The sequence below is a fragment of the Desulfobacca acetoxidans DSM 11109 genome, assembly GCF_000195295.1.
Taxonomy (GTDB): Bacteria; Desulfobacterota; Desulfobaccia; order Desulfobaccales; family Desulfobaccaceae; genus Desulfobacca; species Desulfobacca acetoxidans.
This window is the reverse complement of the sequence record NC_015388.1, coordinates 1556978-2479723: the sequence shown is the minus strand read 5'-3', so window position 1 is coordinate 2479723 and position 922746 is coordinate 1556978. Positions and strand designations below refer to the sequence as shown.

The 922746-nt window shown below is 52.4% G+C and carries 859 protein-coding genes, 15 tRNA genes, 2 other RNA genes, 12 pseudogenes, 1 CRISPR repeat array and 2 riboswitches (2 of these 891 only partly in view); of the genes and pseudogenes, 484 read left to right on the top strand and 404 right to left on the bottom strand.

Annotated features, from left to right (window positions below; genetic code table 11):
• Positions 1–1529, top strand: partial view of a cobaltochelatase subunit CobN gene (locus tag DESAC_RS11095; protein WP_013707166.1) — the end only. The gene continues 2554 nt to the left of window position 1, outside the view; the window shows 1529 of its 4083 coding nt (coding positions 2555–4083); its start codon lies beyond the left edge, outside the window; it ends in the stop codon at positions 1527–1529.
• 163 nt (positions 1530–1692) lie between these two features.
• Here the strand turns inward: DESAC_RS11095 and DESAC_RS11090 are convergent, their stop codons facing one another.
• The 5 genes and pseudogenes from DESAC_RS11090 to DESAC_RS11075 all read right to left on the bottom strand — a co-directional run bounded on the left by DESAC_RS11090 (position 1693) and on the right by DESAC_RS11075 (position 4063).
• Positions 1693–2373, bottom strand: coding sequence for a hypothetical protein (locus DESAC_RS11090; RefSeq protein ID WP_013707165.1), 681 nt, complete (start codon positions 2371–2373; stop codon positions 1693–1695).
• Positions 2370–2477 (bottom strand): annotated as a pseudogene (locus tag DESAC_RS17020) (hypothetical protein); the annotation flags it as partial. The gene DESAC_RS11090 and the pseudogene DESAC_RS17020, both read right to left, overlap by 4 nt.
• Positions 2478–2715: 238 nt before the next feature.
• The gene (locus DESAC_RS11085; protein ID WP_013707164.1) at positions 2716–3132 is read right to left on the bottom strand and encodes a MauE/DoxX family redox-associated membrane protein; all 417 of its coding nucleotides are present in this window, start codon (positions 3130–3132) and stop codon (positions 2716–2718) included.
• On the bottom strand, positions 3119–3628 hold the full coding sequence (locus tag DESAC_RS11080; protein ID WP_041283944.1) for a rhodanese-like domain-containing protein: 510 nt from the start codon (positions 3626–3628) through the stop codon (positions 3119–3121). Before DESAC_RS11080 ends, DESAC_RS11085 begins: the two co-directional genes overlap by 14 nt.
• 15 nt (positions 3629–3643) lie before the next feature.
• Complete coding sequence (locus tag DESAC_RS11075) at positions 3644–4063, bottom strand: hypothetical protein (RefSeq protein WP_013707162.1); 420 nt, start codon at positions 4061–4063, stop codon at positions 3644–3646.
• A gap of 122 nt (positions 4064–4185) precedes the next feature.
• Here DESAC_RS11075 and DESAC_RS15360 point away from each other — a divergent pair, with 122 nt between their 5' ends.
• The gene (locus DESAC_RS15360; RefSeq protein WP_013707161.1) at positions 4186–4806 is read left to right on the top strand and encodes an HAD family hydrolase; all 621 of its coding nucleotides are present in this window, start codon (positions 4186–4188) and stop codon (positions 4804–4806) included.
• A gap of 60 nt (positions 4807–4866) precedes the next feature.
• On the opposite strand, the gene DESAC_RS11065 is transcribed toward DESAC_RS15360, so the two are convergent.
• Positions 4867–6219 (bottom strand): TolC family protein, encoded by a 1353-nt coding sequence (locus tag DESAC_RS11065; RefSeq protein WP_013707160.1) that lies wholly within the window; start codon positions 6217–6219, stop codon positions 4867–4869.
• A gap of 816 nt (positions 6220–7035) precedes the next feature.
• Here DESAC_RS11065 and DESAC_RS11060 point away from each other — a divergent pair.
• The 5 genes from DESAC_RS11060 to DESAC_RS16090 all read left to right on the top strand — a co-directional run bounded on the left by DESAC_RS11060 (position 7036) and on the right by DESAC_RS16090 (position 12528).
• On the top strand, positions 7036–8184 hold the full coding sequence (locus DESAC_RS11060; protein ID WP_052301948.1) for an efflux RND transporter periplasmic adaptor subunit: 1149 nt from the start codon (positions 7036–7038) through the stop codon (positions 8182–8184).
• Positions 8185–8233: 49 nt separating this feature from the next.
• On the top strand, positions 8234–8914 hold the full coding sequence (locus DESAC_RS11055) for an ABC transporter ATP-binding protein (protein ID WP_148231235.1): 681 nt from the start codon (positions 8234–8236) through the stop codon (positions 8912–8914).
• A 70-nt stretch (positions 8915–8984) separates the two neighbouring features.
• Complete coding sequence (locus DESAC_RS11050) at positions 8985–9986, top strand: CPBP family intramembrane glutamic endopeptidase (protein ID WP_148231234.1); 1002 nt, start codon at positions 8985–8987, stop codon at positions 9984–9986.
• Positions 9987–10055: 69 nt separating this feature from the next.
• A complete protein-coding gene (locus DESAC_RS11045) occupies positions 10056–11282 on the top strand; it encodes an ABC transporter permease (RefSeq protein ID WP_013707156.1) in 1227 nt (408 codons plus the stop codon).
• Between the two features lie 328 nt (positions 11283–11610).
• Complete coding sequence (locus tag DESAC_RS16090) at positions 11611–12528, top strand: VPLPA-CTERM sorting domain-containing protein (RefSeq protein ID WP_013707155.1); 918 nt, start codon at positions 11611–11613, stop codon at positions 12526–12528.
• 265 nt (positions 12529–12793) lie between these two features.
• Here the strand turns inward: DESAC_RS16090 and DESAC_RS11035 are convergent.
• Both DESAC_RS11035 and DESAC_RS11030 read right to left on the bottom strand, forming a co-directional pair.
• A tRNA-Cys gene (locus DESAC_RS11035) sits at positions 12794–12868 on the bottom strand.
• Between the two features lie 17 nt (positions 12869–12885).
• Positions 12886–12960, bottom strand: a tRNA-Gly gene (locus DESAC_RS11030).
• Between the two features lie 658 nt (positions 12961–13618).
• Here DESAC_RS11030 and pal point away from each other — a divergent pair.
• The 11 genes from pal (at position 13619) to DESAC_RS10975 (ending at position 26344) form a co-directional block, all read left to right on the top strand.
• Positions 13619–14194, top strand: coding sequence for a peptidoglycan-associated lipoprotein Pal (pal, locus tag DESAC_RS11025; RefSeq protein ID WP_013707154.1), 576 nt, complete (start codon positions 13619–13621; stop codon positions 14192–14194).
• A gap of 91 nt (positions 14195–14285) precedes the next feature.
• Positions 14286–15233 carry a tetratricopeptide repeat protein gene (locus DESAC_RS15355; protein WP_013707153.1) on the top strand — a complete coding sequence of 316 codons (948 nt, stop codon included), beginning with the start codon at positions 14286–14288 and terminating at the stop codon, positions 15231–15233.
• Positions 15234–15236: 3 nt separating this feature from the next.
• Positions 15237–17126, top strand: coding sequence for a SurA N-terminal domain-containing protein (locus tag DESAC_RS11015; protein ID WP_013707152.1), 1890 nt, complete (start codon positions 15237–15239; stop codon positions 17124–17126).
• A gap of 11 nt (positions 17127–17137) precedes the next feature.
• Positions 17138–17860, top strand: coding sequence for a hypothetical protein (locus tag DESAC_RS11010; RefSeq protein ID WP_013707151.1), 723 nt, complete (start codon positions 17138–17140; stop codon positions 17858–17860).
• A 15-nt stretch (positions 17861–17875) separates the two neighbouring features.
• Positions 17876–19228 carry a lactate utilization protein B gene (locus tag DESAC_RS11005; RefSeq protein ID WP_169311534.1) on the top strand — a complete coding sequence of 451 codons (1353 nt, stop codon included), beginning with the start codon at positions 17876–17878 and terminating at the stop codon, positions 19226–19228.
• Positions 19229–19253: 25 nt separating this feature from the next.
• On the top strand, positions 19254–19823 hold the full coding sequence (locus DESAC_RS15350) for a LutC/YkgG family protein (protein WP_169311533.1): 570 nt from the start codon (positions 19254–19256) through the stop codon (positions 19821–19823).
• 109 nt (positions 19824–19932) lie between these two features.
• Positions 19933–21126 carry a M24 family metallopeptidase gene (locus tag DESAC_RS10995; protein ID WP_013707148.1) on the top strand — a complete coding sequence of 398 codons (1194 nt, stop codon included), beginning with the start codon at positions 19933–19935 and terminating at the stop codon, positions 21124–21126.
• 317 nt (positions 21127–21443) lie between these two features.
• Positions 21444–22439, top strand: coding sequence for a hypothetical protein (locus DESAC_RS10990; protein ID WP_013707147.1), 996 nt, complete (start codon positions 21444–21446; stop codon positions 22437–22439).
• A gap of 98 nt (positions 22440–22537) precedes the next feature.
• On the top strand, positions 22538–23059 hold the full coding sequence (locus tag DESAC_RS10985; RefSeq protein ID WP_041283939.1) for a phage protease: 522 nt from the start codon (positions 22538–22540) through the stop codon (positions 23057–23059).
• Between the two features lie 339 nt (positions 23060–23398).
• Entirely contained in the window at positions 23399–24292 is an 894-nt protein-coding gene (locus tag DESAC_RS10980; protein ID WP_013707146.1) for a Mu-like prophage major head subunit gpT family protein, read from the top strand.
• A gap of 348 nt (positions 24293–24640) precedes the next feature.
• Positions 24641–26344, top strand: coding sequence for a right-handed parallel beta-helix repeat-containing protein (locus DESAC_RS10975; protein WP_013707145.1), 1704 nt, complete (start codon positions 24641–24643; stop codon positions 26342–26344).
• Positions 26345–26409: 65 nt separating this feature from the next.
• Here DESAC_RS10975 and DESAC_RS10970 read toward each other — a convergent pair whose 3' ends face one another.
• The 16 genes from DESAC_RS10970 to DESAC_RS15335 all read right to left on the bottom strand — a co-directional run bounded on the left by DESAC_RS10970 (position 26410) and on the right by DESAC_RS15335 (position 46552).
• Positions 26410–27171: a WecB/TagA/CpsF family glycosyltransferase gene (locus DESAC_RS10970; RefSeq protein WP_013707144.1), complete on the bottom strand. Its 762-nt coding sequence runs from the start codon at positions 27169–27171 to the stop codon at positions 26410–26412.
• Positions 27168–28631: a heparinase II/III family protein gene (locus tag DESAC_RS10965; RefSeq protein ID WP_169311532.1), complete on the bottom strand. Its 1464-nt coding sequence runs from the start codon at positions 28629–28631 to the stop codon at positions 27168–27170. The genes DESAC_RS10970 and DESAC_RS10965 overlap by 4 nt, the downstream gene beginning before the upstream one ends.
• A gap of 774 nt (positions 28632–29405) precedes the next feature.
• Positions 29406–30773 (bottom strand): phenylacetate--CoA ligase family protein, encoded by a 1368-nt coding sequence (locus tag DESAC_RS10960; protein ID WP_013707142.1) that lies wholly within the window; start codon positions 30771–30773, stop codon positions 29406–29408.
• A gap of 19 nt (positions 30774–30792) precedes the next feature.
• The gene (locus DESAC_RS10955) at positions 30793–31860 is read right to left on the bottom strand and encodes a glycosyltransferase family 4 protein (RefSeq protein WP_013707141.1); all 1068 of its coding nucleotides are present in this window, start codon (positions 31858–31860) and stop codon (positions 30793–30795) included.
• Positions 31861–32089: 229 nt separating this feature from the next.
• Entirely contained in the window at positions 32090–33268 is a 1179-nt protein-coding gene (locus DESAC_RS15855; protein ID WP_013707140.1) for an O-antigen ligase family protein, read from the bottom strand.
• Positions 33269–33289: 21 nt separating this feature from the next.
• Positions 33290–34576, bottom strand: coding sequence for a glycosyltransferase (locus DESAC_RS10945; protein WP_013707139.1), 1287 nt, complete (start codon positions 34574–34576; stop codon positions 33290–33292).
• A 9-nt stretch (positions 34577–34585) separates the two neighbouring features.
• On the bottom strand, positions 34586–35497 hold the full coding sequence (locus DESAC_RS10940) for a glycosyltransferase family protein (protein WP_148231232.1): 912 nt from the start codon (positions 35495–35497) through the stop codon (positions 34586–34588).
• A 283-nt stretch (positions 35498–35780) separates the two neighbouring features.
• The gene (locus DESAC_RS15345; protein WP_169311531.1) at positions 35781–36971 is read right to left on the bottom strand and encodes an aminotransferase class I/II-fold pyridoxal phosphate-dependent enzyme; all 1191 of its coding nucleotides are present in this window, start codon (positions 36969–36971) and stop codon (positions 35781–35783) included.
• Between the two features lie 69 nt (positions 36972–37040).
• Positions 37041–37376 carry an acyltransferase gene (locus DESAC_RS16315; protein ID WP_169311530.1) on the bottom strand — a complete coding sequence of 112 codons (336 nt, stop codon included), beginning with the start codon at positions 37374–37376 and terminating at the stop codon, positions 37041–37043.
• Between the two features lie 188 nt (positions 37377–37564).
• Positions 37565–38848: a lipopolysaccharide biosynthesis protein gene (locus DESAC_RS10925; protein WP_258164917.1), complete on the bottom strand. Its 1284-nt coding sequence runs from the start codon at positions 38846–38848 to the stop codon at positions 37565–37567.
• Positions 38849–39020: 172 nt separating this feature from the next.
• A complete protein-coding gene (gene wecB, locus DESAC_RS10920; protein ID WP_013707134.1) occupies positions 39021–40124 on the bottom strand; it encodes a non-hydrolyzing UDP-N-acetylglucosamine 2-epimerase in 1104 nt (367 codons plus the stop codon).
• 160 nt (positions 40125–40284) lie between these two features.
• The gene (locus tag DESAC_RS10915; protein ID WP_013707133.1) at positions 40285–40557 is read right to left on the bottom strand and encodes a type II toxin-antitoxin system HicB family antitoxin; all 273 of its coding nucleotides are present in this window, start codon (positions 40555–40557) and stop codon (positions 40285–40287) included.
• 151 nt (positions 40558–40708) lie between these two features.
• A complete protein-coding gene (locus tag DESAC_RS10910) occupies positions 40709–42349 on the bottom strand; it encodes an exosortase C-terminal domain/associated protein EpsI (protein ID WP_013707132.1) in 1641 nt (546 codons plus the stop codon).
• Positions 42346–43752, bottom strand: a complete 1407-nt coding sequence (locus DESAC_RS15340; protein WP_218915673.1) for a sugar transferase — start codon at positions 43750–43752, stop codon at positions 42346–42348. Before DESAC_RS15340 ends, DESAC_RS10910 begins: the two co-directional genes overlap by 4 nt.
• Before the next feature lie 132 nt (positions 43753–43884).
• Positions 43885–44802, bottom strand: coding sequence for a CpsD/CapB family tyrosine-protein kinase (locus DESAC_RS10900; protein ID WP_013707130.1), 918 nt, complete (start codon positions 44800–44802; stop codon positions 43885–43887).
• 13 nt (positions 44803–44815) lie between these two features.
• Positions 44816–46552, bottom strand: a complete 1737-nt coding sequence (locus tag DESAC_RS15335; protein ID WP_013707129.1) for a GumC family protein — start codon at positions 46550–46552, stop codon at positions 44816–44818.
• A gap of 836 nt (positions 46553–47388) precedes the next feature.
• On the opposite strand from DESAC_RS15335, the gene DESAC_RS10890 reads away from it, so the two are divergent.
• Positions 47389–48114 carry a VPLPA-CTERM sorting domain-containing protein gene (locus tag DESAC_RS10890; protein ID WP_013707127.1) on the top strand — a complete coding sequence of 242 codons (726 nt, stop codon included), beginning with the start codon at positions 47389–47391 and terminating at the stop codon, positions 48112–48114.
• A 193-nt stretch (positions 48115–48307) separates the two neighbouring features.
• Here the strand turns inward: DESAC_RS10890 and DESAC_RS10885 are convergent, their stop codons facing one another.
• Positions 48308–49747, bottom strand: coding sequence for a DNA recombination protein RmuC (locus DESAC_RS10885; protein ID WP_013707126.1), 1440 nt, complete (start codon positions 49745–49747; stop codon positions 48308–48310).
• Between the two features lie 265 nt (positions 49748–50012).
• Between DESAC_RS10885 and DESAC_RS10880 the strand changes: the two genes are divergently transcribed.
• A complete protein-coding gene (locus DESAC_RS10880) occupies positions 50013–50999 on the top strand; it encodes a beta-ketoacyl-ACP synthase III (RefSeq protein ID WP_013707125.1) in 987 nt (328 codons plus the stop codon).
• 281 nt (positions 51000–51280) lie between these two features.
• Here the strand turns inward: DESAC_RS10880 and DESAC_RS10875 are convergent, their stop codons facing one another.
• Complete coding sequence (locus DESAC_RS10875) at positions 51281–51964, bottom strand: SH3 domain-containing protein (protein WP_013707124.1); 684 nt, start codon at positions 51962–51964, stop codon at positions 51281–51283.
• Complete coding sequence (locus DESAC_RS10870) at positions 51964–52743, bottom strand: zinc-ribbon domain-containing protein (RefSeq protein WP_013707123.1); 780 nt, start codon at positions 52741–52743, stop codon at positions 51964–51966. The genes DESAC_RS10875 and DESAC_RS10870 overlap by 1 nt, the downstream gene beginning before the upstream one ends.
• Before the next feature lie 453 nt (positions 52744–53196).
• On the opposite strand from DESAC_RS10870, the gene DESAC_RS10865 reads away from it, so the two are divergent.
• A complete protein-coding gene (locus DESAC_RS10865) occupies positions 53197–53712 on the top strand; it encodes an NYN domain-containing protein (protein ID WP_013707122.1) in 516 nt (171 codons plus the stop codon).
• 13 nt (positions 53713–53725) lie between these two features.
• On the opposite strand, the gene DESAC_RS10860 is transcribed toward DESAC_RS10865, so the two are convergent.
• Positions 53726–54898 carry a pyridoxal phosphate-dependent aminotransferase gene (locus tag DESAC_RS10860; RefSeq protein ID WP_013707121.1) on the bottom strand — a complete coding sequence of 391 codons (1173 nt, stop codon included), beginning with the start codon at positions 54896–54898 and terminating at the stop codon, positions 53726–53728.
• A 246-nt stretch (positions 54899–55144) separates the two neighbouring features.
• On the bottom strand, positions 55145–55588 hold the full coding sequence (locus tag DESAC_RS10855; RefSeq protein WP_013707120.1) for an SH3 domain-containing protein: 444 nt from the start codon (positions 55586–55588) through the stop codon (positions 55145–55147).
• 375 nt (positions 55589–55963) lie between these two features.
• On the opposite strand from DESAC_RS10855, the gene lexA reads away from it, so the two are divergent.
• From lexA to DESAC_RS10800, 11 genes are all read left to right on the top strand, one after another.
• Positions 55964–56572 (top strand): transcriptional repressor LexA, encoded by a 609-nt coding sequence (lexA, locus tag DESAC_RS10850; RefSeq protein ID WP_013707119.1) that lies wholly within the window; start codon positions 55964–55966, stop codon positions 56570–56572.
• A 38-nt stretch (positions 56573–56610) separates the two neighbouring features.
• Complete coding sequence (locus DESAC_RS10845) at positions 56611–56979, top strand: four helix bundle protein (protein ID WP_013707118.1); 369 nt, start codon at positions 56611–56613, stop codon at positions 56977–56979.
• Positions 56951–57556: a P-loop NTPase family protein gene (locus DESAC_RS10840; protein ID WP_013707117.1), complete on the top strand. Its 606-nt coding sequence runs from the start codon at positions 56951–56953 to the stop codon at positions 57554–57556. Before DESAC_RS10845 ends, DESAC_RS10840 begins: the two co-directional genes overlap by 29 nt.
• A gap of 138 nt (positions 57557–57694) precedes the next feature.
• On the top strand, positions 57695–58306 hold the full coding sequence (locus DESAC_RS10835; protein ID WP_013707116.1) for a DUF488 domain-containing protein: 612 nt from the start codon (positions 57695–57697) through the stop codon (positions 58304–58306).
• A complete protein-coding gene (locus tag DESAC_RS10830) occupies positions 58246–58683 on the top strand; it encodes a DUF488 domain-containing protein (protein ID WP_013707115.1) in 438 nt (145 codons plus the stop codon). Before DESAC_RS10835 ends, DESAC_RS10830 begins: the two co-directional genes overlap by 61 nt.
• The gene (locus DESAC_RS10825) at positions 58661–59401 is read left to right on the top strand and encodes a dual OB domain-containing protein (protein ID WP_013707114.1); all 741 of its coding nucleotides are present in this window, start codon (positions 58661–58663) and stop codon (positions 59399–59401) included. The genes DESAC_RS10830 and DESAC_RS10825 overlap by 23 nt, the downstream gene beginning before the upstream one ends.
• Positions 59402–59426: 25 nt before the next feature.
• The gene (locus tag DESAC_RS10820; RefSeq protein ID WP_013707113.1) at positions 59427–60923 is read left to right on the top strand and encodes a HEPN domain-containing protein; all 1497 of its coding nucleotides are present in this window, start codon (positions 59427–59429) and stop codon (positions 60921–60923) included.
• A 56-nt stretch (positions 60924–60979) separates the two neighbouring features.
• The gene (locus DESAC_RS10815; RefSeq protein ID WP_013707112.1) at positions 60980–61216 is read left to right on the top strand and encodes a hypothetical protein; all 237 of its coding nucleotides are present in this window, start codon (positions 60980–60982) and stop codon (positions 61214–61216) included.
• A gap of 55 nt (positions 61217–61271) precedes the next feature.
• The gene (locus DESAC_RS10810) at positions 61272–61868 is read left to right on the top strand and encodes a transposase (RefSeq protein WP_013707111.1); all 597 of its coding nucleotides are present in this window, start codon (positions 61272–61274) and stop codon (positions 61866–61868) included.
• A gap of 36 nt (positions 61869–61904) precedes the next feature.
• Positions 61905–62189 carry a DUF8156 family protein gene (locus DESAC_RS10805; RefSeq protein ID WP_013707110.1) on the top strand — a complete coding sequence of 95 codons (285 nt, stop codon included), beginning with the start codon at positions 61905–61907 and terminating at the stop codon, positions 62187–62189.
• Positions 62164–64464: a DNA polymerase domain-containing protein gene (locus DESAC_RS10800; protein WP_013707109.1), complete on the top strand. Its 2301-nt coding sequence runs from the start codon at positions 62164–62166 to the stop codon at positions 64462–64464. Before DESAC_RS10805 ends, DESAC_RS10800 begins: the two co-directional genes overlap by 26 nt.
• Before the next feature lie 137 nt (positions 64465–64601).
• Here DESAC_RS10800 and DESAC_RS10795 read toward each other — a convergent pair whose 3' ends face one another.
• The 13 genes from DESAC_RS10795 to DESAC_RS10735 form a co-directional block, all read right to left on the bottom strand.
• Complete coding sequence (locus DESAC_RS10795) at positions 64602–65798, bottom strand: FprA family A-type flavoprotein (protein ID WP_013707108.1); 1197 nt, start codon at positions 65796–65798, stop codon at positions 64602–64604.
• A gap of 231 nt (positions 65799–66029) precedes the next feature.
• Positions 66030–66188: a rubredoxin gene (gene rd, locus DESAC_RS15850; RefSeq protein ID WP_083800275.1), complete on the bottom strand. Its 159-nt coding sequence runs from the start codon at positions 66186–66188 to the stop codon at positions 66030–66032.
• A 141-nt stretch (positions 66189–66329) separates the two neighbouring features.
• On the bottom strand, positions 66330–66521 hold the full coding sequence (locus DESAC_RS10790) for a rubredoxin (protein ID WP_013707106.1): 192 nt from the start codon (positions 66519–66521) through the stop codon (positions 66330–66332).
• Positions 66522–66671: 150 nt separating this feature from the next.
• A complete protein-coding gene (locus DESAC_RS10785) occupies positions 66672–67523 on the bottom strand; it encodes a thiamine pyrophosphate-dependent enzyme (protein WP_041283931.1) in 852 nt (283 codons plus the stop codon).
• A gap of 15 nt (positions 67524–67538) precedes the next feature.
• Positions 67539–69230, bottom strand: coding sequence for a 2-oxoacid:acceptor oxidoreductase subunit alpha (locus DESAC_RS10780; protein WP_013707104.1), 1692 nt, complete (start codon positions 69228–69230; stop codon positions 67539–67541).
• A gap of 363 nt (positions 69231–69593) precedes the next feature.
• Entirely contained in the window at positions 69594–69968 is a 375-nt protein-coding gene (locus DESAC_RS10770) for a desulfoferrodoxin (RefSeq protein WP_013707103.1), read from the bottom strand.
• Between the two features lie 140 nt (positions 69969–70108).
• Positions 70109–70603 carry a rubrerythrin family protein gene (locus DESAC_RS10765; RefSeq protein ID WP_013707102.1) on the bottom strand — a complete coding sequence of 165 codons (495 nt, stop codon included), beginning with the start codon at positions 70601–70603 and terminating at the stop codon, positions 70109–70111.
• 41 nt (positions 70604–70644) lie between these two features.
• Positions 70645–70860, bottom strand: coding sequence for a hypothetical protein (locus tag DESAC_RS10760; RefSeq protein WP_013707101.1), 216 nt, complete (start codon positions 70858–70860; stop codon positions 70645–70647).
• A 91-nt stretch (positions 70861–70951) separates the two neighbouring features.
• Positions 70952–71140, bottom strand: a complete 189-nt coding sequence (locus tag DESAC_RS10755) for a hypothetical protein (RefSeq protein ID WP_013707100.1) — start codon at positions 71138–71140, stop codon at positions 70952–70954.
• A 36-nt stretch (positions 71141–71176) separates the two neighbouring features.
• Positions 71177–71989, bottom strand: a complete 813-nt coding sequence (locus DESAC_RS10750; RefSeq protein ID WP_013707099.1) for a DUF3786 domain-containing protein — start codon at positions 71987–71989, stop codon at positions 71177–71179.
• A gap of 16 nt (positions 71990–72005) precedes the next feature.
• The gene (locus tag DESAC_RS10745) at positions 72006–72401 is read right to left on the bottom strand and encodes a Fur family transcriptional regulator (protein ID WP_013707098.1); all 396 of its coding nucleotides are present in this window, start codon (positions 72399–72401) and stop codon (positions 72006–72008) included.
• 185 nt (positions 72402–72586) lie between these two features.
• Positions 72587–73705, bottom strand: a complete 1119-nt coding sequence (locus DESAC_RS10740) for an SPL family radical SAM protein (protein WP_013707097.1) — start codon at positions 73703–73705, stop codon at positions 72587–72589.
• Between the two features lie 46 nt (positions 73706–73751).
• The gene (locus DESAC_RS10735; RefSeq protein ID WP_013707096.1) at positions 73752–74201 is read right to left on the bottom strand and encodes a hypothetical protein; all 450 of its coding nucleotides are present in this window, start codon (positions 74199–74201) and stop codon (positions 73752–73754) included.
• 339 nt (positions 74202–74540) lie between these two features.
• Between DESAC_RS10735 and nadC the strand changes: the two genes are divergently transcribed.
• On the top strand, positions 74541–75422 hold the full coding sequence (gene nadC, locus DESAC_RS10730; protein WP_013707095.1) for a carboxylating nicotinate-nucleotide diphosphorylase: 882 nt from the start codon (positions 74541–74543) through the stop codon (positions 75420–75422).
• Here nadC and proC read toward each other — a convergent pair.
• Positions 75373–76194 (bottom strand): pyrroline-5-carboxylate reductase, encoded by an 822-nt coding sequence (gene proC, locus DESAC_RS10725; RefSeq protein ID WP_013707094.1) that lies wholly within the window; start codon positions 76192–76194, stop codon positions 75373–75375. The genes nadC and proC overlap by 50 nt on opposite strands.
• A 594-nt stretch (positions 76195–76788) precedes the next feature.
• On the opposite strand from proC, the gene DESAC_RS10720 reads away from it, so the two are divergent.
• The 6 genes from DESAC_RS10720 to DESAC_RS10695 all read left to right on the top strand — a co-directional run bounded on the left by DESAC_RS10720 (position 76789) and on the right by DESAC_RS10695 (position 80697).
• Positions 76789–77607, top strand: coding sequence for a ParA family protein (locus DESAC_RS10720; protein WP_013707093.1), 819 nt, complete (start codon positions 76789–76791; stop codon positions 77605–77607).
• Entirely contained in the window at positions 77550–77963 is a 414-nt protein-coding gene (locus tag DESAC_RS10715) for a hypothetical protein (protein WP_041283929.1), read from the top strand. The genes DESAC_RS10720 and DESAC_RS10715 overlap by 58 nt, the downstream gene beginning before the upstream one ends.
• Before the next feature lie 19 nt (positions 77964–77982).
• Entirely contained in the window at positions 77983–78624 is a 642-nt protein-coding gene (locus DESAC_RS10710) for a radical SAM protein (protein WP_013707091.1), read from the top strand.
• 19 nt (positions 78625–78643) lie between these two features.
• The gene (queC, locus tag DESAC_RS10705; protein ID WP_013707090.1) at positions 78644–79327 is read left to right on the top strand and encodes a 7-cyano-7-deazaguanine synthase QueC; all 684 of its coding nucleotides are present in this window, start codon (positions 78644–78646) and stop codon (positions 79325–79327) included.
• Positions 79328–79431: 104 nt separating this feature from the next.
• Entirely contained in the window at positions 79432–79881 is a 450-nt protein-coding gene (locus DESAC_RS10700; RefSeq protein ID WP_013707089.1) for a hydrogenase iron-sulfur subunit, read from the top strand.
• A 78-nt stretch (positions 79882–79959) separates the two neighbouring features.
• On the top strand, positions 79960–80697 hold the full coding sequence (locus DESAC_RS10695; protein WP_013707088.1) for a sulfite exporter TauE/SafE family protein: 738 nt from the start codon (positions 79960–79962) through the stop codon (positions 80695–80697).
• 203 nt (positions 80698–80900) lie between these two features.
• On the opposite strand, the gene DESAC_RS15330 is transcribed toward DESAC_RS10695, so the two are convergent.
• From DESAC_RS15330 to purB, 10 genes are all read right to left on the bottom strand, one after another.
• The gene (locus DESAC_RS15330) at positions 80901–82148 is read right to left on the bottom strand and encodes an XRE family transcriptional regulator (protein ID WP_013707087.1); all 1248 of its coding nucleotides are present in this window, start codon (positions 82146–82148) and stop codon (positions 80901–80903) included.
• Between the two features lie 96 nt (positions 82149–82244).
• Positions 82245–83621, bottom strand: a complete 1377-nt coding sequence (locus DESAC_RS10680) for an amidophosphoribosyltransferase (RefSeq protein WP_013707086.1) — start codon at positions 83619–83621, stop codon at positions 82245–82247.
• Between the two features lie 42 nt (positions 83622–83663).
• Entirely contained in the window at positions 83664–86864 is a 3201-nt protein-coding gene (carB, locus tag DESAC_RS10675) for a carbamoyl-phosphate synthase large subunit (RefSeq protein WP_013707085.1), read from the bottom strand.
• 165 nt (positions 86865–87029) lie between these two features.
• Positions 87030–88355: a YihY/virulence factor BrkB family protein gene (locus DESAC_RS10670; protein WP_013707084.1), complete on the bottom strand. Its 1326-nt coding sequence runs from the start codon at positions 88353–88355 to the stop codon at positions 87030–87032.
• Positions 88356–88491: 136 nt separating this feature from the next.
• On the bottom strand, positions 88492–89172 hold the full coding sequence (locus tag DESAC_RS10665; RefSeq protein WP_013707083.1) for a hypothetical protein: 681 nt from the start codon (positions 89170–89172) through the stop codon (positions 88492–88494).
• A gap of 106 nt (positions 89173–89278) precedes the next feature.
• Positions 89279–90133 carry a PSP1 domain-containing protein gene (locus tag DESAC_RS10660; RefSeq protein ID WP_013707082.1) on the bottom strand — a complete coding sequence of 285 codons (855 nt, stop codon included), beginning with the start codon at positions 90131–90133 and terminating at the stop codon, positions 89279–89281.
• Between the two features lie 6 nt (positions 90134–90139).
• Positions 90140–91156 carry a DNA polymerase III subunit delta' gene (gene holB / locus DESAC_RS10655; RefSeq protein WP_013707081.1) on the bottom strand — a complete coding sequence of 339 codons (1017 nt, stop codon included), beginning with the start codon at positions 91154–91156 and terminating at the stop codon, positions 90140–90142.
• A 37-nt stretch (positions 91157–91193) separates the two neighbouring features.
• Positions 91194–92741, bottom strand: coding sequence for a glutamine-hydrolyzing GMP synthase (gene guaA / locus DESAC_RS10650; RefSeq protein WP_013707080.1), 1548 nt, complete (start codon positions 92739–92741; stop codon positions 91194–91196).
• A 319-nt stretch (positions 92742–93060) separates the two neighbouring features.
• Positions 93061–94131 (bottom strand): Sfum_1244 family protein, encoded by a 1071-nt coding sequence (locus DESAC_RS10645; protein ID WP_013707079.1) that lies wholly within the window; start codon positions 94129–94131, stop codon positions 93061–93063.
• A gap of 285 nt (positions 94132–94416) precedes the next feature.
• Entirely contained in the window at positions 94417–95715 is a 1299-nt protein-coding gene (gene purB / locus DESAC_RS10640; RefSeq protein WP_013707078.1) for an adenylosuccinate lyase, read from the bottom strand.
• A 306-nt stretch (positions 95716–96021) separates the two neighbouring features.
• On the opposite strand from purB, the gene pdxA reads away from it, so the two are divergent.
• The 3 genes from pdxA to DESAC_RS10625 all read left to right on the top strand — a co-directional run bounded on the left by pdxA (position 96022) and on the right by DESAC_RS10625 (position 98281).
• Positions 96022–97068 (top strand): 4-hydroxythreonine-4-phosphate dehydrogenase PdxA, encoded by a 1047-nt coding sequence (gene pdxA, locus DESAC_RS10635; RefSeq protein WP_013707077.1) that lies wholly within the window; start codon positions 96022–96024, stop codon positions 97066–97068.
• Positions 97065–97793 carry an SIMPL domain-containing protein gene (locus DESAC_RS10630; protein WP_013707076.1) on the top strand — a complete coding sequence of 243 codons (729 nt, stop codon included), beginning with the start codon at positions 97065–97067 and terminating at the stop codon, positions 97791–97793. The genes pdxA and DESAC_RS10630 overlap by 4 nt, the downstream gene beginning before the upstream one ends.
• Before the next feature lie 269 nt (positions 97794–98062).
• Positions 98063–98281: a NifU family protein gene (locus tag DESAC_RS10625; protein ID WP_013707075.1), complete on the top strand. Its 219-nt coding sequence runs from the start codon at positions 98063–98065 to the stop codon at positions 98279–98281.
• Between the two features lie 194 nt (positions 98282–98475).
• Here DESAC_RS10625 and DESAC_RS10620 read toward each other — a convergent pair whose 3' ends face one another.
• On the bottom strand, positions 98476–98949 hold the full coding sequence (locus DESAC_RS10620; protein WP_013707074.1) for a 23S rRNA (pseudouridine(1915)-N(3))-methyltransferase RlmH: 474 nt from the start codon (positions 98947–98949) through the stop codon (positions 98476–98478).
• Between the two features lie 96 nt (positions 98950–99045).
• Positions 99046–99477, bottom strand: coding sequence for a PaaI family thioesterase (locus DESAC_RS10615; protein ID WP_013707073.1), 432 nt, complete (start codon positions 99475–99477; stop codon positions 99046–99048).
• Positions 99478–99691: 214 nt separating this feature from the next.
• Here DESAC_RS10615 and tolQ point away from each other — a divergent pair, with 214 nt between their 5' ends.
• From tolQ to DESAC_RS10595, 4 genes are read left to right on the top strand one after another with little or no spacing between them, the layout of a single operon-like run.
• Positions 99692–100483: a protein TolQ gene (gene tolQ / locus DESAC_RS10610; RefSeq protein WP_013707072.1), complete on the top strand. Its 792-nt coding sequence runs from the start codon at positions 99692–99694 to the stop codon at positions 100481–100483.
• Between the two features lie 3 nt (positions 100484–100486).
• A complete protein-coding gene (tolR, locus tag DESAC_RS10605) occupies positions 100487–100909 on the top strand; it encodes a protein TolR (RefSeq protein WP_013707071.1) in 423 nt (140 codons plus the stop codon).
• 8 nt (positions 100910–100917) lie between these two features.
• Complete coding sequence (gene tolA, locus DESAC_RS10600; RefSeq protein ID WP_013707070.1) at positions 100918–102189, top strand: cell envelope integrity protein TolA; 1272 nt, start codon at positions 100918–100920, stop codon at positions 102187–102189.
• The gene (locus DESAC_RS10595) at positions 102189–103511 is read left to right on the top strand and encodes a beta-propeller domain-containing protein (protein ID WP_052301943.1); all 1323 of its coding nucleotides are present in this window, start codon (positions 102189–102191) and stop codon (positions 103509–103511) included. Before tolA ends, DESAC_RS10595 begins: the two co-directional genes overlap by 1 nt.
• Positions 103512–103882: 371 nt before the next feature.
• Here DESAC_RS10595 and DESAC_RS10590 read toward each other — a convergent pair whose 3' ends face one another.
• The 13 genes from DESAC_RS10590 to fbp form a co-directional block, all read right to left on the bottom strand.
• On the bottom strand, positions 103883–104290 hold the full coding sequence (locus DESAC_RS10590; protein ID WP_013707068.1) for an ExbD/TolR family protein: 408 nt from the start codon (positions 104288–104290) through the stop codon (positions 103883–103885).
• Entirely contained in the window at positions 104283–104822 is a 540-nt protein-coding gene (locus DESAC_RS10585) for a MotA/TolQ/ExbB proton channel family protein (RefSeq protein WP_013707067.1), read from the bottom strand. Before DESAC_RS10585 ends, DESAC_RS10590 begins: the two co-directional genes overlap by 8 nt.
• A gap of 66 nt (positions 104823–104888) precedes the next feature.
• On the bottom strand, positions 104889–105587 hold the full coding sequence (locus tag DESAC_RS10580; RefSeq protein WP_013707066.1) for a DUF4198 domain-containing protein: 699 nt from the start codon (positions 105585–105587) through the stop codon (positions 104889–104891).
• Positions 105588–105669: 82 nt separating this feature from the next.
• The gene (locus tag DESAC_RS10575) at positions 105670–107694 is read right to left on the bottom strand and encodes a TonB-dependent receptor (protein ID WP_013707065.1); all 2025 of its coding nucleotides are present in this window, start codon (positions 107692–107694) and stop codon (positions 105670–105672) included.
• 248 nt (positions 107695–107942) lie between these two features.
• A complete protein-coding gene (locus tag DESAC_RS10570; RefSeq protein WP_013707064.1) occupies positions 107943–108641 on the bottom strand; it encodes a DUF4198 domain-containing protein in 699 nt (232 codons plus the stop codon).
• A 73-nt stretch (positions 108642–108714) separates the two neighbouring features.
• Positions 108715–110856, bottom strand: coding sequence for a TonB-dependent receptor (locus DESAC_RS10565; protein WP_013707063.1), 2142 nt, complete (start codon positions 110854–110856; stop codon positions 108715–108717).
• A gap of 433 nt (positions 110857–111289) precedes the next feature.
• Positions 111290–112276: a class I SAM-dependent methyltransferase gene (locus tag DESAC_RS10560; protein WP_013707061.1), complete on the bottom strand. Its 987-nt coding sequence runs from the start codon at positions 112274–112276 to the stop codon at positions 111290–111292.
• 62 nt (positions 112277–112338) lie between these two features.
• Positions 112339–112530, bottom strand: coding sequence for a CooT family nickel-binding protein (locus DESAC_RS10555; RefSeq protein ID WP_041284498.1), 192 nt, complete (start codon positions 112528–112530; stop codon positions 112339–112341).
• A gap of 170 nt (positions 112531–112700) precedes the next feature.
• Complete coding sequence (locus tag DESAC_RS10550; RefSeq protein ID WP_013707059.1) at positions 112701–113354, bottom strand: energy transducer TonB; 654 nt, start codon at positions 113352–113354, stop codon at positions 112701–112703.
• A 560-nt stretch (positions 113355–113914) separates the two neighbouring features.
• Positions 113915–114103, bottom strand: a complete 189-nt coding sequence (locus DESAC_RS10545; protein ID WP_013707058.1) for a hypothetical protein — start codon at positions 114101–114103, stop codon at positions 113915–113917.
• Between the two features lie 96 nt (positions 114104–114199).
• Entirely contained in the window at positions 114200–115045 is an 846-nt protein-coding gene (locus DESAC_RS10540) for a 4Fe-4S binding protein (protein WP_013707057.1), read from the bottom strand.
• A gap of 50 nt (positions 115046–115095) precedes the next feature.
• Positions 115096–115698 (bottom strand): tRNA (N6-threonylcarbamoyladenosine(37)-N6)-methyltransferase TrmO, encoded by a 603-nt coding sequence (gene tsaA / locus DESAC_RS16085; RefSeq protein ID WP_013707056.1) that lies wholly within the window; start codon positions 115696–115698, stop codon positions 115096–115098.
• Between the two features lie 410 nt (positions 115699–116108).
• Positions 116109–117212: a fructose-1,6-bisphosphate aldolase/phosphatase gene (gene fbp / locus DESAC_RS10530; protein ID WP_013707055.1), complete on the bottom strand. Its 1104-nt coding sequence runs from the start codon at positions 117210–117212 to the stop codon at positions 116109–116111.
• A gap of 539 nt (positions 117213–117751) precedes the next feature.
• Here fbp and nuoF point away from each other — a divergent pair.
• The 13 genes from nuoF (at position 117752) to DESAC_RS10465 (ending at position 132212) form a co-directional block, all read left to right on the top strand.
• On the top strand, positions 117752–119584 hold the full coding sequence (nuoF, locus tag DESAC_RS10525; RefSeq protein ID WP_013707054.1) for an NADH-quinone oxidoreductase subunit NuoF: 1833 nt from the start codon (positions 117752–117754) through the stop codon (positions 119582–119584).
• Positions 119585–119668: 84 nt separating this feature from the next.
• The gene (locus DESAC_RS10520) at positions 119669–120025 is read left to right on the top strand and encodes an NADH-quinone oxidoreductase subunit A (protein WP_013707053.1); all 357 of its coding nucleotides are present in this window, start codon (positions 119669–119671) and stop codon (positions 120023–120025) included.
• Between the two features lie 106 nt (positions 120026–120131).
• Positions 120132–120656: an NADH-quinone oxidoreductase subunit B gene (locus DESAC_RS10515; RefSeq protein ID WP_013707052.1), complete on the top strand. Its 525-nt coding sequence runs from the start codon at positions 120132–120134 to the stop codon at positions 120654–120656.
• Positions 120646–121098 carry an NADH-quinone oxidoreductase subunit C gene (locus tag DESAC_RS10510; protein ID WP_041284494.1) on the top strand — a complete coding sequence of 151 codons (453 nt, stop codon included), beginning with the start codon at positions 120646–120648 and terminating at the stop codon, positions 121096–121098. Before DESAC_RS10515 ends, DESAC_RS10510 begins: the two co-directional genes overlap by 11 nt.
• Before the next feature lie 12 nt (positions 121099–121110).
• Positions 121111–122301 carry an NADH dehydrogenase (quinone) subunit D gene (gene nuoD / locus DESAC_RS10505; RefSeq protein WP_013707050.1) on the top strand — a complete coding sequence of 397 codons (1191 nt, stop codon included), beginning with the start codon at positions 121111–121113 and terminating at the stop codon, positions 122299–122301.
• Positions 122302–122347: 46 nt separating this feature from the next.
• Positions 122348–124996: a molybdopterin-dependent oxidoreductase gene (locus DESAC_RS10500; protein WP_013707049.1), complete on the top strand. Its 2649-nt coding sequence runs from the start codon at positions 122348–122350 to the stop codon at positions 124994–124996.
• Between the two features lie 4 nt (positions 124997–125000).
• Positions 125001–126026 (top strand): NADH-quinone oxidoreductase subunit NuoH, encoded by a 1026-nt coding sequence (gene nuoH / locus DESAC_RS10495; protein ID WP_013707048.1) that lies wholly within the window; start codon positions 125001–125003, stop codon positions 126024–126026.
• Positions 126027–126035: 9 nt separating this feature from the next.
• Entirely contained in the window at positions 126036–126440 is a 405-nt protein-coding gene (locus DESAC_RS10490; RefSeq protein WP_013707047.1) for a NuoI/complex I 23 kDa subunit family protein, read from the top strand.
• A 22-nt stretch (positions 126441–126462) separates the two neighbouring features.
• Entirely contained in the window at positions 126463–126960 is a 498-nt protein-coding gene (locus DESAC_RS10485) for an NADH-quinone oxidoreductase subunit J family protein (RefSeq protein WP_013707046.1), read from the top strand.
• A gap of 24 nt (positions 126961–126984) precedes the next feature.
• A complete protein-coding gene (gene nuoK, locus DESAC_RS10480; RefSeq protein WP_013707045.1) occupies positions 126985–127290 on the top strand; it encodes an NADH-quinone oxidoreductase subunit NuoK in 306 nt (101 codons plus the stop codon).
• A 10-nt stretch (positions 127291–127300) separates the two neighbouring features.
• Complete coding sequence (nuoL, locus tag DESAC_RS10475) at positions 127301–129199, top strand: NADH-quinone oxidoreductase subunit L (RefSeq protein WP_013707044.1); 1899 nt, start codon at positions 127301–127303, stop codon at positions 129197–129199.
• A gap of 23 nt (positions 129200–129222) precedes the next feature.
• Positions 129223–130761 carry an NADH-quinone oxidoreductase subunit M gene (locus DESAC_RS10470; RefSeq protein ID WP_013707043.1) on the top strand — a complete coding sequence of 513 codons (1539 nt, stop codon included), beginning with the start codon at positions 129223–129225 and terminating at the stop codon, positions 130759–130761.
• Positions 130758–132212 carry an NADH-quinone oxidoreductase subunit N gene (locus tag DESAC_RS10465; RefSeq protein ID WP_013707042.1) on the top strand — a complete coding sequence of 485 codons (1455 nt, stop codon included), beginning with the start codon at positions 130758–130760 and terminating at the stop codon, positions 132210–132212. Before DESAC_RS10470 ends, DESAC_RS10465 begins: the two co-directional genes overlap by 4 nt.
• Positions 132213–132329: 117 nt before the next feature.
• Here DESAC_RS10465 and rimI read toward each other — a convergent pair whose 3' ends face one another.
• The 16 genes from rimI to DESAC_RS10390 form a co-directional block, all read right to left on the bottom strand.
• Positions 132330–132818, bottom strand: coding sequence for a ribosomal protein S18-alanine N-acetyltransferase (gene rimI, locus DESAC_RS10460; RefSeq protein WP_052301942.1), 489 nt, complete (start codon positions 132816–132818; stop codon positions 132330–132332).
• Positions 132796–133203, bottom strand: a complete 408-nt coding sequence (locus DESAC_RS10455) for a PTS sugar transporter subunit IIA (protein ID WP_013707040.1) — start codon at positions 133201–133203, stop codon at positions 132796–132798. Before DESAC_RS10455 ends, rimI begins: the two co-directional genes overlap by 23 nt.
• A gap of 12 nt (positions 133204–133215) precedes the next feature.
• Positions 133216–134103, bottom strand: a complete 888-nt coding sequence (gene rapZ / locus DESAC_RS10450) for an RNase adapter RapZ (RefSeq protein ID WP_013707039.1) — start codon at positions 134101–134103, stop codon at positions 133216–133218.
• Between the two features lie 218 nt (positions 134104–134321).
• Positions 134322–134783 carry a PTS sugar transporter subunit IIA gene (locus DESAC_RS10445; protein WP_013707038.1) on the bottom strand — a complete coding sequence of 154 codons (462 nt, stop codon included), beginning with the start codon at positions 134781–134783 and terminating at the stop codon, positions 134322–134324.
• A gap of 15 nt (positions 134784–134798) precedes the next feature.
• On the bottom strand, positions 134799–135341 hold the full coding sequence (gene hpf, locus DESAC_RS10440) for a ribosome hibernation-promoting factor, HPF/YfiA family (RefSeq protein WP_013707037.1): 543 nt from the start codon (positions 135339–135341) through the stop codon (positions 134799–134801).
• 65 nt (positions 135342–135406) lie between these two features.
• The gene (gene rpoN / locus DESAC_RS10435; RefSeq protein ID WP_013707036.1) at positions 135407–136897 is read right to left on the bottom strand and encodes an RNA polymerase factor sigma-54; all 1491 of its coding nucleotides are present in this window, start codon (positions 136895–136897) and stop codon (positions 135407–135409) included.
• A 184-nt stretch (positions 136898–137081) separates the two neighbouring features.
• Positions 137082–137804, bottom strand: coding sequence for an LPS export ABC transporter ATP-binding protein (gene lptB, locus DESAC_RS10430; protein ID WP_013707035.1), 723 nt, complete (start codon positions 137802–137804; stop codon positions 137082–137084).
• Between the two features lie 24 nt (positions 137805–137828).
• The gene (locus tag DESAC_RS15325; protein WP_013707034.1) at positions 137829–138452 is read right to left on the bottom strand and encodes an LptA/OstA family protein; all 624 of its coding nucleotides are present in this window, start codon (positions 138450–138452) and stop codon (positions 137829–137831) included.
• Positions 138449–138970, bottom strand: coding sequence for an LPS export ABC transporter periplasmic protein LptC (lptC, locus tag DESAC_RS10420; protein WP_013707033.1), 522 nt, complete (start codon positions 138968–138970; stop codon positions 138449–138451). Before lptC ends, DESAC_RS15325 begins: the two co-directional genes overlap by 4 nt.
• Positions 138971–139026: 56 nt before the next feature.
• Positions 139027–139578 carry a KdsC family phosphatase gene (locus DESAC_RS10415; protein WP_013707032.1) on the bottom strand — a complete coding sequence of 184 codons (552 nt, stop codon included), beginning with the start codon at positions 139576–139578 and terminating at the stop codon, positions 139027–139029.
• A complete protein-coding gene (kdsA, locus tag DESAC_RS10410; RefSeq protein WP_013707031.1) occupies positions 139575–140402 on the bottom strand; it encodes a 3-deoxy-8-phosphooctulonate synthase in 828 nt (275 codons plus the stop codon). The genes DESAC_RS10415 and kdsA overlap by 4 nt, the downstream gene beginning before the upstream one ends.
• Positions 140403–140415: 13 nt before the next feature.
• Positions 140416–142050, bottom strand: coding sequence for a CTP synthase (gene pyrG / locus DESAC_RS10405; RefSeq protein ID WP_013707030.1), 1635 nt, complete (start codon positions 142048–142050; stop codon positions 140416–140418).
• Positions 142051–142228: 178 nt separating this feature from the next.
• An RNA gene (ffs, locus tag DESAC_RS15845) (signal recognition particle sRNA large type) lies at positions 142229–142489 on the bottom strand.
• A gap of 29 nt (positions 142490–142518) precedes the next feature.
• Positions 142519–142806, bottom strand: coding sequence for an HU family DNA-binding protein (locus DESAC_RS10400; RefSeq protein ID WP_013707029.1), 288 nt, complete (start codon positions 142804–142806; stop codon positions 142519–142521).
• A gap of 228 nt (positions 142807–143034) precedes the next feature.
• The gene (locus DESAC_RS10395; RefSeq protein WP_148231228.1) at positions 143035–144630 is read right to left on the bottom strand and encodes a hypothetical protein; all 1596 of its coding nucleotides are present in this window, start codon (positions 144628–144630) and stop codon (positions 143035–143037) included.
• A 39-nt stretch (positions 144631–144669) separates the two neighbouring features.
• On the bottom strand, positions 144670–146052 hold the full coding sequence (locus tag DESAC_RS10390; RefSeq protein ID WP_013707027.1) for a DUF8689 domain-containing protein: 1383 nt from the start codon (positions 146050–146052) through the stop codon (positions 144670–144672).
• A gap of 1011 nt (positions 146053–147063) precedes the next feature.
• On the opposite strand from DESAC_RS10390, the gene DESAC_RS10380 reads away from it, so the two are divergent.
• The 9 genes from DESAC_RS10380 (at position 147064) to DESAC_RS10345 (ending at position 156471) form a co-directional block, all read left to right on the top strand.
• A complete protein-coding gene (locus DESAC_RS10380; protein WP_013707026.1) occupies positions 147064–147246 on the top strand; it encodes a Flp family type IVb pilin in 183 nt (60 codons plus the stop codon).
• A 46-nt stretch (positions 147247–147292) separates the two neighbouring features.
• A complete protein-coding gene (locus tag DESAC_RS15840) occupies positions 147293–147469 on the top strand; it encodes a Flp family type IVb pilin (protein ID WP_013707025.1) in 177 nt (58 codons plus the stop codon).
• A 92-nt stretch (positions 147470–147561) separates the two neighbouring features.
• Positions 147562–148380, top strand: a complete 819-nt coding sequence (gene cpaB / locus DESAC_RS10375; RefSeq protein WP_013707024.1) for a Flp pilus assembly protein CpaB — start codon at positions 147562–147564, stop codon at positions 148378–148380.
• Between the two features lie 718 nt (positions 148381–149098).
• Positions 149099–150343 (top strand): AAA family ATPase, encoded by a 1245-nt coding sequence (locus DESAC_RS10370; RefSeq protein ID WP_041283924.1) that lies wholly within the window; start codon positions 149099–149101, stop codon positions 150341–150343.
• The gene (locus DESAC_RS10365; RefSeq protein WP_013707022.1) at positions 150340–151689 is read left to right on the top strand and encodes a TadA family conjugal transfer-associated ATPase; all 1350 of its coding nucleotides are present in this window, start codon (positions 150340–150342) and stop codon (positions 151687–151689) included. Before DESAC_RS10370 ends, DESAC_RS10365 begins: the two co-directional genes overlap by 4 nt.
• Positions 151690–151961: 272 nt before the next feature.
• Positions 151962–152981 (top strand): type II secretion system F family protein, encoded by a 1020-nt coding sequence (locus tag DESAC_RS10360; protein WP_013707021.1) that lies wholly within the window; start codon positions 151962–151964, stop codon positions 152979–152981.
• 29 nt (positions 152982–153010) lie between these two features.
• Positions 153011–153919, top strand: a complete 909-nt coding sequence (locus DESAC_RS10355) for a type II secretion system F family protein (protein ID WP_013707020.1) — start codon at positions 153011–153013, stop codon at positions 153917–153919.
• A 66-nt stretch (positions 153920–153985) separates the two neighbouring features.
• Positions 153986–154840, top strand: a complete 855-nt coding sequence (locus DESAC_RS16875) for a lytic transglycosylase domain-containing protein (RefSeq protein WP_013707019.1) — start codon at positions 153986–153988, stop codon at positions 154838–154840.
• Positions 154841–155448: 608 nt separating this feature from the next.
• Positions 155449–156471 (top strand): aminoglycoside phosphotransferase family protein, encoded by a 1023-nt coding sequence (locus DESAC_RS10345; RefSeq protein ID WP_013707018.1) that lies wholly within the window; start codon positions 155449–155451, stop codon positions 156469–156471.
• Here DESAC_RS10345 and DESAC_RS10340 read toward each other — a convergent pair.
• The 3 genes from DESAC_RS10340 to DESAC_RS10330 all read right to left on the bottom strand — a co-directional run bounded on the left by DESAC_RS10340 (position 156448) and on the right by DESAC_RS10330 (position 163220).
• Positions 156448–160227, bottom strand: a complete 3780-nt coding sequence (locus DESAC_RS10340) for a translocation/assembly module TamB domain-containing protein (protein WP_013707017.1) — start codon at positions 160225–160227, stop codon at positions 156448–156450. The two genes, DESAC_RS10345 and DESAC_RS10340, sit on opposite strands and share 24 nt — an antisense overlap.
• Positions 160228–160400: 173 nt before the next feature.
• Positions 160401–162197: a BamA/OMP85 family outer membrane protein gene (locus DESAC_RS10335; RefSeq protein WP_169311529.1), complete on the bottom strand. Its 1797-nt coding sequence runs from the start codon at positions 162195–162197 to the stop codon at positions 160401–160403.
• A gap of 306 nt (positions 162198–162503) precedes the next feature.
• A complete protein-coding gene (locus DESAC_RS10330) occupies positions 162504–163220 on the bottom strand; it encodes an N-acyl homoserine lactonase family protein (RefSeq protein WP_013707015.1) in 717 nt (238 codons plus the stop codon).
• 640 nt (positions 163221–163860) lie between these two features.
• On the opposite strand from DESAC_RS10330, the gene DESAC_RS10325 reads away from it, so the two are divergent.
• From DESAC_RS10325 to DESAC_RS10290, 8 genes are all read left to right on the top strand, one after another.
• Positions 163861–164364, top strand: a complete 504-nt coding sequence (locus DESAC_RS10325; protein WP_013707014.1) for a CBS domain-containing protein — start codon at positions 163861–163863, stop codon at positions 164362–164364.
• Positions 164365–164391: 27 nt separating this feature from the next.
• Positions 164392–166401 (top strand): monovalent cation:proton antiporter family protein, encoded by a 2010-nt coding sequence (locus DESAC_RS10320; RefSeq protein WP_013707013.1) that lies wholly within the window; start codon positions 164392–164394, stop codon positions 166399–166401.
• Positions 166402–166555: 154 nt separating this feature from the next.
• Complete coding sequence (locus DESAC_RS10315) at positions 166556–167797, top strand: glycosyltransferase (protein ID WP_013707012.1); 1242 nt, start codon at positions 166556–166558, stop codon at positions 167795–167797.
• 143 nt (positions 167798–167940) lie between these two features.
• On the top strand, positions 167941–170835 hold the full coding sequence (locus DESAC_RS16815) for a cation-translocating P-type ATPase (protein ID WP_013707011.1): 2895 nt from the start codon (positions 167941–167943) through the stop codon (positions 170833–170835).
• Positions 170836–170949: 114 nt separating this feature from the next.
• On the top strand, positions 170950–171309 hold the full coding sequence (locus tag DESAC_RS10305; RefSeq protein WP_013707010.1) for a hypothetical protein: 360 nt from the start codon (positions 170950–170952) through the stop codon (positions 171307–171309).
• Between the two features lie 71 nt (positions 171310–171380).
• Positions 171381–172514: a cysteine desulfurase family protein gene (locus tag DESAC_RS10300; protein WP_013707009.1), complete on the top strand. Its 1134-nt coding sequence runs from the start codon at positions 171381–171383 to the stop codon at positions 172512–172514.
• A 25-nt stretch (positions 172515–172539) separates the two neighbouring features.
• The gene (locus tag DESAC_RS10295) at positions 172540–173430 is read left to right on the top strand and encodes a DMT family transporter (protein WP_148231227.1); all 891 of its coding nucleotides are present in this window, start codon (positions 172540–172542) and stop codon (positions 173428–173430) included.
• 10 nt (positions 173431–173440) lie between these two features.
• Positions 173441–174160 carry a UPF0280 family protein gene (locus tag DESAC_RS10290; RefSeq protein ID WP_013707007.1) on the top strand — a complete coding sequence of 240 codons (720 nt, stop codon included), beginning with the start codon at positions 173441–173443 and terminating at the stop codon, positions 174158–174160.
• A 142-nt stretch (positions 174161–174302) separates the two neighbouring features.
• Here DESAC_RS10290 and DESAC_RS10285 read toward each other — a convergent pair whose 3' ends face one another.
• Entirely contained in the window at positions 174303–175133 is an 831-nt protein-coding gene (locus DESAC_RS10285; protein WP_013707006.1) for an ATP-binding cassette domain-containing protein, read from the bottom strand.
• A 319-nt stretch (positions 175134–175452) separates the two neighbouring features.
• Between DESAC_RS10285 and typA the strand changes: the two genes are divergently transcribed.
• A complete protein-coding gene (typA, locus tag DESAC_RS10280; RefSeq protein WP_013707005.1) occupies positions 175453–177237 on the top strand; it encodes a translational GTPase TypA in 1785 nt (594 codons plus the stop codon).
• Positions 177238–177838: 601 nt separating this feature from the next.
• Positions 177839–179839 (top strand): CHASE2 domain-containing protein, encoded by a 2001-nt coding sequence (locus tag DESAC_RS10275; RefSeq protein ID WP_041284483.1) that lies wholly within the window; start codon positions 177839–177841, stop codon positions 179837–179839.
• 86 nt (positions 179840–179925) lie between these two features.
• Here DESAC_RS10275 and DESAC_RS10270 read toward each other — a convergent pair whose 3' ends face one another.
• Entirely contained in the window at positions 179926–180888 is a 963-nt protein-coding gene (locus DESAC_RS10270; protein ID WP_013707001.1) for a histone deacetylase family protein, read from the bottom strand.
• Positions 180889–181411: 523 nt separating this feature from the next.
• Here DESAC_RS10270 and gpmA point away from each other — a divergent pair.
• The gene (gene gpmA / locus DESAC_RS10265) at positions 181412–182164 is read left to right on the top strand and encodes a 2,3-diphosphoglycerate-dependent phosphoglycerate mutase (protein WP_013707000.1); all 753 of its coding nucleotides are present in this window, start codon (positions 181412–181414) and stop codon (positions 182162–182164) included.
• 92 nt (positions 182165–182256) lie between these two features.
• Here the strand turns inward: gpmA and DESAC_RS10260 are convergent, their stop codons facing one another.
• The 4 genes from DESAC_RS10260 to DESAC_RS10245 all read right to left on the bottom strand — a co-directional run bounded on the left by DESAC_RS10260 (position 182257) and on the right by DESAC_RS10245 (position 184438).
• Positions 182257–182460, bottom strand: a complete 204-nt coding sequence (locus DESAC_RS10260) for a hypothetical protein (protein ID WP_013706999.1) — start codon at positions 182458–182460, stop codon at positions 182257–182259.
• Between the two features lie 165 nt (positions 182461–182625).
• Positions 182626–183153: a DUF6691 family protein gene (locus DESAC_RS10255; RefSeq protein ID WP_013706998.1), complete on the bottom strand. Its 528-nt coding sequence runs from the start codon at positions 183151–183153 to the stop codon at positions 182626–182628.
• Entirely contained in the window at positions 183150–183680 is a 531-nt protein-coding gene (locus tag DESAC_RS10250; protein WP_013706997.1) for a YeeE/YedE thiosulfate transporter family protein, read from the bottom strand. Before DESAC_RS10250 ends, DESAC_RS10255 begins: the two co-directional genes overlap by 4 nt.
• A gap of 62 nt (positions 183681–183742) precedes the next feature.
• Entirely contained in the window at positions 183743–184438 is a 696-nt protein-coding gene (locus DESAC_RS10245) for a type 1 glutamine amidotransferase (RefSeq protein ID WP_013706996.1), read from the bottom strand.
• Positions 184439–184755: 317 nt separating this feature from the next.
• Here DESAC_RS10245 and DESAC_RS10240 point away from each other — a divergent pair, with 317 nt between their 5' ends.
• From DESAC_RS10240 to DESAC_RS10225, 4 genes are all read left to right on the top strand, one after another.
• Entirely contained in the window at positions 184756–187182 is a 2427-nt protein-coding gene (locus tag DESAC_RS10240) for a tetratricopeptide repeat protein (protein WP_013706995.1), read from the top strand.
• 426 nt (positions 187183–187608) lie between these two features.
• Entirely contained in the window at positions 187609–189324 is a 1716-nt protein-coding gene (locus DESAC_RS10235) for a serine/threonine-protein kinase (protein WP_013706993.1), read from the top strand.
• A 67-nt stretch (positions 189325–189391) separates the two neighbouring features.
• The gene (locus DESAC_RS10230; protein ID WP_013706992.1) at positions 189392–190315 is read left to right on the top strand and encodes a phosphoribosylaminoimidazolesuccinocarboxamide synthase; all 924 of its coding nucleotides are present in this window, start codon (positions 189392–189394) and stop codon (positions 190313–190315) included.
• Positions 190316–190556: 241 nt separating this feature from the next.
• On the top strand, positions 190557–191084 hold the full coding sequence (locus tag DESAC_RS10225; RefSeq protein WP_013706991.1) for a V4R domain-containing protein: 528 nt from the start codon (positions 190557–190559) through the stop codon (positions 191082–191084).
• A 25-nt stretch (positions 191085–191109) separates the two neighbouring features.
• On the opposite strand, the gene DESAC_RS10220 is transcribed toward DESAC_RS10225, so the two are convergent.
• Complete coding sequence (locus DESAC_RS10220) at positions 191110–193329, bottom strand: LPS-assembly protein LptD (RefSeq protein WP_013706990.1); 2220 nt, start codon at positions 193327–193329, stop codon at positions 191110–191112.
• A gap of 147 nt (positions 193330–193476) precedes the next feature.
• On the opposite strand from DESAC_RS10220, the gene DESAC_RS10215 reads away from it, so the two are divergent.
• From DESAC_RS10215 to mtaB, 5 genes are all read left to right on the top strand, one after another.
• Positions 193477–194355, top strand: a complete 879-nt coding sequence (locus DESAC_RS10215) for a formylglycine-generating enzyme family protein (protein ID WP_013706989.1) — start codon at positions 193477–193479, stop codon at positions 194353–194355.
• 180 nt (positions 194356–194535) lie between these two features.
• A complete protein-coding gene (cooS, locus tag DESAC_RS10210; protein WP_013706988.1) occupies positions 194536–196566 on the top strand; it encodes an anaerobic carbon-monoxide dehydrogenase catalytic subunit in 2031 nt (676 codons plus the stop codon).
• A gap of 625 nt (positions 196567–197191) precedes the next feature.
• On the top strand, positions 197192–197545 hold the full coding sequence (locus DESAC_RS10205) for a PilZ domain-containing protein (protein WP_013706987.1): 354 nt from the start codon (positions 197192–197194) through the stop codon (positions 197543–197545).
• 464 nt (positions 197546–198009) lie between these two features.
• Positions 198010–199065, top strand: coding sequence for a tRNA 2-thiouridine(34) synthase MnmA (gene mnmA / locus DESAC_RS10200; RefSeq protein ID WP_013706986.1), 1056 nt, complete (start codon positions 198010–198012; stop codon positions 199063–199065).
• A complete protein-coding gene (gene mtaB, locus DESAC_RS10195; protein ID WP_013706985.1) occupies positions 199062–200384 on the top strand; it encodes a tRNA (N(6)-L-threonylcarbamoyladenosine(37)-C(2))-methylthiotransferase MtaB in 1323 nt (440 codons plus the stop codon). The genes mnmA and mtaB overlap by 4 nt, the downstream gene beginning before the upstream one ends.
• 133 nt (positions 200385–200517) lie before the next feature.
• Here mtaB and lpxC read toward each other — a convergent pair whose 3' ends face one another.
• Entirely contained in the window at positions 200518–201435 is a 918-nt protein-coding gene (lpxC, locus tag DESAC_RS10190) for a UDP-3-O-acyl-N-acetylglucosamine deacetylase (protein WP_013706984.1), read from the bottom strand.
• A gap of 329 nt (positions 201436–201764) precedes the next feature.
• Between lpxC and DESAC_RS10180 the strand changes: the two genes are divergently transcribed.
• From DESAC_RS10180 to hemA, 10 genes are all read left to right on the top strand, one after another.
• Complete coding sequence (locus DESAC_RS10180) at positions 201765–202541, top strand: YkgJ family cysteine cluster protein (RefSeq protein WP_013706982.1); 777 nt, start codon at positions 201765–201767, stop codon at positions 202539–202541.
• Between the two features lie 50 nt (positions 202542–202591).
• Complete coding sequence (locus DESAC_RS10175) at positions 202592–203734, top strand: glycosyltransferase family 4 protein (protein WP_013706981.1); 1143 nt, start codon at positions 202592–202594, stop codon at positions 203732–203734.
• Positions 203735–203749: 15 nt separating this feature from the next.
• The gene (locus tag DESAC_RS10170) at positions 203750–204733 is read left to right on the top strand and encodes an MDR/zinc-dependent alcohol dehydrogenase-like family protein (protein WP_013706980.1); all 984 of its coding nucleotides are present in this window, start codon (positions 203750–203752) and stop codon (positions 204731–204733) included.
• Positions 204714–205130 carry a hypothetical protein gene (locus DESAC_RS10165; protein ID WP_013706979.1) on the top strand — a complete coding sequence of 139 codons (417 nt, stop codon included), beginning with the start codon at positions 204714–204716 and terminating at the stop codon, positions 205128–205130. Before DESAC_RS10170 ends, DESAC_RS10165 begins: the two co-directional genes overlap by 20 nt.
• A gap of 34 nt (positions 205131–205164) precedes the next feature.
• On the top strand, positions 205165–205944 hold the full coding sequence (locus DESAC_RS10160) for a trypsin-like peptidase domain-containing protein (protein WP_013706978.1): 780 nt from the start codon (positions 205165–205167) through the stop codon (positions 205942–205944).
• A gap of 57 nt (positions 205945–206001) precedes the next feature.
• Positions 206002–206298 (top strand): hypothetical protein, encoded by a 297-nt coding sequence (locus tag DESAC_RS10155; protein WP_013706977.1) that lies wholly within the window; start codon positions 206002–206004, stop codon positions 206296–206298.
• Positions 206299–206323: 25 nt separating this feature from the next.
• A complete protein-coding gene (locus DESAC_RS10150) occupies positions 206324–206689 on the top strand; it encodes a nucleotide pyrophosphohydrolase (protein WP_013706976.1) in 366 nt (121 codons plus the stop codon).
• Positions 206690–206948: 259 nt separating this feature from the next.
• Positions 206949–207656 (top strand): precorrin-2 dehydrogenase/sirohydrochlorin ferrochelatase family protein, encoded by a 708-nt coding sequence (locus tag DESAC_RS10145; RefSeq protein WP_013706974.1) that lies wholly within the window; start codon positions 206949–206951, stop codon positions 207654–207656.
• Between the two features lie 15 nt (positions 207657–207671).
• Positions 207672–208502, top strand: coding sequence for a c-type cytochrome biogenesis protein CcsB (ccsB, locus tag DESAC_RS10140; protein WP_013706973.1), 831 nt, complete (start codon positions 207672–207674; stop codon positions 208500–208502).
• Positions 208499–209776, top strand: a complete 1278-nt coding sequence (gene hemA, locus DESAC_RS10135) for a glutamyl-tRNA reductase (protein ID WP_013706972.1) — start codon at positions 208499–208501, stop codon at positions 209774–209776. The genes ccsB and hemA overlap by 4 nt, the downstream gene beginning before the upstream one ends.
• Positions 209777–209917: 141 nt before the next feature.
• Here the strand turns inward: hemA and DESAC_RS10130 are convergent, their stop codons facing one another.
• Positions 209918–210562 carry a DUF599 domain-containing protein gene (locus DESAC_RS10130; RefSeq protein ID WP_013706971.1) on the bottom strand — a complete coding sequence of 215 codons (645 nt, stop codon included), beginning with the start codon at positions 210560–210562 and terminating at the stop codon, positions 209918–209920.
• 393 nt (positions 210563–210955) lie between these two features.
• Here DESAC_RS10130 and DESAC_RS10125 point away from each other — a divergent pair.
• Positions 210956–211030, top strand: a tRNA-Thr gene (locus tag DESAC_RS10125).
• Positions 211031–211078: 48 nt separating this feature from the next.
• Here DESAC_RS10125 and DESAC_RS17070 read toward each other — a convergent pair.
• A pseudogene (locus DESAC_RS17070) lies at positions 211079–211294 on the bottom strand (transposase); the annotation flags it as partial.
• A gap of 376 nt (positions 211295–211670) precedes the next feature.
• Positions 211671–212291, bottom strand: a complete 621-nt coding sequence (locus tag DESAC_RS10120) for an IS66 family transposase zinc-finger binding domain-containing protein (protein WP_013706970.1) — start codon at positions 212289–212291, stop codon at positions 211671–211673.
• Positions 212292–212458: 167 nt separating this feature from the next.
• Here DESAC_RS10120 and DESAC_RS10115 point away from each other — a divergent pair.
• The 7 genes and pseudogenes from DESAC_RS10115 to DESAC_RS10085 all read left to right on the top strand — a co-directional run.
• Positions 212459–212986: pseudogene (locus DESAC_RS10115) on the top strand (IS4 family transposase); the annotation flags it as partial.
• 355 nt (positions 212987–213341) lie between these two features.
• Positions 213342–214523 carry an aminotransferase class I/II-fold pyridoxal phosphate-dependent enzyme gene (locus DESAC_RS10110; RefSeq protein ID WP_013706969.1) on the top strand — a complete coding sequence of 394 codons (1182 nt, stop codon included), beginning with the start codon at positions 213342–213344 and terminating at the stop codon, positions 214521–214523.
• A complete protein-coding gene (locus tag DESAC_RS10105) occupies positions 214520–215845 on the top strand; it encodes a homoserine dehydrogenase (RefSeq protein WP_013706968.1) in 1326 nt (441 codons plus the stop codon). The genes DESAC_RS10110 and DESAC_RS10105 overlap by 4 nt, the downstream gene beginning before the upstream one ends.
• A gap of 77 nt (positions 215846–215922) precedes the next feature.
• A complete protein-coding gene (locus DESAC_RS10100; protein WP_013706967.1) occupies positions 215923–217125 on the top strand; it encodes a cofactor-independent phosphoglycerate mutase in 1203 nt (400 codons plus the stop codon).
• A 116-nt stretch (positions 217126–217241) separates the two neighbouring features.
• On the top strand, positions 217242–218384 hold the full coding sequence (locus DESAC_RS10095; protein ID WP_013706966.1) for a M24 family metallopeptidase: 1143 nt from the start codon (positions 217242–217244) through the stop codon (positions 218382–218384).
• Positions 218385–218579: 195 nt separating this feature from the next.
• Positions 218580–219161 (top strand): Uma2 family endonuclease, encoded by a 582-nt coding sequence (locus DESAC_RS10090; protein ID WP_013706965.1) that lies wholly within the window; start codon positions 218580–218582, stop codon positions 219159–219161.
• Between the two features lie 433 nt (positions 219162–219594).
• On the top strand, positions 219595–219978 hold the full coding sequence (locus DESAC_RS10085) for a pyridoxamine 5'-phosphate oxidase family protein (protein ID WP_013706964.1): 384 nt from the start codon (positions 219595–219597) through the stop codon (positions 219976–219978).
• A 68-nt stretch (positions 219979–220046) separates the two neighbouring features.
• Here the strand turns inward: DESAC_RS10085 and DESAC_RS10080 are convergent, their stop codons facing one another.
• The 10 genes from DESAC_RS10080 to DESAC_RS10035 form a co-directional block, all read right to left on the bottom strand.
• Positions 220047–221186: an ABC transporter substrate-binding protein gene (locus DESAC_RS10080; protein ID WP_013706963.1), complete on the bottom strand. Its 1140-nt coding sequence runs from the start codon at positions 221184–221186 to the stop codon at positions 220047–220049.
• Positions 221187–221240: 54 nt separating this feature from the next.
• Positions 221241–222494, bottom strand: coding sequence for a phenylacetate--CoA ligase family protein (locus tag DESAC_RS10075; protein ID WP_013706962.1), 1254 nt, complete (start codon positions 222492–222494; stop codon positions 221241–221243).
• Between the two features lie 4 nt (positions 222495–222498).
• Positions 222499–223236, bottom strand: coding sequence for an ABC transporter ATP-binding protein (locus tag DESAC_RS10070; protein ID WP_013706961.1), 738 nt, complete (start codon positions 223234–223236; stop codon positions 222499–222501).
• A gap of 88 nt (positions 223237–223324) precedes the next feature.
• On the bottom strand, positions 223325–224086 hold the full coding sequence (locus DESAC_RS10065) for an ABC transporter ATP-binding protein (RefSeq protein WP_013706960.1): 762 nt from the start codon (positions 224084–224086) through the stop codon (positions 223325–223327).
• Between the two features lie 113 nt (positions 224087–224199).
• Entirely contained in the window at positions 224200–225156 is a 957-nt protein-coding gene (locus tag DESAC_RS10060; protein ID WP_013706959.1) for a branched-chain amino acid ABC transporter permease, read from the bottom strand.
• Positions 225156–226028: a branched-chain amino acid ABC transporter permease gene (locus tag DESAC_RS10055; protein WP_013706958.1), complete on the bottom strand. Its 873-nt coding sequence runs from the start codon at positions 226026–226028 to the stop codon at positions 225156–225158. Before DESAC_RS10055 ends, DESAC_RS10060 begins: the two co-directional genes overlap by 1 nt.
• 254 nt (positions 226029–226282) lie before the next feature.
• Positions 226283–227461 (bottom strand): ABC transporter substrate-binding protein, encoded by a 1179-nt coding sequence (locus DESAC_RS10050; protein WP_013706957.1) that lies wholly within the window; start codon positions 227459–227461, stop codon positions 226283–226285.
• 113 nt (positions 227462–227574) lie between these two features.
• A complete protein-coding gene (locus DESAC_RS10045; RefSeq protein WP_013706956.1) occupies positions 227575–228006 on the bottom strand; it encodes an ACT domain-containing protein in 432 nt (143 codons plus the stop codon).
• Positions 228007–228126: 120 nt separating this feature from the next.
• A complete protein-coding gene (locus tag DESAC_RS10040; RefSeq protein ID WP_013706955.1) occupies positions 228127–229428 on the bottom strand; it encodes a phenylacetate--CoA ligase family protein in 1302 nt (433 codons plus the stop codon).
• A 269-nt stretch (positions 229429–229697) separates the two neighbouring features.
• Positions 229698–230681 carry a ferritin family protein gene (locus DESAC_RS10035; RefSeq protein ID WP_013706954.1) on the bottom strand — a complete coding sequence of 328 codons (984 nt, stop codon included), beginning with the start codon at positions 230679–230681 and terminating at the stop codon, positions 229698–229700.
• A gap of 896 nt (positions 230682–231577) precedes the next feature.
• Here DESAC_RS10035 and DESAC_RS10030 point away from each other — a divergent pair.
• A complete protein-coding gene (locus DESAC_RS10030; protein ID WP_013706953.1) occupies positions 231578–232741 on the top strand; it encodes a C45 family autoproteolytic acyltransferase/hydrolase in 1164 nt (387 codons plus the stop codon).
• A 223-nt stretch (positions 232742–232964) separates the two neighbouring features.
• Here the strand turns inward: DESAC_RS10030 and ruvA are convergent, their stop codons facing one another.
• From ruvA to DESAC_RS10010, 4 genes are all read right to left on the bottom strand, one after another.
• Positions 232965–233561, bottom strand: a complete 597-nt coding sequence (gene ruvA, locus DESAC_RS10025) for a Holliday junction branch migration protein RuvA (protein WP_013706952.1) — start codon at positions 233559–233561, stop codon at positions 232965–232967.
• Positions 233558–234061 (bottom strand): crossover junction endodeoxyribonuclease RuvC, encoded by a 504-nt coding sequence (gene ruvC, locus DESAC_RS10020; RefSeq protein WP_013706951.1) that lies wholly within the window; start codon positions 234059–234061, stop codon positions 233558–233560. Before ruvC ends, ruvA begins: the two co-directional genes overlap by 4 nt.
• A complete protein-coding gene (locus tag DESAC_RS10015) occupies positions 234058–234810 on the bottom strand; it encodes a YebC/PmpR family DNA-binding transcriptional regulator (protein WP_013706950.1) in 753 nt (250 codons plus the stop codon). Before DESAC_RS10015 ends, ruvC begins: the two co-directional genes overlap by 4 nt.
• A gap of 122 nt (positions 234811–234932) precedes the next feature.
• Positions 234933–235547: an SAM-dependent methyltransferase gene (locus DESAC_RS10010; protein ID WP_013706949.1), complete on the bottom strand. Its 615-nt coding sequence runs from the start codon at positions 235545–235547 to the stop codon at positions 234933–234935.
• A 275-nt stretch (positions 235548–235822) separates the two neighbouring features.
• Between DESAC_RS10010 and DESAC_RS10005 the strand changes: the two genes are divergently transcribed.
• Both DESAC_RS10005 and DESAC_RS10000 read left to right on the top strand, forming a co-directional pair.
• A complete protein-coding gene (locus DESAC_RS10005) occupies positions 235823–237397 on the top strand; it encodes an MBOAT family O-acyltransferase (protein ID WP_013706948.1) in 1575 nt (524 codons plus the stop codon).
• On the top strand, positions 237397–238410 hold the full coding sequence (locus DESAC_RS10000; protein WP_013706947.1) for an SGNH/GDSL hydrolase family protein: 1014 nt from the start codon (positions 237397–237399) through the stop codon (positions 238408–238410). Before DESAC_RS10005 ends, DESAC_RS10000 begins: the two co-directional genes overlap by 1 nt.
• Positions 238411–238446: 36 nt before the next feature.
• Here DESAC_RS10000 and rfaE2 read toward each other — a convergent pair.
• The 4 genes and pseudogenes from rfaE2 to amrS all read right to left on the bottom strand — a co-directional run.
• Positions 238447–238911 (bottom strand): annotated as a pseudogene (rfaE2, locus tag DESAC_RS09995) (D-glycero-beta-D-manno-heptose 1-phosphate adenylyltransferase); the annotation flags it as partial.
• Positions 238912–238975: 64 nt separating this feature from the next.
• Positions 238976–239695: a ComF family protein gene (locus tag DESAC_RS09990; protein WP_013706945.1), complete on the bottom strand. Its 720-nt coding sequence runs from the start codon at positions 239693–239695 to the stop codon at positions 238976–238978.
• Between the two features lie 24 nt (positions 239696–239719).
• Complete coding sequence (ychF, locus tag DESAC_RS09985; RefSeq protein ID WP_013706944.1) at positions 239720–240814, bottom strand: redox-regulated ATPase YchF; 1095 nt, start codon at positions 240812–240814, stop codon at positions 239720–239722.
• 114 nt (positions 240815–240928) lie between these two features.
• Entirely contained in the window at positions 240929–242107 is a 1179-nt protein-coding gene (gene amrS / locus DESAC_RS09980) for an AmmeMemoRadiSam system radical SAM enzyme (RefSeq protein ID WP_013706943.1), read from the bottom strand.
• 376 nt (positions 242108–242483) lie between these two features.
• Between amrS and DESAC_RS09975 the strand changes: the two genes are divergently transcribed.
• Together DESAC_RS09975 and DESAC_RS09970 are read left to right on the top strand one after the other, a co-directional pair.
• The gene (locus DESAC_RS09975; RefSeq protein ID WP_013706942.1) at positions 242484–243482 is read left to right on the top strand and encodes an ABC transporter ATP-binding protein; all 999 of its coding nucleotides are present in this window, start codon (positions 242484–242486) and stop codon (positions 243480–243482) included.
• Positions 243479–244210 (top strand): ABC transporter permease, encoded by a 732-nt coding sequence (locus tag DESAC_RS09970; RefSeq protein WP_013706941.1) that lies wholly within the window; start codon positions 243479–243481, stop codon positions 244208–244210. The genes DESAC_RS09975 and DESAC_RS09970 overlap by 4 nt, the downstream gene beginning before the upstream one ends.
• Positions 244211–244392: 182 nt before the next feature.
• On the opposite strand, the gene DESAC_RS09965 is transcribed toward DESAC_RS09970, so the two are convergent.
• Positions 244393–244680: an integration host factor subunit alpha gene (locus DESAC_RS09965; RefSeq protein WP_013706940.1), complete on the bottom strand. Its 288-nt coding sequence runs from the start codon at positions 244678–244680 to the stop codon at positions 244393–244395.
• Positions 244681–244848: 168 nt separating this feature from the next.
• Positions 244849–245727, bottom strand: a complete 879-nt coding sequence (locus tag DESAC_RS09960) for a 4Fe-4S binding protein (protein WP_013706939.1) — start codon at positions 245725–245727, stop codon at positions 244849–244851.
• Positions 245728–246128: 401 nt separating this feature from the next.
• Here DESAC_RS09960 and DESAC_RS09955 point away from each other — a divergent pair, with 401 nt between their 5' ends.
• Together DESAC_RS09955 and DESAC_RS09950 are read left to right on the top strand one after the other, a co-directional pair.
• Entirely contained in the window at positions 246129–246416 is a 288-nt protein-coding gene (locus DESAC_RS09955; RefSeq protein ID WP_013706937.1) for an ArsR/SmtB family transcription factor, read from the top strand.
• A gap of 66 nt (positions 246417–246482) precedes the next feature.
• Positions 246483–246926, top strand: coding sequence for a DsrE/DsrF/DrsH-like family protein (locus DESAC_RS09950; protein ID WP_013706936.1), 444 nt, complete (start codon positions 246483–246485; stop codon positions 246924–246926).
• Between the two features lie 44 nt (positions 246927–246970).
• Here DESAC_RS09950 and DESAC_RS09945 read toward each other — a convergent pair whose 3' ends face one another.
• Complete coding sequence (locus DESAC_RS09945) at positions 246971–248131, bottom strand: class I SAM-dependent rRNA methyltransferase (protein WP_013706935.1); 1161 nt, start codon at positions 248129–248131, stop codon at positions 246971–246973.
• 317 nt (positions 248132–248448) lie between these two features.
• Here DESAC_RS09945 and DESAC_RS09940 point away from each other — a divergent pair, with 317 nt between their 5' ends.
• Positions 248449–249033 carry a DUF2939 domain-containing protein gene (locus DESAC_RS09940; protein WP_013706934.1) on the top strand — a complete coding sequence of 195 codons (585 nt, stop codon included), beginning with the start codon at positions 248449–248451 and terminating at the stop codon, positions 249031–249033.
• Between the two features lie 241 nt (positions 249034–249274).
• The gene (locus DESAC_RS09935) at positions 249275–250531 is read left to right on the top strand and encodes a 3-deoxy-D-manno-octulosonic acid transferase (protein WP_013706933.1); all 1257 of its coding nucleotides are present in this window, start codon (positions 249275–249277) and stop codon (positions 250529–250531) included.
• Here the strand turns inward: DESAC_RS09935 and DESAC_RS09930 are convergent.
• From DESAC_RS09930 to DESAC_RS09910, 5 genes are all read right to left on the bottom strand, one after another.
• Positions 250528–250845 carry a hypothetical protein gene (locus DESAC_RS09930; protein WP_013706932.1) on the bottom strand — a complete coding sequence of 106 codons (318 nt, stop codon included), beginning with the start codon at positions 250843–250845 and terminating at the stop codon, positions 250528–250530. The two genes, DESAC_RS09935 and DESAC_RS09930, sit on opposite strands and share 4 nt — an antisense overlap.
• On the bottom strand, positions 250826–251074 hold the full coding sequence (locus tag DESAC_RS09925; RefSeq protein ID WP_013706931.1) for a hypothetical protein: 249 nt from the start codon (positions 251072–251074) through the stop codon (positions 250826–250828). Before DESAC_RS09925 ends, DESAC_RS09930 begins: the two co-directional genes overlap by 20 nt.
• A gap of 349 nt (positions 251075–251423) precedes the next feature.
• Positions 251424–252929 carry an L-lactate permease gene (locus tag DESAC_RS09920; protein ID WP_013706930.1) on the bottom strand — a complete coding sequence of 502 codons (1506 nt, stop codon included), beginning with the start codon at positions 252927–252929 and terminating at the stop codon, positions 251424–251426.
• Between the two features lie 132 nt (positions 252930–253061).
• Positions 253062–253511: a hypothetical protein gene (locus DESAC_RS09915; RefSeq protein WP_013706929.1), complete on the bottom strand. Its 450-nt coding sequence runs from the start codon at positions 253509–253511 to the stop codon at positions 253062–253064.
• 373 nt (positions 253512–253884) lie between these two features.
• Positions 253885–254154, bottom strand: coding sequence for a MerR family transcriptional regulator (locus DESAC_RS09910; protein WP_013706928.1), 270 nt, complete (start codon positions 254152–254154; stop codon positions 253885–253887).
• 308 nt (positions 254155–254462) lie between these two features.
• Here DESAC_RS09910 and DESAC_RS09905 point away from each other — a divergent pair, with 308 nt between their 5' ends.
• Positions 254463–256064: a phosphoenolpyruvate carboxykinase gene (locus DESAC_RS09905; protein WP_013706927.1), complete on the top strand. Its 1602-nt coding sequence runs from the start codon at positions 254463–254465 to the stop codon at positions 256062–256064.
• Between the two features lie 159 nt (positions 256065–256223).
• Here the strand turns inward: DESAC_RS09905 and DESAC_RS09900 are convergent, their stop codons facing one another.
• Together DESAC_RS09900 and DESAC_RS09895 are read right to left on the bottom strand one after the other, a co-directional pair.
• Positions 256224–256565 (bottom strand): helix-turn-helix domain-containing protein, encoded by a 342-nt coding sequence (locus DESAC_RS09900; protein ID WP_013706926.1) that lies wholly within the window; start codon positions 256563–256565, stop codon positions 256224–256226.
• Positions 256562–256927, bottom strand: coding sequence for a type II toxin-antitoxin system RelE/ParE family toxin (locus DESAC_RS09895; RefSeq protein ID WP_041284461.1), 366 nt, complete (start codon positions 256925–256927; stop codon positions 256562–256564). Before DESAC_RS09895 ends, DESAC_RS09900 begins: the two co-directional genes overlap by 4 nt.
• A gap of 220 nt (positions 256928–257147) precedes the next feature.
• On the opposite strand from DESAC_RS09895, the gene DESAC_RS09890 reads away from it, so the two are divergent.
• A complete protein-coding gene (locus DESAC_RS09890) occupies positions 257148–257636 on the top strand; it encodes an IS701 family transposase (protein ID WP_052301936.1) in 489 nt (162 codons plus the stop codon).
• A 47-nt stretch (positions 257637–257683) separates the two neighbouring features.
• Positions 257684–257770, top strand: a complete 87-nt coding sequence (locus DESAC_RS17015; RefSeq protein ID WP_373419370.1) for a hypothetical protein — start codon at positions 257684–257686, stop codon at positions 257768–257770.
• A 252-nt stretch (positions 257771–258022) separates the two neighbouring features.
• On the opposite strand, the gene DESAC_RS09880 is transcribed toward DESAC_RS17015, so the two are convergent.
• The 5 genes from DESAC_RS09880 to DESAC_RS16810 form a co-directional block, all read right to left on the bottom strand.
• Positions 258023–259201, bottom strand: a complete 1179-nt coding sequence (locus DESAC_RS09880) for an MBL fold metallo-hydrolase (RefSeq protein ID WP_013706924.1) — start codon at positions 259199–259201, stop codon at positions 258023–258025.
• Entirely contained in the window at positions 259149–259724 is a 576-nt protein-coding gene (locus DESAC_RS16075) for a hypothetical protein (protein ID WP_013706923.1), read from the bottom strand. The genes DESAC_RS09880 and DESAC_RS16075 overlap by 53 nt, the downstream gene beginning before the upstream one ends.
• A gap of 2 nt (positions 259725–259726) precedes the next feature.
• Entirely contained in the window at positions 259727–260383 is a 657-nt protein-coding gene (locus tag DESAC_RS09875) for a hypothetical protein (RefSeq protein WP_013706922.1), read from the bottom strand.
• A 93-nt stretch (positions 260384–260476) separates the two neighbouring features.
• Positions 260477–261103: a hypothetical protein gene (locus DESAC_RS09870; protein ID WP_013706921.1), complete on the bottom strand. Its 627-nt coding sequence runs from the start codon at positions 261101–261103 to the stop codon at positions 260477–260479.
• A gap of 60 nt (positions 261104–261163) precedes the next feature.
• A complete protein-coding gene (locus DESAC_RS16810; protein ID WP_258164914.1) occupies positions 261164–261298 on the bottom strand; it encodes a hypothetical protein in 135 nt (44 codons plus the stop codon).
• A 315-nt stretch (positions 261299–261613) separates the two neighbouring features.
• Between DESAC_RS16810 and DESAC_RS09865 the strand changes: the two genes are divergently transcribed.
• A complete protein-coding gene (locus tag DESAC_RS09865; RefSeq protein WP_041283920.1) occupies positions 261614–261967 on the top strand; it encodes an AAA family ATPase in 354 nt (117 codons plus the stop codon).
• 185 nt (positions 261968–262152) lie between these two features.
• Here DESAC_RS09865 and DESAC_RS09860 read toward each other — a convergent pair.
• From DESAC_RS09860 to gap, 5 genes are all read right to left on the bottom strand, one after another.
• Positions 262153–262238, bottom strand: a tRNA-Leu gene (locus DESAC_RS09860).
• An 8-nt stretch (positions 262239–262246) separates the two neighbouring features.
• Complete coding sequence (gene secG, locus DESAC_RS09855; protein WP_041284460.1) at positions 262247–262561, bottom strand: preprotein translocase subunit SecG; 315 nt, start codon at positions 262559–262561, stop codon at positions 262247–262249.
• 116 nt (positions 262562–262677) lie between these two features.
• Positions 262678–263433, bottom strand: a complete 756-nt coding sequence (gene tpiA, locus DESAC_RS16645; RefSeq protein WP_041284459.1) for a triose-phosphate isomerase — start codon at positions 263431–263433, stop codon at positions 262678–262680.
• Between the two features lie 17 nt (positions 263434–263450).
• Positions 263451–264650, bottom strand: coding sequence for a phosphoglycerate kinase (locus DESAC_RS16640; protein ID WP_013706916.1), 1200 nt, complete (start codon positions 264648–264650; stop codon positions 263451–263453).
• A 100-nt stretch (positions 264651–264750) separates the two neighbouring features.
• Positions 264751–265761, bottom strand: coding sequence for a type I glyceraldehyde-3-phosphate dehydrogenase (gene gap, locus DESAC_RS09840; RefSeq protein WP_013706915.1), 1011 nt, complete (start codon positions 265759–265761; stop codon positions 264751–264753).
• A gap of 522 nt (positions 265762–266283) precedes the next feature.
• Between gap and DESAC_RS09835 the strand changes: the two genes are divergently transcribed.
• The 3 genes from DESAC_RS09835 to DESAC_RS09825 all read left to right on the top strand — a co-directional run bounded on the left by DESAC_RS09835 (position 266284) and on the right by DESAC_RS09825 (position 268515).
• Positions 266284–266892 carry a D-sedoheptulose-7-phosphate isomerase gene (locus DESAC_RS09835; protein WP_373419369.1) on the top strand — a complete coding sequence of 203 codons (609 nt, stop codon included), beginning with the start codon at positions 266284–266286 and terminating at the stop codon, positions 266890–266892.
• Positions 266893–266894: 2 nt separating this feature from the next.
• The gene (locus DESAC_RS09830) at positions 266895–267896 is read left to right on the top strand and encodes a GSU2086 family protein (RefSeq protein WP_013706913.1); all 1002 of its coding nucleotides are present in this window, start codon (positions 266895–266897) and stop codon (positions 267894–267896) included.
• A 139-nt stretch (positions 267897–268035) separates the two neighbouring features.
• Positions 268036–268515, top strand: a complete 480-nt coding sequence (locus tag DESAC_RS09825) for a TIGR00725 family protein (RefSeq protein WP_013706912.1) — start codon at positions 268036–268038, stop codon at positions 268513–268515.
• 99 nt (positions 268516–268614) lie between these two features.
• Here DESAC_RS09825 and DESAC_RS09820 read toward each other — a convergent pair whose 3' ends face one another.
• The 5 genes from DESAC_RS09820 to DESAC_RS09800 form a co-directional block, all read right to left on the bottom strand.
• Entirely contained in the window at positions 268615–269508 is an 894-nt protein-coding gene (locus DESAC_RS09820; protein WP_013706911.1) for a dihydropteroate synthase, read from the bottom strand.
• Positions 269509–269597: 89 nt separating this feature from the next.
• The gene (gene acsC, locus DESAC_RS09815; RefSeq protein WP_013706910.1) at positions 269598–270938 is read right to left on the bottom strand and encodes an acetyl-CoA decarbonylase/synthase complex subunit gamma; all 1341 of its coding nucleotides are present in this window, start codon (positions 270936–270938) and stop codon (positions 269598–269600) included.
• Positions 270939–271146: 208 nt separating this feature from the next.
• Positions 271147–273366, bottom strand: a complete 2220-nt coding sequence (acsB, locus tag DESAC_RS09810; protein WP_013706909.1) for an acetyl-CoA decarbonylase/synthase complex subunit alpha/beta — start codon at positions 273364–273366, stop codon at positions 271147–271149.
• A gap of 85 nt (positions 273367–273451) precedes the next feature.
• Positions 273452–275473 (bottom strand): anaerobic carbon-monoxide dehydrogenase catalytic subunit, encoded by a 2022-nt coding sequence (gene cooS, locus DESAC_RS09805; protein WP_013706908.1) that lies wholly within the window; start codon positions 275471–275473, stop codon positions 273452–273454.
• 168 nt (positions 275474–275641) lie between these two features.
• Positions 275642–276589 carry an acetyl-CoA decarbonylase/synthase complex subunit delta gene (locus DESAC_RS09800; RefSeq protein ID WP_237671357.1) on the bottom strand — a complete coding sequence of 316 codons (948 nt, stop codon included), beginning with the start codon at positions 276587–276589 and terminating at the stop codon, positions 275642–275644.
• A gap of 500 nt (positions 276590–277089) precedes the next feature.
• Here DESAC_RS09800 and dnaE point away from each other — a divergent pair, with 500 nt between their 5' ends.
• Positions 277090–280542 carry a DNA polymerase III subunit alpha gene (gene dnaE / locus DESAC_RS09795; protein ID WP_013706906.1) on the top strand — a complete coding sequence of 1151 codons (3453 nt, stop codon included), beginning with the start codon at positions 277090–277092 and terminating at the stop codon, positions 280540–280542.
• Between the two features lie 78 nt (positions 280543–280620).
• Here the strand turns inward: dnaE and mutS are convergent, their stop codons facing one another.
• From mutS to DESAC_RS09755, 8 genes are all read right to left on the bottom strand, one after another.
• Positions 280621–283164, bottom strand: a complete 2544-nt coding sequence (gene mutS / locus DESAC_RS09790) for a DNA mismatch repair protein MutS (RefSeq protein ID WP_169311528.1) — start codon at positions 283162–283164, stop codon at positions 280621–280623.
• A gap of 200 nt (positions 283165–283364) precedes the next feature.
• Positions 283365–285470: a TonB-dependent receptor plug domain-containing protein gene (locus DESAC_RS09785; RefSeq protein ID WP_013706904.1), complete on the bottom strand. Its 2106-nt coding sequence runs from the start codon at positions 285468–285470 to the stop codon at positions 283365–283367.
• Positions 285471–286155: 685 nt separating this feature from the next.
• Complete coding sequence (locus DESAC_RS09780; RefSeq protein ID WP_013706902.1) at positions 286156–286506, bottom strand: lipopolysaccharide assembly protein LapA domain-containing protein; 351 nt, start codon at positions 286504–286506, stop codon at positions 286156–286158.
• Complete coding sequence (locus tag DESAC_RS09775) at positions 286506–287003, bottom strand: HIT family protein (protein ID WP_013706901.1); 498 nt, start codon at positions 287001–287003, stop codon at positions 286506–286508. Before DESAC_RS09775 ends, DESAC_RS09780 begins: the two co-directional genes overlap by 1 nt.
• Before the next feature lie 172 nt (positions 287004–287175).
• Complete coding sequence (locus DESAC_RS09770; RefSeq protein ID WP_013706900.1) at positions 287176–288195, bottom strand: asparaginase; 1020 nt, start codon at positions 288193–288195, stop codon at positions 287176–287178.
• A gap of 182 nt (positions 288196–288377) precedes the next feature.
• Positions 288378–290255 (bottom strand): GAF domain-containing protein, encoded by a 1878-nt coding sequence (locus DESAC_RS09765; RefSeq protein WP_013706899.1) that lies wholly within the window; start codon positions 290253–290255, stop codon positions 288378–288380.
• A gap of 356 nt (positions 290256–290611) precedes the next feature.
• Positions 290612–293680: a sodium:solute symporter family transporter gene (locus tag DESAC_RS09760; RefSeq protein ID WP_013706898.1), complete on the bottom strand. Its 3069-nt coding sequence runs from the start codon at positions 293678–293680 to the stop codon at positions 290612–290614.
• Between the two features lie 920 nt (positions 293681–294600).
• Positions 294601–295587, bottom strand: a complete 987-nt coding sequence (locus tag DESAC_RS09755; RefSeq protein WP_013706896.1) for a lysophospholipid acyltransferase family protein — start codon at positions 295585–295587, stop codon at positions 294601–294603.
• Positions 295588–296094: 507 nt separating this feature from the next.
• On the opposite strand from DESAC_RS09755, the gene DESAC_RS09750 reads away from it, so the two are divergent.
• Positions 296095–297348 (top strand): OmpP1/FadL family transporter, encoded by a 1254-nt coding sequence (locus DESAC_RS09750; RefSeq protein WP_013706895.1) that lies wholly within the window; start codon positions 296095–296097, stop codon positions 297346–297348.
• 1 nt (position 297349) lies between these two features.
• Here DESAC_RS09750 and DESAC_RS09745 read toward each other — a convergent pair whose 3' ends face one another.
• From DESAC_RS09745 to DESAC_RS09735, 3 genes are read right to left on the bottom strand one after another with little or no spacing between them, the layout of a single operon-like run.
• On the bottom strand, positions 297350–298246 hold the full coding sequence (locus tag DESAC_RS09745) for a 3-hydroxyacyl-CoA dehydrogenase NAD-binding domain-containing protein (RefSeq protein WP_013706894.1): 897 nt from the start codon (positions 298244–298246) through the stop codon (positions 297350–297352).
• A gap of 30 nt (positions 298247–298276) precedes the next feature.
• On the bottom strand, positions 298277–299602 hold the full coding sequence (gene fabF / locus DESAC_RS09740) for a beta-ketoacyl-ACP synthase II (protein ID WP_013706893.1): 1326 nt from the start codon (positions 299600–299602) through the stop codon (positions 298277–298279).
• Positions 299603–299606: 4 nt separating this feature from the next.
• Positions 299607–300614 (bottom strand): lysophospholipid acyltransferase family protein, encoded by a 1008-nt coding sequence (locus DESAC_RS09735; RefSeq protein WP_013706892.1) that lies wholly within the window; start codon positions 300612–300614, stop codon positions 299607–299609.
• Positions 300615–301053: 439 nt separating this feature from the next.
• Here DESAC_RS09735 and DESAC_RS09730 point away from each other — a divergent pair, with 439 nt between their 5' ends.
• Positions 301054–303867, top strand: a complete 2814-nt coding sequence (locus tag DESAC_RS09730; RefSeq protein ID WP_013706891.1) for a hybrid sensor histidine kinase/response regulator — start codon at positions 301054–301056, stop codon at positions 303865–303867.
• Here DESAC_RS09730 and rtcA read toward each other — a convergent pair whose 3' ends face one another.
• Both rtcA and DESAC_RS09720 read right to left on the bottom strand, forming a co-directional pair.
• A complete protein-coding gene (rtcA, locus tag DESAC_RS09725) occupies positions 303868–304902 on the bottom strand; it encodes an RNA 3'-terminal phosphate cyclase (RefSeq protein WP_013706890.1) in 1035 nt (344 codons plus the stop codon). It abuts the gene before it with no gap.
• A gap of 9 nt (positions 304903–304911) precedes the next feature.
• Positions 304912–305124, bottom strand: a complete 213-nt coding sequence (locus DESAC_RS09720; protein WP_013706889.1) for a dodecin family protein — start codon at positions 305122–305124, stop codon at positions 304912–304914.
• A gap of 466 nt (positions 305125–305590) precedes the next feature.
• Between DESAC_RS09720 and DESAC_RS17010 the strand changes: the two are divergent.
• The 7 genes and pseudogenes from DESAC_RS17010 to DESAC_RS09690 all read left to right on the top strand — a co-directional run.
• A pseudogene (locus DESAC_RS17010) lies at positions 305591–305830 on the top strand (prepilin peptidase); the annotation flags it as partial.
• A 13-nt stretch (positions 305831–305843) separates the two neighbouring features.
• On the top strand, positions 305844–306155 hold the full coding sequence (locus DESAC_RS16305; protein WP_052301935.1) for an A24 family peptidase: 312 nt from the start codon (positions 305844–305846) through the stop codon (positions 306153–306155).
• Positions 306156–306227: 72 nt separating this feature from the next.
• Positions 306228–307739, top strand: coding sequence for a type II and III secretion system protein family protein (locus tag DESAC_RS09710; protein ID WP_013706888.1), 1512 nt, complete (start codon positions 306228–306230; stop codon positions 307737–307739).
• Positions 307740–307800: 61 nt separating this feature from the next.
• The gene (locus DESAC_RS09705; RefSeq protein WP_013706887.1) at positions 307801–308127 is read left to right on the top strand and encodes a hypothetical protein; all 327 of its coding nucleotides are present in this window, start codon (positions 307801–307803) and stop codon (positions 308125–308127) included.
• Positions 308128–308234: 107 nt separating this feature from the next.
• Positions 308235–309533 carry a tetratricopeptide repeat protein gene (locus DESAC_RS09700; protein WP_013706886.1) on the top strand — a complete coding sequence of 433 codons (1299 nt, stop codon included), beginning with the start codon at positions 308235–308237 and terminating at the stop codon, positions 309531–309533.
• Positions 309534–309764: 231 nt separating this feature from the next.
• The gene (locus DESAC_RS09695; protein ID WP_169311527.1) at positions 309765–310637 is read left to right on the top strand and encodes a tetratricopeptide repeat protein; all 873 of its coding nucleotides are present in this window, start codon (positions 309765–309767) and stop codon (positions 310635–310637) included.
• 3 nt (positions 310638–310640) lie between these two features.
• A complete protein-coding gene (locus DESAC_RS09690; protein WP_013706884.1) occupies positions 310641–310931 on the top strand; it encodes a DUF6812 domain-containing protein in 291 nt (96 codons plus the stop codon).
• A gap of 111 nt (positions 310932–311042) precedes the next feature.
• Here DESAC_RS09690 and DESAC_RS09685 read toward each other — a convergent pair whose 3' ends face one another.
• From DESAC_RS09685 to DESAC_RS09665, 5 genes are all read right to left on the bottom strand, one after another.
• The gene (locus DESAC_RS09685) at positions 311043–312173 is read right to left on the bottom strand and encodes a TadE/TadG family type IV pilus assembly protein (protein WP_013706883.1); all 1131 of its coding nucleotides are present in this window, start codon (positions 312171–312173) and stop codon (positions 311043–311045) included.
• Between the two features lie 69 nt (positions 312174–312242).
• Positions 312243–312620 (bottom strand): TadE family protein, encoded by a 378-nt coding sequence (locus DESAC_RS15310; protein ID WP_218915672.1) that lies wholly within the window; start codon positions 312618–312620, stop codon positions 312243–312245.
• A gap of 381 nt (positions 312621–313001) precedes the next feature.
• Positions 313002–314003: a TadG family pilus assembly protein gene (locus tag DESAC_RS09675; protein ID WP_013706881.1), complete on the bottom strand. Its 1002-nt coding sequence runs from the start codon at positions 314001–314003 to the stop codon at positions 313002–313004.
• An 11-nt stretch (positions 314004–314014) separates the two neighbouring features.
• Entirely contained in the window at positions 314015–314458 is a 444-nt protein-coding gene (locus DESAC_RS09670; RefSeq protein ID WP_013706880.1) for a TadE/TadG family type IV pilus assembly protein, read from the bottom strand.
• Between the two features lie 286 nt (positions 314459–314744).
• Positions 314745–314960, bottom strand: coding sequence for a hypothetical protein (locus tag DESAC_RS09665; RefSeq protein ID WP_041283916.1), 216 nt, complete (start codon positions 314958–314960; stop codon positions 314745–314747).
• Here DESAC_RS09665 and DESAC_RS15305 point away from each other — a divergent pair.
• Together DESAC_RS15305 and DESAC_RS09655 are read left to right on the top strand one after the other, a co-directional pair.
• A complete protein-coding gene (locus DESAC_RS15305) occupies positions 314940–315656 on the top strand; it encodes a prenyltransferase/squalene oxidase repeat-containing protein (RefSeq protein WP_148231224.1) in 717 nt (238 codons plus the stop codon). The genes DESAC_RS09665 and DESAC_RS15305 overlap by 21 nt on opposite strands.
• A gap of 53 nt (positions 315657–315709) precedes the next feature.
• Positions 315710–316702: a DUF362 domain-containing protein gene (locus DESAC_RS09655; RefSeq protein WP_013706878.1), complete on the top strand. Its 993-nt coding sequence runs from the start codon at positions 315710–315712 to the stop codon at positions 316700–316702.
• 255 nt (positions 316703–316957) lie between these two features.
• Here DESAC_RS09655 and DESAC_RS09650 read toward each other — a convergent pair.
• The 3 genes from DESAC_RS09650 to DESAC_RS09640 form a co-directional block, all read right to left on the bottom strand.
• Positions 316958–317031 (bottom strand) — tRNA-Gln (locus tag DESAC_RS09650).
• Positions 317032–317041: 10 nt separating this feature from the next.
• Complete coding sequence (locus DESAC_RS09645; protein ID WP_013706877.1) at positions 317042–317338, bottom strand: integration host factor subunit alpha; 297 nt, start codon at positions 317336–317338, stop codon at positions 317042–317044.
• A 439-nt stretch (positions 317339–317777) separates the two neighbouring features.
• Positions 317778–318638, bottom strand: coding sequence for a helix-turn-helix transcriptional regulator (locus tag DESAC_RS09640; RefSeq protein WP_237671356.1), 861 nt, complete (start codon positions 318636–318638; stop codon positions 317778–317780).
• A 275-nt stretch (positions 318639–318913) separates the two neighbouring features.
• Here DESAC_RS09640 and DESAC_RS09635 point away from each other — a divergent pair, with 275 nt between their 5' ends.
• From DESAC_RS09635 to DESAC_RS09625, 3 genes are read left to right on the top strand one after another with little or no spacing between them, the layout of a single operon-like run.
• Entirely contained in the window at positions 318914–319240 is a 327-nt protein-coding gene (locus DESAC_RS09635; protein WP_041283914.1) for a hypothetical protein, read from the top strand.
• Between the two features lie 36 nt (positions 319241–319276).
• Positions 319277–320284, top strand: a complete 1008-nt coding sequence (locus tag DESAC_RS09630; RefSeq protein WP_013706875.1) for an ARPP-1 family domain-containing protein — start codon at positions 319277–319279, stop codon at positions 320282–320284.
• A gap of 18 nt (positions 320285–320302) precedes the next feature.
• The gene (locus DESAC_RS09625) at positions 320303–320656 is read left to right on the top strand and encodes a hypothetical protein (RefSeq protein ID WP_013706874.1); all 354 of its coding nucleotides are present in this window, start codon (positions 320303–320305) and stop codon (positions 320654–320656) included.
• A 135-nt stretch (positions 320657–320791) separates the two neighbouring features.
• Here the strand turns inward: DESAC_RS09625 and DESAC_RS09620 are convergent, their stop codons facing one another.
• Entirely contained in the window at positions 320792–321226 is a 435-nt protein-coding gene (locus tag DESAC_RS09620; RefSeq protein WP_013706873.1) for a transposase, read from the bottom strand.
• A 226-nt stretch (positions 321227–321452) separates the two neighbouring features.
• On the opposite strand from DESAC_RS09620, the gene DESAC_RS09615 reads away from it, so the two are divergent.
• The 5 genes from DESAC_RS09615 (at position 321453) to DESAC_RS16800 (ending at position 329675) form a co-directional block, all read left to right on the top strand.
• On the top strand, positions 321453–326159 hold the full coding sequence (locus tag DESAC_RS09615; protein WP_013706872.1) for a tetratricopeptide repeat protein: 4707 nt from the start codon (positions 321453–321455) through the stop codon (positions 326157–326159).
• Between the two features lie 8 nt (positions 326160–326167).
• Positions 326168–327664: a Swt1 family HEPN domain-containing protein gene (locus tag DESAC_RS09610; RefSeq protein WP_013706871.1), complete on the top strand. Its 1497-nt coding sequence runs from the start codon at positions 326168–326170 to the stop codon at positions 327662–327664.
• Positions 327665–327805: 141 nt separating this feature from the next.
• Positions 327806–328936, top strand: a complete 1131-nt coding sequence (locus tag DESAC_RS09605) for an IS4 family transposase (protein WP_041283913.1) — start codon at positions 327806–327808, stop codon at positions 328934–328936.
• A 32-nt stretch (positions 328937–328968) separates the two neighbouring features.
• On the top strand, positions 328969–329427 hold the full coding sequence (locus DESAC_RS16805) for a topoisomerase DNA-binding C4 zinc finger domain-containing protein (protein ID WP_013706870.1): 459 nt from the start codon (positions 328969–328971) through the stop codon (positions 329425–329427).
• A 119-nt stretch (positions 329428–329546) separates the two neighbouring features.
• Entirely contained in the window at positions 329547–329675 is a 129-nt protein-coding gene (locus tag DESAC_RS16800; protein WP_013706869.1) for a hypothetical protein, read from the top strand.
• Between the two features lie 88 nt (positions 329676–329763).
• Here DESAC_RS16800 and DESAC_RS09600 read toward each other — a convergent pair whose 3' ends face one another.
• The 3 genes and pseudogenes from DESAC_RS09600 to DESAC_RS09590 all read right to left on the bottom strand — a co-directional run bounded on the left by DESAC_RS09600 (position 329764) and on the right by DESAC_RS09590 (position 331012).
• On the bottom strand, positions 329764–330510 hold the full coding sequence (locus tag DESAC_RS09600) for an SAM-dependent methyltransferase (RefSeq protein WP_013706868.1): 747 nt from the start codon (positions 330508–330510) through the stop codon (positions 329764–329766).
• A 44-nt stretch (positions 330511–330554) separates the two neighbouring features.
• Positions 330555–330725 (bottom strand): annotated as a pseudogene (locus tag DESAC_RS09595) (HepT-like ribonuclease domain-containing protein); the annotation flags it as partial.
• A complete protein-coding gene (locus tag DESAC_RS09590; RefSeq protein WP_013706866.1) occupies positions 330722–331012 on the bottom strand; it encodes a nucleotidyltransferase family protein in 291 nt (96 codons plus the stop codon). The gene DESAC_RS09590 and the pseudogene DESAC_RS09595, both read right to left, overlap by 4 nt.
• A gap of 94 nt (positions 331013–331106) precedes the next feature.
• Between DESAC_RS09590 and DESAC_RS09580 the strand changes: the two are divergent.
• Positions 331107–331744, top strand: a pseudogene (locus tag DESAC_RS09580) (ISL3 family transposase); the annotation flags it as partial.
• Between the two features lie 712 nt (positions 331745–332456).
• Positions 332457–334034, top strand: coding sequence for a glutamate synthase-related protein (locus tag DESAC_RS09575; RefSeq protein ID WP_013706865.1), 1578 nt, complete (start codon positions 332457–332459; stop codon positions 334032–334034).
• A 237-nt stretch (positions 334035–334271) separates the two neighbouring features.
• Here DESAC_RS09575 and groL read toward each other — a convergent pair whose 3' ends face one another.
• Positions 334272–335912, bottom strand: a complete 1641-nt coding sequence (gene groL, locus DESAC_RS09570; protein WP_013706864.1) for a chaperonin GroEL — start codon at positions 335910–335912, stop codon at positions 334272–334274.
• A 192-nt stretch (positions 335913–336104) separates the two neighbouring features.
• Positions 336105–336395, bottom strand: coding sequence for a co-chaperone GroES (gene groES / locus DESAC_RS09565; protein ID WP_013706863.1), 291 nt, complete (start codon positions 336393–336395; stop codon positions 336105–336107).
• Between the two features lie 253 nt (positions 336396–336648).
• Between groES and DESAC_RS09560 the strand changes: the two genes are divergently transcribed.
• Genes DESAC_RS09560 through DESAC_RS09555 form a run of 3 tightly spaced genes read left to right on the top strand, consistent with a single transcriptional unit; the run spans position 336649 to position 337712 of the window.
• Positions 336649–336933 (top strand): type II toxin-antitoxin system HicA family toxin, encoded by a 285-nt coding sequence (locus tag DESAC_RS09560; RefSeq protein ID WP_041283911.1) that lies wholly within the window; start codon positions 336649–336651, stop codon positions 336931–336933.
• A gap of 19 nt (positions 336934–336952) precedes the next feature.
• Positions 336953–337519, top strand: coding sequence for a type II toxin-antitoxin system HicB family antitoxin (locus DESAC_RS15810; RefSeq protein WP_083800262.1), 567 nt, complete (start codon positions 336953–336955; stop codon positions 337517–337519).
• Positions 337455–337712 (top strand): hypothetical protein, encoded by a 258-nt coding sequence (locus DESAC_RS09555; RefSeq protein WP_013706862.1) that lies wholly within the window; start codon positions 337455–337457, stop codon positions 337710–337712. Before DESAC_RS15810 ends, DESAC_RS09555 begins: the two co-directional genes overlap by 65 nt.
• A gap of 323 nt (positions 337713–338035) precedes the next feature.
• On the opposite strand, the gene DESAC_RS09550 is transcribed toward DESAC_RS09555, so the two are convergent.
• Both DESAC_RS09550 and DESAC_RS09545 read right to left on the bottom strand, forming a co-directional pair.
• The gene (locus tag DESAC_RS09550; protein ID WP_013706861.1) at positions 338036–338563 is read right to left on the bottom strand and encodes a spore maturation protein; all 528 of its coding nucleotides are present in this window, start codon (positions 338561–338563) and stop codon (positions 338036–338038) included.
• A 1-nt stretch (position 338564) separates the two neighbouring features.
• A complete protein-coding gene (locus tag DESAC_RS09545; RefSeq protein ID WP_013706860.1) occupies positions 338565–339149 on the bottom strand; it encodes a nucleoside recognition domain-containing protein in 585 nt (194 codons plus the stop codon).
• A gap of 94 nt (positions 339150–339243) precedes the next feature.
• Between DESAC_RS09545 and DESAC_RS09540 the strand changes: the two genes are divergently transcribed.
• Positions 339244–339525, top strand: a complete 282-nt coding sequence (locus DESAC_RS09540; protein ID WP_013706859.1) for a CCDC90 family protein — start codon at positions 339244–339246, stop codon at positions 339523–339525.
• A gap of 55 nt (positions 339526–339580) precedes the next feature.
• Here DESAC_RS09540 and ruvB read toward each other — a convergent pair whose 3' ends face one another.
• Positions 339581–340609 (bottom strand): Holliday junction branch migration DNA helicase RuvB, encoded by a 1029-nt coding sequence (ruvB, locus tag DESAC_RS09535; protein WP_041283910.1) that lies wholly within the window; start codon positions 340607–340609, stop codon positions 339581–339583.
• A 450-nt stretch (positions 340610–341059) separates the two neighbouring features.
• Between ruvB and DESAC_RS09530 the strand changes: the two genes are divergently transcribed.
• Positions 341060–341776, top strand: coding sequence for an SH3 domain-containing protein (locus tag DESAC_RS09530; protein WP_013706857.1), 717 nt, complete (start codon positions 341060–341062; stop codon positions 341774–341776).
• Positions 341777–341887: 111 nt separating this feature from the next.
• On the opposite strand, the gene DESAC_RS09525 is transcribed toward DESAC_RS09530, so the two are convergent.
• Entirely contained in the window at positions 341888–343585 is a 1698-nt protein-coding gene (locus DESAC_RS09525) for a TIGR00341 family protein (RefSeq protein ID WP_013706856.1), read from the bottom strand.
• Positions 343586–344092: 507 nt separating this feature from the next.
• On the opposite strand from DESAC_RS09525, the gene DESAC_RS09520 reads away from it, so the two are divergent.
• The 5 genes from DESAC_RS09520 to DESAC_RS09495 all read left to right on the top strand — a co-directional run bounded on the left by DESAC_RS09520 (position 344093) and on the right by DESAC_RS09495 (position 348463).
• Complete coding sequence (locus DESAC_RS09520; protein WP_013706855.1) at positions 344093–345034, top strand: ABC transporter ATP-binding protein; 942 nt, start codon at positions 344093–344095, stop codon at positions 345032–345034.
• Positions 345018–345812 (top strand): ABC transporter permease, encoded by a 795-nt coding sequence (locus DESAC_RS09515; protein WP_013706854.1) that lies wholly within the window; start codon positions 345018–345020, stop codon positions 345810–345812. The genes DESAC_RS09520 and DESAC_RS09515 overlap by 17 nt, the downstream gene beginning before the upstream one ends.
• Before the next feature lie 86 nt (positions 345813–345898).
• On the top strand, positions 345899–346702 hold the full coding sequence (gene murI / locus DESAC_RS09510; protein ID WP_013706853.1) for a glutamate racemase: 804 nt from the start codon (positions 345899–345901) through the stop codon (positions 346700–346702).
• 115 nt (positions 346703–346817) lie between these two features.
• Positions 346818–347672, top strand: a complete 855-nt coding sequence (locus DESAC_RS09500) for an outer membrane beta-barrel protein (protein ID WP_013706852.1) — start codon at positions 346818–346820, stop codon at positions 347670–347672.
• Between the two features lie 14 nt (positions 347673–347686).
• Positions 347687–348463, top strand: a complete 777-nt coding sequence (locus tag DESAC_RS09495) for a purine nucleoside phosphorylase YfiH/LACC1 family protein (protein ID WP_013706851.1) — start codon at positions 347687–347689, stop codon at positions 348461–348463.
• 94 nt (positions 348464–348557) lie between these two features.
• Here the strand turns inward: DESAC_RS09495 and DESAC_RS16295 are convergent, their stop codons facing one another.
• From DESAC_RS16295 to DESAC_RS09485, 3 genes are read right to left on the bottom strand one after another with little or no spacing between them, the layout of a single operon-like run.
• A complete protein-coding gene (locus DESAC_RS16295) occupies positions 348558–348707 on the bottom strand; it encodes a hypothetical protein (RefSeq protein ID WP_013706850.1) in 150 nt (49 codons plus the stop codon).
• Between the two features lie 29 nt (positions 348708–348736).
• On the bottom strand, positions 348737–349402 hold the full coding sequence (locus DESAC_RS09490) for a DVU0298 family protein (protein WP_013706849.1): 666 nt from the start codon (positions 349400–349402) through the stop codon (positions 348737–348739).
• A gap of 41 nt (positions 349403–349443) precedes the next feature.
• Complete coding sequence (locus DESAC_RS09485) at positions 349444–349857, bottom strand: single-stranded DNA-binding protein (protein ID WP_013706848.1); 414 nt, start codon at positions 349855–349857, stop codon at positions 349444–349446.
• A 533-nt stretch (positions 349858–350390) separates the two neighbouring features.
• Between DESAC_RS09485 and DESAC_RS09480 the strand changes: the two genes are divergently transcribed.
• The 16 genes from DESAC_RS09480 (at position 350391) to DESAC_RS09415 (ending at position 367198) form a co-directional block, all read left to right on the top strand.
• Positions 350391–351239 (top strand): hypothetical protein, encoded by an 849-nt coding sequence (locus tag DESAC_RS09480; RefSeq protein ID WP_148231222.1) that lies wholly within the window; start codon positions 350391–350393, stop codon positions 351237–351239.
• Positions 351240–351327: 88 nt separating this feature from the next.
• Positions 351328–353640 (top strand): SLBB domain-containing protein, encoded by a 2313-nt coding sequence (locus tag DESAC_RS09475; protein ID WP_013706846.1) that lies wholly within the window; start codon positions 351328–351330, stop codon positions 353638–353640.
• Positions 353641–353658: 18 nt separating this feature from the next.
• Entirely contained in the window at positions 353659–354504 is an 846-nt protein-coding gene (locus DESAC_RS09470) for a hypothetical protein (RefSeq protein ID WP_013706845.1), read from the top strand.
• A gap of 70 nt (positions 354505–354574) precedes the next feature.
• Positions 354575–355687, top strand: a complete 1113-nt coding sequence (locus DESAC_RS09465) for a Glu/Leu/Phe/Val family dehydrogenase (protein ID WP_013706844.1) — start codon at positions 354575–354577, stop codon at positions 355685–355687.
• Positions 355688–355760: 73 nt separating this feature from the next.
• Entirely contained in the window at positions 355761–356225 is a 465-nt protein-coding gene (locus DESAC_RS09460) for a Fur family transcriptional regulator (protein WP_013706843.1), read from the top strand.
• Positions 356218–356529, top strand: coding sequence for a FeoA family protein (locus DESAC_RS09455; protein ID WP_013706842.1), 312 nt, complete (start codon positions 356218–356220; stop codon positions 356527–356529). Before DESAC_RS09460 ends, DESAC_RS09455 begins: the two co-directional genes overlap by 8 nt.
• Positions 356530–356798: 269 nt before the next feature.
• Positions 356799–357029, top strand: coding sequence for a cell division protein ZapB (gene zapB, locus DESAC_RS09450; protein ID WP_013706841.1), 231 nt, complete (start codon positions 356799–356801; stop codon positions 357027–357029).
• Positions 357030–357040: 11 nt separating this feature from the next.
• The gene (locus tag DESAC_RS17005) at positions 357041–357340 is read left to right on the top strand and encodes a cell division protein ZapA (protein ID WP_083800259.1); all 300 of its coding nucleotides are present in this window, start codon (positions 357041–357043) and stop codon (positions 357338–357340) included.
• Positions 357326–357509, top strand: a non-coding RNA gene (gene ssrS / locus DESAC_RS15800) — 6S RNA. The genes DESAC_RS17005 and ssrS overlap by 15 nt, the downstream gene beginning before the upstream one ends.
• 526 nt (positions 357510–358035) lie before the next feature.
• On the top strand, positions 358036–359601 hold the full coding sequence (gene rny, locus DESAC_RS09445) for a ribonuclease Y (RefSeq protein ID WP_041284448.1): 1566 nt from the start codon (positions 358036–358038) through the stop codon (positions 359599–359601).
• Between the two features lie 108 nt (positions 359602–359709).
• On the top strand, positions 359710–360489 hold the full coding sequence (locus DESAC_RS09440) for a TIGR00282 family metallophosphoesterase (RefSeq protein WP_013706839.1): 780 nt from the start codon (positions 359710–359712) through the stop codon (positions 360487–360489).
• A gap of 201 nt (positions 360490–360690) precedes the next feature.
• Positions 360691–361836 carry a putative lipopolysaccharide heptosyltransferase III gene (gene rfaQ, locus DESAC_RS15295; RefSeq protein WP_013706838.1) on the top strand — a complete coding sequence of 382 codons (1146 nt, stop codon included), beginning with the start codon at positions 360691–360693 and terminating at the stop codon, positions 361834–361836.
• 135 nt (positions 361837–361971) lie between these two features.
• Positions 361972–362682, top strand: coding sequence for a class I SAM-dependent methyltransferase (locus DESAC_RS09430; protein ID WP_218915671.1), 711 nt, complete (start codon positions 361972–361974; stop codon positions 362680–362682).
• Positions 362683–362792: 110 nt separating this feature from the next.
• Positions 362793–364520: a carbamoyltransferase family protein gene (locus DESAC_RS09425; RefSeq protein WP_013706836.1), complete on the top strand. Its 1728-nt coding sequence runs from the start codon at positions 362793–362795 to the stop codon at positions 364518–364520.
• A 243-nt stretch (positions 364521–364763) separates the two neighbouring features.
• Positions 364764–365879 (top strand): glycosyltransferase family 4 protein, encoded by a 1116-nt coding sequence (locus DESAC_RS09420; RefSeq protein ID WP_013706835.1) that lies wholly within the window; start codon positions 364764–364766, stop codon positions 365877–365879.
• Positions 365855–367198 carry a surface carbohydrate biosynthesis protein gene (locus DESAC_RS09415; protein ID WP_013706834.1) on the top strand — a complete coding sequence of 448 codons (1344 nt, stop codon included), beginning with the start codon at positions 365855–365857 and terminating at the stop codon, positions 367196–367198. The genes DESAC_RS09420 and DESAC_RS09415 overlap by 25 nt, the downstream gene beginning before the upstream one ends.
• Positions 367199–367229: 31 nt before the next feature.
• Here the strand turns inward: DESAC_RS09415 and DESAC_RS09410 are convergent, their stop codons facing one another.
• From DESAC_RS09410 to DESAC_RS09350, 13 genes are all read right to left on the bottom strand, one after another.
• A complete protein-coding gene (locus DESAC_RS09410; RefSeq protein ID WP_013706833.1) occupies positions 367230–367865 on the bottom strand; it encodes a pseudaminic acid biosynthesis-associated methylase in 636 nt (211 codons plus the stop codon).
• A 66-nt stretch (positions 367866–367931) separates the two neighbouring features.
• Complete coding sequence (locus DESAC_RS09405; RefSeq protein WP_013706832.1) at positions 367932–369233, bottom strand: N-acetyl sugar amidotransferase; 1302 nt, start codon at positions 369231–369233, stop codon at positions 367932–367934.
• Between the two features lie 65 nt (positions 369234–369298).
• A complete protein-coding gene (gene hisF / locus DESAC_RS09400) occupies positions 369299–370057 on the bottom strand; it encodes an imidazole glycerol phosphate synthase subunit HisF (RefSeq protein ID WP_041283905.1) in 759 nt (252 codons plus the stop codon).
• On the bottom strand, positions 369987–370691 hold the full coding sequence (hisH, locus tag DESAC_RS09395; RefSeq protein ID WP_013706830.1) for an imidazole glycerol phosphate synthase subunit HisH: 705 nt from the start codon (positions 370689–370691) through the stop codon (positions 369987–369989). The genes hisF and hisH overlap by 71 nt, the downstream gene beginning before the upstream one ends.
• 104 nt (positions 370692–370795) lie before the next feature.
• Entirely contained in the window at positions 370796–371851 is a 1056-nt protein-coding gene (gene pseI / locus DESAC_RS09390; RefSeq protein WP_013706829.1) for a pseudaminic acid synthase, read from the bottom strand.
• A gap of 29 nt (positions 371852–371880) precedes the next feature.
• Positions 371881–373416 carry a UDP-2,4-diacetamido-2,4,6-trideoxy-beta-L-altropyranose hydrolase gene (pseG, locus tag DESAC_RS09385; protein WP_013706828.1) on the bottom strand — a complete coding sequence of 512 codons (1536 nt, stop codon included), beginning with the start codon at positions 373414–373416 and terminating at the stop codon, positions 371881–371883.
• Between the two features lie 2 nt (positions 373417–373418).
• Positions 373419–374132, bottom strand: coding sequence for an acylneuraminate cytidylyltransferase family protein (locus DESAC_RS09380; RefSeq protein WP_013706827.1), 714 nt, complete (start codon positions 374130–374132; stop codon positions 373419–373421).
• Between the two features lie 18 nt (positions 374133–374150).
• Complete coding sequence (locus tag DESAC_RS09375) at positions 374151–375194, bottom strand: N-acetylneuraminate synthase family protein (protein WP_013706826.1); 1044 nt, start codon at positions 375192–375194, stop codon at positions 374151–374153.
• A 16-nt stretch (positions 375195–375210) separates the two neighbouring features.
• Positions 375211–376395: a UDP-4-amino-4,6-dideoxy-N-acetyl-beta-L-altrosamine transaminase gene (gene pseC / locus DESAC_RS09370; RefSeq protein WP_013706825.1), complete on the bottom strand. Its 1185-nt coding sequence runs from the start codon at positions 376393–376395 to the stop codon at positions 375211–375213.
• Between the two features lie 54 nt (positions 376396–376449).
• Positions 376450–377430: a UDP-N-acetylglucosamine 4,6-dehydratase (inverting) gene (gene pseB / locus DESAC_RS09365; protein ID WP_013706824.1), complete on the bottom strand. Its 981-nt coding sequence runs from the start codon at positions 377428–377430 to the stop codon at positions 376450–376452.
• 65 nt (positions 377431–377495) lie between these two features.
• Entirely contained in the window at positions 377496–378263 is a 768-nt protein-coding gene (locus tag DESAC_RS09360; protein WP_013706823.1) for a glycosyltransferase family 2 protein, read from the bottom strand.
• Between the two features lie 5 nt (positions 378264–378268).
• Positions 378269–378889: a CmcI family methyltransferase gene (locus tag DESAC_RS09355; RefSeq protein WP_013706822.1), complete on the bottom strand. Its 621-nt coding sequence runs from the start codon at positions 378887–378889 to the stop codon at positions 378269–378271.
• Between the two features lie 70 nt (positions 378890–378959).
• On the bottom strand, positions 378960–380117 hold the full coding sequence (locus DESAC_RS09350) for a class I SAM-dependent methyltransferase (protein WP_258164939.1): 1158 nt from the start codon (positions 380115–380117) through the stop codon (positions 378960–378962).
• 487 nt (positions 380118–380604) lie between these two features.
• Between DESAC_RS09350 and DESAC_RS09340 the strand changes: the two genes are divergently transcribed.
• From DESAC_RS09340 to DESAC_RS09275, 14 genes are all read left to right on the top strand, one after another.
• A complete protein-coding gene (locus DESAC_RS09340; RefSeq protein WP_013706820.1) occupies positions 380605–381330 on the top strand; it encodes a hypothetical protein in 726 nt (241 codons plus the stop codon).
• Between the two features lie 81 nt (positions 381331–381411).
• Entirely contained in the window at positions 381412–381600 is a 189-nt protein-coding gene (locus DESAC_RS09335; protein WP_013706819.1) for a hypothetical protein, read from the top strand.
• Positions 381601–381728: 128 nt separating this feature from the next.
• Positions 381729–382886, top strand: a complete 1158-nt coding sequence (gene sucC, locus DESAC_RS09330; RefSeq protein ID WP_013706818.1) for an ADP-forming succinate--CoA ligase subunit beta — start codon at positions 381729–381731, stop codon at positions 382884–382886.
• Between the two features lie 66 nt (positions 382887–382952).
• Entirely contained in the window at positions 382953–383825 is an 873-nt protein-coding gene (gene sucD, locus DESAC_RS09325; RefSeq protein WP_013706817.1) for a succinate--CoA ligase subunit alpha, read from the top strand.
• Between the two features lie 226 nt (positions 383826–384051).
• Positions 384052–384597 carry an epoxyqueuosine reductase QueH gene (locus DESAC_RS09320; RefSeq protein ID WP_013706816.1) on the top strand — a complete coding sequence of 182 codons (546 nt, stop codon included), beginning with the start codon at positions 384052–384054 and terminating at the stop codon, positions 384595–384597.
• 195 nt (positions 384598–384792) lie between these two features.
• A complete protein-coding gene (gene cobA, locus DESAC_RS09315; RefSeq protein WP_041283902.1) occupies positions 384793–386319 on the top strand; it encodes a uroporphyrinogen-III C-methyltransferase in 1527 nt (508 codons plus the stop codon).
• 4 nt (positions 386320–386323) lie between these two features.
• Positions 386324–388303, top strand: a complete 1980-nt coding sequence (locus DESAC_RS09310; RefSeq protein ID WP_148231219.1) for an ATP-dependent helicase — start codon at positions 386324–386326, stop codon at positions 388301–388303.
• Positions 388304–388322: 19 nt separating this feature from the next.
• Positions 388323–391205, top strand: coding sequence for an N-6 DNA methylase (locus tag DESAC_RS09305; RefSeq protein ID WP_013706813.1), 2883 nt, complete (start codon positions 388323–388325; stop codon positions 391203–391205).
• A gap of 299 nt (positions 391206–391504) precedes the next feature.
• A complete protein-coding gene (locus tag DESAC_RS09300; RefSeq protein WP_013706812.1) occupies positions 391505–392440 on the top strand; it encodes a radical SAM protein in 936 nt (311 codons plus the stop codon).
• 166 nt (positions 392441–392606) lie between these two features.
• Entirely contained in the window at positions 392607–393245 is a 639-nt protein-coding gene (locus DESAC_RS09295; protein ID WP_013706811.1) for a metallophosphoesterase family protein, read from the top strand.
• Between the two features lie 174 nt (positions 393246–393419).
• Complete coding sequence (secD, locus tag DESAC_RS09290; protein WP_013706810.1) at positions 393420–396086, top strand: protein translocase subunit SecD; 2667 nt, start codon at positions 393420–393422, stop codon at positions 396084–396086.
• A gap of 64 nt (positions 396087–396150) precedes the next feature.
• Positions 396151–396972 carry a phosphoribosylformylglycinamidine synthase I gene (gene purQ, locus DESAC_RS09285; protein ID WP_013706809.1) on the top strand — a complete coding sequence of 274 codons (822 nt, stop codon included), beginning with the start codon at positions 396151–396153 and terminating at the stop codon, positions 396970–396972.
• Between the two features lie 79 nt (positions 396973–397051).
• On the top strand, positions 397052–397525 hold the full coding sequence (locus DESAC_RS09280; RefSeq protein ID WP_013706808.1) for a pyridoxamine 5'-phosphate oxidase family protein: 474 nt from the start codon (positions 397052–397054) through the stop codon (positions 397523–397525).
• Between the two features lie 181 nt (positions 397526–397706).
• Positions 397707–398984: an esterase-like activity of phytase family protein gene (locus DESAC_RS09275; RefSeq protein ID WP_013706807.1), complete on the top strand. Its 1278-nt coding sequence runs from the start codon at positions 397707–397709 to the stop codon at positions 398982–398984.
• A gap of 191 nt (positions 398985–399175) precedes the next feature.
• On the opposite strand, the gene DESAC_RS09270 is transcribed toward DESAC_RS09275, so the two are convergent.
• Both DESAC_RS09270 and DESAC_RS09265 read right to left on the bottom strand, forming a co-directional pair.
• Complete coding sequence (locus tag DESAC_RS09270; protein WP_013706806.1) at positions 399176–400126, bottom strand: ribose-phosphate pyrophosphokinase; 951 nt, start codon at positions 400124–400126, stop codon at positions 399176–399178.
• A 440-nt stretch (positions 400127–400566) separates the two neighbouring features.
• Entirely contained in the window at positions 400567–401082 is a 516-nt protein-coding gene (locus DESAC_RS09265; RefSeq protein ID WP_148231218.1) for a transporter family protein, read from the bottom strand.
• Positions 401083–401320: 238 nt separating this feature from the next.
• Here DESAC_RS09265 and DESAC_RS16290 point away from each other — a divergent pair, with 238 nt between their 5' ends.
• A complete protein-coding gene (locus DESAC_RS16290) occupies positions 401321–401485 on the top strand; it encodes a hypothetical protein (RefSeq protein ID WP_013706804.1) in 165 nt (54 codons plus the stop codon).
• Positions 401486–401527: 42 nt separating this feature from the next.
• Here the strand turns inward: DESAC_RS16290 and DESAC_RS15290 are convergent, their stop codons facing one another.
• The 6 genes from DESAC_RS15290 to DESAC_RS09235 form a co-directional block, all read right to left on the bottom strand.
• The gene (locus DESAC_RS15290; protein ID WP_013706803.1) at positions 401528–402787 is read right to left on the bottom strand and encodes a HesA/MoeB/ThiF family protein; all 1260 of its coding nucleotides are present in this window, start codon (positions 402785–402787) and stop codon (positions 401528–401530) included.
• Between the two features lie 112 nt (positions 402788–402899).
• The gene (locus tag DESAC_RS09255; RefSeq protein WP_013706802.1) at positions 402900–403700 is read right to left on the bottom strand and encodes a hypothetical protein; all 801 of its coding nucleotides are present in this window, start codon (positions 403698–403700) and stop codon (positions 402900–402902) included.
• Positions 403697–404800: an AAA family ATPase gene (locus DESAC_RS09250; RefSeq protein WP_013706801.1), complete on the bottom strand. Its 1104-nt coding sequence runs from the start codon at positions 404798–404800 to the stop codon at positions 403697–403699. Before DESAC_RS09250 ends, DESAC_RS09255 begins: the two co-directional genes overlap by 4 nt.
• Positions 404801–404866: 66 nt before the next feature.
• Positions 404867–405283, bottom strand: a complete 417-nt coding sequence (locus DESAC_RS09245; protein WP_013706800.1) for a hypothetical protein — start codon at positions 405281–405283, stop codon at positions 404867–404869.
• 9 nt (positions 405284–405292) lie between these two features.
• A complete protein-coding gene (locus DESAC_RS09240) occupies positions 405293–406456 on the bottom strand; it encodes a hypothetical protein (RefSeq protein WP_013706799.1) in 1164 nt (387 codons plus the stop codon).
• Between the two features lie 19 nt (positions 406457–406475).
• Positions 406476–406844 carry a hypothetical protein gene (locus DESAC_RS09235; RefSeq protein ID WP_013706798.1) on the bottom strand — a complete coding sequence of 123 codons (369 nt, stop codon included), beginning with the start codon at positions 406842–406844 and terminating at the stop codon, positions 406476–406478.
• 421 nt (positions 406845–407265) lie between these two features.
• Here DESAC_RS09235 and DESAC_RS16795 point away from each other — a divergent pair, with 421 nt between their 5' ends.
• From DESAC_RS16795 to DESAC_RS09175, 13 genes are all read left to right on the top strand, one after another.
• Positions 407266–407598: a hypothetical protein gene (locus DESAC_RS16795; protein ID WP_218915670.1), complete on the top strand. Its 333-nt coding sequence runs from the start codon at positions 407266–407268 to the stop codon at positions 407596–407598.
• The gene (locus DESAC_RS09230; RefSeq protein ID WP_218915669.1) at positions 407511–408296 is read left to right on the top strand and encodes a uroporphyrinogen decarboxylase/cobalamine-independent methonine synthase family protein; all 786 of its coding nucleotides are present in this window, start codon (positions 407511–407513) and stop codon (positions 408294–408296) included. The genes DESAC_RS16795 and DESAC_RS09230 overlap by 88 nt, the downstream gene beginning before the upstream one ends.
• Before the next feature lie 106 nt (positions 408297–408402).
• Positions 408403–409005, top strand: a complete 603-nt coding sequence (locus DESAC_RS09225; protein ID WP_013706797.1) for a hypothetical protein — start codon at positions 408403–408405, stop codon at positions 409003–409005.
• 519 nt (positions 409006–409524) lie between these two features.
• The gene (locus DESAC_RS09220) at positions 409525–410373 is read left to right on the top strand and encodes a damage-control phosphatase ARMT1 family protein (RefSeq protein WP_013706796.1); all 849 of its coding nucleotides are present in this window, start codon (positions 409525–409527) and stop codon (positions 410371–410373) included.
• A gap of 98 nt (positions 410374–410471) precedes the next feature.
• Complete coding sequence (locus DESAC_RS09215) at positions 410472–411182, top strand: rhomboid family intramembrane serine protease (RefSeq protein ID WP_013706795.1); 711 nt, start codon at positions 410472–410474, stop codon at positions 411180–411182.
• 152 nt (positions 411183–411334) lie between these two features.
• Entirely contained in the window at positions 411335–412117 is a 783-nt protein-coding gene (locus DESAC_RS09210; RefSeq protein WP_013706794.1) for an inositol monophosphatase family protein, read from the top strand.
• 97 nt (positions 412118–412214) lie between these two features.
• Positions 412215–412703, top strand: a complete 489-nt coding sequence (locus DESAC_RS09205; RefSeq protein ID WP_013706793.1) for a DUF3124 domain-containing protein — start codon at positions 412215–412217, stop codon at positions 412701–412703.
• Positions 412704–412885: 182 nt separating this feature from the next.
• Entirely contained in the window at positions 412886–413749 is an 864-nt protein-coding gene (locus DESAC_RS09200; protein ID WP_013706792.1) for a branched-chain amino acid ABC transporter permease, read from the top strand.
• A gap of 42 nt (positions 413750–413791) precedes the next feature.
• On the top strand, positions 413792–414676 hold the full coding sequence (locus tag DESAC_RS09195; protein WP_013706791.1) for a branched-chain amino acid ABC transporter permease: 885 nt from the start codon (positions 413792–413794) through the stop codon (positions 414674–414676).
• 42 nt (positions 414677–414718) lie between these two features.
• Positions 414719–415444: an ABC transporter ATP-binding protein gene (locus DESAC_RS09190; protein WP_013706790.1), complete on the top strand. Its 726-nt coding sequence runs from the start codon at positions 414719–414721 to the stop codon at positions 415442–415444.
• Between the two features lie 89 nt (positions 415445–415533).
• Positions 415534–416307 carry an ABC transporter ATP-binding protein gene (locus DESAC_RS09185; protein WP_013706789.1) on the top strand — a complete coding sequence of 258 codons (774 nt, stop codon included), beginning with the start codon at positions 415534–415536 and terminating at the stop codon, positions 416305–416307.
• Positions 416294–417592 (top strand): phenylacetate--CoA ligase family protein, encoded by a 1299-nt coding sequence (locus DESAC_RS09180; protein ID WP_041283899.1) that lies wholly within the window; start codon positions 416294–416296, stop codon positions 417590–417592. The genes DESAC_RS09185 and DESAC_RS09180 overlap by 14 nt, the downstream gene beginning before the upstream one ends.
• 434 nt (positions 417593–418026) lie before the next feature.
• Positions 418027–418425, top strand: coding sequence for a response regulator (locus DESAC_RS09175; protein WP_013706787.1), 399 nt, complete (start codon positions 418027–418029; stop codon positions 418423–418425).
• Positions 418426–418429: 4 nt separating this feature from the next.
• Here DESAC_RS09175 and DESAC_RS09170 read toward each other — a convergent pair whose 3' ends face one another.
• Positions 418430–419914, bottom strand: coding sequence for a glycosyltransferase family 39 protein (locus DESAC_RS09170; protein WP_013706786.1), 1485 nt, complete (start codon positions 419912–419914; stop codon positions 418430–418432).
• Between the two features lie 160 nt (positions 419915–420074).
• Here DESAC_RS09170 and DESAC_RS09165 point away from each other — a divergent pair, with 160 nt between their 5' ends.
• Complete coding sequence (locus tag DESAC_RS09165; protein WP_013706785.1) at positions 420075–421010, top strand: S66 peptidase family protein; 936 nt, start codon at positions 420075–420077, stop codon at positions 421008–421010.
• Positions 421011–421238: 228 nt separating this feature from the next.
• On the opposite strand, the gene DESAC_RS09160 is transcribed toward DESAC_RS09165, so the two are convergent.
• Entirely contained in the window at positions 421239–421670 is a 432-nt protein-coding gene (locus tag DESAC_RS09160; protein ID WP_013706784.1) for a PaaI family thioesterase, read from the bottom strand.
• A gap of 612 nt (positions 421671–422282) precedes the next feature.
• On the opposite strand from DESAC_RS09160, the gene DESAC_RS09155 reads away from it, so the two are divergent.
• The 13 genes from DESAC_RS09155 to rlmN all read left to right on the top strand — a co-directional run bounded on the left by DESAC_RS09155 (position 422283) and on the right by rlmN (position 436064).
• Positions 422283–422627: a helix-turn-helix domain-containing protein gene (locus DESAC_RS09155; protein ID WP_013706783.1), complete on the top strand. Its 345-nt coding sequence runs from the start codon at positions 422283–422285 to the stop codon at positions 422625–422627.
• Positions 422628–422951: 324 nt separating this feature from the next.
• A complete protein-coding gene (locus tag DESAC_RS09150) occupies positions 422952–423719 on the top strand; it encodes an ATP-binding protein (protein WP_013706782.1) in 768 nt (255 codons plus the stop codon).
• A 466-nt stretch (positions 423720–424185) separates the two neighbouring features.
• Positions 424186–425661 (top strand): anthranilate synthase component I, encoded by a 1476-nt coding sequence (gene trpE, locus DESAC_RS09145; protein WP_013706781.1) that lies wholly within the window; start codon positions 424186–424188, stop codon positions 425659–425661.
• A 100-nt stretch (positions 425662–425761) separates the two neighbouring features.
• Positions 425762–426355 carry an anthranilate synthase component II gene (locus DESAC_RS09140; protein WP_041283898.1) on the top strand — a complete coding sequence of 198 codons (594 nt, stop codon included), beginning with the start codon at positions 425762–425764 and terminating at the stop codon, positions 426353–426355.
• Positions 426356–426443: 88 nt separating this feature from the next.
• Positions 426444–426743: a 4Fe-4S dicluster domain-containing protein gene (locus DESAC_RS09135; protein WP_013706779.1), complete on the top strand. Its 300-nt coding sequence runs from the start codon at positions 426444–426446 to the stop codon at positions 426741–426743.
• 17 nt (positions 426744–426760) lie between these two features.
• Positions 426761–427909 carry a 2-oxoacid:acceptor oxidoreductase subunit alpha gene (locus DESAC_RS09130; RefSeq protein ID WP_013706778.1) on the top strand — a complete coding sequence of 383 codons (1149 nt, stop codon included), beginning with the start codon at positions 426761–426763 and terminating at the stop codon, positions 427907–427909.
• A 50-nt stretch (positions 427910–427959) separates the two neighbouring features.
• Positions 427960–429600 (top strand): DNA methyltransferase, encoded by a 1641-nt coding sequence (locus DESAC_RS09125; protein ID WP_013706777.1) that lies wholly within the window; start codon positions 427960–427962, stop codon positions 429598–429600.
• A 110-nt stretch (positions 429601–429710) separates the two neighbouring features.
• Positions 429711–432227, top strand: coding sequence for a PAS domain-containing hybrid sensor histidine kinase/response regulator (locus DESAC_RS09120; RefSeq protein ID WP_013706776.1), 2517 nt, complete (start codon positions 429711–429713; stop codon positions 432225–432227).
• 339 nt (positions 432228–432566) lie between these two features.
• Positions 432567–432983, top strand: coding sequence for a hypothetical protein (locus DESAC_RS16285; protein WP_013706775.1), 417 nt, complete (start codon positions 432567–432569; stop codon positions 432981–432983).
• Positions 432967–434019, top strand: coding sequence for a J domain-containing protein (locus DESAC_RS09110; protein WP_041283897.1), 1053 nt, complete (start codon positions 432967–432969; stop codon positions 434017–434019). Before DESAC_RS16285 ends, DESAC_RS09110 begins: the two co-directional genes overlap by 17 nt.
• Positions 434020–434031: 12 nt before the next feature.
• Positions 434032–434541: a cyclic pyranopterin monophosphate synthase MoaC gene (gene moaC / locus DESAC_RS09105; RefSeq protein ID WP_013706773.1), complete on the top strand. Its 510-nt coding sequence runs from the start codon at positions 434032–434034 to the stop codon at positions 434539–434541.
• Positions 434542–434571: 30 nt separating this feature from the next.
• A complete protein-coding gene (gene dksA / locus DESAC_RS09100; RefSeq protein WP_013706772.1) occupies positions 434572–434934 on the top strand; it encodes an RNA polymerase-binding protein DksA in 363 nt (120 codons plus the stop codon).
• Positions 434935–435008: 74 nt separating this feature from the next.
• Positions 435009–436064: a dual-specificity RNA methyltransferase RlmN gene (rlmN, locus tag DESAC_RS09095; RefSeq protein ID WP_052301926.1), complete on the top strand. Its 1056-nt coding sequence runs from the start codon at positions 435009–435011 to the stop codon at positions 436062–436064.
• Between the two features lie 77 nt (positions 436065–436141).
• Here the strand turns inward: rlmN and DESAC_RS09090 are convergent, their stop codons facing one another.
• The 21 genes from DESAC_RS09090 to cfa all read right to left on the bottom strand — a co-directional run bounded on the left by DESAC_RS09090 (position 436142) and on the right by cfa (position 470354).
• Complete coding sequence (locus DESAC_RS09090; RefSeq protein ID WP_013706770.1) at positions 436142–436534, bottom strand: DUF3192 domain-containing protein; 393 nt, start codon at positions 436532–436534, stop codon at positions 436142–436144.
• A gap of 182 nt (positions 436535–436716) precedes the next feature.
• The gene (locus tag DESAC_RS09085) at positions 436717–437622 is read right to left on the bottom strand and encodes a transthyretin (protein WP_013706769.1); all 906 of its coding nucleotides are present in this window, start codon (positions 437620–437622) and stop codon (positions 436717–436719) included.
• A 32-nt stretch (positions 437623–437654) separates the two neighbouring features.
• Complete coding sequence (locus DESAC_RS09080; RefSeq protein WP_013706768.1) at positions 437655–441734, bottom strand: right-handed parallel beta-helix repeat-containing protein; 4080 nt, start codon at positions 441732–441734, stop codon at positions 437655–437657.
• 63 nt (positions 441735–441797) lie between these two features.
• Positions 441798–444020, bottom strand: coding sequence for a hypothetical protein (locus tag DESAC_RS09075; protein WP_013706767.1), 2223 nt, complete (start codon positions 444018–444020; stop codon positions 441798–441800).
• A 41-nt stretch (positions 444021–444061) separates the two neighbouring features.
• The gene (locus DESAC_RS09070) at positions 444062–446458 is read right to left on the bottom strand and encodes a baseplate J/gp47 family protein (protein WP_013706766.1); all 2397 of its coding nucleotides are present in this window, start codon (positions 446456–446458) and stop codon (positions 444062–444064) included.
• 1 nt (position 446459) lies between these two features.
• Positions 446460–448850, bottom strand: coding sequence for a baseplate J/gp47 family protein (locus DESAC_RS09065; protein WP_013706765.1), 2391 nt, complete (start codon positions 448848–448850; stop codon positions 446460–446462).
• Complete coding sequence (locus tag DESAC_RS09060; RefSeq protein WP_013706764.1) at positions 448847–449227, bottom strand: GPW/gp25 family protein; 381 nt, start codon at positions 449225–449227, stop codon at positions 448847–448849. Before DESAC_RS09060 ends, DESAC_RS09065 begins: the two co-directional genes overlap by 4 nt.
• Positions 449228–449301: 74 nt before the next feature.
• Positions 449302–449649 carry a hypothetical protein gene (locus tag DESAC_RS09055; protein ID WP_013706763.1) on the bottom strand — a complete coding sequence of 116 codons (348 nt, stop codon included), beginning with the start codon at positions 449647–449649 and terminating at the stop codon, positions 449302–449304.
• Between the two features lie 55 nt (positions 449650–449704).
• On the bottom strand, positions 449705–450274 hold the full coding sequence (locus DESAC_RS09050) for a phage baseplate assembly protein V (RefSeq protein WP_013706762.1): 570 nt from the start codon (positions 450272–450274) through the stop codon (positions 449705–449707).
• A gap of 54 nt (positions 450275–450328) precedes the next feature.
• A complete protein-coding gene (locus DESAC_RS09045; protein ID WP_013706761.1) occupies positions 450329–451396 on the bottom strand; it encodes a phage late control D family protein in 1068 nt (355 codons plus the stop codon).
• 4 nt (positions 451397–451400) lie between these two features.
• Positions 451401–451679 carry a hypothetical protein gene (locus DESAC_RS09040; protein ID WP_013706760.1) on the bottom strand — a complete coding sequence of 93 codons (279 nt, stop codon included), beginning with the start codon at positions 451677–451679 and terminating at the stop codon, positions 451401–451403.
• 11 nt (positions 451680–451690) lie between these two features.
• Positions 451691–452524: a hypothetical protein gene (locus DESAC_RS09035; protein WP_013706759.1), complete on the bottom strand. Its 834-nt coding sequence runs from the start codon at positions 452522–452524 to the stop codon at positions 451691–451693.
• A 12-nt stretch (positions 452525–452536) separates the two neighbouring features.
• Positions 452537–459427, bottom strand: a complete 6891-nt coding sequence (locus DESAC_RS09030; RefSeq protein ID WP_013706758.1) for an eCIS core domain-containing protein — start codon at positions 459425–459427, stop codon at positions 452537–452539.
• Between the two features lie 7 nt (positions 459428–459434).
• Positions 459435–459662, bottom strand: coding sequence for a hypothetical protein (locus DESAC_RS16065; protein WP_013706757.1), 228 nt, complete (start codon positions 459660–459662; stop codon positions 459435–459437).
• Positions 459663–459730: 68 nt separating this feature from the next.
• Entirely contained in the window at positions 459731–461857 is a 2127-nt protein-coding gene (locus DESAC_RS09020; protein ID WP_013706756.1) for an ATP-binding protein, read from the bottom strand.
• A 76-nt stretch (positions 461858–461933) separates the two neighbouring features.
• Positions 461934–463205 carry a Pvc16 family protein gene (locus DESAC_RS15285; RefSeq protein ID WP_013706755.1) on the bottom strand — a complete coding sequence of 424 codons (1272 nt, stop codon included), beginning with the start codon at positions 463203–463205 and terminating at the stop codon, positions 461934–461936.
• A gap of 200 nt (positions 463206–463405) precedes the next feature.
• A complete protein-coding gene (locus tag DESAC_RS09005; protein ID WP_013706754.1) occupies positions 463406–464230 on the bottom strand; it encodes a hypothetical protein in 825 nt (274 codons plus the stop codon).
• A 34-nt stretch (positions 464231–464264) separates the two neighbouring features.
• Complete coding sequence (locus DESAC_RS15280; RefSeq protein ID WP_148231216.1) at positions 464265–465044, bottom strand: hypothetical protein; 780 nt, start codon at positions 465042–465044, stop codon at positions 464265–464267.
• 113 nt (positions 465045–465157) lie between these two features.
• On the bottom strand, positions 465158–465658 hold the full coding sequence (locus DESAC_RS08995; RefSeq protein ID WP_013706752.1) for a phage tail protein: 501 nt from the start codon (positions 465656–465658) through the stop codon (positions 465158–465160).
• 305 nt (positions 465659–465963) lie between these two features.
• Positions 465964–468444, bottom strand: a complete 2481-nt coding sequence (locus DESAC_RS15275; RefSeq protein WP_013706751.1) for a phage tail sheath family protein — start codon at positions 468442–468444, stop codon at positions 465964–465966.
• Between the two features lie 794 nt (positions 468445–469238).
• The gene (gene cfa, locus DESAC_RS08980) at positions 469239–470354 is read right to left on the bottom strand and encodes a cyclopropane fatty acyl phospholipid synthase (RefSeq protein ID WP_013706750.1); all 1116 of its coding nucleotides are present in this window, start codon (positions 470352–470354) and stop codon (positions 469239–469241) included.
• Positions 470355–471149: 795 nt separating this feature from the next.
• Here cfa and DESAC_RS08975 point away from each other — a divergent pair.
• From DESAC_RS08975 to DESAC_RS08805, 35 genes are all read left to right on the top strand, one after another.
• Positions 471150–471755: a hypothetical protein gene (locus DESAC_RS08975; RefSeq protein WP_013706749.1), complete on the top strand. Its 606-nt coding sequence runs from the start codon at positions 471150–471152 to the stop codon at positions 471753–471755.
• 13 nt (positions 471756–471768) lie between these two features.
• Positions 471769–473175, top strand: a complete 1407-nt coding sequence (locus DESAC_RS08970) for a sigma-54-dependent transcriptional regulator (RefSeq protein ID WP_013706748.1) — start codon at positions 471769–471771, stop codon at positions 473173–473175.
• Positions 473168–473674 (top strand): Hsp20/alpha crystallin family protein, encoded by a 507-nt coding sequence (locus tag DESAC_RS08965; RefSeq protein WP_013706747.1) that lies wholly within the window; start codon positions 473168–473170, stop codon positions 473672–473674. Before DESAC_RS08970 ends, DESAC_RS08965 begins: the two co-directional genes overlap by 8 nt.
• A 19-nt stretch (positions 473675–473693) precedes the next feature.
• Entirely contained in the window at positions 473694–475841 is a 2148-nt protein-coding gene (locus tag DESAC_RS08960) for a CDC48 family AAA ATPase (RefSeq protein ID WP_013706746.1), read from the top strand.
• 62 nt (positions 475842–475903) lie between these two features.
• A complete protein-coding gene (locus tag DESAC_RS08955) occupies positions 475904–476710 on the top strand; it encodes a GvpL/GvpF family gas vesicle protein (RefSeq protein WP_013706745.1) in 807 nt (268 codons plus the stop codon).
• A complete protein-coding gene (locus DESAC_RS08950) occupies positions 476707–477447 on the top strand; it encodes a GvpL/GvpF family gas vesicle protein (protein ID WP_013706744.1) in 741 nt (246 codons plus the stop codon). Before DESAC_RS08955 ends, DESAC_RS08950 begins: the two co-directional genes overlap by 4 nt.
• A 197-nt stretch (positions 477448–477644) precedes the next feature.
• A complete protein-coding gene (locus tag DESAC_RS08945; protein WP_013706743.1) occupies positions 477645–479123 on the top strand; it encodes a PAS domain-containing sensor histidine kinase in 1479 nt (492 codons plus the stop codon).
• Between the two features lie 24 nt (positions 479124–479147).
• Complete coding sequence (locus tag DESAC_RS08940) at positions 479148–479507, top strand: response regulator (RefSeq protein WP_013706742.1); 360 nt, start codon at positions 479148–479150, stop codon at positions 479505–479507.
• Positions 479508–479761: 254 nt separating this feature from the next.
• Entirely contained in the window at positions 479762–479980 is a 219-nt protein-coding gene (gene gvpA / locus DESAC_RS08935) for a gas vesicle structural protein GvpA (RefSeq protein ID WP_013706740.1), read from the top strand.
• Between the two features lie 140 nt (positions 479981–480120).
• On the top strand, positions 480121–480384 hold the full coding sequence (locus DESAC_RS08930) for a hypothetical protein (protein ID WP_013706741.1): 264 nt from the start codon (positions 480121–480123) through the stop codon (positions 480382–480384).
• 73 nt (positions 480385–480457) lie between these two features.
• On the top strand, positions 480458–480676 hold the full coding sequence (gene gvpA / locus DESAC_RS08925; protein WP_013706740.1) for a gas vesicle structural protein GvpA: 219 nt from the start codon (positions 480458–480460) through the stop codon (positions 480674–480676).
• A 143-nt stretch (positions 480677–480819) separates the two neighbouring features.
• The gene (locus DESAC_RS08920) at positions 480820–481371 is read left to right on the top strand and encodes a hypothetical protein (protein ID WP_013706739.1); all 552 of its coding nucleotides are present in this window, start codon (positions 480820–480822) and stop codon (positions 481369–481371) included.
• A gap of 261 nt (positions 481372–481632) precedes the next feature.
• Positions 481633–481980, top strand: a complete 348-nt coding sequence (locus DESAC_RS08915; protein ID WP_013706738.1) for a hypothetical protein — start codon at positions 481633–481635, stop codon at positions 481978–481980.
• Between the two features lie 65 nt (positions 481981–482045).
• Complete coding sequence (gene gvpN, locus DESAC_RS08910) at positions 482046–483044, top strand: gas vesicle protein GvpN (protein ID WP_013706737.1); 999 nt, start codon at positions 482046–482048, stop codon at positions 483042–483044.
• Positions 483045–483056: 12 nt separating this feature from the next.
• Entirely contained in the window at positions 483057–483353 is a 297-nt protein-coding gene (locus DESAC_RS08905; protein WP_013706736.1) for a hypothetical protein, read from the top strand.
• Positions 483354–483380: 27 nt separating this feature from the next.
• Positions 483381–483584 carry a hypothetical protein gene (locus DESAC_RS08900; RefSeq protein WP_013706735.1) on the top strand — a complete coding sequence of 68 codons (204 nt, stop codon included), beginning with the start codon at positions 483381–483383 and terminating at the stop codon, positions 483582–483584.
• A gap of 125 nt (positions 483585–483709) precedes the next feature.
• Positions 483710–483910, top strand: a complete 201-nt coding sequence (locus DESAC_RS08895) for a hypothetical protein (RefSeq protein WP_013706734.1) — start codon at positions 483710–483712, stop codon at positions 483908–483910.
• Positions 483911–484006: 96 nt separating this feature from the next.
• The gene (locus tag DESAC_RS08890) at positions 484007–484768 is read left to right on the top strand and encodes a GvpL/GvpF family gas vesicle protein (RefSeq protein ID WP_013706733.1); all 762 of its coding nucleotides are present in this window, start codon (positions 484007–484009) and stop codon (positions 484766–484768) included.
• Positions 484769–484794: 26 nt separating this feature from the next.
• On the top strand, positions 484795–485112 hold the full coding sequence (locus tag DESAC_RS08885; RefSeq protein WP_013706732.1) for a gas vesicle protein GvpG: 318 nt from the start codon (positions 484795–484797) through the stop codon (positions 485110–485112).
• Between the two features lie 221 nt (positions 485113–485333).
• On the top strand, positions 485334–487295 hold the full coding sequence (locus DESAC_RS08880; protein WP_013706731.1) for an ArsA family ATPase: 1962 nt from the start codon (positions 485334–485336) through the stop codon (positions 487293–487295).
• Positions 487258–487722 (top strand): gas vesicle protein GvpJ, encoded by a 465-nt coding sequence (gene gvpJ / locus DESAC_RS16790; protein WP_013706730.1) that lies wholly within the window; start codon positions 487258–487260, stop codon positions 487720–487722. Before DESAC_RS08880 ends, gvpJ begins: the two co-directional genes overlap by 38 nt.
• Positions 487723–487734: 12 nt before the next feature.
• Positions 487735–488103, top strand: a complete 369-nt coding sequence (locus DESAC_RS08870) for a gas vesicle protein K (protein WP_013706729.1) — start codon at positions 487735–487737, stop codon at positions 488101–488103.
• A gap of 13 nt (positions 488104–488116) precedes the next feature.
• Positions 488117–488425 carry a gas vesicle protein gene (locus DESAC_RS08865; protein ID WP_013706728.1) on the top strand — a complete coding sequence of 103 codons (309 nt, stop codon included), beginning with the start codon at positions 488117–488119 and terminating at the stop codon, positions 488423–488425.
• Between the two features lie 1044 nt (positions 488426–489469).
• Complete coding sequence (locus DESAC_RS15270) at positions 489470–491692, top strand: sensor histidine kinase (RefSeq protein WP_013706727.1); 2223 nt, start codon at positions 489470–489472, stop codon at positions 491690–491692.
• Between the two features lie 10 nt (positions 491693–491702).
• Positions 491703–492128 carry a sigma-54-dependent transcriptional regulator gene (locus DESAC_RS08855; RefSeq protein ID WP_013706726.1) on the top strand — a complete coding sequence of 142 codons (426 nt, stop codon included), beginning with the start codon at positions 491703–491705 and terminating at the stop codon, positions 492126–492128.
• A 91-nt stretch (positions 492129–492219) separates the two neighbouring features.
• On the top strand, positions 492220–492609 hold the full coding sequence (locus DESAC_RS08850; protein ID WP_013706725.1) for a response regulator: 390 nt from the start codon (positions 492220–492222) through the stop codon (positions 492607–492609).
• 29 nt (positions 492610–492638) lie between these two features.
• Positions 492639–495251: a PEP/pyruvate-binding domain-containing protein gene (locus DESAC_RS08845; RefSeq protein ID WP_148231214.1), complete on the top strand. Its 2613-nt coding sequence runs from the start codon at positions 492639–492641 to the stop codon at positions 495249–495251.
• Positions 495252–495546: 295 nt separating this feature from the next.
• Positions 495547–496119, top strand: coding sequence for a transcription termination/antitermination protein NusG (gene nusG, locus DESAC_RS08840; RefSeq protein WP_013706723.1), 573 nt, complete (start codon positions 495547–495549; stop codon positions 496117–496119).
• Positions 496120–496245: 126 nt separating this feature from the next.
• Complete coding sequence (locus tag DESAC_RS08835; protein WP_013706722.1) at positions 496246–497679, top strand: tetratricopeptide repeat-containing S1 family peptidase; 1434 nt, start codon at positions 496246–496248, stop codon at positions 497677–497679.
• Positions 497680–497968: 289 nt separating this feature from the next.
• The gene (locus tag DESAC_RS08830) at positions 497969–498454 is read left to right on the top strand and encodes a hypothetical protein (RefSeq protein ID WP_013706721.1); all 486 of its coding nucleotides are present in this window, start codon (positions 497969–497971) and stop codon (positions 498452–498454) included.
• 34 nt (positions 498455–498488) lie between these two features.
• Positions 498489–499928, top strand: coding sequence for an outer membrane beta-barrel protein (locus DESAC_RS08825; RefSeq protein ID WP_013706720.1), 1440 nt, complete (start codon positions 498489–498491; stop codon positions 499926–499928).
• A 104-nt stretch (positions 499929–500032) separates the two neighbouring features.
• Positions 500033–501589: a hypothetical protein gene (locus tag DESAC_RS08820; protein WP_013706719.1), complete on the top strand. Its 1557-nt coding sequence runs from the start codon at positions 500033–500035 to the stop codon at positions 501587–501589.
• A 4-nt stretch (positions 501590–501593) separates the two neighbouring features.
• Positions 501594–503618 (top strand): O-antigen ligase family protein, encoded by a 2025-nt coding sequence (locus DESAC_RS08815; protein WP_041283891.1) that lies wholly within the window; start codon positions 501594–501596, stop codon positions 503616–503618.
• Positions 503619–503696: 78 nt separating this feature from the next.
• Positions 503697–504557 carry a polysaccharide biosynthesis/export family protein gene (locus DESAC_RS08810; protein ID WP_169311523.1) on the top strand — a complete coding sequence of 287 codons (861 nt, stop codon included), beginning with the start codon at positions 503697–503699 and terminating at the stop codon, positions 504555–504557.
• A 7-nt stretch (positions 504558–504564) separates the two neighbouring features.
• Positions 504565–506790: a GumC family protein gene (locus tag DESAC_RS08805; RefSeq protein ID WP_013706716.1), complete on the top strand. Its 2226-nt coding sequence runs from the start codon at positions 504565–504567 to the stop codon at positions 506788–506790.
• 21 nt (positions 506791–506811) lie between these two features.
• Here DESAC_RS08805 and DESAC_RS08800 read toward each other — a convergent pair whose 3' ends face one another.
• Positions 506812–507384 (bottom strand): GNAT family N-acetyltransferase, encoded by a 573-nt coding sequence (locus DESAC_RS08800; RefSeq protein WP_013706715.1) that lies wholly within the window; start codon positions 507382–507384, stop codon positions 506812–506814.
• A gap of 40 nt (positions 507385–507424) precedes the next feature.
• Positions 507425–508171, bottom strand: coding sequence for a metallophosphoesterase family protein (locus DESAC_RS08795; protein WP_013706714.1), 747 nt, complete (start codon positions 508169–508171; stop codon positions 507425–507427).
• A 167-nt stretch (positions 508172–508338) separates the two neighbouring features.
• Between DESAC_RS08795 and DESAC_RS08790 the strand changes: the two genes are divergently transcribed.
• The 7 genes from DESAC_RS08790 to DESAC_RS08760 all read left to right on the top strand — a co-directional run bounded on the left by DESAC_RS08790 (position 508339) and on the right by DESAC_RS08760 (position 515562).
• The gene (locus DESAC_RS08790) at positions 508339–510330 is read left to right on the top strand and encodes a ribonuclease catalytic domain-containing protein (protein ID WP_013706713.1); all 1992 of its coding nucleotides are present in this window, start codon (positions 508339–508341) and stop codon (positions 510328–510330) included.
• A 24-nt stretch (positions 510331–510354) separates the two neighbouring features.
• Complete coding sequence (locus DESAC_RS08785; protein WP_013706712.1) at positions 510355–512427, top strand: acetate--CoA ligase family protein; 2073 nt, start codon at positions 510355–510357, stop codon at positions 512425–512427.
• An 11-nt stretch (positions 512428–512438) separates the two neighbouring features.
• Positions 512439–512648, top strand: a complete 210-nt coding sequence (locus DESAC_RS08780; RefSeq protein ID WP_013706711.1) for a hypothetical protein — start codon at positions 512439–512441, stop codon at positions 512646–512648.
• 68 nt (positions 512649–512716) lie between these two features.
• Complete coding sequence (locus DESAC_RS08775; protein WP_013706710.1) at positions 512717–513448, top strand: SIR2 family NAD-dependent protein deacylase; 732 nt, start codon at positions 512717–512719, stop codon at positions 513446–513448.
• A 209-nt stretch (positions 513449–513657) separates the two neighbouring features.
• A complete protein-coding gene (locus tag DESAC_RS08770) occupies positions 513658–514092 on the top strand; it encodes a hypothetical protein (protein WP_013706709.1) in 435 nt (144 codons plus the stop codon).
• A gap of 44 nt (positions 514093–514136) precedes the next feature.
• Positions 514137–514709 carry a flavin reductase family protein gene (locus DESAC_RS08765; protein WP_013706708.1) on the top strand — a complete coding sequence of 191 codons (573 nt, stop codon included), beginning with the start codon at positions 514137–514139 and terminating at the stop codon, positions 514707–514709.
• A 142-nt stretch (positions 514710–514851) separates the two neighbouring features.
• Positions 514852–515562, top strand: a complete 711-nt coding sequence (locus DESAC_RS08760; protein WP_013706707.1) for a YkgJ family cysteine cluster protein — start codon at positions 514852–514854, stop codon at positions 515560–515562.
• Between the two features lie 489 nt (positions 515563–516051).
• Here DESAC_RS08760 and DESAC_RS08750 read toward each other — a convergent pair whose 3' ends face one another.
• The 9 genes from DESAC_RS08750 to lon form a co-directional block, all read right to left on the bottom strand.
• The gene (locus tag DESAC_RS08750; protein WP_013706706.1) at positions 516052–517458 is read right to left on the bottom strand and encodes an APC family permease; all 1407 of its coding nucleotides are present in this window, start codon (positions 517456–517458) and stop codon (positions 516052–516054) included.
• A 3-nt stretch (positions 517459–517461) separates the two neighbouring features.
• A complete protein-coding gene (locus DESAC_RS08745) occupies positions 517462–518223 on the bottom strand; it encodes a DUF4198 domain-containing protein (protein WP_013706705.1) in 762 nt (253 codons plus the stop codon).
• Positions 518224–518294: 71 nt separating this feature from the next.
• A complete protein-coding gene (locus DESAC_RS08740; protein WP_013706704.1) occupies positions 518295–519182 on the bottom strand; it encodes an SAM-dependent methyltransferase in 888 nt (295 codons plus the stop codon).
• A gap of 37 nt (positions 519183–519219) precedes the next feature.
• A complete protein-coding gene (locus DESAC_RS08735; RefSeq protein ID WP_013706703.1) occupies positions 519220–519831 on the bottom strand; it encodes a flavin reductase family protein in 612 nt (203 codons plus the stop codon).
• A 114-nt stretch (positions 519832–519945) separates the two neighbouring features.
• Positions 519946–522096, bottom strand: coding sequence for a TonB-dependent receptor plug domain-containing protein (locus DESAC_RS08730; RefSeq protein ID WP_013706702.1), 2151 nt, complete (start codon positions 522094–522096; stop codon positions 519946–519948).
• 405 nt (positions 522097–522501) lie between these two features.
• Positions 522502–523680, bottom strand: coding sequence for a nickel pincer cofactor biosynthesis protein LarC (gene larC, locus DESAC_RS08725; RefSeq protein WP_013706701.1), 1179 nt, complete (start codon positions 523678–523680; stop codon positions 522502–522504).
• Entirely contained in the window at positions 523652–524905 is a 1254-nt protein-coding gene (locus tag DESAC_RS15265) for a hemolysin family protein (RefSeq protein WP_013706700.1), read from the bottom strand. The genes larC and DESAC_RS15265 overlap by 29 nt, the downstream gene beginning before the upstream one ends.
• A complete protein-coding gene (locus DESAC_RS08710) occupies positions 524902–526197 on the bottom strand; it encodes a hemolysin family protein (RefSeq protein WP_013706699.1) in 1296 nt (431 codons plus the stop codon). The genes DESAC_RS15265 and DESAC_RS08710 overlap by 4 nt, the downstream gene beginning before the upstream one ends.
• Before the next feature lie 79 nt (positions 526198–526276).
• Positions 526277–528727 (bottom strand): endopeptidase La, encoded by a 2451-nt coding sequence (gene lon, locus DESAC_RS08705; RefSeq protein WP_013706698.1) that lies wholly within the window; start codon positions 528725–528727, stop codon positions 526277–526279.
• Positions 528728–529065: 338 nt separating this feature from the next.
• Here lon and DESAC_RS08700 point away from each other — a divergent pair, with 338 nt between their 5' ends.
• The 4 genes from DESAC_RS08700 to rpsT all read left to right on the top strand — a co-directional run bounded on the left by DESAC_RS08700 (position 529066) and on the right by rpsT (position 531795).
• Entirely contained in the window at positions 529066–529587 is a 522-nt protein-coding gene (locus DESAC_RS08700; RefSeq protein WP_013706697.1) for a cysteine hydrolase family protein, read from the top strand.
• 80 nt (positions 529588–529667) lie between these two features.
• On the top strand, positions 529668–530594 hold the full coding sequence (locus tag DESAC_RS08695; RefSeq protein ID WP_013706696.1) for a selenium metabolism-associated LysR family transcriptional regulator: 927 nt from the start codon (positions 529668–529670) through the stop codon (positions 530592–530594).
• Entirely contained in the window at positions 530587–531384 is a 798-nt protein-coding gene (locus tag DESAC_RS08690) for an HD domain-containing protein (RefSeq protein WP_013706695.1), read from the top strand. Before DESAC_RS08695 ends, DESAC_RS08690 begins: the two co-directional genes overlap by 8 nt.
• Positions 531385–531522: 138 nt before the next feature.
• Entirely contained in the window at positions 531523–531795 is a 273-nt protein-coding gene (gene rpsT / locus DESAC_RS08685) for a 30S ribosomal protein S20 (protein WP_013706694.1), read from the top strand.
• On the opposite strand, the gene holA is transcribed toward rpsT, so the two are convergent.
• The 30 genes from holA to DESAC_RS08535 all read right to left on the bottom strand — a co-directional run bounded on the left by holA (position 531770) and on the right by DESAC_RS08535 (position 566678).
• Complete coding sequence (gene holA, locus DESAC_RS08680) at positions 531770–532801, bottom strand: DNA polymerase III subunit delta (protein WP_013706693.1); 1032 nt, start codon at positions 532799–532801, stop codon at positions 531770–531772. The genes rpsT and holA overlap by 26 nt on opposite strands.
• A gap of 130 nt (positions 532802–532931) precedes the next feature.
• Complete coding sequence (gene lptE, locus DESAC_RS08675) at positions 532932–533483, bottom strand: LPS assembly lipoprotein LptE (protein ID WP_013706692.1); 552 nt, start codon at positions 533481–533483, stop codon at positions 532932–532934.
• 101 nt (positions 533484–533584) lie between these two features.
• Complete coding sequence (leuS, locus tag DESAC_RS08670) at positions 533585–536083, bottom strand: leucine--tRNA ligase (protein WP_013706691.1); 2499 nt, start codon at positions 536081–536083, stop codon at positions 533585–533587.
• Between the two features lie 100 nt (positions 536084–536183).
• A complete protein-coding gene (locus tag DESAC_RS08665; RefSeq protein ID WP_013706690.1) occupies positions 536184–537446 on the bottom strand; it encodes an RNA-binding domain-containing protein in 1263 nt (420 codons plus the stop codon).
• A 12-nt stretch (positions 537447–537458) separates the two neighbouring features.
• Positions 537459–540113, bottom strand: a complete 2655-nt coding sequence (locus DESAC_RS08660) for a TrlF family AAA-like ATPase (RefSeq protein WP_013706689.1) — start codon at positions 540111–540113, stop codon at positions 537459–537461.
• 43 nt (positions 540114–540156) lie between these two features.
• Complete coding sequence (locus DESAC_RS08655) at positions 540157–542187, bottom strand: acetate--CoA ligase family protein (RefSeq protein WP_013706688.1); 2031 nt, start codon at positions 542185–542187, stop codon at positions 540157–540159.
• Positions 542188–543170: 983 nt separating this feature from the next.
• Entirely contained in the window at positions 543171–543374 is a 204-nt protein-coding gene (locus DESAC_RS08650) for a four helix bundle protein (protein WP_258164912.1), read from the bottom strand.
• Between the two features lie 127 nt (positions 543375–543501).
• Positions 543502–543846, bottom strand: coding sequence for a four helix bundle protein (locus tag DESAC_RS08645; RefSeq protein ID WP_013706687.1), 345 nt, complete (start codon positions 543844–543846; stop codon positions 543502–543504).
• Between the two features lie 61 nt (positions 543847–543907).
• Positions 543908–544970: a CRISPR direct-repeat array (repeat unit 36 nt; unit sequence GTCGCAATCCCTTCTAATCAGGTCAATGTTTCTGAG).
• A 241-nt stretch (positions 544971–545211) separates the two neighbouring features.
• Positions 545212–545487, bottom strand: a complete 276-nt coding sequence (gene cas2, locus DESAC_RS08640; protein WP_041284415.1) for a CRISPR-associated endonuclease Cas2 — start codon at positions 545485–545487, stop codon at positions 545212–545214.
• 189 nt (positions 545488–545676) lie between these two features.
• The gene (gene cas1, locus DESAC_RS08635) at positions 545677–546726 is read right to left on the bottom strand and encodes a CRISPR-associated endonuclease Cas1 (RefSeq protein WP_013706685.1); all 1050 of its coding nucleotides are present in this window, start codon (positions 546724–546726) and stop codon (positions 545677–545679) included.
• A 262-nt stretch (positions 546727–546988) separates the two neighbouring features.
• On the bottom strand, positions 546989–547369 hold the full coding sequence (locus DESAC_RS08630; RefSeq protein WP_013706684.1) for a four helix bundle protein: 381 nt from the start codon (positions 547367–547369) through the stop codon (positions 546989–546991).
• Positions 547370–547498: 129 nt separating this feature from the next.
• On the bottom strand, positions 547499–549394 hold the full coding sequence (locus tag DESAC_RS08625; protein WP_013706683.1) for a CRISPR-associated primase-polymerase type A1: 1896 nt from the start codon (positions 549392–549394) through the stop codon (positions 547499–547501).
• Entirely contained in the window at positions 549387–549791 is a 405-nt protein-coding gene (locus DESAC_RS08620) for a type II toxin-antitoxin system PemK/MazF family toxin (protein ID WP_013706682.1), read from the bottom strand. The genes DESAC_RS08625 and DESAC_RS08620 overlap by 8 nt, the downstream gene beginning before the upstream one ends.
• Positions 549776–550024 carry a hypothetical protein gene (locus DESAC_RS08615; protein WP_013706681.1) on the bottom strand — a complete coding sequence of 83 codons (249 nt, stop codon included), beginning with the start codon at positions 550022–550024 and terminating at the stop codon, positions 549776–549778. The genes DESAC_RS08620 and DESAC_RS08615 overlap by 16 nt, the downstream gene beginning before the upstream one ends.
• Before the next feature lie 159 nt (positions 550025–550183).
• Positions 550184–550696, bottom strand: a complete 513-nt coding sequence (locus tag DESAC_RS08610; RefSeq protein WP_013706680.1) for an REP-associated tyrosine transposase — start codon at positions 550694–550696, stop codon at positions 550184–550186.
• Between the two features lie 72 nt (positions 550697–550768).
• Complete coding sequence (csx2, locus tag DESAC_RS08605) at positions 550769–552046, bottom strand: TIGR02221 family CRISPR-associated protein (protein ID WP_013706679.1); 1278 nt, start codon at positions 552044–552046, stop codon at positions 550769–550771.
• A gap of 3 nt (positions 552047–552049) precedes the next feature.
• Positions 552050–552439 (bottom strand): CRISPR-associated protein Csx20, encoded by a 390-nt coding sequence (gene csx20, locus DESAC_RS08600; protein WP_013706678.1) that lies wholly within the window; start codon positions 552437–552439, stop codon positions 552050–552052.
• A 309-nt stretch (positions 552440–552748) separates the two neighbouring features.
• Positions 552749–552997, bottom strand: a complete 249-nt coding sequence (locus tag DESAC_RS08595; protein ID WP_013706677.1) for a nucleotidyltransferase family protein — start codon at positions 552995–552997, stop codon at positions 552749–552751.
• A gap of 61 nt (positions 552998–553058) precedes the next feature.
• Positions 553059–554156, bottom strand: a complete 1098-nt coding sequence (locus DESAC_RS08590; protein WP_013706676.1) for a CRISPR-associated protein — start codon at positions 554154–554156, stop codon at positions 553059–553061.
• A complete protein-coding gene (gene csm5, locus DESAC_RS08585) occupies positions 554153–555868 on the bottom strand; it encodes a type III-A CRISPR-associated RAMP protein Csm5 (protein ID WP_013706675.1) in 1716 nt (571 codons plus the stop codon). Before csm5 ends, DESAC_RS08590 begins: the two co-directional genes overlap by 4 nt.
• 5 nt (positions 555869–555873) lie before the next feature.
• Entirely contained in the window at positions 555874–556911 is a 1038-nt protein-coding gene (csm4, locus tag DESAC_RS08580) for a type III-A CRISPR-associated RAMP protein Csm4 (RefSeq protein WP_013706674.1), read from the bottom strand.
• A gap of 1 nt (position 556912) precedes the next feature.
• On the bottom strand, positions 556913–557761 hold the full coding sequence (gene csm3, locus DESAC_RS08575; protein ID WP_013706673.1) for a type III-A CRISPR-associated RAMP protein Csm3: 849 nt from the start codon (positions 557759–557761) through the stop codon (positions 556913–556915).
• A 27-nt stretch (positions 557762–557788) separates the two neighbouring features.
• Positions 557789–558202: a type III-A CRISPR-associated protein Csm2 gene (gene csm2 / locus DESAC_RS08570; protein ID WP_013706672.1), complete on the bottom strand. Its 414-nt coding sequence runs from the start codon at positions 558200–558202 to the stop codon at positions 557789–557791.
• Positions 558203–558214: 12 nt separating this feature from the next.
• Positions 558215–560824: a type III-A CRISPR-associated protein Cas10/Csm1 gene (cas10, locus tag DESAC_RS08565; RefSeq protein ID WP_013706671.1), complete on the bottom strand. Its 2610-nt coding sequence runs from the start codon at positions 560822–560824 to the stop codon at positions 558215–558217.
• Positions 560808–561806, bottom strand: a complete 999-nt coding sequence (gene cas6 / locus DESAC_RS08560; RefSeq protein WP_013706670.1) for a CRISPR system precrRNA processing endoribonuclease RAMP protein Cas6 — start codon at positions 561804–561806, stop codon at positions 560808–560810. Before cas6 ends, cas10 begins: the two co-directional genes overlap by 17 nt.
• Before the next feature lie 22 nt (positions 561807–561828).
• On the bottom strand, positions 561829–562068 hold the full coding sequence (locus tag DESAC_RS08555) for a hypothetical protein (protein ID WP_013706669.1): 240 nt from the start codon (positions 562066–562068) through the stop codon (positions 561829–561831).
• Between the two features lie 649 nt (positions 562069–562717).
• Complete coding sequence (locus DESAC_RS08550; RefSeq protein ID WP_013706668.1) at positions 562718–563194, bottom strand: cell wall hydrolase; 477 nt, start codon at positions 563192–563194, stop codon at positions 562718–562720.
• 136 nt (positions 563195–563330) lie between these two features.
• Positions 563331–563663: a hypothetical protein gene (locus DESAC_RS08545; RefSeq protein ID WP_013706667.1), complete on the bottom strand. Its 333-nt coding sequence runs from the start codon at positions 563661–563663 to the stop codon at positions 563331–563333.
• A gap of 21 nt (positions 563664–563684) precedes the next feature.
• Complete coding sequence (locus DESAC_RS08540; protein ID WP_013706666.1) at positions 563685–564152, bottom strand: hypothetical protein; 468 nt, start codon at positions 564150–564152, stop codon at positions 563685–563687.
• A 159-nt stretch (positions 564153–564311) separates the two neighbouring features.
• A complete protein-coding gene (locus DESAC_RS08535) occupies positions 564312–566678 on the bottom strand; it encodes a hypothetical protein (protein WP_218915667.1) in 2367 nt (788 codons plus the stop codon).
• Between the two features lie 724 nt (positions 566679–567402).
• Between DESAC_RS08535 and DESAC_RS08530 the strand changes: the two genes are divergently transcribed.
• The 3 genes from DESAC_RS08530 to DESAC_RS08520 all read left to right on the top strand — a co-directional run bounded on the left by DESAC_RS08530 (position 567403) and on the right by DESAC_RS08520 (position 568894).
• Positions 567403–568050 carry a L,D-transpeptidase family protein gene (locus DESAC_RS08530; protein WP_013706664.1) on the top strand — a complete coding sequence of 216 codons (648 nt, stop codon included), beginning with the start codon at positions 567403–567405 and terminating at the stop codon, positions 568048–568050.
• A 197-nt stretch (positions 568051–568247) separates the two neighbouring features.
• A complete protein-coding gene (locus DESAC_RS08525) occupies positions 568248–568685 on the top strand; it encodes a hypothetical protein (protein WP_013706663.1) in 438 nt (145 codons plus the stop codon).
• Positions 568686–568705: 20 nt separating this feature from the next.
• A complete protein-coding gene (locus DESAC_RS08520) occupies positions 568706–568894 on the top strand; it encodes a hypothetical protein (protein ID WP_013706662.1) in 189 nt (62 codons plus the stop codon).
• A gap of 4 nt (positions 568895–568898) precedes the next feature.
• On the opposite strand, the gene DESAC_RS08515 is transcribed toward DESAC_RS08520, so the two are convergent.
• Positions 568899–569549 carry a superoxide dismutase gene (locus tag DESAC_RS08515; protein WP_013706661.1) on the bottom strand — a complete coding sequence of 217 codons (651 nt, stop codon included), beginning with the start codon at positions 569547–569549 and terminating at the stop codon, positions 568899–568901.
• Between the two features lie 458 nt (positions 569550–570007).
• On the opposite strand from DESAC_RS08515, the gene DESAC_RS08510 reads away from it, so the two are divergent.
• The 15 genes and pseudogenes from DESAC_RS08510 (at position 570008) to DESAC_RS16280 (ending at position 575975) form a co-directional block, all read left to right on the top strand.
• Positions 570008–570083, top strand: a tRNA-Lys gene (locus DESAC_RS08510).
• A gap of 11 nt (positions 570084–570094) precedes the next feature.
• A tRNA-Glu gene (locus DESAC_RS08505) sits at positions 570095–570172 on the top strand.
• Positions 570173–570787: 615 nt separating this feature from the next.
• Entirely contained in the window at positions 570788–571465 is a 678-nt protein-coding gene (locus tag DESAC_RS08500) for a TetR/AcrR family transcriptional regulator (protein ID WP_013706660.1), read from the top strand.
• Positions 571452–571769, top strand: a complete 318-nt coding sequence (locus DESAC_RS08495; protein WP_013706659.1) for a cupin domain-containing protein — start codon at positions 571452–571454, stop codon at positions 571767–571769. Before DESAC_RS08500 ends, DESAC_RS08495 begins: the two co-directional genes overlap by 14 nt.
• 52 nt (positions 571770–571821) lie before the next feature.
• Positions 571822–572016: a ferredoxin gene (locus DESAC_RS08490; protein ID WP_013706658.1), complete on the top strand. Its 195-nt coding sequence runs from the start codon at positions 571822–571824 to the stop codon at positions 572014–572016.
• Between the two features lie 76 nt (positions 572017–572092).
• On the top strand, positions 572093–572461 hold the full coding sequence (locus DESAC_RS08485) for a DUF488 domain-containing protein (protein WP_013706657.1): 369 nt from the start codon (positions 572093–572095) through the stop codon (positions 572459–572461).
• Between the two features lie 21 nt (positions 572462–572482).
• Positions 572483–572728 (top strand): annotated as a pseudogene (locus DESAC_RS08480) (HPP family protein); the annotation flags it as partial.
• Positions 572729–572867: 139 nt separating this feature from the next.
• Positions 572868–574046 (top strand): FprA family A-type flavoprotein, encoded by a 1179-nt coding sequence (locus tag DESAC_RS08475; RefSeq protein ID WP_013706656.1) that lies wholly within the window; start codon positions 572868–572870, stop codon positions 574044–574046.
• A gap of 80 nt (positions 574047–574126) precedes the next feature.
• Positions 574127–574438, top strand: a complete 312-nt coding sequence (locus tag DESAC_RS16785; RefSeq protein WP_218915666.1) for a PAS domain S-box protein — start codon at positions 574127–574129, stop codon at positions 574436–574438.
• Positions 574423–574569, top strand: a complete 147-nt coding sequence (locus DESAC_RS16780) for a hypothetical protein (protein WP_218915665.1) — start codon at positions 574423–574425, stop codon at positions 574567–574569. The genes DESAC_RS16785 and DESAC_RS16780 overlap by 16 nt, the downstream gene beginning before the upstream one ends.
• A 149-nt stretch (positions 574570–574718) precedes the next feature.
• Positions 574719–574973, top strand: coding sequence for a type II toxin-antitoxin system Phd/YefM family antitoxin (locus tag DESAC_RS08465; protein WP_013706655.1), 255 nt, complete (start codon positions 574719–574721; stop codon positions 574971–574973).
• The gene (locus tag DESAC_RS08460; protein WP_013706654.1) at positions 574970–575227 is read left to right on the top strand and encodes a type II toxin-antitoxin system RelE family toxin; all 258 of its coding nucleotides are present in this window, start codon (positions 574970–574972) and stop codon (positions 575225–575227) included. The genes DESAC_RS08465 and DESAC_RS08460 overlap by 4 nt, the downstream gene beginning before the upstream one ends.
• Before the next feature lie 5 nt (positions 575228–575232).
• Positions 575233–575547, top strand: coding sequence for a restriction endonuclease subunit S domain-containing protein (locus tag DESAC_RS15785; protein ID WP_174261963.1), 315 nt, complete (start codon positions 575233–575235; stop codon positions 575545–575547).
• Positions 575548–575589: 42 nt separating this feature from the next.
• A complete protein-coding gene (locus DESAC_RS08455) occupies positions 575590–575832 on the top strand; it encodes a hypothetical protein (protein WP_013706653.1) in 243 nt (80 codons plus the stop codon).
• Positions 575829–575975, top strand: coding sequence for a hypothetical protein (locus DESAC_RS16280; protein ID WP_013706652.1), 147 nt, complete (start codon positions 575829–575831; stop codon positions 575973–575975). The genes DESAC_RS08455 and DESAC_RS16280 overlap by 4 nt, the downstream gene beginning before the upstream one ends.
• A gap of 15 nt (positions 575976–575990) precedes the next feature.
• Here the strand turns inward: DESAC_RS16280 and DESAC_RS08450 are convergent.
• Both DESAC_RS08450 and DESAC_RS17000 read right to left on the bottom strand, forming a co-directional pair.
• Positions 575991–576066 (bottom strand) — tRNA-Lys (locus DESAC_RS08450).
• A 216-nt stretch (positions 576067–576282) separates the two neighbouring features.
• Complete coding sequence (locus DESAC_RS17000) at positions 576283–576549, bottom strand: transposase (protein ID WP_373419363.1); 267 nt, start codon at positions 576547–576549, stop codon at positions 576283–576285.
• A 19-nt stretch (positions 576550–576568) separates the two neighbouring features.
• On the opposite strand from DESAC_RS17000, the gene DESAC_RS08440 reads away from it, so the two are divergent.
• Both DESAC_RS08440 and DESAC_RS08435 read left to right on the top strand, forming a co-directional pair.
• Positions 576569–577027 carry an NUDIX hydrolase gene (locus DESAC_RS08440; RefSeq protein WP_013706651.1) on the top strand — a complete coding sequence of 153 codons (459 nt, stop codon included), beginning with the start codon at positions 576569–576571 and terminating at the stop codon, positions 577025–577027.
• A 157-nt stretch (positions 577028–577184) separates the two neighbouring features.
• Entirely contained in the window at positions 577185–577961 is a 777-nt protein-coding gene (locus DESAC_RS08435; RefSeq protein ID WP_148231212.1) for a hypothetical protein, read from the top strand.
• A gap of 65 nt (positions 577962–578026) precedes the next feature.
• Here DESAC_RS08435 and DESAC_RS08430 read toward each other — a convergent pair whose 3' ends face one another.
• From DESAC_RS08430 to DESAC_RS08410, 5 genes and pseudogenes are all read right to left on the bottom strand, one after another.
• Entirely contained in the window at positions 578027–579310 is a 1284-nt protein-coding gene (locus DESAC_RS08430; protein ID WP_013706649.1) for a Ni/Fe hydrogenase subunit alpha, read from the bottom strand.
• Entirely contained in the window at positions 579303–580073 is a 771-nt protein-coding gene (locus DESAC_RS08425) for an NADH-quinone oxidoreductase subunit B family protein (protein ID WP_013706648.1), read from the bottom strand. Before DESAC_RS08425 ends, DESAC_RS08430 begins: the two co-directional genes overlap by 8 nt.
• A 165-nt stretch (positions 580074–580238) precedes the next feature.
• Positions 580239–581112, bottom strand: a pseudogene (locus tag DESAC_RS08420) (FAD/NAD(P)-binding protein).
• The gene (locus tag DESAC_RS08415) at positions 581102–581557 is read right to left on the bottom strand and encodes a cyclic nucleotide-binding domain-containing protein (protein ID WP_013706647.1); all 456 of its coding nucleotides are present in this window, start codon (positions 581555–581557) and stop codon (positions 581102–581104) included. Before DESAC_RS08415 ends, DESAC_RS08420 begins: the two are co-directional and overlap by 11 nt.
• Positions 581558–581562: 5 nt before the next feature.
• On the bottom strand, positions 581563–582702 hold the full coding sequence (locus DESAC_RS08410) for a 4Fe-4S dicluster domain-containing protein (protein ID WP_013706646.1): 1140 nt from the start codon (positions 582700–582702) through the stop codon (positions 581563–581565).
• 418 nt (positions 582703–583120) lie between these two features.
• On the opposite strand from DESAC_RS08410, the gene DESAC_RS08405 reads away from it, so the two are divergent.
• The 43 genes from DESAC_RS08405 (at position 583121) to DESAC_RS08190 (ending at position 620126) form a co-directional block, all read left to right on the top strand.
• On the top strand, positions 583121–583327 hold the full coding sequence (locus tag DESAC_RS08405; RefSeq protein WP_013706645.1) for a hypothetical protein: 207 nt from the start codon (positions 583121–583123) through the stop codon (positions 583325–583327).
• Positions 583317–583583, top strand: a complete 267-nt coding sequence (locus DESAC_RS16995) for a type II toxin-antitoxin system RelE family toxin (protein WP_013706644.1) — start codon at positions 583317–583319, stop codon at positions 583581–583583. The genes DESAC_RS08405 and DESAC_RS16995 overlap by 11 nt, the downstream gene beginning before the upstream one ends.
• A 127-nt stretch (positions 583584–583710) precedes the next feature.
• A complete protein-coding gene (locus tag DESAC_RS08395) occupies positions 583711–583965 on the top strand; it encodes a hypothetical protein (protein ID WP_013706643.1) in 255 nt (84 codons plus the stop codon).
• Positions 583966–584216: 251 nt separating this feature from the next.
• The gene (locus DESAC_RS08390; protein WP_013706642.1) at positions 584217–584786 is read left to right on the top strand and encodes a flavodoxin family protein; all 570 of its coding nucleotides are present in this window, start codon (positions 584217–584219) and stop codon (positions 584784–584786) included.
• A gap of 1 nt (position 584787) precedes the next feature.
• On the top strand, positions 584788–585420 hold the full coding sequence (locus DESAC_RS08385) for an FMN-dependent NADH-azoreductase (protein WP_013706641.1): 633 nt from the start codon (positions 584788–584790) through the stop codon (positions 585418–585420).
• 288 nt (positions 585421–585708) lie between these two features.
• Positions 585709–586815: an NAD(P)H-dependent flavin oxidoreductase gene (locus tag DESAC_RS08380; RefSeq protein ID WP_013706640.1), complete on the top strand. Its 1107-nt coding sequence runs from the start codon at positions 585709–585711 to the stop codon at positions 586813–586815.
• Positions 586816–586820: 5 nt separating this feature from the next.
• Positions 586821–588215 carry a glutamate--tRNA ligase gene (gltX, locus tag DESAC_RS08375; RefSeq protein ID WP_013706639.1) on the top strand — a complete coding sequence of 465 codons (1395 nt, stop codon included), beginning with the start codon at positions 586821–586823 and terminating at the stop codon, positions 588213–588215.
• Between the two features lie 65 nt (positions 588216–588280).
• Positions 588281–588466 carry a hypothetical protein gene (locus DESAC_RS08370; RefSeq protein ID WP_013706638.1) on the top strand — a complete coding sequence of 62 codons (186 nt, stop codon included), beginning with the start codon at positions 588281–588283 and terminating at the stop codon, positions 588464–588466.
• Positions 588467–588628: 162 nt separating this feature from the next.
• Positions 588629–589546, top strand: a complete 918-nt coding sequence (locus tag DESAC_RS08365; protein ID WP_013706637.1) for a methionyl-tRNA formyltransferase — start codon at positions 588629–588631, stop codon at positions 589544–589546.
• Positions 589547–589672: 126 nt separating this feature from the next.
• Positions 589673–592066, top strand: coding sequence for a penicillin-binding protein 1A (locus tag DESAC_RS08360; protein ID WP_013706636.1), 2394 nt, complete (start codon positions 589673–589675; stop codon positions 592064–592066).
• 48 nt (positions 592067–592114) lie between these two features.
• Positions 592115–592954, top strand: coding sequence for a fumarate hydratase (locus DESAC_RS08355; protein ID WP_013706635.1), 840 nt, complete (start codon positions 592115–592117; stop codon positions 592952–592954).
• A gap of 345 nt (positions 592955–593299) precedes the next feature.
• Positions 593300–593857 (top strand): Fe-S-containing hydro-lyase, encoded by a 558-nt coding sequence (locus DESAC_RS08350; protein WP_013706634.1) that lies wholly within the window; start codon positions 593300–593302, stop codon positions 593855–593857.
• Positions 593858–593978: 121 nt separating this feature from the next.
• Entirely contained in the window at positions 593979–594206 is a 228-nt protein-coding gene (locus DESAC_RS16055) for a hypothetical protein (protein WP_013706633.1), read from the top strand.
• A gap of 313 nt (positions 594207–594519) precedes the next feature.
• Positions 594520–595893 (top strand): GAF domain-containing sensor histidine kinase, encoded by a 1374-nt coding sequence (locus DESAC_RS08340; protein WP_013706632.1) that lies wholly within the window; start codon positions 594520–594522, stop codon positions 595891–595893.
• A 632-nt stretch (positions 595894–596525) separates the two neighbouring features.
• Positions 596526–596654, top strand: a complete 129-nt coding sequence (locus DESAC_RS16775) for a hypothetical protein (RefSeq protein WP_258164911.1) — start codon at positions 596526–596528, stop codon at positions 596652–596654.
• A gap of 221 nt (positions 596655–596875) precedes the next feature.
• Positions 596876–597004 (top strand): hypothetical protein, encoded by a 129-nt coding sequence (locus DESAC_RS16770; RefSeq protein WP_258164910.1) that lies wholly within the window; start codon positions 596876–596878, stop codon positions 597002–597004.
• Between the two features lie 154 nt (positions 597005–597158).
• Positions 597159–597392 carry a type II toxin-antitoxin system HicB family antitoxin gene (locus DESAC_RS08330; protein ID WP_013706631.1) on the top strand — a complete coding sequence of 78 codons (234 nt, stop codon included), beginning with the start codon at positions 597159–597161 and terminating at the stop codon, positions 597390–597392.
• Positions 597379–597621 carry a hypothetical protein gene (locus tag DESAC_RS08325; RefSeq protein WP_013706630.1) on the top strand — a complete coding sequence of 81 codons (243 nt, stop codon included), beginning with the start codon at positions 597379–597381 and terminating at the stop codon, positions 597619–597621. Before DESAC_RS08330 ends, DESAC_RS08325 begins: the two co-directional genes overlap by 14 nt.
• Positions 597618–597875, top strand: a complete 258-nt coding sequence (locus tag DESAC_RS08320) for a type II toxin-antitoxin system RelE/ParE family toxin (RefSeq protein WP_013706629.1) — start codon at positions 597618–597620, stop codon at positions 597873–597875. The genes DESAC_RS08325 and DESAC_RS08320 overlap by 4 nt, the downstream gene beginning before the upstream one ends.
• A gap of 93 nt (positions 597876–597968) precedes the next feature.
• Positions 597969–598265: a hypothetical protein gene (locus tag DESAC_RS08315; protein ID WP_013706628.1), complete on the top strand. Its 297-nt coding sequence runs from the start codon at positions 597969–597971 to the stop codon at positions 598263–598265.
• A gap of 268 nt (positions 598266–598533) precedes the next feature.
• A complete protein-coding gene (locus DESAC_RS08305; protein ID WP_013706626.1) occupies positions 598534–598755 on the top strand; it encodes a hypothetical protein in 222 nt (73 codons plus the stop codon).
• Positions 598752–599018, top strand: coding sequence for a type II toxin-antitoxin system RelE family toxin (locus tag DESAC_RS08300; RefSeq protein WP_013706625.1), 267 nt, complete (start codon positions 598752–598754; stop codon positions 599016–599018). The genes DESAC_RS08305 and DESAC_RS08300 overlap by 4 nt, the downstream gene beginning before the upstream one ends.
• A gap of 293 nt (positions 599019–599311) precedes the next feature.
• Positions 599312–599557, top strand: a complete 246-nt coding sequence (locus tag DESAC_RS08295; protein ID WP_013706623.1) for a hypothetical protein — start codon at positions 599312–599314, stop codon at positions 599555–599557.
• Positions 599554–600000: a type II toxin-antitoxin system VapC family toxin gene (locus DESAC_RS08290; protein WP_013706622.1), complete on the top strand. Its 447-nt coding sequence runs from the start codon at positions 599554–599556 to the stop codon at positions 599998–600000. Before DESAC_RS08295 ends, DESAC_RS08290 begins: the two co-directional genes overlap by 4 nt.
• Before the next feature lie 174 nt (positions 600001–600174).
• The gene (gene asnB / locus DESAC_RS08285) at positions 600175–602004 is read left to right on the top strand and encodes an asparagine synthase (glutamine-hydrolyzing) (RefSeq protein WP_013706621.1); all 1830 of its coding nucleotides are present in this window, start codon (positions 600175–600177) and stop codon (positions 602002–602004) included.
• Between the two features lie 143 nt (positions 602005–602147).
• Entirely contained in the window at positions 602148–603284 is a 1137-nt protein-coding gene (locus DESAC_RS08280) for a glycosyltransferase family 9 protein (RefSeq protein WP_237671392.1), read from the top strand.
• A 52-nt stretch (positions 603285–603336) separates the two neighbouring features.
• Entirely contained in the window at positions 603337–604818 is a 1482-nt protein-coding gene (locus DESAC_RS08275) for an oligosaccharide flippase family protein (protein WP_013706619.1), read from the top strand.
• Between the two features lie 534 nt (positions 604819–605352).
• The gene (locus tag DESAC_RS08270; protein WP_083800245.1) at positions 605353–605835 is read left to right on the top strand and encodes a class I SAM-dependent methyltransferase; all 483 of its coding nucleotides are present in this window, start codon (positions 605353–605355) and stop codon (positions 605833–605835) included.
• 37 nt (positions 605836–605872) lie between these two features.
• Complete coding sequence (locus tag DESAC_RS15260; protein WP_013706618.1) at positions 605873–606724, top strand: class I SAM-dependent methyltransferase; 852 nt, start codon at positions 605873–605875, stop codon at positions 606722–606724.
• A 195-nt stretch (positions 606725–606919) separates the two neighbouring features.
• Complete coding sequence (locus DESAC_RS08255) at positions 606920–608056, top strand: glycosyltransferase (RefSeq protein WP_013706617.1); 1137 nt, start codon at positions 606920–606922, stop codon at positions 608054–608056.
• 7 nt (positions 608057–608063) lie between these two features.
• Positions 608064–608792 carry a class I SAM-dependent DNA methyltransferase gene (locus tag DESAC_RS08250; RefSeq protein ID WP_013706616.1) on the top strand — a complete coding sequence of 243 codons (729 nt, stop codon included), beginning with the start codon at positions 608064–608066 and terminating at the stop codon, positions 608790–608792.
• Positions 608793–609021: 229 nt separating this feature from the next.
• Positions 609022–609957, top strand: coding sequence for a CgeB family protein (locus DESAC_RS08245; protein ID WP_169311518.1), 936 nt, complete (start codon positions 609022–609024; stop codon positions 609955–609957).
• Between the two features lie 62 nt (positions 609958–610019).
• Complete coding sequence (locus DESAC_RS08240) at positions 610020–611561, top strand: hypothetical protein (RefSeq protein WP_148231210.1); 1542 nt, start codon at positions 610020–610022, stop codon at positions 611559–611561.
• Positions 611558–612775 (top strand): glycosyltransferase, encoded by a 1218-nt coding sequence (locus DESAC_RS08235; protein WP_013706613.1) that lies wholly within the window; start codon positions 611558–611560, stop codon positions 612773–612775. The genes DESAC_RS08240 and DESAC_RS08235 overlap by 4 nt, the downstream gene beginning before the upstream one ends.
• Before the next feature lie 3 nt (positions 612776–612778).
• The gene (locus DESAC_RS08230; protein WP_013706612.1) at positions 612779–613666 is read left to right on the top strand and encodes a glycosyltransferase family 2 protein; all 888 of its coding nucleotides are present in this window, start codon (positions 612779–612781) and stop codon (positions 613664–613666) included.
• Positions 613667–613702: 36 nt separating this feature from the next.
• Complete coding sequence (locus tag DESAC_RS08225; RefSeq protein ID WP_013706611.1) at positions 613703–614629, top strand: class I SAM-dependent methyltransferase; 927 nt, start codon at positions 613703–613705, stop codon at positions 614627–614629.
• A 155-nt stretch (positions 614630–614784) separates the two neighbouring features.
• A complete protein-coding gene (locus tag DESAC_RS08220) occupies positions 614785–614973 on the top strand; it encodes a type II toxin-antitoxin system HicB family antitoxin (RefSeq protein WP_013706610.1) in 189 nt (62 codons plus the stop codon).
• On the top strand, positions 614970–615149 hold the full coding sequence (locus DESAC_RS16990; RefSeq protein WP_013706609.1) for a type II toxin-antitoxin system HicA family toxin: 180 nt from the start codon (positions 614970–614972) through the stop codon (positions 615147–615149). The genes DESAC_RS08220 and DESAC_RS16990 overlap by 4 nt, the downstream gene beginning before the upstream one ends.
• 294 nt (positions 615150–615443) lie before the next feature.
• Complete coding sequence (locus DESAC_RS08210) at positions 615444–616142, top strand: class I SAM-dependent methyltransferase (RefSeq protein ID WP_148231208.1); 699 nt, start codon at positions 615444–615446, stop codon at positions 616140–616142.
• Entirely contained in the window at positions 616126–616836 is a 711-nt protein-coding gene (locus DESAC_RS08205) for a PHP domain-containing protein (protein WP_013706607.1), read from the top strand. The genes DESAC_RS08210 and DESAC_RS08205 overlap by 17 nt, the downstream gene beginning before the upstream one ends.
• A 5-nt stretch (positions 616837–616841) precedes the next feature.
• Entirely contained in the window at positions 616842–618014 is a 1173-nt protein-coding gene (locus DESAC_RS08200) for a carboxylate--amine ligase (RefSeq protein ID WP_013706606.1), read from the top strand.
• Position 618015: 1 nt separating this feature from the next.
• Complete coding sequence (locus tag DESAC_RS08195; RefSeq protein WP_013706605.1) at positions 618016–619254, top strand: glycosyltransferase family 4 protein; 1239 nt, start codon at positions 618016–618018, stop codon at positions 619252–619254.
• Positions 619255–619292: 38 nt separating this feature from the next.
• Positions 619293–620126: an XrtA system polysaccharide deacetylase gene (locus DESAC_RS08190; protein ID WP_013706604.1), complete on the top strand. Its 834-nt coding sequence runs from the start codon at positions 619293–619295 to the stop codon at positions 620124–620126.
• A 137-nt stretch (positions 620127–620263) separates the two neighbouring features.
• On the opposite strand, the gene DESAC_RS08185 is transcribed toward DESAC_RS08190, so the two are convergent.
• Genes DESAC_RS08185 through DESAC_RS08170 form a run of 4 tightly spaced genes read right to left on the bottom strand, consistent with a single transcriptional unit; the run spans position 620264 to position 622216 of the window.
• Entirely contained in the window at positions 620264–620821 is a 558-nt protein-coding gene (locus tag DESAC_RS08185) for a CCDC90 family protein (RefSeq protein WP_013706603.1), read from the bottom strand.
• 41 nt (positions 620822–620862) lie between these two features.
• Positions 620863–621288, bottom strand: a complete 426-nt coding sequence (locus DESAC_RS08180; RefSeq protein ID WP_013706602.1) for a hypothetical protein — start codon at positions 621286–621288, stop codon at positions 620863–620865.
• Positions 621289–621329: 41 nt separating this feature from the next.
• Positions 621330–621671, bottom strand: coding sequence for a hypothetical protein (locus tag DESAC_RS08175; RefSeq protein WP_013706601.1), 342 nt, complete (start codon positions 621669–621671; stop codon positions 621330–621332).
• Positions 621672–621712: 41 nt separating this feature from the next.
• On the bottom strand, positions 621713–622216 hold the full coding sequence (locus DESAC_RS08170) for a coiled-coil domain-containing protein (RefSeq protein ID WP_013706600.1): 504 nt from the start codon (positions 622214–622216) through the stop codon (positions 621713–621715).
• A 95-nt stretch (positions 622217–622311) separates the two neighbouring features.
• Here DESAC_RS08170 and DESAC_RS08165 point away from each other — a divergent pair, with 95 nt between their 5' ends.
• The 5 genes from DESAC_RS08165 to DESAC_RS08145 all read left to right on the top strand — a co-directional run bounded on the left by DESAC_RS08165 (position 622312) and on the right by DESAC_RS08145 (position 628836).
• Entirely contained in the window at positions 622312–624483 is a 2172-nt protein-coding gene (locus DESAC_RS08165; protein ID WP_013706599.1) for a Gfo/Idh/MocA family oxidoreductase, read from the top strand.
• Between the two features lie 136 nt (positions 624484–624619).
• Positions 624620–625144, top strand: coding sequence for a nucleoside-diphosphate sugar epimerase/dehydratase (locus DESAC_RS08160; RefSeq protein WP_041283874.1), 525 nt, complete (start codon positions 624620–624622; stop codon positions 625142–625144).
• A 130-nt stretch (positions 625145–625274) separates the two neighbouring features.
• The gene (locus DESAC_RS08155) at positions 625275–626576 is read left to right on the top strand and encodes an IS701 family transposase (protein ID WP_013706598.1); all 1302 of its coding nucleotides are present in this window, start codon (positions 625275–625277) and stop codon (positions 626574–626576) included.
• Positions 626577–626738: 162 nt separating this feature from the next.
• Positions 626739–627632 carry a sugar transferase gene (locus DESAC_RS08150; RefSeq protein ID WP_052301921.1) on the top strand — a complete coding sequence of 298 codons (894 nt, stop codon included), beginning with the start codon at positions 626739–626741 and terminating at the stop codon, positions 627630–627632.
• Positions 627633–627792: 160 nt separating this feature from the next.
• Positions 627793–628836 (top strand): NAD-dependent epimerase/dehydratase family protein, encoded by a 1044-nt coding sequence (locus tag DESAC_RS08145; RefSeq protein WP_013706597.1) that lies wholly within the window; start codon positions 627793–627795, stop codon positions 628834–628836.
• Between the two features lie 85 nt (positions 628837–628921).
• Here DESAC_RS08145 and DESAC_RS08140 read toward each other — a convergent pair whose 3' ends face one another.
• Both DESAC_RS08140 and DESAC_RS15780 read right to left on the bottom strand, forming a co-directional pair.
• Complete coding sequence (locus DESAC_RS08140) at positions 628922–629227, bottom strand: CCDC90 family protein (protein ID WP_013706596.1); 306 nt, start codon at positions 629225–629227, stop codon at positions 628922–628924.
• Between the two features lie 53 nt (positions 629228–629280).
• Positions 629281–629652 (bottom strand): CCDC90 family protein, encoded by a 372-nt coding sequence (locus tag DESAC_RS15780; protein WP_013706595.1) that lies wholly within the window; start codon positions 629650–629652, stop codon positions 629281–629283.
• Positions 629653–629766: 114 nt separating this feature from the next.
• On the opposite strand from DESAC_RS15780, the gene wecB (DESAC_RS08130) reads away from it, so the two are divergent.
• Positions 629767–630930, top strand: a complete 1164-nt coding sequence (wecB, locus tag DESAC_RS08130) for a non-hydrolyzing UDP-N-acetylglucosamine 2-epimerase (protein WP_013706594.1) — start codon at positions 629767–629769, stop codon at positions 630928–630930.
• Between the two features lie 938 nt (positions 630931–631868).
• Here the strand turns inward: wecB (DESAC_RS08130) and DESAC_RS08125 are convergent.
• A tRNA-Glu gene (locus DESAC_RS08125) sits at positions 631869–631944 on the bottom strand.
• Between the two features lie 135 nt (positions 631945–632079).
• Between DESAC_RS08125 and DESAC_RS08120 the strand changes: the two genes are divergently transcribed.
• Complete coding sequence (locus DESAC_RS08120) at positions 632080–632925, top strand: universal stress protein (protein WP_013706593.1); 846 nt, start codon at positions 632080–632082, stop codon at positions 632923–632925.
• A gap of 126 nt (positions 632926–633051) precedes the next feature.
• Here DESAC_RS08120 and DESAC_RS08115 read toward each other — a convergent pair whose 3' ends face one another.
• Positions 633052–633819 carry a hypothetical protein gene (locus tag DESAC_RS08115; protein WP_013706592.1) on the bottom strand — a complete coding sequence of 256 codons (768 nt, stop codon included), beginning with the start codon at positions 633817–633819 and terminating at the stop codon, positions 633052–633054.
• A gap of 419 nt (positions 633820–634238) precedes the next feature.
• Between DESAC_RS08115 and DESAC_RS08110 the strand changes: the two genes are divergently transcribed.
• On the top strand, positions 634239–634973 hold the full coding sequence (locus DESAC_RS08110; RefSeq protein WP_013706591.1) for a hypothetical protein: 735 nt from the start codon (positions 634239–634241) through the stop codon (positions 634971–634973).
• A 93-nt stretch (positions 634974–635066) separates the two neighbouring features.
• Here DESAC_RS08110 and DESAC_RS08105 read toward each other — a convergent pair whose 3' ends face one another.
• A complete protein-coding gene (locus DESAC_RS08105) occupies positions 635067–636992 on the bottom strand; it encodes a molybdopterin biosynthesis protein (protein WP_013706590.1) in 1926 nt (641 codons plus the stop codon).
• A 196-nt stretch (positions 636993–637188) separates the two neighbouring features.
• Here DESAC_RS08105 and DESAC_RS08100 point away from each other — a divergent pair, with 196 nt between their 5' ends.
• From DESAC_RS08100 to DESAC_RS08055, 10 genes are all read left to right on the top strand, one after another.
• The gene (locus tag DESAC_RS08100) at positions 637189–637812 is read left to right on the top strand and encodes an HAD family hydrolase (RefSeq protein WP_013706589.1); all 624 of its coding nucleotides are present in this window, start codon (positions 637189–637191) and stop codon (positions 637810–637812) included.
• A 46-nt stretch (positions 637813–637858) separates the two neighbouring features.
• Positions 637859–639658, top strand: coding sequence for a translation elongation factor 4 (gene lepA / locus DESAC_RS08095; protein WP_013706588.1), 1800 nt, complete (start codon positions 637859–637861; stop codon positions 639656–639658).
• Between the two features lie 2 nt (positions 639659–639660).
• Entirely contained in the window at positions 639661–640335 is a 675-nt protein-coding gene (gene lepB, locus DESAC_RS08090; RefSeq protein ID WP_013706587.1) for a signal peptidase I, read from the top strand.
• A gap of 30 nt (positions 640336–640365) precedes the next feature.
• Positions 640366–641334, top strand: a complete 969-nt coding sequence (locus tag DESAC_RS08085) for an ABC transporter substrate-binding protein (RefSeq protein ID WP_013706586.1) — start codon at positions 640366–640368, stop codon at positions 641332–641334.
• A gap of 275 nt (positions 641335–641609) precedes the next feature.
• Entirely contained in the window at positions 641610–642932 is a 1323-nt protein-coding gene (locus DESAC_RS08080) for a M16 family metallopeptidase (RefSeq protein ID WP_013706585.1), read from the top strand.
• Positions 642933–643053: 121 nt separating this feature from the next.
• Positions 643054–644376 carry a M16 family metallopeptidase gene (locus DESAC_RS08075; protein WP_013706583.1) on the top strand — a complete coding sequence of 441 codons (1323 nt, stop codon included), beginning with the start codon at positions 643054–643056 and terminating at the stop codon, positions 644374–644376.
• A gap of 182 nt (positions 644377–644558) precedes the next feature.
• Positions 644559–645803, top strand: a complete 1245-nt coding sequence (gene dsrA / locus DESAC_RS08070; protein WP_013706582.1) for a dissimilatory-type sulfite reductase subunit alpha — start codon at positions 644559–644561, stop codon at positions 645801–645803.
• A gap of 64 nt (positions 645804–645867) precedes the next feature.
• Positions 645868–646947: a dissimilatory-type sulfite reductase subunit beta gene (gene dsrB, locus DESAC_RS08065; protein ID WP_013706581.1), complete on the top strand. Its 1080-nt coding sequence runs from the start codon at positions 645868–645870 to the stop codon at positions 646945–646947.
• A gap of 13 nt (positions 646948–646960) precedes the next feature.
• The gene (locus tag DESAC_RS08060; protein ID WP_013706580.1) at positions 646961–647206 is read left to right on the top strand and encodes a hypothetical protein; all 246 of its coding nucleotides are present in this window, start codon (positions 646961–646963) and stop codon (positions 647204–647206) included.
• The gene (locus tag DESAC_RS08055; protein WP_013706579.1) at positions 647206–648675 is read left to right on the top strand and encodes a cobyrinic acid a,c-diamide synthase CobB; all 1470 of its coding nucleotides are present in this window, start codon (positions 647206–647208) and stop codon (positions 648673–648675) included. Before DESAC_RS08060 ends, DESAC_RS08055 begins: the two co-directional genes overlap by 1 nt.
• Positions 648676–648752: 77 nt before the next feature.
• Here the strand turns inward: DESAC_RS08055 and DESAC_RS08050 are convergent, their stop codons facing one another.
• Positions 648753–650270: a cobyric acid synthase gene (locus tag DESAC_RS08050; RefSeq protein WP_013706578.1), complete on the bottom strand. Its 1518-nt coding sequence runs from the start codon at positions 650268–650270 to the stop codon at positions 648753–648755.
• A gap of 227 nt (positions 650271–650497) precedes the next feature.
• Between DESAC_RS08050 and DESAC_RS08045 the strand changes: the two genes are divergently transcribed.
• Positions 650498–651061 carry a Uma2 family endonuclease gene (locus DESAC_RS08045; protein ID WP_052301920.1) on the top strand — a complete coding sequence of 188 codons (564 nt, stop codon included), beginning with the start codon at positions 650498–650500 and terminating at the stop codon, positions 651059–651061.
• Between the two features lie 54 nt (positions 651062–651115).
• On the opposite strand, the pseudogene DESAC_RS16765 reads toward DESAC_RS08045, so the two are convergent.
• The 10 genes and pseudogenes from DESAC_RS16765 to DESAC_RS15240 all read right to left on the bottom strand — a co-directional run.
• Positions 651116–651346, bottom strand: a pseudogene (locus tag DESAC_RS16765) (GGDEF domain-containing protein); the annotation flags it as partial.
• Positions 651318–651596, bottom strand: a complete 279-nt coding sequence (locus DESAC_RS16985) for a GGDEF domain-containing protein (RefSeq protein ID WP_052301918.1) — start codon at positions 651594–651596, stop codon at positions 651318–651320. The gene DESAC_RS16985 and the pseudogene DESAC_RS16765, both read right to left, overlap by 29 nt.
• Before the next feature lie 58 nt (positions 651597–651654).
• Positions 651655–652500 carry an AmmeMemoRadiSam system protein B gene (gene amrB / locus DESAC_RS08035; RefSeq protein ID WP_013706577.1) on the bottom strand — a complete coding sequence of 282 codons (846 nt, stop codon included), beginning with the start codon at positions 652498–652500 and terminating at the stop codon, positions 651655–651657.
• Between the two features lie 55 nt (positions 652501–652555).
• Positions 652556–654244 carry a hydroxymethylglutaryl-CoA lyase-like TIM-barrel protein gene (locus tag DESAC_RS08030; RefSeq protein WP_013706576.1) on the bottom strand — a complete coding sequence of 563 codons (1689 nt, stop codon included), beginning with the start codon at positions 654242–654244 and terminating at the stop codon, positions 652556–652558.
• Positions 654244–655677 (bottom strand): acetyl-CoA carboxylase biotin carboxylase subunit, encoded by a 1434-nt coding sequence (gene accC, locus DESAC_RS08025; RefSeq protein WP_013706575.1) that lies wholly within the window; start codon positions 655675–655677, stop codon positions 654244–654246. The genes DESAC_RS08030 and accC overlap by 1 nt, the downstream gene beginning before the upstream one ends.
• A 411-nt stretch (positions 655678–656088) precedes the next feature.
• Positions 656089–656718 (bottom strand): hypothetical protein, encoded by a 630-nt coding sequence (locus DESAC_RS08015; RefSeq protein ID WP_148231207.1) that lies wholly within the window; start codon positions 656716–656718, stop codon positions 656089–656091.
• Positions 656719–656736: 18 nt separating this feature from the next.
• Positions 656737–657159, bottom strand: a complete 423-nt coding sequence (locus DESAC_RS08010) for a hypothetical protein (RefSeq protein WP_013706572.1) — start codon at positions 657157–657159, stop codon at positions 656737–656739.
• A gap of 179 nt (positions 657160–657338) precedes the next feature.
• Positions 657339–658445, bottom strand: a complete 1107-nt coding sequence (ispG, locus tag DESAC_RS08005) for a flavodoxin-dependent (E)-4-hydroxy-3-methylbut-2-enyl-diphosphate synthase (protein WP_013706571.1) — start codon at positions 658443–658445, stop codon at positions 657339–657341.
• 403 nt (positions 658446–658848) lie between these two features.
• On the bottom strand, positions 658849–659436 hold the full coding sequence (locus DESAC_RS08000) for a methylated-DNA--[protein]-cysteine S-methyltransferase (protein ID WP_013706570.1): 588 nt from the start codon (positions 659434–659436) through the stop codon (positions 658849–658851).
• Between the two features lie 49 nt (positions 659437–659485).
• Complete coding sequence (locus DESAC_RS15240; RefSeq protein ID WP_013706569.1) at positions 659486–660313, bottom strand: 50S ribosomal protein L11 methyltransferase; 828 nt, start codon at positions 660311–660313, stop codon at positions 659486–659488.
• Positions 660314–660964: 651 nt separating this feature from the next.
• On the opposite strand from DESAC_RS15240, the gene DESAC_RS07990 reads away from it, so the two are divergent.
• The gene (locus DESAC_RS07990) at positions 660965–663493 is read left to right on the top strand and encodes a PEP/pyruvate-binding domain-containing protein (protein WP_013706568.1); all 2529 of its coding nucleotides are present in this window, start codon (positions 660965–660967) and stop codon (positions 663491–663493) included.
• Positions 663494–663517: 24 nt separating this feature from the next.
• Here the strand turns inward: DESAC_RS07990 and DESAC_RS07985 are convergent, their stop codons facing one another.
• The 5 genes from DESAC_RS07985 to DESAC_RS07960 all read right to left on the bottom strand — a co-directional run bounded on the left by DESAC_RS07985 (position 663518) and on the right by DESAC_RS07960 (position 671363).
• Positions 663518–663988 carry an HAD family hydrolase gene (locus DESAC_RS07985; RefSeq protein ID WP_041283871.1) on the bottom strand — a complete coding sequence of 157 codons (471 nt, stop codon included), beginning with the start codon at positions 663986–663988 and terminating at the stop codon, positions 663518–663520.
• Positions 663989–664488: 500 nt separating this feature from the next.
• Positions 664489–665442 (bottom strand): SAM-dependent methyltransferase, encoded by a 954-nt coding sequence (locus DESAC_RS07980; protein ID WP_013706566.1) that lies wholly within the window; start codon positions 665440–665442, stop codon positions 664489–664491.
• A 26-nt stretch (positions 665443–665468) separates the two neighbouring features.
• Positions 665469–667574 carry a TonB-dependent receptor, PCPU motif-type gene (locus DESAC_RS16610; protein ID WP_441294343.1) on the bottom strand — a complete coding sequence of 702 codons (2106 nt, stop codon included), beginning with the start codon at positions 667572–667574 and terminating at the stop codon, positions 665469–665471.
• A 529-nt stretch (positions 667575–668103) separates the two neighbouring features.
• Positions 668104–670662 carry an FtsX-like permease family protein gene (locus tag DESAC_RS07965; RefSeq protein ID WP_013706565.1) on the bottom strand — a complete coding sequence of 853 codons (2559 nt, stop codon included), beginning with the start codon at positions 670660–670662 and terminating at the stop codon, positions 668104–668106.
• Positions 670659–671363: an ABC transporter ATP-binding protein gene (locus DESAC_RS07960; RefSeq protein ID WP_013706564.1), complete on the bottom strand. Its 705-nt coding sequence runs from the start codon at positions 671361–671363 to the stop codon at positions 670659–670661. Before DESAC_RS07960 ends, DESAC_RS07965 begins: the two co-directional genes overlap by 4 nt.
• Positions 671364–671717: 354 nt before the next feature.
• On the opposite strand from DESAC_RS07960, the gene DESAC_RS07955 reads away from it, so the two are divergent.
• Positions 671718–673931 (top strand): spermine/spermidine synthase domain-containing protein, encoded by a 2214-nt coding sequence (locus DESAC_RS07955; RefSeq protein WP_013706563.1) that lies wholly within the window; start codon positions 671718–671720, stop codon positions 673929–673931.
• Positions 673932–674018: 87 nt separating this feature from the next.
• Positions 674019–675257 carry a M20 family metallo-hydrolase gene (locus DESAC_RS07950; protein WP_013706562.1) on the top strand — a complete coding sequence of 413 codons (1239 nt, stop codon included), beginning with the start codon at positions 674019–674021 and terminating at the stop codon, positions 675255–675257.
• A 20-nt stretch (positions 675258–675277) separates the two neighbouring features.
• On the opposite strand, the gene DESAC_RS07945 is transcribed toward DESAC_RS07950, so the two are convergent.
• Positions 675278–675556 (bottom strand): hypothetical protein, encoded by a 279-nt coding sequence (locus DESAC_RS07945; protein ID WP_013706561.1) that lies wholly within the window; start codon positions 675554–675556, stop codon positions 675278–675280.
• 876 nt (positions 675557–676432) lie between these two features.
• On the opposite strand from DESAC_RS07945, the gene DESAC_RS07940 reads away from it, so the two are divergent.
• The gene (locus DESAC_RS07940; protein WP_013706560.1) at positions 676433–676897 is read left to right on the top strand and encodes a hypothetical protein; all 465 of its coding nucleotides are present in this window, start codon (positions 676433–676435) and stop codon (positions 676895–676897) included.
• Here the strand turns inward: DESAC_RS07940 and DESAC_RS16050 are convergent.
• Complete coding sequence (locus DESAC_RS16050) at positions 676875–677090, bottom strand: hypothetical protein (protein WP_013706559.1); 216 nt, start codon at positions 677088–677090, stop codon at positions 676875–676877. The two genes, DESAC_RS07940 and DESAC_RS16050, sit on opposite strands and share 23 nt — an antisense overlap.
• 128 nt (positions 677091–677218) lie before the next feature.
• Here DESAC_RS16050 and DESAC_RS07935 point away from each other — a divergent pair, with 128 nt between their 5' ends.
• The 6 genes from DESAC_RS07935 (at position 677219) to DESAC_RS07910 (ending at position 680721) form a co-directional block, all read left to right on the top strand.
• A complete protein-coding gene (locus DESAC_RS07935; RefSeq protein ID WP_013706558.1) occupies positions 677219–677611 on the top strand; it encodes an ArsR/SmtB family transcription factor in 393 nt (130 codons plus the stop codon).
• A 60-nt stretch (positions 677612–677671) separates the two neighbouring features.
• Positions 677672–678751 carry a permease gene (locus DESAC_RS07930; RefSeq protein WP_013706557.1) on the top strand — a complete coding sequence of 360 codons (1080 nt, stop codon included), beginning with the start codon at positions 677672–677674 and terminating at the stop codon, positions 678749–678751.
• Between the two features lie 30 nt (positions 678752–678781).
• Positions 678782–679195 (top strand): thioredoxin family protein, encoded by a 414-nt coding sequence (locus tag DESAC_RS15235; RefSeq protein ID WP_169311516.1) that lies wholly within the window; start codon positions 678782–678784, stop codon positions 679193–679195.
• 10 nt (positions 679196–679205) lie between these two features.
• A complete protein-coding gene (locus tag DESAC_RS07920) occupies positions 679206–679901 on the top strand; it encodes a cytochrome c biogenesis CcdA family protein (protein ID WP_013706555.1) in 696 nt (231 codons plus the stop codon).
• A gap of 44 nt (positions 679902–679945) precedes the next feature.
• Positions 679946–680176 (top strand): thioredoxin family protein, encoded by a 231-nt coding sequence (locus DESAC_RS07915; RefSeq protein ID WP_013706554.1) that lies wholly within the window; start codon positions 679946–679948, stop codon positions 680174–680176.
• Between the two features lie 86 nt (positions 680177–680262).
• Positions 680263–680721 carry an arsenate reductase ArsC gene (locus DESAC_RS07910; RefSeq protein ID WP_013706553.1) on the top strand — a complete coding sequence of 153 codons (459 nt, stop codon included), beginning with the start codon at positions 680263–680265 and terminating at the stop codon, positions 680719–680721.
• Positions 680722–680762: 41 nt separating this feature from the next.
• Here DESAC_RS07910 and cobC read toward each other — a convergent pair whose 3' ends face one another.
• The 8 genes from cobC to DESAC_RS16430 form a co-directional block, all read right to left on the bottom strand.
• Entirely contained in the window at positions 680763–681410 is a 648-nt protein-coding gene (gene cobC / locus DESAC_RS07905) for an alpha-ribazole phosphatase (protein WP_013706552.1), read from the bottom strand.
• Positions 681410–682648 carry a glucose-1-phosphate adenylyltransferase gene (gene glgC, locus DESAC_RS07900; protein ID WP_013706551.1) on the bottom strand — a complete coding sequence of 413 codons (1239 nt, stop codon included), beginning with the start codon at positions 682646–682648 and terminating at the stop codon, positions 681410–681412. Before glgC ends, cobC begins: the two co-directional genes overlap by 1 nt.
• A gap of 12 nt (positions 682649–682660) precedes the next feature.
• Complete coding sequence (locus DESAC_RS07895; RefSeq protein WP_013706550.1) at positions 682661–683011, bottom strand: response regulator; 351 nt, start codon at positions 683009–683011, stop codon at positions 682661–682663.
• A gap of 90 nt (positions 683012–683101) precedes the next feature.
• A complete protein-coding gene (locus DESAC_RS07890; RefSeq protein WP_041283868.1) occupies positions 683102–683731 on the bottom strand; it encodes a hypothetical protein in 630 nt (209 codons plus the stop codon).
• 181 nt (positions 683732–683912) lie between these two features.
• Positions 683913–684986 carry a sensor histidine kinase gene (locus tag DESAC_RS07885; RefSeq protein ID WP_013706549.1) on the bottom strand — a complete coding sequence of 358 codons (1074 nt, stop codon included), beginning with the start codon at positions 684984–684986 and terminating at the stop codon, positions 683913–683915.
• A gap of 73 nt (positions 684987–685059) precedes the next feature.
• Positions 685060–685836 carry an enoyl-CoA hydratase/isomerase family protein gene (locus tag DESAC_RS07880; protein WP_013706548.1) on the bottom strand — a complete coding sequence of 259 codons (777 nt, stop codon included), beginning with the start codon at positions 685834–685836 and terminating at the stop codon, positions 685060–685062.
• Between the two features lie 479 nt (positions 685837–686315).
• On the bottom strand, positions 686316–686609 hold the full coding sequence (locus DESAC_RS07875; protein WP_013706547.1) for a DUF5320 domain-containing protein: 294 nt from the start codon (positions 686607–686609) through the stop codon (positions 686316–686318).
• 170 nt (positions 686610–686779) lie between these two features.
• Positions 686780–686965, bottom strand: a complete 186-nt coding sequence (locus tag DESAC_RS16430; protein WP_013706546.1) for a hypothetical protein — start codon at positions 686963–686965, stop codon at positions 686780–686782.
• 497 nt (positions 686966–687462) lie between these two features.
• Here DESAC_RS16430 and nadB point away from each other — a divergent pair, with 497 nt between their 5' ends.
• Entirely contained in the window at positions 687463–689079 is a 1617-nt protein-coding gene (nadB, locus tag DESAC_RS07865) for an L-aspartate oxidase (protein WP_013706545.1), read from the top strand.
• Between the two features lie 123 nt (positions 689080–689202).
• Here nadB and DESAC_RS07860 read toward each other — a convergent pair whose 3' ends face one another.
• On the bottom strand, positions 689203–689808 hold the full coding sequence (locus DESAC_RS07860; protein WP_013706544.1) for a CBS domain-containing protein: 606 nt from the start codon (positions 689806–689808) through the stop codon (positions 689203–689205).
• Between the two features lie 790 nt (positions 689809–690598).
• On the opposite strand from DESAC_RS07860, the gene DESAC_RS07855 reads away from it, so the two are divergent.
• Positions 690599–691303 carry a VPLPA-CTERM sorting domain-containing protein gene (locus DESAC_RS07855; RefSeq protein WP_013706543.1) on the top strand — a complete coding sequence of 235 codons (705 nt, stop codon included), beginning with the start codon at positions 690599–690601 and terminating at the stop codon, positions 691301–691303.
• Between the two features lie 114 nt (positions 691304–691417).
• Here the strand turns inward: DESAC_RS07855 and DESAC_RS15230 are convergent, their stop codons facing one another.
• Both DESAC_RS15230 and amrA read right to left on the bottom strand, forming a co-directional pair.
• Positions 691418–692614: a DUF2333 family protein gene (locus tag DESAC_RS15230; protein ID WP_013706542.1), complete on the bottom strand. Its 1197-nt coding sequence runs from the start codon at positions 692612–692614 to the stop codon at positions 691418–691420.
• 59 nt (positions 692615–692673) lie between these two features.
• Entirely contained in the window at positions 692674–693306 is a 633-nt protein-coding gene (gene amrA, locus DESAC_RS07845; protein WP_013706541.1) for an AmmeMemoRadiSam system protein A, read from the bottom strand.
• 292 nt (positions 693307–693598) lie between these two features.
• On the opposite strand from amrA, the gene DESAC_RS07840 reads away from it, so the two are divergent.
• The 3 genes from DESAC_RS07840 to DESAC_RS07830 all read left to right on the top strand — a co-directional run bounded on the left by DESAC_RS07840 (position 693599) and on the right by DESAC_RS07830 (position 696434).
• A complete protein-coding gene (locus DESAC_RS07840) occupies positions 693599–694447 on the top strand; it encodes an arginase family protein (protein WP_013706540.1) in 849 nt (282 codons plus the stop codon).
• Positions 694448–694597: 150 nt separating this feature from the next.
• On the top strand, positions 694598–695551 hold the full coding sequence (locus tag DESAC_RS07835) for an MlaD family protein (protein ID WP_013706539.1): 954 nt from the start codon (positions 694598–694600) through the stop codon (positions 695549–695551).
• Entirely contained in the window at positions 695541–696434 is an 894-nt protein-coding gene (locus tag DESAC_RS07830; protein WP_013706538.1) for a tetratricopeptide repeat protein, read from the top strand. The genes DESAC_RS07835 and DESAC_RS07830 overlap by 11 nt, the downstream gene beginning before the upstream one ends.
• 439 nt (positions 696435–696873) lie before the next feature.
• On the opposite strand, the gene hisG is transcribed toward DESAC_RS07830, so the two are convergent.
• Positions 696874–697755: an ATP phosphoribosyltransferase gene (hisG, locus tag DESAC_RS07825; RefSeq protein WP_013706536.1), complete on the bottom strand. Its 882-nt coding sequence runs from the start codon at positions 697753–697755 to the stop codon at positions 696874–696876.
• A complete protein-coding gene (gene hisI, locus DESAC_RS07820; protein WP_013706535.1) occupies positions 697742–698119 on the bottom strand; it encodes a phosphoribosyl-AMP cyclohydrolase in 378 nt (125 codons plus the stop codon). The genes hisG and hisI overlap by 14 nt, the downstream gene beginning before the upstream one ends.
• A 455-nt stretch (positions 698120–698574) precedes the next feature.
• Between hisI and DESAC_RS07815 the strand changes: the two genes are divergently transcribed.
• Positions 698575–698943 carry a hypothetical protein gene (locus DESAC_RS07815; protein ID WP_013706534.1) on the top strand — a complete coding sequence of 123 codons (369 nt, stop codon included), beginning with the start codon at positions 698575–698577 and terminating at the stop codon, positions 698941–698943.
• A gap of 472 nt (positions 698944–699415) precedes the next feature.
• On the opposite strand, the gene DESAC_RS07810 is transcribed toward DESAC_RS07815, so the two are convergent.
• Complete coding sequence (locus DESAC_RS07810; RefSeq protein WP_013706533.1) at positions 699416–700366, bottom strand: ketopantoate reductase family protein; 951 nt, start codon at positions 700364–700366, stop codon at positions 699416–699418.
• A gap of 8 nt (positions 700367–700374) precedes the next feature.
• On the opposite strand from DESAC_RS07810, the gene DESAC_RS07805 reads away from it, so the two are divergent.
• The 5 genes from DESAC_RS07805 (at position 700375) to DESAC_RS07785 (ending at position 703668) form a co-directional block, all read left to right on the top strand.
• On the top strand, positions 700375–700677 hold the full coding sequence (locus DESAC_RS07805; protein WP_013706532.1) for a transcriptional regulator: 303 nt from the start codon (positions 700375–700377) through the stop codon (positions 700675–700677).
• Positions 700678–700867: 190 nt separating this feature from the next.
• Positions 700868–701335, top strand: coding sequence for a hypothetical protein (locus tag DESAC_RS07800; protein ID WP_013706531.1), 468 nt, complete (start codon positions 700868–700870; stop codon positions 701333–701335).
• 384 nt (positions 701336–701719) lie between these two features.
• A complete protein-coding gene (locus tag DESAC_RS07795) occupies positions 701720–702262 on the top strand; it encodes a helix-turn-helix domain-containing protein (RefSeq protein WP_013706530.1) in 543 nt (180 codons plus the stop codon).
• A 91-nt stretch (positions 702263–702353) separates the two neighbouring features.
• Complete coding sequence (gene speD / locus DESAC_RS07790) at positions 702354–702791, top strand: adenosylmethionine decarboxylase (RefSeq protein WP_041284372.1); 438 nt, start codon at positions 702354–702356, stop codon at positions 702789–702791.
• A gap of 1 nt (position 702792) precedes the next feature.
• Entirely contained in the window at positions 702793–703668 is an 876-nt protein-coding gene (locus DESAC_RS07785; RefSeq protein ID WP_013706528.1) for a hemolysin family protein, read from the top strand.
• Here the strand turns inward: DESAC_RS07785 and DESAC_RS07780 are convergent.
• The 5 genes from DESAC_RS07780 to hpnJ are packed head-to-tail and all read right to left on the bottom strand — an operon-like array spanning position 703665 to position 708870.
• Positions 703665–705056 carry a deoxyribodipyrimidine photo-lyase gene (locus tag DESAC_RS07780; RefSeq protein WP_013706527.1) on the bottom strand — a complete coding sequence of 464 codons (1392 nt, stop codon included), beginning with the start codon at positions 705054–705056 and terminating at the stop codon, positions 703665–703667. The genes DESAC_RS07785 and DESAC_RS07780 overlap by 4 nt on opposite strands.
• Before the next feature lie 20 nt (positions 705057–705076).
• On the bottom strand, positions 705077–705454 hold the full coding sequence (locus tag DESAC_RS07775; protein WP_013706526.1) for an EamA family transporter: 378 nt from the start codon (positions 705452–705454) through the stop codon (positions 705077–705079).
• 13 nt (positions 705455–705467) lie between these two features.
• Positions 705468–706343, bottom strand: a complete 876-nt coding sequence (hpnK, locus tag DESAC_RS07770) for a hopanoid biosynthesis-associated protein HpnK (RefSeq protein WP_013706525.1) — start codon at positions 706341–706343, stop codon at positions 705468–705470.
• Entirely contained in the window at positions 706333–707412 is a 1080-nt protein-coding gene (locus DESAC_RS07765) for a radical SAM protein (protein ID WP_013706524.1), read from the bottom strand. The genes hpnK and DESAC_RS07765 overlap by 11 nt, the downstream gene beginning before the upstream one ends.
• 27 nt (positions 707413–707439) lie before the next feature.
• On the bottom strand, positions 707440–708870 hold the full coding sequence (hpnJ, locus tag DESAC_RS07760) for a hopanoid biosynthesis associated radical SAM protein HpnJ (protein ID WP_041283865.1): 1431 nt from the start codon (positions 708868–708870) through the stop codon (positions 707440–707442).
• Positions 708871–709422: 552 nt separating this feature from the next.
• On the opposite strand from hpnJ, the gene DESAC_RS07755 reads away from it, so the two are divergent.
• Together DESAC_RS07755 and DESAC_RS07750 are read left to right on the top strand one after the other, a co-directional pair.
• Positions 709423–710418: a hypothetical protein gene (locus tag DESAC_RS07755; protein WP_013706522.1), complete on the top strand. Its 996-nt coding sequence runs from the start codon at positions 709423–709425 to the stop codon at positions 710416–710418.
• A gap of 224 nt (positions 710419–710642) precedes the next feature.
• Positions 710643–711680, top strand: a complete 1038-nt coding sequence (locus tag DESAC_RS07750; protein ID WP_013706521.1) for a hypothetical protein — start codon at positions 710643–710645, stop codon at positions 711678–711680.
• Positions 711681–712018: 338 nt separating this feature from the next.
• On the opposite strand, the gene DESAC_RS07745 is transcribed toward DESAC_RS07750, so the two are convergent.
• The 13 genes and pseudogenes from DESAC_RS07745 to DESAC_RS15765 form a co-directional block, all read right to left on the bottom strand.
• Positions 712019–713521: a phosphoribosylamine--glycine ligase gene (locus DESAC_RS07745; RefSeq protein ID WP_013706520.1), complete on the bottom strand. Its 1503-nt coding sequence runs from the start codon at positions 713519–713521 to the stop codon at positions 712019–712021.
• Positions 713522–713524: 3 nt separating this feature from the next.
• Positions 713525–713899: a hypothetical protein gene (locus DESAC_RS07740; RefSeq protein ID WP_013706519.1), complete on the bottom strand. Its 375-nt coding sequence runs from the start codon at positions 713897–713899 to the stop codon at positions 713525–713527.
• A gap of 20 nt (positions 713900–713919) precedes the next feature.
• Positions 713920–714498: pseudogene (locus tag DESAC_RS07735) on the bottom strand (IMP cyclohydrolase); the annotation flags it as partial.
• A gap of 136 nt (positions 714499–714634) precedes the next feature.
• Positions 714635–714934, bottom strand: a complete 300-nt coding sequence (locus DESAC_RS07730; protein ID WP_013706517.1) for a hypothetical protein — start codon at positions 714932–714934, stop codon at positions 714635–714637.
• A gap of 298 nt (positions 714935–715232) precedes the next feature.
• Complete coding sequence (locus tag DESAC_RS07725; RefSeq protein ID WP_013706515.1) at positions 715233–715682, bottom strand: hypothetical protein; 450 nt, start codon at positions 715680–715682, stop codon at positions 715233–715235.
• Positions 715660–716244 (bottom strand): nucleotidyltransferase domain-containing protein, encoded by a 585-nt coding sequence (locus DESAC_RS07720; RefSeq protein ID WP_013706514.1) that lies wholly within the window; start codon positions 716242–716244, stop codon positions 715660–715662. Before DESAC_RS07720 ends, DESAC_RS07725 begins: the two co-directional genes overlap by 23 nt.
• Before the next feature lie 238 nt (positions 716245–716482).
• Entirely contained in the window at positions 716483–716692 is a 210-nt protein-coding gene (locus DESAC_RS07715) for a hypothetical protein (protein WP_041283864.1), read from the bottom strand.
• Between the two features lie 88 nt (positions 716693–716780).
• A complete protein-coding gene (locus DESAC_RS07710; protein WP_013706513.1) occupies positions 716781–717683 on the bottom strand; it encodes an EFR1 family ferrodoxin in 903 nt (300 codons plus the stop codon).
• 181 nt (positions 717684–717864) lie between these two features.
• Positions 717865–718683, bottom strand: a complete 819-nt coding sequence (locus DESAC_RS07705; RefSeq protein ID WP_013706512.1) for a helix-turn-helix domain-containing protein — start codon at positions 718681–718683, stop codon at positions 717865–717867.
• A 263-nt stretch (positions 718684–718946) separates the two neighbouring features.
• A tRNA-Pro gene (locus DESAC_RS07700) sits at positions 718947–719024 on the bottom strand.
• Entirely contained in the window at positions 719015–719674 is a 660-nt protein-coding gene (locus DESAC_RS15770) for an XTP/dITP diphosphatase (RefSeq protein ID WP_013706510.1), read from the bottom strand. The genes DESAC_RS07700 and DESAC_RS15770 overlap by 10 nt, the downstream gene beginning before the upstream one ends.
• Entirely contained in the window at positions 719653–720387 is a 735-nt protein-coding gene (rph, locus tag DESAC_RS07690; RefSeq protein ID WP_041284368.1) for a ribonuclease PH, read from the bottom strand. The genes DESAC_RS15770 and rph overlap by 22 nt, the downstream gene beginning before the upstream one ends.
• A 124-nt stretch (positions 720388–720511) precedes the next feature.
• On the bottom strand, positions 720512–720685 hold the full coding sequence (locus DESAC_RS15765; RefSeq protein WP_218915660.1) for a hypothetical protein: 174 nt from the start codon (positions 720683–720685) through the stop codon (positions 720512–720514).
• Positions 720686–720885: 200 nt separating this feature from the next.
• Here DESAC_RS15765 and mutL point away from each other — a divergent pair, with 200 nt between their 5' ends.
• Complete coding sequence (mutL, locus tag DESAC_RS07685; RefSeq protein WP_013706507.1) at positions 720886–722646, top strand: DNA mismatch repair endonuclease MutL; 1761 nt, start codon at positions 720886–720888, stop codon at positions 722644–722646.
• Between the two features lie 35 nt (positions 722647–722681).
• Here mutL and DESAC_RS07680 read toward each other — a convergent pair whose 3' ends face one another.
• A complete protein-coding gene (locus DESAC_RS07680) occupies positions 722682–723491 on the bottom strand; it encodes a P-loop NTPase family protein (protein ID WP_148231206.1) in 810 nt (269 codons plus the stop codon).
• Between the two features lie 253 nt (positions 723492–723744).
• Between DESAC_RS07680 and DESAC_RS07675 the strand changes: the two genes are divergently transcribed.
• The gene (locus DESAC_RS07675) at positions 723745–724548 is read left to right on the top strand and encodes a carbon-nitrogen hydrolase family protein (RefSeq protein ID WP_013706505.1); all 804 of its coding nucleotides are present in this window, start codon (positions 723745–723747) and stop codon (positions 724546–724548) included.
• A gap of 97 nt (positions 724549–724645) precedes the next feature.
• Here DESAC_RS07675 and DESAC_RS15225 read toward each other — a convergent pair whose 3' ends face one another.
• The gene (locus DESAC_RS15225) at positions 724646–726283 is read right to left on the bottom strand and encodes a lytic transglycosylase domain-containing protein (RefSeq protein WP_013706504.1); all 1638 of its coding nucleotides are present in this window, start codon (positions 726281–726283) and stop codon (positions 724646–724648) included.
• Between the two features lie 282 nt (positions 726284–726565).
• On the opposite strand from DESAC_RS15225, the gene DESAC_RS07665 reads away from it, so the two are divergent.
• From DESAC_RS07665 to DESAC_RS07655, 3 genes are read left to right on the top strand one after another with little or no spacing between them, the layout of a single operon-like run.
• A complete protein-coding gene (locus DESAC_RS07665) occupies positions 726566–727495 on the top strand; it encodes a hypothetical protein (protein WP_013706503.1) in 930 nt (309 codons plus the stop codon).
• A complete protein-coding gene (gene rimO / locus DESAC_RS07660; RefSeq protein WP_013706502.1) occupies positions 727496–728917 on the top strand; it encodes a 30S ribosomal protein S12 methylthiotransferase RimO in 1422 nt (473 codons plus the stop codon). It begins immediately after the preceding gene.
• Between the two features lie 17 nt (positions 728918–728934).
• A complete protein-coding gene (locus DESAC_RS07655) occupies positions 728935–729912 on the top strand; it encodes a polyprenyl synthetase family protein (RefSeq protein ID WP_013706501.1) in 978 nt (325 codons plus the stop codon).
• Between the two features lie 6 nt (positions 729913–729918).
• Here the strand turns inward: DESAC_RS07655 and DESAC_RS07650 are convergent, their stop codons facing one another.
• From DESAC_RS07650 to DESAC_RS07640, 3 genes are all read right to left on the bottom strand, one after another.
• Positions 729919–730248: a phasin family protein gene (locus DESAC_RS07650; RefSeq protein WP_013706500.1), complete on the bottom strand. Its 330-nt coding sequence runs from the start codon at positions 730246–730248 to the stop codon at positions 729919–729921.
• A gap of 206 nt (positions 730249–730454) precedes the next feature.
• Positions 730455–731210, bottom strand: coding sequence for an MBL fold metallo-hydrolase (locus tag DESAC_RS07645; protein ID WP_041283861.1), 756 nt, complete (start codon positions 731208–731210; stop codon positions 730455–730457).
• 50 nt (positions 731211–731260) lie between these two features.
• A complete protein-coding gene (locus DESAC_RS07640; protein WP_013706498.1) occupies positions 731261–731788 on the bottom strand; it encodes a ferritin-like domain-containing protein in 528 nt (175 codons plus the stop codon).
• Between the two features lie 212 nt (positions 731789–732000).
• Between DESAC_RS07640 and DESAC_RS07635 the strand changes: the two genes are divergently transcribed.
• Positions 732001–732603 carry an NUDIX hydrolase gene (locus tag DESAC_RS07635; protein WP_013706497.1) on the top strand — a complete coding sequence of 201 codons (603 nt, stop codon included), beginning with the start codon at positions 732001–732003 and terminating at the stop codon, positions 732601–732603.
• 192 nt (positions 732604–732795) lie between these two features.
• Here DESAC_RS07635 and DESAC_RS07630 read toward each other — a convergent pair whose 3' ends face one another.
• Together DESAC_RS07630 and DESAC_RS07625 are read right to left on the bottom strand one after the other, a co-directional pair.
• Positions 732796–734721 (bottom strand): aconitate hydratase, encoded by a 1926-nt coding sequence (locus DESAC_RS07630; protein WP_013706496.1) that lies wholly within the window; start codon positions 734719–734721, stop codon positions 732796–732798.
• Between the two features lie 108 nt (positions 734722–734829).
• Entirely contained in the window at positions 734830–735522 is a 693-nt protein-coding gene (locus DESAC_RS07625; protein ID WP_013706495.1) for a glycerophosphodiester phosphodiesterase, read from the bottom strand.
• Positions 735523–735806: 284 nt separating this feature from the next.
• On the opposite strand from DESAC_RS07625, the gene DESAC_RS07620 reads away from it, so the two are divergent.
• The 4 genes from DESAC_RS07620 to DESAC_RS07605 are packed head-to-tail and all read left to right on the top strand — an operon-like array spanning position 735807 to position 742300.
• Complete coding sequence (locus tag DESAC_RS07620; RefSeq protein WP_013706494.1) at positions 735807–736433, top strand: TetR/AcrR family transcriptional regulator; 627 nt, start codon at positions 735807–735809, stop codon at positions 736431–736433.
• A 58-nt stretch (positions 736434–736491) separates the two neighbouring features.
• On the top strand, positions 736492–737700 hold the full coding sequence (locus DESAC_RS07615; protein ID WP_013706493.1) for an efflux RND transporter periplasmic adaptor subunit: 1209 nt from the start codon (positions 736492–736494) through the stop codon (positions 737698–737700).
• Positions 737701–737712: 12 nt separating this feature from the next.
• Positions 737713–740895: an efflux RND transporter permease subunit gene (locus tag DESAC_RS07610; RefSeq protein WP_013706492.1), complete on the top strand. Its 3183-nt coding sequence runs from the start codon at positions 737713–737715 to the stop codon at positions 740893–740895.
• Between the two features lies 1 nt (position 740896).
• On the top strand, positions 740897–742300 hold the full coding sequence (locus DESAC_RS07605; RefSeq protein WP_013706491.1) for an efflux transporter outer membrane subunit: 1404 nt from the start codon (positions 740897–740899) through the stop codon (positions 742298–742300).
• A 28-nt stretch (positions 742301–742328) separates the two neighbouring features.
• Here DESAC_RS07605 and DESAC_RS07600 read toward each other — a convergent pair whose 3' ends face one another.
• The 9 genes from DESAC_RS07600 to corA all read right to left on the bottom strand — a co-directional run bounded on the left by DESAC_RS07600 (position 742329) and on the right by corA (position 752377).
• Positions 742329–742829, bottom strand: a complete 501-nt coding sequence (locus tag DESAC_RS07600; protein ID WP_013706490.1) for a ribonuclease toxin HepT-like protein — start codon at positions 742827–742829, stop codon at positions 742329–742331.
• Positions 742786–743178, bottom strand: a complete 393-nt coding sequence (locus DESAC_RS07595; RefSeq protein ID WP_013706489.1) for a nucleotidyltransferase family protein — start codon at positions 743176–743178, stop codon at positions 742786–742788. The genes DESAC_RS07600 and DESAC_RS07595 overlap by 44 nt, the downstream gene beginning before the upstream one ends.
• Before the next feature lie 174 nt (positions 743179–743352).
• Positions 743353–743919: a C40 family peptidase gene (locus tag DESAC_RS15220; RefSeq protein WP_013706488.1), complete on the bottom strand. Its 567-nt coding sequence runs from the start codon at positions 743917–743919 to the stop codon at positions 743353–743355.
• Positions 743891–745807, bottom strand: coding sequence for a methionine--tRNA ligase (metG, locus tag DESAC_RS07585; RefSeq protein WP_013706487.1), 1917 nt, complete (start codon positions 745805–745807; stop codon positions 743891–743893). The genes DESAC_RS15220 and metG overlap by 29 nt, the downstream gene beginning before the upstream one ends.
• A gap of 345 nt (positions 745808–746152) precedes the next feature.
• Entirely contained in the window at positions 746153–746542 is a 390-nt protein-coding gene (locus DESAC_RS07580) for a YkgJ family cysteine cluster protein (protein ID WP_013706486.1), read from the bottom strand.
• A 44-nt stretch (positions 746543–746586) separates the two neighbouring features.
• Positions 746587–747636, bottom strand: coding sequence for an NAD(P)H-dependent glycerol-3-phosphate dehydrogenase (locus DESAC_RS07575; protein WP_013706485.1), 1050 nt, complete (start codon positions 747634–747636; stop codon positions 746587–746589).
• Entirely contained in the window at positions 747623–750049 is a 2427-nt protein-coding gene (gyrA, locus tag DESAC_RS07570) for a DNA gyrase subunit A (protein ID WP_013706484.1), read from the bottom strand. Before gyrA ends, DESAC_RS07575 begins: the two co-directional genes overlap by 14 nt.
• Before the next feature lie 142 nt (positions 750050–750191).
• Complete coding sequence (locus tag DESAC_RS07565) at positions 750192–751313, bottom strand: ABC transporter substrate-binding protein (protein WP_041283859.1); 1122 nt, start codon at positions 751311–751313, stop codon at positions 750192–750194.
• A complete protein-coding gene (corA, locus tag DESAC_RS07560; protein ID WP_013706481.1) occupies positions 751313–752377 on the bottom strand; it encodes a magnesium/cobalt transporter CorA in 1065 nt (354 codons plus the stop codon). Before corA ends, DESAC_RS07565 begins: the two co-directional genes overlap by 1 nt.
• A gap of 237 nt (positions 752378–752614) precedes the next feature.
• Here corA and DESAC_RS07555 point away from each other — a divergent pair, with 237 nt between their 5' ends.
• From DESAC_RS07555 to DESAC_RS07545, 3 genes are all read left to right on the top strand, one after another.
• Positions 752615–753097, top strand: coding sequence for an adenosine-specific kinase (locus DESAC_RS07555; RefSeq protein WP_013706480.1), 483 nt, complete (start codon positions 752615–752617; stop codon positions 753095–753097).
• 205 nt (positions 753098–753302) lie between these two features.
• Positions 753303–754289 carry a nucleotidyltransferase family protein gene (locus DESAC_RS07550; protein ID WP_013706479.1) on the top strand — a complete coding sequence of 329 codons (987 nt, stop codon included), beginning with the start codon at positions 753303–753305 and terminating at the stop codon, positions 754287–754289.
• 20 nt (positions 754290–754309) lie between these two features.
• A complete protein-coding gene (locus DESAC_RS07545) occupies positions 754310–755149 on the top strand; it encodes an MBL fold metallo-hydrolase (protein WP_013706478.1) in 840 nt (279 codons plus the stop codon).
• Between the two features lie 26 nt (positions 755150–755175).
• Here the strand turns inward: DESAC_RS07545 and DESAC_RS07540 are convergent, their stop codons facing one another.
• Entirely contained in the window at positions 755176–755571 is a 396-nt protein-coding gene (locus DESAC_RS07540; RefSeq protein WP_013706477.1) for a tetratricopeptide repeat protein, read from the bottom strand.
• Positions 755572–755833: 262 nt separating this feature from the next.
• Here DESAC_RS07540 and DESAC_RS07535 point away from each other — a divergent pair, with 262 nt between their 5' ends.
• The 3 genes from DESAC_RS07535 to DESAC_RS07525 are packed head-to-tail and all read left to right on the top strand — an operon-like array spanning position 755834 to position 758298.
• Positions 755834–756955 carry a glycosyltransferase family 4 protein gene (locus DESAC_RS07535; RefSeq protein ID WP_041283858.1) on the top strand — a complete coding sequence of 374 codons (1122 nt, stop codon included), beginning with the start codon at positions 755834–755836 and terminating at the stop codon, positions 756953–756955.
• Positions 756956–756998: 43 nt separating this feature from the next.
• Positions 756999–757832 (top strand): lysophospholipid acyltransferase family protein, encoded by an 834-nt coding sequence (locus tag DESAC_RS07530; protein ID WP_013706475.1) that lies wholly within the window; start codon positions 756999–757001, stop codon positions 757830–757832.
• Between the two features lie 22 nt (positions 757833–757854).
• Entirely contained in the window at positions 757855–758298 is a 444-nt protein-coding gene (locus DESAC_RS07525; protein WP_013706474.1) for a PaaI family thioesterase, read from the top strand.
• A gap of 123 nt (positions 758299–758421) precedes the next feature.
• Here the strand turns inward: DESAC_RS07525 and DESAC_RS07520 are convergent, their stop codons facing one another.
• The 6 genes from DESAC_RS07520 to clpB form a co-directional block, all read right to left on the bottom strand.
• On the bottom strand, positions 758422–759036 hold the full coding sequence (locus tag DESAC_RS07520) for an MlaC/ttg2D family ABC transporter substrate-binding protein (protein WP_013706473.1): 615 nt from the start codon (positions 759034–759036) through the stop codon (positions 758422–758424).
• A gap of 3 nt (positions 759037–759039) precedes the next feature.
• Positions 759040–760437 (bottom strand): TolC family protein, encoded by a 1398-nt coding sequence (locus DESAC_RS07515; protein WP_013706472.1) that lies wholly within the window; start codon positions 760435–760437, stop codon positions 759040–759042.
• A 342-nt stretch (positions 760438–760779) separates the two neighbouring features.
• The gene (gene mlaD / locus DESAC_RS07510; protein ID WP_013706471.1) at positions 760780–761220 is read right to left on the bottom strand and encodes an outer membrane lipid asymmetry maintenance protein MlaD; all 441 of its coding nucleotides are present in this window, start codon (positions 761218–761220) and stop codon (positions 760780–760782) included.
• A 9-nt stretch (positions 761221–761229) separates the two neighbouring features.
• Complete coding sequence (locus DESAC_RS07505) at positions 761230–761973, bottom strand: ABC transporter ATP-binding protein (RefSeq protein WP_013706470.1); 744 nt, start codon at positions 761971–761973, stop codon at positions 761230–761232.
• 3 nt (positions 761974–761976) lie between these two features.
• The gene (locus DESAC_RS07500; protein WP_013706469.1) at positions 761977–762747 is read right to left on the bottom strand and encodes an MlaE family ABC transporter permease; all 771 of its coding nucleotides are present in this window, start codon (positions 762745–762747) and stop codon (positions 761977–761979) included.
• 550 nt (positions 762748–763297) lie between these two features.
• A complete protein-coding gene (clpB, locus tag DESAC_RS07495) occupies positions 763298–765874 on the bottom strand; it encodes an ATP-dependent chaperone ClpB (RefSeq protein ID WP_013706468.1) in 2577 nt (858 codons plus the stop codon).
• Between the two features lie 289 nt (positions 765875–766163).
• Here clpB and kdsB point away from each other — a divergent pair, with 289 nt between their 5' ends.
• Positions 766164–766904, top strand: a complete 741-nt coding sequence (gene kdsB / locus DESAC_RS07490) for a 3-deoxy-manno-octulosonate cytidylyltransferase (RefSeq protein ID WP_013706467.1) — start codon at positions 766164–766166, stop codon at positions 766902–766904.
• 104 nt (positions 766905–767008) lie between these two features.
• Here the strand turns inward: kdsB and bioA are convergent, their stop codons facing one another.
• The 23 genes from bioA to DESAC_RS16760 form a co-directional block, all read right to left on the bottom strand.
• Positions 767009–768490 (bottom strand): adenosylmethionine--8-amino-7-oxononanoate transaminase, encoded by a 1482-nt coding sequence (gene bioA, locus DESAC_RS07485; protein ID WP_013706466.1) that lies wholly within the window; start codon positions 768488–768490, stop codon positions 767009–767011.
• A 204-nt stretch (positions 768491–768694) separates the two neighbouring features.
• Positions 768695–770080, bottom strand: coding sequence for a sigma-54-dependent transcriptional regulator (locus DESAC_RS07480; protein WP_013706465.1), 1386 nt, complete (start codon positions 770078–770080; stop codon positions 768695–768697).
• Positions 770077–772173: a response regulator gene (locus tag DESAC_RS07475; RefSeq protein WP_013706464.1), complete on the bottom strand. Its 2097-nt coding sequence runs from the start codon at positions 772171–772173 to the stop codon at positions 770077–770079. Before DESAC_RS07475 ends, DESAC_RS07480 begins: the two co-directional genes overlap by 4 nt.
• Before the next feature lie 517 nt (positions 772174–772690).
• Entirely contained in the window at positions 772691–773176 is a 486-nt protein-coding gene (locus DESAC_RS07470; RefSeq protein ID WP_013706463.1) for a Crp/Fnr family transcriptional regulator, read from the bottom strand.
• A gap of 775 nt (positions 773177–773951) precedes the next feature.
• Complete coding sequence (locus DESAC_RS07465; RefSeq protein ID WP_013706462.1) at positions 773952–774215, bottom strand: hypothetical protein; 264 nt, start codon at positions 774213–774215, stop codon at positions 773952–773954.
• 265 nt (positions 774216–774480) lie between these two features.
• Positions 774481–774651 (bottom strand): hypothetical protein, encoded by a 171-nt coding sequence (locus tag DESAC_RS16275; protein WP_013706461.1) that lies wholly within the window; start codon positions 774649–774651, stop codon positions 774481–774483.
• Positions 774651–775706, bottom strand: coding sequence for a hypothetical protein (locus DESAC_RS07460; protein WP_013706460.1), 1056 nt, complete (start codon positions 775704–775706; stop codon positions 774651–774653). Before DESAC_RS07460 ends, DESAC_RS16275 begins: the two co-directional genes overlap by 1 nt.
• A gap of 115 nt (positions 775707–775821) precedes the next feature.
• Positions 775822–780000, bottom strand: coding sequence for a LamG domain-containing protein (locus DESAC_RS07455; RefSeq protein WP_013706459.1), 4179 nt, complete (start codon positions 779998–780000; stop codon positions 775822–775824).
• Positions 780000–780293, bottom strand: coding sequence for a hypothetical protein (locus DESAC_RS07450; protein WP_013706458.1), 294 nt, complete (start codon positions 780291–780293; stop codon positions 780000–780002). Before DESAC_RS07450 ends, DESAC_RS07455 begins: the two co-directional genes overlap by 1 nt.
• Positions 780294–780349: 56 nt before the next feature.
• Entirely contained in the window at positions 780350–782032 is a 1683-nt protein-coding gene (locus tag DESAC_RS07445; protein ID WP_013706457.1) for a hypothetical protein, read from the bottom strand.
• Between the two features lies 1 nt (position 782033).
• A complete protein-coding gene (locus tag DESAC_RS07440; RefSeq protein WP_013706456.1) occupies positions 782034–782825 on the bottom strand; it encodes a phage protein Gp37 in 792 nt (263 codons plus the stop codon).
• Positions 782825–783247, bottom strand: coding sequence for a gp436 family protein (locus DESAC_RS07435; protein WP_052301912.1), 423 nt, complete (start codon positions 783245–783247; stop codon positions 782825–782827). The genes DESAC_RS07440 and DESAC_RS07435 overlap by 1 nt, the downstream gene beginning before the upstream one ends.
• 250 nt (positions 783248–783497) lie before the next feature.
• Positions 783498–786425 (bottom strand): glycosyl hydrolase family 28-related protein, encoded by a 2928-nt coding sequence (locus tag DESAC_RS07430; protein ID WP_013706454.1) that lies wholly within the window; start codon positions 786423–786425, stop codon positions 783498–783500.
• Positions 786426–786527: 102 nt separating this feature from the next.
• Positions 786528–786845, bottom strand: a complete 318-nt coding sequence (locus DESAC_RS07425; RefSeq protein WP_013706453.1) for a hypothetical protein — start codon at positions 786843–786845, stop codon at positions 786528–786530.
• Positions 786846–786919: 74 nt separating this feature from the next.
• A complete protein-coding gene (locus DESAC_RS07420; protein ID WP_013706452.1) occupies positions 786920–787810 on the bottom strand; it encodes a Mu-like prophage major head subunit gpT family protein in 891 nt (296 codons plus the stop codon).
• 19 nt (positions 787811–787829) lie between these two features.
• A complete protein-coding gene (locus DESAC_RS07415; protein WP_013706451.1) occupies positions 787830–788228 on the bottom strand; it encodes a DUF2190 family protein in 399 nt (132 codons plus the stop codon).
• Between the two features lie 2 nt (positions 788229–788230).
• Positions 788231–789334, bottom strand: a complete 1104-nt coding sequence (locus DESAC_RS15215) for a phage protease (RefSeq protein ID WP_013706450.1) — start codon at positions 789332–789334, stop codon at positions 788231–788233.
• The gene (locus DESAC_RS07405) at positions 789331–790560 is read right to left on the bottom strand and encodes a phage portal protein family protein (protein ID WP_013706449.1); all 1230 of its coding nucleotides are present in this window, start codon (positions 790558–790560) and stop codon (positions 789331–789333) included. Before DESAC_RS07405 ends, DESAC_RS15215 begins: the two co-directional genes overlap by 4 nt.
• A gap of 32 nt (positions 790561–790592) precedes the next feature.
• Positions 790593–790844, bottom strand: a complete 252-nt coding sequence (locus tag DESAC_RS07400) for a ChaB family protein (protein ID WP_041283856.1) — start codon at positions 790842–790844, stop codon at positions 790593–790595.
• A 195-nt stretch (positions 790845–791039) separates the two neighbouring features.
• Entirely contained in the window at positions 791040–792497 is a 1458-nt protein-coding gene (locus tag DESAC_RS07395; RefSeq protein WP_148231204.1) for a hypothetical protein, read from the bottom strand.
• A 231-nt stretch (positions 792498–792728) separates the two neighbouring features.
• Positions 792729–792902, bottom strand: coding sequence for a helix-turn-helix domain-containing protein (locus DESAC_RS15760; protein WP_013706446.1), 174 nt, complete (start codon positions 792900–792902; stop codon positions 792729–792731).
• Between the two features lie 34 nt (positions 792903–792936).
• Positions 792937–793119 carry a hypothetical protein gene (locus tag DESAC_RS07390; protein ID WP_041283855.1) on the bottom strand — a complete coding sequence of 61 codons (183 nt, stop codon included), beginning with the start codon at positions 793117–793119 and terminating at the stop codon, positions 792937–792939.
• A complete protein-coding gene (locus tag DESAC_RS16760; RefSeq protein ID WP_013706445.1) occupies positions 793116–793289 on the bottom strand; it encodes a helix-turn-helix domain-containing protein in 174 nt (57 codons plus the stop codon). The genes DESAC_RS07390 and DESAC_RS16760 overlap by 4 nt, the downstream gene beginning before the upstream one ends.
• Positions 793290–793834: 545 nt before the next feature.
• Between DESAC_RS16760 and DESAC_RS07385 the strand changes: the two genes are divergently transcribed.
• Positions 793835–794032, top strand: coding sequence for a helix-turn-helix domain-containing protein (locus DESAC_RS07385; RefSeq protein ID WP_013706444.1), 198 nt, complete (start codon positions 793835–793837; stop codon positions 794030–794032).
• A gap of 73 nt (positions 794033–794105) precedes the next feature.
• Here the strand turns inward: DESAC_RS07385 and DESAC_RS07380 are convergent, their stop codons facing one another.
• On the bottom strand, positions 794106–795023 hold the full coding sequence (locus DESAC_RS07380; RefSeq protein WP_169311515.1) for a HisA/HisF-related TIM barrel protein: 918 nt from the start codon (positions 795021–795023) through the stop codon (positions 794106–794108).
• A gap of 310 nt (positions 795024–795333) precedes the next feature.
• On the opposite strand from DESAC_RS07380, the gene ftsH reads away from it, so the two are divergent.
• From ftsH to DESAC_RS07355, 5 genes are all read left to right on the top strand, one after another.
• Complete coding sequence (gene ftsH / locus DESAC_RS07375; RefSeq protein ID WP_013706442.1) at positions 795334–797208, top strand: ATP-dependent zinc metalloprotease FtsH; 1875 nt, start codon at positions 795334–795336, stop codon at positions 797206–797208.
• Between the two features lie 172 nt (positions 797209–797380).
• On the top strand, positions 797381–798235 hold the full coding sequence (gene folP, locus DESAC_RS07370; protein ID WP_013706441.1) for a dihydropteroate synthase: 855 nt from the start codon (positions 797381–797383) through the stop codon (positions 798233–798235).
• Positions 798236–798258: 23 nt separating this feature from the next.
• Positions 798259–799062 (top strand): diadenylate cyclase CdaA, encoded by an 804-nt coding sequence (cdaA, locus tag DESAC_RS07365; RefSeq protein WP_013706440.1) that lies wholly within the window; start codon positions 798259–798261, stop codon positions 799060–799062.
• On the top strand, positions 799028–799957 hold the full coding sequence (locus DESAC_RS07360; RefSeq protein WP_013706439.1) for a CdaR family protein: 930 nt from the start codon (positions 799028–799030) through the stop codon (positions 799955–799957). The genes cdaA and DESAC_RS07360 overlap by 35 nt, the downstream gene beginning before the upstream one ends.
• A 40-nt stretch (positions 799958–799997) precedes the next feature.
• The gene (locus tag DESAC_RS07355; protein WP_013706438.1) at positions 799998–800720 is read left to right on the top strand and encodes a (Fe-S)-binding protein; all 723 of its coding nucleotides are present in this window, start codon (positions 799998–800000) and stop codon (positions 800718–800720) included.
• Here the strand turns inward: DESAC_RS07355 and DESAC_RS07350 are convergent.
• Positions 800708–801007, bottom strand: coding sequence for a MerR family transcriptional regulator (locus DESAC_RS07350; RefSeq protein ID WP_013706437.1), 300 nt, complete (start codon positions 801005–801007; stop codon positions 800708–800710). The two genes, DESAC_RS07355 and DESAC_RS07350, sit on opposite strands and share 13 nt — an antisense overlap.
• Before the next feature lie 802 nt (positions 801008–801809).
• Between DESAC_RS07350 and DESAC_RS07345 the strand changes: the two genes are divergently transcribed.
• The 51 genes and pseudogenes from DESAC_RS07345 to DESAC_RS15205 all read left to right on the top strand — a co-directional run bounded on the left by DESAC_RS07345 (position 801810) and on the right by DESAC_RS15205 (position 837279).
• Positions 801810–801884, top strand: a tRNA-Thr gene (locus DESAC_RS07345).
• Positions 801885–801929: 45 nt separating this feature from the next.
• Positions 801930–802014: transfer RNA gene (locus DESAC_RS07340), tRNA-Tyr, on the top strand.
• A gap of 16 nt (positions 802015–802030) precedes the next feature.
• Positions 802031–802107: transfer RNA gene (locus DESAC_RS07335), tRNA-Gly, on the top strand.
• A gap of 7 nt (positions 802108–802114) precedes the next feature.
• Positions 802115–802191, top strand: a tRNA-Thr gene (locus DESAC_RS07330).
• A 76-nt stretch (positions 802192–802267) separates the two neighbouring features.
• Positions 802268–803461: an elongation factor Tu gene (tuf, locus tag DESAC_RS07325; RefSeq protein WP_013706424.1), complete on the top strand. Its 1194-nt coding sequence runs from the start codon at positions 802268–802270 to the stop codon at positions 803459–803461.
• 64 nt (positions 803462–803525) lie between these two features.
• Complete coding sequence (gene rpmG / locus DESAC_RS15750; RefSeq protein ID WP_013706436.1) at positions 803526–803675, top strand: 50S ribosomal protein L33; 150 nt, start codon at positions 803526–803528, stop codon at positions 803673–803675.
• A gap of 11 nt (positions 803676–803686) precedes the next feature.
• Positions 803687–803763: transfer RNA gene (locus DESAC_RS07320), tRNA-Trp, on the top strand.
• 270 nt (positions 803764–804033) lie between these two features.
• Entirely contained in the window at positions 804034–804366 is a 333-nt protein-coding gene (secE, locus tag DESAC_RS15745; protein WP_013706435.1) for a preprotein translocase subunit SecE, read from the top strand.
• A gap of 17 nt (positions 804367–804383) precedes the next feature.
• Positions 804384–804914: a transcription termination/antitermination protein NusG gene (nusG, locus tag DESAC_RS07310; protein WP_013706434.1), complete on the top strand. Its 531-nt coding sequence runs from the start codon at positions 804384–804386 to the stop codon at positions 804912–804914.
• Positions 804915–805084: 170 nt separating this feature from the next.
• Entirely contained in the window at positions 805085–805507 is a 423-nt protein-coding gene (rplK, locus tag DESAC_RS07305; protein ID WP_013706433.1) for a 50S ribosomal protein L11, read from the top strand.
• 31 nt (positions 805508–805538) lie between these two features.
• Positions 805539–806255 (top strand): 50S ribosomal protein L1, encoded by a 717-nt coding sequence (gene rplA / locus DESAC_RS07300; RefSeq protein ID WP_013706432.1) that lies wholly within the window; start codon positions 805539–805541, stop codon positions 806253–806255.
• A 27-nt stretch (positions 806256–806282) separates the two neighbouring features.
• Complete coding sequence (gene rplJ, locus DESAC_RS07295) at positions 806283–806807, top strand: 50S ribosomal protein L10 (protein WP_013706431.1); 525 nt, start codon at positions 806283–806285, stop codon at positions 806805–806807.
• 196 nt (positions 806808–807003) lie between these two features.
• Entirely contained in the window at positions 807004–807384 is a 381-nt protein-coding gene (rplL, locus tag DESAC_RS07290) for a 50S ribosomal protein L7/L12 (RefSeq protein WP_013706430.1), read from the top strand.
• Positions 807385–807466: 82 nt separating this feature from the next.
• Positions 807467–811627 carry a DNA-directed RNA polymerase subunit beta gene (gene rpoB, locus DESAC_RS07285; protein ID WP_013706429.1) on the top strand — a complete coding sequence of 1387 codons (4161 nt, stop codon included), beginning with the start codon at positions 807467–807469 and terminating at the stop codon, positions 811625–811627.
• 1 nt (position 811628) lies between these two features.
• The gene (gene rpoC / locus DESAC_RS16600) at positions 811629–815987 is read left to right on the top strand and encodes a DNA-directed RNA polymerase subunit beta' (RefSeq protein WP_237671391.1); all 4359 of its coding nucleotides are present in this window, start codon (positions 811629–811631) and stop codon (positions 815985–815987) included.
• A gap of 85 nt (positions 815988–816072) precedes the next feature.
• Positions 816073–816444 (top strand): 30S ribosomal protein S12, encoded by a 372-nt coding sequence (gene rpsL / locus DESAC_RS07275; RefSeq protein ID WP_013706427.1) that lies wholly within the window; start codon positions 816073–816075, stop codon positions 816442–816444.
• A 32-nt stretch (positions 816445–816476) separates the two neighbouring features.
• Entirely contained in the window at positions 816477–816947 is a 471-nt protein-coding gene (rpsG, locus tag DESAC_RS07270; protein ID WP_013706426.1) for a 30S ribosomal protein S7, read from the top strand.
• A gap of 27 nt (positions 816948–816974) precedes the next feature.
• Positions 816975–819050: an elongation factor G gene (gene fusA / locus DESAC_RS07265; protein ID WP_013706425.1), complete on the top strand. Its 2076-nt coding sequence runs from the start codon at positions 816975–816977 to the stop codon at positions 819048–819050.
• 53 nt (positions 819051–819103) lie between these two features.
• Positions 819104–820297 carry an elongation factor Tu gene (gene tuf / locus DESAC_RS07260; RefSeq protein ID WP_013706424.1) on the top strand — a complete coding sequence of 398 codons (1194 nt, stop codon included), beginning with the start codon at positions 819104–819106 and terminating at the stop codon, positions 820295–820297.
• A gap of 14 nt (positions 820298–820311) precedes the next feature.
• Positions 820312–820620 carry a 30S ribosomal protein S10 gene (gene rpsJ, locus DESAC_RS07255; RefSeq protein ID WP_013706423.1) on the top strand — a complete coding sequence of 103 codons (309 nt, stop codon included), beginning with the start codon at positions 820312–820314 and terminating at the stop codon, positions 820618–820620.
• Between the two features lie 57 nt (positions 820621–820677).
• Positions 820678–821304, top strand: coding sequence for a 50S ribosomal protein L3 (gene rplC / locus DESAC_RS07250; RefSeq protein WP_013706422.1), 627 nt, complete (start codon positions 820678–820680; stop codon positions 821302–821304).
• 17 nt (positions 821305–821321) lie between these two features.
• Positions 821322–821945, top strand: coding sequence for a 50S ribosomal protein L4 (gene rplD / locus DESAC_RS07245; RefSeq protein ID WP_013706421.1), 624 nt, complete (start codon positions 821322–821324; stop codon positions 821943–821945).
• Positions 821942–822232 (top strand): 50S ribosomal protein L23, encoded by a 291-nt coding sequence (gene rplW / locus DESAC_RS07240; protein WP_013706420.1) that lies wholly within the window; start codon positions 821942–821944, stop codon positions 822230–822232. Before rplD ends, rplW begins: the two co-directional genes overlap by 4 nt.
• A gap of 47 nt (positions 822233–822279) precedes the next feature.
• A complete protein-coding gene (rplB, locus tag DESAC_RS07235; protein WP_013706419.1) occupies positions 822280–823104 on the top strand; it encodes a 50S ribosomal protein L2 in 825 nt (274 codons plus the stop codon).
• A 66-nt stretch (positions 823105–823170) separates the two neighbouring features.
• On the top strand, positions 823171–823455 hold the full coding sequence (rpsS, locus tag DESAC_RS07230) for a 30S ribosomal protein S19 (protein WP_013706418.1): 285 nt from the start codon (positions 823171–823173) through the stop codon (positions 823453–823455).
• A 34-nt stretch (positions 823456–823489) separates the two neighbouring features.
• Entirely contained in the window at positions 823490–823822 is a 333-nt protein-coding gene (gene rplV, locus DESAC_RS07225; protein ID WP_013706417.1) for a 50S ribosomal protein L22, read from the top strand.
• Positions 823823–823877: 55 nt separating this feature from the next.
• Positions 823878–824528 (top strand): 30S ribosomal protein S3, encoded by a 651-nt coding sequence (gene rpsC, locus DESAC_RS07220; RefSeq protein ID WP_013706416.1) that lies wholly within the window; start codon positions 823878–823880, stop codon positions 824526–824528.
• A 35-nt stretch (positions 824529–824563) separates the two neighbouring features.
• Positions 824564–824977, top strand: coding sequence for a 50S ribosomal protein L16 (gene rplP, locus DESAC_RS07215; protein WP_013706415.1), 414 nt, complete (start codon positions 824564–824566; stop codon positions 824975–824977).
• Positions 824974–825162 (top strand): 50S ribosomal protein L29, encoded by a 189-nt coding sequence (rpmC, locus tag DESAC_RS07210; protein WP_013706414.1) that lies wholly within the window; start codon positions 824974–824976, stop codon positions 825160–825162. Before rplP ends, rpmC begins: the two co-directional genes overlap by 4 nt.
• Before the next feature lie 48 nt (positions 825163–825210).
• On the top strand, positions 825211–825471 hold the full coding sequence (gene rpsQ / locus DESAC_RS07205; RefSeq protein WP_013706413.1) for a 30S ribosomal protein S17: 261 nt from the start codon (positions 825211–825213) through the stop codon (positions 825469–825471).
• 87 nt (positions 825472–825558) lie between these two features.
• Positions 825559–825927 carry a 50S ribosomal protein L14 gene (gene rplN / locus DESAC_RS07200; protein WP_013706412.1) on the top strand — a complete coding sequence of 123 codons (369 nt, stop codon included), beginning with the start codon at positions 825559–825561 and terminating at the stop codon, positions 825925–825927.
• Positions 825928–825935: 8 nt separating this feature from the next.
• Entirely contained in the window at positions 825936–826286 is a 351-nt protein-coding gene (gene rplX / locus DESAC_RS07195; RefSeq protein WP_013706411.1) for a 50S ribosomal protein L24, read from the top strand.
• A gap of 8 nt (positions 826287–826294) precedes the next feature.
• On the top strand, positions 826295–826834 hold the full coding sequence (gene rplE, locus DESAC_RS07190) for a 50S ribosomal protein L5 (protein WP_013706410.1): 540 nt from the start codon (positions 826295–826297) through the stop codon (positions 826832–826834).
• Positions 826835–826847: 13 nt separating this feature from the next.
• Positions 826848–827033 (top strand): type Z 30S ribosomal protein S14, encoded by a 186-nt coding sequence (locus tag DESAC_RS07185; protein ID WP_013706409.1) that lies wholly within the window; start codon positions 826848–826850, stop codon positions 827031–827033.
• 113 nt (positions 827034–827146) lie between these two features.
• Positions 827147–827545, top strand: coding sequence for a 30S ribosomal protein S8 (gene rpsH, locus DESAC_RS07180; RefSeq protein WP_013706408.1), 399 nt, complete (start codon positions 827147–827149; stop codon positions 827543–827545).
• Between the two features lie 62 nt (positions 827546–827607).
• Entirely contained in the window at positions 827608–828147 is a 540-nt protein-coding gene (gene rplF / locus DESAC_RS07175; protein WP_013706407.1) for a 50S ribosomal protein L6, read from the top strand.
• Positions 828148–828354: 207 nt separating this feature from the next.
• Complete coding sequence (gene rplR, locus DESAC_RS07170) at positions 828355–828723, top strand: 50S ribosomal protein L18 (RefSeq protein ID WP_041283854.1); 369 nt, start codon at positions 828355–828357, stop codon at positions 828721–828723.
• Between the two features lie 38 nt (positions 828724–828761).
• Positions 828762–829274, top strand: coding sequence for a 30S ribosomal protein S5 (gene rpsE, locus DESAC_RS07165; protein WP_041283853.1), 513 nt, complete (start codon positions 828762–828764; stop codon positions 829272–829274).
• Positions 829275–829298: 24 nt separating this feature from the next.
• Entirely contained in the window at positions 829299–829496 is a 198-nt protein-coding gene (gene rpmD / locus DESAC_RS07160; RefSeq protein WP_013706404.1) for a 50S ribosomal protein L30, read from the top strand.
• 6 nt (positions 829497–829502) lie between these two features.
• The gene (gene rplO, locus DESAC_RS07155; protein WP_013706403.1) at positions 829503–829943 is read left to right on the top strand and encodes a 50S ribosomal protein L15; all 441 of its coding nucleotides are present in this window, start codon (positions 829503–829505) and stop codon (positions 829941–829943) included.
• 1 nt (position 829944) lies between these two features.
• Complete coding sequence (gene secY / locus DESAC_RS07150; protein WP_013706402.1) at positions 829945–831258, top strand: preprotein translocase subunit SecY; 1314 nt, start codon at positions 829945–829947, stop codon at positions 831256–831258.
• A gap of 212 nt (positions 831259–831470) precedes the next feature.
• Positions 831471–832118, top strand: coding sequence for an adenylate kinase (locus tag DESAC_RS07145; protein WP_013706401.1), 648 nt, complete (start codon positions 831471–831473; stop codon positions 832116–832118).
• 59 nt (positions 832119–832177) lie between these two features.
• A complete protein-coding gene (gene map, locus DESAC_RS07140; RefSeq protein WP_041284349.1) occupies positions 832178–832924 on the top strand; it encodes a type I methionyl aminopeptidase in 747 nt (248 codons plus the stop codon).
• Between the two features lie 448 nt (positions 832925–833372).
• A complete protein-coding gene (gene infA / locus DESAC_RS07135; protein WP_013706399.1) occupies positions 833373–833591 on the top strand; it encodes a translation initiation factor IF-1 in 219 nt (72 codons plus the stop codon).
• A gap of 34 nt (positions 833592–833625) precedes the next feature.
• On the top strand, positions 833626–833739 hold the full coding sequence (rpmJ, locus tag DESAC_RS07130; RefSeq protein WP_013706398.1) for a 50S ribosomal protein L36: 114 nt from the start codon (positions 833626–833628) through the stop codon (positions 833737–833739).
• A 14-nt stretch (positions 833740–833753) separates the two neighbouring features.
• A complete protein-coding gene (rpsM, locus tag DESAC_RS07125) occupies positions 833754–834128 on the top strand; it encodes a 30S ribosomal protein S13 (RefSeq protein WP_013706397.1) in 375 nt (124 codons plus the stop codon).
• Between the two features lie 9 nt (positions 834129–834137).
• A complete protein-coding gene (rpsK, locus tag DESAC_RS07120; RefSeq protein WP_013706396.1) occupies positions 834138–834533 on the top strand; it encodes a 30S ribosomal protein S11 in 396 nt (131 codons plus the stop codon).
• A gap of 86 nt (positions 834534–834619) precedes the next feature.
• Positions 834620–835246 (top strand): 30S ribosomal protein S4, encoded by a 627-nt coding sequence (rpsD, locus tag DESAC_RS07115; RefSeq protein WP_013706395.1) that lies wholly within the window; start codon positions 834620–834622, stop codon positions 835244–835246.
• Between the two features lie 123 nt (positions 835247–835369).
• Positions 835370–836380, top strand: coding sequence for a DNA-directed RNA polymerase subunit alpha (locus tag DESAC_RS07110; RefSeq protein ID WP_013706394.1), 1011 nt, complete (start codon positions 835370–835372; stop codon positions 836378–836380).
• Positions 836377–836769: pseudogene (gene rplQ / locus DESAC_RS07105) on the top strand (50S ribosomal protein L17); the annotation flags it as partial. The gene DESAC_RS07110 and the pseudogene rplQ, both read left to right, overlap by 4 nt.
• A gap of 96 nt (positions 836770–836865) precedes the next feature.
• Positions 836866–837279, top strand: a complete 414-nt coding sequence (locus tag DESAC_RS15205) for an acyl-CoA thioesterase (protein WP_013706392.1) — start codon at positions 836866–836868, stop codon at positions 837277–837279.
• A gap of 49 nt (positions 837280–837328) precedes the next feature.
• Here DESAC_RS15205 and DESAC_RS15200 read toward each other — a convergent pair whose 3' ends face one another.
• Together DESAC_RS15200 and DESAC_RS07090 are read right to left on the bottom strand one after the other, a co-directional pair.
• Entirely contained in the window at positions 837329–837853 is a 525-nt protein-coding gene (locus DESAC_RS15200; RefSeq protein WP_052301910.1) for a hypothetical protein, read from the bottom strand.
• Between the two features lie 9 nt (positions 837854–837862).
• Positions 837863–838921 carry an MBL fold metallo-hydrolase gene (locus DESAC_RS07090; protein ID WP_041284346.1) on the bottom strand — a complete coding sequence of 353 codons (1059 nt, stop codon included), beginning with the start codon at positions 838919–838921 and terminating at the stop codon, positions 837863–837865.
• Between the two features lie 353 nt (positions 838922–839274).
• Here DESAC_RS07090 and DESAC_RS07085 point away from each other — a divergent pair, with 353 nt between their 5' ends.
• The 6 genes from DESAC_RS07085 to DESAC_RS07060 all read left to right on the top strand — a co-directional run bounded on the left by DESAC_RS07085 (position 839275) and on the right by DESAC_RS07060 (position 844742).
• Positions 839275–839871, top strand: coding sequence for a hypothetical protein (locus DESAC_RS07085; protein ID WP_148231203.1), 597 nt, complete (start codon positions 839275–839277; stop codon positions 839869–839871).
• A gap of 241 nt (positions 839872–840112) precedes the next feature.
• Positions 840113–841009 (top strand): 50S ribosomal protein L11 methyltransferase, encoded by an 897-nt coding sequence (locus tag DESAC_RS07080; protein WP_013706389.1) that lies wholly within the window; start codon positions 840113–840115, stop codon positions 841007–841009.
• 4 nt (positions 841010–841013) lie between these two features.
• Positions 841014–841799 (top strand): RsmE family RNA methyltransferase, encoded by a 786-nt coding sequence (locus DESAC_RS07075; RefSeq protein WP_013706388.1) that lies wholly within the window; start codon positions 841014–841016, stop codon positions 841797–841799.
• Positions 841796–842740, top strand: a complete 945-nt coding sequence (gene mnmL / locus DESAC_RS07070; RefSeq protein ID WP_013706387.1) for a tRNA modification radical SAM protein MnmL/YtqA — start codon at positions 841796–841798, stop codon at positions 842738–842740. The genes DESAC_RS07075 and mnmL overlap by 4 nt, the downstream gene beginning before the upstream one ends.
• A 29-nt stretch (positions 842741–842769) precedes the next feature.
• Entirely contained in the window at positions 842770–843519 is a 750-nt protein-coding gene (locus tag DESAC_RS07065) for a TVP38/TMEM64 family protein (protein ID WP_169311513.1), read from the top strand.
• A gap of 203 nt (positions 843520–843722) precedes the next feature.
• Positions 843723–844742, top strand: a complete 1020-nt coding sequence (locus DESAC_RS07060) for a methyltransferase (RefSeq protein ID WP_013706385.1) — start codon at positions 843723–843725, stop codon at positions 844740–844742.
• 41 nt (positions 844743–844783) lie between these two features.
• On the opposite strand, the gene folE2 is transcribed toward DESAC_RS07060, so the two are convergent.
• The 4 genes from folE2 to DESAC_RS16980 form a co-directional block, all read right to left on the bottom strand.
• Entirely contained in the window at positions 844784–845635 is an 852-nt protein-coding gene (folE2, locus tag DESAC_RS07055) for a GTP cyclohydrolase FolE2 (RefSeq protein WP_013706384.1), read from the bottom strand.
• 401 nt (positions 845636–846036) lie between these two features.
• Positions 846037–847338, bottom strand: coding sequence for a histidinol dehydrogenase (hisD, locus tag DESAC_RS07050; RefSeq protein WP_013706383.1), 1302 nt, complete (start codon positions 847336–847338; stop codon positions 846037–846039).
• A 376-nt stretch (positions 847339–847714) separates the two neighbouring features.
• Positions 847715–850375 carry a valine--tRNA ligase gene (locus DESAC_RS07045; RefSeq protein WP_013706382.1) on the bottom strand — a complete coding sequence of 887 codons (2661 nt, stop codon included), beginning with the start codon at positions 850373–850375 and terminating at the stop codon, positions 847715–847717.
• A gap of 363 nt (positions 850376–850738) precedes the next feature.
• Positions 850739–851224, bottom strand: a complete 486-nt coding sequence (locus tag DESAC_RS16980) for a DUF4276 family protein (protein ID WP_013706381.1) — start codon at positions 851222–851224, stop codon at positions 850739–850741.
• A gap of 329 nt (positions 851225–851553) precedes the next feature.
• On the opposite strand from DESAC_RS16980, the gene DESAC_RS07035 reads away from it, so the two are divergent.
• The 13 genes from DESAC_RS07035 to DESAC_RS06975 all read left to right on the top strand — a co-directional run bounded on the left by DESAC_RS07035 (position 851554) and on the right by DESAC_RS06975 (position 868461).
• Positions 851554–852855 carry an IS701 family transposase gene (locus tag DESAC_RS07035; RefSeq protein ID WP_013706145.1) on the top strand — a complete coding sequence of 434 codons (1302 nt, stop codon included), beginning with the start codon at positions 851554–851556 and terminating at the stop codon, positions 852853–852855.
• 426 nt (positions 852856–853281) lie between these two features.
• The gene (locus DESAC_RS07030; protein WP_013706380.1) at positions 853282–853947 is read left to right on the top strand and encodes a TetR/AcrR family transcriptional regulator; all 666 of its coding nucleotides are present in this window, start codon (positions 853282–853284) and stop codon (positions 853945–853947) included.
• An 83-nt stretch (positions 853948–854030) separates the two neighbouring features.
• Positions 854031–855128, top strand: a complete 1098-nt coding sequence (mqnE, locus tag DESAC_RS07025) for an aminofutalosine synthase MqnE (protein WP_013706379.1) — start codon at positions 854031–854033, stop codon at positions 855126–855128.
• Between the two features lie 5 nt (positions 855129–855133).
• Positions 855134–856204: a cyclic dehypoxanthinyl futalosine synthase gene (mqnC, locus tag DESAC_RS07020; protein WP_013706378.1), complete on the top strand. Its 1071-nt coding sequence runs from the start codon at positions 855134–855136 to the stop codon at positions 856202–856204.
• A 40-nt stretch (positions 856205–856244) separates the two neighbouring features.
• The gene (locus DESAC_RS07015) at positions 856245–857120 is read left to right on the top strand and encodes an MTAP family purine nucleoside phosphorylase (protein WP_013706377.1); all 876 of its coding nucleotides are present in this window, start codon (positions 856245–856247) and stop codon (positions 857118–857120) included.
• The gene (locus DESAC_RS15195; protein ID WP_013706376.1) at positions 857117–858358 is read left to right on the top strand and encodes an amidohydrolase family protein; all 1242 of its coding nucleotides are present in this window, start codon (positions 857117–857119) and stop codon (positions 858356–858358) included. The genes DESAC_RS07015 and DESAC_RS15195 overlap by 4 nt, the downstream gene beginning before the upstream one ends.
• On the top strand, positions 858351–859220 hold the full coding sequence (locus DESAC_RS07005; protein ID WP_013706375.1) for a menaquinone biosynthetic enzyme MqnA/MqnD family protein: 870 nt from the start codon (positions 858351–858353) through the stop codon (positions 859218–859220). Before DESAC_RS15195 ends, DESAC_RS07005 begins: the two co-directional genes overlap by 8 nt.
• A gap of 21 nt (positions 859221–859241) precedes the next feature.
• On the top strand, positions 859242–860711 hold the full coding sequence (locus tag DESAC_RS07000) for a menaquinone biosynthesis decarboxylase (protein ID WP_013706374.1): 1470 nt from the start codon (positions 859242–859244) through the stop codon (positions 860709–860711).
• A gap of 52 nt (positions 860712–860763) precedes the next feature.
• Complete coding sequence (locus DESAC_RS06995) at positions 860764–861603, top strand: UbiA-like polyprenyltransferase (RefSeq protein ID WP_218915714.1); 840 nt, start codon at positions 860764–860766, stop codon at positions 861601–861603.
• Between the two features lie 232 nt (positions 861604–861835).
• On the top strand, positions 861836–862558 hold the full coding sequence (locus DESAC_RS06990; RefSeq protein ID WP_013706372.1) for an outer membrane protein: 723 nt from the start codon (positions 861836–861838) through the stop codon (positions 862556–862558).
• 581 nt (positions 862559–863139) lie between these two features.
• The gene (locus DESAC_RS06985) at positions 863140–864321 is read left to right on the top strand and encodes an efflux RND transporter periplasmic adaptor subunit (protein WP_013706371.1); all 1182 of its coding nucleotides are present in this window, start codon (positions 863140–863142) and stop codon (positions 864319–864321) included.
• Positions 864318–867446, top strand: a complete 3129-nt coding sequence (locus DESAC_RS06980; RefSeq protein ID WP_013706370.1) for an efflux RND transporter permease subunit — start codon at positions 864318–864320, stop codon at positions 867444–867446. Before DESAC_RS06985 ends, DESAC_RS06980 begins: the two co-directional genes overlap by 4 nt.
• 300 nt (positions 867447–867746) lie before the next feature.
• Positions 867747–867915: riboswitch (yybP-ykoY riboswitch) on the top strand.
• Positions 867883–868461, top strand: a complete 579-nt coding sequence (locus tag DESAC_RS06975; protein WP_013706369.1) for a TMEM165/GDT1 family protein — start codon at positions 867883–867885, stop codon at positions 868459–868461. It overlaps the preceding riboswitch by 33 nt.
• 50 nt (positions 868462–868511) lie before the next feature.
• Here DESAC_RS06975 and DESAC_RS06970 read toward each other — a convergent pair whose 3' ends face one another.
• Both DESAC_RS06970 and DESAC_RS06965 read right to left on the bottom strand, forming a co-directional pair.
• Positions 868512–869402 carry a CBS domain-containing protein gene (locus DESAC_RS06970; RefSeq protein WP_013706368.1) on the bottom strand — a complete coding sequence of 297 codons (891 nt, stop codon included), beginning with the start codon at positions 869400–869402 and terminating at the stop codon, positions 868512–868514.
• A 21-nt stretch (positions 869403–869423) separates the two neighbouring features.
• On the bottom strand, positions 869424–869906 hold the full coding sequence (locus DESAC_RS06965; RefSeq protein WP_013706367.1) for a CBS domain-containing protein: 483 nt from the start codon (positions 869904–869906) through the stop codon (positions 869424–869426).
• Between the two features lie 448 nt (positions 869907–870354).
• Between DESAC_RS06965 and panC the strand changes: the two genes are divergently transcribed.
• The 9 genes from panC (at position 870355) to DESAC_RS06925 (ending at position 877932) form a co-directional block, all read left to right on the top strand.
• Positions 870355–871272, top strand: a complete 918-nt coding sequence (gene panC / locus DESAC_RS06960) for a pantoate--beta-alanine ligase (protein ID WP_013706366.1) — start codon at positions 870355–870357, stop codon at positions 871270–871272.
• Positions 871273–871274: 2 nt separating this feature from the next.
• Positions 871275–871652, top strand: a complete 378-nt coding sequence (gene panD / locus DESAC_RS06955; RefSeq protein WP_013706365.1) for an aspartate 1-decarboxylase — start codon at positions 871275–871277, stop codon at positions 871650–871652.
• 491 nt (positions 871653–872143) lie between these two features.
• Complete coding sequence (gene metK / locus DESAC_RS06950; protein ID WP_013706363.1) at positions 872144–873310, top strand: methionine adenosyltransferase; 1167 nt, start codon at positions 872144–872146, stop codon at positions 873308–873310.
• A 37-nt stretch (positions 873311–873347) separates the two neighbouring features.
• Complete coding sequence (gene ahcY, locus DESAC_RS06945) at positions 873348–874649, top strand: adenosylhomocysteinase (protein WP_013706362.1); 1302 nt, start codon at positions 873348–873350, stop codon at positions 874647–874649.
• A 235-nt stretch (positions 874650–874884) separates the two neighbouring features.
• Positions 874885–876303, top strand: coding sequence for a phosphoglucomutase/phosphomannomutase family protein (locus DESAC_RS06940; protein WP_013706361.1), 1419 nt, complete (start codon positions 874885–874887; stop codon positions 876301–876303).
• 6 nt (positions 876304–876309) lie between these two features.
• On the top strand, positions 876310–876909 hold the full coding sequence (locus DESAC_RS06935; protein WP_041283851.1) for a site-2 protease family protein: 600 nt from the start codon (positions 876310–876312) through the stop codon (positions 876907–876909).
• Between the two features lie 19 nt (positions 876910–876928).
• Positions 876929–877156: a helix-turn-helix domain-containing protein gene (locus DESAC_RS06930; protein WP_013706359.1), complete on the top strand. Its 228-nt coding sequence runs from the start codon at positions 876929–876931 to the stop codon at positions 877154–877156.
• Positions 877157–877172: 16 nt separating this feature from the next.
• Positions 877173–877568 carry a nucleotidyltransferase domain-containing protein gene (locus DESAC_RS16975; protein WP_148231202.1) on the top strand — a complete coding sequence of 132 codons (396 nt, stop codon included), beginning with the start codon at positions 877173–877175 and terminating at the stop codon, positions 877566–877568.
• Positions 877519–877932, top strand: a complete 414-nt coding sequence (locus DESAC_RS06925; RefSeq protein WP_013706357.1) for a HEPN domain-containing protein — start codon at positions 877519–877521, stop codon at positions 877930–877932. The genes DESAC_RS16975 and DESAC_RS06925 overlap by 50 nt, the downstream gene beginning before the upstream one ends.
• A gap of 34 nt (positions 877933–877966) precedes the next feature.
• Here the strand turns inward: DESAC_RS06925 and DESAC_RS06920 are convergent, their stop codons facing one another.
• From DESAC_RS06920 to DESAC_RS06905, 4 genes are all read right to left on the bottom strand, one after another.
• Positions 877967–878761 carry an acyl-CoA dehydratase activase gene (locus DESAC_RS06920; protein WP_013706356.1) on the bottom strand — a complete coding sequence of 265 codons (795 nt, stop codon included), beginning with the start codon at positions 878759–878761 and terminating at the stop codon, positions 877967–877969.
• Entirely contained in the window at positions 878745–879749 is a 1005-nt protein-coding gene (locus tag DESAC_RS06915) for a 2-hydroxyacyl-CoA dehydratase family protein (protein ID WP_013706355.1), read from the bottom strand. Before DESAC_RS06915 ends, DESAC_RS06920 begins: the two co-directional genes overlap by 17 nt.
• 35 nt (positions 879750–879784) lie before the next feature.
• On the bottom strand, positions 879785–880285 hold the full coding sequence (locus tag DESAC_RS06910; protein WP_013706354.1) for a thioredoxin family protein: 501 nt from the start codon (positions 880283–880285) through the stop codon (positions 879785–879787).
• A 302-nt stretch (positions 880286–880587) separates the two neighbouring features.
• Positions 880588–881319, bottom strand: a complete 732-nt coding sequence (locus DESAC_RS06905) for a YggS family pyridoxal phosphate-dependent enzyme (RefSeq protein ID WP_013706353.1) — start codon at positions 881317–881319, stop codon at positions 880588–880590.
• Between the two features lie 282 nt (positions 881320–881601).
• Between DESAC_RS06905 and DESAC_RS06900 the strand changes: the two genes are divergently transcribed.
• Positions 881602–885297, top strand: coding sequence for an HsdM family class I SAM-dependent methyltransferase (locus DESAC_RS06900; RefSeq protein ID WP_013706352.1), 3696 nt, complete (start codon positions 881602–881604; stop codon positions 885295–885297).
• A 147-nt stretch (positions 885298–885444) separates the two neighbouring features.
• Here the strand turns inward: DESAC_RS06900 and DESAC_RS06895 are convergent, their stop codons facing one another.
• Positions 885445–886236, bottom strand: coding sequence for a TatD family hydrolase (locus DESAC_RS06895; RefSeq protein WP_013706351.1), 792 nt, complete (start codon positions 886234–886236; stop codon positions 885445–885447).
• Between the two features lie 76 nt (positions 886237–886312).
• Here DESAC_RS06895 and DESAC_RS15190 point away from each other — a divergent pair, with 76 nt between their 5' ends.
• The 4 genes from DESAC_RS15190 (at position 886313) to DESAC_RS06875 (ending at position 889538) form a co-directional block, all read left to right on the top strand.
• Positions 886313–887140, top strand: coding sequence for a phosphodiester glycosidase family protein (locus tag DESAC_RS15190; RefSeq protein ID WP_013706350.1), 828 nt, complete (start codon positions 886313–886315; stop codon positions 887138–887140).
• Between the two features lie 5 nt (positions 887141–887145).
• Entirely contained in the window at positions 887146–887799 is a 654-nt protein-coding gene (locus DESAC_RS06885; protein WP_013706349.1) for a hypothetical protein, read from the top strand.
• 21 nt (positions 887800–887820) lie between these two features.
• The gene (locus DESAC_RS06880; RefSeq protein ID WP_013706348.1) at positions 887821–888780 is read left to right on the top strand and encodes a sigma-54 interaction domain-containing protein; all 960 of its coding nucleotides are present in this window, start codon (positions 887821–887823) and stop codon (positions 888778–888780) included.
• Positions 888781–888866: 86 nt separating this feature from the next.
• A complete protein-coding gene (locus tag DESAC_RS06875) occupies positions 888867–889538 on the top strand; it encodes a DUF1614 domain-containing protein (protein ID WP_013706347.1) in 672 nt (223 codons plus the stop codon).
• A 12-nt stretch (positions 889539–889550) separates the two neighbouring features.
• Here DESAC_RS06875 and DESAC_RS06870 read toward each other — a convergent pair whose 3' ends face one another.
• From DESAC_RS06870 to rplU, 11 genes are all read right to left on the bottom strand, one after another.
• Positions 889551–890822: a putative glycoside hydrolase gene (locus tag DESAC_RS06870; RefSeq protein ID WP_013706346.1), complete on the bottom strand. Its 1272-nt coding sequence runs from the start codon at positions 890820–890822 to the stop codon at positions 889551–889553.
• 113 nt (positions 890823–890935) lie between these two features.
• Positions 890936–891733 (bottom strand): polysaccharide deacetylase family protein, encoded by a 798-nt coding sequence (locus DESAC_RS06865; protein ID WP_013706345.1) that lies wholly within the window; start codon positions 891731–891733, stop codon positions 890936–890938.
• A gap of 694 nt (positions 891734–892427) precedes the next feature.
• Positions 892428–892787, bottom strand: coding sequence for an FmdB family zinc ribbon protein (locus DESAC_RS06860; protein ID WP_013706343.1), 360 nt, complete (start codon positions 892785–892787; stop codon positions 892428–892430).
• Between the two features lie 109 nt (positions 892788–892896).
• Positions 892897–894315 (bottom strand): M48 family metallopeptidase, encoded by a 1419-nt coding sequence (locus DESAC_RS06855; RefSeq protein ID WP_013706342.1) that lies wholly within the window; start codon positions 894313–894315, stop codon positions 892897–892899.
• A gap of 45 nt (positions 894316–894360) precedes the next feature.
• Entirely contained in the window at positions 894361–894789 is a 429-nt protein-coding gene (gene rsfS / locus DESAC_RS06850; RefSeq protein WP_083800232.1) for a ribosome silencing factor, read from the bottom strand.
• Positions 894790–894988: 199 nt separating this feature from the next.
• Positions 894989–895633 carry a nicotinate-nucleotide adenylyltransferase gene (gene nadD / locus DESAC_RS06845; protein ID WP_013706341.1) on the bottom strand — a complete coding sequence of 215 codons (645 nt, stop codon included), beginning with the start codon at positions 895631–895633 and terminating at the stop codon, positions 894989–894991.
• A gap of 9 nt (positions 895634–895642) precedes the next feature.
• Positions 895643–896899 carry a glutamate-5-semialdehyde dehydrogenase gene (locus tag DESAC_RS06840; RefSeq protein WP_013706340.1) on the bottom strand — a complete coding sequence of 419 codons (1257 nt, stop codon included), beginning with the start codon at positions 896897–896899 and terminating at the stop codon, positions 895643–895645.
• Between the two features lie 44 nt (positions 896900–896943).
• Positions 896944–898101: a glutamate 5-kinase gene (gene proB, locus DESAC_RS06835; RefSeq protein ID WP_013706339.1), complete on the bottom strand. Its 1158-nt coding sequence runs from the start codon at positions 898099–898101 to the stop codon at positions 896944–896946.
• A complete protein-coding gene (cgtA, locus tag DESAC_RS06830; RefSeq protein ID WP_013706338.1) occupies positions 898088–899113 on the bottom strand; it encodes an Obg family GTPase CgtA in 1026 nt (341 codons plus the stop codon). The genes proB and cgtA overlap by 14 nt, the downstream gene beginning before the upstream one ends.
• An 11-nt stretch (positions 899114–899124) precedes the next feature.
• Positions 899125–899382, bottom strand: a complete 258-nt coding sequence (rpmA, locus tag DESAC_RS06825) for a 50S ribosomal protein L27 (protein ID WP_013706337.1) — start codon at positions 899380–899382, stop codon at positions 899125–899127.
• A 76-nt stretch (positions 899383–899458) separates the two neighbouring features.
• Positions 899459–899773: a 50S ribosomal protein L21 gene (rplU, locus tag DESAC_RS06820; RefSeq protein WP_013706336.1), complete on the bottom strand. Its 315-nt coding sequence runs from the start codon at positions 899771–899773 to the stop codon at positions 899459–899461.
• Between the two features lie 444 nt (positions 899774–900217).
• Positions 900218–900359, top strand: a riboswitch (cyclic di-AMP (ydaO/yuaA leader).
• Positions 900360–900515: 156 nt separating this feature from the next.
• Between rplU and DESAC_RS06815 the strand changes: the two genes are divergently transcribed.
• Positions 900516–900872: a 3D domain-containing protein gene (locus DESAC_RS06815; RefSeq protein WP_013706335.1), complete on the top strand. Its 357-nt coding sequence runs from the start codon at positions 900516–900518 to the stop codon at positions 900870–900872.
• 99 nt (positions 900873–900971) lie between these two features.
• Here DESAC_RS06815 and efp read toward each other — a convergent pair whose 3' ends face one another.
• From efp to DESAC_RS06800, 3 genes are all read right to left on the bottom strand, one after another.
• A complete protein-coding gene (gene efp / locus DESAC_RS06810; protein ID WP_013706334.1) occupies positions 900972–901532 on the bottom strand; it encodes an elongation factor P in 561 nt (186 codons plus the stop codon).
• A gap of 167 nt (positions 901533–901699) precedes the next feature.
• Positions 901700–902137, bottom strand: a complete 438-nt coding sequence (locus DESAC_RS15185) for an FtsB family cell division protein (protein ID WP_013706333.1) — start codon at positions 902135–902137, stop codon at positions 901700–901702.
• Between the two features lie 735 nt (positions 902138–902872).
• A complete protein-coding gene (locus DESAC_RS06800) occupies positions 902873–905500 on the bottom strand; it encodes a UPF0182 family protein (protein WP_373419368.1) in 2628 nt (875 codons plus the stop codon).
• A gap of 316 nt (positions 905501–905816) precedes the next feature.
• On the opposite strand from DESAC_RS06800, the gene DESAC_RS06795 reads away from it, so the two are divergent.
• The 5 genes from DESAC_RS06795 to nfi all read left to right on the top strand — a co-directional run bounded on the left by DESAC_RS06795 (position 905817) and on the right by nfi (position 911650).
• Positions 905817–907646, top strand: coding sequence for a HAMP domain-containing sensor histidine kinase (locus DESAC_RS06795; RefSeq protein ID WP_013706331.1), 1830 nt, complete (start codon positions 905817–905819; stop codon positions 907644–907646).
• 195 nt (positions 907647–907841) lie between these two features.
• Positions 907842–908222 (top strand): response regulator, encoded by a 381-nt coding sequence (locus DESAC_RS06790; RefSeq protein ID WP_013706330.1) that lies wholly within the window; start codon positions 907842–907844, stop codon positions 908220–908222.
• Positions 908223–908238: 16 nt separating this feature from the next.
• On the top strand, positions 908239–909651 hold the full coding sequence (gene tilS / locus DESAC_RS06785) for a tRNA lysidine(34) synthetase TilS (RefSeq protein ID WP_013706329.1): 1413 nt from the start codon (positions 908239–908241) through the stop codon (positions 909649–909651).
• Between the two features lie 109 nt (positions 909652–909760).
• Positions 909761–910735 (top strand): ABC transporter permease, encoded by a 975-nt coding sequence (locus DESAC_RS06780; protein ID WP_013706328.1) that lies wholly within the window; start codon positions 909761–909763, stop codon positions 910733–910735.
• A 222-nt stretch (positions 910736–910957) separates the two neighbouring features.
• Positions 910958–911650, top strand: a complete 693-nt coding sequence (gene nfi, locus DESAC_RS06775; protein ID WP_013706327.1) for a deoxyribonuclease V — start codon at positions 910958–910960, stop codon at positions 911648–911650.
• On the opposite strand, the gene DESAC_RS06770 is transcribed toward nfi, so the two are convergent.
• Entirely contained in the window at positions 911641–911850 is a 210-nt protein-coding gene (locus tag DESAC_RS06770) for a hypothetical protein (RefSeq protein WP_013706326.1), read from the bottom strand. The genes nfi and DESAC_RS06770 overlap by 10 nt on opposite strands.
• Before the next feature lie 1035 nt (positions 911851–912885).
• Here DESAC_RS06770 and DESAC_RS06765 point away from each other — a divergent pair.
• The 8 genes from DESAC_RS06765 to DESAC_RS06730 all read left to right on the top strand — a co-directional run bounded on the left by DESAC_RS06765 (position 912886) and on the right by DESAC_RS06730 (position 920037).
• Positions 912886–913443 (top strand): 2-oxoacid:acceptor oxidoreductase subunit gamma family protein, encoded by a 558-nt coding sequence (locus DESAC_RS06765; RefSeq protein ID WP_013706325.1) that lies wholly within the window; start codon positions 912886–912888, stop codon positions 913441–913443.
• Positions 913440–913733, top strand: coding sequence for a 4Fe-4S binding protein (locus DESAC_RS06760; RefSeq protein WP_013706324.1), 294 nt, complete (start codon positions 913440–913442; stop codon positions 913731–913733). The genes DESAC_RS06765 and DESAC_RS06760 overlap by 4 nt, the downstream gene beginning before the upstream one ends.
• Positions 913733–914908 carry a 2-ketoisovalerate ferredoxin oxidoreductase subunit alpha gene (gene porA / locus DESAC_RS06755; RefSeq protein WP_013706323.1) on the top strand — a complete coding sequence of 392 codons (1176 nt, stop codon included), beginning with the start codon at positions 913733–913735 and terminating at the stop codon, positions 914906–914908. The genes DESAC_RS06760 and porA overlap by 1 nt, the downstream gene beginning before the upstream one ends.
• Entirely contained in the window at positions 914908–915897 is a 990-nt protein-coding gene (porB, locus tag DESAC_RS06750; protein WP_013706322.1) for a pyruvate synthase subunit PorB, read from the top strand. The genes porA and porB overlap by 1 nt, the downstream gene beginning before the upstream one ends.
• Positions 915897–916352, top strand: coding sequence for an NADH-quinone oxidoreductase subunit NuoE (gene nuoE, locus DESAC_RS06745; RefSeq protein ID WP_013706321.1), 456 nt, complete (start codon positions 915897–915899; stop codon positions 916350–916352). The genes porB and nuoE overlap by 1 nt, the downstream gene beginning before the upstream one ends.
• Before the next feature lie 89 nt (positions 916353–916441).
• A complete protein-coding gene (locus DESAC_RS06740; protein WP_013706320.1) occupies positions 916442–918295 on the top strand; it encodes an NADH-quinone oxidoreductase subunit NuoF in 1854 nt (617 codons plus the stop codon).
• Between the two features lie 118 nt (positions 918296–918413).
• Complete coding sequence (locus DESAC_RS06735) at positions 918414–919130, top strand: 2Fe-2S iron-sulfur cluster-binding protein (protein WP_013706319.1); 717 nt, start codon at positions 918414–918416, stop codon at positions 919128–919130.
• Positions 919131–919368: 238 nt separating this feature from the next.
• Positions 919369–920037 carry a phospholipase D family nuclease gene (locus DESAC_RS06730; protein ID WP_013706318.1) on the top strand — a complete coding sequence of 223 codons (669 nt, stop codon included), beginning with the start codon at positions 919369–919371 and terminating at the stop codon, positions 920035–920037.
• A gap of 6 nt (positions 920038–920043) precedes the next feature.
• Here DESAC_RS06730 and DESAC_RS06725 read toward each other — a convergent pair whose 3' ends face one another.
• A protein-coding gene (locus tag DESAC_RS06725) for a helicase-related protein (RefSeq protein WP_013706317.1) crosses the window boundary here: on the bottom strand, positions 920044–922746 show its 3' portion. The gene runs 1227 nt beyond the window's last position; the window shows 2703 of its 3930 coding nt (coding positions 1228–3930); its start codon lies off the right edge, out of view; it ends in the stop codon at positions 920044–920046.

Genomic DNA, 922746 nt, shown 5'->3' with positions numbered 1-922746 from the left:
ACATTTATAAGGCCAAACACGGACAATACCCTGACAAACTCACTTTCAACCTGTGGTCGACCGAGACCATTCGGCATGAAGGGGTAATGGATTCACAGATTATGTATCTCCTGGGGATCAAGCCCAGATGGGATGAACGGGGCCGGGTCATCGGCCTGGAAGTCATATCCAGAAAAGAGCTGGGCCGGCCGAGGGCAGACGTGACCATAATTCCCTCGGGGCTTTATCGGGATCTGTTTCCTAATCTCATGGACTGGCTGGATAAAGCTGTGACCCTGGCCAAACAGCAGGATGAAGCGGACAACGTTCTCCGAACCAATTACTTGCGTATCCGACAAATGCTCTTGGAAAAAGGCGTGGCCAAAGACCAGGCGGAACGACTGGCTACCGTCCGAATCTTCACGGAACCACCCGGCGCTTATGGTACCAACCTGGATAAAGTGATACCGCAATCCAATACCTGGGAACGGGAGCAGGAGGTGGCGGAGGTCTATCTCCGGCGGCTGAGCTATGTATATGGCCAAGGATTCTGGGGGGATAAGATCCAGAACTCCGGGAAAAACGGCAAGGATAAAGAGGACTTGAGTCTGTCCTTGCTAAAGTCTACCCTGTCCGGCACCAAAGTGGCGGTGCACAGCCGTTCCGGCAACGTCTATGCTACTCTAGACAATGATGATTTTTTCCAGTATCTGGGCGGTACGGCCATGACCATCCGCACCCTGGACGGCAAGACCCCGGAGGTCTATGTCACCAACATGACCAATCCCAGGCTTCCCAAGCAAGAAACTCTCGAAAAGGCCATGGGCCGGGAGATGCGGTCGAGATATCTTAATCCCGAGTGGATTAAGGGCATGATGCAGGAAGGGTATGCCGGCAGCAGGTTTATTGACAAGGTCGTCGAGCATCTCTGGGGCTGGCAGGTAACGGTTCCCGAAACCGTAGACGCTGCCAAATGGAACGAAATGTACGAGACCTATGTGTTGGATAAAAACGGTCTAAATATCAAAGAAATGTTCCGAAATTCCCGGAATCTGTTTGCCTATCAATCATTAGTAGCTCGAATGCTGGAGACGGTAAGAAAAGGATACTGGAAGCCAGACAGACAGGTCATTGAAACTCTCTCCCGGGAATATGCCGAGAGCACCAAAGAAGTGGGGCTCGCGTGTTGTGATCATACCTGTAACAACCCTTTGTTGACGGAATTCACTGCTTCGGTGCTGATGTCGGTGCCCGGACTGGAGAATCAGGCGAAAGAATTTAAGCAGGCCCTGGATATGGTCAAAAATCCGCCGTCAGGAGCAAAGGCTGTAAGCGCCCCGGCGGCTCCGGAGGGAAAAAAACCGCCCGCGGATGCGCCGCCCCAAGAAGGTCAGGTCTCTACCCAGGGCGACCACCAAAAGGTGGAAGGCTACGAAGTACAGGAGACAAACCGCTCGGGGTTTTCCGCCGCACCCATTCCCTATCTGTTTATCGCAGGTTTTTTGGTCTTCCTGGCGCTCATCAGGTGGGGCTGGCTGAAAAAGAGATAAAGGGAAACGGGATTAGTCAGAAAGGAGTTTCGAGTTCCGAGTTAATAAGAAAAAAATTCTGCACAGGCTGAAAGCCTGTGCCACCGGCAGATGATTTTCATGGTTTGTGGGTGGCCAAGAGGTAATGGCAATGAGTATCTAAAGGAGAAACGCCAGTATATCATCACTCTCGGCGTGTCGGGGGCATGTCTTCTGCATCCTCTGAAACCGGCGGCAGAGCCCTTTCGGGATTAACCTGGGTAGGTATTAATGTGCCGGTATCTTTGTCAAAGACAACTCCATGACGCTCCGCCAAGGCAAGGAGATACTGATATTCCATTGCCTTCTTGGCCAGCCGGTAGCGTAGGAGCAGACTGATGGGAAAATAGAGCATGCTCAGGGCAATGATACCGATGACCACGTAGGCGCCCCAAAGCCCCAGGGCCGAGAACAGCGCTTTGAGATAGCGCAATACCTTTTCGGGTTGGTAAATGGCATAGAAAAAGGCAGCCAGCAGGGAAAGACCTATGATATAGCTAATCAGCGAAAACTTGTGACGAAGGCGGTGCCAGAATTTCTTTTCGTCTTCGCCGCTGCCTTTCAATGAAGGATTGAGGAGATCAAATCCCCTGACGATGATGCCGAAAACCAGCAACATGACCACCGGCGCCATAGAGGATGCCAGCAGATATTCTTTCCAAGGAAAGGGGATGATCCTAACCTCGCCGCCAAACCACCCTTCATCAATCTGCCAGACGATAGTAGCCGCCAGAATGATAACTTCCACCAGGCCCACAAAGACCAGGAAGCTGTTAAAGATATATTTTCTCTCCACCGGATCGTGGAGTTCGAACCATTTGCTCATCTTGAGCCCTGAATCCTGAGTAAAGGCAGGCCTGATGTATCATTCTGTCCCACTGCGATATTGGACCTTATGGACACACAAGCCTGCTGCATCTGATTGCGTAACCCGTAATCTGTCCCGAAGAGATCCTATTGACTGACGCAAGAGATGTTTTGGTCCACTGAGGCGCTTTTTGCCAGACAATGAGATCTTCAAATCTTGATATTTTATTCCTAGCTTGCCATATACCCGGCAGAATAAGCAAAAAGCAGAATCATAAATTTTCTCTATTATAGCATATTGGAAGAAGAATGCCATGATTGCAGGAAGATCCTGGTGCTGCAAGGTATTCCCAAGGTTTTTTTACTCAGGACTCAGCACTCGATACAGCCAGGCGGCCGCCAGGAGCAGCATGCTGTCTTCAAGCAGCACCAGCCAGCCAACCCGGCGGTTGGCCAGCAGCCCGCAACCGCAGTCGATATCCAGACCGCGAGCCATGGTGAAGAGCATAATGATGAGAAAGATACCCAGCAGGGATATGAGAGTGAGGAGGGCGCTGCGGGGTTTGAAATATAGGACCAGACTGCTGGCGCATACTACCTCAATCCAGGGAATAACGGCGGCGGCCAGAGCAAGAAGGAATTGTGGAAGGAGTTGATAGGCCTCAATAGCAGCGGCATACTGAAAAGGCTGCCAGATTTTGATCAGTCCCGCATAAAAAAAGACGCCGCCCAAAGTCAGGCGGAGCAGCCATGCCAGCCAATGTTTAGCGGGAGACATCGACAGGATAACCGGCCTGATCCCAGGCCCTGAAACCGCTCAGGAAGACCGCGACGCGAGAGAAGCCGAGACTCTGCAACCATTCCGCCACCTGCAGGCTGGCGTGGCAGTCCTCATTGCCGCAATACACTATGACGGGTTGTTGGCGGTTCACATCTCGTAGAAACTGAGGAACCTGGTTAGATTCCACCTGTGCCGGAGTGAGGTTAAGAGCGCCTTCGATGTGCAACTCCTGATATTCCTGGTATGGCCGGGCGTCGAGAAACAGCGTTTGTCCCTGCTGATGACGTACAAAAGCCTGTTCCAAGTTAAAGGTGCGCACCCCCTCCAGACGCCGCGCAGCTTCCTGTTGTTCCAATTGTTGCAGAGTGTAAATCAACCGGCCCTGAAGACCTTGATAGATCATGGGCCAATGCCAGATAAGACCCAAGATTAGGGCCAGGCTGCAGAAGAACAGGGACCACATCAGGTCCTGAGCCACATAAGTCCGCCGCACCGATAGAAGACCCCTTTATTGCGGTTTCGTTTCGCTTCCTTCGGGTACGCTGACCGCCTCGGATGCGGTAAAGAACTTTTTGCTTCCCTGAAAGAAAGGTAGCGGGGCAAAACCTTCAACGTCCTTGGACCAGCCTTCGGCTTTGCCGTAATGAAAATAACGCCAGACCCGTCCGGTTTGAAGGTCGGCCATAAAGGTCTTTCCGCCTTCTGCAACTAATTGGAACCGGGTGCCCAGAGCTCGAGAAGGGGCTCCTTTCAGGTCTGTCTCCGAACCTTTGGCTACCTGTAGATTAAAATCTTGATTTTGCAGGGCCTTAGTGACCCGGCGATTGATTTCCTGATCCAGATAGGGACCGTAAATTAAGAAGATGCTGGCACCGATAATCCCGATTAATAAAGCCCAGATAAAAGTCCAGCCTGCGCTTCTGGCCATGACTCCTCCTTTCAGAATTGGCACGCTCCTTAAAACCAGGCCGCTTTGCCATTCAACTCTTTACATGTATGAAATTTAGCGATAAAAAACAATCTGTCAACGCCTTAAGGGAGGAACCGGCTATGATCACCCTCGGACCCTCAAAGATTAAACTCATCACCTTTGATCTAGGTAATGTATTGGTGAGAGTTGATCATGGGCGATTCTGCCAGCGGTTGGCCAAACTCGTACAGGCAGAAGCCCAGCACGTGTTTGACTACGTTTTTAATAGTCCGCTGGAGCCATCCTACGACACCGGCAAGATTACCTCAGAAGAATTCTTCCAGCAGATTGCAGCATATTTCCGTCTGTCTCTGACGTTTGAGCTCTTCGTCCGGTGGTGGAATGATTTATTCGACCCGATGCCAGGAATGGAAGCGGTAGTGTCCAGACTAAAGGAAAGATTCCCCCTGTACCTCCTGTCTAACACCAATCCTTTGCATTTTGAGCATATTGTCGCCAACTATCCCATCGTGCGTCATTGCTCCCGCTTTATTCTGTCGTATCAGGTGGGAAGCCGAAAACCGGAACCGGGCATCTATCAGACTCTGATTCAGCAGTCAGGGCTGGCACCGGAGCAGATCATCTTTATCGATGATAAACCGCTTTTTGTCAAAGCTGCTCAAGAACATGGCATCCGGGCCCGGCAATTCACTTTCCCAGCCGTTTTGCAGCAACAACTGGCCGCCGAAGGTTTGTGGTAACCGGATCTTTAGGAATTCCTAAAAAAACAATCGATTGTTTTCCGATTCCCTGATCCCGGTTTAATACGCTTTTCCGATAGCCCTTTCCAACCCGGCTTCAGCGGTCTTGAGGTCATAGACGGATCGGATATAGTTCAGTTCAGCTTGAAAAAACTTAACCTGGGCATCAGTGACCTCAATGATAGAACCGACGCCAGCCTTATACCGGCCCTGCGCCAGGTCCCAATTCTCACGGGCAGCCTGTTTGGCCTTTTCAGTTGAGCGGATCCTTTCAGCCGCAGCCCCGACATCTAAATAGCTCTGTTCCACCTGCTTGTTAATATCCTGGCGCAGGACTTCGGTATTGGATTCCGTAGCCCTAAGACTGGCCTTGGCTTGGCGGACCGCGTAGGTGGTGGCGAGACCTTCAAACAGAGGGAAATTCATCTGGACCGAAACGGACCAGGTGTCGCGCATTCCGCCATACGCCTTTCCCTGGGTATTCTGGACACCCTGGGAGGTAAGGGTTGGAAAATATCCGGCCTTGGCGGAACGCAGCGCCTCCTGGTCAGCTTTCTGCTGGAACTGATTTTTCAGATACTCGGGTCGGGAGCTGAAGGCCTTGTCTTTCGCTTCGTTAAGGTCTATGAGTTTGGGTTGGGTGTCTAACTGAAAAGTCAGTCCGGCATAAGGCCAGGATTTGAGACCTAAAGCGGTCATTAAACTCACCTGGCTGATTTGAAAAGTATTGCGGGCGGTGATTAGATCAGCCTGGGCATTATATAAATTAGCTTCGGCAGTGGTAACGTCGATCTTGGCCTTGACCCCCACCTGATAAAAACCTTTCGCTTGTCGCACCAGGTCTTCATTCAGGCGGACGTTTTCCTCACTTACCTTCACGGCTCGTTGAGCCGCCAGATAGCCATAAAAAGCGTTCTTGGCATCTAACACCACCTGCTGACGGGTATTCGCCAGATCCATTTTTGAGACTTCATATTGGGCCTTCGACTGGCCGATCTGACCCAAGGTTTTGCCAAAATCATAGAGCAGTTGGTTTACAGTATTGCGATGCACCACATAATCGCTGATAACGCCACTCGAAGAGGCGAAAGCAGGCCCTCCGGAAGGAAGATTAATTCCGGTCGAAGGTACCGAATTACCATAATAATATGACGTCGAATGCGTTGCCTGAGGTAACAGATTAGCCCGCGAAACCCCGATCTGCGATTTAGCTGCCAGAGACCGCTCTTTGTATTCGACGATGGCCGGATGGTTTTTCAGAGCCACGTTGATCGCTTCATCTAGAGACAGCATCTGCCCGGTCGCCTGCGGTTGTGCCAGCCCGGGAATGGCAATAAACAGAGCGGTCAAGGTGATAAAGACAGAAAGAACGAACTGCAAGATACCCCCACGATACACTTTAATGTTTGGCAAAGAAAAATCCGATAAGTCTACAGGCAATGAGGTTTAACCTTAGGAACAGGCCCATCAACCTTTAAAGGAAAAAAAATAACTGTAAGATACCACTAAAGACTATGGCAGCACCATATTTTTCCAAAGATCAAAGAATTTTTGGACTCTTGAAATGGATATCTTGATTGAAGGTCTTATTTGTCTATCTTACTTAAGATACTTGCTTTATATTGAGAGTCAAGCCTTTTATCATGGGTGTGGCGCCTGGCGCCAATCCATCAGGTTAAATGGAGAAGGCTTATCAACCGCCAAGCACCTCTAACGGTGTTTGAAATTTAATGCAAGTTGCGTTTATTACATGTAAATATTAATAGTTGGCCTTAATCTGGCAAAGTTTTTCATAGTATGACAGGTTATCAGAAAATTTTCAATTGTTTCCTCAGCCGCGCGTTGATCCTGGATACGTGCCAGGCGATTTCTCGTTGACAGCTAAAAAATCGGCATTTAATATGAAAGGGTAAACAATCCAAGCTTTCAGAATAGTAAATTCGTAATTAATTTACCATGTTAGCTGAAAACGGAACATTCTTGAAAAATAACCCCGCCTTGTTTTAGAAACATTTAAAACATTAATGAATCAGATGCCTCTCGTAGTCGGGAAGGTTGTGGCGTACTGAAGTGCCAGCCGTGGCTCATGGATTATCCGGTTGGGATTTTGGAAAAGGTCTCTCAAGGAATAAAGATAGGTCAGAAGTCTTGGATATAGCTATGACAATCCGAAGGGATAAGAGCAGTGGAAGTAGTGAGGCAATAATCCCGGGTCAGGGGCCAGTTCGCTTGAACTGCCTCATATGGGCCGGTTTTCTTATAATTAATCTGATTCTGCCAGGGTGTAATTTTGCGACTGAGTCAGATCGCTATGTCACCAAGCCGATCACGCGGATGGATCTGCAGCAGAGTGTTGTAGCCAGTGGTGCCATCAACCCGATAGAGACTGTCCTGGTAGGGGCTCAGGTCTCAGGGATCATCAAAGAGATTCTGGTAGACTACAATTCTGAGGTTAGGCGTGGCAAGGTGATTGCCCGGATTGATCCCAGGGTCTTCGAAGCCAAGGTGGACCAGTGCAGATCGGCGCTGGAGCTTGCTCGGGCGGAAGTCGAAAAGGCTAAAACCAATCTTTCCCTGGCCACGTCACAATTTAAACGTTATGAAAGCCTCTGGCGTCAACGCCTGGTGTCGGAGTTGGATCTGGACAACAATCGGGCTCTGTATGAGACAGCCCAGGCGGAATTTCGGGCTGCCCAGGCGCGGGCTTCCCAGGCAGCCGCCCAATTGACCGAGGCGGAAACCAATCTGGGGTACACTAATATTACTTCACCGGTAAACGGCATCGTCATTTCCCGTAATGTCGAGGTCGGCCGGACTGTAGTGGCGTCTTTTCAAACCCCGACGCTTTTTACTATTGCCCAGGATTTGACTCAGATGCAGGTGGAGGCAGCCGTTGATGGGGCGGAAGTAGGAGATATTAAGGTAGGGCAGGCAGCAACCTTTACCGTGGATGCCTATACTGATAAGGTCTTTTCCGGAAAGATCGATCAGGTGCGATTAGCCCCCCAAACTACCCAGAATGTAGTTACCTATACCGTTCTGATCCAGACCCCGAATCCGGATCTGTTATTGAAACCGGGGATGATAGCTACCGTCACCATATTGACAGATGCAAGAACCGGGGTTTTGGCAGTACCGAATGCCGCTTTGCGATTTCAGCCGCGTGGCCACACGGCTCCGGAAGCTGCGGGCAGACATGTGGTCTGGCGTCTTGAGGCGAATGAAGTGCCAAGGCCTGTATTGGCAAGCTGTGGTATCAGTAACGGTCTCTGGACCGAACTTAAAAATAGTCCTCTGCAGGAAGGTGACCTGGTAATTATTGACCAGGTCTCCGGCACCCGAGGGGGAGGCATGGGTTTACGAAGTTTATTTTATTAGATATTACTGATCTCGAAATTCAAAACTTGGAATTTGAAACTACTATCAGATACCGGTGCTCATCACCCTTCATAACATAACCAAGATTTATCGTCCGGGCGCTTATCAGATATACGCCTTGCAAGGTATTTCTTTGGGTGTGCCCCCAGGTGAATTTTTAGCTGTTATGGGGCCTTCGGGTTCAGGAAAATCCACCCTCCTGCATATTTTGGGTTGTATGGATCAACCCACTGCCGGAGAATACTATCTTGCCGGACAGATGATATCAAACCTATCGGCCAAAAGTCTGGCCAAAATCAGGAACAAAAAGATCGGCATGGTTTTTCAATCATTTTTTATGCTGCCGCGTTTTACGGCGCTGGACAATGTGGCGCTGCCGCTGATGTATGCCGACACGAATGGCAAAAGTGAACGAGAGATGGCGGGCGCCGCTTTGGCGAAAGTAGGCCTTGCCGACCGCGCCCACCATCTGCCTCAACAGTTGTCTGGCGGGCAGCAGCAGCGGGTTTCTCTGGCCAGGGCTTTAGTAAACAATCCCGAGTTGCTGCTGGCGGATGAGCCGACCGGCAATCTAGACCGCGAAACCGGCTTCCAGATTATGAAATTGCTCATCCAGTTGAACCAGAGTCAGGGATTGAGCATAGTAATGGTGACCCATGATCTGGAGATGGCAGCATTTGCCGATCGGCGGATTGTTTTGCGAGACGGCTTCATCATCTCGGAATCCTGATGATTTTCATGAGCTGTAAGACAGCCGCGAACCATGAAAAGAGGTTATCGGTAGCCCAGATTTTCAGCCTGTGCATCAATCATTATCCGATTGCGGCGGGATGCACGGCGCTTTCCCACCCTGGGCAACCGACCCCCGACCACTGTATTTCCTTGATAATATGAACCACAATAATCGCGATAATAAAGCCTTGGCTCTGGTCCGCAATGGATTGGTAGCTGCTCGCAGGCTGCCGCTGACGCCGGAGACAATCAGAAGAGGGGCACAGACAAGAATTTTCCATTGTGGTGAGATTGCTGTTATTTCAATGGTATATTTCTGGGTGGTGTGGCAGGTGGCGGCCGACGTTCCCTCGCAGGGTCTCGGACTCTTTCCCATTCTCGTCATCCTTATGGCCGTTTTTTATGTCCTCTATATCTCACCGGTTCTCATTCACCATGATTCTTTAGCTGCCCGAGGTCTGGGGCCGGCTCCGGGATTTTTGTTCAAGAAGGATAACTTCATACCGGCTCTGCAAAACTTTGGGGCTTGGACTATTGTGGGAATTGCCGGTCTCCTCCTGGCCGGCTATCTTCTTAATCCAAGCTCGGCCTTTCGTCTCAATGGATATTCCCTGGCAATTAGGTTTATTCTCTATCTCCTCTCCGCTCTGGCCCAGGACGCCCTTTTCTTCGGTTTTTTTCTCCGGCGCTGGCAGGCGGTATTCGGGTATGCGACTGCGGCGGCACCTGTTTTTCGAAAAAACAATGTAATCGGCCAAGCAGCGGCAAGGGGGCTAGATAGAGTGGGGATGCTGGCAGTTGTCGCTAATGCTCTCCTCTTTTCGCTCTATCATCTCCCCAATCCACCATTGATGATCCTAACCTTGATAATGGGTCTGGTTTGGGGCCGGGTCTTTGCGCAATTCCCCAATCTAGCGGTCGCGGCTTTGGGGCATGCTCTTATGGGAACCATTTTACATCTGGTGGTGAAGGTGAACATTATCGTAGGTTCCTTGTATTATTCAGGTTATAAGAGTTTTTATCGATTAGTCTTTCCTTTTATGGAACCTCTCATTAATGGCGGCTTTTAATTACGGATATATAAACCCAGCGGGCGTCTTTTTAAGACTGCCTTTGGTCTCGAGCCGAAGAAAAGGGATATGAGATTCGGTAAGTGTCTGAGAACTGCGGCGGTGTCGCTCTGGATACATAAATTGCGCAGCTTCCTGACGGTACTAGGGGTCGTGATCGGCGTTAGCGCCGTAGTTCTTGTCTGGGGTCTGGGAGCCGGCGCCCGCATGGTGGTAGCCCAGCAGATTTCCGGAGCCGGCGCTGGGCTGCTCATGATAATATCAGGGGCCACCAGTAAAGGCGGCTGGCGGATGGCCATGGGGACAGCCCCTTCTTTGACCATGGGGGATGTTCAGGCTATCGGTAAAGAAATCCCGGAGGTCGAGCATGCCGTGCCGGTCTGGGGAGAGGTGGCGCAGGTGGTTTTCAGCCCTTTGAACTGGTCCACCATGATATTAGGAACTACTTCGGAATTTGCCCAATTGAGAAACGTTGACTTGGTGGCTGGACGTTTTTTTAACGCCTCTGAATGTCATCGAGGGGCTAAAGTCTGCGTTTTAGGGTATACGGTGGCCCAGAATCTTTGCCGTGGCAAGAACCCCATCGGTCAGACCTTGCGCATTAACAATATCCCCTTTGTTCTGATAGGGATAATGGCTCCCAAGGGTCGCACCCCCGACGGTCGCGATCAGGACGATATGGTATTGGCACCCCTGGAAACGACACAGAAATCTCTGTTCGGGACGGCCCTGCCAGGAGTGGTGAAGTTTGTCCTGGTATCAGTCGCCGATCCCACCAAGCTCGACACAGCCCAGTCAAAAATTGACAATCTGCTCACTCAACGTCACCGTATCCGACCTGGATTCGAAAAAGATTTCTCCATCCGCAACCTGACCGAAATCTTAAAAACCTGGGAAATAGCCATCACAACCATGACTTGGCTATTGTGGGGCGTAGCTCTCATATCGCTGTTGGTAGGCGGCATCGGTATCATGAATATTATGTTAGTTTCCGTAAAGGAACGCACCGCCGAGATCGGTCTGCGGATGGCAGTAGGGGCTGATCCATGGGATATTATGTTGCAGTTTTTAATGGAGGCCGTGGTCTTGAGCGTCAGCGGCGGGTTTGTGGGGGTGGTTCTGGGGGCGACCCTGGCTCAGTTCATCGGCCGTCTTTCAGGCTGGCCGATCCACTTTTCCCTGGTACCGGCCCTAACGGCTCTGTTGATCTCTATGGCGGTAGGTGTCTGCTTCGGCTTCGTCCCGGCTCGCCAGGCCGCCCGGCTCCATCCCATGGACACCTTGCGATACGGCTAAAGGAATGCAGGGGAAAAGGGGATTGTAAATAGATTATCAACAGAATAAAAAGCACGGGGTAATGGCTCGCTCCTTACTTGCGATTCATGCCCGTGACCTCATATTGACAATCAATTTCCATGAATTATAGAAGGGGTTAAAATATTAAAGTAAGATTCAATTTGACAGGTGAATTTGAAATAGTGTAAAATCGGCCGAAAGAGACGTCTACAAGGACGTGAAGCGGAGAGCCGCGGGTCTAACATGGAAGAAAAGAGAGCCGGGTTGCCTGAAAAGGTAGCTCGGCTTTACTATTTTTAAGGATAGTTCATGATGGGGGATAATATCGATGAGAGCTTACGTTCTATTAATTATTGCGATGCTTGCCTTCGTGTTAAATTCAGTTTCAGCCTCTGCACTCACTTATTTGTCGGTAGGAGTGGAGGGATATAATCCGCGCATTAACAATTATGGTGAAATTGTCTACACAACGAGCAGTGGCAGTATTGTTTCCAGCGTGAGGGGAACGATTCCGAATCATGGGATACATCCTATCCAACCTAATCTTAATGACTTAGGTGAAATTGTGTATGCAGATTCGAGGCCGTCGGGTACAGGGCCTTGGACTATATACTCCACCGAGCGAGGTGAAATTGCATATGGAGATACATCTCCAGCAATAAACAATCATGGTGAAATTGCATGGGCATGGGGTCAAGCATATCCGCGCACACTGTACTCCAATGAGCGCGGGATACTTATGCAGCTCCTTTCCTATGACGCAGATTTTATCTCAGTAGACATGAACGATGGCGGAGAAATTGTTTGTGCCTATAGAGATTATGATTTTTCCTATAAACTATTTTCGTCGGTAGCGGGGCAACTTTTAGAATTTGATCACAACCTCGGCAATGTTTCAATTAATAATAATGGAGATATAGCGTATAGATATCTGAATAATAATTTTAGATGGGATTACGCTTCTCTTGAGGGAGAGAGGTTGATCGATCTTGATGCGGATGTATTTCAATTGGGTCAATTTGATCGGAATGATTACGGGGATATAGTATTTAATATAGATTATCCGGGGTTAAACGGTTATTATCTTGTCCTGGCCACTGATAGACCGGAATATTATCCCAATTATAGTCCATTTGATCCCGATGATATTAACCACGTCCCCCTCCCTGGGGCTGTCCTCCTCTTAGGTGCCGGCCTGGGTCGTTTCGCCCTCTATAGCCGTAGGAAGCTGGCAGACAGGAATTAGCTTGCGCGATCGAGATAATTTTTGAAGCAGGGTTAGAGATAATCCTGCTTTTTTCATGATTATGGCCATGTTCACCGAACCGTTATCCTGGGTCACAGTCTGGAGAGAAGGGACGTACCCAACATGGCTTGCTCAGAAGGTTTCCTTTACTCCTTTAATTTCTCAATTAAATATGAGAAAAACAAATTCTCCTACGGGGATGGTTCGGAGGCTATAATCGTAAGGGAGTGTGAGACTATTTAATAAACAACATTCAGAGGGTGGCTGGAGGCGGCATCCGGATTCGAACCGGAGTATAACGGTTTTGCAGACCGCTGCCTTACCACTTGGCTATGCCGCCATTAAGGAGGAAAAAAATGGAGCGGGAAACGGGATTCGAACCCGCGACTTCAACCTTGGCAAGGTTGCACTCTACCACTGAGTTATTCCCGCTCGCTGGATTTTTATAACCAGAAGAATTCTGGTTGTCAAGCGAAATTCCTTTTTCGACCCAGAAGCTTGTATAAAAACAGTGAGCCGTGAGCCGTGAGCAGCAAAAAAATTATTGTGAGCAGCCGCCACGATTCTGTTTTTATGCTTCGTTGTGTTCGGCAGAACATGGGAACTTATATGAAAGAAGGTGGTGCAGGCTTTGCAGCCGGCACGCTGATGCACAGGCCAGGGAGGCCTATGCCACCAATTATTCTTTCATGCTTCGTTGTGTTCCTCAGGACATGATAATTTTTATGAAAAACGAGTTATTCAGGTTTCACACCCTAACGAGCTGATGGATAATGATTCCTCGTGAACCTTAGCCAAGGTTTCCAGGTATTTCCTTTTCAGACTTGATTTACTGGGGCCGGTCAAATAAGATAATATACCAGTGTTCGACTATTCGTATAAGCTTTTAGCAAAAACAAGCACTTGAACTCACTCCGGTTCTACCGGAGAAGTTCAGAAAGAAGCTGATCGAAGCTTTTATCGACTGCCGTTTAAGCGGCGATTCCAGATTGCCGGAAATTGTGAAAAATTATCATGTTGGTTCTTTAGATACGTTTCAGGCCGTGTACGTCCATCGAATTTTGAACCTTGAACCTTGCGGGAGGAAAGGATGATGAGAAGTGGTAGGATCGCCTGGGTTCTTTTGCTCTGTCTCATACCGGCTCTGATGTTGACCGGGTGCGCCAAGAAGAAAGTCGTAACCACGGCCGGGCCGGATGAGACCACAACAGAACCGGGGCAGATACAAGAGGAATCCTTGGGTGCAGGGGGAGAGCGCCTGGGGCGTAGCCGGAAAGGAGTGAGCGCTCGGGCTCAGGCCTATGGTCCAGAGGGTATCGCCTTCGAGAGTGAAGACGTTTTTTTCGAGTATGACCAATTCACCCTGACTTCAGAGTCACGCAGCCTATTGCAGAAGAAGGCATCTTTTCTCCAGAAACATCCGGAAATACAGATAACCATAGAGGGTCATTGCGACATTCGAGGTAGTAGTGATTATAATCTCGGTTTAGGCCAGAAGCGGGCCGACAGTGCCAAGTCATATCTCCAGGATTTGGGAATTGCCGGCAATCGTCTGTCTACCATTAGCTATGGCAAAGAGCAGCCGGTCGCTCATGGAGACACTGAAGAGGCTCATGCCAGAAACCGGCGGGGTCACCTGGTTATCGGGGGTCTTAATGAACCATGAGCGGTCGAATAAGGGCATTTTTTGTTAGGTCGGCAACGTTGGCCTCGTGGTGATCTCAAGATGTGAGTGTTCCTGATCAAAGATGGGAAGAATGTTGCAGATATATTCCTTTGAAGCCTGCTGGCGACTCCTGGGTCTGCTCTTGGTAAGCGGGATGGTATGCACCGGTTGTGCGGACGTTCCTTTTTTAAAGAAGGCGCCGCTTCAGGAAAGTATGGCGGAGTCAAGTTATGAGCCTCCGCCCCAACCGCTGCCAGATCCGGAGCCCAAGGCGCAGCCGATCATCCGTCCGACGTCTAATCCGGGCAGTTCAAATCCGATTGATGCCAGATTGGCGGAACTCGCCAGTCAGTTCGAGGTTATCCGGACCAGGGTACAGGTGCTGGAGGGAAAGTTGGCGGAACAGGAACATCAATTGAGCCAACTGATCAAATCCGGCAACCCGCAACAGGCGCAGATGCAGGAGAAATTATCAGGTTTGGAGAGGGAACTGGCGGCAACCCAAGAGCGGCTGGCGCAAGTAGAGGGCCAACGTCCTCCTCAAGCCGTAGCCGCCGTCCCGGTGGCTATGTCAGGCAACCGGGAGGCGGGGGAAGCAGCGCCAACCGCCAAGAAGGCACCACCGGCGGCCCCGGCAAAGGTGGGGAGCGATCCTTTTGCTGAGGGGTTAACTTTGTATAAACAGAAATCCTATGGGCCGGCTCGAGAAAAATTCCAACGCTATCTAGAGGAGCATCCGAAAGGCGAAAAAGCGATTGAGGCTCGCTACTACTTAGCCGATAGTCTCTATCAGGAAAAGCATCACGATGAGGCCATCGTTGAATTCAACAAGCTGTTGGAAGGCTATCCCAAGAGCACGCTGGCGCCGGCATCGCTCCTAAAGCAGGCTTATGCCTTTAAAGCCCAGGGAAAATCTAAAGTTCATAACCTCATCTTGGAAAAGCTCATCGCCGACTATCCGCAGAGTCCTGAGGCGGTCCAGGCCCGCAAGCTGCGGGGCAGCGGGGCAGCAGTATCCGATAAGAAAAAAGGAAAATAATCCGTGCTTGATTTCATGCGAAAACACGCCAGTTCCTGGTTTGTCACTGGCATCATTGGAGCTATCGTCGTCGTTTTTGTCCTGTGGGGCATTGGCAGCTTCCGTTCTGCCCAATTTCAGGAAGTGGCCGAGGTCGATGGCGCCAAGATTTATCTCCCCGAATACTATAAAGCCTACCAGAACCTCGTGCGAAACTATCAGGAACAGATGGGGGGCGAGTCTAACGAGGAGGTTGCCAAGACCCTGCGCCTGCGGGAACAGGCCTTGGGTCAGATGATCGATGAACTTCTGATCAAACAGGCCAGCAACCGCCTGGGGCTCAACGTCACCGATGCCGAACTGCGGGACTACATTCGGCGAAACCCCGCCTTTGCCGACGAGCGGGGCTTTAATGAGAAGCGGTATCACCAATTGCTGGCCCGGAGACGTTTACCGGCTTCAGAGTATGAAGAACAGGAGCGGCAACAACTGCTGGTACAAAAAATGGTGCACTTCATCACCTCGTTCGCCAAGATATCCGAGGCCGATCTCCAGGAGGCCTATCGGCTGCAGCAGGAGACGGTGCGGGTAGAGTACGTCGTGCTTGGTCCCTCTCAGTTTTTAAAGGAGCAACAGGCTGGCGCCGCCGAAATGCAGCAGTATTACGAATCACACCCGGAGACGTTTCGGGAGCCTGAAAAAGTTAAGGTGCGTTATATCTTTTTTAAATTTAACGATTTCGATGGACAGATCAAGGCTGACCGGGAAAAGATTGAAACGTATTATTACGACCATTTGGAGGACTATTCCCGGCCTCAGACAATTCGCGTCAGCCAATTATTTCTTGAACCTCCTTCGAAAGCCGGCACTGCGGAGCAGCAGCGTTTCCGGCTATTGGCCGAAAAACTGCTCCAACGGGCCAGGGCGGGAGAGAGTTTCGAACAGTTGCAGAAAAAATATTCCCCGGAAGCCGAGGGGCGGATACAGGCAGGGGAACTGGGTTTGGTCAAACGCGGCCAGAATATCCCGGAATGGGAAGCCGTCGCCTTTCATCTCAAGAAGGGCGGCATCGGCATGGCTAAGACTCCCAGAGGTTATTACCTGATAAAAGTAAACGACATTCTGGAACGTAAAACCCCACCCTTGGCTGAGGTGCAGGCTCAGGTGGAAAAATCCTGGCGGGCGGAGGAAGCAAAAAAGCTCGCCCACCGGCAGGCGGAAGGACTGCGGGCCGAGATGCTCAATGCCTCCTTTGCCGAGGCGGCTGCGGCTAGGCATATTAAGGTGCAGGAGACCGGCTGGTTGACCTCGAAAGACGCCATTCCCGGTTTGGGCCAGCAGCCGGCCTTTTCCCAGATGGCCATAGGATTGAAACCTCAGGAGATCAGCAAACCGTTAAATTTGGCCGACGGTGTGGCGTTGTTGCAGGTTATGGACCATCAGGACAGCCTGCTCCCACCACTGGCCCAGATTAAAGACCGGGTGGCTGAGGCCGTCCGTCTGGAAAAAGCCCGCCTGGCGGCGGCCGAAGAGGCCGAGTCGATCTTAAGCCGTCTCCAAAAAGGCGAGAGTCTGGCGAAGGTAGCAGCCCAGAAGGGAGTTCCCCTCAAAGACAGCGGTTTTTTTACCCGTTCACAGGGTATGCCAGGCCAGGGCCAGGTAAGAGAATTGGCGACGGCAGCATTTTCTTTAGCAGCGACGCCGCCCCACCACGTTGATCTCGTAAGCTGGGGGGGAGAGAACTATCTTCTGGTCTTCAAGGAACGGCGCCAGCCCTCCCGAGAACAATTTGCCCTGGCTCGGGAGGAGTTATCTAAAGGCCTCATGGACTTGAAGCGTCAGATGGTATTTTCCCAGTGGCTGGCGTCAGAGCGGCAGCGGGCAAAAATCAAAGTCTACGAGATACCTTCCTAAGGAGAAGCGACATGGCTGATTTTTTATGGAATTATCTGCTCACCGGTCTCACTCAGCCGCTTATTTTTATCGTTCTGCTCGGCCTCTATATTCTGCAGCGCCGCCAGATGCATCTGCTGAAATCGGGGTTGAGTTGGCTGCGCATCATTATCATGCTCGTCTTATTTTTCTACTTTGTCTACAATTATGCCAGCGAGATTCCCGAAGCCTTGCGGCGGACCAGCATTGTGGGCATGTTCTGCCTCAATCTGATCATGGTCTACACCCTTTTACTGGATCGCCGGGAGGAGAAGTATCGCCAGGCCCTGGCGGCTTACAGTCAGGATCTGACCAGCAGGCCGTTGTTGGATGAGGTCTGGCGTCTGGGCAAGAAATTCATTTATTTCCGCTATATCTTTGAGGCCTTGGCAAGCGGCTATTCGCCAGGCAACTTCCTGCAGGGCGTCATCTCCCGCCAAATACCCACAGATATTAAACACGTCTTAATGGAGCGCGGCATTGCCACCGAAGTGGTCGCTACCCAGACCTTGATTAATTTTCTCAACGCCAGGTTAAAAGAGAGCGAATCGCTGCCTCCGGAGTTAAAAGAGGTCCTGGCGCCGGTGATTCAACAATTGGGAGACCACGCCTGGATCAAGGAACAGATTGATGCCTTCCTCCAGATGGCTCTCAAGGACCCCGAAAAGCTGTATCATTCCGCCTGGAGCGAGGCGCCCACGCGCTCAGATGCCTAGGTGTTTGCCAGACAGGTGCAAAAAACTTTTCGCAATCATCCTCCAGAGATAACAACCCTGGAGGTGCCTGCTATCAGGCTGGCGGTCCAACGAGCCCTGGCGGCCCGAGCCCGGCTGGTGGAGACCTACCCTCACTGGGAGGCTTGGCGGAAACAGGCCAAGGCTATTAAAAGCGAGGTAGTGACTCATCTCAGTGATTATCTCGATCAACTCCGGCGCCAGGTGGAAGGATGGGGCGGTCAGGTCTTGGAAGCACCTGACAGCCGCACCGCCTGCCGCCTGATTACGGAGCTGGTTGGGAGACATCAGGTCCGGCTTCTCGTTAAATCCAAATCCATGACCAGTGAGGAGATCAGCCTCAATCCGGCGTTAGAGGCGGCTAACTGTCGGGTGACCGAAACGGATTTAGGTGAGTTTATCGTTCAATTGGCCGGTCAGACTCCTTCCCACCTGACCGCCCCGGCCATGCATCTGAACCGGGACGATATTGCCGACCTTTTCTCAACGCATTTGGATCTGCCCCGCCACAATGATCCGGTAGTTCTTTCCCGGCAGGGGGCAAAGTTTTTACGGCCCCGCTACTGGGAAGCCCAGATGGGGATCACCGGGGTCAATTTTGCCGCGGCGGCCAGCGGCCACCTAATAACGCTGGAGAATGAGGGCAACCTGCGCCTGACGGCTACCGCTCCGCCGGTACACGTGGCTTTGATGGGGTTGGAAAAGATCATTCCGACGCTGGCCGACTTGGAGGTGCTGCTGCGGCTGCTGCCGGTGAGCGCCACCGGCCAACGGCTCACCGCCTACGTCAATTTCATCAGGGGTATGAAGCCTCAGCCCGGAGGTCGACAGGCCTTTTACCTCATCCTGTTAGATAACGGCCGTCGGAGGCTGGCGGCCGATCCGCTCTACCGGGAAGCCCTCTTCTGTCTGCGCTGTGGTGCCTGTTTGAATGTCTGTCCGATATTCCAGTTAGGCGGCGGCCACCTCTATGGCCAGGTATATCCCGGCGCCATCGGCATTCTATTGGCGCCGTTTCTGGGGAGTGGCGTCGACCTGACCGATTTATGTACCCAATGCGGGGCCTGTAGCCAGATCTGTCCGGTCGGCATCCCCCTGGCCGAACAGATCTGCCGCCGGCGGACCGAGAGCCGTTTGCACCCAGCGCTGAAGGTTATGACGAGGGGAAGCAGTTCGGTTTTAGAACACCCCCGGCTGTATCGTTTCCTGACGCCGCTCTGGAGGTTCCTGGCACGACTACTCCCCGATGGTCCAGGCGGTCGCTGGTGGGGGGAAAACCGGCGTCTGCCGATGCCGGCCGAAGAGTCTTTCTTCGAATCGCAATTTCCAAAACGGCGAACTTTTCCTTAATTTCTTGCTTTCTGGGGGGATGCCTGTGTTAGCAGAACTTTTACGCCAACGTCTTGAAGAGAACCGGGCAGAGTTGGCCCGCGTGTGCGGCGTGGCGGAGCTGGCCCAGGTTATCTTATCTAACACCGGCAACAATCTCGCACTGGAAGATCACCCCTGGCTGCGGGCAGCTTATGAGCAGCTTACCTCTGCGCAACAGGTTCACGTCCACTTTTTGTCAGGATTCGACATTGATCCTAAAGCACCGCTTCAGGTCGATACCGTCGTCACCGTCGGTCTGGGAGCTATTCCTGAAACCGGGACGGTGCTTGTCGGCAGCAGGGTTCCGGAGGCGTTTCGTCTGTCCTTGTGTCCCCGCCGTCACTATGTCATAGTTCCGGCCGACAAAGCCTGTCTGACCATGTCCGAAGCCCTGGCTTTGACCGGTCAAGAACCTTCGGGGCTGGTAAGCTGGCTTACCGGACCCAGCCGCACTGCAGATATTGAGAAAGTTTTGGTCCTGGGAGCCCAGGGGGCCGGTGAACTTATAGTCATTGTCTATTATGAGGGTGGCATTGAGGAGAAAATGCCTATAAAAGACAGGGAAAAGGGATGAGGGATGAGGGAATAAAAGATAGGGAGATGAGGATAGGGTAGCAGGATTTATTACTGCTAACTAATCACTGTTATAAAATCCCTCTTCCCTGTCTTTATAAGGGGGTCGTATGGAACCGGTTCCGGTTGCGGAAATACTCCAGCGTCAGGCAGACTTGCAAGAAATGCTGGCCGACGCCGAGATTGAATTAGCACTTATTCGCCAGGCTGCCGATCTGTACTATTACAGCAGCGTGATTGTCGACGGCTTTTTGGCCCTGGGGCCAGCGGGTGACCCACTCCTATTAGTGCGCCGACCGCAGCAGCGCCTCCAGGAACTTGACCTGCCTTTTCCGGTGGCCTTCTACCGGGATATCAGAGATGTCCCTCGGATTTTAGGCCAGGTTGGCCTGGGTCACAACGGCGCTATCGGCGCGGAGTTGGATGTCATGCCGGCATTGTTGTATCGCCGATTGCACGAGGAGTTATTTCCCCAGCGGTCTATCGTCGATTTAACGATGATGATTCGCAAGCAGCGCATGATCAAAAGCGCTTACGAAATAGCTCAGATCCGCCGGGCGGCGGCGATTCTGGATGAGACATTGGAAGAAGCCGCCCGACTGATCAGGCCAGGTCTTAGCGAACTGGAGCTGTCGGCAGCTTTGGAATACCACCTGCGGCTGGCGGGACACCAGGGACTGGTGCGTACCCGGACCTGGAATCTTGAGATGTTTTTTGGCCACGTGCTTTCCGGGGCAGCCGGTATCCAGGCGGCGTATGTGGAGACGCCCAGCGGCGGCACCGGGTTTAGCCATGGCTTTCCTCAAGGGGCTGGTACCAAGCGGCTGGCGGTCGGCGAACCCATCAGCGTTGACCTGGCCGCCTGCGTCAATGGCTATATCGCCGATGAGACGCGCCTCTATGTCTTGGGAGATCTGCCGGAGGCGGCCTGTAAAGCCCTGGAGTTGGTAGAAAGGTTATTTGAGCTGTATGAGGTCGAAGCCCAGGTTGGCTCACTTCCCGGAGAGATTTACCAGCGCCTCCGGGGGGAGGTCAAGGCCGCCGGTTTAGAGGATTATTTTATGGGCGTGGGCCGTGACCGAGTATTCTTTCTAGGGCATGGCGTCGGCCTGGAACTGGACGAATATCCCCTGATTACTGCAAAATTTCCTTTTCCGCTGGCCGCCGATATGGTAATTGCCTTCGAGCCGAAGTTCTTCCTGCCAGAAATCGGCATGGTAGGTTTTGAGGATACCGGTCGGATCACCGCTGCCGGCGTGGAGTGGCTCACCCGGTCTCCCCGGAGGGTCTGGCAATTGCGATGAACATCGGAGATGAATACACGGTTTACCTTTAAGAATTTTGTTGTTTGACTACCTTCCTAAAACCCGCATCCTGGCGGGAAAAATCTATCAATATGCAAGCCTCGTAGTGCCACTCACTGTATCCTGCTGCTGAGCGTGTTATTGTAACATCACCATATATCCCCCTGCGGTTGGATATCAATTGTCTTTTGTGACAAATGATCCAGGTGTTTTAGCTAAATTTTCTTTTCTCTGGTATCCCTTCAGAAAAATTCATGGAAAATGAATTTATGGAGAATTCGGGGTATGAAGCACACTTTGAAAAGGAGATTGGCTCTATGGGTACAGTAGTCAAGGAGTATACGTTTGTTGATCTGGACGTTGAGGGTAATATCAACGTTACCGGCAAGGTTGATGGCGTGGATATTTCGGAACATGCGGCCAATGTTAGTATTCATCACACTCATGGCAATCTCGCCAACCTGAACTTGGTCAATCAAAATGTCGGCACTTCAGGTTCTCCGGAATTTAAAGGCCTGACCATCAATGGCGATATCAAGGTTACCGGTAAGGTCGACGGACTGGATGTCTCGGTCCATGCCGCCGATGCCGTTGTCCATCATACTCACACGAACAGGGCCAACCTAGATGTGATCAATCAAAACCTGGGCACGGCCAACGCCCCCGCCTTTGCCGGCCTTACGGTCAACGGCAATCTAACAGTTACCGGTTCGGTTGACGGGGTGGATGTCTCCGCCCATGCAGCCCGGCACCAGGTTGGCGGCGCTGATGCCCTCACCGGCAACCTGGACGCCAATGCCCGGGTTCAGGTCAAGGCCAACGGTACTGCCATCGCTGCCAGACGGTCGGTTAATTTCATTGCCGGTAGTAATGTTACCCTGACGGCGGCAGATAGTGCGGCCAATGAGACTGTGAACGTCACCATTGCAGCAGCCGGTGGCACTACTGACCCGCAGGTGGTTAAAGGGGTGGCCGGCGAGGCCCTGGCGGCCTACGACCTTTGCTACCTCAAGGCGGATGGGAAATACTGGAAGGCCGCCTCCGGGTCGGTAGCCACCATGCCGGGTCTGGTCCTGGCCAGCGCCGCTTTCACCGCCAATCAATCGGGCAGCTTTATCCGCCGGGGTCAGGTGACCAACAGCAAATGGGCCTTCGCCACGGTGGGCGGGTTTGTCTATGCCGGAAGCACTGCCGGGTCTCTGACTCAAACAATTCCTTCGGCGAGTGGGGAACAGTTGCAGATTGTGGGTATTGCCAAAAGCGCTACCCAGATCGATTTTGAGCCGAATCTGTTGTTGGTAGAGGTGGCGTAAAAGGAATGCTGGCGGGACACGGCGAGTGGGCCTGTGCTACATTGCAATTAACGCGGTATTGAAATTTCTGATAAAAAGAAAAAAAGGAACTGGGTCGCATGAAGGAAAAACTCATTGAAGTTCTTGGACTTGAGGCCGATACCAATGACGAGGAGATTATTACCAGAGTGAAATCCATCCGATATGCACTTGGATTCATGGAGGATATGAGCAAGCTCCTGGGTGTCGAAGCCAATGCCGCCAAAATCAAAATCGCGGTGCTGGGGCTGAAAAACTCCGAAAATACTGTAGTCCGACTCCAGGGTGAAATAGACCGGCTCAAGGCTGAACGAGCTTCAGATAAAGCCAGAGAGGCGGTAGAACAGGCTCTTAAAGCCGGTAAGATTCTCCCTTCCGAGCGAAGTTGGGCTCAGCAGTTTGCAGAGACTAATCCTCTCGGATTCGAGACGTATATAGCCGGAGCGCCTATAATCGGGCCGGTGGACAAAAATCTCCACGACCAGAACGGGTATGTCGGCAAAACTGAACCTGGCCTGAGCACTGCCGAACTGGCCATTGCCAAATTATTGCGTGTTACCCCGGAACAGTTCAAAATTTCAAAAGAATCTTTGGCATTATGATCCGAAAAATTTGATTTGTAACGATTGAAAAGGGTTTTATGGTCATGCTTTCTTCTTCTTCCTTCCTTCTCCCCCCCCTCATTTCTCCTTTCCCCAAATGGGGAAAGGGGAAAAGTGAGGGTCTACCTAAATGGGGGCGTCTGTGACAAGAGGGAACAGGGAAAAAGGAACAGGGAAGAGTAAAAGTGGGCGGTCCACCAGGTGAGGGTGATGTGCTACCTTTACGTTTTATAGAAATGCTGGTCCTTAGTGTCCCCTCGAGGTTCAGGGTGAGGGGTGAAAGAAACAACATTGTGCATCTGCGAATAATAAGAAACAAGGAGGTCAAACAGATTTTCCATGATCATTAATCAATCAAATTTAGACAACATCTACGTCGCCTTGAATGCCATTTTTAATGAGACTTTTCAGGGGGCAGCGAGTTTTTATAACCGGGTTGCCATGACTGTCACCTCAAAGGGCAGGGGGAACGATTACAAATTTATGCTGCAATTCCCGATGCTCCGGGAGTGGATCGGCGACCGGCAGGTCCGTAATCTGGCGGCGGCTCATTTCCAGATTGAGAATAAAGATTATGAGGCGACCGTTGAACTCGATCGCAATGACATGGAGGATGATACCATCGGGATTTACAACCCGGTTATCTCCGAGCTGGGCCGGGCCGCCAAACAACATCCCGATCTGCTGATAGCTACTCTGCTGGCCAACGGTCATACTACGCCCTGCTATGATGGCAAGAACTTCTTTGCTACCGACCATCCCGGCGGGCCAGAGGGAACGCAGAGCAATTATGGCGGCGGCTCCAGTACGGCCTGGTATCTGCTGGATACGTCGAGAAGTATAAGACCTTTTATTTTTCAACAACGCACTCTGCCGAACTTGGTAAGTCTGGACCGCCCGGGTAATAGTCATGTCTTTATGCGCCGAAAGTTCCGCTTTGGCGTCGACTACCGCGGCGCGGCCGGCTACGGCCTCTGGCAGTTGGCCTACGCCAGCCACGACACGCTGAACGACACCAATTATGAGGCGGCGCGTCGTGCCATGCAAACCCTGAAAAACGATGAGGGCGTCCCTTTAGGAATTATGCCATCATTATTGGTGGTTCCGCCTTGCCTGGAATCAAACGCCAAAGAGCTCCTGAACGGCGATTATTTAGGCGTAACGGGAGAGGGGACAAAGACCAACATTTGGAAAGGCACGGCGGAAGTGTTGGTGGTGCCGTGGTTGACTTGAGGTGCGGGGAGTGCTTACAAAATGGGCTAGGGAATCATATCGTTTGGCCATGCAGCGGTTGTTATGCCAGAAGATCGGTAGCGCAGACCTCCAGGTCTGCGTCATGAGTAGCCCCTAATAAGCAAAGACTTGAAGATTTGTGCCTTTCAATGGGGCTTCGAATGAGCTACAGGGAAATCAACTTTTGCACAAAATTGAAAACCTGTGCTACCGGCAAATAATATTTGGTTCGTGGGTGGCTTGCAGGTCATGAAAATCATCCAGAAACCGGAAACAAGAAACCAGAGACCATTATTCGGAGACCAGAGACTGTATTATCCAGATTCGTTTATTATAGATGGAGGAAAGATGATGAAGTCCATTAAAACTATTTTCATGGTAATCATGCTTAGTCTGTGCTGGGTACATGGCTCACAAGCCGCCACTTACTATATGCGGGCCGATGGCACGGCGCCAAATAAAGAAGCAGCAACAGGACCACCTTCGGATAAGTCGAAGTGTATGAGTGTGGCGGTGCATAATGGAGCGAAGTTTTCTCCTGGCGATATAATCAAAATAAGCGAGCAGGGTGGGAGTATTATTTCTCAAATTATTCCTCCCTCAAGTGGATCAGAAGCGGGCGGATGTATAACCTATGCTGCTGCCGATGGGGAGTCGCCATTAATAGATGCGGGGAGGCGCATAACCTCCTGGGACGGAACCGGCACACCTGGGGTATATTATTCTGACCCTGTGGATTCCTATGTTAATCATGTTTACGAAGACGGTTTGCCCTTAAAAATTGCAAGCAATTCAACCTGCTCTGATGGAAACTGGTATTATAATTCGTCTGAATTTCGTAAGGTCTATTATAAACCCACTTCAGGTATGCCAAGTGATCATATTGTTTCATACGCAAAAAATCAGATTCGCGGATTGATAGATTTAACTAACAGATCATATATAATTATTAGTGGTCTAACCATTAGAAATGGCGAATATTGTATTATTAATAGTAATCCTTCTGTTAATACAAGTTACCTTACTATCCGTAATTGTGTATTTAATTATTCTATGTGTGGCATTTATATGTCAATGGGCGGTGAAATCACCAATTCTAATCTTACTTTAGAAAATAATTACTATTATCGTTGTCAAGCAGCAAATCATTTATATGGAACTTCAAATGATAATTATATTATAAGAAATAATATAGTTGAAGATGGAGGCACTATAGATGGCATAGATAGATGGGCCCGTAATGGGGCATGGCAAGACGAAGAGGCGTTTGGACTACAAAATCCAGTTAATTGTTTAATTGAGTCAAATATTGTAAAGGGAGGTTTTCAGAAAGCTATTTTTCTTTATGCCAATGATGGCTACGCTGCTTCAAATAATACTATTCGTAATAACTTTATTTATAATACCATTGCGCGAGCTATCCAGATGGAAGGAGATGGAAATTATGCTTTAGATAATAATCGTGTGTATTCCAATGTTATTATAAATACAGGGAAGAAAGGTGCACTTGGCGGCAGCTATGGATTTTATCTAAGGCAGGGATTAAATAGTTCGGAAATGAACTATATTGAAAACAATGTTATTTTTGGATGTGATGATACTTATCCAATATATTTAGGTTTTATCAGTGGCTCAAATCATTATTGGACTATACGCAATAACATCATTGCGAACTATGGATCAGTAGCAGCTATTGGAATTGCGAGTTATACAAATCAGTTAATATTAGATTATAACTGTTGGGATACAGATGGTTTATTTTGGTTGCCTTCTGGTCAGAAAACCTTGGCCCAGATGCAGGCGCTTGGTTTTGAAAAACATAGTATGGTGGCTAATCCGCAATTTATCAACGCTGGCGGCTCTAAAGCTACAGATTATAGATTACAAACAATATCTCCTTGCATCGGGAAAGGCTGTCCTGTAGGGCTAATCACAGATTTTCAGGGCAACAAATGGCGCAATCCCCCCAGCATAGGGGCAATAGAATATTATAAGACTGGCGGAGTGATTAGTCCTCGAACTGTAGGCGGATCAAATTATAAACAAAAATAGTGCACAAGTGCTCAGGCAGTAATAAGTTTTCAGCAAAATTAGCTATGTATTATTAATGGGCGGGTCTATGACCCGCCCAAACTGCAAATAACTTGTTTAAATTTTTTATGTAAAACTCCTACCATAAAAAGGGGCAGGACCTTCTGTCTTTTTAAGCGCTTCGGCTCTTTGAGGAGACGATACAACCATTCGGCATAAACCCGACGCCAAATCTCAGGAGCCCTTCGGACCTTACCTACTATAGTGTCAAGGGTGCCGCCAATTCCCTGGACGATCTTAACAGAGCGGAGAGAGTCTTTATGAGCTCCAAACCATTTCTCCTGTTTGGGGGAACCCAGGGCTATGAAAAGAATTTCAGCCTGTGAACTATTGATGTGTTTGATGAGGGCGGGCATGTCTTTTATGCCTAAATAGCCATGTGCTCTTCCGGCAATCAACAGACCCGGAAAGCGAGCTTGTAAAATTTCCGCTGACTGTCGGTTGACTTCTTCAGTTGAGCCATAGATAAAAACCTTATACCCTCCTTGCGCGGCCAACGCACAGATATCCTCGAAAAATTCGGCTCCGGGAATGCGGTCTAGGTTGGCCCCATACAGCGTTCTGGCTGCCCACACCATGCCGATACCATCAGGGAGGAGAATATCGGCCTGTTCGAATATCTTATGTAATTCCGGGTCCTTGGGAACAGAGAAGTTCTTTTCCGGATTGGCGGCAAAGATAGCATGCGGTCTTTGGCCGTTTTTCAAAATATCAGCCACCTTTTGCATTGCCTCCGGCTTAGTTATCGCATCAACCCAGATATCAAGAATTTTTAGGCGTTTAGTCATAATAAATTTGCCATTTCTAGGAGGAAATCGTCCTCCCCGGGGGAGTCGATACAGATAGCCGTCAGAAATTGAATGTTTCGGACGCTGCCGCTCAGAGTGCAATTTAAGACGCGGCTTTTAAGCTTAGTCCCATAAGCCGGGGAAAACCACCCTAATGGCGGTATTTCCTGACCCTTGATCAGGGTAAAACTGCCCCCTGAAAAAAGCCTCATAAAAACCCTCGCTTCGCCATATTGAATAACCCACCATTCTTTCTCAGCACCTATTATCGCTTCGGGATGGAGATGAAAATTCAGTTCAAAAAAATGTGTTCCTGTTCCAGAGAACGTGTCCCGGATTAAAAGATGACGACCTTCCAGGAAAGAGACTATTCTAGAATGTGTCACCGGGTCTTTTAGCCTTTCATAACCATTATGGGAACCTTCGATGATCAGACCTTTATCAATCGGGCAGGTACGGACCAAATGTGCCCTAAACGGGTGACTCCAGATGAAACCCGTCTGTTGGGCGGCCTGATCCTGGCCATCAATGGCTACGGTATTGTGAGCCCTGGTACCTTTGAAATACCGCCGGAACTCCGGAAAGCCATTATATCGATAGGTGCCGGGATCAACAAGTATAGTCCTGCCGTTGACTCTAAGGTTTATGGAAAGGGCATCAGCATGACCATGACCATAGAGCGGGGCCATCCCTAAAGGCCCATGATCAAAAGTTAAAATAAGACCGGATTTATCCCGTATAATAGTGTAGCCTGAGGATGGCAAGGTTTCCCAGGACACCTGATTTTTTATTGCCTCAGAGTTTGCTTGGATTGGCGGCTGTATTTTTTGCAACTTAATGCAAAACGGTGATCCTCTAAGCGGGCGTATGCCAGGGGCTATGGCCCAACCGTCATCGCTGTCGCCCAGAGTCGGAAAATTTCCCTGGTCATCACAGAATGCCTGCAGAAAGGTCTCTCCCTGGAGCAATCTGGGCTTCCAAGCGGGGCAATCGTATAAGCGGTTCTTTTCCAGAAAGTCAGCAGCCAGCCAATAGAGGTCCAAGACAAACCGGTGATAGTTCAGCGACTGTTCCGCCGGGCCACCATCCTCCAGAATCTGATGAAAAAGCTCTTGCTGCAAGAGTTCGATTCCACGGTTCAGCCAGGCTATCCCTTCGGGGGCAGACCTGAAAACAGCCCCGGCAAAGACCAGTCCGATACATTCACAGACCGTATGATTGCCCAGGGAGGAGTAGAGCGAGAGACGCCGGGAAATCCACCAAGCATGCTGATAGATAGAAGTAAGAATTCGCTGCCGTTCTAAGTCATCAAGATTATCTAAAATTTTCAAGGCATAAAAAAATACCGGGATTCTGAGGCCGCATTCCATTGCCGAGAAATAGTGGGGGCCGGAGAGAAAAGGATTTTTGTCAAGCCAGTCCAGGAGCGAATTCCTAACGAATTCTCCAATGTTTTGCATAAAGGAATCAGTTTTATATCCATTGCTCAGAGATTTATCATTTTTTCTCCCCTCTCCCCGGCACAGAGATTCATCCTTTCTTTTCCTCTCTTCCCCTGAGGGTAAAGGAGTCGGGTGAGGGGTGAGGAAATCTTTAGCTGTCTCTCTAAAATCTCCTGAATCGGATTGGTAGTTATGATCTCGAAGGTATAACAAAAGTATGGTGAGATGCTGAAGCCTTGCCGGTTCCCAGACCATGCGGATGTCTATGCTGTTTTGAGAAACAGGTATGTCGCAGGAAAACCGGCCTCGGGTTCTGTCTTCAAATGCGATTATCTCTCTTTTATTGCCATTGAGCGTAAAGGTCTCGCCAGAGAGAAGAGATTGTAAGCGGGAATCGTTTCCTGGATACCGGAATTCTGGCAACTGCAGGTGATCAACATCGGCAGATGGGATTAGAGAGTCACTAATAAAAATCTTGCTTTTTTTAAATCGGGCCCGCGTCCGGAAAATAAACAAAAAATCTCCAATCCGATTGATTACTTCAGGAAGCGAGGCGTTTTGCAGACGCATTAGAAAGAAATTTAGTTTTTTTTCAATAATTGTACTATATAAATTCAATATGTTAACCGTATTGCAGGCAATACTATATAAAATTATGCCATTGCGGTACTGCAGTAATATATACGCAGATAATAAAATATCTTTATTATAAGAGTGTAGTTTGAATAATAATATTTATTAAATCACATTCATTATATTAGTTAAGTATTTATAAAAAGATTATCACTATTATTAATTAGTTGAGGAAATTTTGCTTATGAGGAGAAGGAATTTCCCATTTGGTTGTTTTATTAACTCATCAACGTATTTTATTTCAATCTTTGTATCTTTATTTAGTTTATCTTTATAATGTTTATAAAGTATCTCCTCATGCATAGAATTATATAATGGTGATTTTATAATTAAAATCTGAAGTATGCCTTTTTCCTTTTGAACATATTGCAAGCCATAAATTACCGAGTATAGTTCATCGTGCAAATTCAAGGCTGTTGTGGTGACAAATGAGCCATCACGGTTAAATATCCGGTCGCCTCGCCAGCGGCCCATAATGTTTTTAATAACAGGAACACGTCGATGACATACTGGACAAATATCTCCTACATATTCTGCAAAATCTCCTGTCCGATATCGAATTAATGGCATGCCTGGGTTATGAAAAGAGGTCCCCACAATCTCTCCTATATCTCCTACTTGTTTTATGCCGTTTCCTTCCGTGTCTACAAGCTCAAAATAACCATAAGTCGGCTCAATGTGGTATAAATCCGATTTGGCGCAAAATCCTGCGAGTACTAATTTTTCACTATGACCATAGAAATTGAAAAATCTAATACCAAGTCTATTCTGGACCAAGTCTAATTGATAATCGAAGATATTTTCTGAGCTGCATAAAAAGGCCTTTATAAATGATACGTCTAAACGATTTTTGAGAAGATACACAGAAAACTCGTAGGCGACAGATGGGTAGCAATGGATGAACGCGATATTAAGGCGGCGGATAGTTTTATAGACATCTTGAAAATAATTGTCGTTTAGCCGAAATCCATCGAATATCACCTCCCTCATCAAAGGATTGATTTTATAAATCACCCTCTTTGGTAGCCGATGATTTCTGATTACAGCTCTAACGTTAAATTTATACCCTATTCTCTCCCATATACTATGAATGGTGGCAAATTCAATTATATAACGGGTTTTTGGGGCAATCAATTGCAATGGCTTACCGCTTGTTCCGCCTGTCGTTCCAAAATCGTAATCTGCTATTTTAACTTTATCGCTGATAAAATCCTTCATATTAATCATGACTATATCTTTATCGATGAAGCCAAAGCATTTAGAGAATTGGTTAATATCTTTGAAAGTCATGCCCCTATAAAGCCGTCGATAATATGGAACGGTTTGGATTGCACTATTGACAACGTTGAGAAGATGCAATTCAGAATTGAAAGTGGTGTCAGATTTATTTAAATATTTTTTGTAACGTTGATAATCTATCCCATATATCATGGTAGGATTTTGGTTGATATTTAAAATAAAGTAATTAATAAAGTTAGGCAGTCGGATAATGTTTTTCCGAATATAGTTAGCATATCTTCGAATCATTATTTATGCCCCTAACTTATCATAATTCAGCATATAAATTTCTTAATTGGTATGTAATTCGCTTATCTGAAAATTTTTTAGAAATTTTATGTTTCGCTGCTTGACTCATGGTAGCCCATAAGCCTTCGTTATTCAGCATTTTTTTTATTGCCGCAGCCAATCCCAAAATATCACCTGGTTTGATCAGAATACCTTCAATCCCATTTCCCACTGCGTCAGGAATACCTCCCACCGATGTCGAAATTACCGGTGTTCCAGTAGCCATTGCCTCTAGTATACTCATGGGTAAACCCTCAAAGTAGGAAGGCAATATAAAAAGGTAGGCGATATTAAATAAATTTTCCTTATTGGAACCCGATACCCAACCGGGAACAGAAACTATAGTATCAAGACCTTCCAATTTTATAATATTTCTGACTCTGTCAACCTCGCCTTGCCCGCATAAAATTACAGATATTTCAGACTCAATAGGTTGAAGTAATTTTATGGCTTCGACAAGATCGTATACGCCTTTTCGTGCAACGATGTCTCCCATAAATAATATCGTGCGCGGTTTAACTAATCTCTTTATATTCTGCAAGTATTTATTATTATTTTTAATTATTACGCAATTAGAAATCACTCTAATCTTCGCTGTTTCACAAAATGCTTTTATTCTTTCGATCCATTCGTGGGACAGTACAATCACCCGATTGGCCAAAGAAAAACCATAACGGATAAGATTTTTTTCAAAATTATATGCCTCTTTATAATAAATATCAAACATTCCTCCGTGCAGATGAATAATAATTTTTTTCCCTAATAATTTTCCTAATATTAATAGAGGGAATATTTTCCTATAGCTCCACCATGAAGAAGCATGGACGTGTAATATATCATACCTAATAATGTTAAGAGATATTTTTATTATTGCCAATAAATAAAAAAGATTATTATAACTGTATGAATTTACAAAATGAATAGGATAATAATCTATATGTAACTTCTTCATAATTCCGGAAGATATATAATTTTGAATAAGTGAAGAAATACCACCTTGACTTTCTGCACACGGTCCAATCATTATCACATTTTTTAATTTATTCAAATCTCGAACCTAGTATCGGTATAATTATAGAAAATTGACATCTAATCAATAAATAATTAATAACGATAGCACCTATATTATTTAAATAATGATATAGTTATAGTGGATATCTAAAATTTATTAAACAATTTTATAACTATAATATTTAATATCGCATAAGGCCTTAATTAGGATAGCTATTTATATTTTATTTTACCCTGTAATATTTAGAATTTATTCCGTTAATAATTTACCTAATATTTTGGAAGTTTTCGCTTTGCAGTTGATAAGCTAATCCCATAAATAAATAAAATAATTGCCCTAATTCAAATCGATTAATGTAACTATTGCTAAAAAAATTCATAATACAAACGGATACAAAAAAACTTATAAATATATATTTTACCTTATACTCTAAGTATAATGTAGTTACGTGAATAATAAAATTATATATTATAAGTAAATATAACAATAACCCAATAATTCCGGTTGTCATTAATAATGTTAAATAATCATTATGAGAGAAAGCAGTTATATTCTGTAATTCTTCTATTTGTGTTCCTTCGTTGCCTATTCCTATTCCTAGCATCTTTTCAACAATTGTTAATTGGGAAAAAATATATAAATTATGACTCCATAGAGTTAATCTTCCACTGCTAGCATGATCAATATTCTCGGAATGTCCAATATCTGGTTCTACTTGCCAAATAACTTGATGTATTTTTTCATAATTGAAAAATGAAATAATTAGAGCGCCCAATATAAGACTTACAAATAATTTTTTATTGCAACCGAAAAATAAAATCATCCAAAATATTATTAAACCTAAGAGAGCTGTCCTAGTAAAGGTCTTGTACAAACAATAAATGGAACAAATAAGCAATAATAATAAAATATATTCTAAGATTTTTGATATATTAATATAGTATATTTTGAATAGTGCATAAATAATCGAAAAAATAAACATTGAATGTGCCAGTGCGTGCTGCCCTGATGCCATTCCTTGAAATCTTTCTATACCAGAATGATAGACTATAATGCTTTCAGACCTACCGGATATTATTAAAAAGGTGCTTCCTAATATTAAAAAGCTATATCCTAAAATAAAACTCGTTAACAAAGCTTTAATAGCATTTCTATCTGTGATAGTGATTCTAACTACATAAAAAAGCAATATTGGTAAAATAAATCTACATACTTCTCTATAACTGGATCCCCACAAAATACTCAGGCCGCAATAAAAATAATATATAAAAATAATAATATCGATATTATCATATTTAATATTTCTTAAGTTCGCACAAATAATAATAATAAATAACAATGAAAATGTTACGGCAAACAATTCTAGAATAAATGGTATATATTGTACAATTCCTATTGTAATAGGACGTAATAGTGCAAATATTAACAATATATATAATGCCATAATAATATAAATAAATTATAGTTAACCAGTTGTTGTAATAAGATTATCTAATAAGCTGGCATATAACTTAGCGATGGAATAGTAATTATATTTATAGATATTCTGATTTCCTTTATATTTGACTTCACCGGTCTGCAAATATTCCTTATAATACGCTGAAATATATTTTTTTAACTCGATTAAGTTATTTACATAATGACCAGCTTCTGTATCATAAATTAGCTTGTTAACAATTCCTCCTGGCCCAAAGGCAATTATCGGTCTCCGAGCTGCTAAGTATTCAAATAACTTACCAGAATAAGCTGACCTTTCAGAAGGATGATTCCATTGCATCAATAATAATAAATGTGCTCTCCTCTGTTCTCTTAATACGTCTGATCTTGGTATATATCCCTTTAAGGTAACAATATCGTTTAAATTATATTCTTTAATTTTGTTTATAAGCCATATTTCTTTCGGACAATAAAATAGTAATTCAATGTTCAAACGATCTATTATATCATCGTTAATCATTTCATTAATTGCTTGAAAAAGCATAGATGGATCTCTTTTCCCATAATATAGTGTTCCTCCAGTATAAGTAATTGTAAATTTATTAGACTCAAAAAATGGAGATATAGATAATTCATCAGGATCATATCCATTTGTAATATGATATATATTTTTATCTTTATGTAACGACTTTAATCTGCCCACATCTGAATCAACAGTAACCAAATAATCAGCTTTTTGAATAGTATTATATTCTAAGATAGTCTCAATATATTTTAATAATAATAATTTATTCTTATAGATATTTTGACTCCATAAGTCTCGATAATCTGCGATCCAAGGTATGTTATATTTTGATTTGAGTTTATTTGCGACTAAATGTGCTGTTACTGGATACGAGGTACTTATTATAGCATTTATATTATCACTGAGAATTAGATCAGATGCAGCTTTAAGTGCATATGTATACCAACCGATATGTTCGTCCGGGAAGTTTAAAATGTCTTGAGATAATTTAATTAATTTATTTATTATAATGAACCAATTTCCCTTCTTTTTATATTGCGTTCCATGTAATTGATCAAATATCCCCATTTTATGATCGAATCCACATATTGATTTGAATAATTTATTTATATCAAAATATTTCGTTTCAATTACTTTCACATCGTGAGAATGATGACTTGGTAATTTAGCGGTAATTATTATTGGTTCCCATCCAAACCGAGGCAAATATTTTGAAATTCCATAAAATCTCATAGATCCCATCCCAGGTCGGGGTGGGAAAAAATATGATAATATTAATACTTTTTTCATTAATATTCCCTATTTCATAAATCTATCAATTAAATGTTTCGATACAACCTTGCTACTAAATCTCAATTTGATAAAATCAATCCCTTCTTGATTTATAGCTAACGTATTATTCTTAAAATTTAAAAATAAATTGTTAACTACATTTCTTAATGTGATATAACTATCGATATAGATTGTATTATTGAATTTATAAGTGTATCCTACGTACCTGCCGTGTGCCAGGGCTTCAAGGACAGAAAAAGATAGTCCATCATGTTCAATCAAGCGTAGATATAAAACACAATCCTGATATTGTTGTATTATGTCTGGAACCCGGCCCAATAATTTAATATTATCTGGCAAATCATCGTCATAATCCGATATATTTGTAATCCTTATTTCGATCTCCGGGAAATCTTTAGCTAATCGGATTAATTTATCAAGCCCATAAAATAATTCTTTTCCCTTAGCAGCATAAGATAATATGGAAAATCGATCAGGAAGTGTATTATCAATATTATTAATACGGTCATAAGAGAATAAATTTACAATATCGGCTATAATGCCAATCTCTCTTAGTTCCCGTTGAATCCATGGCGTTTCGCATAAGTGATAAATATTATTAATATTATAATTTCTATAATAATTTTTATTAAAATTATATTTGGCAGTGATTACATCACTGCCAATCCAATGCATATATACCCTCTTTTTTAATAACAAAGCTAATTTTATATCTGGTCGATTATAACATTTTCCCCATATAATATAAATAATATCTGCATTAATAATGTTATAAATATATTTAAATAACATACGTATTCTTTCTTTAATTGTCTCTCCAGAATATATCACAATATATTCGTGTTCTGGATAATTAATTTTTAAAGCTTCTGAAATTGTGCTAACAAAATGAGGTGTTCCTTTAATAATTATCTTCATACAACTTGTGTCCGGCAAAAAAGGGGAATATCGGAATAGTTTTACAGGCCATGATTATGGAGACTTTATGAATACTCGTAGTGCCTGCCTGTAGTGAATGCCAAGGTGCTGAAAAGCGCCAATGATATATCGAAGAGCTTTGGATAATTGCAATATGCTCAATCTATGCTGGGCGATCTTCTAAGCAGCGTTCATTTCATTCATATTATGTGGCATGCAAAATAACATGAAGAGAGTCCAAAGAGAGGATTAATCAATCATAGACCAGAATGACTATTGGAATTTATCCTGTTAATAAAAAATCATTGAATATTGATATTAGCTTCCTCGTTGTTTGGGTATCAATGGTGGTATGAATATTTATCGGGAAATTGATGATCCGTTGAGCCATTATTTCACCAATCTTACAGGAATAATCTTTGTAATCGTATCGATAGCTCCCTTTGGGATGCACGACATCATTGAACCATTCACCTAAAGCAATACCTGTTTTTATCTTAACCAGAAATCCTATCTCATCGATTCGGCTCTGGTCTGCCGTTTCAGAAAAAATGACCGGATAGCGTACGTAGACGTATTCGGCGTTATAAATATCATAGACTCCGGATATTTCCTGACACATCTTGTGATAAACACCCGCAATGGCGGCTTTCCGGCAACTGATGGCTTCTATCTCCTGCATTTGCAGAAAACCTAATAGTGCCAGATGGGGGGCCAACCTGGAGGGATAGTGGTGGGGCATTGCTCCTTGAATTTCCGCCTTTGAAGTAGTTGCCAACAGCGCTAATAGTTTAATACCCTGGATCATCAATCCACGGAGACAGACTGTGTAGCGGTATGAGGTTAACAGCTGTACGAAAAGCGTGATAAGTACCTTTACAGTGGCGAATCGCGGCGGGAAGCCAAATCTATTATACAGTTCTTCGATTGCTGGATGAAGTTGGGCGTTGTTCACAATCAATGCGCCTCCCAAGCCGGTAGTGATGGGTTTGGAGTATTCAAAACTGAAAAAAGCCGCATCCCCTTCGGTTCCAGTTTTCCGCCCATTTTTAAAGCGGGAACCTAGGGCATGGGCAGCATCTTCAACCACTATTATATGTGGAAATTTTTGCTTTATAAGAGGAATATCTTCATAAACAATACCAAAATTATGACTGACCACAATGACCTTAGTTTTAGGAGTAATGCTTTCGAGTAATAGTTTGGTATCGAGATTTAAGGTCTCAGACTGAATATCAATATACCGTATTTTCAAACCGGCGTATTTGATGGCATTTGTCACAACGACGCAAGTGTACCCAGGGACGATAACTTCGTCATCAGGTTGTAAGGCTAATGATTTTAAGAGAGTATATAGTCCCATTCGACCGGAGGCGAAGAGAAAAACCCTCTCAGGAGGTATAGCAAGGTATGAGGCCAGGATTTCGCAAAATAGCCGGATGAACCTTTGATGATTTGGAAAACAAAGCAACATATATAACCACTTAGCGAAATGTTTTAACTTCAACGAATTACACGTGAAAGAGTACTTGATCATGTCGGATTATATTATTCTCTTGATCTTCTTAACAGGTATGCCAGCGTACAGGTGGCCGTTCTCCAAAGTTCCCTTTACCAGAGAATTAGCACCCACGATTACATTATCTTCAATATGCGTATCTGGAAGGATAATGCACTGAGCACCTATGAAGATATTAGAACCTATGAGTATATTGCCGTCCACGTAACTGTCGCAGAATGGAATTCCGGGCTCTGAAAAATAGTTGGAGTGGCAAAAAAAACCACAGAAGGGGCCGACAGCGACCTTATTGCCAAGTCGCAGGATGTTATTCTCTATCAGGAGATAGGAGTAAGGGGCAAGATGAGATTGATCCCCCATACGCAAAGAACCCCGCGGCCCAATATAAATTGAGACCTCTTTGTAAATAATGCATCTCGATCCTATTGTAACCCTATAAGCCTGTAAGATATCGGTTTTATAAGATATTGAAGTATTCCGCCCGATCTGGGCTCCTAGTGTCCGTAAATAATTGGTGTATAAACGATTAAAAATTTCGGTGAACATTCTCATGGAATTATTTTGGAAACCTGGCCGGCGGCCTTATATAACCAGAAAGCAAAACAGATCATATAAACCGAGAGAATTGTTGAGAGAAGATAGAGCCCCAGATAGATATCCTTGGCAATGAAACCTCCATAAAAAATTGAAATCAATATTAATAAATTACCGATAGATGTAATCATAAACCCCATCTTTTGTCTATTAACAATTATGGGAATTTGTGTAATTGGAGAAAAAATAAAGTTTAAAAAAAACCAAGGAGCAAGAATCTGAGAGTAGAATCCAGCCTCCCTCCACTCTTTCCCAAAAATGTGCGAGAACAGATATGGGGCCAAGAAGAGAATGAGGAGAAATATCGGGAAAGCAATAGCCATTAGTGAGAACATTGTTTTTTTTACCAAGCCTTGGAGGTTGCCCCCAGCGTTAAATGTTTCGGTGGCCTTTTGATAAAATACCTGGGCTACAGAGGACCCGATGAACATCAAAGGGGTCTTCAATATACGCACAGATAAAAAATAAAAACCCAGGATCGATGGCCCGAAGAAAGAAGAAAGTAAAAAAATAACACCGTTGTTCTGCAACATATCAGAAAAGGCGTGCAGAGAATTTATGGTGGGAAAATCTTTATAAGTTCTGGCAGTCTTAGCCATTAAAGATTTATTTACCAATCTGCTTTTGCTGCGATCCCTCCGCCAGGCCTGCCAAACTAAATAAGCGGTTGAGAAACTTTGACCAATTAACAACCCCCCGATGAGACCGCTTTTCTGCCATCCTGCCACGCCCATCCCGATATTAGCAGACACGTTTACCGAGGATTGGGTTATTCTGCATAGTGACAGCTTGGCATAGCGTTTTTTGCGGTTAAACCAATAATTAAAGGTGTTTTGCAAACCGGTCAAGAATACTGTAACCGGAATGGCAAACAGCCAAATTGAAAAGTTCGGGTTGCCCAAAAGATTGGCAATTTCCCGATTAAATGCGGCGACAACCAAAAAAGTAATGGTACTCAAACAAAGAGTGATGGCGAGGGACAACCCCACCAGGTTTATAGCCTCCTCTTCCTCCTGGGGCAACATAATTGCAAGCTCATAGCGGCCGGTGGCGATAACTCCGATCATTGAAGCAACAGCGGAAAACAGGGCCAAACTGCCAAATTCTTCTGGGTTATAAAGACGTGTGAGGATCGGCGAAGCCATGATGGGAATAGCCTGTGCCACCACTGTCCCGGTCATAAGGGTAAATACATTTCTTATAAAGCTACCCTTAGGGGGTAGGATCGTTAGCGCCATATTTTTAAACGAGCGAAAACCATTTATGTGGAGCATAGCGATAAACTGTGACCAATACGAAAATGCTCTGGGCTTCGGGCCTGCCCAGGAATGGGTATCAACGATATGGTCGAAAACATCTCTCGGTAATTGAATTAAGTATTAGGTTATTGATAGAGGACGAAGGATATTTTCATAAGTATTCACAAACAATCTCAGCAATCCTCTCCCCCGCCTTGCCATCCCACAGGGGGGGGACTCCTCCCGTTTTACCGGTTCCGTTAAGAATAGCCTGAGTTTCATTTTCCAGGTGTTCCAAATCTTCTCCCACCAATATATTCGTCCCTACCCCCACCGTTATCGGCCTTTCGGTATTTTTCCTCAAGGTCAGGCAGGGGATGCCCAAAAAGGTCGTTTCTTCCTGAATCCCCCCGGAATCGGTGATCACGAGGGCGGCCTCCTGCATCAGACCCAAAAAATCCAGGTAACCCAGAGGCTCCAGGAGGCGAAGGCGGCTCTCATCGGGAATAGCGAGGTCCCATTCCTGCAGCCGGGCCCGGGTGCGGGGGTGGACCGGGAAAACGCAGGTCAGGTTGCGGCTGATGGTATCCAGGGTTTTCAGGATGGCGGCGAAGCGCTCCCGGTCGTCGACGTTGGACGGCCGGTGCAGGGTCACCAGGGCAAACTTTTTGGGTTCCAGATGCAGCTCCTGGCGGCAGCGGCCATTCACAGAGGGGAGCAGGTGCACCAGGGTGTCGATCATGACATTGCCCACCAAGTGAATTTTCTCCGGCGCTACACCTTCCCCGATTAAATTATCATTGCCATCCTGGGAAGGGGTAAACAACAGGTCGGCTATCTGATCTGTAATCAGCCGGTTGATCTCCTCAGGCATAGTCCGGTCAAAAGAGCGCAACCCGGCTTCGACGTGCCCTACCGGTATCCCCAATTTGGCACAGACCAGGGCGGCGGCCACGGTGGAATTGACGTCGCCATAGACCAGTACCAGGTTAGGCCGTTCCTGAAGCACGATCTCCTCAAAACGCATCATGATCTGGGCAGTTTGCCAGGCGTGGGAGCCGGAGCCCACCTCCAGATTAAAATCGGGGGCGGGCAGGCCTAATTGCCGGAAGAAAATTTCCGACATATTGGCATCGTAGTGTTGGCCGGTGTGTACCAACTTTTGCGATAATTCTGGGTATCTAGCCAGGGCCCGCATCACCGGCGCGGCTTTCATGAAGTTGGGCCGGGCGCCCACGATATGGAGGACATAAATTTTTTTACCGTTATCGGCCAATATTATCACCCCTCACCCTGACCCTCTCCCCTCGAGGGGAGAGGGAGACATAAAGGACAAAATTTTTGCAAACGATATAAAATACCTAAATTGATGCCGCGTTCCGGAAAAAGGACCCACAAAACCGAAGCGGCGCAATCGTTGGATAAAAATTCGCCTTTTACACGGCTCCCATTGAATCATGGCGGGCTTCCCGGTTTAGATTGATGTTTGCAATAACCGGCAGTTTATGCCCCAGTTTAAGACCTAAGAGAATCCAATCTTCCAGGGTGGAGCGTAATTCATCCTCACATTGACGCAAGGTCGTTCCGAATGCCAGGACTCCAGGGCAAGAAGGAATTCGACCGGTGAAAGTGCCATCTTCTAGTTTGTCGTAGACTGCCTGCGCCATTGACAGGTTGATATATTCACTCAAGACAAATTGTGTGCCCATGGAATATCTCCGGACTAGTAAACAACATACGTAATTTACTGGCAACTCCTAAAGAGGTGACCAGACCAAGGCTGGCGGGACGTTGGGTTCCCAAGGACAACTTGGGAACTAGGGAAAAAAGCTCTGCCAGGAGTTCCGGAGCTTTAATTTATTATTTCTCTGATCTTTTGTCATCCTTTATAAACTCTGGCAGTATCGGACGTAATTGGTGCAGGAAACTATCCAACCGGGCCTTGGCCTGTCCCACATCCCCGGTTACCGGGGTGGTCAATCGCACCAAGGCGCCGTCGGCCCGGCCGAGCCGGAGCCGATCGAGACCGATGCCCAGTTTGTGGCCGTAGTCGCTGGCCAGCCAGCGGCCCCGCTCGAAATACCAGTAATATACTGCCATCCGGTTGCCGCCCTGATCCAGGATTAAAAAGTTTATCGGTTTTCCTGGCGCTAACTCAAATACTTCCGTGTGTGCCGTCTTCCAGCCGCTGCCGATGAGGCAGGTCATAGGGGAGTGGACCGAGGCCCTGGACCTTTGATTTTCATAATAGGCGATCCAGAGGGAGACCGGACCTTGAGCCGGATTCGTAAAATCGGCGTTCAGGACCTTGTCGGCACCGGTGGCAGCCACTATGGAGGATTCAACGTGGACGTGCCGTCCCTCCCAAGGGCCTAACTGCATGGGAAAACGCTCAAAACTCTGTTTCAAGGGCACCGGCGTTACTTGCACTCCTCTGACGGCAAAGGGGCTGATCACCAGGACAAGTACCAACCCGGCAGCCAGAGAGGCATAAGATGAAAAACGCGGCCGAGGACCTGGAAGCGTAGACTCGGGGTTTGGGATTGGCATTTCATGAATCAGGTCTGCATCCTTTTCCCCTTTTCCTTTTCCCTCTTCCCTGGTTGACATCGGGCTGACATAGTTCAAGAGCCAGTTGATTCCCCTTAAATAGTCAAAACCTAGAATAAAGATACTCAGGCCGAAGCTGGCATGCCAGAAGCCTTTCTCAAAAATCGGCCAGATGCCGATGCAGGCCAGGCGGGTGGCATTGCCCACGATGGCGAAGGGGATCATGGCGAGCAGCAGCAGAACCACCTTCCAGGCCTGCCGTTGGAAGAAGTAGCAGAAGATGACTCCCAACCCCAGGGCGTTGAAGAGATACCCCAGGCCGCTGCAGGCCGCTACCACCTGTAGTTGGCGGTCTCCCAGGTCGATGACATTGCCGAACAAGGCCACCGGATATCCTGCGAGGCGGAGCATCTCAGCGGCCAGTTGCGAGGAGGCCAGCTGCATCCGGAGCGTCAACTTGCTGATAAAGAACTGGGGCAGGGGAATAACCATGGCCAGCAGGAGGAGGGGGAAGCTCAACTGCTTCACCCGCTGCCAGCCGCCCAACAGCCACAAGACGCCCGCCAACAGCACTACCAGGGATAGTTGCGAAATGTATTCGATGGTGAGCACTGCGCCTAAGAAAAACAGGCCGAACCCGAGAGTCAGGACCGCCAGCCCCCACCAGGAGGGCCGCCAGGGCTGGCGCAGTTCCGGCCACTTGCGATACGTAATATAGCCAATGACTAAGGGGATGATTAAGCCTGAGGAGTAATTGTCGTCATTGGCGATGCGGGTAGCCAGGGGGACCAGAGCGGGCCAGAGGTAATACCCGAGGGCCAATAACAGGGCGAGACCCATGAATACCTGCCCCAGGGTTAGCCAGAGGGCCGGGGACTGGTGAAAAGTGTCCACCATACGTATTTTACATCCTGTTCCCTGTTCCCTTTTCCCTAATTCCTGATTTTTCACTTCCCCCTCCCGATCAGGACAATCCGGATAGTTTTCAGCAGGATGGCGAGGTCCAGGAATAAACTGATATTTTTAATGTAATAAAGATCATAGGCCAACTTCTCCTGCAAGTCTTCGAAGGAAGAGCCAGCCATGGGGAACTGCACCTGGGCCCAGCCGGTGATTCCCGGTTTCACCACCGAGCGGAATCCATAGAACGGTACCCGTTCTACTTCACCGGCAGGCACCATAAAGCCCGGCGGATCGCCGGCCCGGCGCCCAGGCCGCCATCTGGTTTCTTCTTGTAGTGACATCTGGGCGAATACGTCCCATTCCGCCCGGGGCCCGATCAGGCTCATTTCGCCTTTCAGGACATTGATTAACTGTGGCACCTCGTCCAGGCGGGCTTTGCGCAGGAACCAGCCCACCCGAGTTATCCGGGGATCGCCCTTCACGGCCCACTGCGGCTCCTGATCCGGTGCAGCGTCCCGCATGGTCCGAAACTTAAAAATGCTGAACGACTTTCCCGTCTGTCCCTGGCGCTGCTGCCGGAAAAACACTGTCCCAGGGCTGTCAAGCTTAATGGCCAGGGCAATGCAGGGCAAGAGCGGTGCTGCCAGAAGCAGGCCAGCGGCAGCCAGGGCCAGGTCCATGAGACGCTTGACATGGCGGTAATAGTATTTGCTCCGATAAATGCTATGCAGAAACAGCCAGTTGTCAGAAATGTAATCGAGGGGAATTTTCTTGGCTAAATGTTCATACATAGTCGGCATATCAACTAATTCGCAGTGATTGAACGACAGATGGCTCAAGGTTTTCAGGAGCTTCGGCGATTTTTCCCGAATGATGGCGACCACCACGATTTCGATATTATAACGCCTGATCAGCTCCGTCAGAGTATCGGAGGTGCCTAACACCGCAATCCCTTTGAGGCGCTGGCCGACTTTCTGAGGGTCGTCATCCACAAAACCGATGGGTTCCAGACCGCTGTTCGGCCGCTCTTGAATTGTCTTGAGAATCCGTTGACCGGAGTCACCAGCCCCGACAATCAGCATTCGGCGCCGTAAACGCTGGGGCAGGGCCAGGGCAGAAAACAGATAACGCCAGAAGATCAGGAGCCCGCTAAAGCACAGGGCATGCCACTCGATAAAATTGGGATCGAGGTAAAGGTCCTTAGTGAAGCGGATTGCCAGACCGCCCAGCACCATACCGACCCAAACGGCAAAGATGATCCGGGAAATATTCTCAATATTCCGGTAATCCTTATATTTGTCGTATAAATCGGAAACGTAGATCACTAAAAGATTGACGCTCAGGAGAATGAGCAAAGTTATCTTCCGGCCGGCCGGAAAAAATTGCGGCGACTGGCCTAAATGTAAATGCCATAACAGCAGAACCGGGATGGCGGCGAAAAAGACAGCCACATCTCCGACAGCTAAACATATTTCCCATTTAGAGTTCTGCATACCGATATCGCTAACCATCCCCAGCTTATGAAATTATTCGTCGGGCGTGAAAGCGCAGCGCATCCTGCCTTTTGGTTAGCATTCCTATGCCTATTGCTTTTTCCCGTTACCCGTCCAAAAAAACCAGGATCTTTTGGGTCTGTCGCTGGAGCGGTAATAGCGGTAATAACTGGATTGCTTCAATTCTTCAGCTTTATTGAACACATAGCCGATAATCGGCCTCCCCTGGAGCATCTCCTGGCAGCGTTTCAGATCATCCCGCGAGGTTTTTCTAGCTGCTACCACCAAAATGATTCCGTCTACCAGGGGGGCAAACGATAAGGCATCGGCAAAAGACAGCATCGGCGGCAGGTCGAACAGGACATAGCGGTTGGGATAAAAATTCTTTAGTTCCGGTACCAACTGCAGCATCCGAGGTGAACGGATCAATTCCGCCGCCCATTCCGTCGGCCGCCCGGCTGGCAGGATCACCAGTCCGTCGATACCCTGGGGGTGCACCAGCAGTTCGGGGATATTAGCCTTGCCCTCCAGATAATCCGCCAGGCCGCGCTCGGCCGTAAAACCGAAGTAGCGGGATATGGAAGGAAATCGCATATCCAGATCTACCAGCAACACTGTCTGGGAAAGTTCCTGGGAGAGACTGACGGCGAGATTGATAGCCGTCAAGGTCTTGCCTTCCTCCGGCATGGGACTGGTGATCATCAAGACATTATGATTCTGACCGTGGGTTTTCTGTAAGATATGGGTCCGCAACAGTTTGTAACTCTGTTGTATTTCAGGATTGACGCCGCCGGTAATCAGGCGGTTGCGGACCATGGTTTCCATCTGTATGGGCACGGTTTTGGTTAAGGAATAGGCGATATCCTTAATTTCCTCAGGATAGGGGGCCTCTTCCAGATCAGAAAGCGGCTGCTGTTCCAGGAGCTTTTCAAGTTCACTCCGGTGACTGCCTTCCTCCTGCCGACGGGATGATTTTGCCAGTTCAACTGCTTTTTCAATAAAACTCACTGGTAGTCTCCACTTAAATTTTATTCGCCAGCCGCTCTAATTTACTCATCAAAATCCATAAGTCCATATAAAAAAAGTGAAAGCAGAGGATTGCCACCAGAACCGACAGGCAGGCAGCCGTCAGAATCAGGTAACGCCGCCGACGCTGCTGGGCCAGGTCATAGACGGTGGTTATATTGCCAATGATTGCTAAAGGCGGCACTTTGGTGAGTCCGGCCAACTCATCTACGCTTTTAATCGAGGTGTCGAGGTTTTCCCGGCCGAGCATACAGGCCAAACCGCACCCCAGGCCCAAAAACAATCCGGCCAGCGCAATTAGCAATTTTTTCGGCTTGATCGGCTCCTCCGGATAAGAGGCCGGATCGATAATGGTGAATTTTTCGCCCTTCTGATGCTGCTCCATACCCTCGGAAATGCGGGCTTCCATTAACTTGTTCATCACTTCGTGGTATTTGGCGTGAGCGTTTTGATAATCCCGCTGCAGGGCCAGATATTCCTGTTCGATTTTAGGAGCGGCTTCCAGACGTTGTCGGAAAGAGGCCAGTTTTTCCTGCTGCTTCAGCCTGAGCTGCGTCAGGGTATTGATCTGATTGGTAAGCTGTTGGCTCTGCGTGATGATGTTCATCTGGGCCGGATTGGCCAGGTCAATATCGGAAAGCGTCGGATTACCTTTCTGGGCCTCCGCCATCAGTTGGGCGATTTCATTCTTCAGTTTTTTCACATCCGGGTGCTGCTCGGAATATTTTCCTTCTTTGGCAGCCAGGTCGGCCTGCAATTGGGCCAGCTTCCATTGATTTTGGATATCACCGCTCTTGCGCATCTTTAAAAATTGCTCTAACTGGGTTTTCTCCTTGAGGAGGCGCTGGACATCCGGATGATCCTCGGAAAACTTGGCCCGCAGATTTTTTAATTCTTCGTTTAAAGTGTGATAGCGGGTTCGGGGGTCCTTGAGAGCGGCGTCCGGCGTTTCCGTGCGGTAAACCTGTGCCGTACCGAGAAGCCCCTCCAGATAGATCTTCTGGTTCTGGGCACTCTGGATTTCACTATCCAGCCGTCGGACCTCGTTTTCCAGGTTTACCACCTGAGTCTGGTTGAACGGCTGCAGCTCGGGCAGGGAGCCTGGATTTTTCTCTTTGAAATCGGCGATTTTGCCGCCCAGGAAGTCTATTCTATCCCTTAATTCCTTGAGTTCCGCCTCTAAAAACTTGGTGGTCGTCTGTGCCTGCTCTTCCCGGAATTTGAGGTTCTGTTCCAGGTACAAAGAACTCAGGGTGCCGGTGACTTTCTGTACGGTGAGAGGATCCTCGCCCCGATAGGCGATACTAAAGGCAATGGTAAAACTTTGAGTGCCAGCGGCGCGGCCCTTTTTCTTGTCCTGGACCTCAGCACTGATAGTCTGGAAGATGATATCCTTGCGCATCTTCTCTAAGATATCTTCCCTACTATCCTTTTGGCGCTCCTTGGAATACAGGTTGAATTTTTCTACAATCTCCCACAATTTGGTTCGGGACAAGATCTGCTGGGTCAAAACCTGGACGTGCTGGTCGGCGTAGCCGGTGACAGTGGAGCGGACATACTCCGGCGGTATCTGTTGTTCTTCAATCAGGATGGTGGACTTGGACTCATAGACCCGGGGCAGTTGGAATGCAAGGATAACCGCTGCCAGAGGAATAATCAGGGCAGGTAGGATAAAATACCACTTCCGAAACCGCCAGGCCTGCAGCGCCGAGAACAGTGTAAACTCACTCATGGACGATCAAAACTCCTTCAAGTATTGCACCCCAACGCAAGAATTAAAACCTTGTTTAATTTTAATATAAGGTATTTCTTAACAAACCACAAGAGTTAAGCATGGTACTTCTTATCCCTGGGATATTGTGCCGATTCGGGGTCTGTTTGATCTTGGCAGCCGATGTTTAATTTTGTATTCCTCCCTCAAAACCCCGATCCGCCTCTGAGAGCATTCTGCTGTTAATTATGCAACTCTTAAGCCAATATCCTGCAAAATGCTATCATATTATAAATATTAGCAATATAGCTTATTTGCCGCATGACGCAGCAGAAATAATTGTTTTTTAAGTTCACATTTTGAAACATCTAGCCACGCCTCCTTTCGCTAAAATCTCCTCTATCATACGCCGGGAAGGAGCTATTCCCTTTTTACTTATGAATATAATTAATGAATTCGGCCTAAATCAGAAATATAAACATCGTGTTAAAATTATGAAACAATATACATAGGTACCTAAGTGCCCATATTCCGGTGATAAAAAAGAGATTATAAAAGATAGTAAATCTTATTTCATAAAATATCTCGATAATTCACCGCATTTTTAGCACCAAGCTGCCAAAAAGAAATCTCTGGCAGGGTCAAATATGGGATATTTTCCCGCCTTTGAGTGGTCCAAGAAATAGGCATTTTTCTTGCACTACGAAAATGCAGCTAAGGATTGTGAGTATTGCCGTTTTAATCCAGAGACTCCCGATTGGAGGGGACATTGAGGAGGTGATATATCCGGTATGATAATCATATTATAGTGTTAGGGAAATATTGGCCCAAAATTAATTTAAATTAAGGAGAGCTGTATGAAAAAAATACTTATTCTGCTCTGCGCCGGCTTGATGGTCTGCTTCGTTGCCAGCGGGGCTTTGGCTTATACTGCTACCGATACACCGGTTTATAAATGGAAAGGGGCTGTTAACACCGGTGTACTGCATCACGGTGCCAGTGACCCCATTTCAAGTACTAATCCTGGTCCATTCAATACCTATGGCTATGATTTTATTGGTGGAGTTTTGACCATTTACACCAACTGGTCTCCGGTATTTAACAAGAGTATTGATGCAGTTGCGACCGCCGACCTCTTTATAGATTTTTGGTACAATGGTCCTGGTTTTGATTATGCCATTGGTCTGGATGACGGCACTAACGGGACTGCTAACCGGATTACCAACGTCTATGATGTGGCCACTAATGGGTATAATAATACTCAGTTTTATTTCGCCGGTCAGACAAGTTTGCAATACGGCGGTTCGCTGGATGCAGCCGGAGCCGTCGATGTCCCTGCAATTGCGTTGGGCAACGTAATTGGCAATGTTCCTGTTGTGTGGACAACTGGCATCGGAAACGATCCTGATAACAGTGTTGCCATTACCTTGGGCGCGGTTGATAACTTTACCTTCTTTTGGGCCTCCGGTACCTGCGGCAACGGTCCCATTGACGGCAAAGTCCCCCTCCCGGGCGCCATGTTGCTCTTAGGTGCCGGTATGGCCCGTCTGGTTGCCTACGCCCGGCGGCGGCGGGGTGAATAGGCCTAATCTCAACGAAGCATGAATACCTCTTTTTGGCAGGGTCGGGTTCCGGCCCTGCCTTTTTTCATTATTTCTCTATACGGACTGGAAGCCTATGCCACCAATAAACCGGTTTAATGGAAAGGGATATTGGCATGCAGGGGTGAACCTTGTATTTGCTCCAAACAACTGAAGTGTTACGCAATCCGAAAGGTCATTCTGCCGCCTCGCTGGCGGAGACCTGACGCGGCGATTTCTCCACCGGGTTTAAAACGCCGAGTTCGGTTCCCGCTAGTACGCCGAGTTCGGGGAATTTGCGGGCGGTGACCAGGACGCGGTTCTCAAAAGCACCGACGGCGCGGTTATATGAATCGATCGCAGTTTTGAGTCCTCCTCCCAATCGGTCCAGGTAGTCAATGAAGGTCCGTAGCCGTTCGTACAACTGTTTGCCGAGATTGCTTATTTCTTGGGCGTTCTCGGCAAGCTGCTCCTGGCGCCAGCCATAGGCCACGGCGCGCAGCAGGGCAATCAGGGTAGTGGGTGAAGCGGGAATGACTCGTTGGCTCATTCCGGTTTCGATCAGGTCGGGCTGTTGCTCCAGGGCGGCGCTGAAAAACATCTCTCCCGGCAGAAACATCACGACAAACTCGGGAGTCGGATGAAACTGTTCCCAATAGTTTTTCGAACTCAGTCGGCTGATATGTTCCCGGATCAATCGGGCGTGGTGTTTCATCCACGATTGACGCTGATCATCAGCCTGATCTTCTGCGGCGTTTAAATAAGCCTGGAGCGGGGCCTTGGCATCGATGACGATATTCTTCCTCCCTGGCAGATGAACGATCAGATCGGGGCGCAATTTGCCGGTATCCGTATCGGCTGAGGCCTGTTCGACAAAATCAACATGGGGGGTCATGCCGGCGATCTCCACCACCCGGCGTAGCTGAATCTCACCCCAACGACCTCTGACGGCAGGGGTTTTCAGGGCGTTGACCAACTTGGCGGTTTCGGCCCGCAGGTCGGTATGAGCTGTCGAAAGCAATTTCACCTGCTCCAAAAGGCCGGCATAAGCCTGCAGTCTCTCTTTTTCCAAATTCTGCAGTTTGTGGTCAACCTGCTGCAAAGATTCTTTCAGCGGCAGGACCAGGCCGTCTATGGCCTTCTGGCGCGATTCGAGATCGCTTTGGGCCTGCTGGTGAAATTTTTCCAACACGGCCTTGGCCAACTGCAGAAATGATTGATTATTGCTGGCGAGCGCTTCAGCCGCCAGGGCCTTAAAAGCATCTGTCAGCTCCTGTTGCGCCGTCGCGATTAACCGCAAGGTTTCTTCATGTTTTTTCCGCTCTGCGTCGATGCGGGTCTCCAGGGCCGCCTGGCTCTTTTCCAGATCGGACTTAGCCTCCCAAAGCTGTTGGTATTTTTCTTGGGATTGCTGGAGGTTGTCCTGGGCTTGGGTTAATTGGTTATCCAGGGTTGCGACCCGCTCGCGCATGACGGCCAGGTCGATGTCATACCGGGCCGCGATGCTCTCCTGAACCTGCCTGATCTTCTGGCGTCCGATCCACCAGTGCAACAGGACGCCCAGCAGGGCGCCGATGAGAAAAGTGGCGGCAAGCGGCACCAGGGGTGAATAGATGAGATCGGCTAGCGGATTCATGCTGCCTTCCTATGGTTTCTTATGGCATCTAACTCAATCGGCCTTTGCCTCGCGTATCACCTTAGCAGACTGAGGTGATTTGTCAACGTCGGGTCTGAGAAGGATAATAAATCCCGGACGGCCTTTTTGGGGGACGCCATTGAAATTATTCCGGTAATCCCTGCGATAGCAGGCGGCAATTTCTTGTTGCACTTTCTACGGCCTCACTATATAGTGTGCCCTATTCAGGAAAGGAAGAAGTCAGTTTTTGGGAGGAGAGGATACGGTGAGCAGCGATCCCATCGGCATTCTGGGCACCGGGGCGTATCTGCCCGAACCGGTGCTGACCAACGCAGATTTAGAAAAGATGGTGGATACCTCCGATAAATGGATCATGGAGCGCACCGGCATTAAAGAGCGTCGGGTTGCTGCCCCGGAAGAAGACGTGGCCACCATGGGCGAAGCGGCATCACGGCAGGCGCTGGAGAACGCCGGCATCGCCTTAGAGGACTTGCGGTATATTATCGTCGGCTCCAATACCCCTAATTATATGTTTCCCGCCACTGCTATCCGGATTCAACATAGTCTCGGTTTAGACAACAAGCTGGGCGCTTTCGACATCCAGGCCGGCTGCTCCGGTTTTAACTATGCCCTCCATGTAGCCGAAAACCTGATAAAAGGCAATAGCGGCTATGCCCTGGTGGTGGGTGTCGACGCCAATACCCGGATGCTGGACTTTACCGACCGCACCACCTGTGTGCTTTTTGGCGATGGCGCCGGAGCGGTGGTCATCGGGCCGACGGATCGAAGTCGCCTGATGGCGTCTTTTGTGGCGTCTCGTTATAATGGGCGGCTTTACCTGGAAAACGAATTCAGCCATTTAAATAGCCCATTTCTTCCCAAACCGCCGCTCACGGCTCATTACCTCTTTATGGACGGTCCTGATATCTTCAAGTTTGCCGTCAGGGCCGTACAAGAAAGCATCCAACGTATTCTGCAAGAGGCTGGGATGAATCGGGAAGACATTGACTATTTGATTATCCATCAGGCCAATTATCGCATATTGGAAACCGGCGCCAGGTTTGCCAAGGTGCCTATGGACAAGGTCTATATCAACGTTGACCGCTATGGCAATACCTCGGCGGCCTCTATTCCCATTGCTTTGCACGAAGCCTTGCTGGAGGGCAAAATCCAGAAGGGAGATAAAGTGCTTTTAGTCAGCTTCGGAGCCGGAGTGACGTGGGCGGCGACGGCGCTGGAGTGGCTGAGCTGAAGCAGACAGGGAAGAAGGGACAGCGATATTAAATCAACAGGCGGGAGGCGTTTGGCTCTCCCGCCTAAATTTTTAGTATCAGATAATCTCGGCTGCAAGGAACATACTAATTTAACGTCAAAGTTAGAGTTTAGAACAAACGACTTGAAGGTCGATTAAATAAGGTGGAACCGGCTTTCAGGCTGTTCAATATGGCACAGGCGGGATGCCTGCGCCACCAAAAGTTTTCTCAATTACTCTATATTTGACCTTGAATTAGTATCAAAAGCTAGGAGCCAAAACTACATAATTCTGATGCGTTTGGGAGCCGGTTCAGCCGGGGCTGGCGGTGGTGTGGGAGTGGGTTCGGGCTCGGCTGGCGTCTCTTTAACAGGTGCAGGCTGTTCCTTGCGCTCTGTTTCAGCGGCCTCGGCGGGTGCAACCTTCTTGGGTTTGGGCGGCGTCTCTTTGGCTTCTTCAGGTTTCTTGATTGCCGGTTTCTCCGCCGCTGGTTTCTCTGGAGTAGGCTTTTCCTTTAGGGTTTTTTCGACCGGTTTTTCTGCGGGTTTAACCTCTACCGGCTTGACTGGAGCAGGCTGTTCCACTATCACCGGAGGCGCCTGAGTCTCCGCTACCGGGGCAGTACCAAGGTAGCGGCTGTCCACCCATCCCAGGACGCCGTCCTGTCGGGAACGAACCTGAATCCAACCCTGGCTTTCAGCCAACTTTTCCACCTCCTGGTTCCTTTGCAGGGTTGCGATCTTGGGGCAGTCCATGCCCGGACAGGCCCTCAGGTTCAATCTGGTGGCGGTTACATACAGGATCTGGTATTCCACCCGCGGGGCGGGAGTCGAAGGCGGAGCGGCTTGCCGGGGTTCATCAGGCGGCGTCCAGACCGCTTTTTGCATACAGCCGATCACCGGTGTCAAAAAGACGCAGCACCCGAGGGCCGCAATACATCGAACCTGCGAATATGAAAGAGTCATCAGGAGTAACCCATATCTTTGCTTTCTCGAATCTTCCAAATACCGCCGATCTCTTCGAGAGTCACATTGACGACGGCGCGATGTAGTTCATAGGCCTTGGTCTGATTATTATAGAGTTGAAAGTTCCAGACCAGATCCGCAGTGGCGTGGCGAGGCCCGAATTGGCGGATATTCGAGATATTATAACTGACAGTTCTAAAATCAAAATTCTTCCAGGTCTCGTAAGTTTCGCGTTCCAACTTTCCCAGGTCAGGATAGGAGGGAGAGTAGCAACTGATAAATAGATTCATGTCCTTGTTCATGTGGGCAGACCTGATTTTTTCTGCTAGACGTTCCACTTCCCGCTGTAGGGTATCAATGCGTCCCACGGGTGGAGAAGAAACAACGGGTGTTCCCGGAGACGCCACCATGGGGGTGCGGTTCGAGGTCTGGGGCCAGAGGAAATAGGCTCCGGCAACTATGATCAATCCCACCAGACCGACGGTCCACTTCGGGAAACCTTTCTTGGTTAAAGTCGGTTGTGAACGGCTGCGGCTCGGTCGGGGTTGGTAAAAGAGATCGTCCTGAACGGTAGGGCGTCTTGGCGGCCGCGATTCGGCCGTACCTTTTATCCGTTGCCCGCACTCGGTGCAGAAATGTTGGCCGGGGAAATAAGGGGTGCCGCAGTTGGAGCAATAGTTCGGGGGAACATTTTCCTCTGGAACCAGGGGGTTGCCGCAGCGTTGACAGAACCTATGCTCATCGCCGTGAACTGTATGGCATTTGGGGCAGACAGTCATGGTGCCGTATTCCTTATTGAAATCCAGTCTGCAAACCTCTCTTAAGACTCACTCAACCATCGTGGGGAAGGCATCAGGCTACAGACTGATTCACATTTATATCCAGGATATTACATTCTTATCAAAAACACAAGAACCTTGTCGCGGCAAAACTCCAACCGTTGAACTTACAAGTTCGAACTAATGAAGAGTTTTGACAAAATTCGTGTCATGGTTCTGATAGCTGCATAAAGCACTGTGAGGAAACTTATCTTGCAGTTCTGTTCTCTTTCTGCCCGGACTCAAGTAGATCCATAGGACCTTTGAGCACCAGGCGGGGTGAGAAGGTGCGCGCCAGGTCATATCTGCGACGGTTCAGTTGACAGCCGGAGGGCAGAGGGGTTTTAATACCTCTAGATGGAGAAATGGCCGCAATAAACCGGTTTCTAACCGTATTGAGGCGGAAAGTGCATTATGGCGATGCATCTGATTATCGACGGCTATAACCTGATCAGACAATCACCGGACCTATTGGCCCAAGAACACCAGGGTCTGCACTTAGGGCGGGAGGCTCTCCTGGATAAACTGACCGCCTACCGACGTTTGAAGAAACACGCTATCACCGTAGTCTTCGATGGGTGGGAGGCAGGAGACTCCATGGCCAACCGCGATCACTTTCAGGGAATCTTAGTCATCTTCTCCCGCCGGGGAGAGAAAGCGGACGAGGTAATCAAAAGACTGGCCGATCAGGAGCAGCATCGGGCCCTCGTCGTTTCCTCGGATAGGGAGATTATGGATTATGTCGAACATAGGGGTGCTACCGCCATGTCGGCCGAGGAATTTAATTTCCGTCTGGAACTCGCCGTCTCCGGCGGTGACGCAACTGAATTTGAAGAAGACAGGCCTGTCAGAAGCACCAGGAAAAAAGGTCCGGCGCACCGGGCCTCGAAAAAAAACCGGCGCTGGCGCCAGCGGGCCAAGAAAATCTAGTTGTTGGTTTGGCCTAGCCGCCGGTGTTTTCAATGTACCTTCCTGACAGGTATTGTTCCAATCGACCAAGCGCTTCGCCGATGTTGTCCAGCGAGTTGGCGTAGGAGAAGCGCAGGAAGCCTTCACCGTTAGAGCCGAAATCGACTCCGGGGGTGACGCCGACGTGGGCCTGCTCGAGGATATCAAAGGCTAATTGGTATGAATCGCCAGACAGGTGGCCAGCATTGACGAAGACGTAAAAAGCCCCTGTCGGCTCTACCGGTATGGCAAAACCCAGCTTCTTTAATCCGTCTACCAGAAAACGCCGGCGCTGGCTGTAGATCTGGCGCATCTGTTCCACCTCTGCCCCGGCCAAAGTAAGGGCGGCGATGCCGGCCTGCTGAACAAAGGCATTCGCTGAAATAAAGAAATTCTGCATCAATTTCTGTAACGGCCGCATAAACTCAGGTGGGGCGATCAAATATCCCAGACGCCAGCCGGTCATGGCATAGGCCTTGGAAAACCCGTTGATGACAAAGGCCCGGTCGGTGAATTCGAGGATGGAATGCTCACGGCCCTCGTAGATCAGGCCGTGGTAGATCTCGTCGGAGATGACATAGGGTCCTAAACCGGCAATTTCCTCCATATGCTTTCTGGTCAACACCGTCCCCGTGGGATTGGCCGGAGAGTTGATCAGCAAAGCCTTGGTCCTGGCCGTCAGGTAACGGGCGAAGTCCTCCTGGTGGACCTGAAACCCGTCTGTCTCGCGGATAGGCGCATAGCGGGGGACAGCGTCCACCAAGCGGACAAAATTAGGATAACAGGCGTAATGCGGGTCGGTGAGAATGATTTCGTCGCCCGGATCTAACAGGGCGGCAAAGATCAGGAGCATGGCCGGAGAGGTGCCGGAGGTGACGATGACCCGGTCCGGAGTCAGCCGCACGCCATATTTTTCAGCATAATGTTGGCAGATAGCCTGCCGCAGTTCGAGTAGACCCATGGAATGGGTATACTGCGTTTCTCCCCGCTGCATAGCAGCAAAGGCCGCCTCTTTGACCACCTGAGGGGTGTCCCAGTCCGGCTGGCCCACCTCCAGATGAATTACCGAAATCCCCTGGCGCTCCAACTCCTGAGCCCGTTCCAGGATGTCCATGACAAGAAACGGCGTAATTTCCTGGGCGCGGCGAGAAACGCCGTAATGATGCATACTTCCCTCCAAAAAACGATCGGTGAATTGTGGGGGATTACCCTTTCCTTAACACATGATTATCAATAAAAATCTAGCGCTCATTATAGGTTGCCGCGCTAGAGATGGCAAGCGTAGAATCAACCGGTTCGACCAACCGTTGGTCATGGCGCAGTTATGCCGTCGGTTGCTATAAAAAAGGTCCTCGTAAAGAGGACCTTATGGTTACATCCAGGGAGCCGCTGTGAGGGACAGCTCTACCAGTTTTCAATAGCCCCAGACCAGGTCGTCGTAAATCCAGCCCACCACCTCGTTTTCATAGTAATAACCGATTTTTACCCAGTCCCCTTGTTCGCCCAGGACCCGGTAAATCTCCCCCTGTTTGGCCTGTGCGATCAGAGGCCGGCGCGTACCGGGGCCTTTCCTGACGTTTGCCGTATCCACCCGGATCACCGTCGTGGGGATCGCGGAGACCAGGGGGCGGTAAACCCACCCCTTGTTGCCATTCCAGTCCTCAAAATACAACCAGTGTCTCGTCTTCTTCTTTACTACGATGGGGTAACCTTTGGGCGCCTGAAAGAGGATGGACGCCCGTTTACTGGGTTTGGTGCGCACATTCACCCTATCTCTGGCAATACTCATAGTCCTGGCGTATCCGGCGGTTACACCGACAAACACCAGCAATAGAACGATCCAGAAGACTTTTTTCATATCCTCCTCCTTTAAATAAGATTTCTCTGGGGAAATAGTCCCCCGAGCTTTTAGACCAAGGTTATGGCTTGTACGAATGAAGCCGGCCAGGAGATTGAATTGAAGCAGCAGAGGATGCAAGAGAACTACAGGAGACATGCTGCCGGTGGCGAAGCGCGGTTTCCCACTCTCGGCCAAGATGTCCTTTTTAGGCTACTGAATAAGCAGCGGTCTTGTCAATCATTTTTGATAAGAAATTTTCGTGAGTTACTATAAATCTTATAAATAACAGTATATTAAATCGATCAAGAGAATTCGGCCAGCCGCTTCAGGGGTTTAAGAAGAATTGCTGCCTAATCACTTGACAAGTATTCTTATGTATAGTATTATTGCCACATGAAGACTTTAACCTCTCGACAACAGGCGGTTCTCTCGTTTGTGGAGGAGTTCTGTCAGCAGCAGGGCTATCCGCCGACGGTACGTGAAGTGGCGGCCCATTTCGGCATCCAGCCGCGGGCGGCCGATGACCACCTCAGCGCCCTGAAACGCAAGGGCTACCTGCACCGGGAGCCGGGCCGCTCCCGGGGTTTGGCCCTCACCGGGCGCCAGGCGGAGTCGGTGGTGGAAGTGCCGATTTTGGGGCAGATCGCCGCCGGTCAACCGCTGCTGGCCAGCGAACAGGTGGAAGACACGCTGCCACTGCCCCGCTCCTGGGTACAGGGCGAAGAGGTCTTTCTCCTGCGGGTTGCCGGAGACAGCATGGCCCCGCTCATCCTGCCCGGCGACCTGGTGATGGTGCGGGTACAGCCGCGGGTAGCCCGGGGCGACATCGCCGCGGTGCTGATCTACGAGGAGGCTACGGTCAAACGGGTCTATGAAGAGGCGGGCGGCTTGGTCCTGAGGGGCGACAATCCGAATTTTGCACCGCTGCGCTTTTCTCCTGAGGAGGCCGCGGAGTTGGTGCAGATTTTAGGGAGAGTGGTGGGGGTGTATCGGTCGTTGTAGGAGAGGGAGAAGGGAAGAGGGAAAAGGGAAGAGGATTAATGAAAGAAAAAGCAGTAAGGTCATATCGAGATCTGATTGTCTGGCAGAAGGCCATGGAGTTAGTCGTCGAGATATATCAGCGTACTCGGGCATTTCCTGGAGACGAGATGTTCGGCCTGGTGAGTCAAATGCGGCGGGCGGCGGTTTCGATTCCGAGTAACATTGCTGAAGGTTATGGGAGATCTTCAACTGGAGAATACAAACAATTTTTGGGGCATGCCAGGGGATCTCTGTGGGAAATTGAAACTCAGATTTTAATCGCGCAAAAATTAAATTATCTCAATGATGAAGAAGCCAGTGATCTTTTAAAACTTGCCACGGAAACAGGACGAATACTACATGGGCTGCTATCTTCCCTTAAAAAGTGAATCGGCTTTAACTAATCCCTTTTCCCTAATCCCTTTTCCCTCTTCCCTTCTTACCTTCGGCGAGGGCATGCGTTTCCTGACTGCCGCCGCTGCGGCTTGGGGGGTAGCCCGAGGTTTGGCGGTGTTGGTAGTAGATGCCGCTAATCGCTTTGACCCATATCAGTTGGTGCGGGAAGGTCGGAAACGGGGTCTGCTGCCGGATCAGGTGCTGACCCGGGTGCAGGTGTCCCGGGTTTTCACCTGTCATCAACTGGTGCAATTGGTATGGGAGGGTCTGCCGGCGGAGTTGGCGAAGGTGGACCGGGCTCTGGTCATCCTGTTAGGGCCGTGCAGCCTGTTCTATGACGAGCAGACGCCGTTGGCGGAACGGCGGCGCCTGTTCCGCACCATGATGGGCGGCTTGGTCCAGGTAAAACAGCGGGCGGCGCTCTGGTTTTTGCAGGCTAATCTGCCGCCGCAGGTGGCCAACCAGCACTTCGGCCGGCTGCTGGCCCGCCTGGCGGACCAGGTGGTCCGGGCAGGGGCAGGGGAGGGGGACGGGCGTCGGGTGTGCCTGGTTAGGGCGGCTGCGGGTTAGAGGCGTTTAGGCAGATTCGCAGGATTTTCGGGCGGCCTGCTCTTTTTTATCATGGCAGCCTGCTATAGTAGAATGAGCTAAAGCGATTTATTATCGAGGTTATGAATAGATTCTCTGAGAATCAAGGGAATACGAGAAATGACTGTCGTAGACGGGAGTAATAATCGCCGGATCTTTTCCATCGGGCATTCGAACCACTCGTGGGAAGCTTTTTTGGATTTATTGTTAGACAACAGTATTACGTTTGTCGTGGATGTCCGGTCCAGTCCATATAGCCGCTATACTCCCCACTTCAACAAGGGACCTCTCAGCCAGGCTTTGCCACCCGCGGGGATCGGCTACCTGTTTCTAGGCGACCGCTTGGGCGGCCACCCGGAGGGGGCTGAATTCTACGACTTGGATGGCCGTGTTCTGTATGACCGCTTGGCCGATTCAGCGGCTTTCCAGGAAGGAATTGCTCAACTGTGCCGGACCATCGCAGTCCACCGCCTGGCTCTCCTGTGCGGTGAAGAAGACCCTTCCCATTGTCATCGCCGCCTCTTGATCGCCAGAGTCTTGAGTCAATCCGGGATAGAAACTTTGCATATACGCGGCGATGGGCAGGTACAAACCGAAGCGGAACTGATGGCTCTAGAAGCGATGTCCCAGCATCGGCAGATGAGCCTTTTTGCTTCCGAGGATGTGCGCCCATGGAAATCTACACAATCGGTTTCACCAAAAAAAGTGCCGAAGAATTCTTTGAAATCTTAAAGCAAAACGGCATCAAGTGCCTCATTGATGTCCGCTTGCACAATCAGTCCCAACTGGCCGGTTTTGCCAAACGAAATGACTTGAAATATTTTTTACGGGAACTCTGTGGGACGGAGTATCAGCACGAACCCAGGTTGGCGCCCACCGAGGAGATCTTGGAGGACTATCGCCATAAAAAGATCGGTTGGGAAGAATATCGACAACGCTTCCTGAAATTGTTGGCTGACCGCAAGGTCGCCGAGTTTCTGCCCAGGCAGCTCTTTGAAACTCCCACGGTGCTGTTATGCAGCGAATCGCAGGCTGAATATTGTCACCGCCGCCTGGTGGCGGAATACCTCCAGAGGGTTTGGGGCGATGTGGTTATTCGAGATCTTTAAGAAAACCCGGCATCAGGTGGTCATCAACCACCTGACCCGGATGGAGCGGGGCTACATCTGTGTGGCCGGCATTGATCTGACAACGCTCCAGCACCTGCGTCTGGTGCTGCGGCGAGAGCGTTTGAAAACCCGATTCCTGACCCGTTACGGAGGACCCTTTGATATCGGTAACATCGTCACTTTTCGGCGTTGCCGGCCCCGACTGAGGCCGCCCCATGTGGAAGATTGTCTTACGAACACCGATCAGGTGACGTGCCAAGCCGTGGCAGACCCGGCGCAGTTTTGGGAGATCCTCAAGAATATTAGTAAAACCAGTCTGAAAGATATCTTTGGTAGCAGCCTGCAGCGGTTTGGAACTTCCTGTGGCACCGCCGCTGGCCAAGGAGAGGCCTCCCTGGGCTGTCTGCGCCTGAAAAAGCGGCCGGAAATCTATTTCGGCGGTCACCCCGAAAGACCGCGGATTCGACTGCGCTTGACCGACGGGGAACTGCACGTGGATGCCCCGGTAACTGATCTGCGCTTGTACGGCGAGGATCACTATAGTCCGCAGGTAAATCTCATTGAAGAGATCCAACAAAAGATTCGCACCAGCCAGGGTCTGATCCTCAGCCTTGGCTTGACCCGGGCCTTCGCCGCCGCTCCCGATCAAGCCCCGGTGCACTGGCTTCAGGTTAATAATTTTCATTTCCACGAGCAGCCGGTCTGGCGGTTGGGGTAGGTGGTGCTGCAAGAGAGGAAGAGGTATGTCGGCCGAACTTAAAAGCATCTTTATTGAATATGCTGACAGAGTTAGCAGTCTAAGCCAACGTGTTGCCATCTTGCCAGACAAAAAACGGCATATAAGTGACTTGGTTCAAGATATAGAAAAAGGCCCGGAATTTCATAAGCTGGTCCTGGCAACCCGTGATGAATTCGGCCATACCGGAAATCGCCGGAACGAATCTGCCTGGCGCCGCGCAGTGGGAAATGTATTACGCCGATCTGGTTTTTATATCTATATCTTAGAAAAAAATTTGCACGATCCATCTGAAGAATTTGAGAAGTATGTTCATGTATTCAAGAGCCCGAAAAAGAAAATTTCATATCTGGGTCTGCTTGAATATGTGTCTTTCGAACAAGATGATATCGACTTCGGGAATTTCCAAATCAAACGCTTTTCCAGGGATGATCTTGATTCTATATTGGGCAACAGTATCAACGAAATTTTCTATCCCTGGGCGGCGGTGGATTTAAACCAGATTGAGGATTATTGGTTTATTTATCTCCAGCAATCTATTCAGGTTAAAAAGATTATCCCCTCAACCAAAGTTGACTACACGAAAATTTTCTCCGATGATAGCTACTCTCGTGTAGAAATGACATATACTCCGCGACCATTCCCGGAACCACTTGAGTCTGTCATCAAGCCACTGGTTCTTTTTGATTGGCAAACAGACTATTGGCGAGGGGGACCTGCAGATGAAAAAGAAGAAAAGGCAACAGGGTGGATGGGATTTAATATTCCTTTTGTCTTAAAAGTTACTGATATCCTTTATGAACCATCGTTTCCAGCGCCTTCACCCGAAAAATTAGATAAAACAATAGAACGTGTGACAGAGAATGGAGAAGAAATATGGGGTCCGGAGTTCCATATTTCTCTAGATAAGCAAGAAACAGAATCGTTCATTACAGTTGTCAAACGAACCCACGAAAATCTACAAAAACTTGATTTGGAAAAATCTGGTTGGCATTTCTTTAATAATGCTTTTGATATGTTGGTAAAAGCTTTTTTTACAGGGGGTTTGGAACAGCTTTTATGGCATATAACTGCCATTGATGCTTTGTTAGGAGAAAGAGGAGGTGGGCTTACTAAAAAGCTTTCCCGAAGAATAGCATTTATTTTAGGTGAAACAGAACAGAAACAAAAGGAATTACAAAGCCGTTTTGAGAAGTTATACAATTTTAGATCTGCTCTCGTACACGGAAAGATTGACAGTAAGGAAAGTAAGGATAAACAAAAGAATCGGGTTTATATAAGCCATCTCAGAGAGGCTAGGGATTTTGCCCGGCAGACTATCGTTTGGTTTTTGGAGTTCTTACTGAAGATTCAGGACGGAATTTCACAAAGTCAAGGTAATATCGAATTCCCGAAGCGCGATCTTCTCCTGAAGTTGTTGGATATGGATGCAACGGAAAGGTCACAGCTCAAGACATTGCTTCAGATATTGCCACCGGATTTTCCACATCTATTGGGGAAATGAATTATACTTAAGCATAAGGAGACAGGAGCAATCATCACCAAACAAGGAGCTAGACCATGGGTCGCACAGTTACAATATCTGAGGAGCTTTATGAAAAATTGACCCTGGCGATGCAAGAGCAAGGCCTGCAAAGTATTGAACAATTGCTCGAACTTTGGCAGGCGTATGCAGTCGAACGCCGGCGTCGTCAGGAAGTCGTTCACGGCATTGACGATCTGCGTGACCGCTTTCATGCTAAGTATGGCGACATGCCCGATAGTGTACCATTGATTCGGGAAGATCGGTCCAGGTAGGTACAAGAGGATAGCGTTAGCGCAGTACGATACTTCAAAGGAAATTACAGAAAAATTGGCGGACCCGAAAGCAAATAAACGCCGATCTCTCCGCCTGCCGGAATATGACTACTCTCAGGCGGGGGCGTATTTTGTCACCATCTGGGTCAATCAGAGAAAATGTCTGCTGGGCGAGATTATGGATGGCGCAATACAGTTGAACGATTACGGTAAAATAGTCAGTGATTGTTGGCATGACCTACCGCGCCATTATCCTAATATCGAATTGGACGCCTTTGTAGTTATGCCGAATCATATACATGGAGTGGTAGTCCTCGTAGGGGCGGGGTTACCCCGCCCCTACAACAACCAAAAAGCATTTCCACCAGGACAGCCTACGTTGGGGCAAATTATAGCCTACTACAAATATCAATCGACCAAAGTAATCAACGTAATGCGGCAGGCGCCGGGAACCAAGTTTTGGCAACGCGGTTATTACGAACACGTCGTCCGAGACGACGCATCCTTAAGCCGTATCCGGGAATATATCGTTAATAATCCTCTGCGTTGGGAACTCGACCGGGAAAATCTTCAGGCCCGCGGTCAAGACGACTTTGACTGTTGGCTGGCTTCTTTTACCACCGGACCGGTGAAACAGACGAGGAAGTTGTAGGGGCGGGGTTACCCCGCACCTATCGGTAACGTCAGCATGGGCCGCACCGTCATACCTTATACCCAGATTGTCGACCAGGAGCGGAGCCGCTGGCAGAAATTCCGGCGAGCCCTGCGGCGGGAAGACCAGGCGCACTTCGACCGGCTCTTCGAGCTGGCCCGGCGGCATACCCAAGCCGGGGTCTATGCCTCCCAACCCTGGCCCATGGAGGTCATTCTGATGTCCATGCTCCTGGAGCACCAGAAGGCTCTGGCGGTGCTGGCGGAAAGGCTGCGGCGTCTGGAAGAGGGCGGCAATGGCGATCCAGGCCTGGCTCTTTGACCTCTATCCCTGGCGGTCGCAGATGGTCCTCTGGTTTCTCACCACCGATGGCCGGAGGCTGCGGATCGTCGATGCCTTCACCTACCGCCTCTATGCCCAGGGAGCAGGGGCGAAACTTCGGCAATTGGCCCGCTATACGCGCTCCCGAGGTTGGGTCCGGCACGCCTATTTCGAAGACAAGATTGACTTTGCTACCGGCCGGACCAGTCCAGCCCTCTGCCTGGAGGTATCCGCCTACGACCGGCGGCCCCGTCTATTGGCCTATCTGGGCGCCCTGGAGGAGGACCTGGCCTTCTATAACTGCGACCTGGATATTTCCGCTTATTACCTCTATTCTAAGAAGCTTTTTCCCTGTTGTTGGTATGATCTGGAGCTGGCGGGCGACAGACTGGCTAGTTTTGCCGCACAGGAGGGGCAATTTCAGGAGGAGCTGGTCATGCCGCCGCTTGCCACCCTGGAACTGGCCCTGACCCGCGACCACCTGATCCCGCTGGGGGGCGGCAACGGTCTGGCCCTTACCTGGGAAGGGCGTACGGTGGAGTTGGAGGTTGCGGAGGTGCCGACTTTGCTGGCGGAACTGGCCCACTACTTCCAGCGTTTGGACCCCGACCTCCTCATCAGTGACTGGGGTGATGAACACATCCTGCCGGTGCTCTGGAATTGGGGCCGGCAATACCGCCGACCGCTGCCGTTGGACCGGGAGCCACCGCCGGTGCCCCGGCGGTTGAATCCCCAAGGCCGCTCCTACTTCTCCTATGGCCGCATCGTTTACCAGGGGCCGTCCGTCCCCTTTTACGGCCGCTGGCACATCGACCGGCGCAACTCCTTCTTTTACCGGGAGGCGGGCCTGCCCGGTCTGGTGCAGCTCTCCCGGTTAGGTCAGACCCCCTTGCAGCAGGTGGCCCGCACCAGTCCGGGAACCCTCATCACCTCCATGCAGTTGGCCCGGGCTACAGCCGACAATATCCTCATTCCCTGGCGCAAGACCGAACCGGAGCATTTTAAGACCGCGGCCGAACTCCTGACGGTCGATAAAGGCGGTCTGGTCTTCCAGCCGCCGGTGGGTTTCTACACCCAGGTGGCCGAAATCGATTTTGCTTCTATGTACCCTACCATCATGGCTGTGCATAACATCTCGCCGGAGACTGTCAATTGCGGTTGTTGCTGCGAACCCCGGACACCGGAGGCCGAGTACGTCCTCTGCCAACGGCGGGAAGGACTGGTTCCCCGTACCTTAAAGCCTATCCTGGATCTGCGGGCCCGACTGAAATGCCGGGTTCGGGAAACAACTGACCCGGAAGATGCTGCCGGTTACCAGGCACGCCAGATCGCCCTGAAATGGATCTTGGTCACCTGCTTCGGCTACCTGGGCTATAAAAACGCCCGTTTCGGCCGCATCGAGGCCCACGAGGCGGTCACGGCCTTCGGCCGGGATAAGCTCCTTGCCGCTAAGGAGATCTGCGAAGCGACGGGCTACGAAGTCCTGCACGGCCTGACGGATTGCCTGTGGATCAGGAGGTCGGATGAGGGTGGAGTAGAAAATGAGGTTCTACTCGGGTTATGTGGGGGAGGACAGCGGTCTGTGAACCCTGGCCTCCTTCCTAAGCACACTCGACATCTGCACCGGGTCGAACTCGCTGGCCTCTGCCAATGCATCACTGCGGCTACAGGCATCACCATGGCCCTAGAGGGCGTTTATCGTTGGATTGTCTTCCTGCCGTCGCAGCAGCAGGAGGAGCGGTCGGTGCCCAACCGGTATTTTGGCGTTTTTGAGGATGGCCGGCTGAAATATCGGGGGTTGATGTGTCGGCGGCGGGATACGCCGCCGTTGGTACGACAGGCCCAGGAGGTGTTGTTGGCGTTTCTGGCTCAGGTCCGGGATTGGGAGGAGGGTAGGGCACTCCGGGAAGAGCTAGACGATGCTGCAGCGGACTTCCGGTTGCGCCTGGAGCAGGGGATAGTGCGACCGGAGGAGTTAGTGATTACCAAGATCCTTTCCCGGTCGCCGGACCGGTTTCGGGTTCAGACCCACACCGCCTTGGCTGCCCGGCAGCTTCAGGCGGCGGGCATCCGGTTGGTTCCCGGTGAGAAGCTGCGCTATATCGTTCGGGACCGGCAAGGCCCGCCGGAGACCCGGGTGCTGGCGGCGCCGTTTTTCGATGCCCTGGACCGCTATGACACGGAGTATTACCTGGAACTGCTGGCCAAGGCGGTGGATGAGGTGCTCTGGCCGTGGGCAGTGGGCAGTCGAAGCCGCTTCAAAATGTGCGCTTAATTTTGCAATCCGCTCCAACCTCTCAAATCTCGCCGGGTTCGCCGCCGTTCACATCATGCTATGCGAATGTTCTGGTGTCCAGAATAGTCCTCAATGAGCCATACGTTGTCAGCTTCTTAACCCATTCCCCTAGCTGGTTATTTCACCTGCTCCTGGATCATCCGGCCGATTTTTTGGCCCAAGGCCTGACAGGCCTGTAGATCGTCGGCGTTCGGCCCATAGTTCACCTTTATGCCGGGGTCGGCAATGGTAAACTTCATCTCTTCCAGATAATGGTTGATCTGGCCGACTGCCTCGCCGCTCCAGCCATAGGAGCCAAAGGCGGCGCCGATCCGGTTCAGGGGCTTGAGACCTTTCATGTAGGTCAGGATATCGGCCATACGGGGCAGCAGGTTATTGTTCAGGGTGGAGCTGCCGCAGATGACAGCCTTGGCGTCTAACAATTCGGTCATGACCTCACTTCGGTGGTTGTGATGTAAGTTGAAGATTTTGGTGGAGATATTTTCCTGGACGAGGCCCTCCGCGATGGCCACGGCCATCTTTTCAGTGCTGTGCCACATGGTGTCATAGACAATGATGGCCTTCTGAGCTGTGACCTGCCTGCTCCAACGATCGTAGGCCTCCAGGATGGCTTGAGGCCTGGTGCGCCAGATGAGGCCGTGGTCCGGGGCGATCATGTCGATCTGCAGCCCCATTTTCTGCACGTCGCCCAATAATTTCTGAACTAGCGGCGAGTAAAGCAGCAGGATGTTAGCATAGTATTTAGCAGCGTGGGCCATGAGTTCGGCTGCGTCTACCTGATCGTCGAAACGCTCACTCGTGGCCCAATGCTGGCCGAAGGCATCGCTAGAGATAAGCAGACGGTCATCCGGCAGGTAGGAAAACATGCTATCCGGCCAGTGTAGCATCCGGGTCTCAATAAACTGCACCGTCTTCTTCCCCAGGCTCACACTTTGGCCGGTTTTCACCGTTTCGTAGGGATAACCGGCTGGAAAGTTATAGGCCAGCATATTTTTCTGACCCATCGGGGAACAGAAGATCTTCTCCGGTCTTATGAGGTCTACTACCTGCATCATGGCCCCGGAATGGTCCAGCTCGACATGATTGACAATCAGGTAGTCTATCTTTGCCGGGTCGATGATCAGGCTGACGTTTTTCACCAACTGATCTTTATGTTCCTTTTTTACCGTATCTACCAGGGTGATTTTGTCATCCAGGATTAAATAGGCGTTGTAGGTTGTGCCTTTGTAGGTGGAGTAGCCGTGGAAGTCGCGGATATCCCAATCGACCGCCCCGACCCAATAGACATCAGGTTTGATTTCTACTGGAATCATCTATAACTCCTTAGCCTTATGGTGGCCATTATCCTTCTGCTTTCGCTTAACGTTACGCACACGTTGAGATGCCGGGGGAGATATTGTATTTATAACTGGTAGCAACCGTCTCACCCTAGCCCTCTCCCCCCAAGGGGGAGAGGGGATTAGAGGATGGTTGTCAGTAGGTTAAAAGTTGGGGTTAATGCTCCGGACTTGATCGGAAGTATGGTTCTACAAGCAACCGATTCTTTATTCGGGCTCAAACTGGTCTTTAGCAGCGCCACAGACCGGGCACACCCAAGTCTCGGGCAGACTTTCAAACGGGGTGCCGGGAGGAATATTGTTTTCCGGATCCCCCTTGGCGGGGTCGTAGACAAAACCGCAAACGCCGCAGACATACTTTTTCATATTCAATTCTCCTTTCTGGCTGATTGCCATTATTGATAAGTCATCCATAAACCATGAACCTATTTATCGGGTTGCACAGATTTGCTAACCTGTGCAGGAATTGTATCCTCATAGTCAAGGTTGGCTTTTAAAACCCTATTGTTAGGCCGCGGCTCCGACCAGGGGCTTAAAAAACGCTTTGCCGACGCCGCACAGGGGGCATTTCCAGTCCTCGGGCAGGTCTTCAAAACGGGTGCCTTTGGGGATTTTGCCTTTTTTATCGCCCCGTTCCGGATCATAGATGTAACCGCAATTAGCTGTCTGACACTGCCACATGTTTTCAAATTTTCCCATGATAGTTACCTGTCCTCATTATTTGCGTAGTTTTCAAAGTTTTCTGTTCCATGTTTTGAGTTTTGAAGAGATATTGGTATCCGTGTTTATTGGATAACTCCAAAAAACCTTTCCCATATCGATCTCGGAACTCGAAACTCGGAATCATAATTATCTGTAGTGGGTTATAAAAGCCTTGAGCTTGGCTTTGTCAACCTGTTGTCGTGCCAGAGGAGTATGGCCTAAGCAGTCGAAATGGGCCTCGAAAGGCGGCCGAGAGTTTTTCGAGATGACGCCGAGGGGGATTTGGTCCCCCCATTCGTTTGCTTTCAGTATGGCCGCCGACCAGTCGGTGGGGTCGTAGGTTTCCGGCAGCCGGTAGCAACGATTCTTGTACCAGGCAAAGGTATTTACCTTATTGAAAGAGACGCAGGGCTGCAAGATATCCACCAGGGCAAAGCCGGGATGGGAAATGGCCTGTTTGATCATCTCGGTCAGGTGGTCCTCGAAGCCGGCAAAACTGCGGGCGACAAATCCGGCGTGCAGCGCCACGGCGACGGCGATAGGGTTAAAAGCAGCGGCATAGACGCCATGCGGCTGGGCCTTGGTGATAAAGCCTTCATCCGACGTAGGGCTGGCCTGCCCTTTGGTTAAACCGTATACCTGGTTATTGTGCACCAGCAGGGTGATATTGATATTGCGGCGGATGGCCGCCAGAAAGTGGTTGCCGCCTTCGCCATAGGTGCAGCCGTCGCCGGTTTCGACGATGACCGGCATCTGATGGTTGGCCAAACGGCAGCCGGTGGCCACCGGGAGGGAGCGGCCGTGCAGCCCGTTAAATAGATTGGCGTTAAGATAATGTGGCGTTTTGGCGGCCTGACCGATGCCGGAAACAAAGATCACCTCGTGAGGGGTCAGGTTGCTTTCCACCAATGCTTTTTTCAGGGCTGCGAGGATGCGGAAGTTGCCACAGCCGGGGCACCAGGCGGTTTCGTAATTGCCGTAAATCGATTCAGATAACATCATCACACCCCCTGGTTAGAAACCGCCCGATTGGAATTGACCGAGAATGTATTCCGGTGTCATCGGCAGGCCATCGTAGCGGAGGATCCGGTGGGGGAGATCTAAACCCGTCTCCCGGCAGATCATTCTGGTAAATTGAGCAGTGGCGTTTCCTTCCACCATAACGACGTTGTCCGCTCCTTGCAGATAGGACAGAAACTGGTCCGGTATCAACGGCCACACCTGAGCAAAACACAGGGCCGCAGTCCGGTGTCCCCGCAGACGCAGTTCTGCTGCTGCTTCCACTACCGCCCCGCAACTGGAGCCCCAGGTAACGAAGAGGACCTCGGGTCTATTGTCACCCTGATATTCCGGGAGAGTTACTTCCGCCCGCAGACCGGCAGATTTACGCAACCGTTTTTCTACCATCAGAATCCGCACAGTCAGATCCTCGGTAATATGGCCGTCACTGGTGTGTTCATCGCTGTCGCAGACGACCAGATGGGTGCTTTGGCCCGGCAGCAGACGGGGGGAGACGCCGCTATCGGTGAGGGCATATCGTTGATAGGGGAGGGAAACCTCCTCCGGTGAACTGCCCACCGATGTCGCGTCTAATGCATCGATTTCAAACGGTGCTACGGCGCGATAGGAGTCAGCCAGGAACTGATCGGTGAGGAGGAAGATCGGAGATTGATACTTTTCCGCCAGGATCAGTGCCTTGCGAGTAAGATGAAAACATTCTTCGATCGTGGTCGGGGCAAAGATAGCCCGGGGAAACTCGCCGTGGCCGGCGTGCAGGATAAATTCAAGGTCCCCCTGTTCGGTCCTGGTCGGCAGTCCGGTAGCCGGGCCGGGACGTTGGGCCACCACGATCAATATGGGGGTCTCGGTCATGCCAGCCAGGCTGACACCCTCCACCATCAGGGCAAAGCCGCCGCCAGAAGTGGCCACCATGGCCGGAACCCCGGCATAGGAAGCTCCAATCGCCATGTTGATGGCGGCAATTTCATCTTCGGCCTGCTCCACTACCAATCCCAGGTCATCAGCGGCTGCCTGCAGCGTCAAAGAGATGGATGTTGCCGGGGTCATGGGGTAGAAGGCGCAGAATTTCAGGCCGGCAGAGATGGCTCCCAGTGCAATTGCCTCATTGCCATTAAGCATCAAGTGTTCCTGCGGTGCTACCGGCGCCAGCCTGACGGTTTCCGGTAAGTTTCGCCCTGAAGCCCACTCATAGGCCGCCGAAAAAATCTGACGGTTTTTTTCAGTGACTTCGGGTTTTTTGGCGCCGAAATAATCTTCCAGGGTCTGAAAGACAACCTGTTCATCCAGGCCTAAAAGTTTGTTCAGTACTGCCAGGTATGCCACATTGGCGAATTTTTCCTCGGCAAACTGCTTGAACGGCGCTTTTACACATCGCTGGTCGGCATCGGCAAAACGTTCATCCAGCAAGATGAGGCCGTCAGGAGCGATTTCCGTGCGATGCCAGTCTACCGTTTCTTGGTTTAAAGCAACGAGGAAGTCGAGGCGTTGGCGGGGAGCGATGATCTCCTCGGTGCTGACACGGATGGCAAAGGTATTGTGTCCGCCTCGGATGCGGGATTGATAGCTCTGGTTCACGACGAGATAGTAGCCCGAACGCACCAGGGCCTTGGTCAGGATCATGGCAATGGTCACCAGACCTTGCCCGGCCTCGCCGCCGATTAACACATGCAATTCTTGCCGTCCCATAAGAAGCCTTCTTTTAGGGTCAGGTATTTTGGCCCGTATACACCCAACCTTTGGTCATATTTGCTTACCTAAGAAGTTTTGAGTTAAGTTCCAAGCTTTTCGACCTGGGTATAATGCTTACTCCGTCCGGAAGCAGAACGCCGGATAGATAAGGAAGAAAGGGGGCGGTTTTGACGCCCCCCGGCTTTCAAACCGTCTCGGTCCGCCATTCCCCACACCCTGCCGCCAGACCTTGAGGCGAGAGGAGTGAACCCACGGGCGCCCAGTTCCCGGTCTGACAGAAATAACGCGTTGGGATTACTGGCAGAGAGTGCAGTTCGACATTGACCTGTTTGTTGAGGGCAAGCTCCATTTTTTGCCGGGCTAGGCCTTCCATAGTCCGTGTAGATTGCAGTATTCCCGCGCCGTAATCTCTTCGGCCTCGATAATGAAGACGGCCTCCGGGGCCTCGCCGGGATTGAGGAACTGGCGATAAGCCTTGTTGCCGGCAATTACTTCGATCCATTCGATATAATGTTTTTCCTCCATAGGATGGGCGACGCTGCCGACTTTCACCTTGAAGCCGCCAGGAACCTTCTCTATGACTGGCACGTGTTTTTCTTTGGCCGCGTCTACGGTGTTCTCTTTGAAGTTTTTCATGGGTTGGCCGCAACAGACCAGTTGTCCGGGGCCGGCATGGACCATTTCTACGATGTTGCCGCAGATATCACATTTATAGATTTCCAGTTTTGCGGTCATGGGTCTTTCCTCCTTTGAGGCTGATGTGCTTTCAAGGTTTTTAGTATTCGGCCGATCCCTGGCCGACTGCTGAAGAGGTGTATAAAATCAGAAGCGCGGCTGCAACTTCGGGGTACTACTAAAATAAGTCTCTTGCAGGGTTAATCAATACGTTCGAAAAATTTCTTGAGGGTTTTACAGACCGGGCATTTTTCCGGCACTTCACCTTCCACTGTCCAACCGCAGATGGGGCAGATGTATACCTCTACCATGGCTTGATTTTCCAGGTTGTTTAACATTTTTTGATAGAGGGCGGCATGTACCTTTTCCACTTCGTTGGCATATTCGAATGATCTTTTGGCCTGGGTATTGCCTTCCGCAGTTGCCGCGGCGATCATCTCGGGATACATGTGCTCAAATTCGTGAGTTTCGCCACTGATCGCCTCCATCAGGTTTTCCCGGGTGGACTTAATGCCGCCTAACACCTTCAGATGGGCGTGAGCATGAACGGTCTCGGCAGCGGCGGCGGCACGGAATAGCCGGGCAGCCATCGGATAGCCTTCCTGGTCGGCTTTTTTGGCAAAGGCCAGGTATTTTCGGTTGGCCTGAGATTCTCCGGCAAACGCTTCTTTGAGATATTCTTCGGTTTTCGACATGATTTTCCTCCTTCTGGATGATGTTTTTATAGCTGGGCAGCTCAATGTTTTTGCGGCCACTCAGCTAGTTCCTGCTCTGTAACAGCATAACAGAAATGGTCCCAGGCGAATTCCCTCGAGGACACCGGACAGCGCAGTTTGATTTTTTTTTCATCAACGCCGATGACCTCCCAATCGCCTCGGCGGGGTCCGCCTTGAATGTGGATTTTTTGACCGATCTGAAAAGGGTAGGGGCGGAAAATTGTTACTTTGGCCATGAGAACCTCCGACGCGTTTTTTTCTCTCTAAGAACAGAATCGAACAGGATTTTTCCCCTCAAGAAGCAGAATCAGTTCTCGGTGAGAAGCTTTATCTCAAGGTGGCAAATTTGCCATGCCAGGCACAACGGTTACAGAAAGCTTCCATATCCGGGGGTAACGGCCGAGGCTCTTCCGCAAATACTACTTTGCCATCTTTGATCTGGAACTCGCAGACGTCGTATTCATCCTCTGCATCTTTGATATAAAAATTTAAGGAACCACATAACGGGCATTTCATACCTTGCATCTCCTTCAGGTGATTGAAGTAGTGCTGCTAATATTTTTCTAACAGGTAATCCATCAGACGCTCTACGAGAAAGAGCAATGACTCCAAGTCCAGATAATCCATCACCTGGGCATCGAAAAGGAAATGGGCCTCGGCGGCGAAGTTTTCTTCTGCCTCGGCATCATGAAAAATCAGCAGCAACGGCAGATGGGGCAGGGGCCGAAAGATGAACTGGAGATCGGCATCCTCCGATACGGATGCAGGTTGAGCGCCCAAGGTTAGGGCTCTTTGAGCCAGTAGCTCTTTTTTGCCGCTCAGGGCGGCAGCCAATTGCCGCTGTAAACGGTGCAGCGTCTTGCTCTTGGAGACTGAATGAGGCAGCCCCTCAAATTTAATCCACTGGCCGCAAGGGGGCCGCTTGGCTTGAGAGGCGATGTAATTGTAGAGTAAAATGGCGTCCCAGGGGTTTTCCGCGGTTCCTGCCGGATACCGCACCTCATCCTTGAAGATCCGTACCGTTTGGCCGAAATAAGTGAGTTCCAGGTAAGGCCGCTGTTCTTCCTCTCTGCAAATTGCCCCTAATCCCGTTGCCAAGGTAGCAAAATCGAGCGGTGCAACTTTTTCCTGGAGAAATTTCAGGGCGATGGCTAACTTATCGCGCCTGCGGCCGACTCCCTGCTGCTGCTGCTCGCGAATGGTTCCTGACAACTGCTTGGCTTCATCTGAGAGATGGGGGCAATTTGTCAGGTCAGCGCCCTCTACCACCACCTGGGTGGCGAAAGCCAGGCAGGTAGGGTAACCGCAGTCGCCGCAATTTGTTTGCGGAAGATGTTTAAAAAGCTGCAGTGCGGATATCGGCATATTTTTGAAACCCGTCTTAATTTCTTTTTTCTTGCTGCTCCCGACACTGCGGGCAGATTCCTAAAAATTCCAGTCGGTGTCCCAAGATAGTGAAGTTACTCAATTCGCTGCAGGACCGGTCCAAATCGGGGAGTGCAGGCAATGGGGCATCTGCAATCTTACCGCACTGTACGCAGCGTATGTGATAATGTTCGTGCAGCTCGGAGTCAAACCGCCGTTCACCAGTTGCCGGCTCCAACTTGTGAATGAGTCCACTGGCCGCCAACTGCTCCAGATTTCGGTAAACCGTTGCCAGGCTGATTTTGGGAAGTCTCAGTTTCACTTTTGTAAAAATCTCCTGGACGGACGGATGGTTTTTCTGCTTCTGCAGTTCTTCGAGAATAATCCGGCGTTGGAGGCTAGGTCTTCGCATACAAATTTAATAATGATAATTGTTATTTTTATCGGGTAGGAATAAGCTAATGATTGGCCTGGATATTGTCAAGGTTTTAATTTCAGAAGTTTTTATTTTGTGAATATTTCAGTATTTTCAAATAGTAGAGTGGCAGGGGTTCAGGCTGCTGGCTAGGGAGATCGTCGGATATCCGGCAGTGGTGACTAGTTTGGAGTTGAGCGATCAGTTTGGCGATATAACATTGCCTGGGCATCCAGCATTGCAGCTAACTCCCGGCTGGTGGGAGAGAAGCCGAAGACCTGCTGCCAGACCCAGGGGCTTTCCATGCAGAGGTAGATGAAGGTGTTGGGGGACTGAGCAGTTATGAACTGGCGCAGACGGGAAAACATTTCCAGCCGCAGGGTCTTGAAATAGCGTTTCTTGCCGTCCAGGGCGGTGACGAATTCTTCTTCGGCGATACGGCTGCCTGGAAAGCGTCCCCGGATGATTGATTTTAACGATGGCATAAAACGTAGCGCTCCCAGGCTGATCCAGGCGATACGATCTGCCGGGACCGCCGTAAAGAGTTGTGCCACCACGTCCTGATATTCCGGTTCCCAGCCGGGGTAGTAGATCAGCGGGTCGAAGTGAAAAGCCAGGCGGAACCCGGCTGCGGCACACTTCTGTGCCGCGCTCAGTCGCCCGGCCAGGGTTGCGGCCAGGTGTTCTTCCTGACGGATCAAACGCGGCGGGTTCAACGACCAGGCAAAGATCACCTGCGGGTTGGGGCCCAAGGGGAGGAGGGGTTCGACCCGAGCCCACTTGGTTTTGATTTCCAGAATGATTTGGGGCCATCGATTGATGCGGCAGATCAGCTCCCGATTCAGTCCCAAGAGCTCATCCATGGCCAGGCTGTCGCCAAATTCGCCTGTGCCCAAGCGATAGACCGTTTTAGGATTGGCATCCAACCGCTCTTCCAACTCCGACCACAGGTCCTGCCAATTGGTGAACACGGTGATAGCTGGCAGATTAAAGTAACCCTGTAGGACGCAGTAACTGCAGTCCATGGGACAGTTGGTCATAACCTGCAGAATCTGATAGCCGCAACAGATATATCCTCTGGTACCGGGACAGGGGCGCCAGAAAGGGCCTTTCTGTCGGGCTAGCAACAGCGTTTCTTTCCCCTGAGCGATTGCCGTGGGGGTCAATGGTGCAGCAATCCGGAGAGTTTCCCGGTCTGGAATGATCTCTGTCGGCAGGTGCGCCAATCGCTGACGCACCTGCACAGCCAATGGGTCGTCTTGAGCCGCTGCTTCAATCAGCAGCCGCTTTATCCGGAACATACAGGCCGGATGGTTGGGTTGGGGCAGGCTGATAAAAAACCCGGTATTATCGGTTTACTTTAAGGGGAGCAGAGTTATGTTCGGTATATTCATGAGTGGATACAACCTGACTGTCCGGCTTAAAGGTAATTACGAGCGTGCTGCGTAAAATCTTGCCTTCGGTTTTACTCGGCGCCTTCTTTATCTGTTTATTTTCGTCCAATACGAATGGGACGGTAGATTGAGGGTTAATGTCGCGGTCATTAGGATCGCGTTTCCTGAGGACAGGAGCATCGCGATAGCTTCGATACACAAAAACCACTCCGTCTGTGGTCCTATTCACCTGTTGGGGCTCACCGAACAGAATCATGATCTCATTTTTAGTTGTCTGTCCGTTTTTGATACGCTCCACGTAGCGTGGATTGATTGTATTGCCGGTGATATCCTGCCAGGCCGACAAGAGCATCACTGCGATGAGAAGCAATAGACCTATAGTGACGGTTTTACCTTTTTTCATAAGCACATCCCCCTGTACGATGCGGTGAGATGAGATAATTTACAGTAATAAGTTTCGCACCCCCATGGCAGCAACGCAACTGAAAAAGGCGCTCAGATTTGATTAAGGCTGAAACGATTTTTTTGAAGGGGTTCTGTAGCCTGGATTAGGAAGTTATTCTAATCGGAGAAAGATAAAGGTACTTTTTCATTTCAACCAGTTCGGCCTTGTGGTAACATAAGGAGCGGTCGTGAATATAAATCGATTGTGGCTGGCAATGGGCAAATTCCCTAATTGCCCTTGAGGGAAGGGGGGAATAGAGTAGTTGCGCCAAAGTCACGATCGTTCAAGGGAGCCAAGATGCTGTTGTTAAACCAAACCGTTCATCGGTTGATTGACCTGGCGCTGGAAGAAGACCTCGGCCCTGGTGATATCACTACAGAGGCGGTCATTAGTCCGGAGATTATGGCCGAGGCCCATATTCGGGCCAAGGAGCGTCTGGTAGTGGCCGGGCTGCCGGTAGCGGAGGCTGTTTTTGCCCATTTAGGTTCGGAGATCATCTTTAACCCGCGGGTGGCCGAGGGGGAGGTTGTGCGTCCGAAGACGGTTCTAGCCTCGGTGGTGGGACCGGCTGTTCTGCTCCTGATGGGCGAGCGGGTGGCTCTCAACTTTCTTATGCGTCTGTCGGGCATCGCCACCTGGACGAGACAGTTTGTAGAAGCGGTGCAGCTTTCCGCCGCCCAGATCGTGGATACCCGCAAGACCACCCCAGGCTGGCGGGTGCTGGAAAAATACGCGGTTCGGGTGGGGGGTGGGGCCAACCACCGTTTTGGCCTTTTTGATGGGGTGCTCATCAAAGATAATCACATCAGAGCTGCAGGAGGTGTGGCCACGGCGATAGCTGCAGCTCGACAGGCGGTGCCGCACACCTTGAGGATAGAAGTCGAGGTTTCCGATCTGCCCGGACTGGAGGAGGCCCTTGCTGCGGGGGCAGACGTTATCTTATTAGATAACATGGAGAATGACTCATTGGCCGAGGCGGTGCGGGTAGCTGGAGGCCAAGTGATTTTGGAGGCCTCCGGCGGTATGACCCTAGAGCGGGTATCCGAGGTCGCCGCCGCTGGGGTGGACTTCATCTCGGTGGGCGCCCTGACCCATAGCGCCCCGGCGGTGGATATGCATATGAAGATAGTCAGGGCCGGGTTGGTCGAACCGTCGCCAACTCCTGAGAGCGGCTTGTAGCCGCTTCCACGGCGCTCATAATCAGCCCCCGGAATCCTCCTGCTTCCAATACATGCAAGCCGGTTATGGTGGTTCCTCCCGGAGAGGCAACCTGATCCTTTAAAATGCCGGGGTGATGACCGCTTTCCAAAAAGAGGGCGGCGCTGCCCAGGATGGTTTGGGCGGCCAGCAGCAGGGCGGTTTGGCGGGGCAGGCCCATTTTGACGCCGCCGTCAGCCAGGGCCTCTAGGAAGAGGAAGACGTAGGCCGGACCGCTGCCGCTAAGACCGGTGACTGCATCCATGAACTTTTCCTCCACTATAACGGATCGGCCGACGCTGTCAAAGAGTTTTCGGGCTAAATCCAGGTCCTGAGCAGTAGCCCTGGTTCCCTGGGCAATGGCCGCCACTCCGGCCCGAATCAGCAGAGGGGTGTTGGGCATCACACGCAGCAACCGGGCCCGGGGCAGCATCTCTTCCAGATAGCTTAAGGGCAGACCGGCGGCAATGGAGATAATCAGATGGGAAGCCCCTATCCGGTTACGGATGTCGGTCAAGACCTCCGGTATGATCTGGGGCTTGACCGCCAGTATGACAATGTCGGCGGCTACCGCCTGCCGGTTATCTGCGGTTTGCACCCCTAATTCTGCGGCCAGGGCGCGCAGTCGCTCGGTATCGGCGTCAGCCAGACAGATCGAGGCCGGTTCGATCAGACCGGCCTGCAGCCAGGCACGGGTCAAGGCGCTTCCCATATTGCCGACGCCGATAACTGCTAGTTTCTTTTCTATAGACATTATTTCGGTCTCCCTGAGTGTGAGTCTCGTACTCATGGTTATTCTTTAAACAGCACCCATAAAGCATGAAAATTACCTATCGATAGTTCAGGTCTTCCAGCCTGTGCAGGAGTTGTCATCATTACCACTGATAGGGAAGACGGGAGGCGCTGCGCTTTTCCGCCCTACAAGCTGTGGTTGAGTCAGATACTAAAGCCGAGGGTTATTGTAGGGCTGTCGCCTCGGGCTGGCAAGACAAAGTTTTTAATAAACCGATATCAGTATAAAATATTCTCAGAAGAGAAATCCTTGGGTTTGTTGGCAGGACTGCTCCGAGGTGGATAATACACTTGACGGCCTGCAGGCTTTTCTATTAAGATGACATCCTAATGAGGCAATTATTTCCTATGGGTTGATGTACCCGGATAATTCACCAAAATCCCATATACCCGGTGGCACAGGCTTTCCAGCCTGTGCAAAAAAACAGTCTGTATTTCAGGTAAGCCTGTTAATCCATGGCATTAAAATGAGTTAACTATCTTTTTCAAAATATCATGAATAAAGCGGGTGTATTCTTCGAGTTTTCCCACCCTTAGACGGACTGGATTTTCTCCTATGCCCTTCGTTGTAGCCATTATTAATCAAAAAGGCGGTACCGGCAAGACCACCACTACTATAAATTTGGGAGCTGGTTTGGCCTATCAGGGGTATCGGACGTTGCTGGTGGATATGGACCCACAGGGCCATACCAGCATCGGCATCGGCATCGACCCGGATAACTTCACCGAGTCCATGGGCGAGGTTATGACCGTTCCTCGCAAAGATATTGAAGATGTGGTTCTGGCTACGTATATCAAGGGCCTGTTTGTCGCCCCCAGTCATATTAAGCTGGCCAGGGCGGCAGAGCAGTTGTATTCAAGGATGTATCGCGAGACGATTTTATACCAGGCTCTCAAAGATACGGATTACGACTATGTCCTGATCGATTGCCCCCCGGCCTTAGGCGTGCTGACCACCAATTCCCTTTATGTTGCCGAGTTTATTATTATCCCCTGCCAGATGTCGCGTTATTCCCTCGATGGGTTGGCCGATCTCATGACTACTATCGAAGAGGTAAAGAATATCTTCACCGAGGACCTTTTCCGGGGTGATTTCTTCCGCATTCTGCTGACTATGTACGACCGGCGCAATCGGGTGACGAACGAATTTATCATGGAGCAGCTTAAGCCCTATTTAGAGAAGACCTTTGGGGTAATCATCATGAAGAATGAAGCCCTCAATCAGGCCCAGATCGCCCAAAAGGCCATTTTTGATTATGACCACAGCAGCACCGGGGCGAGGGATTACTATCTTTTGACCCAGGAATTCCTCAACCTATGTCAAAAAAGAAAAAATTTGCCGGAAAAAAGACGAAGCTTGCTAAACTGGCCCTAACCAAGGTTTTGATCCAGGAACAGTCCGTCGAACCTCCACCGGTCTCGGAAACGGCGGCAACGTTGACGTTGGCCAAGGCGGTGCAGAACTGGCGGGATGAGCAACTCGATTTTAATCTGCCTTCGTCCAGCGATCAAAAAATTCCCGACCAGCGGCAGTTGGACACCACCTATGCTTATCTGACGCTTCTCCAGGAGTTGGAAGCTATCCGGGAGATGTTGCGCGCTCCGGGTCTGCCCGTCAGAACGCCGATGCACGATCAGAAACCCTGGACTTGGCCCAGCCCCGAAATTCTCCACTACTCGTTACAGATTATCGGACATACCCTGAGAGAAATAAAGGCCTTGATGGGTTGAGGCACAGAGGAAAACCGATATGGCCCTGCGGGTGTGTGAAACTTTTATTAGTATCATGGGCGAGGCGAGCTTTGCCGGGTTGCCGGGTTTTTTCATCCGTTTGAGCGGCTGTAATCTTCGCTGTCGCTATTGTGATACGACCTATGCCTACGCCGAAGGGGTTGAACGGAGCCTGGCAAGCCTATTGGGTGAAGCCGGGGCCTCGGGTTACAGGTTAGTCCTGGTTACCGGTGGGGAACCATTGCTTCAGGAAGAATGCCTGGTACTCCTCAGCGCCTTGGTAGAGAGAGGGTTTACCGTGTTGTTGGAGACAAACGGCTCCCGGCCTCTGGAAGCCGTCGACCCGCGGGTGCATCGCATCATCGACCTCAAATGTCCCGGAAGCGGCATGGCGCAGCATAATTATTTGAAAAATCTTGACTACCTGACCGAAAAAGACGAACTCAAGTTTGTAGTCTCCAACCGGCGTGACTTTGACTGGGCCATGCAGGTAATGGCTGCATCACGCATCTGGGAGCGTTGCACGGTCTTGTTTTCCCCGGTGTTTGGCCTCTTGCCGCCCAGTGAGTTGGCCGCCTGGATTCTTGCCACGCGTCTGCCTCTGCGGCTAAACCTGCAGCTCCACAAATATATCTGGGGGCCGGATGTCAAGGGAATGTAACTCAAAGGAGACGATTACCATGAGCGACCGCAAATTAGCGGTAGTTCTGCTAAGCGGCGGTTTAGATAGCTGCGTCACGGCGGCAGTAGCCGGTCAGGATTATGATCTGGCCCTTTTTCACGGTAACTATGGTCAACGCACGGTCCGGCGGGAGTTGCAGGCCTTCCGAGAACTGGCGGTTTTTTTCCGCTGCCGCCATCTTTTGGAGGCTAATTTAGACTATTTAGGTGCCATCGGCGGATCGAGCCTGACTGATGCGAGCCTGGCAATACCGCAAACAGATACTGAATCTGAAGAACTCCCCTCCACCTATGTCCCTTTCCGCAACACTATCCTCATTGCTGCGGTCGTAGCCTGGGCTGAGGTGATCGGTGCCAGCGCCGTTTTCATCGGGGCGAATATTATTGACGGTCCCGACTATCCTGATTGCCGCCCGGATTATTTCAACGCCTATAACCGGCTGATCGAATTAGGCACCAGGCCAGGAACCCACATACGCATTCATACCCCCTTGATTCATCTCGATAAAGCCGATATCATCCGTCTCGGTCTTAAGTTGCAGGTCCCCCTGGAACTCACCTGGTCATGCTACCGCAATGAAGATCGGGCCTGCGGATGTTGTCCTTCCTGCCGTATACGACTGAAAGGTTTTGCGGAAGTCGGAATTAAAGATCCCATCCTCTATGATGAAGAAAATCTTTAGGTTTTCATCGGAGTCAGCTTATGAATAAATAGAAACTTCCGATTTGACGGATAGGCGGAATATGCTATAGAAGAGGCAGGTGCTTTGCAAAGAGGGGAGATTTAATGGAGGAGCCATTCGAACCTAAGATCATTGTTTTTTGCTGCCAATGGTGTTCCTATGCCGCCGCGGATCTGGCTGGGTCGATGCGCCTGCAGTATCCTCCCAATATCCGCATTATCAAGGTTCCCTGCACCGGCAGGGTAGACATACTCCACATCTTGAAGGCCTTTGAATGTGGTGCCGATGGCGTATTCCTCTCTGGATGTGTGCTGGGCGAGTGCCACTATCTGGAGGGCAATTATTGGGCGGTAAAACGTGTGGGTCGGGTTAAAGAGATTCTTCAGGGTATCGGCCTGGAACCGGCGCGGGTGGAAATGTATTTCAATTCTGCCGGTATGGGGCCGCAATTTGCCCGCTGTTGCATCGATTTCACTGAGAGGATCAGGCAGTTGGGTCCGCTCTGCAAAAAACCGGCGTTGGAGAACCACGCCCAACCAATCCTCCACGCCTAAATATGAGAATGGGGGCGATATGAAAAGACTATCCTGGCGGTCACCCGTCCATCGTAAAGATGATCCTCTTTAGCATTTATGCCGACAGACCTTTTGCTCTGCCTCATCGCCTTCTCCGCCGGTTTTACTCAAGGGCTTTCGGGTTTCGGCTCGGTCCTGGTAGCCCTGCCGCTTATGGTCCTCCTCCTGGACCTCAAGACCGCCGTTCCTCTGGCGGGCCTCTGGGGTATGACCATCAACATCATCCTGCTGTTGACCCTGCGGCGACATCTCGATCTCACAAGAATTGTACCTCTCGTGGTGGCGGCTTTGCCGGGCGTTCCCTTGGGGGTCTACTTCCTTAAAAATGTTCCTCTCTGGCTCCTGGAAATGGTTTTGGGGGTATTGCTGGTAGTTTTTTCGATATACTTTGTCTGGTCGGGAGGAAAGACACGGCGGCTTTCCCGGGGGTGGGCTTACGCCGCCGGTTTCAGTTCGGGTTGTCTGGGTGGCAGCCTGGCCGCGAGCGGCCCGCCGGTAATCATCTATACCGCCTTGCAACCCTGGCCTAAGGACGAGATCAAATCCACTCTGACCGGTTTCTTTTTTCTTTCCGGTTTAACCATCATTTTTGCCCAGATTGTCGCCGGTTTGATTACTCCCCAAGTACTGAAAACGAGCCTGATATCCATTCCTTTTGTGGTTCTTGGAGTCATATCGGGAACTTGGTGCTACAACCGGATGGAGACCATACGCTACCGGCAGGTAGTCGTGGGGTTGGTCACCCTTTTAGGGTTGATTACTGTGGGCAAGTCACTGGCAGGATCCGGTTTCTAGTTTCCGGTTTCCGGTTGTTGGCCAGAAATTAAATTATACACAGGCTGGATGCCGACGCCATCAGGAAACCATTTTCATGTAAGGAAAGATTGCCGCGTCGGGGCGAACCTTGTGTCCGCCCGCGCTTTAGGGCGAATAAAAGATACGGCCCTATCGATAAGACTCCACGCCTGATGGAGAATTGGTATGAAACGATTATCGGTCTAGATTTCGCCGATCAACTCTTCCGCCCGTTCGATTACCCCGCCCAGGTCGCGGCGGGAGGTTTTCAACTCGTAGGCATAAACCGCTGTCTGTTGATGGCGCATGTACTCCAGGGCATCGGTTAACTCCAGGGTAGGGGTCCCCTGGCCCTTTAGGTGTTCTAAGGTTTGAAATATCTGTGGCGGCAGGAAATACCGGCCGACGATAGAGCGGGAGGTGGGGGAGTCGATGATTGGGTTGGATGTCGCCGGTTTTTCCACCAGCTCTTCCACCTGGAAGATGCGGGGAGGGATCGCCAGTCTGCCTAAGCGCACTACCCCACCTTGCGGCAGTCTTGCTTTTGAAGACGGCTCTACGGCAATCAAAGGCGCTTGGTTGAGCTGTCTGAAGGCGGTGCTCATATGCTGCAATTCCCGGGGCATGTCGTGCGGGCGGCGCCGGTCGAGCATTTCATCCGGCAGCAGGACCAGAAAAGGTTCTTGTCCCACCCAGGAGGCGGCCTGCAATACGGCGTCGCCCAATCCGCGCGGTGCCTCCTGGACGCAGAAATTCAGGGAAAAGCGTGGCACTACTGCCAGGTTCAGGGCGGTTTGTAGAGGTTGATAGAGCGTTTCCGCTGTTCCTGGCGCCAGAATCAGCATAAACTGGCAGACCCCCGCCGAAGCCGCTTCCCCCATCATCTGTAACAACAGATGCTGCATGACGTGCATGGCTAGGAGCCGATGCTGGCCGCCCGCAGCCGGTATAATGGCCCGATGTACCGGTGCTGCCAGATAATCGGCGGCCAGGTTTACCGCTGCGGCGACCATGGCGGCGGACTGTTTCTGGAGTGATTCATCTGAGGCGGCCAGGTTATGGAGCAGGCGGCGCAGGCTGACCTCATCCAAGCCGCTGGCCTCGAGTCTTTCCCAGAGAGAGAGCGTTTCTGCCTCAGGTGTCTGGCCACTAACATCGGGACCCGCGGCAACCGCTGTCCGGCCAAGTTGGTTCCTAAGACTGGCTAATAGAGGCGTAGGGGCCAGGTCGCCGGCCATCAGCCAGGCTTCGAGTTCCTGTCCGGTGATCCTGAGAGCTGAGGCCAGTTTGAGGAGCGTTCCCCGCCGCGGTCGGCGTTCTCCGCTCTCCAGGCGGTTGATATAACTGACATCCAGACCCGCCTGCTGGGCCAGCGCCCTTTGGCTGATTCCGGCAGCCTCCCGGGATTGGCGCATCAGGTGGCCGAAGTGTAGCTTTGGCTTCTTTTCCATGCCTTTGATGGGGAAGATTTAAGCTCCAAAACTCAGGGGAAAACCCTACCTCAGATCTCAAAGCCTTTAATCGGAGACCAGAGATCAACCACGTTTTCAGTCATCCATCGGCCGTCTGCCATCCCAACATTTTAGACAGAGGTCGGTTCGGGGAAGGCGGAGCGCAGCCACGAAATCATCTAAGCTGTTGTATTTCACCGAATCGGCCCCGATCTGGTCCGCCACCCAGCGTTCCAGTTCCCGCAACTCAGCCATCGAGGTGATGTCGCCGCGGTAGAGATAGCGCCTGGCCATGAGTTCTTCATAAGTGCGGGTGGAGATGCCGAAATCACAGGGGTACATGAGGGGTGGACAGGCCACCCGGACGTGCACCGCCTTGGCTCCGGCCTGTTTTAAGTCATGAACCTTGTTAAAAATCTGGGTACCCCGAACGATAGAATCGTCGCACAGGACGATCCTTTTGTCTCTCACGGCATAGTGCAGGACCGACAGTTTACGTTTGGCCATTTTTTCACGGGCAATCTGGGTCGATTGGGTGTAGCTGCGGTCGGCATAGCGGTTATAGAGGAAGACTTCCTGGTAGTTCAGTCGAGACTGCATGTGGTAGCCGATGGCGTGGCCGATGCCGGACATGGGAACCGGAGCCACCAGATCGGCTCTCGGACCGCCTTCTTCCTGATCCCGTTGGGCCAGCCGAGCTCCTAAATTATAGCGGGCTTCGAGTACCGCCAGGCCGTCGATGACAGAATCGATGCTGGCTGTATAGGCCCATTCGAAGGCGCAGTGCGCCCGCCGGGGGGAAGGCAGTTGCCGGACGGTAGTAAAACCGTGATGGTCGAGCCGCACGATTTCCCCAGGGCGCACGTCCCGCACTACTGCCAGATCAAGATTAATTAAAGCTCGTGATTCCGAACAGACGATATATTTTCCCGGTCCCTGTCCGAGAATGAGCGGCCGGAGCCCGTAAATGTCTCGGGCCGCATAAACACCCTCCCGAGTAAGGACCACCAGGGAGTAGGCTCCTTTGATGGTACCGGCCAGAGCAGCGATTCCAGCCACCGGGTCCTGCTCTTCCAGGATTATTTTGGTAATGATCTCTACATCGTAGCCTCGCCAGAAGGCTTTGCCCCGGCTCATCATGTCGCTCTTCAAGCTGGCGGCATTCATAATATTGCCGCTAAAGGCAAGGGCGATCTCTCCCAGGCTGGACTGCCATTTTACCGGTTGCCGTTCTTTCAGGCTGACATGCCCGATGCCCCAGCGGCCCGGCAGGCTGTCCAGATCCTGATCAGTAAAGCTGCTTAAGACCTTGCCGTGATGGGTGACTTGGTGAACGCCGTCGTCGTAGGTGGCGATGCCACAATACTGTTGGCCGCGATGTTGGAGGAAATCAATCCCCTGAAATATCTCAAAAGCGCAGGAATCAGATCCATAGATGGCAAAGACCCCACAGTTGTCATAGACTGATTTCATTCAGGGTTGCTCCTCAAGAAAGGTTGCCCGGCAGAATTCTTTCTATTGTATCCCCTCGTGGTATTCCTGCAAAGACCAGATTCTGCCGTGGCCCTGGCGACTGGCGGCGATGCCCCGGGCTGCGGCCAGGGCGCCGGCCAGGGTAGTGATGTAGGGGATCTTATATTTAATGGCCGCCTTGCGAATATAGGAGTCATCGTGTTGGCTGAGCTTGCCGCTGGGAGTATTAACCACCAACTGAATTTCTCTGCTCTTGATGCTGTCCACGATATGCGGCCGGCCCTCATGCATCTTGAGGATCAACTCCGCCGGGATGCCGTTATCGCTCAAAAACTTGTGAGTTCCTACAGTTGCTTTGATTTTGAAGCCGAGGTGGGCAAAGAGCCGGGCCACTTCAAGGACAGCCGGCCGGTCTTTTTCCGAGACGGTGAGGAGTACGGTCCCCTCCTCGGGCAGCGTCTGCTGGGCCGCCTCCTGGGCTTTGTAAAAGGCCAGGCCGAAGGAAGCAGCCATGCCGAGGACTTCGCCGGTGGAGCGCATCTCCGGTCCCAATACCGGGTCGACTTCGGGAAACATATTAAAAGGGAAGACTGCCTCTTTCACGCCGAAGTGATTGAAATTTTTGGTCTTGAGGTTGAGATCGGCCAACTTCTTGCCTAACATCAATTGGGTGGCCAGGCGTGCCATGGGAATGTTGCAGACCTTGGATACCAGGGGCACGGTGCGGGAGGCCCGGGGATTGGCCTCCAACACATAGACCGTATCATGAGCAATGGCATACTGGATGTTCATCAATCCGATAACTTTCAACTCCATGGCTATCCGGCGAGTATACTCACAAATTGTCTCCAGGTGTTTGGGAGGAATGCTGATCGGCGGGATGACGCAGGCGGAATCGCCGGAGTGGATGCCGGCCAGTTCGATATGTTCCATAACTGCCGGGACAAAGGCATCGGTGCCATCGGCAACCGCGTCGGCCTCGGCTTCAATGGCGTTTTCCAGGAACCGGTCTATGAGGATGGGACGCTTCCGGCTGACGCCGACTGCCGCGGCGACATAATGCCGCAGCATCTCCTCATCGTGGACCACTTCCATGGCCCTGCCGCCCAAGACATAGGAAGGGCGGACCATAAGCGGATAGCCGATGCGCCTGGCCGCCTCCAGGGCTTCTTCCAGGCTTGCGGCCATATCCGATTCCGGCTGCGGGATGCCCAATCGGGCCATCGTCTGCCGAAAACGGTCCCGGTCCTCTGCCAGATCGATGACATCCGGTGAGGTGCCTAAGATTGTTACCCCGGCAGCAGCAAGTTCACCAGCAATGTTCAACGGCGTCTGGCCACCGAATTGCACGATCATACCTTCCGGCTTCTCCTTGTGGTAGATGCTCAGAACATCTTCTACCGTAAGCGGTTCGAAGTATAGTTTATCCGAGGTATCGTAGTCGGTGGAAACGGTTTCGGGGTTGCAGTTCACCATAATAGATTCAAAGCCTTCATCCCGCAGGGCGAAAGCGGCGTGGACGCAACAGTAATCAAATTCAATTCCCTGGCCGATGCGGTTGGGACCCCCACCCAGCACCATGACCTTGCGGCGGGAGCTGGTGGCTACCTGATCCGGGGCGTTGTAGGTGGAGTAGTAATAGGCGGCGTTTTCCACCCCACTCACCGGCACCGGCGCCCAGGCCTGATGCAGTCCGAGAGACAGGCGTTGCTCCCGGAGCTTTTCTTCCGGCATCTCAAGGAGCTTTGCCAGATAGAGGTCGGCAAACCCGTCTTTTTTGGCCTGCTCCAAGAGAGCCGGGGGCAGCTCCCGTCCTCGGTATTGCAGGATTTCCTCTTCCAGATCGACCAACTGGCGCATCTGCTGGATAAACCAGGGCTTAATAAAGGTCTTGCGGTAGAGGGCGTCGATATCGGCCCCTTTTCGTAAAGCTTCGTACATGAGGAACTGACGCTCACTGGAGGGTTCATCAAGTTTTTCCATAATCTGTTCTAAAGGCAGGGAGTGGAAGTCTTTGGCAAAGCCCAGGCCATGGCGGCCGATCTCGAGGGAGCGGATGGCCTTCTGCAAAGCCTCCTTGTAGGTCTTGCCGATGCTCATGACTTCACCCACGGCCCGCATCTGGGTGCCTAATCGGTCTACTGCCCCGGGGAATTTTTCGAAGGCCCAGCGGGCGAACTTTACTACGACATAGTCTCCCGAAGGAGTGTATTTATCCAGAGTGCCTTCACGCCAGTAGGGAATCTCGTCCAAGGTCAGCCCACCGGCCAATAGCGACGATACGAAGGCAATGGGGAAACCGGTAGCCTTGGAGGCCAGGGCCGAGGAACGGGAAGTGCGGGGATTGATTTCGATGACTACCACTCTGCCAGTCCTGGGGTTGTGAGCAAACTGGATATTGGTGCCGCCGATGACTTGAATGGCCTCTACAATGTCGTAAGAGTATTTTTGGAGGAGCTGCTGCAATTCCGGTGCAATGGTAAGCATGGGGGCGGTACAGAAGGAATCGCCGGTGTGCACCCCCATAGCGTCCACATTCTCAATAAAACAGACGGTGATCATTTGGTTTTTGGCGTCCCGGACCACCTCCAGTTCCAACTCTTCCCAGCCCAATACCGATTCTTCTACCAATATCTGACCCACTAGAGACGCCGAGATGCCTCGGGAGGCGATGGTGCGCAGTTCCTCGAGGTTGTATACCAGGCCGCCGCCCCAGCCTCCCATAGTGTAGGCCGGGCGGACTACCACCGGATAACCTAATTTATCAGCGATCCGTTCGGCCTCCTCGGGGCTGGTGGCGATGGCGCTCTCGGGCATATCGATGCCCAGGCGGTTCATAGTCTCTTTGAAGGCCAGGCGATCTTCACCCCGCTGAATCGCGTCTACTTCTACCCCGATAATCCTCACTCCGTATTTCTCCAAGACACCAGAGCGGGCTAATTCCGAGGAAAGGTTGAGGCCGGATTGTCCTCCTAAATTTGGCAGCAGGGCGTCGGGTTGCTCTTTCTTGATGATCTCGGTCATGGAGGCCAGATTTAAAGGTTCGATATAAGTGAAATCCGCCATGCCGGGATCGGTCATAATGGTAGCCGGATTGGAGTTGACCAAAACAATTTCATAGCCCAACTGGCGCAAGGCCTTGCAGGCCTGAGTGCCGGAATAGTCGAATTCACAGGCCTGGCCGATGACAATGGGACCGGAACCGATGATCATTACCTTTTTAATATCGGGACGCCGAGGCATGTATTACTCCTTTTTCGCTCGTGCCGGAACGGACAGGGATGAGCGAGACAGATTTCTTGCTGCAGGGAATATAGAAGAGCAGTAGGGAGGTGTCAAGGATTTTGCTTGTCCAAACCCCATAACGCTTAACAGGCGGGAGGCGCTGCGCTTTCCCGTCCTATGATATCAATTCTTTGATTGCAGCAGCATTTCCCTGAGGGTCAAGTCCTGCCATTGCTCGGGTGGCTGAGTTGCTAACGCTGCGGCCAGATGCTCCAGCCGGCTGCCCCCGGGCAACAGATGACCTAATTTGGTCCACCGCCGCCGCCGCAGGCTGGTCAAGACTTCTTTTAATCGGATTTCTTCCAATGATCGGGTAGGCAGAAAATGGGCGGAATGGTCGGATGTAGCCAAGGGCGCTATCAGACCGCATTCCTGCAGAGCCTCAACGCTGCTGACAGCCAGAGATTCCTGCTCGTTAAACAGCGAGGTCAACTCCTTCAGGCTCATAGGCGGTCCGCCGGTTTGGAACCGTTCCACAATACTGAGCAGCGCGGCCAAGGCGAGGAATTCATCTCCCAGGATTTGTTGGTCTTTCATCCCCGGGGCCAAACGCTGCCGCAGCGCGGTCAGGTTTTGATGGACATAGGCGACTTCAGCGCCGTACAATACTATCAGCCAGCTCCAAAACATCCAGATGACCAGGAACAACAACTGGTAGAGGGCTCCGTAGATCGCATTGTAATAAGGTGCAGAGGATTGAAAGAGGTGAAAGATCCATTGCGCTACCTGCCAGAGGGCGCCGCCGGTTATTCCTCCTAACACCGCCGAGATAAATTGCACCCTGGTATAAGGCATCACCAGATAGACAAACGTAAAACCGAGCCAGACAACGCCGAAGGAAAACAATAAATTATAGGCAGAAAAAAAGGCGTCCGGCAGGAAGTTTTTCATAAACTGCTGGACCTCGGGGTGTCTCTGGAACGTCGTGGTCAGCGAAATGGCTACTGCCATGAGGATAGGGAATAACAGGAAAATACTCAGATAATCGCTGAGTTTACGCCACCAGGAACGCGACCGGGAAATGCCCCAGATATGATTGAAGGCCTGCTCCACGTTGGCCATCAAAAACATCAAGGCCACCAACAGCCAGATCACCCCGAAAACTCCGAGGGAAGCGACGTTAGTGCCTTCTACGTATTCCAGGATCTGGCGGGCGAAGTCCTGGGAGCCTCCGGCAAGTTGCGGTAGCAGATGCGCTGCTAACTGTCGCTGCAGTCCTATTCCTTTGAAGATGGCGAATAATAAAGCCAATAAGGGGATCAGGGCCAGAATAGAAGAATAGGCCAATGCCGAGGTGCGGACCAATGCTCTCTTGCGCAACAGATCCTTACCGGCAAGGAACAGAATCTGCAGACCGGCATAAACATAAGGGCGAAAACGGCCTAAAGGTCCGGGCAGCCAAATGGTTTCGCGGAAAAATCGGCCTAACTCGAGGAGCGGATTTACCATAAGCGCATTTCCATGTATAGGTAGAACTCGGGTTGCCGCCAAATTGTAGAATCATTCAGGCTGCTTGCAAAAGATCAAGGTCTCAGAAGATCTGCTCTGTTATCAATACAGCTCTGCTATCAATAAGAGCAACGTGCTACAGATGCTTATCAATAACCCGGCCCAACTTCTTTTTAATGGTCTGCACGGATGGCAGGTCTGGGGATGTCACCAGAAAGCAGGCTTTCAACTTCTTTTTATGCAATATCATGCGAGCCGACATGGCCTCTCGATCCGCTGCGCTCAGTCCCGATTCCAGAGTACTGGCCTCACCTTCTAATGCCTCGATTTGGGCCGCAATGAGATTGAAATCATAATTGAGGTTAAATTTTTCGACATCTTCGTTATACAATTGGGTGTGGGTTGCGACCTGTTTCTGTTTTTCCCGCAATTGCAGAGCGGTTTTTTGGAGGCGATCGTACAGGTCGAGAACTTGATTTTTCAACCGGCTTCTGGCAGTCCAGCCATGGGGTTTAATGTTATTCAATACCTCCTCCCGCAGGGCTGGCTGCAACTGCTTACATTCCTGATAGAAAGGTGGTTCGTCCAATCCTAAACAATGCATCACTTCAGGAAGGGCCGCATGCGCGTCGAGGAGGTGATAAAAGGCGGCAAAGATCGGCAACACTCGTTTGAATTCCGCCTCGCAGGCTGCTTCCTTGGCCGATAACAGCTCCAGGTCTTCCTCCAGATAAGTCCGTTCGGCGAAGTAGTTGTCAATGATCTCCTTTTTGATCATCATCTTGAGGGCATTGACGGTATGCTTGATGTCAGTCATGATTGCTCCTCATCTCCCTGCCGCCGGACTCACCTCCGATTTGTGAGATACCTTCCTGGATCGGTGTCATACGGATCGTTATCCGAGTAAGTTCTTTCTGTTCTGATCAGCCGTTACCTGATTCTGTCTCGGGCAGTTTTATTCCCCGTTTCAAAAGGGCCGGGTCTTCTTGATCCACCTGCGACATTGGTACTTCTACTTCACGGCCGTCGCTTAATTCAACCGTGATGGTTTGATTGATGATATTCTGCCGGATAATTTTGGCCTCGCCCTCTGGCAGCATAATCTTCTTACCGATCTTGGGCAGTCCGGCCTTCAGATCCATATACGTCTGGTATTCGTAGGTCAGACAACACATCAGTCGGCCGCAACAGCCGGAAATCTTGCTGGGATTCAGACTGAGATTCTGTTCCTTGGCCATTCTCACCGATACCGGAGCGAAATCCTGTAGGAATGTGGAGCAGCAAAAGGGGCGGCCGCAGTTGCCCAGGCCGCCGATCATCTTGGCCTGATGTCGCACCCCGATCTGGCGCAATTCGATCCGGGTGCGAAACTGCTGCACCAGGTCGCGCACCAGTTCCCGAAAATCCACTCTTTTGGCAGCCGTAAAATAGAAGACCATCTTACTGGTGTCAAAAAGGCCTTCCACCCGTACGAGGTGCATAGGCAACTGCCGCGTCTGGATGCAGTGCTGGCAGAATTCAAAGGCCTTCTGCTCTCTGGCCTCAACCAGTTTTTGTTGCTCTATGTCTTCGGCGGTAGCCAGCCGATATACCGGTTTAAGGGGTTGGACCATCAGTTTGGGACTGCGGGGCTGTGGTGGACTGACCACCGTGCCGAAGGCCACACCCTGCTCGGTCTCGACAATGACGTGATTGCCCTGAGAGAGCACGAAATGGCCGGAGTCGAAGTTATATACCTTACCATGGGGGCGAAATCGCACCCGAACAATTTTGCTCACGGGTTATTATCCTGAAACCGCAACGACGTCTGGTGAACGCCAGCGCAAGGTAAAAGTGTTCAGACAGAGTTCAATATTTAAATTGGCCCGCAACTGCTGGGGCAGTCTGCTCAGGACATCGAGCCGGGTCAATATTGCCTCGGTCGTCAGCGACCGTTGCTGATCTGCCAGATCGGCCGACCGATCCCAATTCAATAATTGCTCAGGTCTGGCGTGACATTTCAGGGCCAACAGGTCCCGGTACCACAGCCGGCCCAATATGATAAATTTATCCAGACCGGCATCTTTCTTACTTTTCTGGGTGGCCCACTGCAGTACTTCGCCGACGGAACCATGTTCCAGTTGTTCCAGTTCCTTTACTGTCTGGTTGCGTTGATCTAGAAGCTGCTGAAAATCTTCCTGCAACGCCAGTCCCAGCGATCCGTAATGCATGGCTGCCGCCAAGGCTGCCTGCTCTGGGCTTAGACCTTTCCGGCGTTTCAACTCCTGAATCAGAATGGATTGCGGGATGGCGCCGAAAGTCAGGCGGCGGCAACGCGAGACAATAGTAGGCAGCAGATCTCTTTCGCCTATCGCGGTCAGGATAAGGACATTTCCTGCCGGGGGCTCTTCCAGGGTCTTCAGCAGGGCGTTGGCTGCGGCTTCGTTCAAGGTTTCCGCAGGTTTCAATAGCACCACCCGCCAGTTGCCAGCCAGGGGGGGGTATCCTAATTGACGCCGCAGCTCCCGGATCTGTTCGATCTTGATCTGTGGTTGGCCCCCCTCGCCGCTGGGTTTGATCTGCAGGAAATCGGGGTGGCCGCCGGCGGTAAACATCCGACACGAGCGGCAATGCCCGCAGGCGTCCTGATCGGTTTGCCGTTGTTCGCAATTGAGGGCCTGAGCCAAGGCCTGGGCGGTGCTGCTTTTGCCGACTCCTTCGGCCCCCAAAAAGAGCAGGGCATGGGGCATCGCACCGGTGGCCAGCCCCTGCCGCAAAAACCCAATGACCCTATTCTGTCCTAAGATATCTCTAAATAACATCAAACATTCTCAACTACATACTTATCGCTGTCCTCAATTACTCCCATTCAATGGTGCTGGGCGGCTTCGAGGAAATATCATATACCACCCGGTTTACATGCTTGACCTCATTGATAATCCGGTTGGCCAGGCGCGCCAGCAGATCGTAGGGCAGCCGGGACCAGTCTGCGGTCATGGCGTCGGTAGAGTCCACCACTCTTAAAGCGATGACGTTTTCATAGGTCCGTTCGTCGCCCATAACCCCGACGGTCTTGATGGGCAGCAGGACTGCAAAGGCCTGCCACACCTGTCGATAGAAACCGGCGGCTTTCATTTCTTCCAGGACAATGGCGTCGGCTTGTCGAAGGATGGCCAATCGTTCGGGCGTCACTTCACCGAGAATACGGATGGCCAACCCCGGTCCCGGAAAGGGATGCCGCCAGATCATCTCCTCCGGCAACCCCAATTCAGATCCGACCTCCCGCACCTCGTCTTTAAACAGCTCCCTGAGGGGTTCAATCAACTCGAGGGGCATGACTTCCGGCAGCCCCCCAACATTGTGGTGTGTTTTGATAGTGGCAGATGGCCCCTTAAAAGAGACACTTTCGATGACATCCGGATAGAGCGTTCCCTGGGCTAAATATTTTACCTGTCCCAGTTTACCCGCTTCTTCAGCAAAGACCCGGATAAATTCGCGGCCGATACGGCGGCGCTTCTCTTCCGGATCGACAATACCCTCGAGAAGTTTCAGGAAGCTTTTGCTGGCGTCTACATAAACTAAATTCAGGCGATAGTTCTCTCGAAAAAGCCGTACTACCTTTTCAGCCTCTCCCTGCCGCAAGACACCGTTGTTGACAAAAATGCAGGTTAAACGGTCGCCGATAGCCCGGTGCAGCAGGACCGCGGTCACCGAGGAGTCCACGCCGCCGGAGAGGGCGCAGATAACCCGCTCTGTACCTATTTTTTGACGCAAGGCTTGAGTGGTCGCCTCCACAAAGGAGCGCATATTCCATAGCGGCTGGAGGCCGCAGATGCCAAATAAGAAGTTGGCCAAGATCTTGCCGCCGTTGGGGGTGTGTTTCACCTCGGGATGAAACTGGACGCCAAAGATGCGCCGACGCTGGTCCCGCACCGCTCCCGCCGGGCAGGTATCGGAAGAACCGATGATCTCCAATCCCGGGGCTATCTCATCGATATGGTCGCCATGGCTCATCCAGACTGACTCATGAGGGCTCAATCCGGCAAAAAGGTCCTGGTGATCGGAGATAGTGAAATTCTTGCGGCCATACTCCCGCGACGCCGCCGGAGAGACCTTGCCGCCCAAAATATGGTTGAGCAGTTGCAGCCCATAACAGATACCCAGAACCGGCGGGCCCAGCTCCAGCACTTCCCGGCTGACCAACGGCGCCCCGGGTTCGTAGACGCTGCGCGGTCCTCCGGACAGGATAATGCCGCGAGGAGCAAATGCCTCTATCTGCTCCAGCGGCATCAGGTATGGATGAATCTCGCAATACACCTGCAGTTCCCGTATCCGCCGGGCAATAAGCTGGGTGTATTGCGACCCGAAATCCAGGATGAGCACCTTGTCTCGATGGGGGTCTATCATATTTCAACCTTAGAATGAAAGAAGGTGGTGCAGGCTTTCCAGCCGGCACGCTGATGCACAAGCCAGGAGGCCTATGTCACCGATCATTTTTTCATGTTTTGTTGTGTTCTCGAGAACATGTGGACTTATATAAAAACAGTGAGCGGTGAGCCGTGAGCCGTGAGCCGTGAGCAGCAAAAACATTATTGTGAGCAGCCGCCACGATTCTGTTTTTATGCTTCGTTGTGTTCGGCAGAACATGTGAACTTATATATTAATATTTCTGTTATGGTCAGCAGATGTTTTTCAGGGCGAATCCTTAGTATTCGTCCTCAATAGTTTATAATCCCAACGGCTTGATAAATCGGTTATCCAACGCCGTGGCCAGCTCTTCATCAGATTTCTCTGCCAGTTCCGCCAGCACCTCGTCCAGTTCGGCCGCGGTGCGGCGCAATCGCTCCAGTGCCTCTTGCCTGGCCTGGTGCATGACATTCCAATCCCGGCTTTTCTGCAGGGCCCAAAAGGCTGGCTCCAATTCGGGGACCAGATAAGGATAGAATCCCGGCCGCCAGGCCAAGAGCAACGCTAATCCAGGGAGATTTCGCTGTTCCAGAAGGTGCTGCACCCGTCCCCAATCATTCAGATCCGCCAGGGTGTCTTTTAAGGCCCGCACATAACGTTCAACCCTGGTATGCGGCAGGCGTCCGATAATGACGGCAAAGGTTTTCTGCAGACTCGGTTCCAGGGCTTCGCCGATCTCATGGTGAATCATAGCTTCTCCCTGGGCTTGGAGAAGGGTCTGAAACTGGTCCTGATACTCCTCGGGTCGGTTCACCAGGCTGGTTAAATCGATGCCCTGAGCGGCCAGTGCGATTTTGAGGAAGAAGTTATTCTGTTTGGTCGGGTCAGAGAGGTTATCCCACAGATAAAATGCCAGCGGCTCCGTCCGCAGGTAAATTATCTGGCCCTGGCGCATGGCGGGGGAACCATCCAGGTCTCGGGCCAGTTCCGGTCCCAAGATAAATACAGTCAGGTCCCGGCGTTTTTGTACTTCCCATAATTCTCCCAAAAAACAGGTGGGGGCCAATCCGTGGGTGTAGCCGGCGCCGTAGGCCAAACCTTCAGGCAATAGCAGATCATTCAGCTCTGACACTGAAAAAGGATCTAACCTGATGCCGTTCAAGGGCAGGTCCTGGAGTCCCGTCTCCTCTAGACCGGACCACGATTCCTCCTGCGTCTCGATCCAGTCCAGCACTGCTTTAGGGTCGCCTTCCTGCCAGGGTAACAGGTTTTGCTCCCACTTGTAGAGTTGCCTCATTCTAAGGAGCATGCCGCAGAGGGAGTAGAAGCCCACCTGCCCGGCGGCGGCGATCTGACAATTAAATTGCACCTGCTGGATAAAATCATTCACGTTGGAAGAAGATCTCTTTCAATCCGGGAGATTTGCCCCCTTGATGATTGGAGTTTCGAGTTCCGAGCCGATAAGAAAAAAATTCTACGCTGCTTAGCAAGCCTGTGTTACCGGCAGATGATTTTCATGCCTTAAGCTGAGGAATACGCATAACTCTATTATATTTTTAAGATAACCATTTCTTTGATTATCTGCAAGCGCCGTTCTCTGCAGGCACTCTGCCGCACTTGATACTCTTGGTCGAATCGGTAGACTACCCTGTAGTCGCCCCCTCATTCCGCCGGTCTAGTCTCCAAACACCCGTTGAAAGAGAAAATCCACGTGTTTGAGATATTCTGATAGAGCAAAGACGGCGTCGATCTCTTCTTTAGTGAGGTGCTTGGCGATTTCTGCATCCTGGCGGATGAGACTGGGGAAATCCAAATTTTCCGCCTGCCAGACCCGCATGGCCGGACCTTGTACCATGAGGTAGGCATCCTCTCGGGTGATTCCTTTGCGCACCAACTCCAGCATCAACCGTTGAGAGAAGATCAGACCGCGGGTGAGCTCCAGATTCTTCTTCATGTTGTCGGGATAGACCAGCAGGTTTTTCAGGAGGCCGGTGAGCCGGCCGAGCATAAAATCGAGCAGGATAGTACTATCCGGAGCGATGATGCGCTCCACGGAGGAATGACTGATATCTCGTTCGTGCCACAGAACCATATTTTCCATGGCGGCCAGGGCGTTGCCCCTTAAAAGCCGGGACAGGCCGGTGATATTTTCGCTTAAGACCGGATTGCGCTTATGGGGCATGGCCGAGGAGCCTTTCTGCCCGGCGCGGAAGAACTCCTCGGCCTCCCGCACCTCAGTACGCTGCAAATGGCGGATTTCCACCGCAATCTTCTCAAGCGAACCGCCGATCAGGGCCAGGGTAGTGAAATATTCGGCATAGCGATCCCGTTGGATTACCTGGGTGGCCAGTGGCGCCGGTGTCAGGTTCAGCAGGGCGCAGGCGGTTTCTTCTATTGCCGGAGGGAGATGGGCGAAGGTCCCCACTGCTCCGGAGAATTTCCCGACGCTGACCACAGCCCGGGCCCTCAACAGACGCTCCCGATGCCGTTTCATTTCAGCATACCAGAGGGCAAACTTGAGACCGAAGGTCATGGGTTCGGCATGGATGCCATGGGAGCGGCCGATACAAACCGTGTGTTTGAATTCCAGGGCCCGATCTTTCAAGACGGCCATCATCAGGTCCAGGTCTTCCAATAAGAGATCGGCGGCCTGCCGCAGGCGCAGGGCATTGGCGGTATCCAGGATGTCTGAGGAAGTCAGGGCATAATGCAGATAGCGGCCCTCGTCGCCGACATATTCGGCGACGTTGGTGAGAAAAGCGATGACATCGTGTCGAGTTTGGACCTCAATCTCTTCGATGCGCTGGACATCAAACCGGGCTTTCTCCCGGATCTGCCCGACCGCTTCCTTGGGGACCAGACCATGTTGGGCCATCGCTTCCAGGGCGGCCAATTCAACTTCAAGCCAGGTCTGAAATTTGTTCTCTTCCGTCCAGATACGGGCCATCCGGGGCCGACTGTAGCGTGGAATCATAGCGCAAATTACCTCTTGACTGACTTTACTGACACCTGTTCACCTTATCAAAAACCGATCCAGGCGGCAAAATTATTTTTTACCGGTTGGTAATCTACAATTACCTGAGCCTTCGCCAAATTCATTTATTTTCTCATAACACCCAGGGCACGTTGGCCGGGGAGTCGCCGGCCAATGAAAAAACCATAGCAGATATTACAGTAATCAGATAAAAATTGATGGAGAGGAATAGTTTACCTGGTATTAATAGTTCGCCGGCTTTTTGAACAGCCGGTAATCTTGATTGTTACTGAGGAGCGACGTTTTTTGAGAGGTTCAGACGATCACCGGCCGCTCTTGGCCGTCACTATGGGCGATATCACCGGCATCGGGCCGGAGATCATCATCATGGCCTTATCGGAGGCCGAACTCTATGGCTTGTGTCGGCCGCTGGTCCTGGGCGACCTGCCAGCCCTGGAAAAGGCACGGGCCGTCTGTGGTTCCCGAGCCCGGCTGCATGCAACCGACGATCCTGGCAGTGGGTTTTATCAACCTGGAACGATAGATATTATGGTTCTTTCCGATTTAACTGCCGATGCAGTCAGCTATGGACAACCGACCCGGGACAGCGGCGCCGCCATGGTAGGCTATATCCTGCGGGCGGTGGAGTTGGCCCTGGCCGGGCAGGCGGCCGCCGTGGTGACCGCCCCCATCAGCAAGGCAGCCATGCACCTGGGCGGTTATCACTATCCCGGCCATACCGAACTGCTGGCGGAGCGCTCCGGGGCGCGGGAATTCGCCATGATGCTGGCGGGGGGCGCCTTCCGGGTGGTGTTGGCCACTATCCACTGCCCTTTGCGGGAAGTTCCGGGGCGTCTCAATACCCCCGACCTGGTGCGTTTGCTGGCGCTCACTAACCACAGTTTAATGATGGACTTCGGTATTCAGCGGCCTTCTATCGGGGTGGCGGCTCTCAACCCGCACGCCAGTGAAGGCGGGCTCTTCGGCGACGAAGAAGCTCGGGTCATCCAACCGGCCGTGGACCAAGCCCTGGCCCGGGGTGTCAACGTAATAGGGCCATTGCCGGCTGATACTATTTTTGTCCGCCACCAGCGGGGGGAATTTGATGCCGTGGTGGTGATGTATCATGACCAGGGATTGATTCCTCTGAAATTGCTGCATTTCGGCGATGCAGTGAACGTTACCCTGGGGCTGCCCATCATCCGGACCTCGGTGGATCATGGCACCGCCTACGATCTGGCCGGGAACGGGCGAGCCGACCCTGGCAGTCTCAAGGCCGCCCTGCGGCTGGCCGCCAAGATGGCGCACGCCCGGGCTAAATGCCGGCAAGGTCACGAAAGGGGCTCAGAATGACTAAGTTCCAAAGATATCTGATTCTAGGCATCAGCCTCCTGATGGGGCTGGTCCCCGCTCTTGCCGGAGCGGTGGGGCAGGAAGGCGGGAGTAAAATTCCTACGGCCAAGATCAACAGCGATGGGGTGGTCAGGGCCTTTCCAGACATCGCCATCATGAATTTTGCGATCATCACCGAAGCGGCCAAGGCCCCCTTGGTAGCAACCGAAAATGCGAAACAGGCAGAGGCTTTCCTGGCGGCAGTAAAAAAATTCTGCCAAACAGGCGATACAGTAAAAAGTACCGGTTACCGGGTTACTCCTTTTTATACCTATCCTAAAGGTAAAAAACCGGTTATTGCCGGTTATCGGGCCCGACATGGTTTTCAGGTCCGGTTGGCGAACCTCGAGCGCCTGGGCGAACTGATTGATCTCGGGGTACAGCAAGGAGCCGATGAAGTAAGTGGTCCTATATGGGAGCATTCGAAGATTGAGGCCTTAACGCAGGGGGCTGCGGTTCAGGCCCTGCAGAAGGCTCAGGCGATGGCCACCGCCCTGGCTCAGTCACTCAATCTAAAGGTCAAACGCCTGCAACAGGTCTCCACGACGACGCGAGCCACCCCTGTTTTTCGGGAAAAAAATCTAGCGATGGCGGCTGCGGCGCCGGACGAGCGGGTAGCCACCCCGATTGAGGTCGGCGAGGAAGAGATTCGGGTTCAGATCGAGGCCGTATTTGAGCTGGAGTAAGAGAATCGAAGAATAGGCAGTTGGTTCGGCGGAAATTCAAGCAATAAGTTTTCAGGTCTTTACAATGAAGACCGGCGTGCTTAGCATTATCAAATATTCACATGTTGTATACGGTTTCCGGTTTCCGGTTTTGAGATTAAGATGACAGGAAGTATATTATTGAGTTAGGCGATAGATACGGATATCAATTTCTCTTCTCGAAACTCGAAGGAATAAGCTCTTAAATACATCATCTAAAATGGCTATAATTACTTGAGGAGGAAATATTTTTGAAGGAAGCAGTGGAAAAATCGCTGGCCAAAATCAGGCCGATGTTGCAGCGGGACGGCGGGGATGTGGAATTGGTTGAGGTTGAACATGGCGTCGTCAAAGTGAAGCTCACCGGGGCGTGCAAGGGATGTCCGATGTCCCAGATGACCTTAAAAAATGGTATCGAGCGCCTGCTAAAACAGGAAGTGCCGGGAATCGTCTCGGTAGAGTCCGTCTAACAAACATGGGGGGCTAAAAGGACCGCCCGAGTAGCCCCCCCTGAAGGGAAGAGGAAAGAAATTAGATGGGGAAAAGGCGATTTCCATGGTTTATGGAGCCTTTGGAAGCATGACCCAGAGCGGCTAATCTATTCGCAACCGCCTCTTTATCCCGCCAACAGAATCTATATTCCAGTTTTTACTCAGCGCTCAGTTCAATAATGATAGGGATGGCCGGCTCGGATAGTGCAGGCCCGATAAAGCTGCTCTAACAGGATCAGGCGGCTGAGTTCATGAGTGAAGGTAAAGCGTGACAGGGCTAGGCGATGGTTGGCAGCCGCCACCAGGGCGTTTGACAGGCCCAGATGCCCGCCGATGACAAAGATGAGGGGACTGTGAGCCTCATATTCCATCTGGCTCAGCCATTGGGCAAACTCCTGGGAGTTAAACTCCTGTCCGCTTGCCTCCAGAGCAATTATTCGGGCCGGTTTGGGCAATCTGGCCAGCAACCGCATTCCTTCCCGCTCTTTGATCTGCTCCGGTGTTAGTCCTGGCCGGGGTTTTTCCTCCGGCACGCTCAGCAGCGAAAGTTTGCCGTAAGGCACCAGTCTTTTAGTGTAGAGATCCATACCGGCCTGGATAAAGCCGGTGCGGGTCTTGCCTACCATGAGGATCACGATCTGCAGCATGAAAACCGTTCATCTGTATGTAGAATCAGGTGGCGGGAGGCGCTTCGCTTTCCCGCCCTACAGCCTATTATATCTGTAATCCTAAGCTCTTGACCACTAACCCTCCTTAGTCATCGATTTTCTCCCTTCTAATAAGAGAAACCGGCTCTTGCCGTTGGCAATGCGGGAGTTATCAATCTGCCTGATGATCTCGCCCTGGGCGGTCAAACGACGGCCCTTGATTTCGGTCAGATTTCCCCGGGCCAGGATGATCTCGCCGGGAGCCAGGGGTTGGCGGTATTGCACCTCTAAACTAAGGGTCACCCCCGGTCCGACAAAATGCCAGACCGCATGTGCCATGATCTCATCCAGCAGGGTAGCGACAATCCCCCCATGAATGACCTCCAGCCAGCCCTGATATTCTTTGGGCAGGGCCAGAGTAGATTCAGCGGTTCGAGATTCTTGCAGATAGGCCACCTGCATCTTCAGCCCTATGGGGTTGCGGGAGCCGCAGGCAAAACAGTAGTCGTCGAAGATGGGAATATCCATAGCGTATCCCTGGGGTAATTTCAGTTGGATGCCGGGTGCGGTCGAAGCGGCTCTTTTTGATTGTTTTGCCGCCGCTTTTGCTATAATAGATTAATTAGTATAGTGTGATCCGAAGGCAATTTCAATATACTCAACCTATTTCGGCTTTTCATCCGATAATATCCCGGTTTGACAGTGAAACTACGTCGGGATAGAATTAGACTCTATTGAACATATGGATATAATTAATTATTTTAGGTTAGTGGACGTCGCCTGGGCTGCAAACGGGGGGGCGGCCGCGGTTTCCGATCTGGACGTGGTGCCCCTGATTCTCAACGCCGGACCGGTGGTCAAGGGTGTCATGTTCATCCTACTCGTATTCTCCGTGGCCTGCTGGGGTATTATTTTTGCTAAAGTTTTCCAGCTTTCGCGGGCCAAAAAACAGACGGCGGAATTTTTGGATCTTTTTTGGGGGGCGCGCAACCTGTCTACTGCTTATCACGAAACCCGGCATCTGCAGGCTTCTCCGGTAGCCGCCATCTTTCGCCTGGGTTATATAGAATTGGGAAAACTGATGCAGACGCAGGTGAGCACCGACAGTGGTGATCGGGATGTTTTGGGGACGATAGCCGTGCGCGGCGCCGGGGTGGAAAACGTCAACCGATCACTCAGGCGGGCTATGAATACCGAGACCACGCGGCTGTCCCGGGCTATCACCTTTCTGGCCACTACCGGCAATACGGCGCCTTTCATCGGTCTTTTCGGCACGGTCTGGGGAATTATGACTTCCTTCCGCGGTATCGGGCTCAAAGGTAGTGCCAGTCTGGCGGTAGTGGCGCCGGGCATTTCGGAAGCGCTCGTGGCAACTGCGGTCGGTCTGGCCGCCGCTATCCCGGCAGTCGTGGCCTATAATTATTTTCTCAGCAAGGTACGGGTCCTGGAGACCGAAATGGCGAGTTTTATCTCCGACTTTTTAAATATCATCGAGCGGGACATGATGCGGCGGGCCCAGATGGGGGAAAAATAAGCCATGGGCATGAGCGGTGGTTCCTCCAACGGCCCCATGTCAGACATCAATGTTACACCACTGGTGGATGTAATGTTGGTGCTCCTGGTGATCTTTATGGTGACGGCGCCGATGATGACCACCGGTTTGGACGTCAACCTGCCCCAGGCGCAGAGCGGCACTCTGGATGAGACCAGGCCGCCGATTATCGTTTCGGTGAGCGGTCAGAGCGATATCTTAGTCAACGACCGGCGCACCTCCCTGGCTGAGTTAGGGGGCGTCATTGTCCAGGAGAAAAAAGCTCAGACCAACCCGCAGGTGCTGCTCAAGGCCGACCGCTCGGTGCCGTACGGCCTGGTAGTGCAGGTCATGGGTGCTTTAAAAGCCGTGGGGGTGGAGAAGTTGGGCATGGTGACCGAGTCCCCGGCTGCCCCAACAGGAGGATAACAGGTTGTATGAATAACGGCGGCCTTCCTGATCCTTCCCCTTCGGATCGCTTAGGTCGGATGCTGCTCCTGTCCATGGCTTTTCATCTGGTCCTTTTTGGCGTGCTTTGGTATTTTAACGCCAAATCACCGAAGGTAAAACCACTGCGGCCGACCTATACGGTGGATCTGGTGAATATGCCGTTGCCGGCTCCGGCTCCCACAATCGTCAAACCGGAGTCTTCACCTGCAGGCGAAACCGTCAGACCTAACAGGGAGGTTCGGGAGAAACCCGGACCGGCGATCGGCTTGGCCCCTGAGCCCAAAAAAACTCAGCCGGACAGGATGCCGCCCAAGGTGGAGAAGAAACCGCTGACTCCGCTGAAACCGGCAAGGCCGGTGGAAGCCGAACCTGCGGCCAGAGCTGCAGCCAAGCCGGCCCAGCCCGCAGTTAAACCGATAGCGCCGGCCAAACCGGTGGCAAAGGTGGAAACCCCGCCGAAAACCGTCGCCAAACCCCTGGCGCCGCCAAAACCGCCGATAAAAACGGCGGAGCCGGTCAAAGAAGTTCCTAAGCCGACACTAGCCTCTAAGCCCAAAGAGATTGTCCCTCCCACGCCGCCAGTGGCCAGGTCGAAACCGACGCCGAAGGGTCGGGGGGAAGCGAAGGCCACAACAGAGTCGGTCAAGCCGGTTGCTGAGCCGGCAAAAAAGAGCGGTTCCCCAAATTCTGCTTCGGGGGCAGCAGACGCCAAGGCTCGCGATCGAGAGATAGCCCAGGAAATTTCCCGGGTGCAAAGTAAAGCTAACAGATCGTCGCGTGATCAGACAATCCAGGATTCGATCCGAGGTCTTGAAAAGGGATTGGCGGCGAAATCCCGGGAGCAGGAATATCAAGAGGCGGTGCGGCAGGCAGCGGCGAAGGTGAGTGCCGGGAAAGTAAGCGCTAAAGTCTCCGGCGCCGGTTCCGGTAAGGGGGGCAGCGCCGGCGGCGGGGCCTTGGGCAGCGCCCAGGCGGCGGCCTATGGCTCCAAAGTTTCGCAGATGGTGAAGCGCCACTGGCAGCCCAACTGTTTGCAGCGCAGCACGATGCACCACCTCAAGGCCGTCATCGTGATCAGGATTCAATCTGATGGGACGATCACCGCCTCCTGGTTCGAGAAAGAATCGGGGGATCGCCTCTTCGATCAGTCCGCTATGTCGGCCGTTACCCGCTCCAATCCGCTGCCGGCTTTGCCACCCGGCCGGGAACAGCTTGAAATCGGCATAACGTTTACCCCTGAATGGAAGGCGAGTTCATAATGTCAAGAAGACAATTGACACTGTTTCAGGATACGTTTTTGAACGTTGTGATAAGCATCTCTCTGTTACTGGTGTGGGCGGGAGATGGCCTGGCTCAATCGAGGGAATACATTGACGTACGCGCCCCCATAACTAAAAAATATGTTATTGCCACTCCCAAGCTGCAGGGACCCGGCGGTTCCGGTCCGGAGTTGGGAGCGGCGTTGGCGGTCCAAGCCGATCAGGACCTGAGGTTATCCGGTCATTTTACGGTGCTCGATCCCGGCACCTACGATTCCAGTCCTATCGGACCATCGCCGAGCACCGGGCAACTGCACAACTTATCGGCGCTTGGCTGCAATCTGGTCATTGCCGGTGGTTGGCGGCAGGAAGGGGGACAATTAGTCCTGGACCTGAAGTTAATCGATCCAGGATCCGGTCAGATGTTGGTGGGCAAACGTTATCGGGGCGGCGCCAATGACGGCCAGCGCATGATGACGCAATTTGTCAATGAAGTAGTGCTTTTCCTTACCGGCGAACGGGGTGTACCCCAGGGGCGCCTTGCTTTCATCAGTGGCGGCACGGATGTCAGGGAACTGTATGTGATGGATATCGGCGGTACCCCTAAACAATTGACCCGGTACCGCACCCTTACCCTCACCCCGTCCTGGTCGCCGGACGGCCAGGAGGTCTTCTTCTGTTCCTATCGGGGCGGTTTCCCGGCCTTATATGCGGTTAACCCCGGTTCGGGGAGCATCCGCAAACTTTCTACCCATGGTACTCTTAACGTCACCCCGGCGGGGGGACCCAGAGGGCTGCTGGCCGCCACTCTGAATAAATCGGGGGATCAGGAAATTTATCTATTGGACCGGCAGGGAAACATTAAGCAACGTCTGACGCAGAGTCCGGGGATCGATATCTCTCCGACGTTTTCGCCGGATGGGGCCCAGGTGGCCTTTGTATCGAATCGCGGCGGCAATCCTCAGATTTATATCGTTTCTACCGGGGGAGGACAGCCCCGGCGTCTGACGTTCGGGGGGACCTACAATGTGTCGCCCGCCTGGTCTCCGAGAGGAGATCTGATTGCCTACGCCAGCCGTACCGGCGGCGGGTTTCAGATCTTCGTCATCTCCCCGCAGGGAGGCGGCGCCCGGCAGATCACCAGAGAGGGCAGCAATGAGAGCCCCACCTGGTCGCCGGACGGGAGTTTCATTGCCTGCAGTTCCACCCGGGGCGGTACGTCTGCCATCTACCTGGTGAATGTCAAGACCGGGACGGCCACCCGGTTGACCACGATGCCGGGAGCCCAGACGCAGCCGGCCTGGGCACCCGGTGGGAAGTAATGGTCAGTGGTTAGTCTTCAGTGGTTAGTGAGCAGGGAGCAGGGACCAGCAGGGGCAAGGGGGTGGTGAACCATAGCATTACCCCTGATTCCCAAGCTTTAAAAAAAAGAGTGGTTGTACGTGAGAAAACTATTCCGTGACCGGTGGAATAAAGAGGAAATCAAGCTAGTTCTCGTATTGGCTATAGCCTTGATGGTTTCTGCCCTTCTCTTCTACTTCAGTACCAGCAGGCCGATGCCCAAACCGGCCGAAAAATTCAATGGCGAAGCGTTTATGCATGATTATAACTGGTGACGAGTTTTTTGTGAGGGGGGACAGGTAAAAGGTCCAGATTTCGGAGTTCCGAGTTCCAAGGTGCGGACATATGTTTTTTATTCTCTCTGCCGTTCCGTCTCGATACTGAAGGCCCCAGCTCCTGATAGCCTGATTTCATCTACCACGTTGACAATCAGTCCCAATCTCGCCTCCCGGTCAGACTTGATGCGTACCGAAGGCTTTTTCAGCTTCTTCAGTTTTTCCTGGAGGGAATACTGCAATCCGGTGAGCATTATCGGATCCTTGTCAAGGAAGAGGGCGCCGTCTTTGGCCACGGAAATGATGACTTCCTCCTTAACCTCCGGCTCTGCGGTTTTGGAATCCGGCAGGGCGATCTTGATGGTCGGGGCCGTCACAAAATGCGCCGTGAGCATAAAAAAGAGCAGCAGTAAAAAGACCACGTCCACGAGCGGGGTGAGATTGATATGTTGGTGATTTTTCCGGCGCCGGACAAATTCAATCATTGTTGCCCCCGCGCAGGTCCAAGATGATTTCTTTCATCCGCAAGGCTACTTCATCCAGGCTGCGATCCAGGTAGTGGGCGGCGACATGGGTGGGGATGCCCACGAACAGACCGGCAGCCGTGGTTATCAAGGCCTCCCAGATGCCGGCGGCCAACAGGCTGGGATCGACATTCGTGCCCATGGTGGCGATGACCTGAAAGGCCTTGATCATGCCGGTGACAGTTCCCGTCAGCCCCAAGAGCGGCGCAATAACGGCAATCAGGTTGAGAGATCCCAGGCCGGATTCCAAGGTCTTGAGTTCTCGGGAGCCCGCCAGGGAGATCTGCCGGTCGTCCAGACCCTGCTGTACCGCCTGTAAAACCGGCGCTAGATATGTGCTCCCGTGCTCCTGGATAGCCTCCAGGGATCGACCGATATCCCGCCGCACGCGAAAGTACTGGATAGATTTATTGATAGTAATAGCCAGGGCGATCACGGAACAGAGCAGAATGGGCCACATCAGCGGGCCGCCCTTGATGAAATATTGAAGCATTATTACACCTCGCTGATAGCGGACACAACTGAAATAGCTGTGTCCGCCAGTGGGATATTATACTCCTTAATTTACCAGAAATGTTAAGGTGGCGATTTCCCCGAGCTTGTCGGCATCTGGGCTGTTGGGGGTCGGTGTTATCTTGCCGGCAGTAACAATATTCAGGCCACTCTCTTTAATGATGACCTCCGCCTGGCCATTGGAGTCGGTCTTCAGGGTATCTTTTGGCACCCCTTTGGCCCCCACTGCGGCTCCGGCCAAGGGTTTGCCGTCGTAAAGTACCAGAAAGGCCAGCTTATCTCCTACCTTCAGTTTTAGAGGATTGCTCAACGGCACAATTTCCATCTTGCCGCCCAGCGCTTTGCCGAAACGATCATTCCATTGTTTGATCTGCTTGACGCTTTTTATCCAAATGGCCGAGTCTATAACATCTTTAGCCTGGCTCTTGGGAATGTTTTTCCATCCTTCGGGGGTCTTGACCCGGGGGCCGGTATTATAGACAAACATCACCAATGCCGGGTCTTTTTCGGTAACCAAAAGCACGCGTGATTCTTCGGGTTTCTTGGTAATGGCCATATCTTTGCCAGAAGCATCAAACGCTTGAGCGGTTTTGATGAAGTTGGGATTGTAAGGGTCGCTCTTGCCGTCATGACCGTGAATGATCACAAAGGCGTCTCCTTCTTTGACCACATAGGTATCGTGGGCATAGAGGGATGAAACAGTCAACAGGGTTAACCACAACACATACACCAGACATTTTTTCATTGTACTTCTCCTTTTTTAATATGTTCTCGGCTGAGAACATTGCTTAAGCAATTAATGCAAAAATATAATCAAGCACATAGCATTAGAATTGATATCTAATTCCAGCCAGCACATCCCACGTCGGATAGGGGATAATTGCTATCTCACCACTTTGGGTGGTGTAGGTATCCGCGGCATACTTTCGGGGCGTGAAGCACGCGTCCACCGAAGCCGTCCATTTTTTATACCGGTAGCTTACTTTCATAAGGTATCGATCGAATTGTGATCCGATAAGGGCACCGGACGTATCGACCGGCTTACGGCCGCTGCGGGCATAGCAGAAATCAAAGACAGCCTGTTGACCTCCTCCGGCCCAGGCTTTCTGATAATTTATACCAACAGTGGAAATATCCTCGGGTTGGCCGGTAATATATACCGCCCCGGGCGTTTGCGGGTTTTTCAGTCTGGCCCGCACATCGGCCCAACTGCCGTAAAAAGTAAGTTCATTGGTGAGGAAGATTTTGGCCTCTACTTCGACGCCGGTCCGTTTGGAAGCACCCAGGTTTTCATATACCAAGGTGGCCGGGTTTAACCACTGCTCTCGCTGGTATAAAGTGTTATAATAGTCAATGTTGATCTGAAGCCGTTTGAACAAGAGGGCGTTTATGCCTACGTCCCAGGTATCCAATTTTGCCAGGCCCAGGTCAAAATTTGCCTTTTGGGTTGCCGAGGCGGGGGACAATTGGCTGGGGCTGGGGGAAAGGAATCCCGTTCCTTTATTGGCGTAAATATTAATGTCTTGATAAGGGGTGATTACTAACCCGATTTTGGGACTCCAGATATCGGGATAGGCGTTTCCGGAGTTCTGGGGATACAGTATGTTATTAACATCGATATTAAACGTATCGTAGCGCAACCCACCGACCAGTTTAAAGAAGGAAAAAGGTTTGTACTGGCCCTGTACAAAAAAGGCGGTATTGAACTGGTTGAAATCGTAGAGGGATTTTACTTTGGTAATAGTATAATAATTGAGCGAACTCATATCGTTGGTCTTAGCCGAGTCATAGCGCAGTTCGTTGCCGGCGATAAGGGATAATTGGTCGAAGGGGCGGTAATCATACAATAGCCTCCAACCGCAGTAATTTTCCGAACTGTCACGTCGTGCCTGGGGCGAAGGTGGAAACGTCCTTCCGGTGGCATTCCATAAATAGGTATAGTAAAGAGTGGCATGCAAGCCTTCTTCTCCTCCGTGGGGGGAGTAATTTACTACAACATCAGCCATTTCACTGTCGCCCCGGTCCGTGAGATTTACTGCGCTAGTGCGACTAACTATCCCCTTTTTCATCTCCTCAATTTTCAAGTAACCGGCGTCACTCCAGGTACGGGCGGCATAATGGGCCCGCACTGATACGTCACCCTGCCACAACGGGAACGTAACTTTATTAAAAAACTGGCCGCGTTGGTAATCACTGTTTTCACGATATCCATCCCGGATATACCCTTCCCATACCAAGAAAGGGGTATATTGCAAGGAGGGGTCGCTAAAGACACCCACTCCCCGACCTGTGGCAAAGCTGCCTCCATATCCCCCCAAACTGGAAGATGGATCAGACTTTCGGGTGACAAAATTGATAGTCCCTCCCAGGGCAAAATTGCCGTAAAGCGCTGAAAAAGGTCCTTTAATGACTTCAACGCGTTCAATCATCTCCGGGATCAGCCAGCCAATCTCCACCTGGCCGTTCCACCAATGGAGGGTGTTTACCGGCACCCCATCCACAAAAACGGCCACGCCATTATTGCCGATAAAGCCTCGCAAACCGATTTGATGTCCCATGTCTCCGCGGGGATATTTCTGTACATTCAAACCCGGCACTTTACGCAGGATATCGAGAACATCACCGGTATAAGGCGTCCGCTGGATTTCGTCCTTGGTAATGATATCTACCTGTGCCGGCAATCCCTCAGGTCTGATGGTAATCTTGTCCTGCTTTTCTACCACGCGTTCGGTTTCCACCAAAATTTCTTCCATGACATTAACCTGCTCTTTTTTCTCCTCTTCGGAAAAGAGCAATTCCGGACAGATCAAACTCAATAGAAATGCCGCTACAACGATCTTAAAAGATTTCACAGCCTCCCCCTTTTGCCTTGGTATCACCCCCTCTGATGCATAAAATGACAACAGGGGTGCTCGTCAATACGCCGATCTTTGGATCCTCCTTAGGCCAATTCCCCATCAGGGCAGGGTCTCCCCGCCACGGTCAGCCCCTGCCCTTGTGTTTATTCTCCTGGTGCCGAAGTCGAACCATCCCCCAGGTCCGAGCTCTCTCTCTGCACTTCAATATTCTTTATCCTCATCTTCATCAGGTGATCCGATGCTTACTTCACTTCAAAGGCGATAGTGGCCGATTTGTAAAGCATATCGGCATCGGGGTCATTGGGCGTATCGGTCTTGCGAGTAGCTTTTACTATGTTAAGCCCGTTCTTTTTGATGACCACTTCGGCCTTCCCGTCCTTGTCGGTTTTCAGAGAGTCCTTCTCCACTCCTTCCGCTCCCACTGTGGCCCCGGGCAAGGGTCTGCCGTCATACAGAACTTGAAAAGGCAGCTTGTCCCCCACTTTCAGAGCCAGGGGATTTTTTAATGGCACCAGTTCCATCTTGCCGCCCACCGGTTGGGTGAAGCTGTTGTTCCACTCCCAGAGATTCTTGCTGAAGGTTTCCCCTTTTATGGACTGGAGGACATCTTTGACGCCGCGTTTGGATACATTTTTCCAGCCTTCAGGAGTCTTGACCCAGGGGCCCGAGTTAAACACCACGATGACCAGAGCCGGTTCCTGGGGCATGACCAGGGTGGCGCTGGTGCCCTTGTCTTTTACCATTACCGACAGATCTTTTCCGGAGGCGTCTATGCCCTTGGCCGCCTTGATGAAATCCGCCTTGTAGGGATCGCTTTTACCGTCGTGGCCCCACATCACCACGTATGTGCCGCCGTCTCTGGCCACCCAGGTGTCGTGGGCGTAAAGAGTAGCAGCGGAAACCAGGGTTAAGGCCAACGCCAGCATAACTGCTTTTTTCATAAGATTTCTCCCTTAAGTTGGTGATCTTTAAGAAACAGTTTTTTGCAATAAACTTCCAATAAGCAAATGTTGTTTAATTAAACCGGTATTTTAGTCCGCCCAAGACCTCCAAAAAAGGTAATGGGGGATAATACAACGAACCGACGTCCACGTAGATTTCCGAGGAATAGTGGCGTGGGGTTAATGTAACATCCACTGAGGCGGTCCAATTTTTATAGCGATAGGCCAACCTTGAAGAATATTGTTCAAATTTTGATCCTATGAGAGTAGCAGTAGAATTGGCGGGGCTTCGGCCCAAGAGTCGATAGTAAAAATCTAGGCTTAACTGCTGATTGTTTTGATCCCAGGGCTTCCTGAATTGTAATCCGATGATTCCCATATCTGCTGGGATATAAGGAACATAACAGGCATCAGGGGTAGGAGGATTTTTCAAGCGCGCCCGCACATGAGAGTAACTACCGTAGAGCGACAGTTCCTTGGTGAGGAAAATCTTGGTTTCTATCTCGAGGCCGGTACGTTTGGAAGTACCTAAGTTGTAATAAGTTAAGGTTATTGGATCTTGCCACGGTTCCCCCTGATACAGGGTGTTATAATAGTCAAAAGCGACATATAATCGTTTCAGGAAAAGCGCGTTGAAGCCCACATCCCACGTATCAAGCTTGGGCAGGCCCATAGTATAATTAGCATTTTGGGCTGGAGTTGACGGAGACAACTCGTCTTCGCTGGGTGAACGGAAACCCCGCCCTTTGTTGGCGAAGATATTGATATCTTTATAAGGTGTAAGTACCAAACCAAATTTGGGACTCCACAAATTGGGGCTACAATTACCGGAATTCTGGGGCACAAGCTTATTGTTCACTTCGATTTGAAATTGGTCGAAGCGCAGACCACCTAAGAGTTTTAGGAAAGAAAAGGGCTTATATTGTACCTGACTGAATATACCAGTACTGAAATAATGAAATTCTTGGTTACGGGTTGTATTCAGATAATTATAATATGCAATGGTATCCCATTCTTTGGCATTGATCTGATCATAGCGCAGATCATCACCGACAATCACAGACAGATTGTCAAAGGGCTGGTAATTATAAAACAGCTTCCAACCCCAATAGTTTGAGAAGCTGTCCTTCCGACTCTGCGTGTATCCATCCCATGTCCTGCCAGTGTCGATGCCATAATAGGCATAGTAGAGTGTGCCGTAAAAGCCTTGTTCGTCATCTTTGGGGGAGTAGTTCAAAACCACATCGGCCATTTCGCTATCGCCTCGATCGTATGGGCTTACCGCGCTTGTCCGGCTGATTAGACCTGTTTTTATTTTGTTTATCGAGATGTAACCCGGATCACCCCAAGTTCTGGCCACGTAGTGGGCTCGCAGCGATAGATACCCTTCCCCCAAAGGGGTAGTGAATTTGTTAAAAAACTGCCCCCGCTCGAAATCATTATTGTCCCGATATCCCTGTCGGGTATAGCCCTCCCATACCAAAAAAGGAGTTACTTTGTAAGACGGATCGCTAAAGACTCCGATTCCCTGACCAGTTCCCCAAGTCCCTCCATATAACCCAACAGTGGGACCACTTTCTGATTTTTTGGTGATGATATTGATGACCCCGCCTAAGCCAAAATCGCCATAGAGCGCCGAGAACGGCCCTTTGATGACCTCGATGCGTTCGATCATTTCCGGCACCAGCCAGGCAATATCTTGCATTCCATGGACATAGGCCATGACATTCATGGGCATACCGTCCACGAAAAAGGCAGTATTCGCCCCATGGGCGCCGCCAGTAAACCCACGCATAGAAATTCCATCGCCGTAATTGCCGCCGGTGTATTTTGCGATATTTACTCCCGGCACGTTTCGCAACATATCGAGATAATCTCCCGTATAGGGCGTATGTTCAAGATCATCCCTGGTGATTATATTCACCTCCGCTGGCAGACCTTCGGACCTAATGGTTACCTTGCCCTGCTCCTTCACCAGGCGTTCACTTTCCACCACTATTTCATCGATTGTCTGCTCCTGAAACTTTTCCTGGGCATAAAGCAGTGCCGGCAGGATGAGAACCGACAATAGCAAGATCGTGCCTCTCCGAATGAATTTCACCTTTTTTCCTCCCCCTATTTTTCTCTTGCCCTCACCCCTTTCTATCCGTAAAATAACAATAGGGGCGTTGGTACAGACGCGGGTGTGCAACCCCTCCTCAGGCCAATTCCCCATCAGGGCAGGGTCTCCCCGCCAAGGTCAGCCCCTGCCCTGCATTGATCTTATTTGTACTCATTATCAAGTTATCGCTTGGGTCTTTCGCCTTCTTCTCTTTAATAGTACTGCTCCATCACAGATTAGAAAGCCTGGGCACCAAGAGTTATTGTTCGTAATACTTCAGCTACTTGAGAGAACAGATCAAGAAATGGTAGGCGTTGCCCATCCTACATTTAGGAACCTCAATCTTTTGATGATTGCCATTACCCGCGGGTCACCCCCCCGAACCATGAAAATGGGTGTCGGAGCATCCCAGAAGGCGTGATGCGCTTCGCTTTGGCTTACGCCGATCTGCGATTCGCGCCCTACGCAACTGGCCACTGGCAACTGGTCACTGACCACTGTATTTTCTGAATAATTCAGGCTTAATTTCATTTAACTAAATGTGTTACTATTTTTCTAACGGCTTTTGGCCGCAGACGGCGTAGTAGTCCCAGTTGCGGCTGATCCGGTACCAGAACGGCATGTCTTTCTTCTGTATATCGCTTAAATAGTTCAAATCCACGTCCTGGATATCACACAGTCCCGCCTGTTCCAAATAGGTTTTGGCCTTTCCCAGGGGGACGCCTTTGGCATGCGGCAACGAGGCTTGCAAGGCAGGAGAATAATGACTACTGGAAAGATCTCTTTTCTCGAAGACGTACATCAGCCACCTTCCCACCTTTCTTCTCAGGCTTGTCACCAGACTCCCGTCGTCCCAGAGGGCGTCGATTACAATGACCTTGCCGTTTTCTTTGATAACCCTCGTCCAACTGTCTAAGGCCGTCTGGGGTGAGGGGAGTGCCCACAGTACGTGTTTGCAAACTACAACGTCGAAAAACCCTTCTTCAAAAGGCGGTTTTTCGGCGTCCCCCAATTGGAAATGGACACGGCGGCCAATGTCACTCTCGGTCTTGGTTTCGGCTTTCTCCTTGGCTCTATCCACCATTCTGGGAGAAATGTCGATACCGTAGACCTCGTGTCCCATGCCGGCCAGCAGGAAGCTGATTTCACCGGTGCCGCAGCCGGCATCCAATATTCTTAGACCTTTGCCGGTAATTAGTTTGCCAAAAAGCTCCTGCCAGGCTGCGGCTTCTTCTCCTTGTTGCACGATATGTCCTGGATATTTATCATATTTTTCTGGATCCCAGCGTCTTGACATCTCGTCCTTTATCCGATCGTGGTCATAGATGACCTGCTCTTTTTGCTGCTCCTGGGCATAAAGCAGTGACGGCAAAATGAGAACCGACAACAGCAAAATCGTGCCTCTCCGAATGAATTTCACCTTTTTTCCTCCCCCTATTTTTCTCTTGCCCTCACCCCTTTCTATCCGTAAAATAACAATAGGGGCGTTGGTACAGACGCGGGTGTGCAACCCCTCCTCAGGCCAATTCCCCATCAGGGCAGGGTCTCCCCGCCAAGGTCAGCCCCTGCCCTGATCTTTATTATCTTTTCGCCTTTTTAGGTTTCCTTGAGGATTACCTTATGATCTGCCAGATTCAGCCTCAGGAAGTCCGCCTTTACCACTCTCTGTTCTCCGAAGATGCTGATTAACCGTAGTAGACCGTCCTCTTCCGGTTCGATAAGGTCTACATCCGGCAGCAGCAGTTCCTCCTGGCCGTTTCTAAGAATGTATGCGGTGGCTTCACACATGTTAAAGCACCTCCTGCAGTTTTCCAGTTTCAGCCTTAATGCTAAGGCTTGTTTGACTATTATAACGCCGTTATTACCACTCAGGCCGTTAATGACGTAAAGACAATTGCCGCTGTTAGGCATTTCGAGCAACACGTAGTATTGCCGGCGTATCTGCCCGATCTTGGTCATCAATTCCTGAGGATAAACTTGATCGGCAGCCGGGCAATGCTATCCCTCGGTTCCCCCTGGACCATAGCTGGCCGGAAGGAGGATTGTTTGACGGCTCTCATAGCCGACTCCTCAAAACCGAAGCCGGCCCCCTGGATTACCTCCACTCCCCGAAGATTGCCCCGCGCATCGATTGACAACCGCAGTACCACGCGTCCCTCTTTTCCCAAACGGCGGGCCATCTCTGGATAAACCGGCATCACCCGGCGCAGGAAGGCCGGGCCGGTGGCGCTGCCGAAATCGGTAACCAGGGGGCCGGTAGGGGCCCCGGTCCCCCGAGTTACCGTCCGCCGGGGGGAAATGGGAGGTGATGGTTGAGCGGCGGTTATTGGTTGAGGTATAAAAGTTTTGGTTTCCACCGGCTCCGTAACTACCGGCTTCGGTCGGGGCTGCGGTCTTATCTTTGGCTTGGGCCGCACCGGTTCCGGTTTAGGCGGCTCCACCGTCCGGGGGGGCGGTTCACTGGCCATCGGCTTTTCCGCCATAGTCATGATAAATTCAACCGGCGGAAACGTTTTGGAAACCTTGGTAGCCAGAGATATGGGAATGAGCAGGATAAGACAGTGACATAGGGCAGAAATGAAAATTCCCCCGAAGCGCGTTGCTACTGGCATAACCGTTATTCCATTACTCCGTCGTCATTTGAGTGTTGATAAAACGAATATAAATTTCACTAAAATAATTTATCTCAACCGGATACCCATACTCTAACCGCTGGCTCAGCAGTATTACTGAGAAAATACCGCGGCCGGTTGCGTAGGGCGGGAATCGCAGATCGGCGTACGCCAAAGTGAAGCGCATCCCGCCGCAGTTGGAAAATGATTGCTGCACAGGCCAGAAAGCCTATGCTACCGGTAAATCATTTATCAGGCATAATAATTACATATTAGAAAAATAAAAAAAACCATGAAAGTTCGACCCCTTCTGGGGTTAGAAGCCTTCATGGCCGCCGGTGTTTTTTACTTTTTTATATATCGAGTTAAGGGGATTCGGTCCCTTGATCAACTCTTGTGAAGGTTATTACAAATAATAGGTTTTGTCAATAATTTTTTTCACAGTATGATAATAGCTGCCACCACACCCGGGTCGATTGTCTGGCGGGAAACAAGGATAATGGCCGGGAGTTAATCCATACCGTCTCGCTTGACAGGCCTTTTTCGCAGTTATGGGAGCATTAGAGGAATTTTTTCAAATCATATTTCTGGGCCAGGGCTTTCCTCTCTTCCTCGGGCAGAGAATTCATATAAGCCCTCCAGCCGGGGCACCAGTTGGCATGCCATCGCCAGAGTCTACCCAACAATGATCGGGGGTTGCGGTCGTAGCGGGCCCGCAGGGGGCATTGTCGACACATCGGATTTGCCATTTCAGCTCCTCTCCATTCTTTTGGTTTTCAGGAGTTATCAAAGGCTCTGGCAAAAAACATCTTCCACTTCCCGGTCATTCTGAAAGGTGTTATTTCCTACCAAAGATTCGCCGCCGCGGCCACACTGATGCGGTCGACAAGCTGGATTGCCTCCTCGGGGCATCCGGAGCGGCAGACGCCGCAGCCATAACAACGCCGCGGGTCAATCACCGTTTTTTGATCGGCGGTGCTGTAGGTCATGGCCTCGAACTGGCAGAACCGCAGGCACTCGCGGCAGCCGACGCACCGATCCGGGTCGACCTGGGCAATGTATTCGCCGCGAAACATCACCGGCACTGCATGGGTTATGGTACAACGCATCGCCAGGCAGTCGGAGCGGTCGCAGTTGCAGATGCCGCCGATGAAAGGCGTATGGAAGGTCCAGACGCTGTGACACAGTCCTTCCTGCTCATGGGCGTGAAAGGCGGCGATGGCCTCTTCTCGGGTGAGTACTTCCAGTCCCGTATTCTCGGGGCCGAATAAATAGCTGCCATCAAGTTCCCGCAAGATTTCGGCAAACCTCCCCCCCTCGGGCTGGAGACTGATCCCGTAGCAATAACGCTTTTCCTGGCCGAGCGAGGCCTGGCGGCAGATACAGGCTACCCTGATAATGCTGTTCACAAACCCGAAAATCTGCTCGATGTCTTCGATGGGGACTATCTGGCCGAAATGAACCTGCTGCATTTTGCGGGTTATAGTCCGGCTCATGATATTTCGAATAAAAGTCGGCGCCTTCTCCAGGCGTTCGAGGTTGCGTACGTCTCGGGCCAGGGCCTCGGGGTCGGAGAGAAATTTCTTGATAAAACGGCGTCGACGCAGGTCGCTGAGCAGGTCATCGGCGTAGTTTTTGGCCTGCAGATACCATTTCTTGCCTTCGCCGTGCTGCAGACAGAATTCGCACATGTAGTTTCTAACCTCACAATAGAGCGAGAAGAAGCCTTAGTATTCCTCTATTATCTTGGAGGAATGGAACGGGCCCATTTCGGGATGGTGGTGTTGGCGGGTGAGTCAATCTGCGGCAGGTAGGGTTTCAGGTCGATCACCGGCGTTTCGTCCCAGGCCGCCAGACCTTCTACCTCAAGCCGGTTGCCATCACGTTTGATCAGTCGGCAGGCATCCATGCCGATCAGGTTGGGGCGGGCCGGGGAACGGGTGGCAAAGACGCCGGTAAGGGGATTGGCCGGGTTCCCGCGCGGATGGACCTTCAAAGTACGTCGTTTCTCAGGCGTATCGTTGCCATGGAACCAATAGATCACCCAGAGGTGAGAAAAGCCCTCTAGGCCATCCAAAGATTCAGCGTAATCTGGTTTCACCACTACAAAGATCTTTTCTCCCCGCCGTTCTACCCGGCCGACAGGATTGATCGTAATCTGCGACATCACGGCGCCTCCATTGGATTTTTCCTGGCCCCAGGCGGGCTGTCGGTCCGACCCGCCCAGACAGGCTAGCAGAAGGAACATCCCTGCGGCCAGAGATATCAAGGTCTGCCGGAATGATCTCGGAACGGGGCCGGCAATGGCTTCTTTACAGTTAAAAAACTCTGAGTTTCTTTCCATAACAGATACCTCTCTGTCGGCTGAGAGTCGGCAACCAGCATGGGTCATTTCCGCCACCCGCTTCATCATATCATATTTCAGTCTCGCACTGCTTGTAAAATGGCATATCTGTCATTCGAGGTAAAGTTTTCGGTTTCCGGTTGTTGACCAGAAAATAACTGCGACACAGGCTGGAGGCCGGCGCAATCAATAAAAGGGGAGAGAGAAGGGGGTGAAGGGAAGAGGGATTGATGAGAAATTCTGTAAATTCGATAAATCAAAGATAGTTATTAAGAATGACAATTAGCGTATTAGACTAAGCTACTGATATGCCACGTTTATTATGGATAACTAATGACAGTAGGACTTTGAACCAGGTCTTGTCATAGCCTTCCGGGAAGTTCCAGGACAAGACCTGATGCTGTTTTAACCTAGTTTTCCAGAGGTTGCCAACGGTCCTGTAGCTTGGCCATCACCTGGGGCAGCGTGGTATATTCCATTTCGTCCATGGGCAGGCGATGCGGTTCAAAGGGGCCGTGGCGGCGCAGGTGGTCGGCAATGACATTGCAGAGGCGGCGGGCTTCATTAAAGCTGGGATCATCAAAAATATCGCAGGGGCCAACGAGGTGGCCGTTAGCCAGTTGGAAACCCAAGCATATAACTCGGGGAGGGCCATCGAATCGGGTGGGACGGGCCTGTGATAACGGGACCGGCATGAGGGGGCCGTAATGAGAGCCGCGCATCCAGCCCTCGACGATGTGGGGCATGGAAAAGGGTTCCACAACCTCTCCGACGGCGGGAAACTTTCCCTGGCAGCGGACGACACAGACCGGATCATCCTTACCGACGTATTTTCCGGCAATTAGAGCCAGTCGCTCGGTAGAGGAGACGGCGGCTATTTCCCCGTCTTTGGTATAGACCGCTTTTACTAGATAACGTCCGGTGGCGCCGATAAAAACCAGGAGATCATAGAGTTCCTCCGGAGTGCTGAATAATATTTTCTGATGACCTTTAACGTCATGGACTTCGTAGCGAAAACCTGCATGCAGAGTGGGAGCGATGACCAGACCGGCGGTATTAAATGGATCGGCGAAAATCTTGTAGAGGGGCAAATTCCAGGCCCCGGCCGATGTCTTATCAGCCATAAAGATAACGATGGGCTCAGACTCGCGCTCGACAAACTCCATTTCTGCCACGCCCGGACCCATGCCTCTGACATTGCCGGAAAAAGCGTGGCTCAGCAGGTCCTGTCCGGCGCCGTAGAGCTTTAATTTTTTGGCGACTTCGGTGCAGGCCTCAAAGACCTCCCAGGCGAGATGATGGACATCCCGATTATCAACGCCATGAGAGTGGGTCATGATGAGTTCCAGGTCATCACCACAGGCGGTGACGTGGTAGTCAACGAGGACTCCCTGGCTGCGGGCATCATCTAAATGACGGCTGGCCTCCAAAATCAGCTCGCCGTGCATGGCGCAATGCCCCACGTAGCCGCCGACATCGGCTTTGATCACGCTCAGGGTAATTTTGTCTGCCATGTTCTTCTCCTCTTGGTAAATATTTACTGCTGACGAAAAATCACCCAATAATACAGGCTTATAGATGCCGATGGAAAAGACCGAGGTGCAGGCGACAAGAGTGGGATTATGTATGAGATAGTTTCCTATTATAGCAAATATTCAATCAAAATAATACCGTAAAATATCTAACCAGGTGAAGTTGGATCGCGGTTGCCTCTATTACCCGGTCCGCAGGGAACAGCCTGGAGATCGTGGAGAAGCAGTGGCGCGACTATCTGCGGCCATTGACCGATATCTTCTTAAATAACTTTAAGATTGCGATACTTAGAATATTTTGAACATATACCAAACAGGAGGGGCCACGAGCCCGGCTTCATAAACCGATGAATTTAGAGGGGTCAGGGAAAAAATATTTCTGTCACAAATTATGCTTGACAAACAGCCCTGGCGCATTATAAAAACATCATGGATTATGGCTGAAGCGGAAAAGTAGGATTTTGCTTTGTGGATTTTTTCATTTATTCCTAAATGACATCTTGAGCTTGAGGCTAGCAACCATGGCGGAATTAAAAAAGCCCGTAAGCGCCGAATTGACCTCGGAACAGGTCAAGCGCATCAGAGAAGTATGTCAGCAGTTGGGTAAGGTAAAAGGGAAGGTGTTGCCCATCTTGCACGCCGTGCAGGATATCTGTGGTAACTGGCTGCCCCTGGAGGCCTTACAACTGGTAGCGAAAGAACTTGAAATCCCATATGGTTATCTATATGGGGTTTTGACTTTCTATAGCATGTATTCTGTTACTCCCCGGGGCAGATATATTATCCGGATGTGCGAATCAGCGCCCTGTCATGTCAACGGGGCGGAGAATATCCTGGAGGCGCTGAAGGAAGAATTGGGAGTAGAGGTGGGGGGGACAACCTCGGATGGCCTTTTCACCTTAGAACTTACGGCGTGTTTAGGTACATGCGAAGTGGCCCCGGCCATGCAGATCAACGAAGTGGTCTTTGGTAATCTGACGGGTGCGAAGGTCAAGGAAATCCTGGATAACTACCGGGCGGGGAAAGAAGTAGATTACCGCACTCTGGCGCGCACGACGATTAAGCCCTTGGCGTATCCGTTAGATCAGGACAACATGGTATTGTTCGCCAACCTGGACCGGATTGATCCGATGAGTTTGGATGATTATCGGGCCAAGGGCGGCTACGAAGGGCTGAAAAAGGCCGTCACCTCGATGAGCCAGGTGGATGCCATTAATGAGGTGAAGACGGCCGGGGTTCGAGGTCGAGGTGGTGCCGGTTTCCCGGCGGGGTTGAAATGGTCCTTTACCCAGCCGAGTCCGATTATCCCCAAGTATATTGTCTGCAATGCTGATGAAGGTGAGCCGGGCACAATCAAGGACCGGTATATTATGGAGGGCGATCCCCACCGGGTGCTGGAGGGCATGGCCCTGGCCGGCTATGCGGTAGGCGCCTCTCATGGGTATATCTATGTCCGGGGGGAATACTATCTGTCGATGCTGCGTCTGCAGAATGCCATCGATCAGGCCATGCAAAATGGTTGTTTGGGCAAGAATATTTTCGGTTCCGACTTCAGTTTTACCATCGAAGTGCAGTCCGGTGGCGGCGCCTATGTATGCGGGGAAGAAACGGCCCTGATCGAATCGATCGAGGGCAAGCGGGGTAATCCGCGGGTTAAACCGCCGTTTCCGGGTCAGGTTGGTGTTTGGGGCAAGCCCAGTATTGTCAATAATGTCGAAACGCTGTCAAGTATTCCGATGATTATCAGCAAAGGCGGCGAATGGTATAAGGCCAAAGGCACCGAAGACGCTACCGGCACCAAGATCTTCCAGGTGGTTGGGCATGTGAACCAGCCCGGCGTCATTGAGGCCGATCTGGGCATGACGGTGCGGGAATTGATCGACAGATACGGCGGCGGCATCCGGGGTGGCAAGAAGTTCAAGGCCTGTCAGACCGGCGGTGCTTCTTTCGGCTTCATCACCGAAGACCAGCTCGACACTCCGATGGAATATAAGGCCATGGGGGCTATCGAAGGTGCTCTGGGGTCGGGCACTATGCTGGTCATGGATGAGGATACCTGCATTGTTGATGTGGTCAAGTGCATCCTCTACTTCTTCCAACACGAGTCGTGCGGTTTCTGTCTACCCTGTCGGCGGGGCACCAGGATTCTCTACGACCTGATTTGCAAGATTGCCGATGGTCGGGGAGAAGAAGCCGATCTGGATAAAATGATCAAGGTAGCCCAGGTAATGGCGGATAGCGCCAACTGCGCTCTGGCCATGAGTCCCATATTTTTTATCAAGACGACGATAGAACGCTATCGTGATGATTATCTGGCTCATTTGAACGGGACCTGCCCCCTGTGCAAAAAATAGGGGTGGCTGCCGCTTCGATGAGCCGGCGAAGCGCCGGGTAGCGAGAGGAAGACAGGGCCGGAAAGGCTAACAAAGGAACAGGCGATGCTTATCGATTATCTACCAATTCTGGTGTATCTGGTCATAGCCCTTGGCGTGGCGGTAGGGATGGTGGCTCTCTCTGAGGCCTTGGGGAAGAAGACTCACACGGCAGTCAAGGACCTTCCCTACGAGTGCGGCATGATTCCGTCCGGAGATGCCCGTAGCCGTTATTCGGTGAAGTTTTTCGTCATTGCCATGTTTTTTCTGGTGTTCGACATTGAAGCAATTTTTCTCTATCCCTGGGCAGTGATTTACCGGGCCCTGGGATTGTTTGGCCTCATTGAAATGGGGATCTTTATTCTCGTCCTGGCAGTAGGCCTGGCCTATGTTTGGGGTAAAGGCGCCCTCCAGTGGGAATAAGGCATCCCGGCAAGAGATGATGCTGGTTTAATCACTCTATCTGCCAGGGTGGAGGTTAAGTGTAAAATCAGACCTGCCGACGGCGGAAGATAAAGAGGAACACGGGATGGGTATTGAAGAACATTTAGGGAACAATATTTTAACGACCTCTTTAGAGAAGATGGTGGATTGGGCCCGGAAGAATTCTCTCTGGCCGGCGACCTTTGGGTTGGCCTGCTGCGCTATCGAGATGATTGTGACCGCAGCGAACCGTTATGACATTGCCCGTTTTGGGATGGAGGCTTTTCGGGCGTCGCCGCGCCAGGCCGATTTGATGATCGTGGCCGGCACGGTGACGAAAAAGATGGTACCGGCGGTGGTCCGGATTTACGAGCAGATGACCGAGCCGAAGTGGGTAATTGCCATGGGGGCCTGTGCCTCTTCGGGTGGCATATTTAGAAGCTATGCGGTGGTCCAGGGCATTGACCAGTATCTGCCGGTGGATGTATATGTCCCCGGTTGCCCCCCCCGGCCTGAGGGGCTGTTGTATGGTATCCTCAAACTCCACGACAAGATCTTAAAAGACCCATTCCTGACGAAGAAATATCGCGATCAGATTCCGGCCAGGAGGACGCATGGACATGGCCATTAACAAATTGCAGGCTCAATTCCCCGATGAGATTGTGGACGTCTATGAGTTTCGGGGAGATGCTACGGTCACGGTCAAACCGGAAAAGTTGGTGGAGATATGTGAATTTCTGCGGGATGATCCGGAGACGTCTTTCCGATACCTCTCCTCGGTTTCGGGGGTGGATTATCACCCGGCTTCACCCCGGTTCGCGGCAACCTACCATTTATATTCGCACCAGAACCGAAATAGGATCGCGTTGAAGGCATTCTGTGCCAATGATGACGCCCCGGCCCTGCCATCGGTGGTGTCGGTGTGGTCTACAGCGGACTGGCATGAGCGGGAAGCCTACGATTTAGTAGGCATCAAGTTTAGCGGTCATCCCGATCTGCGCCGGATTCTGACGCCGCCGGAATGTGAAGGCTATCACCCGTTAAGGAAAGATTATCCCCAAGAAGGGTATTAGGACGTATACACGATGAATAGCGCCGAATTAGCACCTCGCACCGAGACCATGCTCCTGAACCTGGGTCCGCAGCACCCCAGTACCCACGGCGTGCTCAGGGTCTGGTTGGAGCTGGATGGGGAAGTGATCGTTAACGCCGACCCAGATATCGGCTACTTGCACCGGGGTATCGAAAAGATGTGCGAGAACCGCACCTACCATCAGTGTCTGCCGCTGACTGATAGGTTGGATTATCTGGCCGGCACCGCCAATAACCTGGGCTATGTCCTGGCAGTGGAAAAGCTGCTGGGCGTCGAAGTCCCTAAGCGGGCCCAGTATATCCGGGTTCTCATGGCGGAGTTCACCCGGATCTCCAGCCATCTCTTCTGGCTGGGAACCCACGGCCACGATTTAGGCGCCATGACTCCTCTGTTCTTTGCTTTTCGCGAACGGGAGCAGCTCATGGACCTCTTTGAGATGGCATGGGGTGGTCGGCTCTTTCCCTGCTATCTCCGGATTGGCGGTTTGGCGGCAGATTTACCGCCCGGGTTTGTTGAGAAGGCCTGGGAATTTGTCAAGGCCTTTCCGGAAAAAATTAAGGATTACCACAATCTGCTAACCAAAAACCGCATCTGGATTGCCCGCACCAAGGACGTGGGCATTATGACTAGAGAAGAGGCCATCGATTGGGGTTGGTCCGGTCCCATGGCCCGCGGTTCGGGGGTTGATTGGGATATTCGGCGGGATACGCCGTATTCCAGCTACCAGGATTTTGACTTTGTCGTGCCTTTGGGACAGAATGGCGACACCTACGACCGCTATCTGGTTCGCATGGAGGAGATGGTGCAGAGCAACCGGATCTGTCGGCAGGTGTTGGAAAAGCTGCCGGAGGGAGAGGTCAACGTCGATGATCCCACGGTCAGCCTGCCTCCCAAGGAGAAGGTGTATAACAATATTGAAGCATTAATTAATCATTTTCTGCTTATTGAAAGAGGTCTGACTCCTCCTGCGGGCGAGGTTTATCATGCTATTGAGGCCCCCAAAGGCGAGTTGGGCTTTTATATCATCAGTGACGGCAGTCCGAAACCATTCCGGGTGAAGGTCAGGGGTCCGTCGTTTATTAACCTGTCACCCACCAAGATATTGGCAAAAGGGCGTCTGTTGTCTGATATTATTGCCCTCATTGGAACGATGGATATTGTGTTAGCCGACGTGGACCGGTAAGCACAGCGATGACGACCGATACCTGTCAAACTATTAGGAAATAACAATGATCAATCTGACGATCGATGGCAAAGCAATACAGGTGGAAGAGGGAAAAACTATTCTCCAGGCTGCGCAGGCGAACGGAATACGTATACCCTTTCTCTGCTACCATCCGGCTATCAAAGCCATCGGCTCGTGCCGGATTTGCGTGGTGGAAGTCAAGCCCGGCCCCCCCAGACCGCAACCCGCCTGTACCACCAGGGTGAGCGAGGGGATGGAAGTTATTACCAATTCCGAGCGGATCAAGAGTATCCGTCGGGAATTGGTGAAATTCATGCTGGTCAACCACCCGCTGGATTGCCCCTGGTGTGACAAAGGGGGCGAATGCGAGCTGCAGAATCTCACGCATGAACTTGGCATAGCCGAAGTAGATTATGAAGCGGCGCGTAAGCCCATAAACAATGATGTTGAATCGCCCCTCATCGAACGTTATAACACCCGGTGCGTCACCTGCGGCCGGTGTGTGCGCGTCTGTCGGGAGAGGGTAGGGGCCAGCGCCATTAATTTTGAGAACCGGGGATATTTCACGGATCTGGGCAGCGGTCAGCAGCCATTGAACTGCGAGTTCTGTGGCACCTGTATTGAGGTCTGTCCGGTCGGGGCCTTGATCAATAAGCTGTTCAAGTACAGCGCCCGCAGTTGGGAGATGACGCAATCGGAGACCATTTGCCAGTTCTGCGGCGGGGGTTGTAATTACCAGGTGAACGTCAAGGATGGCAAGGTCCTGCGAGTCAGCCGGGAGGCGGAGAATCCGCTCCTTTGTATGCGGGGTCGCTTCGGTTTTGGCGTCTTGAATTCGCCGGAACGGATCAAGACTCCTCTCATTAAGAAGGGTGGACAGTTCGTCGAGGCTACCTGGGACGAGGCGTTGGAGTTCGCCGCACAAGGTTTGATGCAGGTGATGGCCAAGAGCGGTTCCGGCGCCGTCTATGGCATCGGATCTCCCCGGGCCTCGAATGAAGCCAATTATCTCTTGCAGAAACTCTTCCGAGTCGGTTTGGGATCAAATCAGATCGACAACCCGGCCAGATATAACTATCTCCGGGCCTTGGAGGGGATAGCCGAGGTCTTCGGCAAGCCTGAGATTGAAGGGATCAATCCGGAGCGGCAGAAAATCAGCAAGCCGTTTCACAGCCCGCTCATGTTGGAGGAAGGCGCCAAAGGCAAAGGCTTTCCTTTTGTGTTAGGCGATTGCGAGAAATTATCTCAGGCTGACGTCGTGCTGGTCCTGGGTGCTGATGTTACGCCGGAAATGCCGCCTTATGGTTGGCAGCTCATGAAGGCCCTGCAAAATGAAAATTTCCGGTTGATCGTCGCCAATCCCCGGAAAACCAAATATGATCGGTATGCACACCTTAAAATGCGCTATAAACCGGGAAGCGAACGGGCCTTGCTGGTCGGCTTGATGGAGGCGGTGCTCGAGGGCAAGCCTGGCCATGAGCCCTATTTAGCAGCCGAGGGTTTCGAGGTTTTCAAAGAGAACCTGCTGAAGGCGCCTTTGCAGGATATCAAAAGCAGGACCGGTGTTCTGGTCGGGGACCTGCGAGAAGCTGGAAAGCTTTTGGCTCAGGCCCAAGCGCCGGCGATTATCTTCGGCAATGATGTGCTGGCTCAGGTCCAAGGCAAAGAAAACGCCGTGGCTATCGCTAATCTTTTCCTGCTTATCGGCCAGCCGTGCAATCCAGGCAGCGGGCTCTACCCCATCGCGGAGAAAAATAACACTCACGGTGTCTGCGACGTCGGGGTGCTGCCCAACCTGCTGCCGGGCTATCAGGAATTAGGCGGCGGGACGGCCTTTACTGACATATGGGGAAAGGCGCCTTCGACCCTTGCCGGGATGCCGCTGGATGAAGCTCTGAGCAAACTGGAAAATAACGCCGTTAATGCGCCGCAGGCCTTTTATATCATGGGCGGCGACATGGTGCGGCAGTTGCCCAATAGTACACGGGTGCTGGGTATTTTGCAGAAGGCTAAATTTATTGTCATGCAAGGCGCCTTTATGACGGAGACGGCCAAGGTAGCCGATGTCGTGTTGCCGGTCGCCATTCATGCTGAAGTGAACGGCACCTACACCAACACCGACGGCAAACTGGGGAGATTGCAAGCCGCGGTTGGCACCAATGGAGTCAGGCCCGGTTGGCAGATCATTGCTGACCTCAGTCGAAAGCTGGATGTTCCCATGGAGTATGCCAATGAAGAGGACATCTTTAGAGAGATGTCGGCAGGCATGCCGCTCTATGCCGGAATCCAGCCCGGTTACCGCTGGCCCTGTCCGTCTATCACCGCGGAGGTTAAAGGCACGTTTGTCCCCTTTAGTCCCGAGGTGGATATTTCGGGAGAGGGGCCGTTTACCCTCATCGTCGGGAAAACCATGGGGCATTCTGGCAGCTTCACCACTTGGGCGGCCGGTCCGATGACCATCCTCTCCGGGCAGGTGTTGAAGATGAATCCGGATGACGCTGCTGCTCTAGGGATTGCAGCTGCTGAAAAAGTTACTGTCAGTTCGAATCAGGGTAGTATTGCGGTCACGGTGGCGCTCACGGAGGAGATGCCGGCGGGGGTGGTCTTCCTGGCGGATCATTTTGCTGACCCGATGGCGAACACCTTAACCTTAAATTCAAACCTTTGTCGCGTGACTATTCAGAAGGGTTAAAGCTATGAACCTGCCGTTACTAGTCGGGGTCCTGGTGGTGAAGACGCTCATTGTCTTTGTGGTGTTTCTCACTACCATCGCCTACGTCGTGCTGATGGAGCGTAAGGTTTTGGGTTTTCTCCAATTCCGTTACGGTCCCAATCGGGTAGGTCCCTGGGGATTATTGCAGCCCCTGGCAGATGCGATCAAACTGATCTTTAAAGAGGATTTTACCCCGCCAAGTGCAAATAAAGTCTTGTTTGTGCTGGCGCCGATGATTGTCGGATTGACGGCGTTTCTGCCTTTAGCGGCGATTCCTTTTGCAGATAAGATACTACCGGACCAGATTACCATTTATGGTCAAACCCTTGATCTGACGGTGGCCAGTCTGAACCGCGGGGTGATTGCGGATGTTAATATCGGCATCCTCTATATCTTTGCAGTGGCGGGAATGGCAGTGTATGGTGCAGTTATCGGCGGTTGGGCGTCGAACAACAAGTATTCGCTCCTTGGCGGGTTGCGGCTGTCGGCCCAGATGATTAGCTACGAACTGGCCTTGGGGTTGTCAATCATCGGGGTGCTTATGCTGGCCGGGAGTTTAAGCCTGGTGAAGATCGTGGAAGCCCAGAAGGACATGTGGTTTATAGTGTATCAGCCACTCGGGTTCATCCTCTTTCTTACCGCTGCCTTTGCGGAGTGTGCCCGAACCCCGTTTGACCTCATTGAATGCGAAAATGAGTTGGTAGCCGGCTATCAGACGGAATACAGCTCGATGAAATGGGGTCTGTTGATGATGGGGGAATACGGGCATGTGGTTATTGCCAGTGCGCTCACGACGACGCTCTATCTGGGTGGCTGGTATGGGCCGTATTTACCTCCGGTGGTCTGGTTTTTATTAAAGACGTTTGCTGTGATCTTCTTTTTCATCTGGGTCAGAGGAACCTTTCCGCGCTTCCGGTTTGATCAACTGATGTATTTAGGTTGGAAAGTCATGTTGCCCCTGGCTCTGGTCAACATACTTATCACCGGCGTCGCCATGCTCTATTTTTAAAGGTGCCATATGATAATTCCACTGCTTAAAGGGTTGGGGACAACGTTCAAGGCTCTTATTTCCAAGCCGATCACGATCCAATACCCAGAAGAAAGACGGCCAGTCAGCGACCGCTTCCGTGGGCGGCCTGAACTGCAACTCCATGAAAACGGGAAGGTAAAGTGTGTTGCCTGCACTTTGTGCAAGACGGTCTGCCCTTCGCAAGCAATTCTCGCCATTGAAGCCGCCGAGGGGACCTACGGAGAAAAATATCCCATAAGGTTTGAGATAGATTTGACCCGATGCATATTCTGCGGTTTCTGCCAGGAAGCCTGTCCCAAAGCAGCTATAGCTCTCAATAAAGAATACGAGCTGGCGCAATACGATAAGAGTGCTTTGCTGTATGATCTTGAAATGCTCAAGAAAAAGAGTTAATCCAGTCCGAGGAGATTAAAGGATGCACATAATATTTTTTCTATTAGCCGCAACTGCTTTGATCTCCGGGATCATGGTGGTGATCCAGGTAAATCCGGTGCGCAGCGCCCTCTATCTGGTGTTGAACTTCTTTGCCCTGGCAGGCATATACCTCCTGGCGAATGCTCAATTTATTGCCGCGGTACAGATTATTGTCTATGCCGGCGCCATCATGGTTCTGTTCCTGTTTGTCATTATGTTGCTGAATCTACGGCAACCCGAGGAGGGGGGGGCGCAGCTGCATATCGGCCAAAAAATCCTGGGGGCTTCCTTGGCAACAGGCACGGCGGCTTTGGTAATCTATACCATCACCAGATTGAAGCTGCCTCCCGGCAAAGGCATGGCGGCCGATTTTGGCACAACAGAAATGGTGGCTAAATCACTTTTCACTGATTACCTGCTGCCGTTTGAAGTTACTTCAATCTTATTGCTGGTCGCAGTTGTAGGTGCCGTGATCTTGGCCAAGACCAAAGTGGACTAAGTAAGGGTTTCGCAGGAGATAAACATGGTGATGCCGATAACCTATTATTTGGCGGTAAGTTGCGCCCTGTTCGCCATTGGTGTGGTCGGGGTGTTAATCCGGCGGAATGCAATAATCATCTTCATGTGTATTGAGATGATGTTGAATGCCGTTAATCTCGCTCTCATAGCCTTCTCAGATTATTATAAGGCCATCGACGGGCAGATGTTTGTGTTTTTTGTCATGGTGGTGGCGGCTGCTGAAGTTGCCGTGGGATTGGCTCTGATCTATGTCATATTCCGCAACAAAGGCACCGTGTATGTTGATGAACTCAATATCATGAAGTGGTAAGGAGCAGGCCATGATAGAATACATATGGTTGGTGCCTGTTTTTCCGTTGATCGGCTTTTTATTCAATGGCCTGTTGGGCAGGAAGGTTTCCAGACAGACAATCAGCATTGTCGGGCCTGTAACTGTAGGTTTATCATTTGCTTATGTTATAGGAGCCTTCTGGGAATTTATCCATCTACCTGCTAATGTCAAGCCTATCGAGGTGGTTGTCTTTAACTGGATCACCTCTGGAAGTTTTAATGCCCAGGCGGGTTTTTTGGTAGACCCCTTATCTCTGGTGATGCTCCTGGTCGTTTCGGGCGTGGGATTTATCATCCATGTCTATTCGGTCGGGTATATGCATGATGATCCTGATTATCCCCGCTTCTTCTCATACCTGAACCTCTTTGTGGTTAATATGCTGATTCTGGTCATGGCCAATAACTTCCTGCTGATGTTTGTCGGTTGGGAAGGCGTGGGGCTGTGCTCTTACCTGCTGATCGGTTATTGGTATGAGAAACAATCCGCCAGTGACGCCGGCAAGAAGGCCTTTGTGGTCAACCGGGTCGGCGACTTCGGATTTTTACTCGGCATCTTTCTCATCTTCTATACCTTCGGGACCATCAACTTCCGGGAAGTCTTTACCCAGGCGCATGGCCTGCCGGTAGGGGACGTGGTCGTTACCGTCATTACTCTGTTGCTCTTCCTGGGGGCCACCGGTAAATCGGCCCAGATTCCCCTTTTTACCTGGCTGCCCGATGCCATGGAAGGTCCCACTCCGGTCAGCGCCCTGATCCATGCCGCCACCATGGTTACGGCGGGCGTGTATATGGTGGCGCGCTGTAGCGCCCTCTATGCGCTGGCGCCGATCTCAATGACGGTGGTGGCGGTGGTTGGTCTGGCTACGGCTTTTATGTCGGCCTCTATCGGTCTGGCTCAGAACGATATCAAGCGGGTTCTGGCGTATTCCACCGTCAGCCAGTTGGGGTTTATGTTTCTGGCCTGTGGTGTAGGGGCATTCATTGCAGCAATTTTCCATCTTATGACCCACGCTTTTTTTAAGGCCCTGCTCTTCCTCGGTTCCGGCAGCGTTATCCACGGCATGCATGGCGAACAGGATATGCGAAAGATGGGTGACTTGAGAGGCAAGATGCCAATCACCTTCGGGGTTATGATGGCCGGAACCCTGGCCATCGCCGGGATCTTTCCTTTTGCCGGGTTCTTCAGCAAGGACGAAATTCTTTATAAGGCATTAATAGACGGGCATGTTGCCTATTGGGCGGTAGCCACGACAGCCGCCTTAATGACCGCTTTTTACATGTTTCGTCTAATATTCATGACCTTTTACGGGGAACGGCGGTGGGATTCGCATGTGCATCCGCATGAATCCCCCCCGGTGATGACCATACCGTTGATTGTTTTAGCGGTGCTTTCCACTGTAGGCGGCTTTGTCGGTATTCCCCTGATTCAGGGCTGGAATCTCTTTCATGACTTCTTAAGCCCGGCGATCACCCACGTAGCCCGTCCGGAAGTTCATCACGCAATGTCTTTTGAAATCATGATGATGCTGGTAAGTATGGGTGTGGCGATTGTAGGTATATGCGCAGCATACAAGATGTATATCAAGCAGCCTGAATTGCCGGCCGAGGTCACGGCCAAAGTTCCGGTGTTGTATGATCTGATTTACAACAAGTACTATGTCGATGAAATTTATGATGCCACGGTGGTTGAGCCGATAAAGAACGGATCGGTTTTCTTGTGGCAGGAAGCGGATAGCAAAGTTATTGATGGCGCCGTTAACGGAACGGCATGGCTTATTGATTGGTTCAGCACGGTTATTAGAAAATTGGAAACCGGCTATGTCCAAAATTATGCTCTGGGGATCTTGATCGGCGTAGCGGTCATCACAGGCTATTATCTTGGCCGGTAGTAGGGGGATAAGGAGTTAACTCAATGAATTTTCCGATTTTATCTATATTGATTCTGCTCCCCATGGTCGGGGTGGCCCTGATCATGATGTTGAACCGCGAAAATCAATGGCTGATAAAAGGCACTGCCATGGCGTTTGCCTTGCTGGAATTTATCATCTCGTTGCCTTTATGGTTCGGGTTCGACGGCGGATCAGCGGCCATGCAATTTGTGGAGAGGTATAGCTGGTTTCCTGCCTACGGGATCAGCTATTATATCGGCATCGACGGTATTTCCCTGCTGTTGGTGTTGCTAACCACGTTTATCACTCCTATCTGCGTACTGGCCTGCTGGGAAGATATTCAGAGCAAAGTAAAGGAGTTTATGATCTGTCTGCTGTTTTTACAGACAGGTATGATCGGTGTCTTTGTCTCTTTGGATCTCTTCCTCTTCTACATCTTTTGGGAAATTATGCTCATCCCGATGTATCTTTTGATCGGCGTATGGGGCAATCCCGCCCGGCGGATCTATGCGGCGGTAAAGTTTTTCATCTTCACCATGGTTGGCAGTCTGTTGATGTTAGTTGCCATCCTGGTGTTGTATTTTTACAACTACAAGGTTACCGGCGTCTATACCTTCGATCTGCTGAAGATGTACGGTCTGCAGATCCCGTTCATGATGCAGTTTTGGATGTTTCTGGCCTTCGGGTTGGCTTTTGCCATTAAAGTGCCGATGTTTCCGGTGCACACCTGGTTGCCGGATGCTCACACCGAAGCCCCAACCGTTGGCAGTGTTATCCTGGCCGCGGTCCTATTGAAGATGGGAACCTATGGCTTCCTGCGGTTTAATATGCCGATGTTCCCCGACGCCGCCTGGTATTTTGTGCCGCTCTTTAGTATTCTGGCGGTGATTGGTATCGTATACGGTGCCTTGGTATCTCTGGTGCAGGTTGATTTAAAGCGGCTGGTAGCGTTCTCTTCTGTCAGCCATTTAGGTTTTGTCATGCTGGGTCTGTTTACTTACACCATGGCCGGGGTCCAAGGGGGAATCATCCAGATGATCAACCATGGGCTTTCCACCGGGGCCTTGTTTTTGATCGTCGGAATGGTCTATGAGCGCCGGCATACTCGAATGATTGCCGATTTTGGTGGTTTATCAAAGGTAATGCCGGTATACGCTACCATATTTATGGTTGTTACCCTGTCGTCAATCGGGTTGCCCGGCCTGAACGGGTTTGTCGGTGAATATCTGATCCTGCTGGGAGCATTTAAGACTAATAAAGTCTTTGCCATCTTTGCCGCCTCGGGGGTCATATTTGCTGCTGCCTATATGCTGTGGATGTTCCAGAGAGTCATGTTTGGCACCATAACAAACGAGAAGAACCGTAACCTTAAAGACCTATCCATGCGGGAAGTTGTAGTTCTGCTGCCGATATTAGTATTTATTGTTTGGATCGGGGTGTATCCGAATACCTTCCTTGATAAAACTAAGGCGTCAACTGCCAATTTTGTCGCCATGATGGAGAAAGCCAAAGCCACCAAAGTGGCTGTAGCTGATGTGATGGTTAAGGGGGACCAGAGATGAGCATTGATATACCAAGTATTAGTCTTACCAACATCGGGCCTTTAATCACCCTTAGCGTGGCCGGGCTGCTCCTCCTTTTGGTGGACGCCTTTTCCATCAAGGGGGTAAAAAAAGGACATTTTCATCAGATAGCGCTCACCGCGGTGCTGATAGCCTTGGTACAAACGGTGTGGTTATGGGACCGCCAGGGCGCTGATTTTTCCCGCATGATTTATGTGGATAACTTCTCATTCTATTTTTATGTGGTGTTTCTTATTGGCACTGGCATCAGCGTCGCGTTGTCAATCAGATATATGGAGGAATACCATAAAAGTTGCGGTGAGTACTATGCCCTGATGCTATTCGCTGCCGTCGGTATGATGCTGTTGGCCGCTGGTGGGAATTTAGTGACCATCTTCCTGGGCGTTGAAGTATTGTCGATTCCGATATATATCTTATCCGGAATGTTCCGGGAAGAAGCGAAATCTAACGAAGCGGCGTTGAAATACCTGCTCCTGGGCGGGTTTTCCTCTGCTTTCCTGCTGTTCGGTATGGCAATGCTGTACGGCGGGACGGGCACGATGTATCTCGCCGATCTGGCCAAGGTAATAAAGTCAGGCGGCATGAATCCCTTGACCTATCTCGGGTTGGGTCTCTTGGTAGTAGGGTTCGGCTTCAAGGTCTCCCTGGTCCCTTTCCATATGTGGACCCCTGATGTCTATGAAGGCGCTCCGACTTCGATTACCGCCTTTATGTCGGTGGGAACCAAGGCTGCGGCGTTTGCGGCATTCTTGCGGGTCTTTATGGAGGTCTTCCCATCCGTGCGGATGGATTGGGATATGCTGCTGTGGGTAGTAGCGGTAGCGACTATGACGATAGGCAACGTCACGGCTCTGGCGCAGACCAATATCAAGCGCATGTTGGCATATTCCTCTATTGCCCACGCAGGTTACATCCTGGTGGGATTAGTAGCCGGGAATCAATTAGGCGGGATCGGCATTCTGTACTATCTCTTGGCATACACCCTGATGAATCTAGGGGCCTTTGGCGTCGTTATCCTCGTGTCCCGGAAGAAAGACAGTTGCCTGAATATTTATGACTATAGCGGCGTCGGTTTCCAATATCCGGGAATGGCCCTACTCATGTCGGTCTTTATGTTCAGCCTGGTGGGTATGCCGCCGACAGCCGGGTTTATCGGCAAATTCTATATTTTTTCCGCCGCGGTGGAAGCCGGTTATATCTGGCTGGTTATTATCGGTGTGCTCAACAGCCTGATTTCAGTTTACTACTATCTCAGGATCATTGTCATTATGTATATGTATCCTGCCGAAGCCGATCTGGGTCCGGTTCCTCTGAATGCTACCATGACGACAACATTGGTCTTTAGCGCTATTGCCGTTCTGGCGATCGGCATCTTCCCCAACAGCATCTACAATCTGGCCCTGAGTTCGGTTAAGATCTTGGGCATTTAGATTCGATGAGAGTTAGCAATTAAGGGGCCTCCGGGCCCCTTTTTTTTGATGCGGATTCAAGATCATAAGAAATTAGACGTGACAGCAGTTTTATCACGGAACTTGTAACCTTGCTGATTAGGGTAATGCCCGGGACATAATCAGGGCATCTTCTCCCGTCTCAGAGTAGTATTTCTTTCTTCTCGCCACACAGCGGAATCCTAAAGAATGATAGAGTGACAAGGCTGCCTGGTTTGATGGCCTGACCTCCAGCCAGACAATCCTAACCTGATTGCAGCTAGCGGTTTGCATGGCACGATGAATTAAGGCGCGGGCGATCCCCTGGCGGCGGTAGCCAGTTTTGACTGCCAAGTTAAGGATGTGCATTTCATCGAAGATAAGCCAGAAAATAATATAGCCGCAAATTTCCCGTTCCTGCCGGTTCTGTCGAATTGCCAAGAGAGTGCGAGAATAATCCTTTGCCAGTTCTGCGATAAAGTGTTGGCACGGCCAGGGAAAGGGAAACGCTTGGTTTTCGATGGCCACAAGTTCATCGAGATCGTCAGCGGTAGCAAGGGAAAAAATGAGGTTAGAGGTTTCAGGGTTATTTCTTATGCAGGAGTTCACTCGCAACGGTTATACCTTCTTGACCGGATTGTTTCAGAGCCAGGGCCATTTCTCTCAGACTGGCGGATTTATCATTTCGCAGATGGTTTACTTTAATTAGCATTGGCAGATTGACGCCGCTTATCACCTCTACCTGATTTTCTTTGAGAAAAGAGAGACAAAGATTTGAGGGAGTACCGCCAAACATATCGGTCAAGAGCAGGACCCCGTCGCTGGAATTGAGTCTGGCCAGACCATCAGCGATCTGTTGGCGGGCCTCATCCGGCATGGCATTCGGGTCTAATGATACTGCTGCCACCTTTTCCAAGCGACCTAAGATCAGATCGGAGGCGGATAAGAGGGCCTCAGCCAATTGTAGGTGGGTGACAATTAAGACTCCGACCATAAACAAGAACTCCTATTCGTGCGTGATATCCCGATGATTAATAGTAAGCGGATGGCCGATACTCTGCAGATGGTTTTTCAGGGCATTGGCGATGACAACCGAACGGTGGTGTCCACCGGAGCAGCCTATGGCAACCGTTAAATGGGTTTTCCCCTCTTTCTGGTAGTTGGGAATCAGATAATCCAACATCGTAAAAAAACGACCGATAAATTCCCTGGTCTCTTCTCTGCCTAACACGTAATCCTGAACCGGCAACTCTAATCCATTTAATTCTTTTAAATCCTTAATAAAAAAGGGATTGGGGAGAAACCGCACGTCCATGACAATATCGGCTTCGGGCGGCAGCCCATATTTGAAGCCGAAAGAGATGATGTGGAGGTGGAGCCGGCGGGTTAGGGGAAATTGACTGTATTCTTCCATGATGAGTACGCGCAGATCGTGAACGGTCATAGAAGAGGTATCGATAGTGCGGGTGGCATCTTGGCGCAGATTCTGGAGTTTTCTTCTCTCCTTTTGAATAGCTGCGGCGATCGACTCATTTTCCGCCAGAGGATGGTGGCGCCGGGTCTGGCTAAACCGTTGTATGAGCACCTGGTCACTGGCTTCCAGAAAAATGATATGAAGTTGATAGCCCATTCCCCTGAGTTCCTGGAAGAGAGTGCCGTGGTGTTCGATAAATCCTTTGGTACGCACATCCATGCCGAAGGCAATTTTCATGTCTTCCTGAGTAATCTGGGCTCGCAACTGGAGAAATTTTGGGGCTAGGTGAATGGGAAGATTATCGATGCAAAAATAGCCGATATCCTCCAAAGCCCTCAAGGCAGTGCTTTTGCCTGAGCCTGAAAGACCGGTGATGATCAAAACCGGAAATAATTCCTGATTGGGAGAAAGATTTGCCATTCCGGCGGAACCCAGAGCCGGTGTCTTGACCGACGGCCTATGCGGTAGAAAATTCAGGGCGGCATCCGTACCGCCCTAAAAGGTCTTCAATCGTCAGAAGAAAAGCCAAAAACAAAACAATCAACCGGTGTGTTTCATCCGCCGGTCGCTTCGTTAGGGACGGTTAAGCTCTCTGATTCAGGGTGCTTCGCTCCGGTTAGTCTTTCCAGCAGCGATATTCAACATTTTGCGTCTTCAGCGGCTATTAATCGCAGAATCTCATCTGCATCGGCCGCTTCCATAAGATTACGGCGGAAAGATGAGTCTTTCAACATTCGGGAAATTTTCGCCAGCGCCTTGAGATGCAATCCGATTGACTCTTCCGGCGCCATAAGGAGAAAGAAGAGGTGCGTCGGTTTGCCGTCCATGGAGTCGAAATTGACGCCGGCTATACTGCGGCCGAAACAGAGGACCAGTTTTTTCAAGTCTGGCAGTTTACCGTGCGGAATGGCAATATTATCCCCGATGCCGGTACTTCCTAAATTTTCCCGTTCCATGAGTACCTTGACCACTAGGTTCCGATCAAGGGTATCGCTACCTCTGACAAGGGTGTCTGCCAGTTCTTCAATGACGCCTTTTTTATCTGTTGCCGCAAGAAAGGGCGATACCCGGCTGGTATCCAAGAGATCAATGATTTTCATGAAAAATCACTCGTCCTAACCCTGCTCCGGCTCTATGAGACCAAAGTTGCCGTCTCTACGTCGATAGAGGATATTCAGGGCGGTGCTTTGAGCATTGGTAAAGACGAGAACTTCATCATTGCCGCGCTGTAACTGCAGGACTGCTTCTTCCAAATCCATCGGTTTTGCTTCCAGCGACCGGCTTCGGATAATCTGCGGGGAGTCTGTTTCGGCTTCAGCAGCGGCGATCACATTCAGTTTGGCCCCGAGAGTCTTGAGGTTGCGCGATGCCTTGATAGTCCGTGGTTTTTCACGGAATCGCTTAAGTTGCTTTTCGATTTTTTCCAGAGCCAAGTCAATGGCCGAATACATGTCGCCGGTCTCTTCCCGTCCTTTTATTTTGAATCCATCTCCGGTAACCGTAATATCGGCCTGATGACGAAACTTTTCGATAGCCAAGACTACGGTGGCCTCCATGGGGCTGTCAATATATTTTTCCATCTTCGTCAATTTTTTGATGGCATATTCTTTCAATGCTTCAGAGGATTCAACATGACGGAAGGTAACGGAAATCTGCATTCATCTTTCTCCGATGTTTCATAATAAGGCATGATCTGGGATTATGCCTGTTTCATTGACTCCTATCAAATATGTGAATCAACAATTAATTTCTTTTTAGGAGTAATGATCCGTTTACGTTTACTGGATGATAACAACCCGAGCATTTCGCGGTATTTTGCCACGGTGCGGCGGGCAATGACAATATTCGATTGTTTCAGCAGATTCACAATATCCTGATCGCTATAAGGATTTTCAATATTTTCGGACATTACAATCTGCTTTATTTTCTCTTTTACACTCTCTGAAGCCACCTGCTCACCATGAACGCGAGCGATGCCACTATTGAAAAAGAACTTCAGTTCGAAAACCCCCTGAGGAGTATACATGTATTTATTCGTGGTAACCCGGCTAATGGTGGATTCGTGCATCTGAACATCTTCAGCCACTTGCCGCAGGGTCAGGGGTTTAAGATGAGCGATGCCGCGATCGAAAAAATCCGCCTGAAAACGGACAATGCTTTGAGCAACGCGGTAGATGGTTTTCTGCCGCTGATGGATGCTCTTAATAAACCAGATGGCTGATTTCAACCGGTTTTGAATATATGTTTTGGTTTCTTCAGAGATACTCGTATTGCCGCTCAGGGCTTCCCGGTAATAGTTATTGATGCGCAACTTGGGGAGTCCGTCCTCATTTAAGGAAATTTCATAATCATTTCCCATCTTATACACGAAGATATCCGGATTTATATAGCGCGTCTCCATGGAATCAAAACTACGTCCAGGTTTGGGCTCCAACTGCGAGATGATCTCCAATGCTTGCGCAATATCTTCGTGGGTGGTTTTTAGATCTTTGGCGATTGCAGTATAATTTCTATTTTCTAAGTTTTTCAGGTGATGTTTTATGATGGGCCGAACCAGCGGGTGGCTGATGCCCTTGACCTCAACTTGGATCAGGAGACATTCCTTCAAGTCTCGCGCTCCGACGCCCACCGGTTCAAATTCGTGAATTTTTTTGAGTACCGCCTCTATCTGGGATGCATCGGTCTGGAGCTCCGCCGCCAATTCCTCCGTTGTAGTTTGGAGGTAACCGTCTTCATCGATATTGCCGATGATCAGGGCGCCGACAAATTTTTCCTCATTGGTCAAAGGCGCCATTTGAAGCTGCCAGAGCAGATGCGTCTTTAAGGAAGTGCTGACGGCGGAAAAGTTTTCCAATGTGGGGCCGTCGCGATTTTCCCATTCCTGGCGAATAGCCGGCGGATTTTTGTCTTCTAGGTAAGCCTCCCAATCGAAATCATCGCTCACCCGGGGTTCCACGGTCAATTCCGAAGGTGCGCTATCGCCCGTATCTTTTTCAGGCATCGGTTCCTGGTTGGCGGTGGTTTCCCAGGATTCCGGTTCCTGCTCCTCATCAGCGAGGGACTCTTCCAAGACCGGGTTTGTTTCCAGCTCCTGATTAATCGCAGTCAATAATTCCAGACGGGAGAGCTGCAACAGCTTAATAGCCTGCTGCAACTGAGGAGTCATAATCAGTTGCTGAGTTAGTTTAAGAGTCTGTTTAATTTCCAGGGCCATGGGATCAATGCTTACCCGATAGAAAGCTATGGTAATTTATCTCATATACGATGGCGTTCGGTCTTCGGCTCCAAAGGCAACCCTCAACTTGAGGGTAATCAATAACCGCTCAGGATTGCGAGTTTACCTAACATGTTGTTTTAGCTGGAAGCCGGATGCTGATGCCTAAGCGCCTACTTTCAAATTATAACCGAAAAGATTCTCCTAAGTAAATTTTTTTGGCCAAATCGCTGTCTACAATTTTTTCCGGGGTTCCTTCCTCCAGGATCGAACCTTCATTCATGATATAGGCCCGGTCGCAGACCCCCAAGGTTTCCCGGACATTATGGTCGGAGATCAAGATGCCCAGGCCTTTTTCTTTGAGTTTGTGAATGATATTTTGGATGTCATTTACCGCCAAAGGATCGATGCCGGCAAAAGGCTCGTCTAACAGAACGAATCGGGGAGAGGTTGCCAGGGCCCGGGTTATTTCCACCCGGCGACGCTCACCGCCCGAAAGGGAATAGGCCTTGTTGTTTGCCAGATGAGAAATCTTTAACTCCTGGAGAAGTCCATCCAATCTGGTCTGTCGGGTCAGTGAAGCAAGCGGCAGTGTCTGCAGGATAGCCAGGATGTTTTCGGCTACAGTAAGTTTTCGGAATACCGAGGGTTCTTGCGGGAGATACTGGATCCCGAGACGCGATCGCCGAAATATGGGCAGTGGTGAGATACTCTGATCGTCGATCACAATATCCCCGGCGTCCGGTTTGATAATACCCACAATCATATAAAAAGTGGTGGTTTTGCCAGCCCCGTTCGGCCCTAACAGACCGACGATCTCGCCGCTGTGGACCACCAGGGAGACATGGTCAACTACCTTTTTGTTCCGATAACTCTTCGTGAGTTCGATGGTTTTTAAGGTGTGCATATTTCTGTTATCTAAAGGATTATCTCATGGTGCTTTGGCAGCCGGTTTACCGGGAACCTGAAATTTCGATGACGGATAGATTACGGCCTCTACCCGTTTCTCTGGGTCGCCTTCCACCACCGCCCGATTATCCTTCAGGAAAAAGACGATCTCTCGGCCTTTGAGACTGCTCTCCCCCCGCCAAAGCTGAGGATTTCCCAAAAGCACAATTTTCTCTTCCTGAGTGTAGTAAATCGCCTTTTCGCCGGTTGCCACCCGATCCTGTTGGACAATCCGAACATTCCCGAGGGCCTCGATGCGAAGAATTTTTTCGATTCCGACCGCTCCCAACGGTGAAGCCGCTCCTTTACTGTCATCCTTTTGTCCCGCTGAGGTTTTGCCTCCGGGCGTCTCGGTTTTGGCCTGATAAAAGATTTTGAGAAGATCGGTATAGAGAATAAGGTCTTTATATCGGGCTTCAACTTTGGTGAGAAAGGAAATCACCTGTTGGGAATGGTCCACCTCCAGGCGGGCTGCGGTGATATTGAGTGGTAGCTGTTCCTGGCCAGGAACATTGTCGGTCTGCGAATAGCATAATGGCGGGGCGGCAAAACTCATAAGACCCAACCCGAGCATGAGCAGCAGGAATGTTTGCGGTATAGCCCTCATGGTTTAAACTTCCATATATTTCCCGAGAATTGCATGCGGGTGACGATGTGTTCGGCGACGTCAAGCTTCTTATGCTGAAGATCAATAGATAATCCTCTGCCCTCAACATAAATGCGCGGCCCCTGGACCTTGACTTCTCCCGGTGCACTGAGAACCCGGGCTTTCGGATCGTAGCGCACCAGATCGCTAGAAAATTCATAGGACCTGCTTTCGGCTCGAACGTCTCCCTGCAGCGTCAATTCACGGGATTTGGGGTTGATAAAACCAATATTGCCGGTGATGGTAATAGTATCGTCATCTTTGCCGATGATTTCGACCGAGACTTTCCTGAGCTGGATCGTATCCTGATCCTTCAAATAATCAGCCCCCACCGCAGTTAAGATCCATCTCTTCTCCCCCTCTTGAATCTCGGTCAGGCGGACCGCTTTCATCTCCGCCTGCTTCTCGGGGGCAATAGTGGGAGGTGGTAAACTTACGCCGGGGTCTTCCCCGCTCCAGAGGGGTTGAATTAAACCCATTAGCCCTCCCAGGCACGAGGCCAGCAAACCGAGAAATATCCAGGTCTGTTTTACTCTCATTCAACCCAATATCTTTGGAACAGGTCTTCCCAGATTCCGCGAGCCTTGAGCAGGGTTTCGCAGACTTCCCGCACTGCTCCCCGTCCGCCCGGCAGGGAGGTCACCCAGTGGGCCCTTTCTTTCACTTCGTTTGCGGCATCTGCCACGGCGACGGCCAGCCCGGCCTGCCGCATCAAGGCCAGGTCGACCAGATCATCGCCGACCACCGCAGTTTCCTCAGGGGTTATGCCGAGGGTAGCCTGTAAGGAGGTTAACACCCCTACCTTATCCCGGATGCCTTGATAAACCTGGGCGATGTGCAGATTGCGGGCGCGATGCGCCACTGCTGCCGAGGTCCGACCGGTGATGAGGGCGACTTCGATGCCCGCCTGCTGCACCAGGCGGATGCCGTGGCCATCCCGGACGTGGAAACATTTGATCTCTTCGCCGGCGTCGGTATAAATAATACTGCCATCGGTCAGGACGCCATCGACGTCCAGCGCCAACAGTTTTATAAGCGCCGCTCGCCGCCAGATTTCCTGGCTCATATCTCCTGGGGCTACGTTCATCCTTCTTCCCAATGCTTCCGAAGGGCCTGGATGTCCAACAATTGGCGCCAGAGTCGGGGCACTTCATGCAGAGGCAGGCTGTTGGGGCCGTCGCATAATGCCTTATCGGGATTCGGATGGACTTCCATAAAGACGGCGTCGACCCCTACCGCTACCGCGGCGCGGGCTAGGTGCGGGATGAACTGCCGATCTCCCCCGGAACAACTTCCCTGACCGCCGGGGAGTTGAACACTGTGTGTGACATCCATCACCACCGGAAAGCCCAGACGGCGCATGAGGGGCAGGCTCCGAAAATCCACGACCAGGTTATTATATCCGAACAGCACGCCCCGTTCGGTGAGCAGGAGGGAGGTATTGCCCGCCTTGGCCGCCTTGGCCGCCGCCTGGGCCATATCCCAGGGGGCCAGGAACTGCCCTTTTTTGATATTGAGGGGTTTGCCGGTGTGGGCTGCAGCTTCGATCAGGTCGGTCTGGCGACACAAAAAAGCTGGTATCTGCAAGACATCCAGAACCTGGGCAGCGGGTATCGCCTGGGCTGTCTCATGGATGTCGGAAAGCACCGGCAGTCCGACCTCTTCTTTGACCAGCGCCAGAATCTCCAGACCCTGGTTGAGGCCGGGACCGCGAAAAGAGGTAACAGAGGTGCGATTGGCCTTGTCAAAGGAGGCCTTGAAAATGAGCGGGACCTGCAATTCGACGGCGTAGGCCTTGAGGGCGTGAGCTACTTCCAAGGTCAGGGTCTTGGATTCGATGACGCAGGGACCGGCGATAAATGCCAGCCTTCCTTCGCCCAGGGTGAAATCAGCAATAGTGACGGTGTGCATCGCGGCCGGCCGGTTAACCTCGCTTGTACTCAATGCAGGCCCGGATATAATCCTGAAACAGGGGGTGTGGCTGTAGAGGACGAGACCTGAACTCGGGATGGAATTGACACCCCAAAAACCAGGGATGATCTTCCAGTTCGATTATTTCGACGAGCTCTCCATTCGGCGAGGTACCGCTCACATGAAGGCCATGCTGGGTCAGGGCTTCGCGGAAAGAATTGTTAAATTCATACCGATGGCGGTGTCGTTCATGGAAGGTCAACGTCTGATAAGCCCGCGCGGCCAGAGAATGTTCCTTTAAAACGCAAGGATAAGCGCCCAAACGCATGGTGCCGCCCTTGTCAGTGGACCGCTCCCGACGGACAATGGCCTGGCGGCGGTAATCAAACCATTCCCGCATGAGATAAATGACCGGATAGGGGTTTTCCGAGTCGAACTCCTCGCTCTGGGCATTGGCCAGGCCGGCAACGTTGCGGGCAAACTCAATAACTGCCAGTTGCATGCCGAAACAGATGCCAAAGTAGGGGATACGCTGCAGCCGGGCATATTGGATGGCCTGAATTTTCCCTTCTACGCCGCGGTAGCCGAAACCGCCCGGCACCAAGATTCCCTGGAGCTGTTGCAGGTGGACTTCCGGCCCCTCCCGCTCCACTAATTCGGAGTCTATGTAATGCAGGTTGACTTGGGCCCGATGAGCCAGGCCGCCATGCACCAGGGCCTCGTGCAGGCTTTTGTAGGACTCCCGCAGGTTGACATATTTGCCGATAATGCCGATATCTACCGATTCGATAGGATGTTTGAGGCGATCCACCAGGTCCTGCCAGAATTCGAGGCGGGGAGACCTGGTCCAGATATTCAATATTTCGACGATCCTCTCATCCAGACCTTCTTCATGCAAAAGGAGGGGGATCTTATAAATGCTGTCCACGTCGATTGCGGTTATGACGCAGCCAGGCTCCAGGTTGCAGAAGAGGGCGATCTTCGCCTTGATATCGGCGGAGAGATTTTTTTCAGTGCGGCAGAGCAGAATATCCGGTTGGATACCGATGCTGCGCAGTTCTTTGACGCTGTGCTGGGTCGGTTTGGTCTTGACCTCGCCGGCGGTCTTGATATAGGGCACCAGGGTAAGATGGATATAACAGACGTTGTTTTTGCCCACATCACCTTTGAATTGACGGATAGCCTCGAGAAAAGGCAGACTTTCGATATCGCCCACAGTGCCGCCGATCTCGACGATAGCCACGTCCACCTGGGGGGCGATATTCAAAATGGTCTGCTTGATCTCATCGGTGATATGGGGAATGACCTGGACCGTGCCGCCCAAATAATCCCCCCGCCGCTCCTTGGAGATGACCCGGTAATAAATCTTGCCGGTGGTGTAATTATTTTCCTGACCCAGGGTGACGGTAGTAAATCGCTCATAGTGGCCCAGGTCCAGGTCGGTTTCGGCCCCGTCGTCGGTGACGTAGACCTCTCCGTGCTGAAAAGGATTCATGGTGCCGGGGTCGACGTTGATGTATGGGTCCAATTTCAGATAGGTGACCTTAAGGCCGCGGCTCTCCAGCAAGGCCCCGATAGCGGCCGCAGCCACCCCTTTGCCCAAGGAGGACAGAACGCCGCCGGTAATGAAGATGAATTTGGTTTTCATAGTGATTATCCGCAATCCAGCATCGGAGCTGGCTGATTGCTTGTTCTTTTTATATCTTTCCCCATGGCTACCTGTCAAGTTTGACGGAAAGATATGAAGCGGGAGAGGCCACCTAAACAATGCTTAGGTGAATCGCGGGATTATCGGCAGGGGATCAGTTGAGAAAGGAATAACCTGGCCGTGCACCCCTCATCGAATCCGCCATCGCTCGAACTGGACGCCAAGGGTTTTGAATTAGAAGCCGCCACGACACGCACCGCCTTGCTTACCGCTGCTTCCTTCCGGACCTGACGGGGTTCACAAGCGTCCGTTGCGTGGGGTCCAATTCCCCCGCTTGGCGTTCAGGACCCGAACAACGCTGCAATCCTTTGAGTGGGAATTCAACCCCGCTAAGCGGATCTCGGGCAACAGGGCACCGCTAGCTCCCCGTCTAGCACGACCAGGATGAATATTTTCATGCTGACAGATCTATTCTTCTGCAGAGCTGTCAACCCGTTCTTTCAATTCTTTGCCGACCTTGAAAAAAGGCAGCTTTTTATCACAAACCTCAATTACTTCCCCGGTTTTCGGATTGCGTCCCTGATAGCCCTCATAACATTTGACCTTGAAACTGCCAAAACCGCGTATCTCGATACGCTCATCTTGCACCAAGGCGTTTGTCATATTCTCGAACAGGGTATTGACTACCATTTCTGCCCTCTTTATGGTCAGGTTTTCAGCTTTTGCCAGGGCTTCAATAAGCTGCGATTTGTTCATCTGTCCTCCGCGATTCCTACCTGTAGCAGGGTATGTCTCTCAACCTGAAAAAGCCTTGCACTTAAAGGATGTTAGCTGAGAATCGGTTAACACAAGGTTATCATAAACAAAAAAGCAGCCCAGGTAAAGAAAAAATTGTACGAACTTTAGCAGCTTATCTGGAGGCGGGAAAAATGGAAGCAGGAATTTGCCTGCTAACAGAAACTTGGCTGTCTCTGGACTATTGTCCTAGTTGCTGCTGCGGACGAATAAGCCGGAGCCGGCGTCGGTGTAAACCTCCCGCCAGTCCGGCTCTTTCTGCAAGAGCGGATACACCTTGCTATTCGTCTGCAATAGAACCATATCAGGCGGGTACTCTTGCAGGAATTTTTCCCAACCGGGACGGGCATATTTAAAATCCCAATATGATTGCATCACCTTGTCGGGATAGACCGTCTCGTAACGCCCGTCCACGGCCACCAGACATTGGGGGTACAGGGTCCAGAGGAGATACTCGCCCCAATTGAATTCAGTTAAGAGTCTGCCATCTAGTTTTTTGGAACGGATAAAATCAACTGCGTTTACAGGATAACTTATACTTCCCTGGTCTTTTGCCGTGCAGCTTGGCACCTTAAGACTAAAGGGGTTCTGGGATATCATCCGTTGAGAGATCAAGAAAAAAATTGTCATAAAGAAGATTAAGAAGAGGTGCCAAACCAAGCGATGGCGTAATGCTTGTATCCGAGGACGGTTATTCAGGACGGTTAGATATGAAGACAGCGGTGCCGCCAGGTAGGCGGCGCTCAGTATGAGGAAAAATTCCTGATGGCGGATGTGTTTCAGACCCAGGCAGAAGGTTATAGCCAGGGCTAATCCGGCCGTCAGCTCGCGCCAGCGGCAGACCCAGATCAGGGAACCCACAAAGATGCAAACGGCAGCAAAATAATAGAGATATTTTGCCTGCAATCCTAATTTGTAGGCTGAAAGTATCGAAGCCCATTCGGTGATTTCCGGCCGGGGCATAGTTGCCGCCTGCATCATAAAAAGCCAATACTGCAAACCATACGGGTTTATTAAGGTTGCCAGGGCCGACAGCCCCAGGATCGTCAGATAGGGCCAGAAGGGGCGGCGCGCCAGGGCTTCGCCCGCGGCATAGATGAAGATTAATCCCAGTCCGGCCAGAAAGCCGCCGTGCAGGTTACACCAGGCCACCTGGATGGGTATGAACAGCCAAAGTCCTCTCCAGCGGCAGGTCAGCCTGGCGGTCTCCAAGAGATACAGCGTCAGGGTAAAAAAGAAATAGGTGAATACCTGGGCCCTCACCGGACTGTAACCGCCCATCAGAAATCCACTCATGACAATTAATATCAGCGCTGCGCCGTAAAAGCTGGCCCCGCGGCGGCGCGCCGTGGCGAAAATCAAGGATAAAGAGGCAAAGGCGAAAATCATTTTTAGCGATTGCAGGCCGGCGGCACCCAGGTGGGCATAGATCGGATAGAAGAGGACGCCGGTGAGCCATTCGTGGTAGACCCAGACGGTATGGGTCGGCACATAAGTAAAGATATCCTGATAAGGGAAGCTGCCCCCTTCCCAGAAGAGCCGGCCGAAGGCCAAATAACCCCAGAGGTCAACGTCGGCATTGGCATTCCGCGAGAGGATATCCAGAAAGAATACGAGCATCAGTATCATCAACGCCGTCTTGGTAAGCAAGGCTCTGTCCTGCACGAAATCCTGACGGAATGAAAACGGCCAACCTCTTGAAAAGACTTCCTCTGGGCTCTTGTTCAGGCACGATGACTTGGCTGCAGCAACTGTTTGATCGGCTTCGAAACCCTGGTTTGGCAAGACACCCCCCTTGGCAAGGTTCTGTATAAGAACTATCACTTAATCGACGAAATAGGTCTTGCCGGCCCGGTCGATATTTTCTTCGGTCAATTGCGGCGCCACCTCCCGGAAACGGGAGATGTCGATAATCTGCTCTATCAGGTCCCGGGGATGGCAGGCGTCTATGGGTCTTGCTTCCGGGTCATAGTATCTCTCCAGGAGATAATCGACGATCTGATCATCGTACTCAACCTGATAATGTTCACAGACTAACCGGAAGATGGCCCGGAACTGCTCGCGGTCGATGTGATCCAGCCTGATCTTATGGCGCAGGCGGCGCAGGAAGGCGGGGTCCACCAGGCTCTCGGGGGCCAGGTTGGTCGAAAAGATGAGCAACTGGTCGAAGGGGATGGCGAATTTGTGCCCGGTATGCAGGCAGAGAAAGTCGCGCCGGTTTTCCATCGGGATGATCCAGCGATTGAGCAACTCCTGGGGGGCAATACGCTGGCGGCCGAAATCATCTACGATGAACAGCCCGTTGTTGGCCTTTAATTGCAGCGGTGCCTCATAATACTTGAGGACGGGATTAAAGGCCAGGTCCAGCATCTCCAGGGTCATTTCCCCGCCCACCAGGACGGTCGGCCGCTGGCATTGTACCCAGCGCGGGTCGGTCTGGAAGTGGACCTCCGAGTCCTCCACCAGGGGGCGGTGGGTGACGGCGTCAAAGACCCGGATGACGTTACCTTCGACATAGAGGGCGTAGGGTACCATGATGGGATCATCCATCAGCGTGCCCAAGCGCAGGGAGACCGCCGTCTTGCCGTTGCCCGCCGGTCCATAAATGAACATCGGTTTGCCGCTGACCATGGCCGGACCTAACTGGTCAAAAAGGGTTTCCGGAATTACCAAACCGGAAAAACCCTGCTTCAGGCGGGCCAGGTTAACCCGGAAATTGCGGATGCTCTGCCCCTCTACCTGCCGCCAGTACTCGTCCAGAATCACCGGCGTCGGTCCCACGTAGCTGTCAAACTCCAGGAGTTGCGCCGTCCAGCGTTTGCCCGCTTCGGTCAGGGCGAAGCGGTAGTTCTGGCTGATGGCGGTGGCGGCGCCGTCCAGGCTTCCTGACCCCCTGATATCGACATACTTATCCCGCCGCAGATTGTCCAGAAGTTGGAGGATGATGGTAGAACTCAACTTCAGCCGGGAGGTCATATCCGGCAGGGTAAAGACCTCCTGGTAGAAGGCGTGCTTGAGCAGGAGGTTGGCCATGAAATTTTCCGGGATATGGAGGTCGGCGATGGATTTGGGGGGCCACTTTACCGGCAGAGGGGGTGGGCCGGCAACTTCATCAGACCTCGCCGGGTCGGGGGATTTCTGCCTGCTGACCGGCGGGCGCAGCAGCGATTCCTTCAATAATGATTGCGGCGGATTCTTCAAGGCCATAGGATTTTCTCTTCCATCTTTAAAAATTCACATCTTTAGGGGCGGCCCTTTGTGTCTGTCCTGCATTGCTTCACATCATAAAAATCGGCAAGAACCGGGAAAAACTTAAGAGAATAAGCCGCTTCAACTTCAAGAGAATTCGTAGGATGGGCGTTGCCTGATATTTATCAGGCCCGCTTCAGCGGCAGAGCATCCGGCAAGCATCTGCCAGAATTTAACGAGTTGTCTGGGGCACCCGAAGATTTACTGAAGTTATGCCCATTCCCACTGGAAAAGATATTAGCCGGATTCGCCCAAAATCATAGGGCTGTAGGGGCGAATCTGGTATTCGCCCAAAATCCCTGGCCTGTAGCCTGTAGGGGCGAATCTGGTATTCGCCCGGAATCCCTGGCCTGTAGCCTGTAGGGGCGAATCTGGTATTCGCCCGGAATCACAGGGTCGAATACAAGATTCGCCCCTACAGTGAAAATATTGGTTTGATGGTGAGTTGGTATTGCCGTCGAGATTAAAGTTATTTTTTTCGATGCCGAAATATTAATCAAAGGCAGAAAATGGGGAGCAGAGCTATGGAAAGGAATCCTCTATTCTGGCCGAGCTGATGGGGCGGCGATTCCGGGGCGGTGGCGCTGGAATACACTTTTCTTATTTCTGTTTATTTCTGTGGCCGCGGCGATAGCTGCCGCGAGGGGCATCCTGGGTGTAGAGGTACTGAAACTTTATGAAAATGCGGTTGATAAAATATCTTAGACGGGGATAGCCTCAAAAAGTACGAGAAATAAAAAAAGTGCTCCGCGATTTAAGGGAGATTTTAAAGTTTAATCTGATGCTGCCGATTATATCATAACGATAATGTTAATCTTAGAAGAGGGTTTCTTAGAGAGTAAATATACCTATATGGAGGTGATGCGTAGCGGGAGCGGCTGAAAGGAAGGAATAATGTTTGTGGCCATGTAAGGCGTTAAAAATTTTAAAATTTAATGACTAAAATCGTATATTCTAAGGAGAACAATCATGAAGACGTTAATCAAAAAATTTATTCGGGAAGAAGACGGCGCCAGTGCGGTGGAGTATGCTGTTCTGGTAGGCGCCATTGGAGCAGTGCTGATTGCAGGAATCTATGCATTCTATGGAAGATTGAATACTGCAATTGATAGTGCGGCAACTAAAATCGGGACTAATGGTGGGGCTAGCTGATTGAGGCTAAGGTCGGCACACATCATATGATCTATAGGAAACAATAATGGAGACAATGATCAAAAAATTTATCAGGGAAGAAGACGGTGCCAGCGCGGTGGAATATGCCGTTCTAGTTGGAGCCATTGGGGCAGTGCTGATTGCGGGAATTTATGTATTCTACGGAAAATTAAATACTTCAGTAAATTCTGCGGCAACTAAAATTGGCACTAGCGGCAAATAAAATCGATGGTGCGGCTAACGAGTAACGCTAAAGTCGGCATCGCGCTGATTGTATGATGTAGAGTTTTTTCATAACGAGTCAAGTGTGGGATTGTGAAGAATATTCCGCCGTTGCTTCTATTGGTGCTGGCTGTTGTCTTTGGCGGGTTTGCTGCCTACATAGCCAGCGGCTGGCTTAAGGCCCGGGCCCGTCCGGCGGCGAGGGACAGCGTGGCAATGATGCCGGCGGTGGCGGCGGCCAGGAACATTGCACCGGGAAGCGTTTTAATTCCTGAGCTGTTAAAGGTGGTGCAGTTGCCGAAAGAACATGTTGCCGCTGATGCCGCCACCGACCTCAAGGCCCTGGAAGGCCGGGTGACCCGCCAGCTCATCGTGGCTGGCGAGGTCATCCAGGAGCATGAGCTGGCCCCCAAAGGAGCCCCGGGCGGGATGGCCGGCATCATCGGCAACGATAAACGGGCGGTCACCATCAAGGTGGATGAAGCCTCCGGTGTGGCCGGTTTTATCGTTCCGGGCAACCGGGTGGACGTCCTGCTATCCTTGGATCGCAATGAGTTCAAGAATGATCCCGTGACGCAGATAGTCCTGCAGAACCTGCCGGTGTTGGGTACCGGCCAGGATATCGAGCAACAGAAGGCCGGCGAAAGACCGAAAGTTGTGCCTACCGTGACCCTTGAGGTGACGCCGGAGGAAGGGGAACGGTTGGCACTGGCCGCCAAGGAGGGAACTATAACCCTGGCCCTGCGCGGGTGGACGGAAAAAGCCGCCATACCTACCGCCGGGGCCAGGGTTTCGGCCCTGCTCACCCCTGAGAAAAAGGCGGCAGCGAATTTTGAGGGTCCAATTCCACCACCTGCCAAGGTAGGGGTGGAGGTGATTCGGGGAGTCGGCAGGGAGATGGTTAATTTTTGAGTCCTTTCAATATTATTCTGAGTGCCGCGCGGATATATAAGGATTGGAATGTAGGGATTGGAATGTAGGGGCGAACCTTGTGTTCGCCCCCCGCATCTGCCCTCGTATCAGGGCGAATACCAGATTCGCCCCTACGTTTGGCGTCAAATTGATGTCATCAGGGCGAATACCAGATTCGCCCCTACGTTTGGCGTCAAATTGATGTCAATCCTGTCACTATTATTCTGAGTGCCGCGCGGATATATAAGGATTGGAATGTAGGGGCGAACCCCAGGTCCGGGTACGCACCAGCCCCTGATGTTCCGGGGCGCGGATATATAAAAATTGGAATGTAAGGATTGGAATGTAGGGGCGAACCTTGTGTTCGCCCCCCGCATCTGCCCTCGTATCAGGGCGAATACCAGATTCGCCCCTACGTTTGGCGTCAAATTGATGTCATCAGGGCGAATACCAGATTCGCCCCTACGTTTGGCGTCAAGTTGCTGTCAATGCTGGGTAAATATTCCTGAAAATCTCTGCAACTCTGAGAGAAATCACCAACAAGTTGATCACTTCTAAAAATATCTTCTTCGCTTTAAAGCTTTGACTGATTCCTGCCGAATTATGTTCTTAGAAACATTCTTAGCCGAGCAGAAGCATTTACTAAGAAAATAAGTTTCGAGTTTCTAGTTCCGAGTTTCGAGCTAATAGAAAAAAATTCAACACAGGCTGGAAGCCTGTGCCACCGGCAGATGATTTTCATGGCAATTATCAAGAAAAAGGTACTATCATGGCAATACGTTTTAGCATCTATTATTTCAACGAAAAAATCGGAGGATATCTACAGAAGGTGATCAATGCCTCGCCCCAGGGGGTAGTGGTTTCGGTGGCGATCCTTGCCCCTTCCCTGACCGTTCCGGAGGATGGCGAGGCCGATGTCTGGTTTATCGAATATGACGACCGGGTGGAAGGCTTTGATCTGTGGATTGAAAAAATGCAGCAGCGGGTTAACCATCCGGCAATCTTTCTCTATCTGCAGGAGGCCAGCACTGAGGTTTTGCTTAAGGCCCTGCGCCTGGGGGTTCAGGAGTGTTTTGTCGGCCAGATCAGCGAACCGGATTTTCACAAGGCGCTGCATCGTTTCAATAAGGTTCGAAAAACCTTGCACGACGGCGAAAAAACCCAGATTATCTCGCTGTTGGGGTGTAAGGGGGGCGTGGGCGTCACCTTTCTGGCCGTCAATCTGGCCCAGAGTTTCTTGCAGGACCGCAAGGAACCTGTCCTGCTCTTTGATCTGGATATGCAGGCGGCTGATGTCAGCGCCTTGTTGGATATCCAGCCCCGCTATACCATCCTGGATGTCATTGAGAATTTCGACCGCCTCGACCCGCAGTATTTGAAGGACATCATTCACAGCCGCGACTCCGGTCTGGATGTCCTGCCGGGGCCGCAGCGGTTGGAAGACAGCGAGATAGTACAGGCCCCGCAGGTGGACAAAATCCTGCAATATCTCCGGAGCCAAAACCTCTATCGCTGGATACTGCTGGACCTCGGAGATCATCTGGATGAAATCACCCTGAAGGGCCTGGAGGCCTCGGATCTGGTATTGTTGATTACGGTGCTCACTATTCCGGCCCTCCGCCATACCCGAAAAATCTTGCAGATGTTGCATCGGCTGGAATTCGGGGAGCAGAAGCTTAAGCCGGTGGCAAACTGCTTCATCAATGGAATTGATATAGCCCCATCGGAGGCGACAAAATTTTTGGGGCAGGATTTTCTGGCCGTGCTCCGGTCCGACCCGAAGGTGGTGATTCAGAGTATTAATGAGGGGCGGCCATTGGTCGAGACCCAGCCTTCCGATCGATTAAGCCTGAAGATTAGCAGATTGGCCCGAATGCTCAACGGGGAGGAGAAAGCTGACAGCCGAAAGGCTGGCATATGGCAAGGTTTTAAACGCCTGTTGTGGTTGAGAGGTAGCGCATGAGCCTGATAGCCCGACTGCAGAAACAGCCGACGCGAAAAGCATCCGTTGGGAACGGTTTCAGGACCGAAGAGCAGAAGAAGGAAGACTTCTACAATGAACTAAAATCCCGGGTACACTACCGGTTGTTGGATCTTTTAGATCTTTCCCGCCTGGCCGGGGCTGACGATGCCCAATTATTTCAGGATATTAGACGAGGCATCGAGATCATCCTGGGTGAGGACAACATTGCCCTCAGCCTGACGGAAAAAGAACGCTTGACCAAGGACATCCGGGATGAGCTGCTAGGCTATGGCCCCCTGGAACAGCTTTTGGGCGATGCCACGGTCTCCGACGTCCTGGTGAACGGCTATGACAGCGTCTATGTGGAGCGCCGGGGCAAATTGGAAAAAACCCCGGTGCGGTTTAAGGATAATGCTCACCTCTTGAAGATTATCGAGAAAATTGCCTCGGGGGTGGGCCGCCGGGTGGATGAATCCTGCCCCATGGTGGACGCCCGCCTGCCGGACGGCTCTCGGGTCAACGCCATCATTGCGCCGCTGGCCCTGGATGGCCCAGCCCTGTCGATCCGGAAATTTTCTAAGGACCCCTATAAGGTGCACGACCTGATAGAGTTCGGCACCATCACCGAGGGTATTGCCAAGGTCCTGGAGGCCATGGTCAAGGCCAGGTTGAATATTCTGATCTCCGGCGGCACCGGCAGCGGCAAGACAACGTTTCTAAATGTGCTTTCAGCCTTCATTCCGAACGACGAGCGGATCATTACCATCGAAGACGCCGCCGAATTGCAGTTGCAGCAGGACCACGTGGTCAGATTGGAGACCAGGCCCCCCAATATGGAGGGTATGGGAGAGGTAACGCAGCGGGATCTGGTGCGCAACGCCCTGCGGATGCGGCCGGAGCGCATTATCTTGGGCGAGGTGCGGCAGGCCGAGGCCCTGGACATGCTGCAGGCCATGAACACCGGCCACGACGGTTCGCTGGCTACGATCCATGCCAACACCCCCCGTGATGCCTTAGTGCGCCTGGAAACCATGGTAGCCATGGCCGGCCTCAATATTCCCGACAAGGCCCTGCGACATCAGATCGCTTCGGCTATCCACGTCGTAATCCAGGTAGCCCGGTTGAAAGACGGCAGCCGCAAGATGTTGTATCTGAATGAAATTGTCGGGATGGAAGGGGAAGTGATTGTCATGCAGGAAATTTTCCGTTATGAGATGTTGGGGTTAACGGAAGAGGGGAAGGTGAGGGGACGCTTCCGGGCCACCGGCATCCGGCCGAAATTTATGACGCAGTTGGAGGCGCTGGGGGTCGATCTGCCCAGCAACGTTTTTCGGGAAAAGAATTAAGCCCTGTAGGGGCGAACCTTGTGTTCGCCCTCACAGCGCCGGTATGAACCTTGTGTTCGCCCTCACAGCGCCGGTATGAACCTTGTGTTCGCCCTCACAGCGCCGGTATGAACCTTGTGTTCGCCCTCCCGGGAAGGGACGAATACAAGATTCGCCCCTACAAACAAAATCTCGTTGATGGCAATCTAAACGCAGGAAATATATTTTCCGGTTCCCAGTTTAGAGCTCGGGAACGAGATAGATGAATTCAGCAATATTATAAGAACAGAATTATGGCCGGCTTCCTGGAAACCATTGTTAACTGGCTGCAACCGGCGGAATCGGGTTTTCCCAACCTCTTTCCGGTTGCCATCTTCTTGTGCATCCTTTTTCTCATGGAAGGATTGTATCACTCCTTTGCCGGCAGGCGCAGTCAGAGTGAGAAGCATATTCAGCAACGGCTGAAATTTATTGAAGGGTTGGAAAGAAATTCCTCCGCCGAATCGCTGATCAAAGAGGGAATGTTGGCGCCGGAATCTCGTTGGAAACGTCTGGTCGCCAAAGTGGGCCGGTTTTTCAACCTGGATGAATTGTTATTGCAGGCGGATATCTCCTGGAAGGCGAGCACGGTTTTAGGGTCCAGTATTTTGGCCGGACTCGGGGCGGGTGCATATGGGTTTTTGCAATCCGGACCTTTAGGGGGTCTGGGAGGTCTTTTCCTCGTCGGCTATCTGCTGCCTAATGTTTTCTTGCACATGAAGAAAAAATACCGGCTGAAGAAATTTGAAAAACAACTGCCCGAGGCCTTGGGCCTTATGGCTCGCAGTCTGAAAGCCGGCCATTCCTTTCCCAGCACTATGCAACTGGTGGCGGATGAGATGCCCAATCCCATCGGCATAGAATTTTTCAAGACGTTTAAGGAATTTAATTATGGACTGGACATGAGCAGCGCCCTCGCCAACCTCCAGAAACGCATTGATCTGCAAGACCTGAAATTTTTTGTCACAGCAATCAATATTCAGCGGGAGACCGGGGGAAATTTGGTAGAGATTTTGGAGAAAATTGCTTCTTTGATTCGCGATCGCTTTAAACTAGTTAATCATATTAAAGCAATAACCTCTGAGGGTCGCTTTTCGGGTTTAATTCTCACCTGTCTGCCACCAGGTATGGCCATAATTCTCTACTTCCTCAATAAAAAGTATATGTTGCTTTTAATAACCCATCCCTGGGGAAAGATGATGGTGGGAGTGGCATTAACGATGCAACTTTTGGGATACCTGATGATTCATAAAATCGTAAATATCAAAGTTTAAGGCATACATTTAATAGGGGTTAGGTCCTTATGGATTTAATACTTTTTGGTATCATGGTTGCAGGTTTATTTTTCTTTCTCATTGCCTACCTTATCCAGAAGACTACGCCTTCCCAGGGGCGCCGTTTATTTTCTAGTAACAGTGCGGCAATTGAAGTCAATAAACGACGTCATAATATTATCTCGGAGCAATTTTCAAAAAGATTAAATTCCATAATGGGGTTTGCCAAGGATCCCGTCAAGGCCAAGGAACTCAAGAAAAAGCTTATGTTAGCCGGTTGCTATGGCAGTCGTGCCTTCTCCCGCTTTTTATTTTTTAAACTTACATCGCCTCTAGCGGCGATAATAATTGGAATTCCTCTATCATTGAACCTCAATGTTGGTTTGATAATGAAGCCGGTTTTTCTTTATCTGCTCCTTGCATTTGGTTTCTATCTGCCCAATCTCGTTTTGAATCACAAGATTTCGGCCAGGCAGAAGAAAATCTCGGAAGGATTACCCGACGCCTTGGATTTATTGGTAGTTTGTGTAGAGGCCGGATTAGGGCTAAATGCAGCTATGAAAAGGGTTGCGGATGATCTTAAGATGAACAATCCTGTCTTAAGTCTTGAATTCAATATGCTTAATTTAGAAATCCTGGCGGGATTAGATCGTGAGCAGGCCTTGCGCAATCTGGCAGAGCGCACCGGTGTTGAGGAGTTATCAACCCTGTGCGCCATTCTCATTCAAGCCGATCGATTCGGTACCAGCATTGCCCAGGCGTTGCGGGTACAATCCGACACTATGCGTACGAATCGCCGACAACGCTTGGAAGAACTGGCAGCAAGGACACCGGTGAAATTGGTTTTTCCTTTGATACTTTTTATATTCCCAGCTCTCGTTGTCGTTATCTTAGGTCCGGCAGTTATTCAGGTAGCCGAGTCGATGGCTAAAAAATAGATTGCCTCGATTTTAGCACGGCCCTGTTCGCAGAAATTTTTAGAATAGCCAGAAGCGGCGGTCAGCATGAAGAGAATTTCAATCGTCAGTCTCGTTGGCCTATTTCTATTATTATCTAGCTGGGTAGACGTCCATCCGCAGAGTGCCCTGATCCGCCTGAGTCCGGATGGTTCTCTGCTCATCGCTGAGAAGGCCGGGGTAAACGGCCCGCGCATCCTTCAGCCGGATAATGATCTCGAACTGTTGAGCCGCAGCCTGCCGGTCAGGATAATCCGCGGTTCGTCCCCAAGTTGGGCGGGAGAGCCGATCATTACCAGAGGCGGGAGGGGCAGGGTTCGAAGCTGGTCCTCATCCTCTCCGGGTGATTTCCAGGTTGCGGCTATGATCCGGAAATACGCCCAGGAACACGGGGTCGATCCCGGTCTGGTGCGTCTGGTGGTCCAGAAAGAATCAGGTTTCAACACCCAGGCGGTTTCACCGAAAGGGGCTATGGGTCTGATGCAGCTCATGCCGGGCACCGCTTCCTTATTGGGGGTGCAGGATCCCTTCGACCCAGAACAGAATATTGCCGGGGGGGTGCGCTATCTGAAACTCTGTCTCCAACGTTTCAATAATAACCTCTGCCTGGCCCTGGCGGCCTACAATGCCGGGCCGGAAAACGTCGCCCGGTATCAGGGGTTGCCGCCGTTTGCGGAAACGCAGAATTACGTTGCCAGCATCATGCGCGAATACACCGGGAAGGATGTCCCGGTGCCGGCTACTTTCGGGGCACCCCCGCCTCCCTCAGCACCGTCCCCGCCTCCGGCGGCAGAATTAAAAATCAGGCCCGCCGGATTGCAGCCCCTATATGTCGGCGGCCAGGGACGCCTCTCCATTATCCAGGCCCGGAAGGCCAAGATTATTACAGTCATACCTCAATAAGGCAATCTACTTAATTCTTACCCGGCCTCAAACCTCCGCCTTTGTTCTTGGACCTCAGGTAAATTCCTGGTAAGTTTACCAAGAGAATACATTTCGAGTTGAACAGATCGGGGATAGCAGATCGTTGCGGACTTATTTTCATGGTTCCTAGGTGACTTACGCTAATTTAACATCAAAGTTAGAGTTTGGAACAACTGACTTGAAGGTCGATTAAATAAGGTGGAACAGGCTTTCAGCCTGTTCAATTCAATGTGGCACAGGCGGGACGCCTGTGCCACCGATAGTTTTTTCAATTATTCGTAATACTTCAGCTATCTGAGATAATAGATCAGGAACATGGTTGGCGGCGCCCACCCTACAGCACCACAGCATCGACAGACCCGTCTGTAGGGGCGAATCTGGTATTCGCCCCAAACAACTGAAGTGTTACAATTATTCTATTAGATGTGTTGTAGTGTTGTAGTGTTGCAGGGCGGGAAAGCGGAGCGCATCCCGCCTACTGCAATTCTCCGAAAATTAGTTCTGCACAGGATAGAAAGTCTGGGCCAGCAGTAGCTGATTTTCATGGTTGGCGGGTTATCTTAAAGGAATGACAACAGGTTGATATTATGAGACCGGATGAATTGTCCGACTCGCTGCCGCTGTTGGCAAAGGAACTCGCGAGGTGGGGAGGGCGGGTGAATGATCTCCTCCCCATTGCCGGGGATGGCTCGGACCGCCGGTATTTTCGGCTGCGGCGGCCTCAGGGCGATATCGTCTGCCTGTATCATCCCCACCCTCCCGGGTCCCAGGTTACGGAGAATGACTCTTTTTATACCATCGGCCAACACCTGCGGCGGCAAGGAGCGCCGGTCCCGGAGATTTACATTTACTGTCCGGAGGAAGGCTGGTTTTTACTGGAAGACCTGGGAGATGGCAATCTGCAGCAAGAAATTCAGCGTTTAGGGACAGGTCCCGCCGGGCTGGAGCTTTATCGCCGGGCGCTGCACATCCTGGTGCAGATGCAGGTCGCCGGGGCGCTTGGCTTTAAAACCGAATGGTGTTTCGATACCGCGTTCTATGATGCCGCCCTCGTGCGGCAGCGGGAGTGCCACTATTTTGTCCGGGCTTTTTTGCAGGGTTATTGTAATCTGCCGGTGGATTTAGAGGCGCTGGCGGCGGATTTTGACCACCTGCTGCAGCAGGCGCTTGTTCCTGAGGTGAGATTTTTCCTGCACCGGGATTTTCAGTCCCGGAATCTGATGGTGCATCAGGGCCGATTGAGGGTGATAGACTTCCAGGGGGGGCGTCTGGGGCCGTTGCAGTATGATCTGGCGGCTCTGCTGCTCGATCCCTACGTGGGTCTGTCTCTGCCCCTCCAGGAGATACTCCTGGCGGAGTACCTGCTGCTTCTGCGGGACCGATTAGATTTCGACCCCGATGCCTGGCGGCAGCGCTATGATTACCTGGCCATCTGTCGCAACTTACAGATGCTGGGGGCTTACGGGTTTTTAAGCCGGGATAAAGGCAAAGTACAGTTCGAGCGTTTTATTCCCCCTGCCCGGGCGAGCCTGCGCCGGCGGCTAGAAATTGTGGGGAGGGAACAGTTTCCGGTTCTGGGGCAACTTTTAGAAATCCAGGTTAAAGAATAGATCGCCGCCGGAGTTTTTCCGTCCCAGTTGCGTCTCGGCGCTGAAGTACTTTCGGATTTTATAGTCCAGGCGGATCTGGTTGACATCTTCCCCCTGTAGGGGGTTGAGTTTTCGCTCATAGCTGATGGTGATGTTTTTACTGACCTTTTTTCCCAATCCCAGTGCTTCCTGACTGGTTGAGGGTGTAACTTCCCCAAAGAACGGCAGTCTGCCGCCCAGGAGGGCTTTTAATCTCTGGGCTGTGAGTCCGCCGATCAGACCCATAGCCTTCTGGGTGACGGTGACGTATTCCTCCCGAGTCATCTTATCGGCCAGATGATCGAAAATCAGCAGGGAAAGCAGGTCCCGGGGTGGAAGGGGAGGGGAGCTTTCCAGCCGGGTGCGGAGGTTGTCCACCGGCCCGGAAGCGGCCACCGACAGCATCACTTCATCGATCTGCCGGGTGGCCCGAGCATCCAGAATAGCGGGTTTGTTCGGTTCTCCAGGAAAATTCAGCGTTGCCTTATCGAGAGTAAAGACTTTATCGCTAATGGTGAGGCCGCCGCGCCGGGCTTTGAGACTCCCGGCCAGATACTTGGGCTGCGAGGGGTGCCGGATAACCCGAATCTGCCCCTGAATCTCGGTCTGCAAGTCCTTATCACGCAGCCAGAGGTTCCCGGGAATGTCAATAACGATATGAGTTCCAAAGCTTTTTTCGACCTGGCTAGGGGCGGTTGGCGAAGCGGCCGCATCGCCTTTGACCGGCAGTGGGCAGGTTCGTGGTAGGAGAACAATATCTTTATTTCTTTCGGACCGGAAAAAGGACAGGCGAAACGTCCCGCTTTTGACCAGTAAACGGCCTTCGGACTGGAACGCCGGCCAGGAACCGCTCAAGGAGACCTGACCGTCGGCCACGGCCGTGGACCCTTCCTTCTTGATAATTAATACGTCTTTCATCTGGAGGTTAGTCTGAACTCCTTGGAGCAGCAGACCATCCAGACGGGCGTTGCCCTTAACCACCCCCTGGCCATCGCCGCTGTGGAACAGCAGCTTGGGCAACAGAAGTCGGTCTCCTTCCAGGAGGAGTTCGCCGGGCTCGAGGGCCAGCGGCGCCCCCGAGTGACTGATAGTGAGAGAGCTCGGGCCCCAGTGTAAGGCGCCTCTGAGTGAGGGGCGTAGCACACTGCCGCTGGCCTGAACCTGGAGGTTAAGGGGACCGTCGGCGGCAGACACACCCGGGATAAGGAGAGACAGGAGGGAAAGGGTGAGATTTTCACTTTCGGCCCGCATATTCAGGCCACTCTCGGCGGGCTGCAGCGACCAGGGATAAAGCGATAAACCTAAGGGGACGGAACCCTGCCAGGTTAGTCGGTTTTTGCCGGGTTTTTCCTCCCACCGGCCGCGCAGGGAGAGGGTCCGGTCTTGATAGAGCCAGTCTGTCTGCAAGGAGTCGAAGCGGAACTTGGCCAGTTGGCCGGAGGTCAAGGATACGCTGCCTTTCATGATCGGCGAACTGGCGGGGCCGTTGATGGTGGCCTGGGCGCTAACGATACCGTGCAGGAGCGAAGCGCTGGGCCATAACCGGGCCAGGTGCCGGAGGCGGAGCTTATCTACCTGAAGCTGCAGGGAGACGTCCTCGCGGGCAGCACGGCCGCCCAACGTCAGGACGCTGTCTTGATACTGCAGCCGCAGAGGGGAGAGCTCAAGTCGGTCCGGGGTCAGGGTCAGAGTCGCCGGCCGGGCCATCGTGAGCTGAGCGGCGGCAGGGCCAAGCCGCAAGGTGTTGATGGTGAGGTGCTTTGTCTCTGTTCTCCATGAGGCCGCGCCGGACAGAGAACCGACAGTTCCCTGGTTTTGCCGGGCTTTCAGGTCGAAAAGCAGATTCTGCTCCCGAGTCTGGCCGGTGGCCTCAATTCGAGCCAGGGAGCCGAGGGGTGACTCCAACCGGAGGGCCAGGATAGCGAACTGAGAAATAGTGAGGCCGCTTGGGGACCAGAACCCGGCGGATCTTCCCTGCAACGATCCTAATCTGAGGCGTCCCCAGGAGACACTATCACCCTCAACCGCAAGCTGATAGGATAAAGAATTCCAGGGACCTTTGACGTCACCATTCAGACGCAGACGCCCCTTCAGATCGGCAGGAAGCAGGTAACCCGGTCCTGGCGCCTCCAGATTCAGGACCATTCTGAGATCGGCGCTCGCAGCAGTCAACCGGCCTTGCGCCTCCGCCCGCAGACCACCCGAAACCAGGCGAGCCAGGTCCAGACGCAATCCGCCCTGTTCCCAACTACCTCCGGCTGAGAGTTCCTGAAAGGCATATTCCTTGAATCTGCCGGTGGCCTGAAGCCGGCCCGCCAGCCGTGCCTGGGAAAAATCAAAGGAGGCCGGCAATTGAAAGTCCCCGGTGAATTTGGCGTCGACCATGCCCGGAGGCGCCAGGCCGCCCGAGGCCAGGGCGGGATTAAAACTGCTGGCAGTTAGTTTCAGTTCACCCGTCAGGGGTTTTTTTACTGCGTGCAAGGGGAATAACTGTCCGGTTAATTCGCTCTCCAGTCTTCCCCAATTGCCTTGCAGCTTCAGGACCAGGAAGTGGCGTTGAGGATCATCCTGCCGAAGGGCCAGAGAGCTGGCGTCAAATTTGACCTGACGGTAGCTGAAGGGTTCCAGGTCAAGACGGCCGGCCAGTTTGGCGTCCGTTCCCGGAATTCCGGCCCCGGTGAGGCGAATGGCCCCGTTCAAAGGGGTCAGACTTTCCAAGGGCAGTTGTTTAGCGCTCCACAGTTGTATCAGCGTCGGACTGAGTTCTTGGAAATTCAGCGCCATTTCATATTCCGGCGCACCGTTGGATGGTCGCTGCCAATGTCCATGCAAACGCCACCGGCATTTCTGGACAGCTCCTTGACCATCGACCTGTAGATCTGACATGGTTCCCTTGACCTGCAAACCGGCGCTGACATCTGCCCCAGTCGGCCATCCTGGCCAGAGGTGGTTGAGCCGGCTGCCAGCAAGCTTGGGAGTCGATAAGTTCAAGGCAAGTTCAGGGGTATCCGTCAGGTTTTTTACCTCTCCCTGCAGGTTCAATACTTCAATATCATTCAGCGAGAGAGTCGTCTCTTTGATCTGCACTTTTGACGCGGCATAGATCAGGGAGGCATTGAGGTGCAAACGGGGATAGGGAGGGGTGGTAAAGCCTAGAGATGCCCAGTGTACCTCAAGGGCCTGTTGCGGCCGTCCTGGCGTATGCACCGTCAGATCGATATCAACTGCCAGATCTTGAAACCTCAGGTGTCGTTGGGGCTGGCGTATTTGGACGTCGCCATTATGAACCTGAATCGCCCGCAGGTGGATCTGGGCAAAAGGCGGGGGCGGCCGTTTCTTGAGCAGATTAGCTACATTCCAGTGGCCGGCGTCATCCTGGGTTAGCGTAATTACCGGCTGCCGCCACGAAAGGATGCCAATTACCGGTTCGAGCCTCAGGAGAGAGAGCAACGATAACCTGACTTCCAACTGCTGAGCCTTGAGGATATCGCCTTGAGGCCGACTGATGGAGATATCGCTGAAGACCATACCGGTGAGCAGATTGCCGGAAACCCGGCCGACGCTGACCTGGGCATTCAGGCGATCCTGCACCGCCTGTACCAGACGCCAACCCACCCATTCCCAAAAAGATGTCGTGGTCAGAAACCAACTGACCAGGAGGAGGGTACAGAGCAAGCCACTCAGGCACAGGCCGGTTAGCCGCCGCCATCTTATCCTGCGGGGAGAGGCCTCGGTCATGGCAACCTCATATGAGTAAACCGTTTGAGAGCAACGGTGCCGCAAGGCGCCGCGTCAAACAGGAAGGAGGGTCAAAAGGGCTGATACCGTAATGATAACCACAAGAAGCCATCTTTGGCAAGGCCAGGCGTGGCGTGCGCCGCTACTTAAAAAGAATCGGCTTTGGGTTGCAGTTAAAATGCATGACCGATATTGAGGATAACCTGGTACGTGTCTTTATCCCGGTCTATCGGGTTGAGAGGCCAGGCAAATTCAACGCCAACGGGGCCGATGGGGGTCTGGTAGCGGAGGCCGAAACCGGCGCCATATTTCAGTTGCCCCAGATCGGTGTCTTCCAGCCTGCTGAAGACGTTGCCCGCATCGAAAAAGGCCACCCCGCGAAATTCCTGATACATCGGGAATCTCAGCTCGAGAGTGCTTAGGAAGATTGACTCACCGCCCAAAGGATTGCCGGACGAATCGCGGGGTCCTAAGTAATACATGCGGTAGGCTCGCATATTCGTCGGACCGCCACTGAAGAAACGTCGATAGATGGGAATCTGGTCGGTGTTTTGAATAGGTGGGATAAGACCGAATTTGGCTCGGGCAGCCAGGACGACGTTTTTCAGACCGAGATTTTGAAATTGCCGCACATCCAGACTGGACTGAACGAACTGCAATTGGCCGGACATGAACCTGGGAGCCCATTCACCCACCAGATAAACCTGACCGCCCTTTTGGGGATCGGCGGGGTTGTCGATAGAGGAGCGGCTGAGACCCCACACCAGCATGTTGGCCCGATAGAGCTGGCCAGGTTGAGTAGCAGTCAGCAATTGCAAAGCCAGGTCGGAAATTCCGTAGGGACGGGCAAACTCAAGCCCATGGCCGATGTAGGCCTTGGTCTTCCAGGGCAGTTGCTTCTCAACAATAGACCGGGTAAATAGAGCTCGATCGGAAAAGGTTGGATAATAGCGCCAGAGCAGCCCGGAAGTTACAACCAGATCCAGATCGGTGCCAAAAATCCGGGGATTCAAAAAAGAGCCTTCAAACCGGGTTTCCAAACGGGAATATTTGCTATTCATTTCCAAGACCCGGCCGCCGCCGGCTAAGTTGCGATACCGCAGGATAGCGCGAGCTCGGAACTCATCCCAACTGCCATAGCCTGCTCCGATTTTGAGGGAACGTTTTTTCTTCTCACTTACCACCACCGTAATGGGAATTTCTCTCTGGTGGGCAGGGACTTCCTCCGGTTCGATCAGGACACTCTGAAACAGATCTAATTCATAGAGCCGTTCCTGACTGGCAATGATTTTGGCCAGAGAAAACCGCTCTCCCGGTTTAATCTCTAAATAACGTTGGATTAAAGGTTCCGGCGTATCCTGCTGGCCCTTGATGGTGATTCTGCCGAAGGAACATACCGGTCCCGGCCATACCTGGATATAGACGGCGGCAGTGTTGGCTTTTGGGTCGAGCAGGACTTGGCCTTCGACTCTCCCCTTAGGATAGCCGTTGTCCAGCAGATGGTTCAAAATCTCTTTTTTAAGTTTTTCAAAATCTGATTCCGTAAATCTCTGGCCTAATACCAGCGGACTGAATTTCAATAAGGTCTTCGCTTGAATCTGCGAATCGGTTTCCACTACACTGATCTCAATTTTGATCACCTGAATGCCAGGGCCTTCCTGGATAGCCAAACGGATGTCAACCCGCCCGTCAGACTCCTGCACCTCCGGCGAGATAGAGGCGTGATAAAACCCTTCCCGACGGTATAAGGCTTTAAGGCGGTTGATATCGTTCCTGAGATCTTCGGGGTTATAATGCGGCAATGACCTCCAGAAAAAAAAGGGGGGACGCGGGGTCAGCAGCTCAGCGTAGATCGTGTCGGAACTGACCGATTTATTACCGACCAGTTTAAGGGTATGGATAAAGAGGGGGGGCGAATCCACCTCGGCAACCGCCGTCTGGATACTGGTTATGAGGCATATAAGAAACACTAAAGCCGCTGCAGACAGCCTTTGCCCAAAATGGTGGTCTTGGCGCATCGTTTTCTACGGACTGAATTTGCCGTTAAAGGTTTTCTGCACCTCATGGCGAATAATTTCAATGGCAGACGCCGCCCGAGGGTCTAAATGTTCCAGATTCCAACGGTGGCCAATAGCTCGGGAATTATGAGATTAGATGTGAGGATCGTCCATCAGTTCCTTTTTTGCTGCCGTATCATAAGGCTAGATTTTTAGAGCGATCCGATATTTTCATTGTGAGGTGGCGATTAAAACGGCGCGACCGGGGGTCAGATCAAATTATTCCGGGATGTTCTTCCGGCGGCCGATGCTCAGATCGTGCAAGGGTATCAGAATGTCGGCTAATTCTTTGACCTTTTTGGCGCTTTCATAGGCCTCGATGACATTGATATGCACGCCGGAAGGCACCACCGGGCCAGATATGGGAAAGTTCTGTTCATTGCAACAGAAACCGGTGATGATAGCCTTGCCTTTTTTGGTGTTTACCACCACCGACTGGCCGCCGACGGTATGCCCAGGCGTCAGAATCACCTGAATGCCGTCTACTATCTCCTGATCGCCGTCTAAGAGCACCACCTCATTTTCATCCAAGAGGTCGGGGAAGTAGCGGTGGTCAATCGGATGCGGATTCTGAAAAAATTCATATTCCCGCCGCTGAACCAAGATCTTGGCGTTCTGGCATTTATAGTCATTCTCGCAATGATCGTTGTGCAGGTGAGTGTGAATGATGAGGTCAATATCCTCGGGTTTGAGGTTGTAGGTTGCCAGGGCCTCCTCAAATTCCTGGATTTTGATGTTATATTCCGCTTCTACTTCCGGCGGGACGACAAATTGTTCCAGACCGGTATCCACTAAAATGTTTTCTCTGCCGCCTTCTAGATAGAAGACATAAATCGGTATCCAGATTCTCTTGCCGTAACCCTTCAAATAGGTCATAACCCCCTGGTCGGTGGCATTGGCCCCGACGACGAGGGGGTGAATCGTATATTCAGTCATAGCAGTACCTTAAGTAGGAAGATATCATTAAAATCCTCCCGCCCCAAAGAGGCCATTTTGCAGGAGGATCAGAAAAAATAATCGCCGGTACCCGACTAACAGTTTTCAAGCAATGTGTCAGGTGCCACCTCACAAACGCAGTTAATTGTCAGAGGTTCCGTACCCTAATCTCTTTACCTTTATTCATTAACCATGACCAGCGAAGGCTGACGGAGCATCTTTCTCTCAGGTAACAATATTAGTTCAAATGCGGAACGCCGTCAATGCCTGAGATGATGATATAAGACTGCTGCGGTTATCTAGAGAGGCTCTTGTAAGGCTCATGCCAAGCTCTCCGGCAGAGCCCCAGGTTGGGCGGGAAATACGGTGATCAGAGAGTAGATTTTCCGTTTTCCTTGGATATTTTCGGGTGTTCATGGTAATTTGAAAGCACCATGTCATTGAGGCACCTGATTTTGAAGCTAGGCGTTACTATTGTCAAATTATCAGGGAAATGTAGTTTCCGATTGTTGATCGAAAATTAAATTCTGTAAAGGCTAGAAAGCCTGTCCCATCAAGAAATGATTTTACTTCGTTACGGGGAATAATAATTGAATTTTCTTGGGAAGGGGAGAGAAACTGTTGGCGAAAGGAGCTTTCAATGAGTTACGAGCAGAAAATTAAGGACCTTATGGTCTCCTTGGAGGATTATCCGCATGTGCCGTTCTGGTTCAGTTTGGAGCAAGCCGCAGTAATCGCCCGGGAAGCGGCCATCAAGTTTGAGGGTGTTTTTGAACCGCGGGCTATACTGGTCTTTGACGAAAAATATCATCTCGTAGGCATCCTGACCCTCAAAGATATTATCCGGGGACTCCAGGCAGAACTGTTTGATAAATCAGGAATGGCGTTGGCAGGATTCTCCTGGAGAGATCTTACCGGGCCAGATTTGCAGGGAAGGGCTCAGAAAGCTGTGAGCGAGGTTATGAGTCCGATCAGCGTGACGGTAGATGCCGATACCCCCTTGGTAACGGCACTCTCCTTAATGATCAAGGATAATCTGGAAAGAATTCCGGTTTTAGAAAATAACCGGGTGATCGGCATACTGCGGATCACCGATTTATTCAGGGAAATTTCGGACGCTCTATTGGCTGCAACAAAACTTTAATAAGCCGATTCTGTTTTGTCAGAAGCCATGCATATTCCAATTCTAACAGATTTAGTAGTCATTTTTGGCCTTTCTTTGGTGGTTCTGTTTGTCTGCCACAAGTTTCAGGTACCAGTAACCGTAGGATTTATTTTCACCGGCATCCTGGCGGGACCTCATGTCCTGGCGCTGGTTCGGGCCATCCACGAAGTTGAAATACTGGCGGAGATCGGTGTCATCCTGCTGCTCTTCACGATTGGGGTGGAGTTCTCCTTTGCCAATCTCCTGCAGATCCGCCAATCGGTGTTGGTGGCGGGACCGATTCAGGTTGTGGCCACCTGTCTGGCCGGGATAGTCTTGGCCTGGCAATTCGGCCGCTCCTGGGGGGAGGCCATATTCATCGGATTTCTGCTGTCGTTGAGCAGTACTGCTATCGTGCTCAAGCTCTTGCAGGAGCGGGCCGAGGTTGACACTCCGCATGGCCGTACCAGTCTGGGTGTATTGATTTTTCAGGACATCGTCATCGTGCCGATGATGTTATTTGTTCCTTTATTGGCCGGGGCCTCGGAAAATATCGGCGTTTCTTTTCTTGTCTTGTTGCTGAAAGGCCTGGTAATAGTTTCATTGGTCATCGTTAGCGCCAAATATGTAGTCCCTCAGGCGCTTTACCAGATCGCCCGCACCGGCAACAGGGAACTCTTTTTAATCTCAATTGTGCTGATTTGCGCCGCAGTGGCCTGGGTAACCGCACAGGCCGGCCTATCACTGGCCTTGGGAGCTTTTTTGGCCGGGCTGATCGTATCGGAAACCGAGTACAGCCATCAGGCCCTGGGTAATATCCTGCCGTTTCGGGATGTTTTCGCCAGCTTCTTTTTTATTTCGATCGGTATGTTGCTGGATGTGAATTTCCTTCTGAACCATCAGGTGGTTATCGTCCTCCTGACTTTAGGGGTACTGCTAAGCAAGGCGGTCCTTGCCGGAGCGGCCGCCTTGGCCCTGAAATTCCCTCTACGCACGAGCATTCTGGTCGGGTTGGCTCTCTGCCAGGTGGGAGAGTTTTCGTTCATACTTTCGAAAGTCGGCGTAATTAAAGGATTGTTTTCGGGTGATGACTATCAGCTCTTCTTGGATGTGACCATCCTTACCATGGTGTTGACCCCGCTCGTTATGGCCCTGGCGCCGCGGACGGCGGATTTTATCCTTCGGTGGCCATTGCCGCAAAGATTAAAAATAGGCTCGCATCTCACGGAGGAAATCGGTAGATCGATTCCCACCGACCATTTGATTATCGTAGGCTACGGAGTGAACGGGCGGAACCTGGCTCGCGCCGCCAAAACCGGCGGGATCCCCTACGTTATTGTGGAGATGAATCCGGAGACCGTTCGCCGGGAACAAGAAGGCGGCCAACCTATTTTCTATGGAGACGCCACTCAGGAGGAGATACTGATACATGCTCGTATTAAAGAGGCCAGGATTATTGTTGTGGTCATCAATGATCCGGCAGCCACTCGGCGGATCGTCACCCTGGCCCATCGGCTAAACCCGCAAGTCTATATCATCGTGCGCACTCGCTATCTGCAGGAACTACAGCCTCTCTTCGAGTTAGGGGCCAGTGATGTCGTGCCCGAGGAGTTTGAAACCTCAGTGGAGATTTTCACCCTGGTTCTGAAGAAATACCTGGTGGACAGAAATGAAATCGAGCGATTTGTCACCGAGGTACGGGCAAACGGTTATCTAGTATTGCGGGGCATTTCGAAGGAAGTCGATTCTTTTCGGGAGGTAGGGTTTGGCCTGCGAGACTTTGAGATCAGCACTTTTCGTCTCCACGATGGCGCTCCTCTGGTCGGAAAGTCTTTGGCTGCAATAGAACTCCGGAAAAAGTATGGAGTGACCGTTCTGGCCATCCGACGCGGGGTTTGGATGCTGCCCAACCCGGATCCTGACATGCAACTGTTATCCAACGATCTGCTTATCGTTATGGGAACACCGGATGATATCTGCAAATCCGTGCCGCTCTTTACCGACCGGGAATGCTCGCTGAATATAGTTAGAAAATAAAGTTTCGAGTTAAACAGATTGGAGCCATCAAATCACTGCGAGCTTATTTCTATGGGTTGCGGGTGTTTTTGAAAGAATGGCAATGAGAACCTATCGTCAAACAACTGCTCAGGGGATAAGGCTATAACAATGGGAGCAGAGAGGTATTTACACCATGATAAATCATACCCGCATCGTTCGAATCGAGGATTACGAAGAATTAGTCGGCGCTGAAACGGTCGAGCGCATCATCAGGAAAGCCAGTTCTCTCAGAGATCTGCATGTGGTTAACGTCAACTCCACCTATTATGGAGGCGGGGTGGCTGAACTGCTCGGGTCTATGAGCATTCTGATGAATAGCGTTGGCATTAAAACCGGCTGGCGGGTGATCCAGGGCTCCCCGGACTTCTTCAGTATCACGAAGAAGATGCACAATGCCCTGCAGGGTGGCGAGATCAACCTCACCGAACGGAAAAAAGAGATTTATGAAGAGGTGGTGTATGAAAATGTCATCCGAACCCATTTGGACCATGACTTGGTGATCATCCACGATCCCCAGCCCCTCCCAATGATCAACCATTACCGCAAACGCGGTCCCTGGATCTGGCGCGGCCATGTCGATCTGAGCCGTCCCAACCCGGAATTGTGGCAATATTTCCGGCCGATGGTGGAAAAGTATGATGCCGTTATCTTTAGCATCAAGGAATATGCTCAGGAATTGAAGACCCCGCAGCTCTTTTTTATGCCGGCCATCGATCCTTTTTCTATTAAAAACCATCGGCTCAGTGAGGAGGAGATCGACGAGCGGCTAAGTCATTATAACATTCCCACCGATCTTCCCCTGGTGGTGCAGGTCTCTCGCTTCGACGTTTGGAAAGATCCTCAGGGAGTGGTAGAAGCCTTCAAAATTGCCCGGCAAGAGGTTGATTGCACCTTAGTGTTGCTTGGCAATGTAGCCACCGACGATCCCGAGGGGCCTGAAGTATATGCCTCTCTGCTCGACAGCCAGGAAGAACGTCTGATCATATTGTCGGTGCAGGACACCGCTCTGGTAAATGCCTTGCAAAGTCGGGCGGCGGTAGTTTTGCAGAAGTCTCTCCGAGAAGGGTTTGGCCTCACCGTAACCGAGGCCATGTGGAAAGGAACGCCGGTAATTGGAGGTAATGTCGGCGGCATCCGCTACCAGATCAGAGATGGCGTCAATGGTTTCCTGGTGAATACCGTGGAGGAGGCCGCAGCCAGAATTGTTCAGGTGGTTAAAGGAAAAGCTCTGCGCCAGCGCTTAGGGGAGGCCGCCCGGGAGACGGTGCGACAAAACTTCCTGCTGAGCCGCAACCTGGAGCAATACCTGGACCTGTTCAGTTCTTTTGAAACCAATTTCACCCTGAAGCATATCCCTGTCTCTGGAAAACCATAGAGTTTCGATTTTTGAGATAAACAGATTGAAACCATCAATTTGCCACCAGTTTTTCTTCATGGTTCGTGCTGTCAGATAAAATCCGCTTTATCTTGACTATTTCCTGCACACGGAATTCCTCGGGATTATCATAGGGAGGTGCAATGAATTGGTATCAACTCGAGATTCAACAGATATTCGAAAAACTGAAAACCACCGAACGCGGCCTGACGACAGATGAGGCCAGAGAGCGTCTGCTAAAGTTCGGGCCCAATAGACTGGCGGCAGAAGGAAAGATCAGCCGGCTGCAAATCCTGCTGCACCAGTTCAAGAGTCCCTTGATTTACATCCTGCTCATCGCCGCAGTCGTGACTTTTTTCTTGGAAGAGTATAAGGATACCGGGGTCATCACCGCAGTCGTGCTGCTGAACGCCCTCATCGGCTATATCCAGGAAGTCAAAGCCGAAAAACAGGTGCGCGCTCTAAAAAGAATGGTGGTTGCCAAAGCCCGTGTGCTTCGGGATGGCAAAGAGGTGGAGATCGATGGCGAGGCGGTTGTTCCTGGGGACATCGTCCTGCTGGCCTCTGGCGGCCGCATACCGGCCGATGTCAGACTCCTGAAAACCATCGAGTTGAGAACAGATGAGTCGATGCTCACCGGAGAATCCCTCCCGGCTGAGAAGAAGACCGTCATAATCCCGGAAGATAATCTTCCCCCAGGAGACCAGCTAAACATTGCCTTCATGGGTACAGCGGTGGTCAATGGCCGGGGCAGCGGCGTAGTAGTGGCTACCGCCGCTCAGACGGTTTTAGGCCACATCGCTCGTGACGTGCAGGAGATTGAAGTTGCCAAGTCGCCGCTGCAGGAAAAGATCGACCGATTTGCTCAGGCCATCGGTATTATTGTTCTGGTGGCCGCTTCGCTCCTGTTCGTAATCGGCATTCTGGTGGGAGAAAAGGCGGAAGACATGTTCCTGACTGCGGTAGCTGCCACGGTAGCCACCATCCCCGAGGGTCTGCCCATTGTGGTTACGATTGCCCTGGCTATTGGGGTGGCGCGCATGGCCCAACACCTGGCCATCATCCGCAAATTACCGGCTGTGGAAACTCTGGGGAGCACCACGGTTATCTGTTCGGATAAGACCGGTACTCTCACCAAGAACGAAATGACGGTGAGACTCGCTTATGACGGTGAAAAGGTCTATGAATTCGGTGGTAGTGGATACAAACCCGAGGGGGAGATTTTAGAGGAAGGCCGTCCTATCAGGGCAATTGCTGACCATCAGATGGCGCTCCTGTTGCGTATCGGACTCTTGTGCAACGAATCTGAGATCTATGAAGAAGAAGGTGACTACAAAGTGGATGGTGACCCCACCGAAGGGGCCCTCATTGTTGCGGCCATGAAAGCCGGCCTCAACCCTGCTGAGGAAAGGAACAACCTGCCACAATTGTTTATCATACCTTTTGAATCGGATCGCGGCTATATGGCAACGGTCCACCGACAGGGCGATCGAAATGTAATTTATGCCAAGGGGGCGCCGGAGAAAATCCTGGAACTCTGTTCCGGCTGTCGGTATGGAATCTGTGAAGATGTCCTCAAAGTTGCCAACCACTTTGCCCAGGCAGGGCTCAGGGTGCTGGGTATGGCCTATAGGGAAATTCCGGCTGAGCAGGTGGAGATCACGGCCAAAGATTTGCAGACCGGATTAACCTTTGCCGGATTGCAGGGTATGATCGATCCTCCGCGCCCTGAGGCTATCGAAGCAGTCGCCGGCTGTAAACAGGCCGGTATCCGGGTGGTAATGATTACCGGGGATCATGCAGTCACTGCGTTAGCTATTGCCAGACAGCTAGGTATTGCCCCTGAGGAAGAGGTGGTGGAGGACCTGGCGGCAAAGCCGATGGATTCCCTTACTGACGAAGAACTTCTATCCCTTACCCAAACGGTCGCGGGATTTTTAGCTCTGCGCTCCGGTCTGAGCAACCGCCAGCCTGAAAGTATTACCGGCAAACATGTTCGGGCCATGAGCGATATGGAGTTTCTGGGACTCCTCAAGGACCTGCTTGCCGCTCTGGTAAAAAGGGCCGGGCCAGAGGGTGCGGTTCGACATGTCCTCGCAGGCAGGGAGATAGAAACCATGAGTGATTCTACTCTCTTTCACCTGGTCCAGAAGGTATCGGTCTATGCCCGGGTGGCTCCGCAGCACAAGCTCCGCATCACCCAACAATTGATGAAGCACGGGGAGATTGTCGCTATGACCGGGGATGGGGTCAATGATGCTCCCGCTTTGAAGACGGCCCATATCGGGGTGGCCATGGGCAAAACCGGCACTGATGTGGCCAAAGAATCTTCGGATATGGTTATCGCCGACGATAATTTTGCCAGTATCTACCGGGCCGTGGAGTTGGGACGGATTGTTTTTGACAACATACGCAAGGTCATTTTTTTTCTCATCCCTACCGGTATCGCAGCGATTATATCCATCATGGCGACCGTGATGCTGGGATTGCCGCTTCCCTATCTGCCGGCCCAACTCTTATGGATTAACATTGTTACGAACGGTCTGCAGGATGTGGCGCTGGCCTTTGAGCCGGGAGAGAAAGATATACTCCAGCGGCCCCCCAGAAATCCCAAAGCCGGGATCTTTAACCGTCTCTTGGTGGAGAGAACCATCTTGGTGGGCTTATTGATTTCTACCGGGGTAATCTACGCCTTTTTGCATGCCCTGCACCAAGGGATGTCTCTGGAAAAGGCCAGGACCATTGCCGTAACGACTATGGTTTTCTTTCAATTCTTCCAGGCACTTAATAGCCGTTCCGAGATGCAGTCCCTCCTGAGGATGAACCCTCTGGGCAACCCATTCCTCTTTTTCGGGACCATAGCTGCTTTTCTGGCACATTTAGCAGCTATTTATCTGCCATCTCTACAATGGCTTTTCCGCATGGAGCCGCTCACGCCGGTGGATTGGTTACGGATCGGGTTAATCTCGATTACAGTCATCATCGCCGTTGAGATCGATAAATTGGTGCGGAGAATAGTCACCTCGGTATATCATTGATATTTGCCCAGCTTCGTAAGTTGGTCTCTTAAGACCGCTGTGCGGGAATACCAACTGCGGGTTGCTCCGCAATAGTTCTTGAAAGGTGAATTTACCCTTGATTCAGAGAAAGACATGGCCCTGCGTTTACTAGAAATGACCCTGCCGAAGCCGCATGTGCGGGAAGTGAAAGAATTGCTCCAAGACGAACCGGTGGTAGAAGTCTGGTATGATCAGATTTCGGAAGAGCTAACTCTGCTCAAGATCTTAGCCTCTTCGGAAGAGACGGAACATCTTATGGATCTGCTGGAAAAGCATTTCATCCGCCAGTCCTGGTTTCGCCTCATCTTGTTACCGGTATCGGCTTCGATTCCGCGGGTGGAAGAAGCTCAGGTTGAGGAGAAGAGTCCTCCCAGCATCGAACCACCGCAAAACGACCAAAAGAAAACAGACTTTCTGGCCATTGCTGCAGTACGTTGGCCGGCCTGTCTGTAGAAGAGGATCTTGTATTCGCCCCAAGCAACTCTGCCCGGTCTGGTTTCCGCCGGATACCATGAGGTTAGATCATGATTTATTTAGACCACAATGCTACCACGCCTATCGCACCGGAGGTGGCCGCCGGTATACAGATTTTTCTTCAGGAGGAGTTCGGTAATCCCAGCAGCGACTATCCCTTAGGTCAGCGGGCCAAGGCTGCAGTTCAGCAGTCCCGCAGTCAGGTGGCGGCATTGTTGGGTGCTCAACCCGAAGAGATTGTTTTTCTGAGCGGCGCCAGCGAGGCAAATAACTGGGTGCTGAAAGGTGTTGCCCACCACCTGCAGCAGAAAGGAAGGCACCTGATTACCACCGTTATCGAACACCCGGCAGTGCTCAATCCTTGCCTCTTTCTGATGGAGGAAGGCTGGGAAGTTGATTTTATCAAGGTGGATTCCCAGGGTCGGGTTGATCCGGATGACGTCCGGCGGGCCTGTAAGCCCCAGACGGTTTTGATTTCGATCATGCATGCCAACAACGAAACCGGAGCAATCCAACCCTTGGCGGAAGTTGGCCGGTTTGCCCGGGAATATGGTATCTTATTTCACACGGATGCGGCTCAAAGCGTTGGAAAAATACCCACGATCGTCGATGAACTGGGGGTTGATTTCCTTACGGTGGCGGGGCATAAATTTTACGCTCCTAAAGGTATTGGGGCGCTCTATATCCGGCGAGGGGTAGTTTTAACGCCTTTGCTGCACGGGGCTTCGCAGGAGGGCGGGCGGCGGGCCGGTACCGAGAACGTGATCTTTGCCAACGCCCTGGGCCTCGCCTGTGAACTGGCGCGAAACCGACAGCCGCAGGACCGGGAGCATTTTCTATTCCTGAGAGATCGCTTACACCGGCGGTTACAGGAAGGCTATCCTGATTTAGTTCTCAACGGTCCGGAAACTGCTCGCCTGCCCAACACCCTTAACGTCTCCTTTCCGGGTTTGAGCGGGGCCGATATCCTGGCCGGCATTCCAGAGTTGGCGGCTTCTACCGGCGCCGCCTGCCATGGCCCAGGGGTGAGGCTTTCCCATGTATTAGCGTCCATGGGGGTGTCCCGGGAGGTAGGTAAGGGGGCTGTGCGTCTGAGCGTCGGACGCTCGACGACTGCGGCAGAGGTTGACCAGGCTGCAGCTTTGCTTCTCCAGAGAGTGCAGGCGCTGTCGGCGGTGTCGTGACGTCAAATAGGGGCGAGAGGTTTCTTTGTCGGCGGTTATGCTAAGCCACTGGTGGGTTTTATATGGCCTGGGCGCGGCCTTGGGACTGGCCTCTTCTGATGCCCTGATGAAACGATGGTTTTCCGACCTGTCTCCCTACGGCATGACATTGCTGCGCCTGCTCTACACGGTTGCCATCCTCTCCGTCGGTTGGTGGTGGACGCCGGTGCCTGACTTATCGTGGCAATTTTTCCTGGCAGTGGCGGCGGCGCTGCCACTGGAGGCCGGTGCCAATCTCCTGTATATGCGGGCCTTAAGATCCACGCCCCTATCGGTCTGTGCCCCGATGATGGCCTTCACACCGTTGTTTTTGATCGGTGCCGGCTGGCTGCTGCTTGGGGAGAAATTAAATTTCTGGGGTATACTGGGAATCGTCGGCATCGTTTGGGGGAGCTACCTGATCAATATTCAGGAACAGCGGCGGGGTTGGCTGGCACCCTGGTCGGCTCTATGGCGACTGCCGGGACCACGCTGGATGCTCATGGCAGCCGTCCTCTACTCGATTACCTCGGCCTTGGGAAAGATTGCGGTACTCTATTCATCGCCCACATTCTTCGGTCTATTCTACCCCACAGTTTTCGGCGGAGCGATGTTGGCCGGCTACCCCTGGAGCTCTTCCAAGCCCGGCAGGATGCTTCTAAAACGGCCGATATGGGGTCTTCTTGTGGGATTCTGTCTGGCCGTCAGCATCCTGTGCCATTTTCATGGGATCAAACTGGCGCCTGTGGCCTATCTGATCGCGGTAAAACGTCTCAGCCTGTTGTTTAGCGTACTGTATGGCGGCTTCTTTTTCCGGGAAGAGCATTTTGGAGCTCGGTTTGCCGGTGCTAGTTGTATGACCGCCGGAGTGGTTTTAATTACCGGATGGGGCAGTTGACAGAGGGACCATGACTCACAGGACCTATCGCACTCGCATGGCCAGGAGCGGTCTGGTGAGCTTTCAGGTAAGGATGAGAGAGACGGATTTGATGATCCTGGCCGAGCGGAATCTCAGCGACGCTGCCATGATGGTAGTCATGCAGCAGCGCCGCCAATTGGAGCACTATATCGCCCAACACCCGGGGTTTTTGGAAACACTGATTCCCTGGCCCCCAGATGTCCTGGCGCCATCTCTGGTACAGGCCATGATCCGGGCTACAGCGCAGGTTAACGTCGGTCCGATGGCTGCAGTAGCGGGGGCCATCGCCGACGCCGTCGGACAGGAGTTATTGACCCGCAGTCAAGAGGTCATAGTTGAAAACGGCGGCGATATTTTTCTGAAAATCACGGGGCCAGCAACCATGGCGTTGTTTGCCGGCCGGTCGCCTCTGAGTCTGAAGGTGGGAATCCGCCTCCAACCCGAGCAGACTCCCTTGGGGGTCTGTACTTCCTCCGGTACAGTGGGACATTCTTTGAGCCTCGGACGAGCCGACGCCGCCTGTGTCCTGGCTTCCACTGCCATCCTGGCCGACGCGGCCGCGACGGCCTTAGGGAACCGGGTGAAGGAATCAAAAGATATCCCTGCGGCCCTGGAGTGGCTAGGCGACATCCCTGACGTCTGGGGAGGCATAGTCATAGTGGGGGAAAAGTTGGGGGCATGGGGTGAGGTTGAGCTGACGCCCCTGTAGGCAGGACATTTAGTTCTTGATAACAACTAATTAGTCTCCACCCGGGAAGTCCTTTATCTTCGGGGTCATCCCTTGTAGGGTTGGGTAACCCCGGCCCAACAAACTAAAACGCCAGAGTCTAGGAGCCGCCAAGACGCCCGACTTATTGAAGTCGCTGGCCGGTGAGCTGGATGAAGACGTCCTCCAGGTTGGCCTGACGGATGATTATTCCCTGATGATCTTCCTGGGCGAGTGCGTAAGCCTGGTCCCTATCGCGAACCAACTGATAGTGACGTCTGCCGTTGTCTGTTGATTCAACCACATAACCGCCCACCAGACGCATCAGGGCCTGAGGAGAGTCTACTGCGATAAGGCGGCCCTGATTCAAGATACCCACCCGATCGCAGAGTTTTTCAGCCTCCTCGATATAGTGAGTGGTCAACATAATGGTAATGCCATCATTGTGGAGTTGTTGGATCAGGTCCCAGATCTGGCGGCGAATCTGGGGATCTAAACCGACGGTAGGCTCATCCAGAAACAATACCCGGGGACGCGACAGCAGGGCCCGCAGGATCAACAGACGGCGCTGCTGTCCGCCAGAAAAAGTCCGCACCAGATGGTGTGCCCGGGTGGTCAACTCACCTAATTCGAGCAGCTCCCGGATGCGGTTTTTCAGATCCTGGGTCTGGTAAAGTTTCCCGTAAATGAGGAGATTTTCATAAGCGGTCAATTCTTTGTCGAGGTTAATCTCCTGGGGACAGACGCCGAAGCGTTGCTTGACCAGCAGCGGTTGCTTAACCACGTCAAAACCTTGAATCCAGGCCTGTCCCCGGGTTGGTTTCGTAAGGGTGGTCAGAATCTTGATAGTGGTTGTCTTACCAGCCCCGTTGGGTCCCAGCAGAGCAAAAAGCTCACCCGGCGCTACCTGCAAGTTTAAATCTTGCAAGGCAGTCACGGATAGATAGATTTTGGTTAATCCGGCGGCAATGATCATCTCGGTTTACAAATCGTCCCTCGTTTTGTTATATAATACCACTTTACCGTGGCAACTCGTCCATTAAAAAGTAGTACAAACCTCCGGGTCTGCGTCATGAGGAGCCACAAGATGGGAAATAACTCCTGCACAGGCTGGAAAGCCTATGCTACCAGAAAAAACTGCTCCAAAAGTATTTAGGGCAAAAAATTTAGCGTTAGTACTGTCCACCCTACTTTTAAGAATTTCGTTTTCTGGGAAAATTAAAGCTTAGTTTCAGTTAACTGAGTTGTTACCAATTTTTTCACTCCGGACTTCGGATTGAGGACTTAGATTTTTTATGCACAAAAGAGAAGACTTACGCAATTTAGCTATCATTGCCCATGTGGATCACGGCAAGACCACTCTGGCCGATGCCATGTTATGGCAGAGCGGCATCTTTAGGGCCAACGAGCAGGTGGCGGAACGGGTACTCGACAGCCTGGACCTGGAGCGGGAAAAGGGCATTACCATCATGGCCAAGAATACGGCAATAACCTACCGCGGGGTCAAAATAAATATTGTGGATACTCCCGGTCACGCCGATTTTGGCGGCGAGGTCGAACGCACCCTGAACATGGTGGACGGGGTCATGTTGCTGGTGGACGCCACCGAAGGCCCGCTGCCCCAGACCCGCTTCGTATTGGGCAAGGCCCTGGCCAAGGGACTGCCGCCGATTGTAGTGATCAATAAAATTGACCGTCCGGACCGGCGCCTTGATCAGGTGCTGGAGGAAATTTACGATCTGTTCATTGATCTCGATGCCACCGAAGAACAGCTTGATTTTCCGGTGCTCTACACCAACGCCAAGGCTGGCATTGCTCTGACTGATCCCAACGGACAGGGCCAGGATTTAGCCCCGCTCTTTGAGACTATTCTCTCGGCCATTCCCGCTCCGGTCTATGATCCGGCGGCGCCGCTGCAGTTTTTGGTTACGAATCTGGAGTATAGCGATTACGTGGGGATCATCGCTGTAGGCAAGGTAGTAAGCGGCGCTCTGCGACCCGGCCAGGATGCGGTCCTGATTAAACGGGGTGAAACGGTCGGCAAGGCCCGTCTAAGCCAGGTTTACACCTATGAGGGGCTGCAGCGCCTCAGCGCCGACGTGGTGCAGGCAGGGGATATTGCTTCGGTGGCGGGGGTTCCAGATGTTTTTATCGGCGATACCATAGGCGATCCGGAAGACCCACGGCCCCTGCCCGTCATTACCGTCGAAGAGCCCACTATCGCCATGGTTTTTTCGGTCAATACCTCGTCCTTGGCCGGCCGGGAGGGCCGGCTCCTGACTTCTCGCCACATCAAAGAACGGTTGGAGAAAGAAGTTCTCTATAACGTCAGCATCCGGGTGGAGCAGGCGGAAAATCGTGATTCCTTCCGGGTAAGCGCCCGGGGGGAATTGCAGCTCGCCGTCCTGGTTGAGATGATGCGGCGGGAGGGGTTTGAACTGTCCCTGTCCAAACCCAAGGTCATAACCCAGAACCTGAACGGGGCCGAGGTGGAGCCCCTGGAGCTGGCCGTGGTGGATCTTCCGGAAGAATATGTGGGTGTCATAACCGAAAAACTGGGGGTGCGCCGGGGCCGGCTGACCGATATGATTAACCACGGTTTCGGCCGGGTGCGTCTCGAATTCGAGATTCCTTCCCGAGGTTTGATCGGTTTTCGGGGACAATTTCTCAATGATACTCGGGGAACCGGCCTGCTGAATACTTTACTTATCGGCACCACAGCCGTCAGTGGAGATGTTGCCGGCCGTCCCAACGGGGTGTTGGTTTCCGACCGGTCCGGCAAGGCGGTGGCATACGCCATTCATCACCTGCAACCGCGCGGGACCATCTTTGTTAATCCCGGCGATCCGGTCTATCGGGGGATGATTGTCGGTGAGAATTCCCGCACCGACGATATGTGGGTCAACATCACTAAGGAAAAAAAGCTTACCAATATCCGGGCCGCCGGCAGCGATGAAGCCCTGCGCCTCATTCCACCCCGACTCTTTACCCTGGAGCAGGCCATGGACTACATCAACGACGACGAACTGGTGGAGGTGACGCCTCGGTCCATTCGGCTGCGCAAATACTCGGTAGAATGAGACGAGGCCTCCAGACCATGCCCCTTTTGGAGCCTCTGTAAATTTGGAGATGGCATTAACAACCTCAACAGACCATGATAAGTTCATCAAACATGAATATCTTATTTTGTTCACTTATCTTGACATCTAGGGTTCATTCATAATTCTTCCAAATACCCCTCACTTTTGATACTATCGCCACCAGAAGCAGGCCGATGGCAGCTATTTCGCATATCAGGAGGAACCAGAAAAAGCCTTGCGTCAGCATTATCAACCTCCTTTGGAAGCCATAAATATGCATATTCGGTGCCAGATCCACATATGATCGTGAAGTGGCAGCTTTCAAAGATAGGATGATAATGAGCCAGCTAGCCTATCCCATATCTTTCCTGATTTTTATTGCCATTGTTAAACCTTGGCTGAGTTTCCCCACCCGGTCTGCGACTGAAAGGGGTGAATCCGGTACTCGCCCCAAGTAACTTATTTTCTGATAAAATGAAGTCATGCTTCTGTTAACTGAAGTGTTGCGAATTTTCTAATATTTTCGACCGCCGCTTCTATTATTTAAAGGAGCCGGTGTCTTTGGATGTCTTTTGCCCTAAACGAAGGATATTATCCAAGCTTGCCCTCTTTTTCTAAGACATTCAGCCAACCCTGGCTGCGCGGTCTGATTTTGGGAGTGCTGGCCTTCTGGGTGGTCACCCCTGCCAGCTTTCTGACCTTAGGCCGATTTTTGGAAAATCGCGCCCTGGACTTCTGTTACCAGTGGCGTTCTGCGAGTTCCTGTCCTACCGATATCCTTATCGTGGGCATTGATGAGGCCTCGTTCCAGGAACTTCGCCATGCCTGGCCATGGCCCCGAAGCTGGCACGCCCTCTTGATCAAACGCCTGAGAGAGGCCGGTGCGCAGGTGATAGCCTTCGATGTCCTTTTTGCCGACCCCACCTCTCCGCAAGAAGATCAGGTTCTGGCGACAATCATGCAGGAGGCCGGCAACGTTGTCTTGGCCCAAACTTTTGAGGTAGTGCAAGGGCCGGGGTTTAACCGCCAGATTTTGGTGACGCCTCTTCCCCTATTGGCCACTGCGGCCAAAGGCGTAGGTCTGACAATGGTGACACCCGATCCGGATGGGGTAGTCCGGCGCTTTCAGGTAGAATTAGCCGGTCAGCAAACCATGGCCTTGCTTGTCGCACGTCTCTTTAATCCTCAGTGTCATATTCCTTCGTCTTGCTCCGGCCTGATAGAATACAGCGGTCCGGCCCACACCCTGGATATCGTATCTTACTATCAAGTTGTCGATCCGAATTATCCTCTGCCAACCGATCGTATCCGCGGCAAAATCGTCCTGGTGGGACGTATGCTGGAGGCTGCTCTAGTCCCGCAAGGTCAAGCCGATGCCTTTTATACGCCTCATTACTCCCTCACCGGACAGATGATGACCGGCGTTGAAATCCAGGGGAATATCATCCACACATTGCTCTGTGGCACTGCCGGCCGCACAATTCCCGACGGGCCTCGGGTTTTGCTGTTTGCAGTAGTGTTGATTGCCGCCGCCTACCTTTTTGCTCGTCTGAGCCCGCTATCCGGCCTGATCGGCTTGCTCGTGCTCCTCGGCGTTATCTTGAGTGGTTCGGTGTATCTCTTTCTCGCCCATCGCCTGTGGGTTCCGCCGGTTTTGCTGAGTAGTGGCCTGATCTTGATTTACGGCGGTAATTCTTTCGGCCATTATCTGCTGGCCGCCAGGGACAAACGCTGGCTGCGGCAGGCCTTTTCGCGCTATGTCTCGGATTCGCTGGTAGAGATCATTACCTCCTATCCGGAGCGCCTTCGTCTGGGGGGTGAGGAGGTTGAAGTCACCGTCCTGTTTTCCGATCTTGCCGGATTTACTTCCATCTCGGAGCACCTGTCTCCAGAAAACCTGATTCACCTCCTGAACGAATATTTCACAACGATGACTGAGGTTATTCTTAATTGCCGGGGGACGGTGGATAAGTACATCGGCGACGCTATCATGGCTTTCTGGGGGGCCCCCATTCCTTCCTCCCGCCATGCCCTGAACGCCTGTCTGGCCGCACTGGCCATGCAGGAAGCCCTCCAGCCATTGCAAGACGGCTGGCGGGCTCGAGGTCTCCCATGTCTCACCGCCCGACTCGGCTTCCATACGGGCAAGGCCATCGTTGGCAATGTCGGCTCCCGGGATCGTTTTAATTATACTGTCATGGGAGATGCCGTTAATCTGGCTTCCCGCCTGGAGGGAGTTAATAAAATCTACGGAACCTCTATATTGGTGAGTGAATTCACGTATCAGTTGGCCGCTGCGGAATTTGTCTTTCGGGAACTGGATCAGGTGCAGGTCAAGGGACGGAGTCAACCGGTGACTATTTATGAGTTGCTGGCCCAGCGGGAGGACAACATCCGGTTTCCCTGGTTGCATACCTTTGCAGCCGCTTTACAGGACTACCGGCAGCGGCAGTGGGATCGGGCTGAACGATTATTTCAGGGAGTGTTGGCCCAACGACCACAAGATCAGCCAACTCTCTGCTTCTTGCGGCGTTTGCAGCGTTATCGGCAAGACCCTCCTCCTCCTGATTGGCAAGGGGTCTATATTCTGGAGAGTAAATAATAATCCGGGGACCGAGTGCAGGGTCTGGGAGGGGTGCGCCGGGTTATACTTCTGAAAGTACTTCACCGGCGCGCCATTCCAAAGGTTCAGGAGTCAGAGATACCCTGCAGGATGCGGAGATGATCTTCGACGCACTCCTGCAGCACTTCCAGATTATACCCGCCCTCGAGTACTGTAATAATACGGGAGTTGCAGTGTTCCTGGGCAAATGCCGCCATGAGGCGTCCCATGTGGGCATATCCATCCCGGCTTAGCTCCATATGTGCCAGCGGGTCATCGGCGTGGGCGTCAAATCCCGATGATATCATTAAGAAATCCGGGTGAAAAGCAACTAAGGCGGGGATCACCCCTTCTTGAATCGTTTTTAGATAGGTTTTATCGCCGCTCCCGCGGGGGAGGGGAAAATTGAGAGTAAAACCCAGGCCGGCCCCTTTGCCTTGCTCGTTCTGACGTCCGGTGCCAGGATAGCAGGTAAACGGGTCTTGGTGTAAAGAGATATAGAAAACCGTAGGATCGGTCTCAAAGAGATGTTGGGTGCCATTACCGTGATGGACGTCCCAGTCGAGGATGGCAATGCGCTCCAGGCCGTATTTATCCTGCAAATACCGGGCGCCGATAGCGATATTGTTAAAAAAACAGAAGCCCATGGCCTGGGCGTGTTCCGCATGATGTCCAGGGGGGCGGACGGCGCAGAAAGCGTTGTGCGCCTTGCCGGTCATCACGGCGTCACAGGCGGCTAGAACACCGCCAACGGCCAATAGGGCGATAGCATAGCTGTCGGCGCAGATACCATTATCAGGGGATTGAAATATCCTCATTTTTTTCTCACAGGCAAGACGGAACCTTTCAAGATAATCCGGATCATGGAGTCTGGTAATCCGGTCCAGGGGCGCCTCATAGGGCTGTATTAAAACCAATTCATCTATAAGTCCTGAGGAGATTACCCGCTGCTGAATGGCTCGCAAGCGGTCCGGCCGCTCCGGATGATAACCTCCGGGTTCGTGTTTGAGATACCGCTCATCATAGACATAACCGGTGTTTGCTTTCATTATAACCATGTCCCTTCATGCTTTTATAAAAACAGTGGGCGGTGGGCAGTGTGCGGTGAGCAGAAAAAGCATTATTGTGAGCAGCCACCATGGTTCTGTTTTTATGCTTCGTTGTATTCCTCAGAACCTGAGGACTCATATTGACCTAGCATGCCAACTTATCCCGGACATCCCGGTCTGTAAAGACCTTTTTTCCTAAGATACCGAACAAAAGTTCTTCTCTCTCTTATCATTTTCTGCGGGTTACGGTATGACTCAGGTCGGAAGCCTTCGCCTCAATGAAAGCCCAGCAGTGATTAAGGGAGAGATCGAACCTCCTTTTCTTGCCCACTTCTTTTGTCTAGAGGGCTTTTAATTTGGCTTCATGATAAGATACAATTAACCTCAATCCAATTACTCAAGGATCGTCGGGCCAGAATCTGGCGGTGGGCAGTGTCGCCCTCTTATCTGACTTTCAACCGTGAACTCTAAACTTTTTAAGACAGGACAGGATTTTCCATCTGATGCGAAAGGAAGACGGGACATGTATACAGTCGTTTTGTTGCGCCATGGCGAGAGCGTGTGGAATAAGGAGAATAAGTTCGCCGGCTGGACGGATGTCGGGTTGTCGCCAAAGGGCGTTCAGGAAGCCATAGAGGCAGGCCGTTATCTCAAAAAGGAAGGCTACGTCTTTGATCTGGCGTTTACTTCCGTTCTTTCTCGGGCCATCAAGACCCTGTGGCTGGTTTTGGAAGAGATGGACCTGATGTGGATCCCGGTCTACCACAATTGGCGTTTGAACGAACGGCATTACGGTGCTCTCCAGGGACTCAATAAAGTGGAGACGGTCAATACCTTCGGCATGGAGCAGACTCAGATCTGGCGCCGCAGTTATGACACCCCGCCTCCGCCGCTGACTCAGGATGACCCCCGGTGGCCGGGAAATGACCCACGGTATGCGTCTCTCAAATCGGAAGAGATCCCCTTGACCGAGTGTTTGAAAGATACCGTGGCCCGATTCCTGCCTTACTGGCATGAGACCATTGCCCCTACCATCAAGACCGGCAAACGGGTGCTCATTGCAGCTCATGGAAACAGCCTCAGGGCGCTAGTGAAATATCTGGACCAGATTTCAGATGAGGCGATTGTCTCCCTGAATATCCCTACGGGAATTCCTCTGGTCTATGAATTAGATGAAGGTCTTAAGCCCATCCGGACTTTTTACCTGGGCGACCCAGAAAAGGTGCAGGCAGCCATTCAGGCCGTGGCCAACCAACTCAAAGGCGGGAAAAAGTAAAGGCGGCAGGATACAGGCGCAAGGCGGACAAATTAAGAAGGCCGGTAACGGGGACCGGCCTTTTTTTGTCTTCGGATGTCTTTACACTGAATTTATTGCGGAGTTTCGGCAGCCTTCTTGGCTTTTTTACCCTTCTTGGCTTTCTTGCCTTTCTTGGCTTTCTTCACCTTTTTGGGGGCTGCTTCCTCGGCAGCAACAGAAGGCTGCTCACTGGGCGGAGTTGCTTGGGCCAAAGTAGTGCCCACAACGCCAAAAGTAAATAATAACGCTAAAATAAATGATGCCAACTTCTTCACTGCTGCTTACCTCCTCTGAGGCTGAATAAAGTTTAGTGATTATCCAAAATCTCACTGCTAGCAGATGATAGCTTTTTTATCGAAGCCGTCAACAAAAAAACTAGAGAGAAAGGATAATTTTAATAACATACTGATATTATAATCCTAATAAGTATCCATCGGAGTTTAGATGCCTTTTTTGGCAAAGAAGCGGAAAAGGGCTAGGCCGCCAGCGATAAAGAGAATAATAATCAGCCAATGGTTGAGGCCGAGCAGCTGGGGTAGAGTAAGTTTCCCATAATTTCCCCAGGTGTAAACAGTGGTTTTCAAAAAAGGATAGATTTCGGCGAATAAGGCAGCCCCAACAAGCATGCCGGCAATACCCCAGAGGGCGTCCCAACGGCCTTCAGCAACGGCGCCTACGGCAGTGCCCGGGCAGTAGCCGATCAGACCCCAGCCCAGGCCAAAAATAAGACCGCCCAGGATGTTGGCGCCCAATTGAGTGGATTTGACCGAAATCTTTGCCAGTCCGGCGTCCTGCAGGGCGTAGATGCCCACCAGGCCTACCAGGACGCTGGAAAGCATAAACTTGATGATCGTCATGTCCTGAAGGCGGAGAGCGCCGATCTGCTTATCATAACGCAAGACCCTGGCTTTCTGGAGCAGAAAGCCGAAAACTATGCCGGTGATGAGGCCATAGAGGAGTTTGATCATGAGGTCTCTCCTCTGCCGTATAACAGGCGGGCCATGAGCACACCTCCTAGAAAGAAGCAGATGAGGACAATAAAACTACTGACGGCAAGCTGCATGGAACCGCTCAGCCCATGGCCGCTGGGACAGCCGCCGGCCAGGCGGGCCCCCAATATGGCCACGATGCCGCCACCGAAAGCTGCCAGCCCGCGCTTAACCGGGTGCGGTCCGAAGCGCTGGTACCACATATCCGGTACTGCCTGGCCATGAAAACTGCCGTCGGTGGTCGCGGCGATGAGAGATCCCAGAAAGATGCCAAATACAAACATCCATTGCCAATCAATCTGGGGAATTTCCTTCTGGAAATAAGCCAGACTGGCGACGCGCTCCGGGGAGAAGATTTTTTCCAGCATGCCAGCGGACTTGGAGAACGTGGTGGAGGCCCCGAAGTATTTACCGGTGATCCAGACTGAAAAAATTGCTGCCAGTCCGCTAAGGGCGCCTGCCATATAAGGGTTCCAGCCGTCGTGTTTTAACAGGTTAACAGCCATATCAGCTCAACCTCGCAAACTCGTTACTCAATTAGCTGAACTAGTGCTATTGCATACTATTGTTAGGCCTCTTGGGCCATATTGTCCAATAATCTAGTCATGATTCTTTCGATTTCCAGGAAAAAATCAACCGGCGCCAACATTTCCGCCGGTGACTGGATAAAAGGAGCCTCAACCAATTCACCGCCGCAGTGCCGAATTAATCTGCTTACACTATCCGGGGTGGATTCCAGGTGGAATTGCAGGCCTGCAACACGATTCCGGTAGATGAAAGCCTGGTTGGCACAACCACGGCTAGAAGCGATAGGCACGGCGCCGGGAGGCGTTTGAAAAGTGTCACCATGCCAATGAAAAGCAATGAATTCCGGCGGTAAGCCTACAAGCAGCGGCGAATCGATTGCGGATGCGGTCAGGGAGACCGGAAACCAACCGATTTCCTTAAATTGGTTGCGTGAGACAGGACCGCCCAGAACGTCGGCAATGAGCTGCGCCCCCAGGCATACCCCTAATACGAGTTTGCCGCCGGCAATGGCGTCAGCGATAAACGTTTTTTCCCGGGCAAGCCAAGGATAGCGGTCTTCCTCGTAAATATTCATCGGGCCGCCCATCACTACCAGCCAATCAACGGACGACAGCGGTGGCGGACTGTCATTTTCGTACCACCGGGTATGGGATACAACATACCCCCGATTCCTGGCCCATACACCAATATTGGTCAGATCTTCAAACGGGACGTGTTCGAAGGAATGCAGTCGCATCTTAATTTTTACCTTTCAAGCATTGATTGCCGATATAACTACTATTGCCATAATCGATATATTATCCGCGAATCACAAGAATGACATATAGGCTTCTGGCAGCCGGCTTATTCGAACCTCTGGTCGAGTGCCGAGAACATGACCCGCATACCTTACCATAATAATTATGTCCTGTAAAACCTGTTCGCCGAAAGTGATTGCTGTGTGTTTGTGAATTGAGTTTTGAAAAATTTCCTGATATAAGAAGTAAACGTAACCAGCAAATTATGCAGTCTGTCTAATAGCGGATTTAACTTTACGGTTATGAGGATAGGGCGATGAGAGAAAACCAATGGCGGGTGTTCTGGCTGGCTTTGGCCGCGGTAATGATTTTCGGAAGTTTTTTGGGCTGCGCCTCTATGGAGGAAAAGAGGGATAAGTTTTTAAAAGAGGGCAAGGAATTGTATGACAAGGGCGATTATGTACGCGCCCGGTTACAGTTTAAAAATGCTGTGCAGATAGACCCTAAATATGCTGAATCCTTCCTGTGGGTGGCCAAGACCGAAATAAAACTGCAAAATTATCGAGGAGCTTTTGGCGCCTTGTCACAAGCAGCGGAGCTGGACCCAAAATTACTGGAGGCCCAAATATTGTTGGGCCGGATTTATCTGTCAGGTAAGAGGTTAGACGAGGCCGAAGCCCGGTTGAAAACAGCTCTGGAGTTGGCGCCCAAGAACTCAGACGTTTTGCTGTTGGCGGCCTCTTTAGCGGCGGCACAAGGAAAACTGGAGGCTGCCATAGAAAAATTGCAGGAAGCCAAGCAATTAGACCCGAAAAAATATGAGGTCTATCTCATCCAGGCGCAGATGGAATCCAACCGAAAGAACCTGGAGCGCGCCGTTGCCATATTGGAGGAAGGGATTAAGGCCAATCCCGACAGTGAGGAACTCCTCCTGGCGCGGGGACGGGTGGCCGATGCGCAAAAACAATTTCCCGAGGCCGAGAAGTATTTTCTCGAAGCAGTAAAATTAGAGCCCCAAAAAGCCAGCCTGCAGTCGGAATTGGCCCGACACTACATTTTGGCAGGACAATTGGATAAGGCCGAGCAGGCGTTGCATCAGCAGTTAGGGTTGGAACCGGATAACGAGAAACACGCCGTAGCCCTGACCAAATTCCTGGTAGGTAGAGGCAAAGTTAAAGAAGGTGAACAGGTTTTAAAGGATTTTGCCGCCAAACATCCTGATAATAATGCAGCCCGATTTGCCCTGGCCGATTTTTACCTCAGCCGCCGACAAGAAGGCCGGGGGCTGAAGACACTGCAAGAGATAGTCGATCGTGACCCCACCGGGCCATCAGGGTTGCAGGCCAAAGGTCGGATGGCAATGGTGCACGCCAGTCGGGGGCGGGTGGCAGAGGCAGAAAAATTGGCTTCAGAAGTATTGAAAGAAAACCCCAAAGACATGGTTGCCACTCGCACCATGGGGCTGCTGGCCCTGTCCAAGAAAGATGGATTGGCGGCAGTAAACAATTTCCGCCTCATCACGCAAGATCAGCCCCAAAATCCGGAAGCTCGCCTGTTATTAGCCCAGGCCCATCTGGTGAACAATGAGTTGGAGCAGGCCAAGGAGCAGGCTAAAAAGGCCCTGGAATTGAAGGCAGATTACCTGGAAGCCAGGCGGTTTCTCTATGGCCTGTACCTGCGAAACAAGGATTATGACGGTGCCATCCAAACTATCCAGGGATATTTGCGATACAATGAAAAAGACCTGTTCAACCTGCTGGCGCTGGGGGAAGTGTATCTAGCCAAGGAAGATCTGGCCAAGGCGCGCGCCACCTTCCAGAAGGTGATAGCGCTAGATCCAAAAAATCCGATAGGCTACTTCGAACTGGCCCGTATGGAGCTGAAGCAGAAGCAGACTGATCAGGCTGTTAAACACCTGAAACAGGCATTGGAGCAAGATCCAAATTTTATTAAAGGATTGCAATTACTGACTGCCATTTATCTGGAACAGGATAAACCTGTTCAGGCCGTCGAAGTGTTGCGCCAGAGTCTGGCCCGTAGTCCGAACAACCCCGTGATTTTGCAGATGCTGGGGGAAATTTTTCTGGCACAAAAGAAGTCTGATGAGGCCGCGCAAGCTTTGGAAAAGGCTTTTACCATCAATCCCCGGCAGTTGTCAGCCCTCAGACTGTTAGTCATTGCCTACCAACAGAATCCGGATGTGGACAAAGTGAAGATGGAACTCGAGGCCAAGACCAATGATCCCAAGGCCCCGCCGTTTTATATCCTGGCACAGGCAATGTTCTATGAACGGCTGAAGGACTATAATAAAGCGTCGGAAGTTTATAATCGCATGATCGAAAGAAATCTGTTTCCAATTTTGGCCAAGAACAATCTGGCCTATTTATTGGCGAATCATCTGCAGTCTCCGGAAAATTATCAGAAAGCCCTAACCTTGGTTTCCGAGGCTCTGGAAGAATCACCGGAAGATCCCAATATCCTGGATACCAAAGGCTGGATTTTGTGCCAACAGGGAGATTTTCCCCAGGCGGTCACTTATCTGGAACAGGCAACGGAAATTGCCCCAAATAACCCCGCTCTCAAATATCATCTGGCTTACTGCCTCGCCAAGTTGGGGGACAAGGAAAAGGCCATCGGCACGCTGGAAAAGCTCCTCGAGATTAAGGTGAAATTTCCTGAACGAGCCGCTGCCGAGACCCTGTTGCTTGAAATCAAGTCCGGCAAAGAACCGCAAAAACCATAAAGGCCAGGCTATTCTTTTATCGCGTCAGGGGCTCCCCAAGGGTATCTGGGGAGCTTTTTTTCTTAGGGGAGCACTTCTTCCACCTGATATTCATATGATGTCAAATATAGAGTATTAATTGGCAGCACAGTGCTTGGCGGGGCGTGCTTCCGTGGGCGCCGCCCGCACGATATTTTTGAACCTGGCGGTCTGTAGCGTTTTGGTGATTGATTTTATCACCAATTTCCATTATTATCCTAAAAGCTTTTTGAGTGATTGTCACTCTTAAAAATCACCCGCCGGTGGCACGGGCTTCCAGCCTGTGTAGAATTTTCTATTAGCTCGGAACTCGGGACTTATTTCCCTGGTAATTGTCGAAGGAATATCCTGATAACTTTTCTTGCGGCCAGCGGCAGGATGCCGGTTCTGGCGAGATAGAGAAGACCTATGGATACACAAGGCCAAGGCAGTTTTGTGCCCGGTATGGTGATCGGGCGCCGGTATGAACTTATCCGGGTAATGCGTTCGGAAGCTCACGGTAAAGTAATGTTGGCCAGGGATCAGGCACTGGACGTGGAAGTGGGCTTGAAATGTCTGTCCAACGAAGTGCCGGAATTCGATCGCTTACTAGAATATTATCGCCGCGAAGCCCTGACGGGAATGAAGCTACATCATCCCCAGATTCTGGGGATACATCACTTAGATGAGACTGAAGAGGGGGTATTCCTGGTTCAGGAACCCTTTGCCGGCAATTCCTTATGGGAGCTATTGGGCCAGAGCGAGGCCCTGACGATTAATGATTCCCTCTATTTTATTGAAGTATTGGCCCAAGGTGTTGCTTATATCCATAAACAGGGAGTTATTCATCAAAATTTCAATCCACAGCAGGTACTGGTTTCGGCTACCGAAGGGATAAAAATCATTAATCTTGCCTTTCCCACCGAACTGGCAGAGATTCAGGCTTACCCGGACCTCAAGGCTTATATCGCTCCTGAAGTCTGGCAGGGGCGTAAGCCATTGGCGGCTAGCAATATTTTTTCTTTAAGCGTTATCGGGTATCGGATGTTAACCGGTGCTTTACCCTTTCCTATGCTAACCGATGAAATTATGCCTTATCAAGCGGCGCAACAGCCATTGGATTTAGAGAAAATTCCCGAAAGTTTACAGCCGCTTTTCTTGCGGGGACTGCATCCCGATCCCGGAAAACGCTTCCCTGCAGCGACAGATTTTTTATCCCAATTATCCATTCTGAGGGAGCGTCTAGCTATCACCGGCCCAAGCCGTAAAAAGCGACCGGAAGAAGAAGGTTTAGTTGCGGTGACTGGCGGGGCCAAGGCAGCCTCCAGGCCGCCATCCGGCGCTGCGGAGCCGGTGGTGGAGATTGACTCTGACTGGCAAGCTCCCGAACCGATTCCCCGCCGCAGCTATTGGGAACAAATGTTGGCCTGGCTGCAGGAGCAACAACATCGGCTCACGGAATACCTGGGGCCTGAGCCGCTCCGTCTCAACCGTCACAAACAGTTGGCAGCCGGGGTTGGCGGTTTTCTAACTTTGCTGCTGTTAATATACGCTCTTAGCTCATTGTTTTTACCCAAACCTCGGGTTGAACTGGCTCAAAGGCCCGAATCGGGGCGGGATAGTGCCCCGGCGATTCAGGCTCCCCTGGAGCTGAAACCCTCTCCTCCGGTTGGCTCCCCGGGACCACCGCAGGAAATACAGCCCGAATCGACGATTAGTACTACCTCTCCGCCAGCCTCGGTTCACGCTCCGGTGATTCCACCCGGTAGCAGTTTGAACGCGCCGGTTGTAGAAAAAACCAAACCCCAACCTTCGGTCGCATCTACAGCCGCGAAAGCCAAAACGCTCCAGACGGCGACTAAATCACCGGCCAGACCTAAAAGCCCGGTTAAGGCCCAACCGGCGGTCAAAACGCCCAAAACCGCTATGAAACTTGCCGCCACCTATGACAAACCGGCAGAAGCTGCAAAATACGCTAATACATTAAGCAAACAGGGCAAGCGGACCATTGTCAAAAAAGTAGTCAAAGGCAAAAAGACTTTTTATCAGGTCTGGGTTAACCCTGCCGCCGGTCAAAGTCAGCAGGGAGCGACCGCCGCAAAGCCCAAAACCGCAGCCAAAACCGGGGTGGCCCGGCCTCACTAGAGAAGCCGGGAATACACGCCCGGAGGAGCGGGTTGTTCTCTCTGAAGCACTCCGGGAGCTGCGGGATATGGCTCCCTACCTTTTTGTGAGGAAGAAGCTTGTGATTGTTAAAGAAACTCGGTTGACTGCACTAGGCCCGCTGCGACGGGGTAAAGTGCGGGACGTTTATACCTTACGCGATGGCCGTTTATTACTGGTGGCCACCGACCGGATTTCAGCCTTTGATGTAGTCATGGCCGATCCTATCCCTGATAAGGGAAAGATACTTAACCAGATATCGGCCTACTGGTTTGAACGTAGCCGAGATCTGACGCCGAACCACCTGATCTCCATTGATATCAGGGATTTTCCGAACGAATGTCAGGCATATGCCGATATCCTGCAAGGACGCAGTATGTTGGCGCACCATGCCCGGCCGCTACCCATTGAATGTATCGTGCGGGGCTATCTGGCCGGCTCCGGGTGGCAGGAATATCAGGAGCATAATTCGGTGTGCGGACAGAAGCTGCCGTCCGGATTGAAGGAATCCGAACGTTTGCCAGAGCCGATCTTCACTCCTTCCACCAAGGCCGAGTTAGGACGCCATGACGAAAATATCACCTTTACCGCAGTCATCAACCTCATCGGCGAGACCCTGGCCCAACGCGTACGAGATCTCAGTCTGGCGATTTATCGCCGAGCCCACACCGAAGCGGAAGCAAAGGGGATCTTGATCGCCGATACCAAGTTTGAATTCGGGCTTATAGGCGACCGTCTGGTCCTGATCGATGAAGTTCTGACGCCAGATTCATCCCGTTTCTGGCCCTTAACCGATTATACCCCCGGCCGCTCTCAAAAAAGTTTTGACAAGCAGTACTTACGGGACTACCTGCTCGGTCTTGGCTGGAATAAACAACCACCGCCACCCCCTCTCCCGCCAGAGGTTATTGCCAATACCCGGCAAAGGTATCTGGAGGCCCTGCGGCTGCTGACCGGCAGAGGAATATCTTAGATTTTACGCCAACGTTGCAGAATCAGAGGGATTGTGGAAAAACGGCAGCAGGTGCCAGCCGGTCGTTGGCCTGCCTCTAGGTCAGGAAAAATTGATCAGGGGGAAATGTGTGCCTGCCTTTCACCCGACTTCGAAGCTCGACCTTTTATGGAGAAGTATGAAATATTACCCAGGCAGCTTATCCATTCCAGATGATCAAGCTATCCGATTTGATAATCTCAAATAATGGAGGAAAGAGTCAGTGCCAGGAGCCAATCATCTTTTTTTCCATTGGGAATCCTTAGGTGATCTGGAAATCGGGCGCCCCAATCTGGGGATGATGGCGCCAGTATTAGTTTATCGTTTGATGCTCTATACCATGCGGACAGTTCTGACCGCGCGGTTCGGCCTGGCAGAAACCAAAAGAATATTTGTTGCCGCCGGGCGCTTGGCAGGGGAGGAATTCTGCCGGCATTTATTAAATACCCAACTAGAGTTTGATAAATTTCTAACCGAACTGCAGGAGAAATTGGTCGAACATAAGATCGGTATCCTGCGAGTGGAAGAATTGGATATCGATACCTGGGATATGACGCTGACCGTAGCCGAAGATTTGGACTGCTCCGGCCTGCCGGTAACCAATGAGACGGTGTGTGACTATGATGAGGGCTTCCTAGGCGGCATTCTAAAAGCCTATACCGGCAATGACTTCCGGGTGGAAGAGATCGACTGCTGGGCCAAGGGGGATCGGGTCTGTCGGTTCAAGGTGAATCTGATTCAGGCAAACTGACCGTTTTTATTTAGAGTTGCCTGCTTTATAATACCTGTTGCCCCTGGCTCGGGGCATGACTTTTTTCTATCAGTCCGGGAATGATAATCGAGAAGCTGACGTATTTATCCGTGCTGCGATCGGCGAAGTTCAGGCTGACCCCCCAGCATTGCCGCTGAAAGATAAGGCTATATTTATTTTCTAATTTTTTGCCGCTGACAAATGTATGCTGGTTGCTAAACCCAACCTTGATCGATCGGAAGAGATCAAGAAAGACGCTCGAATTGATCTGATTGGCGTAGTTCTTGAGGTAGATATAAGATATATTAAGATGATTTCGATCAGCCCGATCCCGCAGTAAAAGATTGACATCCATCCGACTCAATCCCTCATGATAAGGTGATATGCCGGTGTCCAGACCTAGGCCGATCTGTTCGATGGGAAAGGCCATGGTCTCCAGGAAGATATCGGACATGCGGCGGTGCGGCTGCGGTTGGCCGTCCAGACCATAATTGGACGAATTAAAAAATATACTCTGAGTCAATCGGCTCCAAAAAAGGTCGGTGATGTGCGGCAGGCCGGTACTCGATGTTGACCGCCGGAGGAAATGATTCGTCAGCGAATACGTAGTTGCATTGATCCCCCCGATAGGTTCCTCTCCTTCAAAAATCGGATAATTTTTAGTTACCTGATTCTGCCAACCATAATCGAAAGGATCAAATTGAGGGATGCGATTCACATTGAAATTCTGGTAGTTATAATAAACTACTCTGGGTTGGAAGACGTGCCGGACAAATCCCGCGGAGCCCGAACTCCGACCCCAATCTTTAAAGAGAGAGGTGCTGAGGCCGGTCTTGACATCATATAATGAACGGCCATCATATTTGTTCAGATCATCACCGGCGTCCCTGGAATCGACCCGGTAACCGGTTCCCCGCCAACCCGCAACGGCCTCTAAGTCAAAGGTGCCGAATAACCGGCTGTTCAGGGAAAACCGGGGGTGGAAATCCAATCTCTGGCCGCTCAGGCCGTAGTCATGATAATAGTGGGTATAGGCCGTGTTAAGGTGGAAATGGATAGGCCAGGAACCGAGGGGGAGCAAGAGAGTACCCACATTCAAAGAGGGTGCTTTATCAAGTGGACGGGAAATATCCGAATAAAGCGGGCGATAATATTGGCCATAAAAATTGACGCTGCCCTGGGAGAAATTGCGCGTCAGCACCAGGCCGGATACCCTGGTCTTAACCTCAAATTGCTCCAGATTGCGGCCGTAGTCTTCCGCCCAAGAACGGGAGAGCCGATCCAAACCCAGGTAGCCATAATTGTAATCATAAAGATACTGTCCATCACTAGGAATATCCAGGGTACCCTTGGCTGACCAGCCTTGCGGCAGATTCTGGTTTAACATGGCGACGCCCCAGTACCGGTGCGGTGTCGGAGCCTCCTCTTTGCCGTCCCGGATATAAGAGAAACGCGCCGCCCCGCCAGAGTCTTTGTCCCAGGCATAGCGGTATTCCAAACCCTGCAGGTACCCTCTTTTGTTCACCACCATCTGGTAAAGGGTGGCGTCCATATAATTATTGATGGCCCAATAAAAGGGGATTTCCACCACCGTGCCAGCCGCCCGGTGTTGACTGTAAATCGGCATGAGGAAACCTGACTGCCTGGAGGTCTTCACAGGCAGCACCGCAGCCGGAAGGAATGCCACCGGTATAGGGCCCAGCCGCAGGGCAGTGGCCTTACCGATAGCATAACCATCTAGTTTTACGTTCAATTCACGGCTATAAAAACTCCACATCGGCCGATCTGCATCACAGGTCGTGACCACACACTTCTCGGCATGAAAGGTGTCATCACCGGTTTTGCGGATCAGGGCACTGGTGACATGAAAATGGTTGCGTTGTAGAAAGAGTCTGGCCTCAGAGATCTCCCCACAGCGGGTAACCAGATTGAAACGCCCGGTTCGGCCCCGCAAGATATCCTGGCCCAGGACAATGACTACATTGCCTTCCAGTTCGGCAATGCGCGTCGGTCCATGGACCTTAATATATTCGGCTGTTATCCGCCGGTCTCCCTGTCGAATAGTTACTCTTCCGACAGCTTCATAGGTCTGGTCAACGGTATGGTAGACCAGTTTGTCGGCCTTGAGCAGCCAAGGTCCTCCTTCAAAGGCAAGATCCTTGAATATTTCGACTTCTTCTGCCCAGGCTGGCCAGATCAGGCAGCAGAGCAGCACCGGCATCCAGATAACAAGCCGCAGTTTCAAAGTGTTTCCCTAACGGTAATCAGTAAGTTTAATTTCCCAATACTACCATACCCCTTGAATAAAATTCAATGGATTTAGCTGGTATGGTAACCTTTGGTTGAAAATATATCCCTGGTGCAGTAAATATTCTTCTTGAAGGAATACAACATGTCTGATTCCCATCTGCAAGATAGCATGATTGCCCAACGTCTTTTCCTTTGCTTGATTATCTGTTTCTGTCTGTCTGCCTGGCTTGCCTCCGGCAGGCTGGCACTCGCTGCATCCCCGCCGCCAGCGCCAACTTGCCACAATATATTAGGGATACAACTGCGTCTGATCCCTGGTGGACCTTACCTGCTGGGAAGCCCACCTGAAGAATCGGGACGCTATTGGGACGAAGGACCGCAACATTGGGTAAACCTCTCACCCTTCTACATCACGGCTACTGAAATTACCAATGCCCAATATGGAGAGTTTTTGGCGGCCACTGGCCACCCTGAACCCCTTTATTGGCTGGATAGAAACCTCAACGCGCCTAACCAGCCGGTGGTGGGGGTTACCTGGCATGATGCCACCGCCTTTGCCAAGTGGCTAAGCCGGATTACCCAGGAGGAGTATATGCTTCCTACTGAAGCCCAATGGGAGGCCGCAGCCCGGGGCGGCCTAGTAGGGCAGCCTTTCCCGTGGGGGAGCACTCCTCCCGAACAGGGAGGGCGATTTCGGGCCAGCTTCAATCCCAACCCCTACGATAAAGATGGCTTTCGCTATACTGCCCCGGTGGCCAGCTTTCCTCCAAATGGTTTCGGTCTCTATGATATGGCCGGCAACGTGGCTGAGTGGTGTGAGGACTGGTATCATTCCTCCTCGTATACAAAAAGCCGCAAAGAAAATCCTGCCGGACCCGCTTCCGGGACGTCTCGCGTCCTGAGAGGTGGCTCCTGGTATGGCCGGGCCCGAGAATTGCGTTGCGCCGCTCGCCAATCTTTTCGTCCCTCCCAAACCGACGGATTTATCGGGTTCAGGCTGATTCGGCCAGTTTCTCCTTAAACCTTCATTAATTATTTCTATTCGATTTCCTTTTTTTATCAGCCCCATAATAAAATAATAAATACTATCTAATTATTAACATAAATATCTTGACAGATATCTTTATCTTGTCTATATTCATGTATAGAAGAGATTGTGTTTATACCATTACAAGTTCTATCCCTGCAAGGAGGAAAGTAAATGGCTGAAAAGGAATCGAAAGCGTTCGATCCGGCGACCAAGTCGGTAGATCCGGCGACAGTTGAGATGATCAAGAAGGCTCAGGCTGCCGGAGTTGAAACTATCTGGGATCGGGCCGATAAGATGAAACCCTGTCCTATCGGGGCTGAAGGTGCCTGTTGCCGTATCTGTTCCCAAGGTCCCTGTCGGGTACCGCCGGTGAAGAAGGCAAAAGAGGGCGAAGAACAGAAGAAGCAGGCGGTTGGCCTGTGCGGGGCCACTGCCGAAACTATTGTGGCCCGTAACTTTGCCCGCATGGTCTGTGGCGGGGCGGCGGCCCACAACGACCACTCCCGGGGTGTTGCCAAGTTATTCAAGGAAGTGGCGCATGGGAAGGCACCAGGTTATAAGATTAAAGATATCCGCAAGTTAAAACAGCTTGCCCGGGATTATGATGTGCCTCTCACCGAAGGTGAGGGAGATGACAAAAAGTCTCGTTCTACCGAAGTCATTGCCCAAGAATTAGCCGACAAGATCCTGGTGGAGTTCGGCCAACAGGATGGTGAACTCGTTTTTGCCGCCAAACGGCCCCCCAAGAAACGGATAGAGTTATGGCGCAACTTGGGTGTGATGCCTCGAGGTTGCGATATCGAGATTGTCGAGCTGATGCACCGCACTCACATGGGGGTGGATCAGGAGTATCACAATATCTTGAAGCAATGTACCCGCACCGCCATCTCTGACGGCTGGGGTGGTTCCATGATCTCCACCGACCTGCAGGACGTGCTGTTCGGCTGTCCCGTGCCGGTCTCCGGCGAAATCAACCTGGGGGTGTTGAAGGAAGACCATGTCAACATTATCATTCACGGGCACGAGCCGGTGTTGCCGGAGATGATCTATGTGGCCTCCCAGGAACCGGAGATAGTGCAGTATGCCCAGAACAAAGGCGCCAAGGGGGTGCAGTTGGCCGGGATGTGCTGTTCTGCCAATGAGCTCCTGATGCGCCATGGGATTCCCACGGCCGGCAACTACCTGCAGCAGGAGTTGGCTATTATCACCGGCGCGGTCGATGCCATGGTGGTCGATGTGCAATGCGAGATGCAGTCCCTGGCCAATGTGGCCAAGTGCTATCATACCAAATTGATCACCACCGATCCCCGGGCCCGCATCGAAGGCGAAACTATGCACATTCCCATGGATGAGCACCATGCCATCGAGATCGCCCGCCAGATCGTACGGGAAGCCATTGACAACTTCCCCAACCGCAGGGCGCCGGTGTTGATCCCGGATATTAAATATCCCACCGTGGTGGGTTTCAGCTATGAGACCATCCAGTACCTGCTGGGCGGTTCAATCCGGGGTTCATACTACACCCTGAATGACAACATCATCGGTGGCCGGGTACGCGGTGTGGCCGGCGTGGTTGGCTGCAACAACTGCCGCACTCCCCATGACAGCGCCCACCTGGCTATGACCAAGGAACTGCTCAAGAACGATGTCATCGTCCTGGTGACCGGTTGCTCTGCTATGGCTGCGGGTAAGGAAGGTCTGTTGACCCCCGAGGCGGCAGTAAAGTATTGCGGCCCCGGTTTGGCCGAGGTCTGCGAAACCGTAGGCATCCCGCCGGTGCTGCATATGGGCTCCTGCGTGGATAACTCCCGTATCCTGATGGCGGCCACTGCCTGCGTCAAGGCCGGTGGTTTGGGCTCCGACATCAGCGACCTGCCGGCCGCCGGCGCGGCGCCCGAATGGATGAGTGAGAAGGCTATCTCCATCGGTCATTACTTCGTCTCCTCCGGTGTCTACACCGTCTTCGGAGGGTCCTTCCCCACCACCGGTTCTGCACTCTTCACCGATTACCTTTTCAGAGGCTTAGAGGAGGAGTTGGGCGGTATGTGGGATTTGGAGCTTGATCCGGTGCTGGCAGCCAAGAAGATGATTGCCCACATTGACAAGAAACGCGCTGCTTTGGGTATCGATAAGGCCCGTGAACGCGTTCTGTTCGATATGGAAATGCGTCGTGAGATGCAGGCTGGCGGAAGCGAAGAATAGGGAAAAGGTTTTTTTCCTTCCTAGGTCAAAGGGCGGGTATACACCCGCCCTTTTCTAATTCCAGATTGTGCCATTGCCCAACCTAGATTAAGTAAGGGAAGATGGGTTCTGCAGGAGGCTCAAGATCATATTTTTTACGAGCACTTATACCATTTTCTCTTAGAAATGAGACAAACCAAACCGCGGCGGGGCGGGCCTCCCGGCCTGCCATCTTCGAGGGTTTGGGGCTTCTCAAAGTGCACGTGAGGTGATATCCGCCGTCATTACAATAAAAAACGGCACTTGGATGAACCTGAACATATTGCCTATATTCTGAACAATGTATAAGATACTAACTTCTCTGTTAAAGATTTTGAACTTCTTGGAGCAGCGTTAGGTTGAAAGATCAGGAGCAAAGTGATCCCCTAACTTAATTTAGCAAATAATATCTGTGTATTAAAGTGGTATTAACGGCCGATTATCTCTAAAGGCATAGGATTTGCACTTATTCCAGCAGGAAAAAGTTGAGCCGGTTAAAAGGTGTATTTTTCGAGACAATGTTCAAGAATTGAATGTCTTTTAGCCTTTTGTATCAAGTGCACCTAATGCACTGGGGAAAACTACCTACGGAATTTAACATGGGATCATGATCAATTGGTTCGAGAAACGTCGGCATCACCGATTAACCGCAGCCTTGCAACTTTCCTATGAACCCCTTGGGTTGGAAGCTGGCAAGTCGGATCGCTACAAAGGGTATACTGAAAATATCAGTATGGGAGGCCTGTATTTTACCTGTAGTGATCCACCCGCAAAAAACCTGAATGTTAATGATATTGTGGATATTAATATAAAAATCCCCCGCCATAATTACGATCTATCATGGACTAACACACTGCAGACCCGAGGCAAGATAGTAAGAATAGAGCCATTGCCGGATCGGCCATCATCATATGGTGTCGCCCTGAAATTCCTCGAAGACCTGCGCTTCGTTAGTTCTTAAATATTCCCTGCACCATTCTGGATATCCCTAAGGTTCGGTCGGGACCGCCGGTTAAAATATGGTCCAAATAGCATCGGGGGACTATTTCCATAATTCCCTATATAAAAACAGTGAGCAGTGGGCAGTGAGCGGTGTGCAGAAAAAGCATTATTGGGAGCAGCCGCCACGGTTATGTTTTTATGCTTCGTTGTGATCAGCAGAATGTGCCAATTTGTATAATGACATGAAGGCGGGATACACTTCGCTTTTTCGCTCTACAAATTATTTGCTGTGTAATTGTCTATACTTATAAATTGCCCAGGTACGATGAAAGTATGTTCTCTAGGGGCGAACCTTGTGTTCGCCCCCAAGACTTTGGTATAATTATATAATATGCGAGTGTTTTTTTCTTCATATATAAAATTAACAGTAATGTTAAATTATATGAACATTGCTCGGTTCATTTTAAATAATCATTTTAATCGGTGAGAGCAAATCGTAATAGAGTTGCAGTGGCCCTGAGCGGCGGGCTGGATAGCACGGTGGCGGCGGCCCTCCTGTTGAACCAAGGTTTCGAGGTTCAGGGCGTCCACCTGACACTGACTGAAAAGTCCGCCGACATTTCTGGCATTGAGTCTTTATGCCAGTTTCTGGGAATTGCATATTTCCAATTAGATCTGCGGCGGGAATTTAAAGCTCGCATCATTGCGGACTTTGCCGCCCAGTATCGCCTTGGCCTCACCCCTAATCCCTGTGTTCGTTGCAACGAGTTGATAAAGTTTGGTTTCCTGTTTCAAGCCGTTCGCTCTCAGGGTTTTGATTATCTGGCCACCGGACATTACGCCCGGGTCGAGGCTGCTCCTAACGGGATGATGGGCTTATGGCAAGGGGTTGATCCTGATAAGGAACAGTCATATTTCTTGCACCGTCTGTCCCCGGATTGTCTGCCTGCGGTCCTCCTGCCGTTGGGGCGGCTTACCAAAAGTCAGGTGAGAGAAAAAAGTCTTGCCTGGGGGCTGGCCCAGTATTTGCCGAACCGGGAGAGCCAGGAGCTCTGTTTTATCCCAGATGGCGATTATATTGATTTCATGAGGAACATGGATGTGACCGGTCTCGATCGCCCTGGCCCCATCGTCAATCGTCGAGGTGAAGTATTAGGAACGCATCGGGGGGTGGAGCATTACACCGTAGGTCAACGCCAGGGATTAGGGTTGCCGGGTCCGGCACCGTCTTATGTCCTCGAGATCATCCCGGCCGGCAACCGGCTTGTTGTTGGCTGCAAAGCGGACCTGTTGGCCGATGAACTGCTCGTAGAGGATATCAACTGGTTCATACCGGTACCCCTGGAGCCGCTCAGGGCCAGGGTTAAAATACGCTATCGCCATCCTGGCGCGACGGCTATAATTCTGCCCTTGGACCGACGCCGCGTCCGGGTGCGGTTTGACCTGCCGCAAACGGCCATCACGCCGGGACAGGCGGCAGTTTTTTATCAGGACAACCGCCTTCTGGGTGGAGGCTGGATCGTTCGGGAGCAATCGTGAACCGCCTTCGCAACCGCCAGCAGCATTTAGGATTTGTCACCTTTGGCTGCAAAGTCAATCAATATGAGTCGGCCTTCATGGCGGAGCAGGCGGAAAAGCTTACCTTTACCCTGTCGTCGCCGGAAGCTGCTGATATCCTGGTGGTTAACACCTGCACCGTAACGGCGCGCACCGATCGCCAGGTGCGCCAATGTCTGCGGCAGTGGGGTCGTCTGCAGAGCCCGCCGACAATCCTGGTCACCGGCTGTTATGCCCAACGGGCGCCCCAGGAATTGGCGAATTTCCCTGGAGTGAAGGCTGTATTTGGCAACGTTGAGAAGGGGAGGTGGTTGGAGTTGTTGGCCGCCATGTCCCAGACCGCCGGAACCATGGTCCGGGTGTCAGACATTCAGAACTGCAACCGGTTCGTCCCGATGCCGCTGGGCTCATTCTGGGGCCATACTCGGGCTTTTATGAAAATCCAGGATGGCTGCGGCCATTACTGCAGCTACTGCATCGTCCCCCTAGTCCGTGGACCGGAACGCAGCCTTCCATCCTCTGACCTCCTGAGGCAATTACAGCATTTATCGGACGCCGGTTTTCAAGAAATCGTCTTTACCGGGGTCAATCTCTCCCGCTATGGCCGGGACCTGCCAGGGGATAAAGGTCTGATCGATCTAGTGCGGCTTCTCAGGCAGACTTCCTGGCCGCTGCGGTTCCGTTTTAGTTCATTAGAACCCCAGGATATTTCCTACGGCCTGCTGCGAGAACTATCAGATTGGCCCCATTTCTGCCCCCATTTTCATATCCCCTTGCAAAGCGGCGCCTCGGCCGTTTTGGCAGCCATGCATAGAAATTACCAGCCGGCTTGGTTTGAGGCCTTGATCAGAGAACTGACCGCCTTATTTCCCCAGGCTGCCGTCGGGTTGGATGTCATGGTAGGTTTTCCCACTGAAACAGCCGCTGCTTTTGAGCAGACCAAAGAACTGTTGAACCGATTGCCGGTGGCCTACCTGCACGTTTTCCCCTATTCCGCCCGTCCCGGCACGGAAGCCGCCGTTCTTTCTCCTCAGACCAGCGCCCGGGAAGTCGGGCAGCGCGCCAGAAGTCTAAGAGATTTGAGTCACGGTAAAAAACTGGAATTTTATCAACGACATTTAGGGCAGGTGGTCGAAGTGCTGGTAGAGGGTCCGGTTGCCCACCGACCTGGTTGGCTAAAGGGGTTAACAGCGAATTACTTGCGGGTGATGCTGCCCGGACCGCCGGAATGGGTCAATCGCTTCATTCGGCTCAGATTGATAGAAATGAACGGCCAGGACCTCATCGGGGTAGCGATGTGACCTGGCTCTTAATTGAACCTTAATATAAGGAAACTGGGAAACTTCAGCTATCTGAGTGAATAGACCAAAGAACGCTGGTCAGAATGACTCTAACCCATAACCATAGTTCTGCCAGAGACTTCGTCTGTTACGGTTAAGCCATAGCTATTCTGACCCGGCGGGGTAATTGCTGGTAGGGTCTCCAGGTCGGCTGGATTTCGGGTATGCTCAATCGCCAGGTTTGTTGTTGTTCCAGTAAGGCTTGCATGAACTGTTGATGCAGGGCGTGAGAGCCCTTGAATACCCGGATATGTCCGAGAACAGGCCACCCCAAAAGTGCTAGATCGCCGATCAGGTCCAGGATCTTGTGGCGCACGAACTCATCGGCAAAGCGCAGTCCATCGGGGTTTAGCACCCCATGGTCGTCCAAGACAATAGCGTTGTCCAGAGAACCGCCCAAAGCCAAGCCGTTGGCCTGCAATCGCTGAACGTCACGCAGGAAACCAAAGGTCCTGGCCGGAGCGATCTGCCGGGCAAAGGAATTGAGCTGCACCTGATACGCATATTGTTGCCGGCCGATGCATGGATGGGGGAAATCAATGGCGTACGTAACCCTCGGTTGCGAAGCCGGTTCCACCCGGATCCATTTATCGCCCTGGACTACCTCCAAGGGTTTCTGGATGTGGAAGGAGGCCCGAGGCCACCGCAAAACTTTTATACCGGCCTGTTTCAGCCAGGAAACAAACGGCGCAGCACTGCCATCCACGATTGGCACTTCCGGTCCGGCTACTTCGATCCGGGCATTATCAATTCCCAAACCCGCCAGGGCCGCCAGCAGGTGTTCAACCGTGGAAACATAGGCGTCTTTAATACCCAAGGTCGTGGCCATACTGCTGTCCACCACTCGGGAGGAGCGCGCCGGTATTATCGGCCGTCCTGGTAGGTCGGTGCGTACAAAGGTAAGACCGCTGTTGGCCGGAGCCGGGTTGATAACCACCCGCGCCGGACGGCCCGAGTGAATGCCTATCCCCGTACAAACAATCTTTTGTTTAATGGTCTGCTGAAATTGCATTGCCATCCTCCGCCCATACAAAGAGCAAATACCGTGCCAGATGCAAGAGGAATGCGTATGTATAATTTAATTAATAATAATAGATAATTATATATAGACCAACGCCACGTCAGCCATCGCTTGCCGGTACATGTGTGGACTTTTTAACACAGATTGAAGTTGTATCGGCAAATATGACACAATATTCTTTGACAGTCGAATTTGCAGCCAATTCTGGTCCAAGTCCGGGATGCCAGGTTTGCTCAGAAAACCTCTTTCGAAAAAAGTGTAGGTCGTGTATATCATAATAATATGTAAGGCCATGGTGCCGTCGTGTATTGGAGTAACCTATGTCTGCTGATGAATCTCAGGAAATTGATGTTATTGAGCTCACTCCTAAAACACCTTTCACTTTTCGGTGTTATCCGGGAGTGGCCTGCTTCAACGAATGTTGCGCCCGAACTACCATCTTTCTTAGTCCCTACGACGTCTTACGTCTCAGACGGCGTTTAAACCTGTCTTCAGGGGAGTTTCTGCAGCGTTTCACTCACCAGATACCGGACGACGCTTCCGGTCTGCCTTCCGTGGTCCTGACGATGACGGCAGGCGAAACCCGCTGTTGTCCCTTTTCCTCTCCCAACGGCTGTCAGGTATATGAGGATCGTCCTACTGCCTGCCGCTATTATCCGGTGGGGGTGGCGTCTCAGTGGACAGACCAGGGTTTGCAGGAATGTTACGTGTATTTCCAGGAAGACCATTGCAGAGGTTTTGAGGCTGGCGATGAGTGGACCATTGAAAAATGGCAACAGGATCAGGGCGTTCTACCTTACGAGGAGTTCAACCGCGAGTGGAAGTCGATCGTATTGCGGGTTGGTGTCCGCACCGGTAAATCGGTCAGTGCCAAAATGCGGGATGAATATTATATGGCGCTCTATGACCTTGACAGGTTCCAGAGGTATGTTTTTGACAGTGATTTTTTAAAAATTTTTGCAGTAGACCCGGAGCAACTGACGCGGATGCAGACTGACCCCGAGGAGCTGTTGCGCTTCGGCTATCGTTATATCAAATTTATGCTGCGGTTGGAAAATTGTCTGGAGATCAAAAAAGTCCGGATAGCTCCGGACTAGTCCGGCAACGCCACCCTAAATCGATAAAAAGCATCTGGTGCTGAGTTTTTATGCGTTTTGCCCTGTTGCGCCAACGTCCCGGCGCCTTGGGAGGCGCCGAAAATACCCTTTTGTGCCTAAGTCGGGAACTTATCCGGGCTGGCCATGAGGTCACTATTATCGCTGCCCAACCCCGGCCGCCAGTCGCCAGAGAGGTGCTTGCCGGCCTGAACTGGCATCGGGTTCCAGTCTGGCCGGGGAAAACCGGCCGGATTCTGGGTTTCGCCGTCAATGCCCGGCGTCTGTTGCACCGGAGCCGGTTTGACATCATCTTCAGCCTGGAGCGCACCCTTAGCCAGGATGTCTATCGAGCCGGAGACGGTTGTCATCGAGAATGGCTCCGCCGACGCCAGCCCTATGATACTACCCTGGGGCGCCTTCATCTGGCCGGCAGTCCCTTTCACCAAACCCTGCTCTGGCTGGAAAAAAGACTATTTCAGGATCCCCGTCTCAAGTTGGTCATTGCCAATTCCCGTCAGGTGGAGAGCGAAATCCGGCGGCATTATCGGGTTCCCCCAAGCAAAATCCGGGTGATCTACAACGGGGTTGACCGGGAGCGGTTTAACCGGTTTCGCATGTCCGAGCTGCGGCCGGGGGCGGTTGGAAGCCAGAAATGTGATTTCCAAAGGAGCTCTATTCTCTTTGTGGGCTCCGGTTTCAGGCGTAAGGGATTGAACTTCCTCATCGCCGCAATGGCCGAACGGCGTTTGCGGCAATGCCAGTTATTAGTTGTGGGGCCGGGCCGGACGGCACCATACCAACGTCTGGCCCAGAAGCTCGGCATTGCCGGGCAGGTACAATTTCTGGGTCCCCAAACCCGGGTGGAGAATTATTACGCCGTTTCCCGGGTCCTGGCCCTGCCGACAATTTATGATCCTTGCAGCAATGTTGTCCTGGAGGCCCTGGCCTGTGGGCTTCCAGTGGTCACCACATCGGCCAACGGCGCTTCGGAGTTTATCCGAACCGGTGAAAACGGTGTTGTCCTGAACCGCCCTGATGACCGCGCAGCTCTTGCTGCGGCCTTGGAAGAATTCGTGGAACAAGGTATGGACCCACGGGTCCAGGAGAGCGCCGAGGCGGCCGTGGCTCAGCTCTCCTGGACCAGAACTGCGCTCCAGACGCTAAGCGCGCTGAAGGACCTGTCAGAGTTTTAATTAGGGAAGGCTTTCATGAATCAGAGTATGCTGGCCCTTACCTTTGACGGCACCGTAAAATTGCAGGAGGTTCCCCGTCCTCAACCTCGGGCGGGGGAGGTCCTCATCCGGGTTAGGTTAACCGGCATCTGTCAGACGGATATCAATATAACCCGAGGCTATAAAGGGTTTCACGGTATTTTGGGACATGAGTTTGTCGGAGAGGTGGTGGAGGCTCACACTTCTGCATGGCTGGGTCAAAGGGTGGTAGGGGAGATTAATATCGCCTGCGGTACCTGTGATCGCTGTCGGCGGGGACTGCCGCGGCATTGCGCCCGGCGCCGGGTACTGGGTATCTGGGAAAAAGATGGGGCGTTGGCAGAGTTCATCACCCTGCCAGAGGCCAATCTTCATCCAGTGCCTGCCAATGTTCCCGATGCCTTTGCAGTCTTTACCGAACCTCTCGCCGCCGCCCTGGAAATTCTGGAGCAGACGCCCATCGGACCCGACTTTAGGGTGCTGATCATCGGCGATGGCAAACTCGGGCTCCTTATCTCTTTAGTGCTGCGCCTCAACGGCTGCGAACTCCATCTGGTCGGACATCATCCTGAAAAAATGGACTTCATCGAGGCCAGAGGGGTTCAGGTTCATGTGGCTGAGGGATTTGGGGAGAAGGAGTTTGACGTGGTTATCGAGGCCTCCGGATCGCCGGCAGGGTGGCGGATGGCCATTGAGACGGTGCGCCCCCATGGCATTATCATTGCCAAAAGCACCTATCATGGCGCATTCGACTTTAATCCCGCGGCCCTGGTCGTGCCCGAAATCACGGTCGTCGGTTCCCGTTGCGGGCCATTTCCGCCAGCCCTGCGATTGCTGGCCCGGAGATTGATCAACCCGAAAAAACTCATCTCCCGGGTTTATCCCCTGGTTCAGGCCGAGGAAGCCTTACGCTACGCCACCCGGCGGGGCGTTCTCAAAGTTCTGGTGGAGATGCCGCAGTATGAATCAGTTAAGTCTTGATTATGGCGTCCGGCCGAATACCAATCTCCCTGAAGGCATGAGCCCCGTGTGGCTGATGGTCAGGTCGCAGATTTGGTGCGGGCCGCGGCTTATGCTCGAATATCCCGACGGCTACCGTCAGATTATCATCGGCTGGTCCGCCACGGATTCTGCCGCCGATCTGAGGGTTTTCTGGACCGAGGCAACGGAGGGTGGCCCAACTGTCTGCTTGGCCATCGGCGGGGACGGCGGCGTCCGGCTACTGGCCGATACTGGCGAACATCTCAGCTCTGAGGGCCTCAATCTGCCGCCTGGAGAGGGCCGGGCATTCATGGCTCTGGCCGAAAGCCTGATTCCGGAGGAGGTTGCGGCAGTAATCGGACCGGCGCCTTCCCCGAAGCCATTGTTACTGCTATAAGACCCGGATATTGTGGTTTATAAGGAAGCTTCTCTTGATTCAGCCGCATACCGTATCTTTTCGAATCTTTGTCTGTTGGCTGTTTCTCAGCCTCGCACCGATGCCGATCTGGGCTGCCAGCGCTATGGAGTTGCAGCAGGACTTTGTCCGGGCGGTGGAACAGGTGGCGCCGGCGGTGGTAAGTCTTAAATGCGTCAGGGTGGTCACGGTGGCGCCTTTCCCGGGGTTTGACGAGGAGTTCTTTCGGGGGACTCCGTTTGAGGGGTTTTTCCGCAACATGATGCCGCCCCAGGGACTGCAACAGCGACAAGTAGGCCAGGGGTCCGGGGTCATCATCGATCCCCGGGGTTTTATTCTCACTAACCATCATGTCGTGGCCGGGGCCCAGAACATCGTCTTGCACCTGCGGGATGGACGGACGCTGCGCGGGCGCGCCGTTGGTGCTGATCCCCGTTATGATCTGGCCGTCATTCAAGCCGAAACCCCGGGGTTGCCGGTGGCTCCCCTGGGCGATTCCGATCAACTAAAAGCCGGCCAGTGGGCTATAGCCATCGGCAGTCCTTTCGGCCTGGAGAACACCGTTACCGTGGGGGTCATCAGCGCCACGGGCCGGAAAGGGGTAGGGCAGGGGAAGTACGGCGACTTTATCCAAACCGACGCTTCCATTAATCCGGGCAACAGCGGTGGTCCCCTGATAAACCTCAACGGTCAGGTGATCGGCATTAACAGCATGATCGTGGCGCCTGGTCAGGGTATCGGTTTTGCCATCCCGATTAATCTGGCAAAAAAGATCGCAGCCCGTTGGCTGCAATAGGATGTGGAACGAGAGGCTTGGGGCTATATCCTTTGATTTGCACGAGAGACGTTGATTATGACCTCTGCTGGAAGCCCGATTAAGGGCGTTGCTGATAACAATCCTCAACTGCAGCACCATTTTGAGCTGGTTAAAGAAATCATCGCCAAACAGGATATGCTAAGCCGGGTCCCCGAGGAATACCTGGTATTTTCCTTCCAGCATCTCGAAGACCTGGTGAAATTCGCCTATTTTGCCGGTTTCATTCAACTGGGCGAGGCCAGACAGTTTTTGCTGCTGCCGAAAGAGGCAATGAGGCCGCGGCTGCGGCAGTGGTATGAGGAGATCCGGGAGAAAGGCTGCTGGCTCTGTTAAATTCTTATCTTGGAGGGGGCGCCTGATGGACGACGTTGATACCCTGGCATCTCTACAACGCCGGGTTCTTCATTTCCGCCAACAACGGGCTTGGGGGCCATTTCACACACCTAAAAATCTGGCCATGGCCATCGGCATCGAAGCGGCGGAACTGCAAGAACTCTTTCTCTGGAAAAAGGACGACGAAATCGTCGAACTCCTGTCCGGAGACTCCTATAAAACCAGGATACAAGATGAACTTGCCGATATCTTTATTTTTTTACTGTACTTAGGGGAGGCTGTCGGTATCGATCTGTCTGAAGCCATGAAGGCCAAACTTATTAAGAACGAAGAAAAATATCCGGTTGCCAAGAGTTTTGGCAACAGTAAAAAATACAGCGAATTGGAGTGAAGGTGTGCCGTAAGCTATTGGCAGGCTGTTGTAATCTGCATTTGTGGGCCATTGCCCCAGGCATTGTGAATTTATTGCGCATCTGGTACATAATGACAACTAGATGCGCTCTTTTGAAAAAGCGAAATTTGAAAACCCGGATCAAAAACCAATTCCCCGTTAAATCCGGATTATTATTGAAAGTGAGAATCTCCTATTCGCCCGCTAAGATGCCTATTGTAGGGGCGAAGCTCGTATTCGCCCACCTGGATTTAATTTTATGAGAGTATATCCGGTTTTTTTGAATATCGACGGTAGACCCTGTCTGGTGGTCGGCGGCGGGGCGATTGGGGAGCGCAAGGTGCAGGACCTCCTCCTGGCCGGCGCTCGGGTGAGTGTAGTCAGCCGGGAGGCGACCCCGACGCTGTTGGATCTGGCCCGACGAGGCGAAATTCTCTATCGCCAGGAGAATTTCACTCCCGAGCATTTAGACGGCATGGTTTTGGTTATCGGGGCCACAAACAACCTGCAGACCAATCGAGAGATCAGCGCCGCCGCCCAGGCCCGCGGTTTGCCAGTCAATATCGTGGATGCGCCCGCCCTCTGTACATTTATTGTTCCGGCTACAGTCCGGCGGGGAGAGCTGACCCTGGCGATTGGTACCGGCGGTCAGAGTCCGGCCCTGGCCAAAAAGTTGCGCCAGGACTTGGAGCAGCTCTTTGGTTCGGAATATGGCCCGTATCTAGAATTGTTGGGTGCAGTGCGTGCCAAGGTGCTGGCCAGCCGACGAGATCACCCTGATAATCTCACGGTTTTTACCAACATCGTCCACAGTCCCCTCCTTGAACTGGTAAGGAATGGTGACCGGGAAGGTATCCGGAAGCTGTTGGCAACACTGGTAGGGGCTATTCTGCCGCCGGTGGAGATGGCCGAACTACAGACCCAGGCAGCCAGTCTCTTTACTAACAGCCTGCCCACCCGGCTATAAGCTCTGGATCAATATATGGATGCTGGACTCTTAATCCTCGCTTTAAGCTTCTATTTTTTAGCCACCTTCATCTGGCTGGGATATCTGTGGGTGCAGCTCGATATATTGCATCGATATGGCGGCTGGATCATCGGCGTCGGTTGCGTCTGGCACTCTTTAGGACTGGCGCGTCTCACGCTGGAGGCGGGTTTTTTCCCCGTAGCTACGCTCGGGGGAACGCTCAGTCTGTTTAGCTGGGCCCTCGTGGCCGCCTTCCTCCTGTTTAACTGGCGTTACCCGGTCAAGGTATTAGGGGCCTTGGCCGCCCCCCTGGCTGCGCTGATGCTGTGTGGCGCCCTGATACTGCCCCGTCAGGCTGATATCCCACCCCTGCTGCAGAACTTTTGGCTCAGCTTCCATATTGTTGCGGCGTTGCTAGGCAATGCCACCTTCACCATTGCTTTTTTGGGCGGCATCCTTTACCTGGTGCAGGAACATCAGATCAAGTCGAAAAAATTCGGTTTTTTCTATAAACGTCTTCCTTCCCTGGAAACCTTGGATGCCTTAAATTATTACTGTATCAATATAGGTTTTCCGCTGCTTACCCTCGGTATTGTCACCGGATCCCTTTATGCCCAATATGCCCTCGGCGCCTTCTGGCGCTGGGATCCCAAAGAAACTATGACTCTCATCGCCTGGTTGCTCTATGCCGGGTTATTGCATGAACGCCTGGCGGTGGGTTGGCGGGGGCGCCGAGCCGCTTTGTTAGCTATCGCCGGGTTTGTGCTACTCATGATAACCTTTGTGGGTGCCGATTTTTTCCAACGGAGCTATCACCGCTTCGGTGGATTTGGACGGCTGCCGTGATCATAGTTCTCATCGGGCTTAACCATAAGACTGCACCGTTGGCGTTGCGGGAGAAGCTTGCCGGCCTCATCCCCGATGCCGCCCAGGCGTATAACCAACTGCGGCAGATTGCCGCTATCCGGGAACTTCTAATTTATGCTACCTGTAATCGGGTGGAGGTGCTGTTGGCTACGCCTGCTCCTGAGAGCGCCATCCCGCATGTAGTAGACTTTTTTACTTCCTGTCGCGCCCTAGCCGCTGCCGACGTCACCGCCGCGTTGTATGAATATCGGGAAGCTGAGGCAATCAAGCACTTATATCAAGTAGCCTGTGGTCTTGACTCCATGGTCATGGGAGAACCCCAGATATTAGGGCAGGTAAAAGCGGCCTACCGCGAGGCTACCCGGCAACAGGCAACCGGACCTCTGCTGAACCGCCTGCTCCATAAAACTTTTTCGGTAGCCAAGAAAGTCCGCACTGAAACCGGTATCGGGGGGCTGGCCGTCAGCGTCAGCTATGCCGCGGTGGAACTGGCCCGCAAGATCTTCGGCACCCTGAGCGACAAGACCGCTCTGCTTATCGGGGCCGGCGAGATGGCGGAATTGGCCGTAGAACACCTTAATCGGCATGGTGTGGCCCGCCTCATCGTTGTCAACCGTACTCTGGCCCGAGCCCTGGAGCTTGCCAAGCGTTTCAGCGGTGAAGCCGTCTCCCTGGCCGAACTGGAGAACCAACTTCTCAATGTCGATATCATCATTAGCTCCACCGGAGCCCCGGATATCATACTTACCAAAGAACAGGTGAGAGGCGTTATGCGAAGGCGCAAACAACGTCCTCTCTTTCTTATCGACATCGCCGTCCCGCGGGATCTTGATCCGGGGATCGATGCTCTAGATAACGTATATCTATACAATATCGATGACTTGCAGGGAGTTGTAGCGGCCAATCTGCATCACCGGCAAGAGGAGGCAATACGGGCAGAAAGAATTATCGAGACTGAAACCCATAAATTTCTTAAGTGGCGTGGGACTCTGGAGGTAACTCCGACCATTATTCTCCTGCGCGATAAGGCTCAACAGATCTGTGAGACGGAACTCAAAAAGACCCTGACGCAGCTTGGTCCGTTAACCCCGCAACAACAGAAATCAATAGAGATCTTGGCCGAATCTATTGCCTTGAAGCTTCTGCACGATCCCTTCCTGTATCTGAAACGCAACCACCACCCGAAAAACCGCTCCCGCGAACTAGACCTCACTCGGCGGTTGTTCAATCTTGATCCGGACCAACCATCGTAGAGGCAACCCACTCTAGTTGCTCTGTTTATCAAACTCCAGCTGTGGAAATAATTTTAAATTCCCCCTGTCGGGGCGAATCTGGTATGCGCCCTGAGATGTGGGCAAACACAGGGTTTGTTCCTATCATTACCTCCCTGTTCTTCATGCGGTGCGATCGATACGATAGAGAATGCCTACCAGTACGACGCTGCCTAATAACATCCATACCGGGCCAAAAAGCCATAACAACAACGGCCCCGCCAAATAATAGGCCCGCATTCCCAAGGTATAGTGGAGCATGCCCAGATTTAAAATCCGGGAGATATACCCCACCGTCACCGCATCATCCCGGTCCAGAGGCACATTGATCATGAAATTGACATGATTATAATAACGGATTGATAGGGTAAAATTCAGAAAGGCAAAGGAAAAATTTAGAAAAAGCAGGAGAATCTTCAGAACATCGAGATTGCGTGTGCTTCCTATGATCAGATAGGCGCTAAACGGTAGTTCGATGATCCTGTTCTGCTGGAAAAGATAACTCAGCAACCCGATGCTAATCAAAACTGCCGTTGAGGCCAATAAACTGGAGGCCATTACCCAGTTGCGTAAGGTCTGCACCGCCAGGATGTCCCGTTTCTGCTCCATGACTGTTTCAACCCAGAAAGTTCGCAGGTACTGAGTGATACCGATCGCAGTCTGCATGGGGGAGCGTTTTACCTGGAAATAGTAATGCACATGATAGAGCAACAGAATCAGGAGAGTACAAACCGGAAAGACGCTCTCGGTCCAGTTTAGCTGCTGCATAGAAAATCCCTCCTTATATCAAATGCTAAAGTTGCTTATCGAAATCAGATAGGTGGCCGTTGAGGCTATGTGGCGCCAAAAACTGCCGGGAATCCGCCACCATGCAAAAGTGTAGGAAACTTACCGGAAATTCTGAAAAAGTCAATCTGTCGACGCGGCGCCGGTAATAAAATCCTCAGCGTATCTGACTATGTTTCTTTCTTGGTAATTGCCATTGGTTTGGTCTATTATTCTTTTGGATACCAAAAAAGGTAAAATAGGATATCCCCGGAGATGTCTCAATGGATCAATATAATATCGGTAATGTGAGGCCGGGGGCATCGGAGGGAGTCCGTCGGGCATTCGGAGATGAGCATTGCACAAAAGGTGAAATGCTGCTAAACTAAAGGCCAAGCCGGCATAGCTCAGTGGTAGAGCAGCTGATTCGTAATCAGCAGGTCTGGGGTTCAAATCCCCATGCCGGCTCCAGTAATTTGAGACTGTTACATTAAGGGGATTTTCCATGCGAGCGGAAAGATCATAGAGAGATTGGAGAAAGACCATCTTGAACATCAGCACCGGATCCCAAGCGTCCCTGCCCCGATCAACATGAAAATCCCCGCAGGTATGTCGAACAAAACTGAAATCCACCACCTGGCTCAGTTCATACAGGAGGTGCGATCGCCGGGCTAGAAGGTTCTCATAAATATGGTTGCCAAAAAATGAACCGTTGGCTCTGCCTTTCTTGGTCATATCAACCGCGGGAAATTTATTTCCTTGATATGACCACAGGTTAAGCAATTTCGCGAGCCTTTTTGATATCAATTTTACGTAGTATTATCGATACGTTTTGCAACAGTCTTAAAATACAACAAGAATCATCATTTATTGGCCCATTATCATAATCCATAGAAATTTTATCAACAAAGTCCTATCTTCTTATAGTTGCCTTAATCTTTGACATTTGCACCATTTGAGTCTTACGGCGTCCTTCAGGAGGCGACCCAATTTTTTCGAACAGACGGTTTTTCCCGCTAGTCGCCACCCGGTTTCATCAGCATGCAGCACCCCCGCCTGTTTGATCTGCTGGCCGATCTCTTCAGGCGAAAAGGATTGCTGCGCATCGCTGCTAGGCGGCTGCCAGGCCACCCTCAGACAGCATAAATTGTAAGTGGTGGCCCAGCACACTGATGATCTGGGCAATGGTAGCGCCCAGACCATAATGCAACCAGGCGCTGAAAGCTACCAACCGATGACCGAAGGTGGCTTTTGGTAAGGCGTCCGGCACCGACGGTTCGACCATCTTTTTACACTTCGGACACCAATGCCGAGGAATGGTGTGCTCGGTTACCACCGGCTCCATTTCGGCGATATCTTCAACCACTCGGGTGCGCCGCTCGCTGGGCCGACCTAAAGGGGTTCCACAGTCAGGACAATGGGTCAGCGGTGGATGCTCCTGATGATGCGTCACCGGCGGCGTTGGCCGATAATAGCCCTTATGACCTACCTTGGCCCCCGGCTTTTTGCGACGTTTGGAAGCCGCCGGTTTCTCATAGACCGGAATCATGCCAGAAGGTGTTGACGGTGTCATGGCAGACTTCTCGACCGCATCAGATATTCCTTGGGCTGAAAGGATCATGAGGGCGTAAATGACCGCTTCCCGACCCAGGGTATAAATGAACTCTGCCTGTTCCCGAGTCAACGGGCCGGTGAGATCGAAATCGAATAGTTGGTCCGGTGTTGTTCCCACAGGACCTATGATACATATATTTCACAAAAGTACAAGGTCCCTTCTGAAATTTGACAAATTTTTCATTTCCTCAGATGACTGAATAATTACTATCAGTGCTGTCCGGTAGACGATACGTAAAAAAGGTCAATAATACTTAAGAAAATAGTCCCCCCCGCAAGGCTAGCATTAAGTTGCACACGGTAATAACTGATATGCTGCCGAAATGTGTGATCCTGACCGAAGCTAAGATTCACGACATGCAAATTGCCAAAACGCTGCAATTCGATCCAGGTGATTTATTAATTTTTGACCGTGGTTACATCGATTATGCCTGGCTGCATCGCCTCCACCAGAAAGGCGTCTGGTTTGTGACCCGACTGAAATCCAATGCCTGCTTCGAGGTCATCGAAACGTTGAAAAATCCCGCTCCTGACAGGGTTCTAACTGACGAGATCATCCGTTTGAACTCCGAGCATGGTCTTCATAGCTATCAAGGCACCCTGCGCCGGGTGCAATACCGAGACCCTGAAACTGGCAAAGAATATGTCTTTTTAACCAATCGCTTTGACCTGTTTGCCCTCGCCATCGCAGATCTTTACCGGCAACGTTGGCAGATAGAGCTTTTTTTCAAGTGGGTCAAACAAAATCTGAAAATCAAAACCTTTTATGGCACTTCCCGAAATGCCGTCTTAATCCAAATCTGGACTGCTTTGCGCATTCCAATCATTTCGGCTAGCCATTCCACTCTTTTCAGCTAGCTATTCCAATTTTTCCGAAAATCCTGCCGGTTGCCGTTACATTCCCTAGCCGGAATCATTGTAATCGGTGGCCGGTTTGTTTTACATTGGCCTGCCGGATTTCATCGGAGTATGCCCACTGCCCACTGTTCTTATACAAGGTTGAATCAGAGGAAGATTAATTGTAAGGACAAATCTTTTATTCTCTTTAACCTATAGGTGCACTCAAGATTTATCGCTACATTTTGATACCTTTTTAAATGCGAATTGGTATAATAATAAAGATTAGCAGGATATGAGCTATTTGAAGAGATCGTGAGAGGAGCTGCATATGGAAGAATTCCCCCGTTTACAGCGTTTGCCTGAGTATGTCTTTGCCACGGTGAACGCCCTGAAGATGGAGGCCCGACGCCGGGGTGAGGATATTATCGATTTAGGCATGGGCAATCCTGATTTACCGACGCCACAGCATATTGTTGATAAACTGATTGAAGCAGCGAAGTTGGGGCACAATCACCGCTACTCGGCGTCTCGGGGGATACCAAAGCTGCGGGAGGCCATCTCCTCATGGTATAAAAGACGTTTTGCGGTCGATATCGACCCGGAAACTGAAGCTATTGCCACTATCGGGGCCAAAGAAGGTCTGTCGCATCTGGTGTTGGCCACCACCGGTCCAGGCGATGTGGTGTTAGTACCCAACCCGACCTATCCCATCCATGCCTATTCCGTAGTTATTGCCGGGGCGGGACTGGTCAGCATCCCCTTGGATCCGGATCGGGATTTCTTTGAGGACCTGGTGACCATCACGCGGTTGATCCGGCCGCGGCCCAAGATGCTCATTATTTCCTATCCCCACAATCCCACCACCATGGTGGTGGACCTGGAGTTTTTCCGAAAGGTAGTGGCCTATGCCCAGGAATATAATGTTTTGATCATTCATGATTTTGCTTACGCTGATCTGGTCTTTGATGATTATGTGGCGCCCAGCTTCCTCCAGATTCCCGGTGCCAAAGAGGTGGGGGTGGAGTTGTTTTCCCTTTCCAAGAGTTACAGCATGCCCGGCTGGCGGTTGGGTTTTGTCTGCGGCAACCCTCGTCTGGTGCATGCCCTGACCCGGATCAAGAGCTATCTGGATTACGGCGTCTTTCAGCCCATCCAGATAGCGAGCATTATTGCCCTTAATGGGCCCTATGACTGTGTCCGGGAGATTGTCGCCACCTATCAGGAGCGTCGCGATGCCCTGTGCCGTGGGCTGCAGCGTATCGGTTGGCGGGTGGAACCCCCCAAGGGCACCATGTTTGTCTGGGCCAAGATCCCCAAGCGCTTCCGGGAGATGGGTTCGGTGGAATTCTGCAAGATGCTTATCCGGGAGGCCAAGGTGGCGGTATCCCCCGGATTGGGTTTTGGCGAATATGGGGATGAGTATGTCCGGTTTGCTTTGGTGGAAAATGTGCATCGTACCAACCAGGCAATTCGCGGTTTTAAGCAGGTGCTGCAGGGGAAAAAGACGTGAAAACGGTTCAGGTCGGTCTCGTCGGTTTCGGCACGGTCGGTAGTGGCGTCGTCCGCCTATTGACTGAACACGAAGATCGTTTCCGGCGCCGGTTGGGTGAACCCCTGATCCTCAAAAAAGTGGCGGATATTGATCTGGCCAGACCTCGCCTGGTATCTCTGGCTCCTGAGCTTTTTACCGACAAAGTCCAGGAGATTCTCGCCGACCCGGAGATTGATGTTGTCATTGAATTGATTGGCGGCGTCACCGAAGCCTATGACCTGATTATGGCGGCGTTGGCGCGGGGCAAGCACGTGGTAACGGCTAATAAAGCCCTGCTGGCTTTGCATGGGAACGAGATATTCCAGGCGGCATCGCGGGCCGGCGTCGAGGTCGGGTTCGAGGCCAGCGTCTGCGGGGGCATTCCCTTGATCCTGACCCTGCGGCAGGGGTTGGCGGCCAATTCCATCCAGGAAATTTTCGGTATTCTCAACGGTACCTCCAACTATATTCTGAGTAAAATGAGCATGGCGGGCGCCTCCTTTCAGCAGGCACTGGTGGAGGCGCAGGCGCAGGGATATGCCGAAGCAGACCCCACTCTGGATGTCGAAGGCATCGATGCGGCGCATAAACTGGCGATCCTCATGGCCCTGGCCTATGGTACGCAGATCAACTTCGGGGCCATCCATGTGGAAGGCATCACCCGCCTGGAGCCTATCGATATCCAACTTGCCCGGGAATTCGGCTATCAGATTAAATTGCTGGCTATTACCCGAGATGATGGCCAACGTGTAGAGGCGCGGGTCCATCCGACCATGCTGCCCCTGGACCATATCATGGCCAGTGTTCAAGGGGCCTTTAATGCGGTTTACATCACCGGCGACGCAGTCGGCCCGATCCTGCTCTACGGCCAGGGGGCCGGGATGATGCCCACGGCCAGCGCCGTGGCTGCCGATCTCATCGATCTGGCTTATAACATCAGCCATGGGGTTGCCGGGCGGGTGCCGCCCCTGGGAGTTAACTTTGCCGACCAGAGCCGCCGGCCGATAAAACCGCTGGAAGAGATTGTTACCAACTATTACTTCCGTTTTGCCGCGGTGGACCGTCCAGGCGTGTTGTCAGCAATCTCCGGGATTCTGGCCCGGTTTGAAATCAGCATTGCTGCCGTTATCCAAAAAGGGCGCGAAATTCGCGGCTCCGTACCAGTTGTAATGATCACCCACGAGGCCAAAGAATCCCATGTGCAACAGGCCCTGGCCGAGATTGACCGTCTGGCGGTGATTACTGAAAAGACCATCGTAATCCGCATCGAGGATCCGAATCTCGATGCGGCGCAGATTTAATAACGGAGATTAGGGCCCGGATTCGGATTATTGCTGAACGCTGAACGTTCACCAAGTTTCTTCAAAGGTGGATTATCATGAAATACGTCATTCTCATCGGCGATGGCATGGCAGATTATCCCATCCCGGAGTTGGACAACCGCACTCCTCTCACTGCAGCTCGCACCCCTAATATGGATTTTCTGGCGACTGAGGGGGAGTTAGGCCTGGCCCGCACGGTTCCTGAGGGTATGGAACCCGGCAGCGATGTCGCCAATCTCTCGATCATGGGATACGATCCGGCCAGGTACCACACCGGCCGGGCGCCTTTGGAGGCCGCCAGCATGGGGGTAGCGCTGGAGATGCAAGACGTTGCTTTCCGCTGCAACCTGGTAACCCTGCGTCATGAACCCAACGGCGATATTTTTATGGAGGATTACAGCGCCGGTCATATCAGCAGCGCTGAGGCCAAGGAAATCATTATCAGCATCAATCAGAATCTCGGCAATGGCTCCCGGCGGTTTTATCCCGGCGTCAGCTACCGACATCTTTTAGTATGGCGTGATGGGCAGGATGATTGGCGCACCTTCCCGCCGCATGATCTGACGGGCCAGAATGTGCGTTCTTATCTGACCGGCGGCGGCAGGGAAAAGCCCCTGCTGGAACTCATGAGATCATCCTGGCCGCTATTGGCCAATCACGAAGTGAACCGCCGGCGCCGGGAACGCTCTCAGAAACCGGCCACCTCGATCTGGCTCTGGGGGCAGGGCCGGGCTCCCAAAACTCCGACCCTGCAAGAGCTCTATGGCCTCACCGGTGCCGTTATATCCGCCGTGGACCTGATGCGCGGCATCGGCATCTATGCCGGGCTTACCCCCGTCATCGTTCCCGGCGCTACCGGTTATCTGGACACCAATTATGCCGGCAAGGTCGAGGCGGCTTTGGAGGCACTTAAAACCATGGATTTTGTCTACCTCCACGTTGAGGCTCCGGACGAAGCCGGACACACCGGTGAATTGAAAAATAAACTCCAGGCCATTGAGGATTTCGATCAGAAGGTGGTCGGGCCGATGCTTAGGGGATTAAGACTTTTGGGAGCTCACCGCATCCTGCTGATGCCTGATCACCGAACACCGCTATGCCTCAAAACCCATTCCCCGGAACCGGTGCCTTTTGTGCTGTATGATTCACGCAAACCTCGGGGAAATCACCCGCGGGGATTTGATGAACCCACTGCCGAAGCCACGGGCCTGCTTGTCGACCGAGCCCATCTGCTGCTGCCCCGACTGGTGGAACGCTGATGGTCATAACATAGAGGTGCGTCCGGTCGGCTACGGCGTCTGCCTTAGGATATACTGTGGGGGATCGTCCTTTTTCAAGTTACCCATCCAACTTCGAAATTACTGTAAAGATCGCTATGCCCATTAATCAGAGCACCTTCAGAGAACGTTTGGTTGCCGCCCGGCATCTGTTAGCTGATGCTAAGCTGGACGGCCTGTTGATCTTCTGTCCGGAAAACCGCCGCTATCTCAGTGGATTCACTGCCGCCGATTGCAGTCTGAATGAATCAAGCGGCTGTCTGTTGATCAGCCAGGAGGCGGCTTTTCTACTGACTGATTTCCGCTACCGGGAGTGGGCGTTGGCGGAAGCGCCACATTTCGAGGTCCAGATTTACCAGAAGGGATTACCGAAATTACTGACGGAAATTATTGCACGATTAGGCCTTAGCTGCCTCGGTTTCGAGACCCACTATCTAACATATTGCGGTTATCAGAAGATAACCGAAACGGCTGCCGCAGCCGGCTTGCAGATGCAATGGCAACCGGTGGATAACTTGATCGAGCAGTTAAGGGTGATTAAAGATGCTGAGGAAATTTCCCTGATTCAACAATCCCTGGCTATCACCGAGAAAGTGATCGCCGCAGTAGGCCGGAACCTGCGTCCCGGCAGGAGCGAAAAAGAGGTGGCCCGGATGATCGAAACGGGTTTGGCGGAGGCCGGCGCCGAGGGCCCGTCCTTTACCCCGATTGTCGCCTCTGGGCCCAACAGTGCCCGACCGCATCATCATCCCGGCGATCGGCTGATAGAGGCCAATGAACCGATCATTATCGATATGGGCGCCATCTATCAGGGGTATTGTTCGGATATGACCAGGACGTTTTTTCTAGGCGAACCGGACGCCAAGTTTAAAGAAGTCTATTCCCTGGTGCGCCGGGCCCAGCGACAGGCCGAAATCGGCATGCGGGCCGGCATGATGTCCGACGCCGCCGATGGTCTGGCCAGACAGGTTATCGCCCAGGCCGGCTATCAGGAGGCCTTTGGTCATTCGTTGGGACATGGCGTCGGTCTGGCAGTCCATGAAAATCCCAATCTCAGCCCCCACCAGGAAAGGGCCGTGGAACTCAAAACCGGGATGGTGGCCACGGTGGAACCGGGTGTCTATCTCCCGGAGTGGGGCGGGGTGCGTTTGGAGAATATGGTCCTGATCCAACCCGACGGGGTTCAGGTGCTCAATCAAAATTTGGATTTTTATCATTTCGGTAATACCTCAGCCACCTGAGAGAATAGATCAAGGAATGGTGGCCGGTGCCCACCCTCCATTTAAAAAACCTCGATTTCTCTATAATTGCTGTTACCCGTAGGTTAGCCGCGAACAATACAAGTTGGCGGAAGTGCAACAATTTTTCCTATTTTAGATAATGGAAGTAAAACTCATTGAAGGCTCTGAAGGAATGGATCTCTGCATGGAGTGGTTATGACCGACGCGGCAAAGAAAAAAGCAACTTATGAGGATCTTTATGACATCGCCGATAATATGATTGGCGAGATCATCGACGGGGAGTTGATCGCTGCTCCAAGACCATCAAGAAGACATTCTTCCACCATTGCTAAAATAACTAGTACCGTATTACCTCCATATGAATATGGGCGTGGCGGTCCTGGCGGTTGGATTATTCTGGTCGAGCCTGAAATCGAGTTTGGGGAAAACATTCTGGTTCCAGACCTGGCCGGTTGGAAAGAGGAAAGATTTATCTGGGAAGAAGAGCAAAATCCAATCTCAGTTATCCCTGATTGGGCCTGTGAAGTTCTTTCCCCAAACACAGCCCGCCTGGATCGCGTTAAGAAGATGGCCAGGTATGCAGAACATGGCGTAAGTTTTCTTTGGTTGATTGACCCGATATTGATGACATTGGAAGTTTATCGACTAGAAAGCGGCAGATGGACCTTGTTGGGAAGCTACGCTGAAAACGATAAAGTCCGTGTTGAACCTTTCCAGGAAATTGTAATAGGCCTCGGTGATTTATGGCTGAAAACGGTCAAGGACAAAGATGCCTGATTTCGCTTTTGATATCCCCCTCGTCCCCGCACCTGGATGGCTCCCAGTGAATTAAGTCATCCAAACCTCAAGAACAGGAAGAATTATAGGCTGATAATTATTTTCTCCCGCTGCCCTTGACCTACCTGATAATTGTTATATCTTTATACTGCTGCACCCAGTAATCCCGCAGTTCTGGCTTACTGAGCGGTGTGGACCAGTATAAAAATAGGTGAGAGGTGATAAGAGGTAAGGGGTAAGAGGTAAAGGGAAAAGGCAATCCGCTGAAAATCGATTGTTTTATGCTTTGTTGTGATTATATGTATATGAAATTATAGGAAAAATCATTCTTTGACAGGTCGATCTCCCAGTTCGTATCTCGTAGCCTTAATCGACATTCTCATTTTTTCGTTGTGTTTCTGAAAACCTGATAACTTTTATAAGAAGCGAGAACCTGACATTGAAAGATTATTTTGAAAATGTTCCAGGGCATGGTGTTCTGGCCACTGCCGATGCCAGCGGCAGGGTCAATATGGCGATTTTCTCCCGGCCGCATGTGATGGCGGATGATACGGTGGCTTTTATCATGCCTCATCGCCTGACGCATGCCAATCTTCAGACCAATCCTCATGCTGCTTATCTCTTTCAGGAAGAAGGTCCGGGATGGCAGGGCAAAAGGCTCTATCTGACCAAGATAGGAGAGGAACAGGATACCGAACGGCTTGAATCTCTGCGCCGCCGGGTTTATCCCCCGGGAAAAGAGAAAGTGGCAGGTCCCAGGTTTTTGGTATTTTTCCGGGTAGATCTGGTCCTACCTCTTGTGGGTAGCGCGAGCTAAAAAGAAACGACCAGGGCGGGGTTGCCCGCTCCTGGTCATCGGTTTTCAGGTTTTCTGATCGCAAGAGCTTATTTTACCTTGACATACTTGCCTTTCTTGACTTCAAACAGGGAGACCTCGCCCTTCATCACATCATGTTCTCGATTGAAGCACAGTTGGCCGGTGACGCCGTCGTGATCCTGTACCTCGGTTAAATACTTCTGAATACCTTCGCTCGTGGGGCCGTATTTTTTTATGCCTTCGGCTACCAGGTTCATCATATCGTAGGTAAGGGCGGCAAACATAACGTTGTTCGGTTCATTGGGGATAGATTTCACCAAGGCCTGGTAGCTTTCGACGAATTTTTTGTTTTTCGGAGTGTTGTAATCGGGATCATGCTCTCCGGCTACCAGGTGGCCTTCGGCAGCTTTGCCGGCGAGTTCAATGTAGACGGGGGAGATATCGCCATAGACGCCGATGATACGCTGTTTCATCCCCAACTGCCGAGCCTGGGAGGCTGCGGGGGCGGTTTCCTGATAATAGCCTGGAATGAAGAGAATGTCCGGTTTGGCCGCCTTAATGTTGGTTAACTGGGCCTTAAAATCTTTGGCTCCCCGCATGAAAGATTCGGTAGCTACGACCTTAATCCCGGCCTTTTCGAAAAATTTGCTGAACAGATCGTTGCAGCCCTTGCCATAAGGTTCGTTGGAATACAGGACACCCACGGTTTTGGGCTTGTAGTTTTTGGCCACGTAATCGGTCAGAGCCTCGGCCTGCTTATCGATGCGAGAGCAGCCGCGATAGATGAAGACGCCAGCGCCGCTCACTTTGGGTGAGGTGGCGGTGGGTGAGATCATCACCATTTTAGCCTCATTGGCGGTAGGGGCGGCCGCCAGGGTGGCACCAGAGGTCATGGGGCCGATGATGGCCACAACTTTATCGACGTTGATCAGTTTTTGCACCGCGTTGACCGCATTGGTAGGCGAGTCTTTTTCATCCTCGAAGATCACCTCGATCTGGCGGCCATTAATGCCACCGGCCTTGTTGATTTCGGCCACCGCCAGTTCAACCCCCCGTTTGGCTGGCAGGCCGTCTTCCGCCCCGGCTGACAGTCGCAGCACAGAACCGATTTTAATAGGATCGGCAGCCTGAACTGATAACGGCGTCAAGATCAGGGAACTGATACATCCTGCCAATAAAGCGAATAACCAGATTTTTTTTGCCGACATGGTCACCCTCCTGCATATAAGGTTTTAGTTAAAAAGGTTATTGGTGAAATATCTTTACGTTGCCGAAATTTTTTCCACTAGGGAAACTCTGGCCTCAATGCCAAAATTTTGCCGCAGGCGGCGGCGCAGACGGCGACCGATGGCCTCCAGACATTTTACTTCATCAGAGAAAAGGGTCTCGTCCACTTCAATGTCAATCTCTAAATATGCCAGAGCCTCCTCACGTTTCAGGTGCAACTGATGCCGTGGGGTGTGGCCGTTCACAATCTCCTGGATATAAGTGCTGATCTGCTGCGGGTGAATCTTGATGCCGCCAACGGAAAAAATGGGGTCGCAGCGGCCGACGATGTCGCCCAGGCGGATCAAGGGACAACCGCAAGGGCAGGCATCGGCCCTAAGCTCCGTCAGGTCGCCGGTGCGGAAGCGCAGCAGGGGAAAGGCGACGGCGGACAATGTAGTGAGGACCAGCTCCCCCGTGGTGTTATGGGAACACTGCGCCCCGGTCTTTGGATCAATGATCTCCGGTAAAAAATGATCTTCGGAAAAATGAAAGCCCTGGCTGTGGGGGCAGCTAAAGGCCAGGCCGGGTCCCAGGACTTCGGTAATGCCGTAGGCGGTGGTAATGCTTACCTGCAATCCGGCTTCGATCTCGGCCCGCACCGATGACGGCAGGGGCTCGGCTACTAACAGGGCGCGTCGAAGGTGCAAGTCCGCCGCCATCAGCCCCATTTTATCCATGACGCTCACCAGGTGGTGGGCATAGGAGGGGGTGGTGACCAGGACGGAGGTCTTGTAATCCCGCATGACCATAAGTTGTTTGGCAAAATTCAGGTTGGAGGCGGGAATCACCGAAGCGCCCAAGTGCTCGGCGCCGTCTTTGAGGTCGCGGGCCCAGTTGTTTAAACCGCTGGCCAAGATAATCTGGACGATATCATCCTTGCCAACCCCGGCGCTTCGATAGAGGCGGGCGCTGAGTTCACGCCAGAAACGGAGGTCACCGGCAGTACAGCCCACCACCACCGGGTTTTCGGTGGCGCCGGGGGATGATTGAATCCGGACAATATCCCTGAGCGGCACGGCAAACATGCCGTAGGGATAATTTTCCGACAGATCGCTCCGGGTGGTGAAAGGCAGTTTGCTCACCTCGGCCAGGTCTTGAATATCATCCGGACGGAGATTAAACCGGTCGAACAGCCGACGATAGAATTTCACCTGCCGATAAGCCCGGTTGAGGGTGCTCTGCAAACGTTCCAACTGCAGCAGCTCCAGCTCCTCCCGGGACGGAATCTCCTGGCGCCAGTCTACCATGGCGTCATCTCCCCTCGGTAAATTCCCTGTAGTCCTTGCCTAAATAAGCCCGAGTGACCTGGCGGTCATTCAACAGGTCGGCGGCCGGGCCGCTGAGGATAATACGGCCGGTTTCCAGAACATAGCCGCGATCAGCGATGCCCAGGGCCGTCCGGGCGTTCTGTTCCACCATTAAGATGGTGACCCCTTCCCGGCGCAAGCGTACCACGGTGTCCATAATAATGTCAACCATGAGTGGGGCCAGACCCAGGGATGGTTCGTCCAAAAGCAGCAGCCTGGGTTTGGCCATGAGGGCGCGGCCGATGGCCAGCATCTGTTGTTCCCCGCCGCTCAGGGCGCCAGCGGCTTGCAGACGTCGTTCCCATAATCGGGGGAAGAGATCGTAGATCTTCTTCAAGTCGACGGCGATTTCCTGCTGCTGCCGCTGGCGGAAACGCAGATAGGCGCCGAGTTCCAAATTTTCCTCTACAGTCAAGGGGGCGAAAATCTGGCGTCCCTCCGGTGCCTGTGAGATACCGCAAGCGACCACCGCCTCCGGGGCTAGATGCATGATGGATGCGCCGTCAAAACTGATATTTCCCCGTGACCGCACCAGCCCGCAGAGGGAATTGAGGAGCGTCGTTTTGCCGGCTCCGTTGGCCCCGATCAGGGTAACGATCTCCCCGGTCCGGACATGGCAGGTGACTCCTGAAAGGGCTTCAATTTTGCCGTAGTAGGCATAGAGGTTTTTTATCTGGAGCATAGAACATTTTATCGAAATCTGAGCATCAATTTAGGATCTTAAGCAGATGAGGATTACCCTTTTGTCAGTCATGGCGCAGTATGGAATCCTACATCTGCCAATCCCGGCCCAGATAAGCGGCGATGACCTCGGGATGTTTCTGAATCTCTCGGGGCGTGCCTTCAGCCAGCAATTCGCCGTGGTCCAGCACCACGATCTCATCCGCTACTTCCATGGTCAGGCTCATGTCGTGTTCGACCAGCAGGACGCTGACGCCTTGGGCCTGAATAGCAAAGATAAGTTCTTTGAGTTTTTCGGTTTCGGTCATATCCAGACCGGCAGCCGGTTCGTCGAGGAGCAACAGGATCGGGTTGGTGGCCAGGGCCCGGGCGATCTCCAGGAGGCGTTGATGTCCCAGGGGCAGATTAGCGGCGTAATCTTCCGCCCTGGAGCTTAAACCGACAAATTCCAACCAGCTTTGGGCCTGTTCCCGAATAGCCTTTTCTTCTCGCTTGGCCGCCGGCAACCGGAGCGCCCCGGAGAGCAGCCCGGCCTTGGTGCGTACATGTCGGCCGACCATGACGTTTTCCAGGGCTGTCAGGTGGCCAAAGAGTTGGACGATCTGAAAGGTGCGGCAGATGCCCCGGGCCGCAATGCGAAAGGGCGGCAGTCCCTGAATAACCTGATCTTGAAAGGTTATGACCCCGTAATCCGGTTTTAACATACCGGTGATCAGATTGAAGAGGGTGGTCTTGCCGGCGCCGTTGGGTCCGATGAGGGCCTTGATCTGGCCTTCTCGCATCTGAAAGGAGACGCCTTTGATGGCCTGTAGACCTCCGAAGGAGATGCCGACGTTGTTTAGTTCCAACATAGGACTTTTCTCAGTATCACTGCCGCCAGAATGAGTAAACCGGATGAGGGTTGATTATAGGAATTGACAGTATTGGTTCCCTCATCCGAACCCTGTTCCCTATTCCCTGGCTCCTAAAGCCCCTTCAGCTTCCGCTGGCGAATTTCCCAAATATCCAAGAGTCCCCGGAGCAGTCCCCGGGGCATGAAGATCATCACCACCATCAGGATCAGGCCGAAGATGACTACTTCCAGGTCATGGAAGAAGGCCAGGAGCTCCGGGAGAACAGTAAGGACGGCAGCCCCCAGCAAAGACCCCCAAATACTGGCCATACCGCCAACTACCACCATGGTCACCAACTTGATGGAAAACATAAAGCCGTAGGAAGAAGGGGCGATGAAGTTGATGGTGTGGGCCAGTAAACCGCCGGCCAGAGAAGCATAGAGGGCGCTGACCACGAAGATCAGCAGTTTCATGCGTTGGGCGTCGATTCCCATAGCCAGGGCCGCCGTTTCACTGTCATGGATGGCGCGCAAGGCCCGGCCCACCCGGGAATCGACAATATTGAGACTGAGGATTAGAATAAAACCCGCGGCCGACCAGACCAGGAAGAAACTGGTCCTGGGGGTGTCGAAGTTGAAGCCGGCCAGCCGAAAGCTCGGAATACCCATCAATCCGGAGGGGCCGCCGGTGAGCCAGGACAATTCCTGAAAGACAATCGAGATGATAATGCCAAAACCCAACGTTGCCATAGCCAGGTAATAGCCCCTGAGTTTCAGGGCCGGGATGCCCACCACCAGCGCTACTAGGCCGCTTACCGCCAGGCCAGCCAGGAGCGCCAGGAGCGGGTCAACACTATACGTGGCAGTCAAGATGCCCGAGACGTAAGACCCGAGCCCGTAAAAAGCCGCGTGTCCTAAAGAAATCTGACCGGCGTAACCCATTAAGAGATTGAGGCCCAAGACGACGATGACATTCAGTCCGATGAGGTTGAGGAGGGTGAAATAGTAGGTTCCCTGTAACAACCCGCCGCACAGGGCCACGAGGAGGAAAAAGCAGACGGCGCTGAGGAGGCGGCGATAGCGCAGCATCAGGAGGATCTCGTGGAGCGCAGACCGATGAGACCCTGGGGACGCAGAAAAAGTACAAGCAGCAGGATGAGGAAGGCCACGGCGTCCCGGTAACCTGATGACAACAGGCCGCTGGCGAAGGCCTCTGCCACCCCCAGCACCAAGCCTCCCAAAACTCCTCCAAAGCTGCTGCCCAATCCACCGATGACCGCAGCGCAGAAACCCTTCAATCCCAACATAGAGCCCATGTCATAGACGCCCATAGTGATAGGAGCTATCAAGACCCCGGCGACCGCGCCTAGCGCTGAGCTCAGCCCGAAAGAAAACTGCACCATCTGGCTCACCCGGATACCCACCAAACGGGCCGCCACCGGGTTGAAGGAGGCAGCCCGCATCGCCTTGCCCAACAGCGTGAACCGGAGAAAGAGCTCCAGGCCCGCCACGAGTATGAACATTAGACCGATGATCCATAAACTTTGCGGCAGGATGGTAGCGCCAACAATTGACAGGGGCTCTCTGCCGCTGAAAGGCGGCAGCGAATAGGCGTCCTTACCCCAGAGCAACATGGCCAGACCCTTGATCAACACCCCGCCGCCCACGGTAATGATGATCAGACTAATAGGCGTAGCCTCCCGCGCCGGGCGGATCGCCAGGCGTTCAAAACCCAGACCGACGGCGGTGACGACCACAACGGACAGGATAAAAGCTAGCGGCAGAGAGAGACCGAAAGAATAAAAGGAAATGGCGGTCAGGGCCCCCAACATGACAAACTCGCCCTGGGCAAAATTGATGATGGCGGTAGCGTTGAAGATAATGCTGAAACCCAGACCGATCAGGGCGTAAATAGCTCCATTGGTGAGACCGGAAAAAAGATATTGAAGTAATTCTGTCATATTTTCTTAATAGAATTTAGAGTTTCGGGTTCCGAGTTTGGAGAAGAGATATGATACTCATATCTATTAGGAGTCTCTATAATATATTCCCTTTCATTTTAAACCCGGTACCTGGTACTCGAAACTTCAGCTATCTTAGAGATCGCCGAGAGTAGGCGGCGCGCCAGATCGTACCCAGAGAATAAACTAGGGGGGCGGAGCAGGGGAGGGCGGGGGAGGAAATCGCACCGCCCTCTCACACCGTGCTGATCGGATTAATCTATGAGTTTCCAGGTACCTTTTTCTATCTTAACCATGACAAAGGCATCCGGTCCCAAGCCGTTGTGATCATCCGGACTCATATTGAAGACACCACTGACGCCCGGAAAGTTTTTGATATTCTCCAGTTCTTGGCGGATTTTGGCCTTGTCGCCGCCGGCCTTCTCCATGGCAGTAAACAGCATGGCAGCGGCGTCATGGGCGTAGCCGCCAAAACCCGAGACCGGGCTCTTGAACTTCTCTTCGTATTTCTTAACATAATTGGCAATTACGGCCTTCTGGGGGTCTTGATCCGGCAGGTCTTTATAAACGGCGATTTTACCGGCCGGCATGATGATGCCCTCGGCCGCCTCTCCGGCATATTCGATGAACTTCTTGGAGGCGGCGCCATGGCTCTGAATTAAAGGAATATCTATCTTCAAGTCTTTCATATTTTTCGCCACCGCTGCCGGAGCCGGACCGGTGCCCCAACAGATAACCGCCTGGGGTGAGGTCGAGCGGATTTTGGTTAGCTGCGGCGTCATGTCGGTATCTTTCTCGCCGAATACCTCCTGGGCCACGATGTTAATACCGGCATTGGGGGCCTGCTTGTTCAACTGTTCTTTGCCGGAGGCACCGAAGCTGCTGGAGACCGTTATGATGGCGATTTTATTAATATTATGTTTTTTCAGGTATTGATAGATGCGGCTTACCGCCAGTTGATCGGTTTGGGCGGTCTTAAAAACCCAAGGCCGTTCTTTAGCCGGGGCGGTGATACCGACTCCTGCGGCACACGAGATAACCGGAACCTTGGCCGGCTGAGTGATGGGGATCATGGCCATCGAGGTAGGGGTGAGGCTGGGCCCGATAATGGCAATGACTTTATCCCTGTCGATCAGTTTGGTGGCGTTGAGCCTGGCCTTATTGGCGTCGCCTTCGTCGTCGTAGATAACTGCCTTGACTTTCTTGCCCTTGATTCCGCCTTTGGCATTGATCTCTGCCACCGCCATCTCGAGGCTGTTGCGTTCAGGTTCGCCTAAATAAGATTGCGGCCCGGTGATGGAAAACAAACCCCCAACGACATAGTCCGCCGCCAGGGTGGCACCCGCGGTCATTAAACCCAAAGTCAGGCAGAAAAAAACGATTAAGCCAAGCCGTCCGATCCGGCCGAAGAATTGTGGGGTCATCTGCTGCATCGGTTTCTCCTATAACTTCTCCTCTGATCTTGAAAAGAGAGGGTTAGGGGTGAATAGATAGTGGCTCCCGCTCCTGGCAACCAACTTCTCCAGCCCATCTGCCAGACTGGTCGCTACAAGCGATAGACTTCTTCGCCGCGATAGATGCGAACGCCCTGCTGCTGCAGGAGTTCGATGGCCCGCTCGAGATTGTCGAAGCGGAAAATGATCACGGCGTTCTTGCCGCTATGCTGCACAAAGGCATACATATACTCTACGTTGACGTTGGAATTAGAGAGAATTTGCAGTACCCAGGCCAGTCCTCCCGGACGGTCGGGCACTTCGATGGCCACCACTTCAGTTTTTCCCACTGTGAAGCCGTGCTGTTTCAGGACTTCTCGCGCCTTCTCATAGTTGTCAACAATAAGCCGCAGGATGCCAAAATCCGTCGTATCTGCCAGGGATAAAGCCCGGATATTGACCGCGGCCTCACCCAGAACTTTGGTGACTTCGGCCAGACGGCCGGCCTTATTTTCTAGGAACACCGAAATCTGTTCAACTTTCATCACACTATCCTAAAGGCTGAAATTTATTCGTTCATTATTACCCGCAATTTTCTTAATTTATTGCTATAACCCGTCTTTAATCCCATCTCACCCTTGAGGTAGAGGAGCAGGTTGGGGGAGTTAAATCTTCCGTTTGTCAATCACCCTTAAGGCCTTGCCTTCGCTGCGCGGAATAGAGCGGGGCTCAACCAGCCGTACCTTGGCCGACACTCCGAGATAGTCTTTGATGTTGTGTTCGATCTTCTTTTCCAACACCTGGAGCTGACGCACTTCATCGGAGAAAGTTGCTTCCTCTACCTCCACCTTGACTTCGAGGGTGTCCATCTGGCCGACGCGGTCTACCACGATCTGGTAGTGCGGCTCAACTTCCTGGATCTCCATCAACACTGCTTCTATCTGGGACGGGAAGACGTTGACGCCGCGGATGATGAGCATATCATCGGTGCGTCCCATGATGCGGGCCATGCGCACCAGGGTGCGCCCGCAGCGGCAGGGTTCGGGATAGAGGGCCGAGATGTCCCGGGTGCGATAGCGGATTACCGGGAAGGCCTCTTTCGTCAGGGTGGTAATCACCAATTCCCCAACCTCGCCGAAAGGAAGGGGCTGCAGGGTATTTGGGTCAATGATCTCCGGCAGAAAATGATCCTCAAAGATATGCAGGCCGTTTTTGGCCTCCAAACATTCGATGCTTACTCCGGGACCCATGATTTCGGACAGGCCGTAGATATCCAGGGCGTCAATACCCAGCTTCTTCTCAATCTCCTGACGCATGGCCTCTGACCAGGGTTCGGCGCCGCAGATGCCAACCCGGAGACTGAGATCGGCAAAATCCACTCCCATATCCTTGGCTACATCATACAGGTGCAGCGAGAAGGAGGGGGTACAGGTAATAGCCGTAGGGCCAAAATCCTGCAGCAGCATGATCTGGCGTTTGGTATTGCCGCCGGAGACCGGAATGACGGAGGCTCCGAGGTATTCAATGCCGTAGTGAAAACCCAACCCCCCGGTGAATAGGCCGTATCCGTAGGCATTGTGGACTATGTCCCCCCGCTGCACGCCGGCGGCGCTCAATGTCCGGGCGATTAACTCGGACCAGGTTTTGATATCCCGATGGGTGTAGCCCACCACGGTGGGTTTGCCAGTGGTGCCTGAAGAGGCGTGAATGCGTACTACCTGCTCCATGGGCACCGCAAACATGCCAAAGGGATAATTGTCCCGCAGGTCTTGTTTGGTGGTGAAGGGCAGCCGCTGCAGGTCCTGCAAACTCTTCACCTCTCCCGGCCTAATTCCGGCTGCGTCAAATTTCTGCCGATAGAACGGCACCAGGTTATACACCCGCTCGACGAGAGACTGGAGCCGTCGAAGCTGAATGGCCTCCAGCGCCTCGCGTGGCAGAGTTTCAAAATCTTCATTAAAAATCATTGCTTAAACTGCCTCTCTTTCACACGATGCCCTCAAAATTAGCATAAGGTAGTTACACCGTCAAGGAAAATTTAGGCAAATTGGGGCCGGTGAGCACAGGAAGACAAAGATATGAGGGCAAAAAAGGAATTAAGGGGATGAGAGGAAAAAAACATTCATAAGATAATGGCGGGTCCGGCCCTCGAGACAGTTTAAGGTTCCAAGTGTAAGGTCAAGGCAGAGAAAGCGGCGGAGAGGCCCTAGCCATCTATCACCTGGGTTTTCTTAAGTTAACTTGGAGTCGGCAGATCGATACATTTCTGCAGCCAACGTTCATGGAGTCTCACCAGACGCGCCCCGGTGGGGAAATAGTAATTGCAGAGAATCCCCAATTCGATAAGATCATCCAGCAAACATTCCTGCTGGGCTTGAGGGCGGCCAGTTTCCCATTCCCGCACCTGGAATGGCTCCCCCCCGGTGGCAATGAGGAAGTCGCCGATGGCTTCCACTTTCTGCTCCGGATAATCCGGCAAGGCCAGACTCAGCCCCAAGCGCAGAGCATCGGCTTCTACCTTTAGAAAAGACGGGGCCAGGCAATAACGCACTGCCGCCGAGTTTTTGCGGTTGTGGCATAAGAGTCCGGCCTGAAGAAATTGTTGCACATAATCCCAGGCCGTCTTGCGATCGACGTTGATGAAGCGTTCGAAATCCCGCAAGCGAAACCAGCCACCGCCGCTCTGACATAAGAAGTCGCGAAGTTTGGCCGGGGTCAGTTTACGATGGGGACGCTGCGGCATTTCCGGTTTTAAGTCCTCCAGCCACCGGTCCAACAACTCGTCCAGACATGCCTGACGCCTCAGTAGCGGGGATTCGCTGTTAATCTGTCCATGGTTCCAGTCGGAACCCGCTTCTTGAACCATATAGGTAACCCGAGGCTCTCGGACGCCGTAGGTCACCGTCTCGCTCTGGAGCGATGAATGCCGATCCTCAGAGGCCAATAATGGGTAATAGAATTCGAACCAACCGTCGAGATGCTGAGCCAGGCTCCGGAATCGGTCTAGAGAGACCCGACCTGCCAGGTGCTGTACCAGATAATCCTGGATGCGAGTTTTGATCAGGCGCTGCCGAACCTGCCGGTTTTCCGGCAGCTCCGGACAGTCTAGCATCACTTCCAGGATCAGGCCGGCCACCAGGGCCCGGTCCAACCTGTCCTCCCCCCCGGCAACCTCTCGGTGCGACTGCTTTCTCACCTCTGGTTCACCGGCATTCCACATCCCAATCTCCTCAAGAAAACGTTCCTGATGCTGGCAATATCATAAAAGTTGTCATGTTCTGGTGATCACAGCGAAATATGAGAACAGAACCGTGGTAGCTGCTCACAATAATGCTTTTTTTCTGCTCACCGCTCATTGTTTTCATACAAATTTTTTCTCATCGACCATGTTAAACAGAAGCGGCGGCCATGGCTCGCCCTATCCAATAGTCCCTCTCACCTTGCCAGCATGTGAACCTGATGTTAAACCTAAACGGTGGCCATGGGCCGCCCTATCCCATGATCGGTAGTTTATTGGAAATCTACTCATAGGGCGGGCCGCGCCCGCCGTCTTTAAGAGCACTGTTTTCATATAATGTTTTGGCTATTCCATGCCGTTGATACAACCGCAATGATTCAGGTTCTTATTCATCTCTGCCAAAATATCTTGAAGGTGTTTTGAATAATTGAGATAATTTTAACTTACTTAAATATATATGCAATATTATTGCCATATCATATCTATTGAATAATATTATAGATATACCCATGTACTAAATATTATTATCAGAATTTGAAATGGGACTGTCCCTGGGACCTGTCCCACCAAAGCCAAATAGATGAAAAACGCAGCCTGGAATATTAGGAGCTTTGTAAGGCTCTGGCAAAATGCTGGTCTTCGGCAGTCTACACGAAGAAAATAATCTTTCCATAGGGGGAGGAAGAGCCTCCTGTATGGCGCATTTTTTAAAAATTATCCTCAGAAGATCGGGGTATTGGCTGGAATCGAAAAGCGCTTGACATTTTTCAGGGGCCTTTTTAGGATAAATGCCGCAGTTCATGATTCTTCACTTTCCGTCAGAATCTCAACATCATTTTTGCCGCACTCTTTTCATTTCTGAGGAGCCGGGGTTAGCTATGTTATGCAATCTGTTTCGCCACCAGGGGTGGAGTCTGATAATCAGCCTCCTTTCGAGTCTAGCGGTTATCTTTTTCCTGCTCGGGGTGCCGCTGCAGGCAGCGGATCATGAAAAATATCGCCTTTTTTACATTCATGACCTACCGGTGCTTATGCTTTGGGGTACTCCAGAAGAGTCTGGCAGGGTTCAAGGGCGATTATTTCAGGCCCAGATCCAGAAACTGGTACAGCAGGTGCTCAAGAGGCAGGGTGGGAGTTCTGGTTCTAAAACAACTGAAGCCGAGACCCTGCGCTATCTCAAAAGCGGCCTGGCCCGCCTGCCAGCCAGTCTAAAAGATGAATTGCAGGGAATTGCCCATGGGGCCGGGGTGCCGCTGGAGGATATCTATCTCCTCAATTTCCATGCTGAAACCGTACTTTTTCCTCATTGTTCCACCATCGGCGTCAGGGGATCGCGAGCCTCGGGGAGCAATATGTTAATCGGCCATAACTTTGATGCACCGGAATTCTCCAGGGCTCCGGTGGTTCTCCTGGCCTATGGTCAACCTGGGGCCATTCCTTATGTCGCGGTAGCCGTGCCCGGTATTCCGTTTCCAACTTTTGGGTGCAATGCCCAGGGTGTGGCAGCCACCTTCAATACCGCCTTCACGACAGAATCACTGCCGGAGGACGCGCAGTTTGTCCTGCCGTTGCTCCGCCAGGTGTTGGCTCAAGCCGATAATGCGACCCAGGCCGAACGTATCATAACCCGCTCACCCCGTTTCCATAGTTGGAACGTTATCCTGGGCGATGCTAGGACCAACCGTTTAGTATGTCTAGAGCTGGGCTTAAGACATTGGTCGATGCGAACTGCGCGCTACGGCCTCCTGATCAGCACTAACCACTGGGAGAGCAGCCAACTACAACCGCTGGCCCAACCGCCCACCAAGAGTTCGATAACCAGATACTCCCGGTTAATACATCTGGCCAGCGAGAAAGAGCGGCTCGGTGTGGCCGATTTAGAAGACATCCTGCTTGATCCGCAGGTTTGGGATGACACGGTTTACTCAGCAGTATTAAACCCCGAAGCCCTGCGTTTATCCCTCTGCCCTGGGCAGACGCGGACCTACACCCCGGTGGATATCGGCAAGATCTTGAGATCGTTTCCTAGGATTGATCGATAAGGAGCTATTATTTATATAAAAGATGGTGGTGCAGGCTTTCCAGCCTGCGCGCTGATGCACAGGCCAGGAGGCCTATGCCACCAATCACTCTTTCATATTTTGCTGTGTTCTCGAGAACATGAGGACTTATCAGGGAATTGAGCGAATATCCATTTAGAGTGGTGAGTAAAAAATCGAAAACCGTAAGGCGGGAGAGCGAAGCACCTCCTGACTTCCCTGCTCGTTATTGGGAAGCGAGACGGCTCAGACTGAGACGGAGGATCTCCTCGAGGGTTAGGGGTTTTTCGTGAAGTTGTACGTGGCGTAAAACTTCCTCGGCCAGGGTGCGGGAATATCCCAGATTGATCAGGGCGGAGAGGGCGTCTTCCCAGAGAGCACCCTGAGGACCGGAGGACAGGGCCGATACCGCGGTTGCGTCGGGGCGCAACTTGCCTTTCAGTTCGACCATGATCCTTTCAGCCGATTTCCGGCCCAATCCAGGGATGGCCGCCAGTCTTGGGATATCCCCTTGTATCAGAGTTTGGGCCAGATCCTGGGGGCTGATGCCGGAGAGGATGTTAAGGGCCAGTCGGGGTCCGACGCGGGGAATCGATAGGAGTTTAATGAAGGTCTGTTTTTCATCCAGGGTAGCGAAGGCGTAGAGTTGCAGACTGTCGGTTTGCACCTGGGTATGGATATGCAGGGCTACGGACGCGGGGGGTTCAGGCAGTTGATAAAAGGTGGACAGGGGAATAAAGGTCTGATAGCCGACCCCACCGACTTTAATGATCAGATAATCCGGCCTTTTCTGGAATAGTTCGCCCTCTAAATATGCAATCATATTGCGGCGGGGGAAACAGACCGCTGGGGCCACCGGCTATGGAAATGGTGGCACAGGCTCAGGGCGAGGGCGTCGGCCGTATTGTGATTGTTTAAGGTCAGTCCTAAGAGATTTTCCACCATTAACAGCACCTGGGTCTTAGTAGCCTGCCCGTAACCCACAATAGCCTTCTTCAGCGTCAGCGGAGAGTATTCAAAGACCGGGATGTCTGCCTGACCGGCGGCCAAGAGGACCACTCCGCGCACCTGGCCGAGTTTTAAGGCGCTCTGAACATTATGGGCCAGGAAGACCGCTTCCACGGCCAAAGCTTCGGGGTTATACCGGGAGATCAAAGACTCCAAACGCTGGTAAATGCGGGCAAGGCGTTGACTATGGGAGAGCTGTGCCGGAAGGGCGATAAAGCCGCTCTCCAAGTGGAGGAGGCTCTCTCCGGTCGCAGCAATCAATCCATAGCCGGTAGCCCGGGAGCCCGGATCTACCCCCAGAATAATCCGGTTCATCCGAGGGCCTCCAAGAGGCTGTCGGGGATGTCAAAATTGGCGAAGACGTGCTGGACGTCATCGAGATCCTCAAGCATCTCCATAAGCTTAAGAAGCTGCTGGGCCGACTTTTCTTCTTCCAGGCGTATGGTGGTTTTGGGGTGCATCTGGATTTCGGCCACCTCCCACTTAAAACCTTGCTCCTCCAGAGCGTTTTTCACCTTTTCAAAGCTTGCCAGGTCGGTGATTACTTCGTATTCACTTTCGCCTACCTGCAGGTCTTCAGCGCCGGCCTCCAAGGCGGCCTCCAGCAATTCATCTTCACTTACCGCGTCTCTGCTAAAGGCGATGACGCCTTTTTTATCGAACATCCAGGCGACGCAGCCGGCTTCCCCCATGCTGCCGCCGTACTTGCTGAACAGGTGCCGGACTTCGGAGACGGTCCGGTTTTTATTATCCGTCAGGCTTTCTACCAGGAGGGCGACTCCACTGGGACCGTAGCCCTCATAAAAGACTTCTTCAAAGGCGTTGGCCCCTTCCAGTTCTCCAGCCCCCTTTTTGATGGCCCGATCGATATTCTCCTTGGGCATATTCTCGGCCTTAGCGGCGGCTATGGCGGCGCGCAGGCGGGTATTGCCGCTGGGGTCGCTGCCGCCGATACGCGCTGCCACCATGATTTCTTTATTAAGTTTGCTGAAAATCTTTCCCCGTTTGGCGTCGGCCGCCCCTTTTTTCCGTTTAATGGTACTCCATTTTGAGTGTCCTGACATAGGCGCCTCGACCTCCCTTCCTGGTGCGTACTATAATATCTTCATGCCGGGCTTCGGTTCCTTGAAAGTCGGCAGTGATGAATATTCGATTAAGAGAACGATAATATTGTGAAGTTTGCAATTCACCCAATTCCCGCGCCGCTTTCCTTCAGGCGCCGCCGACCCAGGAGATATAATTCCCGGCTTTCGCTCCGTGAGCCGGAGGGTTTTAGGATATCCACCTGCTGGAAGTGTTGTTTGATCTCCTGAGCAAACGGGGGAAAATCCGGTCCTTGAAAAACTTTCACCAAGTAGTGTCCCGCCGCTGTCAACAGGCGGTTGGCATACTCCCAGGAGAGCCGGGCCAGGTCTAAAGAGCGCTGATGATCAACGTCTTTTATACCCGAAGTAGAGGGTGCCAGATCGCTGACCACCACGTCAAAAGATGCTGAAAACCTTATGAGCGAACCTGGATCGAGGGCGGCGACATCTACCTGCACAAAACGGATTGACGGATTTGAGGAAATCCGCAGAGCCTGCCGGTCTAAACCCACCACCAAGCCCTGCGGGCCGATGCGGGAACTGATATACTGCAGCCAGGAACCGGGGGCGCACCCGAGATCGAGGACGCATTGGCCCGGCTTAAAAAGCTGAAATTTCCGGTCGATGTCAGCCAACTTGTATACCGCCCGTGAGGCGAAACTTTCCTGTCGGGCGCGTCGGCTGTAGTAATCGGGTTTATGTCGTGGTGTCGCCAAAGTTCTCTCTTAAAGATTCAAAGTCCTCAAGGACGGATACTGGCCATCGTCCTGATCTTTATAATCTGACATGGGCAGCCGACTGCAGTGCATATCTCCAAGCAATCTATCGATGTATTTTTAATACGTTTTTGTATCATAAGCAGATGGCTCTTTGCAACCCTTAGCGGGGCATCCGAGCATTTGACGCAAAAAAGCCGAGTGGGGTGGACTTGACATGATCTTCGGGCGTGCCATAATCTGAGATACCTCAGATTGGAGGATAAATCGGCTGTATGTCTTTTATCTCCTGGCAATTTCCGTTGTTTCTGATCGGATTTATTCTGATTTATTGGCGGCTGCCGCATCGCCAACGCCTGTGGTTTCTGCTGGTGGGCAGCTACGCCTTCTACGCCTTCTGGGACGTGCGCTTTCTGGCTTTGGTATTCACGACCACCGTGGTCGATTTTCTCTGCGGTCTGGGCATACAAGGAGAAAGGCGATCCTTGAGGGTGATCGTTTTGCTGTCGCTCTTGCCTTTCGCCTGGCTGCTAGGCTGTTTTGGGTTCATTCCCAGATCAGGTATTGATCTCAATTTATTGACTATTGCTCTAGGCATTTCCTTAGCATTTCTCGGCGTCTATCTTCTCATCTGGCATCTGCCGGACAGCCTCCGACCCCGCGGTTTCCTCCTCTTGAGCATCTGTCTTTGCCTGTCGATTCTGGGCTATTTCAAGTATTGCAACTTCTTTTCGGAATCCGCCAAATCGGCTCTGTCTTTTTTGGGTCTCAGGCCGGACTGGCCGACCTGGTATATCATCCTGCCGGTGGGGATTTCATTTTATACGTTTCAATCCTTGGCTTACGTGATCGATCTCTATCGGGGACAGGCGGTAGTCTGCCGCGACTTTCTGATCTTTGCCGTTTTTGATGCTTTTTTCCCGCAACTGGTAGCCGGGCCCATCGAACGCAGCCGGCACCTGATCCCGCAGTTGGAGAAGGATATTATCTTTGTCGGTAATTATCTGAACGATGGACTGCGTCTGATCCTGATCGGCCTGTTCAAGAAGGTATTTGTCGCCGATAACTGCGCCCTGTTGGCAAACTATGTTTTTGCTCCGCAGACCGCCTTGAACGGGGCTTGGGCGCTCATCGGCGGGGTGGCCTTCGCCTTCCAGATTTATGGAGATTTTTCCGGCTATACCGATATTGCCCGGGGCACGGCTAAGATGCTGGGAATTGACCTGGTACAGAACTTTCGCTATCCTTACCTGGCGAAAGATCCCTCCGACTTCTGGTCCAGGTGGCATATCTCCCTTTCTACCTGGTTTCGGGACTATGTCTATATTCCTTTAGGGGGCAATCGGGGCAGAGACTGGCAGACGGTTCGCAACCTGATGGTTACCATGCTGCTGGCCGGCCTGTGGCATGGGGCCTCGTGGGTATTTGTCCTCTGGGGGGCATATCACGGAGTTTTACTGACGCTCTATCGATTCAGTCCGCTGCGGGTATTGAATCGCAAACAGTTTGCCTGGCTGTGGCAGGATTGGTTGGCACGACTACTTATGTTCGGCTTCACCCTGATCGGCTGGGCCATTTTCAGGAGTCCGGATCTGACCCGTTTCTGGACCTGGCTGATGGCGTTAGGAAACTGGGGACCGGCGGAACTTCCCTGGCTATCCTCCCTCGGCTGGCTCCTCCTGCATTTAGTGCCGCTGATGCTTTTACAGATTGCCGCTTCAAGATTTGAAGATGAAACCAAGCTGGTGCATCTGCATTGGGCGACCAGGGGGGTGCTATACTTTGTCATGATATTATTAATCGTCTCCTCCACCGAACACGATCAAGAGTTTATATACTTTCAATTCTGATGAGAAATCTGGTTTCAGCCGCTTTCCTGTTGGCATTGGGGCTGCTGTTGGCTGCCGAAGCAGGGGTGCGCCTCTTCCTGCCGCACGGGGTTTCCGGGAGATTTTCCTATGGCTACGATCTTCAGGCCGGTTTTGTAGAACAGGGCAATGGCCAGGTGAAGCTGGTGCGGGCCGGGGGGCGACGCTTTTATCCCCAGACATTCAGTTACCAACGGCCGCCAGACTGCTGGCGTATCCTGGTCATCGGCGACTCGGTGCCTCGCGGACCGAACTTGACGGCATCTTACGCCGGACGGCTGCAGGAAGAATTATCTCTGAGAAACATTCGTTCAGAAGTAATCAATATGGCCATCCCCGGATATGGCGCCAGACGCTGTCAGCTAGTATTGCGCCAGGGTCTAAAGTATGAGCCCAATCTGATCATCCTCCACCTGAACGATTCCAACGAGTTCGAAGATGAACGAGAATACCGCCGCAGTCTGGAATTCCAGGGCTGGCACGTCAAACACTGGCCCATGAAGGTTTTCATCTTTGCCCGGGCCTATGAGATCAAGACAGAAAAGATTCTGTGGAGGCTGATACCGGAAAAGATACGGCTACAATCAGCGGTGAACGATGCCGATGCCGAAGTGCGCGCCTCTCAGGACCAACAGCAGCAGCGCCTCTGGGGAGACCGGGTCCGGGAGGTAACCAAAGCAACGGTGGAGATGGCAAGGAACCGGGATGTTCCGCTTATCCTGGTGACCCAGGGGACAATTGCACAAAATAATGGGGCTACCTGGAACATCGATGACGGCGGTCTGGATGAGTTAGCCAAGTCGCTGGTAGGACCGGGGGTATACCTGCTTTCCATGAAACAGGTGTTTTCCCGCCTGAGCGGGATACAATCCTATTTCAGCGACGGCGCCCATCTGACCCGAAAGGGACACGAGGTCATGGCCCAAGCCCTGGCCGATCTGATCAGCAGCCGGTTAGCCGAACAGGTGGCATTGCAGGGAAGGGCAGGGCGGTAGAATAAGGGGCTGCAGTTGGTGGCGACTGGCCGGTAGTCAGATCTGATCTGTTGGCGTCGATGGACCCGACTCATTGGCAAAGATTCGGAGTATGCGGGCAATCAGGCCGCTGGTGGAACGGCCCGGGACAAAAGGAATAACCTGCACTTTGCCGCCCCAGGACAATACTTCCGATCGGCCGATGATGCCTTCGGGAGCGTAATCGCCGCCCTTGACCAGGACATCCGGACGGAGTGTTTGGATAAGCTGCAACGGTGTGTCTTCGGAAAACAAGACCACCCCGTCAACTGACTCCAGCGCCGCCAAAATTTCCGCCCGCTCATCCTGAGGGACCAGGGGGCGGGTAGGTCCCTTGCCCAACCTCCGGACAGAGGCATCGTTATTCACTCCGACAATCAGAAAGTCTCCTAAAGCTCTGGCTGCTTTAAGATAGCGAATATGACCGATATGCAGGAGATCGAAACAACCGTTGGTGAAGACCACTTTCTTCCCCTCTGATCGGACCTGCCGCACTTTCTGGCGGGCGGCCTCCCAGGAGAAGACTTTTTCTGCCGGACAGGATAGATCAGGCATAGCCGACTCGAGCTACGGTCAACACCGTCACCGTGTGTGCCCCGGCCCGGCGTAGAGCCAGGGTGCATTCCTTTACGGTGGCGCCGGTAGTATAGACATCATCGAGCAGAAGAACCGATCTGCCAATGATGGCATCGGGTTTGGCAACTGCAAAGGCGCCCTTGACGTTGGCCTGGCGCTCCTGAGGGCTCAGATTAACCTGCGGGACGGTCCAGCGTTGGCGCAACAGGACGTCGGTCCGCAATGGTATTGCAGGAAAGGCCTGTCCCAGTAAGAGAGCTTGATTAAAGCCCCGCCGCCGCAGGCGTCGGGGATGCAGGGGTACGGGCAGCATGAGGTCGGCATCCTGCACTACTGAGGCGGCCTCGGAAACCGTCAATACCTGCCGCAGGTGTTCGGCTTGGAGCAATTGCCGCTGATATTTCAGGCGATGGATGGCGTCCCGTATCGAACCCTCATACCTGGCGGCGGCCCGAGCCCGGTCGAAAGGGGGCGGCTTGATCGTGCAGGTCTGGCAGAGATGCTCCGGGCCGACGGCACCCTTGAAAGGAGCACCGCAGCAGGAACAGTAGGGGGTAGTGATAAGGGGCAATTCTTTCCAGCAGTCGGGACATATGAGATGCTCAACTTCTAACGACAGAGGGGCATGGCAGAAGAGACAGAATCTCGGCAGGAAGAAATCCAAAAGGGCTCTGAGGGAATAACTTAACATTCGATATCAACTTGATAAGCTAAATCACCGTATTTGAAAACGAAATAACAATATTTCGCCATCCTGCACCGGATAATCCCTGCCCTCAACATGGAGCAGGCCGGCTTCTTTGACCTTGGCGGCACTGCCCAGGCGGGTTAGGTCGGCGAAGTGCATGACCTCAACCTTAATGAAACCTTTCTCCATGTCACTGTGAATTTTGCCGGCGCAGCGGGATGCCTGAGTCCCCGCGGGCGCGGTCCAGGCCCGGACTTCCGGGCCGACGATGGTATAGAAAGTGATCAGGTGAAGGAGCTGGTAGCTGGCCTGAATGAGGCGGGCCAGACCGGATTCGGCCACACCGGCGGCAGCAAGGAATTCCTGCCGCTCTTCAGGCGGCAGATCTAATAATTCCGCTTCCAGTTCTCCCAGGATAGGGATGAGAGGAACCTGCCGCTCTCGGGCCAGTTTCTCCAGGGCCGGAAGGAAGCGGCGATTATGCCACTCTGTCTCACCGAAATTAGCCACCAGGAGGTAGGGTTTGCGGGTCAGCAGCGGCAGTTCGGCAAGCCTCTCTCTCTCGGAATCGCTGCAAACAAGCGTGCTGGCCCACCGGCCTTCATTTAACCAAGCCTCCAGACGTTGGAGAATCTTCAGATTCGCCAGCGTTTTTTTATCCCCGGATTTGGCGGCTTTTTCGGTCTTGAGAATCTGGCGGCCGATAATCTCCAGGTCGGCCAGCAGCAGTTCGGTATCAATCACCTCCACATCGCGTGCCGGTTCAAGGGATGGGGCGGCATGAGGAATATCCTCGGCTTCAAAACAGCGGACAACGTGCACCAACAGATCCACATCCCGGATATGGGCCAGGAACTGGTTGCCCAACCCCTCTCCCTGACTGGCCCCTTGAATAAGTCCGGCAATATCAACAAATTCAATGGTCGTGGGCGTGACTTTGGGAGGTTTGAGCAGCTCCGCCAGGGTAGCCAATCGGGGGTCAGGCACCGGAACAATGCCGGTGTTGGGGTTGATGGTGGTAAAGGGATAACCTGCCACCTCCGCCCGCCCGGCGGTCAGGGCGTTAAAAAGGGTGGACTTGCCGACATTTGGCAGTCCTACTAAACCGCAGCGGCAGGACAAGGTTTCTTCATCCTTTTAAGCGGACCTTATTACCGAAAAATACGGTTTCCGGCTTCCGGTTGTTGGTCATAAATTAAGTTTTGTTGTCCACCGGCAATTTTTTTATTACCATATTTAGGCTGGCTGCGGCTGACGCCAGATTCCCGGAATGGCGGCGCCGCAGAAGTTACATCGGCCATCTTTGAGTTTCACTTCGCCAATCAAGTAGCCCCGGCGCGAGATAATTAATTGCCCACAGTGGTGGCAATAAGTATTTTCCGCCGGATTTTGGGGGAGATTGCCGAGATAGACATATTTTAAGCCGGTTTTCAGAGCAATCTCCCGGGCTTTCTCAAGAGTGCTGACCGGCGTCGGGTAATGCTGCTTCATCTTGAAAAGCGGATAGAAGCGCGAGAAATGCAGGGGCGTCAGGGGACCGAGTTCATCCCTGATCCAGAGGCACATCTTCTCCAGGTCTTTGGGGTTGTCGTTGAACTGCGGGATGATCAGATTGACGATCTCGAGATGGACACCTTTTTGACGGAATATTTTTAGGGCCTCGAGCACCGGCGCCAGCGAGGCGCCTACCAGCTTCTGATAGAATTCTTCCGTAAAGCCTTTCAGGTCAACACAGGCGGCCTGGAGATAACGGCACAGTTCTTCCAAAGGCTTGCGGTTGATATAACCGGCAGAGTGGCAGACATTGATAATGCCCGCAGCCGGGGAGAGGCGGGCGATATCAATCATATATTCATAAAAAATGATAGGTTCGACGTAGGTATGGGCGATGCTGGGACAATTGGTCTCTTTGGCTGCCTGGACGATAGCGGCGGCCGGGAGGTCAAAATTATAAGTTTCTTCCGGGCGTGCCTGGGAGATTTCCCAATTCTGGCAAAAGGCGCAGTGCAGGTTACAGCCGGCAGTGGCAATGGAATAGGAGGCGGTGCCAGGCAAAACATGAAACAGCGGCTTTTTCTCGATAGGATCAATATGCACCGCGGTAGGATTGCCATATGCCAGAGTGATATACTTGCCTCCCCGGTTTTCCCGCACCCCGCATTCTCCCCGGTCGCCTTCCAGGACCTCGCAGTTACGCGGGCAAAGGTCGCAACGCACCAACCGACCCGCTAGTTGGGTATAATAGGCGGCGGGGTGGGGATGGGTAAAACCGTAGCGCACTTCCTGGGCCCCGGCCTGCCAGGAAAGGCCGGGGAGGGATAAAGCCGCCAATCCCAAGGCACTGGCGCCCAGAAACTGCCGCCTGGTGAGCGGTGGACCAAGATGAGCGACTGCGCTTGGCTTCTTCACCTGCATGAGAGCCTGTTCCTCGGTAGGAAAAAAGTCTCTAATATTCTACCTTGAATATTGTAACATGCTGCGGTTGCGTCACCTAATATTTTTAGGGAGGAATGGGGAGCTTCGGGCAGATGGCAACATTTTCTGGATCTAAAATGCCTGCTGATAACTGCAGATACCGGGGAGCAAGGAGGGCGTAAAATTAAACCCCGGTGGGGGAAAAATTTCTTCTCTGGTATAATTGGCTGGAAATAGTAGATTGCTTATCATCCGACAGGGAGAAATATACTGCATCAACCAGGGAATGATCGAATTAGCGCGGATAATATCCAGAAATTCTAATAGATCAAAAACACAGGCTTCCCACCCTATATCGGAAGGAGGAGGATACGACTTGAAAGGCCTGTTACCGACGGAGTCTGTTCATAAGAATAATTCTGTGGCCATCAAGGTTGCTGGTTTGAGCAAAAGCTATGGCAAACTTAAAGCTCTCGAAGATGTTTCTTTCGCTATACAACGGGGAACAATCTTTGGTTATTTGGGCCCTAACGGCGCCGGCAAGACCACCACTATCAAAATTCTCTGTGGCTTGCTGGAACGCGAGGCCGGCGAGGTGAATATCGGAGGAGCGGACATTGCGCTTGATCCGGTGCGGGTCAAACAGAGGATCGGCGTCACCCCGGATGAATCTAATCTCTACCCGGAGCTGAGCTGCCAACGCAATCTTGAGTACCTCGGAGAACTCTACGGCCTCCCCCGAAGCGCCAGACAGGCGAGGCGGCGTGAACTTTTGGAGACCTTTGCCCTGACTGACAAAGCCCATACCCCCTTTGGGGCTTTATCGCATGGAATGAAACGTCGACTGACCCTGGCAGCCGCTCTGGTTCACGCCCCGGAGATCCTGTTTCTGGACGAACCTACTACGGGATTAGATGCGCCGAGTGCACGGTCCTTGCGACAACTTATACAAAAGATTAATCGTGAACAGCACGCTACTATCTTTCTTACCACACATAATCTGTACGAGGCGGAGGTCCTCTGCCACCAGATATTAATCATTTATAAGGGTCGCGTGGTGGCCGAAGGAACGGTTCCGGAAATCCGCCGGCGAGTAGGGGGACTAAAAAACCTCGAGGTCACCTTTGATCAGGAGGTCGATGCAAATTGGTGGCAGGTTGTCGCAACCCGTGGGACGCCTCCGGCATACCTGGACGGCAGGTGGAGATTAAAAATCGCCAGTCATGAGGTGAACCTGGTTCTGGGGCGACTGCTGGCTTGGGCGGAAGCCGCCGGCGTGAAGATAATGGACCTTGTTATCGGGGAGGTGAATCTGGAGGAAGCGTTTCTTGCCATCCTGGAGGAAAAATCCCAGTCGAAAGAGGGGAGCGTATGAGCCAACTGCGCCGCGTCCTGGCAATCAGCCGCAAGGATATTGAAAGCTATTACGGTAAACCGCCGCTCATCACCTGGGGCCTGATGCTGCCCGCCGTATTGATGATCTCCGTATACGTCAAGGACCCTGGCGGCTCTTCGCAGATCGCTCCGGGGATTATTGCCATGACGCTTCTTTTTGGCAATACCTCGATGGCCGCCATTGTAATCACCTTTGAGAAGCGAGCCGGCGCCTTCCAGAGGCTGCTGCTGGCGCCCCTTTCCATGTCTACTATCATTCTGGGCAAAGCGGCCAGCGCCTCTCTGTATGGTATGGCCACTGCCCTGGTACTCACTGCGGGTATACAACTCGCTTTCGGTATGCCTATGGCTCATCCCCCGCTCTTTTTGGCCGGCCTCATCCTTGGAGCCGGGTGCTTTTCCCTGTTGGGTCTGACCGCCGCCGTTATGGTGCGGGAGGTCTTTGAGGCTATGACCCTGATGAATTTTTTCCGGTTTCCGGTCCTGTTTATCAGTGGCGTCTTTATGCCTCTGACGTTGATGCCCGCCTGGCTCAAACCTCTGGCCCTGTTATCGCCCCTGACCTATATAGTGGAGCTTTTGCATTGGGGTATATCGGGACAATCGTATTTTCTTTCACCCTGGATACCGCTATTGGCAAGCCTCATGTTTCTTATGGTTGCCTGGTGGCTGGCGGGAAGCATCTTTCGCCGCCGAGCCGCGATCTGAGGTACGATCGATTGTTTCAGGTTAATATAACAGAGTAATATTAATTGATTGCTGCCCTGGTTAGTTGCAGTGTGAGCTGTACAAGGAATTGGCTGAACGCGAGTTACCGGGAGATCGGAAGCGCTCCCATCTTTCTCACCGATAACCGCGCGGCTCTTAACCCATCGCCAAGATCGGTTAAATCAGGTGGGTTGGTTAATGCGATGGCGTAGGACACCGGAGGTTTTGAATACTACCACCTTACGGGCCCGGAGAATGAGATCCTCTTTGGTTTGGGGGTTGCGCCCGCGACGGGGATTTTTACTGCGGACAGTGAACTTGCCAAAGCCGCTGATTAAGACATCTTCCTCTTGAGCGAGGGCTTCCTTAATGAGATGTAAGACGCGCTCGACGGCGCTGCGAGCTTCCTGTTTACTGAGCCCTAGTTTTAGGTTGATCGCATTAATAACTTTTTCTTTGGTCAGGGCCATGGCTGGCACTCCTTCTTTCTGCCTAAAAGATGGCGATGCCTGAAGGTAAATTCGTAACCTATTATTATTAAATTACAAATAGCTGTCAAGCTTTTTTTTCAATTATTGACAGAGAGTTGGCAACCAGCAGCTAACCGGCCTGATAAAAAGTATGCCATCGCCATGATCTTAATGTTCTGTCCGGCGAGGGAAAGCTACGGATACACCGGAGCGCAGTTTATAATCCAAAGCCCCAAAACGACAGGCCTGCAAACATTTCAAACAGCGTATACAGTCGGCGCTGTTAGGGTTCTTGTACGGCAGGCAACCGGTAGGGCACCGTCGTTCACAGGCCCGACAGTGGACACACTTTTCACTATCATGCTGCAGACTTAAAAAGCTGACGCGGTTGAATAGACCGTAAAAGGCCCCTAAAGGACAGAGCGTCCGACAGAATATCCGGCTGATGAAGACCGAGCCGACGATAATCAGCATCATGATGGTGAACTTATTCCAAAAGTAGAAACCGATGGACTGCCAGAGTGATGGTTTTAAAAGCAACAGCGGCATAGCTCCCATGAGTGTTCCTGAGGGGCAGAGCAACTTGCAGAACCAAGGCTGTCCCATACCCAATTCATCAATCCAAAACAGCGGCAGGATAATAACCAGCAATAACAATACGAGATAACGACAATAAGAAAGGAAAGCCGGCAATTTGACTTTGGGCGAGGGAATGCGATACAGCAAGTCTTGCACCAAACCAAAGGGACAGAGCCAACCGCAGACGAACCTCCCGGTCAAGACGCCAAAGACTCCCAGATAACCTACAATCGAAGCACCGAATTGGATCGTGCCGGCCTGCATGGAGAGACGCACCGTGCAAAGCAGATTCTGAAACGCGCCTATAGGACAACCCAAGAGCGCTGCGGGGCAGGAGTAACAGTGTAGACCCGGATGGCAGAGACTTTTGAGAGGACCCTGGTAGATGACCGATCCGAATGGGAAGAGCAGGTAGGCGTTAGTAAGAACAGTTACGAGGATCTGGATCAAACGGCGAAAATTATCCATTAACCCACCCCGATGCACGAGAGACAGATATTCGTACCACTATTCAGGATGCTGGCGATTTCACCAGAATTAATCCCCCACAGAAAAAGAACGAGGCAGAGGATAAGAAGCCAAAGGGAAATTTTCAACATGACCGCCCCCTGGAATGATCTATGGAAAATAATTATATGTCTTTTTCACAAACTGGCAATGTAAAAGGGAGGGGAAAATGACAGGCTGAGAATGATAAATTAAGGGGGAGGATAGACCGCTTGCTCAGATTTATTTCTGGCTGCAGAAGGATTGGGGAAAATTTTCCCGGCAATCTTTGAGCTGCGAGTCACCCGCAAACCATGAAAATGGCTTCTTGCCTGTAATATAATCTTGACATTAGCTATATATGATAATATTATTATATTATAATGAACCAGAGAGAAAAGAGTGAACAAGCGGCCCGCTGCCTGCGCGCCATGGCTCATCCCGCCAGATTAATGATTCTGCAACTCCTGAGTGGATCCGAGATGTCTGTCTCGGAATTGGAAAAAGCCTTGGATATCTCACAATCGAATCTTTCGCAACACCTCAATCTGATGAAGGATAAGCAGCTACTCTCCTCCCGGCGGTCCGGCAATCAGGTATACTACAGCTTAAAGGATCCGCGCCTGTTGGGGCTGATGGCGCTGATGCAGGATCTGTTCTGCAAGACGTAAGACAAAAAATTTTCAACTATATATTAGTACATCATAATATTATAACAAACTAAAGGAGTAATCCGCATGAGTGAAAAAAAAGAGAGCGCGGCTTTCATCTGTTCCAGGGATACCCTGGATGGCGCTTATCCCGCTCTCATTCTAGGAATCAACGCCGCCCGACAGGGTATGGAAACCAAAATATTTTATACTTTTATGGGGTTAAACCTACTACGTCCCGGCGGTATTGAGAAGGCAAAGTTTATCCCGGCGGGGGTAATGGGAGCAGTGCCAGGAATGAGCCTTATGGCCACCTGGATGATGAAAAAAAAGGTTGAGCAGGCCAATATCCCCAGTCTTCCGGAGCTGGTCGAAATGGCGCAACTGGAGGGGGTGGAACTGGTGGCCTGTAGAATGACGGCAGATATGATGGAAGTAGGTGAGAAGGCCCTGATCGAAGGCGTCAAAATCTGGGATGCAGCAGAATTTATGAAGTATGCCCGTGAATGTCGGTTATGCCTCTTTACCTGAATCCCGGGTATTGAGAATTAAAGCCGACATGAGACAGACTGAATCTAAAGCGCCCTACAGACAAAGCATTTCAAATATGTGCTTTCCGGCAGGGCCAGCAGGGTCGGATGATCTTTGGCCGCTCCCCGGCATTCGATCACCTGCACCTGACGTCTGGCATCCTGTGCCGCCTGGCGCAGAAGCCCCAGGAAGGTTTCCTGCGACAGATTGTATGAACAGGAGCAGGTAATGAATATTCCACCGGGTTTCAATAATTGCAAGGCCCGCCGGTTCAGGTCTTGGTAACCTCTGAAGGCTGCGGGCTGATCGGCCCGGCTTTTGGCAAAGGCTGGCGGGTCAAGGATGATCAGGTCATAGAACTTGGAGCTGGCGTGGGCTTTTTTCAGGAAATCAAAGCAATTAGCCTGTATCCAGTCGACATTGTGCATCCGGTTTAACCGGGCATTGTCCTGGGCCAGACCAAGAGACAGAGCGGAAGATTCCACTGCCACCACGTGCTGGGCATGAGAAGCTACATGTAAAGCAAATCCTCCCTGATACGAAAAGCAATCAAGTACCTCTCCCTGGGCCCAAGCCGCGGCGGCCAGCCGATTTTCCCGCTGGTCCAAGAACAGACCGGTTTTTTGCCCACCACGAACATCAACCCAGAATTGTACCGTCCCTTCCTGGACTAGCAACCGTTCCGGCAGCTCTCCCCGGATAACCTCGATTTCCAGCGGTAGCCCCTCTAAACGGCGAACTTCGCTATCGTTGCGCAGGGTAATGGACTGGGGTCGCAGCAGCGGTTGCAGGAGATCTATGAGTTGAGGGAGCAGCCGGGCCATGCCGGGATGATGTATCTGAAATACCAGGTGGCCATCGTAATTATCCAAGATTAGACCGGGGAAACCGTCGGCTTCGGCATAGATCAGACGACAGGCGTTGGAGTTCGTAACCACCCGGCGGCGGTAGGCGAGAGCCTGGTGCAGCCGGGCCTCCCAAAAGTCGGCGTTAATGGGGATGTCGTCGACGGTCAACAGGCGCAGGGCTATGCGGGAGACGGCACTGTAGAGGGCCTGCCCTAAAAAGCGCTCCTGAGCATCGTAAACCGCCACCACTTCCCCCGATACCGCAGTCTGTCCCGGCAGCAGATCATTACGATAGATCCAGGGGTGCCCGGTGCGGCGCCAGCGGCGGCCTTTTGCGGTAAGCCTGATTTTCTGCATAATTTTTGTAATATAACCTTTTGCGAGGCGCTTGGCTATCAGCAATCAGCGCCATTAGTGTCCTTGGGCCGACGGCATTGAAAATCTAGTGTCAGGCAATCATAGGCATGATAGTATTGTATGAAAACAGTGAGCAGTGGGCGGTGAGCGGTGGGCAGAAAAAGCATTATTGCAAGCGGCTACCATGGCTCTGTTTTCATATTTCGTTGTGATTACCAGAACATGACAATTTATATAAAAGGGGCAGCGGCTCAAGGTGGTCATAGGGTTAGACCATTCAACAACTAGACATTCTTGCCAAAGAGGAACGAGAGACCATGCGTTCACGGATTATTGCGGTTTTGGCAGTGCTTACCGGGTTGGTCGGTTTGCTCATCGGGAGTTATTTCTGGTATTGGCATGATAGCCCCCGATGGGCGCTGTTGCAGATGGTCAAGGCTATCCAGGGCAATGATGTGGATACGCTGTTCCAGTATATCGATCTCCAGTCGATTGCAGACAACCTGGCGGTCCATTCCACCGAGGAATTTGATCAGTGGTTGAGCGGGACCGAAGGATCAAACAATCGCGAGGACGATATCTCCCGCCTGGCCCGGGGTCTTAGTAAAAGAATGGCCCGCATCCTCACACCTAAATTCGTCGGAGCCTTGGAGCCGCTTATCAAAACCCAAACCCAGCACTATATTTCCGGGTTGAATACCTTGGAAAAGGCCAGTCTTACCACAATAGTGGGCGCTGCTGAGATAAATCGCCAGGGAGATGTGGCCGAAGTCATACTGACTGATCCAAAAGATAACCGGCCATTTCGATTCCGCCTGGCCCGGAAACCCGATAGAGACGGCTGGAAGATTGTTGAAGTGGATTATCAGAATCTGAGAGACCTTATCCGGAGAAAATTTTGAGGATTGGCCATGGAGGGATTCAAACAGCATATCGATGAGTCTGATAATATATATTATGTAAACTAATCTGATTATGTGTAAATCACCTGCGGACCGTTTTAATATTTCGTTCTCTTATCTGCATTATTGAGGTTCTCCCATAGGCATCGGCTGCTCTGAGCGACTGATGAGTTGCGACAAATAAATGGATCAGACATTTTCTCCACCCCCATGTGCTCTGAGACTATATCAGGGCGCCACTGTGTTGGCTGGTCTGTACGGATGGCCCTGGTTCTACTGGCGGCTTAAATCCCGCGGTTTTGGCGAGAGCTTTCTTCCGCGTTTAGGGTTGCGTCTACCTGCCAAAAACCATGATGCCAGGTCGACAAGAATCTGGCTCCATGGGGTGTCGGTAGGCGAAATTGCTGCAGCCGAACCTCTGGTAAAGGAACTGGAACACCAGACTCCTCAGGTGCAGCTCCTATTATCTACCGGCACCGAAACCGGGCAGACCGTTGCCCGACGGTTATATCCGCCTCCTAAGAACGTTTTTTATTATCCCTTAGACCTGCCCTGGACAGTGCGTCGTTATTTAGAACATCTGCAACCCACGATTTATGCTGCGCTGGAGACCGAGATCTGGCCAAATTTTCTGATGACAGCCAAAAGACGCGGCGTCAAGCTGGCCTTGTTGAACGGTCGCCTGTCGGAAAATTCCTTCAGAAATTATTTCAGATTCAGTTGTTATCTAAAGTATATCATTCAACTATTTGATTTAATTGCTGCCGCCAGCGCCGAAGACGCCGAGCGGTTTATGGCCTTGGGTGCTCCTCCTGGTAAAGTTTTTACCACCGGTACTACAAAATTTGAACGGCGACAAAATCCCGAGTCGTGGACCCAGGCAAAGATTTTTCAGGAAATCTGGCGACCGCAAGGGGCCCCCCTTCTCCTGGCGGCCTCGACCCACCCGGGTGAGGAAGAGGTTATCATTCGAGCTTATCAAGCCCTATGCCGCCCCTACCCTGCCCTGCAACTGGCGCTGGCACCGCGGCATCCGGAACGCGCGGCCCCGGTCGGCCAACTCCTGGGCCAGGCAGGTCTCCCCTTCCATTCTTGGCATAGGCTGAAAAACGGCCTGGAACAGCGCCGGGAGTCGGTGGTGCTGGTCGATACCGTCGGTGACCTCTTCGCCCTGTATCACCTGGCCAACCTGGTCTTTGTAGGCGGCAGCCTGGTTCCGCACGGCGGTCAGAATATCTTGGAGCCTGCCGCTTGGGGAAAAGTGCCGCTCTATGGTCCGCACCTGAACAATTTCACTGCCGCCCGTGCGATGTTGGAGAGTGTAGCGGCTGGGTGGCCGGTGTCGAACCTGCAGGAATTGATCCAGGCGGGCCAATATTGTCTATCCCACCCGAAAGAAATGCAGGAGCGAGGCCGGCGCGGTCTCAGGGCTTTAGAGGAACACCAGGGGGCAGCCAGGCGACAGGCGGAGCTGTTGCAAGGCCTTATTCCCGGCTAGTGCAGGACCTGAAAATGATCCAACCGCCCTCTCCTCCCGGTAAATAGAGTTTCCAATGCTTCCGCCGCCTCGTCCCGATTCAGGAAGGAGACCAGGCGTTGGCGAGCCCCTTTACCGTTGGCGGCGGGGAAAACGCCCCACCAATACATCCGTCCTTCAGGATCACGCAGGATTTTATAGCCGCCGCACACTCCTTGCCACTCCTTGATTACTTCGGCTTCCAGATAGATCGTTCCTTCCCAGGAATCCTCAATGATCAGGGGGTGAAATTCATCTTTCAGGTCTCGCTGGACATCAGAACTCAATGGTGCCATTTTGAATCTCCTGCATCTGCTCCAAGGTTGGGAGCATCGTCGGATCCCCGCCCGTGACCTGGTACAGATACCTTAAATACTCCATCTCCCGGGCTGCCTGACGCTTCGTTACTCGAAGCAGAACCTGATCAGACAGATTTGCCAGTGACAAAATCTTACCCGGTCCCTGCGGGGTTTTTGACTGCCGCCGTACCCGCCTTTTGGCCTGATCAAAAAGAATAACTGCCATATCTGCCCCTCCACACAATTTATTAATAATTTTAGACTGTTATATGTATTTGGAGCGGAAAAGTCTAACACAGATAGGACAGTTGTCACACAGTTGGCAATCCACGGATTTTGTGAGGGAAAGTCTAGGGCGAAATTGTCTGACGAGATGGAAACGGCAAACGGAAAGCGAATGATGAAAAAATACGTTGCGATAATATCTTTGAGTTTATTACCGGCTTCTGAAACTCCGCACCAGCAAGGGTCATTTTCCTGTCAAGAGTACTCTCTGAAGTCTATTCATGGGTTTCTCCTGTTCGACAGAATACCAAACCGGTATCCGATTAATGGCACAACTCTCTGCCATACCCTCAATAGCCACTTAAGCCCACCATCCACAGTACGACACCCATCAGGAGCGAAGCACCAACCCCTAAGGGTATAGTTAGCCGTAAGATCGAACCTTCCTGTCCTATGGCCCCGCACATGGCGGTGGCGATGGCAATCTTCAACGGTGAGGAAATCGAACCGATAGATGCCCCTACTGTCAGGCCGGCCGCCAGCATGGTGGCTGAAACCCCGAGCAGCGGTGCTGCTTGTACCTGAAGTTCTCCAAACAACATCAGCGAGGCTACTCCGTAGCCGGTAAGAAATGTCCCCACCCAACCTAAAAGAGGTACAAACAACGGATACAAACTGCCTGTATAGGTTTTTAATCCAGCCGCCAGGATCCAGGGGATGTTGTCAAGCTGCTGCAACTGTCCGAAACCTGGGGCGTAACCGGTATAGGCGATAATCTGTCCCATGGAGCCAAACAGTCCCATCGCCGCCAGCGCTCGCCAGCCTTTATTAAAGCTTACCGTCACTAACTGCCGCAACTCCTCTTGGGGCATCCGGAGCAAAACCACTGTTAGCATCAGGGCTAAAAAGAGATAGAGGTAGGCCGAGAAAAAAGGGGTAAAGGTAATGGGGTGGATAGGAATCAGGGAGATGGTAAAAATGAGCCGTCGCAGAGTTAAATCCTGCATCCAGGGAATAGTGTTGACCAAGATCAGGGGGACCAGGATCACTGCAAAAGGGGCCAGATCTCTGATTATAGCCGGATCCCGGTCTGGTGAGGTACCTCCGCCCAGCAACAATATCGCAATTAGGATCAGTCCCCCGACCATACCGGCAATGGCCACCCCGAGCCAGACGGCGGCTGCCAACGTCGCCAAACTCACCGCCAGACTACAGGCCAAAATCAACGGCAACTGTCGCCAGGCCTCTCGTGCGTCCGGCAAGAAAAATGGGACGCATAGCGCCATCAGGAGGGTTGCCGGTACTGACATCCAGGCCGCCGCCACCCCGAGGTCATAAAACGGCAGGCCGGTAACCAATGCCAGGACCGTTATGATAATTCCCGCCATTTCAACGCTCATCAGACCGGAATAACCGATGATCGACAGGGCTGCGGCCCCGGCCGGCTTGACCTCGGTAACTACGAGCATCGGCGCCACCATGGGTTCCGCAATAATGCTGGCTCCTTCAAAAAAATTCGCCAACCCGAAGGTGATCAACATCTGACGGTGTAGGGGTCGCGCTAATCCACCTAGCAGCCAGGCGACAATGCGTCTGAGTGAACCGGTGGCGATGAGGAGTTGGGAAAAAAGAATACCCAAAAAAACTACTATCAGCAAAGGCAGTGTGGTCAAAAAGCCATCCCAGGCAGCCCACCAGACCACCGATGCTGGCGTTTGAAAGATCAACCCTGCTAACAGCACCACATAGACAAAACCATAGACGCCCAGCTCCAGGGCCGAACGTTTCAGGCAGATCGCCAGAATGGACAACAATACTACCGGTGTCCAGCCCAACGCAAACAATAAGAACGACATTATTTCCTGACCAATTTTTCCTATCGGTTTTTATTGCCCGGAGATCATACATCTGAATAACAGCACTGAGGCAAAAAATCGTGAGAAGCAGCGAGATAACATCACCGGAAAACAGCAATCAGGGTGCCTGACTTACGGTGTTAGCAGGTGATCGATCTTCACCCCCAAAAGAACCGTCACCCGGGAGATCTCCTCACCGCCTGCCGGCAGTTGCATCTGCTGGAGGATCTTGCAGACGCAATTATCCAGGGTCTTCAGGACCGGGTCTACTATCTTGCACCACACGATCTTGCCGCAGCCGGCCACATTAAGGCGTAGAACGATTCTTGTCGGCACTTTGTTTACCCGCTGATATTCAGCCTGGATACAATCGGCCAACTGGGGCAGGAGAACAGTCATGGCCTCCCGAACTACTGACACCTCCTGTTTGCCATGGACAGTCAGGTTGAGAATGCTGATTCGCAAAATTCCGATGTCAGGTCTTTCATTGGTCTGTTCTGCCGGTGCCAAACCCGGCCAGGTCATTAATACCGTGACGCTGCTTAGGATAACCCACAGGGCGTTTTTTATTTGCAGTTTCATAAGGCGGTTATTATCCTTAATCTCTTCGGGTTGTAAAAGACGCGCTTACCGCACGATGTCAAGGGAAGGTTTATAAAAACTGCAGAAGTTTCTATTATAAACCAACCGACCCAGAGGTGAAGCAAAATTTCAATAAAAAAAGAGAGCCATAGAAGTCCGCAGCTTGCTATGATCATAAGCATCGGACTTTACTCTGGCAACGTCAGGATGGTGAGAGGACTGGAGTGTGGGAAACTAGTTCAGGGTAGTTGGATTGGCGCGGTTTAATGGATAGAGGTTTTTCCCTGGTGATATCGTTAATATTAACAGGGATGTCCCCCCACTCCGCTTTGAAATGGTTTGAGTCGATGGATGACCGGTAGTCGAGCCATAATCAACATGAGGGGCCGTTGCCGTTTATTTCGCCTAACCGCAACTTAACGCCCATGTTCGTCAGGTGCTCTTCTTCGATGAGCTTCTTTATGGTCTCAATGATATTTACTTCATCTATGCTATACTCTCTTCTTTTGGAATAGGTGCGATTCGGGCATAAAAAGTCCTGAAAGGTTTTTTCCCAATACCGCAAGGTCGATTTCTTAACGCCGGTTAACCTGGCCACCTGATCGATGCTCAACAGGATGTTGCGCCCAAGTTCCTGCATCATGTCATCCTCCTGATATATTGTGAACTAAGTGATCTATTTTGTTATGCTCTTTAAAAGTTCTTATCGAATCCTCGTACTGATAACTTTAAAAATTATGAAAATTTTTTCACGCTCCCTATTAAGCCCGATGGCCTAAGTAACTACAGTCAAAGAAAAGCAAGAAGGAAGGAAAAGGTGATTTTTTCTAGCGGGTGTGCTAAAAATAAAAGCAGGTGTGGCCGTTTACTTGGACTTTCGTTTTACCGCCTGTATCCAGTGTAGTGTGAAGACTAGTAATCGTGATTAATCGCATGGATCGGAGACCGTTCATGGATATTCAAAATCCGTTAGTCAGCCATTATGGATTGGACAATCATGGCATCAAGAATGTTAACTTTGTTTATTGGAATCTGGCCTCGCCATTGCTGTATGAGGAGATCATCCGGCGGCGTGAGGGCCGCCTGGCCCATTTAGGTCCCTTGGTGGTACGAACGGGGGAACATACCGGCCGTGCCCCCAATGACAAGTTCATCGTCCGGGAAGCGTCCAGTGAAGATAAAATCTGGTGGGGACAGGTGAACAAGTCTATGTCCCCGGAACAATTTTCTGCCCTGCACCATCGTCTCCTGGCCTACCTGCAGGGTAAGGACCTTTTTGTCCAGGATTGTTTTGCCGGTGCCGACCGGCGGTATCGCGTTCCGATCCGGGTGATTACCGAAATGGCCTGGCAATGCCTCTTTGCCCGCAATATGTTCAAACAAGGCACCCCAGAGGAGCTGCTCAATCACGTGCCGGAATTCACCATGATCTGTGCTCCTCACTTTCACGCCGTTCCTGAAGTTGACGGCACCCGCTCCGATGTCTTCATTGTCATTCATTTCGGTAAAAAATTGGTTCTGGTCGGAGGCACCCAGTATGCCGGGGAGATCAAAAAATCCATTTTTACCGTCATAAATTATCTTTTGCCTCAGCAGAAAATTCTCTCGATGCATTGTTCAGCCAATGTCGGGGCCAAAGGTGACGCTGCCATTTTTTTCGGCCTCTCAGGTACCGGTAAGACGACCCTCTCTGCGGATCCATCCCGCACCCTGGTTGGCGATGATGAGCACGGCTGGAGTAAGGACGGCATCTTTAATATCGAGGGCGGCTGTTACGCCAAGGTCATCCGCCTGTCTCCCACCGCCGAACCTGACATCTACCAGACCACGCGCCGGTTCGGCACCATATTGGAGAATGTCGGCTTTGACAATAATACCGCCAGGATAGACCTCAATGACGATTCTCTCACCGAGAACACTCGGGCCTCCTATCCCATCAGCCACATCAGCAACGCCACTCGGGAAGGGGTCTGCGGCCATCCCCGTAATATCATCATGCTCACCTGTGATGCCTTTGGAGTCTTGCCGCCGGTGGCCAAGCTCACCCCAAAACAGGCAGTGTATCACTTTCTTTCCGGCTATACTGCCAAGGTAGCCGGTACCGAGAAAGGCATCAACGAACCCACGGCCACCTTCAGCACGTGTTTCGGCGCTCCTTTCATGGTCCTGTCGCCCACAGTCTATGCCGATCTCTTGCAGGATAGAATTCACCATCATAAGGTTTCCGTCTGGTTGATTAATACCGGATGGAGCGGGGGGCCTTACGGGGTCGGTAAACGTATGGAGATCGCCTATACGAGGGCCATCATCCATGCCGCCTTGGGGGGAGTCCTGGATCAGATTCCGACGATTGCTGAGCCATTCTTTGGTCTGCCCATCCCTACTACCTGTCCGGGCGTGCCGGAGGAGGTCTTGAACCCGCGGCGTACCTGGGCGGACCAGGCGGCCTATGATGCCCAGGCGCGTAAACTGGCCGGCATGTTCATCGACAACTTTACCATGTTCGACGCCTTGGTGGCGCCGGAGATCAAACAGGCCGGCCCAAGTCTTTAGGTTGGCTGGGGGTGCAGACTAGATCAATCCTGAGAAGGCAATTCAGCGGCGTTAATATAAAGGGCGCAACCTCTTTGAGATTGCGCCCTAAAGACCCAATTTTTGAGGTTGCATTTCGATTCCTTCCGGCGCAAAGCCCATTAAATCCTTTTTTTTATGTCAATCAAGAATTGCCTCGATTCCCTTGCGTTTGATTACGTTCAAAAGCGCCAGCGCCGCTCCGGTGGGACGTTTGGCGCCTCGTTCCAACTGCGATACATAGCTGACCGACACGTTTAGGTAATGTGCGAATACCGCTTGGCTCATATGCGCCTGTTCTCGCATGGCTCGGATGTCTTCCCCGCTTAAAGGCTCGCTTCTGCCTTTGTTCTCTGGACCAAGATGACGCATAGTGATTTTGCGGTAAGCCTCCTCATCCATAATCCCCGCCCGTCTCATGTCATCGGCTGTTTCAAGCAATGCTTGCGTCAGCCGGGTCGTCTTTTTGTCTCTGGTCTTCATATTGTCTCCTCTAAAGTTCCCTCTAAAATTGCGTTCGTGAGCCTTTCCTCATCCGCCTGCAACCATGCCGCTGCAATTTCTCTTAGCGTCGCTAGTTCATCGTCCCCGATGTTCTCACGTTCCTTTTTTGCAAAGCCGTAAAGGAACACCGCTCGATCTCCGGCATGGTAGGCAATTAGCATCCTGTAGCCCCTTGAGCGCCCCTGCCCTGGCCTCGCCACCCGTTGCTTGATAACCCCGCCGCCTAAATCAGCGTCTACGATCCCAAGCTCTGCCCTCTCGATAGCTTGACACAGACTCTCATCAATGATCCTTTCATCCCGTGCAAAGCGCATGAACCACTTTGTTTTGAAAATCCGCAAGTTGCCGCCCATCATACTATATACTATAGTATATTGTGCTATACATTTCAACTACTTTTTTTTACATTAGACAAAACCTGCATTTCGGACGCATAGGCACGCGCTGAGCTATAATCAATATAATCTAAGATAGTTGAGAGACTAGTAAGAATTAGTCGCGTGCCTAATACTACTTCGTTAAGTTATTGACATTTAGTTTTTATTTTATTGACATGGGCACATGGATGCGAACCAGTTACGTGAATGCCGAAAGCGGCTTGAGAAATTTCTCAAAGATCTTCTTGAGCCACTTGGTCGGGCCGAGCGCCGACACTGGGGTGGCGTTTATGTGAGAGGTCTTCTTCTCGATGGAGAGAGGAAATCTATCGAACCTATGGCCGACCGCATGCCGGATGGCAACATGCAGGCCATGCAGCAACTTATTGGTCAGAGTCCTTGGGATTTTAAGCCTGTGAGGAGGAGGCTGGCTGAAAGAATGGCCAAGGAACTGATCCCTGCAAGCGCTTGGATTGTTGACGACACCGGGTTCCCCAAAAAAGGAGACAAATCGGTAGGTGTGGCCCGTCAATACTCGGGGACTTTGGGTAAGGTGGCCAATTGCCAGGTGGCGGTATCGTTGCACTTGGCCACGGATGAGGCTAGTATGCCTTTGAATTTTCAGCTTTACCTTCCGCAGGAATGGACGGATGAGCCAGAGGGGAGCGTCTGAAAAAAGTTGGAGTCCCGGCCAACACTTCTTTTAAGACCAAATGGCAGTTGGCTCTCGATTTGATTGATGAAGTCTTGGGTTGGGAGATTGACCCTGGGGTTGTTGTTTGTGATATTGCCTACCCAATGATGTAGTGACGACAAAAAAAGTTAATAGGCTAATATCATTTATTAATTTCTTTTTCACTGATAATCTCCGGGGCCCAGAGATGAAGAGTCTGAATGCTGAATTGAAAGAGGTTAATGAATTTCGGAATACGCGAGTGGCCCATGTGGAGACAAAACTTGATGACGCCGAGGAAGCATGGAGGGCGATGGTCAGGTGGTTCATGTGCTTAAATCAGATGAGCAACTTAACAAACCAATAGATTTCTTACAATGAATTTTTCAATGATAAATATCTTTCAATTCGATAGCTCCCCCTAATAACTGAACCGTCCAGTTTATTTTTTCGTCAATATAACGACCGCGCGCACGCACCTGGCCAGGAGAACAATAGACGCTCCTTAACTTTATTCTCATTTCTTTTAGCTGCTTTTCTACCATCTTTGGCCGACTTCTAGATTTAGGATGTTTGGGAATGCTTGTAGCAAAGGCTTTATCAGTGTTATTACAAATTCTAACTACATCATCTTTAGTGGGCAAAAAAACTTTTCCTGTCGCGAACGGTGTCAATGAAGAGATTGGCTTTGATCTCAGCATTAAAGACCAAACTTGTGGATTATCAGCAGTAACCGAACCGTGGTGTGGAATTTTAAAAAAAGATGCTTTCTCCTTTGGGCGGGTCCCGGAATTTATTATCGCCATCCAACCTGTATTTGAATTTCCTGTTTCCTCAAGGTCTGCCCCTAATAGAATTGAGTCTTGGCCAATCGTCACTAATAATACTACTGATGAATGATTTGGTCCCAAAGATGGAACTCTCTTTTTTGTCTCACCTACTTGTGGAATAAGTTTAGAAAGCCCGATTTGAGCAAGTAGCACTGAAGCATCTGAAGGCGATAAAGCATATATAGCGCACGGCTGACTTTGATCTCCGGGCTTAGTATTGCGTTGCCAAAGGCATCTGCCTTCAACCGCAAATTTAGGTGAGATAAATTTGTTTTTGGTCCCCCTATTCCTCAAAATTTCCAAAATCTCAGAAAATTCCTTAACCCCTGTACTTTCGATCATTGAGCGAGCACCATATACAGCAACAAGGGTGAAAAATTCTTTGGTTGTTTGGGCTACAGAACACACAAATTCAGCAGATTTGCACTCTTTGAATGCTTCGGCTAATCCGCGGACATGATCATCATGCCAATGAGTAGCGATAATCTGCTTGACGGCAATTGCGGGGTCTACATTGATTCTACGAAGATAAGAAATAGGGGCAGGGAACTCAGAGACAGGCTCAATGCATGAATCTACTATGACCCATTGATTATAGCCGATGTGTAATAGTACGCTTTCTCCATAACCAGGGCCAAAAAGAGAAACCTCTATCTCATCTTGCTCAGGAGCTAGATAGTCATTATTTCCAGGTAATTGCTTCCTGGAGATGTTCTGCTTCTCGTTTAGCCGCATCTATCTCCTCTTTACTCCATGATGGTAACCTCTGAAATCTTATAACAGACACCCGCGAACGTTGTCCACTATAACTATCTAAGTATCCAATACTCCAATAAAAAATAGCCCCTGGCCTAATAAGGTCTTTATCATCATCTGAAATTTCTTCAATAGGAATTTCAGCCTCTTCATCTCCCCCATTTTTAGATAGATCGACCAGCCTAACAAGGAGAGAATTATCTGTAACTATGAGTACATATCCTTGCCACTTCTGCAAGGAAACCATATGATTGCGTCGATGAGAAATCGAAGGAAATTTAATAATGGGTGAAGAAAATTCTCCAATATTTACAGTTTGTTCCGCCAGCCTGTCAAAGTTCTCATCAATCTTATCGATTTGAGATTCCTCTTCTGGATTTTTAAAACAAGAACGTATTCCTCTAGTATCTAACAATGCACTTGGATCAGTAACCAATATAATTGGTGAATCTAATCCGTTCTCATCTTCACTTTGCTCCAAATTAGATTTATAAATGTGCATAATTATTTCCAATTCAAGATATTGTTGATTATTAATTCAGCTTTTTCTTTGGATTTATTCCATAATGATTCGATAATATTGATAATTTTTTCACATCCTATTGAAGTTGAAGCTTCTTCTACTTCATAATGGTCATTAACTTGGATATAAATTCCCGGATGTGCCCTTTTAGAAGGTTCAACTTTCACCCGGATGTATCCTTTTAAGTCATCTTCTCTCATTCCTTGAATTGTCAAACTTGCTAAGCCTGGGGTTTTTAATACGCTAATCCAAAGCTCTTTAGGGGCAACTTTGTGCCCAAAAGCGTGCCATTCTTCCACTGAATTCATTCTAAAATGATAATTTCTATTAATCCCCATCTTTTGTATAGGGGTATGTCTTAATAACTTGAAAGTACCTAAACATAAATCGCGAACGACCTCATAGTAAGCTTCTTGAGTAGTTCCAAATAGACATCTATCACGGGTAACTTGAAGTTCAAGCCACTCCAATTCAAAAATTACTATTTCTGGGTTAATAATTTTAATGTCGGCAGCCTCGGCTTCAGGGGCTCTGATAAGATTCTCCTGGGCAAACCATGCCGGTTGAAAAATTTTCGGATTAAAATCCCCTAATAAAACGATGCTCAACCCTTGTATTACTATTTGATCAGTTATCATATGCTGACCGTACCATTAGAGATAAAGTTCTTATATTTCCAGATAGCCCTTCCACATATATATGTTAGCAAAAAAAGACATCAATAGCAATTTTTACCCAAACCCCTTGGCACCCCGTCGGAAAAAATTCACGTCTTCAGAAGGGTTAACCATTTCGATGTTTGTTTTCCTCTGCAAAACAGCCCACGCAGGTCTCTGTGAATGCCCCCTATCTTTAACCGCCATCAAATAGCTTCCTGCAAGATGCGGTGGGGGAGGCGCTCCGGCGGGATTTGTTTGAGGTTCCGTTTGGTGGGGTAGAACCCGGCCTTTTTCATCAACTCGAAAAGTTCTTCGAAGATCGTAGGATTCTTGGGGCAGTTCCGCCAGCTTCGCCAAGCCGCCGTCCACCACGTCCCTGAAGCTCTTCGGTTTGGCCCCCAATAGGCAACTCTTCAGCCGCTCGCTGGCCGCAAAATCTCCGACGGGCATGGAGAGCAGTTCATCATCCCGCAATTCCATCCGCCCGTCTTTCTGCCAGAATGTCTCGTAGATAACTCTTATGACGGTAACCGCCGGTTCCGCCATGGAAACGGCGATGGCGTCCGGGTGTTCACCCGCCAGATAGAGTTGCACGATGAGTTGACGATTGAAGCTGGGGGATAATAGCTGGGGCTTCTGCTGGTGATGTTTTTTATAAAACGCCGCGCTTTCCCTTTTCCTGCCATTGTGCTTAGACATTACGTTTACCACCTTTTGCTGCAAATGAAAGGCCGCGACTGGTGCGCCACAACCCCCTAATTATTTTGCTCTTTTCCGTTTCCTAGATGCTTTGGCTTCCATCTTTTGGGCCGCCAGGCGCTCCGCTTCCGCCAGGGTGAAACGGGGGATGCCGAGCTTTTTGGCCATGCCTTCCACCTTGAGGCCGGAGATCATGCTGTCCGCCAGGAATTGCACCATTTGGGCGTGGACGGCGAACAGGGCCTTGACGTGGTTGGGGATTGCGTTTTCTCCCCGCTCCTAAGTCAGGCTCCATCTGATGTTTGGTGTCATCGCCCTGTTTGCCGATCAAGTGCTCAAGCTGATAAGCTGATCTCATAAGTGATAACAGATTGCACCCTGAAGGCTCAGATGGTGGAAAAATCGGCGGCCTTGCAGTTCTCCCAATTCACTGAGACTTTCGCCACTCTGGGCGGCCTGGAGAACTTGAAGGAGTGGACGCTGAACCGGTTTAAGAACCGGTGACCAGGGTTGCCTTTCAGGGGAATCCTGCTCCTGGGAGTCCCAAGGACAGGCAAAAGTTATTTCACCAAGGCATTGGGAAACGAAGTCGGCTGGCCGGTTCTGTCCCTCGACATGGGTCGGGTCTTCGGCTCCCTGGTGGGCGAGAGTGAAGCCAAGATGCCGAAAGTCCTGAAGGCGGTGGATGCCATGGCGCCCTGTTTGCTGTTCATTGACGAGATCGAGAAAGGGCTGGCCGGGGTTGGCGGCGGCGCCCAGCAACCCTATCGAGTCCTGGGGCCATATCTGCAGATTATCGATCAACGGTTAGAGGCTGATAAAGAAAGCCCAAAAACAGCGCCATACGGCGAAACGGATTTTTGACCGGTTGCGGTTGGAATCTGTAATCCCGCCAGCGGGCATGAGAAGGGCGGGGTGGAAGGGCCTGGTGGGGTATGTCAAACGCAACTATCTGGTGCCCCTGCCCACGGGCGGAAATGTGGGCGGATTGAGGCCAGCGGCCAAAAGGAAAGGCGTAACTCATTGGAATTACGCCTAATATAATAACTTGGTGCCGAAGGCGGGATTTGAACCCGCACGGGTCTCCCCACCACCCCCTCAAGATGGCGTGTCTACCAAGTTCCACCACTTCGGCATAGAATTTTATTTTCCAGGCGGAGCCGGCTGAGTTGGGGCTGGCGCTGTTGGCGCGGCCGGTTGCACCCCTGCCCCCTTCATCACCGAAGCTCCACCCTGATGACCGATAAAGGTCAACGCCAGCGATGTCACCATGAACAAAATAGCGGCTGCCGCCGTCAACTTGGCTAGAAAAGGCGTTGCCCCGGAGCTGCCGAAAAAAGTCTGGCTGGCGCCGCCAAAGGCCGCCCCGATACCGGCGCCCTTGCCGGTCTGCAGCAGGACAATGAAAATCAGGGCCAGGCAGACGATAATATGCACGATAACAATGATATTTGTCATAACTTTACTAGTATACTTCATCGAATGGAAAAAAGCAACCCACGTCTGCAGATTCATAATCCGGCCGCTCATTTCCAAACCAGGAGCAGAGAATATCCTGCTTCCTTGCGGAAAGATTAATTTCCCAAGGCGGCGATCTTGAGAAATGAGTCGGCTTTGAGCGAGGCTCCTCCCACCAGGGCGCCGTCGATATCCGGCGCTTGGGCCAACACCTTGATATTATCAGGGGTGACGCTGCCGCCGTAGAGGAGGCGTAACCCATAGGCGATGTCCGGCCTCACTTGTTTCGCCAGCAGTTGCCGGATAAAGCTATGGACCTCCTGGGCCTGTTCGGGGGTGGCGGTGCGTCCGGTCCCAATGGCCCAAACCGGTTCGTAGGCAATCACCAACCGGTTTATCTCTTCCGGGAGCAGATCAGCCAACCCTCCCGTCAATTGGGAAGTTATGACTGCCAGAGTCTCTTCAGCCTCTCGTTGGGCCAGGGTCTCGCCGATGCACATCATAGGCTGAAGACCGACGGTTAAAACAGCCTTAATTTTACGGTTCACGGTAGCATCGGTTTCGCCAAAATATTGTCGTCGTTCCGAATGCCCGATGATAACATAACGGCAGCCCACGTCCTGCAGCATCCTGGGCGAGATAGCCCCGGTGTAGGCCCCCTGTAGTTCCCAGAAGACGTCTTGGGCTGCCAACTGAACTGGAGAACCCGCCAGTTCTTGAGCAACAACGGACAGGGCGGTAAAAGGCGGTGCCAGCACCACTTCGGCAACTGCCGTTTCTTTCAGGTCGGTGCGCACCGTTCGCGCCAGAGCCGCGGATTCGGCCAGGGTCAGGTGCATCTTCCAGTTACCCGCTATGAGCGGTCTTCGCATCTCAGTCATCGGTTTCCTCAAGCGCTTTGATGCTTTTTATGCCATTCCTCTAAGGCCAGAATACCTGGCAGTTTCTTGCCTTCTAACAGTTCCAGGAAGGCCCCGCCGCCGGTAGAAATATAGGAGAATTTGTTGACTTCTCCGGCCTTGTGAATAGCTACATCGGTGTCACCCCCGCCGACGATGGTCAGGGCGAAGGAGTTGGCGACGTTATGCACCATGGCCAGCGTTCCCCGGCTGAAGGCCTCGATCTCAAAAGCGCCCATGGGGCCGTTCCACACCACGGTGCGGGCATCTTGCAGGGCTTCATTGAACAGGGTGATAGAGGCAGGTCCGATGTCGGCGATGATCCAATCAGCCGGAACTTCCTGAATTGTCGTCACCCGGTTTTCGGCCCGGTTATCGAGGCTATCCGCTACGATGACGTCTACCGGTAGATAAAACTTCACCCCTTTTTGCAGGGCGGTGCTCATCAGTTCTTTTGCCTCATCCAGCAGACTGTCATCCACCAATGATTTTCCCACCTGGTAACCCATGGCCTTGATAAAGGTATTAGCCATGGCGCCGCCGATGATCAGCTTGTCGACATGCTTCAGGAGGTTTATCAGAGCCGTTAATTTACTGGAAATCTTGGCGCCCCCGATGATGGCCACGAGGGGGCGGGCCGGATCCTCCATGGACTTATGGAAATACAGGATTTCATCCCGCAATAGAAAACCGGCGGCGCAGATCGGCGCAAACAGGGTTACGGCATGAACCGAGGCATGTGCCCGATGACCGACGGCAAAGGCGTCATTGATGTAAACGTCCACTCCCTCCATGAGTTGTCGGGCAAAATCCTGATCGTTTTTCTCCTCTTCAGGGTAAAATCGCAGGTTTTCCAGTAGCAGGACATCCCCCGGTTGCATCTTTTGCTTTATTTTTTGAACCTCCGGGCCGATGCAATCCGGGACAAACTCCACAGTTTTGTGAATCAGCCGGGACAACCGCCGGGAGACCGGCTCCAGGCTCTTATTCGGATCAGGACCCTTAGGACGGCCTAAATGAGAGGCAAGAATGACTCTGGCATGCTCATCCAAACAATGATTAATAGTCGGCAAAACCGCCCTGATGCGAGTATCATCAGTAATGTTGCGGTTACGGTCGAGGGGAACATTAAAATCCACGCGAATGAACACCGTTTTTTCCCGAATATCAACGTCTTGTAGATACTTCATCCGGCTCTCCTTTTCGCAAGTGTCAAGAGTTCAGCTCCTCGGCTCCCCGTGCGGTGCAACCTCTGTCCCAGTTGCCAGCAGACTACTGTGGGATGAATGGTCAAGTTAATCTTTGTCCCATATATGCCGCCAGGTCTATCATGCGGTGCGAGAAGCCCATCTCGTTATCATACCAGGCCATGATCTTAACCAGGTTGCCTTGCATGACTGCAGTAAGTTCGGCATCGAGGCTGGCGGAATAGGGACAGCCGTTATAATCGCAGGAGACCAGCGGCAGGGTCACATATTGCAGAATGCCCTTGAGTTCCGCGGCGGCTGCCTCTTGGAAGGCCTGATTAACCCCCTCTTTGGTTGTTGTCCTGGCTACCATGACATTCAAATCAACGATGGAGACGTTGGCCGTTGGCACCCTTACCGACAGACCGTCCAATTTGCCTTTCAATTCGGGAAGTACTTCGGCCACGGCCTTGGCCGCCCCAGTGCTGGTAGGAACCATGGACAGGGCGGCCGCCCGAGCCCGCCGCGCATCTTGGTGGGAACCATCCAGCAATCGCTGGTCCATCGTATAAGAATGCACCGTTGTCATCAACCCGTATTCTACCCCAAAATGTTGATGCAGTACCTTGACCAAAGGCGCCAGGCAGTTGGTGGTACATGAAGCATTGGAGACTATCACATGTTTTACAGGATCATAGTGTTTTTCATTGACGCCCAGGACAAAAGTAGCGTCTAACTTTTTACCGGGCGCTCCGACAATGACCTTATGGGCGCCTGCCGCCAGGTGGCCCTCATTAGAAGAACGATCCCGAAAGACTCCGGTGGATTCGAGGACAATATCCACCGCCAGATCTTTCCAAGGTAACTTCCGGGGATCATCCAGACGGGTGATACGGACCTCGCGGTCATCGATAATCAGGCTATCAGGTCTAGCCCTTACTTCGCTTGGGAAAACGCCATGAATGGAATCATATTTGAACAACAGCGCCGCCGATTCGGTATCGCCCCGGCTGTTGATAGCAACCAGCTCAACATCCTGACGCTCTGAAAAGATGACCCGGGCCAAACAACGACCGATGCGACCGAAACCGTTAATGGCGACACGGATTGGCATAACAATTTTCTCCTTTCCCGCCCGGACGTCAACATCGCAAGACGGTTTATAACTTTCGAGATAAAATGATTTTCTCTAACGGCCAGGTATTGGGATAAGATTTCAAGTTTTCGGTTTTACTTTTCGTCCCGGCTCTCTCCCCCAGGGCGACCGGCGGAAAGGCTGTAGGGTCCAATTCCACCGCCCTCTAACATACCAGTACTTCGACCGACCGCTAAAAGATAATAACGTGTTAATATTAAAGTACCATTCCATAATCGTCAATCTTTTTCCCAACTATCCTGAAGTTCAAAGTCAATTCCCGGCTCATCGGGCTCACACTCCTCCTCTAAAGGAGTGTAATGGAACATATAGGATTGACCTGCCCACTAAGGTTTCCCAATCGGATTTTCTTGACTTTTGGGCCCTCCAAGATACATAGTAATTGTCATTCTTTCAAAAGCGCCCGTAGACTATGCAAAACAGTTGCCGATAGCACAGACTCTCGAGCCTGTGCAGTTATAATTTGCTCAATAAGCTAAAATCCTTCCGAAGGATAGACAGATGTTACTCGAACACCGGGTCAAAGAGGCCTTTTCACAGTCTATGCAGTTGATGGCGAGTTTTATGGAGGAACAGACGGAGCAGGTGGTGGCCGCAGCCCGGATGTTGGCCACGGTGTTGCGTGAGGGGAACAAGTTACTCCTCTTCGGCAACGGCGGCAGTGCTGCCGACGCCCAGCATTTAGCGGCGGAATTTGTCAACCGTTTTCAGATTGAGCGACCGCCCTTAGCCGCCATCGCCCTGACCACTGATTCCTCGATTCTCACCGCTGTCGGCAATGACTACGATTTTCGGGAAGTCTTTGTCAAGCAGGTTCAGGCCTTAGGGCAGAAGGGCGACGTTGCCTGGGGCATTAGCACCAGCGGTGACTCCCCCAATGTGGTGCAGGCCTTGACCGTGGCCCGGGCCCAGGGTCTAAAAACGCTGGCGGTAACCGGCCGGGAAGGGGGCAAGATGGCGCCCTTGGCGGACATTGCCCTGATCGTCCGTTCACGTCAGACACCCCGCATCCAGGAAGTGCAGCTTGCCATAGGCCATATTCTGTGCGACCTGGTGGACTTCCTCCTATTTCCGGAACGCTTTCAGTAGCCATGAATGAGTACGAAAAGATTGTCCCACTGTCTCTGGATCAGGTCCAGACGTATAGTCTGAAAGACCGCCATAGTAAAGTCACGCATACCGATTTTGCCCAACCCTGGCGGCCCGGCGGATCTTTCCAGGATTACCTCAACACCCTGCCTAAGATCTTGGCCGGCCTCGATATTAGAAAGATTGCTGCGGCTTGGGTGCAGGCTCGCCGGCAGGATCATCTCGTTCTTCTCGGATTTGGGGCCCATGTCTTAAAGGTAGGATTAAGCCCCCTGATTATCGATCTGATGCATCGAAGCCTCATTTCGGCAGTCGCCCTCAATGGCGCCGGCATCATTCACGACGCCGAGATCGCCATGGTAGGACGCACCTCGGAGGAGGTTGAGGCTGTCATAGGAGCAGGTCAGTTCGGCATGGCGGAAGAAACGGCCGTTTTTCTCAACCGCGCCATCAGTTGGGGGGTGGATCAAGGTCTGGGACTGGGAGAGGCTGTCGGCCGGCGACTATTAGAGGCCGATTTTCCCCACAACCATCTCAGCGTTTTGGCGCAGGCGGCAGCATCAGGCATACCGGCCACCATACATGTGGCAGTAGGTACGGATATTATCCATATGCATCCGAGCGTCGACCCGGCAGCTTTGGGGCAAGCCACACACCAGGATTTTCGGGTTTTTGCCGCTCTGGTGAGCCGGTTGGCAGGAGGTGTGTATCTTAATCTCGGTTCGGCGGTCATATTGCCGGAGGTTTTTCTCAAGGCACTTTCTTTGGCCCGCAATCTTGGGTCGCCGGTAACGCCATTGACCACCGTCAACCTGGACTTTATCCAACACTACCGACCCTTGACCAACGTCGTGCGGCGTCCCACTCAAGGGTCAGGACAGGGATTCGCCCTGACCGGCCATCATGAGATCCTGTTTCCTCTCCTGGCGGCCATGGTGGTGGAGGAGTGCTCGGAAGCAACCGCCAGGAAAAATTTACCAAGAGATAATACCTCACCTATCTGAGAGAATAGATCAAGGAATGGTGGACGGTGCCGCTCCTACAGCACTACGGCACCGACAGCCCCATCCGATAGGGGAAAATCTTGTATTCCCCCTAAGCAGTTGAAGTGTTTCATCAATTCGATAAAGAAAAGACAATGAAATGATTTCCAGAACACCCCCGGTCTATATTGCAGTTATCGGCGGCAGCAAAGCAACAGGTGGTATCCTCCCTGTAGCCTGGCAGATAGGTCAGGAAATCGCCCGGAGAGGCGCAGTCCTGCTCTGCGGTGGCTTGGGCGGGGTCATGTCGACCGCGGCTCGGGGTGCCCAGGAGGCGGGAGGCGTTAGTATCGGTATCCTACCCGGACCAGACCGACAAGATGCCAATCCCTACCTGACCTATAGCCTTCCGACCAACCTGGGACACGCCCGCAATGTCTTGATCGCCCACAGCGCAGACGGATTGATTGCAGTAGACGGGGAATACGGCACAATTTCGGAGGCGGCTATTGCACTCAAGCTGGGAAAACCCGTAGTGGGGTTGTCAGTCACCTGGCGGTTGGAAGGGGTGGCAATGGTAACGACATCTCAGGAGGCAGTTGATTTAATATTGCAGAGGATTAAAAAGTGTGGGGTCTGACGCTATCCGGGTCCGGATGGGTGGTTCCTACGGATCCGGAGAAAAAGCTGGGGAAGGCTGCCGCCCTCCCCTTTTCTGTTAGATATATGTCCTCTATCGTTACACTTCCAGCCAGGAATCGGAAAACAGGGTCTGCCCCATGATACAGCGGACAGTTTTGATATAGTTTTTGCCATCCTGGTCCAGTTTGTCCATGTCCACAGCCTCGCCGTCCATGGCCTTGTAGATGGCATCCACCGTAGGGTTGGGCTCACCCGAGGTCATGGCTTTTAATTTATCATCAAAAGCATCTACGATGGCGGAGTACATGCCATACCGTTGCAGCATAACGGCAAAGGTGATATTAATCACCGGCCGCAGGTTATCGGGCACGCCATTGCTGGAGTTTGAGAGACCGCAGGTGGATTTTGACCCTGGCGCCATGTCCTGAAGCATCTTCATGAACTCTAAAGATGACACCAGCTGCTGTTGCTGGATATTCAGGGGGGCGATGATGGGATCAAACCAGATATCCTCATTCTCAATGCCATACTCCGCCGCTTTCGCGAGGATTTCGGCAGTGAGCATACCCCGTTCGTGCTCATCTCGAGGCATACCTTCCGGTCCCCAAAGCAGACCGATCATGTAAGCATCGTACTTCCTCACCAAGGGCATCATGCCATCCATGCGCTCGGGACGGGCCATGATGGAGTTGATAAGGGCCTTGCCTTTGTGGACTTTGAGGCCGGCTTCCATGGCGGCAATGTTGGAGGTGTCGAGGGCCAGGGGGATGTTGGGTACAACTTCCTGCACCGTTTTTACCACCCATTCCATGAGTTCTTCGCCGCCTTTTCTGGCCGGACCGATATTAAGGTCAATATAATCGACGCCTTTTTCGGCTTCGGCCATGGCAAGCTCCTGCAGGGGCTTTTTATCCCGATTTTTCATGGCCTCGCCGTATCTTTTGGTCACCACGTTGAGGTTCTCACCTATGCGGATCAACCTTTGGCTCATATCGCCTCCCCTTTCTTTGGAGAACTGGATTGAGGAGGCCGGAAACGGCCTCCTTTGAATTGTTGTCTTCTTCAGAGCCGATTGCTTTCCTACTGAGCCTTGAAGAAGGCCGGGATATGGGCTGCTTCCCGTGGACCGATGAGAATCTTCCAATCAGGTAGCTCTTCCTCCAGGTCGCCACTGATGGCTGCCGCATAACCGGGTATAATGAGGGAGCGGGTCTTTGCTTTATCGACGATGCCGCACTTCTTGACAAACATGCCGACGTCGTCGCCGGAGAATTTCCCTGCAGCCCAGGCGGTCATAACCGACAGACCTTCGGTGTCTTTAATGAGGAGCCAGGTGGGAACTTTGCTTCCCTCAATCTCACCCGTAACGATAAAGTAGGTAAGGGCGAAATTGGTAGTAATGGCAATAATCGAATTCTCATCCGGGTTATTGAGGGGATAGATGCCCGGAGTGACAATCATTGGCCGCTGCGGGTCGGTGTAAATGTTCAGACGCTGCAGCAACAACGGGAAGATATAAGTCGGATCCAGGTCTTTTAAAACTACAATGCCGCCATACTTGGCAATGCAGATGGAAGCATAGAGGGCTTCCTTCATCGGATCATCGGTCATTTCACAGGGTAAGTTGATGGTCGGAAAGCCGAAGGGCTTGAATTGCGCCAGGAGCGGGGCCCGACGGATGGCGATGTTGTCTTGCAACACCTGTTTGATGGTCCGAGCCCCGGAATCCAAAATAATATCTTGCAAACCCATGCCGGTGAGCTTGGTAGTCAATTCGGCCAGGGCATCGTAACCGTCTGCTTTCGCCACTACAGGGAGACCCATCTCTTTGGCCAGACCACCGACGGCGTCGGCATTGGCCGCAGTAGCAGCATACAGGACAGGTTTGCGCTCTTTGGCAGCCTCGGCGCCAGCCTTCAAAACCTCAACCTTGTCGCTCATCAATACGATGGCGGCGTCGCTCTTATCCACGATTGCTTTGGCTACGGCGGCAAATTTGGCCGCGTCGCCATTTACATCCTTAACCACAAACATCTGCGGCCGCAGATTAAAACCCACCCGCTCAAACTGCATTTTCATAAAAGCGCTGAGCTTGGCGTCGATGTCGGCGTCGCTCAGGTCGCTATTGAGGGTACCTGCCAGGATGGTAGGATTAAAAAAGGTCTTCTCATGCCGGAAAAACACGGTCTCGCCGCCAGTTGTGATCTGGGCGTCCTTCATGTCGATCTTTACCGGACGAATCGGCGGGGCCGAGGCGGCGGAAAGTTTTTCTTTGGCCTCCTCGGATACATAAGGACATGCGGCCAATTCTGCTTTTCCGGAGGCCAGGGCCATGGCAAAGGCCAGGCATGTGGGAAAACCGCATTCCTTACAGTTAGTTTTAGGGAGCATCTTAAAAATTGCAATTCCAGTTAACGCCATTGCTCTCTCTCCTTATTTATGGCCTGCGCCCTGAAGGCGCTGATACATTCAGCGATCTCAATTTAAAGATAAAACGAATACGGTTCAGCTCTGCTGAATGCCCTCGGTTAACAGATAAGAGCCTGCCAAAATCTTTGGCAGACTCAAGTGAGGCGGCTGCGCTCGGGTTATGGCGCTAACCCGAGCGAGCCGGAGCATTTAGTCATAACTACAGGATTGATTCCATCGTTAAAGCCGGATGGCCTTTTTCTTCCAGGAACGGATAGATCGCATCTTCCGTAACGCCCACGGTTTCGTCGGCGATCATATCAATCAGGTTGGGATATCCTAATTCCTCACCCCGTTTGATTAATCTTTCCCGGAGCTCTTCTTTCAGGCTCTTGGGCATCCATACCATGCGCAGGAGGCCGCCGTCACCTACCAGGTACTTCCGCTGGCAGATGTTATACTTGCTGTGACCGACAAAACCCGGGGTCTGCAGACCGCCGCCGGCGGTGCCCGCCAGGGTGGTGAACTTCATACCGCAGGGGGTCTCGCCGGTATAGTCGCGATGCACCGTCATGACACCGTTGCACATCGGCAGAACCGAAGCGATACACTCGCAGCAGCCGCAGGTGGTCATCGGGTCAACCAACAGGCTGTAAAAACTTACCGTGTTGATCGCCTGCCGGGAGGCCTTCTGCACAAAGGCATCGACCCCATCAAACTTGCCATACCTTTCATCGGTCATATTACCTTTGGCCACCGGCTGGTTCGGACCGGTGGGATTGATTTCATAGGAAGCCTTGCAGTCCATCCAGTTGTATGCACCGCACAGACCGGTCCGCTCCGGGCTGACCACGCAGACGTGGGTAGGTGCAAACGACTGACACAGAGTGCAAGAGTAGAAGATATCAGTGGTCTCGTCGGTCATACCCTCGATCCGGGCATCCCGCTCGGCATACACCTTCCGTGCCTGTTCCGCAATCTCGTCTACCTTTTCCTTTTCGGTGTAAAGCTTCACCTGCACCTTGTCAAAGATAGTACCGAAATCCTGATGGTACTTAGCATGCAGAAGTTTGCCGATATGTTCGAGGCGGAAACCTTTTTCTACGGCAGCCTTGCCGAAGCGGTACCAGGCGATATCCCGCTGACCCATATGCATGATACCCTGGACGTAGTTTACCAGATGGTGCATCTGCCGTTCCAGAATGGGTTCGAAGTCGGGCTGGAAATTACGGCCGGCCACTTCCACTACCACCGCCAGAGGCAGGCCACCGCCCTCTTTCACGGAGTCGAGGTCGGGACCGAAGAGTTCCACCTTGCCGTCCTCTACTTCGTCCATGCGTTTGCTGGTAACCCATTCCACCGCCAGAGTCTTGCCGCCGCCGCATTGCGACCGAAGCTCATCTTTACGGACCCGCTCACCCTCGAAGGCCGGACCGAAGGCGGTCGGAATCGGCACCTCGGTGATTACCACCTTCAAGCCGCGCACTTCGATGGACTTGGCCCCGATATCCTTCATAGGCACGTTGCTGACCACGTGTTCGTAAGTACAGATACCGGTAGGCAGCACTTGGGGGATATCCTGGTTGGTGATAGTGGGGAAGCCGTAGTTGATACAACCGGCGGCATTGGCATACCACTCGTCGGGGATGGTGGACAAGGCGTTGACGAAGGCAAAGATCCGGTCTTTGTTGTATATCAGGTTTTTCAGAGCGGCGCCGGGTTTGCAACCGCCAAAGGACATGGCCGCCCGGTTAGCAAAGCCCAGGGCAAAGACCGCCCCTGAGATATCCGGGCTGAACGGCACCAAACGGGTCGGCCAACCGATCTGCATACCGCCTTCTACAAGCTGCTCGGCAAAAGAAGTCTTACCCTCGATGTCCCGAGCGGCCATAAAGACGTAAAGGTTCTTGGTCTGATACTCATGAGCCAGGGCACAGGCTTCATCTACCGAGGGTGCCGAACCGACAACGGCGGCAAACCCGGGAGCAGAGCCGTCTACAAATTCTACGCCGCGTTTCCGCAGAATGATGTCGTCGGCCGGACCGACCCAGATATTCGCCGAACTTTTGTCAATAACATCTTCACCGTAGACATAGAAATCGGGCTGTTCCAAAATACGGATGGCCTCAAAGATTTCCTCGGCAAAGAGGGTGGCCAGGCCGGCGTCCAAGCCGGGTCCCAGATAAGGCAGGTAAAATTTCTCAGACGGAACGGGTGGCAATAGGCTTTTACAGCGTTCCATAATGCCCTGAGCGTCCTTCAAGGTTTTTACCGGGATACCCATCAATGAATAAATAATGGGCAGGAAGTAAGCGGTATTCGGGAAGCCGATTTCCTGGTCGGGACCATATTTTTTTAGGGCTTCATCCAACTTGGCGGCACATTTGTCGACAATTTTGTGGGCGCCCCGAATGGCTGCCGAAATGATTATCTTAGACATAAAAATTCCTCCTTATTCATAAGGAAATTAAGATACCGCACCATGCTTGCCCGCCTTCGAGAAGCAGGGAAGCATGCAAAGCTTATTACTCGCCGCCGGTAGCCGTTTCCATCTCACGGCGCATTGCCATATCGAAGAGAACGCGTTCCCGGGCCTTGTCGATACCCAGGGCCGCCCGCTTCTTGTCGATATGAGCAATCATCTTCTGAGCCGCTACCACTGGATCGAGCTCGAAATCCCACATGCCGCCCAGTTCACTTTCCAGACCGTGGAAGAGGTAATCGGTGAGGATTTCGGAACCGGTGGTGGGCCAAGCTGCCGAAAAGATAGTGTAAACGCCGGAGGACACAAAGTAGTGACCGATGGAGATGGCCTTTTCACTCATCCACTCGGGGGCTGCCCCAGCCGCCGGCAGGTCGCTGATGTCGTTGCCCAAACCGCCAGCCCTGACGCAGGCCGCGGCGGCCAGCAGGATACGGGCGTTGTCCACACAGGAACCCATATGCAATACCGGCGGGATACCGACCGTCTCGCACACTTCCGCCAACCCGGCGCCACAGTATTTGATTGCTGCTTCCGGGGTCAACAGACCCTCCTTGGCGCAGGCGATGGCATTGCAGCCGGTGGTCAACACGACGACATCGTTCTTGATTAACTCTTTCACCATGGAGAGATGGGCATTGTCATGCAAGGTGCGCACGTTGTTGCAGCCCACAACGCCGCCGATACCCCGAACCCGGCCGCCGATGATGTTGTCATTCAGGGTGTAGTAGGAACCCCGGATGGAGCCGCCCAACAGATAGCGGATGGTCTCCATGCTGAAACCTACCACGCACGGGTACTTCTGTTCCGGAATAATAACCGGCGCTCTGCGGTTGGGGAAGTTATCGATCGCTTCTTTCAAGACCTTGCGGGCAATCTCCGGCCCATGATGGTCGTCGAAGGGGATATACATGGTTTCCCCTTCGATCCGGCCCCGTTCATCGGTGGTGATCAGCTTGGTATGGAAACACTTGACTAGAGAGGCTAATGCCTGGAACTGACACTGCACATCCACCACCATGGCGTCCACGGCGCCGGTGATGATCGCCAGTTCCTGGCCCAGGAAGTTTGCTGCGACCGGAATGCCATGGCGCATCAGAATCTCATTGGCCGAACAACAGATACCGGCCAACTGGATGCCTTTGGCGCCCTTGCTTTTGGCATACTCAAGCATCTCGGGATCCTGGCTGGCAGCATTAATCAATTCCGGCAACAGGGGTTCATGGCCATGGATGATGACGTTAACGTGATCCTCTTTCAACACCCCCAGGTTGCTGTCGCCCAATACCGGCACCGGGGTGCCGAACAACACATCCTGCAGCTCGGTGGCCAGCATGGAACCGCCCCAACCGTCGGAAATGGCGCAGCGGGTGCACTGGTGAATAATATTTTTGTAATCCTGGTCCACCCCCATGTGGGTGCGATGCATAATTTCTACCACTTCCCGGTCGAAACCCCGGGGCATCACATCCAGACCCCGCCAGAGTTCCACCCGTTTCTTGGGGGCCCGCTTGCTTGAGAATACCAATTCGCCGCTTTGCTGACCGAATTCGGCCAGAACTTTTTCGGCCAGATCCTGGGCGATTTCCTCTTTGGAGCGAGATTTCTTGTCATCTCCTTCGCCCACAGAGAGAGGCACGTCATAATCCCGCGCGATTGCCCTTAACTTGCCGGCGTCCTTCAATTCATAACCCGGAGCCCGGCCATGGGCCACTTCTTTGAACAGGTGAGCTACCCCACGGGCGTGATCGGTATGCGCCGCCGACCCGGCTGCCACCATGCGGGCAAAATTACGGGCCACGATGGTTTCGGCAGTAGCGCCGCACACACCCACTGCCTGTTTCTTCTGTTCCTCGCCCGGCTTGGCCTTCTTGGGCGGCGGCACCCGGCACGGCCCCTGGGAACAGATACGACAACAAGCCCCTTCAGAGCCGATGGGACAGGGTTTCATTTTGTCGGCCCGATCCCAAATGGTTTCAATACCCTCTGCCTGCGCCCTTTTCAGCATCTGCTGTTCAGCCGGATCTACGGTACGAGACTCAACTTTTACAACTTCTTCAGCCATGTCACTTCCTCCAAAACCTTATCTGGGTTGCCTTCATGGACCCTTTAGAGGAGAAATCCGCAGTTGCCCGCCCTGGCTTGCCCTTTTACATCCTTGCTGCGAGTTTCTCGGTTTCCTTTTAATGCCAATACAAGAAAAAAGGCCGCTCATAATCGGCCCAAAAACGTGTTAGGACAATTCCTCGATAAGAGATTTTGCCAGTTTAATGGATTCAGGATGTCTCATGATGAGCAGGTCGGAGCCGGCTACTAATAGTGAGGCTGCCGTTATGGCTTCCATCATGATACCCCGCTTGGCCTGGTCGCCTAATTCCGGTGCTTCGTCGTTGGTCTGACGGCATTCCTTGACCTTCCAAACTTCTTGACCGACGTAGTTAATCATCGGCAACATTAATTTGTCATCATCCTGGGTTAAGGCCGCCATCCGAATCCGCTCCATGACGGAATAGCAGTATTCCATGCCATAGCCCAGACCACCAGTGGTCGGATCAATAAGGATTTTGCTTTCAGGAACACCCAGGTTGCCTAAAAGAATGTTTAACTGCTTTGCCAGGTTGACGTCAATCGGGGTGTTGGCCGACACAGAATGATCGTAGGCCAGGGCTTGGGCTCCGATTTTCTTGAAATTTTTATCCTGCACGGGACCAAGGACTAATTTCTTGCCGACACAGGCCTCCGCCACTGCCGCCAGAACCTCAGCATCCTTATCTACGGCACTGGTGCCATACACAATAAGAGGTACATCAACAGCGTCGGCTACTTTCTTGGCCGTGGCCGCGGCTGCGTCCGCCGGAGCATTGTCGCCATTCGGATCGGTGCTCTTCAATATCAAACAGATAGCCTCTGCTCCATACTCTTTGACACACTTCTGCGCCCAGGCCGCCGGATCCTTCACAACGTCTTTGAAGGGCTCCAATACCGGAGCCGGCCATTCTTCGGCCGGATCGATGTCCCATACCTCCATGGCGATACGGGGTTTATTGGGCATCTGCCCCTCAAAAAGATAGAACGGGTAGGCGGTTTCACCACCCAGAGTTAAAGCGTTGCTGGCACCCACCGTCACCGGTTTGATGGCGCCGGAATACTTACCCTTCGGAATCTCAAAAGCCAAGGTCACTCCCTCCTTATCTCAAGGTTTTTTACTAAACCTCATTTTGCCTGGTGTACTTTTGTGAAATTATTTTCAAATCTAACCATATCTCCAAAGAGCCGCTGCTGTCAAGCAAAAAAATCATCTATCATGAGCAATTAACTTGCATTTAGAAGTCCCTGGCCCCCCCGTCAGCCAAGCACCGTTATGAAATATAGTTAGTTATGTCCGGTCGTCTGACCAAAAAATCTCGACAAATCCTAATAGCTCAGTAATACAAGAAAACTGGTATTAGAAAGTAGTCCGGGATTGAGTATGCTGCCTGCTTGGATTCAAGATACCTCGATAGCTTATTGAAGCTAAGCCTAAAATTATTATAATGCCCTTAACCGGCGTAATACGACATTTTAAAATAACTTCTCACCTCATTCTTTTTTTTTGGAACATCTTTATGGTAAGATAGGATCAGCAAGCTGCCCCGACCCCTCACACAAAAATAGTTAATTCCATAAATATGAGGAAGACTTATGGCAACCCCCGGTTTTGTTCACCTCCATGTCCATACCGCCTACAGCCTCCTGGACGGCGCCATTCGCTTAAATGATTTAATTGACACTGCCCTGAGTATGGAAATGCCGGCGGTGGCGATCACCGATCACGGCAACATGTTCGGAGTGGTTGAGTTCTATACCAAGGCCGAGAAAGCCGGTTTAAAACCGATCATCGGCTGCGAACTCTATGTCGCCCCCGGCAGTCGCTTGGAGAAAAGTGGCAAAAAAGGGGATAATTACCATTTGGTCCTTTTGGCCGAAAACCTTACCGGTTATCAGAACCTGCTCAAGTTGGTCAGCAAGGCCAATCTTGAAGGTTTCTACTACAAACCCCGCGTTGACCGAGAACTCCTGGCCGATCACGCCGAGGGCCTCATCGCCCTGAGCGCCTGTCTTCACGGGGTGGTAGCGGCCCATGTTGTCGCCGATGACCTCAAAACCGCTGAAATTGCGGCCAGGGAATACGGAGAAATCTTTCCGGGGCGCTTCTATCTGGAGGTACAGGCCAATGACCTGACCGAACAGCAGAAGGTCAATGCGGCTTTGTTGGAAATGGCGCCTAGATTGGGTCTGCCGGTGGTGGCCACCAACGATTGCCACTACCTGCGTCCGGAAGATGCCCGGGCTCATGACGTCCTCCTATGCATCCAAACCGGCAAGACCATCAACACCACCAAACGTATGCGTTTCAGCACCGATCAGCTTTTTTTTAAGAGTCCGGTCCAAATGGCTGCAGCCTTCCCGGATCGCCCGGACCTTTTGGAGGCCAGCCTGGAAATTGCCAACCGGTGTCAGCTTGAGCTGCCCTTGGGAGAATTTCACTTTCCGGTCTTCCCTCTGGAAAACGGCCAGACAATGGAGGCCCAACTACAACAAGAAGCCCGGCGGGGTCTGGAGCATCGCCTCCACCAGTGGCAATTATCCGGCGCCTGGCCGATGGAGAAAATTCAGCACTACCGGGCCAGGATGGAAGAGGAACTAGCTCTGCTCTGCCAGATGGGATTTGCCGGATATTTTCTGGTAGTGGCCGACTTTATCCGCTATGCCCGCAAGCGGCATATCCCGGTGGGGCCAGGCCGGGGCTCGGCGGCCGGCAGTCTGGTAGCCTGCGCCCTGGAAATCACCGACTTAGACCCTATTGCCTATGGCCTCTTTTTTGAACGCTTCCTCAATCCGGAACGCAAGAGCATGCCCGATATCGACGTGGACTTCTGTTTCGAACGCCGGGGAGAGATCATCGATTACGTCGCCCGCAAGTACGGCAAGGAGCACGTGGGGCAGATCATCACTTTCGGCAGTATGAAGACCCGACAGGTCATTCGCGACGTCGGCCGCGCCCTGGACTTGCCGTACCCGGAAGCGGACAAGATCGCCAAACTGGTGCCGGATGTCTTAAAGATTAATTTAAGGACGGCGCTGGAAAAGGAGCCCCGCCTGCGGGAAGCGCGCGACGCCGATGAGAACATTCGGGAAGTCCTAACCATCGCCGCCGCCCTGGAGGGTTTGCCGCGCCATGCCTCCACTCACGCTGCCGGTGTGGTCATTGCCGACAAGCCCTTATGGTGCTACCTTCCGCTTTATAAAGGCAACAAAGACGAAATTATCACCCAGTTTGAGATGAAAGGGGTAGAAAAAGTCGGCCTCATCAAGTTTGACTTTCTAGGTCTGCGCACCCTGACGGTATTGGAAACCGCGGCCCAGATCGTGCGGCGCCAGAAAGATAAAAATTTTGATTATCGCCAACTTCCCTTAGAGGATGCGGCAACTTTTGAACTATTGCGTTCGGGAAACACTGCCGGCGTCTTCCAGTTGGAAAGCAGCGGTATGCGGGAAAAACTAGTCCAGTTGCGCCCCACCTGTTTCGAAGACCTCATCGCCTTGGTAGCCCTGTATCGTCCCGGTCCCCTGGAAAGTGGGATGGTCGATGACTTCATTAAACGTAAACACGGGGAATTAAACGTCACCTACGAACTGCCGGAGTTGGAACCGATCCTGAAAGAGACGTATGGCATTATCTTATACCAGGAACAGGTGATGCAGATTGCCGGAATCATCTCTGGCTATTCCATGGGAGAGGCCGATATCCTGCGCCGGGCCATGGGCAAGAAAGAACCGGCGGTGATGGCGGCCCAAAAGGAGCGCTTCTGCAGCGGCGCTGTTTCCCGCGGCTTTCCTCTGGCCAAAGCCGAAAAGCTCTTTCATCTCATTGAAAAATTTGCCGGCTACGGCTTCAATAAATCGCACAGCGCTGCCTACGCCTACATTACATATCAGACCGCTTATTTAAAAGCCCACTATCCATTGGAGTTTCTGGCCGCTCTATTTACCAGCGAAATTAACAGTCCCACGACGCTCACCAAACACATCCAGGAAGCCCGAGAGGATGGGATTGTCTTACTGCCACCCAGTCTCAATGCCAGTGAGCGGGATTTTACCGTCGAGGGTAGCCAGATCCGCTTCGGCCTGGCCGGGGTAAAAAACGTCGGCGACAACGCTATCAAAGCTATCCTCGAGGCCAGAAAGAAAGGCCCTTTCATTTCCTTGGGGAATTTTTTAGAACGGGCGAATCAAACCAAAGTCAATAAAAAAGTCTTGGAATCACTCATCCAGGCCGGCGCCCTGGATTTTTTGGGGATCAATCGAGCCCGCCTCTTTGGTGGTGTTGAGGCCGCCCTGGAACGAGCGCAAGTTGCGCTGAAATTGCAGGCGGCTCGCCAGATGGATATGTTTGGCGGCCTCGGTGAAGCTGACCTCGGCGAAGGCGATGATTGGCTGCCTCCAGTCCCGGAGTGGGATGAACAGGAGAAACTGGCCCGCGAAAAAGAGGCGCTGGGTATTTATCTCTCGGGGCATCCCCTTGCAAAGTATCGACAGCAATTGCAGGCACTCACCGATCTGACCATTGATGATCTGGCGGAAAAACCGGAAAATGGACCGGTGCTTCTCGGCGGTCTGATAGTGGCGGTTAAAGAAACCATGACCAAAAAAGGCGAACGCATGGCTTTCGCCACCCTGGAAGATCAAGTGGGCTCGGTAGAGGTGGTGGTCTTTAGCGACCTCTATCAACGGGTGGCCACGCTTCTCCAATCACCTCTGATACCGTTGCTCGTTCGGGGAACAGTATCACAAGAAGAGAAAGGTCCGAAGTTGATCGCCCAGGATATTCGCCCCCTCCAAACCGAGGCCGAAAAAATCCCCCCGGCGCTCCACCTGCGCCTCCATACCACCGGACTGGACCGAGACCTTCTGGATCGCTTGCATGAAATTCTGCAGCGGCATCGCGGTCCCATCCCCGCCTTCCTGCATTTTATCTCACCTCAGGCACCCGAGCAGGTCCTGGCCCTGCCCCAACATCTGCAAATAAGGCCCTCTGCCGCCCTCAGAGACGAGGTTAATCTGCTTTTCAACTACTCGGCGTTAGACTACTGAATCCTTCTTACCAGCCTGCTGCAAGCAGCCTGCCCTGGCTGGCATCAATCTTTTCCGGAGGTCATTTAACGGCCAGGGCTAGGAAGAAGACTGCTCAGGCGAAGCAAACAGTCCGAGTTGGCCGACATCTCCCACCGGCAACCTTCGGCGGGGGCGGGCCAGGCGCGGGAAGCCGACCTGATCCAGGGTCCCGGCTTCAATGTTCTCCAAGACCTCCTGGGCGCGGGCAATCACCGGGGCCGGGACACCCGCCAGTCGGGCTACCTGAATCCCATAGCTCTTGTTGGCGGCACCCGGCCGCAACTGGTGCAGGAAGACAATATCACCGGATGCCTCCGCCACTGCCACCTGAAGGTTGTGAACGCGAGGTTTCAAGCGGCTGAGGGCAGTGAGCTCATGGTAATGAGTAGCAAACAGGGTCAGAACCCCTTCCCCGGCAAGATCGTGCAGATATTCCGCTACCGCCCAGGCCAGCGACAGGCCGTCAAAGGTACTGGTGCCCCGGCCGATCTCGTCCAACACCACCAGACTGCGAGGGGTAGCCTGATGCAGGATATTGGCAGTCTCGTGCATCTCCACCAAAAAGGTGCTCTGCCCCCGGCCGATGTCATCCACCGCCCCCACCCGCGTAAAGATGCGATCCACCACCCCGATGTCGGCCGCCGCCGCCGGGACAAAACTGCCGATCTGAGCCATGAGCGCAATGAGGGCCACCTGCCGCAGAATGGTTGATTTGCCCGCCATATTCGGCCCGGTAACAATCATCAGAGTCGCCCGGTCGTTGAGATCGATATCATTGGGCACAAACCCGCCGGGCGGGAGGACCTGCTCAATGACCGGATGCCGTCCTTGAACAATGCGGATACCACGCCCCTCCTGCAACCGGGGACAGGCATATTGGCGACGCGCCGCGATGTCAGCCAAAGCCGCCAGGACATCCAACGTTGCCAGGGCATCGGCAACTTTTTTCAAGCGCGCCGCCTCCTGGCCGATCTGTCGCCGCAATTCCTGAAAAAGCTGAAGCTCCAGGTCTTTCCTGGCCTCTTCGGCGCCCAGCAGTCGGGACTCATACTCCTTCAATTCCGCCGTAATAAACCGTTCGGCGTTCACCAGGGTCTGCTTCCGGATAAAGTACTCCGGCACCAGGTGCAGATTAGCCTTGGATACCTCCAGATAATAGCCGAACACCTTATTATAGCGCACCTTCAGGGAGCCGATGCCGGTAAGCTCTTTCTCCCGGGCTTCCAACCGGGCAATCCAGTCCTTATCCCGCCTGGTCAGGGAGATAAGCTCGTCCAATTCGGTATTATACCCCTCCTGAAAGATCCCCCCTTCCTTAATGCTTAACGGTGGCTCAGGCCTTAAGGCGGCCTTGATGGCGTCATGAACGTCGGTCAGATCTTCCAATTCTGCGGCTAGATTAGCGGCCAAGGGCGGCAGCTCCGGCGGCAGCAGGCAGCGAAGGGCAGGGAGTTGAGCCAAAGAGTTCTTCAAAGCAATGAGGTCACGGGGGGTAGCCTGTTCCAAAACGATCCGGGCCGTGAGGCGCTCCAGATCGACCAGGCCTTTCAATAAATCCCGCCATTTCTGCCGCAGAAGGGATTGTTCTTTATAAAAGGACACCACCGCCAGACGCTCCTGAATGGCAGTTAGCTGTTTTAAGGGATAACGCAACCATTGGGCCAGCTTACGGCCTCCCATGGGCGTTTGGGTGGAGTCTACGATGTCCAGCAGAGAATTGGGCCGGCTGCGCGTGCGGAAATTCTCAAAGATTTCCAGGTTACGGATGGTGGCTTCATCCAGCCCCAGGTAATCCGATTGTGCATAAGGAATTAAGGAGGTGAGGTGTCGCGGGGTCCCGGTGCGGTTTTCCTCCAGGTAGCACAGAATAGCCCCGGCCGCTTGCAATCCGAGAGAGTAGCCGGCTAGGCCGAAACCGTCTAGAAAAAGGGTTCCCAGATGGCGTTGCAGACGCCGGGTGGCGGCCTCCAGGTGAAAGTCCTCACCGGAGCGGTATTGCAGGCTGGGGGAAGGGTTAAGCCAGGCAAACGATACCGAAAAATCTTCTGTCTGGCAGCTATTCGGCAGCAGCAACTCCACCGGCCGCAGACGATAAAGTTCTTCCCACATGGCCTCCAGGTTCTGTCCCTCAGTCAATCGAAAATCCCCGGTGGACAGTTCCGCCAAGGCTATCCCCCACTTCCTCCCCTGCCAGATGGCGGCTGCCAGAAAATTGGCTTCCTTGGCCGCCAATTTATCCGGATCGACAATCACCCCCCTGGTCAGGATGCGGGTCACCTCCCGCCGCACCAGACCCTTGGCCTGGGCCGGGGTTTCCACCTGGTCGCAGATAACCAACCGGTGCCCCTGCTCCAGCAGGCGGGAGATATAGACTTCGGCGGCGTGCAGTGGGAACCCGGCCATGGGGATGGCCTCTTCTTCAGCCCGACTGCGACTGGTAAGGGCGATATTCAGATCCTGAGCTGCGGTCTGAGCATCCTGAAAAAAGAGTTCATAGAAATCCCCCATCTGGAAGAGCAGCAGGCCTTCGGAATGCCGGGCCTTAATATCCAGATACTGCCGCAGCATGGGAGTAATCTTATCAGGCGCATCCGCACTCATGCCTGTATTGTATCTTATCTTCGGAGAAAAAAGAAAACTGATACGCCGATTAATCAGAAAATAAGTTTTGAGTTCCGAGTTGAACACCTCGAAGCCGGCAGATCGCTGCCAGGTTTCTGTTTGCATATTTCGTTGTGATCACCAGAACATGACAATTTAAATGGGAGTCTCTGGCATAATAAAGGGTAATCGCGGTTCTCCTAAAATGCAAAGCTGACATTAAATCGGACATTGCGGCCCGGCTGTTCGTTCATCCAGGTCACCCGCGAGAGATGGTCATGGTAGCTTTTATTGGTGAGATTGGCCACCATCAGACTCAGGCGGACGGTTTTTTTATAGCAGGTCTCGGTTGACCAGGTAAGGGTGGTGTATCCTCCGCTGGGCCGCTCCGACGGTGCCACCTGACCCTGGCGGGAAACCGTCAGGCCGGCAAATTCAGTCCAGACATCCCAATCTGACCGCACCGCGGCTTGATAACGCAAACCATAATTACTTTTAAAGGGAGGAATATCCGGTAGGTCGGTGGACGCTGTCTGGTCTTTGCCGCGCACATAGCTCAGGTTGGCGAAGAGGGAAAACCCGGCACCCAGAATATACGCCCCTTCGGCCTCGGCCCCGTAGAGCAAGGCTCGCCCGACGTTCTCCCATCTGGCAATCTCCAGACCGCTTACCGGGTCAAAAACGCCGGTGTCGCGTTTAATGATGTAATCGGAGATTTCGTTGCGAAAAAAACTCAATGAACCTTGAAAGCGGGAAAAATTCGCCTTCAACCCGACATCCAGATTGAAACTGGTTTCGGGCTTTAAATCCGGATTGCCGATATCCACTGTATCCTGGTGCGGTCCATAAAAAAACCGTTCCAGGAGGGTGGGCGCTCGAAAAGCCCGCCCGGCATTGGCAACTAAATTAAGGTGGGGGGTGAGTCGATACACCATCCCGAGATTGCCGCTCACCGCACTATCATCTGCGCTGCTACTCCCGACCGGATGCAGGGGCGATTCCCCGGCCGCAGCCCTGATCCAATCAAACCGTATCCCTGGAGTCAATGAAAGACGGTCGGTCAGGGTAAATTCGTCCTGAACATACATGCCAAGTCCGGTGCGGTCAGAATCAGGGATCACTCCGGGGAGCGGGCTGGGCGTCCAACCGCCCGCAGTAAGCAGCCAACGGTCTCGGGTGGAGGAGGCGTCTTCCCGGAAGAATTGCAAGCCCGTGGTAAAACGATGCCGGTCTCCCCAGGTAAGATTGGCCTGCGGCTGCAGATTCCAGGTATTGATGTTGAGCAGGATATCCAGATCTGAGGTTGCAGGGGTGGGATTGAGTATCTGCATGTGGCGCTGATGACGTTGGAACGCCGCGTCCACCCGGATTTCGGGACAGTACTCCGATATATCGTAATGGCGATAACTTCCCTGGGCCATAGCATGAACCTCGTCTTTAAAATAACTCTCTTGCGCGGTTCGGTTGGGAATTCCGATATCACCTTCGGTCCCCCAGGCCGAAAAGGTCAATTCGCTCTGCGGCCAGGCGATGGCGCCGCTGCCGCTCAGGGTAAAACCCCGGTAGAAGCTGTGAGGCAGATTGCCGCTGGGGGTATTGATATCACTGGTATTACGATAAATACTGTTTAAAAATAGATTGACGTTATTGTAGCCACCTTGACAGACAGTATTCTGCTCCAATCCGTCACAGGCATTATCTACCCCTCCGCTCAGGGAGAATTCCGAACGCCGGCCAGGGCGATCTTCAACCTTCGCCTGCCGGGTGATGATATTGATCACCCCACCGATGGCATCCGACCCATAGAGTACTGAACCAGGACCCCTTACCACCTCTATTTTTTCGATCTGGTATGGATCGATGGAGAGACGATGGCTACCGCCGCCCCGTTGCTCCGAGAGTCGGATGCCGTCCACCAAAACAAGCACCCGGTCGTCAAAGAGTCCGCGAATCATCGGCCGCACGCTGCCGGGTCCAGTGGTTGAGGCATCCAGGCCGGCTTCCCTCTTAAAGATTTCGGCTATAGAGATCGGCTGCTCGCGTTCAATCTGCCCACGCCGGATTACATTCACGGGCAGGGAGGTCTCAAAAACCGGGGTTTCGGTGCGGGTAGCAGTAACTACTACTGATTCCATCTGAACCGAATCCGATTTTCCCGGCTCCTTCTCGACTTCTGTCAGCGTTCCCTCTTCTTGAACTTCGGTTGTAACTCCTACAGGTTCCGCCTTGACCACAACCGGCCAGCTCCACAGACCGACAATGACCAAAGCTCCGGATAACCATTGTTTACCCCCAGCAAAGAACATAACTCTCCCCTTTTAGGCATTGGCGTGTTAGGGAATTTCAAACCGGAAAGCTCGGGCTCTTGGGATAACAGCACACCTTTGGGTCTGATAATCCGGTGAAGTTGCCAACCAGAGCGGGAAATTTCTAGCTTTCTGATTAAGGTTAAGCCACGGAAGAAAGAGGAGGGCCCCGAGGGGTTGGGCAGGTAAAGAGCCAGTGTGAGAGGATAAGTCGATAAAACAGACTGACCTTTGTTACTTCGATGTTAAGCGGCGTTAAGACTGCTGCCGCATTAGTGGCCCTGCCGGGAAAATGTTGAAGAAATTCACAGGCCAGACACCTCTTGGGGGACGAGTGGACCTGTTGATCGGGAATTAGAAAGACGGAAACGGCAGGATTGTAGGTATCGGAAGATACACCATTGCAGGTCTTACAGTTCTGCCAGGAGCAGCTGCATCCGGCATCTTGACAAGGAACGCAGCATCTTCCGGCTTTGTGGCAGGTATGGGAGGCATGTACAAGGGCACTGACCACAGGCAGATAGAGAGCCAGTAGCAGGGCGAATACTTGTATCCTGGTATTCCGGAAACGGGTCGGTCTGGCTGCTCGTACAGGCACTGATTAATCATCCCGTTTAGACTTGAATCGTAGCCTATTCAAGCGGGTCATAGGCCGGGAAAGCGAAGCGCCTCCCGCTTTTAGGACTTAGATCGACTGAGACAGGTCGGCAGCCTGGCTAATCGGCGGCGTCGATTCGGTCTTGGGTTTGATGGTCTGAATTTCACTTTTCAAGACCTCCAGGTCATGACGCAACTGCCGATTGGCCTGCCGTTGTTTCAAAAGACCCAGCAAAGTGTAAAGTCCGGTCCCGAAAATCCCCAAGAATAACGCAAAAGTCAGAAGCACCCATAGGGAGTGCGGTGCGCTCTGAAAAGAAATAATATAAAGATTCAATTTGAATTGCGCTGTCTGAGTGAGAACATCATGATTCTGCCGTACCAGCAGAAAGCCGATGAACAGCACGAGGAGGACCAGGACTACTTTTACCAGGCGCATTATTGCTCTCCGTCCGCTAAGGCTTGAAAATGGGGATACAGCTTCTCGTAGGTAGCTTGAAAATGTTCCGGAATGACCCGCACGTCGGCAAAAACCGGGATGAAGTTCGTATCGCCCAGCCAACGGGGCACGATATGAAAATGCAAATGAGCCTCAACCCCGGCTCCGGCTACGGCGCCCAGATTTAAACCCACGTTAAAACCATCAGGATTCATCACGTGACGCAAGATTTTCAATGACTGGCGCACCTTGAGCATTAGATCCAACAGTTCCTCATGACTTAAACCATCCAGCTCGGGAATATGTCGCAGTGGCGACACCAACAGATGACCGTTGGCATAAGGAAACTTGTTCATCATGATCCGACTGAGACGACCACTGAATAAGATTAACCTGGCCCGAAGGTCTTCCCCCTCCCAGGGGCAGAAGATACAGCCGCTGGGTTTATCTTCCCCTAAGATATAGTCCATGCGCCAAGGCGCCCACAAAGGTTTCATCTTCTCAATTCAAGGTAAAGGTTTAAATTTTTAAAGACTCGTAACCCTTCGCTTCGCTTAGGGTGACAGAAAAAAACCGGTTTTATAAAAGCTTTTAACCGAAAACCGGTAACAGAAAACTGAATACCTAAAACCAGAAAACGATATTACTATAGCAATTCTGGGGTGAATTTCAACCCGTTTTAATCAATTCAAAGGCCGGGCGAATCTGGCCGACGACTTCCTTCCGGTGGTTTTTGATATCCGAGTGATGATAAGCTGTTAGGACCTCGGCGGCCGCAGCGGTCAACACCCTTAGTTGGGCCAGGACTTCCACAGCGGTGGAATTGAGCCCGCGGGCATGTCCGTCTGAGATCTTGATCGCGACGCCGAGTCCTTTGTTTAGCAAGGCCAGGCTATAGCCTCCCTCTGCCCCGGTCTTGGCAATTACCTGACCCGGGAGGGCCTGCATAATGTCCGTGCAGATGCGGCCATCGCCGGCGATCAGGCGAGGATGTGCCAGACAGGCGTGGGCTAGCGTTTTTATGGCGTTATCGAGAGGCGCAGCCGCCGGTCCGCTCCACCCGGCCGCAGCGAACCTGGCATAGGCCAGGGCAATGTGTCTTAACGGAACAAAAAAAACCGGTGCACCGCAGCCGTCTATGGCCACGGTTATCTGATCCGCTGGCGTCTCGGTGACGACGGCAATAGTATGAAGGATAAGCTGCTGTACCGGATGACCTGGATCTAAGTAGTGATCCAGGGGCCAACCGTGGTGGACACACAGGGCCAACATGGCGGTGTGTTTCCCGGCACAGTTGTTATGCAGCGGGCTGGGGGCGAGACCTGCTTTGGCCATGGCCTGCGCCGTTGGTCGATGTGAGGGGGCGTGAACCCCGCATTGCAGGTGCTCGACGCTAAGACCTAGCCGTGCCAAAACCTTTTCTACGAGGGCGACCTGAAAATCCTGGCCGTTTAAAGAACCGCAAAAAAGTGCCAATTCTTCATCGCCAAAACCGAAATTGCGGGCGGCACCGGTAGTTATAACGGGTAAGGCCTGTATCGGTTTGGCCATGGAGCGCAGGCAGACCCACATGTCGGGATTTCCTAAGGAGCAGGTAAGGCGCCCTTCCCGGTCAACTACGGCAATATCGCCGAAATGGATGCTCTCCACCCGAGCCCCCCGGGTGACCTCCACCAGTTTCTCACTCATTGCGGACTCCTTTCAACCACCTGACCGTAGCCGCCCACAGCGTTGGTAAAGTTTTCGGCAAAAGAACGTTCTAAGGCTAAGTACAAAATCTCATCCACAAGGGTTGGATAGGTGAGAAAATAAGACAGCTTCCTCATTGCGAAGCTTTTATCATACCGATACTCCTCCTTCCAACCGCGTTCTCAAAAAGAAACTTGAAAAGAGAGGGTAACCCGAGTCCCCCGGCCGGGTTCACTGGCGATCTGGATCTCACCCTGGTGAGCCGCCATAATCTGTTGGGAAATGGCCAGACCTAAGCCGGAGCCCCGTGGTTTCGTGGAAAAGAAGGGCTGGAAAATCTTGGCCAGCGCCTCGGGGGGAATACCAACGCCAGTGTCGCTGATCTCTACCAGAATGTGTCCGGGAACGGTGCGGCTGGCGAAAGTCAAAGTTCCGGAATGTTCCATGGCCTCCAGACTGTTTTTGGCCAGATTCAGGAAAACCTGCCGCAGGTGTTCCGGATCAAATGCAAAAGTGGGAAGTTTGGGGTCTAGGTCTAGTTTAAGTCTCACCCTTTTTTCTTCCAAAATCGGGTCCAGAAAGCGGCAAACCTCCTGGATGAGCACATTAAGATCACCCACCACCAAATGCGGCTCCGAAAATTTTCCATAACGCCCCACTTCCAACAGAAAATCTTCCAGGCGCCTGATTTCGTCGATGATGATCTGCAGCTTCTCCAGATTTTTTTCCGGCGAACCGTCAAGATTCTCTCGTACCTGCCGAGCAAAACCGCCAATAACCATTAGCGGATTTTTAATTTCATGGCTGATATGAGCCGCCATCCGCCCCAGGATCGCCAGCCGCTCATTTTGCAACAGCTTTTCCTGAAGCAGGCGCCGTTCCCGCAGATCGCGGAAGAAGCCGACAATTGCAGCCACCTGGTGGTCATCGGTAATAAGTGTGGCCGATAATTCTACCGGAATCAATTCGCCCTGTTTATTTAAAACGACGGTTTCATAATTAACCAACCGCTTCCGGCCACCATACCGGGGAGATAGCAATTCTTTCAAAATCTTACGGGCGACTCCGGAAGAATACAGTTCCTGAACCTTGATAACACCGACCACCTCTTCCTTCCGATGTCCTAGGATCGTTTCCGCTCCGGAATTGAAGATGAGTATATTGCCCTGCCGATCGCTGGCAATAATGCCATCGTTGGAGGTCTGGATGAGCTTGGTCTGAAATTGGTGCATGCGCTCTATCTCATGAGCCATGGCCTGCGTCGAACGCTGGCGTTGAATATGCCACCACATGCCCTGGAGCAGTAAGGTAAGCTGCCGCTGATCCTGCTCGTTATACGGCTCCGGTTTGTTGCCCACAGCGGCCAATGCCGCTACTCGGCCACTATCTAGGACTGGAACCAACAGGAGACGGTTAATCGAGATATGGCCAGCGGGGTAGCCCTTTTTAATCTCCTGGGATTGTTCATAATCGTTGACAATCAGCGGCCGGCGGCGGCGTACCGCTTCCCCCCATAATCCGGCGGTGGCGATGGGATATAACAACGGCCGGCTATGAACCGAACACTGGTCCATGACCTGGCGAGACCAGGAAAGAATCCGTAGGTTGGCTTCGTTCTCATCGACCATTCCCACGAAGCCGACCTGACTCCTGGTTAGCTTAACCCCGGCTTCCAGGGCAAAATCTGTGACTTCCTGCAATGCAGCGGAGGTCATCTGGTTCAGCTCCCAGACCGCCGCCAGGCGGGATTCATTCAATCGCAGCGCCTCCTGTGAACTCTGGAGCGTTCGAAAAAGCGGATAGATACAGGATATACCTAAGAGGAATAAGGCGGAGACAACAAGGGCCACAAATTCAGCCGAAATATCAATCGGATGTAGATAGCCAGAGGTCAGCAATTCATAAAGGCTGATCACTCGACGGATGATCATCAGAAATAGGGCCCCGGCAATAATAATCCAGGCCCGGGCGCGGCCAGTGATGCGGATGAGACGCAGAGCCAACACCGCGGCCAGCAATTGGAACAGGATTGATGCTATGAGAAGGATCTCAATATCCATGAACCGTTCCTACAAGGCATCCTCAGGAAATAATATTCGAAATTACCAAGAAAATAAGTTCCGATTTAGCAAAAGCGTCTGCCCTCCAGATCTACTCTCATAAGTTCACATATTTAAAAATCACAACGAAGCATAAAAACCCGCAAGTCCCGAGTATTCAGTTCGCAATGTCGGCTCACAGCTCACGGCTCACGGCTCACAGCTCACGGCTCACGGCTCACGGCTCACAGCTCACAGCTCACGGCTCACGGCTCACGGCTCACAGCTCACGGCTCACGGCTCACAGCTCACGGCTCACGGCTCACGGCTCACGGCTCACAGCTCACGGCTCACGGTTTTCATATAAGCATATGCTATTACGCATATTTGGCGATGGGTAGCTTAACAGTTGCCGTTGTACCGACGTTTTCCTCGCTAGCAATGCTGACCTGCCCCCCGTGTTGCGAGATGATCTTGTGAACAATGGGGAGACCTAAACCCGGACCGGCGGGCTTAGTAGAGAAGAAGGCATCGAAAATATGGGGCAATATGGCGGCAGGAATTCCCTTGCCATTATCAATAATCTGAATCTGAACATAACCGTCGGGACTTTGCGCAGTGACAACTTCCAGAGAGCCCCCCGACGGCAGGGCCTCCAGGGCATTAGCAATCAGTTGCAGCAAAGCCCTTTTTAAATTACCCACATCCATGGTCAGAGGAGACAGACCATCGGCCAGATTCACTCTTAATTTAATCTGCTTTTTTTCGAAGGCTTCTTTCATGATGCCTAAAGCGCCGCGCACCACCTGATTGATATCGGATTCCTCCTCCCGGGGAATAGCCACGACGGTTGTCTCAACTATATCACCCACCATCTTTTCGAGCCGCTCTGCCTCTTTAATGATAATTTCGGCGTATTTTTGAGTAATCGATCCGGGCGGGAGCTTTTTGGCCAACCGGTGAGCAAAGCCGCCGATAGCTACCAGGGGGTTGCGGATGTGGTGGGCCACCATCTGGGCGCTGCGCACCGCCAGGCCCAATTGACCAGCCAGGGATTGGAAAAACTCGACGTGCTCCTTGGCAAAAAAACCTTTTTGGTTGCTAGCCGCAGTGAGGACGCCTAGCGACACCGTTTCGGTGGCGATCGGAGCCATGACAAAAGAAGCCATCGGCTCCTCTTCATACAACCCCTGCAGGCGGTCCCAGACGATAGAGCTATCCGCCACCGAAATAACCTGAGGAGTGAGAAGGCATTGCCCCAAGAGAGGCCGCATGTCGGGTTTGATGCTTATCTCCATTGCCATAGGCGATAGGTTACGGGAGCTCTTAATGCGCAGAAAACCGTCCCCATCCAAGAGCCGGACGGCGCACCTCTCCACCCCTAAACGATTCACCAACAGATCCAACACGCCTTCCATCAATTCGGGCATATATAGAGAGGAGGTAAGCTTGCGCGCGGCTTCGTAGAGCACCGAGAGCTCCGCCACCCGGCGTTTAAGTTGCTCCTGACTCTCTTCCAAAGAACTGGTGATCCTCCCGAAGAGATCAAAAACCTCTTCCATCCTGGAACCTACCGAAGAAAGATAACCGTCCATGATGATCCGAGCGGCAGCCGGTCCGATAGAACCGGCAATGGTGCGCTCAACGAACTCAGCAAGCTGCATCTTCTCCTGATCGCCCCATTCTTCTTCTCGGTTCTTATTCTCATCAAGGAATTGCTGGCGGGCTTCGGCCGCTTTTTGCGGATTGATGAATTTTGCCATAAATTGGGTAAGCTGATCCAGGCTCGGGAGATAAGTAAAGCGTTTTTCCCTCCGGCGGCCCGCCTCACCGATAAAGATGTCGACAAAACGCCCGCTCTGCTCTTCTTCTTCGGAATCGGGTCGGGTGAGCACCGAGACGCAGACAAAGACCAGGATGTTGCTCGTCATTGACCAGAAAAAGGCATGGGAGAGATTGTCCAACCCGATAAGACCAAAAAGAGAGGTGGGTTTGAGCCAGGGAAAGCCCCATGGACCCGAGGTCAAGATAGAGGTTGGCAGCCAACCTGATTCCACCATGGGCGGCAGGACAAGGGTATAGGCCCAAAGAGCAAAACCGATACTTATACCCGCTATCGCCCCATTTTTGTTTGCCTCCCGCCAATACAGGGCACCTAAAACCGCCGGGGCCAATTGGACCACACCACAAAAGGCGATGTGTCCCATGTCCACCAACATCATGGAAACGCCAATCAAACGATAACTGCCGTACCCCAATAAAATGACGATCAAGATGCCCAGACGCTTGATCAGTAGAAGATGCGGCGAAAGATGGTCTGCTAGGTGGAGACGCAGAGCCGATGGCATAATCAAGGTGTTTAACAACATGGTGCTGACGGTTATGGAGGCCACGGCCACCATGGCGGTGGAGGCCGACAACCCTCCCAAAAAGGCCAGGAGGGCCAGGAATGGATAGCCGTGCTCCAAAGGGAGACGCAGCACAAAGGTATCGGCCTGCATCTGCGGCAAACCCAAGAGCAGGCCGCCAAAGGCAATAGGTGCAACAAACAGATTAATAAGGAAAAAATACAACGGCAACAACCACATGGCGGTAAGAAGATGCCTCTCTTCCGTATTCTCGACAACGGTCATATGAAACTGTCTGGGTAACAGAATAATGGCTCCCATGGCCAATAAACTTTCCACCAGGAATAACATAAAGGTATTTAAAGGATTGGTGTTCAAATAAGGCAATCGGCTGAAATCCTGATGGCGACTGATGCGACCGAAGAGGTCGCCCCAACCCGAAAATAGCACCCACGAGACCAAAACGCCGATTGATAGAAAAGCAAGCAGCTTGACCAGAGACTCAAAAGCCACCGCCGCCACCATACCCTCGTGACGTTCGGTAGGATCAAGATGCCTGGCCCCGAAAAGAATGCCAAATATGACCAAAATCAGGGCCACATAGAAAGCGGTGTCTTGCAAGATATTGGCTCGGCCAAGGACCGCAACATTACGGTGTACCAAGATAGTAAACGTGTCAGAAACCGATTTTAGTTGGAGTCCGATATAGGGGATTATAGCCAGCAACACCCCCACAGTAGCCAGAGCGCCCAGAAAACTGCTTTTCCCAAAACGCAGCGCCAAAAAGTCGGAAAGCGTCGTAAGATTGTTTTCCTTGCACACCCGGAGGATTTTGCGAGCCACAAACCACCAGGCGAAAGCCCCCAAAGTCGGCCCCAGGTAGGTCGAGAGAAAAACCATTCCCTGGGTAGCCGCCTTGCCGACACTGCCATAAAACGTCCAGGAGGTGCAATAAACAGCTAATGAGAGGGTATAGATATACGGATTGGCAATCAGACTGCGGCCTTGAGACCGCCGGCGGTCGCCATAAAAAGCTAATGCGAACAGGAATAGTAGATAACCAAATGCCGCCAGGGCAACTGTACTTTGGGACAACATAGGTCCTTAACCGAAAGTAAGTGCTGGTCTCGGAGAATTCAATCAGACAGGGAAAAGGTCAAAATCGTTCTTAATAGAACTTCATCTTTTTTATAATAATCGAACCGGGATGTTTATACAAGGAGGGATTCTCGCGCCGCGGCAAACACCCAAACCATCCGGGTGTTTGAACAGATGATTGGAAGCAGGCAATTCGTAACACCTCAGTTGTTTGGGTCGAATACAAGAATCGCCCCTGCGGATGGGCCTGAATGATCCTTTCCGGTTAACCGCCGAGGGTTCATTGGCGCCGATTGCGGCAGTGCGGTTTAAGGGATAATAAAGTTGGTCTGGATAGTGCTCAGCCTCCTAAAGTGAAAAATCCGATCGGCAATTGCCATTGTTTCGTTGACATAATAAGGCCTTGTGGTGGTAGGGGCAAGTCGTCATTGCGGTGGGCAGACGGGTAATCTTGGAGTCAGACGGGATTGCAAAAACCTCTCGGCGATAGAGCGGCGATTTGAAACTCGCCCCCCTCGTTCCATAGGAATGGTGTAACATGAACCTCAAGACCCTGAAAGCAAACGATTCTGTCATATTCCTTTACGATAGGCGGCTCACTGGCACAATACCTATCGATGCAGGCAGTGATAGTGTTATCCGAAACTACCCTGTTTTACTGAGTCATATCATTGCTACGCTAAAGTCGTTCTTCTCGACTATCTAACAAGATTCGCTTCCTGCAGCATCTATCATCCGGAACGAAACGAAGAATCGCCTAGCTAAAAGGGATAGATTTTTCTCCATGTCCAGGATGAGAATTAAAGAATATGAGCAAGACCTCTCTCATAAATTCTTTATGGATATTAAATCATAATTTATTTAATAATTTATATAGTAATTTACATTATATAATCAGCATTTCTTCTGTCAAGTCATTCTTAGTGTGCATGGCGAAGAGTAAAACGCGCCGGTGCCAACGAAGGTTTGACTGCTGGCGCGATGTTTTCCAGATATGGACTGATCATCTTGCCGAATTTTTTCCATTGATACCATTGTGTCGGACACGCCTGGAGCATATTCTCCAGCACTGCCAGGCACTTTTCTCCCATCCTCGTTTCAGTCGACGATTTTAGGGTAATGGGGGTCAACTGCAGAGCATAACCCTTGCCATGGCGGCTCACTAAGGCTGAAACCACCGGAGAGCCTGAGCGTTTGCTCAAAATGTCCAGAGATCGGTCATAGTCCAGCCAGGCACCCAAGAAAGAGATCTGGTAATCATCCTTTGCCTTCCACTCATCAAACTCATCTGACTCGGTAATGATAATCTTTCCCTGTTTCAATGCTTTCAGGGCCGCTAAAAGGCAGTTGCCGCGGTCCGCGTCAATTACTTCGAGATCCACCTGCCCGGCGCGCTCAACTAACGTGTCTCGTAGTCGACTTGTCTGAAAACGGCAAATAATGGCGACCTTATAGCCTTTAAAGGCCAACGCCGCCGGCAGGAATTCCACCGCGCCAAAATGGCCGGTGGCCAGAATGGCGCCTTTCCCGGCCGCCAAGGCCTGCTGCAGCGCTTCTTCGCCCTCGAATCGCAGTCGTTTACCCAGGAACTTTTTCACCCGATTAAAAGGGGAATAGGCCAAAAAAAGCTTTTCGTGATAGTGATCGAAGATACCCTTAAAAGTCTTTCGGACCATCCGGCGCAGCTCTGAAGCAGTTAATTTCTCACTCCAGACATAGGTAATGGTCTGCTTAATTAATTGCTTTTCCTTGCGATTGAAAAAATAGTAGAGTCGGCCTAAAGCAATGAGGTAGCAGCGTGAAAGGAAGAAGGGCAGGAATCGGATCAACCAGCTATTCAGTCTCATCTGGAGGAATTTGCTGAGATTGAGACGCAGCCGACGGGAGATAAATTGTTTCGGATTCATGATGATCTCCTTTTAACATATTTCTATTATTGCAATAAATTGCCAAACAATGGCCTTCGCTCCTTTTACAGATACCTCTCCATTTATGCTTACCGGCCAGATCACATTGTTCCCGCCAGGAGCAGTATGAGGACGTATCTGCTTAAAAAATTATTTCTGTCAGGATGAACGAATTATACCCGTTTCATATGAATTTGTGAATTATATTTTTACATTTTTTATCGACTGATTGTAAAAAAAATTTTATTTTAGAGAAAAAAATAATATCTCGAATATTGCAGATAATTTAATAGGATACAATATAAATATATTATCTTGTCGTAATAATTTGCCTCTAATAATTTATTAAATTATTAGATATGCCGATAATATAACAATATGGTTATTCGTTTAAATATTTAAAATTGGCAACAAAATGATTGCTGCTTAGCTTAAAGTATGCTAAAAAGAATTTTAATATTCCTCCCCTTTTTTAGCCTGCACCTCAAACAAGAAAGGAGCCGACCCGTGCCAAGAGACGTTGCCGTCTACTTGATAGTTTTGTGCATGGTGTTATGGAAGGTATCTGGGGTGTATGCAGCCGGCTTCGCCGTCTTGCAGCAGGGGACGGCGGCAATGGCCCAGGGTAATGCTTTCGTAGCACAAGCTGATGATCCCTCTGCCATCTTTTACAATCCCGCCGGTTTGATCCAGTTAAAGCAACCTGAGATCTACCTTAATTCGGTTCTCAGCAGTACCAATCGCACCTACAATAGCCCGACGGGTCTACATGCCACCGCCAAACACGAGATCTTTTCTGTACCCGCCTTTTATGCCGTTTTGCCTCTGAATGAACGTTTTGTCGCCGGGTTGGGGTTGTTTACCCCCTTCGGTTTAGGAACCGAGTGGCCCTCGACCTGGGCCGGACAATACCTCACCACCAAGTCCAAGCTGCAGACATTTAACCTCAATCCGGTAATCTCGGTGAAACTGCTCGATAACTTATCCGGCGCCGTGGGTTTTGACGTTTTATGGTCGAAGGTGCAGATCCGCCGCAAGACCGTCCGCTTTGTACCCCCGTTGCGGGATATCGACAATGATTTCAAGGGCGATGGGGTTGGCTTCGGCTATAACCTGGGGTTGTTGTATGAACCGATGGAAGGCGTCAAGTTGGGTGTCCATTATCGGAGTGAGATCAAGGTGACCCATAGCGGCGATCTGAGCGTCTCTCTGCTAGATAATGTCGGAGGTGAGGCGGATGTGGTCTTCCCTCCTTCGGTGACTTGGGGTTGCGCCTATAGCCGGATCAAACCTTTTGTCTTTGAATTCGACGTAACCTGGACGGGCTGGTCAACCTACAAGAACCTACTCCTCACACTAAACCAGCCAATCCCGGCAACAATTCCGCCTGCCACTCTTTCCTCGATCCTGCAGGAGAAAAATTGGGACGATACCTGGGCCTTCCGATTCGGTGCCAATTACGAACTTCGCCCCGGCATGAAAGCTCGTGTGGGCTATATCTACGATCTGACGCCAGTGCCTTCCGACACCTTCGACCCGACCATTCCCGATGCCAACCGGCATATTTTTACCATTGGCGGTGATACCCAAATCGGTCGCTTCACCCTCGGGTTTGCCTACAACTACATCCTGAGTGAAAATCGTTCCAAAGCAAACATGTTGGCGATTAATGGCACACCGTTGCCGGCGGCCAACCAAGCCAATGGCAAATATGAAAGTGACAATCATTCTTTGGGTTTCAGCCTCTCCTGTAAATTCTAATTCAACTAACTGACGCCAGTTTGGGGCGGGAATAGCTATAAAATCCCCTGCCGGTTTTTTGTCCTAAATGGCCCTGCTCGATCTTCGGTTGCAGCCACTCCAAAGCTCCCGCATAGAGAGGATTTTCGGGGGCTACGGCCACTCCAAAGCGCAGAATATGGGCCACAGTGTCTAATCCCACCCCATCCATGATGCCGAAAGGTCCCTGCGGCGTCTGCATAACTGTCTTCCAGGCCCGATCAATATCCTCAACGTTGGCCACGTCAGCAACGACTAATTCCAGGGCTGCCGTCAGCAGGTTGGTCAGCATGGCGTTAAAGACGTAACCGCGATGTTCTTTCCTGAGTACGATCGGTTGGAGTTGCAGACGGCGGGAAAACTCCGTTAGGGTTTGGACGTATTGCAGATCGGTTTGTGCATGCGGCATGATATCCACGACATTCTTGATAAAACAGAGCTGGTGAAAATGCCATGCCAGAAATCGCTCTGGCCGACCACATGCGGCAGCAAATTCGGATGGCAGAAGCATAGATGAATTGGTGGTCAAAATGGCCTGAGCCGGGAGCAGCGGCCCGAACTGAGCCCAAATCTGCTGTTTCAGCGATAGGTTTTCGGTAACCGATTCGCTTACCAGGTCTACATTGGCAGCTGCGACGATTGGATCTGTGGTCAAGGTGATGCGCTTCAGGGCTTGGGCAGCCTTGTCCGAACCGATAAACCCACCTTGAGTGAGATAGGAAGCATATCGCTTGAGATGGCGGCGGGCTCGGGCCAGAGAAATTTCGGAACGGCCATACATGACTACCTCTACCTCAAAAAGGGCACCCTGGAGGGCGATCTGGCGGCCCATCAGGCCGGCGCCGATGACGAGCATTTTTTTAATTTCCTGAGTTTGCATGAGTATTCCTTTCCCTTGTTGCGGTTCGGTTTAAAGAATCCATGACGGATATCTCTTGAACAATAACGCCGCGTTTGTGCCGCCGAAGCCGAAGGAATTAGAGAGAGCGTAACGAACCGTTCGGTTCTGAGCCTCACCTGCTACCAGGGACAGACCGGCACAATCCGGATCGATTTCCACGAGGTTCAGGGATGGCGGTATCACCTCCTGGTGCACCGACAACACAGTAAAAATGGCCTCCACAGCCCCGGCAGCTCCCAAGAGATGACCGGTCAAAGATTTGGTGGCGCTGACGGCAGGCTGCTGAGGAAAGAGTTGGCTGATAGCCCGGGCCTCATTTCGGTCTCCTACCGGCGTCGAAGTGGCGTGGGGATTGAGATAGTCGATCTCACGGGGCTCTATGCCAGCATCCTGCATCGCCCGGCGCATACACCGGATAGCACCTTTGAGATCGGGATCGGTAATGTGGTGACCATCGCCACACATGCCAAAGCCGCTCAACTCAGCGAATATAGGAGCATTCCGGTTTAAGGCGTGGGTTAACTCTTCCAGCACCATGATGCCAGCCCCCTCAGCCAGGACAAACCCGGCGTGCTCTTGATCAAAGGGTCGGCTGGCGGCTTCCGGACGGTCGTTAAAACCGGTGGCCAAGGCACCCATACGATAGAAACCCGCCACGGTCAGAGGCGTCAGTGCCGCTTCCGCCCCTCCGGCCAGCATGATATCGGCCTCGCCCAGTTGAATAGATCGAAAGGCGGCGCCGATGGCCTGCCCGCCGGCGGCACAGGCACTGGATAGGGCGGTATTGGGTCCCTGGGCGCCAATGCTGATGGCTACGTTCCCGGCAGCCAGGTTGGGTAGCAGTTTGGGAACCATGAAAGGAGAAACCCTCTTCACCCCTTCTTGATCAAACTTTCGGCAGGCTTCTTCCCAACTGGCGACGCCGCCCATGCCCGTAGCGATGATAGTGCCGAGGCGCTCCGGGTCTTCGACTGAGGGATCCAACCGGGACTGCGCCAAGGCCTCATAACTGGCGGTCAGGGCATATTGGGTGAAACTATCGGTGTACTTGGCCAGTTTCAGGTCTTCTTTAGTCAGGTCAGGTTTAGCTGATAGCATCCGGGCCTTAAAATCGAAGTCTTTTACTTCACCGGCGATGAGTGGAAAGTCTTCAGGAATTTTATACCGTTGACAAAATTCCTGCAGGTCGGCGGCGAACTTCGTTACCTGAGCAATTCCCGAGCAGCCGGCCACTAATTTTTTCCAGGAATCAGACAGGGAGTTTCCCAAAGGGGTTACCAGACCCATACCGGTTACTACGACCCTTCGAAGATTGATAATCTTGCCGCTTAACATTGAACTACCCTCCTTGAGTGGTCAGCACCGCACAATTCAATGCACAGGGGACAGCGGACAGTGAACGGTAGGCAGTGGGCGGTGGGCAATGGGCTGGCAAGGCCGCAATAAATCGGCCGAACTCTTTCCACTGGTACCATTGTTCGGGATGTCTGAAGATCTCTTCCTGGAGGCGATGCAAACAAAGAGCACTCGTCTCGCGTGTGGAAGAGAAGGCGGGTACCCCGGCAAGCTGCACACAGTATTGCCGCTTCGGTTCCCGTCGGACCAAGGCCGTAAGCACCGGCGCCCCGGAGCGCTTCTGTAAAACGTTCAGGGTGCGATCACTCGGGAGGTGGAAGCCCAAAAAATCCACGGGCTGCTCCGGGTTGAGCCGCCATTGTTCAAATTCGTCACACTCGGTAATCAGAATCCGGCCTTCCCGGAGGGACTTTAGGGCTGCGGGCAGGACCTTGCCATGCTCGGGAAAAATCAGTTTGAGATTGATGAGAGCCGCCCGAGACGTCAGAGAGGCGGCCAGTTCCTTGGTTTGCGGCCGGACAATGATCGCCGTCGGCCAGCCCTGAAGTGCCAGGGCACCGGGCAGAAATTCCACGGCACCGAAATGTCCGGTGGCCAGGATGACCCCGCAACCGCGGTCCAGGGCGTTCTTTAGCTCGGTTGCGCCCCGGATCTGCAGACGCTGCTGTAATTCCGCCTTCACGCGATTCACCGGGGCATAGGCCAAAAAGAGCTTTTCCTGATAATGGGTGAAGATGCCGCGGAAGGTGCGGGCAATAAGCCCTGATAAAGCGGACTGCGGCATGCGCGGCTCAAAGACCTGGGTGATGGCATGGCAGATGAGATCACGCTCCTGGGGATTCAGCAGGTAGTACAACTTCCCGATACAGGAAAGGTAGAAGCGGGAGACTGGGAAAGGAACGCGGCGGGCCAGAGACCGGCTAAGGTGCATCTGACAAAACTTGCTGAGGTTGAGTCGCTTCTTGGGCGAGCGGTTAAGGATGTTTTGCATGGCTATCCTCCTTGGGTATTGTGCCGAAGCAATTCGGATAGCCAGGATATTATTGATATATAAGCAAGTTAGACAGAACAGATAGGACAGTTGTCACAAAGTTGGGTTGCTGGCTGCTGGTCTCTGATTGTTGGCAGATGGTGTATGGTTTTCGATTATTCCGTCTGTTAATTAATTAAAACCATTATGTCGAAATATATTGACAAATAATTTTAATAGGTTAGTATAATATCGAATATGTCTAAAAACATGAACATATATGTTAGAAATATGAAAAGTGAAGTTGGCAGAATTTGTTTGGCTCGATGATTTTTGAGGCTATGCGGTCAACGATCGTTCATTTCGGCCGCTTCATTGCGCAAATGTTCAATTCTGTGATAACGGGCGCCAGGATGCACCCTCTCAACCCAGAAACTCCTTTCTCGTCAGGGCGGCAGACATGGAAAAGCATCATGGATGCCTGAACACCAAGGTAATCATTGATTATTTTCAGGAGCATTTTCCTGCCCTAACCCCTACCCTCCTCCAGGATTTACATCCTGAAATAGAAGTCTTGCCAAATCCGCAGGAGTTCCTCACCGACATCAACAACTGGGTGTCCAGCGACGTGGTCATCCAAATGTTCAAGAAAGCCAGGAGCTTGAGTCAGGATGATGAGATAGCTTTCAAGATCGGCAGCTATGCTGCTACTAAACAGAAATTCGGCTATGTTCAACGGATTATTACCCAGGCCTTTGGCAACCCGCGCCTGGCCTTGAAAAAGATTCAGGTAATCAGCGATAAGTTCAACCGCAACAAGACGGTGGAGGTGCAGTTTATCGGTCGCTGCCAGGCGGTCGTCAAGTTTCGTTATTTTCGCCATATCCCGGCTGATGAAGATTTCTGTCTCTTTAATCGGGGCATCCTGACGGCCATGCCGACCATCTGGCATCTGCCGCCCGGGGATTTAGAGGAAAGGCGCTGTTATTTCCATGGGGATGATTATTGTGAGTATTTTTGTACGTGGGAAGACCGATCGCGCTTAAAGAAATGGCTGCGAAGTGTATTTCTCCCCTGGCGGTTATTGCGGGATACCATCCAGGAGTTGGAGAAAGATAAGGAGATTTTAAAGCGGAAATACGATGAAGTACATCATCTGAATCTGCAGCTCAAGGAGAAGATCGATCAGCTCATGTCTCTGCCGGAAACCTGTATGGCGGCCCTGACTGCGGTTGATCTGAAAGGTCTGCTGCAGGTCACCCTAAATTTCTTAATCAGGTTCGCCAAATTAGATCGGGCCGGGGTTTTTTTACTTAACGAGGCATCAAATCATTTAGAGATCCACTGTGGAGTAGGGATTGATCCAACCCTGTACGAGAAGGTAAAAGATTATAAGATACCGGTTTCGAAGGTGGATAACGTCATTGCCCGGGTTGCCATCAACGGCATCCCTGTCGTTATCAACGATGTGGCCCACAGCCGTTTGAACAAGGGGAATCAGCTCATTCAACTTTTTCAGCCCAAGGCATTCATTCTGGCTCCTATATCGGTGCGCGGCAAGGTCATCGGGGTGATCCTGGCCGACAGGATGCGGTGCGATCCTCATATTGCCGACATCGACAAAGAGCTGGTCATGAACTTTGCCCATCAGATCGCCATGGCTTTAGACAGCGCCCTGATGCATCGTAGACTGGAAATTTCGGAACGGCGATATCGGGAACTGGTGGAGAACGCCTACGAAGGAATCTGGATCATTGACGGACAGGGGATTATTCGGTTTGCTAATCGCCGTCTGCGGGAGATTATCGACGAAGAACATCTTGAGGGGAAAGAGCTCTCTCTCTTCCTGAGGGGTGATAACAGCAAGTTTTTAGCCACCATGCTAGTACAGAACCGCAAGGGCAAGGTGGCACAGCAGGAACTGGAACTCCAGACGCCGAAAGGCAAGACAATATCAGTTATTTTGAGTTCAGTACCTCTCATGGAAGAGGAGCAATATGTCGGGTCTTTTGCGATGATTAACGATGTTACCTCCATGAGAAAGATGGAGCGGCAGTTGCTGCAACAGCAGAAGATGGAGGCCATCGGTGCTCTAGCATCGGGGTGGGCTCGAAATTTCAATGATATATTGATCAATATCCTGATACTCAACGGTCTGGTACTGGCCGATCTGAAGCCGACGGGGCCGGGTTATAATGACCTCAAACAGATTGAGCAGGAAGTAACCAAAGGCGCTGAACTGATTGACCAGTTATTATCGTTTGGACAACGGCATTTCAGTCTTAAACCGGTGGACCTGAATCTGCTTATCGACAAGATCATCAAACTGCTGCGATTTTCCCACAAACAGATGCGGATTCATTACCGACCGGGGCCACAAGTGCCGGCTGCTGAAGTTGACCAGGGGCAGATTGAACAGGTTTTGGTCAATGTATTGTTGATGGGGAGGCCCCGAGGCGCCAAGGTTCAGGAGGTCGCCATCAGCACCGAGGAAGTTGTTTTGGATGAGGAATTCTGTCAACCTTACAACCGGTTGCCCGGCCCCTATGTATATATTGCGTTTAATTTTCCGCAGTTGGTCGTAAATGCCGAGTTGCAGGGGAAGATTTTTGAACCTTTTGTGGTGTCGGAAGAAGTAGGGAGTGAGGGCCGGCCTTCTCTGGCCTCGGTGTATTCTATTATTAAAAATCACCAGGGCATTATTGAAATGGACAGTGAGGCTGCTTTTGGCACCACATTCCACATCTATCTGCCGGTCTCGAAGAAGCCGGTGCAAACTTATCAGCCGCGCCCGCTGCGGTTTGTGAGGGGTTCCGGGGTCATTCTGTTGGTAGACGACGAGGAACCGGTGCGGGCTATAGGCGCCCGGATTTTAGGTAGACTGGGATATAAGGTTATCCCGGCGGCCACCGGGATGCAGGCAATTGCCATCGTGCAGGAGCGTCGGGAGGAAATTGACCTGGTGGTATTGGATATGGTTATGCCCGGCCTGAGCGGGCGGGAAACCTTTTACCGGTTGAGAGAGATCGACCCGGAAATCAAGGTACTGCTCTACAGTGCACACAGCATGGATGAAGATGTGCACCTGATGATGGAGAAAGGGGCCTTGGGATTCATTCAGAAACCATATCGCATTGCCGCCCTGTCACAGAAAATTGCGGCCATGTTAGGGGGCGGCAAAACGGTCAAACCGGAAGTAATCGATGCAGAAGATGCAGGAACGCAGCCGGAGAATGCCCTCAGGGATGAGTGGTCTGCGGTCAGTGGTCAGTAATTACCGATTAAAACCCCGGCTACCTTTCACCATAATTATTCCCGTACCCCCCAGATTACCCTGCACTGCAAACCTTTGGCCTAAAAACCGATCAATCACCCAAATATTGGTGAGCAGATGAGACGTGATCATCTCGCTGCTGAACCTGGAGACACCTGCGGCCAGGGCGGCATACAACGCTATCTGATCTGCCAGACGGCAGTCCACCCCGGTTCTAAGCGTTAAAAAACGTTTCAGTGCCATAGCCGCTTCAAGCGCGACGCTCTCGGCCGGTTTGCCTCGAGCCCCCAACGCCGAGAATCCGGCATGCGGTCCCCAGAGAAATACGAAACTGCCTTTTCCCCGGCTGGGAGCCTTTTCTTCCAAAATACGCAGGGGCCAATCCAAAGATTGTTGCAGAGCCTGCATCTGGCGCCGTGTAACGTGGGCAGGAAGATTGGCTGCGGCCGACAAACCTTGAAAATCCGTTGCCGCCGGTGGGTCGGTCCAGTCTATGGCATTGAGTTCTTGAACCGGTGCCAGCCGCAGTCGGATCTCTCCTCCTCCCAAAGGATAAAATCCCCATCGGATTATTTCCAGGTCTGCGTTCAGGCCCATCTCTCTTAGCGCCGGAAGAAAAACGGCGTTAAGATAATGCGCCGGCGGACTCCAAGGTACATGAGTGCCACCTTTGATGATCAGACTAGAAGGCGCATCGGCAAAAATCAGAACGGGCAGCAGTGTTTGGGCGATTAAGCAGACCGAACCCGCGCTACCGGTTTTTTCAGCGACATCAAAGGTGTAGTTGCCGGGGAAAATTCCCTGGGGCGAGAAGGTGAGGCAGGTGGAGCCGATCTCGTCTCCGGTTAGAGCAGCATGGGTAACCTGGGCCAGGGCGCGGACGGCAGTAAGATGCTGCGGCCTGAGACCGGGTTGCCTTCGACCGTAGCGGATCCGATCCAGTCGTATGGCGTTACCGGTGAGGGCGGCCAGCGACAGGGAGGTACGAATTATCTGGCCGCCCCCTTCACCATATGACCCGTCCAGAACGAGCATTGCGATGGATTATTCATCCAAAATAAAGATGACTTCCATGCGCACCCGGTAAGTATCAATTTTGTCATCCTTTACCGATACCCGTTGTTCCACAACCCTGAGACCGGTGATACCCCTCAAGGTCTTGGAAGCTCGGGTGAAGCCGACATTAATGGCTTCTTTAAAGCCCACAGGAGATTCCGCAATGATCTCCGTCACACGAGCAACTTGCTCTCTGCCCATAACTCATCCTCCCTTCTTGGATTCTTCGAACCCACACCGCAGTCTGCCGGGTTCTCAACTACCCTTTATGTTATGTTCGAAGAAGCGGATTTGCAAGGCGAGGTTGTATATTGTTTAAAATTAATTACTTTTATTCCAAGCTGCTTTAAAACTCCCGATTTTATGAAACTATTACTCTGGGCATAGCGTAGCGATCGTCTTTCCCCTCTCGTTTCCAAGCTGAAGCTTAAGAAGGAGGCGGAGGGGACATGCAATGAGGAATATCGGAGACAGCCTTCATTCCCACCTGCCCCGCGTTCCTTCGGGAATTGCTGGCTTTGTTAAATTATTCCCTGCCACCCGATGATTTAGTCACAAATGAATTAATGAAATTAGTCAGGGTTGCCGATTAATATCATGACATTCAGATTTGCTTAAACATTTACACACCCAATTTCCCCAAATAATAACCTGCGTAAGGTGAAACATGAGTGATGCCGAATTTCTCGCCTGGGGGCGGTATCTGCCGATGAATTTACTCCCACCCCTCTTGCTGGCGTTAGCGATAGCTGCCAGTGACCTGCACTCTCGACGGATTCCGAATTATCTCACTTTCGGTGGCGCTTTAGCCGGTCTGTTTTATCAGACGGTATTCTTCGGCTGGTCTGGTCTGGGGCAAGGACTGTTCGGTCTGCTTTTAGGTCTAGGTCTGCTGCTGATTCCATATATCCTGGGGGGGGATGGGTGCTGGAGATGTCAAAGGTTTGGCTGCCTTAGGCGCCTGGTTGGGTCCCAAAGGCTGTTTTTCCCTCTTCTGTTATATGGGGATAGCTGGCGGGCTGATGAGTTTAGGTGTGTTAATATGGCGGGGGATTCTCTGGAGTTTTCTCAAACGCGGCTGGGTCCGGTTCCAAACCATGGTCTTGTGTCGCGGTCAGGGCGTCCTGCTGGAGACTATGACGCCCAGTTCCAATCAGACTCCGGGCATCCCGTATGGGATGGCTATTGCCTTGGGGATGGGTGTCCTGCTGGTGCGGGGGAATCTTTTTTAGAACGGACCGGCCTTTCTGCCAACAGAAGATAACGCGGTGCGGTCGTACGGGTCAAGTAAGGACGGAAAAGCGATGCTAACTGCCATTGGAAAGGGATATCCAAGATTGAATGCCAAGGGCCTCATACGCTTTCTAGCGGCAATGGTTTTAATTTTGGGCAGTGCCGCCGTGTACTCTCCTCCGTCCGTCTTGGCGGCTCAAGCCCTCCTGGAACGGGTAAAAGATGAGGATTTGGAACAGGTGATCCGGCTACGGGTCGGACGCTCCAAGGTGCTGCGGACTTCTTTTACGATCTCTCGTATATCCGTAGCTGATCCCGAGGTGGCCGATATTATCATGATCTCCGAGCGGGAAGTGTATATCAACGGCAATGCCCCTGGGGTTACCAATATCAGTCTTTGGGGCAAACGAAGTTTTTCCAGCGCCAAGGTAACGGTGGAAGCCGATGTCAGCCTGTTAAAGGAAAAACTCTTCAAGGTATTGCCCAAAGAGAAGATTGCCGTAGAGGCTGCCGAGGATACAGTCGTCTTATCAGGAGAAGTTTCCGGTCCGGTAGCCCAAGAAACCGCCATATCATTAGCCACCGCCTTTTCCGGCGGCAAAAAGGATAAGGTGGTGAACCTTCTCCATATCGGCGGTGTGCAGCAGGTCATGGTGGCGGTGCGGGTAGCGGAGATCAACCGGTCGGTAGGAAAAGAGATGGGCATCAACTTTGCCTATTCCAACAAAGCCGGCAACTTTGGGGCAACCCTCTTAAATAGTTTAAGTATCTTAAAGAACATTGACCGGAATCTCGACTCAGTGACGGCGCCAGGAGTTTTGGTCAATCCCGGAGTTACGACATCCTCGCAACAGTTTTCCAGCTCGGTTAACGCCGTCTTCGGCGGACTCTACGGATCATTTTTCTGGACGGCCTTCTTTGATGTCTTGAAAAAAAATGGTCTGGGACGGATACTGGCCGAACCCAATCTGGTGACCACCAGTGGACAGGAGGCCAGTTTCCTGGCCGGCGGCGAATTTCCCATTCCGGTACCGTCCGGATTAGGAACTACCTCAATAGACTATAAGAAGTTCGGCGTCGGCCTAGTATTCACTCCCACCGTGTTAGACAACGACAAAATTGCCCTGCGCATCAATCCGGAGGTCTCAGAATTAGACTTTTCCAGTCAGACCACGGTGGTAGTAAATAATTTTATAGTACCGGGGCTCAAGGTTCGCCGGACTACCACCCAGGTGGAGATGAAAGACGGCCAGACACTGGCTATCGCCGGCCTGCTGTCGGACCAACACCGCAATGTTGTGAATAAATATCCCTTATTAGGAGATCTGCCCATTCTAGGGGTGCTCTTCCGTTCCAGCAGCTTTCAAAAAAGCGAAACCGAGCTGGTCATCCTGGTAACCCCCCACCTGGTCAAATCTCAGCCCCCCGGACCCCACCGGCTGCCGACTGATAAATACATCGAGCCCACTGATTTGGAGTTTTATCTTCTGGGTCGGAGTGAAGGCCGAGATAAAAAACCACAGCCACCCGCGGCGTCGCCAGCTCGAGAGATCACCCCGCCGGGGTTCGGACATCTGGAATAGGAAGAGTCGTTTGGGGTGAATAACCGATTATAACCTGACACGTTTAACCGTTGGAGAATTAATGATGAACGAACAACCGATTAATTGCCGAAAAATAGCCTACAGAAGGAGCCGCCTGTTGACCTCGATGTTGGCGGTGCTCATCGGTGCTGCTATATCCGGCTGTGCCCCAGATTCTGCCCTAAGAGATGATTACGGCACCTCTTGGGCTTATAATCAAGCTGTGCAGATCGTCAATCCCCAGGCCGCCCTGACTGAATCTCCAACTACTGGGATGAGTCCAAAAGCCGCGATTACCAATATGGAGGGCTTTAACAAGAGTTTCGAACGTCAACAGCCTGAAAAAGCTGCAGCCAGTTTTATTCAATTAGGCACGGGCGGTAAATAAGACAATTTTCTTTCCAGGTCTGCCAGAGAACGTTTATACCTGAGACCCGCCGCCCCCCCCCAGGTAAAACGATGTTTCCAGAATCGGCAATGTTCAGGATGCCTATCATGAAAGCTTTTCAATTAACTATTATCTGTCTGGGTATGCTGCTCGGCTTGGCTGGCGGATGTCAGCATAGAGCGTCGCCAACTATGGAGATGGAGAAAAAATTCTTCTCCACCTTGAGAGCTGTTCCCGACAGCGAGCGGGCCATTCGCAGTGCTCATTATTTCAAGCTTTCGGGGCGGTATGATCTGGCACTGCAAGAACTGAGCACCGCCGCTGAGAACGATCCGGCCAATACCAGGCTTTTGAATGTCTTGGGGAGCTGCTATGATTTCCTGGGTGATTACGCCAAAGCTCAATCCCTTTATGAAAAGGCCTTGTCTCTAGATCCGGATAATCTGAGTGCCATGAATAACCTGGGTTACTCCAACTATCTATCCGGCAATTATAAAGCGGCTGAAAAGCATTTCCGGATGGTGCTGGATCGAGATCCAAACTATCTCCTGGCCCGTAATAACCTCGGATTACTCTGGTGCCGGCAGGGCAGGGATGATCAGGCCCTGGCCCTGTGGCGCAAAACCGAGGGCGAAGCGCCGGCCAGAGAAAAATTAAACCAGGTGCTGGCCGGTTTGGGCAGGCCCACGTCTGGCCCTCATTCTCCGGTTGCTCCCCGCGCCTCCTCAATAGCCAGCCTATCTAAAGATCCCAATCTACCGCCGGAAAGAGCAGGAGACCCAAACCGACTGCAGCCGCAAGAACCTAAGAACACCACCTCCCGGTCCAAAAACAATAGCTCGCTCACCCTTAACTCGGATTCCGAATCCTCCCAAGGAGAAAAGGCGCGGCCTGTAATGGCAGGTCCGCCGCCGACCAAAAAAGGCGGCCATCCGAAACCTGGACCGGTGGAAAAGGCCGAGTTAGTCAGTCCTGCGGCAGAATCCGAAAAACCTCCTGATCACGAAGGCAACGGTTTTTCTGCGTTGGAAAGCATCAAACTCGCGAGTTACGGCGAGATTGTTCAGGAATCTGCAAACCGTAGTGAACAGCAACGCCCGTCTCCAGCATCTCGGGCACTCCCCTTGTGCCGGGCTATCGATGCTGCAACGGAAGAGACAATGGCGCCGATCAGCACCCGAAAACCCAAGACCCTCGAGAGCCCCCTTATTGACTCCACCAGCAATGACGATTCACCCCGAATCGCCAAGCAGCAGTATGACGTTGGTAAACCGAAAAAGAAAATAGCGCGACCCTGCCGGTTTTCAGCACGCCGTCCGTCGAAATGGCTGCAGGGATATCTCCTCCTGGTGCACGATCCGAAGAAAATGTTAGGAGCAAGGGAACGCGAGTTAGTGGTCTATTAACTCCGAGGTCCTAAGCGGAGACAGCCGATGAAATGTAATATGCTCTCCTGGCGGATAATTTACAGGAACAAACATCTCTTCCTGGCACTCTGCTTGCCACTTGTTCTGTGTCAGTGCCTCGGCACCAAATCAAAGACGCAAACCCCGGGTTTCCGGGGTCTATCTGGGGCAGAGTCCAGCCGTCTGGCCGAAATATACGGCCCTGGGCTAAAAGAGCCGAAGTCCGATCAGGTGGATCGAGATCTGAATCTGGAAGAACTGGCCAGTCAAGGCGATCTTTTTTTACAGGGTCGGCAGTATGAAAGCTCACTCATAAATTATTATAAGATTTTGGCGCAAGAACCACTGCGCCACGATATCCGTTATAAGGTCGGGGTAATATTGCTCCTGACGGGGAAGCTGGCCGAGGCCGAGAAGGAGTTGGCTGAAGTCCTCGCCTACCAGACAGATTTGGTGGAGGCCCATGAAGCCTTGGGTTTGGTTTTCCTGCAAGAGGACAAATTATCAGAAGCCCAGCATGAGTTTCGGACGGCCCTAGCCCTGGAACCCCGACGCCCATTAGCCCGCTATTTTTTGGGCGTGGCGTATCTGCGGGCCGACAACTATTCCCAGGCGCTGAGCGAATTCAAGCAGGCCCAAGCATCATCGCCGAACAGCGCCCGAATCATGAGCGATCTGGGCTGGACCTATTTCAAATTGAAAAATTATGATCAGGGATTGCAGTGGCTTACCAAAGCCAAAAATCTCAACCCTAACGATCCGAAGCTTAACCGCCGATTGGGCGAGGTCTATGCCACCCTGAATAGATTCCCCGAAGCCCTGGCGGCGTATCGCCAGGCAGGGGATGAGGCCCAGGCTTACAATAATATCGGAGTGCATTATTTCGTAGCCCAACGCTACCGCAAAGCAGCCCGTTGTTTCCAGAAGGCCCTGGAAATGCGCAGTACGTTCTATCAGGAAGCCAAACTCAATCTGGAAAAAGCTCTCCAAAAACTCCAGGAAGAGCAGGCCGGACAAGAAACAGTTCCGCAATCTAACCATCAGGGGCATAATGGCGCACAACTATCCAGGAGTCTGCCAACCACGCCCGGAGAAGATGAGTAGCCTATGAAGATTATTACCAGGGGCCATATGGACGTACGGCGCGCCACCCTCAAGTTGAGCGACGGCTCGATGGTGACAGGAAAGATCAATCTGATTCAACGGGGTGAAACCGAACACCGGGTCAGCGATATCTTTGTGGGCCGGGAAGAGCCCTTTGTCGTACTTTTCGAGGCCTCCATGGGAGAATTGATCAACCAGGTGCTGGTGATCAATAAAAGCCACATCGTCTGGGTGATACCGGAGGGGGAGAAGGAAGAGGGAAAGGAAGAATTTCCCGACTGGGAACAAGATTAGTAGGTCATAGCAGATGAAACAACTTCTGCCGCCATCTCCCGCATTTTGGCAGAAATGCTCCGAGGCGGCAGGAGAAACCTAAGCCTTGGGATTACAGAGGGGATTGAGAACTTATTGAATTAATTTGACATGGTTATTGGAGAGAGGCACGCTCGCAACCGTGTAATTGCCATTAACGGTAAGATTTCCCGAAATAACAATTCTCTTTGCTACGATGCAACCATTGATGGTTGAATTACCGCTAATAGTCACGCTACCATTGGGAGCGTATATAATTTCGCTTCCATTACTACCATTATTGAATGAGCCACTAACGGTAATATTGCCATTGGCTGAATAGAGACAAACTTGGCCATTGCCGCCGATGGTGGTATTTCCACTAATCGTTATATTGCCATTAGCCAAGATAGCCCCGGTGCCGGATGTTGTCATACCACTCATGGTTATATCGCCTTGAACCCATATATTGCCGTCCAGGTCGTTTGTTCCACTAAGAATTTTCGCACTATAATAAACCGTCCCCTGCGCCTGAGCAGCAGCTTCTATTTGCGAGGTAAAATCGGGCATGGCGATTTGAGTTGCCCCACCCGATTGGGAACCGATTGTGTTTGATCCACTTACGTGGATATTGGCCGTGGTATCGGCTTGCACAGAACCTATGGTGTTGGACCCACTTAAGCGTACTCCCGTTGCACCTTCCGCCGCTCCCGAAATTTTCGTATTACCGCTGATAGTCAACTGATGATTTGTGTGAACCGACCCGGTGATTTTTTGGTTACCGCTTATGGGCAGATTTTGATCAGAAAATATAGCATAATTAAATGGTCCGCCGGCACCGCCGGTCTGCAATATGCCTTTGGCAGATACGGTGATAGAAATATTTGGATAACCAAATAATCCCAGGAAAAATGTTGGCACCTGGTTCGTCATGCTACAATTTATTTCGGGGCTGCCTGCTGGATTATTGACGGTATCTTGAGTATAGGTTATGGTGGCATCGTTGGGATCAAAGCCATTACTGGTTATAAAGGAATTTGCTGTTGTCATTGCCAGTCCCTGATTCGGTAATTTCAGGCCACCACCACAGACTGCGGCATCTACTGCGCTCTGCATCCTTGTTTTTATGACATAGAGATTGCCGATATCTATAGCCAATCCGGTGAAGCCGATCAGCACGGGGAGCAGTAGTGCGGTAATAACAGCAATAGCGCCTTCTTCATGACGCCCCAAATTGCCCTTCATTTTCCTAATCCCTTTTATGGAGTTATACTACATACATGATCATTGCGCCCGATTTCGGAGAATAACTGTTTAATTTTCCAGTCCCATTACGCATCTGCCGGTAACGGTATAGGGATTACTGGGAAAAAATGAACTGATGATTGGGGTACTTATAGTGACAGTAGTGGTCACTGTCACCGTGATATTGCCTTTGGAAACCGGGGGGCTTACTGACACCTGAAATTGATCGCCATAATTGGTTTGAACAAAATTAGCAACATCTGTGGAAATACCTGCCAGATTTTGATGAGTGGTGGCATATCTCGCTGCCGCCCGGGCAGCCTCGTTGACTGCATGCATTTGATAAAATAAGTTCCCAAAGTCTATAATCCCCAGCATAAGCAATAAGAATATCGGCAGAATTACAGCAAACTCCACTGCTGCTGCACCTTCCTGCGCTTTCCTCATTCTTGCAACCCGGCATAGTTTGGTTGACATTTTTATCTGCCCTTATACTTGCAGTAATGGCGAGGATAACTAATCATCTTTTTTTTAGATCGGTATATTTCCAGAAAGCATTAATTTTTTTGAGATAAGCGTAGGCAGTTTGAATGATGCTGGCATAGGAAAATTTCAATTACGTTTCCAATTCAATCCGTTTTCCTCGCAGCCTGAAACCGATCAAAAGGGAAGAATTCATCTGGCCGAAAGTAAACAACTCGATGAATAGAAGCCGCCTATAATTCCGATATAAGGCTAGCTATGAAGATTTAGTTCCCTTGTAGCTGATACATTCCGCCTCAAATGGAGCTTCCGGAAAATTTCACTTTTTGCAGCGGTCTCATAATATTATGGACCGACTAATCTTGGTGTACCAGCAACTCCTAAATATATTCCGGCTCCGTCGGCAGGGAGAACATTGGGATCAAAATACTTATTGACAAAATGCCCTTCTAAAGAGTTGGCGTTTAAGTTATCGACCTTAAACGCCGCAAACCCGACAATTGACATCCAAGTTTTTTGTGAAACATCATCGACTATCGGCAATACAATTGTCTCGCCTGCTGTGACAAGTCCCAATAGGGTCGCCTTCGTCCCTGGAAGCAGATAGATTGCACTTGTTGGAGAAGTCAGCGCTTCATTGATACGAACCGAGGGAGCACTGTTCTCACCACTTAGATTAAACCATCCTGCACTCCCTGCATTGCTCCTAGGTGTGATAGTTTGCTCGTCCACGTTTATTACAACACTGTCACCGATAATATCATAAACAATGTCTCTGGCTACTGCAATCGGGGGGGTATTTTTCGTTCGATAGGTTTCGGGCAGAATTGCGGTTGCTGTGGCATTCACTGTTTTTGGACTAGATACCCCCAATAACGGTGCAAAGTACAAATCTACATTCCTACTTAATGTCACTCTGATAGCCGGCTGAGGTAGATAGGCCGATGTAGTGGGGCGAACCGTAGGCAGCGATTGGACATAACCTTCCGGCGGGTTTAACAACCAGTATCCATAGGTAACTGCACTATCAGTTGTGGTGAATACCTGGTTATCAGCTAGGTTAGCTGTGTTATTGATTAATGTCTGGGCCTTACTCTGCCCTTGAAGCCAGTCCGGCGTTTGACTTGTCACCGGACCGGTGTAGGGCACCAATCCCGTTGCACCAGCCAGTGCGCCGGCATCCGCCGTTCTCTGCAATTCAGCCTTTACCATTACCAAATGGCCGATATCAAATGCCAGCGCTACGAACCCGCAGAGTATGGCGAGAGTGAGGGCAAAACTTATAGCAACAGCTCCTGATGCATCACGAACTAGTTTAAACTTCTTTTTCACGCTTCTATTTTGCATCTCGTTCTCCTTCAGGGCCCTTCCAACACCATAGCCGTCGTGGCTGTGAGTTGTTTCGGATTGATAAATCCCGGTACGCTGCCGAGTATCCACCAATACTTATCTGCCTGAACAGTAATAGTGGCAATTCTATTTGGAGACGTACCACTGTAGCTTCCGGCAACAACCAAGTTATCCAAATTGAAGCTGTCATAGTTAAGCCCTGATGTTGATTTTACATAATTAGAGATGTCTTCAGAGGTCGGAGAGATATTGTTTCCGGTATACTTCGCAGCAAAACGAGCCCCCTCTCGGCTGGCATTAGTAATAATATGTTTTATGTAAAGCATATGACCTAAATCCATGCCCCCCAGTATTAATAATAGTAGCACGGGTAAAACTATAGCAAACTCAACCGAAACGGCACCCTCCTGACGGCGGTCAAACCTGTCTGCCGGGAACAATATCTTCTTCATCTCAATTTCCCCTCCTGCCTTAAGATGCCAAGTTTCTACACGTTTACCTGCACACTTGATGGGCGAAACTTGGCTGTTGAGCAGCTCACTCCAGGCGTTCGCAGTTACTAAAACAGGTTAGCTTAATAACCAGGTGAGTTCACCTTTAATGAAATTGAAGTTACCATGATCTTTGCCGATATTAATTTAACACGCTCCCTCCTTATGATATTTATCGGCCGCTAATAATGAGACTTTAATTTTTTGCAATATGCTAATTAATAATAATATTAATAACATGGATATATTAACCGCAACCCTGATATCGGCGCTCAGAGGTAAACTCGTTGTTGATCAAAGCCTTGAGAATCAGTCCCATACCCATAGCCGACCTGATCTCCAGGCCTGGACCATATTGGCATTGCAGGCTGCGGGTGCTGGAGCTGAAGAACTTCATCCCCTCCGAAACCGGCTTATTGCAAACCAATGGCCGGATGGTCGGGTGAGCCTTGGGAGCGATCATCCCACTGCCTTTTGGCCAACTCCCTTGGCTGTACTGGCCTGGAATCAGGCACCGGAGTTCCAGGAGGCCCAACTTCGGGCCATCACTTTTCTATTGAATGCCACCGGTTATCATTTTCCCAGACCGAGCGGTGGCATCATCGGACACGACTCCGCCCTCAAAGGCTGGCCTTGGATCGAAGCAACGCATTCCTGGGTGATACCAACCTCCCTAACCGTCATTGCCCTCAAAGGAGCGGGATGGGGCGATCATGTCAGGGTAGTAGAAGCCAAACGCCTGCTTCTGGACCGGCAGTTGCCTGACGGGGGATGGAATTATGGCAACACCTCGGTCTTTGGGCAAAAGCTACACCCCATGCCGGAGAGCACCGGCGTGGCGCTCAATGCCTTGGCAGATATTGCCACTAGCAATGAAGTCGCCTCCAGCCTGACATATCTCAGGAACCGGATATCCCGGATACGCACGCCCCTTTCCTTGAGTTGGGGTTTGATGGGTTTGGAGGCCTGGGGAGAAAAGCTACCCAAAAAAGTGGAATTGCTTTATGAATGTTGGCAACGGCAACAATTGTATGGAACATACGATGCCAGCGCCATATCCCAGATGCTGCTGGCTTTAACGACATCCAAGGACATACATTCTCTCTGTACCCGGTTTACACCGGAATACGGCAAGGAACTGCCGCCGGAAGTCGGCTAAGTCCGGCTGAATTTGTCAAGTCTCCCAGATAAACCATGAATTTTGGAAGAAAGATGACCATCTCCCGCCGAACCTTCCTCCAAGGGCTGATTGGGGCAACCGGCCTGACCGCAGTTGGCTATTATTTGGGAAAAAGGTTCTTCCGTCCAGTCAGGGAGGAATCAGTTTTTATCGCCCAGGCCCATTCGTACAAGGCCGATCTAGCCGCTGTGCTCCTAACGGGTCTTAAAGAGCTCGGTATACAGCGTCAGGAGATTCGAGGCAGGCGGATTCTGCTCAAACCTAACCTGGTGGAAACCAGTTTAGGGGCACCCCACATCAACACCCACCCTTTAGTCATTCGGGGGGCAGTTGAGGCCTTTATGAAGTTGGGCGCGGCTAAGGTAATAGTAGCCGAAGGCCCCGGACATAACCATGATACTCTCATGGTCCTGGAAGAATCAGGATTTGTTGAGGTACTCCAGGAAGATCGGATACCTTTCGTAGACCTCAATTACGATCGAGGGTTTCCCTTGGTTAACGCCGGTGGCTTTTCCTGTCTAAAGACCTTGACGTTTCCGGCCACCTTGTCCCAGGTAGACTGGATCGTTTCAGTGGCCAAGCTTAAGACCCACCACTGGGCCGGGGTGACCCTGTCCCTGAAGAATCTCTTCGGTGTTATGCCAGGCATATATTACGGCTGGCCCAAAAACGTACTTCATAGGGCCGGAATTAGTGAATGTATTCTTGATATAGCCGCAACCTTGAAACCCCATTTGGCGATCGTGGACGGCATCGTCGGCATGGAGGGAGACGGCCCGATTATGGGGACGCCCAAAGAGGTGCGGGCGCTGGTTATGGGCCGCAACTTAACAGCCGTAGACGCCACTTGTACACGCCTCATGGGCATCGATCCCTATCGGGTCGAATATCTGGCGAAGGCCGATGGTTTCTTGGGGCCGGTGGCAACTTCTCGGATTCGGCAGCGAGGAGAGGCTGTTTCAAGAATGCGGCAAGATTTCCAACTGGTAGAGAGAATACCCGCCCACCGCACGTTGAGGATGTAATCCTCTAGCCATCGATGACGCCCTGAAAAGAGAAGCACACCCGCTAGGGAAGAAAGGAATGGTGGGTAGTGCCCACCTTTCAGCACTACAGCATCGACAGGCCATCCGATAGGGGCGAATCTGGTATTCGCCCCAAACAACAGAAGCGTTACGGCAATTATATCGAAATTATTTTAAGAAATTGCTTGAAAGGTACGGCAGAAACCGGGGAAAAGCAGTCTGTTTAATGCCTGTAAAATTATTTCAGTAAATATCTGGCTGGGGGAAGAGGATTCGAACCTCTATCGGCGACTCCAAAGGCCGCTGTCCTGCCATTGGACGATCCCCCAATCGGCGTTATCACCTGGAGGAAGGCTCCTGGTTGATCAATCGGCGCAATACTCCGGAAGCACGAAAGGTTACCACCCGTCGGGCATCGATGGTTAAATCCTGCCCTGTCTGAGGATTTCGGCCCCGCCGTTCCTTCTTAGTTTTTACCAACCATTTGCCGAAACCGCTTATAAGCACGTCTTCCTTTTCTGCCAAAGTCTGCTTGATGATCCGAAACACGGCATCAACAACCTTGGCCGCTTCGGCCTTGGATAAGATCTCTTTCTCAAAGAGCACCTGTACCAAGGAAGCCTTAGTGAGCGGCATAGCTCCTCCTTTAACAATAATCATTGATATAGTGAAATATAAAAAAAGCACTGGTCTTATGCAAGGGATTTCTTAGGAAAAATTTGACCGCCGTCTTGGCCGGAAAAATAGGGACAGATATTAATTATCATCAGATGATAATGTCTGTCCCTATTTATGCTCATTTACTGGAGGCGGCAAGGGGATTTAAATTCCGGACCTGCTGATGAGGAATGCGTGAAGGGTAAAAAACTACTGGTAACCAAGGGAAACTATAAATATCTAATTTAGAGTGTTATTAACAAGATACGCCAAAATTAACCTCCACTGATTTTTGCTATTTTTCCCCTTGATTACCGGTGTTTTAATCAATTATGGCAAGTGAGTGCGCTTGTCAAATATAGACTAAAGCGAACCACAGCTCGTTTTAAATCTCAGCGCCCCATTAGGTCTGACCGGACTAACGACTATAGTTGCCATACCCATCCAATATCTTATGCGCCTCTCCCTTAACCATCTCTATTAATTCGCCAGGTTCGATAACCCTGGCTTCACTCCCAATACTCATTACCCAATGGAAAATTTCAAAGAGATTGCTGACCACGACTTTCATTAGGAATTTGCCATCTTGGACAGGGCTAATTTCTTGGTTGGCAATCCAAGAGCGATTAGCCACATAATCATAAAGGATTTCGGGAAATTCTATTGTCACGGTAATTTGATTGGCTTCGTCTCCCTTAAATACTCCAAACGACCTTTCATAAAATGATTCTGGTGAATAATCTGTAGGATAGTCAAAATAATCTTTGGTCAATCTGGCCGTTAAAATATTATCAACTCTGAACGTCCTGATTTCCCGATAATTCTCTACCCAGGCATTCAGATAAAGGGCATCCCGGTGCATCACCAAAGTATAAGGCTGAATCAAATACTGCCTTTCGCCTTTCTGAGATCGGTAAAATAATTCCAGCTTAAACTGATTTAAAAGTCCTCGGAGAACCACATCAATATGTTCATCCACCTCTTCATAACTCCTGCTGCCAAACCCGGTGGTATAAAATTTCTTCTGGTAATTTTTCAAAAGAGCCCGTTGTGCCAGAGGAATTGTCTCTTCCAGATCAGCAAACATATCCATCAATCCATCCCGAACCACTGTTTGGTCTAAAGAGGACATGAGGATTGAGCCCAGGTAGAGCGACATCAATTGATAGGGCGTGGCTTCCAAGGGCATGGTTTCGTTCAATCGCCATCGTTCCACCCCACCGGTTCTGGTAACCCTAATTAAAGGCTCTCCTTGGCGGTTGCTGAGAAATTCATTCATGGCCTTGAGATAGCGCCTGGCCGTTCTTTCAGAGATGTCAAGAATTCTCAGGATATCTTCCAGGGTCAGAGAGCGGCCTTGCATAGCCAGCGTATAAATCAACTTGGCCATATTCAATGCTGCCGGATAGGTCGGTCGCCTTTTCTCGTTCATAATTATTTTTTAGCATAGCCCAGCTCATAAGACAACGGTTGACTTTCTAATGAGTTATATTCTTTTCAGCTACGTTGGGAAAGCAACGGTTAGGGTAAAAACATGAAGACAGGAGAAAGGCAATGGATATGGAGATTGTCATATACGGCATAATTGGCGCCTTCGCAATATTAGTATGCTGGCTGCTGGATATTTATTCACCGACCATAGAAAAGAAAATGTATTCACCAGAAAATCTCCGGACAGAAAAATCACCGGTCATCCTTCCCACCTGCTGTATTTGCCTTAAAATCAGGGATGAAAAAGGGAATTGGCATGAGAGGAATGATTATCAGGCTGATTATCAAGGAGTGATTTTCAGCCATACTTTTTGCCCTGAATGTGCTTCCATCCACTATGCGGGATTCTATCAGGGAACCGAACAGGAGATGATTTCCACAAATTACTAATTGGAAACTTGAGCAGACTATGGGAGGTATCAAGATATGGAAAATATTCTGGCGTCATTTCTGGCCGATATATCGGTAGGCCCGGAGCAGTTCTATAAAAATATGGCTATCTTCCCTTTACTGGCTAACCAAGGTGCTCAGGTGGAATTTATTACCCTGGATGAGGCCCTGGCCCTGAGCGCCTTGGTTATCACGGAAATCGATGAATCAGGCCGGGTTCCCGAATTAAAGGTGGTCAATAATTCCAAGCAGAAAATTTTATTATTGGATGGAGAGGAACTGGTAGGGGCTAAGCAGAATCGGGTCTTGAATGTCACGATTTTATTGGCTCCCAATTCTGAGTCTTTAATTCCGGTTTCCTGTATCGAGCAGGGACGTTGGTCATATAAAAGCCGGGAATTCAGCAGCGCCAACCGAACCATGAGCGCTTGTTTGCGCAAGAGTAAAGCACAATCTGTCCATGAAAGGGTGCGTCAATCAGGTTCCTTTGCTTCGGACCAGGGTGAGATTTGGCAAGAGATTGAGCGGAAATTTGTCCGCTGTCAGGCACCCCCCTCTCCCACCATGGCCTTGTCCGATCTCTGTGAAGCCAAAAAAGATATCACCGAAGATTATCTGAAAAACTTTTCCCTGGTGGATAAACAAATGGGCCTGGCGGTGTTTATTGATGGCAATATAGCCGGGGTCGAATATTTAGGGAACCATGACAAATTTCAACTCCTCTACCATAAATTGGTCTCGAGTTATGTCATGGATGCTCTCGAAAATGATATTGAGGCTCCGAAAGAACAGACTTCCCGTTCGTTTAATATATTAATCGGCTTTCTGGCAGATGCGGCTAAATCCCCTCTGGATAGGAGAAAATCTGTTTCTCTCGGGTGGGATATGCGGCTTGAATCAGAGAACGTCGTTGGTGCCGGTTTGGAGTTTGAGGAGCAGATTTTGCAATTGAGCCTTTTTCAGAAAGATATCGGTCAGAGAACCGGCAATAATGGAAGACCCTTGCGCCGGGCTTCTGGGAGACGCCATAACCTGGTGAGATAACGCGAGGTATAAAAGCTTATGTGGAGCCACAGCCGAGCCGATACATTTGGTTATATGGGTCTGACGATATTTTTGCTGCTGGCAATTATCTCTGGGGTATTTCCTACTGCAGCAGCGGAAGATGTGGATGTCTATGATGATAATTACCGCCTCCAATACCGCATCCGGGGCGGAAAAGTTTATGACCGAAATTACCGCCAGCAATATCGCATCGATGGCAACAAAATCTACGACCGGGATTATACGCTGCGCTACCGGGTTGATGATGGTAAAATTTATGATCGGGAATACCGATTAAAATATCGGACGGGTGGCGATAAGGTGTATGATAGGGATTACCGGCTGCGGTATCGGTTGGAGAGGAAGCATTGAATATTTAGCTAAATATACTTGATTTCGAAAGTTCAATTAAAGACTTCGCTCTGGGTTATTACAATATGAAGACAACCAATTTTATACATAGGAATTATCTTGAGAAATTATGTTTATATCTTATAATTATGACATTTACACATCCAGGATATGCAGTCGATCAGAAACAAAGCCCTGGCTTCTGGCTTGCTCCACCACCGCGTTGAAAAAGGTCCGGAAACCATCGGCCCCCAAACGTTGCCGGAAGCGGCACAAGGTGGTGTGGTCCGGCGGGAACTCCTCAGCACTCGGACCCAGAAACCACTTGAAGGCCATGTTGAAGGTAATCTGCTCTTTTACCTCGCGATCGGAAAGATCATAGAGAAATTGGAGAAAGACCATCTTGAACATCAGCACCGGATCCCAAGCGTACCTGCCCCAATCAACATAAAAATCCCGGCAGATATTTCGAACAAAACTGAAATCCACCACCTGACTCAGTTCATACTGGAGGTGCGATCGCCGGGCTAGGAGGTTTTCATAAATATGGTTGCCAAAAAATGAACCGTTGGCTCCGCCTTTATTGGTCATATCAACCTCGGAAAATGTATTTCCTTGATATTACCACATGTTAGGCAATTTCACGAGCCTTTTTGATATCAATTTCACGTAGTATTTTCGATACGTTTTGCAACAGTCTTAAATTATCTCGAGAATCTTGATTCTGTTTTCCCAGAGATAATGATCATAATATCATTCATAATAACAATTATTTTTTGATATAATAATTGAAATAATAAAAGAGAGATATTTTCCCATGGAAGAGATTATTCGATTGATTCAAAAACAAATTCCCTTGGGAACTAATATAACCTTACATCTTAAAACTGGTAAAGAGGTATCGGGCATATTGACGGAAATTAGTCTTAATCATGTCACATTAAAATCTGAAGGTCAGATTAAGACGATTATTGCAGAAATGATTGGAATGTGGGAAGAACTGACAGATTCAAGTGATCAAATTGAATCATTTGCTTATGATAAGACCAATAAACTGAAAGACGTTCCCCAATCTCAGGATATTACCAATCAAGAATTAGATAAGCAACTTATTGAAATAAAGGCTCGTTTTAATGCTGAGCTTCAGGTAGCAAATATTAATGAACTCAAAAATCCTGATTTTATATTACCCGATGACGAAATTATAGGCAAACAGGCCCATGATGCTAAGAACATTTGGAATAAACTTAGGGAAAAATATAATTACGCAGTAAAAGTAAATGAACTAAGTGAAAAATTCGGTAGAATTCAACCGATTCTCCATGAAATGATAGCTCTTTCGGGTCGATTTCCTAATTCTCCAAGTATTAAAAGACAGTTAGCCTATATTTTATGGCTTTGTAAAGATTATAAGAAGGCTTTGGACCTCTATAAAGAAACGGCAGCGAAATCAAAAGAATTAATAGATTGGTATAATTTGGCCGTCTTGGGAATTATAAATGGGAATGAAGAATTGGCATGCTATGGATTAGAAAATTATTTTTATAATGTAAAATTTTTTCAAGAAATGAAGGCGTGGTATGTCTTGGTTAAGTTAATTAATGAGCATTCAAATTACGGAATATTGAACAATATATTAATTAATAAAGGAACCAATATCTCTGATGAAGAAATAAATATCATGATAGAAACAGGAATATACTTACTTTTATGTATCAATAATAACGATTCTGCAATAAACATTTTGAGAGACAGGTCAGAGAATAAAGAAGCAATAACCATAATAAAGAATATGCTCAACTTTTTAGGGGAACAATTAGGCGAGGGTTATCAAATTATAAAATCAGAGTTAACTGAATTAGAGGAGGATAACCACCTTGAAAAAGAAGATAATCACCAACCTCAAGGATACATATATAATTTTAAACGAGATAGAAATTATGGATTTTTAGAGGGTATCGATGGAGATGATTACTTTTTTCATCGAAGTGCAATTTTAGATAATGAATTATTGGACAAAGTCCTTTATCTGAATCCAGGGGAAAGGATACCAGTAATATTTGATGTTGCCCAAGGTATAAAAGGACCTGTAGCAATTAGGATATTGATGTTTCGAACCATGGATGAGATGTTAAGTCGAGCGTCAGAATACGCTAATGAAGGTGATTATCCCCAAGCCATTGCCCAGATTAATAAACTTATAGAAATTGACCCAGAATACCCTAGCGCTAAGGAATTACAGAATAAGTGGCGTGAATACACACGAGTGACTGGTGTACCAAAAGGGAGTACTCCTTATGCTAGGGCAAAAAGGGCACAACTAATCGAAAAAGATCTCGACAAGGCTGTTCAATTACTACGTGAAGCTATTAAAAGAGGAGATAATACCGAAAGTGCAGTTAAAGATTTAGCATCAGTATTAGTCCAACAAGGCAAACCAGAAGAAGCTATTAAAACATTAGAAAGCCATAAGCAGGTAAGTAGTGATCCTAAATCCATAGATAACTTATTAATTACTTCGTATCAAAATGCTGGTCAATATGATCATGCCATAACCCTCCTTCAGAAAAAACTTAAACAGGCTGATAATGAGATTAAAAGGGCACCTTATTTATTTCAGATTGCACTTATGAATTTAAAAAAGGGAGACTACGGTCAATCCGAGCAATTTTTTAGAAAAATCCTTACCAAGCAGCCTGATAATGTAACGGTACAAAGAAACATCGCTATATGTTTATCAAAGCAAGGCCATTATGACGAAGCAAAAAAATTGCTTCAAAAAATCCTTAATATCTCTACTGATGTTAAGTCGGCAGAGATACTCGAAGCAATCAATCAAGCCATAGCAGGACAACCTGTAAAAATTGACGAAATTGTCATCGAAACAACACTAACAGCTTTTTCAGGAGATATTTCAAGGTTTACAAGGTTTTTTCTTGATCGTTGTAAATATGAGGGAGTGCAAGCTGATCGAGTTCAAAAACAAACCTTCAGCCCGCATGATATAAAAAAGTTAGAAGAACTGGCAACTAAGTTGGGTACTAGCAGACCATCAGATCGTGCTGCATATTACCTTTCTGCAGCTAAAATAGCATCACTTTTAGAAGAGGGTGATCCTAATTATTTTTCACGGTATCTTGGTCGTTGCTTCGCTTCAAAGGGTGATGCTATTGTCATTGAAGGCAGACCTCTGGCTGCAGCCCGGGCATATTACGCTGAAGCTCTGAGCGCATATGATGGGGATAGAAAGAGCAAGGATGAACAAGATGCCGTAAATGCGTTAGTTAGATTTTTATATTCTACCTTAGGACAAACCAATATTCCAATGAAGCCAAATATTCCTTCTATTGATGAAACATTAGATTTTGTTCTGACAAATCACCCAGAAGGGGTTAAAGTATTCAATTCAATTGCTTATCTTGTATTTCGTAGCCGATATGCTGCAAATCGGATATTAAACCGACTTTATGACAAAGCATCTCACCAGGCGATGGCTTTAGAATTCTTGAAAAGTGCAGAAATATCAGCTGGTAAGTCATCAATGAAATTAAATGATTTTGTGACATTGTGGAATATGCTGCAAAAAAAGAGTGCAGAAGCTGCACGTAATGTTTCTAACGAAGTTCGCTTATTGTCCAATATGGAATTTACTACAGCATCCTTAGAAAATATTTTGCAAGTGATCAAAAAGCTTAGTGAAAGACCCTCTATAGATCTCGACCAAGAAAGAATGCTCCAATTGCGTAATATATTTGAAACTTCGTTAGAATTGTGTAATCAAACAACATTTGAAGAAAAAGAACGTCTTTCTCTTCAAATTGGCAATCGCTGTCAAGATTTACTAATGGAAATTGAAAATAGTCCAACAAAATTTTCCGTTGAAGATTTATTCCCAGTCATTTGGGAAATCAAAAATAAAGCTGCCTCATATTTAGAAGAACTATATAAAAGCTCTATGCCTCAGTTAACCCTCCGATTACCGGTTGAATCATATTTTCCTGATAACAATCAAGATATTGAAGTTCAAATTGCCGTTAACAATCGGATCGGATGTAGTCCAGCTGAAGCATTAGAATTAATTATACAACAACAGGAACATGAAGCAGCCTTTGATCTCAAAGTGCCTGATATCAAACTGGACCGCTCTCTGAGGGGAGCGGAACAATTCATTCTCCGGGTGCCGCTTCATTTAAGCAAAGAGACAATAAATTCTCAGACATTTTCCTTACCGGTATATACTCAATATAGAACTAGATCTGGGGAGGTCATATCGACTTCCATCAAAAATTTCTCAATACGTCTTTATTCCGAGACTGAATTTGAAAAAATAGATAATCCTTATGCAGCTTATGCTGAGGGAGGGATTGTCGGTGATCCAAGAATGTTTTACGGTAGGGAGGAGCTGATTATAAATGTGGCGAAAACCATTATGGAATCTCGCCTACAAAGTAAATGTGTTGTCATTTTTGGCCAGGCTCGTGCAGGCAAATCATCAATTTTGCATCATCTTAAAACCAAACTAACTTCTAATAAAGAATTATTAATTATTGATATAGGAAATATAGGAAAAATATTGGATGATCATTCAAAAATACCTCTATTATATCAAATACTTTTCGAGATATTAAGAAAATTAGAATATGCTCTTGAAGATAAGGTGAGTAATGGATTTGCTTCATTAGGAATTACTATCCCTAGTGAAAAAGGATTTTATGAACATCATAGTCCACTCAGCCTCTTTAGAAATATATTTGAAAAATTTAGACGTTCTTGTGAAAAATCACAAGAGTGGCGCAATTCCCGAATTATTTTACTTATAGATGAATTTTCTTATATTTATGGTTATATTACGGCAGGAAGTCTTCCTGAAAACTTTATGAAAAATTGGAAAGCGTTATTACAGGAAAACTATTTTAGTGCTGTTCTTGTAGGTCAAGATGTTATGCCAAAATTCAAACAGCGCTTTCCTAATGAGTTCGGAATAGCACAAGATGAACGGGTTACCTATCTAAAGCGCGAAGATGCAATTAAGCTTATTGATGAACCGATTCGTATAGGCGGTCGTCAAGGTGAAAGTCGCTACCGGGAAAAGGCGATGGACCGTATAATTAATTTAACGGCTGGTAGTCCTTTTTACATTCAAATCCTTTGTAATCGCTTGGTAGATTATATGAATAGGAAGCATGCCCGTTTAGTTACCGAAGCAGATATTGAGCAAGTAAAAGATGATCTAATTCGAGGGCCTAATGCCTTAGATCTTGATAAATTTGATAATCTTTTAAATTCTGGCGATACCTCTGAAGACGCCATTAGTAACGAAGATGCCAATAAAGTATTAACAGCAATAGCTTTCAACAGTAAAACGGGTCCCTGTAATCGTTATAATATTCTTTGTGAAACCTCTAAGCCCGTTGATGAAATACTCGACGATCTTGTCAAACGAGAAGTTATTGAACGAGAGGGAGGCCAATATTATTTAATCCAAGTCGGCCTCTTTAATGAATGGCTAATTGCCCATCAATAGGAATAAAAATGTCATCTTATTTTGAAAATCCTTTTTCTGATTACGGTGGAATAGTTAGCGGTAATCGATTTATCGGACGTCGAGAAAGCTTGGAAGCCATAGAAAATAGAGTTATTCGTCCCTTTGAATCTGGTAATCTTGCAATAATAGGAGATTATCGCATAGGGAAGAGTAGTCTGGTTTATAAAGCGACTATGGAACGTCGAATTGATCTCCAGGCTAAAAACATGCTTCCAATTTGGATCAATTTAGCAACTTATGATAGAGCTGCAATATTTTTTCGTTCCCTCGTTACTAGTTGCTATGATGAAATGGATGACTTGGGATTGGTCACTGATACAATCAAAGTTGCTGCTAACCGTGCTTTAGAGGATGAATTATCCTGGGGTGAAGGCTATAGAAGAATTCAAAGATATTTTGAAAAGGTTCGTCAATATGGTTATCGCATTATATTTATATTAGACGAATTTGACCATGCCAGGCTCTTATTTAAAGGAGATATTTCCGGTTTTCAGGGATTACGGGAACTTTCTTATCGACCAGAATGGCGTGTAACCTTTATTACTACCTCAAGACGCTCACTTCGGGAAATTGAATTACAAACTAAGGCTATTTCAACTCTTGATGGGATTTTTCATAAACATTATTTGGGCATGTTTAATCAAGAAGATTTGCAACAGTATTTTAAGTGTTTTTCAAATGTCGGAATAAATATGACAACCGATCAGCAAGAGGATCTGAATATCATATGCGGTGGACATCCTTATCTGTTAGAAATGATAGGGTATGAACTTGTCGAAGCACTTAGAGAAAATCAAGGAATAGATATAGATAAAGCTGCTCTTCGCGTTAGAGGATCTTTCCTCGATCACTATGATCATATGATCAATATCTTAAAAGAAGATGGTACCCTTGATAAAATGCTTCAAATTCTCTTTGGGCCTGTTTTTGATGTCAAGCAAACTGATGCGGAGGAATTACTTCGTTATTCTTTAATATTAGTCTCTGACCAAGGAGAATATGTCGCATTTTCAAAACACTTTCAAGACTATTTAAAGATGATAGAACGTCAGAGCGATCTTTGGTCATTATGGAGGGAAACAGAAATTACTCTCCGAAATTTTATTACCAATACCATGATTAAAAAATATGGAGATAACTGGGTTGAAAAATTATTAAAGGCACGGCCACATCTGAAAAACATATTCGAACAATGCCAGGTAGCCCAAAAAAAAGAAGAAAAAACTTTTGGTAGCAGGGCATCAAATTCTTTGCTAGATTTTTCTTATCCAAAAGATTTATTTGCCATTATTTTTGCTGAATGGGATGTCTTTAAATCGATAATGGGAAAGGATACAAAGTATTGGAATCCTCACAGCAACTTGCTGGCAAAGATCAGGACACCATTAGCTCACAATAGAGATGCAGCACTGTATGAACATGAACGCGATCTTGCTGGAGGATATTGCAAAGAATTATTAAAAAAAATCACTGCTGTCCGGTAGATGATACGTAAAAAAGTCAAATAATATTTAATAAAAAAGTCCCCATAACCGCCATTTTTGTTATAACGTTTTACCTAAAAACCAAATAACATAGGAGAGTTAAGGGGGCTATGGCACATCTTAACACAATCTTTGGGGCAAATGCTACAACTAGTACCGAGACATGTTTTCGACCATATCGTTGATACCCATTCCTGGGCAGGCCCGAAGCCCAGAACATTTTCATATTGGTCACAGTTTGGCGCCATGCTATACGCCCAATTCAGTAGTCGCAAGAGTCTCCGGGATTTGGTGTTTAGTCTCGATCAACACGTCAAGAAACTTTATCACTTGGGCCAGTCCGAGGTGAAACGCTCTACCCTGGCAGAGGCTAATGAACAATGTCCGGCCATTATTTTTGAAGAGGTTTATCACAAATTATTGCACCGCTTCTATAGCGAGATGACCCGTAACAATAAACGGCAGTCCAAGATAAAAATCCTTGATTCGACCACCATTGATCTCTGTGCCAGCGTTTTCCCCTGGACTTACTTTCGAGCCCGCAAGGCTGGCATTAAGTTGCATACGGTGATAACGGATATGCTGCCGAAATGCGTCATCCTGACCGAAGCCAAGATTCACGACATGCAAATTGCCAAAACGCTGCAATTCGATCCAGGTGATTTATTAATTTTTGACCGTGGTTACATCGATTATGCCTGGCTGCATCGCCTCCACCAGAAAGGCGTCTGGTTTGTGACCCGACTGAAATCCAATGCCTGCTTCGAGGTCATCGAAACGTTGAAAAATCCCGCTCCTGACAGGGTTCTAACTGACGAGATCATCCGTTTGAACTCCGAGCATGGTCTTCATAGCTATCAAGGCACCCTGCGCCGGGTGCACTACCGAGACCCTGAAACTGGCAAAGAATATGTCTTTTTAACCAATCGCTTTGACCTGTCTGCCCTCGCCATCGCAGATCTTTACCGACAACGTTGGCAGATAGAGCTTTTTTTCAAGTGGGTCAAACAGAATCTGAAAATCAAAACCTTTTATGGCACTTCCCGAAATGCCGTCTTAATCCAAATCTGGACTGCTTTAATAGCCTATTTGCTGCTCATCTGGTTAAAAATAAAAACCACCATAAATATCGGCATCTTAGAATCGTCTCGACTCATTCAAGCCACATTGATGGAACGACGTTCACTTTGGGAAACCATTTGTCCAAAAAAACGTCCGCCTACCTCCATAAATAACCAGATGGACTTACTCAATTATTGTGCCGGACACTAATGATTGAAAATAAATAAATTCAGGATTTCTTTATGGTTGAACCCAAGTGCCCAAAGTGCAACTCCCCGATGGTATTAAGAACTGCCAGGAGAGGAATTCATGCGGGGAATAAATTTTATGGTTGCTCAAGATACCCAAGCTGTAAAGGAACCATGCCGTTTGAGCATGATGGTTCTGATTCCGTAACCGAGACAGCAAAGCCAATTCATTCCCGCCAACTGGATTTACCCCGAACACTAATTGCACGCAGTAAATTTAAGGGTTATCAGGTTCGTTTCCTTGAATCCGTAGCGGTCCCATCACTAGTTTTAGAAAAAATGATTGATGACTCAATCGGAAAAGAATTTAAGTTAGGATTCTCCCAATTGCGAATTGATTATCCATCTCAGATCGATCAAGGGATATTTTTAACGGAACGAGAACGACAATTACTCTCTGTGACCGAAAAAATATTAACAAGGGGGAGAGTAACTCTTTGTTCGCCTTTTTAGAAAAATCATTTGAAAAGCCTGTTAAGAAAAATACAATATAATTAATTATATTATAGAGTTATGCATGGAAAGCTGGTATAATTGAGATGGTCGATCTTAATAAATACCAGGAGCTTTCCATGCAAGAAAAAGATATCAAGCGGATCGTGGTTAAGCAACTCAAGACCAAATTTCCTTACTGGCGAGGCCTGACTGCACCCGTCCAGCGTACCAGCGTCGGGTTGATTGCACGGATAACTAGACCATAAGAAATGAATTTAGGCGCAATCACATCTCGGCGAGCCACCAGCTGTGGCGCGGCACAGCCGTTGAGGATCCGCCGGGTGCGTCAACGCCTCACCGCGGCATCAGCGCGAACACACCCCAACCCAGGTATTCACGCGTATAAGCGGCGTAGCGCTCGGGTTCCGAGGTCAGTTTGGTTCGAACATCTTTGGCGAACTCGTCGTCGGGATTGGCTTCAAGCCATCGGCGCATGGTGAGCCATTTGGCCGCCTCGTATCTATCCCAGCCGTCTTGGTCAGCCAGAACCATTTCAACGACGTCGTAGCCAAGGTGGCCGAAAGACGCAAGAAGTTCCGGAAGCATGAGAAAGTCGGAGATTGAGTTGGCAAGACACCCCTTGGCAACATCTTCCGTCGGCGGTAACTGCCGCCAGTAGGGCTCGCCGATGAGGATGATCCCTCCGGTGCGCAAGCTCTGCGCCAGAAGCTCGATAGTGCCGACGACTCCCCCACCGATCCACGTGGCACCGAGACAGGCTGCCACTCCGACCTTTTCGTCGGCGACGTAGCCGACAGCGTCGCCGTGGATGAACTCGACTCGATCGGCGACCCCGAGTTCTTCAGCGCGGAGTTTCGCTTGCTCGGTGAACAACTGGCTCATGTCGATGCCGGTGCCGATGACGCCGTGATCGCGTGCCCAGGTGCATAGCATCTCCCCCGAACCGCTGCCGAGGTCGAGCACACGAGTCCCCGATTCCAGGCGCAGCGCCGCGCCGAGAGTGGCGAGCTTTTCGGGTGTGATCGGGTTGTGGATGCGGTGAGCACTTTCAGTGATGTTGAATATTCGTGGAATGTCCACTGTAGAAAATTTCCTTACGGGTGTAAATAGATTCGGTCAGGGCCTAACACCTTTGTGGCGGCCTCGCCGATGATGATGAGGCTCATGATGACGGCCTGCTGGGTGCGCTTGTCAGCCAGGAAGTTGTCCTTGCCCAAGCCTTCCACGAAGCCACAGGCTTCGGTCGCGGCCTGCTGTATGTGATCGAGGTAATCGGGCAGACGGTTTTCGCTCATACCGGCTGCGCCTCCGCGAGCACCTTGGCCCGGAACTTCGGCGGCAGGTCGCTAGACGTCAGCAAATCAACGTCAACGCCGAGCAGCAATTTCAGTTCTTCTTCCAAATCGCCCAAGTTCAACCACGTGGCACCAGGCAGCGCGTCAACCAACAGGTCGAGGTCGCTGCCGTCCCGGTCGGTGCCATGCAGCACCGAACTGAAGACGCGCGGGTTCGCCGTGCGGAAGCGGCTTACCGCTTCGCGCACCGCGCTTCGCTTCATGTCGAGCACAACGGACGGTCGCATGGGCATCCTTTCTTATCGAAACCCGTTGAGATGATATGCAATCAAGAATAGAACTTCAAGAACTATTTTCGAGAATCGCAATGCCTTGACAGTCATCAAAGATATTCGGAAACGAAACCTGATGAGACGTTTTGCTTCCCCCGGTTCCATAAACTTAAGCAGATCGCCATCGATGAAATCAGCATTGGCAAAGGCCATCGCTACCTGACCATCGTACTTGACTTGAAAAGTGGTGCCGTCGTCTATGTCGGGGAGGGCAAAGGTGCCGAAGTCCTGAAACGGTTCTGGAAAATCCTCAAGCGGCAAAAGGTGCATATTGAAGCCGTGGCCACCGACCTGTCCCCGGCCTATATCAGTGCCGTCCCTAGTCACCTTCCTAAGGCGGTGTTGGAACTCAATCAACCCTTGGCACTGGCCTACTATATGAAAGAAGACCTGCGCCAGATTTGGATGCAATCCGATAGAACCACAGCCACCAAAATCTTACACGATTGGGTGCAAAGGGCCTTTGCCTCAGGTATCTCTACGCTCATCAAGTTCGCCAAGACTGTGGCCATGTATCGTTCAGGCATACGAGCCTATTATGACTATCCTATATCTACCGGCTGCCTTGAGGGCACCAACAATAAAATCAAAACGATGAAACGGCAGGCCTATGGTCTTCGAGACCTGGAATTTTTCAAACTCAAAATCTTGGCACTTCACAATGCGAAGTACGCTTTAGTCGGATGAACCGTATTTTAATCTTGTGACTCAAAACCGACATAATTCCACTAGTGCCGGAAATGGAATACTTCTTGCTCAAATAATCAGAAATTGCCTGTCTGGGCAGACTCTCAATTCAAGTGGAGCCGGAGAGGAACCAGGCCGTCAATTGAGAATTGTGATGCCCGACCAAGATGGCGCTTCATCGCGGGATACACGTTATTCCTCAAAATATCATCGGTATACGGAAGCAATGCTGTTGCGAGGCGAACTTAAGGATCTGACGGCCACCCGGGGCTTCAAAGATTCTCAGTTCCTGTTCTTAAGGTCAAGTCCACCTCACTGCCGGAAACGACAATTCCCCTGAAGCAGATGCAAATCAGAAGAACAACAATGGGGGTTGGTAGCGGTTGTAGAGTTACAATTATGTCGAATAAAAATAGCTTTAATTACAATATTGTATAACTAAGTCGATCAAGACAATATAATCAGTAATATCAACGAAATATATGATCTTAAAGAAATGCCGGTCTGACATATTCTGAACCAACGATAGCTGCTTAAAATTGCCAGCCTGTGGGGGGTGATCTCAACAAGATAATAAGCTAATCATATCTATATGTTATAAATATATCAACCATATCTTAGGAAGACCCATAGATCCAATAATCAACATATTTGTAAATACACTCGGTTTTGACCGAGATACGATCTTAAACTATCATCAGGAGGAAATAGCATGACTTTTAGCAATCCGAATCGCAGCCCGGCAACGCTGACCAAGACTCGGGTGAAGCCCGCGCCGATTTCCGGCATCTGTGTCACCTGTTTGGATAGCTGCCCCGGACCGTGTGAAATCGGCCGCTCTGCCATTCGCGGTCGGGAAATGCTCTACCCCCAACCGTTCGGCAACGTCACCGCCGGGGCCGATAAAGACTATCCGGTGGATCTTTCTCATTTCAATGTACAAGGCACCTGTGTTGGCGCCGTGGGTATTGAGGCGAATTCAGATAAGGCTACTTTTCCGGCGGTGGATGTAAGCGCTGAAATCGGCGTCAACGCCAAGGTACAACTAGATTTCCCCTGTTTTACCGGTGCCTTGGGATCTACCGAGATTGCTCGCGTACATTGGGAAGCCATGGCCATCGGCGCCGCCATCAGCGGCATTATCATTGTCTGCGGCGAGAACGTCTGCGGCATGGACCCTCAGGCGGAGATTAAAAACGGTCGCGTGGTACACTCGCCGGAGATGGCGCGGCGGGTAAAGATCTTCAAAGATTGGTACCAGGGCAAGGGCGATATCATCGTTCAGGCCAATGTCGAGGACGGCCGTCTGGGCGTCCCCGAGTACGTGATTGAAAAGCTCGGAGTAGAGTTCTTCGAACTGAAGTGGGGCCAGGGTGCCAAGAATATCGGCGGCGAAGTCAAACTGCATACCCTGGAGCGCGCCAAGCTGCTCCGGGACCGCGGCTATATCGTGCTTCCCGATCCCCAAAACTCGGCTACCGAAGAACGGTGGATAGCCAAGGGCATCAAGGAATTCGAACGCCATTCCCGGTTGGGCATGGTCGATGAAGATGAATTCTATAAAACCGTGGAGCATCTGCGCCGGGTAGGCGCTAAACGGATTTCCCTCAAAACCGGCGCTTATCGTCCCGCTGACCTGGCCCGGGCGGTTAAATTCGCCTCCCAGGCCAAGATCGATCTGTTAACGGTAGACGGCGCCGGCGGGGGCACCGGCATGAGCCCCTGGCGCATGATGAACGAATGGGGCGTTCCCACGGTCTACATCGAATGTCTGCTCTATGAATATCTCAAATACCTGGACGGTAAGGGTGAATTTGTGCCGGACTGCGCCATCGCCGGCGGTCTCTCCCTTGAAGACCATATCTTCAAGGGCCTGGCCCTGGGCGCCCCCTACGTCAAACTGGTCTGCATGGGCCGTTCGATCATGACCGCCTCTATGGTGGGCACTAATGAAGGGCGTAAGCTGGAGGCCATGTGCCAACGGGAAGAACGTGATTGCAAGGAGGCCTATGTAGAGCATTTTGCCGAGGCCGCCACCCTGCGCCGCCGGTTTCCTTTAGGGGAACACGGCATCATCCCGCCTGGCGCCATCGGCATGTACAGCTATATCAGCCGACTGACCCAGGGTCTGCAGCAGTTCATGGCCGGGGCGCGGAAATTCGCCCTGAAACATATCACCCGCGACGACCTGTTTGCCCTGACCGAAGAAGCCGCCAAAATCTCCGGCATTCCCTACGTCATGGATGCTGATGCCGATGAAGTCGAAAAGATTTTAGGGTACCGGCGCTAGTTCAGATTATTTACAAACTTGTAGACTTTTAACCGGGGGCAGGAGACGCCAGCTTTCTTGCCCTTTCCCTTTTCCTGAGAAATCCTTTCCCTTCCTCACAATGTTCAGACTGAAGGTTACCCGGCCATGGGGACCGATATACCCTTCCGATTATCATGATAAAAGCCGGAACAGGTCTTCAACCCGCTCCGGCTCTCTATTAATTAACACTCAATACAACTCGGGCAGTTGGGCGGTTTAGTACATGCCGCCCATACCGCCCATGCCGCCGCCCGGAGGCATCGGCATCGGTTCTTCCTTCTTGGGTTTCTCGGCGATCATGGCCTCGGTGGTGAGCAGCAGCGAGGAAACGGAGGCTGCGTTCTGCAGGGCGAAGCGGGCCACCTTGGTCGGGTCGATGACGCCCGCTACCATCAGATCCTCATATACCCCGGTTTCAGCATTAAAGCCCATGGCGCCGCTTTCCTTCTTCACATGTTCGGCCACCACGGAGCCTTCGCCACCGGCATTGTTGGCAATCTGCCGCACCGGTTCTTCCAGGGCCCGTTTGATAATGTTGACGCCCAACTGCTCGTCATGGTTCTCCAGCTTAAGGCTTTCCAAGGCCGGCAGGGTGCGGATGAAAGCGACGCCGCCGCCAGGGACGATGCCTTCTTCCACCGCGGCCCGGGTGGCGTTCAAGGCGTCTTCCACGCGGGCTTTCTTCTCTTTCATCTCTACTTCGGTAGCCGCGCCGACGCGGATGACGGCTACGCCGCCGACGATCTTGGCCAACCGCTCCTGGAGCTTTTCCCGGTCATAGTCAGAAGTGGTCTCATCGATCTGGGCCCGGATCTGCTTGACCCGCGCTTCGATCTTTTCCCGGGAACCGGCGCCGTCGATGATGGTGGTATTATCCCGGTCGATGTTGATCTTCTTGGCGCTGCCCAGGTCTTTGAGTGAAATGTTTTCCAGTTTAACGCCCAGGTCTTCGGAAATCACCTGGCCGCCGGTGAGGATGGCGATATCTTCTAACATGGCCTTGCGGCGGTCGCCGAAGCCAGGGGCCTTGACCGCGGCCACCTGCAGGGTGCCGCGCAATTTATTCACTACCAGGGTGGCCAGGGCTTCGCCTTCCACATCCTCGGCAATGATCAACAGGGGCTTGCCCATTTTGGCGATCTGCTCCAGGATGGGCAGCAGGTCTTTCATAGCGCTGATTTTCTTCTCGTGAATCAGCAGCAACGGTTCTTCCAGGCTTACCTCCATCTTGTCAGGGTTGGTGACAAAATAGGGAGAAATATAGCCCCGGTCGAACTGCATACCTTCCACCACCTCCAGGCTGGTCTCCATGCCCTTGGCTTCTTCCACGGTGATGACGCCCTCTTTACCCACTTTGCTCATGGCGTCGGCAATAATGTTGCCGATGGTGGCATCGTTGTTGGCGCTAATAGTGCCTACCTGGGCGATCTCTTTCTGGTCTTTGGTAGGTTTGGAGATCTTCTTCAGCTCCCCGACGACAGTTGCTACGGCCTTGTCCACACCGCGCTTGAGGGCCATAGGGTTGACGCCGGCTGCTACCAGCTTGGAACCTTCCTGGTAGATTGCCTGGGCCAAAAGAGTAGCCGTGGTGGTACCGTCACCGGCCACGTCCGAGGTCTTGGAGGCCACTTCCCGGACCATCTGGGCGCCCATGTTCTCGAACTTGTCTTCAATCTCGATCTCTTTGGCTACGGTGACGCCGTCTTTGGTAATGGAGGGGGCACCGAAGGATTTTTCGATAATGACGTTACGACCCTTAGGACCCAGGGTTACCTTAACTGCGTCGGCCAGGGTGTTGACGCCGCGCAGCATGGCTTCCCTTGCCTTGATATCGTATTTGATTTCCTTTGCTGACATATTAAACCACTCCTCTCAAAAGGAAAAATTTTTATAAGGTTCACATGTTTTCAAGAACACAACGAAATTTGAAAGAATGATTGGTGGCATAGGCCTCCTGGCCTGTGCATCAGCGTGCCGGCTGCTCACACTAATGCTTTTTCTGCTCACCGCCCACTGCCCACTGTTTTTATAAAAGGCGAGTCTAGAGAGTTAATCTTCGAGTATGGCCAGAATATCATCTTCCCGCATCATCAGGTGCTCTTCGCCTTCGACCTTGATCTCGGTACCGGCGTATTTGCCAAACAGGACGCGGTCGCCGGGTTTTACGGTCAGGGGAACACGTTCGCCGTTATCGGCAATCTTACCGGAACCTACCGCTATGATCCGGCCCTCAATGGGTTTCTCTTTGGCGGTGTCGGGGATATAGATGCCGCCTTTGGTCACTTGCAACTCTTCGGTCCGCTTCACCAGAACGCGATCGTTCAAGGGGATAACCTTCATGCTACAACCTCCTGGTATATTATTGATAATTCTTATATGAGGGACACATTAATTAGCACTCACAGGCATTGAGTGCTAACAACGTTAATTTAAGCTGATTTATTCGGATGTCAAGAGGGAAGGAAGGAAATTTTTCCGGGAGTGAAAAAAAAGGCGCCGCCCAGCATCCACGGGAGGCCAAAGCTCTCCGCACCCGTAGATGCAAAAATATATTTGACATGAAAGAAAAAGTGATGATATCATTTACGCTATTATGAATTGGGCAAAACTTGACAAACTTCGAAGTTGGGTTAAAGAATTAAGGGAAAAAGGGGGAGTTAATAGTTCCGAACTTGAGTCTTTAGCCAGTGCTCTTGGGAGGGTTCCAAGTGACCGGGGAAAGCATCAGACATGGATTAACAAGAGGTTTCCCGATCTTCGTCCAATTAGCATACCACGCCATGGTTCAAAGGATCTAAATAAAATTACAAAAAATAGTATTCTTGACCAATTGGAATTCGATCTTGAAAAAATAGAAGAAGAAATTGTCGAAGAATAGCTCGGGAGGTATATCCATTATGAAAAAGATAATGAAAGAGCCAGAGGATTATTTGAAAAAACCATATTCCCGCATTCTAATTCCTGATGAAGAAAGTGGAACATATACTGCATTAATATTGGAGTTTCCAGGTTGTATTGCTCAAGGGGATACACCATCAGAGGCTTATGAACATTTAGAAGATTCTGCAAATGATTGGATAAAGACAGCGATTAATCTTCAACAGGAAATTCCTTCTCCATCACAATCCATGTCATTTGGGGGAAGAATTCTTCTTAGATTACCTAAAAGCCTGCATAGACAATTATCAATAACTGCCCATAGAGAAGGTGTTAGTTTAAACCAATTTATAGTCTATTCTCTTGCAGAAAAAATTGGCTCTTTTAGCCTATATGAAAAAGTTACTAAAAAACTTGATCAAAGAATATGTATGTTAGCTATGAATATAGCTGCTAATACCGTGGAAAAATATCTAAATATAGATCCAGAAAAAATTGGTTGGAAAGAGGAGGTTCGTTCCAATGCCGGAGACCAAACAGATTGCTTTTTCCTACAAGGAAGTGGCCGAAGCACTCATACGATATAATGACATTCATGAAGGATTATGGGGAATCTATATTGAATTTGGTTTAGGTGCAGCAAATGTGGGACCTGAGCCGGGAGGGGATGTTTTTCCAACAGCCATCGTCCCGGTCAAAAAAATTGGACTTCAAAAGTTTGAAGAGCCGAGTAATTTAGCTGTAGATGCTGCCAAAGTTAATCCAATTAAAGAAAAATAATATTTTTCTTAAGAGCAGAGCGATATTGCCCCCCCTAACTAAAACACTCTACTGAATCTTTTGCCTAAATTGAGCGATCTCTGGAATGATCTCATTGTAGCCGCAGGCTGTAGCCTGCGCTTGCCCCAACCTCATGGGTCCCCGCCATTGAGCGCAACTAATTGTTTCGGCTATAAATCGCTCAATTTAGGTTTCGATCATTAAAATTTATGATTTCTTCTCTACAAATTTTGCCACGTTCAAAACCCATCGTTTCCATGGCAAAAATGCCAAATATTATCAGGTTATTGAAAACTTTTGAACACCGAAACCGCTCAGGGGAATTAAAACAGCAGCATCACCACGGTGACTGCCACCGCAATCCCTACCAAGTCCGCCGTCAGGCATACCGGCACCAGGTACCTTGACTTGCGGATGCCAACCGAGCCTAAATAGACGGCAATAACGTAAAAAGTGGTCTCGGCGCTCCCCATAATCACCGCCGAAATAATGCTGGCTAGAGAGTCGGGGCCGGTAGTTTTCAGAATTTCAGTGAAGATGCCCAGGGTAGCGGCGTTGGACATCGGTTTAACCAGGGCGATGGAAAAGATTTCAGGGGGGAGATGCAGTGGCGCTGCTACTGCAGCAAAAACTTTTTTGAAAAAATCATGCGCCCCCGAGGCCTGCAAGGTCTTGACCATGATGAAGATGGCCAGGACATAGGGAAAAATCCCAACGATAATATTAATGCCATCTTTAGCGCCCGAAACAAAAGACTCGTAAACCGGCGTCTTCCTGGCGAAGCCGTAGGCAACGGTGAAAAAAATAAACAACGGGATAATATACTGAAAGGAAACTTGTAGCTTTTCCATGTCAGGGCTTTCTGCTGTTCAATACTTTAAATACATAGAGAATGACCACGGCTGTAGCTGCTGAGATGATCGTGGCGATGAAGGTGGGCAGCATGACCTGGTTCGGGTTTTTGGAGCCGTAGCTGGCCAGGAGGCCGATGACCGTAAAGGGAATCAACTGCACGCTGGCCGTATTGATGACAATGAAGAGCATCATCTCAAAGGTGACCGTGTCGGGTTTGGGGTTGAGCGTCTGGAGGTCCTCCATGGCCTTGATCCCTAATGGTGTCGCGGCGTTGCCAATACCCAGAACGTTGGCCAGCAGGTTCAGGGTGATGTTGGTGACGGCCGGATGGCCCTTCGGGATGTTGCGGAACAACAGTGAGATAACCGGTCGGAAGAAGTTGGACATTTTATAGATTATACCGCAATCTTCCAGGATTTTCGTCAGCCCCAGCCACAGTGAGACAATCCCCAGGAGATAGATGCAGACCTCCACGGCGGCCTTGCCGGCCTCGAACAGGGCCTGAGTAAATCCGCCAATGCTACCGTTCACGACGGCGAACAGGACACTGAGGCAGATAAGCACCATCCAGATGGCGTTCATAAGATATTCCGGTTAATGTGAAGCTTTGTTCGGAAGCGATGAATTGATTGACATTATTAAGCTTTTACTATAAAATAGTAAAAGAGAGGCTGCAATGCGAACCGCGATTTTTGACACCTTGGAATTCGCCAAAAAACTAAAAGCTGCTGATTTTACCGATCAGCAGGCTGAAACCTTGGCCACTGCCGTTTCAGAAATTATTGAAGCCCGCCTGGCCACCAAAGAAGATATCGCCATGTTGCAGCGAGATATTGCCATGTTGCAGCGAGATATCCGGGAGACCGAACTGCGCCTCAAACATGACCTCACCTTGCGACTGGGAGGCATGTTGGCTGGCGGCATCGCCGTGGTCGCGGCTCTCGTTAAACTTCTCTAAAATCCCTTTTTTTTATCCCTTCGGTCTAATTCTCATAGCATTATCAACCAAATAGCTAGAATTCCAACGACGGCTGTTTGCCCTTTTTCGGCTTCCGGTCGAAATATTCCTGGGCTAGGCGGGTGGCGACGCGTCCGCGTGGAGTGCGGTTCAGGAAGCCGCACTGAATGAGGAAGGGTTCGTAGACATCTTCCAGGGTATCGCGTTCCTCGCACAGGGCGGCTGCCAGAGTATCTACCCCCACGGGGCCGCCGTCGAATTTTTCGATGATGGTCAGAAGGATCCGTCGATCCATGCGGTCAAAACCACGGTTATCGACCTCAAGCAGATTCAAGGCGGCATCGGCGATCTGCCGGGTAATGCGGCCGTCGCCATGAACCTGAGCGAAATCCCGCACCCGCTTCAGCAGGCGGTTGGCAATGCGCGGTGTGCCCCGGGACCGCCGGGCGATCTCTGCAGCTCCGGCAACCTCAATGTCGATCTGCAGCGCCCCGGCGGATCGGGTAACAATGGCCTGGAGATGATCCGGGTGGTAAAATTCCACCCGCAGCATCAGCCCGAAACGGTCCCGCAGGGCCGGGGTCAACAGCCCCGCCCGAGTGGTCGCCCCCACCAGGGTAAAACGAGGAATATCCAGGCGAATTGCCCTGGCACCCGGTCCCTGGCCGATGATCAGGTCCAGTTTATAATCTTCCATGGCCGGATAAAGGACCTCTTCCACTACGTGCGGCAGGCGGTGGATTTCGTCGATGAAGAGGACGTCTCCAGGCTTCTGGTTGGTAAGCAGCGCCGCTAGGTCCCCTGGACGTTCGATCACCGGACCGGAGGTGGTTCTCAGACCTGCTCCCAGCTCCTGGGCAATGATAGTAGCGAGGGTGGTTTTACCTAAACCGGGGTGGCCGTGCAGGAGGATATGGTCCAGGGCTTCACTCCGCCCCTTGGCCGCGGTAATGGCTAGCTCCAGACTGCGCTTGACCTCGTCCTGACCGACAAACTCCCGCAGCGACCGCGGTCTGAGACCGATTTCCAGTCCCAGATCCTCGGGATGGCGCCGGGAACTGACAAAACGTTCCTGTTCTTCCATAATTACCCACAGCTTACCGCACTTCCTAAGGTATTGCAAGCCTCCTCTCATCCGACCGAGAATATTTCCTTCAACCCCTAACCCGCACCCCCTTGGACCTTAAAAAACCATAAAAAGATAAAAAACTCGTTGATCCTGAAAGATCAGGGAGATAGGATAAGGTAACAGCAGTCTGCCGGTCATCAGCGCTATGAATCTATTATGCCACCCGCTTTACGCCTTACTAGAAAGAAACCACTTTTCTAAGCCTTCAACAATCTCACAAAGCTGTCAGCACCGCTAACTCCAAGCCTGTCGCCAAAGCAGCGCTTGAATTTGGGATTGATAATTCAATTGATTTTTTGATTATCTTATGGTTTAAATATTCTGGTATAATCGCGTAGACCCATTCAACATCGATAATTCCCAACTATTACATTGTTTCTCCATTGATGACAGGGAGGCTTCACCATGAGCATGTTTCCACGGTTGCTTATGCTGATATCCTTGGCTTTGGGAGTGTGGGGTTGTGCCACAACAGAACCGGTAAAGGTGGAAACTGCACCAGTGGAACGAGAAACCTTTTTCTATGTTGGTGCCATCGAATTGCCGTTAAAAAGCTCCCCAGAGCCGGATAGCAGCATTGTTGCTAGCGTAAGTCTTAACGATCGGGTGCAGCAGCTAGAACGGCGGGGGAGTTGGTTTCTCGTCCGTTCCGAAGATGGCCGCCAGGGATGGGCCAATGATCGGGACTTGGAACTTAGACCCATATCAGAGTTGTACGTCCGGCGTTGGGGGGTCTCATTGAGAGCTGAGCCCCAGAAGAGCAGCAAAAGCTTGGTTCGACTGCGCACCAACGACCAGGTGACTCTGCTGGAGGAAAAACCAAAGGGCTGGGTCAAAATTTCCGTGCCTCGCACTGGCAAAACCGGGTGGTTGGAGCTCAGCGATCTGTCTCTTACTAAGGTAGCGGTGCGCCGGGTAATCCGTTCCAAAAGCGGTGGGACCGCGTCCGCGGCTACGGAAGAGGTTGTAGAAGAAGCAGGAACGATCCCGGAGGAAGCTCCTCCTTCTGGTGTTCCCAGTCTGTTAGAACCAAAACCTGCGGCTGCAGCAACGCCTCCAGCTAAACCGGCTCCTGCCGCCGAGCCTCACAAGGCCAAACCAGGCATGTTTGAACCCTTGTAGCGGGAACCTGGAAAAGAATCAGCCTCTTACTTGCATTGACTGGTAGCAACCAAATCGGGCTAAGAAGCCATGCGGACCGATTATTCCTGTTACTTATTGTTGTGCTAAACGTTATTGTCTCTTCCTTTCTCTTAGCTGATTATTGGTAAAATCTTCTACTGATAGGAGGCCCTCCCGGGTGAGCATGGTCTCACTCCGGAACCACAGGTAAATAAAAGTGTTTCGGTTCACCCGCCGGGACACCGATTTTTCAACCTGGTTCAACTCCTTGGAAGTGGGGATTTTTATCCCGGAGGCCTCTACCCGGACGCTCCAGCGGTCATCCTCTGCCAGGGCATCCACGTTATTGACAAAGAGGCCAGGGAATTTCCCCAGCTCTGTAGCTACCGCCTTTTCCACCTTGTCCTGAAGGGCTGCATCGACCGGGGACTGGGAACCGAAGTGGGACCAGGCGTAAAGAATCCGGCCGTGGGCATCGATGTCAATGGTGCTCAAACAGCGGGTCAACAGCCGAATATTGGGTTCGAACAAACGCTCCTGTATCTTTTCTTCCAATTCCTTAACCTCTTCGGGAGTGAGCGGCCTGGAAGTTTGCAAGTTCGCCACCACCACCGGTCCGCGGGGAAACTGCACTATCTTCACTTCGGAGAGGATAATATCGGGCCGATGAATTAATACTTCCCGCAATGCCTGTTCCGCTAATTGAATCCGCATAACCTCAGGATTGAGTTTCCTTGATATGAAAAAGCCGTCCAGGTTTTGAGCTGTCACCTGACTGGTGGAACCGGTGGCGCTGACGTCTTTGGCCAGGATCGCTCGTATGATGAGTTCAGTGGGAATGTCCAACCGGCGGCTGAGTACCTCTTGTATAGCCGTGACTTTATCGGGGGATATAATGCTTGGGGTTCGAACCGTAGCCAGGATATAGAGCTTATCCTCGAATTGTTTCTGCCAGAGTTCCACGAGTGAAGTAGAGGGGAAACCCGATAGCTCTTCCGTAAGGTTCTCCCGGATGGCGTTGTTCAGATAACGCTCCTTGACAATGCGTACCAACGTGTGGGTAAGCAATAAGGCCACTATTAAGAATCCTGCCACTGCCACCCCGAAGGTTCGGGCAAATTCCCATTTATTGGACCAGGGAATGCGAGGAGCCATGCCGGCGGCGACGAAAGTGCCGGCAGAAACCAATAAGATGGCCAAAAAGTTGGCAAAAAATAATAGAAACGACCCCCAGGCACCGTGAAATGCCCCCATAGCCAGACATAGACCGGAGTTAGCCAGGGGAGGGACAATTGCCGTAGCGATGGCCACCCCCGGCAGCGCCGGAGACAACCTAGCGTCAATCAAGGCATAGGTACCGGCAAATCCCGCCAACACCGCCACCAGGAGGTCCAGCAGATTTGGTTCGGTGCGAGACAGCATTTCTGGCGTCACTTCCAGAGCTAAGGGGAATACCCCCAGAAAGGCGGCAATGCCAATGGCTAAAGCCACGCCCATGGCCTCGGCCCGTAACGCCCGCCCCAAGAGGGACGTATCCCCTAAGACCAGGGCCAGAGAAATACCGATAATGGGGGTCATTAGAGGGGACACAAGCATGGCGCCGATGATTACCGCCGTACTGTTGGCAATAAGACCGAAGCTGGCAATAAGCGAGGCGGAGGCCAGGAGGGCATAGAAACTTATCTTTGGTTCTGAGCCTTGAGATATTTCTTCTGTCACGTGCAGGAGGCGTTCCGGAGTCGTCTGCAGCCATTGGAACCTGCCAGCACGATCTTCTTGGTTTTCTTTGTACATACCTTGATGTTCCATATCTTCCTCCGTTAATTAGTAGAGATTCGGATACCGGCGACGCACTTCATGGCGGCAGGGGTCCTGCCCCTTCCTACAGTTATTTCTTCATAAATATAAATACCTTAGCGGGTTGAAAAGGTCACGTCGTAAATTCCGACTATTGTTTCCTTGATGCCGCTGGGGATCAATAAAACAACACTTCGGGTTTGGCTTCTGTTGAACATGTTTGTCTTTCTTTTCTGAACGATTTCGGAGGATCGTTCTTGAGGAAGCACCTGTCCACTTTTTTATCAAATGTACGCCTAAACCAGGTAAATAATATATAATATTTAGATTGGAGGAAAAAATCCAGCATTCCTCCGAAAGGTGAAGGTGATTATGTAGCAATGATTGGCCGCCTGAATCCTTAATCCAAATCCACCATCAAAAAATAAAATACCTTGTTGGTCCTGAAAGATCATGGACCTTGCGTCTTGCGGGCCGTAATCCCCTCTGATAAACTCCAAATTTCTTGAGAGAAGCAATATGAAAACAGCCATTCAACTGGAAGGGCTTAGAAAAGCGTATTACCGCGGCATGCTGCGCCGGCGTCGGCAGCCGGTGCTCCGGGATTTGCACCTGAGGATCCCCGCCGGGATCATCTTCGGGATCTTAGGTCCTAACGGCGCCGGCAAGACCACCCTTATTTCTATCATGGCCACACTGCTCTTGCCGGACGCCGGCTCAGTCCGGGTGCTGGGTTTGGACGCCTTACAGCAGGCGGCCCAACTGCGGCAACGGATCAATCTGGCCAGCGGCGCCGCCAAATTTGTCTGGTCCCTGACCGTTGAGGAAAATCTCCGTTTTTATGGCCGTCTGTATGGCCTCCGGGGCGATAGCCTGACTGAGCGGGTCCGGGAGGTGGTGGCCCTTTTTGAACTGGAGGCTTGGCGGCGCAGCCCCTTTGAAACCCTGTCTTCGGGTCTGAAACAGCGGCTGGCCCTGGCCAAGGCCTTGATCAGCAGGCCGGAGCTGCTCTTCCTGGACGAACCTACCAACGGCTTGGATCCGGTGGCGGCCCAGCACACCCGGGAGGAGATCGCCCGCCTGAACCGCCAGAGCGGCATGACCATTATCCTCACCACCCACAATATGCGGGAGGCGGAAATGTTGTGCCATGAGGTGGGGTTTCTGGGGGAAGGCCAGATTCTGGCCCAGGGCGGCATCCCCGCTCTCCAGGCCCAACTGGCGTTGGGGGACCGGGTCACCCTGTTGTTTGCCGGAAAGCCTCCGGAAATGAACTTCCAGGGCTTGCCCGGAGTGTTGGAATGGCGGCTGCAATCGCCTGAAGTGGAGCTGGTGTTGGATCATAGCGACAGCCGCCTGCCCGGGATCATACGGGAGATTGACGCAGCCGGGGGTGATCTCAGCCAGATCAGGGTGCAAGAGGTGGACTTGGAGGATCTCTACCGTGAATTTAGTCAATGAGGCGATCAAGGTCTGGGCCTTTACCGCCCGGGGCGGCATTATGAACCGCCGCAATGTCTTTGCGGTCTTCGAAATGCTGTTCTGGCCTTTAATGGGTCTGTTCTCCGTGGGGCTGCTGACCCGCTTCCTCGAGTTAGGGCCGGAGACGGTTTCCTTTGTGCTCATCGGCGCAGTAGCCATGAACACGGTGCAGATCGCCCAACTGGATGTGTCCTATGCCCTGCTCTACGATGTCTGGGGCAAAAGTTTGAAACACGCTCTTATTGCCCCTATCAACCTGGTGCACGTTGTGCTCGGGTCCGGACTGGTGGGTCTGATCCGGGGTCTGGTGGTCTTTGGAGTTATGCTGGGTTTAAGCATCTGGGCCTTTGGGATGGATTTAAGCCGCCAGGGCTGGCCGGCCCTCCTGATTTTTTTTATCGGGCTGTTCCTGGTGGCGGTGATCGAAGGGGTAATAGTGTTGTCCCTGGTGCTCCTGTTCGGACACCGGGCGGAAATCACCGCCTGGGCCGTTTCCTATCTTGTACTGCTCCTCTCGGGGATGTATTATCCGGTGACGCTTCTGCCGCCCATCTTGCAGACCGTGGCCCAGGTCTTTCCCTTGACTCATTTTTTAGAGTATTTCCGGCATTTTTACGGCTTCCCTCTGTCCGCCTCCTGGCCGTTATGGCGGGGCTTTGGTCTCAGCCTGGCCTATCTGGCCGGGGGCTACATTCTAATTACTCTGAGCCTCAGGTTGGCCCGGAAGCGGGGCACCTTGTTGAAATTGTCGGAATAGAGTACCTGCTGTGGAGTCTTTAGCATGGAACGACGAGTGTCATATGCTTTTTCTCGAAACTCAAAACTCGAAACTCGAAACTTACCATGATCGGCGTTTTTGATTCAGGTTTTGGCGGGCTGGCGGTACTGCGGGAATTCTTGCAGGCCTTGCCGGACTATGATTACCTTTATCTGGGCGACAATGCCCGCATTCCCTACGGCACCCGCTCTGATCAGGTGGTATTGAAGTTTACCCGGCAGGCGGTGGATTATCTCTTCCGGCAGGGGTGTATACTTATCATCCTGGCCTGCCACACCGCCTCCTCCAAGGCCCTGCGGACCATTCAGCAATACTATCTGCCGGTGCACTATCCCAACAACCGCGTCCTGGGGGTGGTCATCCCCACCGTGGAAGAGGCCCTGAGCCGGACGGTGAGCGGCCGGATCGGCATCATCGGCACTGAAGGGACGGTGGCTTCCAACTCCTTTCCGATCGAATTGCATAAGCTCAACCCTGGTGTTCAGGTATTCCAACAGGCCTGTCCGCTGCTGGTCCCCATCATTGAGGCCGGCGAGCAGGACGGCGAGGTGGCAGACCTGATGTTAAACAAATATCTTGGCCCCTTCGAGGCCCACCGAATCGACACCTTGATTTTAGGCTGTACACACTATTCTATTTTGAAAACAAAGATAAAAAACCTTCTGGGCCAAAAAATTCAGATTATCTGTTCCGGCGAGGTGACAGCGGTGAAACTGGCGGACTATCTCCGGCGACATCCGGAAATCAATCAGCGCTTGAGCCGCACGGGCCAGAGACACTATCTCACCACCGATCTAACGCCCCGTTTCCAGGATCTGGCCAGTCTCTTTATGGGCGAGGCCATCCAAGCCGAAGTAATACAGCTATAAAACCGGTTGTAGTAGTCTTACGAGGATAATTGCTGTCTCCCACAAATCAGCAAAAAACTTCCCTCCTGCTCTTTTCTTGTGGTATGGTGGATAAAAGAACGCTTGAGGTAGGCCTATGTTAAAAAGACAGAGATTTCGGACTGGTGTGGTAATTACCATGGCTTTCGCCCTGTTCTTGTCAATCCCAGCGCCACCGGCCTCGGCCATGTCCTCCGGCGATGCGATTGTCGCGACGTTTGTGCCCCTCGGGGTGGTGTTGGGGGCAACGGCGGCGAGTTACCTGCTCTATAAGAACCGCCTCGCCCAACCGGCCGACGCCAAGGGCTGCCTGGGTTATCGCGGACCGGGGGAATTCTTTATCGGCGGCTTTGTCGGCGCTGGCTTCATCCCTCATAGCACCTGGACCTATCGGGTGGGAGGAATAAACTATTCAGCCGACGCCATGAAGATTGACCCCGGAGTCACCGGCGGTATCAAACTGGGCTATTTCCTGGAAAGTTTCCCGTACTTCGGAGTGGAAGCCGAGGGAAGCATCGGCAGTCAGCGCCAGCCCTCCCAGACGCTGGCCGTCAACCCCCCGCAGGCCGGAGCCACAGCCTTGAGGGTCCCTGGACAAACCCTTCTTGCCTGGACCATGGCCTTTCATCTCCTGGGACGTTATGGTTTCTATCAGGACGCAGAGGTTCCCTTCGGCCGTCTCCAGCCTTACGTAGGCGTCGGACCCGGCTTGGTCATGCTCTATGCCGAAGCTGACTCCGCCAAGAATTTTTCTCTGGAACTGGAAGCTGGCCTGCGTTACATGTTTACCAAACATTTCGGGGGCTTCCTGGAATATAAATTCAGCAAACAGTGGAGTGTGGAATTGGAGTCTCAGCAGGTCTTTTTGAATACCATCGGCAGTGCCTCGGGCAGAGGCGTCTTTGACTTTGACCGCCATCAGGCGGTGGTGGGTCTGGCCTATCATTTTTAGCAGGAGTTACCGGCGTGATATGCAGGCGGGTGCAACAGGATGGGTTGGCCTGGTTTCGTTTGGCTTTATTAGATCAATTTCCGGAACTGGAACACCGCCTCTGGACCCGGTGCGGCGGAGTCAGTCAACCTCCTTATGAGGGACTCAATCTCAGCTTTTCAGTGGGAGACAACCCCAAGCGGGTAAGCCGCAACCGTTCCTTGATACAGCAGGCCATGGGAGTGACGGAACTTGTCAGCGTCGGCCAGATCCATAGCAAAAACACCCTGATCCTCTCTTCCCAAAACCGGCTGCACTATGACCGGGAGATTCAGGGCATTGACATTCTCATTACCGATATTCCCGGCGTCGGTCTGTTGATTAAGCAGGCGGACTGCCAGGCAGTGATTCTTTATGACCCGGAAACGCGGGTGATTGCCAACGTCCATTGCGGTTGGCGTGGCAACGTGCAGAATGTTTTAGGGCAGGCGGTCGATCAATTGCGGGAGGTCTTCGGCTGCCGGCCGGAGTCGCTGCGGGCTGGCATCAGTCCGTCGCTCGGTCCTTGCTGCGCCGAATTCACTCACTACCGAGAGGAATTTCCCGAGGCGTTTTGGACCTACCAAATCAAACCGATGTTCTTTGACCTCTGGCGCCTCAGTTGCGACCAACTCATCGCTGCGGGGCTGAGATCGGAACACATCCAGGTAGCTGCACTATGCACCCGCTGTCAGGCGGGAGATTTTTTCTCCTACCGGCGCGATAGGATTACCGGCAGAAACGGCACCGTAGTGGCACTGCACCCGAGTTAAACACGACAAGAGGGGAAAGGGCTAACGTGAACCCCTCCCCCCCCCTGCCAACGTTGATTCTCTTATCAGCGGCAGCACATATATTATTAAGCGCTTAGGCTTGGGGAGGTTCGTTCTTTTTGGACATTTTATCCTTGACGTCACCGAATAGCTTCTTGGCAGATTCGATGACCTGCTGAACCTGCTGAGGATATTTGTATCCGACGTACACCCCTACAATAAATGTCAAAATGCCAAACCACATGGTATTCTTTCCTTTCCTTAGCTATAATATTAGATATCTGTCTCAGGGTAGGATGCCAGACGTTCCAAAGCCTCTGCTGAGATTTGACCCACGGTGGTATCCCGCAACACGCCATCTTCATACAGCTTGACCGGCTGCGGGTTGTCCACCAGACGGCGGATGTCCGAAGAAGCCTCCTGAACCCCGATAATTCCCAAACACCAGACCGCGTGAGTTATTACCTGAGGATTCGAATCGGCTAGGCAGGCCTGGATGCGCGGAGCGGCCTGACGTACCACTTGGGGGTGTACCTGGCCCAACCGCCCCAGACCCCAGAGCATACCTTCCCGTGAGAATTCCTCCTCCAGACAATTAAACAGCATCAGGATAATTTCTTCAACCAATTTTATGTTATTTCTGCCGATCTCGCCCAAGACGGCAGCGGCCCCCCAACCGAAACTGCCAGAGTCCTCGTTCAATGACCAGAGGAGCCGACCGATAATCTTTTCGATGCGCTTAGGATGAGCTTGAGCGATAAAACCCAGGGCTTCAGCGGCCCGCCAATGAAGCAGATCATCGGGTTGATAGAGCATCTGCACCAAGGTGGTCACCACTCCCCCGCCCCTGCCGGCCAGGTTCGCCAGGGCCTGAAAATCACTTACCCTCAACAGGTGAGTGATCTGATCGCGTTTGGATTTACGTGTGTCAACCATCATATGATTTTTAGAAACCGTAAAAGGATTGAACGTGGCGGCTGCTAGAAAGGAAAATCATCCTCTTCCATAGGACCTCCCGGTGGCGGCGGAAAAGGCTCTTCCGCTTCTTTCAGCGGCCGTTCTCCGGCAGGGCCCAGCATTTGCATGTCGCGCGCTTCGATTTCTGTAGTATATCGTTTCACTCCGTCTTTTTCCCAAGAGGTAGTCCGAAGACGCCCTTCAATATAGACCAATCTCCCTTTGGAGAGATATTGCCCACAGATCTCCGCCAATTTGCGCCAGGCAACAATACGGTGCCACTCGGTCCGGTCCTGGCGATTGCCTTCTTTATCGGTATAGCTTTCCGAGGTGGCGATATTAAATCTGGCTATGGCGGCACCATTGGCCGTATATCTCATTTCGGGATCCGACCCTAAGTTACCGATAAGAATGACTTTATTTATCCCTCTGCTCATACTCGATCCCTTCTCAGCGGTGCAGGAGCTACTGTTATTCCCGTGTATTCTCTACCACAAAAATCAGGTGGAAGCAAGCATCATCCCCAGGATTATATTTTGGTCGGCCTGTGGTCCTCAGCAATCGTTTTGCAATAACAAAACCTCTAAGGCACATTATCAGGAAGAATTCAACTAATTGTCATGCTTCAAAAAGCACCCGCGATCCATGTAAATCAGCTGCCGGTAGCATAGGTTTTCTAACCTGTGCAGCAGTCATTTTTTATCTCGAAACTCGAAACTTATTTTCTGACCAACAACCGGAAACTTAATTTTCTATGGTGGCAACCTGTTCTGCGTTATGTTATGATAGGGTTCAATAAAATTTGATGTACCCGTAACTAGTCTAATAATTCCCCTTCGCCGAGGAATTTAATTCTCCCCTCAGTGTATGATCCGAATAGTATCTTGGCTTCGTTCCTTTCCGCTCTGCTGTAAACGGAGTAGCGGGCAGGTCGTTGTCATATACGGAAATGGGGAATGAGAGAAAAGGCATGGCGCCAGCAGTCAATAGACAAAACCATTGGACAGTATTACTCCTGATCTATTTTATCTTTTCAGCGTCCTCTTGTGTTATGCTCGGCAACCGTGAATATGCCCAGAAGGCGGCCCCGGCACGGGGAGTAGTTCGGATAGCGGTTTTCCTCCAACGTTGGCCGCATTTTCTGTCTCGTGACGATCAGAATGCTGCGGGCGACGGGTTTATCAGAGATCAGACCCTGTTTTTAGGTCCATTCAAGCCAGCCGACCGCATCAATCCAAGGGCTATGGATGTGCTTGACATCACTGATGCTGATATTGCTCAGTCAATCATGGAGGTTATGATCGATAAGGGGTATGACCCCTATCTCGTGTCGGTGTTGCCCAGTCCGCAGGAAAAGCTCACCACAAACAGTCTGATGGCCCGATATCGTCTTGTCGATGATGAGGTGGACGGGTTTCTCTTCTGCTACTACACCCCGACGCTTTTCGTTGCCAATAGTACATTCCTCCCCGAGGGGGCCAATCGCAGGTCAGTCGGTTTATATGAACTGGCCGGGGCACTGGACCCGAGCGCTGCCGACTTCATCTGGTCGGGACAACGCCAGAGTCAGGCACCTCCAAGGGCCATCACCCATGCCTTCATTTACTTCAGCATGACATTATTCAACGCCCGAAATTGGCAGCCTCTATGGATGACGGCGGACGCCAATGTTTGGGGCAGAATCCGCCCGGCAATAGCAGAATGCCCGCCGGGACCGACAGACCGGGATTACTGGACCGACCCGGCTATGGTGCATCGCATTATGTTGCGGAATCTCCGTTGCCGCCTTTGGCATCTGATCGGGGATGCTTTACCGTAACAGGATATAAGGGGATTTGAGTTTCGAGTTTCGACTTGAAAAGAAAAGAGCTATTATCAACTTCTACCGATTGAGGGAACAAGTGCGGATGTCTGGGAAGAAAATTATCAGTTTGGTGTTGATTGTTTGTTTCTTGCTGCCGCCGCCTGCCATCTGGTGTCAGGACAGCGGCGCTGGCCCAAGTGGATCAGGCACTACCGGTTTGGGAGGCGGCACCCCCACCGGGCCGGCCGCAAGTCCGGCCGGGCCGGCAGCTCCAGGGACTTCTAGCGGCATCGGGCCGACCACACCTGATTTATCCTCCCAAGCCCAATTTTATCTCCAAAAGACCTCCCCAACTTTGGGCCCACCGGAGATCCAAAAAGTCACACCCCCCAGTGGCCCCGAAACTCAGCCCCCACCTACTGCGCCAACAACGCCGGTAACGGAACAGGCGCCTGAGTCGACCGAGGAACCGATTGAGTTGGAACAGCGGGCCAGAATTCAAGGCATTGCGCTGCCTCTTTTCGGCTATAACTTCTTCCGCCGGCCACCCACTTCTTTCCTGCCGGTCACCCAGACGCCGGTGGGCCCGGATTACCTGATCGGGCCAGGAGACACCGTGCGCATTGTCCTCTGGGGCAGTATCCAGGGCGAACATGCTATTGTGGTTGACCGCAACGGCCAGATTGCTATTCCAAAAATCGGGGTGGTACAGGTAAGCGGTCTGACCTTCAAGCAGCTGCGCGAGGTGTTGGATCGGGAGTTTGCCCGGCAATACACCAATTTTCAAATGAACGTTACCCTGGATAATTTGCGGACGATAACTATATATGTGGTTGGAAATGCCCGGGCGCCGGGAAGCTATTCCATTTCTTCGCTCTCCACCTTGGTGAATGCCCTGTTTGCCGCTGGCGGCCCTAGTAAAAAAGGCTCTATGCGCCACATCGAGGTGCGGCGGAGTGGGCGCACCATCGTCCGTTTTGATCTCTATGATCTCCTGCTGCGGGGAGATAAGACCAAAGATATCCGTTTGATGCCTGAGGACGTGATTTTCATCCCGATAGCCGGCGACCGCGTCGGCATCGGCGGGCCGGTCAAAAATCCGGCCATTTATGAGCTCAAGCAGGAGCGCACCCTTACCGATCTGATCAGAATTGCCGGCGGTCTGGCAGCCACCGCTTTTAAAAGCCGGGTCCAGATGATGCGGATTCAAGACCGGAAAGAGATGGTCCTGGTGGAAGATGATCTGGAACTCTTTTTAGATAAACGGCGTCCGGACATCGTCCTACAGGGAGGCGACCTGGTGAAGATTTTTCCGGTACCCAGCCAGAATATCAAGATGGTGCGCATCGGCGGGGCGGTACAAAATCCGGGCGAGTTCGGTATGCGGGACGGTATGCGGGTGAGCGACCTGATCGTCTTCGCTGGCGGTTTCATATTATCCTCAAATTTGGATGAGGCCGAGATCACCCGGGTTACACCCACTCCCCAAGGTCCCCAAACCAACCGCATCTATATCAGTTTACGCAAGGCTATGACTGGCAAACCCAAAGACAACATTCTCTTGAAACCCAACGATTACCTCTTTGTCCGGACCATTCCGGACTGGGATCTCTATAAGATGGTGGAAGTCAAGGGAGAATTGAAGTATCCCGGAGCATACACCATCAGAAAAGGGGAAACCCTCAGCTCGGTGCTGGCCCGGGCCGGCGGTTTCTCGGACAAAGCATTTCCCCAAGGCGCCTTTTTCAGCCGTACCGCAGTTAAACAGCAACAGGCCCAGCACTTGAGACAGGCCATCGACCGAATGGAAGCAGATATGATTGCTGCCGCGTCGGTTAAGACCCAGGCTGAAATGGATCCCAAGGAGGCCCAACGTTCTGCTCTGGTTTACCAACAACAGCGGCAGCTTATTACCAAACTGCGGGAGATTGTCCCTTTGGGCCGGGTGGTGATCCGCCTGGACGACCCGGAGCGGTTGCGGGGTACTCCCTGGGACCTGGAGATGCAGGAAGGAGATACCCTGATCGTACCCCAGGTTCAACAGACGGTTAATGTTATGGGCTCGGTGATCAACCCCACAGCTATCGTTTATGATCCGCATCTATCGGTCAATGATTATATTGTGCGAGCTGGTGGTACGGCCAAATACGCTGATCCGAAAGAGACTTTCGTGATCAAAGCCAACGGCAGCGCCGTCAGTCGGAAAAGTTTCAAATGGTTCGGCGCCGGTTGGACCGGTTCGGAACAGGCGTTTCACATGGGAGGAATCAAGTCTTTGCGGTTGGGTCCGGGAGATTCCGTTATTGTGCCGGAGGATTTGGAACGCATCAACTGGATCAAAGAAATCAAGGACATCGCTACGATTCTGGGCCAGATTGCGCTTATGGCAGGCGTGGTGGTCGCCGCTGCCAAATAAATCGGGCTGGGGCTTACGGTGCGGCAAACTATTATTCTTGTAACCATTATCTGTCTGCTCCTAACCTCTGCGGTCCCGTCCCAGGCAACTATCAGTCAAAAGGCCTTCGCCCTGACGATCTTCTCCTTGGGAACTACCGGGTTCAGTGCCCTGGCTTATTATCTGTGGAAAAACAGTCCGGCGGAGCGGATGCGGGGTTACCCGGAAAATCTTACCCTGGGCGAATGGTATTGGGGCGGGTATGCAGGAGCGGCCATCCTGCCCTCCCAGGATTGGACCTTTTCCAAGGGGTTCAATCCACCTCTGAAAGGTCTTACCGCCCAAGACGTTTCGCTTCAGCCAGGCGTCACGGGGGGTATGAAGTTCGGCCGTTTCTTTGATTCTCTGCCCTGGCTCGGGGTAGAACTAGAAACCAATTTCTCCAAACATATCATCAAAGAACAGAACGTCACGCTATCTCAACCTTTACCTTCCGGCGTCGGAAACGTCTTAATTCCACGCGATCGATTTTATATCTGGTGTCTGCAGACCAACATTCTGGCCCGCTATGGCTTCCTGCCTACTAAGGAGACTCCATTTGGCCGTCTGCAACCCTATGTCGGGATCGGTCCCGGTTTTGAGGTCTTATACGGCGTGACTGATTCAGCCAAAAATTTTGCCGTTGAAACCTTAACCGGCCTGCGCTTCATGGCTGCGGCAAATATAAGTATTTTTTGCGAATACAAGTTTAGTTATCAATTTAACGCCGAATATGAGCGGAAACAGATACCCCCCGACCAGGTCGGTATTGTCTCTTTCGATGTACCAAATCACCGCCTGGTATTTGGGTTTACCTATCATTTTAAAAATCTTTTCGGCAATTAAGGGACTAGTGGTTTAGCGTCTGACCTATGCCGATCAGGTTTATTGCACGGTATCTGCTTTAGGAACAATTATGGAGACCATCTATTGCAATACCTTTGCCGATGAGTGGGGACCGGCTAAAATCGTTCACCTTTTTGAACCTTCTCTCCCACTTAAGGCCATTGTGGTAATCGACAACATTGCCCTGGGACCAGCCATTGGTGGGGTCCGGATAGCGCCAGACCTGAGCACCGAAGAAGTCTTCCGCCTGGCCCGAACCATGACCTGGAAGAACGCCGCCGCCGGACTGCCCCATGGGGGCGGTAAAGCCGGGATCGTTATGGCTTCAACAGTGGCCGGGTCGGAAAAAGAGAGGGCTATCCGGGGATTTGCCCGAGCCATTGCTGATCTGAAAGAATATATTCCCGGCCCGGACATGGGTACCGATGAAACCTGTATGGCATATATCTATGATGAAATCCAGCGCAGTGTGGGACGCCCTAAAATTACCGGTGGTATTCCCCTGGACGAATTAGGCGTCACCGGTTTCGGTCTTGCGGTGGCGGCGGAACAGATTGCGGATCATCTGGGCATCAGTCTGCGGGGACTGCGAGTGGCGGTGCAAGGTTTCGGCAGCGTTGGCCGGGCGGTGGCAAGGTTTCTGGAGCAGCGAGGGTGCCTGCTGGTGGCCGCCAGTGATTCGACCGGCGCAATTTATAATCCGAAAGGAATCGACCCAGCCCGATTGATTGCCGTGAAAAAAGACCGCGGTAGAGTTTTGAACTACCCCGATGCTGATGCCATACCCCTGGAAACACTTTTCACCCTGCCCTGCGATATTCTGGTCCCAGCCGCTCGGCCCGATGCCATCACGATGGCAAATGCCTCCTGTGTCCAGGCCAGGATCGTTCTGCAGGGGGCCAATATTCCGGTAACCCCGGAAGCCGAAAGCTATTTCCAAAAATGCGGCATCTCTACCCTGCCGGATTTCATCGTCAATGCCGGAGGAGTAATTTGCACCGCCGTAGAGTACCGCCGTGGTTCCGCAGCCGAAGCATTTCAGACGATAACGGAAAAGATTAAGGAAAATTGCCGGACCGTGCTGCATTCGGTACAGAGAGATAACCTATCTCCCCGAGAAGCCGCCTATCGCCTGGCCCAGGACCGGGTGCGCCAGGCCAGTCGCTACCAGAGACATTTCTAAGACAACTCGCCTTGACAATGTCAGAGTTTGGGTTATATTATTGTTATTGTATCTCAATATCTTTAATGCGGAAATGAAACCTGAACTCAAAATATTTCAGGAATTTATCCGGTCTCGAGGCCTCAGGCAGACACCGGAGCGGCAGTGCATCGTTGCCGAAATCTTCCGGAAAAAGGAACATTTTAACGTCGATGAGTTATTTATGCGTCTGCGGACACAGGGCAAAAAAATCTCCAAGGCCTCTATCTATCGCACCCTGCCATTGCTAAAAGATTGCGGACTCATTCGTGAGGTGAATTTCTCAGATGGTCATTGGCACTATGAACAGACTTACGGCCAACCGCACCATTGCCACTTACGCTGTCTTTGCTGTGGAGCAATAGTGGAATTTGAAGAACCGCTTATGAATGTGGTGGAAAGAAAGTTGTCTTATACCTACGGCTACAAGATCAGTAAACATGTTTTAGAGGTTCAAGGTCTATGCCCGCGCTGCCAAGAAGCTGCTGCTAACCGGGGTCTGGAGGCCAAACATGCCTGATACCCCAACCCCCCAGGTGGTGCAGCCGCTTACTCTTTTTTCTGCCGGGCAGGCCGCCATGATCACGGGTTTTACCGGTGGCCGGAGAATGCAGGAGCGGGTCGTGGCTCTGGGCCTTTATCCCGGACAGCGAATCACTATCTGTCAAAATAATGGCAATTCACTGGTAATCGGCCTCAACGGCTGCCGTTTGATATTAGGCGGCTGTGTCAGCCAGAAGATTCTGGCCCTGCCAGCCGGCGACGGGCGCTGCAATAAAAAGATATGTCCCTGTTGGGAAAAGGCAATCAAGGACGCCGGTTAGTTTGACTATCGTCAGGTGGTAAGTAACGGGAGAAGACAAACACAGGGTTTGTTTTTATAAGAAATATTTTCTTGGCTTGTCGGTGGTTAAAAAGTGACCTGAGTATGTTTTCCAAGTCATGCCATCCGACTCGAATACTGTTGGCTGAAGTCTGCCCACCGAATGCCTCTCTGGCTCCCCACTCCCCAATCGACCATTTCTGGGAAATTCCTTGACTTTTTCTCTGCAAAGAATAAAATCAAAGCACCAAGGAAAAGAGAGGAATCCTAGTGGCTTTAAAGCTATTCGAGGTTTTGGAAGGTAAATTAGAGCAGATACTGGCACAGTATCAGGCCTTGCAGACTGAAAATGCCACCTTGATGAAGATGTTGGATGAACAAGAGAAGGCCTTGGGAGAAACCCGGGAAGCCCTCAATAAAATGAGCAAAGAACGGGATGTAGTACGGCAGCGTATTGACCAATTGTTAAATAAATTAGAAGTGTTGGGCAAAGAGAAATAGGAGAGTAATCTATTTCTACGCCAATCACCAAACGATTTGAAATACTCGGACGACCGCTAACCTTGAAGAGCGATACGACTCAATCCCGATTGGAGAGCGTCGTTCAACTGGTTGATGAGAAAATACGGGAGATTCGAAGGGCGCTACCAAAGGCATCAAATGAAGAAATTGTTATAATGACTGCGCTCAATTTAGCCTTTGATTATTTAGAGATCAAGGAGGATAACCAAAAACTCCACTTGGAGATTGAATCCAAGTCAAAGCATCTTATTCATCTGATAGAGACCAAAAGTTCACTTCCCCTGCGGTGATCGTGATTGGCAGAACCATTATTGATCCAACAATTTTGAACCGGGACACCAGTCAGACTCCCGTGTGCAGATCCCTACCGGGATAGCCTAAAGGAGAATCATGGTAGACCCACATGACTAGCGTCGGTTCAAGAACGTACTGTCGACACGGCACTTTCGCGGGGGAGTGAACGTTTTAAGATATACCGCCAACCGCTTGGTAGATAATAAGGGAAACCCGAAGGGTCTGATAAAGTACTATTGTAGAGAGAGCTTAACCCTGCCCTAAAAAACCTGGGGTTATTTATATAAATTGGCATATTCTGGTGATCACAACGAAATATGAAAACAGAACCGTGGCTGCTGCTCACAATAATGCTTTTTCTGCTCACCGCTCACTGCTCACTGTTTTCATACAAAATGGTTCTGCCATTGTACCATTGCCGCTTCTAAGAGTGGATAATGCCTTGTGTTCTTACAGGAGGTTGCCTGAGCAGCAGAACATTATTCATCAACAGTGTCCGTTTTAGGTTAACAGAGTAACCGTATTCGATCTTTCCCATCTTCGGCCCCCTTATTCAATCCATTGTGGCTGGTCGCCGCTTCTCTCTTTTTCATTAAGAATTAAAATTATCGTTTGATAAATATTTCACATTCTATCGTGCTGCTGCGCTACGGCAGGCGAAGATATATACAAGGGGAATTGTCCTATGGGATTGCCGGTGGAATCTATTTCTTTCCTGGCAGTGGGATTGAGCGGCGGTTTAGGGGTTCTCGCCGGATTTTACCTGAGGCGCATGATCATCGAATCAAGGATCGATTCGGTGGAAAATTTAGCCAAAAAGATCCTAGACGAAGCCAGGAAAGAGGCTGAAACCATAAAGAAGGAAGAGGCCTTGCGAGCCAAGGACCAGCTCTTCCAGATGAAAGTTGAGTTTGACAAGGAAAGCAAGGAGCGCCGTTCGGAATTAAACATTTTGGAAAAGCGACTGCTACAGAAAGAGGAACATTTAGAAAAGAAAATCAGCATCCTGGATAGTAAGGAGTCCGAGATCAACAATCGCCAGAAACTCATTGATGCTACGGAAAAAACACTTAAAGAAAAAGAAATCCAATATCAAAACCTCATCCAGGAACAGAGGCATAATTTGGAGCGGTTGGCCGGAATGAGTTCTGAAGAGGGCCGCAATCTGTTGCTAAAAACTTTGGAGCGGGAGGTGCGAACCGATGCTGCTCGGCTGGTGAAACGGATTGAAACCGATGCTCGAGAAGTGGCAGACAAGAAAGCCAAAGAGATCATCGGTCTGGCCATAAAACGGTATGCCAGCGAATATGTGGCGGAGCAGACCGTATCGGTAGTCAATCTTCCCAACGAAGAGATGAAGGGACGGATCATCGGCCGTGAGGGACGGAATATCCGAGCTTTGGAGGCAGCCACCGGCGTGGACGTTATTATCGATGATACCCCCGAGGCGGTCATTCTTTCGGCTTTCAACCCTATCCGGCGCGAGATTGCCCGCCGCTCCCTGGAGCATCTGATTACCGATGGCCGCATCCACCCGGCCCGTATTGAAGAAGTGGTAGAGAAGATCGGCCAGGAAGTCGAGGCCAACATCAGGGAAGCCGGCGAAGAAGCCGCTTTCGACGCCGGAGTGCATGGATTGCACCCGGAGCTGATCAAGCTATTGGGCAAACTCCGCTATCGCACCAGCTTTGCCCAGAATGTATTGCAGCATTCCATTGAGGTGAGCTATCTCTGCGGCATTATGGCGGCGGAACTTGGTTTGAACGCCAAACATGCCAAACGGGCCGGACTGCTGCATGACATCGGCAAGGCGGTTGACCATGAAGTTGAGGGCCCTCACGCCATGATCGGCGCAGAGCTGGCAAAACGCTTTGGGGAATCGGTCAAGGTTATTCATGCCATCCAAGCGCATCATGAGGATGTGCCTCCCGAATCCGTGCTGGCAGTTCTGGTGCAGGCGGCAGATACCCTATCCGGCGCCCGTCCCGGAGCACGCCGGGAGATGCTGGAAACCTACGTCCGGCGTTTGGAAGAACTAGAGCGGATCGCCCGTAATTTTAACGGGGTCAATAAAACCTATGCCATCCAGGCCGGCCGGGAGATCCGCCTCATCGTTGACAGCGACAAGGTCAGTGATGAAGAGGCCTTTCTGTTGTGTCGGGAGGCGGCCAAAAAGATCGAAACAGAATTGACCTATCCGGGACAGGTTAAAGTTACCGTCATCCGGGAGACCCGGGCAGTGGAATACGCCCGCTAGCTGAACTGCAGGGAAGAGAGATGCGGGAAAAGGGAAGAGGGAAATAATTGATTCTTCTGTCACCCTGAGCCGCAGGTCAGGAGTCCTTGTGTCAAAAAAGGTTTTTGGATGAAAATTTTTTTTATTGGAGACATCATGGGATCGCCCGGCCGCAAGGCGGTTGCGGGACTGCTCCATAAGGTAGTAGATAAACATCAGATCGATCTGGTCATTGCCAACGTCGAAAACGCCTCCGGTGGCATCGGCGTCACCCCGGAAGTAGCGGAACAGCTTTTCCAGATGGGTATTGACATTATGACCTCCGGCAACCATATCTGGAAGCACAAAGAGATAATGCCCTATCTGGATGCCAATGACCGCATCTTGCGGCCGGCCAACTATCCTGAGGGTGCCCCGGGCCAGGGCCTTACGGTCATTGAGACCGCAGTCGGAGAATCGGTCGCGGTTTTAAATCTTGAGGGTCGGATTTTTATGAATCCGCTGGATTGCCCCTTCCGGACTGCCGATCGAGAATTAGCTTCCCTTCCTTCCACGATAAAAATCATCCTGGTGGACATGCATGCCGAAGCCACCAGCGAAAAACTGGCGCTCGCATGGTATCTGGACGGCCGAGCCAGTGCCGTCATCGGCACTCATACGCACGTCCAAACCGCAGATGAGCGTATTTTACCCGGTGGTTTAGGCTACCTTACCGATGCCGGCATGACCGGTCCTGCCGATGGCGTCATCGGTATGGACCGACAGGTGATCATTCACCGCTTTCTCACTCACCTGCCGCAGAGATTCAAGGTTGCCAGCCACAACCTGCAACTACAGGGGGTAGTCCTCGATATTGCCGCCACCGGGCAATGCCAGGAGTTGAGACGCATTCAGATGGCGCTGAAGTAAAAATTAAACGCGGCAATAATACCTTTCTGTTATGGGAGGTTCTGACAACATATCTTATGTTTGTCATCCTGAACGAACTGAAGGCTCTTAACCCCATGGAAATATTAGGTTCTTCGCGACGCTCAAAATGACAAGGGAGGGTAAGATGAGTTTTGCCCGAACCTCATGGGATTATAAGATTAAGACATACGCTTATTGTCCATGAACTTCCGAGATCTAAACAAGATCCTGGTCATCAAACTGCGTCAGCTCGGCGACGTCCTGCTCACTGTGCCGGTCTTCCGGGCTCTCCGGGAACATTTTCCGCATGCCCATATCGCCGCCCTGGTCAACTCGGGTACTGAGGGGATGTTGGCCGGAAATCCGCTGTTAGATGAGATTATTGTTTTAAACAGGAAAAACAGGGGAGTGGGAAAACTACAGAAGTGGCGTAACGAATTGACTTTCCTCCGGGATATCCGCCGGTCTCGTTTTGATCTGACCGTTGACCTCTCGAGCGGTGACCGGGCTGCTATTATGTCATTCCTGTCAGGGGCGAGATACCGTATCGGTACTGACCTATGCCGGGTGGGATTCTGGGGCAAACCTCACCTTTACACCCACCTGGCGACGAACGACGGCAGCCGACACATAGTTTTGCAGAACCTGAACGTGGTGGGACAGTTCAGCATCACGACTGATAATGCCAGGGTCGACTTTTTCATTCCTCCTGCGGCTCTAGGCTTTGTAAACGATCTATTTTGCCAACGCTGTTTCCGCGACAGTGATATCATCATCCATGTTCACCCCACTTCGGCCTGGCTCTTTAAGTGCTGGCGGGATGAAGCCATGGCAGAGCTGATCCATTGGCTGCTGGATCAGGGAATAAAGGTGATCCTGACCTCGGCCCCTAATGTAAAGGAGCTGTCCAAGGCTAAGGCCATCGTCTCCGCCATCCCCTCATCAGCAGCACTTGACGCCAATCTGATCAATCTTTGCGGACAGACCGACGTAGATCAGTTGGCGGCAATTTCGGGGGCGGCCCGGTTATTTTTCGGCGTGGACTCCATGCCTATGCACCTGGCCGCGGCCGTCGGCACCCCGGTACTGGCCCTGTTCGGCCCCAGCATCCTCCATCGCTGGGCTCCCTGGTCCGAGGCCATGCTCCAGATCACCAGTGATTCCGATTACCAGAGGGTTTACCGAAACGGCGCTTATCATTTAGGAATACACACCGTCATTCAAAGGGACTGGGAGTGTGTCCCCTGTCGCCGGGACGGCTGTGACGGCAGCAAACGCAGCCGCTGTCTGGAAGATATCACCGTGGAGGAAGTTAAGAAGATGATTCTGAAAACAATTCCCTCCTAGAGAGAATAATGTTATTAATAGCGTACCTTCTTAATTTAAAAAGCGATATTGATGCTGAGGTTAAATATGCCATGTGAGAAATGGGCTCAGATGCATAACCCCGGAAGAATCAAATCGACCTTTACCGATGGTTTCTTGCAGCAGCTAGTCTTTCTGCGTTCTCCACCCGAAATATTTGACGTTCCCCATCGTCAACAACGATCTGAAATCTCAAGACCGGATAAGCTGACTCAACGGATTGAATTCCTATTGGAGAAGGTGCCTCAGAATGCCAAGGTGCTCGATCTGGGGGCCGGATATGGTGAAATTGCTTTTTCCCTCGAGGCCTATAGAAACGCCCAGGTGCTTTGTGTCGAACGTGAGCCCGAGTTCCTGTCCTCCCTGCGCCAGAAGGGATTATGGGTATTAGACGCTGACCTTAATTACATCAGCAGCCCAGCGTTACGCTGGGTCTTTTCGCAGCCCTGGGATATCGTCATTGCCGTCGACACCATATCATATTGGATGTATCCGGCGCTGATTTTATCTGCGCTGTCAGACCGCGTAGGCAAGATTATTCTTACCGTTTCCAACAGCGCCCATTTTAATAGAAGAATTAAAGGGTTATTGGGTAAAATGCAGGATTGGCCAAATTGTCGGCCATCAAAAGACAATTATCTGCAATTTGATCTGTCGTGGAGGACGAACAATTGGACCCTGAAAGGTTTTAGACAATGGACCGCAGCACTCGGATATGACTGTCAGCTCATAGCCCGCCGGGCAAAAAAAGCGCGCTGGCTATCGCCGACCTTTAGCCCTTCCCTGTTGACGCGGAGCTTTGTATTTGAACTTACTCCTATAACTTAGATATTAAGCCGATATTGAACCATCTTGCACATCTTCCGAAAATGGCCTCTGTCTGGCTACTGCTTACTGCGGCCTGGTAGGATCATTCCTAGGCAAGGGAAATTGTTCTCATGCATATATTAGCACTGCATCTCGGTCATGACAGCCAGATTGCCCTCTACGACGATTTCGAGCGGCTGTATATTGCCAAGGAGGAACGGTTCAACCGCATTAAATGCTATAACAGCAAGGGGGAGTTACCCAGGCTTTCTTTCAACCAGCTAGGCCATCGTTTTGATTTGGGCAAGGTTGAAGCGGTAGTTATGACCCGGACGTTTCTGCCGCGGCGTTATTACCGTTATTTTCCTCTGCGTAAGAGGATCTCGGAAGGCCTCAAGTCAATTATCGGGAGACAGCGCACGCACTATGACCTTATCAGCCGGATGCGTAAGTATCAAAAACCCGAATCGGAACTGCTCAATCTGCCTCTGATGCGAGAAGAATTTGGCATCCCCCTTGATAGCAGATTTTTTTTCAGCAATCACCACTACTGCCACGCCCTGCCGGCCCTCTTTTTTAAACCCCATTGGGATAACGCCCTCATCTACACGGCAGATGGCGGCGGCGACTATGACCACTACGGCCTCTATCACTTTTATAACTCCTGTTGGCGCACCCTCTTCGGCGGAGATGCACATATTTTTGACCGGAGCCACAGCGAAGGCCGCCATTCCTTGGGCCAGATGTATTCTATTATCACCGAGATTGCCGGGTTCAAGCGGATGCGCCATGAAGGCAAGATCACCGGACTGGCGGCCTATGGCAAGCCGACCGTCTACGAAGCCTTGCGCTCTCAATATTATATCCGCCCTGATGGCGTTGTGCGGTCACATTTCGCTGACTACAACTCGCTTGAGCATTTCCTCCGGGAGCTTTCAAAAAAGTGCCCCATCGAAAACCTGGCCGCCTCCGGACAGAGAGTATTGGAGGACGTCCTGGCAGAATCGGTTCAGACTTCGCAAAAGTTGCACCCCTTCTGCAATCTGGGTCTGAGCGGCGGAGTGTTCTCAAATGTGAGACTGAATCAAGTCCTGTCTGAACTGCCGGGAATCGAGGACGTCTTTATCGTTCCGCCGATGACTGACGAAGGACTTGTCATCGGGGCGGTGATGGACGTGGTCATTCAAGAGCACGGCTTTGACTATTTCCTCAATCACCGACGAGAATTGGGACATCTGTATTGGGGAGATGAATTTCCACCGGAGGAATCCTGGTTGGATGAAAGATTCGAGGTTGTTGCCAGAGATGAGATTGTTCCGGCGGCAGTGAAATTACTGCAGGACGAAAAGGTCTGCGCCCTGTTTACCCGGGGTATGGAGTATGGCCCGCGAGCCCTGGGCGCCCGCAGCATCCTCATCAGCCCGGTTGACCGCAATATCAATGACACCATCAACAAGAGGCTGTCGCGTACCGAATTTATGCCTTTTGCCCCGGTTGTTCGGTTAGAGCGCGCCGCTGAGGTCTTTGAGGTCACCGGCGCCAACCTGGCGGCTATGCAATACATGACTATCACCTGCCGGGTCCGCTCCGAATGGGCCGATAAGATTCCTGCCGTGATCCACATAGACGGTACAGCGCGGCCGCAAACCATCAGGCGTGAGGACAATCCACTTTACTATGATATCTTATGGGAATATGAAAAAGCCACCGGGTTGCCCTGCCTGGTGAATACCAGTTTCAACGCCCACGAGGAACCGATCATCAGGACACCTCAAGAGGCCCTCACCGCACTGCAGCAGAATCGGGTGGATTACGTTATCTTTGACCGCTTTATCGTCGGAACCCGAAATCAAGTCTGAACGATGTAGAGGAACTCAATGATTAAAAATAAGATCCTCTGGTTTTTGTGATACTTCAACTATCTGAGGGAATAGATCAAGGAATGATGGGCAGTGCCCACCCGACAGCCCTACATCACCGAAAGGCCCATCCATAGGGGAGAATCTTGTATTCGCCCGAAACAACTGAAGAGTTACCGGTTTTTTAAAGATCAGCGGCATGCAACAGGTAGATTTTTGCCGGATTTTCGTAAAGCAGGTAATATGAAGGTCCTGTGTGTCCAGAAAAGGGCTGGCAAGGCGGGGGCGCAGGTCTGTCTGGCAAAAACTGTCAGGACCTTGCGGAAGTTAAGCATCGACGTCAAGGTGCTCATGGGTGAGAGGGGCTGGCTAACCGATAGATTAACCGAGATGGATGCCTTGGCCGGGATCTCCCCATTTCCCTCATTCCGTTCTCCTCTCTCAAAATGGGTCAAGATCGGTCGGTTGGCGGATTATGTGAAGGAAGTCTGGCAACATCAGGGTCCTTTCCAGTTAATCCATGCCAATGATATCTGGGAGGCCCTGCTGGCCGAATGGCTGGCCAAAAGATGGCAGGTCCCTTGGCTCATGCATCTTCGCACCCTCCCCACGCAACCGTTGTACTTGAAGTATCACGGAGACCGCGCTCAGGCCGTTATTGCCGTATCCCCTCTGATCCATGAAACTGTGCGGCAGTGGCCTCATAAACGCCTGGCATATATTCCCGAGGGATTAGATGAAGAAGATTGGCTGCCGGTAAAAAATGAGGAATGCCCCTTTCCCCAGCAGATAGGGGTCATCGGACATGACGGCGAGCTCAAAGGTTGGCGGGATCTGGCTGCGGCGATGCAAAGAGTCCAGAAAAGTGGTGGACAACTTCCGATCCGGATCACATTTTTTGGCAAGGCCGAAATATCTTCACAACTCGTACTGCGGCACATGCTGCCTGTGGAGCTAGATGTTGTTTTTCAGGGGCATGTGGAAAATAATTTAAACAGTCTGCTCCGCCAACAAGACTTGATCGTATTACCTTCCCGGCAGGAAAGTTTTGGGATGGCCGTCATCGAAACTATTGCGGCCGGTATACCGCTGTTGGCCAGCCGCACCGGCATCGTTCCCGAAATCATGGGGGAAAGCTCCCCCTGGACGTTTATACCTGGGGATTCGGACAGTCTGGTCCGAACTTGGATACACCTGTCTGCCGTCTGGCCGCAAAGATTGGCCTATCTTGAGACCTGGCGTAAAAAAGTAAGCAATAAATTCATGATATCCAACAATACTATGACGCTCATCAAACTTTATGAAACTTCAGCCTCTCAAGAGGATATTACTTCATGGCAAAAACAGTCGTTATTTTAGTTGACAATAAAAAAAGAGATCTTCCCGGGGCGGCCCTTGTGGCGCATCATTTGGAAACGAGATTTCACCTCAAGTGCGTTCTGCAACCACTGGAGTCCTGGCGTTCCTGCCTGGCTGCTTTTAAACCGAACTATATCCTGTTCAACCACCTGACGGCAAGCCACTTAGCCTATTTTTCCATTAGATTAAGAGACATGGGCATTTTAGTAGGAGTGCTTCCCAACGAAGGTATCAACTATAATCAGGATGACTTGGAATTTAACGCCGGCCGATACCACAGTTATGCCCATATCGACCAATTCTTCTGTTGGAATGAGTTTCATAAAAAAGCCTTAATGACAATCATGAACCTTAATGAAGAAAATATTTTTATAGTAGGGGTACCCAGATTTGATTATTACTTTGAGCCTTGGATAAACATATTCTTCAATCCCCAAAGAGTTGTCTCTCATAAGCCTCATCTGCTAGTCTGCACTAATTTTGTTTTTGCGCAATATAAGGATTTACCGAAAATTGACGCCGACCGGCATTTTAGCCCCTGGAAAGACAGATTACCTTCCTACAGTAATTATTGGGAATTTATTGAAGTAAATGCCAGATCCAGAGCCAGATTTTTTGATTTCTTGAACACTCTGATAACGCGAACCGACTACAGCTTAGATCTCAAGCCACACCCGTCAGAAGATCATGAACCTTACAAAAAGTGGTTTAAAGGACTGTCTCCTGCTCACAAGGAAAGGATATCCCTACGCCTTCGGGAAACGATATTCGAACTGCTGCCAGCATGCCACCTGGAAATCTCTTGTGAACGATGCACTACGGCTTTGGAATCCTGGATTTTAGGCAAACCCACCATTGAGCTAGTTTTTGACCGACACCCGCTTTTTTTTGATGAAGCAACCTCAAGATGTAACCGCCTCTGCGATGATCCGGAGAAATTGCCGGATCTGGTTGGTGAAATACTCGCCCATCCACGCCAGGAGGACCTCCGGGAAAACCGTCAATTACATCTGGCCACATGGTGCACCTCGCCGGCAGGTGATTCATCCTTGAAGGTAGCCCGATGTATTGCCGAGGCCTTGGAAAAACAGCCGGACCCTGGGTTTAACCTCAACCTCGAAGATCGGCGGAGGGCCTTGAAACTAAAGGTGAAAAATTTCCTCGGACTGGCTTATGGCAGTAATCCCTGGAAAGTACTGTGGAGTCTGATGCCTTGGGTAAAACCCTACTTCCTGGAATCCAAGTATATCACTCCGAGCGATGTCATACGGTGGCAAGATAAGATAAGGCAGGCGGAATCGGGGATACCTCGAATTTAAGATGCCAAGCCGGCATAATATGGTGATATCTTCAACAACCGGGCTTTTTCTGAAACAGCCACCAGTTTAAATTATCAAAAATGGGAAATTCGCGCTGCCAGAGAAAGCCGTAGTCCAGCCATTTCAAATTAGGGAACCGGTCAAGATAGAAGGCTCCGAAATCCCTCTTAAAAAGCAAACCCTGATGGCCTCTATAGGTGACTTCGACCGGAGAATGGGAAAAATATTCGATGCAGAGGATATATCTTCGGGCTACCCGAAATATCTCGTCCACTGCTCGTTCCAAGTCATCCGGTCCGATATGGATCAAAACTCCGGAGGTGAAAACCAGGTCAATACTTGCGTCAGGCAGAGGCATATCGAAGACGCTGCAATTGTAGGCCTCACTAATCTGCATATAGGTCTGGGTGGTTAATCTTTCAAAGGCCTTTCGATTCGGTTCTACGGCGCCGAGTTTTATCCTACCCTTGAACAGTTCGTTCATAAACCATAGATTCATTCCGATGTTACTGCCGACTTCAAGAACTGATCCGAACTCTAAGTCTTTCAGGATACGGCGAAAAACTCTTTTTCCGATATCAAGTTTCCAATCCGCAAATTCGTTGCGTTCCGCATATTGTTCGCCGAAATCACCCTGCCACATCTTTAGTTGCGGTGTTTCCGGCATTTTCTCTCCTCCGGACAAATTACCTGGCGGCATAGGCTGCAACCCTTCTACTTTGAACGCCATAATTCATAAAACGATAAAATCCAAGGTATCCATCCGATTGGCGCGAACTGCGACTTCATTGCTTTCCCGGTTTTCCTCCAGGCCATCGTGATAATACAACCCTTTATTATGTTCGCTGAAAGTTTTATCTCCTACCTGTTGCACCCTAACATGATCTATACCCTCATCATGGGCATGGTTAACAACCGAATCATTGACCACCCACTTTCCCTGATCATTCTTTTCCCAAATATCCGGGTCTCGCATCGGTTCGATCCAATCGTAGAATTCCGCCTCAGTTATCTCCAAAAACTTTAGATAGGTATCTAAGGTGCGGGGTCTGACATGGTCATATTGTTTGACCATTTCAATTCCTTCTTCTCTGGACATCCGGCCATGGCGAATTTCCATGCTGGCGTCATCCGTGGCGCGGCCATAGCCGAATTTTAAGTACTTCAGGTAATCGTGAACATCATTGGCGTGGTCATCTGTTTTGGTATAGAGGGAAAAGGTCCTGTCTCTTTTTCCTGAAAATGTTTTAAAATTATAGTTGCTGATCACAAAATCGGCCTGTTCTTTGGCATTCCAGTACAGAAAATTGCTTAAATAAATTCCTCTGACGCCCAGCTCTTCGATTTCTTCATAGGTTGGGTAAACATAGGGGGCAAGATCATTCCAGGTAATCCCGCTTTCGTCGTTAATAAGATCGTCCGGCTCGAAACCTCGCATATCATGCTCTTGCCTAGTCCACTTGGTAAATTCGACCATATCTTCCAGAGTAAACATTCCCGTCAATTCGGCGAACCCATGTTCTCCCCAAACGATTAAAGGGATTTTATATTTTACGGCAACTTGAAAGGGGAAGGTCCGGATGCCGGCATGATAATGCCATGTCAGGTCACCTACTTTTTTCAGCATGTAGCGCGATATTTTACGTACCGAAGTCGGATTGGCAGTGAAACGGATGAGATCACAACCGAACTGAGTGACAAGATTATTGAGGTTTCTAATTCCCAGAGGGGTATTAAAAGCGTGATTATAGGTCACTAACAAGGGGTTCATGCCATATACCACTTTCATCAGGTAGGTTTGATAGTGACTATCTTTACCGCCGCTCACCGGGATTATGCAGTCGTAGGGATTTCCCTTTTCTTTGAATTTCTTCTTATAGGTCTCAAGAAATTCCCGAAGCAATTTCTCACGTTCCCGCCAATCGATATTCTGGCGGGACTCATGATATCGGCAGCCACTACAAACCCCCTCTTCGTCAAAGATAATGGCGGGCTTGGCATTTGCGGGATAAAGACAACGTTTGCAATATTCCATCAATCAGCTTCCTTTAGAGGTATTTTAGATGAACCGCGGCACCTGGTCTTTGGTTTCGAATTTCTCTATCGTACATCAATGCCTGCTTGCCTTAAATAATCTTTGGCCTTTTTCGTACTATGTTCGGTATAATGGAAGATATTAGCTGCGGCAACGGCCTCGGCCCCTCCTAAAGTTATCCCATCTACCAGGTGCTGCCAAGAAAAAACACCGCCCATGGCAATGACGGGAATATCGACCGCTGCAGTAACCTGCTGCAGCAGGCCTAACTCGTATCCCTGCCGAAACCCGTCTCTCTCGATACAATTCAAGAATATCTCCCCTGCCCCCAGTTTTTGAACCTCCCGAGCCCAACCAACCGGGTCCAACCCGGTTGCCTCTTGACCCCGATCGATATAAACCTCACAGGTACCGTCTTCTTTCATGCGTGCATCAATTGAGACAACGATACATTGGCTGCCAAAAACCTGCGCACATTCGGCAATCAAAGTCGGGCGGCGGACGGCTTCGGTATTGATTACGACCTTATCGCCCCCTAAACGCAACAACTTGCGAATTTCATTTACCGAATCAATCCAACCTCCAACCGTCAGAGGAACAAAACACTTTTGAGATAGCTCTTCCACCACCTGGTAAAATTTATTCCGCTGCTTCTTATTCCGGCTGACATCTAAAACGATTATTTCATCCACCGCCCAACGATCAAAGAAATCTACGGCCGTCAGCGGCTTCCAATGAATCACGTTAGTATGTTTAAACCTTACACTTTGAACCACCATCCCATCTCGCAAAATCAGGACTGGTATGAGGCGTTTTTTGAGCATCCCTGTGTTCTCCGTAGACAATTTTGGCGAAATTGCTCAGCAATGTCATTCCGGTTCGCTGGCTTTTTTCCGGGTGGAATTGCACACCGAAAATATTTTCTTTCTGGACACTCGCCGTAATAGTAGTTCCATGCCAACATGTAGAGGTAATATAATGGCAGTTATTCTCCTGTAATACCATATGATAACTATGGACAAAGTAAAAAACCGGTTCGGCCTCAAGATTCAAAAATAACGGACTGCCATCTTGAAAGCTGATATTATTCCAACCGATATGTGGAATACGATAGGCCGCATCCATAGGCACAATCTTCCGGACCACTCCGGGTATCCAACCCAGGCCGCGATGCGAACCGTGCTCCAGACTCTCTTCGGCTAAAAATTGCATTCCCAGACAGATACCCAGATATGGTTTTTTATGAACTAGTACCTGTTGGTTGAGAACTTCGATTAACCCAAGCCGCTCAAGATTGGCCATCCCATCCCCGAAGGCCCCTACCCCAGGAAGAACAATCGCCGCAGATTTCTCTAAATCCTGATGACTTGTGGTAATATGAGATGCATAACCCAGGGACTCAAAAGCCTTAGCCACTGAACGTAGATTACCCGCCCCATAGTCAATAATTGCGATCATCCCCGGTTCTCCCGCATCGTTCGATTCTATTGTACGGTTATCTACCTATTATTACAACAGATATTATAGCGCCTCGGTGGAGCTTGCCTTGTTTTCCCGGTTCATTAATTCCCTAGCAGCTCCCAACTTACCGGCGTTCCCGCCGGGATGTCCCGTACCGCCCGCCGGCCTAGAACCTGCTCCAAATATTTCGGGGCCAATCCGTGACCGGGGCGGATAGAGCGTACATGTGCGGCAGTAAAAACTTCCCCGGCCTTGATATCCCGAGCCACGAAGAGTGACCGGCGAAAGGCCCGGCTCTGCGCCTCAAGGGGACTGGCCCCATAACTCACCCGGCCTAAGGCTTTTTCTACCGTTCTGACTGCCTGAGCCATGGCCCGAAATTCTTCCGGCTCCAAGGAAAAGGCGCTGTCCGGACCAGGAACTGAACGGGAGAGGGTGAAGTGCTTTTCGATCAGACAGGCCCCGAGCGCCACTGCCGCCACCGGGGCGGCAATGCCTAAGCTGTGATCGGAAAGTCCCACCGGTACCCCAAAGGCCGCCGCTAGATGCGGGATTGTCCGTAAATTCATCTCCTCCGGAGCGGCTGGATAGGCGCTGGTACACTTCAGGAGGACAATCTGCTCAGCCCCGGCCTGCCTGGCAGCAACGACCGCTTCCTCAATTTCGCCCAATGTAGCCATCCCTGTCGACATGACGATCGGCTTACCAGTCTTGGCCACCCGCCGGATGAGAGGCAGGTCCACCAGTTCAAACGAGGCAATCTTATACGCCGGGACCTTGAGTTCTTCCAGAAAATCCACGGCGCTGGCGTCAAAAGGCGAAGAGAACAGGTCAAGCCCCAGATTCCCGGCGATTTTCTGGAGCTTGGGGTGCCACTCCCAGGGTGTGCAAGCCTCGGCGTAGAGGTCATGGAGATTGCGTCCGGCCCAGATAGTTCCGGGACCGATTTGAAAGTCTGCCCGAGGAAGGTTAAGGGTCATCGTCTCAGGGGTGTAGGTCTGCAGTTTTACTGCATCAGCACCAGCCTCTCGGGCCGCCTGGAGGATGGCCGCCGCCTGTTCAAAATCCTGGTGGTGATTGGCCGACATCTCCGCCACCAGGTAAACCGGTTGGCCTTGGCCAATGGTGCGCCCATTAATTTTGATCGAGGATGGCATACCGTCACCTGCAAGAGCCGGCCAAGCCGTCAGGGAAAATTACGCTTACCGTTAAAAACATTTGAGAAGATCTCCAACCGGTTCAAAGAATAATGCCAGGTTTTTCTCCCTCTTACTATCCTCACACCGGCCTTTTTGAACCCGGCGGCCTCGAAAGCCCGGATTGATCTAACGTTGTCCATTTTGATGAAGGCATCAATAACCGCCGTCTCCGTTTGTCGGAAGATTTGTCTTGCCCCCGCGTCGATAATTTGTCGACCGTATCCCCGCCCCCGCTGGTTTGGGGCCAGGCTGACATGAATTATGGCCCGGTGGTTGTCGAGTTCGAACCGCACCTGCCCGACTGGAGCATCTTGATGATCCACTGCTAGAAAGAAGAGTTGACCGGGATCCTTCGAGACCCGGTTGAACCACAAAAGGTGGTTTTCCCAGGGAATAGGTTCTTGTGAGAACGAGGCCTGTCTGACTTCCGGATCATTAGCCAGCGACCAGATTGCCCGGCAATCTTCCGGTCGTACCCGACGCAACCGGAAGGGTTCATTCCGCATCTGCATGACGACCCGCGCCGCGCCCTCTCCATCTACCAGTTTCTGTCCCCGCCGAGACAACTGGCGACGGGTCTCCGGCTCTGCCAGCAGCCGGTCTACCGCTTGAGTTATCTGCCGGACCGCGAGGTGTTCATGCCATCCCAGGTTCAGGGCAACCCCACCCGACTGCAGATTCTCGGCCACGGGGCGCTGATTATCAGCACAGGAAATAACCAGGCCGGGAAGTCCCATAAAGGCCATTTCCCAACAGGTACTCCCACCGGCAGTAATGGCCAGATCGGCCCACGCCAGCAATCGGGGCATGTCATCAACATTTTTCAGGATTCTAAGAGGAAACGGATATTTTTCGGCTCTATTAGACAGATGATGGCACCAGGAATTAACCCCTCCAACTATAACAGTTATTTCCAGATCATCTGCCTTAACCTGTTCTAACGCCTCCAAGACTTTCAACGTCACCCGGTTCGGGTCAGCTCCGCCTAATGTTACCAAAATCTTGCTGGAAGTCTCGGAGATTTCTCGACGCCATCCCTGCCAGGACCAATACTCCCGGCGCAAAAGGGCATAGCGGCATCCCAAAAGCAGTCGGGTATAATCCTCCCGATCACCATACAGACGCTCATGGGCATGCATATTTTGATTAAGGATGAAGTCTGCCCGGTAGGGCGCGGCATGGCCATAATCGTCAATAACGATTAGACGGGATCCACCATCTTTGATAAGGCGCTGGAATCCCGCTGTAAAATGATAACCGTCCAGGACCACCCACCGGGCGCCAATCTCCTGAACCATGCGGGCAGTTTCCTGAGCATCGGCAAAGCCTCCGGGGGGAGAAGCCTGAAGAATTTGAAGGTCACCCTCAACTTCCAGGCGTGGTCTGAGAACGGGTAAATCCGTCGCGGTCAGGAAGGATACTTCTCCTCCCTCGGCGCGCCAGGCCTGAGCCAGGGCCAGACAACGCATCACGTGGCCCAGGCCGATCTGTGGACCGGCGTCGGCGCGGATGACCGCTCTCATTTTCACAGACTTTTAAGATCTTCCCGGGGAGAGGATCGACTAAGTAAAAATTCCGCCCAGGCCAGGTCTAAGGGGTTGTCAATATCCACAGACCTCTCAGCTTCCATGAAATAAGGGATAACTTTACTCCCATAGAATTCACCCTCTGCTAAAAAGATCTGGCTTTTGGCAAAAATGAAGGAGCCATCATGGCGGTAAAGCTGATCCAATCGTTGGGTCTGCTTCATCTGGTTTAAGCCAAAGTATGGCTCTACATAGCCCTGGGGCGCCCAGACGGCTCTCTGCGGTGGATGAGCGAAGGGAACGAGACTCATCAAGTAGTTGGCCTGCCGACTCCGAAAGATCTCATAGGCAGACCGGAGATCCTGGGAGGTACGCAGCGGATTAGTCACCAACAGCACTGCAAATTCTCGATAGAAATGACCTTTGGAAATGAAATATTCTAAAACATGAGTGCATACCTGCCGAACCTGGGCATTATCAGAGGCGAGCGCGGGAGGACGCGCCAGAGCCAACCCGGCCTGATACCAAACGGCTGTTTCCAAAATTTCCTGGTCTTCTGAGGAAACGCAGACCAGATCAAAGATTTCACTCTCGCGGGCTGCCTCAATGGCGTAAGCCAAAAGGGGCTTACCTTGCAGCAGAGCCAGGTTTTTGCGGGGGAAGCGCTTGGAACCGCCCCGCGCCGGAATAATACAGAGAGGTTTAGTTATCATGAGATCGCAGTTCTGAAATCAGATATCGTCCCAGGAGATAGCTTCATTGTATTTAAGAGGGCGTTTGGTTACTCTGCCCACAAAGAAATCCAGATACTCCGGTGAGACGCCCGGTTCCGGCCTTTTGCCCTCCAACATCTCCGGCGTAAGTTTCGTGCCCTGAGGAATATCCTGGTTGGCCACCAGATGTCGAAACCATTTCCGCCGTTCGATCAGATCTTTTTGGCTGGGGTTCAGTTCATGTCTTCCTTTGGCGGCCTGCACCTGGCGTATCAACCTGACATAATCAGCGAATTCGCCGGGCTCTTTGGACAGGATATGATGGTGACCGGGAAGATTCCTCGCTAAAGTTAACCTTTTTTCTAATACCACCGCCCCCAGGGCCACCGCCATGATGTCTGTTTCATCATGGCAATCGCGGGATGAGTAGCCCACCAGCGCATGGAATGTATCACGCAGGTAAGGAATAGTCCCCATGTTTTTTTCCGCCAGACTATCGGCCGAAGTGCAGTGCAGCAGAATACACTGATCATTCTGGGCCTCAAGCATTAGTTGCATGACTTTTGCCATTTCGGCCAGTTTAACGGGACCGGTATCAATGATGACCGGTTTTTTCAAAGCGGCAATGCGCCGCCAGAGAGGCAGGTAGTTATAATCCCAGGAACTCAACTTGTATGCTTCCAAACCCAAGGTCTCGGCATATTCGATTCCACTCGGTGAATTGACCGTTGAGAATATAATAACTTTTCTCTTATCTCCGTAAGCCTTAAGTTCCCGCCATTCGTCCAGCGAAAAACGCAATTGGTTTAACATGGCGAACATATTTTCGGTTTTGGGACCTTCCAGGCTGTCATAGGAATAGGTGATAGTTTTATCGCTCATGATCTCTTCCGGAAACCAGAAGATAAATTTGATAGCATCCGCATCGGATTCGGCAACAACATCAATCAATTCTTTAGCAATGTTCAGGTCATAATTGCAGGTCACGCCAGTTTCGGCAATAATAAACAGGGGGCTGTGTTCACTAATTGTTTTGTGACCTATGCTGATCTCTGACCTCATAAAAACTCCTTTCCCCTCAGGAAGCAGAAGCCTCGGAACGGTGATGAAGTTGGACCACATGGGTTATGGCCGCCTGCACCCGGTCTATTTCCTCTTCCGTCATGGCCGGGAAGAGAGGTACGGTGAGCATCCGCTCGTAGGCCGCCTCGGCCACCGGGCAGAGCCCGGGACCGGTGCCGAAACGCTGGCGGTAAAACGGGTGCAGGTGCACCGGAATATAGTGCACATTGACTCCAATCCCCTCGTCCCGCAAGGCTTTATAGACTCTCCCCCGGTCGAGCTGCCCCCGATCCAGATTCAGCAGAATGACGTACAGGTGGTAGGCATGTGATACCTCGGGCGAGACCGTCAGGGGTGAAATTTCCGGCAGATCACGGAAGCCCTCATCGTAGCGGCGGGCAATCTCCCGGCGGCGGCGCAGCCATTGCGGCAGTTTGCGCAGTTGCGAGATTCCCAGGGCGCACTGGAGATCGGTAAGCCGGTAATTATAGCCTAAATCAACCATCTCGTAATACCAGGTTCCCTGCTCCGCCCGCTGCCGGAAGTCGGTAGCAATACCATGATTACGAAACCGGCGCATTCTCTCGGCATACTCCGGATTCTGCGTCGTTACCATACCGCCTTCGCCGGTGCAGAGGTGTTTGGCCGGGTGGAAGCTGAAGATATTGACGTCGGCCAATGTCCCCACGTGCCTGCCTTTATACTGCCCTCCCAGGGCGTGACAGGCGTCGGCCACCAGGGCCACGTCATGTCGCTGGGCAATGTCCCGCAATGCGTCGTAATCACAAGGATGACCGGTATAGTCAACGGCAATGAGAGCCCTGGTGCGAGGAGTAATCAAGGCTTCGATCTTCCCGGGGTCCAGGAGGAGGGAGCCGGGCGTCACATCGGCAAAGACCGGGATGCCCCCTTGAAAAACGATGGCATTGGTAGTGGCCACAAAAGTCATGCCGGGGGCGATGACCTCGTCTCCTGGGCCGATGCCCAGGGCATACAGGGCCGCGTGGACGGCCGCGGTCCCGGATGACAGGGCCACTGCTTCCTTGGCCCCGACCCAATCGGCCAGCGCTCTCTCAAATTCCGCCACCTTGGGACCGGTGGTCATCCAAGCTGAGCGGAGCACTTCACAGACCGCGGCCACATCGTCTTCATCCAGCCACTGCCGGGCGTATGGGATCACGTTCGGAGATGAAGTAGTCATATATAGAAAATCACTTCCTAACTCGAGATTTTGATAACTGGCGCTAGCCTTGCATTAAAGATCCTGAATCAATTCCCTCAGCTCTTCGGGCTGGAGTCGCCAGGGGTTGTTGAGGGAATCGTACTCAAAATCGGGTGGCGTCGGAGTCCCTGCTTCTTCCTGAAAACGGCGCGCAAAGTAGCGAAAATCCGGTTTAATGACATAGTAATCTTTGAACTCAATGGTGTTGCGGGCGTCGTCTTTGGTGATCATGAGCTCGTGGAGCTTCTCCCCCGGCCGGATGCCGATGATCTTGGTCTGACACTCCGGTCCAATGGCCGCGGCCAGATCCATGATATTCATGCTGGGCAGTTTGGGGACAAACAATTCCCCGCCCACCATCCGCTCCAGGCAGTCCAAGACAAAGAGGACCGCCTGTTCCAGGGTTATCCAGAAGCGGGTCATGCGAGGGTCGGTGATGGGCAGCACGCCTTTGGCCCTCTCCCGAAGGAAGAGGGGAATGACACTGCCCCGACTGCCGACGACATTGCCATAGCGCACCACGCTAAAAATAGTATGGTCCCGTCCCACATAGGCATTGCCGGCAATGAACAATTTGTCCGAACAGAGTTTGGTGGCGCCATAGAGATTGACCGGGTTGGCGGCTTTGTCGGTGCTCAGGGCGATGACTTTCTTGACTTTCTGGTCAATGGCGACGTTAATGACATTCTGGGCGCCCAGGATGTTGGTCTTTACCGCTTCAAAAGGATTGTACTCCGCCGCCGGTATCTGTTTTAAGGCTGCGGCGTGGATAATGTAGTCTACTTCGTGGAAGGCGCGATACAGCCGCTCCTTATCGCGTACATCACCTAGAAAATAGCGCATGTTGGGATACTTTTCATGCGAAAAGATGCGCCCCATTTCAAACTGCTTGTATTCGTCCCGGCTGAAAATAATGATCTTTCGGGGGGCATAGCGCTCAAGCAAAATCTGGGCACATTTCCGGCCGAACGAACCGGTGCCGCCGGTGATGAGGATTGCTTTATCATCGAACATAGGGACCAGCCCCTTTTAGCATAATCGCATAACTCCTTTCGGCACTGCTATAAAACCGATTTTATTTAATTATCCAATGAATCGTTGTTCAGGATATTTTGGATCTCCGGCCGACTCATCAACATCGAGTTTTTCTGTTGAAACTTTTCGTATAATTGCTGCTTCGTAATCTGACCGGTGAGAATTGCCGTGACATTGCTGGTGTGCCACAACATCGGCGCTAATTCGGCATGAGTTAACAATAAAAACGGATACCGACGTTGTATTTCCCGGTAATAGAGGTCCGTAATGAAGTCTCCGACGGGATCCCGGAAGGAATATCCGGTATCCTGGAACACCTGTTTTTTTATGATGAAGCAGAAGGACATGATCTTTTTATTATGCTGCCCCGTTTTAAAAAAGTCTTTACAAGCGTTTCGCCAGGCATAAACCGCCCGTTTCCATTTTTCCGTGACGGGTTCGAAGCGGTTGACATCACGCACGGTAGTTGAAAGCCCCACGGCTTGGCGATCTTGGATCTTTTGCAATAGATCAGAATCCCATCCCGGCTTAAGGACAATGGTGTCACTGTGAAAAAAAACCAGCCAATCTCCCTGAGCCTGTTGTACCCCCAACTCCAGGGCTTCGGCGTGCGCCCTGCTGCCGATTGCCTGAGTGGGATTGATGATTAAAGTTATCCATTTGAGGCGCTGCAGATATTCAACTGAAGCGTCCTGGGAATTATTATCCACCACGATAACTTCAAGAGGCTCTCGGCTGTATTGGCGCAGGGAGCGGAGACAGAGACGGATATGCTCCTCGGTCTGGTAATGCGGAATAATAATCGACAACATCTTTCTTACCGCCGGACCAGATAACCGAAGAAGTTGGTGGTGACATAGGGCTCTACACCCTCGGCCGGAACAAATTCCGGATGCTCTTCCAAAAAATCCTCCAAGGCCCGCAGCGGCCCCCCTTCCTGGGCAAACTTCTTAAAATGCAGCACATCCACTAGGGTATCTTCAACAATCAGAGCCTGACCCGGACTGATAAGTTCCTGGTACAATGCCAATTCTTTCCGTACATGGGGAGCATGGTGGTTGGAATCCAAAACGAGTGAGCCTCTCCGCTTCCCGGCCAGGCTAAACACCTTGGCCACTGTTTCCGGGAGCGAAGAATCTCCCACCACAAAGGTGATTAAAGGATGTTGGGGCCGAGGCAGATCGGCGATATCGACCGAAATGATCTGTTCTAATCCGAGGTGTTCCGCCCAGGAAGCGAACATAAGGGCGCTGCCGCCATATTGGCTGCCCATCTCCACCAGCACCTGGGGTTTACAGATATGCAATAATCTTAACATGGCGAAACAGTCGCCGGGCAGTTTGCGCAGCCGCACTCCGGCAAATTCCTGGGAGTCCTCCCGCCGTTTGATCGCCGCTTTCACCGCTAATTTTCTCAGCCACGAAACCTTTTGCCGCAATTTCCTTCTCTCCCCATTATGCCTCAAACTCTTCTGATTTAGCATCCCGGCCTTGAGTGACTGCCTCGCCTTATAATTCCTCTATCGTTGGCACTGCCACGATGAATCTGGCCTGCGGGTTCAACTTTCGGATATTGCGCCTGATCTCGTTTTTGAAGTTGTGCGGCAGGATCAATATCCTTTCCCGAACCGAACTGATTTCCTCCTGGGGGAGAATGGGGATCTTGGTACCTGGTTGGTACTTTCCCCACTTCTCCGGCGTGTTGTCATAAATGGCCAGGACGTTGTTCTCTAAGTGGCAATAGTTGCACAGAATACAGCCTTTGGCCGCCGCCCCGACACCGACGATTTTCTCGTCTTTTAAGTAGGCCGATAAATCATCTCGTACCCGGTCAATTCTCTGCTGGTAGGTATCATAGCATATAATACCGTCATCCAACCCCACGTCGATCTTTTGCTGTTCCCCCTGCTTGAGATAGAATCGTAAACTACCGCCATGCATATCAGGAAAATACTTTATCTGGTAAATGGACATATCCATCCGTCGAAGAAATTTCTTCATTCCCCGGATAGAGATATAACTCAGATGTTCATGATATATCTGTCCGGAATCGTTATTATTGACGGTATCCCGCACCCAGGGGGCTTCGATGATTAAGACACCATCCTTTTTCAGGAGCTTTTTGGCGTTGGAGATAAAACCGGTGACATCGTGGACGTGGGCAAAGACGTTCATGGCCACTATGTAATCAGCCCAACCATACTCCTTTAATACCTTTTCAGCGGTCTCGGCCGTAAAAAACTCAGGGATAACGGTAATCCCTTCTGCCTGGGACAACTCTGCCAGATTTTGGGCCGGTTCAATACCGAGTCTCCGGCTTTTGGCCATCTGGTGTAAAAATGTCCCATCATTGCTGGCTATTTCGATGACAAAACGCCCTTTGGCATCGATCTGCCGGGCAAGTTCCCGGCAATGCCGGACAAACGTCCCGGACATACCGCTGCGATAACAGTAAGTCCGAAAAAGATATTCAGGATCAACGACACAATCGATGAAGCTCATACCACAGTCATGACAGAGAAAGACCCGCAGGGGGTATCTTTCGACTTCCTCATCGGGTGAGCTCGACAGATTATTGACCAATGGCATCTCACCCAGATTTAAATACATTGTTTTCTGAGGAGAACCACAGAACCTGCAGTTTTCGATAGTCTTCGCGTGTTCCATTTTTTTCAGTGCCGAAAGATGCCTACTAGCGGCAATCCGGACTTCTCGGACTTCACTCATTCTTACCCTGGGCCCGCACAGACCGAACCTTTTCAAAAGGCGTTGGCTTATTGGTTTGGCGCCATGGAGATGCTGAAAACCTCACCAGTGCAATGGCTCAGGAACCAAAAAAGCGCTGCCATTCCCGCTGCATTACCACAACTCTAATGAAAAAGCGGGTTGGTATTGTTTTTTTATGAAAAAACCTTATTAATAAGGGTGTGAGGGTTTCCTGCCCAGCTATAGGGCTGTTTCGATTATGGCCGATTTGCGGCCGGTTCCATTGCTCCCTTATTGTTGTAATACATCAGACGGGGTAGACAAGACGTTAGATAAATTGTATAGACCTCAGTTATTCTCGTCAAGCGCATACCCTGATTAACACCTGCAAAGGTGTAGAATGCAGACCTAAAGCTGTCTACGTCATGGCCATAATGGAGGAGAATCGATGGTTTCTCGGATTGTTGCAGTTATTGTTACGATTGCCTGGCTGGCTGCCGGCTGTGCTTCCTACCGGCCACAGGCGACGCCGTTCCGCCTGCCCCAGTCCTATGCCAATGTCCAGCATGTCAATGGACTGGACGTGGCGGCCTACAGTTGGTCACAGGAAGAAGAAGCCAAAGGCGCCTTCGGCTTCGATATCATACGAGCGGGGCTCTTGCCGGTGCAGGTGGTCTTTGATAATCAGAGCCCCCTTACCTTACAGATTAACCCATCCCAAACCTTCCTGGTAAACGATCGGGACGAACTATTCACGATATTAGACAATCAGGGCGCCTATGATCGGGTAAGTCGGGCGACTGATTTTCAGGAATCGATTCGCGGCCTGGCTAAAGGCGCTTTCTGGGGCGCTGCCGCCGGAGCCCTCATCGGCGCAGCCATAGGAGTTGCGGCCGGTCGCTCGGCCGGGGACTATGCCATGCGGGGAGCGGCCACCGGAGGCGCCGCCGGAGCGGTCCTGGGAGCCGGTCGGGGGGCCGGAGACACCGAAGTCCCTCGCCAGATTAGCGACGATCTCGCCAACCGCAGCCTCAAGAACAATCCTGTTAAACCCTACGAGATCACCCAGGGGATCATCTTTTTCCCGGCAGAGGCGGGTCGGCCGACGCAGTTGAGACTGCAATTGAAAGATAAGGATACGGATAAAATATATAATCTCAAATTTTTTCTTTAATCTGATCTGATGCCTGGTTGCCGGTAATCTCCCGGCCGATGACCGAAAACTGTAGGTAGCTGATGGGAAAGGCGGGCGCTGATGCTGCAATACGTTGATCTGGATAGCATTAAGTACGATTTTATCCGGGAAAACCGGGAGGATATCCCCGCTGAATTTTCGGCCTATAGCGCCATGTGGGAAAAATCGGCAGAACACTTTGTAGACTTATTTCTCAGCTATCTGGATCGCCGAGGATTGGAAATCCGCTTCAAACAGCCGTATATTTAATCAAATCAACCGGTTTAATTCCAGGCAACCTGATTCTGGTAATTATCGTTGACCTTACCAGCTTCTTCATTTAAATTTAAAGTTTCATGACATTGTTGGCATTTCAGGAACGTTGGAAAGGATGCATGATGAAAATCCACGAATATCAAGCCAAACAACTTTTTGAAAAATTTCAGGTTCCCATTCCGCAGGGTGGAATGGCGACTACTGCCCACGAGGCCTATGAGATCGCCGAGGGCATCGGCGGCGATAGTTTTGTCGTCAAGGCCCAGATTCATGCCGGTGGCCGGGGTAAAGGCGGTGGAGTCAAGGTTGCTGATTCGCTCTCTGATGTAATCACTCTGGCCGACCAGATACTCGGGATGACCCTGGTGACCCATCAGACCGGCCCCGAAGGCCGACTGGTAAAGAAGATATTGGTGGAGCAGGCCCTGGATATCCGGCAGGAATTGTACTTGGGGATTGTTATTGACCGGACACAAGCCAGGCCGGTGCTGATGATGAGCGCCGCCGGTGGGATGGAGATCGAAGAGGTGGCCGCCCGAACCCCCGAATTAATCATTAAGGAAGCCATCGATCCAGCCGTCGGGCTGCAGCCCTTTCAGACCCGCAACCTGGTCTTTGGGGTCGGCCTGGATCCTATGCTCCTCCGTACCGCCTCAGGTTTTATTAATAATCTCTATAAGATGTTTGTAGCCTACGACTGCTCCCTGGTTGAGATCAATCCATTAGTGGTTACCACGGACGGGCAGATGCTGGCGCTGGATGCCAAAGTCACTTTTGATGACAATGCCCTTTTCCGGCACAAAGACCTGCCGCCCCTGGAAGACCCTAATGAGATTGACCCTCTGGAACTGGAAGCCAAAAAACATAATCTTAATTATATCCGCCTCGATGGTACCGTTGGAGCCATGGTCAACGGTGCCGGTCTGGCGATGGCCACTATGGACCTTATCAAACTGGCCGGTGCTGAACCGGCTAATTTTCTAGATGTTGGCGGCGGGGCCAGCGCCGATATGATCGCCAATGGATTCCGCATTATTCTTTCTGACCCCCGGGTCAAAGCAATTCTGATTAACATTTTCGGCGGCATCCTGCGTTGCGACGTCCTGGCAGAGGGTGTTATGGAAGCCGCCAGGCAGGTGAAGGTTGCTGTTCCCATCATCATCCGGTTGGAAGGTACCAACTGCGATATCGGCCGCAACTTGTTGGGAGCATCGGGATTGAATTTTACCGTGGCCGGTGACATGTTGGATGCGGCGCAGAAGGTCGCAGCGTTGGCCTGAACTGCCTCCGGAGAAGGAAAGAATCATCGCAAGAACAAAATTCGAGAAAGTGGAAGAGGTTTTTTGATGAGCGTTCTGGTCGATAAAAATACCCATGTAGTAGTACAGGGAATTACTGGCAAAGAAGGATCTTTCCACGCCCGCCAATGCATTGCCTATGGAACCAAAGTAGTGGCCGGGGTGACCCCGGGCAAGGGCGGCCAAAAGATGGACGATGTCCCGGTGTTCAACACCGTCAAAGAAGCGGTGGCCGCCGCCGGTGCTAACACCTCACTGATCTTTGTCCCCCCAGCCTTTGCTGCCGACGCCATTCTCGAAGCCGCCGGCGCCGGCATCAAGGTCATTGTCTGCATCACCGAAGGTATTCCCACTCTGGAAATGGTCAAAGTGGCCCGCCGGTTGGAAGGGACGGATATCCGTCTCATCGGCCCCAACTGCCCCGGTATAATTTCTCCCGGCCAGGCCAAGGTTGGCATCATGCCCGGCCCGATCCACCAGGAAGGGCCTGTGGCATTGGTTTCCCGCAGCGGCACCCTGACTTATGAAGCGGTATACCAACTGACGCTCAGAGGTCTGGGGCAATCCACCTGTGTCGGCATCGGCGGCGATCCTATTATCGGCACGAATTTTATCGATATGCTGCGACTCTTTCAGGCAGATCCGCAGACCCAGGGAATCGTTCTCATCGGTGAGATCGGCGGCACTGCCGAAGAAGAGGCCGCGGCTTTTATTAAAGCGAACGTTACCAAACCGGTGGTAGCTTTCATTGCCGGAATGACTGCACCGCCAGGCAAACGTATGGGACATGCCGGGGCCATTATCTCCGGCGGCAGCGGTAGAGCCGTGGACAAGATCGCCGCCCTGGAAGCCGCCGGTGCCACAGTCGTGCGCAACATCGGCGAACTGGGCGCTATCTGTCAACAGACCATGCGGCTATAAGGCGGTCTCCGGTTTCCGGTTAAAAGCTTTTCTAGCGAGGCTCTGGCCAAACTTATCTTCCCCCCGTTGTCATTCTGAGCCTAGTGAAAGTTCCTTATTCTTCCGGGGCTTAGATTCTTCAGCCGCATTCGGGCTGACAATAGTTGCCAGTCTGCGAGAGCCTCTACGATTAATGCATTAAAATCTTGCTTGCCAACACCGGGGGCAGGTTCCAGGGTCGCCGGACATGAAGCTGTTACTCCACATCTGCTGTGCGCCGTGCGCCATCTACCCTCTTAAAATCCTTCGGGAAGCCGGAATGGAGGTGCATGGCCTCTTTCATAACCCCAATATTCATCCTTATCAGGAGTTTCAACGCCGTTTGCAGACCTTGGAAGAGTACGCCGCAACCGAGTCCTTGCCGCTGATTGTGCACCATCGCTATGATTTGGAAGAATTTATCCAGCTGGTCGTCTTTCGCGAGGCGCAACGCTGCCGGTTCTGCTATGGCCTGCGCCTGCGAATTGCCGCCGCCACCGCCAGACAGGGCAAATTTGACGCTTTTACCACTACCTTGCTGTACAGCCGCTACCAGAACCACGATCTTATCCGGGATATCGGCCAACAGGTTGGCCAGGAAGTGGGGGTGACTTTTTACTATGCCGATTATCGCCCCGGTTGGCGGGAGGGCATCGAGGAATCCAAGCGTCTTGGAATGTATCGGCAGCAGTATTGCGGTTGTATCTATAGTGAAAAAGAACGGTATTACAAGCCTCGTAGGGAAAAAAGTTAGAAAATAACGGTGAGCAGTACCCCTCCCGGCATTGGGCGCGGCCCGCTTGCCAAGTAAGAGGACAACCTGGGAACAAAGCGGGGGTGGCCTTGCATATCTCGGCGATCGGTTTTTGCCTTGATCCGCAATCTTTAGGCCTTTTGATCTTAAACCCTGAACTTTGAATCGATACATATGCACTCAGATAAAATTGGTATGGTTTATTTAGTTGGCGCCGGGCCGGGCGATCCCGGTCTGGTGACAGTACGGGGGCTGGAGTTAATCCGCCGGGCCGACTGCATTGTCTATGACTACCTGGCCAATGAGGCGTTTTTACAGGAGGCCTCGCCCTTGGCCGAACTCCTGTACGTGGGGAAAAAAGGGGGAGACCACACCCTGCCCCAGGCTGACATCAACCGGCTGATCGTCGACAAGGCCAGGGCCGGTCTGAAGGTGGTCCGCCTTAAGGGTGGCGATCCCTATGTCTTCGGCCGGGGCGGCGAGGAGGCCGAAGAATTAGCGGCCGCTGGCATTCCCTTTGAGGTTGTACCCGGTATCAGTTCCGCCGTAGCTGTTCCCGCCTATGCTGGCATTCCGGTGACTCACCGGCGGTATGCCTCTCTGGTCTCTTTCATCACCGGCCATGAAGACCCGCACAAACCGGAAAGTGCCATTCCTTGGGAGGTCCTGGCCGCCAGCCCCGGCACCCTGGTCTTCCTCATGGGCGTCAAGAATCTATCGGAAATCTGCCAAAAGCTGCAAGCCCACGGCAAGGCGGCCGATACCCCGGCGGCAGTCATTCACCGAGGGGCAACACCACAGCAAAAAACCGTTTCCGGAACCTTGGCTGATATTGCCGGGCGGGTTCAGACGGCCGGTTTGGCTGCCCCGGCTATCTTTATCGTTGGCGGCGTCGTCGAACTGCGCCCCCGGCTTAATTGGTATGAAACCCGTCCCTTGTGGGGCAAACGTATCCTGGTAACCCGTTCCCGGAGGCAGGTCAGCGCCTTTGTCAAGCTCCTGACGGAATACGGCGCCACCTGCCTGGAGGCGCCTACCATTGAAATTGCCCCCCCGGATGACGGCTACGTTGCTTTGGACGAGGCCATACAGAGATTAGACCGTTACCAGTGGCTCGTTTTCACCAGTCCCAACGGCGTGGTTGCTTTTTTCGAACGGCTGTTCGGCAGTGGGCGTGATGTACGAGCCCTGGGAGCCTGTAAATTGGCGGCTATCGGCGCCGCTACCGCAGAAGCGCTACATGAACACGGCCTCATTGCCGATGTGGTTCCGGAAGACTTCCGAGCCGAGGGTTTGGTGGCCAGTCTCAGTCCCCTGGTCCACCCCGGCCAGCTTCTTCTGCTGCCTCGGGCCCAGGAAGCACGGGAAGTTCTGCCCCAGGAAATGGCAAGGCAGGGTGTCATTGTCCATGTGGCGCCCAGCTACAAGACGGTACCACCTGCACACCTGCCTCCGGACACCGAATCAGCTCTGGCCCGGGGCGAGATCGATGTCTTGACCTTTGCCAGCTCCTCTACGGTGACAAATTTCGTCCGTCTCATCGGTTTAGAACACTTCAAAAAGCTCGCGGCCCAGGCGGTGATCGCCGCCATCGGCCCCATCACCGCCAAGACCCTAAATCAGTTCGGCCTCGAAGCCCGGATTCAGTCCCAGACCTACACCATCCCCGCCCTCGCCGCCGCTATTGTCGATTATTTTCGAACCGAGGCGGTAAGAGGATGATAGATTGACCACACTCTTGTCCACCATGCCGCAAGGTTCTCCCGAATCTAAAAGAACTCACATTGACTACCAACATGAGCTGAATCCGGCCCAATATGAAGCGGTCACCCTCACCGAGGGCCCGGTGTTGGTCATTGCCGGGGCTGGCAGCGGCAAGACTCGGACGTTGGTCTACCGGCTGGCCTATCTGGTGGAACACGGCATTCCTCCCTGGAACATCCTGCTGCTTACCTTTACCCGTAAGGCCTCCCAGGAAATGTTGCACCGGGCCTCGCAGTTGATCAACCGGCCGCTCCATCAGGTCTCCGGGGGCACATTCCATGCCGTCTGCCACGGCTGGCTCCGCCGTTATGGCGCCAGAATAGGATATGACTGCGGTTTTACCCTACTGGATCGGCATGACCAGGGTGATCTGGTGCGGTTGCTGCGGGATCGCTTGGAGCTAAAAGTCAGCCCCGGTCAGTTCCCCCGGCGGCAGACCATCGTCGAAATCTTCGGCGCTCTGGTCAATAAAAACCTGGACCTGGAAACCTTGTTGACCCGAGAACACCCCCAGTTCCTTACGCAGGCCCCCGCCCTGACTGCTCTTAACAGGCTCTACCAACGCCACAAACGCGAGCATCAACTCTTGGACTATGACGATCTGCTCCTGGAAGGCCGCCGTCTGCTGACCGAGCACGAGGATCTGCGCCTCTCTCTGTCGGAAGGGTATCGCTACATCATGGTGGACGAATACCAGGACACCAACCGGCTGCAGGCCGAAATCGTCAAGCTCCTGGCCTTCACCCACGACAACGTCATGGCGGTGGGCGACGACTCGCAATCGATTTACTCTTTCCGGGGGGCTAATTTTCGCAACATCATGGATTTTCCAAGTCTTTTTCCCGGAACCCGCATCATCAAACTGGAGGAAAACTATCGCAGCACCCAGCCCATCCTCGACCTGACCAACACCATTATTGCCCAGGCCAGCGAAAAGTATACCAAGTGTTTGTTCACCCAAAAAAAGCAGGGTCCTAAACCGGTCCTGCTTGAGGCCGGCGGCGAAAACGAACAGTCCCAACTTGTCTGTCAGAGCCTGGCGGAACTGCGGAAACAGGGCACCTCGCTCCGGCAGATGGCGGTGCTCTTCCGGTCGGCCTACCACTCGTTCGACCTGGAGATCGAACTGCTGCGGCAACAGATACCCTTCATGAAGTTCGGGGGCTTTAAATTTATGGAAAGCGCCCATATTAAAGATCTGTTGGCACACCTGCGGGTGGCCGCCAACCCGCGCGATTCCTTGAGTTGGAACCGGCTGCTGCAGTTGGTTCCTGGAATCGGTAAAAAGAGCGCCCAAAAGTTCCTGACCCAGTTACCGCAGGAGGGGTTCTCCCTGCAAGGGGCTTTGCAGTGGCTGACCTCTCAAAAAGGCGCCCGGGCCAAAGCGGCCTTGCAACCCCTGATCGAACTGCTGGAGCAGCTCCAATCTCCCGATTTAGCCCCGGCCACCCGACTCAATATGGCCCTGTCCTATTACGAGCCGATCCTCAAGACCCACTTTGATGACTATCCTAAACGTCTGCGGGATTTGGAGCATCTGTTGACAATCACCGCCCGCTACGGGTCTTTGGGCGATTTCCTGAACGATCTGACCCTGGAACCCCCCGCCAGTATGGCGGAAATTACCGCCGAACCGGGAGAATACCTCACCCTTTCCACCATTCATTCGGCCAAAGGGCTAGAGTGGGACGCGGTCTTTATCATCTGGGCCGCCGAGGGACGTTTCCCTTCTGTCTATTCTCAGGAACGTGAAGCAGAATTGGAAGAAGAACGGCGATTGATGTACGTAGCCGCCACTCGGGCTCGGCGATATCTGTATGTTATGTATCCCAAGGTCAGCTACACCAAGTACCTCGGGACAACGTTCAACGCCGCCTCCCGTTTTGTCCGGGACCTGCCCCGATCCCTGTTGGAGCCTCTGAAGGTAGAACCCAGATGGTAGACAGGAAATTGAAAACAATATGACCGCTGAATACCGTCAGGAAGTTCTCAATGTCATCTTAGCGCAAGCTCTGCAGGAGCGCGGCGTCATCTCGCTTCCCGAAGGAGTGATCAAAACCGTCATCCAGAAACGCCGCCGGATTCCGGATGTCATGGTCGATTACCGCGGTTTGCGGGTGGTCATCGAGGGTGAGGTGAGCGATCAGGCCGGGGCAGAGGAACGCGCCCTGACCTCGGCGCGCCGGCGGGTGGAACAGGGTCTGGCACACATCGGCATTGGCGTGATCTTCCCGGCCGAACTGCGCGCCGTGCCTTTCAAAGCCTTGCTTGAAGCCCTGAGGGACAGCCGTCTCCTGATGGCAGTGACCTCAGAATCGGGAGATACCGGCTATGTCTCGGGAAATATAGACTTCCTGGCGGAATTACTGGATAAGACCTTCGACCAACTGGTGCAGGAAGACGTTGTGGCCCAGGCGGTGGCCGAAATCGACGCCGCCGTCGAAAAAATGGCGCAGTTGTCCCGCCTCTGCCCCGGCTATTACCAGAAAGCGGCGGCAATTTTAGGAATTAAGGCTCTACCGCGCCCCGCGGCGGAAAAAGCCAAAAAGGGTCCGATAGAAACTCTCTATCCGGAAGAGATTCTGGCCATCTGCCGGATCAGCGGCCTGGTGATCATCAACGCTATGATCTTTCAGGAAATATTAGCATCGCACGACAACCGCGTTACTTCGCTCACCCATTTGCTTAATGAGATTGTGCTGCACAGCGCGCTCAACCGGCATTGGAATTATATCGTTTCAGATATAAATTATTTTCCCATATTTCATCTAGCCAGCCAGTTGATGGTGGTCATACCTTCCCACGGAGATATTTTAAAAGGATTAAGAATACTGGGACAGAGCGCCCAGAAAATTGTTGCCATGAAAGCCGCCCTGCGCCATGACCTCATGGGCCGGGTGTATCACAAGCTGCTGGCCGACAAGAAATATCTGGGCACCTATTACACCAGCATCCCGGCGGCCATTCTGCTCCTGAAACTGGCCCTGGGGCATACCACCCTGCCGTTGAAGTGGAACAACCTGGATCGGTTGGAGAGGCTCCAGGTAGCAGATCTGGCCTGCGGCACCGGCACCCTGCTGATGGCGGCGGCCGATACCGTGACAGACAACTATTTTCGGGCCTGTGCCGCCAGGGGGGAGCAGCCGGACGTCACCGCGATCTATCGACTCTTGACCGAGAAGATTATTTACGGCTATGACGTGCTGCCTTCGGCCATTCATCTCACCGCCTCGACCCTGGCCCTGCGCGCTCCGGAAACGCCTTTTCAACGCATGAACCTCTTCAGCCTGCCCTTCGGAGAACCGGAAAACCGCTTGGGCAGCCTTGATTTTATGGACAGCCGCCTGCTGGAGATCAAAGACCTGTTCGGCGCGGTCAGCGACGTCAAACAGATCACCGGGAATGGGGAGATCGAATCGCCTTATGGATATCTGCCGGAGCTGGACCTGTGCGTCATGAATCCGCCTTTTACCCGCAGCGTCGGCGGGAATCTGCTCTTTGGCTCCCTGCCCGAACCTGAGCGCAGCCAGGCCCAAAAGAGGCTGCAAAAAATCATTCAGACCAAAAAATACCAGGCCAATATTACCGCTGGCCTGGGTGCGGTCTTTGTCGCCCTGGCCGACCGTTATCTTAATTCCGGCGGTCGGCTGGCCCTGGTGCTGCCCAAGGCGGTGATCTCGGGAGTGGCCTGGAAACCCACCCGGGAGATGTTGGCCGAGCGGTATCACCTGGAGTATATTGTTGCCAGCCAAGACCCACAGCGTTGGAATTTCTCTGAGAGCACCAGTTTGAGCGAGGTACTGCTGGTAGCCAGAAAAAAAGACGGCGAGAACGACGGCTGCGATACACCCACCATTGCTCTGAATTTGTGGCGTAATCCTACGACGGCCTTCGATGCCCTGGCGGTCTTCCATGCCTTGCTGGACAACTCTCCGCCTCCGGCTATTGACCAGCAGGGCGCCAAAGAAATTTACATCGGCAAGGTGAAGGCTGGCGAAGCCCTGGCTTTTTCCTGGAAGGAGATCAAGGAATGGCCTATGTGGATGCTGCCCGTCGCTTTTGCCCAGTCCGATCTCATCCGGGCGGCGTATCATCTCTTTCAAGGAAAACTGTGGCTGCCGGGGTACGGCATTAGAGGATCAATTCCTTTAAAACCATTGAAAGAATTTGCCCAAATAGGTCCTGATCGCCGAGATATTCATGATGGATTTAAAATAAGCAAGACTCCCTCGGCATATTCAGCATTTTGGGGACATGAAGCATTATTAGTTGAGAGAATTAAGCAGAATCCCAATGCCTATCTCTTCCCATTAGCACATGCGCATAAAAAGCGCCCTTTACGTCGTGTAGAAGATTTATGGCCACTTTCTGGAAAAATATTGGTTGTCGAACGGTTACGGATAAATTCCCAAAAAATAATTTCGAGTTATATTTCTGAACCTGTTTTATCTAATACCTGGTGGCCAATTTCTATGAAGAATGAATATAATAATGATATTTTTGGAAAAATTTTAATATTATGGTTCAATTCAACTCTCGGTATCCTTCATCTACTTGCGAAAAGGCAAGAAACAGAAGGTGCGTGGATAGATTTTAAAAAACCCGTTCTCTCAAATCTTCCCGTTCTCGATCTTGCCGCCCTGACCGAAGAACAGGTCACATTTCTGGCAGAGAGCTTTGATGAAGTCAGCCATGAGGTCATCCAACCATTCCCCCGGATGGCTGACGATCCGGTACGGAGCAGAATCGACGCCGCCATTTCGGAAGCCCTAAGACTGCCTGATTACAGTATCTTGCGAAAATTGCTGGCCCAGGAACCGGTGGTCTGTCTGAAAAGATTATGATCCGATATTATGATGATATTTTGTAATAATCCCGTCTTTGTCATCCACCTGGTAGAGCGGTTTTGTAACCGGTGGTGCACTCAGATGCGACCGCTTGCGAAGGTTGGTAACGAGGGGGGAAGAAATATGGCCAATTTTGATTTAGACCTGGAAGAAAAAAAGGCCTTGCAAGAACTTTCGCCAACGAGGGGATTACGTCGGGCTGGTTTTCTTCGACCGTAAGGAAGTGGAGAACCGGCTCCAAAGGATCAGGGAATTTCTCCGAGATGTACTCTCGCTGATAACACGATAATCCATTTATGACTGCTATTGAACCTGTTTATTTAATGACCCATCGGGATGGCCGGCTGCAACCGAAGCTAGAAACGGCCTATGAGATTCTGCTCTCCTGCGAGATCTGCCCGCACCGCTGCCGGGTAGACCGGCGGCATGGGGAACTGGGCATCTGCCGTACCGGCGATAAGCCTGTAGTCGCCAGTTTTGGGCCGCACTTCGGCGAAGAGGACCCCCTGGTAGGCGAACACGGCTCCGGAACGATCTTTTTCAGCCATTGCAATCTCTACTGCATTTTCTGCCAGAACTGGGAGATCAGCCATGGCGGCGAGGGAGAGGAGATCGATGTCGAAGACCTGGCCGCTATCATGCTCCGGCTCCAGGCTCAGGGCTGCCATAACATTAATTTCGTCACCCCCTCTCACCAGGTGCCGATGATCCTGGCCGCCCTGCCCTATGCCATTGACGGCGGTCTGAGGCTGCCGTTGGTTTACAATACCGGTGGCTATGACTCCCTGGAGACTCTGAGGCTGTTGGAGGGCGTGATCGATATCTACATGCCCGACTTCAAGTTTTGGAATCCTGAAGTGGCAGGTACTCTCACCAACGCCGCCGACTATCCCGAGGTTGCCCGCCAGGCCCTAAAAGAGATGCACCGGCAGGTGGGAGACCTGGTCCTGGATGAGCATGGCGTCGCCTATCGGGGACTGTTGGTGCGGCATCTGGTGCTGCCGGACGGCCTGGCCGGGACCAAAGAAGTCATGCAATTCCTGGCCCGGCAGATTTCAACCCGGACTTATGTCAATGTCATGGGACAGTACCGACCGTGTGGCCAAGCCTACCTACATCCCTCATTAGCCAAGTTTTTGAGCGCCCAAGAGCATCGGGAAGCCCAGCAGCTTGCCCGCGATGCCGGATTGACACGGCTGGACCAGAGGAATAAGCTCTTCCGGTGGCTGTGAGGCAAGGCCGTTCCAGGTTATCAGTTAATAAATAATAATAAAAATAAGCGGTTATAGTAATCGCGGGTTGCGCCACAAAAAGTGCTTTTTTATACGAAGCGGGATGCGCTTCGCTTTCCTGCCCTACAGTCATGCAGCATTTATTAAAGAAAATCATTGAGCCATTATGATCTATGCCATCGGCGATATCCACGGCTGTCGCCAGCATCTGAGCGACTTGTTAAGTCTGGTCAAACCTGATCTTGAACACCATAAGCTGGTGTTCATTGGAGACTATATCGATCGCGGTCCTGATTCCCGCGGGGTGGTGGATGACATTATAGACTTGAAAAAAAAGTATAATCCTGAGAATATAATCTGTCTAATGGGTAATCACGAGCGCATGTTCTTGAACTTTCTCGATGGCAGAGAAGAATTATTTTTCCTCTATAATGGAGGAGCGGCTACTGCGGTCAGTTATTGGGGACCTCATTGGGAGCAACAACCGCATCTGCTTCCCGCCGCGCACCAAAAGTTCTTCGAGGAACTACGGTTAATTTACGAAACACCGGATTATATCTTCGTTCATGGCGGGCTCAAACCCGGCATCCCCCTGGAGCAGCAGCAGGAAGAGGATCTTCTCTGGATTCGCGGTGAGTTTATCAATTCTCTGGAGGATTTCGGCCGCAGGGTTGTATTTGGCCATACCCCTATGCGAGCCCCGCTCATTATGCCTAATAAAATCGGCATTGACACCGGGGCGGTATATGGAAATAAACTAACCTGCGTACTGCTTCCCGAAGAAATATTTTTCTCAGTTCCTTGATATGCCATGGCCAGACATTCATCTGATTGAGTTAATTGCGTTCGGGCTCACTGAAGACCGACTGCAGCCTCCAGTCAATCAGAAGCTGTGTACCCATTTTTTCAATGCGGCCTGAAAAATTATCCCGCCTGTCAGGCGGTTTCATCAGAGAGGTGAAATGAAGGAGTCTGAAGGATGTTAAAGAAAATCCGCTTAAAATTTCTTCTGCTGTTTGTCTTAACCATAGCTTCGATCATCTTGATGCTGCCTTCGGTAACTCCTCATCTACCGGATTGGTATAAGCAGTATATCTGGAAAGAAGGCTTCCGCTTGGGTCTGGACTTGAAAGGCGGCATGCACCTGATCCTGCAAGTCGACATGGATCAGGCCGTACAGAATAACCTGACTATCCAGGGCCAGGACTTGAAAGAACTGGCCGAGAAACGCGGTCTGGATCTCCAGGTCGGCTTACCCCACGCTGGCGTCCTCACTGCCAACCTGGTCAAAGCCGACGAACAATCGGCCTTTAATCAATTGGTAAAAGAAGAATTCAGCCAATTGGAAGTAAAAGGGTCCACGCGGCAGGGTAGCGGAGTGGTATATACCTTGGCCCTGCGCCCTCAGGTGGTCACCGAACTTCAGGATAACACCCGCTCTCAAAGCCTGGAGGTAATCCGCAATCGCATCGACCAGTTTGGCGTTACCGAACCGGTGATCGTTCCTCAGGGCGATGACCAGATTGTCGTACAGTTGCCCGGCCTGCAGGACCCCCAGCGGGCCATGGACCTCATCGGCCAAACGGCGCAGTTAGAGTTCAAACTGGTGGATGATTCGCATGGACTCAACCTGGAGGAGTTGATTGACGAAGCCTCTGCCCGGGGACGCTTAAAACCGGGTTATACGAGAGAGGAGTTAAACCTGGCTTTGGCCGGAAAACTGCCCCCCGATACCGAAGTTTACATCGAGAAATCGATTGATCGGGCCACCGGCAGCATTAAACGCATTCCCCTGTTAGTGCAGAAAAAGGCTTTGATGACCGGCGCCGCGGTCAAATCGGCTGCGGTCCGCATCGGCGACTATAACGAACCCTATGTTTCGGTAGATTTTAGTTCGTCCGGGGCTCGACAGTTCGGCCAGATTACCGGCGCCAACGTCAACCGCCGTCTGGCCATTATCCTGGACGGAGTGGTGCGCTCGGCACCGACCATTAAAGAACGCATTGGCGGCGGCAAGGCCCAGATTACCGGTGCCTACACCTCCGAAGAGGCTCACGACCTGGCTATAGTGCTTCGGGCGGGCGCCCTGCCGGCCAGCGTCAGGATTGTCCAGAATATCACGGTCGGACCGACCCTGGGGCTCGACTCCATTCACAAAGGGGTTGTTGCCGGCGTCATCGGCACGTTTCTGGTCATCGGCTTTATGATTTTTTATTATCGCCTTTCCGGGCTGGTCGCCAATTATGCCCTTATCTTGAATATTATCATGCTGTTAGGGGCGCTGTCACTGGTCCATGCCACTCTCACTCTACCGGGCATCGCCGGCATCATCTTATCGATTGGCATGGCGGTGGATTCCAACGTGTTGATCTATGAACGGATGCGGGAGGAATTTCACGCCGGGAAACCGTTGAAGGCCGGGGTCGATGGCGGCTATGACAAGGCCTTTCTCACCATCGTCGACTCCCACGTCACTACCCTGATTACTGCCGTAGCCCTCTTTTTATTCGGTACCGGTCCCATCCGCGGCTTTGCCGTCACCTTGAGCGTCGGCGTCATCTTGAACCTGTTCACCGCCCTCTTCGGGACTCGCGTGGTCTATGACTATCTCATCTTCAAACGATGGCTTACCAATTTGAGTTTCTTGGAGGTCTTTAGGAAGACGCACTTCGATTTTATCGGGTTCCGGAAATATACCGTTGTGGTTTCCGGCCTGTTATGCGCTCTTGGTCTCGTAGCCTTTATTCAGCTCTCTCGCGGCCATGGCAATCTGGGGGTGGAATTCGCCGGCGGCGCCATGGTACAGTTTAAAGCCGACAAACCATTCACGGTTGAGGCGGTGCGAGACGCCCTGAATCAAAAGGGCTGGGGCCACGCGGAGATACAACCGACCGATGCCGGCGGCGGCCTCATGGTAAAACTGAAAAAATCAGAAGAGTCGGTGGGCAAGATGGCCGATGAATTAGCCGTGATCTTTAATCAAAGCCTCAGCGGCAACCACTTCAGTATCGAAGGCACCTCGGAAATCGGCGCCTCAGTGAGCAAAGACCTCAGAAAATGGGCCATCATCGCTATCGTTATTTCGCTCATCGGCATCATCGTTTACCTGGCCTGGCGGTTTGAATTTGTCTTCGGCGTTGCCGCCGCCATTGCTACCTTTCATGACGTGCTGGCGGTATTGGGGATTTTTTATCTTTTGGATAAAGAAATCACCCTGCTGGTGGTCACTGCCCTGCTCACCCTGGCGGGCTACTCCCTCACCGACACCGTTGTGGTCTTCGACCGGATTAGGGAAAACCTGGCCAAGACGCGGGACAACCTGGGCAAAATTATTAACCTCAGCGTCAATGAAGTCCTGAGCCGGACGATCGTCACCACCACCACCGTCTTTCTGGTGGTCTTGGCCCTCTTTATCTTCGGCGGCGTGGTGATCCAGGACTTTGCCCTAGCCATGTTGCTGGGGGTGATTATTGGGACCTATTCCTCTATCTTTGTAGCCAGCCCGATCATCCATGCCTGGCGCAAAGAGACCAAAAAAGTGATAGTGAAAAAAGAAAAGGTCATTGAACTGGCGGCCCAACAACAGAAACGCTCTCAGAAAAAAGAGAAGGAGGCGGCTCAACGGAAAAAAGGCGGCCGCAAATAGACAGAGGAAAATACTTTCTCATAATTCCAACTTCGCCACCTCGAAGGCGAAAGGCGCTACGCCCATGTGTGTCATAAAAGCCATTGTCCTCTACGGCTACGGTCTTAACTGCGATTACGAGACTAAGTTCGCCCTGGATCAAAGCGGCGCCGAGGCGCAGCGGGTGCATATAAATGAGCTGATCTCCGGGGAAGTCCGGCTGGACCGGTATCACCTATTGGCTCTGCCCGGGGGCTTCAGTTGGGGCGACGACCACGGCGCCGGGGTTATCCTGGGGCTGAGGTTGAAGATGGCCTTGCGCCCCGATCTGGAGGCGTTCATCCACGCCGGCAAGGTCATCCTGGGCATCTGCAACGGCTTTCAGGTTCTGGTAAACGTGGGGTTGCTGCCCGGTCTGGAGGGCGGCTACTTTCAGCGCCAGGCGGCCTTGATCCATAACGATTGTGGCAATTTTCGGGATGCCTGGGTGAATCTTCGGGTCCGCCCCACCCGCTGCCCTTTTTTCAAGGACATCGAGCAGCTAGAGCTTCCCATCCGCCACGGTGAAGGCAAGTTTTACGCCCCGGACGACCTGCTTGCTGAATTATTTGCCCGCAAGCAGGTGGCCCTGCAATACGCCACCCCTCAAGGCGACCTGGCGCAGGGCCGCTTCCCTCACAATCCAAACGGCTCTCTGCGGGACATCGCCGGAATCTGCGACGCCACCGGCCGCATCCTGGGACTCATGCCCCACCCCGAGGCCTTTGTCAGTGAACTACAGCATCCCACCTGGACCAGGCGCAAAGAATCCTGGCGGCGCCAAGGCCTCCCCTACCCTGCCCCTCCTGGCGCGGGCTTGAAAATCTTCCAAAATGCCGTAGATTATCTCAAAGCTCATTTTCTTTAAAGGATTAATTAAAGGAGAAAGCTTCATTTAAAATACTGACACTTTCATACCGTGAAAGTTTTTAATCCAGGAGGTCCATATGGACAACACCTCCCCCAGGCAAACCCTGCAACATCTCTTCACTTCACAAAAGCTGGCGGTCTTGGCTACTTATAATGACAATCAACCTTATTGCAATCTCATGGCATTTGCCGCCACTGAAGATCTGAAGACGATCATCCTGGCCACCAGACGGCAGACACACAAGTATGCCAATATTCAGAAGCATCAGCGCGTCTCACTGCTGGTGGATAACCGCAAGAATCAGGCTGAGGATTTTCAACAGGCGATGGCAGTAACTGTTCTGGCTACCGTCGTCGAGGCCCAGCCTCAGGAATACGAACAATTTCTCAACCTCTACCTCTTCAAACACCCTTACATGGCTAGCTTCTGCCGATCACCGGAATGCGTTCTACTGCAGTTACAGGTTGAACGCTACCTCGTGGTCTCGCACTTCCGTAACTTCCTCTCGCTGGAAGACACTTATTTGCAGATTCAGGAATGGCGGCCATAACGTATGGGAAATTGCCAAAAATGATCCGGACAGTTAAACATTGTTTAGATCATCTCAAAAAAACTTACGGCCAAGGATAGTGCGGTCTTGAGATATCCAGCACTATAATGAGGCGCAATACTAGCAATTAATGACAGGCGGCATCCGCTGGCAGACCGCAATAGAAAAGGAGCTGTAGAAAATGATACTGTCTGCAAAGGTTTGGTCATACCGGTTCATTACAGCATTCGCCCTAATATTCTTCTTCATACAGCCTCTCGTGACCAGCGCCTTCGGAGCCATAGAATTCATTGGCAAGGGCACGATCCCCGGCTCGGCCATAGACAATCTAAAGCTTACCGATCCCATCGACGCTGCTGGTACGCCACAAAACCGAATGGGTGGTTTTGGCTCCGCCATTGCTTATACCGGCTCTGGCAATTTATTTATTGCAATCCCGGACCGGGGCCCTGCGGATGGGAAAAGCACTTATCTGAATCGATATTATTGGCTGAGCATAGCCATCGATCCAATAAAGCACACCGTCACCCCCTCACTGGTCTCCACCCAACTCCTGTCCCAGGGGCCGAACCAGCCCAAGCAGGTCTTCACGGGCAATTCCGAGGCCTTTGACTCCACCAACTCGCCCGCCAGCCGGCGTTTTGACCCAGAGGCAATCCGTATGGGGAAAACCGGCACCATCTTTATATCAGATGAATACGGCCCCTTTATTTATGAATTCGATAGGAGCGGCCTTAGACTGCGGTCTCTGAAAGTGCCCGACAAGTTTCTCATCAAATCTCCAGGCGTGCCAAGCGCCGATCCCGATACGGAATTGACCAATCCCAATGGCCGGCAACCCAACGGCGGTATGGAAGGCCTGGCCATCAACCCGGACGGGACTAAGCTTTACGGCATAACGGAAAATCCCCTGATTCAGGACCATGCTTTGGATATCAGGCACAAACGGGTTGGCATAAACCACCGTATCTTGGAGATCGATATCAAAACTGGAGCTACCCGGGAATTTCTTTATCAATTAGAGAGGAAAAAAAATCGGGTCAATGAAATTCTGGCGGTGAATAACCATGAATTTCTTGTCCTGGAACGCGAAAATAAAGCCGGCGATAAAGCAGTATTTAAGAAGATCTTCAAGATTGATCTTGCCGGAGCAACCGACATCAGCAACATCGACAGGCTACCGGAAAAAGACGTGCCCAGCGGCGTAAAGAAGGTGGCCAAGAGCCTTTTCCTTGATTTACTGGACCCGGCCTATGGTCTGGCCGGACCTGATTTTCCCAAAAAGATTGAAGGCCTAGCCTTCGGCCCCTCCCTGCCGGATGGCCGGATATCCCTGTTAGTAACCAGCGATAATGATTTTCACAGGGATAAACCCTCAATCATTTATGTCTTTGCCATCGATCCTAGCGACCTGAATTATGTCCCCCAGGTAATCACCCCGATGAGCGACAAACAGTAGGGAGCAAGTATCTTATTTACGCGAGAATCTCTTAGCTGACCCGTCCAACACAATACGCCTGAGAATGGCAGGGGTAATATATAGTTGATATCCCTAGAGATACCCATGTTTCTTCTCTCTCACCACATTATCTTGCCCGGCAAAACAGCGTATGAGCCTGTCCCCCATCCCTGGACGTGCTTGGGTGGTTTTTAAAATTGAATGTCGAATAAGGAGCTGATGGAGTCTTCTTTATGGATGCCGGTAATGGCTTTGCAGAATAGCGGCGCTACCGACAATTGGTGAATTTTCTTGCATTGCAGAGCATTTTCCCGCAAGGGAATGGTATCGGTGACTACCAGACCTTTGAGCGGCGATTCCTGAATCCTTTCCACAGCCGGACCGGAGAGGACCGGGTGGGAACAACAGGCATATACGGCACTCGCCCCTTTTTCTAACAGAACCTTGGCGGCTTCGCTCAGGGTGCCGCCGGTATCGATAATGTCGTCGAGAATAACTGCCACCCGATCTTTGACCTCCCCGATGATGTGCATGGCCTTGGCCTTGCCGGGGGCATCCCGTCGCTTATCGATGAAGGCAAGATTGGCTTCCAATCTTTTGGCGTAAGCCCGGGCCCGCGGCACCCCGCCGGCATCCGGGGAGACCATAACCGGATCATCCCTGAAGTTGGCTTTGATATAGGGCATCATTACCGAAGAGGCATAAAGGTTATCGACTGGAATGTTAAAAAAACCCTGAATCTGACCGACGTGCAGGTCCATGGTAAGGATGCGGTTGGCCCCGGCGCTGGTCAAGAGATCGGCCACCAGTTTGGCGCTGATGGGAACCCGCGGCGCCACTTTGCGATCTTGCCGGGCATAGCCGTAATAGGGGATGACGGCCGTGATGCGGCGGGCCGAGGCCCGTTTCAGGGCGTCGATTATGATCAACAATTCCATTATATTGTTGTTGACGGGATGACAGGTCGATTGAATAACAAAGACATCCTTGCCACGGACGTTTTCTCCCACCTCAACCCTGATCTCTCCATCGCTGAAGGTACCCACGAAGGCCTTGCCCAAGGGCATCGACAGACAATTGCAGATCTCCAAAGCCAGATCGGGATTGCTGTTGCCAGCAAAAATCTTGAGAGTGTCGTTCATATCAGGTTACTCCAACGTCTTTAACCATTATGTGCTGCTCTCCGGTCCATCTTTCCCGGTATTTCAAATAATAACAAATTATATCAGATAGATAATGGTTTTTCAGCTAGAGACTAGAGCCTCGCTGCCACGCCAAATTCCCAAAACGACTTATGTTAAAATATTCTCAAGGTGAAGGCAAGAGGAATTTTCCATTCTTTAACCTGACGCTCATGCGCCCTTAATACTTCACGATTTCATCCGACTATGACGGTTTTGGGATAATCGGTCTGCAAGGATGACCTTAACGTCAATTATTGGGAAAGGTGCCGAGGGGACCAGGGAATATCAGATAGGATCGAACTGGCAAAACAGTTAGTTATGAGATCTGCGGGATGCTTGCTGCTGTAGGAGTCGGTTCGATGATTAGCAACTGTGGCAAGACTGACAATAACAAGGAATTAAAAAGAATACCAAACCCTGAACCAGTTGTGCAGGGCTTCCCCGCGATCTTTCGTTCCGGGTTCCAATTGCGATCTCAGGAGAAAGCTCCAACGACCCAGGTCATATTTTACCCCCGGCCCGAAACCTAACATCGGTTCGGAAGTTTGATACCCGCGCCACGGAAAGTATTCTGCCTGGGGACGATAGAGGTAGCCGCTTAAGCCTACCTTCAGGTTGGGCATGACGCGATAATCCATGGAGTAGCGAAACAACAGATGACTGGCAGGAGTATCAGGCGTCTGGCCAACCGGTTGATCCTGATGATACAGAAAAGACACCCGCAACTCGGAAGAAGGTGTGAAGGCAAATTTCGCCGTCATCTGATGCGGCCCATTCGTTTCCGGACGATCCAGGATTGCGGCCCCTCCCGGCAGGGTGTTCTGGGCTACCGGGGTAAAAAATGGCAGATTATTCCCCCAGGAGAAGGTCAAAGAGGACCCCGCGGACTCGGGGCTGTCATTAAGCAGGTGCATCTCGAGGGCGGTCTTGCTGGGTACGGAGGGTATGAATATGAGGGCACCGCTCGAATCACTTGATTGAGCAAAGCTATAACCTCCCAGGATTAACATGAACCCCAAGAAGCATATCAATGCAGTGCGTTTGAGCTGCGCTATTCCCCGAAACATTATTCCCCCCAGTTCCCCGTAAATCTAATCTAATACATCCTTACACTCGAGTCAAATGTTTTCTCATTACCCGGAGGCAGAAAGCATGAGCCTGACGCCGCCCCGGAAACGCTCAGTGATACCTAAAAATACTGATCGGCAACCCGAAAACCGAGAGTATCATGACCAGTCTGGAAGCTGGCAGGACTTATGGCTCAGCAATCTCGGCATACTGGCCGGCCAGCAATCCCGCGGTCAGGGCCAGCAGTAGAATGAAGTCTCGATTTGCGCCAGAGAATTTTCATGGATCGGCTCATTGCATAAAAGTGAACCGCTGAGCCGCTTCGGCCTGGTAAAATAAGGGTGGCGCCACTTCACCGGCCAAGGCCTTCCGTCCGGCCTCTACCATAAAACCACCGATAATCTGGTTGCTCATGATTACCGACGGATCTGGCCGGTAGATACAGGCGGCTCGCTCGCGTTGATAGCCCTGGGAGCGGTCACTGGCCGCAATATCATAAAATCCCAATACCGCCGCCGGGGTCTGAGGTTGCAGGTTTGGATGAAATACCACTACCTGTCCTCCATCAATGCCGGTCCCGCCGCTCACCAGAATCGTACCGGCCCCGGCGCAGGCTTCGCTCAGGGCAATACGGCTGGCAAAATTGTCGACACAATCAAAAACCACGTCATAACCGGAAATATCAGTCCCCTCCCGGAAATAATCAACCACCGCATGGGCGGAGGTGTGAAACCTGCTGTTGAGCCGAGCCGCCAGCACTTCAGCCTTACTGGCACCTACGGCATCCGCAAAACAGACCTGACGGTTGAGATTAGTCACCTCGATGACATCCGGATCCATAAAGGTTATTTGACTAAAACCGGTCAAAGCCAGCCCCAGGCCGACAAAATTGCCCAAAGCCCCCGCCCCCGCGATTAAGATACGCGGGCTGCTTGCTAAAACCGTTGGCCGTAGACCCTGATAGGTAATCAGTGCCGGGGAAACAGGGTTTTGCATAAGAATATTCTTGGTTTCTTCTAGGATAAGCCCGGCGGCAATGATCTCCAGCACCCCATCCTCAGAATTTGCGTTTTGGGGTAGATTCCGTGTTGTCAAAACCTGCTGTAGTTCCTGCCATTCGCGGCCCGATAAGTAGGTGAAGATCCGAAAACCTTGGTTCCGAGCCTCTTGCCAGACACCCCCCCGCACTACTGGCAATCCTTCATGGAAGGCCTGTTCCAAGAGAATCTTGCCAGCCAGGGAGTAGCCGCTGAGGTCGATTATCAGAGGGCAGGCAAGAAATATCTCCCGGCAGACCGGATGCGTATAATAACCCTGAAAAAAGCTAAGTCGGCAATCCGGGTTCAGCCTTTGTCCGAGTGAAAGCAGACGTTCATCCAGTCGGGGGGCTACCACCCGGAGATGATTAATGCCTAATGCCATGGCGGACAGGAGATACAAGGAGGTGAGAAGGCCGCCTTCCCCCACAACGCCGATTTGAGCCCGTGCCAGTAAGTCCTGGTTCCAATGGGGAATACGGAGCTGTCGGTCCAGGCGGGCGGGATGAGTCATTGGCTTTAAGTCCTGAGCGCTAAATGCTTGGTACAAAGATAAAACCGTGGAACGGAGAAGTGAAACGCATCCCGCCTTTTCGCCGATGATGTCTAGCTTTTGAGGCCTGGACCTACATACTTTCCAACTTGGGAGGAACCGACGTTACCGGGGAAAGCTTGCTGCTGATCTCGCTTCCTAACATCTCAATATCCGAGTTGGTCAGCAGGCGGCCATCATCGATGAGTACTAGCTCCGCGTCCTTTTTACTCCCGACCGAGGTTTGACCGGTCAGAATACCCCGTCTTTTGTAATGAATTTCCTGTTCATGCCAGCCCTCATCGCCGATGACAATGGCGTAACAGAAGCCGCCGTAGACCGTTTCCCACAGGCTGGCCCGAGTGACAGGAGAATCAGTAATCAGGCTGACGCTGCCCCTTCTTAGATCCTCCGGCCGGTAGGACCCCTGACACAAGAAGACAAAATCTTGAATAGCGATCTCTACCTTGGCCACCGGCTGACGCAGCCCCGCTGTCACGTAATCCAGCACCACTGCCTGATTGGTGGCGTCGGTGGGGGAAAAATGCCGATATGACAGGTCCCCATGAGAATGAATCCAGCCGTTAATGATTAGATGGTCCGGCAGGGAATCGCGGTAAGCGGCAATCTTTTCGGCTTCGACGCTGACGTATTCCTCCCGGTTCTGCTCATTTACCGGCAGGCCGAGATCTATAACCAGCTCTGGAGCCTCCCTGAGGGCCAACGTAAAGCCATACCATTCAAAACTCTGCTGATGTATGGAGCGCACCAGCTCATTGATTTTAAAGGCCTTGGTGTTGGCAAAGTGCGTCAGGCGAATAGTTTCGGGCAGTTCAGCCAGGATGATCTCCCGGCTGGCCGCTTTCTTCAGGGAGGCCAGGTTCTTGATTCTCACTGCAGCCTCCGGCGGACATAGCCCTCATCCACCTGTAGGAGGCCGGTGTAGCTCCCTGGCCGACGGAACAGATCTTCACTGAGCACCCGGTGGAGTATACTAATCAGACCTCTGGCGCCGGTGCGTTCCTGCTGAGACCTGAGGGCTATAGCTTTAAGGGCTTCAGCCGTAAAGACCAGTTCGATCCCCCAGGTTTTAAAATCGTGAATGTAGGCCTGCAGCGGGCTTTCCTCACATTGCGTGAGGATATCCATTAAATTCTGAGTGGTGAGCATATCATAGGTTACCCGCACGGGGAAACGCCCCATCAGTTGGCGTTCCATCCCGAAGACTACCAGGTCCTCGGTAAGCAGGTAATCCTGCCAATCCCCGGAGAAACCGTGCAGATCCATCCGTTTCTGGACAATGGCGTCCAATTTTTCAAAGACCCCTCCGGCAATAAAAAGGACGTGCCGGGTGGAGAGGCTGAGGCGTTCACGACCCAAATCTACGGTATTCTCCACCCCTTCTATCAATTTCAGCAGACCTTTCTGCACTCCCCGGCCGGAGACATCCCGATAGGCTATTGCTTCACCGGCGATCTTATCGATCTCGTCCAGATAGACCACTCCCATCTGAGCCACCTGCGGATTGCCTCCAGCCGCAACCAAGAGGTCGATCAGGATGTCACCGGTATTCTGGCCGACATAGCCGGTCTCGCTGAATTTGGTCATATCTTCCACCACAAATGGAACTCCGATAAGACCGGAGGCAACCTCTGCTGTATAGGTTTTGCCGCAACCGGTGGGACCGATGAGCACAATATTGGCCTTAGGGGTCCGGGTTTGACGCAGGGCCTGCTCGATGTCTTTGCTGTTTTCCGCCAGAGCCGTTTTCAGAGCATGTCCCAGGCGCCGGTAGTGGAAGGCAATGGCCGTAGCCATAGTTTTCTTACCCCTTTCCTGGCCGACAATGAACCGATCCAGGTCGGCCTTCAACTCCACCGGCGTTTTGGCAAATTCGATGATCTGTTGCGCCGCCTCATTCAACTGTTGTTGGCGCATGATTTCCATCTTGTCTAAAATCCGCCGCCGGCTCTGCTCCGAAATATGATCATACATGCCATTCACCCGTATCGGCCTAAACTCTTATCAAAAGAAACACCCGCCCTTTACCCTATAGACGACCTACTCCTTCCGGGCGCTTAATCTCGCGACGACGAGCTCGGTCACCGTCTGTCGATCGAAGGTTTCCGCCGAAATAGAGGCATCGAGGTGATACAAAATTCGGCTGAGCCCGATTTCCCGGGGTGATCGAACATACATCAGGTAAGGATTACCGCTGTGGGTAATGATTTCTTGCGTCAATTGATATTTCTTCCATGTTAATAAGGGAAAGAGGCTCAAGCGCCCCGATGGGGTAGCATTGGGCTGCAGCCCGACATCTAACGATTCCGGTTTCTTCAACTGCTGAATAAAATCCCGATCCAGATCATACTGTTGAACGATGGCTGCTACCTGGGCAAAAACCGATCGGGGCAGCGGCGATCTGGCCTTTTGCTGCATTCTGACAGACTTGATCGACTCCAGAAGCCCGACGGTCACAGTTTAACCTCAATAAAAGTCATTTTTCACTTCCACTTCGCCAGCAACGAGGCTCGGATGATCTTTCGGAATCCGCAGATCATCAAAATCTACCATGGAGTGATGCAAAGCAAATTTGTCCAAGCTGTTATAGCCGTTGCGTTTGCGATGGTTATAACCATAAAAAAGGGCATTGATCCCCTCTTCCAAGGCCTTGATCACGGCGGCGGCGGAGAATTCTCCCTCGGCCTTATATTCGGTAAGACAGATAGGCTGTTGAGAACTGTATCGGCGCAACAAAGGGTGTTTATACATACCTAAAACCCTCGGATATATTAATCCGGCGGTAGAGACGCCGACTCGGCAATCAGGAAATAAATAGAGTCGACCGAAATAATCTTTCAGGGCATAAGCCCCCGTACGCTTATAAATCAGGTATTCCCGTGGATCCTTCAAACGGGTGAAACCGAAGCCGTCAACCTCCAGTGCACCCCGTTTGGCAATGGTGAGCAAGACGGCCAGAAGCCGCTGCGGCAATGCTAGCAGCCGCTGCAATTCCTTCAAGGTCGAATGCCACCGGTTAACTTCCTCAGTCAGTATATGAGCCTGCAGGGCTGCTTGAAACCATTGCTGCAGAGCAATGCCTCTCTGCAAACCCTCGGGGGGCAGGCAGGGGTGATTGACCAACCCCTCCAGTCGATTAAGCCATTTCCTGAGGGAAGCTTCGGTCAGCCGCAACCTATTTACGAGGGTCGGATTGATGTTCCGAGACGGAATCCTGGCGGCCAACAGGTCCAGAACGGTTCCCCAATCAGCTTTCTGACAGCGTATTTCACGCCGCTTCCTGAGAAAATGCGGCAGGATCTCGAAAAGCATGACCTCCAACTTGGCGTCCAGCGGCGGCCGATAATCCGGCCGCACAGGAAGCAGCCCTTGGAGTTGGTGTTGGCGCAGCTTCTCATACTCCTCCGGAAATACCGCCGGATAGTTCTCCACTAATGAAGGTAAGCAGATGGTCTTGACAAAATAGCCGCCGTCGACTGACAGCAGACATTCCCCTGAAATTAATTCTCGGGTCTTGGCCGCGGTCATAGTCGAAATTTCCTGCTCGATCTCCGGATCAAACAGCAGCGGTGCATAGAGATAGCCTGAGCGGAGGTATACCTCCGCCCCCGAAGCCAACATCGGCCACATATTGTCCTTCGCTAAGACCTTAGAGGTAGATGCCGCCCTCTTGGGGTCTGATAGCCCGCACCGGGGCATAGAAATAATCTTCACCCTCCTCCGATTGCTCCAGACGGGCGTAATCAATGGCCTTGGACTCAAGGTCCCGACCCTTGGCCAAGAGTCTGCCACCTTGAAGCTGGCGCTGGATATCATCCAGGATTTGCCGTTCCTCTATGCTCCAATCCGAACGGGCCAGCATTTGTCGGCATAACTGTTCTAAGGTTTTACCCTCGTAGCTGCCGGGCTCAAAGACCTCCAGAAGACCTTCTCCGGCCTGACCGGGCAGGATTTCCACCACCAGCGGCAGCAGTTGTTCTCGTTTCTGTTTTTCGGACGCGGTTATGGGTTCAGTCATACGGCACCCTCCCCTACCCTTTTACCCAAGGTTTATGGTAATATACAGTTGCCAAGAAGATACGGTTTCTGGTTTCCGGTCGTTGGCCAAAAATTAAGTTCTGTTCAGGGTAGAAAGCCTGTCCCCCCGGAAACCATTCTTATGGTTCACGGGTGATCCTAAGATGAAAGGCATTCGTCTGGGCAGTCTTCAGAGACCTTCTTCAGACACCGATATACTTAGATAATACTAGAGAATAATGATTTTGACAGTATTTTTATTCGATAAAGGGATATCCACCCCTAGAAACGACACTGTCTGTCAGGCTGCGCTTCAGCCACAATACGAGAGTTTATCACACTTGAACTCCGAGTTTCGTATTGATCTCGAAGATCGAAACCCGAAACTAAAATTATAATTCCTTCCAGAAAATGGGGAAATCATGTCCCAGTTAATTCCCGGCAAACTGCTCACCACCGCTATGGCCATCTTGCCCCACGACCACGTCGAGGAGGCCCTAAAGCTGGCCCGTACCCTTGATATTCCCTTCTGGCCGCAGCTTCCGCATGTTGGCTATTATGAAGATATGTATGTCCAGGCGGCGGAACACTTTCCGGGTATTGTGTTGATGCCCGAACAGAACAGCATCCGGTTTGACACGCCGAATTTTATGATGAACTGCCGGAAATGCTGGACCATTGGGAAGAGTTGGCCTATTTTGACATCTCCCCCACCTATTCGGTCGTATATCACCGCTTCCTGGAGATGGATCTGAGCTCTTATCCGGCCATCCGCGGTCAACTGGAGGGACCGGTGAGCTTCGGGATGAAAATTTTAGATGAGAACGATAAGCCCCTGATTTTCAATGACCAGGTACGAGGGATGCTAATGGATTTTATGGCCCGCCGGGCACAGGCGCAGTTGACGCACTTGAAGACCAGGCATCCCGGTGCCTTTATGTTCATTGATGAGCCCGGCCTGCAATTTGTTTTCAGTTCCATGTCCGGCTATACCGACCGCATGGCCGCCGAGGACATGGACCGTTTTTTCTCGCAGATTGACCGTCCACGAGGCATCCACCTGTGCGGCAACCCTGATTGGCAGTTTTTGCTCAATCGGTATCTCGATATCCTCTCGATGGACATTTATACCAATGCCGAAATCTTTCGCTGCTATGGAAAGGATATCAAACGCTTTCTGGATCGCGGCGGGGTGCTGGCCTGGGGGGTGGTACCCACCGGTTTCGAGGCCTTTGACCAGGAGTCGCAGGACCATCTGATTGCGGTATTAGAAGGTGTCTGGCAGACCTTGGCCGAGGCAGGCATCTCCCTGGAGCAGATCTTGGCCCAGAGTCTGTTGGGCCCGGCCACCTGCTGTCTCATCAACCCCGACCGGGAGAAAACCGTCGCCAAGGCCTATAGTTGGGTGAAGGCCCTTTCCCGGCAACTGCGGGAGAAATATGCCTTAACCTGATATTCTCTCTTCACCCATACCTGGAACTTTTTCTGAGAATGCTTATTGTTACCTTAGGAGTTACTGCGGATCATTCAGGTTCATGGATTGGGAAAGGAGGTTGGCAATGCGAGAACAAGAAAAGGTAGATTTTGGCCCCCTCGGGGAAAAGCTGGCGGGTATGATCGGCGCCGCCAGAGATGCGTTCAACCGTCACAGTCTGGCCGGATTAGATCAGTTCAAGAACCTGCAGGAGGCGGCGGTGAAGAATATAGCTGCGGCCTTGGAAAAACTCGATGCCTCAATGTCCAGAGCCAGCGCCGCCGATAAAATTCAACTGGCTCGGAGCCACAGTCTGTTGACCAGACTGCAGCTTATGACTGAAGCGTTGGGAGGTTTACGGGAACCCATTGAGAAAAAAGTAAAAAACAGCGTGTTGTTTTCCGAAAAGGCCGTGGCGCAGACTAACGCTCTGTTCGATCAACAGAGCGGCCTGTTGCGGTCGGTTTTCGACATTATTCAGACAAACAACGATTTCCTGAAAAAGTTCGTGCAGGAAGAAAGCAAAAAGCAGGTGCAAAACTGTGCCGACTATGCTACCGAACACGAGACCCGGCTGATTGAAGGCCTCTGTCAACCACAGGCAGCCCCTATCTTTTTGGCCATCCTGGACCGCTTCCGCACCCTGGCCCAGCAAGAGGTTGAGATCACTGCGGCAATGAGCTCCTAAGAATTTAGAGAAAAGGAGCAAGTTGCGGCGAGAAGATTCCCCCTTTCTGCCTGGTTGCGATCAAATCTGTTAAAATCCCCCTTTCATAAGAGGTAATTAATTGGAAAAATCCCCCTTTCTGAAAGGGGGATTTTAATAGATCGTCCCCGGTTAGACCTGCATCCGGACTTGTGGTCATCTTTAAGGAACTATTTTACCTGCCGCAGTTGCTTAATTACGAGTCGCTTGATATCTTTTGCTTGCGGGAAAAGCTCCTGTATGTATCGAAGTCGACGCAAAGCTGCCTTTATTATATAGGCTTTCCATGTAGAACTCTGTGAGAACATAAAACATATTACATTTTTCTAAACAGGCTTTAAAGCTCCAAACCTGCTTCGGATAGGCCAGAAGCTCAGAATACCTGCCGGAAGCCAGTCCCAGCCGTGAACCAGGGCCGGGCGTACAGCCGGCACCCCTCACACCGATTGGTGGTCGGTTCTGCTTGATCCTATCTTTACCTGTCACCAGGAGTTCGGACCCATGCTCATTCGCCCTGAATGTTATTCCTGCCTGGAAAAACTGATAGACCTGAGTGTAGAATTGGCTACTGAAGACCAGCACTTACAGGCCGAAGCCCGGCGCCAGGCTCGGGAAATTCTGGCGGCGGAATTTTCCCCCAGCGCTATTCCGGCCTATATTGCCAATATCTTTCATCAAGCCATCAAAACCATTACCGGTAATCCTGATCCTTTTCTGCGCCGGAAAATTGCCGAAACCGAACTCGCCCGCCAGGTAGCGGCGGAAGTAGTCCCCCGCTGGGGGGTCGATCTGACCTCCCGGTTGGCCCTGGCGGCGGCTGGCAACGCCTTGGACTTTTTCCGCGGCTCGGCAGAAATCGCCAATGATATGCGTTCCGCGGTGCATTTTACCGACTCGCAGGTCGATCTTTTGCAGCAGCGTCTCCAGGGTCCGTCCGGACTGCTCCTCTTCCTCACCGACAATGCCGGTGAGCAATTCTTTGATCTACCCCTCGTAGAGCTCCTCCGATTCGACGGCTGGGAGGTTCATTACGTGGTTAAAGGCGGGCCCATCCAAAATGACCTTACCCGCCGGGACCTCTTCGATTCCGGGCTGGGTCCAGCCCTCGAGCCGATCGTGGATACCGGCGCTCTGACCGTGGGTCTAGTCCTGAACGAGACAAGCGCTGCTTTCCAACAAAGCTTTGCCGCCGCTGACCTCATTTTGGTCAAAGGCATGGGTCACTTCGAAACCCTGGCGCACTACCATGACCCTCGCCTTTTTTTTCTCCTGCAGGCCAAATGTCATCCGGTGGCCACCGCCTTGAACGTCCCGCTCCGGTCTTTTGTCCTCCGACAGGCGGCAACGTGATCACCGGGACCGGCTGCATATATTTGTATTGTTTAGGTAGAGCTTACTTTTCGTTAGTCAGAAAAGACAGTTTCCGGTAGAAGGTATACAAGGCATCTATGGTGATACCAATCCGCGGTCTGGCTTCCCAGAACTCTTGGGCTTTTGCCACTATCGGGCTGATCAGCCTTAATTTTGTCATTTTCTTTTTTCAGTTGCACATCGGTCAGGAGGCTGCTTTAAAACTCTTTTGGCAGGGAGGCGCCATCCCGGCCAAGCTTTCCCAGGTAAAGCTATTCGGTTCCGGGCAATCTCTCAAGCTGGCGGCTACGATGTTCACCTCTCTCTTCCTGCACGCCGGATGGGTCCACCTGTTGGGCAACATGCTGTTTCTCTGGGTCTTTGGCGAGGCCCTGGAGGGCGAACTAGGTCATTGGCGGTTTCTCGGGTTCTATCTCTTCTGCGGCTTCTTCTCCCTGTTGATCCACTCCCTGGCAGCCAGCAAGTTGTCGGCGCCCATCATTGGGGCCAGTGGCGCCATCGCTGGCGTCCTGGGGGCCCATCTCATCCGCTTCCCGCAGGCGCCGGTGCAAACCCTGGTATACCTGCTGGTGAAGGTGAAGATCATCGCCATTCCCGCCTATGTCTGGCTGGGCTTCTGGCTGTTGCTGCAATTCTACGGACTGCGCCAGGGAGGACCGGTGGCCTGGTTCGCCCATCTGGGAGGATTCTTCACCGGTCTTTTGGGGGTGTTTCTCTTTCTTCCCGATGCCTCCTCCGGCAGAGGCCAAAAGACCGCTCGACGCCCCAAAAATCGCCGTCGGAGATAGCCTTTGCACATCCTGGTGATCAACGTCACATCAGTGGCATAGAGTCTATATGTTAAGCCTTTTTTAATCCCCTCTCTCCCCCAAGTGGCATGATAAGGGGCGCCAAAAACAATCTTTTCAGTAAAGACTACAGTCAATAGAAGGAGTTCAGGTTGTTAGACCAGATTCAACAAATCGCCCGCCAGGCTGCCCTAAAGGCGGGGGCCTTGCTGCGGCGGAATTTTGCTCAGCCTCACAAAATCACCCTTAAAGGCCGCCATGATCCGGTAACCGAGAGCGATCTGCAAAGCCAGGAAATAATTGTTCAAACCCTTCTGCAGGTCTTCCCGAACCATCATATTCTCGCTGAAGAACAGGGGGCGCCGAACTCTGCCAAGTCGTCCCAGGACAACTGTTGGATTATCGATCCATTGGACGGAACAGTCAATTTTGCGCATGGCTTCCCGATGTTCGCCGTTTCCATTGCTTTTCAGCAGCAGGGGGCGGTACTCTACGGGGTAGTGTATGACCCTATGCGAGAAGAGCTCTTTGAAGCCGCTCGGGGGCGGGGTGCCTGGCTTAACCGGCAACCTATACGCGTCTCGACGGTCCGAGAACTCGACCAGGCCTTGGTAGCAACCGGCTTTCCCTATAACGTCAATGAACGTCTGGAAAATACCATCAGGCGTTTTAAGAAACTGGTGGCTCTGGCGGAAGGCGTCCGGCGCCCCGGTTCAGCCGCCCTGGATCTAAGCTGCCTGGCCGCTGGCCGCTTTGACGGCTTCTGGGAAGAAGGGCTCAAACCGTGGGACACCGCCGCCGCGGTGTTGATCGTTGAGGAGGCCGGCGGGCGGGTGTCGAACTTCGGGGGCGGTCCTTTTGATCTGGCCTCTGATAACGTGGCGGCTAGCAATGGCCTGCTGCACCGTCAACTACTTCAGGCCTTGCAGATATAAATTACCTACGCCTGAAAGCGATGGAGCAGGACGCCATGTGCCAAAGTCTAAGGCTCCGTCCCGGCGTCAGGGGGGGTTATCCCATAAGGAGGGTGCTATGAAGATGTGGTCCTGGAAGACCTGGTCGGTCATATGGTGTGCATTGTTGATCCTCTCCGGTTGGCTGAGTGTTCCCCTCCCGGCTGATACCAGAAGTCCCTCCAAGGGCCAATTGGTTTACGTGCCGGTCTATTCGCACATTTACTACGGGGATAAAATGCATTCCTTTAATCTTGGCATCACGCTCAGTCTCCGCAATACCGAAACGACGCGCCCCATTGAAATTGTCTCAGTGAAATATTATGACGAAAACGGCAAACTGGTGCGGGATTATGTCCCACCTGCCGTAACTCTGGAGCCTTTGGCGGCGGTGCGGTTTCACGTGCGGGAGTCCGATGTCAGCGCCGGTTCCGAGGCCTGTTTTCTCGTGCGTTGGCGGGCGCCGCAAAAAGTATCTCCTCCCGTCATCGAGGGGCTGATGATAGGCACGCTCCTCAACCAGGGGATCAGCTTCACCGCCACCGGCCGGGTGTTAGAAGAATATTGAATCCCGGCAAAAACCACCGGTCCGCCGCTTTTCCCGAAACGTCATATCCTTGCATTATCAGGGATAATAAGATAAAAGTATGCAGCAAGATGATGTCCTGGCCAATCGACCGGGCTTTCCAACCTTGAATCTCGAACCTCGGCCCCCGGTCTTGAGACCTTGGACCTTGACCCCCGGTGCTCATGTTTTTGCAACAGATTCTCAACGGCCTCACCGCCGGCAGCGTTTATGCCCTCATCGCTCTGGGTTATACCATGATCTATGGCATCCTGGGCCTGATCAATTTTGCTCAAGGCGAGATTTATATGGCCGGGGCGTTTGCTGCCGTCCTGCTTTTGAGTGCTTATCAGGTGAATTTTTTCGTGGCGTGTCTTTTTGGTATGGGGGTGGCGGTGTTGGTGGGGGTGGCTTTGGAGCGATTCGCCTTCCGGCCGCTCAGAGGCGCCCACCCTCTGGTGCCGCTCATCAGCGCCATCGGGGCTTCCATCCTGCTGCAAAGTCTGGCCCTCTTGCTTTTCGGCCCCGAGGACCGTTCCTTCCCGACGCACTTTGAGTTCGCCGCCCTTGATGTGGCTGGCGCATCCATATCTACGCTGCAGGCGGCTATCTTTATTTCCGCCCTCTTCTTCATGATCCTCCTGATGGTTTTTGTGAGATACACCCGGTTCGGCAAGGCCATCGTCGCTACGGCCCTGGATCAGGATACTGCCCGGCTGATGGGGATTAATGTTGACCGCATGATTACCCTGACCTTTGTCATCGGCTCTGCCCTCAGCGGCGCCGCCGGCATTATGATGGCCATTTACTATAACGCGACGTATCCCCGGATGGGTCTCCTGCCCGGTCTCAAGGCCTTCAGTGCGGCGGTGTTGGGCGGGGTGGGCAATATCCCGGGGGCCATCATTGGGGGGTTGATCCTTGGAGTAGCGGAAAACTTGGGAGCGGCTTATCTGTCTTCGGGCTATAAAGATGCCATTGCCTTCGCCATACTCATCGTCGTTCTTTTGGTGCGGCCCCGCGGTCTGTTAGGCAGCCGCGGCCACTAGAGCCTCAAACGGAACGCGGGAAAAACCAAACGTCATACAATCATGACCGAATATTTCTTACATTTAGCCATTATCTCCTGTTTATACATCATCTTGGCCCTCAGCCTCAATCTCATCATCGGCTATTGCGGCCAGGTTTCATTAGGTCATGCGGCCTTTTACGGTCTGGGGGCCTACAGTTCGGCCCTCGTAGCCATTCATTGGCACTTCCCGTTTCTCCTGGCCCTTTTGACCGCGATGATTGTTGCTGCCCTTTTCGGCCTTTCACTGGGGATTCCTACTCTCCGACTTAAGGATGACTATCTTGCTATCGTCACCCTGGGATTTGGCGTTATTATCGACCTGGTCCTGTTAAACCTGGATATCACCGGTGGTCCGGACGGCATCACCCGCATTCCGGCGCCCACAATGTTCGACTTGAATTTCCGCCTCAAAGGCTGGTATCTGATGTTGGTGGTTCTAGCAGTTGCCCTTACTCTGCTGTTCATCCATCGTCTGGTCAACTCCCGCCATGGGCGGGCCCTGAAAGCCATCCGGGATCATGAGATCACTGCTAATGTGATGGGTATCAACACTGCGGCCTACAAAATTGCCATCTTTGCCCTGTCCGCCGGTCTGGCAGGTCTCGCTGGGTCTCTATACGCCCACTATATTACTTTTATCAATCCTGAAAGTTTCGGCCTGCACACTTCCATCCTGATCCTGACCATGGTGGTCCTGGGGGGAATGGGCAGCATCCTCGGGTCAGTGCTCGGCGCCTGCATCCTGACCGCTTTGCCGGAGATGCTCCGGCGGTTTGCCGACTATCAGGATCTGGCGTATGGCGGCCTCCTGATCGTGATGCTCATCTGGCGTCCCCAGGGTCTGTTGGGCGGTGGCAAATTAAGCCGCAAATTCATCCTTCCGGGTAGGAAAAACGACAACTAAAGATTCTGACAAGGATTATTCCTGCCGGAATCAGAAAAACCCATGCTCACTCTGAAAAGCGTCCACAGCTATTACGGCAGGTTACACGTCCTCAAGGGCGTTTCTCTGCACGTCCGTCCAGGCGAGATCGTCACCCTGTTAGGGGCCAACGGCGCCGGCAAGACTACTACGCTACGGACCATCTCCGGCCTGCTCCGGCCCCGGAAAGGCAAAATTGAATTTTTGGGGGAAGATATCAGCCGCCTAAGTGCCGACCAGATCGTCCTGCGCGGCATCGCCCATGTTCCCGAAGGTCGTCGGGTCTTCAGTTCCCTCAGTGTCGCGGCCAACCTCGAGTTGGGCGCTTTTGCCCGCCACGACCATAAGTCTGTCAGGGCTGATCTTGAGGACATCCAGCGACGCTTCCCCATCCTCAAAGAACGATCCAAACAACCGGCAGGCACTCTCAGCGGTGGAGAACAACAGATCTTGGCTATAGCCCGGGCGCTTATGGCGCGTCCCAAACTATTGCTCCTGGATGAGCCTTCCATGGGCCTGGCGCCGAGATTGGTCAGACACGTCTTTGAGATCATCGTCGGTCTGCAGAAAACCGGTGCCACTATCCTGCTCATCGAACAGAATGCCCGAGCGGCCCTGAAGGTGGCCGACCGCGGTTATGTCATGGAGACCGGCGGCATCAGCCTCGACGGCTCCGCTGCGGATCTGATGAATCACAACGAAGTTAAACGGGCCTATCTCGGAAAAGGCTACCAGGAAGTCTGGGAATAGTGAATTTAGCGGCAAATATGATCTATGTATTAATCATCACATAAAATTAGGGCGGACACGATCTACCGGCCAACCTGTCAGCATAATCGATGCTTTTAGAGATCAACAACCTCAGTAAATCTTTCGGTGGACTCCAGGCCTTGAACGGCGTCACGTTTGACGTCCGGATGGGAGTGGTGCAGGCGCTTATCGGCCCCAATGGAGCCGGCAAGACCACCTGTTTCAACCTCATCAGCGGCATCCTGCCTCCTAGCTCCGGTTCGATACGCCTGGACGGCAGGGAACTTAGCTATCTGCCGCCGCACCGCATCGCCCGCCTCGGCCTGGCCCGCACCTTTCAAAACATCCAGCTTTTCAGCGGCCTGTCGGTTCTCGAAAATGTCCTTGTGGGCCAACACCTGCATCTGCATGGCAATCTGCTGGCGACCTTACTGAATCTGCCTGCGGTCCGCCGCCAGGAGCGCCGGAGTGCCGACTTCGCCCGGGAGTTGCTGGACTTCGTGGGTCTGGCGGATAAAGAGCATTGGGCGGCGGACAGTCTGGCCTACGGCGACCAGCGGCGCCTGGAGATCGCCCGAGCCATGGCCCTCAACCCTCGCCTGCTGCTGTTAGACGAACCCGCAGCCGGCATGAATCCGAGGGAAACCGAAGATCTGATGGCGCTCATTGACAATATCCAACAGCGGCATATTACCGTCCTGCTCATCGAACACGATATGAACCTAGTCATGAATATCAGCAGCCGGATCGTGGTCTTTGACCAGGGGCGGGTCATCGCCCAGGGACCGCCCAAGGCCATCCGGCAGAACCCGCAGGTTATCGAAGCGTATCTGGGCCGGGAGGAGGAAGATGGCGATGTTTGAAAGCCAATACGAGGCCATGGAGCGTGCCGAGATTGCCCAATTGCAGCTCGAGCGCCTGCAGTCGACACTGCAGCGGGTTTACCGCAACGTTAAATTCTACCGGAAGAAATTTGACCAGGCCGGACTCCTGCCGGAGGACTTTCAGTCCCTCGAAGACCTTGGCAGATTGCCTTTCACCACCAAAGAGGACCTGTCCAATAGCTATCCCTACGGTATGTTTGCCGTGCCGCTACGCGAAGTGGTGCGGATTCACTCCTCTTCCGGCAGCGTCGGCAACCCCATGGTGGTGGGCTATACCTGCAGGGACCTGCGGAACTGGGCCAGATTGGCCGCCCGCATGTTGGCCGCCGCCGGTGTAACCAAAGATGATGTCGTTCAGATAACCTTCAACTATGGCCTCATGACCGGTGGTTTTGGCGTTCACTACGGCGCTGAAGTGCTGGGCGCCTCTGTCATCCCCACCGGCACCGGCAATACCTTCCGTCAGGTCCAGATTATGAGGGACTACCGCACTACCACCCTGGTCGCCACCCCGTCCTACGCCCTGGTGATCGCAGATAAATGCCAGGAAATCGGCCTGGACCCCAAAGACCTGCACCTGCGCGTCGGTTTCATGGGAGGCGAACCCTGGGGGGAAGACCGCCGCCGGGAGATTGAAGAACGTCTTCTCCTGCAAGCCTTCGACCTTTATGGCCTTTCCGAGGCCATGGGACCGGGGGTGGCCGGTGAATGCGAATACCGCCAGGGGATGCACCTTAACGAAGACCACTTTCTCCCGGAGATCATCGATCCGGTAACTACTGCTCCTTTACAACCGGGTGAGATCGGCGAATTGGTAATTACCACTCTGTCCAAAGAGGCAGTTCCACTAATCCGCTTCCGCACCGGCGACAAATGCTCCCTGACCTATGAACCCTGCCCCTGCGGCCGCACTTTCGCCCGCCTTAGCCGGATCCTCGGGCGTACCGACGAGGTCATCATCGTCAAAGGGGTCAATATCTTTCCCCAACGGGTAGGACAGATTCTGGCCGCGTTGCAGGGAGAAGCCCCTGTGTATCAGTTAGTGGTGGGACGGGAGGGGCGCCAGGATTACCTGGAAGTCAGGGTAGAAGTCAGGGAAAGCATCTTCTTCGACCGCATGGTGGCCCAACGCCAGCTCATTAACCAACTGAGCCATAAACTGGCCCAGAGCATCGGGGTCACGCCGAGAGTCAAATTGGTCGAACCCAATACCATCGTCCGAATTGGTGAAACCTCCCCCCTGGTCATCGATCAGCGAGGTTGATCTGTTGCTCTGGCCTGGTTAATCTATTGATTGCCTGGTGATCGACATTTCTGTCAATCACCTGCAAACCACAGGAATTTTTACTCTTTAGAAAAACTTTCTAACAGGGGCGGACCCTGTGTTGGCCCCCAGTAACACCTCAGTTGTTTGCGGCAAATACCAGATTCTCCCCTACGGATGGACCTGTCGGTGCTGTCGTGCGGTGAGGTGGACACCGGCCACTATTGCTTGATCTATTCTCTCAGATAGCTAAAGTATTACGATCTCCAATACCCCGACGAAAACGTTAGGCATTTTCTGTTTGCCGGTATATACTATCTGTTAATCATCCCACCCGCTTAGATTTACATTCAAACCTCGAATAATTATTGGAACTTCGCAGTCCTGGTTTTCGTACGGCGCGGTCGAAAACCGGTGCGCCCAGGTATTGCTAGATGCACGAGAATGACCCAACCTTCCCGAAAAAGTTGAAAGTCATCCTGCTGGTGGAAGATGACGAACATTTTCTGTCCTTGGAACAAGAACTCTTAGAGCACCTCGGTTTCCGGGTCTTAGGAGCTGCCCGGGGCGACCAGGCCCTCGATATATTCCGACAGCGGACCCAGGAGATTGATCTGGTAATCATGGATTTTTATCTGCCCCAGAAAGACGGTTATCAGCTCCTGCATGAGTTGCGCACTATTGCACCTCAGGTAAAAGTTATCGTTGCTTCGGGTTTTTTCGGTCAGGAAGAACTGAATAAATTTCAACAGGCCAGGGTTGCGGGGGTGATTCATAAGCCCTTTCGGGCCAAACAGCTACAAGAGGAGATCCTCCGGGTACTGGGAGAATGACGGATTAAAAACTGGCCGCGGTCATGGCCTGGGCAGGTACATAGCAGAAAAGGGCTGCCCCGGGTAGGCGCTGCTCGAATTGTCTGGACCAATCCTCACCCAAAAGATTGCGGCTAAACCGCTCTATATCTTCTTCTGTCTCAAAATGAGAAAAGATCAGCCAGACCCGCTCAATCTGCCGGAGTTGCAAGGGCGGCAGGGGTAGACAATTTTCATGGCAGGACGCACCCCAGACGATCTGCTCCTGAGGGCCTTGATAGTAAAATTTAAAGGGGTGAATAGCAAAGTAGTAGACATAGATCAGATCAGCCGGGCGCCGGTGGGTTTGCACATACCGCACCAAAGGCTCGATCTCTTCCCGGTTTGCCCGGGGGTGCAGATTTTCCCGCCAGAGCATTACCGGCTGGACCCAGATAAGCACTACTGCCGCCAATATCAGACCCGCTATCTTCCACCGCCGCCATCCCCAGGCAACCACCGCCATGATCCCGGCCGCAACCACCAGGTACAACATCGGGGCGCTGAACATCATCAGACGCACCCCGCCAGCCCCTCCCATGAATGGATATCGCTGGGCCCAGGCGGCTGCCAGGGCAAACAGCAGGGGTCCGAAAAAATACCAGATAATTCGCGGTCTAGAACTCTTCAACCAATAAATCAGGCCCGCCAACAGGAAAACCAAGGCAATCGGCGCCCCCCAGGTACCAAAGAAGTACCGCCCATACCGGCTCCAGGCCCCACCCAACCACCACAGAAAGTCTCCAATGGAAGTTAAGACGGGAAAATCAGCCTGCCAGTAAATGAGCAATTCCGGATCTACCTGTCCCCGGAAGAAAAACCAATAATATCCGGCGAAAATCAAAGCTAGGCCGCCGCAGGCCCGGTATATTTCTCTTCTAGAATCGGGCAGTTCCCACCACAATACCACCGCCGCCACCGGCAGGAGGAAGACCAACGGATGAGAAAACCCCAGACCCAAGGCCATCAGCACCGTCAAGAGCAGCCAGCCGCCCCGCCCTTGCCGACGCAGTTGCCTTTCCACCAGATAAAAGACCAGCACCGCAAAGAAGAGGTCGGCGCTATATTGCTTCAACTCCTTGGAGAAATAAACCCAGCGGCGGGAGACGGCGGCCAGACCCAGGGCAATCAAGGCACCTCCAGGGGGCAGCACCCTCCCGGCCAAACGCCAAAACAGCAGCAGGGCGCCGATGCCCAACAGACAAGAGGTAAGGCGCAAGGCGGCCTCACTCCGCCCGAGAAGGCGTCCTACTTCCCACACGGTCAACAGGTAAAGCGGCGGTGTCGATTTCCCCGCCACCAACACCTCGGGTGCAGTCGGCTGCGTTGCCGCCAAGGCCACCCAGGCCTCGTCTGTCCATAGATCTCGATCGCCCAGGCCATAGAGTCGGAAAAAGACACCTATCCCGAGAATCAAAAGAAGTATGACCCAAAAAAATGTATGGTGGCCTGCCCGGCCCGCAGCCCTCATAAATTACCCGTGTAATTATTTCAGATTAAGCTATAATACCGGAAGATGATTGAATTCACAAGCTAATAAGCCCCGCCCCTTCTCCCCCCTGCAAGAAAGGGTCAGGAGAGGAAAAGAGATTTTATCAGAACAACTATCAAGACCGCAAAAGTCGGAGCCAATGACCCTGCATACCTCCCCAGAATCGCCGAACCGGCTTCCAATCATCTGGCCGGCACCTCTGAAACCCGGAGACCTGCTGGCCGTAGTCGCACCTGCCAGTCCGGTTGATCCAGACCTCTTCACGACCGGCGCCGCCTGGCTGAAGAAGTGGGGCTTTCGTCTGAGCTACGGCCCCGAAATCTTTGCCCCCCGCCCTTTCCGAATAGAAGCCGACCTCGAAGTCTGGCGATTCCTGACACAAGCGTTAGCCAACCCCGAGGTACGGGGCATCATCTGCGCCCGCGGCGGCTACGGCGCCCTCAGGCTCCTGGAACACCTGGACTACGGGCTGCTGCGCGCCAATCCCAAATGGATTATCGGATTCAGCGACATCACCAACTTATTGTGCACCATGCATCAACAAGGGGGGATCATCACCTTCCACGGCCCCACAGTAGCCCAGTTGAGCGAATTAACCGAGCCGGCGCGGGAACAGTTTTATCGCCTGCTCACCGGGGATCAAATCGAGGTGGTCTGCTTCCGGGATCTGACCGTTCTCTGGCCCGGTGCCGCCCGAGGACCATTAATCGGCGGCAACCTCACCACCATCTGCCACCTCCTGGGGACGCCCTTTGCCCCGGATCTCTCGGAGAGTATCCTGTTCCTGGAAGATCATCATGAGGCTCCTTACCGGATAGATCGCATGCTCCAGCATCTACGGCTCTCTGGCAGTCTGAGCAGAGTCAGGTCAATGGTTTTGGGCAGTTTCACGCAATGCGGGGACATTCAACAGCTCTGGGATATTTTTACTGCAGTAGGGGCAGCTCTGGGTATTCCAATCCTGGCCGGCCTGCCGGCAGGCCACCAGCCGGATAACTTCCTGCTGCCTATCGGCGCTGTGGCCCAGGTTGACTCGGCGTCCGCGATGGTCCGCCTTGCCATAGGGTCGAGCTGAGGTGTGGTAACCAGGTCACGCGGGTAAGAGGCTGCAACAACCCTGGACTTGACTGATCATGGCCGGAATACTAGAAGTTGTCATGTTTAAAAATCACCACGAAGCATAAAAACAAAAACGTGGCGACTGCACACAATAATGCCTGTTCTGCCCACCGCCACTGTTTTTATACAAGCGGCGGTCGCTGCCATCAACGCTTAAAAATCCGATCCCGGCGGTTTCCTAGACTCAACGTGGTTTCAGATGGATATACGTGAAAAGACCTTTAGCTGCCAGCCTGTCTTTCTCCCATACCTCCACTTCCCCCAGCGAGAGCGTCCCACCCCGCTTGGCGATGCGGGCAATGGCTTCAACCGGCCCCTGGCGCACCGGCGCCAGAAAATTGACCTTTAACTCCACGGTGCTGATTAACTCCTCCTCCGGAACTAGAGACCAGAGGGCATAGGCTACCGCCTCGTCTGCCAGGGCGGCGATCATGCCTCCCTGTAGCAGACCGATGGAGTTGGCCAGCCCGGGCTTGAAGGGCATGACAAACCGGGCGTAGCCCAGACCCAGTTCGGGGACCTCAATTCCCATAGAGATGATAAATGGATTGTTGGTAATCCGTGCCCGAACCGCAGCTTCTTGTTCGGGAGTTAGGGGTTGGTATACTTCCGGCATGTAATACACCTTCCTTGTTTTTGTAAGGCTTGGGGTGGGTACTGGAACGTCCCCCGTAGTTTGGCGAGCTGACCCGCTCATACTTACCTATACCTTTAACTATGTTTGGCCGCAAGAAATCTTTTGCAAAGGGCGGGAAAAGGGGCTTCATAGTCCGCTGTGGTTCTGATGGGTTTGACGGTTAGCACGATGACCTCGCATTTAATAGTGGCAGTATCAACCCGGTTGGATGTGATAGCATTATCTCGCCTTTTCTGATGACCGATTCCATCGGGGTCGGACGTTCATGTCCATGGGCGCCTCGCTGGGAAAGACGACCAAGACTTGATAAATAAATAAAATAACGGTATATTCTCTTTACGATCTGGAATGTCAGATTAAGCGCCCAGGCTCGCCGGAACATCATTAAAATTCCCCTGGGAGTTAGAGAAACCTTTCAGATTTTATTGGCGGATTTGGAATATACCGGCCCGATAAAAAGCAATTGGCCACATTTCGGGAAGATTTCAGGATGGAATAACTGCTACCACTGCCACTTACAAAAAGGTCGACCGACCTATGTGGCGGTTTGGCGGGTGGTTAGTCAATCCGAAAAATTGGTAGAGGTGATGTATGTTGGAACCCACGAGAAAGCCCGGTACGACCGATTATGTAGAGATTAAGTTTCGCATTCCCTCAGGAAAAGTAGACGAAATAATAAAAGTGGTGGCTCAACATGGGGGACAGGAGTCATCAGGTCCGATTCCCTGGCGGGAGGTTTTTCCCGATTTTAATCCCGGTGTTGCCTTGCGGGGTGGTCGGAAAAAAGAAGGGTTGACCCAAAAAGATCTGGCTCGTTTGATCGGGGTTAGCAAGAATCGGATTTCCGACATTGAGCACGGCAAGCTCCCCATAGGCAAGGAGATGGCCAAACGCCTGGGAGGTATCCTTAAAGTGGATTATCGGGTGTTTTTATGAGTAGAGGCAAGATGAAAGAATTGATATCACCTCAAGTTTCCTGAGTTATTGTGCTTGACTCAGAAGGCTCAATCACCGTAAACCCCGGAGCCGTCAATAACGTTCTCTTTGCCCCTGCTGCTCCCCTATTAATCCAAGCTACCGAAGTTACTAGCTAAGTAAATCCTTTCCTGGCTAGCAGTCCAGCTAGCGGCCCGCCGGTATTATTCCTTTGGCAGCACCGCCCGACCTTGAAAATCCAATGCAGCATGGTTAAGGTACAATGAGGTTAAAACCAAACATCACAAACCGATTGAAATAAGAGCAGTATAAGGGGATGGATTTATGAAAATTGCCGTAAGTGGCAAGGGCGGCGTCGGCAAGACGACGCTGGCGGCCTTGTTAATCAAATACTTCCGTGATCAGGGTAAAAAAGTTCTGGCCATCGACGCCGACCCGGACGCCAATCTGGCCGTGGCCTTAGGCGTGCCGCATCCGGAGGAGATCACACCTATCTCCGAAATGAAACAATTAGTGGCAGAGCGCACGGAATCAACACCCGGCAAGATGGGCGGTTTCTTTAAATTGAACCCCAAAGTGGACGATATTCCCGATACATTTTCCACCACTATCGACGGCGTCAAACTCATGGTGTTGGGCGGCGTTAAAAAGGGCGGCAGCGGTTGCATCTGTCCGGAGAGCGTACTCCTCCGCACCCTGGTGACCCATCTGGTCCTGTTCCGCAATGAAGTGGTGGTCATGGATATGGAGGCGGGCATCGAACATCTGGGCCGTGGTACCGCCCGGAGCGTCGATAAACTCATCGTGGTGGTCGAGCCGGGCCGCCGCAGCATCGAAACCGCCCAGCACGTTCTGCATCTGGCCAAAGATATCGGCATCGAACGGATAGTTCTGGTGGGCAATAAAGTAAGAAGCCAACAGGACCGGGAATTTTTGGAGACCAACCTTTCATCTTTAAAATTCTTGGGTTTCATGCCTTTCGACGAAAAGGTGATCGAAGCCGACCTGAAAGGTCAGGCACCCTATGATCTTAGCCCTGCAACTATGGCGGCGGCGAAAGAAATCGGTGATAATCTGACAAAAATCCAATAATCCTGGAGCCCGGAAATTCTGTTGACAGCGGCAGTATTTTTGGATAATAAAAGTTATATGGTAGCAGAAAAACAGCAATGGTGCTGGTGGCGCTTTTCTTCCTCGTGAGGTAACGCCGCCGCTCTTGGAACACAAACAACCGAATAGAAAGAGCCGCGAGCCTCGCGAGGAGGCCGCGGCTTTGGTATTATTACAAAGGCCGCGCCCGAAGAGTCGGATGCGGCTTTTTCTTTGGCCTTGACCTTTGCGCAGGCTAGAAAGCCAGTGCTACCAGAAAACCATTTTCATAGCCTGTGGGTGCTTTCAAGAGAATGACCATTACTATATTATTTCAACCGGAAACCATATAAGTGCACATGTTCTCAAGAACACAACGAAGCATAAAAACAGTCGACTTCCAGCGGATTGCCAGGAGTCATCACCTCTTACCCCTTACCTATAACCTGTTTTTATATAAGGATAGCACATGGTAACTCCTGACTTTGATGACTTTGCTGCCCTGACCCAACAGGGCAATGTCGTTCCTATATACCAGGAAATTCTCGGCGACCTGGAAACCCCCGTTTCGGCCTACAAGAAACTGCGGCCGAATTCCATGTCGTTTCTGCTTGAAAGCGTCGAAGGGGGTGAAAAATGGGGGCGCTACAGCTTCCTGGGTCTACACCCCTCCTTGATCCTAAAGGTTCGAGGAAACGCGGTTACGGTTCAGAATAATCGGGGAATGGAACAGTACGAGACAGTAGCCGACCCTTTTGCAATCATCCGGCAGGTGCTCAGCCGCTACCGGGCAGTGGTTATCCCTGATCTGCCCCGTTTCTACGGCGGCCTCGTTGGCTACCTGAGCTATGACATGGTGCGCTACATTGAGCGGCTGCCAAGTCTGGCAGAAGATGGCGGCATCCCTGAAGCCGTTCTGATGCTCACCGACCACCTGCTGATCTTCGACAACGTGCGGCACACCATCAAGGTCGTAGCCCTGGTGCATATCAACCCGGATGCCTCCCTGGAGTCCCTCTATCGGCAAGGGGTGGCTGGCATCGAGGGGATTATTGCCGAACTGCGGGCCCCTCATCATTTTACTGAGGCCAGGCCAACTGCGGCAGAGGTGCAGTTAGTCTCGAACATGAAACGGGAGCGGTTCGAAGAGATCGTGGTACGAGCCAAGGAGTATATCGCCGCCGGGGACGCCATTCAGATTGTCCTGTCGCAATGCTTCCAGACCCCGTTGCGCCATGATCCCTTTGATCTCTACCGAGCCCTGCGCTGTATCAATCCATCCCCATACATGTTCTATCTCGACCTGGAAGACTTGAAATTGGTAGGTGCTTCGCCGGAAATCCTGGTACGCCTGGAGGGAGACAGGATAGAACTGCGACCTATTGCCGGCACCCGGCGGCGGGGCGAGACCCCGGAACAGGATAAGGCCTTGGAGGCTGAACTGCTGGCCGACCCCAAAGAACGAGCCGAACACATTATGTTGGTGGATTTAGGCCGCAATGACGTCGGCCGGGTGGCCAGAATCGGCAGCGTCAAGGTCACTGAACTTTTCGGGGTGGAGCGCTATTCGCATGTCATGCATATCGTTTCCCATGTCGAAGGAAGTCTGGCCGAAGGCAAGGATGCCCTGGAGGTGCTCAGGGCTTCATTCCCGGCCGGTACCGTCTCCGGGGCACCTAAGGTCCGGGCCATGGAAATCATCGAGGAATTGGAACCCACCCGCCGCGGCCCTTACGCCGGGGCGGTAGGATATCTCGGGTTCAGCGGCAATATGGATTTCTGTATCACTATCCGGAGCTTGACGGTTCATCAGGAACAGGTTTATCTTCAGGTGGGGGCAGGCATTGTGGCGGATTCCAATCCCGCCAGTGAGTATCAGGAGACGGTGAACAAGGCCCAGGCCATGGTGCGGGCCTTGGAGTTGGCAGCTAAAGGATTGTTATAAGAGTTGGCAGGGTGCCCCGGCTCAGCGGCGCACGCTGGCGTCGCCAAGCCGGAGTTTGCCCACCAGAGGCGAGGTAAGAACTGTGAGTGACTCACAACTAATGGTGGTCATTGATAATTATGATTCCTTCACGTATAATCTGGTACAGTATCTGGGGATGTTGGGTGCCCGGCTGACAGTCTTTCGCAATGACAAGATTGACCTCGTTGGCCTGGAAGAGTTGCATCCCACTCATCTGATTATCTCACCCGGACCCTGCTCCCCCAAGGAGGCGGGGATTTCCGTGGCGGCCATTAGGCATTTTGCCGGGCGGATTCCCATTCTGGGGGTCTGTCTGGGGCATCAGAGCATCGGAGAGGCCTTCGGCGGCCGGATTATCCGCTCCCCGCGCCTGATGCACGGCAAAACCTCTTTAATCTATCATGACGGCCAGGACATTTTCCAGGGCATTCCGTCCCCTTTTGAAGCCACCCGCTACCATTCGCTGATTGTCGAACGGGAGACCTTTCCTCAATGCCTGGAGGTCTCGGCGCAGACTGCGGTAGGAGAGATCATGGGACTGCGACATAAGACGCATGCCATCTTTGGCGTCCAGTTTCATCCCGAATCCATCCTGACTGCCGAGGGCATGAATATCCTGCGAAATTTTATCAAGCGGCAGCGGGGTGCAAGACAGGAAAAAGGAACAAGGTAAGGGAAATAAGGAGTGAAAAATTCTCGGCGAACTACAGTAGGTTCATTGTCTCCCCGTGACTGGACGAGCCAAGGAGTTATTTAAAGAAATGGCGGCCAATTCTCTGCCTACGGCGATAACCGCACCTCCCGGTGAGGAAGCTACAGAGAAAAAACGCAAGTATTTTGATATTGACATCTACCGCGATTGGTGCAAAAGCTGTGGCATCTGTGCGGCGCTCTGTCCCAAGCACTGCTTTACCCGGGATGATACCGGCGGACCCCTAGTTGTTGATCCGGATAGCTGTATCGGCTGCGGTTGGTGTGAAATACACTGCCCGGATTTTGCCATTAGCGTTCACCCGCGCCCAACCATAACACCCACTTCGGACAACTCAGAGGCGGATTAAGATAACCGGAGTCAACTGTGACCGAATCCGGCGGACAAGCCAAAAAACCCGTACTTTTGCAGGGCAATGAGGCCATGGTCGAGGGGGCCCTAGCCGCCGGTTGCCGATTTTTCGCCGGCTACCCGATCACCCCGGCCACCGAGATCAGTGAGGTGATGTCCATCCGGCTGCCAGCGGTAGGGGGAACCTTTATCCAGATGGAGGATGAGATTGCCAGTATGGGGGCGGTGATCGGCGCCTCCCTGGCCGGGGCCAAGGCCATGACTGCTACCAGCGGACCGGGTTTTTCGCTCATGCAGGAGAATATCGGATTTGCCTGTGCTGCCGAAGTCCCCTGCGTGGTGGTGAACGTTATGCGCGGCGGACCCAGTACCGGCCTGCCCACCAATGTCAGCCAGGAAGACGTCATGCAAGCCCGCTGGGGGGCGCATGGCGATCATCCTATTATTGTCCTGGCGGTCTCCGGCGTCCAGGATTGTTTCGATCTGACCGTCAAGGCCTTCAATGTATCCGAGGCCTACCGGACACCGGTGGTCATCCTTTCCGATGAGGTAGTCTCCCATACCCGGGAAAAATTCATCATTCCGGAAGCCTCAACAGTGCAGGTGATCAACCGGGAAAAACCCGAAATGCCCCCGGAATGGTATATTCCTTACGAGGACACCCGCCACGGCGTGCCGCCCATGGGAATCTTCGGAGACGGTTATCGTTACCATGTCACCGGCCTGATCCACGACGTCCGTGGCTTCCCGACCCAGCGCCCCGAGGAAATTCTGGCCTGGCGCCGTCGTCTCTTTCGGAAAATCTATCAACATCTTCCTGAGATCCAGTTCGCAAAGACCGATCTGACCGACAACACCCGGATTCTGGTAGTGGCCTACGGCTCAGTGGCACGGTCCGCCCGGCGGGCCGTGCGGGAAGCCCGGCAGTTGGGTGTGCCGGCCGGGCTGTTGCATCTTCAAACCCTCTGGCCCTTTCCCGAACGTCTCCTGGAACCCTACCTGGTCAATGTGCGGGCCGTGTTGGTCCCGGAGTTGAACCTGGGACAGATTTATCAGGAAGTCCTCCGGGTGAATCAGGGTGAAACCAGGATCGTGCCCTTAAACCGGATCGACGGCAATCTGATTACCCCGGAGGAAATCGTTCAACAGTTGGTGAAACTGTAGTATTACAGGAATAGGTTTTCATACAACCTTTAGGAATGAACGAGACGGCTATGAACGCATGGCAGAATCAGCTTTACTTCGGGGATAATTTGAATATCCTAAGAGAATACCTCCCTTCGGAGAGCGTCGACCTGATCTACCTCGACCCGCCCTTCAACTCCAAGGCCACCTATAACGTCCTGTTCGCCGAAAAGAGCGGCGACGCCTCCGTGGCCCAGATTACTGCCTTTGATGACACCTGGCACTGGGGTCGGGAGGCAGAGGAGGCCTTCCACGATCTCATCACCACAGGACCAGTAAAGCTATCCCACCTGATTGCCGCCTTCCGCAGTTTCCTGGGCCAGAACGATATGATGGCCTATATCGTCATGATGGCCATCCGGTTGGTGGAGCTGCACCGGGTTTTAAAACCGACGGGAAGCATATATTTACACTGCGACCCGACAGCGAGTCATTATATCAAATTGCTTTTAGATAGTATTTTCGAAGTTAAAAATTTTCGCAATGAGATTATTTGGAAAAGGTCTCAGCCGAAAGCCCATGCCGTTACACGATTCTCCCGATCCCACGATACGATATTTTTCTATGCAAAATCGGAAAAAACAAAATTTGCTCAGCAATACTCTAGATATAAAGAGGATTATGTTAAGAAATTTTACAGACATATTGAGCCTGAGACGGGAAGAATATTTCAGTTAGGAGACCTGACAAATCCTAACAGGAATCGGCCGAATCTAACTTATGAATTCCCGCCAGGAAGCGGTATCACTAGAGTTTGGCGTTGGACACAAGAGAAGATGATGAAGGCCTGGAAAGACGGGATGATTGTCATACCTGAACAAGGTGGTGTTCCACGGCTGAAGAGATATTTTAATGAATTGAAGGGAACATTATTAACTGATATATGGGTCGATATAGAGCATCTCCATGGTTCAAACAAAGAATGGTTAAAATATCCTACTCAGAAACCCGAAGCACTTTTGTACCGCATCATTAAGACCAGCAGCAACGAAGGGGATGTCGTCCTGGACCCCTTCTGTGGCTGCGGTACCGCCACAGTCGTGGCCGAGCGCTTGAAACGGCGCTGGATCGGCATCGACATCACCCACCTGGCCATCACCCTGATCAAAAAGCGCCTGCGGGACACCTTCGGCGAGAGCCTGAGCGACTTCCGGGTGATCGGCGCCCCCACCGATTGGACCAGCGCCGCCGCCCTGGCAGAACATAACCGGCATCAATTCGAGTGGTGGGCCCTGTCCCTGGTGGACGCCCGGCCAGCCCAGGATAAACGCAAGGGGCCGGACACCGGCGTCGACGGCTATATCTATTTTTTCGATGACAATACTGAGAAACCTAAGAAGATCGTAGTGCAGGTGAAGAGCGGGGCGGTCAGCGTTGCCCAGGTGCGGGACCTGAAAGGCGTGCTGGAACGGGAAAAGGCGGCCTTAGGAGCCTTCCTGACCTTGAAGGAGCCTTCCCGCCAGATGCTGGCCGAAGCTGCCGCCGCCGGTTATTATGAACCCGAACAGCTCAACGGTCTGAAATTCCCCCGCCTCCAGGTTCTCACCATCGCCGATCTGCTGGCTGGCAAACAGTTGGAACACCCGAAATTCGGCGCCGCTACCTTTAAATCAGCCCCGAAGCAGCGCAAAGGTCCGGTCCCGGAAGATACCCAAAAGAATCTGTTGTAAATTTCGGTAATGTATACAAGGTTTAAAAGCCGGAGCGTATAAGTATCTCTAAAAGCCGATAAGTTTCCCCGATATTCTCAAAGAGATCAAAACCCTTGAGGAGGCCGACCTTGGATAATGGCAAAGAAGATATCGATTATCCCGGAGAAATCATTGAGGCAGTAGATCGCGAGGAACAAGAACGCCGTTCTATTCAAGAATATATCTTCCAATTAGAAGAGGCCAAGGATACCGCAACGGAACAGGTAAAAACGCAAGAAGAGAACTTGCAGGAAACCGTGTCCTTGTTACAGGCTACCCTCGAGTCCACGGCAGATGGCATCCTGGTCATCGATCTGGCGGGGAGGATTGTCAGTTATAACCAGAAATTTGCCAAAATGTGGCGCCTCCCGGACGAGGTGTTGAAATCCCACGATGACGCCCGCGCCCTCGGATGGTTATCCCAACAACTTAAAAATCCCCAGGTTTTTTTACATCGGGTCAAAGAACTGTATGAACGCCCCCACGAACAATCTCTTGATATCCTTGAATTTATTGACGGGCGGATCTTTGAGCGATTTACCCAGGCGCAATACCTGGGCGATCGCATTGTGGGACGGGTGTGGAGTTTCCGGGACATAACGGAGCGGAGGCGGGCGGAGGAGGTGCTGAAGCAGAGCGAACAACGCCTGAAACTGGCCCTGAGCGCGGCCAACCGGGGCTGGTATGACGTCAATGTGCAAACCGGCGAGGCTATGGTCAGCGAGGAGTATGCCCGGATGTTGGGTTATGAACCTGAGAAATTTTCCGAGACCGCAGACAAATGTATAGCACGCCTTCACCCCGATGACCGTGAGGCAGTTGCGACGGCGTACCACGCCTACCTGAAGGGCGAGTTGCCGGAGTATCGGATAGAATTTCGCCAACAGACCAAGTCAGGGGATTGGCTCTGGACCCTGTCGATGGGCAGTATTGTGGAATGGGATGCTGACGGAAAACCGCGCCGCATGTTGGGGACCCATACCGACATCTCCCAACGAAAACGGGTCGAAGAGGCGTTGCGGGAATCAGAACGGCAATTAGCTCAACTCATCGATTTTTTGCCGGATGCTATGTTTGCCATCGATCGGCAGGGAAAGATTATCATCTGGAACCGGGCCATCGAAGAGATGACCGGGGTCAAGGCCGACTCCATACTTAACGAGGATGGCCACGCCTATACCATACCCTTTTATGGCATTCGAAGACCGGCGCTTATTGATCTGGCGCTGGCAAATGATCCTGATATAGAAAAAAAATATCTCTTTATCAAAAGAGAGGGGGATATTCTCGAGGCCGAAGCGGAAGTGATATTAAAAGGAGAAAACCGACTGCTTTATGCCAAAGCCCGTCCTCTTTATGACTCTCAAGGAAACGTCATCGGAGCCGTTGAGGCAATCCGGGATATCACCGAGCGCCAGCAGGCCGAGGAAGAGCGGGCCAAACTCGAAGCCCGGATGCGGGAAGTCCAGAAGCTTGAAAGCCTGGGAGTGCTCGCCGGGGGTATCGCCCACGATTTCAACAACCTGCTCATGGGCATCATGGGAAATGCCGACCTGGCTCAGCTTTCCCTTTCACCCGCTTCTCCGGCTATCCCCTATCTTCAGGAAATCACCCGCGCCTCCCAGCGCGCCGCCGATCTTTGCAACCAGATGCTGGCTTACTCCGGCAAGGGCCGATTCTTGGTAAGGCGATACAACCTCTCCGAAATTGTTCGGGAGATGGCCCGGATGCTGGAAGTATCGATTTCCAAGAAGGCTATGTTGAATTACCGTCTCGCCGATGCACTGCCGGCGGTAGAGGCCGATGCCACGCAGCTCCGTCAGATTATCATGAACCTGATCATTAACGCCTCTGAAGCCCTCAACGACCAAAACGGCGTCATCACCCTGTCCACCGGCGTTATGGATTGTGACCGGCGTTATCTCTCCGAAAGCTACCTGGATGACAACCTGGCGGAGGGGAGGTACGTCTTCCTAAAGGTCTCGGATTCAGGAGCCGGAATAGATGAGGAAACCCGGCAGCGAATCTTCGACCCATTCTTTACTACTAAATTTACCGGTCGGGGTCTAGGTCTGGCCGCAGTGCTTGGCATCGTCCGGGGACATCGGGGTGCTATTCGAGTTGGCAGCGAACCGGACCGCGGGACAACCTTCACCATTCTGTTACCCGCAGTCTTAAGTTCTCGCGAAGAAATGACAACCGATGCCGTCCTCTGCCCTACCCCCCTGCAGGGGGGAACCGTCCTCCTCGTTGACGATGACCCCGGTGTACGCCAGGTCGGTGTAAGGATGCTTAGAAGTCTGGGCTTTTCAGTGTTGACGGCGGCCGACGGCCAGCAAGCCTTGGAGTTAGTCCAGGCGCAGGGGGACGACATCGATTGTGTACTGCTTGATCTCACCATGCCCCGCATGGGTGGGGAGGAAACGTTTGTCAAGCTTCGCGCCCTACGAAGCAACATACCGGTAATTCTGTCCAGCAGCTATAATGAGCAGGACGTTGTCCAGCATTTCTACCGCGGCGGCTTGGCGGGGTTCATCCAAAAACCTTATTCTCTCACAAAGCTCCGGGAAATCTTGTCCGAGGCGCTCTCGATGAGAAAACACTGAGCCTGCCTGTCTGGGGAAATACCCTTCTTTTTGACATTACACGAATATAACTTCTGCACCGGCTGGCAAGCCTAGGCCACCAGTTAGCCATTTTTGGGTTTAACTGGTGCTTTTATTTAAGAATGACAATCTGTTACTCTATAGCGGCCCTTGGCCGCCGAAATTATCTGATCCGGATTCCTCTCCTGTTTTAGCCGGATAATCCTGATGGTTTTGAAGATGAATTTAAGGCTAATAAATATGGTTTACAAGAAAAAGAATTTTAGCTACATTTAATAATTTAGAGTGGTACTTGTTAATGTTGTGAAATATTGTTCAGATCAGCACTGGCGGAGTTTTATGATAGTGAGTAAGGTGCCTGGTTTTTTAAAGAAAAAAAGATTTCTGGATGACGCCAAACTCTCGGCGGAGCGTTGCCGGGACTATGGCACTATGTTCCTGAATGCAGGTGCGTTGGCTGACGCCTTGGATTTCTTTCTTAAAGCCGGAGACGGTCCGGGATTGGAACAGCTCAAGGAAATTGCTTTGCAGACGGGAGACGCCTACCTCCTGGAGCGGATTTTACAAGCACAAGGGTTATCGGCACCGGAGCTATGGGAACAGGCCGCAGCCAAGGCGCAGGCCTTGGGAAAGCTTACCCTGGCACGCTGGGCCTGGGAGCGGGCTGGCAAGAGTGCCCCGGCTGAATGTGGAGACGGCGAGTTGGGGAAGAGTGACTGGCAACCTCTCGGTGGTGATCATGCCGACCGCGCCTAAGTGTTATCGCCTTCTGGGCGTTTCTTCCAAAGCCAGCGTCGCTGAGATCAGGCGGCGGTTTCGACTCCTGGCCTTGAAATTCCATCCGGATCGCAATCCCCACAATTTGGAGGCAACGGCCCGGTTTCGAGAGTTGGCTGATGCCTATGCCGCAATCTGCGCCCAGCGCCGAGCGCAGGTGGCATCGACACCCGAGGAGAAAGAGCGTCCCGGTGTTTATTCAGATAACGGTAACGTCAGGCCGGAATCTTTTACCAAAGCAGACATGGCGGCGTTTTTTGGGTTTGAAGACAGGCTGCAGTATTGTGGCAGCCATACCGGACCGGACTTCCGCTATGACCTGCAGATTTCGTTTGCTGCCGCCATATGGGGCATAGAACAAGAGATTGAATTTCAACGGTTGGCGCCGTGTAAGACCTGTCAGGCCACTGGACTGCGACCGGGGAGTTATTACCAGAGCTGCTCCGCCTGCAAGGGGCGCGGCCGTCTTTGGGCCAGTCCGGGGCAGCTCAGCATCGGCGCCGTCTGCCAGGTCTGCCAAGGATTAGGACAGATTATTACCCATCCCTGCCCGCAATGTCTCGGAGAGGGATATACTCAAACGTCACAGAGATACCGGATTGTGATCCCTCCGGGTACGGAAGACGGCGACCGCATTATGATTGCCGGGCAGGGAGGAGAAGGATCACGGCAAGGAACGCCGGGGCGGCTCGTTGTGGTAGTGCATGTCGAGCCGGATAGTTTTTTCACCCGCAAAGGACAGGATCTCTATGGCTGTTTAGATGTCTCGTTTGCCCAGGCAGCTACGGGGGGAATGATCGAAATACCAACACTTTTTGGAAGCACTGCCTTCGACTTGCCCAGGGGCGCTCTTTCCGGACAGACTTTTCTTTTCCCCGGCCTCGGAGCGCCGGGATGGGGTGGCCGCCAGCCCGGAGATCTGATTATAAAAATTCAGATAAGCAACAGACCGAGAGCCCCCCAAACTGACGCTGCTCATGAAAGTTACCGGAAGAGAAGAGAGATTAATGAATAGGAAATGAGTCCTTTGAATTCTCCGGCAGATAACAGATTTACGCATTTAGACGCCAATGGGCAGGTCTGCATGGTGGATGTCAGCAGCAAACCGGAAACCGTCCGCCAGGCTATTGCCGAGGGTTCTATTTTTTTGGGACCCAAAGTTTTCCCGTTGCTTCTCGGCGGCAGTCTCAAAAAGGGCGATGCCCTGGCTGCAGCTCGACTGGCAGGCATCATGGCGGTCAAGAATACATCGCAACTTATTCCGCTGTGCCATGTTATTCCCATCACCGCGGTTGAGATAGACTTTTCCCCGGACCACCAAAGGCTGACCCTGAATATCAAGGTCATGGTCAGAGCCCAGGCTAAAACCGGGGTAGAGATGGAGGCCCTAACCGGCGCGGCTGCAGCCGCGTTGACGATTTATGATATGTGCAAAGCGATCGACCGGAGTATGGTCATTGAAAAGATACGCCTGGTGCAGAAAAGCGGTGGCAAAAGCGGAAACTACACTCTTGGGGCAACGGCACCGAGCGAATAATTTTCGATCGCAAGGGAGGCGCTAAGGGAGATGGAACCGGAACGGCTGGCGCAATTTAAAGAGGCCTTGGAAGAACGGTTGAGAGAACTTCTCGGAGAGGCCGATAAGACTGTCACAGGCATGGCGGATGCTCTCGACTCCTTTCCCGACCCCACTGACAGGGCCAGTCTTGAGACAGATCGCAACTTCATGTTGCGCATCCGAGATCGGGAACGTAAGTTAATCTCTAAAATAAAGGAAGCCTTGGAGCGGATTGAAGACGGTACCTATGGGATTTGCGAAGTCTGCGGGGAACCCATCGGGGAAAAACGACTGCTGGCTCGTCCGGTCACGACGTTATGCATCGAATGCAAGGCCCACCAGGAAAAACTGGAGCGGCTGCGGGGATCATAAAGCCTGCCAAAAACCGGTGAAACTGGACTGATTCAGGCTCGCCGGGGTTTTCTCACCGCCATATTGCGCCAATCATCATGTCAGACCTGATAAATCTCAAGGAACTTACCCAAACCGATTTTGAACAGCTCATGGTCTCCTGGGGGCAGGCACCCTTTCGCGCCCGGCAGGTGCAGAAATGGCTCTTTAAAGGCGCCACCGAGTTTAATGCCATGACGGATATCGGCAAAGAGGTTCGCCATCTCTTGCAGGAAAAGTCGTATATCAGCCAATTGGCCCTCTTGGCCCGCCGCCGGTCTGCGGACGGCAGCGAGAAATTCTCTTTCGGCCTGTCTGATGGCGAAGTCATCGAAAGCGTTCTCATCCCCGAAAACGATCACTACACCTTATGCCTTTCCTCCCAGGTTGGCTGCGCCCAGGGATGCCGATTCTGTCTGACCGGACGTCGGGGGCTAACCCGCAATCTTAGTCCGGCAGAGATTATTAATCAGGTGCTGGCGGCTCGCTCCCTGGTAGGGAAAAGACAGGCTATTTCAAATCTGGTGTTCATGGGGATGGGCGAACCACTGGATAATTTTGCCAACCTGGTGAAGGCGCTTACCATTATCCTTGCCCCCTGGGGACTCAACTTCTCATATCGGCGGGTGACCGTCTCCACCGTCGGTTTGGCGCCCTTGATTCCCGCATTGGGCCATGCCATCCGGGTAAATCTGGCGGTCTCTCTCAATGCCCCCAACGATGCCCTGCGCAGCCAACTGATGCCGGTAAACCGAAAATACCCCCTTGCTCAGATCATAGAGGCCTGTCGGGCCTTTCCCTTACCGCCCCACCGGCGCATTACCTTCTGCTATGTCCTATTGCAAGGGATCAACGACACTCCCTCCCATGCCCGGGAGTTATCCCGCCTGCTCCAGGGATTTCGGGCCAAAATCAACCTGATTCCCTTCAACCCCGATTCCTGCCTCCCCTTTAAACGTCCAACCCCGGAAGCAGTTCTCGCTTTTCAAGATATTCTGATTCAGAAACATTACACCACCTTGATCCGGGAAAGCCGGGGGGCTGACATCAGCGCCGCCTGCGGGCAGTTGGCGGGGGAGGTGCAAAGAGACATCCCTCCCGTCATTCACTAAACGGCTACGGGATTGACCGGACGTTTTGCTATATAGTGGATGGAACTCCTCTAGAACAGATTGAGAGGTGCTCCGTTTCAGCGAGTCAATTCATAGGGCAGACCCTCCTGCGCCTCCCTCCCTGGAAATGCCAGGGCTCGGTTATAGGCTCTCTGACCGATGCCCACCAGCCGATCTCCCTCGAATACCAGCGGGGTGTAGCCGCCCCGAATGGTTTCACTGCCGGCCTGGTCCATAGTATGAGTCTGGTACATCAAAATGGTGTAATGGGAACTGCCTCGAGAGCCTTCCTCGGTGACCTTAGGGGGACCCATCCGGGCAATGACTTCGTCTTTGCTCATACCCGCTTTGATATCCTGAAGGCGGAAATAACTCTGCCACATTGACGATTCAAACCGAGGATAGAGTATGGTTTCGCAGGCCGGCAGCAAAAACACCGACAACATAATCACAAGTAAACAGCGCAGCATGGCATGGTTCCCCGCATTGAGAAATGGCGTCCGAGAAAAGGTTAAAGGAGCTGACTGCCAGATGACCTTTGAATTATCTCGAATCCATCAGAATTGTAAGAGAAAGCTCATCAAGGTGCAAGCTAAAAAGGCGGGGACGGAAATAGCGGTGCAGGCCAGGATGTGGAGGCGCTTTTCCCTTTTTACTCAACCTCTCTTGGCAGCGTCAGGATGACAAACGTTATCCGGTCGGCATTGAACCTGACGTGATCAACCGTCGAGAGTAATTCTCTGCCATCGGCATCCACCACCACGAAATATAAATCCGCCAGTTCTTCGCCTTCGCTGAAATCCTGACGGCGGTAGGTTACGGTGAATTCTCCTTTACGGTTCGTCAGCGCCGCTCCCAATAGATCATCGTATCGGACATCCTTATCATAAACGCGCACCAGTACACCGGCTACGGGTTTGCCATCGGCGTCAACAACCCGACCACTGACGCTATAATTGACGGTTTCTGCGGGTTGCTGCGGGGGTTTCGGGGTCGCAGATTCAGCGGAAGGTCGACGGATGGGTTTGTGTGCCCCGAGATTCACTTCGACATTAAAGGTGCGGTTCACATCGAGCCTGACCGTCTCGGCAGTCCGGTAGATGACTTCTCCACTGCGAGTACGCACCGTTACAATATAGTCCTTGCCGGCCAACTTCGCCGCCACTTTCGGCGGGATGCGCCAGGCAAAGCGTCCGTTTGTCTCGGTGGTGGTGCTGCCGGCGGCCGGCACTACCCGCCCCTCGGTGTCTTCGATGGCGACTACCACACTGGCAGCTCCCTTGAGATCATCGTAGGCCACGCGCCCATAGATGACGATCTCATCCTGATCGGCCTGCACCTCCTCGGGCGCTGCCTCCAGAGCAGTTTCCAGGGCGCTGAGCATATCTCCGGCACCGCTGGCAGTGCGGATCATGCGCTGGACCCGCGGATCATTAATCCCGTGTTTCCGGGCCAGCCTCCCAGCTTCGCGCTCAAATAATGCCTGTCCCAACCGCTGCAGGTCGCTCAACCGTTTGAAGGCATCGTCTTCGGGTTTTGATTCTCTATATTGCGCCATGGTGGCTCTCCCTTTCCAGGTATTTAGTTTTATTACCCTAATTTACTCAAAGCCAAGGCAAATCTGGCGCTGGCGATCAACAGCCATTCTAGAATCTGCACATAGATGGTGGGAATCGTTTCGATTACTGTTTCCCCGCAGTTCATGGTATTCGTATTCAATCCGAAATTTGCCGACTCAAAACACCTATCTGTAATGCCAAACAATTTGAAGCAATACTGTCCCTGGTTGTTTATCATTCCGCCGGCCAGCATGCCGATCTGCAGCAGCGAGAAGCGGGAGACCCTTCCCTCAGCGATCATTCCTGCCAGGTTTGCCTTCAGAGCCAGCAACGGAGGTTCTTTCAGGCGGTTGTTAGCGGCGCGGGCAGTTGCACCCAAAATGATACTTGTGGTTACAATGCCGGTGGCATTCAGCACATCGATCTGGTTATCGACGAAATTTACATCGTCCATCGTGGCTATCGTGACTATCGTAGGGCGATCCCCGGCATCACCCTGCTTGATCTGGTTGCCGGCAAACAAAATGTTGCCATCGGGATAGCCGAACGGTATCTGCACCGGCTGGACCTGTGCGGCCGCCTCCATACTTTCGGCTTTCAATCCCCTCAGCATTAACTGTTCTACCAGGTATGCACCCGGACAGATGTCCACTACCATGACATTGGAGGCGAACAGATCGAGCGGCCCAAGCACAAAGCCGGCGGCAACCCGGCCGCTCAAACCGCCTGCCAGCGCGTCCAGGCTACGCGGCAGGGCGCGATCGCTGATGAGCTGGTTATCAGTGATCGAAAGCGGACCTGCGGCCCCGACAAACAATGACTTGCCGAAAGGATGGATCACATAATTGCCATCAATCCGCGCCGCGTGGCGACCCTGCGCCGCCCCCGTTAACCCCTGGGCATTAAGGCTGGCTACGGCTTCCTGAGCCGCCCCGCCGGCAAACACATTGGCGCTGAGGCAGATCGGCAACAGGATTGCGGCACGCGGGCCGCGGCCGTAATCTATGTCCGGAATATTGGCGGCCAAATAACCGGAGGCGTTGGTTACTCTATACCGGTTGTAGGAACCCCGTTTTTCCGAAATAGACCCCGGCAGCTCGCTCTCTTCCGTCTCACTCACTGCTCCATATTCCTTGATCGCCTGTTCGGCGCGGCGATCCTGTCCGTTGTTTAAGATGTGATTTTCGCGAATAGTCACATCAATTGAGAACGAGAGGAACACGCCGCACACCGGCGTTGCCGCATCACGACCGCAGTCCTGAATCATGTTCTCTTCGATATTCACTCCGTCGCACAATGCCAGGGAAATACCTCCCAGGGCCCGCTCAATAGCAAATTGATCGACCTTGGTTAGGGGAACATTCTGTAGACAGCGTGTAATCGTGTTGCGGTAAATGGTCAAATCAACGACAAAACCGGTAATGGTGCCGGTGGCGATATAGACCAGATACAGAAGTTGGAGGTTCGCCTTGCCACGCATAGCAAAACTGAACTCACTCAAAGCGGCGATATCGGCTGTGGTAAAACGCGGGGCGCCGATGCCGGAGAACCCCATGTTGACAATCCGGTTGTAATCGATGGTCACATCATGAATGAACGCCAGCAGATCTTCCCCGCCTCGGGGCGCTCTCTCCTCCCGTGCTTCGAGATATATATAATACAGGCCCGTCCCATAATTGCCTTCGCCCAGCGGTTCGATCTCTCTAACCCCAAATTGACTGTCGACTATCCCAACGCTATAGACACCGGCTGGCAGTTTGCCGTAAAAAGTACCGCTGGCGTCAACTTTTAACGGCAGGACAAACCCTTTGCCGTCATCAAAGGTGAGGGTCAAATCCCCGATGGCCTCGTTGTCCAACAAGACCTTTCCACTGATGATCTCATAATCCTGTTTCAGGGTAACTTCGGGGAATTCCTCCGCCCCACCCGGCGGCGGTTCGAATTCAGCGAGATTTACGTCGGCAATGTCACTTCCCAAGGTGATCCCATTACCCGCACCGCCGATAATGGTATTGCGGTGGATAGTGACGATTTCGGCGCCACTGCCTATCTGGATGCCACCGAGAGTCTGATAAGGGTTGTCGATCGGCAGATAAAAGGTATCAACACTCCAGCTCCAATTGACATAATAGACCAAAAAGGCCAGATTATCATAAAAATCGCTCGGATCGAGGCAAGGATCGGTCGGATTCACCGACGGCGTTTTGTCCTCCCCGGTCCAGATTTCCGGCAGTTTGCCGCCAGGTATAACCTGGATATCGCACTCCTCAATCGCCAGACGTTCACCCTGAGCATAAATCCCGACGTCGCCGCCTTCCTTGTCCAGCATACGGATGACGGTGCGTCGGATAATCAAGTCCTGACTATCCTCAACATCGATGCCGATTTTCCCGGCGAGGATTTTCATGTCCTCAATCTGCAAACCGGCTACCTGTTCGGCGGCAATCCCAGACCCGTTGACCGAAATGATCTCGAAATTGCCAAGCCCTATCCTTGAACAGTCGTTGATCTTGATCACCGGACTATCGTTCAAGGTCTTCGGAATCAGTTTGGAACAGCAACCACATCCGCTGATCGTAAGGTTACGGCGGCCGACAAGGTTGACGTCGGCGCGGTGTATACCGGGCAACAGGCAGATTTTTCCCCCCTGACCACCCAACTGCTCCAGCGCCATATCGAGGTCATTGTAATCGCCGTCGCTGTTCTTGCCATCGCCCACACAATAGGTGCAGCACCCTTCCCTAACAGTGAGCGGCCGGAATGGCGGTCGACAGTCAGTAACGTCAATCGAACCGTTCTGCTTCCAGTGAATCAATGCGAGGGGAGCCAAGAAGCGCGGCACACCTTCGGGAGCGGCACCACTCTCCAATTGCCAGGGATAAACCCGGGTCGGCGTCTCCGGGCGGGCTGCAATGATCCAGTAATCATCGACCATGGCCTCATCACCCGTGAGGGTAATCTCCAGGCCGGTGGTACCCAGGACAAGCGGCGTTCCGAAGGTGTATGGGATCGCTGGCGGCGACGTGATATCGCCCCCCCGGTTCCAGATCTGCATATAGTAAAAAATGCCATTCTCTGCCAGTTGGGACGCGTCCGGGCGATTTTTCCATCTGTCAAAACCATTGGGAACCGGATTAGCCAGGGTCAAAGTGATGGCGGCGTTGGCTGTTTCGTCTGATGGATCGACGGCGGTAAGGCGCGTCAGGTAGCCGCTGAGACCGGCAGTTTTCTCACCGTTGGCGAGGAGTGCGCCCCAGGGCAGAATTTCAACCACCTGCCCCACAATGGGTGTGCTGTACCGGTCGCGTGGCGGGGTTATCAACGTCACCTTCCGGCGATCCGCCGAAAGAGATACTCGGTAGAGCGGTGCGGCGTTGTCAAACCCCCAGGTGAGTTTATGGCCACCTTCAACAAGCTGGACGCGAATAGCCTGGTTCTCGGCATACTGGTAGCCACCCTCCCGCGGGGGCTCGCAAAGGTCGTCATCAACTCCTTCTTCGGTAAAGCCGACGGTCAATCGGGTGTTCACCATCTGGCGGCAGTCCTGCCCGATCACGCCCCATTTGTGATCCTTCATTTCTTTTTCGAGCAGTTGCCAGGCCTGATCACAAGTCCCGGCGCTGACGTTCGTCAGAACGTGGATCCGCTGAAAGCGGCGGTTGCGGGCACTGGTTTCAACGCCGACGGCGGGATCGAGTAATTCACCGTCTTCTACCGCTGTCACCGGCGCTTCATAAGCCTCCAGAAATACCAGGTCTCGCCGTCCCTGTCCTCCGGCAGGGATACGGGTCACCTGGAGATTGTCCCGCTGCGTATTATAGGTCTGGTTATCTTCCTGTTCCAGACGCAGGCCGCCAAGGTAGAGAGACCCGGCAAGTAGGTCAAATTCGAGGAATCCGCCCACCGAACGCACGTTCTTGACGCGGAAGCCATCGTCGGGTGATCCATAAGCGCCGATGATGTCCAGGCGGGTGCGCCGCCCTTCCTCCAAAGCTATCGATCTGCCGTCATTCTCGTCAAAGTCGGTAATCAACCGCCCCTGAAGCGTCCACGTGCCTGTATAGTGTTTTTTCGGGTCGAACATCGACCGCGACGCATCTTTGGTTCCCACAACGATACCCCCTTGTACGCTAGCGAAATCAGTCTACTTTCGGCAAGCGGGTTAATCCACGTTTCAGGTCTCTACTACGAAGACGGGCAGCAGTCCGAACGGCATAAACTCGGTAACTTTGGCGCGCAGACCATCCAGTTTGAACGGAGCACCCATCCGATGGTAAACCCCCATCTCGGTACCGTCCTCCCCGCCACGCGCCACCGCCTCCGGCGCTCCCGGCTGGAGCATGGCGTAACCGGGTTGACCATACTCATCGCTGACAAAAAGCGCCTTGGCGGTCCCTGGTTCCAGGGTGAACGACTCGTAGGGGCGAGGCAGACGTGACCCGAGCAGCGCGGCGCTGAAGCGAAAGCAGCCGGCCTGGGTATCGGCGACCTCCACCTTACCGGCAATCAGACAGTCGGTGGCATACAATCGCAACACGTCTACTGCTCCCCCCAGAACGGTCACCCGCGCCATGTCAACCAGGCCCACTCCGATCTCTAATACCGCCTCTGCCGAGCCGGTTGCTCCGAGGATGCTGTCCCGGATAACCAATGATTCGATAGCGCCCGGGCCGGCAAGGCGGATCGCTCCCAGAATACACGATTCAATCACCAGACGTTCGACATACCCGGCAACCACCAGGGGCACGCGTGGAATAGGGTTGCCGTTGACGTCCAACCCTCCGGGATCGAAGGTGCAGAAACGGATCGTTACCTGCTCGAAATCCCCGGACAGTATGATCGCCCGTTCATCGGTCACGGCGCCAACCCACAGGCCTTCCAACGTCATCACCGGATCGGGTTGGGCCGGGTCTGGCGGCGCACTGGTGAGGGTCCAGTCGGCGTTGAGCCGCAAATAGGGTCGCTGTTGATCGACTGCCCCCAAGACCAGGCCACGAATATCCGATATATCGGCAATAGGAGAATAGGTCCGGCTGTCTGAAATACAAACCACACCCGTGGATGGGATGGCGCCTAAAGGACCACCACCACCAAATATGGTATCCGGCCTCGCGGAAAAACGGCGGGAAAAGCCGCCCGCCCCCACAGGCTGATAGACCCCGACATGGTAATCCACCAGAACGCTGGCCGGAACCGGGTCGTAGATGAGTAACCGTCCGCCTTCCGGATCGATTAAGGCGCGCTTGTGGAATGGGAAGGCCTCCCAGACCGACAAATCTGCCGCCGCTACCTCATGATTGGCCAGGCAGACGGAAGAGCCATCCAACCGTATACTGACAGCGTTGGGCAGCAGGGCAAACTTGCCGCAATCCGGCAGTTCGGCCAGGCGCAAAATCTCCGGATACACCCCCGCACTAAGCAGTTCCGCCGCCTGAGGGAGCATGGCAAGACGGGTGCGCAGTTCACTTTCTCTCTTGAAGTGAATCCCGGCGATCGAACGGAGATCAGCCGCCGCCGCCGCAGTCAGCCCCACCTCGGCCACCAGGGTGGCGGCATCCTCCAGGTTTACCTGGTAACGAGACTCTGCCAGCAGGCGGCAAGGAATCGGTCGGGGTAATTCGTACTCTCTGGCATGGCGCCAGTGTTCCCACTGTTCCGGACGGGTACGCGGGGCGAACAACGGCACGCTGCGCCCGCTGGGATCAAAGGTAAAAGCCGCCCCGACAGGCGCCGCCTGCGGCAGGGGATCGACCCCGCGCACTTCGACTGCTCCCAGCCGATACAGATAAAACATCAACTTGGGGATGCCATACGACGCAGTCCGACGGACATCCGGGGTATGGAAATATTCATCGAACGGCGTCCCCACCAGATCGGCAGCCTCGCTGCGACGCAGATCCGGGGTCCCGCCCGGCAAGGTGAGCGTCAGTCTTCCAGCCGGAACCGGCGCTAAATCAAGATTGTGAAAGGTCCGCATCAACGTCTTAAAACCTTCAATGACCACACCTTCCCAGCCAGTGACGTCTGCGATCAGCTCTTCCAGCACCCTAAGCGTTCCGCCGCGACGACGGTAGTAGATTGTCTTCGCCACATCGATCCGCTGGCCGCGCCGATTGAGGGCGCTCAACAGTCGCGTCCCGACCAGATCGCCGATGTAGGGAATGGCCCACGCACTGCAGAGCTCGATGAAAAAGTCCTCCCAGGTCCGATCCTGGCTCCGCCTGAGGGCTGCCGCCTGCCGAGCCCAGGCCGTCACCAGGGCGCGCAGTACGCCCGGATCAGCAGCAATCCCATCCTCATGTCGATAGACTGCCGGAATCATCGCCCACAGCTTTTCAGCGTAGTACTCGGTATAGCCGTCGTTGACCAGCAGGACCTCGGGCGTATCATCGCTCATGGTGCAATCCTTTCATGAATCATATCCATTACCAGGACGGTCTAGACCCCTGCAGTTATCTTGACGAATTCAACATAGGTCCCCATCGGTGGACGGTAACCCGGCTTGAGGTAAGGATAACCGTTAATGTAGAGCCCCTGAGGCGCAACAACGCCTTCCACTCCCGCAGCCAGCGCCAGCACCTTACTACGGACCAGCGCCGCACCTATCCCCACCTTTTCTGGAGCCAGCGCCGCAGTGAGGACGCGCACGACCTCCCCCGTCACCATATCGTTCAGGTAGTCAGGGTCAATTTCCAGCGAAACGTGCAACCAGGCCTTGATGACCTTTGCCGCCTCAACCTCGAAAGGCACCCCCTCGGCGCTCACGGTCGTCAGTCGCTGTTTGATCAGCGAGCCTACATCTCCTGCCCCGATATACCAGATCTTGACGACCGGCCTTTGTTGGACTCCGCTCCAGCGCCATTCGGCTCTGGCGGAACGCACCCCGTTGCTCGCCGCGGCGACAGCTTCGTAATCCACCAGCGAGACGGCCCGACCCAGCATCAACGCTGAACGCGGTGCATACTGTTTGATGTCTGCTAGGCTTTCGGCGTCGGCCCCGCCAAAGGCGCCCAGGGGATTGACCAGGGCCGTGACACCTTTAACGGGAGTGACCATCTGGGTGATTGTCCGGGCCGGCGGGGTGGCTTTCCCCGCACCGAAGTAATAATGTCCGACCACGTGCGTCCCGGTTTTCAGTCGCATACCGTGCTCGCCATCGCCAAAAGTGATCAGACTGTCGCCCTTCTCATCCTGGCGGACAATATAAATCCGTTCCTCCCCTCCCCTGCCGTAAAAACGCGGGACTTCTCGCCACTTGACGCCGTCTACATAGATCTTTAGGGTGCTTCTCACCCCTAGCTCGCTTTCGGGTGCGTCCAGGTAGGTGAGCGGCTTCTTTCTCAGCCTGAAGGTCTGGTTAGCAATACTGCCGTCCCCGATGCCCAAGACTTCAGCGGTCACTTTTTCGCCGCGCCTGGCCCGCAAAATTGCCCCATAAAGGCTAACGGGCGGCGTCAAACCGGCGCCCCAGCTATCCGCCTCGCTGACGGTTAAAATGCCGTTTGTAGAAAGCGCCCCGCCAAGGCTGACAGCGTTTTCGTCCAGATCACGCAGGATAAACCTCTCCGGCTGATATTCTGCAGCAACCGCCTCTACCTTTTCCCGCACTTTAAGACTATCCTGGGCCCCGATCTTGGCTTCTGCTTCGCCCACTATCCTCCCGGCAGTGTGCATACCGAAATAGAACGTGCAGTCTGTGACAGCCGTCCCTGACCACATCGCCGTGTCTTCCGGGGCGCAACGCGCCGCCTCATCCCAGTGCGTATCCAAGACCAGTCTGGTCACGGGCGTTTTCACGGCGGGAACCGTGGTTGTCAGCGTCTTCCCATCATACGTCGAGCTGATCGTCTGGGCCGACTGTACCGTCCAGTTATAGGTAGACACTGACGAAACCGTAAACCAGCGGACGAAAACGCCTCGGCGCAGCAACACCAGATCACCCGGCTTGATCGAAGGATACAGGGCATCCAGATAAACATTTTTATAACGATACCCAAGGCCGTCGACGTAGACATAGTCGGCGCTTTTAACGTATGCCGTCCCTGTCGGCCGTTGCATGGCCGTGTCCACGATCGGCGTCCCGCCCAGGAGTTTGAGGGTTGAACCGAACTTCACTCGTGTGATCGGGTAGCCGGCGGCGTCCTCGGTATTTTCGATCTGCTTTACCAAGGCTGCGGCATGACTGGTGCCGGTCCGGACCAGGATCGGATCATCGGCTTTGACTGTAACTGATCCTCGTTGGCATGATAGTGACCCGGTCAGCAGCGTACTGCCACTTGCCCCGGCAAGCTTCTCCTTAGGCTGAGGCAACAGGGTAAACCTGGCTCGCAGCGGATGGAATGTGCCGCTGGCGAGCGCGGTGAAAACCTGCGGCTTTTCTTCGCCTTGTACAGTAAGGAACGACGCCGACCGAAATGCCGCCCCGACCGGAACCGTTACCGGCAAGCGGCCTTCCAGCGAGAGGGCCAGATCTACCATCGCCGCCACCGCCGGCCGGGGAATATAACCGATCAGCCCGGTCAGTGTCCGGATAGCGTTTAGACGCAACGCTGTCCGGATATACGACTCATTGGCGATGAATCCGTCATAGAAAGCCAGGACATCGCACACATAGGCAAACATCTCGGCAAGCATGACGCCAAAGTCCTCAACGTCGCGGCCCAACCAGTTCGCCCGGCGGAGCGCCGTCTCCCGTGAAGCATCCCCTAACAGCGCCGCCCTGAACGCCGGGAAGATTCCGATCTGCCGAGATGTCAGGATCATCTTCAATCCGGGGGCAATCTTGATCTGCGCCGGTTCCTGCGGACGCCCGGGGTATAGTGCATGGGCGGTCATGCTAGGCACCTCCATTCACGATGACGTCGATCGTACCACGCTCCGGATAGAGGCGGTCGTTCTGCAAACGGATAATCGTATCAACTCCCGGGGCGTAGAACGCCTCGAAACAGCCAAACTCCCGCCAGTTAAAATGCCCCCGTCGCCGGAAACGGATTTTTTCCACTGCCAGCACCCCGGCAACTGCACCTACCACTGCCTCCAGGGCGCCGCGAGACAAGACCGTCCCAAAGGTAAAGTTGTCAGGCGAGAAGAAGCCCTGCGGACCGGTGAGAGCTTGGATAATTGCCTCTTTGACTGCCCCGGCGTAGGATGTCGGTTCGGCGCAGACGGTGATCTCCACCTCCAGGTCGGCATAGTGCGGTGGGCGTTGCCGGGCATCCTGCCCTGCCTGGCGGAAGCGGTCGATCTGCCGATTTATCGCGGTCCGCTCTGTCTCAGTCAATTCCACGGCGCCTTGCGGGTCGGCGCTGACGAAGATGGTGCGCCAGCTTCCCGTCCAGCGCATCGACGCCCCGGCATTCTGGACTGAGTCCAGCCGTTCCACCGCTTCAGCATAATCCTCCGGTTTGACCGCCCGATAGGTGACGGCGCGGAAGGCCTCCGGCGCCTTGGCCCGCACGCTCCCGGCGCTCTCGGCCGGCAGCGCCCCGCTCGCCGCGACAGGATTCGTTACTGCGGCCACAAAGGGGATCGGCGTTGCCGGATCGATGCGCCTCAGGACGTGGCGCGGCAGGTTCTCACCCATATTCAGGCGGTAGTCGGCAATAAACACCGCTCCCTCCGGCGGGATCAGGCCGAACTCGCCATCTCCGAAGCGAATCGTCAATCCCGCGCCGAATTTGTAATCTTCGTGAAGGTATTCGCCGCCCGGAATAGGATAGCCGACCACCCGCCCCCAGGTGCCATCGTCCAGGGTGAAATGCTGATCAAAGGCTGTTGATGATGCCGCGCCCAACAGCGAATTACGCCATTCCCATTCCTCGGTCGTAATCGGCTTCCAGACGCCCCCGATTTTCTGCGCCCGGTAAAGCCGGATTTCAGCACCCAGCGCCCCGCGTGCCTCACGGTAGACATAGGCGATCCCATTCTCCTCGCTCCCGGGCAGGCTGATGCGATAAATCGGCGCCCCGTCGGCGCCGCGCCGGACAAGCGTATGGTCCGGCGGTGCCTCCGGATCACTCGAACTTCCCACGGTGAAGGCAAACCGCTTCGTCAAACCGGCCGTCGCCGGAACAATATTGCCCCGCACCTCCAATGCCGTCTTATCCAGGCTAGACGGCGTCGGCGTGTCCCAGGTGAAGCGGCTGATCGGATTCCCGGTCAGCGGGTCAACCAGATCCACGACACTCAATAACCGCACAAACAACCGTACCGCCGGATCGGCAGGATCAAGGGGGTTGGTCTGCAATAAGATCGGGTAGCCGCCGCTCAAAGGCGGAAAAGCCGCCGCGGCTGCTCCGCGCACCTCCATCCTCGTCGATCCGGCGGGGAGTTCCACATCATCCTCATCCCAGAAATACGGAATAAAACGGTTGCGAGCCGGATCGACGCCATAACCGCCGCTCGGATCAAAAAGTCCCGTGCCGACCTCAAACGTATAGACACCATCGGCATCGGTCACGCGAGTCCCTACGGGAATAACGCCTGCCGCTGATGCGGTAAAATCCAGGATCGTGCTGGCCGCCTGACCTTCGAAGGGTTCATAATCCACCAACCGGGCGTGCTGCCGGAGCGAGAACCGCTGCGTGGCGGTCGACAGGTAGGCCTCCCGGCTGATACGATCTTGACTATAGGCCATTTCATCAGCCAGCGCACTCATGACCTCAACCAGCATCACGCCGACATCCGCCTCCAGCCGATCCTGCCAATGCGGATACCGTTGCGCGGCGAAATCGAGCAGGGCCCGACGAAAGCTTAGAAAGTCGCGGGCTGTATAGTCGACCGGATAATCAACATAAGATTCCGGAAAGGGCGACGCTACCTCAGGTTCGCAGTCCAGGCCGGTTTCACAGTTTACCTGAAAATTGAACACCTTACTATCATAATAGGGGTCCAGACGCGGCGGCAGGGCAGGATCAATAATAGTCAGCCGGTGATCCGCCCAAGAAGCCGGTCGGATCACATCTAGCCGCATGACCGTGCGTCCGCCCACCACCGCCCAGTTCAGGTCCGTAATGGTTACCTCCGGCATCCCCCGGTCGCGGGTATTCTCAATGCGAACGGCGCTGATCGGGATTGTTCCCGGTAACGGGACGTCCAGGGTTTCGGGCGGACGCAAAAAGAATACATCCAACCGATCCTGCGATTCATAGACATAGACAAAGTCAATCCCCGTCAGGACCGACTGTCCGTAGAGCAGTTCCAGGCGATCTTCGGCCCCGGTGGTCATCGCGTCACCTCAATATTCAAAATTCGTCGTTCCATGCGAGCTTTCAAGACATAACGGACCGTGACTGCCAACGTGGACTCCAGGGCCTGCACTTCCACCGCGCCGACTTCGATGACCGAGCCCAGCCAGCGGGTGAGGGCCTGGTAGACGGTTACCTGAGTAAGCGTCGCCAGGGTCGGATCGTTGGGTGCAAACAGCAGGCGCCGCACCCCGCAGCCAAAATCCGGGCGGTGGGGCCGTTCCCCAGGATTAGTAAGCAAGACCTGCAAGATCATCTGTTCGACGTGCTTGGCATAATTTGTTTCCACGGCGATTCGGCCCAGCGCCGTATCAACCCCTACCGGATATCGGATACTATAAATCGGTTGTGCCGGCATGGTGCGTCCCTTTCTTATCCTGCCTGGCCTATCCCTTTAGGAACTATAGCCAAACCCAGGTAGCGGCGTCAGTATTACCTGCTGCTTGCCCGCATCTGCGTGTTAACGACGCTCACGGTACCCTGCGGAGCCTGTTGAGCGCTGAAGCAGAGTCCAACACTTCCTTCGCTCAGGGTCTGCTGTTGATCAACTTTCAGACACATATCTGCTACTAGCCATTCGACCCGCACGCACGGGCTGGGGATCGTACCGGATGGTGCGGGGATCTGAAACGGGCAACCGGAGATGGTAAAGGTATCGCTTCGCCGTAACACAAAGGCACCGCTGCCGGCGCTCACCCGGGTATTGGAACTCACCGCCTGCACCTGCCCGCCGTGCGGACATTGCATCTGCGTCTGCGTAGTCAATAAGCGTCCGGCCATCTAACCCATCCTTTCGATTTATTGCTGCAACTGCAAGATCCGAAGGGCTGGCCCACTAGGTTACCTCCAGGGCCCCGTCGTTGATCTTGACGCTCACCTGGGTGACTTCGACCTTCTTGCCGCTTCCCTCGAGGGTTATCCCGCCGGTAGCCACGGTAGCAGTCGAACTGCTCACTTCCGCCTTGATTTCGGTGGAAATCGTCAACGTGGCCCCACTGTTTGCGGTGATCACCATCTCCTCCGCCTGGTCATCAATCGTGATAGTGAACGCACCCGTTTTCCACAGTTTGACGTTGTCATCCTGCCCGGCTTCGGAGGGCATTTCGCCATCCCCCCAAAAGAATCCGACCCACACCGGGTAACTGATATCGCCTTTCTCAAACTCGATCCACACGTTTGACCCGACTGGCGGGAAACTCTTGAACCCCACTTGATCTCCGGCATACGGTACGCACGGCATGGCCCATACCGCCGTCCCGTCGGCAAACACATCCGGAACTTCAACTTTCAGCCGCCCTTTGCCGAGGGGATCGTTCGTATCAGTCACTCTGCCGGCGTACTTGCCGAAATAATGGCTACGAATCCAGGTCACTACCGCATCGAGGTTGTAGTTGTCTAACAGCATGGCAACTTCCGTTCCGGGTTAGCGAAGTCAGGAAAGATATCGGCCCGGCGGACCTCAGGCCCTCCATCCATTCCGCACCAGGGTAAGGGTCATCAGGTGATCGTCGCTGCTTATGACGTGCCGGACCGCCGCCACAAAATAGGAACCGCTGAAACGGGTGCCCACCCCGTCCACATTGACCAGGGTATGGGCGTGAATCACGGCACCAACTTCCTGGGCGCTGACTGTGCCGGTCGCCTGCACAAACCAACTCGTATCGTTCAGCACGCCCGCGGCCCGGCCGGTGAGATCGCCCACGTCGGCAACCGCCGCGATAATACTGGTGGAGCGAACTTCACTGGCAATGGCGTTGAGCGGCACGTCCCCGGCAAATGTAGACGGCGGCGGCGCGCCGGAGCCATCCATTATCGTTTTGGCGGCGCCGTCGTAGGCTGCCGCGATGATGCTCGTCGGGCGCTCCACATCCCAGGTGATGTCAAAGGCGCGCATATTCGGGTTGTCCAGATTGATTGTCAACAGGGGCGCTTCGGCCACGGCATTCAACTGTACCGGTTTGAAGTAGGCCGTCTCCTCAAGCGTTTCATCAGCGCGCACCCAAAACAGGTAACCATTGCGCCGTGCCAGCATACGGATAAAATTCAGGTCGGTATCGTGCTGAATGAGCGTGCGCTTGTTTTCCAGATGGCGGGTATTGGTGCTCTCCACTTCGGGCGTCAAACCATAGCCGCCGACGATGCTGGACACTGCGTCGCTGTCACTGGTATTATCGGCCCATTGGGTAATCTTTGTCTTCCGATCCATCAGAATGGTGCTGTCGCCGCCGATCACTTCCACGGTTGAGCCCTCCACCCCATGTATCAGCCGGATTTGATGGCTGAAGACGTAGCCTTTGACCAGACAATCATTGAAACCCGAACCGCGCTGGAAGACTGCGATCTCGGCTCCGGGCGCCAGGCGCGCCTCCTTGAGTGGAAAGAGGTCGCCGTCCGCATCGCGCTCCACCGGATAGCGCAGATAAAACGTCGTCGGCCTGCCGACTTCCTCGTGCACTTCGGCCAGCAACAATCCCATCAGATCATCGGCTCGCCTGCCCCCGGCGACAATGACAGTGCCCCAGACCATGAGCTCAACTTCCCTTGGCCGGAATGGCGATCTCAATCAGTTCGCTGATCTGCTCGGCAAACATGGCGTCATTCATCAAGGCGAGGCGCCAATACCCATGCGGATCATTGAGGTAGCGGGCCGCCAGATGGTCCAGTCCTTCCCCCTGCCGCCGGACATGATAACCGAGGAAAATCTGCCGGGGGGCCTCCGGCGGGACAACCGCGGTGACGGTGCGACCACGCCCGTCGGTCACAGTGATCGTAGACGCTTTGGCATAGCGGCTCTTGACATCAAAGTTCATGTCGATTTCCTCTAAAAGGGCAGCAGGTTCATGATCGATTCCACCGAGTTCGCCAGGTTGGCGGTGGCCAATACCTGCTTTTGCACCATGGTAAACTTATAAGCGCCGACGGCGAACTCTTCCTCCGCAGTCAGCGGGATCGCCGCGGCGCTGTCTCCGGTACCCCGATACCGTTGGAAAGCACTCGGCTGCAACACCGTCAGACCCAGGGAGACGGTCGCCCGCAGCGGATACAACAGCGGCGAAAACGTCTGTTCTTCCACGCTGAAGCTAGTGACCCGGACCGGCACGATGCGGCCGGGACCCCAGATGAAGAGGGTGACCGGGACGTTCCGGGACGGGATTTCACTGCCCGAGGGACTGCCGCCACCCCCTCCACCGACGGCTGCGCTGATGGCGCCGCCGGCCGCACCTCCCAAGGAGCCGCTGATCGACCCGAGCAGGCTGATACCCTCGGTTATCGGATAGAGCAGCATTTCCAGGGCTGCCAAGCGATCCGCGACACCGGTAGCCACAGCGATCGGGTGAGATTCGGGTTTTTCCAGGGCGTCGGCGGCGTCAACGATCAGGCGCAGGGTGAAAGACTCCTGCGGATCATACGGCTGCGCCCGCGCTGCGGCTTGGGTTGCCTCCCGGGTCTGACCTTCACCGGCTGCAGCGCCGGCTCCCGGCGCCGGCCGCGGTTCCTCCGCCGGTTGTGGCTCATAGGGCCGCAGCGAACGCGACAGCGTCTCAGGGTTATACTGAAAAATAATGATGTTCGGGATCGGGATCAGCAGCGGCGCATCAAAACGGATCAGCGCCCCCTTCAACAGCACTGGAGTCCTGGTAAAACCGGTTCCCATTGTCTTTTACTCCTAACCTCGGTACCAGTCCGCCATAATCTGGCGATTCTTCTCTTCAATGGCATTGGCTACAGAAGTCAATTGGGTGTTATGCGGGGTATATTCAGGTTTTAGTACCCCAGGGGCAGTCTGCGTCTGCGGCCGGTTCAAGGCGAACATCCGGTAGCTTACCGCCTCCCAGTGTTCGCGGTCGTTGACGTCTCTGTTCAGCGTCCGCCTCAGCGCCCGCATCATATCCCGGAACATCCACATGTAGGTGTCGCGGATTGCTTCAAAGACGGCGGCGTGATTCGCCGAGGGCTGCAGGTTCGCCTGTCTCAATATGCTAAGCTTATCTTCCGGGGGTCTTGGACTCATACGGCCGCGCAGAAAACCGTAAAACTTCCGGTCTAACAACACGCCCTGGGTGTGTGAGCCGGTAGTTTCAATACTCGGTTCCGCCTCAGTGAAGCTCCCCCACGTGGTGGCCGCGTTGATGTGGAGCTGCCCTTTCTGATGGGTCTTGGCCGCCAAAGAAATGGCCGGTAGTCCTCGCCCGCGATCTGTCGTGGAACCGGGGTCAAGTCTAGCAAAGTCCAGGGTTCTTCCCGCACCGCTAAAACCGGTAGCGGTGTTTCCCGTCACGCTGAAGCCCGGCGGGAACAAGGGTCGGCCGCCTCCCTCATGGGCGATTTTGGTCGAAGCGCTTCGTAAGTTCTGCAAATACTGGATTAACAAATACTGGGGGATATGATGCGACTGACGTCCGGCCCGCGCCGGCCGGGACATCATTCCGGCGCCCTCGCCGGACACCGGCTCCAAATCCACGTCACCCGTTGGCCTGCCCGTCAATTGTCCATGGGTACCGACGCGCAACCCCCCAAAAGTGGCATTGCTCACCTCCGTCGTGGTAGTGTAATTCTCCCAAGTATCCACCGAGCCGCCGGCGACTGCGTCCAGCATCTCGCGCATCCGGCGAATAAAGGCATCGCTCAGCCGGTATTCCTCACTATCCCAGATCGGCACATCGGTTCCGCCCCCGATGATCTCGACACGGATCTTCGCCCATTCCAGGTCGGTGAATCGGGCGTTAACGCCTGGGATCGGCGGGCGGCCGCGCTGGATGCGAGTATTCGTCTGCCGTTTCATCTCCTGGTATACCCGGGTATTGCCGTGAACCTCGCCAAGATCGATATTCATCACTTTGACAAAATCGACAGTGCGCCCGGTTGGATCAATGACAATGTCAAAGCCGGTGGATTCGGAGATGTAGTTGGCCAGATTCTGTTTGAAGCTATCCGCATTCAGGCGCAGCCGATTGCCCCGGAGGCGATAGCTGTAGAAAGTCAGGGCGCGCAGGCGCGGCTCGGTTATCTCTCGATAGGAACTGAAATAATGGCTGATTACCCGGCGAGCCGTAGGGTTGTTAAACGTCTGGGGACCGTGGTGGCGGGGATTGGTCACGGCCGTGGTGACCTGAAGTTTCGTTCTCGTGGCATTCCAAATTCTACGCGCCTCATCCACCGCAGCGGTGAATTCGCCCCGGCGTTGGGTGGCGATCGATGCCGGGATGGAAACCAGCGTTTCGACCTGCTGTCTGAAGGACTCAGCGACTCGCTCCGACCCGAGGAAGTCAATTGTCCGTTGGATGATATCACTTGATATAATGGGAACAAGCCCGCCCAGCTCGTCCGGTTCCTCAACGGTCAAAGGATCGTCGTGGACGCGCCTGAAATCCGCCGCCCGCGCCATCCGATCGGCAGCAGCTTCCCGCCGGGGTTCCCGACGCAAACCGCGACCGGCTGCGCCCATCTCGGGATCAGGGGCATGCTCCATAGTAAGCGGACGCGCCCCGGTCTGCTGCAGGACATGCGCCAGCTCGTGTTTTAGCACGCTCTCGGTGCGCGGGTTGTGCAACGACAATCCCTCGTTTAAAAAAACATGGCTGCCACTGGTCAAAGCTTCGGCACCGTAATATTCTGTGACCCGGAAGGAACGCCGGTCGTGATGCAGGCGCACATGGGTGAAATCATGCCCGAAGGCCCCCTCGTAGCGGAGCCGCTGCGGCGTTGGCAGCGGCACCCCGCCAGCGGCAGTGACTTCCGGCGGACGGCCTGGCAGGGCTTCAGCCTCTTCCTCGTCTTCTTCGCCCCGCTTCCTGGCCAACATCGGCTCCAACGCCGGCTCAGTACCCAGTTCAACCCGTTCACGCTCTATCGCCACCGTGAGATCCGGAAGATCACTGGCATCCACCTGTATGAGGGTGCCGAACAGGTCACTAAACAGGGCATTGATCCCGTTGATCATATCGGTGCGCGCCCCGATCAGCATGGTTTGGAGTTGAACCTGAAGATATCCCTGCCAAAGGATATTCGGGTCAAGCCCCTGTTCCCGAAGCTGGGTCGCCAACACCCGGGCCAGCTCGCGCCGGGGGTCAAAATCGACGCCGACTCCCCGGGCAATCGCTACGCCGTTATCAATAAACCGTCTCACCAGCCGCCCGCGCGTCCCTAATACCATCAAGAAGCGATCCAACAGGAATTCCAAGACCAGATCTAATGGCAAGATTTCCCCCGGAATCTCTAAACCGTTCAGTCCTTCGAACAATTCGATGAGCGCTTCCCGCAAGGGGTTGGAGATGTTTTCCTGGATATTGCCTTCCAACAGGTCGCCTAAAATTTCCCGTGCAGTTTCCAGATCTCTGGCCCGGACCATGCTCCCCATCTCCAGGATGCCGGGAATGGCGCGCAGGAAGCGGTTGACCCGCGGGCGCCGTTCGACCATGCGATGCGCACTGATGAACCTGGCGCGTGAGCGTTGCCGCAACCCAAGGAAAGCCTGTAAGATACGTCTGCCGGTGTCTCCGGCGAAATGCGCCAGGCGTCCCATGACCCCGGCCCGGCGAGGCGAGGAACGGCGGCGGGCAGCGGCGGCAGGGCGTGCCAGCCGAGCCTGGATCTGTTCGAGAAATGGGATATCCCCCTCAAACAACAGGTATTCCCACAGACGTTCGAGCATCCGGGAGCGCATTTCCGGCGAGACAAACTCTTGCAGTTCCTCGACCACCCGCATGGGTTCTTCCAGGATTTCGGTCCGGATACGCGGCAGTTCGGTAATCAGGAATTCCGCAAAATCTGCGATCATCACGATGATCGGTCCGGCCGGTGGAAAAAACATTGCGGCAATTTTGGCAGCCTCCAACCCTCCCCGAAAAAACAGTTCAATCGCCTCTGCCGCCGCCACCAACCCGCGCCGGATCGATTCCATAGTCACTGCATGCGCCAATTTCTCCAACATCACTTCGTTGGGACGCGCCATCGAACTGGTCAGGGTGAGGGTGCGCCCCCCCGTGGCGCTTGTGGCACCACCGGCGCGGGTCTGTTCACCTGCGGCTCCCGCTTCAGCGGTGGGGCTGGCTGGAGAGGCCGGAGGTTCGGCGATGCTACCCGTCTCTTCCGCTCCTTCTGCACCGGACAGAATCTCTAAAGTAATGAGCGGGAAATTACGGCTGCGCTGCTCGCGGGTATATTCTGTGCGGCTGATGCTTTTCAGGATCGACGGCTGGTAGGCTGGCGTGCCGTGGCCGTATGAATCATGAAAGATGAATGGCTGATGTATCCGGATGAGGCGATAGCTGACCCCATCGATGATCAGGGTGTCGCTGACAACGATCGGGCGTTCGGTCTCAAGGCGTCGTAATTCGGTGCCAGCATCGTTGGTGCGAAAGCCGAAGCGCGCCTGTAACCGGTGAATTACCTCGATAAAATGTCGGCGCAGCTCTTCCAGGGGCGTTCGTCCGGCGATCACCTCCTCCACGCTTTCACTGCTGTGCAGCACCCTCTGAAGCAGCTCCCGGGCGTTGTCGCGCCTGAGAAAAGCAAGCGCTTCCATGATGTAGCCGAAGAAGTTCGTCACGATATCGTAGCGGTCTTCGACTTCAATACCTTCAAAAATAAAGCCCAATGGACGCACAAACGCCGCCCGCATGTTGCCCGCCAATTTCAGGATCAGCACCGCCATGTGAGCCGCCCGTTCCGCCAGCACGCCAGGCGGTGGATGTGCCTCGGTAGCAATGTCCTGCCGGTAGCGTTCTATCAGGGTGATCACCCGGCTGGGAAGGGCGTAATTGCTGATGCTGCTGTCCGCGGCGTACGCTTCCAGGTGCGCCCGAGATTGGTTTTCGATTACCCGGCGGTCATGGATGCGAGCCTGGGTAAGCAATACCTGACGTCGGCTCTCAATGGCGGAGATATCGGTTCCTAGCGCCGCATTCAACTGTGCCATAAGCTCATCGAAAAACGTTACTATATCTGCGTTGGGGTCACGCCTCCGCCGCTGTTCAGCCGCATCCATCTCCCTGTCCGACATTGCCTGCGAGTTAAGATATTCCAACAAGTTATAAGGGGTAATGGTCTCTGTCGTTCTTGTCTGCAGGCCGGCCCGCACCGGGGTGATGCTGCAGACGTAGTTCACCAGGCGCTGAAAATTGGGTAAAAACCAGACGTACGGTCGGCTGGCGCGAAAATTCGGGATGATATGGGCTTCGGTGGCGTGGTTTTCCAGCCGCAGCAGTTCGTCAAAGCGGGGGTGGTTGCGGATCAATTCTGCCATGTGGGCGCGCTCTGTCACCTCGCAATCAATGCTATTCCACACCAGCACGTAGTCGCGCGGCGCCCAGCGGCGTGGGACGGGAACCTCCTCCCGAGCGGCCCGCAGCGCGTTTTGAATGATGCCATAGGTTTCTGCCGCCAGGGGGTCTCTCCTGCCCTCGATGGCCCGCAGGATGCGTCTTAGTGCATTGACCAACGCCCGCTCGTGCAACAGATAAAATATCCGCCGTATCTGGTTGACGTTCAGCCCCCATCCCTCAACCGGTTCAGTAGGAACAAAATCAGTCTCCAAATGCTCCGGGTTGGCATTTTGGTCATACCAGTCACCGGTAAAAGCGAGATAGCTTTGACCTACGTCGCCACCGGTCAGGACCCGGGCGGCGATATCCTGAATATTGACTGCACCCCGGGCGGCAGGCACCGCCGCGCTGGTCATGGCGCCAAGCTGGTAGGCGTATCTCGCCAGCCGATAGCGGTTTCGCAGCCGCACGTCCGGTAAGCCGTCATACTCGTTTATAAAACGCCTGTCCAGGGCTGCGTTGTACTCATCAATGACGCTGATGACGCCATCGATGAAAAACTGCGCCATACCGAACCAGAGGGCGCGCTCCAACTTGGCTGGGTCGCCCGCATCGCCGCGCCTAAATTGTCGAAATAATTCGTTGCCGAGCGCCAAGCGCTGCTCATTTAGCACACTCTGCAGCCGTACCAGGGCACGCCCATAAGCCGACGGTTCCAGGAGCACCGGTGGATCACCGCCCAGGACATTTCCCAGTTCGGATTTGACCCGGCGCAAAAATCCGGCGTACACCCGATTGCTCTGCACTTCGGCTGGAATTTGCAGCAGTTCCGGCGGGGTTGGCGCGGTTCCGACCCGCCCTGCGGCTCTCGCCCCGGTGCGGCGGCGCGCCGATTCCCTGCCGGGTGCTTCAAACAGACGTCGGAACAGGAAATGCGCCGCTTCTGCCTGCTGCGCCTGCCGCAATTCCGATTCCGTCCAAAAGTCGAGCGCCTGCTGAGCCACGCTCGCGGTCGGCGTGCTCAGGCTGCGGAAGATACGCAGTTCGTGCGTTTCCCAACGTCGCGCCGCGGCCAGGATGGTTCCCGCCGCCAACCGCCGCCGGGTTGTCGGGGCCAGATCCAGGCCGGTTCGCTCCAGACCGCGCAGATCCGTCTGCAGACTTTCGTTGATAAGACGCAGCGCCCCCCAGGCACCCCGTACCCGTTCATTTTCAAGATCAAAGGCGCCCTCACGCTGTCGACGCAGGAATTGGGTGGCGAAATTATTGAGCGCAGTGCGGATGTCGGCCGACGAAACCGCCCCGCGCACTGGATTCATCAGGTAACGGTAGATATTTTCCAGGTACCGGTCGGGATATAACTCCCTGATTCCTTCGATGCGAGAAAAGATGGCCGCAAACCAATCCAGGCCGTAGTTTCTGTCAGTCTGCAAAAACTCAAGAAAATCTGTATCCGGCAGCGCCGTCGGCAATGATGGATCATGTTCGAGTAAAGCTGCCGCACCCTGATAACGTCCTAACGCCTTCAGGGCATCGAACAGTAAACTTCTTGCCGGGCGTTCGCTGCTGTTGAACTCACCGGAGGTCACCCGGCTCTCAAAGACCGTCAGGTTATTCACGCGTTCGGTGCGCCCGCCGCGCCTGCGCTCTACCATAACGCCGCGACCTAACTCGGTCGAAAGTGTCGCCCCGGCCCCGACCAGCGTTTCGATTTCGGCGATCATAGCCGTCATCGAGTCTTGCACCGCTGCTGATTCGGCCTCGACGCTTTGCTGATAAGCCTGGCGCAGCCTTGACCAGGCAATATCGAACTGTAACTCGCCACTGCCATAGTGTGCCGTGGCGGTCATCACACCGTCGGGGTTCATACGACCGGTCTGTTGCAGGACATGGGCCGTCTCGTGGGCCAACAGCCGCAAACCTTCGGTAGTGCCGGGCCGGTACTCATCCGCGGCGAAAAAGATGTCGGGGCCGCTGGTAAACGCCCGGGCGCCTTCGGCGGCGGCGAGACGCGCCGCGGCGGCGTCATGATACACTCGCATCCGGTCCAAGTCGGCATTGAAGCCCTCTTCCAGCACCGCCAGCACCTTATCTGGCAATCGTTCCGGGCGCGTACGGCAGTCATGAACCGGCACGCGGGGCGCCGCCGGAGTCTGGGTCAACAGCCGGTTCAGGTCCTGTTCGCCGTTCAACAGGCGTGCCGCAGCGTCTTTGGCCTGGCGTTCATGGGTCTGAACCGTCGGCCGTCGCGCCTTGGTCTGTACCGCCTTTTTCTGCGCCGCCTGTTGTTTCATACCTCGGTTACATCCCCTCAATAATAGTCCTGACAACCTGCACTGCCAGCTGCTCCATGGTTTCATTGCCGCGTCCGCTTACCCGTGCCCATATGCGCCCTGCTTCACGCGGCAGCACCTCACCCCTGGCAAGTCGTTCGGCCAACAGCGTCCCGATCCGCTCGCCCAATTGCCGCCCCTGGGCCGGGGTCAAATTCTGCGCCCGAACTCGAATGTTGCCGATGTGAATGTCCATTAGGCTGTCTGACGCCTCAATCGATCTACCTGCCTGTCCCTAAAAATGAGGTGAGGCTCAGGGAAAAACTATGGGTACTTCAACCTCACTCTTTCCCGCTCGCTTAAGGCGCGGCCTTCCTTCGCCATTTCACGATCCAGACCACGCAGCAGATGATCAGTCCGGAGGGCAACGCCGTCCCGACGCGCCGCAAACACCGCAGTCAACACGGCATATTTGATCTGGGCCCCCGTCAGTTCGATCTCCGAAGCCAGCCTCTCAATCAGCGGAGCCAGACAGGCGGCGGCCTTTTCTCCCGCCAGGGCGCTAATCAAGCGGATCCATAACTGCAGACGCTGATTCGCATCCGGCTTGGCAAACTCCAGGACATAGCGCAGCCGCCGAATGAAAGCCGGATCAATGTTCCCCTTGCGATTTGTCGCTAAAAGGGCAACCCCACCGTAGTTTTCCAGGGCTTGCAGGAGATGGTTGGTATCGGTGTTGGCAAATCGGTCATGCGCATCCTTGACTTCGGTGCGTCGGGAGAAGAGTGCGTCGGCCTCATCAAAAAACAGCACTACGTCCATATCCGCCGCCCGTGATAGAATGTGCTGTAAATTATGAGATGTTTCACCTACGTACTTACTAACCACGGCGGAGAGATCGATGCGGAACAGGTCCAATCCCAACTGGGCGGCGATGACCTGCGCCGCCATCGTTTTGCCAGTCCCCGGAGAGCCGGTAAACAGTGCGGCCAATCCCCGCCCTTGCGGGAACAGGCGCCGCGCCTGGGGTTGTTCCCAGAAGAGCACCCGATCCCTAGCCTCGTGGATGAAGTCGTTCAAGGCTTCGTGCAAGGTGTCCGTGGCCACCAGGTCATCTTTGGCAAACGGACATTCGAGCGGCTGCGCCAGATTGTCCAACAGGTGGCGCTGGCTGTAACGCAGCGCCTGGGCCATACCTTGGACCGATACACCCGGTATGCTTGCGGCAGCAACAATCGCCCCCGGCCGGGCGTTGAAGCGCTCCGCCAGTTCCGCCACCTGATCCGGAAAGGCGGCGGCGGCCTGAGGGGCGTACTGCTTCCACAGAGACTGGCGCGTGGCCACTGCCGGGGCGGGTAGGTCTACCCGCAGTTCAATGGCGTTCGGGATCAGAGGAGCGGCGGTTTGGGCCTCCCGCAGAATAAATTGCACGGGGAAATGTGAAATATATTCTGTCCAGGGCTTCGCTCCGGCGGTATCTGTTCCGCCTTTCCACGCCAGGGCAACGCGATGCAGAAACGCATGCCGGTGCGCCTGGATAAAGACCTGCATCCAGTCATCTTCCGGGATGGCGGTGGTATCAATCGCCAGCAGCGGCATTCCCAAATGACTGGCTATGATGGCGGCAAAGGTTTGCCGCCCGCTTCCCGGCGGTGCCACAATCTGGATGACGACCGTACGGGTCGGATGATCTTTCAGGGCCTCGGCGGCAAACGTTGCAGCCGACTCCACATTCCACTCCGGCAGCGGCTCGAGTGGCCGGACGAGTCTTGCCCGTCCCACCAGAAGCGGGTCAGGTTCGTCCACGCCACTGAGCCAATTGCGGATTGTGGGGTCAAGCGTCAGCTTGCCGAACTGATCGCTGCCGCCCGCCAGGTCCGGCACCATGGATATCATGCGCCAGCGCCTGAGTGAACTGTCGCTCCCCCAAAGACCGAAACGTCCATGTCCGCACAAACGAGCCGTTAGCGCCAACGTGGGATAGGTTCGGGTTGCATTGTCCTGACAGTAGGCGTAAAGCCGCCCCAGCGCCGGGTCGACCCCCGGCGCCAGACAGATGTGCAGCAGATCGCGATCAAAGTCATCCAGGGCAAAGATGTGGATCAACTGCGACAGGCGCGAGACCCGGTCGGCTTTAAGCGCCTCTTCCACCGCCCCAATCTGGGTGTTCAGTTCCGTCCGGGTGTGTTGCCATTGCCCTTCCGCCAGCGGATCATCCCGGTCGTTTAACAGCGACTCAATCTCGGCTGTGGAGGCCAGAGGCATATCGCCTGTGGCCGGGAACAGACGTTTCCCGTAACTCGCCGCCGGGGCGGACATTCCTTCGGTCAACCAGAGCAGCCGACGTCGGGCCAGCAGCCGGATGCGCCGCAGTACCGCATCAATCGCCGATTTGTCATCGTGGATTGAGATTTCTGGGGTTAGAGAAATCGGTACGGCCATCCGGCTCATCGACTTACTCCCGATGCTTCCCCAAGTTTGTACTTGGGAACATAGAGGGATCTGAATTCATTAAAGAGTTGCATGTTCACCCGACCACCCACTGCGGTGCGCTTTCTGCGCCGTTGATAATCAACCGAAAGCTGACCGCTTCGCCGGGAGTCAATCCCACCGGTAGTCGAACCGCTGCGGTGGTTGGGTTGATAACGGCGAATTCCCCTGACTGAAGGTTGACGGCATTACCCGGCGTCAGCCTGGTGGCGCCAATGAAGACATGCACATTTTCGGCAGCAAGATCAGGATGCTCGAAAATCGAGCCATTGACCGTAAAGTTTCCCTGTGGGTCCGGGGGGCTGATCGCCCCGATACGCGGGGCGATGGCGAACGGTGTTTCATTGCTGCTCGTTTCCAGGATACGCGTGCCGTGGGCCATGGTCGACCAGCGTTCCACCCGCACGGAAGCGGCATAAAATCCCGGCAGAATGTCCCTGCCTGCAGCAGTGGCGCGGGCGGTGGCGGTAATGCGGCTAGAGGTCACGGCAACATCCCACGCCGCGTCGACTATTAGGGGAGCGGCCCAGTCCAGGCGGCGGATTTGCAGATAGACTTTATTTCCCGTAAAGGCTGAACCGATCACCGTGAAACCCTGATCATAGGTTACCTGCGCCGGCCTCAATTCCAGAGAGCGGGGATCGGTTTCCCCCGGTAAGGTAAAGCTGATGACGTTGGCCGTCGTATCGACTCGGGGGGTATCTCCCGGAAGCGTAAAGATATTGTAGATCAGCACCCGCCCGGGGCGGAGCGGGGTTTCTTCCGGTTCGAGTTTGATTACCGCCACGTGATAATAGGCCGCCAATCGTTGGGGATTTGATCCCGCCATCCAGTAGCTCACCGCCTCTTCGACCTTTACCGGAAGCAGGGAGATCCGAAAAGCATTGTCTTTGCCTCGCAGCAGGGGTTGCATAATGACTACTCCGCCGACGGCGGTATTATCGTTTATCAGCGGGTAATCATGCAGGGCCTTCATGGCCAGCCCCATCATGAGCTGTTCGCGGTAGATGCCGGTGCTGCCGTTTTCAACATCGCTGTGCGCCGTCAGCAGGTAAAAGAGGTTGAGCGCCAATGGATTATAGCGCACAGGGACGTCACTGATGCCGGGGATGTAGGTATTTTTGTTCGTCGTTTCTTCGGTGGCGTGGTAAAGGTAGAAGCCCAGCGTATTATCACCCGTCAGTTTATCCGGCGGCATTGGGTCGACTGCAAGCACATTGGCCGGATTCCAGGCCTCAGAACCCGTAACGTGTAGTCTGATCAGATCAATGAGGGTCTGCGTCACCAGGGAAAGATCGAGCAGTGCCATGGTATCACTTTCGTAGCTGAGTTAGAAAATAACCTTCAGAGGGCGCAGCAAGCAGTGACCCTACAGAGGTTGATTTTCATGGTTGGCAAAAAAGGCCCTCTGCTGTCAGCAGCCAGCTTCCAGCCACACCGATACGTTCAGTGCTGACCCACAACCGCCGGAGGTTTAGCTCCTTCTCGACCGGACTGTCCTGATCACGACTACATCTGCCCCAACCCGAACCCGCGCTTGGAGCGGACACCGGCCCGGGGGGCAGGCGATACCGCTGGCCGCAGAGCCCGTGGGGCGGACATCAGCGGCGCTCGCGTCAGTACCTCAGGCGCATTCACAATCTCGACCACTATATCCCCGATAGTAATCTGAGGCGAGGCGGCCGGCGCGACAGGCGGTAACATCGGTGCGTCTGGCCGAACAGGCGGCTCCAGCGGAGTCGAGGGTGTCTCCCCTCCCGGAGGCTCAATAAAGGTATAGCTCACCGATTCCGGCGGTTTTATCGGTGGTGGCGGTTTGATTGTCTGTTCGAATCCCGGCAGGGGTTGGGAGAGCGGTTCATTTACCCCCAACGGCTCTACTATTTCACGCACCAGGCGCTCCACTGTTTCATTCCCCCGTAGAGAAGGGAGAATTATTTCCTCCTCAGACTCGAAAGGGTGCACTGAGAGAGGGGCAGCTCTTTCCGGCGATATCTTCGATACTTCTTCCGGCAGAGGTTTGAGTTCCTGAGGTTCCGGCGGCGCGGTCATCCTCTCAACGATCGTTTCCCTGCCGAGCTCCCGGGGGGCGGACATGCTTTTTTCTTCCGCTTGAGAGACCGGCGGAGGAGGGATTTTCGCTTCTCGGGGCTCTACCGTTACCGGCGGGGACGGTAATACCTCATCTATTTCCTCCGGTTCGGAAAACGGATCATACACCGGTGCTATGGGGGCATCGGGCGGCATGAGGTGGGACGTCACCGGAGAGGCGGCGCGGGCGGCGGGCATACCCATGCGAGTTATCAATCTTTGCAGATAAGTACCTGGTTTCATATACCATTCCACCTGCCTTGAGGGACTATTTTCTTCAACCCGACCTTCTCCGTAAGGCACTTCCCTGCCGCGCCCAGCTTCTTGGGGCACTCGCCTCGATGAGAGTGAGGTGGCGCCGCCGTTCGGACCGCGTCAGGCTCAGGATATCTTTTAGGCCCCAACCATACGCTTGCGCCAGGGTATGAACCTCGCCGGGCAGGCGTTCTTTATCGCTCAACAACCGCCGCAACAGATACGTCCCGAGATCGAAATCGGCGGTTTGGCGAGAGCCGCACTCCGGACAGGCCGCTTCAATCTCTTTACTCAACAGGGGAGCGACCGCCTCCATAGCTGCTTCCACCGCCTCAGGGTCAGCATCCTCGGTAAGCATACAGCGTCTCAGCAATTCCTGCCGGGCCGCCTCCGGAGCCAGCCCAAAGGTGGCTAGTTCATCCTCCCCGGTCGGCAGGCGAAAGCGCCCGCCGTCGGCTGTCTGGTAAATCCCATCGGCTGAAAGAGTCAGAGGACAGGCTTGGAGCATGTCCGACAGCAGGAAAGACAGGTCGAAAAGTTCCCCACACTTCGCGCAGCGGGGGCTGGCGGCGATCACATTGCCATAATTTTCGGTGTATATAACCGCCAGCACCCGGTCACGCACCGCCGCGGCGAGCGATTTTGCCTCTCCCGGTCTGATCAACCCGCCGGGACGCCCTCTATTGAGGCGGTCGATCAGCGCCAAGGCATCAAAGAGACCCAGACCGTCGATGCTGCGTTCGTCATACCCGGTCAGCGGCCGGAACTCCACCCACCCTCCGGGGATTGTCCATATACCCATCGCCTGCCCAATCCGATCGCCGTAAGATGCTTTGCATCTACAAGCGGTTAAAACCCCCTCACCCTACCCCCAAGGGGGAGAAAGACAATAAGAAAGGGGCCTGTTGGGAATGCTTATGGTTCAGCCGGTTCGGTCACGGATTCGTCGCGTTGCCAACCCTCGTTCTGCAAAACGATGCTCTGGATGAGCACGGCGTTGGCGTTGGCGTCCAGTTCCGCCATCGCCTGGTATTCCGACACCCAACAGCGAAAGATCTTATAAGCCATCACCACTTGCCCGGCCTCGTTCATGAGCTCGATGGTGATGTCTTTGCGGAAATCTTTCAACGATGAGACGACGCCCGCCGATACATCGTAGACTTTATTCGCCCAAGCCTCGAACTCCAGATCCCACGTGACGCCGCGTTCCAAGGTGATTGCTTCATATTTCGAGCCGGCGGGCGAATGGCGCGGGGTACTGAAGTCCCCGCCCTCGCGGTGCGAGACAACTTCCGTAGTGCGTTTGAGTGCACTTACCTTGCTGACTCCCGCCACCGGGCGACCATCCCACCGGACACGAAACCGATAATTCTTGTAGGGATCATAGCGGTGGGTATTAATTGGAAAGAGTGCCATGCCTTCTACCCCCTATCTTGTAGACTATCAGTCCGCCGCAGATTTCACCAAACCTTGCCACCGGATTTCCTAAGGGTTTATAGAGCTTCGAGTTTCCGGTTTCCGGTTTTTGGTTGGTAATCAGAGAATAAGTTCTGCACAGGCTAGAAAGCCTGTGCTACCGATAAACCATTTTCAGGGAAAGCATATCTCGCACAGGCTAGAAAGTCTGTGCTACCGGTTAAGGATTTTCGTGGTTTCCCGGTGACTTAGAAATAATGACCATGAAAATGAAAAATCTCAAGCTGTTTCACCGCCGTCGATGCCTACACCTGCAACTGCCCGGCCATCTGCTGCAGGTACAAGATCACGAATTCGGCCGGTTTGAGCGGGGCAAACCCCACGATGATGTTAACGATCCCGAGGTTGCGGTCACTTTGGGTGGTTGTTTCCCGATCGCACTTGACGAAATAGGCGTCGCTGGGCTTGGGACCCTGAAAGGCGCCGCGCCGATAAAGGTCGTGCATAAAGACGCCGACGTTGAGGCGGATCTGGCCGTACAGCGGATCGTCATTCGGCTCAAAGACCACCCATTTGAGGCCGCGATAGAGGCTTTCTTCAATGTAGAGCGCCAGCCGACGGATCGGGATATATTTATATTCGCTGGCGAAATCATCGGCGCCGTCATTGGTGCGCGCCCCATAGATCACCAAGCCGTTGGGAAAGGGGCGCAGAACGTTGACGCCCTGAGGGTTCATGGCGCCATGTTCGCCGTCAGTGAAGCGGTGTTCCAGCCCGACGATGCCGCGCAGGTCCGCTTCGACGCCGGCGGGAGCTTTCCACACCCCGCGGGTATTGTCGATGCGGGCGTAGACGCCAGCCACAGCGCCGGCAGCCCCGAGGGCCTTGGTCTTTTTCCCGTCGCTGATCAAAAGGCGCGGGAAATAAAGGGCACTGTGATCCTTGACGAGGCCGACTCGCAGATTGGCAACTTTGGTGCTGGCATCCTGGGCCGTCTTCCAGGCTTTGGGGGCCTCCATGACCAGAAAGGCGCGTTGCTGTTGGCAGAATACGCTCGCCGGACCATAGACCAGGGATAAATCCACTGCGGCGGCGTCGGCATCCTCCGGCAGGACCATGATGTTAAAAATATCCGCATCTTTTTCTACCAATGGGAAGGCGTTGGTATAGTCCTGCAGCGTCGGTGCGGTTCCGTCGGTAACGGAGGGAGCGGCGGCGCCGTTGGTATCGACGGCCGGGGTGGGTGTCTGGAAGGTAGTTACCAGGGCTCCTTCGCCGATGCTGTAATAGCGGGTATTGACGTTGAAGAATGGTCCGATATCCTGCGCCACCGGATCGGAGGCGAAGGTGGCGGAGACAGTGTTCGCCGTTCCGCGCGAGGTAGTCAGCGTCAGGCGATTGCCCGCCACGGACGCCGACCAGAAAAAGGTAAGCGGGTTGGCATTGCGATAGGTATTGACTGCGTCAGCCAGGCGCTGCAGGATGGTCCGCAGTCCCCCGAGACTATTTAACCACAGTGGGGTCGTTGCCAGGGCGCCGCCTTCAGCCAAGAGGTTCACCGGCACGGTGGCAATCGCTGGAGCGCCGGCGCTGTCGAAGGCGCTCAGCCGGAGGGCCAGGATCTGATTGTGCTGCAGATCACCGAGGTCGCGCAGCACCGTCTGATCGGCGGCCTGCAGGCTGATGCCATTCGGGGCCGGGCGATGGGCACTGTAGGCCGAGACCTCGATACCGCCCTGACCGGCGCCCAATCGCAACGGCACGCTCAGATCGTTGGTGGCGCTGGGCGTAATCACCACGCTGGCGCCGCTGGCCACATTCGAGGCGATTTTGAGGACGGAGGCGCTGTCCGCAGTCCCTGCAATCCCAGCATCCAATACGGCACCGGTGACGACGTTGGGGACATCATTGGCGTCATCGAGCGTAACGGTTACCGTTGTCCCGGCCTGACCTGCGGCCGCCAGTAGATTGTTGATCTCATCTTCAATTGCCTGGGCGATATTCGCGGCCGTCGGCGCCGCGATGCCGGCGATATCCACCCCGTTGAGATTGATCGGGATCACGGGCTGGCCGTCCACACTGATCATAAAGCGGTTCCCCCCGATCGAGGCATTCCCCAGGCGGTTGGCCCACATATCACGCAGGGTGGTCAAGTCGCCGCTGTCGTATACCACCGGCTGTCCACTCAGACTGAAGCCGGGATTCGTCGCCGGCAGCGGAGCGGGAACAGCGGCGCGCACCAGACTGGAGTTAGTGTTAACAACCTCTGGAGCATAGAGCGCCGCAACAGGATTCATGCTCAGATTTTTGTAGGTTTCGGCCTCTAAAATGGAAATCCGCCCCCCGGCATCGACCTCTTCGCGGAAGAGGTCGAGGTTGAAGGTCGTTTCCGGATTGGCACCGCCATAACTGACCACTGCCCGGATGCTATTGCCGATGGCGCCGGGAAATTTTGCTGTGAGTTGTAGAACTTCCGTCACACCATCTTCGGCCAGCAACGTTGTCTGGGCAAAGGTGGCGCCGTTGGCAATGCGCATCACGTAACAGTCTGTCCCCCCATTGAGGAAGAACAGGCGAACGTGGTCGGCCATGGCGCTGACGGAGGTATCACTGGAAAAGGTCCGTTCGAAGTCGGTATAGGAGAACAGCCGCACCGCTTGATTGAGGGGACCTTTAGACGTTCGCCCGATAAACAAGCCGATTGACGTACTGACGCCGGCTATCGAGCGAACCCCGCTTGGTATTTCTTGAACGTAAACACCGGGGTACGTGGGCGTTACTGCCATCTTCTCTGCCTCCTTTTTCTTTGTGGCAACGAGCGCGTCCCTGGCACGATCCGTTCAGGGCGCACAGTTACGTCTTCATCGGGTAGGCGGGCAACGTTGGCTGTCCGCATTTTATTGAAAGACACCAACCTCCAAGTCCGGATTCGATAAGGGCTCTTGATGATGCAGACTGGAGGTCTGCGCTACTAATTTTTCCAATACCAATTCTTCTGGTACAACTCCCGATACACGGAAAACGATATTATTTCCTCGCTCGCTAAGAGCTTTACTTCGCCTCATATTTTTGAGAAAGAGCCAGATACAGCTTCGATAATAACTCTGTTCCCATTATAGCAAGAAAACTGGCCAAATACGTCACGGCGCGATGCTTGCGCTATTAGACCTATTTACTGGCATTAATACTTCAACCATTCATTCGACGTGATGAATGTCTGCCTATCTCCAGTTGCTACACCGATTATCTGCTAGTAATAAGCTCTATGTGGTTTGAAATACTTTTAGGGGGGCTCCCCTGGTTGAACTTCAGCCTTACAAGGTGCTGAGTTTTTAAGGAATATGATATATGGTGGAGGAGGTTGAAAATGTTCTCTATCATTAGGCGAGACCTTGCCCTTTGCCTAATCTTGAGATATTAAAAATGTAAAGTAATGATAGCCTTTCTCAGCGCGTTTGTCAAGAGCACAAATTTAAGAAATTAATAAGTATATTTAAAATATGTTTATATTAGATTAAATATGTTTATCGGAAGATGAATTTCAAACCTTGGTTCGGTTCTTGGTTTGAGAGACAATGCGTTATCGCACTGATTCATATCCTTCTGGTAAACCGCCTTTTGACAGGACAATCTGCCAGACGCTGTTTTTGCGGGAGCGAAAGGTCCCGGCCGAGGCATGTAGATAATACTTCCACATGCGATAGAAGCGGTCGCCGTATTTTGGCCTGAGTGCGGCCCAATTAGCATCGAAGTTCTTAAACCAGGCCATGAGCGTCTTGCTGTAGTCGAGGCCGAAGTTGTGCCAGTCTTCGATGATGAACAATTTTTCCATGGCGCGGGTGAGCTGTACGGCAGAAGGAACCAGGGAATGAGGGAAGATGTATTTGCCGATCCAGGGGTCGGTCTCCTTGGAAGAGCAATAGCTGCCGATGGTGTGCAAGAGGAATAATCCTTCCGGTTTCAGGTGGTCATACACCGTCTGCATATAGGTCCGAAAATTTTTATAGCCGACGTGCTCCACCATCCCCAAAGAAACGATATGATCGTATTCACCCTCGATATCGCGATAATCCTGAAACCTCAGTTCTATCGGCAGGCCGGCGCACAGTTCCCGGCCCAGGGCAAGTTGCTCTTTTGATACTGTAATGCCGATAACCGAAACCTGGTATTTTTCGGCGGCAAACTTGGCCAGGCTGCCCCAGCCGCAGCCGATATCCAAAATTTTCTGCCCCGGCTGCAGATCCAACTTCCGGCAGACGAGATCGAGTTTGGCTTCCTGGGCTTGGTCGAGGTTGCTGGCATGGCACCAGTAGCCGCAGCTATAGACCTTTCGCCGGTCGAGCATGGCGGTATAGAGATCATTGCCGATGTCATAGTGGTGTTCGCCGATATGATGAGCGACCGATTTTTTCTGTCGATTCATCACCCTCTGGCCGATGATCCAGAGAAGCGTCTTCCAATTGCCGGTAACCTTCTGCTCCAGATCGGCACGCAAAACCCGGTTGAAAAATTCATCCAGTTCCTGAACCTCCCACCAGCCGTCCATATACGCTTCTCCGAGACCCAGAGAACCTTCCCGCAGAACCCGGCTGTAGAGACGATCATCATAAACCTGCATATCCCAGGCGCGGTCGCCATTAATATGCACATCCGCAAGATTTAGGAGACCCTGAACGATCAATTTGGCGGAACGCATAACAATGTAGGTTGTTCAACCCCCTCCTGAATAGCTTACATTACTGGCAGTTAGAAAAGTGATGATTTATTTTCCCCCCCATCCTGACCCTTAATGCTGTTAAATTAAGGTAGGTCATTGCCTACCACTCATTCTGGGCTGCCCCCCTTCCGTGTCAATAAACATTGATAATAATAGCCTTTACACAGCCTAGAAAGCCTGTGCCACCGGCAAATGATTTTCTTGACCTGCAGGTGCTTATGAAAGATTAACAATAGCTTGATTAATGAATCTGATGACTCCTTGAAGGTGCAGTCCTCATTGTCTACCCCTCGATACCTGGTATATTATTTAATAATGGGTAAAATGTCAAAAACATCGTGGAGAAAGCCGGGATTTGGTGCAAAATTTTTTTGCGTGGGTCGCATGGTGGATATAGAACGTTTAGGATGGCACCAACCACCTGAGGAGGGCTGTCATCTGGCCAGGCGCGGCAGGTAATGGTATTTAAGAAATTAGGAAAAAGGCCGATAACCTAAAAAAGGGTATTATAATGGTCAAATTAAATAAGAATATTTACTTAATAATTGTCATTATTCATATATCACCCATAAACCATGAAAATCATTTGCCTGTGTAGAAGTTATTTTCTAACTAACGGTCATTCTTTTAAAAACACCCACAAACCATGAAAATAGTTTATTGGTAACACCGGCTTCCAGCCTATGCAGAAGTTATTATCCCTGTAATTCTACTTGATAATTAATAACAAATAACTATTTAGTTAATATTACTTCAAAAAGACAGCTTCAAAACATGAATATAAGTAATCCTACACGGATATTAGTGTATTATCCTATCGTTCACACCCAAGCCGATATGGGTGCCCTCAAGGAATCGGTGGTTCGGGCCACGTTAGAGAAAACGGGCCGAATCGGATTGACTCGGAAGAAAGCACTGATAGATCAGGTCTGGACAGAGATTGAGAAGTCTATCGAAGGGATGTCTCTCGCTTTTGATCGGGTTCGCCTCTATCAGGATGGACTGCCGGTATGCGGACGAGAGGCGGCAATTGTCGCCGAACTTGCCCAGCAAGGCAGCCGCAACCATCAACTCTTATTGCGCCTGATGGACCGGGGAGCGGTGCTCATGGGCACCGAAGACCGCGATCTGCTGTTGCAGGAATATCAGTTGTCCAAGCAAGTTTTGAAGGGAAGTCAACCCCGGTCTGCCGGGGTACAAACTCTGCGCCGGCAAAGGAGTGAAAACCTGTTGACACAGCGGGATCACTTTATGGCGCGGCGTATCAATGAAACACTTCGAACCGGAGAAACCGGTATCCTTTTTATAGGTCTATTCCATTCATTGAGAGGCTATCTGGACCAGGATATTAAAGTGATCTATCCGCTCCAACCGCGATAAACCTGGGGGTCCCATGCAGAAAAATAAACGCACTGTACTTGTGGTGGACGATGATCACGACCTCAACCTCATGCTCTGCACCCTCATGGAAAAAATAGGTTTGACTCCGGTGTCGGCCTACAGCGGGGAGATGGCTTTAGAGACGCTTTCGTCGGTCAATCCCGATCTGATGTTAGTGGACGTTAAGATGCCAGGCATTGATGGCATGGAGGTCTTGAAATGGGTGCGGGAAACGGCGTCCCACGTGCCGGTGATTCTCATTACCGCTTACGCTGACATCCCTTCGGCAGTGACGGCCATGCGGGCCGGGGCCTTTGATTATCTGGCCAAGCCCTTTAACCACGGAGAGGTAATTCAGGTGGTCAGGGCCGCCCTGACTGAAGGGGAAAGATACCGCCAACCCCATTCCCAAGAAATTTCCCAGGATAATTGCCTGCGAATCATGATGGGACCCAGTGACGCCGTCACCCACATCATTCGGGAGGTAAATCGGGTGGCCCATTCTGACTTTAGTGTCATCATCCAGGGTGAAACCGGTTCCGGCAAGGAGTTGGTGGCCCGCGCCATATACAAATTGAGCCCGCGGGCCCAGGCGCCGTTTATTCCCCTGGATTGCGGCGCCATCCCTGAGTCACTGATTGAAAGCGAACTTTTCGGCTATCAAAAGGGGGCCTTTACCGGGGCGGCGATCTCCAAGGCGGGCAAGTTTGAGGCGGCACAGGGAGGTACGCTGTTTTTGGATGAGATCAGCAATCTGCCTCTAGGCTCTCAGGCAAAATTGTTACGCGTCCTCCAGGAAAAAAAGGTTCTACGGCTGGGCAGCAACAAGCCGATCAAGATCGATGTGCGCCTGATTACGGCCAGCAACCAGGAGCTTCAGGCCATGGTGGCAGCGGGGCAGATGCGCGAAGATCTCTTTTTCCGCCTCAATGATTTTACCATTTCGGTTCCACCTCTGCGGCAACGTCGGGAAGACATTCCGTATCTGGCAAAACGGTTTATTGACCTGACGAACAAAGAATTGCAGAAGAACGTCCAGCAGTTGACCGAGGACTGTATCGAAGCCCTGATGTCGTATAACTGGCCGGGAAACGTACGGCAGCTCCGGTCGGTCATTCGCCGGGCTGTATTATTGGCCGATAAGGTTATAACCGAGAAGCATCTGGAGATCAAACGCGCCCCGGTGCCGGGATTGGCCTTTACACCCCGAGTAGAGGGAGCTCCTTGGGAAGACATGTCCCTCAAAGAGATTGTCCACCGCAGCACCTGTACGGTTGAGCGGGAAGTCCTGATCCAGGCCTTAAAATATACCAAAGGCAACAAGGCCAAAGCGGCACGGCTTTTGCAAATTGATTATAAAACGATTCACACTAAACTGAAGCAATTCGGGATCAAGTGGTCTGGAGGCAATTATGACTAAGAAGAAGGCTGGTGGGAGTGACGTCGGGTTTGGAGGAATGTTCAAAGGACTGGCTAACCTCATCGAGAAGCTGGGCGATCTGGCAGAAAAAGGCGAACACCTGAAAAAAAGCGGGGAATTTACCCATCAGGACGTCAAGGGGGTCTACGGTTTTTCTGTGAAGGTTGGCCTGGGTGACAAAGGCGACAAAGAAGTGAAGGTAGAGCCCTTCGGTAATGTTCGCAAAGATGAAAAGTCCGGGGAAACCGTGGTGGCTGAGATTCGGGAGCCCGTAGTGGATGTATTTGAAGAAAAGGACTATACTTTAGTGGTGGCGGAGATGCCCGGCGTCAGCGCCAAAGACGTCCATCTCGAGGTAAAGGATGACCTGCTCACCATTTATGCTGAAAAGAAAGATAAAAAATACCGTAAGGAGATTCTCCTGCCCCGGAGTTATCCACAAGAGAAGATGAAGGTCACGTGCAACAACGGCATCCTGGAGATCAAATGCGCCATGTAGTCCTGGGCGGGGATAGGCAATGAAAAAAGAACCAGAGATGACTCTCAAGTTAAAAGTAACGGAGGCCCTGAGTAAAGACGTGGGTCGGGCCTATGCCCGTATGGGGCCGGAAGATATGGAGAAACTCGAGCTATCGATCGGCGATATTATCGAAGTGGCGGGCAAGCGGAAAACCGTTTGTAAAGCCATGCCGGCCTATAAGGAGTTGCGGGGCCGATCCCGCATCCAATTGGACGGCATCAGCCGGGAGAACGCCGGGGCGGGTTTGGACGATTCGGTGCTGGTCTCTAAGATCACCTGCCGTCCTGGCACGCGGGTTGTCCTGGCACCGATCACCATTACTCCGGCGGATCGCGATCTGCCATATATCGGCAGCCTGCTGGACGGCCTGCCGGTAAGGGAGGGAGACCGCATCCGGGCCACCCTGTTTGGCAGCCGCACCGCAGATTTTAAGGTGGAAAGCCTGACTCCTCCGGGGCCGGTGTTGATCAATCCTACCACCACCCTGGTGATCGGCAAGGCGGGAGGCGTTGTTGAGGGCCGTCGTCCGGCAGCCGTGTCGTACGAAGATGTGGGGGGTCTCAAACCTCAACTTCAGCGCATTAGGGAAATGATCGAACTACCTTTGCGTTACCCTGAGTTGTTCGAGCGTTTGGGCATCGACGCCCCGAAAGGGGTATTGCTGCATGGCCCGCCAGGTTGCGGCAAGACTCTGATTGCCCGCACCATTGCCCATGAGACTGAGGCAAACTTCTTCTCGGTGAGTGGACCGGAGGTAGTGCATAAGTTTTACGGTGAATCCGAGGCCCACTTGCGCAAGATCTTTGAAGAGGCCTCTCGTAAGGGTCCCAGCATCATCTTTATGGATGAAATCGATGCCATCGCCCCGCGGCGGGAGAAGGTGGTAGGGGACGTGGAGAAACGGGTGGTGGCCCAACTCCTGGCCTTGATGGACGGACTCAATAAACGGCAGAATGTTATTGTCATCGCCGCCACCAATATCCCCAACGCCCTGGATCCGGCCTTGCGGCGGCCGGGTCGATTTGACCGCGAGATCGCCATCCCCATTCCCGATCGCCACGGTCGGTTGGATATCCTGGAAATTCACAGTCGAGGTATGCCCTTGTCCGAGAATGTCGACATGGGTCATCTGGCAGAAATCACCCACGGGTTTGTCGGAGCCGACCTGGAGGCCTTGTGCCGGGAAGCGGCCATGATCTGTCTGCGCCGCCTTATGCCCGAGATAGATTACGGTCTGTCTACTATCCCTTACGAACAGTTGGCGCAACTGGAAGTACACATGGACGATTTTCTGGGAGCGCTGCGGGAGGTGGAGGCCTCGGCCATCCGGGAAGTATTCGTTGAGGTCCCGGACGTTCGCTGGGAAGACGTCGGCGGTCTGCGGGAGGTCAAAGATCGCCTGCAGGAAGCGGTCGAGTGGCCTCTCAAGTACACCTATCTTTTCAAAAAAGCAGGGATAAAACCTCCCAAGGGGATCCTTCTGACCGGACCGCCGGGTTGCGGCAAGACCTTGCTGGCCAAGGCCATTGCAACCGAAAGCCGGGTGAATTTCCTTTCGGTGAAAGGTCCGGCCCTCATTTCCAAATATGTCGGCGAATCAGAGCGGGGAGTGCGAGAGATGTTTCGCACCGCCCGGCAGGCGGCGCCTTGTATCATCTTCCTGGACGAGACCGAAGCATTATTGCCAGCCCGAGGCGCTGGGGGCTCAGACTCGCATGTCTCCGAACGGGTTCTCAGTCAGTTTCTGGCAGAATTGGACGGCATTGAGGAATTAAAAGGCGTACTGGTTCTGGGGGCTACCAACCGCCTGGACATGATGGACCCGGCAGTCTTGCGGCCGGGGCGTTTTGACGAGATCATCACCATTCACCTGGCTGATGCAGAAGACCGGCGGGAGATCTTTGCCGTTCATCTGCGCGACAAGCCCTTGGCCAAGGGTATTAACCCGGCAGAGCTGGCGGCGCGCACCGAAGGTCTGAGCGGGGCGGAGATTGCGGCGGTCTGCAGCAAGGCTGCCCTCAGTGCAGTGCGGCGGGCGGTGATGGCCGAAATTGCCCAGGAAGGCACGGGCTTGGAGCAGGTGCTTATCCTGCCGGAGGATATTGAAGAGGCCCTGCACGAGATGTTGGGGAATCAGGAGAACTAAGAATAACGTCGCCATCGATCCCCTCATGTTCAAGTGCATCTTCTTCCACTCAGAGAGAAGTTATGACTGAAGGTTTGTATCTGTACTGCTTGGTTCGGTCCGGCCTGATGCCGGTGCCGTTGCAAGGCATTGGACTGGATGGCCATAATCCCTTGCAAGCGGCGCCCTTGAATGACCTGGCAGCAATTTGGAGCCCCGTGGCTCTTGAGGATTTCTGCGGTCCGGAGGCGGAAGCCCGACTGCAGGATCTAACCTGGATCGGTCCCCAAGTCATCCGACATCAAGAAGTGGTAGCTGCCTTGATGCGCCATTCCCCGGTGCTGCCGGTCCGTTTCGGCGTCATTTTTACTTCCCGAGAAAGCCTGGAAAACAGTATACAACGCCACTATGATCGGATTGATGGTTTTCTGAGATATGTTTCAGGCACCGAAGAGTGGGGCGTTAAAGGATTTTTGGACTGGAAAGAAGCCAAAGAGAAGCTTTTTGCCCGCAGATGGTTACAAGATAGCGACCGCCTGAAGTCCCTTTCGCCTGGGAAACGATATTTTGCAGAACAACGACAGCGCGCCTCGGTTGATTTGGAACTCCAGCGCTGGTTGCCGGAGGTCTGCCAGAAGATTTGGCAGGGCTTGCAACATCTGACGGTGGAGGGCAGGGAACGGGAGCTGCGTCGCCGTGACGCTGGAGATACCAGGGAAATGGTGCTTAATTGGGCCTTCCTGATATCCACCGGGGTCGCTGCAGACTTCCGGGCTCATATCCGGGAGGTTAATAACCGACTTGCCGACCTGGGTCTGGTGTTGGAAGAAACCGGTCCCTGGCCGCCTTATAGCTTCTGCCCGGCTTTGGATATGGAATCAGTCCGATGAACTGTCTCTGTTATTGCGTATGCCGGCATCCGGGGCCGGAGGTAACAGATGCCTTGCCGGGCGTTGGCGGATATCCGGTCTATCAGGTGGTTCAGGGAGGATTAAGCGCAGCGGTGTCGAAAATCGCCCATCAGGATCTCTCCTTTGACCTTCCTCAGATCAAGGTTTACGAAAATGTGATAAATATCTGCCACCGACAGGGAACCGTTATCCCCTTGCGTTACGGCTGTGTTGCTACCGAGGAAGCCCAAATCAGGCAGCGGCTGGAGGAGTGTCACGGCTATTACCAGACTCTGCTGCAGGAGTTGGAGGGTTGCGTGGAAATGGGGTTGCGGATTTTACTGCCGCCAGGTTCATGGAGCGCGGTGATCCCGGCTGGCAGCCGGGAAGCGCCGGGACCGGCGCCAGACCTCGGGACGCCGCCGGCGCGTCCCGGACTGGCCTATTTGACCGCTCGCAAAACCCATTATAGCCATCAGGACCGTTGGACCCGAGATTACCGGCAAGCCGCGGATCGATGTCGGACCTATCTCACCGGCCTTTTTATCAAAGAGAAGATTGAGCCTCCATCACCGCGTCTCCCCCTACTATCTTTGTATTTCCTTGTGCCTCAAACGGCTGTGGAGCCTTTTCGCCGTGCGTTCCGACATCTTTCCCGAATTGAAAAAGCTCGTATGTTACTGAGCGGCCCCTGGCCACCATATAATTTTGTGAGCCGCGGCCCGAACCTTTTCTGATCTTATCATTTGTAATGAGTTTCGAGATTAAGATGATTCGGCAACTATTTTATGGATTGATCATAAAAACAGACCGGTCCTGGCACAGGCTTCCAGCCTGAGTAGAATTTTTTTATTAGCTTGAAACTCGAAAATAATTTTTGGGGTAATTGTCAAAACGAATTAACGGGCCTTTCACTGGGAAGGACGGAGTTGTCATGGAAGCCGAGGTTTTCCCGATAAATCATGGTCTAGAATTGCAGCGCTATCAAACTTTGTACGAAATGCTTTTGGAGGCCATTCCCTCTTCGGTGCTGCTGATCAACCAGGATCTGCGCATCGTCTCCGTAAATCGTAATTTTCTGGAAAAAAACCGCCGCACTATTTCTGACACCATCGGTCACCGCTTGGATGAGGTATTCCCGGCGATCATTATTGACCAGATGGATTTCCCCGGACGCATCCGGCAGGTCTTTGAACAAAACTTCCGGGTCAAGGGGGAGCGGATGACCTATCGGGCACCGGGAATTCCGCTACGCATTTACTATTATAGTATTCTGCCCTTCTCCTGGCAGGGAGTAGTGGAATTGGCCATGCTGCTCATGGAGGATGTCACTGAACAGGTGAGACTGAGTGAAGAAGTCCGCCGGGTGGAGCGCCACCTGGCCCTCGTAGTGGAAAGCGCCCAGGACATTGTGCTGTCCACCGACATGGAAGGCCGGATTCTGACTTGGAACACCGCCGCCGAGAGGTTGTCCGGTTTTACCTTGTATCAGGTACGGGGGCGAAATTTTTTCGATTTTTGTGTCTGCGACGACCCGGCGGAAATCAGGAATGTCTTTTCCAACCTACAGGCCGGCCAGGAAGCCCAGATGTCGGAATGGGATCTGAAGACTAACCATGGCGGCCGGATTCCAGTGGCCTGGATATTCTCCCCCATGCGGGATCTTATCTCTAAAACCGCCGGTGTGGTAGCCGTGGGGCGTGACCTGACGGAACGCCGCCAACTGGAGGCCCAGCTCCTGCAATCTCAGAAACTTGCGGCGCTCGGTGTCATGGCCGGGGGGATTGCCCACGAAATCCGCAACCCCCTGGCCGTCTGTTCCTCAGCGGCCCAATTCATCATGCAGGGTGATGTAACCCCTGAATTTCGCCAACAATGCGCCGAAAAGATTCACCGCGGCATTCAGCGGGCTTCCATGATCATTGAGAACCTCCTGCGTTTTGCCCGCCCCTCGATGAAAACCGATCTGAAAAAGATCAACCTTACCTACCTTTTGTCCGAAACACTCTCCCTGGTAACTAACCAGGCCCGGATCCAAAAGATTGAGCTTAGGGCGCAACTGCCGGAGTACGCCATCATCATCAATGGCATGGAAGGCCTGTTGCAGCAGGCCTTTATGAACCTCTTGCTAAATGCCATCAGGGCGGTGCCCGATGGCGGGGTGATAGATATCACCCTGAAAAAGATCGGCGCCGAAGCCTGGATCGCCATCAAGGACACGGGGCACGGGATTGAGCCCAGCGACCTGAATAATATTTTCGACCCCTTTTATACTACCGCACCGGTGGGCCAGGGTTCGGGATTGGGTTTATCTATCTGTTATTCCATCATCAAACAGCACTTTGGAGCTATTACCGTCGATAGCCAAAAAGGTGAGGGCAGTACCTTTGTGGTAAAATTGCCGATATTGTAAACCGAGCAAAAATAGAGGATGTCAATGGCTGAAAAACTGGTACTTGTAGTGGATGATGAACCGGATATGTGTTGGGCCTTGGAACATCTGCTGCATAGTCAAGGGTTTCAAACCCGGAGGGCCTTAAACGCTCAGGAAGCCTTGAATTTGACGGACCAATGTCAGTTCTCCTGTGCTTTTTTGGACGCCAAGCTGCCGGATATGGACGGCCTGGTATTGGCCCGCCAAATCCTGGCGAATGCCCCCCAAATTCGCATCATCATGGTTTCCGGATACTTTTACCGGGATGACGTCTCTATTCAAGAAGCCATCCGATTAGGGTTTATCCACGATTTCATCAGCAAGCCCTTTCTGCAGCAAGAAATCCTGAAAGCAATAGAGTAGACAATTTCTGAACCGATGAGCAAAATGGTTCAATGTCTTTATAGGGTTCTTTTTCTATAGTATGGCGCCCGCTCCATAGATTTCATTCACCATTCCATCCGATCGGTTTATCTCCATATACTACAAATAAGGAAAAATTAGTACTGAGTGCCGCGTAAAGAAGAATAAGCGGTCTTGGCATGGTTTTTGGATTACCATGATATAAGGCATGCCTAACAAACCAATTCAACCAAATTATCTGAAGGAGGTTCCCCATGGCTAAGGTGCAAAAATCAACCGACTCTTCGAGTCTGGCTGAGGTTGTGGACCGCATTCTGGACAAAGGTATTGTTGTCGACGCCTGGGTCAAAGTGGCTCTGGTGGGAATTGAGTTGCTGTCCGTGGAAGCCCGCGTGGTCATCGCTTCCGTAGAAACCTATCTGAAGTATGCCGAAGCTATCGGCCTGACGGCCAGTGCGGCTGCTCCAGCATAAGCCTGAGGGGGAATTTCCTCTTTCGGGAGGGGTCTGGTGGGACCCTTCCCGGAAAGAGGCCCCTCACTGTCCTCAAGGGGTGAGCAGACCGACGCCAACTTGTCCCTTAAGGTGTAAGGCGGAATGAAAGGAGATACCACATGGGTCGCTTAACCGACGAAATGACCCGGCTCTGTGGTGAGATCGTCGCCCTGCGTGTGGCCCGGAAGGGGTTCGTCAAGGACCTAAGCAGTAATACGGCTACGATGCGGGCCAACTTCCGGCGGGCTCACAATGACATGGCCCGTACTACCAAGGCAGAGCGGCGGGCAGCCGTAGCTCACCTGAAGAAAACCGTGGGCGCCATGCGTCATGCTTTTGCAGCGGACTTAGAGGGTGCCCGGAAGGCTTGGGCCGGCAAATAAGCCGAAGCAACGTTCTCATCAAACTACCATTTGTATTACCTTACGCTTAACTTAGCTGAAAGGAGATAATACCATGGCTAAAGTACAGAAGTCAACCGATTCCTCCAGCCTGGCGGAAGTCGTTGATCGTATCTTGGATAAAGGTATCGTTGTTGATGCGTGGGTCAAAGTGGCCCTGGTTGGCATTGAATTGCTGTCCGTGGAAGCTCGAGTGGTCATCGCCTCTGTTGAAACCTATCTGAAGTATGCCGAGGCTATCGGCTTAACAGCCAGCGCCGCGGCTCCGGCCTAAGACCGATCCGGGGAATAATTCCTGATTGAGAGTGGGGTCGGCTTAGTCGACTCCCTCTCGATGAGGGTTGCCGGTGATTCGGTTTCAGCGGCAATTTTGATGAGCCAAATTCCTCGGGAGGTCTGAGAAAGGAGATACTTCACGTGGGTCCTTTAACTGAAAGCATGACCAGGTTGTGCGGGGAGATCAAGGCCCTACGCGGGGCACGCCTAACCTTTGTTCGTAACCTGGCTCAAGACGTGGCTAGCCAAAAGGCGGAGTTTCGCCGGGCTCACAACCTGATGGCCCAGACCAGCAGGGCAGAGCGTCGGAATTTCGTCAAGGCCTTGGAGAATGAGGTGGCTAGCATGAGGGCGGGTTTTCGCCGGGCTCATAAGGAGATGGCCCGTAATACAAAGACGGCGCGGCGCGCTGCCTTGGCCCACCTGAAGCAGAGTGTGGGTGCCATGCGCCAGGATTTTGCCCAAGATCTGGCAGGGGCGCACCGTGCCTGGTTTGGCCCTTCTCCCCAGGAACTCCAGGCGCAGGCCGAAGCCAAACGCCGGGCCTTGGCTGCTGAACAACAGCGAGCCAAAGAAGCTGCGGAAAGGGAACGCCTGATTGCCCAAACCATGGCTCAGGGAGCACCAGCCGAACCTGCGGTACAGTCTGAGCACAAAGAAGAGACGCATCGCCCCGGGAAAAAGAAAGGCTGAGCGCCCCTTCGCTGACGATGGAAAGTTGTCTGATCGAACAGGTGGTCTTAAACGTGGGCGTACCATTGGGTGCGCCCACATTAAGGCCGGTTTCACAGGATATGTTGGTGTAACTGGCAAACTCATCCATCAGGCAATCAACTCGCACTAGAAAGCATTTAGCTACCCAGAAACTTTCCAGGCCAGGTTATAAAGTTCATAAAGAGCACGCCTCGCTGGCCGGTTTGAATAATCCCTCACGTGGCGAAAGGAGTATCGGAGATGGCTGAGCGGGAAGGGAGGATGGTGGAAGTTACCTGTTCTTTCTGCGGCGGCTCGGGCAGAGACCCCTTCGGAGTAATGTCCTGGCTGTCCACCTGTTGTGTCTGTAATGGCAGTGGGGTGGTGCGGGTGGCGGCGCCTTATCAGCGTTGCGCCCACTGCCAGGGCACAGGCGCCATCAAGACCCTTACCTGCACCGTTTGCCAGGGCAAAGGTTATGTTCCCTGCATTCCAGGGCCTGTGGTGACCTGCCCTGAATGTCGGGGAACCGGGGACGACGCCTCCTCTTCCCTAGCCTGTATAGCCTGTCGGGGGCGAGGGTTGCTGCCCCAGAAGGGTTGGCAATAATAGAATACCATCGACTGCCCGAAAGTTCTGGGGCAGTGCATTCTGTAACGAGAGGAGCAACGTGCATGAGTGGTGAGCAGCGACAGAGAGCGGCAATGACCGTGGTCAAGGTGGAGAGTCGGGAAGACCAGGTGACGCCGGAAGCTAGTTCGGAATTTGTGGAAACATCTTATGTACAGAATCTGACCAACCGCGCCATGGCCTATTTAGAGGTAGGCTATCCGGTGCATTTTGCCGGACCGGCCGGGACGGGCAAGACCACCCTGGCGTTTCACGTTGCGGCCCAGCGGGGCCGTCCGGTGGTGTTGATCCATGGAGATGATGAATTTAACAGTTCCGATCTGGTGGGACGCCACTCCGGCTATCGCAAACAGAAACTCATCGACAATTTTATCCACTCCGTTTTAAAGACGGAGGAATCGATGAACATCACCTGGATGGACAATCGCCTCACCCTGGCCTGTAAAGAAGGTTTTACTCTGATCTACGATGAGTTTACCCGGTCCCGGCCCGAGGCTAATAACGCCCTGCTCAGCATTTTGGAAGAGAAGATCCTCAATCTTCCCAAAATGTCTCGGGGAGGTGAAGGGTACCTGGAAGTCCATCCGGAATTTAGGGCCATTTTTACTTCCAATCCCGAGGAGTATGCCGGAGTCCACAAGACCCAGGACGCCCTCATGGACCGTCTCATCACCATTAACTTAGGTCATTTTGACCGGGAGACCGAAATCCAGATTGCCCTGGCCAAATCCGGCCTGCCGTTTTCGGATGCCGAAGTTATTGTGGATGTTGTCCGGGAATTGCGGGGAATAGGGGTCAACAACCACCGTCCCACCATCCGGGCCTGCATCGCCATTGCCAAGATTTTGGCTTATAAGGGGGCTCAAGCTCACAAAGACGATGCGGTTTTTCAATGGGCCTGCCGTGACGTCCTGAACACCGACTCGGCCAAAGTGACCCGTGGTGGCCAATCAATCATGGCTGAGAAGGTCGATGAAGTAATCCAGGCGGTCTTGGGGGCATACCAGGAAGCGTCCCTGACAACCAGACCACATTTGCCATAAAGGAGTTGGCAGATGGCTATTCCGAGAAGAGGCTTACAGGATATCCGTACCGTGACCGGAAAGGTGGGAAAGGCCACCCTTCCGCACGAGGCCTACCTCCGCATCAGTCATATTGAAATGGAAAAGGCCAGAAAGCTTGTGGAGAGTGAAAAGGCTAAGCAATTAATGGCGGACATTGCCACACGTCTCCAAGAAATTGAATCTGAAAAAAACAGATTGCTGCAGGAGATGGGAGATAGAGAGGGCGCAGTCCTACCCACACGAACGGAGTCGCTCCCGAAGAGCAGCAGTTTTAGAATTAAATATTAATATTCATGAAAAACGTTGAGGATGCCGATGATAACTTTAAAGACTGTTAATCAGGTGCGCACCATGCGTCAGGTCAAAAGCTTCCGCTCCTGTCCTACCTCCACCGGCCTGTCAACCCACGGTGCTGATCTGGGTCGCATGCTTCAGGAAGAGGTAGCTCGGCATAATCGGGAAGCACGCCGGGAAAGGCTGCTAAAGGCCTGGCAACGCCGTTGTCTCTGTTGCCGCTAACTAACTGCCTGGATTCATTGTGGTTGAGTTTCAGGTTTTGAGTTTCGAGTTTCAATCGGGACACCAAACTTTAAACTCCGGCTAAAGGGCGTGGAATCGTCCGAAGTCTGACAGGGAGAATAATTATGAGAATAAACTGCTTATCATGTGGCCACAAATTTGACCTGGGTGATGCCTACGACGACTTTGAGGGGCCGGTTAAGTGTCTCTGTGGTGCCATGTTAGAGATCAGGACTGAAGATGGCCGACTTAAGGCTATTAGGCTAATGGAGAACATTTCCCGCCGCCCTTCAAGGGGAAGAGAACTAGGTGAGGCGGCGGCCTGATTAAATTCTTGCCTACCATGTCAAAGGAGTCTGGCAGGATTTTGTAAGGAATCGTAACCTGCGATTTAGCCTATCCTTTTAAAACGGAAGAACGATATGGCGGCGAATACCTCAGCTAAGAGCAGTAAATACGTGTATGCGATCGTTAATGCCCCGGGAGAGGCGGCTTATGAATTTCCGGGTATTGGCGGGGCCGCGGTGTACAGCATCGCCAGCGGCAAGGTGGCCGCAGTGGTCAGCGACGTCTCCGAAGATCGGATACGGCCGGAACGCCGACATCTGGCCACCCAACAGGCGGTTCTCAAAGGTTTGTTATCCCAAGCCGACGCCATGCTGCCCATGGCCTTTGGCATCATCGCCAATGGCTCCAAGGCCGTCCAGAGGATATTATCCCGCAACCATGAGGCGTGTTGCAGCCAACTCCAGCGCGTGGCCGGCATGGTGGAAATGGGGTTGCGGGTTTCCTGGAGCGTTCCCAATATCTTTGAATATTTTGTCAATATTCATCCCGACCTCAAGATTGCCCGGGATCATCTTTTGGGTGCGCGGGGGAATCCCTCCCAGGAAGACAAGATTGAGCTGGGGCGTCTGTTCGATCACCTCTTGAACGAAGATCGGGAAGCCTACACGGAGAAGGTGGAGGACATACTGCGAAGTTATTGCCAGGAGATTAAACGGAATAAATGTCGTCAGGAGAGCGAGGTCATGAACCTTGCCTGCCTGATACGGCGAGACCGGCAGGATCAGTTTGAAAATGGCGTCTTTGAGGCGGCTCGTCTGTTTGATAACAATTATATTTTCGATTACAACGGCCCCTGGGCCCCTCATAATTTTGTAGAACTCGACCTCAAGCTATAACCGCTTGCGCAGAGGAGGAAGACCGGATGTTTCTGTTAGATGATGTCGTCATGGCCCCGTTCAAAGGGATTTTCTGGATATTCAAAGAGATTCACGATGCGGCGCAACAGGAGCAGGCTGGCGAAAGCGATGCTATCACCGCCTCTTTGAGCGAACTTTACATGAAACTGGACACCGGGCAGATCACCGAAGCAGAGTTTGACGCTCAGGAAAAAATACTTTTGGATCGCCTGGACCTTTTGCAGGCTCAAGAAAAAACCTCGCCCAAACCTGAAGAGAAAAAGAAGCGGGCCAAGCCGCGGCGTCAGGCCGCCGCTGCCAAAAAAGTTTACAGCCATCCATAATAAAACAGGGGCATGGGCTGAGCGCGAAGTCCGGTCGCCTTGCGGCTATAAGGGTATTATTTCTTGACAGAAACTGGCGACTATTACAGATATAAAGACACTTTCGATGCGGTCGGAGAAATGGTTAAGATCGGCGCCGTTCAGTAATTCGGGGTACCATGCCGCGGTCGTAGATCTTCGGGCTGACTTCCTCCCCCTCATTGCCGACAGGAATAACGGACATGCTGACTTTTTTAGAGGATCCAGATCTCAGACTGATATTCTTCGGCGGCAAAGGAGGTGTAGGCAAAACAACCTGCGCAGCAGCCACTGCATTGCATCATGCTCTTCACTCCCCTCAAAATTCGGTCCTCTTGGTCTCTACCGACCCGGCACATTCCCTCGTTGATAGCTTAGGCTCTTTCCACCTGCCTGACAATCTGACAGCGAAAGAATTTAATGCGCAACAGGCTCTGAAATCTTTCCAGGCCCAACATCGGGATAAGTTTGTCGAGATTGCAGCCAGGGGGTCTTTTTTCGACGAAGAAGATATCCGGCAGGTTTTGGAGCTTTCTCTCCCCGGATTGGATGAGTTAATGGCCCTTCTGGAAATTGCCGGTTGGGTCGAAACCCAGTCCTACACCCAAATTATCGTGGACACTGCTCCGACGGGACACACCCTGCGGCTGTTGACTATTCCGGGATTGATCCGCAATTGGCTTAAGGCCCTGGATGCCTTGATGGAAAAACACCGTTTTATGCAGCAGCGGTTTCGAGGGGCATACCAACCGGATGAAATGGACCGATTTTTGGCGTCGCTGACTGATAAGGTCAAACAGGTTGAAAGTCTGCTGCACCATACGCGTCTATGCCGTTTCGTCCCGGTGATGCTGGCAGAAGAGATCGTCATTAGTGAAACCCTCAAACTTTTGGGCGAGCTGCGCCGCAGGCAGATCCCGGTGGTCGAGATAATAGTCAATCGCCTGTATCCCGAAAGCTCCTGTCCCCGGTGTGCCGCCGGTTATCAACGGCAGCGGCAGCTTCTGGCCGAGCTGGCTTCCCTGTCCTCGACCTCCGACTATGTCTGGTGGGGACTGCCCCTGTTTCCGGATGAAATCCGGGGAGCGAATCTGGCAACCTTATGGAAACGGGCAACGGCACTTGAGCTTACTCCTTCAGGTCCGGCGACCATCCAGATGGCATCGCCGCCATTTGTAGAGAATCCCTATCCCTGCCCCACTACGGCGCCAACCTTTTTGATCTTTGCCGGCAAAGGTGGTGTGGGCAAAAGCACGGTGGCCAGCGCCACTGCTCTCCGTCTGGCTCGGGAATTTCCAGAAAGAAGGTGTTTGCTATTCTCTACCGATCCGGCCCATTCGTTGAGCGCCTGTCTGAAACTTCCCGTCGGTCCCCGGCCGGTGCATCTGGCGCCGGGGCTCACCGCCATAGAGATCGATGCTCCGGGAGAATTCGCTGCCTTTAAGAAACGCTACCGCCAGGATCTGGAAAGATTCTTCCAAAGCACTCTGAAGAATATCGACGTTCCTTTTGACCGCCAGGTATTGGAGCGTCTTTTAGACCTGTCACCTCCGGGATTAGATGAAATCATGGCCCTAGTAATAGTCCTGGATTTTTTAGACCAGGGTAGCTTCGATCTGTTTATCCTAGACGCGGCGCCCACCGGCCACTTGCTGCGGCTCCTGGAATTGCCCGAACTAATTGACGAATGGTTGAAAACTTTTTTTGGCATTTTGCTGAAATACCAGCTTGCCTTCAGGTTTCCGTCTCTGTCCCAAGAGATGGTGAAAATTTCACGAAAAGTGAAGCTGCTGCGGAAAATGTGGCAAGACCCGGTCAAAACCGCGTTGTATACGGTAAGCATACTCACGGAAATGGCCTTTCAGGAAACCAGCGACCTGTTGGCGGCCTGCAATCGGCAGGGGCTGTGGACGCCCGTGTTGTTCCTGAACCAGGCTACTCCGGCTTCGGATTGCCCACTGTGCGCCGCTCTCAATCGCCGGGAAGCCCTTATCAGAGCAAAGTATCAAGAAAGTTTTGCCAAGCTGCATCAGACGGTTATCTATCGTCAGACTACCCCCCGGGGGCTAGACCTGTTGGATGAATTGGGGAAGGCGCTCTATCTTCCCCGCACGAGGGAGGACTGCAATGGCGCTGCTCATGATCTGTCCGCGCTGTCTAGCTAAGATACCCCTGACCTCCCGTTTATGTCCGCGGTGCGGTGCCTTTCTGCTTGATCTGTCGGCGTCCGAACGCCATTACTTTATCTCTCCGGCAGGGTCCATGGAAACTTTTCCATCGGAACCGGCGATGACTTGCTCAGAACCCGAAGGCACCTCGGTGCTTGACTGGTTGGAGCCCCACATGGAAACTACAGAAGCGTCGAGGCTGACAACTCCTCTGCCGGCGGATAAAAATGTATCGCTCTGTGAAGCATTGGATCGTATTCTCCATAAGGGGGCGGTTCTTTTCGGAGAAGTCAAAATTTCCGTGGCTGATATCGATCTGGTCTATCTGGGTCTTCAGGTAATTGTGTCTTCCATCGAGACGGCAAGAGGAATGCAAACCGGTCCCACCGAAGAATGTCTCGGCCTGGATTTATTTGATCATTAAAGGAGTATGAATATGGCGTCTGTTGCGGTGAATCACGTCGAGTCCGAGACTATGAACGATTTCGCCCGGATAATGCAGGAAGGGACATCGGGACCGGCACATATCCGGGGTGAGCCGATTCCCCGGATCAATCTGGATCAGGATAATCTCAAGAACAGTCTCGGACAATTAGTATTAACCCTGGTAAAACTTCTGCACGAGCTGCTGGAGCGGCAGAGCATCCGCCGCATTGAAGCCGGTTCTCTCACCGAGGATCAGATTGAACGCTTGGGAGTGACACTTATGAGGCAGGCCCAAGAAATTGACCGACTGCGGCAAGAGTTTGGCCTCGAAGAGGAAGATTTGAACATCGACCTTGGCCCTTTAGGCCAACTCCTTTAAGGAGGAAAAGAAGATGACTAGACAACGCGGCATCCAGAGTTCCATTGAGAGCACCAACCTGGCAGATCTGCTGGAACGCATCTTGGACAAAGGAATTGTTATTGCGGGGGATATCAAAATCCGGCTGGTGGAAGTAGAACTTCTTACCCTGCAGATTCGCCTGGTGATCTGTTCGGTGGACAAGGCCAAAGAGTTGGGTATCGACTGGTGGGTGACCAATCCGGCACTGAGTCGCCAGGCCCAACCTGAAGCCGACACCCTGGCCATGATCAACGAACGGTTGGGGCGCCTGGAATCGGCTGTCGCCATGGCCGGGGCTTAATTTGCCGAGGTAAACACGAGGTTCACCTCTACAGGCAGTAGGCGAACACAAGGTTCGCCCCTACAAAAAGCAGTTTTATCATGTGCAGGTATCTACCGAGAAAATAAGCTCCGGGTTCCGAGTTAACAAGAAAATAACTTTTGCGCCGGTCATAAAACCTGTACCGCCCGCAAGTGATTTCCATGGCTTAAGGTAAGGTCAGGGTTTGTCAGGACACTGAATATTATCATGGTCTGCGGGCATTCTATAAATAATACAATGACGTTGATTGCTTCGCAGCATATAAATTGTCATGTCCTGGTGATCACAACGAAATATGAAAGAATGATTGGTGGCATAGGCCTCCTGGCCTGTGCATGGGTATGCCGGCTGGAAAGCCTGCACCACCTTCTTTCATATAAATCGGCATGTCCTCGTGATCACAACGAAGCATAAGAACAGAATCGTGGCGGCTGCTCACAATAATGTTTTTGCTGCTCACGGCTCACGGCTCACGGCTCACGGTTTTTATATAAGTGCTCATGTTCTGCCGAACACAACGAAGCATAAAAACAGAATCGTGGCGGCTGCTCACAATAATGTTATTGCTGCTCACGGCTCACGGCTCACGGCTCACGGCTCACGGCTCACGGTTTTTATATAAGTGTTTTTTTCGTGTGCTCCTGCTATTTTCCCCTCAATTGACCTCCCTTACCTGGCCATTCCGGCCAACAGGTCCAAGATGACCTGGGCCGGTTTAGCCGGTCTATTTTCCAGAAAAACTTGCCATTGCAATTGTTTCATAATAACATGTAGCATTGTATTTTTCAGGCTGGCGGGGAGACGGGCGCGCCGTCCGGCTCACCAATAATTCCCCTGTCAGTAGATATCTTGGATTGGCAGCGAGTTAAGTATACAATAATTACTGCAGAGATTAGAAAGCCTGTGCTGCGTATAGCAGTAAATGACTTTTGGGTTTTGTAATTGCCCGATAGGCAATAGCCATTCCTATGAAACCCGACCTGGTGTCGGTCCATTGATTTCTCCCAGCCAAAGGTGTAACTGGTGCGCTTAGTTTCGACAAAGGTCTATGTTATTGTTGGCGTTATCACCTTTTTGGTGCTTGTCGGGGCTTTTATCCTGGGACTGATGTCCGCCGATAAGATGCGGGAGGTTATCAGCGAACAATTTAACCAGCAGCAGTTGGTGATCGCCCAGGGGGCGGCCTCGGACATCGAAGACAAGTTTAGGTTTATCCAGAATGAACTGCACACCTTGAATCTGTCTCCCTCGATACAATATCTGGAAGTCTCCTGGCCCAACCGGATGCAGATTACCATGGATACCGTCAGAGACCTCGGGGTGGTGGAGATCGGGTTTTTGAATGCTGCGGGCAGCCAACTGAACCAGTTAACCGCAAATAACCGGAGTTCGGTCAAAAAAGTTGATTTTGCCAATCTTGGCTGGCTATCATGGATCAGAGACCCCGGTCACCTAAACAAATTTTTACTGGAGCAGGTGGGGGCCGATTTACGTTCCTCGCCGGATGATAACGCCTATTTATTGATTGCCATACCCACCTACCAGGTTTCGGTGGATGAAAGTCATCCGGTTGCTTCGCGTCAGTTCACCGGAACGCTCTACTTTTTACTCAATCCGTCCTCGTTTGTAAAGAAATTCGTCCAAAACCTTCGCTCCGGCCAGACCGGCTATGCCTGGGTAATAGACGGCCGGGGTTTTTTCCTCTACCATCCGGAAGAGGAATTTATCGGTAAAAACGCTTTTGAGGTGCGTCGGAAGCGGTCCCATTTTACGATATCTTTCAGTGAAATCAATAAGATTCAGCGCGAAAAGATGTTGGCCGGTCGGGAGGGTGCCTCTTGGTACTGGAGCGGCTGGCACCGGGGCATTGAGCAGAAGATGAAAAAGTTCATTGCCTTCGCCCCTATTCACCTGAAAGGTGATAATGAGCAGCTGATCTGGTCTCTGGCAGTAGTAGCACCCCAGGCGGAAGTGGAGGGAGTGATTCACGAAGTTTATCTCCGGCAATTTCTACTCCAGGGGGGCATAATCATTCTGATTCTCATGGCCGGCGGCGTAATTATTTTTTATGAAAGCCGTTGGTCCGCAGCCCTGGAAATGGAAGTGCAACGCAAGACTGCGGCATTGAAAAAATCGACGGACGAACTGGAAAAATCAGAGAAATTGTATAAATCCCTGGTGGAGTCGGCGGAGGATTCCATTCTCACCGTGGACATACATAAGGAGATTGTTTCGATTAACCGTTTTGGCGCCAAATTTTTCGGCTACACCCCCCGCGGCATCATCGGCAAGTCGTTGGCGGCCATTCTTCCAGGGTCAGCCAATGTCACATTGGGTCATCAGATCGACGATGTCTTCCAGACCCAGACCGGCCGCCGGGTTTTTCTGGAAGTTGTCCTTGGCGGCAAAGAATACCATCTTAATATCAACCTGACGCCGATTATCGAAGGCGAACAGGTGGTTAGCGTCCTGCTCATCGCCCATGATGTCACCATGGCCAGGAAGATGGAGGAGCAGTTATACTTTACCGAGAAGCTTGCTTCACTGGGGCAGTTGGCCGCCGGTGTAGCTCATGAGATCAATAATCCGTTGGCCATTATCCTGGGTTACACGGACATGTTGTTGGAGAAAACCGAAGCCGACAGCAAGCAGTATAAAATCTTGCAGACCATCGAACGCCAGGGCAACAACTGCAAAAGAATCGTGGAAAATCTCATGACCTTTGCCCGTGCTCCGGAGGAGGTGCAGCACGATACTGATGTCAACCGCAATATTGAGATGGTCCTGGAAGTAGTCCGCAACACCCTTTTTACCAGAAAAATTGAATACCAGCTAGAACTGGAGGAGAGATTGCCCCGGGTGAACGGCGATGCGGCGCAACTGCAGCAAGTCTTTCTGAATCTCATTACCAACGCCGTCAAAGCCATGCCGGAGGGGGGCCGTTTGACAATCGCCACGCGTTCTTTGAAAAATGGGGCTGAGGTACAGATTCTCTTTATCGATACGGGGGTGGGCATCAAAAAAGAACACCTGCCGAAAATCTACGATCCTTTCTTTACCACTCGCAAGGTAGGGGAAGGCACCGGCCTGGGCTTGTCTGTCAGTTATGGCATCATCACCAAATTCGGCGGTTCCATAAACTGCGTCAGTAAAGCCCAAGAGGAAGTGGGAAAGGAGGAAAGCGGCTCCACCTTTACTATCACCCTGCCAGCCGCCCAAAATAACAGGGGAGAAAGCACCGTCTAAGAGGATGAGAATGTCCGCCAAAATATTACTTGTTGATGATGAGCCGGATATGCTGGATATGCTGGAGATGATCATTACGGATAAGACACCCCACCAGGTGACGACGACCAACAATCCTTTGGAACTGACCGAGCTGCTGACCCGCGATACCTTCGACCTGGTCATTACCGACCTGAAGATGCCCTCCATGGATGGGATTGAGGTTATTAAGGCGGTAAAACAGCACGATCCCGATACGCCAGTGGTTATGATCACCGCCTTTGGCACCATCGAGTCGGCAGAAGAAGCAGTCCGCCAGGGCGCTTATGATTTTATTACCAAACCCTTTCGCAAAGAACAGATTCTGGTGGCCATCTCCCGGGCCTTGGAATGGCGGGGCATGATCAAGGAAAACCGGGAACTGAAGCGCATGATGCAGGAATCTTCTTCCCAATGAGAAGCTGACAGAGTCTCTTCCTTGCTTCAAGGATGGATCTTGGGGAGGCAGCCAGGAATCTGCCCGAGGGTTTGGCTGAGGAGTGCAGGTAATGCCAGAGACTATTGTAATAATCGACGATGAACCGGATCTGTTGGATCTGTTGAAGTTAATCCTGACGGAAAAGACCGATTATACTATTTTAACCACTACCGACCCTAAGCAGGCCCTTGATTGGCACCGGGAGCACCACGCCGATGTCTTTATCAGCGATCTGCGGATGCCTCAAATGGAAGGGATCGAACTTTTGAAGCTGGTCAAAGACCTGGATCCCGACACGCCTTTTATCATCATGACTGCCTTTGGCACCATTGAGTCGGCAGTGGAGGCCATGCGCCAGGGCGCTTTTGATTACATTACAAAGCCTTTCCGCAAAGAACAGATATTGATGACTATCAATAAAGCCTTCAATCAGCGGCGGAAATCCCAAGCCCGGGCCTAGTCCTGGGGGGGATCGGTGGAAGAACGTTGTTGAATATTTTTAGATGGTTTAAAGGTAAAGGCAAATCCGCCCCGAGCTCGGGGATGGAAGCCTTTAAGAAAAAATACGAGAGTTTTAAAAATCTTTTGGATGCCAACAATGACGCCCTGGAGCTCATGGCGCGGCTGGAATCGGTTGCCGAAGGTGATTTTGTCTTTGATATCCAGTTTATCCGCTCTCGCAGCAGCTCGATCCTGGCCAAGGTCGGGATCATCGTTGAAGCGCTCAATGTCCTGGGTGACAACCGGTATGAGGCTATCAAAGGCATCTATGAGGATTTACAAACCAAAATTTCTAGTGAAGTCTCTACGGCTTTGCCGGATGAGATCATTCCCCTGGCCCTGCCCCTCACTCAGATAGACCGGCGCCACCTGAGCCAGGTAGGCGCAAAAAACGCCAATCTGGGCGAAATGAAAAACCGTCTAGGTCTTCCTACACCTGATGGCTTTGCCCTCACCCATGCGGCCTATCATTCAGTCGTGGCCGAGAATGACCTGACCGACCGCATCCGGCACCTTTTATATACTATCGATCCGAACAACCTGGAAGAACTGACGGCAGAGGGCGAGTCGTTAAAAATGGCCTTCCGGGAGGCCGTTATCCCGACCCGACTCCGGGAGGAAGTCACCCAACACTACCAACAGTTAGTAGCCCTTTTGGGATATGCCCCCCCTCTGGCCCTCAGAAGCAGCGGCATCTATGAGGATCAGGAATTTTCCTTTGCCGGCCTGTTCCTTACCAGATTAAATGTTTCCTTTCAGGATTTCTTCCCGGCATATCTGGAAGTCCTGGCCAGCCAGTTTAATCCGCGGGCTCTGGTGTATCTCTGCCAGAAAAGGCTGACACACCGGGAGCAGGCCATGAGCGTCGGTTGCCTGGCCATGGTGCCAGCCGCGGCGGCGGGGGTCATGTTCACGGTTGACCCCCTGAGTGGCGCCAGCGACGTCATCCTAATTGACGCCACCTGGGGTTTGGGGCCGGCGGTGGTAGACGGGGCGGTGACTCCGGACCGGTTTTTTCTGGCCAAGAAACCGACTTTAACACTCATTGACCAACATATTCACGATAAACCCATACTCTTAGCGGGCTTGGAGGGAGCCGCCGGTTTGACCACTATGGCGGTGAGCGGCGACCAGAGGACCCAACCGGCCTTAACCGAGGAACAGTTGCTGACTATTGGCCGTTATGGACTGCAATTGGAGGACCATTTCGGGGAACCGCAGGACATTGAATTTGCCATTGACCCGCCAGGAACGATTGTGCTGATGCAGACCCGCCCGTTACAGGTTTTGGCTTCGCAACCGGAGGAAGCCTCTCCGGCTTTCGAGCAGGAGCGTCATCCGGTGTTGATTGACAACGGCACCGTGGCCTGTTTCGGGGTGGTCAGCGGACCGGCTTTTGTCATCGGCGAGGATCAGGAGCTAAGTGAATTCCCGGAAGGGGCGATTCTGGTGGCAAGACATACCAGCGTCCGCTACGGCATGATTCTTCATAAAGCCCGGGGCATGGTCATCGACATCGGCAGCGCCACCTCCCACCTGGCAATTCTGGCTCGCGAATTTAAGATCCCGACCCTGGTGGACGCTGGCCAGGCAACGACAACACTCCGTTCGGGCCAGATCATTACTTTGGATGCCACCCACCTGCGCGTCTATGAAGGCGAGATCCCGGAGTTGCTGGCCGAAACTGCCAAAAAAACCGCCACTGTCAGCGAAACCGCCATTTACGCCAAGCTACGCCGGGTACTGCGCTGGATTACGCCCCTGAATCTGGTAGATCCGAAGTTAAGCGACTTGACGCCCGCCGCCTGCAAGACTCTGCACGATATCACCCGCTTCGCCCACCAGATGGGCATCAGCGAGATGTTCAAGCTGGCGGAACAGGCCAGCCAATATGACATACAATCAGTCCGACTCAAAACGCCCATTCCTCTCAACCTGCATATCATCGATCTTGGCGGAGGCCTCGAGACCGGCCGCCATGCCAGGTTCATTCCACCGGAGTCCATCACCTCCATACCCATGCAAGCCGTGTGGCGCGGCATCAGCCATCCGGAGATCTCCTGGGCCGGGCCTATTCCCATCGATGTCAAGGGCCTTTATTCCGTAGTTTCCCGCTCCTTGACGGCGGCGCCGGCCGAACATGCGGACTTCTGGTCCCGCACCTTTGCCATCGTCTCTCGAAACTACGTGAACTTCAGCTCGCGTCTGGGCTACCACTTCGCCACCATCGACGCCTATGTCAGCGACACCCGCAATGACAACTATATCACCTTCCGCTTTAAGGGTGGCGCCGCCGACGAAGTACGCCGGGGACGGCGGGTGCGGTTTCTCGGCGCCGTCCTAAAAAAACTGGATTTTGAGGTGGAAGTAACCGGCGATCTGGTCGTAGGGCGGCTGTGGAAATACCCTCGGGAACTGCTGGAGGAGAAGCTTGACCTCCTGGGCCGCCTTATGGGCTGCGCCCGCCAACGGGATATGCTCATGGCTGATGATGCCATGGTAGATCGGTACGCCGAGGCTTTTCTGGCAGGCAGATACCGTTTCGAAGGCGAAGCCGGCAGCGTCCCTTCCGAGAAAATCCAGGAACGCCACTCCTCCTAACGATTCCCACATAAAATGGTTTTTTTGAGAAAAAGGCAACACCTCAGTTGTTTGGGGCGAATACAAGATTCGCCACTACGGATGGGCCTGTCGGTGCTGTAGTGCTGCTGGGTGGGCACCCTCCGTCATTCCTTGATCTATTCTCTCAGATAGCTGAAGTATTACCCTAACCCTATAACAAGAATTTTGCAAAAGCCTTTAAATTATCCAATTAATATAAATTAAATAGTCTTTTAAAATAATAGATAGGATATGAAGTAAGTTGTTATAACTGCAAAGTTTGTAGGGGATTGGTATGTACCAAGAAAGCCTAGGGAATTACCAGCAGACGTACTACCCGGCCGGCGTGTGGGGAGCGGCGGGAAATGGGACGGCTTCCTGGTATGTAGTGTATACGGCCTGTCATCACGAATTTCGGGTCGAGCAGCGGTTAAAGCGGAGCGGCCGGGAAACCTTTCTGCCTTGGATTGCTGTACCCAGCCGGCGGTGCGATCGGCGGCTGCAGATCAATGTTCCCCTCTTTCCGGGATATCTTTTTATCCGGGAGCAGTTGACGCCCGTGGTGTACCACGAAATTGTCCGGCTGCCTGGAGTGGCTCGGATTTTGCGGTGCAATGGCGGCTATGCCACGGTATGCCCGGAAGTTATCGAATCTATCCGGCAGTCTTTGGCGAGTTTGCGCCCGTGCGGACCTCATGCGTTTGTACAACGCGGCAAGCAGGTTCGGGTGGTTGAGGGTCCTTTACGGGGGATTGTCGGCATTATCAAAGAGCTGAAACATCGGAAGCGCCGCCTGGTCATAACCGTAGAGCTATTCAAGCGATCCATGGCGGTTGAATTAGACGATGATGCGGTGGAGCCGTATTAAGCTAAAAGCCCCCTGCTGACGGCTATACCTAGAAATTTATCTTAGGCATATTAGAACCCAATGCCACCGGCAGATGATTTTCATCGTTTGTGGGTGATTTTGAAAAGAATGGCATTTCATTAGATTATGACGTGGTTTAGGCAACGGTCAAATCTTTCATTAAGGCTGGCGCGGTGGCTGCTGGTCTTATGGGGCGCGACTATCTGGGCGTGTCCGGCACCGGCGGCTGTTCCGGCGCCTGCGGCAGTGACCGTGGTAGGCCTGGATGCCGAAGGAACGCCGCAACGGCATGGAATGGGAGTTATTCTCGAAAATGGTCTGGTTCTCAGCAGTAACAGCATCCTAGGAGCTGACGGGCTGGCCGTCATTAAAACGGCGGACGGCACCCTGCATCTTAGCAAACCGCCACTCTGGCAGGATTTTTTACAGGGGTTATGCCTGTTGGAGGTCGAAGGTTTGGCCGTGTCGTCCCCGCTGCAACCTGCTCAAGGAAAGTGGCGTCCACCGCTAAAGGTTGGCTTAGCCGTCTTGACCGGAAAAGGCCCTTCCCTGACAGAAGGTACGATAACCGGTGTCTTGGCCCTCTCTCCCCGGATCACGCTGCTCAAAATTACCTCAGGGGATATCCAGATCATGGATGGGACTCCTGTATTTTCGGGAGATGGACGGCTTTTAGGCATGTATCATGATTTTGCCGACCTGCGGCTCTGTCTGGCCCTAAACAGTCAGGACCTGCCTAAGAAAATTCAACGCCGGGAAGCAGGAACATCAATAACTGCGACTGCACCGACGCCTCTGCCTCCGGAAGTCTATCAGGCCTTTTGGGAGGGCGTAGCCGCCAGTTTAAGGGAAGATTGGAGCAAAGCCGGGGAGCACTTCGACGCCGCCCTGAAGAACGAGGCCGTCCTCCCCGAAGCAGCATTAGGACGGGGCGTGGCCCGACAGCATTTAAAAGATAATATCGGTGCGATTCTTGATTGCCAGAAGGCCTTAAAGTGGGAGCCGGGCTATGCCTTGGCCTATTTCTGGCTGGGGCGCGCCCAGGAGGAATCCGGACTGTTGACCGAGGCTGCGACTGCCTATCATCGGGCCAAAGAATTGGCCCCGGACATGCGTGAGCCCTGGCTGCATCTCGGACTGTTGGCCTACCGCGGCGGTAAGTTGGCAACAGCCAAAGAATTCCTGCAGCAGGTGCCGGATGACTTCCCGCAAGCCCTCGAGAAGTGGTGGCGGCTGGGACAGATATACCTGACTGAGCAGCGTTGGGAAGAGGCCCAAGAGGCCTTTGGTCACGCCTTATCACTGCGACCGAATTATCTGCCGGCCCTCGTGGAGCGCGGCAAACTGCTAGTAAAATTGGGGCGGCCGGAGGAAGCGATTCCTCTCTTGGAACAGGCGGTAGCACAACAGCCGGAGCAGACTCACATCCGTTACCACCTGGCTCTGGCCTATCACTTTTCCTGGCGACAGGCGGCAGCCTGGGAAGAATATTGGAAGCTGCGGCGGCAACACTCAGCCCTGGCCCCGCGTCTGGCGGCCTTGTTGGAAAATCAGCATTGAATCGCAGAATCGCAGAAATATCATTTGACTTAAGTCTGAATACATTTGTAAAATGGCCTAGGTTGTTTAAAGCGCATCCAAGATGCACCCATAGCAAGGAAATAAATTTTGCACAGGTGAGAAAACCTGTGCTACCGATGTATTCTTGAAACTACACAGGTTGGAAGACCTGTGCTACCGATGTATTACTGTGATCATGGGAACCTGTGTTTTGATGACAACCATTATCGAGCATCGAGAGGGGGATTTGGTTATGGCGTTGTCAAACCTTGTGAGGAGAACAGCGGTTTTGCTCGTACTGTTGAGCCTGCTTTTGCTGAGCGTTCCAGCCAGCGCCACGGTGGCGGGGGATATCGCCGCCGGTCTGCCGATGGAGCAGGTCATCCAAAACGCCTTGGGAACTGGGATGACAATCGAGGCGATTGTCGCCCAGGCTTTAGAGGCTGGCGCTAAATATCAGGATATCGTGAAAGCCGCGGTAGCCCTCAAGCTTGACTTGGCAAGGATCTTCAAGGCCTGCATGGAGCGCGGGGTAGGCGCCGCAGATCTCATGGCGGCGGCGGTACAGGCCGGAATCGGTATGGAGCAGGCTGCGAATGCGGCTATGGCGGCCGGCGCCAAATTAGCAGAAGTCAGGCAGGCCCTGGCCAACATGGGATATCCGGGGGCCGATGATTATACTTACTCAGCCCCAACCCCACCGCCGCCACCTCCTAGTGGCACTCCTTCCTTCCTGGGCGGTGGTGGCGGAGGAGCTGTCAGTCCGGCCCGGTAATCACAGTTGCCTTTAGATTAAGGGGGAGACGATCATGGAAAACCGCCGGGGAAGTTTGGCAGGGCTCGGTGGATTGGTAACCTTAATGTTCATGGTTTTGCTAATCGGGACGGCCTTCGGTCAGGAAAAAGAAAAGGCCGCAACCCCGCCGTCTACGGCGGCGGAGGAGGCCGAAAAAGTGGCGCTTCCCGAGGAAGAAGAGGAGAAGCCGCCGCTCTTGCCGGAGGAACCGGGTTATTTTCCCGGTCTGCTGCCGCCCAGCCCCTATGGCACATTGTCTGAAGTAGGGCCGATAACCGGGGTGATGGCGCCGTATGGCTATCCGGCCGCCTATGACACCCTGCTCCGGGGATGGAAGGCCCACCGTCTGGGACCGGTGATTGTCGCACCGTATTTTGAGTACGACGGCATCTATCGCAGCAACATCTACCAGACCTCCAATAACAAACAATCTGATTTTGTCAACTGCCTTAATCCCGGCATACGCTTCGAACTGCCGATATTAAGCCGCCACAAGGTCTCGGTCGGCTATCTGGGCAATTACTATATATACTCGGAGAACAGCGATCAGAGCCATTATGATCATAACGTCAATGCCGACGCCGTGGTGAATTTCCGCAACAACCTATCGCTGCGCTTCGGCAACACCTACCGGTCGGCCACCGAAGAGCGGAACGTCAGTACTTCCCGCAAGCGCAATTATGACCGGATTAACCCCTATTTTACGGGTACCTACGCCTTTGCCGACAAGTGGAAGTTTCAAGGCTCCTACGAGTATGACTGTCTGGATTTCGCCGATATCCAGGATCGTCGAAATGAATACCGGGAACATATCGGCGGGATGACCCTGTACTATAAATTTTGGCCCAAAACCGCCGCCCTGGTGCAATATATCATTACCTCCCGAGAGTATCCTTACGAGCCTCGGGGCGATAATATGAGCCATACGCCTCTCCTCGGCCTGACTTGGGACCCGACGGCCAAATTGAGCGGTACGGTGAAATTCGGTTACACTATGAAGAAATTTGACCAGGACGTGGTGGGTCGGGATGATTCGCCTGACTCCTGGGCCATGAGTCTACAGACGCTGTATCGCTACAGCAGATTTACCACCTTTACCTTAACCGGACAGCACTCCATTCAGGAAGATATTGACCTGGGCAACAACAACGCCTACCGGAATACCGGCATCTATGCCTCCTGGAACCATGATTGGCACTTCATCCGGGCGGCAGTCTATCTGGCGTTTGCTTATACCAGAAACGATTATCTCGGTACGATCTTCGATACCGGAACCGGACAGTTTATCAATCGATTGGATGACATCTTTTCCTTCGGGGGCGGCATTAGCCGGCCAATCACCAGTTGGCTGCGGGCGCGGTTGGATTATCAATATATTGATCGGAGTTCCAACCTCAGCAATTATACTTACAACGAACATCGGATGTTGGTTGGTCTACAGTCTTCTTTCTGATATTGAGAAACGACAACCGCACGGGCTTAACGGCGGGATGCGCTTCGCCTTCCCGCCCTACCGGCTGATAATTTGCAGGCGTTTCACACATTATTACTATTCGCTTGATAAAATGGTTTGTTTGGATACTGGCAGCCTGGCAGCTCTGTCTGCCCACGGCCGTTCAGGGGGCAGGGACATGCCCCAATCTGATCCGCAATCCGGGTTTTGAGGCGGTAGACCCGGCCAGTGGAATGCCTCGCAGTTGGCGGCGCCAGGTCAAGGCAACGCCAGGGGCCTCCCCAAGCCAGGTATATCTCTGCCAAGTGGAGGGCCAACAGGGAAAGTTTTTGGCCCTCATAGGGGGAGGAGATCGCGGGGGGCGCGTAGTCACCGAGTTGGCCGGCATCCGGCCGCACACCGATTATCTTCTCGAGTTTTTGGCTTACCGGCCAAACTTTGTCAACGGTGTTTATCTGGAGGTCGAGGTTTTCGGCCAGCGCCGGGTGTGCAATCAACATTTCTCCTGGAGGCGGGTGCAGCCGCTGTGGTTGAGGATTAATTCCGGCGCCTGCCGGGGGCGCACGACCCTGGTGTTTGACAACCCCCATCCGGAAGTGTTGGCCTTCGGGGCTCCGCGGCTGAGGAGGGTGCGGCCTCCGGTTGCCGAGAGTAACACCCCTTTCCGTCGGCCGGAAACTTTCCCGGTGGGTATCTTTGGGGCTACCTTAGAAAACCTGCCGGAGTTGAAGGCGGCAGGCTTCAATGCGGTACAGAGTTATAACTCCGAGCCGGGGCACCTGCGGCAGATGGCGGAGGCAGTCCGGCGCTTTGGATTGAAGATTCTCCCCAATTTCCGCTGCTACGAACCGGACTTGAGCCGGGAGCTGGGCAATCTACCGGATTTATTGGGTTTTTATATAGAAGATGAGCCTGAAGGCCGATCAATCAGCCCTGAGTCACTGGTTAACCTGAAACAGCAGCTTCGCCAGGACAGTCCCGACGTGTTAACCGCGGTGGCCATGTTGCGGCCGCAGATGGTAGCAGAATATCGGCGGGGAGCCGACGTTTTTCTCCTGGATCCCTATCCGGTGCCGTCGATGCCCCTGACCTGGATGGCCGATTGCATAGAGGAGGCGGCGCAGCACGTTTCCCGGCAACGCCTCTGGGCAGTGGTGCAGGCCTTCGGGGGAGGTAGGTACGTCAAAGATGGCTGGGCCCGGCGTCCCACCTATATGGAAATGCGGGTCCTGACTTATCTGGCACTGGTGCATGGGGCGCACGGAGTCTTTTACTTCTCGTATCCCGAGGCTCGGTCCTCGCCGGAAGCCTGGACCGGACTTACCCGGATTGTCGGACAGTTGCGGGACCTGCAGGCCTGGTTGGCGGTTCCCAACACCCGCAGTCCGTTCACCCTGGAAATGCTTCCACCTTATCAGACGGATTACCGCGGGCGACCGGCGGTTCATTATGCCTGGAAAAAGAAGAACGGCGACCGGCTGCTCATTCTGGTTAACGTCCTCGACCAACCCGTCAGTTTCCGGTTGGCCGGTTTTCCCCCTCAGGTTGCCTGGCTCCAGGATTTCTGGCTGCCGATTAAGACCGTTACCCTACAGGGCGATATTCGAGAAAATTTAGGGCCGTATGAGGTCCGAGTCTACCGCTATCAGCAGAGCACTTAATCCCGTGAGCCGAGTTCTGGCCAGCGGTAGCTGGCTTATCTGGGGAAGCGCGACGGTCCTGGCTGCCCTGGCACCCCTGGCATATGGGGCGGTCCATCCCTGGGCCTACTATACTCTCGGTATCAGCCTCGGACTGCTGAGCGCCTTTGTACTCCTCCAGGGAATCTACACCCTTTGGACAACTCCCTATGCCGCCCTGAACTGGCCGCGGCCACCGCTCTGGTGGGCGGCTTTGGGTATGGCCGGGCTGGTTGTCCTGCACGTTTATCCCTGGCCGGCAGAGGTCTTGCAGTACTTTTCACCGACGGCACTCCGGCTGCGGTCTCTGGGGAATGGCTACGGCTTGGCCGATGCCCTGCCTTTTTCACTCAACCCCTATGCCAGCGGCCTGGAGGCGCTGAAACTCTGGCCGGCGGCAACCATATTCTACCTGCTCGTTTATACCGGGCGCAGCCGCACTCAGCTCCGATTATTCTTCTGGCTTATCTTAGGGGTGGCCCTGTTTGAGGCGTTGTATGGCTTTGGCCAACTGCGCCAGAACACAATCTGGGGTTGGCGGAATCCCTATACCGGCTTCCGGCTGTGCGGCACCTTTATCAACAGTGATCATCTGGCGGCGTATCTGACGCTTGCCGTCCTGCTCGGTTTCGGACAGTTCTTGGCCCAGCGCCAGGAGGGTCCACGACCACCGGAGAATCTGAGGGGATGGGCCCGGGTGCAGCGGTGGTCCCGGTCCGAATACCTGGAGCCCTGGCTACAGCGCCACGCCTGGCTCTTTGTAGTGTTGATCCTCACTACGGCCTTGATTTTTACCGGCTCGCGCGGCGGGATGATCTCGCTGTTAATCGGGTTTGGGATCATGGGGCTGCTGCATCAGAGCCGACAGGCAGTAAGGGGACATTTCTATCTGATCGGCTTTTTCCTGGCTGCGGCCTTGATCTATAGCCTGTTTCTCGGCAGCCTGCCGTATCTGGCAAGATTTCAGGATCTTACCGATAAAGGGCGGTATGCCGCCTATCAGGGGGCCTTGGCGCTCTGGCGGGATTTTCCATTGTTGGGATCGGGGCTAGGAACTTTTGGCGAGGTCTTTTATCGATATCAGCCCGTGGAGCTTAAAGAGGCGCGTTTTCTGGACGCTCACAGCGATTGGCTGCAGTTGCTGGCCGAAGGCGGAACGGTCGGTTTTATCCTGGTGGGTGGCGCCTGGTTGGTTTTCTACCTCCGGATGGTCAGGAAGTGGCGCCAGCGCCGCGATCAGTATGTGCGGAGTCTGGGTTTGGGCGGTCTCGGAGCCCTGGCAGGCGGGGCCTTCCATGGCCTGGGAGAATTTCCTTTCCATATTACAGCCTTTACTTTGACGTATGCCGCCTTGGCGGCAGTAATATATCTCCTGCTGCAGCAACACCAACCGCTAGGGTATTTTTCCTACCCGAGGGCGGCTCTGGCGCGCCGCCCCAAGGTGCTAGTAATTCTTCTGTTGGCCGTTTTACTCTGCCAATCCGCTCTTACTGTCTGGGCCTGGCACTGGTGGCGGGCCGAAAGCACGGCTCCGAGCGAGCCTGATTCCACGCGGCGGCCGGTAGCGGCGAGGAGTGCGGAGGATGACCGTCAGGCCTTGCTTGACAACCCTGCTAATAGCCGCTATTATAGCAGAATAGCGGTTTTTTTAGGAAAACAGACCGGAAGCGAAAGTGGATCGTTCGGCGACCTCGAGGTGCTTCTCAAAAAGGCGATACACGGAGCCCCGGCCGAGTGGCAGTACCGCTATCAATTGGCGGAATATTATCTGCGGCGCGCCGCCTCTGCGCCGAATCCTTATCTTCCACAGGCCCTAAAAGAATATGCTGCGGCCACCGTCCTCTTCCCGGCTTCGGGCTTACTTCACCTTAGGCTCGGAACGGCCTTGAATTGGGCCGAACGGTATTATAGCGGGCTGATTCCGGCGGAGTTGCAGGACCGGGCGGCATATCATTTGGACCAAGCGGTTGGGTTGGAACCTAAATTACGGAAATTCCTGCCGCCGGGATAAATCGAGTTCCGAGTTTCAAGTTTCGGGATTAAGATGGGAGACACTATTTACTTCAGTTGGAAAGGATTATTTCTGCTGATGAGAGTAAAAATTTTTTGGCCCGGTCTCTTAGCAGTTTTGTGGTTGGCCCTCGGCTTAGGAATGACGGGGGAGGTAGCCGCCTCCCAGGAGAATTATGTCCTGGGACCGGAAGACGAAATTGAGATCAAGGTCTGGGACCATGATGACCTGACCCGAAAGTTGCGGGTCGGTTTGGACGGCAGTATTTCCTTCCCTTTTATTGGCCATATCAAGACCAAAGGTCTGACGCTGTCGCAGCTCCAGAATGAATTGCAACGACGTTTGGGCGACGGCTATATCATTGACCCCCATGTTTCCATTACCATCACCGACTATAAGAGCCAAAGGTTTTTTGTCGTTGGGAACGTAGCCCGGCCGGGGACGTACCCTTTGACAAAAAATATTACCGTGGTGGAAGCGATCTCCCTGGCTGGCGGGGTGGCCAGTGGTGGCAGCGGGGGGAAATCGGCCACCATCGGCACCGCCATTATTGTCCGATCCCCAAAGGGGGCCAAGGCTGAGAAACCGCTGCTGCCTGAGCACGCCAAGCCGCAGGATAAGCTGGTAGTCTCTCTCACCGGCGCCATGACCGGTGATCCGCGGCATAATGTGGAGATCAAAAACGGTGACACGATCTATGTGCCGGCTCTGGTCTATTTTGTTACCGGCGAAGTCAAAAAGCCGGGGCGCTATCCGTATGAAGAAGGCTTAACGATCCTGCAGGCGGTAACCACGGCCGAAGGCTTTACCGATAAAGCCGCCCCTAAACGCACCCATATCATCCGGGAGCATGGGCAGGTGAAAGAAAAGATCGCCGTCAAGTTAGACGACCCCATCCGCCCCGGAGACACGATAGTAGTACCTGAGGCATGGTTTTAGGTGACATATGGCTGATGAATTAGTGAGTTCCGAGACATATCTAGCCGCCCCGCATCCGGGGCGAACGCTGCATGACTACCTGCGCATCATCATCCGGCGGCGATGGGTCGTCCTCAGTGTCTTCCTGGTACTGGTCGCGACCACGGCATTGTATTCCTTTACTGCCACTCCTATCTACCAGGCGACGGTGCAGCTTCTCATCGAACGGCAGCAGCCGCAGATTTTTGATACCCGCGACGCCGCCGCAGCGCAGATGAAGAGCGAGGAGTTTTATCAGACCCAATACAAGCTGCTCGAAAGCCTGGCCCTGGCCAAGAAAGTAGCCGACAAACTGCATCTGGCCCAACATCCGCAATTTGCCAAAATCTTCGAGAACCTGCCGCCCGAGGCCGACAAAACCCAGCAGCGCCAGGCCGAAGAACATCTGGTGAATGCCGTTCAGAGCCAAATCGAAGTAAAACCGATCCGCAACAGCTCGCTGGTGGATGTCAGCTTTTCCAGTCCTGACAAAGAGTTGGCAGCGCGGGTAGTCAACACCCTGGCCCAGGCCTATATCGAAAAATCCCTGGACCTGCGCTATGCCGCCTCCCAGGAGGCCGGGCAGTGGCTACAACAGAAATTAGTGGAGGCGCGCCGGAAGTTGGAAGACTCCGAGGGCAAACTCAACCAGTATAAGAAAGACCAGGGGATCGTAGCTCTTGAAGATAAGGAGACCATCACCGCCCAGAAGCTGGAGCAGCTCAATCGCGAGTTGGTGGCCGCCCAAACCCGGCGCCTGGAGGCCGAAACCCGTTTCCAGGAAGTAAGCGCCGGCCGTCCTATCCCGGAAGTGCTCAATAACCCCTTAATTCAGACTCTCAAGGGGGAGGAAGCCAAAACCATCGCCCAGATTTCGGAGCTCAGCAAGAAATTCGGCGAAAAACATCCCCGGATGATCCAGTTGCAGCACGAAATCGCCGCCACCCGCGGCAAGATCGCGGCCGAAACCGGTTATATCGTACAGAGTATTAAAAACGCCTATAACATGGCAAAAAATCAGGAAGAAAACCTGAAGCAGGCCATGGAGACGCATAAAGACGCCACGCAGGATTTGGGGGAGCGAGCCATCCAATACCGGGTGCTGCTCCGGGATGTGGAGACCAACCGGGCGCTCTACGAAAATATGATGAAGAGCTTGAAGGAGACCACCGCCACCGGCAATCTCCCGTCCACCAATATTCATATTGTCTATCCGGCCGCCGTGCCGGATAAGCCGGTAAAGCCGAAAAAGGTCCGCAATCTGGCCCTGGCCCTGTTTCTAGGGGCCTTTTTGGGCTGCGCCGCGGCTTTCGGGCTTGAAAGCCTGGACACCACCCTCAAGACCCCGGAGGAGATCGAGGCCTGGCTGGAGGTCCCCAATCTGGCCCTGATTCCGCACCTGGAGTTTAGCGGCGCCCCCGAGGAAGTGCCGGAGGTGGTCGTGCACCAGGAGAAACAGACTTTGGCGGCCGAGGCTTTTCGCGGGCTGCGCACCAGCATCCTCTTTTCCACTCCCGGCCAGGCCCCGCAGATCGTTCTGGTGACCAGTGCCCAGCCGATGGAAGGCAAGAGCCTCATCGCCGCCAACCTGGCCGCGGTCATGGCGCATGCCAAGGGCGACGTCCTGCTGCTTGACGCCGACCTCCGCCGTCCTAGCCAGCATCAGACCTTTCAACTGGAGAAGGAGCCGGGACTGACCAACTACCTGGTCGGTGAAGTGGCGGAATTGCCGGTGCAGCGGACGGCGATGCCGAATCTCTGGGTGACGTCCTGCGGCAAGCTGCCGCCCAACCCCTCGGAGCTTCTGGGCTCGGCCCGCATGCAGGAATTTCTAGCCCAGGCCCGGCAGCGCTTTGCCCAGATAGTAATAGATTCACCGCCCCTGCTATCGGTCACCGACGCCGCTATTCTGGCAACCCTGACCGAAGGCGTCCTGCTGGTGATCAAGGCCGAGACCGTACCGCGCAAGGCTGCTCAGGAAGCCCGAAACGATCTGCAGGAGGTCAAGGCCCCGATCCTGGGTGCGGTGCTCAACGACGTCCCCCTCCACCGCAACGGCTATTACTACTATCATCAGTATTACCGCTACCATTATTACTATACTTCCCCGGATGGCGTCAAAACCAAGCGCCGCAGCAAGGCCACATCCACCCCCGGCCTGTTGGGCTATCTGAAGAACCGCATCGGCCCGGGGAGAGGGAAAAAGGCGAGTTAAGCGGGAAATTTCAGGAGATAATCAGGCCAGCGCCTTGTCTCGGAGTCGGTCTTTGCGGGCCTCGACGTCGCAGACCATAACGATCATATCCGCGTTCTGGCCATAGAGGTCTTTCACCAGGTCTTCAAAAACCGCCTTCACCCCGAACCCGGCCCGTTTGAAGGCATTCAGGGCGCCGGGGGCATTGAAATAGATCTCCGCTACCAGCTTTTCCAGGCCGTATTCCCCTGCCAGTTCCGCGATCTCATTAATTAACAGGCTACCCAGACCCCGGCGCTGAAAGTCTTTGGCGACCACAACGCGAACATTTCCCAGATGTCTCTTCCAGCCCGATTTACGCATATGCAATGTGGCGTCGCCGACGATCTTGCCCTCTACCTCCGCCAACAGGGGAAAGACCTTGTTCAGATCGATATTATTCACCCAATGGTCGATCAGTTTGGGATCACGGACGTCGTTGCGCAAGAATTGGCGATCCTGTTCGGAGACCCGAGAGAAAAAATCCAGGAGTTTATCCCGATCATCGCTGACCATAGGCCGCAGCAGCACCTTGGTGCCGTCTTTCAACACGCTCTCTTTGCGAAACCCCTGCATGATGAACCTCCTCCCCGATATTTAGGTTGGCAAAGCTGCTTCATACTCCGTAAGCCAGTCGTTCGGCCAGGTATGGCGGCAGGTTGGCGGCCAAGATTTTTTTTTGGGCAAACCTGATGTTATAAGGAACCAGTTTAAAATGGAGCCAGTATTCATCGGTATCGAAGACGGCATACGAGGCCAGGGGGATTTGATTGCGAGGCTGGCCGACGCTGCCGGGGTTAATCAGGTAGAGGTTGTCTTTGGTCAGATAGGTTCTCTGTTCGGAAATAGGGAGCTGAACGATCTTGCCCCGGATATCCCGACGCCATACCGCCCGCCGGTGGGTATGACCGAAGAGGCATACTACAACTGGCTGCAGCTCCCGACGGAGCATATTAAAGACCCGTTTGCCCTGAAACAGATAGGAAATATAAGCGTCCGGATTGACCGGAGTGCCATGGCAGGCAAGAAAACGATCCCCGATCAGTCGGGTAATAGGAAGTTCTTGCAGAAAGATTCTATTTTCAGCAGTCAACTGGGCGCCGGACCAGATAATCGACTGGTAGGCAATGATATTGAAATCCTGGGCCAGATTGATATCGATCACCGCCCGGTCGTGGTTGCCGGCGACGCAGAGAATCTGTTCCTGGCGGATGAGATCAATGCATTCATTGGGATTAGCATTGTAGCCTACCAGATCGCCCAGATGAACGATGAGGTCCACTCCTTCGCCATCAATCGACTGAAGCACCGCCTCCAAGGCCTCGAGGTTGGCGTGGACATCAGAGATCAGGGCCAGTTTCATTCTGCACACTCTTTGGATCCCCGGCAAAGCAGACCGCCGGTCAGGTAATGACCTGATTATATCAAGGGCAGGGGGGATTGCAATGACAAAGCCGGGAATGTCTGCGGAACCCTTGACTTTTAATGTGTTCTTGATACATTTGGCAAATATGACCGTCGTGGGGATCCATGGAAAATTATCAGATCGTTGAGTTCTTTGAAGAGAGAAAAATATACTGTGCCTTTGTCGCGGATGACCGCGGGGAGCGATTGCACGTGGTCACCGAGCATAACCGCGAAGTTAACCTGCCACGCAAGCGAGTAATCCATGCTGCACCCTGGTCAGCCGGTGCCAGTCTCTCCCGGCATGAATTAGTCGAGCGCCTGAGAGCCGTTGGCGCCCGACGGGAGACTCTGAAACAAGACATTAACCTGTTCGAACTCTGGGAGTTGCTGGTAAACGAAACCGAGGGCTTAAGCGCTGCAGATCTGGCGCGTACCTGGTATGGTGATGGCGTGACCTCCGACCAGATTGCGGCTTTGGGCCGAGCTTTGTATGAAGACCGGTTCTACTTTAAATTTAAGGGTAATGTTTGGAGCCCGCATCCGCCCGAAGTAGTGGAAGGATTGCAGGAACAGCACCGCCGTGAAGAGGAACGGCGCCAGGAGCTGAAAACCGCCGCCGGATGGCTGAGAGCAGCCTGGGAAAGTGGGAACATCACCGATCCCCACTGGCGGGAACGACTCCTGACCGTGCTGCAAAATATGGCGGTGCACGGTGCAACCCACGAGGATTACGAGTTGGGCAAGGCCTATCTGGAGGAAGCCAAACTCTTTAAACCCGATACCCCTTTTAAACTGTTGGTAAAGTTAGGCGTCTTCAGCCCGGACGAGAACCTTGACCTCCATCGGTATGAAACACCTCAGGATTTTCCCGCTGAAATTCAGGAGGCGGCCCTGGCCCTTTGTCAGAAAACCGCATACCCGGATCCTTTTGCTCCCTGGCGGGTTGATCTTACCGGGCTGCAGCTTTTTACCATTGATGGCGAACGCACCCGTGATTTTGATGACGCCCTCAGTCTGGAAAAGATTCCGGAGGGCTGGCGGTTGGGCATCCACATCACCGATGTCTCTACCTACATTCCTTTAGGCACCCCCCTGGATCAGGCGGCGCTGGAACGGGGAACGTCCCTCTACCTGCCGGATCGGCGCATCCCGATGCTGCCGGAGGCCTTATCGGAAAACACCCTGAGCCTGTTGGCTCAACATCCCCGGCGGGCCGTCAGTTTTCTCGTGAATCTAACGGCAGAGGGTGAAATTCAGAATTATTCCATCCTTCTGAGCATGGTACAGGTCAGCAAGCGTTTCACTTATCATGAGGTAGATTACCTGTTGGCCCAGAACGAGAGGCTGGCCGCCTTACACCGGCTGACTGCCTGCCTGCGGGAACGCCGTCTCAGCCAGGGAGGGGTGCAGTTGCAGTTTCCGGACGTCACTATTTTGACAGATGCTTCGGGAGAAGTGCGGGTCGAAATTGAGGACACGGAGACCCCCAGTCATGAATTGGTTTCCGAGGCCATGATTCTAGCCAACTATCTGGGAGCCCAGTATCTGGCGGAACGCAAGGTTCCCGTCCTTTACCGCAGCCAGGCGCCACCTCGGGAAGAGCTTGAAAAGGTGGAAACCGGTTCGCTCTTCCAACTCTGGCAAAACCGGCGCCGATTAAGCCGGGTGCTCCTCGATCTGGAACCCCAGCCCCACTGGGGACTGGGATTGCCGGTGTACACCACGATCAGCTCCCCTATCCGCCGTTATCTGGATCTGATCATTCACCGACAACTGTTTGCGGCCTTGTGCAATCAACCGACCCCTTATACTCGGGAAGCACTGGAAGGGCTGCTTACTCTCCTGGAGCCCACCCTGCGTCGGGCGGCTCTGCTCAAGACGCGGCGGCTGCGCTATTGGCTTTTAAAATTCTTAAGCCAGCACGTCGGCCAGAAGTTTTCCGCCCTGATTCTGGAGAAACACCCTAATCGTTATCGGCTGCTCTTTCTCGATATCTTGCTGGAATCCGAGATGCCTGCTCCTTCCGGTCATCAGTTTCAACCCGGTGAGACTATTTTTGCCCGGATTGATCGGGTCGTTCCCCAGGAGGATGTTTTAAAAGTCAGTCTGGCTTAAAGCAGCAATAAGGAAGAACGGGTTATGCAAGAAGTCTTCGATCCCAAAGCCGTAGTTCTCATCGGCGTCTCTCGCCAGACCGGCGTCGGGGCCTATAATGGTCTGGAGATGCTGCAGCGCTTCGGCTACCGGGGGGCCGTATACGTAGTCCATCCACATGCCGGAGAAATTCTGGGACAGAAAGTTTATCAGCGTCTTGCCGATATCCCCGAGGTTCCGGACCTGGCCGTCATTGCTGTCGGCCGGGACCGCGTTTTGCCGGTAGCGGAGGAGTGTTTTGCCAAAGGCATCCGCTGGTTGATAATCATTACCCAGGGGTTCGCTGACGCCGACCGCGAGGGAAAACGGCTGCAGGAGGCACTAGTAACTGCCGCCCGGCATTGCCAGGCTCGCATTATCGGGCCAAACACCATGGGCGTGATGAATGCCTTCAATGGCTTTACTACGGCGTTTGTGGACCTGCCCCGCAGTCCGGACCCGGCGCCGGTCTCCCTGGTGGCCCAGAGCGGGGCGCTGCAAGTCGGTTCGGAATCCTTCCTCGGCCCCCTGGGGAAGGCGGTGGATATCGGCAACGCGGCTGACCTCGGGTTTGTGGAGGTCCTGGAATATCTGGAACAAGATCCTCAAACCCGGATTATCGCGCTGCACATAGAGGGTCTCATCCAAGGGCGCCGTTTTCTGGAGACCGCCGACCGCATAAACCGCAGCAAACCCGTGGTTATCTTTAAAACCGGCGTCAGCGCCTCCGGGGCGCAGGCGGCTCTCTCTCATACCGGTTCCATGGTGGGAGAGGATCAGATATTTAGCGCTGCGGTGGCCAGGGCAGGCCTTAGTCGGGTACACAGCGCCCTTGATCTGCAAGATACCCTGCAGGCTTTCCGTAAGCTTCCCCTCTTACGTGGTCGGCGTATCGGCATCGCCACCCCAAGCGGCGCCCTGGGGATCATCGCCCTCGACGCCCTCAGTCGGGAAGATCTGGTCTCCGGCCCCCTGCCGGAGAACATCCGCAACATCGTGCAGCCACAGGGCCCGTACTGGCACATTCTCCACAACCCGGTCGATCTCTGGCCCATCGGGATGCTGACCGGCGACTATCTTAAACTTGCCCAGCAAACCCTGTCCGGCTTTTTGGCTGATCCGAACATCGACGGCATCATTTGCATGTTACCGGCATTGAGCTCCCCTTTGCACAGCAATATCATTGCATCGCCCGCTTTCTTTGCCGATCTCCATCTGGAAAGATTTAATAAACCCCTGGTAGTTTCGCTGTACGGCGATGGCCGGGAAGTTGTCCGCCGCAATTTAGACCCGGTTCCGGGCGTTGCCGGCTATTTTTCGGTAGAGCAGGCAGCTCATGCTTTGGGTCAACTCTATCGCCGCTATCAGGCGCTAAAGCGGCCGACGGAAAGCTGGCGTCTGGTTGCCAAGACCAACCCCCCGGCTCCCACGGAACCACTCCTGTTGGGTCAGGCGGCATTGGAATTTCTGGCCGCCTATCAGATTCCCGTTGTTTCCGGCCGATTAACCCATACCCCGGAAGAGGCTGCGGCCGCAGCGGCTTCTTCCGGCTATCCGGTGGTATTGAAGATTATTGCTCCGGAATGGCTCCATAAATCCGACCGCGGCGGAGTCATCTTGAACCTGATGACCGAGGAGGCGGTTCGGGCGGGCTTTGAGCGGCTGCAATATCTGAGTGCCCTCCCCTTTTCCGGCCCGGTGGGCATCTTGGTGCAAAAACAACTATCCGGTCGCGAGCTCCTCTTAGGGATCAAAGCCGACTCCACTTTTGGCCCGGTCATCGTCGCCGGCTATGGCGGCGTCCATACCGAACTGTGGGGAGATGTGGTCAAGACCCTGGCGCCGGTTAACCTGGCCCAGGCGCGTGAGATGTTGGCTTCACTGCGGTCTTATCCACTGCTGACCGGTTATCGGGGAGCGCCGCCGGCGGCGATAGATGAATTGGCCCAAACCCTGGTCCATCTCTCCAATCTGGCGGTGGCCCATCCGACCCTCCGAGAGCTGGACATCAATCCCCTCATGGCAACTCCGGAGGGGTGCTGGGCCGTAGACGCCCGCCTGGTTTGGCGCCAGAATTAGAGGATTATCGTATGTTTTGCCGTTTTCACCCTGACCGGGAGGCGCACATTCACTGCCAGAAAATGGGTTATTACTATTGTCAGGAGTGTCTGGACAACTGCCAGGCCTGCACCGACCCTTGCGCCTACTGCAAATTCCGCCAGGGGTGTGTCATCTGGGAGCTCTGTCGCAAAGAGGCCAAAAGACGCTGCCAGGAGCAACGGCAGGCCAAAAATTGCTGAAAGTTGTCTGGGGCGAATACAAGATTCGCCCCTACAGATAGAATCCATGTCTGAGGGAGAGGGGACCGTTGACCGAAACAGATATCGAACTCCTTAAAACCAAGCTGTTTGGCAGTCAGCATGCAGTGGCTCTGACCGGGGCCGGCATTTCGGCCGAATCCGGCGTGCCGACGTTCCGAGGGCAGGATGGCCTCTGGCAGCATTACCGGGCCGTAGATCTGGCCACTCCCGAAGCCTTTGGACGCGATCCCCGCCTGGTATGGGAATTCTATCAATGGCGGCGCCGGCTGCTGGGGCCGGTGCGGCCTAACCCGGCCCATACAACCCTGGCCGAGTTGGAACGGCGGCTCCCCAACTTCACTGTCATTACCCAAAATATTGACGGCCTGCATCAAATGGCCGGCAGCCGGCGTATTATCGAACTTCACGGCAACATCTGGTATCTGCGCTGTACCGGCTGCGGCTTGATTTTGGAAGACCGCCGGACGGACCTGCCGCCTTTGCCAAAATGCGACGCCTGCGGCAGGCTGCTGCGGCCCCACGTGGTTTGGTTCGGCGAGATGCTGGATCCGGTGGTTCTGGACCAGGCATATGCCGCCCTGCACACCTGCGAGATGCTGCTCGTCATCGGCACCTCCGGATTGGTACAGCCTGCCGCCTCAATGGGGGCCGTCGCCAAACATCGCGGCGCCCTGGTGGTCGAGATCAACCTGGAACCCACTCCTCAATCTGATCTGTATGACTTCTCCTGGCAGGGCAAGGCGGGCGAACTGCTGCCGCAGTTGCTGCAAGGGGAATAAAGTGTTGGGGGGCGGGGAAACAGAGTGCATCCCGCCTTCTCGAATGCTCCGGCGCCAATTCTAATGGTTCACGGGTAACCCACAGGTAAGGGCAATTATCGAAAAATCGAGGTTTTTAACCTCTTAGACAGCTGAAAAGTTACTGCACAGGTTAGAAAACCTCTGCTACTGATAAATGATTACTGTGGTTGGTGAGTGGCTGACAGGTCATGGACATTACATTTTGGATACTCGATAGAATACGGCAGGTCATTTTTTGGTTTTTTATCTTGTGTTTTCTTTCGGTTGGAGGCACACTAGATGCCGATGCCGGTCAAAGCGAAAACAGCCGGACGACTCCCCCCCAAACGGCGGATTGGCATCAGGCCGTAGAGGAACTTAAAGCAAATATCAAGGAGTTACGGAGCAATACCGCCTCTTTGGTCAAAATCAAACAAGACTCGCACCTGTCCGCCACCGACAGGAAAACATGGTTGGACAAGGCCAAGGCCTATAGTGAGGAATGTGTTGCCTACCTGGCCGCCCTGGATAAACTGAACGCCCGACAGTTGCAGAAAGATGATCAGGGCCGTCTGCTGCTGCAGGAGAAGCAGGCTTTTCAGCGCGAACTGCAATACTTCCGAGAGGTCTTAGAAAAACCTTAGTACATAACAGCACCCCATTTAACCTATATGCTTGGAGGCTATCTATGAAAAAATCCATTGGCGCTAGGACCTTCCTGTATCCGATGCCGGTTTTTATCGTCGGAACCTATGATGACAACAAGAAGCCCAATATTTGTGCGGTAGCCTGGGGCGGCATCTGCTGTTCCAAACCACCCAGCGTTACGATCTGCCTGAGGCAGGCCACCTATACCTACGGCAATCTCAAGGCCCGGCAGGCCTTCACTATTAGTATTCCCCCGGAATCACGGGTCAAGGAAGCCGATTACGCCGGCCTCGCCTCCGGTCGGGACGTCGATAAGTTCGCCGTCGCCGGACTGACGCCGGTGGCCAGCGAGGTGGTTGATGCCCCGTTTGTCAAGGAATTCCCCATGGTTTTGGAGTGCAAGGTGACCCACATTGTGGAGATCGGTCTCCATACCCTATTTGTCGGTGAGATTCAGGACATTAAAGTGGAGGAGGATTGTCTGACAGATAAAGGCATTCCCGATATTACGAAGATTAAACCTTTCAGCTTCGCCATGGACAGCATGAGCTACTACAGCATCGGCCCCTTCCTGGCTCCGGCCTTTGCCATCGGTAAGGACCTGATGAAGTAGAGGGAAACAGGCCTGAGGGCGAACACCGGGTTCGCCCCTACGGATAGAAGCTCTGCTTAAGATCGAATTGTTAGGGTACCGGCTAATTTAGTTTTGAGCTGCGGGTTCTGAATTCCGAACCACTGGCAAGGGAGCGACGCTCATGTTCCGGGGCGCTCAGGATCATTTTCTTGATCAAGAACTGGCGCACAGCTTCGCTCAAATAGTGATCGGCCTCTTCGAAGAGGAGGCATCTGTTGACCGGATTTACGAGATTGCCCGGACTGCCTTTGAGTGGGGCGATTTTTTCATTGAGGCGGTGGAGGCCAATACCTCCTTGCCACGGCAGCTTGCCTGCCAACCCGGCTGTTCTTGCTGCTGTCATAATCAGGTCGAACTGACCCCCCCGGAGGCCATTCTGTTGGGCGGTCATCTCGCCCAGCGGTGTTCTCCAGCATATCTATCCAATCTCCTCGAACTGGCCGCTCAATCCCTGGACAAGCGAGCTGGCATGACCAAGATACAGGTTGCCGCCAGACGCCGTGAACTCCCCTGCCCTCTCCTGCTCGATGACAATTGTTCGGTCTACGAGGTGCGGCCGCTGATGTGCCGGGCAATGCACTCTTTGGATGCGGCCGCCTGCCGACAGGAATTGACCGATCCCAAAGTCAACCGGGTAGAGTTTTATCGGCACCGCCACAGTATTTTTCTCTCTTTGAGCCGGGGTCTTATTGATGGCTGCCGTACGCTCGGATACCAGACCGGCCCCCTGGACCTGTCCCAGGCTCTCCAGGACTACTTTTCCCAACCGGATTTGGCAGAAGCATGGTTGTTGGGAGGGCAGGTATTCCGGACGGGTCAAGCCCGTAAATGATGGCGAACACCGAGGGGCAAACACCAGGTTCGCCACTACAGTGATGGTCTCGGATCCGCCCCTACGATAGCCACCCTCAATCGGTCAGAACTTTTATAAAAACAGTGCTCTTAAAAACGGCGGGCGCGGCCCGCCCTATGAGTAAATTGCCGATAGATTATCGATAATGGGATAGGGCGGCCCATGGCCGCCGTTTTTTGTTTAACATGGTCGATGAGAAAAAATTTATATGAAAAAAGCGGGTGGTGAGCAGAAAAAGCACTATTGTGAGCAGCCGCCACGGTTCTGATTCCATGTTTGGTTGTGATCAGCAGAACATGCCAATTTATATGGAAGAAGGTGGTGCAGGCTTTCCAGCCTGCAGGCTGATGCACAGGCCAACCGTCATTTTTTCATATTTCGTTGTGTTTCTGAGAACATGAGAACCTTTGACCATCGCTCTATACTTAATGGCGGGTTTTTTTCAGAATTTATACAGATTTGATTCCCTTAGACAGTCACCGGTGACCGCCGCCATTTAAAAAAGGCATAGACTGCAAGTCCCGCCAGTACGGCGCCGAGGCCGGTGAGGGCGGCCATGGGTCTGCTGAAGATGGTAAAAAGGATGATCCAGATATTGCCAAGAATAAAGACAACGGCGGTGAGAGGATAGCCTAGTGTTTGATACGGCAGGTCTTTTCTCGGCTGCCGATGCCTGAGAACCATCAAGCCGCCGACGGTCAACATGGCAAAGACGGATAGGGTAAAGCCGATGAAAAGCAGGAGGTGTTCGAACGAGGCCGTCAGCACCAGGATGATTGCCAGGGTGGCCTGCAGGGCGATGGCGTTGCCGGGGGTCTGGCGCCGGGTGCCAAGTCTGCCGATGCTGGGAAAAAACAGGCCATCTTGAGCCATGGCTAAATAGACTCGGGGACCGGTCAGCATCATGGCGCTGATCAGGGACAGAAGGCTCAAGGCAATGGCCGCAGAAAAAATCTGGCTGACCCGGTGGCCGAAGAGAGCCAGGGCGGCTTTTTCTCCCACCTCCAAAACCCCGCTCATCTCATGAGGGGGAAGTCCGTAGAGGAAGGTAACATTGAGAAAGAAGTAGAGGATGGCGACCAGGAGGGTGCCGATGATAAGGGCCCGGGGAATGTTATGGGCCGGCCGGGAGATCTCGCCGCCTATGTAGGCCGCCGCATTCCAGCCGCTGTAGGCGAAGGAGATAAAGATCAGGGAGATAGCAAATTCGCCGGAAAAGAATATGCGGACATCCGGGGGTTGGCCGAAGTGCTCCAGCGAACCCCGACCCCAGAAGAGTCCCAGGATGACAAATCCGAAAATGAGACTGATCTTAAACAACGTCAAGACGTTCTGTACGCGGCTGCCGAGTGACAGGCTATGGCGGTGGATCAGGGTGAAGGCCAGGATAACTGCGGAGGCAATCAAAGTAAGCGGTGAAAAGGTCAAAACCTTTATCCCCCGGATGGTCCAGATATATTCCGAGGTGGGGCCGCCGTTCAGGCCCGCCAGGAAGTACGCCGCAAAGGCCATCGAGGCAGCGGCAATCGGGGCGGAGAAGCCCACCAGCAGGGAGATCCACCCCGAGAGGAAGCCGGCCAGCTCGCCAAAGCTCTCCCGTAAAAAGACATACTCCCCACCCGCCCGAGGATAGCGGGATCCGAGTTCTCCGTAGCACAGGGCCCCGGCCAGGGCAAACAGCCCCCCCAAGACCCAGCAGCTCAGCATGGCCCAGGGATTCTGCAAATCCTTAATAATAAATCCGGAGGTGGTGAAGATACCTGTCCCCACCATATTCGCCACGACCAGGATAGTGGCCGAGGGCAGGCCGATCTTTTCCAGCCGGCCCTGAACCACGGTGGTATCGTTGGCATTTGTCTGCCCGATGCCGCTCATGCCTTATTTTACCTCAAAACTGAGACTGGCCCGATACATATTCTCATCGCACTCTGTTTTATCGGGATAGGGTGTTTTATGACCGGCGATAACCAGCCAGCGGCCGGGTTTATCCAATTTCAGGCGGAACTCACCTTGAGCATCGGTCTTCCCCACCACTGCAAATTGTTTTTTGGGATCGGGCCACTGGGTGTGGGTTACCGTTATTTCGGCTCCAGGCAAGGGCTTGCCTTGAAAGAGGACTTTCACGGGAAACTCTCCCCCGGCTTTCAAGGTGTTGGGGGCTTGCAGCGGCATCACCTCGAGGACGCTCTTGGCGCTCTGGTGGTAGCCTTGGGATTGTTTGCCGACATCAACCAGTGTTTTACAGGCCATGTCAAAATGGAAGCAGAATTCGGCATCGGGAAGTTCTTTCTTTGTCTGCATTTTCATCCCCTGGGGAGTGCGGCAGACAAATCCTGGCTTCATCTGGGCCGAAACCAGGTAAAAACCCGCCGCCGGGGGGACGAATTCATAGCGGACTGTAGAGATTTTGGTCAACGGCAGCTCTTTGCCGTCAGGACCTATGACCTTGACGGATTGGAGACGTTCGGCTTTGATCTCTTCGTCTTTAGGAAATTTATGTCCGAAACCGACCTCCACCTGGAGGGGTTTACCGATCTCAACCGTGGTCTGGTCAGGCATCAGCCAGAAAAAATGGGCTTGCGCCGGGACGGGCAGGGCCAAGACGAGGGCCAGGGAAAAAAGAATTAACGACCTTTTCATAGCTTACCTCACTTTGGTATTGAGTTTCAAGTTTCAAGAACAGGGTGAACTGTTACGATTTTTTGTGGTGGTTATTCCGACAGGACAAAATGCGGACCGCTCAGGCACCGCCCGACAACAATCATCCCCAGCCATCTTTCTTTTTCATCCGCCAACTTGGCCATAATATCACTCAGGGTCCCCTTGACAACTTTTTCTTTTTCCGGATAGCCGGCGTAGTAGACCACGCCGATGGGCAGATCCGGTGGATTATATTTCTTTAAGGTTTCTACCAGATTGCCCAGTTCTGAGATACCCATGTAGAAAACCAGTGTTCCGGGATAGCGGGAGAGGTCACGGGCCAGGTCGTCGCGGTCCTGCTTGCCAAAAAAGGCATAGGGGGTGGTCTGGGCCACAAACCGGGCTCCGGCACCGGTGCTGGCGCGCTTGAGGGCCGCAAAAGAAGCGGTCATGGCGCCGACACCGGGGACAATCTCGAACTGGTCATCGCTTAATCCCTCGAGCAGCCAGAAACCCCGGCTGTAGACCGTGGGGTCGCCACCGTCAAGCAGGACGATGTTCTTCCCCTGAGCGAGCATAACTTTGAGATTTTTGACATATTCATCCCGTTGGCGGGACTTCTCGGCGATGACCGCCGAGCGTTCTTCAGGTTTATAGGTATGCAGGTCCTTCATCCAGATTTTGCCCTGGTGCATCCAAAGATCCTTCCAGGGGTCTTCCACCTTTTTGCCTTGTAGGTACTTTGCCAGTTTTTTTGCCGACTCCGGGTGGGACAATACCAGATCAGCCTTCTGGATGACTTCAATAGCTTGAAGGGTGAGGTACTTGGGGTCGCCGGGGCCGGTACTGACCAGATAGAATTTGCCGGGACTTACTGAAGCGGCCAAACCCGGCATCGCGCCGCAGGCAACGAGGAAGATGGCTATCATCGCCGCCAACTTGAGTTTTTGCTTCGACATGTATCATTCTCCTTCGCAAACAAATAAATACGCAGCTTTATTCTTCGGTATACTTGGCAGCCAGGGGATCTTTGCCATTCGGGAACATGGCGCCGAATGGCTCAAAACGGTGGATATCAAAAGCGGTGCAGAACTTCATGCCCTGGTTGCTGCCGGTGATCATCAAGGGCCGGGCCGTCTCCAGATTGATCGAACCATCCGGCAGGCAGGCGGCATCGGCGACCTCGCAGTGTACTACCTGCCCGACAATCAGGACAAATTGCGATTCCTCATAGAGTTTCCAGAGCCGGCACTCCATCCAGGCATAGCAGCCCTCGATCCCTGGGGCCTTAATTTCTACCGATGGTTTGGCCGACAGACCGGCCAGGATAAATTCATCCGCCTCGGGAGGGCTGAAACGGGCGGTGGGGATTACTTTGTCGGCCAGATCGGCCCCTGCCAGATTGACGACGAATTCCCCGGTAGCACGGATGTTGTTCAGGGTATCCCGCTTCCAGGCTGAGGCCAGGCAGATCAGGTCCAGGGGGCGCAGCACTGGCATGATACAGGAATACGGGGCGATATTTCGGACCCCGTCGGCGCTGATAGTGGAGATGAAGGCAACCGGCAGCGGCAGCAGAGATTCCCGTTTAAAAGGTTTGATGATCATGCGTTGACCTCTCATTCAGGTATAATGAAAAAAAGGGGCGCGGCGCACCGCGCCCCGAGTGGTCCGATTATTAATCAAAGATTTTTGAGATAGTCCGCCAACCAATCCCCTGTCTCAGTAGCGCAGCTGGATACCGCCGTAGACCGTTGCGGTTGGCATGGGATACCCGTAGCTTTCCTCATAATGATTGCTGAACAGGTTGTCGACGCCGAAATAAAGAAACCCTTTATAGCCCTGGTATTGCATCACCGGATAGCGGCCTTCGAGATTGAGGGTGGCAAAACCTTTCAAAGGCAGATAGGAAATGCCGGTGATGGTTTGATTTTTTATAGTTAGCTGGGGCTGGTAGGTATGAGAAACTATCCGCAGGTAGACCTTGGCTTCGGCCTCATTCGATGCGCGGTAGCGCATCCCCAAGTTAACCTTATGATCCGGCAGATCAACCAACTCCCGGACGTCGGCGTCGAGGGGATCCGGGCTGGTGCTGGTCTGCTGCCAGGTATAGTTGGCAAAGGCGGTCAGGTTGTAGGGCAGCGGCAGGAGTCCTTCGAGCTCTACCCCCCGGAGCTTTGCCAGGTCGATGTTATACACCACCCGGCTGGGCCGGTAACCGAAAACGGTGCGGATGTAATTATTCATATCATAGTAATAGGTTCTGAGCCGCAACGACGCGGACCAGGGCAACTGCTGGAGTATACCGGCCTCGTACTGCATACCGAACTCCGGCGACAGGTAGCCCATTCGATTCGCGGGTTGATAGCCGGCACTGAACCAGTATGATTCCGGCAAGGTGGGAAAGCGGGTGCTGAAGTTGACCGACAGATAGCCCTCGGTGGTGTCGGTAGGCCGGATGGTCAGAGTGCTTTTGGGGCTCAGGGCATCTGCCCGCAGGGTGGGAACAATATTCCCGGTGGCGCCGACTGTAGGAGCGGCGTCATAGTTGTCGTACCGCAGCCCCAGATACAGCTCAAAGTATTTCCAGAAGGGCATCGCCGCATCGACAAAACCACCATGCAGTTTCTGAGCATCTCTCGGCCCGGAGCTGGCAGTGGGCAGGGTGGCATAATAAGCTGCGTTTAAATCACTATAGTCGGTGCCGCCGTAGCCGAAATAATTGCCCTCCAGACCGAAGCCCAGGCGGACCTTCCCGGGCTGCTGGCGGATTTTAAAATTCCAGCCCCAACTGTCTTCATCCCAACTACCGCGTTGGCCGATCAACAGGCTCGGGTTGTTCATGGCATACCAGAAGTCGTTGCGGGTCGCCTGGAAATAGAAGAGACGGAAGGTGGCATCCCCAGTCCAGAACTTCTGTTTCGCCTCGAAATCCCACTCCCACCGCTGGGTATAGGAGTAGCTGTTGTCGCCAAAGGTAAAACCGTTTTGAGGATTGCCGCTGTAGGTGACCGGCGGGCCGTAGAGACCGTCCGAGTCGCTCTGCGGATAATCGGGGTTGTAGTACGGGGAATCGGGCCGGTTGTAGACGATCCAGCCGTTTTTCTGTGATATGTAGCGCACGGCACCGGTAAGACTCAGATCAAAGGGGGTGTTATAGGTCAAACTGGTGTTGAAGTTGACCCGATCATGGACAAAGTTGTTCCTGAGATAGCCCTCGGTGTTGCCATAACTGATGCCGATAACGTATTCTACCGGCCCTTTGCTGCCGGTATGAAGCAGTCGGTAATTCTGGGTATCCCAACTGCCCCAATAAGAATCGAGGTAAATCTTGGGTTCCTTGCTACCCCGTTGGGTGTTGATGGTGATGACCCCGCCCAGGGTATTGCCGTATTCCGCCGACAGGCCGCCGCGGATAATCTCCAGCCGCTCCAGGTCCTGGGGCGTAAGGGTGGACCAATCCACATAGAAGCCGCCCTTAACCCCGGCCCCTTTAAAGGTGCGGCCGTTGAGATAGACCTGGTAGCGGGATTCATCAAATCCCCGCAGGGACAACTGGTGGCTGCGCACCCCCAAGAAGGACCGGCGGCTCATATCTACCCCGGACTGTTCCTCGAGATAGCCCGGCAGGTTCATATAAGGGCCGATGCTGATATCCTCTTTGGTGACCACGGTACTGGTGGCCGCCTTTTCCTTATGGGCCAAGACCTCAATCTGGGGTAATTTTGCCTCCTCCTCAACCTTGGCAGCGGCCTCTTCCTTCACCTCGGATTCCGGCTTTATTTCGCCGGCTTCCTCCCCCGGAACCGGCTGCACCAAAAGCAGAAGCAGAAGAATCAGGACTCCCCACGTTCCAAACCATTTTCTCTTCACCTCTGTTCTCCTTTATCCCTCCAATAGACAGACGTATATTTTGGCAAACAGCCCTGCATTTGTTGAGAAGACAAGGCTGTATGGATGGCCGTACAGTCCTCGGAACAACGTTTTTTTCTTCCTGCAAGTCGCTTTGTCGCCTTACTGTGAAATATTTCTTAAATTTTTGCACAAAAAAAACCACGAAGACCCTTCTTGAGAAAAGCAGGCCTTCATGGCTGATTTTTAAAATATTTTAAATACTTCTGTGACTTCAGAGAGTTTTACAAAACTCCATTACGAAAATTCATATACTACATTACACTCTGCTGTCAAGGTTTTTTTAAGACCGTTCCCGGTTCCTGGCCAATAAGAAAATAATAGCGTTTTCCCCATAGCTTGTAGCTGCTTTTGGTAGAATGAGAATCACATCGGAATCAGGCGATACACCTCCAGCAGTGGCAGGTGGTGTTGCCTCGCCAGTTCCCGGCAGGCCTCATATTCCGGCAACAATCGGCGGCGGCCGCCGATGTCGGCTACCTTTACTCGCAGGGGTCCATAAGGGGTGTCGATAGTCTCCAACCACCGTTTCACCGTCACCCGTTCTATTTCCGAGACTCTCACTCCCAAGGTAGTAGACTCATCAAACAGGGTCTCCAGCATAACTTGCCGGGTCTCTAAGGGAGCTATGACCGTAAGTCCGACGCCAGGACGGTTTTTTTTCATTTGCAGCGGCGTATAGGCTACGTCCAAGGCTCCGAGTTGGAAGAGTGTGGCCATCAGATGTTCATACCATTCGGGGATCATGTCATCCAGATGGGTTTCCAGCACCAGAACCCGCTCCGAGGAGGCTGCGGCGGCGGCGAGGCGTCCTTGCATAAGACGCAACAGGTTGGGCTGGGTCGCCAGATCCCGGTCTCCGGCACCGTAGCCCACTTTTTCCAAAACGATCGGAGGTAGAGGTTGGAAGTTGGCGTTCAGGCCTTTAAGAATGGCGGCGCCAGTAGGCGTCACCAACTCGGCCTGTATGTCCACGCCATACATCGGGGCGCCTTCGAGCAGCAGGACGGTGGCTGGCGCCGGGTTGGGCAGCAGACCATGGGCACATCGAACCAGACCCTGACCGCAGGGAAGAGCTGAGGCATAAACCTGGGTTATTCCCAAAGCATGATACGCGAAGGCCGTCCCCACCAGATCCAAAATAGAATCGACCGCGCCGATTTCGTGAAAATGAACCTGCGTCAGTGGCTGTTGATGTACCTGAGCCTCGGCCTGGGCCAATAGTTGGAACATTCTTAAGCTGAGTTCCTTAACTTCTTGAGGCAGCGCCGCTTTGGCAATCAACCCGACTATATCCTGATAGGTGCGGTGGGGTTGCGACTCGGTAATCTGAAAACTGACCTTGGTTCCGGAAAGATGATGTTTGGCAACCTTATGGCAGTGGGCAGTATAACCGGACAGCTTTAACTGCTGAAGACCCTCCCAGAGCTTCTCCGGCTCGAGTCCGAGGTCAATAAAGGCCCCCAGCGTCATATCGCCGCTAAGACCTGAGAAACAATCAAAATAAAGGATGCGGTCAGTTGGCTGTTTTCGATGCTTCGACATGTACCTCCACCTCTTTAATAGCCCGCAGGTCAGCTAGGCGAATGATGAAAAGCAGATTACGGTAGCGGATTCTCTCCCCGGTGCGAGGGATGTCTCCTACCTGCTTGATCAGAAAACCACCCAGGGTGTGATAATTCCCCAGCGGCAGATTCAACCCCAGATTTTCGTTGACGGCTTCTATCTCCATGCGGGCGTTAATCAGATAGGCGCCGTCCCGGAGTTTTTGGAAGGGGCTTATTTCCTGGTCAAATTCGTCGGCAATGTCGCCTACGACCTCTTCGAGCAGGTCTTCCAGGGCAACGATGCCTACGGCACCCCCATATTCATCTACCACGATTACCAGGTGAATACCTTCCTGCTGCATCTCCACCAGCAAGCGGTCGGCTCTTTTTGTCACGGGGACGAAACGCGCCGGGCGGATCAGCTTTTTTATCCCGAAAGCAGGGTTTTCTGCGCCCAGCAGATCGAAGCTATGCAAGATGCCGATAATATTGTCGATGCGGTGACGATAGACCGGCAACCGGGAGAATCGGCCCCGACGGAATTCTTCCAGGGCCTGGGAAATCAGATAGGTTTCCGGTATTGCCAGGACTTCGATCAACGGGATCATGACCTCTTTGACCGTTGTCTGGCTAAAATAGAGGATCCGGTGGATAATAGTTCTCTCTTCGGTATCAAGATCGACTTCGGCCCCGCTGGCTTTGACCACCATCTTAAGTTCTTCACGGGTGACAAAGGGGGCCAGACTGGTGCTCCGGGCACCGGTGAGCAGTAGTACCAGTCGACTGAAGGAGGCAAAGAACCAGGTAATCGGCGCCAGCAGGATTGAGGCCAGCCAGACGAAGAAACTAACCTTCTGCGCCATCCGGGTAGGTCGTAGGCGAGCAATGGATTTGGGCAGGATCTCAGCAAACAACAGTATTATGGGGGGCAGGGTCAGCATCGCCGCTGCTTCTCCTGTCCGACCGTATATATCAATCAACAGAGCCGATACGAGGACGGTATTGGCGGTTTCCGCTAGATTAGAGCCTAACAGGGTGGTGGCAAAGAGTCTTTCCGGCGCCCGCAGCAGTTTCTGGGCCAGGATGGCCTGGCGTTGACCATTTTCGGCCAGATGCTGCAATTGACGGTGATTAGCCGAGACCAGAGCGATTTCGGAACTGGTGAAAAAACCCTCCAGAAAGAGCAATAGGAGGAATATAGTAACGTACAGTAAGATGATCATGACGTTTCCAGGGAAAGCAGGAGCTCCAAAATCCTGGTACCTTTCATGCGCAGTACTTCAAACTTCATCCCGTCATGAACGATGGCGTCGCCTTCATGGGGCAGTTCGCCGAAGAGATTAAAGACAAATCCTCCTAAGGTGTCAAACTCTTCCATGGGCAGAGTCAGACCCAGAATCTGGTTCAGATCGTCCAACGGCATCCTGCTCTTGATCAGGTAGACCCCGGGCGCCAACTGTTCCAGGAGTTTACCGGCCTGCTGGAATTCTTCCTCAAATTCTCCAAAAAGTTCCTCCAGGATGTCCTCTACAGACACCAATCCGATCAGACTGCCGTATTCGTCCACCACCAGAGCCAAACGGATCTTCCGGGTCTGCAATTCACCCAAGAGATCAAAAGCCCGTTTATTTTCAGGCACATAATAGGCCGGCCGCAAAAGTTTTTTTAAACTGACCTGGTCGACCGGGGCCTCGGGTGCAAAGCTCAGCAGGTCTTTGGCATGCAGGATGCCCACTATATCCTCGGGATCATTGCCATATATTGGTACGCGGGAAAAACGCGCCTGTTTGACGGCCTTGATCAGCTCCGCTAATTTCATGCTCAAGGGCAGATAAAAGATATCCGGTCGGGGTACCATGATCTGTCCGACAGTGGTTTCGCCCAAACTCATCAGGTTGACGATCAGTTCCCGCTCCATTGGAGCGATCAGGCCGACTTTATGGCTATCTTCGACCATCCGGAGGAAGTCGTCTTCCCGGACCAGATGTGATGGGGGAGCAGGTTTTAACCCAAAGAAGGACATCAGCGACCGGCTGAGAGTAAGCAGTACTACCCGAACCGGGGTGAAGAGTGGCATTACCAGGGTCAGAGGACGGGCAATCAACCGCGCCCAGAATTCCGGATGGCGCAAGGCAAGGGATTTGGGAATGATTTCGCCGAACAAGAGCAGGGCGGGAGCCATCAACCCCATCGCTACCCATTTACCCTTATCACCCCAGATATTCAGAGATAATGAGGTAGCCAGAACGGTAGCCACAATTACGGCCGCTTCATTACCGATAATAATGGTGGTCAGCAGCCTCTGCGAGCGGGACAGGAGGCGTTCAATCACTCCCCCAATCTGGGGATGTTTGCTCTTAAGTTTGATCCGGGCCAGAGGACTTAAAGAGAAAAGGGAGGTTTCCGCCAGAGCGAAGAAACTATAACACCCTAAAAGAAGAGCCAGAGCGGTCCATTTCAGCCAGATTTGTTGATTCAAGGTCGGTGAATAAAGGTCAAAGGTGTTGATTTGCAAGGATAGATCCTTCGCCTGCGGCTCAGAATGACAGGCATTGTTATTCTGGCCGCAGCGAAGAATCCAAGGTTACTCTCTCTTATGAAGGCCGCGAAGCTATGGGCCTGGTAGTCGATCGCGCCCGGGAGGAGGATTTTTTGGTCTCTTCCCGGGTCGGCAGACGGGTCAAAGCTACCTGAAGCACTTCGTCCATATTCTGCACCAGGATAAACTTGAGCCGGCGTTTAATATGCTTGGGAATTTCAGTCAGATCCTTCCTATTGGCCTCCGGAATGATGATTTGTTTGATACGGGCCCGCAGCGCCGCCAGGGCTTTTTCCTTCAAGCCGCCGATCGGCAGGACTTTGCCCCGCAGGGTGATCTCGCCGGTCATGGCCACGTCTTTGCGCACCGGTATCTGGGTCAGGGTTGAAATGAGGGCGGTCGCCATAGTAACCCCAGCCGAGGGACCGTCTTTGGGAATAGCTCCGGCCGGAACATGCAGGTGGACATCCAACTTTTCGTAAAAATCCTCGGAGAGATTAAATAACTGTGATCGGGCGCGGGCATAGCTTAACGCCGCCTGGGCCGATTCCTTCATGACTTCACCGAGATGGCCGGTGAGAGTCAACTGGCCCTTACCCTTCATAAGACTGGCTTCGACAAATAATAGCTCGCCGCCGAATTCAGTCCAGGCCAATCCGGTGGCTACCCCAATTTCGTCCTTTTCCTGCTCTGCCTCCGGAAGATAGCGGGGCGGCCCTAAATACCGGTGGAGATTACCCCGACTGATCGTAAAGGGGCCTTTCTCAGCTTCGGCGATGCGGCGTGCGACTTTGCGGCAGAGACTGCCGATCTCACGTTCGAGATTGCGTAAGCCCGCTTCTTGAGTGTAGTGACTGATGAGTTCCCGCAAGGAGTTGGGAGTAATAGTCAGTTCGGTCGGGTTGAGGCCATTCTCCTGCAACTGTCGGGGGAGGAGAAATTTTTTGGCTATTTCCAGCTTTTCCTCTTCGGTATAGCCGGCCAGCCGGATGATCTCCATCCGATCCAACAGCGCCGAGGGTATAGGATCTACCAGATTAGCGGTAAGGATAAACATGACCTTGGACAGATCAAACGGAACATTAAGATAGTGGTCGCTGAAGGCAAAATTCTGTTCCGGATCCAGGACCTCCAACAGGGCGGCGGCCGGATCGCCCCGAAAATCCTGGCCGATTTTATCGATCTCATCCATCATAAAGACCGGATTGTTGACCCCGGCGTTCTTCAGCCCCTGAATGATCCGGCCGGGGAGAGCGCCGATGTACGTCCGCCGGTGACCGCGTATTTCAGCTTCATCCCGGATGCCGCCCAAAGAGATGCGGGTGAATTTCCGGCCCATGGCCCGGGCAATAGACCTGCCCAGAGAGGTTTTGCCTACTCCCGGCGGACCCACGAAACAGAGAATGGGGCCTTTCATCTTCTTGTTCAACTTGCGGACACTCAGGTATTCCAGGATGCGGTCTTTGACTTTCTCTAGATCATAGTGGTCGGCGTCTAAAACGGTCTTGGCCTCTTTTAATTCCAGTTTGTCCCGAGTGTTCCTGCTCCAGGGGACTTCCACGAGCCAATCGAGGTAGGTCCGCACCATGGTGGCTTCAGCGGCGTCAGGATGCATCTGCTCCAGGCGGGTGAGCTGCCTTACCGCCTCCTCTTCCACGCCCCTGGGCATGCGGGCCTTGGTAATCTTCTGCTGATATTCCTCAATCTCATCGGGCCGCTCCTCGAAGTCGCCCAACTCCTTTTTGATGGCGCGCAGTTGCTCCCGAAGAAAATATTCCCGTTGGCTCCGGTCGATCTCCTCCTTGGCCTCGGATTGAATCTTGGCCTGCATCGTGGAGACTTCCAGTTCCCGCCTGAGATAATCATTAATGCGGATGAGCCGGTGAATGGGCTCACGCTGTTCAAGAATCTCTTGCGCTTCTTCTATTTTAAGATGCAGGTTGGAAGCGATCAGATTGGCCAAACGTCCAGGTTCATCAATCGATTCCAGAATAGAGCTCATCTCCGGTGACAGAATGCCCTTCAAAGACAGAATCTTTTCGGTCATCTCACGAGCGTTGCGCATCAGGGCTTCTGCTTCGATGGAGATTTCCTCCATTATCTGTTCGGTGATCTGCTCCTGGGTGGCTTTCATAAAAGGCTTTTCTTGCAGAAAGGACTTGATCAAAGCCTTGGTTAACCCCTGCACCAGGATTTTCAGCCGACCATCGGGAAGCTTGAGCATCCGCATGATCAGGCAAACCGTGCCGACCTGATAGATGTCAGCCGGCTCCGGATCATCGATATCCGGATCGCGTTGAGTCACGAGAAAAATTAATCTGTCTTGGGCCAACGCAGCTTCAATGGCCAGAACAGAGGATTCCCGACCGACAAAAAGGGGCAGGATCATGTTGGGAAAGACCACGATATCCCGAACTGCCAACAGCGGCAATTCCTCGGGAATATTTATTTCCGGAGATTCGTCTTCTTCTGGGTCCGGCATACCCTGTTTAAATTTTTCAGGCATTAGTACTCCTTCAGTTCAACCGCGGAGCGGCACTTTGTCATCATTAATATAAGTGCTCTTATTAATCTATGCAACTAAGATGTCAAGTTTTGCATTCTTAATTTACTGATAGATAAGGTTAAATTGTGCCTGGCCAACACCTTTGACAAAAACAGTCGTGGACTCCTGTTCCCCATTTTTTCCTTAACGCCTAAAAAAGCTGCATGAGCGGCTGCACCGGCGTTTCATGTTTCTCAATGAGCCTTCCCCTGATCGTAAATCCGCTCTGACTCACCTGTCCTTGCAATTTGGCGGAGGTAATCTATAATAAATTCGAAAGTGCCAGAGGAATAATTGAGATGCCTGCCCAAGCCCTAATTATAATTGACATGATCAACGATTTTTTGAATCCGGCCGGTTCTCTCTATGTGGGAGGGACGGGACGGGCCATTATTCCCTTTGTGGCCGCCAAGATGCAGGAAATGCGGCTGCAAGGGGCCTTGATTGTCCTGCTGACTGACGCCCATGATCCGAACGATCCTGAGTTTAGCCGCTTTCCACCCCATGCGGTCCAAAACACCTGGGGGGCAGAACTCATTGGGGAGATTAAAGCCGTTCCCAGTGATGTCCGGGTGACCAAGAAACAGCTAAGCGGAATGCTCAACACCGATTTGGAGAAAATCCTGCAGCGCCAACAGATTAACGAGGTGCATTTAGTGGGCGTCTGCACCTCTATCTGTATCATGGAAACGGCGCGCGACTTGGATCTTCGGGGTTATCGGGTGGTGGTTTATCGGGACGGGGTAGCTGACTTCGATCCTGGTGATCATGAGTGGGCGCTTAAAAGGATGGCGAGACTCTTTGGCGTGCAGGTGGTTTAAGCTAAGAAAGGGAAGAGGGAAAGGCTTATCTCCTAGTCCCTCACCCCTCTTCTTTATCCCCTGTTTTAAAACCTGGTTATATGGATTTACATCGTCTCGAAATTTTCTGCAAGGTGGTGGAGCTTAAGAGCTTCACCCTGGCGGCAGAATCGCTCTTGCTATCACAGCCTACGGTGAGCGAACACATTCGCGCTCTTGAGGAGATAGTTGGAGAAAAGTTGGTGGACCGGCAAGGGCGGGAAGTACGGTTGACTCCGGCAGGAGAGATTCTGCAACGCTACGCTGGCAAGATGCTGCGTCTGCGGGAAGAGGCGCGTCAAGCCCTGGCCGATTATCGCGGGGAACTGCTGGGGAAGCTGGTTATCGGAGCGAGCACTATTCCAGGGAGCTACCTGCTGCCGAAAGCTATCGGCGCCTTCAAGGCCAACCATCCGGCGGTCCAGATCACCTTGAAAATTGCCAATACCGCTGCGATCGCCGACGCCGTGATCAAGGGCGAATTCGGATTGGGTCTGGTAGGATTAAAATCTCCGGTAAAACATCTGAACTACGAGGTGCTGTGCCCCGACGAACTGACTTTGACCGTCTTTCCGGAACATCCTTTTTCGGTAAAGGGCGAAGTGGAACTTCCGGAGCTCTATGAGCAGCCGTTTATTATTCGGGAACGCGGCTCCGGGACGCAGATGGCGGCACAACAGATCCTGGCGGCCCACGGGTTCGAGTATGCCAGGCTCAAGGTTGCGGCGCAGATGCCTAACACCGAAGCGGTACGTCAGAGTATCAAGGCCAGGGTAGGTATCGGCATCCTCTCCCGGTTGGCGGTGGCGGCGGATATTGATTACGGGGCGCTCACGGCAGTAAAAATCCGAGGAGTCGAAATGCGGCGGCCTATCTATCTGGTCCAGCGACAGCACCACCAACTGCCGCCTATCTATCAGACATTTGAGGAGTTTTTACGGCTTGAGAGCGGGAAACCGTTGCCGGACCCGGATCTGATTAATGCATGATTTACCTGCAGGATATGATTTTCGGACTTATGAGCGCTGGTTCCTGGACTTTACTCAGGGATATCTTCAGGGAAGCGATTTTGATACGGCCAATATCCGGATAAAAATCAACCATACACTTCGGGTGCTCGGCTTTGCCCGCCAGATTACTAAAAACCTGGATCTCACGCCGGTCTTGCAGGAAATGGCGCACCTGGCGGCCCTCTTCCACGATATCGGCCGGTTTCCACAGTATGCCCGTTATAAAACTTACAATGACAAGGTTTCGGTTAACCACGCCACTGAAGGCGTCCGGACCATGAAGCAGCATGGCGTATTGGCCGGGTTTCCACCCCAGAGTCAACACCTTATCCTGGGAGCCATTGCCCTGCACAACCGGCGTTTTTTACCCAACCAGCTACCAGTTAAAGTTAGACTGCTTACTCAGATTGTCCGCGACGCTGACAAACTCGACATCTTTGCGGTTATGCTGGCGCATTTTGATCCCCGAATACCCTATAATAAAGTGGTCAATCTGGAACTTAAACCCGATCCGGACAATTATACCCCGGCTATTCTGGAAAAGGTGCAGGCCCGGCAATCGGTGAATTACCAGCATCTGACGTGGGTGAATGACTTCAAGCTGATGTTGTGTAGTTGGCTGTATGACCTGAATTATCCTGTCAGTCAAGGTATCGCCAGGGAAAAGGGTTATCTGGATAAGTTGCTGGAATATCTTCCAAAAACGCCAGAGTTTGAGCACCTCGGAAGGCAATTACGGCAGACCCTGCAAGATGACCTTGACAGATGAGACAAAATAAGTAAAATGAATAGTCTGAAAGAGGTTGAACCTGATCATTTCAGCTTATCATCCTGACAATATTGCATAATTTTTAAGTTACAGGTTAAGCCCTGAGTACTTGGGATAATTTCAAGGGAGGATTAGTAGTTGACCAAACACCGTTCAGTAATGAAACGCGACCGACAGAGCAAGGTCCGGCGAATCCGCAATCTAAGCCGTAAAACCCGGGTCAAGAATTTAGTTAAGGCTGTTCGGACGGCCGTCTCGCAAAACCAGCCAGAGCAGGCTCAGGCTGCCTTACAGAAGGCAGCACCGGTAATCCAACGGGTTGCCGCCCAGGGCACCATGCATTGGAAAACCGCAGCTCGCAAAATCTCCCGGCTGACCCGCCACATTAATGCCCTCTCTTCGGATGCCTAAGAGCCGGCAGAGGGCACAATTCCAAGATAACCTTTTCCAAGAGCAGGTGGGGGGGAGCCATTCCGGTTTTAAAACCTAAATCCGCTTCGTGCAGGCGGATGAGATGATCCTGGAGTTGTGCCAACCGGAAGCCACCGGCCTGCCTTTGCAGCTTTTCCGCCACGATACCGGGCAGCTCCAATGTTTGGGCAAGTTCCTTCGATCCCAGCCCCCGTCTCAACGCCTCGCGCGTCCGCATCAGAAGACGGACCTGTCGGGCCAACATGACCAGGATAATAGCTGGCGGCTCTCCCAATTCCAGGAGCCGGTTCAAAACCTTGAGGGCCTTATCCGGCCGGCTCTGACCTAAGGCATCAACCAACTCGAAGATCGAATGGGTGCGGCCATGGCTGCTGAGCTGGGCGACAGCTTCGGCCGTAATCGTCTGCTCTTTCCCGACATACAAAACTAGTTTTTCCAGTTCCTGATGCAGATCAAGCAGATTAAAGCCGACTGCCTCGATGAGTTGCCGCGCCGCATCCGGACTCAGCATTTTTCCCAACTGCCTGGCTTCCTTCTGCAGCCATCCGGGTAATTCATTCTCGCGCAGTCGGAAAAACCCCAAAGCCGCATCCTGCTCCTGGAGGCGCCGCCAGATGCGGTGCGTCTGCACGTCCTTACTCTTGAGTCCTATGGCTACCAAGACCAGGCAGGTTTGGGAGGCCGGGTTTGCCAGATAGCTCTCCAGGGCGGCCAACTCCTTGGCCTTGTAGCGCTCCATACGCCAGATAATTACCAACTGCCGACCACCCCAGAGCTGGGGAGACCTCGCCTCCGTTAATGCTTCTAAGAGACTGATTTCCCCTGCTTCCAGGCTGGTTCTGGCCGCCAAATCCTCTTTTTGGGCCAGCCAATCCTCCAGGCGCGTCAACGCCCGTCGGACGAGAAACTCCTCTTCCCCATAGAACAGATAAACCGGTTTGAGGGCCGAGATTTTTAAGTGACGTTCAAGCAGGATATGGGACATGAATATGGTCGCAGTACGGCATTACCGATTAAATGGGAAAAAAACACCTGCACAGACCAAAAAGCCTGTGCTGCCAGGAAATGATTTTCATGGCTTGTAGTGCTTTTTAAAGAATTGCAATGAATGACTATTAGAGCAGGACGTTAATCTTGTCGTAGACCCGCTGGGCCAACCGGGCTGAGGCCTGCCGGATGCCCTGGGTCCGATTGGCCTCACCGATGGAGTAATAATTTTCTGCGACATAGTCCGCCTTGATCATCTCGGTGCTCTTCCAGATCACCTTATTCTGTCTGAAGTCCTTTAGAGTTATCTCCACGGTGACGGTCACCCGACGGACGAGGGACCGGTCGATGTCGAGGTAGGCGGTTGAAGAATGCTCCAGCTTTTTAATGGTTCCTAGGAGGAGATAATCTGCACCCTCATCCCCCGGTTTGGCCCGGACGGAGCCCCCGTCCCCAAATGCCCGCAGGAGATCATTGGCAAAGATGGTTTCCAGGCCGACCTCCATGGAACGATTTTCAAAGGGCGGAATAGCTATGGTGGCTTGCGGCCGGTCCGCCCCCGCCGGCGCCGATCCCACCACCTGATAACCGCAAGCCGACGTTAACCCTAACAGGCACACCATGAGAAACGTCAACCGTCTCCGACTTACACCACGTCTGAATTGATTACTGTCTTGCATACAACCTCAATTGAGTCCTGAATGCGGAGGACTAAAAAGTACCGGGCTTAAAAGCGTCGCGTCTTTCGCCGTCAGTCTAGTTGTATTGATATCAGCGGCTGTTAGACGACAATATTGACCAGTTTCCGACGGGCCACTACCACCTTTTTAACCTGCTGGCCGGCCAGCAATTCCTGGATACGAGTATCCGTTAGGGCCAGGCGCTTGATCTCTTCGTCGCTGGCGGCGGCCGCCACTTCAATCTTGCTGCGGAGCTTGCCGTTCACCTGGATAACCACCAATCTAGCGTCGGCCGCCATGGCTGCGGCCTCGGCCTGGGGCCAGGGTTCGTGATAGACCGAAGTCGGGTGGCCCAGATGATGCCACAATTCTTCGGCCAGATGCGGCGCCATGGGGCTGAGAATGAGTATCAAGACCTCAATCGCCTCCCGCCAGACGGAGGCGGCCAGATGGTTGGAGGAGGGATCAGTCGCCGGTTCCTCACGGGCTTTATAGAGATCATTAACCAACTCCATGAGGGCGGCAATAGCAGTATTGAAGTGGAAACGCGCTTCAATATCGCTGGTGGCCCGATGGATGGTCTGATGCACCTTCTGGCGCAGCCGCCGCAGTTCAGGCGACAGTTCGGCGCCGGTTCCGCGCCAAGGGGGCGCCGATTTTAAGGATTCAAGCAATTCCTTCACCAGGCTCCAGATTCGATTGAGAAATCGGAAGGCCCCGGCCACCCCCTGGTCCGACCATTCCAGATCTTTTTCGGGCGGCGCGGCAAACAGGCAGAAAAGTCTCGTAGTATCAGCGCCATAGGTCCCGATCAATTCATTCGGATCCACTACATTGCCCTTGGATTTGGACATCTTGGCGCCATCCATGAGCACCATCCCCTGGGTCAGCAAACGGGTGAAAGGTTCATCCACCTGGATATAACCCAGGTCCCGCAGCACTTTGGTGAAGAACCGGGCATAGAGCAGGTGTAGGACTGCGTGTTCGATACCACCGATGTATTGGTCCACCGCCATCCAATAGTTTACCCGGGGCCGGTCCAGAATCCCCTCCTGATAATCAGGACAGGCGTAGCGCAGAAAATACCAAGAGGATTCCACAAAGGTATCCATGGTATCCACTTCCCGTCGGGCCGGCCCCCCACAGACCGGACAGATAGTCTTGGCAAAAGAGTCTAATCTGGCCAGGGGCGAGCCGCCTTCCCCGGAAATCTCCACGTCCAGCGGCAGCCGGATCGGCAGGTCTGATTCCGGGACGGTTTGCATTCCACAACGTTCGCAGTAAATAATCGGTATGGGAGCACCCCAGTATCGTTGTCGGGAAATCCCCCAATCCTTCAACCGGTAGTGAATAGAGCGTCGACCCAATCCCAAGGTTTCGAGGTGGGCGGTAATGGCATCCTTGGCCGTCTCGCTGGCCAGGCCGTCAAACTGTTTGGAATTGACCAACACCCCCGGATCCTCATAGGCGGCCGCCATATTTTCGGCTATCAGGGTATGGTCGGACGGTTGAATCACCACCACCAGGGGAAGATCGTACTTTCGGGCAAACTCAAAGTCCCGCTGGTCATGGGCCGGCACCGCCATGACCGCGCCGGAACCGTATTCCATAAGGACAAAATTAGCCACATAGATAGGCATCCGCCAGCCGGTTACCGGGTTGAGGCAGTAGCGGCCGGTAAAGACGCCTTCCTTCACCAACTCATCCACTACCCCTTTGCTCCGATCCCGCTGTTTCCAGATTTGGATAAATTCCTGGACGGCCTGTTCCTGGCGGGTTCCCTGGGCAAGCCTGGGGGCCAAAGGGTGCTCCGGGGCCAGGCTCATGAACGTAGCGCCAAAAAGGGTGTCCGGCCTGGTGGTAAAGACCGTGATCACCCCATCCAGGCTCTCTATGGCAAACTCAATCTGGGCGCCATGGGACTTGCCGATCCAATTACGCTGCATAGTCAGGACGCGTTCCGGCCATCCGGGCAGACGGTCGCAGTACTCCAACAATTCTTCGACATAGTCCGTTATCTTAAAAAACCACTGTTCCAGCTCCCTTAGGGCCACCGGCTGGTGACAGCGCCAGCAGGCGCCATCCTCCACCTGTTCATTGGCCAACACCGTCTGGCAGTGGTCACACCAGTTCACCGGCGACAACTTTTTATAAGCCAGGCCGCGCCGGAACATCTCAATAAAGACCGACTGCTCCCAACGATAGTAGTCGGGGTCGCAGGTGGCCAATTCCCGACTCCAATCGTAGCTGTAACCCAGGGACTTGAGTTGCCGCCGCATGTAGTCGATGTTCTCATAGGTCCAGGCGGCCGGGTGCACACCGTGGGCCAGGGCGGCGTTCTCCGCCGGCATGCCGAAGGCGTCCCAGCCCATGGGATGCAGGATATTGAATCCTTGCATATGTTTGTAACGGGCCACCACGTCGCCGATGGTATAATTGCGCACGTGGCCCATATGAATCCGCCCGGAGGGATAGGGAAACATCTCCAAGACATAATATTTCGATTTATCGGACAGCTCAGTCACCCGGAAAAGATCCTGCTCTTCCCAATACTGCTGCCATTTAGCTTCGATAACCGCCGGATTGTAGCGCGTCTCCATGCTACGTTGTGCTCCCGCTCAGTAAATTAACGGTATATTTTCGCTTAATTTTGATTGTGGGGCAAGTTAATTGATTCACGGAATTGATTTGAGAAAGAAGTCAAGGCATGCCATAAATGCAAGTTTTTCTGCGCGGCAGAATCGTTTTGAGATAATCATCCGTTGCCTCAAAGATCGGCTCAACTCGATTTTGCTGCCTCATCAAAGGGATGATCTTGGTACGCACTCCCATGCCCCGCGCCTCAACATAACCATAATCTCGCAGCACCTCAACAATCAAGGGATTTCTTGGTGAGCGCTGGCCAGCGATCATTTTTTCCACCGTCATAGTATTCTGTAAGGCGCCGGGGCTGATGAATTCCATGCGGTCCGAATAACAGCCCACCTCGATATCCACTGATCTGGTCCAGTCCCGATGTGCCAAGGCGTTAATGCACGCCTCGCGCATTGCCTCCAATGGATAGAGCCAACGCCGTTCTCGTCTGAAATTCTCATTAATAATGTCGCTCTCTTCTGAAACGAAAGGATGGACGATCTCTGCAAATCGATCAATAAGGCCGAAACCAGTATCGGTCAACATCCTCTCTCCGCCTTCATTAATATGCCATAGCCCCACTAGAGGCCCGTCAAGAACTCTGTCAAGAAGAGCACGATAGGTCTTGTCATTCCCTTCAAAAACCAGGACGCGGATGCCGGACTGCCGCAAAAACCGCCGTGGAGAAACACCGAAGAGAAGCAATCCCGCGATCGTGCAAACCGGGGTAGATTCCAGGACCTCCACCATAAATCCAAGGGCAATCAGACGCTGAATCCAGGCACCATCTGACTTTGGGACATCGAGGTCATGGATGACGTTGATAAAATAATCTCGCAGCCGTTCCAGGTCCAACGACTTGAAAGAAGTGCCGGCAACCGGCAGCAGTTCCGGATGCAGAATCCCGCCGCTGGCAAAAAGCCTGGCCTGCTGTTCTCTGGTAGCCGGTCGTGAGGTGCTGCCGACCCTAATGTAAATCTCTTCCCTATTGTTGTGGCGAAGAACATAAGGCTTTGTCGTTCCCAGAGGGAATGATACAATTGCAACCCTTTTCCCTTCCTCCAGTGCAACTTCTTCATAGAAAGGGATGATCATCGGATGGACTTTAGCAGCAAAGACAGTATCCATAACCCATACCTCAAGGTTGCGACGCTGGATGCCGCTGATTGTCCCGTCATCTTCAACACCGAGTAGTATCATGCCACCCCGGAGATTTGCCATGGCTACAATTTCCTTAGCCAACTGCTCGGGGCGGCAGTCATCGCGTTTGAACTCTACTCCCGAGTTCTCCCCGTTGGCGATAATCTCTAAAAGCTCTGCTTTTAACATGCTTCACCTCTATCAGAAGCCATATTTCTCCTTCCGTTGGATGAAGGCGCTTTTACCTCCCTCCAAAATCTCCGCCGCCTTCTGTTGAATCTCGGGAAGATCAATCGCTCCCTGCAGCTCTTCCGGTATCTCGCTATGTCCGTCAACAACCTGAAAAACCCCAATCCACTCTGCATCACCAAACACCGGGATGTTCGCATTGTGGGTAGCGAACAGGAATTGCCGGGCAATCTTTGCCGACCGCAGTTCGGCAACAATTCTATCTGCTATAAATGCATTGTCCAGGTTGTCTTCAGGTTGGTCCATAATGAGAGGATCCAGATTTTCCAAAAGGAGAATGTGTAAGATGGCGGTACACTGCTGCCCGGTGGAAAGCTTATCTAAAGGACGATAGTTCTCCTTTCCCGCGGGTGACACGTTCAACTCGATGGATATTGTATCGGGCAGTTCAAGCTCCTCGATTTCCATTAATTTTGCGAGGGGCAATTTTACGAGGGCCTCGGCAACAGATTGAGTGATTCCCCAGTTGGGCTGCTTTAGCGTACCTACCCCATTGCGAATCATTTCGGCCAGTTTTAGGGGAGAGAAATCTTCTGCCGCCTCAATCCAGGCTAGGCGTTTGAGACCGACCCCCTCAAGTCCGCATGCATTTAGAAATTCCATCAGAGGTCCTCGATCCGCCTCAGGGGAAACGGTTAACCTGAGCTTGCCGGTTAGTCTCCGATTCACCTTTTTCAAGGCTCTCTGTAATTGGGCAGACCTTTGCGCTCGGGCCTCTGATAATTCACTAAGGAAAGCTCTCCTCATTCTAGACAACTCGGTTTTAACTTCGTTATGACTGGCAAGCAGGACCTCTTTCGGTCGAATCCGCTCGATATCTTTAAGTAATGTATGATATTGCATACCGATCTCTGGTCCACTGCGTCCCTCGTAGGAAGGTATCTCTCTAAAGGCCTTCTCGAGGGCCTCCTCTTCGACCCTGATGGAAGCTGCAAGGGTTTCTTGCAATCCAAGTATCTTATCCTTTGATGCAGCGATCTTCTCCTGGGTTTGCTGGACAAACCCTCGAACATCTCTTGTCAGTTCATCGAGAAAAGTCCGCATAGATTGTAAAGCTGATTCATGGGGAAGACCTTTGAGCGTGTTATCACTAAGAAATATTGTATCCGGAAGGTTATTTTCGACCCCGATAAAAGCGGTCTCCAAGTTCTCGATCTCTTCGCTGACACGTCCAGACAGACGTTTTTCACTCTCAAGCAGGGGAATAATCTTCAATTTCTCGTCCAACCGCAGCTTTTTAAACTGTTCCACTTGCTCCTGCAACTTTGGCAAACGAGAGACTTCATCCTCCACTTGCGCCAGATTCTCTTGTTCCTGTAGGATGGCTTTCCGGTTGTCTTTCAACTTCCTAGCGATCTCTTCAAGGCGCTGATCCAACTGCCGGTTGTCAATATCCAAAAACCGGTTGAGAAGTCTAAGCCGCCCCTGAGGGTTCTGAGCAATCTCATAAATCTCGTTCTGTCCGTAAATTTCTATACGGGGCAGCACATCTGCAGGAGAAAACGCCGAGGGATTGCCGAACTCGTCTCTGACCGTGGCGCTTTCCCCATAGCGGCGGGAAATCAAAAAACGTTTGCCATGCATGGCCGACGATCGGATTGTCAGTTCTATACGCCCCTTCTCTTTTCCCAGATTTTCACGGATGATTTCATCATGTTGTTTCTGGGCGTTCTTAGCGAGAGGTCGGAGTTCCAAGGCATAGCGGATACATTCCAGCAGAGTCGATTTACCCGTACCTCTTCCACCAATCACTGCGTTGAGATGCTCGGAGAAATCGATTTCCAGGCCATCCAGATAGCCTCCGGTAGACTTCACCGATTCGATGCGGGAGTAATATTTTTCTGGAACATCAGAGTTCAGTCTTACTCGTGACTCCGGATCCAGAAAGGCCTGCTTGAATGACGCAAAACATGGCCTGGTCATTTTTATAAGGCACGAAGCTTTAGGGTTGCGGAGATCCTCAGGGCGTGCCACGTCCTTGGCATTGATAATGGCAATCGGCCGCTCCCTTCGATAGTCCGGATTTCTATTGAGCAGTATTTGGCGATAGCCGTTTTCCTCTTCATTTTTTAGATCATCCAGAGCTCCCGGTATTTGCGCGGCCTTAAGCAGAGGGTTTCGCCAGACATGTTGAAGCTTTCGAAAAAGTACGCCATTGTCATCGATACAATGGGCGGCATAGGCAATTCCGCCTAACTCATTAACTTTGGAGAACAGATCATTGCCGCCCAGATTCGAAGGCCAAATCCCGGCGGCTGGATTGGTCAACCCTAAGGCTCCCAAATAGCGGGTCAACTGGTCTTTGGATGTTGTCTCGGGAAAAAGGCAGACAAAATGAGCTTTTTCAGTAGAAGCAATTTCAAAACCGGGGAAGACAACGATTCCTTCCTGGGCCATTAATTCACGGATGGCATCGACGGCATCCACATTGCCATGGTCGGCTAATCCAATGATAGAGATTTCTTCTTCACGACATACTCTTAAGAGTTCGCGATTGTACTCATCTTCAGTCATTCCATGAGCATCACCCCGGTAATTGATATACATAGCAGAATTCACCTGAAGGGCACACTTCCAAAAACGGGCTTTAGTATATTTTTCGGCCATTTCGAGCTACCTTCGGCTTCGGTTCCAAGGCTGAACACCCGCATCAACTACTCACCCGGCTGTACATCCTTGCATCTACGGCGAAAACGCCTCGTTCATAGACCAGGAGCGGGTTGAGCTCGATCTGGTCCAACTGGGGATTCGAGGTAGCCACCCGGGCGAGGGCCTTCATGGTCAGCAACAAGGCCTCCTGGTCCAAAGGGGGAAATCCCCGGGCACCCGCCAGCAAGGGATAGCCTTTAATTGAGCGGATCAACTCCCAGAGTTCCTCATCCGCCGCCGGCAGCAGGCAGAACTGTACATCCCGGTAGATCTCGGTGAAGACGCCCCCCAAACCGAACATCAGGGTGGAGCCGTATTGGGGATCGGTCAGGATACCTAAAATAACCTCCATCCCTCCCGGTTTGGCCATGGGCGAGACGGTGACGCCGTCGATGCGAGCCCAGGGAACATGGGTAAGGGCGGTTTTGACCAAGTCTTGACACTCCGAGCGGATCTCGTCCTCGGTGGTGAGATTGAGACGCACTCCGCCCACATCGGTTTTGTGGGGCAGGTCAGGAGACCAGATTTTCAAGGCCACCGGGCTGTCGAACTGTGCCGCCAGGGTTACGGCCTCATCGGCAGTGGTGGCCAAGGGACAGGCGGCCACCGGAATTCCGTGTTTGGCCAAGAGGGCGGCAGCTTCACTCGGCGGAACCAGGCTTAGTTCCTGAATGGCAGAAGGCTCAATCGGTCCCACGGTTGGCATTGGCTCAAAGCGGAAAAACTGATGCAGGGCTCCCAGACCCCGTTCCGGCGTCGGAAAGACGGGAATACCTCGCCGATGTATGAGCGGGACCTCCTGACGTTCCACCTCGGCCCCGCCTAAAAAAATCACCAGTTCCTGAGCGTTTGGGGTAACGATCTGGTGGGCGCCAGGAACCGGATCGCCAAAGATAACTACGAGGTTGTCATATTCCACCCGGGAAGCGTCGATGACCTTGGCATAGAGGCCCGGATCGCTCATGACATCGCCGGTGAGGTCCACGGGATTACCCACGGCACAGTGCGGCGGCACTATCTCCCTGAGCTTCGCCTGGAGGACGGGCGAAGGCGGCGGCAGTTGGAAGCCTAACCTTTCCGCCGCATCAATGGCCAGGATAGCAGCCCCCCCGGAGCTGGTGATATTGAGCAGCCGACGGCCACGGGGTTTGGAAAGATAGGCCAGACCCTTGGCAAAGTCGTATAGCTCTTCAATCGTCTCGGCCCGGTGCACCTTGTACTTGCGGAAGATGGCGTCATAGACTGCGTCTTGACCGGCCAGAGACTTGGTATGGGATTCAGCCGCCAGACGGCCTTGTTTGGTGCGGCCAGCCTTGAGGATGACCACCGGTTTGGTAGCCTCGGCCAAGGCATCCAGAAAATAGACGGGCCGTTTTACTCCTTCGATATACAAGGCAATGACCTTGGTATGGGGATCCTGATTAAAATACTGAATGGCGTCGGCCTCATCGATATCGGCCCGGTTGCCCAGGCTGACGAAGACGCTGACGCCCAGTAGTTCCTGGGAAGCCCAATCCATCAAGGCCGCCCCCACAGTACCGCTCTGGGAGATAAAGGCCATGGCGCCCCTGGTGGTCAACAGCGGCCAGGAAGCGCAGAGGTTATGGTGCGGGTTGTTGATACCCTGGCAGTTGGGGCCAATGACCCGGACGTTATGACGCCTGGCGGCTTGGGCCAACTCCTCCTGAAGTTTTTCCCCCTCCTCCCCGGCTTCGGCAAAACCACCGGTGATGACAATGGCACCTTTGACCCCGGCCTGACCGCACTGTTCTATAGCCCCGGCGACGGCGCGGGCCGGGATGACAATAACGGCCAGGTCCGGGGAGCTGGGTGCGTCGCCGATCTGTTTATAGGCTGCCAGCCCCAGGACCTGGTCGGCCTTGGGATTGATAGGATAGATAGGCCCGGGAAAACCGGCATGAATCAGGTTATAGAGAATATCATGGCCGAGTTTGCCCGCCACCGTAGAGGCGCCGATGACCGCGACACTGCGTGGACAAAAAACAGGTGTTAGGCTGTTGATATTACGCATAACTCCTCCGAATAAAGTTAACAACTGGCAGATTCAGCTTACTACATGGGAAATAGCCACCGCACCGGCTGGATGCCGGTGCCACCGGTATAATTTTCATGGTTTGCGACTGATCTGCATGAAAACAGTGCTTTTAAAGACGGCGGGCGCGGCCCGCCCTATGAGAAAATTGCGAATAAATTATCGATAATGGGATCGAGCGGCCCATGGCCGCCGCTTCTGTTTAACATGGTCGATGAGAAAATATATATGAAAACAGTGGGCGGTGAACAGCAAAAGCATTATTGGGAGCAGCCGCCACGCTTCTGTTTTCATGCTTCGTTGTGTTCGGCAGAACATGTGGACTTGTATGAAAGAAGGTGGTGCAGGCTTTGCAGCCGGCACGCTGATGCACAGGCCAGGAGGCCTATGCCACCAATTATTCTTTCATGCTTCGTTGTGTTCTTGAGAACATGTGAACTTGTATGTAATTACAATTACTTATGAAAAGCTTCATAAGAGTTGCGAGTTTAAAAAGGGGATCATGATATCTGCAACTATTGGATAACCCGGAAATATATTCCCTTTTATTTTAATCTCGGAACTTGAAACTCGAAACTCTAATTACTGAAAATGAACCGGAATACAAGGCAGATGTTACCACAAGCGGTCTCTTCTGACAAAAGAGAAATGCAATATCTCAGTTGCTGGGGACGAATACCAGATTTCCCTCTATGGATAAGTCTGTCGGGGTTGCAGTGCTATGGGGAGGGTGATGAGCGACAATTATAATTACCGGCGGATGCGCATTCCAATCATTTCGGCTAGTGAATACAATCCAAAGCGGCCACCTTGAGGGAAAACGTTGCTGGATATCTTATGACAAAAAAGTGGCTGATTAAGTCAAGGATGAAGTAATTTTTTTCATAGAACCTCCGACGCCGTAAGCTGGCATCGGTTTATCTCTGAGGGGGTCAATTTCAATGGCGATTGGGGGTCAGTTTTCAGTGTAGATCTTCAGCAATGGAAATAAACTGATGGAATTCGGTCCGTCGGCCCCGTTCAAACCCTTCCGCCAAATTGGCCATGACTGATACGGCCGACCGCCTGATCTGATCCCGAAACCCAAAATCCCGAGACAATTCCCCCTTCGTGGCAACCAGGTACACCCCCTTCGCCAGCTCCCGAGCCTTCTGCCAAGCAATCAAATCTTCGAAGCGTTGTATTTTACTCAGTCCTCAGTCCTCGCTACTCGTACCTGGCTTTATCGTCGCAATCCCTTCTAATCAGGCCAAGGGCAGTAACGAGGGCCGAGGACTGAGTGGTGAAGCTTCCTCAACCCTTCTGCTTCTCCACGGACGCCCGGAGACCTCCTAAAATGCGGGAGAGTTCCTCGGTCATGGCATGCAGCCGGGTAAATGTTTCTTGATCAAGATAGCCAATATCAAGGGCGAGATAGAGATGCGACCGTAATTCGGCGCAAGAGGATTTGGCAATGGAAATAAACTGATGGAATTCGGTCCGTCGGCCCCGTTCAAACCCTTCCGCCAAATTGGCCATGACTGATACGGCCGACCGCCTGATCTGATCCCGAAACCCAAAATCCCGAGACAATTCTCCCTTAGTGGCAACCAGGTACACCGCCTTCGCCAGCTCCCGAGCCTTCTGCCAAGCAATCAAATCTTCGAAGCGTTGTATTTTACTCAGTCCTCAGTCCTCGCTACTCGTACCTGGCTTTATCGTCGCAATCCCTTCTAATCAGGTCAATGTTTCTGAGCTTGCTACTCGAAAATGAGTGCAAAGTGAGAGCCAGAAGGTCGCAATCCCTTCTAATCAGGTCAATGTTTCTGAGAGAAGGATTATAATGACTACAAATACGTATGGATAATGTCGCAATCCCTTCTAATCAGGTCAATGTTTCTGAGTGAAAGGAGAAACAAATGGAAAAGTTGGCAACTATTACGTCGCAATCCCTTCTAATCAGGTCAATGTTTCTGAGATTTACGGGCATCAAAAATCTCTTAGTTGGGGATATGAGTCGCAATCCCTTCTAATCAGGTCAATGTTTCTGAGGGAAAATGAAAGTAACGTTAATAGATGATAGCAACTATGTCGCAATCCCTTCTAATCAGGTCAATGTTTCTGAGAATAAAATGAGAAATTGTAAAAGTGCAGAGCCTGATGTCGCAATCCCTTCTAATCAGGTCAATGTTTCTGAGTGTAGCTCTACCACGTCTCCGGCGACCGCTTTAGCGTCGCAATCCCTTCTAATCAGGTCAATGTTTCTGAGTGATCCCGGGCCGGAGCAAAGAACAAAGAAAATGAAAAAACGTCGCAATCCCTTCTAATCAGGTCAATGTTTCTGAGTCTTTTATCTTGATAAAAGAAAGATTCTTGGAGAACAGTCGCAATCCCTTCTAATCAGGTCAATGTTTCTGAGAATTGCTCTCCCTGCGGTAATTTGCGTTGAGGAAAAGTCGCAATCCCTTCTAATCAGGTCAATGTTTCTGAGAACAATGCTCCAGAGTTTACTATCCTGCCTAAGTCGCAATCCCTTCTAATCAGGTCAATGTTTCTGAGAAGGCTCGACCCGGCGGCCATCAGGGAGACTCTTCATAAGGTCGCAATCCCTTCTAATCAGGTCAATGTTTCTGAGCCAACCAGGCGAGTAAAAGGCATAGATGTTTGTGTTTAGTCGCAATCCCTTCTAATCAGGTCAATGTTTCTGAGGGCTGATCAACAGCGTGGCCGAGGCCATGGAGGCGTTGGTCGCAATCCCTTCTAATCAGGTCAATGTTTCTGAGAGCACCCCCTCCAGCGGGCTGGTTTTGTTGGAAAATAAAGGCCAAAAACACGTATCTAGGCCGCATACCCCCCGCCACAGCTTGAGCATCTTGTGAAATATCCAGATTTGCCAATTAATCCGTAGAGTTATCATTTAATGTATCTTTTTTGCCACACTGAATAATTTCAACACCTTAGACGATTTCAGGAAAAACCCCGGAGATGCGTGCAAACGTGCAATTGTGAAAATTGGCTGCGTGATTACACCACGATCACGTCTTCATCATCCCGGACCACACCCCAACCGCTGATTTCGATGTTGTCCGTGCAATGTTGGCAGAGAAAATAATACCGCACGCTGTCATCATCCCAGTCTATGATCTCCTCGATGCCCTTCTTCAATTTTAAATACTGCCGGTCGTCTAGACGGCATTCAAAAACGCTTTTCTGCACCCGGTGGCCGTAATTGCTCAGCATCTTGGCCAAACGCTGGCGGCGGCGGTTGTCGGTAATATCATAGGAGATGGTTATAAACATTAGACCTAAGCTAGTAACAGCATGGGGCAGTTTGGCATTTTTGTCAATACTTTTTTTCGTGAGCCGTTGAACGTGAGCCGTGAGCCGTGAGCCGTTGGACATGAGCCGTGAGCCGTTGGACGTGAGCCGGGAGCCTTTGGGCGTGAGCCGGGAGCCTTTGGGCGTGAGCCGGGAGCCGGGAGCGAAGAATCAGCGGTACGAGAAAGGGAGATAAGCAGAGCCGTCGTTAAGGAAGCGGACCAGGGCGCGCACCTGTTCCAGGCAGATCTGCCGGTAGGTCAGGCGCCGGCCGGATGGCAGGTAGAGGACTTTTTGTTGTAGGCGGGCCTCAAAATGGGTGATAAATTTTTTCATACCGGTATGGACCAGGAGAATGGGGTAGTTCTCCCGGCGGGACTCGGTTTCGGCAAAATCAAAAGCCGCCGGCTCCCGGTCTTCAGGGCGGTAGAAATCGGTGGACCGAATAATCCGTTTGTTGACCACCTGCACCACCACGGCATCCACCAGGACAGGGCGAAATTCCTCCATGAGGTCCAACACTAAAGACGGCCGGCCATATTCCACACTATGCAGGCAGCCCAGGTAGGGATCTAGACCGGCTACATGCACCTGGGTCTGCACCACGTTGGCCAGGAGCGTATACCCCAGACTTAACAGCACGTTCACCGGGTCCTGCGGCGGGCGGCGGTTGCGGCCCGAAAAGGTGATGTCATCCACCCGGAAAAGGTGCTGAAAGCATCCGAAGTAGCTGGCCGCCCCGGCCCCTTCCATGCCCATGAGGCTCTCGATGCTGTCGCAGGCATCCGCTTGGTTGGCCAAGCGGCGGAGCTGATGGATGGTATTGGTCAGGTCGGCCTGATTCAATCCCTGATTCTGACGGCGCAGAAAAATCCGGCAATTATTGAGCTTGCCCTTGACATAGGACCGGGCCAGGGCCAACCGAATGCCGGGATCGTCCAGCTTCTGAAACTGTCGGCGCCGTAGTTCGATATTCTTGCCAAACTCCGAGATAAGACGGCCGCGGTATTTGCCATAGTATGACAGAAAAACCGTATCGATGCCTTCCTGCAACAGAAAGGCGATGGCGCCGGGAGAAAGCTGGACCTGCCCCATGACCACGACCTGCTCCACCTTGAAGGCGTGCACCCAATGGACAAGATTCCCTTTTTTTTCAATGACCAGGCGGTTGCCCTTTTTGGTAAGCGTGGCGCCTTGATCGGTGAGATAAAGTATGGACATGGACGTGAGCCGTAAGCCGTGAGCCGTGAGCCGTGAGCCGTAAGCCGTGAGCCATAAGCCGTGAGCCGTGAGCCGTAAGCCGTAAGCCGTGAGCCGCGGTGACTAATGTTATCCCCTGGCTCTCTTGGCAAGGTGTTTTTTCAGGCCGAAGGTAACTGCCAGGCAGTCATCCAGCAAGGCATTTATTTCAATGAAATCCTTAGGGACGTGAGCCGTGAGCCGTGAGCCGTAAGCCGTGAGCCGTGAGCCGCGGTGACTAATGTTATCCCCTGGCTCTCTTGGCAAGGTGTTTTTTCAGGCCGAAGGTAACTGCCAGGCAGTCATCCAGCAAGGCATTTATTTCAATGAAATCCTTTTCTGTTAGATACCTTAAGCGAAAGGCAATTTCGAGTTGGGTGTCCAATTCATTGAGCGAGCCGATGCAGTTCGAAAGATAGTTATAAAATTGCTGGACAGTGCGGTCCGCCGCGCCTTCCGCGATGTTGGATGGCACAGAGACAGCAGCCCGGCGGATTTGAGCGGTCAGGCCGAATTTCTCTCCGGCAGGGAAGGCCTCTGTAACTCGATAAATATTTTCAACTAACTGCATGGCTTTCCGCCAGGCGTCAAGTTTCCGATGTGGTTTGGAATTTTCTATTATCATCTTTTACGGCTCTCGGCTCTCGGCTCACGGCTCTCGGCTCTCGGCTCACGGCTCCCGGCTCTCGGCTCTCGGCTCACGGCTCCCGGCTCTCGGCTCCCGGCTCACGGCTCCCGGCTCACGGCTCTCGTTCTAGATTTCCAGTATAAAGGCGGTCTTGCCAGCCGAGTCGATCTTACGGCAGAGGGTCCCCAGGGGCGTGTTAACGGTTTCAACCCCCGCGGCCGTGAAGAAATCTGATAATTGCTGTTCGTAGCGGGTCAGCAGAAGCTGGGTTTCCCGGAGTTGTTGGCGGAGTTTGACGTATTCCTGGAGCAGGTGCTGGAATTGCAGCGAGTCCAGGGTAAGGCCGGTGGGGGCGGCAGCGCCGGGCTTGAGGCCGTGGAGGTGGATGATGGGCGTGGGGTAGAGGTTGACGGCCAGGTCAAAGGCGCAGTTGCAGGCCACGGCGGCGGTGATGTCCGGGATGCGGGCGCGGATCTTGGGGCAGCTCATGGGGTGGCCCCGGAGGCGGGATTTCAGGAACAGGGTCGGATCGGCATTGAGGCAGCGCTGAAACAGTTCGTTGACCGCGGCGGGGCCGTTTTCCAAATGGCCGACGGTATGGATCAGGACCAGGGTCTCGTCCTTGGTGAGCATGGAGGTCTGGTTGACCTTATCGGCCAGGGCCTTGAGGACCGGGCATCTGCTCAGGAGATACTGGAACTGAGTGTCCTGGTCCAGATGATAGATCTCCGGAACTCCGGGCAGGGGCGCCGGAGAAGGGGCGGTTTCCCAGGGAGGCTCGGCATCAAGCTTCCCGGCAGCCGCCGCCGGTTCCGGCCCGGAGGCGGGAGCGGCGCCAGCCTGGAGGCGCTGGATAAGGGCGTAGACGGCCCGGCGGGGGGCCTTGGCCACGCTCTGGAGCAGTTCCAACTGGTCCTCCAGGGGCCGGCCGTCAGGGTGCAGGAAGACGGCCCGCCGGCCGGTGCGTTTGTGGAAGCCCAGGGGGAGTTTAATAAGGTTGCCCAAGCCGCCTTTTTTGACCGAGGTCTGTTTGGGGAAGACCTCCACGGTGACTTCCGCCGGCAGAGGTTGTATCCCGGCCAGGAGCAGGTCGCCGCATTTTTTGGCAATCCCGGCCGGGATGGGGGTATCCGGAAAAATCCAGGCGTGCCGGCCCTTGAAGCCGGAATCTTCCAGATACACGGGCAGGTCGTGGGCCGCGGCCAGGTCCACGAGGCGGCAGGCGGCCTGATGGAGGCGGTCCATCAGGGTCTGCCAGGCCCGCTGGCTGGTGATGGCCTTGCGGACGGCGAACTTGGCCAGGTCGAAGTCCAGGGCCAGGAAGTTGACAGTGTTGTCCAGGCGGACGGGATAGACGCCGATGGTGTAGTTGCCCAGGATATGGTTCTCGGCCACCTTGAGGGTGAGGGGCTCCTGTACCGGGGTGTAGCCGGTTTCGCCGGTAGGGCTGGCCCACTGGCGGGCGTAGACGCCTTCCCGACCGGCAAAGAGGGCGGTGAAGGCGACGAGATGGTGACGGCCGGGGAGGAGTTGGGGGCCAGCCTGGAGGCCCTCTTCGGGGAGGGGTTCCTGTTCTCGGCCGTCCAGGTCCCGCAATAAGGCGTTGAAGGACGGGTCCTGAGTAGCAGCGAGGCCCTGCTGAAAGACCTGGCGGGCGCGCTCGGGGTCCCCCTGCTCCCGCAGGAGCTCGCCCCACTGGCGGTAGGCCTCCACGTCCTCGGGCGCCCGTTTCACCCGGTTGGCCCAGACGTGGGCGGCGCGGTCGGCCCGGCCCAGGTCCTGGTAGATGTCGGCCAGGCGGGGATAGAGGGCCGGGTTGTCGGGGTTGTCCCGGAGGGCCAGGTGGAGTTCCTTGACAACTTCATCGATGAGACCCAGCTCCTCGAGGAGATCAGCCCAGACCAGGTGGAGAGCGGGGTCGCGGAGGTCCCGGGTATCCCGGGAGAGGGCCAGGGATTGGGCCTGGTCGGGTCGGCCAGAGGTGAGGGCGGCATTAACCTGTTCCAGCAGGGTATCATTCATGGCGTTGCATTCCTAAGGCCCTGGCGAGGCAATGGGTGATCTGCCGCATCAGGATTTCATCGGCGTCACCGAGGCTGCGGGCTGCCATAGTTTTGTGGAGCGTGATGATTTTGTGGGCTCGGAAAACTGACGAACGTTTGAGGCCGGTAGCGGGGAAAGAGGGATGATCGGTGGTCAAGATATAATCGCTGGGAAGCACAACATCAGGGATGACGGACGAGATAAAAAGAAAGACGGCTTCATCCAGTTTTCGCAAAAGGGAATCAGGGGTCAGGATCAGGGCCGGGCGCAGTTTCTGGGCGGAAAGATCAGTAAAATGGTAGAGCCGATCTCCTGATCGGCATAATGGGTATTTGACCAGAACAATGCTGCCTCGTCGGATCACTCCCGGAGCCATGTAGCCTCCCCCCCGTCGGTGGGGCCGTAGATATCTTCGTCGGCATCGGCCAACCAGTCAAAACTGGAGGATTGCATCGCCAGAGCCATAAGTTCCGCCGATGGAATCTCGTCGGCAAGGATTGCCGATGACCTTAAACCCCGCCGGGCGATGAGGAAGGCGGCGAAGGTTTCCAGTTCGGCTTTTTCCTGGGGGGTTAGTTTATTTAAATAGTCATTGAGGGAGGAGGGCATGGGAGTTCCTCTTATTTAAAGACATAGGGGCGCCGGGAAGGGGGGGGTGGCGGGTATTGGCATGTCCGGTGTTAATAAGGTCAGGTTTTAGCATAAAAATATTGTATGTGGTTCATTTATATCAGTCAATTTATTTATGGACCGACCTGGAGGTCGGTCCTACCAGATGGGGTTGATTGATTCATAGAGCCAGGGGTAGTCTTCGGGGTGGACGGCGAGGCCTGCCTTTATGGGATTATTTCGGATATATTGCCATTTTTCTAAGAATTCGGCGTCATTCCTGACAATTCTATCATAGCGTTCCGGCTGCCATATGGGGCCTGGCTGGCCGCGAAGCTGATTTATGCTGCGGGAGCTATATGTTTTGACGCTCTTGATGATTTTTCCCAGGTTGATGTATTCATCCTGGAGGGTTGGAAGGGGTTGAGCCAGGAGGTGGACGTGGTCAGGCATGATGACGGCGGCGAAGAGCAGCCAGTGTTGTCGGTCCCAGAACCGGATAGATTCCAAGGTGATGGTTCGTTCGGCATTGGAAAGTTCCTGGGGGTTTTTACACCGCCAGGTGATGAAATAGACACTGCCGGGATTTTGCCAATGGGGCAGTTTGCGCCGAGTTGCGGTGAAAGATGTTACCTTCGGGAAAAAGTCAGCTGCTGATTTATCTTTGGGCATAATGAATGGTTCCTTCCCTGGCAGCTCAACCAACGGTAGGCACAGACCTCCAGGTCTGTGCCTGAAATAAACTCACCTGCCAAAAAATTCCTGAAAGGTGTTGATATAATCTCTTAGCTTGGTGGCGAACCTTTCGGCACCCATAGGACTGGCCGTATAGCCGGCGTGGTTGATGTCATTGCGGTCATTGCCCAGATCACGAAGTTTTTTTACTATTGCCGGGTAACTTTGAATGGCTGCAATAATCGCAGCAACTTTCTGACGGTTGCTTCTAGCCGGTTCGGCCCATTCTTCCTCTGGGAGGTTTTCACGCAGGATATGAATTGATTGATTCATCAAATGCCGAGAGGTTGGTGTAACCAGGTCATCCTTGAGGACATGTAAGGTAAAATAACTGATTAGGGTTTCTTGGAGGATAGTAAACCCCTGCTGGATCAGATTATGATCCGCACACCATTGCGCCGCTGCCAAGCCATCTCGGACATGATCCCCGGGGAAAGCAGCCAATTCATGCTGCACTTTTTCTAACAGATTTATATAGGGACGCTTTCCAGGCAGGCCGACGCATCTTTGCAGTGTGTCTTTCAGTTCTGAAACTATCGGGCTTATTTTCAACCCGCGGCAGGTTGCGAGAGACAGACTGAAATTATTTAATTGTGCGGTGACTTTTTGAAATGCTTGCAGTATTTGATCCGGCCTTTTGATTTCCCTTCTTCTCTTTCTGACTTCGTCTGCAGCCAACTCACAGGCAAGGGTTGCATCTCCGGCTTTGATAAAGCGATCCAAGGCAGTCGTCCACTCCAGCAGGACATCAAATTCGGTCAGGTCAAAGATAGGCGCGGTGTCCCCTTGCTTGGCTTCAAAAGCACCGTAATAGATTCCCTGGATGGCAATTTTTTTCATAACGCGGGCATAAGATAAGACGACAATGGCCAGAAGAGGGATGGAGCGGAAACCATGGGTAATGTCGAAAACCACTTCGTCGCCATCTCGCAATTGCTCGATTATTATCTGGAAAATCTGCCAGATTTCCTCCTGACTTTTACCTTCGGGAATAGCAATATCTTTAAACGAAGGTGCGAGTGACAGCCTCTGAAGCCGGGATTGCAAACCTGCCTGCGGGATAACGGCGCCGCTTGAATCCGTGTGGCCGTTATCCAGCCAGTTTTTCTGATTGGCTTCGGCGGTGGTAAAGATCAGGATGCGATCCTGTGGGGTCCAGTTGGCGCAGAAGGATTTTATGGTGGCCTCCTGCACAAAGCGCACTCCAGGTGTTTCACAAGCTGCAAAAGTATAGGTGCAAGGGTGATAATTGGTGGTGCCCAGGAAAGAGAGATAAAGTTTGGCCATGATTCACCCTCCGTATCTCCGAAACATCTGGTGCTGGAAATAATGCAGCAGTTTGACAGTCCCGTCGGGGAGATGTTCCTCGAGGGCCTGGCGGCTGGTGGTGGCGTAGACGGGGATGAGACCGTGCTCCAGAGCAAAGCGGACCATCAGGTAGGTGGCGCCGAAGTCCCCCTGGATGAGGACGTAGTCGCCGGGGGTTGCCTGCCCGGCCAGCCAGGACCGGACCGGTTCAAGACAGTTGGCCAGCTCCGGGAGGTCAGGAGGAATCTGGCCCCAGATAGGCTGGAGTTCAGCGGGAAGGACAGAGATTCGCTCGACGCCGAGCTGCTCCCGGGCTGCGACCTTTTGGGCGGCGGTGAAGCGGTGGTTGAAGAGGAGGAAGAGGGCGGGCATAGCTCTACGTTCCTAACCCGGATAATTCATCAAAATCCCATATACCCGGTGGCACAGGCTTTCCAGCCTGTGCAAAAAAAACAGTCTGTATTTCAGGTAAGCCTGTTAATCTATGGCATTAAAATGAGTTAGCTATCTTTTTCAAAATATCATGAATAAAGCGGGCTAAAACTATTTGATATTACGGTTGATGCCAAGCAACCCCGGTCGCGGTTAGAATGGCTGCAATTTCCTGGTGCTCCGGCTTCTCAACCCAGGAAAAATCCTTCACAGTGGCGCGGCCTCCTGTAAGATTTTTTCTCTGATATACTAGTGCAAGGCAGCCTCGGTAACGACGTCGACTTTACAGCCCAAAAGGTCTTCCAGATCCTGGCCAAGGATGATCTGATTCAGGAGGCTGCGGCGGGATTCCAAGTTGATAAAGATATCCACATCGCTCTTTGGGCCGGCTCCACCCCGGGCCATGGAGCCGAAGAGACGGAGGTTCGAGGTGCCGTGTTTGGCAGCCAGGGCCAGGATTTGGCGACGTTTGGCTTGGAGTTGAGCTTTCAGGTCCAAGGGGTTCCACTGAGCAAAATATATATATAGTGACGGTTACCGAGTCGGTTTGTTTTTCTTATTATATTCTTTGAAAAAATTTCTTGACCAGGCGGCGGCCAATCTTTTGTGTTTCAGTGGCGTTCCTGCCGGTAGTTTGAACTGCCAAACCCAACCCCTCGGCGGTATAAGTCAAGACTAGATGCAAAATTCCGTCATCCCGGCATTCAAGGATAGGGTCCTGCTGTTTTGGGTTAAAAGGCAAGGTATTTAAGATTTCACAAACATACGGAGATTTAACCAGACGGTTGGCTAACTTGACTACCGGTGGATCCTCATCGCCTTTTTTTAAGTGGATTTTTTTCTCTTCTGGCTTTTTGGGGCATAGTTCAAATTCTTCCCCCCAATCAACCTTTAATTTTTCATAAAACATCAGGCCAAGACTACTCATGGTTACCTGTCCAGCCTCTATTTCAATCAACCAGTCATACCGGGTATCGGTATAATCAATATCCGACTGCCAATCGGCAAGACCTATTGCGGTTTCCGTTTCTATGCGCCTGAGCTTAGGGAAAACCGGGAGAAGAAGATCATAGTCAAGGTCCAAAGGAATACCTGAAAGAGTGAAAACGGTATCTGATTTTTCGAAGATGTATTTTACCGGCAAATTGTGAACCATTCCCAGGATAGTCAAATAGGGAACCAAAACTTTATAGCCAGCTGTTGCATTCAGAATAATTTGATTCCCTTGATGTTTATTGATCAATTGAAAGATATTATCGACAAAATTCTTTAAGCCATTTTTTCGAAAACGGGTTTCATCCACTGCCTGAAGATCGGGGATGATTTTTAATTCAGTGTGGCAGGCGATATAATCTTCCAGGAGATCTCGATTGATTTCAGCCGAAAAGCGGCCGTCTACAGTATCGGAATGTAATAAATAGACGATATCAGACTTATCCGCCCCCATTTTTACTAGGCTTTTGAATTCAGCCGAAACTTCGTCAAGATTTTTTTGTGCATTCTGATGGGCCTTGTGTGATTCGAGTTGGTGTTTTAATAATTTCCGGGTTTTCTCATACTTTGCGTATTCGCTTCCGGGCCGGTGCTCGATATCAGAAAAACCTATCCCTTTTACAGTAAGGATAGAAGTTCCGGTGGGGCAAATAAATACCTTCATGATTTGCTTTCCTCGGAAATAAATTGCTGTAAAAGTGTTTTATAGTCGAATAATTTATCTCTCTTTTTTAATTTCAATGGCTCCAATTTCTTCAGAAGCACCTGAGCAAGAGCCCTTTTTTCTCCGCATTCAGTCAAACCCTGCCATTTCTGCATTATCCCCCCAAATTCTTGGGGCACGCAGTCGACTCTCTGTGCCTGGTTTAGTAAAATGACGTACTCCGGCCGCAATTCAGGTTTTGCCGGGGCTAATTCTCCTGATTGCTCTGGTTCTTTTTCGGCGGTATTCACCCCCTTGGCAACTGGCGCCTCACTAAGATCCCCAAAACTTAGAGGAGACCAAGATTTTGGCAAAGCAAATATATCCGTTTTTTTTTCTACCATCTGCAATTGTATCCAGCCAGGTGGCCAAATTTCACCGTTATATTCAACAAGCCGGCGGGTTTTAGGTAGGGGGCCGCCATGTTCAGAGTCGTAACTGACGTTTTGCGTTGCGTGGATTAAAACTTTGTCATAGAGCTCAAATTCTTTCTGCTTAAAAAGCAGATTAATTGTGACGCTCAGATAGCCCTGCCCCATGCCGAGACGGAGAAGCGGGGAGGTAGGTGTATTTGTTTCTTGTAAGTTTTTTAGCCTATCAATAACTTTGGGTGTTTGTTTTTGTATATGAGGTTTCCCGTAAAAAGCAATCTCTTCTTCAAGAAGAGCCTTATTAAATTCATAACATGCCTGTAGTATTTGGGTCAATCTTCCTTCTGATAGATAAGATTGCTGTAATTTAGAAAAATGATGTTTATCCAAATAATCTTGAATTCTTGATTTATGAGAATTTAATTCTATTTTAGAGAGAGGTATTGATTTGCCAGGAACTAAAAATTCCTGCCAGTTAACGAATTTTTTGCTGGTATTAATGGGTTCTACAGGACATATACACAGGAAATCGGCAGGAGTGAAAGGGATTCCGTCGCCGACCTGGAGGAATTTCAGAATATCAAAATGAGCCTGATCGGAGCCGCCAAATAATTTGGTGCGAAGTAGTCTTTTCTGAAGTTCGTCTTCTATTTTTCCTAATTCCTTGACTAATATTCCTTTCTCTTTTTTATTGGGACTTGAATTATTCCCTTCGGATTTAATAATGTTTTGACATTTTTTTTCTACTTTTTTGATCTTGATTTTAATATTAGGAAGGTTTCTAATTGTTGTTTTTAACCATTCGTAGATAGCTATATTACTGTCATGTTTCAAGAGGCTATACAATAACGCTGTCCTGATGGCTCCTTTGATTTCACTGCCAGGCATATAAGCCAAATGCGCCTGTTTAGGGAATTCACTGATATCTTTATCGGTCCCTAGATTCTTGGAACATGGAAGCTTGTATAAACTGCGTGAAAAAAAAATATCTTTATCGATTCCTTTGGTTTGACAGAATATTTCTAAATTGATTTTGGCAAGCTCAGTTCGCTCGATTTTGCTTTTCTTTTTGAAATCAAGCCCTACAATTTTAGATTCGATCTCTTTAAATTTTTGATCTAACCATTCTGTATAGATTGTCCAATTTCTACCGAGGGCGTTTATCACGCCTTCCGTGGGGAGACGAAAAAGCTGATTTAATTTTTCATCGATAAGATAATCCAAGCCGCTATATTTTTCGCCGGTCCCGATATGTACTGGTGTTAAAATATTGATCATGGCAGTGGTGTTTTGATCAGACATGGGGACTAATCCTCCTTTGGCATGTCTAGATGTAAAGGCCAGGTTATAGCATAGGTGTAGACCGTCTTGCCCTTGATTTCTGAACTGGGCACCAGGCATCCATAGTAGTCCTTAACTTGACTCGCTATTAAGCAAGACCCTTCCTGGACCATGAGAAATCTCCTTTTCCAAACGGGGCTGCCGGCAAATTCCTCCCGGCTTTCCACCGCACCTTGAAATGATTTCACCCCATACGTCGAAGCGTCCCAATCAATATCATCACCAATATTCTGACAATAAGGAGATAAACAAATAAATCGTGGACCTTTCCCGGAAGGAAGCCAATCTGGTTCTGCGGTCCATTCCAGGCGAAATTGATTTCGGCCGGTATGGGCATTGCGGCCGATGCCGCTGTCCTCCAAAAAACGGAAAACTGGGTAAATCAAATCACTCCAATGATCAGTCCGCACCAAAAAATATAGGCCCCACCCTTGGGAGAGGAACTGTTCTTCCTGGAAAAATAGGTTTCCTGCCCCGCTGGTTGCCTGCCCCAGCCGATCAATCTTTGTCTTAGCCATCCCTTGATTCGATCGCCATTTCGGTTCCTGGAGCTGACCTTCAAGAAAGGCCTTAAAAAGTGGAAGTTCATCGGAGGCAGAGGAGAATAAATCCAGAGCCGCGGAAGTGATGAATGCTATTTTTCTGCATTGTTTGTATTGTTCCATAATCCAGGTAAAGGCGCTTTGTCCGGGAGAGTCATAACTCAATCCTTTATGATCCGGTTTAGCCTCAGTGCAACAGCCAACGATATCGTTCAGAGACAAAGGCCGCAGAATAGGGCGAGGCAGGTAGTGGATAATTTTTCCAGAGCGCAGACGTTGGCAAGGGAAGGAGCTACTCAGGAGGAAGGGTGGTTTTCGGGAAAATTCCGCCAGGATATCGGTTAACTTATTTTCCCCCCAGAAGCTACGAATGGTCCAGCAGATGGCGCCAAACAGGGTCTCAGCCCGAGGCACAAATTCAAAACTGCTTCGAGGCCAGAGGCATACTTCGTACGTTGGCATGTTAATCTCCTGCGCCGGAAGGAAAATGCGTCGAGAAATTTTTCAAGATCTCTTCCAAGCCAACTCCATCTTTTGGACATTCTAGTGTTAGTTTCTTTTCATCTTGGGTTTTCTCCCCCAAATAATATGATCGCTCCCGCGCTCCAACTGAAATACTTTCTACCTTTATCCTGCCGCTGCCGCGGGATCCTCCCCCTCCCAAAGCAGAATCTTCTAATAATCTAAGTCCTTCGAAGAGAAGCTTGAGACGGGCAATATCCTTATTTTGATAAACATCATAAATAAACTGAAGCTCAAACCGCGAGCCGGCCGGCACCCTTTCCATAGGACGTGGGTTGGCTACTGAGGTTAGTCGGTCAATAGCGTTTTCATATTTAATTTCCGTGTAGATTCCTTCCCCCATGTCTCTTTCCCATTTGGTCACCTGTTCACCCACGGTGTCCGAGCCTGCCTCAAAACCTTTTGGATAGGCATCCCGGACTGTCAGCCTGGTGGGACCTGGGGGTAGCGAGGCTTTTGGATGTTCTTCTGCCGGCACGCCAAAGACTATGGCCAGATCTTTTTCAGCGTCCGAGCAAAGCTCTCCTTCCCAAAGACTGGTTTTCTCATTTTGCTTAATGGTAACTAATCCATAGGCCCATTCTAAAAGAGAACGCATCTTTCCTTTCAAAGAGGATCCTGGAATATATGGAACATCGCTAATGGGATCTTTAATGACCGGATTGTCCAAACCACCTATCTCAAAACCTTCAGTGGAACCGCCGATATGCATACCGGTCAAAAGCAATAGTTCGGCATTAATAATATATTTTCCATGGAAAGTAAAATCAGGTTTTTTGTTGCTTGCCATCGTAATATCTCCTCAACGTATATGGTATTATTTTTTGTCAGCGTAAAGGGTTGAGTACGCTACAACTGCTGTCATGAAATCAGTGAACCGGCGAAAATCCTCCACTTTTTTCAATTTGGTTCCTTTGCCCTTTGTTCCTATAATTATTTTTATTAAATTATAAAAATCTACCGGAATTAAATTTCGTCCCCGGGCATAAGCGACTTGAGGGAGTATTAGAAAAATTTTTGGCTCATTTAACTCATCCTGTTCGTTCATCTTTTTTATTTTTTTCTCAATATCTTTTATCTGAGCAAAAACTTTGCGCAACTGACGCCTCTTGTCTTTTAATTCTTTAGCAATGCTATTGGCCCATCCTTCTTCCGGAGCGAATTCCTCGATGGTTATTTGACTGAATTGATTCTTCTCTTTGATCTCATCAATGATTTTTTTCACGTCCATAATACCGCCTCCTTAATGCTGCCGTGATTTGTTGAGTATGTATATCAGGGGCAGCGGCAATTGATGCAACCAATCGGATAAATTATTGGAAGTAATGAGTTGGGCATGTAAGGTTTGCCGCACCTCCGGGTCTTTAACATTTCGGGCCAGTTGATAAGCCAGAAAAGGAAAAAGTTTTAGTATGGCAGATTTTTGGGGTTTATCTTCTCTTTCTTGACTACTTTCTTTTAAAATTGACTTAACTTCCAGCAATAATCGGTGAAGCAGTCGGCGGGCTATCTTTTTCTCCTGAAGCCATCGCATAAGAAGTTCCCCCCAATCCAATAGCTCCTTTAATGTCTTACTCCTGTTTCCGAAAAAGTCTCTGCTTCGTCTTATTTCCCGGTCCTCGAAGCCGTAATAAACTTGCTGCCAATCCTCTAAGTTTGCCACGCTTTCCGGTGCTTCTAGGTCCCATACTGCCGCCTGCCCAGATAGACAAAATCGATTTTTCCCTAATTTTTTGGCCTCTTTTAAGGCCTCTTCGGCCTCTCTGGCTGCTAGATTAATGGGGTATTTGGGTTTACAGCAGATCATTCCACCTGAAATAGTCAGGTTGGGATTATGACAGGTATATTCTTTGAATGCAGTTCTAATTTTACGCCCCAACTCCAGTGTTTGGTCCCAGGGGCCGATGACAAAAAGATCATCCCCCCCGGCAAAGACAGTATAGAATATTTGACTGATTGAACCTTTGAAAGGGTATGAACTGGTAATTTTCCATTCCTGAAATACTTCTTCACAAAGGCGATTGATTTGAGATTGAAAGAACCAGGAGAACATCCGACTCAAAGTCGCCAGCCGGGAGATGGAGCGTAAATCTTCCTTTCCTACCGTTGTTTGAGCTTCTATAGGCCCCAGCCCATGGGCAAAAATGGCTCCTAAATAATCAACGTCCATTTTCAAAACGCCTAAGAGTTTGTCTCCATAACTCATATCGGCCAATGTGGTAAAACTCAATACCTGCCCCGACTCGACAAAAAAATCTCCGGAGTCATCTTTTTCAGTCGTCAATTCTAAAGGTTCTAAGGCTCTTGGCAATTGCTGGGTTAGATATGTAAGGGCAGAGGAGCGAGGTCTATAATGATTGATTGCCTGGTAGTCCCAAAGCTGGTTTCTTTTTTCCTCAACCAGATTATCACCACTTAAAAGGATCACCGATCCTAACTTCCCATAATCTACCCAAAGCGCATCTTTGATTTCTTCCTCCCGGTATTTTTTGAAGTTAGACGGCGCAAATAGAAGCCACTGTGAATCCGGCAGCTTTTCACCAATCCGGCGGTGAAGTTTACAGTCTCGACAAATCTCCTCAATTTCTGTTATTAGGGTAATGCGGCAGGAGGGGCATCGAATGATCAAGTCCCTGGTTTGCTGTGGATAAAGCCAGTTTTGTTGATATTTAAGAATCGGCTTTATTTTTTGTCGTTTACACAGAGATAATTTTTGAGCCATTTGTGCTTTTATTTTGGTATATGCCAAAGAAACTTCTTTTGCCGCCGCTTCCTGCCCTGCAATAACAAGTTGCAGCTCCCCCCCAAACCTTTCTAACAACCATTGATTTACTTCGTAATCTAGTTCTGACAATAATTTTTGTATATTGGCCGTATTCGGCAAGAGCATCTCCAGATTTCCGCCCCCGCAAAACAATAGGTTCGCTGGTGATAGGTGGGTGCTGTTGAGAAGATAACGGCCTAAAATTTCCGATAACATACTCAGATAGAAAGACCTCCCTCGAAGCCTTTTGGAAATCCCACCTACCCCTTCGGCTCTGGCCAACCTGAAAAGAAAGTCTTGAATCCCAGAAATATCTGCTGTAACAAATAAGAACTCTTTTCCCTGCAAGAATCCTTCTTGTCTCCCGATAGCTAAACAACCGGCAAAGGCAGCAGTGGTCCGCATATGATCAAACAAGGATATATCGGCAAATTCCCTGGTGGTATCGCAAGGTATTGCCCAACAATATTTTTGTAAGAGATAGAAAGTCTCCAAAAGAAAATGCTCTAATGTCAGATCAACGGGTAATTCCTCAATATCTTGCTGCAATCCTTTCCATATTTGCTGATATTTCTGAACCAAATCTGTTTTAGGGATATTTGAGGAGAAATGCGGATATAATTCTTCGGCCCCTTTTAATTTCCTGGGATTGTGGAACCAATATGGAACGCATTCGTTTTTTGACCTTATCGCGTAATTAATTTCAACAAAAGGAAATACAGAGCGAAAGGGCACAGTTTTATAATGAGGTTTTTCTTTACTTATCTCGACATATCGTTCACCCGCAGAGAGACGATCTGATTTGACAAAAATATCGTCAGAGCTATTCCGGTGATGCCGGCAGGCCTCGTACAGAATACCCCTTTCATAATCTGGTATTATTTGAGCAGGAAGATGTTTTTCCATGAAATAAGCTGAATATGCAGCATGGAGATGTGTGGGTTGATCTTTATTATTTTTAGGGCAAAAATCCTCTATATATCTTGCGAAATTATCAATCTTGACTTCTGCCCTTTGCAAAAGCTTTCCTATATCATGGAGGAGACCTCCTAATTGAATGAGGAAAATATTTCTATAATTTTTTGACATTTTTTAGCTCCACAGGATTTGTTAAATACTTCTTATCATCAATATGGAAGCGCACCTTCCCCAACCCGAACGTCGTCGCCTTGCCGAGGTGAACTTTCTCGGCATACTTGAGCAGCGGCATATATTCCGCTAAGTCCCCCCTATAGGTTATGGACCCCACCATCCCTCCCATGAGCATCCCCTGGTCCTGCCGGTTGGAATAGCGCCGCCAATCATACCAGTGCAGGTCGGCGCGGCGAATGGCCACTGCCTGGGACCGGGCCACCAGGCCGCGGTAGTCCAGAGCGGGTTCCCCTGCCCCATAATGTTGGTTGAGGGTGGCGATGCGGCGCAGGCAGGCCCGGATCAGCACATGAAAGGGCAGTTCTGCTTTGAGAGAATTCTGGAATTTCAACCGCATCGGCGTCTGCAAAAGCAGGGTAATGGCCGAAACTGAACCATCAGCTTCCCTTTCCCCGAGAAAAAGCTTGGACGGACTTTTTTTCACCAGATTTTGCTCCCTGCCGTCATACACCACCTCATCCCCAAGCTCCACCCGATCTAACCTGAATCCGGCGCGCCTGTCGTTTATATGCCTGCCGATGCCGATCTTGCCCATCTCCTCGAAGGCATAGACAAAATATGGCAGATAGTCATTGGCCCAGCCAAAGAGCAGCAAAGTAAATGCAAACGGATCTCCGGGATAAAAACGGGTTGCCTCGCCCGGCATGGGTTCAATAACAAAAGGATGGGGCGGCGAAGGTGCTTTATCCCCTCTGGTCGTCAGATTTTCAAATACCCGGGCATACACACATTGACGCCGCAGCAGGCAATCCAGGCACTCCCGCCCCCTTAAGGGGCAGACCACCCTCTTCAGGGCCACCCCAAAGACCCCACGAAAGGTGGAGCCCTTAAAAGGCGGCAGCAGGGCCTCAGCTTCGAAAGAGGCAAAAAAACGGTATTTCCCGTAAGGCATATATTGTAATGGCAATTTTGGGTTCATTTTTTGGCGGCAATTCTCCCCATCAAAGTGGCCTCGTGCAGTTGATTTCAGACCCGCAGAGGCGATCATAAAGTGGCCTCGTGCAGTTGATTTCAGACCCGCAGAGGCGATCATCCGGATTCAGGGCCAAAAGTTTTTTAGCCACCCCCTTGGCATAACACCGCTCGAGGTCTTGCCGACAGTCGGGGGCAGCCTGTCTCTCCAGATCGGCTTTAAGGCTGATGCCCACCGTGCAGATCAAAACATCGCGCCACATTGGCATCTTTAATCTCCCATGGCAGAACCGCCAAAGAACATATGCACCAATGCTCTATTGTGAGTATATTTTTATGATTTTATACGGATGATTGTCGCCGCTATTATGCAAAACCTCAGTTGACTTTGTCAAGCATTTATCCTTGCCCGAAAGTTAGAAGCCCGGTAATTTAGCCTAATGATTAAATTATTCGAAAATATTTCACCAGAAAAAATCCGCTGATGGCAAAAAAAATATTACCGGCAAGATTGACGACAGGGTTGCCGGCCTGGCTGATGACAATGTCTGAGAGAGTTAGCCCGCTTTATTCATGATATTTTGAAAAAGATAGCTAACTCATTTTAATGCCATGGATTAACAGGCTTACCTGAAATACAGACTGTTTTTTTTGCACAGGCTGGAAAGCCTGTGCCACCGGGTATATGGGATTTTGGTGAATTATCCGGGTTAGAGGGGTTGGCAGTGGTCTTGAGAGATGTGAAAGTGTTGGACAGCTACCCCAAAATGGGGCTTGCGAACGATGGTACACTACTGGGCAACTCGGTTTTTTCTTAGGGCTTTAGGGTAGCCCGTTTCTCGGGTGGGTTAAATCCTTGCAGGAAAAAACCGTATACCGCTAACTGCTGCTGGCTTCGGTATTATTTAGAAATCGGCTCTAGAGTTTGTAGAACCGGACCTCATGGCCGGAACGGGCCGGGAGGGCCAATACAAATTTACTCTCGTCCGCCCAGTTGGGCGAGGGGATAGAGGTGTCGTAGTAATGGTTGGCACCCCTGACCGGGTCGGAAAGGTTTGGCTGATTTACGCGCGCCATCACCTCGATGGCATCCCGACAACAGTTGTCCCAAACCTCTGCTGTTTTATATTGCAAGGGACTTCTGAGTTTACGATAATTGGGATCGTTCTGATTGAAACAGGAAAACTGCCAGGGCTTCAGGATAACCTCTTTGAGGGATCTGCCCCACCAGCCGGGGTGGAGGGCGCGGTTGATCATCACATGTCCGATGCCCTGGCGCGTCGGTTTGGGGACGCCCCGGGCTTCGCCGAAGAGAGCCATAGCTAACAACTGCAGATCGGAATGTTCGGCGAAATCCTTATTCGGATCAGGAAGCAGTTCAGTTGGGGTCGGCATGGTAGCAATCCTTTCTTAGGTCAGGTTCCCGACCGGGCGGGGCGAACCCGCCTCGGTCTGGCAATCCGTTTCTCTAGTCGTTGCTGACATGATCGCTGATTCTCAGCGATTTCTAGGGTCAGCCCGACAAATCATCCTACGAGGGCAGAAACACCTTCACCAACGATTCCGAAGCGATTTTAAGGACGCCGTTCACAAACTCCTGAATTCTTGCCTGCGCCAGACCGGCCTGTTTCAGGGCATTCATTTCGGCGAGATCTTTTTTCCCCTGCATAAGCCATTCGACATCATTCGCGGTCATTTCGCCCCGGGCCAACTTCATTCCCCATTCTTCCACATCACTCTTGAATTTTGTCATAAAGGACACACCGTCATCCAGGGCGGCCTGCACGAACTCGCTGAACTCCTTTTGAGCCAGATCTTTGACGCCATCTGTAAAAAGCTGCAAAAATCTATCGAAATCGGACATAGTCTTGTCTCCCATGCCTGTTTATTTTGTTCCTGCAGTTTTGGGCTTACCTGACTCCAGGCCGATAATGGCATCGAATTGATCGGCCACCAGCTCTTTGGCCTCTTGTACAAACGCCGGCCGGAGGCTGGATTCCTGCTGCCAACGCTTTAAGAACCCCCCGAGGGAATGCCGCTCCGGATCTTTGAGGATTTCCCATTGCCGGATGGATAATTCGTTCTTCGGCCTTCCCTTGGCGTATTCATAAGCCTTCTCAAGGTTGAGTTTCAAAGCCTCTACCTGGGTTTGATGCTGCGAATAGGGTTCGGTGGCCTTACCCATAAGGACGAGGGCCTCGGCTTTCAGGGACGTGGCCTGTTCGTAGGCCGTGGCGCTGTAGGGTGAGATGGTGGCGCAGCCGCCTAGCCCTACGGTTAGGATGATAACCAAGAGACCCAGGAAACAACGTGTTCGCTGCAATTCCTTGCTGCTCAGCCTTTGCCTATCCATCTGCGGCCCTCCTGAAAATTAACGTTAATGTAGTGAAGGAATGATCCTGCCTTGGTAAAATTATTTTGCCTTCCTGCTCAAACTTTGGCAAGGTATCGGCTGCGTGCGGGTTTCCGGGGCGGAGCGCTAACCGATTGCCTTGGAATACCCCTTTTAAGTTTAAAACGATGCCACCGATGCGGTAAAAACCTGACTCTCTTCGGGCTGATCCGGCTTAATCCTCTCGGCCAGGGCCAGAAGCTTCTCCCGGTAATGCCGAAACTGGGGGGTTTTAGGGGCTGCCAACTTATCAGCCTGCTCCTTAATTTCTTTTTGTATATCCTTGAGCTTCGCTGCATCGGCCGCCCGCTTTAATTTGGCGGTTTTCCAGACAAACTTGGTCCAATGCAGCCGCGGATTCAAACTCTCCAAAACCGTCGCTTGGTTCAGGTAGTTGATAATATTGCTTTCTATTTCACTTCCATCCGCAGTTTTGCCTAAAAGAAGAAACTTCATCACGTACAATTCCGCCAGAGTGAGGAAGGCGTCTCCTGACTGGGGCCGCAGGGCCAAAGCTTTCTTGGCGGCTGCAATGCCCTGGTCAATGATGCCGGACATATCCGGACCGGCGCCGTTGACCTCCGCCTGTTTCCGATAGACATAGGCCAACTGCTCGAAACCGAAGGGGTCGTTGGGCTTTAAAAGCGTCACCCGCCAGATATAATCATGGGCGATGGCCAGCGTCTCACCACAGGGGTCAAACCAGGGGTCCATATAAATCATACCCAGGTTCAGCAACGTGGTGTAATGCTGGGGGTCGTCAAGCTGGACCTGGTTCAAGTAGTTTAAGGCTGTTTGACAATCACCCCGATATGCCTGCCGTCCCAACTCCTCCCAATTGGCTCGGAGAAACCAGGCGCAACCCGCGGCATTGTTCAGGCGGCAGTCCAGGTTAATTTTTTCCCGTTCTTCCGAAGCTTCCCCCTGTATACCTGCTTTAACTTTCAGAGCCTCGGAAATGTTGTCGGAATATTGGTGATAAATCCTTCCAATTACAATATTTACCTGGAGCCAATGAATCAGATCAGGTCTACCCTCTTTTAAGCCTTGAACACTCTGTTCAATGCAATTCTTGATTACACCACTTATTTTCACTTGAGAAGGGGCCGATATATCCGTCAAAGCCATTAGCATATCTTCCAGCCGGTTGGGAAAGAAGATATAGAGATAATCAATATAGGCGCTGGCTAGTTCTATATAGGCATACACCTTTAATTTATTTTTATTGACCTCACCTATTAGCGCATTTTCTGGTTTATCAATCCCTGTAATAAATCCATTTAGATCACTTATTGCCTTATGTGTAGTCTTCCAACCATAGTGTCTTCTCAAGGCCATCGCCTGCCAAAGTTGCGCCTGTAGTTTAACGAGAGTTAAATTCCTATTTTCCTCTTCTCTTTTCTGCTTTCCAACAATTTGATCATTGGAAGGTACAGTAACTTTATTTAATGCCGAAATTTCTTTTGCATTTTCCTCTATCTCTCTTCCTAACTGCTCTATGACCTTCCCATACGCCGCCACCGCCCCCGGTTCATCCCGGTTTTCGGCCAGCGCCATGCCATACAGGAGGGCGCCATGCCAGCAGCCAGGATATTCCGCCAGGAAAATCTGGAAAAATCTGAGGGCTTGATTTAACTCGGCCTGATTGCCATACTGCTGGTAGTTATTGAGATGCCGGATGCCGGTGTAATAGGCGCAGAGGGCGGCGCCGCTGGGAAACTGGTGATGCTCTTCTTTATCGCCCCTTTTGAATTTATGATCTTTATTGTCCGGGTCAAAATACAGGTAGAAATAAAGTTCGTAGAAGGCGTGATTGATCAGGAAATCTTCGTCATCCCGCAGCAATTGGGCCGTCCCATTGCCGGCCGCCTCCCCGAGGACAGCTTTAAAGTCCTCCTTTTTCTTTTCCTGCAGCTTTATCTCCCAGTCTTCGCAGATAAGATGTCTAGGCAAATGCCAGGATTTGAGAACTTCCGTCCCATACTCCAGGCTCATATCCAGATGTTCGACCTTGCCGTCTTTGACGCTCTTTCTGATAATGACCCTATAGCCGGAAGGCAGGAAGACACTGCTGAATTTCTGATATAGCGAGGAAAAATCCACATCGTGAATCTTGAGATTTATGTCCTGAAAGACGTCTTTTTTCGCAGGCTTAAAGATATAGGGCAACTCCGGCAGGGCAAGGGGAATCTCCTGGAACCTCTCCAGCCTGATGGGTTGTAGACATTTTCGCCAGCGGGTGCGCAGTTCTTCCTTGAGGTCGGTCTTGGCGCTGTCGGTATATTCCAGGTCGATTTGTTGGGCGGGGGAAAAGACCCGGTAGGCGCTCAGTCCTAATTTAAAGATAATGTATAAAAATAAGATAGTTAGGAAGAACAGAAACGCTACATGCGCCAGTTTAGAGAGCAGCTCCATTTTTCCCCTCCAGCCGGAAGCAAGCCTGGTCAGCGCCGATCGCCACGATTCACTCAGTTTCCCGCCAGACATACTCGCACCTTGAACATCCGTCAGATGTCTATGTATTGGATAATAAAGAGAAGATATGTACTGCTTTAACGATGGAGTGACAGAGATAAAAAACGTACTTAGGCGGATCAATCGGTTTTTGACAGGAAAGACTGGCCAAGGAATTCTTGGGCAAATGAGCCGGAAGCCAATCCATAATGCCACCCGCGCCCTGGGTGTGAGGTGACGTCAACTGAGAGGTAAGAAAAATTCTACGAATATCATTCCTGCAGATCGGTTCGGCAGATGCAGGAACAGCTCCCTCCCCGGGAACAGGAGGGTGAAATAATGAAGGTAGATATTAATTACTACTTGAAGTTAATTTTATAACTGCAAAGATATTTGTCAAGAAATATCTGCGAAGAGGAAAGGCAACAGCAACAGCTCAAGCCTCAGAGTTGTAAAGTTGCAGGGAGGGAACGGAGCGCCTCCCGCCTTCTAGAATGCTCCGACGCCAGTTCTAAAGATCTGCCCTTTGGTCTGGAGCGGAAAAATAACTTGTCAAATGCCGGAATTTATGCTACAAGGGCTTAACAGACTAATACTCTTATAGAATAACCCAACCTCTTGATAATCTGAGTTATATGAGTTAGGTCGAATGAGCGGTTCCGATCTGCTCTTCTGGCACGAGCACCTTGGGGGGAGAACAAGGGCTGGTGTTGCTTACAGAATTATTCATTCAATCGTTAAGAGTTTAGGAGGGGGTATGAGAAGAATCTGGTTATTTTTGGGGGTGGCGGCGCTGCTGTTCGTAATGGGAGGGTGCAGTTCCCAGAAGCCGCTTGTAACGGCGGTGCCTCCGGAGGAGATGGAAGCGGATATTGAAGAAGAGGAAAACATTGATCCGAGATATCGGGCCGATCAGAGAGTAGTCAAAGAGGTTCTGCAGGAAAACCATTACCGGAAAAGAGGTAAGAAGCCGACGGTTTTGCTGGTACATAAAGAATCCCGGAAACTGACGGTTTTTCGGGGAACGACGCCCCTGAAGACCTACCCGGTAGTATTGGGGCGCAACCCGCGCAACGACAAACTGCGCCAGGGGGATATGTGCACCCCGGAAGGTATCTATAAAGTGGTATGCAAATTTCCTCATGCCAAATGGAACAAATTTATTCTGTTGAATTATCCCACAACGAAAAACTGGCTGAAATTCGCCGAGGCCAAAAAACGCGGCAAAATTCCCATAACTGCTGATATCGGGGGCGAAATCGGTATTCATGGGACCGAGGACGACCTGAAAAATCTTACCGGGGAAAATTGGACCCTCGGGTGCGTTTCCCTGAGAAATAAACACCTGGATGAAATCTATCCCCTGATTGAAGACGGGTCCCTGGTGGTGATCCAGCGCAAGTAAGGGAAATAATCCGGCTCAATCCGTCGGCAGCTACAAGCCGATAGGAGGACTTGGGCAGGAATGTTATTCTGTCTAATGGTCGGCAAGCTGCCAGACGGGGTTACGTTTCCCGTAACACATCAACTTTTCTTGGGGATTGCGAATGTCCTTGGAAGGAATGGTTCGCAGCCGTCCCTGCACCATAAATCCGGTATACTATGAATAAAAGGCGGCGTTTCCACTTCAGAGGCTTTTATCAGTCATGCCTGGTGGTAGAAGTGGTTGTCCTGTTGGCATTGCTGGCAGCAGGCTGTCAGGCACCTTCCAGGGAAAACCAGGAATTGAGCAGTGAGGCGGTGCAGCACACGATCGACCACTGGAATCCTTCTTTCGCCAAGGTGATAGATTTTTACGGTCTGCATTTCCCCCATGGGAAAACCGGTGATGTCGCCGAGGCTTATGTACTGCTGACCAACCCTGCGGACCGAGAAAAAAAGCTGACAGTTTTTGAGGCCCAACTGAAGCGTCTGTACAAAAGCGATGGACAGCCGCAGTGGCACCTCACGGCGCTGGTAAGTCATGGCCTGGTGGGAGGCCAACGGTTGGGGTGGGACAATCTCATGACACCGATACAAACGGCTAAGACAACGCCCTGAATCCATGAGGAGCGTTAGTGATGATTAATCTCGAAGATTTCCGGGCCGGTCTGCAGGGTCTGCCTTGCTCGTGCGCCGACGAACTTCCGGACTGCTGTTTCCGCTGCAGTTATCTAGTCTATCAGGAAGCGTCCTGCCTCCTGCCCTATTATTTTTGCGGGTATAATCTACCTGACAGAATCAATCAAGACCGGCCCGCCTGTTTATAACAGACTACTTACCCAACCTCGCATCCACGGCTTTCCAATCAATATTTTGAAAAAAGGCTTCAATATAATCGCCTTTTTTTAAACCGTAGTCCGGAATAAAGGCATGCTCAAAGACATCCATGACCAGGAGGGGCTGGCCCCCAGCCAGGTGGCCGAGATCATGTTCATTGATCCAGGTATTGATTAAACGGCCGCTGGCCTGGTCTTCATACAGCACCACCCAACCGATGCCCCGCATGGCGCCGGTAGCTTTGAAGTCGTTGGCCCAGCTCTCCAGGCTGCCAAACTGCTCGGTCAAACGCTTGGCGATCTTGCTATCCGGAGGAATCTTGCCGTCTCCCCCCAGATTGCCGAAGTAGAGTTCATGGAGGCGCATGCCGTTGTACTCCCAACCCAGACGCCGCTTCATTTCAGCATAGGCCGGCGTGCTGGAGGCGATTTGCGCCAAGGTTTCAAGCATGGCGTTAGTGTTTTTCACATAACCCTGATAGAGGACGAAATGCAGTTCCAGGGCCTGGTCACTAAACCCCTTCATACCCCTTAAGCGGCTAAAATCTTTGGCCTGATAGGTGACTGGGGCAGCCGCCGCGGTTGTAACAACAAAAAGTGTTAGGATCGTCAAAAAGGCCAAGACAGACTTCATGGTAATGGGCATTATCAAACTCCTTTCTTCTGAATTTACCGGTACTCACTTTACCGCCAGAATCAACTTGGGAATCAGCAGATTACTATTAGAAAACGGCCGGCGGGCTATTGGGAGTTTAATATCAGTAACCGCCGATTCCCCCCCCGATTCTAACAACGTTATTATATATCATGATTTACCCAAAAGGCATACGAGAAAAGTGGAACGGCGCCTCCTCCAATAATTCCCCGTCACTGGACAAGAGAAAGAATGATTGGAGGATCAGAGATAGTGTTTATATCCTGGTTCTTCACGAAACAAAGTAGGCTTTAGCCGGATGAGCCGTTGGTTATCTAGCGCTCTGTCCGTCGCCGCCTGTTTTTCTGAATCGCGAAGACGGATCACCGCCTCTGCAGTTTTTATTAAAAATAGCCCGGCCAATAGCTTGACAAAAAAAGGGCCGAGGTTTATATATATTTGATTATTGTGGGCCGTTAACTCAGACGGTAGAGTATCTGCCTTTTAAGCAGAGAGTCGTTGGTTCGAGTCCAACACGGCCCACCACGTTGCATTGCGTCCCCATCGTCTAGCCTGGTCCAGGACACCGGCCTTTCACGCCGGCAACACCGGTTCAAATCCGGTTGGGGACGCCATAGATAATCAAGGGGTTAGTAAAATCAGCTAACCCTTTTTAAGTTTTCCCCACCAGTATCCCCGTCAGACAATTCCAGAAACAACCAAAACTGTCCAATTTTCTCAAGTCAATCTTCCGACCCTGCCGGTGAGAATCTCAAGGCAAAAAAAATCCCTGGGCCGGAGACTTGCCGGGACAACTCAATGACTTCCTTGATATGGGGCATAAGCGCTTCTAAACTGCGCGCCTGGGTGTTGATGTTCGAAAGTCAATTTTAAGGGTCTATCGCCTCGCGCCTTTAAAGGAGGCATGGCATCATCGAAACGCTCGACTGGCTGCCATAATTTTTCTAGGGAAGGGGGCTTTTTTGCTGCCCGAAGCATCGCTAGTGTGCCGCAATTTCGTAACTTAATGTATTTATAGGATAATACGAATTCGTTCAGATGTTCACATCTGGTTTGCCAAGCAGAAAATGCAATTCCCGAAAAATATTTCATGAGGTTTTTTATACCCTATTGCACGTTTCTAACCGGACATCCCTGAGTCAAAATTTTCAAAATAATATGAAAAGGGAGGTTGACTGGTGTACGCCAATGTTTAAATTGTGAATATAGATTCACAATAAGGGGATTTGGTGGCTCAAAAATTAGGGACTGAAGTCAGGACCCAGCAGATTATTCAGGCAGCCTTAAGCCTGGTTGCCAGCCACGGTCTGAAAGGATTGAGCATTGCCAGGATTGCCCACCGGGTTGGTCTGGTGCCTTCGGCCATCTATCGGCATTTCAGGAACAAAGACCAAGTGATCGAGGCCATCCTCGATCTTTTCCGGGAAAATCTGCTGGCCAACGTCAAGAGGGTTATAGAGAAAACATCGGAGCCGTTGGAGCGGCTGCGAAGATTATTAGAGCTGCATATGCAGTTGATTAGTGAAAACCACGGGATACTCCGCCTCGTCTTTTCGGAAGACGTAATGAGCGGCCCCCCGACAAGAAAGACCCGGATTCAGGCGATTATTGAAACCTATCTCAGGGCCGTGGCCGAGATAGTGCGTCAGGGACAGAAGGAAGGCGTTATCCGGGCTGGCCTGGAAGCAGACTCCGTGGCAGTGGCTTTTCTCGGGATGATTCAACCCGCGGCCATACTCTGGCACCTGAGTGAGGGGGAGTATAATTTGCCAAACCACATAGACAGGGCCTGGAATATTTTTCTCGGCGGAATATTGTCACCAACATATGCCAACCCTGGTAAAACTGGGGAAAGTACGGTTGCTTATGCAATGCTACCAAAGGAGAACAGCTATGAAAAAGATTAATCTGTTTGAGGCCAATGATTTTGGCGATAAGGGTCTGAAAAAGCTCCTGGTGCACGATTCACCGTACTTTAAAATTATCAATTTCAATTTTAAAGCCGGACAGGAGCTGCCAGTGCATTCTCACGACATCGATGGTCAATTAAGCTTAGTGATTTTGGAAGGCAACGGAGAATTCCTGGGCAAAGACGGAACCTCTTTCCCCGGCCAGCAAGGAGACGTGGTCATTTCGGACATTGCTGCGCCCCACGGCTTTCGGGCAACCACCAACGTTCGGCTGCTGGTCACCATTGCGCCGCCTATCTAATCGTCAGGAACGAGGCCGATAAAAGAGAACAATACGATTTAAGGAGAAAAGCATGAGCAAGACAGTGCATCTCGACGAGGAAGAATGCATCGGTTGCGCTTCCTGCGTGGAAATCTGTCCCGAGGTTTTTCAGATGAAGGAAGGAGACGACAAGGCAGAGGTCATTAAGCCCGAAGGGGGCCCCGAAGAGCTCATTCAGGAGGCCATAGATACCTGTCCGGTCTCCTGCATTCGCTGGGAGGAGTAAAACTTTCAGGTGCGTGTTCGAGAACCTGGAGGGAACGTAAAGACATTTTCTTCTTAGGCTGTATGAGGATACTGTGATGGCCATTCAGCTCAAACGGGTGTATGAGCCCCCCGAGGAGACTGACGGCGAGCGTTTGCTGGTGGACCGTCTCTGGCCCCGGGGGGTGCGGAAAGACGCCGTTCGCCTGAGCGGCTGGCTGAAGGACCTGGCGCCCAGCGACGAGCTCCGCCGCTGGTTCGCCCACGACTGCAGCCGCTGGCTGGTTTTTCAGGAGCGGTACCGGGCCGAACTCGGGGCAGCCGACAAGGCGCTCCTGGTCCAGGAATTGGCCCGCAAAGCCAGAAATCAGCAGATTACGCTCCTCTATGCGGCCCACGACCAGAACCGCAACAACGCCGTAGTCCTCAAGGAAGTTGTCGAGGAGGTGATACAACCTGGCGGGTAGGGGCCAGAACTCTGCGGTCCCTGGGCTTGGCTGGCCGCGGCCCTAGCCGTTTCTCTCAGCATTGCCGTAATGCATGCTACCAAAACCCTGCATCCTCCCGGTGGGGCCACCGCCTTGATTGCGGTCATCAGCGGCCCGAAAATCCAGCAATTGGGCTACCTCTATGTCCTCATGCCGGTTGCCAGCGGCGCCCTGATTATGTTGCTCATTGCCTTGCTCATCAACAACCTGGCTCAGACCCGTCGTTACCCGGAATTTTGGCTCTAACGGGGCTCGGGCTGTTGACCTGATATCGCTCAGACAGGGGAAATCGTTATCTTTCCCTTAGATTTATCATGCCAGACGTTTTGTCTGGACCAACTGACGGCGACCGGGGAGAACCCGGTGGTTATTGCGGAGGGAAAAAATGCAAGCGAGAAAAGTTGCCGAAGGAGTGTATTGGCTGGGTGCCGTTGATTGGGATCGGCGCCTGTTTGATTCCCTGATTCCCTTGCCGGACGGCACGTCGTATAATGCCTACCTGATTGCCGGCCGTGAAAAAACTGCATTGCTGGACACCGTTGATCCGGCAATGGCCGAGACCTTAATGAGGCAACTGGATGGGATTGCCAAGATCGACTTTGTCGTCTCGCTCCACGCCGAGCAGGACCATTCCGGCACCATTCCCCAAGTTCTGGAAAAATATCCTCAGGCCAAGGTGGTCTGCTCCGCCAAGGCCAAGCCCATGCTCATGGATTTCTTAAGAATCCCCGAGGCCGCCTTTATCACCGTGGCAGATGGCGAGACCCTGTCCCTGGGCGACAAAACCTTGAAGTTCATCTATACTCCCTGGGTGCATTGGCCGGAGACCATGGTAGCCTACCTGGAGGAAGATCGAATCCTGTTTAGCTGCGATTTCTTCGGCTCCCATATCGCCAGCAGCGATCTGTTCGCCACCGATCAGGGGCGCGTCTACGAGGCCGCCAAACGCTACTTTGCCGAGATCATGATGCCCTTTCGGAGCGTCATCGCCAACAATCTCGAAAAACTCAAGCCCTACGATATCCAGATGATCGCCCCCAGTCATGGGCAAATTTTCGACCAACCCGCCTGGATCATGGAGGCCTACCAGGACTGGGCCACAAGTCCGCCGCACAATCTGGTGGTCCTGCCCTATGTCTCCATGCACGGCAGCACCAAAATAATGGTGGAACATCTGGTCTCGGCCCTGGTGGACCGGGGAATTCGGGTCGAATTATTCAATCTGGCAGTCACTGATACCGGGAAACTCGCCATGGCTTTAGTCGATGCCGCGACTATTGTCGTGGGCGTGCCCACGGTTTTGGCCGGCCCGCACCCATTGGCGGCTTACGCTACCCTCCTGGCCAATGCCTTGCGGCCAAAGGCAAAGTTTCTGTCCATCATCGGCTCCTACGGCTGGGGCGGGAGGACCGTGGAGATCCTGGCCGGCATGATCCCCAATCTTAAGGTCGAAGTCTTGAATCCGGTATTGTGTAAAGGCTTGCCCTCAGAAGCTGATTGCAAAGCTCTTGATGATCTGGCCGCGGCTATCGCCGCCAAACATAAGGAACACAATTATACTTAGAAGTGAATTGGCCAGGTGCTGAGGCAATCTGAAAAAACGCCAATGGCGGCATCAGTGTTCTGAACCTTGAGGGCGATACTTTGAGAGAAATCCTGGAAGAAGCACAGCTGTGTCATCAGATCGTCAAAGAGGCGCACGATGCCATCATCATGGCGGATCGGGAGGGAATCATCCGCCTCTGGAACAAAGGGGCCGAAATGGTCTTTGGTTTTAGCCCGGCGGAAGCACTGGGCCAATCCCTGCACCTCATCATCCCGGAAAACTTACAGGAACGTCACGATCAGGGCTACCGACAAGTCATGCAATCTGAGCGGAGCAAATATGCCGCTGAACTCCTTGCCGTACCGGCGATAAAAAGGATGGCACCAAGATATCAGTGGAATTCACCCTGATCGTCATTCGGGATAATCAATACAAAATCTTGGGAGTAGCTGCCATCATCCGGGATGTTACGGCAAGGTGGAAAAAAGACCGGGCTCTGCAGCGTCGCCTGACTGATTTGGAGGCTCAGTTTAGGCGGTAGATTAAGTATTAAAATAATTTTATTTAATATTATTAAATAATTTGAAATCATGGAGATGTTGCGTTATATGGCCGGTGACTTGCAGGCCGCTTGACGCCGGGCGGCAAATATCGCATAATGTACAAAAGGTACATATGAGGGCAAATACCATGAAACGAATGAACGCCACGGCAGTCCGGAAAGGGCTGTCGGACATTTTGAACCAGGTGGCCTACGCCAAGGAACGGGTCATCCTCAACCGGCGTGGGAAAGACGTGGCCGCCTTGGTCTCCATGGACGACCTGCTCCTCCTGCAGGCCCTAGAGGACAAGCTCGACAACGAAGCGGCGGCGGCGGCCCTGGCGGAGCCGGGCGACTCAGTCCCCTGGGAGCAGGCGAAGAAAGAGCTGGGCCTGCCTGAATGACCTACCGGGTTGAATTGCGCCCCGCCGCCCTGCGAGACCTGGCCAGGGTGGAGAACCCCTGGCGGCTGAAGATCGCCCGGAAGATTGACGCCCTGGCCGCCAATCCCCGGCCCCCGGGGGTGGAAAAGCTGGCGGGCAGCGATAACCGCTACCGGGTGCGCAGCGGCGACTATCGCATCGTTTACGAAATTCATGACCGGGTGCTGCTCATCCTGGTGGTGCGCATCGGGCATCGGCGGGAGGTGTATCGGTGAGGCAGATGACCGGGGCACCGGAAAGAAACACAGGCGGACAAAGCCTGAGCGCCAGGCCACAGCCGGAAACCAGATTTCCAGGCAAATGGCGGCCTTACCCAGCTTACAGAGACTCGGGAGTCGAATGGTTAGGCTATGTGCCTGAGAATTGGGACTATAAGAAGATCAAACGAATTTCCAATGTCAAAAGAGGGGCATCTCCCCGACCTATTGATGATCCAATTTATTTTGATGAAGAAGGGGAATATTCCTGGGTTAGGATTTCAGACGTTACTTCAAGTGAACGATATTTAATAACGACAGAACAAAAACTATTGTAACTATTCACCCCCCGTTATCCGGGGGACAGAGGAAGGAAAACGATGGCGCCGGGCAGTCGAGAGGTTTTAATCGGTAAATTTGAGGCAGTGCTCCGGGGGCCGGACGGTGAGCTCTTGGCGGATATTTTGGACCGCTTTTTTGTCCGATTGCCGGAACAGATGGACACCGAGCCGCTTTCAGCCAAAGAAGCCGAGGCCCTGGAGTCCGGACGCCGAGCTCTGGCGACAGGCGACAGTTCCTATTTCACCCCGTGGGAAGAGGTCAAAAAGGAACTGGGGCTGTGAAATTCTCCCTGGTCTTGAGTCAGGATGCCAAAAAGGATCTGGCGAAGCTGGATAAGCGCACTTTAGGCCGATTAAACCGGCGCTTTATGGTGGTGAACCCTGAGAGAACCCTAAAAGAAAAAGGGGCCAACGAAAATCGCTAACCCCCTTGAATTTCCTGGTGGGCCGTCAGGGGATCGAACCCCGAACCTACTGATTAAGAGTCAGTTGCTCTACCAATTGAGCTAACGGCCCCTGCTCACTCTCTGTTGATCATCGTTATTTTTATCAGCCCAGCTTGGGCTTGTCAAGAATAATGGCAGGCTAATTTCAAAGTCGTGAAGGAGTGAACTTTTGGGAGCAAAAATGAATGGAGGAGGGCTTTGGGAAAACTTATCCCTGATTTGGATGGCAGAATAAACCAGAGGTTAGCAGAGGAAAAGGTAACTTTGAAGTGGCAAGGGCAGTATTCTACCTATCCCTCAATTGAGCATTACTCGGAAATGGCCCTGCCCCCTCATCCCCCGAACGTTGACGAAACCGGCACAGGGTGGTATGATCCGGAGAAAATTCTCCAGCGCTCAATCCCGAGAACCACTTGAAAGCCCTATTAAAGGTAATCTGCTCCTCCACCTCCCGATCCGAAAGATCATAGAGATATTGGAGAATGACCACGAAGAAAAGCCTGGCGCCCAGAACTATGGGCCCATAGATAGGGTAACCTGTAGCCCAATACATTGCAAAGGACATATATCGTATGAACGAGTCGAAAAGTACTCTCCAAAAAATCCTCAAAGACTCTAAGATAATTTTTGCTGCCGGCGGCCTGTTGTGGCGAGAGGATAAGGGGCAAAGGCAGATTGCCGTGGTGTTTCGGAATAGGTATCAGGATTGGACCTTACCTAAAGGAAAAGTCAGTTTAGCTGATGAAAGCATCCAGACAGCCGCCCAGAGGGAGGCTAAGGAAGAAACCGGCTTTGAGACCGAAATAATTGAGTTTGCCGGATGCGTCTGTTACAAGCATAACCATATTCCCAAAGTAGTATTATTTTGGCATATGGTTCCGAAAGGTGATTCTCATTTTAGAGAATCCGAAGAGGTAGGACGCTGTGAATGGCTCTCGGTTGAGGAAGCCATTCGTAGACTTACCTATCCCAAGGAGCGTGATTTGCTCGTCCAAAACTCAGCTTATGTTATAAAAGGGCTGGTTAAATGAACTCTCGAGGAAGCTGTATGGCAATGATAATATCAAAGTTCAGCGGAGAACCGTTGTTCACAAAAGGTATAAGATGAAATGGTTTATGAGATTTAGGCTGCGTCTACAGCGGTTGAATTCCTCAATTCAGTCATACAGAGAAGAATTCACCAATATAATGATGAAAACAGATGAAGATACGAGAACATCCTGGGAAAACCTCCTCAAAATGGCAGAAGAAGCCCTAACCATCAATGAAGGGTATCATTTCTTTAAATCAGCATATCGGTTGGGACTTAAAGCTTTAGATCAAAATCAATTAGAGGCAGAAGCAAGGAGTCTTCATAATGAAGCAGAGGAGAAATTATCCTCCTGGCGTAAAAAAACAGTCAGCGAACTAATTACTCATCCGGTAAAAATGGAGAATCTTGCCGAGGCTAGGAAAATCCTGGACGAACATTTTGATAACCGATACTTTACAAATGATCTAATAAAACGGCAAATATTTTGTTGGTTCTTTTACTTTACAGTTGTCCTATTGGCAATATTTTTTCTTATACTTTTTGGATTTCCCAATAGCCGCCTTCCTTTAGGTAAAATAGAACAACACGCAAGTATTAATATGCTTCTGCTTGTTTTCCTCTTTGGAGCTCTGGGAGGAACCATCTTTTCTTTTCTCTCTACCACCCAAAAGAGCGCCAGCGCTCGCATTATAGATCAACTGCTTACCTGGTATGTCACCTTGATACGTCCCTTGTGGGGCGGGGTTGGCGCTTTGGTAGTCTATCTCGGCTTACAGGCTGGCATATTCCAGGTAAATTTGGAGCATGAAGGCGCCCTTGTTCTTTCTATTTCAATAGCTGCCGGTTATGCTGAGCGGCTGGCGACAGGCGCTCTCGAAAATGTGGCCACCTTAATTAACAAAAACAAAGCAAAAACAAATACAGGTAAGTAAGATAAGAACAGATCGAAAAAAATTAGTTGCCTGGCTGACTGCCGATATCAAAACTATTGGCCCTCTTAACGTTCAATCTGAAAATGCAGACAGTGGGTGGAGCAGGAGATGCAAGGATCGTAATTGCGGATGGCCTGTTCCAGGATCAGGGTGAGCCGGTCATCGTCGAGGTGCAGATTGGCTTCTGCTACCCGGCTGAGGTCGTCCTCGACTGACTTCTGGTTCTGGGAGGTGGGTGGAACGAGACGGGCGTTGAGGATGACGCCCTGCTCATCAAGGGTGTAGCGGTGGTAGAGGCTGCCCCGAGGGGCCTCGCTGATGGCGCAACCCCGACCGGCCCGCCAGGGAGCGGTTAAACACGGCCGGTCGGGACGTTCGTAGCTCTGAATAATCCGCAGGGCTTCTTCGCAGGCAAAGACCAGCTCAACGCTGCGGACAATGATACTCTGAAAAGGATTACGGCAGTCCGGGGTCAGGCCTACTTCTCGGGCGACGGCCTGGGCCAGAGGCGTCAGCCGGTCAAAGTTCAGGTTAAAGCGGGCCATGGGGCCGACCAGGTAACGCCCCGCTCCTATCCGGTGGGACTGCAGGGCAGTGCTGTGCCGGACGTGTTCTTCGGCGAAATGATCCTCGTATTCAAAGGCGCTGATATCCAGTCCCCGACTGGAGACCAGGCGGCCTTGACAGAGCGGATATTCCTCCGGATGTCTCAGGGCGACAAATTCATAATCGGCGGCGGCGTCCGGGAAGTCAAAACCGGCGACCCAACGCACTGTTTTCAGGGCTATCTTTAGGGCTGCCTGAAGCTGATCAGCCAAGGCCCGCAGCTCTTGAACCCGCGGGGTTCGATAAAAGCCGCCCACCCGAACGTTCACTGGGTGAATCTCCCGACCGCCGAGGAGGGCGACGAGGTCGTTACCGGCCTTCTTGAGGGCCAGACCTTCTTTGACGATCTCGGGATAATCCTGGGCCAGGGCAATGGCACTGGAATAGCCTAAGAAATCAGGCGCATGGAGAAAATAGACGTGCAGGGCGTGACTCTCGATCCACTCCCCGCAGTAAAGCAGGCGGCGCAGTTCCCTTAGCTGGCCGTCAACGCTGAGACCTAGGATGCCCTCCAAAGCGTGGGTCGAGCTCATCTGATAGGCCACGGGGCAGATGCCGCAGATGCGGGCGGTGAGATCTGGTGCCTCGTCACCTCGGCGCCCCCGCAAAAAGCCCTCAAAAAAGCGGGGGGCCTCGAAAATGCTAAACTTGGCCTCGGTGACGCGACCGTCCTTAATCTTGAGTTTTAAAGCCCCCTCACCTTCCACCCGGGCAAGATTGGCAACTCTGATCGTTTTATTCATGGGCCTGGCTCTCCTGACGGAATGGTTCGGCATAGGCGGTGAAGGTCCGAAAAAGACGGACAATGTCGGCTTCCGACAGGCCCAACTGGCGAAAGCGGACACTGAGGGCGGCGGTGTTCGCCGTCTCCTTGGGACCGTAGCAACCATAGCAACCCCGATGATAGCTGGGACAGAGGGCACCACAGCCGGCGTGGGTCACCGGCCCGAGGCAGGGCACGCCATCGGCCACCATGACACAGGCATTGCCCCGCAGTTTACAGGCCACACAGACAGACTCATCGGCGAACCGCGGGGTGCGGCCCTGCAGCAGGGCTTGGATTAACTCCAAAAGTTGGTTTTTGTTGATCGGGCAGCCGGGAAGCTGGTAATCCACCTTGATGTGTTCGGCAATAGGGGTAGACTGCTCCAAGGTTTTGATATATTCCGGCCGGGCATAGACCGCTGCAATATAGTCCTTTACATCAGTGAAATTGCGTAGAGCCTGGATGCCCCCGGCAGTAGCGCAGGCGCCGATGGTAACTACCAGTTTGGAGCGGCGGCGCACCTGCTTGATGCGATGGGCATCTTCCGGTGTGGTGATAGAGCCTTCCACCAGCGACAGATCGTACGGACCAGGAGCGACGTCGCGGCTTGCCTCCAGGAAATAGGCGATCTGCACCCGGCCCACGATGTCCAGGAGGTAGTCTTCTAAATTCAGTAGACTTAATTGACAGCCGTCACAGGAAGCAAATTTCCAGACGGCGAGTTTTAGCAGGGAGCTCATGGCGTCCTCGCAGCAATGAGAGCTTATGTGGAATGGAGTGGCTTTTTCTCCTCTCACCCCGAAACTTCCCCCTCAAGGAAAGAAGAAAAAATCAAGCAAGAATCTTTTCCGCCTGGGCCAAAAAGCCCAGGATACCGCCAAAGGCCTTGTCAAATAAGGAACGGCCTACACTTCCCGCAGTTCAAACCACCTGCCGATACGGTCGTAGGAGAAGACCGGACCGTCTTTACAGACAAAAAAAGGGCCAAGCTGACAATGGCCGCAAAGACCCAGACCGCATTGCATATTGCGCTCCAGGGAAACATAGATATTGCGGGGGGGCCAATCCTCGGCGAATCAGTTCCTGTACGCAGAAGCGCATCATAATGCCCGGGCCGCAGATCAGGGCGGCGGTGCTCTGCGGATCGAAGTTGGCGCGGCCGATGAGATTGGTTACGACCCCCACGTGCCCGCGCCATCGCTGATCAGCGCTGTCGACGGTGACATGCACCCGCAGGTCGAACCGCCCCCGCCAGCGCTCCAGTTCGCTGCGATAGAGGAGGTCCTGGGGCGAACGGGCACCGTAGATGAGTTCGACATTGCCGTAGTCCTCACGGTGCGTCAGGACATGGTAGATAACCGGACGCAGGGGCGCCAGGCCGAGACCGCCAGCCAGGATGACCAGATCGAGACCGGTGGCCGCCTCTACCGGCCAGGGAGTGCCAAACGGACCTCGCAACCCCAAACAATCGCCGGTCCGCAATTTCTGCAGCGAGCGGGTAACGTTCCCCACGGCGCGGATGGTATGCACCATTTTTTCGGGTTTAGCGGGATCGCCGCTGATAGAAATGGGCGATTCACCGGCACCCGGATGGTAGAGCATGTTAAACTGCCCAGGTTGGAACTGAAATACCGGCGCTCCGTCCTGGGGCTGTAAATACAGGGTAAAGGTATCAGGCAACTCCTGCCGGCGACCGACCACCTGAAAGGGCCGGGGCAGCATGGGATATTCTCTGGCCGTTTCTCGCTGGGCTGTCACCCCGTGCATGTTAGGAGCCATAAAAATCCACCAGTTGCAGTTTCAATAGTTTTATTTTTTTGGCCTGAACCTGGACAAAGCGTCTCAACAGTTCATAACCCAGGTCTGGATGCTCCGCGAATAGCTTCCTCAGACAGTCGACCTGGAAAACGATGGCGCGGGTAACCTCCTGGGTTCGGGCATCGAAGAACCATTCTTCCACCGCCTCCGCCCCCAATGCACCTAACAGATCTCCCTCGCCCAGGGTGTAAATGGTTCGAGGACCGCGGCGAGGACGATGCACCTCCACTGCCACCCGTCCGAAGCGCAACAGAAATAGTCGTTCGGCCTTTTCCCCCTCAGTGAAGATTACCTCATTGGCCCGATAGGTTGCCAAAGTTGCGCAGCCGGCCAGTAACTGGATCTGCTGCCCGGTAAGACTGGCCAGGAAGGGATGGGACGCCAGAATTGATTCCAGGTTTTCCATGGACATTACTCCTGTGTGGGATTTACCCGGATAGCTTGAACTTCCGCCGTAAGATCAATGCCCACCGGGCACCAGACCAGGCAGCGGCCGCAGCCGACGCAGCCGAGGGAGCCGAATTGGTCGAACCAGGCGGCCAGTTTATGAGTCAGCCACTGCCGGTAGCGCGACTTGGGAGAGTTCCGCAGACTGCCGCCGTGGATATAAGCGAACTGGAGAGTGTGACAGGCGTCCCAGTGGCGCCAGCGTTCAGCCGCCCGGCCATCCAGATCGCTTTTATCCTCAATCCGATGGCAGAAACAGGTGGGGCAGACCAAGGTGCAGTTGCCGCAACTGAGGCAGCGAGCAGCCACTTCATCCCAATGCGGGTGATTATAATTGTTATACAACAATCCGGGCAAGTCATCGGTAGACAGGTTTCGTTTCTGGCTGTGGGCCGCCTGGCGGATGAGTTCCCTCGCCCGTTCCTGTTGCGCGCCGGTAGCCGGTTGCCAGGGCAACTTCAAAATCACCTCGGCTCCGCGCGGGGTTCCCACGGTCACCAGAAAGGCGCCGTCCGAACCGCAGCTGATTTCCGTCAGGGCCAGGTCGAAACCAGCCGCGGCCCCTGGACCGGTCCCCAAGGAGGCACAGAAACAGGCGGCGTCGGACTCCGTACAATTGATCGCCACAATGAAGAGGGACTGCCGCCGAGCGGCGTAAACCGGATCGGAGTACGGACCCTGAAGAAAGATGCGGTCATGAATTGCCAGGGCGGCCAACTCGCAGGCCCTGACGCCGATAAAGGCATAGGACGGGACTTCCTCAGGAAGATACTGAAACCTGAGTCCGCTCTCCTGCCGTTCAGTTCGGAAAAGGGGCACAGAGGGTGGATAGAGATATTTTTTCCAGGACTCCTGGCCCAGGTTAAAACCGAAATAGGCCTGATCGTCCCGGCGAGTCAGCCGGAACGCCCCGGCATCGGCATCGGTGGTCCAACCCTGGGGAAGATCGGCGGTCCCAGACAGCGCATCCAGAACCAGATAACCGTCCTGAACCGTGGGACCCACCGGCTGGAAACCCTCTTGCACTATAACATCGATCAGAATCGGAAGAACTGCAGCCGATATGACTGCTTCCTCTCCAACCTGGAGACGGGGAGTGGACATGAGACGCCTGCTCCTCCCTAAGCCGAGGCATTCCCCAACAGCCGCTCGGCCTCAAATCGTGACTGATAAAAACAGTTTGCTGAACGTGGTTTGATGATATGATTGTATATCGGTTTAAAAACACACTAAGTTAAAAAGGTAAAAAAGGCAAGGATTTTTTCACCGAAGTGGTTAGACTAGAAAACCTCCGGGAGTCTGGAGACATTGAAGAGGTTATTCACGCAAAGACCGGGATGAATATCCGTCCGGGACATGATAAAGCAGAGCCGGATAACGGGAAAAAAGCAGGGCAAGCGTTGGTATCTCTCAGAGAAAAATCTCCAGGCCTTTTTTGATAAAGAACCTCAGGATTTAGAGTAAACATAGTAAAGCATGTCCCTAAAGACGGCATTTCAGAGATAGAAAGAGGAGCAGAACAATGAATATCCGGGAAGAAATTAATAAAGTTCTGGATACCCTCCCTGAGGACTCCCTGGAGGCTGTCCTGGAATATGCCAGATATATCCGGGAACCTGAGGAGGTAGAGCCTACCGAGGGTGAGATGAAAGCCATAACCAGGGGCAAGGAGGAGATAGCCAGGGGCGAAGTGGTGAGGTGGAGGGATATCAGGAAAAATGCCATATGAAGTCAAGCTCACCAAAACGGCTCAGAAAGTCTATGACAAGGTCCCGGGCAAGCTCCAAGCCGGACTTGATAGATGTTTTATTCATCTGGAGGCAGACCCCAAGAGGAACCCGAATATTAAGAAATTCAAAGGTTTTCCCGGACATTACAGATATCAAGTAGGGGGCTGGCGTATCCTCTATGAGGTAGACGAGACACAAAGGACCGTGACGGTATACGAGATATGGCCAAGGGGTAATGTCTACAAAGGCCATTAAAATTATGAGAGATGAGTCTCCCAGCAGACATGAGATGAAGGCTCGATTTAGAGAGACCCTCAAGGGGCCATAATGACGAACCAGATATACCCTAAACCAGATCTCAAGTCTCTGGGCACGGTGGGCTATGGGTTACCTGAAGCTGCGAACGATCCAGAACCGGTTTGAGGGCGAACTCCTGGCCGCCGCCCTGGAGCGCCTGGGGGTGGATTTCTTTCTGCGTACCTTCGAGGATACTGCGTATGACGGGCTTTTTGTGGCCCAGGAGGGTTGGGGAGCTATCTGGGTAGAGGAGGCTGACAGGCTGCTGGCAGAGGATATCCTGCAAAAGTTTGACGAGGCCTATGCGGCGGGGTTCGACTGGGAAAGCGAAGCCGAGTAAGGAATTGCCTTGATCGAAAGCAATATCACTGTATATTCTATATAATTGTCATAATTCATAATTCACTCATAAACACGGAGATTTCCAAAGGTAGTTTTTCTTCTCGAAGATGCTGTCCATCGGTAAGCAGCTGATCAGCAGAACCATGAAATGAAAAGTTACGTGGTTGACGCCTCGGTCATCCTGAGATGGGTAGTTGGTGGCGCAGTCAACCTCAATCCGCACAAGGCTCAGTAGCTAAGGAAGACATCATGAAAGCAGTAGCTATTTCCGGGTCACCCCGCAAGGAGGGGAACACCTGGCAGCTCTTGAACCTGGCCCTTGAATTGCTTGCCAACGAGGGCTTTGAGACCGAATTCATCTCTTTGCATAACAAAAAAATTCACCCCTGCCTGGCCTGCATGTCGTGTAAAAAAGAGAAGAACCGTTGCGCCCAGGAGGATGACTTCCAGGAGATATTTCCGAAGATGCAGGCCGCTGACGCCCTGCTGGTGGGCTCGCCGGTCTACTTCGGTTCGGCCACGCCCAATCTCATGGCCCTCTTGGACCGGGCCGGATACGTCGCCCGCCACGGCGACAATCATTTCCACCGCAAGGTCGGCACCCCTATTATAGTAGCCCGCCGGGCCGGCGTGAACTTCACCTATGCCCAATTGCTGTTCTTCTTCTCCATTATGGGAATGATCGTTCCCGGCGCTACCTACTGGCCCATCGCCTACGGTCTGAATCAAGGCGAGGCCATGAATGATACCGAGGGCGTGCAAACCATCAAAAATCTGGCGGCCAATATCGCCTGGTTGGCGAAAAAGTTGAGAGACTGACATGAAAAATATTCTCTTTCTCAAGGCCTCTCCGCGCGGCAGCCGTTCCCATTCCCTGGCTGTGGCTGAGGCTTTTATCGACGCCTACCGGCAGTACCACCAGGCCGTCGAAGTCGTCCCGCTCGATCTCTTTGCTCTAGACCTGCCCCCGTTCGACGGCCTGCGCCTTCAGGCCAAATACAACATCCTCCATGATCGACCGCATTCCCAAACCGAAGCCGAGGCCTGGAAAGTGGTGGAGGAATGGATCAACCAATTCAAGGCGGCCGATAAATACGTGCTGGCTACGGCCATGTGGAATTTTGGCATTCCCTATCGGCTAAAACAGTATCTGGATATTATCCTACAACCGGGCTACACCTTCTCATATTCTCCGGAGAGCGGCTATCAGGGACTGGTCACCGGCAAACCTATCTTCATCACCTATGCCCGGGGCGGGGAGTATCCAATCGACAGCCCCGCCGGGGCCATGGATTTTCAGAGGCCCTATCTGGAGTTCATCTTACGGTTCATCGGGTTTAAAGAAATTCGGCGCGTGATTATCGAACCAACCCTCGCCCAGGGGCCAGAGGTAGCTAGGTCACGGCGGCAGTCAGCAATAGAGCAGGCTCGGAAGATGGCCGAAAGCTTTTGACGTATCCGCCGGCAATAGTTTCTTTGGTAACCCTGGTTTTTCCGCCGGCATGAATCTTGATTGGGGATTACCTCATTAACCGAGATTATTTGCATGTATCAAAACTTTGTATGATTTGGCCGGAAAAAATGCTATAATGAAAATTTAATAACTTGCAGAATGCGGTTCATTGCCTGTTCCTTTCTCTTCAGAAGTTGGATATCATGAACCTTACCCCGGTTTATGCCGGTAGTATTACCCGTTCGGTTCCGGTGCTAGAGTGCAATATAATACGTCCAAAGAGGCATAATGAAAAATCTACCAACCATACCGATCGCTGGCGCTGATCGAAACGTTATCTTAATACAGGGCGGCATGGGCATTGGTATATCCCTCGCCCCCTTAGCTCGGGCAGTGGCTCAGAGAGGCGGTGTCGGCACCATATCCAGCGCCGGTCTGGCAACTTTAGTAAGCAAAAGAATAGGCAGGAAAGTCGATTCCTATCAAGCCGCGGCCATTGAAGTTGCCGAAGCCAAAGAGAATGGCGGGTTTATTGCCATTAACATCATGGTTGCGTTATACCAGTCATTCACTGATTCTATCCTGGGAGCCATTGCCGGAGGCGTGGATGCCCTGATTTTAGGCGCCGGCCTGCCTACCAACCTGCCGGAGAACGTTGCCAGTGCTGACGTGGCCTTGATTCCTATTGTCTCCTCGGCTAAAGCCCTGAGAATAATTCACCGGAGGTGGACCGAAAGATACGACCGTATTCCGGATGCCGTGGTGCTGGAAGGGCCGTTGGCTGGCGGGCATCTTGGATTCTCGCATGCCGACGTTTCCAAGGACGCCTTCCGACTGGAGAATCTTTTCGGCCCGGTGAAAGAATTCGCCCAGAAACACGGCGATTTTCCGGTGATTGTAGCCGGCGGGGTTTACTATCATGACGATATCCTCAAGTGGGTGAATGAGTTCGGCGCCGATGGCGTGCAGTTGGGCACCAGGTTTGCGGCCACTCACGAAAGCGGCGCCTCGGCTGATTTCAAGCAGGCTATCATTGACTGCAGGAGAGAAGACATTATTGTGCCCAAAAATCCAGGGTCTCCCTGCGGCCTGCCTTTCCGATTGATTAAAACCTCTCCCGGCTATCAAATAGCGCTGCACAAAGACCGGCCGCCGAAATGCAATCGCGGGTTTGTGCTCCGCAAAGATCAAGAAGGCCATTTTACCGTCTGTTCGGCCAAGGATTCCTACGATAGTTTTTGCATCTGCAACGTGCTGCTCAGCGCCCACGGTTTCACCGACAGAGAAAAGCCGATTTACACCATCGGCCAACGGGGATACCTGGTTGACCAGATTCTCTCGGTGGACGAGCTGATGGACGAACTGATCGGGTTAAATCCACCCAAGAAGGACTGAACCTCATGGCTTCCCTGCGCACCCGGTTTTCGCCCAGCCCCACTGGCTTCCTGCATCTGGGGGGAGCGCGCACGGCGCTGTTTAATTGGCTCTTTGCCCGGCATTACAACGGTACCTTTATCCTGCGGATCGAAGACACCGACGTGGAGCGATCCCAGAAAATCTATGAAGACGATATCATCGCCGGTCTAACCTGGCTGGGCCTGGATTGGGATGAAGGCCCCTATCGCCAGACCGAACGCCTGGAAACCTACCGATTTTACACCCAGGAATTAATTGCCCGCGGGGCGGCCTATTACTGCAACTGCCCCAAGGAAGAGCTGGAACAGCGACGGCAGGCGGCTTTGGCCCGCGGAGAGAAACCGCGCTATGACGGCCACTGTCGGGACCTGGGCCTCAAAGCCGGGTCGGATACCGCAGTGCGTTTCCGCAGCCCCACTGACGGCATCACCCACTGGGACGACCTCACCAAAGGGGCCATTGCTTTTGACAACGCCGAACTGGACGATCTGGTGCTGGTCCGGGCCGACGGCGTCCCGACCTATAACTTCGCCGTTGTCGTAGATGATCTCACCATGAATATCACCCACGTTATCCGGGGTGACGATCACATCTCCAACACCCCCCGGCAGATTCTCATCTACCAGGCCTTAGGCGCTCCTCTGCCCCAATTCGCTCACATCCCCATGATCCTGGGTCCCGACCGCGCCAAGCTCTCCAAACGCCACGGCGCCCTGTCGGTGCTGGCCTATCGGGATATGGGCTATCTGCCCGATACTATGGTAAATTTCCTGGCACGCCTGGGCTGGTCCCACGGCGACCAGGAAATTTTCAGCCGGGAAGAGTTGATCCGCTCCTTCTCCCTGGATCACGTAGGGAAAGCGCCCGGCATCTTCGATACCGAGAAACTTGCCTGGCTCAACGGCCACTACCTGCGTCAGGCCACTGCGGCGGCGCTGGCCCCCCAACTCCAGGAATTTCTGTCTAAGATCGATATCAGGGTTGATGACCTGGCAACGCTTGCTAACGTGGCCCGCACCCTGCAGCCCCGGGCGCACACCCTGGTGGACATGGCCGCTCAGGCGCGCTTTTACTTCGAGGATCCCCGGCCCTATGAAGATAAAGGCGCCAGGAAGTTCTTGACGCCCCGGATCAAACCAGTCCTCCGGGAGATCATCGCCCGTTGGCAGGCGGAACCGGTTCCGAACGAAGAGGCGCTGCACCAGTTTTTCAAAAATATGCAGGAGGAAGCGGGACTGAAGATCAAAGAGATTGCCCAAGCCGTCCGGCTGGCCCTCACCGGCCGGACCGCCAGCCCCGGATTGTTTGAGATCATTGAAATCCTCGGTTGGCCGGAGGTCCTCCGGCGGCTCCGGACAGCAGTAGCGGCGTGCCCCTGAAATATCAAAGGTAGGCACCCATTTCCCCAATAACCGGAAGATAGAAGATACGGAGGCGATAGCACATGAGCACATCGGAAAATTATCGGAGTAAACAAGCCCTGTTGGTAATCGTAGTTTTTTGCCTGTTTGTCCTGGCATTTCTGAATCTCAATTGGATCATCACTGTCGGCTCGGTGTTGGTTGCGACCGCAGTAGCACTATATGCCGGTACCCTGGAACCTAAGCCAAGCCATGAGGAGCACCATTAAAAGCAGGGAAGAGGGAAGAGGGATTCGGGAAAAAAGTAAAAGAAGGCGAGGAAAGGCCAAGGGAAATGATTTAATGGCAATTATCGGGAACCAGGGAAGAATTTTGATGCCGGTTTTTACTAATCCCTCTTCCCTTTTTCCTACATCTAAAAGGAGGGTATTATGCGTATCGCACTGCTCGGTCAGGCGGCTTTTGGCGCGGACGTGTTCAAAGTATTGAACCCCCGTTATGGCATTGTCGGCGTTTTTTGCCCTCCGGATTCGCCCAAGGGCAAGCCCGACCCCCTGAAGGAAGCAGCGGTTGCGGCAGGGGTGCCGGTGTTTCAGCCCAGGCGGATGAAAGACCCGGAGGCCTACGAACAGATGAAAAAGCTGGCTCCGGACCTGGCGGTGCTGGCCTTCGTCACCGATATAGTGCCGGGCCGGGTACTGGCCCTGCCGCGTCTCGGCAGCATCTGTTATCACCCCTCCATCCTGCCCAGACACCGGGGTGCCTCGGCTATTAATTGGGCCGTGATCCACGGCGACAGCCAAACCGGACTGACCATTTTCTGGGTGGATGAAGGCATCGATACCGGCGATATCCTGTTGCAGAAAGAAGTGGACCTCGGCCCTGATGAAACTACGGGTGCGGTCTATTTCAACAAGCTCTACCCCTTGGGGGTGGAGGCCCTGGCAGAGGCGGTAGATCTGATTGCTGCCGGCAAAGCCCCGCGAATTCCCCAGGATCACTCCCTGGCTACCTATGAACCTCCCTGCGACGAGCGGGTGGCCGGCTTGAATTGGGACCAACCGGGCCGCGCAGTCTATAATTTCATACGCGGCTGCGATCCCCAACCCGGCGCCACTACCACCTTTCGAGGGGAAACAGTAAAATTTTTCAATGCCTCGTACGCACCCCAGGATCATGACGCCCTCCCCGGCGAGATTCTTGAGGTTACCCCGAAGGGTCTCAAAGTGGCGGTAAAAGGCGGCGCTGTCATAATCGCCCGTCTGCGCGCCAAAGACCTGGGCAAGGTAAAGGCCGAGGAATTTATCCAATCCCAAGATCCTCGGGTAGGGGAAAGATTCGGGACCTGACAGGTGAGGCCGGACTCAACGATCCGGCCGACGGGGGCAAAGAATGGCGGCCCTTAGTGGCGTTCCCGGTGACATGCCGTTATTTGCCCTGTCATAGCAAGAAACCTCATCGGAAAAGTGTATTTCATGCCCACGTATAAGAAATCACGCCAGACCGCCAGGACCAAAAAGCCGCCCCCGCCGGAGCGGCGTTGGTCACTGGGGCGACTGCTCTCAAGATTATTTTTGATTCTTTTCCTCGTCGGCCTGGTGGCGGCTGGGGGTATATCTTATTATATTTATTACCATTTCAGTCGCGACCTCCCTGATTACACCTCTTTGAAAGATTTCCGCCCCAATCTGATTACCCGGATCTATGCCCGGGACGGCCAGCTTATGGGCGAGTATTTCATGGAAAAACGCATCATTGTCCCCTATACCCGGTTGCCGCAGCATCTCATCCTGGCTTTTCTGGCCGCCGAGGACGCCCGTTTTTTCGAGCATACCGGGGTTGATTTTCTAGGCATCGTGCGGGCCTTTATCGAAAACGTCAAGGCCGGCGAAATTGTCCAGGGAGGCAGCACCATCACCCAACAGGTGGTCAAGAGCATCCTGTTAAGTTCCGAGAAGAGCTTCTCCCGCAAGCTGCGCGAGGCCATCCTGGCCTACCGGATCGATAATTATCTCACCAAGGAAGAGGTCCTGTACCTCTATCTGAACCATATTTATTTAGGCAACGGCGCCTATGGCGTGGAGGCGGCGGCGCTGGAATACTTCGGCAAGCACGTCGAGGACCTTAATCTGGCCGAAGCCGCCATGCTGGCCGGACTCCCCAAGGCCCCGACCCGCTACGCCCCGACCAATAATCCCCTGCGCGCCAAGGAACGTCAGACCTATGTTCTTAATCGCATGGTGGAGGAAGGTTTTGTTGAACCGGCCGAGGCCCAGGCGGCCCTCAACCAGGCCTTGACTTTCAAGACCTCCCGCCAGCCAGGTTTTGATTACGTGGGCTATTACACTGAATATGTGCGCCAACTCCTGGAGGAACGATACGGCCGGGACCCACTCTATAAAGCCGGGTTCCGGGTTTACACCGCGGCGGATATCGAACTGCATCGCGCTGCTCAGGAGGCGGTTAACCAAGGTCTTAAAGACCTCTACCGCCGTCATGGGTTCCGCGGCCCCTTAAAACGCTTATCGGCCAAAGAGATTGATTCTTTCTGTCTGCAGCAGGTTAAATATCAACAGAAACACCCCCCCCTGAAGGGACAGTTGCAGACCGCCGTCGTGGTTCAGCCTGAGAAAGGGCGAAACTGCCTGGTCGTCCGCTTCGGTAACGAATACGGCTTTCTGGTCCAGAACCCGGCCCCGGCACCTGGGATGAAGGTTTCCGAGGCGAGTAATATTGTCTCCCGGCTGCGTCTAGGCGACGTCATTCAGGTGCGCCTGCAGCAGAAAGCCAGCGGCCGCCAGAAGTGGTTGGTCAGCGTGGACCCCGACCCCACGGCACAGGGGGCCCTGGTGTACGTCGAAAATCACACCGGCAAGGTGCGGGTCATCATGGGCGGGAAAGACTATCGGGACAGCGTCTTCAACCGCGCCACCCAGGCCAAGCGGCAGCCGGGTTCGGCCTTCAAACCCATCATTTATGCTACTGCGGTGGAAAAAGGCTATGGGCCCGGTTCCACGCTCCTGGACGAACCCATCTCCCTGCCGGGAGGCCGACGGGGCGAACTGTGGACCCCCAAAAACTATGATAATCGTTATAGCGGCCCCATCAGTCTGGCCACCGCTCTGGCCCGCTCCCGCAATATTCCCACCGTCCGCCTGCTGATGAGCGTCGGTCTGCCGCCGGTCATCAACCTGGCCAAGGCCATGGGGCTCACCACCCAGATTTATCCCAATTACTCTTCGGCCCTGGGGGCCTCCGAGGTTAGCCTGTTTGAACTTACCCGGGCCTATTCCGTCTTCCCCAACCAGGGACAGTTGGCCGCCCCTATCCTGATCGAACGCCTGGAGGACCGGGACGGCCGGATCCTCGAAGAAGCGGAGCCACATTCACGCCCGGCCATAAGCCAACGCACCGCCCAGATCATGACGGAACTGTTGGTCGGCGTCGTGACGCGGGGTACAGGTCAGAAAGTTCTAGCCCTGAGACGGCCGATCGGCGGCAAGACCGGCACCACCAACAATACTCGGGACGCCTGGTTCATCGGCTTTACTCCCTCCGTCACCGCCGGCGTCTGGGTGGGGATGGATGATGAGCGCTCCCTGGGTGCCAAGGAGACCGGCTCCCAGGCCGCCGCTCCTATATTCATCAGGTTTATGCAGGAGGCCCTGAAAAACCAGCCGCTGGAAGAGTTTCCCAGTCTGCCGGCCACCCTTTTCGCCTCCGGTCGGGACCGGGGGGTGGATGACGAAGCCTCGGACGACGAGGCGGAGGAGGAAGAGTACGATAACCCGGATGAGGAAGCCCAAGCCGCCGTTCGACCCCGACCGGCAATCAATCCGAACTTCTTTAAAAAGGATCTGGGCGAATAATCCCAGCCTTTGCGTAAAAACTAATTCTTCCCCGGAATGGACGGCATCATGAGAGAAATTAACGTTAAAGAGGTTACTGCGGCCGTAAAACAGGCGGCCATGGACGCCAATTATCTGCTCGGCCAGGACATGGTACAGGCCTTCGAGCGGGGTCTGCGGGAAGAGGAATCCCCCGCCGGGCAGGAGGTCTTTCGGCTGCTGTTGGAAAACGCCCGCATTGCCCGGGAGGAACTGATTCCCATCTGCCAGGACTGCGGTCTGGTAGTGGTCTTCGTCGAACTGGGGCAGGAAGTGCATCTGATAGGGGGCAACCTCAACGAGGCCATTCAGGAAGGGGTGCGCCAGGGATATCAGGAAGGCTACCTGCGCAAATCCCTCTGTCACCCACTCACCCGAAAGAATACCGGCGACAATACCCCGGCGGTCATCTACGTCTCAATCGTTCCCGGTGACCGTCTCAAACTTACCGTGGTTCCCAAAGGCGGCGGCAGTGAGAATATGAGCCGGGTGCACATGCTGCGGCCGGCGGCCGGACTGGCCGGCATCAAAGAAAAAATCGCCCAAACCATCAGCGAGGCCGGGGCCAACGCCTGCCCGCCGCTCGTGGTCGGCATCGGCCTGGGCGGCACCTTTGAACAGGCGGCTCTGCTCGCCAAAAAGGCCCTGCTGCGGGAAGTCGGTACCCGCAATCCCGACCCGCAACTGGCGGCTCTCGAGGATGAATTCCTCACCCTGATCAATAACCTGGGCATCGGTCCGGCCGGGATCGGGGGACGCCTCACGGCCCTGGCCGTCCACTTCAATGTTATGCCCTGCCATATCGCCAGTCTGCCGTTGGCCATCAATATCCAGTGCCACGCCAGCCGGCATAAAGAAGTCGTCTTATAAATCATCATGTTCTGAGAAACACCACGAAGCATGAAAGAATAATTGGTGGCATAGGCCTCCTGGCCTGTGCATCAGCGTGCCGGCTGCAAAGCCTGCACCACCTTCTTTCATATAAGTTCACATGTTCTCAAGAACACAACGAAGCATGAAAACAGAATCGTGGCGGCTGCTCACAATAATGTTTTTGCTGCTCACGGCTCACGGCTCACGGCTCACTGTTTTTATACAAGTCCACATGTTCTCAAGAACACAACGAAGCATGAAAACAGAGGCGTAGAGGCGTAGTGGCGTAGTGGGCATTGCCCACCCTACAAATACATTCTGTTTTTATACAAGGAGCTGTCAATGCCTCGTACCAGACGATTAACCACCCCGCTTTCCGACCAGGACGTCGAAGCCCTGGAGATCGGCGATAACGTCCTCGTCAACGGCGTCATTTACACGGCTCGGGACGCAGCCCATAAACGTCTGATCGACCTGCTGGAGGCGGGCCAGCCTCTGCCGGTCGACCTTCGGGGGCAGGTAATGTTTTATGTCGGGCCCAGCCCGGCGCGTCCGGGACGGGTTATCGGCGCCGCCGGCCCCACTACCAGCTACCGCATGGACCCCTATGCCCCCCAACTCCTGCGCCTCGGCCTGAAGGCCATGATCGGCAAAGGCAGGCGCAGTCAGGAGGTTATCGATGCCATGGTGGCCTGCAAGGCGGTCTATCTCGGCGCTATCGGCGGCGCCGGCGCCCTGATCTCTCAATCTATCAAGGCCGCCGAAATCGTTGCCTACGAAGATCTGGGGCCCGAAGCCATCCGCCGTCTGGTGGTGGAAGACCTGCCGACCATCGTCATCAACGACTGTCAGGGGAATGATTTCTACGACGTAAGTCTCAAACGTTATGCGCGCCGCTGACCATCCCCCCGGCGTCTTACCGGATTCCTCCGCAATTTACCCCGGAGTGCCAGATACAAACCCGCAAACGAGGCGGATTTCAGCCCGCCGCCGTCTATATGTTAAGACCTATGGCGGGGAAATGGAACATATAGGGGCTAACCTCATGTTCGCCCGCAACAAATATATAGCGGCTGTAGGGGCGAACCTCATGTTGGCCCGCAAAAAATATATAGCGGCTGTAGGGGCGAATCTCGTATTCGCCCGCAAAAAATATATAGCGGCTGTAGGGGCGAATCTCGTATTCGCCCGCAAAAAATATATAGCGGCTGTAGGGGCGAATCTCGTATTCGCCCAAGGCTTGGGGTGAAGACAGGATTCGCCTCTATCGGATGAGCCTACCGGTGTTGCAGGGTTGTAGGGCGAAAAAAACGAGGCACCCCCCCCGCCGCAGTTGGGAAGTGGTTTCTACACAGGCTTGGAAGCCTGTGCCACCGGTAAATGATCTTCATGGTTCGCCTGTGACCTACAGGTAATGGCCATTAGCGAGAAAACGAGACAGTCCCGGTTCCAGTAAAGCTAGCATTTTTTATTAAAAAATTTACCATTTTCAAGTATACTGAAATTATCATGACGTATGACCTTGCTTCAGCAGTTTTCATCATCAGCCCATAGGTAAAAATATGACCCACCCTGCTGACCTTGAGGTAATTCGACAGCGTATTCTAGAAAAAAAGAACAATTATCAGGAGTATAATTTTGGCCCCCTAAGGGATGACGCCATCAAAACCTTTTTTGATCTGGCGCAGGAATACGAAACCCTGGAGAATCTCTTCCGGGTCTGCGTCGCGGTCATCAAAGAGTTCTTCGACCTCGACAGCCGTCTCTTCCTGACCTGCAGCGGCGTCGGGTGCCTGGAAGCCGTCTGCGACAGCCTGGAGGGGCTGCGGGCATACCGGACTCCGGCCCCGGAGGAAATCCATCTCTCCAATACCGCCTATGCCGCGGGCGATTCCTGGGTCATACCGGTCCGCGGCAACCGCCTCCTGGTGGACCGCCTGCCTTTCTTCGCCAAAGATCAGGTTATCGGCATGCTCGAGATCTTTCCCGCCCATGCCTTGACCGACAGTGATACCTTCTTCTTCGAGAAATACGCCAACCGCCTGGGCTACGCCCTGCATAACAAGATCATCACCTCCCAGAATATTCAGCATATCCGCTTTATTAACAGCCTGGTAGGCGATATTGAGCACAACGTTATTGTCCCCAATATTTCTCTCAGCCTCTACCTGCGCCACGTCAAGAAGAAGATCCAGACCCTGCACAACCTGGTAAACACCCTCTCCGAAGACGCCCGCTCCTGTCCTGAATTTGTCGCCCAGGTGCGGGCCCTGGTCCTGGGGATTGATAGCGACTGCCAGATTTTCGATAAGCAATACCACGGGGTCAGCCTCTTTCTTGAATCGCTCTTTCGGCCCAGTCATTTTCAGCGCGGCCATCTGGTGCTGCGAAAGCGCAAATGCAATGTCCGCAGCGAAATTATTCAGCCCCAGTTGGAGCTTTACCTCCCCAAACTCCAGGAACGGCATATCGAAATCGACGAAAGCCTGGGCGGCGTCCCCGAAGAGGATTTTACCCTGCTGGTGGACAAGGGTCTGATCTCCCAGGTTTACGCCAACCTCTTCTCCAATGCCGTGAAATACAGCCGCCCCTCCCCGTCCGGGCGGAAATACCTCTCTTTCGGCCGCCGCCTGATCCCCGATTTTTTCGGCCCGGGAAAAGACGGCGTCCGCTTCAACGTCTTCACCTCGGGACCCCGCATTCCCCAGGAAGATATCGGCAGAATCTTTGAGGAAGGCTACCGGGGAGGCAATGTCGAAGGTGAGGTCGGCACCGGCCGGGGCCTCTATTTCGTGCGCAACGTTGTCGAAACCCACGGCGGTTCGGTCGGCTGTGAGTATACCGGAGACGGTAACGACATCTACTTCGTCCTCCCGGTCTTTAGCGATCAGGATGCCGGCCTTGGCCCCCTGACGGCAGAATTGTCACAATCCTGAATTGCGACACCCCCGGCGGCACAGGCCGGAACGGGCAATACCGCCAAATCCCGCACAAGTAAACCCATCATCAAAAAAACTTGACACACCGTTTGGAGCCTAGTAAAATTAATTACTGATACATGGTGCCAGCGAGGGCACGGTTGCCGTAAGCCGCCCACACCCCCTAAAAGTGCAATAACCAAGCGAATATATTGCAAAATCGGGGATGGCAGGATGTAATCGACGGGCCATTGGTGTGTACTGAAATCAATCAGTCGGCTGCGGCCCGATAGTCAATCCCGCCGGCATCCGGCCCCTGATCCCATAAACTTCCCAACTCCGCAATACCTAACCACCTGGGCTATCCGGGTCAAAGTGTTTTTATCACTTTAGCCGTAGCAGCGAGTCTTTTAACCTCACCGGTTTTCTTGAAGGGCGAACCGACAGAAAAAACGGCTGGTCATTCATTTTGTAGAGAATGGTAATTTCCATGACCTAAAAGTCATTCGCAAACCATGAAAATCACTTGCCGGTGGCACAGGCTTTCTAGCCTGTACAGAAGTTAATTTTTGACCAACAACCGGAAACTATATTTTCTTAGTAAGATACCGGAAGAACTCAAGTTATAGAACTAGAACGAGTCATAACCCATGTTGGTAAAATATCTCGAACGAGCTTTGGAAAAGGCCCATTACGAAATCATTGATGATCCTCACCCCTATTATGGGGAGGTCCCTGGCCTGGAGGGTGTATGGGCCACGGGCGACACTTTGGAATAGTGTCGGCGTTATCTCCTGGAGGCAATCGAAGATTGGGTATTTTTCAGCATTGCCAAAGGCTATTCTATCCCTCCCCTGGGGGATATTTGCCTGCACCTGCCTGAGTATGATCAGCGGATATCAGGTCCCATCAAAATGGGGTAAGGGATGCGAAAATCCCGAGTCGGAGATTGGCGCGTTATATTCAAAATTGATGATCATCATCAAGAGAGAAAATCGCCTTGGAAGAATTCGATGCCACCCAAAGTGTTGATGATATCATCGCAGCTTTTCAACAAGAAGGATATTCCCCGGAATTTCTGGCTGATCTTGAGGAGGGTTTAAAAACTTCGTCCGTCTATAAACCATGAAGCCAAGACCCCTTAAAGAAGAAATTCTCGCCATCACCAAACACTATCGCCAATCTTGATGGCCTAATGTTTATTTCCCATAACCCATAACCTCTTACAGACTCCGGTTGGCCAAGGACTACGCCAAGGCCATTGAAGAATTGAGCAGACTCCGGTGATATTTAAAGTTATTTTAAAACCTGATCCCGAAGATGGTGGCTTCGTTATGAGCTGCCCAGCCCTTCTAGGGTGCCACTCCCAGGGAGACACGGAAGAAGAAGCCATTGCGAATATTAAAGATGCCATCTCAGGTTGCCTGGAGGTTTTAAACCAACGGGCCCAGGCTCATGTCCCGGTTGAGGATCTTACCACCGACCACTTCAAGGAATCCCCATATGGCTGCTGTTAGTAAAGATGTTATCAAACAGGCTATCGAACTTATAGCAGAGGATGATTTGCCGGATTTAATGGAATTTATCGCCTACCTGCAATGGCGGCGAGAAGAGCAGGATCAATCCTGGTTTATGACGGAAGCCTGGCAAGCCCGGTATCGCGAGGCAAAAGAGGATTTGGCTGAAAACCGGTTCCGAGATTTTGAAAAGGTCAACGACTTTTTACAAGACCTGGAAAGCCGGTGAAAATCCGCCGCACGGATAAGTTTAAAAAAGATTATCAGGATCTGCCCAAAGAAATACGGTATCGTTTCAAACAAAAAATCTCTTTGCTCATGGGGAATACTCGCCATCCCTCTTTAAGAATACATAAAATCAAGGGCAGGGAAAATCTCTGGGAATTGAGCATTACCATGGACTACCGCGTGCTTTTTGAGATAGAAGGGGAATACTTGGTTTTCCTCAGTGTCGGTCCTCACAAGATCGTTGATCAAATATAAATTGAAGCAATCCGATTTTCCCCCATAACCCATAACCTATAACCCATAACCTGTTTTTATCCCATAACCTATTTTTTTATAAGAGAAAAATTAATGCAATTAACCATGGATTTGAAGACTTCTGCCGAAGTACTTGGAGTAAATCCAGATAAGCTCAAAAATTATCTGCAGAAAGAACAACCAGGCGGAATAATTCGCTTGGAAGAAGACTGGCACATATCTATTTTTACCCTTGCCAAGATTTTAGATACAACTCCCGAAGCTCTCCTGGAATTCATGGAGGATTCTCTCCTGGGAAATATGCTGGCCGCGGTAGAGAATGATACAGTTTTCGAAGGTGAGGAAGGAAGAAAAACTTATCAGAGTTATCTGGCTGAAAAAAGTCAATGATCTGGCGGATTAAATATACCAGAACCTTCCTGAAAGAACTTACCGTCTTGGATGAGGAAGTTAGACAACCTATTGAGAATATAGCCTTTGGAGAGCAGATTAAGACTGATCCCTTCCTAAGTGGTAAAGTAAAAAAACTAAAGGGTTCCTGCCCCGCTTGCTAATCTGCCAGAAAAAAGAGTATAATCCTTCCAGAGAACACCAAAAAGGTTTTATCCTGTTATGTCGGCGCGTTATTAGTTATCTGATTACTAAAAGGAAATGTGGCATGGAGCCAATACTTGATGATCTTTTATTTAAGGTAAAGACCATAATCCACGGTCCGGATGCGGACTTGCTCAAAGTCATTGTAGATATGCTGTATGAGAGGCACGACGATGATTTACCCCTCACCCCGGAAGAGCTAACTGATCTGAAGGAGAGAGAAGTTGCGGTTAGACAGGGGGAATACCTGACCGTAGAAGAATTAGACCAAGAACTCGGGGGATGAGCTACACTGCGCACATCGCCCGGAAAGCGGCCAAAGAAATAAAAGGATTGGATAAAGCCACCGCCAAGCGTATACGCGAGCGAATTCGTGAGCTTGCCGTCGACCCTTATGACCGCCGGATATCAGGACCAATTAAAATGGGGGAAGGTATGCGAAAATCCCGCGTCGGAGATTGGCGCTTGATATTCAAAATTGACGATACTCATCAATTAATTATTATCCTTGCCGTGAAACCCCGGCGCCGGGCTTATCCTAACCAATGAAGCCCTTCGTTTTTTACTTAATTTATTGGAAAATCAGCGAATTATTATTCACCCATAACCTCCGACCTATGACCCATTACCTGATTTTTCCCCATAACCCATGACCCATAACCCATAACCTGTTTTTATCCCATAACCCATAACCCATAACCTATAACCTGTTTTTATCCCATAACCTATAACCTATTACCTATTACCTATTATTCATAACCTATTTTTACATCCCCTTTCCCCTTGAGATCAGCCCCGGCAAAAGGTACGGTATAATAAAAGTGTTTTTTCAGGAGGATGAAGTGAGCACTAGCAAAATAGAATACACTGCCGAACTCTTACAGGATGGCCATCTTTCTGTCCCTGACGATATAAAGGAAAAATTGCTCCAGATGAAAGGCTATACAATCACGGTCAGAATCGAATTGCCGGAACTTACGAAAGCTCCTAGTGCACCAAGTTCTTTCCTCAGAGCCAGAAAACTGTTAGCTTCTATCCCCGGTGACTTAAGCGCCGATATTATCAGAGAGCGCGAGGATAGAGTTTGATCCGGAGATATTTTTTTGATACCAGCGCCCTGGTTAAACTGTATCATCAGGAAAAGGGGACAGAAGCACTGGAACATCTCATTTCTGCCGCCGATACCTGTATTGTTATTTCCGATTTGTCCTTTATAGAAATTACCTCTGCTTTGGCAACCAAGGTAAGGATGGGCCTTATTGATCGTGACGTTTTTGAAGCGGTTCTGGACTGTTTTATAAGGGATTTTGCTGGATATGAAATTATTGAGGTGGATCATGCAGTCAAAATGCAGGCGGCTGACCTGTTAAAGACCATAGTGGTGACAAGACGGTTGCGCACGTTAGATGCCTTGCAACTTGCCTCAGCCCTGACGGCGGCCAGGAAATCGCCCCTGGATTTATTCGTGGCCGCAGATATATTTCTCATCGAGGCAGCACAAGCAAAGGACCTGCAAACTTTTTCAGTGTAAAAATAAAACCTACCTGCAAAACCCATAACCCAAAACCCATAACCCATAACCTGTTTTTATCCCATCACCCATCACCTATTACCTATTACCAATAACCTATCCCATATTATTCGAAGTATTATGAAAATAGGTGATCGTTGTTGGGTAATTATATGAAAGTAAGAAATAAATAATATGTGTGGTATAGCTGGGATATACTATCTCTGCAATGATGCTCCTTCTCAGGAGGGTACCAGATTCGCCCTGGAAAGAATGAACCAGGCCCAGGCGCATCGCGGCCCCGATGACGAGGGTATCTGGCAGAGCCCCAACAGCAGGGTGGGCTTTGGACACCGGCGGCTATCAATTATCGACCTTTCTTCCGCTGGCCACCAACCCATGAGCAACGAGGACGGCTCGATTTGGATTACCTATAATGGAGAAATCTATAATTACCAACTCTTGAGAGAAGAATTGTTGGGCTTAGGCCATATCTTCCGCAGCCAATCTGACACCGAGGTAATCATTCATGCCTATGAAGAATGGGGGATCGACGCCTTCCGGCGCTTCCGGGGCATGTTTGCTTTTGGCCTATGGGATGGCCACTGTCACAAACTCTACCTGGTAAAGGACCGCTTCGGCATTAAGCCCCTCTACTACTACCAGGACCAGGATAAGATTGCCTTTGCCTCGGAAGTGCGTGCCCTGTCCAAGTCGGGTCTTTTTCAACCCCACAAAAACCATGACGCTCTTATCGTCTTCCTGCTTTTCGGCTCTGTTCCCATTCCAATGACGACAGTAAAGGGGGTTCTTGGGATTCCAGCAGGTCATTTTCTGCTGGTGGAAAACGGCCATATAAGTATGCATTGTTATTACGACCTCTGGACCGATGGTATTGGGGAGGAAAAGACCATCTCAGCCGATGAGATGCGCCATTTGTTACAGGAGACTGTGGCCCAACACCTTATTTCTGATGCCCCCATCGGTCTGTTTCTCAGCGGCGGCATCGATTCTTCGGCTCTGGTGGCCTTGGGGGCCACTGCCAAGAAGTCGAGGCTTACCACTCTGTCGATTATTTTTGATGAAGCCGAGTATTCCGAACAAAAATATCAACAACTCATTGCGGGGCGGTATCACACCGATCACCGGGAACTAACCGTCACGTCAGAGTTATTTCAAGAGGAAATGCCTAAGGTATTTCAAGCCATGGACCAACCCAGCATTGATGGGGTGAACACTTATTTCGTCTCCCTGATGGCTAAAAAGGCCGGTTTGAAGGCAGTACTGGCCGGCACCGGCGGCGACGAGGTCTTTTGCGGTTACCCCCATTTTAAACGTGCTTGTTTATTAAGTAAGATAAGCAAGTTGGGTTTTTGCCTGAGGAGCCTCAATGGCTTGACCTGTTGCCTCCCCGGCAAATGGCAGAAGCTGGCGTTTCTCGGTCTAGACCGATCTCTGGGACTTTACCTTATGCTCCGTGGATTATTCTCCCCAGCAGAAGTGGCCCAACTCACGGATGCCACGATTAAGGAAGTGCAGCGTCTAGCTACATCAATGCAACCCTTGAACGGCGATGGCCATTCTCATCAAATGGGCACTTACCATCCCGTAGATATGCTTTCCCGATGGGAAATCCATGGGTATCTGCAGAACCAGCTTCTGAAGGACACGGATTGCATGTCCATGGCCCACTCCCTGGAAACCCGGGTCCCCTTCCTGGACCCTTTGCTTATCAGCACTGTATTGGCTATCAGACCTAAAGAACGTATTAATCCTAAGGTGCCCAAGGTGCTGCTCACCCAGGCTCTGAGCCAGTTCTTGCCCCAGACCCTAGTTTATCGCCCCAAGATGACTTTCACTTTCCCCATTGGCGAATGGCTGAAACAAAAAGCTAGTTTCTGGCAGGCTACTTCTCAAACTAATACTCCGGCCGCACGGCAAGTCTGGCAGGACTTCGCCGCGGGAATAGTATCTTGGACCAGACCGTGGGCATTAATTATAGCTGAAATGTCTAATTTAAGCTGATCTCCATTAAAAGGTGGTCATTTGTCTTGCAGGCAAGTGTTTCATTAAAAATAGCCAAACTCATTCAAGACATTGCTAATTTCGGTCTTGAAACTTTGAGAAAGGCATTTTTCCCACATACCGGAAAAACAATTGATCGCTTGATGAATCATCCAGGGAGGGTGTTAATCCTGCGCACCGGCAACGTCGGCGATACGGCCTGCGCCTTGCCGGCCCTGGCCGCAGTGCGCTATAATTTCCCTTTGGCCCATCTAACCCTGCTCACCTCACCGGGGCCGCGGGGTTTGCCCGAAGCCCGGGAGGTCCTGGAGAGGCAAGGGCTGGTAGACGAGATCATCACCTTTTATCGCGAAGACTTTGCCGACCTTTCCTTCCGGAAAAATCTACTCCGGAACTTGCGCCAGCGCCGGTTTGATCTTTTCCTGCTCTTCCCTCAGGAGCGCACCGATCTCCGGCGAACGTTCAGGGACTTGCTTTTTGCCCGCCTCCTGGGGGTCAAAGGGGCCTGGGGCTTCACCCTGGCGCACCATTTCCCGTTCATGGATAACCGCCGCCTGCACGATTATCGGCCGCCTCATAATGAGGTGGAACGTCTCCTGCTTCTGCTCCAGCGTACCGGAATTAATTCTTTGAAAAGATATCAGATTCAGCTTCCCATGCCTTGCCAGCAGATGGCCGACCGCCTCCTTGAGCCCTATTTTCAAAATGGCTCCCGGCCGGTTATCGGCCTGCAAACCCGGGCCAAGGCTCAGGCTAATCAGTGGCCTCTGGCCAATTTCACCGAGTTGGGCCGCCGCCTCCAGGCCACCTGCCAGCCGGTGTTTATCCTTTTTGGAGGGCCGGCGGAAAAAGACCAGCTCCAGGAATTCGCCCACACCTTTCCTGGTGATAAATTTATCGCTGCCGGGCAAACGTCCCTGTTGGAAACTACGGCGCTGTTGTCCCGCTGCCATGTCCAGGTTACCCTGGACACCGGTCCCATGCACCTGGCCGCCTTGGTGGGCACCCCTATTGTCGCCCTGTTCAGCGCCCGCCAATTTCCGGTTATGTGGGAACCTTGCTCGGATAACGCCGTCATCCTGAGAAAATCCGTGCCCTGCGAACTCTGCTTCCAGGAGGATTGCGACCATCTTACCTGCATGAAGGCTATCACAGTTGAGGAAGTGTATGCCGCGGTGCTGGACCATTTGAGAAGGCACAATCGCCAACTTCTTTGTAACAATAGGATGTCTTCAATTGAGCCTGCATCCCAGTATATCTCCCAATTTTTCCTAGCATGAGGTTCGCTTATCAAATAGACTTAATATATACCATCGGGCTTGCTGAATTAACATGGATCTTCTACAACGTTTCGCACAAGGGTTTTTTTGGAGCCTACTTGGTTTAGTGGCGACCAGGCTCTTTTCCCTGATAACAGCAGTGGTCATTGCCCGTCTGCTGGGGAAAGAGGTTTTTGGAGAGTTGGGCATGATCCAGAGCACAATCGGGCTTTTGGGCACTTTTGCAGGCTTCGGCCTTGGTCTCACTACTACCAAGTATGTGGCCGAGCTCAAGGCCAACGCCCCGGACCGGGCTGGCCGCATTATAGCCCTCTCAAATCTGGCGGCTTTGGTCACCGGTGGCCTGATGACCCTGGTTTGCCTATCTCTGGCGCCATTTTTAGCCCGGAAGACGATGAATGCCCCGCACCTGGCCCTCATGTTGCAGGTAGGAGCACCCATCCTTCTGGTTTCGGCCCTTCTGGGGGTTCAGACGGGCAGTCTCTTCGGCTTTCAGGCCTTCCGGGCCATCGCCCGCATTAATTTCTGGCAGGGATTATTCACGCTTCCAATAACTTTAATCTTAGTATATTTCCTCGGATTGCTGGGCGCAGTGCTCTCTTTGATCGCTTCTGCCTTGGCGGGGGTAGTTTTCTCGTCCTTGACCTTGCGAAATGAATGTGCCGCTTCCGCTCTTCGGGTCAGCTATCGGGACAGCTGGGCTGAGCGCCGGGTCCTATGGGATTTCTCCTTACCCGCAGTGTTATCGGGGAGCATGGTATCACAGGTTACTTGGGCCGCCAATGCCATTCTGGTGAACCAGCCGAACGGCTATGCCGAACTAGGGCTTTTCAACGCCGCTAACCAGTTTCGGATGTTTATCATGTTTTTACCCAATATTATAGGTATGGTTACTTTGCCCCTGCTTTCCGAAATTCACGGGCAAAACGAGGGCTCTTTCGTCCGAGCGATCAACGCTAATTTAAGGACCATCTGGGGTCTTTCTCTTCCTCTGGGTTCTCTCCTCATCGGGCTTAGTCCCTGGCTCATGGCTCTCTATGGTACTCAGTTTCAAGAAGGCCATTTAATCCTGGCCCTGCTGGTTTGCGTGACCATCATGCACGTGGCCGGTTCAACGGTGGGACAGGCTTTGATCAGTTCTGGCAAAATATGGGTGGGGTTTTCCCTTAACATGGCATGGGCTCTGGTCCTCTTGCCAACTGTGGTTTTTTTGGTGCCCTCCAAGGGTGCTATGGGACTGGCCCTGGCTTATTTTCTGGCTTACTTTTTTCTGACCATTTGCCTGTTGCTTTTCGTATGGAGGTCATTAGGCCGGAGTAGCGTGCAATATTCCTTCGTCTTATCCGGCTTAACGGGAATTCTTTTCTTACTCGCTTTCGGGAGCGGGCATATATCACAAATCCTGGCTGCCGTTTTGGCTTTGTTCACAGCTATTATTACAGGTTTATATGGCTGGCACGTTTTACCGCTACAGGGGAAGCAGAAAGTCTTGGAAATATTTTGCTCCGGCCGGTCCGTGCCAGAAATAACCTGATGAAGGTTTATCAAGAAATGCAGCTAGGGCCGATCGCCCATAAGAATTCGCAACACTCCCTCAACCTCAGGCACATGGCGACGCTTTAAATTTATCAGGATGATTCTAAAACTGCCTCCATTGCCAGAGACTGTGTCGGCTGCTCGCAAACCTTATTGGAATATGGCAGCCACATGTCATCGCTGCTGCCCGGTTTGCCAGTCCGATGAGCCGGTTCCTATCATCAGAAGGCCGGATGGTTTCATAGTTCATAGTTGTTCGATTTGCAAAATGGTATACCTAGCCGATATTCCTCTCGAAGCTGATATTAATAACTTCTACAATGATTATTGTCTTTTTAAAAATTGTCATTTAGGCAAAAATAGTATATTGAGAAGAACATTACAATACTATACTAACCCCTTTATTTCAATTTTACTGAATACGGGAGCAATAAGAAATCATGTTGTTTGTGAAATTGGTTGTTCATTCGGCAATTTTTTAGACTTAATTAGCTATGGAGGGGGTATTCCTTTTTGAGTTGAACTCGATAGTATTGCTCCGCAACATCTGGCAGGAAAGAATATACCAGCAACAAAATTTTTGGATTTATCAAAAAAATATGACATAGTCTGTCTCTTTCAAGTATTGGAACATTTAGTTAACCCCAAAAAATTAATTGATGATATTTCGCAAGTTTTAAATCCTGACGCCAGGCTTCTCATATCTGTTCTCAATGCGGAAGAATATAACAAGATTGGGCATTCCTGGGTAGGGTTTCGCGTTGATTTAGAACACCTTAATTATTTCAATTTGCGTAATCTCTCTGAAATCTTGTTAAGCCAGGATATGTATATCGAACATTTTTGGGAACACAAGCAGCCCTCGGTGGCCCGCAACGGTGATCCTAAAATAAATATTAGTCTTTTTCGGAAGTTATATAAAAAAATCTTTATCAGTTTATTAAGGTATTTCTGTGGCGACAACCTTTATAACCAAGGTTCCTTTGTCCTGACCGTCTTGGCCAGGAAAGCCTGAACGAATCGGGAGAATCTTTCCCTAAAGATAATTTCTCATGATTGCTAGCCGGAAACACCCATTTGAAAGATGTGGGCTCGCTTCATTATCGGATCTCAAAACATCTGAATGGCGAAATCTGTTCTCTTTTTTGGAAAGAGAACAAGAAGTATTTTTAGCCTATGAAAACAGATTTCGTAGTGCTGAATATAGATGGCCTCGTGATCCACTACATACGTGGAGTAGGGTTTGGGAATATCCATATGTTTATCATCATTTGAAATCAAGGCGGGAGGATTTTGGAACAACTTTGCCTCTGGTCATAGATTTAGGTAGTGGGGTAACCTTTTTTCCATTTTCTGTCGCCCGCTTAGGATATCAAGTTATCTGTGTCGACATTGACCCAATATGTGAAAAGGATTTGAACAATGCGGTTGAATTGATTCCACATAAACCAGGCAAAATAGAATTTAAGCTAACGAATGGAACTAATTTGCCGTTTTCAAATGCTGAAGCCGATATCATATATTGTATCAGCGTACTGGAGCATATTCCTAAATTTGAACAAACCATATCTGAAATGGCCCGTGTTCTTAAGCCTAAAGGAATATTGCTACTTACTATAGATCTAGACTTGCGAGGTGACTCAGAAATCGGGCCTGAAAAATATAACATTCTTATTGAAAATCTACGCGAATACTTTAATGAATATTATTCTAACAGCACAATTCACCCTGCTGACATTTTAACTTCCGTTACAGGTCCTTATCCATGTAAGATATTGAAAGGGTCTGACCTTGCCTGGTCTTTGCTCAAGCAATTAATCTTAAAGCTATTGCACGGAACTAAAATAGCCCAAAATCCTTTTTTTTATTTAACAGTTCAAGGGATGGTACTTGGTAAGAGATAAAGCAGGTTAAAGAGTGGTATTCTTGTAAAAATTCAATGAAGTTAGTTTACTTCTTAACGTTTTTAACTGGCTTTTTTATAAGTGATTTCCTAAGGCACTATAATTTTTAGCACAATAATGCTACAAGAAGGTAACAGATAGGTTGAAGAAACTTCAATGATAGGTATTATAACCTGGGTCCATCCGGACTATTGTATGCCGACAATGTGGGCTAGCAAAACCCTGGCAAAAACCTACCAAGTATTGGTTCTTTGCAAGGACGCATTCGAAACTAAAGGAAATTACCCTTCCCCCGTAAAAATAATAAAAATCGGCCCTAAACGTCTCGATTTTAACGAGTTTGCTAATTTATCGGCTATTCAGAAAGGGAGAGACTATTGGGAATTCTGTCTCTCGGTATTTAAATTTATTGAAAATTATCGGCCCGAAGTGCTAATTGTTTATTACCCGGTGTCCTTTTTTATTGGATTTATTTCAGCAAAATTATTTAAGATTCCTTTGCTTTATTATGTAAATGAATATTACACTCTTTCAGATCTCCCCAAGAAATTGTCATTTCATTATTTTTACAAACTGTTAGAAAAAATATTATCGAAAAAAGCCGATGCTATAATTGATGTGGAAAAAAACCGCTTACGCCTTTTCCGAAAATTTGCACACCTGGATAACACTCCCTCGTTTGTGGTAACCAATTGTCCTCTTAGCGGGTTGGAGATTCCCACAAGAATTCCCAAAATATTATCTCAGTGCAAAAATCAAAAAAAGAAAATCCTTCTTTATCAAGGAATTATCTCAGATGGCCACTGTCATGCGGAAATGGTAAGGGCGCTTATCGACCTACCTGAGGAAGTTGTATTAGTTTTATTGGGTCACGGTCAACCAGATTATAAGGCTTCATTACAAAATCTTGCCAAGACAAACGGGGTTGAGCATCGTCTATTGTTGCTGGATCGAGTGAGTCCAGAGGAATTGTTTTCTTATATCGCCGCCGCCGATATAGGATTGTTGCTTTATCGACCGAAAAGTCTCAATTCCATCTATGCGGCTCCTGGGAAACTGTTCGAATATTTAGCCATGGGAGTCCCGGTCATTTACCCCGGCAAGACTGCCATTAGGGAAATTATCGGCCCATTGGATGTGGGAGAAGCTTATAGAGAAGAAACCCCTGAAGATTTAGCAAAATCTGTGAGATATCTTTTAAACCGGTTAGAAAGAGATCCCCATATCAAGAAGAGGGCCAGAGAAAGTTATTTACAGCAATTTAATTATGAAACTCAATTTGCCCCGGTGATGGATTTTATCGCTCAATTAATAAAAAGCTCAAGCAAATAATTTAGTTATGGAATTAAGAGAAAGATTTTACCGTAATTATCAGACGTTGAATTTAGCGGGGGAGACAGCTTTAACGGCGCAGTCCCTGCAAGGATTAAGCGATTACTACCGCCGAAGTATTATTGATAAATTTCTCCCGCCTGATAAAGGCCTCAGCATTCTGGATCTGGGGTGCGGCTGTGGGCCGTTTCTCTATGCCTGCCAGCAGGCAGGCTATCGAAATCTCGCTGGCGTCGACGCCTCTCCGGAACAGGTGGCTTTGGCCCGTGAACTGGGTCTGAACCAGGTCATTCAAGGCGATCTGCGCAATTTTCTGGCTACTTCTCAAGAAAGGTATAATGTTATCACCGCCTTCGATGTGCTGGAACATTTCACCAAAGCAGAAGTCATGGAGATCTTGGACCAAGTATACACCGCTTTACACCCTGGGGGGCTCTTCCTGCTTCGGACCCCGAACGGTGAGGGGCCGTTCGCAGGTAGATACTTCTATGGTGATTTCACCCACGAGGTCTGCTTCACCCGCCATAGCCTGGCTCAGGTGCTGCGGGCTGCAGGGTTTGCCGAGATGAGTTTTTATGAAGTTGCGCCTTTGCCTCACGGAGTAAAATCTACCATTCGCTTTCTGTTGTGGCATGTGATCAAGGGCTGCCTCTGGTTCTACCAGGCGGTGGAGACTGGCGGTTGGCGTGACCGGCATATCTTTACCCAAAACATCATGGCGGTTAACAAAAAGTAGTTTTTTAGATTAACCTTTGGGAAAATAATCCTTTATTGAGGTATAAATGCGTTGTGCTGTAATTGGTCCAATACACACTGATTCATTTGCCAAATGTATCATAACGGCCTTTATGGACATGGGCCACCAGGTCATGAGCATTAATCCAGATCGTGGTCTTCTGTCTGGATGGCTTCCTGACTCCCTTTACACCAAAAATTCTTTCAGAATCAGGTCCCTGGAAAGGCTTTTGATTAAGGCAATACCGGAATTGGAAGTGGTGATCTTCCGAAAGGCCTTGCATGAGCTGAATAGGTTTGAGCCGGAGCTCGTCTTATCCACCATTTGGGATATCCCTCCTGACGTAGTGAGCAATTTTAAAAAGGGGCCGGCTCGGACTCCCATCACCGCGGTATGGTGCCCGGACGCCATGATCAATTTTGACCGGCAGTATATCTTCACCGCCCCCTGGGATTATCTTTTTTTTACAGATGAATACATTGTAGAATTTTTCCACAACCTGGAGTTGAATGCCCATCTCTTACCCCTGGCCTGCTATCCCGGCTGGCACCGGCAGGTCCGCCTCACCCCGGAAGAAAAAGAATTTTACGGCTGCGACATCACTACCGCCGGGAACCTCTACGGTGTCCGGGTCAAGGTGTTCGAGCAGTTACTGGACTATGACGTCAAGATCTGGGGGGCATCTCCCGGCCGGACGATAACCAGCCCGGTGCGCCGCTTTCATCAACACCGTTATGTCGGGGAGTTGGAGAAGTCCAAGGCCTTTAACGCCGCCGCTATTGTCCTCAACAACATGCATTATGCCGCAATAAGAGGTTTGAACAAACGGGCCTTTGAGGCCTGCGGCTGCGGGGGGTTTCAGCTCATCAGCGATTCGTCGGTGCTGGCACAATACTTTGTTCCTGGCCAGGAGGTAGTGGTCTACCGCAACTTGCAGGAACTGCGGGAACTGGTCCCTTATTACCTGAACCGGCCTGAGGAGCGGGCCGCGATCGCCGCCGCCGGCTACCGCCGGGCCCAGAGCGAACACACCTACCACCGACGCCTGGAAACCATGCTGCGGATAATTGCCGCGGACAAGAACCAATCCAAGTCCTGCCAAGATGACAGCATACCTCAACCTGGTGCAGCCCAACCCATAACAGACCAGGAAATGGCCACATGAATCAAAGACCCGGCCCACATAAACCCAGGCCGCGTCTAGTAACCAAGACCCAGGGAAATTGCATGGGCTCAACTCCCGCCATCAAAAGTCCGGGGTATGCCGCGCTTTTGGGAGGGGCCCTGTTTCTCTGCTTTTTCCCGTTTCTGCCAGAGCAGGGAGCGGCCACGCTGTCTCTATCCTTGTTTCTTACGGCCCTCCTCGCCGCCCTGTTCCTCTATCCTTTGCTACGCGGTTGGGTAGACGGCCAGGTGGATTTGTTTCATCCCATCAGCTTTGCGGTCCTGGCTTACTTATTTCCCAATTATGTTATCAAAAGTCTTTACCTGCTTTTCCATGGCTGGCCCGAGGGGCAGTCCAGTTGCCCATTGTATTTGCCGCAGTACCAGTTAATGGCCCTATTGCTGGTGTTGCTAGCTTACCTGGCCCTGGCTTTAGGGTATTGGCTGCGCCTGGGAGAGCGCCTGGGACAGATGCTGCCCGCCCCGCCGCACTTTCCCCTTGACCCGGGCGAGAGCCGGGGACTGCTCCTGGCGCTTTTCCTGGGCGGCTATCTGCTGATCTATGTTTTGGCGGCCACCTGGAGCGGCTTTTATGAAAGGGAGCATGAGACGACCTGGCGTCAACTATCCTGTATAGGTTATTACTGCTTTTTCCTGATGGCCTTTCTCTATTTTCGCCACCCGGCCGCGGCCCCTCGGCTGAAACTCCCTCTACTGTTCATGGCGGTGATCACGGCCGCCTTTTTATTGACCAGCGGCAGTCGGTATGCCCTGTTAATGCATATTATGTACTTTCTAGGGGCCTGGCAGTTTGCCCGGGGACGAGGTTTAAGCCGCTCTACTCTGCTCAAAGCTTTGGCCGTCCCGATCATTCTGCTCCCCCTGGTATTGGTAATCAGCACTAATTACCGTCTTGTCGCATACAAAAATTACGGGAGCAGGTCGCACGAAACCGCATCTAAACGGATCGATAATTTCTCTGAAGCGATTGTAAAAACTCTGAATTCTAATGTTTCCGAAAACGTTGATTTTGCCTATGAGATTTTGATTAATCGCTTGCCGGGTTTAGATACCCTGATTGTGGTGCTCTCCGCCGGGCCGCAGGCCAAAGCCCTAGAACGAGCCTTTGGCATTGACAACAACATCCCCGATGATCTTTTCTGGATGCTGGTCCCCAGGTTGTTCTATCCGGAAAAACCCATTATGATGGAGAGGGGGAAATATTTCGGCTATATCTATTGGGGACAGCCGCTCAGTATCTATTCCTTTCCGGCGCTCACCCCAATCGCTGATCTCTATCGCTTCGGCGGCGTGCTCGCCCTCTTTGTCGGTATGTTGGTCATGGGGATATTTCTCAAAGTGGTGCGTACCTGGCTCATCGGCAAAGAGGGGCAGGTGGGAGCCTATGCCGCGCTATTTTATATATATCTGATTACCCCTCTCAGGGGTGCATTTGAATCTTCTTACACCTCCTTATTTTTTGTGACCAGCAGGTGCCTGGTGGTGCTGTATTCCTTTGTCCTGTTAATTTATCTGTGTTACCTATTGCTTAATCGGCCATCCGTTAGCTCCAAAAAGGCTATTTATCGTCAACCGCCAGCATGAAAATTCTCCATATTACAGGTTTTTATGAACCCGCCTGGCATTTGGGCGGTGTGGTTAGAAGCGTCAGTCAGCTCTGCCGGGGGTTGGCCAGGCTGGGGCACGAGGTGACGGTCTTTACTACAGACAGCGGCATGGATCGGCGGCTGGATGTACCGGTGAACCGGCCGGTGGATGTTGGTGGAGTAACGGTTTATTATTTCAAGACCGATTTTTTCCTCAAGTTTGCCTATTCCCGGAGTTTAGGCCAGGCTTGCCGGCGGCTGATCAAAAATTTTGACCTGATGCATTTGACTGCCTTTTGGTGCTATCCGGGGATTCCCGCCGGGGTTGCCGCCCGGCAACAAGAAATGCCCTACCTGGTGTCGGTACACGGCACATTGCGGAAGGCGGCCCTACAGCACAAAGCTTGGAAGAAGTGGATATATTTCTGGGCTATTGAGAAAAGGAATGTCAGGGGGGCGGCGGCGCTTCATTACACCACTGCCATGGAACGGGAGTTGGATGCCTTCCACCGTTTCCCGGTCCCCAGTTTTATCGTGCCCAATGGTTTAGAAGTGCAGGAATTCCAGGAATTGCCGGAAAAGATTGCGGCTAAGGCTAACTTTGGCCTCAACCCGCAAACTCAGGTCGTTACGTTTTTGGGGCGGTTGCACCAGATTAAAAACCTCGACCTGCTCATGAAGGGCATGTCTGAAATTGGCCTGAATGGGAAAGAGTTGGTGTTACTGTTGGCCGGACCTGACGCCGGGGCGGAAATCTCTCTTAAAAATTTGGCGGAGTCAAGCGGCCTCAATTCCCACGTAAAGTTCTTGGGGCCGGTAGATGCTGTGGGTCGCCGCAATCTCCTGGCAGCCAGCGATTTGATGGCCCTGGTAAGCAGCAACGAGAACTTCGGCAACGCGGTGGTGGAGGCTATGCTGGCCGGGGTGCCGGTGCTGGTCTCGGAGCACGTGGGCATCTGCCGGGAGGTGCAAGCCGATGGTGCGGGGCTGGTAGTGCCCTTAAAAGTCGAGGCCATTGCTCAGGGCCTGAAGCAGATGTTATCTGACCCTGCCCGGCTAAAGGCGATGGGGCAGGCGGCCGCGGCTGCGGCCCGGCGGCGCTATGACATAGATATTGTGGCCCAACAAATGGCGACCGCCTACGAGGATATTCTCACCGGGCGGCGCAGACCGGGGCTTAATTGGTCAGATAGCCAAGTTGAGGGCAGGTGAAATATGGCAAAAGCTCCAGTTTCGGTGATCATCCTCACTTATAACGAAGAAGTCAACATCCGGGCCTGCCTGCAGAGCGCTAAGGACCTGACCGATGAGATCTTCATTGTGGATTCCTTCAGCACCGATCAGACCCTAAACATCGCCCGAGCATACACCGAGAAGATTTATCAGAATGCGTGGGTGCATTGGGCGGATCAACGCAACTGGGCCTTGGATAACCTGCCCCTAAAAACGGACTGGGTGTTATTCCTGGATGCCGACGAGCGCCTAACTCCGGAATTGTGTCAAGAAATCTCTGAAACCTTAGCTGGTAAAGCTAATCCTTCAGTGCAGGGCTATTATATTAAAAGAAACTTTTACTTTTTGGGGAGATGGCTTAAACATGGGGGCTATAAGGCCGATTATATCTTAAGGTTGATCAAAAAGCAGCAAGCCCGAATACTGAAAAGAGGAGCCTGGGAGTATGCAACTGTTCAGGGTGAATTGGGTTATTTAAATTACCCAATGCGCCATGAAGATGCCAGAGGCTTAACCTACTGGATAGCTAAACATAATAACTATGCTATTATGGAGTCCCACGAATTAGTAAGGTTGGACAATAAAGCCGGTCTTACAAATGAAGCCGCGGCCACCAACCAAAGAAAAATAGAGCATAAGTTTAAGATTTGGTTACGGGAGAAGATATGGGTTAGGATGCCGCTCTTTATCCGCCCCCTGTTTTATTTCTTTTATCGTTATATCGTGCAATTGGGCTTCCTGGATGGCAAAGAAGGGTTGATCTATTGTTTTTTGCATGGGCTATGGTATCCGTTTCTGGTTGATGCTAAATATTTGGAACTCAAGAAACGCAATTCACATTCAGGGACTTCGCCATGTAACAATGGTTGAGACATCGATTTATAATCGCCGGTTTTAGGTGGAGAAATGTTTAAAGAGAAAATTAGCTGCTGTCCAGCGTGCGGTGGCCAAGCCATTGGGTTTTGGTTAAAAAAAGAGAAATCTGGAGTAATATATGACCTTTGGAAATGTTCTACCTGCCAAACTGGGTTTATGAACCCTCAACCCACTAAAAAATTCCTCGCCTCAGTTTATGCACGTTCGGGCCATGGACTTTCGGAGCCAATTTCTTATCCAGAGGTGCTCAGACGTGAGGAAGAATATCCAAATGCCACAGTAGATTCGGAAAGGTTAGTCAGTTGGGCCATAAATTATATGGGGGGGGGAAGAAATAATCAACAATATGCAATAGATATCGGTTCTGGTTTTGGGTTTTTTAGTCGTGCCGCACTCCAGTCAGGTTTTAAGGTCAAGTCGATCAACCCTGGTAAGTGGGAAAACCAAGTTTTTGCAGAGATGAATGGTTTTAGTCCTATACCTGCTTTTTTTGAAGACCTCGATCTTCAGGGCGAGAAATTTGATTTGGTTATTCTGAGCCAAGTTTTAGAGCATATTGAAAAGCCGTACGATTTTTTAGTAAAAATTAGAGAAATTATAAAACCAGGAGGGATTTTAGCAATTGCGGTCCCTAATGTAAACTCAATTTTCGTAAAAATATTAAGGGATAAAGACAATGGCTGTTTATGGGTTCCAGAGCATTTAATCCATTTTTCGAAACTTGGGCTAAAAGCACTTTTGTCCAGAACCGGTTTTGAGATTCAGAGGCATATCTATCTAAGTAGAATACCATATTTTAGTTTAAGTAATAAACTAAAGCTAACAGGTTTTAAGCGTAATGCGGTTAATTTTGGCGTTAAAGTTTTGCAATATTTGCCACTTAAAATCTGTAATCTAACTGGCACCGGAATAATGCATAATCTATGGGCCAGTCCCAAAAACAGTCAATTACCATGAAGATTCTTTTGATCAGTCCCTTTTTCCCGCCTGAAGTCGGGTCGGCGGCATGAGGTGCTGGTGCTTAATGGTTAGAATTGTTGCAGCCAGAGGCAACTCAAGTTATGCTATTTTCAGGATTCATAGATAATTATAGCAATTTCGGAGGGCGGGCGGTGCCGAAGCTGACGGTAATTTATTGGAAGGCGGAAAAATTCTATCTGGGCAAGATCCTGGAGCATCCGGAGATTATGACCCAAGGCGAGACCCTGGAAGAACTGTTTTACAATATCAAGGATGCCTATTTCCTGATGTTTTTTGACGATGTGCCGGAACATTATGAAGTTCAAGAAATTTCCCTGTGAAACGGCAAGAATTCATCAGTCAATTGGAAAGATCTGGGTGCGTCCTTTCCCGTCATGGCTCTAAACATGATATCTATCTCAACCATAAAAATGGGAAAAAACAACCGGTCCCCCGCCATACCGAAATTGAGGAAACCCTGGTACGGCATATAAAAAAGTATCTCGATATAGTTTGACACTATGAAGATTTTACTCATAACCCACTATTTCCCGGTAAGGGATAAAGGCATCAGGTGATGGCGCTTACCGGCCAGACCCGTTATCTGGTTTAGATTTATAAATTATTTGTTGACCACTTTTCTTAGTTTTTCAACCAGATTTTGGAGGACAATTAATTGATAATCGATCCTGGCATTCCCTGTCCGATTTGTAAGTTCCCAGAGTGCCAGATAGGCTGGAATATAGTGACCGGGATAGGTAGTTTTCGGATAGCCTACTGCCCTGATTGCCATTTGGGATTTAATGATCCCATGCCACACTTTGAAAAGACTCAAGAATATTATGTGAAGGATGATTTTTATTGCAAGCCTTCTTATAATCCCCCCGACCAAGATATTGAAGTTTATTCCTGGACCTCAAAAAAATTGGCATCGATGCTTGGGAAAACCGGGAATATCTTGGATATCGGCTGTGGGAGGGGAGATTTTCTGAATTTTATGCGGGAACGGGGATGGCGCGTGCAGGGCATCGAAATCCATCCCGGCTTGGTCGATATTTGTGAGAGTCGTGGAATAACCTGCCAAATCGGAGAATTAGGGACTTTGTCTTTCCCTGAGAATTTCTTTGACGCCATTACCTTTCGGGATGTTTTAGAACACATACCTACCCCCCCCCATCAAGTTCTTTCCCACACGGCTCAATGGTTGAAGCCCGGAGGGGTTATGTATATCAAGGTCCCCAACCTGGATTGGATCAGTGGTCCATTGGGAAAACTTTATAAGCGAGGGTTTGATCCTGGGGTACACCTCTACCACTTTTCCCAAAAAGCTTTGCGTCGCTGCCTGGAGCGAGCCGGGCTTAAACCGCTAGCCTGGGATATGGAACCCCCTAGCGCGGGCAGTCTTAAAAAATATCTCGGCTACCTGATTCTCAAATTGGCCGAAGTCATGACGATCCGGCGTTTTCCCCAGGTATATTTTTCCCTGGCGGTCTTTGCCTGTAAGAAGTGATACTGATATTACTAAGATCAAAATCGACCTGCATGTCCATACCCTGGTTTCCAAGGACGCGGCTGCTCCCTTAGCCGCGATAATCCGGGCTATGAAGCGGCTGGGTCTGAACGCCGCCGCCCTTACTGATCATAATGCTCTGGCATTGGGCCAACGTTGGCAGGAAGTTCAGGGTGTTCGTCTTATTTCTGGCGAAGAGGTGATGACTACCGAGGGCGAGATCATTGGTCTGTTCTTGCGTCAGGCCATTCCGCCGGAACTAACGCCGGAAGACACCATTGCCGCCATCAGGGACCAGGGGGGTTTGACCTATCTTCCCCATCCTTTTAAAAACACCGGCAGTCGAAACTGGGCTGAGGCGAACTTAAGACGCATCCTGCCGGGCATTGACATCATCGAGGTATTTAATGGGCGCCTGCTAAATCCAGCGGCCAACCGGCAGGCGGCGCAACTGGCTAGGGAGGTAGGGGCTTTGCAAGGGGCGGGCAGCGATGCCCACACCCCCTGGGAGGTGGGACGGGCTTACGTAGAGATGTCGGAGTTCGATTCTCCAGCTTCCTTCCTGGATAGCTTACGAACTGCTAAAATCTTTGGGCGACGGCCCTCCCGTCTCGGAAGAATCTTCATGAATCGCTTTATCAGAAAAGGTCTGCGTCAGCTCATGCTCAGGTGCGAACGGTCAAATTTACCGTAAGGACTATGGCTACCGTATTAGTCACCGACGCCAAGCAGCGCAAGGCAGTGCCGATTATCCGGGCCCTGGGCCGCCGCGGGATTCCGGTCATCGCCGGAGATGACCAGCGCTTCAGTATGGGCTTCTTCTCCAAATATTGCCGTCAGGCCCTGGTTTACCCATCTCCTGAAAACCAGCCAGAAAGATTCCGGGATTGGCTGCTATCCCAAGCCCGAAAAGGGGTCTTTGATATACTTTTCGCCATCGACGAGCGCACACTGGATGTAGTAACCAAATGTGGTGAAGAACTTGGTAAATACGTGCGGGTGCCGACGGTTCCACATGCTGTGTATGGCTTGGCCCGGGATAAGTACGAAACCATTAGTTTGGCCGAATCTCTGGGGATACCTTGTCCAAAAACGGCGAGACTGGAAAGCTTTGCAACCCTGGAGGAAGTTTATAGAACTTGGTCGTTACCGGTAGTTCTCAAACCCCGGCGGAGTTCAGGCTCCCGAGGTTTGCTTTACATCCGAACCATGAAAGACCTGCAGTCCAGCTATCAGCGCATAACACGGTTTGAGGACTATCTCGTACAGGAGTATATTCCTTCCGGAGGTGAGGCCTTGGGGGTGGAGGTTTTGCTAAACCAGCGCGCCGAACCCCGTGCCACCTTCGTCCACCGCCGCCTGCGGGAGTATCCCCTCAACGGCGGCCCGAGCACTTTGAGAGAAAGCGTCTCCAACCCAGAATTGGTAAATATGGGGATTCGATTGCTTCAGGCCATGGGATGGTATGGGGTGGCTATGGTGGAGTTTAAAAGTGACCCAAGAGATGGACAGCCCAAGCTTATGGAGATCAACCCCAAATTCTGGGGCTCCATAGCCTTACCCATCGCTTCCGGGGTGGATTTCCCTTATCTCCTTTACCGGCTGGTCCTAGATGGCGACATCGAACCGGTTAACGGCTATCGTCTGGGTGTGCGGTGCCGCTGGCTGCTGCCGGGAGATTTTCTGCACTTCTTGGCCAACCCTAAACGCTGGCAGCTTAATCCCAGCTTTTTTCAATTCCGAGGCGAAAACCTTTACTATGACCTGCTTTCCTGGGATGACCCGGGGCCGCTCTGGGGGATGTTCTGTTCGGTCTTGACTTCTTTAACTGATAAGACTTTTTGGAAGAAATACCTCTGCTCTGACCGCTGACATGAAAATACTGGCCCTAACCAAATACTTTCCCCCGGAGATTGGTACCGCTTCGCATTTGTTTTTTGAACTCTGTGAGACCTTGGTACAACGTGGCCACCAGGTAACGGCGATTACCTCCATACCCTGGTACAATCTGGAAACAGTCGATCCCAAATACAATGGTAATTTGATTTATCGTGAGACTATGAACGGCATCCGGGTGTTGCGCCTTGCCAACCCTCCCTTACCGGATGGGGTATTAAAATACCAACTCGGCCATGTTATGGTCCCACCAGTCTTCTGTCTGGGTGGCATCCTTGAGGATAAGCATGATGTGGTAATAAATTATTCCCCACCGCTGCTCATGGGTCTCACAGCCTATACTATTGCAAAAATTTGGCATGTTCCTTTTGTATTCAATGCTCAAGACCTATATCCACAATGCCTTATTGATCTGGGGCAACTTAGGAATAATGCCTTGATCTGGCTTTTTGAAAAGATTGAAGCTTTTATTTATAAGCAGTCGACCTTTATCACAGTCCATTCTGAAGGAAACAGGGAATTCCTGGAAATCAAAAAAGAAGTGCCGGCCGCTAAGGTGCAAGTCGTCTCTAATTGGGTTGATACTGATATGATACAGCCTGAGGAAAAAGACAACGATTTTAGCCACCGACATGCCTTGGGCGGTAAATTCATTGTCTCTTTTGCGGGTACCATGGGAATTTCTCAAGGAATCGTCTCGATTGTAGAAGCATGTGCTCATCTACAAGATTATCCTGATATTCTCTTATTAATGGTCGGGGGGGGAGTAGACAGAGATCTAGCGGCTAAAAATGCTGAAGATTTACATCTCAAGAATATCAAGTTTCTCCCAATGCAACCCCGGAATATATTTCCTCAGATTCTGGCTTCCTCCGCCATTTGCCTGGTTCCTTTAAAAAAGAACATTAAAACCCCAGTAATTCCCTCCAAAATTCTCAGCATCATGGCCGCAGGGCGGCCGGTGCTGGCCAGCATGCCCCTCCAGGGGGATGCACCTAAGCTTATAAATGAAGCCCGGTGCGGTATCTGTGTGGAGCCTGAGAACCCAAAAGCACTGGCGGAAGCTATTCTAAGACTTTACCATGATAGGGAACTTGGCGAATTCTATGGCCGGAACGGGCGCAAATATGCAGTCGAGCATTTTTCCCGCCAGGCTTGCGTAGCTAAATACGAAGCCCTTTTCCAGGAAGCCATAAATCAACATCGAACTTTTTAGCAGAATTCTAAAGTCTTTCTCGATATCCCCTTAACTTAATGAATTTACTTACTATCGACGTCGAGGACTGGTTTCATACTTCTGCATTGGAATCTTATATATCTAGAGAACAATGGGATGCTCAGGAGTCAAGGATAGAAAGAAACTTAATCCAGTTACTGGATCTATTGCATCAACGGGAAATAAAAGCCACCTTCTTCATCCTCGGTTGGGTGGCTGCGCGCTACCCCCAACTTGTCATGGAAATCGCTGCCGCAGGCCACGAGATTGCCAGTCATGGCTGGCGGCATCAACTGATCTACCATTTGGACCCCACAACCTTCCGGGACTATACCCGACGCGCCAAACAGCTTTTGGAGGATATCACCGGCCAAGAGGTTCTTGGCTACCGGGCCACGAGTTTTTCAGTGGTAAAAAAGACGTTGTGGGCCTTGGACATTATCAAAGAAGCAGGCTTCAGATATGATTCCAGCATTTTCCCCATCCGCCATCATGACCTCTACGGGATGGCCGATGTTCCCCGCTTCCCTTTTCGTCATGACAACGGGCTTCTGGAGATACCTCCCTCCACGGTGACGGTTGGGGGAAAAAATATCCCTTTCGGCGGGGGCGGCTATTTCCGGCTCTATCCCTACCCGCTGACCAAGGCCATGATTAAGGCAGTCAACCGCCAAGGATATCCTGCGGTTATCTACCTGCATCCTTGGGAGTTGGACCCGGAGTGCCCAAGGCTAAAAGGCTTGGATAGACGCACCGGATTCAGGCAATACGTCAATTTGCACAAAACGGCGGGGCGGTTGGAGAGATTATTGGCGGATTTTCAGTTCGGGACGATGGCGGCTTATATTGCAGATAACTTCGGCACAGGCTAGAAAGCCTGTGCCACCGGGAAATGATATATGTAGGGTGGGCATGGCCCACCAAAGAATTCAATACCATCATTACGGTGGGCAGTGCCCACCCTACACCGAATGACCAATACCCCATAACCCATTACCCGCGCCCGCGCCTACTTCAACATCTCCAGCAGCTTCACGGCGGCAGGGCTGAAAAAGGATATGCCCAAAATGCCGATGGCCACCAACAGCTTCATCCACAGGCGGATGCTTTTCAGTTCGCCGTCCAGCCTGGTAATATCGGTCTTTATCTCGGTTCTCAGGTTGCCGAGATCATCTTTGACTTCAGTGCGCAGGTTGGAGATTTCACCTTTGACTTCAGTTCGCAGGTTGGCGATTTCGGTGCGTAGATTGGCTATATCCTCTTTGACTTCAGTGCGCAGGTTGGAGATTTCACCTTTGACTTCAGTTCGCAGGTTGGCGATTTCGGTGCGTAGATTGGCTATATCCTCTTTGACTTCGGCGCGCAGGTCGGCAACATCCGCTTTGACTTCGGCACGCAGGTCGGCAACATCCGCCTTGGTGGCCAGTTCCATCAGCAGGTCGGCCTTTACCGACGTCCGTTGTTTCTCTATTTTCTGATCCAGATCCTGAAGGACTACTAATATCGGCCCGGCCTGCTGCGGCCCCAGGGCGTCTTCGATATCTTTGGCCTGTTGATAGGTAAGCATGGCATTATTCTTTCACTGTTTCAGGTCGATACGATGATGGCTTATTTCAACATCTCCAGCAGCTTCATGGCGGCAGGGCTGAAAAAGGATATGCCCAGGATGCCAATGGCCACCAACAGCTTCATCCACAGACGGATGCTTTTCAGTTCGCCATCCAGCCTGGTAATATCGGTCTTTATCTCGGTTCTCAAGTTGCCGAGATCATCTTTGACTTCAGTTCGCAGGTTGGCGGTTTCGGTGCGCAGGTTGGCGATTTCGGTGCGTAGATTGGCAATATCCTCTTTGACTTCGGCGCGCAGGTTGGCAACATCCGCCTTGGTGGCCAGTTCCATCAGCAGGTCGGCCTTTACCGACGTCCGTTGTTTCTCTATTTTCTGATCCAGATCCTGAAGGACTACTAATATCGGTCCGGCCTGCTGCGGTCCCAGGGCGTCTTCGATGTCTTTGGCCTGTTGATAGGTAAGCATGGCATTATTCTTTCACTGTTTCAGGTCGATACGATGATGGCTTATTTCAACATCTCCAGCAGCTTCATGACGACGGGACTGAAGGAGACTATCCCGAAGATGGTTAAGGCTATCAGTACTTTGATCCACAAACAGAGTGTCTTGAGATCGCCGTTGATCCTGGCAACTTCTACTTGCAGCGTCATTTCCAGGCGGGAGATATCCAAAGCCAAATTGCTCTCTAGTTGAGCCAGTTTCGGCCTGATGTCTATTCCCGCGGATCGTTCGGCGGCAAGTTGCTTTTCTTTTTTAAGGCGATCTACGTCCTGTGGCGCCGCCAAATTGGGGGCCTGCTGCGGCCCCAGGGCGTCTTCGATATCTTTGGCCTGTTGATAGGTAAGCATGGCATTATTCTTTCACTGTTTCAGGTCGATACGATGATGGCTTATTTCAACATCTCCAGCAGCTTTACGGCGGCAGGGCTGAAAAAGGATATGCCCAGGATGCCAATGGCCACCAACAGCTTCATCCACAGGCGGATGCTTTTCAGTTCGCCGTCCAGCCTGGTAATATCGGTCTTTATCTCGGTTCTCAGGTTGCCGAGATCATCTTTGACTTCAGTGCGCAGGTTGGAGATTTCACCTTTGACTTCAGTTCGCAGGTTGGCGATTTCGGTGCGTAGATTGGCTATATCCTCTTTGACTTCGGCGCGCAGGTTGGCAAAATCCTCTTTGACTTCGGCGCGCAGGTTGGCAATATCCGCTTTGACTTCGGCGCGCAGGTCGGCAACATCCGCCTTGGTGGCCAGTTCCATCAGCAGATCGGCCTTGAGCGCATTCCGTTGGTCATCAATCTTGCGGTCCAGTTCCTGTAAAGCCGCGATGATGGGCTCCGCCTGCTGCGGTCCCAGGGCGTCTTCGATATTTTTCACCCGTTGATACGAAAGCATGGTTGCACCGGTCTCAGATTTAATGGTCTGCTGGCAATATAATAAAGTATTTTTATTAACTTAGCAATAAAGAAATTCTCAGCCCATGGGTTCATATGAAACAGGTAATCCAATCTTATAAAAACGGCAAGATAACCTTAGAAGACGTACCCCCCCCGGCCGTCAAGGCTGGCGGCCTGTTAGTGCATAACGTGGCTTCTCTGATCAGTGCCGGGACCGAAAAATTGATGATCGAGATGGGCCGCAAGAGCCTGGTAGGCAAGGCCCGGGCGCGGCCGGACCTGGTGCGCCAGGCCTGGGCCAAGGCCCAGAAAGAAGGCTTCGTCAGCGTCTTTAAAGAGGCCATGAACCGCCTGGACGAGCCGGTACCGCTGGGATACAGCGCCGCCGGGATGGTCCGGGAGGTGGGGGCCGGGGTTAACGGTTATCAACCGGGGGACCGGGTGGCGGTGATGGGTGCCGGTTTCGCCTCCCACGCCGAACTGCTCTGGGTGCCGGAAAACCTCTGTGTTCCCATTCCTGCCGGAGTCGATTTTGAGGCTGCGGCCTTCGGGATGCTGGGCTGCATCGCCCTGCACGGCGTCCGGGAGGCGGGCCTCACCCTGGGAGAGAAGGCGCTCGTCATCGGCCTGGGCCTCTTGGGTCTGCTTACTGTGCAATTGCTGGCGTCTCAGGGCTGTCGGGTGATCGGGGTGGACCTGGACCGGCGCAGATGCGATCTGGCCCGGGAGCTGGGCGCCGACCTGGCCCTGGTCCCTGGCCAGGAGAACGTGGAAGAAGCGGTGGCCAACTGCACCGGCGGCCTGGGCGCCGACGCCGTGCTCATTGTCTCCGCCGGCCAGGACAACCGCCCCATCCTGCTGGCCGAGGCCGTGGCCCGGGAGCGGGCCCGTTTGGTGCTGGTGGGCGTTGCCGACCTGAGCCTCACCCGTAAGACCTTCTGGGAAAAGGAACTGCGCTTTTCCGTCTCCCGAGCGTCCGGACCCGGCAGCCTGGCGCCCCTCTACGAAGCCAAGGGTTTTGACTACCCCGTCGGCTATGTCCGTTGGACCGAACGCCGCAACCTGTCGGCCTTTCTAGACCTGATCGCCCAGGGAAAGATGAAGTTGGAGCGTCTCATCACCCACCGCTTTGACATTAATAACGCCCTGCAGGCCTACGACCTCATCCTGAAAAACCAGGAGCCGTATATCGGGGTGCTGCTAACCTATCCTGAGCCCGATCAGCCGGGGGCGGTCGGGAAACCCGCCCCGGTTGGTACTCCGTTTCTCTCGACCTCGTTTGCACTTCCTTCCCGCCGATCGCTAGGCCTCATCGGCGGGGGGATGTTCACCAGAAATATTCTGCTCCCGGCCCTGAAAAAGCTGCCCGGCCTGGAGCTGGCCCGGGCTGCCACCACTACCGGGGTGAGCGCCCACCAGATTGCCAAAAAGTACGGCTTTGCCCAGGCGAGTACGAATTATCGGGAGATCCTGCAAGATTCGGCTATCGGCAGCGTGCTGATCACCACCCGGCACAATTCCCATGCCGAGTTGGTGTTGGAGGCCCTGGCCGCCGGCAAGAACGTCTTCGTGGAAAAACCCCTCTGCCTGACGGAAGAAGACTTACACCGGATTATCTCCGCTTATGACGGCGCCCGCCTCCTGATGGTGGGGTTTAACCGCCGCTACAGCCCCATGGCCATGAATCTCAAGGCAGCCCTGGCCAACCGCACCACCCCGCTGGTGATGACCTTTCGGGTTAACGCCGGCTACATCCCGTTGGATCAGTGGGTCCATGACCCGCAGGTCGGCGGCGGCCGACTGTTGGGCGAGGTCTGCCATTTTATCGATTTCCTCGGGTATATGGCCGACTCCCCGGCGGTCCGGGTGTGCGCCGCGGCTATTTCCGGAGTGATGGGCAGGTATATTCCGGAGGACAACCTGACCCTGACCCTGAACTTCCAGGACGGCTCGCTCGGCACCATCCTCTACACCGCCAAGGGCAGCAAAACCTTTTCCCGGGAACGATTCGAGGTCTACTGCGAGGATTCGGTGGGCGTCATCGAAGACTTTCGCCAGATCCACATCATCCAGGGCGGCCGCCGCCAGACCGTCAGAAAGCTGTCCATGGACATGGGCTACGCCAACGAACTGCGGGCCTTTTTCCTGGACCACTGGGAACCCGCCGCCGCAGCCAGACTTTTTTCGAGCTATGCCAACTCTACCCAGGCCACCCTCAAGGCCCTCGAATCGCTGAGAACCCGGCAGCCGGTCCCCATCAGCTAACCTCAAATCCCCTCGCCCCGCTTGCGGGGAGAGGGCCAAGGTGAGGGGTGAATCTATTACACCTGGTTTTTGCTGACAGCTAAACGCCGGCATAACTCATCACCCATTACCTATTACCCATTACCTGTCCTTACCCATGTTAAGCTTCTTTGGCCGCAAGATTTCCCTCTGGAAACTGGTCCTCCTGGCCGGTGATGCGCTAGCATTTGTGCTGGCGGTCGGGGCGGCTATGCTCATAAATCCCAAGCTGAGCGACTTCTGGTCTTATCTTGCTAATAATGCAGCGGAACTTATACTCGTGGGGTTTACCTATTTCGGCATGTTTTATATCGCCGATCTCTATGATTATCAGCAGGATTTTAGGCGCTGGCAGTATCTATCCCGGCTGCTCTGCGGGTCGATTATCGGTACCCTGGCGATTATCGTACTGTATTTCTTCCCCCTGGGTGTCTTCATCGGCCGCATCCAGATTACTATCCAGGCCGGTATTTTTACCTTACTGGTGATAACCTGGCGCTGCCTCTTCTCTGCCCTGGCCTTGCCGCGGCGCCTGAGGAGACAGTTATTGATTATCGGGGCCGGGAAAGCCGGCCGACGACTTTTGGAGGCCATCCACCGGCGGCGGCACAGCGGTCTGGAGGTCATCGGTTTTATCGACTAGAGTTTAGAATCTACGATTGATTAAAAAAATGTATCAGCCACGAAAAAAAGCTTGACAGACCCGCGCAAACGCGTGGTCGCCTTTGGCGACCAATCGAGAAAAGAAAATTCTTTTCTCGGGAGGTTGTTCAATGGCTACAAAACTTCTTATCCCCTATCAAGTTCTTGCTCAGTGGCTCACTATCCTATGGCAGGCGGTGCCTATCAAGCTCCGTCCCACGTTACTCGAACTGCTCTTTGGCAACATCTTATCAGGATCTGGTCATATCACCGATGCTATCCTCACTGTGTGCGCCAAAACGAGTTGGAGCAATTACTTCAAGGCCCTACAGAGCAATGGTTTTTCTTGGTTAAGCCTTTGCCGCCAATGGCTTGTCCTCGTGTTGCGTTACTTTCCTCGTCTCACCATTACCCTGGTCATAGACGATATGTTGACGCCCAGAACCTCGAAAAAAGCTCCTTCGGCAGCGATATATCACGATCATGCCCACAGACCCAACCGGCCGCCGTTCATCTTCGGGCAATTACGGGTGGCTTTAGCCATAGTGTTAACATATGCCGGCAGAACCGCAGCCTTCCCATGGTTATGGCGGCTCATACGAACTACGGGAAACACATCAAAGCTGAAAGCCGCCCAAGTTTTGATGGCTTTAGCTCGTCAATGGGTGCCAAGAGCCATCGCCATACGACTTCTACTCGACGCCTGGTATATGAAAAAAACTCTGGTGCTCCGTCTGATCCATCAGGCAGTGACGGTCATTGGTCAGGTTCGCCGAGACACCGTATGTTATCTCTTGCCCACCCAGCCATCCTCCCCTCGACGGGGAGCACCTCGCAAGTATGGAGAGAAATTGACCTTCGCCAAGGCCAAACCCTTGCTGCCCTTACAACACGCGTCTATCAAGGCGTATGGCAAAACCCGACGCTTCGAATTCTATACTGCCCAGGCCAAAGTCCGATTCTTAAAAGGACATATTTGCCGAGTAGTCTGGTGCCGCTTTCTGCAGGATTCCGGAAAATGGACCAATTGGGCCCTGTTGCTGGCTACCGATCCCACCTTGACGGCAGCGAATGTGATCAAATTGTACAGCCGTCGTTGGTGGATAGAACCGATGTTCAACGAGATCAAGCACAGCTTTGGTCTGATCAATGCCTGGCAGCAGTCTCGCCAGACATTGGCCCGTTGGACAACGCTCATTTCCCTGAGTTACAGCTTGCCAAGGTTACTGGCTCTCTGGCTTGGCGACCAGAAAGGAGCGCAACTTTTCCCTATCCCTTGGCGTCGGCAGCAAGCCGTAACCGCAGGCTGGATCGTCAAAGCAGTCCAACAATATTTTCGACTTGTCAACATCAGGGCCTGCTGGGATCGAAAATCGCAAAAATTCGTGCTGCCCAACGAGGATTTTATGGCTACCTGCAAAAAAGCAGCATAAAGTTCGCATTTCTTAATGACATTTCGTCTGGTTGATACCGTTACCACATACGGTGACGCTGAAGTACGTTGAAAATTTGGCAACAAGAAAATGCGCAGATTCTAAACTCTAGTTATCGACGATGATCCCCAAAAAATCGGCGCCGAGATCGACGGGGTGCCGGTGTTGGGGGATTCTGCTTCAATCCCGCGCATTAAGGCTACCTTCGGGATCAATCTGCTGGTGGTCGCCATTACCCATGAAAAATCGCAGCAATTGATCCAGGTTCTGACCAGGATCTGCTGGAAGGACTGCCAGGTGTTGGATATGCCGAGTTTCTATGAATTCCTGGCTAACAAAATCCCCATCGAACATATTTCCGATGTCTGGCTTTTTCTGAACAGCCTGCGGTCCAACCAGTTTTACTATCGACGCCTGAAAAGAATCTTCGACCTGTTCCTGGCCTTTTTCGCCCTCGCCCTCTCCTGGCCCTGCTTTATCCTTATTGCCCTGCTTATTAAACTGGACAGCCCGGGGGCGGTCTTCTATCTGCAGGAGCGTTTAGGGCAGGACGGCAAGCCTTTTTGGCTCATCAAGTTTCGCTCTATGATCGAGAATGCCGAAGTCAATGGTCCCCAATGGGCCGAAGCGGAAGACCACCGCATCACGCGGATCGGCCGGTTTTTGCGTAAAACCCGCCTGGATGAACTGCCCAACCTGCTCAATGTCATCAGAGGCGATATGAGTGTGATCGGACCCAGACCGGAGCGGGAGGTCTTTATCCAGGAGTTTATCCAGCCGGTGTTAATCTGCCGCCAGGCACAGCTTGCCGCTGCCGTGGTACCCGTCAAGATCAACGAAGTTCAGGAAAAGGTGCCTTACTACAGCTATCGCCTGCTTGTCAAACCGGGTATCACCGGCTGGGCCCAGGTGATGTACTCGTATACCGCCTCCATGGAGGAAACCTGGGAGAAACTCAAGTACGATCTCTACTATATCAAGAATATGGGGTTCTTTCTGGACCTGGCCATCCTGCTCAAGACAATACGCATCGTCCTCTTCGGCCGGGGGCGGTGATCTATTTTACCTAACCACTGATTACTAACCATATCTGGAGCAATATATGAGTATTTGTAGGGTGGACTACGCTAACTGGAGCAGTATATGAGTATTTGTAGGGTGGACAATGCCCACCCTACCCCTAACCCCTAACCTCTAACCTTATTTGGAGCCATACATGGCCGACTACAAAGCCTTTTACCGCCAGAAAACCATTCTCGTCACTGGCGGCGCCGGGGCCATCGGCAGCAACCTGACCCGGGCCCTCGGGGAACTGGGGGCCAGGCTGGTCATTGTCCTGGACGACCTGTCCTCCGCCTCCCGCTGGAATGTCCCGGCCCTGCCCAATGTCCTCTTCGTGGAAGGCAGTATCCTGGACGAAGTGGAGCTTAAACGGGTATTTTTCGAACGCCCCGATATCGTCTATCATCTGGCGGCCCTGTTCGCCAACCAGAACTCCCTGGACCACCCCGAGACCGACCTGCTGGTCAACGGCCTGGGCACCCTGAAAATCCTGCAATACTGCCAGATGGCCGGGGTGCAGCGCTGCGTCTACGCCTCCTCCGGCTGCTCCATCTACGGCAGCAGCGCCCCCCTGCCGCTGACCGAGGAATTCATGTCCCTGCACCTCAGTTCGCCCTATCAGATCACCAAGATGCTGGGGGAACTCTACGGCAATTTCTTTCACCACCACTACGACCTGCCTGTGGTCAAGGCCCGTTTCTTCAATTCCTACGGCCCTGGCGAAATTCCCGGCCAGTACCGCAACGTCATCCCGAATTTCATCTATTGGGCCATGCAGGGCCAGACCCTGCCGATCACCGGCACCGGCGAGGAGACCCGGGATTTCACCTACGTCGGGGATATCGTGGACGGCCTGCTCCGGGCCGGCTACTTTGAATCGGCCATCGGCCAGGAATTTAATCTGGCCTCCGGGGTTGAGACCCGGATCGGCGATCTGGCTCAGATGATCAACGACCAGGTGGGCAACGAGGCCGGGGTGAAGTTTACTGAACGCCGCAAATGGGACACCAAGCCGCGCCTCCTGGCCTCGGTGGATCGGGCCCAAAACCTCATCGGCTACCAGCCCCACACCCCCTTTGAAGAGGGCCTCAAAAACACCATCGCCTGGTTCAAGGACAACTGGAACCTTATCAGCCCCGACGCCCGCTTCGGCCCCGGCATGTCATCGGCAGTGCGGGAAGCAGGGGCGCAGGGGTAAGATAAACTGTTAGGCTTTACCGGCTTTAAGGGGGAAAAGAAGGATAGGTATTGGAATAGTATTGCTCAATCTGGCAGTATTATCACTACAGTAATTTCACTAAAACTGCTACGAGCGCCACACCGCCCGTCAGCATCCCGCCCAACCGCAGGGTCAGGTCATGGCGCAGGCGCATCTCCATCTCCTGCATATCCCTTCGAAGGCCGGTTTCCAGCTCCTTGATCCGCGTTTCTAGTCGGATTTCCAATTCTTTCAGGTCCTGTTTGGTGGCCAGGCGCTCCTCCACAATCCCGGCTACGGCCTCGGCCAGGGCCTCTGCCTGATCCTCGGTGAAATTTGCGGTTTTCAATTTTTTGGCGAATTCCAGGGTATCAAAAGCCAGGGTGCGCATCTCGGAACCTCAAGGGCAAGGGCACATGAAGATTGAAAGTCATCGGTCTAACTTCACAGCAATTTCACTAAAACCGCCACGAGCGCCACACCGCCCGTCAGCATCCCGCCCAACCGCAGGGTCAGGTCATGGCGCAAGCGCATCTCCATCTCCTGCATATCTCGGTGCAAACCGGTATCTAACGCTTTCATATCGTGGCGCAGGCCGGTTTCCAATTCTTTCATGTATTGCCGGAGACCGGTCTCCAGCTCCTTGATCCGCGTTTCCAGCCGGATTTCCAGTTCTTTCAGGTCCTGTTTGGTGGCCAGGCGCTCCTCCACAATCCCGGCTACGGCCTCGGCCAGGGCCTCCGCCTGATCCTGGGTGAAATTTGCGGTTTTCAATTTTTTGGCGAATTCCAGGGTATCAAAAGCCAGGGTGCGCATCTCGGAACCTCGAAGGATAATAACTCGGGATGCTTTTCATATTAACAGATTAACTAAAAATGTCAATCTCTTAACTATCATCCTGATTAAGTCCGATATCGCCCGGCCGCACCTATGAAAACCGTCCTCCTTATCTTCGGCACCCGGCCAGAGGCCATTAAGATGGCCCCAGTGGTGCTGCGCCTGAAAGAAGCGGGGATTTTCAGAGTCAAAGTAGCCGTCACCGCCCAGCACCGGCAGATGCTGGACCAGGTGTTGGAGATTTTTGAGCTCAGGCCGGACTATGATCTGAATATCATGGCCCCGAATCAGGATCTCTTCGATATCACCAGCCGGGTGCTGCTCGGACTGAAGCCGATCCTGAAACAGGAAAAACCCGACCTTGTCCTGGTGCATGGGGATACTACGACTACCTTCGCCGCTGCCCTGGCGGCTTTTTACAGTCAGACCCCGGTGGGCCACGTGGAGGCAGGCCTTCGCACCCGTGATAAACACCGGCCATATCCTGAGGAATTAAACCGGCATCTCACCGGAGTTATTGCCGACTATCACTTTGCCCCCACCCCTTGGGCCCGGGACAATCTCCTGGCCGAAGCCATCCCGCCGGAACGCATCTGGATAACCGGCAATACGGTCATCGACGCCCTGTTCCTCGTTGCCCGCCGCGTGCAGCAGGAGGCCAGCCACTGGATTGAGTATTTTGCCCGGAAGCATCAGGTAACCTTTGACGGCCGGTCCCTGCTGCTGGTCACCGGCCATCGGCGGGAGAACTTCGGCGACGGCTTCCAGCATATCTGTCTCGCCCTGCGAGACCTGGCCGAGCAGAACGACAACCTGCATATTGTCTACCCTGTCCACCTCAACCCCAACGTCCAGCGACCGGTGCGCCAGATTCTCGGTGCCTGTCTGGATACCCCCTCTACATCTTCAGCTAATACCCACCGTAGCTGTATCTCCCTTCTACCCCCTCTGGACTACGCCCCTTTTGTTTACCTCCTCAGCCGCTGCCATTTTGTCCTCACCGACTCCGGCGGCATTCAGGAAGAGGCCCCCGCCCTGGGAAAACCGGTCCTCGTAATGCGGGACGTCACCGAACGCCCGGAAGGCCTCTGGGCCGGAACAGTGAGGCTGGTGGGGGCCCAACGGCAGCAGATCACCGCAGCAGCCAATGAGCTTCTAACCGATCCCACGTGCTACCAAAAAATGGCCCAGGCCGCCAATCCCTATGGAAACGGCCAGGCCGCGGAAAAGATTGTTGATATTCTAAAGACTATCTGAACCCCGCCGGGCCGACGTTGCAAGCGCCTGGACCCGTGCTGAGTTATAATCGGCGTAATCTCAAACCACTGTATCCTAAGACGAATATTTGGCCGGAGCGGCAAATCTACTATTCGCCCTATAATTGTGGGTGAACATACGATTATCGGTTCCAATAAATTATCATGTTCGTAACAGTTCAGTCTTCTGAGGCTTTAGCCCGGATAATTCACCAAAATCCCATATACCCGGTGGCACAGGCTTTCCAGCCTGTGCAAAAAAACAGTCTGTATTTCAGGTAAGCCTGTTAATCCATGGCATTAAAATGAGTTAGCTATCTTTTTCAAAATATCATGAATAAAGCGGGTTAGGTATGTTACTACGTTTACCCCCCTTATCCCCCCGTAAACGGGGGGGGAAAGTTCCCTCCCCGTTCACAGGGAGGGTGAGGGTGAGGATGTTTTTCATCTTTTCCTCAACACGCTGAACTGTTACTCATGTCCTAAAGAACACAACGAAGCATGAAAACTGAACCGTGGCAGCTGCTCACAATAATGCTTTTTTGCTCACCGCTCACTGTTTTCATACACATTTTTCTCATCGACCATGTTCAAAATAAGCGGCGGCCACGGGCCGCCCTATACCATAATCGATAATTTATCGGCAATTTACTCATAGGGCGGGCCGCGCCCGCCGTCTTTAAGAGCAATGTTTTCGTATAAGTTCACATGTTCTCCCGAACACAACGAAGCATGAAAACAGAGGCGTAGAGGCTACAAATACATTCTGTTTTTATATAAGTAACAGATTGTTGCGTTTTATTCACACCTCAGGTTATTGCCTCTTTCAAAATAGACAAAGCCTCATGAGCAGCAACTCATAAGGCTTCGAAGTTATCTACCCGGTGCTGCCGCCAGCAAGGCCAAGGCCATGGCAGCAAGCACCGTAATGGCATCAAGTGGTAGTCCCAACGGGACTCGAACCCGTGTCTCTGCCGTGAGAGGGCAGTATCCTAGGCCACTAGACGATGGGACCAATCGGTTATTATGTATGGTATTTTTTTTTGCCTGTCAAGCGATTTCATGGCCCTTATCAGACTGAGTCATGCTATAATAATAATCGAAATGGCAACGCTGATCAGGTAATTTCCACCCGAAACGAGAGGGCCCGATGTTTAAAAATATCCTGGTTTTTCTTGATGGCGGCGAAGAATCCCAACGTGGATTGAGCGCCGCGACCTCGCTGGTACAGCAGACCGGCGGCCGCATCCGGGGATTGTTTGTCAAAAAACTTGAAATAGCGGAAATTGCCCTGATGCCGCCCGGTCATGATCTGGGTGCCGGTTCGCCAGTAGTTATCGATCCGGAATTGCTTGCCAGCATGGAGGCGGAACAGGAAGCTGCAGCCCGACGGTTGGCCGAATTATTCGCCACTGTGGCCGGTCCCTTAGCCAGTGGATTAGAAGTTGTGCGAGGTGATGTTGTAGAAGAGCTAGTCCAGGCCTCTCACACCGCCGACCTGGTCGTCATGGGGCGCAACCGCCTGGCCTCCGGCAATCGAACCGATTGGCTGAGCGAAATCACCCGCAGCGTCTTGAAGCGCTCCTGGGCACCGGTGTTGCTGCCCGGCAGCGATCCGGAGCAGATGCTGGCCGGACCTTTCCTGCTGGCCTATGACGCCAGCCCGGCGGCTAACCGCACCCTGCGGCAGCTTACCCGCCTGGCAACCCTGAATCAGGCGCCGCTGACCGTGCTATCGGTAGGACCTCCGGAAACTACCACCGCCTTTCTGGAGGAAGCGCGTTCGTATGTGTGCCCCTATAACTTGAATGTCTCTTTCGAACCCCGTGAGGGAAAGCCTAGAGAGGTTATCCAGTCAGTTGCAGGAGAGCGCCGCTTCTCCCTCATCGGCTTGGGAGCCCATGGCCATTCCAAATTAAAGGATGTTGTTTTAGGCACTACGGCAGAAAAAATGCTCCTCCACCTACCCCAGGCCTTCTTGATCTGCGCCCGGTAGCAGAAATGGATAATTAAAAGTCCAAAATCCCAACATAAGGAGAAAAGACCAAGATTATCAATCGCCTGAGAATGCCTCCGGATAGAGTCTGGAATCTCGAATCCCAATTTTTAAGAATCAGCAGATTTATTGATTATTTTCCAATCTGGCATTGAGGTCTTCCAGATATTGCCACAAACGCCTGATCTCGGGGTGCAGCTGCCATTCCTCGGGTTTGCTGGCGTATCTCTCCCCCTGATTAATAAACTGATAGAGATAAATTTCGCAGGCTCGGTACTCCTGGTTGTCTCCGGCCCAACGGGTGAAGTTGCCCGGGAAGATGCCGGCGAGCTTCCAACCTCGCCCAAACTTCATGGTCTCCGCCTGGGTGATGGTGTGCCAGGTTTCCAAGAAGGTGGTAAGGTATTCCGCCCCCGAGCTGCGGGCCATGCACCACATGATCTCCCCTAACAGACCCATGAGGCCCAACCGGCGGTAATCCGGGTGCGTGCCAGCAAAAGTATACTCTATCTGAAGATTTTTATCGGACTTGGTCATCAGACTTCCTGCCGCCAATCTTCCGCTAGCCACCTCTTCCACCACCAGCATGCAGCACTTTTTGCCCCGGGCCTCCTGTTCCCAAGTTTCCGCAAAGATAACGCGGGAGACGTACTCTTCGGGAAAAAGGATCCATTCATGCTCTGAACCGTAGATTTCCGGATACGCCTGCCGCCAAAGTTCCGCCACTGCCTCAGTATCGGCTAAGTACAGGATGCGGGCGCTAAAACGGCCGTCGGTCGAAATCCGGGGTTCGGGCCTGACCCAGAGGACTTGTTTGTCTCTGATAGCCCGGGTCAGACAACTGCGCCCCATGGGGCGATAGGGACGGTAGCGGGTCATGTCGAGAAAAGACATCAGCACCTCCACAGCAGAGAGAAACACTATCGGTCAGCAACTGGTCACCGCAAAATATTCTGTATTTTCGGCGGTCATGTAACCATGAAGACAACAGGCAAGGAAGCTTGGGATTGTTTACCTGCCAGGTTAGGTTCTGATTCTCGGTCATAATACAATCGCCCGACCAGATAATGGCATTATACCGTTCAATTCTCTAAACATATAAATCCTTATAATTACAATTAGTTAATCGATATGGTCGAATATCTTTTTAATAACTGTTTATATATCGAAACAGAACAGAATATTATACTCAGTAAATACTATATAACTATATGATATTATTATGCTATAAAAAATCCCAGTCCCAGGTATATTTATTGCAATTATCATTCAAGAACGTATCGCACAAATATATTACTTCAGGAGGTTTGTCTATGAGGAAGAAGAAGCTGATGTTAACCCTGCTGGTGGCGGCTCTCACCTTGGTGCTGAGCAGTGGCCTGGCCCTGGCCTTCCAGCAAACCTTTTTTGGGGAGGACCTCGGTTTGGGCGAAGGCACCCCCCTTTCCTCCTGGCCCAACGCCGCGGCGGCCAGGAGTTCCTTTCTTTCTAATCTCATAGGGGTCGGCACCGAGAATTTTGAGAGCTATGCTGATGGTACCGGCGCTCCCCTTGCCATCACGTTTCCCGGCGCCGGCACCGCCACTCTGAGCGGCACTGGCTATGTAAACAGTGTTACCCCGGGAACTACGAATGGGGACGGCCGCTATGCCACTTCCGGTTCGAATTATTGGGAAGGCAGCGGCACCTTTTACATTGAGTTTAACAGCCCGGTCGCGGCCTTGGGATTCTATGGCATCGATATCGGCGACTTCAGCGGCCAAGTTACCCTAAAAACGGAAAACGGCGTCACCACCAACTATACCATCCCTAATACTGTCAATGGTAAAGGAGGTTCCGTCCTCTTCTATGGGGTGATTGACACCGACAACCCCTTTATCACAGCAACCTTTGGCAATACCGCTTCTGATACCGACTATTTCGGTTTTGACGATATGACCATCGGCTCTGTGGAGCAATTTCAGCCGGCGCCAGTGCCGGGTGCCTTAATGCTGCTGGGCACCGGCCTTTTAGGTCTCCTGGGCCTGCGGAGATTTTCCCGCAACTAGTTTACTTGCGGTTATACGCTCTACCCCGGCGCCCCGGCTCAAAACCGGGGCCTTTTTATCTGCCGGGACCACCCTTTGATCCGGCGCTGCAGCTCACTGCTCATACATGACGGCGCCCGTGTCCCTGGTATCATAACCGCCCATGGCCGCCACCGTGGTCTTGAACTCCTCCGAGCAGATAATTGCCCATAACTTCTGAAAACGCCCGTCGGCAAAGGTTGTCTCCGGCACGACCAGGTCATAGCGTTCGGTGACCACCGGAATAAACTTCAGTCCCAAGGCCCTGGCCGCTGCCATAATGCCCAGGCCGGCATCAGCAGCGCCAGAGAGAACGTTCACCGCCACGGCCATATGGGTGTACTCCTCCTGCTGGTAGCCCTGGATCGCCTGAGGTTTAATTCCTAGTTGGGCCAATTGGTAATCCAACAGGATGCGGGTGCCGGAGCCGCGCTGCCGGTTGGAGAACTGGACGCCAGGGCGGATTAAATCCTGAAAGCCCTGGATACGTTTAGGATTGTCGGGAAGCACCATGAGCCCCTGGGCCCGGTGCACCAAATTAATGAGCTTCAGGGGCAACTCCGGCAGCAGTCGCTTGATATAGGGCACATTATAAGAGCCGGTCTCAGGATCAAAGAGGTGGCAGCCGCCCAGGTGGGCCCGATGGTTTTGCAGGGCCAGCAGCCCGCCGGTGCTCCCCACATGGGCCGAAGACAGGCGGAGATCAGGGTGATGCCGCCGGAGGAGGGTGGCCAGCACATCCAAGGTGTTGTCGTGGCTGCCGATGACCACCAGGGTCTGCTCCAGTAGTTCGGGAGAGAGCAGCAGTTCGGTGAGAACCGATTTTTCCGCCTCCACCCCTTCGCTGGCGGCGGGGATGCGGATGAGGCCGTCGGCCCGGACCAGTGAGGTGATCGTCCCGGCACCCCGGGGCAAGGGTGTGGCCATGATCCGCTCGCCTACCTTACCCAGGGTCACCCGGATAAACTCCTCCAGGCCGGCCTTGGAGGGGATTTTTTGGGCTGGCTGAGCCGCCACCGTAGGCCGGGGCGGCAGATGACGCCCCAGGATGTCGCTCAGAAGCGGGGCGGCGAACTGATCAAAAGAGAGCGCCGCCGAGACCGGGTAGCCAGGATTGCCCATGACCGGTTTGCCCTGCACCACGCCCAGGATGGTCGGTTTACCGGGCATCATGGTCACGCCGTGCACCAGCACCTCTCCTAATTCGGCAATGACCTGGGCGGTGTAATCCTCGGTCCCGGCCGAAGAGCCGGCATTGATGATGACCATATCCCCCTGCTGCACTGCTTCCGCCAGGGCGGCCCTGATCTCCTGGCGGCGGTCGGGGACAATGGGGCGAACCTCGGGCAGGGCGCCCAACTGCTCGGTTAGGGCGGCCAACATTAGCGAGTTAAATTCGATAACGCGGCCAGGAGGAACCTCGCCGGCTTCAATCTCGGCAACCGAGATCAATTCATCCCCGGTAGGAATAATAACCACCCGCGGCCGCCGCCGGACGAGGAGACGAGTCACTCCGGCGGCCAAGAGCGCCGCCAGAGCGTAAGGCGTCACTTCGGTCTTTTCCGGCAACACCATCTCGTGGGCCACCAGATCCTCCCCCACCTTGCGGACGTGCTGCCAGGGATAAGCCCCAGCCTCAATTTGAATGGTCGCCTCATCTCGCGGATGGACGTTTTCCACCATGATGACCGCATTTGTCCCGCTCGGCAGAGGATTGCCGGTATTCACCGGAAATGCCTGCCGTCCGAGTTCCAGGAGCTTCGGTCTATCCTGGCTGGCCCCAAACGTAACTTCGGCCGCTACCGCATAGCCGTCCATGGCGGCGCTGTGATAGTGGGGTGAGGACAATCGGGCGAAAACCGGCACCGCAGTTACCCGACCGAGGGCCGCAGACGTCAATATTTCCTCGGGCGGCAGGAATGTATCCGGGTCAAAACGGGATCGAAAAAGCTGGCGCGCCTCTTCCACCGTCTTCATTTTCAGGTAGATATGACGTTTCATAAGACCTTTATTGCCACTTGGCCGACAGCGCCCTCGTGAAAATGAGGGAACCCGATGTTAGCACTATTCTCCCCTGCATAATCTTTTCCTCATGATAATTGACAATTATTCATTTAAAGGTTAAATTATTATTTTAAATTAAAATGCAGTTCTTGTATACTCCTGATAATAAATTTTTAAAATAATCAATGCTTCTATGAAATTAAAAGTTGTCGCCTTTGACTGTGATGGGGTGCTCTTTGACTCCCGCGCCTCGAATATTACTTTCTATAATCATATCCTGAAGTATTTCCAGCGACCGCCGATGGGTGAGTCAGCGGTGGACTATGTTCACGCACACACGGTCTATGAATCACTGGCCTATATCTTTCCCGATCATCCCGATCTGGAGGAGGTCATCCGCTACTGCCGCAGTCTGGACTATGGACAGTTTATTCCCCTGATGCTCCAAGAACCGCATCTCATAGAATTCTTGCAATTCTTACGTCCCCAGTTCGGCACCGCAGTAGCCACCAACCGCACGACCACCACAAAGGCCGTTTTTGAGCACCATCGATTGAGGGACTATTTTGATATCATTATTTCAGCCCAGGACGTGGCGCATCCCAAACCTCATCCGGAATCATTTTTGAGAATCTTTCACTACTTCGGCATTGAACCCGAGGAAGCCATCTACTTCGGAGATTCTCTGGTCGACCAGGAGTTCGCCCGCAATTGCGGGGTCAAATTGGTCGCCTTCCGCAATCCCCGACTGGAAGCCGATTATTACCTGGATTCATTCGCCCAAGGCCCTGAACTAATCCGCCACCTGATCGACTAGCCGGGGGGGGCTGCTGGTCTCGGCTCCAACCCTTTAATTATTATTCATGGACCCCCGATATATCCGAAATTTCTCCATTATCGCCCATATCGACCACGGCAAGTCAACCCTGGCGGATCGCCTGCTGGAGTTCACCGGCGCCATCACCTCCCGTGAGAAACGTGATCAGTTCCTTGATTCTATGGACCTGGAGAGGGAGCGGGGCATCACCATTAAGGCCGCCGCGGTGAGGCTGTGGTATCGAGCCGCAGATGGTCGGGAATATCTTCTCAACCTCATCGACACCCCTGGGCACGTAGATTTCAGCTACGAAGTCTCCCGCAGCCTAGCCGCCAGCGAAGGGGTTCTGCTTCTGGTAGACGCCTCCCAGGGGGTGGAGGCCCAGACCTTGGCCAATGCTTACCTGGCCCTGGAAAACAATCTGGAAATCATCCCGGTGCTCAACAAATGTGATCTGGCCAATGCTGACCCAGATAAGACCGCAGAGGAGATCAGAGAAATTCTCGGTCTCGATCCCTCCACGGCCATCCGGGCCAGCGCCAAAACCGGCCAAGGCATCGAGGAAATTCTAGAGGCCATCGTTAACCGGGTGCCTCCGCCCCGGGGCCGTTCCACCGACCCCTTAAAAATGCTGATCTTCGACTCCTGGTTCGATCCGTATGTCGGGACGGTGGTGATGATCCGGGTGTTGGCCGGGTCGGTCCATCGGGGTCAGCGCATCCTGCTCATGGCGACCGGTAAGACCTACGAGGTCTATCAGTTAGGGGTGTTCAACCCCTATGCCACTCCGGTGGAATCCTTGAGCGCCGGTGAAGTCGGCTTTTTGACCGCCACGATCAAGAATCTGGCTGATGCCATGATTGGCGACACCATCACCGATGCCCTCAACCCCACCCCAACCCCCTTCCCCGGCTTCAAAAAGATCAAGCCCATGGTCTTCAGCGGTTTTTACCCGGTTGACCCGGGAGATTACGGCCGACTCAAGGAAGCCCTGGAAAAGCTCCGGCTGAATGACTCCTCCTTCACCTATGAACCGGAGACCTCCGCCGCCCTCGGGTTCGGCTTCCGATTGGGGTTTCTAGGACTGCTACATCTCGAGATTATCAAAGAGCGGCTGGAGCGGGAGTACGAACTGTCATTGCTCGCCACCGCTCCCACGGTAGTCTATAAGGTAGTGACCACCAGGGGCGAGGAAATCTGGGTAGATAATCCCTTAAAACTACCGCCTTGGGGCAAGATCGAGCATCTGGAAGAGCCTCTGGTCCGGGTGGAGATCCATACCCCCGCAGAATATTTGGGTAATATTTTAAGTCTGTGCGAAGACCGTCGCGGCCGACAGGTGGAGATCCGTTTCTTCCCCAACCAGAAGGCCCTGATTATCTATGAGATGCCGCTCAATGAGATCCTGATGGATTTTTACGACCAGCTCAAATCCCTGAGCCGGGGCTACGCCTCCATGGACTACGAGATGCTGGGCTACCGAGCGTCGGCGCTGCTTCAGATGGATTTAATGGTCAACGGCGAACCTATCGATGCCCTGTCCGTTATTGTCCACAAAGATAAGGCCTACCGCTGGGGCCGGGAGCTGACCGAACGGCTGCAAAAGATCATCCCCCGACAGATGTTTGAAGTGGTGATTCAAGCAGCCATCGGCTCGCGGGTTATTGCCCGAGAGCGGGTGGCACCGCTCCGAAAGAACGTCACGGCCAAATGCTACGGCGGTGATATCACCCGCAAACGCAAGCTTTTGGAGCGACAGAAAGAAGGTAAAAAGCGCATGAAGCAGATCGGCAAGATTCAGATTCCCCAGGAAGCCTTCCTGGCGGTCTTTGGAATGCGAGAGTAGACATGGCCAGAGCAAAGGATAATCAGGCTGAGCCAAAAACTCGCAAGAAACCCTTATGGCGGGAATACCTGGAGGCCATTCTTATCGCCCTGTTACTGGCCCTGTTCATCCGGGCCTTCGTGGTGCAGGCCTTTTCCATACCCTCCGGATCGATGTTGGACACCCTCAAGATCGGCGACTACCTCCTGGTCAACAAGTTCAGTTACGGTATCCGTAACCCCTTTAACAACCAGGTCATTATTCCTACCGGAGAGCCGAAACGCGGGGATGTCGTGGTCTTTATCTTTCCCAACGATCCCTCCAAAGATTTTATCAAAAGGGTCGTCGGCGTCGGCGGGGATGTCATTAAGATCGTCAACAAGAAAGTCTACATCAATGACCAGTTAGTGGAAACCCCGCAGGCGATCCATAAGGATTTTCATATCATTGATCAGAATGACGCCTGGATTTCGGCAAACGGCCTAAAGGGTGCGAACCGGGACAACTTCGGACCTGTAAAGATTCCTCAGGGACAATTATTCGTCATGGGCGACAACCGGGATCACAGCTACGACAGCCGTTTCTGGGGGACGGTGCCGGTAGCTAATGTGCGGGGCAAAGCCCTGATCATCTACTGGTCCTGGGACAGCAAAACCTTCCGGCCACGCCTGGACCGGATCGGTAAGCTCATTTATTAGCGATAGAGATTATATCTTAACTCAACTACGATGGCCTCAACAACCTTAAGCGCCAAGTATCTGTTCCTTAACTTCCTGGTAGCAGCTTTTATTCTTACCCCCGGCTGCTCCCCGGATAGATCGGCAGGCACGATCAAAGTCTTTTCCTGGACCTCCACCCCTCAGGCCAGAAACGTCATTGCCGGTCTGGAGAAGGGCCTGGCCAGGTCTCTGTCAGTAGTCGATATTGGCGCAGACTACCCCACAGGAGTACAGCTAGTGCGGCAGCTAGCTTCTGAAAGGCTGCAGCTCCTGGTGGTCTTGGGTACCCCGGCGCTGATGCTGACCGCTCCCGAAATAAAACGGACGCCAGTGGTCTTTGCCATGGTGGCCGACCCGTATCACACCGGTGCGGCATATGATAAACATCATCCGGAAGATCATCAGGAAAATATCACCGGCATCGCCAGCCCACCCCCTTTGGAAGAGGCCATCCGACAGGGACTGAAGCTCTTCCCCGCCAGACGCCATTGGGGGCTGATCTATGATCCCTACGAGGGCAGTTCGGTGGAACTGCAGCAGAATTTTGCCGACCTGGCCCAAAAAGCCGGTCTGACCCTGACGGTGCAATCTTTGACCGATCAAAGGGAAGCAGCAGCGGCCCTCGAGGCCCTCGAGAAACAAAAGGTACAGGTGGTTTTTATCCCGCCGGATCAGAATGCCAGGCGCTACAGCCCCCTCCTGCTCCAGAAAGGGGCCGCCCGGTGTTTCGTGGTGGTAAATGGCAATCCGAGAATTAAGGGCAAAGGCGCCGTGCTCAGTGTTACCTTGGATTACGAGGCGGTGGGCCGAAAGGCCGCCGACTTAGCCAACCGACTGCTGGCGGGAGCGAAACCGGCCTCCATCCCCATCGTCCATGACTCGCCGGTGAAGTTAACCGTGGATGAAAATCTCCTGAGCCGCTGGGCCGGATATCCGCCAGCCAACCGGGAAACGAGGCGCCGGACCCTAACACCGTAAGCACCAGATTTAATCTGATCGAAGGGGATATTCGAGCCTCTTTGGGAGTGATACAGGTTTTCCAGCATAGGTAAGAGTTATTTTCCATGAAGTTCATTCCAAGTCCTATTGAAAGGCACAAGCTTACGGGTCTGTGTTCATTATGGTTCCCTTATGACGCAGAGCTGGAGGTCTGCGCTACCGAACCTTATAATAGTACAGCCGCAGCAAGGCAGAATGATAGGATCTAATAGCCTCTGCAAGAGTTATTTTTTGATTAATCATAGGGACAAATTATGAAACAAACTCTCGACCCCGAAAACTGGAATCCGGCCATTGGAATCAAGGAATATCAATTTGATAACGGCCTGAAGCTGTTGGTATTGCCTGACAACAGTATGCCGATTGTTTCTTTTCAGGTGCATTACGCCGTTGGCTCGCGCCACGAACGGCAGGGCATCACCGGCATCAGCCATCTGTTCGAACATATGATGTTTCGGGGCTCCAAAGAATTGGGGCCGGAAGAGTTCGCCCGTATTATCCAGGCCAAGGGAGGAGATGTCAACGCCTTTACCACCCATGACACCACCTCTTTTTTTGAGAATATCCCATCAGAGCATTTAGAGCTGGTTGTCCGCCTCGAGGCGGAACGACTGCGTAATCTGGATCTCACACCGGAAAGCTTCGCCTCCGAACGGGAAGTGGTGCGCAGCGAACGCAAACTGCGCTCCGTCGACAGCCCTTTCGGCCTTCCCCTGGAGTTGTTGTTCGCCCTGGCCTATACGCAGCATTCCTATAAGTGGCCGGTCATCGGCTGGGACGATGATCTGGTGGCTATGACCCTGGCCGATTGCCTGGAATTTCACCGCACCTATTACAACCCAGCCAACATCATGGTGTCAGTGGCGGGAGACGTTGAACCGGAAACAGCCAGGGAACTGGTGGCCCGCTATTTCGGCGACATTCCGAGCTCCGGACCGGTACCCGCGGTCTACACCAAAGAACCTCCTCAACGGGGGGAGCGCCGCGCGGTGTTCAAAAAAGTTTCTCAGGTCGAGGCCTTTTTGGCTAGCTTTCATACGCCGGCGCTACGAGACCCGGATATCTATCCCCTCATGCTGCTGGCGGCGGCCCTGGGTCTGGGAAAGGCCTCCCGCTTCTATCAAAAAATGGTGCGGCCGGGACTGGCTATCGAAGTAGATGTGGATCTGTCCCCACCGCCCTTCACCCCTCAGGACCCGGGACTGCTGGTAATCACCGGCATCGTCCCACCCGGCCAACCCCTGGCCGCCCTGGAAGAAGCCGTCTGGGAAGAGATTAGCCGGATTAAAGCCGACGGCCTGACAACCGATGAACTGACAAGAGTCAAAAAGCTGATGCGTTCCCAGACCGTCCGCGTGCTGGCCAATAACTTTTATCGCGGCCTGCTGACCGCACTGCTCTATCTGAAAACCGGTAATGTCAATGGCGCCAACGGCCTGCTCCCTGCCTATGAAAGCGTGACCCTGGAACAGGTGCAGCAGGCAGCCCGGACCTACCTTAGCGAAGACAACCGCACCGTGGTAGTGGTCAAACCGGTATCTCCGGAAGAAAACGCTATCTTAGGACCGGTTAGTTAAATGCAGGGATCACGGGTCAGGGACTGGGGACTGGAAAAAACCTATACCTGCGCCTACCTACCCTGCCCTCCGGGCGAACAGGCCGGGCTCAGGATCAAAACCATTGCAGTAAGGACACAACATGCCAACAGAAAATAATTTTTTACCGGACATATATGTTCACCAACTCCCGAATCAGATGAGAGTGGTGGGTATGGAGTACACCCGGGCGCCGTGGTTAACCCTGACCTTTATGGCCAAACGGGGGGCTGAGGCCGATCCCTTGGGCAAAGGCGGTGCCGCCGATTGCCTGGCCGAATGCCTGACCTTAGGCTCCAAGGATAGAGATCAACTAGAGCTGGCCCTGACCGTGGAAGGCCGGGGGGCCTTGCTGAAATCCTATGGGTCCTGGGATCACACGATTGTTTCGGTGGAAGGATTGGCGGAGGATTACGAGGAACTCTTGACGCTGCTGGCGGAGATCGTCCAGACTCCCGGATTTCCGCCGGAAGAATTTGCCTTCTTGCAGGAACGCCGCCGCGCCGAGCTCATACAAGCCCAGGACGACCCCCGGGAAACGGCTACCCGGACCTATCTACCGCTTTTTTTCGGCGACAGCCCCTATGGACATCCCCCGGATGGCAGTCCTGATTCCCTGGCTGCTCTGACGCTGAATGATCTGCAAATGTTCTATCAGCATAATTTTCACCCGGAAGCCAGCACCCTGGTGGTGGTAGGCATGGTCCCGGAGTCTAAGGCCGTGGCCGCGGCGACCAGACTCTTTGGGTCGTGGACCGTAGCTACCCCCCCATCACCCCCCTATCAGCAGGGACTGACAACCCCGCGCCCTCCCGGGATTTATCTGCTGGACCGCCCCTCTCTGACTCAGAGTGAAATCCGCTGCGGACATTTAGGTCTATCCCGGAGCCATCCGGATTATTTTCCGCTACGCCTGGTGAATTATATCTTCGGCGGCGGCGGCTTTTCTTCCCGGCTGATGATGCGCCTCCGGGCGGAAAAAGGCCTCACCTACGGCGTCCGCAGCCAATTTTATTTCCGCCGGGCCCCAGGACCTTTTATTATTTCAACCTTTACCCCGGCGGAGCACACCGCCTTGGTAGTGCAGGAGATTAAGCAGGTCATGCAGGAAGTTAGAACAGATGGAGTCAACGCCGCTGAATTGGCCGATGCCCAGAGTTACTACGTCGGCAGCTTCCCCTTGAGCCTGGAGACGGCCAGCGGTCTGGCCCACCAACTGATCCATATTGATCTCTATGACCTCGGTTGGGACTACCTCAAGACCTACCGTCAGCACATTACCGGGGTGGCTCTGGCAGAAACGTCACAGGTGGCCCGGCGCCATCTGCAACCGAATGACCTGGTGACACTAGTGGTCGGACCGGCGGACAAGTGCCTTATAGAATTAGAAAAATTAGGAGAGGTAAGCGTTATTACAATACCTTGAATAAACATTTGTTCTTTCCTCTGCCCCCTTGGATCGGCCTGGACCTCCGCAGTGCAAATACCATTGATATTGAAGTCTTTTTTTTGTTGACAAATGAATTCACAACAATGATATAATGGTCTTGTTTGTGAAAAAAAGGATAAATTTGATTTTCTCAATCAATACAAAGGGAGGAAGTTTTCATGCACAAAACCCCATTGTTGGATCAACTTGAATCGGGTCCATATCCGAGCTTCGTGACAGACCTCAAACGGTTGCTTCCCACGAAGCCTCAGGTTAACGACCTGTTGGGGCAACTGGAAAGGTCTTATAAGGAAAAAATCACCCACTGGAAGCACGGCGGTATCGTCGGCGTCCTCGGGTATGGCTCTGGGATCATCGGCCGGTATTCCGACCTGCCGAATGAATTTCCGGGCCTGGAACATTTCCACACCATGCGTATCAACCAACCGTCAGGATGGTTCTATACCTCCGCCGCGATTCGGGAACTGTGCGATATTTGGGATCAGTATGGCAGTGGTGTATTGAATATGCATGGCGCCACTGGCGACATTGTCTTCCTGGGAACCCGTACCGAAGAATTGGAGCCCTGCTTCCAGGCCTTGGCCCGGAAGGGTTTTGATATCGGCGGCTCCGGCTCCGCTATGCGTAGCCCCTCCTGCTGTGTCGGCCCGGCCCGTTGTGAATGGTCCTGCTACGACACTCTTGAAGCCTGCTACGATATTACCCAGGAATATCAATTCGAGCTGCATCGGCCCTCCTTCCCCTACAAATTCAAGTTCAAATTCTCCGGCTGCCCCAATGACTGCGTCGCATCGGTAGCCCGGGCCGACTGTTCCGTCATCGGCGTTTGGAAAGACGATATCCGCATCGACCAGTCAGCCGTAAAGGCCTATGCCGGCGGCGAACTCAAACCTCGGGGCGGCGGCTCGCCATACGCCAAACTGGATATTCAGGCCGATGTCGTAGAACTCTGCCCCACCGGCTGTATGAGTTTTGACGGCAGCACCCTAAAAATCGACAACCGGAACTGCAATCACTGCATGCACTGTATCAACCTGATGCCCCAAGCTTTGCGGCCCGGCACCGAAACCGGCGCCACCCTCTTAATCGGCTCACATGCCCCCATCCTCGAAGGCGCCCAGATGAGCTGGGTCATCGTCCCCTTCATGGAGATGGAGCCGCCGTATGACAATCTGAAAGAGATCGCCGGCAATATCATGGAATGGTGGGCAGAGAACGGCAAGAACCGGGAGCGCGTGGGCGAACTCATCCTGCGTTTAGGCATGCGGAATTTCCTGGAGGCCTTGGGTCTGCCGCCGGTACCCCAGAGCATTAAGATCCCTCGGGCCAACCCCTTCTTCTTCTGGAAGGATGCGGATTTCGAGGCCGAAGCGGCCGGCAAAAAATATTACACTACGAAATAACGCTACGCTGAAGCGAATTATACCAATCGCATCATGCACAATTTGTTAAGGAGGATATCATAACATGTCTGAAGAAGCAGAACGCATTACTGATATTGGGCCACCGCACTATAGTAAATTCTTGCCGCCGGTCGTTAAAGACAATTATGGCAAGTGGAAATATCACGAGATTCTGGAGCCGGGTATCCTGAGACATGTGGCGGAAAGTGGTGATGAGATTTTTTCCATTCGCGTTGCCTCACCACGGATCCTGACCACCTTGCAAGCGAGAGATCTGGCAGAAATTTCCGATAAATATTGCGAAGGCTTCATGCGCTTCACCAGCCGTCACAACTTTGAGTTTCTGGTATCCGATAAATCCAAATTGGAACCCTTAAAAGCAGAGTTGGCTCAGCGTGGTATTCCGAAAGGCGGCACGGGTCATTCCATCACCAATATCGTCCATACCCAGGGCTGGATCCACTGCCACACCCCGGCTATTGACGCCTCGGGCGTTGTCAAGGCCGTCATGGACGACCTGTTTGAGTATTTCGGCAGCCATCAACTGCCGGCCCAGTTGCGCATCTCTTTGGCCTGCTGCCTCAATATGTGCGGCGCCGTGCACTGCTCCGACATCGCCATCCTGGGCGTGCACCGCACACCGCCTCACATTGCCCACGATAAACTGCGGCATCTCTGTGAAATCCCCACAACCATCGCTAGCTGCCCCACCGGCGCCATCCGGCCTCATCCGGATAAATCTATCAAAAGCGTCGTGGTCAACGAAGAGCGCTGCATGTACTGCGGTAACTGCTATACCATGTGCCCGGCCATGCCGCTGTTTGACGCAGAAAAAGGTGGCGTAGCCCTGCTCGTGGGCGGCAAAGTGTCCAATGCTGTGAATCCGCCTATGTTCTCCCGTCTGGCGGTACCATACATTCCTAACAATCCACCGCGGTGGCCGGAAACCGTTCAAGCCATCCGCAAGATTGTCATCAAGTATGCCGAAGGCGCCAACAAGTGGGAGCGCGTGGGCGAGTGGATTCAGCGCATCGGTTGGGAAAAATTCTTTGAAGTATGCGACATCCCCTTTACCTTCCAGCACATTGACGACTACCGGTGGGCTTATGACACCTATCGCACGTCAATGCACTTTAAGTTCTAAGCAGGTGAGATAAATGGCACTATCCAAAGAAGATCTGTGCAATTACATTTACGACATGGTGGCCAAGGCCCAGGGCAAGAAAAACCTGAAGGCCATGGACGTGCAAAAGGCCGTCCTCAAAGAGCATCCTGATCAGCCCAAGAACGACATCAAGTTCGCCATCAAGGATCTCATTGACAGCGGTCGGTGCGTCTATACCTATTTTGGGGGCAGCTATATCGAAATCCCCCACGAAGAAGGCGCTGCCAAGAACATCTAATGTACCGGCCCTGTCCCCGACTGATGCTGGCAGCCCTCAGGGGCGGCTCTGGGAAGACCACGCTGACCTTAGGGCTGCTAGCCGCTTGGCGGCAACAAGGGCGGAATATCGTCCCCTTTAAAAAAGGGCCGGATTATATCGATCCGGCTTGGCACGCCTTGGCAGCCGGGCGGCCGTGCTATAACCTCGATCCGTTCCTCATGGATCGGGACAGTATGATGTACTCCTTGGGAACTCATACTGCCGGAGCCGATGGGGCTCTCATCGAAGGAAACCGAGGTCTGTACGACGGTCTGGATGCTGCGGGCGCTTTCAGTACGGCGGAGTTGGCCAAACTATTCGAAGCTCCAGTGGTGTTGGTGGTTGATTGCACCATGACCACCCGCACCGCTGCGGCTATCGTTTTGGGCTGTCAGAAATTCGACCCTGACGTGGCCGTTCGAGGGGTAATCCTCAACCAGATTGCTCGGCCGCGCCATGAAGGGGTTTTGCGCGCTTCTATCGAGCAGTACTGCGGCATACCGGTACTGGGCGCTCTGCCCCGTTTGAAATGTGCCGTCTTCCCGGAACGCCATATGGGACTGGTGCCGCCCCAGGAGCACGATGCCGCCTGCCAGGCGGTGCTAACGGCGCAAAACTTGGCCCGGAAATACCTTGATCTGGAGCGCCTCTGGCAGATAGCTCAAAACGCTCCCAACCTGCCCGCGGTCCCGCTCCATGCCCCATATACAGTCCAGTCCCCGCCTGAACCTGTATCCATCGGCATCATCCGGGACGCCGCCTTCCAGTTCTATTATCCGGAAAATTTAGAAGCACTGGTCGATTGCGGCGCCCGCCTCGTTGAGATCAACGCTTTGGAGGATGCAATGCTTCCCCCGCTTGATGGTCTTTACATCGGCGGCGGTTTCCCCGAGACCAACGCCCTCGGGTTAACTCAAAACCTGACATTCCGCCAGGCGCTAAGAAATGCCATTGAGGATGGATTGCCGGTGTATGCCGAATGCGGCGGGCTGATGTATTTAGGCGAACAGATTATCGTCCGGGAACAGAGCTATCCCATGGTGGGCGCGCTGCCCCTCTCCGTGCTGCTCGAAAAGAAACCCCAGGGCCACGGCTACACTGTCATCGAGGTGGATCACCCCAACCCGTATTATCCGGTTGGAACTAAGCTGCTGGGACACGAGTTCCACTATTCCCGCCTCGTCGAAACCGACGAGCAGAAGTTAAACCTCGTCTTCCGCCTCGAACGGGGTCATGGCGTTACTGGGCAGAGGGATGGCGTCAGCTATAACAATGTCCTGGCTGCCTATACCCACATACATGCCCTCTCCACCCCTTTATGGGCCCCCGCTCTCGTCGGCCAGGCCCGGAAATATCACTCCCGCCTTACATCTTCTGAGTCTGCGGCCCAGCCAGAACAGCCGCTTGCCTTATCCGCGGCGGTCCGCGCCCGGAAATTTCTTCCTTAGCAGTTAACCTAGTCAAATCAAGCTGTTTTCATTTATACTCCTTTTATACCAGCAGATTCCTGCCACCTTCACCCCGCTTATAAGCGGATAACCCTTAACAGCCGCTCCACATCCAGACAACCCCGCACTACCTCCGCCAACCTGTCAAACTGCTCCTCCTGAAAGGCCTCAAAGGTATAAACTCCCGCCTCAGCAACTTCCAGACCCTTTCCCCGGCGCAGTTCAGCCAACCAGGTCCGCCGGAATACATCGCTATCAAACAATCCGTGGATATAGCTGCCCCAGCTACGGAAATCCTGGCTAGCATAACCATCTCTGAGTTTAACGGGTTGGCCCAATCGACGGGTGATTTCAAATACCCCCCTCCCCTCCCCTATCAGATCGGTAATCCCCAGATGGATCTCGTACCCCGTCACCAGAGGTCTCTCTTCGCCAAGTCCCAGAAATCTCGCCTCCACCTGAGTGGTAGTCTTCTCCCCCGCCATGGTGGTAATTAGGGGCAACAATCCCAAACCCTCCGCCTCCGGAGCAGTTCCCTCCATTCCCAAAGGGTCTCGCACCACTTCCCCCATCATCTGGAAACCACCGCAGATGCCGATAACCCTCCCGCCGCGTTTGGCATAGTTCCGGATTTTTTCTGCCAGCCCGGTCTGGTGTAGATAGAGCAGGTCGGCAATGGTGTTTTTGGTTCCTGGCAGAATGAGCAGATCAGCGTCTGCCGGATAATGATGATGATCAAAATAATTCAGGTTGACACCCGGTTCCTGCTCCAATGGATCGAAATCGGTGTAGTTGGAGATGTGCGGCAGGCGCAGGATGTTGATCTGCAAATCAGTGGATGAGACGCCAGTTTGCTGCCGCATTTTGCGCTCCAGAGCAACGCTGTCCTCTTGAGGAAGCAGCAGGTCCCTCATATACGGCACAACGCCGAAAACCTTCTTACCGGTACGCCGTTCGATAATCTTAACCCCGGAGTCGAAGAGCGAGATATCGCCACGAAATTTGTTTATGATAAACCCTTCTAAAAGCCGCCGTTCGACTCGGGTTAGGAGATGGTGCGTCCCGATTGTGGCGGCGAAGACGCCTCCCCGGTCGATGTCCGCCACTAACAGCACCGCCGCCCCGATCCGCTTGGCCATGCTGAAATTGACCAGATCGTTCTTTTTCAGGTTCAGCTCCACGGCGCTGCCCGCCCCTTCTAAAATGATTAGATCATAGGAGGCCGCCAGACGCCGATACGATTCCATGACCTTACGCACCAACCTAGGCTTGTGTTGGTAGTAGTCTCTGGCCCCCAGGTTGCCATAAACCTTACCCTGCACGATGACTTGGGCACCTACGTCGCTACTGGGTTTCAACAGAATGGGATTCATATCCACATGCGGCGTCAATCCGGCAGCTTGGGCCTGCACCACTTGGGCCCGGCCCATCTCCCCTCCTTCGGGGGTGATAAAGCTGTTTAGGGCCATATTCTGCGCTTTGAAAGGCGCCACCCCGATGCTTTCCTGCCGGAAGATACGACATAACGCCGCAGTCAAGATGCTTTTGCCGACATCGGAGCCGGCTCCCAAAATCATAAGCGGACGGAACTTCATAAGAGGGTTTCCGGTTGCTGTTTTTTGAGTTCTTGGACCAATTCGGCCAGGTGTATTGAACCATAAACTATGGTCCCAAAATACTACATAAGCCGAAGGCTTTAACTTGACAGGGCAAATAATTAATTATATCATAATATTGTGATTTTAATAATAGAAGACGTTGTTGGAAAAACCGGTATGAATCAAGAAGCCATAAAAAAAGAAAATACACCTATGGCGACTACCTGTGCTGGCCGGAAGGCGAACGCTGGGAGTTGATTGAAGGAATACCCTACAATATGACTCCTGCTCCGTCAACCGACCACCAGAGGATTTCAGGGGAAATATTTAGACAGATCAGTAACTTTCTTGTTGATCAGGATTGCCAGGTGTTTGTTGCGCCTTTTGACGTCCGCCTGCCAGAGGCTGAGGAAGCCGATGATGAAATTATCACCGTAGTACAACCGGACATCACTGTGGTTTGCGTGCCGGAAAAATTAGACGCGCGCGGCTGCCGGGGAGCACCGGATTTTATCATCGAAATCCTCTCCCCCTCCACCGCCGCCAAAGATCAGATCTACAAAGTGGCGCTGTATGAGAAACACGGTGTCAGGGAATATTGGCTCGTGCATCCGGGTGACCGGCTGATCACAGTCAGACTTCTGACGCCTGGCGGCACCTATGGGATTCCGAGCATTTATGAAGCCAAGGGCTTGCTGCCGGTGCATATTCTGCCCGGTTTAGAAATAGACCTGACACTAACATTCCGGCGAGTCGGAACCGAAGGTGCAGGCAGACCAACCGCATAAAGCACTATAGCACCTTTTTTAAAGCCTTTCAGACGCTGGCGCGCTTTACTGCCATCATGCCACTGCTACCTGATTGCGTCCATTGTCCTTCGCCCGGTAAACGGCCTGATCAACCCGACGGACGAAAGTATTCGCATCATCTTCGAAAGTCAATTGGCTCACACCAAAGCTGGCAGTAACGGGTCCTGATATTCCAGTGAAGACGCGGGATTGCAGATCATGACGTACCCTTTCGGCATAGAATCGGGCGCCCTCTTTATCCGTATGGGGCAAGAGGACAATTAACTCCTCCCCCCCCGTAGCGGGCTGCTAGGTCCTCCATCCTTGCGTTTCTTTTAAGAATCTCTGCGAAACCCTGGAGCACTGTATCCCCCACCGTATGCCCGTAACTGTCATTGATGCTCTTAAAATGATCCAGGTCCGATATGACCAGTGACAGGGGAACGCCATGTCTCTGGGCTAAAGAAATATGAGTGATCAGAGTTTCATTAAAAAACCACCGGTTAGCCAAGCCGGTGAGAGGATCAGTACGCATCAACTGTTGGAGCCTATGTCAGGTTCCAGGTGATTCGAGTAAACCGGCTTGACGTCCTCTATCCCGTAAAAATAATCCCGGCATAGCCGACAAAGCTATCATTGGGCATAATGTCGTAACTGGTATAATAGTCTATTAGAACGCCTTTGGCGGCACCCATGGCTGTGGAGGCGCTAATAGCAGCGGCGGTCGCTCCGGCGCTGCAGGAACTTTGGTCGCGGGCGGCGGCGTCTAGAACCCCGGCCGTATCCATTTTCAAAGTCCGGTCAATATACTTTTTGTCATTGACCTCCTTGACCCATTTAACCGCCGCCTCACCATAGCCCTTGGGAGCCCAACCGTAGTTCGGACCATAGTGGGTGAGATCAGAGGAACCGAAGGCCAGCAGACTGAGGTTTAGATCATTGGCCACCGCAACCACCGCCTGACCTAAGAGCACCGCCTGCTGGGAATGCGGGGCGCGCAGGGCCAGCAGCTTGGCCTGCGGGAAAAAGTGCTTCACCATGGGAAGCTGAATCTCAATGGTGTTGTCCCCCGGATATTCGCGGGCACAGGTGATCTTTTCCTGCAGAGGTTGGTACATCTCTTTGGCCAGGGTGATTTCCCCCAGTGGGGTCTCCCAGGCGTCCTCCATGACCAGCAAAGGTGGGGAACCGCTCCCCAGATGTCCGCCAAAAATGCAGACCACCTGGGGCTGTCCGCTCTGGGCCGCTAGATAAAAGACCTGAGCCGCCAATCTGCCGGAAAAATACCAACCGGCATGAGGCATGACACCGCCATAGATTTTGGCGCCAGCAGCTAAGGGCTTGACTCCGGCGATAAAAGCGGTCAATCTATTCTGACATTCCCGGCCGGATTCAGGATACCAACCGATGGGCAAGGTGCGAGGACGGACTTTCATCATAGTCTCCTCCTGGGCCAAGGGAGAACCTACGTATAACGACAGTCCTCTCCCGACCTTAATCAATGTGCAGGTGTTTGATGAGGAATTCCTCCAGGGTGTCGTCAACCTCGAAGAATATCGGGGTATATTCCTCTTCTTTGGGAAATACCTTCCTGAACTTGAGGCGGTGGGTTTCACCGTGCATGGTGATAAGGTATTCCGGCATGGCACCGGTGCTGGAGACCAGAGTAACTTCGATCTCTTCGGTCATATCGGCAATATTGACAAACATGGTCTGTTTATTACCCCGCAGCGGTCCGATGCCTTCAAGTCGGGCGCCTACCTCCTCTCCTTTGAGGGTGAGACTGAGGCCTCTGGGGACATTCTGGGAAATTTGACTGAGCGGTCTAACTGCCTCCAGGGTTGGCGGTTTGGCAATGGGAGGAGCTGCAAGCCGCTGACGCCGACTCTGAAAAAAGCGTTCGGCCTCGTTGGGAAACAAGGAATAAGTCAAAACATCTTCTTCCTGACTGATTCCCAGCGGTTTAGTCAGACGGCCTTCCCAGCTCTGTCCCCGATCTGCCTGACGCGCATCGAGGGCTCGTTGCCGCAATTCTTCGTTAGCCAAAGAATATAGCGGCCCATATCGTCCTTTGACGAGATCCTCCATACCTTCGGTCAGCTTTTCATAACGTTTTCCGGCAAGGACATTGGCCACCGTCTGTTCGACGATGATCTCCAAAATGCGGCCTTTCAGTGGCAAAAAACCCAAATCCCCCCATACCCGATGGGCCTCCTTGAAGGCCATATGCTGTCGGTCACGGGCGTTTTGGCGACGCAGCTCCTCCCGCAGGAAGTCCTTGAGCAGATCGGGAAGGAAACCCTCCTCAGCGCGGCTCTCTACCTTCCTGGGGGCGGGCTCCCGATAGTGCCGGGTTTCTTTAAGAGCTTGAATATATTCCGAGATCTCGTACAAGATATCGATATCGATATGGGGATCATACATCGTGCCGCCCAGAGAAAACATCAGTGATTCTACTGCCGGCGGTCCCTCTGGCCAGGCCAATGATGTTAGCACGGTGTCTACCCGTTCCACTCCCGCCCGGATACCCACCAGATAGGCCTCTAAGGCCTTTTGGTAATTGTCATGCAAATGGAGGCGCAACGGCTGATGGAAGCTCTTCCGATAGGTGGTAACCAGTGATGCCACCTTATCAGGGGTCATAACCCCCAACGAATCATTGATACAAATGGCATCCGCCCCGAGATTGAGCAAAGCCTCGGCCTGACGCAGGTAATCCGCCTGAGTGGTAGCCGGATTTAGGGAAAACAGTACCGTCGCCTCTACCTGTTTACGCAGTTCCTTGGCGATGGAAACGGCCAGCCGCATATTTTCCAGGTCGTTGAGCTGATCATAGATGCGGAAGATATCAATGCCCAAGGCCGCCGCTTTGGCCAAAAATTTTCGCACTACCTCTTTATGATAGGGCTTGAACCCCACCAACATCTGACCGCGCACGACCATCTGGAGAGGGGTATTGCGAATGGCCCGGCGCAGCCGTTTCAACCGCTCCCAGGGATCTTCCTGTAACTCCGTCAACGCCGCATAAAACGTAGACCCCCCCCAACAATCGATGGAATAGAACCCGGCCCGGTCCAGTAGTTTGCCCAGGCGCGCCAAGTCCTCCTGGCGCAGCTCCTTCAAAACAAAACTCTCTACTCCATCCCGGAGCGTGGCATCGGTTACCTGCACTGCCTGAGACATCACTTCATCTCCGTATAGAAATAGTGCATCTCAAAAAAGAGGGCGGCGGCGGCAATATAATAGAGGTCAAAGGGTTCTTTGAGGTCTTCGTAACTCAACTGCTGAATTTTATTCTCCATATATTCGGTGGTATAGCGGCCGCAGCGGAATTCCTCGTCTTCCAGGAGCTTTTTATAGAGTGGAATCGTGGTCTTAATACCGCGGATAATATATTCGTCGAGGGCCCGGCACATGCGGTCTACTGCTTCCTCCCAGGTGTTGCCCCAAGCGCAGAGTTTTGACAGCATGGGATCGAAATAGGGCGGTACCTCATAGCCGCCAAAAATACAACCGTCGATGCGGATGCCGATCCCGCCGGGCGACTGATATTTGGTAATCTTGCCGGGCGAAGGGAAAAAATTATTCCGAGGGTCTTCCGCATTAATCCGACACTCAATGGCATAGCCCCATAATCTGACTTCGTCCTGAGTGAGACGCAGGGGTTCTCCGGCCGCCAATCTGATCTGTTCCTTGACGATGTCGATACCTGTAATAATCTCCGTTATCGTATGCTCTACCTGGATGCGGGTGTTCATTTCCAGAAAATAATGATTAAGGTCTCGATCGACTAAAAATTCTACGGTACCAACGGTGTGATAGTTGATCTGGCGGGCCGCCTGTTTGGCCACCTCCCCCATTTCAGCCCGTTTTTCCGGTGTCAGGACGAGAGAAGGAGCAATTTCAATGAGTTTCTGGTGGCGCCGTTGGATAGAACAATCCCGCTCTCCCAAGTGGATGGTATTGCCGTATCTGTCAGCCATTATCTGGATTTCGATATGCTTCGGCTGGGCAATAAACTTTTCCAGATAAATTGCCTCATCTGCAAAGGCTTTCTGGGCCTCAGCGCGAGCTACGGGCAGGCCCCTGAGCAGCTCCTCGTCGTCCTGCACCAGACGCATACCCCGCCCCCCCCCACCGGCCTTGGCCTTGATCATTAAGGGATAGCCTATCCGGGCCGCCCAATCCTTTGCTTCGCCATCGGTTTGAAGCACCGGGGAACCGGGAACGAGCGGTACTCCTGCCGTCGCCATCATCTCCCGAGCCCTGATTTTATTGCCCATGGAACGAATAGCTGTGGAAGTCGGCCCGATGAAGCCAATCCCGGCTTCCTCGCAGGCATGCGCGAAACGCCAATTCTCGGCGATAAAACCATAGCCGGGATGAATGGCATCGGCACCGGCCCATTTGGCCACTTTGATGATCTGAGCATAATCCAGATAGCCGGCAATAGGGCCGGGGGTCACCAGGATCGCCTGATCCGCCTTGGTAATGTGCAACGCATTGGCATCCTGTTCAGTGAAGATGCTGACCGTCGCAATACCCAATTCCTTGCAGGCACGAATAATACGGATGGCGATCTCCCCGCGATTGGCCACCAGGATTTTTTTAAACATATGATGGACGCCCCTTAAAAGCGATACCTAATCTTAGTTATTTAATATATTTCACCGTTTATTGTCAAGGCCAAAGCCTTGCCGAAGAGGATGATCAGGGGCGGGGGGGCTGGGAGGAGATATGAGAATACTAAAAGGTCCTTATAAAAATGCTTAACAACGGCAGTTGCTTGGGCGAATACAAGATTCTCCCCTACGATAAGCCTGTGGGTCTTATAAAAATGATTAACAACGGCAGTTGCTTGGGCGAATACAAGATTCTCCCCTACGATAAGCCTGTGGGTGCTGTAGTGTCGTAGGGCGGCAAAGCGAAGCTCATCCCGTCTTCTAAAATTCTCCGGCACCCATTCTCATGGTTTGTAGGTAACCGATAGGTAATGGCAAAGAGAAGCTCAACGTCTCAAATCGCCTTTAAAGTTTTGGCACATCAAAATTCAAATCCGAAAGATCACCTCCCTGACAAACCTTCTTCTTTTTCTTCCGTTTTAAAGTTCTCGGCTTTTTCGGCAAGGGCGGTGCTTTCTCCGGACGGATTTCGGCTACAAAGTCATAAGATTCACCCAGATATTGATATTTTTTGGGATGTGCTTGAAGGCATTGATAATAGACCTGTTTGCCGTCAACATAGCCGATAAGCTTGATATTTGGCTGCCAGGAAACGTATTCCAACCAGCCATGCGCCGGTACTATTAGGGCGGCACCGCTATTGGCCGATAGAAGGGAAATATCATAATTGGTAAAATTCTCTATCAACCCGATATACTTCTTTTTCTTAATCCTTCTGTCCTGAAAGATCGGCAGATCGGCCACCTCTGGCAGTGCTCCGGCATCACACTGCCGCAAGATATCTATCGCACCGAGAAATTCAGAAGATTCCGCCGGCCCACGGTTGGGTCCATAAACATCTCCCAGGTATGAAAACTTTTGCACCTTGCCCTGCTCATAAATTATTTCCTGCCGGGTATGATTCATCGGCTGAGAAGTAGCACACCCCCCCATGAGTAGCTGCGCCACCAACAGCGGTAATATGATTCCCCACATTGTCCTTATCATCTTACATTACTCAACCTGGTGGCCAAAAGGTTGATATCCCTTCTTTTTTAGCGGCGCATCGGAGAACCTGTATTCCCGAACCCCGCCATAGAGGTCATCACAGGATACCGTGTCCAGGCGGCGACTATAATTAATCATCGCCACCGCCCGGGCAAAAGGAAGGGGATTCCCCTGGGTTTCAACCTGCCCGGAGGAACCTCCGGCAATAATAGTTCCGAGTCCGAGGCCACTGCCACCTCCCCCGCCCCCTCCACCACCCAGCCAGAAGCTGGAAGGAGCGCTAATCTGTCCGGAACGACTGTCACTATACTGCCCCACGGCGAAGCCATTGGCGTCTGTACTGATATTAGTCGAATTGTTCACCGCCAGATTGGAAGTACACCCCCATAGACACCCGCAGATAAGGAAAAGTAAACTGAACCGGTACATTATCTGCCCCTTTCTCTATTCCGGAAACGCCAAATAGCGCCTGATGACTGTCCGGCATGAATCGGCAGCCCAGACCTTCTAGCCCGTGCAAAACGTAATTTTTGAATAACAACCGGAAATCTTATTTTCTTATTAGTATCATTCGGCTGTCAGGCACATTTTCTTTAAAAAAACCTTGACTAAACCAGCCCCTCCATATCCACTGCCTCCCCCGTGAGTTCGGCTACCTCAAGAAGTAGGGTGCGCAGCAACTCGCCTTCCGGCACCGTCCGGACCATCTCCCCTTTCTTGATAAGGGCGCCTACGCCCTTGCCACCGGCAATGCCTACGTCCGCTTCCCGGGCCTCGCCGGGACCGTTGACAACGCAGCCCATGATAGCCACCTTGATAGGCTTGGTCAGCGGGGCCAGTCGTCTTTCCGCCTCTTCGGCCAGGCTGAAGAGATCAATCTGGCAACGGCCGCAGGTGGGACAGGAGATGATCTCCACGCCCCGCTCCCGGATATGCAAAGCCCGGAGGATTTCATAGGCCACCCGCACTTCTTCGACCGGATCCCGAGTTAGTGAGACGCGCATCGTATCGCCAATACCCTCGGACAACAGCCAACCGAGCCCGAGGGCGGATTTTACCGTACCGGCGATGAGTCCCCCGGCCTCGGTGACGCCGATGTGCAGGGGATAGTCCACCTCTTTGGAAAGCTGTCGGTAGGCCGCCACGGTCACCAGGACATCCGAGGCCTTCAGTGAGATCTTGAAGTTATCGAAGTTCCAGTCCTCAAACTGCCGCACCCAGCGCCGGGCGCTGGCTACCATTGCCTCAGGAGTAGGACCGCCGTAGCGCTCCATCAGATCTGCCTCGAGAGAGCCGGCATTCACCCCTAAACGCAAGGACTTGCCCAACATCCGGCAGGCCTCCACCACCGGCCTGGTCTTCTCAGCTCCGCCAAGGTTACCGGGATTAATCCGCACGGCATCAGCTCCGGCCTCGAGGGCGCCGAGAGCCAGCTTATAATTGAAATGAATATCGGCGATCAAGGGAGCAATACAAACCTCCCGGATTTTTTTAAAACCCTCTAAAGCCGCATCATTGGGAATTGCCAGGCGCACGATCTCGCAGCCGGCATTAACCAGGCGTTGGATCTGATTTGAGGTAGCTTCGACATCACAGGTATCGGTATTGGTCATAGACTGCACCGATACCGGTACCCCGCCGCCGATCTGGATATTACCGACGAAAATAGCCCTGGTCGGCCGCCGGGGTTTAAGCAGGTTAGATTTGAATTTCACGTATGCCCCCTGTTACCATTTCGAGATAGAATCATTCTATCCCTTCAGTCAAAAACCGCAAGCGCCCCCTTCCGGGCCAGACACGTTTGACCTGATTGTCTGTCGGGTTGGTTGAAAAACAACGTTTCTGGCTTCCGGTTTCCATTTTTTGGTAGTTACCAAGAACATAGAGCTCCGAATATCGAGTTGTTCTTGACAGATACAAGACTCGCCCCTACCGACGGGCCTGTCGATACTGTGGTGCCCTAGGACGGAAAAGCGAAGCGCATCCCGCCTTCTGAAATTCTCCGACACACTCTTTCGTGGTTCGCGAATGACCGGTAGATCATGGTAATTACCGCTCAGAAAACTTCGAACTGATCAGAGAATCGCTGCCTGCCGGACACGTTCCAGAGATGAAGGTCTAGCAATCAGAAACGTATGGCGGCAGAGGGTTGCCGTCCAGGACCAGCCGTTCGTGCGACAGAAGATAGCGTTTATAATTGAGACCGGCGCTGAAACCGCCCAAGCCGCCGTTGGCGGTCAGCACCCGATGACAGGGGATGATGATGGGCAGGGGATTGACCCTCAAGGCTCCCCCAACGGCGCGGGCACCGCCAGGCATACCTATGCATTGGGCCAATTTCTGGTAGGAGGTAAGACCTCCGAAAGGCGTCTGCCGCAAAGCCTGCCAGACGCGAACTTGAAAAGCCGTTCCTCTCATGTCCAGGGTGAGTCGGCCGAAGTCTGGTATTCGACCATCAAAATAGGCCCCCAGCGCCGTAACCGTCTCCCATCGCCAGCGATGCAGATCTGCCATCAATTTCGCTTCCGTTGGCCGGACTCGCACCGGCCACTGCGGCCCAAGCTGCTGGCCGGGATGATTGAAATACACCGCCCGCAAACCTGAACGGGAAAAATACAGCCATAGCGGGCACAGTGGGGTCTGGAGCATTTCCCCCCAGATGTCGGAGACTTCCCCGCGGTCAAAATGTGAGCGAACTCGCCTCATCCCGATATCAACCAAAATCGGACAGATGCCAAGATCGACGTTCTATTCATCAAGTGCTCGCGGTATTACGAGCCAGGATGGCAAACCACAGATTATCATCCAGCACCTGTACCACCTCAAGAGGCAGACGTTGCATCCGGGTAATAAACTTGTTAACTTCAGTCCCTATCAGACCGGAGAAGATATACCAGGGTTTATTAAAAAAAACTTCCTGATCCAACATACTGCTCAGGACGCTAAAAAAAATGTTTGCCAGGACCAGGTCCGCGGGCGTGGCCAGGTAATCCAAGACATCGCCGCAGACAAACGTGATATGGTTTTCAGCCCGGTTATATACCGCGTTTTTCTGTGCCGTAGCGATGGCTAAAGTATGGTTGTCCACCGCTAGGATACGTTTTGCCCCCATGGCCAGACAGGCAAGGGAGAGGATGCCAGTGCCGGTCCCCAGGTCCAGGACCGTGGGCAACGTGGTGGTGTGGTAGAGGCGGCTGATTAATCGGAGGCACATCTGGGTAGTGGGATGAAAACCGGAACCGAAAGCCACACCGGGGTCTAATCGGATAAGCTGTTCTTCTGGCTGCGGATGCGGCTCCTCCCAAAAGGGGCAGAGATAAAAACCGGCCAGGCGTATGGGAGTAAGAGGCTGTCCGGCCTCCCAATCCTTATAATCAATAATTGTCTCCGAAAGATAACGCTGGATCTGCTCCTCTCCCAATAGTGCCTTGACTTCCCTTTCCCTCTTGAGGGTGAAAAAGAGGTAGGAACAGTCTCCTTCCCGCCAGCAGCCTAAAAATTTCCTGTCCGCCAGGTCCGGTGGCAGGATAAGTTCGCCCTCTATCTCGTAGATAAAGAGCTTCTGATAGGGACATTCAGCCAAAAGGTTTCTCTCCTCACGTTAAGGGGAAGATTGATGCTGTTTAGCATCGCTTGCCACACCTGCCACTGCTTTAGTTTGGTCAACATTTCTTGGCGTTTCAACCTGCTGCCCGCCTGCCCCAAGCAACTGAGGTGCTACTAAGTGTCAAGTTTTTGGTTTCAAGATTAAAATGGGATGAGATATAAAGTAAAAACAGCGCGGGCAAAATCAACTTTCTCCTTTTTTGGCATTCTGAGCGTAGCGAATAATCTAATGTTATTATTGTGTTAATATCTCCCACGGCATTCAGGATGAGAAAAAACAGCAATTTCGCCAGAGATTTTCATTCTACTGAATTAAGCAGGTCGGAGCAAGTTAATCGTTCCGAGCCGGATGAGTATGTCTGGAGAAGTTTGGAATGCCAACCGGATGATAGCAGCTTGGGCAGTGGTTTTTAATATGATATAAATTGTTATATTCTGCTGATCACAACGAAGCATGAAAACAGAACCGTGGCAGCTGCTCATAATAATACTTTTTCTGCTCACCGCTCACTGCCCACTGTTTTCTTATAATTAAAGAAAAATCCTGTCATCTACGGAACCCTTGCAATTGATACTCCCCAAACTTTTTAATGTTAAGACTAAGATAACCTCGGCGTGGAGACAAATCATGGGGAATCCTTCTCAATCCCAGACTGAGTTGACGCTGGCTGCCAGATACTCCCATTTCCAGCGTCTATTGGCGGCCAATAACCAGGTGCTCTATCTCATGAGCGATCTGGGAGAGAAGCTTTCCGGTGACTTCCTCTTCGATCTGCAGTATATCCGCTCGCTCTGCAGCCGCCTGGCAGAACAGACGGGGGAGATGGTGGCGGCCCTCAATGGTTTGGGCAACAACCGCTACCTGGAACTGGAAGAGGCCCGGCAGCGCATCGTTGCCGAGGTGGAAGACATCCTGAACCGGCGGCGTGAAATTCCACCCGCCCCTTTTGTCATGTTTTTCGAGGAATTGCCGCAGGAAGCGGTAGAAATCGGCGGTGGCAAAAACGCCAACCTAGCCCAGGTCAAAAATCGCCTGAAACTTCCGGTTCCTAACGGCTTTGCCATCACAACGTCTGCTTATAAAGCATTCCTGGATCATAATCACCTTGCCGAACGGATCACCGAAATGCTTAGCCAATGGAGTATGGCTGATCTGGACACCCTGGGCCGGGTGAGCGAAGAGCTGAAAAAAATGATCCGTCAGGCTGAGATGCCGCCGCCCTTGGCTGAAGCCATCCAAGTCGCCTATGATCGACTGGCCCGGCAGGAAGGCGGGCACCCTCGGCTGGCGGTGCGGTCCAGCGCCGTCGGGGAAGACCTGGCGTTTACTTTCGCCGGGCAATATGCTACCTACCTGAACGTCAAACCCGAAGATTTGATCGCCCGCTATAAAGCGATTATAGCCAGCCTCTTCACTGCCCGAGCATTGTTTTATTATAAAAACAAGGGATTTAAAGAAGAGGAAATGTCCATGGGCGTGGTGGTAATGCCCATCATCTGCTCCAAGGCCAGCGGGGTTCTCTTCACCCGCCGACCCGATCCGGGGGAACCGGACGGGATCTTGATTAACGCCGTCTGGGGACTGGGAAAATACGCTGTGGCTGGTCGGGTAAATCCCGACTATTATCTGATAGCCTACGACCCGCCCGGAGCTATCCTGGAGCAGTCCATTCCTGCCAAACCGGTAATGTTGGTCTGCCAATCCGAGGGCGGTGTGGCGGAGGTCCCAACGCCGCCCGATATCGTTGAGACCGCCTGTCTATCCCACAACCATCTTCAGACCATGGCGAAATGGGCGGCAGTACTGGAACAACACTTCCAAAAACCCCAAGACGTGGAATGGGCCCTGGATAGCCAAGACCGGTTATGGCTCCTGCAGTCCCGTCGGCTGCGGGTGGCTGCCAAAAAGCAGGTAAGTGTTAGACCCAGGACATTAACCGATTATCACGTCCTGCTGGACGGCGGAGTAGTGGCAAGCCGGGGGGTAGGCGCCGGACCGGTTGTCATCGTCCGTCAAGACCAAGACCTGAAAAATTTTCCTAACGGCGGCGTGTTGGTAGCCCGCCACTCTTCACCAAAGTTCGTCACGGTGATGCATCAGACCGCAGCCATCATCACCGACGGCGGCAGCCCTACCGGCCATATGGCCCTGTTAGCCCGGGAATTTAGAGTCCCTGCCATCCTTAATACCGGCAACGCTACGCAGGTGCTCTCACCCGGACAGGTGGTGACCGTTGATGCCAACTATAAAAATGTCTATGCAGGCAGGGTTGAGGAACTGCTCACGCCGATGCCGGCAGATGACGACGAGTTGACCGAAACCCCCGTCTTTCAAACCTTAAAGGCGATAGCCAAAAAGGTTGCCCCCCTGAATCTGGTCAATCCCCAGGACCCGACTTTTGCCCCGGCCTATTGCCAGACCATTCATGACATCGTCCGCTTTGCCCATGAATATTCCATGCGGGATATGTTTAACCTGCGTGAGGGCTTTGATAAAAATGAAGGAGAAGCCTGTGACCTGGAGTCCGATCTGCCCTTTAAGATCAGAATGCTTGATATGGGCGGCGGCCTGAAGTCAGCGGGAGGGCGGCGAGTTAGGCCAAAAGATATCACTTCGATCCCCTTCAAGGCCTTCTGGGAAGGGGTAAGGGCTATGCGTTGGCCCCAGGGCAAACCCACCAGCACTACCAGCCTCAGTTCGATTTTCGTCAAAACCGAAGAGGAATTGGCTGAGGGCGAGACACCCTATCGGGATCAGAGTTATGCCTTGGTCTCGGACAATTATATGAACTTCAGCATCCACCTGGGCTACCATTTCTCCAGCGTAGAGGCCTACGTCAGCGATCAGATCAACGACAACTATCTGACCTTTCATTTCCATGGGGGCGGTTCGACCCCCGAACGCCGGGAGCGCCGGGCCCGCCTCATCGAAACCATCATCGATCACCTCCACCTGCAGTACAAACGTAAAGGCGACATCATCGAAGCCAGACTGGCCAAATACCCCCGGGCGCAAATGCTCCAGCGCCTGGTCATCATGGGAAAATTAACCAGTTATACCAAACAACTGGATATGGTGCTCTTTTCCGACGGCATCGTCGACTGGTATATCAATGATTTCGTACGGGAACACATAACCGGCAAGATCATTGATTAATTTAGATCCCCCTCATCTTAATCGCTAGGATCTCAAAGTGGCAGTCAAACGCAAGGGATTGAGCAACAGGTCCAGGGCGTCGGTAATAGACCGGACCATGACATCAGCGGCCCGAATTGCCTCCCCGGAGGCGCCCTCTGCCAACATGATTGCTACTCCCAAACCGGCCGCCTGCAGCATGAGGCGGTCATTGCGGCCGTTCCCCATGGCGACCGTCTGGCCCGCCCCAAGCTGTTGCACATAGCGGAGTTTGGCCTCGGCCTGGGACTCTTTCCCCAAAATCGATACCTGGCAGGGCAGGTGCGCCATCTGCTGCCGCACAATCCCAAAGGTATCAGCAGTAATAACGTGGATCTGAAGATCTTGCGCCAGCGTCTCCAAACGCTCAGCCACACCTGGTACCAGCCTGCCGTCTACCGCCACGGTACCGTTATAATCCAAGACCAGATGCGCCAACTCAAGAACTTTAAAACCAGGGATGTCGATCATCAGCATGAGCTCGAGGCATCCTTTCACATAAATTGTCAGGTTCCGGTGATCACAACGAAATATGAAAACAGAACCGTAGAAGCTGCTCACAATAATGCATTTTCTGCTCACTGCCCACTGTTTTCACATAGACATGATACAGCAGCATGATCGTTGCCGGCTCCCAGGACAGAGCCCCGGAGAGTCAGGAGCAACTCATTCCTTACCGGGAGCTTCTAAGTCTGCCAAATCCCTCTTTCTTCCCAAGGCGCGTGTATTGGCCATAAACTCTTTACGGCCGATAAAATACACCGGAACATCTCCATATCTGGCTGCGATGCGACCGGCAGCGGCTTCCGCTCAGGTAACGCCGGAGAGAAAAACCTCTATCCGGACGGAACACCGTTGAACCGATTTTAGCCTATACTATCGATAAAACAAAGCCCTGGCAAGCAGAATGCAAACGCCGGAGAGGCTAAACCCCGTCCCCCCCAGCGTTCCCCTTTACTTGCTCTTCACCGCAAAGATTATGGTTTTGGCACCGTGCTGTCAGACTGTTTGGACTTCTTGACATCCTGATAGCCCACCAGGTTCTCCACCCGGGTGCGGTAAGGTTTGCCCTCCAGGCAGCGTCCCACGATGATCAGTCCCATCCATTTTTCCTTTTCACCGGCCACCTGCTCCAGGATAGTATCGAGGGTGCCCTTGACCACCTTCTCTTTATCGGGATAGCCGGCATTATAGACTACGGCGATGGGCAGATCTCCGGGATGGGATTGCCGCAGCAGCGGCACGAGATTGGGAAGCTCCCTGATGCCCATATAAAACACCATGCTAATCGGATACTTGGCCAGTTCGCCGAGCATTTCCTTGCCGCTGCCGGTGAAAAAATACGGCGAGGTCTGCATCACAAAACGCGTGTCGTAGGCCGGAATGCTGGATTTTTTCAGGGCCGCCATGGCCGCCGTAAAGGCCCCCACTCCCGGAATGATCTCTACCTGTTGCGGCTCAAAACCTTCACTAAACCAATGGGATGGCCCGAAGAGGCAGGGATCGCCGCTGTCCAGCAGGGCCACGGTTTTACCTTGAGCTAATTTCTCCTTTATCTGGCGGACAATCTCCTCCCGGATTCTGATCCGCTCTTCCTGAAAGGCCCGTTTTTCTTCTAGCTTCATCTTGGGAAGTTCTTCCCAAGGCTTGCCCTTATAATCCCACATGCCCTTCCAGGGGTCGGCCAGAACAGGCTTATCTTTCACGTAAGGCTTAAACCGCTCCACCATCTTATCTTCGCAGAGGATGTAGTCCACCCCCTTGATGACTTCCAAGGCCCGCAGCGTGGTATGCTCCGGACCGGCGGGACCGACGCCTACGACATAAAAAGTCCCAGGCTTGATGGAACCGGAATGAGCGGAGATTGCTCCGACCAACAACATCAGACATCCAAGCAATACCGTAAAACTCAAACGAAACCGCAATTGCATGATATCACCTTTCCAAGGAAATTCGCTTAAAATTTGGTTCCAATAGTAAATCCGAAGGTCTGCCGGGGCATATAGTAGCCCTGGATTTCCTGATAGCGGGTACCCGTCAGGTTGTTGCCAAAGACATTGAGGGACAACTCCTGCTGCCAGAAGCGGAACTTTTGCTCAAAACCCAAGTCCAAAGTAGCATAGGCCCCAAGCTTGCCGGTGGCATGCTTTTGGACTTCACGAGCACTCAGGAAGCGTACATCGGCCTGAAGCCAGCCGTCTTCCCAAAGCCTGGCCCGACCCATCATCTTGATTTTGTGTTTAGGGCAAATGAGTGGCAGATAGTACGACCAGTCCTGTTGAAAAGGAGAATAAGTGGCGTCAAACCCCTGATAGCTGTAAGAGACCATGCCCCGGAAGCGGTTTTTAAAGTCCAAGGCCGCCTCCAACTCTACCCCGTACATCTTGACGCTCGGGATGTTGTACAAACAGTTGCTGCCCAGGCCGGTTCCCGGCGAGGTAATACCACTGTCGTTCATAAAATTTTGGATATCGTAGTAATAAAACGTGCTCCTTAAGGTAAGGGGTTTAAAGTTCTGAATGATACCGGTTTCATATTCCCACGCCGTCTCCGGTCTTAACACCGGATTATCCAAGGAGGCGCACCGCGCCCACCAGTAGTAGTCTCAGGGGCAGGGCAGGCGCAACGCCCGGCTGACCGCGGCATACAACGCCGTGTCCGGGGTGGCCTGCACGTCCAGTTTGAAGCTCGGGAACCAGTCCGATTCTCGTTGTTCCTTACCTGAAGTGGGAAAGACCGGGGCCGGCTGACCCTGTTCAAACCAGGAATAGTAGGTGTCCATCTGAATGTTATAGTAGCGCACCCCGCCGGTAAAGGTCACTTTATCCCACAGCTTGACCACATCTTGCAAATAAGCTGATTTTACTATATAGATCATCGGATTCGACGGCGGCTGTCCTAATAATTGGTAATCAAATCCGACGGTCAGATAGTCTTTAAGATAATTTCGCTCGAACAGCTTGATATCCCGGTATTCCGCCAAAATTCCCTCGGTTACGTCACGGGTATCGACGTTGGTGAAGACATTTTTCCCGGCCTGCACCTGATAGTAATGGATATCCCGGCGGCCGTTGGTGGTGTAAGCGTGTACCTTGGCGGTCCCAGGACCCAGCGGCGCAGTCAGGATGAGATCCAGATAGTAGGTATCTTTATTCCACTGTGGGATGGGTTCGCCGGGAAGCTGGATAGCGGTGGGCAGGTGGCGCAACGCATCGGCAGTAGATAGAAAGGGAGGATAACTCGGATCAAAATCCGTCCGGGTCGGGTCGTTGACCACCGGAAAACCGTATTGGACCTTGCTGTACCGAGCCCCTAGCCAGAGGGTAGATTCAAACGGCAGAAAGAACTGCAGACCTCCGGCATAATTGTTGTTCCACTGAAAATTGTTGCGCAAATACCCGTCAGTGGATTGCCGGCTGCCGGAAAAATGGTAGCCCACGAGGTTGGCTATCCCGCCATCCACCGACCCCTGATTGAAATAGGTATTGAAGGACGAGTAACCGGACGAAATACCGACATCGGGCTTTAACTGGTCGGTCTTTTTTCCTTTTTTGGTAATAATATTGATAACCCCGCCAATGGCGAAAGGATGGAGCACCGAATGCGCCCCGCGGATAATCTCCACCCGTTCGATATCATCAACGGTCAGAGTAGACCAATCAACGATGTACCTCCCCATCTGGCCGGTATGATTGATCCGGCGACCGTCGATCTCCACCACCAGCCGACCTTCGCTCAACCCCCGGATGGCCACCTCATCGCCGGGGCTGGCCATCATGGCATTACTCCGCAACACATCAATACCGCCGATCTCCTGCAGCACGTCCTCCAGGGTGCGGACGTACCCCGGCTTCTTGAACTGATCCATGCGGATAATAGTCTTGTCCGTGGTGATCTCCACTCCCGGCTGCGGCGCCATGATGGTGATCTCCTCCAATTTTACCGCTTCGGTCGACTGTTCTTCGGCCTCCTGGGTTTCCGGCATTGTTTCGGCCCCCGCCGCCGCTACGGGGATAACCAGAAATATTAGCCATAACCCCAATATAAATCCTCTGAGAGCCATGAAACGCACCCCCCCCTTTTTTTTAAGGCAAAAAAAGTTCTTCCGTGCGTCACTGCCCCCATTGCCCTAATTCCCCGCAAATGGTACAAATGTGATGAGGGTGTGACGTTCGACGACATCCTTGGGGGCAGGCCGATAACCTTGGCCGGAGCGGCCTGCCCTCTTTCTCAATTAAGTTGAATACTATTCCTTGGGCTTTATTCTCCTTTCAATTATAAGGCCTAAGCCTTTAAGTCTGTGATCATTCTGGGCTCCTCAGGACGCAGACCCGGAGGTCTGCGCTACCGCACTATCCCCTTGGTTGCCAACCGGCATTAATCAACCAAAAAAATGCCACGAATCTCAACCTCTTTATGGCCGAGCCTTCGTGGCTTGGTTTGGTAATATTGCGTATTTTCGAGTCTTGTGGGAGAATTCACTCTCCCCATTTTTTGATTAAGTTTAATCAGGGTTTTTATCTTTTGTCAAGAACTATTCACCCGATTGATGCAACTGTTCAACGTCCATCATTTCCGCCGGTTACACCTCATCATTCTTCCTTTAAAATGACCGCTAGGTGCGGTCTAATGGCCCGCCAGGCAGGATAGGCCCCGGCGGCCAACCCGAGGACAAGTACGAGCAACAGGCTCTGCCAATAGATATCGGGATTGAAGGACAGGTGGATCGTCCAGCCGAAAGCCTGTTTATTGATCACCAGGATGAGCAGCAGGGCCAGGACCGACCCGGCCAGGGCGCCTAAAACAAAGCTCAGCAGGCTGGCCAATCCCGATTCCACCAATACCATGCCCATAATCTGCCCTCGGGAGGCCCCAAGGGCCTGTAGCAGGGCTAACTCCCGCTCCCGTTCCATGACCAGCACCAGAAAGGTCGTAATAATGCCGAAGACCGCCACCAGCACCGCAACTCCCTCGAGGGCGTAGGTCAAGGCAAAGGTCTCGTCGAAGATGCGCAGGATACCGTCTTTGAGGTCCCGGTGCGACAGCGCCGACAGCCGATAGCGCCCCTGATATTTCTGCCGCAGGTCGGCTTGAAACTCTTTCGTCCGGCCTTGGTCTTTAAGATAGATACGCACTGCGTTCAACCGGTCGTCGTGCCAGAATTTCTGGAACAGGCCCCGGTCCATCCAAACAGCGGCCCCGTCGGTGCGGTAGTCGTAGAACACTCCGGCGATCTGTAGCCGCTGCGGCCCGGAAGGCGTCGGGAGGTCCACCCACTCCCCCTCCTCTACCCCGAATGTTTCGGCAAACGGCTCTGTTACCAGGATCTGGCCTTCTGATCTGGCGCGTGCCACAGTCCCACGCGGATCCCCACTCAGGAACCAGAGACCGCCGTGGCGTTCCAGGATGTCAAAACTGCCGCCGATAACCAGGATATAACGGTCTTTAAAGGGCAGGCGGACGCAACGATAATGGTAGAGATCGGCAATCCGGTCATCCCGCTGCAGGTCCCGCAGCACCTCCGGCGGCAGGAATTGATCGTAGCCGGCCGTGGAGAACACCGCCGGTCCGAAAAAGATGTCGCCGCTGATTGATCGCATCACCCAATCATCGACGGTCTGCCGGAAGGAACCGATCATGGCCACCACCGCAATCACCAATCCCAGGGCCGTAGACAGGGCGGCAATGCTCACCGCACTCCGACTCAGCGACCCTGAGAGATACCTGCAACCCATATCTCCGGCAAAGCCCAGGTATCTCCGAAAAATCGGCGACAACCGCCATCCCAGCCACCAGGCCACCAGGGGTGTGAACAGGGAAAATCCCAACAGAATCAGAAAGGCCGATAAAAAAGCCGGCCAGGGAATACCATGGCCTACCTTGATCAAGGCGGCGATCCCGGCCATCCCCAGGACTCCGATCCCCATGAGGAAACTGGACCTGGCCCATCCGGCCAGCTTTTCTTCCAATTCCTCTTTGTACCAGACTGCCCGGACTTTGGTCCGGGAGGCCTCCCGAGCCGGTACCCAGGAGGCCAGAAAAGTCGCCCCGACCGCCAGGACCCAGGCCTGCAGCAATACCCGCCCCTCCAGCCAGACCTCTCCGGCAGCGGCCGGTTGATAGAGTGAGGTCAGACTCTGAGCCACCATACCCAAGGCGGCTTGAGCCAGAGCGACACCCAGCACCAGCCCGACAAGCCCCCCCAGGACGCCGCTCAGGATGCCTTCCGTCAGGAAAAGCAGCATCACCTGCCCCCTGGTCATCCCCAGGGTGCGCAGCAGGCCAATCTCCCGGCGGCGGCGCACCACCGACAGGGTTACTGACTGATAGATCAGAAACATCCCGACAAAGAGGGCGATAGCGCTCAACACCGACAGGTTGAGGCGATAGGCCGCCACCAACCCCGCCATATACTCCGCCTGGGACCCTGGAGTGGCAATCTCCACTCCCGGTGGTAAAATCCCCCGCAGCAATGCGGCGACAGTTTCAATGTCCCCTTCGACGATAAGGTCCACATAGTCCAGGCGCCCCACCCGGTCCAACAACTCCTGCGCCTGCCCCAAATCCATAAGCATTATCGCCCCTTCCAGAGGGTAGAGGTCGCCAGGGGTGCGAAATATGCCGGCAACGCGCAGGTTCCGGACCAGAGCCCCCACCACGGCGGTAAAGCCATCACCGGGGGCTAGGTGCAACCGCGCCGCCAGAGGGGCGCTGAGCATCACCCAACCCGGGCGGGTCAGAAAATTAATGAAGGCCTCCTGATCCAGTCCCGAACCGGAGAGGAACTGATAATCCCGCAGAGGACCCTCGGAAAAGGGGTCGATCCCCAAGAGCACGACGGAGGAGGACTCCTGACCCTTGATCTCCACCATGGTCTCTACCACCGGCGCGGCATGCTTCACCTCCGGCCGCCGCCGCACCTGGGCATACAATACCTCATCCAGGGCCGCCCCCGGACTCTGCAGACGCAGTTGGGCCTTGCCGGCTACGGCCGCCACTCCGGCCTGAAAACTCCTCAAGGCGCTGCTCGAGGCCAGGGCAATGCTAAGATAGACCGCCGTTCCCAAGGCGATGCTAAGAATCCCTAATAGACTCCGGCCGGGGTGTTCCCTAAGATGCCGAAAGGGCAGGCGCAACATCCAGGTATTCATGGATGTAACCGTCCATCCTGCATCTTCAGGGTGCGGTCGGCAAACTGCGCCGCTTCCAGGGCGTGCGTCACCATGACCACCGTCAACCGTTCCTGCCGATGCAGTTCGGCGAAGAGCTGCAACACCTGCGCCGCATGGGTCGAATCAAGGTTGCCGGTCGGTTCATCCGCCAACAGCAGGGCCGGCCGGTTGATCAGGGCCCGGGCGATGGCCGCCCGCTGCATCTCTCCGCCTGATACCTGGTGGGGTTTGTGGTTGCGCCGATGCGTCAGGTTTACCCGCCTAAGCCATTCCCCGGCCAACCTCAGGGCCTCGTGGGACGGCGTGCCCCGCAGAATCTGGGGCAGGGCTACATTTTCGACGATGGTCAGCAAGGGCATCAGGTTAAAACTCTGGAACACGATGCCCACCTGGTCCCGGCGGTAGCGGGTGAGCTGCACGTCGTCGAAGCGGCTCAAGTCCCGCCCCTGAAACTGGATGCTGCCCGCCGAGACGTTCTCCAAGCCGCCGATGACATGCAGCAGGGTGCTTTTGCCGCAGCCGCTCTTGCCGGTCACCGCCACAAATTCGCCGTCGGCGATCTTGAGGTCCACGTCCCGTAAAGCCTTAACCTCCTCCAAACCCTGGTGGTAGATTTTGGTGACACCCCGTAAAATGATGAGGGACTGAGGTTGGACAGGTACGTCTTTATTCTTTTGCACGTTTAGAAAAACCTCGTTCTGATTTTCACTCTGAAATATTACAAGACGTAATTTTAGCCTTACCAGTCAGGCAATTCAAACATTCAAATGATACAGTCCTTTCCTTATCTTTTATCGAAATGTTGCCGATAATTGCCCTTAGAACCTTATAATCTTCGATAGCCTTATCCCCTTAAGGTTAGATATCTAACCCGGATAATTCACCAAAATCCCATATACCCGGTGGCACAGGCTTTCCAGCCTGTGCAAAAAAACAGTCTGTATTTCAGGTAAGCCTGTTAATCTATGGCATTAAAATGAGTTAGCTATCTTTTTCAAAATATCATGAATAAAGCGGGCTAAAAAGGGTAAGTTGTGTCTGTTGATCAGGGGAAATCCACCGGGGCCGATTACTATGGGCCTGCAAATATAACTTTGGCAATCTTTCTCGTAAGCGTGTTGGGTCTTTTCTTGGAAATGCTCCTTATCCGCTGGATTTCCACGGAAATTCGAATCTTCGCCTATCTACAAAATACAATCTTGGTTGTCTGTTTTTTGGGTCTGGGGATAGGTTGTTTTACAAGTAAAAAACCTGTGGCATTGCGAAAGCTTCTACTTATTCCACTTTTTTTTCTGATATTATTGATAGCAATTCCCCAGACCAAAGAAGTTTTAGGCAATATAAGCCAAATGCTCAGTAATTTAGGAGACTTGGTTATTTGGCATTCTGTTATTGTCAGCAATCTTTGGGAAGCTTTGTTTTATTTGATCGCCGGACTTCTCCTTACCTTCCTTTTAATGGTTTTGATTGTTGACATATTTATCCCCTTAGGTCGGCTGTTAGGACGATTAATCGATGCTCATCCTCAAACAATTTGGGCCTACTCGGTTAACGTTGCTGGCAGCCTCATAGGAACCTGGCTATTCGTCCTTTTAAGTGTTTTACACCAACCACCGGTAATCTGGCTTATAGTCATGGCTTTTTTTCTATTTTTCTTCTTAGAATGGGGAAACAAAGGAAAAATCGATTTTGCCCTTTTATTGGGAATTATTATCTTTTCCTGGTTGGCGAGCCAAGAAAATTCACTGGAAATTTTGTGGTCTCCATATCAAAAACTCGTTCTTAAAGAATCTAGCTGCCAAAAAAAAGAAGCAGGAAAGTTTAACCTGACCGTTAATAATACAAATTACCAAGCCCTGCTTGATTTGAGCGAAAAAAATGTAAAATCTCACCCCAACAAATTTTCTTCCGAAATGATGGGCCTGAGCCAGTATGATATTCCATTGATTTTGCACCCCCGTCCTCAAAGCTTCTTGGTGGTAGGCGCCGGTTCCGGCAACGATGCCGCCGCTGGGATACGCCATAACATAAAAAAAATAACTGCAGTTGAGATCGATCCGGCCATTATTTCATTGGGACGCCGATATCACCCTGAAAAACCATATGATTCTCCAACCGTGCAGGTGGTTAATGATGACGCCCGCTCTTTTTTCGCTACTTGCCAGGGAAAATACGATGTAATATCATTCGGGTTGCTGGATTCTCACACGACTACCGCTATGACCAACGCCCGTCTGGACCATTATGTCTATACCCGTGAGAGCCTCGAAAGAGCCAAATCGCTGCTGGCTCCTGGAGGTATTATCGTACTGAGTTTTGAAGCTCAAAAACCTTTTATTGCCGATCGTATGGCAAGTATATTGTCTGAGGTTTTTCAAGAATATCCACTTTGTTTCTGTATCCCCTACAGTAATTACGGCTGGGGAGGAGTCATTTTTATTGCCGGTGATTTAATAACAGTAAGAAAACAGATTGATAATAATAAGAGATTTGCCGCTCTCATTGAAAAATGGCAAAATACAAAACCAGTTCCGCTGACCTACACTACAAAAGTAACTACTGACGATTGGCCATATATTTATTTACAGACACCTACTATTCCAATATTATACTATCTCTTGGCAGGAATGATGTTTCTACTCCTGATTCGGTGCGGGAAGTATTTCAGCCTGAAACAGCTCTTCAGCGAATGGAGGCTTTCTCACTGGCATTTCTTTTTTCTAGGGGCCGCTTTCCTGCTCCTGGAAGTCCAAAATATCAGCAAGGCCGCTGTGGCATTGGGCAATACCTGGGAAGTGAATGCAGTTATCGTCTCCGGTGTCTTGGTCATGATTCTGGTGGCTAACTTTCTGGCTGCCATTTTTCCGAAACTGCCGTTAAAGGTTACCTATGTAGCACTCATACTATCCTGTCTAACCTTATATTTCTTAGATCTCTCCCGTTTTGCCTTTCTACCCTACTTCAGCAAAGTCGTGGTTGTTGGTGGTTTGACTACTCTCCCCATAGTCTTCAGCGGCATAGTCTTTATTCGCTCCTTTGCTGTTGTAGTTGGCAAGGACACTGCTCTGGGGGCAAATTTAATCGGGGCCTTGGTAGGTGCTATGCTCCAATCCGTCACCTTTATAACAGGCATCAAGGCCCTGTTGCTTTTTGTAGCAGGTCTTTATTTTCTTTCCATGCTAACCCAGCCACCAACTCTTCTAAAACAGCCTTTTCCGAAAGGCGAACCCACTCCACAAATAACTTAATTTTTTTGTATCAATGGATTATCATGTAAGAGGTTTATATAAAATTCTGGAGCACCCCTCATCGAGCTCCCTTAGCGAGAATCGACCATGAAATCTGATACAAATTTCCCCCGTATAAAACAACTCATCGCCGGCTACCGGGATGACATGATATCACTGCAACGAGAACTTGTCCGGCGGGTGGCCGTGGGTCCGGACAACGACGGCCCCGGCGAAACCGAGAAAGCCCACTTCCTAACCGCCGAACTGCAAAAGTTGGGCCTCACCGTCACCGACTACCCGGCCCCCGATGACCGGGTGTCGGGTGGTCAGCGCCCTAATCTAGTGGCCCTGTTGCCGGGGCAAAGTTCGAAAAAGGTCTGGGTCTTAAGCCACCTGGACGTGGTGCCGGTGGGTGACCTGAACCTCTGGCACACCGATCCCTTTTCCCTTCACGTGGCGGGAGAGTTGCTCTATGGGCGCGGCGTCGAGGATGACCACCACGGCATTGTGACGTCTTTCTTTGCGGCTCGGGCTTTCCTTGAGGCCGGGATCACGCCGGCGCGCACCATCGGCCTGGCGCTCGTATCCGACGAGGAAACCGGCAGCCAGAAAGGCCTGGCCTATCTCTTGGATAAACACCCGGAGCTCTTTTCAACCGATGATCTGATCATCGTCCCCGACGCCGGGAACCAGGAGGGCACCCTCATTGAAATCGCCGAAAAAAGTATCCTATGGCTGCGCCTGGAAGTCAAAGGCCGCCAATGCCACGCCAGCAAACCCGAGCTAGGCATCAATACCCTGAGGGCCAGTGCCCATTTTATCGTCGCCTTGGAGGCCTTGGAACAGGAATTTAATGCTGTCGAGCCGTTCTTTGATCCTCCCCACAGCACCTTCGAGGCCACCAAAAAAGAGGCCAATGTTCAAAATATCAACACCATCCCCGGATTGGATGTCTTCTATCTGGACTGCCGGGTGCTGCCTGTCTATCACCTGACCCGAATAATCGCCAAGGTTAAAGAAATTGCCCACGACATCGAGCGGCGCTTTGGAGTTGCTATCGCCATTGATGTGGTCCAGCAGGTCCAGAGCCCCCCGGCCACTCCCCCGGATGCCCCCGTGGTACAGGTCCTGACTCAAGCCGTCCAGGCGGTTTATCAACGCCAGGCCAAGCCCCAGGGCATAGGCGGCAATACCGTGGCCGCCTTTTTCCGCCGAATGGGACTGCCTGCGGCAGTATGGATGACCGATGCCTTCACCGCCCACCAGCCCAACGAATGCGTCAATGTCAACCATCTCATCGGCGATTGCCAGGTCTTCGCCCATGTCTTCTTAAACGCCGATTAATCGGTTATTGAAGCCGTCTTTTAGCTTTTACCAGGCCGACGCTTGTCCCACTCCGGTTTATCAATGATGAACTCCCAGTTGCTCGAATCAACAATCTGGTAGTTATCGCCGAAAGGGTCTTCTCCGATCATCTCGGCCCATTCTTCCAAGGCCTCATCCGGCGCTAGCGACCCGTACCAAATTCTGGTGGAGAACTCCTCTAAAAAACCCGCGTGCCGGAGCAGTTCCCGAGGTTGATCATCCAATACCAGATACGACTGCACACCGTCATGCCGCCGGATGATTACTTTGTAAGCCATCTATTCGTTCCTACCTTTCAATCCGTTGAAAATGACCAAAAGGCCATGCTGCCAAAGACTCAACCATGAGTCTAAGCCGGGGGCCGCGTTTAGTCAAGAATCAGGTCAACAGGTCGGAGCGGGCTGCAATAAGGGTTTTTTCGGGGCAATAGCCAGCGTTGGCAGTCGACTTGGCAAAAACTGGATTTGACAAAGCGATGATTAAAATTTAATATTAACATATGTTCATATATAATCATCATGTTCTACGGAACCCAAGGAAGCATAAAAACAGAACCGTGGCGGCTGCTCACAATATTGCTTTTGCTGCCCACCGCCCACTGTTTTCATATAAATATTTTCTCATCGACCATGTTAAACATAAACGGCGGCCATGGGCCGCCCTATCCCATTTTCGATAATTTATCGGCAATTTACTCATAGGGCGGGCCGCGCCCGCCGTCTTTAAGAGCACTGTTTTCACGCAAACTTTCATGTTCCGGTGATCACAACGAAGCATGCGAATGCTTCCCAAATAAGTGCAGTTACACCACGATTGAGGAGTTTTGTTTTGTCCTTCAGGGAGAAATAGTGCAGGGCTTCGGTATGGCAGCGCGAATGTGATGCTCTATTGATGAGTTAGGAAATGCTCAAGCATAAAAGGGTTTTTTATGGAAGAGTAAGGTCATTGATTATCAAGGCTTCGAGCAATATCGATGCAATGTTTTTGCCGGAGAAAAGGCATGATAGCTTCATGAGCGCCGGAAAAAAAGATTTTCCCCCTTTTCTTATATCAAGATTTCTTGTAAAAAGAATCAATCCATCCCGGCTGCGAGGCCGGCTACCTGCAAGGGCATCAGCCTTTATGCCAAGGACAGTGAATTACCAAGGTTTCCTATGCCATTCTATGACCGACTGCTTGCCTGCTCTCTGGGCGCCCTCCTTCTCATAGCCGCCTGCGGTCAGGTGAGGACCGTCCCGGCAGACTTCAACCCCAATGCCTATACTCCTGTCGACTTTGCGCAGTTGTTGGAACCGGGGAAGTCACGTCTCTCTGCCGGCCAGCTTATCTGTTGCCAGGCCCTTTTCTGGGAGTTTCTCACCTACGACCCGGCACCGGTCTATTACTACCTCAATCAACTGCGCTATCCTTTCTCCTGGGGAGCGCTGGAATGGTTTTCCCTCTACCAATCCTCCGATCTCCAGGGCTATTTCCCGCGAGCCGCCATGACTTATGCCCAACGCCTGGATTATGCCCCCAAGCGTTTCGATCCGATCATTATTTACGGGGAGCTCGTTCCTCTGGGCGGACGGCAACTCTACCCCCAGGTACACCACCTTAAAACCGACCGATTGGATTAACTGGGAGTATAATACCTAACTGCAGTAAAAAACCTTGAGCAGGTAACAAGGTTTGGCGGAACACGGTTAACCATGCCATTACACCCCGCCGACCGAGTTTCATTTCACCGTGAAATTCCGTTGAAGAAATCATCACTTTTTGCGGAAACGTATTCTTTGGGACATCCACCATCTCGACGCCTTGGCGCACCATTTGAGCCATCCTAAGACAGACTGACAATTTCCAGCGAAAATCCAACCCCTATCCCAGAAGCTTCCGGACCATTAAATATTTAAAAGATAGCTATTGACAACATTCGTATAACCGGTTATTATATATTCATGAAACATACAGTCGATCTCTTCAAATCGCTGGCCGATGAAACCCGCCTGAAAATTCTCTGGCTTCTGATAAACCGTGAGGAATTGTGCGTCTGTGATATTATGAAAACCCTGAACATTACCCAGTCCAAGGCTTCCCGCCATCTCCGTTACCTCTACCACCTGGGTTGGGTCAGCGATCGCCGGGAAGGCCTATGGATGTACTATCGCCTTTCGGTCCCGCAAGGGAGCTACGCGGCTAAACTGCTGCAAATGCTGGCCGCCGAAATGGCCACTCGGACCGAAGCCCGAAATCTGCTCGAACGCCTGGAATCCTGGCTGCACACCAAAGGTCAGATGAATCTTCAGGGAAAACCGACGTGCATCTGTGACGTTGCCGTGGAGACCACCTGAAAAAATTTTTTTCAGTATCATATTTGTAAATCCGGTTATATAATTAAGTGGGTATAATGTATGAACCACTCAGTCAACGAAAAGTGCGCCTGTCTGGCTCCCGAGTCAGCAGCAGTTGCAAGGCATCGATTGCCCGTCAAGTCTGTTCTACTGATCCTGTCCTTGGCGCCCTGGTGGCCCCTTTACTCTCAACTCCTGCCCTTCTCCCAGTGGCTGACCTACAATCTCCTGGGTCTCGCCCCGCAAACCCATATGGGAGAAGCCGTAGCCTTTTTTTTCTATGACACCCCCAAGGTCTTTATGCTGCTGGTCCTGGTAGTGTTTGGCGTCGGCCTCATCCGGTCTTTCTTCACCCCGGAACGCACCCGTGCCATTCTGGCCGGGAAACGGGAAATCCTCGGCAACATTCTGGCCGCTTTGTTGGGCGTCGCCACGCCTTTCTGCACCTGTTCCGCCGTACCCTTGTTTATCGGGTTTGTGGAGGCCGGCATCCCTCTCGGGGTAACCTTTGCTTTTTTAATCTCTGCCCCGATGGTCAACGAAATCGCCCTGGCCCTGCTTTTTGGCATGTTCGGATGGCGCATAGCCCTTATATACCTCGCCACGGGTCTGATCATCGCCATGGTCTCCGGGTGGGTCATCGGCCGTTTGCATCTGGAGCGCCAGGTAGAGGATTGGGTATATGAAATTAGGGTAGAAAAGACCGCGACCATGCCTGAACTAAATTGGTCCGGTCGATTGGATTACGCCGGTCGCGCCGTACGGGATATTGTCGGCAAGGTCTGGCCCTATCTTGTCGTGGGCATCGCCGTAGGTGCCGGTATTCACGGTTATGTTCCCGAAGGCATGATGGCATCTATCATGGGAAATGACGCCTGGTGGTCGATACCCCTGGCGGTCCTCATCGGGGTGCCCATCTACTCCAATGCCGCCGGCATCATCCCGGTAGTACAGGCATTATTAGGTAAGGGCGCCGCTTTGGGAACCGTATTGGCCTTCATGATGTCGGTTATCGGTTTGTCCCTGCCCGAAGTTATCATCCTGCGTCGGGTGTTAAAGCCCCAGCTTATTGGAGTGTTTGTAGGCGTAGTAGCCTTGGGAATTATCATCGTCGGCTTTGTCTTCAATGCCGTATTCTAATTTTTAATTCCAACGGCTATGAAAAATCATGTGAATTTTTCTGAAAGGATGCCAGCTATGCTACCCATTATGAAAAATTGTTTCAGATCAGTATTAATTTTCAGTCTGTTCCTGATGATTCCAATCATGCCGGTCCACGGCCAAGAGACTTCATCCGTCCCTAGCAAACCCGCTCTCTACGACTTCGGCCTGGGCAGGTGCCCATCTTGTAAAGAAATGGAACGAATTCTGACTGCCATTAGAAACAGGTACGGCAGTCAGTTGGAAATTCGGCTGTTATATGCAGACAAGGAAAAAGAACTTTTTGAAAAATATAAAATTGTCGCGGTGCCCACCCAGGTCTTCCTGGATGCCTCGGGCAAAGAAGTAGACCGCCATATCGGCCCCCTGCCCGAGAGCTCTCTTATAAAAAAACTCAACGATTTGAACTTTATCTCAAACTAGGCGGTAACTCATGGATCTATCCGGTTACTTGACTCAGGTTATGCAAACCCGGCCAATCCTGGCCTATGGGGCCTCTTACCTGGGGGGCATGTTGGCAACTGCCAGTCCCTGCATCCTGGCCAGCATCCCCTTGGTCATCGGATTTGTGGGGGGGTATGCAGGGGAAAATAAAAAACGGGCTTTTTTCTATTCCCTGACCTTTGTCCTCGGATTGGCTTTTATCATGGCCCTCCTGGGGGCTATGGCCTCGCTGATGGGCACCATGTTCGGCATGCATGGGCCCGTCTGGAATTTCATCCTGGCCGGGGTACTCATCATCATGGGCCTGCATCTGGCCGGGGTAATACACCTGAAATTAGAGACCTCTCAAAAACTTATCCCGCAACGCACGGGCCTGCTGGGAGCCTTCATTTTAGGTCTGCTTTTTGGCACAGTGCTCTCTCCCTGTGCCAGTCCAGTATTGGCGGTTATCCTGACTCTGGCAGCGGTCCAACAAAAAGTCGTGTATGGCAGTTCCCTCCTGTTCGCCTATGCCCTGGGACAGGGGACTCTCATTATCCTGGCCGGGACCTTCACAGGAGTATTGGAAAGCTTCCTGGCCTCGAAAGGCTCGAATCTTGGCGTTTCCATACAGCGTACTGCTGGCGGCCTCCTTTTTCTAGCCGGCATGTATGTGTTCTACCAAGGAATTAGAATCTGGCTCTAGATTCGGCCAAAGACAACCCAAAAACCATAATTAAGGGGAAAAATATGAAAATCGAAGTTTTGGGGCCGGGTTGCCCCAAGTGTGAACAACTGGCGGAAAATGTCCAGCAAGCTGTAAGAGAACTAGAATTAAATATCGAAGTCAACAAAGTCAAAGACTTTAAAACCATTGCCTCTTATGGAGTTATGATCACTCCGGCCCTGGTGGTGGACGGCGAGCTCAAGGTCGTCGGGAAGGTCCCCAGCGTAGCGGCAATCAAGAAGATAATTACCTGAAACCCGGGGGGCATCTCCCACAATAACCCGATATGAATGCCTTGCGTTTCGCAATCACGACACCTTCAGGCTAACAGTGAGGACCGATGAAAAAAGTCCTATTCCTGTGCACGGAAAATTCCTGCCGCAGCCAGATGGCAGAGGGAATAATCAATTACTATCTCAGCGGAGAAATCCAGGCCTTTTCGGCCGGGGTGCGAGCCAGCCGGGTAAATCCCCGGGCCATTCAGGTGATGGCTGAAATCGGCATTAATATCAGCAACCAGCGCTCAAAATCCTTGGATGAGTTTCGGGACGACCGGTTTGATCTGGCCGTCACCCTCTGCGATCAGGCCCAAAAAGAGTGTCCTATATTTCTCGCCGCCGACCGTCTCATCCACGTGGGCTTTCCCGATCCGGCTCAAGCCACCGGCCCGGAAGCGGAAATTATGACCGAGTTTAGAAGGGTACGAGATGCCATCCGCCAACAGATGGTGCCTCTGCTGAGGAAAGAACTACTGGAAAGCGGAACGGAGCGCCATGACGGGCTGAAAAAAACATCTTAAACAATAATTCCACAAACTTCTCAGCACGTCAGACATCGCTCTCAGGAGGATGGATAGAAAATGCCGTTCAGGAGCCGGACCACAGCCAGGTCAGGATAGTAATCAATAATATTCAGCCCGGCGTAGGCCTGATCCAGATGAAAGACCCGGTGTAGGCTCAACCCCATGGCTTGACTCAGTATCACCCGATTGACGCCGGCATGGGCCACGATGAGAAGGGCCTGCCCGGCATGACGGGCAAGCAGCTCTTCCAGCCGGGGTATCACCCGAGTCTGCATATCAGTCAGGCTCTCGCCGCCTGCAATACGGAAGTTGGCCAGATCGTTAAAACGTTGCCGTAACTCGCTGGGATGGCGTTCCATGATCTCCTGAAAACTTAACCCCTCCCAAATGCCGAAGTTCAGCTCCCGAAACTCGGGACAAACCTCCACTTCGAGGTTCCGCCCCCGGCAGATCATTTCCGCTCCCCTCCGGGTGCGGGTCAGGTCCGAGCTATAGATTCCGGCAAGCTGAACGTCTTGTAGATATTCTGCCAGGGCCTGACACTGTCTGACACCGGCAAGACTCAGATCGACATCATTGTGGCCATTATAGACATCCGTACAGCCATCCGCTACCTGGCCATGCCGGACCAGATAGAGCCGGGTAGCGGTAAGCAACCCTTTGGCGGCCAAGGCCCGCAACCGCATTATTCGACCCTCAGATCGATATTGTTGGGCACGATGACCACCCCGCTTTCGCTGACCGGAAAGCGGCGGACATCCGCCTCCCGGTCATAGCCGATACTGAAACCTGGCGGAACTGTGACCCCTTCTTCGATGATCGCCCGCCGCACCCTGGCCCGTGCCCCGATATGGACGTCATCAAAAAGGATGCTGTCGCACACCTCGGCATAGTAATCGACCCTGACATTAGGAGACAGGATGCTGCGCTTCACTGTAGCGCCACTGATAATACAGCCGTTTGAGATGAGGGTGTCCTCCGCCAATCCCGCCTGAATGTGGCCGGGGTCGCCTCCAAAGATGGTCTTGGCCGGCGGGCACTGGCGTTGATAGGTGCGAATAGGCCAATCCGGGTCGTACAGATTAAACACCGGATCGATCGTTACCAGGTCCATATTGGCATCATAAAAGGCATCGATGCGGCCGATATCACGCCAATAGTGTACCTCTTTTTTATTTTCGTCCCGGAAACTATAAGAGTAAACCCGCATGGCGCGCTGAACCATGGAAGGAATGATGTTCTTGCCGAAATCATGGTCACTTTCGGGCAGCCGAGCGTCTCTAATAACCTCCTGCACCAACACTTCCGTCTTAAAGATATAAATCCCCATGTTGGCCAGAGAGACATCCGGATTGCCGGGAAGGCCCGGTGGATCTTTGGGCTTTTCCAAAAAGTTGATGATGCGGTTGTCCTCGTCTACGTGCAAGATGCCGAATCCGGTGGATTCAAGCCGCGGAAATTCTACGCTGGCCGCCGTCATATCCGCCCGCTTGTCGATGTGGTAATTCAACATCTCCATATAGTTCATCTTGTAGACATGATCCCCGGAGAGGATCAGGACGTAGTCCGGCCGCTCGCTTTGCAGGATGCTGATATTTTGATAGATAGAGTCGGCCGTGCCCCGATACCACCGATTTACCGTCACCTGTTGAGGTGGGATGCTGTAGATATATTCTCCCATCTCCGGATTCACCACCTCCCAGGCCATACGCAGGTGATGGTCCAGCGAAAAACTGCCGTATTGGGTCAGGACATAAATCTGCCGGATACCGGAGTTGATGCAGTTGGACAGGGTAAAGTCGATGATTTTATAGATGCCGCCGAACGTCACCGCCGGTTTGGCCTTCTCTCGGGTCAGCGGAAAGAGACGCTCTCCCCGTCCTCCTGCCATAATCAACGTTGTCAGTTTGCGTAGTCTATCCATGGTACAAGCCTTTTAGGTAATGAGTTCCCGAATCTTCTCCTTTAATTCGGTCAGATCAAAGGATTTGATGACATAGGCGTTGGCCGCCCAGGCCATAAAATCCTGTTGATACTGGGAATAAGCAGTGTTGAGAATCACCGGCAAATGCTCCTTCAGTCCCAGAATACGCGGGAGCGCCTCCACTCCGGTCATCCCCGGCATCCGGATATCCAGAATCACCAGGTTGAGATCCTGGTGCTCAATGATTTTCAAGGCCTCCGGAGCACTGGCAGCCACAAGCACCTCATAACCCGCTTCGGTTAGTTCTTCCTTAAGATAACTGCGGATAGGCTCCTCGTCATCCACCACCAGAATTCTTTTCATGCTGCATCTCCCGACTGAGGTATACCGCCATTATAAGCCCTGCAGAACGGTGTGACAAGGGGAAGACACCTGCTATCGATGAGCTTTCTGTCAGCTTCCTGTTGGCGGCAGCCAGTAGTCGCCAAAATAGAGCGGCAACTCCAGGGCGCAGATCGGCCCCACCTGTATCTCCCAACCCGTTGCCTCCGTCATAGGCTTTTCCAGGGAGGCGGCCAGTCCGGGAATCACCAGCCGCCGATGCTCGACTTTTTCGCTTACCTGTTCCTCCTGCAACGCCGCGGCTAGTTTGGCCGGGGTGAACGTCTCAAAGATCATCGCCATGTCCACCGTATCCCCCCGGCAGTCTAACAACAACAGGTAAAAAGGGCTGACCGTCAGGGCTAACACTGCCGTCAACACCGTCAGGGTAATCTCACTATTACCGCTTACTAACACCGGCGCCTGCGGCCCGGGCTCGTTAATTTCAAACAACCCGGGGTTCGTGGGCTGCGGCAGTTGCATGGCCTCCACTGGCGGCGCCAGTTCCGCCCCCTTCAGGGCTATTTGCAGAGCATAGCGTTTCTGGGCAGTTAAACCGGGACAATTTCCCAAATCCAGGTCCTGGTTTTGCAAACGGACCAGAAAATCTTCACAACCATCGGCACCGGCGGCCTGGCATTCATCCAGACTCAGATAGGGCAGCCACTGCAGTCGCAACAGATAGAGATCAGCCGGGGGCATAAGCTTCTCCTTTTCATACCGGCAGGGTCCTGGCGCAACCCTACCCTCATCTCCCCTGGTATTGCGCCAGAGTTCAATATTCAAGGTCAATAAACAAATAAATCGGGCATCCGCCGCAAGCCAATACCTTATTTCTTAGTACGGCACCGCTCCACCCCTCAATCAATACTTACATCCGGACTTAGACAAAGTTGGCTTTGGGAAGATTAAAAAAGAAAGAGGCCCCTTGGCCTAATTCACTTTTCACCCATAACCGGCCGTTGTGCGCTTCAATAATGCGCTTGACAATGGCCAGACCGAGACCGAGGCCGCTCTCCTGTCCCGAGTCTTTGCCGCGGTAGAGGAGGTCAAAGAGGTGCGGCAGGTCATCGGGGTCAATGCCCGGCCCCTGGTCTTGGACAACAAATTGGATCTCCTTACCCAAATCCTGCACCTTTAAGATGACCTGGCTCTGTGGCGGGGAGTATTTGATGGCATTTTCCACCAGGTTCCCCAAGGCCCGCTGCAGCAGAACGGCATCGGCATTCAAGATAATGACTTCCTGGGGAAATGCCAACTGCAGATCGACTCCTTTGGCTTCCGCCATGGGACGGGACCGGTTGATCACCGCCAGACACTCTGCTTCTACCTGAATGGCGCTTGCCAGGGGCTTCAAAATATGCAGGTCGAGTCTGACAAAATCCAGGAAATTGCTGATCAGCTTCTCCAACCGCAGGATCTCCTGGTAGATGGTCTCCAGAAAAGCCTGCTGTTGTTCGTTGAGTTCCCCTACCTTTCCCTGGCGGAGGCGATTCAACAGTCCTGCCACTCCCACCACCGGACCCTTAAGGTCATGGGCAAACATCCCCGCCAGTTGGCGGCGTTCTTTCTCCATAAGTTTGAATGGAGCATTATCGCGAAAGGTCTCTACTCCTCCCAAAAGGTTTCCATGGTCGTCCCGCAAAGCCGAAGCAGTCAGCATCACCTCAATTTTTTGATCCAGGCGATTGTGCAGCACCGCCTCCCGCGATACTGCCTCACCACTGATCATCGCCTGTTTTAAAGGGCAATCCCGGCCGCACATGCTGCTCCGCAAGATATCGCCGCAATACTTCCCGAGGGCCTCGGCCCGAGAGTATCCGGTAATTTTTTCTCCAGCCCGGTTGAGATCGGTAATCCGCATCTCTCCGTTCACCGTGATAACCCCATCAGCTATACTCTGGATAATGAAATGCGACCAGTCAGACAGCCCTAAGGGCAATAGCTTCTTTTCCATGGAATGTCCCTTCGCCCTCCGGGGTCGGTTCAATTCTTTGACGTTTGCGGCCAGGAGGTGATCCTACCTGAACTTACTTTCCACGCCAGACCGGTTTGCGTTTGTTCAAAAAGGCATCCACCCCTTCTTTGGCATCCTCCGAGGTGCACAGCCGGGCAAATACCTCGCTGCTATAATTGAACCGCTGATTAAAAGGCATATCCACCATCTGATAGTAAAAGTGTTTGCCCATCTTGACCGCCAGCGGGCTTTTGGCCAGAAGTTTTTGGGCAAATTTCAAGGTTTCTGCCTCGAGCCGGTCCAGGGGCACAACCTTGTTCACCATTCCCAACCTCTCGGCTTCCGCCGCGTCGATCATCTCACCACTCAATAGCATTTCCAGAACTTTTTTCTTGCCTAGACCATAGCTGATCGGAATCACCGGACCGGTACAGAGCAGACCGACGTTAATGGCCGTGGTGCCGATCTTCGTACCCTCGGCCACAAAGGCGAAGTCCGCCGCAAACAGCAGTCCCGCCCCATTGGCTACCGCATAACCGTGCACCATAGCGATAACCGGTTTGGCCAGTGAGGCGACGGTCAGATGCATCTCATCCATGAGTTCGATCCACTCCTGGTATTCCGTGGTACTCTTGCCGTGGAATTCCGCTATATCGATGCCGGTGGAGAACGCCTTGCCCGCTCCCTTGACGATGATCACTCGCACAGCCTCGTCCTGATCCAAAAGACGCAGTCCGTCATTGAGCTCTCTCGCCAATTGACTGCTGAAGGTATTCATTTTCTCCGGCCGGTTTAAGGTAATAAACCCCAACTGATCCCGCTGCTCCACAAGAATGGTGGAAAATTCCATGGCACCCTCCTCTTTCGCTCCGGTTGAAGCACGCATCTCTTAATTTTTACAGGAACAATACAAACGACGTGGTTCTTGGGTTATAGGGTATAGTTTTGAGTTTCAAGTTTCAAGTTCCGAGTTCCGAGATTGGGCTGGGAGAAGAGATATTTCTAAGTTATCCGATAGATACGGACACCACGATTCTTTTCCGCCAGACGGCATACGAACCCCCAGACTACGGCCCATTGCCATGATTCACCCGCAAAACCTGGCAAACAAGTTGTCAGCAATCTGATGGCTCCAATCTGTTCAACTTGAAACCTATTTTCTATGTACCTTATCACAGAAAGGAGGGAATAAAAAAGCCCCCGGTTTATTTTTCAGAAGAACCGGGGGCCTTGGGCGGCCTGATTTTTACCTTACCAAAATATGGCGCCGTCATGCCTTTCAAGCACAACGGCCCAGGTTTTCACCCGGGCCGTGCTGAGCAGCTCCGTTCAAGCACCTTCAATTTCGCTCAGGCGCCGCTTGATAGCCTCCAGCTCGCTCTGGAGATAGGATTCCTCCTGTTTCAAGGCCTGGGCCTCACTCTCAGGAGTGGCGTAGCCGCCTTCCCAGGCACCCCAACCCCAACGAGGACGGCCCCAACCGCCCCAACGGGAGCGAGAACCTCGAAAACCGCGGCCGAAACCGCCGCCATAGCCTCTTCGGAAACCGGTGCCACAGGGCCCCATACCCCAACCGGTCCCCGGTCCCTGACCTCTCGGTCCAGTACCGTCGAAACCTGGCATGATGATATACCTCCTTGCAATATATTGCCTTGTTTAAGTGGTTGATTTATGGGAAGGATTTTAAGCTTCCCGCGTCATCGTTGCCCCGCATTGGGGACATTGTTTCTGAAAACACGGCATCCCCTGTTGATGCGGCTCTTTATAGCCGCACGAGGGACAGATGCAGTTGCCTAAAGCCCCGGCAGCAACACCACCGCCCCGGCCTCCACCTTGACCAAATCCACCTCCACCGCCTCTACCGGCGCCCCCTCCAGCACCTCTACCGGCGCCACCGCCGCACCTGCCGCCGCCTCCGCCGCGGCCTCTACCGCCGCCTCCGCCAGATCCGCTTCCGCCGCCTCCGCGGCCCTTTGCATACATCATCTCTATCCTCCTGACCGAGCCGATTTTATTTAACATAGTTTCCCATGTCTCGTTCGGATTGGTTCTTGTTATGAACTTATGTTAATATTAAAGCATGATCGGGCCTCTGTCAAGTGCCTCTCGGACCATTACCGTTAAGATAACAAGATATTCTAATACAAGATAAATGTTCATTCCTCAGCGGCCACCGACGAACCATAAAAATCATCTAACGGCAGCACAGGCTTTTTAGCCTGCGCAGAACTTATTCCATGTAGATTATTCGAAATACTATTGAAAGGCAGGAACCTTCACGTCGGTGCTCATCAGGGGCTCCTCATGACTGCTGCATGGCATGATGATATGATTTTCTCGCCTCTCCAGAACATAATTTCTGACTGACAACCGGAAACCGGACAGGTGTTCATGCCAGACTTGTTTTTTCGCCAGGTTGGCGCGATGCTCCTTTTAATTGTGAGTTGTTTATTATATTCTGGTTAGGTGACGGGATATGGAATATGCCTCCGATTTTTTGGTTATCGGCTCCGGATTGGCAGGACTGAGTTACGCTTTAAAGGTGGCCCCTTATGGATCGGTAAATGTGATTACCAAGCGCGGCATCATGGAGACCAGCACCCGCCAGGCCCAGGGTGGGATCGCTGCGGTGCTCAGTCCGCAGGATAGCTTTGACCTGCATATCAAAGATACCCTGGCCGCTGGCGACGGCTTGTGCCACCAGGATGTCGTGGAATTAGTAGTACGTCAGGGACCGGAACGCATCCGGGAATTAGTGAATTTAGGCGCCCACTTTGATCTGGCCTGCAACAGCGAGGTGGAGTTTGACCTGACCCGCGAGGGCGGGCATTCCTGCCGGCGGATCATTCATGCCCACGATATGACCGGTCAGGAAGTCGAAAGCATCCTGGTGGCCCGAGTGTTGGAGCAGCCTAACATCAGCGTCTTCGAAAACCACATTGCCGTCGACCTTATCACCCGACACAAACTGGTGCGCCGCGGGACCGTGGTTGCCAATGCCGAAGAATCCTGTGTCGGTGCCTACGTGCTCAACGGACCTACAGGCGAGGTACACACCTTCATTGCCTCGATTATTCTGTTAGCTACCGGCGGGGCCGGCAAGGTCTACCTCTATACCAGCAATCCCGATATCGCTACCGGCGACGGCCTGGCTATTGCTTACCGAGCCGGGGCCGAGATCGGCAACATGGAATTCATCCAGTTCCATCCTACCTGCCTATACCACCCAGCAGCCAAAAACTTCCTTATTTCCGAGGCAGTGCGGGGCGAGGGCGGCATATTGGTAAATAAACACGGCACCCCCTTTATGGCCAAATACCACCCGCTCAAGGATCTGGCCTGCCGGGACGTCGTGGCTCGGGCAATCGATACTGAACTGAAGAAGACCGGCGATGATTGTGTCTTCCTTGATATCAGCCACAAATCCAAGGATTTTGTCAAAGCCCGTTTCCCTGGCATTTATCAGCAATGTCTTGAATACGGGATCGACATCACCAAGGAGCCCATTCCGGTGGTACCGGCGGCCCACTATACCTGCGGCGGGGTGGCTACCGACGATATTGGCCGCACGAACATCACCAACCTGTACGCCGTGGGCGAAGTAGCCATGACCGGATTGCACGGCGCCAACCGCCTAGCCAGCAACTCCCTCCTGGAGGCCCTGGTTTTTGCCCATGTGGCAGCAAGCCACTCCCAAAAGATGCTCCCCGGCATCCCCAAACCAAAGTTTTCCGAAGCGCCGCCCTGGGACCCCTCGGGCGCCACCGACAGCGATGAAAACGTGGTGGTCTCCCAGAACTGGGATGAAATTCGCCGTTTTATGTGGAATTATGTCGGCATCGTGCGGACGGACAAGCGGTTAATGCGGGCCCGAAAGCGGATTGACATGATACAGCAGGAGATCAATGAATACTATTGGAACTTTTTAATCACCAGCGACCTCGTAGAACTGCGCAATATCGCTACCGTCGCCGACCTGATTATCACCTGCGCCCTTCAGCGCAAAGAAAGCCGGGGGCTACACTTTAACCTGGATTACCCCGAAAAAGACAACCTTAACTGGCTCCATGACACCATCATCGCTGCCGGTTGACTACCCTTAACCGTAACTTAACCCGCGCAGTTGGTAAATTAATACCCCTTACTCTGTCCCTCCCGCCAGCGGGGGGGACTGATAACTTTCCAGAAAAAAACTTATCAACCACTGACCACCGCCTCATTCTACCAGTTCCACTACTTTCACCCCATGGTCTTTGAGGCTGGCAATAATCGGTTTCAGGTCTATCCTGGCCAGGCGGAAGGCGTAGATCCGCTCCTTGCCAGCCTGGGCTGCCCCCAAACCGACGTTAATAATCTCGCCCCCGGCCTCCCGGATGAGCCGACAGGCCTCTTCATAGGCCAGCGGGTCCTCGGGCAGGGCTACATCCAGGCGAGAGCTGCTCTGCAAGGCCTCGAGCATGAAGAGAAAGGCCGACAACAGATCGATGACAGTTAAAACGCCCACCAGCTTGCGACCACTGAGGACAGGGACACCGCCGATTTTATGTTCCCGGATGAGATGCGCTGCTTCCTCTAAACCGGTCTCGGGGGTGACGCTGATGGGATTGGTATTCATAATCTCCCCCACGGTAATTTCTTCCAGCATCGCTGCCAACATCACCTGATAGAGGTCCCGGGAGGAGAGCCAGCCGGCGAAGTTACCTTGGCGCACTACCGGAAGATGCCGGATGTCCAGCTCCTGCATGATCTTGATGGCCTCCAGGACGCTGGTCTCCGGAGATACCGTGATAGCATCTCGAATCATGATCTTGCCGACGCGCATAGCCGATCCCCCTTCAACAGATTCTGATCCTACTGTAGAACAACCTGTTTGGCAACTCAAGAAAAAAAACCTTGTTGAGACAATGTGCCGTGGCTCAGACATCACCCTCCCCCGGATTCGCATTGAATATTTCCCGATGTTCAACCTTTCGAACTAGAGAACGTCGGGAAATTCCCTGAACGTTATCCGGACAAACAGTTCCAAAGTCCCTAAAACATAATTGGATTTAATCTGTTAGAAGATCTCCAGCGCCCGCTTGGGCGCTACGGGGCCGGATAGCATGTGACTCCCGACAGCGCCCCATTACTATACTATAACCGTTTGATTTTCCATATATATTACTTCTCATAAGCCAGGCTTATCCTTTGAATTGACCCCTGCTGCGCTAGAAGCTATGAGGAGACTTAAGTTAAGGTAAAATATTTTGAACCAGATGTTTAGCTTTTTTGGCAGAAACCTCTGCGGTTAAAACAGTGTTACATAATTACTTCCTATAATATTGAATAATTATTATTAAAAAATATTTGGCATATGATTTGCACCTAGACATTCTAAAATTGCCAGTCCCTGGTAATGTAGAAAAATCTGTCTAAAGATTGAAACATTATTGTAACTCCGGTTTTGCAGTAAAGGTATTCTGGCCTTAATATCTTCTGCCTGCTGCTACCTTATGAGAGGAGGAGGATATATCGGGGCAAGTGGGCAGAGACAAAAAGGAGGGAGGTGGTAGGGGAAGCAATTGGGATGGTATGAATGATTGCTCCCGAAAGGGAATACGGAGGAAGAAGATGTGAAAAGAACTAGTAAAATACTCGTGTTGGCGCTGGGTCTCGTTATCGTATTATCCGTAGGTCAAGCCGCTGCAACTACTGCAACCTACTTCTTTTACCCCTTTGGTGGTGACCTGATAGAAGGGGCGAAGGCCGGTTTGGCTTCCGAAATGTACGTTAGCGATGAGCCTGGCGATTTGATCTCCGGCTATTCGCTGCTCTTTAAATTCAGCTACAATTATTCAAACCCACCAAATGACAGTGCGATCACTAAAATCGCCTTCTATGATGGTATCCTGGACACCAATTATGCTATGGCATGGTCGGGAAATATTGATTTGATCCCGCTTACTGAAGCCGTACCGGAATTCAAATCCTATTTTAAAAAAGATGGTGATTTTCTCATGGGTTTAGAATTCAACAAAACAGAACCCGTCGAGAAAGGTATCGGCTTCGGAGAATCGTTATCCCTCTATTTTAACCCTAAAACAGGATTCAATACCCAGGCTGTCTTCGATGGATTATATAAGGCAGCCGTGCTATACCCTGGCCCTTATACCACTGAAGATTCCTTCCCTGAAAACGGCTTGGCGGTGGCTATTAAAATACAGGGACTTCCTGAAAGTTCGGAACTGGTCAACACCGTCCCCCTCCCAGGTGCCATGCTCCTCTTGGGCACCGGCCTGGCCCGTCTGGCGGCCTGTCTCCGGAGGCGCAAAGACTAAACCATGACTAACCGGTAATATTCCAACGCCAAAGGCGGGGTTCGACCCCGCCTTTGGCTTCTCTCCAGCCGACCTTGTGCGATAACCGGAAGCCAGCAACCGGAGAAACCCGTTTCAGTTCGTAGCCAACACCGTCACCAGGGTAGAGATAACATGCTCGGCCTCCCCGATATAGGTGGCCATATTAGCCCGATGATTGGCCAGGATGCCATCTTTGGCGGCATTGGTGACAATCCAGGGACTTAAATGGGCTCCGGTGTGCAGGGCGTGGATGGCATCTTCCACTAATTTAAAAGAGTTCTTCTTCTGGAGCTGGTCGGCGAAATCCTCCTTGACCCCCTCTAACACCTCCGCCATTCCCAGGGCCACGCCCTGGGAAAAATAAAAATAATCATCGCAGACAAACCAGGAAATGGACTTGCCATCCGCCTCGGTATCTTTGATAAGATTATGAAAGGCGCTCCCCAGGAGATCGCGGAAATGGTTCATCAGGGCAATGAGATTATCCACCCGGGTATAAAACCGGCTGCGATTGTTCTTTAGATCGTCGATGTATCTCTCCAAATCCGACATTGCCTCCCGATATTTGCCGGAAGCAGAAGGAAACCAATACTTGTCGGCACTGACCATAAAGAAATTCATGGCCTCATTCAGATAGGGGTTTTGGGCTTCGGTCATGGCGAACCGGCTCATATTTTCATTGAGCACGACCGCGGTCCGCCGGGCCACTTCCAGAACCCCGAGCTGGAGGTTATTTTTATCGTCCGTCAGGCCGAAGATGCCGAAGATAATGGTATTGGGCCGCCATCCGAAGAAGGACTTATTCACCTCATCATCCATAATCTTGATTAAGGAGCGGGTGAAGGCCTCACCTTTCACCTTTCTGCCGCTCGCCTCTACGACCGGGCTGGGCAGGGGCAGCGGCGGCAACGTCGTGGTCTTCTCCTCGGTCGGTTCCCCCGGTTTCCCCGGTAAGCCGCCGATCTTTGGTTCAGGCCGCTCAGATGGTTTGCCCGCCTCGGGAACAATGCTCGGAGCAGGTCTGACCGGGGCTGGCTCAGGCTCCGGCAATCTCTCCGGAACCTCGGTCTCTAATCCAATCGTCGGCTCCGTGCTTTTGGCAACAATCTCTTCCGGTGGAATAGTCTGTTGAACCCTCTTGGATTCCGAAGCGGCGAAGATATAAACGAGAAAAACCAGTATCACCAAACAGATAATGATGAGGCGATAGCGACGCCACCCGCTTGGCGGCGGGGAGGGTGGAGACGGCGTCGGCAGTGTCTCTTCAGGCGAAGTATTGGGAATGGTCATTATCAACCTCAATGGAAAGTTTGACGGTGCCAGCCCGGAATCTCCGTCCGGCTTTTTGGTTAAAAAATGTCAGCACTGAAAGCGTAGATTTTGGCTTCCGGATCCCGCCAGGCCTCGGGAGAAAGGCCAGCTTTTAGACAGGTGTGTTGCAGAAAAGTATCCCTATCCCAATGATGCTCTGTGGCCACCTGGGGCAGCAACAACCCGCGGTGAAATCCTTTCTCAATATACAGTCCGTGGACACCGACCTGAATTTCATCGACGCTCCCGATTAAGCGCAGTGGCGTCAATACCGAAATCTCGATATCAACATCCTTGAATTCCCGGGGGGTCAATGGTGGAAAGCGCGGGTCCTGAAAGGCCGCCGCCCGGGCCATCTCCTGGATAGCCTGAGCCAGAGGCTTGACGGCTTGGATCAGACCGATACAGCCGCGCAACTGCCCCTGAAGATGCAGGGTAACAAAGGCACCCCGTCTTTCTTTCAGAATCGGCGACCTGATCGTCAGAGCCGGGGGTGATTGGTTCTGCAAAACGGCGCCAATACTCTGGCGGGCAATCTCGTGCAGGGTCTTTTTATCCTGTTCGCTCAACTGCATCTGCTGCTCCTTCCCCGCATGCAAAGACGTGCTCCATCCCAAGATCCCTACAATTCCAACCAAAGCAAGTACTAAGATCCACCTGAACACTGACATCGATTTCCCTCATGATTGCCATCGCAGGGACTGGAAACGCCAAATACGTGCATCTCATGACGCTATTTAACCTAAGTGGTGAGTTTATCAAAATATTTTTATGACTGTCAATTGCAAAAGCCGATCACCCGTTTCCTCAGAGCGACACCCTTGAAAACCACAGATTTTATTGCTATTAGAAAGGAAAATAGCATATCATATCTTTAAGCATTCAGCCATCAGCTATGAATTTCAAGAGAAACGAATTATTATATTAAAAGTTCAGCGATCAGCCTTGAGGGAGGGGGGATATATGGCGCGGATCGGCATCTTTTACCATCCATCATTCAGTCGTAAAAGCTACCTCACAGTAGGCAACCGTCTGCGTGATTTTCCCGAGGCCTTGGAGGAATTACTGCAGCGACCGGAAATCAGCTTATTTGAATGCCCACGCGCCTCAAAGGAATTGATTCTCAAAGTGCACGCCCCGGAAATGCTCCAAGGAGTAGCCCGGGACCGGATGTGTTCCACTGCCTACGAATCGGTGGGCGGCGTCGTGGCAGCTATGGAGGCGCTGGCCAAAGGAGAATTGGACCGGGCTTTCTGCTTTATCGGCGCCGGCGGACATCATGCCGGTTACCGGAGTTTTTGGGGGGCCTGCTGCTTTAACGACGTGGTCATCGCCCTGACCCAGGTTCGGGAAGTCACGTCATTGCGGCGTTTTGCCATAGTCGACACCGATGCCCATCACGGGGATGGCACCCGACAATTGGTGCAGCATGACCCGGAGGTTTTACATCTGTGCTTTTGCGACGAAGATTACCGGTCCGAGGACGGCACTAAGATCGACGTTGACGTCTATCAGTATTCTTGGCGCCAAGATCCTGATCAGGAATATCTCGCGGCGGTGCAAAGCCACATTCCACTTGTCCTGGACTTCAAGCCTGAACTGTTAGTCTGGTACTACGGTTTCGATACCCATAAATACGATTACGGCTCCATCGGCTTAACCGAAAAGGCCTTTTTCCAGATCTGCCAGGTTATGCTCGACACTGCTGAGGCTTTAAAGATTCCGCTACAGGTGGTTTTGGGCGGGGGCTCTTTAGCCGAGTTGGCCACCGCCACTATACCCGGCATCATCCGCCGCCTGGCCGATTATTAAATCTGGTCCGAACTAACAGGCCCATCCGTAGGGGCAAATCCGGTGTTCGCCCCAAACAACTTAAGTGTTACGTTTTATTTTAAAGTTTTCGTTTGAAACACCTGAAGCACCGACCCCACTTGCCGAAACCTGTTGAGGACATTTGCCGGCATGATAAAAACCTATACCCGCAGTGAAAAATTGGCCGGTCTATTCCTGTTCCTGACCCTGATTGTGGGGGTGAGTCTGGTTCTGCTCATCGGCCTGGGCAAGGGCTGGTTTCAGCGACAGCAGACGTATCAGGTGAAATTTCCGCAGAGCTACAATCTCCAACCCGGATCGGCAGTCAAAATGTTTAACACCGAAATCGGCAAGGTGACCCGTCTGCGCATCAGCCGGTTGCGCGATGAAAATCAGGTAGTCATCACCATCAGAGTCGACGCCGAATACAGTGACTTGATCCGATTGGACTCCATTGCCGAAGTGGAAAGTCCAACTATTCTTGGCAGCGAGTTTCTTAGCATCAGCCCTGGTACCTATGGCTATCCGCCCATCGAAGCTTATGGGACCATCCCCTCCCGGGTACAGAAGACCCTGGCCGATTATCTGGAAGAGTTTCAACCCGAGGAGAGCCTCCGGAAAGCCAAGCAGTTTGTTTCCAATATGGCCTTCCTAAGCGAGCAGCTCAAGAGCCATGAGCAGAAGCTTTTGACTACCCTCAATAACTTCGATGCTGTATTGGTGAGCATCTTAGAGGCCAAGGGAACCTTGGGGCAACTGCTGATGCAGAAGGATTTTTACGGCCGTCTGGAATTGGCCCTGAGTCGGGTGGAGGCCATCTTGAAAAACTCAGAAGAACTTACCAAAAACCTCAAGGCGGCATCGGAGAACGTGCCCGGACTGGTTCACAACGTCGGGCAACAGCTTGACCAGGTTAAAAACCTCCTCACAGAGCTTCAGGACGCCGCCCGGAAACTACCGGGGCTGCTGGAAACGACCGATGAGGCGGCCCGTACCGGCAAAGAGGTCCTGGACGCCGTGAAAGCCAACCCAATCGTTAAGATGACCCTGCCCGAGACACCTCCTAGCCAACCGATCCACGTGGAGCCGCGCCATGCGCCTTGACTATTGCGCCACGCTCTGCCTGTTAGCTTTCCTGGCTGCCGGCTGCGGCGGGCGCTATGATCCCTTCGGACGCCAGGTCAATCGAGCTTTGGATGCCAGCATCCAGGGGGAGGAATGCTTCTCCCAGGGGGAGCTGCAACGGGCGGAGAAAGCCTTCCAGAAATCGCTGGGCATCAATCGGAGTATCGATAATCCCTCCGGTACAGCCATCCAATTGAATAACCTGGGGGCCCTGGCCCTGGCACGGGGCGATGCTGCCGCCGCCCGAGACCTTTTCCAGCGGGCGCTTGATATGAACCAGGACCTGGGAAATCGATCCGGGGCAGCAACAAACCTCGCCAACCTGGCCACCGTGGCGCAAAAAGTCGGCGATCTGCCAAAAGCCGAACAGTATCTCACAATGGCCCTGCAGATGGCCCAGCAGGCCAGGGCCGCCAGGGTGCAAGGCCAGGTGCTGTGCCAGGCGGCCGGACTGGCCCTGGACCAGCAGGACACCGCAACCGCCGCCGGCTTTTTGGAACAGGCCCGTGGTATGGCCCAGGATCCTGCAGTACAGGGAGCTTGGAACTACCAGCACGGCAGGTTGGCTCTCAGCCAGGGCAACGCCGAGGGCGCCGTAGCTTTTTTCAGCCAGGCCCTGGCCGCTGATCGCAAACTGCTCCAGAAGTCGGCCATGGCGGCCGACCTTTTAGGACTGGCGGAAGCCTGGGAGCTACGAGGAGACCCGGCGCAGTCGTTTCAGTACTACGCCCGCTCTTCGGAAGTATATGCAGCCTTGGGTAACCTCGCCAAGGTCCAGACTTGTCTGACCGGACTCCGGCGGGTCAACGCCGTCGGGAATCTGGGCCGCTCCCTGCACTTGTATAAAAACAGTGAGCCGTGAGCCGTGAGCCGTAAGCCGTGAGCAGCAAAAACATTATTGTGAGCAGCCGCCACGATTCTGTTTTCATGCTTCGTTGTGTTCGGCAGAACATGTGAACTTATATAAAAACAGTGAGCCGTGAGCCGTGAGCCGTGAGCCGTGAGCAGCAAAAACATTATTGTGAGCAGCCGCCACGATTCTGTTTTCATGCTTCGTTGTGTTCGGCAGAACATGAGCACTTGTATAAAAACAGTGAGCGGTGAGCCGTGAGCCGTGAGCAGCAAAAACATTATTGTGAGCAGCTGCCACGGTTCTGTTTTCATGCTTCGTTGTGATCACCAGAATATACTAATTTATATGGACAACAACTCAAGGACGGCCAGACCTCGGGCAATCCCCTGGCGACTATCAGGGAAAGCAGTCAGAACTGATGGACTTCAGGTCGGGAACCGGAAAAACGCTAGATCACCTTATACAGGGGGTATTCGATGATGCCGGTGGCCCCGAATTTGATCAACTGCGGGATAAGATTGCGGACCTTGGCCTGTTCCACGATAACTTCCACAGAGTACCAGTCGGTATGATAGAGTGAGGCAATTGTCGGCGCCTGCAGGCAGGGAAGGATACTCACCATCTTTTCCATATTTGCCTCCGGCACGTTCATTTTCAGACCCACCATCCTATCAGCCCGCAGCGCTCCTTTCAGCAGCAGAATGAGATTCTCGATTTTCTCCCTCTTCCAGGAGTCCTTTTCCCAGACGTCGTTGTTAACGATAAACTGGGTATTGGTCTGTAAAAGCTCGTGGATGATCTTGAGACCATGGGCACGGATAGTGCTACCGGTTTCAGTGACTTCGACGATGGCATCAGCCAGCCCGGCTCCTACCTTGGCTTCGGTGGCCCCCCAGGAAAATTCCACTTTAACGGGAATATGGCGCTCAGCAAAATACCTCTTGGTAAAATTGACCAATTCGGTGGCGATCTTCCTGCCGGCCAAGTCCTCGGGCCGTTGATAAGGCGACTCCTTGGGAACCGCCAGCACCCAGCGGGCCGGGTTCTTACTAACCTTGGAGTACACGAGATCGGCGGCCACCGTCACCTGCGAATCGTTCTCCATAATCCAGTCTTTTCCGGTCAGACCGCAGTCAAGTGTGCCGTTTTCCACATAGCGGGACATCTCCTGGGCTCGGCACATGGAGCAGCTTATCTCCGGATCATCAATATCAGGAAAATAACTGCGGCCGTTGACGCTGATCTTCCAGCCAGATTTGCCAAACAGCTCGATGGTGGCCTTTTCCAGGCTCCCTTTGGGTATCCCCAACTTCAAGTTATTCACGCCCATACACCTCCTGTGGATCAAAGACCCGAACGCCGACGGTTTTGACGGCGCCTTTTTCCAAACAACGATAAAAACAACTGCGATAACCCGTGTGGCAGGCGGCGCCCCCCACCTGTTCAACTTTGATCAGAACCGTGTCATCATCGCAGTCGAGATAAATTTCCTTTACCAACTGGATATGGCCCGAGGTCTCCCCCTTACACCATAGTTTTTGACGGGTGCGGCTAAAATAGTGGACCCGGCCGGTGGCCAGGGTCTTTTCCCAGGCCTCGGGATTCATAAACCCCAGCATCAACACCTCTCCGGTAGCGGCGTCCTGGATGATGGCGGGAAGCAGGCCATCAAGTTTCTCAAAATTTAGGTTCATACTCTACCCCTTCGGCATCAAGCACAATTTCTGATTATTATAGCAAAATACTCTTTTTACCTTGAATCTGCAACCCGGAATGATACATTAGAAACGTACCTTGACTTGCTCAGTATACTTCAGCTACCTGAGAGAATAGCTCAAGGAATGGTGGGCGGTGCCCATCCGATAGAAGCGAATCTTGTATTCGCCCCAAACAACTGAAATGTTACCTTGCTCAAAGGAGCGAGATCCTCCGCTGCTGGCAGAATATATACCATGTAACCGCAGCAGAGGGACTCTTTTCAGATATGGAAAAGACAACTTTTACCGATTTTCAATCGATCTGAAACATAAGGGCAAGATAGTTGAATTATCCCCACCCATAACAAGACGCAAACTTAGGGTCCGCTTTCAATCAGAACACCGCCGGGCACCATCCCGTTAAACCTGCTCGGAGCTGAGGTGAGAGGTCCATGAGCAACGTTATTCCCTTTAGTGAACTGAGCCGCCAGCATAAATTGCATCTTTTAGATCACAAACGGCGAGAGTTTCAGGAACGGGAACTCTACCTGAATCGACTGCGTAAACTCTTATTCCAGGTGGAGGGCCAGATGCGGCAGGCCGAAATGGAGCAGATCGAACTCTATCACGTCATTATCGATGAGTTTCAGCTTGACGTGCCTTTTCCAAATTGGGGAGATCGGGTGGGACTACAGCGACTCTTTAAAGAACACCCTGCCTTGGTGACAATTACCAGATTTTTAGAGGATCAACTAGACGCCGAGGGTTGCTTTGACCGCTTGACCGAAATGAAAAAACCCGCTGATCGGACTAACCCGTAACCAAACTCCCCCCACCTGATCAGATAAATTAATCGGGTGAGCGTAATCCTTTCCTCCTCGATCAATTTATCGCCGTTCTACCAAAAAAAACTGACCGGACGGGGGAGGCATCCGGTCAGCGGGTATGGGGAGAAAATGGTATATGAACTTTGATTAAGGGGGGAATTGGAGACCTTAATTGTTCATATTTGCCTTTTATTATATGCAGGGTCCATGCCAATATTTAAATGTCGTCGGTATTATTTATTACCACTGTAATATTAAATAGTTATAAGTCATGCGGCTATTGGTTGCAGGAATGCCCATAAACCAAAATATTGAACCATTATCCCTTGAATTCATTCTTTAAAACTCTATCTTATTTATATTTATGATTATATATTGGTATAAGAAATTTTACTGCAAAGTGTGAAAAACTTTCCTGCCGGGCTAAGAAGGCTCAAAGTCCAGACATAAACTTTTATGTCACCGATTATTTGGATACCCCTGCCAAGGTCTGGCGAAATCGGATGAGTTGGGTAATACTTTCATTGTAAGGGGTTCTGATGCGGTGTTGTTTGCCATAGCGGCAGATGGCGCCGTTGAGGGCCTCGATTTCGGTCCGCCGCCCTTGTTGTAAATCCTGAAGCATGGAAGGATAATGCGCGGCGGTGGGCGGCACCAGTCGCTCCAGAAAATGCTGAAAATAACTCTGGGCCGTGGTATGGCTCAAGGGAATCTGTTTGACGGCGGCTACCTGATAAATCTCTTCAATCAGTGAGAACATCAGTCCCCGGGTATCGGAGCTGGCGGCCAGGTCGCCGTACGTCACGCCGAGGATGGCCCCCAGGGGATTGAGGGCACAATTATACAGGACTTTTTCCCAGATGGGGGTTATAATATTATCTTCTAGGCGCGTCGGGATGCCTGCCTTATTGAGGTCAGCTACAGCCTGGCGCAGCCGCCGGTTGCGGTTGTTGTCCGGAAGCAACGCCCCCAACAGGACCTTATCGGCATAAACAGTTACGGTGGCAATGCCAGGTTGGCGGATTTGAGCCCCAAATATCACCCGGGCGCCGATAGTAGCGTTAGGTCCGCAGATCTGGGCAATGGTCTCCAGATTACCCAAGCCGTTTTGGATGGAGATAATCAGCCCTCGCGGGACCAACAGATCGCGTACCCGTTGACAGGCCGCCTCGGTGTCGAAGGATTTGACACAGAGCAGTATAACATCATAGGGTTGGATATTGGCGAGATCAACCGGGATGCCTTCTATCGGCCCCCACCGGTGCTCTCCCCAGATGCCGTCAATGGCCAGTCCCTGGCGACACAGGACCTCAAAGTGCCTTCCCCGACCGATAAAATCAACGGCGTGGCCAGCCCGGCGGAGAAACCCGCCGAAGACCGTCCCTAAGGCGCCGACCCCCATAATCAAGTAGCGCATGGTGCTCCGTGGAACCTGAAAAACAATTGACCCCCCGCCAGGCCATTAAAGCTCTGCTGCAGAAACAGGATTATTCCATCCGGGAGCTGTCCCAGATAATGTCATTGTCAGAAAAAGAGGTACTCGATAACCTTGAGCATATTGCCCAAGCTCCTGGCCCGGATTATCATTTTGTCATTATCCCGGCGGTCTGCCGACATTGCGGTTTTGTCTTTAAAAAACGAGAACGGCTTCGGACTCCTTCCCGATGTCCCCGCTGCCGTCAAGAATCGATCTCTCGCCCCCGCTTTCTTTTATCCTTGCGAGCGTAGGGTATCTTATATTATTTAACTATACCCCGGACAGCTAACAATGGAAATCCCCCAATCGTTTTTTGAAAGGATCAACAACCATGAAAAAAGTTTTGAGTTCCAAATTCCGAGGTGAGTCGATCAAGAACAGCAAATCGATGACAGTCTGTTTACCCGGCTGGCGCGTGACTTACAGATCATGGATAATACTATGAATTCTGCCACACCATTAATTAAAGCCTTCAGGATCAATGCCATTATCAGCGGCGCCATGCTCGGATCCCTATTCCTCTACGCCGTCATTGTCGAAGTCTTCCGATATCGCCATGTCACCCCTCCTTTTTCAATGCCATCTCTTTTAGAGAACCTTCGCCTGGTGTTTGTCTTTCTCTCCTTCGCCGTTTATTTTATGATCAACTTTTTCAGGAAAAGAATCCTGGTAAAACAGTTGGAAGACACCCCAGAAGTTCTCATCCGGAAGTTATCGATGGCTCACCTTATTTCTCTGGCCCTGGCAGAACTGCCAGCTGTCTTTGGACTCCTGCTGTTCTTATTGAGCGGCATCTCCCGCGATTACTATCTGCTTATGGTCCTGTCGATAGCGTTGTTTTACATTTATTTTCCCCGATATAGTTTTTGGGAGGCGTGGTCCAAAGTTAACGAAGCTCAGAGCGGTTGACACCTTCCCGGTCCTCCGAACATACTCACATTGTGTGTTTTTACCTGCGGTCAATGAAGCTCATAACAGTTGACACCTTCCCGATCCTTTTCATAGGGCGTGCGGTGCACGCCGTCTTTTAGGTTAGCGAGGCTCATGGCGGTTGCCAACTTCCCGGGCAGGTTTCGCTATCCAGGCGCCAAATAGTCGATTATGTCCCCAGGACCGAATCATTCAAGGGTAGCGTTTTCGCCGGCAATGGCTTCTCAAGGGCGCCCGGTCTGAATAACTCTAAAATTATTCTCGCAAATACCATAAAAATTTCTTGACGGCGCGGCCAAAAGGCATTATAAATAAAATTCTATTACTAAACAATTTGTTTATTATCATTAAACTGAATAAGCCATGAAGATTGGTGAAAAACTCAAAAGATTGCGCCAGGCCAATTCTCTAACCCAGGAAGAACTGGCCAACCGGGCATATCTCACCAAGGGGTTTATTTCCCAATTGGAGCGGGATCAGACCTCCCCTTCCATAGCCACGTTAAAAGACATCCTGGACGTGTTGGGGGTGTCCCTGGCTGATTTTTTCCGAGATCTGCCCCAAGACCGGGTAGTTTATCCACAGAGTGCCCGGATTACCACCTCGAATTCCACTACTGCATGTCGGGTTGAGGTTCTGGTCCCGGACGCCCAGAACCGGATGATGGACCCGGTACTGGTGACTTTGGCCGGCGGTGCGGCTTTACCGCCCCAGGAACCCCATGAAGGCGAGGAATTCGGTATCGTACTCAAAGGTGCCGTCAGCCTCAGGTTGGATAACAGCACCTTTAGAGTGAAACAGAGCGAATGTTTTTATTTCCGGTCTGACCGGGAGCATGCCGTGGTGAATTTAGGCAAACAGGAAGTGAGAATTTTATGGGTGGTCACACCACCGATTTTTGGTTAAGGAGGTTTATGGCACATTGCACCTGAAGCAAAAGGCTGCCCCAAATGGGGCAGGCCTGTATTACAGTTCGTCTAAAGGGAGGGGCCGTGAATTGGAAAAACCTGAGGTTGGCTTTGGCCAGCACCTGATGCTGGATGGTTATGGGTGTCCGTATGATTATCTGACGGATTTGGACCGCATCTACGAATTTTTGAATCAATGTCCTGATGTAATCCACATGACGAAGATCATGCCCCCCTACGCCTTTAAATATTCCGGCAAGGTCCCCCAGGATTGGGGTCTTTCCGGTTTCGTGCTGATTGCCGAAAGTCACATCAGCGTGCACACCTTTCCTGAAAAAGGTTACCTGAGCATCGACATCTTCTCCTGCAAGAGCTTCGATGCCGATAAAGCAATTGATTACTCAGAAAAAGTGTTTCGGATCGCCACCCGAGAAATACAACTGGTTGACCGGGGTTTGGAATTTCCCCGGAACATCGGCGTGGTGACCCGATTTCTGACTGACGAACGCAAAAACATGAGGATTTAGTATGGACGAACCCGACAGTACCAGGCCCGACCTATTGAGGCGTCTCTGGCGGAGGTGGTTTCGCCGGCGAGATTTATCTCACCCCGAAGCCATTGAGAAAGAGATCCAAAGCATCCTCGAGGCCGGGGAGGAACGCGGTTTCATTACTCGCCAAGAAGGTGAAATGATTGAAAGTATCTTTGAATTCAAAGATACCCTGGCCCGGGAGATCATGGTCCCGCGGGTAGATATCACCTGCATTTCCCAAGATGATCCTATTCACCAGATCATCGCAGTGATTCTGAAGCGGGGCCATTCCCGGTTGCCGGTATATCAAAACAATATCGACAACATCAAGGGCATCCTACTGGCCAAGGACCTGTTGGTCTTTTGGAATAAGCCGGAATCTGACATTGAACTTACTACCGTCCTGCGGCCGGCCTTCTTTATTCCCGAAGCGAAAAAGATCATCGATCTGTTTCGGGATTTTGTGGAGAAAAAGATTCAGATCGCCATTGTTATTGATGAATACGGCGGCACTTCCGGTCTGATCACTATCGAGGATATCCTCGAAGAAATCGTCGGCGAGATCTACGATGAATATGATACTCAGGAGCCACGCCTGCTCCCGCAGGACGATCAATCCGTCATCGTAGACGCCCGGCTGGATATCGAACATCTGACGGAACACTTCGGCGTCGAGGTACCGGAGGGGGAATTTGAATCTGTGGGCGGTCTGATGATCCATCATTTGGGGAAGGTCCCCCAGGTCAATGACACCGTGGTTACCCAAGACCTGGAATTTACCGCCATCGCGGCGGATGAACGCCGGGTGAAAAAAATCCGGGTACGAGCCCTTCCTTCCCCGATACCCGAGAGTTCGGCCGCCGGCAGTTAATTAACGTCCAGCCCTTCTGTGTCCCGCATCTGAGCCCACAATTCCATCCTGGCAATATAGGTCTTGACCTCGAATTTTCTTTTACATCCCGAAAAGCTCATAAAGCGAATCTTGCCAAACACCGGTCGTTCGCCCCAGGGCCGGTCGTGCAACCCGCCGATGGACCAGGCCACCCCGGCGTAGCCATTAGGGTCGCGCCCATCCAACTCATAGCGGTTATTGAGATATAAGGCAATTTCCAACGCCTCCTCCGGCGAGGCGGTCCACTCCAGAATCTTTTTGGCCCAATACATCCTGAGATATCCGTGCATCTTGCCGCGATGTAGCATCTCTAGCTGGGCCGCATTCCACAGGGGATCATGCGTCCGGGCCGACTCAAATTCTCGAAGCGAGTAGAGATAATCCCGCCTGTCAGTCCGGTGCTTATTGAGGGTCTCCTGGGCCCAGGCCGGAAAACCGGAAAACCTGTCGTAGTCGGGGTTATGCCAACAGAAATTGTCTGCCAGCTCCCGCCGGACGATGAGTTCTTCCAGGAAGGCCTGTCTGGCTTCAGTTGGCGCCACGGCCCGCTGCACTTCCCAGGCCACCCGTTGAGCGGCAATCTGGCCAAAATGGAGATAGGGAGAAAGGTCCGACTGGCCCTCCCGGATCGGATCATTACGAGACAGATGGTATCGCGGCAGACCCAGCTGAATGAATGACGTCAGTCTTGCCCGACCGGCACTTTCCCCCGGCTGGCACCAGGAAACAGGCGGGACGCTCCGGTCCATGGCCGCACTGGCCAACACCGAACGCCAATCAATTTGTGGGACTGAATCGGGCCATCGAAATGGGTGGATTTCTATCGACCGGGGCTCCGTCAAAAAATCTGACAATAAACGATGAATCCTCGGCCTCAGGGTATAGGCGCCAAACTCCTGTTTGGCAGAGGCCAGCCAGCACGGGATGATGTTATGGGCATCCACTTCGTAGAACGGGATACTGAGACGCGGCAGAACCTGGTCCTTCCACTGGCGTTTGATCCGCAGCGGATCGAAATCGCTTACTACCGCTCCGGCCCGACTCTGAGCGAGAAACATCGGGATCGTTGCGGCCGGCTCTCCCTGGAGCAGGAAGAAAGGAATATTCTTCTGCCCAAGATTCTGGGTCAGCTCCTCGAGGCCTTTGAGCATAAAATCGTATTGCCGATATGTGGCCTGGAGGAAGTGTGGGACCAGATTGAAAACCACCGCCAACGCCGCCTGGCGGCTCAGGGCCAGGTGTTGAGCATAGAGCAGCGCCCAGTTGTCATCCGCCCGTTGATCACGGCTGAGCCAGCAAACCACCGGCCCACCCCCGTAAGAGCCTTGATTAAGGACACGGGCCCTCTGCAGGTCGTGCGCGTTCATCAAATGACCTTCTTGAGACGTCAGACCCCGCTCTTCGTCACCAGGGCCACCCCGATGCAGATCAGGATAGTACCGGCCCAACGGAGGGGAGAGATGGTCTCTCCCAAAAAGACAATCGCCAACAGGGCCGTCACCACATAGCTCATAGCCGTCAGGGGCAGGACAAAACTGAGTTCGGACCAGGAGAGGATAGCCAACCACAGAAAGAAAAACCCTGCCAGACAGCAGATCCCGGTGATGATGGTAAGACTTGAGAAGATCTGAACCCCCACCCGGAAGAGCGCCACGGGGGTGTACGACGAAATGGCGCCGATCTTTTTCATGCCTTGGGCCAACATCACATCACCGATTGAAACCAGAATAACGGCAACTAAAAGGGCTGATAAGGTCTTGGTCATACACCTGCCATCCTTAAACATCGTAAAAGGAGATTAGTTCGAGCTCATGTTTTCTAAGAGTTTCCGCAATTTTTGGGCTGGTAAGGGCCGCCAGTTCCTCCTGATGTCGATAGTGCGGCATCCAGCGCTGCAGTTCTCGATCCGGTCCGACCGCCGGGTGAAAATAGATTTCTGTCACTCCCGGAGCCAATCGGGGAAGCAGACCCAAAAGAAAAGGTTCATCCATCCAGCCGTCATTGAGCAACCCAAAAAGGTGGTCATTGGTTTTCAATCCCCCGAGGGTTTGGCTGGCCCGTCGGGAGAGCCAGGCAAAAATGAGGGCATGTACCGTCTTGTAGGTCGGCCGCCGCGGGTTTAAGGACAGTGTCACCCTCAGGTTTTCCCTGGCCAACCGTACGGCCGGAATGTTATACTGCCCCGCCAAATCCAGCACTAGAGGCCATACCGCCGGATGCAGATGGATATTCAGGTGCCCGTTGAGAAACCAGGGCCGCAGACCGGCATCCAGCATTTTTTCGATCTGGGCCTGAAGTTCGGCGTATATCTCCTGCTTCACCGGGCGAGAAAAAAAATAGTAGAAACCGGCACCGACCGGTTGTTGACGAAAATTCCCTTGAGAATCTACCAAATGGGGAACGTGCGGCGGGGGTAAGACCGCTCGGCCCTGGATGAGCGTCAGGTGTAGTCCCGGGCACAACCTTGGTCGGGCCCTGGCCAGATTCACCGCCTCCTGCCAGGCAGGGCCATTGATCATTAATGAGGCGCAGGTTAAAATACCCTGCTCATGGGCCTCGATAACGGCGGTGTTCATGGCTGGGGCCAGGCCAAAATCATCTCCAGTGATGATCACCCGGCGGTGCGACCTGGTTCTAATCACCTCACCTGCCACGCTGCATCCAATGCCGGCTCTCGAAGGCGGCAGTCAGGGAGAGCAGGTTGTCTGGATGCAAAAGTTGTCCCAGACCTCGCCACCACTGGCCACCACGCAGGCTCGACCAGGCATCGGCCAGTGACACTGCGAAGTATTGTTGGACGCTGGCGTCCCGGTAACAATCGATGAGACAGGCATGGCAGTTATCCCTCTGACGCGGGAGAGTGGCAAAATCCTCCAGCGGTCCCAAAATGTCGGGAAGATAATGGCAGCGGTAGACATTCAGCTCCCAATCCACGTAAAAATATTTATACCCGGCAAGACAGGGAAATCGCAGCCGACGGCCGGTTAGCTGACGCTGCAACTCTTGCATACCTAAACCGGGATTGAGGACAGTAATCGGGGCCTGCGATTTCCAGGTCCGCAACCGATCAAAAATAGCCACCATCTCGGCCGGAGTGAAAGTAACACAATGATGCGCAGCGTAACTCAGGTACGAGGAGTTCAAGGTCGTCAGGGGATAAGAAAAGGTCGCCCGGTCAAATCCCAGGTAATTCAAAAAATTCCCCAGTACCGTGAAGTCCGGAGCTAATCGGCTGATGGTCACCGAGGCGATGGGAGTGATGCCCGCGCGCCTGATGACCGGCAAGAGAGCCCGAATCGACCGGCTGAGTCCCGCGAAGCCGCGGTGGTTGTCATGGTCTGACTCAGTAGCAGCATCTATGGAAATGATAAGCTGATTGACACCGCTTCGTCCCAAAACCTTAATCAGTCTTTCGTTGAGCAACGCCGCGTTGGTACATAAGAGGTTATGAATCCCCAGGTTGCGGGCCTCACTGAGAACGTCGGGCAGGTGTGGATAGAGTAACGGTTCGCCACCGGTAAATACAATATATCGGACTCCGGCCCGAGCCAAGACCTTCAAACCACGGCAGAGCCGATCGGGATCAGCCATGACCCATTGCTGCGGCTTCAATCGGGAGAAACCACAGAATTCACAACGGGCATTACAGGCATTGGTAACGGCGATCTGAACAAACCCCGGCCCACCCTGGGATAATAATTGAAAAATATCTTTTACTTTCATCAAGAAGCGCCAAGCATTGAACAGACATCAGGTCTTACAGGTGGAATCTTGCTGACGGCGAAATATGAATTGGAAGAATTCCTTCGCTTCTTTGAGCAAACGATGACGTTCCATCGGATCCACGATCATGGTGTGGGCCGCTCGTAACATATAACTGGGCCGGAAATAGAAATAGCGATAAAATCGGGGGACTGCCGCAAAGATCTCCTCGGCTTGCAGTCCCGGATAATCGATGACACACTTTTGATAACCGGTGTCGCCATCCACCATGGCACCAGGTCGAAAGTAGCCCTGGCGGGTACAAAGGTCAAAAAATTCCGTCCCTGGATAGGGGGTAGCCAGCGATACCTGGATCGTATCCGGCTCCAACTCGCAGGCAAAACGCATGGACTCCTTCAAAGTCGCCGGGGTCTCTCCCGGCAAACCTACCATAAAGGTACCATGAATCTGGATGCCCAGCTCCTTGCACCAGCGGGTGAATCGCCGGGCCAGTTCCGGAGTAGCCCCTTTATGGATATTTTTCAGAATCTGGGCATTGCCGCTTTCGTATCCTACTACCAGCAGCCGCAGACCGCCTTCTTTCAAGGCCTTCAAGGTCTCATAACTCGTGGTCACCCGAGCGGTGGCGGACCAGACACACTTGAGAGGGCGCAGTTCTCGGGCCAGGTGTTGGGCTCGCTCGCCATGGGCGGTGAAGGTATCATCGTCGAAAAAGACTTCCTGCGCCTGGGGAAACAACTCCAGAATGCGGCGCACTTCCGCCGTCACATCGGCAACCGAGCGTACCCGATAACGCCGACCGGTGAAAGTCTGGGGCCAGAGACAATAGCTGCAGCGACTGGGGCAGCCCCGTCCGGTATAAATGGAGACATACGGATCTCTCAGATACGGGATGTGGTAGCGCTCAATCTGGAGATCTCGATGATAAATCTCGCTCACCCAAGGCAAGGCATCCAGGTCCTCAATGAAAGGGCGATCCGGATTGTGGCAGACATCACCACTTTCACGATATGTCAAACCTAAAATATCCTTCCACGGTCGCCCGGCAGCTACCTCTTGAATGGTATAATCGAACTCCCGGCGGGCGACAAAATCCACCATTGATTCATCATTGAGGGCGTCTTCAGGCCGGACGCTGACGTGGGGTCCGACCAGACCGACCGATAGATTCGGGTTGGCCTCTTTCAGACGTCGGACCGTATGCAAATCATAGGTCAGAGATGGCGTAGTGGTAAAAAGCACAGCAAGTTCATAATCCCTGGCCATCGCAATCACCTCGGCCACTTCCAGATTAAGCGGTGCGGCGTCGAGCACCTTGCTCCTCGGGATCATACCGGCCGGATAACAGAGCCAGGTGGGATACCAGAAAGACGTCACTTCCCGGGTCGCCTGGTAGCGGGAGCCGGCTCCACCGTCAAAACTTTTGAATGACGGTGGATTCATTAAAAGGGTGCGCATTTCAAACCTTCTTTCGTCCTGAGGTATTATTGGCAGGTGCAGGCGACTCCCGACACCGTATTCGACCTCTGCCATCGGGACATGGTGCACCACGCTTGTATAACACCCATTAAATCATCAAATCGCTTAAATAGTCTGCATCCGGAAAGTCCTTTATTTCCGGGGTTATCCCTTGCAGCGGCGGGCTAACCCGACCTCTACAAACAAGATTTCCGTTTATCCCTTTGTGCTGCAAGCAACACCGCCGCAGTTTCCGGATGAATCCTAAATGAAATATGCTATCTAATATGTCGGCTTTTGTCGATGGAAAATATTACCAGTCCGACGCTTTATCCTATCCTAACTGCCCGGCGGGGGATATTTACCATCAGAGAGTTTTTATTCTTGACTTAATGCGGTGCTATCCCTTATGATCATTTCGAGTTAATCTCAATTCCAATAATAACTTATCTTATTTTAGCATTGATCGGTGAGGATTAAGGGGAGAGGTAGGTGTTAAATCTGGAGAAATCTTAAACTGATCTTAACTGATTAATTACAGGGGGAGAAAAGATGAAAATGAGATGGTTCTGGGGAGTTCTATTCTCATGGTGTCTCATTCTCAACCAGGCAATGGCTGCCGAGCAGGCGAAAACATTGCCGATTGAGATGGGTTTCAGTGCCGGGCTGGGTTTTGATTCCAACGTATCTTCCAATCCGATGCAGATAAACGATGAATCTGCTCAATTAAAATACGGTACCGGTGATTTTTTCTATGAGCATAACGCCAATATCGGCTATACCCTGCCGGTAACATCTGATTTTGGCGTCAAAGCACAGTATTTTGTCAACCAAAATTTTCATTTTCGCCTGACAAGGTTTGATATCCTTAGTCATAATATCAGCCTAATTCCAAAGTTACGGCTCTTCAACAACAGCGGCGAACTGGTAGGACTGTGCAATTTCAATTATCTTGATATCGGATCAGATAAGTATAGGACGTTTTTTACTTTTATTCCGACATACTTCCAGATGCTAACCGAAAAGTTGATGTTGGAAACCTCCCTCGGGTATGAACGCCGATACTACTACGCCCCGATACAGACCTGTCATGACGACGCCAGCGCACACAATTACACTGCCGGTATCGGCGTCTATTATTTTACCAACCCCGAGCGGACTGCTTATCTACAGATGCGCTTCGGTTACGAGGGTAATGCCGCCTTCGGCAACAATTGGGATTATCAAGCCTTTCGCCTGCTGACCGCAGCCGCCTTCCCGATCGTCCAAAAACTCCGGGCGCGGCTTTACCTGGATCTGACGTATCAGTGGTTTAGCGCCAATTGGTTTGATGCCCACAAGAGCGCCAACCCCATCTACGTCGCCACCCACCCGCCTTTTCCAAAACGCCAGGACGAAATTGTCGCCGCTGGTGCTCAATTTTTTTATGACATACGTAAGGATCTCGCCTTGCAGGCCAATATGGATGTCGTACGCGACAGCTCGAACATCTTTTGGTATGCCTATGATCGATATGTCTTCAGCCTGTTCCTGAACTACCATTATTAAATCAGGCAACCGAAAAAATAGTGCACCTGTTTTGAAAGATTTTTTACGGCATCCCTGAAAGGCGCATAATATTTTTGATCTGTCATTTTCCTTAGATTTTTCAGGAGTTCGACACCAACCTCTTTGGACAAGAGAACCTTGCAGGCGCCTTTGAGGGAAAGTCGGTTTCATACGACAACACTTACCTAACAAAGCTGACTAACCGCACTAAGGGAGATCATATTATGGGCAGATTTATCGTTCGTCTCTTGTCGATCATGCTGTTCATTTATTTTACTGCCATCATTCCTCAACTATTTGCCACCGTCAACCGGGAATTGCCGGTTATCTTGCAGGATAAAAAGGTTCCGGGACCGGAGACCAGACCACCCATCGACCTGGGTCCTTTGGGTTGTCCCGGTTGTGAAATACCCTCCAAACTTTCTCCGGCGCAACCCGTACCAACCGGCACTCTGTCCGATGGCCGCCCGTATTGGGGCACCGGCAGCAAAGATGATCCGTTTCGGGATTATCCGGATGTAAATGACCCCTCCGGTGGCATCAATTTTGGCACCGTCTCCGAACCCAAAGAACCTCCGGCACCACCGGCGGCAGTCGCAGCAGCTCCTCAGGCCCCGGCGCCCAAGGCACCAGAAGCTCAGGCCCCGAAAACCGAGACGCCGCCCCCACCCCCGGCTAAACCTAAGCCGCTGACTGATCAGGAGATTTTGGACAAAAAATGGACCTTCTGGCAGGATTTTTATCAATCCTGGGAAAATGACCGGGTAGCTCCTCTGGATCAGTGCCTGAGAAATATGGCAGACGCCAAGAGCCATATCGATTCAATGCGGAAGGCCTACGAAAGCAGGGGAATGACCCCGCCCAGTCCGGATGTCACCTCACCTACCTTTCCACCTCAGAGCCCGGACCAGCAGCGCGCCCTTAATCTCTATAACACCTATACCGCTCAGTTAGAAACGGTCAAAAGAGCGCAAGAGCGGGCCGCCACTACCTTGAGGATTACCCGTGAATCGGCTATCTTCCTGGAAGTTCCGGAACATGAGAGAGTTGCCCGGGAAAATGCCGAACGTCAGCTAAAAATTGAGCAGGAGAAGTTGGACCGCATCAAATCCCGCTGGCAGGAATTGAATTATGGTGATAAATACGGCGCCTTGCCGACAACTAGAACCACGATTCCGGATCCGACCCATCAGCCCAAGGATCATCGCAAACCGCAACGCACCGTTGACGCCATGACTCACAAGATCATGAGCGGCAAGTAGATCATGGCCCTGCGATATTGTGTTACCAATGTGCAATTAAAAGGTATTTGATGTAGGACTCACATCCGGGGGCGAATACCAGATTCGCCCCCGCAGGGCAATCTACCTTTGACGGCGAATCGGTGTGAGTCAGTGTTGTAGTGTTGTAGGGGGGCAAGGCGAAGCGCCTCCCGCTTTCTGGAATGCTCCGATAATGGCAATTATAGAGAAACTGAAGTTGTTAAAGGTAGGTTGCGCACCGCCCACCATGCATTGCCCTATTCTCTCAGGCAGCTGAAGAGTTACGAGTCAAGAAGGTCGGCGAACAGAAAAAAAGTGTCGAAGCAGTTCTTCTGGTTTTATCTGGCCCGCAGGGATTCCGCCAAGGCGTAGTGATGGCCGATATCCCGCCGCAGGGCCAGGCGGTTGCCTTGTGAATCCTCCCGCGGAACCACTCGAATCTTGGCCCGATCAAAGGCGGTGAGAAGCCTCTGGCGCAGGATTTCCACCGCGGTGCCGGGTTTCTGCCCCGCCTTGACCGTAGTATTGGCCACCAGATAAGCCACCCGGGAGCCGTCAGACTTAAATCCGACTCCATCTTCCCACTCCATGGCCGAAGGGATAACGGTAATATTCTTTTTGGCGCAATAGTCAAAATCAATTTCGAGGGGTTCTCCCTTGGTCAGGGACCAGGGATAGCCCTTCTGTTGTTTGGGGCCACCGGGACCGGTCACCAGGGCCAGACAGAGGGAGATCTGATCGCGCCGCACCTCGGGCTCAACTTCGTTTAGCCGCCCGGCCACCATTGCCTGCAGCAGCGCTCCCAGATTACGCAGCCTCTTGACCACCGGCTGGAATTCCGGTTCTCCCGGCCGGATGTTAATCTCACAAACCCGGATGGCCTTCGGCTGGAAATTGTCAGTGAAAGAGACAAAACAGCCGGGATAGAGTACCGTGGGTCTCAGGAGGCTGCGCTCCTGCAGGGTTTTGATCAGCGGTCGGGCGATGGCTTGGGCCGCCAGTTCCAGCAACTCAGTCGACTCGAGGGGATGGGGAGAGATGGCACCCATACCGCCCGTGATCGGATTATTGAGACCGGGCGGACCTTCGAACCGCTCCGGATAGTCCATAGCCGTAGGAAGGATGTGAAAGTTGCCGTTTTTATCCGCCAGAATGGTAAAACTGATCTCGACCCCTGCCATCCGGGCTTCAACGAGCAGCGGCCAGGGTCCTTTCCTGCCGAAAAGTCCGGTATAATCTTCTTTATAATCATGTATGAGGAGATCGTACACTTCCCGGATCTCCCAGGTCTGGAGAATGATGCGGGCTCCCTTACCGCCAGCGCTGTAGGGATACTTTAAGACTACACCCCCGTACTCATGCAAATACTCGAGGCAGATATTGAGCACGGCCTGGTAATCTTTGGCATTCACCGTGGTCCATTGCGGCGCTACCGGAATCCCGGCCGCCTGGCAGAGTTCCTTGCCGGCAATCTTGTCCGCCTCCAGAAAGGCGCCTTGCCGGTCCAGGCCGATGATCTTGTCGCCATATCCGGCGGCCGTCACCTGATCCACCAGACCGTGGAATAGAAGCGCCTCCGGCATGACCAGTGCGATATCCAACTCACCCCGGTCAAATGACCGGATGAGGGCAGCGGCATATGCCTCCGGGGAGTTGTCTGCTGTGGGGATGAAACCGATGGGCCAGTGCTGCCGATTGGCAAAAGGTGGCATGGCCGGGGTGCCCCGTACTACCAGCCCCTCATAATCACCGGGATACAGTTCACTCAAGGAGCGGCCGGTTTCCAGGGCCGCCAAAAAACTCCGGCCGTCGGTGCCGACATAACCGATCTTGATCGCCATGGCCTATTGCTTCGTCACATCCGTCGGTTCGACGTAAAATTTTAATGCTTCCGGACGGTTGGTCTTGTCGATATAGCTATTCCAGATATCCCTGAGGTCTTCTATCGCCTGCTTGACGTTAAGCTCCAATCCCCGGGATTTAAGCTGCCCCAGGCTGAAGTAGAGCTCATTGAGCAACCGGATTTGCGTTATTCCAATGACCTGTTGAAGGTCCTCGTCATCGAGTTTTTCCAAATTGACCTTCTCGATCTCTGATAATTCGCTCAATATTTCAGTGGCGATGCCGGTGAGCAGGTCACGGTAATAATTGGGTGCTGACAGGTCAATCTGGCGTCCGCGGCTCAGCGTTACGGTCTTGGGAGGATCGATGGAAGCCATTAGCCGATAGTCGCTTTCATGAGGTAATTATAAATAGCCCGGTCATAGGCATTGGTCAGGGCAAAGACCTTGCGGGCCAACATAAAGCGGGTGGACAAGGTGGTGGCCCCCTGATTGGCTTTCATCTCTTGAATAATCAAAGAATAATCCGCTGGGTCAACTACTACCGTGACGTCCTGAAAATTCTTGGCCGACGACCGCAGCATGGCCGGTCCGCCGATATCGATGTTCTCGATGGCCTCTGCCAGGGTACAGCCGGGTTTGGCCACTGCCTGCTCAAATTGGTAGAGATTCACTACCACTAGGTCGATGGGAAGAATCTGATGCGCCTGCATTTGGGCCACGTGGTCCGGCAGGTCGCGCCGTCCTAAGATGCCGCCATGAATCTTGGGATGCAAGGTCTTCACCCGTCCGTCCAGCATCTCGGGGAAGCCGGTAAAATCGGAGACTTCCCGCACCGCAAGTCCGGCCTGCCGCAGCACCTTGGCGGTGCCGCCGGTAGAGAGGACTTCGATAGGGAAAGCGGTCAACTCTTTGGCAAACTCCACCAGACCCGATTTATCGGTAACGCTCATTATGGCCCGGCTGATGGGTGTCATAACATATCCTCCAAATGGTAATACACTGCGTCGGCGTCATATTCAGCTTTATCGCTCCCCCTATTCCTACTATACCCGGTGGAAATATGCAAGGCCTTTGGTCATCGGGTTTCTTACATTCTTTTCCCTCTATGCCCTACAGTAATTCATCACAGGGAGGGTGTCTCATCTTTATTGACATGAAGGGAACCTTGTACCACTGGATCAACCCCAGAAATTTGGCATCCTGGAAAAAAGACGACACCGTTTCCAGGGTGATGTGATCCAGTAAGGGAGCCACCAACCCCTTGAACCCTTTCAGGCTGCCGGTGATCCTCCCCTCAACGTCCAGGTGAGCAATACCCCAGGTAAAGAGGAGCCGGTGGCTGTCATTGGCCAGGTCGGCCAGTGCTTCGTTCAGGCTTATCTTTTTCTTGAGCATGCGCCCCTCAGCCATACAAAGAGTCTCCGTAAGCAAACATATCCACCTTGAGCACTCGTCGATCCCTCACTGAGTCCTCAGTAACCCGTCTTAATGAATTAGAAATCATGTAACAGTTCGGCGTGTTGAGGAAAAGGTGAAAAACACCCTCACCATAACCCTCCCTGTGAACGGGGAGGTAACTTTCCCCCCGTTTACGGGGGGATAAGGGGGGTAAACGTAGTGACATACCTAAACCCTCAGAAGACTGAACTGTTACGTGGTCCCTACCCTCGATTAGACCAAGTAGATAAATATTACTGAATTAAAAAGATCAACCTGGTGATTTGGTTAAGTGATGATGGTATTGCTTGAGCCAATCCAAAACCTTTTCTCTCAATTCCACAACAAATGCTGCCAGTTCTGACGCCTCATCGTCGGTGGCGCCCCCCACGTAATCATATTCCACGTTGTTTCTCTTTTTCCGGCAGGCATCCAGGTAAGTAGCATCGGGTCGATGCTTGGGGCCGAGGATCAGCGGTAAGGCCTGGATGGTGCGGTAATGTTGAAGCGTCCGAGCAGCCCGGTAGCCTCCGGCATAGAGCAGAATCGTGCAGAGTTTCAGGGCTGCGTTATCGGCGATGCCGAACCGCCAATCCGCAGAAATCTCCTCGCCGGCGTCAGATAGATCACGGTCCACAATGGCCAGCAAGTTGGCGATTTCTTCTGCCGAGGTGATATGAGATTCCAGCCAGCCGTTATCAGCCCATTGCTGCAAGGTCATTTTCGTTCCCTATGATAAAAAGCTTGGGCGATTCCAGAACATTCGACAGGAAATGATTACTCTTTTTCTTGCGGCGCCGGAATTCTTCCGCGGTCAGGGTGTGGGGATTGATCTCCCGACCGATCTGATCCGAAACTTCGGCCAGCCAGCCAGATAAAGTGCGAAGGCCAACGGCGCCGATTACCATCAAGTCCACGTCGCTTGCCGCTCTTTCTTTATTGCTAGCCAGGGAGCCGAAAATAAAGGCTAATTCAACACCTTCTCGGCCCAAGACGCTTCTAAAAATTTCCACCAAACCGGCAGTCTTCAGCACCAGCTTACGGATTTCCGGATATAAGGGATGATCCGTGTTCGCTCGATAATAAAGACGGTTGCCGTCCCGGTGTGTCGACACCAAATCAAGCTTCACCAGTTTTTGCAGGTCTTGCCGGATGGTGCCCAGGGAGAGACCGGATTGCCTCTCTATCTCCCGCAGGTGCAATTCTTTTTCATCCAAGCCGAAGAGCAGGCGAAAGATTTCCGCCCTCACCCGGGAAGATAATATATCGCTCAGTGTCCCCATAATTGTTTGGTTATACCATACAATTGAATGGTTTTACCATACATTTTACTCTCTGCTGATTTGATCATAAAGGATCTGCCCTAAGTTATGAACAGTTCCTTTTAGAAAGAACGAATCCCCTCTTTTCATTTGACAAAGAGGACATAATGGCCTCTATAATATCCATCAAGAAATTAAAGAAGAATCGGATGTCCCCCGATTTTGCGTGATCTCCTCCCCGTGGAAGAAATTGCAACCTTTAAATAACACCTTCCCCAAAGTCCTCTGGCCGCTCTGGAAAAAGCGACTCCACCCGGAGTGGGTCTTCCCGAATGCCAAAACCGGGGACCGCTATTATGACCGCCGGCGGATCATGCGCACTATCTGCAAACGGGCCGGGGTCAGGCATTTCGGCTATCATGCCATCCGCCACTACGTAGCCTCCCTCCTGGCCGACCGGGGGGGTCATCCTGTCACCGGTATCCCACCGCCCCGAAAATGCAGGTACAGGAGGTCGCCCCCGCGGCCTGGTTCGGCCTTGAAATATCAGTGGAAGTTTAGGAGTCGATGTCTCGTTCGCGCTGCTTATAAAGAGGATCGGTACAATCAATAGTTTCCGGGTCAACCAACCACCGGAATTTGCCATTTTTTGCCACTTTATCCAATTCCTTCTTATAGCGAACATAATTTGTCGGTGCCATAGCAAGCAGAGGACCCCAATCAGCCGTGATGGAAAGTGTCGGACAGATGTTTATACACCGCCAGCAGTAAATACAGGGCTCTTGTAGGCGGGGAGGATCAATTTTAATATCAATGCCTTGAACGGGACAATGATCTTCGCACTCATAGCACTGTATGCAGGTCTCGGCATTAAAATGGTGTTTCGGCAACATCTCTTTCAGAACTTCTCTGGTTAATCTTTTGCCTTCTTCCAGCCATTCTTCCGAAGATACGGGATACGTAAGCGAAATTGGCAGGTTGCCCTGATTTCTGATCTCGGAGCTAAGCATCGCAATGTTTTTGCCAAAGGCCTGGGCTTGTTCCAGGTCATAGGCATCCGGGTGGCCGGAGGTATAACTCGGCCGTGGATAAAAAGGGACTGTGATATTGGCATAAGAATTGTGACAGGCAATGACGGTAGCTCCCTTTTCTTCCAATAATTGGATCATGGAGGGAAAAAAATTGCCTACGATGTTGCCATGAGTGCAAAAAATAAACCAATGTCGGCCATCTTGTTCTGGCAGAGCTTCTAAAAAATCTCTTACATTAAATGGTTCTTTATAGAAAAAAACCGGAGAACCGATGCCGATAAGATCATAGCCGAATAACGATTTTGCCTCGATATTGTCTATGGTTCTGATATCGCAGTGGTTGGTTACATCCAGAATTCCGCGGCGTATACTTTCTGCAATGGTACGGGTATTCCCGGTTTGCGAAAAATATACAAGTAACGTTTTCATAATATCTCAACCTCCTTTGATGTTAATGTAATATTTCAGCCAAACAAATACAGCCGGACAGGATAGTCACTGATCCTGTTCTCAGAAGAGTGAAGTGATACATATTATTTATAAAAATTCATCGAGGTGACATCGGTAATATTACGCTATGATGATAAGCTATAAACCCTCTGGGAGAATTTCAAAATATACTGGTGGCCGCCACTTTGAGTCGGTTTGGTTGGCTGAAATATCTCCCAGGACTGGCACCGGTATAATGCTTGAAATCCCGTATCATATGTGCCTGATCGTAGTAGCCGCAGGTCAGGGCTGCGTCAACCCAGGAATCCGCTACAGATTCGGCCAGATATTTTAAGATGTTTTTAAACCGCAGATTGCGGCAGAGCTGTTTGGGAGACATACCAATCCGTTCTTTAAATCGGCGTTCCAGTTGCCTGGTGCTGAGTCCGACAGACTTGGCCAACCGATGGATATCCACCTGGCCTTTAACTTTATCAATGATATCCAAAGCTAACGCTATTTCAGGAATTTCTTTGGGGCTTTTTTCAAGGTATTGATACAGATAACGATTGAGATAACCAATGCGGTCTTGAACGCTTCGACAACCGTATCGGATTTCATTTATAAGAGACCTGCTCTGGCCTCCCCCAAACTCGTTGATTTCCCCATGGAAATTAACTAGATCGGCTGGCGGATAGGGGATAAATGGATAGGAGCCACCGGGCCGAAAACGGACACCGAAGAGCCTGATTCTCCCGATTAATTGCAATCGCATCGGCTCGGTCAGTGGTCCGCAGAGGCAACTCTGGCGCAAAGTAGCAAGTGGCGGGTCAGAGTTTCCGCATTCCGGAGCATCGGCCAGATTGAACGAAAATCCTCCTCCTTCAGTCAGAAAATGTCGGGTAGCAGCGGGAGGTAAGCCCACTGATTCAGTCAGAGTCCAGTAACATGTTATATGATTGGTCAAGCTTGGATGGGGCTGATATTCCTTATAAACCATGCTGGGCCTCCTCACTATTCGAAGAGAGTGGATCAATAAATGTCATAGTGGCATCAATAACAGGTACATCCGCGGTGACAGCATGAAAAAACCGTATCTTTTCTTATCATAAGCGTAAACCCAGGTATTGGAAAAAAGCGACATCCAGGAGCTAGTTGATATCATCAGCAATAACCTCCTGGAAACCATCCGCAAATTATTTCTAGAAAAACGTACAATCTGTTTCGGAATGATTTAACGAAGTTTTATTTTATTGAAATAGCTGGTCGGGACGGGCGGATTTGAACCGCCGGCCTCCTGCTCCCAAGGCAGGCGCGCTAACCAGGCTGCGCTACGTCCCGATAGGTGTGGCGGGTTGAAAAAGCGAGGGTTCCCGGTGGAGGAGGTCCGCCAGGATTGCTTGCATCTCTTTGAGGGCCTGGGCCCGGTGGCTGATCTGATTTTTCACTTCCAGCCCGACTTCGGCCATAGTACGGTTATACTGCGGCAGCCAGAAAACCGGGTCGTAGCCGAACCCCCCGGCCCCCTTGGGCTCGAAATCAATAAAGCCCTGGCAGACGCCCTCAGTAATGACCTGCCGCCCGCCGGGGAAGGCCACTACGATACAGCAGACAAATCGGGCCCGGCGCTGTTCCCAGGGAATGTCGGCCATCTCTTCCAGAAGTTTGACGTAATTATCGGCATCCGTATGCGGTTGCGGCGCGGTCCGGTCGGCGCCGTAGCGGGCTGAAAACACTCCGGGGCGGCCACCGAGAGCTGCTACCTCAAGACCCGAGTCGTCGGCCAGGGCCGGCAGACCGGTGCAGGCGGCTATGGCCTGGGCTTTTTTGGCGGCGTTGGCTAAAAAGGTGTCGCCATCTTCCACCACTTCGGGGCACTCCGGGAAATCCGCCAAGGTCAAGAGTGACAGATTGATCTCGGCTAACAGGACGCGTAGTTCCCGGATCTTTCCGGCGTTGCGGGTAGCGATCACCACGGCAGGGACATCCATGGGCGTAGAGCCTTCTCCTGCGCCTGACGCAGACGCTGTAATGCCGGCTGGGCCCGCTCCAACATTTCCAGTAGCAGGGCCGGTCGAAATGGACCTCTCTCTCCGGTCGCCTGCACCTCCACAAGCTGGCCGCGACCGGTGACAACGAAATTGGCGTCGACTTCGGCGCGGGAATCTTCCTGATAATCCAGGTCGACGAGTATCTGGTCATTGGCGAGTCCCACACTCACAGCCGCTACCTGATCAAGGACCGGTAAAGTGGCGATTATCTCCTGACGCTGGAGGCCGGCCAAGGCTTCGCAAAGGGCCACGAAGGCGCCGGTGATAGCGGCGGTGCGGGTACCGCCGTCGGCCTGGATGACATCGCAGTCCAGGACGATAGTCCGCTCCCCCAGGGCGTCGAGATCGACCACGGCGCGCAGCGAACGGCCGATAAGCCGCTGTATCTCCTGGCTGCGGCTGCTCGGTTTCCCGAGGTTGGCCGATCTCGGGTGGCGGCTGTGGGTGGCGCGGGGCAGCATGTCATATTCGGCAGTCACCCAACCCTGTCCGGAATCCTGGAGAAAAGCGGGAACCCGCTCTTCCACGGTGGCAGTGCAGATTACCCAAGTGCGGCCGAGGCTGATAAGGACAGCCCCTTCGGCCTGGGAAAGGTAGCGCGGGGTGATCTTGACCTGCCGCAGCTCATCTAAACGCCTTCCTTCGGAGCGAATCATCGGGTGCGTATTTCTACATCGTTCAACCATCGGTGAGGAACCTGCTGACCCCGCACGGGAAATAAGCAATCTACACTGAAGCCGCGGCCGAACCTGCAGACCTTTCGAAGTTCTCGGTTGCTTACGGTTTGAGTGACTGTCGGACCGTCTCGTTCACCATCTTAAACGTTTCTACAAAATTGGTAGTGGAAATGCGGCCGATTTCGATAAACTTCACCATAATCTCTTTGGTCACCTTGAGGATAAGCTCATCCTGACCGGAAAGAGCGGCTTCTTTTGATTTTCCTCCTCCCAAAGGGTCTCCTCCCATTTTGCTGAGAAATCTGCTATAGTAATCAAAGATTGAAACACTTGCGGGAGTGTACTGAGAGATGAAACCCGCCGGTCTGAAGAAGGCCGCAACAGGACCGGCGGGCCGGTTAAGAAGAACCGGATCACAGCCCTCCTTGCGCTCCTATTGTAAAAGATTTTTTGGCATAAGGCAAGGGTATTGCCATGAACCGGATCGGGATTTTAGCGCCCGAGGTGGCCAGCAAGATCGCGGCGGGTGAGGTAATCACCCGACCGGCTTCGGTAGTCAAAGAACTGGTGGAAAACGCCCTGGACGCTGGCGCCAGGAGCATCACGGTGGAGATTGAAGAGGGCGGCTGCCGTCAGATCCGGGTGACGGACAATGGCTGCGGCATGTGGCCCCAGGAAGCGCCTTTGAGCCTGCAGCGGCATGCCACCAGTAAAATCAGGCAGGACACCGATCTGCTGCATTTGAAGACCATGGGTTTCCGGGGAGAGGCCCTACCCAGTATCGCCGCCATCTCACGACTGGAGATGTGCAGCCGCTCTCGGGAATTAGACTTGGGTTGCCGCCTCACGGTGGAAGGAGGTTCGATCCGGGAGCAGGTCCCCTGGGCCGGACCGGCGGGAACACACGTAACGGTGACTGACTTATTCTATAATACCCCGGCCCGGCGGAAGTTTTTACGCAGCAAGGCGGCGGAACAGGGGCGGATTGTGGAACTGATACGCCATCTGGCCCTCGGGTATCCGGAAATCCATCTGCACCTTCTAGCCCAAGGTAAAACGCTGCTGCACACTCCGGCCCACACCGATGTGAGAGAGCGTCTGGCCGCCCTCCTCGGACTGGAGTGGGCCGAGAAGATGCTGACCCTGAATCTGTCGGGACAGGGGATGCGGATAACCGGTTTGGTCTCCGGTCCGGACCAGCATGTAGCCACCGGCAGGTATCAGTTCCTGTTAATCAACCGCCGGATAGTGGCCGACCGCCTGCTAATGGGAGCGCTGCGTCAAGCCTATCAGGGTCTCCTGCCGCGCGGCAGGCATCCGGTAGTTGTCTTGAACCTGGAGGCTGCCCCAGATCAGGTGGATATCAACGTTCACCCGACCAAGGCCGAGGTACGTTTTAAAGAGGGTGGCCGGGTCTACGCCCTGACGTTGAGTGCGATGCAGCAGGCGCTACAGCCGACCCAGACTGCGGGGAGGCAGGAGTTTGCCTCCTCCTGGCGGCCACAAGCGCCCAACCGGACAGAAGAGGCCAGACCGGCGGAGCTCTTCCCACACCTGCCACCACTGCCCACCGCCGCAGTGACGGCACCGCAGCCTTTGGAACCACCCCCAATGCCAGGGCTTCCGGAAGCAGGAGCACCATCCGCGAACTGGCGTTTTGCGGAACTGAAAATTATAGGCCAGTTGCAGGAAACCTATATTTTGGCCCAGGCACCGGATGGCCTATTGATTGTTGATCAACATGCCGCCCATGAGCGGATTCTGTTCGAGAACTTAAGTCAATCCTGGGGGAAATCAGGCGCCCGGCAGACCTTGCTTTTTCCTGTGACACTAGAGCTGGACGCCGCCAGCGCCGCCTGGTCAATAGACCATCTGCCGGTGCTCCAGGCAGCCGGAATGGAGTTGGAGCCTTTCGGAGGCAATACTTTTTTGCTGCGAACTGTTCCAACCTGTCTTTCAGGACAGGACCTGGAATCATTGGCGCCGGAGATGATTGCCGAACTGTCCCCGATCAAAAGCAGCGGAGACGGCGAGACCCTCCGCCGCCAACTGCTGCTGACCATGTCCTGCCGGGGAGCGATAAAAGCCGGCCAGAGCCTGAGTCCGGAGGAGATGCACCACCTGCTGGCGCAATTAGACCAACTGACTGTTTCTTCTCATTGCCCTCATGGGCGGCCCCTCTGGAGGTTGCTCACGATGCCGGAAATCCGCCAGAACTTCCGCCGTCCGCGGTGACGCAAGAAATGATCCCGGCGACTCCCGCAGTCCTTTTACAGCAGATTGAGGTAGTCAATGAGTGGCTGGTTGGCGCGTCCTGGCAATGGTTCTCCCTGCCAGACATCTTCCCGGCATCTCACCAGGCGATCGGCGGCATGGTAAAAAGAGGCAAGGTCCGGCCCGGCCAGGAGGATGGCCCCCCGGCGGCGGGCATGGAACTCTTGGAGCAGAGGGAGAAGATAGAGGGTCAGAGGAGGACCTCCATACAGGTCCTCCGAACTGGGAAGCAACCCGAGAATCAGTTCCGGCTGTTTGAGCAGCTCCCTCGCCCAGAGAGCCAAATGATAGGCCCTGACCGGAAGAGTCCTCGGATGATCGGCGAGAAACGGCATCAGGTCTAACCGGTTCAGGAGCACTTGATGTTGTGAGGCCACCTCGTCGGGAGACCTGCCGGTGAGCAAGGTTTGCGACAGGGTGATGTTCTCGAGGACTGTCAGGCGGGGCAACAGGGATTGAAAGGGAGAAACAAAAGCCAGCCTGGCACGCCAAAGGTAGAGGGCGTTGCGTGGCAAGGAAAAGAGATCTTGACCCCAATGAAAAATCCGGCCGCCGCTTGGTGGCCGCAGGGTGGCAGCCAATCGCAGGAGATAGTCAGCTTCCCGGGCTGTCAAGCCGGCCAGCAGGACAAATTCCTGCAGCCCCACGGTGAGGGAAACGGGACCGTGGCGCGAGACTTTTAGCTCCGGGGCTACCACCTCAGACAACACCAGGCTGGTATGGAGGAGGCCGGCGGCTGAAGCGTCATTTATCGTGGCAGTAGAAGGGTGCCGCCTTTTCAATATTGACAGGTGTTGTGTCCTCATGAGGTTCGAACTGTTGAGAGCAACTCGCTTTAAATTTCGATTAAGGCAGAAACGGGTATTTAGCGGATCGGGTAACCCCGTCCGGACGGCGGTTTCTGGCGTACCTTTCATCCATGATTTTAACCTGGCATTCGTCTAGTGCAATATATTTGACCCGGTTATCCCAATCCCGTGCCTTGAAAAAACGCTGATCCTGAGACCCAAGTAAGGATCTGTCGATTCGAGCTTTTTGCAACTAGAGAGAGCGGTTATTATGTGGGCGGCAGTCATTCAAATGCAGAGCATCGGGGATTTGAACTATAATTGCGAGCGGGCCCACCGTTTGGTCGAGGCGGCAGCCGGCCGCGGGGCGAAGCTCATTGCCCTGCCGGAGTATTTTTCCTGTCTGGGTCCGCCCGAGTCTATTAGAGCTCACGCCCAATTATTAGATGGCCCTTTGGTCCAGGGATTTCAGCAACAGGCACGAGATAAAGGGGTGTTTTTGCTATTGGGCAGTATCCCGGAAAGGTCGGCGGAGTCGGAAAAGATCTATAATACCGCCGTACTCTTGCAGCCCAGTGGCGAGATCTTGGCCTGCTATCGCAAGATTCATCTTTTCGATATTGATATCCCAGGCAGGGTCAGGTTTCGGGAATCCGACCACATTCTGCCGGGTAAGGAGATCATTGCCACCGCCCTTCCAGGCGAAGAGTTCACCGTAGGTCTGACGATCTGCTATGATCTCAGATTCCCAGAGCTCTTCCGGGCTCTAGTAAGCCGGGGGGCGGAGATTATTTTGACACCGGCAGCCTTCTCGCAGGTTACCGGCAGAGATCACTGGGAGGTGCTGCTGCGGGCTCGGGCTATCGAGAATCAGACTTATATACTGGCTCCGGCACAATATCCCCATCCTGCACAGAGTTTAAGAACCTATGGCCGTTCTCTGATTGTTGACCCCTGGGGAGTGGTTTTGGCCCAAGCCGCGGATCGGGAGGACATTATCTACGCCGATCTGGACCGTCGGCATCTGCAGCGGTTGCGGGTCGAACTCCCCTGTTTAGCGAGTCGATGTCTCTAGTGACAGCCGAAAAAGAACGAAAAAAACAGGGACTTCCCTAAGGATGTCCCTGGCGAGAGGATGCGGCAGGTTATTATACGGTTAGCCGGCCCGAAGATTACGTTTTATCCGAGCCGTTCTTTTTCTTTTTGGTTTTTGAGTTTCCGGATTCTTTTCTGGCTATTGTCGGAGTCGGCTTGTTGCTGCCTGATTTCGATTTGGACGCCTGAACCGTGCTCTTAGCAGCTCGGGTATTAGCTTTGGACTTCTTGGTACTGTTGAAATTGGGAAACATGCTTGCAGTCACGGGGCCGTCATTTTTTTCGACAGAACGGGCAACCTCTTTGGACGAAGAACGGGCAGGTTCTTTAGCTGACTTCGTATCATTAGCAGCTACCAGGAGCACCTGTCGACGTTTGACCGTGCCATCTTTGGGGAGGTTGTTCAGAGCAGCAATCTTCGCCTGGGTGGTATTGTATCTCTTGGCGATCTTAGATAACGTATCGCCTTGCTTGACGCTATAGCAGAGGTTTGGCTCTTCTTTAGGAGAGGGCTCTTCCACATACCTCGATCTGGCAGCCGCCATGGTCCTTTTCGACCTTTTAGCTCGAGAGGCGTAAGACCGGGAGGTTTTTGCCGTGCGCCGAGACCGCTCGCCAGAAAAGTCCTCGCCTCTATCCCGACGTGCAGCATAGGTGGCGCCGACCGGAAACTGGGCGCGGGCCATGGCAATATTTGTAGTAAAGGCCTCTTTTTTACCGGGGGGGACCTTAAGGAGGTAGGCCTGATAGCTCGGCGGCGTGACCCCGCGCAAGAGTTCCGGGTTCAAGGCATCGATTTCCTCCGAATTCGTGGCCACTGCTATGGCCGCCGCCTGTAGCGAGGTAGCTTCGGTGACTTTGACTAGATCATATTTCAAAGGCGGCTGGTAGGGAATATTTTTAAAACCGTATTTTTCCGGACTCTTAGCGATAATCGTGGCGGCGATCATTTGGGGAACGTAGTTCTGGGTTTCGCTGGGCAGGCTGTAATTTCCCGAAAGCTCCCAAAAATTTTTCAAATGGGTGTTCCGCTTGATCTCTTTCTGGACCCGACCCTCGCCGCAATTGTAACTGGCAGCGGCCAGATACCAGGAGCCAAACTGTTTATAGAGATCCAGAAGGTAAGAAGCCGCGGCCCGCGTAGATTTCTCGGGATCCCGACGTTCATCCAGGTAACTGTCGATACTAAGGCCGTAACGGACACCCGTGCCCTTGATAAACTGCCACATCCCCACGGCGCTGGCGTGGGACTTGGCTCGGTTGTTATAACCACTCTCAATCATGGCCAGGTAAGCCAAGTCTTCGGGCAGACCGTATTCGGCAAAGACTTTTTTGATCATGGGCAGGTAGCGGCTGGACCGGGCCAGATAGCGGCTAAAGATTTTCTTGCGGTCAGTAGAAAAATAGTAGATATAATTGCGCACCTGTTTATTGACCTGGATGGGCATATCAAAAGTCTTTTGCATCTCCCATTTTTTCATTTCCTGGGACAGGGCCTCATCCAGACCGGGAACAGAGGCCTTACCATAGAGCTCCTCCAACCGTTGAGTGCTTAGAGAGCCGGTAAGCGGTTCTTCTTTTTCGTCTTCGAAAGCGTATTGGTCTTCCGTCTGGGCGGGTTCAAGAGGTTCAGGCTGAGAGACTATTTCACGTTTGCCACCACAACCATAGAGCAGCCATAAAAGGGCCACAAAAAGGATTCCGAATCTTTTCATAGATTCTCCCCAGTTTGGGTTTACAGGGCGCCATTGGAGACGAGAATATCTGCGGATAGGAAATTATGTCCCCTCCCTCCCCGAGACGGACATAAGGTTGATATCGTAGGTCATCATGCGAAATGTAAAAAACCCGCTTAATACACGTAGCACGAATTATCCGAAAAATCAAGGAAAAATAGATAAACGAGGCTGAGTAAATGACATCGTAAATTTTATTAGTTATAATTACAGATAGTTATCCTATCACCAAAACTGTGGTTGGCAGCAAGGAGGTTGAGAATGAAACGGGTCATACTTTCCAGGTTGACGGGTATTACCGGCGCCGGCTTGTTTCTGACGGCCCTGGTAGGATTAATCCGGGGGCTGGAACCCTTTGCCACCTGGTTTTACACTTTTGCCTGGTGGTCCTATATCATGATGGCGGACGCACTCATCTTTCAATATCAGGGGAGTTCCCTATTGATGAATCGTTTCCGGGAGCTACCCCGCCTGGCGGTCTCTTCCATCACCTGTTGGCTGATCTTTGAGGCGGCAAATCTTATTTTGGGCAACTGGCATTACCGCGGTCTGCCCGAGCCTGCGCCATTGCGCTGGCTGGGTTACCTGTTGGGCTTCGCCACGGTGTTTCCGGGCCTCTTTCAAACCAAAGAACTCCTGGGATTGACAGGGCTGTTGGGCCAAGACAGAACAACGGGCAAACAGACAGGAACCTCCTGGCTGGCGCCTTGCGCCATTCTCGGAGTGATCCTGTTGATGCTCCCCCTCCAATGGCCGAGATACGGTTTTCCTTTTATCTGGCTGGCCTTCATTTTTTTACTTGAACCGTTCTGTTTTATCGGAGGTGGCAGGTCTTTATGGGACGACTGGGCTAAAGGCCAACGGCGGGACATCTATCTCTGGATGAGCGCCGGAATGCTTTGCGGTTTTTTTTGGGAATGCTGGAATTATTGGGCCAAGGCCAAGTGGATCTATACCCTGCCTTTTTTTAACCGTGGCAGGATTTTTGAGATGCCGATTTTAGGCTATCTCGGGTTTGCGCCTTTTGCGTTGGAATGCGTGGTGATGTATAATTTTATAAGGATGTTGGAAGAACAGTATCTCTCAACGGCAGCGGCGGGAAGACGATGGCTGTTCGGCCAGATGATCTTTTGGTTGCTTATGTTTCTTGCCATTGATCATTGGACGGTGTTAGCAGGAGTAGCAGGTTAAATGAGTGGCCGCCAAAAAACGCCCCCGAACACGTTGCGACGGCTCTATCCGGTAAGCCTGGGCTGCGCCAAGAATCGGGTGGACACTGAAATCATGTTGGCCCTGTTAGAAGCAGCGGGATACCAGGTTGTTTCCCGGCCCCAGGAGGCCGACCTGATGTTGGTAAACACCTGTGGTTTCATCACCCCAGCCTGTCAAGAGGCCATTGATACCATCCTGGAACTGGCAGCATACAAACAGGATCAACCGGAGAAACAATTGGTAGTAACCGGCTGCCTGGTACAGCGCTATCAACAAGAACTGCTAGACCTGTTGCCGGAGGTGGATATTTTTTTAGGGGTTAACGATTTCCCTCGAATTGTGGAGGTGATAAGAGCGAGGTCAACCACGGGGCGATTACACTGCCAGGACGGTTGGCAGGATTATGAGCTGATCTGGCCCCGGCATCTGACGACCCCCTTCTACAGCGCTTACCTCAAAATCGCCGAGGGTTGTAGCCACCACTGTACATATTGCACTATTCCTCAGATTCGGGGCCCTTACCGTAGCCGACCTCTTTCCACCCTGGTAGCGGAAGCTAAGCAATTGGCGGCGCAAGGGGTCCGCGAACTCAATCTGGTGGCCCAGGACACCACTGCCTACGGAGTCGATCAGGGAGGACGTCTGCTACTGCCGGAACTGCTGCGGCAACTGGCTGGCATCGCTGCCTTGCAGTGGATTCGCCTGCTCTATGGTCATCCGGCCCGAGTGACCCCGGAACTCCTCCGAGTGATGGCGGATCACCCCCAAATCTGCCCATATTTCGATCTGCCGGTGCAGCACGTCAGCGACCGTCTGTTGCATCGGATGGGGCGAGGTTACCGCCAAAAAGATCTCTGGGAAACGCTGGCGCGGATCAGGACCATAATTCCCGCGGCAACACTGCGAACCTCGGTAATCGTCGGCTTTCCGGGTGAGAGGGAGCAGGATTTTGCCGAACTCTGCCAGGTAACCGCCCAGATGGAGTTTGACCACCTCGGAGTCTTTGCCTACCAACCCGAGGAAGGGACGCCAGCAGCCAAAATGGCGGAATCGGTGACCCCCCGAGAAGCCAACCGGCGAGCCAGACGCTTAAGGTCTTTGCAGGCTAGATTAAATAGAAAAAAACTGAGACGTCTTAAAGGAACGATCCAGCCGGTTCTCATAGAAGGCCATAGCGAAGAAACCGAGCTGTTGCTGCGCGGCCGTTTGGCGGGACAGGCGCCGGAAGCGGATGGACAGGTCTATATCAATGCCGGCTGGGCTGAGTTGGGCCGTCTAACGCCGGTTCGCATAACCAAGACCTATACCTATGACCTGTTAGGAGAAGTCGTCGGTGGCCAGACCGCATGCTCCGAAATTGAGAAAAATTTGACAAGCTGGCCCGATCACGTTAGTATATAAAGATTGAGGGAAAGTTTGTGAAATTGCGTCATAAAATGATCCTGCAACGCCTGCAGCCGGATATCGACCGGATCAATCTGGCCCTGTCCGGAAACTTGGCTACCCATGTACGGCTCATCTCCGAAGTCTGGGATCATATCCTGATCTCCGGGGGGAAGCGCATCCGGCCACTGCTGTTTATTCTGGCAGCCCGCATGTGCGGCTGCCGCGGGGATCATCTCCCGGATATTGGCGCCATTTTTGAGTATTTGCATGCAGCCACACTGCTGCATGATGATGTGGTGGATGCGGCGACGGAGCGTCGGGGGCAGTCCTCCGCTAACACGATCTGGGGTAATCAGGCTGTTATCCTCGTGGGTGATTTTCTCCTCTCCAAAGCCCTGAGCATTGCGGTGGAGACCAGACAGATACGGATAATAGAGGTTTTGGCTCAAACCACCACCTATATGGCGGAAGGAGAAGTGCTACAACTGGTGAATACCGGCCGCCTGGAGATGACGGAGGAGGAATACTTTGACGTCATCACTCGCAAAACCGCTAAACTCATGTCAGCAGCCTGCCAGATCGGCGCTATTCTAGGCGGGGTGGATGGTCGGCTGGAGGCTGCGATGGCGGATTTTGGCCTCAACCTAGGGATAACCTTCCAACTTATAGACGACATCTTAGACTTTACCGGCAACGCCAAAGAAATGGGCAAGCCGATCTGCAATGACCTAAAAGAAGGCAAGATCACCCTTCCCTTTATTCATACTCTGCGCCAGTTGGGACCGACAGAGCAGCAGAGTTTAGGGCATCTGGTCCGGGAGAGCGACGCGGCCAGGATTGCTCAAGAACTCCTGCCGCTTATGCAAAGGCATGGCTCAATTGATTACGCCAGACGCCTGGCTCAAGAGTATACCAACGCCGCAAAAGAAAACCTGGCCCTTTTTCCCTCCTCCCCGGAAAAATCCCTCTTTTTAGAAGTCACGGACATCCTGGTCAATCGGACTTTTTGACCTATTCTAGTCAATGGATGGGGGTCGGGGTGGTAGATTTAACTCCTGCAGTCTTTTTTCCAGATCGGCTACTCTCTCTTCCAAGGACTTGAAATCGCTCCGGCGCACCAGAGACATCTCGGAAACAATTCGCTGCACAAACTCCCTTATTTTGATCCAAAAAGCCGTCTGCTCCTTTTCCGCCTTCTCCAGTAGCTCTTCGACTGCCCGTGAACCTTCTTGGGAACTCAGTTCGCCCCGCTTGATCATCTCATCGACTAATTTTTCCACTTTTTCTTTTGTAAAATCAAAGACCCCCAGACCGAAGCTCAGAGTCTTCTTCCAAAACTCTTCCATATGAACTCCTCAATAAGTGCTGGGTTAAAGTGCCGAGTGCCCAGTGGTGGCAGAAAGTTTGGTCGTATACCAATCTCAGTCTGTTCTGCAACCCGCTGCGACCATAATAATTTAATTCTGCTAGATTATTTTACCAGAAAGCAAAAACCGGAAACGATATTATGCACCTTTCATCCTGACCTTTTTCCCCAGGGGGAAAATAAACCTCAAACCCGCAGACACAGTCCATCCTCGGCTCTGACGATCTCACCGGCATACGTCTGGGCGCAGGCCGCCACCACATCCATCTCATCACAAGGGGGATAAAAATGGGTCAACACCAGCCGGGGAACTCCGGTTTGAGCCGCCAGACGGCCGGCCTCCACCGGCGTTAAATGACCGGGGACCTTGAAGGGATTGGCAGCCTCCAGGATCAAGACATCGGCCCCCTGCGCCAGGTTGATGAGAGAGTCGCTCCAGTCGGTATCACCGGAATAAACCACTGCCTTACCGCCCGCCTCCAGCCTATAGGCCAGGCTGGTGGCGATGTGGTTGACGGGCGCAGTTCTGATCCGGAGGTCGGCTAAAGTAAACTCGTCTTCCCGGTCGCAAGAGAATTCCCGGACCTGCATCAGACCGGGAGGCGGCTCCAGCCATTGGCCAAAGGCGTTTTGCAGGCGGCCGTAAAAATTCATGAACCCATCGGCGGCCAGAACCCAAAAGGGATGCTGGCGGGTATAGCCCAAGGCATAGCGGGTGGCAAAGAGAAAGGGGATAAGATCGCCCACATGATCCGGATGGTGGTGGCTGAGACAGAGAATGTCGATATCATTAAAATTTAGATCATAATTCAGCATTGACCGCAGCGTCCCGGCTCCCAGATCGAAGAGAACCAAACAGCCCCGGATTTTCACCGCCGCCGCTGGCGCTCCCCGTCGGCGGTAGGGAACGCCGGTCCCGGATCCGATGATGACAATTTCCACTCTCACTGCACCATATATATTTTTACAGGCGGGGAATGACTAATACTCTCTCAACCCCCGTCTACGTGGCCCATCTCTTTGATAAAATACCAATCCGCCGGGTCGGCCAGATAATTGCGGTAGTCCATGAGATAGTAATAGTGTCCCCGTTCCTCGTTCACCAGGCTCAGAAGAAATCGCCGCTCTTTGGGGTCCTGGGCCTGCTTCGCCAGATTTTGATAGAACTCAATGCTTTTCTGTTCCATCGACAGGCCGATATCCAGGGCCTTCAAGTCGTCGGCATCGCCGGCCGCCATCTCGGCTTTGGCCATCGCATCGGCAAAGAAACTGGCGTCCGCCGCGGGCGGATTAAATTCACACATATCTTCCGTCCAGGTAGGATCTTTTTCCAGGGCATCGTAAATTTCCTGGATGCGCTGGATATGATAGACTTCACCTATTGCCAAGTGGCTGAATATTGCTCTGACGCCCTCACTTTTGGCGTTGTAAGCAGCCTGGTCATAATATTTTTTGCCATCCTGTTCCATCTGGATAGCTATCTGTAAATCCTTAAGAATCAGGCATTCACGCACCGCCATAGTTTTTTCCTCTCATTTCTCGAAGATAAAATAGTTAGCGTCAGCATTTAACCTATACTATCTAACCCAGTCAGCTTCAAGGTTTGTATCTGCTGCAGGCTGAAGGCGTAAGACCAAATAATATAGATGTACGGTTGCCAATGAAGGTATAGTACAATATAGTTAATCTAACTGAGAAGTGCAATTCCTGCCAGGAATTTTCAGGTGACCAAATGACCCCCCAACGTCTGCGCCAACTTTTTGCCGATGTCCGGTTAACACATCCGGTGACGACTAAGGGCGTCCCCGCCGCCATCCTCATTCCCCTGTTTTTTAGGGGATCGGAACTGATGATGCTCTTTACTCAGAGGACCTATCTGGTGAAGCATCACCGCGGACAGATTTCCTATCCTGGAGGCGTCTTTGATCCCGAGGACGATAATCTGCTTAGTACTGCTTTACGAGAATCCCAGGAGGAAATCGGACTGGCGCCGGAGAAGATTGACGTTTTGGGTTATTTAAACACCAGTCTGACCACCACCGGGTTCCTGGTGCACAGTTTTGTCGGGCTCATCCCCTATCCCTATGATTTTAAACTCAATACCCGGGAAGTAGCCCGCCTCTTGTCATACCCGGTGCAGGAACTTTTACAGCCTCACCGTTGGCGCACCGGCCCACATGAGTGGGAGGGCAGACTCTCATCGGTTTTTTACTGCCAGATGCCCGACACCACCATCTGGGGCGCCACTGCTCATATTCTTGTCGATTTTCTCGCCGTGCTAGATCCCAAATTCGATCCAACCGGATTTCCGGAAACGAGCTTTCGGGTACAATAATAAGATGTAATACTTCAGCTAGCTGAGAGAATAGATCATTTTAGAAGGCGGGAGGCGCTCCGCTTTCCTGCCCTACAACACTGATCAACTCCTAAAGAACATCCGTCAGACCGACCATCAGAATAAAATCTGGGGCAGATCCTGGTAATGAGGAAAGGATCATTATCTCTTATTTCCCGACCTGCCATTGCTTCATTTTGGGCTGTTCCCGTCTGGCATGTTGAGCAAACCTCCGGCGGCGATAATCTGCCGGTGACGGGGGGAGAGTTCCAACCGGACCCAGCATTCCTCCCCATTGACCAACAAGGGCAATCGTTCGTCTCCGGCCATTAGGCGTTGGCGCAGGTTAGGCAGCAGCAGGCGGTCTCCCGATTGAATCCGATCATAATCTTGAGGGTTTTCAAAAACCAGGGGCAGGATGCCGAAATTGATGAGATTCGCCTTGTGAATGCGAGCAAAGCTTTTAGCCAATTTAATCCTGACACCCAGATACCGCGGCGCCAGGGCGGCATGCTCCCGGCTGGAGCCCTGGCCATAGTTATCGCCCCCGACCACTGCGCCTTCGCCGCTCTGTTCGGCTCTGGCAATAAATCCGGGGTCTACGGCTTGATAGACGAATCTACTGATAGCCGGGATATTACTCCGGAGAGGCAGAATCTGACTACCCGCGGGCATGATGTGATCTGTGGTGATGTTATCGCCAACTTTCAGGAATACCTGGCCCTCCCAGGTCTCAGGAATGGCGGTAAACTTTGGGAAAGGTTGGATATTGGGTCCCCGGATGATCTCACAGGACTGGCCAGGGTCTAAAGGGGCCTGTAACTGGCGGTTTTCTATCACAAAATGTCTAGGTTGTCTGATCTTCGGATAGTCGCCCAGCCGTCTGGGATCGGTGATTTTACCATAGATGGCCGCAGCCGCGGCGGTTTCCGGACTCACCAGGTATACCTGATCATTTTTCGTGCCACTGCGTCCGGGAAAATTGCGGGGGAAGGTACGCAGCGACACGGTGTTGGTCGCCGGAGCCTGACCCATGCCGATACAGCCGAGACAACCGGATTGGTGCATCCGTGCCCCCGCCCGGATCAGTGACAGCAGTCCCCCTGCAATAGTGACATTTTCTAAGACCTGCCGAGAGCCGGGATTGATCTCCAGGCTTACTTGGGGGTGGATCTTTCGACCTTCCAAGATCTTGGCCACGATCATCAGATCCCGGTAGGAGGAGTTGCTGCACGAACCGATGGCAACCTGCTGCACCGGAGTGCCTTCCACGTCACTGACATCTCTAACCTTGTCCGGCGACGACGGGCAGGCGATTTTGGGCGTCAGCGAGCCAAGGTCCACTTCGATAATCTCTTTAAAATCCTCGGCGTTGCTGGCCCGCAGGGAACGATAAACCGCCGTCCGCCCCTGGCTGGCCAAAAAGCTTTTGGTTACGGCGTCCGAAGGGAAGACGGAGGTGGTAGCCCCCAATTCAGCCCCCATATTGGCAATAGTAGCTCGATCAGGGACGGACAGGGTCTGCACTCCAGGTCCGAAATATTCTAGAATCTTACCCACCCCGCCTTTAACCGTAAGACGGCGGAGCAGTTCCAGAATGACATCTTTGGCCGAAACCCAGTCCGGCAGTCTGCCAATCAGGTGCACGCCGACAACTTCAGGCATGACCAGGTAAAACGGCTGACCGGCCATGGCCAGGGCAACATCCAACCCCCCGGCCCCTATGGCCAGCATCCCCAACCCTCCACCGGTAGGAGTGTGGCTATCGGAACCCAACAATGTCTTGCCAGGAACACCAAAGGCCTCCAGATGCACCTGATGGCAGATACCATTACCGGGTGGCGAAAAATAAATACCATGACCCGCCGCAAAGGATTGCAAAAAGCGATGGTCATCAGCATTCTTATAGTCCGTCTGCAACAGGTTGTGGTCCACGTAACTTACAGACAGCTCGGTATGCACGCTGGGCGCACCCATGGCCTCAAACTCCAGGCAAGCCATGGTGCCGGTAGCATCCTGGGTCAGGGTTTGATCAATCCGAATGGCTATCTCCTCGCCCAGAGCCATCTTACCGGAAACGAGATGGGCTTTAATAATTCTTTCGGTTACGGTTGACATACAAAATTCCCAAAGGTTTAAGGTTTAAGGTTTAAGGTGAAGTCAGTCCACTTCCAGTCGAACGCCCCGAACCGGGGGCTCATCGTCGGAAACGAACCATACACTATATCATTCGTTTATTGATTGCAAGTATCTGATGAGGATATCAGGGGCGTTACTGCCGATATAATCCAGGCCCAGGGAGAGAACAGGCTCGAGGTCAACTACCGTGTCAATATTCCAGATTCCGATCGCAAGACCGGCCCGGCGGGCTGACTGCACCAGCGCCGGGGTCACGTACTGATAGTTTAACATCAAGGCCTCGGCGGCGGCGGCCCGCGCCAGCGCCGGGGCGTCCACCGGACAACCGACAAAGAGAACGCCGGTGCGGATGCGGGGTTCGATCTGGCGCAGTTCTTTGAGGGCCGGATGCCAGAACGAAATGACGTGCGCTTCGGTGAACAGGTCGCATTCCTGGAAAAAAAACGCCACCGCCGCCGTAGCCTTGGTATCCTTCAGTTCCACAAAGAGATGTGCCCTGCCGCGCACCAAGGCTACCACCTCATCCAAGCTGGGGAGACGCTCTCCCCTCCCGGCGTCCAATCGGCGCAGTTCCTCCCAACTCAAATCATTCACTCGGCCGCGGCCGTTGGTGGTCCGGTCTACGGTGGCGTCATGAATCACCACCAAGTGGCCGTCCCGGCTCAGGTGGACATCGATCTCCACTGCCTGAACGCCCATCTCAAGAGCCCGGCGGATTGAACGCAGCGTATTTTCCGGTTCGTAGGCCTTAGCCCCCCGGTGTCCCATGATACCCGGCATAGCGTGCTTCCTTTCTTCGGATCGGCATTCTTTTTTCTCTCTTGCCATATCATTAACCATGGAAATAAGTCTTGAGTGCTGATTTCCAAATTCAACGCATTGGAGCCAGCAAAACGCTGCCAGCCTACTTTCATGATTTGCGGGTGATTTATGTTTGATGACAATTATAAGGAATTAATCAGCTCAGCGCATCACGGATAAATTATTCTTGACAGAATGTCGAATTGTTCTATATTATGACATCATATTCATTATATGAAGGATGATTACATATTAGGATGTCAATGGCGGCAGATAATAAGCTTCCCAGGCGGGAGAGGGAAAAATTGCGGCAACGTCAAGAGATACTTGCCACCGCCCTCGATCTTTTCTCCCAGAAGGGCTACCACAATGTCTCCGTACAGGAGATTGCCGAAAAATCCGAATTTGCTATTGGGACACTTTATAAGTTTTTCCAAAATAAGGAAGACCTCTACAAGGCACTGGTCCGGGAACTATGTGACAAGTTTGAAGACTCAATCATGCGAGCAATTGAACAGCCACAGGACGAAGTAGAAAAACTGCGCAGTTATGTCCGGGCCAAAACTGAGGTATTTCACCGCAACCTGCCCTTTATTCGCCTGTATCTGGCCGAGAGCCGAGGGGCGAGCTTCAACCTCAAGGCTGGTCTGGATGACGAACTCCGCAAAAGATATTACAATTCTCTGGAAAGCATTGCTGACATCTTTGCCAGCGGCATCAAAAACCAACGATTTAAAAACATCGCCGATCCTTATTACCTGGCGGTAACTCTCTCCAGCGTCATAGACGCGTTTCTGCTTCTCTGGCTCGACGCCCCCGAGCGCCATCCTTACCCAGAAGACCCGGACGCCATTTTGGATATTTTTTTCAAAGGACTTTTGGAGCCTTAACGCGGTGGGTGGGTTTGCGGCCTAATATATTCATCATTGAACATTTATGGAGATTCTGATGCACGGGCACAAGAAAGGCTGTATCACGCTAACATGGATTGTAGCTTTGCTGGCTCTGACCATTTTGCCAGGCGGCTGTGATAGCTGGCGCAAGCAGCAGGCCGGGCCGCCCTCGGTCCCGGAAGTAGCCGCCGTAGTGGTAAAACCGCAGCAGGTAGAGTTGACCACCGAGTTGCCGGGGAGAACATCGGCTTACCTGGTAGCAGAGATACGCCCCCAGGTCAACGGTATCATCCAGAAACGCCTTTTCCGGGAAGGCTCTGATGTCAAAGTCGGGCAACTGCTCTACCAGATCGATCCCGCTCCCTTTCAGGTGGCCCTTGACTCTGCCAAAGCCTCCCTCGGGAAGGCGCAAGCCAATCTGCCTTCGATCCGGTTGAAGGCCCAAAGGTGCGAGGAGTTGCTGACTGACAGAGCAGTTAGCAGGCAGGATTGCGACGACGCCGCCGCCGCTATGGGACAGGCCCAGGCCGAGATTGAATATTGGAAAACCGCAGTGGAAGGGGCGCGCATCAATTTGGGCTATACCCGCGTCACCGCCCCCATATCCGGACGCATTGGCAGATCCAGCGTTACGGACGGTGCCTTGGTAACGGCGTATCAACCCATGTCTTTAGCTACTATCCAGCAGCTCGATCCTATATATGTGGATGTGACCCAATCGTCGGCCGAGCTTTTGCGTTTAAAACGCCATCTGGAAGCCGGGCGACTCAGCAAGGATGGCAATAACGGCCGAAAAGTTCATATCCTCCTGGAAGACGGCACACCGTATCCCCTGGAAGGCACCTTGCAATTTCGCGATGTTACCGTAGATCCGACAACCGGCTCTTTCACCCTGCGTATCGTCGTTCCCAATCCGCAACACCTTCTCCTGCCGGGAATGTTTGTTCGGGCGGTGATCCAGGAAGGCATCGCTGAACAGGCCCTCCTGATTCCTCAACAAAGTGTGAGCCGCAACCCTAAGGGGCAGCCTATCACCTTGGTAGTTGACGATGCTAATACAGTGCAACAGCGGCTGTTGACCCTCGATCGCGCCATCGGCGACCAATGGCTTGTTGCCTCAGGTCTTAAAATAGGGGAACGCGTCGTGGTTGAAGGCGTGATGAAAGTGCAGCCTGGCATCTCAGTCAAGGTTGTCCCCTGGGAAGGCCCCAAGGTCGGCCAGAAAGTTTCCAATGTCAGCACATCGCCGGTACAATCGAACTAGCGGAGGAAGGTGATGTTATCGAACTTTTTTCTGGATCGCCCGGTCTTCGCTTGGGTTATCGCCATCATCATGATGCTGGCGGGCGGGTTGGCAATTTACAATATGCCCATTTCCCAGTATCCTCCCATCGCCCCTCCGTCCATCGCCATTGACGCCTTCTACCCCGGGGCTTCAGCGGAAACTGTAGAGAATAGTGTAGTGCAGATCATCGAACAGAAGATGACCGGCTTTGACAAGCTCCTCTACATGTCTGGCACAAGCGATGCCTCCGGAGCCGGGAGAATCGAACTGACCTTTGCCCCGGGGGCTGACCCGGACCTGGCCTGGGCCATGGTGCAGAATAAACTCCAGCTCGCCATGGCCAGCCTGCCCGATACGGTGCAGCGCAGCGGTGTTAAAGTAAGTAAATCCACCAAAAACTGGCTTATCATTGTCGGTTTGACCTCGGAAGACGGCAGCATGGACGAGTTTGACCTGGCCGACTATGCTCAGGCCAACATCGAACAGGTGCTGGCCCGGGTGCCGGGGGTGGGGGAAGTGGAAACCTTCACTTCCCAGTATGCCATGCGGGTCTGGGTCAATCCGGATAAATTGAACGATTATCAGTTAACGATGGAAGATGTCATCAAAGGACTCCAGGCCTATAACGTGGAAGTTTCCGCCGGCCAGTTCGGCGGGATTCCGGCGGTGGAGGGCCAGCGGTTGAACGCTTCCATCATTGTCCAGAATCTCCTCAAGACGCCGGAGGAATTCGCCGCCATCCCCCTGCGCATCAACCCGGACGGCTCCATTGTGCGGGTGCGGGATGTGGGGCGGACCGAACTGGGCACCGAGCGCTACGGCAGCAAGGTGTTGTACAACGGCCAGCCAGGAGCCGCCTTGGCGATACGGCAGGCCGCCGGGGCCAACGCCTTGAAAACCGCCGATGGCGTCAAGGCGAAGATGGCAGAACTGGCCAAATACTTTCCCCCCGGCATGAAAGCTATGTATCCCTATGACACCACCCCCTTTGTACGGGTGGCCATCAACGAGGTGGTCTGGACCCTTTTCGAAGCAATCCTCTTGGTATTTCTGGTAATGTATGTTTTTCTGGGAAACCTCCGGGCCACGCTGATTCCCACCCTGGCGGTGCCGGTAGTCATCTTGGGAACCTTCGCAATCTTGGGATTGTTCGGGTTTTCCATCAATATGCTGACCATGTTCGCCATGGTGCTGGCCATTGGCCTGCTGGTGGACGACGCCATTGTGGTGGTCGAAAACGTGGAGCGGGTCATGAGCGAAGAGGGTCTCCCGCCCAAGGAAGCAACCCGCAAATCCATGGGAGAAATCACCAGCGCCTTGATCGGCATCGGGCTGGTGCTCGCCGCGGTCTTCGGCCCCATGGCCTTCTTTGGCGGCTCCACCGGGGTTATCTACCGCCAGTTTTCTATCACTGTTATTGCCGCCATGCTGTTGTCAGTGGTGGTGGCCCTGATCTTGACCCCGGTGCTGTGCGCCTCCCTCCTCAAACCGGTTGCCAAAGGACATCAGGGAGGGGAGACCGGCTTTCGATTTTTTCGGCCTTTCTTCCGCTGGTTTGACCAGGCGTTTCTGTGGACCAGGGATAGGTACCAAGCCATGGTGGGGCAGATTCTCGGCAAGAAGCTCCGCTACGTGGTTATTTACCTGCTCATCGTGGCAACCCTGGGATTCCTGTTCCAGCGCATGCCCACTGCCTATCTCCCTAATGAGGATCAGGGCGTCATGTTTGTTCAAACGATGCTACCGGCGGGTTCGACCCTGGAGCAAACCCAGCAGATTCAAGATCAGGTACGCACCCATTTTCTGGAGGATGAGAAGGACGCCGTGGCCTCCATTTTCACGGTGGCCGGTCGGGGCTTTTCCGGAGCTGGCCAGAACACGGGGCTGGCTTTTGTTAAGCTCAGGGACTGGGAGCTGCGCCCCGGGGCGGATTTGAAGGTGGATGCCTTGGTAAAGCGCGCCATGGCCAAGTTTTCCAAATTCCGCAATGCCTTGGTGTTTGCCTTCCCTCCGCCGGCCGTCCTGGAACTGGGGCGGGCGGGCGGCTTTGACTTCCAATTACAGGATCGAGGCGGACTGGGCCATGAAGCCCTGATGAAGGCCCGCAATCAGATGCTCGGCATGGCTGCCCAGGATCCGAGGTTGGTCCGCGTCCGCCCCAGTGGTCTGGAAGATGTAACCCAATACCGCATCGATGTGGATTGGGAAAAAGCCGGAGCCCTGGGAGTTCCCATCAGCGCTATCCACCACACTATTTCGGCGGCCTTCGGCAGCGCTTATGTGAACGACTTCATCCAGGGAGGACGGGTCAAGCGGGTCTATGCCCAGGCCGACTCGCCCTATCGGATGCTGCCCAAAGACTTGGAGCGGCTCTATGTCCGGAATGCCGCAGGCACGATGACACCCTTTACTTCCTTCGCCACCGGCCACTGGTTCCAAGGCTCGCCGCTTTTGGAGCGTTACAACAGCTTCCCATCCTTGAATATTTGGGGTGAACCGGCCCCGGGGAGAAGCTCCGGAGAGGCGATGCAGGCCATGGAAGAGATTGTCGCTAAGCTGCCCAAGGGCGTCGGTTATGACTGGACCGGCATCTCCTACCAGGAGCGTATGGCCAAGGCCCAAACCGGACTGCTTTACACCTTCTCTATAATCGTGATATTTCTCTGCCTGGCCGCCCTGTATGAGAGTTGGACCATTCCCATCACTATCCTGCTAGCCTTGCCGTTGGGAGTTGTCGGCGGCGTGGTGGCGTCATCACTGCGGGGACTGCCCAATGACGTCTATTTTCAGATCGGGCTGCTCACCGTTTTGGGGCTTACCACCAAGAACGCCATTTTAATCGTGCAGTTCGCCATGGCCAAAATAGAAGAAGGTATGGGGTTGGTCGAAGCCACTCTGGAGGGCTCCAAACTGCGGCTGCGACCGATCGTCATGACCTCTCTGGCCTTCGGCTTCGGCGTCCTCCCCCTGGCCCTGGCCACCGGGGCTGGCGCCGGGGCGCAAATGGCCATCGGCACCGGCGTCCTGGGCGGGATGATCACTGCCACCTTCCTGGCGATTTTCTTTATCCCCCTCTTTTTTGTGGGGGTAGTGCAACTGTTCGGGAAAAAAAAGACACACGCACCAACAGGAGAGCCCGATCCAAAGGTAGTAACTCCTTCGGAGACGCACTGAGATGATCAGGAAAATACTTGCATTGTTGGTTATTATAGCCGTTCCCCTCACCGGCTGCACCTTGATCCCGGAATATACACGCCCCGAGGCGCCGATCCCCCAGGACTGGCCCAGCGGTCCGGCGTATAAAAACGCTTCCCCTGCACCGGACGCGCCGCTCGCGGCCGAGGTGCAATGGCGGACATTCTTCGCTGATCAACGGCTGCAAACGATCATTGCCATGGCCCTGAAAAACAATCGGGATCTGCAGGTAGCCGCCTTGAGTGTGGAAAAAGCGCGCGCTATGTACCGCGTCCAGCGCGCCGAGCTTTTCCCGACGGTGGAAACCGGCATCAGCGCCAGGAAGGAACGCGTCAAAATCTCGGGAACCCAAGGAATGGTAAACCTGGAGGAGTACAGCATCAATCTGGGCATCAGTTCCTGGGAAATTGATTTCTTCGGCCGGATTCGCAGCTTGAAAAAACGGGCCCTAGAAGAATACCTGGCCTCGGAACAGGGTCGCCGCAGTGCGGAGATCTTGCTGATATCAGAAGTGGCCAACGCCTATCTGACCCTGGCGGCGGATCGGGAAAACCTCAAACTGGCTCGATCCACCCTTGAGACCCAGCAGGCTGCTTACAATCTGATCCGACGGAGGTTTGAAGTCGGCTTTGCACCCGAACTGGATCTGCGTCAGGTACAAACCAGAGTGGATACAGCCCGAGTGGACGTGGCGCGCTATACTGAATTGACGGCTCAAGATGAAAATGCCTTACACCTGTTGGCCGGATCACCCATTCCGGCCGACCTGTTGCCGAGAGAATTGAGCCTGGTCAAACCCTTGCCGGATGTATCCCCCGGCACGTCTTCGGAGGTGCTCCTGCGCCGTCCCGATATTCTTCAGGCAGAGCATGTCCTCAAGGCCGCCAATGCCAATATCGGCGCGGCCCGCGCCGCTTTCTTCCCCCGCATTTCACTTACCTCGGCGATTGGTACCGCCAGCGGCGACCTATCGGGACTGTTTGAGACCGGTTCCTTTGTCTGGAGTTACGCTCCTCGAATCGTTCTGCCGATCTTCGATGCCCGCACCCGGCCAGCATTGGAGGCCACTCAGGTAGCAAGGAAGATTGCCCAGGCGCAATACGAACGATCGATCCAAATCGCTTTTCGGGAAACCGCTGATGCGCTTGCCAGCCGAGGCACGCTGGGAGACCGGATGGCAGCCCAGCAATCTCTGGTCGATGCCACTGCCAGAACCTACCAGCTCTCCAATGCGCGCTATGAAAAGGGGATCGACATCTATCTAAACGTGCTGGATGCGCAACGCTCTCTTTATGCCGCACAGCAGGGTCTCATCGCCATCCGCCTGGCAAAATTAGCTAATCAGGTGCGGCTGTATGCAGTATTGGGTGGCGGGGGAGATTGAGCAGATGCACGAAAAGGCATCGGGGTTGTTATGCTATTTCCTTCGCCAGGGTTAAGAGCCACTTAACGAAGTTTCGCACCTGAACCTCGAATTCATGATACACAGCGGGATATTTATTGATAAGTTCTTCTAGGCGATGTGGATTTAACTCAAACCCATAATTGTTTCGTACCACGTGTCGGAAGGCCAGAAATTCATCAAGTTGGCGCGCAGTTTCCACCGAAAGGATGGCCGGACGCCCCTCCCGGACTAAACTCATACGGCTTAAGAGACGTTTATGCCAGTCATAACCGGAGGGTAAAGCGCCGTTCAATTCGGAGGCAATAATCTGAAAGATCCGCTCGCAGCCGGTGTAAAAATTGTGCAGCTTCAGAGCCAGATTTTCATAGAAAAGGTCCGCCCGTGCCGAGTCACTCTTGATTTCACCCTGTACTCGGACAATTTCTCTGTTCAAACGCTCCAAGCGGTCTAATTCGACCTCTAGATCATTCGCCATTTCCCGTAAGGCATCGCTTGAGATCTCGCGCATATAGCACCTCCCCGGTATTTAATATCCGATTTTTAAAATGAGGCTCCAGATCTTCCAGGGGTTTTAAATCAATCCAGGCGCGGCTTAAACGATTGACCGCACCCAGGGCAGAAAATAACCTGTCGGCAGGAAGGCCTTCTACCGCTAAATCTATATCCGACCCGACTCGGAAGCTACCTTTGGCCAGGGAACCGAACAGGATAATTTTCTCTGCCCCGAATTCTGCGATAAGCAGTCGGACAATCTGCTTCACCTCAGAGCGCGCCGACTGTTCCAACCGCTGGTTATAAAGCTTCTGTGCGGCCCGACGGCAACGCCAAAAATCGATATGTTCCTGGCAAACTTCCATAGTTATCATCTCTGCAGTTGATCTAGGCGGGTAATCTCCCAAGGTTGCTTATTTTTTAGCATCCCAGAAGGCGGGAGGCGCTTCGCTTTCCTACCCTACGCCACTGTGCAGAGGTTATTGTCTTATCAACTTGAAACCTATTTCCCTGGATAGCAAGTCGATTATACCCTGAGGTCAACTGTCATCCGGCAGATATCTGCGAACACCGATGAGGGAGCGTTTCCAGGCATCCTGGTTCAGGTTACTGATAGCCACGCCGCCCTGGCTGGCGGAGGCATGAATGAAGCGCCCGTTGCCGATATAGATGCCGACGTGGCAGGGTTGCGCCTCGCGGCTGAACCATCCCGAGAAGATGCTGGCTTTAACATGGGAATATTTGCTCTGGCAGTATTTATTGAAAAAGACGAGATCGCCATACTGCAGGGCATCCTTGGGAATCGGTTCACCGCTCTCGAATTGGAGTTCTGAAGTCCGGGGCACCTTCATCCCTGCCCGCTCATATACCTTCATGACAAAGCCTGAGCAGTCTACCCCATCCTTGCTGGCGCCGCCATATTTATAGTTGGTGCCCAGGTAATAACTGATGGCCTCTCGGAGACGCTTAGCTGAGGGGGGAGCGGCACCTACCGGCGCCGGCTCGGGTTTGGGACGCTCCCCGGCGCAGTCAGCCAATACCAGCACCAGGAGTCCTACCAGACAATAGAGACAAATGCTATGAGACCGATGATCCTGGAATAACATCTTTTTCCGGACTGAGGAGAAGGAGACGTCCTTCGCTTTTGGCCGCCAGGACCATGCCCTGAGATTCAATTCCCATGAGCTTGGTGGGTTTAAGGTTGGCCACGATGATCACCTGTCTGCCGATGATCTCGGCCGGCTCGTAATGCTGGGCAATACCTGCTACGACCTGCCGTACCTCACCAATATCCACACTTAATTTTAACAATTTATCAGATTTGGGAATTTTCGCCGCCGCGATGATCCGCCCCACTCGCAGATCGAGCTGTTGAAAGACGGCCAGCTCCACCTGGGGTTTGAACGGCTGAATTGGGAAAACGGCCTCGCCCCCGCTGACTGATTTGATTTCCAACGTTTCCAATCTGGGGAACAGGGGGGCACCCTTGATGAGTTGAACTCCTGTCGGCAGTCTCCCCCAGGTGAGGAGCTCGAACAATCCTGAGTCCCAGGTATCCGGACTCAGACCCAATTGTTCCCGCATACGGTCAGCACTGGCCGGCAGTAGCGGCCTTAACATCACGGTCACCCACCGCAACCCCTCCAAAATGGTGTAGAGCACGGTATTAAGGCGCTGCTGTTCCTGGATTTTGAAGAGCTTCCAGGGTTCCATGACCACGATATAGCGGTTGATTTCACCGATAAGCTCCCATAATCGCTGGAGCGCTTTATGGAACTCCAGCTCCGGAAGATACCCTAAATAATCGTCACGCACCATCTCGGCCAGAGATCTGAGTTCCTCGTCGGCAGACTCATAAGGACCCGCCTCCGGCACCACCCCCTGACGATACTTGAAGACCATAGCCAGACTGCGGGAGAAAAGGTTGCCCAGATCATTGGCCAGATCCGCGTTGATCCGGCCAACTAGGGCGTCTTCGCTGAACACGGCGTCCAGACCGTAGACCATCTCCCGCAGGAAGAAATAGCGCACCTGATCCAATCCGTATTGCTTCACCAACCTCTGCGGCTCTACCACGTTCCCCAGGGTTTTGGACATCTTACCCTGGCCGATCTGCCAATATCCATGTACGTTGAGATGGTGATATGGCTCCAGACCTGTGGCCTTCAAGATGGTAGGCCAATAGATGCCATGGGGTTTGAGGATATCCTTGGCAATGAGATGCTGACAGGCAGGCCAGAATTTTTTGACAAGCGCCTGATCGGGATACCCCAAGCCTGTAAGGTAATTGATCAGGGCATCGAACCAGACATACGTGACATAGTTGTCATCAAACGGCAGCGGGATACCCCATTGCACCCGGGCCCGGGGCCTTGAAATGCACAAGTCTTCCAGCGGTTCTTTCAAAAACGACAAAACTTCATTGCGGTAGCGTTCCGGACGGATAAAATCGGTATGAGTTTGGATATACTCGATAAGCCAGTCCTGATAGCGGCTCATGCGAAAAAAGTAATTGCCTTCCTTGACGTAGGTCGGTTTGACCTGATGATCAGGACATTTGCCATCCACCAACTCCCGCTCCAGCACGAAGCGCTCACAGCCGTAGCAGTAATGCCCAGCATATTCGCTGAAATAGATATCTCCCTGGGAATTAACCTTATTCAGCACATATTGCACTACTTGGATATGCAGGGGATCAGTGGTTCGGATAAAATGATCATAGCTGATCTGCATCTGATCCCATGTTCCCCGGAACCTGCCGCTGATCTGATCCACATAGTCTTTAACCGGAATTCCTCGTGCCCGGGCCGCCTCCACTACTTTTTCCCCATGCTCATCCGTCCCGGTTTGGAAACGCGTTTCCGCCCCCATCAGCCGGTGGAAGCGAGCCAGGGTGTCGGCCAACACTGTGGTGTAGGCATGGCCGATATGGGGTTCGGCATTCACATAATAGATCGGAGTAGTAATATATAATGGCGGTTGTGGCTTGGTCATCGGTTTTGCTCTATCGCTTTCTCGGTGGTTGTATGAACACAGTAATCTTAAAGACGGCGGGCGCGGCCCGTTCTATGAGTAAATTGCCAATAAATTATTGATAATGGGATAGGGCGGCCCATGGCCGCAGCTGATGTTTAACATGGTCGATGAGAAAAAATGTATATGAAAACAGTGCGTGGTGAGCAGAAAAAGCATTATTGGGAGCAGCCGCCACGGTTCTGTTTTCATGCTTGGTTATGATCACCAGAACATGCCAATTTGTATATTAAAATAATTTCTGCATAGGCTAAAATACCCGTGCTACCGGTATCACCCTTCAATGTTGACTGCTGCACGTTTCAGCTAAATAATATGTTTCCGCCACCACCATAAAAAATCCTCATATCGGCAGTCCGGATCAAAACCGGGACAGACCGATTTGGCGGCTTCGAACTCATTTTCATGCAGCAGAATCGCCGGCAAAAACGGCCAGTTGCGGCAGATTCTGGGTTTCACCGGATGAATCTGGCAGCAACCTTGATCATTAAAGATACAACCGCCGGCAGTTTTATTTTTTACAGTCAGACCGAGCGGCGTGCTTTCGAGATATGTCTTTTTGAACTGCCGTACCGACATCTTCAGAAAGCGGGCGATGATTTCGATCTCGATTGCTGTAGGCAAGATACCGCCGCGGCCTTCACAACACTCTCCGCAAAGCTGACAACGAAACACCGGTCGATGATTGGTTGGCATAATCATTCAATCAGTTCAGATAACAGTAATGTATTCGGGTCGGCTTACCAACTTTCCGCCAAGGCGTCGATTTCATCCTTTAAGGCTCGGGTCATGAGGATGCGAACCGCCTCTCGGGGTGAATGGTTTTCATACAGAATACGATATACCTGTTCGACGATGGGCATCTCCACCCCGAGTTTTTGGGCCAGAAAATACGCCGCGGCGGCGTTTTTGACGCCCTCCGCCACCATCTTCATTTCGGCTAGGATATCGGGTAATCGTTTACCGGCGCCCAACTGCACGCCGACCTGATAATTGCGGGATTGGCTGCTGGTACAGGTTAACACCAGATCGCCTAACCCTGATAAACCTGACAGAGTCATGGGGTTGGCGCCCAATCGCACCCCCAGCCGGGCTATTTCGGCCAGCCCACGGGTAATTAATGCTGCCCTCGGGTTGGCCCCCAGACCCAGACCTTCCAGTATACCAGCCCCAAGGGCCATGATGTTTTTCAACGCTCCACCCAACTCAACGCCAGTAACGTCGAAGGTAGTATAGACGCGAAACGTCGGAGTGGAGAAGAGGCGCTGGACTAATTTCGCCACCGACCGCTGGCGGCTGGCTACCGTTACCACGGTAGGCTGATTCTGGACCACCTCTCTGGCAAAACTAGGACCGGAAAGAATGGCATAAGAACGTTCGGGACCCAAAACCTCTCGCACCACGCCTTCCATGGTAAGTAGCGTCTCATTTTCTATCCCTTTGGTAGCGCTGACAAAGACAACTTCGGGACTGGCAGCCGACTGCAATAAGCCTAAAACCTGGCGGAAGACATGAGACGGCGCTGCCATGATTACCACCGGCGCCCCTCGCACGGCTTCCGCGGCCTCGCCGAAAAAGCTCAGGTGGGAGGAGAGCTTGACTCCCGGTAGAAAAAAGGTATTTTCCCGTTTCTGGCAGAGGATGGCCAGCAGTTCCGGTTCATAGACCCAGAGGCGGACCTCACGTCCATGCCGCCCCAAGTGATGCGCCAGGGCAGTCCCCCAGCTTCCGGCGCCAATGACCGCAACAGGTGTGGAGTCCAAGGCCAGGTGCGAGTTACTCTCCTTCATCGCCCTTCTCCGCCAGGCGGGCGATGCTCACTACCCGCTCCTCTGGTTCAGTATCGATCAATTTGACGCCTTGGGTAACCCTGCCGATCAGAGAAATACCGGTCACCGGCAACCGGATGATCTTGCCGCGATCGGTAATAAGCATAATCTCATCGTCTTCCGTAACCTGGATAATGCCAACTACCGGGCCGTTGCGGTCAGTGATACGCAGAGCCAGGAGACCCGAGCCCCCTCGCTTTTGCAGGCGATATTCTTCGTGCCGGGTGCGTTTGCCGTAACCGTTGGCCGTAACGGTAAGAATGGCCCCTTCGGCACTTAAAATCTCCATACCCACAATACAGTCATCCTCTGCCACCGTCATACCTCTGACGCCGCGGGCCGACCGTCCCATATCTCTGACGTCCTGCTCGGCAAATCGAATGATTTTACCCAGGCTGGTGCCCAGAAAAACCTCCTTATTACCGTCGGTCAGGGCTACGCTGACCAGTTCATCTCCTTCATCCAGGGTACAGGCGATGAGTCCGCCGGAGCGGGGCCGGCTGAAGTTCATCAGTTCGGTTTTCTTAATAATCCCCCGTTTGGTGGCCATGACCAGGTAATGTTCAGGGACAAATTCGCGTATTGGCAATATGGTGGTCAGCTTCTCCTGTGAACCGAAATTAAGCAGATTGACTATGGCCTTGCCCCGGGCGCTCGGACTGCCCACGGGAATCTCGTGCACCTTCAGCCAATAAATTCTGCCCAGGTTACTAAATACCAAGAAATAATTATGGGTTGAGGCTATATAGAGCTGGGAGACGAAATCATCTTCCTTGATGCTCATCCCGGTCCGCCCTTTACCCCCCCGGCGCTGGCTGCGGTACAGGTTCAGGGGATTGCGTTTGATGTAGCCCTGGTGCGAGACAGTCACAACCATATCTTCATCAGGAATCAGGTCCTCGAGGGTTAGCTCGGCGGTCTCGGGGATGATCTCGGTCCGCCGTGGGTCGCCGTAGCGGTCGCGCAGGTCGATCAGATCTGCTTCAATCAACTGATAAACCAATGCCTCGTTGGCCAGAATTTCTTTAAACCGAGCGATATCTTTCAGGAGTTGCTCGTATTCGTCAATAATCTTCTGACGCTCCAATCCGGTCAGCCGCTGCAGCCGCATCTCCAAGATCGCCTGGGCCTGGACTTCGGTCAGAGTAAACCGCTCCACGAGCTGGCTCCGGGCGGTAGACGGGCTGGCGGCCGAGCGGATCAGGGCAATAATCTGATCCAAGTGATCCAGGGCAATCTTCAAACCGGCCAGAATATGAGCCCGTTCCTCGGCTTTACGCAGTTCATAGAGGGTGCGCCGGACGATAACCTCCCGGCGATGCTTTAGAAATTCGGTCAGCAGGTCTTTGAGGGAGAGCAGTTCCGGGCGGTTGTTGACGATGGCAACTAAATTGATGCCGTAGGTGACCTGCATATTGGTGTGGGCAAAAAGTTGGTTGAGAATGGGTTGAGCCAGTTCATCCTTACGGAGCTGGATCACTACCCGCATCCCTTCACGGTCGGATTCATCCCGGATGTCGGTGATGCCTTCAATCTTTTTATCCTTCACCAATTCAACAATGCGTTCAATCAGTTTTACCTTATTGACCTGATAAGGCAGTTCGTTGATGATAATGTATTCCCGGCCGCCTCTCTGTTCGAGGAAGGTGCGGGCCCGGAGGCGGATCAATCCTTTGCCGGTCCGGTAGGCTTCGGCAATGCCATCGGACCCGTAAATAAACCCGGCCGTGGGGAAGTCCGGCCCCGGCATAATGGCCATGAGTTCGGCCAAACTTATCTGGGGATTTTTAATAAAAGCCAGCAGGGCGTTGCAGACCTCCGCCAGATTGTGCGGCGGGATGTTGGTGGCCATCCCCACGGCGATGCCGGAAGAACCGTTGATCAAGAGGTTGGGCGCCCGGGCTGGCAGCACCAGGGGCTCTTGCATAGAGCCGTCGTAGTTGGGTATAAAATCTACCGTCTCTTTGTCCAGGTCCAGGAGCAGCTCACCGGCCAGCCGGGTCATACGCACTTCGGTGTAGCGCATCGCCGCCGGGGCGTCGCCGTCGATGGAGCCGAAGTTGCCCTGGCCGTCCACCAGCGGATAGCGCAGGGAGAAGTCCTGGGCCATGCGCACGATGGCGTCATAAACGGCGGTGTCACCGTGGGGGTGATACTTACCGATGACATCGCCCACAATACGGGCCGATTTCTTATAAGGCTTATTATAATCGTTGCCGGCCTCGGACATGGCAAAGAGAATCCGGCGGTGTACCGGCTTCAGGCCGTCCCGGACATCCGGCAGGGCCCGGCCAATAATGACCGACAGGGCGTATTCTAAATACGACTTGCGAATTTCATCTTCGATGTTGACATGTACGACGCGGCTTTCCATGGGGTCAAATAAGTTTCTCATTGTTTGGATTTAATTATTTTACTCGGTGAGCAATGGCATGCTCCAAGATTTTAAAATAGTAGCGCTAATCTTTTATGTCTTTCTGGCAACGGCTGACATTTCCGCCTTTTCCTTACTCACCTTAAGGCGCCAACTTCGTTACATAGACAAACTTACCACCCTGCACCTTTAAGATATTTACCTCTTTGATAGGATTGTTATCCGGCCCCATGGTGATAAGGCCCGAGACTCCGGGGAAATTCTTGGTCTGGGCCAACGCCTGCCGCAGCTTCGGGCCTTTGGTGGTCTGGGCCCGCTCTAAAGCGTCCCGCAGCAGGAAATAACAGTCCCCTCCCAAGGCGGCAAAGGCACCGATTTCGCTCTTGGTTTCGGCTTCATAGGCCTTAATGAATTCCTGGGCTAAAGGCGTATTCACCGCCTCCCGATGGAAATGGGCCGTCAGGTACAACCCCTCCACTGCCGCCCCGCCGATAGCGATAAGATCGCTCACCTGGGCGCCATCGCCTGTGAGGATGGGCGCGGCAAAGCCAAGTTCCCGCATCTGCCTGGCCAACAGGGCATCTTCGGCGTAATAATTGGGGGCATAGACCAGATCCGGGGCTGTAGGCTTGATAGCGGAAATCTGGGCCGAAAAATCCTGGTCGCCGGTTTGGATAAAGGTCTTGGCGACGATCTGTCCGCCCAGTTTTTGGAATTCCTCCATGAAAAAGGCGGCCAGACCGACGCAATAGTCCTGCCCCTGATCGATGATAACCGCCACTTTCTGAACCTTGAGATATTCTCTGGCAAATCGGGCCGCTGCCCGTCCCTGCTGCGTATCTACGAAACAGACCCGGAAGGCGTATTGCCGGTTCTGCGTCACCAGAGGATTGGTGGCTGTTGGCGTGAGGTTGGGAACGGCCAAACGCTCGGCGATGGGCGTTCCGGCCAGGGTGTCGCCGCTGATGACTTCTCCGATAATCGCCACCACCTTGTCTTTCTCAATCAGGCGGCTGACGGCGTTGGCGGCCTCGATCCGGTCGCTTTTAGTATCCACCAATTTAAGACTGATTTTTTGACCCAGCACCTGAGGCTTCAGTCTTCGGGCCGTTTGGATGCCTTTCCAGACAACCTGGCCCATGGCCGCGGCCGATCCGGTAATGGGTATGTAGCAGCCGATGGCAATCTCCTCTGCCGCCGCCGGGGTAAACCAAGATACAGCACATATAAGGGCTATTAATTTCCAAAATGCTAACATCTTCATCAGATCCATTTCTTGCGTTTAAAATATATGACCATGGCCAGGGCCACGATCAACATCAGCCCCAGGGCAAAGGGATAGCCGAAAGGCCAGCTTAATTCCGGCATGTTCCAAGAGGAGACGTTCGTTTTGAAGTTCATGCCATAGAGGCTGGCCAGAAAGTTTAAGGGGATGAAGATCGTAGCAATGACCGTGAGTACCTTCATGACCTCATTGAGCCGGGTGTTCAGGCTCGACAGATAGACCTCGATGAGGCCGGAAGCCATATCGCGATAATTTTCCAGCAGATCGATGATTTGGAAAGTATGATCATAGCAGTCTCGGAGATAAATCCGAGAGCGTTCGGAAATCAGAACACCTTCATGATGCAGGAGATAATTTATGCTTTCCCGTAAGGGCCACATCAGACGTCGCCCCCGCAGCAACTGCCGTCTGAGACCTTGGAGTTCGGTAGTTGGCTGGCCGAGCGGTTCATTCAATAATCGATCCTCAATCTGATCAAGCCGCTCGCCGAGGTTTCCCAGGATAGGGAACCAGGAGTCAACGGCGAAATCGAGGAGGGTATAGGCCAGGTAGTCCGCCCCATGTTGGCGGATCTGACCTTGTCCATGGCGAAGCCGCTCTCTAATAATCGCAAAATGATCGATGTGGCTCTCCTGGACGCTCAAAAGAAAATCGGCCCCCAAAAATATACTTATCTGCTCGTCCTGAAACTCTTCCAGATCGGTCGGCAACCGGCTGACAATGAAAAGGTAATCTGAATAGTCCTCTACTTTGACTGGCGCCCGGCCTTCCACGACATCCTCCAGGGCCAATACATGCAATCCCAATTGAGCCCCCAAATCCTGCAGGAGGGTTAGATCCTCCAGGCCTTCCAGATGGAGCCATCGGATTCCGGCGCGATCCTGATATTTCAGGAAATCTTCCGCATTAGCATTGGCATTTTCTTCCAGTCTGTCCCCGTCATACCAGATCAGGCACAGACGGGAGGGATAAGTCTGCCGACCGGCCCGATGCTCCAGGACCCCGGGTGGGCTCCCAGGCGGTGGAAAGGATTTAAAAGCCATACGATGCAACCTTACCCGGAGGTTGGATTGGCACCGGCACGATAGGATATGCGACCGTCGCCGGTTTTCTTTCTATCTGTTAATTATCGCTTGTAATCATTTATTTAACAAGCTTATAATAGCACTATTCCCGAGTGTCGGGAGAGGAGATTAGGGGCGAATACCAGATTTGCCCCTACAATTAAGAATCAACCTTTGAGGGTGAAATGGTGTCAACCATGTTGCCAGGGTGCCGCTATGGAATTTAAACTTGTTGATTTGCAGATACCTGAAGCCGCCAATCTAATCTTGGGACATGCCCATTTTATTAAGACGGTGGAAGACCTTTATGAGATTCTCATCACCTCCGGTGGAGGAGTGCAGTTCGGTCTGGCCTTTTGCGAAGCCTCGGGAGAATGCCTGATCCGGTTTGAGGGCAATGAACCTGAGCTGATAGCGGCAGCAACGGAAAATGCCCAAAGACTGGCGGCCGGACACACCTTTAACATCCTGATCCGCAATGCCTTTCCAATTAATATGCTCAACGCCGTCAAGATGTGCCAGGAGGTCTGTACTATCCATTGCGCCACTGCCAACCCTGTTCAGGTGATCATAGCGGAAACGTCGCTAGGACGGGGTATTATGGGAGTAATTGATGGCTTCACTCCCAAGGGGGTCGAACAGGAGGCGGGAAAGGCCTGGCGGTACGACCTCTTGAGGAAGATAGGCTATAAGAAGTAAGATCATTGAGATAATAAGTTCTGCACAGGCTAGAACGTCATACCGTTTGGCCATGCAACGGTTGTTATAGCAGAAGATCGGTAGCGTAGACCTCCAGATCTGCGTCATGAGAAGTCCATAGCGGTTTTCGAAGTTGGCGGGTGGCTTATGGGCTGTGAAACTTACCAATTGAAGGAGACGTAGACGCAACTTCGAAGATTAGGGCATGACTGTTGACTTTTCTCCTACCGCGGTAATTCTGGCAGCCGGTCTGGGCACCCGACTTCGGCCTTTGAGTTATCAGGTTCCCAAACCGCTCTTCCCGATCATTAATCGCCCCCTCTTAGGTCTGATTTTGGCCCAACTGCACGCTGCCGGTTTTCGCCGGGTGGGTATCAACACACACCATCGGGCGGATGAGATCAAGGCCTTCCTTGAGGCCAATACCCCGACCGAACTGGAGATATACCTCAGTTACGAACCGGTTATTTTGGGGACCGCAGGGGGAATTCGACAACTTGCGGGATTTTTGGGTGAGACGCCATTCCTGGTGATTAATGGCGACATTGTCACTGACCTTGATCTGGCCGCGACTTATCAAGCACATCATCCAGAAGCCCTGGCAACCCTCGTCCTCCATGATTATCCGCGATTCAACAACGTCTGGCTGTCACAGGGCGACCGCATTGCTGCTTTTGGTCCCGCCAGGCTGCCCATGTCAACCGCACCTCCCCTGGCCTTTACCGGTGTACAGGTGATCTCCCCCAGGCTTTTCAACTACATTGCTCCAGGATTGTTTGTGAACATCATCGACGTCTATCGCCAGGCCATCGCCGCCGGTGAGGTTGTAGCAGCCCATCGGGAAGAGGGTTTTTATTGGCAGGATATCGGCACCCCCCAAGACTATCTTGAAATTCACCGCCGCCTGTTGGCCGGGGAATTGCCGGTTTTAGCCAACTTTCTGCCACCCCTGACCGATCCTTTTCTAGATGCGGGTGCCGTCCTCGGCCCTCGGGTTTGCTGCGACGGCGGCGTCTGTCTGGGTGCTGGCGTGCGGGTGGGCGAAGAAGCGTACTTAAAGAATACGGTACTTTGGGCCGATACGGTGGTTGATCCAGGCGTCCGCCTGGTGGATTGCCTGGTTGGCCGAGGGGTGCGGGTGCGAGAGTCCGCCGTGGCCAGAACACTGACTGGCGGTCCTGAACCTTCATAAATGAACCGGAAGAGTCATCTATGTTGATACGTTGTTACGGGGCGCGCGGATCAATCCCGGTCTCAGGTCCGGAATATGTCCGTTACGGCGGGGACACAACCTGTCTGGAAATAAGGAGCCAGGATGGCGACATTATTATTGTTGACGCCGGCTCGGGGATTAGAAGGCTGGGGAAGAACCTCATGGCGGCAGAGCGGTTTGACTACACCCTCTTTATGACACACTCCCATTGGGACCACATACTGGGCTTCCCTTTTTTCAAACCGATTTATGACTCCAGAACCAGAATCACTATTCTAGGTTGCAATCGTACCCAAGGCGATATTAAAAATCTACTGGCCGCAGCTATGCGAACACCCTTTTTCCCCGTTCCTTTCAGCGCCTTAGAGGCCGAGATCAATTATAACGATGAGTGCGTTTGGAGCCACCACATCGGTCCCCTAGAGGTTTTTCCGATCAGCCTGAGCCATCCCAACGGGGGGCTGGGATACAAATTTGTAGAGGCAGGCAAAACATTTGTCTTTTTAACCGACAATGAATTAGGTTATCAACATCGAGGAGGGTTACATCCGCAGGAATATACGGAATTTGCCTTTAACGCTGATCTTTTGATCCATGACGCTGAATACACGCCGGAGGAATACCAACAGACCCGCCGGTGGGGGCATTCAACCTATCTGGAGGCCCTGGATCTGGCAATGCAGGCCCGGGTAAAAAGATTCGGTTTATTTCACCACAATCAAGATCGTACCGATAGCGGCATCGACAATCTTTTGGAGCATTGCCGGGAAATTATTGCCGCCCAGAAATCCTCCCTGGAGGTCTTTGCACTGGCGCAGACATCTGAAATCCTGCTTTAAAGAATTGCCGGCTCTGATTCTGCCAGTTACCGGGCCTTGTCGAGAAACCCAGCCGCCTCTGACTCCTTGCCCTGGTTCTTCAGAAACTGACCCAGATAGTAGTATCCCTCTTTATAACCCGGATCTAATCGGACTGCCTTGCGATAGGCCTCCTCCGCCTCGCGCATTTTCCCCAATCTCTCCAAACAGGAGCCTTTCAGGCTATACGCCTCGGCATAATTCGGGTTGAGAGAGATTGCCTGGTCTATTGATTTCAGGGCCTCCTGGTGTTTACCATCCGTGGCCAGACCCATAGCATATTGGAGATACCCCTGGGCCGCCTTGAGGGTGGCTTCCTGGGCTTTGTCAGCGGTCCACGCGACAGTAGCGAAACCGCAGCAGATAAGTATCAGGGCAAACATACTTGCTTTTTTAACTGGCATGATATTCCTCCGATTGCACACTCGTATCGGTCCGGAACCGACAAATTCCAATCGTACTATATCCGCTAGGGTTTGCCAAGGCAATCTTAAAAAGGTTGACTTAACATAAGAAGAGAATATAAAAATACTCATTTGTCCGATCAGCTCAGGACTGCGGGATGTGCTTCGCTTCTCCATCCCGCGGGTTTACTCAGCACTCAGCCATCGGACAAGGCGGTTAACTCGGCTGACATGGCTTGGAGGAAAAAAGAACGGCATCAGCATGGGCTCGACTAAGGTGCATTACACTGTTTTACATACCGAATCTTCTTTAGGATGGGGCGGCCAGGAAAAGCGGATTTTTTCGGAAGCCGAGGTCATGCGGCAACGGGGCCATACGATACTGCTGGCGGCGGACTTTCGGAGCGAACTCTACCACCGGGGCAAGGAGGCAGGATTTGCGCTATTCCCCCTTACCTTTGGCGGCTGCCGCAATCTAGCCGCCTGTCTGTCTCTGCGCCAGGTCTTGCGCCGCCAACGGGTAGAGATTCTCAACACCCACAGCTCTCTGGATAGCTGGGTGGGCCATCTGGCCGCCATGGGGCGGCGGGACCGGGTCAAGCTGGTTCGCACCCGGCACTTAAGCACCCCCATCAGGAGCTCATGGCCTACCCGTTGGCTGTATCAAAGCCCTGACGCCATTATTACCACCGGCCAGGCAATTAAAGAACTGATTGCCAAGCGAGTCGGCGTTGCGGAGCACAAGATATATTCCATCCCCACCGGGGTTCCTTTAGACCGATTCTATCCCCACCCCTCGACCGCCGGTCGGACGGAGCTTCTTCCGGCCTGGCCCCCCGATGCCTGTATTATCGGGTCGGTGGCAGTGTTGCGTACCTGGAAGGGCCATAATTTTTTATTAGAAGCTGTGGCCAAGATCCTGGCTCAGGAAGAAAAAGTCTATCTTGTTCTTGTCGGTGACGGGCCGATACGGCACCTGGTTGAAGAAAAGGTAGCCGCACTAAACCTCAACGATCGTGTACTCTTGACCGGCTATCAGGACGATGTCCCGGCCTGGTTGGCGCTCATGGACATCGTTGTGCTGGCCTCATATGCCAATGAAGGCGTGCCGCAATCACTGTTACAAGCCATGGCTATGGCCCGGCCGGTCATCGGAACGACCTGCGGCGGCATTCCCGAGATCGTGACCGATGGGGTTAATGGTCTGCTGACACCTCCCAAAGACCCCGAGGCATTGACCCAAGCCCTCATACAGCTCATCCGGAACCCCGCCCAGAGGCAAGAATTTGGGTTAAACGGATTAAGACTGGTACAGGAACGTTTTTCCCTTGAGCAGATGGCCGCGGCCATGGAACAGGTGTATGAGCACATTCTAGCGGAATAAAAAGAAGGACAATTATTAACTTGATTAGGAGAATCCAAGGTTTTTGATTTCTACGGATATTACCAGGAAATTTGCCAGGTTGTGGTATCGCTTGGACCGGCGTCATCGCCTGATTACACTGAGGAATCTTGAATTCGCCCTGGGCCGGGAATTAACCGACAAACAGCGGGAGGGGCTGGCCCAGGCGGTTTTTGATCATTTTATCCGGATTTTTTTTGAGGCCATCGCCCTGCTCTTATTTCCGGCATCGCATATCAGGCGGCGGGTAGTCGTTATCGGCCAGGAACATGCCGAAGCGGCGTTGAAGCAAGGAAAAGGTATCATCGCCATCATCGCCCATGCCGGCAATTGGGAGTATACCGCTTTGGGGTATGGGCTTAAAAATTTTCCTATCGCCATTGTTGGCCGGGAGCATGACCATCCCGTGATGAATCGTATTATCCGTTTTTTGAGGGAGCGCGGGGGCAACTTGATGATTCCCAAGCGAGGCGGTTTTAAGGCGATCATTTCCCTGCTTAAGAGAAATTGCATCATCGGTATGGCAATTGATCAGAATACCTCAACCAGGGGTGGGATGCTGGTTGATTTCTTCGGACACCGGGTCCGCACTACGCCTATCGCCGCTTTACTTTCCCGCCGCCTGGGCACTCCGGTCCTGCCGGTGTTCTCCAGGCGCCTGCCTGACGGCCGCCATTTGATGCATATTCATCAACCCCTGCCCATGATTAACACCTCTGATTATGAGGCTGATATCGAACATCAGGTTCAGGTCCAGACCTACGCAATCGAATCCTGGGTCAGGCGCTACCCCGATCAATGGCTCTGGCTGCACAGACGCTGGAAAAACCGGTATCCGGAGTTATACAACGATTTATAGTACTGCAAAGGTGAGAGAATCCATGAGTGTAAAACAAGAAAAGGTTTTGCAGGCCCTGCGCCGACAGGTGAGTGAACAACCCCTGGCGCCCAAGATGGGGCTTGATCTAATTGAGGTGTCACCAGGCCGGTCTAAGGTAACGATGCAGACAGGTTCCTGGTGTCTCAATATCCTCGGGGGCATCCATGGAACGGCGATCTTCGCCCTTATCGACGAAGCCTTTCAAGCCGCCTGCAACGCTTATGGCACCGTCGCCGTGGCTCTAAATATGACCCTGACTTTTCACCAGGCGCCGCAGGTGGGCGAGGTATTGACGGCCGCAGCCCAGGAGCTCCATCGCGGGGGGCGCACCGCCACCTATCTTATTTCCGTCACCGATAGCGAAAACCGTCTGATTGCTACGTGCCAGGCACTGGCCTATCGCAAGAAGGAGCGGCTTCCCTTCCTACCTGATGACGCGGCATAAAGGTATTTAAATAAACCGGGTCCGTCTGGATGAGGAAAATTAAAGGGTGGGCAACGCTTTCCATTACCCACCCCATACGGTTTCAACTTTCTCAAAATTGAAATCTCTCAACCGGCGGTTGGATTACAATTTTTCGAGATTCTTTTCTTCCTGCAATTTGGTCCGCATCCGGCGCATTAAATCCTGAAACGAGGACTCGCGGATGATACGGCTGAACTGGCTGCGGTAATTGCTGACCAGACTGACTCCTTCGATCACGACGTCGTAAACCCACCATTTGCCATCTTTATCAACCATGCGATAATAAACCGGAATTTGATCATTGCGGCGTTGGATCAGGGTACGCACTTCAATGCCATCGCCATCGTGCCGCTCCGCCTGATACACGACCTTTTCATCCGTGTAGGCCTCGATCTTACTGGCATAGGAACGCTCCAGCAGTTCGCTGAAGACGTCGACGAATTCGGAGCGTTGCCCGGCACTTAAGTTCTTCCAGTTCTGGCCCAGAGAATATCTCGCCATATCTTCATAGCTGAAACGCTGATTGATGACCTGGCGCAACCTCTGACGACGCTGTTGTTTCTGGGACTTCAAAGACTGATCTCCCAGGAGGCGAATCACTTCGTCTACCGTCGTCCGCAATTGGTCTGTGGCCGGACCAGCCCAGGCCGGAGACGAAAATACCAGCACCGTGATCATCAGGCAGCATCCTGACCAGAAGCGGCACCTCTGTATCATAGTTTACTCCTTATAATAGACTTTCTCTCGCAAGTAACTGCCGGTATACAGATTGAGTTGAGCTAAAGAAATATTGTAGTCATAGATAGCCTTAAGAAATTCCCCCCGATTCAGGGCATACTTTTCGATGGCGTCGAAAACCTCTTTAGAGGGAGCTAACCCCATATCGTAGTTAGACAGCGCCGCCACCATCCATTTCCGGGATTCAGTGTAAGCCTTCCGGAAGGCCTGGATATTCTTCTCGGCTTCCCTGGCCTCCAGGTAAGCCTTTTGCACCTGTAGAGGGATATTATCCTGGGCATAATCATTGGTTTCCCGCAGTTTTTGCAGGTCGGCCTTGGCCTCTCTGATTTTCGCCTTCTTGATGCCGAAATCTAGATCAAATTTCATGCCCCCGGCGGCCCCGCCATAGACATGATTAAAGTCATCATAAATAAAAGGATTTTTGATCCGGGTACGGCCAGGCGCCCCGGCCAATGAACCAAAACCGCCGACAAAGAAGGAAGGATACTGGTCGGCCCGGGCGGCATCTACCAGCTTTTGCTTGGCGGTTAAGCCCGCCTTCAATTGCTTGAACTCAGGCCGCAATTCTTGAGCCGTGGTGACATAATGCCCTAAAGATTGCAGGGGTTTTTCGGGCATCGGCAAAGACTGCTCCTGGATTTCCAGGCGTTCCTCCGACTTGAGGCCCATTCTGGTTCGTAAGGCATCATATGCTAATGATTCGGCTTTCTCCGTCAAGTTGCGGTATTTCTCCAACTCCCCGGCATAGGCCTCCAGTTTGTATTGATCAATCTCGGAGACGCTCTTGCTCCGCACCGCCAGGAGACGCTGCAGGATATCACGGGCGTTGTTCAGGAAGCCCTTGACTTCATCAACGGTCTCCTTGCCCACCCGGCCCAGAAGCAGGCCATAATACGCCTCTTTGACCTGCAAAATCGTTTCACCCTCTTTTCTCTGCACCCCGGCTCGGCTGACTTCGATCCCGGCCTTGGCGGCATCCTGACGGAATTGAATCTTCCCGAAGGTGTAGATAGGCTGAACTATTGCAGCAGAGATCCGTCCAAAAATTGTCCATTGATTAATATGTGTCGAGGTATCCGGAGAGTAGACCTGATCGCCTCTAGCCCGGTGGGCTGGCCCTACCAATCCCAAGCCTTCGATGGTAGGTAATTTATGCGCCGCCGCCTCATCGTGCTTGGCCTTGGACATCTCTACTTCCTGCTTTGCCTCCCTGACTTCCGGGCTGTACTTCAATGCTTTCTCAATGCATTGGTCCAGGGTATAGCCCGCCGCCGCCGCAGTCGGTGCGGTGGCAAAAAGCCACAATCCCAGCAACGATAACAGCAAACCCAGAGACCATTGCCCCATCCTGCGTCCACTAATCCATCTTTCTGCCATGGTTCTTCCCTCCCCTTCCGGAACCAGACCTGGATTTTATGCACTATTTTACATATAAATTGCAGATAATGGCAATATTATTGTTTCTGGTGTCGAGTCTCAAGTTTCAAGGTTAAAAAAGACTCAGGTTTCGTATCTTACGCGGTGAGAGCTGAGAAAAGGCCGGGAGCATTTCAAAGCAAAGGGTATCGAAATTTCTCCTCAGCTTTATACGTTTCACTTAAAGAGGAAACTGGCCAGAGACAAGCAGCGCCGGTCCCCGCAAAACCCTTGCAAAAGAACGAAATGGGGCGGTGGTTCTACACTATCTATCAACAAATCTGCGGTTTGAAACCTGAAACTTTAGACCTTACCCTGAATGAATTTACCGATGAGTTCCTCCCACTCCAGGACTGACTCGGTATGCCGAATCCTGCCATTCGGCGGGAGCGGCTCATCAGCACCCCCGACAGAAAGTTTTATGTACTTATCTCCAATGATCCCTTTGGTCCGCACGGAGGCAATGGCGTCCTGATATACAATCACCCCTTTGTTGATATTTAAAACTACATGGGCCATGTTTTCCCGGTTGACACCAATTGATTCCACTTTGCCGACGTCTACTCCCGCCACCTCAACTAAAGCCCCGACCTTTAAACCGGAAATATTGTCAAAATCGGCCGTGAGTCTATAACCTCCCCCCAAAAATTCCATCTCACCCAGGTGTATGGCCAGGTAGGCCAGGCAGACGAGGCCGATGATGACAAATACACCCACCAGGAGTTCTATACGGGCTTTCTTCATGATCCGATCTTATTCCTCGATATATTCAGGATTTCCTTGAATAAACTTCTGCACCAGAGGGTTGCTGTCCTGTTGAATCTCTGCCGGAGTGCCATAGGCAATGATTTTGCCCCGATGTATCATGGCTACCAGATCGGCAATGGCAAAAATCTGCGGGATGTCGTGGCTGACCACTAAGGCGGTGTAATCGCTTTTTTGCTGGGTAGCGGTGATCAATTGGAAGACCGAGTTAGTCATCGGCGGATCTAGTCCGGTCACCGGTTCGTCGAAGAGGACAAGTTCCGGCTCTTGGATCAAGGCCCGAGCCAAGGCTACGCGCTTCTTCATGCCACCGCTTAACTCATCGGGATATTTGTTTTCCATGGCCGCGGTTAGGGCTACTTGCGACAACCTCTCTCTGGTTCGGTGGATTATTTCGGCTTCGGCTAATGTGGTCTTCTCCCGCAGCGGAAAGGCAACATTATCAAAAACCGTCATTGAATCGAAGAGTGCCCCACCTTGAAAAAGCACCCCAAAGCGTTGTTTGAGTCGCTTTAAGGTTCGACCCCGTGCCTGGGTAATATCGACGCCGTCAATAAGAATCTGACCGCTATCGGGCTTTAATAATCCGACGATATGTTTGAGCAGGACACTTTTGCCGGTACCGCTTTTGCCTATAATGACCGTGATCTTCCCTTTGGGCACTTCCAGGTTGATGCCATCGAGCACCACCTGACCATTAAAGGCACGGACTAGATTAATAATCTGAATCATAGGCTACATGAAAAAAGACGTCAAGACATAGTCCCAGCCAAGGATTAAAATTGCCGCCAGGACTACGGCCTCAGTAGTGGATTGGCTCACCCCCTCGGCCCCGTGGGATGTAAAATACCCCTTATAACATGCCACCAGGGTTACCGTCAGACCAAAAACTATTGACTTCACAAAGCCGCCATTAACATCCAAGGTCTCCACACTCTGAATCATGCCGGAAAAGTAACTGCCTGAACTGACTCCCAACATGACCACTCCGACCAGATATCCTCCTACGATGCCGACAAAATCAAAAAATGCCGTCAGCAAAGGCACGGCAATCAGGCCGGCAATCACTTTGGGCATAACGACGTATTGCATCGGATTAATCGCCATGGTATCCAAAGCGTCCAATTGTTCAGTAATACGCATAATGCCGATCTCCGCCGTAATCGCCGAACCGGCCCGGCCGGTTACCATCAGAGCAGTCAAAACCGGCCCCAATTCCCTGATCAGACTGAGGGCCACGGCAGACCCCAGGGCGCTTTCGGCGCCGAATTTTCTTAGCGTATAATAACCCTGGAGACCCAACACCATGCCGGTAAACATCGCCGTCAGCAGAATAATAGAACTCGACCTGACACCGATAACGTAAACCTGTTTAACGAGATTAAACGGTTTATACGGCGGCAGGAAAAAAAGTCCCAACGTCTGGAAGAGAAACAACTGCATCCGGCCCGCTTCCTGGATAAAATCAATGGTGGCGCGTCCCAGGGTGCGAAGCAGATCTTTCATAACAGGGTCTCACTTTAAGTGGCAAGCTGGCGGACCATTAACAGATTTAACCATCAGAACGCTTCGGCTCCCAGGCTCAGCGTCCTGATAGATATACTTCTCTATGATAAAGAGGGTTTCCGGTCCAGGTTTTAAGAAGAGATGGCGATATCAGTATCTATTAAAAATTTTTTGAAATATACCACCCATCAATTTCATCTCGAAGCCTGAAACAGCTACCTCGAATTTCTTATTAAGCTAACATGATATGTTCAATTAGCAAGTATAATCGGAAGGAATGCGATCAGCCAAGACAATTCGACAATCTATACGCGAGCCTCGGGTAGGCAATAGGCTTGGAATAACGGAAAAATAGTAGAGTGGGAAATTTTTTTCTTGCAGGGTGGGTCTCAGACCCACCCTAGAAACTAAATTGGTAGGGTGGAAAAGCGCAGTGCCTCCCGCCGCAGTCGGAACATGATCGCTGCACAGGCTAGAACGCCCGTGCCACCGGCAGATTATTTTCATGATGCGCGGGTAACATCAGGTCCATCTCAATAGCTTAGTGCATCTAGGTTCTGGCGAATGTCAAACCCGCGGCATCTGCATCGATTTGTACAGTGTCTCCCTCAATAAACTCACCGCTGAGCATAAGTTTGGCCAAACTATCCTGCACCTGACGCTGAATTGCCCGCCGCAACGGTCGAGCGCCATAAACCGGATCAAACCCGGCCTCGGCCAGGAAGTCGCGGGCCCTATCGGTGAGTTCAAGGCGGATGCCGTGCTCCTCCAACCGCCGGACCAGCTTCTGGACCTGCAGGTCAACGATCTGCCTGAGATGCGCTTTATCCAGACGGTGGAAGATGATGATATCGTCCACCCGGTTGAGGAATTCCGGTTTAAAATGGAAACGCAAGGCCTCCATGACCTTACGGCGCATCTCTTCTTCATCTGTCACTTCCATGATGTATTGGCTGCCGATATTCGAGGTCATGATCAGGATGGTGTTCTTAAAATCTACCGTCCGGCCATGCCCGTCCGTCATGCGGCCGTCATCCAGGATCTGCAGCAGGGCGTCGAAGACTTCAGGATGCGCTTTTTCGATCTCATCGAAGAGGATGACCGAGTAAGGCCGGCGTCGCACTGCCTCGGTCAACTGGCCTCCCTCCTCATAGCCTACATAGCCCGGGGGCGCCCCGATAAGGCGCGAAACGGTATGCTTCTCCATATATTCGGACATATCCAATCGGATCATAGCCTGTTCGGAATCAAAGAGAAATTCGGCCAGGGCGCGGGCCAACTCGGTCTTGCCAACACCCGTGGGTCCCATAAAGATGAAAGAACCCATGGGCCGGTTGGGATCCTGGATGCCGGAGCGGGCGCGGCGAACGGCATTTGAGACCGCTTGCACCGCCTCGCTCTGGCCCACCACGCGGTTTGCCAGTCGTTCTTCCATATGCACCAGCTTCATTTTTTCGCCTTCCAGCAGCCGGGTCACAGGAATTCCCGTCCATTTGGCCACCACTTCGGCGACGTCTTCGGCATCCACCTCTTCCTTCAGCATGGCGCCATCTCTTTGCAGTTCGGCCAGTTTATGGTTTTCAGCTTCCAGTTGTTTCTGCAGATTCAACAGGGCACCGTAGCGCAATTCGGCCGCTTTGGCTAGATCGCCTTGACGCTCCGCCTGCGCTTCGGAGATCTTGGTCTGCTCAATCTGTTCTTTGATCTCACGGATATGGGTGATGGCGTCTTTCTCCTGTTGCCAACGCACCTTCATGGCCGCCGTCTGTTCTTTCAGGTCGGCCAGAGACCGATCGATCTTCTCCAAACGCTCAAGCGAGGCCGGATCATTTTCCTTTTTGAGAGCCTGACGCTCAATCTCTTCCTGGCGGATGCGGCGCTCCACTTCGTCAATTTCCGCCGGCAGGCTGTCGATCTCAATACGCAGCTTGCTGGCCGCCTCATCGATTAAATCCACGGCCTTGTCCGGCAGGAAACGGTCGGTGATATATCGTTTTGAGAGCGTCGCCGCGGCGATGATGGCGCTGTCTTTGATGCGAACTCCGTGGTGCACCTCGTAGCGCTCCTTCAGGCCCCGCAGGATAGAAATAGTATCCTCTACCGAGGGTTCAACAGCTAAAATGGGCTGGAACCGCCTCTCCAGGGCTGCATCTTTTTCGATATATTTCCGGTACTCGTTCAACGTGGTCGCGCCAATGCAGCGGAGTTCCCCCCGAGCCAGGGGCGGCTTTAACATGTTCGAGGCATCCACGGCACCCTCGGCAGCACCGGCCCCCACAAGGGTGTGCATCTCATCGATAAACAGAATGATCTTGCCATCCGATTCCACAACCTCTTTGACTACTGCCTTCAATCTATCTTCGAACTCCCCCCGATACTTGCTGCCGGCGATAAGGGCTCCCATATCCAGGGTAACGATCTGTTTGTCCTTGAGTGTCTCGGGAACGTCGCCATTGACGATCCGTTGCGCCAATCCCTCTACTATCGCAGTCTTGCCCACTCCCGCTTCGCCGATGAGCACCGGATTATTTTTTGTCCGGCGGGAGAGAACCTGCATGATGCGGCGGATCTCCATATCTCGACCGATAACCGGGTCAAGCTTGCCGGCTCTGGCCAACTCAGTCAGATCCCGGCCATATTTCTCCAATGGTTGAAACTTCTCCTCCGGTGATTGATCAGTAACCCTTTGGGAACCCCTCAGAGCGGCCAGGGCCTGCATGACAGCCTCGGGATGAATACCCAAAGAAGCAAGCAGGCGCCCCACATCGCTGTTCTTGGCTCTTGTCAGGGCCAGAAACAGGTGCTCGGTAGAAACGTAATCATCCCGCATCTGGGTGGCCTGTTTATAGGCATCGTCCAAGACCTGGTTTAATTCTGGCGCAAGGTAGAGTTGCGCCGCCCCGGATACCCGGGGATACCTGGTTATGATATCTTCAACCCCCTGAATGACCTTCTGAGGTTCGACCTCCATCTTTTTGATGAGAGGTCTTACCAGACCATCTTCCTGGGCTAGCAAAGTCCTTAACAGATGCCCCGCCTCCACCTGCGCCTGGCTCATGGTCTGGGCTAACTCATGAGCTCCCTGGACAGCCTGTTGGGCTTTAATGGTGAACTTGTCAAATCGCATGGTAATGCTTATCCTCCCACGGTTTGCGCCCTAGCAGAATGTAACTGTACCAATTTCGGTCTGTCCCGAAACCAACTGTGACCATAATAATTTAATTCTACTAGATCTTTTTACCGGAAACCGGCAACAATATTACTCATTAAGGTAAGATTAATATTGTTGATGTCAAGTTATCTGAACATATTACACCGGGAGAAAACCCTCCTTAAGATATTTTTTGACAAACCCCAGGGGTTAAGATACGAATCAGGAGTACTTGAAGATTCCCTCAAACCCGAAGGAGACCAGTATGCAGATTGTGGCGATAATTCCGGCTCGCTACGACTCTAGCCGCTTTCCCGGAAAACCTCTGGCCCTCATCGCCGGGAAACCGATGATTCAATGGGTGTATGAACAGGCCGGGCAGGTTCCGGACCTCTCCGAGATTTATGTGGCCACGGACGATGATCGCATTGGCCGGTGCGTTCATTCGTTTGGAGGAAAGTATATTTTAACCTCGAAGAATCATCTTTCCGGCAGCGACCGGCTGGCCGAGGCCGCCGAGATTATCGGCCTGTCTCAGGAGGCCTTGGTAGTCAATATCCAGGGTGATCAGCCGGTTTTCCCACCCTCTTTGATTACTCAGGTAATCGCCCCCCTCCTACAGGAACCGGAAACCGATATGGCTACCCCTATACGCCAGCTATCCGATCCGGCAGCGGCCGTCAATCCCAATATCGTAAAAGTTGTCTTCGATCATCGCAATTTTGCTTTATATTTTTCCCGCTCCCCTATTCCACATTATCGCGATGACACGCAAGATGCCGTTTATTACAAGCATATCGGCATTTACGTCTATCGGCACGAATTTCTCCAACGTTTTGTCCAGCTCCCGCCGGGGATCTGGGAAACTGCCGAAAAACTGGAGCAACTGCGCGCCCTGGAACATGGACATCCAATTAAAGTAGTAAAAACGACCGGTGAGACCCTTGAGGTTGACGTACCTGAGGATCTCGCGCGAGTGGAGGATTACTTAAATCGTAGGGGTTAAAAAGAGTCTGCTAGTGGGAGGGATATCTTTAGATAGATCGACGCACCACCGGTGGCAGGGATCATTGCAACCGCGTCAGATTAGCCTTTAGCCATGCCAAGCCCTCATTGGCAGGCCTGATCAATAGCCTGAATGGTAATATCGAGGAGGCTTTTTAATTCATCCAGAGATATGCTCAGGGGCGGCATAAGGACAACCACATCCGCCAGCGGTCGTAGGATGGCCCCCAATTTTCTGGCAGCCAGGGTTACCTGATGCCCCCGACGCTCCTTTGCCGGGTAGGGCTCCTTGGTGTTTTTATCCAGCACCAATTCAATGCCCACCATAAAGCCGCGCTGGCGGATATCTCCGATGTGCGGATGTTGGCTCCACTCTGCTAGCCTGGTAGTCAGATAGGCAATTTTGTCCTGAAGATGATCGATGACCCGCTGCTCCTCAAACAATCGCAGGCTGGCTAAAGCGGCGGCCGCGGCCAAGGGATTGCCTGTATAGGTGTGGCCGTGAAAGAAGGCCTTAAAATCGGCAAATTCCCCTAAAAATGCCTGATAGATATCTTCGGTAGCCAAGGTAGCCGCCAGGGGAAGATATCCGCCGGTCAGGCCCTTGGCCAGGCAGAGCAGGTCCGGTGAGACGCCTTCATGTTCACAGGCAAACATCTTGCCGGTACGCCCGAACCCGGTGGCCACTTCATCAGCGATAAGCAGCACTTTATAGTGATCAGCAATCTGACGAACCTTCTTCAGGTATCCCGGGGGCTGAGGAATCATACCACCCGCCCCCTGCATCACCGGCTCCAGAATAATGGCGACCGTCTCATGCCTGCGGGCGTCAACAAGGGCCTCCAGGGCCTGTAAACATTGACCTTGACAGTTTTGCTGCTCCGGACAGCGGTAACAATAGGGATTGGGGGCCTCGGCCGTCGGAAGAAGTAGCAGGTCTTTAAATATCCAATGGAAGAGACGGATACCCCCGACAGAGACGGCCCCTAACGTGTCCCCATGGTAAGCCTCTTTGAGCCTGATAAAAAGCCGCCTTTGGCGCTCACCCCGTAATTGCCAATATTGGTAGGCGATTTTCAAGGCCGCTTCGACCGCAGTAGAGCCGTTGTCTGAGAAAAAAACCTTATCCAAACCTGGAGGAGTTATCTCCACCAGGCGCCGGGCCACCTGAATGGCAGGAACATTGGCTAACCCCAGCATGGTGGTGTGGGCAATCCTGCCGAGCTGTTCCTTGATGGCAGTATCCAACTCCGGATGGCGGTGGCCGTGCACATTTGTCCAGAGCGAAGATACACCATCTAAATAACGGTTGCCGTGGATATCATACAGATAAACCCCCTGACCACTCCGGATAATAAGAAGCTCTTCCTGCCGAAAACCCTGCATCTGGGTAAAGGGATGCCAAAGGTGGGCATGATCCCAAGCCACAAGTTCATGGTAATTGTCGTACATAGAATAATTCTCTCGAGCCGCCGGGGCTGGCGGCCACCAGTAGGTTAACCAGTCTCCATCCGGAAAGTCCTTTATTTTTTGGGTAATCCCTTTTAGCCCGGATAATTCATCAAAATCCCATATACCCGGTGGCACAGGCTTTCCAGCCTGTGCAAAAAAAACAGTCTGTATTTCAGGTAAGCCTGTTAATCTATGGCATTAAAATGAGTTAGCTATCTTTTTCAAAATACCATGAATAAAGCGGGTTAGAGGCGTGATAACCCCGCCTCTACAATCAATATTTCCGTTTTCCCCTTTGTGCTGCCAGGGCCACCGCCGCAGTTTCCGGATGGGCACTAACTAATTGTAGGTCTCGTTATTTTTACGGGGGTCTTCGATCTGATGTTGACGCATCTTATTGAACAGGGTAGTCCGGCTAATCCCCAACATCTGAGCCGTTGTCTGTCGATTCCAGTTATTCTGCTTTAAACATCTGAAGAGGATTCTCTTCTCTGCCTCAGCAACTGCAACCGCAAGAGTCAAGTCTTCCGACTCTACACTACGCATCGGATCTTGCCTTAGCTCCTCGGGCAGCCCCTCCGGAATGATGAAATCCCCTTGCGCCAGAATAACTGAACGTTCAATAACGTTTTCCAACTGTCGGACATTGCCGGGCCATTGGAAATTGTAACATAATTGCAGGGCGCTCTTGGAAATTCCTCTGACCTTTTTATTGTGGGCTTCATTAAAACGTTTGATAAAATATTCTATCAGCGGTTCGATATCTCCAAGCCTCTCCCGGAGCGGTGGAATAAAAAGCGATACGACGTTTATCCGATGGTAGAGGTCCTCTCTAAATCTCTTTTTTTCAACTTCCTCAGTCAGTGGGGTATTGGTTGCAGTAATAATCCGGACATCGGTAGGAATGGATTCATTGCCGCCGACCCGCTCGAAAATCTTTTCCTGCAATACCCGCAGGAGTTTGATCTGACAGTTGAGAGAGGCGCAATTGATGTCATCGAGAAAAATAGTCCCACCGCCAGCCTCCTCAAATTTTCCTTTTTTATCGCGCATAGCGTTCGTAAACGCTCCCCTAACATGACCAAAAAGCTCGCTCTCCAAGAGTGTCTCAGCTAATGTGCCGCAACTCAACTCCACATAAGGTCCGTCACTGCGCATGGAATGGCGATGAATATACTTGGCCAAAATGGATTTGCCGGTGCCGGATTCACCGGTTATCAGAATGGTTGCCATCGTATCAGAAACCATATGGATAATATCCAGGAGTTCCGTCATCTTCCTATCTTTAATGATAATACGCTCATCCAACTCCCACGGCCGGATTTTTTTCTTTAAGGATCTGATCGATGCCAGCAATTGTTTCTGCTCAAGCGCCCGCTTGATCGTCAATTTAAGACGGAGATCATCAATAGGTTTTGTAATGTAATCATACGCTCCTAATTTTATCGCCTCCACCGCGCCGTCGATGTGACCATGACCGGTTATAAAAATTAACAATGAATCGACGCTATTACCTCTGACTTCCTTAAGCAGTTCTATACCATCTATGCTCGGCATACGTATATCAGAAAGGATAAGCGAATACTTCGTTTCACGCAGTTTTTGCAGGGCATCCATGCCATCTAACGTCGAATCGACTTCATATCCCTCTATGCCAAGCATCTCTCGTAATGAATTGCATACCAATTCATCATCATCGACGACTAAAATATCTTTTTTTCTCAATGGGTAACCCTCGCAAACCGATCTTTCGGTGCTTTGGCATGGAACTCATCAGGCAACGGCAACCTGACAATAAAATCAGAACCCTGACCTAAAACACTTTGCAGGGATATATGGCCATGATAACGTGCAACTATCTTTTGACAAATGGCCAACCCAAGGCCCAAACCCTGCCCCTCGCTCTTTGTCGTAAAAAATGGTTTGAAGATATTTTCCAAGTTTTTGGGATCTATCCCCGGACCGTTATCCTTAAAGTGTATCTCAAGATCATCTTTACGTTCTTGACCGATGATTTCTACCTTGCCACCCTCCGACATAGCCTGAATAGCGTTCTTGATAAGATTTACAAAAACCGTATAGAGGTCTGTGCCGAAAGATATCTCTTCAAAAATCGGCGCTGTTGACAACACAATCTCCACCCGCTGTTCTTTGGTCTGCAAAAGCAATATCTTGACGGCTTCACGCAGTTGGCTGAGGAGGGTGTCTTGAGTCTTCAAAATACGGTTCGGATTGGCCACATTCAAGATCGAACTGATTGCCAACGACATCTTTTGCAAACCTTTTTGGGCTTCTGATAAATACCTCGCAACGTCCTCGCTGCTGTCTTTCTTCAACTGCGCCAAAGAGATATATCTCTTGACCCCGTCTAAGGGATTATTCAGTTCATGCACCACACAGGTGGATAACTTTCCCATGATCGCCAGGTGCTCATAAAGAGCCAATCGCTGCTGCATCTGTGATATCTCAGTAATATCCTCCAAAACAATCATGATCTGTTGACCGAGAGCCGGCGAGTCGAACCGCATCAGTTGCGCTAAACAGATGCTATTCCCGTGCTCCGCATGGGCCATGGCTATCCGACCACAATCTATGGCTTTCTCCCCTTGAAAAATCCTCTCGAAACACTGTTGCAATCTCTTATGATCCGAAGATGAGAGTCCCTTCATAAAAGAAAAGATCTCTGAGCCAACGCGGGATTTTCTCCGGTCACATAATCTGACAAATGTCGGATTAAGGTAACAGATCTTTAAATTCTGATCCACTACCGCCAAACCCATAGAAACTGGGGTACTGAGATGATCAAAACATTCTCTGACATCTATCAGCTCAGCGCGAGATGACTTCAAGAGAGCATCGATACTGCGGCTTTTTGCTTCATATTCGCGGTGTTGCAGGTTTTCTGCAAATATCCGGGCCAACAGCCAGACTAAAAAGAGTTCCCGGGGACTAAATTCCTTCAGGTCACAACGATCAGCCAGATTGATCACGCCCCAACTCTTTTCCCCAATAATCGGCGCGACGACAAAGCTGTTGGTGGCATAGCGTTTGCGCTTCTGATGATGATAGAATCGAGGCTCCAGGGCCACATCGGCTACGAGTAATGGCCGTCCGGTTTGCAGGACGTAACCCATGACGCCTTCTCCGGGTCGAATGCTTTTCAGATCGATGTCATAATTCTGATTATCACTTCTCGCGGTACATTTAAGATGAATCCCCTCCTGATCGAAAAGAAAGATTGATCCTCGGGAAGCCATCGTAATTTTCTGGGCACCCTGTAAAAAAATCTCGGATAGCTGGTTCAGGTCCTCGATCTGCTTGGCCTCCTGACGGATACTTTCCAAAATTTGAAACTCATCCGCCTCCGGGGCCAGCTCCAGGACCTGCAAACCCAACGCTTCAGCCCCTTTTAATGTCCATTCCAGTTCTTGGGTCGCCTGACGCAGCTCGTTAAACTTAAGAGCCCGCTCAATGGAATACAAAAGATCCTCCGGATAAACGGGCTTGGCAATATAATCGAAGGCCCCTAACTTGATAGCCGCCACCGCATCCCGAATAGTGGCAAAAGCAGATAACATAACCGTGGTGAGATCAGGGTATAGCAGACCGATCTGCTGGAGCAGCTCCAAGCCATCTATCTCTGGCATTTTTACATCACTTAAAACCAGGTCATAACGGCTTTTCTCTAAAAATTTTAATGCCTCTAAACCATTGGAGGCCACATCCACAATATATCCCCGATCAACCAGAATTTTTCGGATAATCTCGAGAACCGCTGACTCATCATCCACTACTAGGATTTTTGCCGACTTAGGCATATTATCTTCTCTTATCCTTTACCTACCATGTTTAACAATCGTTACTGACATAGAGACCCCAGGAAGCAGACAGCCTTGGCCCAACAACCCCGGCGAAAGGCAACTACGGCCTCAGCAACGCCAAGATTACCTCTTTCTCTCTTATCGAAAAATCTCCTCATTAAATTAAGAAAATCGGGGAGAATATTTTTGATTGTTAATTTATGTTAACATAGTTGTTCAAATTTATAAACACTAATGGTAAGAGAAAAATATACTCTATCAGTATGGGTCTATTGTTCATTGGGGATTGAACGATAACTTATGCAAGATTCCTGCCGGGCATGAACGATGCAGTAAATAATCTCATGGTCGGAATCTGATTTTCGGCCGCTGGTCAGAAAATTAATTCCCACTACAATCAAAGCAAAATGGCCAGGCAGTTTCTTCTGAGGATTTTTTCAATGTTTTTGGAGGAACAGCCAGCTACCGCACCTATAACAAAATCCGGATTTAGGATAATCTTTCAAGATGGACATTAAACCGGTTCGCGACAGACCAAACGGACTGGAATTTCTTTGAAAACATTATAGAGCCTCGTCTTGGCCCTCTCATACCGCTGAAAATAAATATAGGCTACCTCTGACATTACCTTAAACCCCACCTGATAATCCTGATCGAAAATTTTTTCCAACTCCGGAACGTCGATTGCGATAACTGAAGAAGGTTCAATACAGGCTGCTGTGAGGGAATAAAGTTTCAGACCCAGCATAGAACCGATGCCGATTATCCCTTTGGGACCGCGGCGCTCATACGAAATAATTGTCTCATCATCGACCACATCGTCCAAACTGACCATACCATCCAGGATAATGTACATGTGACGGGCTGGGGTGTTCTGTTGATAAATGACCGAGCCCCTTGGAAATTCCTGCTGCTCACAGCAGGTTAGCACACCGGCCAGTTGCTGTTCATCCAAATTGGCGAAGGGTGTGGTGGTTGATAACAATCGTATGAGGCCCATATTCCTCTCCTTGTCCCCAAACCTAGGTTCATTACCCATAAGTTATCAGCAAACCAAGAAAATCATTTACCGGTGGTACAGGCTTCCGGCCTGTACAAAGGTTATATTTTAATTAACTCGAAACTCAGAAGTTATTTTTGAGTATTCCTGCTCCGTTTTTAGAAAATCGGTAACCAGAAACCGGGAATGATTTATTCTCATTATGTCAAAATTGCCAGCGGAGTCAAGATAAGTATACAAGATGGCTTCCTCCCCAAAAAAGCCCAGGGAGCGCAATTATAAACGCCCCTCACAGCTAAAGAAGGAATTAATCCCTGAATTAAACAACTTATCAATACTATTATCATATTATCTCGCTAGGAGTACAAACTTTGGGGGGGGAAATAGGGCCAGACCCTATTCCCCCCAAGATTTCCCTTCGTAACCCTTCAGTTGTTGGGGCAAATAGAAGATTCACCCCTATGGATGGGCCTGTCGGTGCTGTAGTGCTGTAGGATGGGCACCGCCCAGCATTCCTTGATCTATTCTCTCCTGTAGCTGAAGTATTACTTACGGCGTTGTGCCAGAGTTCAGTCTTCTGAGGATTTAGGTATGTTACTCTGTTTGCCCCCCCCTTATCCCCCCCTAAACGGAGGGGAAAATTCCCTTCCCGTTTACGGGGAGGGTTAGGATGGGGGGGGGTCATCTTTTCCTCAACACGCTGAACTGTTACGGGGTTGTAAGCTGATACAGGCAATATGAATCCGATTGCAGTAATGATCCATATAATCTGTTATCATCGCGTCACCCTTCCTGCCTGATCATGTTGGTGGTAGTTCACTGCATACCATAATTTATCTATATCTGATTGATACCCGTCGAATTCTTTGCGACCTAAAAATCGTATCGGCAGCGACTCCCGACAGTTATGAGCCAGCCGATGTAGTTCTTCCAATTTATCCTCAATCCGATGCAATATCCGCCAAAATAAAAAACCAACCAGACTCATTAAAACACCAATGACCGCCATTAAAAAATTGATATATTCTCTTAATTCCATAGAAAGAATACACCTGCCTCTCTCTCCTAATCTTATTCTTCGATTGATAGCCTCGCAAAAAGTCAAAAACTCAAAATTTTGTTGCCGGGCTGACTCTGATAACCATTCGCCTCATATTGGCATTACCAGGAGAATACAGTTCCGAGTTTCTAGTTGAACAGATTGAGGCCATAAAGCCACTGTTAGTTTATTTCCACAGCTTAAGGGCAATTTTGCAAGAATAACAATTACACTAAAATGGGAATGACTTTTACAGACTTATCTATTATTGTAATACCTTAGTCACTCCCGCCCGCAGCGCCCCCAACCCCAAGGCCCCCAAAATCCCCAGAATGGCCTCGTAGGTTCGATCGTCAATAAACCCGGCTATCCGGGCAAAAACCGCTGCTGCAATCAAACCCGCGACAAAATAAGTTTTCTTTCCCGAAAGATTCATTATTCCTCCCAACCCACCGCCCAGAATAGTTGCTGAGCAGTGTTCTCATTTGAAAGATACAGGTTATTCCCATCCAAAAGCTGGCAGTCAAACTGCCCGGCCCCACGCGATCCGATAAAATCTGTCGCCGGTGGGGATAGATGCACCAATACCGTCGGCTCAACGCCGTCGTATGATAAAGCCGCCTTGACATCGTAACCGTTCGTCGCGGTCGCCAGACCATGCAATCTTTTGGCTAAAGGCGGAACATAATAACTTAAATCCAGCAGCTGGTAACCGTTTATGGCGCCTGAAACGATCAATCGGCGAGAACCCCAGGCAACCGAATTTTTATTTTTCATAAACGGGAGCAGATTACTGGAGGAGTCATTGAATATCATACCTAAATAGCGAAAATTCGTGTTGGGCAGGACAATGAGCCAATCCCCCCGAGCCATCGTCAGAACCGAACCCGAATATGTCAGGGTCCCGCCACTACCATTGTCGCTGTTATTCGCTATAATAGGGCGTACTAATCCCTTCGAGGCCCCTGACAACACCAGGATCTTACAACTCTGCAGTTCGTTGCTGATAAGGCCATATCCGATATCCGCACTGTCGCCATTGTTGCGCAGGGTGATAGTCTGGGCCACCTGCGAAGCATAACGCATCACCGGCATGGCCTTCAACGTGAAGCTCGTATCAGAGGCCCCCGCAATAGCATAGACGCAGTACCACTGATTGGCTTTTTCATTACCCCAAAAGCGGGCCGGGACGCCGAAATCCATAACGGCCTCACTGCTATTCTCCCGATATCTGCCGTCCGCCAGGGAACCGTCAACCATCTGGCCCGTATGAAGCGGCGATGGAAATCCCGACATCATGATTCTGGCCCGGCAATCGGCGGTTGAGGGCACTTGTACCCGGACCGCGTCAATCCAAACCAGATCCGGTGGATAATTCAATTCGAAGGCCTCAATGATGGCCCTTTCGATAGAGTCAAAATCAGCTTTGAGTATGACCTGACGGCCTGTCCCGCCACCCCATTTACTCTGTGGTAGGTCTGCTAAACCCATGGTTGCCGCTCCTAAAAAAATGAGAAAATAGCCAACGTGGGACACCGCTTTTGAACGTGAGCCGTTGAACGTGAGCCGACTCCCGGCTCTCGGCTCTCGGCTCCCGGCTCTCAGCTTAAAATGCATAGGTTCTGAAATTCCAATGAAGATCAGAGGCTACTGCCGTATCAATCGCATACGAGCCATATTCACCCCCCTCCAGATCTTCTCCCCAGGCCGGCAGATACCTGACATTTCTGACAAGCTGGAGCGAGATTCTTTTTTTATCGAGGTCAATCTTTTTCCGATAACAGACAAATGGTTCGTTATCATACCCGTGAAACTTCGAGTTAATCAGAATGTTGTCTTTCAATTCAATGCGGGCCCCCTCCATCCAGGTTTCGAGATCAACGAGCTCCTTAGGCGAAGAGAACCTCTCAATCAACAAGCGGGCCAGGGCTTCAGCCATGCCGGGATCCTCAGTTATGACAGGCTGTCCATACTCTAAATGGATTTCTACCGGTTGGCATCCGATTAGGTCAATCGTCGATTCATCGGCTATTTCCCTATAAGAGCTCTGGTTCTGCCGATAATCAGCAAAAAAAACCTTGCCCAGGTTCTTCAGCAAAGTCAGATCATAGGTGGATTGGATAAAACGGATCTGATTCTCGGGGATTATCTTCCGGTTATTGAGAATAATAAAACCAATCAGTTGCTCAAACCAATGCCAGCTGCCAGTTTGGAGCCCCCAATCCAGAGCGACTGCGGCCATGAGCACCACCGCTTCTAGGCTTCCCATCTGCCGCATAAAAAGATAATGTGGGGCGTAATCCCACACATCCAGATCTTCAACATAGCTAAAAGGAATACCGTCAGAATTCAGCATATTAGGTTTGGTGTCGCCGCTCATGGCCCAGAAGTTGTTCATCATGGCCGTAAAATGCGATTCATCATCCGGGGTGTAGGGATAGATGTAGGCTGACCCGGCCCGGCCCGCCACCGCCAGGCCGAACGCATGAGCCACCAAAGCATTCATCCAGGCATAGTGATAGTCGGATTTGTAGAGATATCCCCCATAATCCCCTGAAGCCCGATAGAGCCGGAGATCGGCTAATATGTTCTGCGCTAACCCGAGGGCCCGGCTATCCCCCTTCCGCATGTAGATATAGAGACACCCGATGACTATGGCGGCTGCAGCACCCGGATCGTAGTCGCCATAGGTAAAGCCATATTCCGAAAACCACACCGGAAATTTCCACCCCAAGCCGTCGGCCACTACAAAGGTTTCCAGCCAGGACAGCCAGTTATCCAGGATATCCCAGGCCCCGGCGTCATTGCTGACGCAGAAATATTCCGCCAAGCGATAAAAGGCCCAATACTGTCCGAGCCCATGTCCCACTTCCGGATAGTCGGACCCGTTCTGCAATCCCTGGATGATCTGCCAACGCCCGGCAATCTCAGCGGCATCAGGGGCAATATCTTTTGAAATATGTAAGTAATCAATATCTCCGTATAAATTAGCGCCAGCGTACGACCTGCCAATTCTGAAATCGGCGGTTGCCTCATATAAACCGGCCGTCCCGATATCACCGCTGCCGGCAGGATTCCCGTCAATATAGAGGTATATGGTTTCGCCAGACCTTATGACTGAGATATGATGAAATACGCCGGTCGCCGTGATAAGATTGCTTGTCCCATGAATTGCCAGGATATTTGTGCCATTGGTGGAATAATAAAAGGAAATGCTCCGGTTATAATTGTTGTAATAAACCATCCAGGACCTTTGATTCGCTGCTTCATACCACATCCCGCAGATGACCGAGTTTACCAGAGAATCAAAAGAGACTACTGCCTCGATAAAAAAGTCGCCATCGCCTAACCGAAAATCGGTTCCGGGATAGTAACCGGCATAGCTGCCGCTGCCGTCGAAATGCAGCGCAGTATCATTAGGTTGACAGATTCCCGTGGTATAAACCGGAGAACCTGAAGACCAGGTAAGTTCGTAGTTTCCGGTGGCGTCCTGCAGAGAACCATTGAATAGCCAGGAAGCAAGCCGTTTGCCATAGTCCCGATACTTCGGCCACCAGCAAAATTCATTAAAGTTTTCTTCCCCGCACAGAGCAATATTTTCGATATCGTTGCGGGTATGCACCGGCACTATCGGACCCTTAACGCCGCCGCAGCGGTTATTGAACTCGTCCTGGGCGTCCCGATGGAGCCTGATGTGGTTCTGCCTCACGTCATGGCGGTCAACCAGCCACGCCCCTAATGGATGAGCGTAATGAATCAAGGTCGGCCCCCGCCAGGGATTGACGCCATAAGGATTAACCGAGATCGCCAGCCGCGGGCAGTGTGGGTAATGGTCATAAGCCGTCAGATTCAAGCCGACATTATCCAACCACAATTCATAGGCTGGAAGCTTTACCGTAGGCTCATGATGCTTAAATTCCACCAGACGCAATCGGGAGCCGGAAAATACCCGATGGGAACCGAACTTGACATCGGTTAGATACAGGCTTCCGTCTAAAGGAATGTCTGGTCCGCAGAGGCCGATATCCACCACTTTAATCGGGTGGGTCAATATATGACCGGATATGTCTGGAATAAAGTTGTTGAAGCTGAGGTCAACCCGGCTCCAAACCCCTGCCGGGATATTCACCCCCGTGCAGATAAAATAGTGATCCAGACTGTCTTTCACTTTGACCGTGAGTGAGATCTGCTCCAGGTTGGCAAGGTTCGGCTGGATGAGGAAATTTAAGGTGCTCTGACCACCGGAATTAACCTCAGCGGTATTGATGCCGGTCCAAAATCCCAGGGCAGAAGCATCTTCCGGCAGGTCCCAGGCAAGCTGAGCCTGAGTGTAGAAGACCTCTCCTTCAATCTCCTGCTCCTCTTCATGATCCTGAACCGACATTATACCCTGGGGTTGGCTGGCCCCTAAAGTACACCAAGGATTCCATCCGGTGCGCCTCCTATCGCCGTCATAGATAACGTTGTCCAAACGCCAGAAGCTGGTTAAAGGGATTTCAAAATCGGTCAGTCGGTCATAACGGTCTGGCAGGGCGTGGACAAAAGTATGCTCCGGCCCCCAGGCCTCGCAAGCGCCGGGTTCAGAATCGTTTAAAATGATCTGCAAGCGCCGGGGATGGCTCCTAACCCGGCCCAGGGTAACACACCAATAGTCTCCGACTACGAAAGTCGATCCTAATTCCCACCAAACTTGCACACCGTAATGCAGATTGATCCGATTATGAGAGGTCAGCAGTCCTTCCTCTTTCATCTCCGGGTCGGCGCCATTCATCCGATAGAGCTCAAAAGTGAATTCTGCCTCGCCTAACTCACCGCCTTTCGTGATAATTACCAGCATAACGCACGCCTGCCCCTCGTTATAGTCTTCCTGAAGGCAGAGTTCGGCTGTTCCCCCCGAAGAAACGAAATTGCAATTCGCTACCCTGGTTTGGCAACGGTTGCCATAGTACGAAAAAAATAGCCGGTCTATAGCGTTAAAGGGAGGATTGCCAAGATCCCAGTTGAGACCGTACCCCAACCAAGCCGAAGCATTGCCGCTGTTACACTCCGAAAAAATCACGTGCAGCGCCCGGTTCTGGGTTTCAGGCTCCAGGTCAATATCGAAATGGCTAAAACCAGATTCTCCTTGACTGGAACCGCGATAGAGCAGGTGTTGGCCGCGGTCATAGCGCGTCCGTTCAAATCGGTCGAAGACCAACGGCGGTACCGCACTTGCAGCCCTGTCAAAATAACTTTCCCAAAGAAACTCAATCACCGAACGGTTATCCATATTCCTTGCCAGACCGGCAAAATACAGAATAGCCATGAGATCAAAAATCCGGTCCACAGCAAAGTCAAAGGTATAATCAGCACACCCGCGCCAGGCCGGACGTATGCATGGATAAGAATTCAATTCCGCGTATTTTTCGGCTTTTTCACCGGTAAAATAGATATAATAAATCTGCACCGCAGTACCGGCCGGAAGTGGTCGGCCCAGAATAATAACAGTCTGGTTGCCCATATTTTGCCAGGTACCACCGACAAAATAATCGGTCAGATCACCGCTTTCCGGTTCCGCCCAGAAACCGTTCCAGGGAAAAACCGCGTCGGTTTTCCAAACTCCCCGCAGATAAAAAACCTGGCCGCCGCCGAGCAGAGGATTTTTGAGGATAATCGCCCCATCTTCCCCAACAAAAGTGGAGATCCCTGACCGATTACCGTGCACGGCCTCCATAAGCGGTGTCCCGCCCATGGCATCGAAAGTCCAATTGAATTGGCCGGCCCTGGCCCATTGAATGTTTGCCACTAAAATATCCTTAGATTAAAAATATCCGTTAATTGTCCACCGGTAATATCGGCCTGGGCCAATAGTGACTCTGAGGCTGCATCTCTCAACCCCCCCAGTTCACGCTCCAGATCCATGGTTTGGTTTTCTAGAGAAGAAAACGCCAGGGTGAAATCTTCCGCTAATCTATTCAACAACTCATTGATATCCTTAACGCGAACATTAAACTGATGGTTGGCCAACCCAATCTCTGAAACCAAAGATTTCATTCGGCCATCCAATTCAATCCACTTATTTAAGAACTGATTCAGCATCCCCTTCTTCTCCCCCTACCCTTCTTCGCCTTTCCCCTTTTCTATTCCTTTCCATCTCAGCCCGACTCTCCTAAATAAGCCTGCATCCTGATTTCACCAGCTTCAATCCACAATTCATAGAGACAGTTGGCGCAGATTTTTTGGATTGCCGACAGGGCATTAACATTTTCAAAACAGACGCCGATATTGTATCCGGCCGTAACGCTTTTACAGACCTGATAGTCTGTCAGCCGCAACCGGTCTGCGAGGCCAACTTCAGTAATAATATCTTTTATGATATCAGCCGGATGGGTGATATCGTCCTTTACTATGCGGGCGCGGTGGCTCCGACCGGGACCCTGGATGACAAGTTTTCCGGTTGCCAGATCAGCCGTATATCGGTCAATTCTTTCCCCATCGGCGTAGACCGCCGTAATGTCTTGAAACGGCGCTCCGGGCAGCAGATAATGGTTTCTTCTAACATAGCCGACAAAATCCCAGTAATCGCCCTCTTCGAAGTCATTGCCAGACCCGGCGGTCCAATAGACATACAGGTTATTTTCCAGATGCAAGGGGGCTGCTTGATTCGCGGTACTCAATCCGGATTTTTCCCAGGTACAGCCGCCATCCTTAGACCAGGAGAAGGTAGCGGTTCCGACCTCTCCGGCAGTCTCTATTTTGAGCCGATAAAAGGTATCGACCGAGTTATTGTAATAATCGCTATCGATAGTACTTATGGCCGCAGATCCGGCACCCGTCTTGGCGGCTGCACCGGCAAATGGCCGCTCCGTCGATTGCCAGTCCGCATTTAGGACATAATAGCCCCGCAGAAAAGGCTTCCTGATGCCGTCCCCTCCTGGTGCCCCGATCTTCCTCTTTAACAGGCTGCAGATCAGATCATTTGATCTTATCTCAGCAGTATGATAATGGTAATGGCTGTGGGCAACGGTTAATTTTTGAACCTGCCCCATATAAAGTTCCTGCCATCCCACCTGTCCACTGGGCAACTCGTAGCCGGAAAAAAAGCTGACCTGCTTGTCATACCAAAGGGCCTGGGAGAAATAGAAATTGGGGGCCAGGGGATTCCACTGTTTGTCTCTGTTATCCAATACAAGTTCGTGGCTGCCAGCTACGATGTCTGCAAAATCCAGGGCGATGCCAGTCTTGATGACACCGCCTCTGATAATCTCGTTGTCATGAATGGTAAGACCGCCCTCCAATTTGAGGTCCTCGATCCCTCCAGGAAAATTGCCATCGGCAGCATAAGATTGGCAGATGTCAGAACCGCCGTCGATGCCGTAGGCGGCCCAATCATCCGCCTGTTCAGGGTTATCCAAGGCCCAGGCCCGCACCGGATCGGCAAACGTTATTTTAAATTGGAAATACTTCTGAAGATCAGCCTCCTCGCCGCAGACTAGTTGCATCCACGGCGCTTCCCCCAGATCGGAATATTCTGTCGCGGTGCGATACTGCACATTACTATGAAGGTATCCGATCTTGTCGGTCCAGGCGGGTCGGAAAAAGTTCATCCGGCCGTTATACGCCTGTTTTATCGGCCCTTCCCAGCAGCCGGAAGTTAGATAACCGGACTGCATAAAAAGATTTGCCGCGGTGCCGCCGCACAGGGTATTGCTAAAAACCCCCTCCCCCTCTTTCAGTCCCGGCTCCAGTTTAAAGGGTCGAAAGACCGCCTTCAGGCGAGGCCTGGCAAAAAGAGTCCGTTTTTCCTCTTGCTCATATTGGGGAGAAGCTGATCGCATCTTAAATCTCCGTCAGAATAATATGACCCGACCAGACACCGGGGCGAACCTGGTGGAAGTCAAAATCGTTGCTCCAGACAACGTCACAGGTCTTCTCCCCGCCGGCCTCAAGGTAAAGTTTAAATTGCCTCTGCGCCTGCTTTGCCGAAAGCAATTCATTCTTCTGGCTATCGTTCAGAAATGGCAGCTCCACCCCGAAACGCCTCTTTAAAGGCCGAAAATACTTTCTCAACGTTGCGTCCAGAGCCCGCTCATATTCAGACGAATCCATCATTTGATGGCTGCCTGCCTCGGTATAATGAAACGGTAAAAAGACCTCTGTCTCACCCCCAGTCTCACTGACCCAGCTCAATTTTCCCAATGTTGCCAGATCATAGGCCGTAGTCTTATAAGTGTTGACCAAAATGAGCGCTTCCGGTTCAGCGCTGATAAAGCTGGAACTCATCAGATAAAACGGTGTTATCGGCAGGCCAAAGGTCTGGTGCTGCACCGCTTTTTGGATGTCGTCACCCAGTTGATAAAGGCCATCGGTTTCGGTGCGGGCCTTTCTTTCACCCCTGGCGTTGCAGTTCACTATGGTGACGCTAAAATGATAATTCAGTCCGTAAACTTTATCGCTGGATCGGGTAGCATAACCCCACACATATCTAATCAAGAAGGCAGGAAGCCTAAAAGCCTGCGACCTGACGTCTTTCAAGATTTCTCCCTGATAACTCCTGATCGTCGGGACCTCAGGCCGGATTTCGGCCAGGGCCGAAATAATGCTTGCTTCAATCTCTGAGACGCCCACCATCAGTAGTTCTCCAGCGCCCGCCGGGAAAAAATCCTTCCACGTGCGTTATCCGTCAATTCAAAAGGATCTGCCGGAGCTTCTCGTTCAACTGCCCCGGGGATGACCGCTGTTCCATCTGCCAGTTCCTGTAAAAATTTTAGAGCATCTTCATACCTCGTTCGTCTGATACCGGGGGCAATGCTGCGGCGGGTATAAAGGTGATAGATGGCCAGGTCTACCGATAGGAATCGAATCACAGCCGGAGCTAAACTAAATGGCACTGAATATCTCACTCCTAGATAACTGTCGATCCCGGCATCAGCCTTTGCAATAGCCTCGGTCACCACGTCGGCATCCGGGGTGCTGCCGCTCTCCGTCGTCAACTCCGCCAACTCCTGCTCCGGAATCAGTTTCTCAATATCTTCCTGTGTGCAATAGGCCATTTCATCCCCCTTTAAGTGTGCAGGGTAAAGGGAAGAAGGATAAAGGATAAGGACAGGGAAAAGTTCTTCCCTTTTTCTTCCTTTCCACTGAATAAATGCGTTCCTGATATCCAGACAGTCTACATAGATGTTGTAATCGTTCCCGGCGGCGGCATCACCGTTATATTTCCCTAACCAACTCCGTCCAAACTGGTTCGTGCCGGAATGAATTCGGCTCACGGCTCACGGCTCACGTTCAACGGCTCACGGCTCACGAAATAAATGCGTTCCTGATATCCAGACAGTCTACATAGATACTGTAATCGTTCCCGGCGTCGGCATCACCGTTGTATTTCCCTAACCAACTCCGTCCAAACTGGTTCGTGCCGGAATTAAAACCGAACATAGATTGTTCCGTCGGACTCCCCTCCGCCGCCTCGTTCAACCAGAGTTTCCATGCACCTGAGACGGTATCTGATTTGAAATAGAATTGCACCGCTCTCGGGGCGTCCCCTACGGCGCCCAATACGTGCCAGGAGCTTGCCCCGCTTCCCGGCGTCGTCAGTTTCACTTCCACATTCCCGGAGTTGATCCGCATCAGGATATAACAACATCTCGATCCCGCACTCGTGCCTACGATGAAGATCGAAGACTCACCCGAAGATGATGTTACCGACGGCACGGCCAGGTAGATTTTACAGAAGAACTCCAAGATGTTCGTTGCCGCCCAGTTCTTATAAAAGAAGGCGTTGGTGGCATCTTTGTAAGTCACCTTCACCGCATAGTCGCCATGTTTAACCCCGGTGTCCGGTTCACCCTGAGCGACCACGTTGTTCGTGCCGGTTACCTTGGTCCAACCCGCCGGGCTGCCGCTTGACCAGGATTCAAAAGAATCACTCTGCAACACCGCCACCCCGTCCGGCGACCACACACCCTGATGCTCCGCCGACAACTGTGAGTCATACCATCCGGCGGCAGTGCAGAGCCATTCCACCAGGTCGTCATCAGTATAGATGTCTCCTACCAGGCCGTGCACATAATCCCAATCCGGACGCAGACTGCCGGATAAAGCCCGTGAAGTGCCGGTCATGGTAATCGCTGCGAGGTTGGTCCCGGCCGTGATCCGGTTCTGCGCCTTAGCCAGACTAGAACCGGTGTCAACGAAGATATCTCCGGCTCTCGGATAGTTCCAGATCAGGTATCGACCTGAGGTGATTTGCAGATGGTTGATCGTGATGTCGTTATACTGCCCTGTCTGCCCCGATAAGAGCAGGGCATACCCAGTACTCAGCACTGCCACTATCAGGTCCTCCAGGGTCAACCTGACGGAGCTCCGGCCGTCCTGGCCGCAGTAGATTCCATAATCAAAGTAGTCAGCCCCGTCGATCTCACAGTTGCCGGTCAGCACTACTTCATGATCGTAAGCATTGGCCGTGCCGTCCAAGACTTCCCCGCCAACCCACAGGGCAACCCGGTCCTGAGAATAGTTGTCTTCCGCAGAGATAGTGAACCAACAACCCTGGTCAAAGGTCAACAATCCGTTCCGGGCCGTCCCCGAACCTTGATCCAAGACGGCATAGAAGGCATAAGCCGGGAGGACTGAATCCCCTAAATCCTCGCTCGTGTAGGCCAGGTCAAATTGACAGTTGTTGAACGTCACCTGCCCCAGACTGTTGAGATAGGCGACATAGTTCTCCAAGGCATAGGATTTGATCAACGAGTTCGCAATGGTCACGTCCTGAATGTTCAGGTCCAGACACCGCCACTGCACCGTCCCATCCGTCGTCACCGAATCCAGGACCGTGTTCCACGTCGGTTCGGAAGCCCCGGAGGTCCCGGCCGTGATACAGATATACCTCCTGCCGTTATAGGTCGTAGGCCGGATGATGGCGCCGAAGGTCCAGGCTTGACTAGCCCAGACCGTAGAGGGTTGAGAATTGGGACCCTGCAGATGAAAACAGCCGTTCACATAGATGTCATTAGCATTCAGGGTGATCTCGGAATTGGCGGCGCAGGTGATCCAGAACCCCCCGGCGTTATAGTTGACGTTCTTCAGGGTGACGTTCTGAGCATACCCGGTCTTGGTCGTGCCGTCGCAATACCCCCGCTCCGAGAGTTCCATGTGCATCGCTGAGAGAGAGGGGGTATACCGTCCCAGGGGATCGCCTGCCGGTCTGAACCGTTCCTGCGTCCCGCTGCACTCAATGTTGACCATCTCCACGTCGGTGTTGCCGCCCAGCAGCGAAGTCGAACCCCGGAAACACTCATCAAACTCCATCTGGTAGAGTTTGGCAATGGTGTTGTTGATGATAGAGATGCCGTCCGTGATGGTGTCTTTGATGACGGCGTTCTCCATATGGAAGTTCAGCCGACCGGCATAGGTGAAGTTGTTGTCGTTGCCGAAGACCAGCAGGGTCCATTTATGTTCCTGCTCATACCCATGGAAATCCCCCTGGTTGGCGCAGTTGCCGTCAATCGTCAGGTTGTAGAAGGTCAAAGGCTTGCTGTCTACGGCGGACTCATACCGATAGCCGCCGTAGTCCATGGTGATCCCGACCGTGCCGAGGTATGCTTTCCGTTTCAGGATGGTGCCGGTCTTGGACTGGCCGACCAAACTGATGTTGTGGGGGCCGATATGGAGGTTGCCGATGATATAGGTGCCGTCCGGGATATAGATCACCCCGCCGGCGGATTTAATGGCATCGATAGCCGCTTGGAAAGCTGTGGTGTCATCCGTGATCCCGTCGCCTACCGCCCCGTAGTCGGTTTTGACATTGACTTCGGCAGGGACGTTATCGTCAATGATGGTGACGGTCTTGGAGGCCCCGAACCCGGCGGCGGAGATAGTGATTACCCGATCTCGTTCCAACACCGGGTTGTTGACGATGGTCATGGTGATGGCTTTGGTAGTGCTCCCGGCAGGGATGGTCAGACGCACCCGAGTGGTGTTGTAGCCGGTGTTGGTGATAGTGGCGCCGCTGCAGACCAGGGTGAAATGCTGCCCGACGCCGTAGTTCTCCTGATCGCTGTGGCCGCCGGTGAAATAGACATCAACAACAGTATCGGTTCCTTTAGCACTGCTCAAAGTCGGCGTCACCGTCAGAACATCAACATCCGATTTATTCACCGTCGTGGATTTAAAATTAAGATATGCTACACTGCTTTTCCTGATACAACTAATCTCGCTCTCAATATACATTTCTATTATCCATTTTATAATCCAGCAGTTATAGGTGACGGGTAAGAGATCAACAAACTAGTCCAAACCATCTCTACCCGATCACCTGTCAAAACTAATTATCTACACAAATTCTAAAGTAATTACGGCCTTGTCTGGATCGTCAAAAGTACAGAGACTATAAGGAATCTTCAATTTTCGGGCAATGTTGACATTGAATAAACAACCGACCGGATCGCCAGAGCTTGAAGACAATTTCATCTGTGGCCAAAGCGCCTCACTGACGCCCGGGGTTACTTCTTTTAACACCAATACATCTCCCGCCCCTGACGGCATAAACTTTAAACTCTTAAATTTAATTGCCTTGCTGCTTATCCAATCGCCTGATCCGTCTAATACTATTTGGAGCCATCCGACTCCCCATCTTTCACTATTTGCCATGCAACACCTCGATCTAACCGACTAAAAAACAATAGTTGGTATTTCATCGACTACCTTTCACTGCTATTTTCCCGCTACTTTAGCCAGGGAACGACGAGAACCTCTGCGGTTCCTCTCCAGACGTTGGTCTTCGTACCCTCTCCGGTTACGCCCATAAAATCAGCGTGTAAAAGTTCTTTTGCCTGACCTTCCAAAGCAGGAGGCACTACCAGAAGATTCGGGGCCACACCCAAGGGCGTCCCCTCATCATTGGTAAGTTGCATCATAGCCGCCCGGGCTGCGATATAGTTGGTAGTGTTCAATGTGTCCTTGCTGCCATAAGCCAATTGCCAGAGGCCATACCCGACCGCTCCGCGATAATCTACGCCATAGCGAAATTTCTTCCGCATAAAGGCATGTTCATCATCGGGGCTGTCCTGACTGATTAATCGCGGCAGGCTCCGCCGTTGAAAAATGAAAGGCTTAATTGCCCTGGTAGCATCAAACAGATACCAGGCAGTTCCGGACCCGCCACCGTTATTGCTCTGTGTTCCGGAAGCCACCGGATGATCAGTTGCAAAGAAGGTCTTGCCGTCGTAACATGGCGTGGTAAACCCTTCGGATATCAGCGTTGCCAGGAGCAGATCCGGGTGCTGCCGGGCGGCGCGGCCCAACTCAGCCACAATCGGATGGTAGACCCCCAGTTGATCGTCTTCGATATCATTGCTGTCCACTTCCACCGTGGCCTCATAATCTCTATTGGCAATCTGAAATGAAGCCGCGGCAAGATTCCGGATCTGGCGATCTCCGATCCACTCCCGCAACATCGGAAACTGCATCATAAATTTGTAGTCGTTGTATCTAGTGTTGCTCGGCACCAGCATGGCAATCTTCTCGTGATAGCTGGGAGCCCCCTCGAAGGCATTATTGAAGACGGTGTTCAAAGCCACATACATGCTTGCCAGATTAGCTCGGTTGATGATCATGTTTCCTGTCTCTCCCTTATTAGATTTTTATCCAACCTCTTGTTGCTGAAACATACTTCACCAGTTTCCCACACCTGATCCCCTGGCCCGGATTTACCTCATCAAAGGTCTGATCATCCACTACATACATCTCCGCCCCGACATTTGCCTGGCTAATGGAGGTAGCGGTAAAGTCAAAAACCCCGGCCGTTCTCACTCTGACCTGCCTGGCACCACTGGCCCCCAGGCTGTTGTCAACCTGCTCCAGGGCCACCCCAACCAGTTGGTGGCCTGCGGCGTTAGCCGCTGGAATTGCATAACCGGTGCTGTCTACCGCCACCATCGACCCGGCATAAATTTTGGTTGCAGCCTTAACCGGATATTCCAGTTCCAATCCCTCTCGGTAAATCGTGTCTCTATCAGCCGTACAGGCAGACATGGTTATCTCTCCTCCTTGAATTTCTCTTTATTTTTCAGAAAATCCTCAGGCCTGATACCTAGATTCTGACAAACCTCCCGGTCTTCCTGAGTCAGTGTCGTCCAATACCTACCCCCTGGCTCGAGAGGCCCTGGAATGGCCGAATTTTCCGGACGCGACATTATCAGCTCCTGAAAAAAGTCAGGATCGTCATGCGCCAAACGACGCAGACTGCCGTTTGCCTGTTGCAATTCTGCCGGAGTTGTTCGTCTGCTGCTTAATGCCTCCTGGATCAATCGTTCGGCTCTGGACAAAGCTTCCTGTAGCTTCATAGCGTTCAACTCTTCTCTCATCCGGGCAGCATTTTTGACCTCGGCCTGCAGCGACTCGATGCGCTGAAGCGCTTTGGAACAGCTGTCGCCTTCAGCCATACCGAGCGCCGCGGCAATCTCCGGCGGCAAAGGTGTTGATTTCCCGCCCGAGATTTTTATATAGTCATCCACGAGAGCTACAATCTGATCCTCCGAAGCGTCTTCCCGGAGTCCTAAAATCACTTTCAATTTTTCGGCAATCATTTCCTTCCTTTCTGCACCTGTATCATAACCGTTGCCTGCCCCATCCGTCTCTTTACCTTTTTCCTCTACATTTCCGGTATTCTCCTCTCGCTTGTTTGTTATTCCCTTTTTCCCCGCCGGTTCAACCGATAGAACCAGGGGCGCCAGATTGGTTATAGCCGGGAAATTTGTCAAAGCTACATGCAACAAATCCTCCACTTCTCTGGACTCGTTCAGTTGCACCACCGGGGAAAAATAACGGTACTCTTTCTTTTCGATATACTCTCGGGCCCGGTCGGTCCATTCCACCCGGGCCCATAGACCATCAAAAACCGAGGTCAGCGCCTTCACCCAACCTGCTGCGGGTGCCTCTCGGCCACTGATGGTCTGATGTTCGTAATCAACCACCATATCGTTGCCGCGCCACCTCCAGGCCTCCATAATTCGCTCGATAGATGCCGTCGATACCCGGAAAGGCTCCCGACCATCACCTAAAATGACTTCCCCCATCGGCAAAATCCTGATCCACTCCGGGGCCGTCGGCCCGATCTGGCAATAGATGGTAGTCTTCATACAGCCCCCCCAACGCGCCTTACCCTGGGCAGTCCAAAGACTTCAGCAATATGTTCCTGGGGAACCTGAATCCCCATTTCATTTAAATTCCTATAGGTTTCAGAAATCTGCTTCAGATCGACTTCCTCCTTAAAGCTGAAATGGAGAAACGGCGGATTATGATCCCAACCGAAGTTAAAGCCTATTAATGGCCTGAATACCTGCATCCTTAAAGTAGCAGCCAGGCTGTCGGCATCCGATTGAACGATGTCTCTGCGAACCTGATCGTGAACCTTGGCAGCACCGTAGGTACCGGTGGCCTGAGCGACATCGGTGGTTAGAGTCTGACCTAAGATAGCCTTGCTCATCTCCCGGTTGCAAAACTCAGCCATGGCAATAAATGGATTTGCGTGACCGGTGGCTCTACTCCCTGCTTCCACAAATTCAATGTCAGTGTTTTTAGATATAATGGCGGCCGCATCGGTTCCCATAGCCGCTATCGCCCGGCGCAGAGACTCCCGGTCTTCAATCGAGGCAGTCGGATCATATCGCCCCACTCGCAGAGGCATACCAAAGACCTCATTGAAAATGGCCCAATCCTTGAGAGCATAATTCTTAAAAAGGTAGACCCAGGCTATACTTCTTAATAAGCCCGCCCGAACCACCGAACCCGACCGTTGGCAGGAACGGTACACCACCAGCTTCCATGGAGGTGGCTTAATCCCGCTGTAACCGGACGGCTCCAGTAATCTCGGTTCCTCGCCTTCGGCAAAACTGATCCGTTTGGGATTGATCCATCGGATATCCTCAATCACCACCTTCCCTTCTACTGCCTGCCACATGATCTCATGGACTGAGAATCCTTTGCCTAAAGCGTCAAGAATATCAGTCATGATCCGATCAAACTCCAGCGACTCTATAACCGTTTGGACAAATTCAGACATCTGCACGTCATCCGGCTCGGGCGAGTATGGGATAAACCGGTAATTCATCCCCTGTACCGCCGCCTTGCGAGTCTGAAGAATAGATGCCAGATGTGCATCCTTTTCCTCCATTTCTTCATAGAGTTCCATCTGACGCCGAATATCACCCTGGTCTGCTTCCCGAAAAATGGCGGCTAATTTACCCGGAGTAAGTCCTGAACTCGGATAGCTGCTATACCTATCCTGGATCGAGGTGAGTGAAATCCGCCGCAATTCCGGTTTCGCTTTCTCTGACGTTCCCTTAAACCAATCCCAAAACCCCATCTTCTCCCCTTCTCTTCCTGTTGCTCCAAGCATCAATTCTTTCGCTTTATAGGCTCTGTCCCGGCATTAATAAGTCCTTCCATCTTTCCAACCGACACCTTCTCCCTCTTTCTCTCACCCTTAAAAGCTCTCCAGGCCATCGCCTCCGCCTTTTCCACATCGCCGAAATACTTCCCCAAGGCCTCATGAAACGCTTGCATCCACAATTTTCTCGCCTTATCAGGCAGTTCCTCAACTTCAGCTAAAACTCCAGATGCACAGTAGGCCACCTCTGTATCCCTCATTTTTTCACCCCCCAGCCAATCCTGAGCTCAAGTTCATTACCTATCGGTCACCCGCAAACCGTGAAAATCACCTACCGGTGGCACAAGTTTTCTAGCCCGTGCAGCAATCATTTTCCAACTGCGGCGGGATGTGCTGGCCCTTGACCACCGTGTTTTTCCTGGTAATTCACCCCTCGTTGAACGAATCTGCGGTTCTCAGGTTGATTGACATTCAATGTCACCGCAAACGAGGTCTTGCGCCAGTTTTACCGCCCCTGCCAAGGCATCCGGCCCATCATCATTGATCATCTTCGACGGGAAATAGAGAAGCTGTTCGATAAGGACTTCTTGATCGGAGTGTCCCCGGATGAAGCGAATTTTCCCCCTTTCCAAAAGAGACGCCAGGCTGTATATCCGCGCCTCTTTGGAACCACCGGAGGCAAGCTTTCTTATCGGTAAAACCATATCGTTCTCAGGGCCCCAACGTTTAAACTCAAACGGCAACAGACGCTGGAACGAATTGTCTGCTATGCCAATGACCCGGTGCCTATACGTTCCATATCGTTGGCCAATCACCTGCAAGGCCTTTTCCAACCACGCCTTTTGAATCCAGGCATCCATAACGTAAAAAACTCTCTCTCTCCTATCCAAACCTACGGTGACCATCGCCTTATAATCCGTCTCTGCCCCACCCCCGAGCGAAGCATCAAAAAACCCAACCACCTCCAGCTCTTTATCTTTCAAAGTATCCGGGTGAAAATAGTGAACCCACACCTGGCGGAAAACCCCTGTCTCTTGCAGCGGCTCATTCATCTTCTCCTGGTTGAAGATCGCCGCCCCTACCAACTGTTTCTGCCGCCGTAATTTCGTCAGCGGATGTCTCGCCTCCCACAGTGATCTGCCGTCGTTAAGCACAGCCCGATAGATGCATCGCCTAAAATGGCTGAAAGGCTTTCCGTCCATAGTTAACATCAGATTCAGGGCGCTCTGGTGATGGAGGATGGTACCGATAACCAGGAGAGTACCTTGTGGATCCAAGCCCGAATAAAATACCGACCGCACCCACTCCAGAATCCGGTGGACGGCGTCTGAATTTCTGACGCTGACATTGTCCTCCACGTCATCCAGAATGATCAGATCTGGTCGGCGCTGCCGGTGTTTCAAACCAAGCAGCCTTTCCCCTCGCCCTCGAGACTTGATACGCACCTCATTCATGGTCAAGAAATCATCAACATGACTGCTCTCCCGCACCAAATCCCCGAAATCCTGGCGAAGGCGATCATTGTAGAGGAGCTCCAGATAAATGAAGGCTGTCAAATCACTGGCCGATTCTTTGCTGCTGCCCCCGATAATGATAAAATTGCGCCTCCGGAAACAGATCTGATGCAGGACATACCCGAAAGCGCAGAGCGTGGTCTTGGCAAACTCCCTGGGCACGGCCACAACTACCGCCCGCCCTAACCCGCCATTCCCCTCGCTCCAGAAGCTTTTCCGGGACAACGCCTCTTTTCCTTCCTCCAGGAGTTGGATTAATTCGAAGTGAAAGGCGGCCGAGGGTTGAATAAAATAATGAGGTAGGTAAGTCCTGCAAAAAAAGAGGGGGTCCTGTGCCGCTCGCTGTCGGCGTCTCTCCTGCTTTCCTTCACATTCATCCACCAAAGGCAACACATTCAAACTGAGCTCCATAAGAACTCTATCAGCCCTTTGTCGAAAAGCTTTCCTAGTCATCTTTCGCTGTAATGTCATCAACTCACCCTCCATCGCCGGAGTTGCCGCCTTGCATGCCCTTGCCTTCGACTTTCTGCGCCAACCCTCCCCTAACTACCTTCCCATCGATGCTTCTTTTAATCTAAATTAATGTAATTAATAAAATTATCTGATTATTGTTCACCAACCGGCCTTTATCTACCAACATTCATTAAAGATCTTTTCCACCGAACTGACTAAAATGCGTAAGCTGCGCTTGCTGATCTTTACTCCCTTAAGTTTTCCCTCCCAAAACCAGCGATAAACGGTGGAGCGGGAAACAGCCAATTGCCGGGCAACTTCGCTGGGACGGACAAGCTTTTCTTTAATCATCACGCTATTACCTCGCCTCGTTATCTTTCCTGCTTTAGTTCCGCCGCCGCCTCATACCATTTTCTCCTTTGCTGAGTTTAAGCTTGGAAATTCCTCCTGCTCCAAAACTTCTTGCGACCTCATCTCCATGAACATCGTTTTTATTGTTCTCCATGTACTCAAATTCATTTGAATTAACCAGAACACCTAAGACATCTGGCACAAATCCCCGCTTCACCAAACCTCCCCCACCATTGCCTCCACCGAGGCGGCGATTATTCTGAGGCTGCCGGTTTTCAACCGCACCCCTCTCAGCTTCCCTTCCCAAAACCAGCGATAGACCGTGGAACGCGACACCGCCAGTTGGCAAGCAACCTCTCTAGGACGCACAAGTTTTTCCATCATCATGGCTCAACCCTCCTCATCTTGTTGTCCTCTGTTTTTCAAAACCTGTTCCAAAACCCTCCATCCGGACATAAAAATCCGCTAAGATCCTTCCAGTTTCAGGACCCTAATCTCCCATACTCTTTAATACTATTGTTAATTCAGATAATTAGGTGATTGCTGAACTGCAGCGGAATGGTGACTGGCAAGCCGCGGGCGCTGTTACATCGACAGACTGAGCAGGCTCAAACATTCTTGAGGAACCCTTTACAACAACTTAAATATCTCTAGAGATTTTCCCAACCCCTAGAATTTGCCCTTTTTTCACCTCTTAAAATCTCTAGGGGAATATGTCTCTTTTATCTTCCACCTCGAACACTCTTTAGACCCTCAAGACTTTCTTTTCCCCTCTAGTGCAGGATGGTAGCCTCAAAAGCTCGGCGAGCGAAATCCAGGATTCAAACCGGGTATATTGGCCTTTATCTTGCTAATCACCAAATTAAAAGATGTTTAATTAGTTCTTCAGCCATTTGAGAACTTCACTAAAGTCCAACTCAGGAGAATAAATAATGAACACGGAAATATTATTAAAAAAACGTTTTTTCCGTCCGGATGAAGTGGCTGAGCTCCTCCTTATATCCAAGCGTACCATATATCGTATGATCCATGACGGCCGCCTCGACGGCGTCGATAAAAACCGACGTCCCCTGCGCGTCCCCCGGGAAGCCATCCTCAGCCTTTTTCCGGTCGATGCTTGGGCCAATTAACCCCCCCCTTCCCTGAACTCCCCGGCAAACCGAAACAATGCGACAAGAACGGTATGGTACAGGGGAGGGGAGTTCAATCTTTTTTATTCATTGTCTCCACCAGCCGCGCCACCTCCCCCGGTCGCCGCAAGGCCATCGTACAGATACTCACCGCATCCGCCCCCAGGTCAAAGTAGCGTTTGACGTCAGCCAAACAACTCACCCCACACCCCATAATGAGAAAAAGTTTCACCTTCTTCCGCAATTCCCGGTTATAGACCAGAGCTGCGGGGAAAGCGGGTCCGCCTGAAACCCCGCCCCCCCCTGCCGCCGCCAATGGTGAGGGTGGGAAACGCCCTGCTGGAAAGATCATGGCATAGGGAATCGTATTTACCCCATGAATCGCCCCTACTCCTAAGTTTTCTAATTCCTGTGCAAATTCAAATGGATGCATAACGCTAATCTTGGCTATAAGAAAAAGTTCAGCATACCGCCGCACTGCCCGCACGCAGGCAATCGCCTGGGTTATATTCTCGGCAACAGCCTCTTGCACATTGGGACAGGAAAAGTTCAGTTCCAATCCCCCAAAATCAACCCCTAAAGTCTTCCGGTAAATCTCAATGGCTTCCAGGGTCTCCCGGATTGCCGTCTCCTCACCTCTAGAAAATTCCGGATAAAAATTGGGAATGACATTATATCCGTCGATTAGAGACTGTCTGATCTCGGCAGCACACACCTCCACTCCCTGGTTGGTGAGACCGTAGGCATTGAGCATTCCCAGTTCCGGTATCCGCCTGATATATCCCCAGGTAAGGGGATTGGCAGGAATAAAATTCCCCCGCCGCTGCCGCCGAGTGGCAGATTTGCTTATAATTGTAGTCCCGGTTTGCCGCACTACTCGAAGCAGGCGCCGATAGGTTGGCAACCAGGAGTAAGGAAAAATGCCGCTGCCCCCTGGCCCGAACGCCGTGGAGATAATCACCGGAGAGATTCTCTGCTTTCTGTTTGCCATAACCATAACCGCATATTCTGTTTATCTGTAGTTCCTACCTTCTCTAAATGCAAAGTAGCATATCCGCTGGTAAGATTCAACGACGCGGCATTTAACCGACCTCCCAATACCGCAGCCAGTATCCCCGAACCCGAACTGCTTCCAGACCCCCAACCTCATTTTGGTTGATCGCTCTTCCCTGCTTCCTCTTCCCCCTCTCCTGCTCCTGGTTATCTGGGTTTTTCTACATTCACCTTGCTTTTATTGCAAACCGACTTACAATATGATAAAAATACAATCAAAAAGAAGACTTTTCTGCACAAGGCAAAGAATGAATAATAATCGCCTCAGCCCCTTTTATAAAAACATTGCTCTCTGGTTGCTGATCGGCTTAGTCGTGACCATGCTCTTTAACTTCTTTAATAAGTCCCAACTTGCCCGAGAAAAATCGCAGCTCAGCTATAGCAAGTTCCTCGACCTGGTTAACGAGGGCAAAATAGCCCGCGTCGTCATTCAGGGTGAGGAAATTACCGGTGAACATCTAGACGGTAAGGCCTTTCACACCTACGCCCCCAAAGATCCCGATCTCGTTAAATTCCTGCGGGAAAAAGGCATTGAACTTTCTGCCAAGCCAGCCGATGACTCTCCGTGGTACACTACGCTGCTCATCTCCTGGCTGCCAATGATCGTTCTGGTCGGCATCTGGATCTTTTTCATGCGCCAGATGCAGACCGGCGGTGGTAAAGCCATGTCGTTCGGCAAAAGCCGCGCCCGCCTGCTTAATGAAAGCTCCAAGAAGGTGACTTTTAGCGACGTTGCCGGCATCGATGAGGTCAAGGAAGAAGTCTCCGAAATCATTGATTTTCTTAAAGACCCCAAGAGGTTCACCCGCCTGGGCGGCCGCATCCCCAAGGGCGTCCTCCTGGTCGGACCACCCGGCACCGGCAAGACCCTTCTAGCCCGCGCTATCGCCGGAGAAGCCGGGGTCCCCTTTTTCAGTATCAGTGGCTCTGACTTTGTGGAAATGTTCGTCGGGGTCGGTGCTGCGCGCGTCCGCGACCTCTTTCTGCAAGGGAAAAAAAACGCCCCCTGCATCATCTTCATCGATGAAATTGATGCCGTCGGCCGTCATCGCGGCGCCGGTTTGGGCGGTGGCCATGATGAACGGGAACAGACCCTGAATCAGTTGTTGGTGGAAATGGATGGCTTCGAATCCAATGAAGGGGTCATCCTCATAGCCGCCACCAACCGCCCCGATGTGCTCGACCCCGCCCTGCTGCGCCCGGGCCGTTTTGACCGCCAGGTAGTAGTACCCATACCAGATCTTAAAGGCCGGGAAAGTATTTTAAAGGTTCATACCCGGAAGATTCCTCTGGCGGACATCGTCAACCTCTTCGTCCTGGCCCGCGGAACTCCGGGCTTCTCCGGCGCCGATCTCGAAAATCTGGTTAACGAAGCAGCTATCTTCGCTGCCCGAGATAATAAAGACCGCGTGTCGATGGAAGACTTTGAACAGGCCAAGGATAAGATCCTCATGGGCTCCGAGCGCAAGAGTATGATCATTTCCGATGAAGAGCGCAAAAACACTGCTTACCACGAGGCTGGCCACACCTTGGCAGCCAAACTCATTCCGGGAACCGATCCCATTCACAAAGTCACCATCATCCCTCGCGGGCGTGCCCTCGGTGTCACCCAACAACTGCCTTTGGATGAAAAACATACTTATACCAAAGAATATCTGCTGAACACCCTGGCGGTCCTCATGGGCGGACGCGTTGCCGAGGAACTGGTCTTACAGCATCTCACCACCGGTGCTGGAAATGACATCGAACGAGCCACCGATCTGGCCCGCAAAATGGTCTGCAATTGGGGCATGAGCAATAGTTTGGGACCTCTGGCCTTCGGAAAACGGGAAGAACATATCTTCTTGGGGCGGGAAATTGCCCAACATCGCGATTTTAGCGAGGAAACCGCCCGATTAATTGACGCCGAAATCAAGGGGTTCGTTGAACAGTCCTACCAAAGGGTCAGAGTGCTCATTCGTCAGAATGAACCCGGTCTGCATGCCCTGGCCAAAGCTTTACTCGAAAAAGAGACTCTGAGCAGCGATGAGGTCGACGCCATCGTTTCCCAACATGCGAATTCTGACCTGCCGCCGCCAAACGATACCGCCGATTCAGACCTGCCCTCGGCGGTCAACAGCTAGTTCTTGGTAGAGCCGGTCAAGTTGCTGCGAACCATCTTGCTTGCACTTTACCAATCACTCCTCTCATCCCCTCCTGCCCCCGGTCTAGGTTGGGATGAGAAGCTCTGAAGATATTTCTGCCTATCGAAATCTGCAGATTGACTCGGATCTGCCCAAAACAAGGATACTCCTTATGGCGCCGCTTCACCAATTGGTCATCGGTAAGCAAACCTTTGACCTCGCACACCGATCACTGCTCATGGGGGTCCTCAACGTTACGCCCGACTCCTTCTCTGATGGCGGCTTTTTCTTCAGCCACGACGCTGCCATCCAACAAGCCCTGCAACTAGCCGCTGACGGAGCTGATATTATCGATATCGGCGGTGAATCAACCCGTCCCTTCGCCCCCCCTCTCTCCCTGCAAGAGGAACTTGACCGGGTTATCCCGGTAATCCGAACCATTCGCCGGGAATTGGATACACTCATTTCTATTGATACCTATAAAGCTGCCGTGGCCCAAGCCGCCTTGGAGGCCGGCGCCAACCTCATCAACGATATCAGTGCCTTGCGATTTGATCCCGACATGGCACCATTAGCCGCACAGTCCGGCGTTCCGGTCGTGCTCATGCATATGCAGGGAACCCCGCAAGATATGCAGGTTGACCCCCACTATAATGACCTGGTAGGTGATATTAAAACCTTTCTGGCTCAACGTCGGGATTTTGCCTGCGCCCAGGGGATTGATCCGGCCAATATCATCTTAGACGTCGGCATCGGCTTCGGTAAAACCCTGGCCCACAATCTCGAACTGCTCCAGCGGCTGGATGAATTCCGCAATCTGGATTGCCCCCTGTTGCTGGGAGTCTCGCGTAAGGCCTTTATCGGCAGGATATTACATGTCCCGGTAACCGAACGCGATATCGGCGGGTTGGGCGCCATCATCCTGGGCCTCGTCAGAGGGGCCAATATCATCCGTACCCACAACGCAGCTTATGCCAAGCAAGCGATCGCCGTCGCTGAAGCTATCCTGCACAGCTATCCTCGCTAGCTGCCCCGCGCCGCCAACGTCCTATGATCACCGATATATTAAACATCCGCTGGCAAGATGTTATTGATATCATCCTGACTGCCATCCTCATTTACCAGCTTTTACTCCTCCTGCGCGGTACCCAGGGCATTCAGATCCTTGCCGGCATCCTCATCCTGCTCCTTGCTTATTGGGGCGCCCGGCGTTTGGATTTTTTCACCCTCGAGTGGATCTTGGAAAGCTTTGTCAAAAGCCTCCTGTTGATTGCGATCATCTTATTTCAGTCCGACATCCGCCGCATGTTGAGCCGAGTCGGGCGCCGGGCTATTTTTCCCGCCGGTTATTCCGAACCCAAAATTTTAGAGGAAATTGCCAACGCTACTGATAGCCTCGCCAAACAAAAGATCGGCGGTCTCTTCGTCTTGAAACGCCAGGGTAAACTTCGCGATATCATAGAAGGGGGCATCCGGTTGGATGCCACAGTCAGCTGCGAGCTTTTACTCACCCTGTTCTGGCCCAACAGCCCGACCCATGACGGCGCCGTCATCATCTCCGGAGATCAGATTCTGGCCGCCGGTTGTGTTTTGCCCCTCAGTAACAGACCTGATCTTGACAAAGCCTTGGGCACCAGGCATCGCGCCGGTCTCGGTGTCACTGAACATTCGGATGCTATCGCCATCATCATCTCGGAAGAAAGGGGACAGGTATCTCTGGCCCAGGAAGGCCGGCTAACCATGAATCTCAGCCGCACCCAACTGCTCCACAATCTCAATGAAATCTTTACCAAGAACGAATCAACAAATACAGGCTGGTATGAAAAAATATCTCGCCTCTTTGAAAAAAAATAAAGGCCTTAAATTCCTGGCCCTACTCCTGGCACTAATCGCCTGGTTCGCCGTCGGATCGGAGGAACGCACCGAGACCACGTTACAACTGGCCCTGGAACTTACCAATATCCCCAGGAATCTTATCGTTACCAATGAAATCCCCACCCTCCTGGAAGTGCGGGTGCAAGGTCCGCGCAGCGTTATCCGAGAATTAACGAACGAAAAACTGCACAAAAAAATTGACCTTTCCGGTGCCAAAACCGGTAGCCATACTATCCCCCTGCCCCCCAGCAGTCTGAATTTCCCGCGCGGCGTGGTTGTCACCCGCATCCGGCCCAACGCCCTGTCAATCACCTTGGACCAGGCTTTGACCCGCCAATTGGACGTGCAGCCGGTCATTAAGGGCTCACCGGCACCCGGCTTTGAAGTGGGTGAAGTCATCCTGACACCAAAACAAGTACTCATCAGGGGACCGAAACGCGACCTCAATCAACTTAAGTTTATCAACACCATCCCAATCGATATCAATAACTTAAGTTCCTCCATAGTCAAAGACGTTGAACTGGATTTTAAAAACCTCTCCATAACGTATCTGGAAAACGAACCCCTGGTGGTGAAAATTACTATCCGGCCTAAACTCCAAACCAAGACCTTTGTCAATATCAACGTCCTACCTGTACAGGATAGTGGGACGGCGCACCTCTCCCCTTCCAAGGTTGCTGTCACGGTGCGCGGACCTTCCACCAACCTGGAACATCTCCGCCCGGAGGACATAAGCGCTAAAGTCTCTTTAAAGAATTTGAAGCCTGGGAGGTACGAAGTACGGGTAGCGGTTGAAGTATCCGATGGACTTGAGGTCTTGAAGGTCGCACCGGGGAAAATCAAAGTCAATCTGAGGCGAGCCAAATCTCCTTGAAACCCCGCTCCAGAAACATTACAACTACTGGCTATCACTTATGGCGGTTCAACTCTTTATCCCCTGTTATGTCGATCAATACACTCCACAGGTAGCCCGGGCCCTCTGCCAACTCCTGGATTACCTGGGCATCGCCTGGACCTACCCTGCTACCCAAACCTGCTGTGGGCAATTTGCCTATAACGCTGGCGATTGGACCTCCGCCCGCCGTCTGATGCGCCATTTTTTTACGGTGTTTAACCGCACCGAGGCCATCATCTGCCCCAGTGCCTCCTGCGTCCTTACCGTTCGCTGTCATTACCCCTCTCTCATCGAAACACCCCACGACGCCGATCATCTTCAACAACTCCAGCCTTTGGTACTGGAATTCAGCGAATGGCTGTTTTCTATTCTTCCTCTACCATATTCCCTGAACTTCCCCGGTAAGGTTTTACTGCATCAATCCTGCGCCGCCAGGCAACTTGGCAGCCTGCCGAAAATGCGGCATATACTTTCCACCGTTTCCCAATTAGAATTACTCGAAATGCCCTCTTCCTATGCCTGCTGCGGCTTTGGAGGCCTCTTCTCAGTCAAACGCCCTGAATTATCTCAGGCAATCGGCCTCAACTATCTAACCGCGGCGAGATCAACCGGCGCTGAAGCCCTGGTCTCTCCCGACGTCGGCTGCCTCCTCCATTTACAGGGTCTGCTACAAGCCCGAGGTCTCACCTGGCCCCTGTACCATCTGAGTGAATTGCTTCTCCAAACGCTTCAATACTGCTGAGGACGTCTCCTGACGTTATTCTTTTTCATCTCCGCTAAAAACTGCTTTAGCTTCAGCCGGACGCCGGTATTCGTTAAATGCTCTTCTTCGATCAACCGCTTGATGGTCTGAATCATATCCACATCTGTGAGGCGGTACTCTCGACGATTCGATTCTGTCCGGACCGGCTTGAGAAACTCCTCAAAGGATTTTTCCCAATACCGCAGAGTTGATTTTCTCACTCCCGTCAATCGAGATACCTGATCGATGTTTAATAATAAATCGCCCTCTAGTAGCTTATCAGACATAACGCCTCACTTCCCTAAAACCGGACGAATTCCCTCACAACCAACGCTTAGCTTCCCAACACCCTTACCGGTTTAAAATTCTTCTTGTTTTTAAGACCTTTATTCAATTTCACGCTAACTAGATATATTTTAATAGAGGCTATTCCTTTGTTAATTCGGCTTTTCCACTTTATCGAAATAATTATTCATAAACTTAAATATTTTTTCGCAATCAGAACATTATTTCCAATATTTTTCTTGATGCACGTCAATTCGCCCCCTCTCTGAAAGCAGGTGGTGCAGGCTTTCCAGCCTACATACCCATACACAGGCCAGGAGGCCTATGCCACCGATCATTCTTTCATGCTTCGTTGTGTTCCTCAGAACATGCCGATTTGTATGTCAGCCGCCCCATCTCCGGGGAGCGAAGCCATTGACGGGGAGTTTCGCGATCCGGGCGGATACCCTCATTTCTTATTAATACTTCAGATAGATAATTTTTCATGTTCTGGTAATCACAACGAAATATGAAAACAGAACCGTGGCAGCTGCTCACAATAATGCTTCTTCTGCTCACCACCCCCTGGCCACTGCCCACTTTTTTCACATAAGCCTATCCCCCATACTGAGCGCATTCTCTCTGATCATTAAACGCCTCATGTATTTGGAGGTATTGGTTTGACTTTTTCCCCCCAGGTGATATTTTCAGCCGGCAATCATACTTTCTAAAAAATTCTTGACAGAACCATAAATCTTAACTAACATTATATAGTCTAGTATATGTTGTTTTGTCTAGCTGGCACCGCAAACAAGCAAGCCTCAGGCTGGCGTAGCTCAATGGTAGAGCAGCTGATTTGTAATCAGCAGGTTGCGGGTTCGAATCCCATCGCCAGCTCCATGATTAGGATAATTTGCCGCACCCGGAATGTGGCAAAGTTTTTGTGGAGAGGTTCCCGAGCGGCCAAAGGGAGCAGACTGTAAATCTGCCGGCGAAGCCTTCGGAGGTTCGAATCCTCCCCTCTCCACCATGTAGGGCTAAAGAAGGCGGGAATAGCTCAATTGGCTAGAGCATCAGCCTTCCAAGCTGAGGGTTGCGGGTTCGAGCCCCGTTTCCCGCTCCAGAAATATGCCCACGTAGCTCAGTAGGTAGAGCACTTCCTTGGTAAGGAAGAGGTTCACCGGTTCGATCCCGGTCGTGGGCTCCATAACCGATTAGCGAAGTTGTAATACATCCCCTGCGGAAACTGTTGGACCGCATCATCTCTTGAGGGAGACGACATCATGGCCAAGAAGAAGTTTGAGCGGAAGAAGCCCCACGTCAACATCGGTACGATCGGGCATATTGACCATGGCAAGACAACGCTGACGGCGGCGATTACCAAACATCTGTCGTTGAAAGGGATGGCGGAATACGTGCCTTTTGACCAGATCGACAAGGCGCCGGAAGAAAAAGAGCGGGGGATCACCATTGCCACGGCCCACGTCGAATACGAGACGGACAATCGCCATTATGCCCATGTGGATTGTCCGGGGCACGCCGACTATATCAAGAACATGATCACCGGAGCGGCCCAGATGGACGGCGCCATCCTGGTGGTGGGAGCCGACGACGGTCCCATGCCCCAGACCCGGGAGCACATCCTGCTGGCCCGGCAGGTGGGCGTACCCTACATCGTCGTCTTCCTGAACAAAGTGGACATGGTGGACGACCCCGAGCTCATCGAACTGGTGGAACTGGAACTGCGAGAGTTGCTCTCCAAATACGATTTTCCGGGGGATGATATCCCGATCGTCAAGGGTTCGGCCCTGAAGGCGCTGGAATCGGACGACCCCAAATCCGAGGCGGCGGCCTGCATCTTCGAGCTGATGAAGGCGGTAGATGGCTATATCCCCGAGCCGGTCCGGGATGTCGACAAACCCTTCCTGATGCCCATCGAAGACGTCTTCTCTATCTCGGGACGGGGTACCGTCGTCACCGGCCGGGTGGAGCGGGGCATCATCAAGGTCCAGGAGGAAGTCGAGATCGTCGGGTTCGGCCCCACCTTCAAGACCGTTTGCACCGGGGTGGAGATGTTCCGCAAGATCCTGGACCAGGGACAGGCGGGCGATAATATCGGCATCCTGCTGCGCGGCACCAAGAAAGATGAGGTGGAGCGCGGCCAGGTAGTAGCCAAGCCGGGTTCGATCACCCCCCACACCAAGTTCAAGGCCGAGGTCTACGTCCTCAATAAAGAGGAAGGCGGGCGTCACACCCCCTTCTTCAGCGGCTACCGGCCCCAATTCTACCTGCGCACTACCGACGTCACCGGTGTCGTTACCCTGCCGGAAGGAGTGGAGATGGTGATGCCGGGGGACAACGTCGCCATCGAAGTACACCTCATCACTCCGGTGGCACTCGAAAAAGAACTGCGTTTCGCCATCCGGGAAGGCGGCCGCACCGTCGGCGCCGGCGTCGTTACCGAAATCGTTGAATAACCTGTAGGAGGCTTCGCCTCAGTACACAGAAACTAATAACCCAAAATTGACATTTTGATAAATTATGCGCGATATTATAATATTAGCCTGTACCGAGTGTAAACGCCGGAATTATACGACCACCAAGAACAAACGTCGCAAACCAGATAGACTGGAATTGAAGAAATTCTGTCCTTCTTGTCGGGCGCATACATCCCATCGGGAAACTAAGTAAAGCCGATATGCAGGCCAGTAGCTCCAACGGCTAGAGCACCGGACTCCAAATCCGGGTGATGGGGGTTCGAATCCCTCCTGGCCTGCCAATTTTGTATGGTTGCTCGTCAAAATAGTTCTCTTTAAAGGTGAGTCAAACTCGTCCCCTCCCCAGTCAGCGGTCAATTTGATGACTCTTTCCGGTGGCACCTATTGGGAAACCCAGTGTCAGCCTATTTTTGCGGCAACGGAGCATCTATGAGCCTATCGGGGGGTAAGAATGGGGTGAGGCGGCGTTTTGAGTAATAATTATATTTCATTACAAGAAGCTAGATAGCAGGAACGTACTTCCAGCCGGAGAGATAACCAGGCGATTGCCGATGAAAAAGATAAAAATTAAAGAAAAAGCCGGAGAAAAAGGCCAAGATGTGATCGCCAAAGAGTTGACCAAAAAACCTGGCAAAGGTCAATTGGTCAAAATCAAACCCAAAAAGAGTAAGACCTTTACTTGGCCGGCGATTGGAGACTATTGGGTTCGCACCAAACAGTTCATCCAGGAGGCCTGGGTAGAGCTGAAAAAGGTTACCTGGCCCGGACAGAAGGAAACCCTGGGAGCAACGGCGGTCGTCATTGTTTTAGTCTTTCTGGTCTCTTTCTATTTAGGAATCGTAGACTTGGGCCTTTCCCGACTGGTTAAGTACATTATCGGGTGATACAAAGGGGGCGTCTTTTGGCTCAAAAATGGTACGTCGTGCATACGTATTCCGGATTTGAAAAGAAAGTTAAAGATGCCTTGGAAGAGCGCGCCCGCAGTCGCGGTATGCAAGACCTCATCACCCAGGTTCTGGTCCCGACCGAACAGGTAGAGGAGATGATCAAAGGACAGCGGCGCATTTCGCACCGCAAGTTTTATCCGGGGTATGTGCTGGTCAGAATGGAACTGAATGACGACACCTGGCACCTGGTGCAAGATACACCTAAAGTAACCGGCTTTATCGGAGGCCGGATGGAACCGGCGGTCATTCCCGATGCTGAAGCGGAAAAGGTCATCAACCAGATTAAAGAGGGAGCACTCAAGCCTAAACCAAAGATTAAGTTTGAGTTAGGCGACAAGGTCCGGGTAATCGATGGGCCTTTTACCAACTTTAATGGCGTGGTAGATGAGGTTAAAGGGGAAAAGGGCCGGGTGCGCGTGATGATCAGTGTATTCGGACGTCCCACTCCGGTAGAGCTTGAATTCTCCCAAGTGGAAAAAACTTAGCTGTAGCTGTTGCCGAAAGGTCTGCTTATTCCTCACCCGACCCTCTCCCCTTGAGGAGAGGGCAAACTATTGGGAGATATTGAGGCAATGGCTAGGCAGTGGTTGGATATCGGCCCGAACGGATCCAGCTACGGAGGGACTGAAAACATTGTGTTAAGGAGTTCAGGATCATGGCAAAAAAGGTAATTGCGCAGATAAAACTGCAGTTGCCCGCCGGACAGGCAAATCCCTCACCCCCAGTTGGACCCGCTTTAGGGCAGCATGGCGTCAACATCATGGAGTTTGTAAAAAGTTATAACGCCCGCACCCAAGGTCAGGAAGGCATGGTTATTCCAGTTCTGATAACCGTTTTTGCTGATCGGTCCTTCAACTTCGTTACCAAAACACCGCCGGCCTCGGTTCTGCTTAAAAAAGCAGCCCAGTTGGCCAAAGGCGCCAAAGAAGCCGGACGGGGAAATATCGGGCAGGTAACCATGGACCAGGTAGAAGAGATTGCCCGGCTCAAGTTGCCTGATTTAAATACCGTAGATGTCGAAGCGGCCAAACAGACCATTATGGGAACGGCGCGCAGTATGGGGATAGAGATCGTTTAAGCATCTCACCCTGAGAGAAAGGTGGCGCGACATGGCGAAAAGAGGCAAGAAATATACAGCCATGCGGGAAAAGGTGGATAGAACCCGCAAATATAATTTTTCAGAGGCAGTAACCGAGGCTCTGGGAACCACCTATACCAAATTTGATGAAAGTCTGGACGTAGCTGTTCGGCTGGGGGTCAATCCGCGACATGCTGACCAGATGGTCCGGGGAGCAGTAGTGTTGCCCCATGGCGTCGGTAAAACAGTGCGAGTTTTAGTTTTTGCCAAAGGCGAAAAAGAGAAGGAAGCCCTCGATGCCGGGGCCGATTACGTCGGTGCGGAAGATCTCATTGAAAAAATCAAAGGTGGCTGGCTGGACTTTGATAAGGCGGTGGCAACCCCCGACCTCATGGGAGCGGTCGGCAAGATCGGCAAGATACTGGGCCCCCGCGGTCTGATGCCCAATGCTAAAGCGGGCTCGGTTACCTTTGATGTGAATCGGGCAGTTCAAGAGCTCAAAGCCGGTAAGATTGAATTCCGGGTTGATAAAGCCGGTGTGGTACATGCCCCTATGGGCAAGGTCTCTTTCGGCGAGGAAAAAATCCTCCAAAATATGGCGGCCTTCTTTGACACCCTGATCCGATTGAAGCCGACAACCAGTAAAGGCGCCTATATGCAGGGCATATCTATTTCCACCACCATGGGTCCGGGCGTCCGCATCGATCCTTTGGAAGTAAAAAATCTGATACGCTTCGCCACTACCTAACGTGCCGGCGAGGGAGAGGAGGAGCCGATGCAAAAAGCTAAAAAAAGCGAAATAATCGAAGAACTACAGCAGAAATTGGAGCGGGCCTCGTTCAATGTCCTGGCCGACTTCAAAGGAATGAAGGTGGCTGAATTCACCCAGTTGCGCCGGGAACTGAAAAACGCTGGCGGCGAATTAATAGTCGCCAAGAATACCTTGTTAAAACTGGCCGCCGGCAACACCGAGGCGGCTGCTTTGGAAAGCTTCCTGGTCGGCCCGACGGCGATTGCCCTGGGCTACCAGAATCCGGTTGAAATTGCCAAAATCCTGGCCAAATACGCCAAAGATAAACCTGATAATTTCTTCCTCAAGGCCGGGAGGTTAAATGCCTCCGTATTAGCGAAGCAGGACATTATCGATATCTCCAAACTCCCGGATCGAGAAGTATTGTTGGCTAAGTTATTGGGAGCTTTACAAGGAGTACCCACGTCTCTGGTCAGCGTCCTGTCGGGCATCATCCGGCAATTTCTCTATACCTTGCAGGCCATTGCAGACAAACAGGTCGAGCGCTGAGTTCTTTTGGCAGACCAACAGCCCTCATCAGAGACGAAATGCTTGCCCCGCACGATAGTTTTTTCGTCCCGGCGCTGACAGCTTAGCGTGAGTAAGAGACACAGGTGATGGCTGAAAACCGGAAAATGACTGCAGAGTTAAACCGCGCCAGAGGATTTATTATGATATATCAAGCATGTAAGGAGGATTATGCGTCATGGCGATAACGAAAGAAGAGGTCATCGATTTCATTGCTTCTATGAGCGTTTTGGAATTATCCCAGATGATCAAAGATCTGGAAGAGAAATTTGGCGTCACGGCGGCGGCTCCGGTAGCAGTAGCGGCTGGACCGGCGATGGCGGAAGCGGCTCCGGCAGTAGAGGAGAAGACCGAGTTCGATGTGATCCTGACGGTGATTGGGGCTAATAAAATCCAGGTCATCAAAGAAGTGCGCGCCATCACCGGTTTAGGTCTCAAAGAAGCCAAGGAGGCTGTAGAAGGTGTACCGACCAACATCAAAGAAGCCGTCTCCAAAGCCGAGGCTGAAGAAATCAAGAAAAAATTAGAAGAGCAAGGCGCCACTGTAGAAATCAAATAGGGCGGCATTCAGGCAAAGCCCTTAAATGGCGGCGGCGTTTTGGAGTTAAGCAGAGGTTGGTGTCTGCAAACAAGGAGAAAGAATGGCTGAGGTCTTCTCACCTCAAAAATTGTATCGCAAAAATTTTGGCAAAATAGAAAGGATTATCGACATCTCAAATCTCATCGAGATGCAGAAAGAATCCTATAATAGATTCCTCCAGAAAGATACGCCTCCGGAACAGAGAGGCGAGTTCGGATTGCAGGGGGTATTCAAGAGTGTCTTCCCGATCACGGATTACAGCGGTGCCGCCTCCCTGGAATTTGTTAACTACAGTTTTGCCGAACCGAAGTATGATGAGGAAGAGTGCCTACAGCGGGGCATGACCTTTGAAGCACCGATGAAACTGACCGTGCGTCTGGTGGTCTATGACGTCGAGTCGGAAACCAAGATGCAATCTATCCGGGATATCAAGGAACAGGAAATTTATTTTGGCACCATGCCCTTGATGACGGATAACGGTACTTTCATCGTCAACGGTACTGAACGCGTTATTGTCAGCCAACTCCATCGTTCTCCGGGTCTGTTTATCGATCACGATCGAGGCAGGACCCACTCCAGCGGCAAGCTCCTCTATTCGGCCCGTTTAATACCGATGCGGGGTTCCTGGATTGATTTTGAATTTGATCCGAAAGATATTTTATACGCCCGCATAGACCGCCGACGGAAATTCCCGGTTACGGTATTGCTCAAGGCCTTGGGTTATTCTACCGAAGAACTACTTAACTTTTTTTATAAAACCGAAAAAGTATTTCTAGACTCCGAAGGCATTGAAAAAAAATTCAATCCCGAGTTTCTGCTGCAACGCAAAGTCTCAATGGATATCGTGGACCCTAGCACAGGGGAATTATTGGTCAAAAAGAACAAAAAGATCACCCCGGAACTCATCCGCAAACTGCAGAAAGCGGGTGTAGAACGGTTGTCCCTAATGCCGGGTGAAATAATCGGTCGAGTAGTGGCTCACGATATCTTGGACACCGAAAACGGCGAGGTGCTGATTAACTGTAACGAACCAGTGACCGAGGAAAAACTCGACCGTCTGCGCCAGCGCCGCATCCGTGAGATTGACGTCCTCTACATCGAAGGCATCAATGTCAGCCCCTGCCTCCGTAACACTTTGGCGGTGGATAAGACCGGCAGCACACGTGAGGCCATCTTTGAAATCTATCGGAAACTCCGTCCCGGCAATCCGCCAACTCTGGAGGTAGCAGCCAATTTCTTCGACAACCTCTTTTTTCGCCCGGAATATTACGACTTATCTCCGGTCGGACGTCTGAAGCTGAACCTCAAGTTGAAACGCGAGGCGCCGGTTACTCAGAGTACGTTGGATAAAGAAGACATACTGTTTGCCGTCAGGGAGCTCATTACCCAAAAAGAACTCGAAGGCCCCATTGACGATATCGATCATTTAGGCAATCGTCGGGTTCGGGCCGTCGGTGAACTGTTGGAAAATCAATACCGTATCGGCCTGGTGCGAATGGAGCGGGCCATTAAGGAGCGTATGAGTCTTCAGGAAATCGACGCCCTGATGCCCCATGATCTGATCAACGCCAAACCGGTGTCGGGAGTGGTGAAAGAATTTTTTGGCACCAGCCAACTATCCCAATTTATGGACCAGACCAACCCGTTGTCAGAGATCACTCACAAACGCCGTCTGAGTGCTTTAGGACCCGGCGGCTTGACTCGGGAACGGGCGGGATTTGAGGTGCGTGACGTCCACCCGACTCACTACGGCCGCATCTGCCCCATTGAAACCCCGGAAGGTCCAAATATCGGCCTGATCGTCTCTTTATCCACCTATGCCCGGGTAAATGAATTCGGCTTTATCGAAACCCCTTACCGCGTGGTGGAAAAGAAAGAAGAAAATGGCGTTTGGAGCGTACATGTTTCTCGCCAGATAAAATTCTTGAGTGCCTTGGATGAAGGCGATAATGTTATCGCCCAAGCGAATGCCCCTCTTGATCAGGACAGCAGATTTATCAACGACCTGATCTCGGCCCGGCAGGCGGGTGAATCTATCATGGTTCGACCGGAAGAAGTTGATTACATGGATGTCTCGCCCAGCCAGTTGGTCAGCGTCGCGGCCTCTCTCATCCCGTTCCTCGAAAACGATGACGCCAACCGGGCGCTCATGGGTTCTAACATGCAGAGACAGGCCGTTCCGCTCTTAACCTGTACTCCACCCCTCATCGGTACCGGTTTGGAAAACGTCGTGGCCCGGGATTCTGGCGTTACCCTTGTGGCTAAACGCAGCGGCATCGTCGAAGTGGTGGATGGCACCCGTATCGTCGTGCGCGCTTATAATGGCGATGAGGGAGATTCCCAATCAATTGTTGACATTTACAAACTGACAAAATTCCAGCGTACCAATCAAAACACCTGTTTTAATCAGAGGCCCATCGTCAAACCCGGCGATCGGGTGGAAAAAGGCCAGATCATCGCTGACGGTCCGGCTACGGCCTTTGGGGAACTAGCCTTGGGCAAGAACGTTATGGTAGCTTTTATGCCCTGGGGCGGGTACAACTTTGAAGATTCCATCCTCGTTAGTGAACGCATTGCCAAGGAAGACGTCTTCACCTCCGTTCATATTGAAGAGTTTGAGGTCGTCGCCCGCGACACAAAACTCGGCAAGGAAGAAATCACCCGAGACATCCCCAACGTGAGTGAAGAGGCCCTGGCCAATCTCGATGAAAGCGGCATAATCCGTATCGGGGCCGAAATTAAACCAGGAGACATCTTAGTAGGCAAGGTAACTCCTAAAGGGGAAACCCAGCTTTCTCCGGAGGAAAAGCTGCTGCGCGCTATTTTCGGTGAAAAGGCCGGTGATGTCCGCGATACCTCCCTGCGAGTTCCCCCTGGTATAGAAGGAATTATTATTGATGCCCGGATCTTCTCACGCAAGGGAGTTGAAAAAGATGAGCGCAGCCGAGCCATCGAAGCGGAGGCCATTGCCAAACTTCAAAAAGACCAAGGCGATGAAATTTCAATCATAACCCAGAGTGTCAGCCATCGCCTTAAAGAACTTCTGGTCAACCAAACGGTCTTTGACATCCCGGATGATATTACGTCCGCCAGCTATATCCTGGAAAAAGGGGTCATTATCACCCCGGACATGGTAACCAAGCTCCCCTTGCATCATTGGCGTAATGTCTCTTTCGATAATCCGGAACTGGAAGGCAGCGTCGATCGGCTGCTGGAAAGTTATCAGGTCCAGATTCAACAGGTAAACAATCAGTTTGAAGAAAAGATCAATCGCCTGCGCAAAGTCGATGAACTTCCGCCGGGCGTTATTAAGATGGTAAAAGTTTTCATCGCCATGAAGCGCAAGTTGGCAGTAGGCGACAAAATGGCCGGCCGACACGGCAATAAAGGCGTGGTTTCCCGGATCCTACCGGAGGAAGACATGCCCTACTTTGCCGACGGCACCCCGGTTGATATCGTGCTCAATCCTTTAGGGGTGCCCTCCCGCATGAATGTGGGTCAGGTTCTGGAAACCCATCTCGGGTGGGCCTCGCGTCTTTTAGGCCAGCAGATCAGACGTTTGATCGACGAATTTTATGATCTGGACGCCGTGAAAAATCGGATACGAGCCCTCTATAACAACCCCCAGGTGGACGCCTGGCTGGAGTCAGCCACCCTCGAAGATATCAGACAGTTCTGGGAAAAGTTTCATAAAGAAGGGATGTTCATGGCCTCACCGGTCTTTGACGGGGCCCTGGAGTCGGAGATCCGCGCCTGTCTAACCCAAGCGGGCGTTTCAGAAGTAGGGAAAGCAAAACTTTTCGACGGCCGCACCGGCGAACCCTTTGACCGTAGCGTAACCGTAGGCACCATGTACATGATGAAGCTGCATCACCTGGTAGACGACAAGATCCATGCCCGCTCCATCGGACCTTATTCGCTTGTCACCCAGCAGCCGTTGGGAGGTAAGGCCCAGTTTGGCGGCCAACGTTTAGGCGAAATGGAAGTGTGGGCCATGGAGGCATATGGCGCAGCCTACTCCTTGCAGGAATTTCTTACCGTAAAATCTGATGATGTCGCCGGCCGCACGCGCATGTACGAAAAGATTGTCAAAGGTCAATATGATTTAGAAGCCGGTTTACCTGAATCCTTTAATGTTCTTATCCGAGAACTTCAAAGCTTGGCCCTTAATGTGGAGCTCTTGGAGGACAAGGAATCAGAGGTGGCGGAAAACCATGGATAAAATGCGCGAAGTAAATTTAGAAGATATCAACAGCATTTTTGCCAAACCAAAAGACCCGCTCCAGTTTAACGCCGTACGGATTTCCCTGGCGTCTCCGGAGATGATCCGATCCTGGTCCTATGGCGAGGTGAAAAAGCCGGAAACTATTAATTATCGAACCTTCAAACCGGAACGGGACGGCCTCTTCTGCGCCAAAATCTTCGGCCCCACCAAAGATTATGAGTGCAACTGCGGCAAATACAAGCGGATGAAGCATCGCGGGGTGGTCTGCGAAAAATGCGGCGTGGAGGTCATCCAATCCAAGGTCAGGCGAGAACGGATGGGACATATTGAACTTGCCTGCCCGGTGGTGCATATCTGGTTTTTGAAGAGCCTGCCGAGTAAGATCGGCAACCTCTTGGACCTGACATTAAAAGATCTTGAAAAAATCCTCTACTTTGAATCCTATGTAGTCATTGACCCGAAAAATACTGCTCTCCGCAAAGGCGAAATCCTGAGTGAAGAGAAATTTCGCCAGGCCCGGGAGGAATACGGCGATGAATTCGAAGCTGGCATGGGGGCCGAAGCCATACGGGATATGCTAAGTAACCTGGACCTGACGCCGCTTTCCGAACAATTGCGGGAGGAGATGCAGAAAACCAGTTCCGAAGCAAAACGCAAAAAAATCAGTAAACGCCTTAAGGTCATTGATGCCTTCAAGGATTCTAGCATCAAGCCGGAATGGATGGTCCTGGAGGTTATCCCTGTCCTGCCCCCCGATTTGAGACCCCTGGTCCCCCTGGATGGCGGCCGCTTTGCCACCTCAGACCTAAATGATCTCTACCGGCGGGTAATTAACAGAAATAACCGGTTGAAACGCCTGGTGGAGCTCGACGCCCCGGAGATCATTATCCGCAATGAGAAACGGATGCTGCAAGAGGCGGTCGACGTCCTCTTTGACAACGGCCGTCGGGGCAAGACAATCACCGGCCCCAATAAGCGGCCGCTCAAATCGCTCAGTGACATGCTCAAAGGTAAGCAGGGACGCTTCCGCCAGAATCTTTTGGGAAAACGCGTCGACTATTCCGGGCGTTCGGTCATCGTCATCGGCCCCGATCTGCGCCTGCACCAATGCGGGTTGCCTAAAAAGATGGCCCTGGAATTGTTTAAACCATTCATTTACAACCGCTTAGTCAACAAGGGATTTTCCAATTCAATTAAATCAGCCAAAAAACTGGTGGAAAAAGAAACCCCGGAAGTGTGGGACACCCTCAGCGAAGTAGTAAAAGAATATCCGGTAATGTTGAACCGGGCCCCGACGTTGCACCGCCTGGGCATCCAGGCCTTCGAGCCGATTCTCGTGGAAGGCAAGGCTATCCAACTGCATCCCCTCGTTTGCACTGCCTTCAACGCCGACTTCGATGGCGACCAGATGGCTGTGCACGTACCACTATCGCTGGAGGCCCAGATCGAGGCCAGGGTATTGATGATGTCCACTAACAACATCCTTTCCCCGGCCAACGGGGAACCCATCATCGTGCCATCGCAGGATATTGTTTTAGGGCTCTATTACCTCACCAGAGAACGTCCTCTGGCCAAAGGGGAGCGGATCCCCTATGATGACTATAGACCTGTTCCCTTTTCCTCACCGGAAGAGGTCCGCATCGCTTACGACCAGGGAACGTTAGATTTACACGCCCGGATCCAAGTCAGGATGGACGGCCCGAAGACCTCAGTGGCAGAAATTGAAGAACTGCTGCATCAGGGGAAGATAGACCCGCAGGCGCGGTTGAAGGTACAAACCGAAGATTCGACCTTTATCACCGCAGCCGAGACCCTGCAATCAGCGCTGGATGATCGAGAATTGGATGCACAATCGCCGATCCTGGTCAGCCAGACTGGCAAAGTCGTCACCACCACGGTCGGCCGCATCTTGCTGCGGGAAATTATGCCGGAAGAAGTTACTTTCGATAGCATTAACCGGACCATGACGAAAAAAGAGATCCGCAAGTTGATCGGTGAGTCCTACCGCAAGTGTGGTATCAAGACCACTGTGATCCTGGCGGACCGGCTAAAAGACCTGGGATATAAATTCGCCACCCAGGCCGGTATTTCCATCGCCATCAACGATATGATGATACCGCAGCGTAAAGCGGAAATCTTAGGTCAGTCACAGGCGGAGGTCGCCGAAGTCGAGGGACAGTATCGGGAAGGGTTGATCACCGAAGGGGAGAAATATAATAAAGTAGTGGACATCTGGGCCAGAGCCACGGATGAAGTCGCCTCCGAAATGATGGAAGAAATGGCCCGGGAGACCGTAACCGGATACCGTACGAACCCCGAACAGGAAAAAATCCTCGCAGAAGAGGAAACCGGAAGCTTTAACCCGATCTATATGATGGCTGACTCCGGGGCCCGCGGTAGTGATAAGCAGATGCGGCAATTGGCCGGAATGCGCGGTCTGATGGCCAAACCTTCGGGTGAAATCATTGAAACCCCCATCACCGCCAATTTCCGGGAAGGCTTGACCGTGTTGCAATACTTTATCTCCACCCACGGCGCCCGGAAAGGTCTGGCCGATACGGCGTTGAAAACCGCTAATTCCGGTTACCTCACCCGACGGTTGGTGGACGTTGCCCAGGATTGTGTGATCACCGAATTAGACTGCGGCACCATCGATGGCATCGACGTTACACCGCTCATTGAAGGTGGTGAGATTATTCAACGGGTAGGCGAACGTGTGCTGGGCCGAACCGCCCTGGAAGACATCGTCAACCCCAATACCGGTCGGGTCATTGTCTTCGCCAACGACGAAATCGACGAAGAGGCTGCTCAACAGATCGAAGAAGCTGGCATCGAAAAACTTCGTATCCGCTCGGTGCTCACCTGTCAGACCCGATATGGCGTGTGTGCCAAATGCTACGGCCGAGACCTGGCGCATGGCACGCCGGTGAACATCGGCGAGGCCATTGGCATCATCGCCGCCCAATCCATCGGTGAACCGGGTACCCAGTTGACGATGAGAACGTTTCACATCGGCGGCACGGCCTCCCGGCGGGCTGAACAGAGCGTCCACCTGTCCCGCCATCGCGGTAAGGTGCAGTTTGACAACTTGCGCACCGTGCGCGACTTTAGCGGCAACCTGGTGGCCCTGAGCCGTCAGGGTGAACTCATCGTGGTAAGCGCCAAAGGGAAAGAGCGTTATCCCATCACCTACGGCACCCGCCTCAGAGTGGAGGAAGGCCAGGAGGTTGGACCTGACCAGATGCTGGCGGAATGGGATCCCTATACCAACCCGATCCTCACCGAGGTGCACGGTACGGTCAAGTTCGGCGATATTATTGAACAGAAAGACGCCGAAGACCCCCGGGACGTCACCATGCAGGAGAGGGTTCACACCGTCACGGGGAAGGCGTCCAAGGTTATTATCGAATGCCAAAATCCGGAAAAACGCCCGCGGATATCCATCAAGGATGCAGCCGGACGCACGGCCCGCCTGCCCAACTCTCAGGCGGTAGCCCGTTATCCCCTGCCGGTAGGAGCCATCATGATGGTTTCTGAAGGCGATGAGGTAAATCCAGGTGATGTCATCGCCAAGATTCCCCGCGAGACCACCAAAACCAAGGATATCGTCGGCGGCTTGCCGCGGGTGGCGGAACTGTTTGAGGTGCGCAAACCCAAAGAGCACGCCGTCCTTTCGCAGATAAGCGGCACGGTTAGCCATGGCCGGCAATCCAAAGGCAAACGCAAGGTCCTGGTTTCTCCCGACGTTGGCGACCCTATCGAATACCTGATCCCAAAAGGCAAACACATTGCCGTCCAAGAGGGTGAACGGGTCAAGGCCGGTGAGCCTTTGATGGACGGCTCCGCCAACCCCCACGACATCCTGGCCATCAGCGGTCTGAAAGAATTGGCTCGCTACTTGGTCAATGAAGTCCAGGAAGTATACCGCCTCCAAGGTGTGAAGATCAACGATAAACATATTGAAGTAATCGTCAGGCAGATGCTCCGGCGGGTCCGTGTAACCGATCCCGGCGATACCAACTTTCTCTTGGGTGAACAGGTTGAAAAACATATCTTCGAAGAGAAAAACGATGAGATGGCATCACAAGGGAAACGTCCGGCCACTGCCGAACCTCTGTTGTTGGGCATCACCAAGGCCTCACTGTCAACCGAAAGCTGGATCTCGGCGGCTTCCTTCCAGGAGACCACTAAAGTGCTGGCGGACGCTGCCGTAGCCGGACGGGTGGATTATCTACGAGGCCTGAAAGAAAACGTCATTATGGGAAGACCCATCCCGGCAGGCACCGGGTTGGCTAAGTACCGCAATATTAAGGTACAAATTCAAGAAGAGGAGCCTGAAGCAGCCACGGCTGCATAAATATCTTGACATTTTCCTCATAATTATTTATAAAATTAAAGTTTTAGCGGCGTGAGAATGCCAGATAAACGGAGCTGCGGAAAATATGCCGACCATAAATCAATTAGTTCGCAAAGGCCGGGAAAAGATCAAAAGGAAGACTTCTACTCCGGCGCTGAAAAGTTGCCCCCAGAAGCGAGGGGTATGCGTCCGGGTCTATACTACGACTCCTAAAAAACCGAATTCGGCGCTACGTAAGGTGGCGCGTGTGCGGCTTACCAACGGAATTGAAGTGACCACCTATATTCCCGGAGTTGGTCATAATCTACAGGAGCATTCCGTCGTTTTGATCCGCGGCGGCCGGGTGAAGGATTTGCCCGGTGTGCGATACCACGTTGTGAGAGGAACCCTGGACTCCGTCGGTGTTCAGGATAGAAGGCAAGGGCGCTCCAAATACGGCGCCAAAAAGCCTAAATAAGCAGGTCTCCGGGAGTGAGGGAGTAAACGGTAATGCCCAGAAAACGCGAGGTCGTGAAGCGGGAGATTATCCCCGATCCGAAATTTAAAGATCCGTTAGTGGCCCGTTTTATTAACGGTCTGATGCGCCGCGGCAAGAAAACCGTGGCGGCTGCGATTATCTATGATGCCTTTGAGATTATCGGACGGAAGCAACAGGAAGATCCGCTTAAGGTCTTCCATAAAGCCATGGATAATGTCCGGCCGTTGATAGAGGTCAAGTCGCGTCGGGTGGGCGGCGCCACTTACCAGGTACCGGTGGAAGTGCCTCAGAATCGCCGCACCTCGCTGGCCATCCGGTGGCTGATCAATTACTCCAAAAGCCGCGGAGAAAAGAGCATGAAAGCCAAATTGGCGGCGGAGTTTTTAGACGCCTTCCAGAACCGGGGTGCAGCCGTAAAAAAACGTGAAGATACACACCGGATGGCGGAAGCGAATAAGGCCTTTGCCCACTACCGATGGTAAGACAGCTTAATAGACAGGAAATCAGTTTTGACTTCTAACATCCCAATATCGCGAATTCGGGATATTGGCATCATGGCCCATATAGATGCGGGCAAGACAACAACAACGGAGCGCATCCTTTACTATACCGGGGTGACGTACAAAATAGGGGAGGTCCACGACGGTCAGGCGGTAATGGATTGGATGGAGCAGGAACAGGAGCGGGGAATCACCATTACCTCGGCTGCAACCACCTGTTTCTGGAAGGACCATCGGATCAATATTATTGACACCCCTGGCCATGTTGATTTTACCATTGAGGTGGAGCGTTCTCTGCGGGTACTTGACGGTGCAATTGCGGTTTTCGATGCCGTCGCGGGGGTGGAACCGCAGTCGGAAACAGTATGGCGGCAAGCAGATCGCTATAATGTACCGCGCTTAGCTTTTATCAATAAGATGGATAGGATCGGCGCAGACGTTTTTCGCACCCTGCGGATGATTATTGATAGATTGCAGGCCAACCCGGTGCTTATCCAACTGCCTTTAGGCAGTGAAGACAAATTCCAAGGAATTATAGATCTTATCGAAATGCAAGCGTTGATTTACGACGAAGATAATTTAGGGGCCACATACCGGGTGGCCCAGATCCCTGCGGAGGCCACTTCTCAGGCCGAGGAATATCGCAACCGCATGGTGGCAACGCTGGCTGAGTTGGATGATGAGATCATGAGATGCTATCTGGAAGACGAACCGGTGGAAGCGGCCGCTCTCCGTAATGTCTTGCGCCGAGGGACCATTGGCCTCAAGGTAACGCCGGTTCTTTGTGGGTCCGCCTTCAAAAACAAGGGCATCCAGCCCCTGTTGGATGCAGTAATCAATTATCTCCCGGCCCCAAACGACGTTCCTCCTATCCAAGGCATAAACGACCGCGGAGAGATTGTCCAACGGCCGGCCGACGAAAAAGGTCCCTTGACTGCGTTGGCCTTCAAACTGCTTTCCGATCCTTACGTTGGACACTTAACGTTCCTGCGCCTCTACTCTGGAACTCTTTTCAGCGGCAGTTCGGTGTATAACGCCAACAAGGGAACGAAAGAGAAGATCGGTCGCCTCCTGAAGATGCACGCCAACAAACGTGAAGAAATCAAGGAAGCCAGCGCCGGGGATATCATTGCCGCAGTCGGATTGCGTCAGACCAGCACCGGAGACACCCTGTGCGATGAACGGGCGCCGATCATTCTTGAGAGTTTGGAAATACCGGTCCCGGTGATTGACGTTGCCATCGAACCCAAGACCAAAGCCGATCAGGATAAGTTAGGACAGGCGCTGAACAAGATCATGGCTGAAGATCCGTCTTTTCGAGTACATACCGACGCTCAGACGGGCCAGACCATTATCGCCGGAATGGGAGAGCTACACCTGGAGATCATCGTTGACCGCCTGATGCGGGAGTTTAAGGTCGATGCCCAGGTGGGACAGCCTCAAGTTTCTTACCGGGAGACCATCACCCAGCCGGTTGAAGCAGAAGGGCGATTTATTCGTCAAACCGGTGGACGCGGCCAATTCGGGCATGTCTGGTTAAAGCTCCAGCCTTTGCCTCCGGGGACAGGCGTTGAATTCGAAGATCACATCGTGGGCGGAGTGGTTCCCAGGGAGTATATTCCGGCAGTCGAGAAGGGCGTCCGGGAGGCTTTGGAAAACGGGGTGCTGGCCGGATTCCCGATGGTTGATGTGCATGTTTCTCTGGTGGATGGCTCTTATCACGAGGTCGACTCCTCGGAACGGGCCTTTCACATCGCCGGATCCATGGCTCTCAAAGAAGGCGCCAAGAAAGCAAAGCCCATTTTGTTGGAGCCGGTTATGAGTCTGGAAGTAGTTGCCCCCGAGGAATTTGTCGGCGAGGCCATCGGCGATCTAAACTCTCGCAGAGGCAGGATCAAGAATTTGGAGAGCCGGAAGGGGCTGCAGATCATTCAGGCAGAAGCGCCGCTGGCCACAATGTTCGGATATGCCACCGACCTGCGCAATGCCACTCAGGGACGGGCTACTTTCACGATGCAATTTGACCACTATGAGCCGGTACCTCAAAGTCTGGCAGAAGAGATTATCGGTCGCAGCAGGCCTTAGTAAAAATATTCTGAAAAAAAGTTCTCGGTGAGGGTTACCAGGAGGAATACATCATGGCCAAGAAGAAGTTTGAGCGGAAGAAGCCCCACGTCAACATCGGTACGATCGGGCATATTGACCATGGCAAGACAACGCTGACGGCGGCGATTACCAAACATCTGTCGTTGAAAGGGATGGCGGAATACGTGCCTTTTGACCAGATCGACAAGGCGCCGGAAGAAAAAGAGCGGGGGATCACCATTGCCACGGCCCACGTCGAATACGAGACGGACAATCGCCATTATGCCCATGTGGATTGTCCGGGGCACGCCGACTATATCAAGAACATGATCACCGGAGCGGCCCAGATGGACGGCGCCATCCTGGTGGTGGGAGCCGACGACGGTCCCATGCCCCAGACCCGGGAGCACATCCTGCTGGCCCGGCAGGTGGGCGTACCCTACATCGTCGTCTTCCTGAACAAAGTGGACATGGTGGACGACCCCGAGCTCATCGAACTGGTGGAACTGGAACTGCGAGAGTTGCTCTCCAAATACGATTTTCCGGGGGATGATATCCCGATCGTCAAGGGTTCGGCCCTGAAGGCGCTGGAATCGGACGACCCCAAATCCGAGGCGGCGGCCTGTATCTTCGAGCTGATGAAGGCGGTAGATGGCTATATCCCCGAGCCGGTCCGGGATGTCGACAAACCCTTCCTGATGCCCATCGAAGACGTCTTCTCTATCTCGGGACGGGGTACCGTCGTCACCGGCCGGGTGGAGCGGGGCATCATCAAGGTCCAGGAGGAAGTCGAGATCGTCGGGTTCGGCCCCACCTTCAAGACCGTTTGCACCGGGGTGGAGATGTTCCGCAAGATCCTGGACCAGGGACAGGCGGGCGATAATATCGGCATCCTGCTGCGCGGCACCAAGAAAGATGAGGTGGAGCGCGGCCAGGTAGTAGCCAAGCCGGGTTCGATCACCCCCCACACCAAGTTCAAGGCCGAGGTCTACGTCCTCAATAAAGAGGAAGGCGGGCGTCACACCCCCTTCTTCAGCGGCTACCGGCCCCAATTCTACCTGCGCACTACCGACGTCACCGGTGTCGTTACCCTGCCGGAAGGAGTGGAGATGGTGATGCCGGGGGACAACGTCGCCATCGAAGTACACCTCATCACTCCGGTGGCACTCGAAAAAGAACTGCGTTTCGCCATCCGGGAAGGCGGCCGCACCGTCGGCGCCGGCGTCGTTACCGAAATCGTTGAATAACCTGTAGGTTGACTATGATAACTCATAAGATACGCATCCGTTTGAGATCGTTCGATCATAAATTGCTCGATCAATCAGTCGGAGAAATTGTGGAAACTGCCCGCCGCACCGGGGCTATGGTCGCCGGACCGATTCCACTGCCAACCGACATTAACAAATTTTGCGTTTTGCGCTCCCCTCACGTAGATAAAAAATCTCGGGAACAGTTTGAGGTGCGGACGCACAAGCGTTTATTGGATATTTTGGAGCCGACGCAACAGACCGTGGATGCGCTTATGAAGTTAGACCTGGCGGCGGGAGTTGATGTCGAAATCAAGCTTTAAGAGCTTTGTTGATGCTCTCGTAAATGCGGCAACCGCCAGGGAGGATTGGGGAAGGTCATGATAGGAAGGCTATTGGGAAGGAAATTGGGGATGACCCGCATATTCAGCGCCGAAGGCGTCGCTCTGCCGGTGACCGTAATCGAGGCGGGCCCCTGTTATATAGTTCAAAAAAAGTCCCTGGCCGCTGACGGTTATGATGCCGTACAGGTCGGCTTTATCCGCAAGAGGCTGGATAAACTGACCAAACCCCTGCAAGGGCATTATGAGAAGCATGGTTTCAAAAGTGGTTTCCGGTTTTTGAAAGAGTTCCGTCTGGAATCCATCTCAGATTTAGAGGTGGGTCAAGAACTGGACGTTAGCCAATTTGAGATCGGCGAGCGGGTGGATGTGGTCGGCTTCAGCAAGGGACGCGGTTTTGCCGGAGTTATCAAGCGCTGGGGCTTTCAACGGGGTCCGGAAACCCATGGTTCAATGTCGCATCGAGCTCCGGGCTCTATCGGGGCCAGCGCCTATCCGTCAAGGGTTTTCAAGGGCAAGAAGCTGCCTGGACGCATGGGAAATGCCCGGGTAACTACCCTCACCCTCGAAGTAGTTGATGTCCGCCCGGAAAGTAACCTGTTAATTCTCAAAGGTGCAGTTCCGGGGGCCCGCCACGGCCTCTTATTAATCAAAAAGTCTGAGTAGCTATTGGGGAAAGAGACATGCCGGTCATTGATGTCTACGATATCGATCGCAATAAAGTAGGTGAAGTGAGTTTACGCGACGATATCTTTAATATTCCGGTGCAGGGCCATATCCTGCATGAAGTGGTGACGATGCAGCTGGCTTGCCGTCGGGCGGGAACTGCATCCACGAAAGGACGCTCGGAAGTGAGGGGCGGCGGGCATAAGCCCTGGCGGCAGAAAGGAACCGGCCGAGCCCGAGTCGGGTCAATCCGTTCCCCGCTCTGGCGCGGTGGTGGCGTCGTTTTCGGACCCAAGCCTCGTAGCTATGCTTATAAGCCTCCCAAAAAAGTCCGTCGTCTAGCTTTGAAAATGGCCCTCTCCAGCAAGTTGGCCGACGGTCAACTACTGATTTTAGATCAATACCCCTACGATTCGCCGAAAACCAAGGATTTTATTCGGGTCTTGGAGAAATTTCAGATCAATAAGGCCCTGTTTATTACTGCGGACGACAATCAGGTGCTCACGCTTTCGTCCCGCAATGTTCCCTATGTGCAGATTATGCGGACCGAGGGTATAAACGTCTATGATATCTTGCGCTATGACCACTTAGTAGTTTTTCAGCCGGCCATTAGCCAGATCGAAGAGAGGTTCGTCGCGTGAAGGCTTATCATCATCTCATCAAAGGCCCCTTGATCACTGAAAAGAGCCACCTGCAGAAAGAAGCCGGCAACAAGATTACCTTAAAAGTCGATGTTCGGGCTAACAAGATTGAAATCCGCCAGGCAGTGGAAGAAGTATTTAAGGTTAAAGTAGCCGGGGTAAACACCTGCCGGTATGAAGGAAAGAAAAAGCGGTTGGGGCGCTACGAAGGAAAGCGCTCGGATTGGAAGAAAGCGATTATCACGCTGGGTCCGGGTGAGAAAATTCCATTCTTTGAAGGCGTATAATTCTATCAATCGCTGTTTCAAGATGATCGGGCAAAAAGGATAACATCATGGCATTAATTCAAAGAAAACCGACATCGGCGGGTCGTCGTTTTCAGACGGGACATGATTTTGCCGAAATCACCAAGGCCGAGCCGGAAAAGAGCCTGGTCGCTTCACTACCCAAGAGTGGCGGACGGAATAACAAGGGGCGGGTTACGGTCAGACACCGCGGCGGTGGACACAAGCGCCTGTATCGATTGATTGATTTCAAGAGAAACAAAGAAGCGGTCCCCGCTAAAGTCGCCAGCATCGAATATGATCCTAACCGTTCGGCCCGTATTGCCCTGCTTCACTACCTGGATGGGGAAAAGACCTATATTTTGGCACCGCTGAATCTTAACGTTGGGGACACAGTCGTCTCCAGCCCTGAAGCCGACATCAAACCCGGCAACGCCCTGCCCCTGCGTAACATTCCTCTGGGCACCTTGGTTCATAATATCGAGCTGAAGCCGGGCAAAGGCGGTCAGATGGCTCGCGCTGCCGGAGCCTATGCCCAGTTGGTAGCCAGAGAAGGGAATTACGCCCAGTTGAAGCTTCCCTCCGGAGAGGTGCGGGTAGTACATATAAATTGCAAGGCCACTATTGGCCAACTGAGCAATGTCGAGCACGAAAATCTTTCCATCGGCAAAGCCGGACGGAAACGCTGGCTGGGACGGAAACCGCACGTGCGCGGCGTGGCCATGAACCCTGTCGACCATCCGATGGGTGGTGGAGAAGGTAAATCCTCTGGCGGACGCCATCCGGTGAGCCCCTGGGGCAAACCCACCAAAGGGTTTAAGACCCGCAAACCCAAAGAGAGTGATCGCTACATTATCAAGCGGCGAAATAAGTAGTATGTTAAAAATGAGAAACGGAAACCTTGGAAGTTTTTTGAGCTGCTGTTTTGAGATGGAGGAAACGTGCCGCGTTCACTAAAAAAAGGCCCTTATGTTCAAGAGAGCTTGCTTGTCAAAGTTCTAAAGGCCAAAGACACCCAGGACCGCAGAGTGATTAAGACGTGGTCCCGGCGTTCGACTATCACACCGGATTTTGTCGGGTTGACCCTGGCCGTACACAACGGCAAAAAGTTCATCCCGGTTTTCGTTACGGAAAACATGGTGGGCCACAAGTTGGGAGAATTCTCACCGACGCGCACGTATTACGGCCACGCTGGCGCCAAAAAGACCAAAGTCAAAGGCAAATAACGGCAGCCGGCAGTGCTCATCTTATAGGTTATTTATGGAAATTCGAGCTCAAGCAAAATTCGTTCATATCTCGCCCCAAAAAGTTCGGCTCGTCACCCGGGCTATCAAGGACAAAAAAGTTGACGAAGCATTGGGGGCATTACAATTCATTCCCAAAAAAGCGGCTCGCCTCGTTCGCCGGTTGGTGGAATCGGCAGTGGCCAACGCCAGTCAACGTTCCCAAGTCGACGTCGATAGCCTCTTTATCAAAAGGGCATATGTCGACGGCGGGCCTTCATTAAAACGTTTTATGTCGAGGGCCATGGGGCGAGTCAATCGAATCGTTAAACGCACCAGCCACATTACCGTGGTGTTGGACGAGAAATAACAGATAGATATCTGCCCATAAAGCCTTAGGGCGGCATTGGCAGCGGGAGGAGCGCTTGGGACAGAAAGTTCATCCAGTCGGGTTCCGTTTGGGCAGTTACCGACGCTGGCATTCCTATTGGTTTGCTCGGAAAAATTACTCTGATCTTTTATTAGAAGACCAAAAAATTCGCAAGTTCATTAAAAATGAGAAGGAACTTCAAGGAGCCGGGATTGCCGCCATTGATATTGAGCGGGCGGCCAATAAGGTTAAGATGAAGATCCATACCTCTCGGCCTGGCATCGTCATCGGTCAAAAAGGCAAAAAAATCGAAGAACTCCGCCAGAAATTACAAAGATTAATCGGCCGGGAATTAATCGTGGATATCCACGAAGTCCGCAAGCCCGAACTTAATGCGCAATTGGTGGCGGAAAATATCGCCTTACAATTGGAAAGACGGGTAGCTTTCCGCCGGGCGATGAAAAAGGCTGTCGGTCAGGCAATGAAATTTGGTGCCCAAGGCATCAAAGTGCGAGTCGCCGGACGTCTGGGCGGGGCTGAAATGGCACGCCGGGAGTGGTACCGGGAAGGACGGGTACCTCTTCATACGCTGCGGGCTGATATTGACTACGGCGTTGCCGAAGCGAGGACAACCTACGGCGTCATCGGTATAAAGGCCTGGATTTTCAAAGGGGAGATCCTGTCGGAGGACCGGCTCAACTACTGAGTGCCAGTCTGCGTCCACAAGGATGGTAAAATCTTATGTTAAGTCCAAAACGAGTACGTTACCGGAAACAACAAAAGGGGCGAATGAGAGGTCAGGCCACCCGCGGTAATAAGGTAGCCTTTGGCGCTTTCGGTCTACAAGCCCAGGATTGCGGTTATCTGACTGCCCAACAGATTGAAGCAGCCCGTATAGCCATGACACGATACATTAAGCGCGGCGGCAAGATCTGGATCAGGATTTTCCCCGATAAACCCTTTACCCGAAAACCGGCGGAAACCCGGATGGGCAAGGGCAAGGGCAGCCCGGAAGGCTGGCTGGCAGTAATCCGGCCAGGGCGGATTTTGTACGAAATGGAAGGCATCCCGGAAGAGGTGGCGCGCGAGGCTCTGCGTCTGGCCAGTCATAAACTCCCGATCAAAACCAGATTTGTCATCCGGGAGGACACATGAAAGCCGCAGACTTGCGAGAACTTACCGGCGAAGAATTGTTGGCCAAGATGAAGGAATTGGAAGAAGAGCTCTTCAATCTGAAGTTTCAGCTCGCCAGCCAGCAGCTCAGCAATTCGGCTCGCCTGCGTGAATCGCGTCGGGATTTGGCCCGATTGAAGACAGTGCTGAGGGAAAAGTCGATATAGACCAACGCCATCCATGAGACAGTGTTGGAAATTTCTGAGAGAAGAGACATGGATCAAGAACGAGGTAACCGAAAAACTTTAACCGGCGTTGTCGTCAGCGACAAGATGGACAAAACCGTGGTCGTTCGCGTCGAACGGTTAGTCCGTCACCCTGTCTATCATAAGACAGTAAAACGGCGGAAAAAATTCAAAGCCCACGATCAAAATAACGCATGCGGCGTCGGCGACAAGGTGCTGATTATTGAATCTCGCCCTTTAAGTCGGGACAAACGCTGGCGGATAAAAGAAATACTCGAGAAAGCCCTATAAATTTGCGGGTTTTGGATAAAATAACAACATCTCATCTGAGCCTTCGAACCCTCTGTGGCGGATCAGCTCGGAGAGTAAAGGTCGGCTATGATTCAAGTACACACAACGTTAAATGTCGCAGACAATTCCGGCGCCAAGCAGTTGCAGTGCATTCGGGTTTTGGGAGGCACCAGACGACGCTATGCCTGCGTCGGTGATATCATTGTAGTAGCCGTAAAAGAAGCCCTGCCCAATTCCAAAGTTAAAAAGGGCGACGTCAAACGGGCGGTAGTGGTAAGGACTATCAAGGAAACCAGCCGACCCGATGGTTCGTATATCAGATTCTCCGATAATTCGGCAGTATTGATTAATCCACAGGGTGAGCCCATCGGCACGCGTATATTCGGCCCGGTGGCGCGGGAACTGCGGGCCAAGAAATTTATGAAGATCATCTCCCTGGCCCCAGAGGTGTTATAGGTGCTCAGATGGCCAAAAAAAAACCGATAGAAACAGAAATTATCATCCGCATCAAAAAGAATGATAAAGTCGAAGTGATCGCCGGCAAAGAAAAAGGCAAGACCGGCAAGGTCCTCAAAGTCCTGCGAGATAAGAACCGGGTCCTGGTGGAGAAGATTAACATGATTAAACGCCACACCCGACCGAGCCCAACCACCGGTCAAGGGGGCATCATCGAAAAAGAAGCCCCCCTGCATATCTCCAACGTTAAGCTTATCTGTGGAAAATGCACCGAGGCCACTCGGATCAAAAAGACTCAGACCGCTGACGGCAAATGGGTACGCACCTGTTGCAAGTGCGGTGAACTGATCGAAGGGTAAGAAACAGTATGGCGCGGTTATACGATTTTTATCAAAAAGAATGTATTCCGGCAATGATCCAGGAGTTCCGGTATAAAAGCGTGATGCAGGCGCCGCGGCTCCAAAAAATCGTGGTTAATATGGGGCTGGGCGAGGCAACGCAAAATATCAAGATTTTGGACTCCGCCAGTGCTGAACTGGCGGCCATTACCGGCCAGAAACCAGTCATTACCCGGGCCCGCAGGTCTATCGCCGCCTTCAAGTTGAGAGAGGGTATGCCTATCGGCGTCATGGTTACCCTACGGCGAGATAAGATGTTTGAGTTTTTGGATCGGCTGATGAATATCGCCCTTCCGAGGGTACGCGATTTTCGGGGCGTGTCTGATAAGGCCTTTGATGGTCGGGGCAACTATACCCTGGGAATCAAAGAGCAGATCATCTTTCCAGAGATCGATTATGATAAGATTGATAAGATTAAAGGAATGAATATAACTATCGTCACCTCTGCCCCTACGGATGAGGAAGCAAAATTCCTTCTCAGGCGGTTGGGAATGCCTTTCAGAAGTTAGTAAGGAGACTTGAGTGGCAAAAAAATCTATCATTGCCAAGGCGAAGCGGGAACCGAAATTCAGTGTCCGGAAATATAATCGCTGCCCTTTGTGCGGCCGGCCGCGAGCTTACATTCGGAAATTTGGCATCTGCCGACTCTGCTTCCGGTCACTGGCCCTCAAGGGGGAAATACCAGGGGTCATTAAATCAAGTTGGTAGGATACGGTTGACCGAAAAGCATCATGGATTTTCCACGGGCAGTCGGTAAAGCAGCCGGGCAGCATTGAAAGTTAATCTTGGCAATTACCTCTGGCAAATAGGAGTCAAACATTATGGGCCTTACCGATCCCCTAGCGGACATGTTGACCAGGATCCGCAATGCGGGGGCGGCGAGATTTGATAAAGTCGATATTCCCGCATCCCGGATGAAGATCAGCGTGGCGCGCCTTCTCAAAGAAGAGGGCTATATTAAGAATTTCAAGATTATCAAGGACAAAAAACAAGGTGTGCTGCGGGTTTATTTAAAATACGACAGATCAAGCAAGCCGCTGATTAACGGTCTGAAGCGGATCAGCAAGCCAAGCCGCCGCGTGTATGCCCCGAAAGATGGCATTATACAAGTTCTGGGTGGGCTTGGCGTCGCGATCGTGTCAACCTCCAAAGGAATCCTTACTGACCGGGAGGCACGTCAACAAGGTGTCGGCGGTGAGGTCCTATGCAACATCTGGTAGGAAAGCCAGCCGCGGCGTTATTGCCAAATCTGGTGGCATGGCCGTGAAAAGGAAATATTAATATGTCTCGCATCGGCAAACAACCTATCCCTCTGCCCAAAGAAGTCAAGGTGAACTACGACAACGGTTCTCTCACCGTTAAAGGGCCCAAGGGAACATTGGCGCGGCACCTTCACCCTCTGGTGGATTTAGAAATAACCCCCACCGAATTAAAGGTCTTATTGAGGGATGATAATAAATCATATTGGCGTTATTGGGGATTGGAACGCACCCTCGTAGCCAATATGATTACCGGCGTCAGCACCGGCTTCCTCAAAACGCTTGAAATCGTGGGTACCGGCTATAAAGTGGAAGATAAAGGCGACCATCTACTCTTTAGTCTGGGCTATTCCCATCCTATTGAGTACAGATTACCAACCGGCATTACCGCCAAGGTCGAAAAAACCAACCGTCTGATCCTCGAAGGGGCTGATAAGGAATCTTTAGGACAGACGGCAGCAGTTATTCGACAGATGCGGCCGCCGGAACCTTATAAAGGCAAGGGCATTAAGTACGCCGACGAAGTTATCCGCCGCAAAGTGGGAAAAGCTGGCGGACGTTAATCATGAACCGGCGGACAGTTTGAGGTCGAATCAAATAGCCCGCCCCTACACACGGCAGTATTGCCGGGTGTTGGTAATTTGGAAGTAATAACTAATAATTATAAGTTAGCAGGTAACCCGCGATAACAATGGCAGCCCCTCAGCAATGGGAGGGAACGGGTGGCCGCTAGCGGCCATGACAGAGTTTTGGTAGATAAGGTAACAATCATGGGACAGACTAACCCGAAAGTGGTGGCCAGATTAAAACGTAAGCGGCGGGTTCGCAAGAATATCTTGGGAGTTTCGGAGCGCCCCCGATTATCCGTTTTTAAAAGCTCGCGGCATATCTATGCCCAAATCATTGACGATCAAAAGGGACAGACCCTGATCGCCGCCTCCACCCTGAGCAAGCAACTCCGCAGTGAGGCTACTTCCCTGAAAAAGACCGAAGCGGCTCGGATGGTGGGAAAACTTTTGGCAGAAAAAGCCAAAACCATAGGAATCTCCCAGGTAGCGTTTGACCGCAACGGTTTTTTATATCATGGACGTATTAAAGAGTTGGCCGATAGCTGTCGAGAGCACGGGTTGGATTTTTAATCGGCTGGAACCTAAAAGTTCTTTAGACCGTTGGGTCTATGGAGGTAACATTGTTCGAGAGCGAGGCATCGGAAATACAATTTCTTGACAAGGTGGTACACATTAGCCGGGTGGCCAAGGTTGTCAAAGGTGGGCGGCGTTTTAGTTTCAACGCCCTGGTCGTAGTGGGTGATGGTCAGGGACAGGTTGGAGCCGGTCTGGGTAAGGCCAATGAAGTGCCGGAAGCCATCCGCAAGGCCATGGAACGCGCCAAAAAAAGCCTGATTAAGGTACCTATCTTAAATTCGACCATCCCCTATACGGTAGTGGGAAGATTTGGATCAGGCAAGGTGCTGTTAAAGCCGGCCTCCGAAGGAACTGGCGTCATTGCTGGTGGACCGGTGCGGGCCGTGGTGGAAGTAGCCGGGATTCAGAATATCTTGACCAAATGCCTGGGTTCCAATAATCCCCATAACGCCGTGAAGGCCACTTTCGACGCTTTAAAACAGTTGGCCAGTCCGGAAGAAATAGCCCAAAAACGCAACCGCGCTCTCGAAGAAATCAGGGCTTAGCCAGTATTGAGAAGAGAGAAACTTATGGTAGAACAGGTTTTGGAGATCACCTTAAAGCGGAGCCCCATCGGCAGACCCGAGCGACAGCGGATTACCTTGACAACGTTAGGTTTAACGAAACTTTCTAAAACCGTCCGCCACAAGGATACTCCGGCTGTCCGCGGCATGGTTCGGCAAGTCGCCCATTTGGTAGAAGTTCGCACCAGGTCCAGAGAAGGTTAAGTACTTATGAGATTAGATGAACTGCAACCCTGTCCGGGTTCGAAACATAAGAAAAAACGTGTCGGCCGCGGTACCGGTTCCGGACATGGCAAGACTGCCTGTCGGGGACATAAAGGGCAGAGGTCGCGCTCCGGCGCCAAACTCGGCCCTGCCTTCGAAGGCGGCCAGATGCCCATCATTCGGCGTCTGCCCAAGCGTGGATTCACCAATATCTTCCGGAAACCCCAGGTCATCATCAATCTTCGGGACCTAACCCGCTTCCCGGCGGGTACTGTGGTTGATGAAGAGGTCCTAAAAAACGCCGGGCTCGTTCCCAAAAGCGCCAGCAGCATCAAGCTTCTAGCCGATGGTGCGGTCACTGTCCCTCTGACGGTGCGGCTGCATGCGGTCAGCGGCAAGGCCCGGGAAATGATCGAAGCCCAAGGCGGCGCCGTCGAGGTAATTTAACTTGCTGGGCGGCCTGCAAAACATCGCCAAAATACCAGAGCTCAAACGGCGGATCATAGTCACCTTACTGCTCCTGGCCGTTTATCGTATCGGTTGTCATATTCCCACCCCAGGAATCGACGCCGATGCCTTGATGAGCTTTTTCGCCCGCCACCGCGGCACAATCTTCGGATTGTTCGACATGTTCTCCGGTGGCGCCCTGGAGCGCCTGAGCGTCTTTGCCTTGGGAATTATGCCTTACATCAGCGCTTCCATTATTATGGAGCTGATGAAGGTGGTTATACCAGCCCTGGACAAACTCTATAAAGAAGGGGAAGCCGGCCAGAAGAAAATTAAACAGTACACCCGCTATGGTACCGTAATTTTAAGCGCCATCCAAGGCCTGGGCATCAGTATGGGTCTTGAAGGTATGGGTATGGAAAGCGGCGGGGTCCCGGTAGTACTGCATCCGGGATGGGCCTTCCGCCTCATGACGGTCCTGACCCTCACTTCGGGTACCGCATTTATTATGTGGCTGGGAGAACAGATCACTGAGCGCGGCATCGGCAACGGTATTTCTCTGATTATTTTTGCCGGCATCGTAGCCCGCATGCCCTCGGCCATCATCAATACCATGCAACTGGTTAAGACCGGTGAAATCGGCATCATTCTGATCTTTCTCATTATGATTCTGATGATCGCCGTGGTCGGATTTATTGTGTTCATGGAGCGGGGTCAGCGGCGCATACCGGTACAATACGCCCGGCGGGTGGTAGGACGTCGGATGTATGGCGGGCAGACAACCCACCTGCCGTTAAAAGTGAACAGCGCCGGCGTTATTCCCCCTATTTTCGCCTCCTCTATTCTCATGTTTCCAGCCACTATCGCCACCTTTATCAATGTGGACTGGGTGAGAAGAGCCACGGAATTGATTTCCCCGGGAGCCTTAATACACGAAATTCTCTATGTAATTTTCATTATTTTCTTCTGCTACTTTTATACCGCCGTAACCTTTAATCCGGTTGATGTGGCGGAAAACATGAAAAAGTATGGCGGCTATATCCCCGGTCTGCGGCCCGGTAAGCCGACTTCCGACTATATTGAGCGCATCCTGAGCCGGATTACCTTAGGCGGCGCTTTGTATGTCTCCTTTGTCTGCGTCATGCCGACTGTCCTCGTGCAACGATTTAACGTTCCTTTCTATTTCGGCGGCACGGCCCTGTTAATTGTCGTGGGTGTGGCCATGGACACGGTAGGACAGATAGAGTCGCATATGTTGACCCGACATTACGAAGGCTTTATGAAGAAGCGCATCGGCGGACGCACCCGGAGATAAATACTTTTTTTTCCAATCCGAGACCATCCCGGTTTTTAGGTCTCGGTTGAGTTTCAGCGCAGTTTTTAGGCAGTAAGGTTTATTGATTATGTACCGCCCTTGAAGGATAAAGATATATCCTAGCTGGATCCTTCGAGCTATCTGGCGAAAGTAGGTAAGCGTGGGGTAGCAGCGCTACCGCGCAGCGTAAATCGTCTTTTAAGGAGGCAGGCATGAATCTGATTCTGTTGGGTGGCCCTGGCGCCGGCAAGGGAACGCAGGCGAAACTTTTAATTGAGAAGTATAAGATTCCTCAGATCTCTACGGGCGACATCTTGCGGGCGGCGGTCAAGGAAGGCACCGCCATGGGCAAGAAGGCCAAAGAATATATGGATGCCGGCAAGCTGGTCCCCGATGAGGTCGTTATCGGCATCATTGAAGATAGGCTGAAACAGTCCGATGCCCAGAAAGGATTTATTCTGGACGGTTTTCCGCGCACAGTACCTCAGGCTGAGGCACTGGACGCCACCTTAAAAAAGATGGGCTCCAAGATCGACCATGTGCTGAGCATCGAGGTTGACGAAGAAGCACTGGTTACCCGTCTCACCGGTCGCCGGACCTGTAAAAATGCGGATTGCGGTCAGATGTATCATATTAAATTCACTCCTCCTAAAAAAGAAGGGGTGTGTGATAAATGCGGTTCGCCCTTATATCAGCGCGACGATGACAATGAAGCTACCGTACGCTCTCGTTTAACCACCTATAACCAGGCCACCAAACCCCTGATCGATTATTATGCCAAACAAGGCATGCTACAGACCATTAAGGGTGTAGGCGGCATTAACGACATCTTTAATAAGATTGTTGGTATCTTAGGCTAATAAGACTTTTCGGGGGAAACCGCTTGGCCATCAAGGGTTTCCCCAACAATCAAAGCGCTATGATTAAGCTTAAATCGCCACTAGAAATTGGCAAATTGCAAGTGGCCAATCAGATCGTTGCTGAAGCCTTAGCAGAAATGGCCGCAATTATCCAACCCGGATTGGAAACCCTGGAGTTGGACATCTTAGCGGAAGAAATCTGCCGCCGTCGCAAGGTCAAGCCAGCTTTCAAGAATTACCGGGGTTATCCCCGCTCTGTCTGCGTTTCCATTAATGATGAAGTTGTCCACGGCATCCCTTCTCACCGATGTCTGGAGGAGGGAGATCTGGTCAGTATAGATTTTGGTGTCCGGTATGACGGCTACTTCGGAGATGCCGCAGTCACCGTACCGGTGGGGGAGGTAAGTTCCTCTGCCAAAAAGCTCATGGCTACCACCGAAGAGGCGCTGTATGCCGGCATTGGTCAGGTCTGTATCGGCCACCGCTTGAGCGACGTCTCCCATGCTATTCAAGAAACCGTCGAAAAAGAAGGTTTCTCGGTTATCCGAGATTTCGTCGGCCATGGTATCGGACGCGCCCTGCATGAAGATCCGCAGATCCCGAATTATGGCCCTCCCGGTCATGGGCCGGTCTTACAGGCTGGAATGACTATGGCTATCGAGCCGATGGTGAGCGCCGGAGATTGGCAGGTATCCGTTCTCCCCGATGGTTGGACGGCAGTCACCAAAGACGGCAGTCTAGCGGCCCATTATGAACACACCATTGCTCTCACTGAAAAAGGCGTCTTGATTTTGAGCAAATTATAAGCATATAATAAATAGGGTTATAATTTCGGCTTTCCAGGGTTATTCCCGAAATGAGCCAACAGCTTTCACTCAAAATATTTGAGGAATCAATTTCGCAAGCCGAGACATTGCCAGGTATGGCGTATTTTACTGATTATCCTCATTAAGCCGATGGTCGGAGGCTGAAGGCCGATTGCTTGGCAAGATTAGGGGAATGAGGATATTCTAAAATCAACCAGACCCGAGCAGGATAAGAAACCTGAATTTTTCTATATTTGGTAGGATTGGAAAGCAACGACTGTTAACTGTCGCGCAGACTGTAGATTGTAGGGCTGGAAAGCAAAGCGCATCCCGCCCCCGTTAAAAGACAACTTGCAAATAGACTGACAAGTATCAACCACCAATAGCCATTTTCATGGTATGCGGGTGATTTGTAAGTAATGACAACCAGTTTTGGGAGCAGTGGTATATGCCCAAAGAAGAAGCTATCGAAGTGGAAGGCACCGTCATTGAACCGTTGCCCAATGCCATGTTTCGGGTGGAATTAGAGAATGGTCATAGGGTATTGGCGCACATATCCGGCAAAATGCGGATGCATTATATCAAGATATTACCCGGAGATAGAGTCACAGTAGAACTTTCTCCTTATGATTTAAACCGGGGACGCATTACTTATCGGGCTAAATAACCCTCTCGAATTGTTCCCGGAAAAGGACACTAGCATGAAAGTTAAAGCTTCAGTTAAGCGAATCTGCAGCAAATGCAAGATCATCCGGCGAAAAGGCGTGGTACGGGTGATCTGTGAAAATCCAAAGCATAAGCAGCGCCAGGGATAAAAGGGGGAAGGAAGTTGGCCAGAATCTCAGGGGTGGATTTGCCTCGCAATAAACGGATGGAAATCGCACTGACGTATATCTACGGCATCGGCCGTACCACAGCGCAAAAAATCCTCCAGGTTGCCGAAGTTGACGGTAGCACGAAATCGGATAATTTAACTGACGCTGAACTCACCCGCATCCGCAACGTCATCGACGCCCACCACAAAGTGGAAGGTGATTTACGCCGAGAAATTTCCATGAATATTAAGAGACTCATGGATATCGGCTGCTACCGCGGTCTGCGGCATAGGAAATCACTGCCGGTTCGCGGACAACGAACCCATACCAATGCCCGCACCCGAAAAGGCCCTCGCCGTTCGGTCGTCGGCAAGCGGAAAAAAGCGTAAGGAGTTATCATGGCTAAAGTAACTCGCCGGGGAGTCAAAAAGAAAAAAGAGAAAAAAAATATCCCCACAGGCGTAGCGCACATCCAATCCACTTTTAATAACACCATTGTCACCATTACCGATCCGGCCGGCAATGTAGTATCCTGGTCTTCCTCCGGAATCCAGGGATTCAAGGGTTCGCGCAAAAGCACCCCCTTTGCGGCACAACTGGCCGCCGAAGATGCCGCCAAAAAGGCTATGGAACAAGGAATGCGGACAATTGACGTCTTCGTCAAAGGTCCCGGCGCCGGTCGGGAAGCGGCTATTCGAGCCCTTCAGGTCGCCGGATTCACCATCAATCTGATCAGGGACGTCACCCCTATCCCCCATAATGGCTGCCGGCCGCCAAAGCGGCGTCGGGTTTAGGGTAGCAGAGGGTACAAGTTTAAACGAGGGTCTCGTCTGTTTTGCTGTTTTATAACAATAATAACCTTTAGATGATGAGGTGATAATTGGCCAGGTATCGCGAATCAGTCTGTCGGCTCTGCCGGCGGGAAAGAATGAAATTATTTCTTAAAGGGGATCGCTGCTACACCGATAAGTGCGCCTTTGAACGCCATAGCTATCCACCGGGTCAACACGGGCAAGGTCGGGCAAAATTCTCTGATTTCGGCATTCAGTTGCGCGAAAAACAGAAAGTCCGGCGCATGTATGGCCTGTTGGAAAAACAGTTTCGCAGCTATTTTGCCGCCGCCGACCGGCAGAAAGGCATCACCGGCGCCAATCTGTTAACTCTCTTGGAACGTCGCCTCGACAATGTCGTTTATCGTCTGGGCTTCGCCAATTCCCGGGCCCAAGCCCGTCAACTAGTACGCCACAACCATTTTCTGGTCAATGGCAAAAAAATCAACATCCCCTCGTACCTGGTCAATGTTGGTGATACTATTGAGTTAAAAGAGAAAAGTCGTAAAATTCTGCAGATCGCCGAAGCCCTGGGAGCAGTCGCCCGGCGGGGAATTCCCCAATGGTTAGAAGTCGATACAGAAAATTTCCGCGGCATTATTCGTTTGATGCCATCGCGAGAGGACGTCACGATGCCGATTCAGGAACATCTTATCGTCGAGTTATATTCAAAATAATTCGTTTTGGTTTCGCGCCTCTCCGCCAGGAGAACCCTCCTTTTTAAAACGAACCTTTCACAACACCACGATGTTCAGGAGAAGCTAAAAACCAGAACATGGTTTTTGTGCCGAGGAGAGCGAATGCACAAGAACTGGACCGACTTGATTAGACCAAAAAAGCTAGAGATCGATCCCGATACACATAACCGTTTTTACGGGAAGTTTACCTGTGAACCCCTAGAACGAGGGTTTGGGGCTACCTTGGGCAATGCCCTGCGCCGCGTCTTGCTTTCCTCACTCAGGGGCACTGCAATCACCTCGGTAAAGATCAAGGGGATTCATCACGAATTTTCTCCCATACCCGGGGTTATTGAAGACGTCACCGAGGTTATTTTGAATCTTAAAGCAGTCCGCTTTAAGATGCACTCTCAAGAAGAGAAAGTTATTTACCTCGAGGCCAGGGAAGAAGGGGAAGTTACAGCCGGCGCTTTCAAGACCGACGGCACCATTGAGATTTTAAACCCCGACAGCCATATTGCCACGTTGGCTCGAGACGGCGAATTATTTATTGAGGCCACGGTCAAATCCGGCAAAGGCTACCGACCGGCCGAAGAAAATAAGCAAGAGGGACAGTCTATCGGCACCATCCCTGTCGATGCCATCTTTTCCCCTATCCGTAAGGTCAACCATATCGTGACGCAGGCACGCGTCGGTCAACAGACGGATTATGACAAATTGACTCTGGAGGTCTGGACCGATGGCAGCGTCAGCCCCGAAGACGCCGTGGCCCTCGCCGCCAAGATTCTTAAAGAACAGCTTACTATCTTTATCAACTTTGAAGAACCTTGTGAGGAAACAGAGGAAAAACCGGCCACCGAAATCAGCCGACTCAACGAAAATCTCTTTCGACCGGTCAACGAACTGGAGCTTTCGGTACGTTCCGCCAACTGTCTGAAAAATGCCAATATCCGTTTTATCGGCGAATTAGTGCAAAAGAGCGAAGCCGAGATGCTGAAAACCAAGAACTTCGGCCGTAAATCCCTCAATGAAATCAAGGAAATTTTATCGGAAATGGGACTCAACCTGGGCATGAAATTGGAAAATTTTCCCCCCCGGGAAGGCGTCCCGGAAGGAAAGGAAGGTTTGTCATGAGGCACCGCAGAGCTGGGAGACAACTTTCCCGGACCAAAGAACACCGTTTAGCGATGATGCGCAACCTGGTCACTTCGCTGCTCGAACATGAACGTTTGGAGACTACCGCCGCCAAGGCCAAGGAATTGCGCCAACTGGCGGAACAGATGATCACTCTGGCCAAAAAGAATGATCTCCATGCCCGCCGCCAGGCCCTGGCCGTAGTCCGATCCAAGGACGTGGTGTTCAAACTTTTCAGTGAACTGCGGGAACGCTATGTGGAACGGTCCGGTGGTTATACCCGCATCATACCCAAAGGATTGCGATTGGGAGACGCAGCCCCCATTTCGGTCATCGAACTGCTAGGACGTCCGGAAAAGATCAAGAGGACCAAAAAAGCCAAGGCCGCGGCACAATAAGCAGAATGGTGAATCACTTCTGGCGGGAGGCGGTAACCCTCTCGCTCTGCTTTTTTCTGCCCCCCGACTAGGCGCTGCGTGTGAGATATGGCGGGAAAAGGACATCGATTTTCATATCGAATTCCATTATTTGAAGTTGACATGGGCCAGGCCGTGTATCACGGAAATTATTTTCACCTTTTCGAACTGGCCCGAGAACAGCTCCTGCGGGATCTAGGTTTTGGCTACCCCGAGTTGGTCGCTCGCCAGATACACCTGGCAGTCGTTGAAGCCCATTGCCGCTATCGCCAACCAGTCCGGTATGATGATCAGATCGACATTATTACCGTTATTCCGTCGCTCAAAAGCCGCGGCGTGCAGTTTCAGCAGCAACTCTTCCTGACCGCTACCAGGAAGTTGGCCACAGAAGTCCGGTTGACCACCATTAGCATCGATTTTTCCGGAAAACCGGTCCCCCTACCGCCGGAATTGCGCCAAAAGCTGGTGGTCTTTATTGATTGACCTACCAGCAAGGAGAGGCTGATTTAGAAGGCAACCTCTCCTCCCCCGCTCAAGACCTCCCGGCCAGAAAGTTGTCTCTTTGCAGGCGGCGCCAAAACTGCCGCAAACCGTGCTCCAGTTCCAGACCTAGCCCAAGCTCCCGTCCGATAGTTTCGTTAAGACACCCGACGCCGGCCGAACCCAATGCCGCTCTGAGCTCATCGCAGAAGAAGCGCAGACAGTAGTAATGCCGGGCCACCAGTTTACATCCCTCCTTGCCGACAAATAAACATTTTCCCGCAATCTCTGGTGACTCCGTGAGCTCACACCCGAAGAAGAGATTGATGAATAGCAAAACGGCGTCATAGTTGTTTTCCACCCCGGCGAAACAGCAACTGCCCATCCCCTCCAGGGCACAACGGGTGCAGGCTTCGGTCACGCCCAATCGCTGCATCGCCTCACCGGTATGATGGATCGCTTCCCGATAGCGTTTAAACAGCTCTTTTAAGTGCCTGTCTTGGCCCACCTGGAGACCGTAGGCCAAGAACAGACCTCGGGCTATCTTGAGATTGCGTTGTATGCTTCTCTCAGACAAAAAGCATCCCTATCTTTCCGGGCTTGGCTGCAATACAAGAGTCTCGCCAAACCGCAGGACGATAAATTTATCCGGAGGTATGTTTACTTTTTGTAATGCTTGACGCAACAAGATCGGTGGTTCAGCCTGGGGTTCGTCGGTTAATTTAAACGTACCCCAGTGCATGCCGATAGATTGTTGCGATCGGACATCTTGATGCACCCGTACTGCTTCTTCGGGATCGATGTGCACAGGCCGCATAAACCAGCGGGGCATATAACCGCCGATAGGTATCAAGGCCAGGCGCATGGGGCCGAATCGTCTGCCGATCTCTCGAAAATCCGGGGAATAGCCGGTATCTCCGGCAAAATAGATCTTTCCGACTGGCGTCGATAGCACCCAACCGGCCCAAAGAACTTCATAGGCGTCAAAAGGCGTCCGCATCGAAAAATGCTGGGCCGGAACGCAATGGAAACGTATCGGTCCAAATTCGGCTGACTGCCACCAATCCAGTTCAGTAACCTGAGGCAGATTTGCTTCCCGAAACCATTCGGCCAAACCTAGCGGTACAAAAAACCTGACCCCGCCTCCAAGCCGGGTAACTGTGGGCCGGTCCAGGTGATCGTAGTGATTGTGGCTGATCACGGTGGCCTGAATGGGAGGCAGGTCCTCCAATCTCAAGGGGAGCGGCGCCTGCCGACGACTTCCGGCAAAACTCACCGGAGAAGCACGCTCACTGAATATCGGATCAGTGAGAAGGTTGAGTCCGGCAACCTGAATCAGAAAGGTACTATGGCCGATCCAGGTGATCTGGATAGTTTTAGGATCAGCGTGGTTCAAACAATTAAGATCCGGCGAGACTACCTCTGGTCGATAGGGAAGGACCGACTCTGATCCGAAGGCCGGCGCCTCTTTGGGACCCAGGCCCAGACGCCAACGAAAAAAGTCCCATCGGCGCCCCTGATTGTCGATGTGCAGATTACGAAAACCCCCTGGCACATGATGTTGAGGTATCTCTGACTCTTGGGACCAAACCTGGACAACGGCCACAGCCAATCCAAGACTTGCCAGGCCGAATCGCAGAAACATGCCAAACGCGACTCGCTTTTTGATTAACTTTAACAGATAATAAAACATAGGTATTTTAACTAGAAGCCGCCCGAAATGTTAAAGATCGCCAATCATTGGAGATCACCCCCAAGTCCTGGCCAATCTGATCAATTATATGATATGATCAATATCATAAAGGCCTTTTACAAAACACCTGTTTCTATCATGCTGAATGAAGTAAATGATCTCAACTCGTTAGAAGAATTAGATTCTTCGCTACGCTCAGAATGACAAAAGTGGTGGGAGCCGATTTTAGAAGCACCCCATTAATGCTCCTCGGATCAAAATCCCCTTGCCCACCGGTTCAGCCTCCTGTTCGGCACGTGGAGCTTATGTCACCAAAAACATTTTGCCAGGATCACTTTTCCAAATATATGGGTATCATGGTGTTATTCTGTCTGGCAAGTCTTATTTTTCCCACCCTGACGTCGGCTTCGGAAAAAATTATAGAAAGCTTTTTCTGGCCACCGGGGCATTTCCATCAATTTAATAAAATTTCCCCCTCGCAGCGAAATCATATCCTTGAGGAAATCGAAAAAAAATTGAGCTCCCTGCGCCGGGAGCATAAGAGTCTGCTGGTCAAAGGAGAGGTTGTCGATAAACTGCGGACTGATGTCAACAGGTATAACCCGGCGACCATTCTCGATCAGAGTGGACTGATTATTCTAGTGCATAACTTCCCTAACATTTATTGCGGCTTCTCTGGGCCGAAGTCGTTATTGAACCGCAATACCTTTCTGCTCATAAAAAATCCCATGGTTGACAGACTGGAGAGCATGGTGCGCCAGGGATTTGTCATCACCGGCCATTTCCTGGCATTTTCCCAGAAATATTTAGAGGCATTGAGCCGGGGACTACAAGACGGTTACCGCCAACCGGAAAGACTGTTAAATCAGAGGTTACCCGATGATAAGACAGACCATTATTAGATCCTGCTAAATCTGCCAAATTTAAGCCGGTTCGGTTGGGCCGTGGGAATCCTGATTCAGGTGACCGCTTTTTTCTGCCAAGCCAGGACCTTTTTCTTCTTGCGCGGTTGCATTTTGAGAACTACTAAAGCATTTGCAACTACTTCTCTCAAGCGATATAATATTGCACAGTAGCATTTAGGTGAGTTTGGCAAGAATCTTACCTTCATCCCCCCTGTAAGAAAAAGCCCGTGGGTACACAATGCCAAAACAGAAATGGCTCGAAATTCGGATCTTGCTGCCCGAAACCCTTCAGGAAGAAGCGGGGATCTTTCTCACCGGGTGGAGCGGGCGCGGGGTGGTATTGGAAGACGCGGCCGAGATAGACAGTTCGCCTCGGTTGGCCGGCATCCGGGCGTATCTCCCAGCCGGGGAATTTACCGCGGATATCCGCCAGGATCTGTTTACCTATCTGGATCGCCTCGCCGCCTTGGGATATCGGATCGGTGAACTGCAGCAGCAGATCATAGAGGAAGAAGATTGGGAGCGTGCCTGGCAGGTACACTTCAAAGCACGCCGCCTCGTGGGTCGTTTTGTAATACGCCCCCCTTGGGAGGAGTATAACTCCACCGGCCCTGAAGTGGTCTTGACCATCTATCCCGGCATGGCTTTCGGCACCGGCCGACATCCCAGCACCTGGCTCTGTTTAAAGGCCCTGGAGGAAGTGACCTATAATTGGTCGCAGCACCCCCCTCGATGGGTCTTGGATGTCGGGACCGGAACCGGCATCCTCGGGTTGGCGGCGGCCCGTCTAGGCGCCAGAGTATTGGCTATCGATGTAGATCCGGAGGCGCTGGCGGCAGCCAGGGAAAATATCCTGCTCAATGAGCTTCATGACTTGATGCGGGTCGAGGATCTTCCCCTGAGCGCCATCCGTCAACAGTTCGATCTGATCTTTGCCAACCTGACCGCACCCGATTTACAGACCCTGGCCGAAAGTTTGGCCGGAAGGCTGCTTCCTGAAGGACAGATGATCATTTCAGGTTTCTTGCAGACCGACCTTCCTGAGATGGAAGAACGATTTCGGGCTCAAGGGCTGCAATCTGTTCAAACCCACCTGAAGGATGATTGGGCGGTACTTGTTCTGAAGCGCAGGTAAGCCGATGAAAGCTGACAAAATTCCTCCCCCCGGGCGTTTTCATCAAGAGCGGCAGCGGCGGCGGTTTTTTGCTGGCCTGAATCAATTTCGGGGAGATGAGGTCATTCTATCTCCTTCAGAAAGCCATCATCTGATCAGAGTCGTACGACTGGCGGTAGGAGATCGGGTGGAGGTTTCAGATGGTTGCGGTCGGATTTTTGAAGCGGAAATTTTGAGCCTCGAACCCACCGCCGCTCGGCTCCGTCTACTAAACGAACTCTCTGTCGGAATCGAATCCAGTCTTAAAATCACCCTGGGGTTGGCCCTGGTAAGAGCGGAGATCTTCGATTCCCTCATCCGACAGGTCACGGAATTGGGCATCTACCGGCTCGTCCCCTTTACCTCTACCCGTTCACTGGTCCGGCCGGGGGGGTGGAAAAAATCGCGTCTGCTGCGCTGGCAACGATTGGCACAGGAGGCCTTAAAATCTTCTCAGAGGTTGATCCTGCCTGAGATCGATCCACCGGTGGATTTTCCGGACGCCCTCATCGGACCGGAAGAGGTCAAGTTGATGTTCTGGGAGGAGCAACGGCAAGCTCACCGCCCTCACGATTTAGCAGCCTGGCCGCGTCCTCGCACGATCCGGGCCCTTATCGGTCCTGAGGGAGGGTTTACCGCAGCCGAAGCAGATACGGCGCGACAGGCGGGTTTCAACCTGTTAGGGTTGGGACCGCGACGGCTGCGGGTAGAAACCGCCGCCCTGGCGGCAGTAGCGGTATTGCAGTATACCTGGGGCGATCTGAACCCGTGACTCTCTCTCTCTCACCCGAGAATCCCTACCGCAGTCTGCCTGCCTTTTTGAACGCTCAATTCGGCGAACGGGTGCAGAAAATTACTCTGGACGCCGGTCTGACCTGCCCCAATCGGGATGGCCGGGTGGGTTGGGGTGGCTGTATATATTGCAACACCCGAGGGTCTGGAACCGGGGCCCACGCCCTGGGGCATTCCATCACTCAACAGATACAGGAGGGTATGATACGCCTCGGGAGACGCTACCAAGCCCGAAAATTTATCGCCTATTTTCAAAGTTTTTCTAACACCTACGGTCCCCTGGAGCACCTGCAATCTTTATATGCCGAGGCCTTGGCCTTTCCGCAGGTGGTCGGTCTGAGTATCGGCACCAGACCCGATTGCTTATCTCCGGACCTCCTAAAACTGCTCGGTTCATTGGCCCAGACTCACCTCGTCTGGCTCGAGCTAGGTCTACAATCGGCCCATGATCGGACCCTCCGCCTGATCAATCGCGGCCACGACGCAGCTTGCTTTGTTAAGGCTGTAAACACGGCAGCCCATCGGGGAGTGCATCTGCTGGCGCACGTCATGCTAGGTCTACCCGGAGAATCAAAGGCTGATATGTTGGCCACAGCTACATTCCTAGGGACCTTGCCGGTAGACGGGGTTAAGCTGCATCTCGTTTACGTCATTAAGGGAACTCCATTAGCAGAACTCTATGATACGGGGATTTACCGGCCGTTGTTGAGGGAGGAATACATCAGTTTGGTAGTTGAGGTCATCGAATTATTACCGCCGCAGATGATCATCCATCGTTTAACGGGCGATCCCCACCCGGAAGAACTGGCAGCGCCCGCCTGGTGTCTGGACAAAGCGGGCGTACTGCACGATATCAGACAGGCTTTTATCCGTCGCGGCACCTACCAGGGCCGTCTCTGGCCGGGTAAGGCCTCTCATTGACAACCGATTCCAATAAAGAGAGATTTATCTTGTCGCCTCAGTCTGAATTTCCACCCCCCAAAAACGGCCTCTGGCTGACGTGGTCCTTATCTGCCCTGGTTCTTATTTCACTTGCAGCCCTGTCCCTCTACCTATTTTGGCTCCCCCTCAGCAACTGGGCGACTAACTGCTACAATTTCCTGTCCTGTAAAGAAAATATCCGCAACTGGCTGCTCTCCTTCGGCCCCGCCGCCCCCGTAGTCTTTATCGTAATCCAATCGTTGCAGGTTATATTTGCCCCCATCCCCGGAGAGGCTACGGGTTTTTTAGGCGGCTTCCTTTTCGGCGGTCCGATGGGATTTGTCTACTCTACCTTAGGCCTCACCCTCGGCTCTATTTTGGCCTTTTTATTAGGCCGGTGGTTGGAAATACACCTGATCGAAAAATTGGTCAGTAAACCGACCTTGGATAAATTTGACTTTATCATCGAAAGACAGGGCACTCTCATTGCCTTTCTGCTCTTTCTGTTACCCGGCTTTCCGAAGGATTACCTCTGCTTCATTCTGGGCCTGAGCAAAATGCCCCTCCGGGTCTTTCTTCTTATCGTCACCATCGGCCGCATGCCGGGCACTCTGATGCTTTCCCTGCAAGGGGCTCAAGTCTATCGTGGCGACTATATCACTTTCTTGGCCCTCCTGGGATTATTCCTGTTGGCAGCCTTACTAATGCTGCTATACAAGGAAAGTCTTTATCAGTTTCTGCGGCGGTGGAGCCACCGCAACGCCACCTATGATAACTGATAAGGCCTTCCGGCGCCTAACGTTGGAAAGTCAAGAGGTTGGACATCCATGCAAATACTTGCCTTTCTCGTAGTTTTTCTGGCCATCTGGGTAGTTTTAAACGCCTGGATACTGCCCAAGTTTGGGATCAAAACCTGACTGAACCGTTCTTCCTGCGCCGTGCCGCGTCAGGAACAATCAGATCAAAATGGAAAGGAGACGCCATGAAGCCCAGCGGTGACCTATCCGGCTTCGCCCAATTGATGGAGCTGTCTCGGGGTTTTCAGGCTGCCAAGGTTTTCTTGGTGGCCTGCGATTTAGACGTCTTTAGCCATCTCTCTATCCCAACCACTGTCGAGGATTTAGCCAGTCGCCTCCAGGTGAATGCCAGGGCCCTGGAGATGTTGCTCAACGGCCTGACTGCATTGCGGTTGTTAAGCAAAAAGGACAACTCCTACCACAACACCCCCGTGGCTCAGGAATTTTTGGTAGCAGCGGGAGAAAATTACCGGGGAGCAATTTTTAAACACCTGCATCATACCTGGGAAGGCTGGTCAGACCTGGGGGCGGTCGTGGCCACCGGCAATCATCCGAAGATCGATCCGGCCCGTTGGGTGGAGGCCCACGCAGAGGCCCATGAACAAGAAGTCAAAGACTTTATTTGGGGCATGCACGCCGTCGCTCGGGATACCATCCCCCTGGTCCTGGAGCAGCTCAATCTAAAAGACATCAAACACCTGCTGGATTTGGGGGGCGGGCCAGCTTCCTATGCCATCGCTTTCGCCCAACAATACCCGCAACTCAAGGCTACGGTTTTTGATCTGCCACTCCCGATCAGCATCGCCCGGGAAAACCTGGTCCGGCATGGCTTAACCAGCCGGGTGCAAACAATTGCCGGCAACTTCCTGGAAGATGACATCGGTTCAGGCTATGACTTCATTTGGATTTCACAGATTCTGCACAGCCACACAGAGACCCAATCACAGACCATCCTCAGAAAAGCCTGCTCCGCTTTGGTGCCCGGCGGACGGCTGGCAGTGCATGACTTCTTTCTTGACGACGACGGTTATACCCCACCCAGCGCGGCGTTTTTCGGCCTCCATATGTTGGCGGTCACTCAAGGCGGCCGCGCCTACAAACACCACGAAGTGGCGACCTGGGTGGAATCTTTGGGATGCAGCCGCCCCGAACTCAGGCGGGTGGGAGAACATTCCAGCTTTGTAATAGCAGTAAAAAACGGGTGAAAATGAGGAGAAAACCCTAAAAAAACAAAAGCCGATGAGCATCAGCTCGCCGGCTTTGAGCGTCTATTTTCCTGGCGCTTGTCGGTCTCAATGTAGGCATAGGCCGAGTGATTGTGAATAGACTCATAGTTCTCGGAATCTATCGAGTACCAGGTAAAATTATCATCTTTATCCAATTTTAAGGCTATTTCACGGACTACGTCTTCCACAAACATGGGATTGGAATAGGCCCGTTCCGTGACAAATTTTTCATCCTGGCGCTTGAGCAGAGAATAGACCTCGCATGATGCCGAGGCCTCTACCAGTCTGATCAAATCTTCAATCCAGAAAAACTTTTTAAAACGCACCTGTACCCGCACTTCCCCGCGCTGATTGTGGGCCCCTACCGAACTTATCTCTTTAGAACAGGGACAGAGGGTAGTAATGGGTACTTTAACGCAAACCACCAGATCAATCAAACCTTCTCCGTTCAATGACCCTTTGATGGTGCAGATGTACTCCATCAGGGCGCGGGCCCTCGAGACCGGGGCTTGTTTCTGAATAAAATAGGGGAAGATCATCTCTATATGGGCTGATTGCGCATGCAGTCGATGCCGCGTCTCTTCAAGAATCTGGGGAATGTTCTTGATACTGATATTACGCCGGAATTCGCTCAAGATTTCGATAAACCGGCTCATATGAGTGCCCTTGTGGCGGTAGGGCAAGTTAACATAAATATTAATGCGAGCCACGGTATTTTGGGTACCGTTAAATTTATCCAGGACAATAATAGGATAAGAAATGTTTTTAACCCCAACTTTATCAATATCTATATTGCGATGATCAGGCCGACTCTGGACATCGGCAATCTCAGCTAGGGGCGTGATAGCGGCAGCGACCTTCCCTTTATGCACCTTATCTTTTCCTCCGCAGGCTTTATTCTGCTTTTCCCTCAGGGCGTGGGGCGCATCAGTTCGGAAGCGGAATCAAATAGGGAAAATCAGTTTCTAATGAGCAACAATTTGACAATACCATTTCCGGTCTCTCCGACAACCATTTAAAACCATAAGAATTAAATTCTCCTATATTATTTACCGGAAGCCGGAAACCCAAAACCGGAAACCGGAAGAAAAATAAGCTTTCTATCTTGATAGTACCAATCTATGCTATTTTTAATAATTTCACAAGACTAATTGTCACTGTCTATCGGCCATTCACGAACCATAAAAATCATCTGCCGGTAGCACAGGCTTCCAAGCCTGTACAAAACTTATTTTTTGACCGACAACCGGAAACCAGAAACTTTATTTGCTGACTAAACATAACGGAATCTCTCGGCTACCGCCCGGGCATGTATAGGAAGGCCTTCGGCCTCGGCCAACCGCACGACCGCATCTTTGAGCGATTTCAAGCCTTCCTTGGTTAAATGCTGGAAGGTTGGCTTCTTTATAAAATCATCTACTGACAATCCGGAAAACATCCTGGCCGTCCGCCCCGTCGGCAAGACATGATTAGTTCCGGAGGCATAATCACCCACCGGAACCGGGGCATACATCCCGAGAAAGATGGAACCGGCATGGCGTATGCGCGGCAGGACGGCAAAAGGCTCCCGGGTGATAATCTGCAGGTGCTCCGGGGCGTAATGGTTCACAAAATCAATCGCCTCATCCAAATCATGAGCCAACAGCACCGCGGAATGATGGTTGATGGCAGATTTAAGGATTTCCTGCCGGGGCAGATTATGGAATTCCTCTTTGATGAGGTCAATGACCCGATGTGCCAGGGGCTCCCATGTGGTTACCAACACTGCGGCGGCATCCGGATCATGCTCCGCTTGGGAAAGGAAATCAATCGCCACCAATCTGGCTTCTGCGGATTCATCAGCCAAAATGAGGGCTTCACTCGGACCGGCAGGAGAGTCGATGCCTACCTCTCCGAAGACCAACAGTTTGGCCGCAGTAACATATTTATTTCCCGGCCCGACGATCTTATCCACCTGCGGCACGGTCTCGGTGCCATACGCCATAGAGGCTACCGCCCAAGGACCACCTATCTTGTAAATGTTTGTGGCGCCGGCCAGATGAGCCGCCGCCAAAGTAGTAGGGTTGGCCGTCATGCCCTGGTCCGGCGGGGTACAGGCAATGATCTCCGACACCCCGGCCACCCGCGCCGGGATGATAGTCATGAGCACCGTAGAGGGATATTTGGCCAGGCCACCGGGAATATAACAGCCGACCCGATCCAACGGGCGCTGCAACCGCCCAGCCAGGATGCCCGGCTGCACCTCGATGGCCCACATCCCCCGATCTAATTGGGCCCGATGAAATTTTTCGATATTCGCCGCTGCCAGCTTCAGGGCATCAAGCAACTTTGGATCGATTGATTCGTATGCTGCACGAATCTCCGCTTCGCTGGCTACTAAATCTGCCGAACTGATGTCGTCTTTATACTGCCGATGAAAATCGAGCGCGATGCGGTCGCCATGCTGCCGCACCTCTTGGACAATCTTTTTGATGTCATCCAAAACCGCAGTTACATCCAGGCTGGAACGTTTCATGATAGCCTGGCGCCGCTCCGGGGAAAGGTTGCGGATGCTTTCAAGGGCAAGTGTAATCATGTCGGATTTCCTAAATCACATGGGTTGAATACCAAAATATTTTTAGGTTATCATCCTTTTTAAAAAAAAGCTATAGGGTGCAACTACCCCCTACCCTTCAATGTTCTGTTTTCCCTATAACCCTAAGTCCAGGTATATTACTAACTTCGACCTGTCCTACAACCATCTGTGACCATAACGACTTAATTCTGTCATAGTTAATAAGAAAACAAGTCCCGAGTTCCGGATTATTAATAGAATAACTTCTGTACCGGATGACCGGCCTATGCCACCGGCAGGTGATTATCACGGCTTGCCGGTACCCTCTCAAAGAATGACAATTTTCCGGAAACCGGAAACTAAATAAGACCCGCTCCCCACCTGCTTTCGTAAAATATTATCCAGTAGTCAGAGCCTTGATCTTTTCTTTGTGACTCTTAAGCTTGGCCAACTTCTGGGTAAGGGTCTGAACCTTCTCTTTCTCCTTCTCCACAACCTCAGCGGGGGCCTTGGCCACGAAGTCCTCGTTGGCCAGTTTGCGTTGGCTTGTAGTCAGGTCTTTGCTGATTTTGTCGATCTCTCGAGCCAAACGCCGGTCTTCTTCGGCAAAGTCAATGAGACCGACCAGGGGCAGATAGATCTCTATGTCCTGGACCACGGCCTTGGCTGCAGCCTGCGGCCGATCACCGTCCGGGTTAAAGCTCAGCCCGTCAATCTTGCCCATGATTACCAGTGATTTAGTGTGCCGTCTCAGGGCAGCCAAGGCGGTCTCATTGCCGCTATAGAGATTGACCGGCGCCTTCGCCCCGGGTGGAACGTTCATTTCTCCCCGTAGGTTTCTGATCGCCGTTATGACAGCCATCAGCAGATTCATCTCCTCTTCTGCCATGGAATCTATGAGTTCCTGCCTGACCGCAGGATACGGCGCCACCATGATGCTGCCAACCGTCCCTGGCAGTTTGTGCCAGATCTCCTCGGTAACAAAAGGCATAAAGGGATGCAACAGGCGCAGCAGGGCGCTGAGGATCTCCTGCAAGACTCTCTGGGTGTGACGCCTCCTGACCGGATCGGTGTTGTCATAGAGGGCCGGCTTGATAAGTTCCAGGTACCAATCGCAGAACTCGTGCCAGGCAAACTGGTAGAGCTGGTTCGCCGCCTGATCAAAATTATAGGAATCCAGGGCCTCTGTCACCGCCTGACAGACCTGCTGCAGACGGCTGACGATCCAGCGTTCCTCTAAACTAAGAGCGACTGTATCATGGGCTGCAGCAGCGTAATCATAATCGGCCAGATTCATTAGCGTAAAGCGGCTGGCATTCCAGATCTTGTTGACAAAATTACGATACCCGGCGATTCGCTCCTCCGATAGGCGAACGTCCCGACCCATAGCGGCAAAGGCGGCCAGAGAGAATCGGAAGGCATCAGTGCCGTATTCCTCCATAACCTCTAATGGATCCACCACGTTGCCCTTCGATTTGCTCATCTTCTGACCCTCGGCGTCCCGGACCAGGGCGTGGATATAGACCTCCCGAAAAGGTACCTCCTTCATGAAATAGAGACCCATCATCATCATCCGGGCCACCCAGAAGAAGAGAATGTCAAAAGCGGTGACCAGCACCGAGGTGGGATAGAAAAGTGTGAGTTCCCTGGTCTGCTCCGGCCAGCCCAAGGTAGAAAAGGGCCATAACGCCGAGGAAAACCAGGTATCCAGGACGTCTTCCTCCTGAACCAGCTCTGTCCCGCCGCACTTCGGACAATGCGTCGGAGTTTCCCGCACCACGATAATCTCACCACAGGCTGGGCAATTCCAGGCCGGGATACGGTGGCCCCACCAGATCTGCCGGGAAATACACCAATCCCGGATATTGTCCATCCACTCAAAGAAGGTCTTCTCCCACATCGGCGGAATGATGCGGATGCTGCCTTCAGTGACGGCCGCAACCGCGGCCTCGGCCAACGGTTTCACTGCTACGAACCATTGTTTCGAGAGCATCGGCTCCACTACGGCCCGACAGCGATAACAGTGACCAACGCCATGCACATATTTTTCCACCTTTTCCAATAAACCGTCGGCCTTCAGGTCCTTGACGATTTTATCCCGGCAGGTGAACCGGTCCATGCCCTGATATCTGCCGGCCTCCTCAGTCATCCGGCCTTTCCCGTCAATAACCCGCACCGCCGGCAACTGATGCCGGATACCAAGCTGGAAATCATTGAGATCATGCGCCGGTGTGACTTTAAGAGCGCCGGCGCCGAACTCCATATCCACGTAGTCATCCGTAATCACCGGTATCTTGCGGCCCAATACCGGCAACAGGAGCGTGGCACCATGGAATTTCGTAAACCGCACATCGTTGGGGTTGACCGCTACCGCCGTATCTCCCAACAGGGTCTCCGGCCGAGTAGTGGCGACGGTGAGATGACCGCCGTTTCCGGCCAACGGATACTTGATGTAATAGAGATAACCCTCCTTGGTTTCGTGCTCAACTTCCAAATCGGCCAGGGCGGTCTGACAACGCGGGCACCAATTAATGATATAATCCCCTTTATAAATCAAACCGTCCTCATACAGGCGGACAAAGACCTCCCGCACTGCCGCTGACAGACCGGCATCCATGGTGAAGCGCTCGCGGCTCCAATCGCAGGAACAACCCAAGCGCTTAAGTTGATTGATAATGTGCCCCCCCGACTCCTTCTTCCACTGCCAGACCCGCTCTATAAAGGCCTCCCGGCCTACCGTGTGCCGGTCTTTACCTTCAGCGGCCAGCATCCGTTCCACCACGTTCTGGGTAGCAATGCCAGCGTGGTCAGTACCGGGCATCCAGAGGGTGTTATACCCCTGCATGCGTTTGCAGCGACAGAGGATATCCTGAAGGGTATTGTTAAGGGCGTGTCCCATATGCAGCGAACCGGTGATATTGGGCGGCGGAATGACAATACTGTAGGGATGACGGTCGCTGTTGGCGTCGGCTTGAAAAAGGAAATTCGCCTCCCAGTATTCATACCATTTTTTCTCAATTTCACCCGGACTGTAGACCTTGGCCAACGACTCCGACATGGATACTCTCCTGAATGCACCTCGACTACAACTGTTGCCATTGAAGTAAGATAGGTTTGCAATACCACGCAACCATGAAGAAAATGACAATAGGCAAAGAATGCCGAGATGAGCCGCCATCTCCCACATCATTGCCTATCTGATAATTTTCACTTTTCCTTGAGAAATATTCCGATCAGTTGATTAACTATCCGCTAATACTATCTATTTAAATCACAGAGAACAGTCTCACTTCCACCAAAGTTACCATGTGAAGTACCATAAGGCGGCGCCGGTGTCAAGGGATTTTAACGAGGTCCAGCATAAGTGATCAATAATCCACTCTATGATTTGCCAACTTAGAAATTGTCAGGCAGATATTTTTTAGGGGCTTATGAGCGGTGTACCTGATTTGATGCTGCATATGAGTTGTTCTAACGCATGCTCTAGGCGTCGGAATGATCGAGCTCTTTGGCAAACAAGATCAATATCAATTGCTTTGCTTAGAGGCGCTTGGTCAAAGGTTTCTTTGTATGCTTTCCCTTTCTCCATATGATCTGTGAGCCATCTTTTGGGATCGGGAACGGATTCTGGATCGCTAATTATCTCCAAAGAGTCTTTTAGACCGCTCTTCCCCGCAAGTGTCTCGGTACTCCCCAGTAGCCAATTCTCATAGTGGCATTTGGCTGCAACAACAGCGATGGGCAGATGAGGACTATGATTCCTTGCCCTTGTCGCCAGTCGTCCAGCCACCTCTCTGGCACAACTGCCTTCAGCATCGAGTAGTATGAGAACAGCATGACACGCATCACGCTTTTCCGCAACTTTAAGAAATCTTTCTAGCCCATTTAATTTTACAATATTGCCCATCCCATGTGCGTTAATCGGCCTCTGAATTCTAACCCGCTTTATTCATGATATTTTGAAAAAGATAGCTAACTCATTTTAATGCCATAGATTAACAGGCTTACCTGAAATACAGACTGTTTTTTTTGCACAGGCTGGAAAGCCTGTGCCACCGGGTATATGGGATTTTGATGAATTATCCGGGTTAACAAGCTTATACTAGAGTTTAGAATCTACGATTGATTAAAAAAATGTATCAGCCACGAAAAAAAGCTTGACAGACCCGCGCAAACGCGTGGTCGCCTTTGGCGACCAATCGAGAAAAGAAAATTCTTTTCTCGGGAGGTTGTTCAATGGCTACAAAACTTCTTATCCCCTATCAAGTTCTTGCTCAGTGGCTCACTATCCTATGGCAGGCGGTGCCTATCAAGCTCCGTCCCACGTTACTCGAACTGCTCTTTGGCAACATCTTATCAGGATCTGGTCATATCACCGATGCTATCCTCACTGTGTGCGCCAAAACGAGTTGGAGCAATTACTTCAAGGCCCTACAGAGCAATGGTTTTTCTTGGTTAAGCCTTTGCCGCCAATGGCTTGTCCTCGTGTTGCGTTACTTTCCTCGTCTCACCATTACCCTGGTCATAGACGATATGTTGACGCCCAGAACCTCGAAAAAAGCTCCTTCGGCAGCGATATATCACGATCATGCCCACAGACCCAACCGGCCGCCGTTCATCTTCGGGCAATTACGGGTGGCTTTAGCCATAGTGTTAACATATGCCGGCAGAACCGCAGCCTTCCCATGGTTATGGCGGCTCATACGAACTACGGGAAACACATCAAAGCTGAAAGCCGCCCAAGTTTTGATGGCTTTAGCTCGTCAATGGGTGCCAAGAGCCATCGCCATACGACTTCTACTCGACGCCTGGTATATGAAAAAAACTCTGGTGCTCCGTCTGATCCATCAGGCAGTGACGGTCATTGGTCAGGTTCGCCGAGACACCGTATGTTATCTCTTGCCCACCCAGCCATCCTCCCCTCGACGGGGAGCACCTCGCAAGTATGGAGAGAAATTGACCTTCGCCAAGGCCAAAACCTTGCTGCCCTTACAACACGCGTCTATCAAGGCGTATGGCAAAACCCGACGCTTCGAATTCTATACTGCCCAGGCCAAAGTCCGATTCTTAAAAGGACATATTTGCCGAGTAGTCTGGTGCCGCTTTCTGCAGGATTCCGGAAAATGGACCAATTGGGCCCTGTTGCTGGCTACCGATCCCACCTTGACGGCAGCGAATGTGATCAAATTGTACAGCCGTCGTTGGTGGATAGAACCGATGTTCAACGAGATCAAGCACAGCTTTGGTCTGATCAATGCCTGGCAGCAGTCTCGCCAGACATTGGCCCGTTGGACAACGCTCATTTCCCTGAGTTACAGCTTGCCAAGGTTACTGGCTCTCTGGCTTGGCGACCAGAAAGGAGCGCAACTTTTCCCTATCCCTTGGCGTCGGCAGCAAGCCGTAACCGCAGGCTGGATCGTCAAAGCAGTCCAACAATATTTTCGACTTGTCAACATCAGGGCCTGCTGGGATCGAAAATCGCAAAAATTCGTGCTGCCCAACGAGGATTTTATGGCTACCTGCAAAAAAGCAGCATAAAGTTCGCATTTCTTAATGACATTTCGTCTGGTTGATACCGTTACCACATACGGTGACGCTGAAGTACGTTGAAAATTTGGCAACAAGAAAATGCGCAGATTCTAAACTCTAGAAGCTTATATTTTACTACAGAATATAAGTGCAAAATAGCACAGTTTTACCTGCCAAGTCAATTTTTCCATAAGTGCACATGCTCTGCCGAACACAACGAAGCATAAAAACAGAATCGTGGCGGCTGCTCACAATAATGTTTTTGCTGCTCACGGCTCACGGCTCACGGCTCACGGCTCACGGCTCACTGTTTTTATACAAGCAGTATGGCAATACGAGATACCAAATATCCCCCCAACCCATTCTCTAATTTCTCTTGACAGATGTTGCCTATAATTGATATGACCAACTGGTCATATGGAGGAACCGAAGACTATGCCAGAGATCGTCCGCCCGACTTTTCTCAATCTGCCCGAGGCCAAACAGGCCCGCATCATCGATGCCGCCCTGGAGGAATTCGCCAGCAAGGGCTACCCTCAGGCCAGCCTCAATGTCATCGTGGCCCGCTCCGGCATCGCCAAGGGTTCCCTCTACCAGTATTTTACCGACAAGAGCGGAGTTTTTCTCTATATTTTTGACTTTGCGATCTCCTTTGTCCGGCGGATTTTAGTTCAGGTGAAGGAGAGCACCCTCGGGGAAGATTTTTTCACCCGTCTGGAGAAATCCCTCCTGGCAGGGGTCGCTTTCATCAAAGAACATCCGAGAATTTACGGCATTTATCTGAAGATTCTGTTCGATCAGCAGGTGCCGCAGCGGCAGGAACTGCTCCGGGCGGTCCGTCAATTTTCCGCTGATTATCTGCAGTCTCTACTGCGTCAGGGAATGGCCCGGGGGGAACTGCGGCCGGGGTTGCCTCAGCAGACCACCACTTTCCTCCTGGACGCCCTGCTGGACCGCTTTCTCCAAGCAGTCAGCGTCCCGGCCTTTGACGTTGCCCTCGGGTTGGACCAGGCCACCGAAGAGGAGTTGGGCCAGCGGGTTCGGGAGCTGGTGAGCGTCCTGCGGCATGGTTTAGCTGACGGCGACAAGCCTTACGAATGAACCTGATCTTGCTTACTTCAGCAGCATTAAACCTTTGACCTGTTGACATAAACCATCAACTTAAATTGAAATGAGGATTTACTATGGGCGGCAACGGTTTTTTTAAGGATCCCAATCTGATCCCCATCCATGAAAAAGTGTTGGCCCAGAAACGCCTGACCTTCGAGGACGGTCTGGACCTTTACCGCTCTACTGATCTGCTGGGGGTGGGCTACCTGGCCAACATCGCGCGGGAGCGGCAGCACGGCAATAAGGCCTACTATATTATTAATCAGCACATCAATTATTCCAACGTCTGTATCAACGGCTGCAAGTTCTGTGCTTTCGGCAAACGGGCCGGAGACCCCCTGGCTTACGAAATGAGCCTGGATGATATTATGGCCAAGGTGGATGAACGCCTCTCGGAGCCGGTTACCGAAATTCACATTGTCGGAGGGCTGCATCCCAATCTGCCTTTCTCCTATTACCTCGACATGCTCCGAAATATCAAGACCAGGCGCCCGAGCGTCCACCTGCAGGCCTTTACCGCCGTAGAAATCGCCCACCTGGCCAGTATTGCCGATCTGAGCGTGGCCGATACCCTGGCCGCCCTGCAGGAAGTCGGCCTGGGCTCTCTGCCGGGGGGCGGCGCCGAGGTCTTCAGTCCCCGCATCCGACAGAGCTTATGCGCCAAGAAGCTCCCCCCCGAGGGCTGGCTGCAGGTCTGCCAGACCGCCCATCGTCAGGGCCTGCGGACCAACGCCACCATGCTCTACGGCCACCACGAGACCCTGGAAGAACGGGTAGACCATCTGGTCAAACTGCGCGCCGCCCAGGATGAGACCGGGGGCTTTCTGACTTTTATCCCCCTGGCCTTTCATTCCGCCAACACCGAATTGGCCGGTCTGCCGGAGACCACCGGCTTCGATGACCTCAAAAACCTGGCAGTAGCCCGCCTGATACTAGACAACTTTCCCCATATCAAGGCCTTCTGGATCATGATCGGCCCCAAGATCGCCCAGCTCTCCCTGGCTTTCGGGGCAGACGACATCGACGGCACTGTCATAGAAGAACGCATCACCCACATGGCCGGAGCCCGCACCGCCCAGGGACTCACTCGTCAGGAACTGCACCACCTCATCCAGGAGGCGGGACGCGAGCCGGTGGAGCGGGATACGCTGTATAACGTCATCAGTCATTAAACCCTATGTCTCATTCGACTTCGGCCATCGAGGCCAAAATCACCTCCGGGGGGCGTCTCACCCTCACAGAAGCCCTGCCGCTCTGGGACCTGGATATCCTGACCCTGGGCCGCTGGGCCAACTATATACGCCGCCAGCGGCATCCCGAAACCTGGGTCAGCTATGTGGTAGACCGCAACATCAATTACACCAATATCTGCCTCTCCGGCTGCCGCTTCTGCGCCTTCTTCCGGCCACCCGGCCATCCCGAGGGATATGTCTTGCCCTGGCCGGAATTGACCCAAAAACTGGAAGAAACCCTGGCCCTGGGCGGCACCGGCGTCCTGCTGCAAGGCGGCCTCAATCCTGACCTGCCATTCGGATATTACAAGGAGCTGCTCCGTTTTATCCGGCGCTCGGGTCTGCATGTCCATGGCTTTTCGCCGCCGGAAATCACCTTTTTTGCCAAGACCTTTGGACTTACCATCGAGGAAGTAATAGTTCACCTCCGTGAGGCCGGCTTGGGGTCGATTCCCGGCGGTGGCGCCGAGATTCTGACCGACCGGGTGCGCCGGGCCCTGGCCCCGAGCAAATGCACTACCGAGGAATGGCTTACCGTCATGGAGACCGCCCACCGTCTTGGCCTGCGCACTACCGCCACCATGATGTTCGGCCACATTGAGACCCAGGCCGAGCGCCTGGAGCACCTCTGGCGCTTACGTGAGATCCAGGACCGCACCGGCGGCTTTATCGCCTTCATCCCCTGGAGCTATCAACCCGGCGGCACGGCTCTGGGTGGCGCCACAACGGACGTGGTGGATTATCTCAAAACCCTGGCTATTGCCCGAATCGTTTTGGACAATATTGCCAACCTGCAGGTCTCCTGGGTCACCCAGGGGGCCAAAGTGGCTCAGATTGCCTTGGAATTCGGGGCCAACGACTTCGGCTCAACCATGATCGAAGAGAACGTCGTCGCCGCCACCGGCGTCGGTTTCCGCCTCTCGCAACAGGAAATCGAACGGCAGATCGTATCGGCAGGATACGAACCGAAACAGCGGGATCACGTCTACCGGATAATGGCCCCAAGGCAACCATGAACAGGCGACTCCTACTATCCGCTTAAATACCAATGCAACGATGACTTATAATCCCCAGATAGCCATCATTGCCCGCGTCGGGGCTCACCAGGATTTCCTCAGGCAGGGTTTAGATGTGCGCCACTGCCAAACCTATGACACCCCCTTCGGCTGCAGCAATCCGGTGCATCTCTTTAAATATCAAGATATTGACTTTGCCGTGCTTTCAAGACATGGAGAGGACGGCTACCGCGTCTCTGCACCCTTCGTCAATGACCGGGCCAATTTATACGCCTTAAAAACCCTGGGGGTGGAGAAGATTCTGGCCTGGTGCGCCCCCGGAGCCATCAACGAAACCATGGCGCCGGGAGACCTGGTTGTCCCCCATGATATTTTGGATGAAGGTCAGCAACAACCGTACACCTTCTTTCCCCACCGGGGTTTGGGCTTTGTCCGCCAGAATCCGGTCTTCTGTCCCGAACTGCGGCAGGCGGTAATCCAAACCCTGCAAAACGGGCCTCTTCCCCTTCATCCGGCGGCGGTCTATACCGCCACCACCGGCCCCCGCCTGGAGACCCCGGCGGAAATCCGCAAATACCGGCTGTTGGGCGGCGACCTGGTGGGCATGACCCTGGTCCCGGAGGTCTTCCTGGCGCGAGAGCTGGAGTTGTGTTACACAGCCCTCTGTTACGTGGTCAATTATGCCGAGGGAGTAAAAGATCGACCTTATCAACCGGGCATCCTGTTTGAAGGGTTGGCCACGCCTGAGGAGATCAAACGGGTTCAGGCGGTGGAGGCGGCTTTGGGGGAATTGGCCCTGAAGCTCCTGCCGGGGTTGGCTGCAGCACCCCGCCAGTGCCCCTGCCCCTGGCTCATGGAACGGTACCGTCAGCGAGGCGATATCGGTACGGACTGGCGGCAGTGGTTCAGGTCATGAACAAGCCGTCGATCATAATCCATCAAGCCCGCTGGATAGTCCCGGTGACGGGACCGGTCATCGAAGCCGGGGCGGTGGCAATCGCCGACGGCCACATCCGCGCCGTGGGACCGGCCGCCGACCTGCGGCGGCAGCCCTGGGATGCCTGGGAGGACCATGGCGACGGGGCCATCATGCCGGCCCTGGTCAACGCTCACACCCACCTGGAACTGACTGCCCTACGGGGGCGGATTGCCGCCCAGGAGCGTTGGCAGGACTGGCTGAGCGCGGCCCTGGCGGAAATGGCCACCCTCACTCTTGAGGACCTGCAGGCCGGGGCGGCCGCCGGGATAGCGGAACTGCGTCGCTTCGGCACCGGCCTGGTGGCCGAAATCAGCAACACTGGCCTTAGCCTCCCGGCCCTTGCAAAAAGCGGCCTGGAGTTCTGTTACTTTTTCGAGTGCCTGGGCTTCGATCTTACCGGGGCGGGGCCGCTGGAGACTGGTTTCCCCATCTTTGCCGCCCCAGCGGCCCTAACTCTGACCAATTTCTCCGCTGCGGCGCACGCCCCCTATTCAGTCTCGGCCCCCCTCTGCCAGCGGATTGCCGCCTGGAACCGAAGCCATGGGCGCCCCAGCGCCGTGCATCTGGCCGAATCGAGGGAGGAGGAACGGTTTCTGCAGACAGGGGGCGGTTTTTTCCGGAGCCTCTTGATGCTGCGGGGCCGCTGGCGGCCCGATTTTCAGCCTCCTGGGGTCTCCCCGGCCCATTACCTGGATAGCCTGGGTTTCTTCGCCGGCCCCGCCCTGGCGGCCCATGGGGTATGGCTTGATGCAGCCGACCGAAAGCTTTTGGCTCGGCGGGGGGCCCGGGTAGTGCTCTGCCCCCGCTCGAACCTGTTTACCGGAACCGGGTTGCCAAATCTGACGGCTCTGGAGGCGGACGGCGTGCGGTTGGCCCTGGGCACCGACTCCCTGGCCTCCAACCATGACCTGAACCTGTTCCGGGAGCTGGAAGTGCTGCGGGAGCAGTTCCCGGCGGTGCCGCCGGGGCGGCTGGTGCGCCTGGCCACCCTAAACGGGGCCGCCGCCCTGGGCCGGGAGGCCGACTTGGGCAGCCTGGATCCCGGGAAACGGGCCGCTCTGCTCTTGGTGCCCGTGGACGCCGGGGCGGGAGATTTCTGGGATGCCTTGCTGGCCGCCGGTGCCATGGGGGAGGTGCGGTGGCTCAGCCCTCCCAAGGAGACTTGCCATGCCTGATCTACCCCGCCTGGGTCGGATTCGCTATATCAACGTGCTCCCCATCTACTACGCCATCGACCGGGCCATCTGCCCCAACGGCTTTCAGGTGGTCTCCGGCACCCCGGCGGAACTGAACGAGCAGATGCGGGGCGGTTTCCTGGAGGTGAGCGCCATCTCCAGCTACGAGTACGGCCGCCGCTTTCGGGACTACCTGCTGCTGCCGGAACTGTCCATCAGCACCGTGGGCGACGTGGGGAGCGTGCTGTTCTTCAGCCGCCTCCCTTTCCAGCGCCTCTCCGGCCGCGAGGTGGTGCTGAGCGCGGCCTCGGCCACCTCCGCCGCCCTGGTCAAGGTGGTGCTGGCGGAACTCTACGGGGCCCGGCCCCTGTGCCGCACCGGTGCGGTGACCGACCAGTTCGCGGACGGCGTCTGCGGCATGCTGGCCATCGGGGATGAAGCCCTGCGCCTGCGGGCCCGGGGCATCTACCCTTACTTCCTGGATCTGGGCCGGGCCTGGCACGACCTCACCGGCCTCCCCTTTGTCTTCGGAGTCTGGGCCGCCCGCCGCGATGTTTGGGAGCGCCAACCCGACCTGGTAACCTACCTCCACCGGACCCTGGTGTCCTCCAAACTCCAGGGCTGCAACGCCCTGAGCGATATCTGCCGCCAGGCCACGGCCCAGGTGAACCTCAGCGAAGCCGAACTGCTGGATTACTTTCAAAAATTAAAGTATGATCTGGACGCGGGCCAGCAGGAGGGCCTGACGGCTTTTTTCCGGTACTTGCACAGGTACGGGGACTTGCCGGAGATGCCAGAGTTGAGGTTTATTCCGGGAGGACAGGAAACAGCGTTCCCCGGCCCTCCCCCACAACTCATCTAATCCACAGAAAGGCGCAATTTTATGGGCTATGACAGCCTGCAGAAATTTATCAAGGTTTTGGAGAAGCAGGGGGAGTTGAGGCGCATTACGCAGCCCTTCAGTCCGCACTTGGAGATCACCGAGGTCACCGACCGGGTCTGCAAGCTGAAGGACGGCGGCCCGGCGCTGCTCTTCGAGAACGTGCCGGGTTACGACATGCCGGTGCTGATGAACGCCTTCGGCTCCATGAAGCGCATGTGCCTCTCCCTGGAGGTCAATGACCTGGAAGAAATCGCCGCCGACATCCTAAGTTTCCTGGAGGCCGAGGCGCCTAACACCCTGATGAAAAAACTCAAAATGATCCCTAAGTTGCGGCGGCTGGCCAACATCTTCCCAAAAACCGTCGGCCGGGCACCCTGCCAGGAGGTGGTGCTGCAGGGAGATGAGGTGGACCTGACCAAAATTCCGGTGCTCACCTGTTGGCCCCTGGATGGCGGGCCGTTCATCACGCTGCCGGTGGTCATCACCCACCACCCGGTGACGGGGAAGCGCAACGTGGGCATGTACCGGCTGCAGGTGTACGACAAGAATACCACCGGCATGCACTGGCATAAACACAAGGGCGGGGCGGCGCACTACCGGGCGGCGGAACACCGGCGGGAGAGACTCCCTGCGGCCGTGGCCATCGGCCCCGACCCGGCGGTAACCTACGCCGCCACTGCCCCCCTGCCCGACGATCTGGACGAAATGATCTTTGCCGGATTCCTGCGCCAGGAGCCGGTGGAATTGGTGCAATGCGTTGATGTCCCTTTATATGTTCCGGCGGCTTCCCAGATCGTGCTGGAAGGGTATATCGAACCGGGGGAGAGGCGCCGCGAGGGACCTTTCGGGGACCACACCGGCTACTACTCCCTGGCAGATGAGTACCCGGTTTTCCACGTCACCGCCCTGACCCGGCGGCGCGAGCCTGTCTATCCGGCCACCATCGTCGGCAAGCCCCCCATGGAAGACTGCTACCTGGCCAAGGCCACCGAACGCCTTTTCCTGCCGTTGATCAAAAAGACGCTGCCGGAGATCGTGGACATGAACCTGCCCATGGAAGGGGTGTTCCACAACCTGGCCTTCATCTCCATCGACAAGCGCTACCCCGGCCACGCCCGCAAGGTGATGCACGCCCTGTGGGGGCTGGGACAGATGATGTTCTGCAAGATGATCGTCATCTATGACAGGGAAGTGGACGTGCAGGACCTGGGGGCGGTGTTATGGCGGCTGGGAAACAATGTCGATCCCCGGCGGGACGTAGTCTTCGTGGACGGGCCGGTGGACGCTTTGGACCACGCCTCGCCACTGCCGCACTACGGTTCCAAGATGGGCATCGACGCCACCCGCAAGTGGCCGGAAGAGGGTTTTACCCGGGAATGGCCGGCAGTCATCGAGATGGACTCTGGCGTTAGAGAGAAGGTGGATAGAATTTGGGACCGTTTGGGATTAAATAATGACCGCAGCAGGTAACTTCGGGCATGCTTTAGAAGAAAGACCAAAATCTTCCCTATGGTGGCGAAAATTGCTTATTTTGCTCGAGATGATCAAGATCGAGCATACCGTCTTCGCCCTGCCGTTTGCCTTTATGGGGGCCTTGCTGGCCGCCCGGGGGCTTCCCACCGGCCGCCAGGCCTTTTTTATCCTCCTGGCTATGGTAGGGGCCCGGAGCACCGCTATGGCCTTTAACCGGCTGGTGGATCAGCGCTATGATGCCCTCAATCCCCGCACTGCCACCCGAGCCCTTCCCCAAGGGCTCATCAGCCGGAGGGCGACGATAATCTTCATCCTAGCCAGCGCCCTGCTCTTTTTCTTTGCCGCGGCACAACTAAACAATCTGGCCCTGCTGCTTTCCCCGGTGGCCCTGGCGGTGGTGCTCTTCTATTCCTACACCAAACGCTTTACCTGGGCCTCGCACCTGTTTTTGGGAGCGGCGCTGGCCATCGCCCCGGCGGCCGGCTGGATCGCGGTCCGGGGCGACATTACCGGCCTGCCGTTGCTATTGTCTCTGACAGTGCTCCTGTGGGTAGCCGGCTTTGATATCCTTTATTCCCTTCAGGATGAGGACTTTGACCGCACCGTGGGGCTGCATTCCCTGCCCTGCCGCCTCGGGCGCGCCAAGGCCATGCGGTTGGCGCTAATCTTTCATCTTGGAGCCGGTTTTGGCTTCATCCTGGTGGGATATCTGGCAGGTTTGGGGATGATCTTTTACATCGCCGCCGTTCTGGCCGGTCTCTTGCTCCTGGTGGAGCATACCTTGTTGTCCCCCCAGGATCTGTCGCGTCTCAATCACGCCTTTTTCACACTGAACGGTCTGGTTGGCCTCGTTTTGGGAATTGCGACACTCTTGAGCGTCTGGCCCTGAATCGGGAAAATTGCTAACTGTTTGCATTGAGGTTTTTTTCTACGCTCCTCAACTTTCTGCTTGACAATATCTTGACTTTCGCCGTAAAATGCCGATAAAGGAAATTGTTAGGGGAATAAGCTACGCTTAAGTGCAGGTTACCCTTGAGGAAGGAGGTGAAAGGCAACACAGAGCACCTTTAACTGAGTAGTATATTTATTTATTTGAGAACAACTAAATTAAGGGGGGAAACATGAAAAAGGGGAAAATGATCTGGCTGGCGGTAATTGCCGCCTTGGTCCTGGCGCCAACTCTGTGTTGGGCCGAAATGTATGTGGAAGGGTATATCGGCGGGGTCGCAGCCTCTAGCTCAAGCGGCGGTGTGTCGGTAAATGGCACCAATGTACCTGGTTTTGCGGGAAGGTATGACAACCCGTTTATCCTCGGAGGCTTGAAAGTCGGCACCTGGTTCGTCAAAGAAGGCTTCCTGGGTTACGATTACCCCGACTGGATGAAGTACTTGGGATTCCATCTGGATTTCAGCTACCATCGGCTGAACTTCTCCCGGCAGCTTATTAGCGGCACTGGTGTAACCATTGAATCCGAAGGTTATGCCGCCACCCTGGCCTTTATGTTTACCGGGCGATATGGTTTTCTGCCGGATCAAGATGTGCCGTTTGGACGGTTGCAGCCTTATATATCCGTCGGTCCTGGCATCCTCTTCTCAGGACAGAAAGCGACGGCTGGAACAGGGGCAGCTAGCATAGATACTCCTTCAAATTCCACCACTGATATTGCCCTCGTTGTCGATGCCGGTGTACGGTACTATGCATTGAAAAATGTCTCTCTGGATGCTTTTTACCGCTTCCGTTGGGCTGAACCCAAGTATAACTATACTGTTCTTGGAAACACTTTAGATGTAAAACCCGATTACCAGTTGCATTCCTTCCAGATCGGCGTGGCGTATCACTTCTAGGAAACTGGTCTACATATGAACCGAGGCGGCCATCCCAGGCCGCCTTTTTTATTGAGGCCTGAAAGCACGTCATTGGTAAGTAATCAGGAGGATATTCTCCTCAGCAGAGATTGATAGTGCTTGCCAATGAGGCTTTTGCAAAACTCTTGTTATAAGGTTATGGTCATTCTGAGCGTAGCGAAGAATCCAATATTTCTATAGGCTTAATATCCTTCACTTCGTGCAGGATGACACAAAAAGCTATTTTGCCAAAGGCTCCAACAATATCGTCTTTTTTGTCGGAGTGGGTCTCAGCCCCCCCATTACGATAGCCACCCTCAATCGATCAGAATTTGTACGAAGGATGCTGGTGCAGGGTTTCCAGCCGGCACGCTGATGCACAGGCCAGGAAGCCTATGCTACCAGTCATTTTCTCATATTTCGTTGTGCTCCTGAGAACATGATGACTTTTGGCAATCGCTAGATATTCCCCTAGGCCTGTCCCGAAACAAACTGTGTCCATAACAAATTAATTCTGCTATAGTATTTATCAAAAACCAAAAACTCAATAATCTATTTCCTGAAAGACTACCCCACGCTAAATGCAAAATCCGTATACTCTAAGCTATTGTTTTAAAGACCTTCGCTATCCGAAAAAATTATCCTTTTTTCTTATTGCTGCAGCTCTATCGCTTCTCCTGGCCGGCTGCAGTGGCAGCAAACCGGAGGCGCCGGCCCGACCACCAGCTCCCGTGACGGTTGCGACCGTAGTTCAAAAGACTATGCCGATGGTTTTGAAGGCGATCGGTAATGTAGAAGCATATTCCACTGTTCAGGTGAAGTCCCAGGTGGAGGGCCAGGTGGTTAGAGTTCACTTTCAAGAAGGCCAGGAGGTCAAAAAAGGCGAGTTGATGTTCACCATCGACCCGCGTCCCTTCGAAGCTCAGCTTCAACAGGCCTTGGCCAACCTGGCCCGGGATCAGGCCCTCCTGGAGAACGCCCGCCGGGATGCCCGGCGCTATGAAGCCCTAATCCGCCAGAATCTCGTCAGCACCGGTGAATATGAGCAGTATGCTACCAAGGCCGCCTCTCTCGAAGCCACGGTCAAGGCCGACGCCGCCGCGGTGGAGAACGCCCGCCTGAAACTGGAATACACCGCTATTAGCTCGCCTATCGACGGCAAGACCGGCGACATCCTGATCAACCAGGGCAATTTGGTAAAAGCCAACGATGAAAAGGCCATCCTGGTGGTCATCAATCAGATCGTCCCCATCTATGTCAACTTCACCCTGCCGGAGCAACACCTGCCGGAAGTCAAAAAATATATGAACCGGAGGCGCCTCCGGGTGGAGGTAGCCATCCCGCCAGCCGAACAATACTGCTCCTTTGGTGAACTGGTCTTTGTGGACAACAAAGTGGATCAGGCCACCGGCACCGTGCAATTAAAGGCCCTTTTCCAGAATCAGGATCGCACTCTCTGGCCGGGCCAATTTGTCAACGTCAGCCTGATCCTGACGGAGCAGCCCAATGCTCTGGTGATTCCCGCTCAGGCCCTACAGGTAGGGCAGCAGGGAAATTACGTTTACGTCATCATAGCGGATCGAACTGCAGAGGCCCGCCCTGTTGAACTTGACCGGACTGCAGACGGCTCTGCGGTTATCAAATCCGGTCTCAAATCCGGCGAAGAAGTCGTCATTGACGGCCAGCTACGGCTGTATCCGGGCGCCAAGGTGGAAATTCAAAACCCATCCCCGCCTGCCATCGGTCCGGAGCGCCCCTCGTGAATCTGGCCGAACCCTTTATCCGTCGGCCGGTGATGACCACCTTGGTCATGTTAGGCATCCTGTTGGCTGGCGTTATGGGTTACCGCGCTCTGCCGGTGAGTGAGCTCCCCAACGTTGATTTCCCTACCATCCAGGTAACGGCCTCCCTTCCCGGCGCCTCTCCCGAAACTATGGCTTCGGCCATCGCCACCCCCCTGGAAAAGCAGTTCGCCACCATCTCCGGGATCGATTCCATGACCTCCACCAGTGCCCTGGGACAGACCCGGATCACGGTGACCTTCGATCTCGACCGGGATATCGATGCCGCCGCCCTGGATATCCAGGCGGCCATTTCTCAAACCTTGGGACAGCTTCCCAAAGATATGCCCAGTCCGCCGACCTTCGCCAAGGTCAACCCGGCAGACTTTCCCATCCTCTATCTGGCCTTGAGCTCCCCTACCCTGCCGTTGTCCACTGTCGACGAATACGGCCAGACCTATATGTCGCAGCGCATCTCCATGATCAGCGGCGTAGCCCAGGTCTTGGTTTACGGGGCCCAGAAATATGCCGTGCGGGTCCAGATGGACCCATACGCCCTGGCCAGCCGGGGTATCGGCATCGATGAAGTGCAAAAAGCGGTGGCCGCCGGGAACGTTAATCTGCCTACCGGTACGATTGACAAGTCTGCCCAGGCCTTTACCATCAAGGCCACCGGCCAGCTCTTCGACGCGGCTGCCTTCCGCCCCCTGATCGTCGCCTACCGGCACGGCAAGCCGGTGCGGTTGAATGAAATCGGGCGGGTTGTTGACAGCGTCCAGACCGACCGGGTGGCCAGCTGGTATAACCGAACCCGGTCCGTGGTTTTGGCCATTAAACGCCAGCCTGGAACCAACACCGTGGAGGTGTCGGATAATGTTAAAAAGCTTCTGCCCAGTTTTCGGGCCCAACTACCGGCGGCTATCAGTCTGGACGTACTCTATGACCGGTCCCTCTCCATCCAGGAATCCATTCATGATGTCCAGTTCACTTTGATTCTCACCGTCTGTCTGGTTATCTTGGTCATCTTTCTGTTCCTACGCAATATCTCGGCCACGGTCATACCCAGCCTGGCTGTCCCCATGTCCATTATTGGCGCTTTTGCCGCCATGTACCTCCTGGGATTCAGCATTGATAATCTCTCACTCATGGCCCTGACCCTTAGCGTCGGTTTTGTCGTCGACGACGCCATTGTCATGCTGGAAAATATCGTCCGTCACCAGGAGATGGGTAAGGACAGATTAAACGCGACTTTTGCCGGTTCTCAGGAGATCGCCTTTACCATCCTATCTATGACCGTGTCGCTGGCCGCCGTCTTCATTCCGGTCCTCTTTATGGGCGGTGTTGTCGGGCGTCTCCTCAATGAGTTTGCCGTCACCATCTCGGTAGCTATCCTGATCTCCGGTTTTATCTCCCTTTCCCTCACGCCGATGCTCTGCGCCCGGTTTTTAAAGCCCCCGAAAGAACAGGGCCACGGCCGTTTCTACCAATTTTTCGAACGCATTTTCGACGGCATGCTGCGGCTCTACGACTGGAGCCTAAAAAAGGTCCTGAGGTATCGCCGCGCCACCATGGCTATTTTCTGGCTGATACTCCTCCTCACGGCCTACCTCTTCGTGACAATCCCCAAGGGCTTCCTCCCGGACCAGGACACCGGCCAGCTCTTCACCTTTACCGAAGGCCCGCAAGACACCTCTTTTGATAACATGGTGCGGCGCCAGAAGGAATTGGCTGCCATTATCGGCGGCGACCCGGCAGTGGCCTCCTATATGTCTTTTGTCGGGGCCGGCGGCACCAATATGACGGTCAACTCGGGAATTATTTTCTCTCGCCTGAAACCCCGAGAGGAGCGCCAACATGTCAATGAAGTTATCGCCAGGCTCAGACCCCAATTGGGCCAGATTACCGGCGTCAGGGCCTTCATGCAAGTGCCTCCTTCTATCCGGATCGGCGGTCAGTTGACTAAGAGTCCTTACCAATTTACTCTGCAGTCGGCTGATATGGCTGAACTCTATCGCTGGGCGGCTCGTTTGGAAGAAAAGATGCGTCAGGTGGAAGGACTCACAGACGTTAACAGTGACCTTCAACTTCATGGTCCGGAAATCCTCGTCTCTATCGACCGGGATAAGGCCTCGGCACTGGGGGTCAGCGCCGAACAACTGGAAAATGCCCTGGCCACCGCCTACGGCTCGCGCCAGGTCTCCACGATCTATACCCCCACAAATCAGTATTGGGTAATCATGGAAGTTCTCCCACAATATCAGATGGATCCGGCAGCTCTCGGTCTACTCTACGTACGCGCCGACACCGGACAACTGGTTCCTCTTGAGAGCGTGGCGCAATTGAGCCGCGGCGCTGGAGCGCTGACTATTAATCATGCCGGACAGATTCCCTCGGTAACCATTTCGTTCAATCTCAAACCCGGAGTGGCGCTGGGAGATGCAGTAGCCGAGATCAATAAGGTCGCTCAAGAACTCCCGGCTTCCATCACTACCAGTTTCCAGGGAACCGCCCAGGCCTTTCAATCTTCCCTGAAAGGGTTGGGAATCCTCCTGATAATGGCAATACTGGTCATTTACCTGGTGTTGGGTATTCTCTACGAAAGTTTTATTCATCCGGTGACAATCCTCTCCGGCCTCCCTTCGGCCGGCTTCGGAGCTTTAGTAACCCTCCTGCTCTTTAAAATGGACCTTAACCTCTATGCCTTTGTAGGCATCATTATGCTCATCGGCATCGTCAAGAAGAATGCCATTATGATGATCGACTTCGCCCTGGAGGCCCAGCGCCGCCACGGCAAATCACCCCATGATGCCATTTACGAGGGCTGTCTGCTGCGTTTCCGGCCCATCATGATGACCACCATGTCGGCCCTCTTTGGCACTCTACCCATCGCCCTGGGCATCGGCGCCGGCTCTGAAGCCCGGCAACCCCTCGGACTGGCCGTTGTCGGAGGCCTCCTTTTTTCCCAGGTGCTTACCCTGTATATCACCCCGGTAATTTACATTTATCTGGACAACTTTAATCGAAGGGTGAAGAACTGGCTCGGGCGGAACAGAAACGCATCCGAAAAAGCAGTCGCAAAAACCTCTGATGTGATAATCAGCCAGTAATGGCAGAGTTATACTGCTTGCCAATAATATAGTCTCTTTTTAGGGGTAGGTCTCGGACCCATTCCTACGATAGCTACCCTCAATCGGTCAGAACCTAGATGAAAAATGGTGGGGCAGGCCAGGAGGCCTAGGCCATCAATCATTCTTCCATTTTTTGTTGTGTTCCTGGGAACATAAGGACTTTTGGCAATCGCTCTAGCTCCCCCACTGCAAGCTGATGCACCAGACCGAAGGGGGAGTTGCCATCCTTACGAACTGATTCAAAAAAGTCTTGCCAAACACTTCATAATCCGTTATGCTCTCCTTAGCAGAGGGGAGTAGCTGCTCCGGACAACGTCAACATACTGGCAAAAGCCTGGCGTTGTCGGCAAGATCATGCTCAGCGAGACTTTTGCACCGATGGTGCAAAGGTCTTTTTTTTTCCCAGGAGTCTATCGTGGAGGGTTTTTGGTTATCACTCGGTTTGATTTTTTTGGCCGAATTGGGGGATAAAACCCAACTGGTGGCGTTGCTGCTCGCCACCCGCTTTAAGGCTTGGGTGGTGTTGGCCGGCATCTTAACAGCCACTCTACTGGTACACGCCTTTTCGGTCACCTTGGGGGGAGGCGCTGGCCACCTCCTGCCACCAGGGTGGATCTACGTTCTTTCCGGTTTGGCCTTCATCGGCTTCGGCTGGTGGACATTGCGGGGAGACTCCGTAGATGAAGATGAATATCAAAGCTGGTGCTACAATTCACCCTTTGTCATTGTGACGGTGACCTTCTTCATGGCAGAGTTGGGCGATAAGACCATGCTCTCCACCGTTACTCTGGCGGCCAGTCAAAATCTCATGCCCGTCTGGCTCGGTTCCAGTCTGGGAATGGTGCTATCGGATGCTTTGGCTATCTGGGCAGGCCAGATATTAGGTCAACGCCTGCCGGAACGCGCCTTAAAAATCGGCGCTGCGGTCATCTTTATCGCTTTTGGGCTGTTTTATATCATTTATGGGGCTGTTAATTTAGAGGCAGGCACTTAACAATGTTAAAAAGTATCTGCCTCTATGGTATTATCTTAACATCCAGTCGGTTAGATCTCGATCCGGCTCACCAGGCAGGCCCGACAGGAACCGGAGCGGAACCGGGCAGCATCTGACAGTGACAGCACCCCCACCAGATTCTCGGGATTATCCTTGTAAACAAAAATCCGGTGCAGGTCCGAAAAAATCAGCCGCTTGATCACTTCCAACAATAGATCATCCTGATTGCAGGTCACCACCGGTGCATTCATGACTGACTGAGCCTCCTGTTCCGGCGGAACCGCGTGTAGGTAGGCCAGAGCCAGATCGGTCTTGGAAATCACCCCGCTGGGCACCCCTCCAGGGTTAAGGATGGGGACGGCGCCGAACTTATAGGCTGCCAATCCCGTCATGACCTCCCAAAGGCTGTCGGTAGCGTAATACGATAACACCGATGGGGTCATAACCTCTCGTACTATAAACTGATCAGCCCAGTTCATCTCCGATTCTTTTCCCTGCCGCTGTAAAAGATTCCGGTCACAGCGGCGGCAGTAGCGGTAGAGCATACCGACAATGTCCGGGAAAGCCAGTACCCCGGACACGGTTTCATCTTCTCCCCTCCTGACATACAGGCGATGAATGCGATGCTGCCGCATCTGGTCCAGGGCTGCATCTAGGGAATCCTGAGACTGGCAGAACTGGGGCGGCCCCACCATGATATCCGCCACCGGCGTCTCCAGGGGCAGCCCCCCATAATAAGCGGTCATCAGATCGGTTTTGGAAACCACGCCAAGAGGCAGGTGTCTCTCTCCGGTTATGAGCACGGCATTCACTTTATATTTGGCCATGGCGCGAATGGCTGAGGCAAGTTCCGCCCCCTGAGGCAGGTCGATCACCTGACGCCGCATGGCCATCTGCACGGTAAGGCCTTTCAATACCTGATGATGATCTATGATCGGCATCGTCTTTCGGCGCCACCTCTGCTAATCTTCCGACCGTTCGGTCAGCTTATTGAGCAGGTGATAGAAAACTTGTGAAATATAGACAATCCCCTGCAAAACCCCGTCTTCAATTACCGGTATGCGGCGGACATGTTTTTTGATCATGATATCTACCACATGCAGAAGATGCGTATCCGGTGTGATGGTGATAAGATCGGTGGTCATCATATCTCCCACCAGCATCGCCTTCGCCCGGTGACAGGCGGCGTCTATGATCCCGGTGAGGTCCAGGTCGCTCATCTCACCCCAGATATGGATATGTTTGGGGCGCAGCAGCAGAAAGATGTCATACATGGACAGCATCCCCACCAACCTACCTTCGGCGTCGGTCACCATCAGGCCAAAGACCGGGTGACCGGTGACCTGGGCGGCCTGGCGGAAAACCTGGACCGCCTCGGCAATGGTCATCTCCGGCGGTACCGTCAAAAACTCTCTGGCCATAACCTCCTTGGCCGTTTCTTTCATAACAATTTCCTCAACAAGAAATGTATCTGCTTTATTGTATCAGGTTCAATCGGTCCTTAGGCCAAAAAAACTGGCCTTCCTGCACCTGGATACATCACTGGCACAGGTTTAACCGTTCCGGTTTTTTCGTACAAGTTGTCATGTTCTGATGATCACAACGAAATATAAAAACAGAACCGTGGGGGCTGCTCACAATAATTTTTTTCCTGCTCCCCGCCCACTGCCCACTGTTTTTATAAAAGTCCTCATATTCTCGAGAACCCAACCAGATATGAAAAAATATTTGGTGGCCTAGGCCTCCTGGCCTGTGCATCAGCGTGCCGGCTGGAAAGCCTGCACCACAGGGCAAGACATCCTTCTTCCTTGACAATTCTTCGCATTCATTGTTATAATACAATTGTTTATATACCAGGAGCTTGGATCCACCAAGGATGGACTGAGACTCGCCGTGTGCTCCAACCGCAACCTCCAGCGAATCAGTCTGGAGTTTTTTTTTGAGGTATTGAAACTGCCCCACATGCAGGTAATACGCTCTCCCCAAGAGATGCAGGCCCTGGCCCTGAGCTGGCGGGCCCGGGGAGATATGATCGTCCTGGTCCCTACCATGGGCTACTTTCATCGGGGACACGTAAGCCTGATGGAATATGGCCGCGGCATCGGACGGCGTCTGGTGGTCAGCCTTTTCGTCAACCCTACCCAGTTTGCCCCCAATGAAGATCTGGATTGCTACCCCCGCAATTTTGACCAAGATTGTAAGCTGGCCCAGGAAGCCGGGGTAGATGTCATATTTGCCCCGGAAGCAGACCAGTTATATCCGCCGGATTTCCAAACCTATGTCACCGTTGAGCAGGTAACACGAGGGCTCTGCGGCGCTTCTCGCCCGATCCATTTTCGCGGTGTTGCCACGATAGTCCTCAAACTTTTCAACCTGGTACAACCCCAGGCGGCTATCTTTGGTGAGAAGGATTATCAACAATTGATAACCCTGAAACGGATGGCTCTAGATCTCAACCTCCCGGTGGAGATCATCGGCCGGCCCTTGGTGAGGGAGCCGGACGGCTTGGCCATGAGTTCCCGTAATGTCTATCTTAGTCCTGGCGAACGGCGTTCGGCCCTCAATCTCTCCCGGGCTCTGTTTAAAGCCTGTGAACTTACAGCCAAAGGGGAAACTTCCCGCGACCGGCTTTTTGCCGCTTTAAAACCCATACTTACCTGTGACCCGCAGATCAACCTCGATTACCTGAATCTGGTCGATCCGCAGACCTTAAAAGAAATCGACACTATCCGGGGACAGGCCCGCCTGGCGATTGCCGCTTGGGTGGGACGCACCCGTCTCATAGATAATATACTGTTAGAGGTACCCTAATCATGGTCCGTACGATACTCAAATCCAAGATTCACCGCGCTACCATTACCCAAGCCGACCTTTCCTATGAAGGCTCCCTGACCATTGACAATCAACTCATGGAGATGGCCGATATTCTTCCTTACGAAATGGTCTATGTCTATAATATCAACAATGGTGAACGGTTTGAAACCTACGCCATCGCCGGGGAAGCCGGCAGTGGCGTAATGTGCCTGAACGGGGCGGCGGCCCGCAAGGGTATGCCCGGAGATCTGATTATCATCACTACCTTTGCCGGGTTTGCTGCCGCTGAACTGGAAGAACACCAACCCAAGCTCGTATATGTAGACGCCTGCAATCGCCCGAAGTTGTCCAGTCCAAAAAAAGTTTTGGCTTTATAAAGATTTTTGGTTATATTGAGATGGTTTTGTTGGAAAAAGCGGGCCGGTCTCCGGATACTCGGACAATAACCAAAAGAGTAGGTTCATTCTGTCTTCTAAAAGCCTCGGGTCTTCCAACCGCTGGCATCCTTGGCCCCATTTCAAAACCCTGTTGAGTTGTTATCGAGAAGACCAGACTGTTGCCATTGTCAGATTAACTGTTTAAAAGGTTCAAGATAATTTTTATTTCGTATTCTTGAGCCCTAGGGATGCAATGCGCGGTATCCCTCAGAGCCTGACTTCCCGTTTACCAGCTTTTTATAACAGCCTCAAGGTGAATGGCAACAAGCTCTGCGAAACGCGTAATTCTTCATTACGTCTAGAACCCTAATCAGAATTACAAGACGGTCTTGAATCGGTTCTTTCTCCGTCTTCGGCCTGTTTTGCAGTACAGAATGTCAAGCCGGGAGAGCTCGGCTTTCCCTATTTCATTCCTATAAGGAGCGGGCGGCATGGCCATAACAGACTTTCTCTTTACCTCCGAGTCGGTTACGGAGGGACATCCAGATAAGGTTTCGGATCAGATATCTGACGCAATTTTAGACTCCATCATTGCACAGGACAAATATGCCCGTGTGGCTTGCGAGACCCTGGTAACCACCGGTCTAGCCTTTATCGCCGGGGAAATTACTACCACTGCGATTGTCGATATCCCCAGCATCGTCCGACAGACCATCAAAGAAATCGGCTATAACGATTCTTCCATGGGTTTTGATTGGGAAACCTGTGCCGTCCTAACCTCGCTGGATAAACAGTCCCCCGATATTGCCATGGGGATAGATGGCCGGGGAATTTTTCCGGAGCAAGGTGCCGGCGACCAGGGTTTGATGTTCGGCTTTGCCTGCGACGAAACCGAGGAACTCATGCCCATGCCGATCTGGTATGCCCACCGCCTGGCTGAACGCCTGGCCAAAGTGCGCAAAGAAGGCATTGTCCCGTTTCTCCGGCCTGACGGCAAAACCCAGGTCACGGTCCGGTATGAAAACGGTGCTCCCCAATTTATTCACACCGTCGTTATCGCCGCCCAACATAACCCGGAGGTCAGCTATAACCAGGTGAAGGAAGCAGTAATCGAGGAAGTTATTAAAAAAACCGTCCCCGCCGAATTGCTGCATTCGGACACCCGCTTTTTGGTCAACACCACCGGTCGCTTTGTCGTTGGCGGACCGCTGGGCGATTGCGGCATGACCGGGCGCAAGATTATCGTTGACACTTACGGCGGCGCCGGTTACCACGGCGGCGGCGCCTTCTCAGGAAAAGACCCATCCAAAGTCGACCGCACCTCCTCATATATGCTGCGGCATGTGGCCAAAAATATCGTGGCCGCAGGGCTGGCCCGGCGGTGTGAAGTACAGGTGGCTTATTCCATCGGGGTCGCAGATCCCCTGTCGATTGTCACCAACACCTATGGCACCGGAGTAATTCCAGAACTCCAGCTTCTAGAGATCATCCGCAATACCTTCAGTTTCAAGCCGGCAGCTATGATCAGCTATCTCGACGTGTTGCGCCCGATTTTCAAGAAAACTGCTGCGTATGGGCATTTTGGCCGTCCGGATCCCGATTTCACCTGGGAGCAGACCAACCGCGTTGATTTATTAAGGGAAAAGGCCGGCCTTTAGGCCCTTGAGGCCACTCCATTGTTTCATGAGGTAAACTATGCAAAAAATATCTGTGAAGGCAGCCGACCTCATGCCTTTTAAAGTCGGCTACGACGTCAAAGATATCTCTCTAGCCGACCGGGGTAAGCTGCGGGTAGAATGGGCCCGTCAGGACATGCCGGTGCTCAGCGGCATCGCCGACCGCTTCCGGCGGGAAAAACCGCTTCAGGGTCTCCGCCTCGCAGCCTGTCTGCACGTCACCACCGAAACGGCAGTCCTGATGGCCACTCTCAAGGCCGGCGGCGCCCAGGTGGTGGTCTGTGCCTCCAATCCTTTGAGCACCCAGGATGACGTTGCCGCCTATCTGGCCAGAGATGAAGAAATTCCCACCTTTGCCATCAAGGGCGAGGACAACGAGACTTACTACCAACATATCCAGGCCGCCTTGGATATCAAGCCGAATATCACCATGGACGACGGCGCCGATCTGGTCTTTACCCTCCACAGCACCCGCCAGGAATTGCTTCCCGAGGTGTTCGGCGGCACTGAAGAAACCACCACCGGCGTCATCCGACTCAAGGCCATGGCAGCTCAAGGCGTCTTGCGCTATCCCGTCATCGCGGTCAACGATTCCCAGACCAAGTACATGTTCGACAACCGCTACGGTACCGGGCAGAGTACTGTGGACGGCATCCTGCGGGCTACCAACCGCCTGTTGGCAGGCAGTGTCGTCGTGGTAGCCGGCTATGGCTGGTGCGGTCGCGGCTTTGCCATGCGGGCTCGCGGCGCCGGGGCCCGGGTCATCATCACCGAAGTTAATCCCCTGAAAGGACTTGAAGCAATTATGGATGGGTTTCAGGTCCTGCCCATGACCGAGGCCGCTCCTCAGGGCGATATCTTCTGTACCCTCACCGGCGATATCAACGTCATCCGCCAGGAACATTTCTTGGCCATGAAAGATGGTGCCATCGCCTGCAATTCAGGCCATTTCAATGTCGAACTGGACATCCCCGGCTTGGAGGCGGTCACCGTCGGGAGGCGGCATATCCGGGAATTCGTCGAGGAATTTACTCTGACTAATGGCAAGCGGGTCAATATTTTGGGCGACGGTCGGCTTATCAACCTGGCCGCCGCCGAAGGCCATCCTTCCGTAGTGATGGATATGAGCTTCGCCAACCAATCCCTGGCCGCAGAATATATCTCCAAGAACCACGACAAATTCGAGAAGAAGGTCTACATGCTGCCGACAGAGCTGGATATGGAGATCGCCCGTTTAAAACTCCAGTCCATGCTGGTGGACATCGACACCCTCACCGAAGAACAGGTGAAATATCTATCCTCCTTCGAAATGGGTACCTAAAACGTTTCCTCTTGCCGTTATTTTGTGGTAAAAAAAGGAAAAGGCTTTTGCCCGGGCCTACCAGGCGGTTTGTCTTTTCCTTTTTTATTGGCTCGCAAACGGCACAACACCGGTTCCGGTCTGCCCTGCAACCGACTGTAACCATAACAACTTAGTTCAGTTATATATTTTTACCAAAAACCGGGAACCAGAAGCCACATAACATCCCTTAATTTCATCGAACGAGGTCTGTAAGATGACTGAAATCAAGTTTGGCACCTCCGGTTGGCGAGGCATCATTGCCGAGGATTTCACCTTTGCCAATGCCCGCCTGGTCTGCCAAGGCATCGCCGATTATCTCGCCGGCGAACAATTAACCAGTCGGGGAGTGGTTATCGGCTATGATACGCGTTTTCTCTCCGAAAATTTTGCCGCCGCTGCCGCCGAAGTCTTGGCCGGCAACGGCATTACCAGCTTTTTGGGAGTGCGCGACATCCCCACCCCGGTGGTCACCTTTGCCATTCTTCAGGGTCAGCGAGACGGGGGCATCACAATCACTGCCAGCCACAATCCGGGACCATACAATGGCTTAAAGTTTTCCCCCCATTGGGGCGGTCCGGCACCCACAACGGTTACCAATGCTATTGAGGAGAAGATCAGGGCGCTGACCCCGGACCAAATCCGGCGTCTGCCCCTCGATAAGGCCCGGAGCAGCTACCTGGTAAACGACATCGACCCCTGCGAGGACTATCTGCAAGACCTAGCCACCAAGATTGACGTCGGTCTCTTGAATCGTTCCGGAATGAAGGTCGTGGTAGACCCTCTCTACGGCACCGCAGTGGGCTATCTGGACCGCTTCCTCCAGGAGGCCGGATTGCAGGTTGAGGTGCTCCACAACTGGCGCGATCCTTACTTCGGCGGCGGCCGACCGGAGCCGGCCGGGGAATTCCTGGTCGAACTGGGGGAGAAGGTACGGGCCTATAACGCTCATTTAGGTCTGGCCGTGGACGCCGACGCTGACCGCTTCGGCATCGTCGACAGCCGGGGACAACACTACGAGGCTAACCTGATCCTCTCCTTATTGCTCGATTATCTCGCTGAAACCAGGGGTTGGAAACAGGGCGTCACCCGCAGCGTCGCCACCACCCACCTCATCGACCGGGTGGCAGCCTACCATGGAATGAAGGTGTACGAGACCAAAGTCGGTTTTAAGTATTTGGGAGAATATATCATCAAGGACCTGGTAACCATGGTGGGTGAGGAATCCGACGGCTTCTCCATGCGGGGCCATCTCCCGGAAAAAGATGGCATCCTGGCCTGCATCCTGGTGGCCGAGATGGTCGCCCGGACTAAAAAAGACCTGCCTCAACTCCGTGAAGAACTTTTTGCCAAAGTCGGTCCGGTTTATAGCCAGCGCATCAATCTGTCGCTCTCACCCGATGCCAAGGAGAAGCTGCTGGCCCGCCTGCCGCAGCCGCCCGGCAGCCTGGCTGGGCAGAAGGTGGTACAACATATTACGCTGGACGGCCATAAATATATCCTGGCCGACGGTAGTTGGCTCTGCCTCAGACCCTCTGGGACAGAACCGGTAATCCGGTTGTATCTGGAGGCGCACACCCCGGAAGGGCTGGAGAAACTCCGGCAGGCCGGCGAAGACTTCGTAAAAGGGAACTAAGCCGCTATGGAACCCCTGATCATGGTGGTAGTGCTCTTTTTTTCGGTCATTGTTCACGAGGTCGCCCACGGTTATGTCGCCCTGAAAAACGGCGACTCGACCGCTAAAGATTATGGACGCCTGACGATGAACCCCTTGCCGCACATCGATCTGGTAGGGACTATTCTGGTACCTGCGGTCTTATATTTTTCCCACAGCGGCGTCCTCTTCGGTTGGGCCAAACCGGTGCCGGTGAATCCGGCGAATTTTCGCAACTACCGCTTGGGAGAGATTACCGTCAGCGCCGCCGGACCGCTGAGCAATCTTCTCCTGGCTGCCGTGTTTGCCCAACTGCTGCCCTGGAGCGGCGGCAATCCTGGTTTCTTTCACCTCTGCAAGTACGGGGTGATTATAAATCTCTACCTGATGTTGTTTAACCTCATCCCTATTCCACCCCTCGACGGCTCCAAGATCGTCATGCCCCTGCTGCCCCGGTCACTGCAACGGCTTTATGCCCAATTAGAGCCGGTAGGGTTTATACTGATCCTTTTGCTGCTGTACAGCGGTTTATGGGGTGTTTTACTGCGGCCGATATTCCGCTTTTTTATGGAACTTCTGCTCGGCTGAACTTGAAAGGAGTAAAACCATGATCTACTGCAACCTCAGGGAACTCATGATCCAAAACAACCTTTACGATTACGGCCAGTTGTCCAAACAGACCGATATTCCTAAAGAAACCCTGCAACACCTGGCAGAAAATCAATGGCACCAACTGAAAAGAGAGCACCTTGATGCCCTCTGCCGCTTCTTCGACTGTAAAATAGGAGATTTATTAGAATTTGAACTGGCAGGGAACGGAGAGCTGCCGGCCTGAATTTCAAAATTAAAACATGTTTTCATTAGGAAACAATGTGAATTCTGAGCAACCGTCTCACTGTGACATCATTTTAGAAGAGATCATCCGGCGATTAATAGAGTCTTATGAGCCTCTTCGAATCTATCTCTTCGGCTCCCAAGCCCGGGGTGATTCCGGACCCGACAGTGACTATGATCTTATGGTAATAGTTCCCGACAACGCCCCGACTGAGAGGCGTCGTAGCCGCTTGGCATACCACAGCTTATGGGGCATAGGAACGGCGGCTGATATCCTGGTTTGGACCCAGAGTGCCTTTGATAGCCGCACACATTTAGTGGCTTCTTTACCCGCTACTATTTTACGGGAAGGAAAATTATTATATGCCGCTCGACCCTGCGAAGATCGCCGAAACCAAAGCTTGGCTGGTTAAGGCCGCTACGGACTTAAGGGCCGCAGAACATGAACGAACCGCTATCCCACCTATTAATACCGATATTGTTTTTCACGCTCAACAATTGGTTGAGAAAGCAATTAAAGGTTTTTTGGTTTGGCACGATCACCCTTTTCGTAAAACCCATAATCTCGTAGAGTTAGGCCAACATTGTCTCCGATATGCTCCAGATCTTGAAGAAATTTTGCGAGAGGCAGGTCCGTTAACCGAATATGCCTGGAGATTCCGCTACCCTGGCGACCCGGATGAACCAGACAACTGTGAAGCTGATGAGGCGTTATCATTGGCGCGCCGTGTTTTTTTTACAATTTTACAAACACTTCCTTTAGAAGTTCGACCTTAACAAATACATATATATTCTTCTCCTAAGATAAAAATTACCGGCTATCTGTATTTTTTTCCAGACAACACCCCAAAGCGCCGTTGAACTGGGGCTCCGGGGGGACAATGACCTGGTAGTTCCCCGAGCGTCTCAAGCATTCTACCACTGCCCGGTTGCGGGCTACGCCGCCCACAAACACCAAGATCTCACAGGGAAAGCGTTTGATCATCTGCAGGGCCCGGCAGGCCACGGAATCGTTGACGCCGGCAGCGATACTGGCCAACGGTACCCCATCCAGGAGGTGGCTGATGAGTTCGGTCTCTCCAAAGATGGCGCAGGTATTGGAAATAGCGACTGGCTCTTGGCTGCAAGAAGTAAACTGGCGCCAGGGCATCTTTAAAAATCTGGCCATGTTCTCCAGATAACGTCCAGTGCCCGCGGCACATCGATCATTGGTAAGGAAGTCAAAAACCCGCCCCTCTTTGATGTACAGGGCCTTGGTGTCCTGCCCACCGATTTCCAGCAGGATAAAATGATTCAGCCCGGTCTGAAAGCTGGCTCCTAAGAAATGGGCCCGGATTTCCGTTATGGTCGGCAGCAGGTTCTTAAACAGATGCTTGCCGTAGCCCGTGACTACCACCTGTTTGGGTGCCGATATGCTAAGCCTGGGCCAGTCAAATTCCAGCCCGCCGTCGGTCTGGCGAAAATAATCGCGATAGAATATCAGGGCGTCCACCTTCCGGCGGCTGAAACGTTTGAAGTCCGTCGTATAGGCCAACTTCACAAAGCGACTGCCAAAATCAAGACCCAGAACCAGTGGGGCCAGGAGGGAACTAGCGTCGGAGGACATCGACAAAGGCCTCAAGGCGCAGCCGGGTACGATGATCCACTGCCGCCGGCCGGTCACCTTCAATAGTCAGCATAGGCAGATTAAGGCGTTGGCGCAGCAGGCGATCCTGAATCTGTCGGAAACAAAAACTCTGCGTATAATGAATCAACCCATCCAGGCGGCGTTCGGCCACTGCAACGGCGATGTCAGCGATGCGGCCGAAAACATCGTAGGGATAAGTGTAATTGAGATATTGTTCTACCATATCAAGAGGTTTACCCGGCATACTGAACTGGCGGGGAAATTCGTTAAACACTACCTGCGCCCCAAGTTCCTCCAGGTACTCAAAAAGGTTGTCAAAAATTGGCGGAATGCCGATGAGCCCTAACCGAACCAAGCCCGCATGATGCGGACGGCGGCGCACCCGAGCCAGAAACTCAGTCAGATGTCGGCTAAATGTCTGGGGATCGCCATTGAAATCGGAGCCGGAGAGCAGAAACTGGAAGTTTTCCCGCCCGGAGACCTGTCCGGTGGTCCAGGTGAGGCGGTCCAGTTCGGCCAGTTTGAGGCGTACCGGATTCAGTTCACGCCAGGTTTGGGTCACCATGGGCCAGTCTACGCCAAAAAAGACCATGAGTTGTGCTATCTGGTGGTGAAGCAGCTCCCGGCTCCGGGGGAAAGGAAACTGAAAAGCGGCTAGCTGTTGGCCTTCCGCCTCCAACAACTCCATGAGGGCGTGGGTGTTGGAACAATCTCCCTGGGTAACGACGATGACCACTTTGATGTCTGGGCGGCGCTGCAGGGTTGAATGGATACCTTTAATCCAGGCACAGACGGTCCGGGGCCAGCCTTCCGCCTCCGCCGCGTTCACCTGCTGATAGGCATCGGCGGCGGTGATAAAGATATTATTGAGATCGACCGGTATCAGTCCAGCGGCGAGAATGACCTCCACCGGGATGGTGGTGGTGAAACCCACCCGCAATCCCGGTGGTAGATTGGCGTTGAGCATCTTTTTTTCACCGGCGATGGCGCCTTTGTCCTGTCTTATCGATCCTGAGCAGTTCCAGGCAGAGGAGAAGTAGCCTGTCCTCCATCCGATTGGCCCTGAGTGGCCTTATACCATTTCAGGACGGTGTCCAGGGCCTCCCGCCCCTTGGACTGAAGCTGGCCCTGACCGTTGTAGATCATCAGAAAAGGCACATAGGGCAGGCTGTGCTGTTTGTACAGGGGAGATTCCCAGTCAATGGCCCCCTGGATAGAGGGCCGGTTAATGTTGAGTTTGACGATGTGGAGATCCGATCGCTGCCCGGCCAGCGTCTCCAAAACCGGCAGAAGCTTTTCGCACGGTGGACAGAAAGGACTGGTAAAGTCGATGACAGTCGTCTGACCCGGCTTGATAAACGGCTTGAGGTCACATTTTTCCCCGCCTTTACCTGTATTGCCATCCACTATGCCGGCCTGCACCGGAAGCGCCGACAGACCTGCGAACAGAAAAAGCATGATCAGGCCGCCGACTATTCTGCCCCATAATTGTTTTTTCTTCACTATTGCTCCTTTAATTGTCATTATTCTTAAACTACCCGCCAACCATGAAAATCACCTGACCGGTAGCACGGACTTTCTAACCGGTAACACAGGTTTTCTCACCTGTGCGGCTGTTATTTCCCTTGGACTGCTCATATCGCAGACCTGGAGGTCTGCGCTACCGATCTTCTGGTAGAACAGCCGCTGCATGGCAAAGCGATATGATGCTCTCGCCAGCGCAGAACTTAATTTCTGACCAACAACCGTAAACTGAAAACCAGAAACCTTATTTTCTATGTATATAAGAACGATAACGACTGAAGTCAATGCGGGCGGGAACCGAAAAGGGCCGTGCCAATCCGGACCAGGGTGGCCCCTTCTTCGATGGCTACTTCATAATCGCCGGACATGCCCATGGACAGTTCGACCAGCTCCAGGCCGGGTTGACCCTGGGATTGCACCTGATCTCGCAATATCCTAAGTTTCTTAAAATATGGCCGCGCCTGTTCGGGGTCCGCGAACCAAGGCGGCATAGCCATAAGGCCGCGCACCCGGAGATGGGACAATCCATGGCAAACCCTGATAAGATCCGGTAGTTCTGTGGAGGATATCCCGGATTTTGACGCCTCCCCGGCCAGATTCACCTCCAGCAGGACATCCTGCACCTTGTTGATGTTGGCCGCAGCCCGATTCAGGGCCTGGGCCAAGGAGAGCCGATCAACCGAGTGGATCAGGTCAAAGAGCCGCACGGCGGCATTGGCCTTATTACTCTGCAGGTGACCGATAAAATGCCAACTCACTGGAGCGTCAAGCACAGCAATCTTCTGCCTGGCTTCCTGTAGGTAATTTTCCCCCAAAATGGCAAGTCCGGCGGCCACGGCCTCCCGGATGCGGGCCAGATCCACGGTTTTGCTGGCCCCCACCAGGCGTATCTCAGCCGGCTCGCGGCCGACGCGGCGGGCGGCGGCGGCGATGCTGGCCATAATAGTATGGTAATATGCTTCGATGGGGTATGATTGGGACACGGGATTTGGGTACTGAAGGCGAATACTCAAGTTCGTCTCTACACGATTTTTTTCATGCTTTCATAATGCCTTCCAATGATATTAGAACACAATTCATTGTCCACCGCAAGTCCAGCTCGAAAGACGGGATGCGCTCCACTTTCTTGTCCTATTGCTTACGGCGCTACGGCCCCGAGGTGGCCATGACGCAGAGTGGCGAATATGGGCATTCCCCAAGAGGGATATAAGGAATATCCTTGTCACGGAAGATTAACCATGTTATTATGCGCTTAAATTCATTAGCAAAATACTTTTCCCCCAAAAAGACATCTCATGCCTGTCATCATCAATGAATGGGAATTTACTGCCGACGTTGGCGGTTGGATTAACGAGATCCTGGCCAAACATCCACACCTGCCTTTTCTTCGGGCCAAGTGCGAACAGAGAGGGGCTCAGTCTTTAAAGCGCCGGGACCTCACCCTCCTGGATAGCAATCAGGTCATTGTTCTCACTGGCGAAGTCAAATTGCCCTTCCAAAAAGACGGCGGCAGCCCCTATATTGAAAGCGTGGTACAGGATGCCCGCCAAAAAGCTCAACGCGCCGGGGTCAGTTTCTTTTTCACCTGGAACGTCAACACCTTTGTGCTGTGGGAAACGTTCTCCCCCCAAACCGCCCCCAAAGACCGGCAATACAAAGCCTGGGAAGTGACCAAGGTCTTTAAGCCAGAACATTTGTCACTCCCGGCCACGGTGCATTCCCTAAAAACATGGCTTTTGGACTTTTTACGGGAATTTGCCGATATCCAGCGCGGCGCCGCGGCGTTGGGCGTCAAGCTGCCGGATGAAAAATTTATTGAAATGCTAGAATCTTCCCTCAGCACCCCCATAGCACTCACCTTCGCTGAGCTGGAAGAGAGATACCAACAGCCTCATTTCAAAGAAGAATTGAGCAGATGGATGCGGGGGGAACAGGGCTGGCTTATTTATGATGACCCTGAAGGCATCCGGGACAATCTGGAGCGGTCGGCCAAATTCTCCTGCTATACTCTGGTCAACAAGCTGGTCTTCTTCGAAGCCCTCCTCAAGCGTTATCGGGGCCAATTAACCAAGATCGTTATTCCCGACCATATCTCTCAAGGGGACACACTCCGGCTCCATCTCGAAAAACATTTTGCCGAAGCCAAAGACGTAACAAAGGACTACGAAACCGTTTTTGGGGAAGAGCACATCAGCATCGGCAATCGCCTGCCCTTTTACAGCGACGCCGCCGTCCCCCACTGGCGCTCCCTCATCAATGAAATCCACGACTTTGATTTTTCCTTGCTGGATTATGACGTCATCGGCAGCGTCTTTGAACGCCTCATCGCCCCGGAAGAGCGCCACAAATTCGGCCAGTTCTACACCCGCCCCGAAGTGGTGGACCTCATCAACAGCTTCTGTATCCGCCGCGGGGACGAAAAAGTTATGGATCCGGCCTGCGGCGGCGGCACCTTTCTGGTGCGGGCCTACGTCCGCAAGCGGGAGTTGGCCCCGGCTCGCAAACACGGTCAGCTCCTGGATGATCTCTTTGGGGTGGATATCTCCCACTTCGCCACCCACCTCAGCACCATCAATCTGGCCACCCGGGACCTCATCGACGCCGACAATTATCCGCAGATCGCCCGGAGCGATTTTTTCAACCTCAAAACCCATAACCCGTTTGTGACCTTACCGGTCAAGCTGAAAGTAAAAGGTTTGGGGAAATTACAACATCGCCACGCGGAGATTCCTCCCCTCGATGCCGTGGTGGGCAATCCCCCGTATATCCGTCAGGAAGAAATTCCCAGGGCCAAAGATAAGAAAACCCCGGAGCCCGGCACCAAAGAGTTTTACCAGGTCCTGGTGGAACAGGAGGCGGGGGCCGAGCTGTCCGGGCGCAGCGATATTCACTGTTACTTCTGGCCCCACGCCGCCACCTTCCTGAAAGAAGACGGTTGGCTCTGCCTGCTCACCTCCAGCCAGTGGCTGGATGTGGAGTACGGCTTTAAATTGCAGCGCTGGCTGCTGGACCATTTCGCCATCGCCGCCGTGTTCGAAAGCCTGGTGGAGCCCTGGTTTGTGGGGGCCAGGGTGGCCACTGCCGTGACCATCCTCCGCCGCCAGCCTGACGACGACGCCCGCCGGGACAATGTCGTCCGTTTCGTACAGCTTCGCCGCCCGCTCCGGGAAATCCTTATCCACGACGGCACCAGCGCCGGGGCCGTTATGGCGGTGGATGTCTTTAGGGATGAAATTCTTTCCCTCACCGGTAATACGGTCAACGCCCGCTACCGCGCCCGCCTGGTACGCCAGGGGGATTTGCGGGAGGAAGGCATCCGGTTGGGCCGCATCATGAGCAAAACCCTGCCGGAAAACGGCGAAAATGATCTCAAGCAGGGGGAATACTACGGCGGCAAGTGGGGAGTTTATTTACGCGCCCCGGACCTCTGGTTTGAATTGTTGGATGAATTCAGCTCAGGATTTGTCCCGTTAGGAGAAATCGCCGAAGTTCGCTTCGGCGTGAAAAGCGGCAAGGACTGTTTTTTCTTCCCCAAGGATTGCAGCACCGACTGCCTGGCGCAATGTCAAGACCCACGGGATTTTAAAGATAGATTTGGGGTTTCCCGGAAAAAAGTCGCTTCCGGGAAGGTGAAATTGGTGCGGTGCGGCGAAGGACGGGGCGAAATCAAACCGATTGAAGCGAAATATCTGGAGCCGGAGATACATAGCCTCATGGAAGTATCCGGTTTTTCTGTTTCGCCGCAGGATTGCTCTCGTCTTATCTTATTGGTTAGTAAGAAAAAATCGCAATTACGGAATCAACACGTTTTGGATTATATCCGTTGGGGTGAAAAACAGGACTTTCACACTGGACCGACGTGTTATTCCCGTACTAAGGAAGGTAGATATTGGTACGATCTCACTGGCCATCGAAGAGGTATTCTTTTTTGGCCGATGTCCCAGCAATATAAACACGCTATTCCCATTAATGAGCATAATATACTTTGTAATGCTAATCTGTATGATGTTATCTTACAAGAACATATTGATCCTACTGTTATTGCAGGCATTTTAAATTCATCCCTGGTTGTATTATCAAAATTCCAATATGGCCGTCCTGTGGGTGTAGAAGGAAATTATAAAACGCAAGTGGTTGACGCTAATATAATGCTTATACCCAATCCATTCAAAGGAAGTAAAAAATTACTATCAAGAATATCGCTAATTTTTCTAAAAATGAAAGAGCGTCCGGCCCTGCAATTCCTCTCAGAACGCCGGCTGCGGGAGATGGCCTATCGCCAGAAGGGTCGGGAAGCCGATTTGGAGCAGCTCTCCGACCTCTGCGAACTAGACATGCCGGACCGCCGGGAGTTGGACGGCGCCGTCCTGGAAATGCTCGGCGTGGCCGACCCGGACCGTCGGCAGGCCCTGATCGATGAACTCTACGCCTATCTCCGACAGTTCTTTGAGTGGACCCGCCAGAAGGAAGAAAAGGCCATTCTCAACAAGCTCGCGGCCCGCCGGAAAGTCAAGGTCAACCCGCAAACGATGGCCAGCCAGATATTGACCGAAATCCAAAACGATTATCCGCTGCTGCTCCGCCGGTATGAACCTGACTTTCTGGACGTATCAAAACCCTATGACGTCTTTGACCTACCCGCCGAAGGACATCCGGCGCCCTTACGAGATCTGTATCACGACAGCGCCGTGGTCTTCATGAAAGGCGCCAAAAAGATCGGCCTCGTTCCCGTGGCGATACCTGAGCACGTTCCTTTCGTTGTCTTGCTGGCGGAAAATAATGTACGGGGGTTGGTTCGGGTTCCCCACGCAGGTGAGGAGTGCGAACGCGTGGGGAATGCCTTCCAGGAGTTTCTCTATCAGAGAGAGGCCGTCTTAAGAGAACTCATCGCCAAGAGAACCGTAGATGAGGATTTGCAGGAAAAGATCTATGAATCTCTCCAGAAACTATTATTAAATCCCCATATCGATCCACAATCAAAAAGGTATTGAAATGGAGCGGCGAATAAAAGATTCGTCCAATAATCTTCCTCTAACAATAATCCGGCATGAAACGGCATGAAATTGCCGGTGGTTGGTATTGCCCGCCATTCTTCTCACTGCGATTTCCTAACCGGAAAATGCCGATACCGGCAATAATTACTTCACCCGGCGGTCAAGACCAAACAGGCGGCAGGTGTTGTTCCACGTCTGTTGAGCAATGGTCTCGAGGGGAAGACTTTTGAGCTCGGCAAGGGCCTGAGCGGTGAATACCACATACCCCGGTTCATTGCGTCGGCCCCGGCGGGGCTGAGGGCTCAGATAGGGAGCGTCCGTCTCAATCAGGAGCCTATCCAGGGGCAGCCGGCGGGCCGCCTCCTGCAGGATTTTGGCATTTGGATAAGTGAGCACGCCAGAAAAAGAGATTTCTAATCCCAGGTCTAAAAAAAGCCTGGCTTCTTCATAGTTGCCGCTGAAACAGTGCATGACACCGCCGCGAAGCCTACCCCGATACTCCCTGAGGATATTCAAGGTCGCCTCAGTGGCCTCGCGGGTATGGATGATCACCGGCTTCTGCCGCTCGGCGGCCAGGTCTAAAAACCGGCGAAACCACGTTTCCTGGAGGGCCGCCGGGGACCGGAGGCGATAGAAATCCAGGCCGATTTCGCCCAAGGCCACAACTTTCGGCCTTTCCAGCAGATCTGCGATCGCGGCAAGTGCCTCTTCCGTAACGGTGCTGGCTCCATGGGGATGGATGCCCACGGCGGCGTAAAGCCCTGAGCGTTCCTGAACCGTGGCAAGCACCTGGCGGGAATTATCCAGGCTGATGCCGACATTGATCATGAGTTCAACCCCCGCCACCCTGGCCTGTTCAATGATCTGCTCCTGATCATCAGCAAATTCAGGCATATCCAGGTGAGTGTGGGAATCGGCAAAACGAAGAGTAGACATAGTCAGGAGTCCTATAGACGAAACCAAGCTGCTATGATAAGATAAACGAAAATTATCAGACTCGCAAGGATAGGAAGTGTTCGGCATCTTTCTCTTGGTGCTTCTCTGCCTGTTACCAAACCCCGTATCAGCCCAGGCACAGGAACTGCATCACACTACCGTCAGTTGGCAAGAGATCGGTAAAGGTCTCAGTTTTTCCCGCCTGGATGTCATTGAGAAAGGAGATGTCGTTGAATCGTTGTCGCTCGTGCGCATCGATCCCAACTATAATTCTTTCCGGCTGTTTCATGGCAAGGCGCGTCGGATGTCGGAATGGAGGGATTTGACCCAAGCCGCAGTCCTGATCAACGGCAGCTACTATACCCCTAACGGACAGCCTTGCGGACTGGTCAAAATCGACGATAAGCTCTACGGGCCCTTGAGAAATTCCGCGATGCGCGGCATGTTTGTGGCGGAGCCCAGGGGTGTCTCTCCAGATCTGCCACGGGCTACTATCCTGGATCTGACCGCGGCTCCGGTAAATATCCAGAAACTTCCCTGGACCCAGGGTTTGATGTCTTTTCCTCTGCTATTGGACTCCCAAGGACGCATCCGGGTTAGGAGCAGCAATCAATCAGCCCAACGCACGGTTATCTGTACCGACCGCAAAGGAAATATTTTGATTCTGCACAGCGCCGGAGATTATTTTTCGCTGTATGAGCTGGCAAAATTCCTCAAGGCCAGTCCGCTGGAAATAGACCTGGCCCTAAACTTGGATGGCGGCTCAAAAGCCCAGTTATTGATTCATACTTCCAGATTCACGTTGGCCTCGCCTTCTTTCCTGGAACAGAGCGCCCGAGAACTCTTTGACGCCGAGGCCTCGCTGTTACCCACGGTAATCGGGGTATTTCCCCGGGAAGATTAACCCCTGTGGCTGGCTACCTTATTCTGGGCGCCGGAAAGTTCGGCCACCTGGCCCTGCAGCGCCTGCACCTGCGGTCGCCTAGATCCGAATTCTGGCTGGTCGATTTCAACCCACAGAAGCTAAGCGACGTGACCCTAAAAGATTCCGCTACCCACCTGGTAGGTACGGATGCCATAGCTTTCCTGGAAGAGGCCCTGAACTGGGCTTCACCGCCGGAATGGATTATCCCGGCCATCCCCAGGCACGTAGCTTTTAACTGGCTGTGGCGACGCCGACCGCCCGAATGTCGGTGGCACCGGGTGGAAGCCCCGGCGGAAGTCGGACAGAACCTGCCCTTTCGCCAGATCGGTGCCGAAGGTGAATTATATCTCAGCCTCAGTACCGTGCTCTGTCCCGATGATTGCCCGTCACCGGCGGATTCATGCTATCTCACCGGGTTTAAAAGGCCTTTCGACCTCTACGGTTATTTGGAAAATCTCTCCTGTAGGGATTACTCTTCTCTGGTCGTTCGCAGCCAACAACTAGCACCCGGGGTGGGGGGCTATCGCCCGGCTGATTTATGGCACCTGTGGGAACAAGTATTGGCGCTAACCGGCAAGATTCTCATCAGCACCGCCTGCCGCTGTCACGGCGTCAGTCATTGCATCCAAACGGATTAGATTCAACAAGGGAGTCTGTCGTTGACGATTGATCTCACCGGCATCATCGGGGAATCACCCCGTATGCAAGAAATTTTTGAGCAACTGGCTCTCGCCGCCCCGACCGATGCCACGGTGTTGATTCTAGGAGAAACCGGCACCGGCAAAGAGTTGATCGCGCGGGCCATACATCACACTAGCCCCCGCCGGGATGATCCTTTCGTAGTAGTCAACTGCGCCGCCATCCCCGAAACTCTATTGGAAAGCGACCTCTTCGGCCATGAGCGGGGAGCCTTTACTGGCGCCCTCTCCCGGAAAATCGGCCGCTTCGCCATGGCCCACGGCGGTACTATCTTCCTGGACGAGATCGGCGAACTCCCTCTCCCTATTCAAGCGAAGATTTTACGGGTGTTGCAGTTTAAAGAGGTCGAACCCCTAGGCAGCAACCGCATCCAGAAGGTTGATGTTCGAATTATTGCCGCCACCCACCGAAACCTGTCAGATGACGTCAGGGAAGGCCGGTTCCGGGAAGATCTCTACTACCGGTTAAATATCGTAGTGTTGACCCTACCCCCCTTGCGACAGCGACTTGAGGACATCCCGCTGTTGGCGTATCACTTTTTTGATCATTTCGTCCAAAAAAACAACCGATCCATCCATGACATCGACCCCAAGGTCTTACAGCTCCTCCGGCGCTACCCCTGGCCGGGCAATATCCGGGAATTAGAGAATGTCATCGAGCGGGCCGTCATCTTTTGCACCGGCCCAACCCTGACCACAGAAAATCTGCCGGACTACCTCCAGCCAAAACACACCGGCTTCACTCCACCCCAGATAATTGACGATCGCGAACCTTCCTTGATGGATCTGGAAAGAGAGCTGATCTTTCGCACCCTGGAAAAAATGGACGGCAACCGGCAACAGGCTGCCCAGATTCTGGGAATCTCCCAGGAGGAATTGGATTTTAAACTACGGGCCTATCGTTGGCAGGAAAGCCATTAAGAACAGAGGCGAAGGATTAGGAAGGGCAATGAAATGAAACCAGGATGTTAAACAAGCATCTTGAGAAAGGTTTGTTAGGTAATCTTATGTTTTTTCCACCTCTTTTGTTATTTTTCATTATCATCTTCTTTTTTCTTATTATTTTCCTCTTCGCCTTTCTTCAGGTTGGCCTCATCGGCATAGCTTTCAGCAAGTTAGGCCTGCCGCCGGAATATCTCTTCGGCATTCTCCTCCTAACCTTGTTGGGAAGCTTCATCAATATCCCTATCGGAGAAATGGAAGGCGGCGAGGTAGTTGACTCCAAAGAGGTTCGGTATTTCGGCGTTCGCTATCGGCTCCCCCAGATCTACCGGCGGCAAAAAACGGTGTTAGCCATCAACCTGGGCGGCGCCCTCATGCCATTGTTAATCTCAGTTTATCTGCTATACAAGATGTCTGATATCATTCCGGCCTTCGCAGCCACTCTCATTGTTACCGTGGTGGTCAGCCGTCTGGCCCGACCCATCCGGGGGGTGGGGATAGGCATTCCAGCTCTCATCCCGCCCCTGGTAGCGGCCCTGGCAGCATATCTGCTCGCCGCGCCGGAGTACCGGGCACCGGTAGCCTATATCTCTGGAACCCTCGGCACCCTCATCGGCGCCGACCTCCTGCGATTAAAAGATATTCGAAATATGGGAGCCCCGGTTGCCTCCATCGGCGGTGCCGGGACGTTCGACGGAGTCTTCTTGAGCGGCGTTATCGCCGTATTGTTGAGTTAAAGAAAACATGGCTCAGTCCTGCAATTCTACCCTGTCTGTTCGATTTCCAAACTCGCCGGTAGGATATATGTTTCTCGGGTTCCAGAACATATAACCGCTGGCCCCAAACTTCTCAGCGGCATTTATCTGGAGGCGCATCCGCTCTTCCTTGAAATCGCCGCCGCCAAAGGCATAGTCTCGAAAGGCCTGAAGCCAGGGCCGGAACTGCCTCGGCGAGGCGCCGGTCCGCTCCTGGGCCCGTTTCAGGGAAAGATAAACGATCTCATAAGGATTTTTCACCGGATTACGGTAGTTGGGAATGCCGTACTGATAGCCGGACGGATAGAGCATAGGCGAGACCAGATCCACGGCATTGACCAGCGGGACGATTTTCTGGCCGATGTCCGTGTCGTTGGCATTCCATAGGACATAGCCGAAGATATCAGCCGCTACCATGACATTGTAAGGCACCAGAGCCTTATAGGCCGCCTGCAGGAAGCCGGTAATGGCTTCGGTGCGACTATTCTCGTTGGCCGGTTGGGAATATCCCGTGCCCCGGTTATCGGGAAAGCGGATATAATCAAACTGTATTTCATCAAAACCGACTTCAGCGGCAATCTTGGCGATGGCAATGTTATAATCCCAGACCTCCTGGCGGAAGGGATCCACCCAACGCAGTTTCTCCCGATCGCGGAAGACGCCGCCGCCCTTGGCCTTGACAGCCCATTCCGGCTTCGCTGCGGCCAGCGGATCATCTTTAAAGACCACGATGCGGGCAATGAGATAGAGCCCCCGCTCCTTCAAATCGGCCACGGTAGCTTTGATATCCTTGATGAGAATGATTTTCTGCGCCCCGATGGCTTCGGCCAGCGGCAGGTCAATCTTAAAAGGGATAAAACCCCGATCTCCTTTAACATCTATGACCAGGGCATTCATCCGATTTCTTTCCAGGACCGTCAGGGCCGCCTCCCGCAGTTTTTTACTGGCGATGCCGTAGACGGTAAGATACAGGCCGGTCACCTTAAAAGGCTCCAGAGAGATCTCGCTGTGAGGGTTGCCCAATTCCGAAGGGGCCAGCTCCCTGGTTTTATATCCCGGGGCCCGCAGCCGTAGGTTTTCCCCGCTTCCCTCGAGACGGAATACCCCCTCGGAATCGGTGCGTACCGCCTGGTCACCCAAAGTCACCACGGCTCCAGCAATAGGGATCTGATTGTGGGCGTCAATAACCCGGCCCTCATAAGCCTGAGCAACTACGCTCAGACACGTGACGCCGATAAGAATCACCACCTCCATGAGCCTTTTCATCCCCGCCTCCCTTATGTTATCTGAAAGAATATGTTTCCGCTTTCCGTTTTAAAGATGTGGCAGCATGAACTCTCTCAATACCCGTTTGCTTAATCTTCCAATTAGGTACCAGACTAGTAAGTGCGGTGTCCCTTCTCCACTACTTTGCCGGAAATGATGGCAGCGAAATTCTTGACCCCGTCGCTATTGGTCATCAGGTAACGGGGTTGCGCCATAATCCCTTCGACTGAACTGGCCGGACGGCGCTCAATGCTGAAAGCGGCCCGATAGCCAGCCTTCCGGGCCGCTTGCTCAAGTTCGTGATCATAAATCCCGAAAGGCCAGGCCAATAGATCGACAACACAGCCAAAGCGTTTCTCCAAAATGACTTTGGATTTTACCAACTGCGTTTCTACCAGTCTTTGATAGTCTTCCGGTTTCAGCTTTTTCTTTTCATGCTTAAAGTTCGGATGCCAGAAAGTGTGCGACTGCACGTCAAACAGACCGGTCTGCTGCAATTCCTGCAACTGGGCCCAGGTCATGGCATAAGAGGCATTCGAAATGGCAGAAGGGTAGATAAAAAGGGTCACAGGAATATTATACCGCCGAACCAGGGGAAGCATATCGGTATAAACTGTCTTGTGGCCATCATCAGCCGTAATCGCCACTGACTTACTCGGCGGCGGGGAACCTTCACCGCGCAGGTAATCCACCAGGACCCGCAGCGGAATGACAATATAGCCGTTGTCCTGTAGCCACTGCAACTGCGCCTCAAAGACCCTCGTGCTTACGGTCATGCCATCGGCAACGGCAATGCCAAAACGGTGGTAGTTTAGCACCGGAACGCCTACCGGCTCCTGCGCCGCAGTTGATTCACAGCCACACCACACCGCTAACGCCAGGCAGGCAAAAAACAGGACTGTTCGACGCATCGATCGCTTCCCTTATATAAAAACAGTGAGCCGTGAGCCGTGAGCCGTGAGCAGCAAAAACATTATTGTGAGCAGCCGCCACGATTCTGTTTTTATGCTTCGTTGTGTTCGGCAGAACATGTGCACTTATATAAAAACAGTGAGCCGTGAGCCGTGAGCCATGAGCAGCAAAAACATTATTGTGAGCAGCCGCCACGATTCTGTTTTTATGCTTCGTTGTGTTCGGCAGAACATGTGGACTTATATAAAAACAGGTTATAGGTAAGGGGTAAGGGCAATCCGCTGAAAATCGACTGTTTCTCTGCTTCGCTGTGATTTTTAGCCATAAATACTTATGAGAATGCCTTCTTTGACAGGTCGATCTCCTGATTCATACCTCGTAGCGGGAATCGCAGATCGGCGTAAGCCAAAGCGCAGACCATCGTGCCTTAATCGGCATTCTCATGCTTCGTTGTGTGCCTCAGAACATATGGACATATAACATTGGCTGAGGTTCGAGGGCGGACGCCCCACTCGGTTGTGACAACAGCGCCAGGCTACCACATTTGAGGTAAAATGTCTCGGAAAATAGTGTGCTTAAGGAAAAATTAAAAAAGGTGGGATGAATCTTGGTCGGATCGGGTTTTATTGTCATCCTGAATATCCTGAGGAATCCTAACCTATCACCATGAAGAAATCAACAACCGGTGGTTCTTTAAAAATCGTCTCCGGCCATATCTTCGGCCCCCATACCGTTCCCGGCGCCCGCCGCTTCTTCCATCATCTGGTCTATCTCTTCGGCCCCCAAGTCTTCGCCGGTAGCGGCGGCCATGTCCTTCATAAAGCGGGCCATACTTTGGGGGTTGTTCTCATCCAGACCGCCTAAGCGGGCAGGATCGGCCAGGCGCTCCAGGCGCGTCTCTTCCGACAGGCGAACATTGACCCGGGAAAGCACCCTAGAGAGATTGCTGGCCCCGCATCGTTTGCAGACCGGAGTAAAAGGTTCCTTACGATGAAGAATTAAAAAACTGGAGACGGCTTTGCAGACCTGGCATTGATATTCGTAGATAGGCATCGATCAACAATTCCTCCCTGACATGTGTGCCCCGCTTCCCTCCGGATTCTCAAACCCGATCCTGAAAGCGGGATTTTTATAAACAACGCCCTTACCGGCTATTCGTGCTTTAATTCGAAACCCGCACCCGCATCCGTTCCAGGCGGAAGACCTCGGCCTGGGCCTCATCGTGGTATTTCTCCTGCGCTCCCAGATAGGTCAGAGCCTTGCGGAAATGAAAGAGGGCCGTGGGCAGATCTTTGGCCATGCGGCTGTGAAGACCTAAATAATAGTGCGCCGGTCCGAGGCGTTGCTTTTCCCCATAGAGGGCCCCCAGATTATAATAGACCTCGGTAAACGCAGGATTGATGCCATGCAATTTTTCAAAAAGAGGCAGGGCCTCGTCCACCTGACGGCGATCCTGGAGAATCAGCCCTAAATAATACAGGGAGACCTCATCCCGGGAATTGCGCTGCAGCAACTCTTTGAAAAGGGTCTGGGCCTCCTGCGGACGGTTCGATTCATAGTAAAAGATAGCCAGATCCCGTTTGATCATGTCGTTATACGGGTCCCGATTCAGGGCCTGTTGGTAAGCCTCGGCAGCCTTGCTGCGATCACCCAACCGCTTATAGATCAGGGCCAGAGAATATCGGTAAGGTACGTTGTCCGGCTCATGAGAGAGGCGTATGAGCAGCTCCCGCTTCATCCTCTGGGGATTGCCATACAAGGCCTCCATGCGCTGCCTGAAATAGGTAAAGGCCGGATTAATAGGACGCTCCTGATGGTTTAGCTCATAGGTGGCGTAGAGATGGGAGAGGTCTACGATACGGCTTTCCAGTTCCGGGTGAGTCTTTAAATAGACCGGGATATCAGAACCCTCAAACCAGCGTTGGCGTGCCATCTTTCGGAATACCGACATCATGTAGCGGGGATCGTAGCCCGCCTTGGTGGCCCATTTAAACCCCAGAGTGTCAGCCTCCCGTTCATCATCCCGGCTGTATTTGAGCATGGCGGTCTCCGCCCCGGCCATGGTGCCGGCCAGAATGGGCGCGGCCGCCGCACCGCCCAGCAGCACCGCCGCCAAGCCGCCGACTAGGGCGGCAATGTTGCCAAACTTGGCCTTATCCATACGCTTGGCCATGTGACGTTGATGAATATGGGTGATTTCATGGGCCAACACCCCGGCCAACTCATCCTCCCGTTCCATGATGCGGATAAGACCAGTATTCACAAAGACATAGCCGCCGGGTACGGCAAAGGCATTATAGGAAGGGTCTTCAATAATAAAAAAACGGAACTGGAAGGGCTGCGAACCTAACTGCTGGACCAGTTTTTGGCCTACAGCATTGATGTAGGAAGCCAGAAAGGGGTCCCGCACCACTGGATAATACTGCTGCAACTGGAGACAGAATTCCTCGCCGATCTGCTTCTCCTTCTCAATTGTCAAGCTGCCGAAAAAGCCAAAAGCAGCCGGTGGAAAAGCAAGCACCCAGCACAGCATGAGAGTGAACGGCGCCAGCAGTCTGCTTCGCCGCATTGACTGCATCATCAGGTCCACTCCTTGAAAAGATTAACCGTCCCGACCCTAAAAAATTTAACTTTCAGCACCCTGGACAATCGACTCAGGCGCAGATTGCCGGGGAGCTTCCAGCCAGAGTCCTTCAAGATCGTAGAATTCCCGCCATGGTTGATAAAAAATATGAATGATGACGTCGTTGCAGTCCAACAATATCCACCGCGCCTCCTGCGACCCTTCCACCCCCAAAGGCCTCAAACCGTGCTGCCGCATGACCGCTTCGACATGTTCGGCCAGAGCTTGCACCTGCCGATGCGAGGCACCGGAGCAGATGATAAAAAAGTCGGCAAAGGAGGACATCGGCCGAACATCCAGGACCACCACATCAATAGCCTTTTTTTCCCTAAGACTGTTGACGCATAAATCAACCTTCTCCTGAGCGCTTAAAGTGGATTTGCTCTCTGCCGTAAGGTTTCTCCCGTACCTATAGAGTTTCGTGGTCCAAATTCTTAGAAGAAATAATCGTTTTTTTAGATGCTAGATAATTGCCATGCTTCAATAATCATTCTTTAACCTTGAAATCACCTCTCTAGGGGTGAAGCTTGTATTCGCCCCCAGGATTGCTGCTCCCCCTGAGAATCATTTCTAAATAATTGCCAATACCTATCGGCCACCCACGAACCATGAAAATCATCTATGTTCTAATCTAACCATATACCTTATTATCCAATATAAACCGTCTTACCTCCTCCGGCAAGAGGAAACGCAGTGATTGCCCCCGACTAGCCAGGAGGCGGATGCGACTGGAAGAGATATCCAAATGGGTAGTAGGACGAAAATAAATACAATTACCGGACGAGTGTTGGAAAACTCTGGCATCCGCCTGATAGACACCCTGCGGGTCAACTTTGCGGCGTAAAATCCGTTCCAAATCGCAGGGGTCGTAGCCCGGCCGGTCTAATACAAAGAAATGAGAGAGGGTAAACAGGTCTTGATAATCTTTCCAGGTGTCGATCTCAAGCATGGCATCCAGACCGACAATGAAAAAAATCTCGACCTCGGAGCCAAATTGCCGACGAAAGAGCCGCAGGGTCTCAATGGAGTAAGACTTTTCCGGCCGCTGATTTTCGATATCTGAGACATCAAAATGCGGGATCTCAGCTACCGCCAGGCGGGTCATGGCCAGCCGGATGGCAAAAGGGGTTACTGTCTTGGTGTTCTTGTGGGGGGGCCGAGCCGCCGGAATAAACAGGAGGCGCTGCAACTGCAGAATCTCCACAGCTTCTTCAGCAGCCCGCAAGTGACCGTAATGAATCGGATTAAAAGTGCCCCCAAAAAGTCCCAGGCGCACGGTGCACCATCATTGTCGGATCTGTCCCGACCCATAAACGATAAATTTGGTGGTGGTCAGCTCTTCCAGGCTCATGGGCCCGAAGGCATGCAGTTTCGAGGTATTGATGCCGATCTCGGCGCCCAACCCCAACTCTCCGCCGTCGTTAAACCGGGTAGAAGCGTTCACCAGCACCACCGAAGAATCCACCTCATTCAAAAAGCGCTGGGCATGACCATAATTTTGCGTCACAATAGCTTCCGTATGATACGAGCCGTAGCGGGCGATATGATCTAGGGCGGCCTCCAGATCGGGAACAACTTTCACTGCTAGAATCAAGTCTGAAAATTCATAGCCCCAGTCAGTGGCAACGGCCGGCTTTACCTGGGGATCCAGTGCACAAGTCTCGGGACAACCCCGGAGCTCAACCCCTGCCTCCCGAAAACGGGCAAACATGCGGGGAATAAAACGCCGCGCCACATCCTGATGAATGAGCAGGGTTTCCATGGCGTTGCACACCCCCGGACGCTGCACCTTGGCATTGAAACAGATAGTTTCGGCCATCTCCAGATCGGCGTCGGCATCCACCAGGATATGGCAAACACCTTTGTAATGCTTCAGCACCGGGATACGGGAATTCTCCGCCACAAAACGAATCAGCCCCTCTCCCCCGCGCGGGATGACAATGTCGATCAGTTCATCAAGTTTCAACAGCTCCACCACCGCTTCCCGCTCCGTAGTGGGAATGACCTGCACGGCGGCCGCCGGAGCGCCGACCTCGGATAGGGCCTGCGCCATGAGGCGGCTGAGAGCCAGGTTAGAGCGGATGGCCTCTTTACCGCCCTTCAAGATGACTGCGTTACCGCTCTTGAGACATAACGCTCCGGCGTCAACCGTAACATTTGGCCGCGACTCGTAAATAAACCCGATTACCCCTAAAGGAATGCGCTGCCGTCCCACCAACAGGCCATTGGGACGCCGCCACATAGAAGTGACCGCCCCCACCGGATCAGGCAGGTGGATAACATCGTGGAGGCCCTGTACCATAGACTTAAGAACCTTATCGGACAAAGTGAGTCGATCAATAAAGGCCGCCGGATAATTCTGCTTTTTTGCCTCCACAATGTCCTTCTGGTTTTCTTCCTGGATAAGTTCCCTATGCTGTTCCAGACTCTGGGCCAAACCAGCCAGGGCCTGGTTTTTCACGGCGGTGGGCAGCACCGCCAAACTGCGAGCCGCCGCCTTGGCCTCCTGGGCCATATGCTTTACAACTGTAGCCATGTCCATAGTATCGGTCTTTCTTCGAGTGCTGAGTACAAAGCAAGCTGCCTTTACGACGATTCCGGAAAAATAACCATATTATCCCGGTGCACTACTTCATCATAGCCCTTATACCCCAGCGACTGCTGAATGTTGCAGGTCTGCAGACCCTTAATACAGGCTATGTCACTGGCAGAATAATTGCTGAGCCCGATGCCGATGACCTCCCCGCCCCGGTCCAAGAGACGAACCGCCGCTCCGGCACTGAAGCGGCCGTTGACCCCGATAATCCCAGCCGGCAACAGGCTCTTCCCCTGATACCGCAAAACCTGCCGGGCGCCATCGTCCACGACAATTTCCCCGGCCGGATTAGTAGTGTAAGCCAGCCAGTATTGCCGGCTGCTCAATTTGGCGGCGGGCGACAAAAATAAGGTCCCTTCTTCGGCTCCATCAAACAGCCGTTGGATAATGCGCGGCTTCAAGCCGTGGGCAATGATGGTGGGAATGCCGACGCTGGCGGCTTTTTTGGCCGCCTGAATCTTGCTGAACATCCCTCCGGAACCGATGATACCAGGTTGGCGACTGGCAGCGCGCTCCAACCGGAGATCGATTTTTTCGACCAGCGGAATTAATTTGGCCTCCGGGTGTAAGCGGGGATCCTGATCGTACAACCCATCGATATCCGTTAAAATGATCAAAAGACCGGCTTGAACGACGCTGCTGATCAGGGCCGAAAGATTATCGTTGTCCCCGAATTGAATCTCCTCTACTACCACCGTATCATTTTCGTTAATAACCGGCAGCACCTTCCAATTTAACAGGGTAAAGAGAGTGTTGCGGGCATTTAGATAGCGGCGCCGATTGGCCAGATCATTGCGGGTCAAGAGGATCTGCGCCACCTTGACACCGTGGCGGGCAAAGGCCTGCTCGTATTTTTGCATCAGCGTGGTCTGACCGATAGCAGCCACCGCCTGTTTCTGCGGGATTGACCTGGGCTTGGCCGTCAGACCGATCTTCTTGAAACCGGCGGCAATGGCACCTGAGGATACCAAGACAACCTCACGCCCTTCCCGGAGCAGGTGCGCCATAGTATCGGTCAATTCATCGATGGCCGCCTGATTCAAACCCTCAGCGGTAGTCATCACCGCACTGCCCACCTTGATGACCACCCTCCGGGTTCGGGCAATAATCTGACTTTGGAGAAGTTTCCTTTGACTAGGCTGCAACATCAGAAAGAGTTTCTAACTGGCACCAGATCATTTCTTCCAGACGCGCCACGCCCTGACCGGTGAGCGCCGAAAGGGCCAAACAGGGCCAACCGCACCGTTGTAAGGCGGCAATAACTGCCGGCAGCGGGAAATCTTGAGACAACAGATCGATTTTATTCAGGACCACCAGATACTTTTTGAGGAGCAGCTGAGGATCATACGTTCCCAGCTCTTTACGAATGAGCTCTACCGGAGCGCAGGGCGCCGTCGGGTCCAGCACGGAAGCATCCACCACCTGCAGGAGCAGGCGAGTACGCTGCACATGCCGCAGGAAACGGTCGCCTAGACCTTTGCCCAAATGGGCCCCGGTAATAAGTCCCGGAATATCGGCCACAATGATGGAATCATGTTCTTCATGCTGGATGACGCCTAAGTTGGGTTCTAAAGTAGAGAAAGGATGGCTCGAGCCACGGGCCTTGGAGGCCGTCAGCCTGGCAAGAAGCGTCGTCTTACCGGCATTGGGAGACCCGATGAGACCGACGTCAGCCAAAAGGTGTAATTCCAAGCGGAGCTGGCGCTGCTGCCCCGGCTCGCCTGATTGGGCAAAACGCGGCGAACGCAATCGAGAAGAACCGAAATGAGCATTACCTTTCCCCCCCCGTCCGCCTTGAGCCACTACGACGGTATCAGGCACTTTGACCAAATCCGCCAATAATTGCCCGCTGCCAGCATCGAGCACCATAGTACCGGGAGGGACAGGAATTTCCAAGTTGGCCCCATGTGCCCCTTTTTTTAACTGACCGCGGCCAGATTCGCCTTTTTGGGCCCGAAAGTGACGTTGATGGCGGAAATTGGCTAACGTCCGCAGCGAACTGCAGGCTACCAGGATGACATCGCCACCATCACCCCCATCACCCCCGTCCGGCGCTCCTCTAGGTTGAAAACGCCGCCGCTGAAAACTCACACAACCAGCACCGCCGCACCCGGCCTCAACAACGATATCGGCTTCATCGGCAAAGCGCCGTTGCGGCACGCTGTTCCCCTTTACGGTGTCGGATAGACGCTGACCCTTTTCCGGTTGCGGCCAAAAGCCTCGTAGGCTACCACCCCGGTAACCTTGGCAAACAGAGTGTAATCCCTGCCCATACCGACATTCTCTCCCGGATGAATACGGGTGCCCAATTGGCGAACCAAAATATTGCCGGCCTGGACCATTTGACCGCTAAAACGCTTGACGCCACGCCTCTGCCCATGACTGTCACGGCCGTTGCGGGAACTACCGCCGGCTTTTTTATGTGCCAAGACTATACCCTCCTCTCATAGTACGCTCGGTAGCCACGCCGCCATTACCCGACGACCGCTCCCACAGGACGCACTATTATGCTAACCTGATCTCTTTAACCTGCAAGGCGGTGTATTGCTGCCGATGTCCCTGTAAGCGCCGATAATCCTTGCGTCTCTTCTTCTTGAAGACCAGAATTTTTCTGGCCCGGCCCTGACGTAGGATCTGACCCCTAATGAAGGCGCCGTCAATCAGGGGCCGCCCTACTTGAAATTCATCCTCGGCCGCTACCAAAAGGACCTGGTCCAACGTGATATCGTCCCCTACTTCTCCTGCCAGACGCTCTACACGCAGCACGTCGCCGGGTTGCACCCGATACTGTTTCCCGCCGGTTTGAACGATTGCGTACACATTACCCTCCTCTAACATCAACAGGTTAATATAAATATTATTTTATCTACATGTCAAGTTTAAAGTTAATAATGCCGATACCATGAACATGTCTGGATCATACCCGGCAGACTGGCATAAGCCGGTCAAGACCCAGGAAAAATATTCTTACCATTAAAGGCAAAAATACTCGGCCCTGAGCCTGCTTGATGAGGCCGACATCTCCATACTTTGGAGAGGTTAACCTATTCATATTGCTCTGGATAAAGCAGATACGCCTACATTATCACATACTGAACCAAGTGCATAATACAAGGTGCCGATTTCTCCTCAATGAACATAATTTCTATATATTATCTAAAGGTTATGAGAATCAGGCCACTTTTTTGTTGACAATTATTGTGAAATGGGATACAAGGTAGGGCAATCTAAACAGTCATGATAAGTAACGCTGGTTGGAGGACCAAAAATAGTTAGCCGAATCTCTCATTCAGGGGAGAGCGGGGGAACCACATATATGGGTGAATCCCCAGCCTGTAAAGGCGGGGAGGGGCATGCTTTAGCTCTAACCTATAAGCTAACCACGTAGGCATTAAAGCAAGCTATTGAGGCGATCCACCGCGGGATCCTCGATTCATTCTCGTCCCGGCAACTTCCTTCTAAACCAGCACCCCCATTGTACCTATTCTGGGGGAAATGTCCCCAAGAATCGGGAGGAAGAGTATTCCTAAAAATTGAGCAGGGGTCAATTCGGAGGTAACCAATGAGAAAGATTATACTATTATCATTATTGGGTATATGTCTAGCGGTTTTTTCCGCTCCCCAACCCACAGTTTCTCTCACTATGGCGGTAGTCAAGGTAACAGCCTATTCCCACACCGGTAGAACGGCTTCCGGCGTGCGCGTGCAACCCGGCGTAGTTGCTCTCAGCCGCGATCTAGAGCGAACCCTCGATATGCAATTTGGCGAAAAAGTCAACTTGGAAGGTTTAGGAACCTTTACCTTCCATGACCGGATGGCGCGCTCTAAAAGGCAACAGGCTGACATCTGGTTTAAATCCCGTTCCAAGGCCGCTCGCTTCGGAGTGAAACGCAATATTTTACTCGTGAAAATGGTATAATGGGCGCGAACCTGGTAATCGCCTAATCCTGTTAGGCAGCTACTGCTTATCATTTCTAGAACACCGATAGGTGCGGCTCTTTGAGTGTAGCAGGGTGAATTATTTTAGACGCTCTACATAGGAGCCGGTGCGGGTATCCACCTTCAGGCGGTCCCCCACCTCTATGAACAAAGGCACCTGAATGACGGCGCCGGTTTCCATGGTGGCCGGTTTGTTGCCACCGCTGGCGGTGTCTCCCCGAAACCCGGGTTCGGTATGGCTCACCGTCAGCTCTACAAAAGTGGGCAATTCAACAGTTATGGGTTGGTTCTTGTAATAGATCACCTTGAGGTTTAAATTGTCCTGCAAAAAACCTTTGCCGTCACCCAATTGATCGGCGGTGAGCCAGATCTGTTCATATGTCTCGTTGTCCATAAAGCAGAAACGATCTTCTTCGCGATACAGATACTGCATATCTTTTTCCTGCAGGTCCGGCCGCTCGACTTTTTCTCCGGAGCGAAAGGTTTGGTCAACAACCCGACCATTGACCAAGTTTTTCAGCTTGGTGCGGACGAAGGCCCCACCCTTGCCAGGTTTGACATGCTGAAAATCAGCGATAAGGTAAGGTGTTCCCTCCCATTCGATCTTTAATCCCTTGCGAAAATCTGCCGTAGAATACATGATACCTCTTTCAATCCCGATGGTTTAGTGAAAAATATTAGGAGACTTGCAGCTTTCAGCTAATACAATACGCCGGGGAGTAGATTCACAATCTGGATGGATGATCGGTTATTCCCATCGTCGTAAGTTACCTCAATCAGCTTGCGGCTGAACTCCGAATTTCTAGATCAACGGCCGGTCCGTTTGCTTCTGGCCGTAGGATTGGGTGGGGGACCTAAGGCAGGCGCCTGGGTAACTTTCGGACCAGAACCCACCTCCGGTGCTAATTGATAGATCACTTCATTTTTCTTGATAAAATTAAGCTCTTTCCGGATTGTATCTTCGATAAATTCCCGATCGTTCTGTAAGCGATCGATAGTCTTCACCAGACGCTCATTTTCGTCTTTCAGACTGAGATTCGCCTGAAACAGACGCTCCCTCTCCTGCCGCAACTGATACAAATGATAGAGCCCTTTGTTACCGAAAAGCAATGTAGCTCCGAGAGCCAGGCCGAGGAGCGCCAACAGAACCCAGTAAAGCCTCCCTCCTGAAATCTTCTCCATGGGACTCGGGTTAGATCCACCGACAGGCGACTTGGACCCTCTCTTGGCATGCGGCAAGGCCATGGTTTATCCGTTAAACCGTTATAAATTGAGACTGCTGCGACAATCTAGGCTGAAAAGGCACGCACACCCCATTTCAACAGACAAAATCGGCTATTCGTACTACACCCTGCCCTAAGGTCTGGAAAATCAAAAGTTATTATAATTACTTATAAGTGCACATGTTCTCAAGAACACAACGAAGCATAAAAACAGAATCGGTGCGGCTGCTCACAATAATGTTTTTGCTGCTCACGGCTCACGGCTCACTGTTTTTATATAAGTTCACATGTTCTGCCGAACACAACGAAGCATAAAAACAGAATCGTGGCGGCTGCTCACAATAATGTTTTTGCTGCTCACGGCTCACGGCTCACGGCTCACTGTTTTTATACAAGTTACTCGCAAACCATGAAAATAAGACCGCAACGATCTGCTGATGTTGATCCGTTCAACTCGAACCTTGCAACTCGAAACTTATCTCCTAAATAAAATATATCATCACCTTAAGCTTCCAGTTCATGTATCGTCCGAGCTGAAAATTAAACCCTTTTCTAGATAATAATCGCAGAAAGAGGCGGCTGAGGTCAATCAAAATCTGCTCTTAGTGTTCAGATTTTGGGTTAAAATTTAGGAAGTTGCAATACTGCCAGCACCCGCATCCAGAATTTGCTCTCTTCGGCTGACTCATAAGTGGACGTTCGATCCTTGAAACTGAAGGATATCGGAGAATTTTAGCCGTCCGGATAAAACATTGGCTCACCGGGATGGCGGCTTCTCCTCCCCGTTGGGAACCTCACCGGCCTCAGGAATACCGGGTTTTAGCCGCCTCCTGATTCTCTCTGATTGGGCCTGAAACCGCTCATTTAAGATCTCAAATCCTTCTTCCAGGGATGGGGCCATCACCACGGTTTCGCCTTTGCAAACCAAAAGTCTTTTCAATTGCGGAATCTTCAATTTGCCCGCAGCCTTGAGATAAACCGGCTGGATATAGACAATAGATCCATCTACCGGCAGAACAACTATATTTCCCCGCTCCACTTGCGATCCCATCTGGTTCCAGAGGGTGAATTGCTCGGCTACCCTGGTGTCCTGATTAATCATGGCATCCACCTGGGAAGGTCCATGTATCAGAGACCCCCTGGGGAAGCTATAGATAATGATCTTGCCGTAGTTTGGCTCGTCGCAGCCCACTACACACAGCGACCTCAGGTTGGCCCTGGCTTTGGGTGTCATGGGGCAGAGCAGCAGGAAATCCATCCGCCGGGGATCGATGATATTGAGGCTGAGGTAGTAGGGGTTCATTCTCCTGAGTCTGCTGCCCATCCCTGCTTCCGGAAACTCCCACATATCCTCCTGTTTGTAGAATTCTTCCACGTCATATTGATGGTACTTGCTGTAAACGCCCATTTGGACGTCGAAAAAATCTTTTGGATAGCGGACATGCCCCTTTAGCCCTTCCGGCAGCTCCTCCAGGTTTTTCAACAGGCCCGGATAAATGCGCCGATAAGCCTGAATGACTGGATCTTGCGGGTCGGCGACATAGTAATCCACACTTCCGTCATAGGCATCGATTACGATCTTGACAGAATTGCGGATGTAGTTAAATCCCGACTCACATGGTTGGGCTCCGGGATAGCGGTCAGAGGTGATATAGGCATCTTGCAGCCAAAACAATCCCTTCGGCGTCACTACCACATACGGATCCTTATCCATAGTAAAGAAAGGCGTCAGGGCCTTGACCCGCTCTACAATGTTGCGTCGAAAGAGCATCCGGCTGTCACGGTTGGTCTTCGTAGTAAAGAAAATATCTTTCTCGCCAAAATAGAGCGCAAAAATCAGCTTGCGGAAGAGATTCGATACCTGCACGTCTCCCTTGCCAAGGTAATTGACTATCGAAATTGTGTCCGCGGTCGGATAACCCATCTCACCGCTATCATTGGGAGCAATAGCCGGGCCGTATTTTGCCCTGCCGTAATAGATGGCGGGTTCGTCTATCTGAAAGCCGTAGGCCGACGTCGGCGGAATTCCTTGAATGAACCAGGTCATAGGTTCATCCCCGGCCTGGGCCGCCGGAACCATGACCACGCCGCAGCCATGGGTATATTTCAGCCGCTCATTTACCCAATTTCGGGCGCCCTCGGGCAGTTCTTGCAGATTCAGCTCCCGAGCAGCCAGAAACACCTGTTGATGCAGGCCGTTGACATTATACCGATCCACACTCACGCCGGTAAAATCATAGTAGGTCCGCAGTTGTTCCAGTTGTTCAAAGACGTCTCCGAGCACTTCCTTATCCCACACCGGAATATTCCTCAGATTGGCCTTGATCTGGGGCGCTTTATCGTCCCAGGGAAGATCATCCAGGGAAAATTCCCGGATTTCCACCTCGTGCAAATTGTAGGCCCTCAGAGTTGCAGCAATATTTTTTTCAATAAAATCTTTCTCACGACTGATCTCATTCGGTTTGACAATATATTTTTGCACAGCATTGGAGAGCGACTGGGAATACCGGGCTCCCAGGGCCAATACTAGAATGATGCCAGCCACCGCCAGAGGTTTCAGACCCCGGCGCGTATGGATGTAGTAGAGCAGACAACAGACTAAACCGATAAGCCCAGCCAGAGAAATATATATCAGGGGCAAAATCACCCGCATCTCAACAAAACCGGGGCCATAAAAGAGAGGGGCGTGGTTTGTCTCGTAAAGCAGTTCATAGCGTTGCAGAAATAACTTCCAGGCAGCCAGGCCGAAGAGCAGGCATAGCAAGAGACTTAGATGAATCCTGGCACCCTTTGGCAGATGCAGTTCCTGTCTGGCCAGCAGGCGGCGCTCCAGCCAATACAGGAGCAACAGGCCGCTGGTAAGGAGTAGCAGCGCCACCAACATCTCATTCAATAAAAGCTGATATATTGGGAGAGAAAAGAAATAATAGCTGATATCCACGCCAAAGTACGGGTCTTGAAACCCTGCGGGTTGGCTAAAGACATATAACAGGGCGGCATCCCATTTTTTATAGAGCGGCCAGGCCACCAGCACAGCCAGAGCTAAACTGAAAGGTCCATAGACCCTCAGAGAACCGACGCGGAAGTGGCGGACCAGTTCCCGGTACTTCGATCTTGCCTGATCAGTGGGCATCGGCGGCTCCACATTGCCTAAGTATCTCGAGCCGATCCAGAAATTAAGGAAGAAGGTACAAAAGAACAGCAGAGTGAAAGCAGCAAAAATAAGATATTGGTAACCCAGGCGCAACCAGAAATACTTTTCATACCCCAGAGAACGGAACCACCACAAATCCACCATGAATTCGGTAAACAGCACGGCAAAAAGAAAATAACCCACCACGAAAAGCAACCCACCGATCAGTAGTGTCAAAAGCCACCGCTTCAATCGCTGCATTATACCTTCTCTCCTTGCCTCATCCTGCTTCAGTTCTGCAATCGGTTTAACCCCGTTTAACCATACGGCAATGTTATATTGTATTGCACGCACGTCCGCAAGACAATTTCAAATCCGAAAATTAAGCTGCATTCCCATGAAAAATTTTGCTATTTTGATATATTGAACCAGGTTAAGGGGCCGCCAATAGTTGGGACGCCCACCAAGGGCCGTCCCTATAGAGATTATTTTCATGGTTTGCGGGTGATTTATCGGTTATGACAATTAGGTATAATAATGCGTCAGCGACATTTTGGTTGTGAAGTCTATGTTTATCAAAAATAAAGTTGGCATGAAATTAATGGGGGTCAACCTGGCCTCCCTGTTGTTCGCCCTGATCGGCCTGTTAATCGTTATCCAATACCTGGCGGCGGAACAGATCTTAACCTGGCACCGCCAACAGGTGGAGTTGGTGGCCAGCCTGGTATTGGCCGATTATCGCGGCAAAAACCAGCGGGTGGTGCAGTACGCCGACATTCTGGCCAACAATGTTAATTATGGCGAGCTCCTCTATTACAATGAGATCGAGAAACTGGCCCGGTTGGCCAGCCATCAGATGCGGGAGGTGGGCCTGAATATTCTCACCATCACTGACCGACGGGGGGTTATTGCAGTGCGGGTGCATGCTCCGCGCGCCATCGGGGTTGACATCTCCGGCAACCCGCTGATCAAAGCGGCCCTGAAAGGCAAGCGCAGCAGCCGCATGACCCAGTGGAAAGATAGCATTTCCCTGAGTGCCGCGGCTCCACTCTATTACAATGATGAGGTGGTGGGAGTAGTGCTCACCGGCATGTTAGTAGACAAAAGTTTTGTGGAATCCCTCTCCCAAGGCACCGGAGCTGAAGTAGCCATCTTCTTCGCTGATCATCCAGTAGTCAATTCTTTTAAGGACCTGCCCGAATCCGCCTTCCAGGTTTTGAAATTCGGCAAAAATAGAGCTGCGGTAGGATTAGACCGGATCCAGAGCCTCGTTTTAGGCAATAAGAAATATACGCTTAACTTTTTGCCCTTGGAACAGGAAGAACAACCCTGGGAAAACCTCTTGGTCGTCGGAGTGAGCCAGGACCAGGTGAACGCCGCCGAAAGGGCCCTGCACCTGGTTATCTTCAGCGTCGGCGGGGGTGCTGCCCTGGTTGGCCTCTCCCTCAGTTTCCTGCTTTCGTTAGGTATGCGCCGCCAGATCTTTCATCTGGCCGAGGGCACTCGCCGGGCGGCGCAGGAGGAATTGGCCGGTGATATCCCGGTTACCAACCGGGATGAACTAGGAGAATTGGCCGAGTCCTTCAACGCCATGACCCGGGCCCTGCGGGAAAAAACCCGCCTCCTGCAGGAAGAACGGGATCGCATTGCGGCCAATGCCGATTTCCTTTCAATGATCGTCCATGATATTAAGGCCCCCCTCACCGGCGTGCGGCTGACCATCGAAACCTTGCAGGATGAATCGCTTCCTCCCGAGATCAGCCATAAATTGCAGGGCATTATTGAAAGCAGTGAGGCGCTGTTGTTACACCTGCACAACGTTTTAGACATCTCCCGCTATGAATCAGGCCAACTAAAACTCCAACCCGAAGAAGTATATTTGGACTTCACTATTCAGCGGCTTATCAATCAATATTCCAACATGGCCAACAATCAAGGGATTACCTTGCAGGCACTGATACCGCCCACCCTGCCGCCGGTGTGGGCTGATGAACGCTACCTCGAAAGGGTGTTGTTCAACCTCATCGCCAACGCCCTGGAGGCCACTTCACCCGGCGGCCGGATAGAGATTGCCGCCCGGTCCCTGACTCTGGATAACGGCGCCGCCGCCGTCGAAATCATCGTCGGCGATACCGGCTGTGGTCTAGACCCGGATGACCTTAAAAATCTATTCCAGAAATATCCCGGGCGAGGAAGCTACAGTCGCAAACACCGCGCCGGCGGCTCCGGTTTGGGACTCTATATCTGCAAGACCATCGTGGAGGCTCACCACGGTCAGATCTGGGCCGAAAGCCAGCCCGGTCAGGGAATGAAAATGCATCTGGTGCTGCCTTGCGGAGATATCACCGGATCAGACCAATCTCTGCCACCAGACTCCCAGATTGAAGACAATCTCTAAACCGACGCCGCTTTCTTGTCAAAAAGATAGGGAATTCCGGGAAAATTAATCCCTAATATTTAATGCATTATAACCGAAAGGATTGTAACCTCTCTTAATCTCTCGCTGTTTTGACGCGCCCTGGCCTTTTCTCTTGTATGGCATCTTGCTTGCAGAGAAATTTTTTATTATGATGTATCGAGGAGGGGAGAATCCATGGCCGTCAAGGTTCTTGTTGTTGATGATGACCAGTGGACTCGAATGGCACTGGAAGATATATTACGCCGTGCCGGGTATGAAGTGAAATCTTTAGCCTCGGGTTTAGGTTTGGAAGACATGTTGTCCGGGGAGAGTTTTGCCGCGGCAATTATCGACTACCACCTGCCCATTAGCAACGGTCTAGAAATTGCTCAAAGTTTGCGGGAGAGGTGGCCAGACTGCCGCACCATTTTGATCTCCTCGGAATATCAACCCTGGCGCCACGCCGAAGGACTGCCGGCCGTAGTAGATCGTTTCCTCATCAAGCCTTTTTCCAAATCCGATCTCCTGGAGGTCATGACGGCTCTATGCCCGCCGCCAGAACCGAGAATCGCCTGAGATCCCCAGCACCGACTTGACAACAACTCTTTCCAAACTCGTCTCTACCTATATTCAAACCCATCGCCTCATCCAACCCCACGATCGCGTCCTGGTGGGAGTCTCGGGCGGACCTGATTCAACCGCCCTGCTGCATCTGCTGCACCGGCTAGCACCCGGTTGGCCGATTTCCCTGGGAGTGGCGCATTTTGACCATAAGTTGCGAGGGGCTGACTCTCAAGACGACGCTGCCTGGGTGGCAAAATTGGCCGAAGCCCTGAAACTGCCTTTTTTCCACGGTGAGGGAGATGTCAGGCGTCATGCCCAACAGGAAAAAATCTCGGTGCAGATGGCGGCCCGCCAACTACGGCTAAAATTTTTCCACACGATTAGGCAGCGGCATCACTATCACAAACTGGCCCTCGGTCATACCGCGGATGACCAACTAGAACTATTTTTCTTAAGGTTGCTGCGCGGCAGCGGCCCGGAGGGATTAAAGGGCATGTGGCCGCAGAGTCCGACAGGTATCATCCGGCCGCTGTTAGGAACTCCCAAGACCCGGATTTTGGCCTGGCTGGCTTCCTGCCAGCTTCCTTTCCGGGAGGACGCCAGCAACCTGAGTCGACATTACCGCCGCAATCAACTGCGGTTGGACCTGCTGCCGCAACTCCTGTCCTATAATCCCCGACTGCCGGCGGCGGTGGAACACCTCCAGGCATTACTTCAGGAACAGGAAGAATATCTCAGCCAGGAGGCGGCTATTAACCTGGACCGGCTTAAGACCGCCGCCGCCGCTTGCCCGAGTCTGCCAGTAGATGGACTGTTAGCCCTCCCGCCGGCCATACAGCGAAGGGTGCTGCGCCTGGCCCTGGCCCAGGCCGGGGTCGACCTGAACCGTCTGACCTTCGATCATGTAGAAGCCGCTCGGAAACTAGCTCAACGTCCCCAACCGGCCGGAGAAATATCCCTACCGGGTGGCTGGCGGCTGGTGCGCCAATATTCCGAGCTTCAGTTCACCAAGGAATCCCCGGTCCCAACACCCTGGTCAGAATTCATCCTCCCGGAGCAAGGGGGTGGCATGCTTAACGCCCTCGGTCGCACCTTCACCTGGACCAGCGAGTTGCCAGCCGAAAACTATGATTTCTCCTCTGCCCATCCTTCTATCGCCCTGATGGACCAACAGCGCTTGGATTTTCCCTTACGGTTGCGCACCTTCCGGCCCGGTGACCGGTTTCAGCCCTTGGGAATGACCGGCGTCAAAAAACTGCAGGATTTTTTCGTGGATGCCAAGGTCCCCCGACAAGAGCGCCCTTTTATCCCCCTGCTGCTGAGTCGGGAGCAGATCATCTGGGTGGTCGGCTACCGGCTGGCCGAGACAGTAAAAATTACTGCCGAAACGCACCAGATCTTCAAGGTGGAAGCGCGAGCTATCCGAGAACATACCCCTTAATCCTCCACACTTCTAATGCTGGGCCGGGGCCGGGAAAACTGCTCAATCGTTGCCAGAACGGCTTAAACATGTTCTAATGGGAAGCGAGTACAGGAGAACTTAACAACCCATGCTGCGTTACCTGATAAACCGCATTCTCTTGCTGATTCCCATGTTCCTCGGAATCACGCTGGTTTCTTTCGTAGTGATCCATCTGGCCCCCGGCTCTCCCACGGACCTGCAGACCATGATGAACCCCAAGGCCTCTCTGGAGGCCCAGAAGCGACTGCGGGAACTCTATGGCCTGGACAAACCGCTGCACCTACAGTACGTCGACTGGCTATCCCGGCTGGCCCGCCTGGATTTGGGCCGTTCGTTCTCTCCTGATGGCCGCCCGGTCTGGGACAAAATCAGGGAGCGTCTGCCTGTCACCATTACTATTAATCTCCTGGCCATGCTGTTGATTCTGGCGATAGCCATCCCTATCGGGGTCATCGCCGCCACTCACCCTCATTCCTGGTTCGACCGGGGTACCACCCTGTTCGTCTTTCTCGGTTTCGCCATGCCCAGTTTCTGGCTGGCCTTGCTGTTGATGATGTTCTTCGGGGTCTATCTGGACTGGCTGCCTCTTTCCGGGTTGACCTCGCTGTTCTATGAGCGCTTCACCTTCTGGGAAAAAATCCGCGATCTGGCAGAGCACCTGACCCTGCCGGTATTGGTTTCGGCTTTCGGCGGTTTGGCCGGCATGTCGCGCTATATGCGGGGCAATATGTTGGAAGTCATCCGCCAGGATTATATTACCACCGCTCGGGCCAAGGGCCTGGCCGAACGCACGGTAATCTTCAAACACGCTATGCGCAACGCCCTCATGCCGGTAGTAACTATCTTGGGATTATCGGTACCCGGCTTGATCGGCGGCAGCGTCATCTTTGAGTCCATCTTCGCCATCCCGGGTATGGGGCAACTGTTCTACGGCGCCGTCATGTCCCGGGACTACCCCCTGGTCATGGGCGAACTGGTCATCGGCGCGGTCTTGACCCTTTTTGGCAACCTCCTGGCAGATATTTCCTACGCCCTGGTTGACCCCCGTCTACGGGTGGGCTAACGTACAGGTAAACTAAAGGATGGGAGGCTCTTATCCCGGATAATTCAATTAAATAGCATCTGACCGGTGGGCCAGGTTTTCCAGGCTGCGCAAAGAACAGGCCGTTTTTGGTCAAATCTTATCATCTATGATATTTTAATAGCTTATCCAGAACTTTCTAAACCTCATGCATAAAGCGGATTATGAACTGCGCTGAACTGGTGCGAGATGACTGAGACGTCTATGTGGACAGAGGATTGGCCCCCAACCTACGAGGAAGCCCGCCGGCTTCAGGCGCTCCTGCGCTCCCAGGTGAGGTTGGCCCCCTTGCCCCATCCACCGCGGCTGCTAGCCGGGGTTGATGTCTCCTATTCCAAGGCCGAAAGAAAAATCTTCGGATCAATAGTGATCATGAACTTTCCAGAGATGACGGTTGTGGAAACTGCGGGGATGACTGGCGAGGAACGCTTTCCTTATATTCCCGGTCTGTTGAGCTTTCGCGAGGCCCCTATCCTGCTTGAGGCGTTAGCCAAAATCCAACACCGTCCCGAATTGATCCTGGTAGATGGCCAAGGCATAGCTCATCCTCGCGGGCTGGGTCTGGCTTCGCACCTGGGGCTGTTATCTGGAATTCCGACTATCGGCTGTGCCAAGAGTCGCTTATGGGGTGACTTCGATACTTTGGGAGACCAAGCAGGAAGCTGCCGCCCCCTATCCTGGCATGGTCAGCAGCTTGGCTGGGTACTGCGTTCGAAAAACAACTGTCGGCCGCTCTTTATTTCTCCGGGACATCTGGTAACAATGGCCGAATCGCTCACCATTGTCCGGCTCTGCCTTAGAAAATATCGGCTCCCCCTCCCTCTACGGGAGGCCCACCTCTTGAGCAACACCATTCGCCGACAAGAAATCTCTCCCCCCTCGAGACGTCACAGATAGGGATCTTTCAGAGCCAAAAACATCGGCTGCAACGGTTCATAATTGTATGACACCGCTCTCTGCCCGAGACGGCAGACACAGGTGTTATAGTTGTTACATCTCTTCAGTTGCGGATTCCATTCCAGCCAGAGGCAATTCTGACAAACTCCCTGTATTTCTTTATTAATACACATGACCCCCATTTTCTCTAACGCCGGCATCTATCCTTTACCTTTTTCAGCTCCCAGTTATCGGCCGTCAACTAAAACAACCATTCAACCTGGCCAAATCTCCCCTTTGCGCCGACAGCCGAATACTTATTTTTAAAAGTCTGCCAACAGGCTTTCTAAACTCTACACTAATATGCAATGAATATTAAACTTAGTCAAGTGAAATAATTCCCACAGGCGAATAATTTTATCATCTTTAAAAAGAGTATTGATTACCGATTGTTGCCGTTTTACCCGGATTACCTCTTCTCAGACTAATTTAACATCAAAGTTAGAGTTTAGAACAGATGACTTAAAGAAGGTGGAACAGGCTTTCGGCCTGTTCAATATTGCACAGGCGGGACGCCTGTGCCACCGAAAGTTTTCCAATTACTCTATATTTGACATCAAATTAGTATCAGGCGTCGCCAGCACATTTTTATTGACTTTCACTCAGCTTCGGATTAGCCTAAATTGATTATAGAAAACCTCTCAGCCGGATTGAGGGGATATTCTGTCGCGGCGGTCGGGCTGGAACTCGACTCCATCATAAATCGCAGAGAATTAACCGGGTAATGCGGTCCCAGGCCGAGACCTTGTTACCGAAAATACTTTAGCTCTAAGATCCTGCATGTGGTACATATTCACAATCAATAGATAATAAACGATATGGTTCGACCGCCGGTTGAGAGGCGAATACAAGATTCGCTGCTATATGGCATTTTACTTCTGGTTGCACATCGACGTGAGACTCTCAATCCTGGTGCAAAAAATATTGTGCCAAGAAGATATTCAGATACAATAATCAGTTGGTAATACTTCAGCTATCTGAGATAATTGATCAGGAACATGGTTGGCGGTGGCCACCCTACAGCACCGCAGTATCGACAGACCCGTCTGTAGGGGCGAATCTTGTGTTCGCCCCAAACAACTGAAGTGTTACATCAGTTGATAATTCAACACGCCGGTACAAGTGTACCTGGCGTGGTTCCCACAAGCGTCTGCCGCCATGTTGATTGCAAATCGTATGGAACGAGGGTTTTATTCATGTTAGAAATCCGTTTTCATGGGCGGGGCGGGCAAGGGGCTGTAACCTCGGTTGAGCTTCTGGCTGTAGCCGCCATCGAGGAAGGCAAGTTTGCTCAAGGCTTTCCAAGCTTTGGCCCTGAACGTCGGGGAGCGCCGGTTTTGGCCTTCTTGCGCATTGACGACCACCATATCCGCCTGCGCTGCAAAATTGCCAATCCTGATGTCGTGCTCATCCTTGATCCCAGTCTGATTCGCATCCAAAACCCCGCGGCCGACCTCAAGCCGGAGGGGGTCATTGTTTTGAATACCAATAAATCCATTGCCGACACCCGCCGGGAATTTGGCTTTAAGCATCGTCTGGCCGTGGTTGATGCCAATCAAATCGCCCGCCAGGTTTTGGGGGTGCCCATCACCAATACCACTATGTTGGGCGCCCTGATCCGCGCCACCGGTGCCGTCAAGGTCGATTCCATGACCCAGCCCCTGAAAGAGCGGTTTGGACCTATGGCGGTAAAGAACATCACTGCACTCCAGACGGCATTTGAAAAAACTGTGGTGGGGGAGGCAAAATCGTGAGCAAGCCGCTAGACCAGATGACCTGGCAAGATATTGAATTAGGCGCCCTCCTGCGTGAACCCGGCAATGCCCGAGCTTATCGCACCGGCGACTGGCGGTCGCAGCACCCGGTCTGGACCAAAAGCCGCTGTATCCGCTGCGGCGTCTGTTGGACTGTCTGTCCGGAACCGGCCATTATCCAGGAGCCGAACGGCTACTTTGATATGGACCCCGATTATTGTAAAGGTTGCGGCATCTGTGCCCGTGAGTGCGTCACCGGCTGCATTACTATGGTACCGGAGGAAGAATAATGGGCCACCGAGCAGGTATGGAAGTATCAATTGCCGTCAGCCATGCGGTGCAACTAGCCCGTGCCGAGGCTATCGCCGCCTACCCCATCACTCCCCAGACCCACATTGTTGAACACCTCTCCTCCATGGTTGCTAATGGCGATCTGGAGGCCGAATTCGTTAATGTTGAATCGGAGCATTCCGCTCTGAGCTGTTGCATCGGCATGTCCGCCGCCGGTGCCAGAACCTATACCGCCACCAGTTCCCAAGGACTGGCCCTCATGCACGAAATTCTCTTCATTGCCTCGGCACTGCGCCTGCCCATCGTCATGACCGTGGCCAATCGGGCCTTGTCGGGCCCCCTCAGCATCTGGAATGATCACAGCGATATCATGGCGGCCAAAGATATCGGCTGGATTCAGATCTTTGTCGAAAACGGCCAGGAAGCCTTCGACCATACCGTCATGGCCTTCAAGATTGCCGAAAATTCCAAAGTGCTTATGCCAACTATAATCAATATGGACGGTTTTATCCTGACGCATGTGGTCGAAGCCATGAATATGGTCGATCAAGATCTAGTCGATAAGTTCTTACCACCTTATCTGCCCCGGCATACCCTTGATCCCAAATATCCGGTTACCATGGGGGCCTTTGCCATGCCGGAAATCTTCGCCGAAGTAAAAATGAACCATCAAGTTGCTCTGATGAACTCCTATGAACGGATAATCAAGGTATGGGAGGAATGGGGTAAGCTAACCGGGCGGCAGTATCATCCGGTCGAGCGGTATAAGGCCAACGACGCCAAGATACTGCTTCTCACCATGGGGTGCCTGGGCGAGGTCGCCGAAATTGCCGTCGACGAGCTGCAGGCTGCTGGCGAGCCGGTAGGACTGATCAAACTGCGTCTCTGGCGCCCCTTTCCCTTCGCCGAACTACGGGATGCCCTTAGGAACGCCGAATTAGTCATCGTCTGTGATCGGGCGGTTTCACCCGGCGGCGCTGCTCCACCGGTCCTGGCAGAGGTCAGAAGCGCCCTTTACCCCTTAAGTCAACGTCCGGAGACCCTAGGCTATATCATCGGCTTGGGCGGACGCGACGTCTCACCCGTCTCTTTTAAAGAAATCGTTGCTCTGGCCCGGGATGAATCCGCCCAGGGTCCCAAACAGGAATATCATCTCTATGGAGTGCGAGGTTAATGGATAAATTCGGTGTGGCCAACAGCCAAAAATTTGATGTGTACGCCTCCCGCCTGATGCCTCGGGAAGAATTCTTTACCTCCGGCCATCGCTCCTGTCAGGGCTGTGGCGAAGCCCTGGCCGTCCGCTGGGTTTGCAAGGCCATCGGCAAAGATGCCGTCATTGCCCACGCCACCGGTTGCATGGAAATCGTCTCTTCCGGCTTCCCCCAAACCGCTTGGAAACACCCCTGGATTCACGTGGCCTTCGAAAACACCTCGGCGGTAGCCGCCGGTATCGAAACCGCCTATCGCATCCTCCACCGCAAAGGCAAATTGGCCCATCTCCCCAAGGTCGTGGCCATGGGCGGCGACGGCGGCACCTCCGACATCGGCCTCCAATCTTTGTCCGGAGCCATGGAGCGGGGACATAACTTCACCTACGTCTGTTGGGACAACGAAGCCTACATGAATACCGGTATTCAGCGGTCCAGCTCCACCCCCTACGGCGCCATGACTACCACCTCACCGCCCGGTCGCCTGAGTATCGGCCAACATACCTGGAAAAAGAACATGGTAGCCATCGCCGTGGCCCACGGCATTCCCTATGTGGCCACCGCCAATCCGAGCTACCCGTTTGATTTATATTTTAAGGTCAAGAAGGCTCTCGAGACCCCTGGACCGGCCTATATTCATGTTCTCTCGGTCTGTCCCACCGGTTGGCGCTCCGCTACCGATCTCACCGTCCGTCTCGGACGGTTGGCAGTGGAATCCGCGGTCTTCCCCCTGTATGAGGTAGTAAACGGCCGCTACCGCTTAACCATCGAGATTCCCAAGATACGGCCGGTAAAGGATTATCTCAAACCTCAAGGCCGCTTTCGGCATCTTCGGGAACCGGAAGTCAATTTCATTCAGCAGCAGGTTCTGGAGCGGTATGATCTGTTATTGAAGAAATGTGAGGCCCCCTATCCGGAGTTTCCTTCACTCGCGCCCCTGGAAGAAGGTGAATAATGGACCTAGAACGCTTAAACGGCATTTTATCCCGCTACGATTGTCAGCCGGCCGATCTCATACCTGTTTTACAAGATATTCAAGATAGCTATAACTATCTTCCCCAGGATGAAATGAAGGTAGTGGCGGAACGCCTCAATATCCCCCTGACCCGGATTTTCAGCGTCGCTACCTTCTACAAGATGTTTAGCCTTACCCCCAAAGGCAAACACATCTGTCGTGTCTGCCTGGGAACGACCTGTCATCTGAAAGGCGGCCAGCGACTGGCCGAATCGATCAGCCACCGTCTGGGAGTTGATATCGGCTACACTACCAAAGATATGCGATTTACTCTGGAAACTGTGGGATGCCTGGGCTCTTGTGCGCAAGCCCCGGTAATGATGATCGATGACACCTATCACGCGCGCGTAACTGTCGATAAGGTACCTAAGATATTGAAAAAATATCAGAAATAGGTAAGGAAGGCGAGACATTGGGCCAATATCCCTCGTCGTTGGGAGTGCCCCGGTATCAAGCCCCGAACCTAATAGAACGAGAATGACCTATGCCCTTTATTGAATCAATCGACCATCTTACGGAATATCGCCGACTGGTGCGGGCTAAACGGGATCCGAACCAGTTGCAGGTGCTGGTCTGCGGTGGACCTGGCTGCCTGCCGTTGGGAAGCGAAGAACTGGTTGCCGCCTTCAAAGCCGAAATGGAAGCCAAAGGCATAGACGGCAAAGTCATTTTAAAAACCACCGGCTGTCACGGCCTCTGCTCCCACGGCGTCAGGGTCCTCATCCGGCCGCAAGAGATCGCCTATCAAAAAGTCCAACCCGAGGACGTAGCTGAAATCGTTGACCTTACTCTGATAAATGGGGGACTGGTGGAACGCCTCCTCTATCAAGACCCTATTGACGGTAAATTCTGCCCCCACAAAGCCGACATCCCCTTTTATCAGACCCAAAATCCCCTTGTCCTTCGCAAACTAGACGCCATCGACCCGGAGAGTCTGGACGATTATCTAGCCCTCGGCGGCTACCGCACCCTGCGGAAGATTCTCTTTCAGATGACTCCCGAACGGGTCATTGATCAGGTGGAAAAGTCCGGCCTACGAGGCCGGGGCGGCGGCGGTTTTCTCACCGGCCGCAAATGGCGGCTTTGCCGACAGGTTCCTGGAGAGGTCAAATTCATTATCTGCAATGGCGATGAAGGCGACCCGGGGGCTTTCATGGACCGGGCGGTTATGGAAGGAGATCCCCACGCCGTGATTGAAGGTTTGATCGTCGGCGCTTACGCCATCGGGGCCTTGAAGGGCTATATCTATGTGCGCCACGAATATCCTCTGGCAGTGAAGCGACTGACCAGAGCCGTGGAACAGGCCCGCGACTTCGGTTTCCTGGGCACCAACATCCTGCGCTCCAAGTTTAGCTTTGATATCAAAATCAGCCAGGGAGCTGGGGCCTTTGTCTGCGGCGAGGAAACAGCCCTGATCGCCTCCATCGAAGGACGGATCGGAGAGCCCATGCCACGACCGCCTTATCCGATCCAGGCGGGGTTATTTGGCCTGCCGACGGTAATCAATAATGTGGAAACCTTGGCCAACATCCCAGAGATCATTAACCTGGGAGCAGAGCATTTCGCCGCCCTCGGAACCGAGAAGAGCAAAGGCACCAAGGTCTTTTCCCTGGTGGGCGCGGTCAATAACACCGGCCTGTTAGAAGTCCCCATGGGAACCTCCCTCCGCCATATTGTCTATGACCTCGGCGGTGGTATCCCCGGAAACCACGAGTTCAAGGCCGTCCAGACCGGCGGCCCCTCTGGCGGGTGCATCCCTAAACAATTTCTCGACCTGCCGGTAGATTACGACAGCCTCCAGCAGGTCGGCTCCATTATGGGCTCTGGCGGCATGATTGTCATGGACACCAAAAGTTGCATGGTGGATGTGGCCCGCTATTTTATCTCCTTCCTCATGCAGGAATCATGTGGGAAATGTACCCCGTGCCGGGAAGGTTTAAAACAATTGCATGCCATCCTGACGGACATCACCTCCGGTCGGGGCGAAGAAAAACATCTCGCCATGATGGAAGATCTCTGCCGGACTATGGCTTCCGCTTCTCTGTGCGGTTTGGGTCAAAGCGCGGCGAACCCGGTTTTAAGCACCCTGAAATATTTTCGCGAGGAATATACCAAGCACATCGTCGATAAAAAATGTCCTGCCTTGGTATGCCGTCAGTTACTGACTTACACAATTGATCCCAATGAGTGCACCAGTTGCCTGGCCTGCGTCCGTGAGTGTCCCGTCGGCGCCATCAGCGGCCCCAAAAAAGAACCTCAGGTCATCAACCAGGATCTGTGCATTAAATGCGGTCTCTGTCACGACGTCTGTCAGTTTGATGCCGTCAAGGTGGAATAAACCCAAAAAGAACGCTGATAATGCCACCGAAGTTATCAACGTCTTGACGCCGGCGCCCTTAACCTGACCGAGTGTCGGTACCGAGTAACGCCAATCTCTTCAGAAACTGGAGTGGATCATGGGAGAAGTTAGCCTTCTCATCAACGGTTTGTATGTTAAAGTTCCTGCTGGCACTACTATTTTGATGGCGGCGCGGCAGCTCGATATAGAAATTCCCACCCTCTGTTATCACCCTGATTTAAAACCTGAAGGCCAATGTCGCCTCTGCGTCGTGGAAATCGGTGAATGGCCCCGCACCCGATTAGTAAACTCCTGCACCTATCCGGTGGAAGAAGGGCTGTCGGTGCAGACCCATTCCGAAAAAGTTCTGGACGCCCGCCGAGTCATCTTGGAGCTTCTATTGGCCCGTGCTCCCAAATCCAAGCTCATCCGGGAGATGGCGGCTGAACTGGGCGTCACTGAATCCCGCTTCAAAACTGAAGACCCGGAGGAACTCTGCATCCTCTGCGGTCTGTGCGTCCGCACCTGTCGGGATATTGTCGGAGTCAGCGCCATCAGTATGATCAATCGCACTCCCGAGAAACAAGTCGCCACACCGTTCAAATTAAAATCCGATGCCTGCATCGGCTGCGGCTCCTGCGCCTTTATCTGTCCCAACAATGTTATTCCTTATACTGAGAAAAACGGCATCCGTACGATCTGGGGCCGGGACTTTGAGCTGGTAAAGTGTGAATCGTGCGGCAACTACATCGCCCCTATGGCCCAACTCGAATACTGGGCCAAGCTCACCGGCGACCCGGTGGAGCGCTACCTGATCTGCCGTGATTGCCGGTAAGCAATCCGGCTTCATCCAGCTTGCGCCCTATCGCTGCAATCGACACTTCCGGGAACCCTCAAGGTTTAACTTTATGGTCACTGCGTACCTTAATGTTCAAGCTATTGTAATACTTCAGTTTTTTTGGGAGAAGACCGGGTTCGCCCCTACGGATGAGCCTGCCGGGGTTACAGTGTTGTCGAGGCGGGGTTACCACGCCCCTATAAGGGATAACCCCAAAAAATAAAGGACTTTCCGGATGGCGACTAACTATAGGAGCCAACCTTGTATTCGCCCCAAGCAACTTACAATAATCCTGCTGCTATGGCTTACCGCTGTTGTATCGGCGCCCCTGCCAGCGGCGGCGGAGCCGTTCAGTCAATCGGCCCAATGGGAGCTTTATTTTTCTCCCAAGGGCGGGGCTACCAAAGCCATCGTTAACACCCTGAATCAGGCCCGACAGAGTATCTTGGTCCAGGCATATTCCTTTACGTCTGCCCCGATTGCCAAAGCCTTGGTGCAGGCCCACAAACGCGGGGTCAAGGTGGAGGTTATCCTGGATAAGAGCCAACGCTCTAAGAAATACTCCTCGGCCGATTTTCTGGTCAATGCCGGCATACCGACCTATATTGATGCCGCCCACGCTATCGCCCATAATAAAGTTATGATTATCGACGACCAGACGGTTATTACCGGCTCTTTCAACTTCACCCGGGCGGCTGAGGAGAGGAACGCCGAAAATCTGCTCATCATCCAGGATACTCGGTTGGCGTTGCGTTATCTGGAGAACTGGCGCCAGCACTCCGAACACTCCGAGAAGTATGTCGGTAAACAGGTTCCCGGCAGGCAACCGGTCGGAGAAAGCGACGGCATGCTTGACAGAATGATGAATTTCCTTGAAAAAGAACTAGGCGGAACGCAGAGGTAGGCGCCGTTATGACAGGATATTGTTAATTTCCCGATCTAATCTTCTCAGGACATCTCTAGTCAGCAAATCAGCCCTCCTCACGTGCAATTTATTTGCTAACCGACAGGTTGCCTCCAGAGCTCCGAGAACTATTGGGGTTGGAGCAGTAATTCTAGCGCTATCTCCCAATGCCGGAATATGCAGATCGAATAGCAGACCGTAAAGTTTCTGGACCTGAGCCTTCGGGATATCAGGAATCAGAATGACTGCTTTATCGCGGCACAAATTTTCCAGCCCCCTGACCTCCGGCCAGAAATGCTCGTCACCGGTCCCCATTTTTTGCCGAAACCGAATAAGATAATGGATGATTAAATAACCGAGTGTCACCTGAGAAAGCCCTGCTTGGTGGTTGAGGGTTTCAATCTGGGGAGCAATTTTAGGTTGGTTATTCTCCGTAATCATCAGGTTATTCAGTTCTGTCCGGAGAGTTTCGCTGTCCGCCTCGGAAATAGACATATCCTCGACTAATTGAATTATATTGAGACGTTCCCCTGAGTAAAGTAACCTGATTTGTGGTTGGCCGTTTTTTTCTAACGATGCTATGGCATAGCCCACCAAAGAACTTATTGGTCCTTGAATTTCCAATCGCCTGATACATTCGGGCAATGCAAACGTCGCCATATGATTCAATAAGGTATCAAAGACAGGATCGCCATAGGTGGCAAAATGCAGGGGCCGCTCCAACTGTTCAATGCCATACTCATAGGTATCCCGGGAAGCAGTGAGGGCGGTGCCATCAGGAATTCCGGGGATATTGTGTAACATTATGGTCTTCTTCTCCACCTCGGCCCAGATCTGACAACCTAAATCCTGTAGGTAAAGAGAACGGGAGAGGACCTCCCAGATAGTCTCTAAGGTAACCGGGGCCTTACTTGCATCATTTGCCTGTCTGAGCCTGGAATAGATCTGATACAGGTCTTCGGCAGGCATTTCTCGGGCTTTGATCCGCTCTTTGGCCAGTTTCGCTCTCTCTTTGGCACGCTTTTCCAACTCCGGTTCACTGAGCTTTCTTTCTGCCAATTCTTGGAATTCTTCCCTGGTAACGGGCAGCAGCGACAATTGTTGCCCGCCCACAATCAAACCGATCTGGCTTAATCGACTGAGCAGTCTCCCATAAACGATTTCTTCCGCCGATCCTGCGTAGCACAAATTAAGCACATAAACAGTCTCATATTTTTGCCCGATGCGATCTATACGACCGATGCGCTGCTCAACTTTCATGGGATTCCAGGGTAAATCAAAATTAATCAAAAGATCGGCGCCTTGCAGGTTTAACCCTTCAGCGGCGGCGTCGGTGCAGACTAATATGTCAATCTCACTCCGGAGGAATCGCCGTTTGATCTCCTCTCTTTCGACTCCGACTAAGGTAAAGGTTTTCGGATCAATATACTGTCCCCCCTGGCCGGAATAGGCGCCGATGAGCAGACGGATATCAATGGTACGGAGCCTCTTGACAATATCGGTAAGGGTGTCGAAAAAGCGGGTAAAAATCACCACCGGCTGGATGCGATGGGTACCCGCGATTCTCCGGTCGCCAAGCACCCGCAACAGAACCTGCATTTTGGAAGAAGTGCCGGAGAGATCACGTAACGGCAAGAGCATGGAATGCAGATACTGCATTTCCCATTGCAGGTCTTCTGGCTTGCGGTTGGCCAGCATGGTTTCAGCGACTAATTGGTCATCGTCGCCCTCATCTAAAAGGTCTTCCCAATCGAGCTCATCCTGACCCGTCTCTCCTCGGTCGGCTAAATGGGTTAAGGTATATTTCACCTTGGCTAAACGGCGTTCCAACGTTTGACGAATGGCAAAAAGACTGGAGGCAAAGCGCAGGCGCAAAAAACTCAGATAAAACCCGATAGCCGCCTTCTGGTCCGCTTCCAGGCCAGAAGCGATATGCGAGGCTAATTTCTGGCAATATTCTTCCAGTTGGTCATAACAGGTCTGTTCCTGGGGAGTAAAACGAATCGCCGGCAGTGGCAGAATTTCCCGTTTGGCCAGATTGGCGTGGAGTTGATCATGGGCGCGATATATTTCCAATAAGGAACGATTATGACGCAGCATGACCCGGGAAAGCGGCGCGGTGCAAAAAATCAGGCGGATGAATCCCGGCAAATCATTTCTACGGGGAATCTGCCCATCATCCAGCCACCGCCGCAAAGCCAGGCGGATTCTGCCATCCACCACCACCCGGAGTACATAGTCATAATACAGCGGATCATGACGTTGGACATCCAATACGGCTTGCCGGAGAAAAGACCAGTCGATCTCTGTAACGGCCTGCCCCCGGACCAGGCGAGATAATATGTCATAATACCATTGGCACAAACCAGGGTCGTATTGAAAAGGCCCTAAACGGTTCGTTAACCGGATCAGATCGAATACCTCCACCGGGTCTAATTGCATCGGGGTGGCCGTGGCCATTAAGAGACATGTACTCCGTGGCCGGAGAATTTCGGCGATAACCCGGTAGAGCTTGCCAAGTTTCGGCTCCGCCCGCAGGCCTTGCGTCGGATTCTTCCGCCGAGCATAGTGGGCCTCATCTATGAGGGTTATATCGTATCTCCCGGCAGCCTGAAGGACAGCTTGCTGTTCCGCTCTTACCAGCAAACCGGTGGAAATAATAGTGAGATTAGGAGCCACAAGTGATGGCGCAGGTTGTTTTTCCTCCAC

Excerpts from the sequence above, each read along its gene's own strand:
- DESAC_RS11090 (WP_013707165.1), bottom strand. The coding sequence starts at position 2,373 with ATGAGCAAATGGTTCGAACTCCACGATCCGGTGGAGAGAAAATATATC.
- DESAC_RS11085 (WP_013707164.1), bottom strand. The coding sequence starts at position 3,132 with ATGTCTCCCGCTAAACATTGGCTGGCATGGCTGCTCCGCCTGACTTTG.
- DESAC_RS11075 (WP_013707162.1), bottom strand. The coding sequence starts at position 4,063 with ATGGCCAGAAGCGCAGGCTGGACTTTTATCTGGGCTTTATTAATCGGG.
- DESAC_RS15360 (WP_013707161.1), top strand. The coding sequence starts at position 4,186 with ATGATCACCCTCGGACCCTCAAAGATTAAACTCATCACCTTTGATCTA.
- DESAC_RS11045 (WP_013707156.1), top strand. The coding sequence starts at position 10,056 with ATGAGATTCGGTAAGTGTCTGAGAACTGCGGCGGTGTCGCTCTGGATA.
- DESAC_RS16090 (WP_013707155.1), top strand. The coding sequence starts at position 11,611 with ATGAGAGCTTACGTTCTATTAATTATTGCGATGCTTGCCTTCGTGTTA.
- pal (WP_013707154.1), top strand. The coding sequence starts at position 13,619 with ATGATGAGAAGTGGTAGGATCGCCTGGGTTCTTTTGCTCTGTCTCATA.
- DESAC_RS15355 (WP_013707153.1), top strand. The coding sequence starts at position 14,286 with ATGTTGCAGATATATTCCTTTGAAGCCTGCTGGCGACTCCTGGGTCTG.
- DESAC_RS11010 (WP_013707151.1), top strand. The coding sequence starts at position 17,138 with ATGGCTGATTTTTTATGGAATTATCTGCTCACCGGTCTCACTCAGCCG.
- DESAC_RS10995 (WP_013707148.1), top strand. The coding sequence starts at position 19,933 with ATGGAACCGGTTCCGGTTGCGGAAATACTCCAGCGTCAGGCAGACTTG.
- DESAC_RS10990 (WP_013707147.1), top strand. The coding sequence starts at position 21,444 with ATGGGTACAGTAGTCAAGGAGTATACGTTTGTTGATCTGGACGTTGAG.
- DESAC_RS10985 (WP_041283939.1), top strand. The coding sequence starts at position 22,538 with ATGAAGGAAAAACTCATTGAAGTTCTTGGACTTGAGGCCGATACCAAT.
- DESAC_RS10980 (WP_013707146.1), top strand. The coding sequence starts at position 23,399 with ATGATCATTAATCAATCAAATTTAGACAACATCTACGTCGCCTTGAAT.
- DESAC_RS10975 (WP_013707145.1), top strand. The coding sequence starts at position 24,641 with ATGATGAAGTCCATTAAAACTATTTTCATGGTAATCATGCTTAGTCTG.
- DESAC_RS10970 (WP_013707144.1), bottom strand. The coding sequence starts at position 27,171 with ATGACTAAACGCCTAAAAATTCTTGATATCTGGGTTGATGCGATAACT.
- DESAC_RS10965 (WP_169311532.1), bottom strand. The coding sequence starts at position 28,631 with ATGCAAAACATTGGAGAATTCGTTAGGAATTCGCTCCTGGACTGGCTT.
- DESAC_RS10960 (WP_013707142.1), bottom strand. The coding sequence starts at position 30,773 with ATGATTCGAAGATATGCTAACTATATTCGGAAAAACATTATCCGACTG.
- DESAC_RS15855 (WP_013707140.1), bottom strand. The coding sequence starts at position 33,268 with ATGGCATTATATATATTGTTAATATTTGCACTATTACGTCCTATTACA.
- DESAC_RS10945 (WP_013707139.1), bottom strand. The coding sequence starts at position 34,576 with ATGAAAAAAGTATTAATATTATCATATTTTTTCCCACCCCGACCTGGG.
- DESAC_RS10940 (WP_148231232.1), bottom strand. The coding sequence starts at position 35,497 with ATGAAGATAATTATTAAAGGAACACCTCATTTTGTTAGCACAATTTCA.
- DESAC_RS15345 (WP_169311531.1), bottom strand. The coding sequence starts at position 36,971 with ATGTTGCTTTGTTTTCCAAATCATCAAAGGTTCATCCGGCTATTTTGC.
- DESAC_RS16315 (WP_169311530.1), bottom strand. The coding sequence starts at position 37,376 with ATGGGGGATCAATCTCATCTTGCCCCTTACTCCTATCTCCTGATAGAG.
- DESAC_RS10925 (WP_258164917.1), bottom strand. The coding sequence starts at position 38,848 with ATGGCGCTAACGATCCTACCCCCTAAGGGTAGCTTTATAAGAAATGTA.
- DESAC_RS10915 (WP_013707133.1), bottom strand. The coding sequence starts at position 40,557 with ATGGGCACACAATTTGTCTTGAGTGAATATATCAACCTGTCAATGGCG.
- DESAC_RS15335 (WP_013707129.1), bottom strand. The coding sequence starts at position 46,552 with ATGAGTGAGTTTACACTGTTCTCGGCGCTGCAGGCCTGGCGGTTTCGG.
- DESAC_RS10890 (WP_013707127.1), top strand. The coding sequence starts at position 47,389 with ATGAAAAAAATACTTATTCTGCTCTGCGCCGGCTTGATGGTCTGCTTC.
- DESAC_RS10885 (WP_013707126.1), bottom strand. The coding sequence starts at position 49,747 with ATGAATCCGCTAGCCGATCTCATCTATTCACCCCTGGTGCCGCTTGCC.
- DESAC_RS10875 (WP_013707124.1), bottom strand. The coding sequence starts at position 51,964 with ATGACTCTTTCATATTCGCAGGTTCGATGTATTGCGGCCCTCGGGTGC.
- DESAC_RS10870 (WP_013707123.1), bottom strand. The coding sequence starts at position 52,743 with ATGACTGTCTGCCCCAAATGCCATACAGTTCACGGCGATGAGCATAGG.
- DESAC_RS10865 (WP_013707122.1), top strand. The coding sequence starts at position 53,197 with ATGGCGATGCATCTGATTATCGACGGCTATAACCTGATCAGACAATCA.
- DESAC_RS10860 (WP_013707121.1), bottom strand. The coding sequence starts at position 54,898 with ATGCATCATTACGGCGTTTCTCGCCGCGCCCAGGAAATTACGCCGTTT.
- DESAC_RS10855 (WP_013707120.1), bottom strand. The coding sequence starts at position 55,588 with ATGAAAAAAGTCTTCTGGATCGTTCTATTGCTGGTGTTTGTCGGTGTA.
- lexA (WP_013707119.1), top strand. The coding sequence starts at position 55,964 with ATGAAGACTTTAACCTCTCGACAACAGGCGGTTCTCTCGTTTGTGGAG.
- DESAC_RS10845 (WP_013707118.1), top strand. The coding sequence starts at position 56,611 with ATGAAAGAAAAAGCAGTAAGGTCATATCGAGATCTGATTGTCTGGCAG.
- DESAC_RS10840 (WP_013707117.1), top strand. The coding sequence starts at position 56,951 with ATGGGCTGCTATCTTCCCTTAAAAAGTGAATCGGCTTTAACTAATCCC.
- DESAC_RS10835 (WP_013707116.1), top strand. The coding sequence starts at position 57,695 with ATGACTGTCGTAGACGGGAGTAATAATCGCCGGATCTTTTCCATCGGG.
- DESAC_RS10830 (WP_013707115.1), top strand. The coding sequence starts at position 58,246 with ATGGAAATCTACACAATCGGTTTCACCAAAAAAAGTGCCGAAGAATTC.
- DESAC_RS10825 (WP_013707114.1), top strand. The coding sequence starts at position 58,661 with ATGTGGTTATTCGAGATCTTTAAGAAAACCCGGCATCAGGTGGTCATC.
- DESAC_RS10820 (WP_013707113.1), top strand. The coding sequence starts at position 59,427 with ATGTCGGCCGAACTTAAAAGCATCTTTATTGAATATGCTGACAGAGTT.
- DESAC_RS10815 (WP_013707112.1), top strand. The coding sequence starts at position 60,980 with ATGGGTCGCACAGTTACAATATCTGAGGAGCTTTATGAAAAATTGACC.
- DESAC_RS10805 (WP_013707110.1), top strand. The coding sequence starts at position 61,905 with ATGGGCCGCACCGTCATACCTTATACCCAGATTGTCGACCAGGAGCGG.
- DESAC_RS10800 (WP_013707109.1), top strand. The coding sequence starts at position 62,164 with ATGGCGATCCAGGCCTGGCTCTTTGACCTCTATCCCTGGCGGTCGCAG.
- DESAC_RS10795 (WP_013707108.1), bottom strand. The coding sequence starts at position 65,798 with ATGATTCCAGTAGAAATCAAACCTGATGTCTATTGGGTCGGGGCGGTC.
- rd (WP_083800275.1), bottom strand. The coding sequence starts at position 66,188 with ATGAAAAAGTATGTCTGCGGCGTTTGCGGTTTTGTCTACGACCCCGCC.
- DESAC_RS10790 (WP_013707106.1), bottom strand. The coding sequence starts at position 66,521 with ATGGGAAAATTTGAAAACATGTGGCAGTGTCAGACAGCTAATTGCGGT.
- DESAC_RS10785 (WP_041283931.1), bottom strand. The coding sequence starts at position 67,523 with ATGTTATCTGAATCGATTTACGGCAATTACGAAACCGCCTGGTGCCCC.
- DESAC_RS10780 (WP_013707104.1), bottom strand. The coding sequence starts at position 69,230 with ATGGGACGGCAAGAATTGCATGTGTTAATCGGCGGCGAGGCCGGGCAA.
- DESAC_RS10770 (WP_013707103.1), bottom strand. The coding sequence starts at position 69,968 with ATGACCGCAAAACTGGAAATCTATAAATGTGATATCTGCGGCAACATC.
- DESAC_RS10765 (WP_013707102.1), bottom strand. The coding sequence starts at position 70,603 with ATGTCGAAAACCGAAGAATATCTCAAAGAAGCGTTTGCCGGAGAATCT.
- DESAC_RS10760 (WP_013707101.1), bottom strand. The coding sequence starts at position 70,860 with ATGGCCAAAGTAACAATTTTCCGCCCCTACCCTTTTCAGATCGGTCAA.
- DESAC_RS10755 (WP_013707100.1), bottom strand. The coding sequence starts at position 71,140 with ATGAAATGCCCGTTATGTGGTTCCTTAAATTTTTATATCAAAGATGCA.
- DESAC_RS10750 (WP_013707099.1), bottom strand. The coding sequence starts at position 71,989 with ATGCCGATATCCGCACTGCAGCTTTTTAAACATCTTCCGCAAACAAAT.
- DESAC_RS10745 (WP_013707098.1), bottom strand. The coding sequence starts at position 72,401 with ATGCGAAGACCTAGCCTCCAACGCCGGATTATTCTCGAAGAACTGCAG.
- DESAC_RS10740 (WP_013707097.1), bottom strand. The coding sequence starts at position 73,705 with ATGTTCCGGATAAAGCGGCTGCTGATTGAAGCAGCGGCTCAAGACGAC.
- DESAC_RS10735 (WP_013707096.1), bottom strand. The coding sequence starts at position 74,201 with ATGAAAAAAGGTAAAACCGTCACTATAGGTCTATTGCTTCTCATCGCA.
- nadC (WP_013707095.1), top strand. The coding sequence starts at position 74,541 with ATGCTGTTGTTAAACCAAACCGTTCATCGGTTGATTGACCTGGCGCTG.
- proC (WP_013707094.1), bottom strand. The coding sequence starts at position 76,194 with ATGTCTATAGAAAAGAAACTAGCAGTTATCGGCGTCGGCAATATGGGA.
- DESAC_RS10720 (WP_013707093.1), top strand. The coding sequence starts at position 76,789 with ATGCCCTTCGTTGTAGCCATTATTAATCAAAAAGGCGGTACCGGCAAG.
- DESAC_RS10715 (WP_041283929.1), top strand. The coding sequence starts at position 77,550 with ATGTCAAAAAAGAAAAAATTTGCCGGAAAAAAGACGAAGCTTGCTAAA.
- DESAC_RS10710 (WP_013707091.1), top strand. The coding sequence starts at position 77,983 with ATGGCCCTGCGGGTGTGTGAAACTTTTATTAGTATCATGGGCGAGGCG.
- queC (WP_013707090.1), top strand. The coding sequence starts at position 78,644 with ATGAGCGACCGCAAATTAGCGGTAGTTCTGCTAAGCGGCGGTTTAGAT.
- DESAC_RS10700 (WP_013707089.1), top strand. The coding sequence starts at position 79,432 with ATGGAGGAGCCATTCGAACCTAAGATCATTGTTTTTTGCTGCCAATGG.
- DESAC_RS10695 (WP_013707088.1), top strand. The coding sequence starts at position 79,960 with ATGCCGACAGACCTTTTGCTCTGCCTCATCGCCTTCTCCGCCGGTTTT.
- DESAC_RS15330 (WP_013707087.1), bottom strand. The coding sequence starts at position 82,148 with ATGGAAAAGAAGCCAAAGCTACACTTCGGCCACCTGATGCGCCAATCC.
- DESAC_RS10680 (WP_013707086.1), bottom strand. The coding sequence starts at position 83,621 with ATGAAATCAGTCTATGACAACTGTGGGGTCTTTGCCATCTATGGATCT.
- carB (WP_013707085.1), bottom strand. The coding sequence starts at position 86,864 with ATGCCTCGGCGTCCCGATATTAAAAAGGTAATGATCATCGGTTCCGGT.
- DESAC_RS10670 (WP_013707084.1), bottom strand. The coding sequence starts at position 88,355 with ATGGTAAATCCGCTCCTCGAGTTAGGCCGATTTTTCCGCGAAACCATT.
- DESAC_RS10665 (WP_013707083.1), bottom strand. The coding sequence starts at position 89,172 with ATGACTGACATCAAGCATACCGTCAATGCCCTCAAGATGATGATCAAA.
- holB (WP_013707081.1), bottom strand. The coding sequence starts at position 91,156 with ATGTTATTTAGAGATATCTTAGGACAGAATAGGGTCATTGGGTTTTTG.
- guaA (WP_013707080.1), bottom strand. The coding sequence starts at position 92,741 with ATGATAGACCCCCATCGAGACAAGGTGCTCATCCTGGATTTCGGGTCG.
- purB (WP_013707078.1), bottom strand. The coding sequence starts at position 95,715 with ATGATTCCACGCTACAGTCGGCCCCGGATGGCCCGTATCTGGACGGAA.
- DESAC_RS10630 (WP_013707076.1), top strand. The coding sequence starts at position 97,065 with ATGACTAAGTTCCAAAGATATCTGATTCTAGGCATCAGCCTCCTGATG.
- DESAC_RS10620 (WP_013707074.1), bottom strand. The coding sequence starts at position 98,949 with ATGCTGCAGATCGTGATCCTCATGGTAGGCAAGACCCGCACCGGCTTT.
- DESAC_RS10615 (WP_013707073.1), bottom strand. The coding sequence starts at position 99,477 with ATGGATATTCCCATCTTCGACGACTACTGTTTTGCCTGCGGCTCCCGC.
- tolQ (WP_013707072.1), top strand. The coding sequence starts at position 99,692 with ATGGATATAATTAATTATTTTAGGTTAGTGGACGTCGCCTGGGCTGCA.
- tolR (WP_013707071.1), top strand. The coding sequence starts at position 100,487 with ATGGGCATGAGCGGTGGTTCCTCCAACGGCCCCATGTCAGACATCAAT.
- tolA (WP_013707070.1), top strand. The coding sequence starts at position 100,918 with ATGAATAACGGCGGCCTTCCTGATCCTTCCCCTTCGGATCGCTTAGGT.
- DESAC_RS10595 (WP_052301943.1), top strand. The coding sequence starts at position 102,189 with ATGTCAAGAAGACAATTGACACTGTTTCAGGATACGTTTTTGAACGTT.
- DESAC_RS10590 (WP_013707068.1), bottom strand. The coding sequence starts at position 104,290 with ATGATTGAATTTGTCCGGCGCCGGAAAAATCACCAACATATCAATCTC.
- DESAC_RS10585 (WP_013707067.1), bottom strand. The coding sequence starts at position 104,822 with ATGCTTCAATATTTCATCAAGGGCGGCCCGCTGATGTGGCCCATTCTG.
- DESAC_RS10580 (WP_013707066.1), bottom strand. The coding sequence starts at position 105,587 with ATGAAAAAATGTCTGGTGTATGTGTTGTGGTTAACCCTGTTGACTGTT.
- DESAC_RS10570 (WP_013707064.1), bottom strand. The coding sequence starts at position 108,641 with ATGAAAAAAGCAGTTATGCTGGCGTTGGCCTTAACCCTGGTTTCCGCT.
- DESAC_RS10565 (WP_013707063.1), bottom strand. The coding sequence starts at position 110,856 with ATGGGGAATTGGCCTGAGGAGGGGTTGCACACCCGCGTCTGTACCAAC.
- DESAC_RS10560 (WP_013707061.1), bottom strand. The coding sequence starts at position 112,276 with ATGGGGAATTGGCCTGAGGAGGGGTTGCACACCCGCGTCTGTACCAAC.
- DESAC_RS10555 (WP_041284498.1), bottom strand. The coding sequence starts at position 112,530 with ATGTGTGAAGCCACCGCATACATTCTTAGAAACGGCCAGGAGGAACTG.
- DESAC_RS10550 (WP_013707059.1), bottom strand. The coding sequence starts at position 113,354 with ATGCCAGTAGCAACGCGCTTCGGGGGAATTTTCATTTCTGCCCTATGT.
- DESAC_RS10545 (WP_013707058.1), bottom strand. The coding sequence starts at position 114,103 with ATGGCAAATCCGATGTGTCGACAATGCCCCCTGCGGGCCCGCTACGAC.
- DESAC_RS10540 (WP_013707057.1), bottom strand. The coding sequence starts at position 115,045 with ATGTGCGAATTCTGTCTGCAGCACGGCGAAGGCAAGAAATGGTATCTG.
- tsaA (WP_013707056.1), bottom strand. The coding sequence starts at position 115,698 with ATGGAAAGAAACTCAGAGTTTTTTAACTGTAAAGAAGCCATTGCCGGC.
- fbp (WP_013707055.1), bottom strand. The coding sequence starts at position 117,212 with ATGGCAGACAAAATTACCCTGAGCGTGATCAAAGCCGATGTCGGCGGC.
- nuoF (WP_013707054.1), top strand. The coding sequence starts at position 117,752 with ATGGCGGAATTAAAAAAGCCCGTAAGCGCCGAATTGACCTCGGAACAG.
- DESAC_RS10520 (WP_013707053.1), top strand. The coding sequence starts at position 119,669 with ATGCTTATCGATTATCTACCAATTCTGGTGTATCTGGTCATAGCCCTT.
- DESAC_RS10515 (WP_013707052.1), top strand. The coding sequence starts at position 120,132 with ATGGGTATTGAAGAACATTTAGGGAACAATATTTTAACGACCTCTTTA.
- DESAC_RS10510 (WP_041284494.1), top strand. The coding sequence starts at position 120,646 with ATGGCCATTAACAAATTGCAGGCTCAATTCCCCGATGAGATTGTGGAC.
- nuoD (WP_013707050.1), top strand. The coding sequence starts at position 121,111 with ATGAATAGCGCCGAATTAGCACCTCGCACCGAGACCATGCTCCTGAAC.
- DESAC_RS10500 (WP_013707049.1), top strand. The coding sequence starts at position 122,348 with ATGATCAATCTGACGATCGATGGCAAAGCAATACAGGTGGAAGAGGGA.
- nuoH (WP_013707048.1), top strand. The coding sequence starts at position 125,001 with ATGAACCTGCCGTTACTAGTCGGGGTCCTGGTGGTGAAGACGCTCATT.
- DESAC_RS10490 (WP_013707047.1), top strand. The coding sequence starts at position 126,036 with ATGATAATTCCACTGCTTAAAGGGTTGGGGACAACGTTCAAGGCTCTT.
- DESAC_RS10485 (WP_013707046.1), top strand. The coding sequence starts at position 126,463 with ATGCACATAATATTTTTTCTATTAGCCGCAACTGCTTTGATCTCCGGG.
- nuoK (WP_013707045.1), top strand. The coding sequence starts at position 126,985 with ATGGTGATGCCGATAACCTATTATTTGGCGGTAAGTTGCGCCCTGTTC.
- nuoL (WP_013707044.1), top strand. The coding sequence starts at position 127,301 with ATGATAGAATACATATGGTTGGTGCCTGTTTTTCCGTTGATCGGCTTT.
- DESAC_RS10470 (WP_013707043.1), top strand. The coding sequence starts at position 129,223 with ATGAATTTTCCGATTTTATCTATATTGATTCTGCTCCCCATGGTCGGG.
- DESAC_RS10465 (WP_013707042.1), top strand. The coding sequence starts at position 130,758 with ATGAGCATTGATATACCAAGTATTAGTCTTACCAACATCGGGCCTTTA.
- DESAC_RS10455 (WP_013707040.1), bottom strand. The coding sequence starts at position 133,203 with ATGGTCGGAGTCTTAATTGTCACCCACCTACAATTGGCTGAGGCCCTC.
- rapZ (WP_013707039.1), bottom strand. The coding sequence starts at position 134,103 with ATGGCAAATCTTTCTCCCAATCAGGAATTATTTCCGGTTTTGATCATC.
- DESAC_RS10445 (WP_013707038.1), bottom strand. The coding sequence starts at position 134,783 with ATGAAAATCATTGATCTCTTGGATACCAGCCGGGTATCGCCCTTTCTT.
- hpf (WP_013707037.1), bottom strand. The coding sequence starts at position 135,341 with ATGCAGATTTCCGTTACCTTCCGTCATGTTGAATCCTCTGAAGCATTG.
- rpoN (WP_013707036.1), bottom strand. The coding sequence starts at position 136,897 with ATGGCCCTGGAAATTAAACAGACTCTTAAACTAACTCAGCAACTGATT.
- lptB (WP_013707035.1), bottom strand. The coding sequence starts at position 137,804 with ATGCACACCTTAAAAACCATCGAACTCACGAAGAGTTATCGGAACAAA.
- DESAC_RS15325 (WP_013707034.1), bottom strand. The coding sequence starts at position 138,452 with ATGAGGGCTATACCGCAAACATTCCTGCTGCTCATGCTCGGGTTGGGT.
- lptC (WP_013707033.1), bottom strand. The coding sequence starts at position 138,970 with ATGGGTTTAATTCAACCCCTCTGGAGCGGGGAAGACCCCGGCGTAAGT.
- DESAC_RS10415 (WP_013707032.1), bottom strand. The coding sequence starts at position 139,578 with ATGAACGTAGCCCCAGGAGATATGAGCCAGGAAATCTGGCGGCGAGCG.
- kdsA (WP_013707031.1), bottom strand. The coding sequence starts at position 140,402 with ATGCACACCGTCACTATTGCTGATTTCACCCTGGGCGAAGGAAGGCTG.
- pyrG (WP_013707030.1), bottom strand. The coding sequence starts at position 142,050 with ATGAAAACCAAATTCATCTTCATTACCGGCGGCGTTCTGTCCTCCTTG.
- DESAC_RS10400 (WP_013707029.1), bottom strand. The coding sequence starts at position 142,806 with ATGAACAAATCGCAGCTTATTGAAGCCCTGGCAAAAGCTGAAAACCTG.
- DESAC_RS10390 (WP_013707027.1), bottom strand. The coding sequence starts at position 146,052 with ATGGCCTTGAAGAATCCGCCGCAATCATTATTGAAGGAATCGCTGCTG.
- DESAC_RS10380 (WP_013707026.1), top strand. The coding sequence starts at position 147,064 with ATGAAGACGTTAATCAAAAAATTTATTCGGGAAGAAGACGGCGCCAGT.
- DESAC_RS15840 (WP_013707025.1), top strand. The coding sequence starts at position 147,293 with ATGGAGACAATGATCAAAAAATTTATCAGGGAAGAAGACGGTGCCAGC.
- DESAC_RS10365 (WP_013707022.1), top strand. The coding sequence starts at position 150,340 with ATGAGCCTGATAGCCCGACTGCAGAAACAGCCGACGCGAAAAGCATCC.
- DESAC_RS10360 (WP_013707021.1), top strand. The coding sequence starts at position 151,962 with ATGGCCGGCTTCCTGGAAACCATTGTTAACTGGCTGCAACCGGCGGAA.
- DESAC_RS10355 (WP_013707020.1), top strand. The coding sequence starts at position 153,011 with ATGGATTTAATACTTTTTGGTATCATGGTTGCAGGTTTATTTTTCTTT.
- DESAC_RS16875 (WP_013707019.1), top strand. The coding sequence starts at position 153,986 with ATGAAGAGAATTTCAATCGTCAGTCTCGTTGGCCTATTTCTATTATTA.
- DESAC_RS10345 (WP_013707018.1), top strand. The coding sequence starts at position 155,449 with ATGAGACCGGATGAATTGTCCGACTCGCTGCCGCTGTTGGCAAAGGAA.
- DESAC_RS10340 (WP_013707017.1), bottom strand. The coding sequence starts at position 160,227 with ATGACCGAGGCCTCTCCCCGCAGGATAAGATGGCGGCGGCTAACCGGC.
- DESAC_RS10330 (WP_013707015.1), bottom strand. The coding sequence starts at position 163,220 with ATGACTGAATATACGATTCACCCCCTCGTCGTCGGGGCCAATGCCACC.
- DESAC_RS10325 (WP_013707014.1), top strand. The coding sequence starts at position 163,861 with ATGAGTTACGAGCAGAAAATTAAGGACCTTATGGTCTCCTTGGAGGAT.
- DESAC_RS10320 (WP_013707013.1), top strand. The coding sequence starts at position 164,392 with ATGCATATTCCAATTCTAACAGATTTAGTAGTCATTTTTGGCCTTTCT.
- DESAC_RS10315 (WP_013707012.1), top strand. The coding sequence starts at position 166,556 with ATGATAAATCATACCCGCATCGTTCGAATCGAGGATTACGAAGAATTA.
- DESAC_RS16815 (WP_013707011.1), top strand. The coding sequence starts at position 167,941 with ATGAATTGGTATCAACTCGAGATTCAACAGATATTCGAAAAACTGAAA.
- DESAC_RS10305 (WP_013707010.1), top strand. The coding sequence starts at position 170,950 with ATGGCCCTGCGTTTACTAGAAATGACCCTGCCGAAGCCGCATGTGCGG.
- DESAC_RS10300 (WP_013707009.1), top strand. The coding sequence starts at position 171,381 with ATGATTTATTTAGACCACAATGCTACCACGCCTATCGCACCGGAGGTG.
- DESAC_RS10290 (WP_013707007.1), top strand. The coding sequence starts at position 173,441 with ATGACTCACAGGACCTATCGCACTCGCATGGCCAGGAGCGGTCTGGTG.
- DESAC_RS10285 (WP_013707006.1), bottom strand. The coding sequence starts at position 175,133 with ATGATCATTGCCGCCGGATTAACCAAAATCTATCTATCCGTGACTGCC.
- typA (WP_013707005.1), top strand. The coding sequence starts at position 175,453 with ATGCACAAAAGAGAAGACTTACGCAATTTAGCTATCATTGCCCATGTG.
- DESAC_RS10270 (WP_013707001.1), bottom strand. The coding sequence starts at position 180,888 with ATGAAAGCAAACACCGGTTATGTCTATGATGAGCGGTATCTCAAACAC.
- gpmA (WP_013707000.1), top strand. The coding sequence starts at position 181,412 with ATGTATACAGTCGTTTTGTTGCGCCATGGCGAGAGCGTGTGGAATAAG.
- DESAC_RS10255 (WP_013706998.1), bottom strand. The coding sequence starts at position 183,153 with ATGATCAAACTCCTCTATGGCCTCATCACCGGCATAGTTTTCGGCTTT.
- DESAC_RS10250 (WP_013706997.1), bottom strand. The coding sequence starts at position 183,680 with ATGGCTGTTAACCTGTTAAAACACGACGGCTGGAACCCTTATATGGCA.
- DESAC_RS10245 (WP_013706996.1), bottom strand. The coding sequence starts at position 184,438 with ATGCGACTGCATTCCTTCGAACACGTCCCGTTTGAAGATCTGACCAAT.
- DESAC_RS10240 (WP_013706995.1), top strand. The coding sequence starts at position 184,756 with ATGAGAGAAAACCAATGGCGGGTGTTCTGGCTGGCTTTGGCCGCGGTA.
- DESAC_RS10235 (WP_013706993.1), top strand. The coding sequence starts at position 187,609 with ATGGATACACAAGGCCAAGGCAGTTTTGTGCCCGGTATGGTGATCGGG.
- DESAC_RS10230 (WP_013706992.1), top strand. The coding sequence starts at position 189,392 with ATGGCTCCCTACCTTTTTGTGAGGAAGAAGCTTGTGATTGTTAAAGAA.
- DESAC_RS10215 (WP_013706989.1), top strand. The coding sequence starts at position 193,477 with ATGTCTGATTCCCATCTGCAAGATAGCATGATTGCCCAACGTCTTTTC.
- cooS (WP_013706988.1), top strand. The coding sequence starts at position 194,536 with ATGGCTGAAAAGGAATCGAAAGCGTTCGATCCGGCGACCAAGTCGGTA.
- DESAC_RS10205 (WP_013706987.1), top strand. The coding sequence starts at position 197,192 with ATGATCAATTGGTTCGAGAAACGTCGGCATCACCGATTAACCGCAGCC.
- lpxC (WP_013706984.1), bottom strand. The coding sequence starts at position 201,435 with ATGCAATTTCAGCAGACCATTAAACAAAAGATTGTTTGTACGGGGATA.
- DESAC_RS10180 (WP_013706982.1), top strand. The coding sequence starts at position 201,765 with ATGTCTGCTGATGAATCTCAGGAAATTGATGTTATTGAGCTCACTCCT.
- DESAC_RS10175 (WP_013706981.1), top strand. The coding sequence starts at position 202,592 with ATGCGTTTTGCCCTGTTGCGCCAACGTCCCGGCGCCTTGGGAGGCGCC.
- DESAC_RS10170 (WP_013706980.1), top strand. The coding sequence starts at position 203,750 with ATGAATCAGAGTATGCTGGCCCTTACCTTTGACGGCACCGTAAAATTG.
- DESAC_RS10165 (WP_013706979.1), top strand. The coding sequence starts at position 204,714 with ATGAATCAGTTAAGTCTTGATTATGGCGTCCGGCCGAATACCAATCTC.
- DESAC_RS10155 (WP_013706977.1), top strand. The coding sequence starts at position 206,002 with ATGACCTCTGCTGGAAGCCCGATTAAGGGCGTTGCTGATAACAATCCT.
- DESAC_RS10150 (WP_013706976.1), top strand. The coding sequence starts at position 206,324 with ATGGACGACGTTGATACCCTGGCATCTCTACAACGCCGGGTTCTTCAT.
- DESAC_RS10145 (WP_013706974.1), top strand. The coding sequence starts at position 206,949 with ATGAGAGTATATCCGGTTTTTTTGAATATCGACGGTAGACCCTGTCTG.
- ccsB (WP_013706973.1), top strand. The coding sequence starts at position 207,672 with ATGGATGCTGGACTCTTAATCCTCGCTTTAAGCTTCTATTTTTTAGCC.
- DESAC_RS10130 (WP_013706971.1), bottom strand. The coding sequence starts at position 210,562 with ATGCAGCAGCTAAACTGGACCGAGAGCGTCTTTCCGGTTTGTACTCTC.
- DESAC_RS10110 (WP_013706969.1), top strand. The coding sequence starts at position 213,342 with ATGGAAGAATTCCCCCGTTTACAGCGTTTGCCTGAGTATGTCTTTGCC.
- DESAC_RS10100 (WP_013706967.1), top strand. The coding sequence starts at position 215,923 with ATGAAATACGTCATTCTCATCGGCGATGGCATGGCAGATTATCCCATC.
- DESAC_RS10095 (WP_013706966.1), top strand. The coding sequence starts at position 217,242 with ATGCCCATTAATCAGAGCACCTTCAGAGAACGTTTGGTTGCCGCCCGG.
- DESAC_RS10090 (WP_013706965.1), top strand. The coding sequence starts at position 218,580 with ATGACCGACGCGGCAAAGAAAAAAGCAACTTATGAGGATCTTTATGAC.
- DESAC_RS10080 (WP_013706963.1), bottom strand. The coding sequence starts at position 221,186 with ATGTCGGCAAAAAAAATCTGGTTATTCGCTTTATTGGCAGGATGTATC.
- DESAC_RS10075 (WP_013706962.1), bottom strand. The coding sequence starts at position 222,494 with ATGGTAGACTGGCGCCAGGAGATTCCGTCCCGGGAGGAGCTGGAGCTG.
- DESAC_RS10070 (WP_013706961.1), bottom strand. The coding sequence starts at position 223,236 with ATGCTCCAGATAAAAAACCTCTATGCCTACTACGGCAAAATTGAAGCC.
- DESAC_RS10065 (WP_013706960.1), bottom strand. The coding sequence starts at position 224,086 with ATGTTGGAACTAAACAACGTCGGCATCTCCTTCGGAGGTCTACAGGCC.
- DESAC_RS10060 (WP_013706959.1), bottom strand. The coding sequence starts at position 225,156 with ATGCTGCGCTATCGCCGCCTCCTCAGCGCCGTCTGCTTTTTCCTCCTC.
- DESAC_RS10055 (WP_013706958.1), bottom strand. The coding sequence starts at position 226,028 with ATGACAGAATTACTTCAATATCTTTTTTCCGGTCTCACCAATGGAGCT.
- DESAC_RS10050 (WP_013706957.1), bottom strand. The coding sequence starts at position 227,461 with ATGCAGCAGATGACCCCACAATTCTTCGGCCGGATCGGACGGCTTGGC.
- DESAC_RS10045 (WP_013706956.1), bottom strand. The coding sequence starts at position 228,006 with ATGAAAGTTGAACAGATTTCGGTGTTCCTAGAAAATAAGGCCGGCCGT.
- DESAC_RS10040 (WP_013706955.1), bottom strand. The coding sequence starts at position 229,428 with ATGATTTTTAATGAAGATTTTGAAACTCTGCCACGCGAGGCGCTGGAG.
- DESAC_RS10035 (WP_013706954.1), bottom strand. The coding sequence starts at position 230,681 with ATGTGGAATGCCGGTGAACCAGAGGTGAGAAAGCAGTCGCACCGAGAG.
- DESAC_RS10030 (WP_013706953.1), top strand. The coding sequence starts at position 231,578 with ATGTTATGCAATCTGTTTCGCCACCAGGGGTGGAGTCTGATAATCAGC.
- ruvA (WP_013706952.1), bottom strand. The coding sequence starts at position 233,561 with ATGATTGCATATTTAGAGGGCGAACTATTCCAGAAAAGGCCGGATTAT.
- ruvC (WP_013706951.1), bottom strand. The coding sequence starts at position 234,061 with ATGAACCGGATTATTCTGGGGGTAGATCCGGGCTCCCGGGCTACCGGC.
- DESAC_RS10015 (WP_013706950.1), bottom strand. The coding sequence starts at position 234,810 with ATGTCAGGACACTCAAAATGGAGTACCATTAAACGGAAAAAAGGGGCG.
- DESAC_RS10005 (WP_013706948.1), top strand. The coding sequence starts at position 235,823 with ATGTCTTTTATCTCCTGGCAATTTCCGTTGTTTCTGATCGGATTTATT.
- DESAC_RS10000 (WP_013706947.1), top strand. The coding sequence starts at position 237,397 with ATGAGAAATCTGGTTTCAGCCGCTTTCCTGTTGGCATTGGGGCTGCTG.
- DESAC_RS09990 (WP_013706945.1), bottom strand. The coding sequence starts at position 239,695 with ATGTTAAGTTATTCCCTCAGAGCCCTTTTGGATTTCTTCCTGCCGAGA.
- amrS (WP_013706943.1), bottom strand. The coding sequence starts at position 242,107 with ATGCAGGTGAAGAAGCCAAGCGCAGTCGCTCATCTTGGTCCACCGCTC.
- DESAC_RS09970 (WP_013706941.1), top strand. The coding sequence starts at position 243,479 with ATGAGCCAACTGCGCCGCGTCCTGGCAATCAGCCGCAAGGATATTGAA.
- DESAC_RS09965 (WP_013706940.1), bottom strand. The coding sequence starts at position 244,680 with ATGGCCCTGACCAAAGAAAAAGTTATTAATGCGATCAACCTAAAACTA.
- DESAC_RS09960 (WP_013706939.1), bottom strand. The coding sequence starts at position 245,727 with ATGGATAATTTTCGCCGTTTGATCCAGATCCTCGTAACTGTTCTTACT.
- DESAC_RS09955 (WP_013706937.1), top strand. The coding sequence starts at position 246,129 with ATGAACCAGAGAGAAAAGAGTGAACAAGCGGCCCGCTGCCTGCGCGCC.
- DESAC_RS09950 (WP_013706936.1), top strand. The coding sequence starts at position 246,483 with ATGAGTGAAAAAAAAGAGAGCGCGGCTTTCATCTGTTCCAGGGATACC.
- DESAC_RS09945 (WP_013706935.1), bottom strand. The coding sequence starts at position 248,131 with ATGCAGAAAATCAGGCTTACCGCAAAAGGCCGCCGCTGGCGCCGCACC.
- DESAC_RS09940 (WP_013706934.1), top strand. The coding sequence starts at position 248,449 with ATGCGTTCACGGATTATTGCGGTTTTGGCAGTGCTTACCGGGTTGGTC.
- DESAC_RS09930 (WP_013706932.1), bottom strand. The coding sequence starts at position 250,845 with ATGGCACCATTGAGTTCTGATGTCCAGCGAGACCTGAAAGATGAATTT.
- DESAC_RS09925 (WP_013706931.1), bottom strand. The coding sequence starts at position 251,074 with ATGGCAGTTATTCTTTTTGATCAGGCCAAAAGGCGGGTACGGCGGCAG.
- DESAC_RS09920 (WP_013706930.1), bottom strand. The coding sequence starts at position 252,929 with ATGTCGTTCTTATTGTTTGCGTTGGGCTGGACACCGGTAGTATTGTTG.
- DESAC_RS09915 (WP_013706929.1), bottom strand. The coding sequence starts at position 253,511 with ATGAAACTGCAAATAAAAAACGCCCTGTGGGTTATCCTAAGCAGCGTC.
- DESAC_RS09910 (WP_013706928.1), bottom strand. The coding sequence starts at position 254,154 with ATGATGCAGGAACTTGGGCGCAACATCCTGTTGAGCATCGATCAGGTG.
- DESAC_RS09905 (WP_013706927.1), top strand. The coding sequence starts at position 254,463 with ATGGATATTCAAAATCCGTTAGTCAGCCATTATGGATTGGACAATCAT.
- DESAC_RS09900 (WP_013706926.1), bottom strand. The coding sequence starts at position 256,565 with ATGAAGACCAGAGACAAAAAGACGACCCGGCTGACGCAAGCATTGCTT.
- DESAC_RS09890 (WP_052301936.1), top strand. The coding sequence starts at position 257,148 with ATGGATGCGAACCAGTTACGTGAATGCCGAAAGCGGCTTGAGAAATTT.
- DESAC_RS09880 (WP_013706924.1), bottom strand. The coding sequence starts at position 259,201 with ATGCGGCTAAACGAGAAGCAGAACATCTCCAGGAAGCAATTACCTGGA.
- DESAC_RS16075 (WP_013706923.1), bottom strand. The coding sequence starts at position 259,724 with ATGCACATTTATAAATCTAATTTGGAGCAAAGTGAAGATGAGAACGGA.
- DESAC_RS09875 (WP_013706922.1), bottom strand. The coding sequence starts at position 260,383 with ATGATAACTGATCAAATAGTAATACAAGGGTTGAGCATCGTTTTATTA.
- DESAC_RS09870 (WP_013706921.1), bottom strand. The coding sequence starts at position 261,103 with ATGTCTAAGCACAATGGCAGGAAAAGGGAAAGCGCGGCGTTTTATAAA.
- DESAC_RS16810 (WP_258164914.1), bottom strand. The coding sequence starts at position 261,298 with ATGATCTCCGGCCTCAAGGTGGAAGGCATGGCCAAAAAGCTCGGCATC.
- secG (WP_041284460.1), bottom strand. The coding sequence starts at position 262,561 with ATGACAAATATCATTGTTATCGTGCATATTATCGTCTGCCTGGCCCTG.
- tpiA (WP_041284459.1), bottom strand. The coding sequence starts at position 263,433 with ATGCGAAGACCGCTCATAGCGGGTAACTGGAAGATGCACCTGACCCTG.
- DESAC_RS16640 (WP_013706916.1), bottom strand. The coding sequence starts at position 264,650 with ATGAAGTATCTACAAGACGTTGATATTCGGGAAAAAACGGTGTTCATT.
- gap (WP_013706915.1), bottom strand. The coding sequence starts at position 265,761 with ATGCCAATCCGTGTCGCCATTAACGGTTTCGGTCGCATCGGTCGTTGT.
- DESAC_RS09830 (WP_013706913.1), top strand. The coding sequence starts at position 266,895 with ATGAATGAGTACGAAAAGATTGTCCCACTGTCTCTGGATCAGGTCCAG.
- DESAC_RS09825 (WP_013706912.1), top strand. The coding sequence starts at position 268,036 with ATGATTTCCAGAACACCCCCGGTCTATATTGCAGTTATCGGCGGCAGC.
- DESAC_RS09820 (WP_013706911.1), bottom strand. The coding sequence starts at position 269,508 with ATGAGCCAAAGGTTGATCCGCATAGGTGAGAACCTCAACGTGGTGACC.
- acsC (WP_013706910.1), bottom strand. The coding sequence starts at position 270,938 with ATGGCGTTAACTGGAATTGCAATTTTTAAGATGCTCCCTAAAACTAAC.
- acsB (WP_013706909.1), bottom strand. The coding sequence starts at position 273,366 with ATGTCTAAGATAATCATTTCGGCAGCCATTCGGGGCGCCCACAAAATT.
- cooS (WP_013706908.1), bottom strand. The coding sequence starts at position 275,473 with ATGGCTGAAGAAGTTGTAAAAGTTGAGTCTCGTACCGTAGATCCGGCT.
- dnaE (WP_013706906.1), top strand. The coding sequence starts at position 277,090 with ATGGCAACCCCCGGTTTTGTTCACCTCCATGTCCATACCGCCTACAGC.
- mutS (WP_169311528.1), bottom strand. The coding sequence starts at position 283,164 with ATGAGTGCGGATGCGCCTGATAAGATTACTCCCATGCTGCGGCAGTAT.
- DESAC_RS09785 (WP_013706904.1), bottom strand. The coding sequence starts at position 285,470 with ATGTTCTTTGCTGGGGGTAAACAATGGTTATCCGGAGCTTTGGTCATT.
- DESAC_RS09780 (WP_013706902.1), bottom strand. The coding sequence starts at position 286,506 with ATGCGCCTGGTAAAAGTAGTCCTGGTCCTCCTCGTGCTGTTCATCGGC.
- DESAC_RS09775 (WP_013706901.1), bottom strand. The coding sequence starts at position 287,003 with ATGAAACCTTTGTGGGCGCCTTGGCGCATGGACTATATCTTAGGGGAA.
- DESAC_RS09770 (WP_013706900.1), bottom strand. The coding sequence starts at position 288,195 with ATGAGTGAGAAACTGGTGGAGGTCACCCGGGGGGCTCGGGTGGAGAGC.
- DESAC_RS09765 (WP_013706899.1), bottom strand. The coding sequence starts at position 290,255 with ATGGATATTGAGATCCTTCTCATAGCATCAATCCTGTTCCAATTGCTG.
- DESAC_RS09760 (WP_013706898.1), bottom strand. The coding sequence starts at position 293,680 with ATGTTGTCCCAAAGTACAGTTGCCCTGGCGGCATTTGGTTATCTACTA.
- DESAC_RS09755 (WP_013706896.1), bottom strand. The coding sequence starts at position 295,587 with ATGAATCCGAAACAATTTATCTCCCGTCGGCTGCGTCTCAATCTCAGC.
- DESAC_RS09745 (WP_013706894.1), bottom strand. The coding sequence starts at position 298,246 with ATGCAAACTCAGGAAATTAAAAAAATGCTCGTCATCGGCGCCGGCCTG.
- fabF (WP_013706893.1), bottom strand. The coding sequence starts at position 299,602 with ATGTTAAGCGGCAAGATTATCAATCTTCGAAGGGTCGTAGTAACCGGT.
- DESAC_RS09735 (WP_013706892.1), bottom strand. The coding sequence starts at position 300,614 with ATGCAAAACATCCTTAACCGCTCGCCCAAGAAGCGACTCAACCTCAGC.
- DESAC_RS09730 (WP_013706891.1), top strand. The coding sequence starts at position 301,054 with ATGGAAAAGCATCATGGATGCCTGAACACCAAGGTAATCATTGATTAT.
- rtcA (WP_013706890.1), bottom strand. The coding sequence starts at position 304,902 with ATGCTCGTTCTGGACGGGTCATATGGTGAAGGGGGCGGCCAGATAATT.
- DESAC_RS09720 (WP_013706889.1), bottom strand. The coding sequence starts at position 305,124 with ATGGGCAGAGAGCAAGTTGCTCGTGTGACGGAGATCATTGCGGAATCT.
- DESAC_RS16305 (WP_052301935.1), top strand. The coding sequence starts at position 305,844 with ATGGGTGCTGGAGATGTCAAAGGTTTGGCTGCCTTAGGCGCCTGGTTG.
- DESAC_RS09710 (WP_013706888.1), top strand. The coding sequence starts at position 306,228 with ATGCTAACTGCCATTGGAAAGGGATATCCAAGATTGAATGCCAAGGGC.
- DESAC_RS09705 (WP_013706887.1), top strand. The coding sequence starts at position 307,801 with ATGATGAACGAACAACCGATTAATTGCCGAAAAATAGCCTACAGAAGG.
- DESAC_RS09700 (WP_013706886.1), top strand. The coding sequence starts at position 308,235 with ATGAAAGCTTTTCAATTAACTATTATCTGTCTGGGTATGCTGCTCGGC.
- DESAC_RS09690 (WP_013706884.1), top strand. The coding sequence starts at position 310,641 with ATGAAGATTATTACCAGGGGCCATATGGACGTACGGCGCGCCACCCTC.
- DESAC_RS09685 (WP_013706883.1), bottom strand. The coding sequence starts at position 312,173 with ATGAAGGGCAATTTGGGGCGTCATGAAGAAGGCGCTATTGCTGTTATT.
- DESAC_RS15310 (WP_218915672.1), bottom strand. The coding sequence starts at position 312,620 with ATGAGGAAAGCGCAGGAAGGTGCAGCAGCAGTGGAGTTTGCTGTAATT.
- DESAC_RS09675 (WP_013706881.1), bottom strand. The coding sequence starts at position 314,003 with ATGCAAAATAGAAGCGTGAAAAAGAAGTTTAAACTAGTTCGTGATGCA.
- DESAC_RS09670 (WP_013706880.1), bottom strand. The coding sequence starts at position 314,458 with ATGAAGAAGATATTGTTCCCGGCAGACAGGTTTGACCGCCGTCAGGAG.
- DESAC_RS09665 (WP_041283916.1), bottom strand. The coding sequence starts at position 314,960 with ATGATCGCTCCCAAGGCTCACCCGACCATCCGGCCATTGGTTTGCAAT.
- DESAC_RS09655 (WP_013706878.1), top strand. The coding sequence starts at position 315,710 with ATGACCATCTCCCGCCGAACCTTCCTCCAAGGGCTGATTGGGGCAACC.
- DESAC_RS09645 (WP_013706877.1), bottom strand. The coding sequence starts at position 317,338 with ATGCCGCTCACTAAGGCTTCCTTGGTACAGGTGCTCTTTGAGAAAGAG.
- DESAC_RS09640 (WP_237671356.1), bottom strand. The coding sequence starts at position 318,638 with ATGAATGAATTTCTCAGCAACCGCCAAGGAGAGCCTTTAATTAGGGTT.
- DESAC_RS09635 (WP_041283914.1), top strand. The coding sequence starts at position 318,914 with ATGGATATGGAGATTGTCATATACGGCATAATTGGCGCCTTCGCAATA.
- DESAC_RS09630 (WP_013706875.1), top strand. The coding sequence starts at position 319,277 with ATGGAAAATATTCTGGCGTCATTTCTGGCCGATATATCGGTAGGCCCG.
- DESAC_RS09625 (WP_013706874.1), top strand. The coding sequence starts at position 320,303 with ATGTGGAGCCACAGCCGAGCCGATACATTTGGTTATATGGGTCTGACG.
- DESAC_RS09620 (WP_013706873.1), bottom strand. The coding sequence starts at position 321,226 with ATGACCAATAAAGGCGGAGCCAACGGTTCATTTTTTGGCAACCATATT.
- DESAC_RS09615 (WP_013706872.1), top strand. The coding sequence starts at position 321,453 with ATGGAAGAGATTATTCGATTGATTCAAAAACAAATTCCCTTGGGAACT.
- DESAC_RS09610 (WP_013706871.1), top strand. The coding sequence starts at position 326,168 with ATGTCATCTTATTTTGAAAATCCTTTTTCTGATTACGGTGGAATAGTT.
- DESAC_RS09605 (WP_041283913.1), top strand. The coding sequence starts at position 327,806 with ATGCTACAACTAGTACCGAGACATGTTTTCGACCATATCGTTGATACC.
- DESAC_RS16805 (WP_013706870.1), top strand. The coding sequence starts at position 328,969 with ATGGTTGAACCCAAGTGCCCAAAGTGCAACTCCCCGATGGTATTAAGA.
- DESAC_RS16800 (WP_013706869.1), top strand. The coding sequence starts at position 329,547 with ATGCAAGAAAAAGATATCAAGCGGATCGTGGTTAAGCAACTCAAGACC.
- DESAC_RS09590 (WP_013706866.1), bottom strand. The coding sequence starts at position 331,012 with ATGCGACCGTCCGTTGTGCTCGACATGAAGCGAAGCGCGGTGCGCGAA.
- DESAC_RS09575 (WP_013706865.1), top strand. The coding sequence starts at position 332,457 with ATGACTTTTAGCAATCCGAATCGCAGCCCGGCAACGCTGACCAAGACT.
- groL (WP_013706864.1), bottom strand. The coding sequence starts at position 335,912 with ATGTCAGCAAAGGAAATCAAATACGATATCAAGGCAAGGGAAGCCATG.
- groES (WP_013706863.1), bottom strand. The coding sequence starts at position 336,395 with ATGAAGGTTATCCCCTTGAACGATCGCGTTCTGGTGAAGCGGACCGAA.
- DESAC_RS09560 (WP_041283911.1), top strand. The coding sequence starts at position 336,649 with ATGAATTGGGCAAAACTTGACAAACTTCGAAGTTGGGTTAAAGAATTA.
- DESAC_RS15810 (WP_083800262.1), top strand. The coding sequence starts at position 336,953 with ATGAAAAAGATAATGAAAGAGCCAGAGGATTATTTGAAAAAACCATAT.
- DESAC_RS09555 (WP_013706862.1), top strand. The coding sequence starts at position 337,455 with ATGCCGGAGACCAAACAGATTGCTTTTTCCTACAAGGAAGTGGCCGAA.
- DESAC_RS09550 (WP_013706861.1), bottom strand. The coding sequence starts at position 338,563 with ATGGAAAAGCTACAAGTTTCCTTTCAGTATATTATCCCGTTGTTTATT.
- DESAC_RS09545 (WP_013706860.1), bottom strand. The coding sequence starts at position 339,149 with ATGAACGCCATCTGGATGGTGCTTATCTGCCTCAGTGTCCTGTTCGCC.
- DESAC_RS09540 (WP_013706859.1), top strand. The coding sequence starts at position 339,244 with ATGCGAACCGCGATTTTTGACACCTTGGAATTCGCCAAAAAACTAAAA.
- ruvB (WP_041283910.1), bottom strand. The coding sequence starts at position 340,609 with ATGGAAGAACAGGAACGTTTTGTCAGTTCCCGGCGCCATCCCGAGGAT.
- DESAC_RS09530 (WP_013706857.1), top strand. The coding sequence starts at position 341,060 with ATGAGCATGTTTCCACGGTTGCTTATGCTGATATCCTTGGCTTTGGGA.
- DESAC_RS09525 (WP_013706856.1), bottom strand. The coding sequence starts at position 343,585 with ATGGAACATCAAGGTATGTACAAAGAAAACCAAGAAGATCGTGCTGGC.
- DESAC_RS09520 (WP_013706855.1), top strand. The coding sequence starts at position 344,093 with ATGAAAACAGCCATTCAACTGGAAGGGCTTAGAAAAGCGTATTACCGC.
- murI (WP_013706853.1), top strand. The coding sequence starts at position 345,899 with ATGATCGGCGTTTTTGATTCAGGTTTTGGCGGGCTGGCGGTACTGCGG.
- DESAC_RS09500 (WP_013706852.1), top strand. The coding sequence starts at position 346,818 with ATGTTAAAAAGACAGAGATTTCGGACTGGTGTGGTAATTACCATGGCT.
- DESAC_RS16295 (WP_013706850.1), bottom strand. The coding sequence starts at position 348,707 with ATGTGGTTTGGCATTTTGACATTTATTGTAGGGGTGTACGTCGGATAC.
- DESAC_RS09490 (WP_013706849.1), bottom strand. The coding sequence starts at position 349,402 with ATGATGGTTGACACACGTAAATCCAAACGCGATCAGATCACTCACCTG.
- DESAC_RS09485 (WP_013706848.1), bottom strand. The coding sequence starts at position 349,857 with ATGAGCAGAGGGATAAATAAAGTCATTCTTATCGGTAACTTAGGGTCG.
- DESAC_RS09480 (WP_148231222.1), top strand. The coding sequence starts at position 350,391 with ATGGCGCCAGCAGTCAATAGACAAAACCATTGGACAGTATTACTCCTG.
- DESAC_RS09475 (WP_013706846.1), top strand. The coding sequence starts at position 351,328 with ATGTCTGGGAAGAAAATTATCAGTTTGGTGTTGATTGTTTGTTTCTTG.
- DESAC_RS09465 (WP_013706844.1), top strand. The coding sequence starts at position 354,575 with ATGGAGACCATCTATTGCAATACCTTTGCCGATGAGTGGGGACCGGCT.
- DESAC_RS09460 (WP_013706843.1), top strand. The coding sequence starts at position 355,761 with ATGAAACCTGAACTCAAAATATTTCAGGAATTTATCCGGTCTCGAGGC.
- DESAC_RS09455 (WP_013706842.1), top strand. The coding sequence starts at position 356,218 with ATGCCTGATACCCCAACCCCCCAGGTGGTGCAGCCGCTTACTCTTTTT.
- DESAC_RS09440 (WP_013706839.1), top strand. The coding sequence starts at position 359,710 with ATGAAAATTTTTTTTATTGGAGACATCATGGGATCGCCCGGCCGCAAG.
- rfaQ (WP_013706838.1), top strand. The coding sequence starts at position 360,691 with ATGAACTTCCGAGATCTAAACAAGATCCTGGTCATCAAACTGCGTCAG.
- DESAC_RS09425 (WP_013706836.1), top strand. The coding sequence starts at position 362,793 with ATGCATATATTAGCACTGCATCTCGGTCATGACAGCCAGATTGCCCTC.
- DESAC_RS09420 (WP_013706835.1), top strand. The coding sequence starts at position 364,764 with ATGAAGGTCCTGTGTGTCCAGAAAAGGGCTGGCAAGGCGGGGGCGCAG.
- DESAC_RS09415 (WP_013706834.1), top strand. The coding sequence starts at position 365,855 with ATGGCAAAAACAGTCGTTATTTTAGTTGACAATAAAAAAAGAGATCTT.
- DESAC_RS09410 (WP_013706833.1), bottom strand. The coding sequence starts at position 367,865 with ATGCCGGAAACACCGCAACTAAAGATGTGGCAGGGTGATTTCGGCGAA.
- DESAC_RS09405 (WP_013706832.1), bottom strand. The coding sequence starts at position 369,233 with ATGGAATATTGCAAACGTTGTCTTTATCCCGCAAATGCCAAGCCCGCC.
- hisF (WP_041283905.1), bottom strand. The coding sequence starts at position 370,057 with ATGCTCAAAAAACGCCTCATACCAGTCCTGATTTTGCGAGATGGGATG.
- hisH (WP_013706830.1), bottom strand. The coding sequence starts at position 370,691 with ATGATCGCAATTATTGACTATGGGGCGGGTAATCTACGTTCAGTGGCT.
- pseI (WP_013706829.1), bottom strand. The coding sequence starts at position 371,851 with ATGCCATCCTCGATCAAAATTAATGGGCGCACCATTGGCCAAGGCCAA.
- pseG (WP_013706828.1), bottom strand. The coding sequence starts at position 373,416 with ATGAGAGCGGTCATCCGCGCCGACGCCGGTCCACAGATCGGCCTGGGC.
- DESAC_RS09380 (WP_013706827.1), bottom strand. The coding sequence starts at position 374,132 with ATGATAACTAAACCTCTCTGTATTATTCCGGCGCGGGGCGGTTCCAAG.
- DESAC_RS09375 (WP_013706826.1), bottom strand. The coding sequence starts at position 375,194 with ATGAGGTCAGAGATCAGCATAGGTCACAAAACAATTAGTGAACACAGC.
- pseC (WP_013706825.1), bottom strand. The coding sequence starts at position 376,395 with ATGACTACTTCATCTCCGAACGTGATCCCATACGCCCGGCAGTGGCTG.
- pseB (WP_013706824.1), bottom strand. The coding sequence starts at position 377,430 with ATGTTCGATGATAAAGCAATCCTCATCACCGGCGGCACCGGTTCGTTC.
- DESAC_RS09360 (WP_013706823.1), bottom strand. The coding sequence starts at position 378,263 with ATGTTGTCGATTATTATTCCGCATTACCAGACCGAGGAGCATATCCGT.
- DESAC_RS09350 (WP_258164939.1), bottom strand. The coding sequence starts at position 380,117 with ATGGAACACGCGAAGACTATCGAAAACTGCAGGTTCTGTGGTTCTCCT.
- DESAC_RS09340 (WP_013706820.1), top strand. The coding sequence starts at position 380,605 with ATGGTTTCTCGGATTGTTGCAGTTATTGTTACGATTGCCTGGCTGGCT.
- DESAC_RS09335 (WP_013706819.1), top strand. The coding sequence starts at position 381,412 with ATGCTGCAATACGTTGATCTGGATAGCATTAAGTACGATTTTATCCGG.
- sucC (WP_013706818.1), top strand. The coding sequence starts at position 381,729 with ATGAAAATCCACGAATATCAAGCCAAACAACTTTTTGAAAAATTTCAG.
- sucD (WP_013706817.1), top strand. The coding sequence starts at position 382,953 with ATGAGCGTTCTGGTCGATAAAAATACCCATGTAGTAGTACAGGGAATT.
- DESAC_RS09320 (WP_013706816.1), top strand. The coding sequence starts at position 384,052 with ATGAAGCTGTTACTCCACATCTGCTGTGCGCCGTGCGCCATCTACCCT.
- cobA (WP_041283902.1), top strand. The coding sequence starts at position 384,793 with ATGGTTTATTTAGTTGGCGCCGGGCCGGGCGATCCCGGTCTGGTGACA.
- DESAC_RS09305 (WP_013706813.1), top strand. The coding sequence starts at position 388,323 with ATGACCGCTGAATACCGTCAGGAAGTTCTCAATGTCATCTTAGCGCAA.
- DESAC_RS09300 (WP_013706812.1), top strand. The coding sequence starts at position 391,505 with ATGACTGCTATTGAACCTGTTTATTTAATGACCCATCGGGATGGCCGG.
- DESAC_RS09295 (WP_013706811.1), top strand. The coding sequence starts at position 392,607 with ATGATCTATGCCATCGGCGATATCCACGGCTGTCGCCAGCATCTGAGC.
- secD (WP_013706810.1), top strand. The coding sequence starts at position 393,420 with ATGTTAAAGAAAATCCGCTTAAAATTTCTTCTGCTGTTTGTCTTAACC.
- purQ (WP_013706809.1), top strand. The coding sequence starts at position 396,151 with ATGTGTGTCATAAAAGCCATTGTCCTCTACGGCTACGGTCTTAACTGC.
- DESAC_RS09280 (WP_013706808.1), top strand. The coding sequence starts at position 397,052 with ATGGACAACACCTCCCCCAGGCAAACCCTGCAACATCTCTTCACTTCA.
- DESAC_RS09275 (WP_013706807.1), top strand. The coding sequence starts at position 397,707 with ATGATACTGTCTGCAAAGGTTTGGTCATACCGGTTCATTACAGCATTC.
- DESAC_RS09270 (WP_013706806.1), bottom strand. The coding sequence starts at position 400,126 with ATGAACGACACTCTCAAGATTTTTGCTGGCAACAGCAATCCCGATCTG.
- DESAC_RS09265 (WP_148231218.1), bottom strand. The coding sequence starts at position 401,082 with ATGCACCTGCTTAATGACAGCCCCGAGTCCGCGGGGTCCTCTTTGACC.
- DESAC_RS16290 (WP_013706804.1), top strand. The coding sequence starts at position 401,321 with ATGAGCCTGACGCCGCCCCGGAAACGCTCAGTGATACCTAAAAATACT.
- DESAC_RS15290 (WP_013706803.1), bottom strand. The coding sequence starts at position 402,787 with ATGACTCATCCCGCCCGCCTGGACCGACAGCTCCGTATTCCCCATTGG.
- DESAC_RS09250 (WP_013706801.1), bottom strand. The coding sequence starts at position 404,800 with ATGTATGATCATATTTCGGAGCAGAGCCGGCGGCGGATTTTAGACAAG.
- DESAC_RS09240 (WP_013706799.1), bottom strand. The coding sequence starts at position 406,456 with ATGTGGCCGATGTTGGCTTCGGGGGCGGAGGTATACCTCCGCTCAGGC.
- DESAC_RS09235 (WP_013706798.1), bottom strand. The coding sequence starts at position 406,844 with ATGACTGAACCCATAACCGCGTCCGAAAAACAGAAACGAGAACAACTG.
- DESAC_RS16795 (WP_218915670.1), top strand. The coding sequence starts at position 407,266 with ATGTCCCAGTTAATTCCCGGCAAACTGCTCACCACCGCTATGGCCATC.
- DESAC_RS09230 (WP_218915669.1), top strand. The coding sequence starts at position 407,511 with ATGCTGGACCATTGGGAAGAGTTGGCCTATTTTGACATCTCCCCCACC.
- DESAC_RS09225 (WP_013706797.1), top strand. The coding sequence starts at position 408,403 with ATGCGAGAACAAGAAAAGGTAGATTTTGGCCCCCTCGGGGAAAAGCTG.
- DESAC_RS09220 (WP_013706796.1), top strand. The coding sequence starts at position 409,525 with ATGCTCATTCGCCCTGAATGTTATTCCTGCCTGGAAAAACTGATAGAC.
- DESAC_RS09215 (WP_013706795.1), top strand. The coding sequence starts at position 410,472 with ATGGTGATACCAATCCGCGGTCTGGCTTCCCAGAACTCTTGGGCTTTT.
- DESAC_RS09205 (WP_013706793.1), top strand. The coding sequence starts at position 412,215 with ATGAAGATGTGGTCCTGGAAGACCTGGTCGGTCATATGGTGTGCATTG.
- DESAC_RS09200 (WP_013706792.1), top strand. The coding sequence starts at position 412,886 with ATGTTTTTGCAACAGATTCTCAACGGCCTCACCGCCGGCAGCGTTTAT.
- DESAC_RS09195 (WP_013706791.1), top strand. The coding sequence starts at position 413,792 with ATGACCGAATATTTCTTACATTTAGCCATTATCTCCTGTTTATACATC.
- DESAC_RS09190 (WP_013706790.1), top strand. The coding sequence starts at position 414,719 with ATGCTCACTCTGAAAAGCGTCCACAGCTATTACGGCAGGTTACACGTC.
- DESAC_RS09185 (WP_013706789.1), top strand. The coding sequence starts at position 415,534 with ATGCTTTTAGAGATCAACAACCTCAGTAAATCTTTCGGTGGACTCCAG.
- DESAC_RS09180 (WP_041283899.1), top strand. The coding sequence starts at position 416,294 with ATGGCGATGTTTGAAAGCCAATACGAGGCCATGGAGCGTGCCGAGATT.
- DESAC_RS09175 (WP_013706787.1), top strand. The coding sequence starts at position 418,027 with ATGCACGAGAATGACCCAACCTTCCCGAAAAAGTTGAAAGTCATCCTG.
- DESAC_RS09170 (WP_013706786.1), bottom strand. The coding sequence starts at position 419,914 with ATGAGGGCTGCGGGCCGGGCAGGCCACCATACATTTTTTTGGGTCATA.
- DESAC_RS09165 (WP_013706785.1), top strand. The coding sequence starts at position 420,075 with ATGACCCTGCATACCTCCCCAGAATCGCCGAACCGGCTTCCAATCATC.
- DESAC_RS09160 (WP_013706784.1), bottom strand. The coding sequence starts at position 421,670 with ATGCCGGAAGTATACCAACCCCTAACTCCCGAACAAGAAGCTGCGGTT.
- DESAC_RS09155 (WP_013706783.1), top strand. The coding sequence starts at position 422,283 with ATGTTGGAACCCACGAGAAAGCCCGGTACGACCGATTATGTAGAGATT.
- DESAC_RS09150 (WP_013706782.1), top strand. The coding sequence starts at position 422,952 with ATGAAAATTGCCGTAAGTGGCAAGGGCGGCGTCGGCAAGACGACGCTG.
- trpE (WP_013706781.1), top strand. The coding sequence starts at position 424,186 with ATGGTAACTCCTGACTTTGATGACTTTGCTGCCCTGACCCAACAGGGC.
- DESAC_RS09140 (WP_041283898.1), top strand. The coding sequence starts at position 425,762 with ATGGTGGTCATTGATAATTATGATTCCTTCACGTATAATCTGGTACAG.
- DESAC_RS09135 (WP_013706779.1), top strand. The coding sequence starts at position 426,444 with ATGGCGGCCAATTCTCTGCCTACGGCGATAACCGCACCTCCCGGTGAG.
- DESAC_RS09125 (WP_013706777.1), top strand. The coding sequence starts at position 427,960 with ATGAACGCATGGCAGAATCAGCTTTACTTCGGGGATAATTTGAATATC.
- DESAC_RS16285 (WP_013706775.1), top strand. The coding sequence starts at position 432,567 with ATGATAGTGAGTAAGGTGCCTGGTTTTTTAAAGAAAAAAAGATTTCTG.
- DESAC_RS09110 (WP_041283897.1), top strand. The coding sequence starts at position 432,967 with ATGCCGACCGCGCCTAAGTGTTATCGCCTTCTGGGCGTTTCTTCCAAA.
- dksA (WP_013706772.1), top strand. The coding sequence starts at position 434,572 with ATGGAACCGGAACGGCTGGCGCAATTTAAAGAGGCCTTGGAAGAACGG.
- DESAC_RS09090 (WP_013706770.1), bottom strand. The coding sequence starts at position 436,534 with ATGCTGCGCTGTTTACTTGTGATTATGTTGTCGGTGTTTTTGCTGCCG.
- DESAC_RS09085 (WP_013706769.1), bottom strand. The coding sequence starts at position 437,622 with ATGGCGCAATATAGAGAATCAAAACCCGAAGACGATGCCTTCAAACGG.
- DESAC_RS09075 (WP_013706767.1), bottom strand. The coding sequence starts at position 444,020 with ATGAGCGATGATACGCCCGAGGTCCTGCTGGTCAACGACGGCTATACC.
- DESAC_RS09070 (WP_013706766.1), bottom strand. The coding sequence starts at position 446,458 with ATGACCGCCCATGCACTATACCCCGGGCGTCCGCAGGAACCGGCGCAG.
- DESAC_RS09065 (WP_013706765.1), bottom strand. The coding sequence starts at position 448,850 with ATGACCACCGGGGCCGAAGATCGCCTGGAACTGCTCTACGGACAGTCG.
- DESAC_RS09060 (WP_013706764.1), bottom strand. The coding sequence starts at position 449,227 with ATGCCGGCACAACCGATTTATAGTATCCGATATCCGGTAGGGGTTGAT.
- DESAC_RS09055 (WP_013706763.1), bottom strand. The coding sequence starts at position 449,649 with ATGGCCGGACGCTTATTGACTACGCAGACGCAGATGCAATGTCCGCAC.
- DESAC_RS09050 (WP_013706762.1), bottom strand. The coding sequence starts at position 450,274 with ATGCTGTTAGACAACTACAACCTCGATGCGGTAGTGACCTGGATTCGT.
- DESAC_RS09045 (WP_013706761.1), bottom strand. The coding sequence starts at position 451,396 with ATGGTCTGGGGCACTGTCATTGTCGCCGGGGGCAGGCGAGCCGATGAT.
- DESAC_RS09040 (WP_013706760.1), bottom strand. The coding sequence starts at position 451,679 with ATGAACTTTGATGTCAAGAGCCGCTATGCCAAAGCGTCTACGATCACT.
- DESAC_RS09035 (WP_013706759.1), bottom strand. The coding sequence starts at position 452,524 with ATGGGAACCGGTTTTACCAGGACTCCAGTGCTGTTGAAGGGGGCGCTG.
- DESAC_RS09030 (WP_013706758.1), bottom strand. The coding sequence starts at position 459,427 with ATGAAACAACAGGCGGCGCAGAAAAAGGCGGTACAGACCAAGGCGCGA.
- DESAC_RS16065 (WP_013706757.1), bottom strand. The coding sequence starts at position 459,662 with ATGGACATTCACATCGGCAACATTCGAGTTCGGGCGCAGAATTTGACC.
- DESAC_RS09020 (WP_013706756.1), bottom strand. The coding sequence starts at position 461,857 with ATGAGCCGGATGGCCGTACCGATTTCTCTAACCCCAGAAATCTCAATC.
- DESAC_RS15285 (WP_013706755.1), bottom strand. The coding sequence starts at position 463,205 with ATGGCACTGCTCGATCTTTCCCTGGTGACGCAGACCCTCATTGATCTG.
- DESAC_RS09005 (WP_013706754.1), bottom strand. The coding sequence starts at position 464,230 with ATGAAACCAGGTACTTATCTGCAAAGATTGATAACTCGCATGGGTATG.
- DESAC_RS15280 (WP_148231216.1), bottom strand. The coding sequence starts at position 465,044 with ATGGGTATATGGACAATCCCCGGAGGGTGGGTGGAGTTCCGGCCGCTG.
- DESAC_RS08995 (WP_013706752.1), bottom strand. The coding sequence starts at position 465,658 with ATGGCACTCTTTCCAATTAATACCCACCGCTATGATCCCTACAAGAAT.
- DESAC_RS15275 (WP_013706751.1), bottom strand. The coding sequence starts at position 468,444 with ATGGCAGTAACGCCCACGTACCCCGGTGTTTACGTTCAAGAAATACCA.
- cfa (WP_013706750.1), bottom strand. The coding sequence starts at position 470,354 with ATGCGTTCCGCCAAATTGATCGTTCAGGGTCTCCTAAATCTTGCGGAT.
- DESAC_RS08975 (WP_013706749.1), top strand. The coding sequence starts at position 471,150 with ATGAATATAAGTAATCCTACACGGATATTAGTGTATTATCCTATCGTT.
- DESAC_RS08970 (WP_013706748.1), top strand. The coding sequence starts at position 471,769 with ATGCAGAAAAATAAACGCACTGTACTTGTGGTGGACGATGATCACGAC.
- DESAC_RS08965 (WP_013706747.1), top strand. The coding sequence starts at position 473,168 with ATGACTAAGAAGAAGGCTGGTGGGAGTGACGTCGGGTTTGGAGGAATG.
- DESAC_RS08960 (WP_013706746.1), top strand. The coding sequence starts at position 473,694 with ATGAAAAAAGAACCAGAGATGACTCTCAAGTTAAAAGTAACGGAGGCC.
- DESAC_RS08955 (WP_013706745.1), top strand. The coding sequence starts at position 475,904 with ATGACTGAAGGTTTGTATCTGTACTGCTTGGTTCGGTCCGGCCTGATG.
- DESAC_RS08950 (WP_013706744.1), top strand. The coding sequence starts at position 476,707 with ATGAACTGTCTCTGTTATTGCGTATGCCGGCATCCGGGGCCGGAGGTA.
- DESAC_RS08945 (WP_013706743.1), top strand. The coding sequence starts at position 477,645 with ATGGAAGCCGAGGTTTTCCCGATAAATCATGGTCTAGAATTGCAGCGC.
- DESAC_RS08940 (WP_013706742.1), top strand. The coding sequence starts at position 479,148 with ATGGCTGAAAAACTGGTACTTGTAGTGGATGATGAACCGGATATGTGT.
- gvpA (WP_013706740.1), top strand. The coding sequence starts at position 479,762 with ATGGCTAAGGTGCAAAAATCAACCGACTCTTCGAGTCTGGCTGAGGTT.
- DESAC_RS08930 (WP_013706741.1), top strand. The coding sequence starts at position 480,121 with ATGGGTCGCTTAACCGACGAAATGACCCGGCTCTGTGGTGAGATCGTC.
- gvpA (WP_013706740.1), top strand. The coding sequence starts at position 480,458 with ATGGCTAAAGTACAGAAGTCAACCGATTCCTCCAGCCTGGCGGAAGTC.
- DESAC_RS08915 (WP_013706738.1), top strand. The coding sequence starts at position 481,633 with ATGGCTGAGCGGGAAGGGAGGATGGTGGAAGTTACCTGTTCTTTCTGC.
- gvpN (WP_013706737.1), top strand. The coding sequence starts at position 482,046 with ATGAGTGGTGAGCAGCGACAGAGAGCGGCAATGACCGTGGTCAAGGTG.
- DESAC_RS08905 (WP_013706736.1), top strand. The coding sequence starts at position 483,057 with ATGGCTATTCCGAGAAGAGGCTTACAGGATATCCGTACCGTGACCGGA.
- DESAC_RS08900 (WP_013706735.1), top strand. The coding sequence starts at position 483,381 with ATGATAACTTTAAAGACTGTTAATCAGGTGCGCACCATGCGTCAGGTC.
- DESAC_RS08895 (WP_013706734.1), top strand. The coding sequence starts at position 483,710 with ATGAGAATAAACTGCTTATCATGTGGCCACAAATTTGACCTGGGTGAT.
- DESAC_RS08890 (WP_013706733.1), top strand. The coding sequence starts at position 484,007 with ATGGCGGCGAATACCTCAGCTAAGAGCAGTAAATACGTGTATGCGATC.
- DESAC_RS08885 (WP_013706732.1), top strand. The coding sequence starts at position 484,795 with ATGTTTCTGTTAGATGATGTCGTCATGGCCCCGTTCAAAGGGATTTTC.
- DESAC_RS08880 (WP_013706731.1), top strand. The coding sequence starts at position 485,334 with ATGCTGACTTTTTTAGAGGATCCAGATCTCAGACTGATATTCTTCGGC.
- gvpJ (WP_013706730.1), top strand. The coding sequence starts at position 487,258 with ATGGCGCTGCTCATGATCTGTCCGCGCTGTCTAGCTAAGATACCCCTG.
- DESAC_RS08870 (WP_013706729.1), top strand. The coding sequence starts at position 487,735 with ATGGCGTCTGTTGCGGTGAATCACGTCGAGTCCGAGACTATGAACGAT.
- DESAC_RS08865 (WP_013706728.1), top strand. The coding sequence starts at position 488,117 with ATGACTAGACAACGCGGCATCCAGAGTTCCATTGAGAGCACCAACCTG.
- DESAC_RS08855 (WP_013706726.1), top strand. The coding sequence starts at position 491,703 with ATGTCCGCCAAAATATTACTTGTTGATGATGAGCCGGATATGCTGGAT.
- DESAC_RS08850 (WP_013706725.1), top strand. The coding sequence starts at position 492,220 with ATGCCAGAGACTATTGTAATAATCGACGATGAACCGGATCTGTTGGAT.
- nusG (WP_013706723.1), top strand. The coding sequence starts at position 495,547 with ATGTACCAAGAAAGCCTAGGGAATTACCAGCAGACGTACTACCCGGCC.
- DESAC_RS08835 (WP_013706722.1), top strand. The coding sequence starts at position 496,246 with ATGACGTGGTTTAGGCAACGGTCAAATCTTTCATTAAGGCTGGCGCGG.
- DESAC_RS08825 (WP_013706720.1), top strand. The coding sequence starts at position 498,489 with ATGGAAAACCGCCGGGGAAGTTTGGCAGGGCTCGGTGGATTGGTAACC.
- DESAC_RS08810 (WP_169311523.1), top strand. The coding sequence starts at position 503,697 with ATGAGAGTAAAAATTTTTTGGCCCGGTCTCTTAGCAGTTTTGTGGTTG.
- DESAC_RS08805 (WP_013706716.1), top strand. The coding sequence starts at position 504,565 with ATGGCTGATGAATTAGTGAGTTCCGAGACATATCTAGCCGCCCCGCAT.
- DESAC_RS08800 (WP_013706715.1), bottom strand. The coding sequence starts at position 507,384 with ATGCAGGGGTTTCGCAAAGAGAGCGTGTTGAAAGACGGCACCAAGGTG.
- DESAC_RS08795 (WP_013706714.1), bottom strand. The coding sequence starts at position 508,171 with ATGAAACTGGCCCTGATCTCTGATGTCCACGCCAACCTCGAGGCCTTG.
- DESAC_RS08790 (WP_013706713.1), top strand. The coding sequence starts at position 508,339 with ATGGAAAATTATCAGATCGTTGAGTTCTTTGAAGAGAGAAAAATATAC.
- DESAC_RS08785 (WP_013706712.1), top strand. The coding sequence starts at position 510,355 with ATGCAAGAAGTCTTCGATCCCAAAGCCGTAGTTCTCATCGGCGTCTCT.
- DESAC_RS08780 (WP_013706711.1), top strand. The coding sequence starts at position 512,439 with ATGTTTTGCCGTTTTCACCCTGACCGGGAGGCGCACATTCACTGCCAG.
- DESAC_RS08770 (WP_013706709.1), top strand. The coding sequence starts at position 513,658 with ATGGACATTACATTTTGGATACTCGATAGAATACGGCAGGTCATTTTT.
- DESAC_RS08765 (WP_013706708.1), top strand. The coding sequence starts at position 514,137 with ATGAAAAAATCCATTGGCGCTAGGACCTTCCTGTATCCGATGCCGGTT.
- DESAC_RS08760 (WP_013706707.1), top strand. The coding sequence starts at position 514,852 with ATGTTCCGGGGCGCTCAGGATCATTTTCTTGATCAAGAACTGGCGCAC.
- DESAC_RS08750 (WP_013706706.1), bottom strand. The coding sequence starts at position 517,458 with ATGAGCGGCATCGGGCAGACAAATGCCAACGATACCACCGTGGTTCAG.
- DESAC_RS08745 (WP_013706705.1), bottom strand. The coding sequence starts at position 518,223 with ATGAAAAGGTCGTTAATTCTTTTTTCCCTGGCCCTCGTCTTGGCCCTG.
- DESAC_RS08740 (WP_013706704.1), bottom strand. The coding sequence starts at position 519,182 with ATGTCGAAGCAAAAACTCAAGTTGGCGGCGATGATAGCCATCTTCCTC.
- DESAC_RS08735 (WP_013706703.1), bottom strand. The coding sequence starts at position 519,831 with ATGATCATCAAACCTTTTAAACGGGAATCTCTGCTGCCGCTGCCGGTT.
- larC (WP_013706701.1), bottom strand. The coding sequence starts at position 523,680 with ATGTCGAAGCATCGAAAACAGCCAACTGACCGCATCCTTTATTTTGAT.
- DESAC_RS15265 (WP_013706700.1), bottom strand. The coding sequence starts at position 524,905 with ATGATCATCTTACTGTACGTTACTATATTCCTCCTATTGCTCTTTCTG.
- lon (WP_013706698.1), bottom strand. The coding sequence starts at position 528,727 with ATGCCTGAAAAATTTAAACAGGGTATGCCGGACCCAGAAGAAGACGAA.
- DESAC_RS08700 (WP_013706697.1), top strand. The coding sequence starts at position 529,066 with ATGCCTGCCCAAGCCCTAATTATAATTGACATGATCAACGATTTTTTG.
- DESAC_RS08695 (WP_013706696.1), top strand. The coding sequence starts at position 529,668 with ATGGATTTACATCGTCTCGAAATTTTCTGCAAGGTGGTGGAGCTTAAG.
- DESAC_RS08690 (WP_013706695.1), top strand. The coding sequence starts at position 530,587 with ATGCATGATTTACCTGCAGGATATGATTTTCGGACTTATGAGCGCTGG.
- holA (WP_013706693.1), bottom strand. The coding sequence starts at position 532,801 with ATGTCCCATATCCTGCTTGAACGTCACTTAAAAATCTCGGCCCTCAAA.
- lptE (WP_013706692.1), bottom strand. The coding sequence starts at position 533,483 with ATGCAAGACAGTAATCAATTCAGACGTGGTGTAAGTCGGAGACGGTTG.
- leuS (WP_013706691.1), bottom strand. The coding sequence starts at position 536,083 with ATGGAGACGCGCTACAATCCGGCGGTTATCGAAGCTAAATGGCAGCAG.
- DESAC_RS08665 (WP_013706690.1), bottom strand. The coding sequence starts at position 537,446 with ATGTTAAAAGCAGAGCTTTTAGAGATTATCGCCAACGGGGAGAACTCG.
- DESAC_RS08660 (WP_013706689.1), bottom strand. The coding sequence starts at position 540,113 with ATGGCCGAAAAATATACTAAAGCCCGTTTTTGGAAGTGTGCCCTTCAG.
- DESAC_RS08655 (WP_013706688.1), bottom strand. The coding sequence starts at position 542,187 with ATGCGTAATATCAACAGCCTAACACCTGTTTTTTGTCCACGCAGTGTC.
- cas2 (WP_041284415.1), bottom strand. The coding sequence starts at position 545,487 with ATGTTTATAACCATCTCCTATGATATTACCGACAACCGCCGCCGCCAG.
- cas1 (WP_013706685.1), bottom strand. The coding sequence starts at position 546,726 with ATGTCCATACTTTATCTCACCGATCAAGGCGCCACGCTTACCAAAAAG.
- DESAC_RS08630 (WP_013706684.1), bottom strand. The coding sequence starts at position 547,369 with ATGATAATAGAAAATTCCAAACCACATCGGAAACTTGACGCCTGGCGG.
- DESAC_RS08625 (WP_013706683.1), bottom strand. The coding sequence starts at position 549,394 with ATGAATGATACCCTGCTGGAACAGGTTAATGCCGCCCTCACCTCTGGC.
- DESAC_RS08620 (WP_013706682.1), bottom strand. The coding sequence starts at position 549,791 with ATGGCTCCGGGAGTGATCCGACGAGGCAGCATTGTTCTGGTCAAATAC.
- DESAC_RS08615 (WP_013706681.1), bottom strand. The coding sequence starts at position 550,024 with ATGCCCTCCTCCCTCAATGACTATTTAAATAAACTAACCCCCCAGGAA.
- DESAC_RS08610 (WP_013706680.1), bottom strand. The coding sequence starts at position 550,696 with ATGCCCAAAGATAAATCAGCAGCTGACTTTTTCCCGAAGGTAACATCT.
- csx2 (WP_013706679.1), bottom strand. The coding sequence starts at position 552,046 with ATGGCCAAACTTTATCTCTCTTTCCTGGGCACCACCAATTATCACCCT.
- csx20 (WP_013706678.1), bottom strand. The coding sequence starts at position 552,439 with ATGCCCGCCCTCTTCCTCCTCTTCAACCACCGCTTCACCGCCGCCCAA.
- DESAC_RS08590 (WP_013706676.1), bottom strand. The coding sequence starts at position 554,156 with ATGAAGGTATTTATTTGCCCCACCGGAACTTCTATCCTTACTGTAAAA.
- csm5 (WP_013706675.1), bottom strand. The coding sequence starts at position 555,868 with ATGTCTGATCAAAACACCACTGCCATGATCAATATTTTAACACCAGTA.
- csm4 (WP_013706674.1), bottom strand. The coding sequence starts at position 556,911 with ATGCCAACGTACGAAGTATGCCTCTGGCCTCGAAGCAGTTTTGAATTT.
- csm3 (WP_013706673.1), bottom strand. The coding sequence starts at position 557,761 with ATGGCAAGCAACAAAAAACCTGATTTTACTTTCCATGGAAAATATATT.
- csm2 (WP_013706672.1), bottom strand. The coding sequence starts at position 558,202 with ATGGACGTGAAAAAAATCATTGATGAGATCAAAGAGAAGAATCAATTC.
- cas10 (WP_013706671.1), bottom strand. The coding sequence starts at position 560,824 with ATGTCAAAAAATTATAGAAATATTTTCCTCATTCAATTAGGAGGTCTC.
- cas6 (WP_013706670.1), bottom strand. The coding sequence starts at position 561,806 with ATGAACCCAAAATTGCCATTACAATATATGCCTTACGGGAAATACCGT.
- DESAC_RS08555 (WP_013706669.1), bottom strand. The coding sequence starts at position 562,068 with ATGCCAATGTGGCGCGATGTTTTGATCTGCACGGTGGGCATCAGCCTT.
- DESAC_RS08550 (WP_013706668.1), bottom strand. The coding sequence starts at position 563,194 with ATGCCGACCCCAACTGAACTGCTTCCTGATCCGAATAAGGATTTCGCC.
- DESAC_RS08545 (WP_013706667.1), bottom strand. The coding sequence starts at position 563,663 with ATGTCCGATTTCGATAGATTTTTGCAGCTTTTTACAGATGGCGTCAAA.
- DESAC_RS08540 (WP_013706666.1), bottom strand. The coding sequence starts at position 564,152 with ATGGATAGGCAAAGGCTGAGCAGCAAGGAATTGCAGCGAACACGTTGT.
- DESAC_RS08535 (WP_218915667.1), bottom strand. The coding sequence starts at position 566,678 with ATGTCTGGCGGGAAACTGAGTGAATCGTGGCGATCGGCGCTGACCAGG.
- DESAC_RS08530 (WP_013706664.1), top strand. The coding sequence starts at position 567,403 with ATGAGAAGAATCTGGTTATTTTTGGGGGTGGCGGCGCTGCTGTTCGTA.
- DESAC_RS08525 (WP_013706663.1), top strand. The coding sequence starts at position 568,248 with ATGAATAAAAGGCGGCGTTTCCACTTCAGAGGCTTTTATCAGTCATGC.
- DESAC_RS08520 (WP_013706662.1), top strand. The coding sequence starts at position 568,706 with ATGATTAATCTCGAAGATTTCCGGGCCGGTCTGCAGGGTCTGCCTTGC.
- DESAC_RS08515 (WP_013706661.1), bottom strand. The coding sequence starts at position 569,549 with ATGCCCATTACCATGAAGTCTGTCTTGGCCTTTTTGACGATCCTAACA.
- DESAC_RS08495 (WP_013706659.1), top strand. The coding sequence starts at position 571,452 with ATGAAAAAGATTAATCTGTTTGAGGCCAATGATTTTGGCGATAAGGGT.
- DESAC_RS08490 (WP_013706658.1), top strand. The coding sequence starts at position 571,822 with ATGAGCAAGACAGTGCATCTCGACGAGGAAGAATGCATCGGTTGCGCT.
- DESAC_RS08485 (WP_013706657.1), top strand. The coding sequence starts at position 572,093 with ATGGCCATTCAGCTCAAACGGGTGTATGAGCCCCCCGAGGAGACTGAC.
- DESAC_RS08475 (WP_013706656.1), top strand. The coding sequence starts at position 572,868 with ATGCAAGCGAGAAAAGTTGCCGAAGGAGTGTATTGGCTGGGTGCCGTT.
- DESAC_RS08465 (WP_013706655.1), top strand. The coding sequence starts at position 574,719 with ATGAAACGAATGAACGCCACGGCAGTCCGGAAAGGGCTGTCGGACATT.
- DESAC_RS08460 (WP_013706654.1), top strand. The coding sequence starts at position 574,970 with ATGACCTACCGGGTTGAATTGCGCCCCGCCGCCCTGCGAGACCTGGCC.
- DESAC_RS15785 (WP_174261963.1), top strand. The coding sequence starts at position 575,233 with ATGACCGGGGCACCGGAAAGAAACACAGGCGGACAAAGCCTGAGCGCC.
- DESAC_RS08455 (WP_013706653.1), top strand. The coding sequence starts at position 575,590 with ATGGCGCCGGGCAGTCGAGAGGTTTTAATCGGTAAATTTGAGGCAGTG.
- DESAC_RS17000 (WP_373419363.1), bottom strand. The coding sequence starts at position 576,549 with ATGTATTGGGCTACAGGTTACCCTATCTATGGGCCCATAGTTCTGGGC.
- DESAC_RS08440 (WP_013706651.1), top strand. The coding sequence starts at position 576,569 with ATGAACGAGTCGAAAAGTACTCTCCAAAAAATCCTCAAAGACTCTAAG.
- DESAC_RS08435 (WP_148231212.1), top strand. The coding sequence starts at position 577,185 with ATGATGAAAACAGATGAAGATACGAGAACATCCTGGGAAAACCTCCTC.
- DESAC_RS08430 (WP_013706649.1), bottom strand. The coding sequence starts at position 579,310 with ATGAATAAAACGATCAGAGTTGCCAATCTTGCCCGGGTGGAAGGTGAG.
- DESAC_RS08425 (WP_013706648.1), bottom strand. The coding sequence starts at position 580,073 with ATGAGCTCCCTGCTAAAACTCGCCGTCTGGAAATTTGCTTCCTGTGAC.
- DESAC_RS08415 (WP_013706647.1), bottom strand. The coding sequence starts at position 581,557 with ATGGAAAACCTGGAATCAATTCTGGCGTCCCATCCCTTCCTGGCCAGT.
- DESAC_RS08410 (WP_013706646.1), bottom strand. The coding sequence starts at position 582,702 with ATGTCCACTCCCCGTCTCCAGGTTGGAGAGGAAGCAGTCATATCGGCT.
- DESAC_RS08405 (WP_013706645.1), top strand. The coding sequence starts at position 583,121 with ATGAATATCCGGGAAGAAATTAATAAAGTTCTGGATACCCTCCCTGAG.
- DESAC_RS16995 (WP_013706644.1), top strand. The coding sequence starts at position 583,317 with ATGCCATATGAAGTCAAGCTCACCAAAACGGCTCAGAAAGTCTATGAC.
- DESAC_RS08395 (WP_013706643.1), top strand. The coding sequence starts at position 583,711 with ATGGGTTACCTGAAGCTGCGAACGATCCAGAACCGGTTTGAGGGCGAA.
- DESAC_RS08390 (WP_013706642.1), top strand. The coding sequence starts at position 584,217 with ATGAAAGCAGTAGCTATTTCCGGGTCACCCCGCAAGGAGGGGAACACC.
- DESAC_RS08385 (WP_013706641.1), top strand. The coding sequence starts at position 584,788 with ATGAAAAATATTCTCTTTCTCAAGGCCTCTCCGCGCGGCAGCCGTTCC.
- DESAC_RS08380 (WP_013706640.1), top strand. The coding sequence starts at position 585,709 with ATGAAAAATCTACCAACCATACCGATCGCTGGCGCTGATCGAAACGTT.
- gltX (WP_013706639.1), top strand. The coding sequence starts at position 586,821 with ATGGCTTCCCTGCGCACCCGGTTTTCGCCCAGCCCCACTGGCTTCCTG.
- DESAC_RS08370 (WP_013706638.1), top strand. The coding sequence starts at position 588,281 with ATGAGCACATCGGAAAATTATCGGAGTAAACAAGCCCTGTTGGTAATC.
- DESAC_RS08365 (WP_013706637.1), top strand. The coding sequence starts at position 588,629 with ATGCGTATCGCACTGCTCGGTCAGGCGGCTTTTGGCGCGGACGTGTTC.
- DESAC_RS08360 (WP_013706636.1), top strand. The coding sequence starts at position 589,673 with ATGCCCACGTATAAGAAATCACGCCAGACCGCCAGGACCAAAAAGCCG.
- DESAC_RS08355 (WP_013706635.1), top strand. The coding sequence starts at position 592,115 with ATGAGAGAAATTAACGTTAAAGAGGTTACTGCGGCCGTAAAACAGGCG.
- DESAC_RS08350 (WP_013706634.1), top strand. The coding sequence starts at position 593,300 with ATGCCTCGTACCAGACGATTAACCACCCCGCTTTCCGACCAGGACGTC.
- DESAC_RS16055 (WP_013706633.1), top strand. The coding sequence starts at position 593,979 with ATGGAACATATAGGGGCTAACCTCATGTTCGCCCGCAACAAATATATA.
- DESAC_RS08340 (WP_013706632.1), top strand. The coding sequence starts at position 594,520 with ATGACCCACCCTGCTGACCTTGAGGTAATTCGACAGCGTATTCTAGAA.
- DESAC_RS16775 (WP_258164911.1), top strand. The coding sequence starts at position 596,526 with ATGTTGGTAAAATATCTCGAACGAGCTTTGGAAAAGGCCCATTACGAA.
- DESAC_RS08325 (WP_013706630.1), top strand. The coding sequence starts at position 597,379 with ATGGCTGCTGTTAGTAAAGATGTTATCAAACAGGCTATCGAACTTATA.
- DESAC_RS08315 (WP_013706628.1), top strand. The coding sequence starts at position 597,969 with ATGCAATTAACCATGGATTTGAAGACTTCTGCCGAAGTACTTGGAGTA.
- DESAC_RS08305 (WP_013706626.1), top strand. The coding sequence starts at position 598,534 with ATGGAGCCAATACTTGATGATCTTTTATTTAAGGTAAAGACCATAATC.
- DESAC_RS08300 (WP_013706625.1), top strand. The coding sequence starts at position 598,752 with ATGAGCTACACTGCGCACATCGCCCGGAAAGCGGCCAAAGAAATAAAA.
- asnB (WP_013706621.1), top strand. The coding sequence starts at position 600,175 with ATGTGTGGTATAGCTGGGATATACTATCTCTGCAATGATGCTCCTTCT.
- DESAC_RS08280 (WP_237671392.1), top strand. The coding sequence starts at position 602,148 with ATGAATCATCCAGGGAGGGTGTTAATCCTGCGCACCGGCAACGTCGGC.
- DESAC_RS08275 (WP_013706619.1), top strand. The coding sequence starts at position 603,337 with ATGGATCTTCTACAACGTTTCGCACAAGGGTTTTTTTGGAGCCTACTT.
- DESAC_RS15260 (WP_013706618.1), top strand. The coding sequence starts at position 605,873 with ATGATTGCTAGCCGGAAACACCCATTTGAAAGATGTGGGCTCGCTTCA.
- DESAC_RS08255 (WP_013706617.1), top strand. The coding sequence starts at position 606,920 with ATGCCGACAATGTGGGCTAGCAAAACCCTGGCAAAAACCTACCAAGTA.
- DESAC_RS08250 (WP_013706616.1), top strand. The coding sequence starts at position 608,064 with ATGGAATTAAGAGAAAGATTTTACCGTAATTATCAGACGTTGAATTTA.
- DESAC_RS08240 (WP_148231210.1), top strand. The coding sequence starts at position 610,020 with ATGGGCTCAACTCCCGCCATCAAAAGTCCGGGGTATGCCGCGCTTTTG.
- DESAC_RS08235 (WP_013706613.1), top strand. The coding sequence starts at position 611,558 with ATGAAAATTCTCCATATTACAGGTTTTTATGAACCCGCCTGGCATTTG.
- DESAC_RS08230 (WP_013706612.1), top strand. The coding sequence starts at position 612,779 with ATGGCAAAAGCTCCAGTTTCGGTGATCATCCTCACTTATAACGAAGAA.
- DESAC_RS08225 (WP_013706611.1), top strand. The coding sequence starts at position 613,703 with ATGTTTAAAGAGAAAATTAGCTGCTGTCCAGCGTGCGGTGGCCAAGCC.
- DESAC_RS08210 (WP_148231208.1), top strand. The coding sequence starts at position 615,444 with ATGCCACACTTTGAAAAGACTCAAGAATATTATGTGAAGGATGATTTT.
- DESAC_RS08200 (WP_013706606.1), top strand. The coding sequence starts at position 616,842 with ATGGCTACCGTATTAGTCACCGACGCCAAGCAGCGCAAGGCAGTGCCG.
- DESAC_RS08195 (WP_013706605.1), top strand. The coding sequence starts at position 618,016 with ATGAAAATACTGGCCCTAACCAAATACTTTCCCCCGGAGATTGGTACC.
- DESAC_RS08190 (WP_013706604.1), top strand. The coding sequence starts at position 619,293 with ATGAATTTACTTACTATCGACGTCGAGGACTGGTTTCATACTTCTGCA.
- DESAC_RS08185 (WP_013706603.1), bottom strand. The coding sequence starts at position 620,821 with ATGCTTACCTATCAACAGGCCAAAGATATCGAAGACGCCCTGGGGCCG.
- DESAC_RS08180 (WP_013706602.1), bottom strand. The coding sequence starts at position 621,288 with ATGCTTACCTATCAACAGGCCAAAGACATCGAAGACGCCCTGGGACCG.
- DESAC_RS08175 (WP_013706601.1), bottom strand. The coding sequence starts at position 621,671 with ATGCTTACCTATCAACAGGCCAAAGATATCGAAGACGCCCTGGGGCCG.
- DESAC_RS08170 (WP_013706600.1), bottom strand. The coding sequence starts at position 622,216 with ATGCTTTCGTATCAACGGGTGAAAAATATCGAAGACGCCCTGGGACCG.
- DESAC_RS08165 (WP_013706599.1), top strand. The coding sequence starts at position 622,312 with ATGAAACAGGTAATCCAATCTTATAAAAACGGCAAGATAACCTTAGAA.
- DESAC_RS08160 (WP_041283874.1), top strand. The coding sequence starts at position 624,620 with ATGTTAAGCTTCTTTGGCCGCAAGATTTCCCTCTGGAAACTGGTCCTC.
- DESAC_RS08155 (WP_013706598.1), top strand. The coding sequence starts at position 625,275 with ATGGCTACAAAACTTCTTATCCCCTATCAAGTTCTTGCTCAGTGGCTC.
- DESAC_RS08145 (WP_013706597.1), top strand. The coding sequence starts at position 627,793 with ATGGCCGACTACAAAGCCTTTTACCGCCAGAAAACCATTCTCGTCACT.
- DESAC_RS08140 (WP_013706596.1), bottom strand. The coding sequence starts at position 629,227 with ATGCGCACCCTGGCTTTTGATACCCTGGAATTCGCCAAAAAATTGAAA.
- DESAC_RS15780 (WP_013706595.1), bottom strand. The coding sequence starts at position 629,652 with ATGCGCACCCTGGCTTTTGATACCCTGGAATTCGCCAAAAAATTGAAA.
- wecB (WP_013706594.1), top strand. The coding sequence starts at position 629,767 with ATGAAAACCGTCCTCCTTATCTTCGGCACCCGGCCAGAGGCCATTAAG.
- DESAC_RS08120 (WP_013706593.1), top strand. The coding sequence starts at position 632,080 with ATGTTTAAAAATATCCTGGTTTTTCTTGATGGCGGCGAAGAATCCCAA.
- DESAC_RS08115 (WP_013706592.1), bottom strand. The coding sequence starts at position 633,819 with ATGTCTTTTCTCGACATGACCCGCTACCGTCCCTATCGCCCCATGGGG.
- DESAC_RS08110 (WP_013706591.1), top strand. The coding sequence starts at position 634,239 with ATGAGGAAGAAGAAGCTGATGTTAACCCTGCTGGTGGCGGCTCTCACC.
- DESAC_RS08105 (WP_013706590.1), bottom strand. The coding sequence starts at position 636,992 with ATGAAACGTCATATCTACCTGAAAATGAAGACGGTGGAAGAGGCGCGC.
- DESAC_RS08100 (WP_013706589.1), top strand. The coding sequence starts at position 637,189 with ATGAAATTAAAAGTTGTCGCCTTTGACTGTGATGGGGTGCTCTTTGAC.
- lepA (WP_013706588.1), top strand. The coding sequence starts at position 637,859 with ATGGACCCCCGATATATCCGAAATTTCTCCATTATCGCCCATATCGAC.
- lepB (WP_013706587.1), top strand. The coding sequence starts at position 639,661 with ATGGCCAGAGCAAAGGATAATCAGGCTGAGCCAAAAACTCGCAAGAAA.
- DESAC_RS08085 (WP_013706586.1), top strand. The coding sequence starts at position 640,366 with ATGGCCTCAACAACCTTAAGCGCCAAGTATCTGTTCCTTAACTTCCTG.
- DESAC_RS08080 (WP_013706585.1), top strand. The coding sequence starts at position 641,610 with ATGAAACAAACTCTCGACCCCGAAAACTGGAATCCGGCCATTGGAATC.
- DESAC_RS08075 (WP_013706583.1), top strand. The coding sequence starts at position 643,054 with ATGCCAACAGAAAATAATTTTTTACCGGACATATATGTTCACCAACTC.
- dsrA (WP_013706582.1), top strand. The coding sequence starts at position 644,559 with ATGCACAAAACCCCATTGTTGGATCAACTTGAATCGGGTCCATATCCG.
- dsrB (WP_013706581.1), top strand. The coding sequence starts at position 645,868 with ATGTCTGAAGAAGCAGAACGCATTACTGATATTGGGCCACCGCACTAT.
- DESAC_RS08060 (WP_013706580.1), top strand. The coding sequence starts at position 646,961 with ATGGCACTATCCAAAGAAGATCTGTGCAATTACATTTACGACATGGTG.
- DESAC_RS08055 (WP_013706579.1), top strand. The coding sequence starts at position 647,206 with ATGTACCGGCCCTGTCCCCGACTGATGCTGGCAGCCCTCAGGGGCGGC.
- DESAC_RS08050 (WP_013706578.1), bottom strand. The coding sequence starts at position 650,270 with ATGAAGTTCCGTCCGCTTATGATTTTGGGAGCCGGCTCCGATGTCGGC.
- DESAC_RS16985 (WP_052301918.1), bottom strand. The coding sequence starts at position 651,596 with ATGCGTACTGATCCTCTCACCGGCTTGGCTAACCGGTGGTTTTTTAAT.
- amrB (WP_013706577.1), bottom strand. The coding sequence starts at position 652,500 with ATGATGAAAGTCCGTCCTCGCACCTTGCCCATCGGTTGGTATCCTGAA.
- DESAC_RS08030 (WP_013706576.1), bottom strand. The coding sequence starts at position 654,244 with ATGTCTCAGGCAGTGCAGGTAACCGATGCCACGCTCCGGGATGGAGTA.
- accC (WP_013706575.1), bottom strand. The coding sequence starts at position 655,677 with ATGTTTAAAAAAATCCTGGTGGCCAATCGCGGGGAGATCGCCATCCGT.
- DESAC_RS08015 (WP_148231207.1), bottom strand. The coding sequence starts at position 656,718 with ATGTGGGGAATCATATTACCGCTGTTGGTGGCGCAGCTACTCATGGGG.
- DESAC_RS08010 (WP_013706572.1), bottom strand. The coding sequence starts at position 657,159 with ATGTACCGGTTCAGTTTACTTTTCCTTATCTGCGGGTGTCTATGGGGG.
- DESAC_RS08000 (WP_013706570.1), bottom strand. The coding sequence starts at position 659,436 with ATGAGGCGAGTTCGCTCACATTTTGACCGCGGGGAAGTCTCCGACATC.
- DESAC_RS07990 (WP_013706568.1), top strand. The coding sequence starts at position 660,965 with ATGGGGAATCCTTCTCAATCCCAGACTGAGTTGACGCTGGCTGCCAGA.
- DESAC_RS07985 (WP_041283871.1), bottom strand. The coding sequence starts at position 663,988 with ATGCTGATGATCGACATCCCTGGTTTTAAAGTTCTTGAGTTGGCGCAT.
- DESAC_RS07980 (WP_013706566.1), bottom strand. The coding sequence starts at position 665,442 with ATGCAATTGCGGTTTCGTTTGAGTTTTACGGTATTGCTTGGATGTCTG.
- DESAC_RS07965 (WP_013706565.1), bottom strand. The coding sequence starts at position 670,662 with ATGAATACCTGGATGTTGCGCCTGCCCTTTCGGCATCTTAGGGAACAC.
- DESAC_RS07950 (WP_013706562.1), top strand. The coding sequence starts at position 674,019 with ATGAAATCTGATACAAATTTCCCCCGTATAAAACAACTCATCGCCGGC.
- DESAC_RS07945 (WP_013706561.1), bottom strand. The coding sequence starts at position 675,556 with ATGGCTTACAAAGTAATCATCCGGCGGCATGACGGTGTGCAGTCGTAT.
- DESAC_RS07940 (WP_013706560.1), top strand. The coding sequence starts at position 676,433 with ATGCCATTCTATGACCGACTGCTTGCCTGCTCTCTGGGCGCCCTCCTT.
- DESAC_RS16050 (WP_013706559.1), bottom strand. The coding sequence starts at position 677,090 with ATGGTGCGCCAAGGCGTCGAGATGGTGGATGTCCCAAAGAATACGTTT.
- DESAC_RS07935 (WP_013706558.1), top strand. The coding sequence starts at position 677,219 with ATGAAACATACAGTCGATCTCTTCAAATCGCTGGCCGATGAAACCCGC.
- DESAC_RS07930 (WP_013706557.1), top strand. The coding sequence starts at position 677,672 with ATGAACCACTCAGTCAACGAAAAGTGCGCCTGTCTGGCTCCCGAGTCA.
- DESAC_RS07920 (WP_013706555.1), top strand. The coding sequence starts at position 679,206 with ATGGATCTATCCGGTTACTTGACTCAGGTTATGCAAACCCGGCCAATC.
- DESAC_RS07915 (WP_013706554.1), top strand. The coding sequence starts at position 679,946 with ATGAAAATCGAAGTTTTGGGGCCGGGTTGCCCCAAGTGTGAACAACTG.
- DESAC_RS07910 (WP_013706553.1), top strand. The coding sequence starts at position 680,263 with ATGAAAAAAGTCCTATTCCTGTGCACGGAAAATTCCTGCCGCAGCCAG.
- cobC (WP_013706552.1), bottom strand. The coding sequence starts at position 681,410 with ATGCGGTTGCGGGCCTTGGCCGCCAAAGGGTTGCTTACCGCTACCCGG.
- glgC (WP_013706551.1), bottom strand. The coding sequence starts at position 682,648 with ATGGATAGACTACGCAAACTGACAACGTTGATTATGGCAGGAGGACGG.
- DESAC_RS07895 (WP_013706550.1), bottom strand. The coding sequence starts at position 683,011 with ATGAAAAGAATTCTGGTGGTGGATGACGAGGAGCCTATCCGCAGTTAT.
- DESAC_RS07890 (WP_041283868.1), bottom strand. The coding sequence starts at position 683,731 with ATGCCCCCGGCTGATCTCTATCTGTTGCGACTGCAGTGGCTGCCCTAT.
- DESAC_RS07885 (WP_013706549.1), bottom strand. The coding sequence starts at position 684,986 with ATGGAAAAGAAGCTATTGCCCTTAGGGCTGTCTGACTGGTCGCATTTC.
- DESAC_RS07880 (WP_013706548.1), bottom strand. The coding sequence starts at position 685,836 with ATGGAATTTTCCACCATTCTTGTGGAGCAGCGGGATCAGTTGGGGTTT.
- DESAC_RS07875 (WP_013706547.1), bottom strand. The coding sequence starts at position 686,609 with ATGCCAGGTTTCGACGGTACTGGACCGAGAGGTCAGGGACCGGGGACC.
- DESAC_RS16430 (WP_013706546.1), bottom strand. The coding sequence starts at position 686,965 with ATGCAAAGGGCCGCGGAGGCGGCGGAAGCGGATCTGGCGGAGGCGGCG.
- nadB (WP_013706545.1), top strand. The coding sequence starts at position 687,463 with ATGGAATATGCCTCCGATTTTTTGGTTATCGGCTCCGGATTGGCAGGA.
- DESAC_RS07860 (WP_013706544.1), bottom strand. The coding sequence starts at position 689,808 with ATGCGCGTCGGCAAGATCATGATTCGAGATGCTATCACGGTATCTCCG.
- DESAC_RS15230 (WP_013706542.1), bottom strand. The coding sequence starts at position 692,614 with ATGACCATTCCCAATACTTCGCCTGAAGAGACACTGCCGACGCCGTCT.
- amrA (WP_013706541.1), bottom strand. The coding sequence starts at position 693,306 with ATGTCAGTGTTCAGGTGGATCTTAGTACTTGCTTTGGTTGGAATTGTA.
- DESAC_RS07840 (WP_013706540.1), top strand. The coding sequence starts at position 693,599 with ATGGCGCGGATCGGCATCTTTTACCATCCATCATTCAGTCGTAAAAGC.
- DESAC_RS07835 (WP_013706539.1), top strand. The coding sequence starts at position 694,598 with ATGATAAAAACCTATACCCGCAGTGAAAAATTGGCCGGTCTATTCCTG.
- DESAC_RS07830 (WP_013706538.1), top strand. The coding sequence starts at position 695,541 with ATGCGCCTTGACTATTGCGCCACGCTCTGCCTGTTAGCTTTCCTGGCT.
- hisG (WP_013706536.1), bottom strand. The coding sequence starts at position 697,755 with ATGGGCGTGAATAACTTGAAGTTGGGGATACCCAAAGGGAGCCTGGAA.
- hisI (WP_013706535.1), bottom strand. The coding sequence starts at position 698,119 with ATGAACCTAAATTTTGAGAAACTTGATGGCCTGCTTCCCGCCATCATC.
- DESAC_RS07815 (WP_013706534.1), top strand. The coding sequence starts at position 698,575 with ATGAGCAACGTTATTCCCTTTAGTGAACTGAGCCGCCAGCATAAATTG.
- DESAC_RS07810 (WP_013706533.1), bottom strand. The coding sequence starts at position 700,366 with ATGCGCTACTTGATTATGGGGGTCGGCGCCTTAGGGACGGTCTTCGGC.
- DESAC_RS07800 (WP_013706531.1), top strand. The coding sequence starts at position 700,868 with ATGAATTCTGCCACACCATTAATTAAAGCCTTCAGGATCAATGCCATT.
- DESAC_RS07795 (WP_013706530.1), top strand. The coding sequence starts at position 701,720 with ATGAAGATTGGTGAAAAACTCAAAAGATTGCGCCAGGCCAATTCTCTA.
- DESAC_RS07785 (WP_013706528.1), top strand. The coding sequence starts at position 702,793 with ATGGACGAACCCGACAGTACCAGGCCCGACCTATTGAGGCGTCTCTGG.
- DESAC_RS07780 (WP_013706527.1), bottom strand. The coding sequence starts at position 705,056 with ATGAACGCGCACGACCTGCAGAGGGCCCGTGTCCTTAATCAAGGCTCT.
- DESAC_RS07775 (WP_013706526.1), bottom strand. The coding sequence starts at position 705,454 with ATGACCAAGACCTTATCAGCCCTTTTAGTTGCCGTTATTCTGGTTTCA.
- DESAC_RS07765 (WP_013706524.1), bottom strand. The coding sequence starts at position 707,412 with ATGAAAGTAAAAGATATTTTTCAATTATTATCCCAGGGTGGGCCGGGG.
- hpnJ (WP_041283865.1), bottom strand. The coding sequence starts at position 708,870 with ATGCGCACCCTTTTAATGAATCCACCGTCATTCAAAAGTTTTGACGGT.
- DESAC_RS07755 (WP_013706522.1), top strand. The coding sequence starts at position 709,423 with ATGAAAATGAGATGGTTCTGGGGAGTTCTATTCTCATGGTGTCTCATT.
- DESAC_RS07750 (WP_013706521.1), top strand. The coding sequence starts at position 710,643 with ATGGGCAGATTTATCGTTCGTCTCTTGTCGATCATGCTGTTCATTTAT.
- DESAC_RS07745 (WP_013706520.1), bottom strand. The coding sequence starts at position 713,521 with ATGGCGATCAAGATCGGTTATGTCGGCACCGACGGCCGGAGTTTTTTG.
- DESAC_RS07740 (WP_013706519.1), bottom strand. The coding sequence starts at position 713,899 with ATGGCTTCCATCGATCCTCCCAAGACCGTAACGCTGAGCCGCGGACGC.
- DESAC_RS07730 (WP_013706517.1), bottom strand. The coding sequence starts at position 714,934 with ATGGCTGAGGGGCGCATGCTCAAGAAAAAGATAAGCCTGAACGAAGCA.
- DESAC_RS07725 (WP_013706515.1), bottom strand. The coding sequence starts at position 715,682 with ATGACCTTGCAGCAATGGGCTGATAACGGCTGGCTGGAATCTCATATC.
- DESAC_RS07720 (WP_013706514.1), bottom strand. The coding sequence starts at position 716,244 with ATGGGGACACTGAGCGATATATTATCTTCCCGGGTGAGGGCGGAAATC.
- DESAC_RS07715 (WP_041283864.1), bottom strand. The coding sequence starts at position 716,692 with ATGACCCCCCCGGTCGGCCAGGAGGGAGGCTACGTAGTGGCGGATGGC.
- DESAC_RS07710 (WP_013706513.1), bottom strand. The coding sequence starts at position 717,683 with ATGAAAACGTTACTTGTATATTTTTCGCAAACCGGGAATACCCGTACC.
- DESAC_RS07705 (WP_013706512.1), bottom strand. The coding sequence starts at position 718,683 with ATGGTTTATAAGGAATATCAGCCCCATCCAAGCTTGACCAATCATATA.
- DESAC_RS15770 (WP_013706510.1), bottom strand. The coding sequence starts at position 719,674 with ATGGATGTCCCTGCCGTGGTGATCGCTACCCGCAACGCCGGAAAGATC.
- mutL (WP_013706507.1), top strand. The coding sequence starts at position 720,886 with ATGAACCGGATCGGGATTTTAGCGCCCGAGGTGGCCAGCAAGATCGCG.
- DESAC_RS07680 (WP_148231206.1), bottom strand. The coding sequence starts at position 723,491 with ATGAGGACACAACACCTGTCAATATTGAAAAGGCGGCACCCTTCTACT.
- DESAC_RS07675 (WP_013706505.1), top strand. The coding sequence starts at position 723,745 with ATGTGGGCGGCAGTCATTCAAATGCAGAGCATCGGGGATTTGAACTAT.
- DESAC_RS15225 (WP_013706504.1), bottom strand. The coding sequence starts at position 726,283 with ATGAAAAGATTCGGAATCCTTTTTGTGGCCCTTTTATGGCTGCTCTAT.
- DESAC_RS07665 (WP_013706503.1), top strand. The coding sequence starts at position 726,566 with ATGAAACGGGTCATACTTTCCAGGTTGACGGGTATTACCGGCGCCGGC.
- rimO (WP_013706502.1), top strand. The coding sequence starts at position 727,496 with ATGAGTGGCCGCCAAAAAACGCCCCCGAACACGTTGCGACGGCTCTAT.
- DESAC_RS07650 (WP_013706500.1), bottom strand. The coding sequence starts at position 730,248 with ATGGAAGAGTTTTGGAAGAAGACTCTGAGCTTCGGTCTGGGGGTCTTT.
- DESAC_RS07640 (WP_013706498.1), bottom strand. The coding sequence starts at position 731,788 with ATGGCGGTGCGTGAATGCCTGATTCTTAAGGATTTACAGATAGCTATC.
- DESAC_RS07635 (WP_013706497.1), top strand. The coding sequence starts at position 732,001 with ATGACCCCCCAACGTCTGCGCCAACTTTTTGCCGATGTCCGGTTAACA.
- DESAC_RS07630 (WP_013706496.1), bottom strand. The coding sequence starts at position 734,721 with ATGTCAACCGTAACCGAAAGAATTATTAAAGCCCATCTCGTTTCCGGT.
- DESAC_RS07625 (WP_013706495.1), bottom strand. The coding sequence starts at position 735,522 with ATGCCGGGTATCATGGGACACCGGGGGGCTAAGGCCTACGAACCGGAA.
- DESAC_RS07620 (WP_013706494.1), top strand. The coding sequence starts at position 735,807 with ATGGCGGCAGATAATAAGCTTCCCAGGCGGGAGAGGGAAAAATTGCGG.
- DESAC_RS07615 (WP_013706493.1), top strand. The coding sequence starts at position 736,492 with ATGCACGGGCACAAGAAAGGCTGTATCACGCTAACATGGATTGTAGCT.
- DESAC_RS07610 (WP_013706492.1), top strand. The coding sequence starts at position 737,713 with ATGTTATCGAACTTTTTTCTGGATCGCCCGGTCTTCGCTTGGGTTATC.
- DESAC_RS07605 (WP_013706491.1), top strand. The coding sequence starts at position 740,897 with ATGATCAGGAAAATACTTGCATTGTTGGTTATTATAGCCGTTCCCCTC.
- DESAC_RS07600 (WP_013706490.1), bottom strand. The coding sequence starts at position 742,829 with ATGCGCGAGATCTCAAGCGATGCCTTACGGGAAATGGCGAATGATCTA.
- DESAC_RS07595 (WP_013706489.1), bottom strand. The coding sequence starts at position 743,178 with ATGGAAGTTTGCCAGGAACATATCGATTTTTGGCGTTGCCGTCGGGCC.
- DESAC_RS15220 (WP_013706488.1), bottom strand. The coding sequence starts at position 743,919 with ATGTTATTCCAGGATCATCGGTCTCATAGCATTTGTCTCTATTGTCTG.
- metG (WP_013706487.1), bottom strand. The coding sequence starts at position 745,807 with ATGACCAAGCCACAACCGCCATTATATATTACTACTCCGATCTATTAT.
- DESAC_RS07580 (WP_013706486.1), bottom strand. The coding sequence starts at position 746,542 with ATGCCAACCAATCATCGACCGGTGTTTCGTTGTCAGCTTTGCGGAGAG.
- DESAC_RS07575 (WP_013706485.1), bottom strand. The coding sequence starts at position 747,636 with ATGAAGGAGAGTAACTCGCACCTGGCCTTGGACTCCACACCTGTTGCG.
- gyrA (WP_013706484.1), bottom strand. The coding sequence starts at position 750,049 with ATGGAAAGCCGCGTCGTACATGTCAACATCGAAGATGAAATTCGCAAG.
- DESAC_RS07565 (WP_041283859.1), bottom strand. The coding sequence starts at position 751,313 with ATGAAGATGTTAGCATTTTGGAAATTAATAGCCCTTATATGTGCTGTA.
- corA (WP_013706481.1), bottom strand. The coding sequence starts at position 752,377 with ATGGCTTTTAAATCCTTTCCACCGCCTGGGAGCCCACCCGGGGTCCTG.
- DESAC_RS07555 (WP_013706480.1), top strand. The coding sequence starts at position 752,615 with ATGGAATTTAAACTTGTTGATTTGCAGATACCTGAAGCCGCCAATCTA.
- DESAC_RS07550 (WP_013706479.1), top strand. The coding sequence starts at position 753,303 with ATGACTGTTGACTTTTCTCCTACCGCGGTAATTCTGGCAGCCGGTCTG.
- DESAC_RS07545 (WP_013706478.1), top strand. The coding sequence starts at position 754,310 with ATGTTGATACGTTGTTACGGGGCGCGCGGATCAATCCCGGTCTCAGGT.
- DESAC_RS07540 (WP_013706477.1), bottom strand. The coding sequence starts at position 755,571 with ATGCCAGTTAAAAAAGCAAGTATGTTTGCCCTGATACTTATCTGCTGC.
- DESAC_RS07535 (WP_041283858.1), top strand. The coding sequence starts at position 755,834 with ATGGGCTCGACTAAGGTGCATTACACTGTTTTACATACCGAATCTTCT.
- DESAC_RS07525 (WP_013706474.1), top strand. The coding sequence starts at position 757,855 with ATGAGTGTAAAACAAGAAAAGGTTTTGCAGGCCCTGCGCCGACAGGTG.
- DESAC_RS07520 (WP_013706473.1), bottom strand. The coding sequence starts at position 759,036 with ATGATACAGAGGTGCCGCTTCTGGTCAGGATGCTGCCTGATGATCACG.
- DESAC_RS07515 (WP_013706472.1), bottom strand. The coding sequence starts at position 760,437 with ATGGCAGAAAGATGGATTAGTGGACGCAGGATGGGGCAATGGTCTCTG.
- mlaD (WP_013706471.1), bottom strand. The coding sequence starts at position 761,220 with ATGAAGAAAGCCCGTATAGAACTCCTGGTGGGTGTATTTGTCATCATC.
- DESAC_RS07505 (WP_013706470.1), bottom strand. The coding sequence starts at position 761,973 with ATGATTCAGATTATTAATCTAGTCCGTGCCTTTAATGGTCAGGTGGTG.
- DESAC_RS07500 (WP_013706469.1), bottom strand. The coding sequence starts at position 762,747 with ATGAAAGATCTGCTTCGCACCCTGGGACGCGCCACCATTGATTTTATC.
- clpB (WP_013706468.1), bottom strand. The coding sequence starts at position 765,874 with ATGCGATTTGACAAGTTCACCATTAAAGCCCAACAGGCTGTCCAGGGA.
- kdsB (WP_013706467.1), top strand. The coding sequence starts at position 766,164 with ATGCAGATTGTGGCGATAATTCCGGCTCGCTACGACTCTAGCCGCTTT.
- DESAC_RS07475 (WP_013706464.1), bottom strand. The coding sequence starts at position 772,173 with ATGCCTAAGTCGGCAAAAATCCTAGTAGTGGATGATGAGTCAGCGGTT.
- DESAC_RS07470 (WP_013706463.1), bottom strand. The coding sequence starts at position 773,176 with ATGGGCCTCATACGATTGTTATCAACCACCACACCCTTCGCCAATTTG.
- DESAC_RS07465 (WP_013706462.1), bottom strand. The coding sequence starts at position 774,215 with ATGGAATTAAGAGAATATATCAATTTTTTAATGGCGGTCATTGGTGTT.
- DESAC_RS16275 (WP_013706461.1), bottom strand. The coding sequence starts at position 774,651 with ATGAATCTTTCGGGAAAGAAAACTTATTTTGTCGCGGGTTTGATTGCA.
- DESAC_RS07460 (WP_013706460.1), bottom strand. The coding sequence starts at position 775,706 with ATGGGTTTAGCAGACCTACCACAGAGTAAATGGGGTGGCGGGACAGGC.
- DESAC_RS07450 (WP_013706458.1), bottom strand. The coding sequence starts at position 780,293 with ATGCTGAATCAGTTCTTAAATAAGTGGATTGAATTGGATGGCCGAATG.
- DESAC_RS07445 (WP_013706457.1), bottom strand. The coding sequence starts at position 782,032 with ATGCGATCAGCTTCTCCCCAATATGAGCAAGAGGAAAAACGGACTCTT.
- DESAC_RS07440 (WP_013706456.1), bottom strand. The coding sequence starts at position 782,825 with ATGGTGGGCGTCTCAGAGATTGAAGCAAGCATTATTTCGGCCCTGGCC.
- DESAC_RS07435 (WP_052301912.1), bottom strand. The coding sequence starts at position 783,247 with ATGGCCTATTGCACACAGGAAGATATTGAGAAACTGATTCCGGAGCAG.
- DESAC_RS07430 (WP_013706454.1), bottom strand. The coding sequence starts at position 786,425 with ATGTATATTGAGAGCGAGATTAGTTGTATCAGGAAAAGCAGTGTAGCA.
- DESAC_RS07425 (WP_013706453.1), bottom strand. The coding sequence starts at position 786,845 with ATGGCAAATAGTGAAAGATGGGGAGTCGGATGGCTCCAAATAGTATTA.
- DESAC_RS07420 (WP_013706452.1), bottom strand. The coding sequence starts at position 787,810 with ATGATCATCAACCGAGCTAATCTGGCAAGCATGTATGTGGCTTTGAAC.
- DESAC_RS07415 (WP_013706451.1), bottom strand. The coding sequence starts at position 788,228 with ATGTCTGCCTGTACGGCTGATAGAGACACGATTTACCGAGAGGGATTG.
- DESAC_RS15215 (WP_013706450.1), bottom strand. The coding sequence starts at position 789,334 with ATGAAGACTACCATCTATTGCCAGATCGGGCCGACGGCCCCGGAGTGG.
- DESAC_RS07405 (WP_013706449.1), bottom strand. The coding sequence starts at position 790,560 with ATGGGGTTTTGGGATTGGTTTAAGGGAACGTCAGAGAAAGCGAAACCG.
- DESAC_RS07400 (WP_041283856.1), bottom strand. The coding sequence starts at position 790,844 with ATGAGGGATACAGAGGTGGCCTACTGTGCATCTGGAGTTTTAGCTGAA.
- DESAC_RS15760 (WP_013706446.1), bottom strand. The coding sequence starts at position 792,902 with ATGATTAAAGAAAAGCTTGTCCGTCCCAGCGAAGTTGCCCGGCAATTG.
- DESAC_RS16760 (WP_013706445.1), bottom strand. The coding sequence starts at position 793,289 with ATGATGATGGAAAAACTTGTGCGTCCTAGAGAGGTTGCTTGCCAACTG.
- DESAC_RS07385 (WP_013706444.1), top strand. The coding sequence starts at position 793,835 with ATGAACACGGAAATATTATTAAAAAAACGTTTTTTCCGTCCGGATGAA.
- DESAC_RS07380 (WP_169311515.1), bottom strand. The coding sequence starts at position 795,023 with ATGGCAAACAGAAAGCAGAGAATCTCTCCGGTGATTATCTCCACGGCG.
- ftsH (WP_013706442.1), top strand. The coding sequence starts at position 795,334 with ATGAATAATAATCGCCTCAGCCCCTTTTATAAAAACATTGCTCTCTGG.
- folP (WP_013706441.1), top strand. The coding sequence starts at position 797,381 with ATGGCGCCGCTTCACCAATTGGTCATCGGTAAGCAAACCTTTGACCTC.
- cdaA (WP_013706440.1), top strand. The coding sequence starts at position 798,259 with ATGATCACCGATATATTAAACATCCGCTGGCAAGATGTTATTGATATC.
- DESAC_RS07360 (WP_013706439.1), top strand. The coding sequence starts at position 799,028 with ATGAAAAAATATCTCGCCTCTTTGAAAAAAAATAAAGGCCTTAAATTC.
- DESAC_RS07355 (WP_013706438.1), top strand. The coding sequence starts at position 799,998 with ATGGCGGTTCAACTCTTTATCCCCTGTTATGTCGATCAATACACTCCA.
- DESAC_RS07350 (WP_013706437.1), bottom strand. The coding sequence starts at position 801,007 with ATGTCTGATAAGCTACTAGAGGGCGATTTATTATTAAACATCGATCAG.
- tuf (WP_013706424.1), top strand. The coding sequence starts at position 802,268 with ATGGCCAAGAAGAAGTTTGAGCGGAAGAAGCCCCACGTCAACATCGGT.
- rpmG (WP_013706436.1), top strand. The coding sequence starts at position 803,526 with ATGCGCGATATTATAATATTAGCCTGTACCGAGTGTAAACGCCGGAAT.
- secE (WP_013706435.1), top strand. The coding sequence starts at position 804,034 with ATGAAAAAGATAAAAATTAAAGAAAAAGCCGGAGAAAAAGGCCAAGAT.
- rplK (WP_013706433.1), top strand. The coding sequence starts at position 805,085 with ATGGCAAAAAAGGTAATTGCGCAGATAAAACTGCAGTTGCCCGCCGGA.
- rplA (WP_013706432.1), top strand. The coding sequence starts at position 805,539 with ATGGCGAAAAGAGGCAAGAAATATACAGCCATGCGGGAAAAGGTGGAT.
- rplJ (WP_013706431.1), top strand. The coding sequence starts at position 806,283 with ATGCAAAAAGCTAAAAAAAGCGAAATAATCGAAGAACTACAGCAGAAA.
- rplL (WP_013706430.1), top strand. The coding sequence starts at position 807,004 with ATGGCGATAACGAAAGAAGAGGTCATCGATTTCATTGCTTCTATGAGC.
- rpoB (WP_013706429.1), top strand. The coding sequence starts at position 807,467 with ATGGCTGAGGTCTTCTCACCTCAAAAATTGTATCGCAAAAATTTTGGC.
- rpoC (WP_237671391.1), top strand. The coding sequence starts at position 811,629 with ATGCGCGAAGTAAATTTAGAAGATATCAACAGCATTTTTGCCAAACCA.
- rpsL (WP_013706427.1), top strand. The coding sequence starts at position 816,073 with ATGCCGACCATAAATCAATTAGTTCGCAAAGGCCGGGAAAAGATCAAA.
- rpsG (WP_013706426.1), top strand. The coding sequence starts at position 816,477 with ATGCCCAGAAAACGCGAGGTCGTGAAGCGGGAGATTATCCCCGATCCG.
- tuf (WP_013706424.1), top strand. The coding sequence starts at position 819,104 with ATGGCCAAGAAGAAGTTTGAGCGGAAGAAGCCCCACGTCAACATCGGT.
- rpsJ (WP_013706423.1), top strand. The coding sequence starts at position 820,312 with ATGATAACTCATAAGATACGCATCCGTTTGAGATCGTTCGATCATAAA.
- rplC (WP_013706422.1), top strand. The coding sequence starts at position 820,678 with ATGATAGGAAGGCTATTGGGAAGGAAATTGGGGATGACCCGCATATTC.
- rplD (WP_013706421.1), top strand. The coding sequence starts at position 821,322 with ATGCCGGTCATTGATGTCTACGATATCGATCGCAATAAAGTAGGTGAA.
- rplB (WP_013706419.1), top strand. The coding sequence starts at position 822,280 with ATGGCATTAATTCAAAGAAAACCGACATCGGCGGGTCGTCGTTTTCAG.
- rplV (WP_013706417.1), top strand. The coding sequence starts at position 823,490 with ATGGAAATTCGAGCTCAAGCAAAATTCGTTCATATCTCGCCCCAAAAA.
- rplP (WP_013706415.1), top strand. The coding sequence starts at position 824,564 with ATGTTAAGTCCAAAACGAGTACGTTACCGGAAACAACAAAAGGGGCGA.
- rpmC (WP_013706414.1), top strand. The coding sequence starts at position 824,974 with ATGAAAGCCGCAGACTTGCGAGAACTTACCGGCGAAGAATTGTTGGCC.
- rpsQ (WP_013706413.1), top strand. The coding sequence starts at position 825,211 with ATGGATCAAGAACGAGGTAACCGAAAAACTTTAACCGGCGTTGTCGTC.
- rplN (WP_013706412.1), top strand. The coding sequence starts at position 825,559 with ATGATTCAAGTACACACAACGTTAAATGTCGCAGACAATTCCGGCGCC.
- rplX (WP_013706411.1), top strand. The coding sequence starts at position 825,936 with ATGGCCAAAAAAAAACCGATAGAAACAGAAATTATCATCCGCATCAAA.
- rplE (WP_013706410.1), top strand. The coding sequence starts at position 826,295 with ATGGCGCGGTTATACGATTTTTATCAAAAAGAATGTATTCCGGCAATG.
- rpsH (WP_013706408.1), top strand. The coding sequence starts at position 827,147 with ATGGGCCTTACCGATCCCCTAGCGGACATGTTGACCAGGATCCGCAAT.
- rplF (WP_013706407.1), top strand. The coding sequence starts at position 827,608 with ATGTCTCGCATCGGCAAACAACCTATCCCTCTGCCCAAAGAAGTCAAG.
- rplR (WP_041283854.1), top strand. The coding sequence starts at position 828,355 with ATGGGACAGACTAACCCGAAAGTGGTGGCCAGATTAAAACGTAAGCGG.
- rpsE (WP_041283853.1), top strand. The coding sequence starts at position 828,762 with ATGGAGGTAACATTGTTCGAGAGCGAGGCATCGGAAATACAATTTCTT.
- rpmD (WP_013706404.1), top strand. The coding sequence starts at position 829,299 with ATGGTAGAACAGGTTTTGGAGATCACCTTAAAGCGGAGCCCCATCGGC.
- rplO (WP_013706403.1), top strand. The coding sequence starts at position 829,503 with ATGAGATTAGATGAACTGCAACCCTGTCCGGGTTCGAAACATAAGAAA.
- DESAC_RS07145 (WP_013706401.1), top strand. The coding sequence starts at position 831,471 with ATGAATCTGATTCTGTTGGGTGGCCCTGGCGCCGGCAAGGGAACGCAG.
- map (WP_041284349.1), top strand. The coding sequence starts at position 832,178 with ATGATTAAGCTTAAATCGCCACTAGAAATTGGCAAATTGCAAGTGGCC.
- infA (WP_013706399.1), top strand. The coding sequence starts at position 833,373 with ATGCCCAAAGAAGAAGCTATCGAAGTGGAAGGCACCGTCATTGAACCG.
- rpmJ (WP_013706398.1), top strand. The coding sequence starts at position 833,626 with ATGAAAGTTAAAGCTTCAGTTAAGCGAATCTGCAGCAAATGCAAGATC.
- rpsK (WP_013706396.1), top strand. The coding sequence starts at position 834,138 with ATGGCTAAAGTAACTCGCCGGGGAGTCAAAAAGAAAAAAGAGAAAAAA.
- DESAC_RS07110 (WP_013706394.1), top strand. The coding sequence starts at position 835,370 with ATGCACAAGAACTGGACCGACTTGATTAGACCAAAAAAGCTAGAGATC.
- DESAC_RS15205 (WP_013706392.1), top strand. The coding sequence starts at position 836,866 with ATGGCGGGAAAAGGACATCGATTTTCATATCGAATTCCATTATTTGAA.
- DESAC_RS07090 (WP_041284346.1), bottom strand. The coding sequence starts at position 838,921 with ATGTTTCTGCGATTCGGCCTGGCAAGTCTTGGATTGGCTGTGGCCGTT.
- DESAC_RS07085 (WP_148231203.1), top strand. The coding sequence starts at position 839,275 with ATGTCACCAAAAACATTTTGCCAGGATCACTTTTCCAAATATATGGGT.
- DESAC_RS07080 (WP_013706389.1), top strand. The coding sequence starts at position 840,113 with ATGCCAAAACAGAAATGGCTCGAAATTCGGATCTTGCTGCCCGAAACC.
- DESAC_RS07075 (WP_013706388.1), top strand. The coding sequence starts at position 841,014 with ATGAAAGCTGACAAAATTCCTCCCCCCGGGCGTTTTCATCAAGAGCGG.
- DESAC_RS07060 (WP_013706385.1), top strand. The coding sequence starts at position 843,723 with ATGAAGCCCAGCGGTGACCTATCCGGCTTCGCCCAATTGATGGAGCTG.
- hisD (WP_013706383.1), bottom strand. The coding sequence starts at position 847,338 with ATGATTACACTTGCCCTTGAAAGCATCCGCAACCTTTCCCCGGAGCGG.
- DESAC_RS07045 (WP_013706382.1), bottom strand. The coding sequence starts at position 850,375 with ATGTCGGAGTCGTTGGCCAAGGTCTACAGTCCGGGTGAAATTGAGAAA.
- DESAC_RS16980 (WP_013706381.1), bottom strand. The coding sequence starts at position 851,224 with ATGGGCAATATTGTAAAATTAAATGGGCTAGAAAGATTTCTTAAAGTT.
- DESAC_RS07035 (WP_013706145.1), top strand. The coding sequence starts at position 851,554 with ATGGCTACAAAACTTCTTATCCCCTATCAAGTTCTTGCTCAGTGGCTC.
- DESAC_RS07030 (WP_013706380.1), top strand. The coding sequence starts at position 853,282 with ATGCCAGAGATCGTCCGCCCGACTTTTCTCAATCTGCCCGAGGCCAAA.
- mqnE (WP_013706379.1), top strand. The coding sequence starts at position 854,031 with ATGGGCGGCAACGGTTTTTTTAAGGATCCCAATCTGATCCCCATCCAT.
- mqnC (WP_013706378.1), top strand. The coding sequence starts at position 855,134 with ATGTCTCATTCGACTTCGGCCATCGAGGCCAAAATCACCTCCGGGGGG.
- DESAC_RS07015 (WP_013706377.1), top strand. The coding sequence starts at position 856,245 with ATGACTTATAATCCCCAGATAGCCATCATTGCCCGCGTCGGGGCTCAC.
- DESAC_RS15195 (WP_013706376.1), top strand. The coding sequence starts at position 857,117 with ATGAACAAGCCGTCGATCATAATCCATCAAGCCCGCTGGATAGTCCCG.
- DESAC_RS07005 (WP_013706375.1), top strand. The coding sequence starts at position 858,351 with ATGCCTGATCTACCCCGCCTGGGTCGGATTCGCTATATCAACGTGCTC.
- DESAC_RS07000 (WP_013706374.1), top strand. The coding sequence starts at position 859,242 with ATGGGCTATGACAGCCTGCAGAAATTTATCAAGGTTTTGGAGAAGCAG.
- DESAC_RS06990 (WP_013706372.1), top strand. The coding sequence starts at position 861,836 with ATGAAAAAGGGGAAAATGATCTGGCTGGCGGTAATTGCCGCCTTGGTC.
- DESAC_RS06985 (WP_013706371.1), top strand. The coding sequence starts at position 863,140 with ATGCAAAATCCGTATACTCTAAGCTATTGTTTTAAAGACCTTCGCTAT.
- DESAC_RS06970 (WP_013706368.1), bottom strand. The coding sequence starts at position 869,402 with ATGCCGATCATAGATCATCATCAGGTATTGAAAGGCCTTACCGTGCAG.
- DESAC_RS06965 (WP_013706367.1), bottom strand. The coding sequence starts at position 869,906 with ATGAAAGAAACGGCCAAGGAGGTTATGGCCAGAGAGTTTTTGACGGTA.
- panD (WP_013706365.1), top strand. The coding sequence starts at position 871,275 with ATGGTCCGTACGATACTCAAATCCAAGATTCACCGCGCTACCATTACC.
- metK (WP_013706363.1), top strand. The coding sequence starts at position 872,144 with ATGGCCATAACAGACTTTCTCTTTACCTCCGAGTCGGTTACGGAGGGA.
- ahcY (WP_013706362.1), top strand. The coding sequence starts at position 873,348 with ATGCAAAAAATATCTGTGAAGGCAGCCGACCTCATGCCTTTTAAAGTC.
- DESAC_RS06940 (WP_013706361.1), top strand. The coding sequence starts at position 874,885 with ATGACTGAAATCAAGTTTGGCACCTCCGGTTGGCGAGGCATCATTGCC.
- DESAC_RS06935 (WP_041283851.1), top strand. The coding sequence starts at position 876,310 with ATGGAACCCCTGATCATGGTGGTAGTGCTCTTTTTTTCGGTCATTGTT.
- DESAC_RS06930 (WP_013706359.1), top strand. The coding sequence starts at position 876,929 with ATGATCTACTGCAACCTCAGGGAACTCATGATCCAAAACAACCTTTAC.
- DESAC_RS16975 (WP_148231202.1), top strand. The coding sequence starts at position 877,173 with ATGTTTTCATTAGGAAACAATGTGAATTCTGAGCAACCGTCTCACTGT.
- DESAC_RS06925 (WP_013706357.1), top strand. The coding sequence starts at position 877,519 with ATGCCGCTCGACCCTGCGAAGATCGCCGAAACCAAAGCTTGGCTGGTT.
- DESAC_RS06920 (WP_013706356.1), bottom strand. The coding sequence starts at position 878,761 with ATGTCCTCCGACGCTAGTTCCCTCCTGGCCCCACTGGTTCTGGGTCTT.
- DESAC_RS06915 (WP_013706355.1), bottom strand. The coding sequence starts at position 879,749 with ATGCTCAACGCCAATCTACCACCGGGATTGCGGGTGGGTTTCACCACC.
- DESAC_RS06900 (WP_013706352.1), top strand. The coding sequence starts at position 881,602 with ATGCCTGTCATCATCAATGAATGGGAATTTACTGCCGACGTTGGCGGT.
- DESAC_RS06895 (WP_013706351.1), bottom strand. The coding sequence starts at position 886,236 with ATGTCTACTCTTCGTTTTGCCGATTCCCACACTCACCTGGATATGCCT.
- DESAC_RS06875 (WP_013706347.1), top strand. The coding sequence starts at position 888,867 with ATGTTTTTTCCACCTCTTTTGTTATTTTTCATTATCATCTTCTTTTTT.
- DESAC_RS06870 (WP_013706346.1), bottom strand. The coding sequence starts at position 890,822 with ATGAAAAGGCTCATGGAGGTGGTGATTCTTATCGGCGTCACGTGTCTG.
- DESAC_RS06865 (WP_013706345.1), bottom strand. The coding sequence starts at position 891,733 with ATGCGTCGAACAGTCCTGTTTTTTGCCTGCCTGGCGTTAGCGGTGTGG.
- DESAC_RS06860 (WP_013706343.1), bottom strand. The coding sequence starts at position 892,787 with ATGCCTATCTACGAATATCAATGCCAGGTCTGCAAAGCCGTCTCCAGT.
- DESAC_RS06855 (WP_013706342.1), bottom strand. The coding sequence starts at position 894,315 with ATGATGCAGTCAATGCGGCGAAGCAGACTGCTGGCGCCGTTCACTCTC.
- DESAC_RS06840 (WP_013706340.1), bottom strand. The coding sequence starts at position 896,899 with ATGGACATGGCTACAGTTGTAAAGCATATGGCCCAGGAGGCCAAGGCG.
- proB (WP_013706339.1), bottom strand. The coding sequence starts at position 898,101 with ATGTTGCAGCCTAGTCAAAGGAAACTTCTCCAAAGTCAGATTATTGCC.
- DESAC_RS06815 (WP_013706335.1), top strand. The coding sequence starts at position 900,516 with ATGAGAAAGATTATACTATTATCATTATTGGGTATATGTCTAGCGGTT.
- efp (WP_013706334.1), bottom strand. The coding sequence starts at position 901,532 with ATGTATTCTACGGCAGATTTTCGCAAGGGATTAAAGATCGAATGGGAG.
- DESAC_RS15185 (WP_013706333.1), bottom strand. The coding sequence starts at position 902,137 with ATGGCCTTGCCGCATGCCAAGAGAGGGTCCAAGTCGCCTGTCGGTGGA.
- DESAC_RS06795 (WP_013706331.1), top strand. The coding sequence starts at position 905,817 with ATGTTTATCAAAAATAAAGTTGGCATGAAATTAATGGGGGTCAACCTG.
- DESAC_RS06790 (WP_013706330.1), top strand. The coding sequence starts at position 907,842 with ATGGCCGTCAAGGTTCTTGTTGTTGATGATGACCAGTGGACTCGAATG.
- DESAC_RS06780 (WP_013706328.1), top strand. The coding sequence starts at position 909,761 with ATGCTGCGTTACCTGATAAACCGCATTCTCTTGCTGATTCCCATGTTC.
- nfi (WP_013706327.1), top strand. The coding sequence starts at position 910,958 with ATGTGGACAGAGGATTGGCCCCCAACCTACGAGGAAGCCCGCCGGCTT.
- DESAC_RS06770 (WP_013706326.1), bottom strand. The coding sequence starts at position 911,850 with ATGCCGGCGTTAGAGAAAATGGGGGTCATGTGTATTAATAAAGAAATA.
- DESAC_RS06765 (WP_013706325.1), top strand. The coding sequence starts at position 912,886 with ATGTTAGAAATCCGTTTTCATGGGCGGGGCGGGCAAGGGGCTGTAACC.
- porA (WP_013706323.1), top strand. The coding sequence starts at position 913,733 with ATGGGCCACCGAGCAGGTATGGAAGTATCAATTGCCGTCAGCCATGCG.
- porB (WP_013706322.1), top strand. The coding sequence starts at position 914,908 with ATGGATAAATTCGGTGTGGCCAACAGCCAAAAATTTGATGTGTACGCC.
- nuoE (WP_013706321.1), top strand. The coding sequence starts at position 915,897 with ATGGACCTAGAACGCTTAAACGGCATTTTATCCCGCTACGATTGTCAG.
- DESAC_RS06740 (WP_013706320.1), top strand. The coding sequence starts at position 916,442 with ATGCCCTTTATTGAATCAATCGACCATCTTACGGAATATCGCCGACTG.
- DESAC_RS06735 (WP_013706319.1), top strand. The coding sequence starts at position 918,414 with ATGGGAGAAGTTAGCCTTCTCATCAACGGTTTGTATGTTAAAGTTCCT.
- DESAC_RS06730 (WP_013706318.1), top strand. The coding sequence starts at position 919,369 with ATGGCGACTAACTATAGGAGCCAACCTTGTATTCGCCCCAAGCAACTT.